The 922,746-nt window shown below is 67.2% G+C and carries 721 protein-coding genes, 7 tRNA genes, 1 other RNA gene and 2 pseudogenes (1 of these 731 only partly in view); 429 read left to right on the forward strand and 302 right to left on the reverse strand.

Translation table 11 applies throughout. From position 1 onward, the window contains the following. A complete protein-coding gene (dnaA, locus tag EP7_RS00005; RefSeq protein ID WP_463525483.1) occupies nt 1-1,434 on the forward strand; it encodes a chromosomal replication initiator protein DnaA in 1,434 nt (477 codons plus the stop codon). Between the two features lie 214 nt (nt 1,435-1,648). After that, the gene (locus EP7_RS00010) at nt 1,649-2,239 is read left to right on the forward strand and encodes a Cif family virulence factor (RefSeq protein WP_463525484.1); all 591 of its coding nucleotides are present in this window, start codon (nt 1,649-1,651) and stop codon (nt 2,237-2,239) included. A 26-nt stretch (nt 2,240-2,265) separates the two neighbouring features. Here EP7_RS00010 and EP7_RS00015 read toward each other — a convergent pair whose 3' ends face one another. The 3 genes from EP7_RS00015 to EP7_RS00025 form a co-directional block, all read right to left on the reverse strand. After that, complete coding sequence (locus tag EP7_RS00015) at nt 2,266-2,733, reverse strand: hypothetical protein (protein WP_463525485.1); 468 nt, start codon at nt 2,731-2,733, stop codon at nt 2,266-2,268. A gap of 2 nt (nt 2,734-2,735) precedes the next feature. Next, entirely contained in the window at nt 2,736-3,536 is an 801-nt protein-coding gene (gene surE / locus EP7_RS00020) for a 5'/3'-nucleotidase SurE (protein WP_463525486.1), read from the reverse strand. A gap of 195 nt (nt 3,537-3,731) precedes the next feature. Continuing rightward, the gene (locus EP7_RS00025; protein ID WP_463525487.1) at nt 3,732-4,826 is read right to left on the reverse strand and encodes a hypothetical protein; all 1,095 of its coding nucleotides are present in this window, start codon (nt 4,824-4,826) and stop codon (nt 3,732-3,734) included. 397 nt (nt 4,827-5,223) lie between these two features. On the opposite strand from EP7_RS00025, the gene EP7_RS00030 reads away from it, so the two are divergent. The 3 genes from EP7_RS00030 to EP7_RS00040 all read left to right on the forward strand — a co-directional run bounded on the left by EP7_RS00030 (nt 5,224) and on the right by EP7_RS00040 (nt 9,335). Then, a complete protein-coding gene (locus EP7_RS00030) occupies nt 5,224-6,741 on the forward strand; it encodes a S1 family peptidase (protein ID WP_463525488.1) in 1,518 nt (505 codons plus the stop codon). Nucleotides 6,742-6,938: 197 nt separating this feature from the next. Continuing rightward, the gene (locus EP7_RS00035) at nt 6,939-7,517 is read left to right on the forward strand and encodes a hypothetical protein (protein ID WP_463525489.1); all 579 of its coding nucleotides are present in this window, start codon (nt 6,939-6,941) and stop codon (nt 7,515-7,517) included. 75 nt (nt 7,518-7,592) lie between these two features. Further along, on the forward strand, nt 7,593-9,335 hold the full coding sequence (locus EP7_RS00040; RefSeq protein ID WP_463525490.1) for a hypothetical protein: 1,743 nt from the start codon (nt 7,593-7,595) through the stop codon (nt 9,333-9,335). 401 nt (nt 9,336-9,736) lie between these two features. Here EP7_RS00040 and EP7_RS00045 read toward each other — a convergent pair whose 3' ends face one another. Then, nucleotides 9,737-10,462, reverse strand: a complete 726-nt coding sequence (locus EP7_RS00045; protein ID WP_463525491.1) for an ROK family protein — start codon at nt 10,460-10,462, stop codon at nt 9,737-9,739. 638 nt (nt 10,463-11,100) lie between these two features. Between EP7_RS00045 and EP7_RS00050 the strand changes: the two genes are divergently transcribed. The 3 genes from EP7_RS00050 to EP7_RS00060 all read left to right on the forward strand — a co-directional run bounded on the left by EP7_RS00050 (nt 11,101) and on the right by EP7_RS00060 (nt 14,382). Beyond that, nucleotides 11,101-11,886 carry a hypothetical protein gene (locus EP7_RS00050; protein WP_463525492.1) on the forward strand — a complete coding sequence of 262 codons (786 nt, stop codon included), beginning with the start codon at nt 11,101-11,103 and terminating at the stop codon, nt 11,884-11,886. Nucleotides 11,887-12,283: 397 nt separating this feature from the next. Then, nucleotides 12,284-13,894 carry an acetolactate synthase large subunit gene (locus EP7_RS00055; protein WP_463525493.1) on the forward strand — a complete coding sequence of 537 codons (1,611 nt, stop codon included), beginning with the start codon at nt 12,284-12,286 and terminating at the stop codon, nt 13,892-13,894. Nucleotides 13,895-13,983: 89 nt separating this feature from the next. After that, the gene (locus EP7_RS00060) at nt 13,984-14,382 is read left to right on the forward strand and encodes a contact-dependent growth inhibition system immunity protein (protein WP_463525494.1); all 399 of its coding nucleotides are present in this window, start codon (nt 13,984-13,986) and stop codon (nt 14,380-14,382) included. 29 nt (nt 14,383-14,411) lie between these two features. On the opposite strand, the gene EP7_RS00065 is transcribed toward EP7_RS00060, so the two are convergent. Further along, nucleotides 14,412-15,260 carry a class I SAM-dependent methyltransferase gene (locus EP7_RS00065; protein WP_463525495.1) on the reverse strand — a complete coding sequence of 283 codons (849 nt, stop codon included), beginning with the start codon at nt 15,258-15,260 and terminating at the stop codon, nt 14,412-14,414. A 318-nt stretch (nt 15,261-15,578) separates the two neighbouring features. Here EP7_RS00065 and EP7_RS00070 point away from each other — a divergent pair, with 318 nt between their 5' ends. After that, nucleotides 15,579-16,103: a hypothetical protein gene (locus EP7_RS00070; protein ID WP_463525496.1), complete on the forward strand. Its 525-nt coding sequence runs from the start codon at nt 15,579-15,581 to the stop codon at nt 16,101-16,103. Between the two features lie 55 nt (nt 16,104-16,158). Here EP7_RS00070 and EP7_RS00075 read toward each other — a convergent pair whose 3' ends face one another. The 5 genes from EP7_RS00075 to EP7_RS00095 form a co-directional block, all read right to left on the reverse strand. Next, nucleotides 16,159-16,443 carry a ParE family toxin-like protein gene (locus EP7_RS00075; protein WP_463525497.1) on the reverse strand — a complete coding sequence of 95 codons (285 nt, stop codon included), beginning with the start codon at nt 16,441-16,443 and terminating at the stop codon, nt 16,159-16,161. Then, nucleotides 16,436-16,933 (reverse strand): hypothetical protein, encoded by a 498-nt coding sequence (locus EP7_RS00080; RefSeq protein WP_463525498.1) that lies wholly within the window; start codon nt 16,931-16,933, stop codon nt 16,436-16,438. The genes EP7_RS00075 and EP7_RS00080 overlap by 8 nt, the downstream gene beginning before the upstream one ends. An 86-nt stretch (nt 16,934-17,019) precedes the next feature. After that, on the reverse strand, nt 17,020-18,375 hold the full coding sequence (locus EP7_RS00085; protein ID WP_463525500.1) for a DUF1501 domain-containing protein: 1,356 nt from the start codon (nt 18,373-18,375) through the stop codon (nt 17,020-17,022). Between the two features lie 195 nt (nt 18,376-18,570). Beyond that, nucleotides 18,571-20,085 carry a S1C family serine protease gene (locus EP7_RS00090; RefSeq protein ID WP_463525501.1) on the reverse strand — a complete coding sequence of 505 codons (1,515 nt, stop codon included), beginning with the start codon at nt 20,083-20,085 and terminating at the stop codon, nt 18,571-18,573. Between the two features lie 153 nt (nt 20,086-20,238). Continuing rightward, complete coding sequence (locus tag EP7_RS00095) at nt 20,239-20,655, reverse strand: YkvA family protein (RefSeq protein ID WP_463525502.1); 417 nt, start codon at nt 20,653-20,655, stop codon at nt 20,239-20,241. A 223-nt stretch (nt 20,656-20,878) separates the two neighbouring features. Between EP7_RS00095 and EP7_RS00100 the strand changes: the two genes are divergently transcribed. From EP7_RS00100 to EP7_RS00120, 5 genes are all read left to right on the forward strand, one after another. Then, nucleotides 20,879-22,324: an alpha/beta hydrolase family protein gene (locus EP7_RS00100; RefSeq protein ID WP_463525503.1), complete on the forward strand. Its 1,446-nt coding sequence runs from the start codon at nt 20,879-20,881 to the stop codon at nt 22,322-22,324. A gap of 114 nt (nt 22,325-22,438) precedes the next feature. After that, on the forward strand, nt 22,439-23,986 hold the full coding sequence (locus EP7_RS00105; protein WP_463525504.1) for a phytoene desaturase family protein: 1,548 nt from the start codon (nt 22,439-22,441) through the stop codon (nt 23,984-23,986). Further along, nucleotides 23,964-24,785: a fatty acid desaturase gene (locus EP7_RS00110; RefSeq protein WP_463525505.1), complete on the forward strand. Its 822-nt coding sequence runs from the start codon at nt 23,964-23,966 to the stop codon at nt 24,783-24,785. Before EP7_RS00105 ends, EP7_RS00110 begins: the two co-directional genes overlap by 23 nt. Nucleotides 24,786-24,940: 155 nt before the next feature. After that, nucleotides 24,941-25,600: a hypothetical protein gene (locus tag EP7_RS00115; protein ID WP_463525506.1), complete on the forward strand. Its 660-nt coding sequence runs from the start codon at nt 24,941-24,943 to the stop codon at nt 25,598-25,600. A gap of 270 nt (nt 25,601-25,870) precedes the next feature. Continuing rightward, nucleotides 25,871-26,827, forward strand: a complete 957-nt coding sequence (locus tag EP7_RS00120) for a ThuA domain-containing protein (protein ID WP_463525507.1) — start codon at nt 25,871-25,873, stop codon at nt 26,825-26,827. A 66-nt stretch (nt 26,828-26,893) separates the two neighbouring features. Here EP7_RS00120 and EP7_RS00125 read toward each other — a convergent pair whose 3' ends face one another. The 3 genes from EP7_RS00125 to glsA form a co-directional block, all read right to left on the reverse strand. Continuing rightward, on the reverse strand, nt 26,894-27,805 hold the full coding sequence (locus tag EP7_RS00125; protein WP_463525508.1) for an aldo/keto reductase: 912 nt from the start codon (nt 27,803-27,805) through the stop codon (nt 26,894-26,896). Between the two features lie 154 nt (nt 27,806-27,959). After that, nucleotides 27,960-28,811, reverse strand: a complete 852-nt coding sequence (locus EP7_RS00130; RefSeq protein WP_463525509.1) for a transglutaminase family protein — start codon at nt 28,809-28,811, stop codon at nt 27,960-27,962. A gap of 46 nt (nt 28,812-28,857) precedes the next feature. Further along, nucleotides 28,858-29,829: a glutaminase A gene (gene glsA, locus EP7_RS00135; RefSeq protein WP_463528471.1), complete on the reverse strand. Its 972-nt coding sequence runs from the start codon at nt 29,827-29,829 to the stop codon at nt 28,858-28,860. Between the two features lie 217 nt (nt 29,830-30,046). Here glsA and EP7_RS00140 point away from each other — a divergent pair, with 217 nt between their 5' ends. From EP7_RS00140 to rsmA, 3 genes are all read left to right on the forward strand, one after another. Next, entirely contained in the window at nt 30,047-30,655 is a 609-nt protein-coding gene (locus tag EP7_RS00140; protein WP_463525510.1) for a riboflavin synthase, read from the forward strand. A gap of 20 nt (nt 30,656-30,675) precedes the next feature. Next, entirely contained in the window at nt 30,676-30,876 is a 201-nt protein-coding gene (locus tag EP7_RS00145; protein WP_463525511.1) for a type II toxin-antitoxin system Phd/YefM family antitoxin, read from the forward strand. Nucleotides 30,877-30,976: 100 nt separating this feature from the next. Next, entirely contained in the window at nt 30,977-31,999 is a 1,023-nt protein-coding gene (gene rsmA, locus EP7_RS00150; RefSeq protein WP_463525512.1) for a 16S rRNA (adenine(1518)-N(6)/adenine(1519)-N(6))-dimethyltransferase RsmA, read from the forward strand. 82 nt (nt 32,000-32,081) lie between these two features. On the opposite strand, the gene phoU is transcribed toward rsmA, so the two are convergent. From phoU to guaB, 3 genes are all read right to left on the reverse strand, one after another. Beyond that, the gene (gene phoU, locus EP7_RS00155) at nt 32,082-32,828 is read right to left on the reverse strand and encodes a phosphate signaling complex protein PhoU (RefSeq protein WP_463525513.1); all 747 of its coding nucleotides are present in this window, start codon (nt 32,826-32,828) and stop codon (nt 32,082-32,084) included. Between the two features lie 288 nt (nt 32,829-33,116). Further along, nucleotides 33,117-35,186 carry a hypothetical protein gene (locus tag EP7_RS00160; RefSeq protein WP_463525514.1) on the reverse strand — a complete coding sequence of 690 codons (2,070 nt, stop codon included), beginning with the start codon at nt 35,184-35,186 and terminating at the stop codon, nt 33,117-33,119. 283 nt (nt 35,187-35,469) lie between these two features. Next, the gene (guaB, locus tag EP7_RS00165) at nt 35,470-36,987 is read right to left on the reverse strand and encodes an IMP dehydrogenase (RefSeq protein WP_463525515.1); all 1,518 of its coding nucleotides are present in this window, start codon (nt 36,985-36,987) and stop codon (nt 35,470-35,472) included. A 228-nt stretch (nt 36,988-37,215) separates the two neighbouring features. Between guaB and EP7_RS00170 the strand changes: the two genes are divergently transcribed. From EP7_RS00170 to EP7_RS00190, 5 genes are all read left to right on the forward strand, one after another. Next, on the forward strand, nt 37,216-38,808 hold the full coding sequence (locus EP7_RS00170) for an oligosaccharide flippase family protein (protein ID WP_463525517.1): 1,593 nt from the start codon (nt 37,216-37,218) through the stop codon (nt 38,806-38,808). Between the two features lie 145 nt (nt 38,809-38,953). Then, nucleotides 38,954-39,556, forward strand: coding sequence for a hypothetical protein (locus EP7_RS00175; protein WP_463525518.1), 603 nt, complete (start codon nt 38,954-38,956; stop codon nt 39,554-39,556). A gap of 71 nt (nt 39,557-39,627) precedes the next feature. Continuing rightward, complete coding sequence (locus EP7_RS00180) at nt 39,628-40,161, forward strand: hypothetical protein (protein WP_463525519.1); 534 nt, start codon at nt 39,628-39,630, stop codon at nt 40,159-40,161. Nucleotides 40,162-40,532: 371 nt separating this feature from the next. Next, the gene (locus EP7_RS00185; RefSeq protein ID WP_463525520.1) at nt 40,533-41,849 is read left to right on the forward strand and encodes a PepSY domain-containing protein; all 1,317 of its coding nucleotides are present in this window, start codon (nt 40,533-40,535) and stop codon (nt 41,847-41,849) included. Nucleotides 41,850-42,213: 364 nt separating this feature from the next. Next, nucleotides 42,214-43,365, forward strand: a complete 1,152-nt coding sequence (locus EP7_RS00190) for a prenyltransferase/squalene oxidase repeat-containing protein (protein ID WP_463525521.1) — start codon at nt 42,214-42,216, stop codon at nt 43,363-43,365. Between the two features lie 38 nt (nt 43,366-43,403). Here the strand turns inward: EP7_RS00190 and EP7_RS00195 are convergent, their stop codons facing one another. Next, a complete protein-coding gene (locus EP7_RS00195) occupies nt 43,404-44,372 on the reverse strand; it encodes a GNAT family N-acetyltransferase (protein WP_463525522.1) in 969 nt (322 codons plus the stop codon). A gap of 118 nt (nt 44,373-44,490) precedes the next feature. Here EP7_RS00195 and EP7_RS00200 point away from each other — a divergent pair, with 118 nt between their 5' ends. From EP7_RS00200 to EP7_RS00210, 3 genes are read left to right on the forward strand one after another with little or no spacing between them, the layout of a single operon-like run. Further along, entirely contained in the window at nt 44,491-45,165 is a 675-nt protein-coding gene (locus tag EP7_RS00200; protein ID WP_463525523.1) for an RNA polymerase sigma factor, read from the forward strand. After that, nucleotides 45,162-45,746 (forward strand): zf-HC2 domain-containing protein, encoded by a 585-nt coding sequence (locus EP7_RS00205; protein WP_463525524.1) that lies wholly within the window; start codon nt 45,162-45,164, stop codon nt 45,744-45,746. The genes EP7_RS00200 and EP7_RS00205 overlap by 4 nt, the downstream gene beginning before the upstream one ends. Nucleotides 45,747-45,803: 57 nt before the next feature. Further along, entirely contained in the window at nt 45,804-46,223 is a 420-nt protein-coding gene (locus tag EP7_RS00210; RefSeq protein ID WP_463525525.1) for a hypothetical protein, read from the forward strand. Nucleotides 46,224-46,505: 282 nt separating this feature from the next. Here the strand turns inward: EP7_RS00210 and EP7_RS00215 are convergent, their stop codons facing one another. The 6 genes from EP7_RS00215 to EP7_RS00240 all read right to left on the reverse strand — a co-directional run bounded on the left by EP7_RS00215 (nt 46,506) and on the right by EP7_RS00240 (nt 54,386). Next, complete coding sequence (locus tag EP7_RS00215) at nt 46,506-47,477, reverse strand: DUF1559 domain-containing protein (RefSeq protein WP_463525526.1); 972 nt, start codon at nt 47,475-47,477, stop codon at nt 46,506-46,508. A 455-nt stretch (nt 47,478-47,932) separates the two neighbouring features. Continuing rightward, a complete protein-coding gene (locus tag EP7_RS00220) occupies nt 47,933-48,241 on the reverse strand; it encodes a hypothetical protein (protein ID WP_463525527.1) in 309 nt (102 codons plus the stop codon). A 208-nt stretch (nt 48,242-48,449) separates the two neighbouring features. Then, complete coding sequence (locus EP7_RS00225; protein WP_463525528.1) at nt 48,450-49,202, reverse strand: Npun_F0296 family exosortase-dependent surface protein; 753 nt, start codon at nt 49,200-49,202, stop codon at nt 48,450-48,452. 419 nt (nt 49,203-49,621) lie between these two features. Beyond that, nucleotides 49,622-51,109, reverse strand: coding sequence for a hypothetical protein (locus EP7_RS00230; RefSeq protein ID WP_463525529.1), 1,488 nt, complete (start codon nt 51,107-51,109; stop codon nt 49,622-49,624). A 282-nt stretch (nt 51,110-51,391) separates the two neighbouring features. Next, on the reverse strand, nt 51,392-52,381 hold the full coding sequence (locus EP7_RS00235; protein WP_463525530.1) for a zinc-dependent alcohol dehydrogenase family protein: 990 nt from the start codon (nt 52,379-52,381) through the stop codon (nt 51,392-51,394). A 154-nt stretch (nt 52,382-52,535) separates the two neighbouring features. Continuing rightward, nucleotides 52,536-54,386, reverse strand: a complete 1,851-nt coding sequence (locus tag EP7_RS00240) for a M2 family metallopeptidase (RefSeq protein WP_463525531.1) — start codon at nt 54,384-54,386, stop codon at nt 52,536-52,538. A gap of 191 nt (nt 54,387-54,577) precedes the next feature. Between EP7_RS00240 and EP7_RS00245 the strand changes: the two genes are divergently transcribed. The 3 genes from EP7_RS00245 (at nt 54,578) to EP7_RS00255 (ending at nt 57,371) form a co-directional block, all read left to right on the forward strand. Next, nucleotides 54,578-55,780 (forward strand): alpha/beta hydrolase, encoded by a 1,203-nt coding sequence (locus tag EP7_RS00245; protein WP_463525532.1) that lies wholly within the window; start codon nt 54,578-54,580, stop codon nt 55,778-55,780. Between the two features lie 158 nt (nt 55,781-55,938). Continuing rightward, a complete protein-coding gene (locus tag EP7_RS00250) occupies nt 55,939-56,775 on the forward strand; it encodes a thymidylate synthase (protein WP_463525533.1) in 837 nt (278 codons plus the stop codon). Further along, on the forward strand, nt 56,772-57,371 hold the full coding sequence (locus EP7_RS00255; protein WP_463525534.1) for a dihydrofolate reductase: 600 nt from the start codon (nt 56,772-56,774) through the stop codon (nt 57,369-57,371). Before EP7_RS00250 ends, EP7_RS00255 begins: the two co-directional genes overlap by 4 nt. Here EP7_RS00255 and EP7_RS00260 read toward each other — a convergent pair. Continuing rightward, nucleotides 57,340-58,404 (reverse strand): linear amide C-N hydrolase, encoded by a 1,065-nt coding sequence (locus EP7_RS00260; protein ID WP_463525535.1) that lies wholly within the window; start codon nt 58,402-58,404, stop codon nt 57,340-57,342. The two genes, EP7_RS00255 and EP7_RS00260, sit on opposite strands and share 32 nt — an antisense overlap. A gap of 262 nt (nt 58,405-58,666) precedes the next feature. Between EP7_RS00260 and EP7_RS00265 the strand changes: the two genes are divergently transcribed. Then, nucleotides 58,667-60,049, forward strand: a complete 1,383-nt coding sequence (locus tag EP7_RS00265; RefSeq protein ID WP_463525536.1) for a DUF1501 domain-containing protein — start codon at nt 58,667-58,669, stop codon at nt 60,047-60,049. A gap of 326 nt (nt 60,050-60,375) precedes the next feature. Here the strand turns inward: EP7_RS00265 and EP7_RS00270 are convergent, their stop codons facing one another. The 7 genes from EP7_RS00270 to EP7_RS00300 form a co-directional block, all read right to left on the reverse strand. Further along, the gene (locus tag EP7_RS00270; protein ID WP_463525538.1) at nt 60,376-61,623 is read right to left on the reverse strand and encodes a hypothetical protein; all 1,248 of its coding nucleotides are present in this window, start codon (nt 61,621-61,623) and stop codon (nt 60,376-60,378) included. A 376-nt stretch (nt 61,624-61,999) separates the two neighbouring features. Continuing rightward, nucleotides 62,000-62,365, reverse strand: coding sequence for a VOC family protein (locus EP7_RS00275; protein WP_463525539.1), 366 nt, complete (start codon nt 62,363-62,365; stop codon nt 62,000-62,002). A gap of 267 nt (nt 62,366-62,632) precedes the next feature. Then, nucleotides 62,633-63,022, reverse strand: a complete 390-nt coding sequence (locus EP7_RS00280) for a hypothetical protein (RefSeq protein ID WP_463525540.1) — start codon at nt 63,020-63,022, stop codon at nt 62,633-62,635. 127 nt (nt 63,023-63,149) lie between these two features. Next, a complete protein-coding gene (locus EP7_RS00285) occupies nt 63,150-63,440 on the reverse strand; it encodes a hypothetical protein (RefSeq protein ID WP_463525541.1) in 291 nt (96 codons plus the stop codon). Nucleotides 63,441-64,228: 788 nt separating this feature from the next. After that, nucleotides 64,229-64,720, reverse strand: coding sequence for a protein-tyrosine phosphatase family protein (locus tag EP7_RS00290; protein WP_463525542.1), 492 nt, complete (start codon nt 64,718-64,720; stop codon nt 64,229-64,231). A gap of 208 nt (nt 64,721-64,928) precedes the next feature. After that, nucleotides 64,929-67,166 (reverse strand): vWA domain-containing protein, encoded by a 2,238-nt coding sequence (locus EP7_RS00295; RefSeq protein ID WP_463525543.1) that lies wholly within the window; start codon nt 67,164-67,166, stop codon nt 64,929-64,931. 95 nt (nt 67,167-67,261) lie between these two features. Beyond that, a complete protein-coding gene (locus EP7_RS00300) occupies nt 67,262-69,193 on the reverse strand; it encodes a vWA domain-containing protein (RefSeq protein ID WP_463525544.1) in 1,932 nt (643 codons plus the stop codon). An 885-nt stretch (nt 69,194-70,078) separates the two neighbouring features. Here EP7_RS00300 and dnaN point away from each other — a divergent pair. The 7 genes from dnaN to EP7_RS00335 all read left to right on the forward strand — a co-directional run bounded on the left by dnaN (nt 70,079) and on the right by EP7_RS00335 (nt 80,218). Then, complete coding sequence (gene dnaN, locus EP7_RS00305; protein WP_463525545.1) at nt 70,079-71,200, forward strand: DNA polymerase III subunit beta; 1,122 nt, start codon at nt 70,079-70,081, stop codon at nt 71,198-71,200. Between the two features lie 161 nt (nt 71,201-71,361). After that, the gene (locus EP7_RS00310) at nt 71,362-71,823 is read left to right on the forward strand and encodes a DciA family protein (RefSeq protein WP_463525546.1); all 462 of its coding nucleotides are present in this window, start codon (nt 71,362-71,364) and stop codon (nt 71,821-71,823) included. 126 nt (nt 71,824-71,949) lie between these two features. Continuing rightward, nucleotides 71,950-74,496: a DNA topoisomerase (ATP-hydrolyzing) subunit B gene (gene gyrB, locus EP7_RS00315; protein ID WP_463525547.1), complete on the forward strand. Its 2,547-nt coding sequence runs from the start codon at nt 71,950-71,952 to the stop codon at nt 74,494-74,496. Between the two features lie 320 nt (nt 74,497-74,816). Continuing rightward, nucleotides 74,817-79,121, forward strand: a complete 4,305-nt coding sequence (locus EP7_RS00320) for a DEAD/DEAH box helicase (RefSeq protein WP_463525548.1) — start codon at nt 74,817-74,819, stop codon at nt 79,119-79,121. A 37-nt stretch (nt 79,122-79,158) separates the two neighbouring features. Further along, nucleotides 79,159-79,401, forward strand: coding sequence for a hypothetical protein (locus EP7_RS00325; RefSeq protein WP_463525549.1), 243 nt, complete (start codon nt 79,159-79,161; stop codon nt 79,399-79,401). Further along, complete coding sequence (locus EP7_RS00330; RefSeq protein WP_463525550.1) at nt 79,398-79,796, forward strand: type II toxin-antitoxin system VapC family toxin; 399 nt, start codon at nt 79,398-79,400, stop codon at nt 79,794-79,796. Before EP7_RS00325 ends, EP7_RS00330 begins: the two co-directional genes overlap by 4 nt. Before the next feature lie 122 nt (nt 79,797-79,918). Further along, a complete protein-coding gene (locus tag EP7_RS00335) occupies nt 79,919-80,218 on the forward strand; it encodes a hypothetical protein (RefSeq protein ID WP_463525551.1) in 300 nt (99 codons plus the stop codon). 52 nt (nt 80,219-80,270) lie between these two features. Here EP7_RS00335 and EP7_RS00340 read toward each other — a convergent pair whose 3' ends face one another. Then, nucleotides 80,271-81,239: an MBL fold metallo-hydrolase gene (locus EP7_RS00340; RefSeq protein WP_463525552.1), complete on the reverse strand. Its 969-nt coding sequence runs from the start codon at nt 81,237-81,239 to the stop codon at nt 80,271-80,273. 209 nt (nt 81,240-81,448) lie between these two features. Here EP7_RS00340 and EP7_RS00345 point away from each other — a divergent pair, with 209 nt between their 5' ends. Then, nucleotides 81,449-83,038, forward strand: a complete 1,590-nt coding sequence (locus tag EP7_RS00345) for an ArnT family glycosyltransferase (RefSeq protein WP_463528472.1) — start codon at nt 81,449-81,451, stop codon at nt 83,036-83,038. 149 nt (nt 83,039-83,187) lie between these two features. Continuing rightward, the gene (locus EP7_RS00350) at nt 83,188-85,095 is read left to right on the forward strand and encodes a hypothetical protein (RefSeq protein WP_463525553.1); all 1,908 of its coding nucleotides are present in this window, start codon (nt 83,188-83,190) and stop codon (nt 85,093-85,095) included. Here EP7_RS00350 and EP7_RS00355 read toward each other — a convergent pair. After that, nucleotides 85,073-87,340, reverse strand: coding sequence for a CARDB domain-containing protein (locus EP7_RS00355; protein WP_463525554.1), 2,268 nt, complete (start codon nt 87,338-87,340; stop codon nt 85,073-85,075). The genes EP7_RS00350 and EP7_RS00355 overlap by 23 nt on opposite strands. 407 nt (nt 87,341-87,747) lie before the next feature. Here EP7_RS00355 and EP7_RS00360 point away from each other — a divergent pair, with 407 nt between their 5' ends. Beyond that, complete coding sequence (locus tag EP7_RS00360; RefSeq protein ID WP_463525555.1) at nt 87,748-89,049, forward strand: hypothetical protein; 1,302 nt, start codon at nt 87,748-87,750, stop codon at nt 89,047-89,049. A gap of 99 nt (nt 89,050-89,148) precedes the next feature. On the opposite strand, the gene EP7_RS00365 is transcribed toward EP7_RS00360, so the two are convergent. Next, nucleotides 89,149-90,528 carry an MFS transporter gene (locus tag EP7_RS00365; RefSeq protein WP_463525556.1) on the reverse strand — a complete coding sequence of 460 codons (1,380 nt, stop codon included), beginning with the start codon at nt 90,526-90,528 and terminating at the stop codon, nt 89,149-89,151. Nucleotides 90,529-90,762: 234 nt separating this feature from the next. On the opposite strand from EP7_RS00365, the gene EP7_RS00370 reads away from it, so the two are divergent. Next, complete coding sequence (locus EP7_RS00370) at nt 90,763-91,311, forward strand: DUF1294 domain-containing protein (protein WP_463525557.1); 549 nt, start codon at nt 90,763-90,765, stop codon at nt 91,309-91,311. 97 nt (nt 91,312-91,408) lie between these two features. After that, complete coding sequence (locus EP7_RS00375; RefSeq protein WP_463525558.1) at nt 91,409-92,431, forward strand: DnaA/Hda family protein; 1,023 nt, start codon at nt 91,409-91,411, stop codon at nt 92,429-92,431. Between the two features lie 24 nt (nt 92,432-92,455). Here EP7_RS00375 and EP7_RS00380 read toward each other — a convergent pair whose 3' ends face one another. Further along, on the reverse strand, nt 92,456-93,160 hold the full coding sequence (locus EP7_RS00380) for a Uma2 family endonuclease (RefSeq protein ID WP_463525559.1): 705 nt from the start codon (nt 93,158-93,160) through the stop codon (nt 92,456-92,458). Nucleotides 93,161-93,475: 315 nt separating this feature from the next. Between EP7_RS00380 and gyrA the strand changes: the two genes are divergently transcribed. The 3 genes from gyrA to EP7_RS00395 all read left to right on the forward strand — a co-directional run bounded on the left by gyrA (nt 93,476) and on the right by EP7_RS00395 (nt 98,065). After that, the gene (gyrA, locus tag EP7_RS00385) at nt 93,476-96,118 is read left to right on the forward strand and encodes a DNA gyrase subunit A (protein WP_463528473.1); all 2,643 of its coding nucleotides are present in this window, start codon (nt 93,476-93,478) and stop codon (nt 96,116-96,118) included. Between the two features lie 264 nt (nt 96,119-96,382). Beyond that, nucleotides 96,383-97,528: a DUF1559 family PulG-like putative transporter gene (locus EP7_RS00390; protein ID WP_463525560.1), complete on the forward strand. Its 1,146-nt coding sequence runs from the start codon at nt 96,383-96,385 to the stop codon at nt 97,526-97,528. Nucleotides 97,529-97,594: 66 nt separating this feature from the next. Beyond that, nucleotides 97,595-98,065, forward strand: a complete 471-nt coding sequence (locus tag EP7_RS00395) for a hypothetical protein (RefSeq protein WP_463525561.1) — start codon at nt 97,595-97,597, stop codon at nt 98,063-98,065. 16 nt (nt 98,066-98,081) lie between these two features. Here EP7_RS00395 and EP7_RS00400 read toward each other — a convergent pair whose 3' ends face one another. Beyond that, nucleotides 98,082-98,699 carry a Uma2 family endonuclease gene (locus tag EP7_RS00400; RefSeq protein ID WP_463525562.1) on the reverse strand — a complete coding sequence of 206 codons (618 nt, stop codon included), beginning with the start codon at nt 98,697-98,699 and terminating at the stop codon, nt 98,082-98,084. 183 nt (nt 98,700-98,882) lie between these two features. On the opposite strand from EP7_RS00400, the gene rfbB reads away from it, so the two are divergent. The 5 genes from rfbB to EP7_RS00425 all read left to right on the forward strand — a co-directional run bounded on the left by rfbB (nt 98,883) and on the right by EP7_RS00425 (nt 103,073). After that, nucleotides 98,883-99,887: a dTDP-glucose 4,6-dehydratase gene (rfbB, locus tag EP7_RS00405; RefSeq protein ID WP_463525563.1), complete on the forward strand. Its 1,005-nt coding sequence runs from the start codon at nt 98,883-98,885 to the stop codon at nt 99,885-99,887. Nucleotides 99,888-99,911: 24 nt separating this feature from the next. Beyond that, complete coding sequence (locus EP7_RS00410) at nt 99,912-100,178, forward strand: DUF6157 family protein (protein ID WP_463525564.1); 267 nt, start codon at nt 99,912-99,914, stop codon at nt 100,176-100,178. Then, complete coding sequence (locus EP7_RS00415) at nt 100,175-100,315, forward strand: DUF6157 family protein (protein WP_463525565.1); 141 nt, start codon at nt 100,175-100,177, stop codon at nt 100,313-100,315. Before EP7_RS00410 ends, EP7_RS00415 begins: the two co-directional genes overlap by 4 nt. 106 nt (nt 100,316-100,421) lie before the next feature. After that, entirely contained in the window at nt 100,422-101,390 is a 969-nt protein-coding gene (locus tag EP7_RS00420; RefSeq protein ID WP_463525566.1) for a GDP-mannose 4,6-dehydratase, read from the forward strand. 183 nt (nt 101,391-101,573) lie between these two features. Next, nucleotides 101,574-103,073: a rhamnulokinase gene (locus EP7_RS00425; protein ID WP_463525567.1), complete on the forward strand. Its 1,500-nt coding sequence runs from the start codon at nt 101,574-101,576 to the stop codon at nt 103,071-103,073. Nucleotides 103,074-103,106: 33 nt separating this feature from the next. On the opposite strand, the gene EP7_RS00430 is transcribed toward EP7_RS00425, so the two are convergent. Then, nucleotides 103,107-103,631, reverse strand: coding sequence for a hypothetical protein (locus tag EP7_RS00430; protein WP_463525568.1), 525 nt, complete (start codon nt 103,629-103,631; stop codon nt 103,107-103,109). 127 nt (nt 103,632-103,758) lie between these two features. Continuing rightward, nucleotides 103,759-104,655, reverse strand: a complete 897-nt coding sequence (gene larE / locus EP7_RS00435; RefSeq protein ID WP_463525569.1) for an ATP-dependent sacrificial sulfur transferase LarE — start codon at nt 104,653-104,655, stop codon at nt 103,759-103,761. Between the two features lie 512 nt (nt 104,656-105,167). Here larE and EP7_RS00440 point away from each other — a divergent pair. Both EP7_RS00440 and EP7_RS00445 read left to right on the forward strand, forming a co-directional pair. Beyond that, nucleotides 105,168-107,234, forward strand: a complete 2,067-nt coding sequence (locus tag EP7_RS00440) for a trypsin-like serine peptidase (RefSeq protein ID WP_463525570.1) — start codon at nt 105,168-105,170, stop codon at nt 107,232-107,234. 369 nt (nt 107,235-107,603) lie between these two features. Next, the gene (locus tag EP7_RS00445; RefSeq protein ID WP_463525571.1) at nt 107,604-108,653 is read left to right on the forward strand and encodes an acyltransferase family protein; all 1,050 of its coding nucleotides are present in this window, start codon (nt 107,604-107,606) and stop codon (nt 108,651-108,653) included. A 220-nt stretch (nt 108,654-108,873) separates the two neighbouring features. On the opposite strand, the gene EP7_RS00450 is transcribed toward EP7_RS00445, so the two are convergent. Beyond that, complete coding sequence (locus EP7_RS00450; protein WP_463525572.1) at nt 108,874-110,382, reverse strand: hypothetical protein; 1,509 nt, start codon at nt 110,380-110,382, stop codon at nt 108,874-108,876. A gap of 695 nt (nt 110,383-111,077) precedes the next feature. On the opposite strand from EP7_RS00450, the gene EP7_RS00455 reads away from it, so the two are divergent. After that, nucleotides 111,078-111,503: a hypothetical protein gene (locus tag EP7_RS00455; RefSeq protein ID WP_463525573.1), complete on the forward strand. Its 426-nt coding sequence runs from the start codon at nt 111,078-111,080 to the stop codon at nt 111,501-111,503. On the opposite strand, the gene EP7_RS00460 is transcribed toward EP7_RS00455, so the two are convergent. Both EP7_RS00460 and EP7_RS00465 read right to left on the reverse strand, forming a co-directional pair. Then, a complete protein-coding gene (locus tag EP7_RS00460) occupies nt 111,500-112,657 on the reverse strand; it encodes a cysteine desulfurase family protein (protein ID WP_463525574.1) in 1,158 nt (385 codons plus the stop codon). The genes EP7_RS00455 and EP7_RS00460 overlap by 4 nt on opposite strands. Nucleotides 112,658-112,691: 34 nt before the next feature. Next, nucleotides 112,692-112,904, reverse strand: a complete 213-nt coding sequence (locus tag EP7_RS00465) for a hypothetical protein (protein ID WP_463525575.1) — start codon at nt 112,902-112,904, stop codon at nt 112,692-112,694. 326 nt (nt 112,905-113,230) lie between these two features. Between EP7_RS00465 and EP7_RS00470 the strand changes: the two genes are divergently transcribed. The 3 genes from EP7_RS00470 (at nt 113,231) to EP7_RS00480 (ending at nt 116,272) form a co-directional block, all read left to right on the forward strand. Then, nucleotides 113,231-114,064: a hypothetical protein gene (locus tag EP7_RS00470; RefSeq protein WP_463525576.1), complete on the forward strand. Its 834-nt coding sequence runs from the start codon at nt 113,231-113,233 to the stop codon at nt 114,062-114,064. 126 nt (nt 114,065-114,190) lie between these two features. Then, nucleotides 114,191-114,670: a hypothetical protein gene (locus EP7_RS00475; protein ID WP_463525577.1), complete on the forward strand. Its 480-nt coding sequence runs from the start codon at nt 114,191-114,193 to the stop codon at nt 114,668-114,670. 360 nt (nt 114,671-115,030) lie between these two features. Beyond that, nucleotides 115,031-116,272, forward strand: a complete 1,242-nt coding sequence (locus EP7_RS00480) for a hypothetical protein (RefSeq protein ID WP_463525578.1) — start codon at nt 115,031-115,033, stop codon at nt 116,270-116,272. 89 nt (nt 116,273-116,361) lie between these two features. On the opposite strand, the gene EP7_RS00485 is transcribed toward EP7_RS00480, so the two are convergent. Next, a complete protein-coding gene (locus EP7_RS00485) occupies nt 116,362-117,336 on the reverse strand; it encodes a DUF1559 family PulG-like putative transporter (RefSeq protein WP_463525579.1) in 975 nt (324 codons plus the stop codon). Nucleotides 117,337-117,383: 47 nt separating this feature from the next. On the opposite strand from EP7_RS00485, the gene EP7_RS00490 reads away from it, so the two are divergent. Beyond that, nucleotides 117,384-117,620, forward strand: a complete 237-nt coding sequence (locus EP7_RS00490) for a hypothetical protein (protein ID WP_463525580.1) — start codon at nt 117,384-117,386, stop codon at nt 117,618-117,620. A gap of 25 nt (nt 117,621-117,645) precedes the next feature. On the opposite strand, the gene EP7_RS00495 is transcribed toward EP7_RS00490, so the two are convergent. The 9 genes from EP7_RS00495 to EP7_RS00535 all read right to left on the reverse strand — a co-directional run bounded on the left by EP7_RS00495 (nt 117,646) and on the right by EP7_RS00535 (nt 126,369). After that, nucleotides 117,646-118,647, reverse strand: coding sequence for a catalase family protein (locus EP7_RS00495; RefSeq protein WP_463525581.1), 1,002 nt, complete (start codon nt 118,645-118,647; stop codon nt 117,646-117,648). A 119-nt stretch (nt 118,648-118,766) separates the two neighbouring features. Beyond that, nucleotides 118,767-120,098, reverse strand: a complete 1,332-nt coding sequence (locus EP7_RS00500; protein WP_463525582.1) for a carboxymuconolactone decarboxylase family protein — start codon at nt 120,096-120,098, stop codon at nt 118,767-118,769. Nucleotides 120,099-120,156: 58 nt separating this feature from the next. Beyond that, on the reverse strand, nt 120,157-121,152 hold the full coding sequence (locus tag EP7_RS00505; RefSeq protein ID WP_463525583.1) for a DUF1559 family PulG-like putative transporter: 996 nt from the start codon (nt 121,150-121,152) through the stop codon (nt 120,157-120,159). Between the two features lie 199 nt (nt 121,153-121,351). Next, nucleotides 121,352-121,663 (reverse strand): hypothetical protein, encoded by a 312-nt coding sequence (locus EP7_RS00510; RefSeq protein WP_463525584.1) that lies wholly within the window; start codon nt 121,661-121,663, stop codon nt 121,352-121,354. Nucleotides 121,664-122,089: 426 nt separating this feature from the next. Next, the gene (locus tag EP7_RS00515) at nt 122,090-122,695 is read right to left on the reverse strand and encodes a methyltransferase family protein (protein ID WP_463525585.1); all 606 of its coding nucleotides are present in this window, start codon (nt 122,693-122,695) and stop codon (nt 122,090-122,092) included. Nucleotides 122,696-122,831: 136 nt separating this feature from the next. Then, a complete protein-coding gene (locus EP7_RS00520) occupies nt 122,832-123,482 on the reverse strand; it encodes a TlpA family protein disulfide reductase (protein ID WP_463525586.1) in 651 nt (216 codons plus the stop codon). A gap of 15 nt (nt 123,483-123,497) precedes the next feature. Continuing rightward, complete coding sequence (locus tag EP7_RS00525) at nt 123,498-124,547, reverse strand: DUF1559 family PulG-like putative transporter (RefSeq protein ID WP_463525587.1); 1,050 nt, start codon at nt 124,545-124,547, stop codon at nt 123,498-123,500. 212 nt (nt 124,548-124,759) lie between these two features. Beyond that, nucleotides 124,760-125,239 carry a hypothetical protein gene (locus EP7_RS00530; protein WP_463525588.1) on the reverse strand — a complete coding sequence of 160 codons (480 nt, stop codon included), beginning with the start codon at nt 125,237-125,239 and terminating at the stop codon, nt 124,760-124,762. 716 nt (nt 125,240-125,955) lie between these two features. Next, the gene (locus tag EP7_RS00535; protein ID WP_463525589.1) at nt 125,956-126,369 is read right to left on the reverse strand and encodes an RNA recognition motif domain-containing protein; all 414 of its coding nucleotides are present in this window, start codon (nt 126,367-126,369) and stop codon (nt 125,956-125,958) included. Between the two features lie 348 nt (nt 126,370-126,717). Between EP7_RS00535 and EP7_RS00540 the strand changes: the two genes are divergently transcribed. Further along, entirely contained in the window at nt 126,718-127,626 is a 909-nt protein-coding gene (locus EP7_RS00540) for a hypothetical protein (protein ID WP_463525590.1), read from the forward strand. 141 nt (nt 127,627-127,767) lie between these two features. Here EP7_RS00540 and EP7_RS00545 read toward each other — a convergent pair whose 3' ends face one another. The 3 genes from EP7_RS00545 to EP7_RS00555 are packed head-to-tail and all read right to left on the reverse strand — an operon-like array spanning nt 127,768 to nt 128,924. After that, nucleotides 127,768-128,307: a zinc ribbon domain-containing protein gene (locus tag EP7_RS00545; protein ID WP_463525591.1), complete on the reverse strand. Its 540-nt coding sequence runs from the start codon at nt 128,305-128,307 to the stop codon at nt 127,768-127,770. Nucleotides 128,308-128,313: 6 nt separating this feature from the next. Further along, the gene (locus EP7_RS00550) at nt 128,314-128,652 is read right to left on the reverse strand and encodes an HNH endonuclease (RefSeq protein ID WP_463525592.1); all 339 of its coding nucleotides are present in this window, start codon (nt 128,650-128,652) and stop codon (nt 128,314-128,316) included. Further along, nucleotides 128,652-128,924, reverse strand: a complete 273-nt coding sequence (locus tag EP7_RS00555) for a hypothetical protein (protein ID WP_463525593.1) — start codon at nt 128,922-128,924, stop codon at nt 128,652-128,654. Before EP7_RS00555 ends, EP7_RS00550 begins: the two co-directional genes overlap by 1 nt. Nucleotides 128,925-129,150: 226 nt before the next feature. On the opposite strand from EP7_RS00555, the gene EP7_RS00560 reads away from it, so the two are divergent. Then, nucleotides 129,151-130,167: a DUF1559 domain-containing protein gene (locus EP7_RS00560; protein ID WP_463525594.1), complete on the forward strand. Its 1,017-nt coding sequence runs from the start codon at nt 129,151-129,153 to the stop codon at nt 130,165-130,167. Between the two features lie 32 nt (nt 130,168-130,199). Here EP7_RS00560 and EP7_RS00565 read toward each other — a convergent pair whose 3' ends face one another. Continuing rightward, nucleotides 130,200-130,508 carry a helix-turn-helix domain-containing protein gene (locus tag EP7_RS00565; protein ID WP_463525595.1) on the reverse strand — a complete coding sequence of 103 codons (309 nt, stop codon included), beginning with the start codon at nt 130,506-130,508 and terminating at the stop codon, nt 130,200-130,202. 64 nt (nt 130,509-130,572) lie between these two features. After that, nucleotides 130,573-132,105, reverse strand: coding sequence for a twin-arginine translocation signal domain-containing protein (locus EP7_RS00570; RefSeq protein ID WP_463525596.1), 1,533 nt, complete (start codon nt 132,103-132,105; stop codon nt 130,573-130,575). A gap of 608 nt (nt 132,106-132,713) precedes the next feature. On the opposite strand from EP7_RS00570, the gene EP7_RS00575 reads away from it, so the two are divergent. The 5 genes from EP7_RS00575 (at nt 132,714) to EP7_RS00595 (ending at nt 139,720) form a co-directional block, all read left to right on the forward strand. Continuing rightward, a complete protein-coding gene (locus EP7_RS00575) occupies nt 132,714-133,835 on the forward strand; it encodes a hypothetical protein (protein ID WP_463525597.1) in 1,122 nt (373 codons plus the stop codon). Nucleotides 133,836-134,267: 432 nt separating this feature from the next. Beyond that, the gene (locus EP7_RS00580) at nt 134,268-135,137 is read left to right on the forward strand and encodes a cytochrome C assembly family protein (protein WP_463525598.1); all 870 of its coding nucleotides are present in this window, start codon (nt 134,268-134,270) and stop codon (nt 135,135-135,137) included. Continuing rightward, nucleotides 135,134-136,471 carry a glutamyl-tRNA reductase gene (gene hemA, locus EP7_RS00585; protein ID WP_463525599.1) on the forward strand — a complete coding sequence of 446 codons (1,338 nt, stop codon included), beginning with the start codon at nt 135,134-135,136 and terminating at the stop codon, nt 136,469-136,471. Before EP7_RS00580 ends, hemA begins: the two co-directional genes overlap by 4 nt. A gap of 177 nt (nt 136,472-136,648) precedes the next feature. Further along, nucleotides 136,649-137,788: a hypothetical protein gene (locus EP7_RS00590; protein ID WP_463525600.1), complete on the forward strand. Its 1,140-nt coding sequence runs from the start codon at nt 136,649-136,651 to the stop codon at nt 137,786-137,788. A gap of 12 nt (nt 137,789-137,800) precedes the next feature. Continuing rightward, nucleotides 137,801-139,720: a tetratricopeptide repeat protein gene (locus tag EP7_RS00595; RefSeq protein WP_463525601.1), complete on the forward strand. Its 1,920-nt coding sequence runs from the start codon at nt 137,801-137,803 to the stop codon at nt 139,718-139,720. Between the two features lie 6 nt (nt 139,721-139,726). Here the strand turns inward: EP7_RS00595 and EP7_RS00600 are convergent, their stop codons facing one another. From EP7_RS00600 to EP7_RS00620, 5 genes are all read right to left on the reverse strand, one after another. Beyond that, a complete protein-coding gene (locus EP7_RS00600) occupies nt 139,727-141,046 on the reverse strand; it encodes a UDP-glucose dehydrogenase family protein (RefSeq protein ID WP_463525602.1) in 1,320 nt (439 codons plus the stop codon). Nucleotides 141,047-141,203: 157 nt separating this feature from the next. Continuing rightward, the gene (locus tag EP7_RS00605) at nt 141,204-141,968 is read right to left on the reverse strand and encodes a GNAT family N-acetyltransferase (RefSeq protein WP_463525603.1); all 765 of its coding nucleotides are present in this window, start codon (nt 141,966-141,968) and stop codon (nt 141,204-141,206) included. Between the two features lie 4 nt (nt 141,969-141,972). Beyond that, entirely contained in the window at nt 141,973-142,551 is a 579-nt protein-coding gene (locus EP7_RS00610; RefSeq protein WP_463525604.1) for a Uma2 family endonuclease, read from the reverse strand. Nucleotides 142,552-142,633: 82 nt separating this feature from the next. Then, nucleotides 142,634-145,864, reverse strand: coding sequence for a carbamoyl-phosphate synthase large subunit (gene carB / locus EP7_RS00615; protein ID WP_463525605.1), 3,231 nt, complete (start codon nt 145,862-145,864; stop codon nt 142,634-142,636). 296 nt (nt 145,865-146,160) lie between these two features. Further along, the gene (locus tag EP7_RS00620; RefSeq protein WP_463525606.1) at nt 146,161-146,712 is read right to left on the reverse strand and encodes a hypothetical protein; all 552 of its coding nucleotides are present in this window, start codon (nt 146,710-146,712) and stop codon (nt 146,161-146,163) included. A gap of 489 nt (nt 146,713-147,201) precedes the next feature. Here EP7_RS00620 and EP7_RS00625 point away from each other — a divergent pair, with 489 nt between their 5' ends. Beyond that, nucleotides 147,202-147,987: a superoxide dismutase gene (locus tag EP7_RS00625; protein ID WP_463525607.1), complete on the forward strand. Its 786-nt coding sequence runs from the start codon at nt 147,202-147,204 to the stop codon at nt 147,985-147,987. Between the two features lie 66 nt (nt 147,988-148,053). Here the strand turns inward: EP7_RS00625 and EP7_RS00630 are convergent, their stop codons facing one another. The 5 genes from EP7_RS00630 to argH form a co-directional block, all read right to left on the reverse strand. Then, nucleotides 148,054-149,238: a DNA-methyltransferase gene (locus tag EP7_RS00630; protein ID WP_463525608.1), complete on the reverse strand. Its 1,185-nt coding sequence runs from the start codon at nt 149,236-149,238 to the stop codon at nt 148,054-148,056. A 250-nt stretch (nt 149,239-149,488) separates the two neighbouring features. Beyond that, on the reverse strand, nt 149,489-150,589 hold the full coding sequence (locus EP7_RS00635; RefSeq protein ID WP_463525610.1) for a sigma-54 interaction domain-containing protein: 1,101 nt from the start codon (nt 150,587-150,589) through the stop codon (nt 149,489-149,491). A gap of 119 nt (nt 150,590-150,708) precedes the next feature. Beyond that, nucleotides 150,709-153,063 carry a PleD family two-component system response regulator gene (locus EP7_RS00640; protein ID WP_463525611.1) on the reverse strand — a complete coding sequence of 785 codons (2,355 nt, stop codon included), beginning with the start codon at nt 153,061-153,063 and terminating at the stop codon, nt 150,709-150,711. Between the two features lie 139 nt (nt 153,064-153,202). After that, on the reverse strand, nt 153,203-154,492 hold the full coding sequence (gene lysA, locus EP7_RS00645) for a diaminopimelate decarboxylase (protein WP_463525612.1): 1,290 nt from the start codon (nt 154,490-154,492) through the stop codon (nt 153,203-153,205). A 67-nt stretch (nt 154,493-154,559) separates the two neighbouring features. Continuing rightward, the gene (argH, locus tag EP7_RS00650) at nt 154,560-155,957 is read right to left on the reverse strand and encodes an argininosuccinate lyase (protein WP_463525613.1); all 1,398 of its coding nucleotides are present in this window, start codon (nt 155,955-155,957) and stop codon (nt 154,560-154,562) included. 194 nt (nt 155,958-156,151) lie between these two features. On the opposite strand from argH, the gene EP7_RS00655 reads away from it, so the two are divergent. From EP7_RS00655 to EP7_RS00690, 8 genes are all read left to right on the forward strand, one after another. Then, nucleotides 156,152-156,451, forward strand: a complete 300-nt coding sequence (locus EP7_RS00655) for a hypothetical protein (protein ID WP_463525614.1) — start codon at nt 156,152-156,154, stop codon at nt 156,449-156,451. Between the two features lie 421 nt (nt 156,452-156,872). Then, complete coding sequence (locus EP7_RS00660; protein ID WP_463525615.1) at nt 156,873-158,369, forward strand: coiled-coil domain-containing protein; 1,497 nt, start codon at nt 156,873-156,875, stop codon at nt 158,367-158,369. Between the two features lie 182 nt (nt 158,370-158,551). Further along, the gene (locus tag EP7_RS00665) at nt 158,552-159,835 is read left to right on the forward strand and encodes an MFS transporter (RefSeq protein WP_463525616.1); all 1,284 of its coding nucleotides are present in this window, start codon (nt 158,552-158,554) and stop codon (nt 159,833-159,835) included. A 142-nt stretch (nt 159,836-159,977) separates the two neighbouring features. Next, nucleotides 159,978-161,861, forward strand: a complete 1,884-nt coding sequence (locus tag EP7_RS00670; RefSeq protein WP_463525617.1) for an ArnT family glycosyltransferase — start codon at nt 159,978-159,980, stop codon at nt 161,859-161,861. A 594-nt stretch (nt 161,862-162,455) separates the two neighbouring features. Continuing rightward, nucleotides 162,456-162,683 carry a hypothetical protein gene (locus EP7_RS00675; RefSeq protein WP_463525618.1) on the forward strand — a complete coding sequence of 76 codons (228 nt, stop codon included), beginning with the start codon at nt 162,456-162,458 and terminating at the stop codon, nt 162,681-162,683. 107 nt (nt 162,684-162,790) lie between these two features. Beyond that, complete coding sequence (locus tag EP7_RS00680; RefSeq protein ID WP_463525619.1) at nt 162,791-163,393, forward strand: hypothetical protein; 603 nt, start codon at nt 162,791-162,793, stop codon at nt 163,391-163,393. 123 nt (nt 163,394-163,516) lie between these two features. Next, nucleotides 163,517-163,756, forward strand: a complete 240-nt coding sequence (locus EP7_RS00685) for a KTSC domain-containing protein (RefSeq protein WP_463525620.1) — start codon at nt 163,517-163,519, stop codon at nt 163,754-163,756. Nucleotides 163,757-163,830: 74 nt separating this feature from the next. Then, on the forward strand, nt 163,831-164,427 hold the full coding sequence (locus EP7_RS00690) for a thioredoxin family protein (protein ID WP_463525621.1): 597 nt from the start codon (nt 163,831-163,833) through the stop codon (nt 164,425-164,427). Between the two features lie 139 nt (nt 164,428-164,566). Here EP7_RS00690 and EP7_RS00695 read toward each other — a convergent pair whose 3' ends face one another. The 4 genes from EP7_RS00695 to EP7_RS00710 all read right to left on the reverse strand — a co-directional run bounded on the left by EP7_RS00695 (nt 164,567) and on the right by EP7_RS00710 (nt 169,830). After that, entirely contained in the window at nt 164,567-165,913 is a 1,347-nt protein-coding gene (locus tag EP7_RS00695; protein WP_463525622.1) for a PrsW family glutamic-type intramembrane protease, read from the reverse strand. A 157-nt stretch (nt 165,914-166,070) separates the two neighbouring features. Continuing rightward, the gene (locus EP7_RS00700; RefSeq protein WP_463525623.1) at nt 166,071-166,910 is read right to left on the reverse strand and encodes an NlpC/P60 family protein; all 840 of its coding nucleotides are present in this window, start codon (nt 166,908-166,910) and stop codon (nt 166,071-166,073) included. Between the two features lie 126 nt (nt 166,911-167,036). Next, nucleotides 167,037-168,383 (reverse strand): hypothetical protein, encoded by a 1,347-nt coding sequence (locus EP7_RS00705; protein WP_463525624.1) that lies wholly within the window; start codon nt 168,381-168,383, stop codon nt 167,037-167,039. A 97-nt stretch (nt 168,384-168,480) separates the two neighbouring features. Further along, nucleotides 168,481-169,830 carry a lactate racemase domain-containing protein gene (locus tag EP7_RS00710; RefSeq protein ID WP_463525625.1) on the reverse strand — a complete coding sequence of 450 codons (1,350 nt, stop codon included), beginning with the start codon at nt 169,828-169,830 and terminating at the stop codon, nt 168,481-168,483. A gap of 348 nt (nt 169,831-170,178) precedes the next feature. On the opposite strand from EP7_RS00710, the gene EP7_RS00715 reads away from it, so the two are divergent. The 3 genes from EP7_RS00715 to EP7_RS00725 all read left to right on the forward strand — a co-directional run bounded on the left by EP7_RS00715 (nt 170,179) and on the right by EP7_RS00725 (nt 175,793). Further along, the gene (locus EP7_RS00715) at nt 170,179-171,210 is read left to right on the forward strand and encodes a KpsF/GutQ family sugar-phosphate isomerase (RefSeq protein ID WP_463525626.1); all 1,032 of its coding nucleotides are present in this window, start codon (nt 170,179-170,181) and stop codon (nt 171,208-171,210) included. Then, complete coding sequence (locus tag EP7_RS00720) at nt 171,207-171,770, forward strand: KdsC family phosphatase (RefSeq protein ID WP_463525627.1); 564 nt, start codon at nt 171,207-171,209, stop codon at nt 171,768-171,770. The genes EP7_RS00715 and EP7_RS00720 overlap by 4 nt, the downstream gene beginning before the upstream one ends. Nucleotides 171,771-171,905: 135 nt before the next feature. After that, the gene (locus tag EP7_RS00725; RefSeq protein WP_463525628.1) at nt 171,906-175,793 is read left to right on the forward strand and encodes a hypothetical protein; all 3,888 of its coding nucleotides are present in this window, start codon (nt 171,906-171,908) and stop codon (nt 175,791-175,793) included. Between the two features lie 206 nt (nt 175,794-175,999). Here the strand turns inward: EP7_RS00725 and EP7_RS00730 are convergent, their stop codons facing one another. Beyond that, nucleotides 176,000-177,127, reverse strand: coding sequence for a tagatose 1,6-diphosphate aldolase (locus tag EP7_RS00730; RefSeq protein WP_463525629.1), 1,128 nt, complete (start codon nt 177,125-177,127; stop codon nt 176,000-176,002). Between the two features lie 861 nt (nt 177,128-177,988). Here EP7_RS00730 and EP7_RS00735 point away from each other — a divergent pair. Further along, nucleotides 177,989-178,771, forward strand: coding sequence for a glycerophosphodiester phosphodiesterase (locus tag EP7_RS00735; protein WP_463525630.1), 783 nt, complete (start codon nt 177,989-177,991; stop codon nt 178,769-178,771). 37 nt (nt 178,772-178,808) lie between these two features. Here EP7_RS00735 and EP7_RS00740 read toward each other — a convergent pair whose 3' ends face one another. From EP7_RS00740 to EP7_RS00750, 3 genes are read right to left on the reverse strand one after another with little or no spacing between them, the layout of a single operon-like run. After that, the gene (locus EP7_RS00740; RefSeq protein WP_463525631.1) at nt 178,809-179,309 is read right to left on the reverse strand and encodes a hypothetical protein; all 501 of its coding nucleotides are present in this window, start codon (nt 179,307-179,309) and stop codon (nt 178,809-178,811) included. A gap of 36 nt (nt 179,310-179,345) precedes the next feature. Continuing rightward, entirely contained in the window at nt 179,346-179,924 is a 579-nt protein-coding gene (locus tag EP7_RS00745; RefSeq protein WP_463525633.1) for a hypothetical protein, read from the reverse strand. 31 nt (nt 179,925-179,955) lie between these two features. Next, a complete protein-coding gene (locus EP7_RS00750; RefSeq protein WP_463525634.1) occupies nt 179,956-180,534 on the reverse strand; it encodes an RNA polymerase sigma factor in 579 nt (192 codons plus the stop codon). A 515-nt stretch (nt 180,535-181,049) separates the two neighbouring features. Between EP7_RS00750 and EP7_RS00755 the strand changes: the two genes are divergently transcribed. The 12 genes from EP7_RS00755 to EP7_RS00810 all read left to right on the forward strand — a co-directional run bounded on the left by EP7_RS00755 (nt 181,050) and on the right by EP7_RS00810 (nt 193,999). Then, complete coding sequence (locus EP7_RS00755; RefSeq protein ID WP_463525635.1) at nt 181,050-181,649, forward strand: hypothetical protein; 600 nt, start codon at nt 181,050-181,052, stop codon at nt 181,647-181,649. 141 nt (nt 181,650-181,790) lie between these two features. After that, on the forward strand, nt 181,791-182,306 hold the full coding sequence (hpt, locus tag EP7_RS00760) for a hypoxanthine phosphoribosyltransferase (RefSeq protein WP_463525636.1): 516 nt from the start codon (nt 181,791-181,793) through the stop codon (nt 182,304-182,306). Beyond that, nucleotides 182,293-183,447: a glycosyltransferase family 4 protein gene (locus EP7_RS00765; protein ID WP_463525637.1), complete on the forward strand. Its 1,155-nt coding sequence runs from the start codon at nt 182,293-182,295 to the stop codon at nt 183,445-183,447. Before hpt ends, EP7_RS00765 begins: the two co-directional genes overlap by 14 nt. Nucleotides 183,448-183,469: 22 nt before the next feature. Beyond that, the gene (locus tag EP7_RS00770) at nt 183,470-184,591 is read left to right on the forward strand and encodes a glycosyltransferase (RefSeq protein WP_463525638.1); all 1,122 of its coding nucleotides are present in this window, start codon (nt 183,470-183,472) and stop codon (nt 184,589-184,591) included. A 123-nt stretch (nt 184,592-184,714) separates the two neighbouring features. After that, nucleotides 184,715-184,954, forward strand: a complete 240-nt coding sequence (locus EP7_RS00775) for a type II toxin-antitoxin system prevent-host-death family antitoxin (protein ID WP_463525639.1) — start codon at nt 184,715-184,717, stop codon at nt 184,952-184,954. Continuing rightward, nucleotides 184,951-185,376 (forward strand): PIN domain-containing protein, encoded by a 426-nt coding sequence (locus tag EP7_RS00780; protein WP_463525640.1) that lies wholly within the window; start codon nt 184,951-184,953, stop codon nt 185,374-185,376. Before EP7_RS00775 ends, EP7_RS00780 begins: the two co-directional genes overlap by 4 nt. A gap of 194 nt (nt 185,377-185,570) precedes the next feature. Further along, nucleotides 185,571-185,777 carry a hypothetical protein gene (locus EP7_RS00785; RefSeq protein WP_463525641.1) on the forward strand — a complete coding sequence of 69 codons (207 nt, stop codon included), beginning with the start codon at nt 185,571-185,573 and terminating at the stop codon, nt 185,775-185,777. Nucleotides 185,778-186,079: 302 nt separating this feature from the next. Continuing rightward, nucleotides 186,080-187,486, forward strand: coding sequence for a sigma-70 family RNA polymerase sigma factor (locus EP7_RS00790; RefSeq protein ID WP_463525642.1), 1,407 nt, complete (start codon nt 186,080-186,082; stop codon nt 187,484-187,486). Nucleotides 187,487-188,046: 560 nt separating this feature from the next. Continuing rightward, nucleotides 188,047-189,195 carry a hypothetical protein gene (locus EP7_RS00795; RefSeq protein ID WP_463525643.1) on the forward strand — a complete coding sequence of 383 codons (1,149 nt, stop codon included), beginning with the start codon at nt 188,047-188,049 and terminating at the stop codon, nt 189,193-189,195. A 236-nt stretch (nt 189,196-189,431) separates the two neighbouring features. After that, nucleotides 189,432-191,153 carry an alkaline phosphatase gene (locus tag EP7_RS00800; RefSeq protein WP_463525644.1) on the forward strand — a complete coding sequence of 574 codons (1,722 nt, stop codon included), beginning with the start codon at nt 189,432-189,434 and terminating at the stop codon, nt 191,151-191,153. Between the two features lie 93 nt (nt 191,154-191,246). Beyond that, entirely contained in the window at nt 191,247-191,453 is a 207-nt protein-coding gene (locus EP7_RS00805) for a hypothetical protein (RefSeq protein ID WP_463525645.1), read from the forward strand. A gap of 275 nt (nt 191,454-191,728) precedes the next feature. Next, nucleotides 191,729-193,999 (forward strand): bifunctional SulP family inorganic anion transporter/carbonic anhydrase, encoded by a 2,271-nt coding sequence (locus EP7_RS00810; protein WP_463525646.1) that lies wholly within the window; start codon nt 191,729-191,731, stop codon nt 193,997-193,999. A 690-nt stretch (nt 194,000-194,689) separates the two neighbouring features. On the opposite strand, the gene asnB (EP7_RS00815) is transcribed toward EP7_RS00810, so the two are convergent. From asnB (EP7_RS00815) to EP7_RS00830, 4 genes are all read right to left on the reverse strand, one after another. Next, the gene (asnB, locus tag EP7_RS00815) at nt 194,690-196,603 is read right to left on the reverse strand and encodes an asparagine synthase (glutamine-hydrolyzing) (RefSeq protein ID WP_463525647.1); all 1,914 of its coding nucleotides are present in this window, start codon (nt 196,601-196,603) and stop codon (nt 194,690-194,692) included. Nucleotides 196,604-196,727: 124 nt separating this feature from the next. Next, nucleotides 196,728-200,618: an ELWxxDGT repeat protein gene (locus tag EP7_RS00820; protein WP_463525648.1), complete on the reverse strand. Its 3,891-nt coding sequence runs from the start codon at nt 200,616-200,618 to the stop codon at nt 196,728-196,730. Between the two features lie 102 nt (nt 200,619-200,720). After that, nucleotides 200,721-204,647, reverse strand: coding sequence for an ELWxxDGT repeat protein (locus EP7_RS00825; RefSeq protein ID WP_463525649.1), 3,927 nt, complete (start codon nt 204,645-204,647; stop codon nt 200,721-200,723). Nucleotides 204,648-204,781: 134 nt separating this feature from the next. Continuing rightward, a complete protein-coding gene (locus EP7_RS00830) occupies nt 204,782-205,633 on the reverse strand; it encodes a class I SAM-dependent methyltransferase (RefSeq protein WP_463525650.1) in 852 nt (283 codons plus the stop codon). A gap of 229 nt (nt 205,634-205,862) precedes the next feature. Here EP7_RS00830 and EP7_RS00835 point away from each other — a divergent pair, with 229 nt between their 5' ends. Further along, nucleotides 205,863-207,605 (forward strand): hypothetical protein, encoded by a 1,743-nt coding sequence (locus tag EP7_RS00835; protein WP_463525651.1) that lies wholly within the window; start codon nt 205,863-205,865, stop codon nt 207,603-207,605. Nucleotides 207,606-207,670: 65 nt separating this feature from the next. On the opposite strand, the gene EP7_RS00840 is transcribed toward EP7_RS00835, so the two are convergent. Continuing rightward, nucleotides 207,671-208,678 carry a lipid-binding SYLF domain-containing protein gene (locus tag EP7_RS00840; protein WP_463525652.1) on the reverse strand — a complete coding sequence of 336 codons (1,008 nt, stop codon included), beginning with the start codon at nt 208,676-208,678 and terminating at the stop codon, nt 207,671-207,673. Between the two features lie 258 nt (nt 208,679-208,936). On the opposite strand from EP7_RS00840, the gene glgC reads away from it, so the two are divergent. Continuing rightward, nucleotides 208,937-210,178, forward strand: a complete 1,242-nt coding sequence (gene glgC / locus EP7_RS00845; protein ID WP_463525653.1) for a glucose-1-phosphate adenylyltransferase — start codon at nt 208,937-208,939, stop codon at nt 210,176-210,178. A gap of 121 nt (nt 210,179-210,299) precedes the next feature. Here glgC and EP7_RS00850 read toward each other — a convergent pair whose 3' ends face one another. After that, nucleotides 210,300-211,523, reverse strand: a complete 1,224-nt coding sequence (locus EP7_RS00850) for a hypothetical protein (protein WP_463525654.1) — start codon at nt 211,521-211,523, stop codon at nt 210,300-210,302. Nucleotides 211,524-211,894: 371 nt separating this feature from the next. Here EP7_RS00850 and EP7_RS00855 point away from each other — a divergent pair, with 371 nt between their 5' ends. Continuing rightward, entirely contained in the window at nt 211,895-214,267 is a 2,373-nt protein-coding gene (locus EP7_RS00855) for a tetratricopeptide repeat protein (RefSeq protein WP_463525655.1), read from the forward strand. Nucleotides 214,268-214,308: 41 nt separating this feature from the next. Here the strand turns inward: EP7_RS00855 and EP7_RS00860 are convergent, their stop codons facing one another. Next, nucleotides 214,309-214,725, reverse strand: a complete 417-nt coding sequence (locus tag EP7_RS00860; protein WP_463525656.1) for an SRPBCC family protein — start codon at nt 214,723-214,725, stop codon at nt 214,309-214,311. Between the two features lie 782 nt (nt 214,726-215,507). Between EP7_RS00860 and EP7_RS00865 the strand changes: the two genes are divergently transcribed. Both EP7_RS00865 and EP7_RS00870 read left to right on the forward strand, forming a co-directional pair. Then, nucleotides 215,508-216,521 carry a DUF1559 family PulG-like putative transporter gene (locus tag EP7_RS00865; protein ID WP_463525657.1) on the forward strand — a complete coding sequence of 338 codons (1,014 nt, stop codon included), beginning with the start codon at nt 215,508-215,510 and terminating at the stop codon, nt 216,519-216,521. An 82-nt stretch (nt 216,522-216,603) separates the two neighbouring features. Beyond that, nucleotides 216,604-216,771, forward strand: a complete 168-nt coding sequence (locus tag EP7_RS00870) for a hypothetical protein (RefSeq protein ID WP_463525658.1) — start codon at nt 216,604-216,606, stop codon at nt 216,769-216,771. Nucleotides 216,772-216,859: 88 nt separating this feature from the next. Here the strand turns inward: EP7_RS00870 and EP7_RS00875 are convergent, their stop codons facing one another. After that, nucleotides 216,860-217,912 carry a prenyltransferase/squalene oxidase repeat-containing protein gene (locus EP7_RS00875; RefSeq protein WP_463525659.1) on the reverse strand — a complete coding sequence of 351 codons (1,053 nt, stop codon included), beginning with the start codon at nt 217,910-217,912 and terminating at the stop codon, nt 216,860-216,862. Between the two features lie 673 nt (nt 217,913-218,585). Between EP7_RS00875 and EP7_RS00880 the strand changes: the two genes are divergently transcribed. Then, nucleotides 218,586-219,002 carry a DUF5946 family protein gene (locus EP7_RS00880; protein WP_463525660.1) on the forward strand — a complete coding sequence of 139 codons (417 nt, stop codon included), beginning with the start codon at nt 218,586-218,588 and terminating at the stop codon, nt 219,000-219,002. Nucleotides 219,003-219,119: 117 nt separating this feature from the next. On the opposite strand, the gene EP7_RS00885 is transcribed toward EP7_RS00880, so the two are convergent. Beyond that, nucleotides 219,120-219,521 (reverse strand): hypothetical protein, encoded by a 402-nt coding sequence (locus EP7_RS00885; protein WP_463525661.1) that lies wholly within the window; start codon nt 219,519-219,521, stop codon nt 219,120-219,122. A gap of 348 nt (nt 219,522-219,869) precedes the next feature. On the opposite strand from EP7_RS00885, the gene EP7_RS00890 reads away from it, so the two are divergent. Then, the gene (locus tag EP7_RS00890; protein WP_463525662.1) at nt 219,870-221,333 is read left to right on the forward strand and encodes a tetratricopeptide repeat protein; all 1,464 of its coding nucleotides are present in this window, start codon (nt 219,870-219,872) and stop codon (nt 221,331-221,333) included. 62 nt (nt 221,334-221,395) lie between these two features. On the opposite strand, the gene EP7_RS00895 is transcribed toward EP7_RS00890, so the two are convergent. The 4 genes from EP7_RS00895 to EP7_RS00910 all read right to left on the reverse strand — a co-directional run bounded on the left by EP7_RS00895 (nt 221,396) and on the right by EP7_RS00910 (nt 227,626). Further along, the gene (locus EP7_RS00895) at nt 221,396-221,614 is read right to left on the reverse strand and encodes a hypothetical protein (RefSeq protein WP_463525663.1); all 219 of its coding nucleotides are present in this window, start codon (nt 221,612-221,614) and stop codon (nt 221,396-221,398) included. A 103-nt stretch (nt 221,615-221,717) separates the two neighbouring features. Then, nucleotides 221,718-222,050, reverse strand: coding sequence for a hypothetical protein (locus tag EP7_RS00900; RefSeq protein ID WP_463525664.1), 333 nt, complete (start codon nt 222,048-222,050; stop codon nt 221,718-221,720). Between the two features lie 1,282 nt (nt 222,051-223,332). Further along, complete coding sequence (locus EP7_RS00905) at nt 223,333-226,122, reverse strand: tetratricopeptide repeat protein (protein ID WP_463525665.1); 2,790 nt, start codon at nt 226,120-226,122, stop codon at nt 223,333-223,335. Between the two features lie 145 nt (nt 226,123-226,267). Next, complete coding sequence (locus EP7_RS00910) at nt 226,268-227,626, reverse strand: glycosyltransferase (RefSeq protein ID WP_463525666.1); 1,359 nt, start codon at nt 227,624-227,626, stop codon at nt 226,268-226,270. A 642-nt stretch (nt 227,627-228,268) separates the two neighbouring features. Between EP7_RS00910 and EP7_RS00915 the strand changes: the two genes are divergently transcribed. After that, on the forward strand, nt 228,269-231,772 hold the full coding sequence (locus tag EP7_RS00915) for a serine/threonine-protein kinase (RefSeq protein ID WP_463525667.1): 3,504 nt from the start codon (nt 228,269-228,271) through the stop codon (nt 231,770-231,772). Between the two features lie 162 nt (nt 231,773-231,934). On the opposite strand, the gene EP7_RS00920 is transcribed toward EP7_RS00915, so the two are convergent. Then, nucleotides 231,935-232,309, reverse strand: coding sequence for a winged helix-turn-helix transcriptional regulator (locus tag EP7_RS00920; protein ID WP_463525668.1), 375 nt, complete (start codon nt 232,307-232,309; stop codon nt 231,935-231,937). Between the two features lie 168 nt (nt 232,310-232,477). On the opposite strand from EP7_RS00920, the gene EP7_RS00925 reads away from it, so the two are divergent. After that, the gene (locus EP7_RS00925; RefSeq protein ID WP_463525669.1) at nt 232,478-233,230 is read left to right on the forward strand and encodes an SDR family NAD(P)-dependent oxidoreductase; all 753 of its coding nucleotides are present in this window, start codon (nt 232,478-232,480) and stop codon (nt 233,228-233,230) included. A 15-nt stretch (nt 233,231-233,245) separates the two neighbouring features. On the opposite strand, the gene EP7_RS00930 is transcribed toward EP7_RS00925, so the two are convergent. After that, on the reverse strand, nt 233,246-234,559 hold the full coding sequence (locus tag EP7_RS00930) for a DUF4832 domain-containing protein (protein WP_463525670.1): 1,314 nt from the start codon (nt 234,557-234,559) through the stop codon (nt 233,246-233,248). Between the two features lie 221 nt (nt 234,560-234,780). On the opposite strand from EP7_RS00930, the gene EP7_RS00935 reads away from it, so the two are divergent. After that, complete coding sequence (locus EP7_RS00935; RefSeq protein WP_463525671.1) at nt 234,781-237,624, forward strand: sigma-70 family RNA polymerase sigma factor; 2,844 nt, start codon at nt 234,781-234,783, stop codon at nt 237,622-237,624. Between the two features lie 235 nt (nt 237,625-237,859). Here EP7_RS00935 and EP7_RS00940 read toward each other — a convergent pair whose 3' ends face one another. The 3 genes from EP7_RS00940 to EP7_RS00950 all read right to left on the reverse strand — a co-directional run bounded on the left by EP7_RS00940 (nt 237,860) and on the right by EP7_RS00950 (nt 241,167). Then, nucleotides 237,860-239,599: a serine/threonine-protein kinase gene (locus EP7_RS00940; RefSeq protein WP_463525673.1), complete on the reverse strand. Its 1,740-nt coding sequence runs from the start codon at nt 239,597-239,599 to the stop codon at nt 237,860-237,862. Between the two features lie 63 nt (nt 239,600-239,662). Continuing rightward, complete coding sequence (locus EP7_RS00945; RefSeq protein ID WP_463525674.1) at nt 239,663-240,679, reverse strand: zinc ribbon domain-containing protein; 1,017 nt, start codon at nt 240,677-240,679, stop codon at nt 239,663-239,665. 116 nt (nt 240,680-240,795) lie between these two features. After that, nucleotides 240,796-241,167 carry a hypothetical protein gene (locus tag EP7_RS00950; RefSeq protein WP_463525675.1) on the reverse strand — a complete coding sequence of 124 codons (372 nt, stop codon included), beginning with the start codon at nt 241,165-241,167 and terminating at the stop codon, nt 240,796-240,798. 298 nt (nt 241,168-241,465) lie between these two features. On the opposite strand from EP7_RS00950, the gene EP7_RS00955 reads away from it, so the two are divergent. Continuing rightward, nucleotides 241,466-244,738 carry a Calx-beta domain-containing protein gene (locus EP7_RS00955; RefSeq protein WP_463525676.1) on the forward strand — a complete coding sequence of 1,091 codons (3,273 nt, stop codon included), beginning with the start codon at nt 241,466-241,468 and terminating at the stop codon, nt 244,736-244,738. 250 nt (nt 244,739-244,988) lie between these two features. Here EP7_RS00955 and EP7_RS00960 read toward each other — a convergent pair whose 3' ends face one another. Further along, nucleotides 244,989-245,324, reverse strand: a complete 336-nt coding sequence (locus EP7_RS00960) for an ArsR/SmtB family transcription factor (RefSeq protein ID WP_463525677.1) — start codon at nt 245,322-245,324, stop codon at nt 244,989-244,991. Between the two features lie 142 nt (nt 245,325-245,466). Here EP7_RS00960 and EP7_RS00965 point away from each other — a divergent pair, with 142 nt between their 5' ends. Continuing rightward, the gene (locus tag EP7_RS00965; RefSeq protein ID WP_463525678.1) at nt 245,467-246,513 is read left to right on the forward strand and encodes an LLM class flavin-dependent oxidoreductase; all 1,047 of its coding nucleotides are present in this window, start codon (nt 245,467-245,469) and stop codon (nt 246,511-246,513) included. A 6-nt stretch (nt 246,514-246,519) separates the two neighbouring features. Here EP7_RS00965 and EP7_RS00970 read toward each other — a convergent pair whose 3' ends face one another. The 3 genes from EP7_RS00970 to EP7_RS00980 all read right to left on the reverse strand — a co-directional run bounded on the left by EP7_RS00970 (nt 246,520) and on the right by EP7_RS00980 (nt 251,499). Further along, nucleotides 246,520-249,807, reverse strand: a complete 3,288-nt coding sequence (locus tag EP7_RS00970) for a M56 family metallopeptidase (protein ID WP_463525679.1) — start codon at nt 249,805-249,807, stop codon at nt 246,520-246,522. Beyond that, nucleotides 249,804-250,214 carry a BlaI/MecI/CopY family transcriptional regulator gene (locus EP7_RS00975; protein WP_463525680.1) on the reverse strand — a complete coding sequence of 137 codons (411 nt, stop codon included), beginning with the start codon at nt 250,212-250,214 and terminating at the stop codon, nt 249,804-249,806. The genes EP7_RS00970 and EP7_RS00975 overlap by 4 nt, the downstream gene beginning before the upstream one ends. A gap of 256 nt (nt 250,215-250,470) precedes the next feature. Then, complete coding sequence (locus EP7_RS00980) at nt 250,471-251,499, reverse strand: exostosin domain-containing protein (protein WP_463525681.1); 1,029 nt, start codon at nt 251,497-251,499, stop codon at nt 250,471-250,473. Between the two features lie 372 nt (nt 251,500-251,871). Between EP7_RS00980 and EP7_RS00985 the strand changes: the two genes are divergently transcribed. From EP7_RS00985 to EP7_RS01000, 4 genes are all read left to right on the forward strand, one after another. Next, the gene (locus EP7_RS00985; protein ID WP_463525682.1) at nt 251,872-252,549 is read left to right on the forward strand and encodes a methyltransferase domain-containing protein; all 678 of its coding nucleotides are present in this window, start codon (nt 251,872-251,874) and stop codon (nt 252,547-252,549) included. After that, the gene (locus EP7_RS00990; RefSeq protein ID WP_463525683.1) at nt 252,546-253,670 is read left to right on the forward strand and encodes an NAD(P)/FAD-dependent oxidoreductase; all 1,125 of its coding nucleotides are present in this window, start codon (nt 252,546-252,548) and stop codon (nt 253,668-253,670) included. The genes EP7_RS00985 and EP7_RS00990 overlap by 4 nt, the downstream gene beginning before the upstream one ends. A 104-nt stretch (nt 253,671-253,774) precedes the next feature. After that, entirely contained in the window at nt 253,775-254,878 is a 1,104-nt protein-coding gene (locus EP7_RS00995; RefSeq protein WP_463525684.1) for a type III polyketide synthase, read from the forward strand. A gap of 185 nt (nt 254,879-255,063) precedes the next feature. Then, nucleotides 255,064-255,978, forward strand: coding sequence for a DUF4349 domain-containing protein (locus tag EP7_RS01000; protein WP_463525685.1), 915 nt, complete (start codon nt 255,064-255,066; stop codon nt 255,976-255,978). 205 nt (nt 255,979-256,183) lie between these two features. Here EP7_RS01000 and EP7_RS01005 read toward each other — a convergent pair whose 3' ends face one another. Together EP7_RS01005 and EP7_RS01010 are read right to left on the reverse strand one after the other, a co-directional pair. Continuing rightward, nucleotides 256,184-257,278, reverse strand: coding sequence for a hypothetical protein (locus EP7_RS01005; protein ID WP_463525686.1), 1,095 nt, complete (start codon nt 257,276-257,278; stop codon nt 256,184-256,186). Between the two features lie 102 nt (nt 257,279-257,380). Next, the gene (locus tag EP7_RS01010; RefSeq protein WP_463525687.1) at nt 257,381-257,722 is read right to left on the reverse strand and encodes a hypothetical protein; all 342 of its coding nucleotides are present in this window, start codon (nt 257,720-257,722) and stop codon (nt 257,381-257,383) included. 835 nt (nt 257,723-258,557) lie between these two features. On the opposite strand from EP7_RS01010, the gene EP7_RS01015 reads away from it, so the two are divergent. The 3 genes from EP7_RS01015 (at nt 258,558) to EP7_RS01025 (ending at nt 260,685) form a co-directional block, all read left to right on the forward strand. Further along, nucleotides 258,558-258,875: a helix-turn-helix domain-containing protein gene (locus EP7_RS01015; protein WP_463525688.1), complete on the forward strand. Its 318-nt coding sequence runs from the start codon at nt 258,558-258,560 to the stop codon at nt 258,873-258,875. 104 nt (nt 258,876-258,979) lie between these two features. Beyond that, on the forward strand, nt 258,980-259,933 hold the full coding sequence (locus tag EP7_RS01020; RefSeq protein WP_463525689.1) for a reverse transcriptase family protein: 954 nt from the start codon (nt 258,980-258,982) through the stop codon (nt 259,931-259,933). A gap of 41 nt (nt 259,934-259,974) precedes the next feature. After that, nucleotides 259,975-260,685 carry a hypothetical protein gene (locus EP7_RS01025; protein WP_463525690.1) on the forward strand — a complete coding sequence of 237 codons (711 nt, stop codon included), beginning with the start codon at nt 259,975-259,977 and terminating at the stop codon, nt 260,683-260,685. 502 nt (nt 260,686-261,187) lie between these two features. Here EP7_RS01025 and EP7_RS01030 read toward each other — a convergent pair. Beyond that, on the reverse strand, nt 261,188-261,316 hold the full coding sequence (locus EP7_RS01030) for a hypothetical protein (protein WP_463525691.1): 129 nt from the start codon (nt 261,314-261,316) through the stop codon (nt 261,188-261,190). Between EP7_RS01030 and EP7_RS01035 the strand changes: the two genes are divergently transcribed. Both EP7_RS01035 and EP7_RS01040 read left to right on the forward strand, forming a co-directional pair. Next, nucleotides 261,297-263,762 (forward strand): hypothetical protein, encoded by a 2,466-nt coding sequence (locus EP7_RS01035; protein WP_463525692.1) that lies wholly within the window; start codon nt 261,297-261,299, stop codon nt 263,760-263,762. The two genes, EP7_RS01030 and EP7_RS01035, sit on opposite strands and share 20 nt — an antisense overlap. A 277-nt stretch (nt 263,763-264,039) precedes the next feature. After that, nucleotides 264,040-264,732 carry a hypothetical protein gene (locus EP7_RS01040; RefSeq protein ID WP_463525693.1) on the forward strand — a complete coding sequence of 231 codons (693 nt, stop codon included), beginning with the start codon at nt 264,040-264,042 and terminating at the stop codon, nt 264,730-264,732. Nucleotides 264,733-265,136: 404 nt separating this feature from the next. Here the strand turns inward: EP7_RS01040 and EP7_RS01045 are convergent, their stop codons facing one another. Then, the gene (locus EP7_RS01045; protein ID WP_463525694.1) at nt 265,137-265,877 is read right to left on the reverse strand and encodes a PEP-CTERM sorting domain-containing protein; all 741 of its coding nucleotides are present in this window, start codon (nt 265,875-265,877) and stop codon (nt 265,137-265,139) included. 513 nt (nt 265,878-266,390) lie between these two features. On the opposite strand from EP7_RS01045, the gene EP7_RS01050 reads away from it, so the two are divergent. Genes EP7_RS01050 through EP7_RS01075 form a run of 6 tightly spaced genes read left to right on the forward strand, consistent with a single transcriptional unit; the run spans nt 266,391 to nt 271,346 of the window. Next, entirely contained in the window at nt 266,391-267,365 is a 975-nt protein-coding gene (locus EP7_RS01050) for an aldo/keto reductase (RefSeq protein ID WP_463525696.1), read from the forward strand. Further along, nucleotides 267,362-268,387, forward strand: a complete 1,026-nt coding sequence (locus EP7_RS01055) for a zinc-binding alcohol dehydrogenase family protein (RefSeq protein WP_463525697.1) — start codon at nt 267,362-267,364, stop codon at nt 268,385-268,387. The genes EP7_RS01050 and EP7_RS01055 overlap by 4 nt, the downstream gene beginning before the upstream one ends. A 1-nt stretch (nt 268,388) precedes the next feature. Then, nucleotides 268,389-269,528, forward strand: a complete 1,140-nt coding sequence (locus tag EP7_RS01060) for a mannitol dehydrogenase family protein (RefSeq protein WP_463525698.1) — start codon at nt 268,389-268,391, stop codon at nt 269,526-269,528. Between the two features lie 22 nt (nt 269,529-269,550). After that, nucleotides 269,551-270,372 carry a TIM barrel protein gene (locus EP7_RS01065; protein WP_463525699.1) on the forward strand — a complete coding sequence of 274 codons (822 nt, stop codon included), beginning with the start codon at nt 269,551-269,553 and terminating at the stop codon, nt 270,370-270,372. A gap of 29 nt (nt 270,373-270,401) precedes the next feature. After that, nucleotides 270,402-270,848, forward strand: a complete 447-nt coding sequence (locus tag EP7_RS01070) for an RbsD/FucU family protein (RefSeq protein WP_463525700.1) — start codon at nt 270,402-270,404, stop codon at nt 270,846-270,848. Nucleotides 270,849-270,890: 42 nt separating this feature from the next. After that, nucleotides 270,891-271,346, forward strand: coding sequence for a DUF1569 domain-containing protein (locus tag EP7_RS01075; RefSeq protein WP_463525701.1), 456 nt, complete (start codon nt 270,891-270,893; stop codon nt 271,344-271,346). 103 nt (nt 271,347-271,449) lie between these two features. Here the strand turns inward: EP7_RS01075 and EP7_RS01080 are convergent, their stop codons facing one another. The 3 genes from EP7_RS01080 to EP7_RS01090 all read right to left on the reverse strand — a co-directional run bounded on the left by EP7_RS01080 (nt 271,450) and on the right by EP7_RS01090 (nt 275,869). Further along, complete coding sequence (locus EP7_RS01080; protein WP_463525702.1) at nt 271,450-273,774, reverse strand: sigma-70 family RNA polymerase sigma factor; 2,325 nt, start codon at nt 273,772-273,774, stop codon at nt 271,450-271,452. A 105-nt stretch (nt 273,775-273,879) separates the two neighbouring features. Continuing rightward, nucleotides 273,880-274,281, reverse strand: coding sequence for a glyoxalase superfamily protein (locus tag EP7_RS01085; RefSeq protein ID WP_463525703.1), 402 nt, complete (start codon nt 274,279-274,281; stop codon nt 273,880-273,882). Between the two features lie 70 nt (nt 274,282-274,351). Next, a complete protein-coding gene (locus EP7_RS01090) occupies nt 274,352-275,869 on the reverse strand; it encodes a hypothetical protein (protein WP_463525704.1) in 1,518 nt (505 codons plus the stop codon). A gap of 202 nt (nt 275,870-276,071) precedes the next feature. Between EP7_RS01090 and EP7_RS01095 the strand changes: the two genes are divergently transcribed. The 10 genes from EP7_RS01095 (at nt 276,072) to EP7_RS01140 (ending at nt 289,586) form a co-directional block, all read left to right on the forward strand. Further along, the gene (locus EP7_RS01095) at nt 276,072-277,499 is read left to right on the forward strand and encodes a DUF1501 domain-containing protein (RefSeq protein ID WP_463525705.1); all 1,428 of its coding nucleotides are present in this window, start codon (nt 276,072-276,074) and stop codon (nt 277,497-277,499) included. 150 nt (nt 277,500-277,649) lie between these two features. Continuing rightward, on the forward strand, nt 277,650-279,032 hold the full coding sequence (locus EP7_RS01100) for a DUF1501 domain-containing protein (protein WP_463525706.1): 1,383 nt from the start codon (nt 277,650-277,652) through the stop codon (nt 279,030-279,032). 362 nt (nt 279,033-279,394) lie between these two features. Next, on the forward strand, nt 279,395-280,474 hold the full coding sequence (locus EP7_RS01105) for a DUF1559 family PulG-like putative transporter (RefSeq protein ID WP_463525707.1): 1,080 nt from the start codon (nt 279,395-279,397) through the stop codon (nt 280,472-280,474). A gap of 89 nt (nt 280,475-280,563) precedes the next feature. Then, the gene (locus EP7_RS01110) at nt 280,564-280,791 is read left to right on the forward strand and encodes a hypothetical protein (RefSeq protein ID WP_463525708.1); all 228 of its coding nucleotides are present in this window, start codon (nt 280,564-280,566) and stop codon (nt 280,789-280,791) included. A gap of 124 nt (nt 280,792-280,915) precedes the next feature. Continuing rightward, nucleotides 280,916-282,274 carry a hypothetical protein gene (locus tag EP7_RS01115; RefSeq protein WP_463525709.1) on the forward strand — a complete coding sequence of 453 codons (1,359 nt, stop codon included), beginning with the start codon at nt 280,916-280,918 and terminating at the stop codon, nt 282,272-282,274. 52 nt (nt 282,275-282,326) lie between these two features. Next, the gene (locus EP7_RS01120; RefSeq protein WP_463525710.1) at nt 282,327-285,233 is read left to right on the forward strand and encodes a PVC-type heme-binding CxxCH protein; all 2,907 of its coding nucleotides are present in this window, start codon (nt 282,327-282,329) and stop codon (nt 285,231-285,233) included. Nucleotides 285,234-285,271: 38 nt separating this feature from the next. Next, nucleotides 285,272-286,084 (forward strand): 3-keto-disaccharide hydrolase, encoded by an 813-nt coding sequence (locus EP7_RS01125; protein ID WP_463525711.1) that lies wholly within the window; start codon nt 285,272-285,274, stop codon nt 286,082-286,084. A gap of 258 nt (nt 286,085-286,342) precedes the next feature. After that, on the forward strand, nt 286,343-286,549 hold the full coding sequence (locus EP7_RS01130) for a hypothetical protein (protein WP_463525712.1): 207 nt from the start codon (nt 286,343-286,345) through the stop codon (nt 286,547-286,549). 89 nt (nt 286,550-286,638) lie between these two features. Beyond that, nucleotides 286,639-287,688: a DUF1559 family PulG-like putative transporter gene (locus EP7_RS01135; RefSeq protein WP_463525713.1), complete on the forward strand. Its 1,050-nt coding sequence runs from the start codon at nt 286,639-286,641 to the stop codon at nt 287,686-287,688. A gap of 227 nt (nt 287,689-287,915) precedes the next feature. Beyond that, the gene (locus EP7_RS01140) at nt 287,916-289,586 is read left to right on the forward strand and encodes an alkaline phosphatase family protein (protein WP_463525714.1); all 1,671 of its coding nucleotides are present in this window, start codon (nt 287,916-287,918) and stop codon (nt 289,584-289,586) included. 24 nt (nt 289,587-289,610) lie between these two features. Here EP7_RS01140 and rtcA read toward each other — a convergent pair whose 3' ends face one another. The 5 genes from rtcA to EP7_RS01165 all read right to left on the reverse strand — a co-directional run bounded on the left by rtcA (nt 289,611) and on the right by EP7_RS01165 (nt 297,500). Beyond that, nucleotides 289,611-290,804 (reverse strand): RNA 3'-terminal phosphate cyclase, encoded by a 1,194-nt coding sequence (gene rtcA / locus EP7_RS01145; RefSeq protein ID WP_463525715.1) that lies wholly within the window; start codon nt 290,802-290,804, stop codon nt 289,611-289,613. 89 nt (nt 290,805-290,893) lie between these two features. Continuing rightward, entirely contained in the window at nt 290,894-291,943 is a 1,050-nt protein-coding gene (locus EP7_RS01150; protein ID WP_463525716.1) for a hypothetical protein, read from the reverse strand. 348 nt (nt 291,944-292,291) lie between these two features. Beyond that, nucleotides 292,292-293,659 carry a TlpA family protein disulfide reductase gene (locus tag EP7_RS01155; RefSeq protein WP_463525717.1) on the reverse strand — a complete coding sequence of 456 codons (1,368 nt, stop codon included), beginning with the start codon at nt 293,657-293,659 and terminating at the stop codon, nt 292,292-292,294. A 202-nt stretch (nt 293,660-293,861) separates the two neighbouring features. Continuing rightward, complete coding sequence (locus tag EP7_RS01160; protein ID WP_463525718.1) at nt 293,862-294,296, reverse strand: hypothetical protein; 435 nt, start codon at nt 294,294-294,296, stop codon at nt 293,862-293,864. Between the two features lie 42 nt (nt 294,297-294,338). Beyond that, nucleotides 294,339-297,500, reverse strand: coding sequence for a sigma-70 family RNA polymerase sigma factor (locus EP7_RS01165; RefSeq protein WP_463525719.1), 3,162 nt, complete (start codon nt 297,498-297,500; stop codon nt 294,339-294,341). Nucleotides 297,501-297,883: 383 nt separating this feature from the next. Here EP7_RS01165 and EP7_RS01170 point away from each other — a divergent pair, with 383 nt between their 5' ends. Then, nucleotides 297,884-299,026 (forward strand): sensor histidine kinase, encoded by a 1,143-nt coding sequence (locus tag EP7_RS01170; RefSeq protein ID WP_463525720.1) that lies wholly within the window; start codon nt 297,884-297,886, stop codon nt 299,024-299,026. Continuing rightward, nucleotides 299,023-299,751: a LytR/AlgR family response regulator transcription factor gene (locus EP7_RS01175; protein ID WP_463525721.1), complete on the forward strand. Its 729-nt coding sequence runs from the start codon at nt 299,023-299,025 to the stop codon at nt 299,749-299,751. Before EP7_RS01170 ends, EP7_RS01175 begins: the two co-directional genes overlap by 4 nt. An 18-nt stretch (nt 299,752-299,769) precedes the next feature. On the opposite strand, the gene EP7_RS01180 is transcribed toward EP7_RS01175, so the two are convergent. Both EP7_RS01180 and EP7_RS01185 read right to left on the reverse strand, forming a co-directional pair. Next, nucleotides 299,770-301,317 carry a hypothetical protein gene (locus EP7_RS01180; protein WP_463525722.1) on the reverse strand — a complete coding sequence of 516 codons (1,548 nt, stop codon included), beginning with the start codon at nt 301,315-301,317 and terminating at the stop codon, nt 299,770-299,772. Nucleotides 301,318-301,379: 62 nt separating this feature from the next. Then, complete coding sequence (locus EP7_RS01185; RefSeq protein ID WP_463525723.1) at nt 301,380-302,744, reverse strand: hypothetical protein; 1,365 nt, start codon at nt 302,742-302,744, stop codon at nt 301,380-301,382. 563 nt (nt 302,745-303,307) lie between these two features. Between EP7_RS01185 and EP7_RS01190 the strand changes: the two genes are divergently transcribed. The 18 genes from EP7_RS01190 (at nt 303,308) to EP7_RS01275 (ending at nt 323,069) form a co-directional block, all read left to right on the forward strand. Further along, a complete protein-coding gene (locus tag EP7_RS01190; RefSeq protein ID WP_463525724.1) occupies nt 303,308-304,978 on the forward strand; it encodes a sigma-70 family RNA polymerase sigma factor in 1,671 nt (556 codons plus the stop codon). Nucleotides 304,979-305,349: 371 nt separating this feature from the next. Beyond that, nucleotides 305,350-305,422: transfer RNA gene (locus tag EP7_RS01195), tRNA-Thr, on the forward strand. A gap of 110 nt (nt 305,423-305,532) precedes the next feature. Further along, a tRNA-Tyr gene (locus tag EP7_RS01200) sits at nt 305,533-305,614 on the forward strand. Between the two features lie 128 nt (nt 305,615-305,742). Then, nucleotides 305,743-305,813 (forward strand) — tRNA-Gly (locus EP7_RS01205). Between the two features lie 105 nt (nt 305,814-305,918). Continuing rightward, nucleotides 305,919-305,991, forward strand: a tRNA-Thr gene (locus EP7_RS01210). Nucleotides 305,992-306,172: 181 nt separating this feature from the next. Continuing rightward, nucleotides 306,173-307,384 carry an elongation factor Tu gene (gene tuf, locus EP7_RS01215; RefSeq protein WP_463525725.1) on the forward strand — a complete coding sequence of 404 codons (1,212 nt, stop codon included), beginning with the start codon at nt 306,173-306,175 and terminating at the stop codon, nt 307,382-307,384. A gap of 173 nt (nt 307,385-307,557) precedes the next feature. Further along, nucleotides 307,558-307,710: a 50S ribosomal protein L33 gene (rpmG, locus tag EP7_RS01220; protein ID WP_463525726.1), complete on the forward strand. Its 153-nt coding sequence runs from the start codon at nt 307,558-307,560 to the stop codon at nt 307,708-307,710. A 156-nt stretch (nt 307,711-307,866) separates the two neighbouring features. Continuing rightward, nucleotides 307,867-307,939, forward strand: a tRNA-Trp gene (locus tag EP7_RS01225). Nucleotides 307,940-308,029: 90 nt separating this feature from the next. Continuing rightward, nucleotides 308,030-308,554, forward strand: a complete 525-nt coding sequence (gene secE, locus EP7_RS01230) for a preprotein translocase subunit SecE (RefSeq protein WP_463525727.1) — start codon at nt 308,030-308,032, stop codon at nt 308,552-308,554. Nucleotides 308,555-308,673: 119 nt separating this feature from the next. Beyond that, nucleotides 308,674-309,315 (forward strand): transcription termination/antitermination protein NusG, encoded by a 642-nt coding sequence (nusG, locus tag EP7_RS01235; RefSeq protein ID WP_463525728.1) that lies wholly within the window; start codon nt 308,674-308,676, stop codon nt 309,313-309,315. 133 nt (nt 309,316-309,448) lie between these two features. Beyond that, complete coding sequence (gene rplK / locus EP7_RS01240) at nt 309,449-309,874, forward strand: 50S ribosomal protein L11 (protein WP_463525729.1); 426 nt, start codon at nt 309,449-309,451, stop codon at nt 309,872-309,874. Nucleotides 309,875-310,059: 185 nt separating this feature from the next. Beyond that, nucleotides 310,060-310,743 carry a 50S ribosomal protein L1 gene (gene rplA, locus EP7_RS01245; RefSeq protein ID WP_463525730.1) on the forward strand — a complete coding sequence of 228 codons (684 nt, stop codon included), beginning with the start codon at nt 310,060-310,062 and terminating at the stop codon, nt 310,741-310,743. A 71-nt stretch (nt 310,744-310,814) separates the two neighbouring features. Further along, nucleotides 310,815-311,384: a 50S ribosomal protein L10 gene (rplJ, locus tag EP7_RS01250; RefSeq protein WP_463525731.1), complete on the forward strand. Its 570-nt coding sequence runs from the start codon at nt 310,815-310,817 to the stop codon at nt 311,382-311,384. A gap of 164 nt (nt 311,385-311,548) precedes the next feature. Beyond that, nucleotides 311,549-311,956, forward strand: coding sequence for a 50S ribosomal protein L7/L12 (gene rplL / locus EP7_RS01255; RefSeq protein WP_463525732.1), 408 nt, complete (start codon nt 311,549-311,551; stop codon nt 311,954-311,956). A gap of 486 nt (nt 311,957-312,442) precedes the next feature. Then, on the forward strand, nt 312,443-316,192 hold the full coding sequence (rpoB, locus tag EP7_RS01260) for a DNA-directed RNA polymerase subunit beta (RefSeq protein ID WP_463525733.1): 3,750 nt from the start codon (nt 312,443-312,445) through the stop codon (nt 316,190-316,192). A 540-nt stretch (nt 316,193-316,732) separates the two neighbouring features. After that, the gene (rpoC, locus tag EP7_RS01265) at nt 316,733-320,986 is read left to right on the forward strand and encodes a DNA-directed RNA polymerase subunit beta' (protein WP_463525734.1); all 4,254 of its coding nucleotides are present in this window, start codon (nt 316,733-316,735) and stop codon (nt 320,984-320,986) included. Nucleotides 320,987-321,285: 299 nt separating this feature from the next. Then, the gene (gene ypfJ, locus EP7_RS01270) at nt 321,286-322,158 is read left to right on the forward strand and encodes a KPN_02809 family neutral zinc metallopeptidase (protein WP_463525735.1); all 873 of its coding nucleotides are present in this window, start codon (nt 321,286-321,288) and stop codon (nt 322,156-322,158) included. Between the two features lie 95 nt (nt 322,159-322,253). Beyond that, nucleotides 322,254-323,069 carry a methyltransferase domain-containing protein gene (locus EP7_RS01275; protein ID WP_463525737.1) on the forward strand — a complete coding sequence of 272 codons (816 nt, stop codon included), beginning with the start codon at nt 322,254-322,256 and terminating at the stop codon, nt 323,067-323,069. A 17-nt stretch (nt 323,070-323,086) separates the two neighbouring features. Here the strand turns inward: EP7_RS01275 and EP7_RS01280 are convergent, their stop codons facing one another. Continuing rightward, nucleotides 323,087-324,235 (reverse strand): glycosyltransferase family 4 protein, encoded by a 1,149-nt coding sequence (locus tag EP7_RS01280; RefSeq protein ID WP_463525738.1) that lies wholly within the window; start codon nt 324,233-324,235, stop codon nt 323,087-323,089. 350 nt (nt 324,236-324,585) lie between these two features. On the opposite strand from EP7_RS01280, the gene rpsL reads away from it, so the two are divergent. From rpsL to EP7_RS01445, 33 genes are all read left to right on the forward strand, one after another. Continuing rightward, nucleotides 324,586-324,987 carry a 30S ribosomal protein S12 gene (rpsL, locus tag EP7_RS01285; protein WP_463525739.1) on the forward strand — a complete coding sequence of 134 codons (402 nt, stop codon included), beginning with the start codon at nt 324,586-324,588 and terminating at the stop codon, nt 324,985-324,987. Between the two features lie 100 nt (nt 324,988-325,087). Next, on the forward strand, nt 325,088-325,561 hold the full coding sequence (gene rpsG, locus EP7_RS01290) for a 30S ribosomal protein S7 (RefSeq protein ID WP_463525740.1): 474 nt from the start codon (nt 325,088-325,090) through the stop codon (nt 325,559-325,561). A 157-nt stretch (nt 325,562-325,718) separates the two neighbouring features. Next, the gene (locus tag EP7_RS01295; RefSeq protein WP_463525741.1) at nt 325,719-326,306 is read left to right on the forward strand and encodes a Uma2 family endonuclease; all 588 of its coding nucleotides are present in this window, start codon (nt 325,719-325,721) and stop codon (nt 326,304-326,306) included. A 123-nt stretch (nt 326,307-326,429) separates the two neighbouring features. Continuing rightward, on the forward strand, nt 326,430-328,544 hold the full coding sequence (gene fusA, locus EP7_RS01300) for an elongation factor G (protein ID WP_463525742.1): 2,115 nt from the start codon (nt 326,430-326,432) through the stop codon (nt 328,542-328,544). 182 nt (nt 328,545-328,726) lie between these two features. After that, nucleotides 328,727-329,059 (forward strand): 30S ribosomal protein S10, encoded by a 333-nt coding sequence (gene rpsJ, locus EP7_RS01305; protein ID WP_463525743.1) that lies wholly within the window; start codon nt 328,727-328,729, stop codon nt 329,057-329,059. A gap of 152 nt (nt 329,060-329,211) precedes the next feature. Beyond that, nucleotides 329,212-329,847: a 50S ribosomal protein L3 gene (gene rplC, locus EP7_RS01310; protein WP_463525744.1), complete on the forward strand. Its 636-nt coding sequence runs from the start codon at nt 329,212-329,214 to the stop codon at nt 329,845-329,847. Between the two features lie 227 nt (nt 329,848-330,074). Next, nucleotides 330,075-330,815: a 50S ribosomal protein L4 gene (rplD, locus tag EP7_RS01315; RefSeq protein WP_463525745.1), complete on the forward strand. Its 741-nt coding sequence runs from the start codon at nt 330,075-330,077 to the stop codon at nt 330,813-330,815. 4 nt (nt 330,816-330,819) lie between these two features. Continuing rightward, a complete protein-coding gene (rplW, locus tag EP7_RS01320) occupies nt 330,820-331,146 on the forward strand; it encodes a 50S ribosomal protein L23 (protein ID WP_463525747.1) in 327 nt (108 codons plus the stop codon). A 69-nt stretch (nt 331,147-331,215) separates the two neighbouring features. Beyond that, entirely contained in the window at nt 331,216-332,076 is an 861-nt protein-coding gene (rplB, locus tag EP7_RS01325) for a 50S ribosomal protein L2 (RefSeq protein ID WP_463525748.1), read from the forward strand. 190 nt (nt 332,077-332,266) lie between these two features. After that, nucleotides 332,267-332,548 carry a 30S ribosomal protein S19 gene (gene rpsS, locus EP7_RS01330; protein WP_463525749.1) on the forward strand — a complete coding sequence of 94 codons (282 nt, stop codon included), beginning with the start codon at nt 332,267-332,269 and terminating at the stop codon, nt 332,546-332,548. Between the two features lie 45 nt (nt 332,549-332,593). Then, nucleotides 332,594-332,944: a 50S ribosomal protein L22 gene (rplV, locus tag EP7_RS01335; RefSeq protein ID WP_463525750.1), complete on the forward strand. Its 351-nt coding sequence runs from the start codon at nt 332,594-332,596 to the stop codon at nt 332,942-332,944. Between the two features lie 137 nt (nt 332,945-333,081). Then, nucleotides 333,082-333,786, forward strand: coding sequence for a 30S ribosomal protein S3 (rpsC, locus tag EP7_RS01340; protein ID WP_463525751.1), 705 nt, complete (start codon nt 333,082-333,084; stop codon nt 333,784-333,786). Then, nucleotides 333,725-334,144: a 50S ribosomal protein L16 gene (gene rplP / locus EP7_RS01345; protein ID WP_463525752.1), complete on the forward strand. Its 420-nt coding sequence runs from the start codon at nt 333,725-333,727 to the stop codon at nt 334,142-334,144. Before rpsC ends, rplP begins: the two co-directional genes overlap by 62 nt. Before the next feature lie 115 nt (nt 334,145-334,259). Continuing rightward, a complete protein-coding gene (gene rpmC, locus EP7_RS01350) occupies nt 334,260-334,478 on the forward strand; it encodes a 50S ribosomal protein L29 (protein ID WP_463525753.1) in 219 nt (72 codons plus the stop codon). Nucleotides 334,479-334,553: 75 nt separating this feature from the next. Then, on the forward strand, nt 334,554-334,877 hold the full coding sequence (gene rpsQ, locus EP7_RS01355) for a 30S ribosomal protein S17 (protein WP_463525754.1): 324 nt from the start codon (nt 334,554-334,556) through the stop codon (nt 334,875-334,877). A gap of 149 nt (nt 334,878-335,026) precedes the next feature. Beyond that, on the forward strand, nt 335,027-335,407 hold the full coding sequence (rplN, locus tag EP7_RS01360; protein ID WP_463525755.1) for a 50S ribosomal protein L14: 381 nt from the start codon (nt 335,027-335,029) through the stop codon (nt 335,405-335,407). Nucleotides 335,408-335,459: 52 nt separating this feature from the next. After that, the gene (gene rplX, locus EP7_RS01365; RefSeq protein ID WP_463525756.1) at nt 335,460-335,840 is read left to right on the forward strand and encodes a 50S ribosomal protein L24; all 381 of its coding nucleotides are present in this window, start codon (nt 335,460-335,462) and stop codon (nt 335,838-335,840) included. A gap of 3 nt (nt 335,841-335,843) precedes the next feature. Continuing rightward, the gene (rplE, locus tag EP7_RS01370) at nt 335,844-336,425 is read left to right on the forward strand and encodes a 50S ribosomal protein L5 (RefSeq protein WP_463525757.1); all 582 of its coding nucleotides are present in this window, start codon (nt 335,844-335,846) and stop codon (nt 336,423-336,425) included. A gap of 67 nt (nt 336,426-336,492) precedes the next feature. Further along, on the forward strand, nt 336,493-336,678 hold the full coding sequence (locus EP7_RS01375; protein ID WP_463525758.1) for a type Z 30S ribosomal protein S14: 186 nt from the start codon (nt 336,493-336,495) through the stop codon (nt 336,676-336,678). Nucleotides 336,679-336,838: 160 nt separating this feature from the next. Continuing rightward, the gene (gene rpsH / locus EP7_RS01380) at nt 336,839-337,234 is read left to right on the forward strand and encodes a 30S ribosomal protein S8 (RefSeq protein ID WP_463525759.1); all 396 of its coding nucleotides are present in this window, start codon (nt 336,839-336,841) and stop codon (nt 337,232-337,234) included. A gap of 190 nt (nt 337,235-337,424) precedes the next feature. Continuing rightward, nucleotides 337,425-337,976: a 50S ribosomal protein L6 gene (rplF, locus tag EP7_RS01385; protein ID WP_463525760.1), complete on the forward strand. Its 552-nt coding sequence runs from the start codon at nt 337,425-337,427 to the stop codon at nt 337,974-337,976. 114 nt (nt 337,977-338,090) lie between these two features. Continuing rightward, nucleotides 338,091-338,465 carry a 50S ribosomal protein L18 gene (gene rplR, locus EP7_RS01390; protein ID WP_463525761.1) on the forward strand — a complete coding sequence of 125 codons (375 nt, stop codon included), beginning with the start codon at nt 338,091-338,093 and terminating at the stop codon, nt 338,463-338,465. 142 nt (nt 338,466-338,607) lie between these two features. Next, a complete protein-coding gene (gene rpsE, locus EP7_RS01395; protein WP_463525762.1) occupies nt 338,608-339,108 on the forward strand; it encodes a 30S ribosomal protein S5 in 501 nt (166 codons plus the stop codon). Then, nucleotides 339,108-339,557 carry a 50S ribosomal protein L15 gene (rplO, locus tag EP7_RS01400; RefSeq protein ID WP_463525763.1) on the forward strand — a complete coding sequence of 150 codons (450 nt, stop codon included), beginning with the start codon at nt 339,108-339,110 and terminating at the stop codon, nt 339,555-339,557. Before rpsE ends, rplO begins: the two co-directional genes overlap by 1 nt. Nucleotides 339,558-339,715: 158 nt before the next feature. After that, nucleotides 339,716-341,089: a preprotein translocase subunit SecY gene (gene secY, locus EP7_RS01405; protein WP_463525764.1), complete on the forward strand. Its 1,374-nt coding sequence runs from the start codon at nt 339,716-339,718 to the stop codon at nt 341,087-341,089. A 50-nt stretch (nt 341,090-341,139) separates the two neighbouring features. Then, on the forward strand, nt 341,140-341,922 hold the full coding sequence (map, locus tag EP7_RS01410) for a type I methionyl aminopeptidase (RefSeq protein ID WP_463525765.1): 783 nt from the start codon (nt 341,140-341,142) through the stop codon (nt 341,920-341,922). A 297-nt stretch (nt 341,923-342,219) separates the two neighbouring features. Further along, nucleotides 342,220-342,333 carry a 50S ribosomal protein L36 gene (gene rpmJ, locus EP7_RS01415; protein ID WP_463525766.1) on the forward strand — a complete coding sequence of 38 codons (114 nt, stop codon included), beginning with the start codon at nt 342,220-342,222 and terminating at the stop codon, nt 342,331-342,333. 130 nt (nt 342,334-342,463) lie between these two features. Further along, entirely contained in the window at nt 342,464-342,847 is a 384-nt protein-coding gene (rpsM, locus tag EP7_RS01420) for a 30S ribosomal protein S13 (protein WP_463525768.1), read from the forward strand. Between the two features lie 359 nt (nt 342,848-343,206). Further along, nucleotides 343,207-343,587, forward strand: a complete 381-nt coding sequence (rpsK, locus tag EP7_RS01425; protein ID WP_463525769.1) for a 30S ribosomal protein S11 — start codon at nt 343,207-343,209, stop codon at nt 343,585-343,587. 135 nt (nt 343,588-343,722) lie between these two features. After that, complete coding sequence (gene rpsD, locus EP7_RS01430; RefSeq protein WP_463525770.1) at nt 343,723-344,352, forward strand: 30S ribosomal protein S4; 630 nt, start codon at nt 343,723-343,725, stop codon at nt 344,350-344,352. 211 nt (nt 344,353-344,563) lie between these two features. Beyond that, nucleotides 344,564-345,565 (forward strand): DNA-directed RNA polymerase subunit alpha, encoded by a 1,002-nt coding sequence (locus EP7_RS01435; RefSeq protein ID WP_463525771.1) that lies wholly within the window; start codon nt 344,564-344,566, stop codon nt 345,563-345,565. A gap of 108 nt (nt 345,566-345,673) precedes the next feature. Next, nucleotides 345,674-346,084 carry a 50S ribosomal protein L17 gene (gene rplQ, locus EP7_RS01440; protein WP_463525772.1) on the forward strand — a complete coding sequence of 137 codons (411 nt, stop codon included), beginning with the start codon at nt 345,674-345,676 and terminating at the stop codon, nt 346,082-346,084. Between the two features lie 132 nt (nt 346,085-346,216). Beyond that, complete coding sequence (locus EP7_RS01445) at nt 346,217-346,657, forward strand: HIT family protein (protein ID WP_463525774.1); 441 nt, start codon at nt 346,217-346,219, stop codon at nt 346,655-346,657. On the opposite strand, the gene EP7_RS01450 is transcribed toward EP7_RS01445, so the two are convergent. Next, nucleotides 346,654-347,571: a pseudouridine-5'-phosphate glycosidase gene (locus EP7_RS01450; protein WP_463525775.1), complete on the reverse strand. Its 918-nt coding sequence runs from the start codon at nt 347,569-347,571 to the stop codon at nt 346,654-346,656. The genes EP7_RS01445 and EP7_RS01450 overlap by 4 nt on opposite strands. Nucleotides 347,572-347,726: 155 nt before the next feature. Between EP7_RS01450 and EP7_RS01455 the strand changes: the two genes are divergently transcribed. Then, nucleotides 347,727-349,046, forward strand: a complete 1,320-nt coding sequence (locus EP7_RS01455) for a protein kinase domain-containing protein (protein ID WP_463525776.1) — start codon at nt 347,727-347,729, stop codon at nt 349,044-349,046. Nucleotides 349,047-349,116: 70 nt separating this feature from the next. Here the strand turns inward: EP7_RS01455 and EP7_RS01460 are convergent, their stop codons facing one another. Continuing rightward, nucleotides 349,117-350,010: a hypothetical protein gene (locus tag EP7_RS01460; protein WP_463525777.1), complete on the reverse strand. Its 894-nt coding sequence runs from the start codon at nt 350,008-350,010 to the stop codon at nt 349,117-349,119. A 330-nt stretch (nt 350,011-350,340) separates the two neighbouring features. Here EP7_RS01460 and EP7_RS01465 point away from each other — a divergent pair, with 330 nt between their 5' ends. Beyond that, a complete protein-coding gene (locus EP7_RS01465; protein WP_463525778.1) occupies nt 350,341-351,510 on the forward strand; it encodes a pyridoxal phosphate-dependent aminotransferase in 1,170 nt (389 codons plus the stop codon). Nucleotides 351,511-351,725: 215 nt separating this feature from the next. Here EP7_RS01465 and EP7_RS01470 read toward each other — a convergent pair whose 3' ends face one another. Both EP7_RS01470 and EP7_RS01475 read right to left on the reverse strand, forming a co-directional pair. Then, on the reverse strand, nt 351,726-354,560 hold the full coding sequence (locus EP7_RS01470; RefSeq protein WP_463525779.1) for a M16 family metallopeptidase: 2,835 nt from the start codon (nt 354,558-354,560) through the stop codon (nt 351,726-351,728). 632 nt (nt 354,561-355,192) lie between these two features. Continuing rightward, entirely contained in the window at nt 355,193-355,507 is a 315-nt protein-coding gene (locus EP7_RS01475; RefSeq protein WP_463525780.1) for a hypothetical protein, read from the reverse strand. Nucleotides 355,508-355,849: 342 nt separating this feature from the next. On the opposite strand from EP7_RS01475, the gene EP7_RS01480 reads away from it, so the two are divergent. Continuing rightward, nucleotides 355,850-357,943 (forward strand): choice-of-anchor Q domain-containing protein, encoded by a 2,094-nt coding sequence (locus EP7_RS01480; protein ID WP_463525781.1) that lies wholly within the window; start codon nt 355,850-355,852, stop codon nt 357,941-357,943. Nucleotides 357,944-358,022: 79 nt separating this feature from the next. Here EP7_RS01480 and EP7_RS01485 read toward each other — a convergent pair whose 3' ends face one another. Beyond that, the gene (locus EP7_RS01485) at nt 358,023-358,220 is read right to left on the reverse strand and encodes a hypothetical protein (protein WP_463525782.1); all 198 of its coding nucleotides are present in this window, start codon (nt 358,218-358,220) and stop codon (nt 358,023-358,025) included. A 227-nt stretch (nt 358,221-358,447) separates the two neighbouring features. Between EP7_RS01485 and EP7_RS01490 the strand changes: the two genes are divergently transcribed. The 7 genes from EP7_RS01490 to EP7_RS01520 all read left to right on the forward strand — a co-directional run bounded on the left by EP7_RS01490 (nt 358,448) and on the right by EP7_RS01520 (nt 370,559). Continuing rightward, a complete protein-coding gene (locus EP7_RS01490) occupies nt 358,448-359,569 on the forward strand; it encodes a GntR family transcriptional regulator (RefSeq protein ID WP_463525784.1) in 1,122 nt (373 codons plus the stop codon). Nucleotides 359,570-359,706: 137 nt separating this feature from the next. Continuing rightward, a complete protein-coding gene (locus tag EP7_RS01495; protein ID WP_463525785.1) occupies nt 359,707-360,378 on the forward strand; it encodes an MOSC domain-containing protein in 672 nt (223 codons plus the stop codon). Nucleotides 360,379-360,981: 603 nt separating this feature from the next. Continuing rightward, complete coding sequence (locus tag EP7_RS01500; RefSeq protein ID WP_463525786.1) at nt 360,982-362,247, forward strand: alpha/beta hydrolase family protein; 1,266 nt, start codon at nt 360,982-360,984, stop codon at nt 362,245-362,247. A 411-nt stretch (nt 362,248-362,658) separates the two neighbouring features. Then, nucleotides 362,659-367,470 carry a beta strand repeat-containing protein gene (locus EP7_RS01505; protein WP_463525788.1) on the forward strand — a complete coding sequence of 1,604 codons (4,812 nt, stop codon included), beginning with the start codon at nt 362,659-362,661 and terminating at the stop codon, nt 367,468-367,470. A gap of 683 nt (nt 367,471-368,153) precedes the next feature. Further along, nucleotides 368,154-368,579 (forward strand): hypothetical protein, encoded by a 426-nt coding sequence (locus EP7_RS01510; RefSeq protein WP_463525789.1) that lies wholly within the window; start codon nt 368,154-368,156, stop codon nt 368,577-368,579. 381 nt (nt 368,580-368,960) lie between these two features. Continuing rightward, complete coding sequence (locus tag EP7_RS01515; protein ID WP_463525790.1) at nt 368,961-369,986, forward strand: DUF1559 family PulG-like putative transporter; 1,026 nt, start codon at nt 368,961-368,963, stop codon at nt 369,984-369,986. Between the two features lie 99 nt (nt 369,987-370,085). After that, the gene (locus tag EP7_RS01520; RefSeq protein WP_463525791.1) at nt 370,086-370,559 is read left to right on the forward strand and encodes a hypothetical protein; all 474 of its coding nucleotides are present in this window, start codon (nt 370,086-370,088) and stop codon (nt 370,557-370,559) included. Nucleotides 370,560-370,625: 66 nt separating this feature from the next. Here EP7_RS01520 and EP7_RS01525 read toward each other — a convergent pair whose 3' ends face one another. The 8 genes from EP7_RS01525 to EP7_RS01560 all read right to left on the reverse strand — a co-directional run bounded on the left by EP7_RS01525 (nt 370,626) and on the right by EP7_RS01560 (nt 377,662). Continuing rightward, complete coding sequence (locus EP7_RS01525) at nt 370,626-371,708, reverse strand: sulfate/molybdate ABC transporter ATP-binding protein (protein WP_463525793.1); 1,083 nt, start codon at nt 371,706-371,708, stop codon at nt 370,626-370,628. Between the two features lie 55 nt (nt 371,709-371,763). Next, the gene (locus EP7_RS01530; protein ID WP_463525794.1) at nt 371,764-372,651 is read right to left on the reverse strand and encodes a sulfate ABC transporter permease; all 888 of its coding nucleotides are present in this window, start codon (nt 372,649-372,651) and stop codon (nt 371,764-371,766) included. Beyond that, nucleotides 372,641-373,465, reverse strand: a complete 825-nt coding sequence (cysT, locus tag EP7_RS01535; RefSeq protein WP_463525795.1) for a sulfate ABC transporter permease subunit CysT — start codon at nt 373,463-373,465, stop codon at nt 372,641-372,643. Before cysT ends, EP7_RS01530 begins: the two co-directional genes overlap by 11 nt. Continuing rightward, a complete protein-coding gene (locus tag EP7_RS01540) occupies nt 373,465-374,607 on the reverse strand; it encodes a sulfate ABC transporter substrate-binding protein (protein ID WP_463525796.1) in 1,143 nt (380 codons plus the stop codon). Before EP7_RS01540 ends, cysT begins: the two co-directional genes overlap by 1 nt. Nucleotides 374,608-374,672: 65 nt before the next feature. Then, entirely contained in the window at nt 374,673-375,122 is a 450-nt protein-coding gene (locus EP7_RS01545; protein WP_463525797.1) for an RrF2 family transcriptional regulator, read from the reverse strand. Nucleotides 375,123-375,246: 124 nt separating this feature from the next. Further along, nucleotides 375,247-375,609 (reverse strand): hypothetical protein, encoded by a 363-nt coding sequence (locus EP7_RS01550; protein ID WP_463525799.1) that lies wholly within the window; start codon nt 375,607-375,609, stop codon nt 375,247-375,249. Continuing rightward, nucleotides 375,609-377,054: a DCC1-like thiol-disulfide oxidoreductase family protein gene (locus tag EP7_RS01555; RefSeq protein WP_463525800.1), complete on the reverse strand. Its 1,446-nt coding sequence runs from the start codon at nt 377,052-377,054 to the stop codon at nt 375,609-375,611. The genes EP7_RS01550 and EP7_RS01555 overlap by 1 nt, the downstream gene beginning before the upstream one ends. Beyond that, a complete protein-coding gene (locus EP7_RS01560) occupies nt 377,039-377,662 on the reverse strand; it encodes a hypothetical protein (RefSeq protein ID WP_463525802.1) in 624 nt (207 codons plus the stop codon). The genes EP7_RS01555 and EP7_RS01560 overlap by 16 nt, the downstream gene beginning before the upstream one ends. Nucleotides 377,663-378,057: 395 nt before the next feature. On the opposite strand from EP7_RS01560, the gene EP7_RS01565 reads away from it, so the two are divergent. The 3 genes from EP7_RS01565 (at nt 378,058) to EP7_RS01575 (ending at nt 380,937) form a co-directional block, all read left to right on the forward strand. Beyond that, entirely contained in the window at nt 378,058-378,720 is a 663-nt protein-coding gene (locus EP7_RS01565) for a hypothetical protein (RefSeq protein WP_463525803.1), read from the forward strand. A gap of 356 nt (nt 378,721-379,076) precedes the next feature. Further along, nucleotides 379,077-379,901 (forward strand): glycosyltransferase family 2 protein, encoded by an 825-nt coding sequence (locus tag EP7_RS01570; protein WP_463525804.1) that lies wholly within the window; start codon nt 379,077-379,079, stop codon nt 379,899-379,901. A gap of 160 nt (nt 379,902-380,061) precedes the next feature. Beyond that, entirely contained in the window at nt 380,062-380,937 is an 876-nt protein-coding gene (locus EP7_RS01575) for a class I SAM-dependent methyltransferase (protein WP_463525805.1), read from the forward strand. A gap of 15 nt (nt 380,938-380,952) precedes the next feature. On the opposite strand, the gene EP7_RS01580 is transcribed toward EP7_RS01575, so the two are convergent. Both EP7_RS01580 and EP7_RS01585 read right to left on the reverse strand, forming a co-directional pair. Beyond that, nucleotides 380,953-381,858 (reverse strand): RluA family pseudouridine synthase, encoded by a 906-nt coding sequence (locus EP7_RS01580; protein ID WP_463525806.1) that lies wholly within the window; start codon nt 381,856-381,858, stop codon nt 380,953-380,955. 197 nt (nt 381,859-382,055) lie between these two features. Beyond that, nucleotides 382,056-383,285 (reverse strand): FG-GAP repeat domain-containing protein, encoded by a 1,230-nt coding sequence (locus tag EP7_RS01585; RefSeq protein WP_463525808.1) that lies wholly within the window; start codon nt 383,283-383,285, stop codon nt 382,056-382,058. Between the two features lie 343 nt (nt 383,286-383,628). Here EP7_RS01585 and EP7_RS01590 point away from each other — a divergent pair, with 343 nt between their 5' ends. From EP7_RS01590 to EP7_RS01605, 4 genes are all read left to right on the forward strand, one after another. Further along, nucleotides 383,629-384,363, forward strand: coding sequence for a hypothetical protein (locus EP7_RS01590; RefSeq protein ID WP_463525809.1), 735 nt, complete (start codon nt 383,629-383,631; stop codon nt 384,361-384,363). Nucleotides 384,364-384,401: 38 nt separating this feature from the next. Then, nucleotides 384,402-384,965, forward strand: a complete 564-nt coding sequence (locus EP7_RS01595) for a hypothetical protein (RefSeq protein ID WP_463525811.1) — start codon at nt 384,402-384,404, stop codon at nt 384,963-384,965. A 359-nt stretch (nt 384,966-385,324) separates the two neighbouring features. Next, complete coding sequence (locus EP7_RS01600) at nt 385,325-386,521, forward strand: catalase family protein (RefSeq protein WP_463525813.1); 1,197 nt, start codon at nt 385,325-385,327, stop codon at nt 386,519-386,521. Nucleotides 386,522-386,713: 192 nt separating this feature from the next. After that, entirely contained in the window at nt 386,714-388,702 is a 1,989-nt protein-coding gene (locus EP7_RS01605) for a di-heme-cytochrome C peroxidase (protein WP_463525815.1), read from the forward strand. Between the two features lie 76 nt (nt 388,703-388,778). Here EP7_RS01605 and EP7_RS01610 read toward each other — a convergent pair whose 3' ends face one another. From EP7_RS01610 to EP7_RS01620, 3 genes are read right to left on the reverse strand one after another with little or no spacing between them, the layout of a single operon-like run. Beyond that, a complete protein-coding gene (locus tag EP7_RS01610; RefSeq protein WP_463525816.1) occupies nt 388,779-389,687 on the reverse strand; it encodes a ComEC/Rec2 family competence protein in 909 nt (302 codons plus the stop codon). Then, nucleotides 389,684-389,929, reverse strand: a complete 246-nt coding sequence (locus tag EP7_RS01615) for a DUF3006 domain-containing protein (RefSeq protein WP_463525818.1) — start codon at nt 389,927-389,929, stop codon at nt 389,684-389,686. Before EP7_RS01615 ends, EP7_RS01610 begins: the two co-directional genes overlap by 4 nt. 21 nt (nt 389,930-389,950) lie before the next feature. Then, on the reverse strand, nt 389,951-390,655 hold the full coding sequence (locus EP7_RS01620) for a hypothetical protein (RefSeq protein ID WP_463525819.1): 705 nt from the start codon (nt 390,653-390,655) through the stop codon (nt 389,951-389,953). Between the two features lie 219 nt (nt 390,656-390,874). On the opposite strand from EP7_RS01620, the gene EP7_RS01625 reads away from it, so the two are divergent. Next, a complete protein-coding gene (locus tag EP7_RS01625) occupies nt 390,875-391,414 on the forward strand; it encodes a hypothetical protein (protein ID WP_463525821.1) in 540 nt (179 codons plus the stop codon). Nucleotides 391,415-391,435: 21 nt separating this feature from the next. Here EP7_RS01625 and EP7_RS01630 read toward each other — a convergent pair whose 3' ends face one another. Beyond that, on the reverse strand, nt 391,436-392,338 hold the full coding sequence (locus tag EP7_RS01630) for a TIM barrel protein (RefSeq protein WP_463525823.1): 903 nt from the start codon (nt 392,336-392,338) through the stop codon (nt 391,436-391,438). 183 nt (nt 392,339-392,521) lie between these two features. Between EP7_RS01630 and EP7_RS01635 the strand changes: the two genes are divergently transcribed. The 9 genes from EP7_RS01635 (at nt 392,522) to EP7_RS01675 (ending at nt 402,306) form a co-directional block, all read left to right on the forward strand. Continuing rightward, on the forward strand, nt 392,522-393,304 hold the full coding sequence (locus tag EP7_RS01635; protein WP_463525825.1) for an inositol monophosphatase family protein: 783 nt from the start codon (nt 392,522-392,524) through the stop codon (nt 393,302-393,304). Further along, the gene (locus tag EP7_RS01640; protein ID WP_463525826.1) at nt 393,301-393,801 is read left to right on the forward strand and encodes a phenylacetaldoxime dehydratase family protein; all 501 of its coding nucleotides are present in this window, start codon (nt 393,301-393,303) and stop codon (nt 393,799-393,801) included. Before EP7_RS01635 ends, EP7_RS01640 begins: the two co-directional genes overlap by 4 nt. Before the next feature lie 33 nt (nt 393,802-393,834). Continuing rightward, complete coding sequence (locus tag EP7_RS01645) at nt 393,835-394,251, forward strand: hypothetical protein (protein ID WP_463525827.1); 417 nt, start codon at nt 393,835-393,837, stop codon at nt 394,249-394,251. A gap of 34 nt (nt 394,252-394,285) precedes the next feature. Beyond that, on the forward strand, nt 394,286-394,795 hold the full coding sequence (locus tag EP7_RS01650; RefSeq protein WP_463525829.1) for a DUF1569 domain-containing protein: 510 nt from the start codon (nt 394,286-394,288) through the stop codon (nt 394,793-394,795). 170 nt (nt 394,796-394,965) lie between these two features. After that, nucleotides 394,966-395,922 (forward strand): GGDEF domain-containing response regulator, encoded by a 957-nt coding sequence (locus EP7_RS01655; protein WP_463525830.1) that lies wholly within the window; start codon nt 394,966-394,968, stop codon nt 395,920-395,922. Nucleotides 395,923-396,007: 85 nt separating this feature from the next. Beyond that, nucleotides 396,008-396,778: an HAD-IIA family hydrolase gene (locus tag EP7_RS01660; protein WP_463525831.1), complete on the forward strand. Its 771-nt coding sequence runs from the start codon at nt 396,008-396,010 to the stop codon at nt 396,776-396,778. Between the two features lie 187 nt (nt 396,779-396,965). Next, the gene (locus EP7_RS01665) at nt 396,966-398,627 is read left to right on the forward strand and encodes a GspE/PulE family protein (RefSeq protein WP_463525832.1); all 1,662 of its coding nucleotides are present in this window, start codon (nt 396,966-396,968) and stop codon (nt 398,625-398,627) included. A gap of 221 nt (nt 398,628-398,848) precedes the next feature. Further along, entirely contained in the window at nt 398,849-400,270 is a 1,422-nt protein-coding gene (locus tag EP7_RS01670) for a hypothetical protein (RefSeq protein WP_463525833.1), read from the forward strand. Nucleotides 400,271-400,674: 404 nt separating this feature from the next. Then, nucleotides 400,675-402,306, forward strand: a complete 1,632-nt coding sequence (locus EP7_RS01675; RefSeq protein ID WP_463525834.1) for a hypothetical protein — start codon at nt 400,675-400,677, stop codon at nt 402,304-402,306. Between the two features lie 3 nt (nt 402,307-402,309). Here EP7_RS01675 and EP7_RS01680 read toward each other — a convergent pair whose 3' ends face one another. Both EP7_RS01680 and EP7_RS01685 read right to left on the reverse strand, forming a co-directional pair. Next, nucleotides 402,310-403,320 (reverse strand): threonine ammonia-lyase, encoded by a 1,011-nt coding sequence (locus EP7_RS01680; protein ID WP_463525835.1) that lies wholly within the window; start codon nt 403,318-403,320, stop codon nt 402,310-402,312. Nucleotides 403,321-403,408: 88 nt separating this feature from the next. Continuing rightward, the gene (locus EP7_RS01685; protein WP_463525836.1) at nt 403,409-403,834 is read right to left on the reverse strand and encodes a TIGR03067 domain-containing protein; all 426 of its coding nucleotides are present in this window, start codon (nt 403,832-403,834) and stop codon (nt 403,409-403,411) included. Between the two features lie 346 nt (nt 403,835-404,180). Here EP7_RS01685 and EP7_RS01690 point away from each other — a divergent pair, with 346 nt between their 5' ends. Beyond that, nucleotides 404,181-405,599: a hypothetical protein gene (locus EP7_RS01690; RefSeq protein WP_463525837.1), complete on the forward strand. Its 1,419-nt coding sequence runs from the start codon at nt 404,181-404,183 to the stop codon at nt 405,597-405,599. Nucleotides 405,600-405,708: 109 nt separating this feature from the next. Continuing rightward, on the forward strand, nt 405,709-407,712 hold the full coding sequence (locus EP7_RS01695; RefSeq protein WP_463525838.1) for a hypothetical protein: 2,004 nt from the start codon (nt 405,709-405,711) through the stop codon (nt 407,710-407,712). A 19-nt stretch (nt 407,713-407,731) separates the two neighbouring features. Here the strand turns inward: EP7_RS01695 and EP7_RS01700 are convergent, their stop codons facing one another. Together EP7_RS01700 and EP7_RS01705 are read right to left on the reverse strand one after the other, a co-directional pair. Beyond that, on the reverse strand, nt 407,732-407,869 hold the full coding sequence (locus EP7_RS01700) for a hypothetical protein (protein WP_463525839.1): 138 nt from the start codon (nt 407,867-407,869) through the stop codon (nt 407,732-407,734). A gap of 172 nt (nt 407,870-408,041) precedes the next feature. After that, on the reverse strand, nt 408,042-408,572 hold the full coding sequence (locus tag EP7_RS01705) for a hypothetical protein (RefSeq protein WP_463525840.1): 531 nt from the start codon (nt 408,570-408,572) through the stop codon (nt 408,042-408,044). Nucleotides 408,573-408,891: 319 nt separating this feature from the next. On the opposite strand from EP7_RS01705, the gene EP7_RS01710 reads away from it, so the two are divergent. From EP7_RS01710 to EP7_RS01735, 6 genes are all read left to right on the forward strand, one after another. Continuing rightward, nucleotides 408,892-409,356 (forward strand): Clp protease N-terminal domain-containing protein, encoded by a 465-nt coding sequence (locus EP7_RS01710; RefSeq protein WP_463525841.1) that lies wholly within the window; start codon nt 408,892-408,894, stop codon nt 409,354-409,356. A 178-nt stretch (nt 409,357-409,534) separates the two neighbouring features. Further along, a complete protein-coding gene (locus tag EP7_RS01715) occupies nt 409,535-409,891 on the forward strand; it encodes an ArsR/SmtB family transcription factor (RefSeq protein ID WP_463525842.1) in 357 nt (118 codons plus the stop codon). A 2-nt stretch (nt 409,892-409,893) separates the two neighbouring features. Continuing rightward, the gene (locus EP7_RS01720) at nt 409,894-410,370 is read left to right on the forward strand and encodes an SRPBCC family protein (RefSeq protein ID WP_463525843.1); all 477 of its coding nucleotides are present in this window, start codon (nt 409,894-409,896) and stop codon (nt 410,368-410,370) included. Further along, the gene (locus EP7_RS01725; RefSeq protein ID WP_463525844.1) at nt 410,370-410,864 is read left to right on the forward strand and encodes a DinB family protein; all 495 of its coding nucleotides are present in this window, start codon (nt 410,370-410,372) and stop codon (nt 410,862-410,864) included. Before EP7_RS01720 ends, EP7_RS01725 begins: the two co-directional genes overlap by 1 nt. A gap of 85 nt (nt 410,865-410,949) precedes the next feature. Continuing rightward, nucleotides 410,950-411,723 (forward strand): DUF899 domain-containing protein, encoded by a 774-nt coding sequence (locus tag EP7_RS01730; protein ID WP_463525845.1) that lies wholly within the window; start codon nt 410,950-410,952, stop codon nt 411,721-411,723. Beyond that, nucleotides 411,720-412,055 (forward strand): hypothetical protein, encoded by a 336-nt coding sequence (locus tag EP7_RS01735; RefSeq protein WP_463525846.1) that lies wholly within the window; start codon nt 411,720-411,722, stop codon nt 412,053-412,055. Before EP7_RS01730 ends, EP7_RS01735 begins: the two co-directional genes overlap by 4 nt. Before the next feature lie 978 nt (nt 412,056-413,033). Here EP7_RS01735 and EP7_RS01740 read toward each other — a convergent pair. Together EP7_RS01740 and EP7_RS01745 are read right to left on the reverse strand one after the other, a co-directional pair. Then, nucleotides 413,034-414,197: a Gfo/Idh/MocA family protein gene (locus EP7_RS01740; protein WP_463525847.1), complete on the reverse strand. Its 1,164-nt coding sequence runs from the start codon at nt 414,195-414,197 to the stop codon at nt 413,034-413,036. Nucleotides 414,198-414,294: 97 nt separating this feature from the next. Next, nucleotides 414,295-417,078, reverse strand: a complete 2,784-nt coding sequence (locus EP7_RS01745) for a hypothetical protein (RefSeq protein ID WP_463525848.1) — start codon at nt 417,076-417,078, stop codon at nt 414,295-414,297. Between the two features lie 220 nt (nt 417,079-417,298). On the opposite strand from EP7_RS01745, the gene EP7_RS01750 reads away from it, so the two are divergent. After that, nucleotides 417,299-418,219, forward strand: a complete 921-nt coding sequence (locus EP7_RS01750) for a DUF6321 domain-containing protein (RefSeq protein ID WP_463525849.1) — start codon at nt 417,299-417,301, stop codon at nt 418,217-418,219. Between the two features lie 20 nt (nt 418,220-418,239). Here EP7_RS01750 and EP7_RS01755 read toward each other — a convergent pair whose 3' ends face one another. Continuing rightward, entirely contained in the window at nt 418,240-419,304 is a 1,065-nt protein-coding gene (locus EP7_RS01755; RefSeq protein ID WP_463528474.1) for a spore photoproduct lyase family protein, read from the reverse strand. 219 nt (nt 419,305-419,523) lie between these two features. Between EP7_RS01755 and EP7_RS01760 the strand changes: the two genes are divergently transcribed. From EP7_RS01760 to EP7_RS01780, 5 genes are all read left to right on the forward strand, one after another. Beyond that, the gene (locus EP7_RS01760; protein WP_463525850.1) at nt 419,524-419,949 is read left to right on the forward strand and encodes a BlaI/MecI/CopY family transcriptional regulator; all 426 of its coding nucleotides are present in this window, start codon (nt 419,524-419,526) and stop codon (nt 419,947-419,949) included. Between the two features lie 2 nt (nt 419,950-419,951). Next, a complete protein-coding gene (locus EP7_RS01765) occupies nt 419,952-423,983 on the forward strand; it encodes a carboxypeptidase regulatory-like domain-containing protein (protein WP_463525851.1) in 4,032 nt (1,343 codons plus the stop codon). Between the two features lie 207 nt (nt 423,984-424,190). Then, nucleotides 424,191-425,027 (forward strand): hypothetical protein, encoded by an 837-nt coding sequence (locus EP7_RS01770; protein ID WP_463525852.1) that lies wholly within the window; start codon nt 424,191-424,193, stop codon nt 425,025-425,027. 79 nt (nt 425,028-425,106) lie between these two features. Further along, nucleotides 425,107-427,056 carry a hypothetical protein gene (locus tag EP7_RS01775; protein ID WP_463525853.1) on the forward strand — a complete coding sequence of 650 codons (1,950 nt, stop codon included), beginning with the start codon at nt 425,107-425,109 and terminating at the stop codon, nt 427,054-427,056. A gap of 147 nt (nt 427,057-427,203) precedes the next feature. Further along, nucleotides 427,204-427,818 carry a SprT-like domain-containing protein gene (locus tag EP7_RS01780; protein WP_463525854.1) on the forward strand — a complete coding sequence of 205 codons (615 nt, stop codon included), beginning with the start codon at nt 427,204-427,206 and terminating at the stop codon, nt 427,816-427,818. Between the two features lie 80 nt (nt 427,819-427,898). Here EP7_RS01780 and EP7_RS01785 read toward each other — a convergent pair whose 3' ends face one another. After that, nucleotides 427,899-428,180 (reverse strand): helix-turn-helix domain-containing protein, encoded by a 282-nt coding sequence (locus EP7_RS01785; RefSeq protein ID WP_463525855.1) that lies wholly within the window; start codon nt 428,178-428,180, stop codon nt 427,899-427,901. Nucleotides 428,181-428,804: 624 nt separating this feature from the next. On the opposite strand from EP7_RS01785, the gene hypF reads away from it, so the two are divergent. The 6 genes from hypF (at nt 428,805) to EP7_RS01815 (ending at nt 437,011) form a co-directional block, all read left to right on the forward strand. Further along, nucleotides 428,805-431,081 carry a carbamoyltransferase HypF gene (gene hypF / locus EP7_RS01790; RefSeq protein WP_463525856.1) on the forward strand — a complete coding sequence of 759 codons (2,277 nt, stop codon included), beginning with the start codon at nt 428,805-428,807 and terminating at the stop codon, nt 431,079-431,081. A 9-nt stretch (nt 431,082-431,090) separates the two neighbouring features. Beyond that, complete coding sequence (locus EP7_RS01795; RefSeq protein ID WP_463525857.1) at nt 431,091-431,342, forward strand: HypC/HybG/HupF family hydrogenase formation chaperone; 252 nt, start codon at nt 431,091-431,093, stop codon at nt 431,340-431,342. Beyond that, the gene (hypD, locus tag EP7_RS01800; protein WP_463525858.1) at nt 431,339-432,505 is read left to right on the forward strand and encodes a hydrogenase formation protein HypD; all 1,167 of its coding nucleotides are present in this window, start codon (nt 431,339-431,341) and stop codon (nt 432,503-432,505) included. The genes EP7_RS01795 and hypD overlap by 4 nt, the downstream gene beginning before the upstream one ends. Continuing rightward, on the forward strand, nt 432,502-433,590 hold the full coding sequence (gene hypE, locus EP7_RS01805) for a hydrogenase expression/formation protein HypE (RefSeq protein ID WP_463525859.1): 1,089 nt from the start codon (nt 432,502-432,504) through the stop codon (nt 433,588-433,590). Before hypD ends, hypE begins: the two co-directional genes overlap by 4 nt. Nucleotides 433,591-434,119: 529 nt before the next feature. Continuing rightward, the gene (locus tag EP7_RS01810; RefSeq protein WP_463525860.1) at nt 434,120-435,193 is read left to right on the forward strand and encodes an NADH-quinone oxidoreductase subunit B family protein; all 1,074 of its coding nucleotides are present in this window, start codon (nt 434,120-434,122) and stop codon (nt 435,191-435,193) included. Nucleotides 435,194-435,205: 12 nt separating this feature from the next. Continuing rightward, nucleotides 435,206-437,011, forward strand: a complete 1,806-nt coding sequence (locus tag EP7_RS01815) for a nickel-dependent hydrogenase large subunit (RefSeq protein ID WP_463525861.1) — start codon at nt 435,206-435,208, stop codon at nt 437,009-437,011. Here the strand turns inward: EP7_RS01815 and EP7_RS01820 are convergent. Then, the gene (locus EP7_RS01820; protein WP_463528481.1) at nt 436,983-437,411 is read right to left on the reverse strand and encodes a hypothetical protein; all 429 of its coding nucleotides are present in this window, start codon (nt 437,409-437,411) and stop codon (nt 436,983-436,985) included. The two genes, EP7_RS01815 and EP7_RS01820, sit on opposite strands and share 29 nt — an antisense overlap. Between EP7_RS01820 and EP7_RS01825 the strand changes: the two genes are divergently transcribed. From EP7_RS01825 to hypB, 9 genes are all read left to right on the forward strand, one after another. Further along, nucleotides 437,358-437,588: a NifU family protein gene (locus EP7_RS01825; RefSeq protein WP_463528475.1), complete on the forward strand. Its 231-nt coding sequence runs from the start codon at nt 437,358-437,360 to the stop codon at nt 437,586-437,588. The two genes, EP7_RS01820 and EP7_RS01825, sit on opposite strands and share 54 nt — an antisense overlap. Then, nucleotides 437,585-438,232, forward strand: coding sequence for a DUF5947 family protein (locus EP7_RS01830; RefSeq protein ID WP_463525862.1), 648 nt, complete (start codon nt 437,585-437,587; stop codon nt 438,230-438,232). The genes EP7_RS01825 and EP7_RS01830 overlap by 4 nt, the downstream gene beginning before the upstream one ends. Then, nucleotides 438,213-438,872: a DUF6084 family protein gene (locus EP7_RS01835; RefSeq protein ID WP_463525863.1), complete on the forward strand. Its 660-nt coding sequence runs from the start codon at nt 438,213-438,215 to the stop codon at nt 438,870-438,872. The genes EP7_RS01830 and EP7_RS01835 overlap by 20 nt, the downstream gene beginning before the upstream one ends. Nucleotides 438,873-439,471: 599 nt before the next feature. Then, the gene (locus EP7_RS01840; RefSeq protein ID WP_463525864.1) at nt 439,472-439,945 is read left to right on the forward strand and encodes a hypothetical protein; all 474 of its coding nucleotides are present in this window, start codon (nt 439,472-439,474) and stop codon (nt 439,943-439,945) included. 97 nt (nt 439,946-440,042) lie between these two features. Continuing rightward, nucleotides 440,043-440,240: a hypothetical protein gene (locus tag EP7_RS01845; RefSeq protein WP_463525865.1), complete on the forward strand. Its 198-nt coding sequence runs from the start codon at nt 440,043-440,045 to the stop codon at nt 440,238-440,240. Next, nucleotides 440,237-440,752: a hydrogenase maturation protease gene (locus EP7_RS01850; protein WP_463525866.1), complete on the forward strand. Its 516-nt coding sequence runs from the start codon at nt 440,237-440,239 to the stop codon at nt 440,750-440,752. Before EP7_RS01845 ends, EP7_RS01850 begins: the two co-directional genes overlap by 4 nt. 36 nt (nt 440,753-440,788) lie before the next feature. Beyond that, on the forward strand, nt 440,789-440,923 hold the full coding sequence (locus EP7_RS01855; RefSeq protein WP_463525867.1) for a hypothetical protein: 135 nt from the start codon (nt 440,789-440,791) through the stop codon (nt 440,921-440,923). Nucleotides 440,924-440,932: 9 nt separating this feature from the next. Beyond that, a complete protein-coding gene (locus EP7_RS01860; RefSeq protein ID WP_463525868.1) occupies nt 440,933-441,262 on the forward strand; it encodes a hydrogenase maturation nickel metallochaperone HypA/HybF in 330 nt (109 codons plus the stop codon). Beyond that, nucleotides 441,262-442,164, forward strand: a complete 903-nt coding sequence (gene hypB / locus EP7_RS01865) for a hydrogenase nickel incorporation protein HypB (RefSeq protein WP_463525869.1) — start codon at nt 441,262-441,264, stop codon at nt 442,162-442,164. Before EP7_RS01860 ends, hypB begins: the two co-directional genes overlap by 1 nt. A 411-nt stretch (nt 442,165-442,575) precedes the next feature. Here hypB and EP7_RS01870 read toward each other — a convergent pair. Further along, nucleotides 442,576-442,657: transfer RNA gene (locus tag EP7_RS01870), tRNA-Leu, on the reverse strand. 190 nt (nt 442,658-442,847) lie between these two features. Here EP7_RS01870 and EP7_RS01875 point away from each other — a divergent pair. The 3 genes from EP7_RS01875 (at nt 442,848) to EP7_RS01885 (ending at nt 445,318) form a co-directional block, all read left to right on the forward strand. After that, complete coding sequence (locus EP7_RS01875; RefSeq protein WP_463525870.1) at nt 442,848-443,753, forward strand: ABC transporter ATP-binding protein; 906 nt, start codon at nt 442,848-442,850, stop codon at nt 443,751-443,753. Beyond that, the gene (locus EP7_RS01880; RefSeq protein WP_463525871.1) at nt 443,750-444,700 is read left to right on the forward strand and encodes an ABC transporter permease subunit; all 951 of its coding nucleotides are present in this window, start codon (nt 443,750-443,752) and stop codon (nt 444,698-444,700) included. Before EP7_RS01875 ends, EP7_RS01880 begins: the two co-directional genes overlap by 4 nt. A 102-nt stretch (nt 444,701-444,802) precedes the next feature. Beyond that, nucleotides 444,803-445,318, forward strand: a complete 516-nt coding sequence (locus EP7_RS01885) for a YciE/YciF ferroxidase family protein (RefSeq protein WP_463525872.1) — start codon at nt 444,803-444,805, stop codon at nt 445,316-445,318. 61 nt (nt 445,319-445,379) lie between these two features. Here the strand turns inward: EP7_RS01885 and EP7_RS01890 are convergent, their stop codons facing one another. Beyond that, nucleotides 445,380-446,201, reverse strand: a complete 822-nt coding sequence (locus EP7_RS01890; RefSeq protein ID WP_463525873.1) for a hypothetical protein — start codon at nt 446,199-446,201, stop codon at nt 445,380-445,382. Nucleotides 446,202-446,352: 151 nt separating this feature from the next. On the opposite strand from EP7_RS01890, the gene EP7_RS01895 reads away from it, so the two are divergent. Next, entirely contained in the window at nt 446,353-448,440 is a 2,088-nt protein-coding gene (locus tag EP7_RS01895; protein ID WP_463525874.1) for an alpha/beta hydrolase family protein, read from the forward strand. On the opposite strand, the gene EP7_RS01900 is transcribed toward EP7_RS01895, so the two are convergent. Continuing rightward, nucleotides 448,423-449,109: an adenylate kinase family protein gene (locus EP7_RS01900; protein WP_463525876.1), complete on the reverse strand. Its 687-nt coding sequence runs from the start codon at nt 449,107-449,109 to the stop codon at nt 448,423-448,425. The genes EP7_RS01895 and EP7_RS01900 overlap by 18 nt on opposite strands. Before the next feature lie 128 nt (nt 449,110-449,237). Between EP7_RS01900 and pdxH the strand changes: the two genes are divergently transcribed. Next, entirely contained in the window at nt 449,238-449,882 is a 645-nt protein-coding gene (gene pdxH / locus EP7_RS01905; protein ID WP_463525877.1) for a pyridoxamine 5'-phosphate oxidase, read from the forward strand. Between the two features lie 146 nt (nt 449,883-450,028). Beyond that, the gene (locus tag EP7_RS01910; protein ID WP_463525878.1) at nt 450,029-451,726 is read left to right on the forward strand and encodes an FAD-dependent oxidoreductase; all 1,698 of its coding nucleotides are present in this window, start codon (nt 450,029-450,031) and stop codon (nt 451,724-451,726) included. An 18-nt stretch (nt 451,727-451,744) separates the two neighbouring features. Here EP7_RS01910 and EP7_RS01915 read toward each other — a convergent pair whose 3' ends face one another. The 4 genes from EP7_RS01915 to EP7_RS01930 all read right to left on the reverse strand — a co-directional run bounded on the left by EP7_RS01915 (nt 451,745) and on the right by EP7_RS01930 (nt 454,987). Continuing rightward, nucleotides 451,745-451,975 carry a hypothetical protein gene (locus EP7_RS01915; protein WP_463525879.1) on the reverse strand — a complete coding sequence of 77 codons (231 nt, stop codon included), beginning with the start codon at nt 451,973-451,975 and terminating at the stop codon, nt 451,745-451,747. Further along, nucleotides 451,965-452,834, reverse strand: a complete 870-nt coding sequence (locus tag EP7_RS01920; protein ID WP_463525880.1) for a S1 family peptidase — start codon at nt 452,832-452,834, stop codon at nt 451,965-451,967. Before EP7_RS01920 ends, EP7_RS01915 begins: the two co-directional genes overlap by 11 nt. Before the next feature lie 229 nt (nt 452,835-453,063). Beyond that, on the reverse strand, nt 453,064-453,753 hold the full coding sequence (locus EP7_RS01925) for a ferritin-like domain-containing protein (protein ID WP_463525881.1): 690 nt from the start codon (nt 453,751-453,753) through the stop codon (nt 453,064-453,066). A 610-nt stretch (nt 453,754-454,363) separates the two neighbouring features. Beyond that, complete coding sequence (locus EP7_RS01930; RefSeq protein WP_463525882.1) at nt 454,364-454,987, reverse strand: DUF2721 domain-containing protein; 624 nt, start codon at nt 454,985-454,987, stop codon at nt 454,364-454,366. A 275-nt stretch (nt 454,988-455,262) separates the two neighbouring features. Between EP7_RS01930 and EP7_RS01935 the strand changes: the two genes are divergently transcribed. Beyond that, on the forward strand, nt 455,263-458,625 hold the full coding sequence (locus tag EP7_RS01935) for a DUF1553 domain-containing protein (RefSeq protein WP_463525883.1): 3,363 nt from the start codon (nt 455,263-455,265) through the stop codon (nt 458,623-458,625). A 65-nt stretch (nt 458,626-458,690) separates the two neighbouring features. Beyond that, nucleotides 458,691-460,112, forward strand: coding sequence for a DUF1501 domain-containing protein (locus tag EP7_RS01940; protein WP_463525884.1), 1,422 nt, complete (start codon nt 458,691-458,693; stop codon nt 460,110-460,112). A 65-nt stretch (nt 460,113-460,177) separates the two neighbouring features. Here the strand turns inward: EP7_RS01940 and EP7_RS01945 are convergent, their stop codons facing one another. The 3 genes from EP7_RS01945 to EP7_RS01955 form a co-directional block, all read right to left on the reverse strand. Then, nucleotides 460,178-460,525 carry a DUF1493 family protein gene (locus EP7_RS01945; protein ID WP_463525885.1) on the reverse strand — a complete coding sequence of 116 codons (348 nt, stop codon included), beginning with the start codon at nt 460,523-460,525 and terminating at the stop codon, nt 460,178-460,180. A gap of 13 nt (nt 460,526-460,538) precedes the next feature. Continuing rightward, nucleotides 460,539-462,584: a S8 family serine peptidase gene (locus EP7_RS01950; protein ID WP_463525886.1), complete on the reverse strand. Its 2,046-nt coding sequence runs from the start codon at nt 462,582-462,584 to the stop codon at nt 460,539-460,541. A 439-nt stretch (nt 462,585-463,023) separates the two neighbouring features. Next, nucleotides 463,024-464,241, reverse strand: coding sequence for a MoeA family protein (locus EP7_RS01955; protein WP_463525887.1), 1,218 nt, complete (start codon nt 464,239-464,241; stop codon nt 463,024-463,026). A 341-nt stretch (nt 464,242-464,582) separates the two neighbouring features. Between EP7_RS01955 and EP7_RS01960 the strand changes: the two genes are divergently transcribed. From EP7_RS01960 to EP7_RS01975, 4 genes are all read left to right on the forward strand, one after another. After that, nucleotides 464,583-465,050 (forward strand): hypothetical protein, encoded by a 468-nt coding sequence (locus tag EP7_RS01960; protein ID WP_463525888.1) that lies wholly within the window; start codon nt 464,583-464,585, stop codon nt 465,048-465,050. A gap of 866 nt (nt 465,051-465,916) precedes the next feature. Beyond that, nucleotides 465,917-467,512 carry a calcium-binding protein gene (locus EP7_RS01965; RefSeq protein ID WP_463525889.1) on the forward strand — a complete coding sequence of 532 codons (1,596 nt, stop codon included), beginning with the start codon at nt 465,917-465,919 and terminating at the stop codon, nt 467,510-467,512. 214 nt (nt 467,513-467,726) lie between these two features. Then, entirely contained in the window at nt 467,727-468,416 is a 690-nt protein-coding gene (locus EP7_RS01970; RefSeq protein ID WP_463525890.1) for a class I SAM-dependent methyltransferase, read from the forward strand. A gap of 609 nt (nt 468,417-469,025) precedes the next feature. After that, the gene (locus EP7_RS01975) at nt 469,026-469,694 is read left to right on the forward strand and encodes a PEP-CTERM sorting domain-containing protein (RefSeq protein ID WP_463525891.1); all 669 of its coding nucleotides are present in this window, start codon (nt 469,026-469,028) and stop codon (nt 469,692-469,694) included. Nucleotides 469,695-469,999: 305 nt separating this feature from the next. Here the strand turns inward: EP7_RS01975 and EP7_RS01980 are convergent, their stop codons facing one another. After that, entirely contained in the window at nt 470,000-470,461 is a 462-nt protein-coding gene (locus EP7_RS01980) for a DUF3592 domain-containing protein (RefSeq protein ID WP_463525892.1), read from the reverse strand. Between the two features lie 562 nt (nt 470,462-471,023). Between EP7_RS01980 and EP7_RS01985 the strand changes: the two genes are divergently transcribed. The 3 genes from EP7_RS01985 to EP7_RS01995 all read left to right on the forward strand — a co-directional run bounded on the left by EP7_RS01985 (nt 471,024) and on the right by EP7_RS01995 (nt 475,361). Next, a complete protein-coding gene (locus tag EP7_RS01985) occupies nt 471,024-472,154 on the forward strand; it encodes a hypothetical protein (RefSeq protein WP_463525893.1) in 1,131 nt (376 codons plus the stop codon). A 172-nt stretch (nt 472,155-472,326) separates the two neighbouring features. Beyond that, nucleotides 472,327-473,583 (forward strand): hypothetical protein, encoded by a 1,257-nt coding sequence (locus EP7_RS01990; protein WP_463525894.1) that lies wholly within the window; start codon nt 472,327-472,329, stop codon nt 473,581-473,583. A gap of 140 nt (nt 473,584-473,723) precedes the next feature. Beyond that, nucleotides 473,724-475,361 (forward strand): hypothetical protein, encoded by a 1,638-nt coding sequence (locus tag EP7_RS01995; RefSeq protein WP_463525895.1) that lies wholly within the window; start codon nt 473,724-473,726, stop codon nt 475,359-475,361. A 50-nt stretch (nt 475,362-475,411) separates the two neighbouring features. Here the strand turns inward: EP7_RS01995 and EP7_RS02000 are convergent, their stop codons facing one another. From EP7_RS02000 to EP7_RS02025, 6 genes are all read right to left on the reverse strand, one after another. Next, the gene (locus EP7_RS02000; RefSeq protein WP_463525896.1) at nt 475,412-476,851 is read right to left on the reverse strand and encodes a GntP family permease; all 1,440 of its coding nucleotides are present in this window, start codon (nt 476,849-476,851) and stop codon (nt 475,412-475,414) included. A 317-nt stretch (nt 476,852-477,168) separates the two neighbouring features. Continuing rightward, a complete protein-coding gene (locus tag EP7_RS02005; RefSeq protein ID WP_463525897.1) occupies nt 477,169-477,630 on the reverse strand; it encodes an SRPBCC family protein in 462 nt (153 codons plus the stop codon). Further along, a complete protein-coding gene (locus tag EP7_RS02010; RefSeq protein WP_463525899.1) occupies nt 477,623-477,952 on the reverse strand; it encodes an ArsR/SmtB family transcription factor in 330 nt (109 codons plus the stop codon). Before EP7_RS02010 ends, EP7_RS02005 begins: the two co-directional genes overlap by 8 nt. A 206-nt stretch (nt 477,953-478,158) precedes the next feature. Further along, a complete protein-coding gene (locus EP7_RS02015) occupies nt 478,159-478,689 on the reverse strand; it encodes a HEAT repeat domain-containing protein (protein ID WP_463525900.1) in 531 nt (176 codons plus the stop codon). 237 nt (nt 478,690-478,926) lie between these two features. Beyond that, nucleotides 478,927-479,472, reverse strand: a complete 546-nt coding sequence (locus tag EP7_RS02020) for a hypothetical protein (protein ID WP_463525901.1) — start codon at nt 479,470-479,472, stop codon at nt 478,927-478,929. A 355-nt stretch (nt 479,473-479,827) separates the two neighbouring features. Next, nucleotides 479,828-480,538: a hypothetical protein gene (locus tag EP7_RS02025; protein ID WP_463525902.1), complete on the reverse strand. Its 711-nt coding sequence runs from the start codon at nt 480,536-480,538 to the stop codon at nt 479,828-479,830. A 532-nt stretch (nt 480,539-481,070) separates the two neighbouring features. On the opposite strand from EP7_RS02025, the gene EP7_RS02030 reads away from it, so the two are divergent. The 15 genes and pseudogenes from EP7_RS02030 (at nt 481,071) to EP7_RS02100 (ending at nt 499,283) form a co-directional block, all read left to right on the forward strand. Continuing rightward, complete coding sequence (locus tag EP7_RS02030; RefSeq protein ID WP_463525903.1) at nt 481,071-482,135, forward strand: NHL repeat-containing protein; 1,065 nt, start codon at nt 481,071-481,073, stop codon at nt 482,133-482,135. Between the two features lie 571 nt (nt 482,136-482,706). Further along, nucleotides 482,707-483,036 (forward strand): hypothetical protein, encoded by a 330-nt coding sequence (locus EP7_RS02035; RefSeq protein WP_463525904.1) that lies wholly within the window; start codon nt 482,707-482,709, stop codon nt 483,034-483,036. 213 nt (nt 483,037-483,249) lie between these two features. Beyond that, on the forward strand, nt 483,250-484,392 hold the full coding sequence (locus tag EP7_RS02040; RefSeq protein ID WP_463525905.1) for a hypothetical protein: 1,143 nt from the start codon (nt 483,250-483,252) through the stop codon (nt 484,390-484,392). A gap of 229 nt (nt 484,393-484,621) precedes the next feature. Further along, the gene (locus tag EP7_RS02045) at nt 484,622-484,942 is read left to right on the forward strand and encodes a TMEM14 family protein (RefSeq protein WP_463525906.1); all 321 of its coding nucleotides are present in this window, start codon (nt 484,622-484,624) and stop codon (nt 484,940-484,942) included. 152 nt (nt 484,943-485,094) lie between these two features. Then, nucleotides 485,095-487,008, forward strand: coding sequence for a DUF1549 domain-containing protein (locus EP7_RS02050; RefSeq protein WP_463525907.1), 1,914 nt, complete (start codon nt 485,095-485,097; stop codon nt 487,006-487,008). Between the two features lie 38 nt (nt 487,009-487,046). Next, nucleotides 487,047-488,336 (forward strand): DUF1501 domain-containing protein, encoded by a 1,290-nt coding sequence (locus tag EP7_RS02055; RefSeq protein ID WP_463525908.1) that lies wholly within the window; start codon nt 487,047-487,049, stop codon nt 488,334-488,336. A 151-nt stretch (nt 488,337-488,487) separates the two neighbouring features. Beyond that, nucleotides 488,488-489,270: an SDR family oxidoreductase gene (locus EP7_RS02060; RefSeq protein WP_463525909.1), complete on the forward strand. Its 783-nt coding sequence runs from the start codon at nt 488,488-488,490 to the stop codon at nt 489,268-489,270. A 96-nt stretch (nt 489,271-489,366) separates the two neighbouring features. Continuing rightward, entirely contained in the window at nt 489,367-490,146 is a 780-nt protein-coding gene (locus tag EP7_RS02065; RefSeq protein WP_463525910.1) for an SRPBCC family protein, read from the forward strand. Between the two features lie 45 nt (nt 490,147-490,191). Then, nucleotides 490,192-491,370, forward strand: coding sequence for a zinc-dependent alcohol dehydrogenase (locus EP7_RS02070; RefSeq protein ID WP_463525911.1), 1,179 nt, complete (start codon nt 490,192-490,194; stop codon nt 491,368-491,370). Nucleotides 491,371-491,465: 95 nt separating this feature from the next. Beyond that, nucleotides 491,466-492,341 carry an SDR family oxidoreductase gene (locus EP7_RS02075; RefSeq protein WP_463525912.1) on the forward strand — a complete coding sequence of 292 codons (876 nt, stop codon included), beginning with the start codon at nt 491,466-491,468 and terminating at the stop codon, nt 492,339-492,341. A 254-nt stretch (nt 492,342-492,595) separates the two neighbouring features. Then, nucleotides 492,596-496,171 (forward strand): Tex-like N-terminal domain-containing protein, encoded by a 3,576-nt coding sequence (locus EP7_RS02080; protein WP_463525913.1) that lies wholly within the window; start codon nt 492,596-492,598, stop codon nt 496,169-496,171. Between the two features lie 209 nt (nt 496,172-496,380). After that, complete coding sequence (locus EP7_RS02085; RefSeq protein WP_463525914.1) at nt 496,381-497,619, forward strand: ABC transporter permease; 1,239 nt, start codon at nt 496,381-496,383, stop codon at nt 497,617-497,619. 58 nt (nt 497,620-497,677) lie between these two features. Further along, complete coding sequence (locus EP7_RS02090) at nt 497,678-498,403, forward strand: ABC transporter ATP-binding protein (protein WP_463525915.1); 726 nt, start codon at nt 497,678-497,680, stop codon at nt 498,401-498,403. Between the two features lie 486 nt (nt 498,404-498,889). Continuing rightward, nucleotides 498,890-498,973: pseudogene (locus EP7_RS02095) on the forward strand (IS66 family transposase zinc-finger binding domain-containing protein); the annotation flags it as partial. 61 nt (nt 498,974-499,034) lie between these two features. Then, entirely contained in the window at nt 499,035-499,283 is a 249-nt protein-coding gene (locus tag EP7_RS02100) for an IS66 family transposase (RefSeq protein ID WP_463525916.1), read from the forward strand. On the opposite strand, the gene EP7_RS02105 is transcribed toward EP7_RS02100, so the two are convergent. The 4 genes from EP7_RS02105 to EP7_RS02120 form a co-directional block, all read right to left on the reverse strand. Beyond that, nucleotides 499,272-499,826, reverse strand: coding sequence for an ECF-type sigma factor (locus tag EP7_RS02105; protein ID WP_463525917.1), 555 nt, complete (start codon nt 499,824-499,826; stop codon nt 499,272-499,274). The genes EP7_RS02100 and EP7_RS02105 overlap by 12 nt on opposite strands. Next, nucleotides 499,823-503,188 carry a tetratricopeptide repeat protein gene (locus EP7_RS02110; protein ID WP_463525918.1) on the reverse strand — a complete coding sequence of 1,122 codons (3,366 nt, stop codon included), beginning with the start codon at nt 503,186-503,188 and terminating at the stop codon, nt 499,823-499,825. The genes EP7_RS02105 and EP7_RS02110 overlap by 4 nt, the downstream gene beginning before the upstream one ends. A gap of 330 nt (nt 503,189-503,518) precedes the next feature. Continuing rightward, nucleotides 503,519-504,754, reverse strand: a complete 1,236-nt coding sequence (locus EP7_RS02115) for an FG-GAP repeat domain-containing protein (RefSeq protein ID WP_463525919.1) — start codon at nt 504,752-504,754, stop codon at nt 503,519-503,521. A 118-nt stretch (nt 504,755-504,872) separates the two neighbouring features. Then, the gene (locus EP7_RS02120; RefSeq protein ID WP_463525920.1) at nt 504,873-505,358 is read right to left on the reverse strand and encodes a four-helix bundle copper-binding protein; all 486 of its coding nucleotides are present in this window, start codon (nt 505,356-505,358) and stop codon (nt 504,873-504,875) included. A 255-nt stretch (nt 505,359-505,613) separates the two neighbouring features. Between EP7_RS02120 and EP7_RS02125 the strand changes: the two genes are divergently transcribed. The 4 genes from EP7_RS02125 (at nt 505,614) to EP7_RS02140 (ending at nt 511,519) form a co-directional block, all read left to right on the forward strand. Continuing rightward, nucleotides 505,614-508,103 (forward strand): RNA polymerase sigma factor, encoded by a 2,490-nt coding sequence (locus EP7_RS02125; RefSeq protein WP_463525921.1) that lies wholly within the window; start codon nt 505,614-505,616, stop codon nt 508,101-508,103. A 360-nt stretch (nt 508,104-508,463) separates the two neighbouring features. After that, nucleotides 508,464-509,408, forward strand: coding sequence for a hypothetical protein (locus EP7_RS02130; protein ID WP_463525922.1), 945 nt, complete (start codon nt 508,464-508,466; stop codon nt 509,406-509,408). 122 nt (nt 509,409-509,530) lie between these two features. Beyond that, nucleotides 509,531-510,430 (forward strand): cation diffusion facilitator family transporter, encoded by a 900-nt coding sequence (locus EP7_RS02135; protein ID WP_463525923.1) that lies wholly within the window; start codon nt 509,531-509,533, stop codon nt 510,428-510,430. A 39-nt stretch (nt 510,431-510,469) separates the two neighbouring features. Next, nucleotides 510,470-511,519, forward strand: a complete 1,050-nt coding sequence (locus EP7_RS02140; protein WP_463525924.1) for a bile acid:sodium symporter family protein — start codon at nt 510,470-510,472, stop codon at nt 511,517-511,519. On the opposite strand, the gene EP7_RS02145 is transcribed toward EP7_RS02140, so the two are convergent. Continuing rightward, complete coding sequence (locus EP7_RS02145) at nt 511,506-514,145, reverse strand: heavy metal translocating P-type ATPase (RefSeq protein WP_463525925.1); 2,640 nt, start codon at nt 514,143-514,145, stop codon at nt 511,506-511,508. The genes EP7_RS02140 and EP7_RS02145 overlap by 14 nt on opposite strands. A gap of 260 nt (nt 514,146-514,405) precedes the next feature. Between EP7_RS02145 and EP7_RS02150 the strand changes: the two genes are divergently transcribed. From EP7_RS02150 to EP7_RS02195, 10 genes are all read left to right on the forward strand, one after another. Further along, nucleotides 514,406-515,524 (forward strand): WD40/YVTN/BNR-like repeat-containing protein, encoded by a 1,119-nt coding sequence (locus EP7_RS02150; protein WP_463525926.1) that lies wholly within the window; start codon nt 514,406-514,408, stop codon nt 515,522-515,524. Between the two features lie 46 nt (nt 515,525-515,570). Continuing rightward, nucleotides 515,571-516,704, forward strand: a complete 1,134-nt coding sequence (locus EP7_RS02155) for a glycoside hydrolase family 88 protein (RefSeq protein WP_463525927.1) — start codon at nt 515,571-515,573, stop codon at nt 516,702-516,704. A gap of 107 nt (nt 516,705-516,811) precedes the next feature. Then, entirely contained in the window at nt 516,812-517,924 is a 1,113-nt protein-coding gene (locus EP7_RS02160) for an NAD-dependent epimerase/dehydratase family protein (RefSeq protein WP_463525928.1), read from the forward strand. A gap of 41 nt (nt 517,925-517,965) precedes the next feature. Beyond that, nucleotides 517,966-518,676, forward strand: coding sequence for a tRNA 5-(aminomethyl)-2-thiouridylate-methyltransferase MnmM (mnmM, locus tag EP7_RS02165; protein ID WP_463525929.1), 711 nt, complete (start codon nt 517,966-517,968; stop codon nt 518,674-518,676). A gap of 373 nt (nt 518,677-519,049) precedes the next feature. Beyond that, entirely contained in the window at nt 519,050-519,553 is a 504-nt protein-coding gene (locus EP7_RS02170) for a hypothetical protein (RefSeq protein WP_463525930.1), read from the forward strand. A 92-nt stretch (nt 519,554-519,645) separates the two neighbouring features. Then, nucleotides 519,646-520,662, forward strand: a complete 1,017-nt coding sequence (locus EP7_RS02175; RefSeq protein ID WP_463525931.1) for a DUF1559 family PulG-like putative transporter — start codon at nt 519,646-519,648, stop codon at nt 520,660-520,662. Between the two features lie 273 nt (nt 520,663-520,935). After that, complete coding sequence (locus EP7_RS02180; protein ID WP_463525932.1) at nt 520,936-522,195, forward strand: TolB family protein; 1,260 nt, start codon at nt 520,936-520,938, stop codon at nt 522,193-522,195. A gap of 100 nt (nt 522,196-522,295) precedes the next feature. After that, complete coding sequence (locus EP7_RS02185; protein ID WP_463525933.1) at nt 522,296-523,339, forward strand: sialidase family protein; 1,044 nt, start codon at nt 522,296-522,298, stop codon at nt 523,337-523,339. Between the two features lie 101 nt (nt 523,340-523,440). Further along, nucleotides 523,441-524,241: a HEAT repeat domain-containing protein gene (locus EP7_RS02190; RefSeq protein WP_463525934.1), complete on the forward strand. Its 801-nt coding sequence runs from the start codon at nt 523,441-523,443 to the stop codon at nt 524,239-524,241. Nucleotides 524,242-524,553: 312 nt separating this feature from the next. Further along, complete coding sequence (locus tag EP7_RS02195; RefSeq protein ID WP_463525935.1) at nt 524,554-525,210, forward strand: DUF2306 domain-containing protein; 657 nt, start codon at nt 524,554-524,556, stop codon at nt 525,208-525,210. On the opposite strand, the gene EP7_RS02200 is transcribed toward EP7_RS02195, so the two are convergent. Then, nucleotides 525,197-525,964, reverse strand: coding sequence for a DUF1559 family PulG-like putative transporter (locus EP7_RS02200; protein WP_463525936.1), 768 nt, complete (start codon nt 525,962-525,964; stop codon nt 525,197-525,199). The two genes, EP7_RS02195 and EP7_RS02200, sit on opposite strands and share 14 nt — an antisense overlap. A gap of 460 nt (nt 525,965-526,424) precedes the next feature. Here EP7_RS02200 and EP7_RS02205 point away from each other — a divergent pair, with 460 nt between their 5' ends. From EP7_RS02205 to EP7_RS02215, 3 genes are all read left to right on the forward strand, one after another. Continuing rightward, nucleotides 526,425-527,072 (forward strand): hypothetical protein, encoded by a 648-nt coding sequence (locus EP7_RS02205; protein WP_463525937.1) that lies wholly within the window; start codon nt 526,425-526,427, stop codon nt 527,070-527,072. Between the two features lie 498 nt (nt 527,073-527,570). Further along, nucleotides 527,571-530,366 (forward strand): tetratricopeptide repeat protein, encoded by a 2,796-nt coding sequence (locus tag EP7_RS02210; protein WP_463525938.1) that lies wholly within the window; start codon nt 527,571-527,573, stop codon nt 530,364-530,366. A gap of 49 nt (nt 530,367-530,415) precedes the next feature. Continuing rightward, complete coding sequence (locus tag EP7_RS02215) at nt 530,416-531,468, forward strand: tetratricopeptide repeat protein (protein WP_463525939.1); 1,053 nt, start codon at nt 530,416-530,418, stop codon at nt 531,466-531,468. Nucleotides 531,469-531,492: 24 nt separating this feature from the next. Here the strand turns inward: EP7_RS02215 and EP7_RS02220 are convergent, their stop codons facing one another. Next, the gene (locus EP7_RS02220) at nt 531,493-532,401 is read right to left on the reverse strand and encodes a PP2C family protein-serine/threonine phosphatase (RefSeq protein WP_463525940.1); all 909 of its coding nucleotides are present in this window, start codon (nt 532,399-532,401) and stop codon (nt 531,493-531,495) included. A gap of 311 nt (nt 532,402-532,712) precedes the next feature. Between EP7_RS02220 and EP7_RS02225 the strand changes: the two genes are divergently transcribed. Together EP7_RS02225 and EP7_RS02230 are read left to right on the forward strand one after the other, a co-directional pair. Next, complete coding sequence (locus EP7_RS02225; protein ID WP_463525941.1) at nt 532,713-533,696, forward strand: DUF1559 family PulG-like putative transporter; 984 nt, start codon at nt 532,713-532,715, stop codon at nt 533,694-533,696. A gap of 193 nt (nt 533,697-533,889) precedes the next feature. Then, nucleotides 533,890-534,357 carry a hypothetical protein gene (locus tag EP7_RS02230; RefSeq protein WP_463525942.1) on the forward strand — a complete coding sequence of 156 codons (468 nt, stop codon included), beginning with the start codon at nt 533,890-533,892 and terminating at the stop codon, nt 534,355-534,357. A 188-nt stretch (nt 534,358-534,545) separates the two neighbouring features. Here the strand turns inward: EP7_RS02230 and EP7_RS02235 are convergent, their stop codons facing one another. Together EP7_RS02235 and EP7_RS02240 are read right to left on the reverse strand one after the other, a co-directional pair. Continuing rightward, complete coding sequence (locus EP7_RS02235) at nt 534,546-535,136, reverse strand: hypothetical protein (RefSeq protein ID WP_463525943.1); 591 nt, start codon at nt 535,134-535,136, stop codon at nt 534,546-534,548. Between the two features lie 195 nt (nt 535,137-535,331). Beyond that, nucleotides 535,332-535,655: a hypothetical protein gene (locus EP7_RS02240; RefSeq protein ID WP_463525944.1), complete on the reverse strand. Its 324-nt coding sequence runs from the start codon at nt 535,653-535,655 to the stop codon at nt 535,332-535,334. Between the two features lie 458 nt (nt 535,656-536,113). Between EP7_RS02240 and EP7_RS02245 the strand changes: the two genes are divergently transcribed. Beyond that, the gene (locus EP7_RS02245; protein ID WP_463525945.1) at nt 536,114-537,334 is read left to right on the forward strand and encodes a hypothetical protein; all 1,221 of its coding nucleotides are present in this window, start codon (nt 536,114-536,116) and stop codon (nt 537,332-537,334) included. Between the two features lie 241 nt (nt 537,335-537,575). Here EP7_RS02245 and EP7_RS02250 read toward each other — a convergent pair whose 3' ends face one another. Continuing rightward, on the reverse strand, nt 537,576-537,722 hold the full coding sequence (locus tag EP7_RS02250; protein ID WP_463525946.1) for a hypothetical protein: 147 nt from the start codon (nt 537,720-537,722) through the stop codon (nt 537,576-537,578). Nucleotides 537,723-537,968: 246 nt separating this feature from the next. Here EP7_RS02250 and EP7_RS02255 point away from each other — a divergent pair, with 246 nt between their 5' ends. Continuing rightward, nucleotides 537,969-538,178, forward strand: coding sequence for a hypothetical protein (locus EP7_RS02255; protein WP_463525947.1), 210 nt, complete (start codon nt 537,969-537,971; stop codon nt 538,176-538,178). A 116-nt stretch (nt 538,179-538,294) separates the two neighbouring features. Further along, the gene (locus EP7_RS02260) at nt 538,295-539,386 is read left to right on the forward strand and encodes a DUF1559 family PulG-like putative transporter (protein WP_463525948.1); all 1,092 of its coding nucleotides are present in this window, start codon (nt 538,295-538,297) and stop codon (nt 539,384-539,386) included. 74 nt (nt 539,387-539,460) lie between these two features. On the opposite strand, the gene EP7_RS02265 is transcribed toward EP7_RS02260, so the two are convergent. From EP7_RS02265 to EP7_RS02290, 6 genes are all read right to left on the reverse strand, one after another. Continuing rightward, a complete protein-coding gene (locus tag EP7_RS02265) occupies nt 539,461-540,207 on the reverse strand; it encodes a hypothetical protein (RefSeq protein ID WP_463525949.1) in 747 nt (248 codons plus the stop codon). Nucleotides 540,208-540,282: 75 nt separating this feature from the next. Beyond that, nucleotides 540,283-543,525 carry an efflux RND transporter permease subunit gene (locus EP7_RS02270; protein ID WP_463525950.1) on the reverse strand — a complete coding sequence of 1,081 codons (3,243 nt, stop codon included), beginning with the start codon at nt 543,523-543,525 and terminating at the stop codon, nt 540,283-540,285. A gap of 81 nt (nt 543,526-543,606) precedes the next feature. Beyond that, a complete protein-coding gene (locus EP7_RS02275) occupies nt 543,607-544,929 on the reverse strand; it encodes an efflux RND transporter periplasmic adaptor subunit (RefSeq protein ID WP_463525951.1) in 1,323 nt (440 codons plus the stop codon). Next, a complete protein-coding gene (locus tag EP7_RS02280; RefSeq protein ID WP_463525952.1) occupies nt 544,926-545,570 on the reverse strand; it encodes a TetR/AcrR family transcriptional regulator in 645 nt (214 codons plus the stop codon). Before EP7_RS02280 ends, EP7_RS02275 begins: the two co-directional genes overlap by 4 nt. Before the next feature lie 320 nt (nt 545,571-545,890). Then, nucleotides 545,891-547,075 carry an endonuclease/exonuclease/phosphatase family protein gene (locus EP7_RS02285; protein WP_463525953.1) on the reverse strand — a complete coding sequence of 395 codons (1,185 nt, stop codon included), beginning with the start codon at nt 547,073-547,075 and terminating at the stop codon, nt 545,891-545,893. A gap of 29 nt (nt 547,076-547,104) precedes the next feature. Continuing rightward, nucleotides 547,105-547,383, reverse strand: a complete 279-nt coding sequence (locus EP7_RS02290) for a hypothetical protein (protein ID WP_463525954.1) — start codon at nt 547,381-547,383, stop codon at nt 547,105-547,107. A 280-nt stretch (nt 547,384-547,663) separates the two neighbouring features. Here EP7_RS02290 and EP7_RS02295 point away from each other — a divergent pair, with 280 nt between their 5' ends. The 4 genes from EP7_RS02295 (at nt 547,664) to EP7_RS02310 (ending at nt 552,066) form a co-directional block, all read left to right on the forward strand. After that, nucleotides 547,664-548,260 (forward strand): hypothetical protein, encoded by a 597-nt coding sequence (locus EP7_RS02295; RefSeq protein ID WP_463525955.1) that lies wholly within the window; start codon nt 547,664-547,666, stop codon nt 548,258-548,260. A gap of 154 nt (nt 548,261-548,414) precedes the next feature. Further along, nucleotides 548,415-548,639, forward strand: coding sequence for a hypothetical protein (locus EP7_RS02300; protein ID WP_463525956.1), 225 nt, complete (start codon nt 548,415-548,417; stop codon nt 548,637-548,639). A 311-nt stretch (nt 548,640-548,950) separates the two neighbouring features. Further along, nucleotides 548,951-549,544: an ECF-type sigma factor gene (locus EP7_RS02305; RefSeq protein WP_463525957.1), complete on the forward strand. Its 594-nt coding sequence runs from the start codon at nt 548,951-548,953 to the stop codon at nt 549,542-549,544. A gap of 2 nt (nt 549,545-549,546) precedes the next feature. Further along, entirely contained in the window at nt 549,547-552,066 is a 2,520-nt protein-coding gene (locus EP7_RS02310; RefSeq protein ID WP_463525958.1) for a protein kinase domain-containing protein, read from the forward strand. Nucleotides 552,067-552,100: 34 nt separating this feature from the next. Here the strand turns inward: EP7_RS02310 and EP7_RS02315 are convergent, their stop codons facing one another. From EP7_RS02315 to EP7_RS02325, 3 genes are all read right to left on the reverse strand, one after another. Then, nucleotides 552,101-553,024 (reverse strand): site-specific tyrosine recombinase, encoded by a 924-nt coding sequence (locus tag EP7_RS02315; protein WP_463525959.1) that lies wholly within the window; start codon nt 553,022-553,024, stop codon nt 552,101-552,103. 98 nt (nt 553,025-553,122) lie between these two features. Then, on the reverse strand, nt 553,123-554,913 hold the full coding sequence (locus tag EP7_RS02320) for an OprO/OprP family phosphate-selective porin (protein ID WP_463525960.1): 1,791 nt from the start codon (nt 554,911-554,913) through the stop codon (nt 553,123-553,125). Nucleotides 554,914-555,082: 169 nt separating this feature from the next. After that, nucleotides 555,083-556,054, reverse strand: a complete 972-nt coding sequence (locus EP7_RS02325) for a sigma-70 family RNA polymerase sigma factor (protein ID WP_463525961.1) — start codon at nt 556,052-556,054, stop codon at nt 555,083-555,085. Between the two features lie 483 nt (nt 556,055-556,537). Here EP7_RS02325 and pyrE point away from each other — a divergent pair, with 483 nt between their 5' ends. From pyrE to EP7_RS02340, 3 genes are all read left to right on the forward strand, one after another. Continuing rightward, nucleotides 556,538-557,110, forward strand: a complete 573-nt coding sequence (gene pyrE / locus EP7_RS02330; protein ID WP_463525962.1) for an orotate phosphoribosyltransferase — start codon at nt 556,538-556,540, stop codon at nt 557,108-557,110. Between the two features lie 29 nt (nt 557,111-557,139). Continuing rightward, on the forward strand, nt 557,140-557,877 hold the full coding sequence (locus tag EP7_RS02335) for a hypothetical protein (protein ID WP_463525963.1): 738 nt from the start codon (nt 557,140-557,142) through the stop codon (nt 557,875-557,877). A 353-nt stretch (nt 557,878-558,230) separates the two neighbouring features. Next, the gene (locus tag EP7_RS02340) at nt 558,231-559,253 is read left to right on the forward strand and encodes a MerR family transcriptional regulator (protein ID WP_463525964.1); all 1,023 of its coding nucleotides are present in this window, start codon (nt 558,231-558,233) and stop codon (nt 559,251-559,253) included. A 148-nt stretch (nt 559,254-559,401) separates the two neighbouring features. On the opposite strand, the gene EP7_RS02345 is transcribed toward EP7_RS02340, so the two are convergent. Further along, nucleotides 559,402-560,013, reverse strand: a complete 612-nt coding sequence (locus EP7_RS02345; protein ID WP_463525965.1) for a hypothetical protein — start codon at nt 560,011-560,013, stop codon at nt 559,402-559,404. Between the two features lie 570 nt (nt 560,014-560,583). Here EP7_RS02345 and EP7_RS02350 point away from each other — a divergent pair. From EP7_RS02350 to EP7_RS02370, 5 genes are all read left to right on the forward strand, one after another. Then, nucleotides 560,584-562,131: a hypothetical protein gene (locus EP7_RS02350; protein WP_463525966.1), complete on the forward strand. Its 1,548-nt coding sequence runs from the start codon at nt 560,584-560,586 to the stop codon at nt 562,129-562,131. A 251-nt stretch (nt 562,132-562,382) separates the two neighbouring features. Then, a complete protein-coding gene (locus tag EP7_RS02355; RefSeq protein WP_463525967.1) occupies nt 562,383-564,413 on the forward strand; it encodes a sulfatase in 2,031 nt (676 codons plus the stop codon). Between the two features lie 303 nt (nt 564,414-564,716). Next, on the forward strand, nt 564,717-565,268 hold the full coding sequence (locus EP7_RS02360) for a hypothetical protein (RefSeq protein ID WP_463525968.1): 552 nt from the start codon (nt 564,717-564,719) through the stop codon (nt 565,266-565,268). Further along, nucleotides 565,255-566,034 carry a CpsD/CapB family tyrosine-protein kinase gene (locus tag EP7_RS02365; protein WP_463525969.1) on the forward strand — a complete coding sequence of 260 codons (780 nt, stop codon included), beginning with the start codon at nt 565,255-565,257 and terminating at the stop codon, nt 566,032-566,034. The genes EP7_RS02360 and EP7_RS02365 overlap by 14 nt, the downstream gene beginning before the upstream one ends. A 74-nt stretch (nt 566,035-566,108) precedes the next feature. Beyond that, on the forward strand, nt 566,109-566,915 hold the full coding sequence (locus EP7_RS02370) for an ExeA family protein (protein ID WP_463525970.1): 807 nt from the start codon (nt 566,109-566,111) through the stop codon (nt 566,913-566,915). Nucleotides 566,916-566,937: 22 nt separating this feature from the next. On the opposite strand, the gene EP7_RS02375 is transcribed toward EP7_RS02370, so the two are convergent. The 5 genes from EP7_RS02375 to EP7_RS02395 all read right to left on the reverse strand — a co-directional run bounded on the left by EP7_RS02375 (nt 566,938) and on the right by EP7_RS02395 (nt 574,111). After that, nucleotides 566,938-567,999, reverse strand: coding sequence for a DUF2235 domain-containing protein (locus EP7_RS02375; RefSeq protein ID WP_463525971.1), 1,062 nt, complete (start codon nt 567,997-567,999; stop codon nt 566,938-566,940). A 135-nt stretch (nt 568,000-568,134) separates the two neighbouring features. Further along, complete coding sequence (locus EP7_RS02380; RefSeq protein ID WP_463525972.1) at nt 568,135-569,679, reverse strand: HD-GYP domain-containing protein; 1,545 nt, start codon at nt 569,677-569,679, stop codon at nt 568,135-568,137. A 218-nt stretch (nt 569,680-569,897) separates the two neighbouring features. Further along, nucleotides 569,898-571,706: a tetratricopeptide repeat protein gene (locus EP7_RS02385; RefSeq protein WP_463525973.1), complete on the reverse strand. Its 1,809-nt coding sequence runs from the start codon at nt 571,704-571,706 to the stop codon at nt 569,898-569,900. A gap of 58 nt (nt 571,707-571,764) precedes the next feature. Then, entirely contained in the window at nt 571,765-572,721 is a 957-nt protein-coding gene (locus EP7_RS02390) for a YybH family protein (RefSeq protein WP_463525974.1), read from the reverse strand. A gap of 226 nt (nt 572,722-572,947) precedes the next feature. After that, complete coding sequence (locus EP7_RS02395; protein ID WP_463525975.1) at nt 572,948-574,111, reverse strand: S1C family serine protease; 1,164 nt, start codon at nt 574,109-574,111, stop codon at nt 572,948-572,950. Nucleotides 574,112-574,368: 257 nt separating this feature from the next. Here EP7_RS02395 and EP7_RS02400 point away from each other — a divergent pair, with 257 nt between their 5' ends. Continuing rightward, complete coding sequence (locus tag EP7_RS02400; protein ID WP_463525976.1) at nt 574,369-578,019, forward strand: PVC-type heme-binding CxxCH protein; 3,651 nt, start codon at nt 574,369-574,371, stop codon at nt 578,017-578,019. A 21-nt stretch (nt 578,020-578,040) separates the two neighbouring features. Here the strand turns inward: EP7_RS02400 and EP7_RS02405 are convergent, their stop codons facing one another. The 4 genes from EP7_RS02405 to EP7_RS02420 form a co-directional block, all read right to left on the reverse strand. Further along, nucleotides 578,041-580,419 (reverse strand): response regulator, encoded by a 2,379-nt coding sequence (locus tag EP7_RS02405; protein WP_463525977.1) that lies wholly within the window; start codon nt 580,417-580,419, stop codon nt 578,041-578,043. Nucleotides 580,420-580,510: 91 nt separating this feature from the next. Beyond that, on the reverse strand, nt 580,511-581,773 hold the full coding sequence (locus tag EP7_RS02410) for a hypothetical protein (protein WP_463525978.1): 1,263 nt from the start codon (nt 581,771-581,773) through the stop codon (nt 580,511-580,513). A gap of 156 nt (nt 581,774-581,929) precedes the next feature. Next, entirely contained in the window at nt 581,930-582,721 is a 792-nt protein-coding gene (locus EP7_RS02415; RefSeq protein WP_463525979.1) for an alpha/beta hydrolase, read from the reverse strand. A 244-nt stretch (nt 582,722-582,965) separates the two neighbouring features. After that, nucleotides 582,966-584,573, reverse strand: coding sequence for a CARDB domain-containing protein (locus EP7_RS02420; RefSeq protein WP_463525980.1), 1,608 nt, complete (start codon nt 584,571-584,573; stop codon nt 582,966-582,968). A gap of 403 nt (nt 584,574-584,976) precedes the next feature. On the opposite strand from EP7_RS02420, the gene EP7_RS02425 reads away from it, so the two are divergent. The 3 genes from EP7_RS02425 to EP7_RS02435 all read left to right on the forward strand — a co-directional run bounded on the left by EP7_RS02425 (nt 584,977) and on the right by EP7_RS02435 (nt 589,398). Next, nucleotides 584,977-585,387, forward strand: a complete 411-nt coding sequence (locus tag EP7_RS02425; RefSeq protein WP_463525981.1) for a hypothetical protein — start codon at nt 584,977-584,979, stop codon at nt 585,385-585,387. Nucleotides 585,388-585,810: 423 nt separating this feature from the next. Next, nucleotides 585,811-587,907, forward strand: a complete 2,097-nt coding sequence (locus EP7_RS02430) for a 30S ribosomal protein S1 (RefSeq protein WP_463525982.1) — start codon at nt 585,811-585,813, stop codon at nt 587,905-587,907. A gap of 654 nt (nt 587,908-588,561) precedes the next feature. Then, nucleotides 588,562-589,398, forward strand: coding sequence for a sigma-70 family RNA polymerase sigma factor (locus EP7_RS02435; protein ID WP_463525983.1), 837 nt, complete (start codon nt 588,562-588,564; stop codon nt 589,396-589,398). A 96-nt stretch (nt 589,399-589,494) separates the two neighbouring features. Here the strand turns inward: EP7_RS02435 and EP7_RS02440 are convergent, their stop codons facing one another. Further along, complete coding sequence (locus EP7_RS02440) at nt 589,495-590,238, reverse strand: PEP-CTERM sorting domain-containing protein (RefSeq protein WP_463525984.1); 744 nt, start codon at nt 590,236-590,238, stop codon at nt 589,495-589,497. A gap of 744 nt (nt 590,239-590,982) precedes the next feature. Here EP7_RS02440 and EP7_RS02445 point away from each other — a divergent pair. Beyond that, entirely contained in the window at nt 590,983-594,849 is a 3,867-nt protein-coding gene (locus tag EP7_RS02445) for an ELWxxDGT repeat protein (RefSeq protein ID WP_463525985.1), read from the forward strand. Between the two features lie 375 nt (nt 594,850-595,224). Beyond that, complete coding sequence (locus EP7_RS02450) at nt 595,225-599,127, forward strand: ELWxxDGT repeat protein (protein ID WP_463525986.1); 3,903 nt, start codon at nt 595,225-595,227, stop codon at nt 599,125-599,127. Between the two features lie 9 nt (nt 599,128-599,136). Here EP7_RS02450 and EP7_RS02455 read toward each other — a convergent pair whose 3' ends face one another. Beyond that, nucleotides 599,137-599,988, reverse strand: coding sequence for an HAD family hydrolase (locus EP7_RS02455; protein ID WP_463525987.1), 852 nt, complete (start codon nt 599,986-599,988; stop codon nt 599,137-599,139). A gap of 77 nt (nt 599,989-600,065) precedes the next feature. Here EP7_RS02455 and EP7_RS02460 point away from each other — a divergent pair, with 77 nt between their 5' ends. Next, the gene (locus EP7_RS02460; RefSeq protein WP_463525988.1) at nt 600,066-601,121 is read left to right on the forward strand and encodes a sugar ABC transporter substrate-binding protein; all 1,056 of its coding nucleotides are present in this window, start codon (nt 600,066-600,068) and stop codon (nt 601,119-601,121) included. A 32-nt stretch (nt 601,122-601,153) separates the two neighbouring features. Here the strand turns inward: EP7_RS02460 and EP7_RS02465 are convergent, their stop codons facing one another. After that, nucleotides 601,154-602,464 carry a nickel pincer cofactor-dependent isomerase, group 22 gene (locus tag EP7_RS02465; RefSeq protein WP_463525989.1) on the reverse strand — a complete coding sequence of 437 codons (1,311 nt, stop codon included), beginning with the start codon at nt 602,462-602,464 and terminating at the stop codon, nt 601,154-601,156. Nucleotides 602,465-602,679: 215 nt separating this feature from the next. Here EP7_RS02465 and EP7_RS02470 point away from each other — a divergent pair, with 215 nt between their 5' ends. Both EP7_RS02470 and EP7_RS02475 read left to right on the forward strand, forming a co-directional pair. Next, entirely contained in the window at nt 602,680-604,035 is a 1,356-nt protein-coding gene (locus EP7_RS02470) for an MFS transporter (protein WP_463525990.1), read from the forward strand. A gap of 46 nt (nt 604,036-604,081) precedes the next feature. Further along, nucleotides 604,082-605,095, forward strand: coding sequence for an LLM class flavin-dependent oxidoreductase (locus EP7_RS02475; RefSeq protein WP_463525991.1), 1,014 nt, complete (start codon nt 604,082-604,084; stop codon nt 605,093-605,095). A 119-nt stretch (nt 605,096-605,214) separates the two neighbouring features. Here the strand turns inward: EP7_RS02475 and modA are convergent, their stop codons facing one another. Continuing rightward, nucleotides 605,215-606,009: a molybdate ABC transporter substrate-binding protein gene (modA, locus tag EP7_RS02480; protein ID WP_463525992.1), complete on the reverse strand. Its 795-nt coding sequence runs from the start codon at nt 606,007-606,009 to the stop codon at nt 605,215-605,217. Nucleotides 606,010-606,167: 158 nt separating this feature from the next. Between modA and EP7_RS02485 the strand changes: the two genes are divergently transcribed. Continuing rightward, nucleotides 606,168-607,688, forward strand: a complete 1,521-nt coding sequence (locus EP7_RS02485) for a hypothetical protein (protein ID WP_463525993.1) — start codon at nt 606,168-606,170, stop codon at nt 607,686-607,688. A 45-nt stretch (nt 607,689-607,733) separates the two neighbouring features. On the opposite strand, the gene EP7_RS02490 is transcribed toward EP7_RS02485, so the two are convergent. After that, nucleotides 607,734-608,849: an SGNH/GDSL hydrolase family protein gene (locus tag EP7_RS02490; RefSeq protein ID WP_463525994.1), complete on the reverse strand. Its 1,116-nt coding sequence runs from the start codon at nt 608,847-608,849 to the stop codon at nt 607,734-607,736. A 158-nt stretch (nt 608,850-609,007) separates the two neighbouring features. On the opposite strand from EP7_RS02490, the gene EP7_RS02495 reads away from it, so the two are divergent. The 14 genes from EP7_RS02495 to EP7_RS02560 all read left to right on the forward strand — a co-directional run bounded on the left by EP7_RS02495 (nt 609,008) and on the right by EP7_RS02560 (nt 631,886). Beyond that, nucleotides 609,008-609,604: a pseudouridine synthase gene (locus EP7_RS02495; RefSeq protein WP_463525995.1), complete on the forward strand. Its 597-nt coding sequence runs from the start codon at nt 609,008-609,010 to the stop codon at nt 609,602-609,604. A gap of 118 nt (nt 609,605-609,722) precedes the next feature. Beyond that, the gene (locus EP7_RS02500; RefSeq protein ID WP_463525996.1) at nt 609,723-611,444 is read left to right on the forward strand and encodes a methyl-accepting chemotaxis protein; all 1,722 of its coding nucleotides are present in this window, start codon (nt 609,723-609,725) and stop codon (nt 611,442-611,444) included. 114 nt (nt 611,445-611,558) lie between these two features. Then, nucleotides 611,559-612,986: a DEAD/DEAH box helicase gene (locus EP7_RS02505; RefSeq protein ID WP_463525997.1), complete on the forward strand. Its 1,428-nt coding sequence runs from the start codon at nt 611,559-611,561 to the stop codon at nt 612,984-612,986. 42 nt (nt 612,987-613,028) lie between these two features. Next, nucleotides 613,029-614,300 (forward strand): DUF790 family protein, encoded by a 1,272-nt coding sequence (locus EP7_RS02510; RefSeq protein ID WP_463525998.1) that lies wholly within the window; start codon nt 613,029-613,031, stop codon nt 614,298-614,300. Between the two features lie 182 nt (nt 614,301-614,482). Continuing rightward, nucleotides 614,483-615,118 carry an ECF-type sigma factor gene (locus tag EP7_RS02515; RefSeq protein ID WP_463525999.1) on the forward strand — a complete coding sequence of 212 codons (636 nt, stop codon included), beginning with the start codon at nt 614,483-614,485 and terminating at the stop codon, nt 615,116-615,118. A gap of 80 nt (nt 615,119-615,198) precedes the next feature. Then, on the forward strand, nt 615,199-615,852 hold the full coding sequence (locus EP7_RS02520) for a bifunctional 4-hydroxy-2-oxoglutarate aldolase/2-dehydro-3-deoxy-phosphogluconate aldolase (protein ID WP_463526000.1): 654 nt from the start codon (nt 615,199-615,201) through the stop codon (nt 615,850-615,852). Nucleotides 615,853-616,129: 277 nt separating this feature from the next. Beyond that, nucleotides 616,130-617,737: a hypothetical protein gene (locus EP7_RS02525; protein WP_463526001.1), complete on the forward strand. Its 1,608-nt coding sequence runs from the start codon at nt 616,130-616,132 to the stop codon at nt 617,735-617,737. 188 nt (nt 617,738-617,925) lie between these two features. Next, on the forward strand, nt 617,926-618,351 hold the full coding sequence (locus EP7_RS02530; RefSeq protein ID WP_463526002.1) for an SMI1/KNR4 family protein: 426 nt from the start codon (nt 617,926-617,928) through the stop codon (nt 618,349-618,351). A gap of 808 nt (nt 618,352-619,159) precedes the next feature. Beyond that, nucleotides 619,160-622,480, forward strand: a complete 3,321-nt coding sequence (locus EP7_RS02535; RefSeq protein ID WP_463526003.1) for a glycoside hydrolase family 2 protein — start codon at nt 619,160-619,162, stop codon at nt 622,478-622,480. 113 nt (nt 622,481-622,593) lie between these two features. Beyond that, the gene (locus EP7_RS02540; protein WP_463526004.1) at nt 622,594-623,070 is read left to right on the forward strand and encodes an acyl-CoA thioesterase; all 477 of its coding nucleotides are present in this window, start codon (nt 622,594-622,596) and stop codon (nt 623,068-623,070) included. 130 nt (nt 623,071-623,200) lie between these two features. Further along, the gene (locus tag EP7_RS02545) at nt 623,201-624,913 is read left to right on the forward strand and encodes an SMP-30/gluconolactonase/LRE family protein (RefSeq protein ID WP_463526005.1); all 1,713 of its coding nucleotides are present in this window, start codon (nt 623,201-623,203) and stop codon (nt 624,911-624,913) included. Between the two features lie 92 nt (nt 624,914-625,005). After that, nucleotides 625,006-625,863, forward strand: a complete 858-nt coding sequence (gene bla, locus EP7_RS02550) for a subclass B3 metallo-beta-lactamase (protein ID WP_463526006.1) — start codon at nt 625,006-625,008, stop codon at nt 625,861-625,863. A gap of 202 nt (nt 625,864-626,065) precedes the next feature. Continuing rightward, nucleotides 626,066-629,068 carry an RNA polymerase sigma factor gene (locus EP7_RS02555; protein ID WP_463526007.1) on the forward strand — a complete coding sequence of 1,001 codons (3,003 nt, stop codon included), beginning with the start codon at nt 626,066-626,068 and terminating at the stop codon, nt 629,066-629,068. A gap of 262 nt (nt 629,069-629,330) precedes the next feature. Continuing rightward, on the forward strand, nt 629,331-631,886 hold the full coding sequence (locus EP7_RS02560) for an RNA polymerase sigma factor (RefSeq protein ID WP_463526008.1): 2,556 nt from the start codon (nt 629,331-629,333) through the stop codon (nt 631,884-631,886). 744 nt (nt 631,887-632,630) lie between these two features. Here the strand turns inward: EP7_RS02560 and EP7_RS02565 are convergent. The 3 genes from EP7_RS02565 to EP7_RS02575 form a co-directional block, all read right to left on the reverse strand. After that, on the reverse strand, nt 632,631-634,349 hold the full coding sequence (locus tag EP7_RS02565) for an ATP-binding protein (RefSeq protein WP_463526009.1): 1,719 nt from the start codon (nt 634,347-634,349) through the stop codon (nt 632,631-632,633). Between the two features lie 133 nt (nt 634,350-634,482). Further along, a complete protein-coding gene (locus EP7_RS02570) occupies nt 634,483-638,526 on the reverse strand; it encodes a hypothetical protein (protein WP_463526010.1) in 4,044 nt (1,347 codons plus the stop codon). Nucleotides 638,527-638,628: 102 nt separating this feature from the next. Then, nucleotides 638,629-641,442: a M16 family metallopeptidase gene (locus tag EP7_RS02575; RefSeq protein WP_463526011.1), complete on the reverse strand. Its 2,814-nt coding sequence runs from the start codon at nt 641,440-641,442 to the stop codon at nt 638,629-638,631. A gap of 506 nt (nt 641,443-641,948) precedes the next feature. On the opposite strand from EP7_RS02575, the gene EP7_RS02580 reads away from it, so the two are divergent. The 3 genes from EP7_RS02580 to EP7_RS02590 all read left to right on the forward strand — a co-directional run bounded on the left by EP7_RS02580 (nt 641,949) and on the right by EP7_RS02590 (nt 645,416). Beyond that, entirely contained in the window at nt 641,949-643,226 is a 1,278-nt protein-coding gene (locus EP7_RS02580) for a Gfo/Idh/MocA family protein (protein WP_463526012.1), read from the forward strand. 217 nt (nt 643,227-643,443) lie between these two features. Then, nucleotides 643,444-644,604, forward strand: a complete 1,161-nt coding sequence (locus EP7_RS02585; protein ID WP_463526013.1) for a Gfo/Idh/MocA family oxidoreductase — start codon at nt 643,444-643,446, stop codon at nt 644,602-644,604. Beyond that, complete coding sequence (locus tag EP7_RS02590) at nt 644,601-645,416, forward strand: DedA family protein (protein ID WP_463526014.1); 816 nt, start codon at nt 644,601-644,603, stop codon at nt 645,414-645,416. Before EP7_RS02585 ends, EP7_RS02590 begins: the two co-directional genes overlap by 4 nt. Before the next feature lie 22 nt (nt 645,417-645,438). Here the strand turns inward: EP7_RS02590 and EP7_RS02595 are convergent, their stop codons facing one another. Further along, on the reverse strand, nt 645,439-645,768 hold the full coding sequence (locus EP7_RS02595; protein WP_463526015.1) for a hypothetical protein: 330 nt from the start codon (nt 645,766-645,768) through the stop codon (nt 645,439-645,441). Between the two features lie 84 nt (nt 645,769-645,852). Beyond that, complete coding sequence (locus tag EP7_RS02600) at nt 645,853-646,911, reverse strand: DUF1559 family PulG-like putative transporter (protein WP_463526016.1); 1,059 nt, start codon at nt 646,909-646,911, stop codon at nt 645,853-645,855. 380 nt (nt 646,912-647,291) lie between these two features. Between EP7_RS02600 and ribF the strand changes: the two genes are divergently transcribed. After that, entirely contained in the window at nt 647,292-648,236 is a 945-nt protein-coding gene (gene ribF, locus EP7_RS02605) for a riboflavin biosynthesis protein RibF (RefSeq protein ID WP_463526017.1), read from the forward strand. Nucleotides 648,237-648,366: 130 nt separating this feature from the next. Here ribF and EP7_RS02610 read toward each other — a convergent pair whose 3' ends face one another. The 8 genes from EP7_RS02610 to EP7_RS02645 form a co-directional block, all read right to left on the reverse strand. Further along, nucleotides 648,367-649,458, reverse strand: coding sequence for a DUF1559 family PulG-like putative transporter (locus tag EP7_RS02610; RefSeq protein ID WP_463526018.1), 1,092 nt, complete (start codon nt 649,456-649,458; stop codon nt 648,367-648,369). 169 nt (nt 649,459-649,627) lie between these two features. After that, complete coding sequence (gene dnaE / locus EP7_RS02615; protein ID WP_463526019.1) at nt 649,628-653,245, reverse strand: DNA polymerase III subunit alpha; 3,618 nt, start codon at nt 653,243-653,245, stop codon at nt 649,628-649,630. Between the two features lie 993 nt (nt 653,246-654,238). Next, complete coding sequence (locus EP7_RS02620; RefSeq protein WP_463526020.1) at nt 654,239-654,691, reverse strand: hypothetical protein; 453 nt, start codon at nt 654,689-654,691, stop codon at nt 654,239-654,241. Nucleotides 654,692-654,815: 124 nt separating this feature from the next. Then, nucleotides 654,816-655,898 carry a DUF1559 family PulG-like putative transporter gene (locus EP7_RS02625; protein ID WP_463526021.1) on the reverse strand — a complete coding sequence of 361 codons (1,083 nt, stop codon included), beginning with the start codon at nt 655,896-655,898 and terminating at the stop codon, nt 654,816-654,818. 467 nt (nt 655,899-656,365) lie between these two features. Beyond that, entirely contained in the window at nt 656,366-656,659 is a 294-nt protein-coding gene (locus EP7_RS02630) for a type II toxin-antitoxin system Phd/YefM family antitoxin (RefSeq protein ID WP_463526022.1), read from the reverse strand. 237 nt (nt 656,660-656,896) lie between these two features. Continuing rightward, a complete protein-coding gene (locus EP7_RS02635; RefSeq protein ID WP_463526023.1) occupies nt 656,897-658,696 on the reverse strand; it encodes a serine/threonine-protein kinase in 1,800 nt (599 codons plus the stop codon). Nucleotides 658,697-658,956: 260 nt separating this feature from the next. Continuing rightward, complete coding sequence (gene glgP / locus EP7_RS02640) at nt 658,957-661,101, reverse strand: alpha-glucan family phosphorylase (RefSeq protein WP_463526024.1); 2,145 nt, start codon at nt 661,099-661,101, stop codon at nt 658,957-658,959. A gap of 201 nt (nt 661,102-661,302) precedes the next feature. Continuing rightward, nucleotides 661,303-661,518, reverse strand: a complete 216-nt coding sequence (locus EP7_RS02645) for a hypothetical protein (RefSeq protein ID WP_463526025.1) — start codon at nt 661,516-661,518, stop codon at nt 661,303-661,305. A gap of 284 nt (nt 661,519-661,802) precedes the next feature. Between EP7_RS02645 and EP7_RS02650 the strand changes: the two genes are divergently transcribed. Together EP7_RS02650 and EP7_RS02655 are read left to right on the forward strand one after the other, a co-directional pair. Continuing rightward, nucleotides 661,803-662,495 carry a 3-keto-disaccharide hydrolase gene (locus EP7_RS02650; RefSeq protein WP_463526026.1) on the forward strand — a complete coding sequence of 231 codons (693 nt, stop codon included), beginning with the start codon at nt 661,803-661,805 and terminating at the stop codon, nt 662,493-662,495. Nucleotides 662,496-662,564: 69 nt separating this feature from the next. After that, on the forward strand, nt 662,565-663,278 hold the full coding sequence (locus tag EP7_RS02655; RefSeq protein WP_463526027.1) for a VOC family protein: 714 nt from the start codon (nt 662,565-662,567) through the stop codon (nt 663,276-663,278). 10 nt (nt 663,279-663,288) lie between these two features. Here EP7_RS02655 and EP7_RS02660 read toward each other — a convergent pair whose 3' ends face one another. The 6 genes from EP7_RS02660 to nuoL all read right to left on the reverse strand — a co-directional run bounded on the left by EP7_RS02660 (nt 663,289) and on the right by nuoL (nt 670,708). Further along, the gene (locus EP7_RS02660; RefSeq protein WP_463526028.1) at nt 663,289-664,173 is read right to left on the reverse strand and encodes a carbon-nitrogen hydrolase family protein; all 885 of its coding nucleotides are present in this window, start codon (nt 664,171-664,173) and stop codon (nt 663,289-663,291) included. A gap of 174 nt (nt 664,174-664,347) precedes the next feature. Next, entirely contained in the window at nt 664,348-664,842 is a 495-nt protein-coding gene (locus EP7_RS02665) for a hypothetical protein (protein WP_463526029.1), read from the reverse strand. 245 nt (nt 664,843-665,087) lie between these two features. Beyond that, entirely contained in the window at nt 665,088-665,828 is a 741-nt protein-coding gene (locus EP7_RS02670) for an SDR family NAD(P)-dependent oxidoreductase (protein WP_463526030.1), read from the reverse strand. A 129-nt stretch (nt 665,829-665,957) separates the two neighbouring features. Then, complete coding sequence (locus EP7_RS02675; RefSeq protein ID WP_463526031.1) at nt 665,958-666,164, reverse strand: hypothetical protein; 207 nt, start codon at nt 666,162-666,164, stop codon at nt 665,958-665,960. A 255-nt stretch (nt 666,165-666,419) separates the two neighbouring features. Next, nucleotides 666,420-668,255, reverse strand: coding sequence for a complex I subunit 4 family protein (locus EP7_RS02680; protein WP_463526032.1), 1,836 nt, complete (start codon nt 668,253-668,255; stop codon nt 666,420-666,422). Between the two features lie 110 nt (nt 668,256-668,365). Then, nucleotides 668,366-670,708 carry an NADH-quinone oxidoreductase subunit L gene (gene nuoL / locus EP7_RS02685; RefSeq protein WP_463526033.1) on the reverse strand — a complete coding sequence of 781 codons (2,343 nt, stop codon included), beginning with the start codon at nt 670,706-670,708 and terminating at the stop codon, nt 668,366-668,368. Nucleotides 670,709-671,014: 306 nt separating this feature from the next. On the opposite strand from nuoL, the gene EP7_RS02690 reads away from it, so the two are divergent. Both EP7_RS02690 and EP7_RS02695 read left to right on the forward strand, forming a co-directional pair. Continuing rightward, nucleotides 671,015-672,622: a hypothetical protein gene (locus tag EP7_RS02690; RefSeq protein ID WP_463526034.1), complete on the forward strand. Its 1,608-nt coding sequence runs from the start codon at nt 671,015-671,017 to the stop codon at nt 672,620-672,622. Further along, nucleotides 672,619-673,659, forward strand: coding sequence for a membrane dipeptidase (locus EP7_RS02695; RefSeq protein ID WP_463526035.1), 1,041 nt, complete (start codon nt 672,619-672,621; stop codon nt 673,657-673,659). The genes EP7_RS02690 and EP7_RS02695 overlap by 4 nt, the downstream gene beginning before the upstream one ends. 49 nt (nt 673,660-673,708) lie before the next feature. Here the strand turns inward: EP7_RS02695 and EP7_RS02700 are convergent, their stop codons facing one another. Further along, the gene (locus tag EP7_RS02700) at nt 673,709-674,557 is read right to left on the reverse strand and encodes a helix-turn-helix transcriptional regulator (protein ID WP_463526037.1); all 849 of its coding nucleotides are present in this window, start codon (nt 674,555-674,557) and stop codon (nt 673,709-673,711) included. A 393-nt stretch (nt 674,558-674,950) separates the two neighbouring features. Between EP7_RS02700 and EP7_RS02705 the strand changes: the two genes are divergently transcribed. The 3 genes from EP7_RS02705 to EP7_RS02715 all read left to right on the forward strand — a co-directional run bounded on the left by EP7_RS02705 (nt 674,951) and on the right by EP7_RS02715 (nt 680,461). Beyond that, nucleotides 674,951-675,343, forward strand: coding sequence for a hypothetical protein (locus EP7_RS02705; protein ID WP_463526038.1), 393 nt, complete (start codon nt 674,951-674,953; stop codon nt 675,341-675,343). 594 nt (nt 675,344-675,937) lie between these two features. After that, nucleotides 675,938-677,062: a dipeptidase gene (locus tag EP7_RS02710; RefSeq protein WP_463526039.1), complete on the forward strand. Its 1,125-nt coding sequence runs from the start codon at nt 675,938-675,940 to the stop codon at nt 677,060-677,062. A 315-nt stretch (nt 677,063-677,377) separates the two neighbouring features. Further along, entirely contained in the window at nt 677,378-680,461 is a 3,084-nt protein-coding gene (locus tag EP7_RS02715) for a tetratricopeptide repeat protein (RefSeq protein WP_463526040.1), read from the forward strand. A gap of 4 nt (nt 680,462-680,465) precedes the next feature. On the opposite strand, the gene EP7_RS02720 is transcribed toward EP7_RS02715, so the two are convergent. After that, nucleotides 680,466-681,401 (reverse strand): hypothetical protein, encoded by a 936-nt coding sequence (locus tag EP7_RS02720; protein ID WP_463526041.1) that lies wholly within the window; start codon nt 681,399-681,401, stop codon nt 680,466-680,468. Nucleotides 681,402-681,769: 368 nt separating this feature from the next. Between EP7_RS02720 and groES the strand changes: the two genes are divergently transcribed. Further along, a complete protein-coding gene (groES, locus tag EP7_RS02725; protein WP_463526042.1) occupies nt 681,770-682,063 on the forward strand; it encodes a co-chaperone GroES in 294 nt (97 codons plus the stop codon). A gap of 190 nt (nt 682,064-682,253) precedes the next feature. After that, a complete protein-coding gene (groL, locus tag EP7_RS02730) occupies nt 682,254-683,882 on the forward strand; it encodes a chaperonin GroEL (RefSeq protein ID WP_463526044.1) in 1,629 nt (542 codons plus the stop codon). A gap of 123 nt (nt 683,883-684,005) precedes the next feature. On the opposite strand, the gene EP7_RS02735 is transcribed toward groL, so the two are convergent. Together EP7_RS02735 and EP7_RS02740 are read right to left on the reverse strand one after the other, a co-directional pair. Then, entirely contained in the window at nt 684,006-685,427 is a 1,422-nt protein-coding gene (locus EP7_RS02735) for a DUF1501 domain-containing protein (RefSeq protein WP_463526045.1), read from the reverse strand. Between the two features lie 39 nt (nt 685,428-685,466). Then, on the reverse strand, nt 685,467-688,451 hold the full coding sequence (locus tag EP7_RS02740) for a DUF1553 domain-containing protein (RefSeq protein WP_463526046.1): 2,985 nt from the start codon (nt 688,449-688,451) through the stop codon (nt 685,467-685,469). A 195-nt stretch (nt 688,452-688,646) separates the two neighbouring features. Here EP7_RS02740 and EP7_RS02745 point away from each other — a divergent pair, with 195 nt between their 5' ends. Continuing rightward, on the forward strand, nt 688,647-688,976 hold the full coding sequence (locus EP7_RS02745) for a hypothetical protein (protein ID WP_463526048.1): 330 nt from the start codon (nt 688,647-688,649) through the stop codon (nt 688,974-688,976). Nucleotides 688,977-689,243: 267 nt separating this feature from the next. Then, on the forward strand, nt 689,244-690,251 hold the full coding sequence (locus EP7_RS02750) for a GumC domain-containing protein (RefSeq protein ID WP_463526049.1): 1,008 nt from the start codon (nt 689,244-689,246) through the stop codon (nt 690,249-690,251). A gap of 476 nt (nt 690,252-690,727) precedes the next feature. Here the strand turns inward: EP7_RS02750 and EP7_RS02755 are convergent. Together EP7_RS02755 and EP7_RS02760 are read right to left on the reverse strand one after the other, a co-directional pair. Beyond that, nucleotides 690,728-691,288: pseudogene (locus EP7_RS02755) on the reverse strand (REP-associated tyrosine transposase). 119 nt (nt 691,289-691,407) lie between these two features. Continuing rightward, the gene (locus EP7_RS02760; protein WP_463526050.1) at nt 691,408-691,923 is read right to left on the reverse strand and encodes a hypothetical protein; all 516 of its coding nucleotides are present in this window, start codon (nt 691,921-691,923) and stop codon (nt 691,408-691,410) included. Between the two features lie 311 nt (nt 691,924-692,234). Between EP7_RS02760 and EP7_RS02765 the strand changes: the two genes are divergently transcribed. Together EP7_RS02765 and EP7_RS02770 are read left to right on the forward strand one after the other, a co-directional pair. Further along, nucleotides 692,235-693,386, forward strand: coding sequence for a hypothetical protein (locus EP7_RS02765; RefSeq protein ID WP_463526051.1), 1,152 nt, complete (start codon nt 692,235-692,237; stop codon nt 693,384-693,386). A 253-nt stretch (nt 693,387-693,639) separates the two neighbouring features. After that, nucleotides 693,640-694,266, forward strand: a complete 627-nt coding sequence (locus tag EP7_RS02770; RefSeq protein ID WP_463526052.1) for a CHRD domain-containing protein — start codon at nt 693,640-693,642, stop codon at nt 694,264-694,266. Nucleotides 694,267-694,372: 106 nt separating this feature from the next. Here the strand turns inward: EP7_RS02770 and EP7_RS02775 are convergent, their stop codons facing one another. Then, entirely contained in the window at nt 694,373-695,275 is a 903-nt protein-coding gene (locus tag EP7_RS02775; RefSeq protein WP_463526053.1) for a DMT family transporter, read from the reverse strand. 122 nt (nt 695,276-695,397) lie between these two features. On the opposite strand from EP7_RS02775, the gene EP7_RS02780 reads away from it, so the two are divergent. The 4 genes from EP7_RS02780 to EP7_RS02795 all read left to right on the forward strand — a co-directional run bounded on the left by EP7_RS02780 (nt 695,398) and on the right by EP7_RS02795 (nt 698,740). Further along, a complete protein-coding gene (locus tag EP7_RS02780; protein WP_463526054.1) occupies nt 695,398-696,222 on the forward strand; it encodes an RING finger protein in 825 nt (274 codons plus the stop codon). 216 nt (nt 696,223-696,438) lie between these two features. Next, entirely contained in the window at nt 696,439-696,732 is a 294-nt protein-coding gene (locus tag EP7_RS02785) for an EsaB/YukD family protein (RefSeq protein ID WP_463526055.1), read from the forward strand. 57 nt (nt 696,733-696,789) lie between these two features. Then, a complete protein-coding gene (locus EP7_RS02790) occupies nt 696,790-697,452 on the forward strand; it encodes a ubiquitin-conjugating enzyme E2 (RefSeq protein ID WP_463526056.1) in 663 nt (220 codons plus the stop codon). Between the two features lie 67 nt (nt 697,453-697,519). After that, nucleotides 697,520-698,740, forward strand: coding sequence for a ThiF family adenylyltransferase (locus tag EP7_RS02795; RefSeq protein ID WP_463526057.1), 1,221 nt, complete (start codon nt 697,520-697,522; stop codon nt 698,738-698,740). A gap of 16 nt (nt 698,741-698,756) precedes the next feature. Here EP7_RS02795 and EP7_RS02800 read toward each other — a convergent pair whose 3' ends face one another. The 8 genes from EP7_RS02800 to asnB (EP7_RS02835) form a co-directional block, all read right to left on the reverse strand. Then, the gene (locus EP7_RS02800; protein WP_463526058.1) at nt 698,757-701,339 is read right to left on the reverse strand and encodes an MMPL family transporter; all 2,583 of its coding nucleotides are present in this window, start codon (nt 701,337-701,339) and stop codon (nt 698,757-698,759) included. A gap of 267 nt (nt 701,340-701,606) precedes the next feature. Continuing rightward, entirely contained in the window at nt 701,607-702,923 is a 1,317-nt protein-coding gene (locus EP7_RS02805; RefSeq protein ID WP_463526059.1) for a M48 family metallopeptidase, read from the reverse strand. A gap of 29 nt (nt 702,924-702,952) precedes the next feature. Further along, nucleotides 702,953-704,320 carry a Mov34/MPN/PAD-1 family protein gene (locus EP7_RS02810; protein ID WP_463526060.1) on the reverse strand — a complete coding sequence of 456 codons (1,368 nt, stop codon included), beginning with the start codon at nt 704,318-704,320 and terminating at the stop codon, nt 702,953-702,955. 215 nt (nt 704,321-704,535) lie between these two features. Then, nucleotides 704,536-705,996 (reverse strand): PDZ domain-containing protein, encoded by a 1,461-nt coding sequence (locus tag EP7_RS02815; RefSeq protein WP_463526061.1) that lies wholly within the window; start codon nt 705,994-705,996, stop codon nt 704,536-704,538. A 60-nt stretch (nt 705,997-706,056) separates the two neighbouring features. Beyond that, on the reverse strand, nt 706,057-706,680 hold the full coding sequence (locus EP7_RS02820) for a hypothetical protein (RefSeq protein ID WP_463526062.1): 624 nt from the start codon (nt 706,678-706,680) through the stop codon (nt 706,057-706,059). After that, nucleotides 706,677-707,225 (reverse strand): RNA polymerase sigma factor, encoded by a 549-nt coding sequence (locus EP7_RS02825; protein ID WP_463526063.1) that lies wholly within the window; start codon nt 707,223-707,225, stop codon nt 706,677-706,679. The genes EP7_RS02820 and EP7_RS02825 overlap by 4 nt, the downstream gene beginning before the upstream one ends. Before the next feature lie 89 nt (nt 707,226-707,314). Beyond that, entirely contained in the window at nt 707,315-708,067 is a 753-nt protein-coding gene (locus EP7_RS02830) for a metallophosphoesterase family protein (RefSeq protein WP_463526064.1), read from the reverse strand. Between the two features lie 9 nt (nt 708,068-708,076). Beyond that, nucleotides 708,077-709,960 (reverse strand): asparagine synthase (glutamine-hydrolyzing), encoded by a 1,884-nt coding sequence (gene asnB / locus EP7_RS02835; protein WP_463526065.1) that lies wholly within the window; start codon nt 709,958-709,960, stop codon nt 708,077-708,079. A 222-nt stretch (nt 709,961-710,182) separates the two neighbouring features. Between asnB (EP7_RS02835) and EP7_RS02840 the strand changes: the two genes are divergently transcribed. The 5 genes from EP7_RS02840 to EP7_RS02860 all read left to right on the forward strand — a co-directional run bounded on the left by EP7_RS02840 (nt 710,183) and on the right by EP7_RS02860 (nt 718,398). Then, a complete protein-coding gene (locus EP7_RS02840) occupies nt 710,183-711,682 on the forward strand; it encodes a trypsin-like peptidase domain-containing protein (RefSeq protein ID WP_463526066.1) in 1,500 nt (499 codons plus the stop codon). A 501-nt stretch (nt 711,683-712,183) separates the two neighbouring features. Then, nucleotides 712,184-714,103 carry a DNA primase gene (gene dnaG, locus EP7_RS02845; protein WP_463526067.1) on the forward strand — a complete coding sequence of 640 codons (1,920 nt, stop codon included), beginning with the start codon at nt 712,184-712,186 and terminating at the stop codon, nt 714,101-714,103. Nucleotides 714,104-714,133: 30 nt separating this feature from the next. Continuing rightward, the gene (gene rpoD / locus EP7_RS02850; protein ID WP_463526068.1) at nt 714,134-715,813 is read left to right on the forward strand and encodes an RNA polymerase sigma factor RpoD; all 1,680 of its coding nucleotides are present in this window, start codon (nt 714,134-714,136) and stop codon (nt 715,811-715,813) included. A 298-nt stretch (nt 715,814-716,111) separates the two neighbouring features. Continuing rightward, nucleotides 716,112-716,849 (forward strand): zinc ribbon domain-containing protein, encoded by a 738-nt coding sequence (locus EP7_RS02855; protein WP_463526069.1) that lies wholly within the window; start codon nt 716,112-716,114, stop codon nt 716,847-716,849. A 190-nt stretch (nt 716,850-717,039) separates the two neighbouring features. Further along, complete coding sequence (locus EP7_RS02860) at nt 717,040-718,398, forward strand: DUF1501 domain-containing protein (RefSeq protein WP_463526070.1); 1,359 nt, start codon at nt 717,040-717,042, stop codon at nt 718,396-718,398. 50 nt (nt 718,399-718,448) lie between these two features. On the opposite strand, the gene EP7_RS02865 is transcribed toward EP7_RS02860, so the two are convergent. Beyond that, nucleotides 718,449-718,760 carry a hypothetical protein gene (locus tag EP7_RS02865; RefSeq protein WP_463526071.1) on the reverse strand — a complete coding sequence of 104 codons (312 nt, stop codon included), beginning with the start codon at nt 718,758-718,760 and terminating at the stop codon, nt 718,449-718,451. A 336-nt stretch (nt 718,761-719,096) separates the two neighbouring features. Between EP7_RS02865 and EP7_RS02870 the strand changes: the two genes are divergently transcribed. From EP7_RS02870 to EP7_RS02895, 6 genes are all read left to right on the forward strand, one after another. Continuing rightward, on the forward strand, nt 719,097-720,122 hold the full coding sequence (locus EP7_RS02870; RefSeq protein ID WP_463526072.1) for a serine hydrolase domain-containing protein: 1,026 nt from the start codon (nt 719,097-719,099) through the stop codon (nt 720,120-720,122). 358 nt (nt 720,123-720,480) lie between these two features. Further along, nucleotides 720,481-721,170 carry a Crp/Fnr family transcriptional regulator gene (locus EP7_RS02875; RefSeq protein WP_463526073.1) on the forward strand — a complete coding sequence of 230 codons (690 nt, stop codon included), beginning with the start codon at nt 720,481-720,483 and terminating at the stop codon, nt 721,168-721,170. Nucleotides 721,171-721,311: 141 nt separating this feature from the next. Then, complete coding sequence (locus tag EP7_RS02880) at nt 721,312-721,773, forward strand: YkgB family protein (protein WP_463526074.1); 462 nt, start codon at nt 721,312-721,314, stop codon at nt 721,771-721,773. 518 nt (nt 721,774-722,291) lie between these two features. Then, nucleotides 722,292-723,107 (forward strand): nucleotide-binding protein, encoded by an 816-nt coding sequence (locus EP7_RS02885; protein WP_463526075.1) that lies wholly within the window; start codon nt 722,292-722,294, stop codon nt 723,105-723,107. A gap of 334 nt (nt 723,108-723,441) precedes the next feature. Then, complete coding sequence (locus EP7_RS02890; RefSeq protein ID WP_463526076.1) at nt 723,442-724,479, forward strand: DUF4917 family protein; 1,038 nt, start codon at nt 723,442-723,444, stop codon at nt 724,477-724,479. Nucleotides 724,480-724,846: 367 nt separating this feature from the next. Then, entirely contained in the window at nt 724,847-726,109 is a 1,263-nt protein-coding gene (locus EP7_RS02895; RefSeq protein ID WP_463526077.1) for a hypothetical protein, read from the forward strand. Between the two features lie 183 nt (nt 726,110-726,292). On the opposite strand, the gene EP7_RS02900 is transcribed toward EP7_RS02895, so the two are convergent. Continuing rightward, nucleotides 726,293-727,024 (reverse strand): SDR family oxidoreductase, encoded by a 732-nt coding sequence (locus EP7_RS02900; RefSeq protein ID WP_463526078.1) that lies wholly within the window; start codon nt 727,022-727,024, stop codon nt 726,293-726,295. Between the two features lie 125 nt (nt 727,025-727,149). Then, a complete protein-coding gene (gene cax / locus EP7_RS02905; RefSeq protein ID WP_463526079.1) occupies nt 727,150-728,274 on the reverse strand; it encodes a calcium/proton exchanger in 1,125 nt (374 codons plus the stop codon). Nucleotides 728,275-728,558: 284 nt separating this feature from the next. On the opposite strand from cax, the gene trxA reads away from it, so the two are divergent. The 6 genes from trxA (at nt 728,559) to EP7_RS02935 (ending at nt 733,614) form a co-directional block, all read left to right on the forward strand. Then, nucleotides 728,559-728,891, forward strand: a complete 333-nt coding sequence (trxA, locus tag EP7_RS02910) for a thioredoxin (protein ID WP_463526080.1) — start codon at nt 728,559-728,561, stop codon at nt 728,889-728,891. Nucleotides 728,892-728,984: 93 nt separating this feature from the next. Continuing rightward, nucleotides 728,985-729,692: a phosphoribosylanthranilate isomerase gene (locus EP7_RS02915; protein WP_463526081.1), complete on the forward strand. Its 708-nt coding sequence runs from the start codon at nt 728,985-728,987 to the stop codon at nt 729,690-729,692. Nucleotides 729,693-729,741: 49 nt separating this feature from the next. Then, complete coding sequence (locus EP7_RS02920) at nt 729,742-730,221, forward strand: MgtC/SapB family protein (protein ID WP_463528476.1); 480 nt, start codon at nt 729,742-729,744, stop codon at nt 730,219-730,221. A gap of 191 nt (nt 730,222-730,412) precedes the next feature. Continuing rightward, a complete protein-coding gene (locus EP7_RS02925) occupies nt 730,413-730,718 on the forward strand; it encodes a hypothetical protein (RefSeq protein WP_463526082.1) in 306 nt (101 codons plus the stop codon). A 113-nt stretch (nt 730,719-730,831) separates the two neighbouring features. Next, the gene (gene ahcY, locus EP7_RS02930) at nt 730,832-732,172 is read left to right on the forward strand and encodes an adenosylhomocysteinase (protein WP_463526083.1); all 1,341 of its coding nucleotides are present in this window, start codon (nt 730,832-730,834) and stop codon (nt 732,170-732,172) included. A 143-nt stretch (nt 732,173-732,315) separates the two neighbouring features. Then, a complete protein-coding gene (locus tag EP7_RS02935; RefSeq protein ID WP_463526084.1) occupies nt 732,316-733,614 on the forward strand; it encodes a DUF1015 domain-containing protein in 1,299 nt (432 codons plus the stop codon). Nucleotides 733,615-733,678: 64 nt separating this feature from the next. On the opposite strand, the gene EP7_RS02940 is transcribed toward EP7_RS02935, so the two are convergent. The 5 genes from EP7_RS02940 to EP7_RS02960 form a co-directional block, all read right to left on the reverse strand. Next, complete coding sequence (locus EP7_RS02940) at nt 733,679-734,977, reverse strand: alpha/beta fold hydrolase (protein WP_463526085.1); 1,299 nt, start codon at nt 734,975-734,977, stop codon at nt 733,679-733,681. 39 nt (nt 734,978-735,016) lie between these two features. Continuing rightward, complete coding sequence (locus EP7_RS02945) at nt 735,017-735,523, reverse strand: DUF1440 domain-containing protein (RefSeq protein WP_463526086.1); 507 nt, start codon at nt 735,521-735,523, stop codon at nt 735,017-735,019. 157 nt (nt 735,524-735,680) lie between these two features. Next, complete coding sequence (locus EP7_RS02950) at nt 735,681-736,115, reverse strand: Rrf2 family transcriptional regulator (RefSeq protein ID WP_463526087.1); 435 nt, start codon at nt 736,113-736,115, stop codon at nt 735,681-735,683. A 114-nt stretch (nt 736,116-736,229) separates the two neighbouring features. Further along, complete coding sequence (locus tag EP7_RS02955) at nt 736,230-739,451, reverse strand: efflux RND transporter permease subunit (protein WP_463526088.1); 3,222 nt, start codon at nt 739,449-739,451, stop codon at nt 736,230-736,232. Nucleotides 739,452-739,514: 63 nt separating this feature from the next. Next, nucleotides 739,515-740,897 carry an efflux RND transporter periplasmic adaptor subunit gene (locus tag EP7_RS02960; protein WP_463526089.1) on the reverse strand — a complete coding sequence of 461 codons (1,383 nt, stop codon included), beginning with the start codon at nt 740,895-740,897 and terminating at the stop codon, nt 739,515-739,517. Nucleotides 740,898-741,321: 424 nt separating this feature from the next. Here EP7_RS02960 and EP7_RS02965 point away from each other — a divergent pair, with 424 nt between their 5' ends. Next, nucleotides 741,322-741,912, forward strand: coding sequence for a hypothetical protein (locus tag EP7_RS02965; protein WP_463526090.1), 591 nt, complete (start codon nt 741,322-741,324; stop codon nt 741,910-741,912). 53 nt (nt 741,913-741,965) lie between these two features. Beyond that, nucleotides 741,966-743,474 carry a S8 family serine peptidase gene (locus tag EP7_RS02970; RefSeq protein ID WP_463526091.1) on the forward strand — a complete coding sequence of 503 codons (1,509 nt, stop codon included), beginning with the start codon at nt 741,966-741,968 and terminating at the stop codon, nt 743,472-743,474. Between the two features lie 181 nt (nt 743,475-743,655). Here EP7_RS02970 and EP7_RS02975 read toward each other — a convergent pair whose 3' ends face one another. After that, nucleotides 743,656-747,576, reverse strand: coding sequence for a serine/threonine-protein kinase (locus EP7_RS02975; RefSeq protein ID WP_463526092.1), 3,921 nt, complete (start codon nt 747,574-747,576; stop codon nt 743,656-743,658). A 512-nt stretch (nt 747,577-748,088) separates the two neighbouring features. After that, entirely contained in the window at nt 748,089-748,829 is a 741-nt protein-coding gene (locus EP7_RS02980) for an acetoacetate decarboxylase family protein (protein ID WP_463526093.1), read from the reverse strand. Nucleotides 748,830-749,054: 225 nt separating this feature from the next. On the opposite strand from EP7_RS02980, the gene EP7_RS02985 reads away from it, so the two are divergent. The 7 genes from EP7_RS02985 to EP7_RS03015 all read left to right on the forward strand — a co-directional run bounded on the left by EP7_RS02985 (nt 749,055) and on the right by EP7_RS03015 (nt 758,997). After that, entirely contained in the window at nt 749,055-750,809 is a 1,755-nt protein-coding gene (locus EP7_RS02985) for a peroxidase family protein (RefSeq protein ID WP_463526094.1), read from the forward strand. A gap of 179 nt (nt 750,810-750,988) precedes the next feature. Next, a complete protein-coding gene (locus EP7_RS02990; protein WP_463526095.1) occupies nt 750,989-751,894 on the forward strand; it encodes a carbohydrate kinase family protein in 906 nt (301 codons plus the stop codon). Then, entirely contained in the window at nt 751,891-753,291 is a 1,401-nt protein-coding gene (locus EP7_RS02995; protein WP_463526096.1) for a sugar porter family MFS transporter, read from the forward strand. Before EP7_RS02990 ends, EP7_RS02995 begins: the two co-directional genes overlap by 4 nt. A gap of 395 nt (nt 753,292-753,686) precedes the next feature. Continuing rightward, nucleotides 753,687-757,241 (forward strand): PAS domain S-box protein, encoded by a 3,555-nt coding sequence (locus EP7_RS03000; protein WP_463526097.1) that lies wholly within the window; start codon nt 753,687-753,689, stop codon nt 757,239-757,241. 30 nt (nt 757,242-757,271) lie between these two features. Beyond that, nucleotides 757,272-757,661 (forward strand): response regulator, encoded by a 390-nt coding sequence (locus EP7_RS03005; RefSeq protein WP_463526098.1) that lies wholly within the window; start codon nt 757,272-757,274, stop codon nt 757,659-757,661. Between the two features lie 113 nt (nt 757,662-757,774). Continuing rightward, the gene (locus tag EP7_RS03010) at nt 757,775-758,368 is read left to right on the forward strand and encodes a UbiX family flavin prenyltransferase (RefSeq protein ID WP_463526099.1); all 594 of its coding nucleotides are present in this window, start codon (nt 757,775-757,777) and stop codon (nt 758,366-758,368) included. 35 nt (nt 758,369-758,403) lie between these two features. After that, nucleotides 758,404-758,997: a GNAT family N-acetyltransferase gene (locus EP7_RS03015; protein ID WP_463526100.1), complete on the forward strand. Its 594-nt coding sequence runs from the start codon at nt 758,404-758,406 to the stop codon at nt 758,995-758,997. On the opposite strand, the gene EP7_RS03020 is transcribed toward EP7_RS03015, so the two are convergent. Then, complete coding sequence (locus EP7_RS03020) at nt 758,957-761,440, reverse strand: hypothetical protein (RefSeq protein WP_463526101.1); 2,484 nt, start codon at nt 761,438-761,440, stop codon at nt 758,957-758,959. The two genes, EP7_RS03015 and EP7_RS03020, sit on opposite strands and share 41 nt — an antisense overlap. A 204-nt stretch (nt 761,441-761,644) precedes the next feature. Here EP7_RS03020 and EP7_RS03025 point away from each other — a divergent pair, with 204 nt between their 5' ends. Continuing rightward, entirely contained in the window at nt 761,645-762,454 is an 810-nt protein-coding gene (locus EP7_RS03025; RefSeq protein WP_463526102.1) for an MlaE family ABC transporter permease, read from the forward strand. Nucleotides 762,455-762,497: 43 nt separating this feature from the next. Here the strand turns inward: EP7_RS03025 and EP7_RS03030 are convergent, their stop codons facing one another. Beyond that, complete coding sequence (locus EP7_RS03030; RefSeq protein ID WP_463526103.1) at nt 762,498-762,884, reverse strand: hypothetical protein; 387 nt, start codon at nt 762,882-762,884, stop codon at nt 762,498-762,500. A 459-nt stretch (nt 762,885-763,343) separates the two neighbouring features. Here EP7_RS03030 and EP7_RS03035 point away from each other — a divergent pair, with 459 nt between their 5' ends. Continuing rightward, nucleotides 763,344-764,429 (forward strand): MlaD family protein, encoded by a 1,086-nt coding sequence (locus tag EP7_RS03035; protein WP_463526104.1) that lies wholly within the window; start codon nt 763,344-763,346, stop codon nt 764,427-764,429. 149 nt (nt 764,430-764,578) lie between these two features. Here EP7_RS03035 and EP7_RS03040 read toward each other — a convergent pair whose 3' ends face one another. Beyond that, complete coding sequence (locus EP7_RS03040) at nt 764,579-765,424, reverse strand: hypothetical protein (protein WP_463526105.1); 846 nt, start codon at nt 765,422-765,424, stop codon at nt 764,579-764,581. Between the two features lie 387 nt (nt 765,425-765,811). Between EP7_RS03040 and EP7_RS03045 the strand changes: the two genes are divergently transcribed. Both EP7_RS03045 and EP7_RS03050 read left to right on the forward strand, forming a co-directional pair. Further along, nucleotides 765,812-766,978, forward strand: a complete 1,167-nt coding sequence (locus tag EP7_RS03045; protein WP_463526106.1) for a HEAT repeat domain-containing protein — start codon at nt 765,812-765,814, stop codon at nt 766,976-766,978. 732 nt (nt 766,979-767,710) lie between these two features. Beyond that, a complete protein-coding gene (locus EP7_RS03050; RefSeq protein WP_463526107.1) occupies nt 767,711-768,529 on the forward strand; it encodes a hypothetical protein in 819 nt (272 codons plus the stop codon). A gap of 211 nt (nt 768,530-768,740) precedes the next feature. Here the strand turns inward: EP7_RS03050 and EP7_RS03055 are convergent, their stop codons facing one another. Continuing rightward, entirely contained in the window at nt 768,741-769,724 is a 984-nt protein-coding gene (locus tag EP7_RS03055; RefSeq protein ID WP_463526108.1) for a DUF1559 family PulG-like putative transporter, read from the reverse strand. A gap of 455 nt (nt 769,725-770,179) precedes the next feature. Here EP7_RS03055 and EP7_RS03060 point away from each other — a divergent pair, with 455 nt between their 5' ends. The 3 genes from EP7_RS03060 to EP7_RS03070 all read left to right on the forward strand — a co-directional run bounded on the left by EP7_RS03060 (nt 770,180) and on the right by EP7_RS03070 (nt 772,789). Continuing rightward, the gene (locus EP7_RS03060; protein ID WP_463526109.1) at nt 770,180-770,752 is read left to right on the forward strand and encodes a hypothetical protein; all 573 of its coding nucleotides are present in this window, start codon (nt 770,180-770,182) and stop codon (nt 770,750-770,752) included. Nucleotides 770,753-770,948: 196 nt separating this feature from the next. Then, complete coding sequence (locus EP7_RS03065; RefSeq protein WP_463526110.1) at nt 770,949-771,851, forward strand: Gfo/Idh/MocA family protein; 903 nt, start codon at nt 770,949-770,951, stop codon at nt 771,849-771,851. After that, entirely contained in the window at nt 771,848-772,789 is a 942-nt protein-coding gene (locus tag EP7_RS03070) for a sugar phosphate isomerase/epimerase family protein (protein WP_463526111.1), read from the forward strand. The genes EP7_RS03065 and EP7_RS03070 overlap by 4 nt, the downstream gene beginning before the upstream one ends. Here the strand turns inward: EP7_RS03070 and EP7_RS03075 are convergent. From EP7_RS03075 to EP7_RS03090, 4 genes are all read right to left on the reverse strand, one after another. Next, nucleotides 772,779-772,985: a carbon storage regulator gene (locus tag EP7_RS03075; RefSeq protein WP_463526112.1), complete on the reverse strand. Its 207-nt coding sequence runs from the start codon at nt 772,983-772,985 to the stop codon at nt 772,779-772,781. The two genes, EP7_RS03070 and EP7_RS03075, sit on opposite strands and share 11 nt — an antisense overlap. 786 nt (nt 772,986-773,771) lie before the next feature. After that, nucleotides 773,772-774,590 (reverse strand): exosortase-associated EpsI family protein, encoded by an 819-nt coding sequence (locus EP7_RS03080; RefSeq protein WP_463526113.1) that lies wholly within the window; start codon nt 774,588-774,590, stop codon nt 773,772-773,774. A 213-nt stretch (nt 774,591-774,803) separates the two neighbouring features. Further along, entirely contained in the window at nt 774,804-775,583 is a 780-nt protein-coding gene (locus EP7_RS03085) for a metallophosphoesterase (protein WP_463526114.1), read from the reverse strand. A gap of 21 nt (nt 775,584-775,604) precedes the next feature. Then, nucleotides 775,605-776,300 carry an MBL fold metallo-hydrolase gene (locus EP7_RS03090; protein WP_463526115.1) on the reverse strand — a complete coding sequence of 232 codons (696 nt, stop codon included), beginning with the start codon at nt 776,298-776,300 and terminating at the stop codon, nt 775,605-775,607. Between the two features lie 384 nt (nt 776,301-776,684). On the opposite strand from EP7_RS03090, the gene EP7_RS03095 reads away from it, so the two are divergent. From EP7_RS03095 to purH, 7 genes are all read left to right on the forward strand, one after another. Next, nucleotides 776,685-777,590 (forward strand): DUF1571 domain-containing protein, encoded by a 906-nt coding sequence (locus tag EP7_RS03095; protein ID WP_463526116.1) that lies wholly within the window; start codon nt 776,685-776,687, stop codon nt 777,588-777,590. 321 nt (nt 777,591-777,911) lie between these two features. Beyond that, on the forward strand, nt 777,912-778,442 hold the full coding sequence (rimI, locus tag EP7_RS03100) for a ribosomal protein S18-alanine N-acetyltransferase (protein WP_463526117.1): 531 nt from the start codon (nt 777,912-777,914) through the stop codon (nt 778,440-778,442). A 403-nt stretch (nt 778,443-778,845) separates the two neighbouring features. Then, nucleotides 778,846-780,438: an efflux RND transporter periplasmic adaptor subunit gene (locus EP7_RS03105; protein WP_463526118.1), complete on the forward strand. Its 1,593-nt coding sequence runs from the start codon at nt 778,846-778,848 to the stop codon at nt 780,436-780,438. A 66-nt stretch (nt 780,439-780,504) separates the two neighbouring features. After that, a complete protein-coding gene (locus EP7_RS03110; RefSeq protein WP_463526119.1) occupies nt 780,505-783,726 on the forward strand; it encodes an efflux RND transporter permease subunit in 3,222 nt (1,073 codons plus the stop codon). 84 nt (nt 783,727-783,810) lie between these two features. Further along, nucleotides 783,811-784,767 carry a hypothetical protein gene (locus EP7_RS03115; RefSeq protein WP_463526120.1) on the forward strand — a complete coding sequence of 319 codons (957 nt, stop codon included), beginning with the start codon at nt 783,811-783,813 and terminating at the stop codon, nt 784,765-784,767. A 132-nt stretch (nt 784,768-784,899) separates the two neighbouring features. Continuing rightward, nucleotides 784,900-786,633: an outer membrane protein assembly factor BamB family protein gene (locus EP7_RS03120; RefSeq protein WP_463526121.1), complete on the forward strand. Its 1,734-nt coding sequence runs from the start codon at nt 784,900-784,902 to the stop codon at nt 786,631-786,633. 120 nt (nt 786,634-786,753) lie between these two features. Next, nucleotides 786,754-788,367 carry a bifunctional phosphoribosylaminoimidazolecarboxamide formyltransferase/IMP cyclohydrolase gene (purH, locus tag EP7_RS03125; RefSeq protein WP_463526122.1) on the forward strand — a complete coding sequence of 538 codons (1,614 nt, stop codon included), beginning with the start codon at nt 786,754-786,756 and terminating at the stop codon, nt 788,365-788,367. Nucleotides 788,368-788,493: 126 nt separating this feature from the next. Here purH and EP7_RS03130 read toward each other — a convergent pair whose 3' ends face one another. From EP7_RS03130 to thiC, 3 genes are all read right to left on the reverse strand, one after another. Next, the gene (locus EP7_RS03130; RefSeq protein ID WP_463526123.1) at nt 788,494-788,742 is read right to left on the reverse strand and encodes a hypothetical protein; all 249 of its coding nucleotides are present in this window, start codon (nt 788,740-788,742) and stop codon (nt 788,494-788,496) included. A 90-nt stretch (nt 788,743-788,832) separates the two neighbouring features. Continuing rightward, nucleotides 788,833-788,982, reverse strand: coding sequence for a DUF2256 domain-containing protein (locus EP7_RS03135; protein WP_463526124.1), 150 nt, complete (start codon nt 788,980-788,982; stop codon nt 788,833-788,835). A gap of 26 nt (nt 788,983-789,008) precedes the next feature. Then, on the reverse strand, nt 789,009-790,346 hold the full coding sequence (gene thiC / locus EP7_RS03140) for a phosphomethylpyrimidine synthase ThiC (protein WP_463526125.1): 1,338 nt from the start codon (nt 790,344-790,346) through the stop codon (nt 789,009-789,011). 274 nt (nt 790,347-790,620) lie between these two features. Between thiC and EP7_RS03145 the strand changes: the two genes are divergently transcribed. The 8 genes from EP7_RS03145 (at nt 790,621) to csrA (ending at nt 798,125) form a co-directional block, all read left to right on the forward strand. Further along, entirely contained in the window at nt 790,621-791,559 is a 939-nt protein-coding gene (locus EP7_RS03145) for a DUF1571 domain-containing protein (protein ID WP_463526126.1), read from the forward strand. 141 nt (nt 791,560-791,700) lie between these two features. Beyond that, nucleotides 791,701-791,988 carry a hypothetical protein gene (locus EP7_RS03150; RefSeq protein WP_463526127.1) on the forward strand — a complete coding sequence of 96 codons (288 nt, stop codon included), beginning with the start codon at nt 791,701-791,703 and terminating at the stop codon, nt 791,986-791,988. 93 nt (nt 791,989-792,081) lie between these two features. After that, nucleotides 792,082-792,930, forward strand: a complete 849-nt coding sequence (locus EP7_RS03155) for a DUF1559 family PulG-like putative transporter (protein WP_463526128.1) — start codon at nt 792,082-792,084, stop codon at nt 792,928-792,930. 153 nt (nt 792,931-793,083) lie between these two features. After that, nucleotides 793,084-794,889 (forward strand): RNA polymerase sigma factor, encoded by a 1,806-nt coding sequence (locus EP7_RS03160; protein ID WP_463526129.1) that lies wholly within the window; start codon nt 793,084-793,086, stop codon nt 794,887-794,889. Between the two features lie 156 nt (nt 794,890-795,045). Continuing rightward, a complete protein-coding gene (locus EP7_RS03165; protein ID WP_463526130.1) occupies nt 795,046-795,438 on the forward strand; it encodes a hypothetical protein in 393 nt (130 codons plus the stop codon). Nucleotides 795,439-795,598: 160 nt separating this feature from the next. Beyond that, a complete protein-coding gene (locus tag EP7_RS03170) occupies nt 795,599-796,855 on the forward strand; it encodes a DUF6807 domain-containing protein (RefSeq protein ID WP_463526131.1) in 1,257 nt (418 codons plus the stop codon). A gap of 400 nt (nt 796,856-797,255) precedes the next feature. Then, entirely contained in the window at nt 797,256-797,732 is a 477-nt protein-coding gene (fliW, locus tag EP7_RS03175; RefSeq protein WP_463526132.1) for a flagellar assembly protein FliW, read from the forward strand. A 126-nt stretch (nt 797,733-797,858) separates the two neighbouring features. Further along, nucleotides 797,859-798,125 carry a carbon storage regulator CsrA gene (csrA, locus tag EP7_RS03180; protein ID WP_463526133.1) on the forward strand — a complete coding sequence of 89 codons (267 nt, stop codon included), beginning with the start codon at nt 797,859-797,861 and terminating at the stop codon, nt 798,123-798,125. Nucleotides 798,126-798,329: 204 nt separating this feature from the next. On the opposite strand, the gene EP7_RS03185 is transcribed toward csrA, so the two are convergent. Next, nucleotides 798,330-798,902 (reverse strand): FHA domain-containing protein, encoded by a 573-nt coding sequence (locus EP7_RS03185; RefSeq protein ID WP_463526134.1) that lies wholly within the window; start codon nt 798,900-798,902, stop codon nt 798,330-798,332. A gap of 210 nt (nt 798,903-799,112) precedes the next feature. On the opposite strand from EP7_RS03185, the gene EP7_RS03190 reads away from it, so the two are divergent. The 4 genes from EP7_RS03190 (at nt 799,113) to EP7_RS03205 (ending at nt 804,184) form a co-directional block, all read left to right on the forward strand. Then, a complete protein-coding gene (locus EP7_RS03190; protein WP_463526135.1) occupies nt 799,113-800,909 on the forward strand; it encodes a hypothetical protein in 1,797 nt (598 codons plus the stop codon). Between the two features lie 62 nt (nt 800,910-800,971). Further along, nucleotides 800,972-802,366, forward strand: coding sequence for a DUF1800 domain-containing protein (locus EP7_RS03195; protein WP_463526136.1), 1,395 nt, complete (start codon nt 800,972-800,974; stop codon nt 802,364-802,366). Between the two features lie 29 nt (nt 802,367-802,395). Then, a complete protein-coding gene (locus EP7_RS03200; protein WP_463526137.1) occupies nt 802,396-803,661 on the forward strand; it encodes a DUF1501 domain-containing protein in 1,266 nt (421 codons plus the stop codon). Between the two features lie 124 nt (nt 803,662-803,785). Further along, nucleotides 803,786-804,184: a helix-turn-helix domain-containing protein gene (locus EP7_RS03205; protein ID WP_463526138.1), complete on the forward strand. Its 399-nt coding sequence runs from the start codon at nt 803,786-803,788 to the stop codon at nt 804,182-804,184. Between the two features lie 44 nt (nt 804,185-804,228). Here the strand turns inward: EP7_RS03205 and moeB are convergent, their stop codons facing one another. The 8 genes from moeB to EP7_RS03245 all read right to left on the reverse strand — a co-directional run bounded on the left by moeB (nt 804,229) and on the right by EP7_RS03245 (nt 813,428). After that, nucleotides 804,229-805,419, reverse strand: coding sequence for a molybdopterin-synthase adenylyltransferase MoeB (gene moeB, locus EP7_RS03210; RefSeq protein ID WP_463526139.1), 1,191 nt, complete (start codon nt 805,417-805,419; stop codon nt 804,229-804,231). Between the two features lie 139 nt (nt 805,420-805,558). After that, nucleotides 805,559-806,809 (reverse strand): beta-ketoacyl-ACP synthase II, encoded by a 1,251-nt coding sequence (gene fabF, locus EP7_RS03215; RefSeq protein WP_463526140.1) that lies wholly within the window; start codon nt 806,807-806,809, stop codon nt 805,559-805,561. Next, entirely contained in the window at nt 806,809-807,042 is a 234-nt protein-coding gene (acpP, locus tag EP7_RS03220) for an acyl carrier protein (RefSeq protein ID WP_463526141.1), read from the reverse strand. The genes fabF and acpP overlap by 1 nt, the downstream gene beginning before the upstream one ends. Before the next feature lie 268 nt (nt 807,043-807,310). Beyond that, nucleotides 807,311-808,084: a 3-oxoacyl-[acyl-carrier-protein] reductase gene (gene fabG / locus EP7_RS03225; protein ID WP_463526142.1), complete on the reverse strand. Its 774-nt coding sequence runs from the start codon at nt 808,082-808,084 to the stop codon at nt 807,311-807,313. Nucleotides 808,085-808,206: 122 nt separating this feature from the next. After that, nucleotides 808,207-809,118: an ACP S-malonyltransferase gene (fabD, locus tag EP7_RS03230; RefSeq protein WP_463526143.1), complete on the reverse strand. Its 912-nt coding sequence runs from the start codon at nt 809,116-809,118 to the stop codon at nt 808,207-808,209. A gap of 61 nt (nt 809,119-809,179) precedes the next feature. After that, nucleotides 809,180-810,346: a phosphate acyltransferase PlsX gene (plsX, locus tag EP7_RS03235; RefSeq protein ID WP_463526144.1), complete on the reverse strand. Its 1,167-nt coding sequence runs from the start codon at nt 810,344-810,346 to the stop codon at nt 809,180-809,182. 209 nt (nt 810,347-810,555) lie between these two features. Then, entirely contained in the window at nt 810,556-811,605 is a 1,050-nt protein-coding gene (locus EP7_RS03240; protein WP_463526145.1) for a tetratricopeptide repeat protein, read from the reverse strand. Nucleotides 811,606-811,799: 194 nt separating this feature from the next. After that, nucleotides 811,800-813,428: a tetratricopeptide repeat protein gene (locus EP7_RS03245; protein WP_463526146.1), complete on the reverse strand. Its 1,629-nt coding sequence runs from the start codon at nt 813,426-813,428 to the stop codon at nt 811,800-811,802. Between the two features lie 404 nt (nt 813,429-813,832). Between EP7_RS03245 and EP7_RS03250 the strand changes: the two genes are divergently transcribed. Then, nucleotides 813,833-814,288: a hypothetical protein gene (locus tag EP7_RS03250; protein WP_463526147.1), complete on the forward strand. Its 456-nt coding sequence runs from the start codon at nt 813,833-813,835 to the stop codon at nt 814,286-814,288. A 128-nt stretch (nt 814,289-814,416) separates the two neighbouring features. On the opposite strand, the gene EP7_RS03255 is transcribed toward EP7_RS03250, so the two are convergent. Then, nucleotides 814,417-814,959, reverse strand: coding sequence for a hypothetical protein (locus EP7_RS03255; RefSeq protein ID WP_463526148.1), 543 nt, complete (start codon nt 814,957-814,959; stop codon nt 814,417-814,419). Nucleotides 814,960-815,265: 306 nt separating this feature from the next. Here EP7_RS03255 and EP7_RS03260 point away from each other — a divergent pair, with 306 nt between their 5' ends. From EP7_RS03260 to EP7_RS03275, 4 genes are all read left to right on the forward strand, one after another. Further along, nucleotides 815,266-816,258 carry a GDP-mannose 4,6-dehydratase gene (locus EP7_RS03260; protein WP_463526149.1) on the forward strand — a complete coding sequence of 331 codons (993 nt, stop codon included), beginning with the start codon at nt 815,266-815,268 and terminating at the stop codon, nt 816,256-816,258. A 138-nt stretch (nt 816,259-816,396) separates the two neighbouring features. Next, nucleotides 816,397-817,395 carry a DHH family phosphoesterase gene (locus EP7_RS03265; protein WP_463526150.1) on the forward strand — a complete coding sequence of 333 codons (999 nt, stop codon included), beginning with the start codon at nt 816,397-816,399 and terminating at the stop codon, nt 817,393-817,395. Between the two features lie 210 nt (nt 817,396-817,605). Continuing rightward, complete coding sequence (locus tag EP7_RS03270) at nt 817,606-818,133, forward strand: QcrA and Rieske domain-containing protein (RefSeq protein ID WP_463526151.1); 528 nt, start codon at nt 817,606-817,608, stop codon at nt 818,131-818,133. Continuing rightward, nucleotides 818,126-819,961, forward strand: a complete 1,836-nt coding sequence (locus tag EP7_RS03275) for a cytochrome b N-terminal domain-containing protein (RefSeq protein ID WP_463526152.1) — start codon at nt 818,126-818,128, stop codon at nt 819,959-819,961. The genes EP7_RS03270 and EP7_RS03275 overlap by 8 nt, the downstream gene beginning before the upstream one ends. 5 nt (nt 819,962-819,966) lie before the next feature. Here EP7_RS03275 and EP7_RS03280 read toward each other — a convergent pair whose 3' ends face one another. The 15 genes from EP7_RS03280 to ffs all read right to left on the reverse strand — a co-directional run bounded on the left by EP7_RS03280 (nt 819,967) and on the right by ffs (nt 835,897). Beyond that, nucleotides 819,967-820,974 (reverse strand): polyprenyl synthetase family protein, encoded by a 1,008-nt coding sequence (locus tag EP7_RS03280; protein WP_463526153.1) that lies wholly within the window; start codon nt 820,972-820,974, stop codon nt 819,967-819,969. Nucleotides 820,975-821,028: 54 nt separating this feature from the next. After that, on the reverse strand, nt 821,029-821,514 hold the full coding sequence (moaC, locus tag EP7_RS03285; RefSeq protein ID WP_463526154.1) for a cyclic pyranopterin monophosphate synthase MoaC: 486 nt from the start codon (nt 821,512-821,514) through the stop codon (nt 821,029-821,031). Between the two features lie 91 nt (nt 821,515-821,605). After that, a complete protein-coding gene (locus EP7_RS03290; protein ID WP_463526155.1) occupies nt 821,606-823,177 on the reverse strand; it encodes an ArnT family glycosyltransferase in 1,572 nt (523 codons plus the stop codon). 3 nt (nt 823,178-823,180) lie between these two features. Continuing rightward, nucleotides 823,181-824,878 (reverse strand): DNA repair protein RecN, encoded by a 1,698-nt coding sequence (gene recN, locus EP7_RS03295; protein ID WP_463526156.1) that lies wholly within the window; start codon nt 824,876-824,878, stop codon nt 823,181-823,183. Nucleotides 824,879-825,013: 135 nt separating this feature from the next. After that, nucleotides 825,014-825,772 carry an alpha/beta hydrolase gene (locus EP7_RS03300; RefSeq protein ID WP_463526157.1) on the reverse strand — a complete coding sequence of 253 codons (759 nt, stop codon included), beginning with the start codon at nt 825,770-825,772 and terminating at the stop codon, nt 825,014-825,016. A 38-nt stretch (nt 825,773-825,810) separates the two neighbouring features. Next, nucleotides 825,811-827,367 (reverse strand): class I SAM-dependent methyltransferase, encoded by a 1,557-nt coding sequence (locus EP7_RS03305; RefSeq protein WP_463526158.1) that lies wholly within the window; start codon nt 827,365-827,367, stop codon nt 825,811-825,813. A gap of 40 nt (nt 827,368-827,407) precedes the next feature. Beyond that, a complete protein-coding gene (gene metG, locus EP7_RS03310) occupies nt 827,408-827,788 on the reverse strand; it encodes a methionine--tRNA ligase subunit beta (protein WP_463526159.1) in 381 nt (126 codons plus the stop codon). A gap of 62 nt (nt 827,789-827,850) precedes the next feature. Continuing rightward, the gene (locus EP7_RS03315) at nt 827,851-828,183 is read right to left on the reverse strand and encodes an Mpo1-like protein (protein ID WP_463526160.1); all 333 of its coding nucleotides are present in this window, start codon (nt 828,181-828,183) and stop codon (nt 827,851-827,853) included. A gap of 105 nt (nt 828,184-828,288) precedes the next feature. Beyond that, nucleotides 828,289-829,869 (reverse strand): multiheme c-type cytochrome, encoded by a 1,581-nt coding sequence (locus EP7_RS03320; RefSeq protein WP_463526162.1) that lies wholly within the window; start codon nt 829,867-829,869, stop codon nt 828,289-828,291. Nucleotides 829,870-830,013: 144 nt separating this feature from the next. Then, complete coding sequence (locus EP7_RS03325; RefSeq protein WP_463526163.1) at nt 830,014-831,138, reverse strand: DUF1573 domain-containing protein; 1,125 nt, start codon at nt 831,136-831,138, stop codon at nt 830,014-830,016. Nucleotides 831,139-831,316: 178 nt separating this feature from the next. Further along, nucleotides 831,317-832,735 carry an RNA polymerase factor sigma-54 gene (rpoN, locus tag EP7_RS03330; RefSeq protein WP_463526164.1) on the reverse strand — a complete coding sequence of 473 codons (1,419 nt, stop codon included), beginning with the start codon at nt 832,733-832,735 and terminating at the stop codon, nt 831,317-831,319. Nucleotides 832,736-832,896: 161 nt separating this feature from the next. Then, nucleotides 832,897-833,514, reverse strand: coding sequence for a recombination mediator RecR (gene recR / locus EP7_RS03335; RefSeq protein WP_463526165.1), 618 nt, complete (start codon nt 833,512-833,514; stop codon nt 832,897-832,899). Nucleotides 833,515-833,517: 3 nt separating this feature from the next. Then, nucleotides 833,518-833,859 carry a YbaB/EbfC family nucleoid-associated protein gene (locus tag EP7_RS03340; protein WP_463526166.1) on the reverse strand — a complete coding sequence of 114 codons (342 nt, stop codon included), beginning with the start codon at nt 833,857-833,859 and terminating at the stop codon, nt 833,518-833,520. Between the two features lie 70 nt (nt 833,860-833,929). Beyond that, nucleotides 833,930-835,705 carry a DNA polymerase III subunit gamma/tau gene (gene dnaX / locus EP7_RS03345; protein WP_463526167.1) on the reverse strand — a complete coding sequence of 592 codons (1,776 nt, stop codon included), beginning with the start codon at nt 835,703-835,705 and terminating at the stop codon, nt 833,930-833,932. 94 nt (nt 835,706-835,799) lie between these two features. Further along, nucleotides 835,800-835,897: signal recognition particle sRNA small type (gene ffs / locus EP7_RS03350), an RNA gene on the reverse strand. A gap of 443 nt (nt 835,898-836,340) precedes the next feature. Here ffs and EP7_RS03355 point away from each other — a divergent pair. Both EP7_RS03355 and EP7_RS03360 read left to right on the forward strand, forming a co-directional pair. Next, entirely contained in the window at nt 836,341-839,016 is a 2,676-nt protein-coding gene (locus EP7_RS03355; protein ID WP_463526168.1) for a M16 family metallopeptidase, read from the forward strand. A gap of 156 nt (nt 839,017-839,172) precedes the next feature. Continuing rightward, on the forward strand, nt 839,173-842,019 hold the full coding sequence (locus tag EP7_RS03360; RefSeq protein ID WP_463526169.1) for a sigma-70 family RNA polymerase sigma factor: 2,847 nt from the start codon (nt 839,173-839,175) through the stop codon (nt 842,017-842,019). Nucleotides 842,020-842,029: 10 nt separating this feature from the next. Here the strand turns inward: EP7_RS03360 and EP7_RS03365 are convergent, their stop codons facing one another. Further along, a complete protein-coding gene (locus tag EP7_RS03365; protein ID WP_463526170.1) occupies nt 842,030-843,436 on the reverse strand; it encodes an alpha-amylase family glycosyl hydrolase in 1,407 nt (468 codons plus the stop codon). Between the two features lie 195 nt (nt 843,437-843,631). Between EP7_RS03365 and EP7_RS03370 the strand changes: the two genes are divergently transcribed. Further along, on the forward strand, nt 843,632-844,342 hold the full coding sequence (locus EP7_RS03370; RefSeq protein ID WP_463526171.1) for a glycosyltransferase family 25 protein: 711 nt from the start codon (nt 843,632-843,634) through the stop codon (nt 844,340-844,342). A 12-nt stretch (nt 844,343-844,354) separates the two neighbouring features. On the opposite strand, the gene EP7_RS03375 is transcribed toward EP7_RS03370, so the two are convergent. Beyond that, nucleotides 844,355-845,635: a hypothetical protein gene (locus EP7_RS03375; protein ID WP_463526172.1), complete on the reverse strand. Its 1,281-nt coding sequence runs from the start codon at nt 845,633-845,635 to the stop codon at nt 844,355-844,357. Between the two features lie 34 nt (nt 845,636-845,669). Then, nucleotides 845,670-846,764 (reverse strand): aminopeptidase, encoded by a 1,095-nt coding sequence (locus EP7_RS03380; protein ID WP_463526173.1) that lies wholly within the window; start codon nt 846,762-846,764, stop codon nt 845,670-845,672. 256 nt (nt 846,765-847,020) lie between these two features. On the opposite strand from EP7_RS03380, the gene EP7_RS03385 reads away from it, so the two are divergent. The 5 genes from EP7_RS03385 to EP7_RS03405 all read left to right on the forward strand — a co-directional run bounded on the left by EP7_RS03385 (nt 847,021) and on the right by EP7_RS03405 (nt 853,773). After that, on the forward strand, nt 847,021-848,928 hold the full coding sequence (locus tag EP7_RS03385) for a M20/M25/M40 family metallo-hydrolase (RefSeq protein WP_463526174.1): 1,908 nt from the start codon (nt 847,021-847,023) through the stop codon (nt 848,926-848,928). Then, on the forward strand, nt 848,925-850,070 hold the full coding sequence (locus EP7_RS03390; RefSeq protein WP_463526175.1) for a hypothetical protein: 1,146 nt from the start codon (nt 848,925-848,927) through the stop codon (nt 850,068-850,070). The genes EP7_RS03385 and EP7_RS03390 overlap by 4 nt, the downstream gene beginning before the upstream one ends. Next, nucleotides 850,067-851,194, forward strand: coding sequence for an ABC transporter ATP-binding protein (locus tag EP7_RS03395; protein WP_463526176.1), 1,128 nt, complete (start codon nt 850,067-850,069; stop codon nt 851,192-851,194). Before EP7_RS03390 ends, EP7_RS03395 begins: the two co-directional genes overlap by 4 nt. A gap of 93 nt (nt 851,195-851,287) precedes the next feature. Continuing rightward, nucleotides 851,288-852,925 carry a hypothetical protein gene (locus EP7_RS03400; protein WP_463526177.1) on the forward strand — a complete coding sequence of 546 codons (1,638 nt, stop codon included), beginning with the start codon at nt 851,288-851,290 and terminating at the stop codon, nt 852,923-852,925. 80 nt (nt 852,926-853,005) lie between these two features. Continuing rightward, nucleotides 853,006-853,773 carry a DUF4058 family protein gene (locus EP7_RS03405; RefSeq protein ID WP_463526178.1) on the forward strand — a complete coding sequence of 256 codons (768 nt, stop codon included), beginning with the start codon at nt 853,006-853,008 and terminating at the stop codon, nt 853,771-853,773. Between the two features lie 48 nt (nt 853,774-853,821). Here EP7_RS03405 and EP7_RS03410 read toward each other — a convergent pair whose 3' ends face one another. The 5 genes from EP7_RS03410 to EP7_RS03430 form a co-directional block, all read right to left on the reverse strand. Then, nucleotides 853,822-854,817, reverse strand: coding sequence for a malate dehydrogenase (locus tag EP7_RS03410; protein WP_463526179.1), 996 nt, complete (start codon nt 854,815-854,817; stop codon nt 853,822-853,824). A gap of 100 nt (nt 854,818-854,917) precedes the next feature. Beyond that, nucleotides 854,918-856,465, reverse strand: coding sequence for an MFS transporter (locus EP7_RS03415; protein WP_463526180.1), 1,548 nt, complete (start codon nt 856,463-856,465; stop codon nt 854,918-854,920). Nucleotides 856,466-856,549: 84 nt separating this feature from the next. Beyond that, a complete protein-coding gene (locus tag EP7_RS03420) occupies nt 856,550-857,368 on the reverse strand; it encodes an energy-coupling factor ABC transporter ATP-binding protein (RefSeq protein WP_463526181.1) in 819 nt (272 codons plus the stop codon). Continuing rightward, complete coding sequence (locus EP7_RS03425) at nt 857,365-858,033, reverse strand: energy-coupling factor transporter transmembrane component T family protein (RefSeq protein ID WP_463526182.1); 669 nt, start codon at nt 858,031-858,033, stop codon at nt 857,365-857,367. The genes EP7_RS03420 and EP7_RS03425 overlap by 4 nt, the downstream gene beginning before the upstream one ends. Continuing rightward, nucleotides 858,023-858,997: an energy-coupling factor ABC transporter permease gene (locus EP7_RS03430; protein WP_463526183.1), complete on the reverse strand. Its 975-nt coding sequence runs from the start codon at nt 858,995-858,997 to the stop codon at nt 858,023-858,025. The genes EP7_RS03425 and EP7_RS03430 overlap by 11 nt, the downstream gene beginning before the upstream one ends. Before the next feature lie 177 nt (nt 858,998-859,174). Here EP7_RS03430 and EP7_RS03435 point away from each other — a divergent pair, with 177 nt between their 5' ends. After that, on the forward strand, nt 859,175-860,155 hold the full coding sequence (locus EP7_RS03435) for an NAD-dependent epimerase/dehydratase family protein (protein WP_463526184.1): 981 nt from the start codon (nt 859,175-859,177) through the stop codon (nt 860,153-860,155). A 145-nt stretch (nt 860,156-860,300) separates the two neighbouring features. Then, nucleotides 860,301-861,506, forward strand: coding sequence for a WD40 repeat domain-containing protein (locus EP7_RS03440; RefSeq protein ID WP_463526185.1), 1,206 nt, complete (start codon nt 860,301-860,303; stop codon nt 861,504-861,506). Here the strand turns inward: EP7_RS03440 and EP7_RS03445 are convergent. The 5 genes from EP7_RS03445 to EP7_RS03465 form a co-directional block, all read right to left on the reverse strand. Further along, complete coding sequence (locus EP7_RS03445) at nt 861,493-862,851, reverse strand: neutral/alkaline non-lysosomal ceramidase N-terminal domain-containing protein (protein WP_463526186.1); 1,359 nt, start codon at nt 862,849-862,851, stop codon at nt 861,493-861,495. The two genes, EP7_RS03440 and EP7_RS03445, sit on opposite strands and share 14 nt — an antisense overlap. Before the next feature lie 189 nt (nt 862,852-863,040). After that, complete coding sequence (locus tag EP7_RS03450; protein ID WP_463526187.1) at nt 863,041-863,589, reverse strand: hypothetical protein; 549 nt, start codon at nt 863,587-863,589, stop codon at nt 863,041-863,043. Between the two features lie 197 nt (nt 863,590-863,786). After that, complete coding sequence (locus EP7_RS03455; RefSeq protein WP_463526188.1) at nt 863,787-864,836, reverse strand: DoxX protein; 1,050 nt, start codon at nt 864,834-864,836, stop codon at nt 863,787-863,789. A gap of 234 nt (nt 864,837-865,070) precedes the next feature. Beyond that, nucleotides 865,071-865,340, reverse strand: coding sequence for a hypothetical protein (locus tag EP7_RS03460; RefSeq protein ID WP_463526189.1), 270 nt, complete (start codon nt 865,338-865,340; stop codon nt 865,071-865,073). 597 nt (nt 865,341-865,937) lie between these two features. Continuing rightward, complete coding sequence (locus EP7_RS03465; protein ID WP_463526190.1) at nt 865,938-867,368, reverse strand: alpha/beta hydrolase family protein; 1,431 nt, start codon at nt 867,366-867,368, stop codon at nt 865,938-865,940. 232 nt (nt 867,369-867,600) lie between these two features. Here EP7_RS03465 and EP7_RS03470 point away from each other — a divergent pair, with 232 nt between their 5' ends. Both EP7_RS03470 and EP7_RS03475 read left to right on the forward strand, forming a co-directional pair. Next, the gene (locus EP7_RS03470; RefSeq protein ID WP_463526191.1) at nt 867,601-868,098 is read left to right on the forward strand and encodes a YajQ family cyclic di-GMP-binding protein; all 498 of its coding nucleotides are present in this window, start codon (nt 867,601-867,603) and stop codon (nt 868,096-868,098) included. A gap of 214 nt (nt 868,099-868,312) precedes the next feature. Continuing rightward, nucleotides 868,313-869,455, forward strand: a complete 1,143-nt coding sequence (locus tag EP7_RS03475; protein WP_463526192.1) for a hypothetical protein — start codon at nt 868,313-868,315, stop codon at nt 869,453-869,455. Between the two features lie 70 nt (nt 869,456-869,525). Here the strand turns inward: EP7_RS03475 and EP7_RS03480 are convergent, their stop codons facing one another. From EP7_RS03480 to EP7_RS03495, 4 genes are all read right to left on the reverse strand, one after another. Further along, on the reverse strand, nt 869,526-870,272 hold the full coding sequence (locus EP7_RS03480; RefSeq protein ID WP_463526193.1) for a LolA-like protein: 747 nt from the start codon (nt 870,270-870,272) through the stop codon (nt 869,526-869,528). A 165-nt stretch (nt 870,273-870,437) separates the two neighbouring features. After that, nucleotides 870,438-871,184, reverse strand: a complete 747-nt coding sequence (locus EP7_RS03485) for a LolA-like protein (RefSeq protein WP_463526194.1) — start codon at nt 871,182-871,184, stop codon at nt 870,438-870,440. A 257-nt stretch (nt 871,185-871,441) separates the two neighbouring features. Then, entirely contained in the window at nt 871,442-872,671 is a 1,230-nt protein-coding gene (locus tag EP7_RS03490) for a carbonic anhydrase family protein (RefSeq protein WP_463526196.1), read from the reverse strand. A gap of 875 nt (nt 872,672-873,546) precedes the next feature. Then, nucleotides 873,547-874,347, reverse strand: a complete 801-nt coding sequence (locus EP7_RS03495; RefSeq protein ID WP_463526197.1) for a hypothetical protein — start codon at nt 874,345-874,347, stop codon at nt 873,547-873,549. 536 nt (nt 874,348-874,883) lie between these two features. On the opposite strand from EP7_RS03495, the gene EP7_RS03500 reads away from it, so the two are divergent. The 3 genes from EP7_RS03500 to EP7_RS03510 all read left to right on the forward strand — a co-directional run bounded on the left by EP7_RS03500 (nt 874,884) and on the right by EP7_RS03510 (nt 878,363). Then, nucleotides 874,884-876,047, forward strand: a complete 1,164-nt coding sequence (locus tag EP7_RS03500; protein WP_463526198.1) for a hypothetical protein — start codon at nt 874,884-874,886, stop codon at nt 876,045-876,047. Between the two features lie 161 nt (nt 876,048-876,208). Next, nucleotides 876,209-877,189, forward strand: a complete 981-nt coding sequence (locus tag EP7_RS03505; RefSeq protein ID WP_463526199.1) for a metal-dependent hydrolase — start codon at nt 876,209-876,211, stop codon at nt 877,187-877,189. A gap of 46 nt (nt 877,190-877,235) precedes the next feature. Beyond that, complete coding sequence (locus EP7_RS03510; RefSeq protein ID WP_463526200.1) at nt 877,236-878,363, forward strand: peptidylprolyl isomerase; 1,128 nt, start codon at nt 877,236-877,238, stop codon at nt 878,361-878,363. A gap of 99 nt (nt 878,364-878,462) precedes the next feature. On the opposite strand, the gene purN is transcribed toward EP7_RS03510, so the two are convergent. The 6 genes from purN to EP7_RS03540 form a co-directional block, all read right to left on the reverse strand. Next, nucleotides 878,463-879,134: a phosphoribosylglycinamide formyltransferase gene (purN, locus tag EP7_RS03515; protein ID WP_463526201.1), complete on the reverse strand. Its 672-nt coding sequence runs from the start codon at nt 879,132-879,134 to the stop codon at nt 878,463-878,465. A 3-nt stretch (nt 879,135-879,137) separates the two neighbouring features. Continuing rightward, nucleotides 879,138-881,960, reverse strand: coding sequence for an isoleucine--tRNA ligase (gene ileS / locus EP7_RS03520; protein WP_463526202.1), 2,823 nt, complete (start codon nt 881,958-881,960; stop codon nt 879,138-879,140). 54 nt (nt 881,961-882,014) lie between these two features. Further along, complete coding sequence (locus EP7_RS03525; RefSeq protein WP_463526203.1) at nt 882,015-882,845, reverse strand: purine-nucleoside phosphorylase; 831 nt, start codon at nt 882,843-882,845, stop codon at nt 882,015-882,017. A gap of 102 nt (nt 882,846-882,947) precedes the next feature. Further along, nucleotides 882,948-883,406: a TPR end-of-group domain-containing protein gene (locus EP7_RS03530; RefSeq protein ID WP_463526204.1), complete on the reverse strand. Its 459-nt coding sequence runs from the start codon at nt 883,404-883,406 to the stop codon at nt 882,948-882,950. Nucleotides 883,407-883,660: 254 nt separating this feature from the next. After that, a complete protein-coding gene (locus tag EP7_RS03535) occupies nt 883,661-883,975 on the reverse strand; it encodes a hypothetical protein (RefSeq protein WP_463526205.1) in 315 nt (104 codons plus the stop codon). 217 nt (nt 883,976-884,192) lie between these two features. Further along, entirely contained in the window at nt 884,193-885,221 is a 1,029-nt protein-coding gene (locus EP7_RS03540; protein WP_463526206.1) for a Gfo/Idh/MocA family protein, read from the reverse strand. Between the two features lie 343 nt (nt 885,222-885,564). On the opposite strand from EP7_RS03540, the gene EP7_RS03545 reads away from it, so the two are divergent. The 6 genes from EP7_RS03545 to EP7_RS03570 all read left to right on the forward strand — a co-directional run bounded on the left by EP7_RS03545 (nt 885,565) and on the right by EP7_RS03570 (nt 894,126). Continuing rightward, a tRNA-His gene (locus EP7_RS03545) sits at nt 885,565-885,637 on the forward strand. Nucleotides 885,638-885,758: 121 nt separating this feature from the next. After that, nucleotides 885,759-886,622: an alpha/beta fold hydrolase gene (locus EP7_RS03550; protein ID WP_463526207.1), complete on the forward strand. Its 864-nt coding sequence runs from the start codon at nt 885,759-885,761 to the stop codon at nt 886,620-886,622. Between the two features lie 350 nt (nt 886,623-886,972). Further along, nucleotides 886,973-889,492, forward strand: a complete 2,520-nt coding sequence (locus EP7_RS03555) for an NAD(P)-binding protein (RefSeq protein WP_463526208.1) — start codon at nt 886,973-886,975, stop codon at nt 889,490-889,492. Between the two features lie 106 nt (nt 889,493-889,598). Then, the gene (locus EP7_RS03560) at nt 889,599-891,098 is read left to right on the forward strand and encodes a glycoside hydrolase 5 family protein (protein WP_463526209.1); all 1,500 of its coding nucleotides are present in this window, start codon (nt 889,599-889,601) and stop codon (nt 891,096-891,098) included. Then, nucleotides 891,095-892,600 carry a glycoside hydrolase family 43 protein gene (locus tag EP7_RS03565; protein ID WP_463526210.1) on the forward strand — a complete coding sequence of 502 codons (1,506 nt, stop codon included), beginning with the start codon at nt 891,095-891,097 and terminating at the stop codon, nt 892,598-892,600. Before EP7_RS03560 ends, EP7_RS03565 begins: the two co-directional genes overlap by 4 nt. 176 nt (nt 892,601-892,776) lie before the next feature. Next, nucleotides 892,777-894,126, forward strand: a complete 1,350-nt coding sequence (locus tag EP7_RS03570) for a family 1 glycosylhydrolase (protein WP_463526211.1) — start codon at nt 892,777-892,779, stop codon at nt 894,124-894,126. Between the two features lie 6 nt (nt 894,127-894,132). Here EP7_RS03570 and EP7_RS03575 read toward each other — a convergent pair whose 3' ends face one another. After that, nucleotides 894,133-895,545, reverse strand: a complete 1,413-nt coding sequence (locus EP7_RS03575; RefSeq protein ID WP_463526212.1) for a DUF1501 domain-containing protein — start codon at nt 895,543-895,545, stop codon at nt 894,133-894,135. 241 nt (nt 895,546-895,786) lie between these two features. Here EP7_RS03575 and EP7_RS03580 point away from each other — a divergent pair, with 241 nt between their 5' ends. The 4 genes from EP7_RS03580 to EP7_RS03595 all read left to right on the forward strand — a co-directional run bounded on the left by EP7_RS03580 (nt 895,787) and on the right by EP7_RS03595 (nt 901,973). Next, the gene (locus tag EP7_RS03580) at nt 895,787-898,366 is read left to right on the forward strand and encodes a DEAD/DEAH box helicase (RefSeq protein WP_463526213.1); all 2,580 of its coding nucleotides are present in this window, start codon (nt 895,787-895,789) and stop codon (nt 898,364-898,366) included. Nucleotides 898,367-898,434: 68 nt separating this feature from the next. Then, complete coding sequence (locus EP7_RS03585) at nt 898,435-899,016, forward strand: metallophosphoesterase (RefSeq protein WP_463526214.1); 582 nt, start codon at nt 898,435-898,437, stop codon at nt 899,014-899,016. 1,161 nt (nt 899,017-900,177) lie between these two features. Continuing rightward, nucleotides 900,178-901,311 carry a DUF1559 family PulG-like putative transporter gene (locus EP7_RS03590; protein ID WP_463526215.1) on the forward strand — a complete coding sequence of 378 codons (1,134 nt, stop codon included), beginning with the start codon at nt 900,178-900,180 and terminating at the stop codon, nt 901,309-901,311. 185 nt (nt 901,312-901,496) lie between these two features. Further along, entirely contained in the window at nt 901,497-901,973 is a 477-nt protein-coding gene (locus EP7_RS03595) for a hypothetical protein (RefSeq protein ID WP_463526216.1), read from the forward strand. Between the two features lie 257 nt (nt 901,974-902,230). On the opposite strand, the gene EP7_RS03600 is transcribed toward EP7_RS03595, so the two are convergent. The 3 genes from EP7_RS03600 to EP7_RS03610 form a co-directional block, all read right to left on the reverse strand. Continuing rightward, nucleotides 902,231-903,799: a hypothetical protein gene (locus EP7_RS03600; RefSeq protein ID WP_463526217.1), complete on the reverse strand. Its 1,569-nt coding sequence runs from the start codon at nt 903,797-903,799 to the stop codon at nt 902,231-902,233. Nucleotides 903,800-904,198: 399 nt separating this feature from the next. Then, a complete protein-coding gene (locus EP7_RS03605) occupies nt 904,199-905,200 on the reverse strand; it encodes a HEAT repeat domain-containing protein (RefSeq protein WP_463526218.1) in 1,002 nt (333 codons plus the stop codon). 193 nt (nt 905,201-905,393) lie between these two features. Next, complete coding sequence (locus tag EP7_RS03610) at nt 905,394-906,695, reverse strand: hypothetical protein (RefSeq protein WP_463526219.1); 1,302 nt, start codon at nt 906,693-906,695, stop codon at nt 905,394-905,396. 348 nt (nt 906,696-907,043) lie between these two features. On the opposite strand from EP7_RS03610, the gene EP7_RS03615 reads away from it, so the two are divergent. The 4 genes from EP7_RS03615 to EP7_RS03630 are packed head-to-tail and all read left to right on the forward strand — an operon-like array spanning nt 907,044 to nt 912,567. Beyond that, nucleotides 907,044-908,828, forward strand: a complete 1,785-nt coding sequence (locus EP7_RS03615) for a proline--tRNA ligase (RefSeq protein WP_463526220.1) — start codon at nt 907,044-907,046, stop codon at nt 908,826-908,828. A 1-nt stretch (nt 908,829) separates the two neighbouring features. Beyond that, nucleotides 908,830-909,117 carry a hypothetical protein gene (locus EP7_RS03620; RefSeq protein ID WP_463526222.1) on the forward strand — a complete coding sequence of 96 codons (288 nt, stop codon included), beginning with the start codon at nt 908,830-908,832 and terminating at the stop codon, nt 909,115-909,117. Beyond that, nucleotides 909,114-910,292 carry an MraY family glycosyltransferase gene (locus tag EP7_RS03625; RefSeq protein ID WP_463526223.1) on the forward strand — a complete coding sequence of 393 codons (1,179 nt, stop codon included), beginning with the start codon at nt 909,114-909,116 and terminating at the stop codon, nt 910,290-910,292. Before EP7_RS03620 ends, EP7_RS03625 begins: the two co-directional genes overlap by 4 nt. Then, nucleotides 910,204-912,567, forward strand: a complete 2,364-nt coding sequence (locus tag EP7_RS03630; RefSeq protein WP_463526224.1) for an O-antigen ligase family protein — start codon at nt 910,204-910,206, stop codon at nt 912,565-912,567. Before EP7_RS03625 ends, EP7_RS03630 begins: the two co-directional genes overlap by 89 nt. A 21-nt stretch (nt 912,568-912,588) precedes the next feature. On the opposite strand, the gene EP7_RS03635 is transcribed toward EP7_RS03630, so the two are convergent. The 5 genes from EP7_RS03635 to EP7_RS03655 all read right to left on the reverse strand — a co-directional run. Continuing rightward, a complete protein-coding gene (locus EP7_RS03635) occupies nt 912,589-916,362 on the reverse strand; it encodes an FG-GAP-like repeat-containing protein (protein ID WP_463526225.1) in 3,774 nt (1,257 codons plus the stop codon). A gap of 69 nt (nt 916,363-916,431) precedes the next feature. After that, on the reverse strand, nt 916,432-917,367 hold the full coding sequence (locus EP7_RS03640; RefSeq protein ID WP_463526227.1) for a nitrilase-related carbon-nitrogen hydrolase: 936 nt from the start codon (nt 917,365-917,367) through the stop codon (nt 916,432-916,434). A gap of 6 nt (nt 917,368-917,373) precedes the next feature. After that, the gene (locus EP7_RS03645; RefSeq protein ID WP_463526229.1) at nt 917,374-918,225 is read right to left on the reverse strand and encodes a tetratricopeptide repeat protein; all 852 of its coding nucleotides are present in this window, start codon (nt 918,223-918,225) and stop codon (nt 917,374-917,376) included. Nucleotides 918,226-918,347: 122 nt separating this feature from the next. Then, nucleotides 918,348-922,250 carry a serine/threonine-protein kinase gene (locus EP7_RS03650; RefSeq protein WP_463526230.1) on the reverse strand — a complete coding sequence of 1,301 codons (3,903 nt, stop codon included), beginning with the start codon at nt 922,248-922,250 and terminating at the stop codon, nt 918,348-918,350. A gap of 68 nt (nt 922,251-922,318) precedes the next feature. Further along, nucleotides 922,319-922,746 carry the 3' portion of a 3-ketoacyl-ACP reductase gene (locus EP7_RS03655; protein WP_463526231.1) on the reverse strand. Its footprint extends 352 nt past the window's final position, so only the last 428 of its 780 coding nucleotides appear in the window; the start codon falls outside the window, past its right edge; it ends in the stop codon at nt 922,319-922,321.

Consider the following 922,746-nt stretch of genomic DNA (forward strand, 5'->3'; position numbering starts at 1 on the left):
ATGGCGGACTTGGCCGGTGTTGAGACCACGTTGCGGGCCGCGGTGGCCGAGCGGCTGGGCGAGGCGAAGTTCGGGCTCTGGTTCGGCGATGGGGTCCGGTTCGGGGTCGAGGGCGACTCGCTCGACGTCGCCGTGCCGAGCGCCTTCTCCCGCGAGTGGATCCAGGGGCACTTCGCCGAGAACCTCATCGAGGCCGGCCACGCCGTCACCGGGCGGACCTTGCGGCTCGATGTCCGGGTGCGCGACGAGGCCGAGCCCAGGCACGCCGAGGTCATCGATCCGACCCCGATCGAGGTCAGGCCCACCGCTCCAAGTCATCCGGTGGCCGCACCTTCGGCCAACCCTCCGAAGAATCCGGGGCCCAATTCGGCCCCCCGCGAGCGGCCCAGGGGCCAGGGACGGCCGGGGCGGAAGCTCGACGACTTCGTGGCGGGGCCGGGCAACAAGCTGGCCCTGGCCGCGGCCCGCGAGGCGGTCGTGTCCGAGGGGGCCTCGTTCAACCCGCTGGTGCTGCATGGTGGGGTCGGCCTGGGCAAGACACACCTTCTGGAAGGGATCGCCGGGGCGCTCAGGCAGAGGCATCCGGGCCTGAAGGTGGTGCACCTGACGGCCGAGGGGTTCACGAATGACTTCCTCGACGCCATGCGGTCGGGCACCCTGCCCGCCTTCCGGGCCAGGTATCGAGGCGCGGGTGCCCTGATCGTGGACGACGTCCACTTCTTGGCCGCGAAGCGGGCGACGCAGGACGAGTTCCTTCATACGTTCAACGCCCTGGTTGCCGAGGGGGCCCTGGTCGTGATGGCCTGCGACCAGCACCCGAGGCAGATCCCCAAGCTGTCCGACGAGTTGGCCACCAGGTTCGTGGGCGGGATGGTCGTCAAGCTCGACGCCCCCGACCCCGTCAATCGCAGGGGGATCCTCAAGGCGAAGGCGGCGGCCCGGGGTGTGGACGTACCCGACGTCGTGATCGCGTATATCGCAGAGCATGTTCGCTCCAGCGTGCGTGAGCTCGAGGGGGCGTTGCACAGCCTGATCGCGCATGCCCTGCTGGTCGGCCGGCGGATCGACCTGACCCTGGCCAGGACGGCGCTGCGGGACACGATCCGGCACACGTCGCAGGCGGTGGCCCTGAAGGATGTCGAGCGGGTCGTCTGCCAGCTCTTCCAGGTCGAGGCCGAGGCGCTCCGGTCGTCGAGCCGGGCCCACGCGGTGACGTACCCGCGGATGATCGCGATGACGCTGGCCCGCAAGCACGCGGGGGCCGCCTACAGCGAGATCGGCCGGTTCTTCGGCGGGCGGAACCACTCGACCGTGATCGCGGCCGAGAAGAAGGTGAACGCCTGGATGCTCGACGCCCGGCGGGTCCGGCTGCTGGCCGGGTTCGAGTCGGTGGCCGACATCTTCTCCAGCCTGGAGCGGACCCTGGGGATCTGAGCCGGGCGGGCTGGACGGGCCTGACACCATCGTCCCAGCGGCCCTCGGTGATTTTGCACCCAGGGCGGCGCGATCTTGCCGGAAGGCGACGCCTTGCACCTCCCATACGACGCGTCGGCCGTTTAAGATGCTGGTCCCATCACGGGACGGCCGGCCCGAAGGCGGAGGCCGTCCCTGCCCCTCGACCGACGCTCGACGCGGAGACGGCTCGACGATGACGTATCTCTCGGAAGACCCATGGCCCCTGGTCGGGCTGCTTGGGCTGATCGCGGCCGGCTTCCTGATCGCCCTGCGGGTGACGCAGCAGGGGGAGTATCTCATCCGGGCGCTGGTGGCGGCGGGCCTGGCCCTGCTCTTCCTGGCGGTGGAATGGGCCTGGGTTACCGACAACGAGCGGATCGAGGCGGTCGTCTACGACCTGGCCTCGGCCGTCGAGGCGGGGGACCTCAGCCGGGTGACCTCGCACCTGACCCCCGACGTCAGGCTGGTCCAGAACGACCGGACGCTCATCGAGGGGGGGCGCATCGACGCCCTGCTGTCGCAGCTGGAGAACGCCCGGTTCGACTTCGTGCGGGTCAATCAGCTGGAGGCCGAGTCGGGCGCCCACACGCGCCGGGGGAGGGCCGAGTTCCGGGTCGTGGCCAGCGGCACCTTCCCCACGTCGACGGCCGACCTGAACTTCGGCTCGCTCGACTCGCGGTGGGACCTGGGATTCCGCGAGACGACCCCGGGCGTCTGGAAGGTCAACCGGATCACGCCGATCCGGGGCGTGAGCCTCGGGGCGCTCCTGCGCCCGTCCCGGTAGTCGGGACGGGCCGGGCGCCTGAAGGGCTACTGCTGCGGCTGGTCCTTGCGGTCGGGATACTCCAGCACCACCAGCGAGTGCGTCTTGTCGTCGTAGCCGTACTCCTGGTAGTAGGGCAGGACCGGCAGGCGGATGCCGTTGGCCTCGACGATGTCCCGCTTGAACTCGGCGAAGTCCTTGGGATAGGCATCATTCAAGGCCTGGTACTTGTTCATCGCATCCTGGATGATCAGGATTGACGTCTGGCCGATGATGCTGGTGTAGGCGTTGCCCGAGAGCGTGATCGGGTCCTTGGCGGTGATCGTCGGCTTGCGGATGACCCGGGCGCCGGCGTCCTTCACCTCGGGCTCGACCTGGCGGATGTCTTGGGTGGTCTTGCCCAGGATCTGCCGCGTCTTGGGCTTCTTGGGCTCGTCGCAGCCGCAGGCCAGCAGCAGGGCCAGCCCGGGGGCGAGGGCCAGCCAGGGGCCGGCCCGTCGCATCTCGATACGCATGATCAGGCCTTCGTCTTGGGGTCGGGCTGGGTCGGGCCGGGGGCCCCGGACCAGTCCCACTTGCTCGTCTCGTCCAGGCGGTCGTAGCGGGTCAGGTCGAAGTGCAGCGGCGTGACGGTGATGTAGCCCTCGGACAGGCTGGTCACGTCGGTCACCGGCCCTTCCAGGTGGTAGGGGGGGGCGTAGGTCATCCAGTAATAGGTGCGCCCGCGCGGGTCGCGGCGGCGCTCGAAGCCCTCGCCGTAGCGGCCCACGCCCATCGGCACCACCCGCACCCCCTTGGTCTCGCCCCTGGAATGTGAAGGGATGTTCACATTAAAAAGCGAGCCGGCGGGGGGCTCGTTGGCCACGATCCGGCGGATGACGTCGGCGGCGTGGCGGGCGGCGTAGGGGTAGTCGAAGTGCTCGGCCAGCTCCAGCGAGACCGCCACGCTGGTGATCTTGAAGAAGGCCCCCTCGATGGCGGCGGCCACCGTGCCCGAGTAGAGCACGTTGATGCCCGCGTTGGCACCGGCGTTGATGCCCGAGACGATCAGGTCGGGGGGCCGGTCCATCAGCTCCAGCACGGCCAGCTTCACGCTGTCGGCGGGGCTCCCCTCGACCATGTAGCCCAGGGTCGAGCCGTCTTCCTCGTCGACCGTCTTGACGACCAGGGGCTCGAGCAGGGTGATCGAGTGGCCGACGCCGCTCTGCTCGGCATGCGGGGCCACCACGATGACCTCGCCGAGCTTCAGCAGCTCTTTGCGCATGGCGCGCAGGCCGGGGGCGAACACGCCGTCGTCGTTGGTCAGCAGGATGCGCACGGGCACCTCCAATACGGCAACGGGCAAGGGGTTCGGGTCGAATCGAAGGGCGAAGGCGCCGCACGGATCCTCGGCACGCCGGGCGGTCACCCGCAGGGGATCGTACGTCCGCGCCGGGGCGCCGTCAATCGACCGGCGGGCCCCGGGTTCACCGGATTGCCAAAGAACGGGACGACCCGCGAAGGTCCGACGCACTCAGCAGGAGAGCAGCGACGCCGCGGCCATCCTGCGACGCTCATTGGACTGCCGCAACTTGCGTGAATTGCGAGACTTGGGCTTCAAATTCGTGTCCCCGGCACCCGCCCCGTTCGGTGAGGCGTCCTGCAGCGGTTCGGCCCCGGCCTGAATCCCGACCGTGGCCGGCATCGCCGCGGCGAATTTGCCCCGATCGGCCAGATTCGGCCCCTCGCGTTGGGTTCGTTCGGCGCGGGCCTCGGGCTGGCTGGCCGGCTCGGCCGGCTCCTTGTCCTGGCCGCTCGCTCGCGCTTTCCCCTGGCTCAGCAGGTCCATCGCCCACCGCATCCGCCGCAGGCTGGCCGTCTCGTAGCGGCGGATCAGGGTCAGCGTCGGGTCGGCCACCACGTCCAGGCCCTGCATCGCCGCCTCGCGCATCTCGGCCTCGATCGCGTCGAGCACGCTCTCCTTGCGATCCATCAGCCGCCCGAGCTGGTTCTCGACCAGCTCGAACCGGAACGCGAGCCCGTCCGGCCCGTCGACGTCATCCAGCGGGCTGGGCAGCTCGCGCAAGTCGGGGTCGATCCCCAGCATGTCCAGCGCCAGCGACTGCTGGGCCTCGGTCCATCCGCCGTTGCAGTCCAGGGCATACCCCAGCATCTTCCAGCGGTCGATCAGCCAGTCGCACCCCGGCGCCGACGACGCCAGTCCCATCGCCGTCTCCGCCGGCCGAGCGGCTAAAGAACGCGCCTCGCGGGCAATGGCGGCCTTGCGCTCATCCTCCCAGCAATGCTCGGCCCGACGGGCCCTGAAATCGCGGGCCAGCCGCTCTTCGGCCCTGCACCGCTCGACTCGCAGGCTCTCCGCCGCGACCGTCTCGACGAGCACCCCTTCGAACGCATCAACCGGCCCCAGAGCCTCGCGGCACTCCTCGGCCCGAACCCGCAGAGCCTCGGTCTCGCGCTCAAAAAGCACCACCCCCGCCCCGGCCAGCCCATGAACCAGGCTGTTTCGCCGAGACTTCGCCTTCCCCTCGGCCGTCCTGGGCCCCGTGCTGAGCGCGGCATTGCGGCGATTGGCGTCGATGCGCCTCTGGCTGGTGGCAGTCGTACCCATGGGGCTGCGTCGCTTCCTTGGGAGGTGCTTATTCGAGCGAGTTCAACACCGGTGGCAGTCAGGCCAAAGGAGACGCAGCATCGCGCCATCACCTAGCCTAACTCCGCTATTATCCCCAGACCCACAAGTTCGTCTACGCTAAATAAAGAAAATAGGCCGAATTTTCCGGGCGGGTGACATAGTCCGATCGGGCCGGCTAAATTGAGGCAATAGAATGGACGGGGAATAGGACCGATCCATCGCGGTCCTGGCCTAACCCAAGAATGCTGGCCCAGACCTTATAGGTTTCGTATTAAGGGACGAGTTTCTGGTCCCTTGTCCCTCTCTCGGGAAGCTTATTGTGTCCTTTATCACGATCATCCTGATTTCATTCGCGCAACTCCGCGGGGCCGGCGAGTTGGCGCCGATCGGCGTATTGACCCGAGGCGGTACATATGGCGTCGCGAGCTCAGCCGCCAGGATCCCGGAGTCCGAATTCGACCGCGCGAGATCGAGCGTCGCACCGGCGGTCTTCGAGATCGTCGCCATCCCACCGGACGGCGATCCGCGACCCGCGCATAGGATCGGTTCTGCCTTCCTCATCTCACGTAAGCATCGGCTGCTCGCGACCGCCGCACATGTTGCCGATGACTCGATCAATTACGCGAGCCTGGTCGCCATCCGCAACGGGGAAGTTTTCCGCTACAAAATCGACCGGATCTGGTATTCGCCGGATACGCTGCGCCGCTTCGACCTCGGCCTGCACGAGGCGTCGCAGTACCCCGGCGACGGCGACCTCGTCTACCCCACCGACGACGTCGCCGTCGTCCACCTGGCCGGCGGCGGGCCCGATCTGCCCGTGGAATGCACCCTGGCCGGCGACGCAGAGTTGCATACGCTGGCAGACACGCCCGTTGCAACGATCGGATATTCGAAGACGGGCCGAACTCCCGCGTCCTACACCGAGACCCTCACGCGATCCATCGGCTACGGTCCGGGACGGATCCCAGACGAGGCCGCGAAACCATCATCACGCCACTGGGTCCGGGCCACCAACGACGGCCTCGACGGCACGAGCGGCTCGCCGATTTTCCTCGTCAGCGGCAAGGTCGTGGCACTCGCGTCGATAAATCTAGATAGTCGCGCAGGCAACGGCGAATGGGCCGAAGAGATGAGGGTGGATGTAATCCGGAAAATCCTCCGCTATCACGAGATCGAGAGACCGGCGAACCTCGACCACTCTCCCGAGTATCTTGCGATCGAGCGGGAGCGGGACCGCGTCCTGGCCGGGTTGCGGCGCACCGTCCGGCTCTCCGTCAAAGGCGAGTCATTGTGGGAGGATGGTAGCTATAGCGAATCCATCCGCCTCAGCCAAGCCGCGATTGCCATAAAGCCAGATTATGGGGCGGCCTACCTGAGGATGTGCCGGGCCCTGTACGAGATCACTGATCGAGAATGGGACACAACATCGACCGCCCGGCGAATCCAGCTCGCAAATCGACTTATCTTCTACGCGAAATGCTCGATCATTTTATTGAATGATGAATCCTTCCACTATTCCGATTTTAGGAATACGGATTGGTTCCTCGGGCCGCGGATTCTTCTTGCGGACTCGAACTACTTCCATTTCCTCGGCACGGGGGACGCGGCTTCCCTGAGGGCGAACATCGCCTCTCTCGACCGTGCCCTCCTCGAGGGACCCCACGTCGCGCTCGACAATCTCGATGTCGCGAGGCTTCTCGGGCGACGTGCCAGCTCGAAGGAGCGCCTCGGAGACTCGCGCGGGGCGCTCGAGGATATCGAAATGGCTGCGGAGATCATGCCCGATGACCCTGACGTAACCGGCCGAATCCCCGAATTCCTCGCCCGTAATCCGACCCTCCCTCCCAGCCTGAAATGGCTGAATGCATTTCTGCCTTATCGCACACAAAGATGAAAGAACATGTTATTTCAGAAATGGAATTTCTCCTGCTTCCCCTCCTTGAAGAAAAATCACCGAATTGTGCGGCGTCCGGTGTCGGATTAAACAAGTGGCTTACGACTGTGCATGCAGGAACTTCGCTGCCGGCGTGTCCGGAGCGGTTTCCCTTGCGGTCGTCCCCCCTTTGTTCCATCCGGCGGAGTGTCCTTTCGATGTACACCAAGACGCATGCGTTCCGGCCCGGTTCCGAGGACCTCGAGATGCGGCTGGCGCTGAGCTCGGGCATCCAATCCCCGCAGGCAGCGATCGGCTCTCTCCACAAGGCCCCCACGCCGCGCCCGACGGTCGCCGGGTCGCTCGCGGGCCGATACTTCGCCAGCGGGCTGGACAATCGCCCGGCGGACGAGCCGTATCGGGTCGACGTGAACGCGATCGGCCGGGTGACGGGCCTGGGCCGCGTGACGATGACCGGGACGATCAGCTTCGGCGGCTTCACCATCGGGGGCCAGGGAATCGTGGGCCGGGTGACGCTGACCAACGCCAAGGGCAGCATCACCGTGCACCTGACCGGCAACGACGGCAGCAGCCCGATCCCCGGCCGCCGAGTGCCACTGACCGCCTCCATTTCCGAGGGGACCGGAGCCTACGCCGGCACCCAGGGAGCCGGCCGCGCCGGAGTCCACTTCGGCCCGAACCTCATCCGGTCCATCACGACCCCCAGCCCCATCGGCGGCCGCCTGGCCTTCAACATCAGCATGGGCCCCCTGGTCCTCAGGCCAACTCCCCTGTAAGACCGGAAGGACCGGTCGAGGATCATGCCGTGAAGTAAGGGAAAGGGGACATTTCAACTCTGTTTTGGTCTGCCCTTGGCCTGCCAACCAAGTAGAATGTCCTCTTTTTCACTGTCTGGAACGGACTCTGTGGAGATGATTAAATCATTCGTAAACGCGTTTATAACATGGTCGTTGATTTCTGCGATGGGAATTGCGAGTCGACTCCCCGCCGCCGAGCCATCCGTGGGCTATGCCGACCTCCTGCGACAAGCACGCCAGATAGGCGAGTCTCTGCCGAGTGACGGAATTGATGACTTTTTCTCTCGCGCCACCTTGCTACGCGACGTCGCAATTGCGGAGGCGGCGGCCGGCGACTTAATGGCGGCAGATCGGCTTGTCAATGCCTTGCCACTTAGGCCGGATATCACTCTCCCGTGGAAGATCGATTGCAACATCTTGACCGCGCAGCCGCAGTCCAAGGCTGGAGGAATGACGCAGGCAGTAGAGACACTCCGCCGAGCGGCCGTCGAGGCGGCCGGCCTATCCAGGCCGGCCGCCAGGGTGGATGCTTGGGCGCGGATCGCGGCTGCTCTCTCATCCATTGGCCGGAAGGATGCGGCCGAGAAGCTGATCCAGTTGGCCTTGTCCGCCGCCGAGGAACTCCCACCCATCCTGCCTCGCAATTCGAGGGAAGCGGGCATGAACAAAGCCTTGTCCCTCGCCACGATTGCGCTCGTCCAATGGCAGATGAGTGACCACGAGGCGAGTGAGGTGACTGTCAAGGCTTCGCTGATCGCGGGGGCGGCCATCGAGGATGAATTGGAGAAAGCCGGGACTTTGGCGCATATGGCGATAGGGCGGGCGAGAGTTGGGGACAGCACCGGGGGCCTGCGTCTGCTCGACCTCTGGGCCTCCTGGTTCGGCCTGCGGGCAAGGGCGAGCCTCTCATTTGCGCTGTCCCAGATCGCTCGACTCCAGGACTCACAGGGCTCGCCGGAGGAGGCGACGCGGACTGCGGGGCGGATCCTTGAGCCGATGGAGAGGGCCGAAAGTTATCTCGCAATGGCGCGGGCTCGGACAGCCGCCGGGGACCGGCCCGGCGCCAAGAAGCGGCTCGATCAGGCTCGCGCGGCGGCACGCACCGTCCTGAATACGTCCGCGAAGGCTGGCCTGATCTGTCGGATCGCATCGGCTCTGGTGGAGACGGGCGACCTGTCTGCCGGCAAGGCCCTCGCGAACGAGTCGCTCAGCCTACTGGAGCAGGCCGACATCTCGACGGTGATCCAGTCGCTACGTCGCGCAGTCGTAGGCGGGCCCGATACCCCTCGGCACAATTTGCCGAACTTCCAGGCGGCGGTCGCGATCGTTCTGGCAAAGGCCGGCGACACCAAATCGGCCCGCGAACTCCTCGGCCGGGCACTCCGATCGGCCCGGTCGATCGAGGACAGAACAGGGCGAATGGTCGTCCTGGGGGAGATTGGCCTGGCCCAGATCGACGTTGAGGGGGCGGATGCCGCCTTCGCGACTTACGGACTCATCGACACATCGTTCAACGGTCTGAAATTACGCTTGGGCAGGGCGATCGCGATGAGCCAGGCGAAATCGGGTGACCTGGCAGGTGCATCGAAGACGCTCAGCTCGTTCCCTCAAGATGCACGCCAGGCCTTCGAGATCGCCGGGGCGGCCGAGGAGATCGCCGAAGCGTTGGCGACCTCGATCCTTGCCGAGAAGGTTTCGGAATGGGCGGAGCTGCAAACGATCCCGATAGCCAAGGGGCGGGCGCTGCTGGGAGCGGGGCGGGGCCTCTCGAAGCGGAGGGCTCCCGAGACGCCCTGAAAATACGCATCACGACGTCGCGCCGTCGGGCTTTCGCTCTGAGCCGGGCGATTGACCCCGGCAATAAATGATTTGATTCAAGATATTTTCCTTACGATCATTCATCGGTTTCATGAAGAAAATGGAAACTGGGACATTCAAGAATGTCATTAAGCTAAGGTGCAAAGGATTGTCATGCCCTGGCTTACGTCCGAGACGTAGGGTTCACGCCCCAACCTCGTCGAGACCGAGCGTCGCGGAGGCTGGGGATTTCGCCCCCGGTAGGCCACAGAGCCTGCCCGGAGCTAAACACAGCGACTCGACGCAAGTCTCGATTTTTGAGCAATTTACGTCTTAGCTTAATAGCATTCGGGACATTCAACTTTTCCTTTGGTGAGGTGAGAGCAAGATTGGCCACTCGATCAGCTCGCGTCAGTCGTGACAGGCCATGCCGCTGGCGCATTGTCCGGCCCTGAGGAGGACACCGGCGACTTGACCGGTTCCCCTTCCCAGAGCCGAAATCCCCCGAGGAACGCGTTGGCGTTGGCACCCGGCCGAGTGCCGGGAGGAAGCGGTTTCAGCTTCTTGGCATTTCCGCCACCGAGAACGACGTCGTCGGGTTTGAGGGCTGCAACAATGCGCTCCACGACTTCCTCAACTCGGCGCTGCCATTTCTTCCGCCCCTGCCGCTTCAACCCCGCGTTCCCCACGTAGTGCTCCAGCGTGCTCTTCTTGTAATGGAACCGGCCAAGCTCCAGCGGTTCGATGACTCCGTTCATGATCACGGTGGCGCCAAGGCCGGTGCCCAGGCCGAGAAACAGCATCTTCCCGCCTTGGTAACTCCCCAGGGCCTGAATGGCCGCGTCGTTGATGACCTTGACGGGGACGCCGAATGCGGGCTCGAAGTCAAACCCCATCCACCCGGGACCGAGGTTGACGGGTTCCGCCATCGGTTGACCGCAAAGAACCGGCCCCGGAAAACCGATCGAGACCGCTTCGTATTCCCAGTCCTTCGTCGCCGACAGGACGCCCGCGACCATCAGTTCCGGGGTTAGCTCCGGACCGGACGGGAATTTTCGCGGCTCCTCGTGTCCCGAGGCGAGCAACTTGACGTTTGTTCCACCGATGTCAATGACCAGGATCTTCATCGAGGGCTCCTCCCACAAGTTTGGACCGGGATTTCCCAGAGGAGCGTTGACTTCGATGTCCGGGACCTCACCCGACTGTCCATGACATGCATTGGACACCGGACGCATTCCCGAATCCAAGGAAAAAAGGCGAGTTCGGGGCGGCCGGCAAACCTGAAGCCCGATCAGACGCCCCACCGGTCCCATTCGACTCGGTCCTCGGCCAAGGCGATTGCGCTATGTTAGCCAGTTCAGGATGTTCATGACATTGCGATATCCAGTGATTCGGACCACCGGCCCTGCGACCGGATCGCCGATGTCCCCAGGTCTTCCACAAGCTTTCCATCTTCGTCAATCCATGTCGGCCCGTCCGAAGGGCGCGGAGCCGTTCGCTGACGATCATTTCGACGAACGAGACGCCCGATCATTTCATGACATTCCTCCGGAAACTCCGTCGAGTATCGCCGCCGACCAAAATCCCCCGGAGATGCTCCGCGCGGCCAGGCGATTGCCCCGGACAATAAATCGGTCGCCTCAAGATATTTTCCTTGCGTTCATTCATCAATATCATGGAGAAAGGTTGCGACATCGAATCGGCGAGACTGACCGCGGATGGAAGTGCCATCCCGATCGGTCTCACGATCCCAGGAGCCCCCCCGATGCGAACGAATGCCATCCTCGGGCCGCTGACCGTCTGCCTGGCATCGCTTTCCTGCGGCGTCGCCGCGGCCGATGTCCTGCCGCCGCACAGCATCGTCGACGGCAAGCCGATCGGCGAATATACGGCCGATTGGTGGCGATGGGCGCTCGGATTTTCGTCACCCGGGGATCCATTCACGGATCCGACCGGCGCCGACGCCAACCTCAATCAGTCGGGCCCCGTCTTCTTCCTCGCCGGCACGGCCGGGTCCGAGGCGACCCGGACCTTCAACGTCCCCGCCGGCAAATTCCTCCTGGTGCCGCTGCTGGTCGTCGAGCTGTCGCAACTCGAGCTTGGGGACTTCAGTCTGACCGAGGCACAGGTCCGCGCCGAGGTCAACGCGATCGTGGATCAGGTCGACTCGCTCCACGCCAGCATCGACGGGGTTGAGGTCCCGAATCTGTTCGACCATCGCGAGCAATCCCCGGCCTTCTCCTACTCGGCGGCGGCCGGCAACCCGTTCGGCGTGCCGACGGGCGACTCGGGGATCGCGGTGGCGGGCGGATACTGGCTCATGTTGTCCCCCCTGGAAGTGGGCGAGACGCACGTCCTTAGCTTCGGCGGGGGCATCAGCTCATTCAACTTCTCGGTGAGCGTGACGTCGACCATCACCGCCGTGCCCGAGCCGGCCTCGCTCATCCTCTCAACCGTGGGCCTGGGGGCAATCTGGCTCATGAGCCGCCCGAGCAGGACAGGCCGAAGTCGATCCCCGTCGCACCGGCCTCCCGCCGCCCTCGCGGCTTGATTGACGCAGGGGGAATCGGACGTTTGGCGTTGAGCTGGATGAACCCCTTTCTCCCATCTTCCGGCAAGCCAAGCACCGCACGGACCTCGGCCGCCAACGACTTCGTCTTCAACGGCGGAGACGGACCCGCCGAGGCCCTCATCAGGCCCCACGACGACGACGCCTTCGTCGCCTGGCTTTCCCGTCGGCCTGCAACCGCCGGCCCGGGAATGCCATGTGATAGCATTTTCTATCGAATAATCTATCTATTTCCATTCTACGATTAAACTGCGATCGATTCGGGTGAGGTGTGGCCCGGAAATGGGTCGGATCATGCCGTTCATCGCCTCGGGCTTGCGGTAATATCGTCGCAAGTCGGTGGTGAACTGACGCCCTGTCCTGAATCCGGGAGACCGCCATGAACGGGGCCCAGAGCTTGTTCAAGTCGCTGGTGGACGCGGGGATCACGACGTGCTTCGCGAACCCCGGCACGTCCGAGATGCAGCTGGTCTACGAGATGGGGTTGACCGACGCGGTGCGTCCCGTCCTGTGTTTGCAAGAGGACGTCGTCACCGGCGCGGCGGACGGCTACGGGCGCATGAAGGGGGCTCCGGCCTTCACGCTGCTGCATGTTGCCTGCGGGTTTGCCAATGGCATCGCCATGCTGCACAACGCTTCCCGGGCCAATACCCCACTCGTCAACGTCGTGGGCGTGAACGCCTCGTACCACCAGGCCAATTTCCCCGAGCACGAGCTGGTCAATGGTCGCGCGTCGGACCTCGCCCGGGCGGTGTCGCACTGGTGCGGCGAGGCGCGGAGCGCCTCTCACCTGGGCGAGCTCGGAGCTGAGGCGGCCGCGCTGGCGAAGACGGGCAAGGTCTGCACCATCGTGGCTCCCAACGACTATCACTGGGGAGACGCCATGCCGCCGCCGACGCTGCCTTCGGCTCACCCCACAGGGCGGCCCCGGGTGGCGCCTGAGGCGATCGCGCATGCCGCCGGGTTGCTCGCGAACGGCAAGAAGACCGGCCTGGTGCTGGGCAATCTGGCGCTGCAAGGAGAGGCGCTGGAGTTCGCCGGGCGCATCGCCGCCAGGACCGGCGCGGTCCTCATGGCCGAGACGTTTCCGTCGCGATACCTGTCGCGCGGCGAGGGGCGACCTGCCGTCGACCCGATCCCATATGAGTACGAGATCGGCGTCAAGTTCCTGGAGTCGTTCGAGCAGCTGGTTTTCGTCGGCGCCGGCTTCCCCGTCGCAACCTTCGCCTACAGGAACAAGCCGACCTACAAGAGCCCTCCGGGGTGCGACCTGTTCGCGATGGCCTCGGCGGGCGATGATCTCGAGGCGGCGCTCCGGTCACTCGCGGAGGCGGCCGGCGCAACCGGCGCGGCGGCAATCCCTCAGCCTCGGACGCAGGCGCAACCGCCTTCCGGGGAGCTGACGGCGGCGGCGATCGGGCAGTCGCTCTGCGTGTTGCTGCCGGACCATGCGATCGTCGTCGACGAAGCGGCCACGAACGGCCCGCCCATCTTCGGGGCGACCAAAGGGGCGCGGCCGCACGACCTTCTCAACCCCGTCAACGGCGGTGCGATCGGCGGCGGTGGCCCCACCGCCCTCGGCGCGGCGATCGCCTGCCCCGACCGGAAGGTCGTCCTCCTCCAGGCCGACGGCAGCGGCATGTATACTATCCAGTCGCTCTGGTCGATGGCGCGGGAGAAGGCCGACGTCATCATCATCGTCCTGAAGAACAACGCCTACGCCATCCTCGGCCTGGAGATGGAGCGGGTTCGCGAAGGCGAGACGAACGCGAAGATGAACTCGATGCTGGACCTGAACAATCCGACGCTCGACTGGGTGAACCTCGCGACCGGCCTCGGCGTGCCCGCAACCCGGGCGGGAACGGCCGAGGAGTTCCACCAACGTTTCGAGGCCGCGCTCGCCGCGAAGGGGCCGCAGCTCATCGAGTGCCAGGTTCGCACCCCGAACGAGTGGAATGCACTCGAAGCGTATGTCCACAAGACACGCTGAGGCCGGGGACGAGACAGATCAGCGTAAGCAAAACGGGGACAATCGGCAGGCGCGAATGTCCCCGTTTTCGTTCCCCAATGGGAGGGCTTATGAGTCATTCCGATCGTCGAAGTTTGCGATCTTTGGAAAGGTACCTGTCGAGCGACGGTGCGACTTCTGCGTTAGATGAGTGGTATCGGTCAATTCGGGACGTCCCCCTCGCCGATCTATCCATCGCTGACGTAGCTCGATCGTGCCGCCAGAATCTCTTCCCTGATTACGTAATTCCTGTTGCGATTCGACATCTCAGAAGGAACCCGCTCGCTGGCGAGCTGTATGACGGGGAGCTGCTCGCGTCGCTCCGGAACGTGGTCGCGGGGTTCTGGAATCGAAACGCCGACCTGAAAACAGAGCTATCTGCGATTTTTGCAGGCCTCGATGAGCTTGAATTGGACAATGAAACAATTGCAGACATCGGGTTGATCCGCAGGAACGCCGATCTCATTTAGAAGCTGTTCTTGCCGTCCAGGGCCATCCCTCACGCGAGGCTCTTCGAGGCGACGATCGAGTACGACGGGAGCGAGCGCGATCCGTGCTTTTCCGCGAGCAGGCCGAGGATCTCGGTCTGGCTACCGATGAGGTCGACGAGCTTCTGCGGCAGGTCCAATCCCTCGGCCTCGTCCGTCGAGGTTTCGAGGCAACGGTCGATCTCCCAGCGACCATCGTGGAGTGGTCCCGTGTCGATGGACTCGTCCGAGGCGATCGACCAATCCGTCTCGCCCAGGAGCCCCCTCAGGGTGGACCCGGAGAACGGCGATCGGACGTTGGCGTCGCTGTCGGTCTGGTAGGCCTCGACCTGCCCCTGGATCAGGACGGCCAGCATGTGGGCTACCTGGTCGATCGAGCGAGGTTCCAGGTCCCACTCCGCGAAGCACAACGTCGAGGCCCAGGGTCGGACGCGGGCCAGCGACCGGCGGAGCTGGTCGAGCGAGCCGAAGTACCAGGAGCAGTGGGCGAAGACGACATAGTCGAACGAGTCGGGCGGGAAGCCGTTCGCCTCGTCGAGCAGGTCGTAGCCGTAATGGAACGCGATCCGAGGTCCGAGGGCTGATTCCGACAGGTGCTCGGCCGACCTCCCGACCGTCACGGGCCCCCCGTAGTCCGGGTCCGCGTTATCGATCGCGGTCACCCGGCCCGAGCTGCCGACCACATGGGCCAGCACGGCGGTCATGTCGCCCTGCCCGCAGCCGACCTCCAGCACCCTCGCCCCTTCGGGAATCCGCCATCCACGGACGAGTTGGAGCCGCATCCGGGTCTGGATCACCTGGACATCGGGGCACGCGGCATACAGGGCCATCTGGCTGGCGATGAATTCGGCTTCGTCCACGCGGGATCCCTTCGAAGATGTCAGCGGGTCGGATCGAGGCCCCCCCTGTGCGGCCCCGCGATCCGACGAACGACTCAAATCAGCAACAATGCGCCGCCTGTGGCCGACTGGTCCACATGCTATGGTCCTGCCGCCCACGGGGATAGACGGCGGACGAGAGTAACGCCATCCCTCGTTGAGTCATCGACCCGCAAACGCCGAGTGACCGACGAGGGCGACGCGCCTGATGGGACGCGGCCGCGGAAGGTGTTAGAATTGAGCCAGACCCGTCGCATGCTCGTGAAAGATCGACGCGAACCGTCCGCCCACGAGGCCACCATGAGCGCCCTCAGACACCACTTCGCCGATCGGGAACTGGGCGGGACCGTTGAGGCCCTCTCGTGGTTCCGCCGACAGGGAGGGGTGGCCGGCAACCAGGGGGAACCTCGCGGTGTTTCCGAAGTTGTCGGCGCGATGGTGTCGCGCCACAACGGACTGTTCCTGCTGGTCGCCGAGCTCGATGCCGAGGCCCGCCGCCTCGTTCAGGATGACCAGGTCGTCGGCGAGGACGCTCGCTCGCTGCTGGCCGCGGGGCGGCGGATGTACGCCCAGTGGATCGAGACGGCGGCCCCCTTACTCGACCTCGTCGAGGAGTGCCGGGAGCGGGGCATCCCCGTCGAAGGCGCGGAGACGCTGCGGATCTATCGCGACGTCGCCGGGGCCTCGCAGATGGACGAGTCGTCGCCGACCGCCGCCGCGAACGAACCGGCGGCCTCTCCGCGCGAGCTGGATCCGGCGATTCGCGACGCGATCCGCTGGAGCTGGGGCCAGCATGAGGCCGCTTATCGGTCTCTGGGGCGATGAGCGGCGGGACGACCGGGTGGGGACGATTCGCAAGACGTTCCCGGCGTCGGCCGGATCATCCGACGATGTTGTTGTATTCCTCATGCGACCCGATCCAGTACCAGACTCGGAGATCGCCGACGCGGCCGTAGAGCGCTCGGTAGGTCGCCCCGATCCGCACGGAATGGCTGTTCTTCTCGTAGGTGGGATGTTTTGATTTGGAGATTGGCTTATGGTGCAGGGAGCTGTGTGAGGGATTGATCTTGAAGAGGTCGTAGGTCGCCCTGGCGAGTTTCTGGATGCGCGGGGGGAGCTTGTTGAACCTGGTTTTGGAGTCTTTGGTCCGGCGATCTTCAATCACCAAACTGCTCCATCGGCTCTGTCTCGCCGGCGGAGATGGCACGGAAGGCCTGGTCTTCGAGCGCGGAAAATTGGGGGGCTTGGAAGAAATGCTCGTCGCTCAGCGGCACGCCTGCCGCGATGACGACGTTGGACTTGAGTTTTGCGAGATCAGCATTGAAGGCTTCCTCGAATCGCGCTCGGAGTGAGGATTGAGCGATGATGTCGAGCAATTCGTTGGCCATGACGAGCCAATCGGCGTATAGCTTGGCGATGCGCTCCGCCGCATCTGCCGCGTCGGGAATCGTTCCTTTGTAAATCGCCTCATAGATCTCGGCCTCGATCTCTTCGATCTCGGCGTACATCGCGTTACGACCGACGAGCATGCCTTTCATGACATGCAAGTAGTCACCAACCATCGATTCGAAGGCCGCTTTACGTCTGAACCACCCCGCCTCATGCCGACTCTGTTCCAGACGCATCTCGCCGTAATCGATCATGAGGCTAGACATGGGGCAATTCCTTCGGCAGCAACCGGGGCGACGGGCCCTCTTCTCGAAATTGCATCGAGATGGATGTTCCGGCACATTATCCGAGATTAGCTGAACAGTTCCCTGATGGGTTCTCCGGCGTCGATGAGGTAGGTGGGGCGGCGGGTTCGGTCGTCGAAGGCGGTGGAGCGGGCGTCGATGCCGAGGTAGTGGTAGATGGTGGCGGCGACGTCCTGGGGGTTGATGGGGCGGTCGTTGACGTACTCGCCTCGTTCGCTGGTGCGGCCGATGACCTGGCCCATCTTCCACGACCCGCTGCCCATCAGGACGCTGAAGGCCTTGCCCCAGTGGTCGCGGCCGGCGTCCTTGTTCATGCGGGGGGTCCGGCCGAACTCGCCCATGGCGACGACGAGGGTGGAGTCGTAGAGGCCACGGTCGACGAGGTCGTCGATGAGGGAAGCGATGGCTCGATCGAGGGGGGGGATGAGCTTGTTGGCCCCTTCCTCGGTCTTGAGCTGGGGGGCCGTGCCGTGGTGGTCCCAGGGGACGCAGTTGACGGTGACGAAGGGGGTTCCGGCCTCGACGAGGCGGCGGGCGAGCAGGGCGCTCTGGCCGAAGGTGTGGCGGCCGTAGCGGTCGCGGAGCCTGGGGTCTTCGCGGTCGATGTCGAAGGCCCTGGTCACGGCGTCGCCGGTGAGCATGTCGAAGGCGCGCTGGTTGTAGGCGTCGAGGTCGCGGAGCTTGGGGTCGGCGTCGCGGCGCACCTGGTCCATGGCGGCGAGCATCTTGCGACGGTCTTGCAGGCGGTCGAGGGTCAGGCCCGCGGGCAGGCGGAGGTTCTTGACGCCGTACTTCGAGTCGTTGGGGTCGGACTCGACGACGAAGGGATTGGAGGCGCCGCCGAGGTAGGCCGCGTAGTGGAAGAGGTTGTCGGTGCCGCCTCGGAGGTGGGGGACGGCGACGTAGGTGGGCATGCCGGGCTGGCGTGAGTCGCGTAGGCGGGCGACGGCCGAGCCGATGGAGGGGCGGCGCTGGACGGTGTTGTCGGGGGCGTTGAAGGCGGGGCCTTCGTGGCCGGTGAGCATCCAGTGGTTGCCCTTGGTGTGGTCGCCCGAGCCGTGGTTGACTGTGCGGAGGACCGCGAGCCGGTCCATGCGGCCGGCCAGCTCGGGCATCAGCTCGCCGAAGTGGACGCCGGGGACCGAGGTCTTGATGGCGCCGAAGGGGCCGCGGTAGCCGGCGGGGGCGTCGGGCTTGGGGTCCCAGGTCTCCATGTGACCGGGGCCGCCGCTGAGCCAGAAGAGGATGACGCTGCGCGGGTGGGCGGCGGCACCGGCCTGAGCCCTGAGGCGAAGCAGGTCGGGCAGGGCCAGGCCGCCCAGGCCGAGGGTCCCGACCTGGAGGAAGCTGCGGCGGGTCAGGCCGTCGCAGTGCCGGGCGGCCTCTCCGGAGATCTTGAGCATGGGACGGCTCCGGGCGTGCGCGAGGAAAACTCGAGCGTCTCTCGCCTGAACGTACCATCCCCGCCGGGAAACGGGGGATGGGACCTGCGCTTCGCCGCGGAGCCGGTCCCCGTTTTCCGCGACTCCCGGGCGGGGACCGCTCTTATTCCTACAAATGTCTTCCGATGAGCCCGGCGTGTCAAGGGCGGGCGCGGGTCAGTCGGCCTTCTTGGACCAGATGGGGGCGATGTCGTCGGAACTCTGGCGGCGGACGCCGTTGTCGCTGAGGATCTCCTCGGTGGCTTCGGCGACTTCCTTGCGGTTGAAGACGAGGATCTCGGAGCTGCGGTCGTCGAACTCGATGGTGACGAACTCGGACTTGCCGTCGCGGAGGACCTCGACGAGATGCTCGAGGTTCTTGATGGAGATGTCGTCGACCTTCTTGACCACCTTGGTGAGCGGGTTGGAGTAGCCCTTGCTGACCTTGTGGGGGAAGAGGGGCGACGAGATCATCACCAGCTCCTCGCCGGGGAACTTGGGCTGGTCGCCGCGGCGGGTGGCGAGCGGGCTGCCGATGGCGGCCATGAAGCCCATGAACCCCCCTTGCCGGTCGAGGCTGCTGAGCAGCTCGGACGAGGCGGGGGAGAAAACCAGGGGGCCCCAGACGAAGTAGGAGGGGTAGGAGCCGTCGAGGCTCTCCACCAGCAAGGGCCGGCGCGGCTGGACGGGGAGGTCGATCTCCATCGGCTTGCCGTCGCGGACCACCGAGACGGTGACCTTGCCGTCCTTGGCCAGGGACTGCACGGCGTAGCGGAAGTCGAGGCGGAGGTTCTTGCCCGCCTTGACCTTGCCGACGCTGTCGACCTCGCGGTCGCCGACCTTGGTGATGACGTCCCAGGTCTTCAGAGTCGAGCCGACGTCCTCGGCGGGGTCCTTGACGACCATGCCCTCGGTGCCGGGGGGGAGCTTGAGCTTGGCGCGGAGGGCGGGGTTTTCCAGGGTCTGGTAGGAGTCGAAGAAGGCGGGCTTGCCTTCGTACTTGCCGTCGGCGACGTCCTTGAGGAAGAGGTCGACCTCCTCGGTGGGGATGATGTAGCCGATGTTGTCGGCGGTTCCCAGGCGGCTGAAGGCCAGGCCGATCATGGCGTCATTGACCAGGGCGGGGCCGCCGCTGTTGCCGGGGTTGATGGCGGCATCGACCTGGATGCGCAGGCCCGAGGTCTGGTTGTTGTAGCCGGTGAACTCGATGCGCGAGACGATCCCCTTGGTGACGGAGAGGCTGTCTCCGCCGGTGGGGTATCCATAAACGACCACGCTGTCCTTGACCTCGGGCAGCTCGGCGACTCGCTTCAAGGGGGGCCGTTTGTCGAAGAACGACTCGTCGTCGAGCTTCAGGACGGCCAGGTCGATGCCGGGGGCGATCGACTCGACGGTGGCGGAGACCTTCTGGCCCGACTGGTGGGGCTGGACGAAGACCTGGCTGGCGTAGAGGACGACGTGCGCATTGGTGAGGATGCGCTTGCCCTCGATGACGACGCCGGTGCCGCTCCCCTCGCGGGGGCTGGCCTTGGTCCAGGGCCGCAGGGGGTCGGGCGACCTCATGGTCGCGTAGACCTTGACGACCGAGTCGCGGATGGCCCCCTCGCCGGCGTCGTCGGCGCCCGCCCTGGCTGGGGCGAAGATCGCCGCGAAGGTGAAGGCAAGGGCGAGCAACGGGGTCGCGTTCCGCATCATCGAGGGCTCCCGGGTGGAGCCCCGTGGCCCCGTCCACGTCGATCCGTTGACGTGCGGTCGGGCCTCCGGGGCGGCCGGCATTGTAGCCGCCCCGAGGCGCGTCGGACACGAGCCGCCCCCTTGAAATCGCCGGGGACGGCCCGAGGTCGCTCAGGACGCGGCGGTGTTGATCTGCTCGTCCCGGATCCAGGAGTTGGCGCGGGCCCGGTGGTCGTCGTTGATGTGGGCCGAGACGGCGGTGAAGGTGGCCGCCAGGATGCCCATGTCGTCGCCCATGCCGACGACCGGCAGGAAGTCGGGGATGGCGTCGGCGGGCAGCACGAAGTAGGCCAGGGCGCCAGCGACGGTCGCCTTGACCCAGAACGGGGTCCGTGCGTCGAGCATGCAGAAATACATGGCCACGACCTCGCCGGCCATCGGCAGGTGCTTCAGGAACCGGCGTGCCTTGGCCGCGAAGCCGTCGCGCACGGCGCGCTCGTTGGCCTCGGCGTCGACGCCCACATAATCCTCGGCGCGAAACCGGGCTCGCCCCTCGTCCCACCACCCCGCCAGTCGATTCGTCATCATCGAGCCGCCCCCCTGCCCCGGCCGGGCCCTGGTCCGCGAACGCGCATCAACACCCTACCAGGTTCTTCGATGGGCGGGCACGAATGTTCGAACGCAAAAAAAGGCCGGCGGACGGGCGCCGATCCCGCATCCGATCGACACGGGGGCCGCGTCTGACGTACCGTGAATGAGTGGACCCCGCGACGGCCGGGGAACGTGCATCGTATCGAAGGGGCGGGCGGCGATGAGCATCGACTTCCGTTGTGAGTGGTGCGGCAAGAAATATCGGGTCGAGGACTCTCACGCGGGCAAGACCACCGACTGCAAGAAGTGCGAGCAGGAGATACGCATCCCGACCCTGATGGAGCTGGGGCGCGACGAGCCGGCGGCCGACTTCGGCTACGACCTGGATGAACCCGCCCCCGCCGCCACTCCCGCTCCCGCACCCGGCCCGTCCAGGGCGCCGGCCGGCTGGGCGACGCGGCCCGGACCGGGACAGGCGGCGTCGGGAGGCACCTCGCCCGGGTCGTTCCGCCCCGCCCCCAATCCGGGCCGGACCAGCCTGGACGACTCGAAGGGCTCCGCATTGCTGAAGAAGGCGGCGATGGGCCTGGTCGTCCTCGCCTTGATCGGCGCCCGGGTCTATTTCAGGTTCAACCGCGGGGGGAACCGCCCCGCCCGGTTCAACGTCAACGGCCCGATGCAGCAGGGGCGGCAGGACTTTCCGCCGATGCCCGGCGCCGCCCCCCCGATGCCCGTCGACGCCGAGGGCCCGGTGCAGCCGATGTCCGTCGAACAGATGCTGATGAAGGCCAACCTGGCCAACGCCGCCAACACCGAGTACCCCCTGCCCCGCTTCGACCCGCCCGGCCCCGGTCGCGAGATTGCGCCCGGGGTCATCTTCCGCGAAGTCCGCCTGGGCAACGGACCTGCGAAGGACTCGGGGCCTGGCCTGACCGGCAAGCTCTGGGTCTACCTGCCCGCCGGCGATCATGCCGACCGATCACTGCCGTGCGTCTTCATCGCCCCGGCCGGCAGCAACCTCGTGACGGGCAACGACCTGGGCGACGACCCAGGCCGGGGCCACCCCGAGCATGTCCCTTATGTGAACGCGGGGTACGCCGTGGTGGCCTATGAGCTGGACGGCGCCGCGACCGAGAACGAGGGCGAGGGCAACCTCCAGTTCGTGACCAACGCCGTCGTGTTCCTGCGAGCCCGCGCGGGCCTGGTCAATGCGCACGTGGCGCTGGAATATGCCCTGGCGCAGATCCCGCAGGTCGACCCGGGCCGCCTGTATGCGGCCGGCCACAGCTCGGCCGGGACGATGGCCCTGCTCCTCGCCGAGAACGAGCCCCGCATCCGAGCCTGCGCCGCCTACGCCCCGTGCGTCGACGTGGCCGGCCGCCTGGGCCCCGGGATCGTCGACACCCTCACCAGGGCGAGCCTGGGCGACCTCTTCCAGCGCTACTCACCCGCCGCCGGCGAATCGAAGCTCACCTGCCCCCTGTTCCTCTTCCACGCCCTGGACGACACCAACGTCCCCGCCGCCGAGACCGAGGCCTTCGCCGAGCGTCGCAAGGCCGCCGGAGAGCCCGTCACCCTCGTCACCGTCCCCACCGGCGACCACTACACGCCGATGATCGAAGAGGGGATTCCGAAGGCGATCGAGTGGTTCAAGGGTCTGCCCTGATGGCGCGAACCTCGCGCGACAGCACGGGCTCATCCTCATAGGGCGAGACCGCTCGCTTCTCATCCGTTGGGACGCGCGGACGACACGTCGGGGGCGGGCTTTCCGGGAGGGCCGATGTACGACGTGGCGATCATTGGCGGAGGGATCGCCGGGATGGCGACGGCGGCGCGGCTCCAGGCGTCTGGGCTCTCGACGGTCGTCCTCGAAGCGCACGGACAACCGGGCGGCTGCGCCGGCTTCTACCGGCGCAAGGGCTTCTCCTTCGATGTGGGGGCTACCACGCTCGTCGACTTCGGCCCCGGCGGCGTCGGTGCTGAATTGCTCGAGAGCGTCGGGATGGAGCCGATCGAGGGCGAGCTTCTGCCCGGCTACGTCGCCTGGCTGCCCGACCGCACGGTGACGCTGCATCGAGACCCGGCCACATGGTCCCTGGAGCGGCTCCGTATGCTCGGCGATACGCCGGCTCATCGCTCGTTCTGGCGGCTCCTCGACCGACTGGCGGACGTGTTCTGGCGAGCCAGTCGGCGCGGGGTCAGGCTGCCGATTCGCGGCTTGCCCGATGTGGCCCGCGCCGCGAGTGCGATTGGACCCGGCGGATTGCCCCTGGTTCGCTACCTGAGCTGGACGCTGACCGATGCGCTCCGGGCGTACGGCCTTGAGGGCGATCGGGCGCTGGTCGGCCTGCTGGGGATGCTCGTCGAGGATACGGTCCATAGCTCGGTGGCCGAGGCGCCACTGATCAACGCTGCGCTGGGGATCACGATCCGAGGCGCCGGCCTGACGCGGGCCAGAGGCGGAATGCGTGGGTTCTGGCAGGGCCTGATCGCAGGCTACCGCCACCTCGGCGGAGACTTACGAGTCGGCTGCCCGGTCGATCGGGTCGAAGGACATAAGGGTTCCTATCGTGTCTCGACCCGTCGCGGCGTCATCGAGGCCGATCAGGTTGTCGCCGCCGTCCCCGCGACCCTGGCGGCCAGGCTGGGTCCCGGACCGGTCTCGGAGGCGCTGGCGCCTTACCTTCGCCGCGATGTGGCAGCGCTGGGCGGGGCCGTGGTCGTCTTCCTCGGCGTCCCCGAGGCCGAGGTGGCAGGCCAGGAGTTCACCCACCATCAACTCTTGCAGGACTACTCCCGCCCGCTGGGCGACGGGAACAACATGTTCATCTCCGTATCCGCCGCGGGTGACACCGACAGTGCCCCGGAAGGGTCTCGCGTCGTGATGATCTCGACGCACTGCGATCTGGGGTCATGGGAAGGCCTCTCGCCCGAAACCTACCGGACGCGCAAGCGCGAGATCGGCGAGCGTCTCATCGCTCTCGCCGGGCGAGTCTATCCCGGGTTGGGCCGGGACGCCGTCGTCTGCGAGGTCGCCACTCCCAGGACTTACGAGCGGTTCACCGGGAGGCCGCGAGGCGCAGTGGGGGGCGCGCGGCAGACCCTCGGTAACACAAACCAACACGCCCTCGCGAACAATCCAGGCGTGCCCGGCTACTGGCTGGTGGGGGATAGCACCTGGCCAGGCCTGGGGACCGTCGCCTGCTGCCTGGGCAGTCGCCACGTCGCCGAGGGCGTGCTGGCGGGCGTGATCCGCCGCCGTCCCTCTCTCCATTCCAGGACCGCCCGGGGCCGAGGAGCCGCATATGCCGGCCTCGACACACGCTGACCCGGAGTTGCCCAGCCTGGAGGCGATCGGCGGGGACCTCCTCATGTCGACACCCTCGCAGCGGCGTCTCGCCCTGGCCAGGCCATTCGTCTGCCTCGCCGGGTACGCGCTGGCGGCCTACATCGGCCTTTGGTGGCTGGCCCCCTTCCTCGTGTTCTTGGTCTTCGTGGCCGTGGTAAACGTGACGCACGACGTTGTCCATGGGTCGCTAGGCCTCTCGCGGCGGCAAACCGAGTGGGCCCTGTTCGCCACGGGTGCCGTCTTGCTGGAGAGCGGCCATGCTTATCGAGCCACCCATCTGCGACACCACCGCGTGTTCCCCGGGCCCGACGACCCGGAGGGCGCCCCTGCACGGATGAGCCTGCTCGAATCGATCCTCTGGGGGCCGCTGTTCTTGCCCAGGCTCTGGTGCTGGGCCTACGCCCGCAGCCGGCCGGGAGGCGCGACGAGGCGATGGCTGGTCGCCGAGGCGGCCTGGGCCCTCGCCGTCCCGGCCGCCGGTCTCTGGCTCCTGCCCCGGACGCCGGCCGTGCTGGCGTACGCCAGCCTGGTAATCGTCGGCAGTTGGGTCTATCCGCTCCTGACAGTCCACCTGCCGCACCGACACTATGGAGACACGCCTCTGACGCAGACACATACCCTGAGAGGGCGGATCGTCCCTGCGTTGTTCCTGGAGCTGACGTATCACCTCGAACACCACCTGTACCCCGAAGTGCCCAGCCACAACCTGCCCGACCTGTCCTGGAGGCTGGACCCGCTGCTACGTCGGGCCGGCGTCAGGCCACGACGCGTCCCATGACGGGCCTTGGCGGAAGAGTGACATCGCGGTATCGGTGCGATATTCGCGTCCGATTCCCCGGTCCGGCGAGTATCCAGGGGGAGAGGCTCCCGGCTATTTTTCACAACTATGGGTGCATTAAGTGGGGAACCCGGGCATCTCCCTGGAGTCTTCCGATGGCCAAGCTCTCCGTGAACGTCGCCCTGGCCGAGCTCAAAGGGCCCGATTTCAAGTCGTCGATGAAGACGCTCAACGCCTGGGAGTTGGTGAGATTCGACGTCGGGCTGGGCGGCACGCCCGTCACCCTGACGGTCTCCCAGGTCGCCAAGTGCAACTCCGTGGACGAATGCACGATCGATGTCCCCATCGGCGTGAGCTACAGCATCGCGAGCGAACTTAAGGACAACATCACCAATGCGCAGACGACGGCCGAGCGCAACGACCACCGCCAACTCCTAATGCGAATCGAGACGCATGCGAGGGCCCACTACAGCCGGGTCGCCAAGCCTCTGATCCCGGACTGGGAGGCGGACATCAGGAAGGATCTGGACAAGACGCTGCCGACGCGCAAGACGCCAACCTCCGAGGACGAAGGCCAGATCCAGGCAAGGCTCGCCCCGCTCGTCGCTTACTGGGTGGAGGAACTGGGATATCGCATCAAGAAAGACGTCAATGGGTGGGAGAAGACGGATTACCCGCAACTTGTGAAGTTCATGCAGAATTTCCGAAGCCTGAGCGTGTTCTTGCCGGACGGACTCCCGATCCCGAAATTCGCGAGCAAGCCCCCGAAGCGACCGGCGATCACCTTTCCCGCGTGCCAGGCCAGGAAAAGCTGACGGCGACGAGCCCATTCGGCCCCGGCAAATTCTCGGCCGCCGGGGCACAGCACGCTCACGAAGTCTATCGGCGTATCGGCCTCTCCTCGCCGGAAATCGCCCGAGGAACGCCCCCCAGGCCCGTCGCCGGCCCGCGTGGGTGCGGCTATGATCGAATCGCGTATCGGGGGCCTTTGAGCGTAGGCAGGAGCCCGGATTTGCTCAACGTTCGGTCGCAAGAACGGGCCGAATGACGGTCGCCCCAATACGCCATACGAGGATCATGAAGCGATGGATAGGAACGAGGATCGACGGGGATTCCTCAGGGCTTCGGCAGTCGCCGCCGCATCGGCGTTGGTCCCGGGCCTGGATCTCGCCGGGGGCAAGGCCCTGGGTAGTGGGGCTGAGCCGGCGGTCCGCGTCGTCGTCTGGGACGAACGGCAGCCGGCGCAGAAGGCCGCCTATGAGAACTTCCTCGGCAACCGGATCGCCGATCATCTGCGGGCCCAGCCCGGGCTCTCGGTCAGGTCAGTCGCGCTCGATGATCCCGAGCAAGGGCTCTCGGACGAGAGCCTGGCCGATTGCGATGTCCTGATTTGGTGGGGGCATGTCCGCCAGGCCGAGGTGACGCCGGAGACGGGCAAACGGATCGTCGGACGCATCCTGGCGGGCCAGCTCTCGCTGATCGCGGTGCACTCGGCGCACTGGTCCACCCCGTTCGTCGAGGCGATGAACGAGCGGACCCGGAGGGACGCCGAGCGGACTCATCGCGGCCAGGACGGGGGAAAGGTGGAGATCCGCTACCTGCCGCCCCAGCCGAGGTATGCGCCGCCCAAACGCGACGACAGGCCGACGCCATATGCGTCGATCCGCAAGTTTCCCGACGGCCGCGAGGAGGTCGAGGTCCGCCTGCCCAATTGCTGCTTCCCCGCCTACCGGAACGACGGCAAGCCGAGCACCCTGAACGTCACCAAACCCAGCCACCCGATTGTCCGAGGCATCCCCCGCACATTCGAGCTGCCCCAGACCGAGATGTATGACGAGCCCTTCCACGTCCCCGAGCCCGACGAGCTCATCCTGGAGGAGCGCTGGGCCGCGGGCGAGTGGTTCCGCAGCGGCATGGTCTGGAACCTGGGCAAGGGCCGCGTCTTCTACTTCCGCCCCGGCCACGAGACCTACCCGATCTACAAGCAGCCTCTCCCGCTGCAAATCCTCACCAACGCGGTCCGCTGGCTTGGTCACCCGTAGCCTTCGAGCGACACCCTGCCCCGGCGACCAGGTCGCCGGGGCAGGGCTTGACGCGAACAGGCCGGCTCAGGCCTTTTGCCTCAGGGAAGCGATGGCGTCGTCGGTTCGCTTGTAGAGGTCGTCGATCTGGTCGGTGGACTCGAAGCCGATGATGAAGGCGTCGACGGTTCCCAGGCCGAGGACGTAGCGGAGGGAGGCGTCGCGGCGCTCGGGCTCCTTGAAGGCGCCTTCGCCGAGGATCTTCATGCCGATGACGCCCTTGCCGGCGTTGTGCATCTCCTCGAGCTGGGAGGCGACCTCGTCGGGCTTCTTGTCGTCCATGATCAGCCCTTCGGGGTTGATCCGGGCCAGGTCGATCTCGACGAACGGGTCCTTGGCACTGGTGCGCAGGGGGTCCATGCCGTGGTTGCTGGTGCCGTGGGCCAGGATGATCTTCTCGGACTTGGCCTGGCGGAGGTAGTCCATGGCGCCGGTGTGGTCGGCCGGCCAGCCTTTCTTGGTCATGCAGTGGAGCAGCAGGATGTCGATGTAGTCGACGCCCAGCTCCATCCGGTAGCGCTCCAGGTGGCTGCGACAGTCGGCCAGGTTGGTGGCGTGGGTCTTGGTCATGATCACGTACTTGTCGCGGGGCACACCCTTGAGGGCCTCGCGCAGGTAGGTGTGCGAGCCGTACTGGTCGGCGACGTCGAAGAGGGTGGTGCCCCGGTCCAGCGCGTGGCGGACGACCTTGGTGAATTCCTTCACGCCCAGGCGGGTCTGGTTGCTGGCCTGGCCCGAGCCGTGGCTGCCGGTGCCCATGCCGATGAGCGAGACCTTGATGCCGGACTTGCCCAGCACCACCTGGTCGGCGGACGACTTGGGGGTCGCGTTGCGCAGGGCGACGGGGGCGGCCGAGGCAAGCCCGGGCGCGGCGGCCAGGGCGGCGGTCGCGGCGGCGGCCTGGGTGAGGAAGTCGCGGCGGTTCACGGGAGGCAACATGGCGGGGCTCCGGCTGGGTGAGGGCTAGGCCCGGCGGGCGACGAATGACCCCGTTGGGGGTGCCTCGGAACCTCGCCGTCGACTGTGAGCCCGATTCTATCCCGGGGCCCGGCATGCTGCCACGACGATTCGTGGGTCTCCGGCGTCCGGGCCTTCAGAGTTCCACCACCTGCACCGAGACTTCCATCCGATCCCAGGCGCCCGACGGGCCTGCCCAGGAGCCGGAGAGCGGGGAGGCCTTGTCATGCTCGCGGGCGACCGCGACGGCGATGTGCTCGGTGCCTGCGAGCTTGTTATTGGTGGGGTCGAAGCCCCGCCAGCCCGCGCCCGGGATGTAGATCTCGGCCCATGCGTGGGTGGCTCCGTGCTGACCCTCGCCCATCTGGATGTAGCCGGTGACGAACCTGGCGCCGAAGCCCCAGTGGCGGGCCGCCTCCATCATGAACACGGCATAGTCGCGGCACGACCCGGTGCTCAGGGCGAGCGTCCGGCAGGGGAGCTGGACGCCGGGCTCCTCGCGTCGCACGTACTGGAAGGACTTGAAGATGTGCGTGTTCAGGTTGTTCAGCAGCTCGAACGTGTTGATGAGCTGGCCCGGCTTGTACAGGTCGAGCAGCCAGGCTTGCAGCGCCGGGCCATCGTGCGGATAGCTGGGGAGGCGATACTGGAAGACCTCGACCTGCTCGTCCGCGGCATACTGGAACGGGTAGGAATCGGCGATCGGGTCGATGGTGCAGTCGATGGGCGTGTCGTCGTAGAGGTCGACGTTCATCTCGCTGAAGATGCTCATCGTCGGGGCGGGCTCGGCGAATGTGATCAGGGCGATGGAGTTGCCGTAGACGTCGCGCAGCCATCGGACGCTGGCCGCGGGCTCGATCTTGAGGCGAGAGCTGTCGATGTGGAGGTCGTGCCCCTCGCGCGGCCGGAGCAAGGCGCGGTGGACCCCGAAGCTGACGGGCTCGTGGTAGTGATATTTGGTGACGTGCGTGATGCGGATGCGTTTCATGGGAAGATGGCCCGATCCGATCGAACGAGGTGCGGTGAGGGGGTTCTTATCGCCCGGCCGGGTGCGACGCGAACAGGTTCAGGCCGAGCTGTTCCGAGAGGAACCCGGCCGCGAGCCGGCCCCTGACGCTGTTGCCGGAGGGATCAAGCGGCGGCGAGAACGTGCCCAGGCCCCCTTTGCCGGGAGCGACGGCGACCATCCCGCCGCTGACGCCGCTCTTGCCGGGCAGGCCGGTCTCATAGAGCCAGTCGCCCGAATTCTCATAAAGCCCGGCCGTGACCATGACGGCCAGGACGTGCTGGCAGTGGATGGCGTCGATCACGGGCTCGCCGGTCAGCGGGTTGACCCCGCCGTTGGCCAGGGTGGCGGCCATCGCCGCCAGGTCCCTGGCATTCACGTTCAGGGAACACTGCCTGGTGTAGATGTCGGTGGACTGGATCGGGTCGAAGAAGATCCGGTCGTAGCTCTGGAGCAGTTTGGCGGCGACCTCGTTCCGCCGGTTGGTGGCCGACTCGGACTCGTAGACCTCGGCATCGAGCGTGAGACGCCTGCCGGCGAAGCGAGACAGCCCTTCCTGGAGAAACTGCCACTTGGCCGCCGCGGTCGCCCCCGGCGCGAGGCTGGCCGCAGCGATCGCGCCGGCGTTGACCATCGGGTTGGTCGTCCCGTCCTCGGTCCGCTCGATCGCGATCACCGAGTTGAACGGCAGGCCGGTGCTGTTGACCCCGAGCTTCCGCCGCGCCTCGTCCTCGCCGATTGCCTGGCAAACCAGGGCGAAGACGAACGGCTTGGAGACGCTCTGGATCGAGAATTCGTGCTCCGAGTCGCCCGCGGAATGGACGGCGCCGGAGGTCTCGACCACGCACACACCGAACAGCCCGGCGGGAACCTTGGCGAGGGCCGGGATGTAGCTGGCGACCTCCCCCTCATTCACCGATCTGAACCGTTCATGGGCCGCGGCCACCGAGGTCCGGAGTCGATCTGGCGCGGTCGATACGGCGGAGGCGCTCGTCGGGATGGCCAAGGGGATTCGCTTTCCATGGGGACGGCCGACGACTCGGCAGGGATTGGACGCCGGCGGATCGATCGTATTCGACGCACTCAACCCGGTCCAGCCGCGCGAGAGCAGCGAATGTTCTCGGGCGTAGGTCGAGCCGGCCGGCGATGACTCTGTTAAAGTAGGGGGGCGAGAGAGCAAGTCGATCAAGGCTGCGGGGTCGAGCGGGGGAAGTGTCGTGTTCACCGGCTTGGTGCAAGTGCTCGGGCGTCTGGATCGATCCGAGGTGCAGGAACAAGGGCGACGGCTCACCATCGCCTGGCCGGGCCTCGACGGGTCGGAGCCGTTCGCGCTGGGCGAGAGCATCGCCGTCAACGGCTGCTGCCTGACGGTGGTCCACGCCGAGGCGGATGCGTTCGACGCCGAGGCGGGGCCCGAGACCTTGCTGCGCACCAACCTAGGCGAGCTTGCCGCCGGCGCCCCGGTGAACCTGGAACGCTCGCTCCGCCTGGGCGACCGCCTGGGGGGCCACTTCGTCCAGGGGCACGTGGACACCACCGCGACGCTCCTCGAGCGCAGGCCCGAGGGCGAGTGGCAATTCCTCGCGTTCGGCATTGCCCCCGAGTGGACCACGCTGCTGGTCGAGAAGGGCTCGATCGCCGTCGACGGCGTGAGCCTGACCCTGGTCAGCGTGGGCCCCGACCGCTTCTCGGTGATGCTCATCCCCCACACCCTGGCCGCGACCACCCTGGGCACCCTGAAGGTTGGCGACCGCGTGAACATCGAGGCCGACATGCTGGCCAAGCACGTCCGCAAGCTGCTGGGCCGGGAGGCGGCGGGGGCCTGAGCCGTCGACGGAGGTCACGCATGATCCGGCTTCATCCCGAATCTTTGACGAAGAACGGCAAGAAGGAATTTGCCGTGCTGCCCTATGAAGAGTTCGTTGCGCTGCTGGAACTCCTCGAAGATGCCGCCGACGTCCTCGACTTGCGACCAGCTAAGGGGGACGAGGCGGACGCCGCGACCCTCTCGCTCGATGAGGCCAAGAAGACGCTCGGCCTCGACTGAGACGCCTGGAATCGTTGGACAGGCCGTCGGGCCGAGGCGTTATGATGCTTTCTTACGAAGCCGCCCGACCTTATCCGTACCCGGACCGAACCGACCCCCGATGACCGAATCGAAGAACCACAACTCGCCCCGACGTCAGACTCAGTCCTATCTCCGCGACCTGTTCAGCAGGCGGGGGGTGGCGCCCAGGCACCGGTTCGGGCAGAACTTCCTGATCGACCTGAACATCCACGACCTGATCGCCGAGGGGGCCGACGTGGGGCCCGGGGATGTGGTGCTGGAGATCGGGCCGGGGGCGGGTGCGATGACCTCGCTGATGGCCAGCAAGGGGGCGGCGGTCGTCGCGGTGGATATCGACCCGGCGATGGTCGCCTTGACGACCGAGGCGACCGAGGGATTGCCCAACGTCCGGGTTTTCCAGGCCGATGCGCTCAAAGGGAAGCACACGATCAACCCGGTGCTCATCGACAACGTGCGGTCGGGGCTGGCCGCGGCGCCGGGTCGTCGGTTCAAGCTGGTCTCGAACCTGCCCTATAACATCGCCACGCCGATCCTGACGAACCTGCTGGTGCACCCCGACGCCGACATCAGGCCCGAGCGCATGGTGGTGACGATCCAGCTTGAGCTGGCCGAGCGGCTGCGGGCCGACCCGCAAGGTTCGGACTACGGGGCGCTCTCGATCCTCGTTCAGGCCCTGGCCGACGTCGAACTGCTTCGAACCCTGCCGCCGCACGTCTTCTGGCCGCGGCCGAAGGTGGAATCGGCGGTCGTGCGGATCACGCCCAACGCCGAGAAGCGGGCCCTCATCGGGGACATCCCCTGGTTCCAGACCGTCGTTCGTCAGGTCTTCACCCAGCGCCGCAAGAACCTCAGGCGGGTGCTGCACAGCTTCTGGCGGCACGAGCTGACGAAGGAGTCGGTCGACGAGATGCTCAACTCGCTCGGCCTGGCGGGGATGGTGCGGGCCGAGGCTCTGAACGTCGAGGAATGGATCGCCCTGACTGTCGCGCTGAAGGCCCGCCTGGGCGACGCCGCCACCACGGCGAAGGTGGAGGTCGACGACGAAGAAGGCGAGGACGAGGCGGACTCGGACGAGGACGAAGCCGAAGGGGACGACGACTGAGCGCCGGTCAAACGGGGCAAGAGACCAGCGCCTCAATGCGGCGCCGGTCCCCGTCTTCCTTCGTCACCCGGGCGGGAACGGCTCAGGCCTGGGCGTCGACCCAGCGGCCGGTGGAGTCGTCGTGGCGGACGATCTTGCCTTCCTTGAGGTAGATGACCGCCTCGGCGATGTTGGTGGCGTGGTCGGCGATACGCTCGAGGTTCCTGGCGGTGTTGATGAGCCGGAGGCAGGAGTCGAGGCGATCGGGATCCTTGCGGATCAGGTCCTTGAGGTCGTTCTGGATGTCGCGTCTCAGGGCGTCGAAGCGGCGGTCGCTGGCGATGACGCGACGGGCCAGGTCGGAGTCGCTGCGAGTCAGGGCGTCGAGGCAGTCGTGCACCTGGGAGAGCGATTCCATGGCCATGGCCTCCATCCCCTGCGGGATGGGGATGGGCGTGGCGTCTCCGGACGACTTCTTGACGCGCTTGGCGATGTGCAGGGCGAGGTCGGCCATGCGCTCCAGGTCGGAGTTGATCTTGAGCACGGCGGTGACCCGGCGGAGGTCGGAGGCGACCGGCTGGTGGAGGGCCAGGATGCGCAGGCATTCGCGCTCGAGCTGGACCTCGCGGCGATCGATCTCGGACTCTTCATTCTTGACCGCGGCGGCCAGGTCGGGGCGGCTGTGGCAGAGGGCGCGGACACCGAGGGTGAGCGTCTCCTCGACCACGGCGGCCATCTGGAGCAAGCCGGCCCAGAGCGACTCCATGTCGCGCAAAAAATGGCGGCCGAGCGAGACGCGCTCGGCGTCCCATTCGGGCGGACTCGTCCCGGCGACATCGCTTCGTGCCATCGGCGGGGCTCCCACGGGCCCGGCCGTCGCGGGCCCCACTTGCGGTTCGTTAAACTCGGGTGTGATTCGGCCCGGGGTGGACCCTTGCCGCGAAGGTCGCGGCGATAGCCGATTTCTTTACCATAGGCGCCTCGGGGCCGGTGTACAACCGCAACCCGGAGAATCGGAGGGCCCGAGGCCCGATCTTCGCGCGGTCGACACGCCCGGCACGCCGGAAACGCACGAACGCCCCCGGCATCGGGCCGGGGGCGTTCGTCGAGTCTCGAGGGTCGGTGGGCGACCGTCGGATCAATAATTCTTGCCGTGCAACGGCGGTCCGATCCCGGTGAGGGGCAGGTAGTAGGTGTCGGTCGGGATCTTGTCGTTGGGCCGGTAGTAGCCCAGGTCATACTGGGCCTCCCACGGCGGATCCATCAGCATGTTGTAGGGCAAGAAGGCGATCTGGGCGGCGAAGAGCCCGGCCGAGAAGAACGGCTGGATGATCTGGTTGCGCTGCTTGGACTGGGTGACGTCGTCCAGGGGATAGCTGAGATGCCGCCCGGTCGGCCCGAAGAACTGCTCGGCGCTGTGGCCGTAGCGTTCCAGCGAGGCGTCCTGGAAGTAGAGCGGCATGGAGCAGACGGCGGCGGCCGACCAGTACTTGCGCCTGGGGCCCCACTGGCGTGCGGCCATCGGCACGAAGTCTTCGGGCACGGGGATGGCGCGGATGGGCCGGGGCTCGGCGGGGCTGGGGGCCCTGGAGAGTTCCAGGCGAGGGGAAGTGACGTTGGCGGAGCCGTACGAGCCAGGCGCGGGCGCCGCCGGTTCGGCCTGCTTCATCGCGTCGTCCTGGCGTCGTGCGATCTCCTCGACGGCCCGCAGCGAGCCCGGGCTGAGCGACGACTGGAAGGGCGTGACGTCGCGGCGGGGGAGCAGGTGCCGCAGGTGGGCCGGCACGTCGCTCCGGTCGTCAGGGACCCCGGCGGAGGCGGCCGGCGCGGGGGGAGTGTCGGTGAGCGCCGGGACCGAGGTGGACTGGGGCGGGGCGTCGGGAAGCTGGGTGGCCTCGGCGGCCGGCACGGGGACGGGATCGGCCTCGGATGCGGCCAGGCCGCCGACGGTGGGCCGGCCCCCTTCGGACGGATCCTGGGCGACCATGGCGGCCCTGGGCGCGGCCGATTCGGGGGAGGCCATCGCGGGGCGGCCGGCCGGTGCGGGCGCCGCGTCGGCGGGCAACGGGGGCAGGCCCAGCTCTTCGGCCGGCGCCGCGGGGGGGAGGTCGGCGATGGACGCGGGGACGCCGATCGGCCGGACGTCGGGCGTCATTTCGGGCCTGACGGCGACCTCCGCGTCGGGAAGCTGGGGCAGGCTGGGCTCGGCCGAAACCGTCGGGGCGATCGCCTCCGCCGCGGGCGGGAACGCCGGGGCGTCAGGAGCGGGCATCGCCGCCGCGGGCTCGGCCTCAGGGGCGGGGAAGTTCATGGCCGGCTCGGCCGAAGGCGAGGGCATCGCCGCCGCGGGCGTCGGCATCGTCGAGGTCGGCTCGGGCGAGGGCATGGCCGCCACGGGCTCGGCGGCGGGTGCGGGCTGAGGGACGGCCGGCTCCGGACTGGACGGCTCGGGGAGTGCCAGCGGGGCGGGCTCGGCCTGGGCCGGGGCGGGTGCGGCCGTGGGCAAGGCCAGCGGGGCGGGCTCGGGCGGGGCCGGAGCCAGGGCCTGGGACGGCGTCGGGGCAGGCAGTTCCAGGGGCGCCGGCTCTGCGGCCGGGACCGGAGCGGCGGCCTCGGGGGCCGGCACGTAGGGGGCATCGGCGGGCAGTGGCGCGGGGGCCGGTGCCGGCTCGGGCGTGGAAACCGCGGGGAGCCGGGAAGGAGCCGGGGCAGGCGCGGCAGCCGCCGGCGCTTCGATGGCCTGGGTGCCCGAGGTGAGCTGGAAGCCCGAAGGAGACGCGGCGCCCTGGTTCTGGCCCTGTCCGGCCGTGGCGGAGGCAATGGAGCCGGCGCGGGTCGTCCGGGACTTGGCGTAACGACCCTTCTTGGTGTTGGCCGGCTGGCGGAGGCCGCGCTGGGCACGCTCCAGGGCCTGCTTGAGCTGCTGCCGCTCGGCGACGCTCAGCTCAGCCTGGCGGGTTTCGGCCTCGCGGAGGAAGCTGAGGGCGCGGTCAAACTGCTCATAGCTGATGTAGTCCTGCCCGTTGCGCAGGAGATGCCGCGCCCCGCGGGCGGAAGCCATGGGGTCGAAGACCGCCGGGCTGGCCGACGAGTCCTCGCGGGCGGGGGGTTGTCCGACGTCTTGGCCCGCATTCTGGGCCCGGATCAGGCCCGGGCAGAGGGCGAAGACCAGGGTTGCCGCGGTCATTGCTGAAATGGGGCGACGCACGCCACGCCTCCTTGCTGGCTCAGGGCAGTCCGGGGAGTCGAGTCCCCCGGGCTGCGAAACTTGCACGCGACGCACCAACGGGCGGCGATCCGCACCGGTCAATTTCGATGGCCGATGCGGGGTCGCTCGGGGCGGCGTCCGTCCCGATCAGACATTTGCCGCGCGATCTTCCTGATCTTTCGGCAAAGCCCGGTCATCCGGTTGAGGAATTCCGGGAGGTTTTAGCGGATGCGCCGCCGGGATGGGTGACCCGGCGGGCTGGGGTAACGGGGTTGGCCTGGGGTCAGACCGAACCCCTCAGGGAATCGCCGTCGGAGGTGTAGCTGGAATAGTTGGGCGCCTCCTGAGTGATGACGATGTCGTGGGGGTGCCCCTCCTGGACGGAGGCACCGGTGACCTGGATGAACTTGGACTTGGTGCGCAGGTCGTCGATGGTCCGGGTGCCGCAGTAGCCCATGCCGGCCTTGATGCCGCCGACGAGCTGGAAGACGTAGTCGGCCAGGGGCCCCTTGTAGGGGACGCGACCCTCGACCCCCTCGGGGACGAGCTTCTGGGCCGACTGGCTGGTGGCCGACTTGGCATCGGGGGCGCGGCCGACGTCCTGGCGATATCGCTCGTGAGAGCCCTTGGCCATCGCGGCCAGCGAGCCCATGCCTCGGTAGGACTTGAAGCTGCGCCCCCGGAAGATGATCTGATCGCCGGGGCTCTCGGCCAGGCCGGCGAAGAGGCCGCCGATCATGACGCAGTGGGCGCCGGCGGCCAGTGCCTTGGCGATGTCGCCCGAGTAGCGGATCCCGCCGTCGGCGATGATCGGCACCCGGCCGGCGGCGGCCTTGGCGGCGTGGTAGATGGCCGTGATCTGCGGGACGCCGACGCCGGAGACGACCCGCGTGGTGCAGATCGAGCCGGGGCCGATGCCCACCTTCACGGCGTCGGCGCCCGCGTCGATCAGGGCGCGGGTCCCCTCGGCGGTGGCCACGTTGCCGGCGACCACCTGGATGTCGTGCGACTGCTTGATCTTGCGCACCGTCTCGATGACGTTGATCGAGTGGCCGTGGGCCGAGTCGACGACGATCACGTCGACGTCGGCTTCCAGCAGCGAGGCGATCCGCTCGTAGTCGTGCACGCCCACCGCGGCGCCCACCCTCAGCCGGCCCCGGATATCCTTGCAGGCGTTGGGGTAGCGGTGGAGCTTGTCGATGTCCTTGATCGTGATGAGCCCCTTCAGGCGGAACTCATCGTCGACCAGGAGGAGCTTCTCGACCTTGTTGCGGGTGAGGATCCGGTCGGCGTCTTCCAGGCTGGTGTTGGCCGGCGCGGTGACCAGGTTCTCCTTGGTCATGACCTCTTCGATGCTGAGGTCATTGTCCTCCAGGAACCGCAGGTCCCTGCGCGTGAGGATGCCGCGGAGGCGGTTGTCGCCGACGGTGATGGGGACGCCCGAGATGTTATGGCCGCGCATGATCTCGCGGGCCTGGCCGACGGTGGCCGTCGGGGGGAGCGTGATCGGGTCGACGATGATGCCGTTCTCGGAGCGCTTGACCTTGTCGACCTCGCGGGTCTGCTCCTCGACGGACATGTTCTTGTGGATGACGCCGAGGCCCCCCTCCTGCGCCAGCGCGATGGCGAGCTCGGCCTCGGTGACCGTGTCCATCGGGGCGGAGAGGATGGGGATATTCAGCGGGATCTTGGCGGTCAGATGGGTCTTCGTCTCGACCTGGCGGGGGAGGAGCTCTGAGTATGCGGGCTCGAGCAGGACATCGTCGAACGTGATTCCTTGGTACGCAATGCGGTCCTGCACGGGAAAAGCCTCCGTCACCGACGGCCGTTGAACATCCATGTTCGCGTCGTCGGCTGGATCCTAGGTGCCTTTCCGTATCCATTAAAGCCGCGGGCGGGGGGGCTGGCAAGGTCAACAGCGTCGAGGGTTTGGCCTTCATGCGGACGGAGACGGGCGGCTATAGTGGCCGGCGACCCCGGGCGTGGTCGACGCGGATCGACCGAGGCTGGTTGAAGGAGACAGGCCGGCATGAGCGCAATGGCGGCGACGCAGGCGACCAACAAGGCACTCCCCCCGGTGCTCGGCCGGCTGCTCAGCGGCACGTTCTGGCTGGCCCTTCGGACCCCGCTCCAGGCGGTCTTCTCGTTCTGGAGCATCACCCTGATGCTCGGGGCGATCAGCCCCACCGAGTATGGCGCCTATGGGTTCGCCTGGGGCTTCGGCTTCCTCCAGTTCCTGCTGGAGTTCGGCATGGGCTCGGCGCTTCAGCGCCAGGTCTCCGACGCCTACACCCGGGGCGACCGCCAGGCGGTCGACCGCTCGCTGTCGTGCGGCCTGATGTTCTACGCGGTGGTCTCGGCCGTGCAGTCGATCGTGCTGCTGGGCATCGCCTACATCGCCCTGCCCTACTCCCGGTTCACGGGCCCGTCCTATGATTTGATCGTCAAGCTGCTCTGGCTCCAGGCGCTTACCTCACCGTGCTACGGCCTGGGGGCGGTGGCCACCAGCGTACTTCAGGCGGCCCGTCGGTATGACTTCGTCCCCCGATTCGAACTGGCCTCGGTCGTCGTCCGGTTCGTCATCCTGGCCGTGGGCCTGACCTCCGGGTTCGATTTCTTCCTGGTCGTCGTGACGCAGACGCTGGCGCAGATGGCGCTCTCTCTGGTCCCGGCCTGCTGGGTGGTGGTGCGTGAGTTGGGCTACGTCCCCCGCTTCCGCGGCGCCCGGATGGCCGACTTCGCCGCGCTCACGCAGATCAGCTTCTACCTGTTCCTGATCCAGCTCAGCGTGGTGCTGGCCGACAAGGTCGACACGACGATTCTGGGGTTCGCCACCGTCGACCCGGGCTGGGCCAACGCGGTCTACAAGAACGTCAGCATGCCGTTCCTCCAGATCCGCCAGACCGGCTGGATGCTGGCCTACCTGGTCATGCCCGCGGTGGCCAGCCTGGTGGCGGCCCGCGACCTGGCCGCGATCGAGCGGGTGAAGTACGACGGCACCCGGCTGCTGATCGCCATGCTGCTGCCGGTGGGCCTGCTGGCCTGGGTCTTCGCCGAGCCCTTCCTGACCCTCTGGATCGGCCCCCGCTTCGGCGCCGAAGCCCACCTGATGCGGCTCTTCCTGGTGGCCACGATCCCCCTCTGCCTGTCGGTGCTGGTGCAGATGGCCATCGGCATGGGCCAGATCAAGGTCATCGCCCTGTCGGCCCTGGTCGGCTCGCTGGTGAACTTGCCGCTGAGCTACGTTCTGACCGTGCGGCTGGGCGTTGCCGGGGTCATCTGGGGGACCGTGCTGACGACCCTGTTCTCGAACCTGCTCGTCCCGGGCCTCTATATCTGCCGGACCCTGGACGTACGCTTCGGCGTGCTCGCGCGGCGGACGCTGGCCCCGCCGATGGTCGGGGCGCTCTGCCTGCTGGCGGCCGTTTTGGTCTCACGGATCTTCATCGACCCGATGCCCCTGGGCGGCGACCGGCTGCACCGGGCCATCCCCCTGCTCATCAACCTGACCATCGGCTCGACGGCCTACCTGGTCGGCTACCTGGCGATGCCCGTGGGCCGTGGCGACTTCTTCGAGCTCACCCGCAAGCTCGGCCTCCGCCGGGCCGCCCCCGCCGCCTGATCCCCGAGGATCGCCCCGGGGCTTTCCGCGGTGACTTCACGGCGGTCGGCCCGCGGCCTAGAATCGAGGTTGAAGCCGGGGATTGGAGCCGGGGACCTTCCCCCCGCGCGGCCTTTCTCGGGCGGCGATTCGGGGAGGCGGAGCTGTGGTCGAGTTGAATCGGACCCATCCCACGAGGCGGTTCCGGCTCGATGCCTCGGCGACCGGGCCGAGCGCCCTGCCTCGCGGCGGGCGGGGGACCTCGGGGCGGACCGTCGTCATCGCCATCGCGGCGGCCGTCGTCCTGCTCTGGGGGGCCCTCACCCTGGCGATGGGCCGGTGGAAGGCCGACTATCTGGCCAAGGCCGAGTACGGCCGGTCGCAGGTGGCGACCGTGGTCGACAGGTTCGCGCGCCTGGCCCCCCCCGATGTTCCGGCCGAGCCCTGGGCCCGCGCGGTGGCCGACACGCACCAGATGCTCGTCGCCCTGACGGCCTCGGGGCTCCTCGATCGGCCCGCGATGGACGGCCTGCGTGCCGAGCTCGAGGCCCGGGTCGACCGGTCGAAGCCCGAGACGGCCCTGGCCGAATTGTCGGGCCTCTGGGACGAGATCGAGGCGAAGGCCGGGCCGGTCGTCGCGCCCTCCGGGCCGATCCCCGGCTCATCCAGGCACGCCGGCCGAGTCCAACGCCCCGCGAGGCCCGCACTCCTCGGCCCGACCGCCGACCCCGACCGACGACCCGGGGCGAGTCATCCCGATCCTCTTTGAAAAGTCCTTCGCAGGCTCCCGACCGACTCGAAGACGATGACCTTCCTCATCCCGGACGGCCCGAGTGAATCATGCGTGCGGCTCGCTTCCTTGCACCGATCCTCGCGGCATCCTGGGCCTCCTCGGTCGCGAATGCCCAGCCGGTTCCGAACCCCGCCAGGCCCGCCCCAGACTTCCGGGTCGTCTTCTGGTTCGACGCCCGCGGGGCGCTACGACATCAGGCGTATGACCTGCGCAAAGGCGAGTACACCAAGGCGGTGGACGACTGGGTCTCGGCCGTTCGCTACGACGCGCACGGCTACGCGGTCCCCGGCCCCATGGCGACCCTACGCAATGTACGCCTGAGCGAAGAACCAGGCGCGAACGAGCCGGAGAAGCTGGCGGCCGCCATCGTCCGCGAGGGACGGGCGATCACGCGCGGCCTCGACGTGTCCAGGCTCAGGCCCAGCACGCCCCTGATGCCCCGGACACCCGAGAGACGGGTCGTTGCCAGGCCTGCGCTGCCCCCGCTCATCTCCACCGAACGGTACGCCGACCCCGGCCGCCTCGCACCCCTGCCCGCCCCGTTCCCCTTCCCGGTCCCCTATCCGCGCCCGCACCCTTAGTGGGCCCACCGATCAGCCGCTTTCAGGCTCCGACCGAGACCTCTCGCGGCCGCCGGCGGCCCCTGTCTTAAAGATCCCATCTTGAATGATTGACAGAGTTCGTTGCCCTGTTTAGACTTTCCAACGCTGAGATTGAATCTCAGTTTCATGGTCGTTGCCGACCCCGCGTCCCAAGGGGTCATGACGCCTGGACCCGAGGGGCCTTGCTCGTTCAAAGGCCCAGGAATCGGCCGATTGCGGCCCGATTCTCCCACCCCATGAGCCTAGCCGCTGCAGCGACGAGGTGTGGACCGACCGCGGCCGGAATGGCCTGCGTGGTCATACCCCCCGAATTTCAGAGGCGGCGCCGGCCTTCCCAGGAGTTTGCGTCAATGAGCCAGGGTACGACGACGACCGAGTTGGCCATCGAGGATGAGGCGCCCGAGCCCAAAATCTCGACCACGACCAGCTCCATCCTGGAACGCGCACGCAAGGCGACGGCCCAGCAGGCGCCCGTCAAGGCGACGAAGACGAGCCCGTTGCTGCGGGAGGTCACCATGCTGCTGCGCCGGGGCCACCTGTACGCGGGGTTGTTGATGCTGCCCTGGGTCTTCCTTTACGGCGTGACGGGCCTGCTGTTCAACCATCCGAGCTGGTTCTCCGACCAGTCGTTCACCCCCTTCGGCGAGTCGGAAATTCGCGGGACCGCCCTGGCGGCCATCCCGTCGGCGTCCGACCTGGCCGGCCAGGTGGTCGCGGCGATTAACGCGAAGACGCCGGGCGGCTACCGCCTGGTCCAGTCGGAGAACGCCCGGTTCGACCGCGGCGGACTGACGGCGAACGTCGAGGCGGTCGACGGCAAGCCCTACACCGTCTCCGTCGAGGCCGGCGGCCAGGGGGGAACCCTCCGCCCCGGCACAGCCCAGTTGCTGAATGGCCCGGGAGGCGGAGGCGCGCCGGTGGCAGGTCAGGAAAAGGCCCAGGGCAAGGGCCGGCGTGGCGGCGCCGAGGGCGAAGGCCGCGGCGGCCGGCAAGGTGAAGGGGCCCCCGCAGGCGAGGGCCGCGAAGGGGGCATGCGCAAGGCCGAGGGCAAAGGCGAAGGCCGTCGGGGCAACGCCCGGGGCGAAGCGGGCCCTGCAGGCGAAGCGGGCGGGCGCGGCGAAGGAGAACGCGGCGGCGAAGGACGAGGCGGGCCGAGAGTTGCGGCCGCACCGTTCGCGGCCAGCGGCGGGGTTGTGCTGGAGAAGTCGCCCCTGGATCAGATGAAGCAGGGATTGCCGGCCTTGCTGGCGAAGCTCGGCTACGACAAGGCGAAGATCTCGGAGGTCAGGGCCGCCCCGCTCTCGTTCCTGATGGAAGGCGAGGGGAAGCGCTGGCAGGTGACCTACAACATGCTGGCCGGATCGGTCTCGGGCCGGCCCGTGGATGAGACCACGGCGGGCGCCGAGCTATCCAACCGCCGGTTCTTGCTCCGCCTGCACATGACCCACGGCTACCCCTCGACGTTCAACGCACGCTGGGTCTGGGCGGTGCTGGTCGACGCCATGTCATCGCTGATGATCTTCTGGGGCGTGACGGGCATCATCATGTGGTGGCAGATCAAGCGGACCAGGCGGCTCGGCTCGGTGGCCCTCGTCGTCAGCCTGATCGCGGCCCTCTGGGTCGGCATGGAGATGCACGGCTTCATGCTGGCCAGCGGCGGCCGTTGACGCCGGTCGGTTCGAGACGGACACGGAAGGGGTGATGGACATGAATTGTCCTCCCCCTTCCGATTTTGTGTCCGGCGCGACGGAAAGAACACGACGCGTTCATCTCGCAACCCACTGCCGGAACTTGATTCAAGGCGAATCCGGGCGTCCTCCGCACGCCGGTATCCGATTCGCACTCCGGTCCCCGATGCTGTGGACCGGTCGACGCGGGAAGCCTGGGAACGACCTCGCAACTCGCTCCCAGGCCCCGCGTCCCTTGAATTCCGAGGTTCGACGCCGGCTCGTCCGACGCTCCTGTTAGGGTAAGGACGATGACCCACGTCGCCGGCACGAGCCCGGAGCTTCCACCCCGAGAGGCATCCCGATGCGAGACCTTGATCGTCGGACTTTCCTGAGATTGGGCGTGCGGGGGGCCGCGCTCGCGGGCCTGGTCGGGGCCTGGCCGGCCCACGCCTGGGCGATCGAGGGGGCGCCCGACTGGGACGCCATCGTCGGCAAGGCGGTGGGCTTCTTGAAGGCCCGCCAGGGGGATGACGGCAGCTGGTCGGGCGACCGCAACGAGCCGGGAATCACGGCCCTGGTCGTGGCAGGGTTGCTGCGGTCGGGGAAGGTCACGCCCGCCGAGCCGACGATCACGAAGGCACTGGCCAAGCTGGAGCAACTCGTCAGCCCCAAGGGGGGCCTGGCCGACTCGCCGCACGCGACCTACACCACGTCGGTGGCCCTGATGGCCTTCCACGAGGCCAACAAGGACGGCCGGCTCGACGGGGTCATCAAGGGGTGCCAGGATTTCCTCAAGGGGACGCAGTACGACGAGACCGAGGGGAAGGGCCCGAACGACCTCTCTTACGGCGGCCTGGGATACGGCGGCGGCAACAGCAGGCCCGACCTGTCGAATACGTCGTTCTTCGTCGACGCCCTCCGCGAATCGGGCCTGCCTGCCGATGACCCCGCGCTCCAGAAGGCGCTCGTCTTCGTCTCGAGGTGCCAGAACCTCAAGAGCGAGTTCAACGACCAGCCCCACGCCGCCGAGATCAACGACGGCGGCTTCTTCTACACGTCGGGCCCCGCACCGGCCGGCGGCGGCCCAGGCGGCAAGGCGGCGGCCAAGAAGGCCGACACGTCGACGCGATCCAACGCCGGGATGACCTACGCGGGCCTCAAGAGCATGATCTACGCGGGCCTGACGCAGGACGATGTCCGCGTGAAGGCGGCGCTCGGCTACATTGCCAAGAATTACTCGCTGGACGAGAACCCCGGACAGGGCCAGCGCGGGCTGTATTACTACTACATGACCTTCGGCAAGGCGATGGCCGCGCTCGGCAAGCCGACGTTCGTCGACGAAGGCGGCAAGGCCCACGACTGGAGGGCCGAGCTGATCGCCGCCCTGGCCAGTCGCCAGGACAAGAACGGCGGCTGGGCCAACCCCGTCGATCGGTTCCTGGAAGGCGACCCCAACATCGTCACCTCCTACGCCCTCATCGCCCTGGCCGCGGCCAGGGCGCCCGTGAAGTAGCGAACGAACCCGTGCCCCGGACGTTGCGGCCCGCCCCGTCAGCCGGCGGCGGGCCGGAAGACGGCCAGGTGCACCGACCTGCGGTCGAACTCGCGGAACCCGGCCCGCTCGTAGAGCCTCAGGGCCGGCGTGTTGCGCGAGTCGACCGCAAGCTCGACCCGGATGACGTACGGCGCGGCCAGTTCCAGGGCCCTCGCCAGGGCGGTCAGGCCGAGGCCACGGCCACGGGCCGCAGGCGTCAGTCCCAGATAGGCCACTTCCCAGGCGCTGCGATCGGGCTGGTCGGCGAGCAGCACGACGGCCGAGGCCGACGGCTCGCCGGGGATCGTTCCAAGCTGCCAGCGGCCCGGGTCGAACCGGCCCCCGGCGCTGTGGCTGGCCAGCACGTCGTCCAGCGACCGAATCCCCTCCAGCTCGGGCATGTCCAGGCTGCCGCGGTAGCTTGCCGTCAGGGCGGCGCGGAAGGCGTCTCGGGTGTCGTCGGAAAAGGGCCGCCACTCCATCGAAGGGGCATCGCCGCGGTCGATGGGCTTGCCATCCGTCCCCCGGGTCATCGAGATCAGGTCGGCCACCCTGGGCATCCCGGCGCGGGCCAGGTCGGCCGCCGCATGCTTGGGCGACGACTCGTCGAGCAGGGCCTGCGCCAGCCCGGCCCCATCCCCGCTGGCCTGCTCAAGGGCCGCGCGCACCAGGCCCTCGGCCATCGAGGCCCGGCCCCAGAAGCCCTCGACCTCGGGGGGCCAGAACGCGACGGCGCGACCGGCCAGGGAGTGCGTGAGCAGGGCCCCGACGATCTTCCCGCGGCGACGGGCGACCCAGAGGCCAGACAGGTCGACCCGCCCCTGGCTGGCCTCATCCAGGGCGTCGGCGATCAGGCCGGGGCGAAGGGCCTCGTGAACGCGGCGATACAGGACGGCCAGGGCCGCCGGCCGATCGCCCTCGGGGCAGGGCCCGATCCCATTCGATCCCGACGGCAGTGGCGGCATGGCGGGCGACGATTGCGTCATGGGCACCCACTCGACCCCGTTGCCGCGACGCAACTTCCGAATGGCGCCGATCGCGCGGATTCTTCCAACGCGACGCCCCGAAGGGCCCGTATCATACTTCACGCCCGGAGGACACGCGATGGATCCTGCGGACGAACCCGCGACAGTCGGACAGACCGCCCAGACTCCGCTCGTCCCCTCGACGGCGGCCCAGCTACCCTCGCAGGCAGGCCAGGCGATCGAGGCGGGCGATGCGCGCCTCGTCGAGCTTGCTCGCCTGGGAGACGATCAGGCCTTCGCACTGCTGGTGGCCCGGTATGAGCGCAAGCTCATTCGCGTGCTGACCCGCATGGTGAGGGACGAGGAGCTGGCCCGCGACCTGGCTCAGGAAACCTTCTGGAAGGTCTACAACCGGCTCGACCGGTTCGACACCGCCAGGCGCTTCGGCCCCTGGCTCTTCCGGGTCGGCCTGAACCTGGCGCTGGACCACCTCCGGAGACGCGAGCCGCCGCCGACCCGTTCCATCGGTGCCGATGCCGACGGCCGGCGTGCCTTCGACCTGCCCGACCCCGACCCCAGGCTGCGGGCCGAGCTAGCGCAAGAAGTCCACTTCGTTCTGGAGAAAGTCGCGGTCGCCTATCGGACGATCCTGGTACTCAGAGACCTCGAGGGATTCTCCTCGGCCGAGGTGGCGGCCATCATCGGCCGCCGCGAGGCCACGGTGCGCTGGCGGCTGGCCAAGGCCCGCGAGCAATTCCGCGAGCACTGGGAACGCAGGTGGGCCGAGACGACCACGACGGGAGGCCGATCATGAGTGAAATGTCGTGTCGATGGACCCGGGCCCGCCTGCCGCTCTTCGCCGGCGGCGACCTCGGCGGCCTCGACCGCCGGAGGGTCGAGCGGCACCTGATCTCATGCGACGGCTGCCGCGTGCACCGGGACGGCCTGGGCAGCGCCCTGAACGTCCTGCACTTCGCCGCCGCGTTCGACCCGACCACGTCGGGCACCCCCTCGCTCTGGCCCGAGATCGCCGACGAGATCCGCCAATCACGCCACCCCGCCGCCGGCCACCTCGGCTGGGCCTCGATCTTCTGGGCCCCGCGCACCCTGGGCCTCGGCTTCGGCCTGGCCGCCACCATCGCGGCCCTGGCCATCCTCGCCCTACCCCGCCAGGATGAGCCCCGCCCCGCCCAGGTCGCCGCCCAGGCCGAGACCGACCAGATGGGCGACGACCACCAGCCGGACGCGAACCGCCCCGAAGGCGAACTCGCCGCCCTCGACCCCAAAGACCAGCCCGCACCCGCTCCCACCCCAGTCGCCAAGCCCGAGCCCGAGACCTCTCGCGGCACCGGCAACAACGCCAACAACCGCGAGCCGGCGACCCTCAGCAATTGATTGCTGAGCGGTCGTCCGCCGCGGCCCATCGACCCGTGACGCACTCGTGAGCCAGACATGGAACCCGAACACCGCTCGATCGCCCTCGTCTCAACGAGCGGCGCGATCGTCCCGGGAGAGTTTCTGCTTTGGGACGAGGCTCCCGAGAATGCTGAGCAAGTGCGAGTGCGACTTCATTTTCGAAATGAGGAGATCGCACGGGAAGCCGATGAGTACTTCTCCGCGCTCCTTTTGATCCGCTCGGACCTGGAGGCCTTGGGCCTCATCCCCAGGTGCTATGGGGCCAGCAGGAATGTTTTTCCTTCTGGAATGAGCCGAGGGATGGGGGTCGGTGATAGGGCCTACAAACTTACCCTGGGCCGTCAGGCACGGACGATCGATCTCGTCAATCTTTTCGACGAAGGGCCGGATGTTGATCCGGTTTCCATCGAAGCGCAAGAATTGTATTTCCGAGAATGGCTCAGAAGTCTCAGCTGATATCATTCAAGAACGTCAACTCTCACATCAATGCGCCTTCCCGACAATCCACCGACCGCACGACCTGGCAGATCCGCATGCTAAGCAAGAGAGCGGATGGGGTGAATGAGCTGATTTCCGCCGCAAGCAGGACACTCGGCAGGAAAGAACGGGGCGGTATGGCCTCGACCCTCGGAATGAGACTCATCGATTCGAGTCGACGAGCCTCCCCGATCCGGGCCAGATTCACCAGGATTGAGAGCTGACCGCTCGCGTCACGGATGCCGCGAGCGGGTCGGACGATCAGAGTTGATCGGCGGAGATCACCTCGCCGCCGTTGCGCGTGGCAACCGCCCGCCAGGTCTCGAGGCTGATCGAATCCTTCGCAAAGATGACCCGGCCGTCGCAGAAGAGGACGTTCACGCCGCCCGAGTGGAAGCTCCTCGCGGCCGTGCGACCGCCGATCGCTCCAGAGACACAATCATGGCTTTTGCTATTGGGCGTCAGGAAGTGATTGAATGTGGTATAGGGGAAACTTCCCCTCGCCCACTCCTGCGCGCGGGCTCCGCTCCAGGTGGCACTCGTCGGGGTACAGTAGGAGTCGGTCACAGGGAGCCCCGATCCCTGCATAAATTGCCGGAGCCGATCGGAGGGCCTGGCGCCGACGCTCATCGTCCCCGTCCCCTTGATCGTCTCGCTGTAAGCGACCGTGTTGCTCAGGCCGTCGGTGACCTCGGCGAGCCGGGTGGACGACTGATCGTAGAGGACTCCGTCGACAATCTCGCTGCCGTCTTTGGGGCGAAAGCTGCCGCCATTGCGAAGTCCCGTGCCGGTGTTTGCCACATAATTGTTCGGGCCGAAGTTCGCCGCGATCCGAGCCTGGCTGCCGTCCGACGGGCAGAGGAATGTCGCGATGATCGTTGAGACGCCCGTCGAATTCGAGGAGTCGAGGGGCGTGATGCTCAAGTTAAAGGTGTTAAAGACGGTCGATCCTTCGAGGAACGGCAGTTGGGCCGCCAGCGACGACCAGATCAGCGGCGTGGCCGCGCGGCCGGCGGGCAGGACCCCGTGGGTGTCGACGTACTGATGCAACGACAGCCCGACTTGCTTCAGGTTATTGGTGCACTGGATGCGCCTCGCGGCTTCGCGTGCGCTCTGCACCGCCGGCAGCAGCAGGGCGATCAAGACGGCGATGATCGAGATGACCACCAGCAACTCGATGAGGGTGAAGCCCTCATGAGCCGAACGGCGTGCGGTGGAATTCGTCGGTTGCATGTGAGCGGTAAGGCCTTCTACCCCTCGAACGCGGCGAATCGTCCGACCATCGACTCTTCGCACGACGGACGAGGTTGGGGAGATGAGCGAGGGCAGGCGCGGGACGCCCGATTGGAAAGGTCCATGAGTGAGGGATCATGAATTTAGCTGAAATTGGGATTCAATGTCAATTCATTCATCGAGTCACCGCTCCCACTTCGGGAATTCGCCTCGTGGCTTATCAATGTCTCACGGACGGGAAGGATGGCCATTCGGGGATCGACAAGACGTGATCGGCCAGCCCGGCCACCATGCCGGCTTCGCTTCTGCCAGCGATCCTGAACGTCTTTGATCCGTGGCGTCCTCACCGGCCAGCAGTCGTTGCGCACGTCCATTGTCGGGTACGTCACCGACTCGCCTTGCCGGCAATCCTTGCAGACCGGCAGGTCTCGCGGGCGTTGCTCTGCGTTACGATGTCAGTCCGTCCCGTCCTGACGCTCCACGAATGACGTGTTGATCGCCCGGCTCACCTTCGACAGCCCCAACGCAGCGATCACCCCGGCCATCGTGCCGAAGACCATCCGCGTGGCGATCGAGACGACCCGTCTCTTCCCCCGCGTCTTCTCCACCGCCCCACAGGTCGGCCCCCGTGGCGCGACCTCGCGTTGGGCTTTGGGACGGACCTGCCGGGCCGGGCCGGGCCGGGCCGGCGTGATCGTCTCGCCATAGGCTTGGAGGAACGCCTCCTCGTAGGCCAGGTAGCCGTCGGTGGTGATCAGGTCCATTAACCGACCGTCGGTCCGACGCTTGAAGCTCTCGACTACCGCGTCGACGCTCTCGGCGATCCGCTCGCCTGGGAGATGCCAACGATCAGCCGGCTTGCACCTTCCCGACAATCCCCCGACCGCACGACTTGGCAGATCCGCATGCGATGCAAGAGATTTGCCAGAATCGAGGTGTCTGACGCGGTCGGGGACTGAGGTTCCGGCCTCATCAGGCCCGGTTCGCGGCCCGCGACCGCTTGATCGAGGCGCCGAGCAGGCCGATGACGCCGAATGCGGACAGGACGAGGGTGCTGGGCTCGGGGACGGACGTGACACCACCCGGGATGGTCGTCCCCGACGGCGGCGTCGAGGCCGCGAGCACGCTCCAGTTGTCCGACTCGAAGCCGGAGCCCTGGGACTGGTTGGTGAAGCGAATCTGGTCGAAGCTGCTCCCCTGTGTGCCGTAGAGATTTAGGTAGGCGAATTTCTCCCCGCCGTCCAGGTTGTTGTTCGGGTTGCCCAGGTAGGCGCTGCTAAGAGAGCCGAGGGCCGTCGTCGGGTTGAATTGCGCGACCACGCTCCCACCCGAGAGGAACTCGATCTTGTTCTGCGGGTCGGCGGCCGACCACCAGAACCCGAAATAGGATTGCGAACTGTTCAGCGTCAGGGTCGCGGTCGTGGAGCCGCTCTGCGCGCCGATGGCGAAATACTTGCCGTTGCCCCCAGCTCCGCCGTAGGCATTCGCCCCGACGATCGCGAGCCCGGGCGAGTTGATCGTCCCGATCGACGTGACCAGGCTCGAATAGGTGCCGCTCGACTGTGAATTGAAGTTAACGGTCGTGACGCCGCTCACCTGTGAGGCCTGCACACCGGCGGCCTCGGCCGTCAGGACGAAGTCAGCGTCGGCGGCACGCGGCGAGGAAAAGGCGCAGAACAAGGCGAGTCCGGCGGCGTAGCGTGTCAGCGTGGGCTGGATGGGCATCTTCTGTGTCCTGAGCGATGAACGTTGGGGCAATTGCCTGCCCTGGCACGCCATCCAACTCAAGGCCACAACACGCAGTCATGCGGGTAATGCGGGAAATATTCGACGAGAGCGACCGTCTCCAGGAGCCTTCTTAAGGAAAACGCACAATCACGAGCAATATTAAGCTTCAAGATGAGCCATAACCATGATTCAAGGCCTAAGTTGCGGAGGCCGCCGCACCGGACAACCCGGTTCGCTGGCGACCTCCGCAACCCAATTCAGGCTAAACCCAATGCTCTCAAGTGAAGAAGAGCTGTTCAGTGAATCGGCCTCGTGGGCAATAAGGGCATTGGCCCTCGGGGGAAAGAAAGGGGATGGGACCAAACCGTTTCGCGGTCGACGTTCCTTGCCAAGCCCCGCTCAAGGAGTGAGCTTCGTCAGGATTTTCCCGTCACCCGTCGGAGTATGACGATCGCCCGATCGAGGGGCTCATCGGGGTCGAGTTCGGGAGAAACTGGTTCGTCGTTGTCGACCTGCGTCGACCGGAGTTGCTCCAACAATGGCAGTGCTTCGGCGGCGGGAGGACCGAAGGAGGCGAGTAACTGGATGACATCCTTGGGCCACTCGCGGTCGGTTTCGGGCCGAGTCAGCCATTCTTCCAGGAGTTGAACGAGTCTGGGAACTGCCAGGGCGGCTAGCGGGCCGAAGGGCATGAGCGCGGCGCAAACCCTCCCATGCTCGCCTTCGTAACCCCAGTCGGGGTCGTATTCCTGGAAGGTGTCGAGGGCATCAACCAGCGCAGGCACAGCCCGGTCGGCGAACCGCTTGAAATGGTGGAGTGAGTCGATCGCGGCCCCTCGCTCCGCCATCACCTCGTCGTAGCTCTGGTCGGGGAAACCCCTGGCGCTCCGCAACCGGGAAGTACGCGGCTCGGAGACTTCCAGAACGCGGCGGAGGGCCATCTCGCTGTCGCGGCCGACCGAGGCCAGTGCCGGGATTGCGGCACACACGAGTCCCGGCGTTTGAGTCGCCTCGAGCAACAGGTCAAGCGCAATCTCAAGCCGACCGGCCAGCGACGGCCCGGAGTGGAATAGAGCCGCGGCCGCGCCCGAGCGAACGGCGAAAGGTCCCGACCGTAGACGCCCCAGCAGCCCGTCAATCACGTCCGCGTTGTCGCGGCCGATTGAGCCGAGAGCCCGTGCCCCCTCCTCGAAAAAGTGGGTGAGATTCTCCGCGTCGAGTTCCTCGAAGAAAACCGCGGCGAAGTTGACTCCCGGGGGGCCGATCCGTGCCAGGGCGCGGGCTGCATCACGACGCATGTCCTTGTCGCCGAGCATCGCGTACAACCCCGACCGGTCGGCCAGGAGGGACACGTCGAGCGAGTCGAACACGATCGCCGCCATCACCCCCGGCGTGGCCATCGCCTCCGCTCCGGCGTAAACGTCACCTCGATTCAAGTTGCGGTCCATGCTCGCACAGACCCACCTCATGTAGCGGCGGGCGGCTTCGGTGCGCTCGATGTCTCCGTCGGCGGCCTGGAGCCGCTGGAGGAGGCGATCCTGATAGGCGTTCGGAGCGTTGTCTTCCTCGCAAGCCTTGTCGACGCGCCGTTGCCAGTCATCCCTCAGCGCCGTTCGATAAAGGATCAGCTTGGAGACGAAATCGTGGGCGGCGAACCCCGGCGACTCCACGGCGGACCGGACCGCGTCCTTGAAGCGTTCCGGTTGTTGATGGAGTGTTTCGAACGAGCCCCATTCAACCTCGGCCAGGTCGGTATGGACGCTCGGAACTCCGTACATCATCGCCTGGAGGGCATCGCCCGCCGCGCGACGTGTCGGCGCCTCCTCGGCAACCAGATCCTGGAGCCAGACCTTCAACGGACGCCCCTCGCGCTCGAGGGAGAGGTCGGGTCGCTGTTTGGCCATTGCGTCAACCTCCCGGCCCGTCGTCCGAACGATGAGACTTCTGCCGAAGTCACAGACTAAGACTGGACGATCGAGGTTCACGGCCTCGTTCGTCACGCTCGTCGACATCGGGCTGCCGCTCAAGCTCCCTTGGTTCGCAGTAACGTTCGCCCGTCGGCCCGAATCGTGCTGTCCGGGCCGACGTGACGGTACAGACTCTGGCGAGTGATCCCCAACCCTGCATCAACTCGTTCGAGCTTGGCCGAAGTCGGGGTCGAACTCCTTAACTTAGGAGCATTGCGGCTAGACCGTCACCACGATCTTGCCGACCTGCTGGTTCGACTCCATGTAGCGGTGGGCCTCGACAATCTCGTCGAGCGGGAACGTCTTGGCGATGATCGGCTTGAAGCTGCCGTCGGCCAGCCCTTCGTTGACGAAGGCCTTGCCCCGCTCCAGACGTTGCGGATCGCCCGTGATTTCCATCAGCACATAACCACGGATCGTGAGCCAGTTGCTCAGCACGCCGAATAAGGGGAGCGGGGTGGGCTCGGTGCTGAGTGCCCCGTAGAGGAAGAGCGTGCCCAGTTTGGCCGTGGCCTGGACGAGCTTCTCGAAGGTCGGACCGCCGACCGGGTCGAAGATGACCCTGGCGCCCTTGCCTCCGGTGATCCCGCGGATTTCCTTGACCAGGTCCTGCTCGTCGGAGGCGATGACGTGGGCCGCCCCGGCGTCGAGCAGGGCTTGCCGCTTCGATTGGCCGCGAGTCAGGGCGATGGGGGTGGCACCGACCTTGTTGGCGATCTGGATCGCAGCGAGGCCCACGCTGCTGGAGGCCGCCGGGATCACGACGGCATCGCCCTTGGTCAGCCCGGCGATGTCGATGAGCGCCCCGTAGGCGGTCAGGTACTGCATCCAGACGGACGCCGCTTCGGACCAGGACAGCGACGCGGGATGATGGACCACCGCGTGGACAGGCGCGTTCGCCAACTCGGCGTAGAGCCCGTAGGTGTTCAGGGAAAAGCTGGGGATGGTGCTGACGGCGTCGCCGACCGCAAATCCCTGGACGCCGGGCCCGACTGCGGCGACGGTCCCCGCCGCCTCGTAGCCCAGTCGCGCGGGGAGCTTGGGATCTTCCAGGTACTGGCCTCTGCGGAACATCGCCTCGGCGCGGTTCAGGCCCAGCGCCTTGACGTTGATCTGGACCTCGCCCTTGCCGGGGGGCCGAACCTCGAGATCCTCGATCTTGAGGACTTCGGGGCCGCCGGTCTGATGAAATCGTACGACGCGTGCCATGAAGGGTTCCTCTCGCCTGGGACTCGAAGGTTGACGCCTTGCGGCGATTCTAGCGAGGCGGGCAATGCGTCGGCGCCGGGCCGGTCATGGGCGAGGGAGCAATCCCAGCCGGCGGCGACCCGGACCAGGCCGCCGCCGGGGGAACCGGGCTCGATCAATCCCAGCCGATCTTGCGCCCCTTGTTCTTCTCCGCCAGCCAGGCGGCCAGGGGCTCGAAGTAGGCGACCAGGGGCTTGGCGCTCAGCCCTTGGCCGGTGGACTCGCGGAGGACGGCGTTCCAGTCGCGGGTGGCGCCCAGGGCCAGGATGTCGCGGAGGAACTTGCCCACCCGCTTGTCGCCGTAGTAGTTGCACTTGCGCGGGTCCTGCTTGAGGATCTCGCGGGCGATGTGGTCGTGGAGCTGGAACTTGATGACGGTGCCCATCGCGTAGTCATAATATTGCGCGGGGTCGTCGTTGATATGGGTCTTGGTCGACGCGTCGCAGGTGGTCTCGGGCCGGGGCCCGGGGGGGATGATCCCCTGCTTGTTGCGGACCAGGGCCCACCATGCGGCGTTCAGGCCGTCGTCGCCGATGGTCCCCTCGTAGAAGTCGCGTTCGAAGCGGGTCATCACGCCGGCGGCGAAGGGCATGAAGACGACCGAGGCGCCGTCGAGGGCCGTGTCCATCAGCCAGCTCGCCGGGTCGGCCTTCGCGGCCTCCGGCGGCAGCAGGTTGACCTGCTTCAGGTAGGGCTCCTGGCCGGCGGCGAGGCCGATCAGGTCGCCGATCCCCTCGTGGAAGGCCCGGTTGGCGCCGCCGCGCAGCAGGAGCGGGACCTGCGGAGTGCTGTAGCTGATGTAGTAGTAAATGTGCCCGAGCTCATGATGCGCCGTGGTGAACCAGCGGCTGTCGGGCTCGATGCTCATCAGGCTCCGCACGTCGTCCTGGAGGTTGACGTGCCAGGCCGACGCGTGGCTGTTCTTCTTCCGGCCGGTCTTGGGGTCGGCCGGGTACAGGTCGCTCTTCGCGTAGAACGAGGCGGGGAGCTTGGGGAAGCCCAGGGACACATAGAATTGCTCGGCCTGCTCGGTGATGAACTCCTTCGGCTTATCGCGGAACGGGCCGTCCAGGTCGACGCCCTCGACCAGGCCCGGCCAGTTCTGGCCCCAGCGATTGGTGAGCCAGTGCGCAGGGATCGGGCCGTCGGGGGCGTCCACGCCGTATCGGGCCGCCAGGGTGTGCTTGCCCCAGGTGTGGACCTGCTGATAGAGCGGCTTGGTGTCGGCGACGAACCCGTCGCAGAGCGCGATCATCTCGGGGACGGTCAGGCCGTAGTCGGCCACCTGGAGCGCGAAGAAGGAGTCGAACCCGAGGGCCCTGGCCACGCCGTTGCGCAGCTCGCGGAGCCGCAGGAGGCCATCGCGCAAGGGGGCGCCAATCTCTTTGGACGCTTCCCAGTAGGCCCGGCGCTCGTCCAGGTCGCGGGAATTGATCAGGACGCGGTCGATGTCATTGGCGGTGGGATGCTCGTCGGGCTTGCCGGGACGCTTCAGCGTGTACGCATATCCGTCCTGCGTGGCCGACTGCCTGGCCTCGGCCTCGGTGCGGGCCTTCACCACGTCGGCCACCGTCGCGGGCGACTCGGCGGCGCGCAGGCGGACCTTCTCCAGCTGCCTGACCGTCCGGTCGTCGAGCTCGGCCTTGCGGCCGAGCAGCCGGGTCACGGCGTTGATGACCTCGCGGGAGCCGACGTATTCATTGACGGCCTGGGCGCGGGCCACCTGCTCGGCGGTGTGCGCCTCGGAGACGTCGGTCGCGGCATTCCAGGCGGCCTCGGAACTGGCGGTGTCCAGCGGCAGCCAGTTGCGCTCATAGTCGGCCAGGAAGGCGCGTGCCTCGGCCTCGGCCGGCGTGGCGGCGGCCCCCTCGGCCGCGGGCCCGAGCCCCAGCACCAGAGGTCCGGCCGAGGCCGCGGCCAGTGCTTGCTTCAAGAACGCGCGTCGGTCGCCGTCGGTCGGCATCATCGGCGGGGTCTCCCGGGCCAGAAATTCCGTCTGCGGCCAGTTGTGACGTCAGCTTGAAGGGGTAACGCCCCGCGGTCAAGGGCCGCGCGCTTGCCGGGCGCCGCCGGCGATCTGTAAGATAGGCGGACCGGGATGCGGCGGCGAAGAGCGTTCCCGCGGCCGGGCTTGCGTCAACACTGGGGAGACTTGCGATGGCTGACCGACGCGGCACAACGGCCTGGACTTGCGGCGTGGTCGTCGCCGTCGCGCTGACCACCGCCGGGCTCGGCATCGGCATCGGCCCGGGCGCCGACCCCGCTCTGGCCCAGGACCCGGCCCCGGCCCAGGATCCCGCCCCGGCCGACAAAGCACCGGACAAGGGCAAGGCCAAGGCACCCAGGGGTCGCGCCGGTTCCAGGGCGCGGCGGCGGACGGTCCCCGCGCCGGTCGCCCCGCCCAAGGCGGACGCCCCCGGCCAGCGGGCGGCCAACCCCTTCAACAAGGCCGACGACGCGGACGACGCCGGGTCGATGCACTACGCCCTGAAGCTCAACGGCGCCGACAACAAGCCGCTGGCCGCCAACTATTACCCCTCCAAGAAGGGGACCTCCGCGCCGGTCGTCCTGCTCATCCACGAGCGCGGCCGGTCGGCCAAGGACTTCAACGAACCCATCGCCGACCTCAAGCGGAAGGGGCTGGCCCAGGCGCTCCAGGCCGAGGAGTACGCCGTGCTGACGCTCGACCTGCGCGGGCACGGGGCCAACCCTCGCCGCGACGTCAACGCCCGCGAGTGGCGGGCCATGGTCGAGGACCTCCAGTCGGCCTACCTGTTCCTGCTCGACCGCCACAACCACGGCGAGCTGAACCTGTCGCGACTGGGTGTAGTCGCCGTCGGCGAGGGGGCCAACCTCGCGGCCACCTGGGCGGCCTCCGCCGGGGGTGCCGTCTCCAACGAGGGCAGGACCTCCGACCTGGGCGCCCTGGTGCTGCTCTCTCCCATGGGAGACGACGCCAGCCAGGGACTCCGCTTCGGCCCGCCCATCGCCTCGATCGCCCCCCGCCTGCCGCTGCTGGTGCAGGCCGGCGAGCGCGACGCGGGGACGATGACCGCCCTGACCGCAAGCCGCCCCGTGATCGAGCGTTCGCGCGTCAACAAGGTCGAGATCTACCCCACCTCGCTGCACGGCCACCGCATGCTCTGGCTGGAGCCCAAGGCCGCCGCCGCCGTCGTCAAGTTCCTGGACGACACGATCAAGTTCAAGACCGAGGACTGGGAGCCGAGGTACAACCTGGACCCCGTCGCCTACGACGACGTCTTCGCCGTCACCAAGTCCGACACCCCGGCCCCCGCGACCAAGAAGGCCGCCGACCCGGCGAAGAAAGCCGCCGAGCCCGCGACCAAGAAGGCCCCGTAGCCCGGGACTCCCTGATCCAGGGGCGAGACAGACCGCGCATCTCCGTCCTGTTCGTCATCATGAAGAGGAAAGCCGACACGGGCGGACTGCCGATCTTCAATGGAAGGTCGTTCAACGAACGGGCGGCGCGTCCGAGACGGATCTCAGGGCCACACGCCATGCAGCAATATCTGGACCTCCTGCGGCACGTCATGGAGCAAGGCGAGGAGACCGGCTCGCGGGCCGTGCTCCAGAGCACGGGCACCAAGCCCAGGACTCGAAGCGTCTTCGGCTACCAGAACCGGTACAACCTGGCCGACGGCTTCCCGCTGGTCACCACCAAGGCAATGCCTTTCCGCCAGGTGGCCGTCGAGGTGCTCTGGTTCCTCAGCGGCTCCACGAATCTCGCGTACTTGCGCGAGAACAACGTGAAGATCTGGGACCAGTGGGCCGACGCCAACGGCGACCTCGGGCCGATCTACGGCAAGCAATGGCGCGACTGGGAGGGCGACGACGGCCGGCATGTCGACCAGGTCGCCGAGCTCCTGAAGGGGATCGAGCAGGTCAAGGCCGACCCCACCGCGTCGGCCGCCAGGCGCCTGATCCTGACCGCTTGGAACCCCGCCGCCTTGCCCAAGATCAAGGGGCCGTCGGGCTGCCACACCCTCTGCCAGTTCAACCTGAAGCGGGGGCGGCTGTCGTGCCACCTCTACCAGCGCTCGGCCGACCTCTTCCTGGGCGTCCCCTGGAACATCGCCAGCTACGCCCTGCTGACCCACTTGCTCGCCAGGATCAGCGGCCTGGAGGCGCACGAGTTCATCCACTCGTTCGGCGACGCCCACATCTATGAGAACCACTTCGATCAGGTCGAGCGCCAGCTATCCAGGGAGCCCCATCCGCTGCCCAGGCTCGTGATCGACGACTCGGTGACGAGCCTGTCGAACCTGAATCCCGACCAGTTCCGGGTCGAGGGCTACACGTCGCACCCGAGGCTCTCGGGCGAGGTGGCCATATGATCGTCTCGGCCATCGCCGCGATGGACCGCGCCGGCCTGATCGGCGACGGCGTGGCCATCCCCTGGCACCTGCCCCGCGACCTCCGGCGGTTCCGCTCGCTCACCATTGGCAAGCCGATCCTTATGGGACGCCGCACGTTCGAGTCCCTGGGCAGGCCCCTGCCCGGCCGCCTGAATCTCGTCCTCACGCGTCAGGTCGCGTTGCAGGCCGAAGGCTGCCGGGTCGCCGGTTCGATCGAGGAGGCCCTGTCGATCGCCAAGGACTCGGGCGCCGTCGAGGCGATGGTCATCGGCGGCGGTGCGGTCTATGCCGAGACCGTCGACCTCTGGGATCGGCTGCTGCTGACGGTCGTCGACGGCTCGTTCCGCGGGGACGTCCACTTCCCGGTCGAGGCCACCTCCGCCCTGTCCTGGCGGGCCGTCGACCGGGAAGAGTGCGAGGCCGACGACCGCAACCCCCACCCTCACCGATTCGTCGCGCTGGAGCGGCTGCGCGGCGAGCCGGCGGGCGGCGGGTTCGACCTCCGGTCGTGGCTGGAAGGCGGGCACTCGCCGGACGGGCTCGTCAATCCGCCCGCGTCGGCGCGACGAACTTGAACATCTCGGTGGGCTTGAACCGGGACGAGACGTCGCCGCCCAGGTCCTCGACGCCGGCGACCTGGAGCTTGGTCACGGGCGCGCTCTCGTCGAAATCGAATGCTTTCATGTTGACCCAGAAGACGCCTGGATTCGTGACGCTGTCGTAGTAGAGCACGCCGCCGGTCAGGTTGGTGACGGCCCTCCACTGGGTGGCCGAGACGTTGGGCCGGGCGGGGTCGGTGACGCCGAACGGGGCCGAGACGTTGCGCATCACGCTCAACAGCGCGGCGATCGACTCGCGCTCGTCGGCGGCAGCGGGCAGGTGCTTCACGTAGTAGGCGGCCCGGACGAAGCGGTCGGCCGGCTCGTCGGTGCCGGGCAGCGGCTTGTCTCCGCCGAACCCCTTATACTGCCGGAGGTTAGCCTCCTGCTTGTCGAAGGCGGGCTCATTGGTCATCACCAGGGCGTTGCGGTCGTGATAGACCCGGATCTGGCCGTCGATGCACTCGAAGATGGCCGAGTCGCCCGAGCTGTCGTCCAGGGCGATGTGGACCGCGCCGGCCTGCTTGCTGGACGGCTCGGTGACCATCAGGAGCTGGAACGGCTTCGACTCGGTCGCGGCCACCGCCTCGGCCACGCTGCCGAACTGGTCCAGGTAATACTGGAGCCACATGCTGATGGCCAGGCCGGGCGTCGCCTCGTCGCGCGGGCCGACCTTCGTCTCGGCCAGGTAAAGCATGTGCGCCGCCAGGCCCTTCTCATTCAGGCCGTCCGCCGAGACGCTGTCGTACCCGGTGATCACCAGGCTGCCATACTTGCTCCGCCAGCGCAGCGGATTGACGGCCGCCAGGCCGTCGCGGGCCATCCCCCTGGGCAGCACCCAGAGGTTGCTCTTCATGTCCTCCATCCAGTCCATGTTGCGCCCGACGTAGACCCCCCGCCCGCCGCCGCTCCACAAGACCCGCGAGCAAGGCAGGGCGACGCCGGCCGAGGCCAGGATCGACACGGCGGCCAGCATCGCGACGCAGGTACGTCTCTTCATCTTGCTCATGGAAGAACCCTCGAATCCTGGGGCCGTGCGGGGAAGACGGGCCATCCCCCCTGCCCGGCCCGTCCACTCTCGTCGACGCCTGGCATCCCCGGACGCAAGCCCGAGTAAGCCCCCCTGGAGCTTAGGACCTCGTTCCGAGATCGTTCGCCGCTTTCCCCTCCGAACGCTCGCGTCCGAGGGATCCCTATCGCCGAAGGCACCTCTCCGATATGCTGGAAACTTGTTGGACCTTTGACACGCGGCGCCTGCGAGTCGGCATACGATGGCCATCCCACCCAGCCCTTGTCGGGGCCCCCGACGGATCACCCGGCGCGAGATGGTCGAGATCGGCGCGAGCGGCGTGCTGGGCCTGGGCCTGCCGCAATTGCTGCGGGCCGACGAGGCCAACACGCCCTCGCTGGCGAGCCTGACGCCCACGGCCGACTCGTGCATCCTCATCTTCCTGGATGGCGGGCCCAGCCACCTGGACATGTGGGACATGAAGCCGAACGCGCCCGCGGAGATCCGCGGCGAGTTCAAGCCCATCGCCACCAAGCTGCCGGGCATCACCGTCTGCGAGCACCTGCCCAGGTTCTCGGGCCTGCTGCACCACGGGACGCTCATCCGGTCGGCGCACCACGGGGTGAACAACTCGCACGGGGCGGCCGTCTACACCAGCCTCACCGGCCACGACCGGGGCGAGGTCGGCGGCCGGGCCCAGCCGACGGACAACCCGGCGATCGGCTCGGTGGTCGGGTTCTGCCGGCCCCCCAAGTCGTCGGTTGTTCCTTATGTGTCGATGCCCTACATCACGGCCGAGGGGGCCGGCGGCCCGCCCCAGCCTGGCTTCTTCGGCGGCTGGCTCGGCCGTTCGTACGACCCCCTCTTCGTGCTGAAGGACCCGGGCGCGGCCGACTTCGCCATGCCCGAGATGGCGCCTCCCGAGGGCGTGAACCCCGGCCGGTTCGACGCCCGCAGGCGGCTCGAGGCCGAGCTGGGCGGCCTGCCCCGAGGCATGACACGCGACCGGAGGCTGGGCGACCTCGACCGGTTCCAGGGGCGTGCCTTCGACCTGCTCACCTCGCCGGCCGCCCAGAGCGCCTTCCGGATCGACCGCGAGGACCCGCGTGCCCGCGACCGCTACGGCCGCAACATCTACGGCCAGAGCGTCCTGCTCGCCCGCCGCCTCATCGAGGCCGGCACCCGGGTCGTCAACATCTCGTGGGCCCCCGACGCCAACGCCACCTGGGACACTCACGGCCAGAACTTCGAGGCCCTCAAAACCAGGCTCCTCCCCCAGCTCGACGCGGCCGTCTCCAGCCTGATCGAGGACCTGATCGCCCGAGGGATGTTCGAGCGGACCCTCGTCGTCGTCATGGGCGAGTTCGGCCGCAGCCCCAAGATCAACCCGGGCGCGGGCCGCGACCACTGGAACTTCGGCTACAGCCTGTTCATGGCTGGAGGCGGCATCAAGGCGGGCCACGTCCACGGCGCCAGCGACAAGATCGGCGGCCACCCCCAGACCGATCCCGTCACCCCCGCCGAGATCATCGCCACCATCTATCGCTGCCTGGGCATCCCCGCCGACCTCGAGCTGCACGACCAGATGCAGCGCCCCCTGACCGTCGTGCCCAACGGCCAGCCCATCACGTCCATCCTCGCCTGAGGCCAGGTGGCAAAACCCAGCCACCTCGGACCTCGGATGCCATGCATGTGCGAAGCATGAATAGGGCGACATTGATGGTCCGCCCAGGCCCGACACCCCCCCATCCAAATCAAAAGTCGTCAGAGCAGTTCCCGCTAGCCCGGCGCGGTTGAGGAAAAGGGGACTGGCTCCGCAGAGAAGCGCAGGGGCCTGTCCCCCTTTTCCGGCGTGATACGGTCGACCGGGACCCGCTCCAGGCGTACAGCCGCAGCGGCCAGATCGCATCTCGCCCGTTTCGTCCGAATTGTCAAAGACCGAGGACATTTCCCGGCAAACCCGCTTCAATTTCAGGCCGCAGGCAAGGCAATCAGGCGAAGGACCGCGCCACACGCGGGACGAACCGTCGTCTTGACGGGCCGAGTCAGCCTTCGACCCGGCCGAAAATCAGGCTTGGCGGGCCGGACGACCGTATTCCGGGCGCCGAGCGACCGGGCCAGACGCCTCAGCCGACCCGCGAGATGGCTTCGTTCCGCAAACGAACCGTGGCCGCCGTTTTGGCTTCGTTCCGGGCGGTTCACAGGGCCGGCGGCGGTCGGAGCGGGTACGGCCGGATGCCCATGCTCGCCGCGAGTCTCGGCCCGATCGGGCTCGGGTGTCGGCGAGCCGGGATCGGGGCGCGGCGAGGGATCATCGCCGTACGGGACCGGATCGGGAGCACCCCAGACGGAGAAATCCGGGCGGGGCCGCTCGACGTAGTCGTGGGTCATCACCGGAGCGGGCGCGGGCTTCTGACGTCCCTTGCGCAGCATGTCCAGGGCCCAACGCTGACGCCTGAAGCTGGCCGTCTCGTACCGACGCAGCAGCACGAGCGTCGGGTCGTCAACCGCGATCAGGCCCAGTGAAGTGGCCTCGCGGAGGTCATCATCAATCGCGTCCAGCGACTCCTCCTGACGCATCGCCAGACTCTCCAACTCAGACTCGACAAGCTCGCGGAGATAGGCCGCCGCATCGATCCCCTCGGGAGCATCGAGCGGGCTGTCCATCTCCCGAACCTCGGCCGAGACCCCCATCAGATCGAGGGCCAAAGATTTCTGCTCGTCCGTCCAAAACCCCTTCTTCTCCAGCACTTTCCCCAAAGCCCGCCAGCGAACCCCCAGCCATTCGCAGCCCGCCGAAGTCGTCGACAACCGCGACGCCACCTCGTCCGGACAACCCGCCAGAGTCTTCCCCAGCTTCGCCGCCTCGGCCTTGCGTTCATCCAGCCAGCAAGCCCCGGCCCTGCGGGCGCGAACATCCCGCACCAGCCGCTCCTCGATCCGGCACCGGTCGATCCGCACCCCTTCGATGGCGATCGTCTCGACCAGCCCCATCTCGAACGCATTCATCGGCCGCAGCGACGAAACCAGTTGCTCGCCCAGCTCGCGAGCCGCCTGCGCCTCGTTCTCGGGAACGACCACGCCGTTGCCGGCCAGCCCATGAATCAGGCTATTCCGCCGAGACTGGGCCTTGCCCTCCTCGGTCTTCGGCCCGGTGCTGCGCATGGCATTGCGGCGATTGGCGTCGATCCGACGCTGGCTGATTTCGAGCTTGCCCATGGTGCTGCGTCGCTTCCTGGGTGCGGAATCCGAGTTGTGCGAGAGTTTCGCCGCCGTCGGCGAAGCGGGCCGGCCCGCGCGACATCGCGCGAGTTTCAGGCCTCTCTCAAATACTATCCCTTAATCGGGACGTATCGTTCGTAGAAAATGGACAAAATGGGAAAATAATTCCGATCGAATCTTCTAGCTCGGCTGAATCTCGCCCGCATTCGGGCTTAGGAGGTTCGCCAAAATCAAGTATCCAACTCGAGGGAGGGCGGCCGAGGCCTCTAATTCGGTTGTCTGTGTCGAGGTCACGAGCCTCTGGGAAGAACTCACGGAACCTCCTCCTCAAATCGGCATTCTTGCCTGGCAATTGCATTTTCGGGGACTTCATTCATTCGGCCTGCCACACCTCGATCATCAGGCCATCCGGGTCAGCGATCATCATGAATTGACCGTCCGACGGCTGGACCACCTCGACCTGATCTCGGGCGAAGAGCCGCTCTGCGGCCTCCAGGTCATCGACCTCCAGCCAAAGGATCGTCATGGCATGGTCCGGGAACGATGACGGACTTCGCTCGGCCGCGTTCGGCATCAGGGTGATGGACCAGTCCCCGAGCCGATACCACGGACAGCCATAACCGTCACGGGGGTCAGGGGAGGCCCCCAGGACACCCTCGTAGAAGCGTCGGGAGCGATCCAGGTCTGAGCAGGCGACCGTCAGCGCCTTCGGTCGGAAAGTCAGCTCGCGCTCCGGCATCGGCCGCCTCCGGTTATTCGTTTCCGCCCGATGAGGACGGGTGGACGGGGGCCGGCCCGACCGGGACGATGGCGATGACCAACACCAACCTAACACCCCGAGCACAGCCGTACCCCGGCGACATTCTCGCATCCAACACCCGCCCCGTGCCAGTGCTTCACCTGGCTCGCCGCCCTTGACCACCGCTCTGCCCCGAGGCTCGCCCTCCTCGTCCTCGGGGCATGGCTCGAGGAGTGAACCCTCGTCACGGTCCAATGCGACGTGAACTTACGCGTTCTCGATGGAGTTCAAGCCGAACGTCGTGGCTAACTCCGACGTCACCTCCTCCAAGGCCAACCCACACACTCGCAGGTCCTCAACCCCCTCGCCCGAGTAGTCGACGACCACCATCCCCTCGGGCTCGCCTCTATGCTCCCAGACCGAGGTAGTCGAGGTGAGGTTGAGATAGTGCCAGTATTGCGTCCCGAGCCGTGACCAAAGGAAGGAGGTCAATTCATCGCTACGTACGAACGCCTTCCAACCGCCCTCGGGTTGTAACCTCAGCCACTCGGACATGAGCCGCCTCGCGAGCTTCGAGTAGACGAGTGCCGGCTCGGCCGGGACGATGGCAATTACCAAGCCTGCCAGACACCCCAACAGACCCAGCCCCGACGCCATCTTCTCACCCGATCCCCACCCCTTTCCAGTGGTTCACCTGGCTCGACGGCGGTCGAGGCAATGGCATGGTCTAAGCGATCGTTCTGATGGGCTCTATCGTCGACGGGATCGGCCGCGTCCGCGGGGATCATTCGCCCGTCCGGGACCGCTCGCATAGCCCCGCGAGCCGATCGGCCACCCACTCGGCACGTCGCCGATCGCCCCTCAGTCCCATCCCGGACGTCTCGATATTCCAGAGACGTTCGGCGATGCGATGCGTGGGCTCTCCACGAGCGATCATGAGGCTCAGCCGGTGCACGTAGCTGTCGTACTCGTCTCGGGCGTCAGCTTTGTCGCGGACACCGATCGGGTCCCACTCGCGGAGCAGGATTTCGCGGACTGCGTCGTGGTATCGCTCGGCGCGCTTGCGCTCTCCCATGCGGAGTACCCCGTGACGGTCGCCGAGTAGAAGGGGCCGGCCCGACCGGGATGATGGCGGTGACCACACTTCCTGGCACCCCGAGCGGAGCAGGCTCCCGATGGATTCGTCGAGCGGTTGCCGAGCGTGGCGGATACATGCCGCCAGCAGGGCAGGAGAAAGATGTCGGTCTCGCAAGATGGGCCACGGCTAGACCTACCATAAGACAGGGACCGCTTCACGCTAGCTCGCCACAACGAACCTGCAAAACGGGTATTTGTTTAGCGCGGTCTACTCTTTTGCGTCTCGTTTACCCAACCGTCGATCGCCGTCATCCGCGTTACGACTCTGGCCCTTGTCCAGGCGTCAAGTGCTCCAGAAAGCCACGCGGGTCTGCTACAAACCGCATGGAGTCGGAGGCTCGAAGTGCTTCGACTAACTGCGTCCACTCCGGCTTGAACAGCCGATTCGGCCGTACCCACATCATGCAGCCACAGAATCCCGCCAGTCGAAGAACGCCGCGAGCGAATGCGGGCGAGAAGGATCGGAGGTCGAGCCTGCAAACGATGCAAACTACTCGGCCTTTCTCCAAGATGACATGCACCCGATCTCCGTTCTCCTTCCCCCACATGAGGATATCCTCGGACCAAGACTGGTAGGGCGGCGAGAATGCCTCGATCACTGCCGCGTAACCCGGTGGGGGCTGATGCGACGTCCAGCATTGGTCGTCGTCGGCGAATTCCGCCGTCAGTACTGCCGGCAAGCTGCCGAATCGAGCGACTAGCTCGGCTCGCGGGAGTAAGGAGCACTCAAACTGCCAGATAGCCACAGTAACCCTCTCCTTGGCCGAGGCCCGACGCCGCCCCGGGTTCGGGTGCGGGAAGCGGCTCCAGTACCTCGGGACGCGGGTGCGGGAGCAGCGAGTTGCGACCGAACCGCCTGACGACTTCGATCAGGGCGTTGTCGACCAGGCGGCTATGCCCCGGGATGGCGTCGCAGGCGCCTGCCTCGATCATCGCTTTGACTCGGTCGGCTTGCAGGCCACATGCGATCAGGTAGAGCCAGAGGATCGTCGGTGAGCGGTTCTGGCCGGCGATGCAATGGATGTAGACCCGGGACTCGGGCTGACAGGCCATGCGATGCAACGTGCCGAGGCAGGCGACGGCCAACTCATCGGGGACGCGCTCCAGGTCGTTGATCGGAATCCAGGCGACCTCACGGAACGGGCCTTCCTCGGTCGACAGGACGTTCGGGGCCTCGCCGACGTTGAGGATGTGCGTCACGTGCGAGGCGATGAGCACCGGCCGCCTCATGGGGCTTGCAAATGGCCCGAGCCAAAGCGATCGCGTGATCGGGAAGACTCGCCGCCGGACGTCCATCAACTCGCCCTCGCAGGGACCGGCTGAGATGCGATAAGTAGACGGGGGCCGGCCCGAGCGGGACGATGGCGATGTCATACTGCCGGACGCCTCAACCGGAGCCGGACCCCGAGACATCGTCTCACGGGGCTCAGTATTTGGGGACGAACTGGAGGCGTTCCTCGTAGCGGGGGCTGTGGTGCCACTCGTTGCGCTGGACGCCCAGGCCTCGGTCCAGCTCGTCCTGGGCGAGGTCGGCCCAGGGGGTTTTGGGGTGGCGCTGGATGACCTGCTTCAGGAGGCGCTCGGCCTCGAGGTAGACCTTCTGGGTCAGGTCGATGGGGGCCTTGCGGTCGCGTGAGTGGTCGAGCACCCACTCCACGATCAGCTCGGACGAAGGGGCCGTCTTGGGCACGGGGGGGTTGGCGACCATCTCCAGCAGGCAGGCCCGATATTCGTAGGCCTTGATTTCATAGGCGACGAGCTGCGCCAGCATCAGGTCGTAATGCGCCTGCCAGCGCTTCTCGGGCTCGCGGTCGCGGAGCTTCTGGAGCGCGCGGAGCCGGGTCTCCAGGCCGATCACGAGGTTCAGCTCTTCGGTCGCCTTGGCGCCGGCGATGTTGGCCGCCTCGATCATCGCCTGGGGCTCGATGGGGAAGTGGCGGCGGAACGGGATGAGCGTCTCCCCCTCGGTCAGCGGGCGGGTGATCTGGATGATCTCGTGCATCGACCGCCGCAGGTCCGACTTCGCCCGGCGCGCGTCGTAAGCCTGCCGCCCCTCGTAGTCGGGCACGTACTCCTTGAGCGTCGAGATCGAGTAGGCGCGCTCGCGCTGGCGGATGCGCATGTTCTCCTCGCTGGGGAGCAGGAAGTAGATGCCGCCGGTGTCCTTGGCCAGCCGGGCCAGCTCGTAGGGGGCGAAGCCCGACGGTTGCTCGTCCCAGCGCTCGTGCAGCCCGTCCCACTGCAACAGCTCGACGTCGGCGGTCTCGGGCCCACGGCGGATGGCCGGCCAGTAGACGTCCTTGGTGATCGGGTCGACGTAGCGCAGGTGGGCACGGTCGTAGCCGAAGAGCGACTGCCGGCCGACCACGTAGATGGGCGTCCCCTTGGCCATGGCCATCGACCGGGTCTCCTCGACGGCCGCGCCGTCGTCGCCCGACTCGTCGGTGACCAGCACGATCAGGAGCCTGCGGTCCTTCGACATCTGCTTCGTATAAGTGCCGATCACGTCCTGGAGCGCGTGCATCGTGTTCTCGGTGCCCGACTCGTCGACCCGAAGGTGGTCGATGGCCTTGCCGATCTGGTCGATGTCCGAGGTGGGCTTCGCCAGCTCGTAGTGGATCGCCCGGCCGAAGCCGACGATGGCGTGGGTCAGGTAGCCGGCCGCCGCCTTGTCGCCCTCGACGTTGTCCTTCAGCTCGCGCGAGATCCGGTCGAACTTCTTGCGGATCTCCTGCTGGTCGTCCTTCATGCTCTCCGACTCGTCGAAGAGCCAGACGACCGTCAGCTTGTGCTGGGTCAGGTGCCTGATGATCTCGCGGGCGATCTGGTCGAGCGCCTCGCCGACATCCCCCGTGGGGAACATCACGTCGCCGGTGATCCGCCCCCCGCCGCCGGCCAGATCGACGGCGGCCATCCGCGGCAAGTTCGCCAGGCCCGAGACCTGCGCCACGACCTTCACCGTCGTCAGGTTGGTGCGCTCGCCCACGGCCGCGCCCGCCCTGAGGTTGGGCGTGGCCGACGGCTGGCCGGTGCCCACCGAGGGGCCATAGCCCGTGTCGATTCCCGCGCTCGTCGAGCTGGTGTCTCCCGTCGCCAGGTCCCTGGGGGTGGCCGCCTGGTCCGCATAGATATTCACCAACTCGTCGGCCGATTCACCGTCCGCGACCAGCACCGATTCCAGGTCGTGAACCGCCGACCTGGGCGACTCGCTGAGCGAGACCGCGGCCAGGGCGGTCAGCAACGCGGTGTGGAAAATCGCCGAAGCACCCCAGGCCGGCAGGACCCAGCGCGCCTTCTCCTTGCGGACCCGGCCCAGGAGCCTGGGGACCCGAGTCCGGGCCGTCTTGGCTTGCGCCGGGGCGGGCTCGGAGGGCTCGTCCGGCGGCGTGCCCGCCTCGGCCGGGGCGGGCCCTGCCGGGGTGGAGTCCGGGGGAATCGAGCCGGCCTCGGCTCCCGTCGTCGGCGTGGAGGGCGACGTGAAATCCCCCTGCGGCCGGACGTAGGAGTCGACCTGGGTCCGGGCCAGTTCCGACCAGCGGTCAACGTCGGCGGCGACACCGATCGAAGGGTCCAGCTCAGATCCCAAATTGCCGCCGAGGTCGACCGGGGTGACCGTCGACATTGGCGCGTCGTCGCGCGAAGGTGCGGGCATCTGAGTGGCCATTTCGCTTCACCCCCGGCAGGACCGGTTTCAGATCGTCTTGGATCGGATCGGGTCGAGCACTGATCGTAGCAGATCGGGCCATCCAGGGCCTTCGGCTAGAGCTTGGGCGGCGGCGGGGGATCGGGCGCCTTGGCGTTCTTGGGCATCGCCCGCTTCTTGGCCGCGGCCTGGTCGTCCATTCTAGGGCGTGGGGGGACGTACGTCTCCTCCCAGCGGAACCCGAATGGGTCGCGCAGCTCGCGCTGAGCCAGCAGGGCCCAGGGGGTGCCCGGATGGTCGGTCTCCACCCGTTTCAGCAGAGTCGTCGCCTCGTCGGCGGCGAGCTTGGCCTTCTCGCCCAGGTCCAGCTCCTGGGTGGGCACCAGCCGCCAGGCGTTGGACGCTTCCTTGGCGAACTTCCTGGGTTCCTTCTTCATCTGGGCGCAGGCGGCGTTGTAGGAGGCACAACGCACCTTCATGGCCAACAGCCGGCCCCGGGCCAGGTCGTAATGCGCCTGCCAGCGGCGCGAGGTCTCGCGGTCGCGCTGGCGGGCCGCCGCGGTGATCGGCGCCAGGGCCTCGTCGACGGTGTACATCGTCCGGGCGGCGAGCTCCTGGTTCTGGGCCATCGCCTCCTTGAAGTCGGGGTCGTCGGCCGGCGGGAAGGTCAGCGAGGGTTGGCCTGGCAGGCGCTGCTGCGTGATCAGGGCCGCGGACATCGCCGCCTGGCGGATCGGGTGCTTGACCACGCCCGACTCATACTGCTGGCGGCTCCCCCACTCGGGGCGATACTCGCGCATCCCGTCGGGGTTGAACGTCACACGCCCCGGCCCCAGCCGGGTCACGAAGTAGATTCCCCCGGTCGCGCCGGCCAGCCTCGATAGCGCGTACGGGCCGAACCCCGCGTCGAGGTTGTCGTGCTGCGGCCCGCCGTACCAGAACGGCAGCTTGATCTGCTCGAGCGCGGCGCTCTCGGGCCCCTGCCGCACCGGGAGGTTACGGAACTGCTGCTTGGTCACCGGGTCGAGGTAGTCCATGTAGCCGATCGCGTGGCCGAACACCGCCGGGGAGCCCAGCACATACACCGGCACCTTGGCCGACGCGGCCATGCCGATCGCCTCCTCGAGCCGCGCCTCGTCGTCGCCCACCTCGTCGGTCACCACGATGACGATCGTCTGATACGCGTGCTTCTTGGAGTCCTTGTACTTGCCCCAGCGGCCGATGATCTCGCCGACGGCGGTGAACGTGTTCTCGGTCCCCGTCAGGTCGGCCGGCACCGACCGGATGGCCTCGACGACCTGACCCGGGTCGTCGGTCGGCTCGGGGGTTAGAGGCTTGGTGTGCTCGCCGAAGGCGACGACGGCGGTGAGCAGCCCGCCGTCACGGTCGCGGCCCTCGCTGCCCCCCAGCTCGCGGATGTGCTCGTAGACCCGGCCGATGTGCTTGGCCAGGCCCTCGCGCTCGGCCTGCAGGCTGCGCGAGGCGTCGAACGCCCAGACGACCAGCGTGCGCCCCTTCTCCAGGCGCCTGGAGATCTCGATGGCGATCCGGTCGACGGCCCCCTCGACGTCGCCGACGTGCTCGGCGCCGTTGCCCCGGATCGCGACGACCTGGTCGAACCTGGCCGCCGCCGGCATCACGATGTCGGCGGCCCGCTGGATGTCGACGGAGGCCAGGTCCGCGGGCCCCGCCTGCTTCGACCCGCCCGCCGCCTCGGCCCGCGTCGAGGGGGCCGCCAGGCTCTCGACCCGCAGGGCCCCGAGCACCGGGCCCGTGGACGCCGCCTCGGTCGTGGCGAGGGGCTCGTCGCTAAACTCCTGCACCTCGACCTGGCCGAACTCGGGAAGGTCGGTCGCCGCCTCGTAGAGCTCCGCGGCCATCTCGCGGGAACCCTCGGGGGCGCTCGCCAGCCCGACCAGGGCCAAGGCCATCAGGGCCGCCATGTGAACGACCAGGCTCACCCCGTAGGCCGGCACGTCCCAGGTACCCCGGCGCAGGCGCGCAGGCCAGCTCCACCGTCGCGGCCGATCAGTTGCGTCGGTCGACACGATACGGGGACTCCTTCGGAATGGCCTCAGCATCCGCGTCGGGTCGGACTCGCCCAACTCATCCGGCCCCGACCTGGCGCATGCATTGTGCATCCAATCGTAGTCCACGTTCGGATCGCCGGCAATGCGTGCCCTCAGCGGCAGGAAAAGCCGCGAGACAGGACCGGATTGGGCGACCGACCGTTCCGAGCGTAAAGAGCGAACGGAAGATTCACTTCGCTTCCGTACGCAAGTTGTCGCCCCTGCCCGGGTGGCTTGCCGGCTCGGGCCCGCCCCTCGTCCGGGCTGGCGAATACGCCGGAGACAGCCGGGGCGGCGTCGGAGAGGGGGGCCTCTCACGCTCGCCGTGGGCCAGTTCGGCTCGAATTCCGGGCCCCAGGACGGCGAATCGGCCCCGATCACTGTCTGCGATGGACTCGCCCAAGTCCTTATCACCCATGGTTTTGCACGAATTTCATTCGACGCCCGTCGGGGCCGCGCCCTGAACGGCGGGCGGGGGAAAACCTGTCGACAGCCCGTCGCGCCATCGCGCAGCCCGGGGGAAAGATGGGTGACGGCGCCCGGCGGGGCCTCTCGGTGCGCCGCGGCGCGGCGGCCAATGCCGGGCCGCGCGACGGCGCCGTGCACAGGTTTCCCCCCGGCGGGCAACGCGCGTTGTACCCGGTTAAGTTCTTGGCTATCATCGGGTTGGTCCGGACCGCGCGCGGCTGTGCACGGCGCGGGGCCGACACTCCTATGATCATGACGATCAAGTTCAACCTGTACTTACCAGGAAGAAGACGCCGGGAAGGGGCCGGATGCCCCCCGAGTCGTTGGAGGGACCGGCGAGATGCGCCGGGAAGAACGGCCTAAGGATTGGGCCCTAGACAGGGGCGGGGATCTCGCATGAAGGCGTTGTGCAACCGCGACGGTCTGCTCGCCGCGTTCGGCATGGTCAGCGGCGTCGCCCCGGCGCGCAGCCCCAAGCCGATCCTCCAGAACGTCAAGCTCGTGACCGACCCGGAAGAGGGGTCGACCCTAATGGCGACCGACCTCGAGGTCGGGATCCGCTACAAGGCCCTCGGCGTCAAGGTCGAGCAATCCGGCTCCGTCATCCTGCCCACCGGCAAGATGGGCCAGATCCTCAGGACCAGCTCCGACGGGGACCTCTACGTCGAGGTGGTCGATGACCAGCTCGTCGTCCGCGGCACCTACAGCCAGTTCAAGCTGCCGGCGGAAGACCCCAACCTCTTCCCCGAGGTGCCCGACTTCGCCGCCGTCAGCTACCACACCATCGCCGCGGCCGACCTCCGCAGGCTCATCCGCCGGACCATGTTCGCCACCGACGTGGAGAGCACCCGATACGCCCTGGGGGGCGTCCTCGTCGAGCTCACCGACGAGTCGATCACCATGGTCGGCACCGACGGCAGGCGGCTGGCCCGGATGGTCGCCCCGGCCGAGGCCGAGCACGGCGCCGTCAGCCCGGCCGGCAGCCCCGTCATCCCCGTCAAGGCCCTCAAGCTCATCGAGCGCAACCTCGACGACCAGGACCCGCCGGTCCACCTGGCCTTCCAGTCGGGCTCCGCGGTGCTAGTGCGGACCGACCGCGCGGTCATCTACAGCCGCCTGGTCGAGGGCCGCTTCCCCCGCTATCAGGACGTCTTCCCCGCCCAGGTCGACGTCCGCGTCCCGCTCGAGGTCGGCACCCTGCGGCTGGCCGTCGAGCAGGCCTCCATCGTCACCAGCGAGGAGAGCCGGGGGGTCGACTTCCGGTTCGAGACGGGCAAGCTCGTCCTCACCAGCCAGGCCCCCGACGCCGGCAGCTCCGTCGTCGAGCTGCCCATCAACTACGAGGGCAAGACCGTCGAGATCACGTTCGACCCCCGCTACCTGGTCGACGCGCTGAAGACCCTCGACGACGGCGCGGCCCTGACCGCCGAGCTGATCGACCACAAGAACGCGGCCGTCTTCAAGACCGAGGACCAGTACACCTACGTCGTCATGCCCCTGACCCGCGACCGCCCCTGACCGCCGCCGGGGGGCCGGCCCACGCACCCGCCGGGCAAGTCGGCCGGCGGGGGGCCCCGCCCGTTGCGGCGCGGGCCCGATCCGCGTATGATGGAAAACCGTTCACGTGGGGCGACGTGGCGTGCTGCGGGCCGCACGTCGCAAGCGAGGTGACCTCTTCCATGCAGAGCCCGAATCGTCGCGGACCGAGGTCGCTGTCGGACATCCTGGGCGAGCTGTTCGCCGCCCGGGGTTACAGCCGGATCCGGGCCGTCGGCGAGCTGGAAACGGCCTGGAACGAGGCGGTCGGCGAGCCGGCCTGCCGCCAGACCCGACTCGGGGGCGTCCGCCGGGGCGTCCTGAACGTCACCGTGGCCAACCCCGCCCTGCTCGAAGAACTGGCCGCCTTCCGCAAGCCCGCCCTGCTGGCGTCCCTGCGCCGCGACGCACCGGGCACCGTCGTCCACGACATCCGCTTCCGCGTGGGGGGGGTGGACGAGCCGGAGAAACCCAGGCCCAAGGCCAGGATCGACACCGCGGCCGACGAGGCCCGACCCGACCCGGCACCCGCACCACCGGGGACGACCTCGGCCACCAAAGGGCCCCGGGTCGCGCCCAGGGCACCACGCAAGCCGTCTCTCTAGCCGGCCGGGGCGACCCGCCCCGAACCCAAGGGCCGCGTCCCCTGCACCGTCCCGCCCCATCCGCCGCCCGCGACGCAAACGCCCGTTGGCCCTCCGCCTTGCTGGCCCGACCGAGGTGAACGCACGATGGCTCCGAGCAAGACCGACGAGACGACCGAGATGGAGCGTGGGGCCGAGAACGGCAACGGCGCCGGCGCCATCAAGCCCGGCTACAATGAGTCCAACATCCGCGTCCTGGAAGGCATCGAGGCCATCCGCCTGCGCCCCAGCATGTACATCGGCGACGTCACGTCCCGGGGGCTCCACCACCTCATTTATGAGGTGGTCGACAACTCGATCGACGAGGCCATGGCCGGCCACTGCTCCAACATTAACGTGACGGTGCACGTCGACGAGTCGGTCTCCATCGTCGACGACGGCCGCGGGATCCCCGTCGGCCTCCACGAGACCGGCAAGAGCACGCTGGAAGTCGTCCTGACCACCCCCCACGCCGGCGGCAAGTTCGACCACGATACCTACAAGGTCTCCGGCGGCCTGCACGGCGTCGGCGTCACCGTCGTCAACGCCCTGTCCGAGTGGCTCGAGGCCGAGGTCCACCGCGACGGCCAGGTCTGGCGCCAGGACTATCGCCAGGGGGTCGCCGTCGGCGAAGTCCGCCCGTTCGGCACCACCCGGACCACCGGCACCCGGATCCGATTCCTCCCCGACGCGACCATCTTCCAGGCCCGCACGACGTTCGACTACGACATCCTGGAGAAGCGGCTCCGCGAGCTGTCCTACCTCAACAAGGGGGTCAGGATCTCGCTGAAGGATGAGCGGAGCGAGGAGCCCAAGGTCGAGGAGTTCTTCTCGTCCGAGGGGATCGCCGAGTTCGTCACTTACCTCAACCGGGCGCAGACGCCGATCCACCCGCCGATGGTGCTCCAGGGGCGCGACGAAGACCGCGGCGTCGAGGTCGAGATCGCGGTGCAGTACAACGAGTCGATCAGCGAGAACGTCGTCTCGTACTGCAACAACATCCACACGATCGAGGGGGGGACGCACCTGACCGGCTTCCGGTCGGCGCTCACCCGGTCGCTGAACAACTACGCCAAGGCGGCCGCCCCGGCCAAGTCGAAGGACCTGGCCATCACCGGCGAGGACTTCAAGGAAGGCCTCACCGCCATCGTCAGCGTCCGCGTCCCCGACCCCCAGTTCGAGGGGCAGACGAAGACCAAGCTGGGCAACGGCGAGGTCGAGGGGATCGTCGCCAAGATCGTCAACGACAAGCTGGCCGAGTTCCTCGAGCAGAACCCCGCCGCGGCCAAGAAGGTCATCGCCAAGGCCCTGCTGGCGGCCGAGGCCCGCGAGGCGGCCCGCAAGGCCCGCGAGCTGGTCCGCAACCGCAAGGGGGTCCTCTCCGGCGGCGGGCTGCCCGGCAAGCTCATGGACTGCACCAGCCGCGACCAGGAGTCCAGCGAGCTGTTCCTCGTCGAGGGTGACTCCGCGGGCGGGACCGCCGAGGGGGGCCGGGACCGGCTCTACCAGGCCATCCTCCCGCTCCGAGGCAAGATCCTCAACGTCGAGCGCGCCAGGCTCGACAAGGTCCTGGGCAACGAAGAGGTCCGCAACATCATCACGGCCGTCGGCAACGGCATCGGCGAGGAGGAAGACCCCTCCCGCAGGCGCTACGGCAAGGTCGTGATGATGAGCGACGCCGACGTGGACGGGTCGCACATCCGGACCCTGCTGATGACCTTCTTCTACCGCCAGATGCCCCGCCTGGTGGCCGAGGGACACCTCTACGTGGCCCAGCCGCCGCTGTACATGATGGCGAACAAGAAAGAGCGGCGCTACGTCCAGACCGACGTGGCGATGAACGCGATCCTCAACGGCGCCGGCCTCGACGGGGCCCGCCTGGAGCCCGCACGCCCCACGGAAGGCCAGGCCGCCGAACCGATCGACGGGGCCCGCCTGCAGGCCCTCCTGGAGGTCGTCACCGGCCTGGACAACGCCCTGCGTGCCTTCGGCCGCCGCAACCGGCCGCTCAGGCCGTTCCTGGCGCTGGCGCATCCGGCCACCGACCCCAAGGCCGACCCCCGCGCCGGGATGTTGCCCCTGTTCATCGTGAAGGACGGTTCTCGGGAGCGCCATCTTTACACGGCCGATGAATTGGAAGACGATCAGGTGCAGGCGAGCCTCGACGCCGCGAGCGGCGGGCAACCCGAACCCGCCGAGGCTGAGGCCGAGGCCGCCTCGGCCGACCGCGTCACCGAGCTCCACGAGGTCCGCACGCTCAACAAATTCCTGGCCAGGCTCCGCGACGAGTTCGGCCTGCGGGCCGACGTCCTCCTGCCGCTGGAAATCACCGGCGACGACCCGCCCCCCCGGTTCCTCCTGCAACGCGACGGCGAGTCTCACCCCCTGATGGACCTGCGCGAGCTGGTCGCCACCGTGCGCAAGCTGGGCGAGAAGGGGATGAAGATCACCCGGTTCAAGGGTCTCGGCGAGATGGACGCCGAGCAGCTCTGGGAGACCACCATGGACCCGTCGCGGCGGACGCTGATGCAGGTCCGCCTGGACGACGTGGCCGCGGCCAATGACCTGTTCACCACCCTGATGGGCGACGACGTCGAGCCCCGGCGCCAGTTCATCGAGAAGCACGCGCTGGAGGTCAAGAATCTCGACGTCTGAGCCTGTCCCGGCCGGGATTTGGGGCCGCCGAGGCCCGACACCGAGGCCCGATGACGGGCCGGCCGGCCGGCGGGAGATCGACTCGCGGGGCAGCAGTGGGGGGCGGCGCGGTGCGCCCCGGGAGTTCTCAGTAGGTTCGATGCGCCAGGTTCGAGGTTCGTGCAGGTTCGGGATGGCGTTCGTCGAAGCGGGCGGCCCGTCGGGCCGTTGAGTATCGTGGATCCGGGACGACCGGGCGTGGCCGAGCTGTCGGCGACGCCGGCGCTCGCCCGGGAGACCGAGGACGTGCGGGGCTGGCCGGTCACGGCTCGCTTGATTCCGTGAATGGTGATTTCTGGAATAATGCGGGATCGACCCCTCCCTCGGGCGGTCCGGACAGGGATCGCGACGCCGAGCGGGGCTCCCATGATCGGCCCCACGACGCCGAGCGAGGGCCCCAGGATCGGCCGCGCGACCCCGAGCCGGGCCCGCCCCCCGATCCGCACGTCAACCGGGACCGCGAACGCGGCCCCCGATACGACCGCGACGCCGGCCAGAACCGGCCGCGCGGCCGCAGGCCGCAGCAGCGGCCCGGCCCGCAGGGCAACGCCCCCCCGCAGGGCAACGCCCCGCCGCCGCAGGGCAATGGGCCGGGCCAGAACACCAGGCGTCGCGAATCCGGCAACGCCCCGCCGCCGCCGCCGCAGGGCAACGGCAGGCCCGCCGCCGGTCAGGGAGGCAGGCGCCGCGAACGGCCGGCCGACCACCGGTCCCAGCAGCAGCAGCCGCAGCCCTCGCGCGACTCGTCGCTGGCCCTCGCCCCCAAGCTCCTCCGCGACTTCGCCGAGGGGGTCCGCGCCCGCGGCCAGTCTTACTTCGCCAAGGGGCGCGTCTCGGTCACCTCGTCCAGGCCGGGCGAGATCGTCGCCGCCAAGGTTCGCGGCACCACCTCCTACCGCGTCAAGCTCCGGATGCGCGGCGGACGGCTGCACGCGTCTTGCTCCTGCCCCTACTTCGCCCCCGACGGCGTCCCCTGCAAGCACCTCTGGGCCACCATCCTCGCCTCGGACAACCTCGCCCTGCTGGCCGCCCCCCCCTCGCGCCCGCTCCGCCTGATCAGCGACACTCCCAAGCAAGTTGACGTCGAGCCGGTCGCGGGCCCCGGCGACCGCGACCAGCACTACCCCCCCTTCGGCCCCCAGAATTACACCCAGGGCCCGTTCATCAACGAGTACGGCAACTCCAAGGACTTCCCCGGGCCCCGCCCCCCGGCCGATTACCCCGCGCCCCGGCCTCCCAGAGACTATCCCGCGCAGCGACCGACCAGCACGCCACGCCACGCCAACAACCCACCTGCGCAGCGGCCCCCCGCCGACTATCCCGCGCAGCGACCCTACCAGGGCCAGGCCCCCGGCTATGGCCCGCAGCAGGGGGGTGGTTCCAAGGGTTACGGCCCCCCGCAGGGCTACATCCCGCAAGGCGGCCCCCCCCAGGGCCCCGGCGGATACGGGAATACGTCCGGCTATGGCCCGCAAGGCGGCTATGGCCAGGGCCAGCCGCAGCCCCCGGGCCCCGGGCAGGGCCGCAATCAGGGCCGCAACCAGCAGATTAACAACCGCAGGCGCACCGCCACGGGCAACGGCCCCGGGCCCATGCCGCCCCCCCAGGGCAACGCGCCGACCCGGCCCGGCATGCCGCCGCAGCGGCCCCAGCAGGGTCAGGTCCCGGGCCGGTCGCCGGGCCTCATCTATGTCAACGGCAAGCCCGTCGCCGCCCGCCCCGAGCCCCGCCCCCTGAAGAAGGTCGCCACCAAGCAGCAGGCCGCGCGCAACACCAAGCGGCTTCTCATCTACGTGCTCGACGTCCCCGCCTCGCTGGCCCAGAATCAGGTCGTCATCGACCTGGCTCGCCGCGAACGCAGGCCCACCGGCGAGTGGGGCCCCCTGCGCCCCTGGTGGCACACCCCCGCCGGCGCACCCGGGCGGTACGACCCCGAGGATCGCGAGCTGCTCGACTTGATGGAGCAGGCCCAGTCGTCCACCAACTCGTCCAGCCACCCCGAGACCGCCGGCACCCGCCGTTATCTCGTCCGGCCCGACGTCCAGGCCGACCTCGTCGAGCGGCTGGCCCGCAGCGGCCGCCTCAGGCTCAGGCGCGCCGATGGCGAGGACGATCCGCCCACCACTCGCTGGGACGACGGACCCCCCTGGCGGTTCGGCATCGACATCAAGTGCGACCCCTCCGGCAAGCGCTGGACCTGGCGTGGGTCGCTCCGCCGCAACGACCCGCGCGGCCCCGGCGAGCAGCGGATGGACCTCATCGAGCCGCTCCTGATCGTCCCGGGCCTGCTCGCCCTGGGCGCCGGCCGCATCGCCCGATTCGACGACTCCGGCGTCGCGCTCTGGGTCGCCCGCCTCCGCCATGAGAAGGAGCTCGTCTTCGACGGCCCGCAGCAAGACACCATGCTCGGCAAGATCCTCCTCGAATCCAGGGTCGCCCCCGCCGAGCTCATCGAGTCGCTCCCCCTCGTCGAGGTGGCCACTCCCCCCCAGGCCTGCCTAACCCTGCGCACCCCGCGCCAGACCTACGGCGGCCCCGACCGCCTCCTGGGCGAGCTGACGTTCCTCTACGACGGCATCTCCATCCCCGTCGACCCCCCCGGCCGCCTCGCCGTGCGCAGCGAGCTGGGGCTGGTCATCTTCCGCGACGAGGACACCGAGGCGAAGGCCGCCATCAAGCTGTTCGAGCTGGGCTTCCGCGAGGCCAAGGACATCCGGCTCGACCCCGGCACCCTCGAGCTGCCCCCCAAGCGGATGACCCCCGTCTCCCTCGAGCTCGTCGCCGCCGGATGGCGCGTCGAGGCCGAAGGCAAGCTGATCCGGCCCGCCGGCGAGTTCAAGCTCTCCGTCTCCAGCGGCATCGACTGGTTCGAGCTCGACGGCCGCGTCGACTTCGGCGACCAGTCGCTCTCCCTGCCCGACGTCCTGGCCGCCGCCAAGCGCGGCGACGACATGATCCAGCTCGGCGACGGCTCGATGGGCGTCCTGCCCGAGGCCTGGATCAAGCAGTACGGCATGATCGCCGAGATGGGGACCACCGAGGACGGCCACATCCGCTTCGGCAGGGCCCAGGTCGGCCTCATCGACTCGCTCCTCGCCGCCCAGGGCGAGATCAAGGTCGACGCCCCCTTCGCCAAGGTCCGCCAGGAGCTGCGCACGTTCGACGGCGTCGCCCCCAAGGAGGCCCCCGCCGGCTTCCGCGGCGAGCTTCGGCCCTATCAGTGCGAGGGCCTCGGCTGGCTCGAATACCTCCAGAAGTTCGACTTCGGCGGCATCCTGGCCGACGACATGGGGCTGGGCAAGACCGTCCAGGTCCTCGCCCTGCTCCAGGGCCGACGCGCCCGCCGCAAGGCCAAGGCCCCCTCCCTGATCGTCGTCCCCAGGTCGCTCGTCTTCAACTGGATCCAGGAGGCGACCCGCTTCACCCCCAGGCTCCGCGTGCTCGACTACACCGGGCCCGGCCGCGCCGCCCTCCGCGAGCAGTTCAGCGACTACGACCTCGTCGTCACCACGTATGGGAATATGCGGTCCGACATCGCCGAGCTCACCCAGCGCGAGTTCGACTACGTCATCCTCGACGAGGCCCAGGCGATCAAGAACGCCGACAGCCAGGCCTCCAAGGCCGCCCGCCTGCTGCGCGGCCGCCACCGCCTGGCCATGAGCGGCACGCCCATCGAGAACCACCTCGGCGAGCTCTGGTCGATCATCGAGTTCCTCAACCCCGGCATGCTCGGCACCGCCGGCGTCTTCAAGCGCCACACCGGCGGCTCCGCCGGCACCGACGACGCCGCCCGCGCCGCCCTGGCCAAGGCCCTCAAGCCGTTCATCCTCCGCAGGACCAAGACGCAGGTCGTCAAGGACCTCCCCGAGAAGACCGAGCAGATCCTCCACTGCGACATGGAGCCCGCCCAGCGCAAGACCTACGAGGACCTCCGCGAGCACTACCGCGGCGCCCTGCTCCGCCGCGAGGCCGGCGAGGCCACCCGCGCCAACAACATCGAGATCCTCGAGGCCCTCCTCCGCCTCCGCCAGGCCGCCTGCCACCCCGGCCTCATCGACCCCTCGCGCGGCGGCGAGCCCAGCGCCAAGCTCGACATGCTCCTGCCCCAGCTCGCCGAGGTCATCGCCGAGGGGCACAAGGTCCTCATCTTCTCCCAGTTCACCAAGTTCCTCGGCCTGGTCCGCGACCGCCTCGAAGCCGAGAACATCACTTACGAATACCTCGACGGCCAGACCCGCGACCGCGCCGAGCGCGTCGAGCGGTTCCAGACCGACCCGACGGTCCCCGTCTTCCTGATCAGCCTGAAGGCCGGCGGCCTCGGCCTGAACCTGACCTCGGCCGGCTACGTCTACCTGCTCGACCCCTGGTGGAACCCCGCCGTCGAGGCCCAGGCCATCGACCGCTCCCACCGGATCGGCCAGACCCAGAACGTCTTCGCCTACCGCCTCATCTGCCGCGACACCGTCGAGCAGAAGATCCTCGAACTCCAGCAGAAGAAGCGAGAGCTCGCCGAGTCCATCCTCGAAGGAGACGGCCGCCTCCTCCCCAACCTCTCCCGCGACGACCTGGAGTTCCTGCTCTCCTGATTTTTTCCCTGCCCGACACCGACTACGGAGGTGCAGCATGACCTCAAGGCTCGCGAAGGGCGTGATCCGCGGCAAGACGATTGAACTCGACCGCGACCTCGGCCTCGTTGAAGGTGAGGAGGTCGAGGTACGTCTGACGATTGCTCCCAAGCCCACACCGTGGGGCGAGGGAATCCTCAGATCCGCCGGCGGCTGGACCGATCATCCCGAGCTGGACGCCGTCTTCGATGAGATCCAGCAAGACCGGGCCCGCGAACGACGGCCTCAAGGGATCGAATGAGTCACCTGCTCGATACCAACATCTGCGCCGCCCACTTTCGCCGGCCCGCGGGCCTTGCCCATCGATTCATCCAGCACGGCGGGGGCCTCTTTATTCCGACCGTCGTCCTCGCGGAACTCTACGCCGGGGCGTATCACGTCCCCAATCACTCCCCCTTGCTTCAGAAGATCGGGGACCTCCTCTTGGACGTCTCCGTTCTTCCTTTTGACGAGGAATGCGCGGAGCGTTTCGGGTTGGTCCGGGGTGCCCTGCTCCGCACGGGCCTCTCGGTTCCTGTGATGGACTTGATGATCGCTTCCGTCGCCCTTGTCCATAACCTCACCCTCGTCACACATAATACTGCCGACTTTCGCAACATCCCCAATCTGCGTCTGGTCGATTGGCTCGATCCGTGAACGTACGTCGTCTCGGATAAATAGACACGCAAGCCAAACGGTGGCGGTTTCTGTGCTTTGCATATTTGGATCGCATGGAATGCGGCCCGGATCGCCGAATGGGGGAAACAAGAATCATAAATATGTACGAACTCATCGACAGATATTCCAAGGGCACGAAGACGAGCCAAGAACTCGTAGTGGATTGCCTGAATCTCGTCGACCCGGGCGACCCTTCGTTGGTCCTCGGGGAATTGCCCCCGGAGACCCTCCCGCAGCTTGCGGAATTCCTGGAAAACGACCTGGCCGACGGGATGCGCGACCTGGATGACGGCGCGATCCCGACGCCGGCCCAGGTGACGTCGGCCCGTTGCTGGCTTGCGATGCAGGACCGGGTGTTCTCGCAACAACTCCTGGAATTCCTGCAAGCCAGGGGGAAGTGAAGCCGATCGGTCGAGATCGATGCCGTGGGGTTCGGCCCCGGAGGAATTTTCCTCAGGCCCGCCTGCGCCGGTTTCCCGCGATCATCCCGGCCACCAATCCCAGGCCAAGCCCCGCCGCCAGCGCACCGATCGGGTGGCCGACGTCGGGGGGGATGGAGACGATTCCGTCGGCGTCGGTTCGCGCGGGTTGGTGGGCGTAGCGGCCGTGGGAGGGGATGGAACGGCGGTCGAAGTCTCTTGCCAGCTCGTGCAGGCTTGCCAGCATCGAGGGGCCGGAGAGGGGGATTCCGTGGCCGGTGGCGGCGAGCTTCGGCTCGAGGGCGGCCAGCTCTCGCACGGAGGTCGCGGCGGACTTCCAGTCGCAGGTGAAGTAGGCGGGCGGGCCGTGGATCTCGGGGGCCTGCGCGGCCACGGCCAGCAGTGATTCCTGCTTGACGGTGACGAAGGCATCGCCGGCGATCAGGGTCCCGTCCTCGTCGCGGAAGAGGGCGATGTGGCCCGGGGAATGGCCCGGCGTGTGGATCCAGCGGTAGCCGGCCATGCCCGGCACGCTGCCGTCGGCCGGCAGGGGTCTGGCCCTGCCACCAAGCTCGATCGGCCCTCGCGGATAGAGCCAGGACAGGGATGCCATCGCGCCGCCGCCGACGGTCGGGTCGGGGGGTGGGTACTTCGACCGGCCGGTGACGTAGGGCATCTCCAGGTCATGCACATAAACCGGCACGTCCCACCGCTGGGCCAGCGCGGGCAGGGCCCCCACGTGGTCGAAGTGGCCGTGGGTCAGGACGATGGCCGACGGGCCCGATGACGGGCCGAACCGCCGGGCCGCGGCCTCGATGATTGACCCGGTCCAGCCGGGCAGGCCGGCGTCGACCAGCACCCAGCCCCGGTCTCCCGCCCCGGGCGGGCCGTGGAAGTAGACGTTGACGATCCCGGTTCGCAGATAGGCCAGGTCGTGGGCAATCTCACGCGGCCATCCATCGGGCCGGGCACGCTCGCGTTCCGGTGCCAGGATCGTGCTCATCGGTGCGTCTCCTCGGATCGGGCTCATCTCGATCGGATCCACTGGCTCGGAAGCAAACATCGCGCCGCTCGGTCGTGTGGCACCCCCGGTTCCCGGCCGGATTCGGCTGGTTGGATTTGCCGATCGGTGGTCAAATCCGGGTCGGTCCCGGGCAAGGACGCCCGCCGGACCCCTGGGTTTGCAGCCATGGGAGGTCCCCGACGTTGACGATGCCCGAGGCTCGGCTGGGCCTGTCGCGCGGGGCCTTGGTGGTCGCGATGGCCGCCCTGACGCTGCTGCCGGGGCTGGGCTCCTCCGCCCGGTTGACCTACCACGAGGCCTTCGTGGCGCAGCCCGCGCGCGAGATGATCGACGGCGGCGGACTGCTCGTCCCCAGGGTGAATGGCCAGCCCTGGCTGGAAAAGCCCCCCCTGCCCACCTGGCTCGTGGCTGCTTCCGGGCTCATCGCCGGAGGGGTGAATGCGGCCGTGGCCCGGTTCCCGTCGGCGCTCGCCTCGATGGCCGTCTCGCTCGGCGTGGCCACGCTCGCCGCGCGCCGGTTCGGCGGCCCGGTCGGCCTGCTCGCCGGCCTGGTCCAGGCCACCACCGCCTGGGCCGTCACCCGGGGTCGGCTCGCCGAGGCCGACATCCACCTCGCCGCGCTCATCACCTGGACCATCGTCGCCTTCGACCGCCTCCGGCAAGACTCGCTCCTCCGCACCCTGGTCGACGACCCCGGGCCCGTCCCGGCCGGGAACCGGGCCTGGCGCTGGGCCCTGTTCGGGCTGCTGGGCACGTTGTCGCTGGCCAAAGGCATCGGCTTCGGCGCGGTGCTCGTCGCCGCGGCGACGGTGCCGGTGCTACTCTGGGACCGCGATATGCCCACCTTCCGGGCCCTTCGCTGGCGCAAAGGCTGGATGCTCGCGGCGGCGCTGGCCCTAACCTGGCCGGCCCTGGTCATCGCGCGGCACCCGTCGGTCCTGGGCCTCTGGACGCTGCACGTCAGCGACCGCTTCGCCGCCAATCCCGAACATTTCGCCGGCGGATCGAGGCTCACTTACCCGCTCGCCGTGCTCGGCCAGACCCTCCCCTGGACCCCCTGGGCCATCGCGGGGGCCTGGACGTCGTGGCGACGCGCCTGGCCGGCCCGAGGGCGCGGCGGAATCGACCGCCTGCTCTGGGCCTGGGCGGCGGCCCCCCTGGCGTTGCTGTCGATGGCCACGGTGAAGAACGGCCACTACGCGATCCACGCGCTTCCCCCCTTCGCCATCTGGTCCGCGCTCGGCCTCGTCCACTGGTCCCACCGGCTGGCCATCAGGGGCTATTCGCCAGTCCGGTGCGCCCGGGTGGCCTTCACGCTGCTGGGTTTCGGCTTCGCGCTGGGCTATCCCCTGCTAGGCCCCCTGCTCGACCGCCGCGGATCCGAGTGGGCCTATTACGAGGAAGCCGCCGCCGCGCTCGAGGCCGGCGAACCCCTGGCCTTGCTCTACGACGACTGGGACCGGACGCCCTACCCGACCCCCTTCGGCCCGGTCCCGCACGACCTGGCCATCCGCCTCTTCTCCTTCGCCCGCCCCGCCACCTGGCACCAGGGCATCGAGTCGCTCGCCGCCGCCTCCTCGACCCAGGCCGGCCCCCCCTTCGCCGTCCTGGCCCGCTCAAGGGATCTGCCCGACCTGGCCCGTCTCGGTCGAGTTGAAACCCTCTCCCAGGGCCCGATCCTCCGCGCCTCCTCCTCCAGTGTCGACGACCGCGCCTTCATCCTCTACCGCATCACGCCCGAGACGGTGGCCGCGGTCCCCGGCCCTGACCGCCGCTGAATTCAACGTCGAAGGGCCGAGATCTCGGCCCGCCCGCCCATCTCGGCCCGTCGCCATTTCCAGGGCGCCAACCCATTGCCGCCGCATGACCGGCGCCGTCTAATGTCCGTGATTATGACAGATGTCGTTGGAATGCCAGAGATCCAGGAATGTTCGTCTTGGCGTACCTCAGGCGCGAGTTGATCGCCTCGACCCGTCGCGGGACGGCGTTCTCCGAGCGTTGCACGCCGCTGATCCTGATGACGGCGATCATCACGGCCTGCGTCGTGGTCTGGGATTGGCGGGGCTGGGACCGTTCCTCGGTGGCAGGCGCCGCCTCGTTCGCTCGCACAACCTTCGGCCTGATCGTCTCGGTCGAGGTCGTTTCCCTGCTGTGTCTCATCCCCGCCTTCCTGGCCCCGGCGATCGCCTCGGAGCGTGACCGCAAGAGCCTGGACTCGCTGCTGGCGACCCAGGCGTCGGCCGCCGAGATCGTCGGTGGGACTCTGGGGGCGGGCCTTGTCCGGCTCGCCAATGGATGGGCCGCCCTGGTGCCGGCGCTCATCCTGATGGTGTCATTCGGGGGTGTGGACCCGAGGCTGATCCTTCTCGCTTGCGCGGGGCTCGCCTCGACGGCGTTTACGCTGGCGGCCCTGGCGGTTGCCATCTCGGCCGTCGCCCGGACGGCCACGCGGGCCGCGTCGTCGACGGTCTCCCTGGCGATCTCCTGGTTGAGCTTCCCCTCAATCGCCGTGCTCATCCTGCCCCGCGTGTGGCCGGCCGCCGCGCCCTGGGTGCTGCCGGTCGCCTTGCCGGTGCTCGACAGCAGCCCGCTCGGGCCTGGCCTGAGCCTGCTGGGCGCGGCCCCTCGCGGGCCGCTGGTCGACACGGTGTCGCGGATGATCGCGATCCAGGGGGTCGCCGCCGCGATGCTCGTCCTCTGGGCGATCGCCCGCCTGCGACCGGCCTCCCGCGCCGTCTACGACCTGGACGGTCGCGATCGACGACGCGCCATGCTCTCCCGCTGGTATCCCCGGCCCGCCTGCGGCGACGACCCGGTGCTCTGGCGGGAGATGTATCCCCCCCGGACCGTTGGCCTCATCATGTGGGCGGTTGGCTGGACCGTGAACGCGGTCTGGCTCGGGCTGCTCGCCTATGCCGCCTCGTGGTTCGCGATCCCCGCCTTCGCCGAACTGTTTCGAAACGGCTATGTTCCCTCCCACGGGCATCCGACTCTGCCCGAGCTGAACCCACTCGCGCGCGTGCTCGTCGGCAAGATGACCGGGGCGTCTCTCGGCCCCGAGCCTGGGCAGGCACGGTTGGAATTCAACATCCTGCTGAGGCAGGTGACAGCAATCTTCGACGTCATGTTCCTCATGATGGTGGCCGGGTTCGCCGCGGAGAGCGTGGCGGCCGAGCGTGAGCGCGAGACCTGGCTCGGCCTGATCGGCACGCCGCTGTCCGGGCACGAGATCCTGAGGGCCAAGATGCTCGGGGCGATCTGGAAGGCCCGCGGCCTCGGCTACCTGCTGCTCGTCTTCTGGACGGTCGGGCTGCTGGCGGGCGCCGTGCATCCGGTCGGATACCTGGCCACGCTCGCCGGGGCGGCCATCTCAACCGTGCTTTTCTCGGCCCTGGGCGTCTCCGCGTCGCTGCGGGCACGCGACCGGGGCGAGGCCACCTCGAAGACCATCGGCCCCTTGCTCCTCCTGATCAGCCTGGGGTCCCTGCCATTCGTCCTGCCAGGTCTGGCGAGCGTCCTGCTGGCCGTCGGCTCGATGCCGTTCCAGGCCTGGGTCTCGCTGCTCTCCTACGACGACGTCCACGCCGCCCTCCATTCGAGGAGACCGCCTCAATTCGCCGCGATCGGCATCCGCGATGGGTCGAGCCACTGGCTCATCGCGGCCGCCTGGCTGATCGTCACCGCCGCCCAGGCCGCCGGGGCCTCGCTCGTGGTGAGGTCCGCGTTCCGAGGATTCGACGCCGCCGTCGGCCGCCCGATGCGCCCAAGGGGCGTCGATCCCGGGGGCTCACCGGGATCGACGCCGGACTTGGTCAATGCCTGCGCAACGACATGAGCCGGGCGGCGGGTTTGGGAACGGGTCCGTAGCCACGGACTGCGGCGCGATACGGGAGGCCCCGGATTCCCTCGGCCGACGAGTTCAGGGGTTGGCCCTGGAGGTCGGCGACGCCCCGGGGCCCATCCCCGCGGGCAACGACCTGGTACGTCTGCTGCAAGGAAAGCCTGCGGTTCAGGACCAGCGTGACCGTCCGGGCCTCCGGGTTGTACGAAGCCAGGGCCAGCGAGACCCGGCGATCGTCGGCGGTCTGGAACTTGCCGTCGGCCCCCGCGAGAACGACCTGATAATTCGACAGTTCGATCGCCCGCACCGGATCGAGCGGCTGGTCGAAGGTCAGGATGACCTGAGTCAGCTGGCGGCGGACGCCGAAGCGGCGCACCGAGGTGACGACCGGACCTGGCATGGGTATGGGCGTGGGCATGGGCACGGGCAGGGTTGGGGGCACGGGTACTGGCAGGGTCGGGGGCACGGGCACGGCCGGCGGGCTCGGCGGCGTCGGGTCGTCCGACTTGGTGATGGACGGGGGCGTGGGGGCGACCGCCAGGACGAGCTGGGCGGTCTCGTCCCCGGCGTGGGCGTCCCCTTCGGCACTGGTCGCCAAGGCCGTCACCGGGAAGGCGCCTGCGGCGGCCGAGCGCACGGAGATGGTCAGCGTCGCCGACTCGCCCGGGGCGAGGGACGGGATGATCAGGGTGGCGGTCCCGGCGTCGCCGGACACCTGGCCCGTCGAGCCGGCCGAGGCCGTCAGGGCGAGCCCTCCGGGGATCGTCGCGGACAGCCTGACTTCCGTGGCGGTTGCCTGGCCGTGGTTGGTGACCCGGAAGGTCAATGGATAGTCCACGCCCGCCACGGGGGTTGTCGCCGTCGTCAGAAACTCGACCGACAGGTCGGGCAGGACGGGCGGCGGCAGGGGGGCCGGGGCCACCGTCAGCACGAGATTCAACGTCTCATCGCCGGGCGAGACCTCGACGGAATCACTCCTGACCGACGTCACGACGCGGAACGTACCGGCGGCCGCTGGCGCGATGTAGGCGATCAGAGTGACCGATTCGCCCGGTTCCAGGCGGCCGACGGCGAACGAGATGAACCTCGGATCGTAGGTGATCGGGCCGGTCGGGGCCGAGAACCTGGCCGCCATAAAATCATCGAAGAATGTTTCGTCGAGGGCGACCCCCGTGGCCGGCGATGGGCCGTTGTTGGTGACCCGGAAGGTCAGCGGATATTCCTCCCCCACCACGGGCGTCGACGCCGAGGCCAGGTAGGTGACCGAAAGGTCCGAATGGGCCGTGACCGGGATCGGCGCGGAGAAGTCTCCGGGCGCGCCGTCGGCACTGATCGCCCGGGCGAAGACGTACTGACCTGGCGTGAGCGAAGTGGGGAGCACCGCACTGAATCCGGCCGTCCCGATCGAGTCGGTCGTCACCGTGATCGAGGCGGCGGGCACGCCGGGAGCCACCGACAAGGGAGGGCTGGTGGTCATCCCCGCGAAGAACTCGACCGTGTACACCGCGTCGTGCCTGGCGCCGGTCAGGGTGCCCTGGACGGCCGTCGTCGAGGCCCCCTGCACCGCCGAGGCGAGGGAGACGTTCGCCGGGTACACCGGGAGCGACGGATCCGCCGGATCGGCCGTCCCGCTCAGGTCGAGCCGCAGGCCCGTGGCCGAATAGTCGTTGTGGACGACGATCTCGAGCGTGTTGTAGCCCGCCCGGAAGCCCGTCGCGATGGTGAACGGGTGGAGCGTTTCGTAGTCGAATGCGTAGAGGGACCCCTGGATCAACGCGACGTTCGTGTCGACCCCATTCAGGAAGACCCGGCTGTCATTGTCGGAGGCGAGTTGCAGGTGGAGCACGGCCGTGGTGGGGTCGAGCCCCGTCAGGTCGAACGTCTGCCGGTAGACGAAGTCGCCCGAATCCGTGCCCAGGAACGGGTCGGCCGTGGGGCCGATCCACTGCGAGGTGGGCCCGTTGGCGACAAAGACGTCCGGGGGCGGATTCATCACGAAATTTTGGTTCGCGCCGGTGGGGGAACTCACCAGCTGGAAGTGGACCTCCGCCGATCCGGGGACCGCCAGCTCGCCGTTTGCGGCGACGCCGGTCGAGTAGATCGGGATCGTTGCCAGAAGCGCCCTGACCTCCAGAGAATCGAAGGTGGGCCCACGGCCGAACCCGATCGCCGTCCGGTCATTCCGACGCCTCGACGCAACGACCCGGGGAAGACGGGCCGCATCGTTTCGCAGTCTCATCAAAGATCGCCTCGCGGCCGGACGACTTGCGGGCCCGGAGATCGAAGTGACCTCGGGGTGATCCCAAGTGGATCGAGCCAGGATGTCATGAAGTTGAAGACGATGCATGCAGGCAGAAGGATCGGCGATTCTACGCCATCCACGAGTGAATGGTGACCGGACCCCAGGGAATGGCCGGCCGTGTCGTTCTTCGGCAACATTGTCCCGATAAGTTCGCCGGGAGACGCTAACTTAAGCGATTAGACACGCTGGCCTGGATTCACCGGCCGAGCCGCGGGCGATCGACGGCTCTGCGCGGCCATCGCGACACACGTCAGGAATCCGAAGGTAGAGTCAAGGATCAAAGGCGATGATCCGACTCACGGCACGCCGCCGCACCTGCATCCGTTCAAAACCAACGAGGCACGATGAAGCGCCTATTGTTCCTGGGATGGATCGCGTTCTTGCCCGCCTTCGCGGCGGCTCAGGCCCCCACCTCGAAGCCCCCGACGGTCGAGGAGGCGGCGAAGGTGATCGACCTGTCCGCGTTCCCGAGGCTGCCCCTGTCCGAGGGGCCGGGGTCGCGTCAGGTTGCTCGGCTTTTCTACGCGGCGAGGGCGACCGTGCCCGAGGCCTTCGCGTTCCAGAAGGCGACGCTGACCAAGCTCGGTTGGGCCGAGCTGCCGGGCGGTTATGCCGCGGGCCCTTCGGCGAGCGGGACGTTCGAGAAGCAGGGTTACCGGATTTCGGTGGCCGTCTCGACCGGAAGTGCGCCGGGCACGGTCTCGGTCTCGCTGATCAATCACGGGAATCTCGATCTCAAGGCGTTGCCGGTCCCGGCCGGCACCAAGGTGCTCTTCGCCGGGCCCGTCAGCGTGCTATTCCTCAGCGAGCAAGGCGTCGAGGCCGTGGCCGACGATTGCCGCAAGCGGTTGCTGGCCCTGGGCTGGCAGCCCTATGGCGAGGCCGGCGACCAGCGGTTCTTCAAGCAGAACGCCGTCCAGCTGAGCCTGCGCGTCAGCTCGGCCCCCGCCCAGGGGAACAAGACGATGATCGCCTACGCGGGCGAGCTGCTCTCCGTCGACCTGCCGGCTCCCGCCGACGGTATCGGCACCCACTATGCCGACACCGTCAAGCAGGTGACGTTCGACACCAAGGAGAACGCCCAGGGTATCGCGGCCTATTATCAGAAGGCGCTTGCCGGGGCCGGATGGAAATCGACGACCGATGCGCCGGTGGAGATCGAGCGATATGAAACCATGTTCTTCCGCAACGCGGCCAAGGACATCCTGACCCTGAAGATGAGGAATGTGGACCCCATCCTGCGGGTCAGCCTCGCCCATCAGACCGGGGCCGAGTTTGACGAGGAGATCCGCCTGGCCGAAGCCCGGGAGAAGGCGCTGAAATCGAAGTCGATGACCAAGCCGGCCAGGCCGGTCGTCTCGGTTTCCCTGCCCACCGCCGCGACCGAGATCGAGGCGACCGCAACCGAGATCACGTTCCAGCTCGCCTCCGGCAAGGCCCGCGACGCCGTCCGGGCGATGCTCGGCGAGCTGGTCAAGGCGGGCTGGACTCAGGAGGTCGCGGCCCTGGAAGATGCGGGCGGGGCCGTCTCGCTGAAGAAAGCGCCCGGCGACCTGACGATCCACTACGTCGACCCCGGATTCATCCCGGCCGAGGTCACCATCTCGGCCATCGGAGTGACCCTCGCCAAGCCCAAGGCACGCTGAGCCGGCTGTCTCGGCGGCGCCGACGAAACGAAGCCACCCGCCGGGTGGCGGGCGGCTTCGTTTCGGTCTGGATTTACGGGCGGGCCGCGGGACGACCGCTCAGGCCCGGGCCGGGCTGGGTAGGGGCTCGTCGGCTCGCTCTGCCTTCTTGATCAGGTCCTCGACCCGGTCGCTGCGGCCCAGGCCCAGGACGACGATGATCGAGGCCGAGAGGGCCATCGAGGCGGCGAGGACCATGATGCCGATCCGGTAGTCGCCCGTGTTCTCCTTGACGACGCCCAGCACATAGGGGCCCAGGAACCCGCCGAGGTTGCCCATCGAGTTGATCAGGCCGATGCTGCTGGCCGCCGCGGCCTCGGTCAGGAACAGGCTCGGCAGCGACCAGAACGCGGGGAGGTATGCCTTCAGGCCGGTCAGGGCCAGGATGAACAGGGTCACTGTCAGCCAGAGTGGTGGGTTCTTGATGAACGCGACGGCCGCCAGCGAGGCCGCGCCCAGCAGGATCGGGCCGGCCGTATGCAGCCGACGCTCACGCGTCCGGTCCGAGTTCCAGCCGATGAAGAGCTGGCCGATCAACGAGCCGATCGGCGGCAAGACGACCAGCCAGGTGACCTTGTCCAGGTCCATCTGGTACCAGCTCTTGAGGATGCTGGGCAGGTACATCTCGACGCCGTAGTTGGCCGTCACGACCAGGAAGTAGGCGGCGGCCAGGATCAGGACCTTGGGATGGCTGAGCGCCTGCAAGATCCCCATGTGGGCATGTCCCTTGCGTAGCTCCTTCTCCAGCGCCAGCTGCGCCTCCAGGGCCTCGCGCTCCTCGACCGTCAGCCATTTCGCATGCGCCGGCCGGTCGGTCAGGGCGTACAGGACGACCAGGCCGAGGACCACCGCGGGGATTCCCCAGGCGATGTAGACGAGCTGCCAGCCTTCGAGCCCGAACCACTCGGGGTTGCCGTCGTAGCCCACCTGGATCAGGAAGTTGGACATCTTGGGGCTGAGGATCTGGGCCACCGGCGTGGCGATCAGGAACGCGGCCAGGGCCCGGGTCCGGTCGCGGGCGGGGAACCAGTGGGTCAGGTAGACGATCACCCCCGGGAAGAACCCCGCCTCGGCCAGGCCCAGGATGAATCGGAGCGTGTAGAAGTGCCAGGGGGCGGTGACGAACGCGGTCAACGCCGCCACGATCCCCCAGGAGACCATGATCCGGCAGATCCACTTGCGGGCGCTCCAGCGCTCGACGATCAGGGTGCCGGGGATCTCCAGCAGGAAGTAGCCCAGGAAGAAGATGCCGATGCCGAAGCCGAAGACCGACTCGGTGAACGCCGGCATGTCCTTAACCATCGTCAGCTTGGCGATCGACACGTTGGTCCGGTCGACATAGGCGACCATGTAGCAGAGGAACAGCAGCGGGATCAGGCGCCGGTAAGCCTTGGCGATGGCGCGGTCCAGCGCGGGGTTGGACGTGTCGGCGGTCGACATGGATGGGGTTCCCGGCCTGTCCGGCGGTTGGTCGTGTCGGGGGAGAGGCCAGGGGCGCCGGAGCCTCGCGGAACCGCCGGCGACCTGACTTTGGGGTTTGTGCGACCCGATGGCGACCGAGCGTAACGCGCCCGGGGGCGGCGGGCAAACCTCGCGGCGGGGGCCTTTTTCAAATAGGCTGGGTCGGCCTGCGCGGCGTGGCGTCGAGACCGAAGAGGCAGAGGACAGGCTCCCATGGATCGCGGCGTGGTGGTGACGTTCGACGACGACCGAGGCTTCGGCTTCATCCGATCCAGGGGGCTCGCCCAGGACATTTTCGTCCACGTGAGCGACATCCCGGGCCAGGCCCGCCTGAAGCCCGGCCAGCGGGTGACCTTCGAGGTCGCGACGACCGATCGGGGTTTGCGGGCCGTCGGCGTCAGGCTTGGCCGGCTCGGGTTCTCGCCGACGGCCCTGGTCATGGTGGCCCTGGCCGTCGTGCTGGCCCTGGCCTGCGGCGGGCTGCGTTACCTGGGGATCCCCTGGCTCTGGACCTGGCCGCTGGCGATCAACCCGCTCTGCTTCGCCGCGTTCGCCCACGACAAGCGCCGGGCCGTGGCCGGCGGCCGGCGGGTGCCCGAGGTCGTCCTGCACGGCTTCAGCCTGGCCGGGGGCTCGCCTGCGGCCATCCTGGCGATCGTTTCCCTGCACCACAAGAACCGCAAGCCCTCGTTCCTTATCCCGCTGGCCCTGATCGTCGCGGCCCAGCTCGCGCTGCTCGCCGTCTGGTGGCGCGGGGCTTGAAGCCTCGATTGCCCTTCGCGCGCACGACAGGCCGTGCTAAGCCTCGCGGCCTTGAATGAATCGAAGGGATGGGGCCCTGGCTTCGATGCTTGCCGAGATGCCGAGGGAACCCTGGGACGGATTCGTGGCCGGGCCCGAGAATGCCCTGGCGCACGCCGGCGTTCTGGCCCTGGCCCGCGGCGAGGTCCAGGGAATCTCCCCGCTGGTCATCCACGGGCCGGCCGGGGTCGGCAAGTCGACGCTGCTCGAGGCCCTGGTCGGCGAGCGGCTGAGGCGCCGGCCCGAGTCGGCCGTGGCCTACCTGACGGGCGAGTCGTTCGCCGCCGCCTGCGCCCAGGCCAACGCGCGGGCCGAGGGCGAGGGCTGGGCCGAGCTGCGGGCCAGGTTCCGCAACGTCGACCTGCTCGTCCTGGACGACCTGCACGCCCTGGCCCGCGTCCCGCTCGCCTTCGACGAGTTGGTGCCGACGCTCGACGCCCTGGATGAGGCCGGCGCCGGCGTGGCCGTGGCGGCCCGTTCGGGGCCCGGTGGCTGGGACGACTGGCCGGCCAAGCTCGTCAGCCGCCTGTCCGCCGGCCTCTCGGTGCGGGTCGACCCCCCCGGCCCCGAATCCCGCCGCCGCTACCTGATGGACCGGGCCCGCGCCCGCAAGCTGAGCCTGGCGGCCGAGGCCGTCGACAGCCTGTCCGAGCAGGCCGACGGCTACCGGACCCTCGACGGCTGGCTGGCCAAGATGGCCCTCGCCTCACGCCTGGAACGCCGCCCGCTGGACCGGGCCCTGGCCGACCCCCTGCTGGCCGAGGACGCCCCGGCGCCCGCCGTCGACATCGACCGGATCGCCCGCGACGTGGCCGCCCGTTTCGGTGTCAGGGCACACGAGCTGCGGGCCGTCACCCGCAGGCGTACGGTCGTCGAGCCCAGGCACCTGGCCATCGGCCTGGCCCGCGAACTGACGGGCCTGAGCTTCGCCGCCATCGGGGCCTACTTCGGCGGCCGTGACGCGGCGACCGTCCGCCACGCCTGCAAGATGGCCTCCGACCGCCTCTCCGCCGATCCCTCCCTGTCCGCCGCCGCCTCCGCCCTCCGCCAGCAGTGGAGCCGCACCGACGAGGCCCCCTGATGGGCCCCGAACGGCCGCCAACCCTCAGGCATCAGGGTCGACGCCCAACGCCCGCAGCTTCTCCCTGAGCTGAGCATTCCGCAACTCGGCGACCTCCAAGTCCCGCATGGCGGCATCGGCTTGCCGGACTGCGGCATCGGCCTGTCTGCACAGTTCGTCGAATGAGAGGAATCGCCGACCATCGGGGCGGTGGATGACCAACTCGCCGCCCTCGAGGTTGAACCGGATGCCCAGCCGGGGGCTGATCCAGCCGTCGCACTCGGGGATCGCTTGGTAGGGCTCGTCGAGACCCTCTCGCAGCCAACCATTGAGGCGATGCGGGTGGACGTTCGGGTCGAAGACGTAGTATTCCAAGACCCCGTATTTCCGGTAGAACTCGATCTTCAGGGCCATCTCGCGAGGTCGATTGCTGTGCGAAAGCACCTCGAAGACGACCTGGGGGGCCAATCCCCCTTCTTCCCACTGCTTGTAGGACGACCGGTGCCCGGCGGGCCGGCCGAAGGCCACCATGGTGTCGGGCGCGGTGCAGGTGCGGGGGTCACCTTCGACCGGATACCAGAGCAAGTCGCCGGCGACGAACACGTCGGGGTCATCGCGGAAGAGGTCGGCGATCCCCCCCTTGATGGTGACGATCCACTCATACTGCAACGTGTTCTCGGCCATCGGCTTACCGTCGGAGTCCGGGTAGATAATCTGGCCGGTGGCGGTCGTGTGAGTCGACGTGCTCATGGTCGTCCTGGGCCTCCGCGGCTTGAGGTTTCGGCGGGCCTCCGGCCTGAATTGTACGCGTGACCCGACACGGACGGAACTCGGGCCGGCGGCTCGCTCAACAAAGGGTTGCCAATTCATGACTTGCGGCCGACGCCGCGGCGCACTCCGGCGTTGCCCGGCCGCGTCGTTTCGGGTACAATTGCACCCCATGAACCCGCCCCGATAGGCCGGCCTTTCTGACCGACGCCGGCCCCGGGGTGCGAGCCCGCCCGACTGCCGAGGGACCGACCCGTGAGCACCGCTGCGACGCCCCCCGCCGAGATGCCCGAGCCGATGGCGCTGGTCCCCCTGAACATCGAGGAAGAGCTCAAGGAGAGCTACCTCAACTATGCGATGTCGGTCATCATCAGCCGCGCCCTGCCCGACGTCCGCGACGGCCTGAAGCCCTCGCAGCGGCGCATCCTCGCGGCCATGCTCGACCTCGGCCTCACCCCCGGCGGCAGCACCAGCAAGTGCGCCGGCATCGTCGGCGAGACGATGAAGCGGTACCACCCGCACGGCGACAACTCGATCTACCCCACCCTGGCCCGCCTGGCCCAGTGGTGGAACATGCGCCACCTGCTCGTCACCGGCCAGGGCAACTTCGGCTCGATCCACGGCCTGCCGCCGGCCGCCATGCGGTACACCGAGGCCAAGCTCAGCCCGGTCGCCGCCGAGATGCTCGAGGACATCCGCCTCGACACCGTCGACTTCCAGCCCAGCTACGACGAGAAGCACTCCGAGCCCCGCGTCCTGCCAGCCAAGTTCCCCAACCTGCTCGTCAACGGCTCGGGCGGCATCGCCGTCGGCATGGCCACCAGCATCCCGCCGCACAACCTCGGCGAGGTCTGCGACGCCGTCGTCGCCCTGATCGACCGGCCCGACATCGAGCTGGAAGACCTGCTCGAGCTGATCCCGGGCCCCGACTTCCCCACCGGCGCCACCATCTGCGGCCGCCACGGGATCCGCGAGGCCTACCGGACCGGCCGCGGCAAGATCTACCTCCGAGCCAAGTACACGATCGAGGAGCAGAAGGACGGCCGGTCGCAGATCATCTTCAGCGAGATTCCATACCAGCTCACCAAGGAACCGCTGCTGAAGAAGCTGGCCGAGCTGGTCAACACCGGCCGGATCACGGGCGTGACCGACATCGTCGACGAGAGCGACCGCAAACAGCCGGTGCGCATCGTCGTCAAGATCAAGAAGGGGGAAGACCCCAACGTCGCCCTCAACCAGCTCTTCCAGTACTCGCCGCTGCAGGACACCTTCAGCGTCATCATGCTGGCGCTGGTCGACGGCCGCCCGCGCACGCTGCCGCTGAAGGACTTCCTCCGGCTGTTCGTCGAGCACCGGATCAACGTCATCCGCCGCAGGACCCAGTTCCAGCTCCGCCAGGCCAAGTCGCGGGCGCACATCGTCGAAGGGCTGCTCATCGCCCTGGCCTACATCGACGAGATCATCCGCGTCATCCGCACGTCGGCCAACCCCACCGAGGCCCGCGCCCGCCTGATGGGCATGGAGGTCTCCGCCGAGATCCTCAGGCGCGCCTTATCCGACCCCGAGGCCAAGGCGGCCGCCAGCCTGACCCGGATGCAGGCCGACGCCATCCTCGCCATGAGGCTCCAGCAGCTCACCGGCCTGGAGCTGGACAAGCTCGGCAGGGAATACGTCGACCTCCGCACCGACATCGGCGAGTACGAGCGGATCCTCGGCGACGAGATGGTCATCCTCGACCTCATCCGCGCCGACATGCGCGAGCTGAAGGCCAAATACGCCAACCCGCGCCGAAGCGAGCTGAGCCACGAGGAGCTGGGCGACTACGACAAGGAAGCCCTGATCCGCGAGGAGTACATGATCGTCACCGTCACCCACGACGGCTACATCAAGCGGCTCCCGCCCAGCACCTATCGCGCCCAGCACCGCGGCGGCCGCGGCATCGCCGCCACCAGCAATCGCGACGGCGACTTCCTCGAGCATATGTTCGTGGCGCTGACGCATGACTATCTCATGTTCTTCACCGACAAGGGCAAGGTCTACTGGCTGAAGGTCTACGACATCCCCCAGGTCGGCCGGACCTCCGGCGGCCGGGCCATCGTCAACCTGCTCCAGCTCACCGAGAACGAGAAGATCACCGGCCTGATCCCCGTCCGCAAGTTCCACGACGATGAGCACCTCTTCATGGTCACCAGCAAGGGGACCGTGAAGAAGACCGAGCTGACCGCCTTCAAGCGGCCCCTGGGTCGTGGGATCATCGCGCTCGGCCTCGACGAGGGCGACCAGCTCATCGGCGTGGCCCGCACCAAGGTCGGCGACCAGGTGATCCTCTCGACCCGCGACGGGATGGCCATCCGGTTCGACGAGTCCGACGTTCGCAGCATGGGGCGTCCTGCTTACGGCGTCCGCGGAATCGCCCTGGAAGGGGACGACGAGGTCATCGGCATGGTCGTCGCCAACGGCCAGGATGACCCCGCCGGCCTGCTGACCGTCTGCGCCAACGGCTACGGCAAGCGGACCATGCTCACCGAGTACCGGTCGCAGCACCGGGGCGGCAAGGGCCTCATCGACATCAAGACCACCGACCGCAACGGCCCGGTCGTCGCCATCGTCAAGGCGGTCGACGCCGACGAGGTGATGCTCACCACCTCCGGCGGCATCATCATCCGGACACGCGTGGCCGACACCAACATCATCGGCCGCAACACCCAGGGCGTCCGCCTCATCCGCGTCGAGGAGGGGGACACCGTCCGCTCGCTGGCCAAGCTCCCCGAAGAAGAGCTGACCGCCGACGATGAGGACATCATCGACGCCGAGGCCGAGCTGCTCGACGACGACGCGCCGGGCGCCAAGCCGCCCCACATCATCGACGACGGCGTGGGCCAGGCCGAGGCCAGCGATCACATCGACGACCTCGACCACGACGGCGAGCCCGACGCCTGAGCAGGACCGCACCCACCCCAAGGCCCCGCCATTTCCGGTTCTCGGATGGCGGGGCCGGGTTGCTTTGGTGAAGATCTTCTCGAAATCTTCACGAGACGTGCTTGATCCATCCAAGATCAGTGCGACTATCATGATGTGCCGTGTTGTCCGTCGTCGATCCTCGACCGCCGCCGGCGACCCGACCGGCCGAGGTTCCCCCCCCTCGACGCGACGCGTCGCCCGATCAGATCCCACCTTTCATCGCCGAACGAGGAGCCCCGAGCCATGCCTGCCAGGCGCCTGCGCCCAGGATTCACCCTGATCGAATTGCTCGTCGTCATCAGCATCATCGCCGTCCTGATCGCCCTCCTCCTGCCCGCCGTTCAAAGTGCCCGCGAGGCGGCCAGGCGCATGCAGTGCACCAACAATCTCAAGCAGATCGGCCTGGCCATCGCCGGCTACGCCGACGTCAACGGCTGCACGCCGATGCACCAGTACCGCTACACGCAGGAGCATAATTCCTCCAGCCCGCGCGGCTATTCGGGCACCAAGTCGTGGCTCTGCGGCCTGCTGCCGTACATGGAAAACTCCGTGATGGCCAACTCCTTGAACTACTCCTACACCCCGGAGTGGGCCTACAGCGGTGCGGTGACCGGGCCCGACCCCACCTGCTCGACGGTGATCCGTGCGACCGTCTCGACCTTCCTGTGCCCGTCCGACGGCGTGGTCAACACCGGCTCGGGCGAGCCGTCCGTGATGTACCCATGCGGCAACTTCAATTATGTGGGCAACACCGGCCACCCGCGTAACGTCCTGATGCCGGGGGACAGCCCCAATGGCGGCAACGTCCCGCAGTTGACGGGCGTCATGTCGATGGACCGGATGTACCCCGAGCAGGGATCCTGCAAGAGCGCCGCATCGGCCGCCACCACCAACGTGACGGTGACCCTGGCCAGCATCACCGACGGCCTGTCCAACACGGCCGCGGTCAGCGAGTCGCTGGTCAACGACGGCACGGGCAAATCGAACGACCGCAGGCGGCTCCTGAATTACACCGACGCGGCACTCATCGAGCAGGCCGACGTGCCGGCCATCCTCGTCGTGCAGGACGGCCTGGCCAATGCCGTCAACTGGGAAGCCTGGAGCATCTTCAAAGGGCACACCTGGGCCTACACCGACGCCTGGCAGCGGCACGTCTACTCTCACCTGCTCCCGCCGAACGCAGCGCCCGTGACTACCTACTACACCGACACCTTCCGCTGCTCGGAAGGCGACAGCGGCATGAACCCGACCAGCAACCACCCCGGCGGCGTGAACCAGTCGATGATGGACGGCTCGGTCCGGTTCATCAAGAACTCGGTGAACCTGAACGCCTGGTGGGCCCTGGGCACCCGGAACAAGGGCGAGATCATCTCGGCCGACGCGCTCTGATCCCTCTGTCCGTCCAGCGACCCGTCCCCCTGCCCCGTACCATTCCTTCGGAGACGCAGAGCAGCCATGCGCGACGCGACCAGGCAGTTGAAGCGGATTTCGTGCGTCGCGGCGGCCGCCCTGGCGCTCGCCTGGTCCGGGTGCGGCGGGGGGGCGGCCGACTTCGCCCCCGAGACGAAGTACACCCCCGAGACCATCGCGCAGGAGCTGGTCTTCCGCTATCGTGCGTTGGGCGAGGGCGACCAGAAGCTCACGGCCGCCGCGGGGCGAGGCAAGAACTCCAGGGCCCGGTCCAAGGAGCGAAACGCCGAGAAGGTCCAGGCCAAGTCGAAGGAGGCGACCAAGGCCGCCCCGGTCCGCACGGCCGACTCCCTGCTCGATGAGATCGCCAGCAAGGTCCGCTCGCTGCCCGACGCCCCCGCGGCCGACTCCTTCAAGAAGGTGGCCGCCGCCGTCCGAGCCGACACGACCCTCACGCCCGCCGGCCGGGACAACCTCGCCGGCCGCCTCGACGAGCTCGCCGCCGAGTCTCGATGAAGCGCGGGCCGTCGATTCAACTTTCGCGGTCGGTCCAGCGGTCGCTCTCGGCGAGCAGCTTTGCCAGGATCAGCTCGAAGCCGGGCAGGAGCGGGGTCCGGTAAGTTTCCGGCTCCGCCACCACCTTCTCCTCGCCGGCGAGGAAGACGGTCATGGTCCGGCGATAGCGATCGATCACCCAGTATTCGCGCACCCCTGCGGCCAGGTACTCGACCCGCTTCTCGACATAATCCCGCTGACGGTTGCGTCGTCCGCGCGAGACGATCTCGACAGCGATGGTCGGGATGTCGTTCAAGGGGTCGGGCATCCGGCCCAGGCCGGCCCAGATCGCCCGGTCGGCTCGCCTCCGGTTCCGGCCGGACCGGATCGTGTGTTCGGGCAGGGTGGCGTCGAGTGCCGACCCTTGCGGGTGCTGCCACTGATAGAGGTTGAGGATCGTGCCCAGGAAATCTGTCGAACCGCGTTCCATGGGCGACGGCGATGGCGACACGATCAGGACTCCGCCGATCAGCTCGTAAGCGTAGAACTCGTCCCAGTCCTCGGCCGAGTCGAATTCCTCGGGCGTCATGAGCGTGCCGGCCAGGTCGAGCGAGATCGGCTCGATCTCGGTCTCTTGCAGGGTCGTCACATTCATCGATAGTCCCCCGAAAAGTCTGCCTGCCTCATCCCATCGTCGCCGTGTGGCCTGCTGCTGGCAAGTCGGATCGGGGCAACGGGCCGGGCAGGATCGCTTGCCGCCGGCTTGTGTGGTGGTTAGCCTTGGACGCTTCCTCTCCGGGGCGTCGGTCTTTCCTCGATCTTGGGTTGATGTAACAGCATGAAACGGCTCCTCGTCACCGGCGGCTGCGGGTTCATCGGCTCGAACTTCGTCAGGTACGAGCTGGCGACATACCCCGAGGTCGAGGTCACCAACCTCGACGCCCTGACCTACGCCGGCAACCCCGACAACCTGGCCGACCTTCCGGCCGAGCACGCGGGCCGCTACCAGTTCGCCAAGGGCGACATCGCCGACCGCGCATTCATCGCCGGCCTGCTGGAGTCGGGCAAGTTCGACGCGGTCGTGCATTTCGCCGCCGAGAGCCACGTCGACCGCTCGATCACCGACGCCACCCCGTTCCTGCGCACCAACGTGCTGGGGACGCAGGTCCTGCTCGACGCGGCCCGTCTCGCGGGCGTCTCGCGGTTCGTGCATGTCTCCACCGACGAGGTCTACGGCACCCTCGGCCCGGATGACCCGGCCTTCACCGAACAGACTCCGCTGGCCCCCAACAGCCCGTATGCCGCCAGCAAGGCGGGGTCCGACCTGTTGGTCCGGGCCGCCTTCCACACCCACGGGATGAACGTCGTCACCACCCGTTGCAGCAACAACTACGGGCCCTACCAGTTCCCCGAGAAGCTGATCCCCCTGTTCATCACCAACGCCTTCGACGACAAGTCCCTGCCCGTCTACGGCGACGGTCGCCAGGTGCGCGACTGGATCCACGTGAGCGACCACTGCCGGGGGGTCGACGCCGCCCTGCGCAACGGCAAGGCCGGCGAGGTCTACAACTTCGGCGGCCGCTGCGAGCAGTTCAACATCGACGTGACCCGCCTGGTTCTGGCCCACACCGGCAAGACCGAGAGCCTCATCCGCTACGTCACCGACCGGCTGGGCCACGACCGTCGCTACGCGGTCGACTGCAACTACGCCGAGCGCACCCTGGGCTGGACCCCCCTGGTCAAGTTCGAGCAGGGGCTGGCCGACACCGTCGCCTGGTACCGCGATCATGCCGACTGGGTGGACCGCGTCCGCTCGGGCGCCTACCGGGGCGAATCGGCCTGAAATTAGCGGGAAGGATCGAGGCTCATGGATGATCCCGAGACGTTCGTTCGAGTCGCCCCCGACTGCCCCGTCGACCGCGCCGTCGTGCCGGTCGTGCGGGGCGACCGCAAGCCGATTCACGTCCTTCAATATGAGCTGCTGACGGAGAGCCCCTACACCCTCTCGCACGAGGACCTCATTTACGAGGTCCACGTTCGCCACAAGGGGGTTCCCCCCGGCGATGCAACCCGGGCCGAGCTGCTGTCGAAGTCTCACCCTTGCCTGCGTGCCTCGGCCTTGCCCAAGAAATGAAATACGGCTGGGGGGTGCATTACGACGCGTTCGGTAAGATCGCGCTTTATGCCGTGGAGTCGGACGAATATCGCCGGCTGAGCGGGCCAGACGCGGGGACGAAGGTGGTCCAGGCCATGCGCAACCGCCGGGTCTGAATCGCCCGTGTTCGCTTTCGGGCGGCGGCAGGCCGGTCCCGATGGTAGAGTTCCGGCATCAAGCAGGGCCGACGTCCGGGCCGGTTCTATCGAGGGGTCTCCGCCGATGCGAGCGCTGGTGACGGGGGTGACGGGATTCGTCGGGGGCCACCTGGCCGAGCACCTGCTGGAATCGGGCGACGTGGTCGTCGGCCTGTCGACGTCCGGGGCCTGGCCCGCCGGCCTCACGCACCTGGCCACGCAGGTCAAGCTGATCAAGCTGGACCTGGCCGACGGCTCGGGCGACGAATTGGGCGAGCTGATCGGCCGGGCCCAGCCCGAGGTCATCTACCACCTGGCCGCGCAGGCCAACCCGCAGGCCAGCCTGGACGACCCCCGGGGCACCTGGGCCCTGAACCTCGGCGGCGCCCTGAACCTGCTGGAGGCCGTCCGGGGATCGGGCCGCACGCCGCGCGTCGTTCTCGTCGGCTCCGGCGTCTGCTACGGCAATCCCGCGCCCGAGCTGATGCCGGTGTCGGAGAGCTGCCCATTGCGGCCCAACAACCCCTACTCGGCCAGCAAGGCGGCGGCCGACCTGCTGGGCATTCAGCACTTCCTCTCCCACGGTACCGACGTCGTCATGGCCCGGCCCTTCAACCACGCGGGGCCCCGGCAGTCGTCCAACTACGTGCTGAGCGCCCTGGCCAGGCAGGTGGCCGAGGTTGCCGCCGGGACCAAGCCGCGGGTCGAGGTGGGCAACCTGGACATCGTCCGCGACTTCACCGACGTCCGCGACGTCGTCCGCGGCTACAGGCTGCTGGCCGACCCCGCCAGCGGTGGGGCCGGCGGCGAGATCTACAACCTCGGCTCGGGCCGCGGGGTGAAGCTGGCCGACGCTTTGGCCACCCTCCGCGACCTCGCAGGCGTCCCGGTCGAGATCTACGTCGACCCGGCCCGCGTCCGGCCCGTCGACCAGCCCTTGCTGGTGGCCGACGCCACCAAGCTGCGCCTGGCGACCGGCTGGGAGCCTTCGTTCTCGATCGAGCGGACCCTCGACGACATGCTCAAGGGCTGGTCAAAGACCCTGGCCGGCTGACCCGCACCGAGGGCCGCGGCCGACCTTCGATTGCGACCTGGGCCTGGTCTTCCTAAGATGGTGGCCCACACGCGACGGGCGCGAGGCACGCCCGTCCGTCGCCCGTTGCCGGCCGTTCGGAAGCCCCGACCGGTCGCGCCCTTGGCGCGACTCTCACCACTCTCCCGCGACCCCTCTCCACCCATGAGCAGCACGACGACCGATTCTTTGGCCATCGACCTCGGCGCCGAGAGCGGTCGCGGTCTCCTCGGGCGGTTCGACGGCCGTCGGCTCACGCTCGACGAGGTCCACCGCTTCCCCAACGGCCCGGTGCGGGTGCTCGACACGCTGCACTGGAACATCCTGGGCCTCTTCGGCGAGATCAAGACCGCCCTGGCCAAGTCCCGCACGATGAGCGCGGGGCTCGAGACCCTGGGCGTCGACACCTGGGGCGTCGACTTCGGCCTGGTCGGCCGCGGCGACACCCTGCTGGGCAACCCGGTCCACTATCGAGACTCGCGCACCGACGGCGTGATGGAATCGGCCTTCGGCCTGATGAGCCGCGAGGCGATCTACGAGCACACCGGCCTACAATTCCTGCCGTTCAACACCGCCTACCAGCTGATGGCCATGCGGCGGCAGAACTCGCCGCTGCTGGACTCGGCCGAGACGCTGCTGATGATGCCCGACCTCATCGGCTGGATGCTCACCGGCCGCCGCGCCGGCGAGCGCACCGATGCGTCGACCACTCAGCTTCTGGACCCCCGCACCGGCACCTGGTCCGACGCCGTCTGCAACGGCCTGGATATCCCCCGGTCGATCCTGCCCGACCTGATCGAACCGGGCACCGAGCTGGGCCCGATCCGCCCGGCCCTGGCCGAAGAACTGGGCCTGGGCCGTCTGCAAGTCATCGCCCCGGCCACCCACGACACCGCCAGCGCCGTGGCCGCCGTGCCCGCCACCGGCAAGGTGGCCGGCGCCCCGCCCGACTGGTGTTACCTCAGCTCGGGCACCTGGTCGCTGCTGGGGGTCGAAGTCCCCGCGCCCATCATCAACGCGCAAACCCTCAGGTACAACTTCACCAATGAAGGGGGCGTAGCCGGCACCACCCGCCTGCTCAAGAACATCATGGGCCTCTGGCTGGTGCAGGAATGCCGCCGGACCTGGGCCCGCTCCGGGCACCAGTACGACTATGACGACCTGATCGTGCGGGCCGCCGCCGCCAGGCCGTTCGGCGCCCTGGTCGACCCCGACGACCCGTCGTTCCTCGCCCCCGGCGACATGCCCGCGCGGATCGCGGCCTACTGCCTCAAGACCGGCCAGACGCCGCCGTCGGACCACGGCGGGTTCGTCCGCTGCGCCATGGAGAGCCTGGCCCTGAAATACCGCTGGACGATCGAGCGGATGGAGCAGATCGTCGGCACCCGGATCAAGACGATCCACGTCGTCGGCGGCGGCACCCGCAACGCCCTGCTCTGCCAGTTCGCCGCCGACGCCTGCAACCGTCCCGTCTACGCCGGGCCGATCGAGGCCACGGCCGCCGGGAACATCCTGCTCCAGCTCATCAGCCGGGGCAAGCTGGCCAACCTGGCCGAGGCCCGCGAGGTCGTCGCCCGCTCCTTCGAGGTCGAGGTGCACGAGCCCCGCAACACCCAGGCCTGGGAAGACGCCGCAGGCCGGTTCGAACGGCTCATCGCCGGCTGAGCAACTTCGCCCCGCCGCCCGGCTGTTTCCAGGTCAAGATCGCTTGGGGACCGACACCCCGCAGGTGCGGCAGGTGTCGGCCCCCAGGTGGACCGGCTTGCCGCACTTGGGGCAGACCCGCAGGCCGGCCTCGACCCGGGTCGGCACGCGCAGGGGCGTGTCGCGGTCCAGGTGCGAGGCGACCCAGCGTTCCAGGCTGGCCACTTCGGTCGTCGAGAGTTCCTCGGTCGGATACTCGGGGTCCTGCGCGTTCAGGGACGAGACAGGGATCAGCGACTGCGCGGGCACGGGCACGATCCGCCCGCAGTCGGGGCATTTGCCGTGGCTCGGAGGGGTCGCCGCACTCACCTTCAGCCGTCGCCCGCAGGGGCAGAGGAACCGCAGGAACCCGTCCTCGGCGGACCGCGAGCCGGCCCCGCCGCCGCCGGCGGGCCGCGTCGTGTTCCCCGATGAGAGGCGCAGCTTGACCTTCGACCCGCAGCGCGGGCAGACGACCCGGTCGGTCGCCTCGTCGGGGAGATTCAGCTCCTGGCCGCAGCGGCAGGTCGCCCGGGGCATGTCTAACACCGCCTCGGTTCGGATCGGACAAGGGAGGGGGCGGACGTCGAAGATCGGCAACGCCTGGGAAGCGGGGGGCTGTCTCCCGAGCGAAGTCTAGGTGACTGTTCCCCCTTATTCTTCCGCGTCAGGTCGTGGCGGTCGGGGTTTGCGCCGCGGCCGGCTTTGGCTTCGAGGGCTTCATTAAAATCCCGTCCAGCGGGATCAGGGCGTTCAGGCTGCCGGAGCGGAACCCTTCCAGGTCGAGCGTGACGTACTTGAAGCCCAGCGTCCGGAACGCGGCCACCAGCTCGCGGCCGGTCTCCGGCGCGGCCAGCCGGGGCAACTCTTCCAGCGGCACCTCGATGCGGGCCAGGTCGCCCTGGTGGTAGCGAACCCGCAGCAGGCGCAGGCCCTTCTGCCTCAGCCACCCTTCGGCGGCGTCGACCATCTTCGTCCGCTCGGGCGTCACCTGCACACCGTAGGCGATCCGGCTGGAGAGGCAGGGGGTCGCGGGCTTGTCCCAGGTGGGCAGGCCCCAGGCCTTGGCCAGCGCGCGGACCTCGGGCTTGCCCAGGTCGCACTCCTGCAAGGGGTGCCGCACCCCGTTCTCGGCCGCCGCGCGCATCCCCGGTCGGTGGTCGCCGGTGTCGTCGGTGTTGGCCCCCGACGCGATCACGTCGACCCCCAGGTGGCCCAGCATCCCGGAGAGCCGGCCATACAGCTCGCTCTTGCAGAAGTAGCAGCGGTCCGAGTTGTTGCGCGTGTAGTTGGGGTCGGCGAACTCGTCGGTGCGGATCACCCGATGCTCGATGCCGATCTGCCGGGCCAGGGCCTCGGCCTCCTCCAGCTCGCCGGAGGCGAGGCTGTCGGAAACCGCCGTCACGGCGACGGCCTGGCTGCCCAGTGCCTCGTGGGCGGCGCGGGCCACCACGGCGCTATCCACCCCCCCGGAGTAGGCCACGGCCACCCGGCCATACCCGCGCAAGGTCTCGAGCAGGCGGTCGCGATGCGCCACCAGAACAGGATCATCCCAGGCGGCCATGCGCACCTCCCTTTCGACCCAACGCCCGGCGCGTACCGCCCAGGGCCCGGTCACGACCCTCCCCGCGACGCGGGACCAAGGGCCGGCCGCCGGGGATCTCTCTCCGGACAGCCCCTTGATTGTAGGGCCGACTGCCCCTGGGCTCAAGAACCAGGGGCAGAAGGCCCGTCGGACCCCGGCCTGCGTACCCCTCGCGAAATTATTTTGGAAAAATTTCCAGATAGTAGGGAGGAAATCCTCGGACGGAACGACTGTATCGAATAGGGGGCCTCGTTTTCGGGGGCAACGGCGAGGAAGCCTGCCCCTTTCTGCCGAGACCTGACGGCGCGACGTTGCGCCCGCCTTGAATCTCGCCGAGGAGCGAAACCGGACGGGGCGGATGCCTCGGCCGGCGGGCCCGATGGTCCGCATTGAATCAACGGGCCCCGCAGCTCGCAGGGCCTGGCCGAATGACCCCGACCGCCGGAGGAGCCGGTCGACGGACACCAAGATTGACCCCTGGGACACGCCAAATGATCTCCAATCCACCGGCCGAAGGCGACCTCGGTGGCCCGCCCGACCAGGCACCGGTTGGCCAGACTGGGCCGGCACAGGGCCCGGGCCTCAACGGCAGGCTGATCGTCGCCGACCCGATGGTCGCCGATTCCCTGCGCCCCGAGACCCTGCGTGCCGACCTCTCGACGACCGCGCTGGGCCACTGCCACGCCTTCGCCCCGGCCACGACCGCCGCCCTGGCCGCCACCGCGGCCACCGCCACGGCACGCGCCGCCGACCCCGGCCCCAAGCGATACCAGACGACCCGCGCCTTGAGCACGGGTCGCCCCCGCTTCGAGCTGATCATCGACACCAGCAACCTCGTCCCGTTCGACTTCCTCCGACAGGGCGACCGCGTGGGCCGCGCCGTGGTCAAGCTCGAGCGCGAGGACGGGGCCACAGGGACCGGGTTCCTCGTCGCTCCCGACATCCTGCTGACCAACCACCACGTCTTGCCCAACGCCGCCACCGCCCTGTCGTCCTACGCCCTGGCCAACTACGAGCGCACGCCCCCCGACGACGCGTGGGGGCGGTCGGTGGTGGCCCCCCTGGAGCCCCAGCGCCTGTTCGTGACCAATTCCGACCTGGACTTCACCTTCTGCGGCGTGGCCAACCTTGAGTTCCTGGGCGTCATCCCCGTCGACCGCAACAGCCTGGACATCGCCCGCCATGAGCGCGTGAACATCATCCAGCACCCGCGCGGCCGCCCCAAGGAGATCGCCCTCCAGGACAACGAGGTCGTCCGCGCCGACCACCTCGTCGTGCAGTATTCGTGCGACACCGAACCGGGCTCGAGCGGCAGCCCGGTCTTCAACAACCGCTGGCGGCTGGTGGCCATGCACCACGCGTCGGTCCCCATCACGGCCGGCGGCGGAGACGAGGGGCACGGGCGCTACCTCAACGAGGGGATCCGGATGTCGGCGATCGCCATCTGGCTGGAGATCGCCGAGCCCGCCGATCTCACCCAGCGGCGCTGGATCGAGCAGCTCCGCGGCATCTTCGGCGGCCTCGACCCGCAGGTTGGCTTCTTCGGCGCGCTGGGCCGCCAGGTCCAGGGGCTGGCCACCGCCGAGATCATCGCCGACAGCTACCTGGGCGGCGCCGACGACCTGGACGTCGCCTTCTGGGACTTGCAGGGCCCTCGGATGTCCCTGCGCGATCGCCTGCCCCTCCTCACTCGCGCCATCGCTTCGATGGGCATGGACCTCTGGGTCCTGACGCACCTCGACCCCGCCGACGTCGTCGTGCTCTGCGATGAGCTGGCCGGCAGCCACCGGCTCGACTACGGCGTGCAGGCCGGCATCTCCGAGCGCGGGGCGCCCATCACGATCCTCTACAAGCGGGACGGCCTGCTCTCCGTGACCCGCCCCGCCTGGGCCGCCGGCTCCGGCGCCAAGGCCCCGCCCCGCGTCCTGGTCCGCACCACCTCGCGGCGGGGCGAGACCCGCGACGTCCACCTGGTCGTCTTCGCCCGGGCCCACGACGAACCGCAAGCCGCCGGCGCCCAGGTGCCCGAGCCGCCGACGTCCCCCCCCGTCGCCGAGATCCGCCCCTGGATCGAGGCCATCCTGATCGAGGCCGAACGCCCCGGGCCCGACGCCCACTGGCTCCTGCTGGGCTGCACCGAGACCCTGCTCACTCCCTGGAAGGTCGCCCGGGTCACCTTCCGCGACCGGCCCCTGTTGCCGATCGCCGCGGAGCACCCCACCGACGGGGCCATCCTCGTCCTTCAGGCCGCCCGGGCGCGCCTGGGACACCTCTACCTCTCCCCCGACATGACCGCGAGGGCCGCCAGCAACGCGAGGCTCACCGTCGTCCACGACCGCCAGCTACCCGCCCTCGACCGGACCCTGATCCGCCACGCCCCCATCGCCATGCGCCTCTGCTTCCGCACCCCCCCCGAGCCGGCGCCCGAGATCGTCGAGCCCGAGCCCGGACCCATCGAGCCGGCCCCAAAAACCCCGAAAAACGAAACGAACCCGGCGCGACGCCGCGCCTACACCGCCTGGATCGACCGCCTCTTCTCTCCCAGGTCCGCCCGCTGAACATCGCCGATTCAAATTGGCCCCCCGGGAACGCAGGAGCCCGCGACGCTCGCCTCTCATCACGACATGGCCCCTGACGACTTCTTGTCCCCGCCCCTGTGACCTCATCGCCCGGACGACCGGTCTGACGGCTTCAACCTGACCGACCGATCGAGGGATTCGAGGCCGGATCGAGGGCGCCGCGGCGTAGCTTGGCGACTTTGGGCGTGCATCGGAGCGGGCCTGAGTTGGATGCGAGGTCCTTCGTCGTTCAATCATTGACCGATGATTCTTGGTCCGATGCAGTCCCGTCGGTGCAACGAAAGAAAATGAAATTCGCGAATGTTTGATTTCCAATGATGAGAATTTTATCTTGTACGGAGCAGGCCGATGTCCGCCTCGCCGCCGAATAATATCAACGCGATCCGCCTCGCCCTGTCGGTCTCGGTGCTGTATTCACACTCGTATCCGCTCGGGCTCGGGAACGAGAAGACGGAGCCGCTCGCGGTCCTGACCGGCGGCCAGGCGACGATCGGATCGGTGGCCGTCGCCGCGTTCTTCGCGATGTCGGGCTACCTGATCGCCGGGAGCTGGGGGCGGTCGAGCTCGTGGCGCTCGTTCGCCGTCCGCCGCGTCCTGCGCATCTATCCCGCCTATCTCGTCGCCGGCCTGGTGTGCTACCTGGCCTTCTCGATGGAGCCGTCTGCCCTGGGCGCCTGGGGGCTGCTGCTGCTGCGGAACGTCCCCAGATCCGCGGACTTCGCCGGCAATCCCACGCCGCTGGTGGTCAACGGCAGCCTCTGGACGATCCCGTATGAGGCCTGGAGCTACGCGGGGATCGCGATCATGGGGGCGGCCGGGCTGCTGGGCCGCCGCCGTGTTCTTGTGGGCCTCCTGGTCGCCTCGATCGTCGCCGGCGTGCTCTTCGAGGCGTACGAGATCAATACCAACCTCAAGGGGCTCGGGTCGATCGTCGGCTGGCCGCGATTCTGGGCCAGGCTGCTCCCCTCGATCTTCGCGGGGGCCCTGTTCCACGCGATGCCGGGGCGTTTCCGGTGGCACCCGCTGCTGGGCCTGGCGGCGGCCTGCGGCCTCGCCATCGGGGCCCGCGTCCCGCTTGGGATGACCGTCGCCCTGCCCACCTGCGGCGTCTATCTGCTCTTCGCCGCGGCGTTCGGCCCCTCCTGGAACTGGGGCGAGCGGGTCACCCGGTACGGCGATTTCAGCTACGGGATCTACCTCTATGCCTTCCCGATCCAGCAGGCCGTGATGCGCACAATCGGCCATCCGACGAGCGCGACGGAGCTGTTCGCCCTCTCCCTCCTGCCCGCGTTCGCCGCCGGGATAGCGAGCTGGCTGCTCGTCGAGCGGCGATTCCTGGCCGCGAAACGCCCGCTGCCCGGCGGTGTCGCCCTCAGTCGAGGGCCGTCGCCCGCCTGATCCGCGCCGGGTGGGCGACCCTCTATAATCGAGGAAACGCCCCTCCCCCGCGTTTGGCGAGGGCGGGGCGTCGGTGATCGTCCGTTGTCCCGAGAGGATCCGGCTCCGCCCTGCCCGAGGCGTCGTGGGAGGCCATCGCGCCCGCGGCGTATGACCTGGACCGATCGTCATCAGTCGAGGGGAACCGACGACGGGTTGTCAGGCCTGCCGATCAACGCGTTCAGAACTCAACCTTATACTTCGTCGTCAACTGCCTTCGCATGTCCGAGATGCTTGTCTCGATGGCCTGCCATCCCTGGTCGACCTGCACGCTGACGACCGAATTATATTGCTTCGCGAGGACGGCGGCATCATTGCTCTTATTGCTGCCGGAGACGCCGTAACCGTAACCGCCATAGTATCCGTTGGCCAGGCCCGCGGTGCGATAAGTCCGGTCCTTGGCAGCGTAATTGATGCCGGAGGCCATCTGTCGAACGTTGAGGGCCATCTTCGCGCCCCAATCGAGCAAATCGGTGTCGACGTAAAGGAGCGGCAGTTCTTCAATCTCCTTGGCGGACCTGTCATACCAGAGCTTCTGGCTTTGCGACGATTTGGGGGTCTGACGCTTCAAGTCGCGGAGAATGCCCGCGGTGGCGGCATAGTAGCGCTGGGTGGCCTTGAGTCCGTCCGCCTGGGAGATCTGCTGCGGGGGCGTGGGTTGCTGACCTTTGGTCGCGGCGACTGCCGGAGTTTCGGATGGCTCGATCGCCGACTCATAAGTGGGCGTCAGTCTGGGCGCGGCGACGATGCTGAGGATCCTCCGGACGGAGTCCTCGTCCATCGCCCCCGACATCGTGATGGTCTTGTCATCGACGCCAAAGGACCACTTCTTGATGTCCTCGAGCGAGGCGCCGTAACCTTCGAGGATCTCCAGGACGACTTGCCGGGCGATCGGCTTGATCAGGGTGAGTGAGCTGTCGAACTCGATCTGGATCGACCCGTGAATCGTGTCCTTGATGTCGATCTGGAGGAACGCGAGCTTCGCCCCGGACAGGGCGCCGGCTTGCGAGGGGAAGTTGATTTCGCTCAGCTTCACCGTCGGGTCATCCAGCGTCTTCAACCAGGCGATGGCTCCTTTCGAAGAGACGGAATCCGCCAGATCGACCGCGAGCACAATCTGAGAACCCGCGTCCGCCCGGATGAGGGCCTTATCGGCCCACCCCGGCGGGAAGGGACGGGGCTTGACGAGAGTCTTGTAGAGCCAATCCGCCAGCAACTGGCGATTTGCCGGGGCGACGAATCCGACGATCTTCTGCGGGAACGAGAGGAGGTAGACGTCGCGCGGGGTCCAGGCCACGTTATGGGTCTGGATTTGTTCGACGTAACCCCCTTCGCGCGCCGCCAGCGTGGAGAGCGGCGGCGGGGTTGCATGGGTTTGCAGCATCCCGAGTTTCCAGCGCTCCTGCGCCGTCTGGAGATCGAGACCCGCCGCGACGACGAACTTGGAAGCGTCCCCCGACACCCCCAGGACCCCGGTCGGGCCGTTATTTGCGCGATCTCGCCAGCCCTCGCGTTTGCCCATCGGGCTGTCGAGGATGCCGTCGACATCAACGAGCACCAAGACATTGGCCTGCTCGGGGAGCCGCGTCAGCAACTCGCCGTACTTCTTGCTCGCCCCCTGAACGCCGCTGGGTTGGGCAGTCAGGGCGATCATCGCCGCGAGCGCGGCAAGGCAGTGGTTTCTCTTCATCGAGACGCTCCTGATGGTCATCAGATGTGATGAAAAATGCAGAGTTGGGAACGCGCCGAAAGCGAGGATATTTCGTCTCGGTGGATCGAACTGATGCCTAGATTCGAGAACTGCGACGATTTGTGGACCGCCATCCCAGCACTTAACTCCATCGGGAGCAAGGGAGTACCGATGGAGGATCTGAATTTGTCAAAGAAATGTGACTCGATGGCTGATCTGCTCGTCTGGATCGCCGCCATCATCGGGTCGGCGCAGCTCATTCCATGCTGGTCCGTTGTCCAGCCCGACGCGTCGTCGGCCGGCCCTATGGCCAAGCACCCTGCGAGCCAGCCGAAGTCTATGGAGGTCGCAGAGCAGGACATCGATCACCTAGCCGGATGACCCCGACATCGAAGAAGTGGATCGCCAGTCATATTTGGACGACACCGCGGAGTTGGCCTATGGTTGATCCGGCCCCATCGAGGAGTCGCGACCGTGGCTTGTCCGCCCTCGGTGGCCGCCGGGATGGCGAACTGGCTTCTGATCGAGCCGCGATTCGTGGCCGCGAAACGGCTGCTGTCCGGCGGTGTTGCCCCCAGTCGAGGGGCGTCGCCCGCCTGACCGGCGCCGGGTGGGCGGGTCGTCGGTTATAGTCCGTTGTTCCGAGTGGGTCCGACATCCTCGCCCCGGACAGATCCAAGCCCAACGAGGCTCGCATGGCCGCCGTCATCCACGCCTCAGGCGTCTTCTTCGACCCGGATGCCTTCCTCGCCGAGGGCGAGCTCGAGCCCTCGAGCGTCTATCGACGGGGTGAACTGTTCCACGCGCCGGGGCACCCCGACAATGGCCATCACGCCGCGTCGGGCTTCGACCTGGTCGTCAGCGAGGCCGACTACCGCGAGTTCCCCCGCCAGGCCGAGGAGGCCACCGCCTTCCTGCTGGCCAACCGCGACGAGTTCGCCCGGCTCCGCGACGCCCGGGGCATCGAGCGCCTTGCCCTCGACTTCGAGATCACCCGCCACGAGATCGTCGTCCAGGGAGACGCCCTCCCCCCGTCCCTCGCCCATCTGGCCGATGAGCTTGGTCTGATCATCGAGTTCTCCCACATCCCCGATGGCGACGAGCCGGGAGAGGCCGCTTAACCTTCGGCGAGCGGGGCGAGACGGCGGACCACGGCGACGATCCGCATCATCGCGTCGTCGACCTCGCCCTCGGTGGTCGTCGCCCCCAGGCTGAACCGGACCGACGACTTCAGGCGGTCGGTCGGCACGCCCATCGCGACCAGGACCGGCGACGGCCGCAGCGAGCCGCTGGCGCAGGCCGAGCCCAGCGAGGCGGCCACCCCGGCCAGGTCCAGCTGCATCAGGAGCGACTCGCCGTCCAGCCCCGGGAACCCCACGTTGAGCGTCTGAGGCAGCCGTAACCTGTTGTCCCGCGGACCGTTCCGAATCGCCATCGCCGGCCCAAGTAATTCAACCAGCCCGGCCTCCAGTCGATCCCGCAGCCGCGTCCACCGCTCGATCCGCTCCAGCCGACTCGTATGCCAGAGTCGCAAGGCCTCGGCCAGCCCGACGGCCAGGGCCACAGGCGCCGTCCCGGGCCGCCTACCCTTCTGCTGCCCGCCGCCGAAGAGTCTGGGAGGGAGCGTCACCCCGGGCCGGATCAGGAGCACGCCGACGCCAGCCGGGCCGTGGAATTTGTGGCCGCTGGCCGCCAGAGTCGCCACCCCCAACTCTTTGAACTGGACCGGAATGCGGCCGACCGCCTGGACGGCGTCGGTGTGGACGGGCACGCCACGTTCGGCCGCCATTCGGGCCAATTCGGCCACCGGCTGGATGGCCCCGGTCTCGTTGTTCGCCAGCATCAGGGCTGCCAGTCGGGTTTCCGGCCCGATCATGCCGGCCATCGCGGCGGCATCCACCAGGCCGTCGGGGCCCACCCCGGCCAGGTCCACGGTCAGGCCGGCCCGTCCCAGCTCGGCCGCGGCCTCGGCGACGGCCGGATGCTCGATCGGGCTGATCAGGGCCCGGCCACCGATCGACCCAACCAGGCCGAACATGGCCAGGTTGTTGGCCTCGGTCCCCCCCGACGTGAACACGACATCCGCCGGCCCTGCTCCCAGGATCTCGGCCACCAGCCCGACGGCGGCGTCCCAGGAGCGACGCGCCGACCGGCCCGCCGCATGTCGGCTCTCGGCGTTGCCAGCGGCCAGCCAGTGCGGCCGCATCGCCTCCAGCACCGAGGGGTCGAGCGGGGTCGTCGCGTTCTGGTCGAGATTGATGGGGGTGCGGGTCATCTCGGATCCAGGCCGCCCGTCGGTTCGCCTTGTCTCAGCCCACGTTGCGCAAGGTCAGCAGCAGGCCGACGACGAACAGGGGGATGCCGATGGGGTAGAGCGGCCCCGACCAGAGTGCCGCGCCGCAGACCATCAACGCGAACCCGAAGACCAGACCGACGAGGCGGCCGGCCGCCGCAAACGTCCAGAAGACGATGCGAAAGGGCATCGTCAGCACCTGCCAGATGGTCCCGATCATGAGGGTCATTCTACCAGAATCCCAAGGCGGCTGACGCGAGCCGGGGTCGGCCGGCCGTGTGGCCGAGATCGCCAGGTGCGGGGCCTGGACGAGCTTGCGCCCGCGCAACAGCCCCGGCAGGCGACTGGGCTTGCCCAATCTGGCCGAGTTCGGTTCAATGCCCGCCCGTCGTCCTCTCATGATATTCGCCGAGTTCGGCGTTCTCTTGGGCTCGCCTTGAGGTTTTCCGCGGACACCCCGGTCGCCGGGGCCTGGATGATGTCGTCGGATCGATCGGGCCGGGCCCATGGATGGCCCCCGGCCCACCCGGAGGAAGAGGCAAGGAGGCCCCGACCGTGCGCAAAGCCCTCTTCGCATTGATGCTGCTGGGCGCCTCGTTCGCCGGCGGCGCGGCCATCAACGGGCCCGCCTTCGAGGTCGCCCGGACCTGGCTGATGGGCCGCACCCGGAGCCTCGTCATCCTCACTTCGGGCCAGCCCACGCCTGCCGAGGCTGCCCCGGCCGACCCCGGCCTCAACTCCGACGCGGTCTCCGAGGCTGAACCCGACTCGATCCTGACCCCGGCCTACCGCAAGATGGGCCTGCCGGGCCGGAAGTCGCCGGCCCTCGCCCGCAAGGGACAGGCCCCGGCGCCCGACGCCGAGGCCCCCAAGCTGCCGACCGCCGGATTGCCCACGGTCGCCGACCCCACCGCCCCCGAGCCGCTCGATCCCAAGGCGTTATCGCTGTCCTCGCCCCCGGCGGGCCCCGACACCGCCCCGCCGCCGGACTTCGGACCTCCCATCCAGGCCGCCGGAAGCTTGCTCGCCGATCTCACTGCCCCGGCCCCCGCCCCCGCGCCGCCGGCCTTGCCGGTCGACCCGGCCGTCGCCCCCGCCGCCGTCGCCCCAGCGGTGCAGGCCCCCAATCCGCTGAGCCCCTCGGGCGGTCGGGCCGGCTCGCGTGACTGGTCCGAACTGAGGCGCAAGCTGCGAGCCGCCGGCGTGGCCCGCTACGAGCTGAAGGCCGAGCCCGAGGGCCGAGCCCACATCGCCTGCCTGATCCCCCTGGCTGGCCGCCGAGCCGTCGCCCAGCAGTTCGAGGCCGAGGGGGCCGATGAGTGCGCCGCCGTCGAGGCCGTCCTCCGCAGGATCGCCCTCTGGAAGGCCACCGAAGGGGGGACGCCATGACTGGCCCACGCCCCCCGGGCCCATCTTGTCGGCCGCGGGCTCGCCTCGGTAGCATGAATCCAGGCCGGTCGACGCGGGGGGCTGCTCCCCTCCACGGCCGGGTCCCCAGGCAGGAAGTCTCTCGGCATGGCCTCAGAGCCGTCGGTGAAAGCCGTCCTCATCATCACCGGCACCAGCATCCGCGCCGAAGAGCTCGACCGGCCGCTGGCCTACTACCTCAAGCAGAAGGTGGAGGCCGCCCTGGCCGACGGCGACCATGGGGCCAGGCCCCCACGGGTCGTCGTCATGAGCGACCTCCGCTGGTTGCACGACGAGCCCCTCCAGGTGCTGCCCACCATCTGCCTGGGCGGTCCCGGCGTCAACGCCCTCTCCCGCCGCTGGCTCGAGCAGGTCCCCTTGTCGATGGCCGTCGACGACCGATACTATATTCAGATGGACCCAGACCTGGACGAGCCGCACGTCTGCATCTGGGGCATGGACAACGCCAACACGCAGATCGCCGTCTCCCTCTTCATCGATCGCTTCCTCCCCTACTTCCTCGACCAGGTCCTGACCGCCGACCTCGACTCGACCGACATCGACCTCGATGCCGAAGACAACGACTGACCGAGCCTCCCGCCCCGCTCTTCCGCACATCGAAGCCGATGTCATCACCACGCTCAGTCGCGGCGACTCTTCCCGGCCCGCCGCCCCGCCTATTTTGTCAAGAAATTGCCACGAGGCGAATTTCTTAGGGACGGAACGCTCCGTTCGAACGATGGTATTCAATAGGGGCAATCCATCGCGGATGGCCCCGACAACGACGCCGGGGGGCATCCACCCTCCCCGTCGCGTCCCCTCCGGCGCAACGTCGCGTCGGCCGGGCCGGGGGCTCCGAGGCGCCCCTCCCGACTCCGCGCGGTCACGCGGAGGCCGCCCAAGGAAGGCGGCCGGTGGGTCCCGACCCAGGGATGGGGAGGTGCCTCCATGCTCGCGCTCGCCCGCCGTACGCACAGGAAGCCCGCCCGCTCGGCCGCCCTGCCGGCCTTCGCGCTCGGGGCCGCCGTCGTCTTGCTCGGGGCCGGGGTTACGCCCGCCTCCGAGGACCCCGCCGGGCCGGTGGCCCAGGTCGAGGCCGTCGCCGTGTCGAACGCCAACGGCAACAGCCGGACCCCGCGCTCGGCCGCCGACTTGCTCAAGCCCGACATCCTCCCCCCGAGACCCGCCGCCGAGGTGACGACCCTCTCGTCCGCCGGCTCGCCCGCCGACGCGTCCGCCCACGCCTTGACCGTGCTCGGCCGCGCCCACGCCCAGGACCAGGGGGCCTGGCACGTCGACTACCGCCTCAGGATCGACGGCCCCCACGGCCTGATCCTCGCCCCCTCGGAGGTCACCGCCCGCGTCGAGGGCTGGGTCTCCAACTCGCGCGTGTCCGGCCACTCCATCCCCCGGTTCAGCAGCGCCACCCTCTCCGGACCCGCCGCCGCCGCGGGCCTGTCCGACGTCATCAACGCCGTCGAGGAGGCCGGCCGCTGCCGCGAGCGCCTCATCGTCCAGGTCTGGCCCGAGGCCAGGCCCCCGCTCGCACCGCCCGACCCCCACGCCGCGCACCGGCCCTTGCTCAGCCTGGCGCCGGGCTCGGTCCTCTGCGTCCGCGTCCGCCTGGAGCATGAGCACGTCGTCTTCGGCGACTACGACCCCCTGCTCGGCCTCCGCACGCTCGACCTCCAGCTCGGCCCGGTCGCCCTGCGCGACGGCCTGCCGCTCGACCGCGAGCAGTACCGGGCGCAGGCCCTGGGCAACTGGACCGAGCCCCCCGCCGAGCGCCTTGACGCGAGGATGGCCGTCTCCGGCCCCGACAGCCTGCACCTCCAGGCCCACGTCCCCGGCAACCACTACTTCCGCTTCCGTGAGCGCCCCGTGCGCTACGACACCCGGATGCGCCTGACCTACTGGTACGCCGTGGCCCCCGGCACCGAGGGCGAATGCCGCGCCCGGATCGCCCAGTACAAGGAGACGAAATCCTCCTGGAAGGTCCTGCCCGACGGCTCCCACGAGCAGGTCCTCGCCACCGTTGGCCGCTGGGTCAAGGTCGAGCGAACCTTCCGGACCGAGCGCGACGCCACCACCCTGGCCCTCGACTTCAGCCTCACCGGCTCCGAGGTCGGAGAAGCCTGGGTCGACGACGTCCGCCTCGAACGGGCCGACGCCCTCGCCGCCGGCCCCTGATTCCTCGAACCTCGGCCCCGGGGCTCGGCCATCCACGTGCCCATCCCGGGGCCGACAATCATTGAATGGTTTTATCGGCGCTCATAGTCTCATTCGAAATCGTCGCCAACGACATCGCCCCCGGCAATCGTCGTCAAAGCTTCGAACACCGCCGGATCGATCGTGCCGCGAATGAATCGGACCGACCCATCGGCAAACGCGACGTTGGCCCCGCCTTCGTGGAACCCGCCGAAGGGCCGGCCTGCGCCGATGTAGGGGCGTTGCGCCGGGTCGGCCGATCGGATCGTGGACGAACCGCCGGACATCCAGCACCCGTTGTTCAACCCCGTCTCCGCCAGCATCATCGTCCGCGCCGCGCCGTCTTTGAGGTCCGCCATCCTGGTCACTCGGGTATACCCGAAGATCCCCGCGCGAGGATGGCCCGCCGCCAGGATCGGGGCGTCCGCACCGACCCCGGCGATCCCCACGTACGAGGTCGTCGCGAATCCCCCGGCCGTCGTGGTCATCGGGCACTTCGGACAGGTGAGGCTGCCGATCGATAATCGGGAATAAGTCAAGTTGGGGACGACATCAAATGGCTTTGATGGGTCGGTTGTGGTGTAGACAGCAGAAACATCCAAGTAGCCCGAAGCCTGATGAATCCAGCTCGTGCCCATCTCGGGGGGCATGTTTGCGAGGATCTGGCCGCGCGGGAACTCCCCGCCGTTCCCTCTGTTGTACCATTCGGTATAACTGATCACGGCAAACGTAAGCTCTTTCATCTGATTGGTACATGACAGGGATCGTGCGGACTCGACGCCTCGTCGGAACAATTCAATCATCGCGAAGCCAATCGCCGCGACAGCCACGACGAGCATCAATTTTCTCACGGACAACTTGAAGTGGATCATACGCGTCCTCCCCAATTCACCGGCGGTCAAACGACGGAATTGGCTTGGGTGAGAAGGAAATAATCGATGATTGCCAAAAAGATATAGCGGTATAGACAACGAGAATCCCGCCCAAAGTCCGATTCCTCGTTGACCCGACGGGCCGTCCGGCGCACGATCCAGGGGAGGCCCCATTCTCCAAGTTCCATCCCCTAGGCCGGCCCCCAAGGAGTCATCGAATCATGATTCTCAAACCTTTCTCGCCGACCGTGAAAGACGCCGGAGAGATCGAGGCCCTGATCACGACCGCCCACCCGGCGGCTCTCGAAGGGGAATCCGTGCTGATCTACAACGGGCCCGACGGGCCTCTCGCGCTGACGGCGCTCGAGGCCGGTCTGGGCGATTATCGGATCGTCAATGCCACGGACATCGAACGGCAGGCGCTCGACGATGCCGGGTTCCTGCTCCCCGATGCCTGAAGGTGGGCGGTCACGCCGTTCGGGATCAGTCTCCCTCGCGCGGGCGGGCGGGTTCTGAGCGGCCCAGGACGGCGAGGCGGTCGGCCTGCGTCGCCTCGTAGATCGCCTTGCGGGCGCGGTTGATGCCGCCAAGCGGTTGGTGGTCGGGCAGCGTGTGCCAGGGGGTGAAGGCCATCGCCTCGGCCAGGGCCAGCCGCTCGGGGGTGGCCGGATTCTGGATCGGCATTCGAAGGGTGGCCACCTTGTGCCAGGGTGCGGTGGGCCGGGCGTCGTCCCAGTCCACCGTCGGGTCTTCGACCGGCATCGAGGTCGGATCGCCCTGGATCTGCACCAGCAGGTCGAACTCCGCGGGCCGATCGTTCAAGGTGGCCACCAGCCGATCTCGCAGGAAGTCGGGCGTGGTCCCCATGGGCAGGGGCGGGCCGTTGGCCTGGATCGGCCTGAATGAGAACTTGATCGCTCGCGGACCCAGCCGATAGGGCGTCGTGCTATAAAATCGGGCCGCCAGCAGGTCGCCGCATTTGCGGAAGACCTTGGACAGCCGCAGCAGGCGGCCAGGGTGCCAGCCGAGCGGATTCAGGCCCGGGAGGAGATAACTCCGGGGGAATCCCCCGCGGGCGGCCAGCAGGGCCCTGGTCAAATCGAGATACTCGACATTGTTCCTGATGAAGAACGTCGGCATATCGATCGCAATGAAGTCCTGTTCCGAGGCGCCCAGGTCGTCCGTCCCCAGCACCTTCACCGCCATCCCCCGCAGTCCCTTCTTGCGGTCGTCCTCGCCCTTGCCGTTGGAATAGCGCACCCAGGCCTCGAAGGTCCGCGGCTCGCGGAACAGGCCGTGGCGCAGCTCGTCGGCCAGACCCCCGCCCACCACCAGGTCCGCCTTCACGAGCCCATGCTGCTTGGGGTGCTGGGGCCTGCGCCCGGGCGTCCCCTCGATCGCGTGCAGCCGCCGCTGCGTCTCGACCAGCTCGGCGATCATCGCCTGTTCATTCGGCTCAATCGTCTCGAGTTCGGAATTGAGCATCGCGTCCCTCGGGGGCGTTGTGCCGACGTCTCGCCCTTCGAACGAGACGCGGCCCGTGCCTGCGAACTGAGTTCGCAGGCGCGGGCCGCCCGGGATTCTCTCCGGATTCGGGGCGTCGATCAAGGCTCCAGCGGCAGGCCGGCGGCCTCGGTCACGCGATCGAAGAAGGCGGCCTCGGTGACCTGGAACACCAGCTCCGCCACCTGCTTGTCGGTGTACGGCCCGCGCAGGCGGGCGATGTCCGAGTCGCCGACCATCGCCGGGTCGACCGTCAGCTTGCGGGCCAGCTCATACGCATGCTTGCGCGACGGGGGGAGGGCATCCCACGCGCCGTCCAGCTCGGCGATCTCCGCGGGGGTGGCGCCCAGGGCCTTCAGGCGGCGGTCGGCCTGGTCCAGGGCATACCAGGCGCGGTCATTGCGGGCGGCGATGTGGGCCACCTCGGCCCTCAGCTTCGGGTCGAGCGTCCCGGCCTCCTCGGCGGTCCTGTGCAGCACGACCCGGCCGACGCCCGTCCTGGGGAACCGGGCCAGCAGCCTGACCCAGGCCGGCAGCGGGGCCGAGGGGAAGTCCGCCGGCAACGCGGCGCGTGCCGCCTCTTCGCCGGCCAGCTCAAGCCGAGGGGCCCTCGTCCGGGCCGCCGCAAGCGCCGCGGCCAGCTCATCGGCGGTCTCCAGCTTCGGCCGCGCGGAGGGCACCGCACACACGGGGTCCTGCGGTTTTCCCTTGCTCGCGTCGATGGGCGCCACCAGGCTGACCTGCTCGGCGATCGAGGGCGAAGTCGGGGTCAGGTAGACCCGGTGATCCTCCTGCGGGATCGCCAGCGCGCCGGTCCAGCGGTTCATGCCGTTGAACCCGCCGATGGCCATGGTCATCTCAAGCACCTGCGAGTCGGTGTAGTGCCGCTTCAGGGCCTCGATGTCGGCGCCGGTCACGGCCTGCGGCTCGCGGGACAGCTTCTTGGCGTAGGCATACGCCACGCGCTCGGCCGGGGTATGGCCCGACCAGTCGCCGTCGAGCGACGCGATCAGGTCCTCGGACCGCCCGGCGGCGGCCAGCTTGACCTCCTGGTGGCCCATGCAGTAATAGCAGTTGTTGATCCGGGAGACGATCCAGAACAGCTCGACCTTGAAGGCGTCGTTCAGCGTCAGGGCCGGGTCGCCGCCCGCCCCCAGGTAGCTGGCGTTCCGGAGTTCGGCGGGCAGGTAGAGCCCCCGCATCCGCGCATTGTTGATGATCCCGGACAGGCTCCCCTTGGGCCGGGCCGAGGCCTCGGCCACCTCGGCGGCGGTCGGCGGCGGCAGCGGGAGCCGGGGCACCGAGTGCTTCGACCCCTCCAGGATTCGCTTCATTTCCGGCCGCGTGGCCGGCACGATCGGCGTCTCGTCGGCCGGGGCGACGGCCGGTATCAGCAGGACGGCGGCGGCCAGGCCGCGGGTCAGGTAAGTCATGAGGAAGTGCTCTCGCCAGGGATGACCGATGAAGAATCCGACGACGCTGCGTTCGACCTCAGAAGGCGTCCGCGCTGATGATCTCGCCGCCGGACCTCGTGCCGATCCCTCGCCAGGCGGCGATGTTGATCGTGTCCTTGCTGAACCGCACCGAGCCGTCGACCATGAGCAGGTTCACGCCGCCGGAGTGGTTGCTATTGGCCGTGGTCATGATTCTCGACGGCGGGAACATGCACGAGCGCGAGTTCGGCGGCCCCGAGTGCCAGTAGCTGGTCGTCGAGTGGTAGCCGTAAATCCAGGGGGCCCCGACGTTTGAGTAGCCCTGCATCGACAGGTTCTTCACGTCCGTGGCCCGGCAGAGGGCGACGGCCTCATCGGGGGTCGCCGGGTAGGTGCCGGGGCGGTAGGTGTCGAGCTTGTCGGTGGAGACCGTCTGGTCGAAGTCGCCCCGCAGGTGCTCGCTGAACGCGGCGGTGTTGCTCGTGCCGTCGATGACGTCGGCCATCCGGATCATCTGATCCGAGTAGAACATCCCGTTGGGGGCCGCGACCGTCTTGTTCACGCCGGTGGTGTCGCTGACGCCGTACCACATGGCGACGCTCGTCCCCTCATTGGACCGGTAGCTCGTGCCGCTGCCGTACGTCGCCGGGACCTTCGTGCTGGCGTCCGACGGGCAGACGAACGAGGCCACCGACGACGCCGTTGCCGTCGTGATCGCAGGATCGGTCCAGCCGACGGCGAAGTTCAGCGCATTCCCCAGGTTGCTCTGCTCGATGAACGGCAGCAGCCTGGCCAGCGGGGAGTACGACACGGCCTGCGGGATCGTCCGGCCCAGCGGGAAGGCCCCGATGGTGTCGTGATAGTTGTGCATCGCCAGCCCGAGCTGCTTCAGGTTGTTGGTGCACTGGATGCGCCTGGCCGACTCGCGGGCCGACTGCACGGCCGGAAGCAGCAGCGCGATGAGCACGGCGATGATGCTGATGACGACGAGAAGCTCGATCAGAGTGAACGCGCGGCGAACCGCCGCGGCATGAGTGCGCAAGGGACGGATCATGATGGATAAACCCCGACGGAAGGAATCGCTCGGATCGGAAAATCACCCGTTTGATGACGTGGCAGCGTCGTCCAACGCGTCGTCGAGACCGTGGCCGCTCGATCGATCCCGTCCGAGGGCCTGCGACGCAAGCAATGCGCAGCGGCTCGGGCCGGACGATTTCGGACGAGTCGGGTTCGGGTCGACGAGGGGGCGTCGCTCAGGCGTCGAGCGAACGGGCCCGGGGCGGTCGATCCGGCGATTCGGGGCGGAGGATCGGGGATCCGGCCGCGTCGTCCGCGGCGAGAAATCCGGTCTCGGGGGCCGCGCGGAGCATCGACGCCAGGGCGTCGACGCAGGCCCAATCGTTCAACTTAGGAGCCGCGGCGGCCTGGATCGGTGCGGCCGTCTCGGCCGGGGCCTTCGAGCAGTGGGGGCCCTGGCAAGGGGCCTGCCCGTCGCGCAAAATCTCCGCGACGTCGGCCCTCGCCCCCACCACGCCCCGCGTCGGGGCGTCCCCGCTCGTCAGCAAATCCGAAAAGATCGCGTCAGCGTGCAAGACCGCATGCCGGCCGCAGGACGAGGCCTGCGCCTGCGCGGAGAGTAGCGAGCACGCCATGAGAGAAACCAGGAAAACCCCGGTCCTCCGGACGTTGCATCGCCGCTGCCAACGGTAAGAGACCGTTGCTTCCACGTCGAATTGACTCTCGTGCGAGTAGTGCGGGAAGAGGTGAGATGCAAAATTCCCCCAACTTCCGTCGTCGAGGGGATGCAACACCAAACATTAACCCCACGCCCCCTGCACCGCAATCCCCCGGATCCTGAAATTTCAATCCCGCCCATTTTCGCCCCGGGGCGGCAGTTCGCGCAGCTCATCCCGGTTCATGTCCCGCAGATCATGCATACCGCGGAAGGAGCCTCGCGTCCTCCGGCTTGCCCCGGCAGCGATGCGGTCGCCCTAACGATTTCGGTTGAGCAGGGGGAAGAATTTCCCCGTCCGCCGAGCGTAGGCCCGATACTCGTCGCCGAACCTCTCGATTAATTTGGCCTCTTCGATCCGGGTACGGGTGACGAGCAACGTCAAGCCCATGACACCGAGGAGCGCGATGAGCCAGTTCGCGGTCAGCAGGCTCAGAGCCAGCCCGCACACGAGGACGACGAGGTAGAACGGGTGTCGCACCCAGCGGTAAGGTCCGTGGGTGACCAGGGTGTGCTCACGTCGAGTGACGACCGTATCGGTGAGGTTCTTGCCCAGGCTTCGGAACGTCCAGAACAAGAGGAGGGGCGTCACGAGGAGCCCGAGGGGCGCACCGGCCCAGCGGAGCCAGGCGGGCAGTGCGACCGAACACCAGGAAACCGAGGCAGGGTTGATCAGGTAAGCGGCCAGCAAGGCCCAGACCAGGACGCCGCACAGGCGGAGGCCGACCATGGTGAAAAGGCCTTCGGCCCTGCGGTCCAGCCGCTCCCCGCTCGCTCCAGCCCTGATCCGGTGGTAAAGGCCGATGGGCAAGCAGAGGGCGACGCTGGCGAGGGCAATCGCCCGGAAGGTGAATTCGGTGGTCATGGGAACGATTCTCGCCCAGGACATGCGCCGGATCAACGGGCGAGTGTTTCTCGGTTTGACCGTCGCGGTACGTCCTGCGAACGGCCGACCGTGCCGGCATCTCCGTTGAATGCGACGACCCTCCGAACGAGGCCCATCAAAATTCGAACGGGCATCCCGAATACGGCTGTGTGGGGGCGTCGACCAGGTCGAGCGGCGTCTCGGCGGCGCCGGTCATGGCGGCAAGCTTCGATCCCAGGTCGATCAGCATGGCCTCCGAGTATCCCGGCCAGTGGCCCGCGATGGTCCCCTTGGAATCGACCAGGACCACATAGGCGGAGTTACTGATCTGATAGTCCTTGACGATCTTGAGCGGCTTGTCGAGGACCAGGGGGTAGGCCACCTTGTGCCGTTCGGCCCAGCGGTTTGCCTGGGGGGCCTCGGCGTCGATGACGCCCAGGAAGGTGGCGGAGGGGTAGGCTTCGTGCAGGCGGTTGAAGAAGGGCTGGGCCTCGGCGCTGCACGGGCAGCCGTCCATGATGAAGGTGAGCACCGTCGGCCCGGAGGGTGCGGGCGCGTGCCGGGGGCCATCGGTCGTCTCGGCGTCGAAGGCGCGGGCCTGGCGGCCGACCATCGTCGCGCTGGCCTCGGCCATCGGCGGGGTGACCAGATGGGTCTTCGGCTCGATGACCACGATCAGGCCCGGCGGGCCCGCCTCGCCCCATTCGGAGCGGAGCCGGGCCCAGCCGTAGAGGCCGCCGAGGGCCGAAAAGAGGGCCATGAACACGAGTGCGGCGGTCCGACTCATCTTGGGCAGCTCCCGTCAGAATGCGTCGGAGGAGAGGACCTCGCCGCCGTTGCGCGTGGCGAGCCCGCGCCAGGTGGGAAGGCTGATCGTGTCCTTGACGTACTGGACGTGTCCGTCGCAGAACAGCGCATTGACACCGCCCGGGTGGTTGCTTCGGGCCGTCTTGATGGCCGGGTTGTGCGGCGGGCTCTTCTGCCAGCAGTCGTACGACTTCGAGTTGGGCGTGAGGTAATGGTTATATAAGGTGGTTCGATAGTCGCCGTCCCACCAGCCGAACCCCTTGTCCAGCCGCCAACCCGTCGGGCTGGCGCACCCCGAGTCGGAGAGCGGCGTGGTCGAGCTGATCGCCGCGGCCCGTCGCGCATCGGCCGGCGGCGCCTGGCCGTTCACCGTGGATGCACCGCCGCCCGCCTGGCCGATTAACTGCTCAGACGCCGCGATCGTGGCGCTCGTGCCGTCGGTCATCGTCGCGGCCGACTGAGGAGGCCCCAGGATGAACGCCCCGTTGGCCGCGACCGACACGCCGGCGTCTCCCGGATTCGGGCTCAGCGGCGACCCGTCCCCGGTGCAGAACTGGTAGTTGCTCGGCCCCGAGGCCAGCCCGCCCGCCAGCGTGGTCGGCGGGGTGGCCGGGTCGCTCGGGCAGAGGAAGAACGAGACCTTCGTCGTCAGGACCGTCGTGTTCTCCAGGAACGGGGTCCAGGGGCCCACGCCGTAGACGCCAGACGAGCCCGCCGCGAGGGGAAAGTTCATGTTCAAGGCATTGTAGACGTTCGACTGCTCAAGATAAGGAGACAGTTGCGCCAGCACCGACCATCGGTAATGCAGCGCCGGCACGGGCAGATTCGCCGCGCTCCTGGGGTAGAGGAACCCCACCGGGAACGACTCCAGCGACGAGTGATAATTGTGCATCGCCAGCCCGAGCTGCTTCAGGTTGTTGGTGCACTGCATGCGTCTGGCAGCCTCGCGGGCACTTTGCACCGCGGGCAAGAGCAGCGCGATGAGGACCGCGATGATCGAGATGACGACCAGCAATTCGATCAGCGTGAACGCACGACGACGCATCGGAGGAGACCCCATTGAAACGCAACGCGCAGGCCCGAGGCGAGACCCCGCCCGCACGCGGCCCCGGGATGTCTCCCGGGCCGGCGGTCGGTCGATCTTGCGTCTCAGAGCATCTGCGAGACCTTCCCCGTGCGCCCCGAATGAATGGGGCGACCGAGGGCCATGAACGCGGAGTGACAGCGTCGAGGCGGCCCGGACGTCATTGATGACGTTCAGGCGAAGGTCTGGGTTTCCGGCGGTTCATCCGGGCGTGAGAGGAAAGGTGAGCTCCAGCGAGCGGAGTCCGTCATCCGCACGAACCCGGGGCCGCTCACCGGCAACGATCCGCCGAGCGGCGATGCCACCAGCGCCGCCTTGCCTAGCGGCCCGACGGGCGTCGGGGTTGGCACTCCCGCATCGCCGCATGGGGTCTGGCTGAAGCAAGGCCCCGAGCCCTTGACCGGCGCGGCGGCATTTTTCGAAGGGCCGGCCGGCGATTTCTTCGACTTGGCCCCTTTGGGCGCACAGCAGCATTTCTCGCCGCTGCATCGGGCGCAGGCGCATGAGTGCGACTCGCCCGCGCCGGACGAGTGAGAGATCGAACCGGATGCCGAAGCCGCCGCGTTCCACCCGGACGCAACCATCAACGTCGCCGCGGCCATCAGCCAGCGTGCGAGCGATCGTCGCCAGGTGTCGGGGGCCTGAAGTCTCAAGTGGGTGGGCTCTTGGGGCGGGCGGCCCGGCCCGCCCGATTGCCGGGGAGGCCGCGATCCGATGGGCTCATCATCAGAGACGGCCGGGGCCATGTCAAGAAGCCCGAATGTCCGGGCTGGGTGCGCCTTCGCGCGAATGGAAAACGGGCACGATCCCCCGCCGTCTCGCACAGGGCGGCGTGCACCGAGGAGGGGTCCACCAAGGCTTGACCACCGATTCCGCCTCGACGGGCGGATGTCACTCACCGGGACGCCTGTCAATTTCGTTCAGCCTGTCGCGCCAGGACAGGTTCCCAGGGCGCAATTTCGCGACCCCTCTGCTCTGCCTCAAGGACGAAGTCGACAGACCCGGAAAAATCCCGGACGCTATCGCTTCCCTCCAACGGCCGCTTGCCCTGCCGCATCGACGTGGGATCGGGGCGGGTGATGCGTACTGCGCGGCACGATTTCGCGCCCGTGAAGCGCGAGGACGGGCGATACCCACCCATAACGTCTGTTGCCAGAATGCAACACCGTGCAACGGGCTTTGGGGCTGAACGAAGCGCGTCTGGCCGTGATGCAACGATCAAGGCGCATGAAAAATCCCCTCGGCCGGGCGAGTCGCCCAACCGAGGGGATTGATTTTGGTCGAAGTTCTCTCAACCGGGAGCCCCGATCGGACAAAACCAGGAGGCCTACCTCAGCATGCCCCCGTGTCTCGCCAATCGGGCAAGTGATCAATAACGGCCGCCGCCGCCGCCGTAGCCGCCGCTGCTGCCGCCGCTCCGGCCGCCGCCGCCGCCGCCGTAGCCGCCGCCACCGCCGCTCCGGCCACCGCCGCCGCCGCCGTAGCCGCCGCCACCGCCGCCGCCACCGTAGCCACCACCGCCACCGCTCCTGGGCTCGCGGGGCTTGGCTTCGTTGACGGTCAGATTGCGGCCATCGTGGTCACGCCCGTCCAGCTCCTGGATGGCGGTTTGTGCTTCAGCGTCGGTGCTCATCTCCACGAACCCGAAACCCTTGGAGCGGTTCGTGTCGCGATCGATGATGATCTGCGCGCTTTGCACGGTGCCGAACTGGGAGAACAAGGCCTCCAGATCGGTCTCGTTGACGTTGTACGTAAGATTTCCGACGTAAAGCTTCTTACCCACGATCGAACTCCCGGACGGCAGCAAAACGACCCGCGGTGTGCTTTCCGGGCCGAGAAGAAAGGGGCTCAAGGCGAGCCCAACGGGCGAAAAGGCGAGAGAGGAGCAGAGACCGGTTCGTTGGAAGCCAGCAGTGCGACTCGGTCGTCAGACCAGCCCACCGAAGCTTAATCAAATTGGTCACCCATGAAAACAACAATCCACACGGATTCTGAGAATCTTTTCGATTACCCCTTCGGCGCGCACTCCCACCGATGGCACCACACCCCCGCCGCCCGTACGATCGCGGGCCGAATTCGGCCGCCCGGCGACGGCCCCACCCCGATTCCAACGCGGGCGGAGACCACCACGATGCAGCCGTCAAGACGTCGACGCCCGGCCCTCGGCCTCGCCTTGGTGGCCCTCATGGCCGGCGCGACTCCGCCCGGACCCGCCCCGGTCGACCCCTTCGAGGCCGTCGACCTCGACTTCCGCGCCCTCTACGCGGGCGGCCGCGCCGCGACCCTCGCCCGCCTCGGCCCGCTCATCATCGTCGACCAAGACCGGCTCATCCTCGTGCGCGACGGCAGCCGGACCGAGGCGAACGTCATCCCCCTGCACTACCATCGCCTGAAGGCCGTCTGCCACGTCCCGCTCTCCCTCTATGTCGCGCTCGCCCCTCACGGTGACGCCCCCATCGACGCCGACCGCGTCACGAATCTCCGGACCTTTCGCAACCACATCCAGACGGCCGCCCACGCCGTAGACACCGCCGGTTTCACCGAGGACCAGCGGGCCCGCTCGCGTCGACTCCTTGACATGAGCCTCACCTTCCTCGACGACACCCTCGCCGCGGGCAACCACGACCCCGCCGCCCTGAAGCGGCTCACCCGCGCCACGGGCCCCCTCGTCCTGGCCCACGCCGCCGACGCCGCCCGCGCCCAGATCGACGCCTATCATGCGCAGGTGAAACTCTGGCGCAAGCAGATCCCAGCGGACGACTGGTTCCGCCTCAGGGTCCTGGTCATGGGCCGGGCCCTGCCGCGCAAGCACAACACCGCCGTCCAGTTCTTCGCCAAGCTCCTGGGCACCCCCGGAGAGTCCCGCCGCCTGGTCTACGCCGAGCAGCTCGAAGGCGAGGCCCGCTCCGTCGACCTCCTGGCCGCCCACCTCCTGGACAGCGATCTCGGGGCCGCCTTCTTCGACGACCCCGAACGCATGGAACTCGACCTCCTCGGCAACGCCGCCGCCTCCTACCTCGACACCCTGGACCTCGATTGAACCCAATCCCGGCGAACCCATGTCGCCCGCGTCAAGCAAGCCTTGCTCGCCCGGAACCGCCGAGGCGTCCGCCTCCCGGGCCATCTTCCAAAGCGGCGACGACACCCTCCTTGACAACCCGGACCCGATCTACGACGCTTGTCATAGGGTGTGCCCGCCGTGCTTTGCGTCTGCCTCGAGTCGGTCACGGACCGCGCGGAGCGTCTTGCACGCATCTAGGGCGAGCAGGATCAGTGCGGGGAGGATGAGGGATGAGACCGTGAAGGCCCCGGAATAGATGGCAGCCTGAAGGCTGGCGGCGGATCGAGCCCCCGTGGAATGATTCGATTCCCCGAGCCCAATGAAGACCCCGATCGTTCCTCCGACAACCCCGATGAAGATCCCGAAGTAGGCCAGGAACTCGAGGAACTTGTAGTACCAGGGCAACCCGGAGGCTACTTGATCCGGACTGGATGGGCTGTCAGTGGAAACGATCCGTCGACGGGGAGGCATCGGCAGAGCCGGCGGAGTCTCGGCCTCTCCGATCTCGATGCCCAACTCGAACATCTCGCCCGACGCCGACTCGACCGCGGCCGACACGGCCATGATCGTCGAGCACTTCGGGCATTTTGCCTGCACGCCCGCGTCATCGTCGGAGATCTTGCCGCTTTGCCCGCAACCAGGGCATGTCACCGTTCGCATGCTTCATCACCTCCGCTGACATGGTCGCCTGATCGAGGGGCGTATTGTCGTGGTGGATGTACACCCCCGCAATGCGAAGGCGTGGCGATGTTCCCTCGGGTGGAAGAGCCGCTCGATCCGGCCCGTGTCGGGGTCGATGCCCGCCAGGTTCGGTCCTTTGTGGCCGTTGCAATGGTGGCACGCCAGCGCCAGGTTCCCGGCCTCATCGCCGCCTGCATGCTGCCTGGCGACGATCTGCTCGACGTGGAATGTGGCGAGCGGCAACGCGTCCTGGGGCAGCGGGCAAAATTCGCAGCGATCACCGGCCCGGTCCCGGACAAGCGTCCGCAGCACGCGCGGGAGCATCAGGCAGTCCCGCCGGCCTTCAGCGCCCTGCGGGCCTTGGCCTGCAAGATGCCAATCAGGTGAATGGCTTGAACGTAACCGTCGTACTCGGCCCGTTCCGCGTCGTCCAGCGTCCCTTCGTTGCAACCCTCGGCCAACTCGTCAAGGCGAGCCTGCACCTCGGGCGCCGCGCGCAAATCGGCCAACTCCTGGGCAAGCTCCGGGGTCATCGCGCGGCCCACGGGCTGGAGCATCAGGCCCAGGATGTCCCCCGGGCCCTTGGTTTCGCGCATCGAACTCATGGCATCGAGCTTACCACGCAGGCGACCCCCTCCGCCAAGCTCCGACCTCGCCCCCGCACGACTCAACCTCAATTGTGAGGCCTTGACAGCCCCGGACTCGTCTATGACAATTGTCTGACTCGGCCGGTGTTGCTCCGTCCCGAACACAAGCCCGGCCGACCTCATCTCTCGTCTCTTGCCGCCAGCTCCTCCGAGCACATCCCGGGGCGCCGAAGCCATGACGACACCGACGCCTCGCGCCCGTCACGGGCTGACGCTGGTTGAGCTGCTCGTGGTCGTCTCCATCATCGGCCTTCTCCTGGGCCTGCTGCTGCCCGCGGTACAATCCAGCCGGGAATCGGCCAGGCGGGCGACTTGCCAGGCGAACCTGCGCCAGCAGGGCATCGCCCTGCAATCGCACGAAGAGACGCATCAGGCCCTGCCCTCGCTTTACAACGGCACGTTTCTGCCTCAGCCCAGGTGGGCACTCGACGAGTTCTACTTCCATTCGTGGCGCACGGCCATCCTCCCGCGCATCGAGCAGTCGACGGTCTCCAATCAGCTGAATCTCGCGCTGGCGGCGACCGATCCGGCGAATCAGACCTCGGTCAATGTCAGCCTATCGCTGTTCCTCTGCCCGTCGACGACCACCCCGACCCCGAACGTCCCCGACCTCTACGCCTGGCATCGGGAGAGTTTCCCGGTCTGGGATCCGGCGAGGTTCCCGCCGGTCAAGGTCGGCTCGGCGGCCCGCAATGACTACGAGGTGGTCTGCGGCGTCGTGGTCGCGGCCCAGAGGACGACCAGCGGGGATCTCAGCGGCATCCGCTTCGGGGCGTGGGGCGAGCCGACCTATGACATCTCGAACGGCCATTCCTTGCGCTATCGCAGAGCGAGGCTCGCCGACGTCACCGACGGCCTTTCGAACACGATCCTGGTGGGCGAGCGAGCCGGGCGCCCCGACCTCCACGAGAAAGGGAAATCCGTCGATCCCTACCCCTACCTCAATCCGTCCAATGGGATGGATACCGCGCAGGCCGCATGGGCCACCAGCACGCACATCTGGTGGATGGTCTACGGCGAGACCCAATCCATCAACCAGACCAACCGTACCGGCGTCTTCTCCTTCCACCCCGCCGGCGCCAACGTCGCCCTCGCCGACGGCTCGGTCCGCTTCCTGAAAGAATCCACCGCCTCGGCCATCCTCAAGGCCCTGGCAACCCGATCCGGGGGCGAGGCCGTCAGCTTCGACTGACACAAGGCGACCGGCGAACCTCGCGGAAACGATCAGGCCGAGGACGGGTCCAGGTCCCGAACTGTGATGCCCAGGGCGGCGGCGATCTTCTGAAGCGTGATGAAGGTGGCGCTGTGCTCGGCTCGTTCCAGGCGGCTGATATGGCTCTGCGGGAGGCCTGATGCTAACGCAAGTTGGGCCTGGGTCAGGCCGGCCGCGTCGCGGGGTTCGCGGATCCGCCGGCCGACTTGTTCCGTCCAGACTTTGCGGCCGGGGCCCGGAGAAGTGCACTCGGTTGTGCCTATTCCATGTTCGCCGCCGTGAAAAGCATGCGATGGAAGGTCGCTGAGAATGACGGTCAATAGTCCCGAACGGTGCCGACCTTAGGGCTGGCTCCTCTGAGTCCGACTCCATGACAGCGGTATCTCAGCTTAATTCCGCGCGAACTTGGACCAAGGCGGGTGTATCCGGGCTCTTCGATCCGTGCAATGCATGAACCGACGCGGCGAGCGCGTAGGGACGCCATTCCGGGCTCATCCGCGACGCATCTTCGAAGGCCGCCGCCGGATACTTGATGTCGTGGGGGTCGGGCGAAGCCTTAACACAGAGCAACGTTCGCGCGGCTTGCTGGAAAGCTCGGATGTTCGACGGGTCGCTCAGGAGGGTGAAAGACATCCGGCACGCCTCATCGCTCGCCGATCGCTCGCTAGGCTCCTTCTCAACATATTCCTTCGCCTTGTAGGGCAGCGAAGAAAAAATCTCCGTGAAGCCGAACGCCCTGCCGCCATCCGTCTTCAATTCAAGCAGGTCCATTGCCCGCAACATCCCATCCGCCTCGGCAGGCCGGACGAAGGTATCGCCGACCACGCCGGCCCCTTGCAGCAGCATGAGCAGGCGGACCCGATCCTCTCCGCAGCAGTCGAACCCGAAATGCAACGCGTTGGTGGAGGTGATCGCGTGGATCAACGCCCCTCCGATCGGCGTTCCCCCCGTCTTGTAGCGGAAAATAAGGTCCGCCGCGACCAGGTGGAAGGCCTCCCAGATGGCCCCCGCCTTCACCTGGCCGGAGGCTAGCTGGGCGCAGATCAGGTCAGACGTGCCATCCGTCTCCCCCTGCCGGAGCAGCCGATAGATCGCAATCGTGGCCCCGCGATCACGCTCATCGCTCGCCCAGTCGGCCGGGAGACCGGGCAGGACCCTCTCGACGCGCGCCAAATTCGGCGCGAAGGTTCGATCCGGGGGGCCATTCGGCAGGCTTCGAGCGATGAAGCGGAGGACCGGCTCGGCATGGTCCCACCCGATCGCTTCGAGGGTCCGCCAGGAATTCGCAATCAGGATCGGGTGATGCCCCAAAGTCCCGGCGGCGCGTCGGGCCCCGTGCTCCCAGAGCTGGGACATCGCTTGGCGCGGCCCCCGGCTGCGAGCGATCGCCGCGATCGCACGCTCCGCCTGATCGGGATCGGACCGGGCGATCGAGCCCCGGAGGACGTCCGCCGCCGTGTTGGCGGTGGGAAGAGTGCCACCGATGTGTCGGGGAGACTTGCCCTCGCCCACGCGTTCCAAGCCCTCCTTGACTCGGTCCAACACCCAGAACAAGGGCAGTAGGCGTTCTTCCGTGCGGGCCTCGCTACCGATCCGGTGCGCCGAATAGACCTGAGCGACTTGGTGCGGGTCGCCGTCTTCGAGAGAGAGGAGGAAGAGGCCTGAGAGGAACTCTTGATATGACAGGCCGGCCTGAAATTGCCGCAGGAAGACCGGGACGCATTTGTCTCGCGGCGTCTCGCGAATCAGTCGAAGTAGGGCGGAGAGGTCCGGACCCAACCGGACTCGGGCCGGATCGATTGTCACATCACCGGCGGCAGCCTGGCTAATAGGTAGCAGGAATCCGAGATCGGCCAGAGCGCCGGAGGCGCCGGCGGTCGCCGAGGCCCTGAGAAATGAGCGACGCGAGCTGATCATCGAATTTGTTCTCGCAATGACCGTTTGCCGAGCTTTCGATCCGACCCTTTCGATTCATGGTACCCCCGCGGAACGGTCATCACTACCCTCCCGTCGGTGGATTGAGACGCGGCCACCCTCGCCTCGGTCCTCCGTAGTGGCAAGGTAGGGTCGGGCGAGCACCAGCCTCCCTGTCCCTTCGTCATTTCAGCGAATCGGGATTCACTTCGGCTCGACGCCGCCGGTGCCGCGAGGCCGGGCGACGTCTGTGTCTCCTGGCTGGGCTTGTCATCGGCTCCCTGCGGGTTGCGGGGGGCATTGTCGTGCTGCGTGTTCGCCATCGTGGTGCCGATCAGGGAGACCGCTCCGGGCGCACAACAGACCACACCGGGGTGTCAACATTGGCCGCGTGCGAGGTCGGGGGAGGATTCTGGCATGCTGGAATTCCGGGGCTTCGCGTGGGATCGCCGTTATTTTGGCGAGATAAGGAAAAATGGTGGTGGAAATCTCCCGCATTCGGGATAAGATCTTGGGGAGCCAATCCGCGCGATGCCGCGCGGGACGGGGCGGCCGTCAACATCGACGAGCCGAGCCCCAAAAATCCACACCCCAGGAAGCGATGAAGCATCATGGGCAACCCCGAAGTCAGCCAGAGGCGCATCGACGCCAACCGCCGCAATGCGTTGCGCAGCACCGGGCCGAGATCGGCCGAGGGGAAGGCGAAGGCTCGCAGGAATAGCCTGATTCATGGGCTGGCCGGTGACGGGGTGGTGGTGCCGGACGCCGAGGGGAAGGCGATCCAGGAGCGGGCCGATCAGTGGAACTCGTCGCTCCGGCCGACGAATGCGTTCGAGATGGGGCTCGTCGAGACGATTGCGATCGAGAGCATCCGGATTGATCGCTGCAGGGTCGAGGAGCGGTTGGTGCGCGACTTCCGGGCGCGACGCGCCCAGGCCTGCTGGGGCGACGAGCGCAAGGCCGAGATCGCCAGGTTGGGGCGCTCGCTGGCCGCCCGACCCGAGGAAATCTCCGCCAAGCTGGGCACGACCTCGCCGGGCTGCGACTGGATGATCGCCCGCTGGCGGATGCTGGGGCACGCGCTCGACAAGACGGGCACCTGGACCGACGCCCAGGCCTCGATGGCGCTCGACCTGCTGGGAATTGCGCCCGAGCTGCGCGACCTCGCCTCGCCGATCGATCCCGAGGACGGCTACGACACAGTCGGCCACCGCCAGGAACTCGTCGACGACGAGCTTGAACGCCTCCAGGCACGCAAGGAGTGGACCCTCGACGAGATCGAGGACGAGCACAGGGAGGCCGCCATCCGGGGCCTGAACACCGTCGACGACCCGACGCTGGTGCTGCTGCGCCGGTATGAGACGGCCAGCCTGCGTCGCATGAAATGGGCGCTCGACCTGATGCACAAGAGCGACAAGACGCGGCCCGTCGACCACGGCTTCGGCAAGCGCGACTTCGACCCTCCCGCCTGGAAGGGCCCGAACCCGGCCGCCGTCCCCAACTTCCCGACCCCCCGAGCAATGCCGCCCGCTCCGCCCGCTGCCGGCGCCGAACGAACCCATCTCGACGGGATCCTCAACGCCCGGATCTCCGAGGCCCTCCCCCGAGTTATCCCTCCGACGACGCCCCCCGCCCCGCAATCCTTCGCCGGGCCACGCAACGAGTCCGGCCCGCAACCTCGCCGCGACGCGGTCGACTCGCCCATCACGCCGCCACCGTCGCCGGGCTCCTGACCCGTCGATTGTTAACCGGGGTTAGCTGCTTAACGTCTTTAAATTCAAGGGTTTGCGTTGTGTTTGCGTGGCCGGGGTGACGAACTTCGCCCGCTCTTGCCGCCATTGGTTCGACGCGAGCTCGTCGCGCCGAAGTGCGATCCAATGCGCCCGGTCGGACGACTGGTCGGTTTGTCGACATTCTGGCGCTTCGCAAATGGACGGCAGCGACCAACGCCGTGAACCGCTCGTCTTTGACAATTCGGATGATGGCGGCGACCTCGGGCGAGCCTCGGAGGCCGGCCTATTCTCGACGCTGACACCGACGGAACCGCGTGACACCCGGGGGCCTGGGTTTCGGGGCGTGCTGGAATGGGGCGGGTCTGGCGGGTAGAATCGATCTGGGTCGTCGTGGCATTCTGGGCATCGCTCGGTGGGGGCGGATCGGCGGATATGGACCGACTGAGCGTCCTCTGCTTCGGCGGCACGTATGCCCTGGCGCTCCTGGGCGACCTGGCCAGGGTCGCGGTGCGCGGGTCGGCCCGCTGGTATCTGACGCTGGGGCTGACCGCCCTGGCCTGGCTGGTTCAGGGGGCTTATCTGGCCAACCGGGGGCTGTCCGAAGGGATGCCGCCGGTGACCTCGGCCTCGGAGTCTCTGCTCGTCCTGTCCTGGCTGCTGGCCCTGGCTGGCCTCTACCTGATGGCCCGGTCGTCGAGGTCGGTGGCGGTGGGGGTCTTCGTGCTGCCGGCGGTGCTGGCGATGATCGTGATGGCCGGCACGGCGCCGCACGACGGCTGGTCGGACTGGGGGGGCGCCCGCCGGTTCTGGGGGATGGCCCACGGCCTGTTCCTGCTGTTCGGGGCGGCCAGCTCGTGCGTGGGGTTCCTGGCGGGCCTGATGTACCTGATCCAGTCGCGGCGCCTGAAGCAGAAGCGGCCCCCGCAGCCGGGATTCGCCCTGCCGAGCCTGGAGCAGTCGGAGCGGCTCAACCGGGGCGCGATCACGCTTGCCTTCCCGCTGCTGACGCTGGGGCTGGTGATCGGGATGGCCCTGATCGCGTCGACCCGGCCGGCCGACGGCTCCACGGCGGTGCGCTGGACCGACCCCAAGGTGCTGAGCACCGGGGCGATGTGGCTGGCCTTCGCGGTGCTGCTGCACGCGAGGTTCCGGCCGTCGATGCGAGGGCGGCGGATGATGGTGCTGACGATGGTGGCCTTCGCCTTCCTGGCCTTCACCTGGGTGGGCGTCGACCTGCTCTTCCACACCGACCACGGCACGTCCCTTCCCGCGGTCGCGCCCGCGGTGGGAGGGGCGTCGTGACGGTTCACGCCCTGGGGGTCGACCACCGCTCGGCCCCGACCCGGATCCGAGAGCTGCTGGCCTTCGACGGCCGCAAGCTCGACTCGGCGCTGGCTTCGCTGCCGGAGCGGTTCCCCGGCTCCGAGTTCGTGGTCCTCTCCACATGCAACCGGGTCGAGCTGTACACCGCCGGCGAGCCCGAGGACGTGCCCGGCTTCGACGCCCTGATCGACTTCCTGGCCGACCTGCACGGCTCGCCGGCCGACACGTTCTCGTCCCACCTGGTCACCTACCGCGACAGCGGGGCCGTGGGGCACCTCTTCCGCGTGGCCTCCAGCCTGGAGAGCCTGGTGCTGGGCGAAGGGCAGATCCTCGGCCAGGTGCGCGACGCCTACAAGGCCGCCGGCCAGGCCAGGACCGTCGGGCCGATCCTGCACACGGTCTTCCAGAACGCCCTGCGCGTGGGCAAGAAGGTCCGCGAAGAGACGGGCATGGACCAGGGGAAGCTGTCGGTGGCCAGCGTCGCCGTGGACGTCGCCCGCGACGTCTTCGACACGTTCACCGACAAGGCCGTGCTGGTCATCGGCGCCGGCAAGATGGGCGACCTGACCCTGACGCACCTGGCCAGCCTGAAGCCCGGGCGCATCCTGGTCACCAACCGCAACCCCGAGCGCGCCGAGGCCGCCGCCGCCCGCTTCGGCGGCCGGGCCGTCCCCTTCGAACGGCTGGAGCAGGCGCTCGTCGAGGCCGACGTCGTCATCAGCACCACCGCCGCCGAGGACCCGGTCGTCCCGCTGGAGCTCTACCTCCGCGTGCAGAAGGCCCGCCGCAACCGCCTGGCCCTGATCCTGGACATCGCCATCCCTAGGGACTTCGACCCGCGCATCGGCGACCTGGAGCAGGTGACCCTCTACAACGTCGACGACCTGAGCGCCCAGGCCGAGCGCAACCGGACCCGCCGCCAGAAGGGGGTCGACCCGGCGCTGGAGATCATCGAGCGCGAGACCGCCGCCTGCCTGGCCGACATCCACCACAAGCGCTCGGCCGGGAGCCTGCTGCGACAGCTTGGCGACTACGCCGACGAGGCCCGCAGGCGCGAGCTCGAGCGCCTCTACGCCTCGCTGCCCGGCCTGACCGACCCCGACCGCGACAAGATCGCGCACATGGCCTTCCGCCTCCAGAACCAGTTCCTGCATCACCCGAGGGCCGCGCTGCGGACGGCCGCCAAGGCGGACCTCGCCGCCGACAACCCGCACCCGCTGCTGAACGCCGTCCGTCACCTCTTCGGCCTGGGAGACCTGCACTCCGAAGGGGCCGAGCCCGACGAGCTGGCGCACCCCCGGCCCGGCGGATGAACGGGTCGATTGATTCGTTAAGTGAACTTGTTATGATATAAAAGATTATGCGACGTATTGCGCCGGCCCAAACCCCCCGGTGAACCCATGGCCCGCCGCCCCAACCCGCCGCGTCGGCCGCCCGCCCGGGGCCCCCGTGCCCGCCCCGTTCCGGCTGAAATCAGGCCGACGAGGCGCGTGCCGGCCATCGCCGCCGCGGCCTTCGCCCTGGCCCTGCTCGTCGCCGGCGGCGCCTGGTGGATGCACGGCCGGGCCGACCCGGCCGCGCTGGCCGAGTCCGAGGCGAGGGCCGGACGCTGGCCGGAGGCCTTGCGGGCCTGGCGGGCGGTCAACGCGACCCCCCGAGCCCGGGGCTCGACGCACCTGGCCGAGGCCCGCGCCTGCCTGAAGCTGGACCTGGCCGCGCAGGCCGAGGTCGCCCTGAGGCGGGCCACCGAGGTCGGGCCGTCCGACCCCGACGCCTGGCGCACCTGGCTCGACCTGCTCCGCGTCGAGGAGCGGCCGCTGGACGCCCTCGAGGTCGGCTGGGCGGCCTACCTCGCCGTGCCGCCTGCGTCGCGCCGGGAGATCCTGCGGGCTATGACCCTGGCCCTGCTGGCCGCCCCGCCCGAGGACCTCGTCCGCGAGACCCTCTACCGCTGGTCCCTGGCCGACCCCGCCGACCTCGACGCCCGATCGGCCCTGGACCGGGCGATCACCGATGCTCCCCGGGGCGACGACCCCGGCCGGCCCGACCGGATCGCCGAGCTCTCCGCCCTGCTGGAACGGGCCCCGGGGCATGTCGGCCTGCGCGAGGCCCTGATCATCGACCTTGCCGAGGCCGGCGAGCCCGACCGCGGCCGGGCGCTGCTGGACGCCTGGCCCGAGGCCCGTCGCGACGCCCGCTACCAGCGGCTGAAGGGGCGCTGGGACCTGGAATACGACCGTCGCCCCGACCGCGCCGTCGCCGCGTTCGAGTCGTCCCTCGTCCCCCTGCCCCACGACGTCCGGACCTGGTATCGCCTGGCCCGCGCCCTGGCCAATGCCGGCCAGCCCGCCGCCGCCCGCACGGCCGCCGCCCGCATCTCGGCCCTCCGAGAGCTGCTCGACCCGATCCCCCTCGGACGCCGGCTGGCCGCCGACCTGAAGCGTCCGGACGACCCCGAGACCATGCGCGACCTGGCCTCCCTCTGCCGCGCGGTCGGTCTGGCCCGCCTGGCCGACGCCTGGGACCTGGAGGCCTCGAACGCGCCCGCGACCGGTTTGACAGCCGAACCGGGTGCCCCGACAATGACCCCCGGGGACGTCCGAAAACAGGCCGGGGGCGGCCGATATTAAGGGGGCTGCGGCATGGCGGGCGAAGCCCTGTCCGGGCGTGTGCATCGGCGGTGGTGGCTGGCTCTCGGAAGCGGCGTGCTGCTGGCCCTGGCCCTCGGGGCAGCGGCCATTTTCACCATCGACCCGACCCGGGCACCCGCCTGGTGGCCGGCCACCGGCCCGCTCGCCCGCGCCTTCCACGCCGAGCGCCTGGGCGACTGGGAGCAGGTCTCGCAACTCGCCCGCGAGGTGGCCCGCGCCAACCCCAAGGACTCCGACGCCCTGCTGCTGCTGGCCCGGTCCTCAGCACACCTTGGCCGGCACGACCAGGCCCTCGCCCAGTTCAAGCGGGTGGGCCCCGCCGCGATGGACGCCGAGGACAACCGCCTACTCAGCGCCAGCCTGCTGGCCACCGGCCGGGACAACGCCCGCCTGGCCGGCCAGATCCTCGAGAAGTCGCTGACCAGGACCCCCGACCACGCTCCCTCCCTGGCCGATCTCGCCCGGATCCTGGCCGTCCAGGGCGACCTGCCCGGCGCCGTCATGCGGGCCGAGGCCCTGTCCAACCTCCCGGGCCACGAGCCCTCCGGGCTGCTGCTCGTCGGCCTGCTCCGATCCAGGCAAGGGGACCACGCCGGCGCCGCCAAGGCCCTGGCCCGCGCCTTCGAGCTGGACCCCGCCGCGACCGAGCCCCCGCTGACCTTATCCGCCGGCCGCAAGTTGCTGGCAACCTCTCTGCTGAAGCTGGGCCGGGGCGACCAGGCCGCCGAGGCGATTGAACCCCTGCTCGCCCATGGCCCCGACCCCGACGCGAGCTGGCTCCTGAGCCGCGCCTTGATCCAGCGAGGAGATGCCCCGGGCGCGATCAGGGCCCTGGCCCAGGCCGGCAACCCGGCCGACCGCGATCCCCTGGCTCCCGAGCCCGCCCCCTACGTCGGCTCCGACTCATGCACCTCGTGCCACCCGGCCATCGCCAGGGCCCAGGCGGCCAGCCGTCACGCCCGGACGTTCGCCACGGGGGCGGGGCTGGAGGGCCTCGCTGTCCCGTCCTCCGCCCTTCCCGACCCCCACGCCTCGGGCGTCCGGCATGCCTGGAAATCGTCCCCCGGGGCGTTACGCGTCGAGGCCCACGCCGGCGATCGTGCCTATCGGGCCCTGGTCGAGTTTGCCCTCGGCACCGGCGATCGCGGGATGACCCTGGTCGGGCCCGACGACCGCGGGGTGATGCGAGAGCTGCGGATGTCCCGATATGACGAAGGCCGGGTCTGGGACGTGACGACCGGCCACCAGGCCACGCCCGCCGACCACGCCGACTACCTGGGCAAGGCCCTGACCGCCGCCGAGCTGGCCCGCTGCATCGGCTGCCACACCACCGTGCCGGGCGCCGGCGGCGACGCGGCCAGGGATCCGGAGGTCGCCTCGGCACACGCCCAGGGGATCCGCTGCGAGCGCTGCCACGGGCCCGCGGGCAACCACCTGAAGGCCGTCGCCCTGAAGCTCTCCGACCCGGCCATCGCCCGGCCCTCGAAGGCCGGCGTCGCGGCCGTCACGCGGCTCTGCGGCCAGTGCCACAGCCCGGGGCATCCGGTCGACCCCGATGCCCCCGCCTCGGCCCGGTTCCAGGCCGAGACGCTCCCCCTGAGCGCCTGCGTGGTCCGCTCCGGGGGCGCCCTCGGCTGCGTGACTTGCCACGCCCCGCACCGCGACGTCGAGACCTCGGCCGCCGCCTACGAGCCCAGATGCCTGGCCTGCCACTCACCCGAAGGCGGCGGCGCCAAGGAGGCGCCGGGCGGGGTCAAGGTGGTCCCCTGCCCGGTCAACCCGCGGTCGGGGTGCATCGCCTGCCACATGCCCAAGGTGGGCGGCGACGTGCCCCATTCGACCTTCACCGACCACTTCATCCGGGCCCATCCCGGGGGGAAGGCACCCCCGAAACAGGCCGCCCCCAACTAGCCTGGCCTAGCCCTCGGTCGTGGCCGCGGGCCGTCCGATCCCCTGGTAGTTGAACCCCAGCGAGGCCATCCGCTCGGGGTCGTAGAGGTTCCGGCCGTCGAAGATCACCGGCTGGCGGAGCAGCCCGCGGATGACCTCGAAGCTGGGGTTGCGGAACTCGTTCCACTCGGTGGCAATCGCCAATGCGTCGGCCCCTTCCAGGGCGCCGTAGGGGCGGTCGCAGTAGATCAGCTTGTCACCGTAGATCGCCCGGACGTTGGAGATGGCCTCCGGGTCGTGCACCCGGACGTGGATCCCCTCGGCCAGCAGGGCATCGATGATCACCAGCGCGGGGGCCTCGCGGATGTCGTCGGTCCTGGGCTTGAAGGCCAGCCCCCAGATCGCCACCGTCTTGCCCTCGGCCTCGGCGCCGAAGTGGTCGAGGATCTTGCGGACGAGGACGTTCTTCTGGGCCTCGTTGACCAGGTCAACGGCCTCCATCATCCGCGCGGGCAGTCCGCGCGACTGGGCCATGTGGATCACGGCGCGGATGTCCTTGGGGAAGCACGAACCGCCGTAGCCGACGCCCGGGAACAGGAAGCTGAAGCCGATCCGCTGGTCGTGGCCGATCCCGCGCCGGACGTCGTCGATGTCCGCGCCGTAGGACTCGCAGAGGTTGGCCATCTCGTTGATGAAGCTGATCTTCGTGGCCAGCATGCAGTTGGCCACGTACTTGGTCATCTCGGCGCTCTCGGGCGTCATGACCAGGAACGGCCGCTCGGTGCGCAGGAACGGCGCGTAGAGCTCGCGCAGCTGCTCGCCGACCTCCTCGCGCCTCACGCCGACGACGACGCGGTCGGGCTTGTTGAAGTCATCGATGGCCGCCCCTTCCTTGAGGAACTCGGGGTTGCTTGCCACGTCGAACGGGACGTCGGTGATGGCGGCCATCCTGCGGGCCAGCTCGGCGTTGGTCCCCACCGGCACGGTGCTCTTGATGATGATCGTCTTGCGGCCGGTCAGGTGCCTGGCAAGCTGCTCGCCCACCGCCCAGATGCCCGCCAGGTCGGCGCCGCCGTCGGCGCCCTGCGGCGTCCCCACGGCGATGAAGACCAGCTCGGCGTCGGCGATCCCGCCGGCCAGGTCGGTGGTGAACTTCAGGCGGCCGTCGCGGCTGCCCCGATGCACCAGCTCGGCCAGCCCCGGCTCGTAGATCGGGATGTCTCCACGCAGGAGCATCTCGACCTTGTCGGCCGCCTTGTCGATGCAGATGACCTCATTGCCACTCTCGGCAAGGCAAGTCCCGGTCACCAAGCCGACGTATCCCGTGCCCACGACAGCGATTTTCAACGGTAGCCCCTTCGTCGCGACCTCGTCCCGCCACCCTCGGCGCGGCATCGCACCGATTATCCCGGCCGGGGGCCGCCTCGTGCAAGTCCGCAACTGCCCGACCCTCTCGGCTCGCCCGGGTTCCACGCAATCGGCCTGGACGATGCGACCCACGGGTCTACCTCCCCGTCCCCCGCCTGAGAAGCCCCTCGTCGACGGGCCCCGTCAACCCAAGCCGCCCCGTCAGGGCCACCGAGGCCGCATTTTCCGCCCCACACGTCCAGGTCGGCCGCTTCCCCCGGACCTCGACCACGTGCCGCATCAGCGCGGCCGCCGCCGAATACCCCAGCCCCAGCCTCCGATACCCCGGCCCGGTCCAGACCGCCAGCGCATCCCGACTTTCATCCTGCTCGTGGACCCAGGCCAGCGCCGCGAACCCGAAGCCGCCCCGTGCCTCGACCCCGAACGCCGCCCCCGCCCCGATCAATCGCCCGAACGAAGACCAGGTCAAGCCCGCCCAGGCCGGCGCCGCCGCCCGGAAACCCGGCTCATCCCCCGCCCCGAGCCGCCTGACCCGCGCCAGACCTGCCGCAGGCAACTCCTCCGGGGCCTCGGTCCAGGTGCGTATCATCGCCCCGCCCCGTACCCCGATCGCCGCCGAAGCCGGCCCCGCCCACTCCTCGGGGGCCAGGAGCGCCAGCGGCCCGATCTGTTCATATTCCGCCAGCCATTCCAGCGCCGGCCCAGGCTTGCCGAGCCCCATCACCTCGACCTGCCCCGCACCCCGCCGCACCACCAGCACGCTCGAAGCCCGGTCATCGGCCAGCACCCTGGCGGTCCCTTCCGCCAAGGCCTGCCGCACGGCCAGGTCTCGGCAAGGAGCCAGCCTCCCCGGCCACATCCCGGCCCTCAGCACCAGATTCCCCGGCACCACCTCGACCATCCCCCTACCCCTCGGCCCCCTGCACCCCGAGGACCTCATCGACCGCGACATTCCAGCCGGGCACTGCCGGCTCGGCCTCGGCGATCTGCCCGCGCCCGTAGGTCGCGTCGGGAACTGCCGACGGCCCGCGGAAGACGTGGACCAGCCCGGCGACGGGGTCGACATCCCAGACGACGGCTGTACCGGCCTCGAAGTAGTCGGCGCGCTTGGCGGCCATGGCACGCTCGGCGGCGGGTCCGTAGTCTCCCTCGCTGCGGACCTCGACGGCCAGCGTCGGCGGGCCCTGGGCGAACTTCATCGAGGTGGCGGGTGTGGAGCCTTCGTAATAGGAGGCGTCGGGGCTGAAAGATTCGCGGCCGGAAGCGAGCTCGGGGACGACGAAGGCAACGCCATCGGTCATCGCCAGGCCCTTCCCCCTGGCCTTCGAGTACAGCCTCAGGGAGACGAAAATCTCGGAGGCCACGTATGCGGGCCTGACGCCGGTACCCATGAATCGGACGATCCTCCCGCCGATCAGCTCGGCCTTCCCCTCGACCTGATACAGGTCGTCGACGGTGGCTCGCGTCTCGGTCGCCTGGGCCATGGCGGGTGCCTCCTGGGCGGGCGGGTCTCGGGGGCGGGCGGACTGCGATGATGGGGCCGCCCCCGAGAGGATTGTACCGCGGTCAGTCCTTCAGCAGGTCTTGCAGGGCGTAGACGGGGAGGATGCCTTCGCGGATTCGCTCGAGGGCGGCGACGGCGGCCTTGGCCCCGTTGATGGTCGTGATGCACGAGACGCCGTGGCTCACGGCGGCGGCGCGGATGCGGCCCTCGTCGGTGCGGGCCCCCTTGCCGCTTGGGGTGTTGAAGATCATGGCGATGGCCCCGTTGGCCAGGTGGTCCAGCAGGTTCGGCCGCCCTTCGTGGATCTTCCGCACGCGGGTCACGCTGATGCCCGCCTCGGTCAGCGCCTGAGCGGTGCCCGCGGTGCACATCAGGTTGTAGCCCATGTCGGACAGCTTGGCGGCGACCGGCACCACCGCCTTGCGGTCGCGGGCCGCGACGCTCACGAAGATCGTGCCCGATTGCGGCATGCGGGTCGACGCGGCGAGCTGGCTCTTGGCGAATGCTGCGGCGAAGTCCATGGCGATGCCCATCACCTCGCCGGTCGAACGCATCTCGGGGCCCAGCACGATGTCCACGCCGGGGAACTTGGCGAACGGGAAGACGCTCTCCTTCACCGAGAAGTGCCTCGGCGACGGCTCGGTGTGGATGCCCAGCTCGTCCAGCGTCTTGCCAGACATCACGCGGGCCGCCACCTGCGCCATGTTCAGGCCGGTCGCCTTGGAGACGAACGGGACCGAGCGCGAGGCACGCGGGTTCACCTCAAGGACGTAGATCTCGCCGTCCTTCACGGCGAACTGGATGTTCATCAGTCCGCGCACGCCCAGGGCCTCGGCCAGGGCGTAGGTCTGCCGCTTCAGCTCGGCGATGATGGCCGTTGGGAGGCTGAACGGCGGCAGCGAGCAGGCCGAGTCGCCGGAGTGGATCCCCGCCTCCTCGATGTGCTCCATCACGCCGCCGACGATCGTCCGCGTGCCGTCGCAGACGGCGTCGACGTCAACCTCGCTGGCATCTTCCAGGAACTTGTCGATGAGGACCGGGTGGTCGGGGCTGGCGTCGAACGCCTCGGCGACGAATCGCTCCAGGGACGACACGTCGTAGACGATCTCCATCGCCCGGCCGCCCAGCACGAAGCTGGGGCGGACGAGGACCGGGTAGCCGATCCGCTCGGCGATGCGCCTGGCCTCGTCGAACCGGGTGGCCGAGCCGTTGGGCGTCTGCTTCAGGCCGAGCCGGTCGATGACCAGGCGGAACCGCTCGCGGTCCTCGGCCAGGTCGATCGAGTCGGGCGAGGTCCCCCAGATCGGCACGCCGGCGGCCTCGAGCGCCCTGGCCAGGTTCAGGGGGGTCTGCCCGCCGAACTGGACGATCACGCCGGTCGGCTGCACCCGGTCGCAGATGTTGAGCACGTCCTCGACCGTCAGGGGCTCGAAGTAGAGGCTGTCCGACGTGTCGTAGTCGGTGCTCACCGTCTCGGGATTGGAATTGACCATGACCACTTCGTAGCCGTCGGCCCGAAGCGCGAAGGCGGCCTGGCAGCAGCAGTAGTCGAACTCGATCCCCTGGCCGATCCGGTTGGGCCCGCCGCCCAGCACCATCACGCGCGGCTTGGTGCCCACGCGGGCCTCGTCCTCGTCCTCGTAGGTCGAGTAGTAGTACGGCGTCACCGCCTCGAACTCGGCGGCGCAGGTGTCGACCAGCTTGTAAACCGCCTTGATCCCGCGCTTCAGACGCTCGCGCCGGACCTCGGTGTCGCTGGCCCCCCAGAGGTGGGCGAGCTGGCGGTCGGCGAACCCGTTGCGCTTGGCCTCGCGGATGAGGTCGGTCGAGGCCCCTTCCAGGCTGCCCGCGGCACGCAGCCGGCCTTCCAGCTCGACCAGGTCGCGCAGGTTCTGCAGGAACCAGAGGTCGATATTCGTCAGCGCGTGAATGTCCGCATCGGTCATCCCGGCGAGCATGGCGTAGCGGATCGACCAGACGCGCTCGGCGTTGGGGGTGGCCAGCTTGGCCTTGATCTCGCTGTCCGACGGCTGGTCGGGCGTGCCCCAGAGGTCCTTCTTGTCGCAGCCCAGGCCGAACCGGCCGACTTCCAGGCCGCGGAGGGCCTTCTGGAAGCTCTCGCGGAAGGTCCTGCCGATGGCCATCACCTCGCCGACCGACTTCATCTGGGTGGTCAGGACGGGGTCGGCCTCGGGGAACTTCTCGAACGCCCAGCGGGGGATCTTCGTGACGACGTAGTCGATCGTCGGCTCGAAGCAGGCGGGGGTCTCGCGGGTGATGTCGTTGACGATCTCGTCGAGGCGGAAGCCCACGGCCAGCTTGGCGGCGATCTTGGCGATCGGGAACCCGGTCGCCTTGCTCGCCAGCGCGCTGCTGCGGCTGACGCGCGGGTTCATCTCGATGACGATCATCCGGCCCGTGTCGGGGTTGACGGCGAACTGGACGTTGGAGCCGCCGGTGTCGACGCCGATCTTGCGCAGGATGGCGATCGAGGCGTCGCGCATCCGCTGGTATTCCTTGTCGGTCAGCGTCTGCGCCGGGGCGACGGTGATGCTGTCGCCGGTGTGCACGCCCATCGGGTCGAAGTTCTCGATGGAGCAGACGATCACGGCGTTGTCGGCCGAGTCTCGCATGACCTCCATCTCATATTCTTTCCAGCCGATGAGGCTCTCCTCGACCAGGATCGACCCGACCGGGCTCAGCTCGAGCCCGTAGGCGACCATCCGGTCGAATTCCTCGCGGTTATACGCGATGCCGCCGCCGGTGCCGCCCATCGTGAAGCTGGGCCGCAGGACGCAGGGCAGGCCGACCTCGGCGCGCACGACGCGGGCCTCTTCCAGCGTGGTGACCATCTCGCTGCGGGCGCTGTCCAGGCCGATCTCCTGCATGGCCTTCTTGAACAGGTGGCGGTCCTCGGCCATCCGGATCGCATCGGCGCTGGCGCCGATGAGCTCGCAGTTGTGGCGGGCCAGGGCCCCGCTCTCGGCCAGGGCCAGGCCGACGTTCAGGCCGGTCTGCCCGCCCAGGGTCGGCAGCACGGCGTCGGGCTTCTCGATGGCGAGGATCTGCTCGACGACCTCGGGGGTGATCGGCTCGATATAGGTCCGGTCGGCCATGTCCGGGTCGGTCATGATCGTCGCGGGATTGGAGTTGATCAGGACGACCTCGTACCCCTCCTCGCGCAGGGCCTTGCACGCCTGGGTGCCCGAATAGTCGAACTCGCACGCCTGGCCGATGACGATCGGCCCGGCGCCGATGATGAGGATCTTCTTGATGTCGGTTCGCTTGGGCACGTCAGGTCTCATCCTCAGCGTCCGCCCGCCGCGTCCCCCCGCAAGGAGGCCGCAGTCCGGCAGGACCCGCCACTAAGCCGCGCATCGGCCCGCGATTCCCCGTCCGCTCCAGGGTCGCGCAAGCCGCAAAATTTCACGATCCTAGCAATTCGGACGTACCTTCGGCAAGATCGTCGGCCAGCCCGCTTGCTGTAACCTCAAAGGAGTCAACAGCTTTAGTTAAGGCGAATTTCTGCGAAGGTGGCCGGGATGACTCACGCCGCTCGCCGGGACGGCCAACCGCCGTGCCCCGCGGCCTACTTGATCTTCCAGACGCTCGCATACTTCTTGCGGTACTTCGGGTCGTCTTCCGTCGCGATCAGCTCCAGGGCCTTCTCCCGGATCGTCTCGTCCTTCACCCGGTCGTAGAGCTTCCTCAGCCCCTGGAGGATGTCGAAGCGGATCAGGGTGAAATTCTTCTCCGCGGCGCAGTCCGAGAAGCGGCCCGCAAGGCCGTCGACCACCCTTCGCTTCTGCGGCTCGCCGGCGACCCCGATCTTCCAGAGGGCGAGCAGGCAATGTCTCGCGGTCACGAACCGTTCATCCCTGGTGACCGCCAGCAGGGCGTCGAAGTCGTGGAGCATCCGGCCTTCGGGGTCGCTCGCGGACAGGTTGCAGAGGAGCTGAGCGGCGATCGCCCTCTGGTGGTTATCCTTGTGCGTCAGGGCCGCCAGCAGGTCGTCCCAGGCCTCATAGGCCCAGTCGACCGGGCGATCGGTGGCTTCCATGAGGAAGTCGAAGGCTCGCCCCTGCGTGGCCCGGTCGGCGGACTGGATTTCCGCGATTTGTGCCCTGACGACTTCGTCCATCGGTCGCTCCTGGGGGGCCGTGCCGAGAGATTCCAGCGAATAGGCCACGTCGGTCAATCGGGGCTATGGGCGGAAATCTTGAGAAGCGACAGGATCATGCGTCTCGCTTCCGGCACCCATGAACCTCGATTGGGAAGGGGCCTGGGCGAATCTTCGGTCACCCGCGGCGGCCGGCGAGAGTGCCGCCAAGCGGCTGCGTCACCGGTCGCGCCTCGCGGCGAACGAATCGGCCCAGGGGGGTGGTCAGGGGGCTTCCAGCGGTTTACGTTGGGGCGGAAACGCGGTACGTCGGCCCCAGCTCGGGGGCGGGCTTGTCGAACTGGTCAATCGGCGAGCGACATCGGCGAGGCTGCGGGATCGGTTTCGAGGGGGTTCTCGCGTGGCGAGAGGCCTCGGCGCCGGCACCGGATTCGCCCGTCGGATGCGTGACTTGCGTCGGTCCGGGCCGCTTGCCCGGGCACGCGGATGGACATTTCGGAGGTCGGAATGATGGTTGGTCAGAATCAGGACCGCAGGGATTTGCTGCTCGGCGGGCTCGGGATCCTCGGGGCCGCCGCGATGCTGCCCCAGGCCGCGCTGGCCCAGGCCGGTGGCAAGAAGGCCGAGGAGACTGGCGGGCCGATCGCCGCGTCTCTGGCCGCGTCCGTCGGCCCCAAGGGCGAATACACCCTGCCCAAGCTGCCCTATGCCTACGAGGCGCTCGAGCCGTCGATCGACGCCGAGACCATGAAGCTGCACCACGACAAGCACCACGCGGCCTACGTCAAGGGGGCCAATGACGCCCTGGGCAAGCTGGCCGACGTCCGCTCGGGCAAGCTCGACGCCGCGGCGGTCTCGGAGTGGACCGAGAAGCTGGCGTTCAACGTCAGCGGGCACCTGCTGCACTCGGTCTTCTGGGCCAACATGGGACCCAAGGGGAGCAAGCTCGACGGCAAGCTGGCCGCCGACATCGACACGCAGTTCGGCGGGCTCGACAAGCTGAAGGCCCACTTCTCGGCCTCGGCCACGCAGGTCCAGGGCAACGGCTGGGGCGTGCTCGCCTACGAGCCGATCGCCAAGAGCCTGATCGTCCTCCAGGCCCGCAACCACCAGGTGAACGTCGTCTGGGGGGCCATCCCCCTGCTGGTGCTCGACGTCTGGGAGCACGCCTACTACCTGAAGTACAAGAACGTCCGCGCCGACTACGTGAAGGCGTTCTGGGACGTCGTCAACTGGCAGGCCGTCGGCCAGTGGTACGGCCACGTCTCGTCCGCTCACGGCAGCCACCACGGTTGAGCTGATTGGATGACGCCCCCGGGGCTGGGTCCGAATGCCCGGACCCGGGGGCGATTCCGCCGCGGCTCAAACGCCCGAGGCGGGGCCGACGATCGCCGCCTTGCGACTCTTGGCGGTCGTCGCCTTGACTGCCTTGGTCGCCGCCGCCTTGGTCGGCTTGGCGGTCGTCTTCGAACTCTTGGCTGTCGCCTTGGTCGTCTTGGCGGCTGTCACCTTGGCCGCCGCCTTTGAAGTCCGTTCGGTCTTCGCGTTGGCTTCCGCGTTCGAAGCCTTGACGATCTTCGTTCTGGCTGCCGCCGCCTTCGAGCTCATCGCTGGCTTGGCCGCCTTGGCTGGCTCGACGACGGATTTGCTTACCCTGGCGACGACCGGCCTGCCGCGTTTGGTCGGTGCGGCGGTCGGATCAACCTGGGGCTCGTCGCCGCCTTGTAGGGGCGCGCCGGGTTCGCACGCGTCGAGGCGGGTTTGCGCTTGCGCGGCGTAATCGGGCGAGAGCTCGAAGCCCAGATAGTCTCGGCCCAGCTTCTTGGCCGCGACGAGCGTGGTGCCGCTGCCGGCGAAGGGGTCGAGGACCAGGTCGCCGGGGCGCGAGCTGACGCGGATGATCCGGCCCAGGAGCTGCTCGGGCATCTGGCAGCCGTGGAACCCGGCGCGTTCCTTGAAGGTCCCGCAGACGCGCGGGATGTACCAGGTATCCTCGACGGGCTTGAAGCCGCCTTTGCCGGGGATGTCCTGCGGCCTGAGGATCCAGGTGTCGTCGGGGAGCCGGCCCGTGGGGTTGGCCCGGCGGTCTCCGTAGATGAGCTGGCGGGCCGACGGGACGCGGATCGACTCGTCCTCGAAGGTGAACCGGGCCGGGTCCTTGACGAAGTGGAACAGGTGGGCGTGGCTCCGGCTGAACTTGCGTTTGCAGTTCACGCCGAAGGTGTAGTACCAGATCACCCAGCTGCGCGGGACGAGGCCGGCCTCGCGGTGGGCAATGACCTTGAGCTCGGCGGCGAACTCGTCGCCGATGGCCATCCAGAAGGTGCCGTCGGGCTTGAGCACGCGCGCGACCTGGCCGATCCAGCGGCGGCACCAGTCGAGGTACTGGTCGGCCTTCTTGCGGTCGTCGTAGATGTCGTATTTGTAGCCGATGTTGAACGGCGGATCGGCGAAGGCCAGGTCGACCGTGCCGTCGCCCAGGGCGGCCATGCCGTCGATGCAGTCGGCGGTCATCAGGCGGTTGCGTGGCGCGAGGGGGCTGGTCATCGGGCGTGCCCTTGCTGGCGGGGCGAGTCGTGTCGATCCGTGTTGGGCCGGCCCTTGGAGTCGGGGCGAGGTCGCGCCGATGGGGCTCATCGCCGCGGTCGTCCCGCCCGGGCCGCATGGAGCAAGTATACCCGCCGCGGCGGAGATCGCGCAAACTTCGGCTTGCGCGACCCTGCCGGTTGGTGGGGTCGGCGCGGCCGGCATGGTGCCTGAGGGCCCTGAATTCCTGGAGTCTCGCCGCGGCCGGCCGTCAGTCGTCTTCGACGGGGGGGGCGGGTGTGTCGCCGGTGTCGATCTTGTATTCGGCCAGCTTCTTGTGCAGCGTGTTGCGGTTGATGCCCAGCCGCGCCGCGGCCTTGATCTGGACGCGGTCGCAGGCGGCCAGGACCTGCTGGATCAACTCGCGCTCGACCTGGCCGACGATCCGGTCGTGCAGGTCGCCCGCCTGCGGGCCGGCGGCGCGGACCCCCTGGCGGACGAGCTCCGAGGTGAGGCTGGCGAAGTCGCCGCCCCGGGAGCGGATCGGGCGCGGTGTGGCCTCGCCGCGGAGCTGCGGCGGCAGGTGATCGGCCAGCAGCTCGGGGCCATCGCCCAGGACGACGGCACGCTCGACGTAGTTCTGCAGCTCGCGCACGTTGCCCGGCCAGTCGTGGTCGCGCAGCAGCCGCATCGCCTCGGGCGCCACCCGCCTGGTCTCGCGGCGGTTCTGCTCTGCGTAGCGCTTCAGGAAGAAGTCGACCAGCGGCGCGATGTCGTCCCGGCGCTCCCGTAGGGGGGGCAGGTAGATGGGGACGACGTTCAGGCGATAGTACAAGTCCTCGCGGAACCGGCCCCCCTCGATCTCGTCGAGCAGGTCGCGGTTGGTGGCGGCGACGATCCGGGTGTCCACCTTCTTGGTGCCCGTGTCGCCGACGCGCTCGAACTCCCCCTCTTGCAGCACGCGCAGGAGCTTGACCTGGAGCTTGGGCGAGGTGCTGTTGATCTCGTCAAGGAAGATGGTGCCGGTGTGCGCGGCCTCGAACCGGCCGGTCCGGTTGTCGACGGCGCCGGTGAACGACCCTTTGACGTGGCCGAACAGCTCGCTCTCCAGCAGGCTCTCGCTGAGCGCCCCGCAGTTGACCCGGATGTAGGGCCCGGACTGCCTGGGGCTGAGGTCGTGGATGGCGCGGGCGATCAGCTCCTTGCCGGTGCCGGTCTCGCCGACGATCAGCACGCAGGCGCGTGAGGCGGCGACCTGCCGGGTGATGCGGGCGACCTCGCGCATGGGGCCGCCGGCCCCGATGACGCCCGGCAGCGGGGCGTCGGGCTCGGCGGCGGTCTTGATTGGCGGACGTTCATAGGAGAGGGGCATCGCGTCCTCCACCCACGGGCGTCGGCCCGGCCCCTCGCGTCGTCCTGCCGACCTGGTCCAGGCTCACGTTGATTTGCCTCGTCTCCCCTCACTCGGTCGCCGCATCGTCGTCCGTCGGTTCAGGGGCGTGCGGGCTTCTTGGCGGAGCCCTGTCCCCGGCCGTCTGCGAGCTGCCGGGCCTTCATCGACTCGACCACCTGCCTCAGGGCGTCGCCTAGCGGCGAGCCGGCGGCCTCCGCGCGGAGCTGGTCGAGCCGCGCCCCCTGGTCGGGCGCGAGCAGGTTGCCATATCGGCCCAGGCTGGTGGCCAGCGCCTCGGCCAGGCCGGCACGCCGCTCGGGCGACCGGGCCGGGTCGAGCAGGGCCTCGGCCAGGCTTCGCTGGGCCTCGACGGTGGGCAGGAACGCGAGCGCCTTGGCGGCCGGCACGGCAATCTCATAGGCATTCAGGCCGCGGACCAGGGCCGGAATCGCCTGCGGCAGGTCGGCCCGGAACGGACCGCTCTGACCCTCGCCCAGCCGGGCCAGCATGGCGGCGGACTCGGCGGCATAGGCCACGCGGTCGGCGGTCGTCAGCGGCGCCGGAGTCAGGCCGGCGACCGGTCGATCGAGCAGGTGGCGGAGGATGGTCGGCGAGGCGGGCGTGACCAGGAACTGGGCGTCGCGGAAGCCGTCGAGGGCATGCTCCACCTCGTCGGACATGCCCAGCGGTCCGACGACGAAGGCGGGCAGGTTCGCCGTCCGGGCGTCGGCCCTCAGGTTGGTCAGCGTGTCATTCAGTCGCCAGGCGCCCTGCACCAGGCTGGGGTCGATGAAGACCAGCTCAACGCTCGACGAGCTGGCCGCCAGGCGGAACCCCTCGGCGCCGGTGATGGCCATCAGGGGGGAATAGCCGATCGACTCCAGCATGCCGCCGAGCTGGCCGCCGCGGGCGATGTTGCCGTCGATGACGACCGCGTGCCGCTCGGGTCGGCTGCCCGCGAAGTAGGCCAGGGTCGGTACCACCTTGCCCGAGCCCAGGAACGGCGCCGAGGGGGACAGGTCGACCAGCGCACGGGCCGCGGCGAACCGGACGCGGGGGTCGGGGGCCGACAGTGCGCGGACCAGGGCATGGGGCCGGCTGCCCGACCCGGCCAGGGTGCGTGCCACGGCCGCCCGGTCGATCGCCTGCGCGGTCGGGGTGACCTCGGCGGGCCCCGACTTGCCGCCGGGGCCGGCCAGGACCTCTCCCTTGATCGCCTTGCCGAGCGCCCCGGCGGTCGCGGCGGCCAGCGGATACTCGCGGTCGGCGATGGCCTCGTCGAGCACCCTGGAGAGGTTGGCGGGGCCCGATGCCAGGGCGAGCTTCAGGTCGTCCGACGGGGCCTCGCCCGGGAACGCGGCCAGGCCACTGCGCTCGACCTCGTCCTCGATGGCGATGGCGGTCGAGAGCGAACGGACGTCGGCGTCGTCGGGGGCGATGGCGCGGGCCGCGAGGGCGAAGGCCGTGGCGAAGTGCCGCTCGGCCTCGCGCCGGGGGGCCGTCACCGGCTTGATCTCGGTGCCGTCGGCCGTCCAGTAGGTGACGCGCTCTCCGGGGAACCTGATCCGGCCCAGCCGGTAGTTTCGCGACTGGCCGACGAGCAGGTTCTTCGCCGCCTGCGGGCGGGCGTCGAAGGCGACGCCGGTGATCCGGACGATGGCCGTGCGTGCGGCCTGGCGTGCGGCGGGGTCGGCCTTGGGGTTGGATTCGAGGGCGACCAAGGCGGCAAGAGCACGTGCGTCGCGGATCTTGCCGATGGCGTCGGCCAGGGCCTCGGCCTGCGGTCCGGCTGCCAGCGCGGCGGCGGCCATCGGCGGCACGGCGCGGTCGTCGAGGGCGTTCAGGGCGTCCTTCAAGACCTGCCGGGTCTCGTCGCCAAGGCCGTCTTTGGCCAGGGCTTGCGCCAGGAGCGGCACGGCGTACGGGCCGGCCTCGCGGAGCCGCTGCTGGGCGAAGGCACGCTCCTCGGGCGACTTCTCCAGCGAGTCGATGGCCGCTTCCAGCCGGCCCGGTGCGGTCACGGCTCGGCGTTCGGCATCGGCCAGCCTGCCGAGCAGCTTCGGGGCCTGGGCGCGGGTCTCTGGGGCGTCCTGGAGCCGCAGGATCGAGGCCTCGCCGAAGCGGTCGCGGATGTCCAGCCAGGTGGCGTCGGACGGCTCGGAGGCCAGGAACTGGCGGAGGTAGGGCAAGGCGGCGGGCGCCTGTTCGGTCCGGACCAGGTAGTCGACGGCTCCCCAGAGCTCGATGGGCGTCTGCGGCTGGACGGCGAAGGTCTCGGGGCCCGGGGCCTGCGCGAAGGATGACGAGGGCGACATCGCGGCGAACCCGGCCAGCGCGACCAGGGGCCAGGCGCCGGCGACAGCGGCGCGGATCGCGGCCGCGATCGAGCGGGCCCGTCGGCGTGCGGTCTCGGGCTTGGTCGTCCGGCGGCTCAAGGTCTGGGTTCGACGCATGGGTCTCGCACTTCCGCCCGGCTTGGGGGCCGACAGGGAGGCCAGGCCTGACCGGCTCCGGGGCCGGCCAGGCCGCGTGTGGATCGTGACGCGTCGCGGGGAGCAGCAAGGCAGAAGAGGACGGGGGCCCTGCCCGGGCTCAGTCGAGGGCGCCCCGTTCCTGGAGGATCAGGTCGTCGTAAGTCTCGCGCCGGCGGACCAGCTTGACTTCGGAGCCGTCGACCAGGATCTCGGCGGCCCTCGGCCTGGTGTTGTAGTTGGACGCCATGACCATGCCGTAGGCCCCGGCCGAGAAGATGGCGAGCAGGTCGCCTCGGTCGAGCGGGGGCAGGGCGCGGTCCTTGGCCAGGAAGTCTCCGCTCTCGCAGACCGGGCCGACCACGTCCCAGGGCTCGGTGCCGCCGATGGCGGCCTCGTAGTCCTCGGGGGGCGCGGGAAGTCCGGCGGGGACACTCACGGGCCAGATCCGGTGGAAGCTCTCGTAGAGCGCCGGCCGGATCAGGTCGTTCATCGCGGCGTCCTGGATGAGGAACCGCTTGTCACCCGACTGCTTCGTATATAACACACGGCTCAGCAAGATGCCGGCATTGCCCGCCACGACTCGCCCCGGTTCCATCGCCAGACGGCAGCCTGTGCGCCTCAGCGAAGGTAGGACGGCCGCGGCGAACTCGGCGATCGGCCGGGCCTCGCTGCCCCGATAATTAATCCCGAACCCGCCGCCCATGTTGAACCAGCCGATCGGGTGGCCCATCCCGCGCAGCCGCTCGATGATGTCCACCGCCTTGTTGGCGGCGCCCGCGTAGGGCTCGGCCGTGGTGATCTGCGAGCCGATGTGCATGTGCACGCCGATCATCGAGATGCCGGCCAGCCCCTTCGATCGCTCGGCCAGGGCCAGCGACCGGTCGATGTCCATGCCGAACTTCGACTCTTTCTTGCCGGTGGAGATGTACCGGTGCGTCTTGGGGTCGACGTCGGGATTGACCCGCAGCGCCACCGGCGCCACCAGGCCGAGGCCGACGGCCACCCGCGCGATCGCGTCGAGCTCGGCCTCGCTCTCGACGTTGAACATCAGGACGCCGGCCTTCAAGGCCGCGGCGATCTCCTCATCGGTCTTGCCCACCCCGGCGAAGACCGTCTTGCCCGGGTCGCCCCCGGCGAGCAGCACCCGATAGAGCTCGCCGCCCGAGACGACGTCGAAGCCCCCGCCCTGTGCGGCCACGACCTTCAGGACGCCAAGGTTCGAGTTCGCCTTGACCGAGTAGCAGACCAGCGGGTCGAGCGCGGCGAACTCGACCTGGAGCTTGTTCAGGACGTCGACGATCTCCCCCTTGCTGTACACGTATAGGGGGGTGCCGAACTGCTCGGCCAGGCGGGCTGCCGGGATCTCGTCGCAGTAGAGCTGGCCGTCTCGGTAGTTGAAGTGGTCCATGGATCGGTTCGCCGGGGCTTCGGAGGTTGGGTCGATTCGGACTCGAGGGCGGCCGGATTCAAAAGGATCAAACGGAGCCGGGCGTCGCGGCCAGCCGAGCTTTCCAGCCGGCCAGCTGCTTGCCGACCTCGTCGGGGGCGGTCGAGCCCTCCGACCGGAACGCCTTGACGGCGTTGGCCACGCCGAGGATCTGCTTGACGCCGGGGCCGAGCTCGGGGTGCGCCGCGGTCAGGTCGGCGTCGGGCAGGTCGACCAGCCGCTTCAGGTTCAGGCGGACACACTGGCCCACGAGGTGGCCGATGACCTCGTGCGCGGCACGCTGCGGCACGCCCCGCTTGATGAGGTATTCCATCAAGGTCGTGGCGTCGAGGAACCCCTCGTCCAGCCGCTCATTGATGCGATCGGCCCGGAGGGTGGCGCCGTCGACCAGGACGGCGGCGATCCCCAGGCACGACTCGACGGTGTCGAAGGCCTCGAACAGCGGCTGCTTGTCTTCCTGGAGGTCGCGGTTGTAGGCCAGCGGCAGCCCCTTGACCAGCACGAGCAGCGTGGTGAGCGCCCCGACGACCCGACCGGTCCGGCCGCGGATCAGCTCGACCACGTCGGGGTTCTTCTTCTGGGGCATGATGCTGCTGCCGGTGCAGAGGTTGTCCGGCAGCGCCAGGAACGAGAATTCCTGCGTGCTCCAGATCACCCATTCCTCGGCCCAGCCCGACAGATGCTCGGCGATCATCGTCAGGACGAAGACCGACTCCAGCGCGAAGTCGCGATCGCCCGAGGCGTCGAGGCTGTTGGCGGCGATCCCCTCGAACCCGAGCGCCGAGGCCACGTGGCGGCGGTCGATCGGCAGGGTGGTGCCGGCCAGTGCGGCGGCCCCCAGGGGCAGGACGTTCACCCGCTTGCGGCAGTCGGCCAGGCGGTCGCGGTCGCGCTGAAGCTTCTCGACATAGGCGAGGAAGTAGTGGGCCGCCAGCACCGGCTGGGCGCGTTGCAGGTGGGTGTAGCCGGGCAAGATCACGCCGTCATGCCGCTCGGCCGCGCGGACGAAGGCGGATTGCAGGCCGACCAGGACCTGGTCGACGCGGTCGAGCGCGTCTCGCGTCCAGAGGCGGACGTCGGTGGAAACCTGGTCGTTGCGGCTGCGGGCGGTATGCAGTTTGCGGCCGACATCCCCGAGCCGGTCGATCAGGGCCGCCTCGATGTGCATGTGGATGTCTTCGCGTTCCAGGACGAACGGGAAGGTGCCCGCCTCGATCTCGCCGCGGATCTCGGTCAGGCCGAGCACAATTTGCTGGCACTCTTCGGGGGAGATCAGGCCGACGTGGGAGAGCATCCGGGCGTGCGCGATCGAGCCCCGGACGTCGTGCTCGAAGAGACGACGATCAAACGAGATCGACTCGGTAAACTCCTCGACGCGGCGGTCTGTGGACTCGCCGAACCGCCCGCCCCACGGTTTATCCGCCACCCGAATTTGCCCCGACTTCGATGAGTTCTGCGCAGGTTTTCCGCACGACGCCCCATAGTTTAGGCTCCCCTTCCGGCGCGTGTCAACCAACTCGACGGCCCGGGCCTTGCAGTGATAAAAATGAACCGATGTCGGCAAGATCGAGCCAGGATGTCGCCTAACCTGGTTGGGGTCGTGCTGCGGAGAGGGCAGGCGTGGCCGAAAATTGCGACAGCAGTGCGGACGCTCGAGAGCAGGCCGTCGCGATTCGTCGGATGCGTGCCCGCCGCTCGCGCACGATGGCCCTCGGCCTGATCGTCGGCGTCGTCTGGATGGGACTCTGGCTCGATCCCCTTGCCCGGCCCTTGCTCGTCTGTGTGTTGCTGGCCGTCGGAAGTTCCTTGGCGATCCTGCTCGCCGCGATGGCACTCGGGGGACTCGGCCTGCTCGGCCTGAAGGCGTTCGACCTGACGATCGCCCGCGTCCGCCGAGCGGGACGCTGGCCCGAGAAATGACGATGGTACTCGCGTCGGACGCGGCGCGAGGAGGATCGCAGACATGTCGGCATCCACGCGCAAATCGACCGCGATGACCGGGAGAACCGCGAACTGACCCAGTGTACCGGCCCAGGAATTGCTCGCCAGTGAGGCTGCGATGCCGCGGATTCCCAGGCATGATCGACGCCGAAAGACTGCGGATTGCCCCGAAGGCGACGCCAGCCCCGACCCCGACCTGAGCCGCCGTGCCGAGTCGGCCGTCTCGTTCCTAATCTGGCTTGGCCTCGACGACTGCGGCAGGCCGTTGACCGTGCATTGACACTGAAACACTTCAGGGTCGGTTGCTTGCTGGGCCCGTCTTGTGGCCTGGGCCGCCGGTGAGCATCATAGGGGAGTCTATTTATAGTACTGCGCTTTGTGCTTCGCGGGAGTAAGCGTTATGTTCCGGCAATTGGAAGAATTAGAGCAACTTGTGCGGCAGGCCAAGGCTGGCGCGCGGGCCCAGAAGCTGGAGGCCGAGACAACGCAGGCGGCCGAAGTTCTGCGCGAGGCGGAGCGGACGATGATGGCCGTCGAGCAGAGGGCGGCCCGCGAGCGGCCCGACGCGGCGAAGGCGGTCGAGCAGGCCGAGCTCGCCAGGAAGCGGCTCGACGAGGCGATACGCGAGGTCGCCAAGAATCACCTCAATCAAGACCCGGGGATCCTCAGGACGATCGAGGGGGCCCGCGCCGAGATCGACGGCACTCGAATCAAAGCACAGGCAACGCTCGATGAAATAGGCCGCGACCGCGAGGAGTCGAAGAAGGCCCTCCAGGTCGCGAGAGATGCTTATCTAAAGTTGCGTCAGGAATTGGACGAGCTCCAGCCGGCTCTGGCCCCGCGGTTCGGCGATTCGGATAGGCTGGTCCGACAGGCCGGCGAGCACCTGCCCGAGGGCCAGGTCAGGATTCTGGCCGAGGAGGTCGACGACAGCCGCAGCGTCTTCGGCATGCTCGATCGCGAGCAGCAGCACGCCCAGCTCATGATCTGGATGGGACGCTACCGCAGGATCCAGGACCGGGTCGACGTCGAGCACGACCTGACGCCCGAGTCGATGACGCAGCTCGATCGCATCTTCCCCATGCTCAGGGATTTATCGCATCAGTATATGCCGGGATATATCGAGGCCTTCAGCCGCGCCTTCACGACCGACTGGGAGGCGTACGTCGCCGATGCCCAGGCGAGGCTGCTGGCTGCCACCGAGGGGAGCCGCCGAGCGCGGGAGGTCGAGTCGGTCAGGGCCGAGCGACAGGTGCGCGACCAGGACCAGGCGAAGCGGGCCGCCGAGGTGCTCAGGCAGGCCATCGAGGGGCTGAAGATGGCGATGGTCGGCGCGGATCCCGACTCCGAGGAGGGCTCGGCCGAGTTCTTCGACGCTCTCCGGAAGGTCGTGCTCGCCGGCGGCTCGTCCGACACCCGCGTCCTCCAACTCGTCGCTCCGTATCAGAGCCGGCTCGACGGCAAGGACTTCCGGGCCCTGCGGCGGAACCTCGACCGGTCGACCGATGACGACGCCAGGGTCCAGGAGGACAACTCCCTGCGCGAGCGCCTGGCCGACCTGATCGCGCAGACCCGCGGCAAAGATGTCTTGATGATCGGCGGCGCGGTCCGCGAGGACGCCCGGCGGTCGCTGCAACGCGTCTTCGAGTTCGACGAACTCGACTGGGAGCCCTACGAGGCGGCGCGGCCCGCCATGCTCAGCTCGCTGGAGGAGCGCATCCGCAACAGGACGGTCGACTACGTCCTGATCCTGAAGGAATTCGTCAGCCACTCGGTCAGCGGCCGGCTGCGCCCGCTCTGCGAGGAGCACGGCATTCCCTGCTTGATGATCGAGCATGGATACGGGGCAAGCCAGGTGGCCGAGGCACTGGGCGGGGCCCTGGCCCGCTCGGCCTGAGCCCCTCTGTCAAGTCGCGGCACGGCGCGTGCAAGCGAGCTGGCGACGGCGGCGAGTTCCCCCCCCTCTCGTCGCGGGCCTTTGTCCCCGTACTTCTGGTTCTCTGAGATCGGCCGAAACCGATTCGACCGCGCGGGACCGGTACGGTAGACCTGGCTAATCTGAGGGGCGTTTCGAAAGAGATGAATCAAGCCATCGAAGGTCGGCGGCGCAAGTCGAGCAGCCCGTCGCAGGTCAGCCTCAGGGCATTGGACGCCCTGAATGTGTTCCTGGCCGATGTCCGAGACGGGCTCGGCCCGTACCTGGCCGTGTACCTGGCCGCGCACAACTGGGAGCAGGGCCGGGTGGGAATCGCCATGGCGGCGATGGGCGTCTCCACGGTGGTCGCCCAGACTCCCGCCGGCGCGTTCATCGACCGGACCCGCCACAAACGCATGGCGATCGTGATCGCGGCCGTGCTGGTCGCGATCGGGACGGTCGCGATGGCCACCCGGACGACCTTCCCGGTGATCGTGGGGGCTCAGGTGCTGACCGGTGCGGCGGCCGCGATCTTCCCGCCGGCGATCGCTGCGCTGAGCCTCGGCATGGTCGGCCATGACCGACTGGCCTCGAGGACCGGCCGCAACGAGGCGTTCAACCATTCCGGCAACGTCGTCGCGGCGGTGCTCGCCTGGCTGATCGGCGACTACGTCGCCTTCGAGGGCATCTTCTACCTTCTGGCGGCCATGGCCCTGGCCGCCTCGGTCGCGACCCTGATGATCCGGCCCGGCGACGTCGACGACGACCTGGCCCGCGGGGGCGAGGACGACGCGGATGCCGACGGCGCCGAGCTCCAGGTGAGCCGCCTGGGGACGCTCTTCTCGGATCGTCGCGTCCTGGTCTTCATCGGGTCGATCACCCTGTTCCACCTGGCCAACGCCGCGATGCTCCCCTGGGCCGGGATGAAGGTCGCCGGCGACGACGCCCAGGGAATGGCCGGCGCGATGTCGGCCTGCATCATCGCGGCGCAGCTGGTCATGGTCCCCGTGGCGGTGCTCGCCGGCCGCCTGGCCGAGACCTGGGGGCGTCGCGCGGTCTTCCTCGTCGGATTCGCCGTGCTGCCAATCCGCGGGGTGCTTTATACGATGACCTCCGATCCGCGCGGGCTGGTGGCCGTCCAGCTCCTGGACGGCATCGGGGCGGGCATCTTCGGCGTCGTGGGGGTGCTCGTCATCGCCGACCTGACACGCGGGACCGGCCGGTTCAACCTGATGCAGGGCGCACTGGCCACGGCGACGGGCCTGGGCTCGGCGCTGAGCAACGTGATCACTGGATATGTGGTGACCTCCTTCGGCTTCAACGCGGGCTTCCTCGTGCTGGCGGGAATCGCCGCGTCGGCCCTGGCCTTCTTTGGCCTGGCGATGCCCGAGACCAGGCCCGGCCACGCCACCGCCACCCCTGCCCCCATGCCAGCCGAGGTCTCGTGAACCGAGGCGTCCGTTTCGCTCCTCCCTACGCGCCCCGTTGGGGTTCTGGTAAGGTGCGCCGGATCGTGCCGGACGGTCCGAGGTTGACCTCGAACCCGATTCCGGCGGTGCCATGGGTGGGCCGAGCATGGGGGGGCGAGGCGTGTCGCGGCCGAGGCAAGAAGCCAGGGCCAGGCTCGAAGGTGTGGTGTCCGGGGCTCGCCCCCTGGTCCGGCCGTCGCCGCGATCGGCGATGTCGTTCCCGCTGGTTGTGCTCATCGCCGTGCTCCCCGGCCTCTATGCCCTGGGAAGCTGGGACCTGGACCCCCCCGGACCCTGGTGGGGCTTGCGGTCCTTGGCCGTGCTCGACGGCCTGGTCTTCGACCAGGTGCCCGACATCACGCAAGTGCGCCCCGGAGCCGAGGCCGACGCCTACCGCGCGGTGGCCTTCCAGCCGCCGCTTTATGCCTGGCTGGCCGCGCTGGGGCGGCCCGACCTGAACCCGAGGATGGCGGTCATCCCCAGCTACCTGGCCGGGGCGGCCGTGGTGGTGCTGGCCTATCTGCATGCCAGGCTCTGGAAAGGGCCCCGCACCGCCGTGATCGCCGCCGTGCTCACGGGCTTCAACCGGCACCTCTTATCCCACATGCAGCTGCCCGCCCCCTGGACCCTCGGGCTGGCCGGAACTCTGGTCGTTCTTTACGGTTATGGCAGGCACCTGCACATCGGCTCGGGAAGCGGCCGGTCCTGGGGCTCGAGTGGCGGCGGGACCTGGGGCGTGCTGACCGGCCTGGCACTGGCTGGATCGCTGCTGGCCGTTGGCGGGTTTGGCCTGATCACGCTCCCCCTGATCGTGTTGCACCTGGCTTACCTGCGGGCCGGTTCCCCGCCCGGCGAACGGCCGCCGCACTGGTGGCTTGCCTGGCGTGGACACCCCAGCCTGCTCGCCGGAATTCTGGCCGTGCTGGTCGCCGTGCTCCTGACGGCCCCCTGGTATGGCATGATGCTCTCCCGATATGGCGGAGACTTCACCCTGTCCCTGGTCAACCCACCGAACCCCCCCGGTGTTGACCGGATGGGCCTGCTGACCCGGCTGATCGACCTGTCGCCGGCCGCTCTCCCGCTGGGCATCTTCGCCGCGATTCGAGCCCTCAAGCGAGCACTGACCGCCGAAGATGATGAGCGCGATGCCGTCGGCGGGGCGCTCTGGGTCATCTGGCTAGCAGTTGCCGCCCTTGCACCGGCATTCTGGCCAAATGGGCCGCGGCCGACGATGGGCTTGTTCCTCTTGATCCCCCTGAACCTGCTGGCGGCCCAAGGGATGACCGACCTGGCCAGCCGCAGGGCCCCGGTCAGGTCGCTGCTCTGGCTGGCGCCGGCGACGGCCGTCTGCATCGCCTGGTGGGCCAGCGCCAGTCTCAGGGGCGCGGCCATGGACCTGACCCGGGGCCAGGCCTCGTCGGCCACCGCGCTGGGCCTGCACCTGGCGCTGGACCTGACACTGGCCGTCGTGATCTTGACCCGAGTCCTCGACCGCTGGGCCAGGCGCCGTGATGACCGCCAGCGCACCGTGATTGGCGTGTTCCTCGGCCTTGTCGTGCTCATCACCGTGGCCAGTGGTATCCGAGAGGTCGAGTTCCGTCACCGCGAGACCCGCGACTTGCTGCAATTGCGCGAGGCGGTTTTGCGCCTCCATCAGTCGAAGCCCTTCAACCTGGTCGCGGTTGTCGGCCCCGACGCCCTGCGTGTCGCCAATGAAGGCCCCGCCCCCGGTGGCCGCCTCGACTTCATCCTTCGTTCTGCCCTGCCCAATGTCCCGCGCCGCAATCTCGACACTGTCGACGAGTTGCTGATCCTGCCCGAAACCCGCCGCCTGGTTGTTCTGGTGGGAACCGAGCAACGTCTTTCCTATTCTGTACAGGCCAGGCTCGGCCTGGAAGCCATCTCGCAAAGCAAGGAAGGCGTGTTGGTCGCCTTCGCGACGACCAACAACGACCATTCCCACCCCATCGGCTCCCCCGCCACCACGCTCGATATCGAGCCCTAAATGCTCGCTGAGCTCCGTTTTCCGGCGTAAGCGTGTAGGCCGCCTCGCCCGGAAATCTGGCCCGATGGGTTCGTTCCGCGCCGGCTGGAATGGGTTCGTTCCGCGCCGGCTGGAATGGGTTCGTTCCGCGCCGGCTGGAATGGGTTCGTTCCGCGCCGGCTGGAATGGGTTCGTTCCGCGCCGGCTGGAATGGGTTCGTTCCGCGCCGGCTGGAATGGGTTCGTTCCGCGCCGGCTGGAATGGGTTCGTTGGGCCATCTCCAAAAGTGGGTTCGCTTGGTGGCCTTTGTGGCGACCATTCCCGATCCAGATTGCCAAAGAGTGGGGCGGGTCATGATCGCTTGAACGCGACGGGGACGGGCCTCCCCTTGAAGTTGCAATTGCCGGAGAAAACCGGCGGACATTCCGGGCATATTTCCAGAAAAGTTCGGGCTCGATGGATTGGAGAGGTCGGGATTGCTCGTCGATGGGCTCCGGAATAGGAACCTTTGTGCGCCTGAATATTCGGCAAGATCCTTGCCATTGGTCGTGGGTCTGCGTACAGTTGTGGACGTAAGGTCGGTAGACGGGCGATCAGAAGCACGGAGGGAAGGCGATGACAACCTTGCTCCAGCGACTGCGTCGAAAGTCCGGGCGGGTAGGAGCGGGGTCGGAGTCGAACGTCGGGCCCTCGGTGCGGGAAATCTGCCTGATCGGATCCGCGTCTCCGGTGGGTGAGCCGGGGCAGCAGATCGTGCGGCAGGGGCGCGGATACTCGGTGGCGGCGACCCAGGCCAGGGCCGGCGGATCGGCCTATTACTCTCATGTCGGGCCCGCCGGGTGAGCTGATCCGAACGGATTCGGGCGGCTGTCGCCCGTGGCCTCGGGGCTGTCTCGGCCTTGTCTTGAACCTCTGCACCGGGCGCCCTGGCGTCGCGGCGGAGTGCCTCCATGCCCGCAGGGCACCGACAAAACCTCGTGGCCCGCCGGCCGGCTCATCCCGCCGCCGCCGCCGCCGCCGCCACCGCTCGCGTCGCGGTCGACGCCAGGACCGTGGAGATTGTCCAGCGTGCCAGGCTCATCGTCGAGGTGGCCGAGGTCGATCTGGAGGTGGCCGAGGGGCGGCTCGGGCCGTTCCACGAGGTCACCTGGCACTTTCGGAATGCCCTGGCCGAATCCAGGCGCGACTGGGATCGCCTGCGTGCCGAGCTGGGCACCCCGAAGCTCGACGCTGCGCTCGCGAGGCCGTCCGTCGCGGTGCTGACGCTAGGCTGCGACGTCAGCGGCCGGCAGCGGGTGGCCACCTTCATCGCGATCACAGGGCGGGCCTATCACGTCGAGCCCGTGCCCGGGACCCGGCTCGCCCCCGTCCAGTGGCACATCGGTCGATTCGACGCCACGCCCGATGACGGCCTTTACTACGCCTGCCGGCTGGCCGATCGCTCGACCCAGTGCGATTGCGCCGAGTGGGCCTATCAGGCCGACTCCGAAGTCGGTGCCCCCCCCCGCCCTTGCAAGCACCTGGCCGCCCTCATCGCCCTGGGATGGCTCTGACGCACGATCGGCTGCGTGGGAACCGTGTCGGGCATCCTTGGCATTGGCGAAGATGACGTCGGCCGATCCTGCTGCGAGGCACGCCGATTGCGGGCTGGAGTGGGAGGTGAAAGGGGGGCACGAATGAGGAATGGCCAGCCGGTCGAGTCATCGCTGATCAATGCCGTCCGGTACGACGCCGCGTCGAGCTTCCTCGACGTGGAACTGCGGCCGGAGATGCGGCGGTATCGGTTCTTCGACGTCCCCTACTCAACCTATGCGGAACTGATGGAGGCTCCGTCGAAGGGGTCTTATTTCAATGACTTCATCCGCGAGCAGTACCCGATGAAGCCCCTTCGCAGTCGCCGGGCCAAGCTGCCCTGAGCGCTTTCGGTTTTCCCTGGACCTGGTCGGTACAATCTGGCGAATGGCCCGGCCGGCATGGCCGACGAGCCCGGATGCGTCTCCCCTTCGACTGGTTAGGTCACACGCAAATGGACTGGTCCGCCGCCTTCGACGAGGCCCTCACCTACACCGGGTTCCTCGACCGGCACGCCACCCCCCCTCAGCGTGCTCGCTGGGACGACAGCCACGCCGCCACGACCCTGACGCCCGCACAGGCCGAACTCCTCGGCGGATTCAAGCGGACCCTGAACGTCCTGGTGCTTGCGGGCACGTGGTGCGGCGACTGCGTGAACCAGTGCCCCGCCTTCGACCACTTCGCCCGCGCCGCCAGGACCCTCAACCTCCGCTTCCTCGACCGCGACGCCCGCCCCGACGCAGCCGACGCCCTGTCGATCAACGGCGGCCACCGAGTTCCGGTCATCCTGGCCCTGAGCGAAGACTTCGAAGAAGTCCTCCGCTACGGCGAAAGGACCCTTTCCATCTATCGCAAGCTGGCCGCCGACCAGTTGGGCTCCTCCTGCCCCACCGGCTTCGTTCCCCCGGATACGGAATTGCGAGCCCGGGTCACCGCCGAGTGGCTCGACGAATTCGAGCGAGCCCACCTCATCCTCCGCCTCTCCCCCAAGCTCAGGGCCCGCCACGGCGACTGACGGCCGCATAGTCGAGCGGCGAGGCGTGTCGCCCCCGAGATCTGGCTTGCCGGGCCTTGAGGGCCGAGCTTCGGGGGCCTCGGGCGGCTTGTCCTCGCCGGCCCGAGGCCATGCGAGCGGGGCTCGGACCCGCTCGATCTCAATAGGCCATCTTCTTCGCCGCCTTGGCCCGCCCCGCGCCGGGGTATGTGACCCGCGCCAGCTCGATGTGCCAGGCCAGCCAGCCGAATGAGAGCAGGGCCACGACGAGGGCGCCGGCGTTCATGTCTTGCTTGAGCAGGGTGTCATAAAATCCGTGCAGGAGCATGGGCACGGCCATGACACGGAGCATGAACAGGCCGAATTCGCCTGCGTCATCGATATGCTCATAGTGATCGACGTTCCGCGAGATGGCGATGCCGACCGAAGCCGACCACATCGCGTGCAGCGCGACGCAGGAGACGAACCGGACGAGGTAGATGTCGAACCCGCTGATCCCGTTGTAATATCGAGACGAGTACATGATTCCTTCCGAGATGCCGAAGCCGACGCCAGAGGCGAGGCCCCAGAGGCAGGCGCCTCTCCAGCCCATCTCGGCGTGGCGCTTGAAGTAGAAGAAGAGCGGGATCGCCTTGGCGAACTCCTCGCAGAGCCCGACGCCGAAGGTGAAGCCCAGGGCGCTGAGGAGGAAGTTGCTGTCGGGATCGTTCGCCGAGTCGTACGACCAGCCGATGAAGGTCAGGATCAGCATGATGATCATGAACACGCCCCGACCCCCGAAACGACGGAGCCGGAAATTCGAGCAGAACTGCACGAGCAGCAGGACGATGACACCGACGGTCCCCGTGAACGCCCCGATCCCGAGCAGGTGCAGCGTCTGGGCCCGCTCGACCGAGAAGAAGAGGCCGATCAGCAGCAGGAAACCGACCGTGGCGATGGCCGCGTAAACCCAGTGGGCCGAAGTGTCGCGGGAAAGGTGGGCGCCGTCGAGCTTATGGCCGGGAAGCACCGCGATCGCATCGTCGAGCGATAGCTCGACGTTGGAGAGCGCCCCTTCGATTCGCTTCTGCTCCTCGGGCGTCGCCTTCTGGACCGTCTGGGTGAACCGGTCCTGGATGTCGGATTTGTCTTCCTTGCTCAGCAGCGAGATGACCAGCGGGATCAGGGCAAAGGCCAGTAGCAAGTACGAATATTCGAGGAGTGATGACTCCCCGCCCGCCCGGGCCCTGGCCTTCGTGGCCGCAGGCTGCGGCGAAGGCGTCCGGGACCTCGACGTCCTCGTCTCGGCCTGCGGGCTCGGTTGATACGTCGACGGTGTTGCGGGCCGGTGCGACGGCTCGTCTTCATGGAGCGAGTACGTCAGGTCGGGCTCGGGATCGAAGGCGACGGCCTCCGGCTGCGGGATCGGCAAGGTCGTGCCGCATTGAGGGCACCTCGCCTTCCTGCCCGCCAACTCGTCGCGGGCCTTGAGGACTTTACCGCATCCGCATTCGAATGTGATCGCCATCCATCGTCCCTTTTGCTCGACCTGAATCCATGCATCGTCCGTGGACAAAGCCTCATCGGTGATCGACGGACGCCATGGAAAAATTGATTGAATTCTGCCGGCAACAGGATCTTCACGTCGAAGGCTTCGAACGGCCGGGCGTCGACGTGGTCCGCGCTCAGTCGATGAAGACGCGGAGGGCGTGGCTGGCGCTGCGGTTGTACCAGGAGTTTTCGCGGAAGGGGCGGAGGTGGACTCCGCAGGGGATGGGCTGGCCTTCGGAGTCCCGGACGTCTTCGCCGTGGCTGTCGAGGACCAGCGGGGTGCCGTCGGGCGACCGGCCGATGGGGCCGACCCAGAGGACGACGTGGCTGATCTTGCCGCCTGGTTTGCCTCGGATGAAGAGGAGGTCGCCGGTGCGTAGGGTCGCCAGGCGATCGTCGTAGGAGGAGGGAAGCTCGACGGCGTGGAGGCGCGTGGCTCGCCCGTCGGTCCCCTTGACGGATCGCTCCTCGGACTGTTTGTGGACGTCGGAGTTGAGGCGCAGGCCGAAGCCCTGGTTGTAGACGAAGCCGGTCAGGTTGCTGCAATCCACCCCTTTGCCGTTGCTGCCGGCACAGGTCGGCATCCAGGGCCAGGCCTCTGGCGGGCTCCAGTCGGGGATGTGGTGATGCTGGTAGGCGTAGCCCTGAAACCGCAGCGCGACGGCGATGACCCGCTCTCGCTTCCGCTCGGCCGGCCAGTGCTCGACGCCTGGGGGCCTGGGATAGAAGGCGGCGGGCGGACCCCACGCATGCCAGCGTTCCAGCGTCCTTGGCGTATACCACTGATGGAACGGGACTTCCGATTCGAGCCGATGATCCCCGCGTTCCGTCCGCTCCAGGTCGCCGATCACTTCGGCCGCCCGATGGGTGAACTCGACCCGGTAGGGCGAGCGATAGGTCAACTCCTGGGCATGCACGGGAAGCCCGAGGCTTGCCAGGACAATGCAGGCGAACACGAACAGAGACCGAGGCATCGCCGCCCTCCCCGCCGAACAACTTGTGGGCGCGACGACGCGGCCCCGGAATCAAGTCTAGGACATGGGAGCGGAGGGAGCCGGATGGCCGGTTTCGGTCGGTCCTTGAGGGTGGGAACCCCCGCTTCAGTCGGCCGGCACGCCGAAGGCTTCGGGGAGGTTCTTCCGGGTCTCGCGGAGGATCTCCAGGATTGCGCGGCGGTCTTCGGCGGAGAGGTGGGCGAAGGTGGGGGACTGGTCCTTGCCGGTGAGGATCTCGGAGAGGCGCAGGTAAACGCGGGACCTGGCGGGGGGCGGCAGGGCTTCGAAGGCTTCGGAGCCGATCAGGTCGCTGCATGGATATTTGAACATTCGACGGGTCAGGTCGAAGTCGCGGAGTGAGCGGCCCTTGGTGTCGCGGGCCGCGTGGCCGGCGTAGTCGTGGGCGAAGGACGTGGTGCCGACGATAGGGTCGGTGAGCTTCGCCTCTTCGACGAAGAGGAGCTGGCGGACGAGCTTCTCGGCGGCGCCCTCGATGCGGCGGCGGGTGCCGTCCGACATGGTGCCGGGCGGGTCGTTGAACGCCTTGTTCATGCCGTCTTGCTGGAACAGGGCGATGCGCGACTCGTAGCCGGCCAGGGTGATCGCGTTGTGGGTCTGCGTCTGATGTTCCAGGACCATCAGGGCCACGATATCGCTGTGGGGCGTGAGATAGGGGTCCGTGTTGACCAGAGATTCGAGGTCGGTCCGGTTCGCGCCCGCCGCGGTGTCGAGCGTCGCATCGGCGTCCCGGCCTTGTGAGGTCTCCGCCGATGCGACGTTGCCCATATGAGTTTGCGTGCCGTGGGTGCCGGTGACGTACCAGCCGCCCCAGCGCCGGTCGAGCGGGCTGGCGTGGGTCGTCACGTGCGTCCCGGCGCTGAAGATGGGGGAGCCGGTGCGGTCGGGCACCACCGACCGGACGAAGTGGCCGGGGACGCCCATCGTCTTGGGCGAGACGTGACATTGCAGGCATTCGTGCGTCTGCCGCACGAACTTCGGCCGCTCGTCCTCGGCCTGGTCGAGCAGGTAGAAGACGGCCCCGAGCTTGGGGTCCACCGACGAGACTTCCAGCACGTCGCCCCCACGCACCCAGCCGACATACGCATCATCGCCGAAATAGAGGGCCCGCGGCCGCGTGCGCGAGATCTTGGTGTGCTGGAAGCTCGTCTTGCTGAAGACCAGGGCCTGAGACGATTTCGGGATCTTCAAGTGTTCAAGCAACGATGGAAGGTAGCCGTGCCTGATGTCATGGACAAGCTTCGCCTCGCCCGAGTCCAGCCGCTTCTGGAGCCTGGCGATGGGGTCGTCGGGCTGCGAGGTGGCGTAGTCGATGGGGGGCATCTCATAGGGCTGGTCGGCGCCGGCCGACATGCCAGGCCAGGCGACGATGGTCGCCATCAGGAGGAAGGATACCCACGCAACTCGCTTGCCCGATGCGTCACGGCCCGTCATCCGACCACCTTTCCCCGAGATTCCCCGGATGAACGCGGACTGGCTCACTCGGCTTGATTATCAGGACATGGACGTCCAATTTCAAGCGTTTCGTCGTTCAGCCCGGGGACGGGCAATACGTCAGGCCGCCTCGGGGAAAGACGCGGATGGTTCGGGGAGGGCCGTTCAGGGCCTTTTCTGCGGCGTTCCAGAGCTTCGACTGGTCGTCGAAGAGGCGGACGGGGCCGAGGCGGGGGCCGATTCGGGCGTGGAGGGGCGGGGCGTAGACGAGGACGTGGCGGTCGACGACGAGCTCGGCGGCCCAGCGGATCATGAATTCGGCCGGGTGCTTCATGATCGAGGTCGCGAGGCAGGCGGCCTTCAGGCCACGGCGGATGAACCAGCCGCCGGGGGCGCCCGTCGCGGCGATGGCGCGGAGCGCGGAGAGGGGCATCGAGCGGTCGAGCTCGTCGGGGTCGGTCCAGAAGGCGCCGAGGAGGACCCCGCCGGGGCGGCAGGCGGCCCGGTGCTGGAGCAGGACCTTGAAGCTCATCAAGGGGTCGCCCGGCCAGGGGTTGTTGCCGGCGATGACGAGGTCGGCCTCGGGGCGGTCGGGGGCACGGAGGCGGCGGGTGGCCTCGGCGGCGAGGGTGTCCTGGACCGCGTCGACCGGGCCGGAGGCCACGCGCAGGACCGTGCCGGGGGGGCCGAGCAGGTGGCTGACCGAGGCGCACGGGCCGAGCAGTCGCGCGGCCGCGCGAATCGAGTGGCGCATCGGGTTGTCGGCCGCAGTTCCGCCCAGCAACCGCCGGGTGTCGCCATCCAGGCCACCTCGATGCAGGGCGATCAGGGTGGAGCGGTGGCTGGTGCCGGGGAAGACGAGCTTGTAGCCGCCACCGAAACCCGCCTGCAGGTGCGGGAGCACCGAGCCGACGAGGACGCGCAAGTCGGCCCGGGCCACAGTCCGGAAGACGCGGACGGGGATGCCTTCGGGGGTCGTCCCGAGGTCATCGTACGCCGAGAGGTCGTCCACGGGGGGGCTTTGGCAGGAGTACGCCTCGAAGATTGCGTCTCCGACTCGTTTACGCATGGAGTCTGCGTCCACGGCGTGATGGCGGCCGACTCCGACGCTGATCGAGACGTCGTCGGTGCGTACTCCGGCTGCGTGGATACGGTCGAGGAGGACGGGGAGGGCCTGCCGCACGGGAGTCCATCGCGAGGGGTCGTCGACGACGATGGCGACCTTCGAGCCGGGGCCGAGCGACCTCTCGAACGGGGCCGCGCCCGACTCGGGGGTGTCGAGGGCGGCATTCAGGGCGGCCGCGTAGTCGGGCAGTCCGCCATCGAGGTCGGGCGAGAAGGTCTCGGGCTCCGGCCAGGTTCCCGGGGGATGGAGGTTGAGCCGGCCCGAGTCTCCCCAGGGGATCTCGATCCTCGAGGCATACCGGCCGTCGGTGGGGTCGATCATCCGGCGCAAGTCCTTTGTCTGACCGCATTCTGGCGATCCCGGTCGGGCGGGTCGGCCGCAAGACGCCACGCTAACGGAACTCGGCCCCGGCCGCCACGTCGGTAAAGCTGACTGGACCCGGCCTTCTCCGGCGGCCAAGAGTCGAGGGGGCAGATCCGCGCGAATCGTCGAGGTCGACCGCAAGTTTGCCGACCGGGGAGGCCGATGATACGGGAAGGGTAAGGTTGGCGGAGGGGCGCGATCGACGGGATTCGGGCCGCGTTGACGACCGGGCGAGGATGGGCTATGGTTCCGCCCCGGGTCGCTGGGTCGGCCCCGAAGCTCGTCGTGGCGCAAGGAGGCTCCTCGATGGCGATGATCACCGACGCGTCGCTGGATTTCGAGACCGAGGCCGAGGGCCTGGCCTTCGCCCGGGATGTCCTGCGTATCGAGGCTGAAGCACTCGGCCAGGTCCGCCTGCGGCTCGGTACCTCGATCGTGCGGGCCGCCGAGCTGCTGTTCCGCTGCCGGGGCGCGGTGGCCGTGATGGGCATGGGCAAGGCGGGCCAGGTCGGCCAGAAGCTCGCCGCGACGCTGGCGTCGACCGGCACGCGGGCCTACCCGCTGCATCCGGCCGAGGCGGTTCACGGCGACCTGGGCCGGGTTCGCGAGGGCGACGCGGTCATCGCGCTGTCGTCGAGCGGCGAGACCGAGGAGATCCTGCGACTCGTCCCCTCGCTCAGGCGGATCGGGGCGACCCTGGTGGCGATCACTCAGACGGCGACCAGCAGCCTGGGCCGCGCGGCCGATTTCTGCATCGCGATGGGGCCGATCGAGGAGGCTTGCCCGCTGGGCCTGGCCCCCACGGCGAGCACCACGGCGATGATGGCGGTCGGCGATGCCCTGGCCCTGCTGGTCAGTCGTCGCCGCGACTTCAGGGCCGAGGACTTCGCCGTCTACCACCCCGGCGGGAGCCTGGGGAGGCGTCTGGGTCGGGTCGAGGACCTGATGAGGACCGGGCCCCACGTCCGGTTGGCCAGCGGCGACGAGACGGTACGCGAGGTTTTCGTCAGGCTCGCCGGCCCGAGGCGCAGGACCGGGGCCGTGCTGGTGGTCGACGAGACCGAGCGGCTGTCGGGGATCTTCACCGACTCGGACCTGGCCCGGCTGTTCGAGCGTCGGCGCGAGGCCCTGCTCGACCGGCCGATGTCCGAGGTGATGACGCGCGACCCGGTGCGGGTGCAGGTGGGCGCGTCGGTCGCCGAGGCGGTCGAGGCACTCAAGGCACGCAAGATCAGCGAGCTGCCGGTGGTCGACCGGGGCGGGCGGCCCGTGGGTCTGCTCGACCTGACCGACCTGATCGGCCTGGTGCCCGCGGGCGCCGGGGGGGCCGACGTATGACCGAGTTTCCCCCGGACTCCGACGAGCTGATGCGGAGGTGCGGCGGCATCGAGCTGCTGCTCCTGGATGTTGACGGCGTCTTGACCGACGGCGTCATCGCGGTGGACGACCGAGGGGTCGAGACCAAGCATTTTCATGTCCGCGACGGCTGGGCGATCGCCCGCTGGCGCGAGCTTGGTCATCGCGCGGCGATCCTCTCGGGCCGGAGGTCGGCCGCGGTCGACGTCCGCGCGGCCGAGCTGGGGATCAGCCCGGTGATCCAGGGGGCCGCGGAGAAGCGTGGGCCCTTCCTGGCCTTGCTTGCCGAGCTTGAATTGAGGCCCGACCAGGTCGCTTACATGGGGGACGACCTCCCCGACCTTCCGCTCCTGCGGTCGGTTGGCCTGGCGGCCTGCCCCTCGGACGCGGCGCCCGAAGTGGCGGAGTTCGCCCACGTCGTCACCCGTGCCGGCGGCGGCCGCGGGGCCGTCCGGGAACTGGTCGAGCTGATCCTGACCCATCAAGGATCGTGGCACGAGCTGGTCGACCGCTGCCGGGCCCCGGCCATCGCCAGCGGCTAGGTTCTCTCTCGTGCGTGGGGTCTGTGCAAGTCAGGCCCGAGGTTCGCCGCAGTTGCTGTCGCCGTTGTTGCCGTCTTTTACGCCCGGCCCGACGCCGATCCTGGCCCCTGAAGCCCTCCGACGCGGGGAGCCGCCGTGTTCAAGAAAGCGTTCCAGGTCGCCGTCTCCTTCGCCCTGCTCTGCGGTGGGTACCTCGGCTATGCCGAGGTGTTCGCCGTCCTGGTGGCGCGAAGCCAGGCCAAGCTGACGCACGACACGCAGGCGAAACGGCCCCCAAAGGTCGAGAATGCCAGCCTGCGCGAGGCCACGCAGCTCGCCGGCAAGCATTTCGGGGCCGACCACTGGAGTGCCAGGCCGGACCTCCAGTACCGGTTCTATCACCACGATAAGGGCTACTGGTTCTACGCGGAGAATCTGGTACGGTCGGTTGACGGCAAGACCCTGACGCTGAATCCGTTCGTTTCCATCTGGCGAGAGCCGGAGAAGGACGGCAAGAAGGACGGCAGGGCTGTCAAGACGATCTCCAGCAAGGAAGCGATCATCCAGATGGACCAGCCGATCGGGCTGGGCAAGGGGCCGGGCGGGGCCGAGAGCCGGATCGTCAACGTCCGGATCAACCATGACGTGCAGATCCGCGACGACAAGGGGACGACCACCCCGAACGACGACCTGAAGATCGCCATGAACTCGGTCGAGTACGATGAAGGGGCGATGGAGATCAGGACCGACTCGGAAGTCGTCGTGCAGGACCGCGACTTCTGGATGACCGGCACCGGCCTGCGGATGCAGCTCTTCCCCAAGCCTGGCGGCGCGTCCGGCTTTCAGGGGGTGCGCACCGCCACGTTCAAGCATGACGTCCACATCATCATCAAGGACGTGGGCCGATCGGGCGTGCTTCCGGGCAAGGCGACGGCCGAGGCCACCGGCCGGACTCCCCTGGACCTGACCAACGACGGCTCGATGGTCATCCTGTTCCCCAGGCCGGCGGCCAAGGTGATCATCGGGCCCCCCGAGGCCCCCCGGCCCACCATCGCCGAGTTCGCCACCAATGTCCGCGTCCTGCGCGGGGCGACCAACCCCGACCAGCTCAATAGCGACTTCCTGCGCCTGATCTTGCTTCCGATCGACAAGGAAAAGGCGGCCGCCGAGCGGAAGGCCAAGCAGGCGGAGACCCTGGCCGCAGCGGGCCCGAAGTCTTCGGCACCGGCCCCCGTGCCGGTTGTGTTCGTGGCGAAGGCCGACGGCGCTTCGCCCGGCGAAGGCTCGGCCGAGGGCGTCGAAGCTGAAGCGAGCGGGCCGATGACCGAGCTCGGCCTGAAGGAGGCGATGGCCACCGGGCACGCGGTCTGGCTGCGGTCCCCCTCGCAGGGGGTCACCGGTCGCGGCAACCAGCTGATCTACAAGAATCTCTCTCCCGAGCGCCCGAACGAGACCTACTTCCGCGGCGACGCCGGCCGAGGCATGGAGATTGACAAGGTCGACCTGGCGGACGTCGACCCCAAGGCGCCCGCCGGCACGCCCAGGGCGGTGAAGTCGGTGACCAAGATCCGGGCGGTCGACGCGACGAACTACGACGCGGGCCCCGGGCCTCAGGGGGGCTCGGTGGTCATCGCCCGCGGCCCGGGAACCCTGGAGAGTCGCCCCGCGGCCACCCTGCCGGTCGAGCGATCGGCGGCCTGGCGCGATCAGCTCATCATGGAGACAACCGGCGTCGGGCTCGCGCAGCGACGCAAGATCACGCTGACCGACCACCCCAGGCTGTCGATGTCTCCCAAGCCGGGTGCCAAACCGGCCGTCGCGGCGGCCCAGGGCATCGTAGGCTCGATCGCGTCGCCGGTGTCGTCCGAGGGACCGACGATCCTCGACGCGGACAAGATGATCGTCGCCTATCTGAGTCCCAAGGCCCCCGCGGCCGCCCCGGGCACGGTCGCCGCTGCCCCCCGGGACGCGGCCTTGGTCCGCACCGCCGCGGGCCCTGCCCCCGTCGCCGAGTCGGTCGAGTCCGGAACCGTCAGGGTGACCGCACCGGCCACGGGGACCGACTCGATGAAGGTGGACAAGCTGCTGGCGCTGGAGAACGTGCATCTCCAGGCGCCCGGTAAGACGATGCGGGCCCGCGACCAGCTCGACGTCGAGTTCGAGCAGGGCACTGTCCTGGAGAAGCCCGCCCCGGCGAAGGCTCCGGCCCCCGTCGTCGCAGCCCCTGCCGAGCCCGCGGCCCTGGCTGAATTGCCGCCGCCGATGAACGCAGGGCCCGAGGTCACGCCGCCGGTGCACGTCTCGGCCAACCGAGTCTGGGCGAAGATCATCCAGGCGGCTGGAAAGGGCAATGAGGGCGGCGATGTCCGCGAGGTCAGGCTCAGGGGCTCGGTGGCCTATCACCAGGACGCGGCTCCGACCAAGGAACGCGGCACCGACGTGACCGGCGAGGCGCTCGACCTGAACCGCGACGTGGCGGGCCTGGCCAAGCTGGTCGTCTTCCATCGCGACCCGTCCGGCGCGGCCCCCAAGGCGGCGGGCCGACCACTGGCTCCTGCGACCGGGGCCGCCGTCAAGGCGCCCGAACGCATGGCCCGCGTCGTCATGCCCGAGATGCAGGTCGAAGGGCCCGTCATCGGCCTCGACCAGGCGGCCGACCACTCCTGGGTGCGCGGGCCGGGTCTCCTGACCATGATGGCCGACCGCGCGGCCGCCGGATCGGACACCGGCCTGGGCGGCGGGTCCAAGAACAAGGACAAGGACGGCTCGGCGAAGGCGACCGCATCGGTCAGGCCCTCGACGGTCAACGAGCTGGATCTTCCCCTGCTCAATCGCCGCCCCACGGCCGACCCCGAGGCCGCCGACCGGGTGCCGATGACGATCACCTGGGTCGACCGGATGGACTTCTACGGCCAGCCCGCGGGCGCCGACGGCCGGCCCGGCCCGGGCAAGATCAACTTCGTCGGCGGGGTGCGTGCCGCCTCGGACGAGGGCCTGATCAACAGCGACACCCTGGACGCCACCCTCGACGGGCCGATCGCCTTCAACCGTGCCGCCTCCGGGACCGCCACTCCGGGCGCGCCCAAGCCCCAGATCTCGCGGGTGCACCTCCGGGGCAAGGCTCTGGTCGTCAACTCGGAACGGAACCCGGTCACCGGCGAGGTCGACGAGAAGCAGCGCATCCTGAGCGAGGAAGTGATCTACGACCGTCTGAGCGGCTACTTCAACGCACCCGGCCCCGGCACCGTGTTCCTCTACAGCCGCAGTGATGCCCAGGACTCGACCGGCCTTGGCGGAATGTCGGATGTGGGCGGCATGGCCTCTCGGACCAAGCCTAGCATCACCAACGCTTCGAATTCAAACGCGGGCGCATCGACCAAGGGAGTTGCCGCGGCCGGGGCGAAGAGGCCGCTCAACTTGACGCAGATTTCCTTCCAGAATGGGATGTACGGCAAGTTCGGTTCCGGGCCGGCCTCCGACCCCCGCGGCGGGCCCCGTCAGGCCGAGTTCTTCAAGGATGTTGACGTGATGCACGCCGAGGTCCCCAGCGTTGACGTCATCCTCAACCCCGACCGCCCCCCGCGCAAGTTCGTCACCCTCACGTCGCAGTCGCTCAGGGTCATCAGCGAGCCCTCCCGCAAGCCAGGCGGCCGGGCCAGGAACCTGCTCGACGCCTGGGATGAAGCCTACGCACGGACCGAGAACTCGACGATCCAGGCCGACCGGATCCGGTATGACTCGGCCACCGAGCTGTTCAACGCCTACGCGTTCAGCGGCCGAGACGTGGTGATGTCGCAGCAGACGATCGTCGGTCAGCCGCCGACGCAGGCCGTGGGCCGTGGCATCATCTTCAACCGCCTGACGGGCGAGCGAGAGCTGATCGAGCCGCAGACGGTGCAGCTCCTGAACCAGAAGCAAGGGGCCCGCCCGACTCCGCTGCCGCCCCCCTCCGACAAGCCCGCCCCCAAGGACAGACGCAAGGGCTTCGCCCCGCCGCAGCAGAACAACAAGGAACGCCGAGGGTTCTCCGGCGGCCGGTTCTGACCACGGGCTGACCTCACCGACATCGTCACCGATCCCGACTCGCCCCAGCTGGCGAGTCGGGATCGGTCTCGTCTTGGCCTGTCGATTCCGCAACGTGTTGCGTTGGTCGGCCTGCTCGCCCCGGCTTGGCCGTAACGCGAGACGGCCACGATCGCGGGGGTGCGATCGTGGCCGTCCTGGATTCGTTCTTGTGCGGCCGAGTCGGGTCAGTAGACCTCGCCGGCGCGGACGACGTGGCCACCGGTGCCGCCGGCGGCGGAGGCCCAGGGGGCGTAGCGGGCGTGCCAGCCTTCGGCGGCGCGGATGCCGAGGAAGTCGTCCTTGGCCAGGCCGTACTTGGCCCACCAGGGGGAGCCGTGCTCGATGACGACCTTGGCGACCTCGGAGACGCGGTTGAAGCCGGTCTCGGCGGCGAACTTGCTTCGGCCTTCGGCGCCGTCCTGGAGGAAGTATTCCTTCCAGAAGGCACGGCCGCCGAGCACGCCGGAGCAGCCGCTTTCCATGGCCATGTGCACCTGCTTGAGGTACTGGTCATAGTCGACGCCGGCGGAGAGGAGCACCCAGGGGCGCTCGCTAGCTTCGCTCAGGGCGTGAAGGTTGTCGGCGAGCTGGTCGTCGGACTCGTGCCCCAGGGTGCCGGGGAACTCGGCCTTGTAGACGTCGCAGAAGCGGCTGAGCTGGCGGGCCGCCTCGATGGTGGTCTCGGCCTTGCGGTCGAAGTAGGTCTTGTCGGTCTTCTTCTCGGTGCCGTAGTTGAAGGAGACCGGCTCGAGCAGGAAGAGGATGTCGTACTTCTTGCACTCTTCGTAGACGTGCTGGATGAAGGCGAACTGGTGCTCGGCGGAGATCAGCTCGCCGGGCTCGAACGGGGCGAGCAGCTTGACGGCGTCGGCGCCCATCAGCTTGATCTTCTCGACCGACCAGCCGGCCTCGATCTCGCCCATCGGGCCGCCGAGCTTGTTCTTGGGGCTGCCGGACTTCTCGACGCGGACGAGCAGGCCCTTGTCGGCCGGCGCGGCGCCGGTGGCGATGGCCGGCCAGGCGCCGTAGTAGCTGTCGATGAGGATGCCCGAGGCGGCCGGGGCCATGTGCCGCATCATGTCGAGCTTGGCGTCGACGACCTCTTCGTAGGTCGGCTCGCGATCCTGGCCCTTGCCCTTGAGGGCCTTGGCGGCCATCTCGATCATCGAGCTGTTCTGGTCGAGGGCCAGCATGGTCAGCGTGCCGTTGGGGTTGCTGATCCGTTGCAGGCCGCGGAGCTTGCCGGGGGTCAGTCCCTTGCCGAGCAGTGCGGTCGCGCCCAGGAGGCGCGGGGTGGTGGCGGCGACAGCCATCGCTAGCAAGACTCCCAGATCAAAAAGGGGAAAGAAAGGACGCGCCCGGGGGGCCGACTCGGGTCGGCCGGCCAACCGAGGAGGAGAATTCCAGCTCGGGCGAGAAACCCGGACAGGGCGGTGGATCGGCCGCGGCCGTCCGCCGACTTCGCGCGGCGAGGGGGGCCGCGTGAGGGTGATTTGCGACGTCTGAGGACGGCCTGCGCAGGCCGATGATCGGGACTGGTCGCGGGCGATCAGCCGGGCCCGAAGGCCCGAATGGACCCGATTGAGAGGGGGTCCGACCTCGGCCGGATTCGATTGTAACGACCTAGATTCCGGACCGCAATCCTCCGCGGGAGCCCGGTGCGAGGCCGCCCGGCCGCCTCTGCGGGCGCATTCCGCGCGAAATCGTTGAGGAGCGGGCCACGCCCGGGCCGATAAAGAGGTTGTCCGGCAGGGATTCCGGACGCGTCAGGGAAGGCGTTTGGTGGCACCGCGTCAACGGTCGCGTCCAGGGACGGATCGTCGCCCAGCGGGCCGCACGGGCCATGGATTCGGCCCAATCGTGAGATCAAAGCGACGTCCCGCGTGGGGAGTCGTCGACGTCGGCCGGGGGCCTTCAAACGCCCCGGGTCCGGTCTTCGGCCGCTCCCGTCACCTCCGGACGTCGCGGTCGGCCGCCGCCCCGTTGCCGGTCCTCGTTCGGCGAGGCCCATCATCCAGGGGCGGCGGCCGTACTCTTTTCGAACGCCCGGCCAGGTTGGCCGGAATTCCCGGGCATGCCTGGAATCTTCACGGAAGGTGCGGCAACGTGTCGCCTTGACGCCCGGGCCTTCGCGTCTGGCGCGGGCGGCATCATGCCCTTCCTGGAGAGCGACGATGACCTGGATCCTGGCCGCGGCGGTGTTGGGCTTCGGGGCCCCGAAGTCGGTCGAGTGGGTGGCCCATCGGGGCGAGTCGGCCGATGCGCCCGAGAATACGATGGCGGCGTTCCAGCTCGCCTGGGAGCGCAAGGTACCGGCCATCGAGCTGGACGTCCACCTGGCCCGCGACGGTAGCCTCGTCGTCATCCACGACGCCGACGCCAAGCGGACGACCGGGGTTTCCCGCTTGATCAAGGAGAGCACGCGCGACGAGCTGACCTCGCTCGACGCCGGCACCTGGAAGGCCCCCCGTTTTTCCGCCGAGCGTCTGCCGCTGCTTGGCGAGGCCCTGACCACCATCCCCGATGGGAGCCGCTGCTTTATCGAGGTGAAGGTCGGCCCCGAGGCGATCCCCGCGCTGGTCGACGCGGTCCGGGCCTCGGGCAAGAAGCCCGAGCAGCTCGTGATCATCGCGTTCAACCCCGAGACGGTCGCCGAGGCCAAGCGCAAGCTGCCCGAGCTGAAGGCTTATTTCCTGGCCAGCCCCAAGCGAAACGACGCCGGCGAGTGGACGCCGGGCGTGGCTTCCCTGATCGCCAAGGCCAGGGAACTGGGCGCCGACGGCCTCGACCTTGGCGCCGCGGCAGTTGACGCCGAATGGGTCAAGCAGATCAAGGGGGCTGGCCTGGGGCTCTACGTCTGGACCGTCGACAGCCCGGACGAGGCACGCAGGTTGATTGACGCCGGGGTCGACGGCATCACGTCGAACAAGCCGTCCTGGCTCAGAGATCAGTTCTGAACTTCGACCTTCGAGACGATCGACGGCTGGCCGACGTTCAGCGCGCGCCCATGCCCAGCAGCAGGCGCGAGCCGTCGGCCAGCGGACGGTCGGCGAAGAAGAGCTGGTTGGCCGGCGTGGTGACGATCGTGACGTGCTCCTGTCCGTCCACCGTCAGGCCGAAGCGGAGCTGCACCTTGCCGTTGGCGTCGAGCGGGTCCAGCAGCTCGGCGCTGGCCTCGATCTCGCTGCCCATCTTGCATTTCATCGCCTCATCCACGCCCAGCCGCCTGGTCCGGGCGTCGATCAGCTTGAAGCCATGCCCCGGGAGGATCTGCCTGAGCTGAGGCGCGATGGTGGAGAGTCTCGGGTCGACGTACTTGGACCCCGGGGTGGCCCGGATGCCGAAGAGGGTCACCTGCTTGGACTCTTCCTGGGCGCTGGCCTCGCCCGCGCCGAATGTCAGGGCCAGCATGAGCGCCGCCAGGCAGACGCCCGGGACGCGGACGCCGCGGCGGCCTGCTCGGCTCGGGGAGACTGGCGGGGCGGTCGTCGGCATGGTCCGCGGGGCTCGCTCGGGTTGCTGGGGCGGGGCTCAGTCGGCCAGGGTTCTCGGGGCGCTGAAGAGGTTGTCGGCGGGCCCGACCTCGCGGACCGCGAGGCTCGGGACGGCCTCGCTCTCCATGGCGTTGAAGATGTCGTTTCCGAGCCCGACCTCGCGTTCGCGGACGGACTGGACCGTCACGCCGCCGCGTGCGTCGAGCCTGAGGAAGCTGATCTCACCGGCGGGCAGATCGACCTGGGCCACCTGATCCACCGAGGTCCGGGTCGCGGGGCCTGACGACAGGGTCAGGGTCAGCGCCACCACGGCCACGGCGGCCATGGCCAGGCCGATCCAGGCGAGGCGGGCTGCGCCGCGGCGGGCGACCATCGGCAGGACGGCGGGCTCGGGGGTGTCCAGGGCGAGGGCGACGCGGGCCCAGGCGGAGTCCCAGGCGGGCTCGGTCGGCTCGTCGGGGGTGGTGGCCGACCATGCGTCGTCGACGGCCCGGGCGCGCGCGGCGATTCGGGCGCACGCGGGGCAGTCGTCCAGGTGCCCTGCCAGCGCGGCGGGGGAAACCCGGCCGGCGGGCGTGGCCAGCTCTCGCTCGATCTCGCGGCAAATCCCGGCCATCTCTGCCTTCTCCTCGGGCGTCGTCTCCGGCTCAGAGGCCGTCCACGCCCGCCAAGAATGACTGCAACTTCTTTCTCGCGTAATGGATCCGGCTCATCACGGTGCCGATCGCCACGTCCTGCGCCTCGGCGATCTCTTTGTAGCTCAGGCCCGCCTCGGCGAACAGGACGAAGGTGGCTCGGGTGTCGGCTCCCAGTCGGTTCAGTCCCGCGTCGATCGCGTCGCGGAGGTCACGGCGGCGGAGGCCGACGGTCGGGTCGACCTCGATGCCCGGCTCGTTCCCGTCCCGCTCGGCCTGGGCCAGGGGGGTGGTCGCCCTGCGTTTCCGCCGGCGGCCGGCGTCGAGTGAGGTATTGGTCACGATCTTCAGGAGCCAGGTCCGGAACCCGCTACGGCCGTCGAAGTCGTCCAGATGGCCGAGAGCCTTGATGAAGGCGTCCTGCACGGCATCCAGGGCGTCTTCGTCGTTGCCCAGGCAGCGGTGTGCCACCCGATAGGCGATGGCCCGATGCCTGCGGAAGAGTTCCTCGCGTGCCGGAGCGTCGCCTCCGCGTGCCAGGGCCACCAGGTGCTCATCGGGCGCGATGGCGCCGGCGATCATCTCGGTCATCGGCGCCCCCGTCCCATCGTCTCATAGGTCGACGCCGGGCCTGGCCGGATTATTCGACCGACCCGGTCGGGCCGGCCCCTTCCCTCTCATTTGATTCTTGTTGGCCCGCGCCCGGGTTTCAATGCGGGCCGCCCGACGGGCTGGGTTCTCGGCTGCGGCGCGGGTCGAACTTGACCTTGACCGTCGTCGGAGCTTGTCGTTAAATCCCCGCCGCGACTTGAGCGGATGTTTGGTCAGCCTTGAAGACACACCTTGATCTGCTCTCACGCCTAGAGTCACACCTCGGAAACCCCCGGAGGTCGGGCCCCCGCCCCGTCCTGCGTCGCCATGCCGCGCCGCCTGGACGGACTGGCCGAGGGCCCGGGATGCGGGACAGGCACGCCTCGGGCTCGGACGTCCGATGCGGCCGGAACCTTCGGCCGGGCACGGACATGCCGGGCCGTCGGCGATGGTGGGTTCGGGAGTCAAAAGAGTCGGCTTTTGCGTACGTCTCGCGTTCAAGGAGGAACACCGCCGTGATGAGTCGTCTCGCCTTGCTGACCGCCGCGTTGTTTGCCGTCTCCGGGTTCGTGGCCGCCGACCGGGCCCAGGGCTCGTCGCTGCCCGCCGGCGCCTCGGCGTCCTACCGCCTGACCAACACCTCGACGACGAGCGTGTCCCAGGTCATCTTCAACGTCCTGCCGCCGGGCTCGGTGGTCCCCGTCTCCGAGGCCATCAGCCCGCTGACGATCCTGCCCAGCTCGAAGGGGTTCGACCAGGGTGCGCTCCAGGTCGCGCTGGGCACCGGCAAGAGCCCCGACGGGGAGACGCTGCAAGGCCTGGCGCTCGACTTTGGCGCCGCGGGCCTGGGAGCGGGCGGCCAGCTCGACTTCAACCTCAGCCTGGACAAGGCGTTCCAGGGGGTCCCGCAGCTGGTGCTCCCCACGACCACGACCGGCCTGTCGATCGTGCCGATGAGCTTCACCGACCCCGTCACCACCCCGGGCACGGGGACCGGAACCCCGCCGACGACGCAGGTGCCCGAGCCCGCCGCCTGGCTGCTCTGGGCGACCCTGGCCGGCCTGGGCTGGCTGCGTGCCAGCACCTACCGCCGTCGTCGGCTGGCCCTGGCCTGATTTGGCCGCACGCCCAGTCCCGATCCGCACGCTCGCCCGGCCCCCCTTGCCCTTGGCATCGGGGCGCCGGGCGACCATGATAATGACGCCCGGCCGACCTCGGGCCTTTCCGCCGAACTCGGCCCGTTTGGGGGCGTCTCAGTGCGAGTCTTGATCGACAGGGACCGGATCCGCGAACGCGTCGAGGCGCTCGGACGGCAGATCGAGGCCGACTATCAGGGACAGCCCCTGACCATCGTCGCCGTGCTCACCGGCAGCCTTGTGCTGCTGGCCGACCTGATCCGCGCGATTCAGATCCCCCTGCGCGTGGCCGTGCTCCAGGCGGGCAGCTATCGGGGGGCCTCCACCACCCCGGGAGAGCTGACGATCAGCGACGCCTTCGAGCCCGACATCCGGGGCCGCGACGTCCTCCTGCTGGACGACATCCTGGATACCGGCCAGACCCTCTCCGCCCTGGTGAGTCGCCTGGCCGATCGAGGGCCCCTGCGGGTGCGCACCGCCGTGCTCCTGCGCAAGGTGGGCAGGCAGGTCATCGAGATCGAGCCCGACTACTGCGGCTTCACCATCCCCGACGAGTTCGTCGTCGGCTACGGCCTGGACTACAACGACGACTACCGCCACCTGCCCGATATCGCGGTGCTGGATGCCCCCGCCTGACCCGAACGGGCCGTTGCGCCTGGCCCTGATCTCTCGACGTTATCCGCCTCAGATCGGCGGGGGCGAGAAAGTCATGAGCTACCTGGCCGTGGCCCTCGCCGCCGAGGGGGCCGAGGTCACCGTCCTCTGCTGCCAGGCCTTCGACGTCGATCCCCCGTCGCACGCGGACGAAGGGCCGAGGGTCGTCCGCCTGCCGTCGTCGCCCGTCCGGGGCTGGGGCACCGTGCGCTATATGACGGCGCTGAACGGCTGGCTCCGGAAGAATCCCGTCGATCTGGCCTATGTGTCGATGCTCAAGCATGATGCCTTCGCCGCGCTGGGGGCGGGCCGTGCCCGGGGGTTCCCGGTCGTCCTGCGTCCTGAAGGGGCCGGGGCCACGGGCGACATCGCCTGGCAGGGCTGGGGGCGCGGGGGCCGGATCATCGCCCGGCGATGCAAGCGGGCCGACGCGGTCGTGGCGATCTCTCCCGCGGTTCGCGCCGAACTCCTCGCCGCGGGCTACGAACCCGCCCGCGTCGTCGACCTGCCCAACGGCGTGCCCGTGCCCGATCTCGCCTGGTCGCCCCGACCCGACTGGTCCCGGGCGCCAACGGCCGTCTTCGTCGGCCGCCTGGCCCCCGAGAAAGAGCTCGGGGCGCTCGTCGACGCCTGGCCGATCGTCCGGCGCTCCCACCCGGCGGCCCGTCTGATCCTGATCGGCGAGGGGCCCGAGCGGCTCGCCCTGGAATCGAGGATCGCCGGCCTCGGGCTGACCGGCGCGATCGAGCTGCCCGGGATCTGTCTCGACCCCCGCCCTGCCCTGCGCTCGGCCGACCTGTTCGTGCTGCCGTCGCGCGAGGAGGGGATGAGCATCGCGCTGCTGGAGGCGTTGGCCCTGGGCCTGCCCGCGGTCGCTTCGGACATCCCCGGGAATCGACGACTCATCGACGACTTCGAGACCGGCCGGCTGGCCTCCCCCGACGACCCGCCCGCCCTGGCCGCCGCGATCCTCGACCAGTGGCTGGGCTTCGATCGCGCCGTCCGGATGGGGCGGAAGGCCCGAGAGCGGGTGATCGCCGAGTTCTCCGTCTCCGCTTCGGCGCGGCTGCACCTTTCGCTGTTCCGCCGCCTGGTCGCCGCCCGCGACCGGACCTCCCTATGAATCCGGGCCGGGGGCCTTCGACGTGCTGAATGTGCTGCAACTGATCCCGACCCTCGACCGCTCGGGCGCCGAGAAGCAGATGGTGATGCTCTCGGCCGGCCTGCCGCGCGACCGCTTCCGCGTCGAGGCCGCCGCGCTCACCCGACTCGGGCCGCTGGAGGCCGACCTGGAGGCCGCGGGCGTGCCCGTCACGTTGATCGGCAAGCACCTGAAGGTCGATCCGTTCGCGCTGGGGCGCCTGACCCGGTTCATCCGCGTGCGCAAGTTCGACGTGGTGCAGACCTGGATCTTCGCCGCCAGCACCTATGGCCGGGTCGCCGCGCACCGCGCGGGTGTTCCTGTGGTGGTCACCGCCGAGATGGCCGTCGACCTCTGGAAGGGTCGCGGGCACCTCTGGATCGACCGCAAGCTGGCCAACTGGACCGACGCCCTGGTGGGCAACTCGGACGCCGTGGTCGACTTCTACCGCAAGGCGGGCGTGCCCGAGGACCGGCTGGTGATGATCCCGTCAGGCATCGGCGACGAGGAGCCGCCGGCCGTCGACCCCGAGGCGATCCGTGCCGAGCTGGGTCTTCCCCCGGGCTGCCCCCTGGCCCTGTTCGTCGGCCGGCTGGCGCCCCAGAAAGCGGTCTCCGACCTGCTGGAAGCGCTCGACGTGCTCCAGCACATCCGCCCCGGCCTGCGCACCTTGATCGTCGGCGACGGCCCCCTGCGCGACGACCTCATGGGCCGCGCCTCCGCCTACTGTCTGACCGACGCGGTGCGGTTCCTGGGCCATCGCGACGACGTCCCCCGGCTGCTCGCGGCGGCCGACCTGCTCGTCTTACCCAGCCTTTACGAAGGCCTGCCCAACGTGGTGCTGGAGGCGATGCGCTACAGCAAGCCCGTGGTGGCCACCGCCGCGCCAGGCACCACCGAGGTCGTCGCCGACGGCCTAACCGGCCTGCTCGTGCCGATGCGCAACCCCCGCGAGCTGGCCCGCGCCATCCGCTCGGTCATCGACGACCCCGCCCTGGCAAGTCGCCTGGGCCAGGCCGGCCGGGCCCGCGTCGAGGCCGAGTTCCGGGCCCAGACGATGATCGACCGCTTCGCCGCGCTCTACGAGTCGATCGCCGCCCGCAAAGGGCTGCCCGTCCGATCCTAGAGCGGTCCCCGCGTGCTCTCCGTGGGCGAGATCGCCAAAAGCATCGCCCTCCTGGCCGCGCTTGCCGAAATCCCCCAGACGTGGCAAGATGGCTAGACTGGCTAGCCATCAAGGAGGTGCCCAATGACCTGGAATCTCGCCGAAGCGAAGAACCGATTGAGCGAGGTCGTGAACCTCGCCCTCTCCGAGGGGCCGCAGACCATCACCCGTCGCAACGACACCGTCGTCGTCATCTCGGCCGACAAGTACGCGGAGCTGACCGGCAAGAAGCTCGACTTCAAGGAATACTTGCTCCAAGGGGTCGGCCTCGATGAGCTCGATTTGACGAGGGACCAGAGCCCAATGCGAGACGTCGAGCTGTGAAGGCCCTGCTCGATACCAACATCCTCGCCGAGCTGGTGAAGCCGAATGGCAGCGAGGCGGTGCATGCCGCTCTGGCCGAGATTCCCACGGCGAGCGTGTTCCTGAGCGTGCTCACGGTGGGTGAGATTGTGAAGGGCATCGCCCTCCTGCCCCCAGGTCCGAAGAAGAAACACCTCGCGAAATGGCTCGCCGGGATTGAGAGCGACTACGGAGAACGGGTCCTCCCCATCGACGTCGAAACCGCACGAATCTGGGGCGAGCTGACGGCTCGGGCTCAGAAGAAGGGCGTCATCATCCCGCCCGCCGATGGCCTGCTCGCCGCGACGGCCCTTCGGCACGGCCTTCACCTCATGACCCGCAACACCAAGCACTTCGAGGCGAGCGGAGCCCTCATCATCGACCCTTGGCAGGATCAGGATTAGCCCCGGATCAAGGGAATTATCTCCGGCAAAGCCGGGCGGCGAGCCAGGCGATTTGTTGAATATCTGTATAACTCGACCTGAAACAAGTATAACTCTGGCCGACTCTCTTTGGGGGCGGTCCATGCCGCATGCCGGGCGGCTCGAAGTTGGGGGTTCCGATACGACCCCATGACCGGCAATTCGAGGGCTGAGCAATGGCTAAGCAGGTCGCCGTGACGGACAAGGTGAACAAACTTTTAGACACCCAGACGGCCAATCTGGGTCTGCGGACCAAGGAAGGTCTCGCTCATGCAATCTTTGAACTGGCTCTGACCAACGAGTCCTTTATGGCCCAAGCAGCGGCGATGAGCCGCCTCCGTAGCGACAAAGGCTCAGAGGCTCTTGAGAAGATGGGCCTCTGACAACCAGACGCCCAGCGGCCAAGGGGACATTGTCCCCTTGGCCAAAAGCCCTCAACGGGTCGCGTCCTCGGGCCTCGCGACAGATATACGGCGTTATCCTGCACAAACTCCGGCGACTCGCGGACAATCGAGCCGTGTACCTCGGACACGGCGACTTATCGGCGAGAGCTGGAACCGGCCAACCTCTTCAGCCGCCTCGGTGGTTTGGCCCCGGGGGGAAAAAAAAGTGTATGAAGCTGACCCACATCCGGTAATAAGACTTGTGGGCCAAGATTCGCCACCCGCCGTGAAGAGGCTGTCGCATGGAGGCGAGGTTCCTGAAGGCTCTACCAGTCAAGGAGTTGCAATCTCTCTTCGCCCATGGAGCGATGGGCAGCCGCTCGGACGCAGAGCTGCTGGGAATCTTCGTATCAAAGCCTGACGAGGTCGTCTTCGAGGCGATAATCCGCCGCCACGGGCCGATGGTCTGGGGCGTCTGTCGCAGAGTCCTCCGGGACCATCACGACGCCGAGGACGCATTCCAGGCCACGTTCCTCGTCCTGGCCCGCAAGGCAGCTTCCATCACACCTCGGGAGAAGCTCGGCAACTGGCTCTACGGCGTGGCATACCAGACAGCCAGGAAGGCGAGAGCGACGACGTCAAATCGCAAGGCTATGGAGAAGCAGGTGCCGGACATGCCGGAGCCCGTAGCGGACCGAGAGGGCCGCCGGGACGACTTGCTCCCGCTACTGGACCAGGAGTTGAGCCGCCTGCCCAAGAAATACCGCCTGCCCATCGTGCTCTGCGACCTGGAGGGCAAGACCCACAAGCAGGCGGCCGAGCAGCTCGGCTGGCCCATCGGGACGGTCTCTGGGCGACTGTCAAGGGGCAGGACGATGCTGGGCGAGCGGTTGACTCGGCGTGGGTTCACGCTCGCTGGTGGCTCGTTGGCGATGGCATTGTTGCAGGGTTCGGCATCGGCCGGCATCGGCATGCCGACCCGATTGTTCGGTTCCACGGCTCGGGCCGCAAGCCTGTTCGCAGCGGGAGCGGAGCCGGCGGGGATGGTCTCTGCCGGGGTCGCTGCCCTGACGAGGGAGGTGTTGAAGATGATGCTCCTGTCTAAGCTGAAGGTCGCCACGCTGCTGTTCCTGGTCCTCACCGGCACCGGCCTTATCTGGAACGGCTCCAGAGCAGCCGGGGCGGGACCTTCCCCGGCCCCCACTAGGCCGGATACGCCTACAGATGTAGGTCCTAATCGAGCCGTCGAAGCGGCGAAGTCGCCCGTAACCGAGTTGGAAGGGACGTGGGTCCTCGTGTCCATCGAGAGGGAAGGCAAAACGGAGGGGTTTGAACAGGGCGGTCCCATGTCCATGACGTTGACGTTCAGGGGGGACCATTACGAGGTGCGAGAACAGAAGGTGACCCCAGGAAATCGGGAGGTCCATACCGAGACGGGCCGTTTCATTGTGGATGAATTCGACGGCCTCAAGGCGGTCACAATGGTCCCCCCGGACGGCAAGCGGGCTGGCGTCGTGCTCGCCCTCTACAGGATGGGGGACGGCATGCTCAAGCTTTGCGGCCCCCCCAGCGGCAGCGGGGACCGACCTCAGTCATTCGACTCCGACGAGAAACGCTACATCGAAACCTTTAAGCGTGGCGAGGGTGGCGAGACAAGTCCTCTCGGTCCGCAAGGCTCTAGCGAGACTTCCGTCCGGTCGGGCAAGTAACCCGCAAAGTGATGCGGGGGCTTAGACCACGTTGGTTAGCAGGCCCCTAGGCCGTCACCGACGGCTCGGGGGCTTCGTCGTCGACAATTTATGCCCAAATAATGGAACGGAACGTAAAGGGCATTATGGGCTCGTTGCCTTTCCAGATCGCCAAAACTCATCTCGGATGGCGGGTCTTGACACTCTGCTTTCGGAATCCGATCGGGAGAAGGCATTCAGGACGTTTCTGTCCATGTTGCCCGGTCATGTGGGAACATCCCGAAACCGACCGGATTCTGTTGGCGAATTTGGCCGGTTCGTCAGTGATCGCGGGCTTTCAAGGTCCCCTCTTTCCAAGACTCAGGTCGATACGTTTCGTTGGGAATTCGCCGACAGAGTCGTGCAGTCATCGGGCCCGACCGAAGAAAGTTTGGAAAATTCCCAAGAAAGTAGGGAGGGAACGGCCGTTTTTTCAGATTGTTCTTGATAGGGGCCTCGATTGCGCGACGTCGCGCACGGGGGCCAACGCCACGCCGGCGACATCTTGAACCGACCGACTTTGAAAGGCGCGACGACGCACCATGGATACTCCCACGACGAGCCAGAAGCGGATTGACGCCAACCGACGCAATGCGATGCGCAGCACCGGGCCTCGGACCGTCGAGGGGAAAGAGAAATCGCGGCGGAATCGCCTGGTTCATGGGTTGTCGGGCGCGGGTGTCGTGTTGCCGCAGGATCAAGAGCAGGCGGCGCGGGAGCGGGCCGAGCAGTGGAATTCGTCGCTGCGGCCGATCAATGCGTTCGAGATGAGCCTGGTCGAGACGATCGCCGTGGAGAGCCTTCGCATCGAGCGTTGCCGGGTTGAGGAGCGGCTCGCCCGCGACAACCGAGGCCGTCGCGCCGTCAGTTGCTGGGGCGACGAGCGGAAGGCCGAGACGGCACGGATCGCCCGCGGTCTGGCGAACAGGCCCGCGGAAGTTGCGGCCAGGCTCAGCATCAATGCTCCTGGATGCGACTGGATGATCGATCGCTGGCGTGCGCTGGGCGTGGCGCTGGACAAAAATGGGACGTGGACTGATGAGCAAGTGACGCTCGCCCTGGACCTGCTCGGCATTGATAGCACACTGCGCGAACTGCACACGCCGCTCGATCCCGCCGATGGTTCCAGCACGCTCGACCATCGCCAGGAGCTGATCGACGACCAGCTCGAGACGTTGCTCGGGCGCAAGGATTCAGGCCTCGACGACATCGAGGAGGACGAGCGCGAGGCCGCGATCCTGGGATTCTCGACGGGCGACGACCGCGTCCTGGTCCTGCTGCGTCGCTACGAGACCGCCAGCTTCCGCCGCATGAAGTGGGCCCTCGACCTGATGCACAAGGGTCGATCCCGGCCCAACAACCCGGTCCCCGACCCCAAGTGGGACGATGACGCCCCCGCCTCGCGGAGCCCGTACACGACCGGCGAGGAGGTCGAGCGGAACCGGCTCGCCAAGGAGAAGTTCGATGCCGAGCGCAGCCTGCCCGCCCACGCATCGACCGACGCGAGGCTGATCCCCGTGCAACCGCGACTGGTCAACTTGCTACGGAACGAACCCAACGCGAAGCTTGCCAGCCCGCCGCCCGCGACCTCGTCTCGCCCCCGTATCGAGGCCCGCCAGGCCGCCAGACACAACGCCCGCCTCCTCCGCGAACTCCCCGGGCGACGCCGCCCCGCCCGCATCGCCGCCTGATTCTGACGATCCGCCCGTTCATCGAGCGGTTCTCGGTTGACCGTATCACGCCGGAAAAGGGGACGGGCCCCTGCGCTTTGCCGCGGAGCCGGCCCCGTATCCTCGGCCGCGCCCAACAAGCGGAAACCGCTCCGAGGGGCATTGACGGTCCCCAACGGGTCGCTGATTTGTTATTTTGAACGGCCCGGGGCGCCCGATGGTGGGCGCCGTCGACGCACCATCGCGGGAGCCGATTCGTGACCTGGAACGCACTCTTACGCCCCGGCCACGGCCTCCTGGCCGCGCTGCTGGCCTCCGTCATGCTGGGCGGCCCGGCCCTGGCCGACGACCCGATCAAGCAGATGCAGGCCGACTATTCCAAGAACAAGGCGCAGAAGGCCAAGCGGGCCTATCACTTCGGCTCGCAAGGGGCCGGCGACGTCTTCTCCAACCACGGCAGCCACAGCAACCGCCTGATCCCCGTCTACACGTTCGGCTCGAAAGTCGACCTCGCCGCCGTCACCGGCAAGAACAGCGTCTATCGCGACGAGGCCAGGCTTCGCAAGCTCTACGGCTTCTTGCCGGTCAATACCCTGAACCCCGACGCCGAGTACGCCGACCAGGCCGACCTCTACAAGGTGCAGATGGACGCCGCCGACGCGGGGGTCAAGCACCTGTTCGTCGTCTGGTTCGACGGCATGGACTGGCCCGCCACCCAGGCCGCCGCCGTGGCCAAGAGCGGCGAGGTCTATCACGAAGGCAAGGGCAAAGGCCTCGTCTTCCAGGATTTCGACGCCAAGGGGACGGCCAAGTATGGCTATTACGTCACCAGCCCGACGCACGACAAGAACGCGACGGACGTCGACGCCCAGACCCTGACCATCCCCGAGGGGAGCTTGCTCGGCGGCTATGACTGGATGATCGCCGGCCCCAACCCCTGGACCCTCGGGCCGCTCGACGCCCCCGGCTACCTGAAGGGACAGGGCGCCACGGCCCAAGACCTGGCCGGCGTCGCCAAGGTGGGCCGCGTGATCCACGCCTACACCGACAGCTCGACCAGCGCCGCCGAGTTCGCCACGGGCGTCAAGTCTTACAACAACGGCGTGAACGTGGCCGAAGATGGCCGCTTCCTCGAGACCGCCTTCCAGAAGCTCCAGAGCAAGGGCTGGAAGGTCGGGACCGTCACCAGCGTCCCGTTCCCCCACGCCAGCCCCGCGGCTATGTACGCCCACAATGTCGACCGCGACGACTACCAGGACCTGGCCCGCGACATGCTGGGCCTGCCCGGAATTGCCCAGGAGACGGGCAAGGAGCCGCTGCTGCCGGGCCTCGACGTGGTCATCGGCACCGGCTTCAACCAGCCGGTCACCGAGAAGACCGCCGCCAGCCAGGGCAAGAATACCCTGCCGGGCAATCTGTTCATCGCCGACGCCGACCTGAAGGCGATCGATGCCCGGAACGGCGGCAACTACGTCGTCACCACCACCGAGTCGGGTGCCAACGGCGCGAAGGCCCTGATGGACGCGGCGACCAAGGCCGCCGCCGACAAGAAGCGTCTCTTCGGCCTTTACGGCAACAAGGGATTCGGCCACCTGCCCTACCGCACGGCCGACGGCGGCTTCGACCCCTCGCCGGGCGTCGGCGGCAAGGCCGAGGTTTACACCCCCGCCGACCTGGACGAGAACCCGACCCTCGCCGACATGACCCGCGCCGCCCTCGTCCCCCTGACCGCCGAGCCGGGCAAGCCCTTCGCCCTGTTCGTCGAGGCCGGTGACGTCGACTGGGGCCTGCACGATAATAACCTCGACACCGCCATCGGCGCCGTCATCAGCGGCGACCACGCCATCCGCGCGATCATCGACTGGGTCGAGAAGAACAGTAACTGGGACGACTCCGCCATGATCATCTCCTCCGACCACGGCCACTACCTCGTCATCGACGACCTGAAAGCCATCGCCGGGACCGCCAAGGGCGACTGACCCACGCCCCGCGGCGGAGGCCCCCAATCCCGGCGCCTCCGCCGCGAATTCCCGTCGACCACGTCAACCGAAGGACTGGACTGGAGGCCGCACATGGACGAGACGACGAACGAGCTGGCCGACCTGATCGGCGAATTCATGGCGCTCGCCCTCCAGGGGGAGTCGCGCAAGGAGCTCGAAGCCCAGGCCCTGGAGCTGGGCCTTCCCTACGACCAGCTCATCACCATGAGCCTCACCCAGCTCATCGTCGGCCGCTTCCAGGTGTTGCCCGCCGCGCCCGAAGGTGCGGACGAGCCCTGAGCCGCCCCCGTCGCCCGTCCGGCTCGCCCGGTCTGGCCTTCACGAAACCTTCCGGGATGCCTCGGCGCCCGGTCCCCCGGTGTTCCAGGGCTTTGTTGGTGACGCGTCGGAGGAGCATCGTCCGTAGAATATCTAGCCGGTGCGCGTCGATGGCCGCCCGGCCGCCGCGTTGTTCCGGCGGATCTCCGGCCCAAAGCTAGAGTTCCGTCCATTGTTTGGCCCGCTTGTGGCCTCCGACCAACCCTTTCCCCCCCGAAAGGCAGCGAGAGATTTCCATGACTACGACGACGAGGAATGCTCACTCACCCCCCACGGCGCCCCGAGATTTCATGGCCGGCCTGGTCGTGTTTCTCGTGGCGCTCCCGCTCTGCCTGGGCATGGCCCTGGCGTCCAATGCCCCCTTGTTCTCGGGCGTCGTCGCCGGCGTGATCGGCGGCGTGCTGGTCGGCCTGCTCAGCGGGTCGCATTCCAGCGTCAGCGGGCCCGGCAACACGATGATGGCCATCGTGGCGGCCCAGATCCTGGCCCTCGGGTCGTTCCGCGCGTTCCTGCTGGCGGTGCTCATCGCGGGGCTCATCCAGATCGCCCTGGGCGTGGTCCGCGCGGGGTTCATCGCGGCGTTCGTCCCTTCCAGCGTGATCAAGGGGCTGCTGGCGGCCGTCGGCATCATCCTGACCCTGAAGCAGATCCCGCACGTGCTGGGGCACGACCCCGACCCCGAAGGCGACATGTCCTTCTTCCAGACGGACAAGGCCAACACCTTCACCGAGATCGTCCGCACGCTCTGGGATATCCAGCCGGGCGCCGCGGCGGTCGGCCTCTCGTCGCTGCTGTTGCTGGTGCTCTGGGACGTCTGGAAGCCCCTGAAGCGGTCGGGCCTGCCCGCGGCGCTCGCCGTGGTGCTGATGGGCGTCGGCATGAGCCTGCTGTTCAAGTGGATCGGCGGCGGCTGGGCCATCTCGTCCAGCCACCTGGTCCAGGTGCCGGTGCCCGAGGACTTCAAGGGCTTCCTGGCTCTGCTACAGAGCCCGGACTTCTCGCAGTGGAGCAACCCCGGGGTTTACACCGCGGCGCTGACAATCGCGGCCGTGGCCTCGCTGGAGACGCTCCTGAACCTGGAAGCGGCCGACAAGATCGACCCGCAGCAGCGGACCTCGCCCCCCAGCCGAGAGCTGGTCGCGCAGGGCGTGGGCAACGTGGTCGCCGGGCTCATCGGCGGCATCCCGATCTCGTCGGCCATCGTGCGCAGCTCGGTGAACCTCAACGCGGGCGCCGCGACGAAGCTGTCGACGATCGTCCACGGCACTTTGCTGCTGGTCAGCGTGATGTTCCTGCCGGCTTATCTGAACATGATCCCGCTGGCTTGCCTGGCGGCGATCCTGCTGGTCACCGGCCTGAAGCTGGTCAGCCCCGCCCTGATCCGCCAGATGTGGGACGTCGGCCGCCAGCAGTTCATCCCGTTCGCGTTGACGGTCGTCTCGATCGTGCTGACCGACCTGCTCACCGGCATCCTGATCGGCCTGGGCGCCAGCATCGCGTTCATCCTGGACAGCAACGTCAGGAGGCCGCTGAGACGCGTCGTGGAGAAGCACCTCGGCGGCGATGTCGTCCATATCGAACTGGCCAACCAGGTCAGCTTCCTGAATCGGGCCGTGCTCGATAAGACCCTCGACGAGATCCCCCGCGGCGGTCAGGTGCTGCTCGATGCCCGGACGACCGACTACATCGACCCGGACGTCCTGGCCCTGATCCGCGACTTCAAGGACAAGAAGGCGCCCGCGCGTGGGATCGAGGTCAGCCTGCTGGGCTTCCGCAGGCGGTACCTGCTCGAGGACCAGACGCAATACGTCGACTACTCGACCCGCGAGATCCAGAGCGCCGTGACCCCCGCCCAGGTGCTCGAGATCCTCAGGGAAGGGCACGACCGGTTCCGCAGCGGCCACCGGCTGACCCGCGACTTCAACAGGGTCGTCACCGCGACGGCGCGAGGGCAGCACCCGCTGGCCGTCGTCCTCGGCTGCATCGACTCCAGGACCCCCGCCGAGCTGATCTTCGACCTGGGCATGGGCGACATCTTCACCGTCCGCGTCGCCGGCAACATCTCCAGCCGGAAGGTCCTGGGCAGCGTCGAGTACGGCACGGGCGTCGCCGGCGCCAAGCTCGTCCTGGTCCTGGGGCACACCCGCTGCGGGGCCGTCACCGCGGCCGTCGACCTGATGAACTCGACCCGATCGCCCGCCGAGGTCACCGGCTGCCAGCACATCGGCCAGATCGTCGGCGACATTCAGAAGGCGATCGACCCGGACGACACCCGCGACATCGCCAGGCTCTCGCCCCAGGAGAAGGTGGAGTACACCAACGACGTCGCCCGCCGCAACGTCGCGAGGGTGGTGGAGGAGCTGCCCAACCAGAGCGAGACCCTTCGCGCCCTGGTCAACGAGGGCAAGATTGCCATCGTCGGGGCCATGTACGACGTCGCCTCCGGCGACATGGAGTTCCTGCCCGGCTCCGTCGGCGCCCCCTGCGAGGTCGCCGCGAGCGTCTGAGTCTTCGGCCGACGCGATCCCCCCGCCACACGCGGGGGATCGCGTCGGACAATTCAGGGGACGACCCGTACTCGCGGGACCGGAGTTCCGGCATCATCGCCGAGATCGAATTCGGAAGGGCTTCGCAGCCGAAATCGAGGCTCGTTCACGCTTCCGCCGGCCCCGGACACTTCCCCTGCGAATTTGTGAGGTCGCTTCTTTTCGTCGGGACCATAGGCTTCGTCAAAAGCAAGGCATACTCTCCGATAAAACAAAAATATTTGAATCGTCGAAAATAAAACGATGGAGATGATTGCCACGAAAATCATCTGGCATTTCAGGCTGAATTTCAACGTTGTCGCGCCCTTCTCATTTCAAATCAGGAATTGCCTCGTTAGGAAGTAGAAATGGCGATCCTGCTTGGGAATCTCGTGTCGTTGATCGGAATCATATTCTATGTGCTGGGTTGCATTTACTGGATCATTTTCTTCACTTGTCGTCATAGGGCATTCATGCTGCGTAGGCGTAAGTTCTGGGATCTTTTCGGCAATCTGATCTTTGTGGGGATGGTTGTGTTCGCCGTCGGGAGAGTCATTGCGACGATGAAAGGCCCCCGTTGAGGAGATTGGCGACGAGATACCATCGGGGCGAACCCGTGTCGCCGCAACGCCTGTCCGGGCAGGTCGGACCGGGGGGATCGCTTCGGGTTCCTCAGCGGGCTGAGCCGTACTCGCGGAACCAGAGTTCCAGCATCATCAGCGCCCAGAGCTTGTAGGCGTTGTCGCGACGGCCCGACTGGTGGTCGTCGATCAAGGCGGCCACGGCCTCGGGGCGGAACATGCCGCGGCCCAGGGCGACGGGGTCGAGCAGGACGGCTCGCAGCTCCTCGGCGAGCGGGCCGCGGAACCAGCGGTCGATGGGGACTCCGAAGCCCATCTTGGGCCGATTGGCCAGGCCCGGCGGCATCAGGTCGGCGAAGGCCTGCTTGAGCACCACCTTGGACCGGCCCCCTCGCAGCCTCAGCTTGCGGTCGAGGGGCATCGCCAGGGCCAGCTCGACGACCCGGTGGTCGAGGAATGGGCCGCGGCATTCGAGGCTGTGGGCCATGCTGGCCAGGTCGACCTTCACCAGCAAATCGCCGGGCAAGTAGGTGAGCATGTCGGCGATCATGGCGCGGGTCGCGGGGTCCCGGCCGGGCGCGGTGTCGAAGGCGCCGGCCAGGATGGCGGCGGGGTCGGAGTCGCCATCCCCCTCGGCCAGCGAGGCGACGAAGGCATCGGTGTACAGGCTGGCGCGTGCCGGCTCGTCGAAGCTGGTGATCCAGCGCAGGTAGCGCCGCAGCGGCGGCTCGCCCAGGGCTTCCAGCAGCCGCTTGATGCGCCGCATCGGGGTTTTGGCCCGAGTGGAGACGGGCAAGGCCCGGGCGAGCGGCCCGGCGAGCAGGCCGCGGGCCCCGGCCGGCATGCGGTCGAGCATCGCGGCGAAGGCGACCGCGCGGTAGCGGTCGTAGCCGCCGAACAGCTCGTCGCCGGCGTCGCCGGTCAGGGCCACGGTGACCTCGCGGCGGGTCTCGCGGGCGACGTGCCAGGTGGGCAGCGCCGAGCTGTCGGCGAACGGTTCGTCGAACTGCACGGCCAGCGCGGGGATGGTCTCCCAGGCCTTCGGCTCAATGACGAAGCGGTGGTGCTCGGTGCCCAGGAACCGCGCGGCGGCCTCGGCGTGGGCCGTCTCGTCGAAGGCAGGGTCGTCGAAGCCGATGCTGAAGGTCTTCACCGGCCGGCTGGAAGCCCGCTGCATCAGGGCCACGATAATGGCCGAGTCGACTCCGCCGGAGAGGAACGCGCCCAGCGGGACGTCGGCCACCATCTGCTCGCGGACGGCGTGGTCCAGCGTGGCCCTCAGCTCCTCGACGTCCTCGCCGTAGGGGCGTTCGCGCACCCGTGACCAGTCGGGGTTCCAGTATCGGGTGAGCGTGAGCTGGCCGTCTCGCCAGACCGCGTAGTGCGCCGGCGGCAGCTTGTGAACGCCTTCGAGGATCGTGCAGGGGTGCGGCACATATCCATAGGTGAGATACTGGTCGATAGCCCGATGGCTGGGCGTGCGGGGGACGTCGGCCTCGGGCAGCGCCAGCAGCGCCTTGAGCTCGCTGGCGAAGACGATCCGCCCGCCGTGGTTGCGGTAGTAGAGCGGCTTCTGGCCCAGGCGGTCTCGGCCCAGCACCAGGGTCTTGCGCGGGGCGTCCCAGATGGCCAGGGCGAACATCCCCCGGAGCATCGCGAACAGGCCGGTGCCGACGTCCTCGTAAAGGTGGACGAGCACCTCGGTGTCGCCGGTCGACCGCAGCCGGTGGCCGACCGCTTCGAGGCGGTGGCGGAGGTCCTGGAAGTTGTAGATCTCGCCGTTGAAGACGGTCCAGACGGTGCCGTCCTCGTTGGAGAGCGGCTGGTGGCCACCGGCCAGGTCGACGATCGAGAGCCTGCGGAAGCCGAGCGTGACGTTCGCGTCGAGGTGCTCGCCCGAGTCGTCGGGGCCCCTGTGGGCGATCCGCCGCGTCATCGCCAGGAGTTGTTCCGAGGTCAGCGGGCGAGCCCCGTCCACCCAGGCCGCGCCGCCAATCCCGCACATCGTCCCGACCCTCTCTGCCCTGCCCTCGTCCGATCGATCCAACCTACCAGGACCGGCCCGCCCCCGCCATCGGGGCCGGGCCGATCGCCTCGTTCCTTGTTAAATGTCGATTTGCCGATTCGTCTCAGGCCGGGGCCAGGACCGCCCCGCCCATCGACCGCTTCAGGCCGGAGACGGTCGCCGGGGCCTCGGCTGGCGCGGAGGTGCGACGGGGCGCAGCACCGAGGAGGTGGGCCCGGGGCGTCGGATTGGGGACGGCGGCCCTGGATGTGGCCTTCGCGGCCGGCGGAGGCGCGATCGACTGCGAGGCGAGGGCGCCGGCCGGGGCCGATCCCGACTCCTGCTTGCCCGCGGCGGCGTACGCCACCGTGAACCGAAATCCTTGAATCAACGGATTGTCATACGATCCGGCGCGTCCCCAGACGACGGCGGTCGTTGACAGGTCCGACGAGTTCCGGATGAACCACTGGGCCCTCGAGGGCCGATAGACCGCGAGGTCGGCCTGGCCGTCGCCGTCGTAGTCTCCCGTCAGGGGGATGTCGGTGTAGGCCAGCCCCCAGACCGCGAATCGGTCGGCCCCGCCGGCCGAGGGGCGGATGGCCCAGAGGGCCGTCTGGGCCATGTAGACCGCGAAATCGGCCCTGCCGTCGCCGTCGTAGTCGGCCGCCATGGGGGCGTCGACCCGCTGGGACGAGCCCCAGACGAACACCGTCGCGGAGAGGTCCGCCGAGTTGCGGACGATCCACTGACCGGACCTGGGCTGGAAGACCCCGAGGTCGGCAAGCCCGTCGCCGTCGAAGTCGGCCGCCACCGGGATATCCTCGCTGCCCGCGCCCCCCCAGACGATCACCTGAGGCGCCGCGCCCGAGGTGTACCGGATGAACCACTGGGCCGTGTCGGGGTTATAAACCGCGAGATCGGCCCTGCCATCGCCGTCGAAGTCGGCCACGACGGGAAGATCATTGCTGCCCGCCCTGCCCCAGACCGCCGCGATCGGCGGTGCGCCCGACGACTGCTTGACGTACCACGTCGCCGAGCCGCGATCATACGCCGCGAGGTCGGCCACGCCGTCATTGTCGAAGTCGCCCGAGAGCACGTTCGTCAGTCCGGCGGCGTTCCCCCAGACGGTCGCCGTTGCCGCCGCCCCCGACGAATTCCGGATGACCCACCGGGCCGAGTCGGGCATATACACGCCGAGGTCGGCCTTGCCGTCGCCGTCGAAGTCATTCGGCGTTCGGGGCGCCGGCAGCGTGTCGCCCACGACCCAGGGTTCGTTGCCGTGAATACCGTCGTATGCCGAGACGAGTACCCGCGAGCCGATCGCCGCCAGGGGAGAGGCATACGAGCTGAGCTTGCCCGCGATGATGTCCGCGGCCAGCACGGTCCCGCCAGGAGTGCCGTCGGTGCTCCACAACTCGCGTCCGTGCACGCCGTCGTCGGCGGAGAAGTAGAGCCGACCGCCGGCGAGCGCGAACTCTCCGAAGATGCCGACGCTGAAGGTCTTGAGGAGGGTCGTCCCGGCCACGGTCCCGTCGCTCACGTAGAGGGCGTTGCCCGCGGAAACGAAGGCAATCCCACCGTTAAAAGCGGTCAGAGATGTGATCTTGTTGATTGACGGATCCAGGCCGACGGGGACCGTGCCGGCCTCGGTGCCGTCGGACTGCCAGAGGAGCCCCTGGGTGTCGCTCGGCAGCGGGTAGTAAGGGCGTGCGATCGACGAGGTGAGATAGAGCAAGCCGTTCAGGTTGACCGCCGCTCTCAGGTCCATGAAGCGGCCATCGAGGTTAACGCCCGTCTTGCCGTCCATGATGACGTAAGTGCCCGCCGCCGTCCCGTCGGTCCGCCAGAGCAGCGAGCCATTCCCGGGGAAGTCGAGCGCGGTGAAGATGACGAGATCGCCGGCGGCCCGGAAGTTGGACGGCGATGAGCCGACGAACCCCGGCTGGAGGTCGACGATCATGACGGTGCCCGCCGCGGTGCCGTCGGTCTTCCAGGGCTCGGCGCCATGCACACCGTCGTCGGCGGTGAAGTAGAGGAGCCCATTCAGGAAGGCGAGCTTGGAGATGGACGAGCCTTCGGGGCGCAGCGAACGGATCACCTTGACCACGGACGTCCCTTGAGCCGTGCCGTCGGTCTTGTAGAGTTGCTGGCCGACATCGGGGTCCGTGATGGTGAAGTAAAGCAGCGTGCCGCCGACGGTCAGGTTTCCCGGCGTCGAGTAGTTCACTCCCGGGAAGATGTCCCGGATGATGGATGTCCCCGCGTCGGTGCCGTCGGTGCTCCAGATCTCGGTCCCATGCTCCAAATCGCCCCCGGCGAAGTAGGCCCTTCCTTTGAAGGCGATGAGGGGACCGATAGGGGTGACTCGCGAGGTGACTTGTTTCGTGCCTAGGGGCGTCCCGTCGGTCCGCCAGAGCCCGCCGATGGGTGAGAGGAAAAGGGTGTATTGCCCCAAGGCGACCGCGTTGACCGGATTGGATGAGCCCGTTCCGGTCTGAGTCTGATACACCAGCTCGGTGCCCTCGGCCGTCCCGTCGGTCTTGAACAGCGTGATGCCGTGTGTGCCGTCATTCGCATCGAAGTAGACGGACCGCCCGACGACGGCGAATGAGGGGTCGAACTGGATCGGATCATTGGGGCCGAATTTCAGGGAGAAGGCGTCCCCGGTCGGGTTGATCTCCTTGACGATCGAGGTACCCGCCGCGGTTCCGTCGGTCTTCCAGAGCTCGGCATTGGAGTCGTGATAATAGCTAATGGAAGACGAGGCCACGAAGTAGATCGACGATCCGACCTGCGTCAGCGAGCGAGGGTATGCCGGGCTGCCGTCGCCGATGCTCACCGGCACGGTGCCGGCCTCGGTGCCGTCGGTCTTCCAGAGGTGGGTGATGTCGAAATCGGTCGCGGGGAAGAAGAGCGAGTCGCCCAGGGCGACGAACTCCGGGGGCGCCGCCCACCCCGTTGCACCGCTGACCGGCATGATCGCACTGAGCCGCGCGGTGCCGGCCTCGGTGCCGTCACTCTTCCAGAGCCCGTTTACGGAGCGGTCGCCGCCGGCGACGAAGTAGACCGAGCCTTTGAAGGTCGCCAGGTGCGAGAAAGAAAGGACGTTGCCCGAGAGATCGGTAGGCGGGCTGAACGTCTTGACCCGGACGGTGCCGGCCTCGGTGCCATCGCTCTTGTAAAGGCCGAAGCTGTACCGAGGGGGGCCGATGTTGGGGTCGTAGGACGTGAAGTACAGCGTGTCACCGATCGACGTCCAGGTTTCCGCGGCCGGGATCATCGTTCCGGGTGGGGGAGCATTGTTATAGAGGGTCGCGACCCGGAGAGTCCCTGCGTTGGTCCCGTCAGTCTTCCAAAGACTTCGAGAGGTCGGTTCGGATGCCGAGAAGAACAGGGAATTTCCGACCGGGGTGAGGTTCGTCGCATACGCATCACCCGGGCCGGCCATGACGTCCTTGAGCACGAATGTCCCGGCGTCAGTCCCGTCGGTCCTGAAGACCTCATATCCGCCCGAGGGGCCCTTCGCGACGAAGTAGAGCAGGCCGCCGGCCACTGTGAGCTGGGGCGCGAGGAAGGGGGAGGTGCTGAGCGCGACCCCAGCAACTCTCACCGGATCGGCCGAGCCCGTCACCTTCCAGAGCGAGGGGCTTACCTCGTTCCGCGTCGAAGCCGCGAAGTAGAGCGACCCGCCTACCACCGCTGAGGTCTTGGTCGTTGTGTAGGGATTGTTCGGCAGGTCCATGCGAGGGACGAAGACCTTGAACTCGCCGACGACCGTCGTCCCTGCCTCGGTGCCGTCGGTCTTGTAGAGGATCGGAAACGGGTCGGATTCGCGGGCAGCATTGAAGTAATTGAAGCCGTTGTAGGCGATGTTCGTCGACACCACGCCGTTGGGTACGTTGAGATTGATGTCCTGGAGCAACGCCGAGGCGAGGAGCTGGCGGGGCTCCAGGGGCTCGAAGTTGGGGGCGAGGGTGGGGCGCAGGGCCTTGCTGGCTCGTCGGGGCGTGCTCATGATGGGGATGTCTCGGTGGCGCCGGACGGGCTGGCGGCGGGTAAGGCCCCGCGGTCGGTGTTTCGTGTTCGGCATGAATTGTTTCGGGGAGCTTGGTTCATGTCAATGGTGATGATTCCATGCATTGAATCGTCGTGCCTTGCCTGGCGGGGCTGAGTCGGGAGCGGCCATGGTTAGCGGGGCCTCGGCCGGCGGTGGGGTGCGCCGGGGCGTTGCGCCGAGGAGGCGGGCGCGGGACGCGGCGCTGTTGGGGACGGCCCTGGCCGTGATGATCGGGGGCGAAGCCGATGCCGCGGGGACCGTCAACGCTGGGGGCGCGACGGACTGCGCCGCGGGCGATGCCTGGCGGGCCGAGGCGGCGGGGCGGGATGTGATGGCGTCGTTGCCGTCGGCGGTCCTGCGGATCAGGGGGATGTCGCCCGATCCGGCGCGACCCCAGACGACGACGGTCGCCGACAGGTCCGACGAGTTCCGGATGAACCACTGCGCCGTCGAGGGCCGATAGACCGCGAAGTCGGCCTTGCCGTCGCCGTCGTAGTCGCCCGTCAGGGGGATGTCGGTGCTGGTCTGGCCCCAGACGACGACCGGGAGGTTGGCCCCGGCCGATTCGGCGATGATCCACTGGGCCGTGGCCGGGATGTAGACGGCGGGGTCGGCCTTGCCGTCGCCGTCGTAGTCGGCCATGACGGGGATCTCGTCCGGTCGGAAGAAGCCGCAGTTGATCACCGAGGCCTGGGCGCCGCCGGAGTTGCGGATGGTCCAGAGTCCGGTCGCGTGCTCGAAGACGGCGAGGTCGGCCTTGCCGTCGCCGTCGTAGTCGGCCGCCACCGGCTGCTGGTCGGGGTTGCCGGCTAGGCCCCAGACGATTACATAAGAAGATGCTCCGGATGCGGACCGGATCGACCATTGTGCGGTGTCCGGGCTGTACACCGCGAGATCGTCCTTGCCGTCGCCGTCGAAGTCGGCCACGACGGGCACATCGCCGCTGCCCGCCCTGCCCCAGACCACCGAGAAGGGCGAGACGCCCGAGGATGGCCTGATCGACCAGATGGCCGACGTCAGGTCGTAGGTCACCAGGTCGGCCTTGCCGTCGCCGTCGAAGTCGCCGGAGAGGATCGTCGTCGAGCCGGCCGTGTTACCCCAGACGGTTGCCGATGCGTCGATTCCCGACGAGTTGCGGACAACCCACTGCGCCGAGTCGGGCATGTAGACGCCGATGTCGGACTTGCCGTCGCCGTCGAAGTCATTCGGAGCGCGCGGAGCCGGCGACGTGTCGCCCACGACCCAGGGCTCGTTGCCGTGGATACCGTCGGATGCGGCGACGAGCAGCCGTGAGCCGATGGCCGCCAGGGGGATGGCGGATGAGCTGAGCTTCCCGGGGATGATGTCCTCGGCCAGCATGGTCCCCTCGGGGGTGCCGTCGGTCCGCCAGAGTTCCAGGCCGTGCGCGTCATCGCCCGCGGAGAAATAAAGGAAGTGGCCCGCGATCACGAAGGGGACTGCCGAGGTATTGTTGACTTGGGACTTCGGAATGACGGACGTGAGACGGCCCGTGCCGGCCTCGGTTCCGTCGCTCTTGAAGAGTCCGACGTTCGAGATCGCGACGTAGATGGCCCCTCTGAAGGCGATGATGGTTTTGCCTCTGTCCGTGTCTGTCTCAGTCAGGTTGGCGACCCGGCCGGTGCCAGCCGCGGTGCCGTCGGTCTTCCAGAGTTGAACCCCGCTGCTGCCCTCAGGAGTGACGAAGTAATAGAGCGTGCCGCCGAGCATCGCCGTCTGATTCCTGAAACTGCTAAAGGCGGGAATTGGACGGGGGCTGATCCTCAAAGTTCCCGCCGAGGTGCCGTCGGTCGACCAGTGCTGCGGCACTTCGTCGAGGCCCGATGCGTTGAAGACGACCGAGTTGCCGGACGCTTGGAACTCGGATGGATTCGAGGAGCCGGGCCCCGGGTTGACGTCGGCGACCATCACCGTACCCGCCTCGGTGCCGTCGGTCTTCCAGGGCTCGGCGCCGTGGGTGCCGTCGTTGGCCGAGAAGTAGAGGGTGCCGTTCACGTAGGAGAGATTGGAGACGGACGAACCCGAACTGTCGCTGAAGTAGGATTTCTCGGATCGGATCAATTTGACCACGGTCGTTCCCGCGGTCGTGCCGTCGGTCTTGTAGAGCTGCTTGCCGACGTTGGGGTCATACGCGACGAAGTAGAGCCAGTCGCCGCCGGCCTCCAACTGGTCCGCCTGCGCCGAGTTGGGGCCGGGAACGATATCCTGGACGATGTGCGTGCCGGCCTCGGTGCCGTCGGTGACCCAGAGTTCGGTGCCATGGGTGGCCTCGTTCGCGGCGAAGTAGATTTTCCCCTTGAAGGCCGTGAGGCGTGGGTACGGGGAGACCTGCGACGTGACCCTGGTCGTCCCGGGGGCGGTGCCGTCCGTGCGATATAGGACCGTGTTGGGGCCGGCCGGGTCATCATAAACTTTGACGACGAAGTAGGTGTATCCCCCCAACTCGACCGCGCTGTCGTCCCAAATTTCCAGGGACGTTGAGTTCGTGCCACCTTTCAAGCTCTTGACCAGCACGGTCCCGGGGTCGGTGCCATCGGACTTGTAGAGCGAGGCGCCATGGACTCCATCGTTGGCGACGAAATAGAGGGTGTTGCCCGACGACGTGAAGAGGGGGCCGCTCGCGCCTTGGTAGCCTGGATACAGGAGGTTGAATGCGTCGTGCAGCCCGGGATTAACGTCCTTGAGGACGACCGTGCCGGCCGCGGTGCCGTCGGTCTTCCAGACCTCGTTGCCGGCGGTGATCGAGTTGGCCGCGAAGTAGAGCGTTGTGCCGACCACGGTCAGGAAGCGAGGATGTTGGGGGACATCGTCGCCGGTCGTGACCGGCACGGTTCCTGCCGCGGTGCCGTCGGTCTTCCAGAGCTGGACACCGTAGGGGGTGTCGGCGTTGAAGAAGAGTTCACCGTTGAATTCAACGAATTCCGAGGTCGGAGGCCTCTGGGAATCGCTGTCGGCTGGGAGGACACTCTTGAGCCGGACGGTGCCAGCCGCGGTGCCGTCGGACTTCCAGAGCCCGTAGGTGTCGTTGCCGCCATCGGCGAAGTAGATCGAGCCCTGGAAAGCCACGATCGGCGAGTAAGAGGTCGACCAGGTGAGGTCGGGGCGACCGGGCGGGGTGTAACTCTTGACGAGGACGGTTCCTGCTGCGGTCCCGTCGCTCTTGAACAGCCCGAAGCCGGGCACCTCGGTCGGGCCATTGTCGATGCGATCGGTGAAATAGAGGGTGTCGCCGATCGACGTCCAGGTCCTCGCAAATGCGGAGTAGGAATCGAACAAGATCGGGCCGCCGGGCATGTCGGCGACGTGAACGGTTCCCTCTGGCGTCCCGTCGGTCTTCCAGAGTCCTCGGGAGGAGGTCTCGAAGTCGTTGGTGGCGAAATAAAGGGAGTTTCCGACGGCCGTGAGATTCGTCACGTACGAGGAACTGCCGGGGACAGGGACCTTGAGGACCTTGGTGCCCGCGTCGGTCCCGTCCGTCCGGTAGATCTGAATTCCCCCAGAAGCGTCGTTGGCGACGAAGTAGAGCAGATCACCGGCCACGGTGAGCTGGGGTGGTATGTACCTGTAGATATGTGGCGAAAAGGGTGAGAAGTCGGTGATCCGGACCGGATCGGCCGTGCCGGTGATCTTCCAGAGTCGGCGCGGATCCAGGAATCGATCCTGCGACACGAAATAGAGCGACCCGTCGAACTCCACCGAGTTGGAGGGCAGCCCGAACTCACCGACCATCGTGGTGACGCCCGTCGTGCCATCGGTCCGGTAAAGGACGGGTAAGGGACCGGTGTTGTCGGAGGCGGTGAAGTAGATCGAGCCCTGATAGGCGAAGGTTGATGCAAATTCGCCGGCGGTCGGGATCTGGCTGATATCCCGAAGCAACGCCGAGGCGAGGAGCTGGCGGGGCTCCAGGGGCTCGAAGTTGGGGGCGAGGCTTGGGCGCAGGGCCCGGCTGGGTCGTCGGAGGGTGCTCATGGGGTGCAATCTCGTTGAAGCCGGACGGGCGAACTGGGTGCATCCCTGCGGTCGCTCCGCCGGCTTGGAGGGCCGATTGTTTCGGCGGCCTGGACTCCTGTCAAGGTTGATTCCATGCATGAACGAATGACGCATTATTCGGCGTCGGGCTTGAAGCCCCAGATGACGTGGTCGATGCAAGTCAGGCTGAGGTCGGGGCTTTCGGCCATGCAGTGGGGGGAACCGGGGGTGGTCAGGGCGTCGAAGGTGGTTTGCATGGCGGGGGTCAGGCGGGGGCGGGCTCGGTTGGCGAGGTCTCGGAAGTATTCGAGGAGGAAGGTGCGCTCGTCGGGGCCTAGCGGGGCCTGGCGGACGGTGGCACGGCTCTGCTCGGCGGGGCGGACGAGGCCGGCGTCTCGGAAGACCTGCACCAGGCGGCGGCCGACGTAGAACTTCTCGGGCTCGTCGGATTCGCGCTTGTAGGCGTCGTGCTCGGCCTGGCGCACGGCCAGCTCGACGTCGACCGGCCAGGGGAGCAGGACGTGATGCAGGGTGTCGTTCTCCAGGATGGCCACGACGCCGCCCGGCCGGACGACCCGGGCCATTTGCTTCAGGGCCTCGACGGGCTCGGGCAGGCTGTAGAGGCTCTGGGCGCACCAGACGACGTCGAAGGCGCCGTCGGCGAAGGGCAAGTCCTCGAGCCTGGCGGCCGTCGGGCTGACGCGGGGGTCTCCTCCGGCCTGGTCGCGGGTCAGCCTGAGGTATGCGGGGAGGAGGTCGACGGAGGCGACGAGGCCGGTCTCGCCGACCCGCCGGGCCAGCCAGGCGGAGTAGACGCCGTCGCCGCAGGCCAGGTCGAGGACGCGATCGCCCTGGGCGATGGGCAGGGAGTCGACCATGGCCTGGAGCTCGGCGGCGAAGGCGCGGTGGTAGGCGCCCAGGAGCCCCTGGTAGTCGGGCAGGCGGTCGTCGGAGTCGGGCTTGGTCTCGGCGGATTGGGAGGACATGGGGGCTCGCGGGTGCTAGGGTGAGGTTGGGTGAGGGGGCCGGGGCCGAGCGGAGCAACCGCCGTGCCCGCCGGGCTGGCCCTCCAAGTTGAGGTCCCCGGGCGATCCCGCGAATCTTGGCGTGGCCGGCCGGGGTATCGGTAGAGTGACGAACGTGGCGGCGGCGGCAATCGCCGGGGTGACCTTCGCCCCGGGCCCCGGCGGTCCGAGAGCCCAAGGAGCTTTGAGGATGATGCGGATGCGGCGGTTCCCCCGGTTGGTTTTGGTGGCGTCGCTGGCGCTGACGGCCTTCGCGGCCTGGTCGCGGCCGGCGCGGGCCCAGGTGGTGGTCGTGACGGCGCGGTCGCTGGATGCCCTGATCGGCGAGTTCCGGTACCTGGCGGAGAATGTCGGGTCCGAGGAAGACGCCAAGAAGGTGACCGACGGCCTGGACAAGTTGAAGGGGACCGAGCTGCTGAAGGGGGTGGACACGACCCGCCCCTTCGGCCTCTTCGGGTCGATTGCCAAGGAGGCCGGGGCGCCGCCGACGGGCACCCTGTTCATCCCGGTGACGGACGGCCAGGCGGTGCTGGCCACGCTGGAGCAGGCCGGATTCGTGGTGCAGGAAGACCCGGGCGTGGCCGGGTTCACGCATAGGATCACCCCCCCCGGTGGCGCGGCGGGCGTGCCCTTGCTGGCCGTCTTGACCAAGGACTACCTGCTGGCTACGACCGGCACCGGCGGGGCCGATGAGCTGAAGGCCCTGCGGCCCGAGACCCTGCTGCCCAAGACGCCCGGGGCCGGCACCCTGTCGGTCCGGCTGCGGCTCGACCAGATCCCCGAGGAGTACAAGGCCCTGGTGCTCGGGCAGATCGAGCAGCGGCTGGCCGCCGAGCGCGACCGCAAGCCGGGCGAGAGCGACGCCGAGTACCAGGGTCGGCTGGCCGGCATGGCGTTCACCCAGGAGGCGTTCGATACCTTGCTGAAGGAGGCCGCCGAGCTGGGCCTGGACCTGAGGGTGGACACCGAGGCGGGGACCGCCGCCTTCGAGCTGTCGATGGGCGCGACGCCCGGCTCCAAGCTTGCCGAGACTGTGCGATCCTTCGGGGCGGCCCGCAGCCTGTTCCGCAACATCGGCAAGGACGCCGCGTTCGACGGCTGGGCCAACCTGCCGCTGTCCGGGCCGCTGCGCAAGGCCATCGACACGACGATCCAGCAGGGCCGGATCCAGGCCGCCAAGGCCGCCGAGGAGAAGGACCGCGTCCTGAGCACCAAGCTCATCGACGCCCTGGAACCGACCCTGAAGGGGGAAACCTTCGACCTGGGTGCCGCCCTGTACGGCCCCTACCCCGAGGACGCGGGCAAGACCCCGGTCTATGCCGCCCTGGTCGGCCTGAAGGTCAAGGACGGGGCCAAGATCGAGGCCTTCTTCCGCGAGGCCGTCTCGAACCAGGACGACGAGGACAAGAAGAAGGCCAAGGTCAGCCTCGACTTCGTCAAGGCCTCGCCCGAGGGGCCGGCCGTCCACAAGGTCGAGCTGCTGGAGAAGAACGAAGGGGACGAGCTGTTCGGCAAGGCCGACCTTTATCTGTCGGTCCGCGACGACGTGATCCTGCTGTCCCTCGGCTCGCACGGGCAGGACGTGCTGAAGGACGCCCTGGCCCGGACCGCCGACAAGGCGCCGGCCGGCACCACCCAGCTGGAGCTGGCCGCCTTCCTGAAGCGGGTCGCGCCGATGACCGGCGACGATGACGAGGAACGCGCCGCGGCCAAGGAGGTCGCCGCCGAGACCTTCGTCGGCGAGGACGCGGACAAGGACGCCGTCCGGCTCAGGGTCGGTACCGAGGGGGACTACCTCCGGATCAGCCTGACCGCCGACGTCCCGGCCCTCAGCTTCCTGGCCGCGATCGGCGACGACGACGATGACGACGACGACAAGGCCGACAAGAAGGACGACGACAAGACGGAGAAGGACGACAAGGACGACAACTGAGCCGGGCCGCGACGCGGTCCCCCTCGCCGGCCTGGCGCCGGCGGGGGGGCCGGCTTCGGGCCGGTTCAGTTGGGCGGGGCGAGGTCCGGCAGGGGGATGTCGTCGGGGTTGGACCGGCCGGCGGCCGGCTTGGCCCTGGCCTTCGGCTTCGCGGGGGTGGCGGTGGAGTCGGGGTCGGTGGCCTTGAAGCTGGCCCCCGGGGTGGTAGCCGGCTCGTCGGCGACGGTCGACTCGATGATAGTCGGGGGCTCGTCCGCCGGCTTGATCACGGTGCCCGGGGGCACGATGACCTCGGCGGGCCCGTCGACGATCACCTCCTCGACCTTCAGCGGCGGGGCGTGCAGGTCGAGCAGGGCCTTGAGCTTGGTGCCCGACGGCGGGACCGAGATCTCGGCGCCGCCGACGATCTCGGCGGGCCTGACGCCGGGCAGATTGTAATAGACGTTGTTGGCGGCCCAGTCGACGGCCAGCACCGAGCCGTCGACGGAGGCGCCGGCGAAGAGCCCTCGGCTGCGCGCGTAGGAGAGGATCTCGGCGCGGAACCTCGGGTCGGTCCCGGCCCCCAGCTGCTTGCCCACCGGGCCGGCGGCCACGCCCACGTTGCCGCCCAGGGTCAGCTTGTCTCGGCCGCTGAGGACGCGCTGGACGGCCGCCCTGTTGCGGAAGACCAGCAGCAGCTCGCTGCTCTGGGCCCCGATCTGGAGCCCGACGCTGCCGCCGGAGAGGGTGACGAAGACGGGGTTGCTCCAGGTCCCCTTGGCGGTGCGCACCAGCAGCACGCCGCGGCCGTGCTTGCCGCCGATGACGAAGCCGGCCTTGATCATGTTGGGGATGATGAGGATCCCCTCGGCCTGCTGGAGCAGGACCTGGGGGACGGCCTGCTCGGAGTTGAAGTTGGTGGCGACGTCCTGGAAGGCGCCGTTGGCCATCTCGACGATGGCCATCTCGTTGCGGCCATTGCGCCCCGGGCGCTGGGCCCTGGCGTCGGCGGCCGCGGTGGCCAGGGCCAGCAGGGCGAGTGCGATGGTGGCCGCCGGGATCGTCCGGGGCCGGGGCGCTGCGTGCGTCGTCATGGGTGCTCAGCCTCCGTGCGAACGGCCCTCGGCGGGCCGGCGGGATCTCCCCGGCCGCCGCGCGCGGGCCTCTATGCGAGAGGTCGTAACCGTAGTCCGCCGGGGCGTCAAGGCGAAGGCTCGGGGCATCGGATCGGGGCACTTGGGGCCTCCCGGTTGGTTTGCGGCCAATTTGGGCGCACAATGGGGGCGGGCCGGGTCACTGCATCCCATGTGCGGGGCCTCGGGCGGCCCGAAGCTGGAATCGGAGAAGCTCTGGTGCATCGCGACGTGATGGCGATCGTCCTGGCGGGGGGAAAAGGGACCCGGCTCGAGCCCCTGACGCGCGACCGGGCCAAGCCCGCCGTGCCGTTCGGCGGCATCTACCGGATCATCGACTTCGCCCTGTCCAACTGCATCAACGCCGACATCCGCAAGATCCTGGTCCTCACCCAGTACAAGGCCGTCAGCCTCAGCCGGCACATCGACCAGGGCTGGCGGTTCCTCACCCGCGAGCTTGACGAGTACATCGAAGTCATCCCCCCCCAGCAACGCATCGCCGAGCACTGGTATCAGGGGACCGCCGACGCCATCTACCAGAACGTCTACACCATCGAGAAGGCCGCTCCGCGCGACACCCTGATCCTCGGCGGCGACCACATCTACAAGATGAACTACGCCGAGATGATCGCGTTCCACCGCGAGAACAGGGCCGACCTCACCATCGCCTGCCTGCCCGTGCCCGTGTCCCAGGCCAGGGAGTTCGGCGTCATGAGCGTCGACGCCTCGGGGCGCGTCACCGGGTTCCTGGAGAAGCCCGAGAACCCCAGGCCCATGCCCGGCACCACCGACCAGGTGCTCGCATCGATGGGTATTTATGTCTTTGCCACCGACGTGATGTACGAGCAGCTCTTCCAGGACGCCGCCAAGAAGGAGAGCAGCCAGCACGACTTCGGCAAGGACATCATCCCCGGCATGCTCGAGAACAGCCGCGTCTTCGCCTACCCGTTCCGCGACGCCAACCGCAAGGTCGCCGCCTACTGGCGCGACGTCGGCACCCTGGACGCCTACTTCCAGGCCAACATGGACCTCATCTCCGTCGACCCGATCCTGAACCTCTACGACCGCGTCTGGCCCATCCACACCCATCAGCCGGCCTATCCGCCGCCCAAGTTCGTGCACACCGAGGGCGACCGCCGGGGCGCCGCGTACAACTCGATCGTCTGCCAGGGGGCCATCGTCTCCGGCGGCCAGGTCTTCCGCAGCATCCTCTCGCCGGGCGTCCGGGTGAACAGCTTCGCCCTGATCGAGGACTCGATCCTCTTCGACGGCGTCGAGGTCGGCCGCCACGCCAGGGTCAGGCGCGCCATCCTCGACAAGGACGTCCGCGTCCCACCCGGCTTCGACATCGGCTGGAACCGCGAGCTCGACCTGGCACGCGGCCTGACCGTCACCGAAGAGGGGATCACCGTCGTGGCCAAGAGCGAGGACCTCGAACGCTTCACCCCCCAGGGAGACTGAAACAACCCCCCTCGGGGAGAGGCCAATCGGGCGCCCGGCCACGCGGCGGGCGCGCGGGAGTGCCCCATTTTGCTCCGAATTGTCAAAGACCGAGCCTATTCGACAGGCTCCGGGCCGATTTTCAGGCGATTCGCAAGCTCAAGGCCCCCGCGCGGGCGCCGGACGGGGCGACTGACGGGCGGGCCAGGCGGCGGGACGGCCGGGCGAGGAGCCCGGAGGCCTGGATCGAGGGGCGGCGGGCCGCGTTTCGGGCCGCGAGCGACCGGGCCAGCAGGAGCAAGCGGCCGGCCAGGTGGCTTCGTTCGGCGAAGTTCCCGGGCCTGTCCGCGAGGTGATTGGGGCTGATGGGGCGGGACTGGGCGGCGCGATTGTCGCCGGCGGGGCGGCCGGTGCGGTCGGAACCGGGATCGGTCGAGCCGGGGTCGGGCGTGGGCGTGGGGTCGCCGGGGAATTCCCGGGCGGGCGGGCGGGCGTAGGAAAGGTCGCGGGGCCGCTCGCGGTAGTCGTCGGTCATCACCTGCGGCGCGGGCTCGCGCCTCTGGCGGCCGCGTTGCAGCAGTTCCAGGGCCCAGCGCTGGCGGCGCAGGCTGGCCGTCTCGTAGCGGCGCAGCAGCACCAGCGTCGGGTCGTCGGCCGCGACCAGCCCCATCGACGTCGCCTCGCGCAGGTCGTCGTCGATCGCGTCGAGCGCCTCTTCCTGTCGCGCGACCAGCCCATCGAGCTCGGCCTCGACCAGCTCCCGGCGATGCTCGACGAGGTCCACGCCCATGCCCGCCTCGATCGGGCTGTCCTCATCGCGCAAGTCGGCGGCGATGCCCAGCAGGTCGAGCGCCAGGGTCGCTTGCTCGTCGGTCCAGGTCCCCTTGCGGTTGAGGGCCTTGCCCAGCATGGTCCAGCGGGCGATGAGCCAGTCGCAGCCGGCCGCGGTCATGGCCAGCCGGGGCGCGACCTCCTCGGGGCAATCGGCCAGGGTCCGCCCGAGCTTCGCCGCCTCGGCCCGGCGCTCGTCGGCCCAGCAGGCGCTCGCGCGACGCGCCCGGACGTCGCGGGCGATCCGCTCCTCGATCCGGCAGCGGTCGACGCGCACGCTCTCGATGGCGATGGTCTCGACGAGCCCCATCTCGAACGCGTTCATCGGCCGCAGCGACGAGTTCCACTGCTCGGCCCGCTCGCGGGCGGCCTGCGCCTCGTGCTCGGGGACGACGATCCCATCCCCGGCCAGCCCGTGAATCAGGCTATTCCTGCGAGACTGGGCCTTGCCCGCCTCGGTCCGGGGCCCGGTGCTACGGGTCGCGTTGCGTCGGTTGGCGTCAATCCGCCGCTGGCTGACTTCGAGCTTGCCCATGGTGCTGCGTCGCTTCCTTGGGGTGGTGCGTTTCCGGGGGAAATGTCTCCCATGGATACTATCCCGAAAGAGGGACAACTTCCAATGCCTAATTTGGAAAAAACCGGGCTCCATGCTCATGGCGACAAACTCGGCCCGGGGCCGCCGTCGAATTCGGGATGCATCCGCCGACCATCGAATCCCCTTCGATCGATCGATCGCGATGCGTCAATTCCGAGTCGCCCTATTCACACCGATGCTTCGAAGGGGCATACCAATCGAGGATGGCTAGCTCGCGGATTGCGGTGGAATTCTTGCACGGCGATGCCGTTGATCTCTTATCTTCGGTACGGATCTCCTGGACTCAGACAACCCGACGATTTGAGGTGCCGATGAAGGCTCCTATGAAGTGGCTCCTCGTCGCCTTTCTGACGCTGTCCGGCGTGTCGTCCTCCCGGGCGCAAGAGGCCGGGGTCGGCAAGCGAGTCTTCCTCCAACTCGGGACCGTCCTCAGGGAGAGCAGCAAGGTCGTCGATGACGAGGGGCGTGACGTCGGCGTGGTCGAGTCGAGAGACGGCCAGGATGCCTCTCTCGTCTATCGGGTTGAAAAGACGGACGGCGAGTGGCTCTGGCTCCAGGATGAAAAAAGCGAGGTCCGCGGCTGGGTACAAAGCCGGTTCGCGATCCCCTACGACCACGCCATCGACTTCTACACCAACCAGATCGGGGTTGCCCCGAGTGCCGCCCTCTATCATTCCAGAGGCATGATCTGGGCCGAGAAGGGAGACCACGACAAGGCGATCTCCGACTTCGGCGAGACAATCCGCCTTGCCCCGAAGTATCCGCAGGCCTATCTCGACCGGGGTCTCGCCTGGGTCGCGAAGCGGGACTACGACAAGGCGATCTCCGACTACGGCGAGGCGATCCGCCTCGACCCGAAGGATGCGTGGGGTCACTACAACCGGGGATTGGCCTGGTCCGAGAAAGAAGGGTACGACAAGGCGATCTCCGACTTCGGCGAGGCAATCCGCCTCGACCCGAGGCATGCGTGGGCCCATCTCGACCGGGGTAACGCTTGGTACACCAAACAGGACTACGAGAAGGCGATCTCCGATTTCGACGAGGTGATCCGCCTCGTCCCGAAGAAGGCGCTGGGTTACTACAACCGTGGCTTGGTCTGGCATAGCAAGCAGGATTACGAGAAGGCGATTTCAGACTACAACGAGGCGATCCGCCTCGACCCGAAGGATGCGCGGGGTTACTACAGCCGAGGCTTGGCCTGGTCCGCCAAGCGGGACTTCGACAAGGCGATCTCCGATTACGGCGAGGCAATCCGCCTCGACCCGAAGGATGCGCGGGGTTACTACACCCGGGGATTAGCCTGGTCCGAGAAGGAGGAGTACGACAAGGCGATCTCCGACTTCGACGAGTCGATGCGCCTCGACCCGAAGGATGCGCGGGGTTACTACAGCCGAGGCTTGGCCTGGCATAGCAAGCAGGATTACGAGAAGGCGATCTCCGACTACAGCGAGTCGATCCGCCTCGACCCGAAGTTGGCGCTGGGTTACCACAACCGTGGCTTGGTCTGGCATGAACAGCGGGACCTTGACAAGGCGCTCTCCGACTTCGACGAGTCGATCCGCCTCGACCCGAAGGATGCGCGGGCTTATGCCGACCGCGGTAGCGCCTGGTCAGAGAAGGGGGACCTTGACAAGGCGATCTCCGACTTCGACGAATCGATCAGGCTCGATCCGAAGGATGCGCGGGCCTATCTCGAGCGTGGCTTGGCCTGGTCCGCCAAGAAGGACATCGACCGGGCGATCTCCGACTACGGGGAATCGATCAGGCTCGACCCGAAGGATGCCTGGGGCTACCGCAATCGTGGATACTGCTGGCACCTCAAGGAGGACTACGAGAAGGCGATTGCCGATTATGACGAGTCGATTCACCTCGAGCCGAAGAGTGTCTCGACCTATCTCAACCGGGGAGGCGCCTGGCACGCCAAACAGGACCTTGACAAGGCGATCTCCGACTTCGGCGAGGCAATCCGCCTCGACCCGAAGGATGCGCGGGGTTACTTCAGCCGTGGCTTGACCTGGCATAGCAAGCAGGATTACGACAAGGCCATCTCCGACTACGACGATTCGATCCGCCTTGAGCCGAAGGATGCGCGGGTTTACCACAACCGTGGCTTGGCCTGGCATAACAAGCTGGACTACGAGAAGGCGATCTCCGACTACGACGAGTCGATCCGCCTCGACCCGAAGGATGCGCGGTTTTACTACGACCGTGGGTTGGCCTGGCATAGCAAGCAGGATTACGACAAGGCCATCTCCGACTACGACGATTCGATCCGGCTTGAGCCGAAGGATATGCGGTGTTATTACAACCGGGGATTGGCCTGGATCGCCAAGCGGGATTACGAGAAGGCGATCTCCGACTTCGGCGAGGCGATCCGCATCGACCCGAAAAATTCGTTGGCCTACAATCGCCGGGCATGGATATGGGCGACATGCCCAGATGCCAGGTTCCGAGACGGGAAGCGGGCCGTCGAGTCGGCCACCCGTGCTTGTGAGATCGGCGAATGGAAGGTTGCGGATGAGCTCGATACTCTGGCCGCGGCCCATGCCGAAGTGGGCGAGTTCGACAAGGCCGTGGAGATTCAGCAGAAGGCGATCTTGCTCCTGGACGGAACTGATCCGACGCAATGGATGGAACGAATTGAGCTCTATCGGGAGAAGAAGCCTTATCGGTCCGACGATTAGCCCCGCGGAGCCGGTTCCGGGCGGGGATCGGGCGGGACGTCCTATTGGACTTCGGCAGTCAGCCGGTCGAGGTTCTGCTCGTTCGCGGGTTCGATGATGTGGCGGATCGCATTCGCCACGGAATCGTCGTCGAATGCCTGCTCCCACGCCACGAGCGTGCCGGCGGGGTCGTCATGCAGGGTGACCGTGAGTTGAAACTGGGGCAGCGAGACGTGGCGGATGACGATTTCGCCGTCCGGGACGATCGAGACGAACAGGGATTCATTGGGATAGGTCTTCCCATCGGGCCCGTGCATGGAGAAGACCCACCGGCCGCCCGGCCTGAACTCGAAGGTCTCGAATGTGTTTGTGAAACCATCGGGGCCCCACCATCGGGCGAGTCGATCGGGGTCCTGGAACGCGGCAAAGACGGCGCTCGGGGTGGCGTGTAACGCTCGCTTTGTCGAGAACGTTGTCATCCGTGGCTCCTTGAGGGCGGCATCTGGCCGAGCAATTCTGCAGCCCGGCGGTCGGATTGCAACGTCCCCGCACTTCCGAGTCGCGGGAGACGTCGCCGTTTTCTGCATCGGACGTCGTAGACGGGAACCGGGGGCGAATCCTCCAGAGGCCGAGTGCGGCCTCGGGTTGCGAACGCCCGGCCCGCAAGGCCTTTTCTTCTTCGGAACGGCCCGCGGAGCGACATGACCGAAACCGGTGAGGATGACGCGAAATTCGGCCTCCACGGGCCGCATTTCGCCCACGAAGGGCTTTGCCGGGTGCCATGCTCTCGCACCGCCTGAGCGAGAAATGGGCGTCAATCGTAGCCCGGGGCCGCCATCGTATTCGGGATGCAATCGTTGGCCGTCGGGCATCTCTCCACCGACCGAGACGCGGCTTCTCCGGATCGGCCGCATTCATGCTTATGATTCGCGAGGGCATGGAGACTGGGGGATATCCGGTCGAGTTGGTTGTCTCTGAAGGAATTCGGAAATCGTCCGGAATTCTGTGTTGAACCTGATTGAAAAGTGCTATTGATGGCAGGATCGAGGAGACGGGCGTTGATGTCCGGACTCGGTTCATTTCTCGCGGCGGTGGAAGATTAGGGGTCGGGTCGGGCGTTGGTCGCCTCTGGCGGTCGAGTGCCTCGCTGCGCATCGGGGTCGTGGATGTTCGGAAGTCGCGAGAACGATGGGCGGCGCGCGAGGCATTCGTGATCGAGGCCGGGGGCGGGCAAGCCCGAGGTTTTCGGAGAGACACGCCGATGCAAATCTTGAAGTTGCGGTCGCCCGGGCGTCGGGTCCGCGGATTCACGCTGATCGAGCTGCTGGTCGTCATCTCCATCATCGCGGTGCTGATCGCGCTCTTATTGCCCGCGGTGCAGAGCGCCCGCGAGGCGGCCCGGCGGATGCAGTGCACCAACAATCTGAAGCAAATCGGGCTGGCGATGCACAACTATCACAGCTCGCAGGACGCGTTCCCGATCGGCCGGACCGGGCTCGGATTCTCCTATCCCAACTGCCCGAACGCGAACAGGCGCACCTGGGCCTTCTCGATCCTGCCGTACCTGGAGCAGGCGAATGTCTTCCAGACGATCAACTTCACCCTCAACTTCTACGAGTGGGAGAACGCCACCGTGATGAGGGTGAGGATCGGCGCCTTCAACTGCCCGTCCGACCCGGGGGCCACGATCACGCTGTCGGCGAGCACCCCGCAGACGATCCGCTCCAACGGCAACTACATGGTCAACTGGGGCAACACCAACTGGTATCAGGACATGGTCGTCTCGGGCGTCGCCACGAATCCGTTCTCGACCCCCGAGCAGCCCCTGCTCGTCCAGTATCAGGCCGCACCGTTCACCGCGAACAAGGCGAACGGGATCAGCTCGATGGTCGACGGCACGTCCAACACGGTGATGATGAGCGAGGTCATTTGCTGCCAGCCCAAGGGCGACCTGAACTCGGACACCGACCATCGCGGCGACATCTGGAACGACGACCAGAACTGCTCGGCCTTCAACACCTTCACCGCGCCCAACTCGTTGATTCCCGACTACGTGCCGGGCTATTGCGTGGGCAAGGACCTGAAGCCGAGCAACCCGCATTGCCTGAACAAGGACCCGGGCTACACCGCCGCCCGCAGCTATCACCCGGGCGGCGTGAGCACCCTGCTCTGCGACGGCAGCGTGCGGTTCATCAAGAGCACGATCTCCCTGCAAACCTGGCGTGCGATCGGCAGCATGTCGGGCGGCGAGACGGTCTCCTCCGATTCCTACTGAGCGGGCGCGTTCGGTCCCGAAAGGCTCGGCATCGGAACCGAAAACGCCCGGTTCCGGCCATCATCCGCGGAGTTGATTCGAGATGAGCAAGCGTCCCATGATCGTCCGCCTCGGTCTGCTCGCCCTCCTCGGCCTCGTCGGCTGCAACTCGGAGCCCCCCCCGCCTCCGGTCGAGCCGCCGACCGACGCCGGGCCGCCCACGAAGAAGTATCCCGAGGGGATGGAGCCGGCGTCGAAGAGGATCAGGTGAGATAAGGACGCGTGAATGCGGGGGACGTGGGCGGCCCGCCTCGTCGAGGCGTCGGTCCCCGCTTCCCTCGCATTCACGCGGTCGGGCGTCAGGGCGTCTTCGGCGCGATCTTCGAGAGGCCGAGGGCGGCCCATGAGCTGGCGCCGCAGGTGATCGGGGTCAGTAGCTTCGCCGATCCGCCGGTCTTGCCGTCGGGCGAGGATCGCGAGGTCATCGGCCAGCTCCCATCCGCCGCCTGGGTGGCGACCAGGAAGTCGACGGCGCGCCTGATCTCGGGGCGTTCGGCCGTGAGGCCGGCGAGCGCGAGGGCGTACAGGGTCTGGCCGGTGGCGAAGGCGTCGCTCTTCGACTGGGTGGTCTGGCTCCAGCCGCCGTCGGGGCGTTGCATGGCGAGCAGCCCGTCGATGGTGGGCTGCATCGCGTCGAGGGGCTTGCCGGCGCGGGCCTCCAGCAAGAGCCTCAGGACCTTCTCCTGATGGTTTTCGGGCAGCCCGGCGCCGGCCAGCCAGGCGGCCCCTTTCTCGAGTGCCAGGCGGCTCGACTCCGCCGCGTCTGGCCCCGTCTCGCCCTGCAAGGCCATCAGGATCCAGGCGGCGTCGGTGGCCTGGTTCTCGTTCATCGGCGGCCGGCTGAGGAAGAACTCCCAGGAGCCGTCGGCCTGCTGCTTCTCGACGATCACGGCCGCGATCCGCTTCAGGCTTTGTTTCTGCCCCTCTTCGAGCGAGGGCAAGGACCGCGCGGCGACGGCCAGGAAGACCGTGCCCATGTTCACGGCCCTGCCGAGCGGTCGCGGGTCGGGCGGTGTATCCGGGCCGCTCGCGAGCCCCGAGGCGATCATCTTCTCCGGGCTCCCCAGCGTCGCCTCGGTCATCTCGGTCAGGAATTTGTCGTCGATCGAATACCCCTGCCGCCTGGCCTCGCTGAGCGCCCAGAAGGCCATCCCCGCGTGATGGCAGGAGGCGCATTTGCGAGTGTTCATCCAGGCGGCGCTCTCGGTTTGCAGATAACCGATGGCGCGGTCGACCGCCTGCTCGACCTGCGGCGGGGTTGCCTGGGGAGCCGGGGCGGGGTCGTCGGCGAGGGCGAGCCTTGAGAGGCAAAGGGCCAGGGCGAAGGCCGCGAGCCTGGATGTGCGAGTCATCGCTTGAGCTCCTTGGGAGAGAACAAGGGTCGGAGGCCGGACGCGGGTGGATCTGACGCCGCCGGTCGGGCGTGGGCGGGCCGTGTGGCCGCCGGTGCAGTCGAGGCGGGCGGCGGTCTGGTCGATGCGGTGTTTTCGGTGGGGGGGGGCTGGTGTCTCGTGGGATTTCAGGCCTTCGTGGCCGGACTGGAGCAAGGGTCCAGTCTTGGAGGGTCGGTCGTTATTCGCCGGGGAGGCGTCTGGATCGCGGGAACTCTGGATTTCGCGTGCCTACTCGCTGAGGGTAGGAATGTGGGAGCATCCCTTCTGACGCAACACCGAGGATAACACAGCCGGTTCTTGTGTGTGAGCCGTCCGGGAGGCGTCAGCGACCGGAGGGTCAGTTGGCGACGGTGATTCAGCCGCTTCGGGCGCGAGAGAGGACGACGAGGGACACCGACTCAAATCCAATCCGATCTGTTTAGGGTGCCAATCAATCCGCACCTGTTATATCCTCCATCCTGTCGAGTTGTTTGCGGTGATTCTCTCTTTTCCCGGACTTCATCGACGGGATGCGGCCAGGCCGAGCAGCGGATCAGCATCGGCCTGAATTCGTGATTGGTTCACCCCGTTCAAAAGCCGGGTGAGGGCCAGGGATGCGAGCCAGACGCCCATTTGGGGAGGCCCCGCCGCCATGTCATCCGAGGAGAGTGCCTACCACGAGTTGTGCTGCTACACCCTCGCCCACGGCGCCTTGACGTTCATCCACCAGCATGTCGTCGATGCGTTCGCCGCGCAGGTCGCCGATGGGCACGATAAGCCGATCCGATTAACCTTCGCGCTCGTCGGCCTCTACCTCCACGTGGAGCGGGGCTACTCTGGCAGGCAGGTCCAACTCGCGCACATGGCACTCGCGCGCCGGAAGCGGGCCTGGCCGGTCTTCCCGCTGCCCCCCGATCGCGGTCGGATCACCGCCGCCGATGTGCTCGCCGTGCCCGAGGGGCCGAGCCGGGACGAGATGATCCACGAGTGGTGCGCCTGCGTCTGGGGGGAGTTCCGCGCGAGCCGGCAGGCCGTGGAGGATCTCCTCAAGGAAAGCAAAGTCTTATGACGAAACTGGACTTTCCGTGACTTGGTGCATCCGGATTGGGTGCGCGGGCCTTGCAGCCCTGGATGCGAAACGGATGGCATGACGACGAGGTTTCCCTTCGACGTCTACGGCCCTCGATCAGTCGTCGATCGTGGTGTTCGTCGCCGGGGGCTCATGCCAGGGTTCACCGTGCTCCTCAAGGATGCGTTGATCGAGTAACGCCTCGATCCCATCAACGCCGATCATGGCACGCTCGGCCAGGAATTCCCGATGCAGTTCGGGAAGCGCCTCGATCGCCGCTTGGTCGCTCCCGTAGACGTGCAGGAGAATGCGCGTCCAGTGCCACGCGGGGTTCGAAATCAGGAAGCGCAACTCGACCCAGCGCATCCAGCCGTCGAGCGGCTTTTCGGCGTGACCGAGGTCCCTCAACGCGTCGCAGTATCCGTCGAGGTAGTGGCTCACTGCGCGGATGGAGCAATTGCCGACATAGATCGCCGGGCGCTCCGCGATGGAGTGGAGCAAGGCCTGGAAGTCGGGCATGGCACGCCGGCTCCGAACGAGTCTTGATTGGATGGGGCCGGCCCGACCGGGGCGATGGCGGTTACCAACCGCACATTATGCGATTTTCCTCCTCGCCGCTCGCAAGGTACGACGGGAAAATTGGGACGTCGGCGAGTTGATGCCCTGCCCCGCGGGCTACTCGGGTTTACAGGACCCCACCGTTCCCTCGAAAACCTGGGCAGTACCCTGAAAGCGTGGGCGCGGCGGAGGCGGCGGGGTCGTAGCCGTTGAGCGGGCATTCGCGGGGGTGGGACGTTTGACTCATCGCTCAGGGGTCGAATATCTTTGGGGGACGGATTGAGCCATCCTCGAGGATTTGAGGCGACGATGAAGACCACGATGAGGTCGCTCCCGGCCGCCTTTCTGGCGATGGCCAAAGCCGGAATGGCGTACGCCCTGGCGACCGATCCCTTGATCGGCAAGCGAGTCTTCACGCAATTCGACGCGGACCTCATGAAGGGCCCCAGGGCCTTGGACGACGAGGGCCGCGCGAACACCTTGATCATCCCCGCCAAGGATCAGCGAGGGGCTCGCGTCTATCGGGTCAAGAAAGCCAAGTCCGACTGGTTCTTGCTGCAGGATGAGAGCAGCGGGATCAGCGGCTGGGTGCAGCGCGTGTCCATCCTGCCCTATGACCAGGCCATCGATTTCTACACCGAACAAATTCGGATCAGTAAAATCTCTTGCCATTACGGATGGAGAGCGCTGGTTAGGATAGAAATGGGCGAGTTCGACGAGGCAATCACCGACCTTAACGAGGCGATCCGGCTCGATCCCGAGGATGTTACGGCCTATCACATCCGGGGCCTCGCATGGTCCGAGACGCAGGACTACGACAAGGCGATTGTCGACTTGAACGAGGCGATCCGGCTCAGTCCGGAGGATGCCTCGGTCTACATCGCTCGGGGTTCCGCCTGGGTTGACAAGACGGATTACGAGAAGGCGATCGCCGACTACAATGAGGCGATCCGGCTCGACCCCGAGCATGTTTCGGCTTACCAAAACCGGGGCCTCGCATGGTCCGAGACGCAGGACTACGACAAGGCGATTGTCGACTTTAACCAGGCGATCCGGCTCGACCCGAAGAGTGCCTCGACCTATCTAAACCGGGGCCTCGCCTATGTCGGCAAGCTGGATTACGACAAGGCGATCGCTGACTACGGCCAGGCCATCCGGCTCGACCCGAAAATGGCCTTGGCCTATAGCGCTCGGGGTTTCGCCCGCGACGCGAAGCGGGAATGGGACGAGTCGATCGCCGACTACAGCGTGGCGATCCGGCTCGATCCGACGAGTGTTTTGGCCTACCACAACCGGGGCCTCGTCTGGGCCGAGACGCAGGACTACGACAAGGCGATCGCCGACTTCGGTGAGGCAATCCGGCTCGATCCGGAGGATGCCGCAGCCTATTGCGCCCGGGGTTCCGCCTGGGCTGACACGATGGATTACGAGAAGGCGATCGCCGATTACGACGAGGCGATCCGGCTCGATCCCGGGAGGGCCTGGCATCACAGCGCTCGGGCCGGGTTGTGGGCCGCTTGCCCCGATGAGAAATTGCGGGACGGGACGCGGGCTGTCGAGTCGGCGACACGTGGCTGCGAGTTGAGCGATTGGAACGACGCGAATCCGCTCAGTATCCTAGCCGCGTCTTACGCCGAGGCCGGGGGATTCGACAAGGCGGTCGAGTGGCAGGAGAGGGCGATCGCGCTCAATGGGGATCGGGACAACAAGGACATATGGGTGGAACATCTCGGACTCTACCGGGAGGAGAAGCCGCTTCGGTTTGGCGAGTGATCGGTCGGGGGCCCCACTGATCGTCGCAGCGGAGACGGCCCCCGTTTCGGCTCGGGTGACGATCAGAGTTCGAGGTTCGAGCCCCCCTTTGATGCTCGCTGTTTCAGTACGAGGTACAGGCCCCCGAGGGCGAGCACCGAGATCAAGAAGGATTTCGACGTCTCCCCCTGCTGGAACTGATTCTCGAATGTCGTGTGTGTGATTGAAAAGCCGATCAGAAGTCCCGCGATCGCAGCCAACAAGATGAAGGACAACCGCAGAGCAAACCGATCGATTGCCATGATGAACGCTCGTTATTTATGGGAAATTGGTGCTGGTCTCGGATCAAAGGACCAAAACGTTTGGACAACTGACCCGCCTGGACGGGGCATGATCTTTGATCGCTTACCAGTCGGCAGGATAGCTCGCGATCACCGAGTACACCATGTTGGCAAGGGCCAGAAAAGTGAAGATGCACAACACGGTCTCCCGGATTCGAGTCCTGCTTCGCTCCGGATCTAATAAGTTTTGAATGATGCGAAATGGTAACGATACGGCGATAAGGGTTAAGATTCCTCCGACAATGAGTGCGGCGGCGATCATCATAATGAGATCAGGGTGGGATGCCCCCCACAGTCGCCACGCTCGCACGAATTGTAGAGCGGAAATCAGACCCCAAGCAAGTAAGCTGACGATCAGCCATCGTCGGTTCATCCGTTTATCTTCGCTGATTTCCATGTTCGCTTCTTATGATTTCGATAAGTTCGATGGCCTGATTCTTTTGCGCAGTTGCGACAAGAGGTGTGATTGACCTCGGCGTCAGCACAATTGCCCCGCAACTGATTGCATGGCATCGCCCACGCATCAAGTTTTGGCGAAATCTGACTGACGGTTTAGTGCTTCAGGACTGGGCGTGGCCCAGCGACAAGGTAATCCGTCGGGATTGTCATCACTTCGGGGTTTCCGTCGTCGAGAGTCCCAAACCAGACCCCGGTGTGATCTTCCATACCATCAGGTTCGAGATCCTTGCCGGTGAGAATGACAACCCCGACTCGAAGATTTACTAAGACAAAATCGCCCCTTTGGAACATGGCACTCGATCCCTTCGAAGACGGGTGTAATCGACCCGATCATGAGCACTCTTGACCCTCCGCATCTTGCGTGCAGTCATCTACGCAAAATCGATCTCTTTTCAATATACCTAAGGGTTACCCATCCAGTGAAATAGAAGAGGAGCAGAGCCAAGGAGAAGCTAAACGGACTGAAGTCGGTTCCCTGATGCCTGCCCGACATTGTTTGACGGACTTGGAAAGAAAGCACTGCAACCGCACAGGCTAGCGGAAATATGAAGAGCCAGCCGAACATCAACAATCGCAAGGATCACCTCCCGGTCTGCGTGTAATCGACCATTACAGAAGCGAGTTAGGAACTCCTGTATAGCACCCTCTCAATGATGGTGCCGATCATCGCACCCATCAAAGGGACGAACACCAGCCGTGCTCCCAAACCCTGTTCGGGTACCATGTGGTTACTCTGGGCGAGATAGACGATTAGCACACCTGCGAATGTTCCATTCAAGCCGTAGTTCGGTCGTTTCATGAATTGCGTTCAGAGGCGAGGTCTTGGGGTGTCATTGACCACAACGTCAGCAGATCGGATCGGCCTCCAAATGCATGGCTGCGTGCGATGAAAAGCCCCTGCCGTTTTGTCACTTCGCATTTATCTTGATAAAAGAATAGGTGTTGTGGATGTGGGTATCGGGGTAATTGGCACGGAATGCGATCGGGATCAAGGCGAGGGTGACCGCTGCAACCACGACCAAGATCATCAACGTGCGGACACGGAATCGAGTCGGGCCCATGGGTTGGATCTCTGCATTGTTTAAGTTAAAATAAGTAAAAGAATGATATTTTCTGGAAATATCGCATGGGCACTGGCTCCGAAGTGCTGGAGGTCATTGACCACAACGTCGGACGCGAGGGATCGCCGGCTCAACGGTCTCGGTCGACGAAGAAACGCACTAATCGAGGCGTTTGAGGCGTGCGGCGGCCTCGGTGATGCGTTGCTTGCGGTGGGCGGGGAGCCTGGATTCGCGGGCCTTCAGGCCTTCGTGGCCGGACTGGAGCAAGGGGCGGGTGGCGGGTCGGTCGTTGCGGGAGAGGAGGCATTCGCCGAGGAGGCTCTGGTTGTCGAAGCGGTTCCAGTCATCGGGACGCTTGGTTTCCCAGATGGCGAGGGCTTCGCGGAGGAGGGGCTCGGCCTCGGCGGGTTTGCCTTCTTGCATCAGGGTTCGTGCCAGGGCGGAGAGGGTCAGGGCGACGTCGGGGTGGCCGGCTCCCAGGGCGGTTTTGCGCGCTTCGAGGACCTCGCGGAGCAAGGGCTCGGCCCGTGCGGCCTCGGCGCGTTCCAGGTAGGCGACCGCCAGGTCGAAGCGGGTGGTGAGGGTGCTGGGATGGGCGGCGCCCAGCTTGGCGACTCGGGCTTGCTGGGTCCGCTCGAAGAGTTCGATGGCGCGGTCGAGCTGGCCGACGGCCTGGTAGGCCAGGGCGAGGTTGTTGCGGCTGGTGAGTGTGCTGGGATGGTCGTCGCCGAGCTTCGAGGCGCGGGCGGCCTGGGTCTGCTCCAGCAGGGTGATGGCGCGGTCGACCTGGCCGACGGCGAGGTAGGCGGGCCCGAGGTTGTTGCGGGTGAGGAGGGTGAACGGGTGGTCGACCCCGATGCTGGCCGTCTGCGCGGCCAGGGTGCTCTCGAAGAGGGGGATGGCGCGGTCCCAGTGGCCCGACTCGCGGTAGGCCATGGCGAGGTTGTTGCAGGTGAGCAGGGTGTCGGCGTGGTCGGCCCCGAGCGAGGCGGTGCGGCCGGCCAGGGCGCGTTCGAAGAGGGGGATGGCGCGGTCCCACTGGCCGTCGTCGCGGTAGGTGAGGGCCAGGTTGTTCAGGATCAGGAGGGTGTCGGGGTGGTCGCTTCCGAGCCTGGCCGACTCGACGGCGAGGGTTCGCTCGAGGAGGGGGATGGCGCGGTCCCAGCGGCCGGCGTCGCGGTAGGCGAGGGCGAGCTTGATGCGGGCGGCGACGGTGTCCGGGTGGTCGTCTCCCATCCTGGAGATGCGCAGGTCGAGAGCCCGCTCGTGCTGCTTGACGGCCAGGGCGGGCTCTCCCAGGTCGTGGTAGGTGGTGCCGAGCACGCCGCGGATGGAGGCCTCGACGTTGGGCTGCTGGCGGAAGGCTTCGGCGATCTTGGGGGTGGCGGCGTCGACGGCCCTGCGGAGGGTGACGTCCTTGCCGAGGCCGCCCCCCTGCCCTTCCGGGCGCGCGGCGGCGAGGATCTGGTCCTGGAAGAAGCTGAGGACGGCGAGCGCCTCGGCCTCGGAGCGCCTGGCCTTCTCGCGCTCGACGAGCGCCCGGCCCTCGGCGCGGGTGGCGGCGATCGCCTGCCAGGTGCTGAAGACGGCGCCGAGGACGAGCAGCGCGAAGAAGGCCGACGCGGTGGCCAGCGCCCAGCGGTACTTGCTGGTGAACTTGCGGATCCGGTAGCGGGCCGACGGCGGGCAGGCCTCGACGGGCTCGTCGTCGAGGAAGTTCTGGATGTCCCTGGCCAGGCTGTTGGGGGTCTCGTACCGACGCGAGCGGTCCTTCTCCAGGGCCTTCATCACGATCCAGTCGAGCTCGCCGCGGACGGCCTGCGCGAGCCTGGCCGGCTCGGAGTTGCGGCGCTCGGAGATGGGGCCGAGCGCCTCCGCGGACTCGGTCAGCCGGGTGCTCGGCCTGGGCGGCTCCTCTTCCTTGATGCGCCTGAGAATCTCGATGTAGCCGGAGTCTCCGCGGCCCAGCGGGGTGCCGCCGGTGAGGAGCTCGTAGAGCAGGACGCCCAGCGAGTAGATGTCGCTGCGGGTGTCGACGCCCTGCGGGCTCATCTCGGCCTGCTCGGGGCTCATGTATTCGAGCGTGCCGACGATCGACCCGTACTCGGTGACATCGGCCTGGTCATCGGCCCGCGTGTCGGTGGCCTTGGCGATGCCGAAGTCGATGACCTTGGGGACCGGCTCGCCGTCGTAGAGGGTGACCATCACGTTGGACGGCTTGATGTCGCGGTGGATCAGGCCCTTCTGGTGGGCGTGCTGGATGGCGTGGCAGACGGGGGCGAAGAGGGCGAGGCGTTCCCTGAGGCCGAGCCTGGCGTCGTCGGCGTAGTCAGTGATGGGGACGCCGTGGACCAGCTCCATGACGAAGAAGGGGCGTCCGCTGTCGGTGGTCCCGGCGTCGAGCACGCGGGCGATGTTCGGGTGGTCCATCAGCGCCACGGCCTGGCGCTCGGCCTCGAACCGGGCGATGACCGCGTCGCTGTCCATGCCCGGCTTGATGATCTTGAGGGCGACCCGCCGGCGCACGGGCTCCTCCTGGTCGGCCATGTACACGGCCCCCATGCCCCCCTCGCCGAGCTTCTGCACGAGCGTGTAGGGGCCGATCCGGGAGCCCGGCCCTTCGGAGCCCCCGGGCCGCCGGTCCGGGCGGGTGGCCGCCGCGGCCGGGGGGTCGCCCGGCCCGTCCCGGACGGTGGGGCGATAGTCGAGGGTGCCGTCGGCCTCGATCGCCCGGGGCGATCCGGCCGGGCCCTCGATGATCGTCTCGGCGACCTGACCGGGGGTGGCCGCCGGGGCGGCTTCCGTGGCCCGCAGGAGCAGCTCGACCCGGTGCCTCAGCGCGGGATCGGCGGCGCACTCGCGGTCGAGGGCGGCCGAGCGCTGCTTCGGGTCGCGGTGCGTGGCCGCCATCAGGAACAACGCGTGGGCGCGGTCCGGTTCGCCCGTCATCGGCGCGATCCTCTCGGCGAGCGGCAGTCAGGCGAGGCGTGACCGGCTCCGGTCACCTCGGGCGGATCAGAGTCTCCTCATAGGATAGCCCCCCCGGGGACGCCTGTCCATTGGGCTTCGGGACGTGGGCACGCACGTCCCGGCCTCAGAGTTCGGAGCTCGCGTGCTCCAGGACCTCGAGCGGCCGCGGCAGCGAGTTCGCGTAGGCCCTGCTGCCCGCGAAGCGGATGACTTCGTCCTGCGCCGTGGCGGGCTCGGAGCGGATGAGGTCGCTGCGGTGGCGGAAGACCTCGGTGTCGGAGAAGTGCGAGCCCAGGTCGTCGCACCGGCCCATGATCCGGGCGAGGCGTGGGCGGTCGGCGTCGAGGCCCGCGACGGTCGAGGCCAGGGCGTCGACGTCGTCGAGCGGGACGAGGAGCTGGCCGGCCTGCTCCTCGAGGAGGTCGGCCGCGTAGTGGCTCGTGTAGCCGACGATGGGGGTGCCGGCGACGAGTGCCTCGATGAGGCAGCGGGGCGACTCGGGGGTCTTGTGGCAGAAGAGAAAGAGGTCCGAGGCGCGCAGGGCCTTGAGGATCTCCTCGCGGTCGGAGACGAAGCCGCGGAACTCGACGAGGTCGGCCAGGCCGAGGGCGTCGACTTGCTGCTTCATGTCGGGCAGCATCGGCCCGTCGCCCAGCCAGGTGGCCTTGTAGGCGACGCCGCGGTCGCGGAGGTTCGCCAGGGTGCGGACCCAGTCTAAGGGCCCTTTCATCGCGGTGGCCCGGCCCGCGTAGGTGATTCGCAGGGGCAGGCCCATCCGGGCGCGGGCGAGCTTCTCGGCGAGCTCGGCGCCGGGGATCCTGTCCTCGGCCCCGAGGTGGATGTCGTGCACCAGGTGGGGCGACCGGCAGTGCGGGGCGTACGCCTCGTAGCAGTCCCGGCCGTGGAAGAGCCCGAGCGCGGACCTGGAGATGACGTGATGCTCCAGCGCCTTCATCAGCGGCGAGATGACCAGCCGATTCTTCAAGCCCCGATAGATCCGCTTCAGCCCGCGGCTGTCGAGGTGCTGGCCCAGGGTGACCTTGTGCTCGACGCGGTCGGTCCAAACGGAGAAGCCGCGGCCCTGGCGGTCGGCCTCGAGCGCGGCGACCGCGGCCCAGTCGCCGAAGAGGCCGCCGATAGCGAAGCTGAGGTAGCCCGACCGGCGGATCAGGCCGGCCAGCTGCGTGCGGGTCTGCCGATACTGGGACGCGAACGACCTGAGCGTGTAGGCCCCGGGCAACTCGACCGCGTCGATGTGCCCCGGATTCACGACCGAGTCGAGCGGCAAGTAACGCTCGCTGGCGGAATCGCCGACGGGCATCGGCGCGACCGGGCAGGCCGCGACGACCCGACCGAAGTGGTCGGCCCATCGCCTCAGCCCGTTGCAGGCCTGCGCCTCCAGGAACAGACGGCCCTGGAGGTCGCGGCGGAATGGGATGGGCAGGACCAGCAGAATCGAATCGCCGGGATCGGGGGACGACATCGCTGCCTCCGAGCAATCGGGCCCGACATCGGGACCATTGATTGATACTTATGTTCAAAGGGGGCATATCATCGCCCGCTCGAATCAAACCTAGTACCCGTCCTCGGAGCTGACCGGCGCCTGCGTGGATTTGCGCCCCGATGATGCGGTTTTGCACCATGAAGAGATTCGGTCTCTCGGCGAGCCTCTCGCGCACCCCGGACTGAGGATTCGTGTGCTATCTAAAGCGGCTTTGGCCCGCCTGGAGCCTGTCGCCCGACATCAAGTTGTGCCGCGCAATCTCGACACGACGTGCAGACCGGTCGACGCATCTGCTGGCCGCGGATCGCTGACGAGCGCAGGGGCGCGGTCCTCTCGAGGCTTGCCGTCGCAGACGGTCGGGGGCGCCTCGGCCCAGTTATTGCGAGCCATGCCGCAGGAAGGTATCCCACAGATCGGTGCAGGATTATCCTAAGCCGATGACCACCTGTCCGGAGCGGGCGGAGCCCGACCCTGTCGGCTCCTGGCTCGGACGAAACCGTGGTGAGTCCGATGCGCCCTTTCTGCCCCCACTGCCAGGGCCCCATCGAGACGGCCGAGCCGGCGACATCCGGAGCGGTCCGTTGTCCCTCGTGCGGCCGGGAGCTTTCGCTGGAGGGAGGATTGACGGAGGACTTCCAGCAGGCGGGGGGCCCCAGGCCGGCCGCCGGCGCCGAGGTCCCTCGGAGATTGGCCCACTACGAGGTCCTCAGGCCGCTGGGTCGCGGCGGCATGAGTGAGGTCTTCCTCGCCCGCGACACGCGACTTGGGCGTGAGGTGGCCATCAAGATGCTGCCCGAAGCCTTCGCGGGCGATCAGCGGGCCCTGGAGCGACTCCGCCGCGAGGCCCGCACGGCCTCGGCATTGAACCACCCCCACATCGGCACGATCCACGAACTCGGCGAGGACGGCGGCCGACCGTTCGTCGTGATGGAGCGGGTCGAAGGGCGGACCTTCGACGAGGTCATCGCGGAGGGCCCCAACCCCGACGCGGCCGCCCGGCTCGGGCGGCAAGTCGCCGAGGCGCTGGCCGCGGCGCACGCGGCAGGGCTGGTCCATCGCGACATCAAGCCCTCAAACCTGATGGTCCGCGGCGACGGCTACGCCAAGGTCCTCGACTTCGGATTGGCCCGGTCGGCCGGCCCGGCGGTCGAAGACAGCTTCGCCGACGACGCGGGCCCGACGGCGAAGGGGAGGCTCGTGGGCACGCCCCGCTACATGGCCCCCGAGCAGGCGCTGGGCGAACCGACCACGACCGCGGCGGACGTCTTCTCCTTGGGGCTGGTCCTCTACGAGTTGGCGGCCGGGCGGCCCCCGTTCCCGGTCGACTCGATCGCGGCCTCCCTGAGGGCGGTGATCTCCGAGCCGATCCCCCCCCCCTCGCGGTTCAACCCGGCGATCCCCGCGCCGCTGGAAGCGCTGATCCTGCGAATGCTCTGGCGCGACCACCGCCTGAGGCCTTCGGCCGCCGAGGTCGCAGGGGCCCTGGGGGCGGTGACGCCCCACCGGTTCGATCGCCGCCTGATCGGACGTGAGGAGGAACTCGACGAATTGCTCGGTACGCGTCGTCTGATCGGCCGTGAGCAGGAACTGGGCGAACTGCTCGGCGCGCTGAGGGGGGCCGAGTCGGGCCGCGGCAGGATCATCGGTGTCGCCGGCGAGGCGGGCATCGGCAAGACCGCGCTCGTCGAATCCTTCCTGGCCAGGGTCCTGGCCGGCCCCGGCGCGCCGCTCGTCGCCCGGGGCGGCTGCTCCGAGCGCCTGGCCGGGGCCGAGGCGTACCTGCCGATCCAGGAAGCCCTGGGGAGCCTGCTCCGCGAGCCCGACCGCGGGCGGACCATCGACATCCTGCGCCGCGTCGCGACGACCTGGTCGATCCAGGTCGTGCCCCTGTCGGTCGACGACTCCGGGTACGCGCGGCTCGCCAACGAAGCCCACGCCTCGTCCCAGGAGAGGCTGAAGCGCGAGTTCGTCGCCCTCGTGCGGGAGCTGTCGCGTGCCCGGCCCTTGGTCCTGTTCCTCGACGACGTCCACTGGGCCGACGTCTCGACGGTCGATTTGCTGTTCTACCTCGGTGGCCGGATCGGCTCGCTGCCGTTGCTGGTGCTGGCGACCTATCGCCCCTCGGACCTGGCGTTGGCCGGTCACCCGTTCGTCTCCGTCAAGCAAGAGCTCCAGAGCAAGGGGGACTTCCACGAGCTCGGCCTGCCCTTCCTCGGCCGCGCGGCGATCGAGCTCTACCTGGCGGAGGCGTTCCCCGAGCATCGCCTCCCGGCCGATTTCGTCGACCTGATCCACGCCAAGACCGAGGGCAACCCGCTGTTCCTGGTCGGTCTGGTGCGCGACCTGCGGGAGCGGGGCGTGATCGCCCAGGACGGGGGCCGCTGGTCGCTCGTCGGATCGGTCACCGAGCTGGCCCGCGTCCTGCCCGAGTCGCTCACCGGGCTGATCCGGCGGAAGGTCGATCGGCTCGACGAGCCCGAGCGTCGCCTCCTCGTGGCGGCCAGCGTCCAGGGGGCCGAGTTCGACGCGGCCGTCGTGGCGCGGGCCCTGGGGCTCGACGCCATCGACGTCGAGGAGCGGCTGGAGGCCCTGGAGCACGCCCATGGCCTGGTCCGCGAGCTGGCGGAGCGCGAGTTCCCCGACCGGACGCTGACGCTCCATTACGGCTTCGTGCACGTGCTCTACCAGAACGCCCTGTACGCCACGCTCAAGCCCACCCGGCGGGTCGCGTTGAGCCGGGCCGTGGCCGAGGCGCTGCTGGGTTTCCACGGGGAGCGATCGCAGGACGTGGCCGCCGAGCTGGCCTTGCTCCTGGAGGCGGCGCGGGATTTCGCGCGGGCCGCCGACTACTTCCTGCTCGCGGCCCAGAACGCCGTCCGCGTCTCCGCCAATCAGGAGGCCGTCGTGCTCGCACGCAGGGGGCTGGAGATGCTCCCGATGTCGCCGGATTCTCCCAGGCGTGCCCACCAGGAACTCTCCCTTCAAATCACCCTCGGCACTCCCCTGAAGGCCATCAAAGGCTGGATGGCCCCCGAGGTCGAGAGGGCCTATCGGCGTGCCCTTAAGCTGTGCGGCCAGGTGGGAGAAACGCCGGATCTCGGCCCGGCACTCTGGGGACTCTGGCACTTCCATATCGGACGTGGGGAGATACCGATCGCGCGGAACCTGGGGGAGCAGCTCCTCAGCTTGGGCCGACGCGTGCACGACCCGTCGCTGATCCTGCAGGCTCATCACGCCCTGGGACCCACCGATCTGGTCGCCGGTGATTGGGCGTCAGCCATGACACACCTCGACCTGAGCGTCTCCCTCTACGACCCTCAGCGGCACCGCGCGCACGCCTTCCTCTACGGCGGCCATGACCCGTGCGTGTGCTGCCAGAGCCTTGCGGCCTGGTGCTTGTGGATGCTCGGCTACCCCGATCAGGCCTTGCGGAGTAGCCGCGAGGCCCTGGCGCTGGCACAGACGTTATCCCACCCCACGAGCCTGGCTCATGCGCGGCAACAGGTCGGCATTTTTCATCAGTTTTGCCGGGATCTGCCCGAGACCTGGGAGCAGGCCGAGGCATGCCAACGACTCGCCGCCGAGCAGGGGATTCCCTTCTACGCGGCGACAGCGTCGGTCCTGCGGGGCTGGGCGCTGGCCGAACGAGGGCAAGTTGAGGAAGGGCTTGCATTGATCCGCCAGGGGCTGGCGGGTTCGGCCATGAGCCCGCTCTTCTGGCGCGTCTATTTCCGTGCCCTGCTGGCCGAGGTGTGTGGCAAAGCTGGCAAGGTCGAGGAGGGGATGGCCACGCTGGATGAGGCGCAGCGGGCGGCCGATGACAAGGGGATCGGATTCTACGAGCCGGAGCTGCACCGGCTCAGGGGAGTGCTGCTGCTGGATCGCGGCCCGGAGAGTTCGTCGGACGCCGAAGCCTGTTTCCGTCAGGCCACCGCGATCGCACGCCGTCAGGGGGCGAAATCCCTGGAGCTGCGCGCCGTCATGAGCCTGAGCCGCCTGCTCCGGGATCAAGGCAAGCAAGACGAAGCCCGCCCGATGCTCGCGGAGATCTTCGGCTGGTTCACGGAGGGGTTCGACACGGCGGACCTGCGAGAAGCGAAGGACCTCTTGCAAGCGGTCTCGTGAGCGTTGGTCTCGAGTCTTCAAGGGCCGGCGGCCGGAGCCAGGTCGCGAAGTCGCCGCGGCGACTTCGCGACGCCAGAAGATCCCCGGCCTCTCCGTCCCGTGCTCGGCCAGAGACTGCACGCGGCACAACCTCATGTCGGGCGACATGACCATCCCGCCCGATCACGCGGGATGCTGGGCCGTCTCGCCCTGTTCGGCACCGGCGAAGGCCTTGACGGACTCGATGCGGCTCATGTGGAGGGACCCCCACTCGCAGAGGGGCCTGAGGGCCAGCGAGAGGGAGACGCCGAACGGAGTCAGGGCGTACTCCACGCGGGGTGGGATCTGCTTGAAGTCGGTCCTGGAGACGATCCCGTCGGCCTCCATCTCGCGCAGCTGCTGGATCAGCATCTTCTCGCTGATGCCGACGACGAGCCTGCGCAGCTCGCCGAACCGACGGGTGGCGGGGGCCAGGTGGTAGAGCACGAGGACCTTCCACTTGCCGCCGATGATGTCCAGGGCGGCCTCGAGGCCGCAGTTGTAGTGGGCCTTGCTCATCGAATGGGGCCTCGGGTGGGGCGAGCGGGCGATACTTACTTTAAGGTTAGTACTTGTTGGAAGGAAAGCAAGCCCTAGTATTCCCGAGTCTGGCCTCCGGCGTGGCGGGGGCCGAGCCCGGTCGCGGGTTGATCTGTTCGTGGTCGCGTCAAGGAAACGGGGGCAATCATGGGTAAGCTCGACGGCAAGGTGGCGGTGATCACGGGCGGGAGCAGCGGAATTGGCCTGGCGACGGCCGTGCGGTTCGTCGCGGAGGGGGCCTCGGTCTTCATCACGGGGCGAAGGCAGGAGGAGCTGGACGCGGCCGTGAAGGTGGTGGGCGGCGGGGCCGTGGGCGTGCAGGGGGACGTCTCGAACCTGGCCGACCTGGACCGGCTTTATGAGGAAGTTGCCCGGCGTGCGGGACGTGTCGACATCGTGTTCGCCAACGCGGGGCTGGGCGAGTTCTCGCCGCTGGGGTCGATCACCGAGGCCCATTTCGACAAGGCGTTCGGCATCAACGTGCGCGGGCTCCTGTTCACGGTGCAGAAGGCCTTGCCTCTGATGACGGCGGGCGGGTCGATCATCCTGAACGCCTCGATCGTGTCGTCCAAGGGGTTCGAGGCGTTCAGCGTCTACAGCGCGACCAAGGCGGCGGTCCGTTCGTTCGCCCGGACTTGGTCGGTGGACCTGAAGGGGCGGAACATCCGCGTGAACGTGGTGAGCCCCGGCATGGTCCCGACACCGGGCTACGAGAATTCGCTGGGGATGTCCAAAGATCAGGTCGACGAGTTCACCGCCGCCTCGCTCCCGAACATCCCGCTGGGGCGCGTCGGCTTGCCCGACGAGATCGCCAGGGCGGTCTCGTTCCTGGCATCGGAGGAGAGCAGCTTCATCACGGGGATCGAGCTGTTCGTGGACGGCGGGATGGCGCAAATCTGAGCCATCGAGGATATGTCAGGGGGCTGGGCTCACCTCGATCGTCGAGAGCACGGCCCGGCCCCCTTCGACGGGCAGGTCGTTGGCGAACCGGACGTCGGGCTTGCCGGCGAGGGGGCTGATGATCCCCAGCGCGAGCCTGTAGCGACCGGGCGGGACGTCGACGATTGTGGATTCTTCGATCTTGAATGCGCCTGGGAGCCAGGTGCGGATGTCGGCCTTCAGCGGCAGTGTGGCGACGACCTTGCCCGCGTCGTCGAGCAGGGCCACGTCGACCGGCCAGGGGTAATAGAAGGGGGCGACCCCTTCGTTCTCGCCCTCGATCGCGAGCGGGAGCTTGCCGCCGCGCTCGACCCGGCCGGGGTGGCGGATCTCGGTCAGGCGGAACTGGTAGCCGAGCTTGCGGACGAGGGCCTCAGAGTTCTTGCGGAATTCGGGCGCCTGCGTCCGGTCCTGCGCGGGGGAGTAGGGGCCGACCCAGGAGAAGTGGGCCCGCTCGGCCATCGTCATGGACTGGTCGAACCCCTTGCCGAGCCAGTCCCGCGCGTGGCCCGGGACCATCTCGCCGCCGACGGGGGCCACCTTCCAGTTGTCCGACCGGCCTGCGCGGCGGATCTTGGCGAGGAAGGAATAGTCGTGGCCGTCGTCGGTGTCCTCGGGGAACATGTCATCATGGAACCCGAGCCAGGGCTGCGTGCCCGCGGGCTCGTCGGCGGTGCGTGCCATGAGGAGCTTGTTGGGGAAGGCCTCGCGGTACGCCTGGATCACCTTCCGGCGGGTTTCCGGCTTGGGGAAGAGTTCGTCGTGGGGCCAGGTGTGCCACTCGCCCCAGAAGCCGATCAGGCCGAGCTGAAGGAACCCGACGCGCGGGTCGGAGTCGTAGCGGCGGCCCATGGCGGCGATGAGCCTGAGCATGGCGTCGACCATCCGGGGGTCGTCGTAGTCGGGCGAGAGGCCGCCGCCGTGTTCGGTGTACGGGGTGAGCTTCACCCCCTTGTCCTTGAGCCAGCCTGGCAGGCCCGAGGGCCGTCTCGGATAGTCGGCATGAATGCGCAAGACGACGTGCTTGCCGACGACGGCCGGCGATTGCCATGACTTACGCTCCCACTCCTCGAACGCGTATCGCCCCTCCTCGGGCTCCAGGTCCTTCCAGGAGGCGTCGAGGTAGACCATCGTATAAGGCTGGCGCACGGCGCCTCGGGCGTAGGGGCACCACCCTTTCAGGGGGTTGTCGAGCGGGCCCGGAGCCGCCGCGGGCCGGACGACGATGTCTTCGGCGTGGGCCGCTGGGCTTAGCAAGGCGACGAGCAAGGCGATCCATCGGGCCCGCATGGGGAAGGTCTCCTGTACCTAGATGTTGTGAGGACGTGGCCGATGGCGGGGGAGCGCGGGCGGCCCTCGATCATGGCGGTTCTCCGCCTGGAATTCCAGCGAGCGTCCCGGCCGCTGCGCATTCCGTGCCGGTCCCGAGAAACTTGAAAGCGCCGGCGTACCTCCGGGCACTCTTCCCTGTCACCATGGGGTGAGTGACGTGACGCAAGGAGGGGCCTGGGATGGTCGGCAGATCGCGTGATGGATACGTCAGGTCGATGGCGACCTTGCTGGATTCGGGGGCCCTGGGTGCCCTGTCGGACGCTCAGTTGCTGGGCCGGTTCCTGGATCGAGGTGGGGCCTCGGCCGAGCCCGCGTTCGAGGCCCTGGTCGAGCGGCACGGGCCGATGGTGCACCGGGTTTGCCGCGGGATCGTGGGCCAGGGCGCCGACGCCGATGACGCATTCCAGGCGACATTCCTGATCCTCGCCTGTCGCGCCGCGACGGTTCGCCATCGCGATTCGCTGGATGGCTGGCTCTTCGGCGTGGCCCGCAGGGTCTCGCGCCGTGCCCGCTCCGACGCCGCTCGTAGGAGAGCCCGCGAGAATGAGGCCGCCGCGCGTTCGGCCGGCGACACTGCCCCGGGAGGCACCGAGCGTGACTTCGGCTGGCTGATCGACGAGGTGCACAGGCTGCCGTCGAAGTATCGCGAGGTGGTCCTCCTCTGCGACCTGCAAGGCCTGACCTACGAGGCCGCCGCCGCTCGATTGGGTTGCCCGCTGGGCACCGTCAGCATCCGCCTGAAGCGGGCCCGCGAGCGGCTGCGTGCCCGGCTCGAACGCCGTGGAATTCTGGACCCCGCCGGCCTGCTCGTCGCGGCGGGAGGCCCGCCGGCGGCTCTGATGGCGGGCGCGGTCAAGTCCTCCGTCCGGTTCGCGGCCGCCGGGATGCTGGCCGCGCGTTTCGCCCCGAGTTCCGCGGCCCTGCTGGCTCGTGAGGTCCTCATTCTTATGAACATGGCTCGACTCAAGATCGCCCTCGTCTGGCTGATCCCCCTGGCGATCGGGGCGGGAGTGTTGGCCTGGCAAAACGCCGACGCAAAGCCCGCCAGACCCGAGGCGCGACAAACCGCCGTGCGAGTCGTCAAGCGGAGGCAAGCCCCTCCCGCACCGACGAAGCAGGTGGAAGCCGCCTACAAGATGGTCGGCTCGGTGCGGGTCGAGGGGACGGGCGAGCCTGTCGCGGGGGCGAAGGTGAGCGTGAAGATGGGAGGTCTGTACCGGGAGAATCTGGTCTCCGGCCAAAGCGGTGCCGATGGCCAGTTCGCCGTCGATCTGCCGCGTGGCAACATCATGCCCTTATCGCTGCGACCGCCGCCCGGGTACTGGTTGCCCTCGCCGCAGAAGAATTCGGAGCTCATCGCAGTTTCATCTACCAATCCCGTGTTTATTGCACTTTCGCCCACCAAGCCCTTGCATCGGAAGGACTACGTGGTGCGGCGTGGGACCGTCTGGGAATTCCATATGGCAGCGCGACCCGTCCCAGGGCCGATTGCGGGGGGCTCCGCCGCCAATGTCGAGGGCTCCGAGTTCTGGCCAATTGTGGGTGAAGTCGATGCGAAGGGGCGCGTGCTCCAGACGTTGCCCACCGAGGGGGGAAAGGCCATGGTGACGCTCGCCCTGTCGTGGTCCGTTCCCGAGTCCGCCCACATCGAGATTGAATGGGCGACGGGCTTCTGCCCCGATGCGGTCAGGGCGGTTGCCGAGGTTGGCGACAAGCCGGGCCACTTCCGCTTGACCGACGCGTCCGGGAAGGAGGCAACCGTGTCGGCGGCCGGGTTGGCCAGGCCCACCCTCGAAGGGGGCAGGCTGAGTGTTCAGGTCAATCTCCCCACCACCGAGCACGTCGCGATGGGTGAACTCGCCGGCCGGGTCGTGGACACCTCGGGCAAACCCATCGAGGGGGCTCGCGTCGATCTGGTCCTCGTCAAAAAGACCGGGGAAAGTTGGATGTCGGACAACGCCGCTCACACCGCGAAGACCGACCGGGACGGGGGTTACGTGATCGGCTCGATCCCGAAGAAGCATTTCTTGACGAACGAACTCACCTCGGCCTCCATCGTCGTGACGAAAGAAGGGTTTGCCGGTGTCGATTTTCCGACGTTCCCCTTCGATCCGCCGGCGGGCCGCCGCTTATCGGTCGAGTCGATCCTGCTGGAGCCCGAGGCCACGGTGCGCGGGAGGGTGGTCGGTTCCGATGGCAGCCCACTGGTCGGGGCCTGGATCGAGGGGTGGGAATCGTATGCGGATCGCCTCCAATTCACGAGGACGGACGACTCGGGTCGGTTCACGGCCCGAGGCCTCAAGAAAGGGATGGTGGATCTTCGTGTCACCTATGGCGATTTCGATTCCACAGGCAAGTACCTGGCCGAGCCTGATGGAGTGGGCGAGGAGGTTGTGATCACGATGAAGCCTTTGCCCGAGACTCCCTTCACGCTTACGGGAGTCATAAACGTCGGCAAGGCGACTCCGCCGCTGGCGGTCGGAACGCCGGCGCCGGAATGGGCGGCGGAGGGCTGGTCCGACGGCAAGGCTCGGACGCTGGCCGATTACCGTGGCAAGGTGGTCGTGCTCGACTTCTGGGGTCGCTGGTGCAGGGGCTGCATCGAGCAGTTGAAGGCGATGGAGACGCTGCGCCAGAAATATGAGCCCAAGGGCGTCGTGTTCATCACGCTGCACACGCCGGGCGACACGGAGTCGATGGTCCGCCAGGTGCTTGAGCATTGCGGCGCATCGCTCGTCTTCGGGTTCGACGCCGGCCGCAAGGAGAACGAACCGGGGCTCGACAAGAGCGGCGTGACGGCCGAGCGTTACGGGGTTCGCGGCTACCCGACGGTGGTGGTCATCGACCGCGACGGGAAAATTGCGATGAATGGATCCGACGTGAGCGAGATGCCGAAGCTTGAGGCGTTGACGGTGGAGATGGGGCTCGACCCCAAGACCATCGAGGAGGCCGACGCCTGGCGCGTGCTCACGCGATTCTTCGACGAGGCCATCGCCCGCGTGGTGGACCAGGCCCGCCCCTGAGATGGATCGATGGCAGGCGCACTGCGCAGACCCGATGCCCGGTCATTTTCAAGGGAATTGGCGGCCCTTGATTTGCCCCATGGTCTGACGCAACCCGGGGCGAGGGTGGCCCCGGGTTGCGAGGTTGGTCGCCGTCAACTTGACGCATTCGAATACGCATCGATCAAGGAATGCGTCTTATTCCTGCGCGGACGGCCAGCGGGCCGGGCAAGGCGGAGGGATGTCGGGGCGGTGCTCAGGCGGGGGCGGTTTCGGCCTGGGTCTCGGGCAGGTGGTGGGGGTGGGCGATGGGGGGGCCCTGGTCTTGCCACCAGAGATCGGCGCGGTCGAGGGACCAATCGGCGGCGCAGGTGCAGGCGGCGAGGGCGGCTCCCAGGGCCTTGACGTTGGGGTAGCGGTCGCCCCGGTCCTTGGCCAGGCAGGTGAGGATGACTTGCTCCAGGTCAGCGGGAATTCCCGCGACGTAGCGGCTGGGGGGGACGACGGGGTCCCTGGCGTGGGCGATCATGATCGCCATGGCGTTCGAGCCCGTGAACGGGGGTCGGCCGGTCAGGGCGAAGTAGGCGACGGCACCGAGGGCGTAGATATCCAGGCGCGAGTCGAGGTCGTGGCGGCCCAGGGCCTGCTCGGGGGCCATGTAGGTGGGGGTGCCGCTGACGGACTGATCGGCGGTCAACTCGGGGTCTTCGCCGTTCTCGCGGGTGCGCTTGACGAGGCCGAAGTCGAGGATCTTGGCGACGTCGGACTCGCCGCCGCGCAGGGCGACGAAGAGGTTGCCCGGCTTGAGGTCGCGGTGGATCAGGCCCAGGGCGTGGGCCTCGGCCAGCCCGGCGCAGGCCTGGCGCAGCAGGTAGACGACGCGGCCGGGGGGGAGCGGGCCGTGGGCCTCGACGAGTTCGCCCAGGCTCATCCCGGGGAGGTATTCCATCACATAATAGAAGGTGCCGTCGTCGGCCCTGCCGTAGTCGTACACTTCGATGGAATTCGGATGCGAGAGGCGTGCGGCCGAGCGGACCTCGCGCTCGAAGCGGGCGCGGGCCAGCGGCGTGACACCGGCGCCCTCGCGGATGAGCTTCAATGCGCAGGGGCGCTTCAGCAACTGATGCTCGGCCAGGTAGACCTCGCCCATGCCGCCGGAGCCCAGCTTGCTCATGAGCTGATACTGGCCGAAGCGGCGTGCCTGGTGCAATTCCTTGCGTAGCCCGTTCAGGACGTGGGCGCCGTAGATGGACAGCGCGGCCCCGACGACGAGGAACATGACGTTGGAGCCCGCGTGCGAGGCGGTCTTGAGCTGGTGGACCATCTCGGCGGCCTCGGGATGCTCCAGAAGTGCGACCACCGCGAACATCGGCACGATGGCCATCGTCAGGATGACCTTGGCGGCCCCCTTGGCGTCGTTCGGCAGGAACATCCCGTAGATGACCATCAGGTAGACGAGCTGGAAGAGTCCATTCTTGTCATACGTGATGGCGCCCGAGGGATCATGGGCGCGGATATATTCGAGTCCGACGAAGTACTCGGCGAGGGCGAGGACCAGGGTGATCCCGCCGAAGAGGACCAGCTCGGCGCCCCGGACCTGGGTGTGGGTCAGCGGACCCTTGCCCATCAGGTACGCGGCGACGCCGGCGGCGATGAGGAAGCGGGCCAGCATGGAAACCGGCCTGAGCCAGACGTCGACGGTGATCGAGGGGATGGACCAGAGCAGGAGCGAGGCGAAGAGGATGGCCAGGAAGACGGCGGCCGAGGCGAGCCTCGACCTGCGGAGGTCGTCGGTCTCGGTGGTGAGGCTGGCGGCGCCCCCGCGGACCAGCTCGACGGCGGCCCCGCTCGGCTGCGAGGGAAGGATGTCGTCGGCGCCGACGGCGGGGCCGGCGCTCACGGTCGGCTCCAGGTCGATGACATCGACCCGGGGGTCCAGGTGCAGGTCGACGGTTTCGGACGGGTCGCTCGCTGCGTCCGTTTGTCTGGCGTCCATGGGGGCCTTGCTCCGGACGTCTGGGAGAGCCGGTTCAGTGTTCGAGGGATCTCAAGGGGCGGGTCAAGGTTGGCCGGCCCCGGCGGGGTCTGGCGCGGGGGCGCTCCGTCGGCTGTTGCGGCTGAGTTCTCCGAGGGCTTCCTTGCCGACGGCCTTGAGGCCCTCGGAGCGGACGCGGGAGACCTCGTCCACCATGTCCCGCTTGAGCGCCGCGGCGCCGGCCTTCATGCGGCCCGCAATCCCCGCGTCGGCCGGTGCGCCGGCCCGGCCCAGGCCCGGGATGAGTGCGAAGGCGAGGAAGACGAGGCCGACGGTGAGCAGGGGCTCGGCCACGCGCTTGATGGGCTTGTGCAGGCGATGGTAGTTGCGGGCCAGGTAATAGAGGCCGAAGGGCGGGAACAGGAAGGCGACCCCCTGGGGGATCCCATCCTTGAACGGGATGAGCATTAGGTTGGCCAGGCCGCTTGCCAGCCGGCCCGCGTTGAGCAGGACGACGGCGGTGGCACCCAGCAGCGCCAGCGGACGGCTGTGGATGATTGCGCCCAGCAAGATCATCATCAGGAACGGGATGGAGAGGAAATACGTGGTGTCGTTGATGAATCGCAGCGGCTTCTGGCCCGTGCGAACCAGCGATCGCCAGGCCCGCGTGAGGCGCCCCACGGGCTTGCCGGCGAGTCGGGGCGGCGCCTTGCCCGCCTTGCGCCCGGGCGAGGCGAGCTCGTAGTGGTCGGGGCCGTCGTCGTCGTTGAAGTTGTCCAGTGGGCCGGCCGCCTTCATCCTGACCGGCTTGAGGTTCTCGGCGGTGATGGGGGCGAGCCCCACGCTGACGCTGACCTCGTCGAGCCAGGTCGGGCCGGTGCCCCCGGCGACGGCCATCGCGGGCCTGGGCGTCTGCATCGGCCTGGGCGAACCGGCCTCGCGGGGCGGGCGCGGGGTGAGTATGGCGGCGGCGGCGTGCGGATTGGCCGGGGGGACGGCGGCGACATGGCCACACTTCTTGCAGCGTGCCTTGCGGCCGGCCAGGTCGTCCGAGACGTCGAACCGGGCACCGCAGCCCTGGCAAAAAAAGACGATGGCCATCGGGTCGTCCCCTTCCCTCCATTCGGAACCGGACGGGCCCGAATCCGGATCCACGCCCCCTGCTCTGCCCGAATCCACATGACCTTGCGCCGACTCACGTCGTCGGCGTCATGGCCTCAGTAATATACGACGCCGAGGCCGACGAACAGGAGAAGAAAGAAGACCGTCAGATTCTCAGAGAACCGCGACATGAGCCAGAAATAGACCGTCGCGATCAGGAACGTCTTGCCCAGCCAGGTCTGCCAGAGCGTCCAGTCGGGCGTGGGCTGCGGCATCATGATGAAGACGCCGCTGAGGAAGGCGATTCCCGCGACATAGAGGATGCCGAGCATGAAATAGCGGTCCGACAGGAAGTCGAACTTGGCCTGCGCCCGCACCAGGCTGAAGAAGAAGATCAACTTCATGAAGTAAAAAGAGACGAGGAACATCGGGTCGGCCCGCACCTGGTCGCCGGGAATGCCCGGGTTCATTCGACGATGGGGCGTCATCGCCCCGCTCTCGTTTGAGACTAGCACGCGGGCCGTGCGAGTCTCAACAAACCGAGCGCGATTTGTGCGGATTTGGGGCGAGTGAACGGAGTGGGCGGCGGCCCTCCGCGGGATCGATCTTGACAGATTCGGGCGTTTCGATGATTCCTGGCCCCCCACGTCGATCGCCGAGGGTCGTCGGCGAAGCGTCCTCCCCGGGCCTTTGATTGGCCGTGAGTAGGGCGTCGACCCCGAGCCGGATGGCCCCGCTGGCCAGGTCCGACTCCCTCATTTCGCCCCGAAAGGAAGGAGTCCAAGGATGGACGCCAACCGCATCAATCCGTCGTCGTCGCCCGCGTCCGATCCCGCCGCCAAGGCCGAACAGGCGTCCAAGGCCGAACAGACGCCCTCGGCCGGGCGAGCCAGGCAGGCCCCGCCGCGCGGCGGCCCTTCGCGTTCGAGGCGGGTGACGCCGACGCTGGAGACGGTCGAGGCCCGGACGCTGCTGTCGATCGGCCTGGTGAGCCAGAACGCCGCGGGGACGGCCTCGGGCAATGGCGCCTCGTTCTTCAGCGAGGGCACCGCCGGATTGGCCACCTCGCACGTGAGCGCCGACGGCAAGGCGCTCGTCTTCGAGAGCCGCGCGACCGACCTGGTCACCGGCCTGGCCGACTCGAACGGAGACTTCGACGTCTTCGTCCGCGACCTGGTCTCGGGCTCGACCCGCGGGGTTAGCGTGACCCCCGATGGCAAGGCGACTGGCTCCGGCGGCTCGTCAGGCTCGTCGATCAGCCGCGACGGCCGGTTCGTCGCGTTCCTGAGCCAGGCGGGCAACCTGAGCGGCGTCGCGGCGCCCGGGACGGCCGCCGGCGCGGCGGGCAACCTCCTCTACGTCCGCGACCTGTCCGCCAACACCTCGACCCTCCTTGATGCGACCCCCGACGGCAAGCCCGCCGACGGCGGCGCCACCGGCGAATACGCCTTCAGCGCCGACGGCCGCTACCTGGCCTGGGTCGACACCTCGACCAATCTCGACCCCGCCGTCATCGCGGCCAACGCCGCCAAGGCGGACGCGGCCGCCGCCGCCGCGGCCCTGGCGGCGTCGGCTGCGACCCCCAAGTCCGAAGATTCCGCCGCGGTCGATCCCGCCTCGGCCACGACCAGCAAGGATCCCGCCGCGGTCGCCTCGCAAACCTCGACCCCGGCGGCTCCCCCCGCGACGACCCTCGCCGGCCCTCGGCCCGCGTACGTCTACGTGCGCGACCTGTTGGCCGGGACGACGAAAGCGGTCAGCCTGACGCAGGGCGGGACGCTCTCCGCGATCGACGGGCCGCTTGGCTACGCGCCAGCGGCGCAGCTTACGTTCAGTGCGGACGGGAAGTCGCTGGCATTTGCCAGCGCCTCGGTCGACCTGACCGCCGCCAAGCCCGCGGCGGGCGCGGCTGCCTCGACGGCGGCGGCCCCCGTGGTCAACCTGTTCGTCAGCGACCTGGCTTCGGGCAAGACGAGCCTGGCGAGCGCCTCGGCCGACGGCCATCTGGCCTCGGGCGGGGTCTCCAGCCCCGCGTTCAGCCCCGACGGCAAGACCCTGGCCTTCGTCCAGACCATCGGCGGAATCTCGTCGGTGGTGCTGCACGACGTGGCCACCGGGGCCAACCGGGGCGTGGGCCCGACGGCGGGCGTGGCCTCGATGACGGCCCTCTCGTTCAGCCCCGACGGCGCGAAGCTCGCGTTCCTGGGCTCGGCGACCCCCGGGAAGGGGGGCTCGCCCGCGGGCCAGATCACGACGATGCAGTACCCGGCGACGGTCGCCGTGGCCGCGGGCAACGCCTATGTGGTCGACCTGGCCACGGGCGCCGCCAGCCTGGCCAGCCCGAATCAGGCGGGCGCGGCGTCGACGGGCCGGGTGGGGGCCCTGATCTTCAGCCCCGACGGGTCCAAGCTCGCCTATGTCAGCACGGGAACCGACCTGACCGCCAACCCTGCCGAGATCCTGCCCGACACCGGCACCCCGACCCCGACCTTCGACGACGCGGGCGGCGTCTACGTCCGCGACCTGGCCGCCGGCACGACCACGCTCATCAGCGCCACGCCCGACGGCGAGCGCGCCTACGGGTCGTTCGGCGACCTGGCGTTCAGCCCCGACGGCACCAAGCTGGCCTTCCGCGGCAGCACGCTCGACCTGACGGCCAATCCTCCCAACACGGCGGCGGCCGGCGCGGTGGCGTTCACCAATAACTTGTACGTGCGAGACCTGACGGGCGGCACCACCGTGCTCGTCAGCCGGACGCCCGACGGCAAGGCCAGCGGCGGCTTCAACGGCTCTCCGCTATTCAGCCCCAACGGCCAGTGGCTCTTCTTCCTGAGCGGGGCCGGCGACCTGGGTCCGGCGGCGGCCTCGGGCGTGAACCTCTATGTCAGCGACGGGCCGTTCACCGCGGCCTCGCAGGTGGGCTTCTCCTCCTGGGCCTTCAGCGCCCGGCAGGGGACCGGCCAGGCGGTGGTGACCCTGACCCGCACCGGCCCGCTCACCCTGCCCGCGACCGTCCAGTTCAGTGTGCAGGACGGCACCGCCCGCGCCGGGGTCGACTTCAAGGCCACGGCCGGCACCGTGACCTTCGCGCCCGGCGTCTCGACCGCCACGGTGACCGTCCCGCTCATCAAGCGAGGCTCGTTCGCCGGCCTGAAGACGGCCAGGCTCTTGCTGACCAGCCCGCTGGGCGGCCTGTCGATCTCCTACCCGACGGCCACCCTGAACCTGCGAGGCGGGGCCAACGACGGCAACGCCGACGTCCCCGTCTCCACTCCGGTCGTCGTCCCGTCCAGGCCTTCGACGACGCCAGGATCGGGCACGCCGACCAGCACTCCGTCGAACCCGGGAACGGGCACGACCACGCCGAGCACCGGTTCCGGGACAGGGACCGGGTCCGGCGGCACGGCGACGGGGTCCACGCCCGGGAGCCCGGCGGCCGACCCGCGCGGCGAGGTGTCGAACCCAGTGGCACCCGGCATCACTCCCACCGCGACGGCCACGGCCGGCGCGACGGTCGTCTACGGCACGCCGACCGCGGCGGGAAATACGACGGCCGCGGCGACCGGCACCCCGGCCACCACGGCGGCGGGCTCGGCGTCCTACACGGTGGCGACCCCCTACACGATCGCGGCCCCGCTGACGGCGACCAGCACGCGGTCGGGTCCGAGGGTCACGGGCGTGACGACCCTGGGCACGCGCCGGGGCAACGGGGCGATCCTGGTCTCGTTCGACCGGATGGTCGACTCGGCCTCGGCCTCGAATCCGGCCAATTACAGGGTGGCCATCCCCGGGCGAGTCGCCGTCGCACGCAAGGGGGGACGGGTGACCGGGACCGCCGACAAGGCCGTGCCCGTGGCGAGCGTGACTTACAACGCCGCGACCAACACGGCGCTCGTCACCTTGCGCACCCGGACCAAGTCCAATCAGGCGTTGCGACTCCAGGTGCTGGGCACCGACGGCCACCTCACCGACCTGACCGGCCAGGCCCTGAACAGCCCCGGGGCAGGCCAGCCCGGCACCGACTTCCGCGTCGACCTGCTGCCCAACGTCCGCCGCTGACCCGTCCCCGCCGGCCGGCCCCACCGCTACATGGGGGCCGGTCGGTTAGGCGGATCCGATCCACCGCTCCGCCGATCGGGTGATCCCCCCGGGGGTGCGGTTTGACGTCCGGCCAGGAGCGAGCGATTGAGGCCTCGGGAGCTTCGTGGACGCTCCACGCGCACGAAGCATGCCTCAAGCAAGGATTCACACCGATGCCCTGCCCGACCAGGTTGCCTACTGACAGACCGGTCGTCGGCCCGTCTCCCGTTCAGGGGGAGTCGGACGGGGGCAGCGAGTTCTGGTCGTCGGCGAGCCGCAGGACGCAGGCGAGGAGGCCGGGGAAGACCCGGTCGAAGTCGGGATTGAGCGCGACGTAGCAGCGTGTCCCGTGCTTCCGGTGACGGATCAGGCCGGCCTGGCGCAGGGTTTTCAAGTGATGGCTCAGGGTCGAGGCCGCCAGGCCCACGTCCAGGTCGCCCCAGGGGTGCTCGCCCGGGGCAGCTTCGAGCGTCCGGACGATGGTCAGACGCACCGGATCGCTCAGGGCCGCGAGCACTCCGGCCAGGGTGATCTCGTCCGCCTTGGGGTGACGCAGTTGCTTCATGGGCGAACGGGCCTAGAATGAAGTTCGATGTTCATCGAAGATCGATCGACGCAAGGTCCCAACGGGTTCCGGCGTGTCGGCCGTTGCAATTCATTCTAGCATCCGGCCCGTCGGTTGGCACGGCAAGGCCGGAGGAGATCCCATGAGCGACCTCGAGAAAACCCCGTTCTCGCTGCTTGACCTCGTGCCGATCCGTCAGGGTGGGACGGCCGGCGAGGCCCTGGGCAAGGCCCTGGACCTGGCGCAGCATGCTGAACGCTGGGGCTATCGACGTTACTGGGTGGCCGAACATCATAACATCGCAGGGGTGGCCAGCGCGGCGACATCGGTGGTGATCGGTCACATCGCCGGCGGGACGTCGACCATCCGCGTGGGCGCCGGCGGGATCATGCTGCCCAACCATGCCCCCCTGCTGATTGCCGAGCAGTTCGGCACGCTCGAAGCCCTGTACCCGGGCCGCATCGACCTGGGCCTGGGCCGTGCCCCCGGCGGCGACCAGGTGACGGCGAAGGCGTTGCGCAGGACCTTGCGCGGGAGCACTGACACGTTCCCGCAGGACGTGGTCGAGCTGCGATCCTACTTCCAGCCGGCCAGGCCCGGCCAGCTCGTGCGGGCGATCCCCGGCGAGGGCCTGAACGTCCCCCTCTGGATCCTCGGTTCCAGCGATTTCGGCGCGGCCCTGGCCGCCGAGCTGGGCCTCCCCTACGCCTTCGCCTCGCACTTCGCGCCCGACTCCCTGTACCAGGCGCTCGACCTCTACCGAGCCAACTTCCGGCCCTCGGCTTCCCTGGCCAAGCCCCACGCAATGGTGGGCGTGAACGTCTTCGCCGCCGATACCGGCGACGAAGCCCGCCGCCAGTTCACGACCTTGCAGCAGCTCTTCCTGAACCTCGTGCGAGGAACCCCCAGGGAAGTTGCCGCCCCCGTCCCCACGATGGAAGGCCGCTGGAACGCCCCCGAGAAATCCCACGTCGACCGCATGACCCGCGTCTCCGTCGTCGGCGACCCAGACGAGGTCCGAGACGGTCTGAAAGCCCTGATCGCCGCCACCGGGGCCGACGAGCTGATGATCACCGCCCAGATGTTCGACCACGAGGCACGGCTCAGGTCGTTCGAGATCGCCGCAAGCGCCTTTGGAAAGGGTGTGAAGGGCGAGGTCGGGGCGCTCGCCGGTGCGGCCGGACGGTAGAAGCAATCAGGGAAGGAGATCCAGCTTGAACCAACGGAGTGGCCATCTCTGCGGCCCGGAGGTATCGAGCCGGCGGAACTCCGGTTCGTCGTCGAGGGGGACCTGAAAGTCCTCCTCGGGGATCGGCTGGTTGGGCTGGATCTCCGTCACGGCGTACTCGCGCCAGCCGCCCTGGGCGTCGTAAAGGAGGTAGGCCTGAGGCAGAAAAGTCGCTCGATCGAGTTTGAGGACCGCCCTTGAGAACGTGAGCCGGCCTTTGTCGTTGCGCGGGGTGAAGCTGAGGATCCAGAACTCGGCCTCCTCCTTTATGAGTGTCACGTGATACTTGGATAACACTCCTTCGACGCTCAGATTCCAGAAGAACGGCAAGGCGAGTTCCGCCGGGAGACGGCCCCGGTCTTTCAGCACGATTGGCCAGACATGGTGGATTTTTGCCTCGGTTCGGATCTGATGTAACTCGTCGTCGGTCCAGACGACTCGGTTCGTCATGGGACCTCTGCCTCGCCGGGCGAGTTCCACGATCTCGAAGACCGTGCTTGCTCCCTTCTTGAGAATGGACCGTCCGGTGAAGGGCTCATCCTCGACCAGATTCGGGGGTCGGTGCTTTCCGGAAAACTGGACGTCCAGGCTCGTCACCGCAGACGACCGGCGTTGCCATTCGTCGAGGATCGGCCCGAGCCTGGCGTCGGGTTCGGTCGTCGCGTTCGGCCTGGGATCGGCGGCGGGCTGGCCGAGTGGGGCGAGGTCTTCCGCTTTCGCGGGCTTGATGCGTTCGAGCGGGATGTCGCGGGAAATCGCGGCCTCACCTTCTTTGGGATCGATGGCGATGAGCGTATTGGCGTTCAACGCCGCGAGGGTTTCCGGCTGACCGTCGATCCAGCGTTGTCTCGGGCCCGAGTCGTGCTTCGCCTCCGGGAGGGACTCGAAGCCCACGCCCATCCGCCAATCATCCTTCCAGGCCCGCGCGCCGACAACTCCTGGCCCGGGCATGACGACCAGGTTGAAGCGGCCGTCGTCGTCGGTCGTGAATTGGGGCCAGAGGCGGTAAATGTCGTAGCGCGGATAGGTTTTCAGGTGCGGATTACTGAGCGGGATGACGTAGCTCAGGCCGGCACTCACTCCCGCGCCGGTCGCCCTGTCGAAGACCTGGCCGGTGAGCCGGACCCCTCGCTTGAGCTGGAAGTCGATGAAGACTGTGGAGACACCATCGGTCTTTCCCAGTCCTCTGGCTGACTGGAGATAGGGCAACCCGCCATCGAGGCTAGAGAGAAGAGTCTGGTTCTGGCCGAAGTTGTCTCTCGGGGCGATGCCCGCGAGGCGATATCGGCCCTGGGCATCGGCCGTGGTCGAGAGGTTGCGGAGCGGGTTGCCGAGGAACCCGGCGGTCTCGACTCGGGCACCCGGGATCAGCTTGCCGGTGTCGGCGTCGGTGACGATCCCCACGGCCTCGATGCCCGGGTCTGTGATCAGGTCGAAGGTGGATCCATGGTAGACGTCGGCGGGAGCGGGAGGTCCGTTCGCAGGGTCTTGAGTCCGCAGCGGCACCATGGGTCGAGTCACGACGAAGATGGATTCGGTCGCGATCCCTGGGCCGCGGATCAGGAGCGTCGCGATCCGCTCTCGGCCGATTCCTCGAAGCGTGAATAGGCCCTTGCCATCGGCGACGGCCGGGGGATAGAGGGACGTGAAGTCGAATCCAGACCACCAGTTCATCAGCCCGTCCTGGGCGGTCAATGCCTCGCCGCCGGCTTGGATCGCGCGTAGCCAGTCGTCGAGATTGCCCTTCGGGGACCAGCGGATTCCGACGAGTTCGGCAGTGGCGCCGGCCACCGGTCGACCCTTGCTGTCGAGCACCCGGCCGACGATGGGGACGTCGTCCACGGCGAATTTCAGGACGGCCTCGCCGGCCGAATCGGCGAAGGCGGGGCCAAAGCCCTCGGCCATGGCGGCGAGCATCCGCTTCTCGGGCTTATCTGAACCCGGCTTGTGGGCGGGCCCGGCGGGGGGCCGGAACGTGCCGTCGGGGCCGGTGGTCGCGACGAGAGTGAGAGCATAGGACCGGCCGATCTTCCTGTCCTCGTCGGGCTCTCCGTAGACCCTGGCGCCGGCGACGGGCCTGCCGTCGGGGTCGACCACCCTCCCGAGTTTGGAATCAACGCGAATGGATGCTTTTGGGGATTCGGCCGTCGCCGGTTGCTGGGGAGGCCCCGCATTGGCGGGGCTCAGGGTGAGCGAGGCGAGGCCCAGAATCAGGGCGGTGGCGGCGGTGTTGAGGGCGAGGTTCCACCTGCGCGGGCAGGCGGATTCGACCTGGGCATCGAGGTCGAGGAGCATGACAATCCTCCGTTTGAGCTGCGACGGACGCTCGAACAGGGCGAGCGCGCCTCCGGCGGCACGCGGGTAGGCGGGAGAGTGCTGAGACCAGGCGAGGAGGGCCTCGGCGTAGGGGAGGCGGCCGTTGAGTTCGGCCGCGGCGGCGTCGGCGAGTGCTTCCTGGTCGTCCCGGATGCGGCGGCGGAGCCACCAGTAGGCGGGGTGCAGGTAGAGGATCGGCAGCAGGAGACGCAGCAGGGCGACCAACCAGAGGTCGCGGTTGCGGATGTGGGCCCACTCGTGGGCGAGCGCGGCGTCCAGGCGGGACTCGGGGGCTCCCTCGGCGAGGTTGGCCGGGAGGATGATGGTGGGGCGGGCAAGCCCCATGGCCAGCGGTTGATGCAACGATTCGCTGATGAGAAGGCGGGGCGCTGGGCCAAAGTCGCCAACGATCCTTGCGAGGGCCTCGCGGGCGTGCTCAGGGGCCGGTCTGGCCCGGCGCCTGAGCGTCGTGACGCGGCAGGCCCCGAGCGCGAGCCAGGCCAGCATCAGGACGAAACCGGCCAGGAGTGCGGCCCTGATGATTTGCGACCGGGACAATGTGGCGGGGGACATGGGGGCGGTCGAGGGGCGGCGAGAAGGCTCGGCCGTGGAGGGCTCGGGGCGTCGATCGGCCTTCGTGATGCGGCTAATCGTCGGTCGTTCGACCGGATGCATCTGATCTATGCCGGCATGAGCGATTGACAATGCTGTGGCGGTAGGCCCGGCCCGGGGTGGCAGGACGTTGGCCCTCGGCCACGACGGCAGCATGGCGAACGCCAGCAGGCCGAAGAGGCCGAGCAGGGCGGCGCGGGCAACGGCCAGGCGGCGGGCGGGCTGACGGATTGCGGCCGAGGCGAGGCAGGCGGCGAGGAGGACGACGGTCGCGGCGGCGTACCAGTCGAGCGCCGATGGCCAGGGGGTTTCGAAGGGGCCGATCATCGAGATCCCCCCTTCTCTCCTCGCGCCTGGGCCTGTTTCTTGGCCTCGGCGATCAGGGCCTCGATCTCCTCGAGCTCGGCGAGCGAGGGCTTGCGCGACTGGAGGGCGCGGGCGACGTACTCGCCCATGGCGCCGTCGAAGACCTGGTCGAGGAACCCTCCGGCCAGGCTGCGGAAGACGCTGTCGCGGCGGACCTTGGCGAAGTAGGCGTAGGCCTTGCCGGCGGGCTCGTGGCCGACGAGCCCCTTCTGCTCCATGGTCTGGAGCAGGCTGAGCGCCGTGGTGTAGGCCATGCCCCCCTCGCCGGGCTCGAGCTGGTTATAGACTTCGCGGACGGTGCAAGGGCCGCGGGCCCAGAGGACCTTGAGCGCCTCCAGCTCCCGCGAAGTGGGGGTGGGATCGGCCATCGTCGTCTCCTACGGGAAGAGGCGTAGCAGCGGATCGTATGGTACTGTCCGTCCCGTAGAAGTCAACGGGTCGTTCTGCGTGAATTCCGCAGGTGGGACGTGCCCGGCCGATGAGGACGGCATCGCCGGGCCCGCTGGCCTTGGGGTTCGCGTTCAGGATGCGGGCCGCCGCATCAAGCCGGGTCCGGACCGCTGCCGAGAGCCAATCGGCCCCGGGGCATCGCGGTCTCGGACGATTGCTCGCGGCCCACCGCGTTCACTTTCGAAGGCCGAGGAGGCGGGCACCCTTCGACTTGGTCTGCTTCAGGAGCCGTTTCAGGTGATAAGGCCGAGCGAACTGGAGCCAGGCGAGGGAGGAGTCGACCCTTCTGGAGATGGGGCCCGTCTCCTGAAGGAGCAGGGCTTGAGAGGCGATCCAATGGAACATCTGGTCGGGCCCGAAGTTGTCTTCCCAGGCCTGACGGGCCGCCTTGCCCATCGCGACGGCGTCCGCCTCGCGCTCGCGGAGGATGGCCGGGATGCGGTCGATCTGATCCTCGCGGATGCGCAACGAGCATCGACCCCAGTCGATCCCATCGGGCTCGACCCATGCATCCGAGACGATGATCGGGGCCCGCCCCATCTCGAGCGACTCGAAGACCCGGAAGCTCGACGACCCCGTCCCCCGAGGGCAGAGGCTGAACTTGCTGGCAAGCGTCATCTCGACGTAATACCGCTTCATCTCGTTCAATCGAGCCTCATCCCCCGCGCGGATGGCATCCACGAACGGGCCTGAGGTATCCTCGAGGAGGATCCGATCGTCCCGGAGCTGGAGCATCCTCAGGCGAACGGCCTTGTTCTTGGCGCTCCCGATGAACGAGGCGAGCCAACCGACGTCGGTCGGCATCTGGTCGAGCGGGCAGTAGCGAAGGAACGGGTTCGAGTCGACGAGGTAAGGGCCTGAGCGGGCGACCGACCTGCGGTGCCATCCGCGTTCCATGGAGGCATAGATCCCCGGCATGAGCGGCACGATCCGATCCATGCCCGAGATGATGACGCTCTTGTCGCGATACTTGCGGAAGACCGGGTCGCTGCGGATCTGTTCGAAGTAGGGGCCGCTCGCCGAGTCGTCGCGATGGGATTCGCAGAAGAGAATCAGATCCGCCCGGTCCGGGGCATCGACCGTCTCGTGCTCTCGCCGGCGATCGGTGGCGGCTGCGGCTTGCAAGACGCGCAGGGGGACCAGATTCGCGTCGCCCTCGGAGCCCGACTTTTCCGCGACGCTGGTCAGATAGATGCGTGCCATGTTGGACTCGAGTTGCCCCTTGGATCAGATCGGCCGACGTGGTCGGGGCCGTCGAGGAGCGTCCCTGCGAGATGACCCGATGCCCACTCCGCGAGGTCTCGATTCTCCGATCGCGGGGCGTCCGGTCAATGGGGAGCCGGCCCACGGCGGATGCGGGCGGGTCGAGCGTCCCGGTCTCATGGCCACGCCCGGCGATGAGGTGCCCTGGCCGTGCGACTGCCGGCCGAGGTGAGGTCATGCTCGACGCCGATGCCCGCCGCGCTTAGAACTAGCGGTGCGTCGGGCGTCGGTTTACGGAGCGGTGAGATTGGCCTTGGGGGTGGGATGGGCCTTGTGAGCGATTTGAGGACCCGGCACAGGACGCCGGAGGTGATGGATCAGCCGGGGCTGGACGGCGCGGCGCATCGCGAGGCGCTGGAGGCCTTGCGGCGGGTGAACGGGCTGAGCGCCGGGGTCCGGGCGGTCTGGCCCCTGATCCGGGCGTTCTCCGAGGAGCGGCGGCGCAAGGGCGACTCGCGGCCGGTCCGCGTGCTGGACCTGGCGACCGGCGGCGGAGACTTCCCGGTCCGGCTCTGGAAGCGGGCCCGGAAGGCGGGGGTCGCCCTGGAGATCGCCGGGTGCGACATGAGCGACCTGGCCGTGGACCACGCCTCGGCGCACGCGTTGAACGCCGGCGCGGCGGTCCGGTTCTTCCGGCATGACGTGCTGGCCGACCCGCTGCCCGAGGGGTACGACGTGCTGACCTCGTCGCTCTTCCTGCATCACCTGGACGAGCCCGAGGCGATCGAACTGCTGAGGCGGATGCGCCAGGCGGGCGAGCTGGTGCTGGTGGACGACCTGCTGCGATCTCCCGTGGGCTGGCTGCTGGCCTATGCGGGAATCCGGATCCTGTCGCGGTCTAAGGTGGCGCATGTCGATGGTCCATTGTCGGTCGAGGGGGCGTTCACCTGCGAAGAAGTCAGGGAGTTGGCCCGATTGGCGGGCTGGCCCGAGGCGGACGTGACCCCGCGCTTCCCTTGCCGGTTCCTGCTGGTCGGGCGGCGGGCATGACCATCGACTCCTATGACGCGGTGGTGGTGGGCGCGGGCCCTGCCGGGTCGATGACAGCCCGCGAACTGGCGAGGCGCGGGGCGCGGGTGCTGCTGGTCGACCGGGCGACGTTCCCTCGATCGAAGGTCTGCGGCTGCTGCGTCAATCCTCGGGCGTTGCATGTGCTGGAACTGGCGGGTCTGGGCGGCCTTGCGGCCAGCCTGGGGGCGGTCCCGCTCACGAGCATGGAGCTTGCCAGCGGCGGGCGGCGTGCCGTGATCGGGCATCCGCTGGGCGTCGCACTGTCGCGTGAGGCATTCGACCTGGCCTTGATCGAGGCGGCAATGGACGCGGGGGCGAGCTTCGAGCCTGGGACGACGGCGACACTGCTCCAGCGGGATGATGACGGCGGGCGAGGGGTCAGGCTGCGGCGCGACGGCGTCGAGTGGCGGGTTCGAGGTCGGTTCGTGGTCTCGGCGACGGGCCTGGCCGATTCGCTGGCCGAGGGAGGCGGGCCTGCGGGGGGGCGCGGGCACCGGCTTGCCGCGGGTTCCAAGATTGGCGCGGGTTGCGTGGCCCCTCGGGTGCCCGACGGGTACGCGGCCCATCGGATCTGGATGGCCTGCGGGGCCGATGGGTATGTGGGGCTGGTTGCCCTGGAAGACGGCCGGCTCGACCTGGCCGCCGCGATGCGGCCCGAGGCCGTCCGGGATGCCGGCGGGATCGGTCGGCTGGCGGCCGAGATCCTGGCGACGGCCGGCCTGCCGCCGGTCCCCGGGGTGGAATCGCTCGCCTGGAAGGGGACGCCCGCGCTGACCCGGACGGCGCATAAGTTGGCCGAAGGGGGCGTCTTCCGGGTGGGGGACGCCGCCGGCTACGTCGAGCCATTCACCGGCGAGGGCATGGCCTGGGCGCTGGCTGGGGCCCTGAAATTGGCCGAGATCCTGGCCTGCGGAGACCCCTCGACGGCCGAGCGGGCCTGGGCTGAAGCCCACCGCCGCGAGGTGGGACGGCGGCAGGTTGTCTGCCGGGCGGCGAGGCTGGTCTTGCGCACACCCTGGATGATGCGGGGTCTGTTGCCTATCCTGAGAGGATGGCCGACCCTGGCAAGGCCGGTGATCCGGGCGATGCACCACGCCTGACCCCCTCGACGGGCCCCCCTCAAGCCACGAGCGAAGAGGCGGATCGGGCCGATCCCGGCCCTCGTTCGCCCCAATCCGAATTTGCAGAACCGAAGGATCAGATGATGAAAGCCGCGTTGCTCGGCGTGGGGACGGCAGTCCCTGCGCTTCGGATCAGCCGCTCGGAATCGGTCGATGCCGCCGGAACCCTCTGTGCGGAGACCGACGATCACGCCGGGCTGCTGGAGAGCCTGTATCGGCAGGCGGGCGTCCAGTCGCGACACATCGTGTTCAGCCGAGAGGAGTTCCGTCGCGTCGTCTATGACGAGGGGGACTTCCAGTCGGCCTTCAGCTCCAAGGGGAAGGGCGACCTCGGGCCGTCGACCTCCGAGCGGATGACCCGGTACGAGCGCGAGTCGGTGCCGCTGGCGCTGGAGGCCAGCCGGGCGGCGGTCGCGGAGGCGGGCATTGATGTCGGCTCGATCACGCACGTGGTGACGGTCTCGTGCACCGGGATGTCGGCGCCCGGGATGGACATCGCCCTGATCAAGGGGCTGGGGTTGCAGGCGACCGTCGAGCGGACGCACGTCGGGTTCATGGGGTGCCATGGGGCTTTGAATGGATTGCGGGTGGCCCGGGGCCTGATCGCGGCCGAGCCGAACGCACGGGTCCTGCTTTGCGCCGTCGAGCTTTGCAGCCTGCACTATTCGTATGGCTGGAACCCCAAGAAGGTCGTGGGCAACGCCCTCTTCGCCGACGGTGCCGCGGCCCTGGTGCTTGGGGCCGAATCGGAGAAGCGTGGCGACGGCTGGCGGCTGGCGGCGAACGGTGCCTGCCTGTTCCCGGACTCAGAGAAGGCGATGGCCTGGAATGTCCGCGACCACGGCTTCGACATGATCCTGTCCTCCCGTGTACCCGGCCTGATCGCCGAGCACCTGCGGCCCTGGCTGGTCCGCTGGCTGGCCGGGCATGGCCTGCGCATCGAGGACGTCGCGAGCTGGGCGGTCCACCCCGGCGGCCCTCGGGTCCTGACGTGTGTGGAAGAGGCCCTGGGGCTCCCCGAGGGGGCGACGGAGGTCTCGCGGTCGATCCTGGAGTCGCACGGGAACATGTCGTCGACGACCGTGATCTTCATCATCCAGGAGTTGATGCGTCGGGGTGCGGGCTTACCCTGCGTCTCGCTCGGGTTCGGGCCCGGGCTGGCGGCCGAGGCGGCCCTTTTCGCCTGACCGGAGCAGGCCGGAGGATTCCTTCGGCGGGTTGTCGCGTGACCTCGTCCCCCGACCGATCCGCTCGAAGGGATCCGATCCTCGTGCCCCGAAGGAAGGCGACCGGCGATCGCTAAGATTTGCCGACCCCGCACGTTATCCTGGTAGGCATCCCTTCAGCCGACCTTGGAACGTGAGGTATTGTCATGGCGACTCAGTGGGCGCGTTACCTGGCCGCGTGCGTCGTGACGATCCTGGGCGGTTGCTCGGAGGTCCAGTACGAATCTTCCTCGGCGAAGATCGCTTTCTCGCCCAGGTCGCCTGCGCCTGTTCAGGCAGAGCGGGCGGCCACGCCGGCAGCGGACGCGACGACCGCTTCTCCGATGACGCCGGGCGGGGAGGTTCCGCCCGCGATGCCCCGCAAGATCATCTACAACGGATATATCGATCTCGTCGTCGACGACCTCGGCGGCGTCGAGTCCAAACTGATGGCGCTGCTCAAGGGGAGGAACGGCTACGTCTCGGAGACCAATGTCTCCGGTTCGCCCGGTTCGCAACGCTCCGGCGCGTGGAAGGTCCGCGTGCCGGCCGAGCACTTCACCGAGCTGATGGCCACCATCGCCGGGCTGGGAGAACTGCGGTCGACCCGCACCGACTCGCAGGACGTGAGCGAGGAGTTCTACGACATCGAGGCCCGGATCGCGGTCAAGAAGCAGGAGGAGAAGCGGCTCCTGAAGATTCTCGACGAGGCGGCCGGGAAGCTGAAAGACATCCTGGAGGTCGAGAAGGAATTGAGCCGGGTCCGCTCCGAGATCGAGCAGATGGAGGGGAGGCTCCGCTGGCTCTCCCACAACTCCTCCCTGAGCACGATCAGCCTGACCGTCACCGAGATCAAGGACTATGAGCCGCCGGTGGCGCCGACCTATGCCCAGCAGGTGACGCGGCGTTTTCAGGCTTCGATGACGAGCGTCGGCGAGTTCCTCTTGCAAGCCTCGCTATTCGTCGTGGGAATCGTCCCCTGGCTGGTCGTGATCATCCCCGCCGGTGTTCTCGCCTTGCTCGCCTTCCGGCGGTTCAGGGCACGCGTGGCCCTCAGGGCGCCTCATCCCCTTCAGTCGTAGAAGGGACGGGCCGGAGAAGCCTGAACGAAGGGAAACGGGGTAAGGGCGACGCAGTTGGCCCGAAACCGGGCCAGACGGCCGGCCATCCGAGCAATTCCCGCAGGGTGGGCACCGCCCACCGAGGGGGCCAGGGGATTGCCCGCTCCCCTGCCCTTGGATCACCGTCTTGTCAAAGAACCCCACATCCCGCGAAGGCCCGCCAGCCTCAGCAGGAGGCCAGCGACGCCGCGGCCACCCTGCGACGCTCATTCGACTGCCGCAACTTGCGTGAATTGCGAGACTTGGGTTTCAAATCGGTGGTCGCGGCGACCAGCCCGCCCGGGGCCACCATCGGGCCCAAATCGGTCCCGCCTTGCATCCCGCTCGGGGCCGTCATCGCCGCGGCGAATTTGCCCCGATCGGCCAGGTTTGGCCCCTCGCGTTGGGTTCGTTCGGCGCGGGCCTCGGGCTGGCTGGCCGGGTCGGCCGGCTCCTGGGTCTGGCCGCTTGCGCGGGCCTTCCCCTTGCTCAGCAGGTCCATCGCCCACCGCATCCGCCGCAGGCTGGCCGTCTCGTAGCGACGGATCAGGGTCAGCGTCGGGTCGGCCACCACGTCCAGGCCCTGCATCGCCGCCTCGCGCATCTCGGCCTCGATCGCGTCGAGGGCCTGCTCCTTCCGATCCATCAGCCGGCCGAGCTGGTTCTCGACCAGCTCGAACCGGAACGCGAGCCCGTCCGGCCCGTCGGCGTCGTCCAGCGGGCTGGGCAGCTCGCGCAGGTCGGGATCAATCCCCAGCATGTCCAGGGCGAGTGATTGCTGGGCCTCGGTCCACCCGCCGTTGCAGTCCAGGGCATACCCCAGCATCTTCCAGCGGTCGATCAGCCAGTCGCACCCCGGCGCCGACGACGCCAGCTCCATCGCCGTCTCGGCCGGCCGCGCGGCCAGCGTACGCGCCTCGCGTGCGATCGAGGCCTTGCGCTCATCCTCCCAGCAATGTTCGGCCCGACGGGCCTTGAAGTCGCGGGCCAGCCGCTCCTCGGCCCTGCACCGCTCGACCCGCAAACTCTCCACCGCGACCGTCTCGACGAGCACCCCTTCGAACGCATCAACCGGCCCCAGAGCCTCGCGGCACTCCTCGGCCCGAACCCGCAGCGCCTCGGTCTCGCGCTCAAAAAGCACCACCCCGACCCCGGCCAGCCCATGAACCAGGCTGTTCCGCCGAGACTTCGCCTTCCCCTCGGCCGTCCTGGGCCCGGTGCTGAGCGCGGCATTGCGGCGATTGGCGTCGATGCGCCTCTGGCTGGTGGCAGTCGTACCCATGGGGCTGCGTCGCTTCCTTGGGAGGTGCTCATTCGAGCGAGATCAACACCGGCGGCGGTGTGGCCGGGGACACGCACCATCGCGCCATCACCCAACCTGATCTCATCGTATCCCCGCATCCAGGCGGTCGTCCACGCTAAATAAGGAAAATGGGCGAGATTTTCCGAGGAGGCAAGTTGGCCAGATCAGGCCGGATGACGGGCAGGGAGAACGGATCGAAACGCAGGCCGATTCTTCCTTGTCCTTGTCCTTGTCCTTGTCCTTGTCCTTGTCCTTGTCCTTGTCCTTGTCCTTGTCCTTGTCCTTGTCCTTGTCCTTGTCCTTGTCCTTGTCCTTGTCCTTGTCCTTGTCCTTGTCCTTGTCCTTGTCCTTGTCCTTGTCCTTGTCCTTGTCCTTGTCCTTGTCCTTGTCCTTGTCCTTGTCCTTGTCCTTGTCCTGAACCAAGAATGTTGGCCCATATCTGATGAGCTTCGTACAGCGGAGAGGAATGTCGGGGGCTCATGCGAACTCGAGACAGTCCGGAGCAGTTCGCCAAGTTTTACGCGAAATCCAAGGCGACCGCGAAGCCGGAGCGGGGGGAAAGTAGAATCTCCGTTTCCCGAGTGCGACCATTTTTTCTGTGCAAGTGGACCAGATCTGCTTGTAGGAAATTAACCACAAGTTGAAGACTTTTCGGAAACCGGCTTGACGTCACGTTAAAGTGAGGCTTTAATGATGACGGACAGTCCGAGCCTCCTAAGCACGTGCTTGCATGTTGCCCTATGGGCCTGAAACGGTCTGCTTCCCGACGGCCATTTCTCGAAAGAGGAAGGCACGAGGGCGATCAGATCGAAGTTAGACGCGGGGTGGGGGTAGGTGGGCGGTCATCGGGCCGCGCGTTCCTCATTTTCCTAGGCGGGTGTCTGCGAGACGGGCGTTCCAGTCGCGTCGCAGGCACTGTGGTTGGGGTCAACGTTTGGCCCCGTCGCAGCCCCTAGGAGGTATGTTCCATGAGAGTTCATGGTTCCGGATTGTCCCCCGGCCGCACGAGTTCCAGGGAGAGCGATAGGAATCGACGGATCGAAGTGATCATCGATTTCTGGAACAAACTCCGGACGAATGAGCAGTTGGGTGCGACCACATGGAGCGTGCTAGAGCCCCTGGAGCGAATCGTGACAGACGCCTTTTCCACATCGCCGAAAAACCTGAATAAGGCCGATGCGGCGACGGCTGAGGCGTTTTCTCACATTCTCGGCTTCACGGAACTCTAGCACGCTCCAACCAAATCACGGGCACAGGCATGGCGATCCCGCTGGGAAAGACTGCCCGCAATCTGCGGGAGACGGTCGGCCTCACTCAGAGGGCGATGGCGGAAGAATTGGGGATTTCCGCGGTCCACCTCTGCAACATTGAGAAGAACAAATCGGTGCCGTCCCAGGACATCTTGGATCGGTACCGTGCGTTGTGGGGGGTCGACCTCTACGTCCTAGCCTGGTGCCTGCACGGTGACATCGGCAGCCTCCCCGAGTCGCTGCGAGCCGCGGCAGCGGCGATCGCGGAGGGGTGGCAGAAGGAACTGGGCGTCAAGCTGAAGAAGATCCGTGCGGGGCCCGATTAGCGATGCTCAACGTCCGATCCCTGCGATGCCTGGCGACGATCATGGGGGTTTCGGTCGGGGCCTTGCACAGGGGGGTGTCTGGGGCCGAGCAGGATCACCGCGAGTTGCTGCTGATCGACCCGCGGAAGCCAGACAAGGTCCGGGTCGTCCTGGACGTCTTCGGGCTGCGGAAGCAGCTCCTCGGTTCCTTGTATAAGAGACTATTCCTCAAAAGACTCACCCCTTCGGTGTTCAGCCACGGAGGGGTGCGAGGCCGGTCGATCGTCAGCAACGCGAACGCGCACCGGGCGTCCGTTCACGTCTATAAAGCGGATATTTCCGACTTCTTCCCCACGATTCATCGCCAGAAGGTCTACGACACGATCGTTGGGAAATTCGGATGCTCACCTGACGTCGCCAGCATCTGCACCCGGCTCTGCACGCACAATCATCACCTCGCCCTCGGCCTGACGACGAGCCCGATACTCGCGGATCAGATCATGAGCAGGGTCGACGAACGGATCGGTGCGGCGTGCAAGAAGGAGGGGCTCGTGTACACCAGGTTCGTCGACGATATGACGATCAGCGGAAGTTTCGATCTCGAGCAGAGCGGATTCATCAATCTGATCGCGAAAATTGTCAAGCAGGATGGCTTCGAGATCAATGCGTCGAAGAATACATTCGGCAGGCTCTCCGACGGCCTGTCCATAACAAGCCTGCGTATCCGCAAGGGAAGGCTGGATGTGCGGAGCGAATATTGCGATGAGGTAGAGAGGCAGATCAGGGATGCAAGATCCTTAATCGATACCACTGAGAACTTTGAAGGGCCATATTTCACGCCGACCCAGATTTTCGGCAGGGTTCAATTCGTATCGACGATCAATCGCGGCAGGGGCTATCGCCTCCTGCGTCAATACAGGTCGGTTGACTGGAGCAGGGTGGTGGAAGCGGCCGCTCTGGCCGGACTAGTCGTGTGCAGAATTCACCTGGTTCCACGTAATTCTGGGAGTCAACCGATTCCTCCAGGAGAGAATTTGCCGGAGATTCAGGAAAAACTTCAAAAAGAATTCGATGGCTGAGTCATTGACCCTCCAGTTTATACCTGTGGAGTCGCAAGAAGATGCTTATCGACATCATGAAGCAGCTCGGCATCGTCTTTGGCGGTACGACTGCTGCCGTTGTGGTGCTTGCCTACCTAAGTCGGTCGCTTCTGACCCAACGCTTCGCTCGGGATATGGAGAGGCACAAGGCCGAACTGAAAGTGAAGACCGACGCTGAGGTTGAGATCCTAAAGAGCAAGCTCAAAGCGCAAGGCGACCTTGAGATTGAGCGACTAAAACATGACCTAAGGCTACAGTCCTTCGAGCACGAAACCCGCTACCGGAGACTTCACGAGGATGTAGCAAAAACGATTTCCGAGACCTATCCTCTTCTATTAGAACTATACAATAATATAGCGACAATGGTTTCGCCTGCTGAGTTTTCATGGCAGCCCTCCAAGGATGAGTTGATAGCCATGGCCGAAGCTAGCTCCAAGAAATTCGTAGAGTACTTCACCGCTCACCGCCTCTACTACCCCAAGGATCTGTTTAAGAAGATCGAGGATCTCAATGGGATTTTAACTAAGACTGCCAATAAATTTAAGATGGCCTATGAACGGGACAAAGCCGGTAAGGTGGATGCGTTGCTTGAGTGGAACGCGGCTTGGGTAGAAATAATGGAGAAGGCCAGCCCGCTGTTCGGCACGATGCATGATGACTTCCAGCGTATCCTGGGCTTCAGGGAACGGGAGCCTGAAGAGCCAATCAAACCAATCCCGCCAACCCCTTGATGCTCATCTACTTCCTCTCTCTGCGAGGAGCGACGTTGGTGATTGACCGACGCCGTGGACGCAGGCCCGGACCCGATGAGTCCCGTACGACGGAGAGGGATGTCGGGGAATCTCCCATGCGAGCGCGATCCAGTTCGGGCCGGATCGCCAAGTTTCACGCGACATCCAGGGTGGTCGCCACGCCGGAGTGAGGTAAGAGCCGAACGACCGCTTTTTTCTGAATGGGGGCAGGTCATTTCGGCAAGTTGGCTGATTGGGTAATTTGTAATCGCGATTCTTCGCTCGGTGAGGTCACTTAAAAGAGAATACGCATCATGAATGTCGCCATCTCGATGATAAAGCGGCTCTTTGAACTGAATGCCCGGTCGTCGCGTTCCAAGGGCACGGGCCGCGCGCGTTCAGCCGGGGGGCGAGCCCACCACGGGATTCAGGTGACGGCCGAGATTTATCGCCTTGAAGACCGTTGCTTACTCAGTTTGTTGCCCAATCAGTTTCCGCCTAATCAGGTGAAGAACGCGGTTCCGTTATCGACCATCCTCTGGAACGGCGGACCGGCGATGCCGGGCGCCCCGTCGACCGCGAGCGTCCAATCGCCGTCCGCGGCCGGCGCGATGAAGACCATCACGCTCACCAACAACGGCAACTCGATGGTTTATCCCTTCATCCGCGGCGCCAACACGGGGCAGGATCCGAACGCGACATCGACGAACAAATATTACGACCCCCAGGATGTTGTCGGGCAGGAATACCGTCAATACATCGGGTATCAAACACGTGGCGGCACGTTTATTGGATTGCCCAGGGGCGCGACCATCACATTCCAGGTCCCCCTGGTCTTGTGGGATGGGGACAATTTCTTCATCGCGACCGACCCGAAGTACCTGACGTCGAATAAGCCGGTTTACAATTACAACCCGAGCGGACTCATCAGCGTCGCCGGGACGAAGCCCGTCGGCACCACCCCCGAGAACACGACGACCTGGGTGACGGGCCGCTCCGGCTATCCCCTCGGCGCGAATCCCGTCGTCGTCTTCTACCGCTCGCCGACGCCCGCCACCGTGTTGCGCGCCGCCTCAGCCCAGCTCGGCGAGTGGACGTTCCGAGACCCCTACCTGACCAACTTCATCACCGATCCGTTACAAACCTTCCCGCTCATCAACTACGATGTCTCCTATGTGAATAACCTCACGGCACCCGTCTCGATCGAGGCGAGCAAGGTGCCGATCACGTCGGGAGATCGACTGAGCCTCACGTCTCCCACTTACTTTGGTTATCAGGATTACGGCTGGAACCCCACCAACCTTGGCGCCCCCGCCTTCCAAGCGGCGGTTCAAAGCTTCATCGCCAACAACGGCATCGCCGCAATCGGCAACTATTTTGGCGGCAAGGGCTGGCCCTCCTATTACAACACCAATTCCGGCGATCTCGTGATCCCCTCCGGCGCCAACGCCTTCCTGGACAGCCCCCTCACCAACGCCAGGTCGCCGTACGCCGCGGATAACAATTACTACCTGCTCACCAGCACGAACAGCGGCGCCGGGCCGATCCAGCTCGCGAGCCTCGGGGCGATTTCTGCGCAGGGCAACACCATTCGTTTCGCCCCGAACTACATGCCGCAACTCGTGGCACTGAAGAGGGCGTATAACGGCGGCGAGACGATCGGCGTCAATGCGAGCAAGGGCGATTATCCGGCCGGGACCACGGTGACGGGCGTCAACCTCACCAATTTCACCGTCACCGTGAGCAATAGCCATACCGACAAAATCTCGGGCGGCGTCTACAATTTCGTCCGCCCCGTCAATGATTATGCCGTCTCACTCATCACAAAACTCTTCTATTCCTGGGCGCATTACTACGTCACCCAGTTCGCGAATTTCCAGCCCGTAACCGCAAGCGCCAGCTACAGCCCGGTCCTGCCCATCGGGCCGACGAACGAAATCACCCTCACCTCCGTTCCCGCCGCGCCGTTGAAGGTCGGGATGACGGTGTCGGGCCCGGGTCTTCTCCCCGGGACGACCATCCTCACCATCGTCGACTCCAACAATAACCCCATCGGCTCCGCCGGTGCCGTCGGGGACCAGATCTCCCTCAGCCTGGTCCCCTCCGGCCTCCCGACCGGGACGAGCAGCTTCACATTCGGCAAGCCGACGGACATCCCTTACACCAATTACAGCTCGACCAATTTCTCATTCTCGCCCTATGCATTCAGCTTTACGACGCCCGCCGCGCAGCAGCAAGCCCTGCTCTTCGCCTCGTCCGTCTACGCGGCGATGTCCGCCGAGGCCGGTGCGCTCCAGCCTTCTCCGCTCCCCCCGCCCGCGCAACTTGTCGGCCAGGTCATCCAGTTCTATGCAAACCTGCCGACCGATGGTTCCCCGGGAGGGAAGTACCTCACCGGCCAGGTTCGGGACGTCGTGAAATCCATCCTCCGCGGCGTCTGGAATTTCGTCGCCATCCCCGATCAATCGAGCTGGTATGCGAACCCCGGAGTGTCCACACCGAATGCAATGGTCGATGGTAAGCCCGCGACGTTCGGGATCTACAACCTCGACCCATACGTCTGGTTTGTTCACGACGTCGTGAATATGGCGGGATATGCCTTCTCCGTTGACGACGACGTGGCCAATCCCGCCGCCCCCGGCCCCGTCGCGGCGCCGGGTTCAACTCCCGCCAATCCGATTTACAACCACTTCCCCAACAACCTTCAAATCTCTTACGGCGGAATCCAGGGCTTCGGCACCCAGTCTCCTTGGTTCCCGACCATTCCCTGGGGCAAAATCAGCACCCAGGCGACCATCAGCAAACAAGTGGGCGGCGCTTATGACGGATCTTACATGATCACGCTGACGGCCAAAAACGCACTGACGCTCTTCAACCAGATCAACAATCCCGGCCCAGGGCAGGTTGGCGCGTACGTCACGGCGGCGGGGTTCATTCCCAAGGGGACCACGCTCATCTTCAAAGGTCCCAACGGCGACACAAATCCCCAGATCGTCATGCTGCCGCCCCCGAATGGCACAGTCAAGCTAACCAGCAAGGCCATCCCGATCACGATCACGGGTACCTTGCCCGGATAACCTTCTTCAAACAACGGATCGGCCCACATGGGCGGGGTCGCAAAGGCTCGAAGCCGGCGGCCTCGCCCTTCCTACTTCCGCACATTGGTCGCTGATGTGATGATGACTGACGTGCCCCTGATTCCCGTGATCGCTGGATGGGAAATGGGGAGCAGGCCAGGCGTGGACAAGGTGAAGCGGATCGCGGATCTGTTACGTGAATCCCGACTCAAACCCCTGAGGAGGCCTCGCCATCAGCCGCACCGACCTGGAAGTTTACAACGAGGCGACGGGTTTCATGATCGCCTCGGAAGGCCTATGCGGCGAGGACTTCTCCTCGGTCGGGGCCGAGGATGACGAATGGCTCCAGGCAATCAAGGACGGCGTGTTCCTGCCGTTCATGCTGGTCCAGGATGACGCGTTCATGATCCGCGTCGTGCTCGAGGAACCGCTCACCGGTCAGGAGGAGGCGGAATGGGTCGGTTACACCCGCCACAAGCTCCGCATCCCCGACGGGCGTCTCGTCGTGATCGGCGGTGGCCCGGAGTACCTGTGGGGTGAGGACATGGAGGAGTTCACCCGCGTTCTCGACGTCCCTCCCGGCGATTACCTGGCCGAGCTCTACACGTTCTTCCACGGCATTAACGGCGAATACTGCCTGAATGGGGTCGAACCGAGAGAGCCGATCGGTTCCTACTTCAGACGGACGCGACCGGGCGAGCCGTTCCCGCTCTGGCTCCGCAACCAGTGCGCGGACGATCCGCACGCGGACCCGGGCCACGACGAGGAGTGGGAGGATGCGGAGGCGGACTACGAAACCGAGCAGCCGACCTACGTTGGATTCCTTCTCAGGCTGACGGCATTGGAGGTCGAGCCCGAGGTCCCCGAGATGCAGGATGCCTGGTTCAAGATCGGTGAGGGGGCAAGGAGGCCCCCCGTCTGTCCCGTCGGTGTCGTGGCCGAGTCTCTGCTGCCCAAGGAGGACGAATGATCGAACGGCTCCACGACTGGACGCGCACGGCCTGGTTGTCCGTCACCGAAGCAGGTGACGGCCCGATCACGGCGTCGAAGTTCTCCGGCACCCCGTAGCTTGGCCCGGGGGAGTCGACGACCTGATCGCAGCCAGCGCGAGCGGGGCCGGCCCGCCTCGCCGGCGTGGGCGTGCGGGCGGCCGGGGGTGAAGTCGACCAACTGCCTCTGATGGGCGCGCAGTACCGCTAGGTGCGCGAACGAGCAGAATCCGCGGTCGCCGACGAGCACATCAAGAATGTCCCCTTTTCCCGCTTCCGGAATCCCCAGCTGCTGCTAAGCCCGGTCTCGGCGAGGGTGGGGGGCCCCAGCGACCAGGAAGTAAGACATGAACAAATAATAATTGCATCTTAGAATAACTTTATTCTAGGATGCTGATTTTTTAATCGATGCGCCGGCGAGCACCCCCATGCCGGTCAGCACCATCAACACCGACGATGGCTCCGGTACGACAGTCAGGGATCGATTAAAGCTCTGGCCGATGAGCAGGTCTCTCGTCGGATCGAACCCGGGACCTAGCTGGAGGTAGAGGTTGAGACGCTCGGGGCTGACGAAGGTCGTTCCCACCGGATACGGCAAACCGGTCAGGCTCGCGGTGAAGATCGCGGCCGGGTCCGGGTCGCTGTAAATCGTCGTCCCGTCGGGGAGGACCTGCTTGAAGAAGGAGACCGTGCTGGAATCTCCCGAGACGAAGCTCGAGGCGGAGCCGGTGGCGAAGCCGGGATCATTGGGATTCTGCACGACGTTCGAGATGACGCCTAAGCTCGGCGGGAGGTCGGGCGTTCCGGCCAGAATTTCGAACGGGATCGGCTGTAACGGTGATGGGAAGACTCCCGACAGGCGGGCCGACACATCGATGTTGATCACGTTGCCGACCTGCGCCGAATATTTCACAGTCAAACTGCCGCTCGCCAGGACGGTCACGGTGAAGGGGTCTGTGCCCGGGTTGAACGGTGTCCCGGCGAAGAGTTCGATGGACTGCTGATTGAAGACCGAAACCGTAAAGCTACCGGGCACGATTGGCTCGGCCCGGGCCGGCGTGACGGCGAATAATCCCAGAAACGCAAGGGAGAAGAGGCGAAAGACTCGCGAGCGAGAGGCAAACATTCTTGACTCCCTCCACCGGCTGAAACACGGGGCCCAATGGACCGAGAACACGCCCGGTCCGCGTAGGGTCGCATTAGATCGCGGCCGGGGTCTTCGGTCCAAGGAAAAACATCAGTCTAAGCAAGATTTGTTTAATTCAGTTTTGAATTCGGCTCCATCAAGATTGACGCGCAACCGACTTCTCATTCACCTTCCTGCCGAGCCTTCGGGCGTGTAGTGATCTTTAGTATAGTGGTGGACGTCGTATCGGGGATGATCACACGCCAACCCGATCCGGGCGACGTCCCCGACGCCGAGTGGCACTTCGTCTTGCCCTTGCCGCCCGCTTGCTTCTCTCGGCGCGCCTTCCCGACGACGACCGGAGTTTGACTCGATCGGGGCGGAGCCCGGCCGCCGATCGCGGGGTTTCTTCGGCGGTTTGTGGACTCTGGCCGCCGATCGCGTAGCATGGTGGCTCGGTGGGCCGGGTGTCTTACCGGCCATGTTGGGCTCGCGCGACGAAGGGACTTCCGGATGCAGTTCCGGCCGCTTGGACAGACGGGGCTCGACCTTTCCTGGATCAGCTTCGGCGCCTCGTCGCTGGGGCAGGAGTTCCGGCCGGTCGACCTGAATGAGGCGATCAGGTCGGTGCAGGTGGCGCTCGACCTGGGGATGAACTTCATCGACACGTCCCCGTTTTACGGCCGGGGGATGAGCGAGGTCTTGCTGGGCGTCGCCCTGCGCGGGGTGCCTCGCGACCGGTACTTGCTGGGCTCGAAGCTGGGGCGGTACGACCGGGCCCACTTCGACTTCTCGGCGAAGCGCGTGGCCGAGAGCGTGGACGTCAGCCTCCAGCGATTGGGGGTCGACTACCTCGACGTCATGCTCTGCCACGACATCGAGTTCGTCGAGATGTCGCAGATCGTCGAGGAGACGCTGCCGGCCCTGGAGCTTGCCAAGGAGCAGGGGAAGGTGCGGTTCATCGGGATTAGCGGCTATCCGATGAACATCTTCAAGTACGTGCTCGACCGGGCGAGGCTTGATGTGGTGCTGTCTTACAACCACTACACGCTCCAGAACACGATGCTGGCGGGCCTGGTGCCGTACCTTCAAGGCAAGGGAGTGGGCATCATGAACGCCGCGCCGTTCTCGGCCAGGCTGCTGACCAACGCGCCCCTGCCCCCCTGGCACAAGGCGACCCCGCTGGTGCGCGAGACCTGCCGGATGGCGGCCGAGCATTGCGCCACGGCGGGCGTGGACATCGCCCAGCTTGCCTTGCAGTTCTCGCTGGCCAACCCCGACATGGCCACCTGCGTGGTCGGCTCGGCCAACCCCGAGAACGTCCGGAAGTGGGTCGAATGGGCCGAACAGCCCCCCGACCCCACGCTGCTGTCCGAGGTGCGAGCCATCCTCAAGCCCATCCATAATTGGACTTACGTCGAGGGTCGGCCCGAGAATAACGATGCTTCGTCTCAGCCCGAGCTGAGCGTGGAAGGGACCGGAGCATGAAGGCCATCCAGCTCGAATCGCCGAAGAATTTCCGCAGGCTCGACGTGCCCGAGCCCGAGTCGCCCGGCCCCGGCATGGCCCTGGTGAAGGTGCACCGCGTGGGGATTTGCGGCACCGACGTGAGCGGGTATCTGGGGAAGATGCCCTTCTTCAAATATCCGCGTATTCCCGGCCATGAGCTGGGCGTCGAGGTGATCGCGGTCGGCCCCGAAGTGGGCGGCATCAAGGTCGGCGACCGCTGCTCGGTCGAGCCTTACATGAACTGCGGCCACTGCCATGCCTGCCGCAAGGGGGCGACCAACTGCTGCGCCACCCTGGAAGTGCTGGGGGTGATGGTCGACGGCGGCCTGCGCGAGCGGTTCCTGGTGCGGGCCGACAAGCTTCACCCTTCGACGACACTGGGATACGACGAGCTGGCCCTGGTCGAGACGCTGGCCATCGGCTGCCACGCGGTGGCCAGGTCCGGGTTGCAGGCGGGGGAGCCCTGCCTGATCGTGGGGGCCGGGCCGATCGGGCTGGCGAGCCTGCAATTCGCCAGGCTGGCAGGGGCCCGGACGATCATGCTGGACATGAACCCGACGCGGCTGGAATTCTGCAAGGCGTCGATGGGGGCCGAGCATATCCTGATGCCTTCGGACCACCTGGACGACGACCTGCGGGCACTGACCGACGACGGCAGCCTGCCGGACGTCCTGATCGACGCGACCGGGTCGGCCGCGTCGATGTCGGCGTCGTTCGGGCGGGTGGCGCCCACGGGGCGGGTCGTGTTCGTGGGGATCACCACCGACGAGGTGACGTTCCGCCACCCGATCTTCCACCGGCCAGAGGGGACCTTGTTCTGTTCGCGCAACGCCCTGCCGGCCGACTTCCGCCGGATCATCGGGCTGATCGAGGGGGGGCAGGTCGACACGGCCCCCTGGATCTCGCATCGGGCGTCATTTGATTCCTTGATCGACGTCTTCCCCGGCTACACGAAGCCCGAGACCGGGGTGATCAAGGCGATCGTCGAGATGGATGTTTGATATGAACGAATCGGCGCATGCGAAGTCTGAGACGATCCTGCAACTCGGAGCGGGGCGGTTCCTGCGGGGCTTCTTCGATCGGTTCGTCCAGGAGGCGAACGACGCGGGCGGGAATGTGGGCAAGGTGGTCGTCGTGCAGTCGACCGCCGGCCGTCGCGCCGAGTTGCTGAGCGACAGCGGCGGCGCTTATCATGTGCTGGTGCGCGGGATCGAGGAGGGCGAGCCGGTCGACCGCGTGGAGAAGGTGGGCTGCATCAGCCGGGCCCTCTCGGCGGCGACTCATTGGGACGACGTCCTGGCGCTGGCCCGCTCGCCCTACCTGAAGTTCGTGGTGTCGAACACGACCGAGGCGGGCTATGTCCTGTTCGAGGGCGACGCCTTCGATGCCGCGCCCCCTTCCGGCGCCCCGGCCAAGCTGGCCCGGCTGCTGTTCGAGCGTTTCAGGGCCGGGCTGCCGCCGCTGACTCTGCTGCCCTGCGAGCTGATCGAGCGCAATGCCGACCGCCTGCGCGACCTGGTCGCTGAGCAGGCCAGACGCTGGCGGCTGTCCGATGAGTTCCTGGGCTGGCTGACCCGCGAATGCACATGGCTGAATAGCCTGGTGGATTGCATCATCACCGACGGCCCGCCCGACCACCCGCTGACCGCCGAGGACCCGCTGCTGATCTCGGCCGAGCCCTACCGGCTCTGGGCGATCGAGAAGCCCGCAGGGCGTGACTTCCCGGTCTTCGACCACCCCAACATCCGCCCGGTCACCGACCTGGCCCCGTTCTACCTGCGCAAGGTCCGGATCTTGAACGGGGCGCACACGGCCCTGACGGCGAAGTTCCTGCCCGAGGGGTTCCGCACCGTGCGCGAGGTGGTGTCCGACCGCCGCGCGGCACGCTGGGTGCGTGACCTGATCTTCGAGGAGATCGTGCCGACGCTGGTGGGCCAGGTCGAGGGGGTCGCGGAGTTCGCCGACGACACGTTCGACCGCTATCGCAACCCTTATCTCGACCACCTGCTGGCCAACATCACCATGAACCACGCCGAGAAGGAGCGGGTGCGCCTCTGGCCGACCCGCGACGCCTATCGAGGCCTTTACGGCAAGGACCCGGCCCGCCTGTCCGAGATCCTCGGATGGATCCCCCCCGCCTGAGCACGTTTTGGAGGGAGCCGCGATGAAGTCGAGCGTCACGATCTGCCTGGTGCCCGAGGCCCTCGGCGGGCCGTTCGTCTATCGGGATAGCCTGCCCACGTCGGTCGCCCGCGCCGCCGCGCTGGGCTTCGACGCCGTCGAGGTCTTCCCCCCCGGGGCCGAGCCCGAGGACGTCGACCGCCCCCTGCTCCGCCGACTGCTGACCGACCACGGCATGGCACTGGCCGCCGTGGGCACGGGCGCGGGCTGGGTGCGGCACAAGCTCACGCTGACGCATGAGGATGCGGGCGTTCGCGAGGAGGCGCGCGACTTCGTCCGGCGGATCATCGACTTGGCCGGCCCCTTCCACGCACCGGCCATCGTCGGCTCGATGCAGGGGCGGCACGGCGACGGTGTGGAGAAGGATCGGGCGCTGGGATATCTGGGTGAGGCCCTGGCCGAGCTGGGCGAGCACGCCAAGGCGTACGGCGTCCCGCTCCTGTTCGAGCCCCTGAACAGGTACGAGTCGAACCTGTCGAACACGGTCGAGGACGCCTTGAAGCTCCTGACCGCCAGCGGTGCCGAGAACGTGGCGCTGCTGGCCGACCTGTTCCACATGAACATCGAAGAGGTGCACATCGCCGACGGCCTGCTGTCGGGGGGCCCGAGGATCGGCCACGTCCACTTCGTCGACTCCAACCGCAGGGCCGCCGGCATGGGCCACATCGACTTCGGCCCGATCATCTCGGCCCTGCGTTCGATCCGCTACAAAGGGTACCTCTCGGCCGAGGCCCTCCCCCTGCCCGATCCCGAGGCCGCCGCCCGCCGGACCATCGCAGCCTTCCACAGCTTGACGACCGGCTGACACCGCCTCGAGACTCGAGACCAACTTTCATGCTCAACCACCGGCTCATCCACCCGAAGATCAACGAGGTTCTCGCACGCGCGGGTCACCACTCGATGGTCCTGATCGCCGACGGCAACTATCCGGCCTCGACCAAGAAGGGCCCCAACGCCGAGCTGGTCAGCCTGAACCTGGCCCCGGGCCTGGTGACCTGCGCCCAGGTGCTGGAGGTCCTCCTGACCGCCGCCCCGTTCGACGCGGTGCACACCATGATGTACGAATCCTCCGATCCGTACACGCTCGACGCCGACCCCCCGGTCTGGGACGAGTACCGCGACGTGATCCGCCGGGCCGGCCTTCCCTTGACCCTGGATCCGATCAAGAAGTGGGATTTCTACGAGGCGGTCATCACGCCCGACCATGTCCTGACGATCCAGACCGGCGACCAGCAGCGATTCGCCAATATCCTGCTCTCCATCGGTGTGCGGATGGACTGATCCCCCGGCCCCTCTCCCTCTCAACGACGGTGGACCCTGACGATGACGGCCGGACGACGCTCGCTCCAATTCCAGACGCTCGACGACGTGATGGCCGACGCTGAGCGGCTGCTTGCCGGCCACGAGACCGTCGGCCAGTGGTCGCTTGCGCAAATCTTCCTGCACCTGTCCACCGTGATGCGCAAGGTCGTCGACCTGCCCGCCTCGACGCCGGTTGATCCCGCGGCGCTCCTCGACGCGGAGACCAAACGCCGGGTCCTCGAAGACGGGATCCTCCCCGAAGGCCTGCCGAAACCCCCCGCCTTCGAGCCGACCGATGCGGGCAACCCCCGCGACGAGGCCGAGGGCCTGAGGGCTGCCATCGCCCACTACAAGTCGAAGGGAGGCCCCGTCGCCCCCCACCGCCTCTTCGGCCCCCTGAGCAAGGCTGAGTGGGAACGCCTCCAGTGCGTCCACTGCGCCCACCACATGAGCTTCGCAGTGCCCAAGGAAGGTTGACGATCTCGATCGGGCCGACTCGAACGGATGCGCCGCCCGGGCTGCCGCTGCGCTCGGCGAGAGGTCGGGACAGAGTAGGCTTGTCGCGATCTCCCGGCCACTCTCAGTTCTGCTCGGGCCTGGAAAGCGGCCGCCGTCCGGAGGGACGCTGGGATGGGCGAGATGGCTTGGTGGCCTCGTCCGCTTCTCGCTTCTCCTCGTCGCTCATGAGTGTGGTGGGCTGGCTGGAAACGATCTCGCCGGCTTTGAGCTCAGGCCCGATCTCGATCTGCTCGCCGTCGTCCAGGCCCGTGGTGACCTCTCGCCAGTCGAAGCCGCCGGCGGGATTTTTCACCGCGACGTGGGGCTTACCCTTGCGGTTGACGACCGACAGGATGGGGATGAGGACCGCGTTTTTTTTCTCGCCAAGCGAGATCTCGGTGCCGGCGGTCATGCCGGGGCGAAGGCCGTCGAGGCCGGCTTCGAGTTTGACCAGGGTCGTGTAGACCTTCCTGCCGTCCGAGTTGAACGTGCTCGGGTCGGGTCGCGGGGCCACGCTGGCGATAACCGCCGAGACGGACTGGCCAGAGTAAGCATCGATTTGGACGAGGACTTTCTGGCCGAGGACGACGCGGTCGACGATCGATTCGGGGACCTTGAAGTTGAGCCGCATGGGGTCGTCTGGGCGCATGATATTGAAGAGGAGCTGCCGCTCGCGGACCCTTGCACCGACGCCGATCGTCGGACCCTCGCTGATTTTGTTCGGATCATTGGAGTGGAAGACTCGACCGTCGGCGGGGGCGGTGAGCGTGACCGTCCCGGCCTCCATTCGGGCTTCCGCCTCCTTCTTTTTTCCCTCCGCGGATTCCAGGGCCGACTTCGCCTCGTCCTCGGTGATTTTCGCCTTGAAGACTTCGAGTTCGAGTTTTTTGACGACCGATCTCTTGCTGTATTTCTGCAGGATATCCAGCTTCGTCATGGCCCGTTCGAAGCGGGATTTTGCGCGTTCGAGGTTGGGGAGGGCCTCGGCCGCACGATCGTCGAGTTCGAGTTTGGCCAAGAAATCGGTGGGAGTTGGATCCGTCCTTGCGGCAAGCGCTTTGGCTCCCGCCTGCTGGACTGCTTTTAGAACTTCCAGGCGTTCTTCGGCCAAAGTCAGCGTGGATTTGGCCAGGGCGACTTCAGCTTTCAAGCCTTCAAGCTCAGCTTTGTAGTTTCCGTCCCGATACTCCACCACGGCGATCTCGGCGATTTCGCGCTCAAGGGTGCTTTTGGCAACGCCAGAGTCCGCTGTTTTCACTTCGCGAGTCAGGGCGGCAAGGCGTTCCTCGGTGGTCGGATTCACAAGCTTGCCGACGACGTCTCCCTTCTTGACGCGCGTCCCATCGGGGACGATCGAGGCGATTGATGAGATGCCCGCGATCGGATTGTCCACCGAGATGGGGGCTGTCGCCTCGACGATTCCTCGGGCTTTCAGGGTGGGCTGGAGCGTTCCGAGCTTGGCGACTGAGACTTCGGTGTCCGCCTTGGCTTCGGCGCGGGCAACGGAAGGCTCATTCTTCGGGCTTTCAGCCTGACCCTGCCCGCCGTCGGAAGGGCCGGCGAGGGCGAGGTGGACGACTCCGGTGGCGGTGGCCGTCATGAGGGTGAGGACGGCGGCGGCTTTCAGGGATCGGAGGATGGTCATGGCGCGGAGGACCTCCCAGGTCAGGGTTGTGGCGAGGCCGAGGGGGAGCGTTCGAGACGCGGCGAAGCGGGTGGCCAGGGTGACGGTGGATTTCAGCAATGATGGCGGGACAACGGGCAGGTCGACGGCGAGGGGGACGAGCGGGGACAGGCCCCGTCGGATCAACCTCAGTTTCAGGCGATCGCGGGCACGAGTGAGGCGGCTCTTGACGGTGCCGATGGGCCAGCCCAGGTGACGGGCGGCCTGCTCGTGGGTCTGGCCTTCGAGGTCGCAGAGGACGAGCGGAGCCCGATCGCGGTCGGGGAGGCGGGCGAGCTCGGCGTGCAGGACTTGGGATTGCTCGGCGAGGGTGGCCTCGCGGGTCGGATCGGAATAGGTCCTGGCCTCGGTGGCGCGGGCTTCCAGGCGACGGCGGCGGCCGTTGGCGGAACGGGCGCAGGTGGCGGTCCGGTGGGCGACTTCGTGGATCCAGGGGGCGAGCGAGTCCTTGATCCAGAGGCGATGGGCGCGGCGGGCCAGGACGAGGAAGGTGGCCTGGAAGGCGTCGTGGGCATCGGGCTCGTTGCCCAGGACCGCGCGGCAGGTGCGCAGGACCATCGGGCCGTGGCGGTCGACGAGCGCCGCGAAGGCGAGCTCGGCAGGGTCGCCGCGCGAGGTGCAGAAATGCTCCAGGAGCTGGCCGTCGGTCAGCCCCCGGGTGGTGCCCAGGGTCAGCAGGGTGAGGAGCTGCCTGGATGTGGCCGGGTTGTCGCCGATTGCCAAGGGGTTGGCCCTCCCTCCCGCCGCGATGTCCCGAACCGATGCAACCTATGGCATGCCGAGGGCCGGCGGTTCCAAGAATCCGGGAGGGGGGGCGAGATTTCGAGATCAGCCGGCGAAGGCGGCGAGGGTGGCGTTCTGGTTGGGCTCGCGGAAGAGGAGGCGGTTGCCGAAGGGATCGATGACGGTCAGGGCCCGGGCGTCCCACGGCTCGTGCTCGATGCCGGGCTTCATGAACGGGTTGTTCTTGGTGGTGATCTCGGCGTGGAAGGCGTCCAGTCCGTTCGTGATGATCGTCGTGGCGCTGCCGGGGCAGGCGTCGCCGTGGTGCTCGGAGAGGTGGAGGAGGAGGCCGGATCGGGAGACCTGGAGGAAGAGCGGGGCCTCGGGGGCGAAGCGGTGCTCCCAGTCGACCCGGAAGCCGAGGAAGTCGACGTAGAAGGCCTTCGCCTTGGCCTCGTCGAAGATGCGGAGGACGGGGATCGCCCTGAGGAATTCCGGCTCGGACATGGGGTGTTCCTCCTTGAGGTCTGACCGGGCCCAGCGCGACATTCGGCCGGGCCCGGTGGGCGGTTCCTGGTTACTTCAGCTCGGGCCTGATGTCTCCATAGGGCCAGGCCTTGCTGTTGAACGGCGGGCGAGCGGCGGCGCCCGGGTTGACGCCGGGGGTGAGCTTGCGGGCGAGGTCGATCCCGGTGTCGCGGAACTGGTCGCCGGCGGTGATTTCCAGGTTGCTGTAGCTGGTCAGGCGAGTCTCATAGCCGCCGCCGTCGGGGTTGAAGGCTTCGAGGGTCGGGACGTAGCCGACGCAGCCGTTGGCCAGCGAGACCGGGAAGGTGAACGGGAAGCCGCTGGCGGCCTTGATTTCGAGGCCGTAGCGGCAGAAATACTCGGCCGGGTTCGTGACGAAGACGGCCGGCCCGACCTGGATGGCCTGGACCTCGACCTGCACGGCCGGCTCGCGCTTCAGGAGCGCGTCGAGGACGACCGTCTCCTTGGCGAAGGTGCGGGTGGTGTCGTCGACCTTCGAGGTGGCGGGATCCTGGGTGACGATCTCGTAGGCGGTCTTCACGCGTGCGGGGTCGGGGACGCGGCGGGCGATAGTCCAGGTCTTCGACAGCGCGGCGACCGGGGTGAGCGGGCCGGGGTCGGCGGCGAGCAGGACCTTGAGGGCCTCGGCGCCGACCTTGCCGCCGACGCGCTGGGCCCAGCGGTCGCCGGACGGGTGGACGGTCGGGCTCTGGTTGTTGACCTGGGTGACGTCGCCCGAGGCGCCCGCGAGGAAGACGACGACGGTGTCCTTGCCGTAATAGCCCTGAATGACCTTCTCGATGTAGTGGATGTAATTGGCCGAGGCGCCCACGGGGCTGGTGGTGGCGTGGCAGGCGAAGTTCACGATGCAGCCGAGCAGCTTGTCGGGGTCGTCCGCCGCCCAGGCGCCGATGACTCCGACCTCGGGGTCGACCGGCCCGGCGGGCTCGATGATCTCGGGGTTGCCCAGGCCCGGATGGGTGACCGTGCGGCCGTCCCTCATGCGGAACCTGCGGTTGTAGGCGACGGTGGTCTCGTACCCCTTGCCCGCGGCGGCCTTGGCCTCGACCTTCTTCGCGTCGGCCTCGACGATGGCGTCGACGAGGGCGGCCTCGACCTGGGCGAGATACTTCGAGTCGACGATGGTCGACTCGTCATAGGCGAGCTTCTGGATCAGCTCGGGCGCGTCGTCGAAATCCCCGCGCATTGTCCAGACGAGCGGGCCCGAGGAGTGCGAGTGCGAGGCGCCAATCAGGATGGAGCCGGCGGGGATGCCGGTCTTGGCCTCGGCGGCGGCCCGGACCTTGGCGACCGTGTCGCCGCGGATGCCCAGGGCGTCGATGCCGACGACGGCGACGCGGCTCTTGCCGTCGTCGAAGACCGAGGCCCGCACCTTGCTCGGATCGTGGATCGACGTGTGGTGCGCCTTGCCGTATCCGCCAGGCGCCTCCATGCCGACGGCCGGCGTGATGTCGCGCTCGGCGAAGCCCGCCTTGAAGCCTTCCGCCGCTGCGGGGGATGCGATCAGGCCGATCGCCAGGGTGGCGTTGATGAACGGAAATCTCATGGGTTGCACGTCCAATCTGAGGGGTTGGGGGCGACCTTCGCCCGGCAGGTCTTGCCCCCCAACGTAGTGGGTGCGCGGGCCGCCAGGAAGGGCCGGCCCGCGGCCGGGTTGTTGGCAGTCGGCGGGCGGGCTACAGTGTTGGATGGTTGTTCAACGAATGCAAGTTGATGCCGGGGCCTCCATCGACGAGGAGGGAGACGCCATGCTCTCGATTTCTGGGGGCCGCCCCGTGCGGGCCTGTGACGGTGCCACCAGGCGCGAAGTGCTGCGGGTCGGCGGGCTCTCGCTGTTCGGCTCGATGACTCTGCCGAGGCTCTTGCAGGCTCGACAACTGGCCCCGGCTCCACGGAGCGGACGGGCCAAGTCGATCGTCCTGGTGAACCTGTTCGGCGGGCCCAGCCACATCGACACGTTCGACATGAAGCCCGATGCGCCGGCGGAGGTCCGCGGGCCGTTCAAGGCCATCTCCACCAGCCTGCCCGGCGTCTCGATCTGCGAGCACATGCCGAAGCTGGCGAAGTGGATGCACAAGGCCTCGCTCATCCGGTCGGTGACGCACGGCTACAACAGCCACAACCCGTACGCGATGCTGACGGGCTTCACCGGCGGCGACGACCGCGAGAATTATTACGCCAAGCGCAGCGACCATCCGGGCGTGGCGGCCGTCTGCCAGCAGCAGGGGCTGGGCCCGCGCGACCTGCCCGCGTCGGTCTTCCTGCCGTCCCACCCCGGGTACAGCCAGGGCTTGCGCCGGGCCGGGCCGTATGGGGGCTACCTCGGCGGCCAGTTCGACCCGATGTTCTCGGGGTGCGACCCGAAGTTCGACCGCGAGTTCAACCAGGATGCCGAGTTCTACAACCCGATCTCGCCCAAGGGGGAGCCTCGGCTCCCCTCGTTGGACGAGATGCCCGGCCTGACCCCCATCCGCCTGAGCGGCCGGAGCAGCCTGCTGGGGGAGATGGACAGGCACCTGTCGGTCCTGGATCGGTCGCGCGAGTTCGTCGCGATGGACCACGTCCGGGCCAAGGCGATGGAGCTGATCACCTCCAGCCGAGCCCGCGCCGCCTTCGACCTGAGCCGGGAGACCGAGGCCACGCGGGCTCGCTACGGGACCTCGCTGTTCGGCACGAGCATGCTGGTCGCCCGCAAGTTGGTCGAGGCCGAGGTGCCGTTCGTGGCGGTGACCACCGAGTCTCGGGGCGCGGGCCACTGGGACGCGCACGAGAAGAATTTCTCGATGCTGCAAGATTTCAACCTGCCCAACCTCGACGAGATCGTCACGCCACTGCTGGAAGACCTCGAGACCCGAGGCCTGCTGGACAGCACGCTCGTCGTCGTGATGGGCGAGATGGGGCGTTCGCCCAAGGTGAACGGCAAAGGGGGCCGCGACCACTGGCCGCAGTGCGGCTTCGCGCTGCTTCTCGGCGGTGGCGTGAAGGAGGGCTGCGTCGTCGGCTCCAGCGACCGCATGGGCGGACTGCCGAGGGACCGGCCGGTGACGCCCGGCGACCTGGTGGCGACCATGTACCAGCTCCTGGGCATCGACCCGACCCTGATGCTGCCGGACCTCACCGGCCGGCCGATCCACATCGCCCACGGCGGCGAACCGATCTCCGAGATCCTGGCCTGAATGTGGCGAAAATTCATCCCTGATTCCTTGGGTGGATGATGGCGAGCCTGAGATGGGCCTGGATGTTTTGCCGGCAAATGTTAAACTTCGAGTGGTGAGCGCGCCCGGCGGGAGAGCCGACGGGGCGACCTTGGTTCAGGAGCTGATCCGATGGCCCGACCTGACTTCCTCCGCGGCGGGGGCAACCTGCTGACTCGTCGTTCGTTCGTTCAGGTCGGCTGTTCTGGCTACCTAGGGCTGGGTTTGCCCGGCCTGCTGGCGGCGCGCGGGGCCAGTGCAGCGACGGGCAAAGGGGGCCGGCCCAAGTCGGTGATCCTGATCCTGATGAGCGGCGGGCTGGGCCAGCACGACTCGTTCGACATGAAGCCCGACGCCCCCGAGGGGATCCGAGGCGAGTTCAAGCCGATCGACACGGCCGTGCCGGGCATCCAGATGTGCGAGCACCTGCCGGGCCTCGCCTCGCAGGCCAAGAAGCTGGCGATCGTCAGGACGATGTCGCACCCCGAGGGGAACCACCTGCTGGCGGTGCACCGGGTGCTGACCGGCCAGGTGAGCAGCCCGCGCGGGGCGAGCGACCTGGACCGTGTGGCGTCTCGCGACGACTTCCCCTGCTATGGCGCGGTGCTCGACAGCATGGGCGGGAGCCGGGGCGAGGGGGTTCCCAACGGCGTTGCGCTGCCGGTCAGGCTGGTGGAAGGGCCGCTGACCTGGCCCGGCCAGGACGCCGGGTTCCTCGGCTCGCGGCACGACCCCTGGCAGCTCAAGATCGACCCCAACAAGCCCGAATCACGCGACGACAGCCTGTCGCTGGCCGAAGGGCTGGACAGCCCACGCCTGCACCGCCGCCGCCACCTGATGAGCCAGGCGGCGCCGATGCCCGCGGGCGACGCCTTCGTCGACCAGCAAGACGCCGCGCTGGCCATGCTCTCCAGCGGCCGGGTGGGCAAGGCGCTCGACCTCGAGCGCGAAGACCCGAAGCAACTCGACCGCTACGGCCGCCACCTCTTCGGCAGGTCGCTGCTGATGGCCCGCCGCCTGGTCGAGGCCGGTGTGCCGATCGTGCAGGCGACGATGGGAATTGTGCAGACCTGGGACACGCACACCGACAACTTCCCCCGACTGAAGAACGCCCTGCTGCCGCCGCTGGACCGCGCGGTCTCGGCCCTGCTGGACGACCTGGAAGTGCGCGGGATGCTGGACGACACCCTGGTGGTGCTGCTGGGCGAGTTCGGCCGGACGCCGAAGATCGCCGAGCTGACGCCGGGCGCCGTGCCGGGCCGCGACCACTGGCCGGCGGTCTTCCCGGCCGTCTTCGCCGGCGGCGGCGTGGTGGGCGGTCAGGTCATCGGCAAGTCGGACAAGATGGGCGCCTTCCCCGTCACCCGCGCCTTCAGCCCGACCGACCTTGCCGCGACGATCTATGGCGCCCTGGGCGTCGATCCCGCCTCCGAAGTGCGCGACCGCCTGGGCCGCCCGCTGCGGATCTGCACCGGCGAGCGCATCGAGCCGCTGTACACCGCCGCGTCGGTCTGACGTCGCCTCGATTCAATCAATCGAGATGCATGAAAAAGCGATCGGATCGGGCGGCCATTGGCCGTGGGTTCGGTCGCTTTTCCTTGCGCTGCGCTTCCCTCGGAGGGGCCGCGCGACCGCCCGGTCCTTTGCCGTCATCAGGGGCGACTGAACGTCCTCATCGCGGTGAGTTTCTGTGAGGTGAGAAAAGCCAGAAATCTTCTGGCATATGTAAACGGAACGCTGTATCTTGCGCGGCAACTGGCCGGAATTCTTCCGAATTCCGACACGTTGCCTTCATTCGGATCTTGCCCCGCCTCCTCTCCCTCCCGCACGCCCGCTCCCACCCCCTGCCCGCGGCTTCTCACTCGAGGATCCCATCGATGCGCCGGACTCGTGGATTCACCCTGATCGAGCTCCTCGTCGTCATCTCGATCATCGCCGTCCTGATCGCGTTGCTGCTGCCCGCCGTGCAGAGCGCCCGCGAGGCCGCCCGCCGCGCCCAATGCATCAACAACTTGAAGCAGCTCGGCCTGGCGGCACAAAATTACATCGCGACGTATGAAACGATGCCCATGCAGTGCAATTACAACACCTCCGAGACCCAGGACTCGGGCTTCTCCTGGTCCTGGGCGGTCGCCATCCTGCCCCAGCTCGAGCAGTCGCCGCTTTATGACTCGATGAACTTCTGGCAGGGTAACTACGGCTATCAGGCGACCACCGCGGGATACACCCAGGTGGCGTCGCTGCTCTGCCCCTCGGAGAGCATCGGCCAGCGACCCGGCTACCCCTGGGCGTCGATCAGCTATGTGGGGAATTTCGGCGGTCCCGGCCAGATCATGGCGTATAGCGGCACGATCATCCCGCCGAAGGATCTGAAGCTTAACGGCGATATCGGAACGACCGGCTGGGGGGGAGGGGCCGGCCTCGTCCGCATCTCGTCGATCACCGACGGCACGTCCAACACCGCCGTCTTCAGCGAGCACCTCATCGGGATCGGGACGAACGCCAGCGCCGCCCCGATCACGCCCAACTCGCCCAACGCCAAACGCGTGATCTTCCCCGGAACCGACTCCTCGAAGATCAACACCGGGGCCGCCGGCGCGACCCAGTTCGCGATGAGCTGCAAGAGCCTGCCCAACACGACGGTGGCCAACGGCACCGCATCGGTCTACCTGGGCTACAACTGGCTGCTGGCTTATCCGACGCACGTCAGCCTGGTGAATTACATGCACGTCAACGGGCCGAACAGCCTGCAATGCGGCAACGCCGGCGACATTCCCTACGTCCAGTTCGTCGGGCCGGCCGGCTCGGCGGCGTCCAGCAGCAACCACCCCGGCGGCGTGAACGTCGCCATGGCCGACGGCTCCGTCCGGTTCATCAAGGACACCATCGCCTTGCCGACCTGGTGGGCCCTGGGCAGTCGCGGGCTGGGCGAGGTCATCAGCTCCGACTCCTACTGAGTCTGTTCGCCCTCGGAAGCCGCGAGTCTTTCGGCTGTTCGCCCGGCGTCGCCCTCGCGTCCGAACCCTCACCTCCAGAGATGAACTCTATGCGACGCCCAATCGCGCGGTTCGCAGCCTTGTTCCTGGTCTCGACGCTCCTCGGCTGCGGATCGGAAGACCGCTTGACCGGGACGCCCAAGAACCTGCCTCCGGGCACCATGCCCCCCGCGCCTCCACTGGGGCAGACGCCCGCCGAGCTAGCCCGGATACGCAAGTCGGGGAAGAAGGTTGCCACGCCCAAGGCGATCAACCCGGTGCCTTCGCCAGCCTCCTGAGCCGCGCGATCCGCGACCTTTCCCGCCTGGGGGGCGGCTTCGCGCCGCCGCCCGGCTTAAACTATGGAATTCCCGAAACGCCGGCCCCGGGCCGGCGCCGTGTGAATCTGCGGAGATGACGGCGATGATGCGACGGAACCTCGCGGCAATTGGGATCCTCCTGGGCTCTGTCGGCCCTTTCGCCCACGCCGAAGCCGGCGAGCTGATGGCCGGCGCCGCGGCCGTGGACCTGGTCGCGGACGACTCGCTGGTGATCGGCGGCGGGATCGGCCCGTACAAGGTCAAGGGCCAGGAGGGGAGGCTGCGGGCCTCGGCCGTCGTGATCCAGGACCCCAAGGGGGCAAAGGTCGCGCTGGTGGAGTGCGACGTGCTGATGGTCAATCGCGACGTGCTGGACCGCTCCGCTCGCGCGATCGAGAAGGCCACCGGCATCCCGTTCGACAACATCCTGATCAACGCGACGCACACGCACCACGCCCCCACGACGGTGACCATCCACGGATATACACGCGAAGAGGCCTTCACCCAACAGGTGGGGGACCGGGCGGTCGAGGCGGCCATCGCGGCTGACAAACGGCTGACGCCCGTGACGATGGAGTTTCGCCAGGGCGAGGAGTCATCCGTCGGCCGCAACAGCCGGCTCCTCCTGTCCAACGGGATGATCTTCTGGGTCGGCGCGTTGGATGACGTCCTGCGGCCCACCGGCCCGTTCGACCCCGAGCTTCCCGTCTGGGCCTTCCGCCGCAAGGACGGGTCGCTCGAAGCCCTCATGTTCAACCACTCCACCCACACCATCGGCGGGAAGACGCCCGGCAAGCGTTCCCCGGCGTTCTACGGCCTGGCCGCGCAGGAGCTGGAAGACGCCGAAGGGGGGACCGTCCTGTTCTTCGAAGGCGCCTCGGGCTCGACCCACAACCTCGACCTGAAAGCCGCCGAGATGACCATCCGCATCAAGCAGGCGGTGCGCGACACCCTGGCCAAGGCGACCCCCAGCCCGGTCGGTGTGGTGAAGGGGATCCGCAAGGAGATCACCGTCAAGGTGCGCGACTTCGACGAGGCCAAGGACGACGCCGCCGTGGTGGCGTACGAGGCGCACAAGGTGAAGGATGCCAAGGCCGCCCAATCCGTCGTCGACGTCTTCCGATCCATGCGCAAGGAGCTGGCACCCCTGAAGGGGCAGGAGCGCAAGACCTGGGTCCAGGCAATCCGGGTGGGAGACACCGCCATCGTCGGCGTGCCCGCCGAGTTCTTCACCGTGCTGGGCCAGGACATCAAGCGGCGCTCGCCGTTCCGGCACACCTATGTCTTCGAGCTGGCCAATGACTACATCGGCTATGTGCCCGACCGCAAGGGGCACGAGCTTGGCGGTTACCAGACCTGGACCGGCCTTCACAGCTTCGTGCCGCCGGGCACCGGCGAGATGATCGTCGACGAGGCCATCGGGCTGCTGAATCAGCTCCACGACGAGGCCAAGGCCCGCTGAACGCGGGGGTATGGACGCGGGTTCAGACCTCGAGACCGATGGAATCTCAATGATGTGGTATGCGCCTCGTCCCGCCCGTCGACTCCTCGTCGTCGGGGCGGTCGCCTTGCTTCCCTTGGGCTGGGTCGCGGCCCTTTCGGCCGAGGGGCCAGCCCCGACCGGGCCCCTCTCGCCGGCCGACGAGCGGGCGACCCTGCGGCTGGCCGACCCCGACCTGACGATCGGCCTGGTCGCCGCCGAGCCCGACATCGCCAGCCCGGTGGCCGTGGCCTGGGACGCCGACGGGGCGCTCTTCGTCGCCGAGATGACCGACTACCCGGTCGGCCCGAAGTCGGGCAAGGTCCGCCGGCTGGAAGATCGCGACGGCGATGGCCGATACGAGATCGTCACGACCTATGCCGATGGGCTGAACTTCCCGAGCGGCCTCCTGCCCTGGGCGGGAGGGGTGCTGGTCACCGCCGCCCCCGACATCGTCTTCGTCAAGGACAATGACGGCGACGGCGTGGCCGATGAGCGCCGCGTGGTGCTGACGGGCTTCGTTGAGGGGAACCAGCAGCTCCGCGTGAACGGGCTGAGCTGGGGGGCCGACAACTGGGTGTACGCCGCCAACGGCCGCAGCGACGGCCTGATTCGTCGACCGGGCGATCCGGCCGACAAGGCCCTGGCCCTCGGCCGGCATGACTTCCGCTTCAGGCCCGACACCGGTGAGGTCCAGCTCATCTCGGGATTCAGCCAGTTCGGCCTGCCCCGCGACGATTGGGGCAACCGCTTCCCGTCCTGGAACACGATCCCGGTCCGCCACGTCGTGCTCGAAGAGGCCACGCTGGCTCGCAACCCCTACCTGGCCGAGTCGTCGACCGTTGCGCCGATCCTCGACCCCGCCGACGGCGGCCGGGTCTTCCCCATTAGCCCGTCGCCGACCACCTTCAACCGCGAATCGACCGCCTACTTCAACGCGAGCTGCGGCCCGACGATCGCCCGCGGCGGTGCGCTGGGAGAGGGCTATCGCGGCAACGCATTCGTCTGCGAGTCCCTGACGAACCTGGTGCAGCGGCGGATCCTGGAGCCGCGCGGGGCGACCTTCCTGGCACGAAGAGCAGAGCCCGACCGCGAGTTCCTGGCGTCGACCGACCCCTCGTTCCGGCCTGTGAACCTGGCGAACGGGCCCGACGGGGCCCTGTACGTGGTCGACTTCTACCGCGAGATGGTCGAGCACCCGCAGTTCGTGCCCGAGGACCTGCGCAAGTCGGTCGACTTCCGCCGCTGGAACAACCGAGGCCGACTCTGGCGCATCGCCAGGCGGGACTCGATGGCCGGCACCCTGCCCCGCCTGGGCAAGGCCCCGACCACCGAACTCGTCGCCGCGCTGTCGCACCCCGACGGCTGGTGGCGTGACACGGCCCAGAGGCTGATCGTCGAACGGCACGACACGGCGGCGGTCCCGGCGCTGGTCGAGCTGGCGGCGGGCGGTAAGACCCCGCTAGGCCGTGCCCATGCCCTCTGGACGCTTGACGGCCTGGGATCGCTCGATGACGCCTCGCTGTCCGGTGCGCTCGCCGATCCTTCGGCCGGAGTGCGCGAGGCCGCCGCCAGGCTTGCGGCCGGCCGCCGTGGGCTGGCTGACGCCTTGATCAAGGCGGCCGACGACCCCGAGATCAGGGTCCGGATGCGGGCGGCGATCGCGCTGGGTGATCTGGACGACGCACGCGTTCCGGCGGCGCTGGCGCGGGTGGCCGCGCGGGACTCGGGCGACGAGTGGGCACGCCTGGCGGTGCTGAGCGGGTTGCGCCGGACGGCCTGGACATTCTTGCAGGCGTTGATCGAGGCGAAGCCCGGCTGGCTGGCCTCGGCCGACCCCGACCAGGGCCGGATGCTGGCGATGGCGGCCTCGATCGTCGGGGCCAGCGATCGGCCCGACGAGGTCCGGGCGCTGGCCGCGCGGTTGACCCCCGGTGCGGGAGAGTCCTCGGTCGACGGCCGGCTCGCGCTGTTGTCCGGGCTGTCCGACGGCCTGGCCCGAGCCGGCAAGCCGCTGCGATTGCGAATGTCCGAAGACGCCGGATTCGCAGGGATCGAAGCCCTACTCGACCGCTCGGCCGAAGTCGTCGCCTCGGCTGACGCGGCTCCCGAGGCACGCGCCCGGGCGCTCGCCGTGCTGGCCCTTTGCCGCCCCGAGGCAGCCTCCTCGGTCGTCCCCTCGCTGCTCCGCGCCGGCCAGCCCGACTCGGTGCAGTCGGCCGCCGCCCGATCGATCGGCGAGGTCGACTCGCCCGGCCTGGCCACGACGATCCTGGCGGAATGGGCGGGGCTCTCCACCCGCGTCCGGCGCGAGGTCCTGGCCTCCTTGACCCGCTCGGTGCCGCTGGCCTCGGTCCTGGTCGACGCGATCGAGGCCGACACGATCGCCCTGACGGAGCTGTCGCCTGCCGACCGCGACGCCCTGCGGCTGACGCCCGACACCAAGCTTCGCGGTCGGGTCGAGGCGTTGCTCGCCGGCTCGACCCCGCCGGATCGAGCCGCGGTGGTCCGGGCCTTCCAGCCGACCCTGAACCTGGGCGGCGACGCCCGACGCGGCGGCGAGCTGTTCGCGAAAAACTGCCTGACCTGCCACCAGCGCCAGGGACGTGGGGCCCGCGTGGGCCCCGATCTGTCCGGCGTGGCGGGACGGCCGGCACCGGCCTTGCTCAAGGATATCCTCGACCCCAATGCCGACGTCTCGGCCGAGTTCGTCGCCTTCCTCGTCGTCACCAAGCGGGGCCAGACCCTCTCGGGACTGCTGGTCGAGGAGACGGGCTCGAGCCTCAAGCTGCGGGCCGCCGAGGGGGTCGAGCAGTCGGTCCTCCGCTCCGAAGTCGAGGCGATGCGGCCCAGTGGGCGGACCCTGATGCCCGAGGGGCTCGAAGAAGCCCTCGGGGCACAGGGCCTGGCCGACGTGATCGCCTATCTCAAGTCGCCCTGAGCGTTCCCGCCAATCCTCTCACCATGGATCTCCAATCGATGATCTCCACGACGATCGCGGCGGCCCTGATGCTCGTCGCCCAGGCGCAGGAGCCCGCGGGGGCCGACGAGGGCTGGAAGCCCCTGTTCAACGGCCGGGACCTGACCGGATGGTATACGTTCCTCCAGGTTCATGGCAAGGACAAAGATCCGGATCATGTCATCACGATCGAAGATGGCATGATCCGTCTGTATAAGAATGCAGAACATGGAAGCAAGGTCGTGATGGGATATATCGGTACAAATGATGAATATGGAGACTATCATTTTCGGTTCAAGTACCGCTGGGGCAAGAAGCAGTTCGAGCCCCGCCTGAAGCTCAAGCGTGACGCGGGCTTGTATTATCATATTCTCGGGAAAGACGCGGTCTGGCCCAGGTCGCTCCAGTTCCAGGTGCAGCAGACCGACGTGGGCGACCTGATCGCGCTGGATCAATTCCAGGTCGACACCTGGACCGACCCGAAGACGCTGACGGCCGAGATCCCCACCTTCATGCCGGCCGACCGCGGCGGCGAGGTCCGCGTGATGGGGGGCAAGGGGATCGCGTACCAGGGCCGTCTGCCCGGCCCGATCGAGGTTGAGGGCTGGAACACCGCCGAGATCATCGTGAGCGGCGACAGCACGACGCACATCCTCAACGGGACGGTCGTCAATCGCGCCGTGAAAGTTCGGCTCGTCGAGGACCCCTCCAAGCCGGGCGAGTCGAGGCCGATCACGCGCGGGAGGATCGCGCTGGAGATCGAGGCGGCGGAGGTCGATTTCCGCGACGTCGAGATCCGTTCGCTGCCGGCCGCTACGTCTGCCAAGCCATAATATGTATCTCAATCTCATGACAGGCAAAGCGTGTAAGTTTTCGCCGGGACGATCCGGCGATTGCCCCAGAATTAGGAATTTCATTGCAGCCGGGATAGTGATTGGGTATAAGTGATGCCATCAGTCAATCAGCCGTCGCTCGTCGGCTGATTCGGTCGCCGCTCGGCCCCCATTCCTCGGGGGCCCCGGCATTTCCCACCCGCTTCCATCCCTCCTCGCCCATTTCGTTCCCCACACAATCTGATCCGAGGTTCCTGGATGCCCTCCCTCCGCACATCCGCCTCCCTCATTGCGCCCCTGGTCGTCGCATTTGTCGCGGGATCGGGTTGCAACAATGCGCCGCAAGCGGGCCCCGAGAACACCCTCCACAAGGTCCATCAATTCACCAAGGAAGAGCTCAACGCCCCGTTGAGCGCCAAGGCGAAAGCCCGCGGATCGATGGTCGCGCCGCCCCCGGTGCGTTGACGCACCGCCCAATCCCGCCCCAACTCCGCCCATAACCGCCCTCCTCGATATCGCCCGCGATCATCGCGAGCACTGAAGGACATTGCCCCATGCGACGTTCCCTCCGCCGTGGCTTCACGCTGATCGAATTGCTCGTCGTCATCTCCATCATCGCCGTCCTGATCGCGCTGCTGCTTCCGGCCGTGCAGAGCGCCCGCGAGGCCGCCCGCCGCGTCCAGTGCACCAACAACCTGAAGCAGCTCGGGCTGGCCGCTCATAATTACCTGAGCACGCATAGCGCGCTGATTCCGTCGGTGCTCATCCCCTCGCCCATTGATAGCTGGGGTTGGGGGCCGTCGGGCTTTCTGAGCCTGCTGCCCTTCGTCGAGCAGAGCACGCTCTGGAATGCGTACAACGTGGGCGCGGTCCAGCCCAACGCCTCGGGCTCCGGGTACTACGCCCAGAACACGACCGTGTTCAACACCCAGGTTGCCGGTTACCTCTGCCCGTCCGATTCCCCGATGCGCCGGGTGACCATGAGCAACTACGTCGGCAATGCCGGCGGCCCCTTCGCCCTGGGCGGCTTCACCGGGACGTTCATCCCGACGAATGACTGGGACATCAGCCCGAACTACCAGAGCGGCGTGCTGAAGATTGCCGCGCTGACGGACGGCACGAGCAACACGTCACTCTGGAGCGAAGTGCTCACCGGCCACAGCACGCCGTCGTCGGTGACGGCCGGCGACAGCAACCCGAACAACTGGAAGCGGGTCCACTTCGAGACCGGCCTGAACAACCCGGCCATGACCGGCGAAGCTGCGATGGCCCTCATCAACGCCTGCAAGGCGTTGCCGCCCAGCACCATCGGCGTCGGTGGGTCCCGCGGCGACTGGTACCAGTCCTACCCCAGGTACGTCAATTTCTCGATGTTCAACCACGTCGGCACGCCGAACACCCGGTCGTGCTCGAACAACCCCTGGGGCACTTACGGCCAGGACGTCTTCGGCTCGGCCCCGCCCACCAGCAACCACGCTGGCGGCGTGAACATCGCGCTGGCCGACGGCTCGGTCCGGTTCGTCAAGGATACCGTCAACCAGCAGACCTGGTGGGCCCTCGGCACCAGGGCCGGCGGCGAGGTCATCAGCGCCGACGCTTATTGATCGGCGGCCCGACCCCGCTCTGACATCGACGAAAGCGACCGGCATGCCATCGGGTGTGCCGGTCGCTTTCGCGCGCCCGGCGTGGCGGCCGATTCGAGGTTTACCCCGTGCGTCGCTTTGGTTTACCCTGGTTCGGTGCGAGGCGAGTGGGCGGGCCGTGGGCCGTCCGCAACGGCTTCGGGTTCGAGACGTCGGGCTGGCCGGCGGAGAAATAGGGACTGCGCATCATGAAGGTGTTCGTGCTGGGCCTTGATGGTGCCACCTGGGACGTGCTCAATCCGCTGATCGAAGCCGGCGACCTGCCGAACCTGGCCCGGCTGAAGGGGGCCGGCGCCTCGGGGACGCTCTCGTCGATCTTCCCGCCGCTGAGCCCCGTGGCCTGGACCGGCGTGATGACCGGCAAGAACTCGGGCAAGCACGGGATCTTCGAGTTCCTGGAGTACAGCCACGACCCCATGGGCGGCCGGGTCAACTCGTCCAGGGCCATCAAGGCCGATCTGGTCTGGGAGGTCGCAGGCCGCCACGGCAAGCTCACCGTCGCCGGCGGCGTGCCCATGAGCTACCCGGCGCGGTCGGCCCCCGGGTTCTACCTGGGCGACTTCCTCAGCCCGGCCAACGCCCCCGACTTCGCCAGCGACAAGGCCCTCTTCGACGAGCTCCAGAAGGAAGTGGGCCCTTACCGCCCCTGGTCGACCACCGTGCACGACGGCGGCAACGAGGCCGCCGCCCTGGCCGATCTGACCGACTTCCTGGAGCACCATCTCAAGTCCGTCGAGTTCCTCGCCAGGCGGTGCGACTGGGACTTGTTCATGTACGATCTGATGGCGACCGACCGGATCCAGCACGAGCTCTGGCATGCCTGGGACCCCACCCACATGCTGGCCAAGGGGCGCGACCTGTCGGCGATCCGCGACGGCTTCATCGACTTCTGGAAGCGGCTCGACGACGGGATCGGCCGCATCGAGGCCGCGCTGCCGGCCGACACGGCCCTGATCCTGATGAGCGACCACGGCTTCGGGCCGGTCGAGTGGTACGTCAACTTCAATGTCTGGCTGCTCCAGCGCGGCGACATTGCGCTGCAGGATTCGTTCTACGTCAAGCAGAAGCGGTTCTTCTACGATCGGGGGATCACCCCCGAGTGGTTCTATGGGTTGATGTCGAAATGGGGCGGGGCCTCGCAGCGGGTGAGCCGGTTCCGGGGCAAGCAGATGAGCCCGCTGGAGCGGGTTGCCGAGGCCGGGTTCCTGTCGAAGCGGCACATCGACTGGTCGAAGACGAAGGCGTACACGCAGGGGAACTTCGGCCAGATCTTCGTCAACCAGAAAGGCCGCCAGCCGCAGGGTTGCGTGAACCCTGAGGATGTCAGGCCGCTGCTCGACGACCTGAAGGCCGGGCTCCTGGAGATCCCCCATCCCGAGACCGGCGAGCCCTTGGTCGAGAAGGTCTACGAGCGCGAAGACCTGTACGACGGGCCCAACTCGGGGCTGGCGCCCGACCTGACCGTGGTCCTGGGAGACTGGCGCTACCGGACGATCGGGCTGTATGACTTCACGACCAACAAGCTGATCTCACCGGCGTTCGGGCCGACGGGCGACCACCGGATGGAAGGGGTGATCGTCGCCTCGGGCCCCGCGTTCCGCAAAGGCGCCGAGCCCGTGGGCGCGACCCTGATGGACGTCGCGCCGACGGTGCTGCACCTGCTGGGCGTGCCGGTGCCGGCCGACATGGACGGGCGAGTGATCACCGAGATTCTCGACCCCGCGGTGGTCAGGGGTGTTGATGCCTCGACCCCGGACCACGACGGCGAGGAAGCCGGCCAGCCGGCCGAGGCGATGGCCTACAGCGACGAGGAAGACGCCGCGATCCAGCAGCGCCTGGCCGACCTGGGCTACCTTTGATCCGAAGACGGACGGCGGCGAGCGTCAGCGAATAACGACTCGCCCCGTGCCGTCGCCGGCCTCCTCAATGTCGATGGCCCGGTCGAGGAAGGCCGTGATGGTCTTCGCGTTGGTCCGCAGGTGGCCGGTCACCTCGGTGACGTTGTAGATGCTGCGGCCCTCGGCCAGGGCCAGCGGCAGCAAGATCTGGTCGGCCGAGTGCGAGTCGACGGCGCCGTCGCGGGCTTCGAACGCGAGCAACTGGGCGACCGCGTCGCCGGCGACCGACTCGGCGGGCAGCCCTCTGCGGCCAAGGCCGACGAAGGTCGCGGGGATGGAGTCTGGCCCGTGATGCGCGGTCAGCGAGAGGGCGGCGCCCGGGCTGGAGGCCTGCCACTCGATGATCCTGATGTCGATCTCGACCCCCAGGTCAGCCAGGCTGGCCTCGGCCTGTGCCTTGAGCCGGTCGGCGATGCCTCGGTCGAGGCCTGCGACCCCGGCGATGCCGGTGATCCTGGTCAGCGGGCCCCGGCCGTCGAGGACGATCGCCCTGGGCTGTCCGGGCTCGATCCAGGCGTCCAGTCGGCCGCTGCCTCGGGGGTAGAAGCCGGCGCGGGGGCTGGTCAACCCGATCGGCAGGCCGATCGCGTCCAGATGGGCCTTCCAGGTGGAGAGGAGGAACGGTTCGCTGGGGGCGGCCTCGTTGAAGGTTCCGCCGTTCAGCCGCAGGAGCACCGCGCGGTCGGAGCGGGTGGCCAGCGGCAGGTGCAGCGTCTGGAGCACGAGGGCTGTCGAGCCGGCGGTGCCGATATCCAGGTCGAGGTCACGCGGGTCGAGCGTGCCGGGGCGGAAGGTCAGGTCCGCGGAGCCGACTGAATCGCCGGTCACATCGGCGTTGCAAAGGGTTGCGGCGGCCCGGACGGCCATCAGGTGCTGGGGTCGAAGCCCGGGATTCGAGCGGTTGGCCCGCACGCCGGTCAGGCGAAAGGAACGCCCGGTGAGCATCGACAGCGTCAGAGCCGTCCGCAGGATCTGGCCGCCGCCTTCGCCGGCCGAGCCATCAAGCGTCACAATCTTCGAGTTGTTCGGCATGGAGGTCGCCCCCCGCGGTTCGCGGGTTGTCGGGGCACGATGCGGGGCCGAGGCAAGGTCGCCGTGCCCGTCGTGGGCGACCCAGCGCTTGGCAGACACCGGGGCTTGTGGTTGGTTCCCGCCGGCCAGAATTCGGAGCCAATCCATGGCGTCCTCCCCGCTCGATTTCGGTCTCGACGCGTCGAGGGGCAACTCCGCCCGTCGGCCGCATTCGGTTGATGTTCGGACCCCGTCCGTCAGTCGGGCTTCTTGGGCAAGCCTGCGGCCCCGTCCCCGGCCGGCTCGGCTTCGGGCGTCTCGGCTTGCTTGTCTTCGTCCTTGTCGCGACCGAGCTTCAGGGCCTTGAATAGCGGGAACGCGGGGGGCTCTTCCTGCGCGGTCGGGGGGGCGGAATGGCCGAAGGCGTCGGCGTTGGAGGGCTTGCCCTCGATGAGGACGACCGAACGCATCAGGCGGTCGGAGTTGGCCTCGTTGCTGATGAAGAAGAAGTCGCCCAGGCTCCGGTCGCGGTCGGACAGGGCGCCCAGGATGGCGATCTGGCCGGGCTGGACGACCAGATGGATCGCCAGTTCGCGGAAGACGGACTCGTCCTGGCCCTGCTTGAAGACGAATTCTTCGGGCTCGTAGGGGCTCAGGTTGGGGGCGGCCGCGTAGCCATTGCGGACCTGGCCGTGGTGCACCTCGGGCAGGAAGTTGAGGCTCACGCCTTCGGGGCCATCCTGATGGGTGGTCAGGCGGAAGATCCCCTTGGCGTTGGTGTATTCCTTGCCGGTGGCGCTGTCGCCCAGGTTGACGAGCAGGCTGGCCGACTGGACGGCCGGGCTGGGCTGGACCAGGTAGTGCGAGCCGTCGGGCACGGTCACCGTGGTCCTGACCCCGCGTTCGGCCACGGGGGTCTGTTCCTGGAGCAGCCGCTCGACCTCGGGCGGGAGGCCGCCGCTGAGGATCCCCGCGCGGATGCCGTTGGCGGCGAGCAGCCGCCTGGACTCCGGCGAGATACTCTGGTCGTCGACGGTCTGCCAGAGGGTCTTGACCAGGAGCGGGTCGTCCAGGGGGCGGGTCAGGATGACCGAGGTCAGGTCGCACCGCTTGGGCGCGAGCATCTTGACCCCTTTGGTTGCATCGGACTGCGAGGAGGACACGAACGCGGTGGTCTGGGCGACCTTGTCGTCGCGCCTGGCCTCCTTGTCCTTGGCCTCTCTCCCCCGTTCAGGCTTGATCGCGGCGCATCCCGCAGTCGCCAGGAGCGCGACCAGGGCCATCCGGGCCGGTATCCTCGGGTCCATCGGCGGAATCCTTTCCGCGGGCCAGGCCTGTGGGCCGTTCGATCGTCGACCGACCCAACCGGGCCATCCCCGGGCCCGGCGACATGTTGCGTCGGCGCACTCTAGGCGAGATCGAAGACTCGGTCAACCGCAAGCAGGCCGCTCGACCGAGAACCACCGTCCGGACAAAGTCAGAACCACCTGGCAACTTGACGATGTCCAGGACAGGGGCGGCCGTCCGGGCCATTCGGTTCGTCGGGCGACGAGGACCTGGGGCGTTGAGGCGAAAGCGTTGTCGAGGGAAATCCGGGAGAGTCGGGGAATCTCCCGGATCGTCGGGTCGTGATTCGTTCTCGTATTCGTCTCCGGTCATTCCCTGGCAAGGAGGGCCTTGATGCTGGCGGCAACCCGGTCACGGAGATGCGGGGAATAACCGATATGGACGTCGGCGATCTTGCCGGCTTTGTCGAGGATCAGGAGGGTGGGGTAGGCGTTGACCTGATAGGTCTCGGCGATTTCCTGGGCCTTCAGGGTCGGGTAATTCAGCGACATGACGTCGAGGACCAGGCGGGCATCCTTCTCGTCGGGGTCGGTGTTCATCCCCAGGATGGCGACCGGCTGCCCCTGGAAATCGTCCGCGAGCTGCTTGATCTGGGGCATGGCCTGAATGCACCAGCCGCAGCCTCGATTCCAGAAGTCGAGGATGACGACCTTGCCGCGGAAATCTTTCAAAGCGTGCGGCTTGCCATCCAGGTCGGTCGTCTGCCAGTCGGCCACGTCCATGCCCATGAGCTTGGCGCGGTCCTTGGCCTCCCGGTGGAGGTGAGTCGAGAGCCGGTCGTGCTTCTTCAGCAGGGCGTCAAGCTGGTCGAGAAAGTCAGGCAGCCGGAAGGTGTCGCGGGCTTCGACCAGGGTTGCCTTGACCTGGGCCAGCAAGGCCTCGGTGCGCAATGGATCCCTGGTTGCCTCGTCGAGCATCTCGTCGCGGCGGCGAGCAAGGTCGAAGAATCGGTCGGCCTCGTCGGCGAAGGTGGCGGCCTTCTCGATGGGTTGCTCCTCGATGGCGATCAGCTCGGTGGTGCCCGAACCCTTCGAGTGGACGCCGTAATCCTGGGTATGTCGGTTTTCAGAGCGGGTGATCAGCCCCCGCTCGCGGTCGAAGGTCAGACGTGCCCCGCCCGTCGAGAGATAAACCTTGTTCATCTGGCTGTGGTGTTCACTTTCGAACACGAAGGCGGAGGGATCGGCGGCGGGCGGATCGGCGCGATGGTATTCGGTGTGCCCATTCTGCAACGGCAACGTGCCTTGCCAGCCGTTGCTCAGTTCGGCCGCGTCACGCGGGAGCTGCGGGAAGAGATTCGCCAGCGAGATCTGCGTGCTCAGCGAGTCATTGGGGGAGAACTGGCCATCCGGCCTGAGATCCGCGTAAACAAGGATCAGGCTGGCCGGCCCGTCGTCCTGGGTCTTGCCCGCGTTGGTCGTCGTCTCCTTGCTTCTGGAGCGGAGCACCACCCGCCAGCCGCCGTCGGGGTTCTGCCGCACGACCCAGCCCCGCCAGTCGGTCGAGCTTCCGAAGCCACGCTCGCCGTACTTCGTCGAGCTCTCCGCGTGATAATTCAGAATCTGCCCGACCTTCAGCCGGTAGGTGGGAATCGTCGCCCCCGCGTCGGCCCTCGCCGAGGTCGCGAGCACGAACAGGAACACGAACGCGAGGAAGGTCCGAGATGATCGAGGCATGACATCTCCTTCGATGATTAGGTCGAGTTCGATGTCAGACGGTACGTCTTTGTGGGGAGATTGTCCATGACTCAACAGGGTGTGGGTGACGGCCTGCGGAAGTCCCTCGAACTTGAGGGCGAAGTCATGCTGGATCCTGCGTCGGTCCGCAACATGCTCATCCCCTGAACAATGGCTGCGGTGTTCGACCGCGGTTCTGTGTTCACTTCGAACGATCTCGGGCCTGTTGCAGCCAGGTCTCTGCTTCGAGGATCTGGTAACGCAGATCGTTGCCCCCCTCTTTCGACGCGGTCTCCGCCTCTTGCTCGGCACGTTGATCAGACTCGAGAACTTTGAGGTGGTTGATGTAAGCCTTGAAATCGGCGTCGATGTCCGCTTTCGGGCCTCCGAAATCGCGTCGCGTTTCCGCGATGCGTTTCATCCAGGCCGTGATCCTGGGCCAGTCGTCGTGGTTCTTCGGATCCAGGCAATCGCTGAGCGTCTCGCGGGCGAGCCCGATCCGGGCCTCGGCCAGAGCGTCGAGTGGTCGAGGCGCGGCTTGAGGGGCCATCGCCCGCACGGTCATCGTGCAGGCGAGGAGGATCAAGGCCCCCATCGCGAGTACGATCGGGCTATAATGCCATTGAGACTTCATCATGATTTAATTTGTATAGAGTTTGGTGATCCGGCCGTCGGCGGGTCAACGCCAGTCCAGAGAACCGATCCCGGTGATGCCGAGCTTGTCGAGATCCAGGCGGCTGATCTTACCGGTGGCGGGAGTGGCTGTGAAAAGTTCCATATGTCTCGGCGAGGAGGAGACTTTCTGGCGTCCGAGCATCCAGGTGACCGTCTTGCCGTCGGGGGACCAGCAGGGCATCGAGTGAAGGTCGAACTCGTGACTGCCCTGCCTCAGGTCGTGGATGGCCGCGAGATCCTGGGGCGGACTGCCGTCGAGGGTCTGGACGACGGCCAGGTGTTGCCGACGGCCGTCGATGTGGCGGACCTCGGTGAAGGCGAGGCGTTTGCCATCCGTTGAAAAGCGGGCGTTGATGCTGTCGTGGTCGGGCGGGCCGATGCTGAAGGGCTTGCGGTCGGTACCGTCGGGCTTGACCAGGGAAAGCCGACGAAGGGGATAGGTCCCTTTTTGTTCATAGGTCAGCTTCGGATTGGACTCGATGACGGCGAACGATTGGCCGTCAGGAGACCAATCGCTGACGATGTCGGTTTCGGAGAGCGGCAAGGGGCGAATCTTGCCGTTGCTCGCGTCGATGAGGAAATTCTCGACCGAGTTCTCATCGCGCCTTCGGTAAGCAACGAGTTGAGTGCCATCGGGTGACCAGGCCATGAGGGTCGCGTTCTCGGTGAGTTTCTTCCTGCCGCCCTCGGCCGAGAAGACCCACGACGAGGCGGAGCGATGGACACCTTCCACGGCGGGATCCAGGATGCTGAATGCCAGGCGGGAACCATCGGGAGACACCCGGCCGATCTCGATGAATTCGTCCTTGCCCAGGGTGAGCAGTGTCTCGGGGTCAGAGCCGTCGAGGTCCATCGCCTCGATGGCCGATGTGCCGGGGCGGTCGGCGCGGGTGGTTCCGAAGAGGATGAGCTTGCCACTGTAAGAGACACGAGGCTCGGAGAGGGGCGGGGCCTTGACGGTCGGTGCGGGTGGGTCGTCGTTCAGGAGATTGAGTGGGAGTGGTTCAGGGACACGTCTGGTTTGAGGCGGGAGTCGGTCGGCGAGTCCTCCGGCCAGGCCGAGGAGGGCCCAGGCTTTTGTGGTCGGAATCGTCTCGCGTTCGATCCAGGCCAGTGCGGTCGCCTGTTCACCGATCTCGGCCTGTGCCTTGGCCAGGTAGCCGAAGGCATCCCGGGTTGGGTTCCAGTACTCCGACGTTTGCGCAACGACGGAGGCTTCTCCCCTGATCCTGGTGAAAAGCTCGTCGGCCTCGCGTTGGTGCCCTTCCATGGCAAGGCCTTTGGCGAGGTCGACCCGGGCCCGAATTCGTACGGATGGATCTGAGGCGGCGTCGGCGACCCTTCGTGCGTGTTCAAAGTCGCCGGTCTTGATGAGGGCCTTGACGACCGGCTCGACGGACCATTTTTTCAAGTCATCGTTCTTGACGCGTTCCAGGGTAGCGATGGCCAGCTTGGGGTCACCGCGGAACGCTTGGGCCGATGCGAGGTCGACCCAGGCTTGGTCGAGTAGTTTCGACGGGATACGCATGCCCTGGATGATTTCCTGGGCCCTTGCGTCATCGCCGGCTCGGGCCACGCCGGCCGCGAGCGAGATCATCGCCCAGGTCCGATCGCCCCACTCGAGTCCATCACCGTCAATCACGCGGGGAATCGATCGAGCGGCCTTAACCGCGCGTTCCAGGGTGATCGCGGCGTTCGGGTCTTTGAGGCGGGACTGAGCCGCGGCAACGGCCAGCAACGCACGGGGGCGTTCATTGCGAAAGTAGGAATCCTCGTCCTGCTTCAAGTCCGGCTGATCGTCATACAACGCTTCGACGGCCCGCATGGCACCCGAGAGATCGTCACGGTCTGCGCGGAGTGAAGCAATCGTGGCAAGGACCTCGGCTCGACTTCGTGCCTCCTTGATCGCGGCGGCAGTCCGCAGCGCGCCGTCCAGGTCGCCTGCGACGGCCATGTTTGCAACAACGGATACAAGGGAGTTCATGCGATCGTCGTTCTTGCGTATTTCGTTCACGAGCTGGAAGGCTCGCGCACCACGCCCAAGGCCAGCCAGGTAGCCGGCGACATCGCGTCGGCGCTGGTCGCTTTCCGACTCGTTGGCGTCGCGGATGACCTGCTCGATGGTGGATTCGAGGGGCTTTTCGAGGCCGGCCCTCCCCTGGATGCGGGCGAGCTCGCAGAGGATGAAAATCCGATCGTCGAGGTCCGTGATCGCGGGAATGATGGCTATCAGTCGATTCAAGGCATCATCGGTATCGGCGCGGAGCTTGCCGATGTCTTCGGCCCTGGCGGCCGTCGGCGGCTTGGTCGCAGGTTGTAATTGACGAAGCTCGGTCGGGGGGGAGGCAAGGGCCATGTAGGAGAACGTACCACCGAGCGCCAAGGTCATCACCGCAACGGTGATGAGTGTCGTCTGGAGGCCGGCGATTCGGGTTCCCCAGTCGGCCAGAGCGGCAACACGGGACGAGATGGCTCCGGCAGGCAGGGAGCCGGAGAGGGCGAGACTCGCAGTGTGAGCGGCCTTGGCAGCGAGGCCTGCGGGGAGGATGAGGCCGGCGGGCAGGGCGCGAGCGGGATCGTCGGGGTTGATGGGGGACAGGCCACGGCGGGCGAGGCGGGCGGCGAGTCGGGCTCGGCCCCGGGCGAGGCGGCTGGCCAGGGTTCCGGCGGGCCAGCCCAGGTGCCGGGCAGCCTCGGCGCGGGTGCGGCCTTCGAGGTCGCAGAGGACGATCGCGGATCGCTGGGATTCGGGCAGGCGGGCCAGCTCGATGTCGAGCAGGGCGGCGAGGTCGTGGGTAGGGGCGGCCTCTGTGGCGGAGTTGGGTCGAGTCCAACTTGCCAGGCGGTGCTCGCGGGCCTTGCGGCGTGCGGCCGTGGTGCGGGCCTTGCGTGCGGTTCGGGTGGCGACCCCGTGGAGCCAGCCCCCGACGGACTCGCGTGGGGAGACGCTGGCGGCCTTGCGGGCCAGGACGAGGAAGGCGGCCTGAAACGCGTCTTCGGCGTCGTGGTGGTCGCCCAGGACACGGCGGCAGACGCCCCAGACCATCGGCCCGTGGCGCTCCAGGAGGCGCTCGAAGGCGAACTCATCGCGGCTGGCGACGAACTGTTCCAGCAGCCGGCCGTCGGACAGGCCGCCGACGGCCCCGGAGAAGAACAGGGTTCGCATGTCTCGCTGGATCGTATCCAAAGGGTGCCTCCCCCCTACAACTGACGGACGCGGCTCGGACGATCTTACCGCACCGGGAGACTTGCCCGTCGAGCCCGGTTTTGATCCCGAAATTCTCGGATCGATGTCTCAGGGAATGGACGCATTCGGCCGTTGGGTGGGGAAGTTCGGCAATTCGGGCGGATGGTGGGTGAATCGGGCGGCGGCGCCTATGATTTCAACGCTGAGGAATCCGGCCGACGTTGGCCCGGCGCCTTGGGGAGGACGCTCCCCGGGACGCATGTTCGAGGCGGAGATGGTCGCTTCACGCGGGGGATCGAACCATTGACGGGGTATCTCAGGTCGCCGAGAAGGCCTGTATTCTGCTGACGATGACGCTGGCGTTGGCCCATGCCGACCTGCTCGCCCGGCAGATTCGCCGGGACCGGGCCGGGCGGGGACGATCGACGGTGGCGGCCCTGTTCGTCATGGCAGGAATGGCCTTGATTGTCGAGGTGGTGGCGCATCGCTACACGCCGGCCGGGGCGCAATCGATCGTGGCAAGCGCCGCGGGTTTGCTGGCCGGTCCCTTGGTGGGGATCGCCGTGGGGGTGGGGGCGACCCTGATGGGCCTGACGCTTCCGGCGGCGCAGGCGATCGGCGGTCTGGGGGCGTTTGCCGGAGGGGTGGCCGGCGGGCTGCTGCATCTGTGCTGGCCGGGCTGGGCCAGGCGGCCGGCGGTGGGGTTTGCGCTCGGGTTGACCTCGGCCGCGTTCAGTCAGTGGCTGCTGGACCCGTCGGGGATCGGCCGCTTGGCGGGAATGGTGGCGATCGGATTCGGCGGCCTCGGGGTCGCCCTGGTGTTGGCGGTCGTCTCCGAGGTGCGGGCCCGAGAGGCCGAGACGCAGGCGACGGCGCTGGCGGAGATCCGGTCGTTGCAGGCGCGCATGAACCCGCACTTCCTCTTCAACGCGTTGAACACGATCGCGGCGCTGTCGGTGGTCTCCCCGAGCTTGGTCCCGGGAGCGGTCTCAAGGCTGGCGACGTTCCTGCGCTGGGGCCTGGACCGGCACGACCGGGCGACCGTGCCGCTGGGAGAAGAGTTGGAGATTGTCGGGGCTTACCTGGACATCGAGGCGCTGCGGCTGGGGGGTCGGCTGAACGTCGAACGGCAGATCGAGCCCGAGGCGCTTCTTGCCCTGATCCCCCCCTTGTCGTTGCAGCCGCTGGTGGAAAATGCGATCGTCCACGGGATCGCTCCAAGTCCGGTCGGCGGCAAAATCAGGCTGGAGGCACGCGTGCGAGACGGTGAGCTGACTCTAGTTGTCTCGGACACCGGCTTGGGCCTGCCCGGCGGCATGGCGGCCTGGAAAGCTCCTGATCGCGAGGACGGGGCCGTCCACGCCCTGGAGCTTCTGATGCGCCGGCTCGACGCCCTGTACCCCAAGGATTACGCCTTCGACGTGCGTCGAAGCCCGCTGGGGGGGACGACGGCGACCTTGAGAATCCCGTCGGGGCTGGTCGAGGATGGGAGTCTTCGGCCTTGATCCGGGCGGTCGTGGTCGAGGATGAGCCGCTGGCCTTGCGGTATCTGGTCAGCCTGCTGGGTGCGACCGGCCTGGTGGACGTGGTGGGCGAGGCGGTCGACGGCCGGGCCGGATTCACGCTTTGCCAGGAGGTGCGGCCCGACGCCGCGTTCCTCGATATCCAGATGCCGGTCTGGGACGGCCTGTCGGTCGCGGCCCGACTGCTGACGTTGCCGACGGCCCCACTGGTCGTGTTCGTGACCGGATTCGACGGCCACGCCGTGGATGCGTTCGGGGTAGAGGCAGTCGACTACCTGCTCAAGCCGATCGACGCCGACCAGGTCCAGCGGGCCGTCGGCCGGCTCCAGCACCGACTGGCCGCGGTGAAAGCCTCGGAGGAGGCCCCGCGGATGCCGATCAAGGTGGCCGGGTCGGACGTGGTGCGGCTGCTGACGCGGGCCGAGGTGGTGGCGGTGCTGCGCCGCCGCCGGAAAGTCTGGATCCACACGGCGACGGAGGAACTGCCCACCCCGCAGCCGATCTCGAGCCTGGCGGAATGGCTGGGCGCCCCGCCGTTCTTGCAGGTGGCCCGCGACGCGATCGTGAATATGGGAGCCGTGGTCGAGATCGTGCGCCGGGGCGACCGCCAGTACCGCCTGAAGCTGGCCGATCGGCCGGGCACGGTGGTCGAGGCTTCGCGCTCGGGCGCGGCCAAGCTCGCGCCGTTCCTCAAGCATCCGTCGTGAGCGAAGGTCGAATTCGATTCAGGGGGCGGATGGCGGCTCGACGCCGAGCTTGAACGTCTTCAGGAGGTCCTCGACCATCTTGCGGAAGTCGAGCGGGGGGTCTTCCCCGGTGTAAGCCTCGGCGTAGGCCACCCGGTCGCCGTCGAGCTTGATGAGGTAGCCGTCGAAGTGGAGCCGGCTGGCCCCGACGGGGGCGCCCGCCCCGGCAGCTGGCTTCATTGCGGCCTCGACGCGGTAAACCTTCAGGCCGGGCCATTCGACCTCGGGAAGCCACTCGGCGGGCCCCCTGAGGACTTCCAGGCCCTTCTTCTCCCAGTCGTTATAGAAGGCGTCGCGCCAGACTTCGGCCGTGTTCTTCGGGTCGGGGGTGGCGGGGACGTCGATGGTGATGACGTCGGGACCGTTGGAGCCCATTCGGACGAGGTGAAGCTCGTCGCCGCCGGTCTTTGGTGGCGTGGCGCGGAAGTCTTGCGGGTATCGGACGTGGAACCGGCCTGCGGGGTCGGTGTGGGTCAGCCACGAGTTGGCCATGGTCGGGGCGGGAGGCTCCGGCGGCAGGGCCAGCGGCGTGGTGCCCGTGCGCGTCTGGCGCTGGAGCACCAATTCGCGGCGGTCGGTCCGGCGCTTGCGATTCTGGGGATCGTCCCCGACCGGCACGACGGTGACGGCGGTCAGGCGGAAGTTGGTGACGGCGCCTCGGGCCTCGACGCCGCCATCGGCCCGAGGCTTGGCGGCGGCCCCCGTGGCGGAGGCTGGAGCGGGCTCGAAGCTGAAGAGGGCCTCGGCGCTGATCGTCGTGTTCCCCGAGAGCCGGCCCGCGATCCCGACAACCGCCGTGAACAGGCCGCTCTGCGGGTCGCGGCGGATCTCCATCAGCTTCGCGGCGAGGCTCTCGGTGGCGGCGATCCGCTCGCCGCGCTGGGCGATGGCCTCGATGGCCGCGGCCGAGACGCGCCAGGTGTCGCCGATCCGGCTGGGGAGCACGGGCATCACGCCGGAGAGGTTGGGAAGGAAGATCCCGCGCGTCGCCAGGTTGAAGTCGGAGACCTGCAACGTCCGGTCGCCGGAGAGACTGATGATCGTCGGCGGCCGCCCCGTCCTCGTCTTGTACCAGATCAAGAGCCCGTCGACCGGCCTGGGTGCGGCGCCCTCGGTGGGCGGGACGCGTTCGAGCTTGGCCCGCTCATAAAGCCGGACGGTCGCGGTCACCGTGCCGACGGAGCTGACCTCGTAGGGCCGCTCGGTGTAGATCGTCTGGAGTTGAGTGACGGACCGCCCCTTGTCCCCCTCGGGCAGGTCGATCCCAATTTTGACCGTCTCGCGGGTGGCCACGCGGTACTGGCCATTCTCCCCCGGCCTGAGGCTGGCCGACGATGAATAACGCTCGATGAACTTGTATCGTGCGTTCAGGTCATTGACCCGCTCGTACGCCGGCTTTTCCGCGGGGGCCTGCGCCCGCGTGACCGGAGCCCAGGCGATTACGAGCGTCAGGGCGGCCAGAAACCGGTCGCGCCGGGCGCGGTTGACTCGGACGATGCAGAGGCATGAAGCAAGTGTCGTCGTCATCGGCCTTTGAAATCTCTCGGCGACGTCGTCGGTGCGGTCTCTCGGTCAGTCGGGCCGTTCGTTCAGCGATCCGGCTGGGGCTTGCGAACGCCCCAGCGGATCGATTCAATGAGCCGCATATCCTGGTCGCCGAACGACTTGGACTGGGCCTCGCCGAGCGTGAAGGTGGCCAGGAGCTGCGCACCCTCGGCGTCCGCAATCAGATAATAGTACCAGATCACGCCGACGTCTCCTTCCCGTCCCTGGGCGGCCACCTTGTAGCGGAACTCGCCAGGCGGTGCGCCCTCGACCTCGCCGGCTCCAAGGAACTGGACGAATCGACCGCCGAGCGCCTTGCGGATGTCGTCCCGGAACTGCGAGGGGTCCTGGTGTCGGCCACGGCCCGCCTCGGGGCCCTTCGAGATGTTGCACTGGGCGACCAGCTCGCCGTGATCGAGCCGCTTGAGCACCACTCTACGATCGTCGTCCCAGGCGATGTGCCAGTCGCGGTCGACCTCCGCCCCGGCGCGGCCGCCCGGCAGGTCGAGCGTCAGCCGCTCGAAGGCCGGGTCGATCGGGACTTCAAGCCCCTTGATGGCGTCGTCGGCCAGCTCGGGCGGGGCGTCGGCGGTTTGCTGGCGCACGTCCAGGGAACTCTTCATGTCCAGGCCGTTCTCGACCTGTCCGGCCTTGCGGACCTCGGCCCGCTCCACCTTGAGCTGGCGGACGAACCCGCCGGCCCGGTCGAAGACAGCCGTCCCGTGCAGTGCCATCGAGCCCTCTCCGCCCAGCGAAGCACCCCGGACGTCGCCCACCAGCGCGATCCGCGCCGTCTCGGCGTCGATCGACTCCAGCGTGGCCTCCAGTGTGTTGCTGGCCAGGGCGTCATACCCGCTGATCGATCGGGCGAAGGAGTCGGAGACCGTCCAGCGATCCCCCTTCCCGACCGCCTTGATGGGCAGTAATCCAGCCAATGTGAGCGAGTCTCCGGGGCCCTGAATCAGTTCCAGCTCACGCCGGCTGAGCGGCCCGGCCGGGCTGAAGACCGTCACCCCCTGCTCGCGGCGATCGGCGACCAGCGTCGTTAACTCCGGGCGCAACGCCAGCGCGAACGGCCGGACCTCGCCGTTGACCGCCACGGCCGCGCGGCCGATTCGCCTGGCCGACCGGCTCGGCACACCGTTGTCATCGACGGACAGCAATTTCTCGGCGTACTCCAGGCTGGTCTCGACCTTCAGCGCCATCGGCTTGGGGGGCGCCTCGGCCTTGGACCCGGGCGGCTGCCCCGGGGTCCACTCGCCTTCGGCCTTCAACGAGATCGAGACTCGCGTCGTCCGGCCCGCCTTCGCACGCTCGCGTAGCTCATCCGCCTTTAAGGCCTGGCCGGGGGCCGAGATCTGGCCGGCGAGCGCCAGCGCCACGATTGCGTAAGTTCTCGGAATGGCCATCCTTAGCGCTCCTTCACCGGGGAACTTCCGCAGCATGGCCCGATGCTAGCCCCCCTCCCTCGGCGCTGTCAATTCGGGGCGGGCCCACTTCCGCTCAACGAAGACCTAGATCCGGCTCGCTTGCCCAATTTTCAGACAATTTGTAAGCCCGATTCGTTTCGGAGACGTAGGACAGGAAGAGGAATCGGGCGCTTCGATGACGAATTTCGGGTGTCACGGACGCAAGGGTGCATGCGTTAATTTGGAGTTGCTTCCGTGCCACGTCCGAACCTATTGGTAGTCGACTTGTCGAAATCTTCGGGGCGAATTAGTGAGACTCTCCCCTAACGTCTCGCGGAATCGCTCGGGAATCGTGGCAAATTATGTTGATTTCGTTGAATGATCTGAGAATACAATGAACAAGTCGCTCGTTTGAAACGTCTGTTTGAAACGAGCGTTGGATGCCGAGTTAACTTCGGGCACCTTGTTTGCAGAAGATGGGAGTCGTCGCAAGTTCGGACCGGATTTCGCTCAGTGGAATAGGGGCGGGAGTCGATCGGAATTCAACCGGGAGGGCCGTCGAGATGTCTCAGACCTATCGCCAGCTTGCTTTCCGGCAGTTGAAGGATCAACTCCGCTACGTCCCCCGCGATCGGCGTCTCGAGCAGATCGACCGGGCCGAGGCGCTGCTGGCCGAGATCGAGCCGGGGCGTTGCTATCCGATCGACTACGTCACGTTCCGGATCACGGGCTATCGCCCGGAAGTCACCCCGTCGGCCGTCCTCGACGGCCCGGATGTCACCCACGACCTGCTCACGTTCATCGAGGACATCTCCAAGACCGTGGGTCAGGATGCCAGTCAGGTCGCCGAGCCGGTCCTGACTGTCGAGGCGGTCGGACATCGATATCACGTGTCGACCCGGACCGTGAACCGCTGGCGTGCCCAAGGGCTCGTCGCAAGGCGGTTCATCATCGAAGGGAAGACCAAGGTCGGTTTCCTGGAATCGAGCCTGTCACGCTTCATCGCAGCACACCAGGATCAGGTGGACCGGGGCACCCGGTTCCGACAATTGACTGACGCGGAACGGGACGAGATCGTCCGCCGCGCCCGTCGCATGGCCTCGGTCGGCCAGCATGGCCTGATCGAGATCGCGCGGAGGATCGCACGCAAAATGGAACGCTCCACCGAGACCATCCGGACGACCCTGAAGGCCTACGACGCCGAGCACCCGGACCGGCCCATCTTCCGGCCCGCGACCGGGCCGCTCGATGACCAGGCCAAGGCGGCGCTCTACCAGAAATTCAGGCTCGGGTTCTCCGTCGAGGCGCTCGCCGCCGAGACCGGCCGGACGCGCTCCAGCATCTATCGTTTCATCAACGAGATGCGCGCCGTACGACTCCTGGAGACCAAGCTCGAGTTCATGCCGAACGAGAGCTTCGACGAGGCGTCGCAGCACGACGCCATCCGCGCCGAGATGCCCCTGCCGGCAGACGGCAAGCCCGCCAGGCGGACCAAGCCGCCCAAGGGCCTGCCCCCCTACCTGGCGAGCCTGTACGAGGTTGCCCTGCTCTCTCGCGAGCAGGAGGCCCACCTCTTCCGCAAGATGAACTTCCTCAAGAGCCGGGCCGCCAAGCTTCGCGAGACCCTCGACCCGGCCAAGGCCAAGGCCACCACCCTGGACCGAATCGAGTCGCTCCAGGACGAGGCCCTGGCCGTGAAGAACCAGATCATCCGGTCCAACCTCCGGCTGGTCGTCTCCATCGCCAAACGCCACGTCGGCCCCTCGAACAACTTCTTCGAGCTGGTCAGCGACGGCAATATGTCGCTCATCCGCGCCGTCGAAAAGTTCGACTACAGCCGAGGCAACAAGTTCAGCACATACGCCTCCTGGGCGATCATGAAGAACTTCGCCCGCACCATCCCCGAAGAGAACTATCGCCGCGACCGGTTCGTCACCGGCCACGAGGAGATGTTCGAGGCCGCCGCCGACAACCGGGCCGACGAGCACGAGTACGAGAGCGCCCTGAAGCGAATGCAGGAAGCCGTACGTGGCATGCTCGGTCGGCTCGACGAGCGCGAGCGGAAGATCATCATCAGCCGCTACGGGCTCAACGGCGTCAGCGAGCAGACCCTGGAACAGCTCGGCCGAGAACTGGGCATCACCAAGGAACGCGTGCGACAGATCGAGTCACGAGCCCAGGACAAGCTCAGGCGCATCGCCGACGACGAGAAGCTCGAATTGCCGATGTTCTAAGCACCTCGCGGGACGCCCGGGAGCCAACCCGGGCGGCCCAGCTCGGCCGAGATTGGGAAAATCAACGAGACGGCCTTGCAAAAGGCCCGATCCTCAGACTAACATCGTCGTCGCTCCGCCCAAGACGCACGCCATCGTCCATTCGACCGCGTCCCGATCGCCGGCCCCTCCCCCTCAAGGCGGGACGACCCTCGGACGCGGTCGCGTTGTCGAAGGATTGCTCGAGGCCGCTCGCAACAACCGAACCCGACGTCCAGGCCGAGCCGATACGGTGACTGGATCAAGGGGCGGAAAAGTGTCAGACGGCCGGAAAGCCCTTGCAATGCGGACGACCGGAAGTGTATTTTTGGGGATTCAACGGCACCCAGGTCGCTGGCGTAGCTCAACTGGCAGAGCACCGGTTTTGTAAACCGACGGTTGTGAGTTCGACTCTCACCGCCAGCTCTTCACCGCTTTGGCTACGGACGAGACAAAGACCGGTCACCGCGGATCGAAAGCGACCGAACCCGGATTTCACAATTCCGGTCTTCCTTGCTGGACGAGACGCCGAAACCGGGTGGATACCCAAGTGGCTAAAGGGGCCAGACTGTAAATCTGGTGGTTCTACCTTCGCAGGTTCGAATCCTGCTCCACCCACTCCGAACGGACACTCTGGCAGCCGGAGAATTCGACCACGCAAGCTGGACCTACACTCACGACGCGGACCAGTCCCTCGCCGGGATCCGGCCTCTGAGGGAAAGTTTCGACGGGAATGGGGTCTTCTCGCGGGTGTAACTCAATGGTAGAGTACCTGCCTTCCAAGCAGGCAACGTGGGTTCGATTCCCATCACCCGCTCTCGGAGGTTTGATTCGACACGTTCGGTTCGAGGCGGGACCTAAAATCCCGCAAAGAGCCAGATGAGTCGAGCAATTCGACGAACTGCCTTCGACACCAAAAAACGCTGCCGTGGCTCAGTTGGTAGAGCGCGTCCTTGGTAAGGACGAGGTCCTGGGTTCAAATCCCAGCGGCAGCTTTCAGGTTTGTCGCCCGTACCCCGGGCGGCGCGGCATTTTCGGCGATCTGCCCCAGATTGTCGAGAAGCCCGCTCTGGGCGCGGACCGATTTCGAGGCGTGGGGCGGCTGGGCGGGGCGGCTCCCGCCACTGTGACGAGCGACCGAGACCTACAGGGAAGCCGTGAGGCGCTGAGCAAGCAATGGCTAAGGAAATCTTCTCGCGAACGAAGCCGCACGTCAACGTGGGCACCATCGGCCACATTGACCACGGCAAGACGACCTTGACGGCGGCCCTGCTTTCGGTCCTCGCCGCTAACGGCAAGGCCAAGAAGAAAGATTACGCCGACATCGCCAAGGGCGGAACCGTCCGCGACGCCAACAAGACCGTGACCATCGCCGTCTCGCACGTCGAGTACGAGAGCGAAACTCGGCACTATGCCCACATCGACTGCCCGGGCCACGCCGACTATATCAAGAATATGATCACCGGTGCCGCCCAGATGGACGGGGCGATCCTCGTCGTCTCGGCCGCCGACGGCCCGATGCCGCAGACCCGCGAGCACATCCTGCTCGCCCGTCAGGTCGGTGTCCCCGCGTTGGTCGTCTTCCTCAACAAGATCGACCTGGTCGACGACGAGGAACTGCTGGAACTGGTCGAGCTGGAGCTGCGCGAGCTGCTCACGCACTACAAGTTCCCCGGCGACGAAATCCCGATCACCCGCGGTTGTGCCCGCCCGGCCTACGACAACCCGACCGACGCGAAGTCCGCCGCTCCGATCCTGGCGCTTGTCGCCTCGATGGACTCGTACATCCCCGAGCCCGTCCGCGACATCGACAAGCCGTTCCTCATGCCCATTGAGGACGTCTTCTCGATCAAGGGTCGTGGAACGGTCGGCACCGGCAAGATCGAACGCGGTATCGCCAAAGTCGGCGATGTCGTCGAGATCGTCGGGTTCGGCGCCAGCAAGAACACGACGATCACCGGCGTCGAGATGTTCCAGAAGACGCTCGACCAGGGCCAGGCCGGCGACAACGTCGGCGTGCTCCTGCGTGGCGTGGAAAAGACCGACCTCGAGCGTGGGCAGGTCCTCTGCAAGCCCGGGACGATCACTCCCCACACCAAGTTCGAGGCCGAGGTCTACGTCCTGTCGAAGGACGAGGGCGGCCGGCATACCCCCTTCTTCAAGGGATATCGCCCGCAGTTCTACTTCCGCACCACAGACGTGACCGGCTCCGTTCTGAACTTGCTGTCCGAGAACGGCAGCGAGGCCGAGATGTGCATGCCCGGCGACAACATCAAGATGACCGTCGAATTGCACACCCCGATCGCGATGGAAGAGAACCTCCGGTTCGCCATCCGTGAAGGCGGCAAGACCGTCGGTGCCGGCGTTGTGACCAAGATCCTCCTGTAATCCTTCGATCGTCCCGGCCCCTCGGGTCGGGCGACTCGGCTTGGTCCGGATTCCTCTCCCGTATTGATGCGGGAGGGGATCTTTCCTTGGGATTTTTTGCTTCCCACTGCTGGGATGACGATTCAATATGCCGGCCCCGCGGTCGCCTGCGGCCGGCCGAGGAGCAGACTCAAGTGCGTGAGTACGTTTGGCTGGAATGCACCTCGTGCGGCGACCGCAACTACCGGACTCAAAAAGAGACCCGTGGTGCCGAGCGGCTCGAGCTCAAGAAGTATTGCAAGCGTGAGCGGAAGCACTTCGCTCACAAAGAATCACGCAAGAAGTGACCTGAAGGGTCACTTCTCCGGCCTTGACTCCCATTGGGCACGCTCAGGCGTGATCTCGGGGAGTCGAGGCGGGACGACGGCGATCTTTCTCGCCTCGGCCGTCCTTATTGGGTAGGCTGAGGTCGCGGATTTGCGAGTCGGACTTAACGCAACGATACGAGAGTAGCTCAATTGGTAGAGCACTGGTCTCCAAAACCAGCGGTTGGGGGTTCGATTCCCTCCTCTCGTGCTCAGGCCTGCCTCGGGTATTGCCTTTCGTCATCGATCTGCCGGCCCCTGGCCTCGCTTCCCCAGTGTCCCCGCTTGTGAGACAGGTGTCATGGGCAAAGTCAAAGATGGACCGCCGGCATCGAAGGCCGTCAAGCCGGTCAAGGGGGGGGCCCTCCACGAGTCCCGACGCCACCTGGTGTCGTTCTTCTCTAACCTCCTGCTCACCCGCGTCTACAAGCCTCTCCAAGGCTGGAACGCCCGAGTCTATACGGCCGCGGGCTTAGGCTTCGTCGCGGTCTTGGGACTTTACCGACTTCATGAGACGCTCCAGCCTTATGGCCCGAACGTCCGGTTCGGTATCCCGTCCGCCCTTGGCCTCATCATGGCCTGGATCCTCTACCGCACCGTTCAATATCCGCCGTTCGTGGATTTCCTGATCGCCACGGAGGCCGAGCTGAACAAGGTCTCCTGGACGAGCAAGGAAGACCTGAAGCGGTCCACGGCCGTCGTGCTCTCGACCGTCATTCTGATGTCCGTCTTCCTGTTCGGCGTCGACTGGCTCTGGTCGAGCCTACTCCAGTTGATCGGCGTGCTCCGATTTGACGGCGGGGGCGGTTACGGTTCGAACGCCTGATCGCTGAGTTGTCCTGCGTCGGACGGGCCCTCACTGGCCTTTCCGTTCGCCTCGACTCAACCCGGACCAAGACGATCCCGCCTCGGATGCCCTGAACTCTTTCTCCGCGTGGCCACCGCATGAGCCTTCCGACCGACGAGTCTTTCGATCAGGACGACGAGCAGCCGTCAGCGCTGGCGCCGATGCCCGATGACGATCCGCCCCCGAAGCTGGTCTGGTACGTCCTGAAGGTTCAGAGTAGCCGCGAGGATACGATTCGCGATGCTCTGGAGCGTCGGGTCAAGATCCAGGGGCTGGGGATCTACTTCGGTCGGATCGTGGTGCCGACGGAGAAGATCACCGAGATCCGCAATAACAAGAAGCGCATCGTTGAGCGGAAGACCTATCCCGGTTACATCATGATCGAGATGGAGCTCAACGAGAAAACCTGGTTCACCGTGCGTGAAACCCCCGGCGTCGGCGACTTTGTCGGCGGTGCCCGTGGGACGCTCAGCGAGCCCTGGAAGCACGCCACGCCGATGACCGAGGCCGAGGTGAACTCGATGCTCGGTCAGGAGACCGCCAAGGCCGAGGATGCCCCCCGCGTCCGGATCGACGTGGAGCGTGGCGATCGGGTCAAGATCAAGGACGGCCCGTTCGAGAACTTCGAAGGGACCGTCGAAGAAGTGATCGAGGCCCGTGGCCTGGTCAAGGTTATGCTGATCATCTTCAATCGACCGACACCGGTCGACCTCGAATACTGGCAGGTGGAGCGGATCTGACGACCCGAGCCCGGCTGCCCGCCTCATCGCGGGCTTCTTGGCATTGAACGGGGCGAGGATCTCTGGGGACGAGGCGAGACACCGGCGTGACCCTCAAGCGGGGACGCCCAAGCGAAGCTAGGGTGGATCGACGATGGCTAAGGTGATGACGGCGAAGGTGAAGCTCCAGTGCCCCGGCGGGCAGGCGACCCCCGCCCCGCCGGTCGGCCCCGCCCTGGGCCAGCACGGCGTGAATATCGGCCAGTTCGTGATGCAGTTCAACGACCGCACGAAGGAGATGAAGGGGACGATCATCCCCGTCGAGATCACGATCTATTCGGATCGCTCCTTCGAGTTCATCCTCAAGAGCCCGCCCGCCGCGATCCTGCTGAAGCAGGCCGCCGGCATCGCCGCTGGCTCGGCCGTGCCGCACAAGACCAAGGTTGGCACCGTCACCAGCGACCAGGTCCGCAAAATCGCCGAGACCAAGATTAACGACCTGAATGCCCGCGACATGGAGCACGCCATGCGGATCATCGCCGGGACGGCGAGGAGCATGGGCGTCGAGATCAAGGGCTGATCGAAGCATGCTGAGGCCTTCGACGACTGATGCCCGGCCCGTCTCGACGGGTCGTCCCCTTCGTGTTGTCGGCGGCCTGTAGTTCTGACGATGCTCGTCCCGGCGCGACCGCCCGCCGGATTCGGTCCTCCCCGGCCGATGCGAGCCTAAACTTGGGCGGCAGCCCTCCCCCAGGAGAGCGAACGTTGGGATATCAGTCGAAGCGCTATCGCGCACTCCTCGGTAAGAAGTCGAAGCTCGCCGAAGCGCTCCCCTTGGCCGATGCGGTCAAGCAGCTCAAGGCGTTCGATTCCACGAAGTTCGTCCAGACCGTTGAAGTCTCGACGAATCTCGGCATCGACCCTCGCCAGAGCGACCAGAACGTCCGCGGCAGCGTTGCCCTGCCTCACGGCATCGGTAAGGCCGTCCGCGTGGCGGTCTTCGCCCAGGGCGAAAACGCCGAGAAGGCGACCGCCGCCGGTGCCGACATTGTCGGAGCCGACGACCTCGCTCAGCGGATCAAGGGCGGTTTCATGGACTTCGACGTCGCCCTGGCGACGCCGGACATGATGGGCATCGTCGGTCCCCTCGGCCGTGTGCTCGGCCCTCGCGGCCTCATGCCCTCGCCCCGCTCCGGCACCGTCACCACGGACATCGCTGCTGGCGTGCGCGAGTTCAAGGCGGGCAAGATCGAGTTCCGCAGCGACAAGGGCGGGAACGTCGCCGGCGCCGTCGGGAAGCTCAACTTCAGCGACGAGCAGCTGATCGATAATATTAACACGTTCCTCAACCACCTCCGATCGCTCAAACCGACGGCGGCCAAGGGGACCTATATCCGGTCGATCACCATCTCGGCCACGATGAGCCCGGGTATCCGGATCATCGCCTGACATCGCCGTCGACTGGAACGGGACCCTCGACCCTTGGCGCCGCGTGCGACGCGGCGAGCGTGGACGGACATATGAGTAAGTACGTCAAAGAATTGATGATGGACCAGTTCCGCGCCGACCTCGGCGACGCGAAGTCGGTCCTGATCCTCGACCTGAAGGGCCTCGACGCGGTCTCGGAGTACCACCTCCGTCGCGACCTGCGGAAGAAGAAGATTAAGGTCAGGACCCTGCGTAACACGCTGGCCCGGAAGGTCTTCACCGAAGCGGGGATCGGCGGGCTGGCCCAGTTTCTGACCGGCCCGAGCGTGGCGGCCTGGGGCGGAGACGGCGTCGCCGAACTCGCCCAGGAAGTCTCCGCACAGGTCAAGAAACTGAAGAAGCCCGAGATCAAGGGAGGCGCCGTCGACGGGACGGTCATCTCCCCGACGCAAGTCGAGGCCATCACAAAGCTGCCGAGCCGCGAGGCGTTGATCGCTCGCGTCGTCAGCCTGGCCCTGGCCCCGGCCCAGCGGATCGTCTCGCTGGCCAATGCCCCGGCCTCCGGGCTGCTCGGGCAGTTGAAGACCCTGGCCGGACCGGCCGAGGAAGAGTCCGAGTCCGAGGCCCCCGCGGCCGAGGGCGAGGCCGAAGCCGCCGGTTGATCCCTGACCGACGGCCGGCGGCACGCTTGCCCGCCGCTGCGACGTGACCCGACCGACTGCCCCAGACCGACACGAACTGTAGCCGGGAAAGCCCGGCGGATTTCTTCACTCGCGACCCGGTGCGAACGACGCACCGGGTTGAACCCGAAAGGATCGATCGAGCCATGGCCACCGCCGAAGTCGCCTCGTTCGCCGACAACATCAAGACCCTGGGCGACACGATCGTCAAGCTGACCGTCCTGGAAGCCAAGTCGCTGGGCGACTACCTCGAAGAGGTCCATGGCATCAAGGCTGCCGCTGCTGCCGTCGTCGCCGGCCCCGCCGTCGCCGCCGGTCCGGCTGCCCCGGTCGAAGAGCAGACCGAGTTCACCGTGGTCCTGGAGAGCTTCGACGCCGCCAAGAAGATTGGCGTCATCAAGGTTGTCCGGGCCGCCACGAGCCTCGGCCTGAAGGAAGCCAAGGACCTGGTCGAGGCCGCCCCCAAGGACGTCAAGGTCGGGATCTCGAAGGACGACGCCGCCAAGCTCAAGAAAGAGCTGGAAGAGGCCGGGGCCGTCATCAAGATCAAGTGATCCTGGCGGCCGGCTGGCGGGCGGATTCCTCCGCCCTCCTCGCCGACCGCTTGCCGTTGCTTGCCCCGCCGCGAATGATAACCCCGGACGTCTCGCCCCCGACTCGGCCTTCAAGGTCGTTGCTCGGGGGCGAAACTCCTGATTACGATCGGTCGATCGATTCAACCGCCCCGAGCCGACGCCTTACGGTGAGCCTCGGGGTGACTTGGTGCGCGGCGATCCGCTCTTTTCGAGCTGGGCTTCGCCGCGATGCCACGCCCCTGCCACCCGAACCGAGACCCCCCGCCCCGCGGTCGACTTTGCCCGAAGGCCCCGCGGCCGAGTCGACGCGACGCCCGCGTGTGGGAGGGGGGCCCGCGAGACGCGAGACGGATCGATCCGAGCCAGCGGGACGGAGCAACGGCGGGGCGACGCGGTTGCGGAACGAAGCGGAACCATTCGGTCGGTCCCCCGCGCCCACCCATCTCCCACGAGGAGCGCGACGAGATGCCCACTGCCAGTACCGTGCGGCGGATCAGGCCCGAACGTCAGCGGAACTTCGGCAAGATTCCCGACTCGTTCCAGGTCCCCGACCTGACCGAGATCCAGACCCGCAGCTACGAGCGATTCCTGCAGGCCGACCTGCCGCCGGAAGATCGCGCCGACAGCGGCCTGGAGGGGGTCTTCCGCGAGATCTTCCCGATCGAAAGCTATGACAAGACGCTGAAGCTCGAATACATCAAGTTCGAACTGGGCAAGCCGCGGTACGAGCCCGACGAGTGCCGCCAGCTGCGCCTGACCTATGGCCGGCCGCTGCACGTCTGGCTGAAGCTGAACAAGGGCGAGGTCGCCATCGAGGAGTCGGTCTATCTGGGCGACATGCCCATCATGATCGGCGGCGGCGAGTTTATCATCAATGGCGCCGAACGCGTCGTTGTCAGCCAGCTCCATCGCTCTCCCGGCGTCGACTTCGTCGTCGAGATCGAGTCGAGCGATCGCAAGCTGCATGCCTGCCGGATCATCCCCGAGCGCGGCAGCTGGATCGAGCTTCAGGTCACCAAGAAGGACACCCTCGGTGTCCGGATCGACCAGTCGGGCAAGTTCTCGTCGATGACCTTGCTGCGGGCCATGTTCCGCCGGATCAAGGACGCCGAGGGCGTTGTCGAGAAGTTCGCCGACTACTCCGACGACGCGGCCATCCTCTCGGCGTTCTACGAGACCGAGGACGTCTCCACCGACGAGGCCGATGCCGCGGCCAAGCTCGAGGGCAAGGTTGCCTGCGGCGACGTCATCGACCCGACCACGGGCGAGGTCCTCGTCCCCAGCGGTGGGACCATGTCTGCTGCGGCTGCCCAGATCCTGGTCGACGCCAATATCGGCACGATCATGATCCTGAAAGAGGCCAAGGTCGACCCCTTGATCCTCAACTCGCTGCAGGATGACCCGACGAGCGATCACGAGAGCGCCCTGCTCCGGATCTATCAGCGGCTACGTCCGGGCAATCCGCCGCAGCTCCAGAAGGCCGAGGAACTCTTCTTCGAGAAGTTCTTCGACACGAATCGCTACCGCCTCGGCCGGGTCGGTCGGTTCCGGATCAACCGGAAGTTCGAGCAGGCGCTGCCCGAAGACCAGATGACCCTGGACACGATCGACTACGTCAACGCCATCAAGTACATCCTCGCCCTCCGCAAGGGCAAGGGGCACGTTGACGACATCGACCACCTGGGCAATCGTCGCCTGCGGACCATCGATGAGCTGGCCGCCGACGAGCTTCGCAAGGGATTCCTCAAGCTCCGCCGCACCGTCCAGGAGCGGATGAGTCTGAAGGACGCCGAGGATATGACTCCTCGGTCGCTGATCAATCCCAAGAGCATCAGCGCCGCGATCGACTACTTCTTCGGCCGCGGCGAGCTGTCGCAGGTCGTTGACCAGACGAACCCGCTGGCCCAGCTCACGCACGAGCGTCGCCTCTCTGCCCTCGGCCCTGGCGGCTTGAACCGTAAGCGTGCCGGGTTCGAAGTGCGCGACGTGCATATCTCCCACTACGGCCGTATCTGCCCGATCGAGACCCCTGAAGGGACGAACATCGGCCTGATCAGCTCGCTGGGGATCTACGGGGGAGTCGACGAGTACGGCTTCCTGGTCACCCCCTACCGCAAGATCGAGAAGGGCTTGCGCACCGAACACGTGGTCTGGATGCGTGCCGACGAGGAAAGCGAGGCCTACCTCGCCCCCGCCGACGCCCCGACCGACGAGAACGGCAAGCTGAAAGGCCCACTGGTCATCGCCCGGTACCAGACCGACTTCCACACGATTCCGGTGGACCAGGTCGAGTACATGGACATCTCCCCCAAGCAGATGGTGGGCGTGTCCGCCGGCCTCATCCCGTTCCTGGAGCACGACGACGCCAACCGCGCGTTGATGGGCTCCAACATGCAGCGGCAGGCCGTCCCGTTGCTCGTCGCCGAGCCGCCGATCGTGGCCACGGGCCTCGAAAAGGCCGTGGCGATGAACTCGGGGATGATCGTCAAGGCCCAGCAGGATGGGACGATCACTTACGTCGATAGCAACCGGATCATCGTCGACCACAATCAGATCCACAAACTGCGCAAGTACGTCGGCCTGAACGAGCGGACTTGCCTGAACCAGAAGCCGGTCGTCTCCGTCGGGCAGGTCGTCAAGAAGGGCGACATCCTGGCCGACGGTGCTAGCACCTACCTGGGCGAGCTGGCCCTGGGCCGCAACGTCCTGGTCGGGTTCATGGCCTGGGACGGGTACAACTTCGAAGACGCGATCATCATCTCCGAACGCCTGGTGAAGGAAGACGTTTATACGTCGATCCACATCGAGGAGTTCGAGATCGAGATCCGCGAGACGAAGCTGGGACGCGAGGAATTCACCCGCGACATCCCCAACGTCTCGGAGAAGGCCCTGCGCAACCTGGACGAGAACGGGATCGTCCGGATCGGCACCTATGTCAAGCCGGGCGACATTCTCGTCGGCAAGGTGGCGCCGAAGTCCAAGAGCGAGCTGACCCCCGAAGAGAAGCTGCTGCACGCGATCTTCGGCCGTGCCGGCGAGGACGTGAAGAATGACAGCCTGGACGTCCCCTCGGGCGTCGAGGGTATCGTCATCAACACGCAGCGGTTCAGCCGTCGGATGAGCCTCAGCGAGGACGAGCGCAAGTCGTTCGAGAAAGAGCTGAAGGACACCGAGGCGATCGAGAGCGTCAAGATCGCCGACGAGTACAAGCAGCTGGTCAAGGCGCTCGAAGCGATCGTCGGCGGCCCCGTGGTCGACCCGGCGACCGGCAAGGCGCTGGGCCGTGACAAGGACCCGAAGGTCCTGGCCGACGAGAGCGAGCGGTTCAAGCTCGAGTCGTACGACCTCCGGAGCCCCGAGAAGGCGGTCGAGGCCCGCAAGGTCGTCCGCCAGTACACCCCACGGATCGAGTCGCTCCGCGACGAGAAGGACCGTCGGCTGAACAGCCTGAAGCGGGGCGACGAGCTACCCTCGGGCGTCCTGCAGATGGTCAAGATCTACATCGCGACGAAGCGAGTGATCTCCGTCGGCGACAAGATGGCCGGCCGTCACGGCAACAAGGGTGTCATCTCCAAGATCCTCCCCGAGGAGGACATGCCGTTCCTCGCGGATGGCACCCCGGTCGAGATCCTGCTCAACCCGCTGGGCGTGCCCAGCCGCATGAATGTCGGTCAGATCCTGGAGATTCACCTTGGCTGGGCCGCGGCCAAGCTCGGGTTCCAGGCCGTCTGCCCGGTCTTCGACGGGGCGAGCGAGGATACCATCCGCCAGTGCCTGGTCGACGCTGGCCTGCCCGAAAACGGCAAGGCGGTCCTCTACGACGGGCGGACGGGAGAGAAGTTCGACCAGCGGGTGACGGTGGGCTACCTCTACATGCTCAAGCTGCATCACCTGGTCGACGACAAGATCCACGCGCGGGCCACGGGCCCGTATTCGCTGATCACGCAGCAGCCCTTGGGCGGCAAGGCGAGATTCGGCGGTCAGCGGTTCGGTGAGATGGAAGTCTGGGCGCTGGAAGCCTATGGCGCCGCCTACATCCTGCAGGAACTCTTGACCGTCAAGAGCGACGACGTCGAGGGGCGTACGAAGATCTACGAGTCGATGGTCAAGGGGGAGAACACGCTCGAGGCCGGCACCCCCGCCAGCTTCGATGTGCTCACCAACGAGATTCGCGGCCTCGGGCTGAACATGCAGCTCGAGAAGAAGCGAGTCTGATCGGTCCCCGTCGGCCGTCGCGCGTTCCCCGCGCGACGGCCATTGCCAGACACTCCGGGACTAGCAGATCCTGGGCCTTTCGGGTGACCTTGAGGCCTTGGGTCTGCGAAATTCTGGTTGTCAAGTCGATTCTTCTTGGAACTTCGCGTGGAAACTTGTAAGATCGGCAGGGATCGACTCCGTCGGCCGCGCGTCTCTGACGGCGCGTTGTCGATGTCCGCCCCTTTCGACGAGGTTCCGGGCTTGGATCGAAGAGTCCACGAAGGCCGGCCAGGGAGGTTGCCGGCACCGCGACTAGCGCCCGGTTCGGCTTGCCTCGGCCCCGAGGCTGCCCGGACCCGACCCGCGGATGCGGGCCGGCCCGCGATCATCTCCCCCTCGAGATCCGCTCGCCATCCCGGCAAATTTTTTCCGCCCAGGAGTTGCCCCGGCTGAGCCGGGACGCCCCCTGGGCGAATTCCATCGAATCATCGACCGCCGACTTTCACCCGATATCAACCCGCTTCGGCACCCGTCTTGGCGTGCGGAGGAGAGTGTCCCGTGAGCATGGGCGAAAGTGCCTACGATCGTATCAACGATTATGGGGCCGTCAAGATTGGTCTCGCCTCCCCGTACGACATCCGAAGCTGGTCGTTCGGCGAGGTGAAGAAGCCGGAAACGATCAACTACCGGACGTATCGTCCGGAAAAAGACGGCCTCTTCTGCGAGCGCATCTTCGGCCCTGAAAAGGACTGGGAATGCGCCTGCGGCAAGTACCGCGGGATGAAATACAAGGGGATGATCTGCGACCGCTGCGGGGTCAAGGTCACCCACAGCCGCGTGCGCCGCAAGCGCATGGGGCACATCGAGCTGGCCGCGCCGGTCGTTCACATCTGGTTCTTCAAGGCCATGCCCAGCCGCCTGGGCACCTTGCTGGACATGAAGACGACCAGCATGGAACGGATCATCTACTTCCAGGACTACGTCGTCGTCGACCCCGGCGATACCCCCCTGAAGGAGCGGCAGCTCCTGACCGAGGAAGACTTCCGCAAGGCCCGCGAGGCCTACGGGGACACCTTCCAGGCCGACATGGGGGCCGACGCCGTCCGAAAGATGCTCGCCAGGCTCGACCTGGTCACCCTCTCCAAGCAGCTGCGCCAGGAGCTGGGCGAGACCTCCAGCAAGCAGAAGACCAAGGACCTGACGAAGCGTCTCAAGGTCGTCGAGAGCCTCCGCGACAGCGACAACAGGCCCGAGTGGATGGTCCTGGAGTGTATCCCGGTCATCCCCCCCGACCTTCGCCCGCTCGTCTTGCTCGACTCGGGCAACTTCGCCACCAGTGACCTGAACGACCTCTATCGCCGGATCATCAACCGCAATAATCGGTTGAAGAAGCTGGTCGACCTGAACGCGCCCGAGGTCATCATCCGCAATGAAAAGCGGATGCTGCAGCAGGCCGTCGACGCCCTCTTCGACAACAATCGGTGCAAGCGGCCGGTGCTGGGCTCGAGCAATCGCCCGCTGAAGTCGCTCACCGACATGATCAAGGGTAAGCAGGGTCGCTTCCGCGAGAACCTGCTGGGCAAGCGTGTTGACTACTCCGCTCGGTCGGTCATCGTCGTCGGCCCCGACCTGCGTCTGCACCAGTGCGGCCTGCCGAAGAAGATCGCGCTGGAACTCTTCCAGCCGTTCATCATCCGGCGGCTGAAGGAGCTGGGGCACGCCGACACGATCAAGTCGGCCAAGAAGATGCTCGAGCGGAAGGTCGAGGAAGTCTGGGACATCCTCGAAGAGGTGATCCACAATCACCCCGTCCTGCTCAATCGCGCCCCGACCCTGCACCGGATGGGCATCCAGGCGTTCGAGCCTGTGCTCGTCGAGGGCAATGCGATCAGGATCCACCCCCTGGTCTGCAAGGGGTTCAACGCCGACTTCGACGGCGACCAGATGGCCGTCCACCTGCCGCTCTCCATCGAGGCGCAGGTCGAAGCCATGACGCTGATGATGTCGACGAACAACATCTTCAGCCCGGCCAACGGCAGCCCGATCATCAGCCCGACCCAAGACATCGTCATGGGCTCGTACTACGTCACCGTCTCCAGGCCGGGCGAGCCCGGCGAGGGGATGACGTTCTCGTGCCCCAACGAGGTCTTCCTGGCCTTCAGCCAGAAGAAGGTCGGCGTCCACGCGATGATCAAGCTGCGCCTGCCGGCGCACAAGAAGCTGAGGGGCGACGGCGAGAAGGAGTACGTCCCCGGCATGGTCATCAAGACCACCACCGGGCGCGTCATCTTCAACGACATCCTTCACAAGAAGATGCCGTACTACAACAACGCCCTCGGCCAGAAGCAGCTCCAGGGGATCATCGCCGACTGCTACCAGATCCTCGGCCGCCTCGAGACGATCAACCTGCTCGACGCGATGAAGGACCTGGGCTTCCGCGAGAGCACCCGGTCGGGCCTATCGTTCGCCACCGACGACCTGAAGACCCCGTTGACCAAGGACGCCATCCTCGCCGACGCGGAGAAGGAAGTCGCCAAGAGCGCCAAGCTCTATCAGCGCGGGATCATCACGGAGCAGGAGCGATATAATAAGGTCCTCGACACCTGGACCCATGCCCGCGAGCGCATCACCACCGAGATGATGGAGCAGTTGCGCAACGACGTGCGTAACGGCGAGGTTTACCTCAATCCCATCTTCCTGATGGCCGACTCCGGTGCCCGCGGTGGTGTCGAGCAGATTCGCCAGCTGGCCGGTATGCGTGGTCTGATGGCCAAGCCCTCGGGCAAGATCATCGAGACCCCGATCAAGGCCAACTTCCGCGAAGGCCTCAGCGTGCTCGAGTACTTCAGCTCGACGCACGGTGCCCGAAAGGGACTGGCCGACACCGCCCTGAAGACGGCCGACTCGGGTTACCTGACCCGTAAGCTGGCCGACGTGGCGCAGAACGTCGTCATCACGATGGAAGACTGCGGCACCTCGCAGGGGATCACCAAGGGCGTCATCTACAAGGGCGAGAAGGTCGAGGTCACCCTCACCCAGTCGATCCGCGGCCGGGTCAGCCGGGTGAACATCCTCAACCCGATCACCGACGAAGAGGTTGTCCGCGAGAGCGAGATGATCTCGGTGGCCGCGGCCCGCAAGCTCGAAGAGATGCAGGTCGAGAAGATCCAGGTCCGCAGCCCGATGACCTGCGAGGCGACCCTCGGGATCTGCCGTCGCTGCTTCGGCATGGACCTCTCGACCGGCCAGCTCGTCGAGCCCGGCATGGCCGTGGGCATCATCGCCGCCCAGTCGATCGGCGAGCCCGGCACCCAGCTCACGATGCGTACGTTCCACATCGGCGGCGTCGCGACTCGCGGCGTCGAAGAGAAGGACGTGAAGTGCAAGCGTGAAGGCAAGGTCAAGTACGTCGGTATTAACCTCGTCATCAACGACGAGGGCAAGAAGATCGCCCTGACGCGCAACGGCGAACTCCAGATCCTCGACCCCAGGGGCCGAGAGCTCGAGAAGTTCGACGTCCCCGACGGTGCCGTCATGCTGGTCGACGACGGCGAGATGATCACCCGCGGCACGATGATCTGCGAGTGGGACCCTCACAACATCCCGATCCTCACCCAGGTCGGTGGCCAGGTGAAGTTCGAGGACATCGTCGAAGGCGAGACGATGAAGATGGAGATCGACCCGTCGGGCCATGCCCGCAGGACGATCATCGAGCACAAGGGTGACCTGCACCCGCAGATCCTCATCCAGGATGCCGAAGGCCGGATCCTGGACTATTACTACATCCCCGAGCGGGCCAGCATCGAGGCCCTCGAAGGGAGCCAGGTCACGGCCGGCACCCTGCTTGCCAAGACCCCCCGCGAGGTCGGCGGTACGCAGGACATCACCGGCGGCCTGCCGCGCGTCACCGAACTGTTCGAGGCCAGGCGTCCCAAGGAGCCGGCGGTCATCGCCGAGATCGACGGTCGCGTCGAGCTGCTCGAGGAGAAGCGCCGCGGCAAGCGGACCATCGTCGTCAAGAACGAGAGCGGGATCGAACGCGAGCACCTCGTGCCGCACGGAAAGTACCTCCGTGTACATGGTGGCGACCGCGTCCGGGCCGGCGACGCCTTGGTCGAAGGGCCGTTGGTGCCGCACGACATCCTGCGGATCTCGGGCGAGGAAGCCGTCCAGCGCTACCTGCTCCGTGAGATCCAGAACGTCTATCGTTCGCAGCGGGTCGAGATCGACGACAAGCACCTCGAAATCATCGTCGCCCAGATGCTCCGAAAGGTGCGCGTCGAGAGCGTCGGCGACACCGGCATGCTTCCCGGCTCGGTCATCGACAAGTTCGAGTTCCGTGCCAAGAACATGGAACTGATGAACTGCGTGAAGATCAAGGATCCGGGCGACACCGACTTCCGCCAGGGAGACATCGTCCCCCGCGACCACTTCGACGCGGAGAACCTCCGGGTTGAAGAGGCCGGCGTCCGCAAGGCGGAATGGGTCAAGCCCAAGCCGGCCTCGGCGAGCACCCAGCTCCTTGGCATCACCAAGGCGGCCGTGTCGTCGGACAGCTTCATCTCGGCGGCGAGCTTCCAGGAGACGACCAAGGTCCTGACCGAGGCGGCCCTGGCCGGCAAGGTCGACTACCTGGTCGGCCTCAAGGAGAACGTCATCCTCGGCCACCTCGTCCCGGCCGGTACCGGCTTCAAGCTCCATCAGGAAGCCGAAGTCCGGATCCGCCCCGAGGCGCTGGAAGCCCTGGCCGAGAAGGGCCCGTCCTACAGCCGTTATCCCCGCGACGAGGCCGCCGCTCCCGCCGCCAAGTAACCAACACCGACCCGGGCCACGGGATGACTTCCCCTCGCCCGGGTTTCAGACTCGAACCAGACGCCCCGCCCCGGTCTCAGACCCGGGGCGGGGCGTCTTCGTTCCGTCGGGATGTTCGCAACCGGGGCCGGGCATTGAATATGCTGGGAACGGGTTCGGAGGATTCATCGGGGTCGCCCCCTTGAGTTCGAACCGACGATTCGCTGCAATCAACGGGCACCTATCGTTCCCCTCGAAATTCAACGTCTGCCCGGGCGGCCGCGATGCGCCGCCGATTCGAACACGGAGAGGACTGCCACATGCGACTCGACGGCCGAGAGGAGACCGAGAATGTCGAGGACCGACGCGGGGTGAAGGGGGCCGGCATGACCCTGGGCCTGGGTAGCCTGGTGATCATCCTGATCGGCCTGTTCCTCGGGGTCGACCCGCGTCAGCTCATGCAGTTCGTCGCCAAGGTCAACCCGCCCGCCGTTGGCCAGGCCCAGCCGGGAGCCCCCGCCGGCCCCGTCGACCCGGTCGAGGAGAAAGAGGCCCACTTCACCAAGGTCATCTTCCGCGACACCGAAGATGTCTGGAATGAACTCTTCTCCGAAGGAGGCCAGCAGTACGAGAAACCCGTGTTAGTACTCTACTCGGACCTGGTCGAGAGCGCCTGCGGCCAGGCGCAATCGGCCGTCGGGCCGTTCTATTGCCCAGGCGACGGCAAGGTCTACATCGATCTGAGTTTCTATCGCGACATGGAGACTCAGCTCAACGCTCCCGGAGACTTCGCCCAGGCTTACGTTGTGGCGCACGAGGTCGGCCACCACGTCCAGCGGCTGCTCGGCTACTCCAAACTCGTCGACCAAGCCAGGAAGCAGGGCGACGAGGTCGAGTCCAACAGGATGTCTGTGCGACTGGAGCTTCAGGCCGACTATCTCGCCGGTGTTTGGGCCAACCACGGCAATAAGAAGTTCAACTTCCTGGAAGAGGGAGACGTCGAGTCGGCCCTGAACGCGGCCAATCAGATCGGCGACGACCGGCTTCAGAAGAAGTCGCGAGGGTACGTCGTTCCCGACGGATTCACGCACGGCACTTCGAAACAACGCCAACGCTGGTTCAGCGAGGGCCTGCGCACCGGCGATGTCAACGGCGCCCAGCAACTCTTCAAGCTGCGATATGAGGACCTCTGAGGCGGAACGCCGCGTTGGCTTCGACCTCAGCGAGCCGCGGCCTCGACGGTTCTGACACGCCGTTCCTTCGCAGCCTATTCGAGACCGAGCCGAGCATGAAGCACCTCCTGAGACGGGGCATCGAACGGTTGCCCGCCCCCCTGCCCCTCGTGCTGCAGGACGCGTTCCGCTACGCGCGCTACCCGCAGGTCCGCCGTCGCCGCAAGGCCCATCGGCGGATCGTCGGACGGCTGGCGACCCCCGATCGCGTTGCCCAGGGGCCATTCCGCGGGATGCGGCCCATCGCCGCGGCCTATTGCAGCGAGTTCCTCCCCAAGCTCGTCGGCACTTATGAACGCGAGATCGCGCCCGCGATCGAGGCGATCTGCGCGGCCGGCTGCGATCGGATCGTCGACATCGGGGCGGCCGAAGGCTATTACGCCGTGGGGATGGCCATGCGGAACCCCGATGCGCTGGTCGTCGGCTTCGAGATGAACCCGTCCGCTCGCTACTATCTCCGCCAGCTGGCCGAGCGGAACGAGGTCTCCGCCCGGTTGCAAATCCGCGGCACCTGCGACCTGGATTCGCTGGCCGCCTCGCTGGAGGGGGCACGTCGCCCCGCCTTGATCTGCGACTGCGAGGGGGCCGAAGACCTGCTCCTCGATCCAGTGCGGGTCGAGCCCCTGCGCCGATCCTATGTCCTGGTTGAGACCCACGACGGCCTGGCCACCGACGCAGGCGTCCTGGAAGGGATCGGCCGCCGCCTCCATGAACGCTTCGGCGCGACCCACGCGATCGAGACGATCGATAGCCGTCCCCGCTCCGGGGACGATCTCCCCGCCGGCACGGAGCTCTCGCCTGAGGAGTCGGCCGAGGCAATGAACGAGGGGCGTCCCTGGGCCCAATGGCTCTTCATGACTCCGACTGCCTGAGCGCCGTTCCGTCCAGCTCAGCCGCCGCGTAGCGCCGCCACGAGCCGATCATTCGAGGCGTCCCAGCGGTACGTCCCCGCGATCGATCGGCCGAGATCGACCCGGCGGGCCCGCTCGTCGGTCTGCCGGAGCAGGTCCGCCAGCGTCCCGGTGATCGAGTCGTCCACCGCGGGGTCGAAATACCAGCCCGCCTCGCCGCCGATCTCGGGGAGGGCGGTCGAATTCGCCAGGGCGACCGGGCATCCCTGGGCCATAGCCTCGACGGCCGGGATGCCGAAGCTCTCGCAGATCGACGGGAAGACGAGCGCGGTGGCCTCGGCGTAGGCGGCCCTCAAGGCCTTCCCTTGGAGATAGCCGGGCGTCCGTACAAGAGCCTTGGGGCCCAACGCGGCAATGGCCTCGCGGATCGGGCCGAGCTCCTCGGCCGAGCCGTCGCCCACGAGGACCAGGGCCAGGTCGCCTGCGGCCACCTCGGGCAGTCGGCCTGCGACACTGATCAGTCGGGCCAGGTTCTTCCTGGGCTGGAAGTTGGCCACCGAGAGCAGATAGGGGACGCCGTCGGGCAGGCCCAGGTCGGTACGCACATGGGTTCGTTCCGCCGAACTGGCGGATTTGAAGAAGAGATCTTCGGCGGCGTTGGGAACATACCTGACCTTGGCCCGGCAGGCTGGGAATGATTCGACGAGCATCCTGGTGTTGAAGTCGGAGACGGACAGGATCAGTGTGGCCGACCCGAAGACCTGCCCCAGCATCGCCTTGCGCCGATCGTTACCGTAGGTCAGGTCCTGGAGCACGTCATGGCTGGTGACGGCCAGCTTATGACGGATGGTGGGGATCCAGTACTCGGCCGGGCAGTAGATCCATTCGGCCGTCCCCGCCCAGAAGTCGATCGGAGGGAACTGGGTCATCCGCCAGAGCCGGAGCATCGTGCGCATCGAGAGCGGCAGCTCACGGCGGGCGACGTCGTCCATGGTCTCCCAGAAGGCCAGGCCGTCCGGATGGCCGATTCGCCCCGAGATCAGGCGGAGGTCCACATCCGGGCGGCGACGGAGTCTGGCCGTCTGCGCCAGCGCATGGCGGGTCACGCCCGTGGGGTTGTAGCAGGCGTCCATATCATAGAGGAGAGCGACCCGCAGTGGCCCGCCCCGGAACTCTGGCGTCGTCAAAGGTCGCACACCAAGAAGGGCCAAAAATCAATGTCTTCTGCCCAACCATGGCGGGCGGCTGGAATGGTAGGCCGGGCTGGGCAAGGTTGTCAATCGCGGGCTGGTGTTGACAAGGCGGCGAGCGTAGGTATATTGCATGCTTCGGCTTTGCGGTCGGGCGGCGCAGCCTGCTCGTGCGCGTCGCCACGCGGCGGACTCGGGAAGCGACTCCCGGCCGTCAGCAGCTGTCGAACGGGGGACGCCCGGCGCGATGCCCCGCGATCGGCCCTATCGAGGATGAATGCCCGGCCCGCCCCAAAGGGGTCTCGCCCCGCGGTGAGATCGGCCGGGACGTACGGAACCATTGACTCATGCCCACGATCAACCAGCTCGTCCGCAAGCCGCGCCGGCCGGTCAAATACAAGACCAAGTCGCCGGTTCTCGAAGGTTGCCCGTTCAAGCGGGGCGTCTGCCTTCAGGTCAAGACGATGACCCCGAAGAAGCCGAACTCGGCGCTCCGCAAGGTGGCGCGCGTCCGGCTCTCGAACGGCAAGGAAGTCACCGCCTACATCGGCGGCGAAGGCCACAACCTCCAGGAGCACTCGATTGTCCTGGTGCGTGGCGGCCGCGTTCGCGACTTGCCGGGTGTTCGCTACCACATCGTCCGCGGTGTGCTCGACAGCCTCGGCGTCGCCGACCGCAAGCAGGCCCGCTCCAAGTACGGGGCCAAGGCCAAGGGCAACGCGCCGGTGAAGGGCGCCAAGAAGAAATGAGCCGGCGGGCCGGCCTAGCCGCCGGCCCGTCCGATCCCGTCGTCGATCGTCCGTCACCGAGACACGCCCACGGTCCCGTCTTGAACCAGGATATGAGCGCATGGCCCGCAAGTTCACGATGAGCAAGGAGCAGCTTCGCCCCGACCCCAGGTACGGCTCGAAGCTGGTCAGCAAGTTCATCAACTGCCTGATGCACGACGGCAAGAAGAGCGTGGCGCAGAAGGTCTTCTATGACGCCATGGACCTCATCGAGCGCCGCCTGCCCAACGAGAGCCCGCTCGACGTCTTCGTCCGTGCCCTCGAAAACGTCAAGCCCGTCATCGAGGTCCGGTCCAAGCGCGTCGGCGGTGCCACCTATCAGGTGCCGATGCAGGTCAACAAGGTCCGTCAGCAGACCCTCTCGGTCCGCTGGCTCCTGATGGCCGCCCGCGAGAAGAAGGGGCGCCCGATGGCCATCAAGCTGGCCGACGAGTTCCTGGCCGCCTACAATCGCGAAGGCGCCGCCGTCACCCGTCGCGAGAACGTCCACCGCATGGCCGACGCCAACAAGGCGTTCGCCCACTTCGCCTGGTGACCAAAGGCGGGGCGACCTCTCCCCCATCGACGGGCGAGCGACGTTCCACAACTCGAGTCAGCCGAGCCGAACCCTCGGGGCGGGCGCCTCTTTCCACAAAGTAGGCGTTTCCGCCCCGTCCCTGTTCCCGGACCAAGGGCCGTTGGAGTCACTCCCAATGTCCAACGCGACCGAGATCGTCAAGCCGCTGATGACCGTCGACGAGTTCCTCGACCTGCCCGACGACGGCGTGGACCGAGATCTGATCGATGGGGTACTTCACGAATGGCCGGGGACACCCGTGACGTACCGCAGCATTGCGCATAGCGTGGCCGAGGCCGACTTTGCGACCTCGCTCAATCTCTGGCTCAGGACCCAACACCGGCCGTGCGGGTTGATCGTCTCGGGCGAGGCGGGCTTCCGCCTGCGCCGTGACCCGGCCGTCGTCGTCGGGATCGACGTCGCCTACGTCGGGCCCGAGGTCGTCGAACGATCACAGGGGCAGCGGATCTTCGACGGGCCACCCATCCTGGCCGTCGAGATCCTCTCGCCGTCCGACACCTCCGAACGCGTTGCCAACAAGGTGACGCTTTGTCTCGAGGCGGGCGTCGCGCTCGTCTGGCTCGTCGACCCGAAGTTCCGCACGGTGACCGTTTATGGTCCCGAGATTCCGCCTCGTCTATTCAACATCCGAGATGAGTTGACCGCAGAGGCGCACCTGCCCGGCCTTCGCCTGGACGTCGTCGACCTGTTCCCTGACGCTTAATTCGGCGTGAGCGAACGGCCGACACGCGTTCAATCTCCCCGCCCTCGAAGAGATTCCTCAACGCACACCGTAGCCCGAACGGATGCCCGACGGGCGACTCCACGCACGACCGGACCGCCCGACATGGACAGCCCACCGCTCACGTCGATTCGTAACATCGGCATCATCGCCCACATCGATGCCGGCAAGACGACGACCACCGAACGCATCCTGTATTACACCGGCGCCATCCACCGGATGGGCGACGTCGACAAGGGCAACACCACCACCGACTACCTGGAGGAAGAGCGCGAACGCGGCATCACCATCGTCGCCGCCGCGATCACCTGCCAGTGGAAGGATGCCGCCGGCGAGCCCATCACGATCAACATCATCGACACCCCGGGGCACGTCGACTTCACCGCCGAAGTCGAGCGATCGCTCCGCGTCCTCGATGGCGCCATCGTCGTCTTCTCCGCCGTCGAGGGGGTCGAGGCGCAGAGCGAGACCGTCTGGCGCCAGGCCACCAAATACAGCGTCCCTCGCCTCTGCTTCATCAACAAGATGGACCGCATCGGCGCCGAGTTCGACCGCGTCTTCGGCGAGATCCAGGACCGACTCGACGGCCACCCGTTCGCCGTCCAGATCCCCATCGGCGCCGGCCCGGAAGGGACCATGGGCGAGTTCCAGGGCCTCATCGACCTGATCACGATGCGTGCCCTGTACTACAAGCCCGACGACCTCGGCTCCACCGTCACCGAGCAAGAGATCCCCGACGACCTCCGAGACGAGGCTGATCTCTGGCGCGGACGGATGTTCGACGCCCTCAGCGACCACGACGAACTCTTCGCCGAGCACTACCTGGCCCACCTCGAAGGCGAGCCACTGACCGAGGACGAACTCGTCGCCGCCATCCGCCGGGCCACCCTCACCGGCGAGGCCCAGCCGGTGCTCTGCGGCTCCAGCTTCAAGTACGTCGGCGTCCAGCGACTGCTCGACGCCGTCTCCGCCTACCTTCCCTGCCCCCTCGACAAGCCCCCGGTCGTCGGTCACCACCCCAAAAAGGGGACCGAAGTGGTCCGCAGGCCGGACCCCAAAGAACCATTCTGCGGCCTCGTCTTCAAGATCACGAACGACGCCCACGGAGACCTCTCCTTCGTCCGGATCTACTCCGGTGTCCTCGAGTCCGGCACCCGCGTCTATAACCCGGGCAAGGACAAGAAGGAGATCTGTTCACGCCTCTACCACATCGCCGCGGACGAGCGCATCAAGGTCGATCAGGCCTCCGCCGGTGACATCGTCGGCGTCGTGGGGCTCAAGGAGTCGGTGACCGGGGATACCCTCTGCGAAGCCAACCATCCGATCCTCCTGGAGCGGATCGAATTCCCCGAGACTGTCATCAGCATGTCGATCGAGCCCGTCAGCTCGGCCGACAAAGGCCGGCTCGCCGACACCCTGGGGGCCCTCGCACGCGAAGACCCGACGTTCCTCTACAAGGTGAACGAGGAGACCGGCCAGACCCTCATCTCAGGAATGGGCGAACTACACCTGGAGATCCTCAAGAATCGGATGATCCGGGACTTCAAACTCAAGGTCCACGTCGGCCGCCCCCGGGTCAGCTATCGAGAGACCATCCGGACGAACGTTAAGCGGGTCCAGGGGAGCTGCATTCGCCAGACCGGGACCACCGGGCTATACGCCAAGGTGACCATCGACCTGGAACACGTCGTCCTCCCCAAGGGCGGACCCACGATGATGATCGTCAACAAACTGAAGCAAGGCGTCATCCCCGCCGAGTTCCTCGCCTCCGTCGAGGCCGGCCTCCGCGAGGAAGCGAAATCGGGGGGACGGACCGGGTTCCCCATGGTTGACCTCAAGGTGACTCTCGTCGACGGCGACAGCCACGAGACCGAGTCCAACGAGATCGCCTTCCGGTTCGCCGCCTCCGACGCCCTGCGTAAGGCCGTGCAGGAGGCCGGCTCCACCCTCCTGGAGCCGATCATGAAGCTGGAGGTCGTCACCCCCGAGGATTACCTCGGAGACGTCATGGCCGACCTCATGTCTCGCCGGACCCAGATCGAGAAGATGTCCGACCGAGGCAAACTCAAGGTCGTCGACGCCCGGGCTCCGCTGGAGAAGATGTTCGGCTACTCCACGGCCGTCAGGAGCCTCAGCCAGGGCCGGGCCAGCTACTCGATGGAACCCCTCGAATACGCCGCGGCGCCTGATAGCATGCTCGAAAGTCTCGCGGGCGGATGAGGTTGACCCACCCGCAAGTCGGGCTTTGCCGGTCGAATGAGTGGAATCGGGGAAAAGGGGGCGTCGTTTGCTTGACATCGACGGGGTACCTCATTAGATTCTTACTTTCCCGCGTCGCCGCGGGATCGTTTGTGTTTCAAGATCACGAGTTCGGTTGATCGGTTGATCGAAGGGATCTACGCGTGGCGGGTATCAGCAACGAACGAATCCGCATCCGGATGGAGGCGTACGACCATACGATCCTCGATCAATCGGCCAAGGATATCGTCGAAACGGCGAAGCGGACCGAAGCCATCGTGCACGGGCCCATCCCGTTGCCGACGCGGATCGAGCGATACACGGTTCTCCGCAGCCCTCACATCGACAAGAAGTCGCGTGAGCAGTTCGAGATCCGGACGCATAAGCGTCTGATCGACATCGTGCAGCCGACGAATAAGACGATCGATGCGCTGAACAAGCTGAGCTTGCCGGCGGGCGTGGATATCAAGATCAAGGCTGGGCCGACCGGGGCTTAATGCCTCCGGATTCGGCGACCGATCCGCCCCGAATGACGGGGCGGCCCATCTCGGTCGAGGGTCGCTGGGGCCATTGCCCCCGCGTCGGCCGCGGCGTCTAAACGACGCGGCACACCTATCGGCGGTGCGGAACGAGAGACGGAGTGTTTCTGATGCGCGTCGGACTGCTCGGCCGCAAAGTCGGCATGACACAGATTTATCAAGAAGACGGGGTCGCCGTCCCCGTGACCGTCGTCGAGTGCGGCCCCTGCACCGTCCTTCAAATCCGGACCGAGGAGCGCGACGGCTACCATGCCGTACAGCTCGGGTTCGCCGACAAGAAGCGGAAGAGTGCCACTCAGGCCGAACGCGGCCACGCCAAGAAGGCCGACTCCGAGCCCAAGCGGTACGTCCGCGAGATCAGGCAGGACGGCCCGGCGGATGGCATCGATGCGGGGCAGACGCTGACCGTCGAAGTCTTCAGCGAGATCACACGGGTTGATATCAGCGGGACCAGCAAGGGCCGCGGATTCTCCGGCGTCATCAAGCGTCACGGCTTCAAGGGCCTCCGGGCCACCCACGGCGTGAAGCGGATGCATCGCCACCCCGGATCGAGCGGCCCCAGCGCCGACCCGGCCCACACCCGCAAGGGGATCCGCAAGCCGGGCCAGTATGGCAACGCTCGGATCACCGTGCGGAACCTCAAGGTGGTCCGCGTCGATCCGACGAACAACTTGCTGCTCGTCCGTGGGGCGATCCCCGGCCCCAACGGCGGCTACGTCACGATCCACCAGACCAACAAGGTCTGATCCGAATATTGCAGGACGACCCGACGCGTGGTGTGTCGGGAGCGGGGCCGATCTACGATCGGTCAAGCCGGAGCGGCCGCGAGGCCGTCCCGACGGAACGAACCCAACGACCCTTTCGACCACAACCCGCGCGAGGCGATGCCCGCCTCGGACCGGCCGCCCTTCGTGGCGGTGGCCACCGATGGGTGCCCTCGCGTGGTGGCGCGTCTCGACCTGGATGACCCGACATGCTGACCGTCCCTGTCTATAACCCGACCGGCGAGAAGGTGGGCGAGGAGTCGATCGACCCGGCCGACTTCGGTGGCGTGGTCAATAAGCAGCTCCTCCACGAAGTCGTCCTGATGCACGAGGCCGCCCGCCGCGTCGGCACGGTGAATACCCGTGGCCGTGCGGACGTCGCCGGCTCGGGTAAGAAGATCTTCCGTCAGAAGGGGACCGGCAACGCTCGCGCCGGTGCCAAGCGGACCAACAAGCGGAAGGGCGGCGGTGTCGCCTTCGCCCGTCGTAACCGCGACTATCGGTACTCGCTGCCTAAGAGGTCCGTGCGGGCCGCCATCCGGATGGCCGTGCTGTCCAAGTTCCAGGACCAGCAGGTCATCATCATCGACGGGTTGGCGCCCACCGCCCCGAAGACCAAAGACGTGGTCAACGTGCTGCGGGCCATCCGCCGTCCCGACCTGGCCGAGTCGGCCACCGCGGTCGCCGGCGAGACCAAGGCCCAGGCCCTGGATCGGACCCTCGACAGCCGCTCGATCCTGCTGGGACTGCCCACCAGCGACCAGAACCTCTACCTGAGCGCCCGGAACATCGATGGCATGCTCATCGCCCCGGTCGCAGAGTTCAATACCTACGACGTCCTGAAGCAGCGCTATCTCCTGCTGACCCGCGAGGCCCTCGCGGTGCTGAAGGAACGCGTCAAAGAAAAGCCGGCCCGCCGCCCCGCCCTGGCCGCCTCGGAGGCCCTCTGATCCAATGGTCACGCTCTATCGCGCCCCGACATACAAGCGAAGCGGGCCGGTCCTCGAGCCCTATCAGGTGCTGCTCAGGCCGCTGATCACCGAGAAGGCGACCCACCTCTCGGAACGGCACAACGCCTACACCTTCGAGGTCAACCCGCTGGCCACGAAGACCGAGATCAAAGAGGCCGTCGAGGCCCTCTTCAATGTCAAGGTCGCCGACGTTCGCACCCAGAATCGCCTCGGCAAGAAGCGCCGCTACAAGCTCAAGGCGGGCCGGATGCGAAACTGGAAGAAGGCGATCGTGGCCTTGAAAGACGACTACCGCATCGACTTTTATTGAGAATTGAATCCGCGACGGGGCGTCCTCCTCTAGGGCGCAAACCGGCGGCGAGCGAAGGACGCGACCGCGATGGGCATCCGATATTACAAGCCGACGAGCCCCGGGCGCAGAAACGCCACGGTCAGCGACTTCAGCGAGCTGACCGACAAGAACAAGAAGCCCGAGAAGAGCCTGACCGAACCCCTTCAGAAGAAGTCCGGGCGTAACAACCAGGGCTTCATCACGGCCCGTCATCGGGGCGGTGGGCACAAGCGGATGTACCGCATCATCGACTTCAAGCGGCTCGATAAGGACGGCGTGGCGGCGGCGGTCACTCACATCGAGTATGATCCGAACCGTTCGGCACGCATTGCCCTCATCGTCTTCCCCGACGGAGTCAAGCGGTACATCATCGCGCCGGAAGGCCTCAAGGCGGGCATGTCCGTCATGAGCGGGCCGACCGCCGAGCCCAAGGTTGGTAATTGCCTCCCGTTGGGCAAGATCCCCACCGGGATGTCGATCCACAACCTCGAGATGCAGCCTGGTGGCGGTGCCAAGCTCTGCCGCTCCGCGGGTGTTAGCGCCACGCTGACCGCTCGCGAGGGGACCTGGGCCCAGATCACTCTCCCGTCTGGCGAAGTTCGCCGTATTCCGGCCGCCTGCCGAGCGACGATCGGCGTTGTCGGAAATTCGGACCACTCCAGCATCAAGCTCGGCAAAGCGGGCCGAAGCCGTTGGCTGGGTCGTCGTCCGCATGTCCGCGGCGTCGCCATGAATCCCAACAAACACCCGATGGGTGGTGGCGAAGGACGTACGTCCGGCGGCCGTCATCCTTGCTCGCCGACCGGCGTGCTGGCCAAGGGCGGCAAGACTCGCCGTCGTCGCAAGCCTTCGAGCTCGGCGATCATTCGCCGTCGCCGGAGCGTTCGCTACGGTCAGCTGAAACTCTGATTTAACGGATCTACGTCGAGGGCCCGAGACAGTCCCGACGCAGGCCCATCCCCGACACACTGACCTCACAGCCGGCCGTCGCATTTCCAAATGCGACGGCCAGCTTGACCGCCCTCGATCGACGAATTCAACGCCCCCGGCCCGCGGCCTAACCGCTCGGCCGGGCCGGCCTATGCGGGGATTGCACGCGATGGGACGCTCTCTGAAGAAAGGCCCGTACGTCGTCGAGCGTCTGCTCGAGAAGGTGTACAAGGTCGAGTCGACCGGCAACCGCGAGCCGATCCGCACCTGGGCTCGCGCCTGCACGATCGTGCCCGAGTTTATCGGCAAGAACTTCGCCATTCACAACGGCAAGCAGTTCATCAAGCTCTACGTCACTGAAGACATGGTCGGGCATAAGCTCGGCGAATTCTCCCCGACCCGGACGTTCCGCGGCCATGGCGGCAAGGCCGGCAAGGGCGGCCGTAAGTAAGTCATCCCGCGGGCCGTCTGCCCGTCGCGAAGGACCCGGCTTTTCATGAGTACGTACATCGCCAAACACCGCTTCGCTCGCATCTCGGTGCGCAAGCTGCTCCCGCTGCTCGACCTGATCCGCGGCAAGTATGTCGATGATGCAATCGACATCCTCAAGTACATGCCCCACCGCGGAGCACGGATGATCGAGCAGGCGTTGAAGAGCGCCATGGCCAATGCCGAGGACAAGGGCGTTCGCAACGTCGGCGACCTGGTCGTCAATGACGCCCGCGGCGACGGCGGCCCGATGTTCAAGCGGCTGATGCCTCGCGCTCGCGGTATGGCGTACATGATTCGTCGCCGCAGCGCCCATATCACAATCGGGCTGACCGACCTGGCCTCACTCGAGGTCTGATTCATCCCGCGATGTCAACCGTCGCGATGCCGGCCGCAGGGGCGGCCCTTGAAACCCGACCGGACCCCGTCCGGTCTACTCAACCGACCTCTGACCGCGTCGCTCTCGCCGACCCTTCCCGAACTGGATGCCGACCGATGGGCCAAAAAATTCGACCGACCGGCTTCCGGGTCGGGATCATGGAAGACTGGCGTAGCCGCTGGTACGCCTCCAAGCACGAGTTCAGCGACCTTCTGGTCGAGGACTTCAAGATCCGGAAGTTCGTCAAGGGGAAGTACAGCTATGCTGGAATCCCCAAGATTGAGATCGAGCGGACCCGAGATGCCGTCACCGTCTTCCTCTTCACCGCGCGTCCGGGCGTGATCATCGGCCGTAAGGGTGCCGAGGTCGACCGACTCAAGGAAGAGTTGCAGGACCTGACCGGCCGCCGGATCGAAGTCAAGATCGAAGAGGTCACCCGGCCCGAGATCGACGCTCAGCTGATCAGCGAGGACATCGCAGAGCAGCTCCAGAAGCGTTCGAGCTTCCGCCGGACGATGAAGCGGACGATCGAGCACACGATGGATGGCGGCGCACGCGGCGTCAAGATCCAACTCTCGGGTCGCCTCGGCGGTTCCGAGATGTCCCGAACCGAGAAGGCCAACGCCGGCTCGATTCCCCTTTCGACCCTGCGGGCCAAGATCGATTACGGCTTTTCCGAAGCCAAGACCGCCCAGGGCCACATCGGCATCAAGGTGTGGGTCAACCAAGGCGATTACCTGAAGATGGAGGGCACCACCGATGGCCTTGATGCCCAAGCGGGTCAAGTACCGAAAAAGCCAAAAAGGCCGCGTAAAAGGTAACGCCACCCGGGGCAATTTTGTTGCCTTCGGCGAATACGGCTTGCAGACCTTGGAACCTGGTCGCATCAGCGCCCAGACCATCGAAGCGGGCCGGATCGTGGCCAGCCAGTCGGTCAAAGGTGGCGGGAAGCTCTATATCCGAATCTTCCCGCAGAAGAGCATCACGTCAATCCCGGCCGAGACCCGGATGGGTAAGGGCAAGGGCGAAGTTGAATACTGGGCCGCGGTCGTCAAGCCGGGTACCGTCTTGTATGAACTGGCCGGCGTGAGCGAAGATGTGGCCCGGGCCACCCTTGCTCGCGTCTCTCATAAGCTCCCCGTGGCTTGCCGGTTCGTCACCCGTCGGCCGACGTTCTGAGCTTCCACCCGTCCCCCGGCCGATCCGGCCCCGTGGATGAGGACGACCCCGACCAGGCCGGGCGACGAGGCGCATGAGCCGCGTCGCCCGGCCCGATCGCAGAAAAGGTTTGACGATGAGCAAGGCCGCCCAACTCCGCGACCAGAACGACGAGCAGCTCGCCATCCTGCTGCACGAGACGCAAATCGGCCTCTTCCGCCTCCGTCTCCAGAGCGAGACCGAGCGGCTTGAAGCCCCCAGCGAGATCATCAAGGCCAAGCGCGAGATCGCCCGAATCAAGACGATCCTCCGCCTGCGCGAGATTGACCGCGAGAAGGCGGTCGTCGCCTCCTGACCGGAATGGACCCGTGGCCGTTAGTCGCCACGCCCGATGACCCGACGGACCCGCGGAACGAGACAGGTTTCACGAATGAGCCTACCGACGCCCGAAGCTGCCCCTCGCCTCCGCCGCAAGACGGAAATTGGCGTGGTCACTTCCGATAAGATGGATAAGACTCGCCGCGTCGAGGTGGAGCGGCTGGTGCCGCACACCAAGTACGGCAAGTTCCAGCGCAAGCGTACCGTCTGCCATGCCCACGATGAGGCCAACATCTCCCATGACGGCGACCTCGTCGAAATCATGGAGACCCGGCCCCTCTCGAAGCTGAAGCGATGGCGCATCGTCCGGATCGTCCGCCAGGGTGCCCAACAGGCGCTCGCCGGCGAAGGCGAAGCCGCGAAGACCACCGACTGAGCACGCGTCGGCCGACCGGTTCGGCCGAAATGCCCCGACGTGCGACACACCCAGACCCGACCGACTCACGACCCGGCCCCGTCCGACACGCCCCGCTCCGATCCCTCTGGCGACGGCGCGGCGGTGGCCCCGGCTCAGGTAGTTGACCAATGATCCAGATGCAGACTCGGCTCGACGTGGCCGACAATACCGGGGCCAAAGAAGTCATGTGCTTCAAGGTGCTCGGCGGTAGCGCCTCGCACTACAAGCGTCGGATCGCGGGCCTTGGTGATATCATCATCGCCAGCGTGAAGAAGGCCTCCCCCGGCGGCGACGTCAAGGCCGGCGACGTGGTCCGCTGTGTGGTCGTCCGCGTCCGCAGCCCAACCAGACGAACGGACGGCTCGTACGTCCGGTTCGACCGCAACGCCGTCGTCCTGATCGACAACGACAAGAATCCTCGCGGCACGCGCATCTTCGGGGCCATCGCTCGCGAGCTCCGCGAACGCCAGTTCATGAAGATCATCAGCCTGGCCGCCGAGGTGGTCTGACCCCAAGCCCCTCGGCCCCATCGCGACCTCGCCTCGAGCGGATGACCCGACCATGAACATTAAAAAAGACGACCAAGTCGAAGTGATCGCCGGCGACGACAAGGGGAGCCCCTCGGCTCGCCGAATCGCCAAGGTGCTGCGCGTCCTGCCCGAGAAGGGCAAGATCGTCGTCGAGGGCGTGAATCGCGTCTACAAGCACCTGAAGCCGAGTGCCAAGAACCAGCAAGGGGGCCGGCTCTCCAAGGAGATGCCGATCGACGCCTCTAACGTGATGCTCTTCTGCCCGACCTGCAACCGGGGCGTCCGTCTCGGCCGTCGGTTCACCGAGGCCGGCCAGAAGGAACGCTATTGCAAGGCTTGCTCGTCGGGCCTGGGCGTCATCGGGCCCGTCAAGCCGAATTACGCTCGGGCCGACGCCCCGAAAGGATCTTGATCGATGGCCCGCCTGCAAGATCAGTACGCTCAGACGATCGCCCCGGCCCTTGTCGCCAAGTTCGGCGTCGCCAATAAGATGGCGATTCCCAAGCTCGACAAGATCGTCATCAATATGGGTGTCGGCAAAGCCACCCAGGACAAAGCCCTCCTAGAGGCCGCCGTTGAGAGCCTCGCCCGTATCAGCGGCCAGAAGCCGTATGTCACCAAGGCGAAAGTCTCCGTCGCCAGCTTCCGCCTCCGCGAAGGCAACGACATCGGCTGCAAGGTCACGCTGCGTGGCAAGCGGATGTTCGAGTTCCTCGACCGTCTCGTTTCCATCGCCCTGCCTCGTATCCGTGACTTTCGCGGGGTCAATCCGAACAGCTTCGATGGGCACGGCAACTACACCCTCGGACTGGCCGAGCAGGTTGTCTTCCCCGAAATCGATGCCGATAAGCTGCATCACACGCAGGGCATGGACATCACGTTCGTGACCTCGACAGCCAAAGACGACCAGGCCCGTGAGCTTCTCCGCGCCTTCGGCATGCCCTTCCGCCAGCCGAATGCCGCGAAGGGTGCCCCTGCCAAGCCCCCGACTGCCTGATAAGACGCGGGCCGGACTTCCGGCCTCGCTGTTCCCAACGTCCCTCATCTCGGGGAATTGCTGAGCGATGTCGACCAAGGCCCAGATGATCAAGTCGCAGTCGGTGCCCAAGTTTGCGGTGCGTCATCGCAATCGCTGCAAACTCTGCGGTCGCCCTCGCGCCGTTTATCGCAAGTTCGGCATCTGCCGCATCTGCTTCCGAAATCTTGCCAGCCGTGGCCTGATTCCCGGCGTCAAGAAGGCGAGCTGGTAAGGGCTCTCACCTCGTCCAGACGAGGTAAACCCACCACCTCCTCCTTCCGGCCTCCTGCGAGCCTTTTCTCACACCCGATGCGCCGACGCTGGCTCTGCCCGCCGAATGTTTCGGGGGCCAAGGGCGCGTTACCCGCAACGGCGATGGACTTCCTCCTGCGATGATGACCGACCCGATTGCCGACATGCTCACCCGGATCCGCAACGGCGTCCGGATTGAGCGTACGCTCATCGAGATGCCCGCCTCGAAAATCCGCAAGGGGATCGCCCAGGTTCTCAAGGATGAGGGCTATATCTGGGACTTCGAAGAGCTCGAGACCGTCCCGTCCAGGACTCTCCGACTCCAGATGAAGTACGGCCCCAATGGCGAGCGGCTTATCACCCAGATCAAACGGGTAAGCAAGCCTGGCCGGCGATTTTACGCGGGCTACAAGACACTCAAGCCGGTGCTCAACGGGATGGGGATCCAGATCCTCAGCACGCCTCGGGGCATCCTCAGCGACCGTCGCGCTCGCACCGAGAAGGTCGGCGGCGAAGTCCTCGCCCTGGTCAGCTAATCGCAGCTCGACTCTCGCCCTCATGCCTTCCACGCGATCCGGCCGGTCGAGATCTCTCCCGGCTGTCTGATTGCGGGCCACGATCGACGCTCACTCATGTGGGTCGATTGCGGCGGATTGGTGGTCAGGGCGAGCCTGCGGGGACTTTTACCCAGACACGATCCAACGCTCGCGAGAGGAAGACGGTCTCATGTCTCGTATCGGTCGCAAGCCGGTCGCAGTGCCGGCCAACGTCAAGGTCTCCGTCGCCGACTCGACGGTCAATGTCGAGGGGCCGAAGGGCAAGCTGTCCTTCACTTACAAGCCGGGCATCACGGTTCGCTACGATGAGGCCGATAAGCAGGTCGTCGTCGAGCGTGCCAATGACGAACGCCAGAATCGGGCCCTCCACGGCCTGACCCGCAGCCTCGTCTTCAATATGATCGAGGGCGTGGTCGCCGGCTACACGAAGCGGCTCGAGATTCAGGGCGTCGGCTACCAGGCCCAGCTTAAGAAGGCCAACACCGTGGCCCTTCAGGTCGGCTTCGCCAACCAGATTGTGCTGGAAGCCCCTCCTGGGGTCACGGTCACGGTGCCCGATGCGACGCACGTCGTGGTCTCCGGCCCGGACAAGCAGGCGGTCGGCCAGTTCGCCGCCGTCGTCCGCAAGGTCCGTCCACCCGAGCCCTATAAGGGCAAGGGAATTCGCTACGAGGGCGAGGTCGTCCGTCGCAAGGCTGGCAAGGCATTCGGCTCGAAGTAATTGCCGAGCCTCAGGCCGCGTCGGCCTGCCAGGGCGGAGCGTACCCATCCACGCAACGGGGCTGGGCAACCGGCATCTCTCGGTCGCCCCGAAACCCCTCGAAGGAACGTCCCGGTGAACCAGCGAGCTCAGGTCCAGGTCCGTCGCCTCAGGCGTCAACGTCGCGTCCGCAAGCCGCTCTTCGGCTCCGTGGAGCGGCCCCGGCTGGCCGTCTTCCGCAGCTCGAAGCACATCTATGCCCAGGTGATCGACGATGTCGCGGGCAAGACGCTCGCCTCGGCGAGCACCCTCGACTCCGACTTCCGCGAGCAGGCCTCCGCCCCATACGGCGGAAACAAAATTGCGGCGTCGGTCGTCGGTCGTCTCGTCGCCGAACGCGCCAAGAAGGCGGGCATTGACAAGGTCTGCTTCGACCGCCGAAGCTATAAGTATCACGGCCGGGTTCAGGCCCTGGCCGACGCCGCCCGCGAGGCCGGCCTCCAGTTCTAATTCTCCGGCCGATGTCCCGCCCAGGGCGGGCTCGGCATTGATTCGATTTGATTCAACACCGACTTGAGGCGCCTCGCCCCGGAATGGGGTTGCGGCACTCCGCCGCGGGTCGGACCGATCAACGACGAGAAGGGATCAGTCTGTGTCCAGCGATAACAGAGATCGTGATCGGAGCGACCGAGGCGACTGGACGGAGAGCGTCGTCGCTATTCGCCGTTGCGCCGCGGTGGTCAAGGGTGGCCGTCGTTTCAGCTTCAATGCGCTCGTGGTCGTGGGCAACGGCCGCGGCCAGGTCGCCTGGGGCTACGGCAAGGCCAACGAAGTCCCGCCGTCGGTCGAGAAGGGTGTCAAGGACGCCCACAAGCAGATGAATCGGGTGAACCTGAAGGGCGGAACCATCCCCCATCAGGTCATCGGCCGCTACGGCGCCGCCCGTGTCATCATGCTCCCGGCCAGCCCGGGCACCGGCGTCATCGCCGGCGGAGCCGTCCGCGCGGTGGTCCAGGCCGCCGGTATTACAGATATTCTGAGCAAGAGCTACGGTTCGACCAACAAGCTGAACATCGTCAAGGCGGCCATCAACGCCCTGACCCAGCTCCGGACCAAGGACGACGTGGCCCGGCTCCGTGGGGTGACACTCTAATGCAACTGCATGACGTCCACGTCGGCATCCATAAGTACAAGAAGCGTAAGCGCGTCGGCCGTGGTACCGGTTCTGGTCACGGCAAGACGGCTTCGAAGGGGCATAAGGGACACTCCTCTCGCCAAGGGTTCAAGCAGAACCCGATCAGCGAAGGTGGGCAGATGCCCTTGTCCCGTCGCGTTCCCAAGCGTGGGTTCGTCAACGGTGCCTTCAAGAAGAACTTCGCCATCGTGAACATCTCGGCTCTCGAAGCTTGCTTCGAGTCGGGCACGGTGATTGACGAAGCCAAACTCCGCGCCCGTGGCCTGGTCAAGGGGCGGCACGACGACGGGGTCAAGATCCTCGGCGAAGGTGCCCTCACCAAGACGTTCACGGTTCACGCGGAAAAGTTCAGCGGCTCCGCGGCCGCCAAGATTGTTGAAGCTGGCGGTCAGGCACTCGTCGCCTGATCCGCAATCCGGGAGGTGGTCGGTCGCCGGTCGCCCGCATCATGCGGGCGACCCGGTCGACCGAGATCCGTGCCGGTTGACGTCCATTGGTCCGAGAGTTCGTCGCGTCCCGGCCGGGCCGTTCGCCAGCCGCCGCCCGACTTCCCAGGAGTTGCGCCGTGGGCAAGCTGTACACGATCCTGTTCAAAGTCCCTGAGCTTCAGCGCAAAATCCTGATCACGGCCATGTTCCTGGCCATCTATCGGATCGGGTTCTATATCCCGCTCCCGGTGGTGGACCAGTCGAGACTGGCACGCTGGCAGGAGAGCTTGAGCTCGACCGCCGCCGGCCGTGTGTTCGGCACCGTGGCCATGTTCGGGGGCACGCAGATCGGCATGAGCACGATCTTCGGCCTGGGGATCATGCCCTACATCTCCGCGTCCATCATCTTCCAGCTCCTCGGCTCGGTCGTACCCAGCCTCGAGGCGATGATGAAGGAAGGGGAGAGCGGCCGTAAGAAGATCAACGAATACACGCGGTATGCCACAGTCCTGCTCTGTTTGATTCAGAGCGGGTTCTGGGTGCAATATATGTTCTCGACGATGGACGTCGTTCCACCTGGGTATCGAACGCTCTGGTATGGAACCGTCTGCGTCCTGACCATGACAGCGGGAACGATCTTCCTGATGTGGGTCGGTGAGCAGATCGACGAGTACGGCATCGGCAACGGCATCAGCTTGCTGATCATGGCCGGGATCCTCGCCCGGATGCCCGACGCCCTTTACAAGCTGCTGTCCAACTCCAGCCCCGAGCTGAACCCGGGCGGTAATAAGTACGGGTTCATCACGCTGGCGATCCTCGCCATCTTATTTGTGGCGGTCGTCGTAGGCGTCATCGCGATCACCGAGAGTCAACGGCGGATCCCGACCCAGTCGGCGAAGCATGTCCGCGGACGCCGAGTCTTCGGCGGCACGAAGCAGTACCTCCCGCTGAAGGTGAATCAGGCCGGCGTCATGCCGATCATCTTCGCGTCGAGCCTGCTCATGTTCCCCTACTTCATCCTCAATAGCCTTGCCAACGCCACGGCAGGCCTTCGGTCCGAGGCCTGGACGTTCGGCTCGACGATGGCCTCGTTCTTCGACGAAGCGGCCAACGCATTCCGCAACCACGGATATGTTTACACCGTCTTCTACGTGGTCCTGATCTACTTCTTCTGCTACTTCTGGACGGCCATCACCTTCAACCCGAAGGACATGGCCGAGAACCTGAAGGACCTGGGGAGCTTCATCCCGGGTTATCGCCCCGGTCGTCGGACCGCCGACTACCTGGAGAAGGTGATGCTGCGGATCACGTATGTTGGAGCCGCCTTCCTCAGCCTGGTCGCGGTGATCCCGTCGATCGTCTCGGGGGCGTTGAGCGTGGACTTCACGATCGCGTCATTCCTGGGCGGTACCGGGCTCTTGATCGTGATCAGCGTCTGCCTTGACCTCGTCCAGAAGATCGATAGCCACCTCATCATGCGGAATTACAGCGGGCTAGTGAGCAAGAAGTGAGCAATCCACGACCGAGCCCGGCTGCGGCTCGAGTCCGCGAGGCGTCGGGCATGATCAAACTGAAGAGTCCTCGCGAGATCGGCCTGATGCGTGAGGCCGGGCGTCTCGTCGCCCGGGCCCTGGGTGAGGTGCGTAAGATCGCCGCGCCCGGCGTCTCGACGGCCGAACTCGACGAGGTCGTGGCCGCCATCTTCAAAGAGGCGGATGCGACCCCGCTGTTCCTCGGCTACCCCAGCTCGATCCGCGGCAAGGCGCCATTCCCGGCTGTGATCTGCTCCAGCGTCAACGAGGTTGTCGTCCACGGGATCCCCGATCGTCGTCCCTTGCGGGATGGGGATATCGTCTCGATCGATACAGGCTGCCGGCTCAACGGCTGGTGTGGCGACTCGGCGATCACTCTGGCTATCGGTCAGGTCGCGCCCGAGACGATCAAGCTGCTCGACGTGACGCAGGAGACGCTGGCCCTGGCCATCCGCGCCATGGGGCGATGTCGGACCTGGTCCGAGGTCGCCTCGCTGATGGAGCAATACGTCAAGAGCCAGGGGATGCACGTCGTCGAGAAATTCGTCGGCCACGGGATCGGCCAGGAGATGCACGAGGAGCCCCAGGTCCCCAACTTCGTCAGCAAGGCTCTTCGGAAGCATGATATCCGGCTCGAGCCGGGCGTCGTCCTTGCGATCGAGCCGATGGTGTCGATGGGGACCAAGGACGTCCGGACTCTGGATGATGGCTGGACGATCGAAACCAAGGATCGTCGCCCCAGCGCCCACTTCGAGCATACCGTGGCGATGACGTTGGACGGCCCTCGTGTGCTGACATCGCCGGATGACTGAACTCCAACCAAAACACACCATCCTTGACCTCGGATCGGTCGATGGAGAATTTTCTCCGCCCGATTCGTGCGTGAGGGATGAAACGATCTTGCGTACGGGTTGCCTTTTGCGGTAGTTTGGCCCAATTCGTCCCGGTGGGTATCTCCCGCCAATGATCGAGCGGATTGACCGACGCCCGTGCGAGTACTCCCCGCGACGCGAGTTGGCCCGCCCGATCTCAACCGGGCCCGGCCCACCACCCGGTCGACGCGACTTTGACCGGTGCGAGTTGATCAGGGAAAGCGAGCGATTGGTCCGATGAAGATTCGATCGAGCGTCAAGCGGATTTGTGAGCACTGCAAGGTCGTGCGCCGCCGGGGCAAGGTGTACGTGATCTGCGAGAACCCCCGACACAAGCAGCGACAAGGCTGAGGCCGACCCGGTCCCCGCGATGCCCTCACGTTTCCGGGGGAGATGCCACGACAGTGGTACTTCTCCGGGACCGTTCCAAGTCGCGATGGTCCGGGAGCCCGGCGGCCTTAGCCCCACGGAGATTCGACGGATGCCTCGTATCCTCGGTGTCGACATCCCGAACGACAAGCGCGCGGTGATCTCACTGCGCTACATCTACGGGATCGGCCCGTTCTTGGCCGAACAGCTGTGCGAACGGACCGGGATTAGCCCGGACATCCGCGCACGTGACCTGACCGAAGACGACCTGGCCAAGCTCGCCGCCTTGCTCGACAACGAATACGTCGTCGAAGGTCAGCTCCGCCGCCAGGTCCAGCAGCACATCGCCCGACTGCGCGACATCGGCTGCTACCGCGGCCTGCGCCACCGCAAGGGCTTGCCCGTCCACGGCCAGCGCACCCGGACCAATGCCCGGACCCGGAAGGGCCCGCGTAAGACGGTTGCCGGCAAGAAGGGCGTCAAGGAAATGCGTTAACGGATTGTTCGGGATGCGGGGCGGTTCGCCCCGGATCGCCCCTCCCGCCCCGCGAGTCTGGCCCGCAAGCTGGACTCCTGCGGGTGGGCTGAGGGGCGTTGGCTGTCGAGCCGCTGTCTCGCGCTGAGGGCCTTGCGAGGTCGCCGTGCGACGACGGATGGTTTCTCCGACATGCCCGTCTGCTCCGTATCTCGAGCCGGCCCCGACGATGGGTCGACCGTTCAACGTCCTCCACGCCGACGCCCGACGATGGCCCGGCCGCCCCGACCGACCATCCTACGACACACGACGATCCGACCCATGGCCGCCCGGTGGCTTGCAACCCCCGGCCGGCCCTTCTGACGAGGAGCAACGGACCCGTGGCCAAGGCCAAGAAGCGTAAGACGCGACGCAACGTCAGCCGAGCGATCGTGCACATCAAAGCGACCTTCAATAACACGACGGTGACGATCACCGACCCCAACGGCGACGCGTTGTGCTGGGCCTCGTCCGGGACCGTCGGCTTCAAGGGGAGCCGCAAGAGCACCCCGTTCGCCGCGCAGCGTGCGGCCGAGACGGCTGCCGCGACGGCCACGAAGTTCGGCGTCAAAGAGGTCGAGGTGAAGGTGAAGGGCCCCGGCTCCGGCCGCGAGAGCGCCATCACCGCCTTGGTCGCCTCTGGGCTGTCGATCAAAGCCATCGAAGACGTGACTCCGCTGCCGCATAACGGCTGCCGCCCGCCCAAGAAGCGGCGGGTCTGACCGCACGGGCCGCACGTCAGTCGCACGCATTCCGGGGCTCGGCAGGGCCCCGCACCGGCTCGGCCTCGACGGCCCCAGACATTCGCCCGACTCGACTCAACGCCTATTCTTCGTGAGAGGATTGTCCATACGACCATGGGACGCCACATCGGACCCGTCTGCCGCCTTTGCCGCCGCGAAGGCCTGAAGCTCTTCCTCAAGGGGACGCGGTGCGACTCGCCCAAGTGCGCCGTCGATCGTCGCGAGGGCGTCCCCGGCATGCACCAGTTCCGCCGCGGGAAAGCGAGCGAGTATTCGATCCGTCTGCGTGAGAAGCAGAAGGTCAAGCGGTACTACGGCATCTTCGAGCGTCAGTTCCGCAAGTATTTCGAGCTGGCCGCCCGCCGGCCCGGTAATACCGGCGACGCCCTCATGGCGCTGCTCGAACGCCGCCTCGACAACGTGATCACCCGGCTGGGGTTCGCCCTGAGCCGTCCCCAGGCGCGGCAGATGGTCACGCACGGTCACGTGCTGGTCAACGGCAAGAAGCTGGACATCCCCAGCTACCTGGTCCGCCCTGGCGACCAGATCACCGTCAAGGATCGCGAACACTCCCGCAAGATGGCCGCGGGCGCCCTGGCCACCGAAGGCATGCCGCCGACTCCCGACTGGCTCGACCGCAGCAGCGTCGAGCCGCCCGAGGGTCGCGTTGCTCGCCTGCCCGGCAATCAGGACATCTCGCTGCCCGTCACGCCGCAGCTCATCGTCGAGCTGCTCAGCCGCTAAGACTCGACGACGCTGGGCGGACCCGTCCGCCCTCGGCGTCGCCCTCTGCCCCTCGATCTTCCTTGCGAGTGAACCGTCGCCGGCGGTGTAGCAACGAGACGCGAGATGACTCGGCCGGGGCGTTCAAGCCGCCCCGGTCGGCCTCGTCTCCGCCCGGGCGGCAAACGCGGGCGAGTCGTCCGACCTATCCTAGATCATGGAGCCCCGCGCGATGCGCATCCGTTGGCGTGGCCTCGAACTCCCCAGCCGGGTGATCTGTGCCCGCGAGAAGCTGACCGACACCTATGGCGAGTTCTACGTCGAACCCTTCGAGCGTGGCTTCGGTCATACCGTCGGCAATAGCCTGCGCCGCATCCTCCTGTCCAGCCTGGAGGGGAGCGCGGTCACCAAGATTAAGATCCAGGGGGTCTTGCACGAGTTCTCGTCGATCCCGGGGATGGTTGAGGACATCACCGACCTGGTCCTGAACATCAAGGGCCTGGTCGTCAAGAATCACTCCGAGCAGAACCGGACGATCCGGATCGAGCGAGAACGCCGGGGCGTGGTCACCGCCGCCGACATCACGCACGACGAGACGATCGAGATCATCAACCCCGACCATATCCTCTGCACGCTCACCGACGACGTCCCGTTCGTCCTCGAGATGACCGTGGAGAATGGCCGTGGCTATCGGCCCGCCGCCGAGGGGCACACCGACGACCTCGAGGTCGGCGCCATCCCCATCGACGCCATCTACACGCCGGTCGATCGCGTCGAGTACAAGATCGAGAACACGCGAGTCGGCCAGCGCACCAACTACGACAAGCTCACGCTGCGGATCTGGACGAAGGGGACCCTCGGCCCCGAGATGGCCCTGGTCGAGGCCGCCAAGATCCTCCGCAAGCACCTCAATCCGTTCGTCCAGTACGACGAGCCGGGCCCGGGCCTTCCCTCCGACTCGTCGGGCCTGGACGGGTACCGCGACTCGCCGGTGGACGCCGAGCTTGATCGCAAGCTGGGGATGAGCCTGGCCGAGCTGGAACTCTCCGTCCGGGCGACCAATTGCCTGGAGAGTGAGGGGATCAACAGCGTGCGGGACCTCGTCTCCCGCAGCGAAGGCCAGCTGCTGACGGTCCGCAACTTCGGCGAGACCACCCTCAAAGAGGTCAAGGCCAAGCTCCTCGAGATCGGCCTCGACCTTGGCATGGACGTCCCCCAGCGTTCCGGGGTCTAGTCCGGCCTCGTCGCTTACGAGCCCGAGGCTTTCACCCCGCGACCCGAGTGGTCCCGGGTGGATTCCTCGGGGACCGCCCCACTCACCCCGAACCCATCAGATATCCCCATGCGTCACCGCAAAGCCGGCCGGAAATTCAAGAGGACGCCCGCGCATCGCCAGATGATGCTCCGCAACCTCGCCACGTCGCTCATCGAGCACGGTCAGATTGAGACTACCCTGGCCAAGGCCAAGGAACTCCAGCCGTTCGCCGAGAAGATCATCACCCTGGCCAAGGGTGGCTGGAATCTCGACAAGTTCCGCCGCGTCCTGGCCGTCCTCACCAGGAAGGACATCGCCTTCAAGCTCTTCAACGAGGTCGCTCCGGTCTACAAGGACCGCTCGGGCGGATACTCGCGCATCTACAAGCTGGCGAAGGTCCGCCAGGGTGATGCCGCGCCGATGGCCATCATCACGCTGCTGAAGGCCGACGAGCAGGCGAAGGTCCCGACCGCCCCGGCCGTCGTTGCCGCCACCTGAGCCCCGTCTCCGGATGTCACTGGACTCACTCCCCTCGCCCACTGCCAGGGTCGGCGAGGGGATGCGATCCGTCGGCTTGCGTCCCGCAATGACCGGGGAGTCTCGAACCATCGAGTCAGTCGGGGATCGGCCATGTCCAGTCATGACCCGAGCTGCATCTTCTGCAAGATCATCGGCGGTGAGATCCCGTCGTCGAAGGTGCTGGAGACCGAGCACGCCCTGGTGTTCCTCGACCTCAACCCGGTCAATCCGGGCCATGTCCTGGTCGTCCCGAAGGCGCATCACGCCGACCTCTCGGAGCTGCCCGAGGATGTGGCCGCGGAGACCGCCCGGCTCATTCCTAGGCTCAGCCGGGCCATCCGCGCCGCGACGGGGGCCGATGGACTGAACCTGGTGGTCAATAACGGCAAGGTCGCCGGCCAGACGGTCTTCCACGGCCACTGGCACCTCATCCCCCGCCATGCCGGCGATGCCGTCCACTGGCCCTGGCCGCACGTTGCGTATGCCGACGGCGCGATGGCTCGGATGCTCGGCCAGATCAGCGAGGCGCTGGCCGCGGATCCCTCCCGCTAAATCGCCGTCCGGCGTGACGCCAGCGCCGCGGCGATCTCGCCCGCGAGCCCGGCATTGGCGACGATCAGTGAGCGATTGGCGCCCAGGCTCCGGCCTTCGGTCAGCTCTCGCACCTTGCCAAGCAGGAACGGGGTGATCGCCTTGCCGCGAATCCCGCCGGAATGGGCCTCGCGCAGTGCCCCCTCGATCGCCAGGTCCATCGAGGCCTGGTCGACGGCGACCTCCTCGTCCACGGGCCGGGCCAGCAGCAGGGCTCCAGGCAGACCGAGTGCCCGATGGGCTGCGACGACTTCGGCCACGGACGTCGGATCGTCCAGGCGATGCTCGACCGGCAGGCCGGATGACCGGGCGGTGAAGGCGGGGAACTCGTCGGCCCGGTAGCCCAGGACGGCCACGCCGCGGGTCTCCAAGGCTTCCAGGGTGGCCGCGACGTCGAGGATCGACTTCACCCCGGAGCAGACCAGGAGGCAGCCGTCGGCCCTGGCGAGCTCGTCGAGGTCTGCGGAAACGTCGAACGACTCGGCGGCCCCGCGGTGCACGCCCCCGAGGCCGCCGGTCGCCATGACGCCCAGGCCCGAAGTTCGAGCCGCCCAGAGCGTGGCCGAGACGGTGGTCGCGGCATTCAGGCCCCTGGCAACGGCCAGGGCCAGGTCGCGTCGGCTCGCCTTGAGGTAGGTATTCGACCGGGCCATCGCCTCGATCTCGGGGCGGCTCAGGCCGATGGTCAGTCTTCCCCCGACGATGGCGACGGTGGCCGGGATCGAGCCGGCCGCGCGGACAGCGGCCTCGGAGTCGAGGGCCGTCTCCAGGTTGTCCGGCCAGGGAAGGCCGTGGGCCACCAGGGTCGACTCCAGAGCGACAACCCCCTGCCCTGCGGCGATGGCATCTCGGACTTCATTTCGGATCGCTCGCATCGACGGTCATCCTCGCTGGGCTGGGCCCGATCCCTCGCGGCAGTCATCGGTTGAGTTGCCGACCGAAAAAAATCCTGACGCCTGAGCGATCGTTGGGGCGATTCCCGCGTAGTATAACTGAGACAACTTGACCCAAAGGACTGACTACACAGACGATGCGTGTCATCTTGGATGTCATCCAGGGCCCCCGGCGCGGCCGTTCGTTCGTCTTCGACCGTCACGATACGTTCATCGTGGGGAGGTCGCGGTTCGTTCATTGCCCGATGCCGGAGGACTCTGCGTTGTCTCGCGACCATTTCCTGGTCGAGCTTAGCCCGCCCCGGTGCGAGGTGCGCGACCTGGGGAGCACCAACGGGACGTTCCTCAACGATCGGCGGATCGAGCGGTCTCGCCTGAACTCGGGCGACCATATCGCGGCCGGCCAGAGCGTCTTCCGGGTCCGGGTCGAGGGGGCGGGCGACCCGTCGTCGATGGGCGTGCCGGCCGGCGCCTCGCCGACGGTGGCACTGTCCCCGGGGGGGGCGAGCCCGTCGTGCGTCGGGTGCGGTACGACCGCGCCGGCGGGATTCAATGGGACGAACGTGCCGGTGGGCCCGCAGGTGGAATGGCTCTGCGACTTCTGCCGGGGCGAGGCCGCGAATACCCCTCAGCCGGTGCCGCACTACACGACCTTACGCCAGCTGGGTCGGGGCGGGATGGGGGTCGTTTTCCTGGCCCGGCACAATGACACGGGCCGACTGGTGGCCCTGAAGCTGATCGTCCCCGAGATCGCCGCCACGCGGATCGCCGTGGACCGGTTCCTCCGCGAGATGTCGGTCATCAGCCAGTTGAAGCATCCGAACATCATCGAGTGGCTCGAGCAGGGGATGACCCGGGGCCAGTTCTGGTTCGCGATGGAGTATGTGGCGGGTACCAACCTGGAGTCGCTGGCCACGTCGAACCCGGGGCATTACCCGATCGACCAGGCCTGCCGGATGGCCGCGCAGGTGCTCAAGGGGCTCGACCACGCGCATAATCTGGGGTTCGTTCACCGGGATATCAAGCCGGAAAACATCCTGATTGCCCGTGCTGAAGAGGGCCTGGTGGCCAAGGTGAGCGACTTTGGCCTGGCCAAGAGCTACCGGGGGCTGGGGCTCTCGGCCCTGACCTTCTCGGGCGAGATGCGCGGGACCATCCCGTTCATGCCGCCGGAGCAGATGCTGGACTTCAAGACGGTGCTCCCCTCCGGGGACCTCTATTCCACCGCGGCAACGCTCTACTTCCTGATCTCGGGCCAGTTCATCTATGACCAGGGGCCCGAGGGCATGGACCCCATCAAGATGCTCCTGGAAGAGAAGCCGGTGCCGATCCGCGTGCGCCGGCCCGAGGTGCCGGTCGAGCTGGAACGCGTTCTGGACAAGTGTCTGGCCCGCGAGCCCTCGGAGCGCTACCCGACCGCCGCCGAGATGCGGACGGCCCTGCGGCCGTTCTGCTGAGCCTGGAACCGCCGAGGGCGGGCCGGCGCCGATGAGGCCGGCCCGCCCTCGTGACTCTGAGGCCTCTCGATCAGGGGGTGGTCGTGCCCGAGACGATCAGGGCCCCGCTCCCGCCCGCGGCGGAGATCCGGCTGCTGCCCGTCAGGTTCCCCTGGACGACGACGGAACCGACCACGTTGCGGACGATCTTCAGGGCGCTGGTCGCCCCGATCGTGAAGTTCCCCTGGACGACCATTCCCTGACCCGAAGGGCCCGTCCCCTTGGCCGGCTGGGCGGTGAGTCCGAGGTCTCGGCCGACGGTGATGCTGGCGCCGTCGGCCAGGGACAGGTTCCCGCCCACGTAGACCGAGTTCAGGTCGCGGCCGGTGGTCACGCCGGTCCCTGGCCCGCTGAACGAGGCGTTGTTGATGACGTCCAGGGTATTCAGGTCGCCGCCAACGTTGATCGAGGCCGACGGGGCGATCTCACTGAAGGCGATCCGTTCGACCTTATTGGTGCCCGCAACGGTGATCGGGCCGGTCAGCATGGCGGTCCGGTAACCGAGGATTGAGCCGATGGTGCCGCTGGAAACCTTGATCGAATTCACGTTGAGGATGTTCGTGCGGAAGACGGCACCCGACGCGTAGGTGTGGGCCGACCCTTTGAACTTGGCCCGGCCCATCAGGTTGATGGTCAGCTCGGTGTCCTGGTTGGTCCCCTGGACGACGATGTCGACCTTGCCGGTCCGGGCGTTGCCGGTGGCCTTCACCGAACCCGTGCCGGTGAGGACGAGGTCGAAAATCTGCCCGGTGGGGGTGACCACTCGGGACTTGGTGCCACCGCCGGCCACCTGGATGATGAACTTGCCCGGAAGCGCGGCAATTTGAGTGCGGGTCCCCGACAGCAGCAACCTGGGCTCGAGCCGGCCGTCGAGGCTGGGCTGGAAGCGGCGTGCATCGGCCTTACGCCTGCGATCCTGAGTCATCCGAAAAGTCCTCCCTGTCTCGCCCGCGACGCCCCGGGGGGACGGCCGGGTGCCTGCAAGCTCGTGCGGGCCGGTCAACCGCGTTCGCGCCTCCGGGCGCCGATCGGCCATCGTCTTGGGGTAGGAGATCGGCCCGCGCCGCCGTCGGCCAACGCGCAAACCTTCGCCGCGGTTCTCGCCGGGTTTGGCCTGCGACGATGCTGGCGGTCGGATCGGCGAGGGTGGGCGTTGCGGGACGTGCCGGACTTGCCTGAGAATGGGGCCCCTGCCCGTTTGACATGCCCTGGATGTCCCTTCCCCATTCGCCCCGTGACCGGAGCCGATCCGCCGATGCAAGGCCCCCTGCTCTCCGAGAAGGCGTCGAGGTTCACCGAGAGCGTGATCCGCGGCATGTCGGTCGAGGCCCGCAAATATGGCGCGATCAACCTGGCGCAGGGGATGCCCGACTTCCCCGCACCGATGGAGGTGAAGGAGGCCGCTTGCCGTGCGATCCTCGGCGACATCAACCAGTACGCCATCACCTGGGGCTCGGCCTCGCTGCGCGCGGCCATCGCCGAACATGCCGCCTGGCACCTGGGGCTGGACGTCGACCCCGAGACCGAGATCACCGTCACTTGCGGCAGCACCGAGGCGATGCTGGTCGCGCTGACGGGCCTGATCAACCCGGGCGACGAGGTCATCCTCTCCGAGCCTTTCTACGAGAACTACTGGCCCGACTGCGTGCTGGCGGGGGCCACGCCCAGGTTCGTCCCGTTCCGGCCGCCCGGCTGGACGTTCGACTTCGACGAGCTGGCCGCCGCGTTCAACGACCGGACCAAGGCCATCATCCTCTGCAACCCGAACAACCCGACCGGGACGGTCTTCACCCGCGAGGAGCTTGAGCAGGTCGCGGCGCTCTGCCGCAAGTGGGACGTCATCGCCATCTCCGACGAGATCTACGAGCACATCGTCTTCGACGGCCGGCCGCACATCAGCCTGGCCTCGCTCGACGGGATGCGCGACCGGACGGTGACCGTGGGCGGGATGAGCAAGACCTTCTCGGTGACCGGCTGGCGCGTCGGCACGATCATGGCGCCGCCGGCCCTGACCAACGTCTTCCGCCAGGTGCACGACTACGTCTCGATCGGCGCGGCCGCACCGCTCCAGGAGGCCGGGGCCGTGGCCTATCGCCTGCCGAGGAGCTACTTCGACCACCTCTCGGCCGACTACCAGCGACGGCGTGACCGGCTCTGCTCGGCCCTGCTGGAGATCGGCTTCGACCTCCGGATGCCCCACGGGGCCTACTACGTGATGGCCGACATCTCGGCCTTCGGGCCGATGGACGATGTGGCCTTCTGCCATCACCTGGTCCGCGACCTGGGCGTGGCGACAGTCCCCGCGTCCAGCTTCTTCCGCCAGAAGGATCTCGGCCGTGCGTACATCCGGTTCTGCTTCTGCAAGCGCGACGAGACCCTGGACGCGGCCATCGACCGCTTGCGCAACCTGCGCGTGATCGTCTGAGCCGCGCCGCCCGACATCGGTGCGACGGCCTGAGCTTCGGTTGAGATCCATGGGCGGCGGAATCGATCTCTTGAAGGGGTCGGTGGTTTTACGGCTTGATCCAGGAACGACGGCACAAGTTCGCGATCGGGGCCGGGCTGGAAGAGGTCTCGGTCGGGGAGAGGGCCCCGCCCCGGCGCGCTGGCCGGGGCGGGGCCTTCAAGCTGCGGGACGGTTTACTTGACTTCGTCGGAGGGCTTCGGGGCGTCGGTGGCGGGGTTGCCCTCGGCGTCCAGGACGATGATGGACTTGGCGAAGGGGAGGGTCTTCAGGGCCGGCTCGACCTTGGTCCGGTCGCCGACGACGAGGATGGCCATCCGGCCAGTGTTGACGTAGGACTTGGCGACCCGGGTGACGTCGGTGCCGTTGACGGCCTCGACGTTGGGCTGGTAGGTGGCGAAGTAGTCGGCCGGCAGGCCGTAGATGAACAGGTCGGCCAGGGTCGCGGCGACACCGCCATTGGTCTCGAACCGGGCGGGGAAGCCTTTGACGAGGCGGTCCTTGGCGAAGGTCAGCTCTTTCTCGGTGGCGGGTCGGGTGCCGGCGATCTCGGTCAGCTCGCGGTGCAGCTCGGAGAGGGCTTCCTTGGTGACGGCGGTCTGCACCGGGGCGGTCGCCTGGAAGGGGCCGGCCCCCAGGCGGAAGTCGAAGCCCGAGCGGGCGCCGTAGGTGTAGCCCTTCTCCTCGCGGAGATTCAGGTTGATCCGGCTGGAGAACTGGCCGCCGAGGATGGCGTTCATCACGGTCAGGGGGAAGTAGTCGGGCGTGCTGCGCGGGACGCCGACCTCGCCGACGACCAGGACCGACTGCGCCGCTTCGGGCTTGTCGACCAGGTAGATGCCGGGCTTCGCCGCGGGGGGCTCGGGCAGTGTGTGCGCCGGGGCCTCGCCGGACTTCCAGCCGGCCAGGGCCTTCTCCAGGGCCTCAACCGCGGCGTCGGGTGTGATGTCGCCGACGACGATCAAGGCCGTGTTGTTGGGGACGAACAGTGACTTGTAGATCGCCACCACGTCGTCGCGCGACAGGTCGCGCACCGACTTGGGGGAATCGGTCCGGCCGTAGGGGTGGTCGGTCCCGTAGAGGAGCCTGGGGAAGACGACCCCGGCGATCCCCTCGGCGCTATCGGCCCGCCTCATCAGGGCGGCGAGCTTCTGGTTGCGCAGGCGGACCAGCTCCTTCTCGGGGAAGGTCGGGTTCAGGAGCACGTCGGTGAACAGCTCCAGGGCCTTGTCCTGATGCTTCGTCAGGGTGGTCATCGACAGGCTGGAGGCTTCGAGGCCGCCGTTGGCGCCCAGCGAGGCTCCAATCTCGGAGAGCTCGCCGGCTAGCTTCAGGGTGTCGCGGGTCTTGGTCCCTTCGGTCATCAGGTCGGCGGCCAACTCGGCCAGGCCTTCCTTGCCGGCGGGGGCCAGCACGCCGCCGCCGCGGACGACGAGGTTCATCGACACGATCGGCAGCCCGTGCCGCTCGGCCACGAGCAGCTCAAGGCCGTTGGACAGCTTCCGGCGCTCGACCTTGGGCGGGGTGAAGGTCGGGTTGCCCTCGACCTTGGGCATGACCGAGCGATCGAACGTGGTCGCGGCGGCCACCGCCGGCGGGCTGTTGACGGGGGACTGCTTGTCGCGGTCGACGGCGACTTCGGGCGCACGGACGGTCGGGGCGCCTGGATTCACGTCGAGCCTGACACGGTTGGCCGTCAGGTAGGTTTTGGCGACTCTCTGGACATCGGCGGGGGTGACAGCGAACAGGCGGGCGAGTTCCGCCTTGTACGCGAGCGGGTCGCCGTAGTTGACGTTGTTGGCGTTCAGGAAGTCGGCCTTACGCGTGGCCGACTGGAGGCCGATGATCAGGCCGCTCTCGGTGCCGGCCTGGGCCTTGCGGACCTCGTCGGCGGTGGGCCCCTGCTCCTGGAGCCGCTTGATCTCGGCGTCGGCGATGGCGACCAGGTCGTCGAGCGTGTTCTTAGGGCGGGCGGTGATCGAGACGCCGAAGACGCCCGTGAGCGCCGAGGTGGGGTGGAACGCGGAGACGCCGGCGGCGAGCTGCTTATCGTACATAAGGGCAAGGAAGAGCCGGTTCTCCTTGTCGAGCTGGCCGAGCACCGACGCCAGGACGTCGAGCGCCGCCTCGTCGGGGTGGCCCACCGGCACAGTCGGCCATGAGAGCTGGGCCCGCGCCAGGGCGACCCGGTCGGTCATCATCAGGTGCTTGGGGGCGTCGAGCTTGGGGACGTTCGGAGCCAGCTTGGCGACGTCGGGGCCGCGCGGGATGGGCCCGAAGTACTTCTCGATCAGTCGCTTGGCCTCTTCGGGCTGGAAGTCGCCGGCCAGGGTGAGGCTGGCGTTGTTGGGCACGTAGTAGGTGCGGAAGAAGGCCGAGACGTCGTCGAGGCTGGCCGCCGACAGGTCGGCCATCGAGCCGATGACGCTGTGGTGGTAGGGGTGCCCCGGCGGGTAGAGCGCCTCGAGCATCTTCTCCATCGACTGGCCGTACGGGACGTTGTCGATCCGCTGCCGACGCTCGTTCTTGACGACGTCGCGCTGGTTGTCGAGCTTCGCCTGGGTCAGGGCCGGCAGCAAGAAGCCCATCCGGTCGGACTCGAGCCAGAGGGCCAGCTCGAGGGCGTTGGAGGGGAGGGTCTCGAAGTAGTTGGTCCGGTCGGTGTTGGTGCTGCCGTTGATCTGGGCGCCCACCTTCTCGATCGGCCCGAAGTACTCGCTGTCATGGTGCTTGGAGCCCTGGAACATCAGGTGCTCGAACAGGTGGGCGAATCCGGTCCGGCCGGTCTTCTCGTCCTTCGATCCCACCTTGTACCAGAGGTTCACCCCCACGACGGGCGTGGTGTGATCCTCGTGGAGGATGACATCCAGGCCGTTGGGCAGGGTGTACTTCTCGACCTTGAGGGTCGGGACGTCGGGCGCCCCCTTGGCTTCCTGGGCGCGTGCCTGACCCTGGGCCGAGGCCAGCGCGGCGAGGGCCAGCAGGGCGATGCTGGAGAACGGGCGTCTCATCGGGTGCAGACTCCAAGGGGATTCGAGCTGCGGGAGACCGGGACGACCGACGGCGGAGAGGGTCGTCCGCCCCGGTGGGTTCGATTGTGCGAGATCTGGCAATTGGCCGTTTTAGCCGATCCAACTCTCCGCCGTCCAGGGTCCCACAAAGCTCCCCCCGCCATGCCCGGTTGCGTCTCGTATGCCCGAACCCGCGAGCGTCGGCGGCAAAGGCATGAGAATTGGTTGTGAATCAATTTTGTTTGTAAGTCCAAAATCTGTATAGATTTGTGGGTGGATTGTCGTCGCCAGGAATGGGTTCGTTCCGTACCACGATTGGGTTCGTTTCGCGTCAGAATGGGTTCGATCTGTCCAGAGTTGGCTTCGATTCGCGTTGGCTTCGATTCGATCTCTGCTTGAATACTCAATCCTGACGACTGATTGGGGGCGATCGAGAGGTGGAGGTGTCGGGACGCCCGGCGAGGTCGGCCTCGGCGAATCCCCCATTGAGATAGTCCTGAAATGACTTGGCATTGTTCTGCCTATTTTGGAAATCGGTGGAAATTTTCCGCAGCTGCTCGCGATGTCTCTCCGCGATTGATGTTGGGATCGGTCGCAGTTCTGGGCCGCGATGATGGGCTGAGCGGGCGGGTTCAAGGGACGGGGTTGTCGGCTAGGTGCTGGCGGATTCGGGCGGCGAGGTGTTCGGTGATGGCCCGGGAATGATCGGGGTCATGGTCGCGGAGCGCGAGGAGGCGGGCGTCGAGATAGGTGAGGAGGTCGCGGGCGACCTGGGGCCGGCCTTGTTGGATCTGGTGGCGTGCGAATCCTTCGGCGCAAGTCCCCTGCCCCCCCTCGCCGCAGAACTTGCCGTACAGCACGCGCCCCTTCAGGGCGAGCCTCGCTTGCTCCGCAGGATCGAGGTCCCCGGTGTGGCCATCAACTTCGGAGGCTGGGTTGTCGGGCATCCGGCCTCTCGCGGTCTGGGGAACGGTCGAACGGGGAGCCTTTGATGATGAAGTCGGGGCGACTCGAACTCAAGCGGCGAGATTGGACGGTACGCCGGCGATGGCGGCCCGATGGGGGCTGAAAGGTCTCGACAACCTCAGGCCGAACAAGAAGTTCAGATTCGGACCGCTGGCCTCCGCTGCGTTGTACTAGGTTGCCTCCGGAGGTGTCCCGCCCCTCGGAATCGCCCGTGACATCGCGGGCACGCTCTCGGGTCTGTGTGGCGGGCGCCGCTTCAATCCCGCGGCTGCATAGCCGTGGAGAGCCGACGGTTGACTGGCGAAGGGGTCCGATTGATGGTCATGCTCGACTTGTTCCGGACGAAGCGTGGGCGGCGGGCGAAGCGGCCGATTGGGCTCTCGCTGGAGCGGTTGGAGGCGAGGCAGGTCCTCGCGGTCGTGGCGATCCCGGCCGGGAACAGCGCCGACCTGATCAGCGCGATCATCACGTTCGACCAGCTTCCCGGGCCGAACACGATCCAGCTCGCGGCCGGCTCGACCTACAGCTTCGGCTCGGTCGACAACTCCTGGTTCGGGCCCAACTACTTGCCGATCATCACCGGCAACCTGACGATCGAGGGCAATGGCGCGTCGCTGGTGGCGTCGGGCTCGGCGAATGCGCGGTTCTTCTTCGTCTCGGGCGGGAACATCGCGGGGGGCCCGCCGGCGGGGACCCTGTCGCTCCAGGACCTCACGATCTCAGGCGGCCGGGCGGTGGGCGGGAATAGCAACATCGGCGGCGGCGGCATGGGCGCGGGGGGGGCGATCTTCAACCTGGGGACGCTCAACCTCTCGGGCGTGACGATGACGTCCAACGTCGCGCAAGGGGGAACCTCCACGGGCAACGTCGGCGGCGGCTATGGTGGTGGCGGGATCGGCACGGACTCGATCGGTGACAGCGGCGGGGGGAACTTCGGCGCGAACTGGCCTAACCCCGGCGGCAACCTCATCGGCGGTGCTGGCGGCGCATCGGGTGACCATAACGGCGGCGGCGGCGGAGGGTTCACGCAGCCCGGCGGGGCGGCGAATTCGTTGACCGGTGGTGTCGGCGGCGGGAACAGCGGCCTGGGCGGGACGGCCGGCGTCTACTCCACCGGCGAGGACTATAGCGGCGGCGGCGCGGGCGGCGACGGAGGGGGTGGAGCCGGGGGTGCCGGCGGCGGTAAGAGCGTCGGCGGCAATGCGTTCGGCGGCGGCGGCAATGAGATGGGGGGTGGCGGCGTCGGCGGTGGGGGCGGCGGCCAGTCCGGCGGTGGAGGATTCGGCGGCGGCGGCGGGGCCAATGGCGTGACCGGCGAGTTGGCCGGTACTGGCCTGAGTGCCGGCGGTGGCGGGTTCGGCGGCGGCGGAGGTGGCGCCGACGTCGTCTATTACGCGGCCGCAGGCCCCGGAGGATTCGGCGGCGGTGGCGGTGGCCAGTTGATTGGCGGCGGCGGCGCGGGCATGGGGGGGGCGATCTTCAACCTCTACGGCACCGTCAACATCACCAACAGCACGTTCAACGGCAACCAGGCCAATGGCGGGGCGGGCGGGAACATCATCGGCGGCCAGCCGATGGGCGGCGCCGGGGCGGGCTATGGCGGGGCGATCTTCAACCTCGACGGTAGCGTCTCGATCGTCCAGGGGACGTTCAGCGGAGATTCGGCGACCACTGGCGCCAGCGAGATTTACAACCTCTCTTACGGCGCAACCCCGAGCGGCGTGGCAGGCAACGCCACCCTCAGCCTGACCAACAGCATCGTGTCGGGCTCGACCAGCGTCCTGATCAACAACCAGACCACAGGCTCGGCCTTGGTCGTCTCCAAGGGGGTCAACCTGGTCAACCCGTACCAGGCCCTGGGCGGTGCAACTAGGACCGGGCCCCGATTCCTGACCCAGGCGCCCAACCTCGGTGCGTTGAAGGACAACGGCGGGCTGGTGCCGACGATGGCCCTGCTGAAGGGAAGCCCGGCGATCGACGCGGGCAGCAACGCGGTGCTTGCCGCCAGCACGCGCAACGGGCTCGATGCTCGAGGCGCGGGCTTCCGCCGGTTCGTCGGCAAGAAGGTCGACCTCGGCGCCTTCGAATATCAGCCGCCCGCCACCTCGACGACGATGGTCGCCAGGACCACCCCTTACGGGGCCGACCGAGCGGTCGTCTTCCTCGTCAGGGTCGCGGGGAAGGCCGCCCGGTCGAACACCGCGACCGGGACGGTCAACCTGGTGGCCGGTGACCGGGTGATCGCCGCACAGGCGCTGGACCGGGGGGTGGCCCAGTTCAACATCCCGGTGAGCACCATCTCCACCTACGGGACGAGGTTCCGGGCGGTGTTCACCGGCCTCTTCCAGAACGATGCCACCCTGGGCAGGAGCATCTCGTCGCTCGTGAACATCCGTCGGAACCTGGCCGGTCGCTGACGCGAGAGAGACGCAGCAGGTCCGTTGGCCCTCGGGCTCGGAAGTCCGGGGGCCGGGCCTGCGATGCGCCCCGTCGCGATCAGGGGAGCGGCGGGTAGAACCAGGACATTGAATTGACCGGGTTCGGTGGCTCGTCCGAGGGGGTCGGCCGGTCGCCGTCTCCGCCTCGTGCCTTCACGTCGCCGAGCACTTCGGCGGCGGGGTTGCCTGGGTTGCGGGTCGTCTCGGCCTTCGTCCGCCAGCTCTTCGGGGTCAGTCGCTTCAGAATCGCCTGCATGGTCCGCTCCTTCGTTGATGGCCCTCGGTCGGGCGGCCAGTTCGGCCCCGGCTCGCGGGAGATCCATCGTTGAGAACAGTGATTTGGATCGGTGTGTCGTGGACATTCGTCTCACTCATCCGACACACTCAGTTTACGCCGGGCGCGGCGATTTGGTAGAACAGGTGGGCGGAGATCTGCCGGGAAGATGTCATGACAACCGAGCGGGCCTGTCAAAGGTGGGGACCATGCCGACCGAGGCCAAGCATGAGCTGATCTCACGCGAGTTGGCGGCCGAGATCGTGGCGGGGAAGTACGGGCCGGGGGGGCGCATCCCCAGCGAGCACCGGCTGGTGGAACGGTTCGGGGTCTCGCGGCCGACGGTGGCGCGGGCGCTGCGGGATCTGCAAGATCGGGGCATGGTCGAGCGCCGGGTGGGCTCGGGCAGCTTCGTCAGGGCGGCGCCCGCGGCCGACGTGGTGGCCAGGCAGTTCGGCCTCTTGATCCCCGGCCTCGGGACCACCGAGATCTTCGAGGCGGTCTGCGGCGAGCTGGCCGGGTTGGCACGGGCGCACGGCTACGGCCTGCTCTGGGGAGGGACCGGGACCGGGACCAGGCCGCCGGGCGACCCGAGCATCGAGGACGCCGCGGGGCTCTGCGACCAGTTCATTCGTGGGCGAGTCGCGGGGGTCTTCTTCGCGCCGTTCGAGCATGTCGAGGGACGAGCGGAGATCAACCGAGACCTGGCCGAGCGGCTGAGGCGGGCCGGCCTGGCGGTCATCCTGCTGGACCGCGACCTCGGCTCCTATCCGGCTCGCAGCGAGTTCGACCTGGTGGGGGTGGACAACTTCGCCGGCGGTTATGCGCTGGCCGAGCACCTCTTGAAGCTGGGCTGCCGGAACCTGGCCTATGCGGCGCGGCCGCTGTCGGCGGCGACCGTGCACGCCCGGATCGCGGGGGCCCGCGAGGCGATGCTCGACCGAGGACTGGACGTCCCCCGGGGGTTCGTCCACGTGGGCGACCCCGACGACGTCTCCTTCGCCCGAGGCCTCGTTGAGAACGCGAAGGCCGACGCCGTCTTGTGCGCCAACGATGACGTGGCGGCGCTCCTGATGCGCTCGATCGAGCGGTCCGGATCCCGCGTGCCGGCCGACGTCCGCGTGGTCGGCTTCGACGACGTCCGCTTCGCCACCCTGCTCTCCGTCCCCCTGACGACGATGCACCAGCCCTGCCGCGAGATCGCCCTGGTCGCGCTGAAGGCCATGCAGGACCGGATTGCCGACCCCGCCCTGCCCGCCCGCAGCCTGACCGTGTCGCCCAGGCTGGTCGTCCGCGAGTCGTGCGGCGCCTACGGAAAGGTCCAGACGTGATCACCCGACGCGATGGTCTCGCGTGCTGACGTGGGCTCTTGCCGCAACCGGTATCATGCGCCGGGCCGGGATCCCGCGATGAAGCCGCTCGATGCCCGAGTTCCGCGCCTTCCGGCCGCCGAGGGAGCATGCCCGCGATGGATCAGACGACCCCGACCCTGCTGTCGATCCAGGTCGGCCTGCCCCGGGAGTTCGGCCTGGAAGACGCCGACGACCCGATGGAGAGCCTCTGGACCACCGGCTCCTACAAGGCCCCGGTCTCCGGCCCCATCCTCCTGCGCACGACGAACCTGGACGGAGACGGCCAGGCCGACCTCACCGTCCACGGCGGGCCCGACAAGGCCGTCTGCTGCTATCCCGCGGCCCATTACCCGTTCTGGCGGCAGGAACTGAATCTGCCCGAGTTCGCTCATGGGGCGTTCGGCGAGAACTTCACCCTCGGCGGGATGTCCGAGGCCGACGTCTGCATCGGCGACGTCTGGAAAATCGGCGAAGCGACGGTCGAGGTCTCGCAGCCCCGCCAACCCTGCTGGAAGCTGGCCCGCCGCTGGAAGATCAACGACCTGACGCGCAAGGTCCAGCAGACCGGCCTCACCGGCTGGTACTTCCGGGTCCTGGCCGAGGGCCTCGTCGCCCCCGCACAGCCACTCACCCTCATCAACCGCCCCGCCCCCACCTGGACGATCGAGCGGGCGAACCGGGTCATGACCGTCGACAAGAAGGATCGCGCCCTGGCCGCGGAACTGGCCGCCGTGCCTTCGCTCTCCGCGAGCTGGAAGTGGTCGCTGGGCCGGCGTGCCCACTCCTGAATCGGCCCCTTGACACGGACGCGGCCGGATGGATGTGGGCGCGAGCCGGCGGAGTCCATGCAGGGTCGTTCCTTTGAATGTATTGTATAAAAGTATAAGCAAAAAAATCGGTAGCAACGGAGGTCCGCGGTGCATCCCTCGGCTTGAGGGCGAGTGTGTGCACCGCCGGCGATATTCCCGGCAATCCCGCCTCGATCCGGGCTGTCGCGTCTCGCCGTCTGGTCTCGCATCGGCGACCTCGTCCGTCTGACCGACCCGGCGGCCGACGCCTGGCAGGTTGCGGCTCGCTGCTCGGTTGTTTCGCCGACGTCGCCCCGATCGGTGGATGCACGGGTCGCGACCCGACGGCGTCGGCCTGTGTGCCGGTCGGGTGTTCTATGTTCCCCTGAGAAGGCCGCATATGGCCCCTGAATGACCTCGTGAGCCGTCGGTCTCGGGCGGGGAACGGGGCGAATCCCTCCCATGTGCCGCCCTTGAAACGAGTCTGACCGACGCGTCATCCGTCCTCCCGTGCCGGGCCGATGGACCACTCCCGCGCGGACGCAGTTCCCGCGCGAGCCGTTGGGAACTCGGCCATCGCATCGCACCTCAGAGGGAAGCCCCATGAATGTTCGCACGCAGATGGCAATCTCGATCGTCCTCGGTTTCCTTGCCATGGATGCCGCGACGCTCCGGGCGGGTGAGACCGGACCCGGCGAGGACAAGGTGGTTTCGGCCGGTGTCCGGTATCGAGAGATCGGCACCTATGACGTGGCCCGCCTCAACCGGATCCTCACGACGGAACGCCTCGAGTTCTCGGAGTTCAAGGTCGATTTCCCCCCGGCTCGGTTCCCGGTGAAGCTCTATCGGGTGCTCTACGACTCGGTGATTCCGGAGCGAAATCAGCGGCCCACGACGGCCTCCGGGCTGGTCGCCATCCCGGTGACCGGCCGCGACGATATGCCGGTTGTGTCATATCAGCATGGGACGGTCTTCACCAGGACCGCGGTGCCGAGCCATCCCGACGAATCGACGGAAACCCGGCTGATGCTCGCTCGATTCGCCGGCCAGGGATACGTGGTCATCGGGGCGGATTATTTCGGCAAGGGAGAGTCGACCGAGCCCGACAGTTATCTCGTCAAGGAAAGCGCCCAGCAAGCATGCCTCGACATGCTCAGGGCGTCGCGCGAGGTCTGCACCTCGCTTCAAGTCAGGCAAGGCCCGCTCTTCGTCAGCGGATGGTCGCAAGGGGCCTGGACCACGATGGCCTTCCTCAGCAAGCTCGAACGCGTCGGGATCCCCGTCGAGGCGGCCGTCACGGCGAGCACCCCGAACGACCTCTACGCGATCATCAACCGCTGGATCCACGCGCCCCGAGACTCCGACGCGATCTACCTGCCGGGGCTCATGGCTCTCCAGTTGAATGCCTACGCGGAATACTACGGGCTGCCCGACCTCGTGGACTCGGCCATCGAGCCGGCCTACCGGCAGGCAGCGAGGGACCTGTACGGCAACCGGATCACCTGGGAACAGTTCAGGGCGAAGACGCCGGCCACCTTGAACGGGTTCCTGCGGGCGGAATTCAGGGCGTCGAGCTCCCTCGGCGAGGGGCGGTACTGGCAGATCAATCGGGACAACCAGGTCTATCTCTGGCGGAGCAAGACCCCGCTCCGAACCTATTTCGGCGACATTGACGAGGTCGTCCCGGCCTTCATCGCCACCCTCCCGGCCGGATATCAGGATCTCATGGGAGGTGGCTCCACCAGGGCGATGCCCGCCGGGAGTCAGGCCGACCATCGAGGCACGTTCGTCCATGCCGTGTCGGATCAGAAATCATGGTTCGACGAGCTGTCGGGCGCCGGTCTGGACCCCGCACACCCCAAGGATTGAATGCCTCGGGCCGCACAGGCACGACTGCGATTCCGCAGACGTTAAACTCGCCTTTAATTTCGTGTTCTATGGTGACCACTGACTCGCTTGAATCCGTCACGCAGGACGCTGTTCCGGTCCTGCGTGGCGTTTCCGCGCCGTTCCGCGGAATCCGGTGCAGTTCCACGCCATCCGGCCCGAGTCGGCGTGCCTGACCGGAAGGCCGAGCCGCGAAGCTCGACGATGCGACGTTCCTCGTCCTTCACGCGAGGGCGTTGCGGCGCCGAGCGGCAGGCGGTCGGTCCTCGAGAATCTTGCGGTCACATTCACAGCTTGCGATATCGCGAAGGAATTCGACCCATGCCCAGCTGGCGCAAGCTCCGTCCCGCCACCGCATCGAGCAAGACGCGAGACGACATTCGGATGAGACGAATGCGACTTGCCCTCGAGCCCCTGGAGAGCCGACAACTCCTGACGGTCCCGGGGGCCATCGTCCCGGGCCAGGTCTATCAGGACGTCGCGTTCTTCGACGCGAATGGGGACACGGTCGAGGTCAAGGTCGAAGGGCCCACGGGCGGTGCCAGCGGTTTCACGTTGCGGCTGTCGGGCGAGGCGACGAACTATGCCGATATTTACTCGCTGAACCTGGTCGGGCTGACGGCGGCAAACGGGCTCAACGTCATCGTCAAGCCGAACGAGCTGACGATCAACGCCGGTCCCACCTTCAACAAGCTGTTCAGCAGCGGATACACGAGCGTCACGTCGATTACCGCCTCGAACGGTGTGACGGACCTCGGCAGCATCCACCTGAGCGCCGCCATCGTCAATGACATCGCGCTGCCGGGCGTGGCCATCGGCAACATCACGCTCGACACCGGGATGGTGACGTTCGTGGACGCCACGAATTCCGCCACGATGAGCTCGATCAGCGTCAGCGCGCCGACGATCGTCATCACGAGCCCGGTGACGGGCGAGGCCGAGATTTACGACGAGAGCCCCGTCGGCCCCGGTGCCCAGTACAACCCGACCGCCGGCCTGATCGACCTGGGAGACGTGGAAGCCCGGAGCATCGGCGCGATCGTGATCAACGGCTCGATCAGCGTGGCCACGCAAGACCCGTTCGACGTGACCGACACGACGAACGACCTGCGAGGCGTGATCGACGTGACGGGCAAGATCGGCTCGATCGTGGCGCCCCGGAGCGCCATGCGCAACGCGATCCGCGCGGGCGGCATCGGCTCGATTCGCCTCGGCCAGATCGACGGGGAGATCACGACGCGGGACGCGGCCGAGGCGACGACGGTCTATCTGCCCAAGCAGTTCAGCGGTTTCCTGACCACGGCGGGCCACCTGAACATTGGCTTCACCGACGCGACGGCGGAGCTTGTGACTGGGAACATCCGGTCGGGCGGCGGGATCTCGGGCTCGGACCCGTCGGAGACAGACCCGATCCTGGTGCCCGACAAGTACGCGGCCGCCGTGGTGAACACCGGCGCGACGAAGGGGATCGCCAGCCTCGAGTTCAACGGTAGCGTCCTCTCGCGATGGGTCTCGGCGTCGAGCATCGGCAACGTCACCGCCGTGATTTTCGAGGCGGGCGCCTCGTTCGAGGCCGGGTCGAACATCGGCAACGTCGAGATGCTGATGCCCACCGCGGCCCCCCAGGGGACGGCCACGGCGCGCACGCCGGTCGACCTCGAAGGGATCTTCAAGGCCGGCGGGAACATCGGCAACATCAAGTCCGCGTCGAGCGTGAAGGCCGAGGTGATCGCCGGCGGCAACATCGGCACCATCACGGGCGTGGCCGGCGGGATCAACTCGACGGTCATCCTCGCGGGCGGGAACATCGGCGACATCTCGGCGTTCCAGACGCTGGTGTCCAACACGCAGATCTCCGCGGGCGGCGACATCGGCAACATCCGCGTCTACTCGGGCAGCGTCGGCTGGAAGGTGAAGGCGCAGAATATCGGCAACGTCCTGGTCGACAGCGGTTCGCTGAACCTGGCCGTCTTCGTCGCCGCGCACAGTCTCGGCGACGTGACGGTCACCAGCCCCGCCGGCGTCGCGATCGAAGGCGGCAGCCTGATCGCGGGCGACAACATCGGCGACGTGTCGGCATACGCCTTCGCCGCCAAGGCGATCCACGGCACCCTGATCCAGGCGGGTCATCAGGCCGGCAACCGGATCGCCAGCGTGACCGGGATCTCCTACGGCTCGCTGATCCTGCCCACGGTCACGGCCGGGGCGCCCACGTCGGTGGCCGACGACAACAACGGCATCGACGCGGCGCAGATCCTCGCCGCCGAGATCGGCCCGATCTTCGGCCAGGCGTACGTCGGCACCGGCCTCTCCAACGTCGTGATCCACGCCCAGGTGGGCAACATCGCCGCGATCACGGGAATCGGCAACGGCGACGGGATCTACCAGGCGATCGTCGTGGCCGAGGGGGCCATCGGCCCGATCACGGGCCGGTCGACGGTTTTGGGCCGGGGCATCCAGGCCGGCAGCTTCGACGCCAACGGCAAGTTCGACCCTGATCTCGGCACCATCGGCCAGATCACCGCGCAGGGGGGGCCAGCGGGCGGCGCCGGGATCAACGGCGCGACGCGGATCCAGGCCTCGGGCCGCATCGCGGGGATCGACAGCACCGCGAATGCCAACGGCGGAGACGCCATCAACGCCCTGACCGCCTACGCCACCAGCTTCGGCCAGATCAAGGCCACCGTGCTCGGCGGCCAACTCGGCAACGGCATCGTCGACGCGAACTTCCGCGCCTGGTCCGACTATGAGAACCAGCGGCCCGACGTCCAGATCGACGGCATCGACGTCGACGTCAGGTCGGGACTGGGCCTGGGCATCAGCAACACGATCTTCAAGGTGAAGGGGGATATCACCTCCATCAAGTCCAGGGCCCTCAACGCGTCGGCGATCTCGGGGGGGACCTTCGACCTGACGCAGGGGGATATCGGCCGGATCTATGCCGAATCGGTCAATAGCGGCAACGCCATCCAGAACAGCCTCTTCACGGCCTCGAATGGATCGATCGGGTCGGCCCGCACCCTGGCCGACGCCCTGACGTCCGGCATCACGGCCATCGCCAGCGGCACGTCCGTCCTGGCGAACGGGATCGTCGGCTCGATCTTCTCGGCCGACGGCAACATCGGCTTCATCAACGCGACGACGAGGGGCGGCACGGCGATCTCGGGCTCGTCGTTCACGGCCGATTCCGACTACGGCAACGCCAAGAACGGCCCGAATCTTCCCGGCACCGTCATCGAGGAAGACGACTTCGGCGCCTTGTTCGGCATCTACGCCAAGACCTCGGGCCAGTACCTCGCCCAGTCGGCGGCGATCTCGGGCTCGACGTTTTCCGGCGAGCTGATCAGCTCCATCACCGTCGACGTCACCGACCGCGAGGAGGGGGGGCCGGGCATCTCGGGCTCCTCGTTCACCGCGAGCAACGCGGTCTATGACAACAAGGGGAACTTCAACAACCGGGGTGCCATCGGCCCGATCACCGTCACCAACGGGTCGCTCCGCGGCAACGGGATCGAGGCCAGCGAGTTCAACGCCGGAGCGGCCGGGTCGATCGGCGACATCACCGTGACGGTGCTCGGCGGCTCGGGCATCACCGAGAGCGAGTTCCGGGCGTCGATCTTCGACTACGACCAGTCGAGCTACAACTCCACCATCGGCAACATCAGGGTGACCACGGGGCGTTCGGGCAGCTCGATCCTGCCGGTGCCCCAGCCCCCCAACGACGCATGGTCACTCGTGCCGGCGGGGATCGACACCAGCTACTTCGCCGCGAACGGCGGGATCGGCAACGTCGACGTTAACTCGATCGGCACGGGCATCTTCTTCTCGGCCTTCCTCGCCAGCTTCGACGCCGCCACGGCCTTCGGGTCGATCCCCGGCTTCATCCTGCCCCTGCTCGCCGAGAACACTCCGGGCAACCTCGGCAACGTCACGATCACGTCCACCGGGCGCTTCGGCTTCGGCTCGGCCCTCTCGGTCTACGCGGGCGACAGCGTCGGCAACATCAACATCCGGGTCGCGTCCCGCGACACGACCCAGGCCACGCCCACCCTTCCCAACCTGACGACCGGACTGGTCGGCCAGGCCCTCCAGAAGGCGTCGAACAAGCTGGCCTTCACGCTCGGGTCGCTGATCGGCCCCGCGGGGTCCGCCGCCAGCGCCTTCATCGCGCTGAACGGCAACATCGGCAGCGTCTCGGTGACCAACGCCGGGGCCGGGTACGGCTCGATCGCATCGGCGTATGTCGCGCTCCCGGTCGGCTTCTACGGGCCGGTCACGCTCTCGGGTCACTCGTTCCTGAATCTCTTCTGGGCGCTCCCCCGATTCTTCGCAGGCCCCACCACCACGGCGACCTCCATCGACGGCCGTTCCACCGGCCTCGGCACCCTGGGCGCTTCCCAGACGGTCAGCGCCAGTGCCACCTCCGCCACGGGCGAAAGTCCGAGCTTCAAGGTCAACTTCAGCAACGCGGTCGACGTGGTGGGCCAGCCCTGGTTTGTGGTCAACGTGGGCTCCGCGACCCGGCTCGCCCGGTACGTTTCGGGGAGCGGGACGTCTCAGCTTGTCTTCAAGGTGAAGCTCGAGGCGGGGGATTCCGGCGACGTCACGATCGCGCCGGGCACGTCCATCGGGATCAGCCTCACCGATCGCATCGTCGAGGGCTCCACCGGCTACCTGGTGACCCAGCTCAGCCCGGCCGCCATCTATACCGGCGGGGTTCCGGTCGACACGCAGGCCCCCGTTATCACGAGCGTCTCGCCGATCCAGTCCCCCGCGAAGCGCTACGCCGTCGGCCAGAAGCTCACGTACCAGGTCACCTTCAGCGAGGCCGTGACAGTCCAGGGCCTCCCGACGATCCTGCTCACGTTCAAGAACCTGAAGCGCTCGCTCGTCTACAGCGGAGGCAGCGGCACCAACACGCTCCTGTTCACCTATAAGTTGACCCGCGCCGACGTCGCCACCGGGAAGGCCGCCGTGACGAACGGTCGAATCCTCTTGCCGGCCGGGGCCTCGATCTCCGACGGCGCGGGCAATGTCGCGAACCTTCCCGTCGCGAGTGCGGTCGTCGCCCTCGGGACGGCCGAAACCAAGAAGGTCGTGCCGATCGCCCAGAAGAAGCAGGTCGTCGTGCGGCCGAAGTCAAGTCATCCCAAAGGGCCGGTCGCACTGAAGAAGGGCATCGCGGTCGCCGGCAAATCCAAGTGATCGGCGAACGTCATTGACGGGAGGCGCCACGGTCGCGGGCAACACGCGGCAGCGGGACTCCCTCGTCCAGGGATGGGCGAGGGGGTCCCTAACGTTTGAAGGCCGGGGCACGCTCGGCCCCCGGGAAGCCGCTCGCCTGAGCATCCCCGGAATGGCACGGAACCCGATCATCGCCTCGCTCGACACCTCGCGCCATTCATCTCATCCCGCCGATCGGGCAGGAGCACGGAGTCCGCGGTTCTATTTAATGAATCGTTATGTGTTCACTTAATTTTGATTCGTGAGTTTGATCGCCCGCGTCACGAGGTAATGATTGGCCATCTGGACGATGCAATCGGCGGAACTCACTTGATTGCAAGGCGATCTTCCCTTGCTTGATGCCATCTTGGAGGGTCCCCAACCCTCCCGAAATCCGATCCTGCAATTCTGTGGAATTTCGGAGTGCGAGGTGACATCCTGACGGGAGTCGGGGCGATCCGCCTTCGCCAATCGAGAATCTTAAGATCGAGAGTCGAATCATGGGACATGGCTCCCCGTTCAGGATCATTCGAACCGCGAACGATGGCCGAGCCAGTGCCGCCGCGTCGGTGTGGCTTGGCCTTGCGATCGGCCTGATGTTGGCGGGTTGCGGAGAGAACTCGCCGCCGACGACGGACCCTGCCGCGTCAACGGGCGACGATTCGGTGTTCCAGTTGCCACCGGGCTTCAAGACGGTCGACCTCCCGCTGGAGAAGCGGAAGGAAGTCTTCAGGGAGGCCCACGGGATCCGGGCCCTGGCGGTGCAGGAGGCCAATCTGGAGTTGCCGATGGACGAGGCGAGCATGCCCGTCAACGACTCGGCCGCGTTCGACAAGCGCATGGCCGATCACAGGGCGATCATCGAACGCGTTCTTGGCAAGAACCTCGCCGCTCTCGCCGAGAAATATCAAATCAGCGTGCCCGATGTGGAGAAAATCGAGGAAGAAGCGAGGCGACTCCGCTGGCCGCCTCCCCAGGAACCCGTGCTCGAGGCCGAGCCACAAGGGGCCGACCGTAAGGTTCAACCGGAAGACGGTACGACCGTCGAGAAGAAAGACGTACCCCAGCCCGGGAAGAATGGGGCGAAGTAAGGCGGTTCCGGCGCGGGACGGGGGCTCCATGCAGACTCGGAAAGGCCCTGGCCTGGGGCCGATCGGTTCGTGAGTCTGTAGAAAATCGGTGCTTGACGCGCGTGCCCGGCGGAATCACAATCCAAAGTTCGAGGCAGAAGGCGTTTTACTACGTTTCGACCACGCCAATAAATTGACGGCCCGCACGGGCTGATGGATTCGCTCCTCATGCCGGGCGGTTCAACAGCTCGTGCGTCGGGTCGCGGCGATGCTGCGCCGCGAATTGATTTGATTGACGCGGGGTCGATTTTTTAAACAGCCCAACCCGGCCTCGATTGCCTCATTGGTTCCCCGGACGGAACGTCCTCTTCCCGGTGTTCTTCTTTTCCGGAGGTTCAGGCCATGTCGAGCCAGAAGTCGCGAGGTTTCACGCTCATCGAACTGCTGGTGGTGATCTCGATCATCGCGGTCCTCATCGCCCTGCTGCTTCCCGCCGTCCAGTCGGCCCGCGAGGCGGCCCGGCGCGCCCAGTGCATCAACAACCTCAAGCAACTCGGGCTCGCCGCCCACAATTATCACGACATCGGCGGCCGATTCCCGACGACGATGTACCTCCACCCCGTCTTCGGGCCCAAGAGCGGCATCGCCTGGAACAACAGCAGCTTCCTGGTGCAGATGCTGCCCCAGCTCGAGCAAGGGCCGCTGTATAACGCCGTGAATTTCAGCATGATGATGGGCACGTATGTCGACAGCGGCTGGCGGTGGAACGCGCAATATGGCGCCGGCGACCCCAACATGACGATCCGAGTCACGGTCCTCAACGCCTTGATCTGCCCGTCGGACGACAGCCCGAACATCGACAAGAACAACCCCGACGACCTGAGCGGCCTCGACGCCGCGGGGACGTCCTACGTCGGCAACATGGGCGACAACTGCCTGGCGTGCGGCGGCGGCCTCAACGACCGGCTCGGCCAGGTCATCCTCTGCAACGACCTGAACCTCCCCTGTCGATTCCCCCAGCTCGGCCATGCCCGCATCACCGATGAGCAGACCGATAACGGGTCGCCGGCGGGCAGCGGGATTTTCTGGGCCTGGGGGGCCAACGTCAGCCTGAACATGGTGGGCGACGGGACGTCGAACACGCTCATGATCGGCGAGCAGATCCGCAAGACGACCGTCTGGAATGCCTGGGTGGGCGGAAACGCATCGATCGGATCGACGGCGGTTCCGCTCAACTACAAACTCCCGGTCCCCGAAGTCGGCAACTGGACCCGCCAGTACTCGTTCAGGAGCCAGCACCCCGGCGGGGCGAATTTCGCCATGGCCGACGGCTCGGTGAAGTTCCTCAAGAGCACGGTCAACTTCAACGTCTACCAGGCCTTGAGCACCCGCTCACAGGGCGAAATCCTCTCGTCCGACGCGTACTAACAGCCGCCCTCCGTGCGTCTCACTTGCGTCCCGGCGAAATGCCGTCTCGGCCGCGTGCCAGGGCGGCATTCCGCCGCTTTCGAGGAGAATCCGCCCGTGATGCGCCTCCATCCACCCTCACTCAGTCCACGGATCACGCTCGGGCTCGGGCTCTTATTCGGAACGCTCGCGGCCGGCTGCGGCTCGGACGGTCCGACCATGGGGCGGGTCTCGGGAACGGTCACGGTGATCGACGGTGAGCCACTCTCCAAAGGCACCGTAACCTTCATCGCGACGGACACCACTCGCCCCAACGCCACGGGGACCATCGGCGATGGTGGCTACTATACGCTTCAGACCACCGAGCCGGGCGATGGCGCCGTCGTGGGCGACTACAAGGTCGCCATCTCCGACGTCGATTCCACTCAGTTGAATACGGCCTTACCCGGGATGCCGGTCAAGGTCCCGAAGTCGGCCATCGCCAAGACCTATTCGGACCCCGACAAATCGGGCCTGACGGCGACCGTGGAGGCCGGGAGTAACACCAAGAACTTCGAAGTGAAGAAGGCGGCGGCGACTGCGGCCGCGAAGTGACCCGAGCCTCGCGGATCTTGGATCCGGACGAGACGATTCGCCCGGATCCTTCGCCTTAACACCTCATCAGATGACGTAGTCTTCCACGAAGGCGGGGCGGTCGTGGAAGACCTTCAGGTCTCGAGGGTCTCTGGGGGTGACGTAGACGTCGTCATTCAGGGCCAGGGCTAATTCGAGGCTTCGCTCGCGGGTCATCTCCACCTGAAGGCGGGTGCCGTCGGTGAGGTCGAGCTCCAGGCGCACCAGGCCCCCAAGCGGGAGGAGGCGGGAGATGCGCGCGGCCCAGGCGGGGCGGCCGTTGAGGTGGCGGCTGATCTCCAGGTCGTGCGGCCGGACATAGGCCACGACCGGCCCGTCGTCGCCGGGGATCTCCAGGGCGAGCGGCTGCTCGTCGGCCTGGTCCATGCCCAGGAGGGTCTCGCGGGAGAGGACGTTGACGGCCCCCAGGAACTGGGTGACGAACGGGCTGGCGGGCTTCTCGTAGAGGTGCTGCGGCGGCCCCTTCTGCTCGATCTTGCCGTGGTTCAGGACGACCACCTGGTCGGCGACCTCGAAGGCCTCCTGCTGGTCGTGGGTGACGATCAGGGTGGTGAGGTGGTCCTCGTCGTGGAGCCGGCGGAGCCACGATCTCAGCTCCTCGCGGACCTTGGCGTCGAGGGCGCCGAAGGGCTCGTCGAGGAGCAGGACCTTGGGCCGGGGGGCCAGGGCGCGGGCCAGGGCGACGCGCTGGCGCTGGCCGCCCGAGAGCTGCGACGGGTAGCGATTGGCCAGGCCTTTGAGCTGGACCAGCTCGAGCAGCTCGTCGACCCTGAGATTGATCTCGGCCTTGGGGGGGCGCGGCTTGCGCACCTCGAGGCCGAAGGCGACGTTCTGGCGGATCGTCATGTGACGGAAGAGCGCGTAGTGCTGGAAGACGAATCCGACGCCCCTGGCCTGCACGGGCAGGTGGGTGGCGTCCTCGCCGGTCAGCTCGACGCCCCCGGAGTCGGGCGGCTCGAGCCCCGCGATGATGCGCAGGATGGTGCTCTTGCCCGACCCCGACGGGCCGAGCAGGGCCACGAGCTGGCCGGCGGGGACGTCGAAGGAGACGTTGTCGACGGCGATGAAGTCGCCGAATCGCTTGTTCAGGTTGCTGACGATGATCGCCACGTCTGGATCTCTCCTCGCCGAGGGGCGGTACGGTCCGGGGGGTGCCCCTCGGGGCTCATTCTTCGCGCGCCGCGACGCGTTTGCGCACGGCTTCCATGGCCAGCAGAAGGGCGAACGAGAGGCCGGCCAGGGCCACGCTGGCGGCGTAGGCCCCCTCGGTATTGAAGCTCTCGATGCCGTCGTGCACGTAGAGGGTGGCCGTCTGGGTCCGGCCCAGGATATTGCCGGAGACGACGAGCAGGGCGCCGAACTCGCCGAGCGAGCGGGCCACCGTCAGCGTCACCCCGTAGGCCAGGCCCCAGCGGATCGAAGGCCAGGTAACCAGGCGGAAGGTGGTCCAGCGGCCGGCGCCCAGGGTGTGCGCGACCTCCTCCTGATCGAGGCCGAACTCGCGCAGGACGGGCACGACCTCGCGGACGACGAACGGCAGGGTCACGAACAGGCAGGCGAGGACCATGCCGGGCCAGGCGTAGACGACCCGGATGCCGGCGAGTTCTAGCCAGGGGCCGAGCCACCCTTTCGGGCCGAAGACGATCACCAGCATCAGGCCCGCGACGATCGGCGAGACGGCGAAGGGCAGGTCGACCAGGCTGTCGACCAGGGCCCGGCCGCGGAACCGATGGCGGACGAGGACGACGGCCAGGCCGAGTCCGAAGAGTGTGTTGACCACGGTGGTCGCCGCCGTGATCGCGATGGTCAGGCCGAAGGCGCGTTGGGCGTCGGCGGAGGCCAGGGCCTCGTAGAACGGCCGGGCGCCGCCCGCGAGCGCGGCCCTCACCAGGGCCAGGCCGGGGACCAGGATGAGCAGTGCAAACCAGCCGACGACGGCGGAGGTCAGCAGCAGGCGGACGAACGGCGACGATCCATGTCCGCGGTGACTGACTCGCGCGGCGCGGGGCTCGACGGCGGAGATCAGGCTCGGGTGTGTCGGCTCAACGGCCATGGTCGCCTCCAGGCCTGCGTTGCAGCAGGTTCAGGGCGAGCAGGACGCCGAGGGAGCAGGCCAGCAGCACGGCCGAGACGACCATCGCGCCGTGGCGGTTGCCGCTCTCGATCTCGCCGAAGATGTACATGGGGCTGGTCTTCGTCTCCAGTGGACGGTTGCCCGCCACCATGATGACGCTGCCGAACTCGCCCAGGGCCCGGCTGAACGAGAGGCCCGCGCCGGTGACGATGGCCGGCCAGAGCGTGGGCAGGGTCACCCTGCGGAAGGTCGTCCAGGGGCTGGCCCCCAGCGTTGCCGCGGCCTCTTCCTCGGCGTCTTCCATCTCGTACAGCACCGGCTGGACGCTGCGGATGACGAATGGGTAAGTGACGAACAGGAGTGCCAGCACGATGCCCGGCGACTGGTAGATCACCCCCCAGCCGTGCGCACCCAGGATGGCGCCCAGCGTGCTCGTCGGGCCGTAGAGGGCCACGAGCATCAGGCCGGTGACGACCGTGGGGACGGCGAACGGCAGGTCGATCAGGGCATTCATCGCGCCACGGCCGGGGAACGGGTAGCGGACCAGGACCCAGGCGGTGGCCGTGCCGGTGATGATGTTGACGACGACCATCGCCAGTGCGGTGATGATCGTCAGCTTCAGGGCGTGCCAGGCGAACGGATTGGACAGCTCCTTCCAGAACGCCGCGGGGCCCAGGTTGCAGGCACCCCACGCCAGTGCGACCAGCGGGAGCACGACCATGACGCCCAGATAGGAAAGCACGCCCCCGCGGATGGCCAGGCCGCCGGGGGAGATGGATGGCTCGGTTCGCATCAGCCGGCCCTCCCGCCGGTGCCCAGACGCTTCGGGGCGTCGTTCGTCTTGGGGGCTTTGGTGGTGAAGAGCTTGTCCCAGACCCCGCCGGGGTCGTACACCGACTTCTTGATCTTGGGCCAGCCCCCCAGGTCGGCCATGCTGAACAGCTTCAGGGGGAGCGGGCGGCGGTCTCGCGTCGGGTCGAGCGGGCGGAAGCCCCAGTCGACGAGCAGGTCCTGCCCCTCGTCCGACCGCATGTACTCGAGGAAGGCCTCGGCCACCTTGCGGTTGCCGTGGCGTTTGACCGAGTCCTCGACGATTGCCGCGGGGCTCTCGATCTGGAGGGTGGAGGCCGGGATCACGTAGGGGACGGCCTCTCCCTTCAGCTTGTCCTGGAGCAGCAGCTCGTTCTCGTAGGTGACCACGGCGTCGCCGGTCCCACGCTCGAACGTGGCCATGCTCTGCCGGCCCGACGAGTCCATGTTCACGACCCGAGCCTGGACGCGTCTGAGGAGGTCGACGGCGGCGGCGGGGTCGGGCTTGTCTTTCCCCTCGCGGAGCATGCCGGCGCCGTAAATCGCGTTGATGTTCCAGCGGGCGCCGCCGGACGTCTTGGGGTCCGGGTAGAGCACCGAGACGTCCGGCTTGGCCAGGTCGTCCCAGACGGCAATCTTCTTGGGGTTGCCGGGGCGGACACCGATCACGACCAGGCTGCGGGTGACCATCCCTTTGCCCGGCCCGTCCTTCCAGGTCTTGTCGACCAGGCCGGCTTTCACGAGGTTGTCGACGTCGCTCTCCAGCGAGAGGATGGCGATGTCGGCATCGAAGCCCGAGGCGATGGCGCGGCTCTGGGCACCCGAGGCGTTGTACGACTCCTCGAACCGGACGACGCGGCCCGTCTTCGCCTTCCATTTCGCGGCGAAGGCGGGGAGCAGGCCCTGGTGCAGGGCCTCGCGGACCACCGAGTAGGCGCCGATGGTCAGCACGTCGACATCCCGGCCCTGGTTCGCGTCGACCGGGGCGCAGCCCGCGACGGGTAGCATCAGGGTGGCGCAAGCGAGGGCCGCCGCAAGGGCGACGGGCTTCGTTCGTCCGGCTGGGCCCCGATCGTTGGCGCCTTCGCGACTGCCGGCGTCGGCTGCGTCTGGGCGTCCGCTCATCTCCGCACCTTTCCCCTACGCATCGCGGGCCCCTTGGCCCTCCGGATGGGAGGAGAGGTCCCGCGTCAGATCGTCCAGTCGCCGACGTAATCCCGCGAACGCTCGCGGTTTTCCTTGAGCAGGTCGGCAAAGGTGGTCTGGTCAACGACGTCGGACATCGATTGCCGGAGGCGGCACCAGAAGCTGAAGAAGTGGCAAGCCCCGTGGAACTCGCACTCCTTCTTGCGCGACTGGCTGACGCAGTCGACCGGCGCGATCGGCCCGTCGACGTACCTCATCACCTCGCCCACGGTGATCGACTCGGCCGGCTTGGCGAGGCGGTAACCCCCCTCGGCACCCCGGCGACTGACGACGAAGCCGCCCCCCTTCAACTGCCCGAGGATCACTTCCAGGAACCGGACGGGGATTAACTCACGCTCGGCGATCACGGAGATCTTGAGCGGCTCGGTCCCCCCGTGCTCGGCGAGCGCGTAGACGGCCCGCAGCGCGTAGTAACACTTCGACGACAGGCTCATCGACGGGCCCCCGGCTGAGCGGATGAATCATCCACAAACCGACCAACCAAGTCAAGTTGATCGCCGTCTTCCCGGCCCGTCGCGGAGATCTGGCCGGGGGTCGGCCTCGCGCCCAGTTCATTCATCAAGGGGTCCTGCCATGGGAATCGCCGGGGGCCTGGCCCAGGTCGAAGGGGTCGAGCGGTATGGCGGCGTCGAACTCGAAGCTGGCGAGCTGCTCGCGCAGGCCTTTCGGCTCCAGGGAGAGCAGCCCGCGGCGGCCGGCGCACGCCAGGCAGAGCTTCTCCTCGTTGTTGCGCAGGTAGATCTCGCCGTCATTGAGCCGGTGGTAGTAGTCCTGGCCGGGAGCCATCGCGTAGCAGAACTCGCGTTCGCTTCCGACCTTATGCTCGACGCGCCAACCAATTTCGCCGACGAAGAGCCTGGGCGTCACGGCCGCGGCGGCGGGGACCTGGGCGGCGGAAAGCTTGGTCACGATGTCGCGCATCAGGGGCGTCTCCCCGGTCCGGCGGTCTGGGCGGCTTCCTGGGTCTGGGGCCCGTGCAGGCCGCAAGTTTCGTCGGTGCAATCGCCGTCGCGTCTGCGTGTCGACGCGATCCGATTGTACACCAGTCGCCCCGCCCAGGCCACGCCGGGCAGTCCTCCCAGGACGGCCAATGGACAGGTCAACGGCAATCTCCGGGCCATCGCCCGCACCGCGTCGTAGCCGCCCCTCACCTTGCCATCTGGCCCGACCCACTGCATCGCCGCGGTGCAGGCCTCGCGCGTCAGGGCCGGGTGGATGGTTCTGAGGTCGGCCACCGCGTTAAAGTCGATCGGGTCGAACGACCGGTCGAGGTCGGCCGCAAGGGCGACGGCCATGGTGGACCGACATCGGGGGCACCTGCCGTCGTAGAGCACCTTGCCGGAGTCGGCCGGCCAGTCGCCGGCGATCAGTGACCGTAGCCAGGGGCCGGACGCGAACGCAAGGCACCCCGCGATCATCGCCAGGCTGAACGTGGTCAGGCCCAGCATCAGGCCGATCGAGGCGTGCATCACCAGCGCAACGGCCAGGCCCAGCGGGCGCAACGGCTTGATCCACAAAAGGATAGGAAGGCCCAGCTCGAGCAGCAGGCCGGCGTGAGTTGCCGCCTCGATTAGCCGAGGATAGGCGGCCATCCAGGAGAGGTCGAACAGGCGAAACTCGGCCGCCGAGATCAGGCCCCAGGCTGCCTGGCCGTTCCACCAGGGCTCGCCTCGGAGCTTGGCCAGCCCGGCGCTCACGTAGATGAGGGTCAGGTGGAGCTGGATCAACCTGAGGGCCAGGTTCGCCCCGACGCTCGGCGCGGGCACGCCGCTGCCCAGGGCCGACCACCGCGGGGCCACATGGTTCGCCCCCTCCTTGCGTTGCCGGCGTGCCTCGGCCAGGGCGGGCCGCAGGCGAGCGAAGAAGCGGTCGACCGACAGGGCCTGTCCGCTGGAGAAGGTCGCGGCCAGGTAGAGCGCCCAGGTCGAGACGATCTGGTCGAAGCCGAAGAGCAGGACCGGCGTTCGCCTGGCGGTCGACACCGCGATCATCCAGGCGAGCACCGCCGTCGTCCGGCTGAACAGCCCCAGGGTGAACATCGTCAGGACGACCAGGCAACCCAGCCAGGCCGGGAAGAGCCAGGCGTCGGGCACGTGCAGCCAGAGCGACCAGCCCCAACCCCCCTGCTCGGCCAGCACCTGGCGGGCCACTTCGGGGTCAACCCAGCCGTCGGAGCCGAAGAAGGCCCTGAGGTCGAAGGCGCCGCCGACGGCCAGGCTCCAGAGCAAGAGCAGGCCGACCACGATGCGGACCAGGGCCAGCGGGGTTGGGTCGGCCGCCCTGAAGAAGAAGGAGTCCCAGGCGCGGGCGAGCCCAGGGCCCAGGCCAGCGGCGTAGCGCCCGAGGTCGATCAGGAAGCGTCGCACGGGAACTCTCCGATCCGTTCGGGCACCGTGTAGAACTCGGGGGCATCCAGGTCGACCCGTTCGCCCGATCGGAGCAGCTCTCGAACCCGATCCTGCGGCGGGATCAGGTGCAACTGGACCGCCAGGCTCACCGACTTGCAGCCCGGATGCGTCTTGCCGAGATGCCTGGCGAACGACCGGGCCCATCGAGCCTGCGCAGGATCTCCGCCGGCGGCCCTGACGGCCTCGAGCTCGCCGATCAGGGCGTTGGCCAGCGCCAGGTGGCGCTGGTATCGCATCCTGGGCCACATCCCACGGTCGGGAAGGCGGACCGTCTCGTCGGGACGGCCGTCGGCGTAGCTCAGCGTGGCGATCGCCACCGGCGTGGGCGGCGGCTCGGGGGCGTAATAGCGATACGCATATCCCTGGTCAATCGCCTGGTAATAGGGAGAGAACCCCTGGGCGACCTCCCGCTCAAGTCCCGACGCCGGGGGCACGGCCAGCGAGCCCGCCAGGATCGCGACGATGTGAACCGCCAGGGCGATCGAGACCACGACCCGCAGCGATCGGGACCAGGTTCCCCCCGTTGCGCTGCCCACTTCTCGAAAATTGGCCGTCTCGTTGCTCATCATCGATCCCTCAGAGATGGTCGCCCGCCGAACCGACGCGATCTCGATTGGCGCATCATCGCAGTTGAGATCCCAGGCAATCTTACCCCCAAGCGGGCATTTCGGCGAAGATCCGCCGATTTTGGGGAGATTCCCCCGGCAGAAGGACTAGTTGTCGGAATCTATCCAAAGCCCGCGAACTCTCTATTCCTCCAAATGGATTGCATCTTCAAGTTCTGTGGATTAGAATCTGCATAGGCTGAGGCGAGTCTGCCGGTCGGGGGATTCGAGCCGGGTCTGATGCGCAGGTCGGCGGCGTGGGTCGTCGGGTGTCGTTCGGGCACGGTCGCGGGAGCTGGGGATGATGACATCCTGGGCCCCGCCGCACCATTTGACGGACATCGGGGAGAATTAAGATGCAGGGAACCGTGGTGATGTTGATGGCCCTGAGCGGCCTTGGTTGTCATGCCAAGCACGCGGCTCCGGTCTCGTCCTGCTATAGCAGCTCTTGCTACAGCGGCAGCTCCTGCTACAGCGGCGGCTACGCGCCGGTGCTGAGCTACTCGGCGAACGTGGGCGGCTGCGGCACCTGCGAGACGACGTCGTACGCGTCGTGCTACTCGTCCTGCTACAGCAATTCCTGCTACAGCAGCGCTTGCTACAGCGGCGGCGGCCACGGCCACAAGGCGTTCAAGCGCCGGACGGGCCTCTTCGGCTGCTTCCGCAAGAAGCAGGCGAGCTACGACAGCTGCAATAGCTGCGGGCTGGGCGTCGTCGGCGACCTGGGCTACTCGGCCCCCGTCTTCGGCACCTACACCGACGTGGTCCCTTCGGGCCAGTACATCTCGTCGGGCCAGGGCTACAGCGCCCCGGTCGTGAGCTCGGCCCCCGCCGCTGCCTCCGAGCCCGTGGCCCCGGCCCCGCCGGTCCCGGCCACCAGCGAGCCGGTCGCCCCGCCGACCCCCGCTCCCGTCCCCGACGCCGTGGTTGCCCCGCCGACCCCCGCCCCCGCGGTGGTCGTTCCCCCGGCCCCCGAGACGGTCATCCCCGCCGCCCCCGAGCCGAAGAGCACCATCTGAATTGGCGTCGGCCATCTGCGGCCGACACGCAGCGATCGATCGGACGCGACCCGCCTCGCCACGGCACCCGCCGTTGGCCGTGGCGGGTCGCTTCGTTTGGTAGGGGCCCGTGGCCGGCCTCGCCGACCTTTGCTCCCGGCGGGCGGGTGAAGCTGCTTCCTTGCCGCCTCGGCTTGGCTTGGCTTATACTCCGAAGTCCCCCGCGGAGCGGACGTCGATCTCGTCCCCGCGGGCCCGTCGAGGCCGCATCGAGCGGCATGGAGCCGATCCGTCCGCGGACCGGGGCCCCGCTCACGCCCCCTCGCCGTCGTCGCCCACGTCAGGAGCCGGACGTGCAAGTTGATCTGCAAACAGGGATGTTGACACCCCCCCTCGACGAGCAAGAGCGTAAGGACTGGCTCCTGCGCGCCCTGGGAGAGGACACCTGCCGGCTCCTGGGCATCTACCGGATTCCCGAAGACCTGACCCTCTCGGTGGTCATCCCCGTCTACAACGAGATGGCGACCATCCACGAGATCCTGGCGCGGGTGCGCGCCGTGCCGATCAAGAAGCAGATCATCCTGGTCGACGACTGCTCCAAGGACGGCACCCGCGACCTCTTGCGCACCTGGGTCGAGACCGAGCCCGACCTGACCATCCGCTTCCACGAGGTCAACCAGGGCAAGGGGGCCGCGCTCCGCACCGGTTTCCAGCACGCCACCGGCCAGATCGTCATCGTCCAGGACGCCGACCTGGAATACGACCCGGCGCAGTACCTCGCGCTCATCCAGCCGATCCTCGAGGGCAAGGCCGACGTCGTCTACGGCTCGCGGTTCATCGGCGACCACCATCGGGTGCTCCACTTCTGGCACTCGCTGGGCAACAAGTTCCTGACCCTCCTGTCCAACTGCTTCACCAATCTGAACCTGACCGACATGGAAGTCTGCTACAAGGTCTTCCGCCGCGAGGTGCTCCAGGGCATCACCCTGAAGAGCAACCGATTCGGCTTCGAGCCCGAGGTCACCGCCAAGGTCGCCCGGTTCCACGTACCCGCCACCGAAGGCCGCCCCGCGCGCCGCTGCCGGATCTACGAGATCCCGGTCAGCTACAACGGCCGAGACTACCATGAGGGGAAGAAGATCGGCTGGAAGGACGGCGTGCAGGCCCTCTACTGCATCGTCCGCTACGCCTTAGGCGACTGAGCCCGGACCGGTTCCCCCCTCCGCTCGACCGGTCGACGCCCGCCCGCCCGGCGCGAGCCGATTTCATGGCGGACGGCTGTCGCCACGCCTACGATAAGGGTCGAGACCCGTCCCTGCGCCTCGGTCGGGGACTCGAGATCCAGCCGGAGGGGGTTCCCCCATGCCAAAGCCCGCGACCCGATCCGCCGCATCGAGCCTTCTCTGCCTGTTCCTGTCCTTCGGCCTGACCGGCGACGCCTTCGGCCAGGCCCCGCCGGCAGTCGACGAAGTCGCTCCCGCCCCGGCCAGGAAGGCACCCGCGAAGAAGGGGGCGCGGAGGGCTCGCGCGGCCGACGGGCCGAAGATGTACATGGGCCGGGCCATCGCGCCGGTGATGACCTTCCAGGGGGCCGAGTGGCTGGTCAGGCCCGAGCGCGAGCAGGAAGAGCAGCCCGAGAAGATGCTCGACGCCCTGAAACTGAAGGCCGGCGACGTGGTGGCCGACGTCGGTGCGGGGGTCGGCTACACCAGCCTGCGCATCGCGCGCCGGGTGGGGCCCAAGGGGTTGGTGCTGGCCACCGATATCCAGCCCGAGATGATCCAGATGCTCAAGGCCAACGCCGCCGAGTTCGGCGCCACCAACGTGCGGCCGGTGCTCTGCACGCCCACCGAGAGCAAGCTCCCGAAGGGCAAGGTCGACCTCATCCTGATGGTCGACGTCTACCACGAGTGCGACGACCCCGAGGCCGTGCTGCAAGACCTGAAGCAAGCCTTGAAGCCGGGCGGCCGGCTCGTCCTGGTCGAGTTCCGCGGCGAGGACCCCGAGGTCCCCATCAAGCCCGAGCACAAGATGACCGTCGCCCAGGTGCGCAAGGAACTCGAGCCGCAGGGCTACAAGCTCATCGAGACGCACGAGTTCCTCCCCTGGCAGCACATCCTCATCTTCGAGACCGCCAAGGATGCTGCCGCCGAGGCCAAGTCCAGGCCCAAGGATGGCGCGACGCAGGCGCCCGAGACGCCGAAGGACGAGCCCAAGGCGTCCGAGCCGCCAAAGTAATTGATCTCGGCCCGCTCAGCCCCCCGCGCCGGCGATCCCGTAGCGTTTGCGGAGGTCGACGATGAGGTCGGACAGGTCACGCGGCAAGGGGGCCTCGACCTGCACGTCCAGGCCGGTCATGGGGTGGCGGAAGCCGAGGGTCTGGGCGTGCAGGGCCTGGCGGCAGAAGTAGGCCTTGTTCTTGACCTGATTCCTGGGCCTGTAGACGGGCTCGCCCACGACCGGGTGGCCGATCTCGGCCATGTGGATCCGGATCTGGTGCGTACGCCCCGTCTCCAGCCAGCAGGCCACCAGCGACGCCACCGGCCCGAAGTGTTCCAGCACTTTGTAGTGCGTGATCGCCGACCGCCCCTCGCCGGGGGCACGCCCCACCAGCCGCCTGAGGTCGCCGCGGTCGGTGATCAAGGGGAGGTCGATCGTCCCCTCCTCGCGCATCGGCCAGCCTTCGACCACGGCCAGGTATTGCCGCTCGATGTCGTGGGCCCGGAAGAGCTGCTGGAACTCCTTCAGGGCCTGCGGGGTCCGGGCCAGCGCCAGGGCCCCCGACGTGTCCTTGTCCAGCCGGTGCACGACGCCGATGTACGGCTTGACGGTCCCGTGCCGCAAGGTAAGGTACTTCCCCGCCCGTTCGAGCAGCGTGTCCCGCTCGCGGTCGGGGGTCGGCATCGTCAGCACCCCGGCGGGCTTGTCGACGATCAGGAGGTGCCTGTCCTCGTGCAAGATCCGCAGCCGGCCGGCCACCTTGCGGGCCTTGGGCCTGCTGGGGAAGAAGGCCACGGGGGTCTCGGCCGTGACCGACCGCCCGGGCTCGTCGCAGCGCTCGCCGTCGACGTCGATCCTGCCGTTGAGCACGGCTTCCTGCGCGGCGCGGCGAGACAGCTTGAAACGTTCGGAGACGAGTTTATCCAGGCGTTCGGTCATGCGTCGGTCGACTAAGCTCGGGATTCGAACGGGTGCGGTCGCGAGGCGCGCGGATGTCGCCCGCGAATCCAGCTAAGTCTATCGAGATCCGGCCGGCCCGGCTACTCCACGGGCCCGCTCGCTACAAACCGGAGCGACCGGCCCTCCGACGCCCCGCGAGCCGGGTCGCGTCCGCGAGGGCCGCGAACGTCACCGGCTCATCCGCCGAGGTGGGCACCCACGGTTGACGTGGCCGGGACCCTGACGCCGATGCGGATGATCGGGTAGTCGGAGCTGCCGGCCTGGCCCCAGACGAAGTTGGGGATGAAGGTTGGGGTGGCGAACGGAGCGGCGATCCACCGCGACGTCGCCGGGTTGTAGTTGGCCGGGTCCTCCAGGCCGTCGCCGTTATAATCGCCGATGGCGAGCGACCAGTCGGCCCCCATGACATTATGGAAGAAGAAATCGGAGCCGTTCGTGAGCTTGGTCTCGAACATCCCCTCGAACCCCCCCGAGTTGGGGGCGAAGACCGATGGGTCGGCCTTGCCGTCGCCGTTGGCGTCGAGTGGCGCCGGGATGCCGGGGCCGAAGTCGGCCAGCGAGGGGAGCATGTAAGTTCCCGTCACGCTCCCGTCCGCCGAGTTCTTGAACAGCCAGAGCAGCTCGGAACTGCGGTAGATGGCGAAGTCGGCCTTGCCGTCGCCGTCAAAGTCGGCCGGGCCCGGCAGGTCTCCGCTCCCGGCGATCCCCCAGGTGAACACCGTCGGGTCGGTCCCGTCGGAGTTGTGGACGATCCATTGGGCCGTCGAGGGGCGATAGACCGCGATGTCGGTCTTGCCGTCGCCGTCGAAGTCGGCGACCAACGGCATGTCGGCACTGCCGGCGATTCCCCAGACGATGGCGGTGGCGGTGCCATCCGCGGAATTTCGGATGGACCAGATCGAGGTCGTCGGGTCATAGGCCACCGCGTCGGCCCTGCCGTCGCCGTTGAAGTCGCCCGACATCAAGGTGTCGTGGGAGCCGGTCAATCCCCAGACGAAGACCGTCGCGCTTCCGTCCGAAGAATTGTGGATCACCCACTGGGCCGTGCCGGGGACGAACACGGCGTAATCCGACTTGCCGTCGCCGTCGAAGTCTTCGCGGACGGGCGTGTTCGCCGTCGCCCCGGGAGAGTTGGACCCGAACGCCGGGGCGAAGGTGCGGTTCGCTTGGACTTGGGCGGGATTCTGGCCGATTGATGGACGACCGGCAAGCCTCCCCGGATCGGGTGCAACATCGACGGACCCGCCGGATGGAACCGCGGGCGCCACGCCCTGGCTCAGCGTCGAGAGGCCCAGATCTCCGAGCAGGCCCGAGTTGAGCAGCGTCCAAGGTTCCAGCGACTCGACCGATGGGCGGACGCGAGGCCTGGCCGATCCCGATGGTCGAGATGACTTGAATCGCGCCATTGTCGCACCCAACCTGTCGCAAGAGTTGCTTCGCTTGCCGGGCTATGCCCCGGAAGACTCGCCTGAATTTTCAGGGGAAGGGACTGGCGGTGCAAGAGGATCGATCGCCGTCATCCAGGGGATGTTTATTGAACTCACCGATCTCATTGATCTTGCGGCCTCTCGGTCTCGTCGCGGCCCCCCGGACCCTTTCCCGCTCCTCGATCGTTGATCCTATTCGCTCGTTCCAGGCGGTGGTGGACGGTCGAGCGTAGTTGGGGTTCACCCGGCTAGCCCGGAGCGGATACGATGGACATCTGACGACTTGCCCCCGACCGAGCCCCTCGTTTCAGGCCCATTCCCTATGAGCGATCGCAAGCGTACGGAAGCGTCGGGACCCACGGTCGGGCTGAAGGACGTCGTGCTGGCGCGCGAGGACTACGTCCGGGTCCGCGCACTGGCCGGGTTCACCAGCAAGTTCCACAAGATTCCCGACGCCGTCAACGAGGGCTCCAGGCGCCTGATGGCGAAGATCGCGCAGAAGGACCTCGAAGGCTTCCTCGACGAGGCCTACGCCGAGGTCCAGAAGCGGATGCGCTACACCCGCAAGGAGCTGACGCTCGAAAAGCCCGACGACGGCGAAGGTCTCGGCTCGATCTCGACCCCCGACTTCTTCTACACCATCGCCGTCGTGCACCAGGAGGACGACCCCTCGCGAGTCGCGTTCGCCCGCGAGCTGTCCGAGCTGAGCGGCCCGGCGATCCTGGAGAGCGAGCCCTTCCGCGCCATCTTCGACGGCATGTTCGACACCGTCCGGGTCCGCTTCGCCGCCCCCCTGAAGGTCGAGACCGTCATCGACGCCATCGAGGACCAGCGCCGCGACGACCTGAAGGTGCAATACCCCAGCGACTGCGCCTACTGCGAGATCAGCCTCGCCCGCAACCCCGTCGCCATCCGGGTGACCCCCGGAGTCATGGAGCTGCGCCACCCCACCCGCCGCTCGGTCAAAGAGCTGGGCGACGCCCTCTCCATCGCCCTGGAAACCCTCTTCGGCAAGGAAGCCGGCCTTCTGCTCGCCCTGCCCGAAGCCGAGGCCTGAGATGTCCCCATGATGAAGATGTCATGTCGGGGGTGACCATGCGAGTGATTTACCGCGTCACGGAACGCTTCGACCCCTCCTGCGGAGAATCTTGGGCGAACTACATTGCCTGGTCCGGCCTGACGCAGCTTCGGGAGGTGGTCTCGCTAGACGGGATGCTCTGCCCCAGAGTCTTCGGAGATTTGACCGACGATGACTGGGACCATAACGTCCAGGAAGACTACAAGACGGACATGTTCCATGACCTTGATTACGTCCTAGGAAAGCTAGCCGGAGATGATCGGTCAAACGTCCTGGCGTTGATGCAGAACCCGACCGCCGATGAGGTCGGCTCGTTCCTCGACCCTCGGTTCGTGTTTCGTGGCTTCGACCTCATGGATCTGACGATGGGCATCAGCGCACTGTCGAATTGCGGCGGCTTCGACCGGGCATTCGCCCCGACGGATCTCTCAGATTGCGGCCTGATCTTGGTGCATGCGAAGGCGTTGAACGTCCAGACGCGACTGCGGGCCGAGTATCCCGACGAGTTTCATGCCGACTGCGATGTTTGGGCCATCTGGCAGATGCAACGACATCCAGAAGACATCGACGCTCGCCCTTGAGCGTCCGCGTTCGCTTCCTCGGCACTTCGTCCCGGTCGTGGGGCCGATGCCTCAACGTCGGCGGGATGCTGTGTGTTTCGGCGCCTCCGGGCTTTGCCATTGGACGACCGCCGCGAGCCGAGCCGCGCGAGGTCGCGGCTGCGGACGGCTTTCGTGTGGCTGGTGAGGGCAAGGGGATTGGCCCGAAGACGTTCGCCAGAGGGATCAATGACGGGCAGAGCTTAATTAATTCAATGCGCAAGTCAGAATTCTTCTTGCAACTCCGGCATCGCCATCAAATACTCATCCCGGCTGGAGTGCATCGCTCGGGCCACTGGTGAGGCGTGCGGACATTGTCAAGCCGCTGGAGGTCGTCATCCATGTCGTTTAGCATCCTTGCATCTATATGCATTACCTTGAACGCCCCTGTCGGTGGTGGCGAAAGTGCACCCAAACCGTCGCAGTTCGAGAAGGTGCCAGCGGCGGAAGCGACCCAGATTGGTGACGTGATCGGGCTGACGGTCGAACAGCAAAAAATGAGATATCCGGGGAACAAACCAGTCCTACGCGGTGTGCACCCGAAGGATCATGGCTGCGTGCAGGCCACGGTCGAGGTCCTCGAGGCGCTCCCCGAAAACTTGCGGATCGGTGTCTTCGCGAGCCCCGGCCGCAAATACGAAGCATGGATCCGGTTCTCCAACGCCGCGGTTCTGGTCGGCCCGGACTCGCCTTCGTCTCCCAGCAGGCACGGGAGCCGCGGGATGGCGATCAAGCTCATGGGCGTGAGCGGCAGCCCCCTCCTGGAAGTAGACGGGGCACTCACCCAGGACTTCCTCATGGTGAACCACCCGGTGTTCGCATTCTCGAACGTCGAGGACTATGGGGCGCTCAGTCAGGTCCTTCTCACGGATAAGGATAATCCGACCCGCTTCTTCGTCGAGCGGATCCGCGTCAAGGATGGCAAGCCGGATTTGAAGGACCCGATCACCCTTCGCGCGCTGAACACGAAGAGGATTTCCGAGCGCATCCAAAGTCTGAAGGTTGACGGCGATCGTGGCGCCTATCAGGATCCGCCGGCCAGCCCCGTCGACAACATCTACTTCAGCGCAGCTCCGTACCTCTTCGGTCCTGATCACGTGATGAAGTACTCGGTCAAGCCAGAAAACCCTCAGACCGGCGGGCCTTCGGACACCTCCGACCCCGATTATCTCAGGAAGGCGCTTTACGAGCGATTGGCGGGAAATGGGGCCAAGGACATCGTCTTGGATTTCCGGGTGCAGGTCCGGGGCAAGGCCGATCTCGAAGGGAAGATCGAGCACGAGATCGAGGACGCTTGCACGCTCTGGGACGAAAAGGAGTTTCCCTGGGCGACCGTGGCGAAGATCACAATCAAGCCGCAAGACTTCAACACCGAAGATCGCAAACGCCAGTGCGAGGCCCTCTTCTTCACACCTTGGCACGGGGTGGCCGATCACCAGCCGATCGGGGGCATCAACCGATTGAAGCTCGGGGTCTACCGGGCCTCATCGGCCTTCCGCCACTTCCCGAAGGAACCGTCGGGATTCGACGGACGATAAACTCTGGTCGCTGATTGTGTGGCAGGACCGAACAGGAGGAGCCTCCACTCTGTGGTCTCCCCGCCGAGTCTCGGGATCGATGCTTACTTCGTTTGCCGGTCGGTCAGGACCAATGGTCGTGGCTCATCCTCGCTGATGGATTGAGCGGAAAAGTCGCGACGGAACGATTCCCGGTCTCGTAGGAGAGTCGCCATGGTTTTCTCTCTGAAATGGCTCCTCATCGCACTGGCAATCCCCTCGCCACTTTGGGCCGCGGACAACCCCAGGCATGTCGATCTCGGGCCGGGTTTGAACGAGGTCAAAACCCTCGAACAGAACTGGGACGACGCCCTTTCCAATTGGTTCTACAACGTCCCGCAGGGCTCACGACTGCTGCCCTACGACTGGTACATCAACCTGGAGCAACCGAGTTCGCAGGAACTCTTCAACGACCCGAGCCACATCCGGGCCCTGGGATACATCCCCAGGAAGCCCGACCCCAGCAACCCGAACGGCCTGCCGATCGGGTTCATCAAGGACGCACCTTATGAGGACCGCACGGCGGGGCTGGGGCTGACTTGCGCGGCGTGTCATACGAGTCAGATCAATTTCAAGGGGACGGCCTATCTCATCGACGGCGGGCCGACCATGGGGAACGTCGAGCGGCTCCTCAGGGGGCTGACCGACTCGCTTAACGCGACCGCCGGGGATGATGCGAAATTCGAACGATTCGCGACGAGGGTTCTCCCCGCGGGGAGTTCCGAAGGGGAGAAGGTGGCACTCCGGGCCGGGATCCGGACCATCGCGGCCGACCGTCAGGGGTACAACGACCGCAACCTCCCGTCCGCAGGGAAGGCGCCCTTCGGCCCCGGACGCGTCGACGCCTTCGGGTCGATCTTCAACGAAGTCTCGGTGACCTTCCTCGAGGTCCCGGAGAACCACCGCCCGGCGAATGCACCGGTCAGCTTCCCCTGCCTCTGGGACGCTCCTCAGCACGACAGGGTTCAATGGAACGGAGCGGCCGAGAACAAGGTGAGCCCGCTCGGCAAGACCCTGTTCGGGACCGATGAGGTCGGCGCGCTGGGGCGCAACTCGGGAGAGGTTCTGGGCGTCTTCGGGAACGCGACGGTCAACAAGCACGAGCTGCTCATCCCGAGACCCTACGACTCGACGGTCGAGAAGGCGAATCTGATCAAGATCGAGCAATCCTTGAAATCCCTCTGGTCTCCGCTCTGGCCGGAGGACACCCTGGGGAAGATCGACCTCGCGTCAAAACTTCGGGGCGAGGCCATCTACAAGGCGAACTGCATCGCATGCCATGATTCGATCGTCCGCGACTCCGGCAGCCGCAAGGTGACGGCCCGGCTCTCGGATGAGGGGACCGACCAGAACATGATCCGGAACTTCGCGGCGATCGTGAAGACCGGTCGCCTCAAGGGTCGGCAAAAAACCCTGACGAGTCTGGATCGGTTCGCCGCACAGGAGACCCGTGGCGTCATCCTGAAACACGTCGTCGAGCGGGTCATCCTCGACCCCTCCTTCAGTCCCCTCAAGTTCCCTCAATTGAGCGCCGAGGTTGCCAGGAATTTGCCGGAGTCGCTCGATTCGCTTAACCCCGGCTACCGCATGCAGGCGACGATCGATGTCGGCGACAAGACGCTGGTCGGCAATGTCGATTCTTTAATCGTCAATCGAGGGGACCGATCCGTGACCGTCGGCGGCGGAAACTTCGAACTCCTGGACAAGGCGAAGGGAGCGATCAACGGACGAATCGACAAGGCGATCGTCGACCTTCGCAGCCGCGTGGGCGTCTCCAAGGCCGCCGCTGGCCAATTAAACGGCGTCGTCAAGCCGGAGGCCGCGAAGCCCGATGAGCAGGACAAAGTCAGCTTCCGCAACGCGACGGCAAAAGTCGGTTATAAAGCCCGGCCCCTCAACGGTATCTGGGCGACGGCGCCTTACCTCCACAACGGGTCGATTCCCAGCCTGGCGGAACTCCTGAAATCGCCGGCGGACCGCGTCAAATCGTTCCACGTTGGCAGTCAGGAATACGACCCCGAGATGGTCGGCTTCAAAGACGATGCGAGCCAGCCGGTCTTCGACACCACGGCCGACGGGAACTCCAATGCTGGTCACGATTACGGGGGGAAATTCTCCGAGAACGAACGGGCGGATCTCCTGGAGTATCTCAAAGCTTTATAAGCTAGTTATGAGTCATCAACGATCCGACTGACGGCTCACTCAATAGGATCCAAGAGCCGATTTCGGGTCCGATGCCTCAGTAGCGGCGAGATGACGTGTGTTTCGTCTCCGCCCCGGTCTTACCCTTGGCGAGCTGCTCCCTGGCCACGCTCCAGTGCTCGCCGTCGGTGTTGATGCGGATCGAGCCTTCTTTATTGGTTTGCAGCAGGGGGATTCGCTTCTTTTTCAGGAGCGAGACCGTCTCGGAGTGGGGATGGCCGTAGGAGTTGCCTGTGGCCAGGCTGGCGACGGTGAGCTCGGGGCGGATGAGGTCGATCCAGGCGGCGTCGGTGCCGTTGCGGCTGCCGTGGTGGGCCAGCTTGAGGATCGTGGCGTCTCGCAGGAGCTCGGGGTGGTGCTCGGTCCACCAGGCCCGCTCGCTCTCCTCGCTGTCTCCGGTCAGGATGACGGAGACCGAGCCGTAGCTCACCCGGATGCCGATGGAGTTGTCATTTTCCTCATCGGCGTTCATCGGCGGCTGGGGGAAGATGGTCAGCAGGACCGAGCCAAGCTCGACGTGTCGAGGCTTCTGGGTGGGACGGATCAGCTGGACGTTCTGATCCTTGACCTGCTGCAAGACCTTCAGATACATCGACGTCGTGTGCGTGCTGTTCGTCGCCAGGAAGTACTTCGGCTTGAAGTGCTCGATCACCTGTCTCATCCCGCCGTAGTGGTCGGAATGGTGGTGGGTGAGGGCGACGAAATCGATCGAGGTCAGGCCCTTCGCCTTGAGCGACTGGACCACGCCGTTAGACGGGCCGGCGTCGATCAGGGCGGTCTTCCCCTCGGGCGAGCGGATCAGGATCGAGTCGCCCTGGCCGACGTCGAGGAACTCGATGATCGCCGACACCGCGCCGGGCGTCCGGGCGGACAGGTGGGAGGGGAGGCATGCGACCGCGATGCCGACCGCGAGGAGGGCGCAGGCCCGGACGAGGCGATGTCTCACAGCTTGATGTCCCCGCCGTCGTCGCCCTTGGCCAGCTCATCCTGAACCTTGCCGGTGGCGTCGGCCACGGCCCTGGTTGCCCCTGCATCCTTCTCGATGACGAAGTTGAGCACGTCTCCCGGGCGTGTCCCCTTGGGCAGAAGCGCCTTGGGGAACTCGAGGGGGTCGCCCCCCTCGGTGAGCAGGACTGCGATCGCTTTGCCTTCGCCTTCGAAGCGGTCGACGGTCAGGCGAGTGCTCATGGGTCGGGCCTCTCGGTGGGTTCAGCGGATCTTGATCGTCTCGTCTTCGTGATCGGCCACCCTCGACGAGGGCACGCTGGCCGCCTCGGGCTTCGACTCCAGCACCAGCTCGTTGCCCTCGAGGGCCGGGGCGTCGCCGCCGTGTTCGACGTGGGCGAGGGCGTAGGAACCCGAGCGGAGAGGGAAGACTCGCCCGCCGACGGAGGCCCACTCGAAGAGCTTCTTGTCGAAGATCCGGCCGCGGTCCCAGACTTCCAGCACGAACACGTCGCCGGGCTTCCAGCCGACGCGGACCGGTTCATCCCAGCCGGTCTCGATCTGAGCCCTGCCGACGACCAGGCGGTTCTCGCCGAGGCCCTGGCTGTCCCAGACCGTCGTGTGGACGTGCTCCGCGTCTCGCTTGATGAGGCGGACCTGGAGGTCGACCTTCTGGCCGTGCTTGAACGTGCCGGGCTCGAGCCTGATCTTCGCGACCCTGACCTCGAAGTCGCCCGGCTCGATGTAGGCGTCGAGCGTCTTGATGACGTCGGCGACCTTGCGGATCTTCTCGACCCTGGAGAGGGGACCGCCGCCGGCTTCCGGCTCGAAGGCCTGCGTGTAGAGCCCCTGGATCAGGGGGTGGTCCTTCAGCTGCCAGCCGCCCAGCCCCGTGCCACCGCCGAAGAGAAGCATGATCGTATATCGAATCCAGGGGCTGAACTTCTTCTTCTCGGCTGACTTCAGCATCCGTGGGATCCTTTAGCGGTGGGCCATCCTGGGCCGGCGGAATGTGTCGGCAGTATCGATAAGCCCCAATGCACGTCAAGTCGAGAACGAGGGGCGTGCCCGGGGCTGGCGGCCCCCTGAAGTCGGATTGACAGGGGCCGGGGACCGGGCTAAGAACGGGCGGATCGATCAGCGAGGATGCTGAATTCGATCTCCACTCACGCGGATCGCCCGAATATCATGCGAAATGGATTTCTCCTGATTCTCGGCGCCCTCGCCCTGGTCGCCCCCGGATGCGCGGCGATGCGGGCGACCACGGAAACGGCCAAGGTCGCCGGCAAGACGACCGTCACGGTCGTCAAGGCGACGACGAAGGCCGTGACCTGGCCGGTGCGCGAGGCGATGACCGCCAGGAAGAGGAAGTCGCAGGCGACCGAGGACGTCCCCGCGATGGTCGTCAGCCACACCTCTTCGACCCGGGAGAAGCCGAAGCAGGTGGTCGACGGCGATGTCGTTCTCGCCGGCGCGACCGAGGACGACCGCGAGGCATTGCCGGAGGACGCGGATGAGGCACCCGCCCCGCGCAGGCCGCGGAAACGACACGCCTCCAAGCGATCCGAAGAGGTGAAGCTCGCGGACGTCGACGACGAGACTGACATGGACACCGAGCCCGAGACAGAGCTCGAAACGCCGAAGAAGAAGGCGGGCTGGAAATCCAGGGCATCGCCGGGCAGGACCGCGTCCTACGATTCGGACCCCGACACGATCCGAATCGAGTGAGGCCGGTTTCGAGGGGACCGTTCAGCCCAGCCCGGCAAGCTCGCGCACGGCGTCCCAGGCATATTGCGGGGTCCGGGTTGTGCCGTGCTCCATGCCGATGGAGCCTGCGTAGCCGTAACGCCTCAGGAAGTTGAAGATGTTGCGGTAGTTCATCTCGCCGGAGCCGGGCTCCTTGCGGCCCGGGACGTCGCCGACCTCGATGAAGCGGACGTAGCCCTTGTCCAGGCCGAGCTTCAGGGTGTTGATGACGTTTCCCTCGCCCACCTGGCGGTGGTACATGTCGAAGTCGACCTTTACGTGCGGGTGGTCGGCCCCCGCGGCGTAGCGGTAGGCGTCGGTTGTGGTCCCCATGGTCTGGCCGGGGGATTCCAGCTTGCTCAGGGGCTCGAGGGTCAGGTAGACGTTGTAGTGCTCGGCGATGGGGCCGGCCTTTTTCAACGCGGCGATGATCTGGGCGTCCTGGGCCTCGGGGGCGAGGCCTTTCTGGATCGCGCCGGTGAACGTGATCAGGTTGGTGGCGCCGAAGCGATTGGCCACGCGGCAGGCGGCCTCGAAATCGGCCAGGAAGTCGGCCTCGGGCTTGCCGGGCAGGGTCATCCCGGCGCCCCAGCCGGTCGCCGGGTTGCCGCTGATGCTATCGCAGGCCATCCCGTGTTTTTCCTGGGCCTTCAGCATCGCGTCGAGGTTCTTCCCCTGGTGGCCCCAGAAGCCGAAATGCTTGGCGCCGCATTTCGCCGCCGCGGCGATCCGGTCCTCGTAGGGCATGCCCGCCGGGAACATCAGCTCCAGGTTCATCGCCAGGTGATACTTGGGCGCGGGCAGGTCCGAGTCATCCGGCCCGGGGGAAGCCATGGCTCCGACGCGTCCCGCGAGCAGCACGGGGGCGGCGGCGATGGTGAGGAAGGTCCGGCGATCGGTCGTCATCGGCGTGCTCCGGGGCGCGGGTGGGGGAGGCGCCCGTCCTGGGGCGAGATCATCGGGCCAAGGATAAACCGGCGGCCCCGGTTGGGGTAGGCCCTGCGCATCTCGGCTTGCTGCGAGACGTCCGGTTGTCTTACCCTCGGGGCCCACTGCCCGAGAAGCCTCGAAGACCGGGACCTACCGCCGATGGGAACGCTCGCCGATGACCTCGAATTCACCAAGGCCCTGGCCGTCGAGGCCGCCGCGATGGCGATGGGCCGGTTCTCGCGGGTCACTCCGCAGGAGAAGGCCAACAAGAGCTACGTCACCGACCTCGACAACGACCTCGAACTGTTCCTCCGCGAGCGGCTGGGGGCCCGGTTCCCGGATGATCTGCTGACGGGCGAGGAATACGCCAACTCGGGCGGGGGCGGGCCCCGGCGCTGGTCGATCGACCCGATCGACGGCACCGGCAACCTGGTGCACGGGCTGCCGCTCTGGGCGATCAGCCTGGGGCTGCTCGACGCCGGCGAGCCGGTGCTCGGGGTCATCATCTTGCCCATCTTGGGCGAGCTTTACTGGGCGACGAAGGGGGGCGGGGCCTGGCGCGACGGCGTCCGGATTCAGGCCGCCGACGACGCCGACGTGTTCCACGTCCAGGACAACCTCTGCGTCGGCACCAATGCCCTGCGGGCGCTCGACCCCCGCACCTTGCCTGGCAGGTTGCGGGATCTGGGAAGCGCCTGCTGCGAGCAGGTCTTCACCGCCTGCGGCCGGCTGACCGCCTGCATCTTCCTGGGAGAGCAGGCCCATGACGTCGCCGCAGGCACCGTGATCGTGGCCGAGGCGGGATGCTCGTTCGGCACGATGGACGGCACGATTTTGACTCCTGCTCAGATGGTGGCCGCCACGCCGGTGCCCAGGCCCACGTTCGTCGCCCCTCCCAGGCGGCTCGCGGCCTTGCAGCGCCAGGCGAGGCTCCTGGTATGAGCCGACGACCCGCCGGGGCCTTGCGCCGATCGGCCTACGTGCTCCCCGAGTCGGTCACCGAGCTCTGCCTGGTGCGCGTCGGGTTCCGATACAAGGGGATCTCCGCCGCGTTCTTCGCCCGCAGGATTCGCCGGGACCTCGACGCCTCCGTCGTCCGGGCCCTGGCCGGAGGGCTCGGGCTGCTGCACTCCGACCGATTCGAGATGGGCCGGGGGCACTTCGGCCTGCTGCAATACTGGGCAAGCTTCGCCGACGTGGAACGCTGGATCGGCCGCGAGCCGCACGCGGGCTGGTGGCGCGAGGCGCTGGACCGGGCGAGGTCGAAGGGAGACTTCGGGGTCTACCACGAGACCTACCTGGTGCCCAGGGATCGCGTCGAGTCGACGGCCTTGAACGTCGAGGCGACGGGGCTGGCGGCCTTCGGTACAATGGTCGATGCGACCGGCAAGGCCGCCAACAGCCGGGGTCGGCTGGGGCTCGGGCCGCGCGGCGGATAGTCCGGCATCCATGCGGAAAGGGCGCGGTCGACGATGGGATACTGGGGCGTCAAGAGCTACGAGGGGGATGATGCCAGCGATGCGCTCGATGCCGCCTTCCAGCAGGTCCACGGCGATCGCTACGACGAGTTGATGGACGACGGCAACCCGATGCCCTTCGACGAGGTGCAGCTCAGCCTGGCCGACCCCAGGACCCTGGCCGTGGCCGTCGATGCGCTGGCCGAAACCTTCGGCACGGCTCCCTCCGACGCCTGGGACGACGAGCAGCGACTGGCCTTCGCCGGTGTGGTCGTCCGCCACGCCGAGGCGGGGGTACCGATCCCGGCCGAGCAGGCCTTGCTCGCCCTTGGCTGGCTCGAATCCGAGGCGGTCGACTGGGACGAGGCGACCGTGCGGATGCTCCGCCGCAGGCAAGAGATCGCTCTGCTGACGAAGGCACCCCGCTCCTGAACCGACCGAAGCCACCCGCGGGATCAGAATCCAGATGAGCAACCGCCGACGTACCCTCAGTTTTGGCGGCCTGCACGACGTGATGCCCGAAGTTGACCGGCTCCTGGCCGGGCACAGGACGGCGGGCCGCTGGTCGCTCGGTCAGATCTGCAACCATCTTGGCGCGGGCATCGTCCTGAGCGTGGATGGCTTTCCAGGGTCCGCGCCCTGGCCGATCCGGGCGACCCTGGGGCGGTTCTACAAGCGGAAGGTCCTCCGCTCGGGCGTGATGCCCGCCGGGGGCAAGCTTCCGGAGAAGTTCACCCCGAGGCCGGGGCTCGACGACCGGGCCGAGGCCGAGGCCCTGCGTGCCGCGATCAACGCGTTCTCGGCGCATCGGGGGCCGGTCGCGCCGCACCCGTTCTACGGCCCGATGACTTACGACGAGTGGGCCCGGCTGCATTCGATCCATGGCGCCCATCACCTAAGCTTTACGTTCCCAGGGACGCTTCCCGACCCGGCTCCTGCCCGATTGGGCGAGAAAATCGGATCAACCCTCTCATAGAAGCGGTGTTGATGCGTTCCGCCCGGATTAGGTCCACGGTTCGGAAAATTCGTCCTAGGATTGAACCATCCAAGAGGGGGCCGGACACTGTGAGATCGGCCCTCGCCCACCGGCAGGGAGACCCGGGGGGGCCCGCGCCCGTCGGGCCGAGATTTGCGGAGGCGTGACGCATGAAAATCCTGATCGCCGACGATGATCCGGTCACTCGGCTGGCCCTGAAGCGCGCCCTGGCCGACTCGGGCTACCGGGTCACCTCCGCGGATCGGGGCGACCTGGCCTGGCGCATGGTGCTGGACGACCCCGAGATTTCGGTGGTCATCTCCGACTGGATGATGCCGGGCCTGGACGGCCTGGACCTCTGCCGGAACATCCGGGGCCTGCCGGATCGCCCCTATATCTACGTCATCCTGCTGACGGCCCGCTCCGTCCGCGAGGACCGCCTGCTCGGCCTGGCTGCCGGCGCCGACGACTTCCTGGCCAAGCCCCTGGACCGCGCCGAGCTGGCCGCGCGGCTCAACGTGGCCAGCCGCATCCTGTCGATGCAGACCCAGCTCCGCGACCGGTCGTTGGAGCTGGAGTCGATGAGGGCCGAGCTCCAGCGACGCAACGAGCTGCTTGCCGAGCTGGCCACCACCGACGGCCTGACCGGCCTGTACAACAACCGGCACTTCCGCGAGATCCTGGAGTCGAGCCTCTCGCTGGTCAGACGTGAGCGGATGCCGCTGTCCCTGGTGCTCCTCGATGTCGACCAGTTCAAGGCCTACAATGACGAGTTCGGCCACCCGGCCGGCGACGAGGTCCTCAAGCGTGTGGGCCGGATCTTGCGGACGGGCATCCGCGAGTACGACATGGCCGCGCGGTACGGCGGCGAGGAATTCGTCCTGCTGCTCCCCTCGGCCCCCGCGGCGGCCGCCGTCCGGATTGCCGACCGGATGCGTCTGGCCATCGCCGGCCACCCCTGGCCACTCCGCCCGGTGACCGCCAGCTTCGGCGTGGCGACGACCGACGAGGACGACTGCCGGGCCGACGACCTCATCGCCACGGCCGACCGCGCCCTGTATCACTCCAAGCGCAACGGCCGCAACTGCGTCACCCACGCGGGCGACCTCAGGCTGGCCGCGGGGTGAGACGCGACGTCCCCCGATCGGTTAAGCTGGGACGCCCAGACCTACCGAACGCGCGAGACCGCGAGCCAACGGCGAGCCCCAAGCGATGCCTCCCAGCTTCATCGTCGACATGGATGGCGTCATCTATCACGGCAGCCGCCTGATCCCGGGCGCGGCCGAGTTCGTCGCCCGGCTGCGTTCGCGCGGCCAGAAGTTCATGTTCCTGACCAACAACAGCCAGTGGACCGCCCGCGACCTGGCCCATCGCCTGAGCGTGCTGGGCATCGACGTCGAGGAGTCCGCCTTCCACACCTCGGCGCTGGCCACGGCCGACTTCCTCAATCAGCAGATGCCCGGCGGGACCGCCTACGTCATCGGCGGGGCCGGGTTGACCAAGGCGCTCTACGACGTCGGCTACACCCTCACCGAGCACAACCCCGACTACGTCGTGGTCGGCGACACCCGCAGCTACGACTACGAGAAGATCGAGCGCGCCACCCGGCTCGTCCTGGGCGGCGCCCGCTTCATCGCCACCAATCTCGACCTGACCGGCCCCACCGAGAGCGGCCTGACCCCCGCCTGCGGAGCCCTGGTCGCCCCCATCGAGCTGGCCAGCGGCAAGAAGCCCTACTTCATCGGCAAGCCCAACCCCCTGATGATGCGGACCGCCCTCCGCAAGATCGGCGCCCACTCCAGCGAGGCCTTCATGGTCGGCGACCGGATGGACACCGACATCCTGGCGGGCACCGAGGCCGGAATGCGGACCATCCTCGTGCTCTCCGGGGTCAGCACCCGTGAGACCGTCAACGCCTACCCCTTCCGGCCCACCCACGTCTACGAGGACGTCGGCCAGATTCCCGTCGAGAGCCTGGACTGAGGGCCGCCTAAATCCTTCGGAAAGATGGGGTTGGGTTGATTTCGGGCGGCACTGGCGGCGCGAAGGCGCACCGGTCACAATCATCGACAGCGGGGTTAAGAAGCCAGGTCTCGGAAGCGACCCTCGGCCTGCATTCGACGAGACGACTGGCGATCGTAGGCCGAGGCCTCGGAAGGCGAACGGACCGATGGACGACCTGACACGAACCCAGCACGGGGCCGCATCCCGGCCCGGCTCGCCGGCATCCGACCGCGACGATGGCGGCCTAGGCGTGGTCCTGGTCAAGAGCGGGCTGCTGACCAGCGACCACCTGAAGTTGGCCCAGCGCCATGCCGACGAGCACAAGATCGACCTGCTCCAGGCGGCCCTGACCCTCGGCCTGATCCCCGAATCGGTCCGTCCCGGCCTGGTCGCTTCGGCGTCCGCCCCCTCGGCCACGCCGACCGGCTCCCTGCCCGTCGCGTTGTCCACCCCCTCCCCCTCGGCCTTGGGGCCGATCCCGCTGTCGACGGACTCTTCGACCGACCTCAGCCCGGCCTCCTCCTCCGGCCTGCCTTCGCACGTGGCGGCGCCCTCCGTCCCGGCGGCCTCGACCATTGGCGGACTGCCCATGGGGATGGGCTTCGTCCTGGGCGACCAGGCCAAGCCCGACCGCGACATCCGCGACGAGCTGCTGCACATCGCCCAGACGGCCAACGCCCCCGACCTGCTCAACGAGCTGGTCGGCCGGGCCATCGACACCCGGGCCACCGATATCCACCTCGATCCCCAGCGCGGGGCCTATCGCGTCCGCTACCGGATCGACGGACTGCTGCACGACGTCGTCTCGCTCGACACCGCGCTGACGACCACGATGATCAGCCGGATTAAGGTCGTCGCCAACCTCAGGTACACCGAGCGCAGGCACCCCCAGGACGGCCGGATGGTCCTGGAGCACGCCGGTCTCCAGCGCGACCTGCGGATCTCGACCCTGCCCACGGCGATGGGCGAGAAGATCGTCATCCGGATCTTCGAGTCGCTCGGCGAGGCCGCACCGTTCGAACAGCTGGGGCTCGAGCCCGCGCAGGCCGAGGCCCTGACCCTTCTGACCCGGCGACCTTACGGCGCCGTGCTCACCGGCGGGCCCGTCGGCGCGGGCAAGACCACCACGCTGTACAGCTCGCTGGCCAAGGTCAACATTCCCGAACGTAACGTGATGACCATCGAGGACCCGATCGAGTATCGCCTGGAGGGGGTCAATCAGGTCCAGGTCGACCCAAAGATCGACCTGACCTTCGGCGAGGGGCTGCGGGCCATCCTGAGGCAGGACCCCAACGTCCTGATGATCGGCGAGATCCGCGACACCGAGACCGCGCAGATCGGCATCCGGGCCTCGCTGACCGGTGTGCTCGTCTTCAGCTCGATCCATGCCTCGGACGCCGCCAGCAGCATCGTCTCCCTGTACAACTATGGGATCCCCAGCTACCTGCTCTCCTCGGCCCTGCAGGGGATTGTCTCGCAGCGCCTGGTCCGCAAGATCTGCCCTGGGTGCAAGGTCCCCTACGAGGCCGATCGCCGGACCCTTGCGGCCCTGGACCTCAACCCCGACGAGTACGAGGGGCTGGCCCTCTTCCGCGGCCAGGGTTGCTCGGAATGCTTCCAGACCGGCTACCTGGGGCGGACGGGGGTCTTCGAGATCCTCGTCATCGAGGAGATCATCCGCGACCTCATCCTCCAGCAGACCACACGCGATGTCTTCCGCCAGGTCGCCACCGACCTCGGCATGCAGTCGCTGCGGCAAAGCGCCATCAATAAAGTGCTTGCCGGCGTCACCACGGTGGAGGAAGTCCACCGGGTTGGACTCTTCTGACCGCCGGCCGCGCACTCGTGCGTGCGTCAGTCCGGGCATGCATGCGGTTGACAGCTTGGCCAAGCATGGCGATCCTCTGACGTTCAGGGAGATGGCCCGCCCGGCGTATCGACTCGCCAGATCCCCCCCGCCGCCGATTGCCTCTCGAGGAGCAGACGCCCGCCAACCGCCCCGGTGTCGACTCTGAGGGCGGCCTCTCCGAACAGATCTAGGAGGCCTACGTGCCCGCCGCGATTCGCGTGAAATGCAGCTGCGGACGGATCTTGCGCACGAGTTCCGACAACGCCGGGATGGATATCCGTTGCTGGGACTGCCGCTCTGCGGTGCACGTCCCGCAGCCGTATACCCGGGGCCAGCTCGTGCTCGCGCTGCGCGACCAGGTCCAGGAGACGTGGACCTCCAGCAATCTCATGGTGATCGGCCTGGCCGCCCTGATGCTAACCCTGGCGCTCTGCGTGCCTCGGATCGGCATCTTAACGGCCGGTCTGGCGTTGCTGGTCTGCTCGCAGCTCTACTGCCTGACGATCCGCCGCGCCGGCCTGCGGGGCTCGGGGCAGGCGGGCAAGCTGGACCTGCGCACTCGCCTGACCTGGCTGGGCGTGGGCGGTCTGGGTGTCGTCGCGCTGGCCGCCCCGCCCATGCTCCGGTTCGCCGGGGTGGGCAGCGGCGAGACGGGCCGCGTGATCGGGCCGATGGGCGTCGTGGCGCTGGTGCTCGCCTGGTCGATCGTCCCGCTGATCATGGCCGCCCTGGCCTCCAGCCACGGGCCCGGCCCGCTCGGCCTGGCCCGCATGGCGGGCTCCGTCACCAGGCACCCGATGGCCACCCTGGTGGCCTTGCTCGTCCTGCCCGTCGGCCTGATCGCCGTCGAGGCCGCCACGGCCTTCATGTCCTACCAGTACGGCTGGATAGACGGGTACCTGCGTGACCTCTCGCCCGTGACATGGTCGTACTGGGAGGGCCTCAAGCACGGCTACCTGCTCATCGGCGCCCTGCCCAGGTCGCTCCTGCGCGGGCCCTATCCGCCCACGAAGTTCGCCCCCGACGTGTCCTTCACGCACCTGGCCCGCGAATATTACTACGCGATCCAGGCTGTTTACACCTACTTCATCCTGCTGGGCGTGATGGGGGTGCTGTCGTTGCAGGCGAGGCTGCTGGGCGTGATGGCCACCTGGAGTGTCCGCCACGCCGACGATCAGATGTACCAGCCCATGCTGGAGGCACCGGGCTGGGATTCGCAGTCGGCCGAGCCCCATCCCGGGACCGCCCTCACGTCGCTTCCCTCGCCCGGCAACGGCCGGGGGGATGCCTCGTCGGACGGCCATCCCATGCCGCTCCAGGGCCTGATCCGGTCACTCGGCGGCGAGCTGGAGCTGGACCGAGATCGCTGGATGACCCAACTCCAGGACGACCCGTGTCAGTTGCTGGCCATCGTCCAGGAGATCCAGGATCGCGCCCGCTCGATGACCGACCGGATCTCGGCCTCGCTGCTCTCCGAGCTGATGGCCCAGGGGACCCACGACTCCCCGGCCGGAACCCCGGAAGAGCCCTGGGACTCCTCGACAGGGCCCCTCGACTCCCCCGGCAAGGCGCGAGGAATCGCCCTGGCCGACGGCCGTCAGGCGGTCGACGCATCGGCCTGAACGGGGAGGTTGGCGGAACTTGAGGGAACTTCGGACGGCCCCTCTAATTTTTCAGGCCAAGGTGCCGGTCATGCATTATACTAACCGCATCGCCAGGTCGGGCCCGCGATGCCCGACGTCGGATAGCGCCGCGTGATTTAGGACCTTGCCGCACACCGAAGCGGCTGCGACCCGACCTCAACCCGACCCGTCCGGGCCGGCGACTGGGGATTTTTCTCGGGCGTCAGTCCGGTTGTTACGCATCCGAGCCCGTCCCCCGCGGGGTGTCACAACGCCGCGGGGGACGGGTTGGTACTCACCCGCCCGCCATCCCGTCCGCCGGGCCCATCCGCGTCTTTTCGAAGGGATTCGAGCCGTTGACGCCGTCCCAATCTCCCGCCGATCGGCCCGGCCCGGGCACCCCCATGCCCCGCCTTCGAGGGCACTGGCCGCTCGTGGCCGCGGTGCTTCTGGCGATGCTGCCCGCCCTGGCCGCCCCCCTGCTGGTCCCCGGATTCGTCACCCAGGACGGCTCCGCCCACCTGTATAACGCCGAGATCCTCACCCGCACGCTGCGGGGCGACCCCGAGTTTTCGCCCTACTACGAGGTGCGCAAGGAGCCGCTGCCCAACTGGTCCGGGCACCTCCTGACCATGGCGATGCTGGCCGCCTTCTCGCCGACCTGGGCCGACCGGCTCCTGATCGTCGCGATGGCGCTGGGCCCTGCCCTGGCCTTTGCCCGCCTGAGGGCGAGCGTGGCCGGCGACGGCTCTCCCTGGATGGTCGCGGCCGTCTCGGCCATGCTGGCGCTGAATATCACCTGGCTCTGGGGCTTCAACAGCTTCTTGCTGGGGGTCTGCCTGTTCCCGCTCACGCTGGCCTTCTGGTGGTCCAGGCGCGACCGGATGGGCCCGGGCGCGGCCCTGGCCCTGGCCAGCCTCCTGATCCTGGGTTACTTCTGCCACCTGATCAGCCTGGGACTCACCGGGCTGGGGCTCGTCACGCTCTGCCTGGCGACGCCGGGCCTGGACCGCCGCAGGCTGACCTGGACCATCGCCGGCCTCGCCCCGATGGTCCCGCTGGCCTTGTTCTACCGGTCGATGACCCGGCGGGCGGCGTCCCCCTTCATGCCCGACTGGCAGTACCTCTCGACCCCCTTCTCGCCCCGCGCCTGGCTGGCGCAGGTCGGTTGGGTCGACCCGATTTCACTGGCCTCACGGGTCACCTTGCCCTTCGTCCCGGGGACCTCGCGGTTTTACGGCCTGCTGACCCCGGTCGTCCCGTTCGGCCTGGCCGTCGCGATCCTGGCAGCCTCGACGCTCTGGCGCCGGAGGTCGTTGCGGGTCAGCCCCTGGGCCGTGCTGGGCGGGTTCCTCTGCCTGGCCGGGTTCGTCGGGCCCGACAGCTTCGGCGAGGCCCACGGCCAGTATTTGCCCCAGCGCGTGATGCTCCTCGGCTTGGTCGCCCTCCTCCCCTGGCTCGACCTGGCCGTCGACTCACCCGCGAGGCGCCTGGCCGCGGCCTTGCTGGCCCTGGCCCTGGTCGTTCAAACGGCCACCATCTGGGACTACGCGGGCCGATCAGCCCGGACGGCCGGCGTCTTCCAGTCCTCGGCCGTCCGCGAGGCCGTCGGCAAGGGCCGGCGCGTGGGCACCTTGCTCACCGATATCAAGTCGCCGTTTCGCGGCAACCCCGTGCTGCACGCCGACAACTGGCTCGGCCTTGGCACCGGGAATATCCTCTGGTCAAACTACGAGACCAGGCACTACTACTTCCCGGTCCAGTTCCGGGCCAACCTCGTCCGACCCCCGGCCTATGACTTCGAGGCGGTCGCACTCCTCGGCGACGACCCGGCCGCGCGGGCCCGCCGCTGGCTCGAACTCATCGACCGCTACGCCCCCGTCATCGACGTCCTTCTCGTCTGGGGAGACGACCCGGCCCTCGACGAGATCAACGCCCGCTGGTACGAGCCCGTCTATCGCGAAGGCCCCCTCCGCGTCCTCCGCCGGCGCGATGCCGGAAGGGCCGCGGAGAACGACCCCCCGGGGCCCCGCTGAGATTCAGGCGGGACGTGCGGTCCAGTCCCGGAACGCGTCCTCGTCGACGTTCCGGCCGCTGACGACGACCACGATGTCGCCTTCCCCGGCCAGGTCGACACCGCCCGTGAGCAGCGCCGCCACGCCGATCGCGCCCGAGGGCTCGGTGCGCAAGCCGTGGATGTCGTAGATTTTGCGCATCGCCTCCCGGGTGTCGGAGTCGGACACCGGGACCGATTGCCGCACCAGGTGTTCGAGGATCGGCCAGTTGTGCTCGCCGACGTCGTAGGAGAGCAAGCCGTCGCAGATGCTCGCCGGCCGATCGATGCGGACCCGCTTTCCGGCGATCAATGACCTGCGGAAGTCGTCCGCCCCCTCCGGCTCGACGCCGACGATCCGGGCCGCCGGGAACCCGTCGGCGATCGCGATCGCGTGGCCGGCCATCAGCCCGCCGCCGCTGACCGGGCAGAAGAAGTGCGACACGTCGCGCCCCTCGCGTTTCAGCTCGCGGACGATCTCCAGCCCGCCGACCCCGTTGCCGGCGATCACGTAGGGGTCGTCATAGGGCGAGGCCTGGACGGCGTTCTCCACCTCGGCGATCTCACGCGTCAGGCGGTCCCTCTCGCCGGTCTCGTGGTCGCGGGCGATGTCATAGGTACGCACCTCGGCGCCGAACGACCGGGTCCGCTCGAACTTCACGCGCGGGGCGGACTCGGGCATGACGACGATGACGCGCCGGTCGTATCGCATCCCCGCGAAGGCGATCCCCGATGCGAAGTTGCCCGACGAGTGGGCCGCGACCGGCCGGTCGCCGAGCCCGGCCAGGTTGTTCGCCATCCAGTTCAAAGCGCCCAGAAGCTTGAACGACCCGGAGGGGGTCCAGCCGTAATCCTTGAGCCAGACCCTGCGGCTGGGCGGCAGCCCGAGTCTCGTTTCCAGGGCATACGAGCGGATGAGTGGCGCGGGCGAGACGTGCTGGAGGATGACGCCTTCGGCATCGCGGACGTCGTCGATGGTGACCAGTCGGACGGACATGGCGGAACTCCGGCGGCAGGCAAGAAGTGGGTCGTGCGGGGGACGGCTCGCCGGGGTGGTACATGGCCCGGCGGCCGCGAACCTCGCGTCAGTCTTTCTTCAGCTCGTAAAGCCAGGACTCCCCGTCCGCCTCCTTGAACGTTCCCGGCCGCGTGTCGTAGCCCGGCGCGGCGACGCAGAGGAGCAGCTTCTCCCCCTCGAACTTGTAGATTGCCTTGAACTTCAGGCCCACCGCGTCGGCCGGCCCGGCGGTGATCTCCAGGTCGAGCTCGCCCGGGGTTGTCCCCTCCTTGACCTGGAACTTGCTCGTATACGTCTGCCCATCGGCGGTCGTCTTGACCGTCTCCTTGTCGAACGCCCAGGTGCTCTTCTCGCCGTTGCGTTCGCCGGTCCAGCTTCCCTGCATGGCCTTCAGGCCCTTCTTGCCCGCCGCGGGCTCGTCGCCTCGCGCCGCCGCGCCCAGGCCCACCACCAACAACGCCGCCAGGGCCAGGCCCGCCTGTCGCATGCTCATCGGTCCGCCTCCGAGACTCCACGAGATCGCGCCGCCGACGGTCGGCGACCCTGTCCAGACGCAGAGTCTGTCCTCCCCGCGCCCCCCATTCAAGGGACGGCCCCGGCCTCCCCGCCGATTCAATCGGACGTCGGGCCCGACCCGATCGGCCCAATCCGCCCCACGGCGAGACAATGTTGGCGGCCCCCGGGCGAATCCGTCGACGTCGGGGGCGTTGCGGCCCGTATTCGTACGTGCTCGAAGTCGCGCCGAGGTCGGCTTTCTCGATTCCCTCAGTGTGGCTATCCTCCTGAGCGGCGCCATTCGGGCGCCCCAAGCTCGGCTCACTCAAAGGACGGGGCGGGCCATGGCAATTCCGGTCGGACGATTGACGGTGGGTCCTGGCTTCGACGCGGGCCGCGAGAATCGGGCCGTCGCCGAGCTCTTCGTGACGTTCTTCCGCCGCGACCTCCTCCAGTTCTGCCCCAATCTGACGTTTGACGACGCCGGCGAGCCCGCCGCGTCCATCGACCCCTCCGCGGCCCCCAACTTCCGCCTCGCCTCCGTCGAAGGCCGGGGTGCCGGCGTCGAGCTGTTCGGCGCCCGATTCCGGCTCGTCCCCAGGCCGGGTACGCGCATCACCCCGCACGATCGCCGGATGATCCGGTCGATCGGCGCGGTGCTCAGCCTGCGCTACCACCACCTCTTCCGGCTCGGCAACTCGTCGCGCCTGGAACTCTACCGGGGCGGTTCCGAAGACCACTACGTCGCCGCCTTCGTCGAGCCGTCGGCCTACGCCCCCTCGGTCAGCAGGCCCAGCCGGGTCGCCTCGACGATCCAGACCTTGCGGGTCGCGGCCCTCTCCACCTACGAGAACCGCCGCGTCTCCACCGGAGCCCTGCTGCTCGGCCGAGCAGCCCGCTCGCCCCGCAGGCCCACGCCCACCCCCCACGATGCCCTCCCCTACGGCGTCGAGCTGACCGCCCTGAAGAGCATCCACCGGCTCTGCGACGGCCGCCGGACCCTCTTCCTGGTCGACCGCGAGGGGCGGCTTGCCGAGATCGTCGACATCGCCCGCTGGTCAGCCGAGGTCCCCTCCAGGACCCGCGCCGTCACCCCCAGCGCCCGGGCCTACGCCGCACACGCTCGGGCGACCCGCTCCGGCGGGCACGTCTGCCTGGTGCTCAGCCCCAACCAGGAGATCAAGCTGTTCGCCGGCGGCGTCCAGGCATTCGCGTTCGCACACGGACGTTGGCGTACGCTCGACCCCTCGGCGCACTTCGCTTCCTGGGAGGCCGCCGTCGCCCGCCCCGAACTGGCCCGATCCCTCTTCCAGGCCGCCCTCGACCTGGCCGAGACTCGCCAGGGGGGGCTCTTCGTCGTGGTGAATGACCCCGCCGAGGCGATCGGCCGGCTGATCTCGCCGCAGGACGCACTCGATTCCCCCGAAGCCAGGCCCGACGGCCCGCCGGCCGAGGGGGACCTCATGGCCAAGCGAGACCTGCACTACCTGGCCCGGGGCCGCGACGTCGCCGGTCTCGACCCCTCGGTCCTCGAGGCCCTCGCCTGCATCGACGGCGCCACCGTCGTCGACCGCCAGGGCCGACTCATCGCCTTCGGCGCTATCCTCCGCAACGACCCCGCCGCGCAGCACGACGCCACCGTCGCCGAAGGGGCACGAACCACCGCCGCCTTCGCCGCCAGCCGCTTCGGCCCCGTCCTCAAGATCAGCGAAGACGGCGTCATCTCCTGCTTCCTCGACGGCGTCCGAGCCTGGGAGATGTGATGTGGTGTGAGGCCCGGCCTGGCCCACGCCGTCCCCCGCCGGTTAGAATCGCCCCTCCACGCGAACTCGATCACTGTCCAATCGCAAGCCCGGACCCGCCCTCCCTTCGATGAAACGGAACCACTTCGAAGGGCTGGCGAACTCATCCCTGGTCGGCCTCGCCCTCGCGGCGATCGGCCTGGTCCTCCTCGGCGCCGGGGCGTTGGTGGCCTTCGCCTGGATGCAGACACTCCCTCCGGCCATCCTCCGGTGGCTGGGGCAGGTCATGTTCGTCTGGGTGCTTCTGGGCGGCCCGATCGTCGCCCGCCGATTCGGCTTCGTCCGGCCCTGGGTGACGATCGATCCTGAGCATGAGTCCGCGGCGATTCGCCGGGGCAATGTCGTCGCCGCCCTGGTGCTCCAGGCCGTCACCCTCTCCTTCGCGATCCCGCTGTTCGCCCATCCGGGGGCGTCGGGCATCAGTGACTGGGATTATCACCTGCACGCCTACGAGGCCGTCCGCCGCTCGATCGTGGAGTGGGGCGAGTTCCCCTGGTGGGACCCCTGGAGCTGCGGCGGCTTTCCGCTGGCGGCCGAGCCCCAGGTGGGCCTCGCCTCGGTCGACACCCCGCTCGTGCTCGCGCTGGGCACTTCCGTCGGGCTGCGACTGGCGGCCGTCGCCGGCATCATGATCGCCGTCGAGGGGGCCCGCAGGCTGGCCAGGCTCTGGCTGAACGACCCCTGGGCGGTCGCCGCGGTCGCCTCGATCTATGGCTGGAATGGGTCGATCCTGATCTGGACCGTGGGCGGCCACGCGATCGGAATGAGCTTCCCGTTCCTCCCCTGGATGCTCCGCCCCGCATTTCTGCTGCACCGAGGCGCCAGCCAGGGGGTGAAGCTCGGCCTGGCCCTGGCCGCGAGTGCCCTGGCCATCATCCAGTATCCCACCGCCTACGGCCTGGTCATCACGGCTGCCGTGCTCGGCTGGGGCCTGCTGGCGCAGGACGTCCGCGGACGTGCGCGAATGGCCCGGGGCCTGGTCATCGCGGCCGGCCTGACCCTGGCCCTGTCCGGCTGGCGGCTGGTGCTCACCGGCGGGATCATGGTCGACTACCCCCGCATCCGCGAGTCGGGCGTCGACGACTCCTTCTGGTCCGTCCTGCGCTCGACCCAGGAGCGGCCCACCCCGACCGCGAGCTGGGCCGAAGGGCTCAGCGGCCTCGTCGAGTTCGACGCCTACATCGGACCGGTCGCCCTGGCTCTGGCGGTCGTCAGCCTGCGCAGGGGTTGGCGGTGGTGGCATTCCCTCTGGATGGTCGGTTTCGCCCTGGCGATGGGGGCCCGGCACTGGTACCAGCCCAGCGCCTGGCTGGCCTCCTGGCCCGTCTTCTCGACGATGCACATGGTCAGCCGCTGGCGCATCCCGGCAATGCTCGGCCTGGGCCTGGCCGCCGCCGACGAGCTCCAATCCTGGCATCGCTCCCCGCGCCTTCGCCGCCTCATCCCGCTCTTCGCCGCGGCGATCCTCGTCGACCTGGCCGTTTACGCCCACCAGGTCCTTCCCGCCGCCTTCTCCCTGCCGCCATCGGCCCAGATCGACCCGGGCCCACCCCTCGGACACGCCTTCCCGGTGAGCCTGGAATTCAGCCAGACCCCCTCGGGAACCTCGCAGGCCTATCCCGCCGTCCGCGGCGGTTACGCCGTCATCCGAGGCTATCAGCCGCTCCTCACCTACGACCGCAGCCGCCCCACCGCCCGCCTCTGGCGCGGCCACCCCGACTACAAGGGCGAATACCTGGTCGACGGCGAGCCAACCGCCCCCACCTCCTGGAGCCCCAACCACGTCGCCTTCCGGGTCGCCCCCAACGCGCAAGTGACCCTCAACGCCAACCCTGGCTCCTGGTGGTGGCTGGAGACCGGCAACGGAGAGCTCCGCCCCTACGGAGACCTCCGCTGCGTCGAGCTGACCCTCCCCTTCACCGTCCGCGCCGACCTCCGAGGAGACCTCCTCCTCCGTATCCAGCCCCCCAACCTCCTCTGGGCCGCGGTCACAACCATCGCGGGCATCTGCCTCGTCCTGGTAGGCTGTGTCACCGGGCTCTGGGAGCATCCCCGGGGCCGAGCCGGGACTTGAGGAGGGTTCGGATGAGATTTCATCGATCTTCCAGGTCGCTGATCGTCGCGGTGGCGCTCTGCGCCGCTTCCCTGGCGGTCTGGGCGCCGGCAATCAGGTGGGGTGGGCTCGAGAACTGGACTCGGGCAATCGCGCTGACGGTTATTTTCTCGATCATCGCCTACGTCACTCCGGCACTCAGGTCCAAGAACCCGATCTCATTGATGGTCGAGAATCCGAGAGCAACTTGGGATTTGCTCGTCATTATGCTGCCGATCCCCTTGCTGTTCATCATCAGGCTTCTTATGCCATAGGAATCATTTCTCATTAAACAGTAGTTTCCCGGATTTTTAACCCCGGTCCACCAAATATCGGTGTCGTTGATCGTCACGCACGAACGCCTCAGCGTCGTCGATCACCAGGTCGAGGAAGTGGTAGATGTCTTCCGCAACGACCCTGACGTTCGCCTGGCGACCGTCGTAGCACCCACTGTGGAGGGGACCGGGCGGCAGATGAAGGACCCGACCACCCTGACGTTCGGCCATGAACAAACCGCCGCCGCCCGTGGACCCGAGCGGAACGACGGGGATCTCCGCTTCGAGGAGGATCGCGAGGGGCTCCGATGATGGGTCGTAATTCAAGACGCCTGGAAGCGGCTTGATGAAGTAGCCGGTATGGACATCCGGCATGCTGATCCCATCGCAGGCGGAATATAGGTCGGCCAGCCCTCCGACCCCGGACAGCCCCGCCTCGGCAAGCAGGGCGATCGTCCCGGGCCGGGGTGGCGAGATCGTGTTCTCACCCAATGGATAGCCGAAGTCGATGGTGGCCAACTCGTCCAGGATCGTGGCGAGGCGTCGGATCTTCTGGGTGATCGACATTCGGTTCCCTCTTCCGTCACCGAGGACCCTGCTCCGATGCCATCCCCGGCCTCTTGAACGGGGCATCTCCGAAGCGGAACTTGATGGGTGCCTCACCTCCCATCCGGCACCGCATCAAGGGATGCCCCATGCGGCAAGCTACCCTCATATGGTGCCGCTGGCAACGATTGCTCCAACCTTTCGCCTCGGCATTCAATCGCCCCGAACACCGCCGCTTCGTCGAGAGGATCACGGCCCTGGTTCTCAATGTCGAGGAGCACACCATCACCCAATCGGTCGTCGCCGTTGTGTCCCATCCCTCGAGAATGGATAGATTCCCATGGACAAACTGCTCTCGGATCGCTCGCGGGCTGCCTTGGAGAAGGCGCGGGACGAGGCGTCTCGGCTCCACCACGAATACATCGGCACCGAGCACATCCTGCTCGGAATCGCCGGCGAGGCGGGCGGCAACGCCTCGGCGACCCTGGCCAGCTTCGGTGTCACCCTCGATCGGATCCGTGTCGCCGTCGAGGCGTTGATCGGGATCGGGCCGCCCGGCGCGTCGCCCGACGATCGAGGCGTCACCCCCAGGGCGAAGCAGGTCATTGGCTTCGCGCAGGAGGAGGTCGACCGGAGCGGCCACAAGGAAGTCGATCCGGAACATCTCCTGATTGGACTGACGCGGGAAGTCCACGGGGTCGCCGCCCAGGTGCTCCGCAACCTCCAGGCTCCCCCAGAAGATGTCGTTGAGAAGGTCTCAGAGTTGCTTGGTCGAGGCGATGAGGGCGAGCCGCACAGCGGCTGAAGGTCGTGGGAAGCGAGTGGTCGACCCATCCTGCGCCTCGTTTCAAGGTCGACCCGACGACCCATCTCGATCCGGCCGGCCCCTAACGATGGCACATTCGTGGGGACGTCCGCGCCTTCGATCCTCAAAATTTCGGGCGCGGGCTTGAAGTATTCCCATTAGGGAATACAATCCTCGCATGGCACGTTCGCCCACGACCTCAGACGCGTTCAACGCCGTCGCCGAGCCGCGACGTCGGCAGATCCTCGACCTGCTCGCCCCCGGCGAGCGGCCGGTCAACGACCTGGTCGCCTTGCTGGGGCTGGCCCAGCCGCAGGTCTCCAAGCATCTGCGCGTCCTGCGGGAAGTGGGCCTGGTCAGTGTGCGGGGCTCGGGCCAGCAGAGGCTGTACAAGTTGGACGCTGCGCGCCTCAAGGCGATCTACGACTGGGTCCGGACGTTCGAACCCTTCTGGGATTCGCAACTCGACCGGATCAAGGAGCGAGCCGAACGGAAGGCGAGCGAGGCGAAGGGCAAAACCGACAAGGAGGATTAAGCATGTCGATGAGCGGAGTCGAGCAGGAAGTCCAGATCATCAGCATTACACGGGACATCGAGATTGCCGCGCCGATCGAGATCGCCTTCGAGGCGATCCTCGAGGAGATCGGCCCTTGCAGCGAGATGCCGGGCGGCAAGCCGTTCCCGATGGTGATCGAGCCGTGGCCCGGCGGGCGGTGGTATCGCGACCTGGGCGCGAACGCCGGCCACCTCTGGGGGCACGTGCAGGTGATCAAGCCGCCGATGTTGCTGGAACTCTACGGACCGATGTTCATGTCGTTCCCCTCGGCCAACCACATCCAGTATCGGTTGACGGCCGACGGCGACGTTACACGCCTCAAGTTCTCGCACAGGGCGATGGGGCCCATCCCCGACGAGATCCGCGAAGGGGTGGGCCACGGCTGGGACTACGGGCTCAACCGCATCGCCGAGATCGCCTCGCGGCTGGTGACCGATCGGCAAAAGGGGGCGAACTGATGCGTGCGATCGAGCAGGTCCGCTGGGTGCTCGGACAGACCGACGAGCTGACCCGCGTGCTCGTCGAGGACATGCGCGATCAGCCGCTGACCCGGTCGGCACCGCGCGGCGGCAACCATCCCCTCTGGGTGCTCGGCCACCTTGCCGTCATCGAGGGGATGATCCCGCACACCGTCTCCGGCGAGGCGAACCCGGTGCAACACTGGTGGCCGATCTTCGGGACTCGCTCCCAGCCCTCCGACGACGCGGGGGAGTATCCCCCGTTCGATGAGGTCCTCGCCACCTATCGCGACCTCAGGGCGAAGAATCTCGCGATCCTCGAAGCGATCGGCGAGGATGGATTGGAGCGGGCGCCGAAGGTGATTCCGCCCGGCTTCGAAGACCGGATGAAGACGATCGGGCGGACCTTTCACCTCGTCGCCCTGCACCAGATGTTTCACCTCGGCCAGGTGGCCGACGCCCGCCGCGCCGCCGGCCGCGAGCCGTTCAACTGACCTGCCTATCGAGTCGATTGGACCTCGTCCCGGATTCCAGCCAGGTCACTTCGTTCCCCTTTCACTTCGATCATTGGAGGATCGCATGGCCGATCACGCCGTCGTCCCTCGTGAGGAATGGATCGCGGCCCGCAAGGAACTGCTGGCGAAGGAGAAGCAGCTGACGCGGCTCCGCGACGAGCTCAGCCGCGAGCGCCAGGCATTGCCCTGGGTCGGGGTGGAGAAGACCTATGTCTTCGACGGCCCGGACGGCGCGGAGACCCTGTCCGATCTCTTCGCGGGCAGGAGTCAGCTGATCGTCCACCACTTCATGTTCAGCCCCGACTGGGAGGAAGGTTGTGTCGGCTGCTCATTCCACGCCGACCACGACGAGGGGGCCCTCGTCCACCTGGAGAATCACGACGTCAGCTTCGTGAGGATCTCGCGTGCACCGCTCGCCAAGATCCGGGGGTTCAACGAGCGGATGGGCTGGCACGCGAAGTGGGTCTCTTCCTCCGGGACCGACTTCAACCGCGACTACAACGTCTCCTTCACCAAGGACGAGGTCGCCAACGGCGAGGCCTACTACAACTACAACACGACGAAGGACGCCATCGAGGATCTCCCCGGCGTCAGCGTGTTCCTCAAGGATAACGATGGGAACGTCTTCCACACCTATTCCTGCTTCGGTCGCGGCGACGAGGCGGCGGTGAGCACGTATTTCTACCTCGACCTCACCCCCAAGGGACGCAACGAGCGGGGCGGCGACGGCAACCTGACGGACTGGGTGCGGCACCACGATAAGTACGGCTTCAAGGGGTTCGTCGACACGAGGAGCCTCTACCGCATCGGCAGGGTGACCTACGAGCCGGCCCGATGAACATTATCCCATGCTGCGAGGCGGGTTCCTCCGGCGAGGAACCCGCAAACGCGGAGACTCCGTCTCGCGCCGGCCGACCCCCCTCCGGGCGCCGCACCCCGGTCGAGATCGCCGGATGGCTCATCCCCGGATTCATCCTGGCGTTCCTGCCGAAGTGCCCGGTCTGTCTGGCCGCTTACGTCGCGATCGGGACCGGGCTCGCGCTCTCGGCCCCGCTCGCGGCCTTCCTGCGCACCACGCTCATCGTGGTGTGCGTCGTCTCGCTGTCGTACCTCGCGATGCGGCGTATCCGCCGTCTCATCGCGCGAAGTTCCGCGGAAGCACCCGGATAACTCCTCGGACATCTCGCCGCCGATGCGCCCGTCGGTCCAGGAGACCCATCGTCAGAAGCCCCGCTCACCGCCTGCCACTCCGCGCACGCGTGTTCTGCTTCGACGACGGACCTGCGTTCATGTGTGGTCAGACAATTCCGACCACCCGGCCCATGAATCAGGTCCGTCCCGTCATCCCCGTTCACGGACATGTCCTGCCCGCTCTCATGGCCCCGACGATGGTCGCCCCCCCCCTCATTCTCACGATTTTCCTGGAATTCCAATTTTCCCCGCCGGATTTCCGCGCCGATTGCAACTGTAGGGTTTGGCCAATGCCGCGATCTCGTCCCAGCGACTCCGGCGGCCTCCTGGCTCTTTGGCAATTCGAACCGATCAACAAGCCGCCGGCGCCAGAACGAAGCCACTTCGCCGGCGCCAGAACGAAGCCACTTCGCCGGCGCCAGAACGAAGCCACTTCGCCGGCGCCAGAACGAAGCCACTTCGCCGGCGCCAGAACGAAGCCACTTCGCCGGCGCCAGAACGAAGCCACTTCGCCGGCGCCAGAACGAAGCCACTTCGCCGGCGCCAGAACGAAGCCACTTCGCCGGCGCCAGAACGAAGCCACTTCGCCGGCGCCAGAACGAAGCCACTTCGCCGGCGCCAGAACGAAGCCACTTCGCCGGCGCCAGAACGAAGCCACTTCGCCGGCGCCAGAACGAAGCCACTTCGCCGGCGCCAGAACGAAGCCACTTCGCCGGCGCCAGAACGAAGCCACTTCGCCGGCGCCAGAACGAAGCCACCGATCAGGGAAGCTATTTCATCAAAAGAAGTTGCGTCGATCTGTGGGGGACGTGTGTGATCTGCCGCTCGACGCTTGAATACGAAACGAACCCGGCGCCAGGTGGGACGAACCCATCTCGATTCAAGGAAAACGGCGGGCGCGAGGGGCTGTCATGCCTCGCGACCGCCGTGGAGGTGGCTCGTCCAATTGACCTGGGATCAGGAGATGTCGGGGACGTCGACCCAGGCGCCTTCCTGCTTCGAGCTGGCGACGGCCGCCTCGATGAAGGCCATGCCGGCGACTCCGTCGACGATCCCGGGGTGGTCATAGGGGGTCGGGGCGGTCTCGCCTCGCTGGCCTCGGATGGTCCATTCCAGGGTGCGGTGGAGGTTGGCAAGCGCCTCGTGGAAGCCCTCGGGGTGGCCGGCTGGCACCCTCATGTAGGGGTTGATCGACGCCGGGAAGTAGGGGTAGCCGGCCCCAAGGCGATAGAGGTGCACCGGGTGATCATTGGAGTAGTGCTTCAGGGTCTGATGGTCCGTGTTGGACCATTCCAGGGTCCCCTTGGTCCCGCTGATCCGGAACGCGTTGTCGTTCTGCATGCCGATGGAGATCTGCGAGGCCGCGATGGTGGCGATCCCGCCGTTGTCCAGCTCGGCCAAGACGGTGAAGTCGTCGTCGAGGGCCCGGCCGGCGACGAACGCCTTGAGCCGTGCGCTCAGCCTGGTGGCACGCAGGCCGGCGACGAAGCGGACGAACTCGTAGGCATGCGTGCCGATGTCTCCGCCGCAGCCCGAGGCGCCCGACTTCGCGGGGTCGACTCGCCAGGCGGCCTGCTTCTGGCCCCCCTTCTCGATGTCGCTGGCCAGCCAGCCCTGGGGGTACCAGGCCTCGACCTTGCGGACCTCGCCGATCTTGCCGTCGCGGATGAACTCGCGGGCCAACATCACCATCGGGTAGCCGGTGTAGGTGTAGGCCGTGACGAAGGGGATCTTCGACGCCTTGACCGTGGCCAGCAGCCGCTTGGCCTCGTCGAGCGAGGTCGTCAGCGGCTTCTCGCAGAGCACCCCGATGCCCGCGGCGGCGGCGGCATCGGCCGGGCCGAAGTGGGCGTCATTGGGGGTGACGATCGTGAGATAGTCGATGCGTTCGCCGACAGGCATCGCGGCCTCGGCCTTCACCAGGGCCTGCCAGTCGCCGTAGCCGCGGGTGAAGTACAGCTCCTTGGCGGCGGCCAGCGAGCCCGCTGCGTCGCTGCGCAAGGCGCCGGCGACGAGCTCGGCCGAGTTGTCCATCAGGATCCCCCGGCGGTGCGGCCCGCCGAAGAAATTCGAGGGGCCCCCGCCGCCGACCATCCCGACCTTCATCTTCTGCTGACTCATCGCGCAAGCCCCTTCCGGACTGCCCCAGATGCCCGACCGTTGGACAGGCCACTATAGCCGCACGCAGGGCGCCCGCAAGGGTCAGGGACCCGCCCGCTCAGGGGGACGCGATCGGGCGGCGGTCGACCTCGGCCCGGGCGCGGAGCCCCTGGCCCTCGAAGCTGACGCCCAGACGGGCCGACCGGAGCCTGGCCAGAAGGTCGACCTCGGCCGGCCCTTCCTTCGGGTTCGAGGGGCTGCCGAAGGTGGTCGACTCCATCGTGCCGAGCCCGTCATTCCAGGCATACCCGCCGGAGAGCCGGACCCCCCAGGCGGCCTCGTGCAGCTCCACGGGATCGGACCCGGGGGCCAGCCTGTGCCACTCGTTGAGGATCGGCAGGTTGGCCCAGGCCGCCACCCGCTGGGCCTCGCGATACTTGTCGCGGAAGCCGGTGTCCAGCAGCCTGAGCGACCCGTCGTTCGCCCGCAGCGCCAGGCCGGTGCCCAGCCATGGACCTTGTGCCTCGGCCAGCGCCTTCGCCTTGTCGGGGTCCGCGGCCCGCTCCAGCACACGCTTGATGACCGCCTCGCTGGTCGTGATGGTGAACGACTTTGGCGAGGCCGAGTAGTAGAGGGCCAGCTTGGCCGCGGGCCCGGCCATCTCGGCGGCCTCGGCCGCGGGGGCCACCTTCACGTAGGGTTTGCCGGCGTGCTCAAGGTTCGACCAGACCGTCATCTGGGGCGCCGTCTGCTCGATGAACCCGCGAAGGGCCGACAGGAACAGGGTCAGGCCCAGGGGGTTGGAGACCTCGGCGCGGATGGCCACCGGCAACCGATCGACATTCGCCAGGGTGAAGGCCTGGGCCTCGGGCGCCTTGGCGAGCTCGGCCCAGAACGGATCGGCGTCCAGGTAGAAGGAGACGCTCTTGCCCAGCCAGCCGAACGCCAGACCTCCGGGGCCTTGAAGCATGGTCCTGACCGAGGCCTCCTGCCGCTTGATGAACTCGGACTCGACGTCGAACGCCATCGCCAGATGCACCAGCGCCTCGGGGTGCAAATCAGCCCCCAGGGGCGGGATCTCCGCCTTGCCGATGACCTGGAGGAACGGCCGGTAGTCGCTCCCCACGATCAGGGGGATCACCGTCAGGTCGGCCGAGACCTTCCCTTCGGCCAGCCCGAACCGCACCGCGATCGGGTCGAACGACTGCCGCCAGTTCGCCTGATATCCGTCGCGCCAGCGGCCATAGGCCTCGGCCTCGCGGGCGTCGACCGTCTCCATCGGAAGCTCGACGATTGGGGTCAGGAACTGCACCGATCCATAAGTGGACGACACAACACCCCGGACGGTCCGGGCGATGGTCCCCAGGTCGAGGTCGGCCGCCGCGGGGGGGACGACGAACGGCCCTGCCGGCGCCTGGCCCCGGGCGATCTCGGCCATTCCGCCCGCCTGCATCTCGGCCAGCGCCGCCGCCGCCCGCACGCGCCGCTGCGCACCGATCCGCCAGCGCGGCCCGCACCAGCGGCGGATCGTCGCGTCGGTCAGCACCAGCAGGCCCGACTCGGCCGCCTCGCCCTTCGTGTAGCGATCGCGGAAATAGGTGTACTCGGGGGCATCGGCCAGCTTCGGCACCTTGCCGGTCGAGGCCTCGACGACCCCCTTCAGGCCCTGCACCGAGTTACCCAGGGCCACCGCGCCCCCCAGGTCGGCCACAAATCCGCTCAGGCTCCGATCGGGATTGACCGTACCCAAATAGCCCACGCCGCCGAGGTCGCCTTGCACGGCCGTCGCCGTCGGATCGGCCAGCCTCGCGGTCTCCAGGGCTTGCCTCAGCGATTCGGCCAGTGCCTTCGAGTCGGCCGATTCCAGCAGCAAGACGACGTCGGTTCCCGTCGGCAGGAAGGGGTCGGAACCGGTCATCGCCACGGCGCCGATCTTGCCACCGGCCGCCAGTTTCGCCAGCCCGTCGAGGCCGATGCCGAGCTGTCGCTCGTAGCGTTCGAGCAGCCGTTCATCCTCGGCCCGCTCCATCCCCATCCTGGCCAACCCGAACCCGCCGGAGAAGACCTCGCGGGCCACCGCCCCCAACGCACCCACCCCCGGGGAGAACAACGCATGCTGATCCGCCGGGATTCGCCCCGCCAGGGCATCGAGCTTCGGCGCCTTGCCCGCGATCAGGGGCTTCCAGTCGATCTCCGCGACCGTGATCCCCGGCAGGCCGGCAATGGCCACGCCGGGGACGGCCTGGTTGCCGGCCGGCCCGACGAGCAGCGGGCGGTCGAGCTGCAGGTTCTCGCTGACGGCCCGGCCGCCGCCGAACAGGTCGAACGTCCGCTCCAGGTCGTCACGCGGCGGCTCGCCCGCCCGATTCGGCCCCGCGACCGCCGGCATCGCCCCCGGCACCGCGGCGCGGGCGACGGCCGCCTGATGCCGGAACCAGGCCGAGCCCGGTAGGGCTCGCGCGGCCAGATGCTCGTAATATCGCCACTTCGCCTTGAGGAACGCGCCCTTCGCCGTCGGGTCGGCCGCCGCGGGCAGCTTGACCGTCCGGCGCCGGTGCTCGGCCCCGTCCGCGGCGACGAACCAGGCCTCCGCCTCCCTCGCCTCGGGGAGCCTCACCGCCACGCCGACGACTTTGGGGATGTTCCAGCTCGCGGCGGCCGGGATCAGGCCCGGCTCGACCTGCTCCCCTTCGAAGACAGGGTACGCCTCGCCCGGGCCGACCACGCCCGAAGTCGGGACGAGGTTCCTGTCGAAGGACGAGGGGTCCGCCGCCGGCACGCTCGCCTGAGCGAAGTGGTCCTCGGCGAACGTGGCGGACGGCGTTAGCAACAGGACGGCGGCCAGGGCGATGCCGACGCGCGGCCTCCCGCTGGGGCGTGGTCCGCGACGCTGGCTGGTCATCGATCAATCTCCGACGAGGGGGAGCCCGGCACAAGGCTGAATCCACGCACGCTACCCCCCAACGGCCCGGCCTGCAAGCCGGCCCGCCTCGATCCCGTCCAATCCGCATGCGTGATTTCGTCCGATTCATCGCCCAGATTTCCCGAACCTTCGCGACGGGCATGACGATTGCGGAGTCGGCATGCCGACCGCCCAGGCCGCCTCAACGAGGATTTTGACGATGGCAACCGAAGGCGAAGGCTCGGCCTCGAAGAAGCCCAAGGCCCGCCCCAAGAAGACCGCGAGCAAGGGGCCGACCAAGGACCCCAAGGGAGGCCTCACCGCCGCCGGCCGGGCGGCCTTCAAGAAGTCGGAAGGGGCCAACCTCAGGCCCGGCGTCACCAAGCCGCTGGCCGACATGACGCCCGAGGACATGAAGCGCAAGGGCTCTTTCCTGCGTCGCCACTTTGTCACATTGCGCGGCCCCTTGGTCGACGACAAGGGCGAGCCCACCCGTCTCGCCTTGCAGGCCCACGCCTGGGGCGAGGCCGTCCCCAAGACGCCCGCGGATGCGAAGAAGCTGGCCGAGAAGGGAGCGGATCTGCTCGATCGTTATCACAAGGCCCAGGACTCCGAGAAGTCCAAGGCAGGGACCAAAACGAACGCTCCGAAGGCCAAGGCTAAGAAGGCCGATCACAGCGATGCCAAGCCGAAGGCGAAACCGGCCGCTTCCAAGAAAGCTTCCTCTAAATCGACCGACAAGACCTACACCGACCCCGGCTTGCGCGAGCGCCTGAAGGCCCAAATTATGGCCGGCGACAAGGGGGGCAAGCCCGACCAGTGGAGCGCCCGCAAGTCGCAGCTTCTGGCCGCCGAGTATAAGAAGGCCGGCGGCGGCTATACCCGTGGAAAGGCAATGAAGACCGAGAGCCAGGAGCACCTGGATCACTGGACCGATCAGGACTGGACCACAGCCGACGGCAAGCCGGCGGAGCGCGACGGCGAGACTGCCCGCTACTTGCCCGAGGCCGCCTGGGACGAGCTGACCCCCGCCCAGAAACAGGCCACCGACTCCAAGAAGAATGCGGCATCGAAGGGGGGCAAGACGTCGGTCGCCAACACCAAGGCGGCGAAGAAGGCCGTCAGGAAGGCGACCTCCTGAAAATTCAAGACATCTAGAACCTAGAATGCGTAGCGGATGCGGCAATAGGGCATCCGCTCGCCCATCAATCGGGTGAGGTCGGCGACCAGGGCCCCCTTCAGCCCCCGGCGATAGCGGACGTTCCGGCCCCCCGTCTCGGAGACCTTCGCCTCCTGGATCTCGGGCACCCAAAGCAACTCCTCGGCCCTGGGGTGCCAGGCCATGTTCACTTCGTGCAGCTCACGATTATGGGTGAGGAAGATCACCTCCGCGGCGAGCTGCGCCTTGGCCCGGGGTGAGAGCGCCGCGTCGACCCGGCGGAAAAGCTCGTCATAGTCCTCTAGCCACCCCTCATAATAGATCACCGGGCTGATGTTGATGTGGACCTCATATCCGGCCTCGACAAACTCGTTCAGGGCCGCGATCCGCCCCGCCATCGGCGTGGTCCGCACATCGACCACCCGCGCGATCACCGGCGGCATCAGGCTGAAACGGATGCGTGTCTTGCCTCGCGGGTCGTACTCCAGCAGGCTCTTGTTGACGAACTTGGTGGCGAACGACCCCTTGGCCCCGGGCAGGTCGCGGAACAACGTCACCAGGTCCTTCAGATTGTCCGAGATCAAGGCATCCACCGACCCGTCGCCGTTCTCTCCCACGTCGTAGACCCAGTCTCGCTCGTCCACCTGGTTGGGCGTGGTTTTCGGCCCGAGCCCCTCGGCATGCCGGCGGATCGCGTCGCAGATGTCCTCGATATTCACGAAGGTGCTGATCGGATTCGAGTAGCCCTTACGCCTGGGCACATAGCAATACGAACATGCCATCGCGCAGCCGTTGGAGTACCCGGGCGCGATGAAGTCGGCCGAACGCCCGTTGGGGCGCACGTCCATCGACTTGCGGGTGCCCAGCACCAGCACTCCCTTCTTGATCGCCAGCCAGTCCTCCGCCGCCCGCTCGTCCTTGCGCAAGCCGGCGATGTTCCAGTGCGACCCCACCACAACCTGCCGCGCATCGGGGAACCGGGCCAGGATGTCTCGCCCACGCTCATAAAGCCGGACCGCGGGCTCGAGGTAGATCGTCTCCACGTCAAGCAGCCGAGAGGCCGCCAGCCCCGCCGGAACGCCCGAGACCAGCGTTGAACGATCCGCCTCGACCATCGTCAGGCCCCTCGCACTACGGACGGCACCAGAACCCGCTTCGGCCCCCATTGTAGACGCCCGTCCAGGCGCGAGGGATTCCTGTTATTTCTTTAACGAAACCGCTTGCGGCCATCGCCAAGCCGCGTTAACCTGCACTTCTGTTAAAGAATCAACAGGAGGGCGTGAGCGATGGCACGAGGACGGTCGGAGTCGCTGACCGGGCGCGAGTCGCAGATCATGGACGCGCTCTGGCGGCTGGGCGAGGCGACCGCCGATCATGTGCGCGAGGCCCTGCCCGATGATCCGCATGATTCGACGATCCGGACCATGCTGCGGGTGCTCGAAACCAAGGGGTATGTCACCCACGAGGTCCGGGGCAAGGCCTACCACTACCGCGCGGCGGTCGCCCGCCAGAAGGCGCAGCGCAACGCCCTGTCGGGGTTGCTGGCGCAGTTCTTCGGTGGCTCGGCCGAGGACCTGGTCCTTCGCCTGATCGAAGACGAGCAGATTACTCTCAAGCAACTCGACGAGCTGCGCCGCGCCAATCCCCCGGGGCGCGTCGAGGCGAACGACAAGCGAGGCACCAAGGGCCGCGGGACCGACCAGGGAGCCTGACCATGCTCGACATCCTGCCGATCGATTTTCCGCCTGCCCGGGCGGCCCTCGTCATCGCGGTCGACGTCGCCCTGAAGTCCGGCGCGTTCCTCGCCGCGGCCTACGCCGCGCACGCCCTGCTCGGCCCGCGCCGGGCCCTGGCCCGGTCGGCCCTCTGGAACGCCTGCCTCGTCGGGCTGGTGTTGCTGCCGGTCACGACGCTCCTCGTCCCCAGGCTGAACATCCCCCTGCCCTGGCCGGCCGTCGAGGTCGCTCGCCCGGCAACCATGCCGGCGACCGCCCCCCCGGCCCCTCGCCCCATCGCTGTCGCGACCCCGTTCATGAGGCCGGAGCCCCGCTTGCTCGTCAGCCCGATCGGGCCGAGAATCGCCTCGCGAACTCCCGATTTCGCCTCGGACGCTCCTGCCCGTAGAATTGGCATGTTCACCATCATTGGTGGCGTCTATTTCGTCGTCATCGCACTGCTCGCGGCAAGGTTGTTCGGCTCCCTGGCGGCGGTCGCCAGGCTCTGCCGCAGTTCCACGCCGGTCGCAAATTCGGCCTGGCTCGCGGTGCTGGAACGCTGGCGAGGCCGGCTCGGGGTCTCCCGTCGTGTGGCCTTGCGGGCCTCCGATCGAGTGACGGTCCCCCTCGTCGTGGGCTGGCTGCGGCCCGCGATCCTCCTTCCCCGGTCGCTTTCCGCGGACGAATCCCCCACCCTCATCGACGCGGTCCTGCTCCACGAACTGGCCCACATCCGCCGGGGCGACTTCGGCTGGAACCTGGTGCGCCGCCTGGTGCAGATCGTTTACTGGCCGAACCCGCTCACCTGGCCGCTCGGCCGGATCATCGGATCCGTGCGCGAGCAGTCCTGCGACGACCTCTGCGTCCACGCCCTGGGCGACGCCAACGCCTACCGCGCCACCCTCCTCGACGTCGCCGCCGCCCTCGTCCGCCGCCCCGACGCGGCGCTCGGCCTGGCCATGGCCCGCCCCACCAACCTGGCCCATCGCCTCGCCTGGATCGACCGCACCGCCGGCTCATCCCGCTGCCTGATGCCCACCCCCGCCCGCCTCACCTTCGCCGCCCTGATCCTGTCCCTCGCAGGCCTCCTCGGAACCCTCCAGTTCGCCCGAGCCTCACGAGCGGCCGACGACCCCGCGCCGGCCAGGCCAGTCGTCACCAGGCCGAGTGCTGAGACCAAGTCGGTCGATATTCGGGTGCTGGCAGATGACACCGGTAAGCCGCTTCCTGGCGCAATTGTGAAGGTCGAGATGGATTTCACCGAGGCCGACAAGTTGGCGGATGCCGACGGCAGGGTCCGCGTCGACCTCTCCAAGCGGAGGTATAAGGAGAGCCTCAGCCTTGAAATCTGGGCCGAAGGCTACGTCCAGAAGCAGCATTACTTCTCCCGCGATAACCCGAAATTCCCCGATGTCACCGCGACGCTTACCGTCAGGTTACACCCCGCCGACGAGACGCTCGGAGGCCTCGTCACGGACGAGGAAGGCAAGCCGATCGCCGGGGCCAAGGTCGAGATCAGTGGCCAGCTTGGGGGAGAGGCGATCGAAGGCGAGCGTGCATACAAAGTCCCCGCGATCACCGATGCCGTGGGCCGGTGGCGGAGTCGCTCCTTCCGGGCGATGAAATCGGCATCCCTTTACCTATCCCATCCCGATTTCGTCGGCAATGATCAACTCGATCCTCGATTCCACGCCGAGATGGATCCGTCTGGAAGGCCGAGGCCCGGCGTCAAATCGATTGCCTCCCTGCGTGACTTCTCCGACGTCGAAGTCATGACGCGTGGCGTCTCTCTCGACGGGATCGTCACCGACTCGAAAGGCCGTCCCGTCGCGGGCGCCCACGTCGGCAAGACCGATGCGCAGAACGCGAGAAGTACACTCGACATGTTCCTCGACAAGACGGTCACGGACGCAGCCGGACACTTCCGGTTTTCCCACACGCGGCCCGTCCCGACGACGCTCATCGTCAAGGCCCCTGGGCACGCCCCCGGCCTGAAGACCGTCGAGGTCGGCGAGAAATCCGGCCCGGTCTCGATCCAGCTTGACCCGCCCCGCCCCTTCTCCGGCCGCGTCGTCGACTCTCGTGGGACGCCGATGCCGAACGCCAACGTGTACATCGGATCCTGGCGCAATCTCAGGTTAATCGGCGAGGTTTTCGTGACTGATTCGGAGGGGAGGTTTCGCTGGGATTCAGCCCCCGCGGATACCTTCCAGATCTCCGCGAGCCTGGGGAGCGAACTCATCGTCACTCGCGACATCTTCCCGGGTGAAGAGAAAGTGACGCTGCCTCTCAATCGGAGGCTCTCCGTCACCGGCAAGATCCTGGACGACGAGACCGGCAAGCCCGTCGCGCAAGCCGATCTCGAAGTCGGCCTGCCGGATCCAGCGTCGGGCGAGATCTGGTGGAAACCAAGGCCGAATGCATTCGATCCGGATGCGGGGTACTCGGTCTGGCTCGACGCCGAGGACTATCCTGAGTATCGCCTTCGAATCAAGGCACCAGGATATCAAGACTTTGAGACACGCCCATTTCGCAGCGACGCAGGGAGCAAGGAGGAGGACATCCGCCTCGTGAAGAGTCGTGGGCCGACCGATCGAGGCAAGATCGCCGGATTTGTCAACCGGCCCGACGGTTCCCCGCTGGAGGGTGCGGACGTCGTCCTGGCACTTCCCAGCGAAACGGCCGGGTCTCATCCCGTCTCGATCGTGAACGGGACGATCAAGCCGGGGCGGGGTCAGGAGGTCGTCAAGACCGATCAACGAGGGCGATTCGCCCTGAACCGGCCTGGGCCGGACGAAGGGTCGTTCTCCGTGGTCATCGTCCACTCCGACGGTTATGCCGAGCCCAGCCGGTCCGAGCTCGAGGCCGATCCGAGAATCAGATTAAAGCCCTGGGGGCGAATCGAAGGTTCGACCTTGCCCGGCATCAAAACCGGCCCCGGCTCCGAGATCAGCTACCAATCCGATCGGCTCGGCAATCCCGACGTCCCCGCGATCTATGCCAGCGGCAAGGCAGTGATCGACAAGCAAGGTCGTTTCCTCATCGAGCGAATCGTCCCCGGCGACGTCAGGGTCGGAATTGGGCCCGATCGCAAGTCCGTCCCGCGCGGATCGCGAGATAATGGGACGCTCGTGGATGTGCACGCGGGCGAGACCAGCCGGGTCGAGGTCGGCCGACGCGGGCGACCGGTCATCGCGAAGGTTCAGTTCCCTGTTGGGAACAACCCGACCGACGACTACTCGAGTCGCACGATCGTCGAGATCCAGAGCGGTCGCCCGCACATCCCCGCACCACCGGCCGGCGCCATCGAGCCGTCGACGACCTGGACCAAACAGTGGTGGGCGTCGGCCGAGGGGCGCGAGTACCGACGCAATTGGATCGAGATTGAGCCGACGACCGTGCAACCCGACGGGTCCATTCGCATCGACGACGTGCCCGCCGGCACCTATTTCCTGAAGGTGAAGTGCAGCCCTGATGAGATCTGGAATGCCTATCCCGAGCGTATTGCGACCGCGACGAGGCAGTTCCTCGTCCCGCCAATCCAGGGCGGCCAGTCCGATGTCCCGCTGGACCTGGGCGTGCTGCGGCCGGCGATCAAAGCGACCCTGAACATCGGCGAGCCGGCGCCCGACTTCCGGGTCGAGACCCTGGATGGCAAGGTCCTGACGCTGGCCGACTTTCGCGGCAGGTTCTTGCTGCTCGATTTCTGGGCGACCTGGTGTGGCCCTTGCATTGGCGAGTTGCCCTCGTTCAAGGAAGTCTACGCGAATTATGGGAAGGATCAGCGTTTCGCAATGCTCAGCCTGAGCCTCGATGCCGACAAGGATGCCCCGCGCAAGTTCGCGGCCGAGAACGGCATGGCCTGGGATCAGGGATACCTGGGCCAGGGTGAGGGCGGAATGCAGGAGGCTTATCACGTGCAGCAAATCCCTTCCACGTTCCTGATCGGGCCCGACGGCATGATCCGGGCGAACGGGCTGCGGGGCGACACGATTGGCCGGGCCGTGGAGGAGGCTCTAAAGGTCGATTGACCGGGCCTTGCAATCACGCCTGAGGGCGGCGATCCTAAGGGGCCGGCCGGGTCCGGGGTTTTTCCCGGTCCTGACTCGGGTTGATCGGCGGGGCCTCGACGACGAGAGGCCGTCTCGCCGGATCAAAGGCGGCGGGGCCCGGCCGATCCGTCTCGTCCGGCGTCCCTCTCGCCACCGGGGCTCGCCCCTCCATCGGAGAATCGTCTCATGTCGGTCGCCACGCCCGTCGTCAACGAGGAATTGCCGCGTGAAGTGGTCCTCATCAGCCACTCGCCCATCTTCTACTGGTGGCCGGTCTGGCTCGTCGGCTTCCTGATGGCGGGCCTGACCTACCTGAGCGGGCAGCAGATGGCCATCGTCCCGCTGGGAACCGTGGCCGAGCAGGCTCGCACCGTCGCCGGTCATGAGGGGGCACGCGACATCCTGATCGCCCCGCTGGGCTTGCCGCTTCCCCTCGACCGGAAGACGGAGATGCTCATGCAGCCCACCAACCGGATGACCGCCAGCAACAACCCGGGCGTGATCTTCGCGATCACGCTGGGCCTGGTCATCGTCATCACCAACATCCACCTGCGCGGGCTCTGGTCGGTGATCGTGGTGCTGGGCATCGCCCTGGCCTCCGTCCTGCTGGCGACCCTGGGGTGGTGGGACGCGATCTTGAAGGCGCTGGGGTGGATCGACATCCACATCAACGCGTCGGGCTACTTCTCGCTGGCCCTGTTCCTGTTCGTCATCTGGGCGGGCACGTACCTGATCTACGACCGCAGGAGCCGGATCATCTTCAGCCGGGGTCAGTTGCGTATCCGCGAGGCGGTCGGCTCGGGCGAGGCGACCTTCGACACGCTTGGCATGGTCGTCGAGAAGCACCGCGACGACGTCTTCCGCCACTGGCTGCTGGGTTTCGGCTCGGGCGACCTGACCGTCCGGACCTCGGGGGCCAACACGCGCCAGATCGAGGTCCATAACGTCATGAGGGCCGACCGCAAGCTCGCCCTGATCCGCCGGATGCTCCAGGAACGAGAGGTCGTCGGCGGCCGGTCCTGATCCCGGATTTCGCATGGGACTTGCGATCCTCGGCTGGAATCGACCGCGATCCTCCTGAGATTGCCAAGGGGAGCGGGCCATGAACAGCGTCAGGCTCTACAGCAACGGCACCGCGGTCATTCGCCGGGAGTATGCGCTCGGGGATCGTGAGCCGCTGCGGATCACGATCCCCGTCCGCAAGACCGACCTCGACGACGTGATCTCATCCCTCTGCGTCTTCGGCGACGTGACGATCACCGAGCCGCCGACCTACACGCCGACGAACGCCGATGCCCCGGCGCTGTTCCTCAACCCCGCCAACCCCTTCTCGGACCTGGCGACAAAGCTGGCGGGGGCCTCGGTGGAAGTCGACGCGGGGCCCACCTACGCGGGCACGCTCATCGGCCGCCATTCCTATCGCAGGGAAGCCAACGGTGTCTTCCACGAGCAGAGCCGCATCCTCGTCCTGACCGCGAAGGGAGTGCAGCAGATCGAGGAGAGCTCGGTGACGGCCATCAGGTTCACCGATCCGGCGGTCCGCTCCGAGATCGACAAGTCGCTCCGCGCAAGCCTCGGTCGGATCAGGCCGGACAGCAGCGAGGTGACGTTGACTCTGCGGGGGAACCCCGGCGCGACGACCGCCGCGGTGACGTACGCCACTCCCGTCGCCGCCTGGAAGATCCGCTACCAGCTGAGACTCTCTCCGGACGGTGCGGAGCTGGAAGGCCAGGCCGTCGTGGACAACGACACCGACGACGACTGGTCCGAGACGCTGATCACGGTCATCGCCGGCGAGCCGATTAGCTTCTCGACCGACCTCGCCGAGATTCGCCGCCCCGAACGGGACCGGGTGAATCTCGTGGCGGATCGCACGGTCGGGGCGGTCGCCGCCGCGCCAGAAATGCCGGAGAGATATTTTGACAGCCAGATGCCCAACATTGTTGGAGCTAGCCGGGGTCTCGGTCGCGAAATGGCTATGAGGTCAGTGGCGCTGGAAAGCGATTTCTCGGACGCTATGGTGATGCAGAAGGCCTATCAGCCTCAGGCCGAGGTTCGCGAGAGCGGAGATTTCAGCGTCTTCACGTCGCCCGACCCCGTGAATCTCGGCGCCAAGCGGTCGGCGATAATCCCACTGTTCAAGGCTCCAGTCGGCGATCCTCAGGTCATCCTGTTCTACAAGGAGAGAGATGACCCGCAGCGTCCCTTCCGGGCCGTCCGTTTCAAGAACCAGGCCACCCACTCGCTGGGGCGGGGCCTCTGCGAGGTCTTCCTCGACGGCGACTTCCAGGGGAAGTGCGTTCTGGAGCCGACCAAGCCGGGCGGCGAACTCCTGCTCGTCCACGCCAAGGAGACCGGCGTCCGAGTCTTCAAGGAATGCAGCCGACCCGAGACGCGACGCCTGGGGGTCAGGATCTCCGAGGGGATCGGCTATTGCGAGGAGTTGAGCCGCCGGGAGACGGTCTACCGCGTCCAGAACAGCCACCAGGAGGCATTCGCCCTGGAGATCGAACATCCACGCGACCTGCCCAATTCCAGGCTGGAAGTGACCGTGTCCTCGGGTAACCACGAGGAGTCGGACATCCCCGATGGGCAGCGCATTCGTACGATCCTCCAGGCCGGCGGGAACCTTCAGGTCAATGTGAAGGAGGAGCGGGTTGAGGAGGTACACGTCGGCCTGAGTGCCTCGTGGCTCCAAACGGACGTGATTGGGTTGAAGGCCCCATCATCGGGGGACGAGGCCGTCGAGGGTTGCATTCGCCTCCAGAAGGAGGTCGATCGGCTCCAGGCCGAGATCAAGGAGAGGCAGGCAGACGCGGCGACGATCACCCAGGAGCAGGTTCGGCTGATCGAGCTGATCCCTCACGGCCACGGCGAGCAGGCGAATGCGTGGCGCAACGACCTGGCGGACGCGGAGAAGCAGCTCCGCGAGATCAAGCGGTCGACGATCCCGACCTTGAAGAGCCAATTGCGGAAATCCATGGAAGCCCGGAACGAAGCCTTCGCCGGCCTGCGTTATCATTGGTCGGAAGCACCGCGAGCCGGGAGCTGATGGGGGCGTTCCTCGAAGCGAGTCCGGGTCGTGGCCGTGTCGACTCACGGTCGCGTAAGGCCCGGCCCTGTCGGTTGACGAGGAGGAGGGGAGATCCCGCCCCGGCCAGATGATCGCGGGCTGGGATCGGATCCTGGAGAGTCGGGCATGGACCTGAAGGAACTGGAGGCGATCGCTGGTCAGGAGTTGGCGAAGCACGGCCTGCGCGGCTGGACCTTCGGCCTGGCGAAGACGAAGCGTCGGATGGGCGTCTGCAAGTATCGGACGAAACGCATCGAGATCGCCGAATTTCACGCCTTGAATAACACGCCTGCGACGGTCCTCGACACGCTCCTGCACGAGATTGCCCACGCGATTGCCGGCCCCGCCGCCAAGCATGGCCTGGCCTGGAAAGCGGTCGCCATCCGGTTGGGTGCGACGCCCCGAGCTTGCGACACCTCGCACGAGACGGTCGTCACGCCGGGTGATTGGCAGGCGAAGTGCCTGGCCTGCCGGAAGACGTTTCACCGCTACAAGCGACCGATGAGCGTGGGCGGCTACCGATGCCGGTGCGAGGCACGGACACCCCTCGTTTTCGAGTTCATGGGTGATCCGGCGCTCAAGCCTATCATGCCGAAAACCGTCGAGGAGTCGGCACGATGGGAGGCCCGGTGCGCGGGCTGCGAGGCCGTGCACCTCCGGTTACGCAGGCCAAAGGCGGGCGTCTGGCGCTGCAAATGCCCGCATCGGAGCGAACTCGCATGGCGATTCCGGCCCCGTTGATGCCGGAATCGCTCATCGCGTCGATTCGAGATTCTGGCTGTGGAACTTCCGAGCTCCCCATTGGATGACACCGCCCGGCCTCACTCCGTTCCCGATCCCAACATCGGTTCTCGTCCGGTCAGGAGCCATGTTGGACTGACATCCGTTCGCTCGACGAGGAGGACCAGGACCTCGCCGGGGATCACGACTCCGGACTCGTAGTTGTACATGGTCCGGACTGGCAAGCCCAAGATCCTCGCCAGTTCCGGCCCTCCACGTTCGCCGAAAAGTTCGTGTCGGAGAGCCTTGAGCCGCGAGGTCAGGGCGATCCTCCCGGCATCGAGCCCTGCATCAAGCGAGTCGTCGGTCGTCTTATCGGTCATCGAATGCTCCTGAACCTGGCAGGGGACCTCTGACCAAAGGTCATGGTATCTCCGAAGAATTGCTTACGCCAGACATCGATGCGAACGATGAGATCTTTCCGAGTCTAAACAACGACCTGGCCTGCCGAGATTCGGAGGAGCCTGCCGAGCCGCTCGGTGCTCCGTCGCCGAGCGATCGATCACGATGAGGATGTTCGAGCCAGTCAATCCGGCACGTCCGGTCTCGTCCACGAATTTCGGTTGGTTCACTCCCTCCCCCGGACAGTCGCGATTCAGGAGGCCGATCACGGGCGATCGAGCGACCACTGCAATTTGCCTGCTGGGCTTCGAGGGAGACTTTCCGGACTGGGAGCCGCCACAGACTGTTGAATCCCCGGAGTTGCTGCGTGAATTGTCGCACTCCTCGCTCGCCCTGGCCGAAAAGTGATTTCAATTGGCATCAGTCAGATTAAGTTCTTGACAGAAGTTTGGGTTAGTGGAAGCCTGTGAGAGATAAGGTCTCGAAACCATCGATGTCATTGATTCTTCTTGAACGGATCGCTTGCACTCGTAGCGAGCCACGTCGCGGCCGGGGACCGTTGCTCTTGAATTCGAGGATGAGCAGTTTGTGCCTGGAGCACACCGATGGAACGTCGAGCGATTTCTGTCCGAGGAATCGTCCAAGGGGTGGGCTTCCGTCCCTTCGTTCACCATCTCGCCTCGAGGTACGGACTTCGTGGCTTCGTGAGGAATCAGACCGACGGGGTGCTGATCGAGGTGGAGGGAAAAGGTCGCTCACTGGACCGGTTCTTGACCGAACTGACGTCCCAGCCGCCGCCATTGGTGCAAATCGACGAAGTCCGCTGGGTGGCCCGAAGGCCTCGCGGCGATCCTCTCTTCCAGATTAATCTCAGCACCAACGACGCGACCGGCGTGGTCTTCCACTCGCCTGATGTCGCTACGTGCGACGACTGTCTCGTTGAACTGTTTGATCTGCGTGACCGGCGGTATCGGTATCCTTTCCTGAATTGCACCAACTGCGGCCCGCGTTTCACGATCATCCGTGGCGCCCCCTACGACCGCGAGCGGACGACGATGGAGTCGTTTGCGATGTGCCCCGCGTGCCTCGCGGAGTATCAGGATCCGAGCAACCGTCGATTCCATGCCGAACCGATCGCCTGTCCCGCGTGCGGTCCTCGGTTGCAGGCCCTCGACGCGCATGGCCAATCGATCTCGTCCGAAGATCCGCTGGCTGCGGCGGGCGCCGCGTTGCGTCAGGGGAGGATCCTCGCCCTCAAGGGCCTGGGGGGTTACCACCTGGCTTGCCTCGCGACCGACGGGCGGGTCGTCTCGGAGTTGAGACGCCGCAAGCATCGCGATGAGAAACCGTTTGCCATCATGGTGCGCGATCCGGCGGAGGCCCGTCGAATCGCCGAGCTTTCCCCGGCCGAAGAGGCGTTGCTGGTTTCCCGGCGACGACCGATCGTCTTGCTCCGTCGACGTGCCGGCGTCGACGTGGCCGACTCGGTTGCTCCCGGGACTCGCGAACTCGGCCTGATGCTGCCTTACACGCCATTGCACCACCTCTTGCTCGATGAGCTCGGGGCGACTCCTCTGGTGATGACCAGCGGCAACCGGGCCGACGAGCCGATTGCCTACGACGATCACGATGCGCAAGCTCTCCTTTCCGGCATCGCAGACCTTTACATGACCAATAATCGATCGATCCACATGCGATGCGATGACTCGGTCACGCGTTTTGTCGCGGGCGATGAGATGCCGATCCGCCGATCACGTGGCTATTCCCCGCAACCATTGAGGCTTCCCATCGCCTGCCTGAGGCATACGCTGGCGCTCGGCGGGCAACTGAAAGCGACCTTTGCACTGGGACGCGATCGCCTTGCCATTCTGAGCCATCACATCGGCGATCTCGACCACTTCGAAGCGTACCGGTCGTATACCGAGGCCATCACGCACTACGAACGACTCTTCGCCTTTCGGCCTGAATTCCTGGCGCACGACTTGCATCCGGATTATGCTTCGACGCGCTACGCAGCAGAGCACCCTGCCCTGGTGCTGCTTGGGGTGCAGCATCATCATGCGCACATTTCAAGTTGCATGGCCGAGCATGGCCTGAACGAGCCCGTCATCGGCGTTGCTTTTGATGGGACGGGTTATGGGGCCGACGGCGCGGTCTGGGGCGGCGAGTTCCTGACGGGAGACTACCGCGCGTTCAGGCGTGCGGCGCACCTGATGTACGTTCCCATGCCAGGCGGGGATCAGGCGATCCGAGAGCCGTGGAGGATGGCCGCCGCCCACCTCGTCAATGCTGGGTATGATCTTTCGCAACTCCGCGAATACGTTCACGCAACGACGCTGGCCGGTGTTCATCAGCAGATCGAGCGTCGATTCAACGCCCCGTTGACGTCGAGCGTCGGCCGACTCTTCGACGCCGTCGCGGCACTGGCCGGCGTGCGCCAACGGGTCAGCTATGAAGGCCAGGCGGCGATCGAACTCGAAGGATTGGCATCGACCGTCTCGGACGACGGAGTCTATCCGTTCGCGATCGAGTGCGGTTCGAGCCTCGTCATCGACACACGACCGCTGATTGCCCAGGTGGCCGAGGAGGCCCGCAACGGCTGCGAGGCGTCGGTCATCGGCCGCCGATTCCATTCGACCCTGGTTGAGATGATCGCCCGAGTCTGCTCGCGCTTGGCCGAGGAGACCGGGATCCGCACGGTTGTCCTCAGCGGCGGCGTCTTCATGAACGTTTTGCTGACGACCGAGACGGTCGCGAGGTTGACGCGCGACGGGCTCCGGGTCTACCGGCACCGGAGAGTTCCGACCAACGACGGAGGGTTGTGCCTGGGTCAGCTCGCCATTGCGGCCGCGTGGCAGGAGTCAGGGGTGGTCTCAGGATAGGAGTCGCCGATGTGCCTCGGGGTCCCCGGAAGAGTGGTCGAGACCTACCAAGAGCACGACGTCTTGATGGGCCGAGTCGAGTTCGGCGGGGTCTATAAACGGGTCTGCCTGGAGCATGTCCCCGAGGCACGAGTTGATGATTATGTCCTCGTCCATGTCGGGTTCGCCCTCTCGCGGATCGACGAGGTCGAAGCGCATCGGGTGTTCGCGTTTCTGAAGGAGATGGACCAACTCGACGAGTTGGAGGCATCCTCGCCATGAAATACCTCGACGAATATCGAGACGGCGCGGCGGCTGAGAAGCTCGCGGCGGCAATCGCACGCACCGTCACTCGCCCATGGACGATCATGGAGGTTTGCGGCGGCCAGACGCATTCCATCGTGAAGTATGGGATCGATCGGATCTTACCCCCCGAGGTCGAACTCGTGCATGGGCCGGGGTGCCCGGTTTGCGTGACCTCACTCGAGATGATCGACCGGGCGCATGCGATCGCCTCGAAGCCCGACGTCATTTTCTGCTCCTTCGGCGATATGCTCCGCGTTCCGGGCTCGCGTGGCGACCTCTTGCAGCTCAAGTCGCAGGGGAGCGACGTACGGATCGTCTACTCCCCTCTCGACGCCGTGAACCTGGCGGCGGCCAACCCGTCGCGGCAGGTCGTCTTCTTCGCGATCGGGTTCGAGACTACGGCGCCCCCGAACGCGATGGCGGTTTGGATGGCGAAGCGTCGAGGACTGACCAACTTCAGCGTCCTGGTCTCGCATGTGCTTGTGCCGCCGGCGATGGCCGCGATTCTCGAGTCGCCCGGTAACCGCGTCCGGGGGTTCCTGGGGCCGGGGCACGTCTGTGCCGTGGTCGGTACGAGCGAGTACGTGCCGATCGCCGAACGTTACCTCGTGCCGATCGTCATCACGGGCTTCGAGCCGCTCGACCTTCTCGAAGGGGTGCTCAGGACCGTCAAGCAACTCGAGAGCGGGCGTGCGGAGGTCGAGAACGCGTACGCCCGAGCCGTCCGCTCCGAAGGGAATCCCGCGTCGAGAAGGCTCATCGACGACGTCTTCGAAGTCTGCAACCGCAAGTGGCGAGGGATCGGAATGATCCCGCAGAGCGGATATACTCTCCGCCCCGAGTACCGCGAGTTCGACGCCGAGCGCAGATTCGAGGTCGCTGGGATCGAGACGCACGAATCCTCGATCTGCATCAGCGGAGAGATCCTCAAGGGGAACAAGAAGCCTCACGACTGCCCGGCCTTCGGTCGGCTCTGTACGCCGCAAAACCCGCTCGGCGCGACGATGGTCTCCTCCGAAGGTGCTTGTGCCGCCTATTTCGCCTACGGTCGGCATCGAGAGGCGTGGCCTAATGAATCGATCGTTCCTGTCGAAGACCTGGCCCCCCTCGTGGCCAGCGGGGAGGGCGTCGGCTCATGACTGATCGCCGTTCGACGATCGATGTCGGACTCCTTGGGGCCTGTCCGGTCCCCCTGTCGCGGTACGACCGGATCGTGCTCGGGCACGGTGGCGGTGGGTTGCTGACTGCCGAACTCATTCAGCGAGTCTTCCTCCCCGCGTTCGACAACGATGTGCTCGACGCACTCGAGGATCAGGCCACGCTCCGACTCGGCGGGGATAACGGTGTAAAGGCTCCTCGAATCGCCTTCTCCACCGATTCGTTCGTCGTCCGACCGCTCTTCTTCCCCGGTGGCGACATTGGCAAGCTCGCGGTCCACGGGACCGTGAACGACCTGGCGGTCGGCGGTGCTCGTCCACTCTTCCTGTCGGCGGCATTCATCCTCGAAGAGGGGCTGCCGATCGCCGATCTGAAACGAATCGTCGCCTCGATGCGGTCTGCCTGCGATGAGGCGGGAGTGGTGCTCGTGACCGGTGATACCAAAGTCGTCGACCGGGGCAAGGGTGATCAGGTTTTCATCACGACCGCGGGGATCGGCCTTGTGCCCGAGGGCCGTTCGCTCTCGATCCGGTCGGCTCGGGCGGGCGATTGCCTCGTGGTATCCGGGACGATCGGGGATCACGGGATCGCCATCATGTCAGTACGCGAGGGGATCGAATTCGAGACCGTGCTCGAAAGCGATACCGCCCCGCTGAACGACCTCGTCCGAATCATGCTCGACGCCTGCCCCTCGATCCGAGCGATGCGCGACCCGACCCGAGGCGGCGTGTCGAGTGCCTTGAATGAGCTGGCCGAGGCGTCTCGCGTGGGAGTCAAGCTCGACGAGGCGTCGATCCCGGTCCGTTCCGAGGTCCGAGGTGCCTGCGAGATGCTCGGGCTCGACCCCTTGTACGTTGCCAACGAAGGTAAGCTGATTGCCGTCGTCCCCAGCGAGGATGCAGAGCGGCTCGTCACGGTCATGCGATCGCACCCATTGGGCCGGGACGCGGCCCTGATTGGCAAGATCGTGGCCGAGCATCCGGGCATGGTCACCATGAGATCGCTCGTGGGAGGCGAACGGGTCGTCACCCTGCTTTCAGGGGAACAATTGCCGCGCATCTGCTGATCCTCCATTCGACCCAAGATCATCGCCGTGTGGGAGGGGTGCCGACATGAGCTCCGCCTTGAAACACGTGAAGGTCAAGGAGCCCGAGCCCAAGAGGACCGCGTGGCAGGTCATGTACCACGAGATCATCGAAGGGCTGGGCGTGCTTGATCGGCTGTCCTTCGCACTGTCGATCTCCAGCCTGGCGGCGGGGCTGGATCTGGACTGCGGCCCATTCTCCATGGCGTTCGTGCTGACCGATGTCGATGGGAAGCGACCGCAAGTCTTTGGTCAATGCCTACGTCAAAGTGTGGCTCATCTCTGCGGCCATCGGGCCAGGTGGCCTCCATCACGTGGCCTTTGGGACCGTGGAGATCTTCGCCGGGCGGAGAGCGCCGCTTCCCCGGTTTGGCCACTTCCTTCTCCGGTCGAGGCTGGGCAAGATCATCGGAGGGAGCTTAATCGTCGCCTTGATCGAGTGCGGTCATGCGAGACCGGACTGACCTAACCCGCTCTTCCTGAGGGTCCCACAAGCGAGAGGAGTCGGATCATGGCAGAAGCGACGGTCCCCTACGGACGAAAGACGCAACGAGCGTCTGCCGTCAAGGAAGTTCACATTCTCTGGATCACGGCCGGTCTCGGCTGCGATGGCGACTCGGTCTCGATCACGGCGGCCACCCAGCCCAGCATCGAGGATGTCCTGCTCGGCGCCATTCCGGGGCTCCCCAAGGTCCACCTTCATAATCCCGTGCTCGCCTTCGAAAATGGCGATGAGTTTATGAGCTACTGGTATCGGGCCGACGAGGGCCGGCTCGAGCCATTTGTGCTGGTCGTCGAAGGGTCGATCCCCAATGAGAAGATCAAGGAGGAAGGGTATTGGGCCGCGCTCGGTACGGACAAGAAGACCGGGCAGCCGATCACGACCTGTGAGTGGATCGACCGTCTCTCCCCCAAGGCCACGGCCGTCGTGGCGATCGGCACCTGCGCGACCTACGGCGGCATCCATGCGATGGAGGGGAACCCCACCGGCTGCATGGGCCTGCCCGACTACCTCGGCTGGCACTGGAAATCCAAGGCGGGCCTGCCGATCGTCTGCGTGCCGGGCTGTCCCGTTCAGCCCGACAACTTCATGGAGACGCTCCTGTACTTGCTTTACCAGCTGGCGGGTCTCGCGCCGATGATCCCGCTGGACGACTGCCTCCGGCCCACCTGGCTCTTCGGCAAGACCGTGCACGATGGTTGCGACCGCGCGGGGTACTACGAAGAGGCCAATTTCGCGACCGAGTACGGGTCTCCGAAGTGCCTGGTCAAGCTCGGCTGCTGGGGGCCGGTGGTCAACTGCAACGTTCCCAAGCGAGGCTGGATGGCTGGCATCGGGGGCTGTCCCAACGTCGGTGGGATCTGCATCGGCTGTACGATGCCGGGGTTCCCCGACAAGTTCATGCCGTTCATGGACGAGCCGCCAGGCGCACGACTGTCATCGACCGCGATCGGGTTGTACGGCCGGATCATCCGAAAACTCCGCCACTGGACCATGGACACGGCCAACAAGGAGCCCAAGTGGCGTCACAATCGTCCCGAGTTGACCACCGGATACCGCCCTCAAACACCCGTCAGGTCATAAAGGAGAGGCTCGATGGCCATCGATGTCACCCCCGAGAAAGACGTTCGCGCCTCGGCCGGCAACCTGGTCGAGATGTCCTGGGATCCGATCACCCGGATCGTGGGGAGCCTGGGGATCTACACGAAGATTGATTTCGCGGCCCGCAGGGTCGCCGAATGCTATAGCACCTCGTCGATCTTCCGGGGCTACAGCATCTTCATGAAGGGCAAAGACCCCCGCGACGCCCACTTCATCACGAGCCGGATCTGCGGGATTTGCGGGGATAATCACGCAACCTGCGCGTGTTACGCTCAGAACATGGCCTTCGGCATCCGCCCGCCCAACATCGCCGAATGCATCGTTAACCTCGGCGAAGCGGCCGAGTACATGTTTGACCATAACCTGTACCAGGACAACCTGGTCGGCGTCGACTTCTGCGAAAAGATGGTCAAGGAGACCAACCCTGGCGTTCTCAACCTGGCCGAGCGGACCGAGTCGCCCCACGCTGAACTGCACGGCTACAAGACGATTGCCGACATCATGCGCGCCCTCAACCCGTTCACCGGCACATTCTACCTGGAAACCCTCCAGATGAGCCGGATGACCCGCGAGATGTTCTGCCTGATGGAAGGGCGGCACGTTCACCCCTCGACACTCTACCCTGGAGGCGTTGGCACAGTCCCCACGGTCCAACTCTTCACGGACTACCTCGTTCGGCTGATGAAGTACGTCGAATTCATGAAGAAGGTCGTGCCGCTCCATGACGACCTGTTCGACTTCTTTTACGAGGCCCTGCCGGGCTACGAGGAAGTGGGTCGACGGCGGATCTTGCTCGGTTGTTGGGGCTCGTATCAGAACCCTGACGTCTGCGATTATACGTACAAGAACATGACCGAGTGGGGCCGAGCGATGTATGTCACGCCGGGGATCGTGGTCGACGGCGAGCTCGTCACGACCGACCTGGTCAAGATCAACCTCGGTATCCGGATCTTGTTGGGGAGTTCTTACTACGACGACTGGCAAGAAAACGGCGAGATCTTCGTCAAGCACGACCCGCTCGGCAACCCGGTCGACCCCCGTCATCCCTGGAACCAGACGACGCTGCCGAGGCCGCAGAAGCGCGACTTCAAAGACAAGTATACGTGGGTCATGTCGCCCCGCTGGTACGATGAACGGACCAAGGACTACCTCGCTCTCGATACTGGCGGCGGCCCGATTGCCCGGCTCTGGGCGACTGCGCTGGCAGGGATCGTTGACATCGGCTACATCAAATCCACCGGCCGAAGCGTCAAGATCTATCTTCCCAAGACCGCCTCGAAGCCCGAAGTCGAGTTTGAGTGGAAGATCCCCGAGTGGAGCAACGCCCTCGAACGCGACCGGGCGCGCACCTATTTCCAGGCCTATTCCGCGGCGGCGGCGCTTCACTTTGTCGAGCAAGCCCTCAAGGAACTTCATGCCGGCCGGACCAAGACTTGGACCGAGTTCAAGGTTCCCGACGAGGCGATCGGCTGCGGATTCCACGAGGCGGTGCGAGGCGTCCTCTCGCACCACGTCGTGATCCGCGGCGGTAAAATCGCGAACTACCACCCCTACCCTCCGACCCCCTGGAACGCCAATCCTCGCGACTGCTACGGGACACCTGGCCCTTATGAAGACGCGGTGCAGAACACCCCGATCTTCGAGGAGAACGGGCCCGATAAGTTCAAGGGGATCGACATCATGAGGGCGGTCCGCAGCTTCGATCCGTGCTTGCCTTGCGGCGTTCATATGTTCCTGGGGAACGGCAAGACTCTTGAGGTCCGCCACTCCCCTATGTTCGGCTCTCAACGCCCGGAGTAACCACCGGATGAACGCCACCGACACCGACTTCCGCGGCCGGATCGGTCGGATTGAAACGCTGATCGAAGAGATCGAGCGCTTCGCCGACCCGTCCGCGCAGGCACAGGCCCGTGAGATCGTCCAGGCACTGCTCGAATTCCACGGTGCCGCCTTGGCGGCCCTGATCGGCCACGTCACCAGAGTTGGCTCCCCCGGCCTCGCGATCATGGAAGCGATCGCGCGTGACGACCTGACCTCCAACCTCCTCCTGCTTCACGATCTCCACCCTCACGACCTCGGTGCGCGGGTCGCACAGGCCCTCGACCGCGTCCGCCCCCAACTCGCCACGCACGGTGGTGACGTCGAGCTGCTGGGTATCGATGACGGAGTCGTCCGGCTCAGGCTGAAGGGAAGCTGTCAAGGCTGCCCCTCCTCGGCCGCAACACTGAGGCAAACCATCGAGAGGGCCATTCTCGACGCGGCTCCCGACGTCGCGGCCATCGAGCTCGAGGGGCCCGCCGAACCCTCCCACTTGGCCTCGCTCCCGATCGTGACGATTGGGGCTCCATCACCGATCCGGATCGGAGGGGATCGATGATGCCGTCGACGGAACAACGCCCCTGGAGCGTCCTCCGCCAGTTCGTTCGCCCTCGTCCCCCGGCCGAGCGATGCGAACTCTGCGGGGCTTCGATCGCTCCGGAGCATTCACACCTCCTGGAGCCATCGACACGACAGCTTCATTGCGCGTGCACGGCCTGCTCGATCTGCCTCAGTGGCCTGCAAGATGCCCGCTATCAGCGCGTCCCTCCACGCGCCGATTCGCTCGACGATTTCCGAATGAGCGAGGAGATCTGGGAAGATTTTCATCTCCCGATCAACCTCGCGTTCTTCCTCCATAATTCTGCCGCCGGCCGCGTGCAAGCCTATTTCCCGAGCCCGGCCGGGGCCACCGAATCGCTCCTGACCCTGGAAAGCTGGGACCGGCTCGTCTCGGAAAACCTCGTTCTCCGCACTCTCCAACCAGACGTCGAAGCCCTGCTCGTCAACCGTCTGAACGGGTCAAATGCGACGTATCTCGTCTCGGTCGACGAGTGCTACAAGCTTGTCGGCTTGATCCGAGCGTACTGGCACGGCTTCTCGGGGGGCGCGGCCGTCTGGGGGCAGATTGTCGCATACTTCGAAGGGCTCGAGGCGCGGTCTAGACCGTCGGGAGGGACCCCCCATGCCCGAGTTGAACTTTGAGGTCGAGCGGGCCGAGCCTGTCCCGCACGCAGCGTCTCCGCTCCTCTACCTCAAGCTGAAAATCACCGATGTCGCGGGTCTCGAGGCCTTGCCGATCCCGGCCGTTGCGCTCCGGTGTCAGATCCGGATCGAGCCGACTCGCAGGAAATACGTCGTGTCCGAACAACAGCGGCTCCTCGACCTCTTCGGCGAGCCCGCACGCTGGGGCCAGACGCTCAGGAGCATGCTCTGGACCCACACAAGCCTGATTGTGCCGCCGTTCACCACTCAGACGGTCGTCGATCTACCGGTTCCCTGTACGTATGATTTCAACCTCGCAGCAACCAAGTATTTTTATGCCCTGGAGGATGGTGACGTTCCCCTCTGCCTGCTCTTCAGCGGGACCATTTTCTCCGCGGAGGAGGAGGACGGCCCGCTCCAGGCGACCCCGATCTCGTGGGAAAAGGAGGCCGATTTCCGGCTCCCGGTTCAGGCCTGGAAGGCGATGATGGATCACTATTATCCCAACATCGCCTGGCTCTGCCTGCGTCAGGACGTGTTCGACCAGCTCTATCTCTTCAAGAGCCGGCTCGGTCTGTCGTCGTGGGAACAGGCATTGGAGCGACTTCTGGACGCCAGCCGAGAGCAGGTGGAACCGTGAATCGACACATGGTGGACCGGCTCGTCAACGCCCTCCTTTATGAAGGCTATCTGCTCTATCCCTATCGACCCTCGGTGAAGAACCGCCAGCGCTGGTCGTTCGGAGGTCTGTATCCGCCATCGTGCACCGCCGGCCGCATTGGATCCGATACCAGCGCAATGCAGGCGCAATACCTCGCGACGGGCGGCCCTGAAACGATCCTGACAGTCTCGGTCAGGTTTCTGCATGTCGTCTTACGTCGTGTCGGTCAGCTTGAACGACCACAGGTCGAATGGCCCGGCGACGGGTCGATCCCTGTCCGTTTCGTCGAGTCGCTCGCGGTCGGTGATACAGTCATTCACTCCTGGCAGGAGGCAGTCGAACGGGAGATCCCGCTCGATGACGTGGCCATGAGCGAGCTCGTCGCCAGCCCTTGCCGAGTCGAATTCGGCTTCGGCCCCGGGACGGAACGCGAACCGATCCGCGAGCCTTCAGGGGCGATTCTTGGGCTCTTCGAGCGTCAGCTCCGCCGAATTGAAGGGGTCGTCGACCTCTCGGCTGAGCGTGTTCGCGAAGGCGTCTATCAGATCACGGCCCGAGTCGAGAATCGGACGCCGCTCGTGACCGTCACGCCCGATAATCGCGACGAGGTGCTCCTGCATGCTCTGTCCTCGACGCACATCATTCTCGGCACCGAAAATGGATCGTTGATCTCTTTACTCGATCCGCCGGAGCCACTTCGCGAGCTTGCGGCCGGCTGTCAGAACGTCGGAACCTGGCCCGTGCTGGTCGGGGCCGAGGGTGAGACCGACACGATGTTGTCATCGCCGATCATTCTTTACGACTATCCGCAGATCGCGCCGGAGAGTCCTGGCGACCTGTTTGATTCGACCGAGATCGACGAGATCCTCACGCTCAGGATCATGACTCTGAGCGACGAGGAGAAGCGTTCGATGGTCGCGCTCGACGAACGCGGCGGAGCCATCCTGGCTCGCGCTGAATCGATGGTGCGTGGAGAGCTGATGAGCCTGCACGGCACCTTCCGGGAACGACGACCGGCCTCGGGAGGGCCAGAACATGGATCTCTGGGGTGAACTCGAAGGGCCTCCGCTTCAGAGCGTCCACGTCGTCGGGGCCGAGCTTCGCGTCGGCGACCCCGTCCGCCTTCGGCCGCTCGGCGACACCGATATCATGGACATCGCCCTCAAGGGCAAATCTGCCGTCATCGCCTCGATCGAGCAGGATTACGAAAATAGAATCCACATTGCCGTGATTGTCGATGACGATCCCGGCCGCGATCTCGGCCTGTCAGGGAAGCCCGGTCACCGCTTCTTCTTCCGGCCGGAAGAGGTCGAGCCGATCATGGACGAACGAGGGGAGGCATCATGACTCCTCGACTCCTCATCGCCTGCATCGGCAACATCTTCCTGGGAGACGACGCGTTCGGGTGCGAAGTGGCGCGTCGCCTGTCGGTGCGTTCACGGCCGGAAGGGGTCCGCCTGGTCGATTTCGGGATTCGCGGGTTTGACCTGGCCCTCGCCTTGCTTGATGAGGCCGTCGACGTCGCGATCCTGGTCGACGCCGTCCCTCGCGGCGAGCCGCCCGGCACTCTCTATCTCATCGAGCCCGATTGGGAAGCGGGGGCCGACGTCAACGAGCCGACACCCTTCGAGACGCACTCTCTCGATCCTGTCAAGGTCCTCCGCCTCGTGCTCACACTTGGTGGACGTTCCAAGCGTGTCCTCCTGGTTGGCTGCGAGCCGACTCCGTTCGACGAAGATAACGATCCGCCTGCCGATTTGAGCTCGCCCGTTCAGGAGGCTCTCGATGAGGCCGTGCGGATGGTCGAGTCACTCGTCGTTCAGATTCGCGAGGGTCGAGAAGTCATTGCCATGCAGTAATCCACGGCTAGTCGTTTCGATGGAGGAGCATTCATCATGCGAATTATTCAAGACATTGCCGAATTCCTGGCCGGAGTCGTCATTGCACTGGTGACGTTGCTGATCCTGGCCGTGGGCGCGCTATTCGCATTCGGATCGATGGGAAAATACATCAGAAATAAATCGATGTAGGGTGAGTCTATGCACGAGCTGGCAATCGCGCAAGAGATCGTCGCGATCGTGTCCGATTGCGCCGCCGGCGCGCGGGTCACACGCGTGGTCCTGGAAGTCGGCAAGCTTGCGGCGGTCTTGCCCGATGCGGTCCAGTTCTGCTTCGAGCTCTGCGTCGAGGGAACTTCGCTGGAAGGGGCGAGCTTGGTCATCATCGAGACGCCCGGGCTGGCACGCTGTCGCGAATGCGGGGGGAATGTCCCACTCGTCCGCCCGTTTGGACGTTGCGAATGCGGCGGCACCGACCTGGAGTGGCTCTCCGGCGAACAACTGAAAATCAAGGAATTCGAGGTGGTTTAATGTGTACAACATGCGGGTGCTCCGATCATTCACGGCCCAGGCTCACCGACCTTGAGACCGGACTGATCATCCCCCTCGACGATCACGATGAACACTCCCATGCATTTGATCATGGCCATGATCATCATGGTGACGGTCACGACCATTCGCATCACCACAGCCATCAAACGACCAAGATTTCCCTGGAAACGGCCGTTCTCGCCAAGAACGACCGCCTGGCCGAGCGAAACCGGAACTGGCTTGCCGGTCGCGACATCCTTGCACTCAACCTGGTCAGCTCGCCCGGGGCGGGAAAGACCAGCTTGCTCGAACGGACCATCAGCGACCTCGCAGGCGTTCTTCCGCTCTCGGTGATCGAAGGTGATCAGGAAACCCTGAATGACGCCGAGCGAATCCGCGCGACCGGGTGCCGGGTCGTTCAGATCAACACCGGCACCGGCTGCCATCTCGACGCCGGGATGCTTGCACGGAGTCTTGATCAGCTCAATCCGCCGCCAGGCTCGGTTGTCCTGATCGAAAACGTCGGCAATCTCGTCTGCCCAGCCCTCTTCGATCTCGGCGAGCACGCCAAGGTGGTGATTGTCTCCGTCACCGAGGGCGACGATAAGCCTCTCAAGTATCCTCACATGTTCCGAGCCGGCTCGGTCGTCATCCTCAACAAGATCGATCTGCTCCCCTACGTGCTGTTCGACGAATCCCGGTTCCTCGACCACGTCCGCCAGGTCAACCCTGCTCTCCGCGTTCTGCGTCTCTCCGCGATCCGAGGCGACGGCCTATCTGAGTGGTATCGATGGCTCTGCACACAGTCGACGGAGCGTTCTCGACCGAACTCCGCGGTTCCTCAACATGAGGAGGAGACGGAGAGTTCGAAGAGCCGACCGACTCCAGTCCGGCCAGCGTAGTTCGGCTTCAACGGGGGTGCATTGGCGTGGCGGATGTACGAGGCCACTAGGTCCGGTCGCAGGTGTAGGGCGGATCGCTCGACGAACGGCCGGGAGCGATGTTCCGCGGCGACATCCGTCAGCAGTCGGTGAGACCTTGTCTAGCGCCACAACTCCTCGCCCGTGTTGGCGTCCGGGGGTAGGTGCCCCGATCTTCTCGGGGTGCCTGCGACTCCTTGGAGGAATTCCGCTTGTCCACCGGGCATTTCCGTCGGCGGCCGCCATGACTGCGCCCTAGCTCACGGCGATGCGGAGGGGTAAATCCACTTTTCGATCGAGACCGGCGGTATCGTGCCGCTCCTACGAAATCACTGCCAAGGCGAGATCCACGCTCAAGAATCCACTGACGCAAGTCTTTAGAGATTAACGGATTGCGAGAGGAGGGGGTCGAACCCTCACGCCTTTCGGCACAGGAACCTAAATCCTGCGCGTCTGCCAGTTCCGCCACTCTCGCTCGCCCGGATTCGGGACGAGGCCAGAATACCTCATTCTCGGGGGGATCGCCATCGCATCCTGGCATGGAGGCGGCTGGTGGGTGACGGCGGGGCCGTGGTTGGTCTAGGATAGATGGGCCTAGCGTTGCGACGGGGCGACGATGCGCGGGGCCTTGATGGGGCCTGGGGCGGGTCGGGGGTTTGATCGGGATGATCTCAACTTCGGGGCTGACGAAGCGGTATGGCTCGACGTTCGCCCTGCGAGATTTCACGCTTGAGGTCAAGACGGGCGAGGTCTTCGGGCTGCTCGGGCCGAACGGGTCGGGGAAGACGACCGCGATCCGCCTGATCCTGGGGATGCTCCGGCCCAGCGAGGGGTCGGCCAGTGTCGACGGGTTCGATTGCTGGCGGCAGAGCGTCCGGGTCCGCGAGAGGGTCTCGTACCTGCCGGGCGAGCTGCGGCTGCCCGGGGCGATGACCGGGCGCAAGGTCTTGAAGTACCTGGGCGACCTGCGTGGCGGTGGCTCTCTGGAGCGGGCCGAGGCGATCGCCGATCGCGTGATGCGGCTGGACCTCGACCGCAAGGTGCGGGCCTATTCCACCGGGATGAAGCAGAAGCTCGCGCTGGCGCAGGCGTTCTCGGACCCCGTGGACATCCTGATCCTCGACGAGCCGACCTCGGCGCTCGACCCGTCGGCGCGGGGCGACGTGCTCGGGCTGGTCAAGGCGGCCAAGGCGGCCGGTCAGACCGTCATCTTCTCGGGCCATGTCCTGTCCGAGGTCGAGGCCGTCTCGGACCGCGTGGCGATCATGCGCAAGGGACGCCTGATGCACGTCGAGGACATGCACGCCAGGCGCAGCCTTCGGATGCTGCTGATACGATATGCCTCGTCCGAGGTGCCCGTGCCGCCCGACGAGCTTGAGCTGACCCGCCGCGACGCGCCCGGCGAGGCCCTGCTGTACGAGCATCGCGGAGAGGTCGGCCCGTTGCTGGGTTGGCTGGCCTCGCAGCCGGTCGCCGACCTGGCCATCGGGACCGAGGACTTGCAGAGCCTCTACGACACTTTCCACGGCGCCAACGCCGTCGACCTGCCCGACGAGGCCGCAACTTCATGAACGCCGCCTGGGCCTTCTTCCGCAAGCAACTGGGCGAGTCCCGCTGGAACCTCGGCCTTTCCGCCGCGGCATTGCTGGGGCTGTCGTATCTGCTCGTCTACGTCGCCTCACGCGCCGAGGGGCAGGTCCAGCCGGGCCAGCCCGATGCGCCGCCGATGAACGTGTTGACGCGTGCCGGGCAGTTCTTCGGCCAGCAGTACATGATGTTCCTGGTCACCTCCCCCAAGGAGATTGACTTCCGCCGTGCCATGGCCGCCGCCCGGCCCAACCCCAACGGCAACGGCCGCGGCACCCTCCGGGCCTTCGGCGGCAGCTCGTTCGACAATTCGTCGATCGCGCTCGAAGTGGCCCTGTGGAACCACCCGTTCATCCTGCTGCCGCTCGCCCTCTGGGCGATCGGGCGCGGCACCGGTGGCGTGGCCGGCGAGATCGAGAAGGGGGGCCTCGATCTGGTCCTCTCCAGGCCGATGAGCCGCACCGGCTACCTGGCCAATCAGGTGGCCGTCACGCTGCTGGGCCTGGTCGTGCTGGGCGGTGCCTTGATCGTGGGCAATCAGATCGGCGGCTACCGGTTCACGGTCCTGTCGCCCCCGCGCTGGACGGCCTTGCTCCCGGCGGCCTTGAACTACGCGGCGCTCGGGCTTGCGATGTATGGCGTGACCCTCTGGCTGTCGTCGATGGACGTCGTCCGCTGGCGACCGACCACGCTCGCATCGATGCTCGCCCTGGGGAGCTTCATCCTCCACGTCATCGTCAACCTGCCGACGATGGAGGAATACCTCTGGATGGACAAATTCTCCATCTATCACGCCTACGACCCCGTCGAGGCCGTCGTCAAGGGCGAGGTTCTTCGCACCAACCTCGCGGTGCTGGGGGGCATCGGCGGCGCGGGCCTGGCGCTGGCGTTCACCTGCTTCGCGGCTCGCGACCTACCCGCGAATAGCTAGTCCTCGGGGAATGGCCCTGGCGGCATCCACGCAAATGTGGGATGAATATGATCTTGTATCGGGGCTTCGCCACCTCCATCTCGAGATCGAGGGCCGATCGCCATGGATGAGATCAGGACATTCGAAGACGCTTTCCGAGACGGCCTTGCCAGCATCTATGACACCGAGCTCCAGTTCCTCGATGCCCGCCGGTCGATGCTGGAGCGGGCGTTCGACCCGGCGCTGAAGCGGATGATCCGCGACCAGATGGGCCAGGCCGAAGAGCAGATCGGGAATCTGGAACAGGCCTTCGCCACGCTGGGCCGGGCGACGAATCGGATCCGATGCGAGGCCGCCACGGGGCTCGTCGGTGCCTTGGAAGCGGGGATGGGGCGGGCTTCCGGGGTGTCCGAGCTGATCGACTGCGTGATCGCCCAGACCCTAGGCAAGATCGAGCATCACGCGGTGTGCACCTATCGAGGGCTCGCGGCCGCCGCGGAGCTGATGGATGAGCCCTCGCTGGCCGAGTTGCTCGGCCGCAACCTGGATCAGGGGGAGGTGGCCCTCCAGAAGGCAGAGACCGCCATCAATCGCCTGCTCCGCACCGCCTTCCATGCCAGGGACCGAGAGCACGCCTGAACTAGCGAGGGGGTGCGGCGCCGGCCCGGCCTCCTGCAGGAGGCCGGGCCGGCGCGACGTCCTACTCGGCCCGACGCTCGTAGCGGTCGAAGCTCAGACGCTTCGCGTCGCCGCGCATCGATTCGACCCGGTCCAGCGCCTTCGTCTCGGATCCGGCAAGGCTCGGCGTCAGCAGGTAGGTCGAGCGGAGCCTCACGGGCTTGCCGGCCAGCCGATACAGGGCCGATAGCTCGGTCAGGCGTAGGTTTCGCTCGCGGGTCATGGCCCTCAGCGCTTCGAGCCTCGGGAACGGCGGGATCGACGACGGGTCGCGCAGGGCCGCCAGCTTCCAGGAGACGCCCAGGATGTCGGCCACAAGCTCGAGCCGCGCAGGGACGGCGTCGGGCATGCCCAGGGCGTCGATCTCGGTGGTGTCGTTCGCCATGTGGAGCTTGCCCAGTGCGGCATCGAAGGTCGGCGTGAAGTGCGGGTCGAGGAGGTCGCGGCTCATCTGCGCGGCCACCCGATTGGCCCTCCCTCCCTCGGCCTCGCGCTTGCCGATGACGCCGTCGATGGCCTTGCGCAAGGCGGTCTGCGATTCGTCCAGCTTCTTCACCGGCAGCTCGGCCGTCAGCTTCCTCGCCATGTCGAGCAGGTGGATGCGGCCCCCCTCCGGGTCGTAGATGACGACCTCCTCGGGAGTCTCCGAGTCGAACATGTAGACGCGCCCGCCGTGGGCCACGATCTCGGCGCGGCCAACGGGCTCGGGCCCGCTGTAGTAGCGGGTCACCTGGATCTTGAACCCCGACGCCGCGGGCTTTGGCGGGGCCAGCGGTTGAGCGAGGGCCCGGGGAGCGAGCGAGGTCCAGCCGAGCCCCAGGGCGAAAATGATCGAAATCCTCATGGCTGACCCCCCAGGACTGCAAGCCCCTCGATCGACCCGACGCGCCCGGCTATGGTAACGGCCGGCGGCCCAACCGTGCAGGTCCAGAACTCGCCGCCCGCCTGCTTCGTCCCTGGCCAAAGGCGCCGCCCGAGGCGCGGAGGACCCGCCCATGAAAGTGCGACCGACCTTCACGACGGCTGTTCTGGCGCTCTTGCTCACCACGGCCACGACCAACGCTGCCGACCCCAAGCCCGGCGAGACGCCGCCGCTGGCGGAGTACTTCCGCGTCGAGAGCGCCAAGATCGAGGCCAAGCCGCTGCTGGGCATCGACTCGGCGGACGCCTGGAAGGCGAAACGACCCGAACTGAAGCGGCAACTCGCCGAGATGCTCGGCCTCGACCCCGGCCCCGAGCGGGTCCCGCTCGACGCCCAGGTCACCGGCACGGTCGAGGCCCCCGATTTCGTGATCGAGAAGATCCTGTTCCGCTCCGCCCCCGGGCTGGTCGTCACCGCCAATCTGTACCGGCCCAAGGTGGTCGACAAGGACAAGAAGCTGCCGGCGGTGCTCTACGTCTGCGGGCACGGGCGGGAGGAGATCGATGGACTGATCCTGGGCAACAAGGCGCATTACAAGCACCACGCCGCCTGGTACGCCGCCAATGGGTATGTCTGCTTGGTGCTCGACACGCTCGAGCTTGGCGAGGTGCCGGGCCTGCATCACGGAACGTTCAGGTACGGCATGTGGTGGTGGCTCTCCCGCGGGTACTCTCCCGCGGGGGTCGAGGCCTGGAACGGGATGCGGGGGATCGACTACCTCGTCTCCAGGCCCGAGGTCGACGCGACCAAGATCGGCGTGACGGGCCGATCGGGCGGCGGCGCGACGAGTTGGTGGGTGGCCGCGATGGACGACCGCGTGGCCGCTGCCATTCCCGTGGCCGGCATCACCGACTTGCACAATCACGTCGTCGACGGCATGGTCGAGGAGCATTGCGACTGCATGTATCCAGTGAACACCTATCGCTGGGACTTCGACACACTCGCCGCCCTGGTCGCGCCCCGGCCCCTCCTCGTCGAGAATACCGATGCCGACCCGATGTTTCCGGAGGACGGAGTCCGACGGATTTACGCTCAGCTCCAGCGGGTCTACGGCTGGTACGGGGCCGCCGACAAGCTCGGCCTGGTCGTCGGCAAGGGGAAGCACGTCGACACCGAAGAGCTCCGTCACCCCTCCTTCGCTTTCATGAACAAATGGCTCAAAGGGACCGATGCGAAGGTCGAGGAACCGCCCCGACCCATCGATCAGAAGGACCTGCGCGTGATCGCCGAGGACTCGGCCCTGGGACCGAGGGCCGCGAACGCGTTGATTCAGGAGACGTTCATCAAGGTCCCCACGCCGCCGAACATGCCGCCGACCCGAAACGCCTGGCCGGCGCAGCGGGCCCAATGGCTGGAGGAGATACGGGCCAAAGTCTTCGGCGGCTGGCCGGCCGAGGGTGAACTGTCCACGCCCGAACCGCAGCCGGTCATCGATCGCACGACGAAGGGAATCCGGATGCGCTCGTATGATTACGAGAGCCAGCCCGGCGTCACCTTGCGCTTCTGGTGGATCGAGCCCGCCGGCCGCGCCGCCGGGCCGCGCAACATGGCGATCCGAGTGCTCGACGAGGCCGCCTGGGAGGGCGAATGGTCGCGCATCATCGCGGCGCTGGAAGGGACAGGGCCCGTCTCGGATCTCAACACCGGCGCCTGGGTGACCGGTGTCCTTCCATTGAGGCTGTCCCGCGACCGGGCCCTCGTCCTGCTCGCCCCGCGCGGTGTGGGCCCGTCGGCCTGGCCTGAGACGAAGGACAGCAACATCCGCAGGCGGTTCTACCTGCTGGGCCAGACCCTCGACGGCATGCGAGTCCTGGACGTGCGCCGGGGGATTGCCGCGATGCGCCGTGTCGTCGAGGTTCCCCAGGGGGCCAACCTCGCCCTGATCGGCGAGGGGCAGGCCGCCCCGCTGGCCATGTGGGCCGCCGTTTTCGAGCCCTCCGTCTCCGATCTCGTCCTCGAATCGCCCCCGACCAGCGTGCGCGAAGGACCCGCGTTCCTGAACCTGGAGCGGCTGATGACCCAGGCCCAGGCGCTTACGCTGGTGCATCCGCGCGAGGTCGTCATCCGCCGTTCCACGCCCGATGCCTGGCGCTGGGCGGCGCGCCAGGCCGAGACGCTAGGCGCCCCGGTCGGCAGCTGGCCGTCATTCGCCCCGCGCTAGGCCCAGCACGGCCAGGGTCTCGGCATAGACCGCGTCGGGGCCCTGGTCGCCGTCCACCACATAAATCCGGTCGGGGACCGTCGCCCGCAGATGCGCCAGGATCGGCCCCGCGTGGTCGTCATAGACCTGCTGCCGCCGGGAGACGACCTCGATTGCGTCGTCGGGCCTGCGCACCAATGTGGCCCCGTCGTTGTCGCAATGCTCGGGCACGATGGGGGGCTTGGCCTGGAGGTGATAGGTCGCGCCACATTGCGGGCAGACGCGTCGGCCTGTCATCCGGGCCTCGGCCGCCTCGCGCGTCAGCGCGATCTCGAGATAGCCGTCGATGCCGAAGCCGAGCGTCTGTTCGAAGCCTTCAAGGATGGCCACCTGGCCCATCGTCCGGGGGAACCCGTCGAACAGCAGCCGGCGGTCGCCCGGGGCCTTCAGGTCGGCCTCCAGCAACTCGACGATGAGCGCGTCTGGGACGAGGTTGCCGCTGGCCAGGGTGGCCTCGACGCGCTTGCCCAGCGAGTCGCCACGGCGAACCGCCTCGCGTAACAGTTCGCCGGTGCGAACCAGGGTGTAGCCGTAATCCTTGCCCAGGCGTTCGGCCAGGCTGCTCTTGCCGCTGCCGGGACGCCCGAAGGCCACCAGGTGCCGCGGGGGGAACGAAACGGTCGCGGACACTCGGATGCACTCCGTCAAAGGGACGATTCGGCTCACGTGGCCGGGTTGATACAATAGGCCCGGAGGCCGCTCGACCGCGAGCGGCAAGGCCCAAAGCCCCGCGTACGGCGGGCACGGAGCGACCCGCGATGCAGCCCGAGGCCACCTCGTTCCGCAAGGATTATACCCGACATACGCTCGACGAGCGCGGAGTCGACGCCGACCCCATCGCGCAGCTCGGCGTCTGGCTCGAAGAGGCCGTTCTCGCCGACGTCCCCGAGCCCAACGCCATGACCCTGGCCACCGCCACCCTGGACGGCCACCCCTCGGCTCGTATCGTCCTGCTGCGGGGCCTCGACCGCCGCGGGCTCACCTTCTACACCAACTACGACAGCCGGAAGGGCCACGAACTCGCGGCCAACCCCCACGCCGCGATCGTCTTCTTCTGGCCCACCCAGGAGCGTCAAGTCCGCGTCGAGGGCCGGATCGATCGGGCTCCCGCCCCCGAGTCCGACGCCTACTTTCAGAGCCGGCCCCTCGCCTCGCGTCTGGGAGCCTGGGCCTCCGACCAGAGCCAGATCATTGCCGGACGGGATGCCCTCGAAGCCCGCTACGCCGATCTCGAAAAAGCTCACCCCGACGGAGACGTGCCCCGCCCCCCTCATTGGGGAGGCTACCTCCTCGCCCCCACCGCCATTGAATTCTGGCAAGGCCGCGCCAGTCGCCTCCACGACCGCCTGCGTTATGAGCTCGACGGAGAGGGACGCTGGAGCTTGCAACGCCTTTCCCCCTGAAGATGCTAATTTCGAATGAACTGCCGCCATGTTCCTCGGAGAGAACTTCCCCGGCTCGCCCCCTCGACTTCGTCGCCGATGACTTGGCCCCCCCCGCCCTGTACACTCGGGCCGTCATCCGGCATTTCGTGAGGGAGGCCGCTGCCATGCGTCGTCGACAGTTCCTGGAAGGTTGCGGACTGGGGCTGACGGGGCTGCTGGCCGCGGAGTCGGGGCTTGCTCCGGCGGCCATGGTCCTGGATGGGCTCGCGGGGGCCGAGATCGCCGCGGATCTCGTCATCGTCGGCGCGGGAGTGGGCGGGTGCGCGGCGGCCCTGGCGGCCCTGAAGGCGGGCAAGACGGTCGTGATGACCGACCCGACAGACTGGGTCGGCGGCCAGCTCACCCAGCAGGCGGTGCCCCCCGACGAGCATCCCTGGATCGAGCAGTTCGGCGGCAATGCCTCGTATTTCGCGTTCCGGCGGGGCGTGCGCGACTACTATCGCCGGCACTACCCCCTGACGGCTGAGGCCTCCGCTCGCCTGAACTTGAACCCGGGCAATGGGACGGTCTCCAAGCTCTGCCACGAGCCTCGAGTTGCGCTCGCGGTGCTGACGGAGATGCTCGCCCCCTATGCCTCGGGCGGCCGGCTGATTGTGCTCCTGGAGCACGAGCCGGTCGCGGCCGACGTCCAGGGCGATCGCGTCCGCGCCGTCACCGTGAAGCATTCGCCTACCGGCCGATCCCGCACCCTGGTCGCCCCCTATTTCCTCGACGCGTCGGAGCTGGGCGACCTGCTGCCGCTGGCCGGCGTCGAGTTCGTCACGGGCTTCGAGGCCAAGGGCGAGACCGGCGACCTGAGCGCCCCGGACGTCGCGCAGCCCGAGAATCAGCAGTCGTTCACGTGCTGCTTCGCCATGGACCACGTCCAGGGGGAGGACCACACGGTCGACAGGCCGGCCGAATACGCATTCTGGCGCGACTATGTGCCGAAGCTCACCCCCGCCTGGCCGGGCAAGCTGTTCGGCGACGCCTCCGACCCCAAGACGCTCAAGGGCCGCACGCTCATCTTCGACCCCACCGGCGAGGGCAAGGGGTTCTGGAACTACCGCCGGATTGCCGACGCCCGCAACTTCGCCCCCGGCACGTATCCCGGCGGCATGACGCTCGTGAACTGGCCCCAGAACGACTACTGGCTGGGCAACCTCATCGGCGTGACCCCGGACGAGGCCAAGGCGCACGTCGCCCGCGCCAAGCAGCTCAGCCTGTCCTTGCTCTATTGGCTCCAGACCGAGTTCCCCCGTCCCGACGGCGGCGCCGGCTACAAGGGGCTGCGGCTCAGGCCCGACGTGGTGGGGACCGCCGACGGCCTGGCAAAATATCCTTATATCCGCGAATCCAGGCGCATCCGGGCCGAGTTCACCGTGCTCGAGAAGCACGTCGGCACCGAGGCCCGGCGCGCCGCACTGGGTCGTGAGGACGTGACGGCCGAGGCGTTCGGCGACTCTGTGGGAATCGGCAGCTACCGGATCGATCTGCACCCCAGCACGGGCGGGAATAACTACATCGACGTCAGCTCGCTGCCGTTCCAGGTCCCGCTGGGCTCGCTCATCCCGCGCCGGGTGGAGAACGTCCTGGCCGCGTGCAAGAACCTGGGCGTGACCCACATCACCAACGGCTGCTATCGCCTGCACCCCGTCGAGTGGGCCATCGGCGAGGCCGCCGGCGCCCTGGCGGCCTTCTGCCTCGACCGCAAGCTTTCACCCCGCGCCGTCCGCAACACCCAGCCGCGGCTCCGCGAATTTCAGGCGAGCCTCACCGCGCGGGGCGTCGAACTGGACTGGCCCAAGCTCACTCCTCGCTGAGCTTCAGCGTTGGTTCGCTCAGTATCCCGCACCCGACCACTCGTAATAAGGCGGCTCCAGGGTCCCCCCGTCGTATCCCTCGGCGATCTGGCCGCGGATCATCGACAGCAGGGAATCGGCCAGGGCGTCGGTCAACGACGGCGAGGCGCCCAGGATCACCAACACGCCGCCCGGCTCAACCAGGCCACGCAGGACGACCTCGCCGGTCACTCGGTTCTCGACCAGGAAATCGGTCAGTTCATCTTCCATGCGAGCGACTCCCCGCGGCCGTCGGTACGGGCACGATACGCCGCGCGCCGGGGGCAATCTCGCCTCGACGGAACGAGGCCGAGCGGTCGGCGAGCGGTATCTGCTCGGACTGCGCGATCAGGTCCATCAGGCCTCGTTCCTGGAGCACCAGGCGGATGTTCGAGGCGCCCGCGAATACGCCCCGGGTCCGCCCCTCGTCGAATTCGGCCCGCCCCACGCAGACGCCGATGAGGAGGGCGTCCTGGTACAGGCCCCCTCCCGAACGGCCGTGCTCCGGGGCCTTGGTCGTGACCAGGAACGGGCGTTCTTCTTCTTTCTGCGTCATGTCCAGCCAGGCGACGCCTCGCATGGTCGTGGACCATCGGCTGAGATTCGTCGCCAGGTCGATTCCCACCGAGGTGACCTTCGAGCCCTGGGCGGGCTCCTCATCGCCGGCCGTCAGCCGGGCCACATAAGGCAAGGCCCTCATCCCTCGGATGCGTACCACCGCGACGTCTCCGTGGCGGTCGTCCCCCACCCGATCCCCCTTGACGGCCATCGGCCGGGCACCCGCCGCGGCGGGCTCCGCCTCGCGGCCGAGGTTGTACCGATGCAGTTCGACGACGATCGGCTCGCGGCCGTTGACGACGTGCGAGGCGGTCAGCACCAGGGTCTCGCCCGCGACAGACGCGATGATCGTGCCGCTGCCCACGGTCCTGCCCTGCCGGATGAGGACCGTCGGCCGGATCGTCAGGTCATCTTCGGCGTTCGCCTTCGGGCTCGCGACGCCGCTTCCTGGAAGCTCGGCCGCGTGCGCGCCGGGCCCAGCCGCCAGCAATGCGAGCGCGAAGCCAATCGCGACGACGGATCGCTGTTGCATGCCGCCCCTCAGGAATCGACCGAGTCAACGCTTACACACTCGATCGAGCGATTGTCGGCGAGTCACCCCGCTCCGGCAAGGGTCACGCCCTGGATGTTGGCGACCGGGCAGCAGAGGCAGTTGGCCCTTTCGCCCGCCCCGAATCGCCGGCTTCGAACGGAGATGGCCCCCGCAGGTCGATTGCGGGGACCTTAAATCAGCGCGCTCGGCGGTTGCCGTGGCCCTCCGATCAGCCGAAGACTCGAGGGATGTTGATGCTGTAGAACTCGGCCTCGAGTTGCTCCAGCAGCAGGGCGAAGTTCAGGATGTTGATGTCGTTGGCAGCCGAGCTGACGTCATCGTAGCCTGGGGCCGGGCCGCCATTGAGGCTGGCGACGTACGGGCTGACGGCGTTGACGACCTGGCTGACCAGCAGGCCATTGGCGAACGAGTTGCCGTTCGGCAAGACCGGCGTATTCACCAGCGTGTTGAGGTAGCCCGCGTGGTAGGCTTCCGCCAGCGCGATCTGGTTGGCGATGAAGCGAGTCTGGGCGTCGAAGATGAAGAAATTGGCCCGCAGATAGGCCCCAACGCCGATGTTCTCGAACGCCTGGGACAGGCCGGCGAATTGCGCGGCGCTGCCGGCCACCAGGTTCTGGAACGTCGGCTTGGGCCGGGCATTCGCGCCCAGCAGCGAGGTCAGCACGGAGACGTGATTCGCCTCGTCGTTGCCGATCTCACGGAAGTTGCGGGAATTCCAGCCCGAGTACAGCGACGGAAGGGTGCCGAGGCTGCCCGCCTTCGCCACGCCACTCATCGCCAGGGCCGCCGGGATCGCCAGCGTCGAGCGCATCAGGAAGGACCGACGGCCACGGCCTGCGGCCGGCTCATCGACGACTTCGGACGTGGAGGACACTTCGCGGTCGAGTTCGTTCAGCATGCTTGAATCTCTCTTGTTAGCTCGGTCGAGGTGTGGAGAGTCAACCCGGGCTGCCCATGAAGGCACCCAGGCCGGCGGTCATGTCCCGCCACGGGCAATCAAGAACGAGGGCAATGCGTGGAGATTTCGCGTGGATCCAACATCAGTCGAGCTTTCCCGCGACGATTCGTCGATCCGGGGAGTCGGCGCCGAGGATCCCACTCGCGCGCAGACAGATCGCCATGTATCTGATGTCGAAATCTCTGGAATCGGCCGAGATGTCCAGCAATTGCTGCGCCGGGTGAGGGGATGCTCGGATTGAGAAACGCCCGCGGCTTCGAGAGGCGTGTCGTTCCGCGACGTTTCAAGGGCATCGCACGTCGCACGAGCGCGGTGATGTTCCGAATCGGGTCGGGCGGGGAAACCACCCCGTTGCACCGCTTCCCGCTCTTGCGCATTACGAAGCGCAGAAAACAATCACCTCTCGATTCGGCTTGCGTGTCCCCGAAGGTGATCGGGGTTCTGCCCCTCACCGGCTGGCACCGACCCGCTTCATGGCCGAGACGCCGGCCGGGTGGGATCGTCCCTCACTCCCTCGACTCGGCCCTGGCTCCTCGGCATCGATCCAGGATCATTTGAGGAGGATGGACGTCTCGGGCGGCGGCTTCGAGCCCGAGGTTGGGCCGTCGACGGGCGGGGATGGGGCGAACGGGACGAGATCGCGGCCGTCGGCGCGGCGTCGGTCCTGTAATTCGCGGTAGAAGCGGACCTCGCGGCGGTTCGATCGCAGCGCCTCCAACGCCTCACGGACCATATTCAGGCAGGCGACCAGCATCAGGGTCACGCCGACGAGCGCCGTCAGGGTGGGCAGGGCCACCAGCCTGTGGTTGCCGGCCAGCACGTCGAGCGCCAGGGAGAGGCTCGTCAGAATGAACGCGCCGAAGGCCAGGTACAGCATCGTCAGGGCGTAGCGGATCCGGTCGCTGCGCCAGATGAGCCGGCCAAGCTGATCATTGATGTGCGTCAGCCGGGTCGCGAGATAATCCAGCTTGGTGTCGCCCCGGCCGATCGAGTCGCCCAGGTCGTTCAGCACGCGGATCCGGTCGACGATCCTCGACATCCGGTTGGACGTCGAGATGATCAGCGACCCGTTGGCCGTCAGGAAGATCGCCGGAGTGATCATGGCCGACAGGGTTGCATACGTCGACGACGAGGAGGCGGAGAGGGGCATCAAACTCGGCGGGCCGTCGAACATCGGGGTCGGAGTCCTCTTTGCGCCTACGCCCGCCCGCTTCGTCCACGCCATTCCACGCCGGGCCGGCGATCGCGCTTCGAGTCTGTCGCCCCAGGTCCCCCGCGTCCAGCCCTCCCGGGCCACTTGCCGGCCAGATTGAGCGTTGGACCCCGGGACGACGGACGGCAGGTGCATCGCCGCGCCAATTTGTTTAGGATCTGTTGAACACGATCGGTCGATTGAGGAAGGTCGCTCTCAGCCCGAGAACCGCGACGCCGGCCCGGAGCATCGATCCCATGCCGCCAGAGGTTTCCCGAGCCGATCGGGGTCGTTCCGCCCGGCCGTTCCTCCAGATCGGCGCCTTCGCGGCGGTCCTCCTCGCCCGCGTGGCCGCCGCAGCCGAGGACGAGGCGTCGCGGCGTTCGTTCTTCGAGTCCAAGATCCGGCCCGTGTTGGCCATCCACTGCTATGACTGCCACGGCGCGTCCAAACAGGCGGGAGGTCTGCGGGTCGACTGGAAGGGTGGCCTGATCGAGGGGGGCGATTCCGGCCCGTCCGTCGAGCCGGGGGACGCCGACGGGAGCCTGCTCGTCCGGGTCATGGAGCATGCTGAGCCCGGCCTCGAGATGCCCCAGAAGGCCCCGAAATTGCCCGAGTCCGCCCTCAAAGACCTCCGTGATTGGGTCATGTCCGGGGCATACGACCCCCGCGACGTCGCGCCCTCTCCCGAGGATTCAGGCCGCCAGGAGTGGGAAGCCAAGCTCGGGGAACGCCGGTCCTGGTGGAGCCTCCAGCCCATCGCCCGACCGGCCGTCCCTTCGACCCGCGACGCCCGCTGGCCGGAGGGGCCCGTCGACCGCTTCGTCCTGGCGAAGCTCGAACGAGCGGGCCTCGCCCCGTCGGCCCCGGCCGATCGGGCGCCCCTGGCTCGCCGGCTCGCCTTCGTGCTGACGGGCCTTCCTCCAGGCGAGGACATGATCAGGTCATTCGTCGGAGACAGCTCGCCCGAAGCCTATGAGCGGCTGGTCGACCGACTCCTCGACTCGCCCCACTTCGGCGAGCATTGGGCTAGGCACTGGATGGACGTGGTGCGCTACGGCGACACCTACGGTTATGAGTGGGACATCCCCGCGAAAGGGGCCTGGCGCTATCGAGACTATCTCGTCCGCGCCTTCAACGCCGACATCCCGTTCGACCAGTTGACCCGCGAACAGATCGCCGGCGACCTGCTGGAGCGGCCCAGGCTCGACCCCGCCGGCGAGACGAACGAGTCGCTCATCGGCCCCATGTTCCTCCAGATGGGCGAGAACCGGCACGGCGACAGCGCCCAGTTCGACGGCATCCATCAGGAGATGGTGCACAACAAGATCGACGCCTTCTCCAAGGCCTTTCAGGGGACGACCGTCGGCTGCGCCCGCTGCCACGATCACAAGATCGATGCCGTCTCCCAGCGCGATTACTACGCCCTGGCCGGCGCCTTCATGAGCCCTCGGTGGGTCACCCATACGCTCGACACCCCTGCCCGAGGCGCCCGGGCGCTCGACGAGCTGAGACGGCTGAAGGGCCCGTTGCGCCGGGCTCTCGCGGATTGGTGGCTGGGCGAATCTCGCGGCTGGGCCGGGGAGTTGCTCGCGACGCCATCCCCCTCCGACGCGCCGACCGCCTGGGGGCGAGCCACGTCCGCAGCCGGCGCAGAGCCCCCCTGGGAGCATCCACTGCGGGCCTGGGTCGCGCTCGCCAAGGTGGCCCGTGACAAGGGGGACCTTGCCGCCGCATGGTCCTCGATCGCCGCTGGTTACGCCGGGGAGCACAAAACGCGTGCGGATGACAACGCCTCGAAATTCAAGGTCGTCGCCGACTTCTCCAAGGGGCTTCCCCCGGGTTGGTCGGTCGACGGAGTCGGACTCCGCGACGGGCCCGTCCGTCCCGGAGACTTCGTCGTCGCGCTCGAAGGGCCGGCGGCCCTCGTCGCCGTTCTGCCGGGCGGCCTGTTCACCAATGCGCTCTCGCCCAGGCTCAACGGCGCGCTGAGATCGCCCTATCTGAAGTCGCTTCCCGCCGCCTGGCTGAGCCTGGAGACATGCGGGGCCGAGTTCGCGGCCGAACGCACCGTGGTCGACAACGCGTTCCTTACCGAGCGGCAGGAATATCTCGCGCGGCCCGCCCCGGCCTGGTCGACCGTCCCCCCCCTGCCCGAGCTGGCCGGGCGCAACGTCTACCGCGAGCTGGCGACGAAGACGAGCAACCCGAACTTCCCGCCCCGCGTCGGCCTCGGCGGCGCCTGCACCGACGCGCAGGCGGCCGATCCCAGGAGTTGGTTCGGCGTCACCCGAGCCGTCGTCGGCAGCGCCCAGGGAACGCCCCGCGACGATCTCGCCCAATTCCTCCCGCTCTTCGAGGGGCCCGCACCCACGACCCTGGCCGAGGTGGCCGCCAGGTATTCACGCTGGTGCCGCGCCTCGCTGGAGCGCTGGGCCGGCGACGAGGCGACCGACCACGACGCGATCAGACTGAACTGGCTCCTGACGCAAGGCATGCTGACCAACCGATGGGATGGCCCTGCTCCGTTCGGGATCCGCGACCTGGTGAACGCCTACCGGGCGGCCGAACGCCTGGTGCCCGACCCTCAGACCGTCAATGGCCTTGCCGACCTCGACGACGGCGAGAACTATCGCCTCAACGTCCGAGGCGAGTACGACAAGCTCGGCGCGGCCGTGCCACGTGGCTATCTGGGCGTGCTGGCCGAGGGCCGCTCGGCCCCGGAGTTCTCGGACCGCAGGAGCGGACGACTCGAACTGGCCGAACGCGTCGCCTCGGCCGACAACCCCCTGACGGCGCGGGTCTACGCCAACCGGGTCTGGCAGTGGGTTTTTGGCACTGGAATCGTCGCCACGCCCGACGACTTCGGCAAGCTCGGCGACCCGCCGTCGAACCCCGAGCTGCTCGACTGGCTGGCCGCGCGGCTCGTCGATCGAGGCTGGTCGACGAAGGCCCTGGTTCGCGAACTGGTCCTGACCGCCACCTTCCGCCAGGGGAGCATCGCTGCGCCAGGTGCCACCGAGGTCGACCCCGGCAACCGCCTGCTCCACCACGCTCCCCTGCGGCGTCTGGAGGCCGAGTCGGTCCGAGACGCGATCCTCGCGGCCTCGGGGCGGCTCGATTTGCGGCTCTCCGGCCCGACGATCGACCCCCACAGGGCGAACGAAGACCCCCAGAAACGCCTCGTCTCCGGGCCGCTCGATGGCGACGGCCGCCGTTCGCTCTATATCAAGTCGACCTTGATGGAACCGCCCAGGTTCCTGGCGACGTTCAACCAGCCCCCGCCCAAGATCCCGGCCGGCCGCCGCGACCTGACCAACGTTCCCGCCCAGGCCCTCGCCCTGCTCAACGACCCATTCGTCCAGGGACAGGCCAGGCTCTGGGGAGAACGCCTCGCCGCGGGACCGCCCGCGTCGGTCGATGCGCGGCTGACGACGATGTTCAACCTGGCCTTCGGCCGACCGCCGAGGGCCGACGAGCTTGGCCGCTGGGCGGGCCTGGTCGACGCTCTCGCCCGCGGGCGTGGGGTCGGCCCTCACGACGTGCCGACGTGCGCGCCGGTCTGGTCCGACGTGGCGCATACGCTGTTCAATACCAAGGAATTCCTCTACCTCCGCTGACCGCGAAGGGCCCCCGACGAGCAACCTCGCCCGGCGCCGGAACCAGAGAGATCGGAAGTCCATCCATGAACGAAACCCCCTGCCCTGGACATGGCAACCGTCGCCTCCGGTCCCGCCGCGAGTTCCTCAACTCCGCCTCGTGCGGCTTCGGCATGCTGGCGCTGGCCGGGCTGATGAACGAAGAGGCCCGCGCCTCGGGGGGCGCTCCCCCACGCGCCCGCAGCGTCATCTTCTGCTTCATGGATGGCGGCCCCAGCCACGTCGACACGTTCGACCCCAAGCCGGCGCTGGCCAAACATCAAGGGAAGCCCATCGGCGAGGCGGCCGTCTCCAAGAAGTCGCAGTCGGCCGCCAGCCGGGTCTGGCTGGGTAGCCCCTGGACGTTCCGCCAGCGTTGCCAGAGCGGGCTCTGGGTCAGCGATCTGCTGCCGCACCTCGCCGGGGTCGCCGATGACCTCTGCGTCGTCCGCTCGATCGTCGGCGAGCAGCCGCTGCACGGCCAGCAGAGCCTCTTGCTGCATACGGGGCGCGTGACCGGCCAGGCGCCCAGCTTCGGCTCGTGGGTTTCCTACGGCCTCGCCACCGGCAACGCCAACTTGCCGGGATATGTGCTGCTGAACAACGACTGGATTCCCAACGGCGGCCTCGAGAACTTCGCCCCCGCCTTCCTCCCCGCCGTCCACGGCGCGACGATGATCCGGTCGAAAGGTGTCCCGGTCGACGACATCGTCCCGGCCGACTCCTCGGTCATCCAGCGTCTGAAGCTCGACCTGCTCGCGGCCCAGGATCGTTCCTTCGCCGCGGAGTCGACCGACGGGGCCGCCGTCGAGTCGGCGATCCAGAACTACGAGGCCGCGTTCCGCATGCAGTCGTCCGTCCCCGAGGTCGCCGAGGTCGCCGGCGAGTCCGCCGAGACCCGCCGCCTCTACGGACTCGATCGCCCCGACGACTACCAGAAGTTCTATGCCCTGCAATGCTTGCGTGCCCGCCGCCTGGTGGAGCGAGGCGTCCGGTTCGTCGAGATCACCTGCCCGCTGACCCACGCCAATAACTCACCCTGGGACCAGCACGGAGAGTTGAAGAAGTACCACAACGAGAATGCGATGATCACCGACCAGCCCGTCGCCGCGCTCATCGCCGACCTCAAACGCCGGGGCCTTCTCGACTCCACCGTCGTCGTCTGGGCCGGCGAGATGGGCCGGACCCCGCACACTGGGGTCGTCAGCGAGACGGCGGGCCGCGATCACCACGTCAACGGTTACACCGTCGTCCTGGCCGGCGGCGGTTTCAAGGGTGGCAGTACCTTCGGCGCGACCGACGAATTCGGCAACTCCGTCGCCGAGAACCCGCTCACCATCCATGACATCCACGCGACCGTCCTGCACCAGCTCGGCCTGGACCACGAGGCCCTCACCTTCCGCTACGGAGGCCGGGACCACAGCCTCACCGACGTCCACGGCCGCGTCGTCCGAGAGATCCTCGCCTAAGGGGGCGGGCAACGATCACGCGGCCAATTTCGCCGTCATTCGTTGGATGGCGGAGCTGGAAGCCGCTACTTGAGCCATTCCTTCCGTTCAGCGGCCTCGATCAAATCCCCGATCGTGATGGGCGAGAGTCCCCAGACCTCGTGGGGGTCTCTCCGAAGTAGGAATTCCTCGATGAACCAATGAAGCATCGCGAGCGGGTTGCCGCTGGCTTCCGGCCCGAAGTGCTTCGACGCATCAAACCGGGACAGGTCGACCTCGAACTCCTTGCCGAATGCTTCGATCAGTTCCCAGCCGTCCGCACCATCCGTACCGAGATCGCCGAAGAGTGTGGTCTCAGGGGTGAGACGTTCGGGATCGGTCATCGTCGCGCTTGCCACGAAGGCCTTGACCCTTGCCTCGAGGTTGGTACTCATCGTGGGCCTGCCATCAGAGGTTGCCCAGGAAGGTGGCCCAGCCCTTCACGCCGGCGTTGGCCTTGAGGGTGGCCAGGGACTCGGTCCGGAGGAGGCCCTGCTGGTACCAGGCGGCGACCTTGGCTTGCTTGGCCTCGGGCGAGCCCATGATGGCGACCGCGACGTCGCCCCGGTTGGCCAGGCCGCTATCGAGCAGGCCGACGAACTGGGCGTAGCCGGTCGCGTCGGCGGGCCTGCCCAGGAGGTCCTGGTACAGGGCGGACACGTAGCCGGCGTTGGTCTTGCCTGAGCGGTTCAGGAACTCGGACGAGCCCAGGATCCAGGTCCGCACCAGGGCGTCGCCGGCGGTGCCCGCGATCAGGGTGTGAGCATAGGCCAGCACGCCGGTGTCGGCCTTCAGGTTCAACAGCGACGCGATGCGGCCCAGGTCCGATTGGTACCAGCGGGCGACCTTCGTCACCAGGGCCTCGGCCGATCCCATCATCCAGCGTGCCACATCGACACGGCTGGCCCCGCCGGCGATCAGGCCCGTGAAGTAGGCCAGGCCCGCCGCGTCGGGCGTCCGGCCCATCAGGTCGGAATAGAGGCCCGTGAGGAATCCGGCGGTCGTCCCGCCGTGCTTGGCCAGGTACTCGTCCGAGGCGTAGATCGACGCCCGCACGTCGTCGTCGCTCGACGCGCCCACCTGGAGGTTCAGGACGCCGCCGACGCTCGTCCCGTCCGACGGTGTGATCGTGGGCGGGGTTGTGATCGAGGAGCCGGTGTTCCCGGCGCCGGCCAGGGTCAGGGCCGCGGCCGCGTCGATGATCCCGGGGGCCTGCGCCTTGCCGGCCAACGAGGCCAGCGGCTTGACGGTGGCCTTGATGATCGCGATGACCTGCTCGGGCGTGTCCTGCGGGTACAGGCCCAGGATCAGGGAAACGACCCCCGCGACGTGCGGGGTCGCCATCGACGTGCCCGAATAGCTTGAGTACCGCCCGCCGTTGATCGTGCTGACGATGCCCACGCCGGGGGCGGCCAGGGTCACGCTGTTCGCCCCGTAGTTGGAGAACGAGGCGAGGTTGCCGCTGCTATCGACCGCGGCCACCGAGATGATGTTCGAGGCGCCGTAGTCGGCAGGGTATTCGGGCGACCCGTCGGTATTCGTTCCGTCATTGCCGGCGGCCGCGACGAACAGGACTCCTTTCGTGCCGGCGAAGCGAATGGCGTCGAGCATCGCCGACGAATAGTCCCCGCCCCCCCAGCTGGCGTTGATGACCCGGGCCCCCTTGGCCACCGCGTAGTAGATGGCCGCGATCGCCGCGCTATCGGTGCCGCTCCCCTTCGAGTCCAGGATCTTCAGGGGCATGATCTGGGCCTTCCAGTTCACCCCCGTCACCCCGACTCCGTTGTCCGAGGCCGCCGCGATAGTCCCCGAGACGTGGCTGCCGTGGCCGTTGTTGTCTCGCACGTCGTTGGTGTTGTTGACGAAGTTCCAGCCATTGTAGTCGTCGACATAGCCGTCATTCTCGTCATCCACGCCGTTGCCGCTGATCTCGGCGGTGTTCACCCATACCTTCGAGGCCAGGTCGGGGTGCGTGATGTCGATGCCCGTGTCCAGCACCGCCACGATCGTCGCCGAGGTGCCGGTGGTGATGCTCCAGGCCTCGGGCGCGTTGATGTCCACGTCGTTGGCGTTATTCAGCCCCCAGAGCTGCGAGTACCTCGCGTCGCTCGGGTCGGCCGCGCCAGAGACCTGGAAGGTCTTGTCGGCCTCGGCATACATCACGTTCGGGTCGGCGATCAGCGCCTGCAACGCGTACCACTGAGCCACTCCGGAACCCAGCACGATGTGCTTCGGCCCGTTCTCGTACGACTCGACGACGGTGGCGCCCAGGGAGTTCAGGGTCAGGGCGATCGAGTCGGCCCTGGCCGTATCCTTGAACCGGACGAGCACGCTGTTGGTCACGACCGACGCGGCCAGGGAGGTCGCCCCGCTCATCTGGCGGCGGACTTCGAGGCAATCCAGCGTTGGGCGGAAGCGCAGGGCGGCCTGGGCTCGTCGGGTGGAACGTGCCATGGGTGTCTCATCAAGGTGCGTGTCGAGTGCCTGCGCCGGGCCCGCGAAGGGGCTGGCCGCATTCCTTGGCGGACGATCCGAGAGAAGAGAGGGGCGACCCGATCCTAGTGCCGCGCCCGCCAAAAGAGCGAGAGGTAGCCGACGTTCCGCACACCAATTCTTCCGATTACGGCCCGACGTCGCTTAAACCTAGGCCACTTCGACATTGATCGCTTGAAGAGAGTCGAGATTTCTAAACATCAATCCAAGATTGCATTCAAGAGTGGTGAGGGAGTAGATGCAAATCGTGGAGTCGTGGCGACTTGGGGGAGAGCGTCCTGGATTGCCAGGTGGGCCAGCAATCCGGATTCCGCCCGCCGCCCGCGCCGTGACGCAGCCCGCCGCCTTCCGGCGGGCTGACGCATGAGGCCGGAGGCGGGCTGTTTTGTCACGGGACTGCTCAGGCCCAGGGGGCGCCCAGGGGTAGGATCTCGGTCAGCTCTCCCGTCTGCCAGGCTCCGGCGCGGGGGGCCAGCAAGGCCAGGGCGTCGGCGGCGGCCAGTCCCGGCAGGTCGGCCGGGCCACGGTGGGCCACGGGCCTGGCGTGCAGCGTCCCATCGGCGGAGACACGCACGGTCACGGGCACGACCTGGGCCCGCTCGGCGTGCGCCACGTGCCCCTCGTCGAGCCGGGCCGGAAGTCCCCCGAGCCGGTCGTCCCGGCCGTGCAGCCGAGCCACGAGCGGGCCGACCAGCAGGACGGTGCCGATGAGGGCCTCGGTCGGCCGGGCCGACAGGTGGAAGACGTGGTTGACCACGCCGCCCTGGCCGTCGCGGATGACTCCGTAGCCGATCCGCCCGCCGGGCTGCATCGCCACGCCGTCGAAGAGCATCTCGACCCCGGCACGACGGAGCGCCCTGGGCACGGCGCCTCCGTGCTCGCCGAGCACCAGCACCACCGACGCATTCAGGGCCCGATCCAGCGCCGAGTCGGCCTGGTCGCTCCCGACGGCGCCCAGGTCTTGCGCCGCGGCGCCCCAGGCCAGGCAGGGGACGAGGACGGCCAGGTTGGCCGCGCTGCGCTCGCGGTTCAAGGTGGGCGCATCGACGGGGTTGACCAGCTCGTCGCCCACGGCGACCACGGCCACGCGGGCCCTGCGGTGGCAGATCGGGTAGACGCACCCCTGGGAGGCCAGCAGCGGGATGGTCGAAGGCCGGACGACCGTGCCGGCCGGGGCGATGGCGTCGCCCGCCTCCAGCAGCTCGCCGCGCGTGGCGACGTTGTCGCCGACGTCGGCGCCATTAAGGATCTCGACCAGCCGGCCGTGCCCCTCGTGGGGCTCGGCGCGGGCGTCGTGCATGGTCAGCACGGCGTCGGCCCCCACCGGCATGGGCGCCCCGGTGCGGACGCGGGCCGCCTCGCCGGCGTGGACCTGAAGGCCCATCCCGTCGCCGAAGCCTTGGGCGTCGACCACCCGCAGCCGGGCCCCGCGCCAGGCGTCGACCCCGCGCACCGCGTAGCCGCCGCGGCGGGCACGGTCGAACGGGGGAAGGTCGACGTCGGCCATCGCCGGCTCGGCCAGGACCAGGCCCAGGGCCTCGGTCAGCGCCACCGAGATCGGTTCGCCGGGCCGGGCCCCGTCCAGTATGGCGTCGCGCGCCTCGCTCAAGGACAGCATTCGTCGTGATTCCCGTCCGTCGAAGAGTTTGGGCGCATCGACGCGCCCCCTCGGGGCCACCCCCCGAACCGCCCCATTTCCGGGCGGGGTCGCATTGTAGCGACGATGACTTTGGGGCCAACCCCGAACCCCGAGGGAGACATTGCGACCTTTCTCGACGGAATCATTGGCCTTGACCGCCCGCTCTGGCCGATTCCTTCCGTGTGACCGTGCCAGACGGCCCAAGCCCACGGATGTCGGCGAAGGCCCCTGGTGTCGTGTCTCGGACCCAGACTCAGGATGATCGACGGCCCCGAAGGGATTTCTCCCGAGGCGGGGCCGTACCATGGAGGGTGGAAACGATGGTGTGCCCCCGCACGAGCTCGCCGCGCCGGCCGAATGGTCGCCGCCTGGCGCTCTGGGCTGGGCTTGTCGTCGGCGGGTTCCTACCGTCGACCGGCTGCCAGGTCGAATACGCAGGCATGACGCTCCCCTCGGGCAAGTACATGCGGGACGACGTCCAGTACTTCGCCCCCGGGCCGAACTTCCCCTGGGCCAACACCCAGGCCGCCACCCAGCGGGCCCGCATGGAGGCCATGGGCATCTCGCCGACGGACGCCCCCGCGGGCGCCTCCAACGCCGGAAACGCCGCCCCGGGCAGCCCGGCCGTCATCCCGGTGGTCCCCGGTCAGCCCAACCCGCTCCAGGAGCAGGAAGGCCGCCCCGACCTCCTCGAAGTCGGCGGAGTCCAGCCCGGCGGTCCCCCGGCCGGGGCCAACCAGCCCCTGCCCGCCCCAACTCCTCCCCCGCCCCCGCCGGGCAATCCTTGATCAGATAGGGTCGGTGGCCGGGGACGAAACCCGGCCGCCAACCCGACCAATTCCCCCCGAACTGCGGCCGGGCTCTTGCTCTCCCGACCGCCATGACGACCCCGGACCGGGCCCTCGGTCCGGGGTTGCCTTCGCGCGCCGCCCGCGACCACGCCCCGGTCGAAGATAAGCCGGGGAGACGCCCGGATCTGAGGCGTGGAACCCTACTCGGCCGGCCGCGCTGGACGATCCGTCGATCTCGCCGCCGGCCGGAAACCCCAGCTCGTGCCCCGGCAACGACCGGGCCGCTCGAGCATTGGCAGCCCGATGGCGGTCGTGTCGGAAGGCCCTCGCAGCGTGCCGCCCTGAACACACCGGGATCTTTTCGAATATCGATCCAACCGAGAAGTGTGTAAATTGCACGTCTGAACGTGTGGGCGTTGCCAATCGGCCCGCGATGGGCACCGGGAATGGGCGAGGCAGGCTCGGTCGAGCCCGCGACCGCCCGCCCGCTCGGCGGCCCGTCTCCCACCGTTCGGGCCCGGCGCGTCGAACCGAGCTTCGTCCCGGCGAGAGGCCCCGGCCAGGCTACACAAAGAGCCCCGTCGTCCGGCGGCGGCCCAGGATGCGTCCCGAGGGAACGGGGCTCGCGCGGTCACCCTTGAACACGCCGAGGCGCCTGTTCGGCAGGGCCGCAGCGTGAGGCTGCGAGTCGTGCCGTGATCGGACCGGGGCATTCCTCGGGCGAGGGCCGGAGGGTCGAGAGGAACATCCAATTCCGTCGTGGCCTGCCGGGCTGGGTCCTGCGTCGAGGATCCTGACCCGGAGCACACCCGGAGGCCCGCCGGGTCTCCTGCGTCTTCCCTGCAACTTTGGAGTTGACTCTCATGTGGAAGCGTAAAAAACGCGTCGCGCACTCCAGTCGTCCGCACGGCCTGCGGCCGTCGAGGCGAGCTCGCCCGGTCGAGCTCGATCGCCCCGAGCTGCTGGATTGCCGCGTCCTGCCGGCGGTCACGGCCACGTTCTCGGCCGCGCAGGGAGTGCTGACGGTCTTCGGCGATGCCCTGGCCAACTCCGTCTCGGTCTCGCGGAACGCGGGCGGGACGCTCCTGGTGAACGGCGGCGCCGTGCCGATCCAGGGCGGGACGGGGACGGTCGCCAACACCCGGCTGATCCAGGTCTTCGGGATGGGCGGCAACGACGTCCTCAACCTGAACGAGGCCAACGGCGCATTGCCGAAGGCGGACCTCTTCGGAGCCGCCGGCGACGACGTCCTCACCGGCGGCTCCGCCATCGACCAGCTCTTCGGCGGCGACGGCAACGACATGCTCTTTGGAAAGGGGGGAGGAGACCTGCTGATCGGTGGCGGCGACAACGACATGCTCTTCGGCGGCGACGGCGACGACCTGGTCTTCGGTCAGGCGGGCAACGATCGGCTGGTCTGGAACCCCGGCGACGACACCGACCTGAACGAAGGGGGCACGGGCGTCGACACCGTCGAGGTCAACGGCGGCAACGGTGCCGAGCAGTTCACCGCGGTCGCGAACGGCACCCGGGTCCGGTTCGACCGCACGAACCCCGCCCCGTTCAGCCTGGACATCGGCACGTCGGAGAACCTTGTCGTGAACGCGAACGGCGGCGACGATACGTTCTCGGCCGGCAACGGGCTCGCCGCGCTGATCCAACTCACGGTCGACGGCGGCACGGGGAACGACACTCTCCTCGGCGGCGACGGCGCCGACATCCTCCTGGGCGGCACCGGCAACGACCGCATCGACGGCAACCGCGGCAACGACGTGGCGCTGATGGGCTCCGGCGACGACACCTTCGTCTGGGACCCGGGCGACGGCAGCGATGTCGTCGAGGGGCAGTCCGGCTCCGACACGATGCTGTTCAACGGCGCCAACATCGGCGAGTTGATCGACGTCTCGGCGAACGGCGGCCGTGTCCGATTCTTCCGCAACGTCGCCAACATCACCATGGACCTCAACGACGTCGAGCGCGTCGACTTCAACGCCCTTGGCGGAGCCGACATCATCACGGTCAACGACCTGAGCGGCACCGACCTGACCGAAGTCAATCTCGACCTGGCCACACCTCCGGGGAGCGGCACGGGCGACGCCCAGGCCGACTCCGTCATCGTCAACGGTACCAACGGGGACGATGTCATCGTCATTGCCGGCGATGCCGCGGGCGCCTCGGTGATCGGCCTTGCGGCGCGCGTCAACATCAAGGGTGCGGAGGCCGCCAACGACCGGCTGATCATCGCCGCCCTGGCAGGCGATGACGTGGTGGAAGCCTCGAGTCTGGCCGCGGGAGCGATCGGCCTCACGGCCGACGGCGGTGTGGGCGACGACATCCTCATCGGCGGCGACGGTGCCGACGTCCTCCTCGGGGACGAGGGCGACGACGTCCTCCTCGGCGGCCCCGGCCTCGACGTCCTCGACGGAGGGACAGGCGATAACGTCGTGATCCAGGGTTGATCCGAATCCCGCAGGAGTCAGCGGGCGGCGCCGGATCTGGCTGGCGCCGCCCGCGCCAGGGCTGCCTCGCCGCGGAGCCGAGCCGTGGGCCGCGCCTCATCCCGGAGCCAGTTCTTCACCGTCGAATGCCTCGGGTAGTCGGACGCGGGCCCGGCGGCGACAATGGAACGTTGCCAGCCCGGCCCGATCTCGATCCCCGACGGAGGCATGACGGATGCTTGAAGCCAGCGAGGAGCTATCGGTCGTCGAGGGCTACACAGCCTGGGCGTCGTGCTATGACGACGACGGGAACCCGCTCGTCGCCATGGAAGGCCCGGCCGTTCGCGCCCGTCTCGGCGACCTTTCCGGTGTGCTCGCCCTGGACATCGGCTGCGGCACCGGCCGGCATACGCTCTCGCTGCTGGACGCCGGCGCCCGAGTGGTGGCCACCGACGCCACCCCCGCGATGATGGACCTGGCCCGCGCCAAGCTCGCCGGCCGTCCCGTGACCTGGGTGCGCCACGCCCTGCCCGAACCCCTCCCCCTGCCCGATCATTCCGTCGAGCTCGCCCTGATGGGACTCGTCGCCGAGCACCTTCCCGACCTTCCCGCGGCCCTCGCCTCGGTCGTCCGCACCCTCCGCCCCGGCGGCCGCCTGATCCTCACCGCCCTGCACCCCGACCGCACCGCCGGCGGCCAGCGCGCCCGCTTCATCGACCCATCCACCGGCCTCCGCCAGCCCATCACCACCATCCATCGAAACGTCTCGGACTATCTGGAAATCGCCCACTCCGTCGGCCTGTCGCTCATCGATGAGCAACCCCTCATCGTCTCCCCCGAACTTGCCCTGACCCTCCCTCGCGCCGCCCGCTACAGCGGCTTGCCCCTCGGCTGGCTCGGGCACTGGAGCTCGCCCGTGGCCTGATCCGCCGGGGACGCTTCGCGTGCCGACCGACTCGCGGCTCCTCGATCAGTCCACCTCGGGCCGCGACGAGGCCGCGGCATTCGCGTCCTCGTCCCTGGTCGAGCGGCAAGGCCCCATGGTCCTCGGCACCGGCCGCGGTATTCTCGGCGATTGCCCCGTGCCACCTCCCTCGGGGAAGCCTAATAATGCTCAGGCGAGATCGTCAGCGGACCGAATTGCCCGGGATTCTCGCGACGTCGGATGATGGATCGGGAGGAGGTCGGGATGGTGGGCATGCGAACCCGGTGACGCGATCGAACCGCCCTGGCCCGCTCGGATTCCGTTCAAGACGTCCAGATCAGTGGCCCCGAACCGCCTGGGCCGTGGGGGCATGAAAGAAGGATCGTTCGAGGTCAACGGTGGAGGTGCTGCTTACAAAGGCCGACTCAATGGGTGCGGATTTAAGGTTTGCTCTTCATCGCCTAGGTAGCTAGGATCTCCGGACTTCGGTGCCGGGGCGTCCTCCGATTGTCGAGCTGCGAGTGCTTTGCTCGTCGGCAAGTTCGATTGCAACACATCGGCGGATCCGTGCGCAAGATTGTCACGATTGCAAATCGAGAGAGTTCACTGATGACGAAGAAGCTTGTCATTTCGACGGTGCTGCTTGCCGCGTCGTTCACGACTCAGTCGCATGCCGACACGTTCAACTTCAGCTTCACCGGCGCGGGGGTCAGCGGCAACATCGAGTTGACCTATGGCCCGGCGACGGACGCGAAGTATTCCCAGGCGTTCGAGGTGACCGGGATCAGCGGCACCTTCACCGACACCAACAATGGCCTGAACATCGTCGATGCGGCGATCGGCTCCCTGGTGCCGATCACGCACGCCACGCCCGATGCCACCAATCTCCTGGCGCCCGACGATTTCAGTCGGTTCGCGGTCGCGGCGGGCCTTCCCCCGATGAACAACGGCACTCTGAGCTACACCAACCTGTTCTGGCCGGGCGGCTCGCCGCAGACCGCGTCGGACTACCCGTTCCACGGCGGATTCCTCGATATCTACGGGCTGCTCTTCGAGATCGGCGGCGGCCGATACGTCAACCTGTGGAGCAACGGCATTCTTCCCGGGACCTCGAACGTCGATTACGGCGTCGCGGTCGTGACTCGGTCGGACGCATTAGATTATGTCGGCAGCGTCTCGGTCGTCCCGGAGCCTAGCGCCATCGTCCTGGTCGGCATCGGGCTGGTCGGTGCGCTGGCATGGCGCCGTGATCCTCTCCGAGGTCGCACCTCGCGCTGAACCATCGAGATGGTCTGAAACTTCGCGAGCGATCATCTCGACCGACGTCGATTTCGAGGGGCCGTCTCCGCGGTGGCCTGGGTCGTTGCACACGCACCCCAGGCGAGCGGCGAGGACGGCCCTTCATGGTTTGGACGAGTGACGCTCGGCCGTCGCTCGAAGCCCGGCCTCCCGTTTTTCGCCACGCCGACCTTTGCCCGATTCGTCACCTTCCTCGGGTGGGCTCGCCGCCGGGCCGGAAGCATGCTGGCTTCTCGGGGCAAAGTTGATCCCGCCAAAGCCCTCATATCGTCGGTGGCCGACCGCTAGCCCGAGGCCCATGAAGCGCCCAACCAGGTCACGACCGAGCCGAGGAAAAGCAGCCCGGCGAAGGCGGCGACCGCGACCGACAGGGCTGCGGATCCGGGCTCCAGAACCGCCTGCTCCGGGCGGCTCGGGTGGTGGTAGACGGTCACGGCCGAGCCGACGGGGTACTTGGCGATCGTGGCCTCGGCCCCGGCACGCGAGCCGATCCACGTATGGAAGGCAAAGTGCCGGCTCTCGCGTGACACTCCGCCCGCCTCATAGGTGAAGCGGACGCGCGGGCCGAATGCGCCGCCGCCTGATTCGTGGTTTTCCTCTTCGACCACCGACTCAACGATCGTGCCCGCGCACCGAGGCCAGCGTCTCGCACGGAGATGGTCGATCGCCAGCGTCGCGAGGTAGGCGAAGATGAGGGAGCACAATCCGGCCGCGGGCAGCCAGATGTTGAGATAACCGGCGAGCATGCGCGCCTCCGAGGCTCGAGTCCTTTCCCCGATGCGATCTTACTCGACTCGTCTTGCGACTTCGATCGATAAGCCGGGGCACGCAGCGAGCCCGCTTCATCGACCCCGCCACCGGCCTGCGCCAGCCCATCACCACCATCCACCGAAACGTCTCGGATGATCTGGACATCGCCCGATCCGTCGGCCTAGCCCTGCTCGACGAGCAACCCCTCATCGTCCCCCCGAGCTGGTCGCCTCGCACCCCTGCGCCGCCCGCGACGTCGGCCAGCCCCTCGGCTGGCTCGGCCATTGGCATACGGCTCGGGCCTGAGACGCCGGAATCGTTGCATCACCCGCATTGCCCGCGTAAGCTGTCCCGAGCGGACCGGTCGCGCGTTGAATTCGGAAATCCAGTACACTCGATCGATCCGCGCCATTTTCCTCGCCAATCGTCGGCGCCGGGACATCGAGCCAATCTCTCCCCCGGCGACCAACCGAGCGCCTTCCCGGCATCGAGGCCGGGGCTGCGTCACAGCTGTCGCCCGTAGACTTGCTGAATCCACACCTCTGAAAAGGATCAACGATGCTCCGCTTCGCCGGATGTGCTTGCCTGCTGGCCTTCGCCATCGCCTCGTCGGCCGCCCCGGCCCGGGCGCAGTACAACTACCCGCGCGGCTATTCGGGGTGGAATGGTTGGGGCGGTGGCACGGTGGGCGGGAGCCACGCCGCGGGCATGGGCGCCTTCGCCGCCGGCGCCGGCTCGTACAACGAGCAGACCTCGCAGGCTCGCGCCCAGAACGCCAACACCGCCATGCAGGTCAACCAGTACACGTACGCGGTCAAGCAGCGCAACATGCAGAACTACGAGAACCGCCAGAAGGAGAAGGTCGCAAACGCCAAGTCGTCCACCGACACCATCTACAGCCGCATCCACGACCACCCCGAGCCCCACGACATCCGCAACGGCGACGCCCTGAACGTCGTGCTCGACGAGCTGGTCAACCCCGACGCCTACACCCAGGTCAGCCAGCGGGCCACCCAGCCCGTGGCCAGCGGCCTGGTCAAGAACATCGAGTTCGAGTTCGCCCCCCAGATGGTCGTCATCAGCCTGGACGACCTCTCCTCGCGCGGGGTGCCCGACGCCCTGCTCACCAACCCCAGCTTCCAGACCGACCGCACGGCCCTCCGCACCCTGGTCCAGAAGGCCCACGAGGAGAGCGCCACGCCGGGCGGCCAGGTCTCCCCCGAGACCCTCGCCAACCTGCGTGTCGCCATCAAGACCCTCAAGGCCAAGGTTGACTCGACGCTCCGGGCCGGGACGGCCGACCGCGAGCAGGCCGACAACTTCCTGAAGGGCCTCTACGGCCTGACCAAGATGCTCCAGTCGCCCGACATCGCCGCCTTCCTGAAGGGCCTCAACGACCAGCCGACGACCACGATGGGCCATCTCATCACCTTCATGCACAGCTTCAACCTGCGGTTCGGCCCGTCGAAGACGTCCGACCAGGGCAACGCCTATGACCAGCTCTATCCCATGCTCGTCGCCCTCCGCGACGGCGCCGGCGTCCCGCACCAGGGCCCGACCGGCAGCCCGCCCCCCATGCAGAGCCCCAGCAAGGTGACCAACTTCTTCTCCGGCATGGACTACAGCCACTTCGACCCCCAGGCCAACCCCCACGCCCCCGCTCCCGCCCCGCCCGCGCCCAACAACTGAGAACCGGCCGGGCGCCCACGCACGTCGATCGAGCCAAGACCCATCCCCGGCGGCACGGATGCCCCGGGGATTCGCGTTTCGAAGCCCGAGCGAGAGCCCCTGTCGGCCGCCCCGCCCTTGCGATACAGTCACCCCCCGCAACACCCAACGATGATGACGGAGACGCCCGACCATGCACCGACGCGCCGCCCTTCTTGCCCTCCTCGCGCTCTGGGTCACTCCCCCCGCCATGGCCGAGATCCAGGTCGGCGCGGCCGTGCGCGTCATCACGCCCAACCCGCTGCTGCCCGTCTCCGGCGGCATGGGGCCCACCAAGCCGGCCCGCGAGAAGCGCGGCGAGCTGACCGCGCGGGCCATCGTCTTCAAGAAGGGCGACGTCGCCGTGGCCGTCGTCTCGCTCGACCTCCTCGGCTTCCCCTCCGTCCTCGGCGACCGCGTCCGCGCCAAGGTCAAGGGGATCTCGCCCGCCAACATCCTGATCGGTTCCACCCACACCCACAGCGCGCCCGACTGCTACGCCTTCCCCGACGGCAAGGGGGGCCACACCGGCGACCTAGCCTACCTCGACCTCGTCTGCGACAACGCCGCGAAGGCCGTCAATGAGGCCCTCGGCAAGCTTCAGCCCACGACCCTGAAAATTGCCACCGGTGAGGCCAAGGGGAAGATCGCCTTCAACTACTATGCGCCCGAGCTGTATGACAAACGCATGAGCGTCATCCAGGCCATCGGCGCCGACGGCAAGGCGGTCGCCACGCTCGTCAACTACGCCGTCCACCCCGAGGTCCTGGGCAACGACGTCGGCATCCTCAGCCCCGACCTCGTCGGCCCGCTCACCGATTCCATCGAGGCCGACGCCGGCGGCATCGCCCTCTTCATGAACGGCGCCCAGGGCGGGATGGTCACCGCCGACAACCGCGCCACCGACCTCGTGAACGAGTCGCGCTCCTGGGACGAATGCCAGCGAATCGGCCGCCTCATGGCCTCCGAGGCCCTCCGGCTCCTGAAGGACGCCCCCGCGCAGCCCGACCCCACCCTCAACTGCCAGTCCATCGACGTCCGCTTCCCGGTCGAGTCCGAGGGCATGTGGGCCGTCATCGACGGGTCCCCCCTGAAGTATCCCCACAATGATGATCATTCCGTCACCGCACGCATCAACCTCGTCAATCTCGGCAACGCCCAGATCCTCACCATCCCCGGCGAGGCCCTGCCCAACATTGGGTTCTACCTGAAGCGCAAGATGCGCGGCACGCACAACCTCCTCTTCGGCCTCACCAACGACGCCTTCGGCTACATCCTCACCAAGGTCGACTTCAACAGCTTCCCCCGCTACGACTACATCACCCGCACCTCCCTCGGCGAGATGACCGGCGAGATCCTCATCGAGCAATCCCTCGGCCTCATCGAGAAGTCACCCCGCCCCGATAAATGACGCGATCCGCTGCGAAGCGGGGAAAACGGGGGTCGGCAACGGGTCAACGCGTCGGTGCTTTTCCCCGTTTCCCCGGGGGGGCCCGACGACGCCAACTCGTCCCGATCCGGCCGGGTTCAAGCCACGCATCGAGAATTCCATTGGTATTTCTGAATCATAAAAAAGCCTGGATCTGGCCATCAGTCCTCCTCCTCGGCCTGATCCTCTGGACGGCCCTCGCCGCAGGCCTGGATAACGGCCACCTCGGCGTCTTCCACGACGACGGCCTCTACCTCACCGCAGCCCGCTCGCTCCGTGACGGACTCGGCTTCGGCCTGCCCAGCCGCCCCGGCGAGCCCCCGCCCAAGTACCCGATCGGCCTGCCCGCGGTCATCGCCGTCGCCCTTCGCCTTGACCCCGCGCCGTCCACCCTGGCGCGTGAGATCGTCATCGCCCGCACCCTGGTCCTGGCCGGCGCCTGGGTCTTCTTCCTGGGCTCTTATACCTGGCTGCGCAGGGTCGGCGTCCACCCGGCCATGGCCTGCGGCATCGTCCTGGCGTCCGCCTATCATCACGTCGTGTTGATCGGAGGGGCCATCACCATCTTCGCCGACCTCCCCTTCGCCGGGGTCGCGTTCGTCCTCATGGCTCGCTGGGCGGGGCGGGACAAAAGTCCCGCAACGGGGGCCTCCCGCAGGGCCTTCGCCGACGGCCTCATCGCCGGCTTCGGCATCCTCCTGCGCAGCAACGGCATCACACTCGCCCTTGCGGCCCTCGTCGCCGCGCTGGTCGGTCCCAAGAAACGCCCCTCGCTCGCCGCGTGCCTCGCCGGCCTGGCCCTGTCCGTCGTCCCGGCCACGTACTATGCAGGGCTTCACCCGCGGGTCGTCCCCTCCAACAGCTACTTGCTGGAGATGAAGGCCGGCTGGTCGTCGCCCGGCGCGGGCCTGAAGATCATCGCATCCAACGCCGCCGCCATGACCCTCGACTTCCCCGCCCGGGTCCTCGCCTCGCCCACCACCTTCATCACACCGATCATCGGCGCGATGTCCGCCCATCCACGGCTCGCCACCACGTTCCGCGTCGCCCTCTCCGCCATCGTCGCAATCGGCCTCATCTCGCTGGCAAGGTCGAGTCGCCTTGTCGACCGGCCCGCCTGGATCCACGCGACCGGCACGATGGCCATCTTCCTGGTCTGGCCCTGGGGCGGAATCCTCGACCGCTTCCTCCTCGCCCTCATCCCCCCGCTCATCCTGGCCTTCGTCCGGGGCCTCGCCACCATCGCTCGCCACCTCGGCCTCGCCCCTCGATACGCCCGCGTCCTGGCCGCCGCGGGACTCGTCGCGGTCCTCGCGGGCAACGCCACCGTCGTCCTCCGATCCGCCGCTCTGTTTCATGCCTCGGGGCGCCAGTGGCCCGGCTCCAGCAACCGGGTCAGCCTGGGCCACGCCCTCGAACTGATCCGCCGCAAGACCGAGCCAGACGCCGTTATCGCCGGGGTCTGGCCCGAGATGATTCACCTCCACACCGGCCGAACCGTCATCCCTCTCATCGAGGACGAGTCCTTCCTCGACGATCATTACGGCGACCTTCGGCGCTTCAACCTCTGGCGAAACCTCGTCCCCAACCGCCCCCTCTACCTCCTCCTCCGAGCCGAGAACGAAGACCCGAAACGCGCCGATCTCGCCCAATCCGCCGCCCTCGCCGCCCAGCCCGGCGTCAGTCTCCGCGAAGTCGAACGCACCACCGACGGCCGCTATCGACTGGTCAAGATCGACGTCCTCGGCGGGACGGAATGAGGACGCACACCCCGGGCATGCGCCGTTTCGTCGCACCGCCGGTCTCGCCGTCAGAACGACCCAAACATGGACCCGAGCACGATGGTGACGACGAGCGCGATGATCACGCTCACGACGACCGTCATTACCATATCGAAATAGCTCTCTTTGTGGCTGAGCCTGCTCACCTGGAGCACGGTCAGGACCGTGCCGTTGTGGGGCAACGCGTCGAGCGTGCCGGAGCCGATCGTGGCCACGCGGTGCATCAGCGACGGGGAAATCCCGTGTTCAACGGCGAGCTTCATGTAGCTCTCGCCGAGAGAATCGAGCGCAATCGCCATGCCGCCGGAGGCCGAGCCGGTCATCCCCGCCAGCACGTTCATCGAGACCGTGAGCGAGATCAGCGGCCCCCCTTTGATCGAGAGCAACGCGTCTCGAACCGCGGCGAACGCGGGCATGGCCGCGACCACGGCCCCGAATCCCACGAGGCTGCCGACCGTGAGCGCGGGCAAGACCGCGGAGTTCGCCCCCGCGTCCATGCTCTCTCGCAACGAGGGGAGGCGAGCGTAGTTGAGCGCGACGACCGCAAGGGCGCCGGCCAGGAGAGCCACGGCGACCGACCACGTGCCGGCGACGGCCCCGATCGTGGTCCCGCCCCACGCTTCCTCGGCCAAGTACGACGTATTGAGGCGAGGCAGCACCACCAGCGACATCAGGAAATTCGTGAAGATCACGAGGACCAGCGGCACGATGGCCACGAGGAACGAAGGCTCGCGATCTCCCCGCTTGCCATGGAGGACCTCGGCCGGATCGAATTCGCCCACGGCCGTCGCATGCTCGCGAATCTTCTCGTCGATGACGGGTGCTGCGTCCGAGCCGTAACCTTCGCCGGCCTTCCTCGCGGCCTTCTCGGCACGGCCGAGCCACCACATGCCGAACGCCATCGTGACGATCGACGCGATGATGCCAAGCCCGGGGGCCGCGAACGGCGTGGTGCCGAAGTAAGGCATGGGGATCGCATTATTGATCGACGGCGAACCCGGCAGGGCCGACATCGTGAACGTGAACGCGCCGAGGCAGATCGTGGCCGGCATCAATCGGCGAGGGATATCCGCGGCCCGGAAGATCTTCTGCGCCATGGGCACCAGGACGAAGAAGGCGACAAAGACGCTGACGCCACCATACGTCACCACCGCCGATGCGAGGACGACCGAGAGCATCGCCCTGCGCGTCCCCAACCGTTCGATCAGGAACCCCGCAACCGAGGAGATCGATCCGCTGTCGTCCATGAGTTTGCCGAACAATCCACCGAGCAAGAACAGCGGGAACCATTGGGCGACGAATCGCGAGGTCCCGCCCATGAACGTCTGCGTCCAATGCGCGAGGATCGGCTCGCCGGACATCGCCGCGGCCAGGATCGCCGCGGATGGGGCCACCAGCAACACGCTCCACCCTCGGAACGCCAACCACATCAGCAGGGAAAGCGAGAGCAAGATTCCGAGGAGCCCCATGGAGCGACCTTTCTTCACCGAGCCGTCATTTTTCGGATGGGGATCCATCACTTCGCCCGGAACTTCCGGTGCCACATCGCACATCGTCCGGCTTCCCATGTCCAACGAAAACTCTCGAAGCGGGCTCATCTCGGAAAGTCGAGCGGCCCCCCGATGGACGCGATCGATTGGTCAGAATTATCGATCTAAATAATATGATAATGATAAAATATATATGGACAATAGCGGTCGTATCATGTGGGCTGCGATCGATGCGCGACGACGGTCGCTCGACGAGGGCCGGGCCGGGAGTGCATCCCGGCCCGGCCCTCGTCGGCTCACATCCCCTTCGGCCAATGGCGGGTCTCCGCCAGCGACTCCCCCGTCTCCAGCAGGCTCTTCAAGCTCGCGAGGATATGCGGCCATCCGCCCGACACCCCCTCGATGAGCTTCGAGTCGGGCCTGTCGATTTCATGGGAGAGGGTGAGCTTGACCGACTCGCCCACCTTCTCGAGTTCGTAGGTCATCCTGGAATATCCCTCCACCTGCACCTCGGGCGAGAGCTCATGCCGCCAGGTCAGGACGAGCTTCCGCTCCGGCTCGATCTCGAGGATCTCGCCGCTGTCGGCAACCCGCCCGTCGGGACCCTTCAACTGCCACGATGCGCCCGGCTTCCATTCGCAATCTTGCCAGGTCTCGCACCAAAATTGCCGGGTGAACTCGGGCTCCAGCAGCGCCCGCCAGAGCTTCTCCGGCGTCGTGCGGATGTAGGTCACGTACGCGAATTTCGATTCATCCATCGGAGTCTCCTTCCAGCTTGCTCTTGAGCTCGGCGAGCGCGCGGAGCCGCCCTCGCTCGAATTTGCCGATCCAGCGCTCGGAGATCTCGTGGATCGGCACGGGGTTGAGGTAATGCACCTTCTCCCGGCCTCGCCAGATCGGCACCACCAGCGACGCTTCCTCGAGCAGCTTGAGGTGCTTCGTCACGGCCTGTCGTGTCATGTTCATGCGGGCACAGAGCTGACCCAGCGTCTGCCCGTTCTCCGCGTGCAAGCGGTCGAGCAACTGACGCCGCCCCGCATCCGCCAGCGCCCTGAACACCCTGTCGAGTTCCACGTCCATCGCCCGATTATGCAACCAAATGGTTGCCTGTCAAGCCGGCAATCGATCCCGGGAGCTTCCGGATCTGGTGAACCTCGAAGTCCGCCGAGATTCGGCCGTTCGCCCGGCCGGCCCTTCCACCATGGGAGCGAGTTCGAGGGCCACGAGGTGCTTGACCTCACCGAGACAGCCATTCCCCGTCAACCCGCGAGGCAGACGCGAGGATTTCAATCCGCGGTCGTCGAAGGTCGCCCGTCAAGCTCCGCATCGATGAGATCGAGAAGCTCGTCAAGATCCGCGTGGATCTCACTCTCGATGGGGATCGTTTCCGCGGTCGTTTCGAGGAGGCGAACTCCGGCTTCGAGCGTCGCCTCGACTTGAGTCGGGACGATCGCTTCCAGGATGACGAGCACCTTCGCCCTGACCTCGAACGCATCGTCGAACATGAATGGCAGGATCTCGGCGAAGTCGTCGCTGCAATCGAGGCACATCAGGCCATACATCAGGCTCCCCCTGTTTCCCAAGGTCTTAGGGTCCCTGAGCAGCTCGATGAGCCTCGGCTTCGCCTCCTGAACCTTCAACTCGCCCAGCGCATAGGCCACGCCGTTGTTCGTCCTCAGGTCGCCGCGATCGAGGATGCTGAGGAGCTGCGGCACAGCCTCCCGGCATCCCGCATCCGCGAGCTGGAACGCAGCCTCGGTCACGACCGCCGGGTCGTCCGAGTCCAAATCGGATCGGAATTGTCCTGATCGATTCATGTTCCCTTGCCGCCATGACAGAGGGCTGAGTCGATGAAACCCCTCGCCAGGCCAGGCCCCTTACGGACGTCGTTTGATGGTTTGACCACGCCGGAGCCGATCGGGTCGGGGTGGTCGCGGAATGATGGAAATGTCATGAAGAAACCCACAATAATAGTAATGTGCAAGAATATTCCGATCGGTGTGTGTTCGTGGAGATTGCAGCGATTGGCGTCGATATCCGCGAATGGCAAATGATCAACAAGACTCGAGTTGCGATGCCAAATCCAGCAATGCGTTGGCGATGTCCCTCACCTGGTCGGCGTTCAACTCGACGGGATCTCCGAATTTTGTGACGGCCTTGAGATGGATCGATGTTCCATCCTCAATCCAGGCGTAAACATCGTCGGCAGGTTGAATGACCTCGGAGCGGGATTGATCGTCCATCGGCGTTGATTCCGGCATTCCGCAGACTCCGGATGATGAGGGGCAGGCAATGTGCTGATCCAATCGGCACTGTTGCCGTGTGAAGTCAGGCATCGACCGACCACACCTTGGTCCCAACGGGAACATCACTCTTTGTGAACCCTTTGAGCAGGATGACCAATTCACCTTGGGGATTGGACTGAACATATCAATGCCACCAATCTGTGCGTCGAGTGAAGAACCATCCGGTCTCAGCAGGGTGATCGGGGCCCCGATCCGAAATCGCTCGTCACCCTCCGGTATGATGCCGGGGACGAGTACCAGGCCGCGGTTACGGATTTCGAACGTGTCTTCGACGGTAAAAAGGAGGCGTGCCATGAGCTGATCCGCCAGAGGAGTCGGCGAGGAACGTGGCGATCGCGATGGTCACGCGTTCGAGTCAGTTGAGAAGACCTACCTCACTCGTGACATCCTTGCAATCGCCGTGCACGCCTTGCCAGTCATTCGTCCGGCTCGATTGGCCTTTCATGCGATTGGCGCCCTGAACGGGGCGGATCGATAACAAAATCCCACAAGCCTTGTCCCGCACATTCCGGGACCTACTGCATTCGGATGACATCGCCCCAGCGCGGCAGGCTCGCTATTCGGGAGCGACTTCGACTCCGGCACGGTCGAGGCACATCGGTTCCGTTGGCGATGCCGGAGTCGACCGATTGGACCGTATCGAGGCAGTCTACTGACCGGGTCGGCGCCGGCGGAGTTGGCGGTAGCCGAGGGCGAGGACCGAGGCGGTGCCGCACAGCGTCAGGGTTCCGGGTTCCGGGATGGCTCGCACGTGCGAGTCGAAACTCCCGATCGAGAATTCCACGGTTGTCCCGTTGGGGTCGGTCGGGGTGAACTCGATCGTGCCGCGTTGCCGGAGTGCGTAAAGCCCGGCTGCCATCGTGAAGGTGTTCGACGAGACGGGCCCGTTCGCGAAGTCGAACTTGGCGGGCAACAGGGGACCTCGCACGATGGGGGTGGCCCGCGAGATGTTCTGCAACTCGATGACGTCCGTCACCTGGGCAATCGAGTTGACTGCACCGAATGGGTCGGTTGAGCCGGAGGCCACCGAACCCTTGAGTCCACCGATGGTGTACGCGTCGACGGGCCCGTCGACGACGCTGAATAACCTGATAATCTGCCAAGAGATGGTGATCTTCTTGTTCAAGTCACCAGGCTGAGCGAAGCTGTAGCGGAGCTTGCTGTTGACGTACTCGAACCCGTCGCTGAGGTCGTTCAGGCCTTTCCCGGCCTCCACGAGCGTACCCCCGCCGTCCTCCGTCGGATCTGTCGTGAAGGCGGCCGCGCCCCGATCGAAGACAATGAGGCCCGCGCGAGCATTCTCGCTCGCGAACCAAAGAATTAAGATGGTGGTAAGCCCCCCGAAGACTCTGGCTTTCATCGTCTCCCCTCCTGCACTCGGTGCGTTCCGAGATCCTTGGCCACGTAGCCGTCACCTTAAACTTCGCCGCACGATGAATCAAAAAATATCTGTTCTGCTGATGCGAAAAAGCCCCCGGCCCGTTCCCGAGTTCCTATCGCGATATCTGCCGGCGGAGGTCGTTTCGTCGCAGTCCCTCAGCTTCCTGCACTTTACGGGGCTTTCCGCATTCGGCTGACAGTCGCCCCAGCACGGCGGGCGTGCTGTACGGGAGCGACTTCGACCCCGTCATGAAGGACCTGTCCTCCGGCCCAAATGTGATTTTGCCATCCCACTGGTGACGGTCCTCCGGACGCGGGCCAGGACGGCGCCGAGGAACAGCCGGGCGAGCCTGGGGGCGGATCGGCGGTCGAGTGTGGTGGCGAGCCGCGTAAACCACTGGCACGGGGCGGGGAGCGGGTGCGAGGATGTTATCGCTGGCTCCGTTTTCCGAAGCTACGGCGTCGCGATTGACCTTCGAGTGAACGAGATGGTTGCAAAACGGAGGGATGGTATGTGCAAGGTGTGCGTCTACTTGCCAGTCCTCTGCCTGCTCGCCTCGGTCGCGACGGCCCAACCGGAGAGGCCCGCTCCACCCACCGATCAACGTCCCGAACACCGCGCCGGTGGGCCAGGCGGAGAGGCAAAAGCCGTCGTCTCGCGCTTCCTGGGGGAATGGGGCGAGGAAGGCTCGGAACCCGGCGAGTTCCACTTCCCGATTGGGATTGCCATCAACGCCGCCGACGAAGTCTTCGTCGCCGACTTCTACAACGACCGCATCCAGAAGTTCTCCGTGGACGGTAAGCTCCTGGCCGTCCTCCCCGTGCTGCCCAATCCGGGCGGGATCGCGATCAGTCGCTCGGGCGACCTTTACCTCTCGCACTTTGCGGAGCGGAAGCGGGAGGAACGGACCACGGATCGGGTCTCGGTTTACGACCCGGCCGGCAAGCTGCTAAGGCAATGGGGCCGGACCGGCAGCAACGACGGCGAGTTCGACTGCCCGGGTGGCCTTGCTCTCGGACAGGATGGTCGGGTTTACGTCGCCGATCAGACCAACCGCCGCGTCCAGGTGTTCGATGGCGAGGGGAAGTTCCTGTTCAAGTGGGGTGAGCACGGGAGCAAACCGGGCCAGTTCGGTGGCAAGGTCTCGATCCGGTCGCGGGTGGGCGGGCCGCAGTTCCTGGCCTTCGACAGCACGGGGAACGTCTACACCACGGAAGGCTCGGAGGGCCGGGTGCAGAAGTTCACGCCGGAGGGCAAGTTCCTGCTGGCCTGGGGGGACAACGAGGTCAAGCCGGGAAGCTTCGGCGGCACCTTCAGCGGCTTCGGACGCGGCAAGGTGACCCTCCAGGGGCCGGTTGCCCTCTGTGTCGACAAGCACGACCGGGTCTGGGTTAGCGCCGTCTGCGGTCGCATTCAGAGGTTCACCACCGAAGGCGAGTACCTGGGCGGCTTCGGATCGGAAGGGACCAAACCCGGTGAATTTTTAGCCCCCCACGGGTTGGCCTTCGACAGCCACGGCCACCTCTTTGTCGTGGACGCCTTCAATCACCGCATCCAGAAATTTGCCGTTGAGTAACGGGAGACAACTGAACCTGCGAGCCTCGCGAAATTCCGGTTCCGCGATTCTGTGCATGTGACTCGCCAGTAGTCATGTCCCAGCATCCGCTCATCTGAGATCGTCGCCGGCTCCCATGAGCTCCAGGCCATAGTCGATTGCCTCGGTCAGAGAGCCCCCTTTCACGGCGTCGAACATCGATCCAGGGCTCGACTCTGCCCAGAGACCTAGCCAGCTCACGTGACCGTCGAACCCATGCGTAATCTCTAATGCTAATCGCTCGCCGTCGTGCCGAAGACGGAGGCACGCATCTCCACGGCGAATCGCCAGGCCCCCCTCTTCGTGCGTCGCGGCCCATCCCCGCTCAGTTGTTCGTGCCCCAAAAAGTGAAAAGGTCCCCGAGTTCTCTCCCACAGCGGATCTCCCCAGTGTTGTTTGCCGCTTAACCATCTCCAATGGACAAAGGCCTGCCCGAGCAGAACGATGGTGGTTACCATTCCTGCCAGACATCTCGAACGCGGAGCCGGTCGCGATGCCATCCTCGCATCCTCCACCAGGCCGGTGCCAGTGGGATAGGGGCGAGGTGTAATCGGTGAACGCATATTTCGCAGCGAGGTCCGAGGCCACACTGGAAAGTGTCTGCGAGGCGCTGAGCGCCGCGTTCGATTTGCCACCGTTCGAATATGACAGCCACGGCACCTGGCGATACGCCTGGTCAGAGGGCCGGGGCCTGCGCCTGAACGTCACTAAGGCGAGGGACTACCGCACGGTCGAGACTTGGATACCGGGCTGCCCTAGTGGGGTCAACTACCAGGTCATCCTCACCGCGGAGAGCGAACTACCTGGCTTCGCCTTGCGGCTGGCGAAGGCCCTGGGGAGCGAGGCGGCGCGGCTCGCGATCGTGTCAGCATCCGACGTATGACCTCGCACTGCGGTGAAGGTGGCCTGCCTCAGTATGCGCACTCGCAAATATTTCGAGAATCCGCGCAACTTCCCCAACTTTCTAGGGAGGAAACTCGCGCATTTTCAGATTATCTCCAATAGAGGGACCGATGGCGCGATGCCGCGCCGTTGTCCCTTCGCCAACGTCGGCGGCATCTTTGAATTCTCACCCAAGGGAAGCGACGCAGCACCAATGGGCAAACTGGACGTCAGTCAGAAGCGGATCGAAGCTAATCGGCTCAATGCGCTCAAGAGCACGGGGCCGAAGACGGTCGAGGGGAAGGATAAGTCGAGGCGGAATAGCCTTCTTCATGGGCTGGCGGGCAACGGGGTGGTGCTGCCCGCGGATGAGACGAAGGCGGCCTGCGAGCGGGCCGAGCAGTGGATGTCGTCGCTGCGACCGGCCAATGCGTTCGAGCTGGGGCTGGTCGAGACGATCGCGGTGGAGAGCGTGCGGATTGAACGGTGCCGGATCGAGGAGCGGTTGGCTCGGGACTTCAGGGCCCGGCGGGCCGTCGATTGCTGGGGGGATGAACGCCAGGCCGAGATTGAGAAGCTGGCGCGGGGGCTATCGTCTCGGCCGGCCGAGACGGCGGCGCGGCTCAGGACGACGGCTCCGGGCTGCGACTGGATGATCGACCGCTGGCGGATGCTGGGGCATGCACTGGCCAAGAACGGGAGCTGGACCGACGAGCAGGCGGGGCTGGCCCTCGACCTTCTGGGTGTCGCGGCCGAGCTTCGCGAATTGCCCACGCAGATCGACCCTCATGACGGGTGCGAGGTGGCGATCCATCGGCGGGCGCTCGTCGAGGATCAGCTCGTCCGGCTGCACGCCCGCAAGGAGTCGACGCTCGACGAGATCGAGGACGATCATCGCGAGGCCGCCTCCCAGGGGTTGATCACCGTGGATGATCCGACGCTGGTGCTTTTGCGCCGGTATGAGACGGCCAGCCTGCGTCGGTTGAAATGGGCGCTCGACCTGATGCACCGGGGCGACAAGACGCGGCCCGACGATCACGGCTTCGGCAAGCGCGACTTCGACCCGCCCGCCTGGAAAGGCCCAAACCCGGCCGCCGTCCCGAATTTCCCGACCCCTCGCCCGATGCCGACTACCCCGGCCCCAGGCGCGGAACGAAGCCATCTTGCCGAATCGGGGGTGCCCACTCCGACGCTCCAGGCTCGGCTTTCCGACTCGCTTCCGCGTGCGGTCGGGGCTTCGCAGCCGGTTGCGTCCGGCCGGACGTTCGTTGCGCACCAGGGGCACACGGCGTTGAATCGCCGGGCGCGTCGCGCGGCCCGCGCCGGCGCGGGTCTGGTCGCAAGTTGCGTCGGTTGAGCGGGTTTGGACTGGCGGGTTGTCCGGGAAGATCGGTGCGGTGGTGGGGACGTCGTCGGCCGGCCGTGCGGGCTTGCGCGTTTGGCAGGGTTCTTCGGCCCAAACACCCCAGATGTTTGACGCGGGGTGCTAGGCTTCCTACAGTCAGGGGCTTCCGCGCGGGGGCGGCATGGGCGGGCGTCGGTTGACGCTCGCGGTCGTTAGGCCCGGCGGCGTTCGAGGGTGTTCGATGATCTCGCATCACGTGGCGCAGTTGTCGCTGGCGATCTATGGCCTGCTCCTGGCGGTCGGAGGCTACATCGGGTTCCGCAAGGCGGGCAGCACGGCCTCGCTGCGGGCAGGCCTGATCGCCGGGGTCCTGGCGTTCATCGGCGCCGGGACGGTCACGGATAACGGGGTGCTCGGCCTGAAGTTCGGGGCGTTCGTCGCCGGGGCCATGGGCATCATCTTCGCCATCCGCCTGGCCAAGACGAAGAAATTCATGCCCAGCGGCCTGCTGCTGGGGCTCAGCCTCGTGGAACTCTTGATCCTGCTGCTGGCGATCCTGTAAGACGGCCTGACACCCTGGATTGCGGATTCTCGACGTTCAAAGGTGAGGGGCCGCGAAACCTTGCGGCGTGGGGCGGGTTTCATGAACTGGAGAGGCGGCCGGGCGACGCACGCCCGGCCGGTCGAGGCGACCGAGGAAGAAGGGCCCTGGCCATGACTCATCGCGGACGCACCAAAGGCTGGGCGGGGGCGGCGATGCTGGCGGCGGTCCTCGCCTCGGCGATGGCCCCGGCACCCGCCGACGAAACCACCCCCCCGCTGAAGGCCGATGTAGGCGCCATGCCCGCCGCCGACGCCTCGGCCGACACCCCCAAGCCGAAGCTTGCTGCCAAGAAAGGCGTCGTCCCCAAGGGTCTGGACGAGGCCAAGAAAGCGGCGAGGAAGGCCAAGCGGGCCAAGGCCAAGGCCGAGGCGAACAAGGACAAGGATCAGGACGGCGCGAAGGACGAGCCGGCCGCCGATCCCCTGGCCGGCCGGCCCCCCCGGGTCGTGACCAAGCCGCGGATCGATGCCGCGCAGATCGACGCGATGCTGGAGGCCTCGCTGGCGGGCTCGAAGGTCAAGCCGGCCGAGCCGACCTCGGACATCGAGTTCGTGCGCAGGGCCTATCTCGACCTCGTCGGCAAGCTGCCGACCCCCGCGCAGGTCGAGTCGTTCATGCACGACCGCCCCGGCTCCAGGCGCGATGACCTGATCGCCGGCCTCCTCTCCAGCAAGGGGTTCGGCGAGAACTGGGCGCGGTTCTGGCGCGACGTCATCCGGTCCAGGGCCCCGCAGGCCAACGCGGGCCGGGTGCGGTACGACGAGTTCGAGACCTGGCTGGCGGGCCAGCTCAACGGCGGGACCCCCTGGGACGAGATCGTCGGCCGGATGATCACCTCCACCGGGCGGGTAGACGAAGAAGGGGCCGCCTCGTTCATCCTGGCCGAGAACGCCGACCCGATCGAGCTTGCCGGCGAGGTCTCCCGCGTCTTCATGGGCGTGCAGATCCAGTGCGCCCAGTGCCACGACCACCGGACCGACCCCTGGAAGCGCGAGCAGTTCCACGAGTTCGCCGCCTTCTTCGCCGGCACCAAGGCCAGGCGCGCCACCAAGCCGCAGGAGAAGCCCGCCGTCTTCGAGGTGATCTCCCAGCCCGGCGTCCCGCGCTACACCATGCCCGACCTGGCCGAGCCCACCAAGCTGATCCCGGTGAAGCCCAAGTTCTTCCTGGCCTCCTCGGAGCAAGCGGTCCCGGGCAACCTGAAGGCCCACGACCGCAGGGTGCTGGCCGCCAGCTACGTGACCGGCCAGGACAACCCCTGGTTCGCCCGCGCCTACGTCAACCGGGTCTGGGCCATCCTGATGGGCGAGGGGTTCTGCATGCCGGTCGACGACATGGGCCCCGGCCGCAAGATGAAGGCCGGCGACGTGCTCGACCGCCTCGCCTCCGAATGGCAAGGGGGGGGCTACGACGTGAAGTGGCTCTTCCGCACCCTGATGGAGACCAAGGCCTACCAGCGCCGGATCAGGTCCACCGCCAGCGAGGCCGGCCGCACGACGTTCGCCGCCAACTGCACCAGCCGGCTCCGGTCCGACCAGATCTTCGACTCGCTGGCCCAGGTCCTGGGAATTGACACCACCAGCCGCGCCTTCAAGCAGGCCGCCAACGCCGAGATGAAGGGGGGCAAGGGGCAGGCCAAGGGGGCCAGGCTGGGCGGAGACCCCGCGCGTGCCCTGTTTAATGTCACCTTCGGCGAAGACCCCTCCACCCCGCCCGACGAGGTCGTCGGCACCATCCCGCAGGCCCTCGTGCTGATGAACGGGCCGATGGTCAACAAGGGGATCGCTTACCGCAAGACGACCGCCAAGGGGGGCAGCGTCCTGGGCGAGATCCTGGACGGCTCGCCCACCCCGCACGCCGCGCTCGACCGGCTCTACCTGCGGGTGCTGGCCCGCCGGCCCACCGCCGACGAAGCCAAGATCTTCGACCGCTACCTGTCCCAGACCGGCGGCAACCTGCCCGAGGCCTTCGAAGACCTCTTCTGGGCGCTGCTCAACTCCACCGAATTCCTCAGCCGACGCTGAAACCCGCTCGACGACCTTCCAATTAAGGACCCGAACCGATGAGCTGGGACAAGAGCGTCGTGCGACTGGGACTTGGCCAAGGGGGCGCGGTCGTCAACCGCCGCCACTTCCTCAAGGCCGTCACCCTGGGGGCCGCCGGGGCGGCCTCGGTGAGCTTCACCGACCTGCTCTCGTTGCAGGCGGCCGACCTCCGCAAGCGGAACATGGCCTGCATCCTCCTCTGGATGGGGGGAGGCCCCAGCCAGCTTGAGACCTGGGACCCCAAGCCCGACCACGAGCATGGCGGCGGCACCAAGTCGATCGAGACCGCCGTGCCGGGCATCAGGATCGCCAAGGGCTGGGAGAAGACCGCGCAGGTCATGGGCGACCTGGCGCTCATCCGGTCGATGTCGAGTAAGGAAGGCAACCACGACCGCGCCACCTATCAGCTTCACACCGGCTATGTGCCCAGCGGCAGCGTGCGCCACCCCGGCCTGGGGAGCCTGACCGCGGCCGAGCTGGGCGACCCCAAGTTCGACCTGCCCCACGTCGTCAGCATCGGCGGCCCCACCACAGGCGCCGGCCTGCTGGGGGCCCAATATGAGCCCTTCGTCATCCGCGACCCCGAGAAGCCGCCGCAGAACACGACCTTGCCCGTGGAAGTCCGCCGCTTCGACCGCCGGATCGGCCTGCTCGGCTCGCTCGAACAGGTCGCCTTCGGCGCCAAAGGGGGGGGCGACCGCGTGAACGACCACGCCGCGCTCTACAAGCAGACGCGCAACATGGTGCTCTCGCCGCACATGAAGGCCTTCGACCTGGCCACCGAGGACCCCAAGACCCGCGCCGCCTACGGCGACACCCCCTTCGGCAACGGCTGCCTGCTGGCCCGCCGCCTGGTCGAGGTGGGCGTCACCTTCGTCGAGGTGCGCTCCGGCGGCTGGGACACCCACACCCTGCTCGACCTGTCCGCGAAGGCCGCCCCCGTCGACGCCGGGGCCTCGGCACTCATCGCCGACCTCAAGAGCCGGGGCCGCCTGGACACCACCCTCGTCGTCTGGATGGGCGAGTTCGGCCGGACCCCGAAGATCAGCGCCCGCGGCGGCCGAGACCACTTCCCTCGCGCCTTCAGCATGGCCCTGGCCGGCGGCGGCGTGAAAGGGGGCCAGGTCATCGGCGCGACCACCCCCGACGGCTCCGCCGTGGCCGATCACCCCGTCGCCGTCAACGACCTGCTCACCAGCGTATTCCACTCTCTGAAAGTCGACCCCACCAAGGAGAACATGAGCCCCGCCGGCCGGCCGATCAAGATCGTCGACGGCGGCAAGCTCATCGCCCCCCTCTTCGGCTGAGCCCGGCCACGACGGCCGGATCCGGATCTCGAGGCGCATGGGCGCGGCAATTGCGGGAACGGGGTACGCCCCACCCGCGGGTTGCCGCGCCCGCCGCGTGGGAGGAACCCCATAACCCCCCCATCGGTCGTCGCATCACGAGGTTCGAGCGATGCAGCTATCGGGACGTGTCGCGATCGTCACGGGCGCTGGCTCGGGAATCGGCCGCGCCTCGGCGGTCCTCCTGGCCATGCAGGGCGCCAAGGTCGGCCTGCTGGCCCGGTCCCGCGACGACCTCGAGGAGGTCGCCGCCGAGATCCGGGGCTTCGGCGGCGAGGCGCTGCCGCTGGAGGCCGACGTCTCCAGGCCCGACCAGGTGGAGAACGCCGTCGAGGCCCTCGTGGCCGATTACGGCAGGCTCGACATCGTCTTCGCCAACGCCGGGGTCAACGGCGTCTGGGCCCCGCTGGAAGAGCTTGAGCCCCGGGAGTGGCAGGAAACCCTGACCACCAACCTGATGGGCACCTTCCTGACGGTCAAATATGCCGCCCCCCACCTGAAGAAACGCGGCGGCTCGGTGATCGTCAATTCGTCGATCAACGGCACCCGCGTCTTCAGCAACACGGGGGCCACCGCCTACGCCTGCTCGAAGGCCGGGCAGGTCGCCTTCGCCAAGATGATCGCCCTGGAGCTGGCCCCGCACAAGGTCCGCGTCAACGTCATCTGCCCCGGCGCGATCGAGACCGACATCGACCGGAGCACCGAGCACCGGAACGTCGAGGACGCGCGCATCCCGGTCGAGTTCCCCGAGGGCTCCCAGCCCCTGACCGGCGGGAAGCCGGGGCGTGCCGAGCAGGTGGCACAGCTTGTGCTGTTCCTTGCCTCCGACGCCTCGGACCATATCACGGGCACCGAGATCTGGATCGACGGCGCCGAGTCGCTCCTGATCGGCTGAGCCGATGCGGAGCCAGACGGTCGCCGTCGGCCGATCCGCTCGAAACCAAAGGCGCGGGCGTCCGCCGCCCCGCGCTTCACGGGACACAGAACGACCATGAGCACCCTCAGCACCCACCCGACCGGGGCGATCTCGGCCGAAGAGATCCGCGCCGTCGAGGACCGGAATCGATCCAGGCTCGCGCACGTCAACGTGGCCGACGCCGAGCGCTGGGCCAGCGCCGTGGGCGGCGGCCTGCTCGCCACTTATGGCCTGAAGCGCGGGTCCCTGGGCGGCCTGGCCCTGGCCGCCATCGGCGGGGCCCTCATGTATCGGGGCTACACGGGCCAGTGCGCCGTCTATCGGGCCCTGGAGGTCGACACCGCCGCCGGCACCACCGGCAAGCTGGCCGAGGAGGTCCGCGGCGGCACTCTCGTCAAGGCGTCGCTGACCGTCGACCGGCCGGCCGCCGAGCTGTTCGCCTTCTGGAGCGACGTGGACAATCTCAAGCAGTTCATGAACCACGTCGAGTCGATCAGCCGGATCGACGACTCCCACTCGCGCTGGGTCGTCAAGGGGCCGTTCGGCGTCAAGCTCCAGTGGGACTCGGAGATCATCACCTCGAACCCGCCCGAGGTCATCTCCTGGAGCAGCGTGCCGGGCGGCGACCTGACCAGCGCCGGCTCGGTCCAGTTCCGCCCCGCGCCCGGCGATCGCGGCACCGAGGTGACCCTGGAGGTCAACTTCGAGCCCCCCGCGGGCATCGTCGGCCAGGCCATCGCCAAATTCATGGGCGAGAGCCCCGAGCGGGTCGTCCACGACCATCTCCGCCGCTTCAAGCAGCTGATGGAGACCGGGGAGGTCGCCGCCAACGGCAGCCTCGTCCGCCCCGCCTGAGCCCCGCGTCCGCTCGAACTCGACACGCACCAGGATGACACTCACATGAAGGCTCTCTGCTGGGAAGGCAAGACCGACGTCCGCGTCAACAACGTGCCCGACCCCAAGATCCTCAACCCCAAGGATGCCATCGTCCGAATCACGACGACGGCCATCTGCGGCTCGGACCTGCACCTGTACGACGGCTACATCCCCACCATGCAGAAAGGGGACATTCTCGGTCACGAGTTCATGGGAGAGGTCATCGAGGTCGGCCGGGGCGTGCGCGAGATCAAGGTCGGCGACCGCGTCGTCGTCCCCTTCGGAATCTCCTGCGGCAGCTGCTACTACTGCAAACAAAAGCTCTCGGCGCTGTGCGACAACAGCAACCCCAACGCCTACATGCAGGAGGCCGCCTACGGCGACACCGCCGCGGCCCTCTTCGGCTACTCCCACATGTACGGCGGCTACCCCGGCGGCCAGGCCGAATATGCCCGCGTCCCCTTCGCCGACGTCGGACTGATGAAGGTGCCCGACAGCCTCACCGACGAGCAGGTCCTCTTCCTCACCGACATCTTCCCCACCGGCTACCAGGCGGCCGACTACTGCGACATCAAGGGGGGCGACGTCGTCGCCGTCTGGGGCGCCGGGCCGGTCGGCCAGTTCGCCATCCGCAGCGCCTTCATGCTGGGCGCCGAGCGGGTCATCGCCATCGACGAGTTCCCCCACCGCCTGGAACTCGCCCGCAAGGGGGGCGCCGAGACGCTCAACTTCCGCGAGGCCGACGTCGTCGAGGCCCTCAGGGAGATGACCGGCGGCCGTGGCCCCGACAGCTGCATCGACTCGGTCGGCCTTGAGGCGCACGGCCTCACCGCCGGCAACGTCTACGACCACGTCAAGGCCGCGCTCTTCATGACCACCGACCGCATCGAGGTCCTCCGTCAGGCGATCCACGCCTGCCGCAAGGGGGGGCACGTCTCGGTCCCGGGGGTCTACGGCGGCCTGCCCGACAAGTTCCCGATGGGCGCCCTCTTCGCCAAGGGCCTGACCCTCAAGGCCGGCCAGACCAACCTGATGAAGTACATGAAGCCGCTGCTGGAGCGGGTCGAGAAGGGGGAGATCGACCCTTCCTTCATCATCAGCCATCGCTTCCCCCTGGATCGCGCGGCCGAGGCCTACAACCTCTTCGCCACCTCCCAGAACGAATGCACCAAGGTCGTCCTGAAGCCCCACAGCATGAACTGACCGACCGCGCTCCGGGGCGGCCCCCTCGTCCGGCCGGCCGCCCCGGCGTATGCCCCCCCGTCCAACCGAAGGCCCCCGTCGACAGGACCCGAATGATGCCGCAGCCCAACGTCGAGCCCAAGGGGCCCTTCCCGGCCCAGACCCAGTCGGGCCCCGGCCTCGAATCGGAGATGACACCCAGGCCCAACTACCTGGCGCCCAACTACAAGGGGGCCGGCAAGCTCAAGGGCAAGGTCGCCCTCATCACCGGGGGAGACTCCGGCATCGGCAGGTCGGTGGCCGTGCTCTACGCCCGCGAAGGGGCCGACGTCGCCATCGTCTACCTGCCCGAGGAGCAGTCCGACGCCCACGAGGCGAAGGCCGCCGTCGAGGCCGAGGGGGGCAAGGCCCTGCTCCTGCCCGGCGACGTCAAGGACCCGGCCTTCTGCCGGCAGGCCGTCGAACGCACCGTCAAAGAGCTGGGCAAGCTCGACATCCTGGTCAACAACGCCGCCCACCAGCAGAACCACGAATCGCTCGAGGAGATCAGCGACGACGACTGGGACAAGACCTTCCGGACCAACATCCACGGCTATTTCTACATGGCCAAGGCCGCCCTGGAGCACCTCCCCGAGGGATCGGCCATCGTCAACTGCGGCTCGATCACCGGCATGGAGGGGAATAAAAATATGATCGACTACGCCTCGACGAAGGGGGCGATCCACGCCTTCACCAAGTCGCTGGCGCTGAACCTGGCCCCGCGCAAGATCCGCGTCAATTGCGTCGCCCCTGGGCCGATCTGGACGCCGCTCCAGCCGGCCTCGAAGCCCGCCGAGCAGGTGGCCCAGCACGGGGTCAAGTCGCCGATGGGCCGCGCAGGCCAGCCCGAGGAGGTCGCCCCCGCGTTCGTCTTCTTCGCCTCCGACGCCGACTCCAGCTACATCAGCGGCGAGATCCTGACCCTCCTCGGGGGCGAGACCACGGCCGCCTGAGACGCCCGCACGGCTTGCCCATCTTCACGCCGGCGGCGGAACATCCGCCGGGGCGTCGGCTTGAGTCTCGGGCGGGTTCTTGCTGGTTGCTTGACAGGGGGGTTGGCCTTGTTCTAGATTGACCCTTCCTTTTCGGGGCGTCTCCCGGACAGTTCGCCCGCGCACACCACGCCGCTCACGCGGTTTCTCGGTCGCGGGGCGGACCAGATGGCCCACTCGGCAGTCGCCGTCCACCCTTTCAGGTGCCGTTCCTCATGGACAACCCGATTCAGGTCGACCTTGGCCGGATCGCGCAGGACCTCCAGATCCGGCGTGTTCAGGTCGAAAGCGTCGTCCAGTTGCTCGATGAGGGCAATACGGTCCCGTTCATCGCCCGCTACCGCAAGGAGCGGACCGGTAACCTGAACGAAGTGGCGATCTACGAGGTGCAGCTGCGCGTCGGCCGCCTCCGTGAGCTGGCCGAACGCAAGGAGACCGTCCTCAAGTCGATCGAGGCCCAGGGCAAGCTCACCGAAGAGCTGGCCGCCTCGATCCGCGCGGCCGAGAACTCCAAGCGGCTCGAAGACCTCTACCTCCCCTACAAGCCCAAGAAGAAGACCAAGGCGTCGGAGGCCCGCGACAAGGGCCTCGAGCCGCTGGCCTTGCGGGTCTGGAACCGCGACGAGACCCTGACCGACCTGCCCGCCGCCGCCGCCGAGTTCGTCGACGCCGAGAAGGGCCTCGACTCGCCGGAGAAGGTGCTCGAAGGCGTCGGCCACATCCTCGCCGAGGCCATCAGCGAGATGGCCGTCGTCCGCGACGCCGCCCGCCGCGCCGTCTGGAAGACCGGCAAGATCTCCACCATCAAGGGCGAGATCCCCGAAGGCCAGGGCCTGGAGTTCCGCGACTACTTCGAGTACTCCGAGCCCATCGCCCAGATCCCGCCCCACCGCGTGCTGGCCATCAACCGAGGGGACAAAGAAGGCCCCCTGAAGGTCAAGCTCGAGGTCTCCAGGCCCGAGCTGGAAGCCGCCGTGCTCGGCTCGCTGCCGCTGGAGGGGCATCCCCAGTCCGACTTCTTCCGCGGCTCGGCCCTCGACGCCCTCGACCGCCTGCTCCTGCCCAGCCTCGAGCGTGAGGTGCGCCGCGACCTGACGGAGATGGCCGAGCGCCACGCCGTCGAGGTCTTCGCCCGCAACCTCCGCAGCCTCCTGCTCCAGCCCCCCATCCCCCGTCAGGTGGTGCTCGCCATCGACCCGGGCCTGCGGCACGGCTGCAAGGTGGCGGTGCTCGACAACTTCGGCACCCTGCTCGACAGCGGCGTCGTCTTCCCTCATGCCCCGCAGAATCGGCGGCACGAGGCCAAGATGTACCTGAAGGATCTGGTCGGCAAGTACAAGGTCGGCGTCGTCGCCATCGGCAACGGCACCGCCTGCCGCGAGACCGAGGAGCTGGTCGCCGAGATTATCGCCGAGGGGACCCGCTTCCAAGAGGCCGGCGAGACCCCCGAGACGTACAAGGCGAGCCACCCCCAGGTGCAGGTCCAGGCCCCGGCCCGGACTGAGCCGGCCCCCGCCTCCGAGATCGGCGAGGCCCAGGCCGCCGCCGAGGGAGAGCTGGCCGTCGAGCCGACCCCGCAGGCGGTTGACGTCGCCGAGGCGCCCCAGGAGACGCCCTCGATGCCGGTGCCGACCACCGGCGAAGAGTCGCACAAGGACCCCACCCCGGCGCCCGACCCCGCGCCCGCGTCGGAGCCGGCCCCCGAGACCGACCCGTCGGCCACCAGCCCCTCCGACCTGCCGCCCATCTCCGGCGGCTCGGGCGAGGATGAGCCCGTGACCGAAGGCGAGGCCCCCGCAGTGACCGAGGGCGAGGCCCCTGCGGACGCCACGCCGCCGCCGTCGTCCACCCCCGAGGCGGAGTCGCCCGAGGCCGAGGCGCAGAAGGCCGACGTCCTGGCCCACAGCGACGCGACCAGCAACCCCGCCGCCGAGTCCGAGTCGACCGAGGTCGCCGCCGAGAGCACCCTCTCCGAGGTCGTCGCCGAGGGTACCCCCTCCGAGGCCGCCCCCGATACCCCGGCCGCACCGCCCGCGCAGGCCCAGGCGCCTTCCAGGCCCCCCCGCGGGGAGCGCTCGGGCAACAAGCCCAAGGGCGATGGTGGCCCCAGGCCGCCCAAGGTCAAGCCCGGCCCGCCGCCGCCCCCCATCCCGCACGTCGCCGACCCGATCCTGGCGCAGCTCTCCTACGTCATCGTGAACGAGGCCGGCGCCAGCGTCTACTCGGTCAGCCCGGTCGGCCGCGAGGAGTTCCCCGAGAGCGACGACAAGGTCCGCGGCACCGTCTCCATCGGCCGCAGGCTGCAAGACCCGCTCTCCGAGCTGGTCAAGATCGAGCCGCAGAACATCGGCGTCGGCCTGTACCAACACGACGTGAACCCGAAGCAGCTCAAGGAATCGCTCGAAGCGGTCATCATGAGCTGCGTGAACTTCGTAGGCGTTGACCTGAACTCGGCCAGCGTCCCGCTCCTGCGGCACGTCTCGGGCCTGAACCAGGTGACCGCCCGCCGGGTGGTCGAGTACCGCCAGGCGAACGGCCCGTTCACCGACCGCGGCCAGCTTCTGCAGGTCGAGGGGATCGGCCCGGCCACCTTCACCCAGGCGGCCGGCTTCCTCAAGGTGCGCGAGGAGGTGGCCAATCCGCTCGACCGGACCTGGGTCCACCCCGAGAGCTACGAGGCCGCCGGCAAGCTGCTGGAGAGCCTCGGTTTCGGCCCCGAGATCGTCACCCAGAAGGATCGCCTTCCCGAGCTGCTCGAGAAGCTCGCGACGATCGACATCCCGGCCGTCGCCCGCGACCTGAACATCGGCGAGCCGACGCTGGCCGACATCCTCGACGCCCTGGCCAGGCCCGATCGCGACCCTCGCGACGACCTGCCCAAGCCGATCTTCAAGAAGGGGATCCTCAAGCTCGAGGACCTCTCCGCCGGCATGGAGCTGAAGGGGACCGTCCTCAACGTGGTCGACTTCGGCGCCTTCGTCGACATCGGCCTGAAGGACTCGGGGCTCGTCCACATCAGCCAGCTCGCCAATCGCTACATCAAGAGCCCGCACGACGTGGTCTCGGTGGGCGACGTGGTCGACGTCTGGGTCATGTCGGTCGACCAGGAGCGCAAACGCGTCTCCCTGACGATGGTCCAGCCCGGCACCGAACGCCCCCGAGGGCAGCAAGGCGGACCCGGCGGCGGTGCCCCGGCCGGCGGCGGCAATGTCCGACGCGGCGAGCCTCGTCCCCCGGGCCCCGGCGGCGATCGTCGGCCGGCCCCCGGCCCTCGTCCCCCCAGGCGTGAAGGCCCGATCTTGCCCGGCGTCCCGGTCGGCCCCCCGGCCGGTTCGGCGCCCGAGCCCGGCCAGGGCCCCGGACCCGCTCCCGGAGGCAGCCGCTACGGCGGCGGCCAGGGTGGCGGCGGACGTCCCGGCGGCGGCCAGGGCGGCGGTGCACGCTACGGCGGTGGCGGCGGACGGCCCGGTGGCGGCGGCCAGGGTGGTCCCGGTCGCGGTGGACCTCGGTTCGGCGGCTCGCGTCCGCCCGAACGACCCCAGACCCCCCTGCTCCCGCCCAAGCCGGCGAAGCCGCTCCCCCCGCCCCCGCCCCTGTCTAAGGACGCGCTGGCGGGCAGCGTCCCGCTCCGCACGTTCGGCCAGCTCAAGCAGCTCTGGCAGGCCCGCGACCCCGAAGAGGGCGACGAAGGCGGACCCGGCGAGGGCCAGCCCTCATCGGGCGAGCCGCAACCGCAGCACGAGCAGCCCCCGCAGCAACAGCCGCAGGCCCCGGAAGGCGACGCCTCCTGAGCGGAATCGGCCCGGCCCTGATCGATCCGAACTCACGACCCCGTCGGGACATCCGTCCCCTCGGGGTCGTGAACGATCGAGGCGTCGGACCGGTCCCGCCCCTTGGCCCCACGGCCCGGGTGTCTACAATCGACCAGACAGGCGTGGCGACATCCGCTTCATGACGCCTTTCGCCTGACCCCGGCCTGCGTCCAGGAGTCAACCGCCCGATGTTCGTGTTCGCCTGGCGCAACCTGCTCACACGCCCCCTGCGTACGGCCCTGGCCCTGGTCGGGCTGTCGATCCCCATCCTGGGCGTCATCGGCCTGTTCAGCGTCTCCAGCGGCCTTCGCGAGATGGTCGGCGACACGCTCAGCAAGATCACCGGCCTGATGATCCTGCGTGACAACGCGATCAGCCCGGTCTTCAGCAGCCTGCGGGCCGATCTGGAGCCGCTCCTCAAGTCGATCAAGGGAGTGCGCACCGTCGCGCCCGAGGTCTGGCAGCCCGCCCCTCGAATCGAAGGGGTGGGCTCGTTCAACACGGTCCTCGACGTCCTGACCACCAAGGACTCGTCTAAGCGGATCCAGAGCATCCTCGACACCCCGCTGGTGCAGGGTCAGGACATTCCGAGCCACCTGGCCCTTCGCAGCGGGGTCTACCCCTCGGCGATCCTACCCAAGGACGGCGGCCGATTTCTGGACGAGCGTGACCGGGGCCAGCTCAACGTCGTCATGCCCCTGAAGTTCGCCAAGAGCTTCCCGATCACCGAGGACGGCAAGGCGCGGCCCAGGCGAGTAGGCGACACGATCAAGATCGGCACGACCAAGTTCAACATCATCGGGATCTACGAGACCGGCTCGATGTTCCTGGACGTCGTCTTCGTCATGGACATCGACGTGGCCCGGACGCTGCTGCAACTGCCCAAGGACGCCGTTTCCAGCTTCTACGTCGAGCCGCTCGACCCGCGCGACAATGACCGGATCGCCGCCGAGGTCGAGTCGAAGGCGCAAGGCGTCGACGCCCGGAGCATGGCCGAGTTCCAGGCCAATTTCGGCGTCGTGCTCAGCCAGCTCGACACGTTCCTGCTGATGGTGGTGAGCCTGGCCTTGCTGGTGGGCATCGTCGGCATCATTAACACGATGCTGATGAGCACCACCGAGCGGTTCGTCGAGTTCGGCGTCCTGCGCACCAATGGCTGGTCGCAGGGCAACGTGCTCGGGCTGGTCACGGCCGAGAGCGCGGCACTCGGCCTGCTCTCGGGCCTGGTCGGCGCGGGGCTCGCCCTGCTGCTGACGACCCTGGCCAACCCGTTCATCGGCGGCGGCCTGAAGCTGTCGATCACCCCGGCCCAGTTCCTGACCGGGGTGGGCCTTTCCTTGATCACGGGGACGCTCGGCGGCCTGTATCCGGCCTGGCGGGCGGCCCGCCTGGTTCCCATGGACGCGATCCGGCTGGGCTCGCATTGACCCCGGCCCCGCGCGCCACGCCCCCCTCGGGGTGGTCCGACGAGAGAGGCTCGCCCCCATGATCGACGTGAATGAGGTGCACAAGGCCTACCGCAGCGGCGGGCGCTGGTTCGAGGCCCTCCGGGGAGTCTCCTGCCATATCCCTCGCGGCCGGTTTGCCTTCATCGTCGGGCCCAGCGGCTCCGGGAAGAGCACCCTGCTCTACATGCTTGGGGCCCTCGACCACCCCACCTCCGGGTCGATCGAGGTCGAGGGAATCGACCTGACGAAGATGACCGAGGCGGAGCAGAACGCCTACCGCCGCGACAAGGTCGGGTTCATCTTCCAGTCGTTCAACCTGATCAGCAACCTCACCGCCGTCGAGAACGTCCTCGTCCCGTTCCTCCCGCGCGGCGTCACGGCCGCCCAGCGCAAGGCCGCCGTTGAGCTGCTGACCGAGGTCGGGCTGGGCGACCGCCTGGACCACCGGCCTTACCAGCTTTCCGGCGGCGAGCAGCAGCGCGTCGCCCTGGCGCGTGCCCTGGTCAAGGACCCCGTCCTGGTCCTGGGCGACGAGCCCACGGGTGAGCTGGACAGCAAGACCGGCGACGAGATCTACCGGATCCTTCGCCGCCTCCAGGCCCAGCGCAACACGACCCTCATCATCGTGACCCACGACCGCCGGTTCATCAATCCCGACGACCTCGTCCTCGAGATCCAGGACGGCCTCCTCGTCAGCTCCGACGGCGACGCCCGCCCCCCGCACGTCGAAGGGGGCGAGGGCCGCGTCGCCGTCGCTCATTGATCTGGACGGACTCCGATTCCGTAACCGTCATACGGACCCCAGGCAGCGTCCGGCGGCAGCGGCGCTCTTGCCGAGAAACCGTCGAGCAACCTCGATGAAGGCCCTCTTCGAAAGCCTTCTTGACCGTACAATCTTGGCATGTGTGAGCACGCCGCCCTACTCCCCAGCGACCTGGATCTCTGTCACGAGATCATCTGCCAACAAGCGGAAACGATCCAGGAGTCGCAGCGGCGGATCGAGCAACTGGAGCATCAGGTCGAGCTACGGCTCCTTCGCCAGTCCGGCCCCTGGCGGGAGAGAGTCGATCCCAACCAGCTTCGCCTATTCACCGATGACGCCCCCGATGCCATCGCCGAGGCTGCCGCCGAGGAGCCTCCGGAGCCGGAAGGCGCGAAACTCAAACTGCGGTGGAGGCGCAGGGGCGACAGAAGCTCCCCGAGAGCCTGACCCGGAAGCGGTTCGAGTACGAGCTATCCCCCCGAGGAAATGCCCTGCCCGGACTGCGGACACACGCGGACGAAGATCGGCGAAGAGGTCAGCGAGCAGCTTGAGTACGTGCCGTCGTCGCTCTTGGTGATTCAGCGGCGCGATTTCGCTACGCCTGTCGCGCCTGCCAGGAACTGTCGCCCTCGTGGACAAACCGCCTCAGCCGATCGACAAGGGGCTCCCCGGTCCCGGGCTCCTGGCCCAGACGATCACGAGTCAATATTCGGACCACCTCTCGCTCTACCGGCTCGAAGACATCTTCGCCCGCCACGGTGTGATGCCATCGCGGGCCACGCTCTGCGGCTGGATGGCTTCCTGCACCGACCTGCTCACTCCACTCTTCGACCTGATGGTCAAAACGGGCGTTGCTGTCGACAGTCATTCACACGGATGATACCAGACCCTGCCCCGCCTCGGAGCCTTCCCGTTCACCCGCCGCGAGTGCCGCGGTGAGCCACGACCGGGCGTAGGCCCACTCGCGGAAGGCCGCGGCGCGGGAGAGGCCCAGCGCCTCGGCGGCCTCCTCGATCGACAGGCCGGCGAAGAGGCGCAGCCGGGCGAGGTCGGCCGACGTCGCGTCCTCCTCCGACAGCCTGCCCAGGGCGGCGTCGATGTCCAGGACCGTGTCGGGGTCGTGGTGGACCACCCGGTCTATCTCGTCGAGGGCGAACCGCTTGCCTCGCCCGCCGCGCCTGGCGGCGCGCTTGCGTCGGGCGTGGTCTACCAGGATGCGCTGCATCGCCACGGCCGCCGCCCGGAGGAACCCGCTCCGCTCCTCGAATGCTGCGCCGCCGAGCCTCAGATACGCCTCGTGGACCAAGGCGGTGGCGTCGAGCGTGTGCCCGGCCCGCTCACTGGCGAGCTTGGCGGCGGCGAGCCGGCGTAGCTCATCGTAGACCAGCGGGAAGAAGCCGCCGTCGGGCGGGGCGTCGCTCATCTCCCCTCCTTCGCCAGCTTCGGGGGCGCGGCGACGGGGAACTTCGCCCGCTCTTCCTTCCACGCCTTCGCCTCGTCGGCCTTGCCGGTCGCCTCCGCCAGCGCGATGAGCCGGTCGAGGGCCGCGCCGAGGCGCGACAACTTGGCTTGTGGTGGGATCTTGTCCGCCCGCTGCGTCATCCCCTCGTACCCGGACCGGAGGAGCGGCTCGGCCTCGGCATATTTCTCCTGGCCGAGCAAGGCTTCGCCAAGCATCGACCTCGTGTTCGGAGTGAACCATTCATCGGGCGCGGCCTCCTCGCGGATGGCGAGGCACTCGCGCAAGACCGGCTCGGCCTCATCCCACGCCTCGACCTCCAGCAGGGTCAACCCCACCCAGCCGAGGATCGAGGCCCGCGTATGACTGCCCGCGGGCGTGGTGGCGCGGGCCTCGGCCAGCATCTCCCTGGCGAGGGCGGCAGCCTTGTCGGGCTGGCCGGCGCGGACATAGGCGTTCTGAAGTCTCGAAGCGTGCATGCGCAACTGGGGGTGCTCACGACTCGCCCGTGCCACCCCTTCGAGCAGCGGCAGGGCCTCGCCCAGCCTGCCGGCGTCCAGGTAAATCGCGCCCAACCACCCTCTGGCGTTCCATGTCTCGAGATGATCGGTCCCGGACTTGGCGGCTCGCAGTCTGAGGGCCTCCTCGTAAAGGGGAATCGATCGATCGAGTTTTCCCAGCGACCAGTAGCCCGTGGCGAGGTTGTCCATGATCGAGAGGGTGTTGGGGTGGTCGGGGCCGAGGCTCGACTTCACCAGCGCCAGCGTCTCCTCCCAGAGCGGAATGGCGCGGTCGGGCTTGCCGAAGCTCAGGTAGGCGTTGGCGAGGTAGTTCACGGTCCCGAGGGTGGCGGGGTGGTCGGGGCCGTGCCTCGCCTTCCTCAACGCCAGCGCCTCCTCCCAGAGCGGAATGGCGCGGTCGGGCTGCTTGCCGCCGTACTGGTAGGCGCTAGCGAGGTCGGCCATGGCCTGGAGCGTGTCGGGGTGGTCGGGGCCGAGCCTCGCCTTCCTCAACGCCAGCGCCTCCTCCCAGAGCGGCACGGCGCGGTCAAGCTTGCCGACGAACCGGTAGCCCCCGGCGAGGACGTTCATGGCCTGGAGCGTGTCGGGGTGGTCGGGGCCGAGCCTCGTCTTCGCCAGCGCCAGCGCCTCCTCATGGAGCGGAATGGCGCGGTCGGGCTTGCCGGCGCCCATGTAGCTCATGGCGAGGCTGTTCATGGTCCCGAGGGTGAGGGGGTGGTCGGGGCCGAGCCTCGCCTTCGCCAGCGCCTCCTCCTGGAGCGGAATGGCGCGGTCAAGCTTGCCGACGGAGCTGTAGCCCTGGGCGAGGTGGTTCATCAACTTGATGGTGTCGGGGTGGTCGGGGCCGAGCCTCGACTTCGTCAGCGCCAGCGCTTCCTCATAGAGCGGCACGGCGCGGTCAAGCTTGCCGACGGACCTGTAGCCCATGGCGAGGTTGCTCATGGTCAAGAGGGTTTCGGGGTGGTCGGGGCCGAGCCTCGCCTTCGTCAGCGCCTCCTCCAAGAGCGCCACGGAGCGGTCGGGCTTGCCGGCGGCCCTGTAGGCGTTGGCGAGCATGTTCATGGCCTGGAGCGTGTCGGGGTGAACGGGGCCGAGCCTCGACATGAACGTCGCACGGGCTTTGGTCAACAAGACGATCGCCTTCTCGGCGTAGCCAAGACCGAGCTGCGACGTGCCCAGGGCCGCCTGCATCCGCGCGACGCCCAGCGGGTCGTCGGTCGCCTCCCCCTCCAGCGCGGCCGTCGCTTGGTCGAGACGCCGCCCGAGTCGATCCGACAGCGGCAGGGTCTCCTTGTCGCTGTCCTTATAAGGGTTCAGGTCGCGGAAGATCGAGAGCAGGATCTCGTTGGGCTTGTCCTTCTGGCCGAGCCGCTTCTCGGCCTCCTTCCGCCGGGCGACGGCGATCCCCCTCTGCCGGTTGGCCTCGGCCAGCCCCATGCTCGTCCCGACCACGCCGCCGACCAGCGCCAGGAGGACGAGCGACGCCGCGAACACCCGGCCCCGGTTCCTTCGCACGAACTTGCGGAACCGATAGGTCGCCGTCGGCGGGCCGGCACTGACCGGCTCGTGGTTCGTGAACCGCTCGATGTCGTTTGCCAGCCCGATGGCCGACTCGTAGCGCCGATGCCGCTCCTTGGCCAGCGCCTTCATCACGATCCAGTCGAGGTCGCCGCGGATGAAACGGCTCAGCCTCTGGGGCTCAATGTGGCGGGCGGCGGCCAGGCCCGGCAGTCCGTCCGAGGTGCTTACCCGGCTGCTCGGCGTGGGCGGCTCGACCTCGCGGACCATCCGGAGCATCTCATCCAGGGCGGCCCGCTTGAGCGTCTCGCGCGGGATCGGGGTGCTGCCGGTCAGCAGCTCGTAGAGGATCACGCCCAGGCCGTAGATGTCGGCCCGCGTGTCCACATCCAAGGCGTTGAACGACGCCTGCTCGGGGGCCATGTAACAGGGAGTGCCGGCCACGGTGCCGAAGGCGCTGTACAGGCTGTGTTCGCTCAGTTGCAGGCCGCTGGTGGCCTTGGCCAGGCCGAAGTCGATCACCTTGGGGACGGGGTGGCCGTCGTGGCTCTCGACCAGGATGTTCGTCGGCTTCAGGTCGCGGTGGATGATCCCCTTCTGGTGGGCATGCTGCACCGCCGAGCAGATCTGGCGGAAGAGGGACAGGCGTTCCGGGAGGCCCAGCCGATGCTGATCGCAATAGTCCGTCAGCGGGATGCCCTTGACCAGCTCCATCACGAAGAAGGGGCGGCCGGCGTCGGTGCTGCCGGCATCCAGGACCCGGGCGATGTGCGGGTGGTCCATCAGGGCCAGCGCCTGCCGCTCGGACTCGAACCGAGCCAGGACGGTCTTCGAGTCCATGCCGGCCTTGATGAGCTTCAGCGCCACCTGGCGCCTCACCGGCTGCATCTGATCGGCGAGGAAGACGGTGCCCATCCCCCCCTCGCCGATCTCCTGGCGCAGCTTGTACCGCCCCGCGATGACGCTGTCGATGAGAGGGGACGGGGGTCCCGTCCGGTAAGAGGCGGCGGGGTCGGAGATCGAAGCGGTCCGCTCGCCCTCGGTGGCCGGCGGCCCCGAGTCGGCAATCTCGTCGTCAGCGGAGGTCACCGTCTCGGGGCTCCCCGCGAGGGGCCTCTCCAGCGCGCCGGCGGGATGATCATGGGCGGCGAGGAGTTCATCCAGTCGTCGCCGCAACTCGTCGTCGTCGCCGCATTCCCGGTCAAGGAAGGCGGACCGGCCCGCCAGGTCGGGCAGGTCGAGTGCGGAGTTGAACAGGGCTTTCACTCGCCGCGGGTCGAGGGCCATGTCGAGAGCCTCCGGGTTGGTTTCCTAGATTGGCGCAAACCAAGGACGCGGAGTCTCAAGAAATCCGAAAAAGATCGACTCGTGGCTTTTCGGCCGGTGGGCCGAGGGTCGGGAGGACAGGGAGGCCGTCAGGCGGATTCCTTCATTCATCAACCACGAGGGATCAACATGGCACTTGCCGGCCCCTCACCGGCGGACCGACACCGAGCGTCCCCGTGTGTGGACGACCGCTCGGTAACCCGAGGCAAGGGAAGCGTCGCCTGCGGGAGGGGGACGCCCCGGGGCATGCCAGCCTGGGTGAGGTGTATTCCAAAATAGGCTCACCTGATTTCAGCGGCCCGCCGACCCCAGGTTCATGTAGATCCGGACGTTGTGAGTGGCCCGGCCTCCGGCGATGATCTCGGGCTTGCCGTCGCCGTCGAGGTCGTCGGCGAGGAGGTCCTCGACGGCGACTCCTCCGTCTTCGAGGACGTGGCGCTTGAAGGCGAGCGGGGCGGATCTGGGCTCGGGGTCGTAGACCAGGATTCCGGGGCCCTTGGGGGTCCGGTCGGGCGATTTCGAGGGGTCTCGCTGGCCGATGACCAGCTCGTCGTTGCCGTCCCCGTCGAGGTCGGCGCACCAGACGGCGTGGCCCCAGGTCAGGGGCTCGTCGATGACCTGGCGTTCCCACTGGGCCTGAATCCGCCCCTTGGGGGGCTGGGTGTAGACCACGACCTGGCTGCCGTGCCAGGGCTCGATGGTGGCGATGTATTTGCGGCCGTCGGCCAGCTTGCCGACCTTCACCTCGCCGGCCCCCTTCGACGGTCCCGGCTCCTGGTTGCCCGAGCCGATGTGCTCCTTCGACCAGCGTCCTTCGTTGTCGCGCCTGAGGATGAAGATGCCTTCCCAGGAGGCCACCACCACGTCGTCGTCGCCATTGTCGTCGAAGTCGTTGATCTGGAGGTTGTGGATCGTGTGCAGGGTGTCGTCGGCCACCTCGACCGGCCAGGGGGCGTCGAACGGCCGGTCGGGCTTGGTGTAAACCAGGATGCGTACCCCCTGCCCCTTGCCCCAGTCGGGGCCTTTGGTCCCCCGGCCTTGTAGCGGGGCGACGACCAGCCTGGTCGGGCCGCCACGGTTCAAGGTCCCCCAGCGCAGGCGATGAATCGTCGGCTCCTCGGCCAGCGGGACGATGCGCCAGGTTCCCTCGGGGGCGCCGGTCCGGGTGAGGATTTGCAGCGTCCCGCCCGACTCGGTGTTGCCCGGATGCCAGTCGGCCCCCACGGCGAAGTCGACCCGGCCGTCGCCGTCGACGTCGTGCGGCTGGATGCAGACGTTGTCCTTCTTCGTCTGTCCCTTCAGGATGACGTGCTTGGACCAGCCCGGGGCGGCGTAATAGATGACCGAGTCCTCGGTCAGGGCGACCACGTCTCGCTTGCCGTCGCCGTCGACATCGGCGGTAGTCACGGCGTAGCAGACCTGGCCGACGTTGGGGTCGAGCTCCACGGCACGGAACTTGGGAAGGTCGGCGGCCGGGGCGGTCGCGGTCAGGGCGAGCACGAGGACGAACGGGCGGAGGATTCGCATGGGTGGTGGTCCTGGTTCGGTCGAAGGTGGATGACCTTGGACGACCAGGATGGACCGCCGGCCGCCGGGATGCCAGCGGGCTCCCGGCCTGGCCGGCGTCGGTCTTTGTTTCAGAGGCTCAGCCCGCCTTGCTGTCCGCGTGGTGCGGGTGGCCCGACTTCATGGCGGCGACCATCGCGCGGCAGGAGGATTCGCAGGCCTTCAGGGCCGTGACGGCCTCCTTCATTTCGCTGGAGTCGAACTTGGCGACCTCGGCGATGGTGTCCTTGCAGGCTTCGGCGCAGGCCGCGCAGGAATGGGCCATCAGCGGGCTGTGCTTGGAGATCAGGCACGCCGAGTGGGCGCAGAAGGTGGCGCAATCGCCGAGCAGGATCATTGACTTGTAGTGATCGGCCTTGCCGCTCGCGACCATCCCTCCGCAGTGGTGGTAGGTCTCATTACACGAGACGGCGCACTCGCCACACGCCTTGAGACAGTCCGCGTGGACCTTGTCGTGCATGTGGTGTTCGTGCTTATCATCCGGGGCGGCGGCGTTGGCGTTCGCACCCAACGCCATCAGACCCACGCCCGCGCCCAGCGTCCCCAGCATTTCGCGACGAATCATGGTCGTCTCCTCCGAGGTGGATGTCCCGATTCGCGGGGCCGAGACGGACAGGCCGCTCGCCCCGATCATGAGGGAGTTCTTCCACGCAACTCCCGCGCCTGCGACGACGGGCGCCCGGTTCGGCCCGCGGGTCCGCGCCAGGAAAATTTGCCGCAGAAAGGTGTATTGGCGGGGCCCGTTCGGCGCAACATAAGGGCGGCGGGCGCGACGGCGGCTCTGCCGATGGCGATGGCCGGGCATGGGAGGCTCCGATCGATGCGAACGGGCTGGTCGAGGTCGCTGACGCGAGACGTCGGGCGGCTGGCGGGGGCGGGCACGCTGGCGGGCCTGACCGAGGGGGAGGTCCTCCACGAGTTCGCCAGGCACCGCGACGAGGTGGCCTTCGAGTCGCTGATGCTCCGCCACGGGCCGATGGTCCTGGGCGTCTGCCGCCGCTGGCTGCGCGACCCGAATGACGTGGACGACGCCTTCCAGGCCACCTTCCTGGTGCTCGCCCGGCGCGCCCGATCCATTCGCCCGGGCGCGGCCCTGGGGCCCTGGCTACACGGGGTGGCCCGACGGATCGCCGCGCGGGCCCGGTCCGAGGCCGACCGCAGGCCGCACCCCGGGCCCGGCGCAACCGCCGAGCTGGCCGATCCCAGGCCCAGCCCCGGCCCCGAGCTGCGCTGGGCCCTGGACGACGAGCTGGGCCGGCTCCCCGAGAAGTACCGGGCCCCGCTGGTGCTCTGCTATCTGGAAGGCCGGACCCACGAAGAAGCCGCCGCGGCCTTGCGCTGGCCGGTCGGCACGGTGCGCGGCCGGCTCTCTCGGGGCCGGGACGCCCTCCGCGATCGCCTGACCCGCCGAGGGATCGTTCCCGACGCCGGCCTGGGCGTCGCACTGACGGTCGAGCCCGCCGAGGTCGCCCGCATCCTGTCCGCGATGAGCCCGGTCCCCGCCGCATTGATCGAATCGACCCGCCACGCCGCGCTCGGTGCCGCCGCTGGCCAGCTTGCCGGCCGCCTGGCGCTCTCCGCGCGGGTGGTCACCCTCTCGGAAGGAGCGACCAAGGCCATGACCCTGATCCCCCTGAAAGCCGCCGCAGGCTTCCTCTCCGTCGGCCTCGTCGCGGTCGGCGCTACCGCGATGGCCGCCAGGGGCTACGGCCCGGGCTCCGGAGTGTCCTCGGAGCCGATCAAGTACCCGCTCATCCGGCTGGCCGTCGCCGATGCCCCGTCCCTGCCCAATCAGAATGACGGCAACAGCCCGCCGATCCTCGCATCCAACGAGCCCCCGCCCGCAAGCTCCAATCAGCCGCCCGCCATGCCCGAGGAGATCGCGCATTCGCCGTTTGAAATGGACAGGGCGCTGCCTGGAAGCCCGCCTAACGGGCTTGCGCCGCCCTCGCCCAACCCGGAATCGCCGCTTCCGTCACCCTCGTCGATTGATGGTGTTCCGGTGCTCCCACCCATGCCGTCGTCAGATCAACCCTTCGATGTCGCCGACGGGCGAGTGCCGCCGATTCTGGACCATAACACTGAGCGGCCTTTACCTGCTCCGGAGCCTAGCACCGAGCAGCCTCCACTCGTCCTCCCTGAGAAGCCGACCCCGGAAGAGAAGGTTCTGTCGCCCAGGCGGCCCGGCGAGTCGGTGGCGAAGTATCTGGAGCGAGTGGGGGCGGAGATCGATGCAATGGTCAAGGAACTGACCGACGAACGGAATACGATGAGGGCTCGTCTGCATCAGATCGATTCAGATCTCGAGCGACTCGCCGGCTTCCAGAATGCCATGGGGATCGGTCCTGGAAACCTTGGGGTTGGCCGCGCACGTCGTAGTGCGATGCGCAAGGCGGATCCGGCAACAGAGACCGAGTTGGAGGATCCCGTTCCCGGCGGGTTCGAGCCCGCCAACCCTGCTGAGGATGTACCGCCCTCCGAAGCTCGGGCACCTCGCCGGAGGCCGACGATCCCCGTCGAAGGCGCGGAGCTTATTCCGGCAAAGACCGAGCCCATTCCTCCGGATGCCGACCCTGCTGGCGGGGTGACCGTGAATAGGACTCCCACACGTCCCGTTGCTAATGTCGACTTCAAAGTTGCCGGCGAGAACAAAATCCTCGACATGGGCGAGGAAATGAATTTTATCGTTCGGATACGCAATCAAAGCGAGGTGGACGCCCACAAAATTCGGGTTCAGGCCATCGTCTCGGAAAACCTCAAGGTCGTTAACGTCACCCCCTTCTCCAGGGATGTGCAGCAGAGGCCTTTTGCAACGAACGACATCCGGACCGTCATTAATTTTCCGCTCATCGAGCAACTTTCCGCTTCGACGGCGTCCAGTCTCATGTCCGTCATGGTCATCCGAGTCAAGGCGGTCAAGCCAGGAGGCCGGGCCTCCTGCCGTGTCCAAATCACTCACCGAGACCTCGACGGCGACTACCTCGAACGCAGCGCCTCCGTTCAGATCTCTCCCAACGACGCCAGAGGCACTGATCCGGGGGGACTCGAAGAGTTGCCCGCCGGGGTGGAGCCCGCCCCTTCCTCACGGCCTTCCCCGACGCCTACGCCGTCAGTCCCAGCCGTCGCACCGATCGCGTCCGAACCAACCGTGCCTCCGGTTTCCGAGGCCCGGCCCACTGAAAGCTCCCCCATCGACCCTCCTGCCACCCAGCCCGCCGACGCACCGGCGACTCCTACGCCCGGAAATGAGCCAACCCCCACGCCGAAAATTCCGAGTGAGGCGGTCCAATTAGAGTCCCGCCTCTTATAAAACGGTCTTTGTTCAAGACGAGAATAGTCGCATACTCCCAAGGCCCGCTCAACCTTTCACACGCCGCCGCAAGCCTCCGAGGCCCCGCCGATTCATGTCGGCGGGGCCTCGGTCTTTGGGGCGGGCGGTCGGGCATCCTCCGAAAGGACGTCGGTCGGTGTATCGCAGTTCGGTGGCTTTATGCTTCGGCGCAGCGTGGCGCCCGGGCCAATCATCCTTCGCGTGCTAGGGTGCTTGAGTTGAACGGTATTGGATTGGCTTCTCGTTTGCTCTCGGGTGTCCTGCGTGCGAATGCCGCCCATCAACGCAAATTCATCCCACTTGCCCCTGCCCGATCTTGCACCCTTGAGAGGATGAGCCATGCTTCGCACCCCGGTTCGAGTGGCCCGTTCCCGGTTTTCCCCGGCGATTGAGGGCCTCGAGCGGCGGGCGGTGATGGCCGGGGTGGGGGCCGCGGCGGAGGTCGCGGTGCGGATGGTGGCGGCCCAGGCTGCGGAGGATACGCCGACTCCGCTGGATCAGTTCGCCCCGGGGCAGACGTACAAGGGGGAGCCTGGCGGTCTTTATGCGAATGGGAGCAACGCGGCTCCTCAGGCGTTGCTCGATGCCGTGGATGCGGCGGCCTCGCAGATTCAGCCGCTCAACTCGCGGGGGCGGGCGGCGGCGAACGGGCGGGTCGGGGTGATCGCGATCGGCCAGAGCACCACGAATCAGTGGTTCCCTTATTTCCAGCGGCTGGCGCGGTCGAAGCAGGCCGAGCAGAAGGCGGGCACCTTCTACGTCAATGGCGGGCAAGACGGCCAGGGCTCGGCGCAGTGGGCTTATGGCAATGCAACCTGGGCGACCCTGTCCAGGCGGGTCGGCTCGGCGGCACGGTTGCAGGTTCAGGTGCTCGTGCTGGATTCGGTGCAGTACTATCCGCAGAACGCGGGCAGAGTGCAGGCCCTGGCCAACTCGTACAGCGGCCAGCTCGCGACGATCGTGGCCCGGGCCAAGCGGGCTTATCCGAACCTGAAGCTCGTCTATGCGCTGCCGTATCACTGGGCCGGCGCCGCGTCGGCCAACAAGACGGTCACCGAGCCCGGCGGATATGAACTCCAGTTCGGCACTCGCCAGCTCGTCACGACGCAGTCGTACAACCAGCCGGTCACCGCCCGCGGGCCGGAAATCTGGGCCCAGACCCGGAACCCCGCTCTCTATTACGACGGCGTCCACTTCACCACCCAGGGGCGCCAGACGATGGCCGAGATCACTTACGGCTTCCTGAAGGCCGACCGCGCCGCGGCCCGCTGGCTGTTCCGTTGAGCCGCCCGCAGGCCGGCCCTTGAGGGTGCAGCCAAGGGCATCGGGCTTGGATTGGACATGCCAGGGCGGGTACAACGGTTGTCTGTGATCGGGGCCGAGCGTCGGTTCAACGAAGGGGCGAGATGGACGGGCGGGCGGAGCAAGGGATCAGGGCGACCCAGGTCGGCTTGCTGGTGAACGTGGCCCTGGTGCTGGTCAAGATGATGGCCGGGATCATCGGGCACTCGTACGCGCTGGTGGCCGACGCGGTCGAATCGTCGATGGATATCTTCTCGTCCTTGATCGTCTGGGGCGGCCTGCGGGTGGCCTCTCAGCCGGCCGATGAGGAGCACCCCTACGGCCATGGCAAGGCCGAGCCGCTGGCCACGGCGGTCGTCGCGCTGCTGCTGCTCGGGGCCGCGGCCGGGATCACGGTGACGGCCATCCGCGGGATCAGGGCGCCCCACCAGACTCCGGCGCCGTTCACGCTGGTCGTCGCCGCGGCGGTCGTGGTGATCAAGGAAGTGCTCTACCGACGCGTCAGCGGCGTGGGGGCCGAGACGGGCAGCCACGCGGTGAAGGCCGACGCCTGGCACCACCGGAGCGACGCGATCTCGTCCCTGGCGGCGTTCTTCGGCATCGCCGTGGCGCTCTGGAAGGGGCCCGGTTGGGAGACCGCCGACCAGTGGGCGGCGCTGGTCGCGGCCGTCGTCATCGCCATCAATGGGGGCTTGCTCCTCAGGCCGGCGGTGCACGACCTGATGGATCGGAGGCCCGACGCGAGGATCGCCGACGAGGTCCAGGCCCTCGCCTCGGGGGTCGAGGGGGTCTGCCTGATCGAGAAGCTGCGGGTCCGCCGGTTCGCCTCCGAGTACTTCGTCGACATGCACGTCCAGGCCGACGCGGCGATGAGCCTGGAGGAGTCGCACAACCTCAGCGGGCGGGTCAAGCATACGGTGCGATCCGCCCTGCCGCTCGTGGTCGAGGTCCTCATCCACATGGAACCCTACGAGGTTCCGGTGGCCGATCGGGTCTCGGTCTGACTTGCATCCGTCGATCCTCGAGCGGCGCGGGATGGTGGCATGGTTGGTGCCTCGATGCGAGTGCTGAAGACGTTCGGCGTGGATGGGTTCCTGCTGGGGATGATCGCGGCGGTGGCGCTGGCCTGGGCCTTTCCCGACCCGGGCGCCGAGGGGGGGAGCCTCCACCCCGAGCTGCTGACCAAGGCGGGCGTGGCCCTGATCTTCTTCCTGCACGGGCTGGCGCTCTCGTTCGCGTCGCTCCAAGCCGGCGCGTTGCTCTGGCGGCTGCACCTGGTGGTCCAGGCCGCCACGTTCGTCGTGTTCCCGCTGCTGGGCCTGGCGCTCTTGAAGTTGACCGGACGCTGGATGCCGGACGACCTGCGGCTGGGATTCTTCTACCTGTGCGCGCTGCCATCGACGGTCTCGTCGTCGGTGGCGCTCACCGCGGCGGCGCGGGGCAACGTGCCTGCGGCGGTGTTCAACGCCACGCTTTCGAGCCTGATCGGGGTCGTCGCCACGCCGCTCTGGCTGGGCTGGATGATCGAGGGCGGCGGCAAGTCGGTGCCGATGCTCGGCGTGGTGCTCGACCTCTTGCTCTGGCTGGTGCTCCCGCTGGTCATCGGCCAGCTCGCCCGACCCTGGCTGGGGGCCTGGGCGGCGAGGAACAAGCCGAGGATCAACCTGGTCGATCGCGGGACGATCTTGCTGCTGGTCTACACATCGTTCTGCGACTCGGTGAAGCGGGGGGTCTGGACGGGCAACGGGTGGGGTGTGGTGGTGGCGTCGGTCGTCGGCTCGCTCGTCCTGTTCGCCGCGGTGATGGCCACGGTCTCGGCCGTCTGCGACGCCCTGCGGTTCTCGCGGGCCGACACCATCGCGGCGGTCTTCTGCGGGTCGAAGAAGACGCTGGCGTCGGGCGTGCCCATGGCCCAGCTCATCTTCGCGGGCAACCCCGGCCTGGGCCTGATCCTGCTGCCGATCATGGTCTATCACCCGCTGCAACTGATGATCTGCGGCGTGCTGGCAGGCCGCTGGGCGAAGCGGGCCGACGTGCCCGACCCGGTGTCGGTGAAACATCGGCCCGAGCCCGAGGCGGTCAGTCGAGGTTGATCCGGGCGAGCATCGCCGAGCGGAGCACGACCGTCACCGAGCTGAGCGACATCGCCAGCGCCGCGACCATCGGGCCGTATTCGCCGAACAGGCCGAGGGCGGCCACCGGGATGCCCAGGATGTTGTAGATGAAGGCGAAGAAGAGGTTCTGGCGGATCGCACGCAGCGTGGCCCGGCCCAGCTTGAAGACCCGAGGGACCGACCGCAGGTCGCCCGAGGCGATCACGACGTCGGCAGTGGCCTTGGCCAGGTCGGTGCCCGTGCCCAGGGCGATGCCGACGTCGGCGGCGGCCAGCGCCGGGGCGTCGTTCAGGCCGTCGCCGACCATGGCCACGCGCTGGCCCCTCACGCGGAAGGCGCCGATCCGGTCGGCCTTCCCCTGCGGATCGACGGCGGCGAAGACCTTGGTGTCGTCCAGCCCGAGCTGATGCGCCACGGCCAGCGCGGTGCTCCGGTTGTCACCCGTGAGCAGGAACACGTCGGCCCCCTCGGCCTTCAGGCGATCGACGGCCTCGCGAGCCCCCGCCTTCAACGCGTCGGAGACCGCCACGAGCCCCGCGGCGCGGCCCTCGACGGCAACGCGCAGGACGGTCAGGGCCTTCTGCTCCCACTCGCGGGCCTTGGCGTCCAGCGGCGCGGTGTCGATGCCCGCCTCGCTGAGGAATCGGCCGGTGCCGACCACCACCCGGCGGCCGTCGACCAGGGCCGAGACCCCTTTGCCCCGGAGGTTGCGGAACTTCTCGGCGCTCGCCCCGACTCCATAGGGGGCGAGCGCCCGCGCGATCGGGTGCTCGCTGCCCGACTCGGCGGCGCCCGCGAGCCGCAGCAGCTCGTCGCGGCCGATGTCCTCGGCGTCGATCGGCCAGGCATCAGCCAGGGTGGGCCGACCCTCGGTGACGGTCCCCGTCTTGTCCAGCACGACCGCCTTAAGCCGCTCGATCCGCTCGAACGCGGAGGCCTCGCGCACCAGAAGGCCCGCCTTCGCGCCACGCCCGGTCGCCACGGCGACGGCCATCGGCGTGGCCAGGCCCAGGGCACATGGGCAGGCGATGATCAGGACCGCCGCGGCATTCAAGGCGGCCCGCTCCCAGCCATAGCCGGTCAGGCCCCATCCCAGCAGCGTGACTAGGGCGATGAGCAGCACGGCCGGCACGAACCGGGCGGAGACGGAGTCGGCCAGGCGCTGGACTCCCGCCTTCGAGCCTTGCGCCTGCCTGACCATCCGGACGATCCCCTCGAGGGCGCTCTCGCTGCCCAGGCGGTCGGCGCGGATGACGAGCATGCCGTCGGCATTGCGGGTGCCCCCCGCGACGCGGTCGCCCGCCTTCTTCTCGACGGGCAGGGTCTCTCCCGTCAGCAGAGACTCGTCCACGCCTGACTCGCCGCGGACCACCACGCCGTCGACGGCCACGGCCTCGCCGGGCAGGACGTGCACCAGGTCGCCCCGCCTGACCTGCGGCAGAGGCACCTCGACCTCGCGGCCGTCGCGCTCCACCCGCGCGATCTTCGGCGCCAGGTCGAGCAGCCGCTCGATCGCCGCGCCCGCGGAGCCCTTCGACCGCACTTCCAGATATTTGCCCATGGTGATCAGCGTCAGGATCACCCCCGAGTCCATGAAGAAGTGCGCCTGGTGGAAGTGGCCCGTCAGCAACTGGTAGAGGCTGTATCCATAGGCGGCGCCCGTGCCCACCGTGATAAGGGTGTCCATGTTGGACGACCCCTGCTTCAACCGGGCCCAGGCACCGCGGGCGAACGGCCATCCCAGGGCCACCTGGAGCACCGTGGCCAGGCCGAACATCGCCAGGGCAATGCCCCGCGCATCGGCCAGGCGGCCGAAGAGGGCCGGGGCGATCATCGGGCCATAGCCCAGGATCAGCAGCGGCACCGTCAGCGCGATGCCCAGCAGCAGCCGGTTGCGCCAGACGCCGAGATTGGCCGCGCGCTCACGCCTGAGCCCCTCGGCACCCGAGCCCGGGATCAGCTCGTCGCGGCGCACCGTGTAGCCGGCGGCGGCGGCGGCCCTCGCCAGGTCCCCCTCCACCACCTTGCCCGGTGCCACGTCCAGGCTGGCCCGCTCGGTGGCCAGGTTGACACGCACCCTGGAAACTCCAGGGACCGTCGCCAACGCCTTCTCGACCCTCGACACACAACTGGCGCAGTGCATTCCGCCGACGGCCAGGTTCCACTCCACTGGGACCGGATCGGCCGCGACGACCGGCGCCGACGGGTGCATCCCGGGTGGGGGAGAAGCCGGCCTGGGCGGGGCTTCGGCGGGGGGCGGCGTAGTCGGGGCCTCGACGATCGTGAGGCCGGGTGCGGGGGGCTTGGGGGTGGTCCCGATGTCCAGGACATTCAGGCTCGGGAATCCGGCCGCGGGCGGGGTCGGGGCGGGTTTGGGGGCCGACACGTCGGGGACGACGTAGCCTACCTCCTCGATGGCGTCCTTCAGCCGTTCAGCGTCAACGGAGCCCGGCATGGCCTGGACCACGGCGAGGCCGGCGGCCAGGCTGACATCGGCCGAGCGGACGCCGTCGATGCCCTCCAGGGCGCGGCGTACGGTCGTCACGCAATGGTCGCAGGTCATCCCTTCGACGGGCAGGCGGAACGCCTCGGTCGGGCTGGACACGGGAAACCTCTTTCTCTTCTCGATCGACGGCGGGCACCGGCTCGCTTAGACTCTGACGCGACCGGCCCCTCTGGATGGCTCGCCTTTGATTGTAGCGGAGGCCGTCCAGCGGGGCAGATTGTGCCGCGCCAAAGTCCGATCGCCGGCGCCGAATGCGCCGCCGCGTGCACGGTCCAGCCCGGCTCACTTCCCATTGTGCCAACGGATTACGGACTGAACTCGAACCCTTCGGGACGGGGCCGCGAGGCCCGCGACGCGCCATGATTCTCATCGGGACCGACGAGGGGATCTATCGCTGGTTCGACGGCAACCCCTGGCCGACCTTCCACGGCCTCCAGGGGCGCTCGATCTCGGCGCTGGCCGCCGGCGGCGGCGGGTTCGTCGCGGCCGTCGACGCTTCGGGCCGGATCCTCGAGTCGCTCGACAACGGGATGACCTGGCGCGCCCTCCCCTTGCCCGAGGGGCTCGACCGGCCCTCGGCCATCGTCGCGGTCAACTCGCCGGCGACGCTGGTGGTGGCCGCTCGCCCACTCGGGCTCTACGGCCGGCTGGCGGGCACATCGACCCACCCCCGCCGGAACGTGATCGAGCTGGCCCGCGAACTCGGGCCGATGGTCGTCCGCCGGGCCCGCAGACTCGGCGGAGCTGCCGCCGTGGCCGAGGCCCCCAGGCGTGGCAAGTCGGCGCAGGGGCAGGCGCCGAAGGTCGCGGTCGACCCGAAGGGCTGGACCAGGCTGGGGCTGGCCACGACGGCCGGCGCGGGGGTCAGGCCCTTCGTCCGGGCGCTGGCCGCCGGGGCCCTGACGATCGAGCCCCTCTTCGCCGCCCTCGACGGCGCCGGCCTCTGGGCCAGCCGCGACTCCGGCGCCACCTGGGCCCGCTGCGCCGGGCTGCCCGCCGCCGCCGAGGTCTACACCGTGCGGACCTCGCCCAAGACCCCCGGCCTGGTCGTGGCCGGCACGGCCGCCGGCTGCTGGGTCAGCAACGACTCGGGCGCCACCTGGGAAGACCGCAGCGGAGGCCTGGGCGATGCCCTGCACGTCCGCTCGGTGGAGATCCACCCCGACGACCCCAAATCGCTCCTGGCAGGCGCCGCCCCCGGCCCCGTCGACGGCAAGGCCGTCCCTCGCGAGGGCCTGGGCTTCCGGCTCTATGAGTCCGCCGACGGCGGCAAGAGCTGGTCGCACGTGAAGCGCGGGATGATCGAAGACCTGGAGTACGATACCATCGCCGACATCCGGTTCGACCCGGCCGAGCCCCGCAACATCGTCGTGGCCCTGGGGTCCGGCGAGCTGCGCGTCAGCCGCAACGGCGGCGAGTACTGGAGCCCCCTGGCCCGGCAGATCAAGGCCGTGAGAGCCCTGGCCGCCTCGGCCTGATCGGACGGACCCTGATGCTGATGGAACCCTCGCGGAGGCCCTTGCCTTGGCCGATCCAACGCCCGTCGCCGTCACTGACCTGATGCCGAGGATCGACCGCGCCTTCGAGTTCGCGGCCCGTCAGGTGCGCGGGGTCATCGATCGGATGCCCGACGAGTTCCCGATCTACACCACGGGCGGGCGCTGGAAGCACCGGGGCGAGCTCTGGACCGACTGGTGCGCCGGGTTCCACGCCGGGATGATGTGGATCCTGGCCGACCAGACCGGCGACCCTCGCTGGCGGGCCGACGCCGAGCGCTACTCGAAGCTGCTGGAGTACAAGCAGCACGACCGCGACGTGCACGACCTGGGGTTCATCTTCCTGAACACGTACCTCCCCTGGTATCGCGCCACCGGCGACGAGCACCTCCACCAGGTCCTCATCACCGCCGGTCGTACGCTGGCGATGCGGTTCATGGAGAAGGGGCAATACCTCCGTTCGTTCGTGGCGCCCGAGAGCCTGTTCATCGACATCATGATGAACGTGCCGATCATCTTCTACGCCGCGCGCGAAACCGGAGACCCCGACCTGGCACGCATCGCACGGGCCCACTGCCGGACCACCGAGCGCACCATCGTCCGGCCCGACGGCGGCACCGCGCACGAGGGGATCTTCGATACCCAGACCGGCACCTTCTTGCGCGAGTCCACCCACCAGGGGCTCAGGCCCGACAGCGACTGGACCCGAGGCCTCGCCTGGTCGCTCTACGGCTACGGCACCGTCTTCACTTACACGAATGACCCGGTCGACCTGGCGGTCGCCTGCCGGAATGCCGATCACTATCTTTCACGCTGCGGCGAGAGCATGGTCCCCGCCTGGGACTTCGACGCCACCGACGGCCAGGACGACAGCTCCGCGGGCGCCATCGCCGCCTCGGGCCTGCTCCAGCTGGCCGACCTGACCGTCGACGCCCCCGAGCGGTCGGCACGCTACCAGGCGGCCGCCCTGAAGGCCCTGGACACCCTGCTCTCCGACCGCTATGTCGCCTGGTCCGACCCCGGCTGGGAGGGCGTGCTCAAACATGGCGTCTATCATATGCACAAGCGGCTGGGCGTGGACGAGTCGGTGATGTGGGGCGAATTCTTCTTCCTCGAGGCCCTGGCCAGGGTGAAGAAGGCGGGGACCGCCCAGGGGCCCTGAGCCCCGCGCCCGGCTCGAGAAAAGATCGTGACCGGTCCCCGGTTTGCACTGCAAGACCGAGGGGCCGGGAGACTCGCCTTCCCCAACGCAGACAGGAGTCCCGACCGATGAGCCCCGACGACGCACGCGACGACGACGATCGCGCAGAGCCGGCCACACCCGGCCCCGACGAGCCGTCGCGCCCCGCGCCGCCGGACGACGCCCCGGCGCCCGAAGTCGTCCCGGCCCCGGACGACGCCCTGCCGCCGCCGATCGTCGACGAGGTCCTCATCGTCTCCCTGGAAGAGCTTGACGAAGACGACGAGGACGCGGACGAGCCGACCCTCGAGACCTTCCTCACCCCCGCAGGCTCCTCCCCCCTCCACGGCCTGGCCATCGTCGAACTCGACGAGAACGATGAGCCTTACGACGACGACGAGCCCGACCCCGACGACGAGGGAGACGACGATGAGGAGCCCCGCACCGTGCTCATCACCGGCGCCTCGGGCACCATCGGCCGGGCGCTTCGGGCCGCCTGGGGCGATTATTACGACCTCGTCCTCATCGACCGCGAGCCCGACCCCGACGAGCCCAACCTGATCGTCGCCGACCTCTCCACCTGGGATGACGACTGGGTCGCCCGCTTCGACGGGGTCGACACCGTCGTCCACCTGGCTGCCAACCCCGACGACACGGCGAGCTGGGCCTCGCTGGTCCGGCCCAACCTCGACTGCCTGAACAATGTCATGCTGGCCTGCGCCCTCGGCGGCGTCGAGCGCGTCGTCTTCGCCAGCTCGGCCGAGGTCCTCGGCGGCTATCGCGACCAGGGGGACATGCCGATCACGGCCGACCTTCCCCCCCGGCCCATCACCGCGCAGGGGGCCTCCAAGCTGATCGGCGAGCGCCTGGGCAAGGCCTTCTCCACCGGCTTCGACCTCAGCTTCGTCGCACTCAGGCTCGGGCACATCAGGCCCGGTGGCAACCATCCCGAGGGGCTCCCCGACGCCTGGAGCCGGTCCATCTGGATTTCCAACGACGATCTCGTCCATCTCTTCGAGTCGGCCGTCGAGGCTGACCTCGGCGACCAGACCTTCCTCGTGGTCCACGGAATCTCCAACAACCGGGGGACCCGCTGGGACCACTCGGGAGCCGAGGAGATCGGCTACGTCCCCGAGGATGACTCCGACGGCGCGGGGGCCGACGTCGAGGCCGAGGCCGAAGCCGATATCGATCTCCACTGAGTTGCCGGACCGAGCACGCCAGGCGAGAGACGTGACGATTCATGCCCTTGCCCCTGCTCGTAAACCTTGCCGCCGAATGGGCGAAGCGAGTGTTGATCGAAGGCGACCTCGCCATCGACGCCACCGTCGGCAACGGCCATGACACCGCCAGGCTGGCCCGACTCGTCGGGCCGGCCGGCCGCGTCCTCGGCTTCGACATCCAGGCCGAGGCCCTCACCCGGGCCCGCAAGAAGCTCCAGGCCGAGGGCCTGGAAGACCGGGTCCACCTCATCCTCGACTCTCACGCCAACCTGGCCACATGGGTCGCCCCGGGGGCCAGGCCTCGCCTGGTCGTCTTCAACCTCGGCTACCTGCCCGGCGGCGATGACACCGTCACGACCAAGGCGGCCTCGACCTTGCCCGCCCTGAAGGCCGCCCTCGACCTGCTCCTGCCGGGCGGACTCCTGATCGTCATCGTCTACACGACCCGCGAGGCGGGCCGGGTCGAGGCGCGGGTCGTCCTCGAGTGGGCCAGGAACATCCCCCCCACGCGTGCCGATGTCATGCGTGTCGAGCCGCTGAACACCCGCGAGTCGGCCCCCGTGCTCCTCCTCATCGAGGCCCGTGGCGACGCGGCCAAGGCCAACGGCGACCTCCGGACATCGCCATTCATTGACGGTTACCTCCGGCCCTCGCCATCGACGGACGGCGAACCCGACCCGGCCCCCGGCGAACAAGCGGACGGGACCCCAACGCCGTCGCCCGGCGACTGACCCCACCCACTATCCAGCCCGTTCCAGCAACCAGGCTTCCCAGACGCCGGTCGCAACCGCTGCCATCCCATCCCGACCATGTTGTGAATGATTCGCACTGTTCTCGTCGGGGTATGTGCGTTTCACGGGATTTTGGAGTGAGCCAGGGTCTAAAGGATCGGCAGCCCCGTAGGATTTAAGTCGTTTATTTCAGGAGAGATAGGTTCCAATCTTTTGTGCGACCCTGATTTTATTGGCTAATGATCAGAAAATTGATCGAGATTGTTCTTGATTGACACGATCAACTTGGTGTAAAACGATCGCTCGCCAAGCGGACTACGGGCGACGTGGCCCGGCGAGACGACGGCAAGAACGGCTAGGAAGGTTCACGAGAATGGTTGAGTTGACGGTGATCACGGCGGCAAGGCGGCCGGCTCGAGGGATGGGCTCCGGTCGGGCGAGGCGAGTCGTCGGCCTGACGATGTTGCTGGCATCCGTCGCGGTCGTGGGCTGTTCCAAGGGGCCCGCAAGGCTGGCGGTCGTCCCGGTCACCGGCAAGGTGACGTTCAAGGGGGTACCGCCCGACGGGGCCCTCGTCGTGTTCCACCCGACCAAGCCGCTGCCCAAGCAGGAGGGGGGCCTCGAGACCCCCGACCCCAGCGGCCAGGTCAAGCCCGACGGGACTTTCCAGCTGACGACCTACGACGGCAACGACGGCGCCCCCGAGGGGGACTACGCCGTGACCATCCAGTGGTACAAGCCCGTCAAGTCCGGCGCCGACACGAAGGCCGGCCCCAACGTCATCCCGACCAAATACGGGACACCCGACTCGACCCCCTGGAAGGCGAAGGTGGACAAGACGGCCACCGAGCTGCCCCCCCAGGAAATCGGCGGCTGACGGGCCCGGGCGCCCCTCGAGGCGCCCGCCCAGGCCCCACCAAAACACGCGATCATCTCGTCATCTGACCGAAATTCTCGGAGGAGATTCCCATGAAAACGCCCCCGCGCCGCGGCTTCACGCTCATCGAACTGCTCGTCGTCATCTCGATCATCGCGGTCCTCATCGCGCTGCTGCTGCCGGCCGTGCAGAGCGCCCGCGAGTCCGCCCGCCGCATCAGCTGCGTCAACAACGTCAAGCAGCTCGGCATCTCCCTGCATAACTTCCACGACGTCAACCTGAACTTCCCCGCCAGCATCCGCCCGGCCGCCACCGGCGCCGGCCTCACCATGCCGCGCATCGCCGGCCTCACGTTCATGCTCCCCTTCTTCGAGCAGTCCGTGATGTACAACGCCTACAACCAGTCCGTCAACTGGAGCGCATTCGAGAACTCGACGGTCTCCAGGTCGAAGCTCAACACCCTGATCTGCCCCTCCTCGCCCCAGGGCTCGACCGTCCTCGACGGCGACCCCCAGATCGCCGGGATCATCACGGCCTGGACCCCCACCGTCAACGCGGTCACCGACTACTCGCCGACGATCTCCGTGGACGTCCGCCTGGGACCGACCGGCCTGAACCTGGTCGGCCCGTCCGGCGCCACGACCGGCGGCACGGGCATGATCCCCAAGGACAAGAAGTCGACCTTCGCCGACGTCACCGACGGCACCTCTAACACCGTCGCCTACGCCGAGAGCTCCGGCCGCCCGAACGTCTATCGCAAGGGGGGCAAGACCTTCGGCGACCCCACCACCCGCCGCGTCAACGGCGGCGGCTGGGCCCGGCCCGCCAGCGACTTCAGCATCGACGGCTCCAGCCTCGACGGCAGCGTGATCCCCGGCCCCTGCCCCCTGAATTGCACCAACGGCGAAGACATCGGCACGGCCACCTTCCCCTACCCCTACTACGCCTCCGAGGGGAGCAGCGAGGTCTTCGCCTTCCACCCCGGCGGTGCCAACGTCCTGATGGGTGACGGATCCGTCCGCTTCATCAAGGAGACCGTCGGCATCCGCACCTTCGCCTCCCTGATCACCCGGGCCGGCGGCGAGATCCTCAGCGCCGACTCCTACTGATCCCGATCGACCGATCTGATCCACCAGCGAGGCCGGACGCGGGCCGAGGGCGAAACCCCTCGGACTGCGCCCGGCCTCGCCCGTCGACGTGCCGGCGAGACGCTTGACCCCGGGGGCGGTTTCAAGTCCCATGGACCTCGATTCATCGAACTCACCGAGATGTGAGCCACAAGACCAGTACGCGCCGGATCTCTCGGTCTGGCGGGCATGGCCTCGCCGGCGAGCGAGCAGGTCGCGCACTTTCCCTTGCATCCGCCGGAGACGTCCAGGGCCATGGAACACGAACAGCCGACCGGTGCGCCCCTCCCCGGCCGCCGCGAGTTCCTCGCCGCCGCGGGCCTCTCGACGATCCTCGCCGCCTTCCACGGGGCCGCGGCAGTCGGCGCCCAGGCCGCGCGGCCGTCCCGGTTCTTCTTCACCTCGAAGGGCAAGACGTCGCTCGTCAACGCCGACGGCAGCGGCCTGCGCACCTTCGAGTTCGACAAGCCCGGCCAGGCGACCTGGCAGGCGAGCCCACTCTTTCCCGACGGCCGCCGCGCCATGTTCCTCAGCATGGAACCGCGCCGGGACGGCCCCGGCAAGTCGTTCGAGGAGTACTACACCCAGACCCCGACCCATCTCTGGATCCACGACCTCGAATCGGGCTCGCTCGAAGAGATCTGCACCAAGGACCGGCTCGCCCCGTTCATCACCCCCGCCCTCCTGCTCAACGACGACCGCCTGCTCATCCAGGTCGTCCGCGACAAGGTCGGCCAGGTCTTCAGCGTCCGCCTCGACGGCTCCGACCCGCGCGAGTTCACCGCCGCCGGCGAGGGCCTTCCCTACGGCCTCAGCCTCAGCCCCGACGGCACGCGAGTCGCCTTCCACCTGGCGGGCCCGGAAGGCTACCAGGTCTGGACCAGCGACCTCGAAGGCAAGAACAGGGTCCGCGTCGCCGCCCAGCCCGGCCACCTCTACTTCGGTACCTCCTGGTCCCCCGACGGCCGCCGGATCCTCTACGTCGACTGCCACGCCGGCGAAGACCCCGGCCACGACTGGGCCGACGTCTGCGTCGGCCGCCCCGACGGCGCCGAGCACAAGGTCCTCACCTCCGGCCAATCCATGTGGTTCGCGGCCACCTACGGCGACCCGAAGACGCGAGGAGGAGGCTCCAACGTCCCCGCCTGGACCCCCGACGGCCAGATCCTCTTCCCACGCCGACTCCCCGGCTCCAAGGTCGCCTGGGAGTACCAGCCCCAGCGCCCCGACACCGACCATTTCAACCGAGACTACAAGCCCGACCTCGCCCGGGGAGGCACCGAGATCTGCCGTCTGAACCCCGACAACGGCCAGGTCAGCCCCCTGACCCATTCCGACCCCCCCACCTGGGACTTCCGAGCCTCCGCGTCCCGCGACGGCCGCTTCATCGCCTTCTGTCGGGCAAAAACCGGCGAGGCCCCCGCCATCTGGGTCATGGACGCCGACGGCCAGAACCCCCGCCGCATCACCCAGGGCCACGACAACCAGGGGGCCGACCACCCCCGCTGGCTCTGACGTACCGCCCTGATCTCTGCAATGCCACCGACGTTGGGTTAGAATCCGCCCCGTCCCCGGACCTCGTCACGCCCTTCTCGCCGCCCGGAGCCCCTCGACCATGACCCCAGCACGCGTCCCGATGGCATTGCTCGCGGCGGGCCTGATGGTGGCCGGCCTGATGGGCGCCGACGACCCCGCCCCGCAGCCCGGCCTCATCTCCAGCAAGTTCATCTACGACAAGGCCCCCTTCCCCTCCGCGCACGCCTCCACGATCGCCGAGACGAAATCGGGCCTGCTCGCCGCCTGGTTCGGCGGGACCGATGAAGGGCGTCCCGACGTCGGCATCTGGACCTCCCGCGACGACGGGCAGGGCTGGACCCCGCCGGTCGAGGTGGCGAAATGGGACGAAGGGGGCAAGCGCCTCCCGTGCTGGAACCCCGTCCTCTACCAGCCCAAGGGCGGACCCCTCTGGCTCTTCTACAAGGCCGGGCCCACCCCCGCCAACTGGTGGGGCATGCTGATCTCATCGACCGACGACGGCAAGACCTGGTCGGCCCCGGTCCGCCTGCCCGACGGCATCCTCGGCCCGGTCAAGAACAAGCCCATCACGCTCAAGGACGGCACGATCCTCTCCCCCACCAGCTTCGAGGACAAAGGCTGGCGAGTCCACTTCGAGCGCACCAACGACCTGGGCAAGACCTGGCAGACCGTCGGCCCCGTCGAGGACGACAAGCCCTGGGAGGCCATCCAGCCGACCCTCCTCGTCCACCCCAACGGCCACATCCAGGCCCTCTCCCGCAGCCAGCAATCGAAGATCGTCGAATGCTGGTCGCCCGACGGAGGCAAGACCTGGTCCAAGCTGATGCCCACCTCCCTGCCCAACCCCGACTCCGGCATCGACGCCGTCACCCTCGCCGACGGCCGCCACCTCCTCCTCTACAACCCGACCACCAAGGGCCGGACCCCCCTGAACGTCGCCCTCTCCGCCGACGGCCAGGCCTGGAAAACCGCCCTCATCCTCGAAGACAAGCCCGGCGAATATTCCTACCCCGCCGTCATCCAGACCTCCGACGGCTTGGTGCACATCACCTACACCTGGCACCGCAAGAAGATCCGCCACGTCGTCGTCGACCCGGCGAAGCTTGTGACCACCTCGCCGTGAGACATCCAAGGTCCAGCCGAGTGCGACGGCCTGGCAGGAGTTCCGACTCAACCCCGTGGATACCCGGGTAAGCGGTCGAGAACGTCCGAAGGAGGCACGCGATGCGATTCCTCGTCCTCCTGGGCCGCGCGATGCCGATCGCCCTATCCCTGTGGCTCATCGAGGTCGTCGCATACGCCTACGGGATCATGAGCGTAGCGATCGTCTGCGTGGCCCTGGGGGCCGTCTGCGGCCTGGCGATCACGGTGAAGTTCCGGATGACCCTCAAGGACGCGTTCGAGTCCGCGAGGTTAGGGATGATCGTAGGGTTCCTGGGCTGGTGCGTCATCGTCGCCCCTGCCATGAGCCTGATCGGCTACGAGGATGACACCGGCCCCCGCAAGCGGCGAGAGGCGTGCATCGCGGCCATCCGAGCAGCCATGAAGCAGGCGGCGACCGACGGCAGGGCTCCGTTCGACGCCCTTTCCCGACCCGTGGAGTCGGCCCTGGCGAAGCTTCCCGACCACCCGCTCGACCGCCCGCTCTCGGTGGCCGGCCTGCTGCCGATCCTCGACGATCCTGACCCGAACGTCCGGGCCCAGGTCATCCTCGCCTTGGGGCGATTCGAGAGCGTGTCGTCCACCATCCTGCCGCTGCTGCTGCAACAGTTCGACGCGAAGGAGCCCCGCATCCGGGCCGCCGCGACCGTCTCGCTGGCCGGGATGCGGCCCTGGACGACGGCGTTGCGGGACCGGATTTTTGAGATGCTCACCGATGAGATCGCCGAAGTCCGATCCGCGGCCGTCACGGCCGTGGGCAAAATCGCGGTCTTTCTCGGGGATGGCGACCTCGAGCGTCTCAGGGGGTTGGAGCTTGAGGAGGAGACGAAGAAGGGCCTGGAACACCTATTCCCCGAAAAATGAACCTCGCGTTCGAATTCTCGTTCGCTCACGCCTTGAATTGAAATCAGGCCACCCAATCCCTTGCCATTTGAGCCCGCGATCGAGCCGTTAACTTCCGGCTGCCTCAACAGGAAACCGTACGGTCACTCTCGAAACCCAAGAGCCGCTGCGACCGGAGCCCGTTTCAATTCGCCGTCTCACGGGTGCAATCCAGCCGCACCGGGTTGCGGGAGAAGGGGCTCTGGAGGAGGATTTTAAGTGATACAAGCCAACGACCCATCCCTGTGGCGGTGCTCGTGCGGTTTCTGCGAGGGCTAGGATGTTACGCCTGAGATGCATTCACACCGGTCAATATTCACTGGGCGTCTCCTGGCCTTCCTGGCAGGCATCTTGATCCTCAAGGTGACTGCAAGCATCATCTCCAATTATGGCAACTACTTCCCGCCTGACTTTGCTTCCGACTTCCTACGTGGCCGGCAAGCCCACTTCCGGGGGGCTTACCGCTGGGCGTTCTATATGCACATCCTGTCCGGTCCCGTCTCGCTGATCCTGGGCTTGATCCTGGTCGGTGATATGTCTCGGGCCCGTTTCCCGACGTGGCATCGCCGTCTCGGACGGCTCCAGGTCGCGTGCGTCGTGCTGCTGGTGACGCCCAGCGGACTCTGGATGGCCTACCATGCCGCCGCTGGTCCGACCGCGGCGGTCGGGCTGGCGGCATTGGCGATCGCCACCGCGACCTGCGCCTTGCTCGGCCTGAGGTCGGCGGTGGCACGACGGCTCGCGGATCATCGCCGCTGGATGTGGCGATGTTATCTCCTCTTATGCTCGGCCGTCATGCTCAGGCTGATCGGAGGGCTGGCGACGGTCGCGGGGATGACCGCTCCGTGGGTCGACCCGCTGGCGACCTGGCTGTGCTGGCTCGGGCCCCTCGCGGCGTTCGAGCTGCGCGAAAGGGCGTTCGCCGTCCCTCATGGCCTCACCACTCCTTGATCGCGTCGTTGTCGTTCCCTGAGATCGACAGGAGTGCCCGTCGCACCGGGGCTGGCGTGTTAGCCTTCATGAACCTCACGCTGCCGTCGACGAGGGACACGTTCGTGCCCCCCGCGTGGTGAAGTTTCGCCTTCGGATCGAGCCTCATCACGGTGGCCGCGCCGTTGTCGAAGGGAGCCATCCAGGGGATGGCGTCTTCCTCACCGGCCTCGATCACCGCGAGCGTCGACGAGGGGCTGTCGGTGATCTCGTCAAGTCGGCGAGGGCGCCCGGGGACGAGGAATCCGTCGGGACCGACGACCGCCAGATAGGTCGTCGTACTCTTCGCGTGTGAAGCCCCGGGGCAGGTGAAAACCGCCAGCTCGGTCGCGGACGCGGAGGCGTTCACCGGGTCGTTCCACGGTTTCGAGAGGTCGATTTTTTCGTAGAGCGGCTTCAGCTCCAAATAGGGCAGGATCAGCGTGCGCCAACTGTGCAGCGGCCTTCCGTTTGCGTCCATGGTGTACGCGGGCGGCAAGGCCTTATATTCCTGTTCATAGTAATACAGGGCCAACGCGATCTGCTTCAGGTTGTTCGTGCACTGGGCCCGACGCACGGCTGGCCCTGCACTCCGGTTGGCCGGTAATAGCAGCGCGATCAGGATCGCGATGATGGCCCCGGTCAGAAGGAGCTTACCGAGCGTGAATCTTCGCCCGGAGCCCGGCTTCGGGGTGTTGTCGTTGAACTCCGGATCCTTCTCGAAGCTGGCGAGCATGGACGTGGTTCCTGATTCGCCGTGCCCCGGCCTGATTGACGTCATCGCCCGATCCCATTCTACGCGTCGTTGCGCAGATTCAAAGCGTCTCCAAAACGGCCATTCCCGGGACGAAGACCCAAAGCTCCCGAAATTTTACGTGCAAGCACAATAACCATATTTAACATTTATGGATTTGAAATCTAATCAAATTTTTACATTGACTATATCGATGGTCGCAATAATTGTGAATCTCGCAAATTCGTATCCAGGTCCAGTCTACTGAGCTGAGAAGACGCCCGGCGTTGCGAGGACGCACGGGCGGAGCTCCTTCTGGACTCGTTCAAACGTCGGAGATGGGGCACGCTCCCGGCATCGCGCCGCGTCGCGCCCGTCACGACGAGTCTTCAGCCCAGACCGCCGTTAGTCATTTTCCGAAAAGGAGCGAAGGATGATCGGTCGCAGAACCATGCTTTCGTCCATGATTCTCATTTCGGGGATGTCTCTCGTCATCGCAGGCGACGACTGCGGTTCGCTTCTCCCACCTCGGGCCTCGTTCCGTGGTCTGTCTTTCGAGGAATGGAACGTCCTCTGGTCACGACGAACCATCGAACTCAACTTCGCGGAGACGACCAACGTCCCCGAGACGCTGAAGCGGGTCCGCTTCCTCCCATCCGTGGTCACCCCGGGCAACTACGAGTTCGACGTCAACCTGCCGCCCGGCACCGGCTTCGTGACGGCCCCGTTCTTCATCTACGGTGAGCGCTTCGACGATCCCGCAGTTCCCGACGATACGCCCCAGTTGATCGTGGACCTCAAACTCTTCGAGACCGCTGACATCCAGGTCATCCTCGACGGTCGAGTGCTGCTCAAGGGCACGGGAGCCGACCTTCACCGCTGGCACTTCGGCCCGACCTATTTCAAGCGACCGATCGTCTATGCCGAGCCGCAGTTCCGGTTCAATAACGAGGCCGGCAACCCGGTGAATGCCGTCGAGGCCCTCTTCGTCGAGGGGATTGGCACCGTCTATAGCCCCTTGTCGCGCGGCAGACATACCCTCATCCAGAACGTCTCGAGCCCATTCTTCGGAGAGTTCCACTACGTCTATCATCTCAACGTCTCGCGCTGACGCGGGCGAGCCGCGAAAGGCGGGCCTCGAGAAGGCAAGACGCCTCTGGGCTTGGGTCCCTGTCCCGGTTCGTTGTTTTCTCTTCCTCGGCGACCGGGACCCCGGGTTCCGATCCAGGAACGAGACAGTGCGAAGTCCCGATCGAAGGACGCTTTCGTACTGTCGTCAGGCTGCATCGGCGCCCCATTGGGCAAATGTTCCTGGGGCGTCTCGCGTTGGACTTCGGCAGGGTTACAAGTCGTGACGGCCGAGCGGGCGTCTGATGGCTGTCGCGGGGAGACCCGACAACTCGGCGATCGGGCCGCTCGCGGGGATCGTCGAAATGTTCCGCCGAGGGGAGGTCGCTTCTCCGATCTCCCGCCCACGCGGGTGATTCTCTGGGTGCCCTGACTCCCGGTCGCACGATGACCGGCCCGTTGACGCTGCCGTCGTGCGCCGTAGAGTAAACAGTCCGGCACTCACTTCGGGCGCCGGGTGCCCGCGGTCGGGGGTTGCCCCATGGTTCGTCGTGCGTATTGGCCGGCCCTGGCCCTGGTTGCGTCGCTCGGGGCGGGGGTGGTCGGGGCCCAGGAGCCCTCGGCGGACGACCCCAGGACGGCGCTGGAGTTCATCCAGGGGTTGCGGGACCGCAGGTACCACGATTTAGCCGTCGAGGCCGTCGAGCGATTGCGGGGGCAGGCCGATTTGCCGCCCGAGATCAAGTCGGTGCTCGACTATGAGCTGGGGCGGACCCTGCTGGATGAGGCGTCGTCGGCCGCCGATCTTGAGCAGCGGAGCAAGCTGCTCGATCAGGCTCGCGGGCGGCTGGATGCCTTCACCAAGGCCGAGCCCAACCACCCGAAGGCGTCGGAGGCGCTGGTCCAGCTCGCCCGACTGCTGGTCGAGCGCGGTCACCTCTCGGTGCTGCTGGGCGAGGACTCGGGGACCCCGGCCGCCAAGGAGGCGAAGCTCGCCGAGGCGCGGGGGTCGTTCGTCCAGGCACGGGCGACGTATGACGCGGCGAACAAGATTCTGGGGGCCGCTTACGCGACGTTCCCCAAGTTCCTGCCCGCCGGCGACGCCCGCATCAAGGCCCGCGACCTGGCCCTGAACGCGATGATCCAGGGGCAGTTGCAGCGGGCCCTGGTCGACTATGAAGAGGCCCAGACCTACCCGCCCAAGGACAAGCGGCGCGACGACCTGATGGAGAAAAGCCGCGTCGCCTTCGAGGCGATTTACAAGGACCACCGCACCGAGCTGGCCGGGCTCTATGCGAGGATGTGGCAGGGCAAGTGCTACGAGGAGCGTGGCGACCTGGGCGAGGCCATGGGCGTCTACAACGAGCTGATGCAGCACGACGACCCGCTGCTTAAGCCGCTGCAGCGCCAGGTCGGCTACTTCAGGATCCTGGTCATGGCCAAGCGCAACGAGCACGCGCTGGCCGCCGACGAGGCCGTCCGCTGGCTCCAGGCCTACCCCACCGAGCGCCGGAGCCCCGAGGGGATCGGCGTCCAGCTCGCCAAGGCGCGGAGCATCGCGGCGCAGCTGCCCGACCTCAAGGAGTCGGACCGCGAGGCCGCCACCAAGCTCGTGGTCGAGGCGCTCACGGAGGTCGTGCGGTACGCCTCGCCGCACAAGGCCGAGGCCGTCGAGCTGCTGAAGAAGTACCGGACCCAGCCCAACCTGACCCCCGCGGCCGTCGCCGGGCTGTCGTACGAGGCCGCCATGGGCGCGGCCGAGGAGGCGCTGGCGTCGCAGGATTACGACCGCGCCTCGACCTTATTGCGTGCCGCCATCCGCAAGGCCGACCCCGCCAAGCAGCCCGACCTGGCCAACCGCGCCCGCTACCTGCTCGCCTTCGCCGCGTACCAATCCAAGCATTACTACGAGTCGTTCCTGCTGGCCGACCACCTCGCCAGGCGCTACCCCAAGTTCGACCTCTCGGCCAAGGCCACCGAGATCGGCATGGCCGCGCTGCGAGCCGCCTACAACACCTACAACCAGGTCGACCGCGCCTCCGACCTCGACCGGCTCGTCGAGTTCGCCGCCTACACCGCCGAGACCTGGCCCGACGTCGACCAGGGGGACAACGGCCGGATGGCCCTGGGCGAGGTCCACCTCAGCCGCGGCAAGTATCCCGACGCCGCCGCCGCGTTCGAGTCGGTCCGCAAGGATTCGAGCCGCTGGCCCGAGGCCCAGTCCTCCGCCGGCGACGCCCACTGGAAGCAGGCCCTCACGATCAGGGCCAAGGGCGACCCCACTTCCACCGCGGCCAACCCCGACGTCGACGCGGAGTCGAAGAAGGCCGTCGACGCCCTGCTCGCCTCGCTGGCCGCCAGGAAGACCGCCGGCGTGCCCGTCACCGATGCCGGGTTCCTGGAGACCGCCTGCGTGCTGGGCGACGTCTACCTGGGCACCGACCGCGCCAAGGAGGCCGTCGAGCTGCTCCAGCCGCTGGCCGCGGCCCTCGCCACCCCCGCCGCCGACGACAAGCCCGCCGAGGCCGACGCCTCGCGCGCCAAGGTGCTGGCTCTGACGATGCGGGCCTACATCGCGCTGGGGCAGCTCGAACGGGCTCTCGTCCTGCTCAAGCCGCTGGAGTCGGCCTCCGCCGGCGGCGCCAGCATCACCCAGTTCTACTTCAGGCTCGGCCAGCTCCTCCAGAAAGAGATGCTGGCGCAAGAGCGCAAGAACGACGCGATGGGCCTGAAGCGGACCCGCGACGCCTACCAGCGCATGCTCGACGCCCTGCTCGCCAGCAAGGCCGGCCAGAGCTACGACTCCCTCCAGTGGGCCGGCGACGCGATGCTCTCCATCGACCGGCCCAAGGAGGCGTCCGCCATCTTCGACCGGATCCTCAAGACCTACGAGGCCGACCCCGCCTTCAAGGCCAGGCCCGGCTTCGAAAAGCTCCTCCTGCGCACCAAGCTCAGGCAGTCCGAGGCCCTCCGCGGCCAGAAGGACTTCGACGGCGCGGCCGCCGGCGTCGCCGCGCTCATCAAGCAGAACCCGCGCGCCCTGGAGCCCCGGATCGAGCAGGCCCGCCTGCTGGAAGACCGCGCCCTCGCCGGCAAGGGGTCGTGGGACAAGGCCCTCACCGCCTGGCAGATCCTGGGCGCCCAGCTCCGGTCGGCCACCCCCAAGCCGGCCGAGTACTTCGACGTCTGGTACCACGTCGCCTTCGTCCTCTGGAAGAAGGACGACAAGGCCAAGGCCGTCCAGACCCTCAAGGCCATCATGCGCACCTCCCCCACGCTCGGCTCCCCCGAGATGAAGACGCGCTACGACGAACTCCTCCGCCAGATCGGCAACTGAGCGTTTCTTGACTCTTCGCACGACACCGCCGACACGGAGACAGCCGCCGATGACTCCCCGCCGCTGCGCCTGGACCGTCCTGATGACCCTGGGGCTCGCCGGCACCGCCCTCGGGCAGGCGGCCGACCAGATCGTCCTCATCCCCGGCTCGGCCGTCAAAGGCCCCGGCGGCCGCGTCCGCGGCCAGGTCCAGTCGGAGACCCCCGCCGAGGTCAAGATCGGCCTGGGCGCCAACACGCAAACGGTCCCCGTCGACCAGATCCAGTCGATCGTCTACGGCGGCCAGCCTGCCGGCATCGCCCTGGCCGAGAGCCGCGAGGCCGCCGGGGCGCTGGCCGAGGCCGCCGAGCTCTACAAGAAGGCCATCGCCGAGGCCGGCGGCAAGCCCTTCGTCGTGCTCGCCTGCCAGTTCAACCAGGCCCGCGTCCTCGCCGAGCTCGCCCTGGCCGACCCGACCAAGGCCGCCGAGGCCACCGCCCTGCTGGAGACCTTCGCACGCGTCGGCTCCACCTCGCGCCACCTCGCCCCGGCGCTGGAACTGCTGGCCCGCTTGCAGCTCCAGAAGGGGGACAACGACCCGGCCGAGCAGACCGTCAAGAAGCTCGCCGCGCTCCCCGGCGGGGCCGACCGCGCCGCCATCCTCAAAGGCCGAGTCCTCGCCCGCAAGGGGGACGCCGAGCAGGCGATCAAGGAGTTCGACGCCATCATCGCCGCCGCGCCCGAAGGCTCGGCCAAGCGCCGGGGGGCCCAGCTCGCCAAGGCCGAAGGGCTCGCCTCGCTCAAGAAATACCCCGAGGCCGAGGCGCTCCTCCGCGAGGTCATCAAGGCCAGCGCGCCCGAGGACGCTCCCGCCCAGGCGCTGGCCTACAACACCCTGGGAGACTGCCTGCTGGCCGCCAACCAGCCCAAGGCCGCGCTCCTCGCCTACTTGCGCACCGATATCCTCTATTCCAAGGACAAGGAGCACCACCCCCGCGCCCTCGCCCAGATCGCCCGCCTCTGGCGCGACCTGAAGCGCGACGACCGCGCGGACGAGGTCCTCGAACGCCTCAAGCAGGAATATCCGCAGAGCTCCTACCTGTCCGGCGCCGCCCGCCGCTGACGCCCGCGCCGGGACGGCACGTCCTCAGGCGGCGTCGACCCGCGCCACGATGACCGTCACGTTGTCGGGTGCCCCGCCGTCGAGCGCCGCGTCGATCAGCCGCTTGCAGGCGGGGCCAATCTCCGGTTCCGCCTGCAAGATCGCGGCGATCTCGAAGTCGCGCAAGGGCTCGTTCAGGCCGTCGGAGCAGAGCAGGATCCGGTCGCCCACCCTCAGCTTCAGGGTCCGCACCTCGGCCTCGACCCCCCGAGACGGGCCGCCCACCACGTTCGTGATCACGTGCCGCTTGCGGTGCGTCCGCGCGTCCTCGGCCGAGATCAGGCCCTCCTCGACCATCTCCTGCACCACCGTATGATCGCGAGTCAATTGCTCCAGCGCGCCCGCGCGGAACAGGTAGGCCCGCGAGTCGCCCGCGTGCAGGATCGCCATCTCATCGCCCACGGCGTAGACCATCGTCAGCGTGGTCCCCATCCCCTCCAGGTTGCGGTCGGCCTCGGCCGCGTCGGTCACCGCGCGGTCGGCCCCGCTCAGGCCCTCGCGCAGCTCGCGGATCAGGGAGTTCTCCTCCGCACCGGTGCGCTGGTGCATGAACCACTTCAGCGATTCCAGCACGAACGTCTCGACGCTCTCGATCGCCAGCGCGCTGGCCCGCTCGCCGGCCACGGCCCCGCCCATGCCGTCGGCCACCACCATCAGGTAGCCCTCCTCGCGCGAGAACCGCAGGGGGTCGGTCTTGCACAGGCTGGTCTGCTGCACGTACAGGCTCTTGGCCAGCGTGGCGACCAGGAAATGATCTTCATTGTTGGATCGGACCCGCCCCGCGTGGCTCAGCGTCTCGGCGCGCACCCTCATCCGCGGGCTCACGCCCGTGATCGCCGTGTCGCCGCCGCCCGTCGACGGGAGGGTCGCCTGCTGCATCGGCTCGACAGACATCATCCAGGCCCCTATTCGTCCACACCGCCCGACGTGGCCTCATTGATCTTCCGACGATCGTCCACGGCCCGGCGGCCGCCGTCAACCCCGCCTTGACCATTCCCCCGCGGGCCGCGTCGAGCCCCTCGCGGACAGCCGATCTCCGGATGAGAACGCCCCGAATCTCAAGGGGATCGAATCCGCTCGCTGGGGCCTCTCCGTGAGGTAACCTGGGTCGCCGGGAGACGGGTCGAGCTTGACCCGGGCACGAGACATCATACCATCGGCGCATTCACCTTCGATCCTCCGCCAATGCCAGGGAGGCACACACCATGCGACCGGATCGCCGAGCCCGGAGACGCGGCGGGTTCACCCTGATCGAGGTGCTGGTCGTCATCACGATCATCGGCCTCCTCGTCGCCCTGCTCCTCCCCGCCGTCCAGTCCGCCCGCGAGGCAGCCCGACGGCTGCACTGCCAGAACAACCTGAAGCAGATCGGCCTGGCCTTGCACGGCTACCACGACGCGCAGGGCTCCTTCCCGCCCGGTTTCTCGCTCGACCGGCCCGAGTCCGACGGCTACTCCAACGGCTGGGCCTGGGGGACTCGACTGCTGGACGGCCTGGAACAAGGCACGCTGGCCAACGCCCTCAACATGAATCTCCCCTTCCTGAACGTGTACCCCAACAAGACGGTCATCGACACCCAGCTCTCCGCCTTCCTCTGCCCCAGCACCGTCGAACGCGGCCCGTTCCGCACCGGGTTCCTCCCGATTGCGGTCGGCGGCATCGAACAGCTGGCGCCCGCCCAGTACATCGCCTCGTCCGGCTACGGCAAGTTCCGGGGGCAGCCCGGCCCGATCGGTGCCGGCGATGGCGTCTTCTACCTCAACAGCCGAGTGACGATCCCCGGCGTCGCCGACGGCCTCTCTTCGACTCTGATGATCGGCGAGCGGTCGCGCGACGTCGCCGATGCCACATGGGTCGGCGTCCCGCATGCCGGGATCGGGTTCTGCACGACGGCCGGCTGGCCGATCAAGGCCTGCGCCCCGGCCATGTTCATGGTCCTCGGCCGTACCGGACCCTCCTCGGAGATTCAATTTATCGGAGGAATCGCCCCCAACCAGATTCCCACCGGCAGCACGCCCAACGACCCCGGAGCCGGTGCCGACGGATTCCGTAGCATGCATCCCGGGGCCTGCAACTTCCTCCTGGGCGACGGCTCGGTCAGGCTCATCAAGCAGACGATCACCCCGGCCGTCTTCCGGGCCCTGGGAAGCCGATCCGGGGGCGAAGTCCTCGGCGCCGACCAAGATTGAACTGTAAGGATCCCACGCAGCCCTCACCGAGATTCATCCGTCAACATCCGGAACCTGGAGGCCATCGATGCCCCGGTCGGGATGATCGGGATCGGCGGGACCGTGAGCGGTCCTCCGTTCATGGAATCGCCAGATCACGATAAGATAGGGCCAGGTCGATCGAACCTGACGAAGGTGAGAGGAAGACACGGCCATGACCCCGACCTCAAAGCAACCCGTGATCGATCCCGACGGTATCCGCTGGATCGGCGGCGCATGGTTCGGGGGCCAGCTCGGCGGCACGGCCTGGATGCTGACGGCGTTCGCGACTTATGTCTGGCAAATCCCCTGGCTCGGCCTGCTCTTCCTGTCGGCCTTCCTCGGCATCAACGCGGCGGGAATCTGGATCTGGCGGAATCGCGGGCGGTTTCGATTCTTCCGCTCGATCCAGCTCATGATCCTCGTGTGCGGGGGGCTCGCGCTCCTCTCGATCGCTGCGTTCGACTCGCAACCGTCGTGGGGCCTGCTTCATGACGTGGAATGGCAAGGCGGAACGCTCCGTTGGCGGGAAATGAGACGGTCGGAGCTCCGCGGCGTCTACGGCATCTTGCTCATCCAGGTCCCGTTCATGCTCCTCCTGTTCGAAGTCCTGGGGCGACGGAGCCGGCAGCGGGGTGGGTGAACCGCCCGACCCGGACAGACGATGCGGCCCAAACCGTCGCGGCCTCCCGCTTCGCGGGGCTGGCGTTGATTGGGCATGCGTTCAAGCGAAGACGTCGGGGCAGAATCCCCGGACCTGTTCTCCCGGCCGAGCCTCTCATCGGACTCGACCGCGATCCCCCAAAGTCGGCGCCGCCAGCGTCGATGCCGTCAGTCACCCTCGACGGTGAACGAGCCATCGGGGTTGACCGTCACCAGGGTGTGCCCGCCCTGGTTGTGGGTGACGTAACCGCTGATCGTCTTCGCGGAGACGGCACCGCCGCGAGCGGCGCGAAGGATGAGTGTGCCGTCGTGCTGAATCCAGAAAGTGCGTCGGACGGAATTCCCGGGCGAGATGGAGCCGAACTCGATCTCGCACCCGCCTCCCGAGACATGGACCTCATCGAGGCGATGTCTTGAGGCGTTGCTGATGACTACCGAATAAACGGTGTGGACGGCGATGACCCCGACGAAGAGGACGCCGACCACGAGGACGTTCGAGAGAAGCAGGCCGCCGGCGCCGAGCGTCGAGAGCCAGAGCCGCCGTCTCGGAACGTCGGGGTTGGAAAAGTCCTGCCAGCAGGAGCGGGCGAGCGCGATCGCGACAACCGGGAACATCGCCACACCCCCCAGCAGGGCGAGAATTCCCAACGGCCCAAGGAGTAACGGCCAGCGCGTGACGATCCAGAGCAGGAAAATCGCCACGCCGACGAGGAGCGGAAGGGCCCCACAGAACAGGGCGACCCTGTAGGCTCGATTCATGAGATGGGGCCGATCGACGTTCGACGTTAACGCTCCGCGGCCGATACCCCCCTCGCCTGCCACGGTCGGATCCGCCGGCGGCATGCCGGGGGATCGTGGTCGGCGACGGACGACATCATGGCCCTCTGATCCCCGAGAGGATCGAGATCGTATCATGAAGGAGCAGCCGTTCCGTTCGCCGACCAGGGCGCGCCGCTACTCGCCCCCGGAGGACTCGATGATGCCGGTCTCATGAACGTGGCCGCATGCTTGGCATCGATAGTTCACGGCACTCGAGCCATCGGCCATCGTCTCGCGAAAGAGGCGTGTCCGCCGTTCCCCGCATCCGGGGCACCATGCATGGACCTTGCTCGCCAGCGACGACAGCGCGAAGGAGGAGAGCAGGAGCAGGATGCACGTCCCGACGTTGGTCGACGACTCGGTAAAGAGCCAACCCCGGTACTGGCAGTAGCCCCCGCCGAGGACCATGGTCGCGAAGGAGAGGGATTTCGCGACGTTGTAGTGGAGAGAAGGATCCATCCCGACTACCTCGACCCGGGCCGCCGAGACCGAGCCCGGCGGGCCGGCCCGCCAGGCAAGATGCTGATGATATCACCGACGCGATGGGAGTGCCCTGCCTGAAACCTGGCGACCTCCGAGCCCGACGGGGGGACGGGGATTGGCACCGACGCCGGGCCCGTACCCCCGGAGAGCGGCCCCCGCACAGTCGAGATGCCGATCATCGCCAACAACAGTTGCGTCCAAACATGAGTCGGCCGGCCTCCGATTCCTCGGCCCACCAGCCCACCCCGGGCACGCCTTCGAGGTCGGGCGAGAAAAAAAACCGAAAAATTCCTGAATTGCGTATTGGGGATTGCCGTATTCGGGATAAGATCGAGGAGGCACGCCGATCGCGACCGCGCGAGGGCCGGCCTCCTCGCCGATGCCGGCGAACGATGCACTCCCGAATCTGCACCCCAAGGAAGCGACGCAGCACCATGGGCAAGCTCGAAGTCAGCCAGCGGCGCATCGACGCCAACCGACGCAACGCCATGCGCAGCACAGGGCCCCGCACCGAGGCGGGCAAGGCGCAGTCGCGCCGCAATAGCCTGATCCACGGCCTGGCCGGCGACAGCATCGTAGTCCCCGAGCACGAGGCGCAGGCCGCCCGCGAGCGGGCCGAGCAGTGGAACTCGTCGCTGCGGCCGATGAATGCGTTCGAGGTGGGGCTGGTCGAGACCATCGCCATCGAGAGCGTGCGCATCGACCGCTGCAGGATCGAGGAACGCCTCGCCCGCGACGTGAAGGCCCGACGCGCCAACGCTTGCTGGGCCGACGAGCGGCGTGCCGAGGCGGCGAAGCTGGGGCGGACCCTGGCCGATTGCCCCGAGGATGTCGCGCCAAGATTGGCCACCTCCGCGGCCGGCTGCGACTGGCTGATCGCCCGCTGGACCATGCTGGGCAAGGCCCTCGACCGCAACGGGGCCTGGACCGAGGCGCAGGAAACCCTGGCGCTCGACCTGCTGGGCATCGCCGCCGACTTGCGTGACGAGGGCAGCCCGATCGAGGCGGACGCGGGCGTCGATCTCGTCGAGCATCGCCGGGAACTGGTCGAGGCCGAGATCGATGGGCTGGTCGCGCGGCAGGAGGAGGCGCTCGACGCGATCGACGACGACTTGCGCGAGGCGACGTCGATGGGCCTGGTCGCGGCCGACGACCCGACGCTTGTGCTGCTGCGCCGCTACGAGACGGCCAGCCTGCGCCGCCAGCGCTGGGCGCTGGACCAGCTGCACCGGGGCCGCCAGAAGCGCGAGTTCGTGCCGACGATGACCCACGACTATCGCGAGCGGCCCCGCGACCCCTCCTACGTCCGGCCGGTCGCCCTGGAATTCCCCGACCCGACGCCCGACCCGGGCACCGAGCCCCCCGCGACCCGCCCCGATCCCGAATCTCCCGGCCCTGACGGCTCGGGCCGCCCCGACCCGGTCGCTCGCGCCGGACGAACCCAACTCGGGGCCGGGCCGGGGCACTTCGCCGAACGAAGCCACCTGTCCGGCCGCCTCCGCCTGCTGGCGCGGTCGCTGGCCGCCCGCATCGAGTCCCGCAAGCCCGCGCGTCGGCCCTGCAAGCCTCTCGCCCGGCCCGCCCGTCGACGCTCCCGCCCCTCGGTCGCCCCGTCCCGCGTCGACGCAGGCGCCTTGCGGCTCCTGGTCGCCTGAAACCCGGCCCCAAGGCCTCCAAACGCGCCCGCTCTTTGACAATCCGGAGCAAGACGGGGCACTCCCGCGCCTACCGCGTGGTCGGGCGTTTCGAGCCCTCCTCCTGGATCGGGATGAGTACTCCCGATGCGAGCGACGCGGCGAGGTTTTAGGCCGGTCGAATCGCTCGTGCGCTCGTCGACGGCAGCGTCGCGGCCATCGTGAGCACGCTTAACTTGCGGGCGAGACGGCGCCGAAATTGCTAGCCCGACACCGTCGCCGCGCCGACCAAACCCCCGTGAAGGGTCGCGGACCCGACATAAAGATGGGTGGTTCCATGCATGTTCTTTGCGATGCCAAGAACGATGTCGGGCAGTTTGCTGCCCGCAAAGGATGCGTTGTAGAACATTCGGGATCGTCCCGGTTGGACAACGTCTCCCTCTCCTCGAATTCTCGACTATTCTGATCGGCGAATGGACGAGACGAGTTTCGGATTCGGACTCGAAAACACAAGGACCTCTTGAGGATTGCAAGAAGAATTTGTTGTCGGATTGTTCCTCACGCGACGTAAACTCCGTGGACCTCCGGGCGAGACCCCCCGATTCGGGCCAGAGCGGCCCGGGAATCGCTGGGGTCAACCATGCGGGACTCAATCATGACCAAGCGACGGTTCGTCCGCCCCCTGCTGTTCCTGGTCCCGCTGGCCGTCTTCCTGCCGCCCCTCCTGACGGGCTGCGGCGATGACACCAGGACGACCGGCAGTCAACTCAAGATCAGTGAGAAGGCCAAGGCGCAGGTCAACGACATGAGGGAGATGTACAAGTCGAATGCCTCGAAGAAGGCGATGGCGAGTAAGAAACGCTGAGGGAATCCGGTAAGCCCGCCACGCCATCCCGCGCGTCGTCGGCCGGTCGCATGGCCGACGACGCCCACGCCGAGTTCGTTTCTACCGTCGACTTCCAGGGATCAAGGGAGTTTCCGATGCAGAAGACGAGGCGAGGTTTCACGCTGATCGAACTGCTGGTGGTCATCTCGATCATCGCGGTCCTGATCGCGCTCTTGTTGCCCGCGGTGCAGAGCGCCCGCGAGGCGGCCCGGCGCATGCAGTGCACCAACAACCTGAAGCAGCTCGGGCTGGCGCTGCACAACTACAACACAGCGGTGGGCGCCTTCCCGCCGGGGATCGTCACCTCCGCCGACTATCCGACCACCCTCGGGAGCTGGACGGTCTGGAGCCCGCAATCGATGCTGCTCCCCTACCTGGAGCAGACGCCGCTGTACAACGCGGCGAACTTCAGCTGGGCCTGTTGCTTCGACGGCCCCATCCCCGACGCCGTCAACTCCACGGTCTACCTGACCCGGATCGGGCCGTTCCTCTGCCCCACCGACGCTTACGCGGGCATCGAGCATATCAATAGCTATGTCGGCAGCCTCGGTTCCTCGACACGCTCTTATCCGGCCGACGGCATGACCAACGGCATCTTCCAGGTCTACGACAGCAATAAGCGCAGCTCCTCGGTGACCCTCGCCCAGGTCACCGACGGGTCGTCCAACACGATCGCGTTCAGCGAGGCCCTGGTGGGGACCTTCGGCAAGCTGAATAACTACGCCGGCAACGGGATGACCGGGGTGAGCCCCTACGACGGCAAGGGCGACTTCCTCGACCCAAGGATGAACATCCCGGGGGTGATGCAGGCGCTCGCCGATTGCAACGCGTGGTGGAACAGCACCTCGGTCACGTCCACCTGCCCCACCGGCAATTGCAACCGGGGCGGCCTGAAGCAGTACGGCGGACAGCTCTGGGCCTTGGGCGAGCGGGGCTACACCCTGTTCAACACGGTCGTGCCGCCAAGCTCGCAGCAATACCCCTGGCGCATCTGCGGCCGGACCTGCGCCGGCTGTTCCCCCGAGGCGTCCAACTTCCTCAACGCCAACAGCAACCACCCCGGCGGCGCGAATTACGCCTTCGCCGACGGCAGCGTGAAGTTCATCAAGAGCACGATCAACATGCAGACGTACTGGTCGCTGGGCAGCCGCGACGGCGGCGAAATTGTCAGTTCGGACAGCTACTGATGTGAACTGATCCTGTTATGCTCGTGATCCGGCCGCGCGGGGGTCGACCCCCGCGGCCGGATTCGCCCGCCGGCCTAGGCCCGGGCCGGCTTCTTCTTCGCCTCGTCCGCCGCCGCGATCACCCCGGCCGCCGTGCCCAGCCCGACCAGGATCTGGGCCAGCGCCCGGGCCTCCGGCGACCCGGCCACCGGCAGGTGAGTCCGGTGGGTTGGCAGGAGGATCGCCCCCGCGACCTCGTAGGCCACCGTCGCCAGCGCCGCGCCGACAACCCCCCCGACCACCGTCCTGGGCCAGAGCCCCTTGCCGCTCGCCCCGAGGCCGTACGCCAGCCCCCCCGCCAGCCCCGCGACCGACCAGACCGCGATGTGCGCCATCAGGGGCACCACCAGGTCGCTCGATTGCGGGTCCAGGTTGGCATAGACGCCGGGCACGACGAGCCTTGCCATCCCCCACCCCCCGAGGCCCCCGACGATCAGCCCGAGCAGCCCCGTCCCGAACGCCGACTTCGCCGAACGCCGCGCGACGCCGCCGGCCAGGCCCAACGCGAACCCGATCAGCCCGCCCGTCGCCGCGACTGCCGCGGCCCCGCTGTCCACCCTCGCTTTCAGCAGGTCCAGGCTGTCTTGCAGTTCCGGGACCGGCTTCATGGCGGGCCTCAGGGCCGAACTGTAGGCGCGGAGGATCCCCTCGCCGGCCAGCCAGGCGGCGACGCCCGCGACCAGGCCGGCCGCGAGCGCGATCCCCCAGGTCCTCCTGGTCGCGTGCCTGCCGGGCTGGGTTGCGTCGGTTCCAAGGTTCGTCGATGTCTCGCCTGAAAACATGGCTCGATCCCCTTCACGTCTCGGAAAGGTGACGACATCCGCAATCGAGCCCTGTTATACACGATCGGCGGCCCGCTACGCCCCGGGCCAGTTCCCCCCCGCGTGGGCCGGCGCCGCCGCCTGCGCCGGCGACTCCGTCGGCTTGCGGCCCTGCCCCTCCGCCACCGAGAACCGCAGCCCCTTGCCCCTGAGGTAGGCGACCATCGAGTCGAGCATCGCATAGAAGACCGGCGTGACCAGCAGGGCCAGGATCAGCGAGAAGATCTGCCCGCCGATGATCACCTTGGCCATGCTGGCCCGTGCCCCGGCCCCCGGCCCGCTGCCCAGCGCGATGGGCACCATGGCCGCCACCAGCATGAAGGTCGTCATCAAGATCGGCCTGAGCCGGACGTGGTTGGCCTCGACGATCGCGTCGTGCCGCGGCATCCCCTTGTCGCGCAGCTGGTTGGTGGCATCCACCTGGAGGATCCCGTTCTTCTTGACGATCCCGACCAGCATGAACAGGCCGAAGATCGCGTAGATGTCCATCGGCGTGCGGAACATGACCAGCGAGAGCAGGCCGAAGGGGACCGTCACGGGCAGGGCCATCAGGATCGAGATCGGCTGGATCCAGCTCTCGAACTGCGCGGCCAGGATCAGGTACATGAACAGGACGGAGAGGACGAATGCGATGATGAAGTAATAAGCCGTCTCGCCCAGCGTCTTGGCCTGGCCGCTGAACTCGTAGGTGTACTGGGGGGGCATGTCCATCTTCTCGAGGATCGCGCGGGTCTTCTCGACCGCGTCGCCCAGGGTCATGCCGTCGGGGTTGCCCAGGACGGTGACGATCCGCTGCCGGCCCAGCCGCTCGATCTCGGTCGGCCCCCGGTCCTCGGTCAGCTTGGCCAGGCTCGTCAGCTTGACCAGGCCGGCGGTGGGCGACGGGATGGTGAGCTGGTTGATGTTGGCCGTGGAGGCCCGGTCGCCCGGCCTGGCCCGCAGCCAGACGTCATACTGCTGGTCGCCGTCGCGGAAGGTCGAGACCACCTGGCCGCCGACCAGGATCCGCAGGCTGTCGGCCACGCTGGCCACGGGGATGCCCAGGTCGCTGGCTCGCTCGCGGTCGATGGCCACCCGCACCTCGGGCTTGCGCAGGGAGAGGGTCGTGTCCAGGTCGGCGATGCCTGGGACCTTACGCAGTTCGGCCAGCAGCCGCTCGGAATAGACCTCGAGCTGGTCGAGTTCAGGCCCGCCCAGGTTGACCTGGAAGACCTGCGGGCGGCGGCCCCCCTGGAAGGCCGAGACGTCGTTGACGCTGACGCGCAGGTCGGGGAAGTCGGACATCAGGGCGCGGGCCTGGAGCTGCACGTCGAACTGCGAGTAGGTCCGCTCCTCGAGCTCGGGCATGCTCACGTAGATCGTCCCGCGTGTGACGTCCCCCTGCCCCTTGATCGCCCGGCCGCTGGACGAGCCGACCGTCGTGAACAGGTGCGCCGAGCCCGGCAGCTTCTTCAGCCTGGACTCCAGGTCGGAGAGCACCGCGTTGGTCCGCTCCATGGTGTACCCCTCCGGGGTGATCACCGAGACCTCGTACTCGCTCTGGTCGTCGCGTGGGATCAGCGCGAAGCCCGGGGCGAACGGGGCGCCGATCGTCTTGAGCAGCGCCACCAGGGGGCGCGGCACCTTGGGGTTCTTCTCCAAAGCCGAGCCGATCGCACCGTAGGCCGGGGCCAGCAGCACCACCACGGCCGTCAGCACGATGAGCGCCTTGTGCCTCAGCGAGAACAGGAGCAGACGGCCATAGGCCCCGTCGACGATCCGGTAGAAGAAGCCCGACTTGCTGGAGTGGCCCCCCTCGGCGTGCTCGAGCTTGAGGAACCGGCTGCAGAGCATCGGCGTCAGGGTGAACGACACGAACAGGCTCATCAGGATGGCGAACGCCACCGTCAGGCCGAAGCTGGAGAAGAACCGGCCGATGATCCCGCCCATGAAGGCGATCGGCACGAAGATGACGACCAGCGAGAAGCTCGTCGCCAGCACCGCCAGGGCAATCTCCCGGGTCCCCACCCGGGCGGCCTCCATGGCGTCCATCCCGTCCTCTTCCATGTGCCTGAAGATGTTCTCGTGCACGACCACCGCGTCGTCGATGACGATGCCGATGGCCAGGATCAATCCGAGCATCGTAATATTGTTGAGCGTGAAGCCCATCAGCTGCATGAACAGGAACGTCGGCACGATCGAGGTGGGGATGGCCAGGGTGGCGATCACCGTCGTCCGCCAGTCGCGGATGAACAGCAGGATCGTCGCCGAGACCAGGCCGGCGGCCAGCAGCAGGTGGAACTTCACCTCCTCGATGGACTTCTCGATGAACCGCGACTGGTCCTTGATGACCACCGTCTTGATGTCCGACGGCAGCGCCTTGCGCAGCTCTTCCAGGCGACGCTTGATCTCATGAACGACCTTGACCGTGTTGGTCCCGGACTGCTTCTGCACCACCAGGCTGACGGCGCCCACGCCGTCGAGCCGGGCCAGGGTGCGCGGCTCCTCGAACGAGTTCTCGGCGCGGCCGATGTCGCGGATCCGGATCGGGTAGCCGCCCCGGTTGCTCACGATCAGGGCGTCGAACTGCTCCGACGTATAGAGCCGACCCAGGGTGCGCAGGACCAACTCGCGTGGGCCCTGGTCGATGCGCCCGCCGGGGACTTCGAGGTTCTGGCGGACCAGGGCAACCTTCACCTCGTCGACGGAGAGGTTGTAGGCGGCCAGCTTGTCGACATCGATGACGACGTTCATCGCCCGGGTCTGCCCGCCCAGGAGGCTGATGGCGCCCACGCCGCTGACCGTCTCCAGCCGCTCCTTGATCTGCCTGCGGGCGATCTCCGTCACCTCGCGCAAGTCGCGCCTGCCCGACACGGCGATCGTCAGCACGGGCGAGGCGTCGGTCTGGAACTTGTCGATGATCGGCGTCTCGGTCCCCTCGGGCAGGGTGGCCATGATGGAGTTGACCTTGTCGCGCACCTCCTGCGTGCCGACGTCGCCGCTCTTGGACAGCTCGAACTGGACCGTGACGACGCTGATCCCCTCGGAGGTCGTGCTCCGCATCTCCTCGATGCCGGAGACGGTGTTGATGATGTCCTCGATCGGCTTCGTGACCGAGGTCTCCGTCTCCTCGACGCTGGCCCCCGGCAGCACGGTCGTCACCGACGCGACCGGGAAGTCGACGTTGGGGAAGAGGTCGACGCCCAGGCTGTTGTACGAGACGATGCCCAGCACGACGGGGGCGGCCATCAGCACCCAGGTGAAGACGGGCCGCTTGATGCAGATGTCGGAAATGCTCATAAGTTCACGTGCACCGGTGCCGGGGTCTGGCGTCTGTTCGTCGCACGGTCGTCGTCATCGGGGGGAATTGGCCGGGCCGGCTCAGCCGGGGGCCTTCACGGGCGGCTTGGCGGCGGCCTCGGGCGCGGCGGGTCCGCGGGCCGGGGCCTCGGCCGACCGGATCGTCACCGGGGTGTCGTCGGCGAGCTGGGTCTGGCCCGAGGTCACGACCTGCCCCTCATTCGGGATCGTCACACCCTCGCCGATGACCTCGATCCAGCCCTTGTCTTCCAGGCCGGTCGAGACGTTGACCGATCGGGCCTTGTTGCCCGCGGCCACCAGGAACAGCTTGGTCACGCCGGCGAACCGGACGATCGACTCCATCGGGACGACGGTCGCCTCGTCGTCACGCTTGATCAGGATCGATGCCTTGGCGAACCCGCCGGGGCGCAAGATCCCGTCGGGGTTGGGCACCGACGCCTCGACCTGGAACGTCCGGCTCGCGGCGTCGACCGACGGGTTGATCCGGGCGACGACGCCGTCGAAGACCTTGCCCGGGTGCGACGAGACGCTGATCCTGACCGGCTGGCCCAGCTTCACGTCGCCGCTGTGGCGCTCGGGCACGTAGGTCCAGAGCCGCAGCGGGTCCTCGATGACCAGCTCGGCCACGGGGTCGCCCTCGCGGAGCATCTGCCCCTCGGAGGCCTGCCGCTTCGTCAGGGCGTAGCCCAGCGGGGTCTTCAGGCCGGGCGGCTTCACCGACGGGACGGGTGCGTGGATCTCCATGTCGAGGCGGGCCTGGCGGGCGACGTCCAGGGCCACCTTGCTGGCCAGGGCGCTGGCCAGGTTCGACCGGGTGGTCAGCCGGGCCGTCTCCAGCGCGGCCTCGGTGCCGCGCAGGTCGTTCTCGGCGTTCTGCAGGTCCTGCGCGGTGCCCGCGTTCTTCTGCATCAGGTTGCGCTCGCGTGCCAGGTTCTGCTTCGACCGCTCCACGGTCACCTGAGCCTGGATCACCGAGGGGACGGCGTTCAGGTCGAAGTTGGCCGACGGCATCTCCTGGAGGCCGAGCCTCGCCAGCTCGACCTGGAGCCGCCGCTCGGCCTGGTCCACGGCCAGGTCGGAATCGACCGTCTCCAGCTCGACGATTGGCTCGCCCGGCTTGAGGCGGTCGCCCATATCATGGAAGACCTTGGCCACCCGCCCGGTGCGCTTGGCCCCCAGGGTGACACTCTCCCAGCCCCGCAGGCTGCCCACCACCTCGACGGTGCGCTCCACTGGTCGCCTGACCAGCGAGGCCACCGTGACGGGTACCGCCTTGGGCACCGCCTCGACGTCGGTGTGCCCCGCCTCTCGGCCGCCGCACCCCTGGAGGGCCGCGAGCAAGATCCCGATGCCGATCCCGGCCAACTTGAATCGCCGTCTCATGGCAATCTCCCCGGGGCCGCCGTGGCCCCAACTGGCGATCCGAATCCGTGTAAGAGGCTGAACACGAGCCGACCCGGCAGGTCAGGGCCCAGCTCGCCGTCTTTGTACAGGTATTTGAGCGTATGGAAGACGATCAGGCCGTGGCAGGCCAGCACCAGGTCTTCGGCCCGATCCGCGGGGATCAGGCCCGCCTCGGCCAGCCGCCGGACCCCGAAATTCAGCACCCCGTCGAGTTCCTTGCCTCGACACGATGCGAGGGTGGCTTGCAGGCTCGACGATCGGGGCCCGAAATGAACCGCGAAAACGAACCGGCAGCAGTCGGGCTCGTCCTGGCAGAAGTCGAAGTGGGCCCGGAAGATTTGTTCCAGGTCCTCGACCGGGTCTCCGGGGCCCTCGACGACATGCCTCAGTCGCTCGATCAGCGATGTCATCGGCAGGGTGAAGAGCGCCTGGGCCAGGCCTTCCTTGCTACCGAAGTGGTAATAGAGCGTCGGTTTGGCCACGCCGGCCTCCTCGACGATCTCGCGCACCGAGGTCGCGTCATATCCCTGCGCGGCGAACAGCCTGGCCGCCGCCCGGGCGATGTGCCCCTTCACTTCCAAGGGTTCGGACCGCGCCGCCGACTCAGCCATCGCCAACATGTCCCCAGGCCCCTTCGCGGGAGGATCCATCGCGGCCAATTGGCCGATGCGACCCGCGTTACGTTCGGGATTCTACCGAACGGTAGGTATTCCGAATAGGTCAACTTTTTACCCTAACGGATCCAGGGGCGACCGGACTGATTCCAATCCAGGTGAGTGACCGATGTAGATCCTGCCTCGGCCTCGATGATCGAGCCGAGGCAAGCCCGACGCGTGGCGGTCGGGGGTCGAAATGCCGAAGGAAGGCGTCCGCTTCGATCCCGGCCGAGGGGCCCGGATCGGGGAGGCCTGCCGGCCGCTGGCATTCGCCCATGCGTTTTCTAGCGAGAGGCCGAGGCGACCTCGGCGGCCTGGCCCGCGGGGATCAGGCGGACGGTGAGGGCGAAGTGATCGGAGGGCCCACGCCTTCCCTTGTTCTCCTCCTTACCGAATCGGAGCGGACGCCCGTCGCGGGCCCCGCGTGTGGCAGGGCCGTCGGCAACCCGGATCGAGTCGGCCACCACCGACCAGCCCTGGTCGTCGAACAGGCCGGGGGAGGCGAGGAAATGGTCGAGGAACTCCCAGCGGCCCGAATAGTAATAGGTCCCCGTGCGCTCCTGATCGAGCAAGGCCGGGAGGTCGAGCAGGCGCGGCGAGATGCCGCCGGCACGGGCCTGCGCGGGGTCGGCCGTCGTGTGGAGGTTCTCCCGCAGCGACGGGTCATCCGGCGTGTCGTTGAAGTCGCCCGCGATCAGCAGGTCGACCGAGGGGTCGGTCCGGTAATGCTGGAGGAAGGCCCGGTAGAGCGAGTCGGCGTAGGCCGCCCGCTTGGTGCCGACGGAGTCGGTGACCCGGCTGGTCCAGTGGCTGACCAGGAGCGTCAGCGGTCGGTCGTCGGTGCCGAGGTGCGCCTCCAGGGTGCGCCTGATGCCGAACGTCCGGGTCAGGTCGTCCCGGACCGGGAGCCTGGTGATCACCGCCGGGGCGAATCGCCGGCCCGTGTGATTGGCCCGGAAGACGACGCCGCGATACTGCCAGGCCGGGTCGAGCCGCGTGTTCAGCTCCGTGCGCAGCGCCTCGGCCGAGCGCAGGCTCTCGACCTCGACCATGGCGATCACGTCGGGCCCCCGGCCGTCGCCCAGCTCGAAGAGGGCATCGGCCAGGGTCGCCACCTTGTCGGCGAAGGCGCCCGGGTCGCTGGCGAACCAGTCCTCGGACTCGTCGTGGCTGTTGGGGTCGTCCACGTCGTCGAAGAAGTTCTCGACGTTCCAGGTGCAGACGAGGATGCCGCCGGCGGGCATGGCGGCGGCGGGGCCGGGCCGGTCGGCGCGTTGCCGCGCGACCCAGATGGCCAGGCAGACCAGCAGCCCCGCGACGATCCAGGGGGCCCATCGCTGCGCCTCGGGGCGGGCCATCAGGCCGCGCAAGCCTCGCTCAAGCTGACCGGCCAGCTGGCGTTCGAGTCTCGATCGGGGCCCGCGACCCGGGGCGGGCCTGGGGCGCCGCCGGTTCCTCGACCAGTCCATGGGCTAGGTGCCTCGGGCCTGGGTGCCCATCAAGAACCGTGGGTCGAGTCGCGATACCGCTGCCCCTCGCCGTTGAGCAGCCAGCGCGGCTCGGCCCCGGTCACCTCGATGAACCTGAGGATCTGCTCGGCGGGAATCTCCTGGCCCGACTCGAACCCGAGCCAGGATCGGAACGGCATCCCCATGCGTTTGGCGAGCCAGGGGCCGCCGTGGGCCCCGTACAGCTCTTGTCTGACGATCCGGACTCGGCCGGCCAGTTCTTGCCGAACCGAGAACCAGTCATTCGACGCGGGAAGGGGTTGAGACATGAGGCACCGCCCCGGCAACGGCGTGGAGAGGTCAGCTCTGCGGACGAGCGATCCTCGAACTAGGATTTTATCGCCCGGTCTCGCGGGCGAACAGGGCCTCATCGATGTTTTTTTTAGCAACACGAGCCGGGTGAAGTGGCCTCCGAGATCGAGGCCCCGAGGCCTCCGGGAAATTTCCCGAGAAATGTTGTCGCGGATTCTGAGATTGCGCAGTCACCAGTCAGACGGGGGCAGAGAAGCCCGTCGAGACACGGGCGACGGCACGATCCTGAGGCTGGCCATGTACGATCCCAAGACGATTCAGGACCTGGCGACGCGGATCGAGACTGCCTTCCTGAGGCGTTCGCCTCGTTGGCGTCCGGGATGCACCGGGGCCGACGTCTGGCGACGTGCCGCCGAGCTGCTCTGCGAGCTGAACGCGACGAGCCCCGAGATTCCCGTCGACCCCGAGCTGTACGTGGCCGCCCAGCCGATGACCGGCGACCCCTGGACCACCCTGACCCTTGGGTCTTCGGTCGGCCGCTACCGTCGCCGGATCGGCTCGATCGTGCGGGCTCTGCGCACCGAGATCCGCGGCGAGGTGCTGCGGGCCGAGCGTCAGCTGATCCGCGGGATGGCCGTCGAGACGGTGCTGCTGCCGAGCAACGACGACCTCTCGCCCCTGGGCTGCTTCATCGTGGCCCACCGCGCCGGCCGCCCCGAGCTGGCCGCCTGCTTCCGCGGCCCGGCCAGCGAGCAGCACGTGGGCTGCCCGCTCTATCGTCAGGCCTGCCGCAACCTGCTCCCCGTCGAGGCCTACCCGGCGGTCCTCCCCGCCCAGGAGCTGGCCGCGGCGGATCAGGCGAGCCGGACCACCGCGTCCATCCAGGTCAACTGAACGAACGGGATCGAGGCGGCTCCCCCCGCCCGTCCGGGCCTCTCGTCGAAGGTTCCCACCGGGACGATCCGAGGCCCCAGGCGGCGGTCGCCTCATCCACACAAAACATCCTGCGATTCCATACATCCATCTCTCATTTGCCGGGATTCATACCATGCGTGCTCGCCGGAATTTCAGCCCCGCCCTCGACTCGCTCCCCTTCCGCATCGTCCCCTCGGCCTATCCGCCCACCTTGACGATCACGCCCCAGCCGAGCTCGCCCACCACCCCCACCACGGGCCTCAACCCCATGGCCCCCCCGACCATCGTCGCGCCGCCGGCTCCCGCCCCCGGAGCCCCCGTCGCCAGCGACCCGATGGCTCCCCCGATCATCGGATGATCCGGTCGGGAGACGGGTCAAACTAGACCGGTTTTCCCTCCCGCCACCCGTTGAATCGCCGCCTTGTGTTGGATAATCGCAACATATGGCTAAGTAAGACCCGCCCAAGAAGGTGGCCGAGCCCGCCCTCGCGCGATCTCCCGATTTTGTCGACATCAAAGCTTCCGGTCTCACGGCGATCGGCTACAATGGAGCCGATCATAATTGCCGGGTGACTCGGGCGTGGGTTGACACGATCCTCTCCTAGGTTTTTCAGTGTCGGCCCGAGTCCTCCCACCGTGACGAGCGGTTAACCAGGGAGGATCGACTTCATGACGTCGTCGTCGGAAGCATCCGAGAGCAAGTCGGACGGGCTGTTCGCCCGCGCACAGTCCGGAGATCAGGATGCCTGGAAGATCCTCTTCGAGGCCTGCTATCCCAAGATCCGGCGAGTCGTCCGACGCAGGATGAATTCGCCGATGATCCGCTCGTTGTACGACTCGACCGACTTCGCCAGCGACGTCTGGAAGAGCCTGGCCGCCAAGCAGGATCGGTATGAGTTCCAGCACGTCGATGACGTGATGAAGTTCCTGGCCAAGGCCGCCCGCGACAAAGTCGCCGCCGAATATCGTCGGTTGATGGCCCAGAAGCGTCAGGAAGAGCAGAAAATTGCCTTCTTTGGCGAGGATGGCCACGCGATCGATGCCGTGGCGATCGGCCCGACCCCGAGCCAGGTGGCCGTCGCCCGCGAAGCCGCCGACTTCCTCGTCGCCGATCAGCCGGACGACGTCCTCGAGGTCATCAAGGCCAAGCGCGACGGTTGCAGCAACGACGAGGCGGCCGGTCAGGTCGGCATGAACGTCCGCAAGGTCCAGCGCATCCTGAAGACCCTGCACGAAACACGGTGGCTGACCTGGGGGCGATAGCCATGACGCCCCCTCCCCGGCCGTGCGATGCCCCCGACGAACCGACGAGCCCTGGCCATGTCGTCGCTCTCCTCGAGCCGCGCCGGGACGCCGCCGAGCCGACGACGACCTTACACGACTTGCGCCGCGACGCGGACGGGCGAAACCTCCCGGTCGCCGGCGTCGCCGCGCTGATCAAGGCCGACATGCGCGATCGCTTCTCCCGCGGCGATCGGCGGGCGATCTCCGGCTACCTCGCGGTCTTCCCCGAGATCGGCGAGCACAAGGATCTCGTCCTGAGCCTCGTCTACGAGGAGTTCTGCCTGCGTGAGGAGGGGGGGGAGAACCCCGACCCCGAATCATTCTGCGACCGCTACGCCCCCTGGCGCGACAGCATCGCCTCGCAGTTGAGATATCACAGGCCGCTCAGCATGGCCGTGGGGAAGCCGGCCCCGAAGCCCTGGTTCCCCTCCCTTGGGCAGGAATTCTGCCGCTATCGCCTGCGTTCGATCCTGGGCGAGGGGGGCTCGGCCCGCGTCTACCTGGCCAATCAGCCGAATCTGCCCGACGACCGTTATGTCGCGCTGAAGGTGTCGCTGGATCGCGGCACCGAGCCGGCCATCATGTCCAGGCTCGAGCACGACCACATCGTGCCGGTCCTGTCGGTGGAGGTCGACGACCAGACCGGGATGCGTGGGCTCTGCATGCCTTACAGCCCTGGCCTGACGCTCGACAAGATCGCGGACCACCTCGCGGGGGCGTCGACGGCCGCCGAGATCCGCCAGGTCGTCACCCGCCAGCGTGGCCTGTTCGACTCCACGGTGGCCTTGATGCCGTCGTCGCCGCCGGCCCAGACCGGGGCCTCGGGCGAGGGGCAGGCGGCCACCTCGGAAGCCCCGGCCGCCTCCCCGTTGGGAGCGGTCCGCAAACGCTCCTGGGACGAGTTCCCCGATCGCGGGACCTACGCCCAGGGTGTGGCCTGGATCGGGATGAAGATTGCCGAGGCGCTGGCCTACGCCCACAGGGAGAACGTCCTTCACCTCGACGTGAAGCCGGCGAACATCCTGCTCACCTGGCGCAACGGCCCTCGCCTGCTCGACTTCAACCTGTCGCACGACCCCCACGCACCGCTCGGCGCCGAGTCGGCCTTGCGGGGCGGGACGCTGCCCTACATGGCTCCCGAGCAGCTCAGGGCGTTTCTCGACCCCGATCGCTGGGGCGATGTCGGCCAGCGTGCCGACCTCTACTCGCTCGGCCTGGTGCTGTCCGACCTGCTGACGGGGAAGCCCCCGGAGGGCCCCGACCCCGATCTGCCGCTCCCTAGAGCGATCGCCGAGTTGTGCGACCACCGGCAGCTTCCCCTCGCTTCGGTCCGCGACACCAACCCTTCGATCCCCCGCTCGCTCGACCTGATCCTGGCTCATTGCCTGGCCCCGCGGCCGGAGGATCGATACGCCGACGGCGATCAACTGGCGGAAGACCTCCGCCGATTCCTCGCGAGTCGGCCGCTGGCCTACGCCCGCTCCCCAACCTTGGCCGCCGGCGCCATGGCCTTCGTCGAGCGCACTCGCACCAAGTGCCTGTTCGGTGCGGCCCTGACCCTGCTGGTCGCCCTGCTGCTGATCGCCCGATTCACGGCTCCGCCGCCCCCACTTACGGAGCGGGACGATTTCCGCGACGGCGTCATCGCCCTCGCCGAGATGAGGGCGCCGAAGGCCCTCGCCACCTTCGAACGGCTGAGAAGTGACTACAACGACTCTCCCCTGCTGAACTTCTACCTGGGCCTGGCCAGCGACCGGAATAATTTGCCGCTGGCGTCCGAGCGGTACTACAAGATCGCGTTCCAGCCCCGGCCCCTACCCGGCGAGTTCCTCCGAGAGGTGGGCCACAACCCCTTGCTGGGCAAGTCGGTCGGCGAGCAGGGCCACAAGCTTCACGTCCTGCTCGTGAAGCCGGAACACGCCCATCGTCGGGACCTCATCGATCTGAGCATCCAGGCGTACAAATTCTCCCTCGCGCTGGACGACCAGCAGCCGCAGATCCACTTCTATCTCGCGTGCGCTTATGAAAAATCCGGTCAATACGAGCCCGCGATCCGCCAGATGACCCGGGCGATCGAGCTGACCGCCGTCGACGGCGACCCGGACAATCTGGTCATCTACAGCCTGCATCGGGTGCGTCTCCGCCTCCTCAGGGCCGACCAGCTGATCGATTCCGCGCCGAAAGAAGCGAGGTCCGCGCTGAGGGAGGCGACCGACGACCTCGTGCAGCCGTTCCAGCGGCATATCAAGCTAGGGAATGATATCTGCTCGCACGAGTATTACTATCCGGCTCGGATCCGGGCCAGGTTCGGCGACCTCGATCGCATGGAAGGCGAGCCGGACCTCGCCGCCGATCGCTATCGCGACGCCGAACGGCTGCTCACCGAGGCCATCGCCCGCTTCCCCAATGACACGAAGGCCGCCGATGCACTGCTTGCCGAGGTGCGTGGCCGCCTGAAGGAGCTCGAAAACCGCCCCCCGGCCTCCGCCCCCACAACCTGAGCTGGGAGTCATCCCGCGAGAGCGACGGCGGTGGTCAGCCCCTGGGGTGGAACTTGGCGTGGACGGCCTGGAGCTGGCTCAACTCGACGCGGGTGTAGATCTGGGTCGTGGCGATCGAGACGTGGCCGAGCATTTCCTGGACGGCGCGGAGGTCGGCCCCGCCCGCGAGCAGGTGGGTGGCGAAGCTGTGCCTGAGCGTGTGCGGGCTGACCTTCCCCTTCAGCCCTGCGGTCCGCGCATGGGTGGTCACGATCCGCCAGAGGCCCAGCCTCGACATCGGCCGGCCGAACCTGGAGACGAAGATGGCGTCGTGGGCGGGCTTGCCGTACATCAGGCGCGGCCGGTCGCCGGCCATGTAGTCGCGCAGCGAGTCGGCCGCCCTGGGGCTCAGCGGGACGATCCGCTCCTTGTCCCCCTTGCCGATGCAGCGGGCCATCCGCGCCTCCAGGTCGAGGTCAACCTTGCGCAGGCCGATGACCTCCGAGGCCCGGCAGCCGGTCGCGTAGAGCGTCTCCAATGCCGCACGATCGCGTCGGCCCAGCGACGTGTCGGTCGTGGGGGCGGCGAGCAGCCGGTCGACCGCCGCCGGGCTCAGGACGTTGGGCAGCCGATCCCAAACGGTGGGGGCCACCAGCAGCTTCGCGGCGTTCTCCGAGAGTTTCCCCTCGAAGATCAGGTAGCGGTAGAAGGTCGACAGGCTGGCCAGGTGCCGGCCGACGCTGGAGGGGGCGAGCCCTCGGTCGTTGAGGAAGTCGACGTAGCCGGTCAGCGTCTGGATCGAGAGCGATTGAAGCGGCCCCGGGGCGTGCGCACGACGCCAGCGGGAGAACTCCATCATGTCGCCCCGATAGGCGGCCAGGGTATTGGCCGACAGGCCGCACTCGGCCATCAGGTAGTGGAGGAACGGCCCGATCGGGTCGGAGTGCGACTTCGGTCGGTTGGCGGCTGGGGCGGGCATGGCGTCGGCTCCGGGCGGTCGGTTCACACCGGGTCGACATCGGCCGGCGGTCCCTCCGGGCTTGATCCGGGATGCTCTGTGCAGCAGGACCCGTCCGGTCAGAAGTAGATCTGGCAGCGGAGCCAGTAGAGGTCGCTGGTCTTTTCCAGCCCGCCGGGTCCCGGCCTGAACTGGACGGGCTGACCGAACGCGGAATGCTGCCAGTCGAAGTAGACCTTGACGTACTTGTTCAGGTACCAGTTGAAGCCCGCGTCGAGGGCCCCTACGCTGTTGGTCCAGAGCTTGGGGTCGGCCAGGCCGCTTTCGAAGATCTCGCGGCCCAGGTTGAAGGTGGAGTAGCGGGCTTGCAGTTCCAAGGCACCCAGGCCGAACTTGCCCTTGCGCAGGTCGAAATTGTGCTTTGGCTGGACGAATGTCCGCCGCTCGACCTCCTCGCCGGTGACGAAGAATCCGCCGCCGACGTGGAACCCACTTGTGGGAACCTGGATGCGATCCTGGTTGGTCGACTTGCCGTAGGTGGTGTACCCGCTATCCCAGGCACCCATCAGCGTCAACCGCTTGTAATAGTAGGCCGAGTGGAGTTCCCAGAGCGAGTGGGGCCCGCGTTCGACGACGTTCGGGTTGAGCTGGAGGAAGGCCGGGGCGGCAAACGCAGCGCCCGGGCTGTCTGTGGCGTTGGCCGAGGTCCGGAAGGCCAGCGGGAAGGCGGCCCCGTTCTGAACACCGTAGGCCATCGACCCGCCGACGTTCAGGTGCTTCAGGAAGGGGAGCTGTTCGGCGTGATAGAACGGCCTGACGTTGAAGTAGGCCAGCACGTCCTTGTGCCCGTTCTGGTCGTAGTAGAAGTTGCGCGGGCCGTTGGCGCCGGCCACCGCGTACTCGGCCATCCCCTTGAAGAGCTCGCCGTGGCCCATGAACGCGGTGCTGCGGTTGAAGCCGTAGTTGATCGCGAAGACCGACCGCTCGGGCGTGGGCAGGAACTGGTTGCTCAGCGAGTACCAGTCGTAGGTATACGGGACGCGGAAGCGGCCGAGGCGGATCTGGAACCGTTCGTCGTAGTTGAAGTTGAAATACGCGTCGAGGAGGTCGAGCGTTCCCAGGCCCTTGTTGAGCGAGATGGCATATTCGATCGGCTTGGTGATCCGCCCGTTGAAGATGATCCGGGCACGCGGGATGTAGAAGCCGACCTGATTGACGGGCGTGCTGTTCGGCCGATCATAGACGCGGAGGTCGACCTGCGTCTCTTGATGGAAGACGAGCTGATATTCGCCGTCGTCGGTCTCCCACTTGAAGCCTTCCAGGAAGGATGATTCGGCCGCGGCCGCCTTCTTCGTGGGCTCGGGCTCGTCGGTCCGTACGTCCGGAGGTTGGTCATCCTCGGCGGGCCCCCGACTCCGCTCGAACAGGTCGGGAGCACCCGGGGCTTCGGGGGCCATGTCGCCCGCTTCAACCTCGTCGGTGCGTGTGTCCGGGGGTTGCGACGGGTCGCCCGGCGCGGCCGACGGGGCGTCCTCGGTGCCCTCGTCCCCGGAAGGATTCGGCTCGGGCGGCTCCGGCACGGGCCGATCGGGGCCGGATGCGCCTGGACTCTGAGACACCTGTGCGACCCGGCGGGCATTGGGTGGCCTCGCCGCGGCCGGGCGGGCGCTCAGGGCGTTCACCTTCGCCGTCAACGCCTTGTTCTCGCTTGCAATCGCCTTGTATTGCCCCGAGAGCGAGCGTAGCTCCTGAAGCATCAGGCGATTGGTTTCCTCCATCGCGCGGAGGCGTTTTTCCAGGACCGCAGAGTCGGTCGTCGGCGCGGGGGGTTGTGCCGAGACGTATCCTGCTTGACCAATCGAGACGACCAGCCAGGCCAGGAGCGAGGCGGTCCGCACTGAGAGTCGCATTCCGTCTGCTATCCCCCGACACTCGACACATCCCATCCGGATCGAAGCAGGAGCCCTTTCGGCTTCCGCCTCTCACCTTCAACAATCGGCACCTCCCGACTCAAGGTTGAGTCGGGAGGTGCCGATTGTGCGGATTGCGTCGAGATTATGGGGCGATGGACATTGGGCGTCAGACACCCGGGAGGAGGCTCTCCATCAGCTTCTGGTTGTCGGCCGAATCGCGGAGCTTCTCGAGGGCGCGGTCCTGGATCTGGCGGACTCGCTCCTTGGAGACCGACAGCAGCTTGCCGACCTGGCTGAGCGAATGCTTGGACTTGCCGCCCAGGCCAAATCGGAGGGCCAGCACTTCCTTCTCGCGCGGGTTGAGGGCCCCCAGCAGGCGGCCGACCGTCTCGTCCATGTCGACCTCGGCCGAGGGGTCGGCGTCGGGGTCGCTCATGGTCTGGAGCAGGCTGAAGTTGGAGCTGACGTCAAGAGTTGCGTCGAGCGAGACGGTGGGCCTCGTGGCCGTGTGGATCCTGCGGATCATTTCCGTCGAGCCGTTCAGATTGAGCGGGGGCAGTCCCGCGGCGGGGTCGTGACCGACCGATTCCTGGTCCTGCGCTAACTGACGCAGATGCCTGGGGCTGAGCCGGACCGGATAGGCCCCGGCGGCCACGGCCCGCTGCATCGCCTGGCGGATCCACCAGGTGGCGTAAGTCGCCAGCTTCGTCTCGCGAGTCAGGTCGAATCGGTCGATCGACTCGAGCAGCCCGCAGAAACCTTCCTGGAGCAGGTCGGAATAGGAGACTCCTCGGTCGCGGAACCGCTTGGCGATGTGCGCCACCAGCCGCATGTTGGCCATGGCCAGGCGGCCGCGCAGCTCGGAGTAGTGGCGAAAGATGGCCCCGAGGCGGGCCTCGGCCGGGCCGTCGCTCTCGTGCACCTGGCGAAGTTCGCTGTCCCTGAAGGCCAGATGGCCCGCGATCATCTCGGCCTCATCGGGCGGCTTGATCGATTCGAGCGCCTCGCTGAGCTTCCGCCTGCACTCGCCGAGCTGGTCGAGCAGCTTACGCTCTTCCAACGCCCCCAGGACCTGGGTCTCGGGACGATCCAGTGCAGCCAATCCCTCGGTGTCGCCCACTTGCCGGATCGTTCGCATGACGCCCCTTCTATTCCGCGAAAGGCCCAGAGCCTGCCATCCGTTGGCCCCGGCGATCGCGCCGGACACTGGGTGCTTACAACGAGGTCGTACGTCTTGACTGCTCGGCCGCGGACCGTTCTGCATGACCGGATCGGCCTGATCGGGGCGATCAAACGGCCAGCACGGAGGTCTCCGTCCAGGAAGAGTGCATTCGTCGTGCCGAAACTTTCAGAACACCTTGAATTGTCCGAGGCGATCGATCTCTTGGACCGAGACAAGGCTCCCTGTCGACTAGGACGAGGGGACCCGTCAATTTGTTCGGTCGAATCAATCCGATTTGAAAATTCGACCGGACTCGCTCACCGAGGGTCGCCGGCAACGGGCGAAGATTGGCCCCGGGGCGCGGGATTTGGTAGGGTTTTGCCCGATGACGTGTCGCCGGATTGCGCGAGTGGATCGGCGAAGGTGGGATGGGTCGAGGGTGCAGCGGGGGATCTGGCCGTGGCCGACTTCGATCGAGGGGGGCTCCTGGCGTTGCTTTCGAGGGATGCGCTCAGGACGGGGACGTTCACCCTGGCCAGCGGTCGGACGTCGCACTATTACGTCGACGGCCGGAAGGTGACGCTCTCGGCCGAGGGGGCCGCCCTGATCGGCGCGGGCGTCTGCGAAGCCCTGGCCGACTTGCCCGAGGTTCAGGCCGTAGGGGGCCTGACCATGGGGGCCGACCCGATTGTTGGGGCGACCCTGGCGGTGGCCGGCGCGGGGATGCGGCCCGGCCTGCTGGGCTTCCTGGTGCGCAAAGAGGCGAAGGGACACGGGACGGGCCAGCTCGTCGAGGGGCCAATCTCGCCCGGGATGACCGTGGCGGTCGTCGACGACGTGGCGACGACGGGGGGCTCGTCGTTGCAGGCGGTCGCGGCCCTGGAAGCGATGGGTTGCAAGGTCGCGCGTGTGATCGTGGTCCTCGATCGCCTGGAGGGGGCCGCCGCCGCGTTCTCCGCCAAGGGGCTCGACTTCCACGCCCTGGTCACAATTCGCGACCTGGGCGTCGAGCCGCTTCCCCCCCTGGGCTGAGCCCTGACGAGATGGCGAGGCCGACGGTCATGGAATCGACCTTGCATCGCCAGTTGAAAGACCGCTACGGTGACGGAGGGGGCGGCCGATCGGAGGTCGCCCTCGCCGGTTACCGCGTCGACGCCCTGGCCGCGGACGGCACGGTCGTCGAGGTCCAGACCGCGTCGCTGGCGCCGTTGAGGGGCAAGCTGCTCCGGCTCCTGGTCGAGCACAGGGTGCGCGTGGTCAAGCCGCTGGTGCTGAAGCGCTGGGTGGTGAACAAGGCGAGCCGCGGGGGCGCCGACCTGTCGAGCCGTCTGAGCCCGATGCGCGGGAGGCTCGCCGACGTGTTCGAGGACCTGATCGGCCTGGTGGGGGTCTTCCCGCATCCGAACCTGACCGTCGACGTGCTGGGCGTTGAGGTCGACGAGGTCCGGCTGACGCGCAAACGAAAGCCCGGCTACACGGTGATCGACCGCCGCCTGAGGGCGTTGGTGTCGAGCACCCCCCTGCTCCGCGCGGATGACCTCTGGTCCCTGCTGCCGACGGCACCCGACGGGCCATTCACCACCGGCGAGTTGGCCGAGGCGCTGGGCACGCCCAGGCATGAGGCCCAGCGGGTGGCATACACCCTGAGGCATTGCGGCGCGGCCGACCTCGTGAGCAAGTCGGGCAATTCGCGGATCTACGCCAGGGCCGGGGGTACTCGTGCCCTCCCGATGGTGGGGGTGTTGCCCGGCGAATCAGTCGAGTCGTCCTCCTGGGTGGGTGTGGATGTCCCCGGGTGACCTCGCGAGGAAGTCACGCAGATTTGCACACTTGGATGGATTGTCCTCGTCGAAGGCCCTTATGCGGTCCGCAAACGTATTTGTTCGTTGTTATTAACTGACCTATTCAATATTGATGCGACTTTGAGATCGGCAAATCTCTGAGCAGCCTGGCGAGGCTGTGGAGTCGCGTCGTGGCCGGATCGTCCCGCAAGGACGCCGGTTCGACGCGGAGGCTGTTCGGGCATGAGGGAGTCATCTCGCGAATTCGGGAATGTTGAAGAGTTTGGTGGAATTTCTTGCAATGGCCCGAGGCGTGACCGTACCTTGTGGGGACCAACCCGATCGATACCCGAAACATTCAACCCATCCTGATGCCGTCCGACGGCGGCATCGAGGTTCACTCGTCGCGCGCCCTCCGCGGGGTACGCTTCGTAAGGAGGGGGACCGTGTCAACCACATCCGGGAGTCAACGATATTCGATCGCCGGGGTGAGCAAGTTGACGGGCGTGAGTTGCCACGCCTTGCGGGTCTGGGAGCGTCGTTACGGTTTCCCGGAGCCCGAGCGGTCGCCGTCGGGGCATCGGCGGTACGACATCCAGCAGGTCCGGGTCTTGCGCATGGTGTCCGACCTGGTGCACCAGGGGCAGGCCATCGGCACCTTGATGGCCAAGGTCCGCGCAGGACACCTGCTTGCCGACGAGGCGGGCGAGTCTTATGACGACGCGGTCGAGTCCAGCCGGGCCGAATCCCCGGCCAGCGAGCTGCTCGACCTGCTGATCGATGGCGACCGCGCCGCCGCCGAGGCCTGGTTCGACGATCATGCGGCCAGGCTCGGCCCCCTGGATCTACTGGCCGAGGTGATCGAGCCGGCACTCGTCGAGATCGGCGACCGGAGATATCGGGGCGAGTGCGAGACTTTCCAGGAGCACACCGCGGGGCGATTCCTGCGCAACAAGCTCGACCGGATGCTCGACGAGGCGCGACGGCGGTCCGACCGGGAGGGGCCGCCGAGGGGGATGGTGCTGGTGGGCACCGCCCAGGGCAATCCCTTCGACGGCGGGATCCTGATGATCTCGGTGGTGCTGGAACTGGCCGGATGGCAGGCGGTCGACATCGGCGTCGACCTGCCGGTCGAGGAGTTCGCCAAGGCGGCCCAGGCCTGGACGCCCGACGCGTTGGCGATCTCGTTCCTGCTCTCGCGCAACATCAACAAGCGTTTCGCGGAGTTGTCGAAGATCACCGGCCTGCCGATATTCGTCAGCGGCCGGAGCATCCTGAATTACCAGAGTCTGGCCCGAGGGCGAGGCCTGACCCCGCTCTCCGGGACCATCCGTTCGACCGCCGCCATGATGGTCGCCGAGCTCGAATGCCGCCGTATTGCTCGAGACGCCTGAGGTCCACCGTTTCCAAGCACGGCCCTGCCCCGACTCGCGGGCGCAGGCCGGTCGACGAAACGACGCCGCCCCCGTCGATTGACGGGGGCGGCGAGTCGAAATCCGAGGCGGCGAGTCGGCCACATTTCCGCGGCCGACTCGTCGGATTTCAGTACTGGGGGGACGACTTGGCCGGGGCCTGAGCCGCGGGGAGGATCTTGGCCGGGGCCTGGGCCGCGGGCAGGACCTTGACCGGAGCCTGGGGGGCCGGCAGGACCTTCACCGGGGCCTGGGGGGCCGGCAGGACCTTGGAGGGAGCCGCCGGGGCAACCTTGGTCGGGGCCTGGGGGGCCGGCAGGACCTTCACCGGAGCCTGGGGGGCCGGCAGAACCTTGACCGGGGCCTGGGGGGCGGGCAGACCCTTGACCGGGGCCTGGGGGGCCGGCAGGACCTTGACCGGAGCCTGGGGGGCCGGCAGGACCTTGGAGGGAGCCGCCGGGGCAACCTTGGTCGGGGCCTGGGGGGCCGGCAGGACCTTGGTCGGGGCCTGGGGAGCGGGCATGACCTTGACCGGGGCCTGGGGGGCCGGCAGGACCTTCACCGGAGCCTGGGGGGCCGGCAGGACCTTCACCGGAGCCTGGGGAGCCGGCAGGACCTTCACCGGAGCCTGGGGGGCCGGCAGGACCTTCGAGGGGGCCTGAGCCGAGGCGACGACCTTGTCGTGGTGGCCAAGGCCGGTCACGCCGCTGCCCATAGCGACGATAAGAATAGCGCTGAACATCGCGATGTCCTCGGATGAGTAAACTTACTTGTCGACACTCGATCGAGTCTCTGCACTCACAGTCCCTGGTGGCACGGCATCGATCGATCGGTTGAGGAGCGCCCGAATGCCGACATCACCATCCCGGTCGAAAATTGGCCACGCACGTCGTAACCTAGAGTTGTACGGCCCGAAGGTCGACCAGCTCTCCTGCTCCGACATGCGCAGTGTCTCTTCGTGGTCACGGGATCGTCGAGGAACCCCTCGGGTCGGTCATCTTGGCCGGCCCGACGGCTTCACCCCAGGGGTGGCCGAGACAAGTTATCGGCCTGGATCTGTGCCTGGATGAGTCGCCGGGGAAAATTCGAGGAAATGCCGCCTTGGCGAATTCTAGGGGGTCTGACGCGGGGGTGGGGCTCTGGGTAAAAACGGGGCCATGTAATTGTCCACCGCAGGGTGGATGACTGCCGAATCATCAGTGAGCGTTGAGCGGGCATCGAGCCCGGCCCCGCCCGGTCCCGTCGCAGGGATGCCGGCGATAAGATGCCGAAGGGGCTGGTCGAGGTTTTCCTACCGGTATTGGGAGGCAGCATGCGCAAGGGCAACAGGCTCCGCGAAGCGATCGCCGGGGCCGTTCTCGCCGCGGGATTTTCCGTCTGGATACCGGTCGCGGAGGCTGCCGATCGTGTTCAGCCCGTCCCGCTGGGGGGGACGCTGAAGGCCCAGTCGGGCGATCGCCAGTTCGGCGTCTATGTGCCGACTCGATTCGGCGGCGAGCTGACCGTCTCGACCACGTCGGGCAAGGTGGAGGCCCTCACCGGCCCCGACGGCAAGCCCCGCTCCAATGGCGGCGAGGTCGGCAACGACCAGCAGGGCTGGTTCACCTTCAAGGTGACCGACGCCAAAGAGGGATACGCCGTCGATTCCAAGTTCATCCAGGTCGGTGAGTCGATTCGCAAGCCCTGGAACTTCTACTACTGGCCCACCAAGGGAGACTCGATCCACGAGCCCTGGGCCGGCGGAAATGCCCGGGTTGACACCATGGCACCGGCCGGCGACGACCAGATGGTGGCCACCCCGGGCGGTTACATCGCCCCCGGGCAGGACATCGTCCTTCCGGGTCCCAACGGGATCCTGGAGACGCAGCCGGCCTCCGGCGACACCTCCACCTGGTTCCCCAACCTCTACGACGACCTGACCTGGCGCGGGCCCGAGGGCCAGCTCTTCCAGACCCCCTCCCCCCTGCTCAAGTATGACCAGATCTTCAACATGTCGGCCCGCAACTGGGAGGCCGCCAACAGCCAGAACCGCGACATCAGCCGCTGGCCCGGCCACTGCCTCGGCGGGGCCATCGCGTCGATCTCGATGAACGAGCCCAACCCCGCGCCCGGCTCGGGCCTGACCCGCGACGAGTTGAAGGCCCTCTGGGCCGAGCTCGGCGAGAACCACTACAACCACCGGATCGGCGACCACGCCAAGGACATCCCCGCCGGCCCCCCCCGCCCCGGTCCCGACGAGTGCGACCCGTTCGTCCCGCGGTTCCACGCCATGCTGGAGACGCACATCCGCGGCGAGAAGAAGGCGCTCCTGGCCAACTTGCGGGCCTTCCCCCCGCGCGGCACCGTCAATGAGGTTTGGAACCACGGCGTCGGCAAGTACGTCTCCACCTTCGAGGCCGTCCCCGGCAAGGGCGAGCGCACCGTCAGGGTCAAAACCGAACTGACCGCCACCAGCGGGTCGTGCCTCAATGGCAACGACGACAAGCCCCGCGTCAACACCTACGAGTACCGGATCGTCTACGGCCTCGACGGTAAGGTCGACGAGACCAACCCGTACACGGCCGACTGGATCAGCGTCGGCGGCGAGGCGATCTTCGCCCCGCTGAACGTCCTGCAGGTGCTCGAATCGAGCTGGCAGGGGCACAACCCGCAGGTCAACGAGGCCAACGTCCGGGCCGTGGACCTGGCCAACGGCGGCGGGCTCGGCGGTCGGTTTGCCGGCGTCGCCCCCACATTCCGCCCCGTCGGCAGCTACGAGGCCGGCCGCGCCCCGATGTTCGCCGGCCGGAACGACGGCTCGATGGAGAGCCCCAACGCACCCCGCCGCGGCGGCATCTTCCGCGGCATTTTCGGCCGCTGATCAGCCTGCCCGAGCATTCCAGCTTGTCTCGCTCACGCTGATACGATCCAACCGCGGCCGTCGCGACATCCTGGCTCGATTCGTCGAGATCCAGGGCGTCGCGACGGCCGTTTTGCATCCGGTCGGCCAGCGAATGAGATTTTGACGAGATTTGCGCGCGCCGGGCTGTCTAGAATCCCCTCCGTAAGATATCGTCCACGCTGCGCCACAGGAGGTGACGCGACGCCGTGGGCCACGGGGAGGATCTGACCGTGCGGCAGACCAAGGATGGGGGCGACCGCGAGGACGCGGCGAGCGACCCGGATTTCGCCGGAGGGGCCTCTCGCCCGATCGGTTCGGCCCGGCTGCTCCTCTGGTTCGGACTGGTGGCCGGCTGGGCCGAGCTGGCAACGATCCTGGCTCGCGACTCGATCAGCGGCCGGATCACGATGGATGCGCTGCGGACGAACCGCCATTTCCTCTGGATGATCCCGGCCTCGAACGCCTTGATCCTCGGCGGCCTCGGGCTGGTCGTCGGCGTGCTTTCAAGGCGGCGGCCCGACCTCGGGCGTTGGCTCGCCTGCCGGATTGGTGCCGGCGCGACCGCCATGGCCGTCCTGCTCGTATTCGAGGGGATCGACGCAAGGGCAAGCCTGGTCTTGGCCTGCGGCATTGGCGCCTTCCTCGGTCGGGCGATGGAATCGAGGGCCGGGTCGTTGGCCCGCTGCGTCCGCATCGGCCTGCCGGCGCTGCTCTTGGCCCTGGTCGGCTGGTCCACCTGGGGCTATCTGCGGACGTCTGGGGCAGAGCGAAGCGAACTGGACGCCCTCCCGCCGGCGACGTCCGGCGCACCCAACGTGGTCCTGATCGTGCTGGACGCGGTGCGTGCCTCGAGCCTCAGCCTCTACGGCCACGACCGACCGACGAGCCCGAATCTCGAACGCCTGGCCCGTCGCGGGGTCGTCTTCGACGAGGCCCGGCCTTCAAGCTCATGGACGCTGCCGTCGCACGCCAGCATGTTCACCGGGCGCTGGCCGCACGATCTGTCCGTCGGCTGGGACGAGCCGCTCGATGACTCCAGGCCCACCCTGGCCGGATATCTGGCCACGCGCGGATATGCGACCGCGGGGTTCGTGGGCAACACGTATTATTGTAACGCCCAGTATGGCCTGAATCGGGGGTTCGCCCGATACGAGGACGACTACGAGAACCTGGACGTCTCGCTGTTCGAGGTCGTCAGGAGCACCGGCATGGGCCGACGTCTGCTCCGCGTCTTCGGCCACAAGTACCACGTCGCGGGGGGCGGGACCTCGCTGCGCAAGTCGGCCGAGATGATCAACCGCGACGTCCTGGGCTGGATCGAGGGCCAGCCCGCGGACCGTCCTTTCTTCGCGTTTCTCAACTATTACGACGCCCATGGTCCCTACGTCCCCCCCGACGGCCCCGACACCCGTTTCGGCCTGAATGCCCTGCCGCAGGCCCGGAAGGACGTCATCCTCGACCGCTACAGGCGGCTCAAGGCCGGTGCGCACCGGCCTGCCGACGGCACCCCCCAGCAGGTCGAGCGTGACCTGACCGACCTGATGCGCGACTCCTACGAGAGCTGTATCGCCTACCTCGATCGCCAGATCGGGCAGCTCGTCGACGAGCTGGACCGCCGGAAGGTGCTGGAGAAGACCCTCGTGATCGTGACGTCCGACCACGGCGAGCACTTCAACGAGCACGGGTTCTTCGGCCACGGGCACAGCCTCTATCGCCCCGAGGTCCACGTCCCGCTCGTCATCCTGCCCCCCGGTTCCGGGGCGGCCGGGTCTTCGGTCCGCGAGCCCGTGACGCTGCGTGACCTGGCGGCGACGACGGTCGACATCCTCGGCGTCGCGGCCCGCTCGCCGTTCCCCGGCCGCTCGCTGGCCCGATTCTGGCGCCCGGGCGGTGCCAGCCTCGCGGCTCGGTCGACGAGCCCCTCGCCGGTCCTCTCCGAGCTCGAGCATCGCGCACACTCGACGCCAATGGCCGAGGTTCCCGCCTCGCTCGGTCGGCTCCGGTCGATCGTCGCCGGCGGCGAAGTTTATATCCACAACGACGGCGGCCGCGAGGAACTCTTCGACCTGAAGTCCGACCGGACGGATCTGCACAACCTGAACGCCGGAAGCGCCTCGCACCCCTCCGTGCCCCGCTTCCGAGCGATCCTGGATCGCCTCCCGGGGATCGACCTCGACCCGCCCCCCCTGCCAGGCCTGCGCGACGACGAGCTGGCCGAGGGCGTCAGCCAGCCGGGCCGCGACGGCAGCCTCCTTGACTAGATCTGCCTGCATTTTCGGCAAAGTCGGCCTAGATGGCCCGGCGACTCGTCGCCCCGTTCCTCCCCGGAACGGCAGGCTCGGGGCGACGGGCCGTCCGTCTTCCCGAATTCCGCAATTCCGTCACTGTCGTTCAAGTTTGCCGTGCGACTTTGACGATCAGTTAAGCACGGAGGGGTGGTCCCCGTCACAACGTCAACGTGACGCGTACCCCCTGACCTCATTCTGCCCTCGATCACGGGCATTTCACACGATTCAGAGTCCAACGGAATCGACCTGGCGCGATCCGGGCGAAGGAGGCCTTCGATGAGCCGCGAATCCGGCCTCCATTGCTTGCAGACGCGGCCAGCCCCTCGGCAGCGGGCCGCCCTCTCCGACCTGCCCGTCTCGAACGTCGGTTCCCGACGCGACGAGCAGCACGCGGCCGTGCCCGTCCTGATTCGGGTGCCCAGGATCGAGGTCGTCGGGACGATCTCCCATGGCGCGATGCCTGTTCGACGCCGCCGAAGACGGTTGCGACGCGAGGTCCGCGCGGTGGGAATCGGGCTGCTGACGTGCCTGCCGATCACCTGGATCCTGGCCGGCGCCGTCGGCAGTCGGGTCGACTTGACGAGGCCCTCCGGCTCGGTCGAGGCCGATGCGAAAGGGCCACCCGCCGCGATGCCGGTGGTGCTCCTCTCGCTCGAGCCGGTGTCAGACGGGCCCGACGCGGTAGCCGGCCGGTCCGTCGAGGTCCGTGACCAGGATGACACGTCCCCCGCCGCGACGATCGGCCCACACGAGTCGGTGCAGATGCCCGGCTATCTGCTCCCGGTCGATGGCAACTCGGCGGAGGAGGTCCCCCATGCGGGATATTGATCAGGCCCTGGCCCGTGCCTACGGGCGACGGGGTACGCCCGCCCAGCCCGGACCGAACAACGCCCTCCCCACGCCCCACTTCCCGGTCGAACCCGCTCGCCCGGTCCGGCCGGATCGGGATGGCGCGATCGACGCGACGATCGGGCTCCAGTGGCCCGAGACGGTCCGCATCCTGGAACGCGAGCACGGCGACCGGTTCGAGGAGCTGGCGGACGCCCTGATCGAGGTGCGCGACCAGAGGCGGCTGAAGGTCCTGCTCTTCACGAGCTGCCATCGCGCCGAGGGGCGGACTTCGCTGGTCCTGGCCGTGGCGAGGGCCCTGGCCCGCCGGCCCGGGCGGACCTTGCTGGTCGACGCCGACCTGACCGGCCCGATGCTGGCCCGTCAGCTTGGCCTGCGGCCCGAGTATGGCCTGGATGACCTGGTCGACTCGGGCATCGCGCTGGCCGAGGCGGTGGTCGAGGCGCCCGACGACAACCTGTCGGTTCTCCCGCTCCGGGCGGCGGTGGCCCGTCCTCGCGAGTTCCTCGCCAGCGCCGGCTGGTCATGCACGATGGCCCGGCTGCGACGCGAGTATGACCTGGTCCTGCTCGACGGCAGCCCGCTGTTCGCAGGGCTGAGCGCCGCGGTGCTGCATAGCTCGGTCGACGCGGCCATCCTGGTGCGCAACCGGACCCTGACCGGCGAGCGTGCCCTGCTCAGGGCCCGCGAGGTGCTCGACGCCGGCGGCATTCCCCTGCTGGGGATGGCCGAGACGTTCGTCTGATTCCGGGCGGCTGGATGCAGGCCCGACGGATCGGGCCGGCTTGAGGATGCGAGGCCAGAGGAGGCGGGCGGCCCGTGTACGAGTCGCATTTCGGCCTTTCCGGACGCCCGTTCGGCGAGAAACAAGGCCCCGATGCCTGGGTTTCGCTTCCCAGTCGAGACGCGGTCCTGCGCCGGCTGCGCTACGGCCTGGAGCACGCTCAGGGGCCGGTCCTGCTGTTCGGGCCCCCGGGATCGGGCAAGACCGCCGTGGCCCGTCGGCTCGCGGTCGCCCTTGGCTGGCCCGCCGCGCACGTCGTCTTCCCCGCCCTTCCCGCGGCCGACTGGCTGTCGACGCTGGCCGACGAGCTGACCGGCTTCGCCCACGGGCCGGCCGCGCCGGCGGCCTCGCTCAGGCGTCTGCGTTCGCACTTGGAGGCCGCCGCCAGCCGGGGTGATCGCCCCCTGCTGGTCGTTGACGAGGCCCAATTGATCGAAGATCCGGCCGCGTTCGAGTCGCTGCGACTGCTGCTGAACTTCGCCACCCTGGGGCCGCCCGACCTGGCCCTCGTCCTGGTCGGCACCGCCGACGTGCTGGATCGGCTCCCGCCTGGGCTGGCCGACCGCCTCACGGCGAGAGCCCTGCTCGGCCCGCTCTGCGAGTCCGAGGCTAGGTCGTATCTCGCCGGCCGCCTGCGGGCCGCGGGATCCGAGGTCTCTCTCTTCGATGTCGAGGCGACCCGGGCCCTCTGGATTGCCGCCGACGGACTCCCCCGGCGGCTCAACTTGATGGCTGACATGGCCCTGCTCATCGCCTATGCCGAAGGCCTCGCCGCCCCCGATGCCGCCTGCGTCGAGGCCGCCGCCCTCGAACTCGAGCCGATGATGCCGCTGGCCATCTGAGGGCCCCGGCCCCGATGGATCGTCAAAGGGTCGAGGCTTCCAACTGCTGCTCAACGAGGTCGGGCAGGACCTTATTCGTCGGGGTGTAGCTTCGATTCGCCAGGCGTCGCCCCTCGATGGAGGGATCCAGGCACTCGACGTCGAGTTTCGACGTGCTGACCGGCCTGGAATGCCTCGAGCTGAACCTGCGATAGATGGGGCCCAGCACCGGGACATTGGGGAATCGGGCATAGGAGTCCGGGAACTTCGCCTCGAAGTCGGCGGGTTTCACCTCCACGGGCGTGAGTTCGAGCCCTCGCGCCGCGGCCTTGTCCTGCATCCACCGAAGGGTTAGATCGGAGAACTCGGGGGTTTCGTTGCCCCCCCCGACGTCGCTATGGCCACCAACAAACCAGCGCTGCTCGATCGATTGCCGGTGGTCGGGCTCCTCTCCGTCCTTGAGCGACCAGAGCGAGGCGGCGAATTGCTTCCGATGCTCGTCGAGGGCGACGGCCTGGTAGGCACTCTCGACGATGGAGCTGAGCTTGGTGTCGTGGAATCTGAAGAACCAGTAATTCAGGAAGTTAAAGCAGGTTAACGGGATCCCGAGGGCGCCGACCGTGTCCCAGACCCCCAGGAATTTGATGGGGACCTCGCGCGAGTATCGCTTCCGGAATCGCCTGGCCATGAAGGTGTCCGCACCACCCCATCGCACCCGATAGATGTAATAGGCGATGTTGGAAATGATCCATCCGTGCCGCTGATGCGGCAGGTGGCAGTTGCGGATCAGGCCGACGAGGCTCCGCGCCGTATAGGCGCCCCGGCTGAAGCCGAGGATGTAAATCTCGTCGCCGTCCTCGTAGTTCTCGACGAGGAATTGATATCCCTTGACGATGTTCGCACCCAGCCCGTAGCCGAGCAGCCCGCCAAGCCACTTGTCATACCACTCGGTCCCCACACCCGGGACATACAGGCGGAGCTGGTCCGGGCCGTTCCCGCCCTCCGTGCTCGGGTGGACGGAATCGTGGAATCGCAAGACGTTGGTCGGGTCCGTGGACGTCTGTTTGTTCCACGTCCCGTCGTAGCAGATCACGATACGCTTCATGGTACCTGAACACCCCGGCCGCCCTCGCCCCGCGTCGGTCAAGGATGACGCGGCACCGGACACTTATAGCGGGCCGATCGCGACGATGCAAGTTGCGCGCGTTCATGCAAAAAATATGCATTGTTCGGGAATGTATTACTTGCGGCCGATCGTGTCGCTGACGGCGGCCTGGAGGCTCTCTCCGAGCCCCTTCTGGCGGATGGCCTCGACGTCGGCCCGGCAGGCGAAGAGGGCGTCGACGATTCGAGGGTCCCACTGCTTACCCGAGCCCTTGCGGAAGACCTCGTCGATCTGTCGGGTGTTCAGGCGGTGGCGATAGGGCCGGTCGCTCGACATGGCGTCGAAGGTGTCGGCCACGGCCAGGATCCGGGCCTCCAGCGGGATCTGGTCGCCTCTCAGGCCGGCGGGGTAGCCCGACCCGTCCAGGCTCTCGTGGTGTCCCGCCACGCCGGGCAGCAGATGGCCCAGGGTCTTCAGGTCGCCCAGGATGCGCACGCCGATGACCACATGAGACTGGATCACGCGGAATTCGTCCGGTGTCAGCGGTCCGGTCTTCTTCAGGACGTTGTCGTCGACGCCGATCTTGCCGACGTCGTGCAGCAGGCCCGCCAGGTAGAGGTCGCCCCGGCGGCGGGTGCTCATCTTCAGCTCCTCGCCGAGGCGTACGGCGATCCGTGCGACGCGCTCGGAATGGCCGAAGGTGTACTGATCCTTGGCGTCGATGGCGGCGGTCAGGGCGCGGATGACCCCGAAGAGAAGGTCCTTCAAGTCGGCGAACGTCCGGCTGTTGCTGCGCTGGGCGGCGATCAGCGAGGCCACCGGCCGGATCAGGTCCAGCTCGGCCGCGTCCAGCGCCACGTCAGCCCCCTCGGAGACGGAGACGACCCAGCCGGAGGGGGACTCGTCGGCGTCGGCCACGACCGAGACCTGCCAGGGCGGGTGGCCCGAGTCGTCGTAGACCCGGGAGTGCGCCCCATCGGGCAGGCCCGAGGCGTCGGCGGCCAGGCCCCTCCAGGTCCGAGAGTCGAGCCCCTCGACCATGCCGGCAACGATGACGGGCTCGAAGGCCGAGGCGGGGACCCAGGCCGCGGCGTCAACCCCCAGGCCGACCCGGGCCGCGGCGACGGCCAGACTCTGGAAGGTCGCGGGGGCGTCGCTGACCCGAAGTCGTCCGATCAGGCGGGCCGTGGGAATTCGGCTCGCCCTGGGCTTGCGGGGCGTTGCCGCGATTTCGCGGCTCTCGGACACCTTTTGCAGGGCCGAGGCGATCGACTGGCCCCAGGCCCTCAGGGCCGGCTCGGGGCACGACGGGCCCCAACCGGGCCAGTCGTCAGGGGCTGCGCCGGCGGGCATGAAGCCGGCCCAGGCGATCAGGTGGCCCTGCGGTGTCTCCTTTAGCGCGGCCTGCACCGGCAGGCCCAGCCAGACCGGGCCCACCTCGCCGGGCCTGAGCCAGAGGGTCGCGCGGGCCGTGGCTCCTCGGGCCGCCAGCTCGGCGGCCGGAGGCAGCTCGCAATCGGGCGAGCCCGCCCGGGCCAACCAAGCTGGCGCAGGCGCGTTGGGGTCGAGGATCCCGAGCGGCGCGTGCAACTCTCGCGAGAGCCGCGAGGCCAGAGCTTGCAGGGGGTCGCCCGCGGTCCGTGGCGGGCTGGAGTACCTGGGTTCTGCCGTGGTGTCCATCAATGAAGCCCTCCCACGCAACCCATCCTGAGGCGCGAAGCCGGCAGCCGCGGCACCTTTTCGACAACCCTAGGACACAGATTGCGACCGTGCAAGGCGCTACGGAGGATGGGCCAGAGATCCGGTCGGGCCCCGGAATTCCACGCCTCAGGTCGGTGCGCAAAGACGCGGCGAGGCGTCGGCACGCCTCGCCGCGTCGGTGTCCGGGGGCGTCATGATTAACCGCGGGTGAAGGTCAGGCCGGGGTCGCCGGCGCCTCCGTTGACGATCTTGAAGTTCATCTTGTCCTCGGCCAGCCAGGTGATCCTGCCCACCATCACCCCGCCGTCCTTGTCCTGGGCCAGGGTCAGCAAGTTGTCGGAGAACCCGGACTCCCCCTCGATCTTGTGAGGGGAGCCCTGACCGGAGGCGACATCCCACTCGAACCGGTTGCCGTCTTTCACCGTCAGTGTGATCGTCACCCCCTGCGCGGGGCTGGCCTTCCAGGTGCCCGCGAGGTTGGCGTTCTTGGGGACGAACGCGGGCGTCGTGGGCTGCTCGGCGATCGCCTGAGTTTGAGTGGGTTGATCCGCCTGAGGCTGGCCGGCGTCGGTGGTCGCGGGTGCGGCGACTGCGGCCTGCAACTGCTTCAGGAGCGAAGCCGAGAGCTGGTCCGTAGGCTTGAGCGCGACGACCGCCTTGTACTGGTCGATCGCCGCGTCCTTGAAGCCGGCGACAAGGTAGTGGTAGGCCAGGACGAACCGGGGCGAGGCCGAGGAGGCATCCTGCTTGGTGACGGCCTCAAGGGCCCTGAGCTGCTTGGTGTAGACGTCGACGTCGGGATAGAGGCCGATCAACGTCGTCCAGTCCCAGCCGGGCCCCACGGCCAGGACGGCGTAGAGGGTGCTTGCCGCCTGCTCATACTGGCCCAGGGCGAAGAGGACCAGGGCGCGGAACTCGTGCATGGTCGGGTCGTTGGGCATCTTGGCCAGGGCCTGGTCGGTCTGGGCCAGGGCCTGGGAATAATCCCCATCGTAGAACGACTGCCGGGCGGCGTCGAACGTCTGCAAGCTCGGGTCGCTGACGGTCGAGTCGGGCGGCGGGCCGCTGGCGTCGATCGGCTGGCTGTAGTCGAAGGAGCTGATCGGCTGGACATTCTGATCCAGCGGCTGCTGCACCACGACGGTCGGCGCCGTCACGACGTAGGGGTTCGCATAGCTGGAATAGCCCCACGAGTAGTAGGGGCTGCCCAGCCCCCAGGCGAGCAGGCCGCCGGTGGCCAACCCCACGCCGAATCCGCCGAGGCCGTAACCCCAGTTGTTGCCGCGCCAGTAGCCGTTGTACCAGTTGTTGTGGTATCCGCCGTAGGCGCCGCCAGGGTAGCCCCATCTGCCGATGTTGCCGTACCCATACCCGGGTCCGCCCGGACGATACCCGGGTCCGCCCGGACGATAGCCGGGGTATCCGGGACGATAGCCAGGCCCGCCAATGCGATTGACATTGCCCGCGCGATTGCCGCTGACGTTGGTGTTCCGATTGAAATTGTTGCTGTTATTGATTGTGACCGGCCGGTTGTTGACACCGACGTTCGTCCGGGTGTTGCCGCCGCCGCCGCCGATGTTCGTCCGGGTGTTGCCGCTGCCGATGTTTGCCCGGGTGTTGCCGCCGAGATTCGTCCCGGTAATGCCGCCGCCGATGTTTGTCCGGTTACCGCCGATGTTCTGGCGGTTGAACGAGTTCCCGCTATTCGTGGGCCGGAAGTTGTTGCCGCCGCTGATCGATCTCGGTGAGTTGAAAGACGGGGAGTGCGAGAACCCGCCCGAGGGGTGGTATCCGCCTCCTGAGAAGCCGCCACCGCGGTATCCTCCTCCCCCCCCCGAGAAGCCGCCGCCGCGATAACCTCCTCCGCCCCCCGAGAAGCCACCGCCGCGGAAACCACCCCCTCCGCCGCCCCCTCGCCCGCCTCGGGCCAGGACGGGCGAGGCATCGATCGTGAAGGCCAGCAGCGTCGCGATGACCGCCGCCCGCCTGAAGTAGTCGCGTCTCATGATCATCGCCCCGTGGTGGAGTTCGTGGGTGTTCGGTCGGAGGGCTGCTCGGGCCGGCTCAGCGAGGTTTCGGCGGGGTGCGGACCATCACGTATTCGGTCTCGGCGTCCAGGACCTCGCCGTCGAGCGTCCGGTCGGAAACCCTGACCTGAACCCGGTCCTTGCTCAGCATCTTCGTGGACCGCGTGGCGCCCGCGACGCCGCCGTCGACACGGACTCCGCTGGCCTTCTGGATCCAGGTCCCCTGGCCGTCGGACGACCAGGTCGACTCGCCGAATCCGCCTTCTTCGTCGAAGACCCACGAGCGGAACTGCTCGGCCGCGGGGTCCCAGCCGATGCGCTCGGTCCCCTTCAGGACGGGCTTGTCGCCGACCTGGATGGAGAAGGAACGGATCAGGAAATTCTCTCCCTCGGCCCAGGCGACATGCGTGCTGACCAGGGCGTCCTCGCTCTCGCTGACCCAGTCGCCGATCATCCAGGCGAGCTCTTCGAGCCGCTGGTGATGGTTGTCGACCGGCGCGGGGGTGTCGCGCACCTGGGCGTGCTTCCAGCCGCCGTCGGCCTTGGCGTAGAGGACGACGTAGCCGATGCGTTCGGGCTTTGCCCCGCCCTCGGCCGACTTGATGACGGCGATGCCCTCTTCCTGGGCTAGCTCGTCGGTCAGGAAGCTGATCGGCTTGGATTCCAGGGTGATGGTGTCGCCCGGGCTCTCCTCGAAGCCGGCGGCGAAGCGGTCGAGGATCGCGGGACGTCCTGAAGTGACGAGCCCATCCTCGTCCAAGATCTGGGCCCCTTCGGTGAAGGTGTCGGCCACGGCCTTGGCGTCGCCCGCGTTGAACGCCTTGACGAATGCCTCGTCGAGCGCCTTGATCGCGGCGCGGGCCTCGGGGTGGTCTTCCGCGGGCTTGACTGCCCCCGCCTCGGGAGCCTGGGCCCTCGCCATGGGCGCGAGGCCAAGTGCCAGGCAGGGCAGCGGGAGCAGCAGCACACGCAGCAGTGTCGAGGTTCGGGTCATGGTGCCAGTCCAGGGTCGGGTGAAGAAGATGACCGGAGGCCGGCGTTGCCTCGTCGAGTCGCCCCTTCTTGAACGTAGTTTGGCGCGTCGGAATAACCGCGACAAGGGACCTGCCCCGGCAACGCCGCCCGATCGACGCCCCATTCGTCTGGGCCGAGTCGACGGCGCTCTCCCTAGCATTTAGTACGCGATCCGGCCCACGTCCCCGCCAGGCCAATTTGCCGCCTCACGACTCGCCGAGCGTGACCTCGACGTCCGTCGGCTGGCCGTCGCGCACCACGCTCACGCGCACCGAGGCGCCCGGGCTGTGGGCCTCGACCTCGGTCAGCAGCTCGTCGACGGTGCGGACCGGCTTGCCGTCGATGGCCGTGATCAGGTCGGCCGCATCGCGGTCGAGCTGCCGGACCAGGCCGAACCGGGTGCGCGTCACCCTGACGCCGATCGGCCGCAGACCCGCCAGCGCGGCGGGCCCGCCCTCGGCAAGGTCCACGATGAGCAGGCCGCCCGGCTCGCGCAGCACGCGCGTCAGGCCCAGGTCGGCGCGGATGACCCGCCCGCGTTCGATGAGGGGCTTCAGGATGCGCGAGATCGAGTTGATCGGCACCGCGAACCCGATTCCCGCTGACTGCCCGACCTGGCTGAGGATCGCCGTGTTCATGCCGATGACCTGCCCGCGCGTGTTCAGCAGCGGGCCCCCCGAGTTGCCGGGGTTGATTGCAGCGTCGGTCTGGATGATCCCCCGGATGGTGCGCCCGTTCTTCGCCTTCAGGGATCGGTCGAGGCTGCTGATGATCCCCGTCGTCAAGGTCCGCTCGAGCCCGAACGGGTTGCCCAACGCCAGCACCTTCTGGCCGACCTGCAGCGACGACGAGTCCCCGAGGGCGACCGGGCTCAGCCGCTCGGCCGGGACGTTCACCCGCACGATCGCCACGTCGTTGGAGGCGTCCTGCCCCACCAACTCGGCCTCCTGGGTCGACCCGTCGGAAAGCGTGACCTGGATGCTCTCCGCCCCCTCGACGACGTGCGAATTCGTCAGGATGTGGCCCGACGTGTCGATGACGAAGCCCGACCCCGTCCCGCTCGACGTCTCGTCGCCGAACAGGCCTTCGGCCGACGCCGCCGTGGTGATATTGACCACGGCACGATTGACCGTCGCATACACATGAATGTTCACCCGTTCCTCGGCATCGAGCAGGGCCAGGACCTCGGCGCTCGGCGGCGTCGGCGGAGCGGGGATGACCGCGGGGAGTTGCATCGGCGCAGGCAGGGGGATCGCCGCCTGCGGCGCTCCCGCCCGTTCAGGCCGCTCGTGGCCCAGCCAGGCCATCACAAGGGCGAGCGTCACCAGGGCCGTCAGGGTATGTCCCACCATCGTCCGACCAGCCGCCATCGCCGCCATCCTCCGGGTGTCTTGCCGCCCGCATGCCCGTCGGGGCGGGCTCTCCTAAAAGTGATACACCGGGCGTCGCACGCCTTACAATCCCGCGCGTGCGGGGCGCTGGACTCGACCTATCGTCCGTGTGAGAATGCGGCCTTGGCGCGGGCCTCGCGGGTGCGCCAGGCCGCCCCGTGCGAGGGGCACGGCCCGCCCTGCCCTCGCTCCACTCGCCCGCACTCATCCGTCTCGACCCCGAAGGAGTCGTCGCCATGCCGCACCGCGTCCTGACACGCCTGGCGCCGGCCGCCGCGCTCGCGTTTGCGCTGGGGGCCTCGGCCGCGTCGGCCCAGGTCTCGCCCGCCGAGAGCGCCAAGATGCTGAAGCCCGCCAAGGGGCTGGAGGCCACGCTCTGGGCGTCAGAGCCGATGGTGCATAATCCGACGAACATGGACGTCGACTCACGCGGCAGGGTCTGGGTCACCGAGGGCCTGAACTATCGGCTCACGCGCGGCGGCAACAAGCGGTTCTCGCACGCCGAAGACGCCGATCGCATCAAGATCCTCGAAGACACCGACGGCGACGGCAAGGCCGACAAGGTCACCGTCTTCGCCGACAAGATCTTCCCGATCCCCATGGGCATCGCCGTCGAGGAGAAATTCGGGCTCGACGGCAAGTATCTCGGCGCCCGGGTCTACGTCGGCAACAGCCCCAACCTGATGGTCTTCGAGGACAACGACGGCGACGACAAGGCCGACAAGCGAGAGGCCCTGCTCACCGGCTTCGGCGGCGTCGACTCCGACCACGGCGTGCACGGCATGGCCCTGGGCATGGACGGCAAGCTCTACTTCACCCACGGCGACGGCTGCTGCTCGGTGCAGCCGGACAAGTCCGAGAAGCTCCAGAACTTCGACGTCCACGATAAGTCAGGTCGGCACGTCTCCTCAGTCGAGCTGGGCAACGCCTTGCGGGTGAACCGCGACGGCACCCAGTTCGAGATCCTGGCCGACCGGCTCAGGAACGACTACGAGGCGACCGTCGACGCCTCGGGCAACGTCTTCGTCAGCGACAACGACGACGACGGCAACCGGGGCAGCCGCGTCTGCTGGATCATGGACGGGGGAGCTTACGGTTATAAGACGCCCGGCAGCCCGAGGCACTGGGGCGAGGACGTCCCGGGCAACGTGCCCAAGCTAGCCGGGACCGGCAACGGCAGCCCCTGCGGCATCATGATCTATGAAGGCAGCCTGATGCCGGCGCCCTTCCGCGGCGCCCTGCTGGAGGCCGACGCCGGCACCCGCCAGATCAACTCATTCCCGCTGACCCGCCGCGACTCGACCTTCAGGACCGACGCGGGGGTCTTCCTCACCAGCGACGACCCCTGGTTCCGGCCCGTGGACATGGCCGCCGCGCCCGACGGGTCGGTGTTCGTCGCCGACTGGTACGACGCAGGGGTCGGCGGCCATGCCTTCCAGGACCAGACCACCGGCCGGATCTATCGGGTGGTCCCCGAAGGTTCCAAGCCCGCCGCCGTGACGCTCGATTTCGCCGGAATCGACGGGCTGATCGCCGCCCTGAAGTCGCCCGCGGTCGCCTCGCAGGACGCTGCCCGCCGCTCGCTGGTTGCCCGCGGCAAGGAGGCCCTGCCCGCCCTGAAGGCCCTCTTCGCCGGCGACTCGCCGGTGCACCGGGCCCGCGCCCTCTGGGCGATCCACCAGATCGAGGGCGACGCCGCGCCGCTGGCCGCCCTGAAGGACGGCGACCCCCGGATTCGCGAACAGGCCGTGCGGATGCTGGGCCGCGACGTCAGCCGCAACGGCAAGGTCGAGCAGGCCGGCCCCACCCGCCCGCTGGCCGCAGAGGTGCACCTCGACGCGCTGAAGCCGATGGCCGACGACCCCGACGCGGGCGTCAGGCTCGAGTTGATCCTGGCCCTGCGCGACCTGCCGACGGACAAGGTCGGCGACACCCTGAAGACCCTGGCCCGATCGTGGGACGGCCGCGACCGCTGGTACCTGGAAGCCCTGGGCCTGGCACTCCAGAAGCGCGAGTCCGCGTTCGTCTCCAGCCTCTTCGACGGCTCGCTCTACGGCGCCCTCGACCTGGCCACCGCCGGCCGGGCCGCCGACGTGGCGCTCCCCCCTTACTTCCCGGTCGACCGCAACGAGGCCTACCTGGGGACCCGCGACGAACTGCCGGCGGCCTCGCCACTTAGCCGGACTCTTGGCCTGTCCTGGAGGCTCCGCCGGCCCGAGTCGCTCCCCCTGCTGGTTCGCGTCATGCCGTCATTGCGATCTCCCGAGATGCAGCAAGCCGCGGACGACGTGCTCGGCCAGCTTACCGGAGACCGCGCCGCGGTGGCCGTGGCCGATCTTGCGACGCAGACCAACGATCCGCTTCGCAGACGCCAGTTGATGGACACGCTGGCACGCCGCCTCGATGGCCCCTGGCGGGGTGCCCGCGGCACGCCCGAAGTCACCCGACTGATCTCCCGGGCCCTCAACGAGCCGATTCCCACGGTCGAAGCCATCCGGCTGGCCATCGCCACCGGCGACGCCAATTATGGCGATCCGCTCAAGGCGATCGCCGTCGACCTCAGCAAGTCCGATGAGCTGCGTGTCGCGGCCGTCGAGGGGATCGGCAAGCTGAAGCCCTCGGGGCCGCAGCAGCTCTTGCGCAACCTGGTCGGCGACGCTCGGCGGCCCGACCGATCGACCGCGGTGGCCGAGGCGGCCGTGCGGGTCTACCCGATGGTGGTCGAGGACGCTCGCCGCGCGCTGATGGACCTGATCCGCTCGACGGCCAACCCCCTCGCCATCCGTCGCGAGGCCCTTCGGGTCTATTCGTCGCAGCCCGAGGGCGGCCAAGAGATCCTGGCGATGGCCCGCGCGAAGACCCTGCCCGCCGAGCTGGTCACCGAGGCGACGGCCCTGGTCAACGCCCACGCCGACCGCCGTGTCCGTGATGCAGCCCCCAGCGTGCTCCCCCTGCCCAAGGCCGCCAGCGGGAATCCCCTCCCCCCCATCTTCGAGCTGGTCCGCCGCGAAGGGGACGCCGCCCGGGGCAGCAAGGTCTTCCATCGCGAGGGGGCCAACTCCTGCGCCACCTGCCATCGGGCGCAGGGGCGGGGCAACTGGGTCGGGCCCGACCTGTCCACCATCGGCACGAAGTACGGCAAGGCCGAGCTGATCGGGTCGATCCTCAACCCCAGCGCCGCCATCGGCTACAACTTCCGCAGCCTGATCGTCGGGATGGCCGACGGCCGGACCCTGACCGGCCTGCCCGTGGAAGACGCCAACGGCCGGCTCGTCCTGAAGACCTCCGACGGCCGGCGTGAGGTCCTCAGCGCCGCCGACATCGACGACCGCAAGGTCAGCGAGGTCTCGCTCATGCCCGAAGGGCTGGCCTCGACGATGTCCGACGGTGAGTTCGTCGATCTGATCGAGTTCCTGATGACCCTGAAGCAGCCTGTCAGCATCGTCGGCCAGTTCTACGCGGTCGGACCCCTGGCCCCCGACGAGCCGTTCGACACGGCGGCACCCATCGACGTCTCCAGCCGCGAGGGCAAGCACACCTGGCGGCGGCTCGGGGCCGACGCCGAGGGGCGTTTCGACCTGTCGTCGCTGGCCGACGCATCGCAGGTCGCCTATCTCTACGCCCCGGTCACCTCGACCTCGCCGCAGGAGGCACGGCTGGTCGTCGACGCCCCGGGAGAGGTGAAGGCCTGGCTCGGCGGCAAGGAGCTGGCGCTGGTCGCCTCGGGCGATGGTCCCTCGCGGTCGGCGAACGTCACCCTGCCGAGCGAGCCCACCGGCCTGCTCCTGCGGCTGACGGGCGGGGCCAAGGCGGGCATCGTCGCGACGTTCGTGGCCAAGAAGCCGATCGAGTTCTCCGCCGAGATCGCCCGGACCGCCGCCCCCTGATCGGGTCGGATCGGGCCGGGCTCAGCCCGCGGCGGCCTTGCCGGCCAGAACGCGGACGAGCTCGGCCCGATCGATCGGCTTGCTCAGGTACGCGTCGAACCCGGCGTCGAGGCAGCGCTCTTCATCCCCCTTCATCGCGTGGGCCGTCAGCGCGACGACCCTCGTGTGCTCGCCCATGAGTCGGTCGCGGCCGCGGATGGCCGTGAGCGCCGCGAATCCGTCCATCACCGGCATCTGCAGGTCCATCAGCACCAGGTCGAACCGCTCGTCTCGAAGGGCGGTCAACGCAGACTGTCCCTCGCCGACGATCGTCACGCGGTGCCCCAGCCGTTCCAGCAGGTACGAGGCAACCTTCTGGTTGACCGGATTGTCCTCGGCCAGGAGCAGCCGGAGCGATCCGGGGAGCCCGGCCGGCGTGCATTCGGTGGCCTGCCTCCGAGGTCTCGAGGCCATTGGCCTGCCGTACGGGGCTGCCGAGCGGCCGAGGACCTCGACAATCGCCCCCAGGAGCCGGTCGGCAAGGACCGGTTTGTCGAGGCTGGCGGCCAGCCCCAGGGCCATTTGGTCGGCCCTGTCCGGGGGACCGGCCGAGGTGAGCATGATCACCGGTACGTCCGAAGTCTGGGAGTCGTCACGCAGCAAGGCGGCCAGGGTGTAGCCATCCATCACGGGCATCTGGCCGTCGAGCAGGACCAGGGCGAACGGCTCGTCGGCCTTGCTCCCCCGACCGTCGCATCCCAGGGCCGCGAGTGCCTCGTCGGCCGAGGACACCGCCAGCGGCCTGGCGTTCCAACTCGCCAGCAACTCCATCAAGATCCGCCGGTTCGTCGCGTTGTCGTCGACAATCAGGACCCGCAGCCCGACGAGCGCCGCCGCCGGACTCCCGGCCGGAGGATTGGCCCGGATCCTGGTCTCCCCCGAGGTTTGCGAGGGATCGACCAGGGCCAGCGCGACGACGGCCCGGAAGCGGCTCCCCCGGCCGGGCTCGCTCTCGACCTCGATCCGCCCGCCCATGAGGTGGACCAGGTTCGACGCGATGGCCAGGCCCAGGCCCGCCCCCTCGTGCCGCCGGGTCAGCGACCCGTCGACCTGCTCGAACGGCTCGAAGATCCTCGAGATCTTCTCGGGCGCGATGCCCACGCCGCTGTCGGACACGCTGATCTCAATGATGGCCTCGCCATTGAGCTTGGCCCGCAGGCTCAGGCCGACGACCACCTCGCCCTTCTCGGTGAACTTGATCGCGTTGGTGACCAGGTTAACCAGCACCTGCCTCAGCCGGTTCGGGTCGCCCACGACGTGCCGGGGCACGTCGGCAGCGACCTGGCAGGCCAGCTCCAGCCCACGAGCATGGGCCCGGGGCGCCAGCGACCGCAACGCCTCATCCACCCAGACAGGCAGATCGATGGGCACGGGATCCAGGTCGAGCTTGCCCGCCTCGATCTTCGAGAAGTCGAGGATGTCATTGATCACCGTCAGCAGCGAGATGGCCGACCCCCTGGCCGTCTCCAGGAAATCTCGCTGCCTGGCCGACAGGTCGGTCCCCAGCGCCAGCTCGGTCATCCCGATCACGCCGTTCATCGGCGTCCGGATCTCGTGGCTCATGTTGGCCAGGAACTGACCCTTGGCCCGGGTCGCCGCCTCCGCCTGCGCCAGGGCGTCGCACAGGTCGTCATTGCTGTGCGCCAGCGTCTCCATCGCCTCGTCGCGGGCCTCGATGGCCCGCGCTACCTGGCGCACCGCCGGCTGGAAGATCCAGAGTGCCTCCAGGCCCAGGGTCACCAGCACGGCGATCATCACGAACCACTCGATGGAGCGGCTCTGATTGACCCGGGCCCGCGCCTGGATGTCGAACTGGTCCACGATGTCTTCCATGTTCCTGAGGTAAGCGTCCTCGCTTTCCATCAGGCGGGCGAGCGTGCCCTTCATCATGTCGCCGGCAGGGGCACCGCGTTCGATCTCCTCGGCCGCCTGGATCACGCGTTCCATCTGGGGGCCGACGAATTCGAGGTACTCGGGCGTCGATCGAATCAGCGAGGCGCCGCGTCTCAGGGCGCGAGGATAGGTCGCGGTGTCGGGCGGCAGCACGCCGAGATCCGCGTTGCCCCGCCGAAGCGACAGATGGCCCTGCCGCCATTCATGAATGGCCTTGCGGATCTCTCTGCCAAACTTCGCCCGTAGTTCGGGGCTCGTCGTCGAGAGTTTCGCCAGGCTCGCCTTGGCGATCTTCTGGCTGAGCGTCCGCTGGCTACCGGCGATCGTGATCGTCCGAGCGACCGATCCCTCGCACCAGAGGCTCAGCTGAACCATGACCTGGCCCATCGTCGTCAACACTGCGACGATCAGCAATGCGACCACATAGCGCCGGGTCAGCGGCCCCGTCTCGTTGGTCGGTTTGATCATCTTCCCCGTCCGGGCGGGCGGCTTAGCCGGGTCGCCCCATGCACCCAGCTCTAATGTTCAAATAGGACATGAATTCGCGAGACGCGTGGGATCAATCGCGATCTCGGCGAATCGGCCCCGGCGTGGCCCTGGGGACACTCGTCATTTTGCGTCGAACCGCACGGACGAACCGCTCGCGCGCGTCCTCGTAAAGGATTCGCTCGTCCGAGGCGCTCTGCCTCGCCGTGCCCAGCCGGCTGGCCAGGTAGCCGGGCATCGCCGACAGCGTGTCCGACGTCTGAGCTTCGACTCGATCCAACCAGGCCTGATCCCCGCCCCGCATCAGCCGCAACTCGGCGGCAACACGGCTCATCCGGTTTTGCGACTGGAGATAGTTGCCCAGGTATCGCTCGACGATCCGCATCGAGGCCCGGTAGGGTGCAACTTCGGGCCAGAGCGCCGACCATCGTACGCCTGGCGCCTTGGGAGAGGGCCTGGGCAGATAGCCGCGGTCGGTCAGGGACCGAGCCAGGTCGGCCGCCAGGATCGCGTCATAGCCGACCGACGTGCCCAGGCTGTAATCGCCGCGAGTCGGCTCGATCACGACACCATATTCGCGTACCAGGCCACGCACCAGGGATTCCGAAGCCCCTTCGAGCGGGGCGGCATCGGACCGGTGGAGGCCATTCGCCAGACGCATGGCGTGGTCGGTCAGGGCGAGGGCCCGCGTCGGGTCGCCCTCCGCGGAAACGCGCCTGGCCTCGGCCAACTCGGCATTCGCCCAGCGAACCTTCGCCTCGTCTCGTCTTGCGAGTACTTCGCCCGAGAGGGCAACCAGGGCCGAGTCTCGCGTCGCCCGGAGCGCCAGGCCTTCCCAGATGCCGACTCCGTAGTCCCCATTCGTGCTCGGCGGCGTCTCCAACAGGAGGCGAATCTCGCGCCTGGCCAGCTCATCGCGTCGCTGGGTCAGTGCCCGGATCTGGTCGGCGGAAGCCCCGTCGTCCGTGCGAGCCAGATTCAGGGCGGCCTCGATCTCGGCCAGTGCCAGGCCTGGCATCCCCGCGCGATCCTTAGCGTCGGCCTCGCCGGTCAGGGCGTCCAGGCGGATCTGCCTGGCCTCTCGCTCGCGCGCCTGGCTGATCCGGCCGGCGGTAGAGACCGCGATCAGCACGGCCGAAAGTGCCAACGCGGCCCAGGCCCAGGCCGACCACCAGGGAGCCTTTCGACCCGATCTGGATCGGTGGCTGGGCAATCTGGGAATGAAAGGGACCTCGGCCTGAGTGCCGCAGTCGGTGCAGCGCACGAGCAGGCCGGGGGCCAGGCCGTCCAGGCGAAGCTCGCTCCCACAATCCGGACAGGCGAACGTTCCGACCATCGCCGCGTCCCCGTGGCCCCGACGAGATGTCGGCGCAACTCGGTACGACTCACAACTTCGCTATCCTACGCCATCAACCCACCCAAAGGCGAGATCGTGAGGCCAAGGATGAACGCGTGTGGCGAGAATCGGAGACGTCGCGGGGCCGAGACGGGCTCAGAGCTCGAACGGGTCGGTGCAGCGGTTGATCAGCCAGGTGTCGACGTCGGAGAGCATCGGGCTGGTCATCCGGTGGGCGCACGGATAGGACTGGAAGGCAACCTTCAGGCCCCCAGCACGCAGGGTCGCCACGTCACGCCTCGCCTTCTCGACAGGGACCCGACCGTTCCACTCGCCGTGGACAGCCAGGATGCGCAGCGAGCGACAGGCCTTGAGGCGGCCCAAGGGACGGAAGCCGTGGCCCGAGGGGAGCCAGCCGTTGATTGCGACCACCCCGGCAAACTTATCCGGGTAGCTCAGGCCCAGCCGGTAGGCCACCGCGGCCCCTTCGCCGCACCCCATCAGGAAGATGCGTTCGGAATGGACGTGGACCGACCGGCGAATCCGGCGAATCGCCGAGAAGACGCCGTCTTCCAACGCGTCGACCGGATCGGGCGACCGGTCGCTCAGGCGGCGGTCGAGCCACTCGGCATCGGTCAGGTGGGGGACAGTCGACCGGCGTGTCTTGCCCGACTTGCCGAACGCTTCGGTCCACCCATGACCGATGACTCGGCCCTGCTTCTGGATGGTCTCGGGTCCACGCAGGCTGACGCCGACGTAATTCCGCCAGCTCATCGCCGGCATCGACCGCATCATCTGCTGCTCGTCGCCGCCCCGCTGGTGGAACATGACCACGAGAGGATACGGATAGTTGGGCTCGTATCGTTGAGGAACGAAACGAGCCTCGACCAACGGCTCCGCCCCGGCCGATATATCATACGATGGGGCCTCGCGCCGGTCGTTGAACATCAGCGGCTGCTCCAGGAGACGGGTCCGAGAGGGCTGACGGGCCAAGCCCCCGTCCGCCCCACCCCGAAGCTCGATCGGACGCCTCCGCGCCTCGATTCGAGCTCATTTGGGTCACCCCAAGCATACTCAGGAAATTGCCAGCCTTCAATAAATCCCCCAGATAATTTGGATTTGGGGCTAGTATTTCTTGCCCAAACCCATAGAACTGGGTAAAGCCCCTGGATCGTTCAGATTAACCCGACCGTTAGCTCTTGTTGCCGTTGCTACTTCCGGTCAGGTTGAACTTGTTCAAGAAGCTGGTAATTGCCTTGGGGAAGATCGACAGTCCGTTGTTCGACTTGACCGGGACCGGCTGCCGACGAAGGGGGGTGCTCTTGCGCTGGGCGATCAGGGCGGCCCGCCGATTGGCGGCGGCCACCCGGCCGATCTGGGCGGTGGTCCGGGCATTCGCGGCACTGGTGGCGGGCGTCGTGGTGACGGGCGTCGGCACCGTGCTCCGGCCATCTGTACCCATGACTCTCAGGACGATCGGGCTCGACGAACTGCCGTTGTTCGTCTGGAAGGTCTCGTCGACCGTGTTCTCGGGGTCGACCACGACCCAGATCCGGCCGGCGCCAATGCTGCTCAGGGTGATTCCCGCGGGGAGTTGACCCGGGAGCCGCAGCGTCTGGGTCAGGTCCCTGCTATAGCCGCCCTGAAGATTATCGACGCTGGTATCACCCAGGAAGATGCCCTTGTCGTTGCTGGTGTTGTTCCCGATGAGGTAGAACCGGACCTTGAAGGCCCCGCTGTCGACCTTGCCAAGATTTTGTAAGTTGGCAGTTACCTGGAAGTTCTGTCCCCAGAAGACATTTCCCGTGGGGGCCGTGACGGCTCCGACGGCCAGGTCGGGCTTTTCAGCCGCCGCAGCGGCTGCGGCGGCCGCGATCGAGGTCGCGTCAGCGGCGGTGAAGATCGTCATCACGGTCTGGTCGAGTCCCAGACCTTGAGTGGCGACGTGCGGGGCAAGTGGGTTGGTCAGGTAGTCGGCATCAGCGACCAGGGTGACGGTGAACGTCGTCGCGCCGCCGACACTGGTCGGGATCGTGGCGGGCAGGGTGATTTCCTGCACCACGTTGACCGTCTGATACGATGGTACGGGCGGGATGGCGATGCTGCCGAGCGTGATGTCGCCGGCCCCGCCAAAGGCCGAGCCCGAGGGCGTGGCCACGACGCGGGCACGGGTCGCCGGGGCATCACCCGCCAGCGTGTTCTTGACCTGGGCCGTCACCTTGATCGTCGAGCCCCAGGCGACCTGGCTCTGAGAGACGCCGAAGGCGGTTCCTATCAACTCGGCGGGCTTGATCGGGGTGATGTAGACCGACGAGAGGTCCAACCCCTGGCCCATCGCCTGATTGTTGGCGATCGAGGTCTCGGGCAGGGTGTGGTTCGGGTCGATCTGGCTACCGACGTAGACCAGCTGGTTGGCGGTCAGCCCCGAGACGGGTGTCGAGGGGAGCCGGAAGACCTCGTCGTACGACGCCGACGCGCCCGGTTCGAGGTTGGTGTCGATCGTGAACGTCCCGAGCAACACCGCCGTGGATCCCACGTTGGGGGTGCTCGATGCGTAGACGGCCACCAGGGTCGGCGTGGTGGTCGCCGAGTCCCCCTGGTTGGTGATCGTCCCGATCGCGTGGAACGCCTGGTCCCAATCCAGGTTATTCGGGGTGCTGAAGGCCGTGCCGACCAGGTCGGGTCGCCCGACTCCGGCCGCCATTAGCTGCCGTCCCTCCAGGGCATCGAAACGGAGGATGATCGGCTTCCGCCCCCAGGCCCGATGACGCTCGGCCACCCGACGGTCTCTAGATGACATAGGTGTCTTCTCCTCCCTGAGAAGGCGGCCCGACTCTGCGACTGCTCGCTCCGCCCCGGCTCCACGGCCGAGATTCGAACTCGGGGTACGTCCCTCCGTCGGCCGACTAGGCCTGCGGGGGGGGCGCACTTGGCCGTGCTCGGAATCGTGACCTGTTCGACAACGACATGGGCCGTCGTCAAAGCTCGGGGCAATCCTTCCTGGATTCGCCTGGGAAGTTATCTCGGGTCGCGCGGGTCGTCAAGTCCAGCGTAATTCGCTCGGCTCGCATAATCCTCCCGTCCGGGGCGACCCTCCGGCGGGCAGGTCCGCCGCCATGATGTAAGCTCAAGTTGAGATGATGAGGCGAGATCCGACGGCCTCGCATCCCTACCGCACCACCGCCCAGTAGGAGATCCGCATCATGAGTCGCACCCACGGGGCCTCGCTCCTCGGGATCCTGCTCGCGGTCATGTCGGCCGACGCCAGCGCTCAGGACCCGGCCGGCCCGCCGCATGCAAGCATCTACTATGCGGCTCCCGGGCTTTACGCCACCACGTACGGGTCGCCGAGTTACAAGGTGCCTCGCACCTACTCGTCGTTCTCTTCCCCATATGGCGCAGGCTACGGCTACGGATACCGCCCGACGAGCTTCCTGCCCGGCCCGTTCGGCGTCGGCCTCTGGCGTCCGGGCACCACACAGGGGTATGGTCCGGGCTCTTCCATCTACTCGACCTACGCCGTCCCGCCGGCCGGCTACCCCGTCACCATCCCCGCACACGCCCCCATCGGTGCCTACGCGCCGGGCTTCGGGCCCTCGCCGTTCGATCCCTGACGTCAGGCGTTGGAAAATTGCCCCTGCGCCAGGAATGTTGGGAAGCTTGGAACTCCCAGGCTTCCCATTTCTCCCAAAATTACGGAAGACGCTTCATCCCGGCCCCTCACTTCGCTTAGGGACCGGGGGATCGCAACTGTCTTGGGTTGTCAGGACGGTTGAAGGTTCTATAATCGTTGATTGCGTCAAGTCGACTTCGAGCGTGGCGAAGTCGACCGATTTTCTTTCCGAGTCCCCAAGGCCGGGGATGACGACCGATCCGGTTCGTCCACGTCACGGGTCGGTCGATGCGCGAATGATGCACGAGACGCCGGGACCGAGGGGCGACGCCCCGAGGGACCGACTCGTCGCGCGATCATCTTATTGCCGGCCGCCCCAGGGTGCGCGAGCCCAGGGGATGGATGGAAACCGAACCCAACTCCTATGGTCGATCGTAACCTCCTCCGTGAATTCGACGTCACCGACGAAGAGCTCGACGCGTTAGGTGCCGGGGCTGATGACGGCGGCGAATTCGAGCGTGTGCTCGGCGAAGCCCAGGCCTTCAACATCAATAGCATCGTGACCGGCAAGGTCATCGAGGTTGTCGGCGACCAGGTCGTCGTCGACATCGGCTACAAGTCCGAAGGCTTGGTCCCGCTCAACGAGTGGGAAGATGAGCCCCCGCCCGTCCCGGGCGACTCCGTCGAGGTGCTCCTCGAGGGCACCGACGACGACACCGGCGAGATCGTCCTGTCCCGCAAGAAGGCCCACAGGATGCGGGCCTGGGAGATGGTGATCTCCAAGTACCACGAAGGCGACGTGGTCAGTGGAAGGGTCACCCGGAAGATCAAGGGCGGCCTGCTCGTCGACATCGGCGTCAACGTCTTCCTGCCCGCCAGCCAGGTCGACATCCGACGCCCGTCGGACATCGCCGACTATATCGATCAAGAAATCCAGTGCATGATCCTGAAGATCGACGAGGGCCGACGCAACATCGTCGTCTCGCGTCGTAAGCTCATCGAGATCACCCGCGAGCAGCAGAAGAAGCAGCTGCTCGCCGAGATCTCGCCGGGCCAGGTCCGCAAGGGCGTCGTCAAGAACATCGCCGACTTCGGCGCGTTCGTCGACCTCGGCGGTATCGACGGCCTGCTGCACATCACCGACATGTCGTGGGGCCGCATCAACCACCCCAGCGACATGGTCAAGATCGACGAGCACATCGAAGTCATGGTGCTGCACGTCGACAAGGACCGCGAGAAGATCGCGCTCGGCCTGAAGCAGAAATCGGCCAGCCCCTGGGAAAACGTCGCCGAGAAGTACCCGGTCGGTACCCGGGTCATCGGCGAAGTCGTCAACGTCATGAGCTATGGTGCCTTCGTCAAGCTCGAAGAGGGGATCGAGGGCCTCGTCCACATCTCAGAAATGAGCTGGACGAAGCGCATCAATCATCCCAGCGAGTTGGTCCAGATCGGCGACAAGATCGAAGTCGTCGTCCTCGGCATCAACAAAGAGAAGCAAGAAATCTCGCTGGGCATGAAGCAGACGCAGGCCAACCCCTGGGATCAGGTCGCCGGCAAGTACCCGCCGGGCACCATGATCGAAGGCACGGTCCGCAACCTGACCAACTACGGCGCGTTCATCGAGATCGAAGAGGGCATCGATGGCCTTCTGCACATCTCCGACATGAGCTGGACGCGCAAGATCGGCCACCCCAACGAGGTGCTCGAGAAGGGCCAGAAGATCCGCTGCCAGGTCCTCAACGTGGACCAGGAACGCAAGCGAATTGCGCTCGGCCTCAAGCAGCTCAAAGATGACCCGTGGGAGACCGACATCCCGGGCCGCTACGGCCCCGGCGACGTCGTCAACGGCAAGGTCACCAAGCTCACCAACTTCGGCGTCTTCGTCGAGCTGGAACCGGGCCTGGAAGGACTCCTGCACATCTCGGAGCTGGCCGACCACAAGGTCGACAGCCCCGAAGAAGTGGTCAACGTCGGCGACGATATCGAGGTGAAAATCCTCAGGGTCGACCGCGCCGAACGCAAGATCGGCCTGTCTCGCAAGAAGGCCCAGTGGGTCAAGGGCGACGACGAAGAGGGCGAAGAGCCCGTGGAAGGTGCCGCGCCCAGCGGTGCCGGAGCCGCGGCGAAGGCCGAGGCGGCGAAGGCCGAAGCCCAGGGCCTCAAGGGCGGGCTCGGCGGCGGCGGACTCCTCTTCTCGATGGGGGGAGCCCCCTCCAGCACCGATGAGGAGACCGAAGGTCAAGGCGAGGAACTCTCGGACGCGGACAGCACGCCCGCCGACGAAGACCAGGCCGAGACCACCGAGACGGACTCGACCGAAGCACCGGAAGCGGTCGCCGCGGACGAAGCCGTTGTCGCCGAAGAGGTCTCGGAAGAGGCCCCTTCCCACGAGGCCCCTTCCCACGAGGCCCCTTCCTACGAGGCTCCGAAAGCGACGGCCTCGGAGGAAGCTCCGGAAGACGTCACCTCCGACGATGAAGAAGCAGAAGAAAAGGCCAAGGCGGAAGCCGAACAGGCCTGAGCCGTTAACGGCTCGGTCTGTTCACGCCTGATCACTGCCTCCGATGTCAACTGACGGGCCGCCGACTCCTCCTCGCGAGGGGCCGGCGGCCCGCTCTCGTCGACTCCCCTCCCCGCTTTCACCTCCTCCCGACATGCACGCCCCACTCTCCTCGGATGCCGTCAATCGGGACGCCCTCTCGTCGGCCCGAGTGGGCGAGCACGCGCCAGGACGAAGTACACGCTTCCGGCCCATGGAATTCGGGCGATCGGCAGGACGCCCTTAACCGCCAAACCTTCCCAGGTTTCCAAAACCTCTCAAGTTCACAAGTCAAGCCTCCGATAGAGAAGGCATGACATCCGGCGGGTTCCTCGAATGGGACCGGGCGTCGGGGCAAGTTGGACTAGGTGGCGAGAATCGCACCGGCCCGATTGGCCACGGTGACCTTGATCGGGATGACCTGCGGAAGCCTCCAGGGCTCGATCGTGCGGAGGCGGATGCCGACGCAAGGCGGGCCACGTGCCGGCCGGGATGACCCCGGCCACTCGGGGAGGACGTTGGGTGTGGTCGGTCGTGGGCCATGGAGGAGGGGTGCCCGGCGGGCATCCTCCGGCCGACCTCATCCGGTGCGCGGTCTGGACAAAACTCCTGCGATCGACCTAGACGAGGATCTTCATGGCCCGGATTCGCCGATACCGCCGTGATACGGTGCAGAGCCCCCTGGAGACCTACCTCCGGGAGATCAACGAGGTGGCCCTGCTGACCGCCGACGAGGAGAAGATGCTCGCCCATCGGATCGCCGCCGGCGACAATGCCGCCCGCGAGCGGATGGTCCGGGCCAATCTCAGGCTGGTCGTCAACATCGCCCGAGGCTATGTCGGCAAGGGCCTGGCACTCCAGGACCTGATCGAGGAGGGGAACCTCGGACTGCTCCGCGCCGTCGAGGGCTTCGACCCCGCCGTCGGCACTCGGTTCAGCACCTACGCCAGCTACTGGATTAAGCAATCCATCAAGCGGGCGCTGGTCAACACGGCCAAGCCGATCCGAATCCCGGCCTACATGGTCGAGTTGCTCTGCAAGTGGCGGCGGATGGCGTCCGACCTGCAGGAGTCCTTCGGCAGGCCGGCGACCTTCGAGGAGATCGGCAAGGCCCTGGAGCTTCCCAAGAAGAAGCTGGCCATCGTTAAGAAGGCCATCAAGGTCTACAATCTCGTCCCCCAGACCGATCAGCCCGAGAATGGCTGGAGCCTGGGCGAGATGCTCATGGACGAGCGCACCAAAGCCCCCGACGTCGAGATGGTCGAGGCGGATAACCTCAGGCTCGTCCTGCACCGGCTCGACGAGATGGACAAGCGCGAGGCCACGGTTCTCCGGATGCGGTTCGGCCTCAACGACATCCCGCCGAAGACCCTCAAGGAGATCGGCGAGTCGCTCGGCCTGACACGCGAACGCGTCCGCCAGATCGAGAACGAGGCCCTGGGCAAGCTCTCGGCCGTCTTTGCGAACGACTGATTCCGGATCTTGCTCGCAGAAACGGAGGCGGGCGCGACCACCCTTCCGGGATGGTCGCGCCCGCCTCTTTCGCGTTGCTGCGGAGGTCCTGCGATCTCAGTCGTCCGTCGCCGAGCGGTCGGGGGCGGAGAGCTTGCGGCGGAAGGCCAGGCCGACGCCGCAGGTGAGCAGCATGATCAGGGTGGTCGGCTCGGGGACCGGGAACGGCTTGGGCGAGTTGTAGCCCCGCGTGTTGCTGGTCGCCTTCACCGCCGAGAAATCCTTGGTGAAGCTCCCATCAAACGTGCTCAGCAATTCCGGCTGGATGCGCATGTAGGCGTCCTTGCCGAAATATTCCTTGAGAGCCCCGCCCGTGATCTTCAACTCGAAGTCGTACAGGTCGGTGCCGCTGATGCCCAGCGAGCCCAGGTCCTGCGAGCCGAACTTGGTCGGCGTGCCCGACAGGAGCAGGCCGCTGTAGGTCTGCTTGTCGGTGACGATTGTCCCCCAGAGCTCGTACTTGTTCGTCGGCGAGTCGGCCACGAGCTGGCCATTCGCGTCGAGCGTCGCGGAGACGATCTGCCGCCGCACCCCGTCGGCCGAGTTGGGCAGGATCGGATACTCGGAGGCCAGGGTCTTTTCGCCGGCGATCAGGTACGGCGTGTTCGTCACCTGGAACGTGCCCGTCCCGGTGGCGGGGTCGTAGACATACGACTGGACGCCGTTGATGTCGGCCGAGATGTCGGGGAACGCCCGATCCGCCGCGGGCCGGATCAATCCGGCGTCCGCTCGCAGGGTCAGGGTTGCGAGGAACAGGACGGTCAAACCCGCTTTCAAAGCGTAGCTGCGCATCCGGTGCATGGGATTCCCTTCCGGTCGCCCCGATTGGGACTGATCGATGCCTCGCCCGGGCGTTGAGCCTCGGACGCGGCGGTGCCAATCAAATGCGATGTACCGAAGCAGAGAGGGACCGAACTTCGCTCCTGCCGCACCGGGTTCCTCCGTCGGACAGCGATGTCCGCGGCGAACGCCGGCCCGCCCCGAAAGCTCGTGGCGCGTTGATCGTTCGCACTCGCGTCGGCAATGACGCGGCCAGGTCGGGCAAACCTGAGATCGGGGACCGTGCCTTGGCTGGCACGAGGGAACTCGGAGGAGGCGTCGCCCTGTCTCGTGCACACAGAGCGCCGCCAGGAATCCGTCCCGGGTAGTCCAATCCTTGGTCTGTCGCGTCTCCGGCCGTTCAACCGACGTGGGGCGAGTCCTAGACTCGGCAAGGGATCCAGGGGGTCGACCGTGACTCCCCGGATCGGAGCGGCCGGACTTTAGGTTAATCGGCCAGATCTGTCAATCCGGAATTTCGCATGCGTATCGAGCTGTTTTTCATCCTTTTTGGTCATAGTAGGCACTAGTTTGGTTTGGGATGCCTGCCTCCCTGACCGGAATGATCCGATCACCCAAGCACGCCTCGTCAGGTCGAGGTTGGATGCACGCTTGCGGGCGAGCGTCGAATGGTCCATGAGTGCCCGATGTGTCGGTGTCTCGTCTCTTCCCGCGGCACCGTCCGTCGGGCGTCTCGTCGCGACGACACCCAAGGAGCTGAGACCGATGAGCCGCCATCCTCGCCGGCGACCGTCCGGACGTCACGCGACTCTCCAGGTCGAGTTGATGGAGCCACGCCTGCTCCTCGCCTCGTCCCTGCTTCAAGATCTCAACGCGATGGAGAAGGGCTCCGCTGTCTCCAGCCCGGTGGCGTACGATGGCCGGGTCTATTATGTCGCCCAGGACGGGTCGGACCCGCTTTATTCGCAGCTCTATGAGACCGACGGCACCGACGCCGGGACACGGAAGATCGCCGGGTTACAGGTCAGTACAGACGCCAGGCTGGTCGTCAGCGGCGGCTCGCTCTATCTTGCCGCCAAGGGGCTCAACGACGGGCCGGAGCTCTGGAAAATCACCGGGACGGCCGCGCCGGTCGAGGTCAAGGATCTCAATCCGGGGCCTTCCGGTTCGTACCCGACCAAGCTCACCTCGGCGGGTGGCCTGCTCTATTTCTCGGCCGTCGGGGGCGATCTCAACAACAACGCGGAACTCTGGAGGTCCGACGGGACCGAGGCCGGCACCTTCGCTCTCAAGAACGAAGTCTCGGCGGTGGACTCCTCCGACCCGGGCAACCTCACCGCCGTCGGCAGCACCCTGTTCTTCTCCGCCTCCCCTTACGGCGACCGCCAGCTCTACAAGACCGACGGTACCGTCGCCGGGACGGTGCTGGTCAAGAGCTTCGGCTTGCCGGGCTCGATCGACCGGTACGTTTCCGAGCTGAATCGCTGGGCGTCGGTCGGGGACACGCTCTACTTCGTCGCCAACGACGGGACGCATGGCTTCGAGGTCTGGAAGAGCGACGGGACCGACGCCGGCACAGTAATCGTCAAAGACATCAACCCAGGCCAGGGCGATAGCCTGCCCACGACCGAGAATCCGCTGACGGCGTACAACGGTTCGGTCTACTTCGCCGCGAACGACGGGACGCATGGCTTCGAGCTCTGGAAGACCGACGGGACTGGCGCCGGCACCGTCATGGTCAAGGACATGAACGTCGGGACCTCGACCGATGGCTCCTACCCTGCTCAGCTCACCGTTCTGGGCGGATCGCTGCTGTTCACGGCCTACGAGCCGGGCACCGGCACGGAACTCTGGAAGACCGACGGGACCGACGCCGGGACGGTGCTGGTCAAGGACATCAGGACGGGCTCGCTCGGGTCTTCCGCCGGCGACCTGGCGGCCGTCGGCCAGTTCGTCTTCTTCACCGTCGACGACGGCACGCATGGGAACGAACTCTGGAAGACCGACGGGACCGATACCGGCACCGTGTTGGTCAAGGACATCAGGACGGGCCCGGTTGACTCGAACATCGGCGATGGTGGCCTCTCCGGCACCTTCGCCTCGATCGGCGGCACGGTCTATTTCTCCGCCAACGACGGCGTTCACGGCGACGAACTCTGGAGGTCGGACGGGACCGACGCCGGCACGGCGATGGTCAAGAATCTTCGACTGGGCACCGACTCTTCCAACCCCACCGACGCGGTCGTGCTGGGAGGTTTCACTTATTTCCTCGCCGCCTCGGGCGAGTCGACCGGCGAGTTATGGAGGACCGACGGCACGTCGGCGGGGACGACCAAGGTCACGTCCAGAGTCAGCGATCTCTCCTGGCTCGTCCTGTTCAATGGCACGCTCTACTTCCAGGGGACCGACGCCACCTACGGCGCGGAGCTCTGGGCGAGCGACGGCACCGACACCGGCACGCGGATTGTCCAGGACGTCTTCCCCGGAGCCGGCGCGTCGTCTCCGAGCCAGCTGACGTCCGGGCCCGGCGGGCTGTACTTCACCGCGGACGACCCCAACGTCGGCACTCAGCTTTACAGGACCGATGGCACCGCGGCCGGCACCGCGATGGTCAAGGCCATCAACACCGGGTGGCAGGGCACGCAGATCGCCGCCCTGTCCTTCATCGGCGGACTCCTTTATTTCTCCGCCGACGACGGCGTTCACGGATCGGAGCCCTGGAAGAGTGATGGTACCGAAGCCGGCACCATCATGATCGCGGACGTCCAGTTCGGGCCTGGCTCGTCCTATCCGACCGATTTCCAGGGGATGGGAGGGGCCGTTTATTTCGTCGCCGCGGACAACGGCTTCCGACTCTTTCCCGTGTACGGTCGCGAACTCTGGAAGACCGATGGCACCGCCATGGGGACCGCGATGGTCAAGGATATCCTGGCCGGGCCGGGCGACGGGCTCGGCCCCCACGTTGTCGACGCGAGTACGGGGTCGAGGCTAGTCGTCATCGGCTCCATGCTCTATTTCGCCGCCGATGACGGAACCCACGGCTCCGAGCTCTGGAAGAGCGACGGGACTGCGGCAGGCACCGTCATGGTCACCGACCTGTACCCCGATGCGCTCGGGTCGTCCCCGACCTGGCTGACCGCGTTCAATGGGTCGCTTTACTTCGCCGCCTCCGGATCCGCGGGAAATTCGCTCTACCGGACCGACGGGACCGCGGCGGGAACGGCGCTGATGACGTCGAGGAGTTCGGCCTCGCTCGGCTCTCCCACCCATTTGAAGGTCGTGAACGCCACCCTGCACTTCACTGCCGACGACGGCGTGCACGGCCGTGAGCTCTGGAAGAGCGACGGGACCGTGGCCGGCACCGTCTTGGTCACCGACATCGCCCCCGGAGCGGCCGACTCGGGCGCGGCGGTGCTCGGGACCATCGGTGCGAACTCGATCCTGGTCTCCGCCGACGACGGCATCCACGGCTTCGAGCCCTTCGTGGTGACCGGCGTCGCATCGGCCGTGGCAAATGACTTCGACGGCGACGGCAAGTCGGACATCGGCGTGTACATGCCCGACAGCGCCCAGTGGGTGATCCGCAACTCCTCGGGCGGGTCGTCGGCGACGGTCTGGGGCAACACGGCCGGCACGACGACGATCCTCTCGGGCGACTTCGACGCCGACGGCAAGGTCGACATCGCCACCTATGACCATGGCTCGTCGGTCTGGTACGTCAAGCAGTCCACCGGCGCCGCGCCGATCGCCCTGGTCTGGGGCCGTGCCGGCAGCAACGACGTGCCGGTCGTGGCCGACTTCGACGGCGACGGCAAGGCCGACATCGCCGCGTACAACCCCTCCACGGCGCAGTGGTTCATCCACTACACCTCGGGCGCCACGCCGGCGGTGATCGTATGGGGCCGGGCCGGCTCGGCCGACCTGCCCGTGGCGGTCGACTTCGACGGCGACGGCAAGGCTGACCTGACTGTCTTCAACCCGAACACGGCCGAGTGGATCGTCCGCAACTCGGCCGCCCTGTCGGCCACCTCCGTCATCTGGGGCCGCGCCGGCGACGTGCCGGTGGCGGCCGACTTCGACGGCGACGGCAAGGCCGACATCGCCACCTACACCCCCGCCTCGGCGACCTGGGTGATCCGCTACTCGACCGGCCTCCCGGCCCAGTACATCCTCTGGGGCCTGTCCGGCGGCTCGGACATCCCGATCACGGGCGACTACGACGGCGACGGCAAGGCCGACCTGGCCGTCTACACGCCCGCCACCTCGCGCTGGTTCACCCGCAATGCGTCGGGCCCGCTGGTGGCCAACACGGTCGTCTGGGGCCGTGCCGGCAGCGGCGACGTGCCTCTGGTGAAGAAATACACCGTCATCACCAGCGGCGGGAACCGCTCGGTTTCCGTGGCCGCCACCCAGCCCGTAGCCCTGCCCCTTGCGTCGGTCTCCGGGCTGACCGTCACCCCCAAGGCCGCCGTCCCGATCCCCACCTTCGCCGCCCGTGCCCGCCTGCTACATGGCGTCGCGCCGCGATCGTCAACCACCAGGTTGACGGCTGCACCGTCGCACCCGAATCCGGCGTCGATCTTCAAGAAATGCAGCCCGGCCCGGTCAACCACGGCCCCCTCCCCGGCCTGATTCCCGCCGGCGGAAACTCGGCCCCTGACCCGATCCCTCGGCCGGGGCCGGGCCTGACGTCCATGGGTCATGACCCTTTAAATGTCTGGAATCGATAGAAATCCTAATTTTTTCGCTTTGAGTTTCTTGCGTGATCCCATCCCCTCGTCGATGATATCGGCGGTCGTGCGGGCGCAACGCCCGCCGCGGGAAGAGGCCCCGCAACCATCCTCGCTCGGAGACCGTCGTCGATCGCCGGATGCCCGCCCATCAAGGGCATGGGTATCCGGCGGCCCCCCTCGATGCTCGTCTCTCGCCCGGACTCCCGCCTCACCCGCCGGGGCAAGGACGACTGGGAACGGCAACATTTGGGGTTCGACATAAGGTGGTGCGACGATGAATCGGTTGAAGGCAACTCGGGCATCAATTCGGTCCCGCGCTCGCATCACGCCCCGACTCGAGGCCCTGGAGCCGAGGACGCTGCTCGCCGCGGCGATCCTGGCCAGCGTCGAAGTCGACCTGAATCTCTTCTATCTCAGGGCCCCGGTGGCCTACGAAGGCTCGGTCTACTACTTCGATAGCGACGGGACGAGCCAAACCCACTCCGCGCTCTACAAGTCCGACGGAACCCCCGCAGGCACCCATCGCTTGGCGGATCTGAGTTATGCATTCCCGACCGTGTTCGTCGAGAGTAGCGGGTCGCTCTATTTCACCGCCTCGAACGAGGTGCAGGGGAACGGTCTCTGGAAAATCACCGGATCGGCCGTCCCGGTGAAGGTCAATTATCCCACCTCGCAGCCCTACAATCCGAATCCCATCAACCTGACGGACGTGGGCGGTGTGCTCTTTTTCAGCGAGGACGATCACCTCTACAAGACCGACGGGACCGATGCGGGGAGCGTCCTCGTCAGCGTCCTTCCGACCGATTTCAACCGGGGTCTTGAAACGCCGTCGAACTTCAAGGTGGTCGGCCCGACCCTCTACTTCTCATTCCGCGACGCAGTGCATGGCCGGGAACTCTGGAAGACCGACGGCACAGAGGCCGGTACGGTGATGGTCAAGGACATCAATCCGGGCTCGAATGACTCGATCACGGGACGAGTGCTGTCGGTCTCTGACTGGTCGGCCGTCGGCCCGACCCTCTATTTTTACGCCGGCGACGGCGTGCACGGCGACGAAGTCTGGAAGAGCGACGGGACCGCTGCCGGCACCGTCCTGGTCAAGGACATCAATCCCGGATTGTCGACCAGCATCTTCACCCCCAACTTCGTTGAATTCGCCGGAGCGGTCTATTTCACCGTCGACGACGGCGTCGATCGCTTCCAGCTCTGGAAGAGTGACGGGACCGACGCGGGAACATTGCTGGTCAAGAAGTTCGCCAACGGCACCCTCCCCGGCGGGTCCTCGCCGAGCACGTTGATCGTCGCCAACGGCTCCCTGCTCTTCACCGCGACCGGCTTGGACGGCACCCGGCAACTCTGGAAGACCGACGGGACCGATGCGGGAACTCTGCTCGTCACCCGTGTCACCGGCCTCTACCCCATCATTGATCTTTATTCGCCGATTCTGGTCGACTCGACCGTCTACTTCGTGGGCGTCGGTGCTCAGGGCCGGCACGAAATCTGGAAGACGGACGGGACGGCGGCGGGGACCGTGCTGGTCAAGGAGCTCGATCCCGTCGCTGGATGGCAAACGACCCAGATCGCCTACGGATACGGCGGGCGGGGTCTGGACGGCTCCTTCACCGCAATCGGCAGCACCGTCTTTTTCCTCGCGTCGCTCGGCCTAGATCCGACCTCTCACTGGAAGGTCACTCCCCTCGACCTCTGGAAGAGCGACGGGACGGATGCCGGCACGGCCCCCGTGATGACCAATCCCTTCACCACCGACCCGGCGAAGGGCGTGACCCTCGGACGATACACCTACTTCATCGAAGGGCCGAACGCCAACGCCACCGAACTCTGGCGCACCGACGGCACGGCCCGGGGGACGAACCGGGTGAGCGCCAGGGTGACCGAGATCACCGACCTGGTCGTCTTCAACGGGGCCCTCTACTTCCGGGGCTACAACTCAAGCTCGGGCTCCGAGCTCTGGACCAGCGACGGCCACGAATCGGGCACGCACGCGGTCCTGGACCTCAACCCGGGCATGGCCAGCGCATCGCCGGCCTGGCTGACCCCCGGCGGCGATGCGCTCTACTTCACCGCAACTGCCCCCCTCATCGGCTCTCAGCTGTATAAAACCGACGGGACCGCCGCAGGCACGACGATGGTCAAGGCGATCAATGCTGCTGGAACGACACTCTCCGATCTATCGTTCCAGCAGGGCCGCCTGATCTTCTCCGCCGACGACGGGGTTCACGGCGCGGAGCCCTGGACGAGCGATGGGACCGCAGGGGGGACGGCGCTGCTGATGGATGTCAATCCGGGGGCCGGGTCGTCCGATCCCTCGGCCTTCCAGTCCATCGGAGGCTTGACCGTCTTCGTCGCCGTCGATGGCACGCACGGCCGCGAGCTCTGGGCCAGCGACGGCACCGCCGCGGGCACCACGCTCGTCGCCGACATCAACCCCGGAGCCGGGGACGGGTTGGGCCTCGACGCGAGGTTCGTCCCGATGGGCGGGGCGCTCTATTTCGCGGCCGACGACGGGGTGCATGGGGCTGAGCTCTGGAAGACCGACGGCACCTCCGCGGGCACGTCGATGGTCATCGACCTGATCGCGGGAGCCTCGGGCTCGGTCCCAACCTCGCTGACGACCGTTGGCGGATCGCTTTACTTCGTCGCGTCGGGGGCGCAGGGAACCGAGCTTTACAAGAGCGACGGGACCGCCGCCGGCACGTCCCTGGTCAAGGACATCAACCCCGGGGAAGTCGGATCCGGGCCGCACGACTTGCTGGCGGTCGGCGAGGCCCTCTACTTCGTGGCCGATGACTCGGTGAAGGGGGCGGAAATCTGGCGGACCGACGGGACAGAGGCAGGCACGTCCCTGTTCCAAGAGATGTCGCCTCAATCGGACTGGCCAGGGCCCAGGATTCTCACCTCGATCGGCCTCAACTTGCTGGTTGCCCATGAGGGCAATCCCTGGCTCGTCTTCGAGGCGTCTGCGCCTAATGTCGCGACGAACGACTTCGACGGCGACGGCAGGTCGGACGAGACCGTCTACGATCCGACGACGTCCATCTGGTACGTCCACGACGCCTCGGGAATCGCACCCACGACCTTCGTCTGGGGCCGCGCCGGTAGCAATGACATCCCGCTGACGGGCGACTTCGACGGCGACGGGCGGGCCGACATGGCCGTCTACAGCCCGGATACGGCGATCTGGGCCATCCATTACTCCTCGGGCATCGCCCCGACGGCGGTGGTCTGGGGCCGCGCCCGCAGCGGCGACATCCCGATCGTCGGAGACTTCGACGACGACGGCAAGGCCGACCTCGTCGCGTACAGCCCCTCGAAGTCGATCTGGTCGATCAAGCTCTCGTCGACGCCGACCCCGAAGGTGACGGTCTGGGGCCGCGCCGGCAGCGATGACATCCCGCTGGTGATCGATTACGACCACGACGGACTGCTCGACCTGGCGGTGTTCAGTCCCTCGACGCACCGCTGGTACGTTGGGGATTCCGCGGGCAATGTCCTGAGAGTCAAGGACATGGGCAGCGGTGCCCCGACAACGTTGCAGCCGACGATCGGCGACTTCGACGGCGATGGAAGGTCGGACCTGGCCCTCTACGATGAGGAAACGATTCGGTGGAGATATCTCGGAAAAGACCAGCAAATGCACGAATTCGGCAGTTTCAGCGACCCCTTTTCTTATCCCAATAGGCGACCCAAGATCTCGATCACGGGGGATTACGACGGCAACGGCCGCGATGATTTCTACTCCTACATTCCGGCCGGAGCGCAATGGCTTGCCTCCAGCGACTTCAGGGACCCTCTGCTAACCTGGGGCCGTGCCGGCAGCGCGGACGTTCCCATGAGCCGGGCCGTGACTCCGACCGTGGTCGCGACCCTCGCGGCACGCTCCGCCGCAGGCGAGAGCCGCTCCTCGGCCCAATCCGCGACCGACGCGGGCGCCAGCCTGGCCGCCCTGCCAGCGACGGTCGCCCCCGTGTCCGCGACCGTCAGGGTCTCCTCTTCCACTCCTTCGTTCTCGGCGCGAGGCCGGATGCTCCAGGCCGGTTCGCCTCGCACTTCCTTGACGAAGCAAGCGGCCGTCCATTCGCCTTCGACGGTCGGCGCGGCCCTGACCTTCAAGCGAGCGGCCCCGGATCGTTCGAGGTCCCTCGTCTCGCCGGCCTGATCCGCACGGTCAGGCGAGCAGGTAGTTGTGGATGAGCTGGGCGACGCCATCCTCGTCATGGTCGCCCGTGACGAGGTCGGCGACGGCGCGGACGGACTCGGGCGCGTGGCCCATCGCCACGCCCAGGCCGGCTCCTCGAATCATCGGCTCGTCATTCAGGTCGTCGCCCACCGCGCAGATCTCAGAAGGGAGCACGCCCCAGAGTTCGGCCAGGTGCAGCAGGGCCGACCACTTGCTGGCGTCGTGGCGGATGACCTCGCACATCGTCCCCGCGTAGCGCGGGCTCCGCTGCACGAAGGTGCGGACCCGGCCCGGAACTCGCGCGTGGATGGCCCGCTCGGTGTCGAGCATGGATTCCTGAGTGCCGATGACGCAGACATGATAATGCGGATGCGCGGCGTGGTCCCGGTCCCATCCGGGAGAGACCTCGGCGTTGGCGCTGTTCCGGCTCAGGTAGTCGTCGTAGAGCGGGCGGCCCGTCGGGGCCATGGAGATGAGGAAGTCGGAGTCATCGGGGGAGCGGTCGGTGAAGGAGAGCGGCGGCTCGTCGCGCAGGCGGAAGACCTCGAAGACCTCTCGGGCGACGTCGGGGTCGAGGTCGGCCCGCCAGAGGGTGGCGTGGTCGCCGGGCCGCTTGACCAGGGCCCCCGAGTTGCAAACGAGCGGCGCGTCGAGCCCCAGCTCATCGGCGATCGGGCGTGCCCTGCGGTAGCGCCTTCCCGTGCAGAGGACCGGCCTGATGCCCGCGCGTGCGGCATCGGCCACCGCCCGGGCGGTGCTGGGCCGGAGGTGGCCCTCGCGATCGAGCAGGGTGCCGTCGACATCCAGGGCCAGGATCCGGTAGCGTGGCGTGATGGTCATGCCTTGTTGCCCCTCCCCGGGGACGTGACTTGGCCGCTGCGACTGGACCGCAGGATCGACCTGGAGGATTTGCCGCGATGAGCCGGGCCGATCGAAGAGTCTGCCGTGGACTGGCGTTTCTGAGCCTGCTCACCTGGGGATTGTCGGGCTGCGACCCGGCCCCCCCGCCCGATTCCCCGGAGACCGCCGGGGCGCCCGCCGTGGCCCGGCGTCCGGCCAGGCAAGTCGCGCTGGTCCTGCCCGGGCCACGCAGGCTCTCCACCCAGCTCACCGAGCAGTTCATGAGGCAGGAGACGGGCAAGCGCGGGTTGCTCTTCCGGTCGTTCCAGCCGGAACCCGAGGCCCCCCCCTCGGCGCAGGCCGCCTCGATCCGCCAGGCGATGGAGGGCCGACCTTCGGTCCTGATGGTGATTCCCGAGCGGGCGCCCGAGGTGGCCGAGGCGCTGGAAGAGGCGAGGCTGAAGAAGGTGCCCGTGCTGCTGCTCGACGTCCCACTCGGCGCCGAGCTTCCCTACCCCATCGTGCGCAACTCGGACTACACGGGCGACGCCCGCAAGCTCCTCGCCGCAGCGATGGAAGACGCTCAGACGCAGGGGTTCCCCGCCCAGGGCCCCGCCGTGATCGTCAGGTCGGCCGACGACCTCGATCGGGCCTCCGAGCGTGCCGAGGCCCTGAGACTCGCGGCCCAGGGGGCGGGATTGACGCTGCTGGACGACGTGCGATACGTCCCGTCTGCGGGTTCCCAGGCGAAGATCCTCGAAGCACTCGCGGCTCATCCCGAGATCGCCCTGGTCCTGGTCGAGGACGACCTGGGCCTGGAAGGGGGCGCCAATGCGAGGCTTGCCCTGAAGCCGGCGGGGAAGTTCATCATCGCCGGGTTCGCCGTGCAGGCCCTGATCACCTCGATGGTCAAGGAGAACGAGTTTGCCGCCACGGTCGACCGCAACTTGATGGGCCTGGTGCGGCAGGCCCTCGCGGTGGCCGATACCCTGGCCGCCGGAGGCGCGGAGCCCTCCGCCCCCGTGGCGATTCCCCTCGTTTTCAAGCGCGGGTACAGCGACCGTAGCGAGCGAGTCCCGCCCCAGCTCCCACCACGCGGCAGGCCCGCCACCGACGCCGCGCCCCCCGGCTGAACGGCGGGCGTGGCTCGCGTCGCCCGTTTCGTTCAGTGGCCCGAGTAGGCCGCTCCGACGGATCGACGGCCGCGGACGCTCTCGGGGAACATCGCCTCCTGGTCCATGGTCCCCGAGGCGTCGAAGGGGATCGGCAGGTAGCCGGTCTCGAGATCCAGGTGCGGGTGCGCCTGGATCTCGGCGTCCAAGGCGGGGGAGGCCCACAGCGTCTTGACCTCGAGCGTGTTGGGGATGACCACGATCCGTGCGTCGGCCTGGTTGACTCTCCAGCAGGTGTCGATCGCGGCCCGCAAGACCTCGAGATCGGTGGGCATCGAGATCGGGATCCGCGCCCGCTCGAGGAAGCACGAGGTCAGCACGTTGATCCGGAACGGCTCCGGGTCCATCCTGGAGAGCAGACGCTCGGTCGTCAGGTCGGCGAATCCGACCCCGACGATGTTGCCGTGGCTCTCGTCCGACACGTCGAGTGCCACCAGCCTCGTGACCATCGGCCTGGCGAAGTCGGGCATCGTCTCGACCATCAGGCGGCCGATCACGTTGGGATCCATGCCGGCGCCCGAGTAATTCTTGCCGATCTCGCCCACCACCAGGACGTCGATCTGGTCGAACGGCAGCCGGCCCATCAGCGCCCTGGCCTTCGCCAGAAGCTTGGGCTCGACCTCGAGGATCGTCTCGGGCTCCAGCGCCGCGATTTCCGCGGGCAGGTCGTCGGCGTTCTCGACGATGGCCAGGCCCAGGGCGAACTTGGTGTTCTCGACCAGGAACTTGCCGACGGCCGGCAGCACCTCACGCATGCCGATGAGCCCCATCTTGTGCACCTGGCTGGCGCCGTCGCGCTTGCCCAGGCCGATGGTCAGCATCTTGAGGACGCCCGACTCATAATCGCCGACGAAGTCGGTGTGCGGCTTGACCCGGTTGATCAGGACGATGCCGTCGGCGCCGTAGGCGTTCTTGTCGAAGAAGATGGGCAGGCCGACCGGGTTGGTGCCCAGCACCACCGTTTCCATGTCGGTGCGGACGTCGACGCCCATGGCCTCGGGGGTGATCCCGTAGCCGGCGAGCAGCTCGCGCTGGCCTTCGGGCGTGGCCCCGCCATGGCTGCCCATCGCCGCGACGATGAACGGCCGGTAGCCCATCCCCTTCAGGGTGTCGACGGTCGCCTTGGCGATCGGCTGGATGGCCGTGATCCCGCGGCTGCCGACTCCGACGGCGATCGACCCGCCCGCGGGCACCCTGCCCTTCAGCCGACTTTCCAGGATCAAGGTCCGGACCGTCCCGGGCAGGTCCGCCACGGCGGGCTGTGGGGCTGACTGACGGACGCGGGCCAGGGGCGGGAAGGACATGCGAGTCACCCATTCGGGGCCGAGATCGATCGCCGGGAAGCCCCAATCGTAGGGCCGGGCGCCTGCACCGTCAATCAGGTCCGGGGCGGGCGGGTGCTATGAGCCGGCGGCGGGCCAGGGTAGGCTGGTCGGGCCTTGCTCCACGCCCGATCGTCGAGGACGACTCCCCTCCCCTCGCCCCACCTCCGCTCGTCGCCCGAGAGAGACGCCCGTCGATGAGACCGACGAACCGGACCAGGCTCTGCATGCTCTTCTTCCTGGAGTACCTCATCAAGGGGGCCTGGGTGCCGCTGCTCGGGCTCTACCTGGGCACGAACTACCTGAACTTCGGCGCGAACCAGCAGGCCTGGGTCTTCAACTGCTTCACGATCGCGTCGATCACAGGGATGTTCTTCGGCGGGCAACTGGCCGACCGCGCCATGTCGCAGGAGAAATTCCTGGCGTTCAGCCATCTCATCGGCGGGCTGGCGATGCTGGGCCTGGTCTACGCTCGGACGTTCTGGCCGTTCTTCGGCCTGACGCTGCTGCACTGCTTCTTCTACGTGCCGACGCTGTCGGTGGCCAACGCGGTCGCGTTCGCCAACGTCGAGGACCCGAAGCGCGACTTCGGCCGGATCCGCCTCTGGGGCTCGGCCGGCTGGATCGCGGCGGCCTGGCCGCTCATCTTCATCCCGGTCGACTGGGCGAAGGTGCCGTCGATGGCCGAGGCCGGCGGCTTCGTTTCGTGGATCAGCAAGGCGCTCTCGACCCTGAAGACGGGCCCGGCGATGGAGTCGGCCTTCGCCGGGATGTTCGTCGTCTCGGGCGTGGCCTCGCTGGTGCTGGCGGCCTTCTGCCTGACCCTGCCGCATACCCCGCCGTCGATCCGAAAGGACGCCCCGTTCGCCCCGCTGCGGGCGATCCGCCTCCTGGGCAGGCCGAGCGTGATGGTGCTCTACCTGGTGACCTTCTTCGATTCGATGGTCCACAACTGCTACTACTTCTGGACGAGTCGGTTCCTCCAGTCGCTCGGCGTGCCGCAGAACTGGATCGCGCCGGCGATGAGCATCGGCCAGGCGATGGAGGTCGCGGCCATGGCCATGCTGGGCCTGATCCTCAAGCGACTCGGCTGGCGCACGACGATGCTCATCGGCATCCTCAGCCAGGCCATCCGGTTCGGCGTCTATTCGATGGGCTCGCCCGATCTGCTCTGGCCGGTGATCGCGGTGAACCTCGTCCACGGCTTCGCCTACGCCTGCTTCTTCGGCGCCCTGTTCATCTACGTCGATGAGAGCTTCCCGGCGGACGTCAGGTCGAGTGCGCAGAGCTTATTCAACGTCATGATCCTGGGCATCTCGCAGTTCGCGTCGAACTTCTTCTGGGCCCGCATGGGGGACGTCTTCTCTTCGACGACCATGGTGGCCGGCAAGGCGGTGAAGGTGTTCGACTACCATCGCTTGTTCCTCGTCCCCTTCGGAGTTTCGCTCTTCGCCGCCGTCTTCCTGGCCGTCTTCTTCCACCCGCCGAAGGATCTGGGCAAGGAGCTGGGCGTCGAGGAAGAGTTCGGCGAGGCCCTGGCCGCTACCGCCTGAGCGTCTCGCGTCGGGGTGATCGACGGGTCTCCGAAGGGCCTTCTCCATGTTCACGATCGGGTTGACGGACCACCTGGAAGGCCCCTCGGGTCGGCCCTCGAGCGAGATCTTCGCGGAGGTTGCCGAGCTGGTGAGGCTGGCCGACGAGCTGGGGGCCGAATACGCCTGGTTCGCCGAGCACCACGGCCATGCACACCTCGGGCACCTGCCGACCCCGCTGCTGTTCGCGCTTCACCTGGCCGGGCAGACCCGGCGGATCAGGCTGGGCACGGCGATCATCTGCCTGAACCTGCATCACCCGCTCGACGTGGCCGAGCAAGTCGCGGTGGCCGATGCCCTGACCGGAGGCCGAATCGCGGCGGGATTTGGCAGCGGCAGCACGCCCGAGGAATCCGACCTCTTCAAGGCCGGGATCGGCCTGGGCGGCGGGGCCGACGAACGCGACCGGCACTCGCGGTTCGAGGAGGCCCTTCGCGTGATCGCCGCTGCCTGGGGGGGCGACTGGGATCAGGGCGTGGGCGGAGTGCCGGCACACACGACCCTACCTGCCGCGGGATCGGGCCTCATCGGTCGGAGCTGGCAGGCCGTCAACAGCGTGGGCTCGGCCAGGATCGCCGGCTCCTTCGGCTTCAACGTCCTCTTCTCGCACCTGAGAACCCCCGAGCAATATCGCGAGTATGTCGACGCCTATCGGGCCTCGGGCGGAAGAGGGAAGGTGGCGGCGAATCGCCCCGTATTCGTGGGGCCCGACGACGCCACCGCCTTCGAGACGGCCGAGCCGGCATTGCGGACGATCTGGCGGCGGTTCCGCGACGAGGGGAAAATTCCCGGCGAGACGCCCGAGCCCGATCGCCCCCAGGACCTCTGCGGCCACCCGATCAACTTCATCGTGGGCGGACCGCAGTCGGTGGCCCGTCAGCTGATCGACCTGCACCGGGCCGTGCCTTACGACGTGGCCAACGTCGAGGTGCGCTGGGCGGGCCTGACACACGAGCAGGTGCGAGAGAGCCTCCGTCGGCTCCTGGTGGAGGTCGTCCCGCTGGTCCGTGCGGCGCGATAGACCGGTCGAATCGACCCCCGGATTCATGCAAACATGAAAACCGGAGGGCCCGGTCCAGGCCGACAGCCGTTGAAGCGGGCACGCGAATCCAGACTTGCTTTACTCCCGCGAGCCCAGTTTCAGGGCGACTGCGGGGGGGCGGGCCGGAATCCCGCGGCCTGAAATTTTGCCTGCCCTTCGGGTCCAAGCAGGTAGGCGGCCAGAGCCTCGGCGTCCTCGACGCGGCGGCTGGCCGCAACGACACCGAGCCCCTGGACGATCGGGTCGTACAATTCGGGGTCGACTTCCAGGACCCGCAGGCCCGGCGGCCTGGCCAGGGCCTTGCCGACGAGGGCGGCCTCGGCATCTCCCGACTCGACATATTGAAGAGCCTGGCGGACGTTGGTGGCACGGACGAGCTTCGGGCCGATCGAGTCCAGCAGCCCAGCCTTGCGCAAGGCCTGCTCGGCCGCCGCGCCGTAGGGGGCCGTCGCGTGATTGGCGATGGCCACCCTCTTGATCTCGGGCCGGGCCAGGTCGCCCAGGGCCGCGATCGGTTTCCCCGCGTGCTCTCCCCAAACCAGGATCAGCGAGCCCACGGCGTACGGCCTCGACGATTTGGGGCGGACAAGGCCGGACGTTTCCAGGTCGTCGACGAATTTGCGATTGGCCGACAGGAAGAGGTCGAAGGGGGCTCCCGCCTCGATCTGCTGGGCGAGCTGTCCCGAGGCACCGAAGACGAGGTCCACTTTCAGCGAGTGCGCCCGCTCGAACTCGGCGACGATCCCCGGCAGGCTGCTCTGGAGGTCGGCCGCGGCGGCCACCCGGAGCGGCGCCGGCGCGGCCGTCTCGGGCGGCGTGCCGCATCCGGCCAGCATGCACGCCAGGGCGAGCGTGGTCGACCGGGCGACGAAGCGGGCTGGGATCGGGGGCATGGCGGATCCTTTCCGGGCGAGCGCATGGCACGAAGGGCGGCCGGCCGAATATCCTAGTGGGCATCCGCCGGAGATCAACCGGCCCAAGGGTTTCGGCCCGCGAGGTCAAATCGGCAGGGCCACGCCCGGTCGGCGAGGAACGAGGGACGGGACGCGCGATGAAGATTGAACAGTTCTTGCGGCATCACGGCATCAGCGGCAACCCGTTCAGCGAGGAAGACGCGCAGACGGACACCGTGTTCAAACGCGGCTGCCTGACCACCATCCATCACCCCTCCTGGGACAAGTTCTTCGGCAACCCCGCCGACCCCTCGACCGCCCTAGTCTTCGGCGAGAAGGGGAGCGGCAAGACCGCGCTCCGGCTCCAGACGGCCGCCGAGATCGAGAAGTACAACGAGGCCAACCCCGGCAAGCGGGTCTTCGTCATCGAGTACGACGACTTCAACCCCTTCCTCGACCACTTCCGCGCCGCGGTGAAGGCCCGGGACACCAACGAGGCAATCTCCGCCTGGCGTCTCCAGGACCACATGGACGCGATCCTCGCCCTGGGGGTCACCAGGCTCGTCGACGAGCTGACCTCGGGCAAGGTCGACCTTTCCCCACTGGGCCTCGACCGCAGGCGCGACCTCCTGATGCTGGTCGCCCTGTACGACCAGTCGACCGGCGAGCCGATCGAGAAGCGATGGAGCCGGCTGCGAAGGCGATCGGGCTTCCGCCCGCTCTGGGGCCGGCGCGACCTCCAGATCGGCTTCGGCACCACCCTGCTCGTGGCCGCCCTGCTGGCCACGTTCCCCAAGCTCCAGTCGCTCTCGGTCCTCCCCTGGCTGCTCCTGCCCATCGTCCTGGGCTGGGCCTACTGGCTCTGGCGTCTGGGCCGTGCCGAGTGGTTCGCTCGCGACATTCGCAAGTCGCTTCGAGTGCTCTCGCGCGACCCCTCGGCCCTGCGCTGGGCCCTGCTCTGGTTCAAGCCCAGCGAGCTGAGCGGCCAGCCGCTGCCCAGGACCGCCCGCGGGGGCGGCGAGGAACGTTACGAGCTCCTGCGCAAGTTCCAGGGGGTGCTCGCCGCGCTGGGCTACTCCGGGATCATCATCCTGGTCGACCGCGTCGACGAGCCTCAGCTGATCGAGGGCGACCCCCGCAAGATGCGGGCCCTGGTCTGGCCGCTGCTCGACCACAAGTTCCTCCGGCACCCCGGCATCGGCCTGAAGCTGCTGCTCCCCATCGAGCTGGCCTACTACCTTGAGAAGGAAGACAAGGAGTTTTACGACCGGGCGCGCCCCGACAAGCTCAACATGATCAAGCCCCTGCGCTGGACCGGCCCCTCGCTGTACGACCTCGCCGGCGACCGCCTGCGAGCCGTCGCCGCCGGGGTCAATGGCGAGGCAACGCCAGACACGGCGATCAGAACCGACGCATCCGGCAAGGCCGCGGTGACGGGCCCCAGGCTCCGGCAGATGATCGACCCGTCCATCTCGGACGACAGCCTGCGAGACGCGCTCGGCAGCCTGCGCACGCCCCGGCAGCTTTTCAAATTCCTCCACCGGCTCCTGCAAGAGCACGCCCAGCGCCACACCGAGGATAACCCGCGCTGGACCGTGGACGCCGACACCTTCCGCACCACCCTGGCCGCTCACCTGCGAGACCTCGACGCCTTCGATCGAGGCTACGGGCACGGCTGAGAGCCCGATGACCCCGGCGCCCGAGTGGCGCCGGGGTCATCTGACTTACGGCTTCGACTGATCGGCCAGGGCATGCCGGATGAACGGCTCCAAGGCGTCTGCGATCCGCACGAAGCCGAGGTCGGTGGGGTGGCTGCCGTCGACTGTCCCCTCGTCGTCGAGGCCGATCAGGTCCTTGGCGGGAACGAGCGTCAGATGCTTGTCCCCGGCGTCGATCCGGGCCTTGAAGGCGGCGTTCAGGGCCTTGTTGGAGCCCTGCACTTTGCTCGCACGGTCGGGGAGATAGGCGGAACCGGCGTAGACCAGATTCTCCACCAGCACGATCGGCGTGTCGGGGTGGGCCTTGCGGATCGTCTCCAGGAACGGGCCGATGCGCTCCGCCACCTCGTCCGTTGACAGGTTGGGGAGGCTGTCGAGCACGAAGACCGCCGGGTCCAGCTCGGCCAGCAGGGTCGCAACTTCGGGCTCGGTTTTGGCGTTGCCCGAGAAGCCCAGGTTGATCGCCGGCACACCCAGACGTCTGCTCAGGATCGCCGGATAGGCCATCCCGGGCCGTGCGGCGCAACCGCCCTGTGTGATCGACGTGCCGTAGAAGACGACCGGCTTCGCGGCGTCGGCCGGCAAGAACCGGAACTTGGTCCCCTCGGCCACTCCGATTTCGATGTGGTCGACGCCGTTATACAGCGGAAAATTCAGCCGATATTCGCCCAGCTTCCCCGGCAACCCGGCTGCCACGATCTCTTCGTTGGCCGGGAACTGCCTGGGCTGGCCCACGCCCACGAAGTGACACGACGCGCCGTCCTTGATGTAGAGGTCCACACCGCTGACCCCCGTCGCGGCCATGTGCGGCATCTCCAGCCGCTGCTTGCGCAAGGCCCATCGCACCGAGATCAAGGGCGAGTCGGTCTCGAACCGGACGCCCAGGCCGGACGAGTCGTTGGACAGGCTCCAGACCGGCTCGCGGACCACCCCTTCCGCCTTGGCCGGTAGCCGGTCGAACCGGTGCTTCGTCGCGGCCCATCCCTTGCCTTCGACCTCCGTCACTTCATGCCAGGTGGTTCCGGCCGCCGACGCGGGGGCCTGCTTCACGGGAGACGCGGCGAGCAACGCCAGCGGAATACCGATCGCCAGGGCCAGCAGGCGAGATCGTGAGCGCGGCATGGGGGATGTGCCTCAAGGGTGTCGCAACGTGAAGTCTTCCAATTTTTGCCCGCGTTTCGTGGCCTGGCAATGGGCATGCAGGCCCGCTTGACGCCGGTTATATGGGCTGGGCATAGTCGAAGAGTCACCGGCAGCCCTGTCCTCGCCTTGGTCCCGCCATGCCCCGCCGTTTTCGGTATCTGAAACTCTTCAAGCCGTATGATGTGCTGACCCAGTTCACCGACGAAGGGGGGCGGGCGACGCTCAAGGATTTCGTGCCCGTTCCCGACGTCTACCCGGTCGGCCGGCTGGATCGCGACAGCGAAGGGCTCTTGCTGCTAACCGACGACGGCCCGCTGGCCCACCGGCTGACCGACCCTCGATACGGTCACCCCCGCACCTATCTGGCGCAGGTCGAACGGGTGCCGACACCCGAGGCGCTCGAAGCCCTGCAACGAGGGTTGGAGCTTGCCGACGGCCCGACCAGACCCGCGGGCGCCAGGCTCCTGGACGAGCCGCCGCTTCTGCCCGACAGGCCCGTGCCCGTCCGGTTTCGCAAGAATGTCCCGACGGCTTGGATCGAGCTCATCTTGCGCGAGGGGCGCAACCGCCAGGTACGCCGCATGACCGCAGCCGTCGGCTTCCCCACCCTGCGGCTTGTCAGGGCCGCGATCGGCCCTCTGACGTTGGACGACCTGGCCCCAGGCCAGTGGCGCGACCTGACCGACGCCGAGGTCGCCGCCCTGCGCACGGCTGGTCGACCTCCCGCACGCTGAGTCGCGAATTCCGAAGGCTTTTCCTACACCACTCCCCGGATCTTCACCCATAATAAGATGGGGAATCGGGATGAGATGGGACGCCTTGGCGAATCCGGGCGATGGTGGGCCCTGCGACATGCTCTTGCGAACTCGGGCCCTGCTCATCTTCGGGGGCTGCCTGGTCCTCGTCGTCACACTCGCGACGCTCAACGTCCTGATGACCCGCGGGGCCAGGGCACTCGATGCGGCGCAGTCGGTCCGTTATCAGTCGTACTTGCTGGCGGACGAGCTGCGGCAGAGTTCCGACGATCTGACCCGGACGGCCCGAACGTACGTTGTCACCGGCGATGGCCGCTATGAGGCGGAATACAACGGGATCCTCGACGTCCGAAATGGCAAGGCCCCGCGCCCTGACGGCCGGACGGTGCCGCTTCGGACCTTGATGGTCGAGCTCGGCTACGACGAGGCCGAGCTGGCCAAGCTCAAGCAGGCCGAGGACAACTCCAACGCCCTGGTTCACACCGAGGTCGTGGCCTTCAACGCCATCAAGGGGCGATACGAGGATGCCGGCGGGGCCTTCACCCGCGAAGCCGCACCCGACCCCGAGATGGCCCGGCGGATCATGCACGACGAAGCCTATCACCGCGACAAGGCGACGATCATGGGGCCGATCCAGGAGTGTGTCGGGATGGTCGAGGCCCGGACAGAACGCGCGGTGCTCGAGCTGGAGGAGCAAGTCAGGCGCCTGCTCTGGGCGGCCCTGGCCGACTGCCTGGCGCTGGCTGTGTTCGTGGTCTTCGCCGCGTTCACCACCTTCCAGATCGCTCTGAGGCCGCTGGATCGCCTGGCGCGGGCGATCCGGGACATCGCCGAGGGAGAGGGCGACCTGACGGTGCGGGTCGGGGGCGAGGGGCGTGACGAGATCGCCTCGCTGGGCCGCGGGTTCGACACCTTCGTCGGTAAGCTCCAGGCCCTCGTCCGGCGGCTGGCCTCGGACGCCGCCAGCCTGAACCGGGCGTCCGAGGCGCTGACTTGCACCGCCAAGGCGATGGGCGACCGGGCGGCACTCAGCCGCGAACGTAGCGGCGCGGTCGCCGACGCGGCCGGCCGGACCGCCTCGACGCTCCACTCCATCGCGGCGACGAGCACGCAGGCGGCGGCCAACCTGACGGCGGTGGCCTCCTCGGCCGACGGCATGGCCGGCGCCACCGCCGAGATCGCACGCACCACCGAAGGAGCCCGGCTCGTCGCGGGGCAGGCCCTTGAGAAGGCCAGATCGGCCCGTCGCAAGGTCGACGACCTGGGGGCCGCCGCCGAACGCATCGGCGCCATCGTCGAGGTCATCAACGAGATCGCCGGCCAGACCAACATGCTGGCCCTGAACACGGCGATCCAGGCCGCCGGCGCGGGCGAATCCAACCAGGGATTCGCTGTCATCGCCACCGAGATCAAGGCCCTGGCCCGCCAGGCCAACGAGGCCGCCGACGAGATTCGCCACATGGTCGAGGCGATCCAGGGTTCGACCGGCCGCGCCGTGGGCGAATTGGCGGAGATCACCGAGGTGATCGGCCAACTCGATGGCGACGTCGGGTCGATCACCCTGGCGGTCCGCGGCCAGTCCGAGGCCACCCAACTGATCGCCCGCAACGTCGGCGAGGCGGCCGCCGGGCTCGCCGACATCTCGGCCAGCGTCGGCCGTGCCTTCGGCGACGCGTCGGCCATCGCCCGCGACATCACCGAGGTCGACCGGGCCATCGCCACCCTGGCCTCCGGCGGGCGTGAGGTCCGCGAAGACTCGGGCCGCCTCGACGGCCTGGCACGCAGCCTCGGCGCCATCGTCGGCAAATATCGGGTCTGACCAGGCAGCGTCGGTCTCCTGCCCGTCGGCCGTTGCCCGCTGGTTATGACCCCGAAACAAGGGTACACTGGATGAGGTAGGCAAGGCGAGCAGAGCCGCGGAGGGGCGAGCCGGATGAGCGACGCGACCGACGCCCCCGACCGCGACGCGGGCGACGACGGGCCGCCCAAGCTGGAACTCCGGTTCGAGCAGGGGACCGTGCAGGTCGCCGGCCTCGCCGAGGACGACACCCGGGGCATCCCCGGCCTGCGGTACGACGCCCGCATCGGCCTGCACACCGCCGAGGGGATCTGGTACCGGACCATCGTCCAGGACCTCCGTGATCGCGGGATCCCGTTCGTCGACAAGGCACGCGGCTACGGCAAGACTCGCTGGCCGATGCGCGTCAACAAGCAGGCGTTCCCGCATCAGATCGAGGGGCTGGAGGCCTGGAGCCAGGCCGGCATGCGCGGGGTGGTGGTGCTGCCCACCGGCACCGGCAAGACGCACCTGGCGAACATGGCCATCGAGGCCGCCGACCGCCCGACCCTCGTCGTCACCCCCACGATCGACCTGCTCAACCAGTGGTACGACGAGCTCTCCCTGAGCTTCGGCACCGAGGTCGGCCTGCTCGGCGGCGGCTCCTACGACATCAAGCCGCTGACAGTCACGACGTATGACTCTGCCTACATGAACATGGATCGGCTGGGCGATCGGTTCGGCCTGCTCGTCTTCGACGAGTGCCACCACCTGCCCGGCCCCACCTACGGGCTGGCCGCCACCTGCTCGATCGCGCCGTTCCGCCTGGGCCTGACCGCCACCCCCGAGCGGGCCGACAACGCGCACCTGGCGCTCGACCACCTGATCGGGCCGATCGTCTACCGCCGCGAGATCACCCAGCTCCGCGGCGAGTTCCTGGCCGACTACCGGGTCGAGCGCCTCTTCGTCAACCTGACCGACGAGGAGCGTTTCCGTTATGAGACCGCGCGGGAGACCTATCGAGGATTTCTTTCGGACAGCGGGATCGACATGCGTCGCCCGGGCGCCTGGGGCCAGTTCCTCTTCGCCGCGCATCGCTCGGCGCACGGCCGCCAGGCCTATCTCGCCTATCGAGAGCAGCGTTCGCTGGCGCTGGCCGCGCCGGCCAAGCTCCACCTGCTCGCCAGGCTCCTGGAGCGGCACAACGGCGAGCGGACCATCATCTTCACCCACGACAACGCCACCGTGTACACCATCGCGCGGCAGTTCCTCGTCCCGGTCATCACCCATCAGACGAAGACCAAAGAGCGGCGCGACGTGCTGCTCAAGTTCAACTCGGGCGAGTACCCCGTCGTGGCCACCTCGCGCGTGTTGAACGAGGGGGTCAACGTCCCGGAGGCCGCCGTCGCCGTGATCCTCTCCGGCTCGGGCAGCGTCCGCGAGCACGTCCAGCGCCTCGGCCGCATCCTCCGCAAGTCGGGCGACAAAGAGGCCACGCTCTACGAGGTCATCACCCGCGGGACCAACGAGGAATTCACCTCCAACCGTCGCCGCCAGCACAGCGCCTACGGCGGCGGTGCCTGACCCGAAATCCTGACGAATCCACCGCGCGGGGACGCCCGACCGATGCTCACCGGCAACCTCGTCCGAGTCCGCGTTGCCAAGCAGCGCGTCATCCCGATGTACCTCAACCCCGCCTCGCCCGACTGGCTGGAGGTGGCCGAGAGCCTGCTCCTCATCTTCCGCGAAGGGGTCGGCCTGACCCGCGGCGAGATCGAGACGGAGATCGACCAGCTCGTCGGCGAGGGGATGGCCACGCTCGCCCACCGAGGCCTGGCCAAGGTGCTCGAGGACCGCGCCGAGTTCGAGGTCGTCGCCGACGTCGCCCCCGATCGCATCCGCGAGTCGGTCTTCACCGCCGCCGCCCTTCACCGCAAGGCCCTGCGCGAGGCTGCCGCCGTCCCCGGCGTCGACCCCCTGCACCGCCCCGCCTTCAACCGCGAAGGGGTGCTCGCCGAGGTCGGCCAAGCCCTCGGAATGGACCCGGCCCAGGTCGCCGCCTCGATGTTCGCCGACCTGAAGGATGAGAACCGGCTGCTCACCTTCGACGACCTCACCGCCGTCCGGCTCATCGAGCGGTACAACGTCGCCCTGGCGCAGTCCATCCTGCTGAGGTGCACGCAGGCGACCATCGAGGTTCGACACGAGAAGCCCGCCCGCTTCCGCCAGCTGTTCCGTCACCTGAAGTTCCACCGCCTGCTCTACCGCGTCGAAGGGACGATGGCCGAGGGCTACACCTTGCAGCTCGACGGCCCGCTTAGCCTCTTCAGCGCGACCACCAAGTACGGCCTCCAGACGGCCCTCTTCCTGCCCGCCTTGCTGCTCTGTGAGGACTTCAGGCTCGACGCTGAGCTGCGCTGGGGTCCCAGGCGCGAGCCGAGGAGCTTCCACCTCACTTCGAACGACGGCCTCATCTCGCACTACGCCGACACCGGCACGTACACCCCCCCCGAAGTCTCCGCCTTCGTCGACCGCTTCCGCCAGGTCGCCCCCGCCTGGACCGTCACGGAGGCCACCGAGATCCTGGAGCTGGGCCGCGAAGGGGTCTGGGTCCCCGACTACCGCTTCGTCCACAAGGCGACCGGTGTCGACGTGTTCGTCGAGGTGCTCGGCTTCTGGAAGCGATCCAGCGTCGAGCGGCTCCTGAAGCTCCTGCCCGAACACGGGCCGAAGCACTACGCCCTGGCCATCTCCGACCGCCTGAAGGTCGACGAGGAAGCCCTCGAGAACCTGGCCGGCCCCGTCCTCCGGTTCAAGGAGATTCCCAATGCCTCCGAGATGGCCGCCCTTCTCGACCGCTGCCTTCCCGCGACCGGCGGCCTTCGCCTAATTCCCTAATTATGCGTCTAATAAGGCTTTATTTCTCCGGGGCCCGACTGGTGTCGGATTTCTTCAACGTCGACTCGCATGGCGATGGCTTGGGTCGTTATAGTTTAGCGTTTGGGTAGGTCTACCCTTGCTCACGCCGGTTGAAAAGCTCTCTTCAGACACCCGGATGGCCCACGGCCGAGGATGACGGCATGTCCGCCGCAGACCTCAAGGATCAGGACTCGGTCACCGAGTGGATCGACGCCGCCATACACGGCGACCATACCCAAGCGCTTCAACACATCTGGGAACGCTACTTCAACCGCCTGGTCGGCCTGGCCAAGAACCGGATGAAGGGCCTCCGCGGCGTCACCGACGAGGAAGATGTCGCCTCGCAGGCGTTCAGCCACCTGATCCTCGGCCTCATCGGCGGGCGCTACCCCACGCTGCGCGACCGCGATGATCTCTGGAACATCCTCGTCACGATCACCGCGCACGAGGCCAATGACCGTCAGAAGTACGAGTTGGCCGCGAAGCGCAGCGTCAACCGCACGCTCGGCGAGTGGACCCTCGGCGACGATCCGAACTCGGGCGAATCGGGCTTCGAGACGGCTGTCGGCGTCGGACCCACGGCCGAGTTCATGGCCATCGTCGCCGAGAAATACAAGAATCTCCTCAACATGCTCGCGGACGATCACCTCCGACGGATTGCGGTGGCGAGGATGGAATGCTACACCCAGGGGGAGATCGCCGAGATGGTCGGCTGCTCCACCCGCGATGTGGGCCGGAAGCTGGCCGAGATCCGGCGGACCTGGAACGTCGAGGCTCCGGCGCTGTCGGCCCGCTGAACCGGGCCGCCCCGTCCCCATCACCCCCGCATGATCGCCGGGGCAGCCGCCCACCGTGCTGCCCGAGGAGAGGCCCCGCGATGAGCCGAGAGTCGATCCTGCAACGTATCCTCGACGGTGGCATCGTCGCCGTCGTCCGGTCGGAAGACCCCGAGCCCCTGGTCAAGGTGGTCGAGGCCCTCGCCGAAGGGGGGGTGACAGCCGCCGAGATCACGTTCACCGTCCCCGACGCCGTCGAGGTCATCCGCCAAGTCAAGAAGCAGGTCGGCGACTCGGTCGTCCTGGGCGCGGGCACCGTCCTCGATACCGAGACCGCCCGCGCCGCGCTCCTGGCCGGCGCCGAGTATCTCGTCTCCCCGGCCGTCAATCTCGACGTCATCCGGATGTGCCGCCGCTACAGCAAGCCCATCATGCCGGGTGCCCTGACCCCGACCGAGATCCTGACCGCCTGGGAGGCCGGTGCCGACGTCGTGAAGATCTTCCCCTCCGACCTGGGAGGCCCGCCTTATCTGAAGGCCCTCCGCGGCCCATTCCCCCAGATTCGCCTGATGCCCACCGGCGGGGTCGACCTCAACACCGCCGAGGCGTTCCTCAAAGCCGGGGCCTGCTGCCTCGGCATCGGCGGCTCCCTGGTCGAGCCCAAGGCCATCGCCGCCAGGGATTTCGGCAGGATTCGCGACTTGGCCGCCCAGTATGTGGCCATCGTTCGCGCCTTTCGGTCCGCCGCACGCTGAAATACCGCGTCCCAATCCGGCCGAATCGTCCCGGGCCCCTCGTTCCCGGGACGATTCGGCATGCGCGCAGGTTGAGTGCGTAATCTGGGGTGTGCAACCGGATTAATCGGACGTCTCGATTCAAGCCGGGCGGACGGCAACGTCGATAGCTTCAGACACGGGGACTGTGCCTCGCATTGGGACGTCGGACGACGTGCCCCCCTCAAAGGATTGAGGCGGGCGATGAGGTCGGGGGCAGGGAGGCGAACTGGTGCGGCCAAGGTGGTTCAAGGTGCGAATGGCGACCGTCCTGCTGGGAATCCTCCCGGCGATCGGCCCCGTTGCGCCTTCCCCGGCCCGCTCCGCCGAGGCCCCCAGGAAGGGCGCCAAGGTTCTCTACCACCAGAGCCGGACCTTCCGCATCCCGGTAAATATCGTGGCGGCCGACAAGCCACGGATCAAGGAAGTCCAGCTCTGCGTCTCGTCGGACTCGGGTTACACCTGGACCGTCGTCAACCAGATCAGCCCCGACCGGCCCGCCTTCACGTTCAAGGCCATCCGCGACGCCGAATACTGGTTCGCCACCCGCGTGCTCGACGCCGACGGCAAGCTCTTTCCCCCCGACGATCGCAAGGTCGAGCCGGGGATGAAGGTGATCGTCGACACCACCCCGCCGCTCGTGACGCTCGACTCCCGCGACCGCCGAGGCAGCGTCGCGTCGGTGACCTGGGAGGTCAAGGACGCCAACCTCGACCTCACCAGCCTGACGCTGGAATATCAGGCCGAGGGGGCCGTCGAGTGGCGCACGGTCCCGCTGCGTCGCCCCGCGCTGATCGGCGGCGAGAAGTGGGACGCGGGCACCGCCGAGCCCCTCAGGGTCCGGCTCAGGGTCTCCGACAAGGCGAAGAACGAGCAGACGGCCAGCCTGACCATGCCCTACGGGGGCGCCATCCCCCCCGCGGCCTCGTCGTCCGACGACTCCGAATACGGCCAGCCCCCGTCGCCGATCCTGCCCATCTCCTCGGGCTCGGAACCCCGCCAGTCGGTGTCGGACGCCCAGGCCGGTTCGGGCCCGACCCTCGATGAGTCGAGCCCCTTCTACGGCGTGGTTAACCAGGGAGCTCAGGCTCCCCCGGTCAGCCAGAATCCCGATCCGGTCCCCACGCCCGCCGCCCCCCCCGTCGCGGCGAGCCCGACCCCCGCGCCGGCTCCGACGCAGGCACCCGTGGCGGCCGGCAACGGCAAGACGATGCTGGTCGCCAGCCCCCGGTTCTCGCTGGAATACGCGGTCGATGACGCGGGCCCCAACGGCCCCGAGACCGTCGAGCTCTGGATCACCAACGACGGCGGCCGCAACTGGAGCCGGCGCCCCGAAGACCCCGACCGGGCCTCACCTTATCCGGTCGACCTGGGCGGCGAAGGGACCTTCGGCCTCTGCCTGGTGGCCCGCTCGGCCAACGGCCTGGGTGACCTGCCTCCCGCCCCCGGCGACCCTCCCCAGACCTGGGTCGAGGTCGACTCGACCCCGCCGGCCGTCCAGCTCGACCCCCCCGCGATGGGCGCGGGCGCCAACGTCGGCAAGCTCACGATCACCTGGCGAGCCTCCGACCTCCACCTCGCCTCGCGCCCGGTCGTCCTCTCCTACCGCCCGGTCGGGTCGAACGCCCCCTGGCAGCCGATCTCGGCCCCCATGGAAAACACCCAGCAATTCACCTGGACGCTCCCGGCCAACATCCCCCCCCGGTTCCACATCCGGGTCGACGTCATCGACACCGTCGGCAATCTAGGATCGGCCGAGACCACCGACATGGGGCCCGTCTTCATCGACCGCGCCCGCCCCCGCAGCCGGATCATCGGCCTCGACCCCTCCGCCCGCGGCAACACGTCCGCCCGCCCTCTCCGCTGACGGACGTCGGCAGTGGGTTGCTCATTCGGCGGAATGCGGCCAATCTGGTGCCGGAGGTTCTGACCGATCTGGCCCGGCGAATCACGGCGTGCACGCATCGACGCAATGCACTCTCTGTGCGTTTGATCCCTCAGCCCTCCCGATCAGGCAATGGGACGAGACCGATCGGGCGTCCACGGGAGGTTTTCATGGCACCAACCGCGTTTGATTTCGAAGGTTGGACAAATCACGAACCCCCCGCCGACCCGGCCGAGATCGCTGCCCTGCGCACCGACTCCGGGATCGAGCTGCCCGAGGATTATCTCGACCTCCTGCGCCTCAGCAACGGCGGCGGCGGTCCGCTGGACGTGGAGCCGGGCTGGTTCCAGATCTGGCCGGCCGGCGATGTCTTGCCCTTGAACCGTAATCACGAAGTCCAGCAGTCCATCCCCGGCCTCATCGGCTTCGGCTCCAATGGCGGTGGCGAACTGCTCGCCTTCGACACCCGGGGCAACCCCCCCTGGAAGATTGTCATGGTCCCCTTCCTCGCGTTGCAAGACGAGGCCATCGTCTGGGTCGCGAAGGACTTCGCCCGGTTCCTGATGGCCACCGGCCGCGCCACGCCGAGGGATTGAGCCGACGAGGGGCGAGGCCGCTTCAGCGGTTTCGACGAGTTGGGCCCGCTGGTTGTGACACGTTTCTCCAGGAACCATGGCCGGGTCGTGTTTGCGACTCGAATCGAGGATCGGCCCCGAGGGTTGCGAGAATCTGGCGGCAGATCAGGCCAAGACTCCATCAGGGACGACGAAAGCCCTTCAGAGATCGACCCGCGGTCCAGGTAGGGAATCGATCATGTCGACCAGGGTGGCTGGCTGTGCTCTCATCGCTCTCGCGGTGTTCGTTTTCGCATGCCTGACGATCTGGAAGGGGACTGACCCGCGAATTTCCACGAAGGACGGCCTGCTCGACGTCTTGGTTTATGGGAATGGCCGGCCGCAGAAGTGGGGGCAACTCAGGCCGGAAGGGGCCGGAAGCAATGCCATCCGGTCGCTCATCGAGACGAAGCGAGGACAATGGTCCCTCAGCTTGGTCTCGTATGTCCCCGTGCTTTGCCTGAAATCTCGCTCATTCACGATCAATATCCATCAAAATTTGATGATTATCAATTTCGGGGCCGCAAGCGGATCGCCCCGGCAGGTCGTCTGCCCCTTGACCGACATCGAGTTTGAGCGAGTCCGGATGGCCATTTTTGAAAGCATCGGAGAGCGGCCGACCGGTCCCGTCAAGTCACACCTCGACTTCGAGCCTTCGGAGTTGCCCGAACGAATCGGCGCCGCCCCACTCTGCGATCCTGCATGATTCTCGGAACTCCCTCGTTTAGACTGATCGCTCAAGGTGTGCGACCCGCGGCCCTCTCCCGCGACACCCCGGAGCAATCACCCGATGAACACTCTTCAAGCCATTTTGCGCCGTCAACCACGGGCGGGCGGCCTGGCCCTGGTGCTGCTCGCGTTCGGATTGATGGCCGGGGCCGCTGAGATCCCCAGGCCGGAGCACCCTCGGCCCGACGCGGTCCGACCTCACTGGGCCAACCTCAACGGCCCCTGGCAGTTTCGATTCGACGCCGAAGACAAGGGCAAGCAGGCCGGCTTGCAGAAGCCGGGGGCCCAGGGTTTTGACCGCTCGATCGTGGTGCCGTTCTGCTGGGAGAGCGAGCTTTCGGGGATCCACCAACCGAAAGGCACGTCCAAAATCGGCTGGTATCGCAGGTCGTTCGACGTGCCCGCCACGTTCCCCAAGGATCAACGCGTCTGGATTCACTTCGACGCGGTCGACTACCGGGCCGACGTCTGGGTCAACGGCGTCCACGTTGCCGAGCACGAGGGGGGCTACAGCCCGTTCTCGGCCGAGATCACCGACGCACTCGCAACCGGTGGCGGCAATGTCCTCGTCGTCAGGGCGTTCGACCCCACCGATCCGTCGCTCCCGACCGGCAAGCAGGTCGGATGGTACACGCCCACCTCGGGCATCTGGCAGACCGTCTGGCTGGAAGCCCGTCCCCGGGCATTCGTCGAACGATGGGCGGTGCGCACCGAGATCGATCCCCCCTCCGCGACCTTCACCGTCGACCTCGGCGGCATCGACGACAAGGTGCTGAACGCGGGCGGATACAAGCTGTCGCTCAGGCCGGCCGACCCTTCCCTGCCGCCGGTTGAGGCCGCCGTTGTCAACACCTCGAAAGAGGGCGTGGGCCGCAAGGCGGGGTTCGAGCGTGTGACTCTCAAGCTCGACATGCCCGATGGAAAACTCTGGTCGCCCGAGTCGCCGAATTTATACGAGGCTACCCTGGAACTGAGCGGATTGGGAGCACCGGCCGACCGCGTGCAGACCTATTTCGGCCTGCGCACGATCGCGCGCGGCAAGGTGGGCGATGAGCTGTTCGAGCGCATCCTGCTCAACGGCAAGCCGGTCTACCTGCGCGGGGCGCTCGATCAGTCGTTCAACCCCAAGGGGGTCTACACCGCACCGTCGGATGCCTTCCTGAAAGGGGACATCGAGCTGGCGAAGCGGCTGGGCCTGAACATGCTCCGCATCCACATCAAACCCGATGAGCCGAGGCGCCTCTACTGGGCCGATAGGCTAGGCATGCTCATCATGGAGGACATGCCCAACACCTGGCAGCAGAACGAGGAGGCGCGGTCCGCCTGGGAGCACGGCATGCGCGAGACCATGCTCCGCGACCGCAATCATCCCGGGATTATTTCATGGGTCGCCTTCAATGAGACCTGGGGCCTCGGCCGGCCCGAACGCTACAAGGAAGACAGGTCCACCCAGCGTTGGGTCAAGGACATGGTCGCCGCTATCCGCACGATTGACCCCACCCGGCTCGTCGAGGATAACAGCCCCTGCAACGAGGATCACGTCGGCGAGACCACCGACCTGAATAGCTGGCACTTCTACATCGACGACCATGCCGAAGCCGCCGCCCACCTGACCCGGGTCGTCGACGGCAGCAAGCCCGGCAGCCCCTTCAACCACTGCCCCGGCGAGCGGATGAACTCCGCCCCGCTCATCAATAGCGAATACGGCGGCGTCTCGGCCGGCAGCGGCGACCGCGACGTCTCCTGGTCGTTCCGCGACCTGACGACCCTGATGCGCAAGCAAAACGCCATCCAAGGGTATGTCTACACCGAGCTCTCCGACATCGAGTGGGAGCACAACGGGTTCGTCGACTACGACCGCTCCCTCAAGGAGTTCGGCTACTCCGCGTTCGTCCCCGGCATGACCCCCGCCGACCTCAATGGGGCCGACTTCATCGGCTACGGCACCCCGCCGGCCATCGAGTCCAGGCCCGGCCAAGTCATCAGCGTTCCCCTCTTCGTCAGTCACTACTCCACCGTGGAGGAGGCCGCGACCCTGACCTGGTGGGTGGCCGGTACCGACGACCGCGGCGACAAGATCGAGACCGAGCCCCGCAAGGTGCCCGTCGCCTGGACGCCTTACGGGGTGGTCGACCTGAAGCCGGTCAAGTTCAAGGTCTCGTCCCCCCTGGTCGGCGCGCTCGCCCTGGTCCTGGAAGATGCCCGGGGCAAGCGGCTGGCGGCCAACTTCGTCAACGTCGTCATCCGCCCCGAGACGCGTCGCCCTCGCATCGAGCGCATCTCCGATCGAGAGGTCGCCATCCGGTTCTCGCCGGCCGACTTCGCCGAGTCCACCTGGTCGTCCCCCGGCCTGCCTTCCGAGGGCAAAGCGACTGGCCTCGGCGTCGGCTCCTTCGCCTACCGCCTCAAGCTCCCCGCCTCGGTGCGCGAGGCCGGCCCCGTCGCTTTCGAACTGATGGTGGAGGCCTCCTCCCACGCCGGCCGCGAGCAGGTCGACTGGCCCGAACGCATCAACCCCCAGGACAACCCCCAGACCGACGCACGCAAGTGGCCCTCCACCGTGGAAGTGTCGCTCAACGGCGGGCTCGTCGCCCAGGTCGACCTGCCCGACGACCCGGCCGACGCCCGCGGCGTTTTGTCGCACCTGGCCAGGGTCAGCCACGGCAGCTACGGCGTGCTCGTTGAGGTGGCCAGCGAGATTCCCGACCCTGCACGCTCGGAGATCGCCAAGGCCCACCCCTTGGTCCTCCGGCTGCGGGTTCCCGCCAGTCCACGAGGCACCGGCGGCCTTGCCCTCTACGGGGCCGACACGGGCGCCTATCCGTTCGACCCGACGTTCCTCATCAGGACCGCGCGCGACCTTCCCGCCGACCTCGGGGCGGACCCCGATGTCGCGATCGCCGTCGACACGCTGGCATCGAAGAAGCAGACGCTGATTCCGGCCGGCGAGACCTCGGCCAAGGCCGAATGGTCATACATCACCGAGGCCCCACCCGAGGGCTGGAACAAGGCTGAGTTCGACGACCAGTCCTGGGCCCGAGGCCTGGCCGGCTTCGGCTCGACGGGCACGCCCGGACTGCGGATTCGGACCCCCTGGACCGGCCCGACCCTCTGGCTGCGACGAACCGTCGACGTCCCCGAGATCGCCCCGAACGACCTGCTGACCCTGCGCCTTTTCCACGACGAGGACGTCGACCTCTGGGTCAACGGCAGCCCCCTGTTCAGCGAGCCCGGCTACGTCACCGCCTACCGCGACGTCATCCTCGATGCCCGCCAGAGAGCCCTGTTCCGCCCCGGTCGCAACACATTCGCCGTCCGCTGCCGTCAGAAGGAGGGGGGCCAGGGCGTGGACGTCGGCCTCTCCTTGTTCAGGACCCGTTAAGTTCGCCCGCGAGGCGCCCTCCGCGGGTCGACGTTGATCGGCCCCGGCGGGCGCGATAATCTGGGCGATGCATTCGACCTACGAGACTTTCTGGCACGGGACGGGCGCACTCGATGGATGACCTGGTGGGGCCCATTCGGGGGCCTGGAGTCGAGACGCTCACGCATCGCTTGATCCTTCCCAGGGACGCCAACCACTACGGCACGCTCTTCGCCGGCGTCCTGCTCTCGTTGGCGCTGGAGGCCGCCTATTCCACGGCGTATCGGGCTGCCGGGCTGTCGGCCAACCTGGTGCTGCGGCGGGTGCTGGACCTGCGCTGCAATGAGCCAGTCCGGGTCGGGAACGTCGTCGAGATCCGCGGCTGCGAGGTCTTCCGCGCCCTCGCGCAAGTCATCGTCGCCCTCGTCGGCACCCCCCTGCCCAACGGTCGACGCTTCTGGTTCGATGGCCTGATGCAGTTCGTCCAGGTGGACGACGACGGCCATCCCGTCCCGCTGGCCGACCCGCCTCCCGACTCGCCCCCCGCCCTGCCCGAGCCCTGGCACGAGCTGCGGGCCCGCGCCCAGCGCCTGCTGGCCATCCGCAACTGAGGCCGTCGAACGGCGCGGGGACCCGACGATGTCGCCGGCCCCGCCGTCCCGCTAGAATCGGGCCTTCCGGTCCCCGCCCCCGCGCCCGCGTCGGGCCGCCGGGGTCGCCCGACTCTCCGAGACCGCACCCATGCGACTGCCCCGCGCCCGCCTCCTCGCGCTCGCCCTGCTCCTAGTGCCCGGCCCGCTCGCCCGCGCCGACGATGCCCCCAAGGGGGAGCTGACTAAGTATTCGTTCAGCTCCAGCAAGGTCTTCCCGGGCACCATCCGCGACTACTGGATCTACATCCCCGCCCAGTACGACGCATCGAAGCCCGCCCCCCTGTTCGTCTGCCAGGACGGCGTCCAGTACAAGGCCCCCGAGGTCTTCGACGCCCTGATCCACGCCAAGGAGATGCCCCCCGTCATCGGCGTCTTCATCACCCCCGGCCGCGTGCCCGCGACCAAGGAGGGGGCCCTCGACCGCTTCAACCGGAGCTACGAGTACGACGGCCTGGGCGACGCCTATGCCCGGTTCCTGCTCGAAGAAATCCTCCCGGAAGTCGAGACGAAGACCGCCAAGGACGGCCGGGCCATCAAGCTCTCCAAGGAGCCCGGCGACCGCGCCATCGGCGGTGCCAGCAGCGGCGCCATCTGCGCCTGGACCGTCGCCTGGGAGCGACCCGACTCCTTCGGCCGCGTCTTCAGCAATGTCGGCACCTACGTCGGACTGCGCGGCGGCAACGTCTATCCCACGCTCATCCGCAAATATGAGCCCAAGCCGATCCGCGTCTTCTTGGAAGACGGCAGCAATGACCTGAACATCTACGCGGGCGACTGGTGGATGGCCAACCAGTCGATGGAACGCTCGCTCATCTACGCCGGCTACGAGGTCGAGCACGTCTGGGGCGACGGCCAGCACAACAGCAAGCACGCCACCGAGATCTTCCCCGACGCCTTGCGCTGGCTCTGGAAGACCTGGCCCGCCCCCATCAAGGCCGGCGAAGGCTCCACCCAGCTCAAGGAGATTCTCATCCCCGGCGAGGACTGGAAGCTCGTCGCCGAGGGCTACAAGTTCACCGAAGGGCCCGCTGTGAACGACAAGGGAGAGGTCTATTTCAACGACATCCCCAACAGCAAGACCTACAAGATCGGCCCCGACGGCAAGCCCGTCGAGTTCGTCGCCGACAGCAAGAAGGCCAACGGCATGGCATTCGGCCCCGACGGTCGGCTTTATGCTGTCGCCACCGGAACCGGGCAGATTCTCTCGTATGATCAAGACGGCAAGTCCAAGGTCGTTGCCGAACTTACCCAGGCCAACGACCTTACCGTTGCCCACGACGGCGGCATCTACGCCACCAATCCCGTTCGCGGCGGGGCACCCGGCAAGCTCTGGTACATTTCCCCGACCGGCGAGAAGAAGGAAGTCGACCCCGCCATCAAGTCGCCCAACGGCGTGGCCCTCTCCCCCGACCAGTCCTTGCTCTACGTCGCCGACTACAGCAGCCACTGGATTTACAGCTACCAGGTGCAGCCCGACGGCTCCCTGGCGCACAAGCAGAAGTTCTATCACCTGCACGTGCCGGACAACGCCGAGGACGCCGGCATCGACGGCCTGCGCGTCGACCGCGACGGCCGGCTCTACGCCGCTACCCGCCTGGGCATCCAGGTCTGCGACCAAGCCGGCCGCGTCAATGCGATCATCCCCACCCCCAACGGCAAGGTCTCAAACCTCACCTTCGGCGGCCCCGACTTCGACACCATCTACGCCACCTGCAATGATCGCGTCTACAAGCGCAAGGTGAAGACCAAGGGCGCCAACGCCTACCAGGCCCCCATCAAGCCCCCCGCCCCTCGCCTCTGATCCCCCTCGTTCTCGCGGGTTTTCCAACACCGCAACGCACGATCCCGCCCGGCGCCAATCCAGGGCGCCGGGCGGTCCCTTCAGAGGAACGCATGTTCAAGCCCGCACTTCTCATTGCCTTCATGCTCGCCCCCCAGTCCCCGCCCGCCGACTCCTTCCCCGCCCACAAGATCGCCGGGAACCTCTACTACGTCGGCTCGCGCGACCTGGCCAGCTATCTCGTCGTCACCCCCAGGGGCCACATCCTCATCAACAGCGGCTACGAGGCCACCGTCCCGCTCATCGCCGACGCCGTCGAGTCCCTCGGATTCAAGCTCGCCGACGTGAAGATCCTGCTCGACAGCCACGCCCACTCCGACCACGTCGCAGGCCATGCCCCCCTCCGCGCCCTGCTCGCAAAGGACGCGCAGGTCTGCGTCATGAAGGGCGATGAAGGCGTCGTGTCATCCGGCGGCGAGGGCCAGTACTACTATACGAAGATGCGCTGGAAGCCCTGCCCCGTCGACCGGGTCCTGGCCGATGGCGACGCCGTCACCCTCGGCGGCACCACGCTCGTCGCCCGCCTCACCGCGGGCCATACCCGAGGCTGCACGTCGTGGACCATGCGGGTCGACGACGGGGGCAAGCCGCTCGATGTCGTCATCGTCGGCAGCACCAACGTCAACCCCGGCTTCAGCCTCCTCGACAACGCCGATTACCCGGAGATTGCCGACGACTTCGCCCGCACCTTCCGCACCCTGCAATCCTTCCCCTGCGACATCTTCCTGGGCGCCCACGGCAGCTACTACAACCTGAACGCCAAATATCAGCTCCTGAAAACCCGATCCCAGGCCAATCCCAACCCCTTCCTCGACCCCGCCGGCTACCGCGCGTTCCTGGCCAACGGCGAGAAGGCCTACCTCACCAACCTCGGCCTCCAGAAGGCCGCCCGATCGTTCCTCCCCCGCTGATCCGTTCGATTCATGAACCTTCAGACCATTCCATGAACGGGCCGGTTCCCTCGCATCGCCCACGCTCCCTGGCGATAACGTCTGGCCCGATCGGTTTGCCCCTCTCGCGAGTTTTCTTTTCCCCCGCCGGATAAAGTTGTAACTGAACCCAGGCGCCGAGGCAGTCCCATCCCGGGAGACGAGTCGAGGGGGGCATCCGGCCATGGCGAGCGGACAGTGGTCGTCGGTCGTCAGGCAAGTCAACCGGCTCTGGACCTCGGGGACGGCCGCAGGCCAGACCGAGGCCCAGTTGCTCGACCGATTTGCAACCAGCGGCGATGAGTCGGCGTTCGAGACTCTGGTGGCACGCCACGGGCCGATGGTCCACGGCGTCTGCCGGCGGCTTCTGCGCGACCCGAACGACGCCGACGACGCATTCCAGGCGACGTTCCTGGTGCTGGCCCGCAAGGCGGGAACCATCGACGACCGCGAGGCGCTTGCGAGCTGGCTCTACGGCGTGGCCAGGCGGGTTTCCGCCCGGGCCCGCACCGACGCCAGCACCCGCAGGCGCCGCGAGGCCGCCGCCAATCCCGATCGCCCCGCATCCCCCGACGCCGCCCACCAGGCCCAGCGTCGAGAGCTTGCGGAGACGGTCCAGTCCGAGGTCGACCGCCTGCCGGCCTCCAGCCGAGCCGTCGTCGTCCTCTGCGACCTCTCGGGCTGCACGCACGAGGAGGCCGCCGCTCGCCTGGGCTGGCCGATAGGAACGGTGAAAGGCCGCCACTTCCGCGCCCGCAACCAGCTCAAGGACCGCCTGGCCCGCCGAGGCCTCGCCCCGGCCACCATCCTCTCTGCCCTTGCCACCGGTTCCGAAGCCCGCCCCATCGTCCCCCGAGCCTTGCTCGAAACCACGGCCCGGGCCGCCTGCGCCTACGCTACCGGCCGAGAGACCCTCGCCGGCCTGGCCGCGACGCATGCGATCCACCTCGCCCAGGGGGTCACAAAGACCATGTTCACTCATCAGATCCAGTGGGCCGCCGCCGCCACCCTGGCGACGGCCCTCCTCACCGCCGGCGCCGGAGTCGTCGCGCAAGGCGTTGGGGCGAACTCCAAGCCGGGCGACACCGTCAAGGCCCCGGCAACCGGCGATCAGACCTCCGTATCGACCAGCTCAACCGACGCGACATCGTCTGAGACAACCCCTCAGCCCACCGCGTACGTTCCGCCGATCGAGATTCAACTCGATCAACGTCGCCGTGAGGCCGACGCGGCCCTCCAGACGCTCAAGCAGGCCGCCGAATCCGGGGTCAAAGTCGATCCGAAAGACGTGAGGCTTTGGCTGGACCGAATGGATGTGGCCAACACCGAACTGGACCGCCGCATTGGGGCAAGAGTCATGCAGGTCCGCGAACTTGGAGCACAGGCCGTCAAGAGTGGGTCCGATCAGGACAAGCTCCGCCTCGTGTGGGGCGAGACCGAGTTGAAGAAGCTATCGAACATTAATAAGCGTGGAATGGCACCCGTGAAAACAGCATGGGACTACGAAAGCGACTTCATCGAGCTCGAAGTCCTGAATGCCAGAATTGCTCCCGCCCCAAAGCAAGACTCCCAGGCCAGATACAATCCTGCGAAAAATGCCAGAACCGCCGAATTTAGTCAGGCCACTCCAGCCGGTCCGCCAGAAGCCAAGCCCAGCCCCTCCCAGACAACGACGACCACCGAGGTCTTCCCGCCAGAAGCCAAGCCCAGCCCCACTCAGACAACGACGACCACCGAGGTCACCAAACCCGGCGACGCCGAGAAGCAGTCTCAGGATGCCATCGCGATCCTGAACGCCATGTCGAAGGCCCTGTACTCCGGCGTGGATGTCGACGTCGAACAGGCAGATTTCTGGCTCAAGCGATTCAAGAAAGGACTCGACGAGCAAAACGCGGCCAAGATTGCCAAGGCCCAGGAGGACGTTCGGCTCCAGGAAGAGAAGGTTCGCCAACTGGGTGATGCCGCCGCAAAATCGATGACGGCCGATTCTCAGGTCGAGCTCATCGAGGCCAGGATCAAGCTCGCGGAACTCAAGAGAATCAGACCGACCAGCATGGACTCATATCCAGTGATCAGAGAATACATCTCCTACCGTCGCCAAGGAGGGGTAGGCCGTTTCGACGCGACTCTGAGCGGCATGGGAGGAATGGGCGGCGGCATGGGAATGGGCATGGGCGGCGGCATGGGAGGTATGGGCGGCGGCATGGGAATGGGCATGGGCGGCGGTCAAATCAACCCACCCAACCTGGCAAAATCCCAGGCCTCGGGTTGGCTTATGATTGCTCGTCGCGCCGCACAGGAAGGAGTGGAAGTCCCCCGTAATCAACTCGGCGAGATGCTCGACCTTCACGAACGAGAGGCCGAGGACGCGATGGCAGCCAGTATCGAGTCGTTCACGAAGAGTACTGTGGAGCGTCTGGAATCCAACGCCAAGCTCAGGGCCGGCCGCACGTCTCCCGAAGAAACCAACCCCGGCCAGGAAGAGGCACGCCTGGCCCTCCAGAAGATGAACCTCGCCACCAATGTCTCCCTGATCAGGCGCAACGGGGAGGCGAATAAGCACTCCTTCGACGACCTTCGAGGCCTCCTGGAAACCGGCAAATACACCCCGCTGGCCCCAGGGGCGGTCGCCAAGACTGCGTCAGTTCCGTTGTCCAACGATGCGAATGGGCCGGACAAAATTGACGGCGGTCAGAAGCCTGGCGTCATTCCCGCCGAGACGACGCCCAAGGCTCAGATTTCCCCCGACGAAGGTGGGGCGAAGGACTCCGGTCCCATCGCCGAGATCGGCGACGATCCGGCTTCGAAAGCCGTCGCCAAGCGGCTTGCAACCGTCATCGATGCTTCATTCGCGGAGCCGACGACACTCGATGACTTCCTCAAGGAACTCAAAGCCAGGACCAAGGGCGACAGCGTCAAAGAGCTCAACTTCTACATCGAGTCCGAAGGGTTCCCGCGCGGTGTCATGGGAATGACTGGGTCGGATAAAAAGCCGACGATCACCCTCGACCTCCACGACGTTCCCGCCTCCCTGGCCTTGAGGCTCGCCCTGCGGCAGCTCAGCCTCGCCTACTTCGTTCGCGACGGTGTCATCTACATTACCCTGCTCAGGGACGCGGAGAGCCTCGAAGCCACCATCAAGGGCGAGGGGATCACGCGGCCCAGGCCGGTCCAGCTCAAGAAATGACCTTGGTCCGCGGGCCCCGCCGGGAGCGGGGATCGCGGATTCCGGGAGGCCTGCGCGTGCTCCGATGGCGCAGGTCCCCCGCGGCAGATCCGGCCTCGTCCGACGCGACCAAGCTCGGTCGGCCCCGCCTCTGGCCCCGCCCGATTTCCCCCGCTCGCGTCCCCTCTCGGATTCCGGCAGAATTGTGGGAACCCGAGGCCACCCCCGCGGCAGCACCTTGCGGAGGGACGAAACGGGAGCTTGGTTTGGGGCCGAGACTCACATGGCAACCGGACAGTGGGCGGCGGTGGTCGGGCAGGTGAATCGGCTCTGGACCGCGGGAACGTCCGCGGGACAGACCGAGACTCAGCTGCTCGACCGATTTGCAACCGGCGGCGATGAGTCGGCGTTCGAGGCGCTGGTGGCTCGTCACGGGTCGATGGTTCACGGCGTCTGCCGCCGGGTTCTGCGAGACCCGAACGATGCCGACGACGCGTTTCAGGCGACGTTCCTGGTGCTGGCCCGCAAGGCGGGATCTCTGCGGGACGGGGCCCTGCTGGGCAACTGGCTCTACGGCGTGGCCCGACGGGTGTCGACCCGGGCCAGGGCCGATGCCGAGGCCCGCCGACGCCGCGAGGCCGACGCGGGCCGGGGTGCCGGCGACGAGCCCGACGCCTCGCAGGCGGCCCAGCGGCGCGAGCTTGCGGAGATGGTCCAGGCCGAGGTCGACCGCCTCCCCTCGGCCAGCCGCGCGGTGGTGGTGCTCTGCGACTTATCCGGCTGCTCGCACGAGGAAGCCGCAAGCCGCCTGGGCCTGCCGCTGGGAACGGTCAAAAGCCGCCACTTCCGAGCCCGAACCCAGCTGAAAACCCGCCTCCACGGCCGAGGGCTCGCCCCCGAGCCCGCGCTGGCCCTGCTGGTCACCCGGACCGGAGCCCGCCTCGTCCCCCCAGCGCTGCTCGAAACCACGGCCCGGGCCGCATGCGCCTACGCCGCCGGTCGACTGACCCTCGCCGGCCTGGCCACATCGCACGCGGTCTCACTCGCCCAGGGGGTGCTCACGTCCATGCTCACCAACCAACTCACCCTAGCGGCCACCATCACCCTCTCCGCCGCCCTCCTCACGGTCGGCGCCGGAGTGTATGCGCAGGCACCAGCCGGAGCCGCGAAGGCCGACGGTGCTGGCCTGGTCGGAGACGGATCGAAGAAGCCTCAGGCCACTCCGACGGTTTCGGTAAAAACCTCGACGGACTTCTCGAAGACTAACGGATCGAGCATCGCCGAACTTGGCGCGATTGCGGTGGCGGATCCGAAGTCCACCGAACCGGTCGATTCCGACCCCAAGCCGGTGCCGGCCGAGAAACCCCGGGATATTCAGACAAGACTGAACGAGGCACATACCATCCTCGACGCCATGATGACGGTTCAGCAATCCGGCGCGAATATTGATCTCAACGAGGCCAGGCTCTGGCTCGAGCACCTGCAGCAAGCAATCAAGGACCGAGACGCCCCTGAGATTGCCGAGGCCAAGGAGCAACTTCGGATTTTCTCCCTCGCGGCGGCCAAGTCGAATAAGGCAGACGATCGAATCCGGGTGCTCCAGGCAACATCACGCCTCGCCCATTTGGAGCGAAAATTCGAGAACGAGGCGAATCATTACCAATTCAAGAGATCGACCAATGGCGCCTTGATGATGCCGCTCACGTTGCTCGAGGAAGCCAAGCGGAATGCAGGCGCGATCGACGGGGAGGAGGATGGAAAGGTTCAGCAAGCGTTAACAGTCGACGAACAGCGGGAACGATTCGCCGGTGCGAAACGATCACTCACGATGATCTCGAATTCCCTCGAAACTCTTCGCCAAGCGGCCGCCGATGGCGTGGAAATTCCCAAGGACCAACTGAGGTATTGGCTCGATCGACATAAAAAAGCTTCCAAACGCTATCTGGCCTTCGGGATCAAGCAGAGGGAGAGCGACGCGATCTCTGGCCCGCTTCAATTCGTGGATGGGTCGCAAGTCGAAATCGAAGGAGGGCAGCCGACCGAGGAAGCGAAATACCGCAGAGAACTCGCGACCCTGACGGCCGCGCGGACGGTCGCGAGCATGAAGCAGCGCTATGAGAAGGGACTTCGGGCGTTTGATGACCTCCAGCATCTGATGGAGACCGGAAAATACGATCCGAGCCTGGTGCGCTCGTCGGAGCCCCCCTACGGCCCCGCTAAGGTTGAGACACCGCCCCTGGCGAGCGCCGACGTGAATGGCGCCACTCAGGCCAAGCCAACCGGCCCCGAGGCTGGGGGTGACATGGAATCGGGTGGGGGCGGAGGCTACGGCGGAGGAGGCGAAACCTCGCGGTCGTCCGTGCGGATGTCCGTCCCGCAGGTCGGAACCGACGAGGCGTCGAAGGAATTGGGGAGACGGCTTGGCGAAGCGGTCACCATGCAATTCCCGCAGGAGACGCCTCTCGAAGACGTGCTCAAATACCTCAAGACGGCGACCTCCGACGTGAACTTCAAGGGCCTCACCTTCTACATCGACCCGGAAGGCCTGGCCGACGCCGAACGGACCACCACCTCGCCCGTCTCCATCGATCTGGATGGCTTCCCCCTACGCACCAGCCTGAAGCTGTTGCTGAAACAGCTCGGCCTGGTGTACATGGTCCGCGACGGCCTGGTCATCATCACCCACCCCGACCGGGTCGAGGAACTCGACCACCTCCTCGGCGATGACGGCTTCAGCCTGCCCAGCGCCGAGACCAAGGGAGGTCAGGGCGGCGCTTTCTCCAACGAGAAGCCCGACCAGACGACTCCGTCCACGCTCAAGGGCGGCGGCCTGAGATGACCCAAGATGGGAGGATTCGCAACCGCTGAACGACCTCTCCCCACCCCTTCATCCCGCCCCCCTTGCCGCGCGAGTCGATCGACTCGCGCGGCAAGGGGGATCGGTCGAGGTACCGGACCCGGACTGCGCCGGAGCGGTTCTCAACGCTCCTGATCGGCTCCGATCATGCTTGCGGCATCAATGAGCATAAATTTGCGCGATAAATCTGGAAAAATCACGATTTTCCCTGCCGGTTTTCTCGGGCGATTGCAACTGATGTCCTAGGCCAACTCTCGAATGGTGTTGGCCGGGCTCTTTGGCAACTCGAAGCAGGTGAGCGGTCAGCACCAATTCCCGCCGATTTGGCTCGAGTCCAGGCGCGGAACGAACCCACCGAGACGTCGATTCTTCGGAAGTCTGGGCGCGGAACGAACCCATCTTGCCAATCTGGCAGGTGAGTTGTCTCAAATTCCAAGGTGTCCAGATTCGATCGAGTCTCCGATCATTGGGCCCAATGACCAGACTCGATTTCATGCCGTTGGCCCAATTACAAAACGAAGCCATTGCCGAAGTTCTTTTCTGGGAATCATTTCGGTCGATGGGCTCGTAGATCGCCCTTTGCGGTCCGGCGCAAGTCGCTTCCGTGGCCGGCGCAGAACAGAGCCATCTTGCCGGAATGGCAGGGCCGTCGCAGGTGACGTCAAGGGGCGGGGCAGGCCGGTGGCTCTTGGAAACGAGCAACACGAAACGAACCCGGGGAATTGGTCAGACGTCGGCGACGGTGGCCATCTCGCCGGAGTCGCGGCTTTCGGGCGAGCGTCGGGTGGGCAACTCGAAGATGAAGGTGGTGCCGGTGCCAACGCCCGAGCGCACCTCGATCATGCCGCCGTGCTCGCGGGCGATCTTCTGGGAGACGGGCAGGCCGAGGCCGGTGCCGCGGGAGCCCTTCGTCGAGGTGAAGATCTGGAAGAGTCCCGGCAGATCGTCCTCGGCGATGCCGGTGCCGTTGTCGGCCACGATCACGCGGGCGATTCCGGTCTCGGCTTCCCAGTGGGTCGAGACGTCGGCCTTGGCCCCTTCGATCCCCTCGGCGGCGTCGAGGGCGTTGGTGACCAGGTTCAGGACGGCCCGGTGGATGCCGTCGGGGTCGATGACGATCTCGGGCATGTCGGCGGCCGGGGTCCAGGTCAGGGCCACTCCCAGCTCGTCGGCCCGGGTGCGCATCAGCTCGCAGACGTCGCAGACGGTCTCGTTGAGGTCCGCCTTCTCCAGCGCGGGCTCGCGGTCCTTGGAGTAGGAGAGCATGTCCATGACCAGGTTGTAGATTTTGCCCTGGTTCTTCTCGACGATGGTCCAGCCGCGTCGGACGATGGCGTCATCCTTCTCCTTCAGCCCCATGTCGATGAGGTAGCTGCCGCCCTTGATCCCTTGCAGAATGTTCTTGATATGATGGGACAGGGTGGCGATCGTCTGGCCCACGGCGGCGAGCCGCTCGGCCTGGAGCTTGGCCTGGTACAGCTCGGTGTTCTCGATGGCGAGCCCCGCCTGGTGGCCGATGGCGACCATCAGCTTGAGGTGGTCTCGCGAGAACTTGCCCCCGCGTGCCATCCGGCCCAACTCGCTCGCGGCGGCGAACTCATTGGCCGCGCGGATGTCGGCGTAGAGCACGCCGAGGGTGGTGTGCCGCCCCTGGATGGGGACGCAGATGGCCTCGCGGATGCCCAGGCCATGGATGGATGCGGCGGGGCTGAATCGCTTGTCGGCGGGGGCGTCGGTGGTGATGACCCCCTGCCCTTTCTCCAGGACGTGGTCGGTGATGGTCCTGGAGATGGTCAGCCGCTCGTCGGGGGGAGCTTCCCCGCGCCAGCGGACGACCTGCGGGACGAGTTCGCCGGCGGGGTCTCTCAGGAGGATCGCGCCTCGGTCCGCGCCGATGGACTCGAAGACCAGCTCGAGGATCTGCGGCAGGAGCGCATCGACGTCTGCGGTCATGCTGATGGCCTGGGTGGCCTGATACATGACGGCCAGGTTGGCCAGCCGGTCCTTGAGCCAGGCCCCCGCCGATCCCGGGGCGGTGAGCATCCGCGAGCCTTCGCCGGCCGGGATGCTGCGGAGGATCGCCGATCGGTCGTCGGGGCTGGAGCGGCCCAGCAAGTTGACCCTGGAGGCCATCTCCTTCTGGAGCTCCGACGGCGGCCCGTCGTCCTGGAAGAGCATGACCGTCTGGCCGAGGCGGACCCGGTCGCCGGCCTTTAATGAGGTGGAGCCGATGGGGCGATCGTTGAGGAACGATCCGTTGGCCGAGCCGAGGTCGACGAGGCGGAAGCCGCCCGGCTCTGGCCTGACCTCGGCGTGCCTGCGGGAGACCTCGTGGTCGTGCAGCCGGATCGGGTTGGTCTGGTCGCGCCCCATGGCCATGGGCGAGGCCAGCAGCTCGAATCGCTTGCCCTGGTCGGCCCCCTGGATCACGAACAAGGAGGCCACAGCCAATCCCCCCGCCTGTCGCCGCGTCCCCCGTCCCGCCCGCGCGGCACGCCTTCGGGACCAACACTAATGGCGCCCATGGCCCCCGTCAACCCAGGCCCCTCGCCCGCCTGGCGGCCGGCCGAGTCTCGCCCTAGCGGATAAAGCTCAGCGGCAGCTTCAGGGCCGACGAGAAGAAGATCAGGCCGGCCTCGCCCACCAGCACGCTCGGGTCGACCGACACGGCCGGGTTGCGCACGGTGCCGCCGACCCTCAGCTTCAGCAGCCGGCTGGACAGGAAGTTGGTCACCGAGAGCAGTGCCTGCTCCTGCCGGCCGACGGCCTCGCGCAGCCCCGGGATCAGGCCCACGAGCGTCTGGCCGCTCTCGGCGATGTACTGGCTGGTGTTGACCAGCACCTTCAGGTCGAGCGCCCCGTCCAGGCCGACGGTGCCGGTGACCTGGAGCTGCGCCAGCCTCCCTTGCAGGTGCAGGTCCTCGATCACGAGCTGCCTGCGGGCGATCACCCCATGCAGCGCCCCGGTCTCGAACAGGCCGCCGCTGGCGGCGCCCAGGAAGCGGTCGATCTCGCGGAAGACGGGCACGGACAGCAGCGAGGCGTCGGTCAGCTCCAGGTTGACGGCCCCTCGGGCGGATTCGATCCGCGACGGGTCGGGCCCGCTCAGCTTCACCTTGCCCGAGACCTTGCCGGTGGAGGTCCGCGCCGAGTCGCTCCGCAGGCGCATGATCGACTCCAGGTCGAGGGATGTCAGCTGGACATCGGCGTCGAAGGCCCTCGACTCGCCGATGCCGACCTTCAAATTGCCCACCAGCCGCCCGCCCGCCACCCGGGCCGTCCAGCGCCTGGAGTTGAGCTGCCTGGACGCCCCGTCACCTGAACCTTGCAGGTCGATGGGCAGGTCGAGGTCGGTGACGGGGATGCCGAAGAGGGTCGCGCGGGCTACCCGGACGTCGCCGTCGGCCCGCATTCCGGCGTCGGATCGGCCCTTCAGCCTGAGGTTGGCCAGGCCCTCGACTCGCCCGGCCAGTTGGGGGATTCCGTCGGCCAGCCGGGCCAGATTCGCCCGGTCGACGGCGATCTCGAAGCTCACCGGAGAGCTGCCAGCGCCCTCGGACTTAACTTTCGGGGTCTCGCCGCTAAGGATGCCCCGCAGCGCCCCGCCCCAGAACTCGCCCTCGAGCGGGTCGACGGTCCAGCCGGCGGGGGTCAGCGTGATGATCCCCTTCATCGCCCCCAGCGAGTGCGCCTCGCGGCCGGACCCTCGGCGGAGGTTCTGGAGCTGCACTCGCCCCCTGGCGTACAGGCCCGTGCCGTCGCCCGCTAGCCTCAGATTCGCATTCAACGACCCGTCGCCGTTCAGGCCCGACCCGCCGCCATTCAGGGCACGCATCAGGCCGTCGATCGAGAACCGATCAGCGATGAGGTGGGCATCGGTCCTGGACCGCCGACCGTCCCTCTCCGCCTGAGGTGGCCCCGGGAGCTGGCCCTTCAGGCGGATCTTGCCGCCCAGGCTGTCGGCCGACATCTCGTAGAGCCAGGCCTCGGCCCCTTTGCGGACCGTCGCGACGACCCGCTCGGCGGGCAGGCCCTGCACGACCATGCTGGCGGCCGTGAGGTCCAGGTCGACCACGGCCGAGTCCAGGTTCGCCGGCAGCAGGCGGACGCTGACCTTGCCGCCGGCCTTGCCCGCCAGGCTGATCCCGGCCCCCGGGATGGCCCGCGCCAGGCCCGAGGTCTCGATGCCTGCGAATGTGGCCTCGGCCGTCGAGGGCCTGTCGGGCGCCAGCGGGATGCGTCCGTGCGCCGACAGCGTGCCGCCCAGAGGCCTCGCGTCGATGCCCGAGATGATGACTTCGTTTCCTTCGGTCACCCACTGGAACGGGACGTCGCCGAGCTCGACCCCCTCGACCTTCAGGCCGAGGACCCGCCCCTTGCCGTCGGTGGTCAACTTCAGGTCGGCCAGGGTGCCGCTCAGCTCGGCCTTGGCCTCGACACGACCCGAGGCCGGCGAGGGCCTGGGGGCCGAGGGCACGAACGCGAGCACGTCGTCGATCTTCCAGCCGATGACCTCCAGGCTGGCCCTGGTGGCATAAGGGGCCGCCAGGTTCAGGTTCAGCCGCGCCGCGAGCGGCTTGCCGGCGAGCCGCCCGGCCAGCTCGGGCATGTCGAGGACGCCATCGGCCAGCGAGAACCGGGCGACCGCCGCGTCGAGCGTCGCGCCTCGGTAGCGGACCTCCTCGGTCTCCAGCCGCCCGTTCCCCACCCAGGCTTTCAGCTCCTTCAGCCGGTCGACGGGCGCTTCGAACTCGGCCCGCGCCGAGACGGCCCCGGAGATCGGCGTCGGCCTCGGCAGCCAGGGGGCGAGCAGCTCGCCGATGGGGAGTGCGCGGGCCTCGAACTTCGCCGTGAGCGGCCCCTTCGGCTCGATCTGGGCCCGGAGCCGGCCGCGGAACGCCCCCGGCGGCAGGGGGCCTTCCATGGGAGGCGGCGGCGTGGCCACGGGCGACTCCTTGGCGTCCCCCGCCGGGCGGTCGAGCAGCTGGCCTCGAAACTCGGTCAGCTCCAGCACCCCGTCGGCCAGATCCAGCCTCGCCGTCGCCCGGCCCAGGTCGACCCCCTCGATCGACGCGCCTGAGAGGCTCGCTTCTCCGTGGAATGCGTATTTCTTGATGTCACGCACGTCGGCGATCGGGATCGTCGCCTTCGCCTTCAGGCTCATCTTGCCGGCGATCGTCGGCGGCAGATCGATGCCGGCCAGGGCCTTCAGCCGCTCGGCCAGTTTCTTCAGATCCACGTCTTCCAGCTCGAACTGTGTGCTCAGGGTCTTGGGAAGCTGGACCTTGGGGGGAGCCGGCTTGGCCGGTTCCGCGGGCGGCTCGCTCGGCTTGACGGCGGGATTCTGCGGGCCTGCGGTGACGACGGCCATGCTCAGCATCGTGCCGAACGGGCCGATGGCGGGCCGGCTCGCGGCGTTGTCTCCGGGGGGCGAGTCGTACCTGAGCTCCTCGCCTTGCGCGGTCATGGTCAGGCGCATTGATTTGACGGGGATTCCCTGGACGACCGCCCCCTCGATGACCGCGTCCCCCTCCGAGCCGGTCAGGTCGACGTGGTGGTCGGGAGCCAGCGAGGCCACGACGTGCGCCTTGCCGGTCAGCGAGCCCGAGGTTGCGAACTCCTTCAGGTGCCAGGCGGGCGGGGTCAGCGCGACGTCGACCTTGGCCAGATCCATGATCATATCGAACTTCAAGGCGGGGCCGCTGAAGTCCATCGTGCCCTCGCCCTGCACCGTCCCGCCCAGGGCCTTGCCGGCGGCCTGCGTGAGCGTGAGCACCTTGCCGTCCAGCTTGATCAGGCCATCGGCCTGCTCGAGTACCAGGCCGGCCGACTTCAGGGTGACTTGCGTCTTGTTCAGGGTGAACTGGGCGTGCAGGGCCGGCGGCGAGCCGGGCGCCGCGTCGAATGCGAGGCGGGCGACCACGGGGCCGTCGACGTCGAGGTGCTCCCAGGCGGCGGCCGGCACGAACGGCAGGGTGGCCAGTTGATTGTGTCGGACGGTCAGGGGACGCTCGGTGTGCATGCCGATCTCCGCCGTCCCTGCGGCCGAATCGACCAGGCCGTTCAGGATCCAGCGGCCCCAGGTCGGATGGTCGAAGGCGCCGTCGATCGAGGCCGAACCCATATCTTTACCGGGGATCAACTCGGCGTTGGCCCCCTTCACTTCCAGGGTATTGCCCCCGCGCTGGGCTAGCGTCACAGTTGCCCCCTCGACCACGACCCGTGGCAACGCGGCCTTGGTGCCCGATCGCCCCGAGGTGGGCAGGCGGGTGGCAAGCTGGCCGTCCTCCTTGAAGGAGAGGGCCAGCTTCGGGCCGTTCACCTTGATGTCTCCGGGGGTCCAGCGACCGGCCAGCAGGTTCGTCAGCCCGAGGTCGACGTCGGCGGATTCGGCCGAGGCCCAGGCAGGCCCGTCGGCCCCTGCCTCATAAACCGTCAGGCCCGTAACCCCCGCTCGGCTGATCCCAACCCACCAGCCGCCAATCTCGACCCTCCCCCCGTATTCCGCCCGCAGTGCCCGGGCGATCACGGCGGGGATGACGAATGTGTAGAGGATCACCCCCCCGAGGAACGCCCCGAGGATCGCGGACAGTACGATCGTGCGGCGGCTGATCCTTGCCATCAATGGACCTCGTTCATGGCCTTGGCGAGAGATTCGATGACCCCGGCCCTCCTCGCGCGTTCGCGCGAGGAGGGCCGGGGCCGATCGCGTCCAGATGAGCACTCAGCGTGCCGGGCCGGGCACCGGATTGCCGTCGTTGTCCAGGATCTTGACCGGGCCGAGCTTGAGGTCTTTCAGCTTGGGCTCGACCGTCTTTCGGTCGCCCACGACCAGGATCGTCCGGGCGCCCGGCTCGACCACGCGGGCCATCTCCTCGCGAATCGCATCCAGGGGGACGGCGGCGAGCCGGTCGAGATAGGTGGCCAGCTCGTCGTCGGGCAACCCGTGGACGGCCAGTTCGGCCAGCGCAGAGGTGATCCGGGTCGGGTCGCTGAAGTCGTCGGGGAAGCTGCGGGCCTCGGCGTCTCGGGCCACGCCCACTTCCTCGTCGGTCGGCGGGTTCTTCTCGACCAGGGCGTCCATCTCGGCCAAAATCTCGCGCAAGGCGGGTGCCGTGGCGTCGCCCCGGACGTTGGTGCTGATCTGCCAGACGCTCCCCGCCCGGCGGTAGCTGAACATCGACCCTGCGCCGTACGAATAACCGTTTCGCTCGCGCAGGTTCTGGTTGATCCGGCTGAGAAAGTCGCCCCCCAGTACGCGGTTGCCCAGGAGCGTGGCGAGGTACTTCGGGTCCTTGCGGTCGCCCCAGATCCGGCCGACGGCCAGCACGCTCTGCACGGCCCCGGGCTTGTCGATCAGGTAGATGGTCGTCGTCCCCGGCTCGCGCTCGACCTTGGAGCCGGCGACCTCGGGCCTGGGTGCCGCCTCGCCGGTCCAGCCCTTCAGGGCCGTTTCCAGCTGGGCGAAGATGGCCTCGGGCTCGGCGTCGCCCACCACGATGAGCGTGGCCCCCTTCGGCCGGACGTGCGCCTTGTGGAACGCCCGTGCGTCGTCGGCCGTCAAGGACTTGACGGCCTCGGTCGTCCCGTCGGACGGGTTGCCGTAGGGATGATCCTTGCCGTAGAGCAACGACCTGAAGGCCCTGCGGGCGATCCACTGCGGGCTGTCGGGCCCCTGCACCAGGCCGGTCAGCTGGAGCTGCCGTTCGCGGTCGACGTCCTTGGCGTCGAACCTCGGTTGCGTCAGCATCTCGCCGACGAGCGTCATCGTCGGGCCGAAGTTGCGGGCGATGACCCCCACCGAGACGACGGTGTCATCCAGTCCCGCCATCGTGCCGACCGAGGCGCCCAGGGCGTCGAACGCCTCGGCCAGCTCGACGGCCGTCTTGTCCGCGGTCCCCTTGTCCATCAGGGTCGTCGTCAGGGTGGCCAGGCCCGACTTGCCCGCGGGGTCGTCGGCGGTCCCGCCCGGGATGATCAGCCGGGCGCCGATCAGCGGCAGGGTGGTCCACTTCGCGGCCCGCACTTCCAGGCCGTTGGAGAGCGTCTTGCGGACGAATTTGGGCGTCGACAGCGGCCGATCGGTGGCCGGGCCGGGCATCTTCGACCAGTCGGGCCCCGGGGCGGGCGCCCGCTCGGCGATGGCGGCCTCGGCTTCCTTCGATGGCTTCGGGCCGACCTGGACCGCCTGGGCCTCGGCCTCGCCGGGCTGGGCCGGCCTGACCACCAGGACGAGCGTCTCGGGGGGCAGATATTGCTTGGCCACCCGCAGGACGTCGGCGGGCGTCACGGCGGCATGGCGCAGGTAATCCTCGCGGTAATACTCGGCGTTGTCCTTCTGCGCCGATCCCACCGCCAGGGCGATGGCCCGGCCCATCTGCGAGGTCAGGCGCTGGAACGAGCTCGACTCGAACTTCGCCTTCGCGCGGGCCATCTCGGCCTCGCCGGGCGCGGCCGAGCGGGCCTTCTCTACCTGAACCCGGAGCGCCTTCTCAACGTCCTCGATCGTCTTCCCTTCGGCGGCGGTCGCCTCGATCCGGAATAGCCCGGCGATCTCCTTGGTGTCGCTGGACGCATTGACCTCGGTGGCCAGGCCCAGGTCGAGCACCAGGGCCCTGTGCAGCCTCGACGCCTCGCCGTCGGAGAGCAGGGCCGCCAGCAGGTCGAGCGCCGGGGTGTCGGGGTGGTCGTCGGCCACGGTCGGCCACGACCAGTAGACCCTGGGCAGGGTCACGCGGTCGGCCTGCTCCATCCGTGCGCTGACGGGCGGGGACTCGGGGGCGACCACCTTGGCTGGGACGACGCCGGGCTTGAGCGGGTTGAAGTACTTGGCGATGAGCGCCTTGGCCTGCTCGGGGTCGAAGTCTCCGGCGAGGCAGAGCGTGGCGTTGGCCGGGTGGTAGAACTCGCCGAAGAACCGCCTGAGGTCGGCCAGCGACGACCCGTCGAGGTCGCGCATCGAGCCGATGACCGACCACGAGTAGGGGTGCCCCTCGGGGAAGAGCTTCGCCAGGATCGACTCCTCAGCCAGCCCGTAAGGGACGTTCTCGTAGCTCTGCCGCCGCTCGTTCTTGACCACCTCGCGCTCGGTGTCGAACTTCGACTGGTCGAGCGCCGTCGGCAGGAACGCCAGCCGCTCGGCTTCCAGGTAGAGCGCCCGCTCGAGGTAATGGCTGGCGACCGTCTCGAAGTAGACGGTCATGTCCTCGGACGTGAATGCGTTGGACTGGGCCCCCGTCTCTTGCAGCGGGATATCATAGTTGGGCACGTTCTTGGTGCCGCGGAACATCATATGCTCAAAGAAGTGGGCGAAGCCCGTCCGCCCCGCGCGCTCGTTCTTCGACCCGACGTGATACGCCACGGCGACCGTGACACGGGGCACGCTCGGGTCGCGGTGCAGCACCACCTTCAGACCGTTGCCCAGCTTGTAAGACTCCACCGCCAGCTTCGGCCCCTCGGGGCCCCCCGCCCCGATCGTCGCCGCCGCGACCAGGAACCCCGCCGCCACCACCCAACGCCCGACTCGTCGCGATCTCATGATTGGATCCGCCCCCGCAAGGCACCGACTCCGACCGCCCATCCAGGACTCGCGTGCCATTCTACGAGAAGCGGCCCGGGGGGCGATGCGCCCATTGACAACTCGAATTGGGGCCGCCGAGCGCCCGGGACACGACTGGCGGACTGCGGAGGGCCGATGGCGAGCGTGCGCGAGGCTCGCCCCCAACGTCCCATGCCGCGATTCCATGGAGGCGACAGAAGTCGTTTTTCAATATGGATTTGTGGCTCGATTTGGCCCGCCAAGGCTCGTCGATGTCGGGGATGCCCGGGGAATGTCCGGCCCGGTTACCGCGGGAGGGCCAATCGCCGCCGGAAGGATTCGCGGCCGCCATCGCCTCGACGGATCACGCTTTCGTCCGTTCGGTTTGCACCCGGGCAGTCTCCCTGGCACAATGGGGTTCCATCCCGGGGCTGGTTTGTCGCCGAGCGACTCGGCGAGGTTTGGCCGGCCCCGCCCCCGATCCCGCTCGCGGAGACCCCAATCCCATGCGCGACAGCTCACGTCGGACGTTCCTGATGAACTCGTCGGCCACCGTGGCGGCGTCCGCCGCGCTGGCGTCGCTGGAGATCGCGGGCAACGCGTATGCCCGGGCCGATGACACGATCAAGGTCGGGCTCGTCGGCTGCGGCGGTCGCGGGACCGGGGCGGCCGAGCAGGCGCTGACGGCCGACAAGGGCGTCAAGCTCGTCGCCGTGGCGGACGCCTTCCAGAATCGGGCAGACAGCTGCCTGGAGCTGCTCAAGAAGAGCGCCGTCGGCAGCCAGGTCGACGTGCCCAGCGACAAGATCTTCATCGGCTTCGACGCCTACAAGAAGGTCATCGACGAGGTCGACGTCGTCCTGCTGACGTCCACCCCGCACTTCCGCCCCGAGCACCTGGCCTACGCCGTGGCCAAGGGCAAGCACGTCTTCATGGAGAAGCCGGTCGCCACCGACTCGCCGGGCGTCCGGTCGGTGCTCCAGTCGGTCGCCGAGGCCAAGAGCAAGGGTACTTCGATCGTCTCCGGCTTCTGCTGGCGGTATGACAAGCCCCGCCGCGAGACCATGAAGCACTACTTCGATGGCGCCGTCGGCAAGGCCGTGGCCGTCGAGACGACCTACAACTCGTCGGGCGTCTGGGAGCCCCCCAAAACCCGCGAAGAGGTGGGCTCCGAGATGGAGCTCCAGATGCGCAACTGGTACTACTACGACTGGCTCAGCGGCGACCACATCGTCGAGCAGGCCATCCACGGCATCGACACGATGTGCTGGGCCCTGGGCGACAAGCCCCCCGTCCAGTGCTTCGGCGTCGGTGGCCGCCAGGTCCGGGTCGAGCCGAAGTACGGCAACATCTACGACCACTTCTCGATCGTCTACGAGTACCCCGACAACGTCCGTGGCTACCACCAGTGCCGCCACTGGAAGGGGACGGCCATGCGCGTCAAGGATTACATCCTCGGCGAGAAGGGGGTCGTCGACGTCTTCGGTAACTCGATCTCCGGCGAGAACAAGTGGCGCTACCGCGGCGCCAAGAGCAACATGTACCAGGTCGAGCACGACGAGATGTTCGCCGCGCTCCGCGCCGGCAAGACCCTGAATAACGGCGAAGAAGCCGCCAAGACGACCCTGGTCGCCATCATGGGCCGCATGGCCGCCTACACCGGCGAGGTCATCACCTACGAGGCGGCTCTGAACTCCAAGGAAGCGCTCGGGCCGAAGGAATACGTCTGGGGCGACGCCCCCCAGCGCCCCGTCCCCATGCCCGGCCTGACCAAGTTCTCCTGATCGAGAAATCGGGCTAGAAGCCGATCGACCCATCCGGGCCGGGCCATGAACGTGGCCCGGCCCGGCGTCGGTTCGAACAATCGGGCCGGGAAGGTCTGTGTTCCCAGGGGCCGGACTTCGGGTAAGATGGCCCGCGCCGCCGGGTCGCCAAACGCGTGGGTGTCGCGCCCGCGCCCGGCCCCAAGACACGATCCGCCTTGGACGACCAAGCCCGACGATGAACGTCCTCATCCTGGGCGACGGCCCCGAGGAACGGGCCTGGGCCCTTGCCGTCGCCGGGCTCGATCCGCAGCACCGGGTCTGGGCCGCCTACCCGGGGTTCGCCGAGTTCCCTGAACTCGCCGGGCACGCCGACCTCGACGAGGCCCTGGCCACCGCCGGGATCGACGCGGTCGTCGTCGGCGGGCCTCCGGCCCTGCGCTCCGAAGGCCTGCGCCGGTCGGCCGCGGCGGGCCTCCCCACCGTCTGCCTGCACCCGCCCGGTGATGGGATCGACGTCGACGCTTACTACCAGGTGGCACTCAGTCGCCTGGAGACCGGCGCGATCGTCCTACCCTATCTTCCCGCCCGTTTGCACCCTGCCTTCCACGTGATCGAGGCGGCGGTGAAGGCCAATCCGGGGGCCTCGATCCGCCTGGAACTGGTCGTGAATCCCGACGCCGGAAGTCTCGTCGAGGCGGTCTTCCCGTCGGCCGTCGACCTCCTTCGCGCCTTGCTGGGCGAGGTCGAGGCGCTCTCGGCCAACGGCGATCCGCTGGGAGTCCGGCCCACATCCAGACTGCTCGTCCCCCTGAGAGGGCCCGGTGGCCGAGCCGCCGAGCTGCGCATCGAGACCGGACACGCCCGTTCGGCCCGCCTCGCTGTCGGCCTGCCGCAGGGTTCGTTGGTCTGGGAGTTCGACCCCGGTTTCCGGCAGCCGTCACGGCTCTTTCGCAGGGATCACGACGGTGGCGAGACGGTCGAGACCTACGACGACTGGGACCCGCACGCCGCGATGCTCGACGCCCTGACTTCGGCCGTCGCCGGCGCCGAGCCGAGCCCCGGGTTGATCGACGGGACTCGCACGCTGGAACTGGCCTCGGCGGTCGTCCGCAGCCTGAAGCGGGGGCGGACCATCGACTTGCATTACGAGGAGATCTCCGAGGAGGGCTCCTTCAAATCGGTCATGACGTCGATGGGCTGCCTCGTCCTGATGGGGTCGCTGTTCAGCCTGCCGATCGCCCTGGCCGGCCCGGCGATCGGCATGCCCTGGCTCATCTACCTGGCCTACCTCATCCCGCCGGCCCTGGTCGTGTTCCTCTTGATGCAGTGCCTGAAGCTGGTCTTGCGCAAGCCGGCACCCGAGCCCGACTCCGACGCGGAGGGCGCGCGGCGTTGATCGGCGACCTGGTCGGCAGGCATGGCTACCTCGGCATCTTCCTCCTGCTCTTGCTCGGGGGCCTGGGCCTCCCCGTGCCGGAGGAGGCGCCGATCATCCTGGCGGCTGTGCTCTCGCACAAGCAGACGCTCTGGGGGCCCTATGCCTTCGCCGCCTGCATGCTGGGCGTGCTCGCCGGCGACTTCGTGGTCTACTTCATCGGCTACGTCTACGGCGAGAAGGTGCTGGGCCTGCGCCTGACGCGCAAGTTCCTCACCCGGCCGCGCGAGGCCCAGATCAAGGGATACTTCCACCGGCACGGCTTCAAGATCCTGATCCTCGGCCGGTTCGCCGCCGGCTTCCGGACCGCGGCCTACCTCACCGCGGGCATCCTGAAGCTGCCCCCCCTACGTCTCTTCCTCACCGACCTGGTCGCCGCCACGCTGTCGACATCGCTGATGTTCGGGCTCGGCTACCTCTTCGCCAATCAGATCGAGCACGCCCTGCACGACGTCCAGCGTGCGGTCGTCGTCACCGTTGCCCTCGGCCTGGCCATCTGGCTGCTGCATCGCTTCTACAAGGGCCGGATGCGTGGCGGGGCCGTCGTCGGCCCGAAGGTCCTGGTGCCCGAAGACGTCCAGCTCCCCCTGCCCGCCGACGACCTCCATTCGGGCTTCCACATCCACCCGCCTCGGCCGGCCGACGAGCCCGATCTCGACCTGGTTCAGCCACTCCCGCCCGACTTGCCCATCCCGATCGAGCTGCCCGAGGTTCCCTCGGCCGACCCATCCCTGAGCGGCTCAAACCTCGGGCCCTCTCCCGTCGCCCGTTAGATCTGCGGCGGCCGACACTCCCTCAACGCTCACGCTGAGGCCCCTGGTCGAGCATGAAGTCGCGGAGCTTCTGGCGGGCGGGTTCCCACTCGCCCCCCTTCGCCTCGAAGACTATGGCGGCCAGGGCTTCATGGGCACCGTCGGGGAGCCGGCCGGCCTCATGGAACCGGTTCAAGCTCGTCGCATTCCGCTCGAGCTGGCCCGCGTCCTTCATGCTGACGGCAGTGTAAAGCGCGTCGATGGTGGTGAAGACCTCCTTATCCGGCCCGATCGCCGGTGCACGGCCGCAACCGGCGGCCATGACGGTGCAGGACAGCAGCAAGGCCGCAAGCAATTCCACACGACGGATCATCGCAGTGAGTCCCTCCCGAGGTTCACGATCATCGTCCTGAAACGAGGCGGCCCGAGGCCCCTCGACCGTCCTGCTGAGTGCGGCTCAATAGTCGCCGCTGATCACTTCGCCCCGATTCCGCGTGGAGAGGGCGACCCACGTCAGGGGATAGATCGATTCCTTGATGAACCGGACGGAGCCGTCGCCAAAAAGGACACCCGCACCGCCTGGATGCTCGGAAAACATCTCGTCCGTGTGGCCAAACGGGTGGTTTGGCGCGTGGATGATGACGTTGGGATGGTCGCGAATGTCCGGGCCGCTGTGTGCACCAACGAGGTTGCCCCCGCTATTCGGCTCAGAAGGCCAGCGAGGCCTCTGCGGCGTGCAGGCGTAGGGGACCACCCCCACCCAGGTCGAGTCGCACAGGATCGAGGATCTCTCGCCCAGGAAGACCGTGTTCGACAGGCCATCCGTGACATCCGCCACCCTGGTCCGCGAGTTCCGGTAAAACGGTCCGTCAATGACGTGGGGCCCGGCCCCCTGGATCGGCTCGGCCGAGTCGAAGTCGTACGAATACCGCTTCGTCCGACCCCAGGGCTGGTTGATCCCCGCGTTGGTGACGTAATGGCTGCGAGAGAAGATGACTTGCGGGGCGAACTCGCCCCCGTCGTTCGGACTGCCCGAATTGCCGTTCGTGTACCGGTGAAGCGCGAACGGAGCATCCCCGCCGGTGACCGACGGGCAGAGGAACATCGCAAGTTTCGTCGTCGCACCGGTCGAGTTGTCGGGCGCCCAGCACGGCAGGTTCATGTTCAGGCTCGAAGACACCGGGGTTTGCTCGGCGTAAGGAAGCAGCAGCGTCCCCCAGGCGAACCCGGGGAGCGTGTTGATGTTCTCGTCCGGATAGCTGACCCCGTAGGCCGTTCCCGTCGCATTCGGGTCGCCGACGTAGGCAGGCGGGTAAGCACCGATCGCGGACTCGTAGTTGGCCAGGGCCAGGCCGAGCTGCTTGAGATTGTTCGTGCATTGGGCCCGACGCGCGGCTTCGCGGGCCGACTGGACCGCGGGTAGGAGCAGGGCAACGAGCACGCCGATGATGCTGATGACCACCAGCAGCTCGATCAGGGTGAAACCAACCCGAGAACGCCTCTGACGGGAGGACATGTTCGTTTGCCTGATTTGGAGGGGAGGAAAAGGAGCGGCAGCCTCGTACCTTGAGGCTAATGCCTGCGATCGAAACTTTAATTTTAGTCGCAGTCCATGTCAAGTTTTGGTTAGCAGAAACTTTCTCTTCACGACGGTTAATATCCGAGGAACGCCGATCCATCGCGCCTTGATTCACCGAAGCTCGGCTCGGCGCCGTTGCGGGTCGATCCAGGGCATTGACCCTGCCGCGGCCCGGCCGCGATAATCAGGGCGGTGAAGCGACGGGCGCCGGCCCCGGCAAGTTGGCCGGCCGTCGGCCCGCGTGAGCCCCCCTGCTTCGCACCCGCCGACGGCGGCGGCCCGCGATGATCAGGGGATCGTGCCGAGGACTTCCGCGGGTGTTCACGCTTTCTCGGCTCGAAGACGTGCCGGCCCTGGCCCGCGGGGCCTACCTGGCGATCGGAAATTTCGACGGCGTCCACCGGGGCCATGCCCGGCTCATCGGCCGCCTCCGTGCCCTGGCCGACGCCGCGGGCGTGCCGGCCGTCGCGGTCACGTTCGACCCCCACCCGGTCGCCCTGCTGCGGCCCGAGTCGGCGCCGGTCCCCCTGGCCTGGACCGACCGCAACATCGAGCTTCTGGAGCAGGCCGGCGCCTCGGAGGTTGGCGTCTTCCGCACCGGTCCCTGGCTGCTGGAACTCACGGCCCGCGAGTTCTTCGACCGGGTGATCGCCGGGCAGTTCGCGGCGATCGGCATGGTCGAGGGCCCCAACTTCGGCTTCGGTCGGGCCCGTGGTGGCGACACCCGGCAACTTTCCGAATGGTGCGCCGACGCCGGGATCGCGCTCGAGGTGATCCCCCCCACCGAGGTCGACGGCCAGCTCGTCTCGTCGTCGCGCATCCGGGCCGACCTGGCCGAGGGCCGGGTGAGCGAGGCCGCGGCGCTGCTGGGGCGGCCCCATCGGATCCGAGGGATGGTCACGCACGGGGCGGGCCGAGGTGCCGGCCTGGGCGTGCCGACGGCCAACCTCGACGAGATCGACACCATCATCCCGGCGCATGGAGTCTATGCGGCCCTGGCCTACATCGACGGCGAAGGGACGCCCCTGCCGGCCGCCTGCAATGTCGGGCCGAACCCGACCTTCGGCGAGCAGGAGCAGAAGGTCGAGGCCCACCTGATCGATTTCCGGGGCGACCTCTACGGCCGGACGGTGCACCTCGACTTCCTCGAACGCTTGCGCGGCACCCGGCCGTTCGGCGGGCTCGAAGACCTGCTCACGCAGATCGCCGCCGACGTGGAGCGGTCCCGAGGGATCGCCGCCCGGGCGATCCGAGGGAACTGATCGACGGCTCCGGATGCAAAGTCGGGAACGGACGCAGCCCGCGGCATCGGGCCGCGGGCTGCCAGGGGCCGGTCCATCGTTGGGACCGGCGAGTCGGGGGTCGCCCTCGGAGGGGCGGCGGGCGATCAGATCAGAAGGCGTCGGACGAGACGACCTCGCCGCCCTTGGCCGTGATCAGCGAGCGGAGGACGACGATGCTGGTCGTGTCCTTGAGGAACTTGACCGAGCCGTCGGCGAAGACGACGTTGGCTCCGCCGGGGTGGAACGAGAAGATCTCGTCGTTGGCCCCCGCGTTGTTCCCCTTCACGTCCACGCCGTTGACCACCGAGACGGTCGAGTACGGGGTGTCGGTCCGCATCGGGCGGAACTTGTTGTTGATCGAGCCTGAGACCCCGAAGCCGCCATCGGGCTCGGCCCAGCGCCAGTACTTACGGCTGTTGTAGGTGGAGATGACCGGGCGGGCGGGCGAGTACGGGGCCAGGTCGTGGCCGATCCGGTCCTGCTCGCTGTAGGGGCTGACGAACCGGGCGTCGCGGCCGGCATCTTCGGCGAAGACGATGGTGTTGCTGGTGCCGTCGGTCAGCTCGGCGATCCGGGTGCAGCTGGCCTTCAGGGCACCGTCGGCGCGGGCCACCTTGTTGCGGTAGGGGGTCACCGGCGATGCGCCCGGGACGACCGTTCCGGTCGGGTCGATGTCGGTGTAGACCGTCGCGCCGTAATCCTGCACGCCGTAGCCGACGCCGAACTGGACGGACATGAAGTCGGTCTGGTCAATGGTGTCTCGGCCGCCCGAGGGCTCGCGAACCGACGAGGGGCAGATGAAGGCGTTGATCACCGAGGAGGTCCCGGTGAAGTTGGCGCCGGTGGCGGTGTTGTAGTCGAGGTTGAAGTTGATCGTGTTGTAGGCGTTGCCCGCCTCGATGTAGTTCAGGATGCGGGCGAGCGGGCTGTACTCGCCGTCAACGAACTGGGTCTGGGGGTTGCCGGCGCTGTACGTGTAGTTGGACGACTCGCCGCCCGGCGGGAAGGCCCCGACGCTGCTCTCGTAGTTGTGCAGGGCCAGGCCGATTTGCTTCAGGTTGTTGGTGCACTGGATCCGACGTGCCGCCTCGCGGGCGCTCTGCACGGCCGGCAGCAGCAACGCGATCAGGACGGCGATGATGGAGATGACAACAAGCAGTTCGATCAGGGTGAACCCGCGGCGGGTCGGCTTCGCAAGCATCGGCAAGCATCCTAGAGGACGTCGCCAGCGATCGTCGGATAACCCCGGCGATCGAAACGGCAACGCGTTGAGCGTTCAAGGGTAGCCGGCCGTCGTGAGGATCTGCTTTCGGACCCGTGAAAGTTCCGTGAAGGTTGGGTCGGAGGAGCTGAGCCCTCGATCCGGGGGCTCAATCGTCGTCCATGTCGTCACCGGGGCCATCGTCCATCGCCGGGGCCGTGGCCGCGTAGGCCGGGACGGGGTTGATCGAGGGCTTGCGCGAGGCGGTCCCGCCCAGGCCCAGCAGGCGGACGTTGTCGCAGCCGACGGTCGATTCCAGGTCGTCGAGCATGCGTTCGTCGTGGCGCACCTTCTGGTTGGGGCCGGCCTTGAAGATCGCCCTGCGGACGCCGTCGAGGCCCAGGATCTCCAGGTAGAGGTCCAGGTTGCCCGCATAAGCCTTCACCGTCCGGTTGAGCCGCTCCAGGTCGTCTGGCTGCTGGATCCCCTTGTGAAGCCGGACGATCACGCCCCGGGTCAGCTCGGCGGGGCCGTTGTCCATGGGGATGATCTTGGTGATGACCAGCTCGGCCGGCTCGCGGCGGCGGTCGAGCGTCCCCTTCACGAATGCGATCTGGTCATTCTTGAGGATGCTTTCATTCTTGGCGAACTCCTCGGGCCAGAGCATCGCCGGCACGGAACCGGTCAGGTCCTCGAAGGTCAGCTTGGCCATCCGGGTCAGGCCCGACCGGCTCTTCTGGACCGTCTTGAGCTGGACCGCCGTGATCATGCCCCCCAGCAGGATCTCGGCCTTGTCCGCGGTATTCCCCAGCTCGGCCACCTTGTGCGTGGCCAGCGCCTGGAGCATCGCGGCGTGGCGTGCCAGGGGGTGGCTCGACATATAAAAGCCGAGCACCTTCTTCTCGTCGGCCAGCTTCTCGGCCTCGGGGGGCTCGGGCACGTCGGGCAGCGACAGGGCCGCCGAGGCGGCCGGTCCGGAGTCCGAGTCGGGCCCGTCGAACAGGCTGCGCTGGCCGCGTTTGCGGTCTTCCTGGACCGCGGCGCCGGCCTGCGCGGCGCGGGGGAGGATGGCGAGCCACTGGCTTCGGCGGCCCCCCATCTTGTCGAACGCGCCGGCCTTGATGAGGGCCTCGACGCACGACTGGGTGATGACCCCCTGCGGGACGCGTTCGAACAGGTCGGTCAGGTGGCCGAACTTGCCACCCAGGTCGCGGGCCGCCACGATCGCCTCGACGGCCTTGGTCCCGGCCCCCTTGACGGCCAGGAGCCCGAAGTTCACGGCCCCCTCGCGGGCGACTCGGAATTCGGCCCCCCCCTCGTTGATGTCGGGGGCCAGGACCTCGATGCCCATGCGTCGGCAGTCGTCGATGTGTTCGACGAAGAACTTCTCGCGCTCGGCCCCGTCCATCTCCGAGGTCAGCACCGCCGCCATGAACTCGGTCGGGTAGTGCGCCTTCAGGTAGGCCGTGTGGTAGAGCACCTGGGCATACGCCGTCGAGTGCGACTTGTTGAAGCCGTAGCCGCCGAAGAACTCGATCAGCTCGAAGATCTTCGACGCCTGGTCCTTCGAGACCCCCTTGGCCGTCGCCCCGGTCACGAACTCGGCGCGGCCGGCGGCGATCAGCTCGGTCTTCTTCTTGGAGATGGCCTTGATGCACCCGTACGCCTGAGAGAGCTCGATGCCCCCCAAGCGGTTGAGGATGCGCATGACCTGCTCCTGGTACACCATGATCCCGTGGGTGTCTTCCAGGACGTCCTTCATCACCGGGTGCGGGTACTCGGGCTTCTCCCGTCCGTGCTTTCGGTTCACGTAGGAGTCGACCATGCCGCCGTTGAGTGGGCCGGGGCGGTAGAGGGCCAGGATGGCGATGAGGTCGGCGAAGCGGTCGGGCTTCATCTTCACGAGCAGGTCGCGGATGCCGGCCCCTTCGAGCTGGAAGACCCCCTTGCCTTCGCCGCGCTGGAGGAGCAAATAGGTCGCCTCGTCGTCGAGCGGCAGCGAGGCCAGGTCGAGAGGGTCGTCGGCGGGCCTGCGCTCGTTGATCAGGCGGACGGCGGTGGCCAGGCTGGTCAGGTTCCTCAGCCCGAGGAAGTCCATCTTCAGCAGGCCGGCCTTCTCGACGTCGCCCATCGACCACTGCGTGCTGACGACTTCCTTGTCTTTGTCCTTGTTGGGCAGCTTCTGGAGCGGGACCATCTCGTTGAGTGGGCGGTCGGCGATGACGACGCCGGCGGCGTGCGTGCTGACGTTGCGGGCGATCCCCTCCAGGCGCCTGGCGAAGTCGAGCAGCTTGGCGATCTGCGCGTCCTCGTCGCGCAGCTTGCGCAGGCCGGGCTCCTGCTTGATCGCATCCTCGATGGAGATGTGCAGGACGTTGGGGATCAGCTTGGTGATCTGCTCGACCCGCGACAGCGGGATGTTCATCGCCCGGCCGACGTCCTTGATCGCGGCCTTGGCCGCCATCGTGCCGAACGTGCCGATCTGGGCGACGTTGGCCGCGCCGTACTTGTTGCGGACGTACTCGATGACCTCGTACCGACGCTCCTGGCAGAGGTCGATGTCGATGTCGGGCGCCTCCGACCGGTTGGGGTCGAGGAACCGCTCGAACAGGAGGTCGTATTTCAGCGGGCAGACGTGGCTGATGTAGAGCAGGTAGCTGACGATGGCCCCGCACGCTGAGCCTCTGGCGTTCGACGGGATGCCCACCTCGCGGGCGAACCGGACGAAGTCCCAGACGATCAGGAAGTACGACGCGAAGCCCATCCGGTTGATGGTACCCAGCTCATGCTCCAGCCTGGCGAGCACCTCGGGCGACGGGTTCGGGCCATATCGAACGAGCAGGCCTTCGTTGCAAAGCTCCAGCAGGTAGGCTTCGGGGGTCTTCTCGTCGGGCGGGTTGAAGGCGGGGAAGAACCGCTTGCCGAACTCGAGGCTCTTGTAGTTGTCCTCGACCATGTCGGCGATCCTGGCCGACATGCCCAGGGCCTCTTCGTGGCCGGGCATGGCCTCGTACATCTCGTCGGGCGTGCGGACGTGAAACTCGTCGGTGTCGAACTTCATCCGGCCTGGGTCGTCGAGCGTCTTGCCGGTCATGACGCAGAGCAGGACGTCGTGCGCCGGGGCATCCTCGCGGGTCAGGTAGTGGGCGTCGCTGGTGGCGACCAGGGGGATGCCCATGCGATTGGCCAGCGGGACGGCCACGGCCTCGTGGTCGCGCTGGATCTGGACGCCGTTGTTCTGGATCTCGATGAAGAAGTTCTCTTCGCCGAAGATCTTCTGGTACCAGGCGGCCAGCTTCTCGGCGTCGGCCGCCTTGCCGCGCAGGAGGTGGTCGGAGAACTCCGACGAGACGCAGCCCGACAGGCAGATGAGCCCCTCGCTGTGCCGCTCGAGGATCTCCTTGTCGACGCGTGGCTTGTAGTAGAAGCCTTCCAGGAAGGCCATCGACGAGAGCCGGAGCAGGTTGCGGAACCCGGCGGCGTTCCTGGCCAGCAGGGTCAGGTGGAAGTTGTGCTCCTGCCCCGACACCCCGCCGGCCGTCTTGCTCGTCCGGTGGTGGGGCGCGACATACGCCTCGATGCCGATGATCGGCTTGATGCCGGCCGACTTGGCCTCGCGCAGCAGCTCGGCGGCCCCGTGCATGTTGCCGTGGTCGGTGACCGCCAGCGCGCCCATGCCCTCGTTCTTGACCCGCTTGACCAGCGCCGGGATCTTGCTGGCGCCGTCGAGCAGGCTGAAGTGGCTGTGGCAATGCAGGTGCACGAAGGGCCGGCTGACGCTCGACATCCATCACCTCAACGGCAGGAAGCGCCCATGGCCGGAGGCCGGCCACTGAACGCTGGAACAGTCATTCTACCCGGCCGGTCACCCGATTTCGACCCTCTGGGGCCTGGCAGGGCGATCAACGCGGGACGCTCATCATCCTGAAAATCGGCCGCCGGTCGACTCGTCATTGAGCCCCGGACTGGCTCGTTCGAACAGGCTCCCGACCCAATCCTCCCCCTCGCCAGGATCAGCCTGAGGACTCGCGTCGAGCGTGTCAACTTTACCCCGGCCTGCGTCTCGGTGTCCGGCTCAATCGAGTCCCGACGGTTGTTTCGAATGCCCTGAAGGCTCGGCCTGCTCGCAGTGGGTTGGATTTGAAACGCGATGGCTTCGTTCCGATTTGGCGACGCCTCGCCGCAAGGGAGAATCCATGCAAATTGACGGAACCCCTTTCCAAAATGCGAGATAGGACGGTGAATGGGTTCGTTCGGTGTCCGCGAGGTGGGTTCGTTCGGGGACAGATGATGGCTTCGATCGGCAGGATTTTGTTCCGTCGAATGCAGGATGCGGTGCGATCCAGATTGTCAAAGAGCCTGGCTCGTCCGGGTGCCGGCCGGGAAGACCACGGGGGCCAATCCTTAGAGTTGCGCTTCGCGAAGAAAAGCGGCGGGAATTCTTTGGAAGATTTTTCGGATCTCGACACGGACTTCTCCCGCGATGGCCAAGGAGCTGTCTGGCCCGGTCATCTGGAGGCGAGAACCGCGGGAAACGAGTCGGGCCGGGGTGCCCTGTCAGGGGTCCCCGGCCCGGTTCAGCTCTGAGTTGTCGGCGAGGATCGGTTCGGCGTCTGGCCTCGGAGCTTTTCTCGTCGGAGGACGAGGTGCCCGCGAGCGTGGCGGCCTTTAGATTGCCCGGGGGTCCTTTCGAATCCAAGCGTCCGTGACCCCGGACAAGGATGCCTGGCCGGGACGAGACCCTCATCAGGCGATCCTGCCGCTCATCCCGGGCAGGATTTCACTTGGTCGAGGGGTTGCCTGCCTTGGACGCCGCCTTGAACTCATCGGCGGTCATCTTCTTCACGGTCCTGTCGAGGAGCAGGACGTAACCACCCGACTCGGGGACCTCCTTGTAATAGGCCAGGATCTCGGGCGAGGGAACCTTGCCCGGTTCCTCGTTCGTGTCGGGCAGCTTCGAGCCCCACTGAACGATGATCTGGCCATCACGCACCGCCGTCGTTCCGGCGCCCATGAGCATTTCGTTGGAGGTAAATTCCTTGACTGATTTGGGCGGGGCTTTCTTAAAGATGGACAGGCCCCGATAGTTCTCGGCCACTTCATTCAAGGAGACGACCTCGATCGCGGCCGCGTCGGGGTCGGCGTCGGACACGGTGCCGCCGCCGCACCCGGTCGTCATTGCGGTCAACAGGGCGAGAAAAGCGATACGCGGCCGTCCAGTGATCTCGGGCATTCACCAGCTCCTATCTGAATACGGAAATAAAAAAAGACGGCCGCCGACATTTCGGCGGCCGTCGCTCCATGCGTGTCATCCAGGCCTTGTCGTCGGAGGCCGGTCGAAGGCTGTCGTTAACGGATCAGTATGCGTCGGCGCTCAAGATCTCGCCGCCCGCGCGACTGCCCACGCCTCGCCAGACGATCGGATTGATCGTGTCCTTGACGAACTTGACTGAGCCATCGCAGAACGAGACGTTCACACCGCCGGGGTGGTAGCTCCGGGCCGCGATGTGCCCCTGGTTGTAGTTGGGGGTGTTCACGCAATCCCAGAGCTTGTAGTTCGGCGGCAACGTGTGGCTGTAATAACCGGTCGCGGGCAGGCTGCGATAATACTGCTGGCCGCGATAGCGGAGGCGGGTCTGGTTGGCGAACGTCGCGCAGTCGGTCGGCGGGATGATCGCGGTGTCGCCGGTGAAGTCGCCGGAGAAGGTATAGACGTTCAAGGGGTCGGGTATAGGGACCTCCGCCGGCGTGTTGGTCCCGGCCTTGCCACGCTTCGTCTCGGCGAACATCGCCGTGTTGCTCGTGCCGTCGGTAATTCCCGCCATCGACACGCCGATCGCGGTCCGATAGCTCGGGTTGAGGGTGGTGCTCCCGGCCGGGATGTATTGCGGCTCGGACGTGTTGAGCTTGATCGTGAAAACGCCCATGCGAGCCGTGTTCGACTCCTGCGAGGGGAGCGTGCCTTCAAAGTTGCTGGGCGAGTTCCCGGTGCTCGCGAAGTAATTGTTGTAGCCGAGCTGAGTGGTGCCCAGGGTGAAGCGATTCGAACTCGGATCCGAAGGACAGATATACGCCGAGACAAGTTGCGTCTGCGCCGTGTTATTGGCCGTGGTCGGACCGTAGAGGTTGATATTGATCTGGAAATTGAAGGCGCCGTACATCGACGCTTGCTCAAGGAACGGCAGGATCACGGCCGCGACCGAAGCGCGAGCGCCTGTGGTGGCGATCGGATAAGGACCTACCCCGGGGGGGAGGGTACCGTAGGTCGACTCGAAGTTGAGTGCCGCCAAGCCCTGCTGTTTCAGATTGTTGGTGCACTGCATGCGCCTGGCGGCTTCGCGGGCGCTCTGCACGGCGGGGAGGAGGAGGGCGATGAGGACGGCGATGATGGAGATGACGACAAGCAGCTCGATGAGCGTGAATCCGCGACGGCTCTTCATCAGACGGCTCCGACAACAGATGTTGGGAAAGAGGGCCGGACTCGTCCTTGCGCGACATCGCACAGTCGGACCGATGGACGTATGCAGGTCGAACCTCGCGACCCGGGGGCGTTGGGTGGAGGTCGTTCGTCTCGAGGGCACGAGACGTTCCGGGGGGCGATCGGCGGACGTCGGCGGTTGGGGACTGCGGATGGCGGGGCGGTTCGAGGGCGTGTGACGAAGAGGAGAGGTCCCCACACGCGACCGTGTTCATGCGGGCGATTCCGCACGACACCGGTATCTTACGGATTCAATGCGAGCATTCAAGAATGGAACAAAAAATTAACATAATGCGAAATTTTGATCGGATTCGGACATGAGAATCGGAGGGTGCCGTCGACGAGGCAGCCGGCCGCCTCGCGCGGCCCGGTTGGTGGGGGCCGCCGCGGCGGGATCGGGCGTGTATGGTCGCGGGAGAGGGACGGGCGTCAGACGGCGATCAGCTCGACCTCGGGGGCCGGGGCAGCGGCTCGCGTCTCGGACGTGCCTGCGGCCTCGAGGCCCTGCACCAGGGCGCCAAGCTGGAGGGCCAGCAGGCGGTCGGCGGGGGTCTGGCCGCGGAGCAACGACAGGAACGCCTCGGCCCCGATCAGGACCGCCTTGGGCTTGCTGTGGATCGTCAAGACGCAGCGGGCCGTCGGATCCTCCAGGCTCTCGAGAACCTTGGGGAGGTCGCGGTGCAGCTCGCGGCTGCCCAAAAAGCGGACGGGGGAATGGGCCATGCCAAAACCTCGGGGCCGTGAAGGCCGATCCAGTTGAGATGTGTTGCGGGGCGGCGTAGACGTGATACACCCCGGCTTCCGACGATAGGTATCCAGGATGATACGCGATCCCGTTTGTTGAGTCAATGTTTATCAGGCCCCGCGCGTGCGACGATTCCGCGAAAAATCGGCGGATCTCGCATGAAGCGAACCCGCACGCATCAAGGGCCTGCCGACGCTTTGTTTCCGGCCCCGGCCTCAGGCCCCGGCGGGGGGCGTGGCCAGCTCGGCGGCGGCCGGGTTGGGTTCGGCCGCAGGTGCGGGCTCGGGCGAGGGTTCCGGCGCCGGGTCTGGCTCCACGGGGGGGGCGGTCCGGTCTCCGGGCGGGGCAGCGGCGCCGGGGAGGGCGGCCTTGGCGCGATCGATCAGGTCGCGCAGATCGGGGTAGCGCGCGTAAGTCTCGATGGCGTCGCGCCTCAGGCGTTCGGCCCTGGCCTCGTTGAGCGACTTCTCCGACAGGTCGGCCTCGGCCAGCAGCGCCTCGGCGGTGGCCCTTCGCTTGGCGATCTCCTCGCTGAGAGCCTTGATCCGGCCCTTCGTCAGCAGGATCCAGCCGCGGGCCTCCCGGCCGTGCGGGGCGTAGGCCGCCAGCGACTTCTCCCAGGCGGCCAGGGCCTCGGGCTCCTTGTATTGCTGGAGCAGGGCCTGGACGCCCTCGAAGGTGCGGAGGTAGAGCGTCTCCACGTCGGTCGACGGGCCGGCCAGGCCGGTCCCCTTGGAGGTCTCCAGCCGTCCGGCGCGGCGTTCGGCGGCGTTCAGGGCGATCTTGTCGCGCCAGGTCTCGGTCTGCGCCTTGTAGGCATGGTCGGGGAACCGGCTGTCTAGCGGCTCGATGTAGCGATCCAGGGCCAGCGTCCAGTCGGTGTGATCGGAGTGGGCCATCAGGGCCTCGGCGTGGCTGTGCAGGTAGGCCGCGCTGGTGGGCCAGAGCACGTAGGCGATCCCAGCGCCCAGCAGGACCGCCGCGGCGATCAGGCCGTAGACGCCGAGCCTGGGGTTGTCCAGCAGCTCGGCGATGTCGAAGCCGTTGCGGGCCTCGGCGGACGCGGCGGCCCCCTTCCCCTTGGTCCCCTGCCTGGATGCCTTCGGCCGGGCGGGCACCGACGAGCCGGCGCGGGTTGGGTTGCCCCTCGGGTCGCCGTCGAGGGGCCAGACCATCGCGATGGGGGCGCCCTTGGCCTTCTTGTCGCGCAGGCCCTTGAGGATCTCGCCGACGGCGGCCGCGTCCCAGGGGCGGTCGACGGGCTTCTTGGCCATCAGGTTCATCACCAGGTCGTCGAGCGCCTTGGGGATTTCCTGGACCCGGGCGCTCGGCCTGGGGGCGTCGGCGGTCATGTGCGCGTTCATCAGGACCAGGGCGGTTGTCCCCTGGAAGGGGGTCTCGCCCACCAGGAGCTGGTAGAGCAGGACGCCCAGGGCGTAGAGGTCGGTCTTGTGGCTGATCTCGGGGGTGCCGCGGATCTGCTCGGGGGCCATGTAGGCGGCGGTGCCCAGGGTGCGCCCGGTGGCGGTCAGCGCGGTGGCGTCGAGGTCCTTGGCGATGCCGAAGTCGGTGAGCTTGACCTGCCCCTTGGCGGTGATCATCAGGTTCGACGGCTTGAGGTCGCGGTGGACGACGCCGTGCTCGTGCGCGTAGTGCAGGGCCTCGCAGAACTGGATGCCCAGGTCGACGACGTCGGCCCAGGGCAAGGGGCCCCGGCGGTCGACGACCCGGTCGAGGGTCTCCCCCTCGATGTATTCCATGGCGAAGTAGGAGCGGCCCGACGACCGGCCGACGGCCAGGAAGCGGACGATGTTGGGGTGGCGGAACTGCTGGAGGATCTCGGCCTCGCGCTTGAACCGCTCGGTGGCGTTGTTCTTCTGCGAGGTGTCGCCGAGGATGACCTTGATGGCCGCCGGCTTGCCCGTCTGCTCGTGCGTCGCGCGATAGACGACGCCCATGGCGCCCGAGCCGAGGATGCTCTCGATCTTGAACGAGCCGAGATTCTGGCCGATCATATCCGTCGCTTCCCACGCCAGGGACGCCTGCAGGCGCCCCGCACTCGATCGCCCTGCCCGGCACCGGGGACGCAGGCCCGACCGCCCGGCGCTGGGCGACGAGACCGACCCGAATTCGAACCGACCGGAGGACTTGAAGTGTACGCGAGCGGGCCGCGCAGGCGAAGGGCCCCGTCGGGAGTCGGCGCGTCGACGCAAGCGGGGGCACCCTCGGGTTGCGAGGATGCCCCCGGATTGGGGCGTCGGCCGGGGGGCATGGGTCAGCGGTTGGGCATCTGGCAGGAGAGGCCGTCGGCGGCCGGCAGGTAGCAGTTCTGGACGTAGTCCATGACCATCCGGTCGGCGTTGAACCGCCAGGCCAGCGACCTCAGGGCCGACTTCTGGCGGGCGATCCAGCCGTGCGGCAGGCCGTCGGCGGCCCGGTCGTAATACAGCGGGACGACGACGTCGGTGAGCGTCTTCATCAGGTCGTGGTGGTCGCGGATGTCCTGTTCCTGGGGCTGCGAGTGCGTCAGGCCGTTGCCGATGGCGAACCCGTTGGTGCCGTCGTAGGCCTCGGCCCACCAACCGTCGAGGATCGAGAAGTTCAGGGCTCCGTTGAGCAGGGCCTTCTCGCCCGAGGTTCCGCTGGCCTCCTGTGGCCGGCGCGGGTTGTTCATCCAGACGTCGACGCCCTGCACCAACTGGCGGGCGACGTCCATGTCGTAGTCCTCGACGAAGACGATCTTGCCGGCGAACCGGGGGTCGCGGGTCATCTTGACGATGCCCTGGATGAGCGCCTTGCCGAGCTGGTCCTCAGGGTGGGCCTTGCCGGCGAAGACGAGCTGCAACGGCCGGTCGGCCGAATTGATCATCTCGGCCAGCCGCTCGGGCTCGGAGAGCACCAGGCCGGCCCGCTTGTAGGTGGCGAACCGCCGGGCGAAGCCGATCGTCAGGACGTTGGGGTCGAGCACCTTGGAGGCGGCCTGGAGCGCCGAGGCGGGCTCATCCCGCCGCTTTGCCTGGGCCACCAGCCTGGTCCGGACGAAGTCGATCAGGCGTGCCTTGAGGACCTGGTTGGTCTCCCAGAGCTCGGCGTCGTCGATCTTGGACACGCCCGCCCAGGTCTCGGGGTGACGCATCCGCGCCGGCCAGGTGACGCCCAGGTGGCGGTCGAAGACGGCGTGCATTTGGGGGGCCACCCAGGTCCGCACATGCACCCCGTTGGTGATGTGCCCGATGGGCACTTCCGGCTCGGTCTTGTTGGGATAGAGCGGGCGCCACATCCGCCGCGAGACCGCGCCGTGCAGGGCGCTGACGCCGTTGGCGTGGTTGGACAGCTTCAGGGCCAGCACCGTCATGCAGAAGGGCTCGTTGTGGTCGCTCGGGTAGACGCGGCCCAGGCCCATGAAGTCGTCATAGGACAGCTTCAGCTCGTCGCGGATCTTGCCCAGGTTCTGCTCGACGAGGTCGGACGGGAAGCGGTCGTGACCGGCGGCGACCGGGGTGTGGGTGGTGAAGACGGTCATGGCCGCCACGTCGAGGCTGGCCTCGCCGAACGGCACGCCCGAGGCCTGCATCCGGGTCCGGATCATCTCAAGGGTGGCGAAGGCGCTGTGGCCCTCGTTAAGGTGCAGCACGCCGGGGTTGATGCCCAGGGCGTTCAGCAGCCTGACCCCGCCGACGCCCAGCAGCAGCTCCTGGCGGATGCGCACCCGGGCGTCGCCGCCGTAGAGCCTGGCCGTCAGGGCCTTGTCGCTGTCGGAGTTCTGGTCGACGAAGCTGTCCAACAGCAGCAGGGTCGTCCGCCCGACTTCCAGCCGCCAGACCCGGGCGTGCAGCACGCCCGTGTGGGTGTCGATCGAGATGTTCAGGGGCGCGCCGCTGGCGTCGAGGACCGGCTCGACCGGCAGCATCTTGGTGTCGTTGGTCAGGTAATTTTCCTGCTGCCAGCCATCGGCATTCAGCGACTGGTGGAAGTAGCCTTGCGCGTAGGCCAGGCCCACGGCCACCAGCGGGATGCCCAGGTCGCTGGCGCTCTTCAGGTGGTCGCCGGCCAGCACGCCCAGGCCGCCCGAATAGATGGGCACGCTCTCGTGCAGGCCGAACTCGGCCGAGAAGTAGGCCACCGGGCGGGTGCGCAGCGTGGCCGCGTAGACCGAGCCCCAGCTGTCGGTGTCGGCCAGATACTCGTTGAGCCGCCGGAACGCATTGTCGATCCGCGAGTCGAGGGCCACCTCGGCGGCTCGCTTCTCCAGGACGTCGGGCGCGATCCGCTGGAGGAACTCGACCGGGTTGTGGTCGCAGTCGCGCCAGAGGGCCGGGTCGAGCTCTCGAAACAGGCTGATGACGTTGGGCTGCCACGTCCACCAGAGGTTGCGGGCGAGTTCGCGGAGCTTATCGAGCAGCGGTGCCTGGCCCGTCATGGATGTCCTCTGGAGTCGACTTGAAGGAATCGATCGCCACGGCCGTGAGTACGGCCCGGTTCGCGCAGACCCGCTCGCCGACACGCCTTGAGGAGAGCCTGCGCGTCTGCAAAGGTTCGCTAGTATGCCGAACTGGTCCCGAACAGCCAAGACGTGTCGCCATAGACGGCATCCGGCCGGTCAGGGCTCGGACCCGTCGGCTCAGAGCGAGGCCGTCTCGCTCAGGTGCCTTCGGCCCTGCGCCGCCCACCTCAGGCGGGCGCGAAAGACCCCCAGGGCTACGAATCCGGCGGCCATCGCCAGCGTCGCGGGGCCGGGCGAATCGGCCGCCACCAGGGCGGAACCGACCTCCTCCGCGGAGGCATCCCAGCCGGTCAGCATCAACGCCGCCAGTGTGCAGAATCCGAGGCTCTTCATCGCGACTCTCTTCCTTCCAGACTTCGCCACCCGACATCGGGTCGCGCCCTGACCGACTTTGCGTCCCCCTCGACGCGCCCGCGACGTCGCGGGGTCGGACCGCACTCAAACCTCAACGTAGGCCGCGTAAAGCACCCGGTCAACTCGACCGGCCATCCAAACGGGCCCTGAGCCTGGCGATCCGTCCCAGGCGCGTGTTACGGTGTCCCCCCTTCCTGCCCGCGGGCCCTGCCCCGCCGGCCTTCCCAGCCCATTTTTTTCGATGAACGCGTCGGGGGACGACCATGCGACCCGTACGAATCAGCCCCGCCATCTTCGCCGCGGCCCTGCTCTCGCTCGCCCTCGTCGCCGCCGACGACAAGCAGGCCGCCGCGCCGCCCCGATCCCTGTTCGACGGCTCGACCCTCGACGGTTGGAAGCCCTGCTACAGCAAGGGGGGCGAGCTCAAGGTGGTCGACGGCGCCCTGATCCTTCCGCTCGGCAAGCCCATGACCGGCATCGTCTCGACCCGGACCGACCTGCCCAGCGTCGACTATGAGCTGACCTACGAAGCACGCCGCACCGCCGGGACCGACTTCTTCGCCGCCGCCACCTTCCCGGTGAATGCCTCGTTTGTCACCCTGGTCAACGGCGGCTGGGGGGGCAACATCACGGGCATCTCCAGCATCAACGGCGTGGATGCCTCGGAGAACCAGACCGCCACCTTCGTCCGCTACAAAGACCAGAATTGGTACGCCTTCAAGGTCGTCGTGACCGGCGACGTCATCCTCTGCTACGTCGATGACAAGCCCGTCGTGCAGCTCTCCCACAAGGACCTTCAGCTCACCACCCGGATCGAGACCCGCGCCACCGAGCCCCTCGGCTTCGCCACCTGGAACACCGCAGGGGCCCTCCGCAAGATCCAGGTCCGCCGCCTCACCCCCGCCGAGGTCGCCGCCGCCGACAAGGTCGTCAGCCAGCTTGAGGAAGGTAAGTGAGCCACACGCGTGACGCGGGAGCCCAGCCGCGTCGAGCGCCGTTCAAGGCATCGGACCCCTGGAGGAACGATGAGTCACGAATGTGCGATCCCCGTGTTCCCTTGCGTCTCGCCCGATGAGACGCTGGAATTCTACGAGACGCTTGGCTTCACGGTGACCTACCGTCAGACGAAGCCTTACGTCTACCTGGCCGTGAAGCGTGGCGGGTTCGACCTGCATTTCTACCGGGGCGTGAAGCCGGCGGAGGGCGGCACGCCCGGAATGTGCCTTGTCATGGTCGACGACGTCGGGCCCCAACACGGGGCCTTCACCTCGGCCTTGAAGGCCAAGCATGGCAAGGTCCCGACCGCCGGCATCCCCCGGATCACCCGGCTGCGCGAGGGCCAGAAGCGGTTCACCGTGATCGATCCTTGCGGCAACTCGATCATCTTCATCGCGCGAGACGAGCCGGCCTACGAGTATCCCGACAAGGAAGTCTGGGCGAAGCTGACGCCGATGGTTCGGGCGATCGAGACGGCGGCGAACTTCCGCGACATGCGAGGCATGGACTCGTCGGCCGCCAGGACGCTGGACGCGGCCCTGGCCAAGAACCCCGATGCCACGCCGATTGAGCGGGCCCGGGCGCTGGCCGCACGCGCCGAGCTGGCGGTGGCGATGGGCGATCCGGAGCGTGCCCGGACCGCACGCGCGGAGCTGGAACAGATCCCGCTGACCGAGGACGATCGCGACCGCTATCGCGAGGAGTTGCGGGCGCTCGATGCCGTCGAGCGGATGCAACTTTGATGAGCCCGCCTCATCGGACTTCGGCGAGCGAGCCATACAACTCGGGGCGGCGGAAGCGGTAGAGGTATTCCGGCTCGGCGCGGGCCTGGCGCAGGACGTCGGCCGAGAGGTCGACGACGAGCATGCCGGGCTCTCCGGTGGGGGCCGCCCAGTCGCCGAAGACGTTCCCACGCGGGTCGACGGCCATCCCACCCCCCGGGAAGAACTGGCTGACCGAGGCGCAGGTCGGCGTGCCGACATAGTTGCAGGCGACGCCGTAGACGCCGTTCTCGGCGCATCGGGACTTCAACGCGGTTCCCGCCCAACTGGCCCACCCCTGAGGGGTCACGGGGGGAGGGTCGGAGGCGAAGGGGAAGAGGACGATCTCGACGTTCTGGACGGCGAGCAGGCGGGTCGATTCCGGCATCAGGGCATCGAAGCAGATATTCGCGCCGATGCGTCCCAGCGGGGTCTCGACCACTTTGGGCACACCCCCGCCGTTGTAGAACGGCGTCTCATACATGGGGACGTGCATCTTGCGCCAGTGCCCGACCAGCCCTGACCCATCCACCAGAACCTGGGTGTTGTGGAGCACGTTCCCGGCGTCTTCCAGCAGGCCCGCGGAGACCATCAGGCCGTGCTCGGCCGCGATCCGGGCAAGACCCCGGACGGCCGGGCCGTCGAGCGCCTGGGCGATCGTCCGGCCGATCTGGAGCGTCTCACGCAGCCAGGCGTCGTGGTCCTGCGTGGGATGGTTCGGCAGGAACCCCGAGAGGGAAAGCTCCTGGAACAGCACCAGTTGGGCGCCTGCCGAGGCGGCGTTGCCGGCCCATTCGGAGATTTTCTCGAGATTCTCCGCGAGCTGCCCCGGCTGTGTGTCCACGGCGACCGCGGCGATGCGCACGTCGTTGAGCATGGGAACATTCCAACGAGGGGGGGAGCCGGCGGCGACCGGTCGGCCTCGACCGTCATCATCCCGCCTCTGTTATATCGAGCGGCCCGCGTATTCTACGCCCCGGGGAAACGGCCGCGGGCCGCGGGGAATTCCCCTCGGCCCGGCGTGGAGCGGCGTTGGATGGGGCGCTGGTCGTCAGCGGGCTCGTGTGGCGGGGGTCTCTTCCTTGGCCTTGGCGATGACCTTGGAGGCGACCTGGGCCGAGACGTAGCAGGGGAGGCGACGCTTGGGGACGCTGGCTCCGTCGACCTGCGGGTCGAGGCGGATGCCGCGGCGCAGGGTGCGCGGGGGCTTGCCGGGCTCGCGGATCACGATGGCGAAGGTGCAGTCGTGGTCGGCGCTGGCGCTCTTGGCCAGGAACGGGGTGGGGTCGAGGAACCCCCGGCGGTCGACCTTCTGCTTGATCACGTCGAACTCGCAGGCGGCGTGCGCCGGCTTGATCTCGACCTCGCAGCCATCCTTGCCGAGCCCCGCGATGCGCAGCTCGAGCTTGATCTGATTGATCACCTCGGGCTGAGACTCGAGGTCGAGGTCCAGACCGGCCCGGGCGGGGGACACGCCGAACGCGGCGAGGGCGAACAGCGCGAGGGCCAACGGTGCGGCCTTCCGGGACCGGAATTTGCCTTGCATGCGGCGGCCTCCTTGCCGACCTGGGACGGGAGCCTGCTCCGACGGACGAGGGACCGAACCTGAATCGATCGCCTTCATAGGTGTAAACCCCACGCAGACCCGCATGACCCATCCATGGGCCGGCGGCCTGTCTCGGGATCGTCTCCACCCGCGTCGCAGCCCATCCGCGGCAGGCGGGACCATATCCAACACTCAAGCGAGCGGCAAGGTCAACTTCACGCGCCGCCGCGGCAAGCCACGCACGCTCAGATCGTCCGTCCGCCGTCGAGCACCACCACCTGGGCGGTCATCAGGCTCGTCACGTCGGCCAGGAAGACGATCGCCTCGGCGATGTCCTCGGCCGTCGCCGGCCGGCCCAGCGGCGTCGCCTTCATCGCCTGCTCGACCATGTCCTGATGGTCGGCCAGCCAGCGCGTCTGCACCGGCCCGGGCGCCACGGCGTTGACCCGAACCTTGGGCGCGAACGCCTTGGCCAGGCTCTTGGTCAGCGTGATGACGGCCCCCTTGCTGGCCGCATACGCGATCGAGCTGCCCGCGCCGGCGATGCCCGCCACGCTCGCCACGTTGACGATGTTCCCCCCCCGCCCTTCCAGGTGCGGCATCGCCGCCCGGCAGGCGTAGAACGTCCCCTTGACGTTCACCTGGAGGATGTCGTCCCAGACCGACTCCGTCAGCCCGTCCAGGTCGCGATGCTCGACGAACGACGTCGTCGCAGCATTGTTCACCAGCACATCCAGCCCGCCGAACTCGGCGACCGTCCGCTCGACCATCCCCCGAACCTGCCCATCATCGCCGACATTCGCCTGAACCACGATCACCTTGGCACCCCGGGACCGGACCCCGTCGGCCGCCTCCTCCGCCTCGGCCTTCGACTTCGAGTAATTCACGACGACCGAATAGCCGCGATCCGCCAGCATCCAGGCCGTCGCCCGACCGATGCCCGTGGCCGAACCGGTGACGATCGCAACCTTCGTAGTCGTGCTCATGCGATTCATTCCTGGAAAGTGCGACGCCGATTCTGCGGGCGTCATCGAGCATTGCGGATCGGAGGGGCTAACCGCGCCTCGGCCCATCGGGGTTGCCCGAAAGCGGGCAGACTGAGTTGAACAAGGCGTTCAAAGATCCAGGGGCTCTTTCACGGTCTCATCGAGATACCAGACTGTGAGCTTGTAACTGCGCATCCAGTATTCCGTCACCGAGACGACGTTCCGGGAACCGATCAGGGAAGCGAACTCCTCCGCCTCACTCCTCACCGCCTCCACGATGGCCGTCTCGCTCCATTTCAGCTTCCATCCCGAAGAGAACGTTTTGTGACGGAGCACATGACACCCCTACGGATTCTCGCGGGCGAGCCCCGCCTTGATTGGCTTGTCACCGAGCAATGTCGCACGAGACATCGCGGATTGCCAGGCGGTTGATTCGGTTGCAGACCACGGTTCTTGGAGGCGTTCTCGGGCCCGCTTGGAGGAGGGACTCGCCTTCACCGTTCGAGGAGACCGTCGGCGAGACATTTCGAACGCACGATGCCCGGCCGGGGGCTCCGGCCGGGCATCGTGCGGAATCACGAAGGCATCGTCTCAGCGTGCCGCGGCGGCGGGCTCGGCGAGGGTGGCCTTGATTGCGGGCTGGGCGAAGATGACGGGCTTGGGCGTGACCCGGGCCTCGCCCTTGGCCACGGCGTTCACCATCTGGTCGACCGACGGGCTCATCCACGAGAGGATCAGCTGCGGGGCGACGCCCATGATAACGGTCAGGACGACGAGCGGGATGGAGATCAGGATCTCGCGGCCGGTCAGGTCGGGCAGCTTGGAGAGGTCGACATCATGGTGGCCGTGGGCGTGCTCGACGGCATGCGTCGACTCGTCTCCGTGGCCATGTCCATGCCCGTGGTCGTCGGCGGCCTGGCCGGGGAGCTTGCCCAGGAAGATGCGCTGGAGAGTCCAGAGGATGTAGCCGGCCGTCAGGATCACCGCCGCGGCGGCCAGCACGCCCAGGATGGGGCTGTACTTGAACGCGGCCAAGACGACGAAGACCTCGGCGATGAAGCCGCAGAGGCCGGGCAGGCCCATCGAGCCGAAGAAAAGCAGGAACGAGACGGCCCCGTACATCGGCATCACGTTCCAGAGGCCGCCGAACTTGTTCAGGTCGCGGGTGTGGGCCCGCTCATAGATGACGCCGACGAGGAAGAACATGCCGGTGGACGTGATGCCGTGGGCCAGCATCATGAACATCGCCCCGTTCACGCCGTAGGCGTAGTAGCGGGGGTCGTCCACCAGGTTCATCGCCGCCATGCCCAGCGTGACGTAGCCCATGTGGCTGACCGAGCTGTAGGCCACCAGCTTCTTGAAGTCGGTCTGCGCCATGGCCGCCAGAGCGCCGTAAATGATGCTGAAGACGCCGAGGCCCGCGACGTAGGGGGCCCAGTCATAGGCACCCGCGGGGGCAAGCGGCCAGGCGAGCCGGATCAGTCCGTAGCCGCCGATCTTCAGCAGGACGCCCGCCAGGATCATCGAGATGGGCGTGGGCGCCTGCACGTGGGCGTCGGGCAACCAGGTGTGGAACGGGAAGCTGGGCAGCTTGACCAGGAAGCCGATCAGGAACAGCAAGAAGACGACGCGCTGGGTTGCCACCCCGTAATAGCTCGTCTCGGACGCCGCCTGCGCCACCTTCACCGCGTCGAAGCTATGCGCGGTGTAAGGCACCCCGTTCAAGGTCGACGGGGCGTCGCCGGTGGAGAAGAACAGGATCAGGATGGCGACCAGGATGAAGACCGAGCCGAAGAGGGTGTACAGCAGGAACTTGATCGCCGCGTACTCCCTGTTCTCGCCGCCCCAGATGGCGATGAGGAAGTACATCGGCAGCAGCATCACTTCGAAGAAGACGTAGAAGAGGAACATGTCGAGCGCCAGGAAGACGCCCATCATGCTCGACGTCAGCAGCAGGAACAGCGAGAAGTACCCCTTGACGTTCTTCTCGATGGAGAACGACGCCAGGCAGGCCAGCGAGTTCACCAGCCCGGCCAGCAGGATCAGGCTCAGGCTGATGCCGTCCAGGCCCAGGTAATACTGGATGTTGAACGCCGGGATCCAGGCGTTGCGGACGACCAGGTCGCCATCGGCCGAGGCCGGTTGGGACGCGGTGGGCTGGCCCGACAGGCTCGCCTGGCCGGGGGCCTCAAGGCCCGAGATGATGGGGTTGGCCGCCGCGCGATCGCGCAGCGTGCGCGCCATCGGCGTGTTCTCGCCCGACGTGTACGTGCTGAACGCGACCAGCGTCAGCAGCGACGTCAGCACCGTGACTCCCAGGGCGAAGCCGCGGATTGCCGCGACCATCGTCTTGGGGATGAGCAGGACGAACAGGCATCCGCCCAGGGGGATCGCCCATAGCAGGCTCAGCAGCAGGTCGTCGCTCATTGGTGGGGCTCGTGACCGTTTGCGATGCGGCGCCTCGTGCCGAGGCGCCCTTGGATGTCAATCTGTCGATGATCGGATCGATGGGGCGGCAGACGGGCGACCGGGTCGCGTCAGCCTGACACCCACGCGACGACCCCGGCGAACAGGCCGATGACCCCGACGGCCAAAACCATCAGGTAGTTGCGCAGCAGGCCCGTCTGGATCGAGCGGAAGCGGTCGCCGAGGGCGTAGACCACGCCGGCCGTCAGGTTGACCAGGCCGTCCACCATGATCCGGTCGAACAGCCCGCTGATCCGGCTCAGGAGCAGGGTCAGCCGGGCCGACAGGTTCACGAAGAAGTCGACCACACCCTTGTCGAACGCCGCCACGCCGCGGGCCAGCGCCAGGCAGGGGCGGACCAGCGTGGCCCCGTACAACTCGTCGAAGTACCACTTGTGCTTGAGGAAGCTCGTCACCCCGGCGAACCGGGTCGCGACGACCGACGACTCATACCGCTTGTACTTGGCCGAGTAGAAGAGGAAGGCACCGCCGATGCCCAGGCTGGCCACGATCAGCGACGCCACCATCGCCAGCCAGTGGGCCGCCGGGGCGTGCTCGTGCAGCGGGATCGGCGCCCCGTAGGCGATCATCTGCTCCAGGACCGGGGTGGCCAGCGGGACCACGATCCAGGGCCAGCCGATCGCCACCGTCGGGATCGCCAGGGCGATCAGGGGCCACGACATCAGCGGTTCGCTCTCGTGGGCGTGCGCCACGGGATCGCCGTGGTGGTGATGCCCGTGGGCATCGTGCGTGTCCGCGAGGCCCAGGCTGCGCGAGTTGCCGTCGAAGACCAGCAGCCACATCCGGAACATGTAGAAGGCCGTGATCGCCGCCCCCACGCACGGCAGGACGAACAGGAGCGAGTGGGCCGGCCGTTCCATCGCCAGGGCCAGGGCCGAGGCCAGGATCGCGTCCTTGGAGTAGAACCCGCTGAACAGCGGCACGCCCGAGATGGCGCAGGTGGCCAGCAGCATGGTCAGCGCCGTGACGGGCATCTTCGGCCGCAAGCCGCCCAGCTTGTGCATGTCATAGGTGTGCACGCTGTGGTAGATGCTGCCGGCGCCCAGGAACAGCAGGGCCTTGAAGCAGGCGTGCGTGATCAGGTGGAACAGGCCGGCCGCCCAGCCGCCCACCCCCAGGCCCAGCATCATGAACCCGAGCTGGCTGACGGTCGAGTACGCCAGCACCTTCTTGTAGTCGTCCTGCACCACCGCGATCGTCGCCGCGATGAACAGGGTGATCCCGCCGGTGTAGGCGATGTAGAGCAGTGCGGGGTCGGTGAAGACCGGGAAGAATCGGCCGACCAGGTACACTCCCGCCGCCACCATCGTCGCCGCGTGGATGAGCGCCGAGACGGGCGTGGGGCCGGCCATGGCGTCGGGCAGCCAGACGTGCAGCGGGAACTGGGCGCTCTTGCCCACGCAGCCGGCGAAGATCCCCAGGCCGGCCAGCGTCAGCATCCAGAGCGGGATCTGCCGCGCCCGCCCGGTCGCCTCGTCCTTCAGCACCTCGCCGCTGGCCTGATCCTTCAGCTGGATCACGTCCTTGCCGTCGATGAGCGTCTCGTTCAGGTGCCCCGACGAGTCGCGGACCGTGGTGTTGATCTCGCGGATGTCGAACGTCCCCAGGGCCCCCCAGAGCAGGCCCAGGCCCAGCAGCATCCCCACGTCGCCCACGCGGTTGGTGATGAAGGCCTTGTTGGCCGCGTCGGCGTTCTTCTTGTCCTCATACCAGAAGCCGATGAGGAAATATGAGCATACCCCCACCAACTCCCAGAACATGAAAACCATGAAGATCGAGCCGGAGGCGACCAGGCCCAGCATGCTGAAGCAGAACAGCGACAGGTAGGCGAAGAACCGGGGATATCGCGGGTCGCCCCGCATGTAGGCCATCGAGTACAGGTGAACAAGCGTAGCGATGAACGTGACCATCACGAAGACGATCACGGTCAGGTTGTCGATGTGGATCGACAGCGGGATCGTCAAGTCCTCGAACCTCGCCGAGCTACCCGGCAGGGCCATGGTCCCCAGCGAGATCCACTCGAACTCGGCCGTCCAGGCCTGGGGGCCGGCGTGCGGCGGCCTGGGTGTGGCGGGCTCGGCCTTGGTCGCCAGGGCATCGTGCGCCGGGCCGGCCTTGGGGTCGGCGGCGGCCTCGTGGCCGGCGATATCGTGCGGCACCTCGCCGTGGCCGTCCTCGCCCGCCGCGGCATGGTTGCCCGCGAACACGGCGGCGGCATTCTGGCCGAAGTAGACGAACGATCCGACCAGGCTCAGCGCGAACGAGGTCAGGATGGCCCCCGTCGCGATCGTGGCATTCAGCCGGCCCAACCAGCGGATCCCCAGGAGCTGGATCGCCGAGGCGAACAGCGGGATCAAGACGGCGGCGACGTACAGGGAGACCTGCCAGCTCATCCTATCGCCTCGTGCGGATCTGGTGCAGATCTTCGGTGGGGGGCCGACCGCCGGCGACCATCGCGGGCGATGGCGCCGCGTCCGGGCACACTTGAAGTCGACGCCCTTGGCGGTACGGGGATGGTGAACTATGTCACAGCACCTTACCCATTGCAAGACCCCCCCGACCGCCCCATCCGCGTGCTTTTCTCGCCCCTCGTCGACCCCGGCGGCCGGGCTGTCGGCATTTTGCCCACGCGGATACAATCCCCCCGAAAGTCGGGGCAATTCACCGCGGCGACGGGGTCTCTTCGAATGCTGATGGACATGGCGGCCCTCCTCGCGAGCCTCGCGATCGCGGGGGCCGATGCCCCCGCGGCGGTGGCCCCCGCGAGCCCGGCCGAGTTCCGGCTGGTTCACCCCGAGACGCAGCTCAGGCGCGTGCTCGAGCTCTTCCGCAACGCCAGGGCCCGCAACCCGGCCATGGCGCTCGTCGCCTGGAAGCTGGCCGGCCGGTCGATGACCCCCCCCTGGTCGCTGGGCAAGGCACGAGAGGCCGCGATTGCCGCGATCAATCCCGACATGATCGACGAGGTGTCCCACCTCGACGCCGCGCGGTTCATCCTCGAGCCCCAGCCCGAAACGCTCCCCCGCTGGCGGCTGGCCGTCCCCCAGGACGACGGCACCCTGGGCGCCTTCATGGACGCCATGACGTTCTCCATCGGTGCCGCCCAGCCGCCGCTGCAAGACGTGCCTGTCAACCGGGTCGGTCTCGGCCCCCTGATCCTGGCGGCCCGGCCGGTCGACCGCGGCCTGGTCGTGGCCACCACCCGCGACGACCTCGCCCTCACCCTGTTCGGCCCGACCCCCGATGTCCAGGGCTGGCCCAAGGTCGACTCCGGCGTCCTCGCCCGGTTCGACGTCCAGGCCCTGGCCCGCGGCCTCGACGGCGGTTCCGTCCCCCGGCGGCAGGTTTCGCATACCCTGGCCACCCTGAAGGCACGCAGCCTCACCGCCGTCGCCCACCTCGCCGACGGCGCCGCCAGGCTCGACCTCCGCCTGACTCTCTCCGAAGGGACGCCCGCCCCGACCTGCACGCTCGACCTCGCCTGGCTCGACCTCATCCCTTCGAGGGCCTCGGCCGTCGCCACCCTGGCCGTCAACCCCACCGCCGATGGCCTCGCCAGCCTCTTCGCCCTCATCGACGCCGCCGAGAAGGCCGACCCCGCCCGCTCTGGTGTGGCGCCCGCCCGGACCAGGCTGAACATTCTCACGATGCTGGCCCGCGTCAACCTGGACGCCGACCTCTGGCCCCTGCTCCGCGGCCTCACCGTGGGCGCGATGGACGAGCGACTGAACCCGGACCGGCCGGCCATCTTCGCCCTGATCCACCTCGATTCCGAGGCCTCCGCCGCACGGGTCCTCGACCGGGTCGTCCTGCGCATCGCCCCTCGCCTGCTCCGCTCGGGCCGACCCGCCCCGTTCGTCGAGGGCTCCGTGGTTGCACTCGGCCTCGCCGACGGCCAGCCCGTCGAGGCCAGCCGGAAGGGCTCGACGGTCGTCATCGGCCTGGGTCGCGGGGTCGCCGCCCTGGCACTCGATTCCGCGGCCCGCCCCTCCGGCTCCGCGACGGCCGAGTTGAAGGTCGCCTACGCCAAGCATGGAACGCCCGCGCGTGCGGGCTGGGCCCGCCCCGGCCGCTTTCCGGGCCTGGCCATCCCCCCCAGATCCCCGCTCGCCGCAGCCCTCGAAGCCGCCGGGCCCCTGCTCTGGATCGGCCGAGACGAGCCCGACGCCCTGCACGACGAACTGACCTGGCCCGCGCTGAAGCCCGCCATCGAGGCCTTCCTCGCCCGCCTGCCCATGGAATTCCCCACCGACCGAGGGCGCCTCGGCCGGGGCGCCGCCGCCGCCGCCGTGGAGACCAAGCCTTGAACCCCCGCAAGCCCATTCCCCCGCGCCTGGTCGACCTTCACGTCGACTGGTCCCTCCAGTACGCCGGCGAGTCCACCCTCTTCCACCCCGACAGTTACGCCGACATCCCCGTCCGCCTGCCGCAGGTCGACGGCTACCTGGGCGCGACCCGCGCCGCCGTGCTCGCCTGCTACCGCGACGCCGAAGACTGGGCCCACCAACCCGACCCCTGGCAGGCCCTCATCGCCCAGATCACCGCGCTCGAATCCGAATTCTCCGGCCGCATCCTGATGGGCCCCGACGACCTCGCCTTCTGGCAATCCGAGCCCGACCAACTCTGCTGGGGAGTCCTCGGAGTCGAGGGCTTCGACGCCCTGATCCGTACCCGCGCCGACCTCGACCGCCTCGCCCCGCTCTTCCATCGCGGCGTCCGTGTCTTCCAGCCCACCTATCTCGCCACCAGCCTCCTCGCCGGCTCCTCCCAGTCCAAAGACGACCGGGGCCTCCTCGACCTGGGCCGCGACTTCCTTGCCACCCTTCTCTCCCTCGCCCCGCCCGCCAACGAACCCGGCCCCCGGCCCATCCTCGACCTGGCCCACCTGAACCCTCTCTCGTGTTCCCAGGTCCTCGACTGGTACGAATCCGACCCCACCCACGCCGAGCGTCTCCCCGTCGTCTACAGTCACGGAACCATCGCCCACCCCGCCTTCGACCACCCCCGAGCCCTCTCCCAGCCCAACCTCGTCCGCCTTCGAGCCCTGGGAGGAACCATCGGCCTCTCCGTCACTCCCCCCTTCACCACCTCCCCCGATCACCTCAAGTCCCTCATCGAGACCGCCGCCGCCATCCCCTTCAAGGGCGAGCCCGGCCTCGGTGGAATTGCCATCGGGACCGACTTCCTCGGAGTCGGAACCACCCACCCCACCCTCTCCAACGCCGAGCAAATCACCAACTGGCTCGCCGAATCCTTCAACCCCGCCGACGCCAAGGCCCTCGCCGCCGAGAATGCGCTGGAACTCATCGGGCGGGCCTGCGGGGGATCTCACCCTCAAGGATGACTCGCCGGGTGGTCCAAAACCGAGGGCGCCAATCGGGTTCCGGGGCGAGTCACCGAGCCTGGGCGTCCCGGGCGTTCGATTCCGACCAGTGGAGCGTCCCGCCCCAGCCACGGCGGATCCAGCGGGCCATCAGCTCGGCCCTTCCGTTGACCCCGAAGTGGGCGTAGATGGCCTTCGTGTACTGGTTGACCGTGTGTGTGCTCAGGGTCATGCGGGTCGCGATCTGCTTGTCGGAATCGCCCTCGAGCACGCAAGCTAACGTCTGCCGGATCCTCGGGGCCAGGTCGAGGGGCGACGGATCCTTGAAGCGGGCGAGCGGGCCCCCGAGGAGACTCGCCAGCGATGCGTTGGTTTCCTGCACGATCGCGATGTCCCGCGCCCCGAAGTCGCGTCGCCCCTTCTGCCGGTTCAGGACGATCCCCGAGGCCTCGTCATCCCCTGCACCGGGGATGGTCCTGAAGCACCAGAGGATGTGATCCACGCGGAAGGGCCGCTGGATCGCCTGGTAGTCGGCCGAGACGTACCAGGGTCGGTCCTCGAGGATCTGCGAGCGTGACAGGCAGATGCCGTCCTCGGCGACATGCCGCCGAAGGTGCTCGATCATCGCCGGCGACATGGTCGGGTCGTGCTCGAACTCGCGGAGCCCCGCTTCGATGGCGGCCATCTCGGCGAAACCGGTCTGCCACCCCCAGACGACGACGCCCAGGTCCCTGGGCGTCAGCGACCGGCATCCGGCCATCTCCCCCGCGTGACCGATGTCGGCGCCGGTCATGGCGGCGAGCCCTTCGATCAAGTGATCCCTCCAGCGGATCCGGTCGTCCCCGAGTTCGCGGCATTCCCCAATCAACTGGTAGATCGCCTTGGCGTCGCGATATCGAAGAATCGATGAATTCGCCATCGTGGTATCCCTGACCGACGGGGTGGACCAGACCCCCCTAATATTAGGGACTAGCGTGAATCGGTGCCATCGAGAAAAATTGGCCTGCGCACGCGTCCGAGGGCTTGGAAACCTCAAACGGAATGATCGCCTTTTTATGCCTATTATTGCCCGATTTGATCCAGAGAGAGGGACCAACTTCCTCGAATCCGTTCGACTCGTCGCCACGTGAATCCTTGACTCGCAGCAGCCTTCGATGGGCATGTTAGGAGTGATATGATCACGTATACAATTCAAGGGACTTCGGATCTTACCCTCGCAGGTTCGACCTTCGAAGGGGCGGCGTTCATCTTCAGCTTTCAGGCTGACTCATCGCGGATTGCCCCCGATCCCCGCGACCCAAGCCGAGAAAATGTGCCGATCCTCGCGGCAGACGTCACCGTCGACGGCCTTGGCGTCGCGGCGATTGCCGGCCTGCGACTCGCGAGACTGGCCGACGGACAATTACGCCTGGAAACGTGCGATGGCGTGGGGCTCTTCGTTTTAGAGGCCTCATTCCTGGACGACAATGGGCTTGCTGAATTGACGGACCTCGTCCCGGCCCTGAGCTTTCAGGGTCTCAAGGCGATTCCCACGAGTCTCGGGGCACTCACCTTCGCGGGCTCGGGCTCTGGAGCTCCATCGGGCATCACGTACCAGGCGTATTTCGACGTCCCCGAGCCGGCTTGCGCCGTCCCGACGGGTCTCAGCCTGGTCGAACTCCTCGGATACAGGGCATGCTTCGCGCAAGACCATTCGCAGGCCTGAATAGGCCTGAGGGGAGACTTCCAACCCCCTCCATCCTCGGGAATTCCGCGAGGATTTGAGGCCCCGCCCGCGTCACCGCGTCGGCGGGGCCTCCTTCATTGGGCCTGCGTGTTTCACGATCGCCGACGACCCGGCCTCGCCAAGGGGGCCGCCGATCAAGATCGGGTCCAAGGTTGTCCGTCCAGCCAAGGCTCTGACGTTCCAGTTGGCCACGATCGCGGTCCGGCGTGCGTCGTCCGCGGCGATCCTCGGGCGGATCGGTCGACGTCCAGCCCCGGTGAATTGTCCAGCCATGTTGCTGGAATCGGAGTCGCAACGCGGCGGTTCGCAGGTCGCGGCACATGGGAAGGGAGAGGAATCGAAGGACGAGAGTGGGGGCATCGGGCGTCGTCTTTGACCACCCGCGCGCCGCGGTCCCGGTCGCTCTCGCTTCGTTCTTGAACGGGAGATTCGGGTGGGGTCCAATCGGGGGCCGGCGAGGACGGGTGCAGGTCCTGTCGCCGAGATCAACTCTTATTCGGGAATCCCCGGTTCAAGTCCTCTTCGAATCGCGCCCGCGTCACCCCACGCTCACTCATAGCGAGGATGGAATCCATGCAATCGAGTCATACGCGGCGCGATTTTCTGACGGCAGCAGTCGGGGCGAACGTCGCGTTGGTGCTCGCGCCGGCATGGCTCCGGGCCCAGACCGACGCGGAGGACCCGAGGGTCGAGCGGGTGCTGGTCGACACCATCGGCATTGACATCCACAATCATGTCAACGTCAACGCCCCCGGGGCAAGGCCGCAGCAGGGCCCGAAGGATCAACAGAAGCCACAGCCCGCCCTCGACCTGGCCGACGAGATCAAACGCTCGGGGTTGTCGGCCGTCTGCGCGGCCTTCCGCCTCGACTTCAACGCCAGCGACCCCTACGCCACGTTCCTGCAAGGCCTCGACGCGATCGACGGCCAGTTGGCCAAGGACCGCATCACCCGCGCCCTGAACCTGAACGACCTCAAAACCGCACACGAAAAAGGCCAGCCGACCATCGTCCAGTCCATCGAAGGGGCGCATTTCCTCGAAGGACACCTCGACCGGGTGGAAGCGGTCTACAAGCGAGGGCTGCGCCACCTCCAATTGCTCCATGACAAGGGCGACAAGGTTACGCCGCTCGGCGACATCTACACCGAACCCGCCCGCCTGGGCGGCCTGACCGCCTTCGGAGCGGCCGTCGTCAAGGAGTGCAACCGGCTGGGCATCGTCGTCGACCTGGCCCACGCCAGCCACGAGACGGTCCTGGGCGCATTGAAGTCGTCCAACCAGCCGGTGATCGTCTCTCACACCAGCATCGACACGCGACCGGGTAAGAACCCCCGGATGGCGAAAATGATGGCCTCGCGGCTCATCAGCAAGGACCACGCCCGCGTCGTCGCCGACGCCGGCGGCGTGATCGGCGTGTGGACCAAGCTGTCCGACTCGATGGACGAGTACGTCACCGGCATCAAGGCGATGGTGGACGCCGTCGGCATCGACCACGTCGGAATCGGCACCGACACCGACATCCTCTCCTCCCGCCCCGGCCAATCCACCAACGCCGCCTGGCCCGGCCTCTCCGGCGGATTCTTCAAGGCGGCCGTCGCGGAGATGCTCCGCCAGGGCTTCACGCCCGACGAAATCGGCAAGATCGGCGGCGGCAACTTCTGCCGTGTTTTCGACAAGGTCACGACCGGCCACGCCTGAGGCGCCTCCGTTCCAAGAGCCGGTCGCGGCGACCAATCGTTCGGCCTGCGTCCCACCGGGGCCAACCCCAGGTGGATCGATTGCGGAGCGTTGACTTGCCATCGGAACCGACTTCCTTGGAGTCAACTCCACCCCAATTTTCCTTGCCAACATCGAGCAAATCGCCAACTGGCTCGCCGAAACCTTCAACTGGCCGACGCAAATTCCCTCGCCGCCGAGAATGCGCTGGAACTCATCGGGCGGGAGTGCGGGGGGCTTGGTATGATAGGATCACGGGTCGGTCGATTTGCTGGTTTTATGGTGGATGTCAGACACATGCCAGGCCGACGGATTCTGATTATCGGATCGCAGTGCAATAAATATAATTCTAAGCTTAGCTTTTTGCCAGATCTTGCCCAGCGGTTATACGATTTGATGGCCGATCCCGGGCCGGGCGAATTCGTTGCGACTCCTGGTGAAAATTGCCGATCGCAACTCCTCCTAGACCCGTCAGTCCGCGAGGCCAAGGATGCGATAAAAGCGGCACTTGATGAAGTAGGCAAGTCGGACGAGACCTTGATCCTCGCATACATCGGTCACGGCGAATTCTCCGAAGATTCGGGCGGCGACTTCTATCTTATGCCAACCGATGCATCAGAGACGACGTCCGACGGTGCGATTCACTTAGCTGAATTCATCAAAGACCGGATCAAATTCTGGCATGGAAGAGGCGGCTTGGTCGTGTTGCTGGATTCATGCCATGCCGGCGAAGCCGTCTGGCAATCGATGGAGCGATGGGCGCAATCACAGACAATACAGAGCGGTTTCGAGATTCTCACCGCGACCGACGACCGCGCCACAGCGAATGCACCGCTGATTCGTGCCCTCATCGGCGTCTTGGAACGCGGCGACCCGATGTCGGATGCTCGCATTCAGTGCCGGCACATCCACCGCATCCTCAAAGAACTGCATCGGCCCACGCAACACGTCGCCTACAACGGCGATGACAATCGCTTCTACCTGGCGCGGAATCCCGCCAAGGATCCCGGTGACGTTTTCTGGAAGGACAGCCCAGGACGTGCCCAGATCCTCAAGCAGACTGAATACTTCCTGCCCACATACCAACTGGCCCAACTCGTGGAATCCAGCCGACTTCACCCGGTAGTTGTGTTAACGGGCGAGACCGGGGTGGGGAAATCGACTCTCGCTGCGGCGTTCGCTCGCCCCGATCTGACCAGTGGCATGGTCCCGGACGAATTCGTGCAGGCCGTGGCGATCCTCGACTCCACGACCAATCAACGCATTCTCGCCGCTGATCTGTCGAAGCAGCTCCACCGTTCCGTACCATCCTGGCCCGAGGCCGTCGGGACGTTTGAGCGGAGCACTCCTCTCCAGGAGAGGGAGAGGCTCGGTCTACTCCGCGCGAAAGTCTTGCGACCCCTTGCTTACCTTCCCGGCTCGCCTTCGATCCGAATCGTCCTTGATGGGCTCAATCACCTGGACGAGATTACTCGCACCACAATCGGCGAGCTTCTCCAGGAACGCCCCGCCGCGCTAAGCCTGATCATCACAACCCATCCCGAGACGTCCGAGTGCCCGACGGGTCACCGTCTTCACTTCAACCGGACTCGCCGCGAAGACCTCAACACCTACCTGTCTGGCCGACGCATCCCGATTGAGTCGCGGGTCGCCATCCTCACAAGGGCACACGACCACTGGCTCCTTACCCAACTGCTGAGCGACGCCGTTCTGGCCGAGCCTGCGATCGACTTGAGGAATTTGCCGCAGACGGTCGATGGAGCCTATGCAAAGCTCCTCGATCAGGCAGGTGCATCAGACGCATGGCTCGACGGCTACCGAGCAGTGTTGGGGCCGCTGGCTGTGGCAGGAGTTGGCTCGGGCGTGCCACTTTCGCTTCTAATTCACGCGAGCGAAATTTTGGGTGGTCCCAAGGGCGAGGAGGCGGTTCGCAATCTCCTCAAAAAATTACGTGGCCTTATCCTCCGTCGCGACATGAATACCCCCGCGGAGCATGTCATCCTCTTTCACCCCACATTGGCGGACTTTCTGCTTAGTCAAGCGGCTCAATCGATTGGCTACGGCCTTGGCCAGAACGAAATTCACCTAGCTTTGATACAGGCCATAGGTGCTTTGGCACCAGTAGCCTCGTGCGAAACCGAAGCCCCAATCCAGAGATACGCGTTCCTTCGTGAAACTGGTCACTTGTGGGCAATTAAAGATTATGATGGGTGTATGACAAGCTTGCTGGAACGCCATTCGATGAGCCCAGCCGAGAATGTTGAACGAATAACATTCTGGCTCTCGAGGTTCCAGGGTGTACTCGTCGAAGCCGATTACAAACGCTTGCTTTTAAGGCGAGAGTTAGCGTCATGGACTGGCAGGGCAGGAGATGCGAAGAAGGCGTTGGAAATGTGTCAAGCGCTGTTGTTCGATTTAATAGGGAATTCGAACTCCTCGGAGAAGGATATCATTGAAACTAAAATCAATATCGCTCATTGGACACTTTTAGACGGCAATCCGAAAGAGGCATTAAGGTTGTGTAGATCATTGTTGGTTTGCCCAGATTTGATGGATGTTGCTGCTGAAGGGACTACGCAAGCAATTCAGAATACGATCGCTGCTTGTGTAGGCAGGTTGGGCGACCCTCAGGTTGCCTTAGACGTGCTAATGGATATTTTGCCTGTTATTCAGCGTATGATGGGTGACGATAATGAGTTTACAATCGTTATTCGCAATAATATTGCAACATGGACTGGCATTTCTGGCGATCTTCCAAAGGTAGTGGAAATCCTGGATTCGTTACTTCCAGATGCAACGCGAGTTCTAGGTCCGAATCATCCTATTACATTTTCGGTCCGCACTACCATGGCGAATTTGAGAGGAAGGATGGGTGATTGGCCAACATCTAAGCAGCTTTTTGTAGCTTTGTTGCGAGATCAACGGAAAATGCTGCATTCTCGTCATCCCGACATCCTTACTACTCGACATAATATTGCATCGTTAAAAGGTGAAACCGGGGATTATAAAGGCGCGATTAAGCGATATGAGGCATTGTTGCCGCTTCGGAGGAAAGTGATTGGCCCATTTCACTACCATACATTCTTGACACGCATTAATCTTGCGGCGTCATATTTGTTTGACGACGATTCGTTGAATGCTTTAACTCTTCTATATAAAATACTAGCCGAAAGTGAGCTTGAACTGGGCCGAGATCACCCGCTTTCTCTAGATGCAATTAAATATATAGCGTCGGCAACTTTTAAAGAGTCTAGAATTGCTGAATCACTTGAATGGCTGCATGAGGGGTTGTCGCGTGCCGCGGCACGTTTCGGAGACGGCAGCCCCATCTCGAACAGTTTTCGAGCCATTATCCAAGCATACGATCCAGATGCGTATTAAATAATTAGTTTAGAACCTCGATGACTTCGCGTCCTAATCTTGCCCGGCCAAGGTAGGTCTCGGCCCGGTGAGGGTCTTCACTGCATTCCTCGAACTTATTGCCTTCGAATCGCGATCCGGGCGGGACGCCGTTTCCAAAAAGAGGGCAAAGGTCGGGCTCGGCAGCGATTATGTCCTCGCGGTTAGCGACATTCAGCCAAACGCCGGCCATTGGGGGGAACGAGGCGGGAGGGATCAGCCGCTCGGTCACAATCGTCCGCAACCCGAGCGGCGATCCGAGCGTCACCAGCAACGGCAAAGGTTGATCCAGCATGTGCGCGCACTCGTAGGCGACGACCGAGCCGAGTGAGTGGCCGATGATCACGCTGGTATCGGCGTCGATCAAGTCGAGAACCGACTTTCGTGCCTTGGACCGGATGGATTCGTCCGTCAGGTATCGAGAGACTTGCGCCAATGACGGGACGAACCTCTCGGCCACGGACATTCCCGCGTTGGCAATCCAGGAGACGCGGGCGAGGGTTTTGATCGCCTCGCGCCAGTCGTTCCCTCGACCTTGGGCCTGGACTCGCTCCGATTCGCGTGCAATCTCGAGGGCGAGCCGAGCCTGGTCTGCGTCCTGGCTTCCGACCGGGGCGCGATCAGCGACCCGTTCCAGCCATTCCAAGGCGAGAACATCGGCTAATGCGGTTTGCTCGGGCGTCAAATCGCGAAGATCGGCTCCGCCCCCTTGCTGGTCGGGCGAGCGGAAGAGGTCGCCGTAATAGGCGACCCTGCACGAGATCCCATCGGCCCAAGTGCGCTGAGGCCAGATCCGATCAGCCAGATCCCCACGGCCCGCGACCCGGATCCCCCCCGCGAGCGCCGGCAGCCAGGACGACTCGATCAGGTCGGCCGATTCGCGTTGATTGTTGATTCCGTGGACCAAGACGATTGTGGCCATGTGCGAAGGCTCGTATTGCGTGTCAGGATGAATCAGGTTCAATCAGGACAGGACGAGCAGGATAAGGTTGTCTGGCCACGGATCATACTGCCGTTTTGGCAGGGAAGGTATTCGGTGCACTTGGAACGGCAGGCTCGATTGTAAGTTCTAGTTGGAATTTTAGATCGTAAGTGATTCCTGGTTAGTGATTTAAGTCAATTCTAAAGGTGGGGCACGCCCGTTGCATAGGGTCCATCATCATTCGAGCGCGTCCGGCCCCGCTGGCTGTGTGCGGCGGGGGGTCCTTGAGCTTGGTCTTCCGGATCGAGGTTGGGGACGACGGGCGCGAACGGTTAGTCGATGGTGAGTAGAGACGGGAGACTGCACCGATGAACTTGAAGCCACTGGGCGATCGCGTGGTCGTGGAGCGCGAAGAAGCCAAGTCGACGACCGCGGGCGGCATCGTCCTGCCCGACACCGCCAAGGACAAGCCCCAGAAGGGCAAGGTCACGGCGATCGGCGACGGCCGGATCACCAAGGACGGCAAGCGTCGCCCGTTGCAGGTCAAGGTCGGCGACACCGTCCTCTTCACCTCCTACGCCGGCGACGAGTTCAAGTTCCTCGGCGACAAGAAGGTCCTCCTCATGCGTGAGGATGACATCCTCGCCGTGATCGAAGACTGAACCGAGCCGAGCACGCCGCTCGCACGTTGAAACAACCAATCCCGACCGGGCGAGCCCGGCCGAAGACGCGCCGCGGTGAAACGAAACGAACCCGGCGCGGGTCTCGGCTTGTCCCCTCGGGCCGATCATTCCAGCAAGACAGTGTCGTACCTAGACGCACACGCATCCCCAGAGCAGGAGTCGACCGTCCATGGCCGCTAAGATGATTGCGTTCGATCAGGAGGCCCGGCAGGCGATGCAGCGGGGCGTCGCGAAGCTGGCCCGCGCGGTCAAGGTGACGCTCGGCCCCCGCGGGCGCAACGTCATCATCCAGAAGTCGTTCGGCTCGCCGACGGTCACCAAGGACGGCGTCACCGTCGCCAAGGAGATCGAGCTGGAAGACAAGTATGAGGACATGGGCGCCAAGATGGTCAAGGAGGTCGCCAGCAAGACCTCCGACGTCGCCGGCGACGGCACGACCACGGCCACCGTCATGGCCGAGGCCATCTACAACGAGGGCCTCAAGGCCGTCGTCGCGGGCGTCAATCCCATGCTGATGAAGCGCGGGATGGACCGGGCCGTTGTTGACATCGTCGAGGAGCTGAAGAAGCTCAGCACGAAGATCAGCAGCAAGACGGAGACCGAGCAGGTCGCCACCGTCGCGTCGAACTTCGACCACGAAGTCGGCAAGATGATCGCCGAGGCCACCGAGAAGGTGGGCAAAGACGGCGTCATCACGGTCGAAGAGGGCAAGGCCCTGAAGACCGAGGTGGAGTGGGTCGAGGGCATGCAGTTCGACCGCGGCTACCTCAGCCCCTACTTCGCCACCAACCCGACCTCGATGGAGGCCGTCCTCGAGGACGCCTACATCCTGATCTTCGAGAAGAAGATCTCGTCGGTGAAGGACCTCGTGCCGGTCCTGGAGAAGGTCGCCCAGACGGGCAAGCCCCTCCTGATCATCGCCGAGGACGTCGAGGGCGAGGCGCTGGCCACCCTGGTCATCAACAAGCTCCGCGGCACCTTCCGCTGCGTGGCCGTGAAGGCCCCCGGCTACGGCGACCGTCGCAAGGCGATGCTCGAAGACATCGCCGTCCTGACCGGCGGCAACCCGATCTTCGAGGCCCTCGGCGTCGAGCTTGAGAACGTCGGCCTCGACGACCTCGGCCAGGCGAAGAAGATCATCGTCGACAAGGACAACACCACGGTCATCGAGGGTGCCGGCAAGACCGACACCATCAAGGGCCGCATCGAGTCGATCCGCCGCGAGATCGGCGACACCAAGAGCGATTACGACCGCGAGAAGCTCGAAGAGCGCCTCGCCAAGCTCGCCGGCGGCGTCGCCAAGATCAACGTGGGCGCCGCGACCGAGAGCGAGATGAAGGAGAAGAAGGCCCGCGTCGAGGACGCCCTGCACGCCACGCGTGCGGCCCTCGAAGAAGGCATCCTCCCCGGCGGCGGCGTGGCCCTGCTGCGTGCCTCCAACACGGTCAAGCCGACCGGCCTGTCCGCCGACGAGGTCACCGGCTACCACATCATCGTCCGGGCCTGCGCCGCGCCGATCCGCCAGATCGCCGAGAACGCCGGCCAGGACGGCGGAGTGGTCGCCGCCAAGGTCGCCGAAGGGACCGGCAACTACGGCTACGACGCCCGCAACGACGTCTACACCGACCTCGTCAAGGACGGGATCATCGACCCGACCAAGGTTACCCGCTCGGCCCTCCAGAACGCCGCGAGCGTCAGCACCCTGCTGCTGACCTCCGACGCCCTGATCGCCGACATGCCCGAGGACAAGAAGGGCACCGGGGCCGGCGCCGGCGGCGGCTACGACGACATGTATTGATCCAGGCCGCGACGCGGGGTTAACCCTCCGCCGAGCAACCTGATACGAACGAAGGGGGCCGGGCACAACGCCCGGCCCCCTTCGCGTTTCGAACCCAGTCAGATCGGGCCGGCTCCGATTAGATCAGGCCAGCACCGGCCTGATGACCTCGCCGTGCACGTTCGTCAGCCGGCGCTGGATGCCGTTGTGATAATGGGTCAGGCGGGTGTGGTCGATGCCCAGCAGGTGCAGAACGGTGGCGTGGAAGTCGGGCCAGGTGACGGGGTCCTCGGCGGCCTTCCAGCCGATCTCGTCGGTCGAGCCGTGGGCCATCCCCCCTTTCAGGCCGGCGCCGGCCATCCAGACGCTGAAGCCGTACTGGTTGTGGTCGCGGCCCGGGCCCACGATGTCGGCGCCCGACTGGGCGAACGGGGTGCGGCCGAACTCGGTGGTGAACAGGACGAGCGTGTCGTCGAGCAGGCCGCGCCGCCGCAGGTCGCGCAGCAGGCCGGCGACGGGCCGGTCGATCCGCAGGGCTTCCTGCCCGTGATTGAGCTTCACGTTCTCGTGCCCGTCCCAGTTGCGCCTGGGGCTGCCGAAGGTGCCGCCCGAGAAGAGCTGGACGAACCGGACGCCTCGCTCCAGCAGCCTGCGGGCGATCAGGCAGGAGCGGCCGAAGTCCTCGGTCTCGGGCCGATCCATGCCGTAAAGCTCATGCGTCTCGGGGCTCTCACCCTTGATCTCGGTGACCAGCGGCACCGATGCCTGCATGCGGGCGGCCAGCTCGTAGCCGCGGATGCGGGCGCCCAGTGTGTCGTCGCCGGGGTGCAGGCCGAGGTGGCGGCGGTTCATCCCCTGGACCAGCCCGCGCGCGGCCGACTCGGCCCCCGCGGAGACTGGCCGCGCCGGGAAGAGGTCGTCGATCGGCTCGCCGCGGGGGCGGATCATCACGCCTTGATGTTTGGCGGGGAGGAATCCGTTGCTCCAGTTGATCGACCCGCCCGCGGGCAGCTCTCGGGCGTCGGGGATGACGACGAATGCGGGCAGGTCGTCGGTCTCGCTCCCCAGGCCGTAGCTCATCCACGCGCCCAGGCTGGGGAACCCGTTCAGGCGGAACCCGCTGTTCTCATGGAACGTCGCCGGCGTGTGGTTCGACGTCTCGGCGACCATCGATCGGATGACGGTCAGCTCGTCGGCCACGCCGCCGATGTGCGGGAACAGGTCCGAGACCCAGAGGCCGGAGTCGCCGCGCTGCTTGAAGTCCCAGTCCGGGCGCCTGAGCCGCCCCACCTGGCCGAAGAAGACGTCGGGCTTGGTGGGCGAGACGAGCGACTGGCCGTGCGCCTTGAACAGGCCGGGCTTGTAGTCGAACGAGTCGACCTGGCTCATGGCGCCGCACAGGCAGATGTGGATGGCTCGGGTGGCCCTGGGGGCGAAATGCGGGCCCGCCGGCAGGCCCTCGCCGGCCTCCGACCCGCGCACCGTGCCGTCGCGCAGCATCAAGGAGGCCGCCGCCGCGCCCGCCAGGCCATCCCGCATCCAGCTGAAGAAGTCGCGTCGGTCCATGGATGGGCTCGCTTCCTCGGATCGTCTCGTTGGGATCGATCAGTCGAGATAGAGGAATTCGTTGCTGTTGAAGATCGCCCGTGCCAGCGTGGCCGCGCCGAATTGCCCGACGACGCCGGCCGCCTCATCCAGCTCGTCCGGCTCGGGCGACCGGCCCAGGGTCAGGCGATAGGCCAGCCCGGCCTGAGCCCTGGCGTCGCCGCCCGCCTCGCGGAGGAGCCGACCCGCGAGGGCGTCGGAGAGGTGCAGGACCATCGCGTTGTTCATCAGCGAGAGGGCCTGGAGCGGCGTGGTGGTCGAGGCGCGTCGGGGTGCGGTGGTCGACGGATCGGGGCAGTCGAACGCGTCGAGGAAGGCGCTCCGGCCCCCGCGTGCCCAGGCCCTGTACAGCGTGCGCCGGTCCTGGCCGGGGGCCGAGGGATCGGCCGGCACGTACAGGATCGAGGTGGTCCCCTTGGCCTGCCTCGGCTCGTGGTCGCGGAAGCTCGGGCCGCCGATCGCGGGGTCCAGCACGCCGGCCGAGGCCAGCATCGCGTCGCGCACCATCTCGGCCTCCAGCCTCGCGGGCTGCTTGCGCCAGAGCAGGCGGCTGCCGGCATCCTTCGCCATCGCGGCCGGATCGGGGCGGGAGGATTGCTTGTAGGCGGATGACGTGACCATCAGTCGATGCATGGCTTTCAGGCTCCAGCGGCGGGCGGCCAGCTCGCCGGCCAGCCATTCCAGCAGCTCGGGGTGCGACGGCACGCCGCCGTTGAATCCGAAGTCGCTGGCGGTCTCCACCAGGCCCGAGCCGAAGTGGGTCAGCCAGAGCCGATTGACCGCCACCCTGGCGAACAGCGGGTTGCTCGCGTCGGTCATCCAGGCCGCAAGCCGCATGCGACGGTCGGCCTCGGGGGCGTTGGGGGCGAGGCCGAAATTGGGGTCAAGACCCGCCAGGGAACCGATCCCGCCGGCCGAGACCTCGTCGCCCGGCTGGCCCGGGTTCCCCCTGATCTGGATGTGCGTCACATCGGCCGTCCTGGGGGACACCGCATAGGCCTTGCGCGGCCCGATCGCCCGCAGTCGCCCGACTTCGGCGTCGAGACTCGCCCGCTCCGCGCGTCCCTCGGGGCTCAGGGCCGCGATAACTTCCTTGGCGTCGAGGATCGCCCCGCCCGAATCCGCCGAGGCCGCCACCTCGGCGTCGTTCAGCGCCCGGTCATACAACCTGGCGCGCACGATCGTCCCGCGCAGCATCCGGTTATCGCCGGCCGGCAGGTGGCGGACGCCGAACGCCATCCGGCCCTTCTCCGCCGCGAAGATCGCGGGCCCCTTTGACGTATAGGGTTTTCCATACGCCTTGCCGTCGCGGAAGATGCGTATGGTTCCGGCGGCGGAATAGCAGATCGCGACGTGCACGGGCCGCTTGGCAGCGTCTTCCTCGGCCTCGCCCCCCACGGCTTGCGTCCTGGCGAAGTTCTCGCTGCCGGCCATCCAGCGGCCGGGCTCGGCCTCGCCGAAGACGATCGCGTCGAACCGCCCGCCGCCGTCCTCGATGACGCTCGCCACGCCCCCGCCGCGCTGGTCGGTCCCATCCAGGTGCACCCAGGCTTCGATCGTCTTCGGCCCCAGGTCGAAGCCCAGCGGCGGCGTGATCGCGTAGCCGCTCTTGCCGTCCAGCACCAGGCCGTCGGCCGACAGCGTGGCGCCCCCTTTCAGCGTCACATCGGCATGCCCAACGCGATCCTTGACGCCGCGATCGAAGTCCCAGGCCGCCACCGGCGAAGGTGGGGCGGGGCCGCTTTTCTTCGTCCGCCCCGCGATCAGAGCCGCCCGCGCGGGGGCCTCGATGGCAACGATGCGGGCCTCGACCGCCTCCAGCCGCCGTCTCTTCTCGACGATCGACGGGTCCAGGTCCGACAGGTCGCGCTCGCCGTGGCGGACGCCGTCCAGGGCCGAGGCGAACTGGTAGTATTCGGCCTGGCGGATGGGGTCGAACTTGTGGTCGTGGCAGCGGGCGCAGTGGACGGTCAGGCCCAGGAAGGTCTGCGAGACGGTGCCGATCAGGTCTTCCAGCTCGTCGGCCCGCACCACGGCCTTCATCGTCTTGCTGATCTGGTTCTGGCCGGCCGTGTCGTAGGCTCCGGCCACCAGGAAGCCGGTGGCCTCCACCGCCTCGGCGTCGCCGGGTCGCAGCACGTCGCCGGCGATCTGCATCCGGGCGAACTCGTCGTAGGGCACGTCGCTGTTCAGCGCCTTCACCACCCAGTCGCGGTAGCGCCAGGCCGACGGCCGGAACTCGTCATATTCGAATCCGCCGCTCTCGCCAAATCGCGCCAGGTCCAGCCACCACCGTGCCCACCTCACCCCATACTGCGGCGAAGCCAGCAGCCGGTCCGCCAGCGTCTCATACGCATTCTCCGATCGATCGGCCAGGAACGCATCCATCTCGGCCGGCGTGGGGGGCAGGCCCGTCAGGTCGAAGGTCAGCCGCCGGATCAGCTCGCGCCGGCCCGCCTCGGGCGCCGGCTTCAGCCCGTTCGCCTCCAGCGTCTTCAGCACGAACGCGTCGATCGGCGTTCTCGCCCAGCCCCTCTCCGCGATCGGCGGCGGCGTCACCTTCTGGATCGGCTGCAACGACCACCAGTCGCGCCCGGCCCGCCTGGCGGTCGTCACCTGAAAGGCGTCGATCGGGTCGGTGCCCCAATTCGCCCCGGCCGCAATCCAACCCTTCAGCGCCTGCTTCTCGGCATCCGTCAGCGTCACCTTGGGGGGCATCTCTCCCGACTCGACCATCTCCCAGACCGGGCTCTCCTCCGGCTTGCCCTCCACGATCGCCGGGCCCCCCTCGCCCCCTGCAAAGGCCGAGGCCCGCCCGGAGAGGTCGAGCTTCCCCTTGGGGTCGGCCCCCGAGTGGCAGTCCAGGCAATACCGGGCCAGGATGGGCGCGACCGCGACATCAAAGCCTCGATCCGGCGCACCAGCCCGCGCCGTCGTCGTCGCGGCCAGGGCCAGAAACGCCCCGAGAATCGCCCATCGGTTCATGGCATTCGACCCAAATCCCGCCAAGCCGGACGCCCAAGCCCCTCCTCGGCATCCAAACCGAGTTTAACACCTCCCGACCGCCCGGTCTCTCCCCGGCCGCCGGCCGTTTCCCCGCACCAGTCCGGCCCGTTATGCTGCACGCCCATCTCCAAGACATGCGGATTCCATCCCGATTCCTCCAAAGGGCAATTCACCATGGACCGATCGACCCGCCGCACTGCCGTCCTCGTCGCGGCCGCCGTCGTCATCACCTTCCTCCTCTGCCGCACGGCCCCGCTCGCCGCGCGGACGCAGGCGGGGCCTTCAAGCTGGGTGAAGGTTGGTTACTACTTCATCAATGGCAACTCGATCAACCACGTCGTCGACCGCGGGCCCATCCTGGACGTCTACCTCGGCGACGGAGACAACGCCCACGCGATCCACCTCCAGGGGGCGGATGTCGAGCCGATGCGTCGCTGGCTCAACGTCCGCGCCGACCATCCCGGGGTGGGCGAGGCCCCGCCGTCGGCCCCGGCCCCGCGATAGTCCTCCGTTGATGAGGCCTAGCCTCGGGACGAGTCGGCCATCCCAGCCCGAGACTCGGGTTGCCGCCTCGTTCCACCTGACGGGGTGATTGTTGCCGGCAAGGTGCTTGCGTCGGGGGCCATCCTGGTTCATAACATTATTTTGAAAATTTGATATGGCGAGACCACAGTCATGACGGATCCGACTCACGAAGATCTCTTCAGGAGCTTCCGTGTGATCGCCCAGCGTTTCGGCCTAGGCCGGCTTGTGCCTACCAGAAGCTTGCTGGTGCCGCTCATCCTCTGGCTGGCCGCCTCGGCTGTGGCATGTTTTGTCATCAACAGTCAGGTCTGGCCAGAGTATGAGGCCTTCACATTGATTCAGGTCAGCCCGAGCTGGCCGAACCCGTTCTCGGCCCAGCAATCGACGGACACGCTCCGCCGCGCGCAATTCCTCCGCGACCAGGTCGCGTTGATTTCGTCCCCGTTCGTACTCTCTAACGCGGCCTTAAAGCCCAGGATTGCCGCAATCCCCGAGATCAGGGACTCGGCTTCCCCGCCCGACCTCCTGAAGAGCAAGCTGACGGTGGTGAACATCCCCGAGACGACGTTGATCCGCGTCTCCTACCTGTCCTGGTCTCCGTCGGAATCGCAGCAGATCGTCGCGGGGATCGTTGATGAATACTTGAGATTTGTTGTGTTACGATCCGAAAGCTCACAAATGAAGTTGAGGTCCAATCTGGAGAAATTTGCACAGGAGTTCGAGCGCGAACTGCAGGAGGATCGTAAGGAATTGCTAGAGTTGTTGCACGACGTCAAGGAGGCGGGGGTCGTGCCTGCCGACAAGGATTCCCCCTCGTCCTTCACGTTTCTGACCAAGGAGCTTCATCGGTCGGCAGCCGAGCGATTGATCCAGGTCGACATCGAACTTGCGGAGGGCTCTTCGAAGACGGAAGAGTTGAAGCGAGCACGCGCCTACCTGCGAACGTTGCTCTCGAGGCCGATCAGGGAAGTCGATCAAGTCAAGGTGGATTTTCTCACGAAAGAGATCGAATCCAAGTCCCGGGAGTTGGAGTCCATCCGTCGAAAAATCCAGGAGCTGGAATTCGGCTCCCAAAGCGAGGCCCGGATTTTGAAGGTCGATGATACGCCGCTACCGGGGCTCCCGATCAGCGATCGACGGGTGCCGCTCATGGCGCTGGCGTCCTTCGGCATCCTGTGCCTCGTGCTGGCGATCAGGAGGATTGGCCTGGTCCCCGCCCTGCTCCCAAGGGGGGGTAATGAGTCGGCAGGCTGAGACTCGCACTCCGAGGTGGTCGACGGCCTGACGACCAATTTCACGAGGGAGCGACGCCGGGTGCCGTGCGCTTCCGCTCCTTCATCCCGCCGCTTGAGGGATGACCATCGGACGAGGGATATGGATAACAGCGATGCACGTGCCAAATCGGTCTCGGCGTATGGTTAGGTTCTCACAAGCCTCGCAACGTGTCGTGCGACCGACCACATGGGCAGGAGACGACCCACGCCCGCCCGCCTCCCTTATCCTCGACCGCTAATGGCCCGCTGAAATATGGACAACACTCGACGACCTCCAATCTGCTCGTGTGTTGCATGAACGCCAAGACCACAGCCTTGGCGTGCGTTGGCAGCGGGCGACCGCCAGACGCGATGATGCGGGAAGCCTCGGCTTCGATCTCTTCATAGGTCACGGGCGGAGCCACCTCACCAGTGACTTCGAAGTCCGGTAGGGTCCGCTGTGCGGACCTTATTTGGTCATTCGCCAGTATCCTTGATCGGCGATTTCTGGAATGAGAGGCACTCCTCACTTCGTCCCCACTCGATCGGATACGCGCCGAGTCTCACGAATCGGTGGAAGGAACTGTAAGGCCACTCCCTTGGGGCGTGGACAGGCCGTGCTTCACCGGATTGTAGTGGATGTAGTCGTAGTGCCGCTCCAGGTCGTCGACGTCCTCGATACTGTGCTCCCAGAACCGTCGTTGCCAGACACCCCTCCGCCGGTTCCGGCGCGCGAAGCGGAAACGGCCTCCTCCGCACCGCCACCGGACACCCACGTTTTGGAGAATTCCTTCTTGATCCATGCCCAGCGCAAGGAGTACGCGGCATCGCCACGCGGGAGCGCCCAGACCGTATGAAGGTGATCGGGCAAGAGGACGATCGCTTCGAGCCGGAATGGCCAGCGCGAGCGGCAGTCCACGAGCGCCCGGCGCAACGATCGGCGGGCGAGCGGCTCCGTGAGGATGGGGGCCCGTTGTTCGGTCACCAAGGTGAAGTGGACATTCCACCCGGAACGTACGCCCGGCGGTAGTTCGGCATCGCGAGACCTGGGCTTCCAAATGGGTCCGCACAGCGGACCCTACTCCTCACTCGATGGTCGCCGGACGAGGGTTAGGGATAACACCGACACAGCAGCGGAAGTGCGCCCGAATTCGAGCTTATCCATCCGGGAAATCCCAGCCGAATTCCTCGGTGAACCAACGTCTCGCCGTGTCGCGATCCAGTTCGATGTAGGCTCTGGCAAACCAACGCTGGCCGCGAGCCAGAGCGATACAAGCGACTGCCGCTCCGACGACATCTTCGTCCCAGTCACGATCGGGGTGGGTGCCCAGAACTTCGGCAAGCGACCGAATCGCCCTGAAGTAACCGTCGGCAAGCTCTGGGGCGACGGTGGGATTCCTGAGTTGGTCACGCTGGAGTTCGATGGTGGCAATCAGGCCCACGGGGTTCCAGTCGAGCTTGATGCTGCGTCGTATGAATTCGATCAGCCAAGGGACCGCCGCGTAAGACGCCTGGTGGACATCACCCTGGTGGTGCAATTCATTCCAGAACTCCTCCCAGATGGGATTGGGCGGCTTGCCGGCAATGAGGCTCCTGAGGCCGACCGAGGCATCGAAGGGGACTCGATAGCCGCCGAGGTACGACGGCCATCGCGGATCGTCGAGGCGTAACAACGGTGATCCTTCTCAGGCTGCATGCCCGATAGTTCTGCGAACACATGAAAGGGATTTTGGAAAATTATCGGATAGCGTCATCCATTATACGTTCAGAACGTCGGTCGAGCCGCATTGGCCGGATGCTGTTACAAGACGCTTGCGAGATTTCGGGATTTTTCGCCAATTTTCCAAGAAAGTAGGGAGGAAGCTCGCGCAAATTCAGATTATCTCCAATAGAGAGCCCAATGGCGCGATGCCGCGCCACGGCCCTTACGCCAACGTCGGCGACACCTTTTGAGTTCTCACCCAAGGGAAGCGACGCAGCACCGATGGGCAAAATCAACGTCAGCCAGAAGCGGATCGACGCCAACCGCCGGAATGCCTTGCGCAGCACGGGGCCGAAGACGGTGGAGGGGAAGGAGAAGTCTCGGCGGAATAGCCTTGTTCATGGGCTGGCCGGCGAGGGCGTGGTGTTGCCCAAGGACGAGACGGCGGCGGCCTGCGCTCGGGCCGAGCAGTGGATGTCGTCGTTGCGGCCGACGAATGCGTTCGAGCTGGGCCTGGTCGAGACGATCGCGGTAGAGAGCGTGCGGATTGAACGGTGCCGGATCGAGGAGCGGGTGGCTCGCGACCTCAGGGCTCGCAGGGCGGTGCATTGCTGGGGGAGCGAGCGCACGGCCGCGATCGAGAAGGTCGCGCGAGGGCTGCCGAAGCGGCCGGCCGAGATCAGGGCGACGCTGGAGATGTCGGCGCCGGGCTGCGACTGGCTGATCGCGCGGTGGCGGATGCTCGGCGCTGCGCTCGACAAGGGGAGCGAGTGGACCGACGAGCAGGAAGGGCTGGCGCTCGACCTGCTGGGCATCGCCGCCGAGCTGCGCGACCTGGACAGCCCGATCGAGGCCAACGACGGCGGCAGCACGCTCGAACATCGGCAAGACCTGGTTGATGACCAGCTCGAGCGCCTCATACGGATCAAGGACGAATGCCTCGACGAGGTCGAGGACGCCTTGCAGGAGGCGACGATCCAGGGGTTGTCGACCGTGGATGATCCGACGCTGGTGCTGTTGCGCCGGTATGAGACGGCCAGCATGCGGCGGTTGAAGTGGGCGCTCGACCTGATGCATAAGGGGAACAAGACGCGGCCCGACGATCACGGGTTCGGCAAGCGCGACTTCGACCCGCCCGCCTGGAAAGGCCCCAACCCGGCCGCCGTTCCCAACTTCCCGACCCCCCGCCAGATGCCGCCTTCGTCCCCCGCACCCGGCGCCGAACGAAGCCATTTTGGCCAGCCAGGCACCACCGCCCAGGCCGGCCCCGACCCGTACTTCGGCCTGAATGCCCGGATTTCGCCGCAAATCCAGGCTGCGAGGCCGCTCGATCCGGAACCGAGGCCCCGGCCCGAGGCCCGGCCGACCAGCGATCGGGCGCGACGCGCACGCGCGGCCCGTCGTGCGGCGATGGCCGAGCTGGTCCTGAGCTAGCCGCCCGCCTCCGTCGGATTTGCGGGACACCGTCCTGCCCGATCGGCAGGTTCCCGCTCGGATGCGCCCGGCAAAACGCCGGATGTCCCCATACTAGGCGGGGCGCCGCGCATTCGTTGGTATTAGATAAGCCGGTGCGTCGAGTCCGTCGGCGGTAAATCCTCGTCATTTCCATTTTCGTTGCTACGACAGGCCGCGATCCCTATGCTCACCCCCGGCGGCGTCGTCCCCCTACATCTCCGGAGCCACAGCGATGATCCGATCCTTCGGTCCGTCAGCGATTGCGATGGCCCTCATCTGTCTCGGTTTTAGCTCAAGCTCTCGGGCGGAGTTCCTCACCTACGTTGCCGTCCTCGACGGTCCCAGCGAGGCTCCGCCGGTCGACTCGCCCGGCACCGGCTTCGCGACGCTCCAGTTCGACTCCGTCGCCCACACCTTGCACCTCAGCGTGACTTTCAGCGGCCTGATCGGCGAGACGACCGCGTCTCATATTCACGGCCCCACCGCCGTGCCGGGTGCAGGGACGGCCGGCGTCGCCACGCAGGTCCCGACGTTCGTCGACTTCCCGCTCGGCGTGACGAGCGGGTCGTACGACCATACGTTCGACACGAGCCTGGACTCGTTCTACAACCCGGCCTTCCTCAACAACAACGGCGGCACGGCCCTCCTGGCCGAGGCGGCCCTCGCCTCGTCCCTCGCGGCGGGCACCGCCTACCTCAACATCCACAGCACGTTCGCGCGCGGCGGCGAGATCCGAGGCTTCTTCACCCTCGTCCCGGAACCTTCGAGCGTCGTGATGATGGGCCTCGGCATCGCCGGCCTGATGGGCTATGCCGGCCGTGGCCTGCGGCGTGCGTCCGTCGTGCGGCAATCATCCTGAATCCTGACGCCTGACTCGCCCCGATCGTCCCCCGCCGATGCAATGGAGGCGGACGATCGGGGTCGTCCAAGCAGGTCACTTCTCTTCTTTGACAATTCGGATGCGACTATTCGGAAGGGAGCGTTGCGCGCCTCGCGGGCAGGTAGCGCACGGCGACCCCGGCCAGGAGGAAGACGCCGCCGACGACGGTGGCAAGCTCGGGATATTCGCCGACGAAGAGGATGACCCAGATGGGGCTCAGGACCGGTTCCAGCAGGCCGAGCAGTGCGGCCTCGGGGGCGTGGATCGTGCGGAGGCCGCGGGCGAAGAGGACGTAGGGGATGGCCAGTTGGATGGCGCCGAAGGCGACGAGGACGGGGACTTGCCCGGGGGTCGGCACGGTGATGGCGCCGGCGGTCAGCAGCAGCCAGGCACCCAGGGTGGCGGCCGCGACGAGGTTTCCGGCTGCGCTGGTCCAGAGGGGGTCGAGGTCGCGCAGGGCCCGGAGGCCCACGACGACGGCGGCGTAGGCGATGCCGCTGGTCAGGCCCAGGAGGATGCCTTCGCCGTCTCGCGGGCGGATGTTCCCCTCGGCGCGGCCCCAGGCGACGATCGTGATGATGCCGACCATCGCCATCGCGATGCCGGCCATCTCGCGGCGGCTGGGGCGCTCGCGCAGCAGGATCAGGCCGATGGGGACGGTCCAGAGGGTGGCGGTGCACTGGAGGAAGATGGCGTTGGCCGCCGAGGTCAGCTTGACCGAGGTGAGGTAGAGGCCGGTCATCGCGCCGAAGGCCAGCCCGAGCGGGAGGAGGCTGGGGCGGAAGACCAGCTTCGACCGGGGGACGAGCGGGAGCAGGGCCAGGCCGGCGAAGAGGCTGCGGTAGAAGGCGATGGACAGCGGGTCCATCTCCAGCCGCTTGGTGATGAAGCCGCCGGCACTCCAGAGCGTCGCCGCCCCCAGGATGTAGAGCCGACCCCGTCGCCTGTCGGCGGCGCCCTGGGTGCCGGGGGGGGAAAGTTGGGTCACGCCTGGTCTTGCTCCTGCGGCCCTGACGCTGGAAGGAACGCGGTCGATCGGCGAAGATCGTACAGGGGGCCGCACGCCGGGGGGAAGCCCGGCCGGCTCGTCTCGCCTCCCGAGGCCCGTCGATGGAACTGCTGCTGCTCAGCTTCCTGGCCCTGCTCGCCTACTTCGCCCTCCGCTGGATGTCCACGGCGCGGTCATGGATGCTCGGCGGTCGGTTCGCCGCCTACCGACACCTGGCCTCGAGGGTGAGCGGCCGTTACGAGGGGCGTGGCCTGTATGACCCGCCGACGGTCAGCTTCAACCACGAGGGGTCGAGCGTCAGGGTCGGGCTTGCCCCGCAGGTCCCCGGGCACCCGCCGCAGGCCAGGACCCGGGTGGTCGCCCGGTTCGCCGAGGGGATCCCGCTGAGGCTGGAGCTGGCGCCGGTCAACCGCCCCGCCCCGCCGCAGATTCCCCGAGGCACCCAGTTCGTGCGCTGCGGCGACGCGGCCTTCGACCGCGCCTTCGTGATCCAGGCCAACGACCCGGAGATGGCCCGCAGCTTCCTGACCCTGCTGCCCAGGCTGGCCATCGAGACCCTGGCCCGGATGGGGCCCCCCGGCGGGATGCTGCTGTCGGTGAACCCGGACCGGATGCTGGTGCAGGTGGACAAGAACTTCGGCCAGTCGGCCGAGGCGCTCTACGGCGTCGTCAGCCAGGCCCTGATGGTCCACGACGCGTTGCGGCAAGGGGTGCTGGCCCGGGTGAACCAGGGGATCTCGATCGTCGAGGTGGGCGCCCCGCACCCCGAGACCGGCCCGCCGATCTGCAAGGTCTGCGGCGAGCCGATCGACGGCCCGTCGGTGCTCTGCACGACCTGCAAGACGCCGCATCACGCCGACTGCTGGGAGTTCGTCGGGACTTGCTCCATCTTCGGCTGCCGGGGCAAGCAGGCGACGCCCGCCTGAGCCGCTCGTGCCGGCCGCCCGGAATCGCCGCGGGGCCATTCCTGGAGGGACGGCGTCTCAGTATCATGGAGGCACCCGGCCCATGCGTTGGCCCGGGGCCCGGTCGTCCGGAGCATCCACCCCCCGGGCGAGACGACGGGCCGACGAAATTCGGAGCATCGGGCCGGAATATCGGCGGGCCCGGGACGAATCGGATGCAGAGGAGGTATCCCGACGATGTCCTATGGTAGCCCTGCCGATCCCAGCGGAATCCAGGTGACCTTCCTGGACCAGACCGGCGCCAAGAGCGTGAAGGCCGTCATCGCCTTCAGCGTCCCTGTCAGCCGGATCTTGCCAAACATCATCACCAAGATGAACCTGCCGGCGACCAGCCCCGACGGCCAGCCGATGAGCTACTCGCTCGACCACAAAGAAGGGGGCAAGCGCCTGCTCGAGAACCAGACCCTGGTCGAGGCCAACGTCCGGGACGGTGACCACCTGATCGTGTACCCCGAGGTGGTGGCCGGCTGACCCAACCCCCCGAGCGGCGACGCCGCCGACCCAACGCCCGAGCCGAGCCCGAGGCCCATGAGCTACGAGTCGCCGCGCATCCGCCGCCTCCGCAACGACCTGCTCGCGCTGGAGCGCCTGACCGGCGAGAGCTCGGTCTTCCGCTTCAAGGCCTCGGGCAAGCCGCCGCAGACCTTCCTGATCGAGTTCCGCGGGCAGGGGCTGGCGCGTGAGCGGGGCAAGATGGTCGTCCGAGACACCCACGAGATCGAGGTCAAGCTCGACGCCTCGTATCCCCGGACGATGCCCAACCTGCGCTGGGTCTCGCCCATCTATCACCCGAATATCTCCGAGATCGGCATGGTCTGCCTGGGCGGGTACGGCACCCATTGGGTCCCCAGTCTGATGCTCGACGAGCTCTGCGTGATGCTCTGGGACATGGTCCGTTACCACAACTACGACATCCGCAGCCCCTACAACCGCGAGGCCGCCTTCTGGGCCGCCAACCAGACCAGGTTCACCTTTCCGCTCGACACCAGGCCGCTGCGAGACCGCCGCGTGGCCCTCGGCCGAGTTGACCACTACCCCGCGGCCGAAGCCATCCCCCTGCCCGGCCCGACGACCGAGCCCGACCGCGGCTCGATGATCCAGATTCTCGACCTCGAGCTGGACCTGAACCCGCGCAAGGCCCCGCCGCCGAGCCCCGGCCGCCCCGACTCCGACGTCTTCTTCCTCGACTGACCGGTCCGGAATGGGCCCGGGGCCCTCCGACGCGACCCGCGCGAACCCGCGAGATCGGCCACCCACGATGGACGACACGCTCCGCTTCCTCGACGACGAGACCGACCTCACCACGGGCGCAGGCCCCGAGGCCGGCGACGACGCCCCGCTGATCATCGACGACGACGACCGCTACGGCCGGCTTCGCCTGATCCCCTGGTGGCGGCAGGAACGGCTCGCCGCGTCGAAGATCCTGGTGGTGGGCGCCGGGGCCCTGGGCAATGAGGTCCTTAAGAACCTGGCGCTCGTGGGGGTCGGCAAGGTCTACGTGATCGATCTGGATGCGGTCGAGCCGTCGAACCTGTCCCGCTCGGTCCTCTTCCGCGCCCGCGACGCGGGCCTGGGCAAGGCCGAGGTCGCCGCGCGGCGTGCCGCCGAGATCAACCCCGACGTCCGGCTCGTGCCGCTGCGGGGCGACGTGATCACCGACGTGGGCCTGGGCCTCTTCGCCGAGGTCGACGTGGTCATCGGCTGCCTGGACAACCGCGAGGCCCGGCTCTGGGTCAACCGCCAGTGCTGGAAGGTGACGACCCCCTGGGTCGACGCCGGCATCCAGGAGATCCAGGGGGTCGTCAAGGTCTTCGTCCCGCCCGACAGCGCCTGCTACGAGTGCGCCATGACGGCCCGCGATTATCAACTCCTGAACCTGCGCTACAGTTGCCCGCTGCTGACCCGCGAGCAGATGCAGCAGGGCAAGGTGCCCACGGCCCCCACGATCGCCTCGATGATGGGCGCCTTGCAGGTGCAGGAGGCCCTGAAGCTGATCCACGGCCTTCCCGTGGCCGCCGGCTCGGCCCTGGTCTTCAACGGGGTCAGCAACCAGTTCTACTCGACCAGGCTTCCCCACCGAGACGACTGCCTGAGCCACGAGACCTATCCGACCCCGACTCCCCTGCCCCTCTCCGCGAGCTCGCCCGCGTCCAACCTCTTCGCCCTGGCCCGCACGCACCTTGCGGGCCCACTGACTTTGGCCCTGGACCGGGACCTGGTCACCACCATCGGCTGCCCCGCCTGCGGCTGGACGACGGACGTGTTCCGCCCCCGGACCAAGGTCCGCGCCGCCGAGGCCACCTGCCCCAGCTGCCGCACCGAGGCCCGCGCCGAGAGCGTCCACGAGGTGCCCGAAGGGTCGCCGCTGGCGGCCCGATCGCTGGCCGAGCTGGGCATCCCCGTCTACGACATCGTCAGGGTCGATGGACCCGACGAGTCGGCCTTCTTCCTGCTGGCCGACGACCGCCCCGAAGCCTGAAGCCGCCCGCCGGATCTCAGTCGCCGACCATGACCAGCTCGGTCCTGGCCTTGGCCGGCTGCGTGCCGTTCTCGCGCCTGGGCGACTTGCGGGAATTCATCAGCCAGTGACCGCAGGGGACCAGCAGCGGCCTGACGAGCATCGCATCGACGGCGATGCCGATGACCAGCGCGAAGCCGAGCTGCCGGATGCTCTCCAGTGGGCTGGTCAGGAACGAGGCGAAGCTGCATGCGGTGATCGCCGCGGCCGAGCTGATCAGCCCGCCCGTCCCCGCAACCGCCCGGATGATCCCGCGCCTCAGCCCCGACGTCTCGACCTCTTCCTGGAGCCTCGCCATCAGGAAGACGTTGTAATCCACGCCCACCGCCACCAGCAGCACGAACAGGAAATACGGGACCTTCCAGTCCAGCCCATGCGACCCCAGCATCCCCACGAAGACGGCATGCGTGGCACCCAACGCGAACGCATATGTCAGCAGCATGGTCGCCACCAGGTTCAGGCACGCCATCACGTCCCGAAGCGCCACCAGCAGGACCACGAAGACGCCCGCCGGGATCAGGATCCAGCTCTGCCACTGGTCGGCCCGGGTCATGCTGCGGATGTCGGCCGAGCCCGCATTGGGCCCCGCCAGGGTGGCCCGCGTCGCCGGCCCCGAGGCATCGGCGAGGAAGTCATTCAAGATCCGCCGCAGCCGCTCGACCTGGTCGAGCGCGGCCTCCGAGAACAAGGGCGCGGCCTGCGCCAGGTCGATCCGGGCGCGTCGGCCGTCCCGGGAGATGTAGACGCCGAAGGCGCGGAGCAGCTCGGGGTGTGCCTTGACGGTCGCCTGATGGATCAGGAGCCGGTCCAGGGCACGCTTGCCCACCGGGTCGTCCAGGATGCCGGCGATCTCGTCGCGCCCCAGCTTCGCACCGTCGGCAATCTGCCCGGCGCCCTCGGCGGCGCGGGTCAGCTCGCGGAGCATCTCCTCGGCCGGCTTGGGGGTGCGGGCGTCGGTCGTGGACGCCGATCCGGTCAGCTTCAGGCCGGTCTTGGACTCCAGCCAGATCGCCGCCCGCAGCTTGCCCGCTCCCTGGTCCAGCCCCGCCCGCAACTGCGAGGCCCCCGCGGCGATCCGCCCCAGGCCGTCGCCCACCTGGTCGAGCCTCGAACCGAGCCTGGCCGATGCGAGCTGCTCACCCCGGCCCAGCGGCTGGGTGGCCGACCGCACCTCGGCGATTTGCTTTTGTCTTGCCAGGAACCGGCTCACGTCGTCGATCAGGGCCAGCCCTTCCGAGCTCCGCAGGTCGCCCACTGACTCCAGGACCACCGTCAAGGGGGCCGTCAGGCCGGGCCCGAACGCCTCGTCCACCCGCTTGAGCACCTCCACCGAGCGGGTCCCGCTGGGCAGCTCGGCGAGCATGTCATAAGTGATATGCGTCATGAACCCGTAGGCCGCCAGGGGCAGCATGAACGCCAGCGTCAGGGCCCAGTTCCGGCCCGGGCGGGCCATCGCCCGCCTGCCGAACGCGTGCCAGAAGCCGCTCGGCGCCGCGATCAGCCCCTTGAACGACGCGGGCCGTTTCTGCGCCAGCAAGACCAGCAGCGCGGGGGTCAGGGTCAGGGTGGCGGCCAGGGTCAGCATCAGGCCCAGGGCCACGCTCGGGCCGGTCCTGGAGAACAGCTTGAACCGCGTCGTTCCCATCAGCAACTGCCCGATTATCACCGTCCCGGCGCTCGTCAGCAGAGCCAGGCTGCCGCGCCGCAAGGTGAGACGCATCGCCCCCGCGGGGTTGCTCGGCGTCCAGTGGTCGGCGTACCGCCACGACACGAACAGGCAGAAATCGGTCCCGCAGCCGAACAGCACGGCCACCAGGAATAGCTCCACCAGCGGCGAGACCTCCCAGCCGGCCACGACCAGCCAGGCCAGAATCCCGCGCGTCAGCAGCAGGCTTAGCCCGATCGTCGCCAGCGGGATCAAGGCCAGCCAGCACGACCGATAGACGACCAGCAGGACGCCCATCAGCAGCACGACCGTGGCGAGCGCCGCCCGATCGAGCGAGGCCTGCACGCCGGCCATGTAGTCGCGGCCAATCACCGCGTCGCCCGTCCAGCGCAGGGCCAGGCCTTCCGGCGCGGGCATTGCCCTGCTCTGGGCTTCCAGCCAGGCCACCGTCTCGTGCGACGCCGGCGCCACCAGTGACGTGGCCAGCGTGACGGCCAGCAACTGCATCGTCCCATCGCGCGAGACCAGCCGCTCGGCAAGTTCGGGTTCGCTGCCGGGGCCCAGGACCCGCAGGATGGGCGCCGGCCGAGGCTTCACGTCGAACCGACCGGCGAGTTTCCTGGCGAAGTCGCGGTCGGCCTCGGTCAGGCCCCCGGGCCGGCCAATCACCAGCGCGGCCAGCGAATCGAATGACTGCGCCGGCCATGTCTCGTCCACGATCTTCGCGGCCCGGACGCTCTCCGCGTCGCCGGCCATCAGCTTGGCCTGCCCCTCGGCCGCAAGCCGGGTCAGGTTGGGCGAGGTCAGGCCCACACCCAGGGCCAGGACCACCCAGGCACTCACCACCCAGCCCGGACGCCTGGTGACGATCGATCGCAGACGTTCGAGGCTCATGATCGGGGGAGACTCCCAGGCTATCGACGCCGGGCGTTGTCCCCTCAAAGCCCCCAAGCCCCGCATCGTGCGGGTCATGGCGGGACCGTCGCGGGACCGGCGGGCCGCGACGCGAAAGGAGTGGGCGAGACCGGCAAGCCCGATTCGACGAGGACGAGCGACGCGATGCATCCTTCATCGGATCGAGAGTCACGGACACGTTAGGACGATTGTGAGGATTTACGCAACCCCTTATCGCAACGAAAAGTCGTCCCAGAACACCGCTCTTCACTCGCTTCGCGCCGGTCGAGATCCTCCACCGGCCGAGAACAGCCCCTCGTACCACAGCGGCTGGCCCGTTTCCCACGGCCTGTAGGCGTTGCAAAAGTCGATCCGTTCGCCGATGGACGGGTGCGTGGACCGCCAGAATTTCACCAGCGGGTGGGGATACGGGATCGACAGATTCTCGCCCTGTAGCTTGGCGAACGCCAGCGCCGCGGGCCGGTTGGCCCGGATCAGCTCCAGCGAGAACCGGTCGGCCTCGTGCTCCTGCGCCCGGCTGTACGCCAGCGCCACCGGAGAGGTCAGCAGCGCCACCCCCTGGATCAAGACCGCCAGCAGCGGCAAGGCGGCCGGATCGTGCAGCACCGAGATGCCTAGCGACGGGCCGAACCGTCGCAGCGCGGACCCAGCCAGGCGATGCACCGCATACAGGACCAGCAGGGCACCGAAGGTGGACAGGGCGATGCTCCGCACGACGTGGCCCAGCACATAATGCCCCATCTCGTGGCCCATCACGGCCAGCACCTCGTCGGGCTCCAGCTTCGCGATCAGGGTGTCCCAGAGCACGATCCGCTTGGTGCCCATGAACCCGGTGACATAAGCGTTCACCGTCTTCGTGTCGCGGCTCTTGTCCACCTCGAAGACCCGGCTCCCCTGGATTCCCGCCCTCGACGCCAGGTCCAGGATGCGCCCTTCCAGCGCCCGGTCCTTCATCGGGCCGAACTCATTGAACAGGGGGTCGAAGGCGATCGGCTTGGCCAGCAGCGTCAGGCAGAGCAGCGGCAAGACCAGCAACCCGGCCCAGAGCCACCAGAGCCTGGGGCTCCGGCGCAGCAGCCAGAACGGGATCCAGGCCAGCAACGGCGCCAAGACCAGGGCCACCGCCGTCCCCTTCGCCACGTTCCCCAGCCAGTGCCCCAGCGTCTGCACCGACAGCCCGTACGCATGCGGCCGGACATACCCCAGGTAGTAGCCCAGGGGCAGGTCGACCAGCTCCGTCAGAAGAATGTAGAGGACGACATACCCGCCCACGATCAGGGGGCCGAATCTCAATCGCCCGGCCAGGTCGCGCATCCGCACCGACGCCCCGCTCGCCAGGATGACCAGCGGCACGGCGAACGACCAAGCCATCCCCGCCAGCCAGAGCATGTTCCCCGTCCGGTGGTACTCCACTGCCCGCGCGGTCGGCTCGGGCACGGGGACCGGGGCCTCGACGACGGCCGGCGCAGGGGCGGCGGCGGGGCTTTCGCCGCGTGCCGTCGTCGCACATAGATAGAAGCAAGCAAGGCAGGCAACGATCAGGCGGGCGGCTGCATTCAGCATCGGGCGTCGGCTCGCGGTGTCGGGAGAAATCAACGGGACGGCTCGTCGGCCGCCATCGGCTTCGGGTCGCGGCGGGAGAGCAGCGCGAACAGGCTGGCGATCAGCACCCCGGACGTGATCCAGCCCGCAAGGGCGGAGTACCAGGCGGTCGAATAGAGGCCCACCAGCGCGACGGCCCCCTTGCCGTCCAGGGCGTCGAGGGCTAGCTCCTGGTCGGCGATCGTCCGGGCCTGCCGGTCGGCCTGGCCGGTCACCTCGTCGACCTTCGCGCGGAGCGACTTCGCCTCCTTCGAGTCGGCCTCATACTTCTTGGCCGTCTCGGTCGCGGTGGCCAGTTGGGCGGCCGCCTTTTCGTAAGAGGCGCGCGACGCCCTGAGATCCTCGGCCATCGCCTGGTTGGCCACGAGCTGACCTTCGAGCCTGACCTTCGCCTCGTCGCGCTCCCTGGCCGCCTTGCCGTACTGGGCCACTAGCTTCTCGGCCGCCGCCTCGCCCAGTTGATCGTTCAGCGCATCGATCGCCATCCGGCTCGCGTCCTTGGCGACAACCATGCCCTCCTGTGCCTCCGACAGCGACCGCAACTGGTGGGTCAGTTGGTTGGCCCACATCACGGCCATGACGAGCGCCACCCCCCCCAGGATGCCGAGGAGGCCCGCGAGCGAGGCGATTCTCGGGGTCTCCCCGTGGCGCATTGCGTGGCCCTGGTTCCGCGTCCCGGAGAGCATGGCAACAAGCTCCGCTTCGAGTCTGGGGGAGAGGCCCGCGCCGCCCGGCTCGGACTGGGGCACCGACTCAAGGTCGTTCACCGTCCGCGCCAGCGCCGACCGATCGGCCCGGGGCGCAACCACATGGAAGCCTTCGAGTTGCACCAGGCCGCCGTCGCGCGACTGGAAGAACCCTCGCGCCATCCGGATCGGGTCGATCACATAGGCGACCTGCAACGGCTGGCCGAAGAAGCTGTTGTGCAGGAACTGGTCGTGGCCCGAGAGGAAGATGCCGAAGTCGGGATGCGTATGATACCAGCCGACGATGTCCAGGTCGGGGTACTTCGCCTCGCGTTCCCGGGTGATCTCCTCCCAGGCGTCGTGCGTGTACGTGAAGCTCGCCTGGGTATTCTCGTAATGCCGGGCTTCCAGCGACCGCGTGACCCAGACGAACGGCAGCCCCGTCCGGTCGTCGATCCCCTCGAACCCCAGCATCACCCCGCCCAGCTCCACCGACGTATCCGACAGCGCGTGCCGCTCCATCGAGTCCACCGCGACCCGATCCACGAACACGGGCAAATCCCGCGGCCCGGGTGTGCCGCAGGCCAGGCAGGCCCAGCGCGCATCGCCGTCCGGCCGCCGCATCTTCCGCGGCTCGCGGTAGGTCACCTCATTGAAGACGATCTCATCCATGCGGCGGCCAACCGGGTCAATAAAAGTCCAATCCGGGGCCAGCCAGCATACCGCCCGGCCCATAGCCCCGAAAGCGGCGCTCAACACAACCTCAAGTTCGCCCTCGCCCCCCGATTCTTGGCCCTCGCACCGCGCGGCAAACGAGATCGGGCCGGCGCACCCTGTGAAGGGAGGCCGGCCCGACGTCTGTTTCCATCCATCGTCCTGATCGCGAGTCACTTCTTCTCGGACTTCGCCAACTCGCGGATCGCCTCTCGCAGCTCCTTGATCTCGCGGCTCAGGTCGTCCAGCCGCTGGTCGAGCTTGCCCTGATCCTCGCGACGGGCAGTGTCCGCGAAGGTGAGGTTGGTAAACGCCTGCCCGACGACGGCCGCCGGATCCCTCGCGAACTGGCCATTCGCCGGATTTCCAAAGAGTCGGAAGGTCTGGCCCGCACCCTCGAACGCCCTGCCTTGTTCGAGCTGAAGCTGCCGGAACGGCACTGCGGCCGGGATACTCTCCCCTGGTCGCCGGGCCGAACGCGCTGCCGTGGAACTCCTCACCGCCGTCTGGTCGGACTGGATCGTCATGAGGAGATGAGGCACGGGCTCGATGGTCACGGTCTGTGGCTTCCCGGTCCTGAACAACATCACCTCGACCGGGTTCTTGCCGGCGCTCTGCACGGCGTTCCTCATCGCCTGGGGATCACGCAGCGGCTTGCCCGCCATCTCCGTAAGGATGTCGTTGACCTTCACGCCCGCCTTCTCGCCGGGGCTATCCTTCGCCACGTCATTGACGATCAAGCCCTGGCCTTGCGGCAGGCTGAGCTGGGATTTGATCAGGTCGTCCACCTCGGAAACCGAGACGCCGATCCAGAACGCGGTCGACACGTCCTCGACGGGGTCGATCTGGACTTTGAGCCTGGGCCTGACCTTGATGGTGATCGGCTTGCCGCCGCGCAGGACCTTCAGCTCGGCCGGCTTCTCGGCCCTGGCCTTCAGCTTCGAGATCAGCTCGCCTTGATCCTTGAGTGGCTCCGAATCGAGGTTGAGGATGATATCGTTGACACGGAGGCCCGTTTTCGCCGCCGGGCTCTCGGGGCTGATCCCCGAGACGACCAGACCCTGGCCCTCGGGCAACTCCAGGTGGAGTCGGATCGCGGCATCGGGGGCCGTGAGGTTCAGGCCAAGCTCGTTGTTCAGGCTGATGACGTAGGAGATGCGGCTTACGGCATCCTGGCCCGGAGCCGGGTCAATCGTGATGACACCCAGCTGCGGTCGTTCGGTCTTCACCCCCCCCTGCGCGATGGTATAGGCCGGGACCTGCTCCGACCGGGACTTCGAGGAGGAGACCGTCACCTTGCCGAGCTTGAACTGATCCTGAATGGGCTCGGCGAGCCTCAGCACGGTCCTCGCCGAATCAATCTCGATGTCGCCCGCGTTCTTCTCCGCCTGGATGGCCTCATCGCGGACCGACGCGATCCGATCGGAGAAGCGACCCTCGGGCGTCCCGTCTCCGCTCGAAGCGGGCGAACTGTCGGGCCGCCTTGCGACCTGGCCTTCGATTCGGACGCCCTTGATCACGGTGTTCTCGCCGGGTTCCTCGGCGGCCCAGGCGGCGGGAGCGAGGCCGGAGGCGCCGAGCAGGGCGAACGCGAGGCGACGGGCCGTTTTAAGTGAAGATCGCTGAGAAGTCATCACTCGTTGTCCTGAATGCCTGTGAAGGCCCCGGCATCGTGCCAGGGCGACGGGGCGGGGTCAGAGGGCCTGGATGCCCACATATTCAAAGGAGACCTGATCGACGGGCACCTCCAGGAGGCGGCCGTCCTCGAGAGGGACGTCCACGAGCATCCGCCGCTGCTCGACCTTGTAGCCCTGGCTAGCGAGCTGACGCCGGACGTGGCCGGGGATGGCGTTCATACCGTGGTCGAATTCCTCAGCATGCGGATTCGAGGCGAGTTCGGCGGATTCAGGCGCCGGCGTCTCCACGAGTGGTTGGGGCGATGTGATCGGGACGGAAGACGCGATCGATGGCCGATCCGGGGGCGTCGGGCGGTTGGCCAGCAGGCCGGCGCCGAAGGCAGACGCCAGGAGACTGGCGGCGAGGCCGTATTTCAGGATCGAACGGAGCGGGCGCCTTGCGGCGGGAACGCGGAGGGGCGAATGGAAAGGGATCGTCGCGGCCGGATGGTCGGCGAGCGGGGCGAGGGCCTGGGTCCAGGCTTGCGCTTCGAGGAAGGCCAGGGCGCAGCGGCGCCAGCCTTCGAGGTCGGCTTCCAGGGCGAGCAGGAGCGCGCGGCGTCGGTCGTCGTCGAGGGTGCCGTCGACCAGGGCGTCGATGGACTCATCGGAGATGGCGTTGAGGTCGTCGTCGGCAGTCATTCGGGCACCTCGATGACGCTGGAGCGGGCGAGTTCTTGCCGCAGGCGGGCCCGGGATCGGTGCAGGCGGGCGTCGACCGCGTTGGGGGAGACGCCCAGGTGGTCGGCCAGGGCGCGGGCGGACCAGTTCTCGGTGTACTTCAGCAGGAGGATCTCGGCGTCACGCGGTGGGAGCCGCGCCAGGGCTTCGCGCACGGCCCGCTTCCGCTCGTCGGCCAGCAGCCAGCCGAGCGGGTCGGGCCGGCCTGATGTGTCGACTTCGGAGAGGCTGGCGTAGCGCTCGACCAGTCGGATTCGCCGGCCGAGGCCACGGCGATACATCAGGGCTTGTCGCAACGCCAGGCGATAGAGCCAGGCTCCCACGCGGGCCGGGTCGGCCAGCGGTTCGCGGCGGGCGACGGCGGCGAGGGCGACTTCCTGCAAGACCTCCTCGACCGCCTGCGGGTGCCCGAGCCTGGCCCGCAGCACCGTCCGCAGCCATCGGCCGTGCTCGGCCAGGGAGGCGGCCCAGTCGATCGGGGTCGGCGGGTGGAGGTCGGGATCCATCGTCGCGTCTCGCGGCCAATCCGTCGGTCACGGGAGGTACTTGCCGCGGGGCCGGATTTCTTACGCGCCGATGGCCGATTTGCCGGGGATCAGTCGGTCGAATCCTCGTCTTCGGCCTTCGGATCAGGCTCCGTCGGGGCCTCGTAGCCGCTGATCCTGCCGATGCGGTACGACTCGGTGAGCATCTGCTTGGCGCGGTCGGGGAGTTCGGAGGCCTGGATGTGGGCGACGGTTTCTTCGATGGGATACTCGATCCGCCTGAGCGAGATCTTGTTGTCCTCGATGATCGCGTAGGCGGCGCGCGGGTCGCCGTCGCGGGGCTGGCCGACGCTGCCTGGGTTCAGGACGACGGTGCCGTCGGTGGCGACGAGGTTGAATTGCATGTGGGAATGGCCAACGCAGACGATGTCGGCGTCGGCGTCGCGCACCCGGCGGGACCAGGCCTCGGTGTCGCGCATCAGGTATTCGTCGAGCGGGTCGCGGGGGGTGCCGTGGACCAGGAGAAACCGCTTGCCGGCGATGGTCACGCGGCGGGTCAGCGGCAGTTGCAGCAGGTATCGGCGCTCGTCGGCATCCAGCGATTCCCACATGAACGGCCGGCTGGCCTGGGTCAGGTAGCGGTAGCCACGGCTGCCAACGACCGGGATTCCCTGCGCCACGCCGTGGTCGTGGTTGCCGCGGATCGCAAAATTGGCGTTGTCCATCGCCCAGCGAACGCAGGGCTTGGGGTCTGGGCCGTAGTCGACCAGGTCGCCCAGGCAGAGGCAGACGTCGTACGGCTCGCGGATGGCGGCGAGCGCGGCGTAGTTGGCGTGGATGTCGGAGAGGACGAGGATACGCATTGGAATCAATCAGCCCGTCGGTTCCAGCCAGCGATCGTACCAGAGCTGGAACATCAGCAGGGTCCAGAGCGGCTTGCGGTGGTCGCGGACGCCCGCGAGGTGCTCGCCCACCAGTCGGCCGACCTCCTCGGGCCGGAAGATGCCCTGCCGCGCCAGGCGGCCGGGTTCGAGCAGGCGGCCGAGCAGCGGGCCGAGCGGGCCGCGCAGCCAGCGCGCCACGGGGATGCCGAACCCCTTCTTGGGCCGGCGCAGGATCGAGTCGGGCAGCCTGCCCTGCACCGCCCGCCGGAGGATGCGCTTGGTCTGGCCGCCGCCCGACTTGAACGCCGCCGGCATCCGCGCGATCGAGTCGACCAGCTCCGCGTCGAGCAGGGGCGCACGCACTTCCAGGCCGCAGGCCATGCTGGCGCGATCGACCTTGGCCAGGATGTCATCCGGCAGATAGGTGTCCTGATACAAGGCCAGCGAGCGGCTGAGCGCATCCGACCCCGCGAGCAAGTGAGAGGCCCGCAGCAGGTGCTCGGCCTCGACGTCGACGCCCGGCGGCTGGGCCAGAAGCCGGGCGATCTCGGGGCCCGAGAACGAGCCCAGCCAGCGCTGATGGGCGAGGGCCGACGGCTCGGCGGCTCCCCGGAGGAACTGCTTCAGCTTGAAGTCGAAGCTGAGATTGGCGTGGTCCACCGGCAGGCGGCCCACGGCGGCGCCGGCCAGGGATCGCGCGGGTTTCGGGAGTCTGCGAAAGACACCGGCCAGGCGCTCGGCGGCGAACGTGGGATAGCCGGCGAGCAGCTCGTCGCTGCCGTCGCCCCCCAGGGCCACCGTGACCTCCTCGCGGGCGAACCGGCTGAGCAGGTGCGTCGGCAAGATCGAGGCGTCGCCCATCGGCTCGTCGAGCCAGTCGGGCACCTCGGGGAGCAGCCCCAAGACCGTCTCGGCCGAGACAATCCGCTCGCGGTGGTCGGTCCCCAGGTGCGCGGCCACGGCGCGGGCGTGCGGACTCTCGTCGAAGCTCGGGTCGTCGAAGCCGATCGAGAAGGTCCGGATGCCCGAGGCGGGCTCAAGCTCCGCGAGCGCCGCGGCCACGCTCGACGAGTCGAGGCCGCCCGACAGGAAGACCCCCAGCGGCACATCGCTGCGCCTGTGCCGGCCGACCGCCGCGCGGAAGTCGCCCCAGAATCGCCGTGCGGCGGCTTCGAACGGCTCGGCGGCGGGCTCGGGGGTCGGCGAGGTCCAGTGCCGCCTGATCTCGACTCGCCCGGCGTTCCAGACCAGGGAATGCGCCGGCGGCAGCTTCTTCAGGCCCGCCCAGATCGAGTGGGGCGCGGGCACATATTCATAGAAGAGGTAGCGAGCCAGGCCCGAAGGGTCGAGCCTCCGGGGGACGTCGGGATGTTCCAGCAGGGCCTTGGGCTCGGACCCGAAGACGAGGCCGCCGTCGGGCAGGCTCGCGTAGTAGAGCGGCTTCTGGCCCATCCGGTCTCGGGCCAGCACCAGCGTCGCTCGCGGGGCGTCCCAGATGGCCAGGGCGTACATGCCGTTGAGCTTCGAAGTGAAGCTCGGCCCGTCCTCTTCATACAGGTGGACGAGCGCCTCGGTGTCGGAGGCGGTCTTGAATCGGTGGCCGCGGGCAAGCAGGCCGGCCCTCAAGTGGGGCTCGTTGTAGAGCTCGCCGTTGTAGGAGACCCAGACGGTGCCGTCTTCGTTACAGAGGGGCTGCGCACCCCCGTCGACGTCGACGATGGCCAGCCGGCGGTGGCCGAGCGCGACGGGGCCGTCGACGAAGAGGCCGTCGCCGTCGGGCCCGCGGCGGCGCAGCGACCGGGTCATCCTGTCGAGGATCGCGCGATCGGCCGGCGAGCCGTCGCCGTTGACGAATCCGGCGATGCCGCACATGGGCCGGTGTGTCGCTCCGCGCAGGGGGTTAGAAGGAGAGTCGTCGGACTCGGGAGTCCGGGCTCCAGCCTAACGCGGGCGATGCTTCCGGGCCAGGCCCAAGGGGCGTGGCGCCAAGGGTCGGCGCGGGTTGATTTCGGGCTCGGGAGGGTCTAGGCTTTCCGGTTCGAGGACCGGCCGCGAACGTGGCGCATGCAGACGCCCCGCCCAGGAGCACCGCCGATGGCGTCGTTTGAGCCCCAGGACGATTTCGACTACCTGGACGCGCCCCCAAGGCCGACCACCCCGCCGATCAGGCGCGGGTTCGTCGTCGTCTTCGGGCTGCTGGCCATCGCCGCCACGCTCGTCTACGGCATTCCCTACCTGTCCGAGCAGATTGGCTATTCCTACGAGGTCGGCCGCAGCCGCGCGTCCATCGAGGCGCTCGCCAAGCTGGAGAAGGGCGGGCTCATCCAGGGGGCGTCCAACCTGTTCCGCATCGCCTCGAATGCCGTCGCGCCGGCCGTCGTCCACATCAGCACCCAGCGAAGGGCCAAGCTCGACGGCGACCGGATCGGCGAGATGCTCGTCCCGCTCGAAGTCGGCTCGGGCGTGGTGATCGACAAGGTTAACGGCTACATCGTCACCAACAACCACGTCATCCGCGACCCCGAGCAGGGCCTTGCCAGCAGCATCAACGTCCGCATCGGCCGTGGGACCGAGATGCCCGCGCGGATCGTGGGCACCGACCCCAAGACCGACCTGGCCGTGCTCCAGGTGCGCGGGGACATCAGGGTGGCCGCCGAGTGGGGCGACGCCGAGACCCTGGACATCGGCGACTGGGTGCTGGCCATCGGCAGCCCGTTCAACCTCGACCAGACCGTCACCGCGGGGATCGTCTCGGCCACCGGCCGGAGCAACCTGCGGCTCGGGGGCGAGGACGCCTACGAGGATTTCATCCAGACCGACGCGTCCATCAACCCGGGCAACTCGGGCGGCCCGCTGATCGGCCTTGACGGCAAGGTCATCGGCATCAACACCGCGATCTACTCGGAGAATGGCAGCAACCAGGGGATCGGCCTGGCCATCTCGTCGACCATGGCCAGGCGGGTGGTCGACCAGATCATCAAGAGCGGCAAGGCGGTCCGCGGCTATCTGGGTGTCCGCATCCAGAGCATCACCCCGGCCCTGGCCCGCGAGTTCAACCTGCCCGAGCCCCGAGGCGTGCTTGTTGAAGGAGTCCAGCCCGGCAGCCCCGCCGAGTCCGTCGGCCTGAAGGCCGGCGACGTGCTGGTCAGGCTCGGCGGCAAGCCCGTCGATGATCAGTCGGCCCTGCGTAACCGGGCCGCCTCGCTGGAGATCGGCGCCAAGACCGCCGTCGAGTTCTACCGAGACGGCAAGAAGCAGTCGCTCGACGTCGTCATCGCCGAGCAGCCCGACTCGCGGCCCGGCCTCCTCTCGCTGGGCTTCACCGTCCAGGATATCACCGCCGAGCAGTCCGGCGGCCACCCCGGGACCTACATCGTCGCGGTCGCCCCCGGCAGCCCGGCCGCGGCCGCCAACCTCCTGCCCGGCCTCCAGATCGTCGGGGTCGGCCGCCAGCCGATCAAGTCGAAGGCCGAGTTCGACCTATTCTCGGCAAAGTACGACCTGACCCAGGGGCTCCCGCTCCAGATCCGCGGGCCCAAAGGCCAGCCGGTCTTCGTCACCGTCGGCGGCCCCGACGGCGACGGACGCCGCTGAGAGGCCCTCCCGATCGAGGATCGGAGACTTTCGATCGGCGGCCCGGCATTTGCCCGAGTTGCGTCGATGTTCACCCGTCGACTGAGTTCGCGAAATTCCCCATCCCGGGGCTTGACTTGGACACCTGGTTTGCGGGACGCCAAGTTTCGTCGTTCCGGGGTGTTTGAGCGTTGTCGGAAGGGTAGATGGGGCTTGGAGATGCGTGGATCGGGTGGTGGCGTCTTGTCAAGCCCCTAGAAGGCGAATCGGATGGGGGGCCGGATGGGCGAGATGGGCCCGACGTAACCTGATTTGCGGATTGAGAGTTAAGAAATTCCGGCGGGGTCCGTGGGCGCCTCCTTGAAACTTGACCAATACTTTCCCTGAGCTATAATTTTTTCGCCGACGGGGGAGAGGGCATGGTCGATCGAGGCCGGGATTGCGGGTCCGCGAGGGCCGGTTTCTCGGGGTCGGTCGGTTGTGGACCTGGGCTTCACCTGAGACGTCGTTCAGGAGAAGCCGGTGCCCCGACACGCCGAATCGACGCTCGCCGCGATCAAAAACGCAGTCGACATCGTCTCCCTGGTGGGGGAGTACCTCCCGCTTCATCGAGCGGGCTCCAGATATAAGGCCTTGTGCCCGTTTCACGACGACCACAAGCCGTCGCTCGAGATCAATCCCGATCGGCAATCTTATAAGTGCTGGAGCTGCGGCGCGGGGGGGGACGTCTTCGATTTCGTCAAGGAGTTCGAGCGGGTCGAATTCTCCGAGGCCCTGAGGATGCTCGCCGACAAGGCGGGGATCCCGCTGGACAAGCCCACGAGGGCCGACGAGGGCGGGCCGACCAAGTCGGACCTCTTCGCGGTGCTGGCCTGGGCGGAGACGGCATTCATCGAGGCGCTTTCGCGATCCCAGGAGGCACGAGACTACATCGTCCGTCGCGGCCTGACCCCTCAGAGCGTCACGCAGTTCGGCCTGGGGTATGCCCCCGAGGAGAACGGCTGGCTGGTCTCGAAGGCCGGCCGCGCGGGCTACGGGCCCGATCTGCTCGAGAAGGCCGGGCTCATCGCCCAGCGAGTCGACCCACCCCACGGCTGGCGCGAGCGATTTCGAGGACGACTGATCTTCCCGATCCGAGACCCGAAAGGGCGTGCGCTGGGCTTCGGCGGCCGAATCCTGCCGGGTCCCGAAGCCAAGTTAGCCGCCGCGGGCAAGAATGTCGCTAAGTACTTGAACTCACCCGAGACGAGCCTGTTCCAGAAACGTAGGGTACTGTACGCGGCCGATCAGGCCCGTCCGGCCGCCCGGCGCGACGGGTTCGTCGCCGTTGTCGAAGGTTATACCGACGTGATTGCTGCACACCAGGTTGGACTCTCGAACGTCGTCGGAACCCTGGGCACCGCCCTGGGCGATGACCACGTTGCCGAGCTGCGCCGCCTGGCCGACCGCGTCGTGCTGGTCTTCGACGGCGACGAGGCGGGCCAGCGTGCCGCCGACCGCACCCTCGAGCTGTTCCTCCGCCACGAGCTGGACGCCCGCGTCCTGAGCCTGCCCGACAAGCTCGACCCCTGCGACTTCCTGCTGGAGCACGGCGCCGACGCATTCAACGCCCTGATCGCCCGCGCCGTGGACCCGCTGGAGTTCGCCATCGGCCGCGCCGGCGGCAAGTTCGACCTGGACTCCGCCGAAGGGGCCCGCAAGGCGGCCGAGTGGGTCCTGTCGATCTGCGGCTGCATCCCGCCCGACCGCATGGGCGGCATGAACGTGAAGGTGGCCAAGGCGCTCGACGTCCTGTCCCGCCGCACCGGCGTCTCGGTCGATGAACTCAAGCGCAGCTGGTCCCGGATCCAGGCCGCCCCGCGCCGGCCGGCCGCCGAGATCTCCCGCGACCGCCCCCACGACGTCCCCCCCGCAATGCACGGCGAGCCCCGCGACGAGCCCGCGGCGCCGGCGCCACCCATCCGGCTGGACGAACTCGACCGAGTCGACCGCGAAGTTGTGCAGATCGCTCTGGATGAGCCGGGCGCCGTGCCGATCCTGGTCACTCGGGTTGCCGTGAATTCGCTCCGCGATCCCGCGCTGCGGCGGGTGCTCCAGGCCTGTTACGACCTCCATGCCGAAGGCCAGCCGGCGACCGCCGAGCGGGCGATGCTCCGGCTGGACGCCCCCGAGCTGCGTGCCCTGGTCGTTGACATGACCTCGGCGCTCCGGGGCCAGCCCCTATCGAAGGGGACGCCGCCCCCCCCGCCCCTCCACGAGCGACTCGTCGCACTCTTCGTGACGCTGGCCGAGCGGGACCGGCAGAAATACATCAGAGACCTCGATCATGCCCTGAAAGAGACCGACCCCAACGCCGACCCCGAGACCTATCGGGCTTTGATCCTCGAGCGCCAACGACTCATCCAACAGCGGCCGGGCACCAAGGCGAAGCACGCGTCCTGACCCGTCGTCGATACCGAGGGAGATTTCCGGATGGAAAAGATGGACGATGGACTCAAGACGCTCCTCGAATTGGGCAAGCGGCGCGGGTTCCTGACCTTCGACCAGGTCAATGACGCCCTGCCCGATGAGGCTTCCAGCCCCGAGAAGATGCAGAGCCTGCTCGAGACCCTCGAAGAGTTGAGCATCGACCTTCTGACCGAGGAAGAGGCCGAGGCCCGCTCCGTCGCCGCCGGCACCGCCGACGACGATGACGACGAGGATGAGGCCGTTGACGAACCGGCCGACGACGACGACGGCGAGCTCTCCCCCGAGGACCTCGACGAGATCTCGCGCCGGATCGACGACCCCGTCCGCATGTATCTCACCCAGATGGGCGAGATCCCGCTGCTGACGCGAGACCAGGAAATCAGCCTGGCCAAGCAGATCGAGGTCACCCGCAAGCGGTTCCGCCGCAAGGTCCTCGAGTGCGATTGGGCCCTGGGCATCGTCTATGACGTGCTCAAGAAGGTCGACAGCGGCGAGCTGCCGTTCGACCGGACCGTCAAGGTGAGCGTCACCGAGAACCTGGAGAAAGACCAGATCCTCGGCCGGATGCCGCACAACCTCAAGACGCTCCGGCACCTGATGGACCTCAACCGGGTCGACTTCAAGACCTTCATCCGCGCCAAGCACGACCCCAACGCCCGCCGGGTCCTCCGCCGCACCCTGAAGGTCCGCCGCCACAAGGCCGTCACCCTGGTCGAAGAGCTCTCCATCCGCACGCAGAAGGTCCAGCCGCTGATGAAGCGCCTGGAAAGCGCCAGCGAGCGGATGCAGGAGATCCTCGCCCAGCTGAACGACCGCCACGCCGACCGGGTCAGCAAGGACGACCGCGCCAACCTCCAGAAGGAGCTGCGCGACCTGATGAACATGACCCTGGAGACCCCGGCGAGCCTTCGCCAGCGGGTCACGGTCATGAACGTCCGGTACCGCCAGTACGAGCAGGCCAAGCGCGAGCTCTCCGGCGGTAACCTGCGGCTGGTCGTCTCCATCGCCAAGAAGTACCGCAACCGCGGCCTCTCCTTCCTGGACCTGATCCAGGAGGGGAACACCGGCCTGATGCGGGCGGTGGACAAGTACGAGTATCGCCGCGGCTACAAGTTCAGCACCTACGCGACGTGGTGGATCCGCCAGGCGATCACCCGGGCCATCGCCGACCAGGCCCGGACGATCCGCATCCCGGTCCACATGATCGAGACGATGTCCAAGCTGCGCAACGTCTCCAAGAAGCTGCTCCAGGAGAAGGGCCGCGAGCCCACCATCGAGGAGACGGCCAAGGCGGCGAACATCTCCGTTGAGGAGACGCGCCGGGTGATGAAGATCAGCCGGCACCCGATCTCGCTGGACCGCCCGGTCGGCGAGAGCGAGGACAGCTACTTCGGCGACTTCATCGAGGACGAGGCGGCCGAGAGCCCGATCAACGCCGCCACGCAGGAGATGCTCAAGGACAAGATCGACCAGGTCCTGAAGACCCTGACCTACCGCGAGCGAGAGATCATCAAGCTCCGCTACGGCCTGGGAGACGGCTACACCTACACCCTCGAGGAGGTGGGCCGGATCTTCAAGGTGACCCGCGAACGAGTCCGCCAGATCGAGGCCAAAGCCGTCCGCAAGCTCCAGCACCCGGTGCGGAGCAGGCAACTCGAGGGCTTCCTCGAGAGTACCGGTTGATCTCCGGCCCACATACCGCCGGTCGCCCCTCACGGGCGGCCGGCGGTTTTTTGTTGGCAGGCGCGCCGGCCGCGGCGAAGCTGGAACTGTCTCGCTTCGAACAGAAGGGAAATCGGGGACCGGCTCCGGGGCGAAGCGAAGTGCGGTGCCCGCCCCCGTTTTCCTCGCCGTAGAATCCGCCGCCGCCCGGCATCGAAACCGGGCCCACGACCACTCGACCGCTCGGCACGCATAGACGGACGACGGCGTCCCCCGAGAGCCGTGATCCGCAGGGACCGAACCAAGGAGTGAGCCAGCGATGCCCGTGTCCGCCGACAACCTCCGCGAGCTGCACCAACTCCACCAGCGGGCCAGGGCCCTGCGCGACCGCATGACCTCGGCGCCCAAGACCCTGGCCGCTCGCCTCGCCGCCCTGGAAGGCCGCAAGGCCGCGCTGGAGGCCGCCCGCAAGGCGCTCCAGGACGACAAGGTCCAGCAGAAGAAGCATGAGCATATGCTTCAGACCCACCAGTCGAAGATCGACGACCTCAAGGTCAAGCTCAACTCGGTCAAGAAGAACGAGGAATACAAGGCGATCCAGAACCAGATCGCCCTCGACCAGAGCCACATGAACAAGACCGAGGGCGAAGTCCTCGAGGCCATGATGCGCATCGACGAGAAGAACGCCGGGCTGGCCACCCTGGAGGCCGAGTTCAAGACCTTCGCCGCCGGTGTCGAGGCCCTCAAGGCGCAGATCGAGGCGCAAGCCGGCCAGCAGCAGCTCCAGCTCAAGGAGCTGGAAACCGGGATCATCGAGGCCGAGAACATCATCAGCGAGGAAGAGCGCGACCGCTATCGCCGCACCGTCAAGCAGCGCGGCGACGACGCCATGGCCGCCGTCGAGAACGGGGCCTGCGCCGGCTGCTACGTCGCCGTGACCCCGCAAGGCATCAACGAGCTGATGAACGGCCGAACCATGACCTTCTGCCTCACCTGCGGCCGAATCCTCTACCTGGCCGAGGAAGAGCACAACGTCACCCAGCGAACCGGCCGCTGAGCCAACCTCACCCGCGGGTCCACAAAGCGGCCCGCGGGGGCTCCGGTCTGCATCTCGCATTCGGTCGCCGTATCCAGGTCACGGTAAGAACGGCCTGGTCGCCACTCTCAACCTTCCGAGAATGTCCCCTTTCCCCCCCTTTTCCCCGAGTTGCGAGGCTTTTCGCTCAGCCCGCCCGAGGAACCGCACCATGCCCACCGCGTCTTGCAACGGCCAGATCCCACGCCGGGAGTTCCTCCGCCTCGGCTCCCTCGCCCTCGGCGGCCTCGGCCTGGCCGACTTGCTCGCCGCACGGGCCGCCGCATCGCGACCCGACCCCGATACCTCGGTCATCCTCTTCTGGATGTGGGGCGGACCCAGCCAGTTCGAGACCTACGACCCCAAGCCCGACGCCCCCTCCGAGATCATGGGTCCTTTCCGACCCATCTCCACCACCGTGCCCGGCATGGACCTCTGCGAACTCTTCCCGCTCCAGGCCCGGCTCGCCGACAAGATCGCCCTGGTCCGCTCCCTGCACCACGAGATGTCGGCCCACAATGACGGCTCGATCGAGGTGCTGACCGGCAAGACCCCGGTACGCCCCGATCCCACCTCCACCGCCCTCTCGGAGCACCCGGACTTCGGCATGATCGCCAGCCGGGTGCGGGGGAGCCGGCCCGACGGCATGCCCCGCTATGTCGGCATTCCCCAGCAGCCGTTCATGACCCGCCCGGCCTATCTGGGTGTGGCCCATTCGGCCTTCGCCACCGGCGACCCCTCGGCCCCCGACCCTCGCCCGCCCGCCTTGAGGCTCGTCGGCGGGCTCGACGGTCGGCGGCTGGATGACCGCCGTGGCCTGATGAATCAGTTCGACGGGTTCCGCAGGGGGCTGGACGGTCGAGGCTCGGGGAGCGTCGATCCGTTCCGGGACTCAGCCTTCCAGATGCTCACCAGCCCCAAGGTCGCCAGGGCCTTCGACCTGTCCCGCGAGGACCCCCGGCTGAGGGACCGTTATGGCCGCCACCTCTGGGGCCAGAGCTGCCTCCTGGCCCGGAGGCTCGCCGAGGCCGGGTCCTCGGTGATCACGATCGACGCCCTGGCTCCCTCGCTCTCCGAGCGATATTTCAGCTGGGACGACCACATCAACGTGCAGACCCGCTGGGACTTGGGCGAGGCGATGAAGCACCGGGCACCCTACATGGACCAGGCCCTCTCCACGCTGATCGAGGACGTCTACGCTCGGGGGCTTGACCGTAAGGTACTGATCGTCGCGGCCGGGGAGTTCGGGCGCACTCCCCGGCTGTCGCATGCCGATGGGCTGATCGGGCGGGACCACTGGCCCTCCGCCCAATCGGCGTTGCTCAGCGGTGGTGGGTTGCGGATGGGGCAGGTCATCGGGGCGACGAACCGGTGCGGTGAACACCCGGTCGACCGCCCGCTCACGCCGAAGGACCTGCTGGCGACGATCTACCGCCATCTGGGGATCGATCACGGGGACGTATTCCGGGACCTCTCGGGCAGGCCATTCCCGATCCTGCCGGAAGGCGAGCCGATCCGCGAGCTGATCTGAGCGGGCCTCATCATCATGGCCGGGTCCGCTTCGGCGCAAGGTTAATCGGGTCAGCCGAACGAGAGCAGCAACCGTTCGACCTCCGCAACCATCGGGAGATGGTTTGGCGTGCGATACTCGTGCAATCGCTCGCTCCGGAAGTCACCGCGATGCACGACGACGCTGTATTCCCCGTCGGGGTCGCCCTCCGGATACCATCCGACATCGACGAAGACGTCTGTCCTGCCGTTTCTGAGATGAAGCAAGTCCTCGCGGAGCCAGGAGCCGGCGAACGCCTCCGGCGAGGGGTCGATCTCCCTGAGGTCGTGAGAAAGCACGGCCCAGCCGGCGGGGATTCGAAGCGGCTGCAACGGCGGTTCCATCAGCCAGCGACCTCCAACAATTCATTCTCATTCGTATTGGACAGGCGGGACCCCCCTTATAACCCTTGCCATCGGAAACGTCGCCAAGCCGATCGGCCGGTCGGCTTCGATCGTGAGCCATAATGGCAGACGCAAACCACCGTTTGGTCTTGAGGGAATCATCCCGTGAGTCAGTTGACCGAACGCTCAGGGCTTGGCTCGCCGCGAACGCCCCGTACATTCTCACCCTCGTGCGATTCGCTCGAGCCCCGCCAGTTGCTGGCGACATCCGCTCTTCGAGTCTCCCAGCAAGCTCAAGCGGCATCCACTCCTAACGCCGGCCATTCCGCTCGATTGATGCAACAGGCGAGGGCCGCTGCCCTCGGCCAAGCCTTGCAGCGCGTGATGGACGAATTCCAGGTGCCAGGAGCCGTCGCGGGAGTGCTGACGCCGGGCATGCGCCCCTGGTTGGCGGCCCGGGGCTCGGCCGATGTCGCCAGCGGGCGGCCGATGACGCTGAGGGACAATTTCCAAATCCGCAGCGTCACGAAATCTTACACCGTGACGGTTGTCCTCGAGTTGGCACGGGCTCGGAGGCTGTCGCTGTCCGACACCATCGGGATGTACGTGCCGGGCATCCCCAACGGGGACCGGATCACCCTCGCCCAACTCTCCGGGATGCGGAGCGGCGTGGAGAACTACACCAGGGTCCCCGCCTTCGGCGAGGCCTTCGTCGCCGACCCCGGCCGCCAGTGGACTGACGAAGAACTCGTGGGCCTGGCGACGCCCGAATCGCCGCTGTTCGAGCCTGGCTCGCAGTACGACTACAGCAATACGAACACGGTGCTCCTGGGCATGGTCGTCGAGAAGGTGACGGGGCGCCCCCTCGGCCAGGCCCTCCGGGGCTGGCTGCTGTCACCACTGAAGTTGTCCGGCACCAGCTACCCGCGGAGTTTCGCCGCGAGCCGCCCCGCCCCGACGCCCTACCAGGTCACCCCCGGGACCGGCGAGCTGGAAGCCCTCCCTCAGGCAAATCTCTCGTCGCTGGGCCCGTCCGGCGCCATCGTCGCGACGCTGCCCGACCTGCTGCGTTGGGGAAAGGCCCTGGGCACCGGCCGACTCATCGGCCCCCGACTTCTCCAGCTCCGCGAGGGGCTCGCCGTCCCGGCGACGAATGGGCCGGAATACAATCGCTACGGACTGGGGATCGGCGAGCTGAAGGGTTGGTGGGGGCATTCCGGCGACGGATTCGGCTTCCAGGCCGCTACGTTCTACGACCCTGTGAGCCGCTCGGTGATCGCCGTGGCGCTGAACTCGACCCAGCCGGAGCATGTGGGGGTCGAGATCTTCAAGGCGCTCGCGGACATCGTGCGGCCGGGCTGAGGCATGGCGTTCTCGCAGGGGACGATCCGACACCCAGTGCCTCGAAGCGTTCATGACCCCGCGGCAGCCCGCGCTTGAAAATCCAGACGGGCGTGGTGCTGCCAGGGGCCGCCGAGACACTCCCGCAGGTCGATCGCTTCGACACGGGCGACTCCGTGAATTCACGGGAATCAATCAAGCAATGACAATGCTTTGTGCCTTAGCGTAATGCCATTCGAGAATGTCCCATTTCCGCCCCTCTTAAGCCCGTGAACGGCCATGCCAAGGCGGTGACGAATCGTCGGCAGGGTGCCGGGGAGCAATTGCGGTTATTCTAAGTCCTCCAAGTCGCCGAAGATCGACCATTGTGGGGCGAAGGATGCTTCTGAAGTCCGAATGGGCCGAGCGATTCCTGGATGCCTGTTCGAGGGTCAAATCGGCCCGCCGAAGAACCCTGGCTCCCGGCACGCTGGTCTATTCGGCAGTCCCGGATGGTCAGTGCTGGGCGGTCACGAGCGGTTACGTGAAGGTCCTCGACCCGCGTTTCGACGGGGGCCGCGCCATTCGACTGATCCTCGGACACGGCGGGCTCTTCGGCGATCGGCCTTTCGGGGCGGTCGCGTTCCGCGGGTTCTCGGTGGTGCAACCGGAGCAGGCCATCGCTCACGGCCCCGCAACGGTCATCGCACTGGACCGGAGTGAGCTCGAAACCGCGTCGCGTGCCGACTCCGAACTGGCGAGTCTCATGCTGGAATCAACGACGGCCCGCGCGCAATTCCTCGAACGGCGTCTGCTCTGGCAGCTCACCACCCCAATCCGGGCCCGCGTCGCCGCCACGCTCCGCGACCTGATCTGCTTCGAGGGACAGCGGTGCAAGCACGGCCACACGATCGACATCCGCCTGAGCCACCAGGATCTCTCCGAGCTCGTCGGCGCCGCCCGCCCCGTGGTCAGTGCCGAACTGGTCCGGATGAAGCGAGAGGGTGTGCTCGAATACACACGCTGTTACTTCTGCGTGGACGATCTTGGTGGCCTCGACCGCATCGCCACCGCCCACCCGGCTGATTGAGCGGCCCGTGCGGGGCCATCCGGTCATGGCGGGGGATCAATCCCGGCCAGTCATTTGGATGACAGAACCGGCCCGCCTCTCCGGTTAGGATCTCCGGCATAGGGCCGCCTCAATCAGAAGACCAGAGATGCGAGGATTGTGATGAGTGACCGCTTGAAGTTGATCGGGCTCAATGTTTCACGCTACGGTCTGGTGATCGTCCTGCTCTGGATAGGCGGGATGAAGTTCACCGCCTACGAGGCCGAGGGGATCAAGCCGCTGGTGGCGAATAGCCCGCTGATGGGATGGGCCTACAAGGTCATGAGCGTCGGCGCATTCTCCGCGTTCCTTGGCGTCGTGGAGATCATTGTCGGGCTATTGATCGCCCTTCGACCGGCATGGCCCCTCGGCTCGGCCATCGGAAGCGGTCTCGCCTCCGGGATGTTCCTGAGCACGCTGACCTTCCTGATCACCACGCCGGGGTGGGAGCCAAGCCTGGGCGGATTCCCTGCTCTCTCCGCCATGCCGGGCCAGTTCGTCCTCAAGGACGTCGTCCTGTTGGGCGTGGCGATATTCACCGCCGGTGAGGCGCTCGGAGCGGTTCGGCCGCGTGGCGCGGTTTGATCGAGGACGAAACGCTCACCCGCTGGATATTGCAAAGGGGGCATTCTAAAAAGTAGAATGCCCCCTTTGGCCTCCCCCTGTCCCCTTTGCCTCCCCCTAAATTGTAGAATGTCCACTTTGCCCAGACTCATGACTCACCGCGTCCGCACCCCGAAGTATTGCATGGTTCGGTTCAAAATATGAATGCATAATGTCCCATTTCCGCTCCCCTGCATCTCGCCTTCGGTCGCCGTATCCAGGTCACGGTAAGAACAGTCTGGATGCCACTCTCAATCTTCCGCGTGCCCGTCCGCAAAGAATGGTATGGTTCGATTCAGAATATGAAATGCAGAATGTCCCCTTCTCCCCTTTTCCCCTCCTGTCCCCTTTTCCCCTCCTGTCCCCTTTCGGCCCTCCTGTCCCCTTTCGGCCCTCCTGTCCCCTTTCGGCCCTCCTGTCCCCTTTCGGCCCTCCTGTCCCCTTTCGGCCCTCCTGTCCCCTTTCGGCCCTTACTTCCGCGAAAAATTATGAAGCACACCATGTTCGTCGGTTCGTCGGTCGAAGGAATTGAGTTGGCTCGAGCTGTTCAATCCGAACTAGCATATGACCTAGATGTTACCTTGTGGAACCAGGATACTTTCGCGCCTAGCAACAACACGCTAGAGAGTCTGCTCATCTCAGCAAAGCAGTTCGATTTTGGATTATTTGTCTTTTCAGCCGACGACGTTGCGACCATACGTAAAAAGAGACACATGGTAGCGAGGGACAACGTTCTCTTCGAATGTGGTTTGTTTTTCGGAGTACTTGGAAGGGATCGCAGCTTCTTCCTCGTTCCTCAAGGCCTCAAAAACTTCCACATCCCGAGCGATTTGTGGGGGATCACTCCCGCGACTTACACCCCCAACAGTCATGGGGGCAACTTGAGAGCGGCAGTTGGGCCGGCCTGCACTCAGATTAGGAATGCCATCAGGAGTCTGGTTGGACAGAACGAGTCATCCCACTCATTGACGGGGTCTTGGACACAGTGCTGGCATTACGAAGGAGGCACTTATGCGAACCGAAATGAATCGCGTGTAGAAGTGCGTCAGATCGGAAGCAAAGTTTCTGCAGTCTTCCAAGCGAAGCCGCCTAATGGAGATCGCGCCACGAATTACTCGATCGAGGGCACAATCGATCACGGTCGCTATGTCACGGGCGTTTGGGGTGATCCGAAGCGTGGCCCCACTTATTATGGATCTTTTCAGTTATACATACACCCCGAGGGCGATTCGATGACTGGTCGATGGGTCGGCTTTCGAGCCAACAATGAAATTTATGGCAATGTTTGGGAGTGGGCTCGCTTACCGAGCAAATAGCTTAGATCTCTCTTGCCGGCATCAACACGACCTCCACCCTCCGAGAGCGGCGGTAGCGGGGGACCGGCTGACTACCGGCCTCCGCCCTCCGGTTAAGCCTCGCTCGGCACGACCACTCAGGCCCGCGATGCGGCCCTCCATCCGGGGAGAGGTTTGGGTGACTGGAGAGCGATCCGGGCTAATCAGCCGCTGAACAGGGTTTCCACCCTGGTTGGATGGCAATTTCCGACAAGCGTCAAAGTAGGGGACTGGAAATTAGGCACAGACTAACTGGAAAGGCGTAGCCCCAGCGTGGTACGATTGCTTAATCTGGAGTTTTCTTGGAGAGCAGCGAATGGCAGTTATCGTCGACGACAGCTTAGAAAATTATGCCGACGTTCTTGATCGCTTTAAGGACAAGAGACCAGCTCTGCTACTGGGGAATGGCGCAAGTCGCGCAGTTTGGGATGATTTCAAATATCCCTCATTGTTCGATAAGGCTTGCGACGCTAATCGCCCATTCTGCTTGAGCGAAGACGACATTGATGTCTTTCGAGAGCTTGATGACACGCATAACTTCGAGCTGGTTCTTTCTTCCTTGATGACTTCGAAGAGAATAAACGAAATCTTCAGAATGCCGACAGTCGAAATAACAAATAGCTATTACAACATTCGCCAGGCCTTATTCTCAGCCGTTGGCGAAATTCATGTTCCGTACGCACTGATAAAGCCCAAAACAAAACGGGCCATCAAAGCAGAGCTATCAAATTACAGGACAATTTTTACGACAAATTATGATCTTCTAGCCTATTGGAGTTACATGGAAGAATCTTCTCCGTTTAAAGATTTTTTTTGGGGCGATGACAATATTTTCGACCCCGGCAACACTTCGCTTTGGGATGACAAGACAACAATTCTCTATTTGCACGGTGCGCTACACCTGTATAAAGAAAAAGGCGGTCATACAAGAAAGCATGTAACCGAGGAGGACGGTGACTCGTTGCTGGAATTGATTCGCAAAAGCGACCAGATCCCCTTGTTTGTCAGCGAAGGGCACTGGAAGGACAAAAGAGCAGCAATCCTTGCGAATGACTACCTAGCGTTTGCTTATAGGACCTTCTCCCAAAACCGCATCAACCTCGTTGTGTTCGGACAAGCACTGAATCAAGAATTCGATAAACACATCGTCGATTCCATCCATAAAATGCGTGGCTGGAACAATTTAGCTTCCGCTGCTTTTGAGATAGCGATCTCAATATTCCCTGAAGACTCTTATGATGTGATTGAAATAAAGCGGCGGCTTCTCAAAGCGTTCCCGAATAAGACCTTGTATTTTTATGACAGCAGAACCCATCCGCTCGGCAATTCCGCACTTCGCGTGGGGAGGAGCTAACGACCAGAGGCCGTAAAGGGGACATTCTGCATTTCAGAATTCCCCATCCGATCGAGAAGCTGTCCCTGAGCGACAAACCTTCATTCTGGCCTTTTGCCCATCTCATTCATTGTCCTAGTCTACGACACGACTGCACTCACAGTGCTTTGAGCAAGCCCGCTAACGGGCGGATCGTGGACTGTTTGCTTCGGGATAATGGAATTATTTCCCATTTTGTCCATTTTTCAGATGCAGAACGTCCCTCTTAGGGGATATTCTCTAAAAAGGTCCAAAACTCGCGCAACGCCGCGCGGGCCGGCCCGCTTCGCCGACGTCGGCGAAACTCTCGCACAACTCGGATTCCGCACCCAGGAAGCGACGCAGCACCATGGGCAAGCTCGAAGTCAGCCAGAGGCGCATCGACGCCAATCGCCGCAACGCCATGCGCAGCACCGGGCCGAAGACCGAGGAGGGGAAGGCCCAGTCTCGCCGCAATAGCCTGATTCATGGGCTGGCCGGCAATGGGGTGGTCGTTCCCGAGAACGAGGCGCAGGCGGCTCGCGAGCTGGGCGAGCAACTGGTTTCGTCGCTGCGGCCGATGAATGCGTTCGAGATGGGGCTGGTCGAGACGATCGCGATTGAAGGGGTGCGGATCGATCGGTGTCGGATCGAGGAGCGGCTGGTGCGGGATGTTCGGGCTCGCAGGGCCGGGGCTTGCTGGCGGGATGAGCGGAAGGCCGAGGCGGCGAAGTTGGGGAAGACTCTGGCGGGTTGTCCCGATGAGGTGGCGTCGCGGTTGTCGACGACCTCGGCGGGCTGTGAATGGCTGGGGGTTCGCTGGCGGGCGTTGGGGAAAGTGCTGGAGAAGAAGGGGTTCTGGACGGATGAGCAGAAATCGCTGGCCCTGGATCTGATGGGGGTCTCGGCCGAGGTTCGGGAGATGGACAGCCCGCTCGATGCTCCCGAGGGGATCGATGCGGCGATCTATCTTCGTGAGCTTGTCGAGTCTGAGTTGGAGAGTCTGTCGATGCGTCAGGAGGAGTCGCTGGACGCGATTGATGATGACCTGCGCGAGGCGACTTCGCTTGGATTGATCGCCGTGGATGACCCGACGCTGGTGCTGCTGCGGCGGTACGAGACGGCCAGTTTCAGGCGTCAGCGTTGGGCGCTGGACATGCTACGCAAGGGACGCCAGAAGCCCGCGCCCGCTCCGGTGATGACCCACGACTATGTCGAGCGGCCCCGCCCCGATTTCTCGGTCTGGGGTGCCCCGGATCCGGTTCCTTACAGCGATGATCCCTCGCCGCGCCCCGATCCCGAGACACCCTCGCCCGGCCCCGGTCGGACTCAACCCGGGACCGACCAGGCCCAGCCCGCCGGGGTCGCCCGGCCTGCCACTCGCCAGCCATCCGCCCCGCCTCCTCGGGGTGGTCGGATCACTGGGGCCTGCTCGGGGCGATTCGCGGAACGAAGCCATCTGAATGGCCTTTTCCGCCGTTTGGCCAGGTCGATGGCGGGCCTGAATGTGAGGATCGCGCCCGCCGCAACGCCGCTCGTCAGGCCCGATCGACGCCTTTCACGGCCCTCGATGGTGGCGATTCGGCCGGGCCGCCCGGAAATACTCCGCGTTGTCGATGCCCCGGCCGCCTGAACGGCGGTTGGATTCGCTGGACATGTCTTGATCTTTGACAATTCGGGCGAATGACGGCCGCGTTGCGCGCCGGGCGGCATTGTTTTCGTTGCTTCCATGCTCCGGGGGGCCCCGCGAGGACAGGGAAACGTGGAAGCTTCTATCATGTGATCATGTAGAGAATCCCCTCGCCCTCGTCGCTCGCTACCAGGGGATCTCCCCTGCATCATCGAGGAACTTCCCGGTCGGCGGCTCGTCCATCGTCGCCAGCTTCACGGCGATGGCCGCACCCTGCTCGACCGAACGTGGTGCGGCGTCGGAGCCCATGTCGGTCTTGACCCAGCCGGGGCAGATGGAGTTGACCGAGATGTGATCGCCGGCGAGGTCCTTGGAAAAGGCCAGGGTCAGGCCGTTGAGGGCGGATTTGGACGAGTTGTAGGCGAGGAGGTTGTTGCCGTAATAGGGCGAGGCGGGGTCGCTCAGCGTGGCCAGGGAGCCGAGCGTCGAGGACTGGTTGAGGATCCGGGCCGAGGGCGATTTGCGGAGCAACGGGAGCAAGGCTCGGATGACGGTGAAGGCGCCGAAGACGTTGGTGTCGTAGGTCTCCTTGAGCATCGACAGGTCAAGGCCGGTCGGCCTGGTGCCCGTGGCGAACTCGGGACCGATCCCGGCGTTATTGACCAGCACGTCGAGTCGACCGAATCGCTCGTCGAGCCATCGGGCGGCGGCTTCGGCGGTGGAGGGGTCGGTGACGTCCAACCGAACCGCGTGAACGTCCAGGCCCTCGCCCCGGAGCAGATCGGCGGCGGCGTTGACCTTGGCCTCGTCGCGGGCGGCGAGGGCGACGGTGAAGCCGAGTTTTCCGAGTTGGCGACCGATCTCGAAGCCGATCCCCTTGTTCGCACCCGTGATCAGGGCCACCTTTTTCTCGGGCATCGGTCGACTCCTTCAAACGTCGGTGTGAGTGATTGCACGGCTCAGAAAGTGAGTCCCACGGCCCGACGGAACTCTTCGAAGAGGCCCATTTCCGCGGTCGCCTGACCCGTTTCCCTGGTCCCGGATCAGCCCGGGGCGTGCACGGCGGCCGGGGCCGCCCCGTGGTGCGAGCCGGGCGGCGCGGGGAGGAAGAAGAACGCGAGGCCGAGGATGGCGTAGATGATCAGGAGCATCGCCCCTTCCAGCCAGTTGGACTCGCCGTCCTCGGCCACCATCCGGGCGATGACCACGGTGAGGATCAACGCGGCGACTTCCAGGGTGGAGAAGAGCAGGTCCATCGGCTCGGCCCGCAGGTAGCTGGAGAAGACCAGCACGGGGGCCACGAACAGGGCGATCTGAAGCGCCGAGCCCATGGCGATGTTGACGGAGAGGTCGGCGTGGTTCTTCATGGCCATCAGCACGGCCGACGAGTGCTCGGCCGCGTTGCCCACGATCGCCACGACGACGACACCCATGAAGACGCCGGTCAGCCCGAGCTCATGGCCGGTGGCCTCGACGGCTCCGACCAGGATCTCGCTCATCCAGGCGACGAAGCTGGTGGCCACCAGCAGGACGACGGTCGAGGTACGGATCGTCCAGGCAGGTTCGTCGGCCTCGCCCCGCTCCTCGGCCCGCTTCAACTGGGCGGGAGTCGGCTCGGGCTTGCCGTTGAAGTGCTCGCGGTGGGTGCCCAGGCTGAAGATCAGGTTGAGCGCGTAGGCCAGGATCAGGAGCCCGCAGACCGAGACGCTCAGCTTGTGCTCCAGGCCGACGGCACCGGGCCCGACCAGGTAGTGGAAGATTGCCGGCACCAGCATGCCCATGGCGGCCAGCACCATCAGCACGGAGCCCGCGCTGGCCGCCGTCCTGTTGAACCGCTGGATTGGATACTTCAGGCCGCCAGCCAGGAAGCTCGCCCCCATCACCAGCAGCAGGTTGCCGATGATGCTCCCGGTCAGCGACGCCTTGACCACGTCATCGAGCCCACGCCGCAGCGCCAGCAGCGCCAGGATGAGTTCGGCCGCGTTGCCGAAGGTCGCGTTGAGCAGGCCGCCGATTCCCGAGCCCATCCGGTGGGCCAGTTGCTCGGTCGCCCGCCCCATGTAGCCCGCCAGCGGGATGATGGCCAGGGCCGAGAAGGCGAACCGCCAGGCCGGCTTAGCCTCCGAGAGAGAGAGCCCGATAGCCACCGGCAATGCGAGGAGCAGCACGGACAGCCATCCGATTTTCCTCGGGTCGATCCAGTCTCTCCAGCTTGCCGGTTCAACCGTCAGGGTGTCTGCATCGGCCCGTCGGGGGTGGCCTTGGTTGACTCGGTTTGAGACCAACTTATAATACCCTCAAGGTGGCAGGTCCGACTTCGGTTCGCCTTGGTCGGGATCATGCCGCGATTATCGAGCAACGAGTCACAAGATCCGACCGGCCGGGCGTTTCCGAGAATCTCGGCGTCAGTCCCGCCCCGGTCGTTTTTCTTCGATCTCTCTGGGGCGCAGCCATGGCCGAGAACGTCGTGGAGTTTACCGACGCCAACTGGAAGTCGGAAGTCCTTGATTCACAAGTCCCCGTCATCGTCGACTTCTGGGCCCCCTGGTGCGGCCCTTGTCGCATGCTGGCGCCGACGATCGCCAAGCTGGCCGGCGAGTTCGGCTCCAAGATCAAGGTCGGCAAGCTGAACACCGACGAGAATCAGGATACCCCCGTGGGCCTGCGCATCTCGGCGATCCCCACCGTCCTGGTCTTCCAGGGTGGCAAGGAAGTCGACCGCCTCGTCGGGGTCAACTCCGAGACCAAGTTCAAGGACGCCCTGAGCAAGCTCGGCGTCTCCTGAACGACCGGACGAGAACGTTTGAATGCCGAGGCTCGGATCGAAGTCGGTCCGAGCCCTATCGACCGCCAACGCCGCGCCGGGGGCCGAATCACCGTGCCGCCCGACCACCCCTGGCCCGACTGCACACCCCCTCGCGTTCTCGTCAAGGTCTGCGGCCTGACGAGCGTCGCCGAGGCTCGCGCCGCGCTTGCCGCGGGCGCCGACTGGATCGGCCTGAATTTCCATCCGGCCTCTCCCCGATCTGTCAGCCCGGATGCCGCGAGGGCGATCGTCGAGGCCCTTGACGAACCGGCCCGAGCCGTCGGCCTCTTCGTCGATCGGCCCGCCTCCGAGGTCGCCGCCATCGCGCGTGATGTCGGCCTGACGACGGTCCAGCTCCACGGGCACGAGCCGCCCGAGGACTACGTTGCCCTGTCCGGGCTGAGGCTCATCCGGGCCTATCGCCTCTCCGACGAGGCCAGCGTCGCGGCGATGATCCTCGACCTGGAGCGATCGGCCTCGCTCGGCCGCACGCCCGACGCTGTGCTCGTCGATGCGCACGTCCCCGGCCTGATGGGCGGGACCGGCCACTCGATCGCGGTCGACCTGTTCCGGCTCCTGCCCCCCCTGCCTCGTCTGATCCTCGCCGGCGGCCTGACGCCCGCAAACGTCGCGGAGCGTGCGGCCCTGATCCGCCCCTGGATGGTCGACACCGCCAGCGGCGTCGAGTCGGCGCCCGGTCGCAAGGATCCCGCCCTGGTCTCCACCTTCATCGCCGCAGCCCGCGCCGGCTGGGTCTCCGCCGGGCACGTCGCTCGCTGAGCGACGTATCTCGCCTCGATCGGGTCGCAAGAGAAGGCTGGGGGTGGACATGGGACTCTGGTGGTCGCAGATCGAGGCCGCGATTCGCGAGGATTTCGCCGACATTCCGGACCTCAAGAATGTCGTCAAGCTGATCCTCCGACTTCTCATGGCCGCGACCCTCGGCGGGCTGCTGGGCTACCAGAGGGAACGTGTCGGCAAGCCGGCGGGGCTGAAGACGCACATGCTCGTCGCCACCGGGGCCGCGCTCTTCATCCTGATCCCGCAGCAGGCCGGCGCGACCACCTCGGATCTTTCCCGCGTGATCCAGGGCATGATCGCGGGCATCGGATTCCTGGGCGCGGGAGCCATCCTGAAGCAAGACGAGACCGGAGAGATTAAGGGTCTGACGACCGCCGCCGGAATCTGGCTGACGGCGGCGATCGGGATGGCCGCGGGCATGGGCCGCGAGACCTCCGCCACCCTCGGGACGATCCTGGCCTTGCTGATCCTGACCCTCCTTCGGCGCATCGAGAAGTTCATGCGCTAGGACGCATCGGGCATCCACATCACTTCCCCCTGCCTCGCCTGCCAGGAGATCGCCCGTCGACGTGCAGGTTGATTGCGCCGCTCAAATTTCTTGACACACGCGTACGCACGTCATTACTCTGAATCCCTGTGCGATGCGATGGCGGCCGAGTGATTCGGCCGGCGCGACGTGATCGAATGCGAGTCGGCGTGATGGAGCAGGATCGTCTGGGGCGACGGCGTAAGCCGGAACAAGGGCGTGGGCTCAGGCCCTTGCACCCTGTCTTGCCGGTCCAGTGGAACAGCAAGGCGTTGCGACTGGCGATGTCGGAGGCCGACTGGGCCCGGTTCGATGCCCTGGTCCGCGATGCCAAGCTCATCGCCCCCACCCATGCCCGTGCCTGTGGCCTGGTCCTCTCCAAACTGCTCCAGCAGGCCCCAAACCCTTCGACTGGGCCAGCCAACTGGATGGACTGGGAGCGGCAGAAGACGCTGCGACTCCTGCGTTCGGCCCTGTAGATCGGCCGGACCGATGCCGCCTTGATGGCGACTCGGGCCGAGCCCCTCTGATAGCGAGTGCCTGGCGGGCTGTTGCCGCCTAGCTTGATGAGACGACTTCCGGAGACTTTCCCTTGGCGACTTCCGTGTTGGGCGATGTGAAGGATCCGGCACTGGCGACGATCGGCCACCAGCGAATTGTCTGGGCAGAGCTCGACATGCCCGTGCTGCGTGCCATCCGCGAGCGGTTCGAAGCCGAGAAGCCCCTGGCGGGCGTCCGGATGTCGGCCTGCCTGCACGTCACGGCCGAGACGGCCAACCTCGCCCGCACCCTGGTCGCCGGCGGTGCCGACCTCGTTCTGGTCGCCTCCAACCCGCTTTCGACCCAGGATGACGTCGCCGCCAGCCTGGTGCACGACTTCAACATCCCCGTCTACGCCATCAAGGGCGAGGACGAGCACAGCTACTACCGCCACATCGCCGCTGCCCTGAAGCACCGGCCGAATGTGACCATGGACGACGGTGCCGACCTCGTCAGCGCCATGGTCTTCGCCGCCCTGAACCGGCTCGACGACCTCCACCCCGAGGTCCGCAGCTGGGTCCAGTCGCTCAAGCCCGAAGATCGCTCGCAGATCGTCGGCAACGTCGTCGCCAGCATGGAGGAGACGACCACCGGCGTCATCCGCCTCCGCGCCATGGAGAAGGACGGCGTGCTGAAGCTGCCGGTCATCGCCGTCAATGACGCGATGACCAAGCACTTCTTCGACAACCGCTACGGCACCGGCCAGAGCACCCTCGACGGCATCGTCCGCGCCACCGACATTCTGCTGGCCGGCCGCCGGATCGTCGTCTGCGGCTACGGCTGGTGTGGCAAGGGCGTCGCCATGCGGTCCAAGGGCATGGGCGCCCACGTGATCGTCACCGAGGTCGACCCGATCCGTGCGCTGGAAGCGGCCATGGACGGCTTCGAGGTGATGCCGATGGACAAGGCCGCCAAGTCAGGCGACCTGTTCATCACCGTGACCGGCAACATCAACGTCATCCGTGGCGAGCACTTCGACGTCATGAAAGATGGCGCGATGGTCTGCAACTCGGGCCACTTCAACGTCGAGCTCGGACTCGACCAGCTGGCCGCCAACTCGAAGTCGGTCAACAAGGGCGTCCGCGAGTTTGTGGACGAATATCTCTACGCCGACGGCCGCCGGATCTTCGTCCTGGGCGAAGGCCGCCTGATCAACCTGGCCGCCGCCCACGGGCACCCGGCCAGCGTCATGGACATGTCCTTCGCTGCCCAGGCGCTCGCCACCGAGTGGGCCCTGAAGAACAAGGACAAGCTCGAGAACAAGGTCTACGTCGTCCCCAAAGAGATCGACGAGTGGGTGGCCAACCTCAAGCTCCAGACGATGGGCATCGCCATCGACACCCTCACCGAAGAGCAGGCCAAGTACCTCAACAGCTGGGAAATGGGCACGTGATCGCCGCTTGATCTCGGTTCAGCGTGATCCCGGATGCGACCGCCCCTGCCCCTCGCTAGTTCCCAAGTCGTCCCCGTTTCACGTCTCCCCATCGATTCAAAATGCGCCGGCGCGGCCGGCCCACGACGGACCAAAGCCCCGCCATGCCCGACATCCGACCCTTCCGCGGCGTCCGCTACGACATGGCCCACGTTGGCGCCCTCTCCGACGTCGTCGCGCCCCCTTACGACGTCATCGGCCCCGACCTTCAGGACCGCCTCTACCAGGCGAGCCCCTACAACGTCATCCGGCTGGAACTGAACAAGGAAGAGCCCGGCGATAACGACGAGTCCAACCGGTACACACGTGCCGCCAGGTTCCTCAAGGACTGGCGCCGGGAAGGCGTCCTCCGCGAGGACAACCAGCCCGCCCTGTACCTGCTCGAGCAGACCTATGAGGTCGAAGGCCGCACCTACACGCGGCGCGGGTTCTTCGCCCGGGTTCGCCTGGAGCCGTTCGGTCAGGGCAAGATCTACGCCCACGAGCAGACCCTCTCGGGGCCCAAGGCCGACCGCCTCGCCCTGTTCGCAGCGACGAAGTCGAACCTCAGCCCCGTCTTCGGGCTCTATCCCGACCCCGACGGCGCGGTGATCGCCGCCGTCCATGCCGGCTTGCGCGACCGGACCCCGCTGGAAGCGGTCGACCACCTGGGCGTCGTCAGCCGCCTCTGGCCGATCCTCGACTCCGCGGCCCACTCGGCCGTCTCGGGACTGATGGCCGACCGCGGCATCTTCATCGCCGACGGCCACCACCGCTACGAGACCGGGGTCAACCATCGCGACGTCCTGGCCGCCTCGGGGCAACTCCAGGGTGACGAAGACCCGGCCAACTTCACCATGATGCTGCTTGTCGGCATGAGCGACCCCGGCCTGCTCATCCTGCCGACTCACCGGCTCGTCTCGGGCCTGCCCGGCCTCACCGCCGAGGCCCTCACCGAGCGGCTCGCCCCCGAGTTCGACGTGCGCGACCACGGCACCGGCGACGAGGGCGCCCGCGCCGCCTGGGAAGACATCGAGATGTCCGGCGATCAGGAGCTGCTCGGATTCGGCACCGTCGCCGATGGCCGCTGGCTCACCGCCAGGCTCAGGTCGGACGCCACCATGGACCAGCTCGCCTCGGAGCAGTCCGCCGAGTGGCGATCCCTGGGGGTCAGCATCCTGCACGTCCTGGTCCTGAACACCTTGCTCCGCCCCCTCGGCGAGTCGAAGTGCACCTACGTGCATCTGCTCGACGAGGTGACGACGGCCGTCAACGCCAAGGCCTGCGACCTGGCCTGCCTGGTGCCGCCCGCAGAGATGGGGCACGTCGAGGCCATCGCCTCGAACCTGGAGAAGATGCCCCCCAAGAGCACCTACTTCTACCCCAAGCTCCTGACGGGGCTGGTCATCAACCCGCTTTCCTGAACGAACGGACGAAGGCCGTCGGATCGGGGGCTTCCCGGATCCGACGGACTTCGACGAGATGCGTTCAGAGCGACCGGCCGGCCGAGGTGGAACCGACCTTCGGCGTGTGCATGTTCACGAATTCGGCCACGAGGTCGGAGAACTGGTCGTTGCGCTCGATCAGGCCCATGTGCCGGGCGGGGGCAAGTGCGACGAGCCTGGCATTCGGGATATCCCGGCGCATCCACTCGCTCGCTTCCGGCAGGGTCGTGGTGTCGCGGTCGCCCGAAACCACGAGGGTCGGGATCTCGATCGTCTGGAGCGTCGCGGAGGCGTCATAGCGGAGCATGCCGAACATGCCCCGGGCGAGCACGGCCGGCCAGGCTTTCAGCATGAACCTGGCGACGAAATCAACCTGCCCGCGCGTCTCGTTTCCCGCGAACGAGCTCTTGGCCGTCGACCGCTGCAACGACCCGTTGAGGTAGCTCAGCCAGTTCATCAGCCAGACCAGCGGGGCCAGGCCGATTGTCAGGTAAAGCAGCGGCTCGACGACCGGCTTCTGAAGGGCCGTGTAGAGGCCCGAGTACTGAGTCGTGCGGACGGGATTGGTCGGCGTGGTGTGGACCAGGATCATGCCCGAGACCTTGGCGGCGAGCGTCTCGTGGAAGAGGCGGCAGTACGTCAGGCAGATCATGCCGCCGATGCTGTGCCCCAGCATGACCACAGGCCCGATGGCCGTCCGCTCGATGACCGCCTCCAGGTCACGGGCCATCTTCTCGACGCTGTAATCGTTATTGTCCGGTCCCTTTGAGAGCCCGAGCCCGGGAAGGTCCCAGGTAATCAGTCTGAAGCGGCCTCCCAGCTGCTTCTTGAGGTAGTACCACTCGGTGGCGTCCGAGCCCCAACCGTGGACCACGACCAACGGGGGCGCCTCGGCCGGCCCGTACATCTCGACCTGGAGTTCCGACCCGTCGGGACGCCGGATTCGCTCGACAACCCCACCGCGGTCGGCGCTCGGCTCATCGTCCCCCCGACGCCGCAGGAGCGGCCAGGCAAGCGACCCTCCGCCCGCCGCGAGGCCGGCCAGGAGCAGGCCGCCCGCGAGCATCGCCGTTGGGACATCCCAGCCCGGTCGCCACTCGGACAGGGGAACTGCCCTGGCACGACGGACGACGACCTCGGACCGCGGCCCGGCGCCGCCGGGCTTCTGGAGGACCGGATCGGTCTGAGGTTCCCCGGCCGCGACGGCTGCGGGCAAGGGTTCGTAGACGGTGGTGGCACGCTGGTGCCATTCGCGCAGGAGGTAGGCCGCAAGGCCGATCAGGGCCAGCGCGACGAGGCCGCGCAGCCAGAGGCCGAGGATTTGGAACGGCATGAAGATCATGGTTTGGCGCCTTTTCAGGTCGATCGGTGTTGAGAATGTTCAGCGAGGCGCCGTCGTCTCATGGCCCGAGGCGGATGACCTCGGATGTCGTTGCAGTCGATCGAACAGGACACCGGCGGACGCCCCCCAGACCAGGTGCGCCCCGATCATCAGGGCCGTTCGCCGCCTCGGGTGCTCGGTCGCGGGGCTCAGCACGCCCAGGGCGGGCATCAGGGCGAGATAACTGACTGCCCAGACGCCCAGGCCGAACGCCGCACCGCGGACGGCGGGCGAGGCCGGCAATCGGGCCGCGATTGTGCCGTAGACCGCACCGGCGCCGGCACCGTAGGCAAGGTGGCTCGCCAGCGTCAGGGCCGTTTCCTGCGACTCATCGAGTTCGTGGCGGATCGATGCCGCTCGCTCGAACTGCTCCGAGATCTGGCGCGGAGGCAGGGGATAACGCTCCCAGTCGGGGAGCATGGCGTGCATCCCCTCCATCGCCAGGGTCATCGGGATCGTGGCCAGCAGGCCCGAGGCCGCTCCGCGAGCCAGGTCGGAACCGTCCATCGTGCTGTCTCGCGGTCCAGTGGCGCGAACGGACCCGGATCGCGTCGGGACGAGGCGCAAGATTGGATTCAAGGACGCCCGAGGCGCGTCGGGGACAAGGGCATCGGGAACTCAGGGAAGCAAGTCCGATGCCGGCGTTTCGCGCAAAGGCCCCGCGTCAGTCGGCCTGCATCCTGGCAAGGATGGTGTCCGTGACGCTGCCGATGGTCGACCTCGCGAGCTGCTGGGTCATTCCCGCCTGGACATCGGCGTAGAGGTCAACCAGGACTCCCTGGATGTGTCGTCCGCAGGGGCACTCGGGGTTCGGCTCGGCGCGGTGGAGGGCGAAGATCTCGTTGTCGGGCTCGACCGCCTTGAGCACGTCCAGCAGGGAGATCTGCTTCGGGTCGACGAGCAGCATCCAGCCGCCGCCGACCCCCTTCTTGGAATCGACGTAGCCGGCCTCGCGCAGCAGGCCGAGCAGCCTGCGGATGACCACCGGGTTCGTGTTCACGCTCTCGGCGATGAACTCCGAGGTCGAGGTCCCGCACTCGGGCTTGTGCAGGGCGAGCACCGTCAGGATGTGGATGGCGACGCTCAGCTTCGAACTCATTCGAGCCTCACCGGCAAAGACGATCGAGTTTTCGCGGACGGGATCGAACGGAGGGGAGCCCTCGCCCCTTCAGCGTAGGGGCGAGGGCGGCCGCTTACAACCCCGTCTGCAACCTTAGTGGCTGCTCGTGAGTTCCACGCCGGCGAAGATCGGTGCCCCATTCGAGTGGGCCGCGACGACGTCGTGCTCGCCCGACGGGTCGTCCTTGATCGCGGCCTGCTCGCCGCCCCGCTTCGAAGCGAAGAAGTCGATCAGGCGCTCACCCAGGACATAATAGATCGGGATCACGAACCGGCCGAGCACGGTGCTCACCGCGATGCCGAATGCGATCACGATGCCCAGCGAGTTGCGGCTGTAGGCTCCGGCGCCTGTGGCTCGGGCCATCGGCAAGACGCCCATGACGAAGGCGAACGACGTCATCAGGATCGGCCTGAGCCGCTCGCGCGACGCCGCCTTGGCGCTGTCGATGATGCTCATCCCATGCTTTTCGCGCATCTCGACGCCGAACTCGACGATCAGGATCGCGTTCTTGGTCTCCAGGCCGATGAGCATGACCAGGCCGATCTGGCCGAAGACGTCAAGCGGCATGTCGAAGAGCCAGAGGCCGACGATGGCGCCGAACATGGCCAGCGGCACCGTCAGGATGATGACCGTGGGCCTGATCCAGCTCTCATACAGGGCGGCCATGAACAGGAAGACGCAGACCACCGACAGGCCGAAGATGTAGGTCGCCTGGTTGCCCGTCTTCTGCTCCTGATAGGTCGTGCCGGTCCACTCGTAGCCGAACCCGGTGGGCAGCACCTTGGCCGCGACCTCTTCCATCGCGATCAGGGCCTGGCCCGAGCTGTACCCCGGCGCGGGCGCCCCGTTCATCTTCGCCGTGCCATAAAGGTTGTAGTGCGGCACGTCGATGGGGCCTAGCGCGTAGCGGACCTCGCCCAGAGAGCTGAGCGGGACGCGATCTCCTTTGCGGTTCAGGACGTAGAGATTCTGGATGTCCTCGGGCTTGGTTCGGACGCTCCCCTCGGCCTGGAGGATCACCTTCCAGACCTTGCCGTAGAGGTCAAAGTCATTGATGTAATAGCCGCCGAGGTTGGCCTGGAGCACGGCGAAGACGTCGCTGATCGGCACGTCGAGCCGGCGCGACTTGGTGCGGTCGACCTCGAACTTGAGCTGGGGGACGCGGGCCGAGAAGGTCGAGAAGACCCCCGCCAGCTCGGGACGCTTCCGTGCCTCGTCCTGGAAGCGGTCGACGACCCCTTGGATGGCGTCGACTCCCTTGCCGGCGCGGTCTTCGATCATCAGCTCGAAGCCGCCGGTCTGGCTCAGGCCGCGGATCGGCGGGGGCTGGAGCACCAGGACCATGGCGTCTCGCACCTTCGACGAGAGCAAGCCCTGGAGGGATTTCGCCAGGCCCGCGGCCCTCAGCTCGGGCGTCGTGCGTTCGCCCCACTCCTGCAACGGCATGAAGACGACGCCGCAGTTGGTCTGGTTGGCCGACGTGATGACGTTCAGGCCCTCGATCATCACCGTGTGCTTGACCCCTTCCAGGCCTCGGCAGTACCCTTCGACCCGCTTCAAGACCTGCTCGGTCTTCTCGCCGCTGGTCCCGTCGGGCGTCTGGACCACGACGATCAGGTACCCTTGGTCCTCCGTGGGGATGAACGTCTTGGGCCGGGCGTTGATCATCCAGCCGGTCAGCACCAGCAGCCCAAGCGACGGGACAACGATCGTCCACCAGTGATGCGCGGTGAAGTCGAGCACCGAGTCATAGGAGTCTTCGATCCACTTGAGCCCCCGATTGAACCAGCGGAAGAGGAAGAACTTCGTCTCTCCGTGCTTGGTCTTCAGGAACAGGCGGGCCATCGCGGGGCTGAAGCTCAAGGAGTTGAACGCCGAGAAGACGAACGAGAAGACGATCGTCATGGCGAACTGGTTGTACAGCTTGCCGGTCATCCCGGGCATGAACGAGACGGGCACGAACACGGCGGCCAGCACCAGCGTGATCGTCACGATGGGCGTGGTGATCTCGGCCATGGCGGCGCGAGTGGCTTCGAGCGGCGGCAGCCCTCGATGCAGGAACTTCTCGACGTTCTCGACCACGATGATCGCGTCGTCGACCACCAGGCCGATGGCCAGCACCAGGCCGCAGAGCGTGAGCGAGTTGATCGAGAAGCCGAACGCCTTCATGACGGCGAAGGTGGCGACCAGCGAGACGGGGATCGCCAGCATCGGGATGAGCGTGGCGCGGAACCCCTGGAGGAAGACGAACACGACGATCATGACCAGGACGAACGACTCGATCAGCGTATGCTCGACCTCGCTGATGTTCTCGTGCACATAGTCGGTCGTGTTGTAGACGATCGTGTACTCGAGGCCCTCGGGGAAGCTGGCCGTCAGGTGGTCCATCTCGACCTTGATCTGGTCGACGATCGCCAGCGCGTTGGCGTCGGCATACTGGAAGATCAGGATGCCGCCGGCCGGCTTGCCGTCGATGTAGCTGGCGCTCTCGTAATTCTCCGAGGCCAGCTCGACCCGGGCGACGTCCTTGAGCCGGACAATCGAGCCGTCGTCGTTGCGACGGACGACGATCTCCTCGAACTCGCTGGCCTTCTCCAACCGCCCTTTCACCGTGATCGGCAGCTCGAAATCCTGCCCGGTCGGCACGGGCCGGCCCCCGATTTTGCCGGCGGCGGCCTGGACGTTCTCCTGCTGCACGGCCTGGACGATCTCGGTGGGGGCGATCTTCATGTTCGCCAGCCGGTCCGGGTCGATCCAGATCCGCATCGCATACTTGCGGCCGAGGACCGTGGCGTCGCTGATGCCGGGGATGCGCTTGAGCGCGTCGGCGATGTAAATCTGGCCGTAGTTGTCCAGGAAGGTGGCGTCGTAGCGCCCATCGGGCGAGATCAGGTTGACGACGCAGACCATGTCGGTCGACGTCTTCTTGATCGAGACGCCGTACTGCTTGACCTCCGGCGGGAGCTGCGCCTGGGCTGTCTGCACCTTGTTCTGGATGTCGACGGCGGCCATGTCCTGCGAGTAGCCGACGTCGAAGGTGGCGACGATGTTGGAGACGCCGTTGCTGGTGCTGTCCGAGTTGTAATAGATCAGGCCCTTCGTGCCATTGATCTGCTGCTCGATCGGCGTGGTGACGGTGCGCGCGACGCTCAGGGCGTCGGCCCCGGTGTAGGTGGTTGTCACCTGCACCTGGGGGGGCGCGATCTGCGGATACTGGGCGATCGGCAGTTGGAACGCGCAGATCCCGCCGATGAGCAGCATCAAGAGGGCCGACACCGTGGCGAAGATGGGCCGGCGGATGAAGAAGTCGACCATGGTCTTACGAGACCCTTCCGGTGGATGGGGATCGAGTCGGGAGGACGCTGCCCGGCGCCGGGCTCAGGACCTGGGCGGCGTTGAGTCCAGGGGGCCCGGGTCTCCCCCGGGTCGCGTTGCGGTGACCTTGGACCCCTCGCTGACGGATCTGGGCACGATCGCCGGCTCGGTCTTCACGACGACCCCGGGGCGGACCGCCTGCATCCCCTCGACGATGACCGGCACGCCGGAGTCGAGGCCCTTGGTGATGACCCGCATCCCTTCAAAGACCTGGGCGGCGTCCACCCTCTGGACGGCAACCTTTCCGCCGGCGTCGACGATATAAACCACGGGGCCCGAGTCGGTCTCGGAGACCGCCGGAGACGGGACGACGACGGCGTCGGCCAGGTGGTCGACCACCATGCGCAGCTTGACGTATTCACCGGGCAGCAGAGTCCCGCCCGGGTTGGGCATCCGCGCCTTGGCCAGGAAGGTGGAGGTCGTCTCGTCGATCGTGTTGTCGATGAAGTCGCAGGTCCCCTGCTGGGGATGCTCCTGCTCGCCGGCCGATCCCGGACGCGAGAGCCTGACGGCCAGGCCCTGGCGAATCAGGCGCCTGGTGCGGTCGAGGTCGCGTGAGCTGATCCGGATGTCAACACCCATGGGGTCGAGCTGCTGGATGGTCGCCAGCTCGGAGAAGGCCCCCCCTCCGCTCATGTCGGGGCCGACGAGATTGCCGACCTTGACCTTCGCCTGGCCGATCTGGCCGTCGATGGGGGCCTCCATCCGGCAGTAGCCCAGGTTCAGCTCGGCCTCGCGGACGGCGGCCCTGGCGGCCGAGACCTGCGCCTTGGCCGCGGCGATCCCCACGGCATAATCGGCCTTCGACTGATCGTGGTTGGCCAGGTCGGCCTCGACCTGCGCCTCCCAACGGCGGCGGTCGGCCGCTGCCTTGTCGAGGTCCTCGGCCGACCCCGCCTTGCGTGAGAGCAGGTTCTGGCTGCGGTGCTCCTGGATCTGGCCGAGCGCCAGTTGCGCCCGGCTCAGCTCGACCTGCGCCGAGGCGACCTCACGCCCCTTGGACTGCTCCGACTTCTCGAGCGAGGCCTCGGCCTCGGCCAGCTTGGCGCGGGCCGATTCGAGCGCGATCTTGTACGGCTCCTCGTCGATGACCAGGAGCAGCTGCCCTTTCTTCACGAGCGACCCCTCGGCGAAATGCCGTTCGGTCAGGAACCCGCGGACCCTGGCCCGGATGGTCACGTCTTCCAGGGCCCTGGTCGTGCCGTTGGGGGTGACCATCACCGGCACGCTCATGCGCCTGGACTCGACGACGCCGACGATCGGCGGCGGTGCTTCGGCCACGACGGCCGGCTTCTGGCAACCCGCCACCGACAGGATGCCCGCGACGAGGAGGGCATATCCCGCGAGCCGACCCGGGCCGGTCTTCTGGTCGAATTCGGTTCTCATGACGCTTGGATCCTGAAAGTCCTGGCCACGTCCGGATGGCGCAGCGGCGCACGTCCACCGCGGCGAAGCGAGCTTCGCCGTCGCGGTTCTCACGCAAATCTCTTCCTCACCTGCGAGGCCGATGCGAACCCGGGGGGCCGCACGTTGTGCATCGGAGGGGAGTCCGATGCCGAGACGGGCCGGAGATGTAGGCCGCCTCGCTCCTCGAATTGGAACCATGTTAGTTACAATTCGATCGAAGTCAATCCTGGCCGCTTCTGATGGGCCGGTGCTCGATTCTTGTTCGTTCCATAACGTGTTTTCAGAAAACGAGATCGATGCATCGAGTGAATTTGTGTCGGCGATCCAGTACGAAACGAACCCGCCGGGGCCTACAATTCATGGTTGCCCACAACGGTGCCGGACATCTCGACGGGAGGCCATCATGAATCCTCGGCTCGGAAGCTTGGTTGTGTCGCTCCTGATGGCCTCGCCGGTCGTCGCGGGCGAGATGGATTCGGAATTCACCGCGAGACCGGCTCGCACAACGCTCGCAATGGCATTCGCGCCGCAACTGCCGCGATCGATTGCCGTCGGGGCGACCGAGATGGATGCCGAGGGCCCCGCGCAGGCCTGGAGCCGTGGCGGTTTTGGTCGCGGCGGATTCGGCGGAGGGTTCGGTCGCGTCGGCTGGGGTGGTGGCGGATGGGGCGGCGGCTGGAACCGAGGTTGGGGCGGCGGCTGGGGTGGCGGCGGTTGGAATCGAGGCTGGGGCGGTGGCTGGAATCGAGGTTGGGGCGGTTGGGGCGGCGGCTGGGGTGGCGGTTGGGGCGGCGGCTGGGGTGGCGGCTGGGGTGGCGGTTGGAACAGCGGTTGGGGTGGCGGTTGGAATAGCGGATTTGGCCTTGGGTTCAACAGCTTTGGTTATGGGGGCCTGGGCTACGGCGGTTTTGGTGGGCTCGGGTTTGCGTACTCGCCGGTGAGCTACGTCGTGTACTCGCCCTTCTCCAGCTTCGGCTATGGCCTCTGCTACTGAACCCCTCAACGATGGCCAGCCAGGCGGCCGGTCTCCCGCGCAGGAGGCATCGAATGCGTTGGAGAACGGCCCTGTTTCTGGCGTTGGTCCTCGTCCCCGCCAGGCTCGGGCTGGGGCAGGCTGAGGTCGTCGAAAACGGCCGCGCGGGGGCCCTTCCCGCCGGCCGGGTCTCGGCCGCGCGGATGATGAACGGTCCCGAGATCCGGGCCAAGCTGGGACTGACCCGCGAGTATGAGGGGGGCGCAGGACTCAGCTCGGTGAAGGTGGCCGTGCTCGACTCCGGCTTCGAGGGTGTCGGCGGAGGTCGCGCCTATCTGCCCGCCGATGCGGTGATCGTCGAGCATTATGACCCGGAACTCATCCGTCGGTTCAATCTGGGCGATCCCGAGTTCCGCAAAGGATTCGAGCCCGGGAACCGCCACGGGCGGGTCATGGCCCAGATCGTCTGGGGAGTCACCGGCGCCCGGCCTGAGGGGCCCAGGTTCTATCTGCTCAACGCCAACGGCCCGACCATGCTCCGACGCGCCGTGCGTTATGCCATCGAGAGCAAGGTCGACCTCATCCTCTTCAGCGGGTCATTTGAAGGGGGAGGCAATGGTGACGGCCGCGGGCCAATCAACCGGGTGGTCGACGACGCCCTCGCGGCGGGCATCCCATGGATCAATGCCGCGGGCAACTACGGCGGCCGGGTCTTTAACGGGCCGATTCGACCCCTCGACGACGGCTATCTCAGGCTCCGCAAGGGGGCCGACGTGGCCTCTCTGCGGTTCCGTAACCACGTCGACGAGAACAACGTCAACGTCACGCTGACCTGGAACGACTACCGCGAAGACGAGGACGCAGGCACCGAGAAAGACCTCGACCTGTTCGTCGAGGACTGGGCCGGCCGCCGCGTGGGATCGGGCGAGAAGGTCCAGGTGACGGGGGTGCCACAGGCCGATTCGGAGCAGAGCCGCAACCCGCGCGAGCGGGTCGTCCTGGAGAGCCTGCCGGCGATCCCCTATTTCCCGAAAGACCCCGACTACTGCTACCGGATCAGGATCCGCGCGAAGGGAGGGCGGTTCACCTCGGAAGATCGCCTGCGCGTCCTGGTCACGGCGAGCCGGGAGGCTTACACCCCGCCCGACGGTGGTCCGCCGCGGTCTGCGTTCGAGTTCGTCGACGCGTCGGATCAGGGGGAGCTCTACCCGCCGGCCGACAATTTGCTGGCCCTGACGGTCGGCGACGGCAGCCCCTCGTCGTCGATGGGCCCGACGGTCGACGGCAGGACCAAGCCCGACGTGCTTCTGGAAGACTCGCGCGCCTACTTCAGCGACGGCGAGGTCTCCTCGGGCTCCTCGAACGCCGCCGCCTACGTGGCCGGTGCCGTCGCGATCCTGAAGGCGGCCGCCCCCGACCTTGGCCCCGGCCCGCTCCTGAGGATCGCCAGGCAGGGGCCGCCGCTGCCGGCGAGCATCCTGGCCGACCGGCCCAGGGCCGTGAATGCGACCTCCTCCGTGCTGCGTCTCTGGCAGGCCCCGACCCGTGCGAAGCTTGTCGAGGTGATGCGGGCACCTCGCTGAGCCATGTTTCGAGCACCGAGCTCGGGACGTTCGGTCGCCGGAAGTCGGGTGTCGCCATCCCAGAACATGGCCGGTTGTGATCGGATCGTTCGTACTGGCGGGGCGACGTGCCGGGCTCAGGCTTGAGGGGCCGCGGCTACCCCTGGCGAGTATCGAAGGCGTTGAACGCCAGATTTGCCGGTCAGGCCTCAGGGAAGCCGGGAACCAGGCAGGCGGCCATTCGTGCGGGGTCGCGGATCGACTGGGCGACCATCCAAGCATCGGCGCGTGCGACCAGCTCGCGGCCCTCGTCTCCGCCCAGGACGACGCCCAACTGCCGTCGAGCCGCCGCCGCGAAGAGGTCGATCTGTTCGGCGTCGGCCCGCTTGATCGCGTCGGCCAGATGCTTCGCCGCCCTGGCCGAGTCTCCGCGGACCGAGGCGGCTCCGGCCCGGATCAGGCGGGCGGCCACCTGACCCCAGGCCAACCGTTGGCGGTCCAGGCCGCGGGCGAACCGGGCGGCGGCCTTGAGCAACGGGCGCGGGTCCCTGGCGGTCGAGGCCGCGCCGACGGCACTGCGGCCGCGGATCTGGAGGACGTCGACGGCGACGTGCTGGATGCGCGGAAGCAACGAGGCGCGGATCGCGGGCCAGGTACGCTCGCTACGCTCCCAGGCGGCGGCCCCATCTCGTTCGTAGAGGTCGATGTAGGTGTGGCCGTAGAAGTGAGTCAGGTGCTGGACGTGGAACCCGTGCTGCGACCACCGCCTGATCGACTCGTCGACCATCAGGCGGGCCTCGCGCGGCTCGTCGCCGGCCAGGCGGGCGATCGCGCCGGGGTAGGTGCCCAGCGTCGATTCCATATAGCGATCGCCACGGTCGCGTGCCTCCTTGTCCAGGGCGGCGAATCGACGCGTCAGATCGGCGATCTCGCCTCGGTAGATCCGCGCCCAAAGACCGAAGATCTGCGTCGTGTCGAGTTCCCAGACGACCCCAGTGCAGTGGTCGCGGAAGATCGCCTCGGCGGCGTTGAGCTGGGTGATCGCGTCGCCGAATCGGCCCGCCATGTAATAGGCGGCACCGGCGGAGAGCGTCGCCATGCCCAGCGCGTGCGGCTGCCCCGAGACACGGGCGACCTCATGCGACAGCGCGATCAGCTTCGCCGTGCGCCGCCCGGTCGACCGCCCCAGGCAGGCCGAGTGCACCCCCTCCCAGGCCAGCGAGAGTGCGATCCGGGTGGGCTCGCCGGCGTCGAGGGCCAGCCTCAGGCTTCGGGTCTGGAAGTAGGAGCCCTGGATGACGTCGACGACGCTGATCCCCACCGCCACGGCGCGGGCGATGTCCACCCTGGCAAGGTTCGCCGGAGGGATCTGCTCGGCGTTCCTGGGCCGGTAGCCCATGCCCCTGGCCGCCAGAAAGACCCGCTCCTTGATGAGCTGGAGCAGCGCCCGCTTGGGGGTCTCGGGCCGTCTCAGGCCGACCCGGTTCAGCACGTCGTCGAAGGCGGCGAGCCCCTCGTCGATCCGGCCGCTGATGAGGAACTGGTAGGCGGCGCGGGCCTGCAAGTCGTGCACGCTGGCCGGGCCGGCCTCGGCCGCCGCGAGCAGGTACATTTCGCCGGCCTCGGACCCGCGTCCGGCATTGGCCAGCGCCCCGGCGAGCTGGACCCGCAGCGCGGGGGCTCCGGGGTCATCGGCCGGCGTCAGGTCGAGAGCACGCCGGTAGAGCGTCGCGGCGCGGTCGAAGGCCAGGGCCTGGACGGCGTCGGCCGCGGCCCTGATCACATACTCGGCGGCGGAGCTTGCCCTGCCCCCGCCGGCGAAGTGCACCGACAGCGTCTCGGGATCGGCCTCGCCGGTTTCCTCCAATTCCAGAGCGAGCTTGAGGTGCCAGGCCTCGCGCTCGGAGGGGGTTAACCGCCGCTCGACCGTCTCGCGGATCCGGTCGTGATAGGCTTCGACCACGTCGAGCGCGCCCGGGCCGCGGCCCCGCACCAGGTTGTTGGCCCGCAGGAAGGAGAGCGCGGCGAACCCGTCCGTGCCGAGGCCCGCGACGCGGCAGGCCGAGGTCTGGCGGACGGGCTGGCCGGCGACCGAGATCGCCTCCAGCAGCCGCCTCGGGCCCGCGGGCAGCTCGCGGACCCGCCGCCAGAGCACCTCATCGAGGCTGAACTCGCCGCTGCTGGCCAGGCTGTCCGACAGCTCGCCCCCGCCGGTGATGAAGTGCGACAGCTCGTAGACGAAGTAGGGGCTGCCCCCCGACTCTCGCGCGATCAGATCGACCAGCGGTTCAGGGGCGGGCCCTTCGCGGGCCAGCAGGAGCCTGGCCAGGTCGCGAGCCTCGTCGCCCGTCAGCGCCTCGACCTCGATCTCGAACCGCTCGGGACTCGGGGCGCCATCCTCGCCGCCGGCACGCAGGCGGATCAGGCAGGGGCTGGCCGAGGCGTACTCGCTGCGGAAGCAGCAGAGGAGCAGCAAGGCGGGCGCATCGGGGGGCCGCAGCAGGTCCGAGAGCAGGTCGGCACTGTCCAGGTCGCCCCACTGGAGATCGTCGATGTGGAGGATCAAGGGGCGGCGGTCGCCGATCCGTCCCATCAGTTCCCGCAGCGCGGCGAAGGCCCTCCGCCTCAGTTCTTGCGGGTCGGGGGGCTCGGCCGATCGGTGCGGCGCGCCGGCCACGGCCTCGATCCGACGGAGTACCGGGAAGACCCTCGCCAGCGTGGCGATGTCGCGCGGCAACAGGGCCTCGACCTCCAGCCTGGAGAGTCGCCTGAGGAAACGGCTGAGCGAGTCGACCAGGGCGTCGAGCGCCTTGTACGCCACCGATTCTTGCTCGAAGCAGCGCCCCTCCAGGACGACGACGTCCGCGTCCCGCAGGCCGCCGAAGAAGTGCTGGACCAGGGCGCTCTTGCCGACCCCCGACCGGCCCTGCACAAAGGCGACCACCGCGCGGCCTCTCCGGGCCCCTTCCAGCGATTCGGCCAGGGCGGCCAGGTGCGGGCCCCGCCCCAGGAACGGCCGGCTGCCCTGTCGCGTCTCCGCACCGGTCGCCGTGGCGGGACCGGCGGCCCCCAACCTCCGGAGCACCTCATCCCCCTGGGGGCGGGTTTCAGGGACCCGGCTGAGCAGTTCCATGCAGAGCGAGCAGAGGTCATCGGGCAGGCCCTCGACCAGCCTGGACGGCGGCTGCGGGTCCTCTCGCACCTTCCGGGTCAGCACTTCGAGGCTGCTGCCGATGAACGGGAGTCGGCCGGTGAGCGCGGCGTAGAGCATCACTCCGACGCTGTACCAGTCGCTAGCAGGCGTGAGCAAGCCCCCGGCGGCCTGCTCGGGCGACATGTACCCGACCGTGCCGACGACGTGGTTCTCGGTCGAATCCGGATCGTCCAGCCCGCTCAGCTCGGCCGCCACGCCGAAGTCGAGCACGACCACCCGGCCCCCGCGCTCGACCATGACGTTGGACGGCTTCAGGTCGCGGTGCAGCTTTCCCAGGGAGTGCAGGGTCGAGATCGCCCCGGCCAGTTGCCGCATGGCCGATCGCAGACGTGCGACATCCAGGGCGGCGAGGGCCTCGGGAGTCGTAGGGGTGGCGCCCGCCGACGTCGGAGCGTTTATCGGCTCCGTGCTCGCGAAAAACTCGCGACGCGTCGTGCTCGGAGGTGCGGCCCCGGGCGCCGCCGGTTCGCCGCGAATCGCCCCGGTGTCGGCGACGGTCGAGGAGGGTGTCGTCGCCGACTCCGTCGAGGAGGGGGATGCGCCCAGCGAGAGCGTCTCGACCATCGGCCTGATGATCCCGCCGTCGAACGACCATTCGGCGGGCCGGACGAAGTCGAAGAAATTGGTGCCGTGCACCAACTCCATCGTGAAGAACCAGCGGTCGCCGTCGGAGAACAGTTCCCAGAGCCGGACAAGATTGGGGTGGACGACGTTCTCGAGGACCCGGAATTCCTTCTTGAACCAGTAGAGTGCCGACGGGTCGAAGTCGCGGATCGTCTTCAGGGCGACGACCAGGTCACGCTCGCGGTCGATCGCCTCGAAGACGACGCCCATCCCTCCCTCGCCGAGCCGCCTGAGGACCGTGAAACGGTCATTCCCGGCGAATTCAAACGAGGGTGTACGGTCCATCAAGCGATCCTCATCGGCGACGCCCAGCCCCGGGCGCGGGCGTGACCTCTCGGCTCGTTGCCGGGCGCAAAGAGTATGGCACCGATCGCTCATTCTCGCAATTGAACCCGCCCTGGAAGTGGGCTTCCTCGTTTGAACGATCGGAGCGTTCCCAGCTCGCCTCGGTCGGTTCGGCCTGAACCGCTTACGTCGATCGGGGACGTCGATTCGCTACGTAAACGCAATCATTCATTGTGGATGCTTCGTTCCGGCCCGTCTTCGATGGGCCGCCAATCGCCCCAGCCTCGGGTCGCCGGGCTTGATTTCGGTGATGCCAGGGAGGCAGCCATGCCGCGCGTCCTGAACGGTCAGATTGCGCTCGTGACTGGGGCGGCTCGGGGACTGGCCGTGTCCCCGCAGACTGGTTCGGGCAGGAGGGGGCGAAGGTCGTGATCGTCGACATCCATGTCGACGCCGTCCGGCGGGCCTTCGATCAGATTGAGTGCGCGGGCGGGGTTTCCGGCGAGGGGCCGTCAGAGGGGCTGCGACCTGGAGGTCTCGTTGGCAGAGACCTCCAGGTCGCAGCGGACCAGCTTGCAGCCCAGCAGTTTGACGACCGGCAGGAGATGCAGGGGGTCGTTCTCGCTGCCGGGCTCGATCGTGCATGATCCGTCCCCCTGCCAGACCTGGGTGTTGCTCATCGACCAGCCAGTCTCGAGCAACTCGGATACGGAGGGGGGGGCGTCCCTCGTGGGGCTGGGGATGATTCTCAGAGTGAGATAGTCCAGGGTCGAGTCGGGGGCCTGGACCGGCTCGCCGACGGGTCGCAGGCTGCCCGAGGCGAGCGGCAGGCCCTCGGGTCGCTGGAGGGTGCCGGCGATCGTTCCGGCATCGTCGAAGGAGATGGCCGCGATCTTCTTGGGGAACCCGCCCATCTCCCGGCCCGCGGCCATGGCCACGTCGGTGGTGACGTAAAGGTAGGCGGCGTACTGGATCGGCTTGCCCTGATAGGTGGCGTGCAGATAGAGCACGACCTCGCGATACGGCCCCAGCGTGCTCTCGGGGTAATCGGCGAAGACGAGGCCCGCCACCGGCGGGTCGGTCAGCTCGGCCTGCGCGGGCAGGAGCCCGGCGGCGGAGGGGCCGTCGGTGACATACTCGAAGACGATCATGCTCGCGCCGCGATAGCGGTACGGAGGCTTCGGGTAGAGCGGGCCGCTGGACGGCATGGAGAAGCCGAGGTGATCCTTCGTCAGCATCCCGCGCAGTCCCATCGTCGGCCCCTTCGGTTCCAGCCCGGGCACGATCGATCACCGATCGGGCCGCATCGCCGGGCCATCGTAGCAGCGGCGACGAGGGCGGAGAAGGGCCGACCTGGCGGAATCGGGACGTGAGCCGAATGCAGGGCGCAGGCCATGCTTGCTCGATGTTCGCCCGCCTGTTACCGTCCCGTCTGACCTCCTGCGAGGAAGTTTGGTCTCGTCCCTGGGGAGAATTCGATGAGCGTCGCGGTCGAGGGTGAAGAGCATGTCCTCCGGCTGATCCGGGGGTTCCGCTCGGCCATCAAGTCGCTCGGGCTGTCCAATGTCATTGAGTCGATCATCCTGACCCGCTTCGGCCCGTTATGGGCCGTCATCCAACGGGTGAAGCCCCTAAGGGCCTACGCCAACAAGACCTTGATCGATCGCGCGATCTGCAAGATTCCCCCCAGGCCCCACGCGCTGAGCACGCTGGCCGACTACACTTCGTGGTCGTCTCTGACCGACCGGACGTACAGCGCCCGCCACCTGCCGCCGGCCCCGAAGGGGGGCGCCGCCCTGCCCGCTTCCAGGGAGGTCGCCGAGCTGTTCCGCAGGCCCGCCGGCGCGATGAAGATGGGCAAGTCCTCGGTCCTGTTCACCTACTTCGCCCAGTGGTTCACCGACGGGTTCCTCCGCACCGATTATTCCAACCCGCTGAAGAACACGTCGAATCATGACATCGACCTGAGCAACCTCTACGGCCTCGACGCCGCGTCGACCCGCGCCCTGCGGTCGCACTCCGGCGGCAAGCTCTCCAGCCAGTGGATCAACGGCGAGGAGTATCCGCCCGATTTCTACAAGGACGGTGTCGAAGACCCCGCCTTCAAGGACCTGCGGATGGCGGCCTTGCTGAGGGCCCTGACGATGATGGCGGGCGGCCCCGAGGCGTCGCCCAGGCCCGCGAGCACTCCCGTCGGCGGGGATCACCCGGGGAGCAGGCCGGCCGACGCCTCGTCGCGGGCCACCCTCTTCTCGGGCTTCCGCGACGTCCTCGCCCGCAAGCCCATCGACCCGCGGATGTTCGCCATGGGGGGGGACCGGACCAACTCGCAGGCCGGCTTCACGGCGTTGAACGTGCTGTTCCTCCGCGAACACAACCGGGTCTGCGACGTCCTGGCCGCGGCCTATCCGGCCTGGGACGACGAGCGACTCTTCCAGACGGCTCGCAATATCCTCATCGGCGTGCTCAGCAAGATCGTCATCGGCGAATATATCAATCATATTACCCCTTACAATTTCCAGTTCTACCTCCAGCCGGGGGCCTTCGAGGGCTGCCGTTGGTATCGACAGAACTGGATGACCGTGGAGTTCAACCTCCTGTATCGCTGGCACGGCCTGACGCCCGACTCCTACTCGATCGGCGGCCGCGATTACTCGCTCAAGGAGACCCTGTTCAACAACGAGATCCTCGTGAGCCGGGGCCTGAAGCCGATGCTGGCCGACGCCTCGGCCCAGCAGGCCGGCCAGATTGGCCTGCGCAACACGCCCGAGCTGCTCCTGCCCGTCGAGCAGGGGAGCATCGAGCTCGGCCGCGCGGCCCGGCTCCGCAGCTACAACGATTACAGGGTGATGTGCCGGTTGCCCAGGGCGAGGGGCTTCGACCAGATCAGCGCGGACCCGCAGACGCAGCAGGCCCTGAAGGACCTCTACGGGACCGTCGATCGCGTCGAATATTATCCCGGGATCTTCGCCGAGAATACGGTCAGCGGGGCGGTCCTCTCGTTCGTCATCGGCCGGCTGGTCGGCGTCGACGCGTTCTCGCAGGCGCTCACCAACCCGCTCCTGTCCGGCCGCCTCTACAACGCCGAGACCTTCACCCGCAAGGGCGTCGAGATCATCGAGTCGACCTCGACGCTCGCCGATGTACTCGAACGCAACACCCTCACGTCGTCCGACACTCGAAAGATCACGATGACGTTCGACTCGCGGGCCTCCGCCCCCGCCAGGGCGTAGCCGCCGGCCCTGTCGCGGGGATTTGCCCGCCCAACCCTGACGCGTCAGCCTCCGCCGTTGTAGTCTGAGGCTACGAGCTGCCCGGAGGCGTCGGATGGGGTCGTCCGCCGCGAGGGGCACGAAGACTGGCGCGGCCGTCGGCGGGGCCTTCGCGCGTGCCGGGTCGGTGGGGTCGAATCATGAATCGATCGATCGTCGCCGTGGGCGAGGTCCTCTGGGACCTCCTGCCCTCGGGCAAGCAACTCGGCGGGGCTCCGGCCAACTTCACCTATCAGTGCAGGTCGCTGGGGGCCGACGCCCGGATCGTCACCCGCGTTGGCGCCGACGACCTGGGCCGCGAAGTTCTGGCACGCTTCGGAGCCCTCGGCCTGCCGGTCGACACGGTCCAGGTCGACCTGGATCTGCCGACCGGGACCGTCGACGTCAGGCTCGGGGCGGACGGGCAGCCGCATTACACGATCCGCGAGGAGGTGGCCTGGGACCGCATCGAGGCCGACTCGGCGGCGTCGGCTTGCGCCTCGAGGGCCGACGCCATCTGCTTCGGCAGCCTGGCGCAGCGGCACGACGTGTCCAGGCGGTCGATCCTCGCGCTGGTGGCCGCCACAAGGATCGATGCGATTCGCGTCTTCGACGTCAACCTTCGCCCGCCATTTTTCGACCGGACTGTGATCGAGGGCTCGCTGGAACTGGCCAACGTCCTGAAGCTGAACGACCACGAGCTGGCCGAGCTTGCGGCGATGTTCGGCATCCGCGGGGGCGAGCGGCCGTCGATGGAGGGGCTTACGCGGCGGTTCGGGCTCTCGCTGGTGGCCCTCACGCGTGGTGCCGGCGGGAGCCTGCTGCTGGCCGACGGGGCCTGGTCGGAAGACCCGGGCCGGCGAGTCGAGGTGGTCGACACCGTCGGCGCCGGCGATGCCTTCAACGCGGCCCTGGTCGTGGGCCGGCTCGCGGGCCGATCGCTCGACGCGATCAATCGGCACGCCAATGACGTCGCCGCATACGTCTGCACCCAGCCGGGCGGCACGCCGGCGATCCCCGACTCCTTGAAGATCGCCCCGACCCCCGATGCGGAGGCCCACCCGTGATCGCCCACGAACCTCGCACGGACACGGGCCAGGAGACGGCCAACGGCAAGCTCACCCCGGCCCTGATCGGTAGCGCGATGGTCGCGGCGCTCGGCGGCCTGCTGTTCGGGTTCGACACGGCGGTGATCTCGGGGACGACCGAGGCCCTGACGTCGGCCTTCGGACTGACCAGCTCGACGCTCGGGTTCACCGTCGCCAGCGCCCTGATCGGCACGATCCTGGGCTCGGTGGTCGCCGGCAGGCCGACCGACCGCTGGGGCCGGAAGCGGGCCCTGATGGTGCTGGCGGTCGGCTATTTCGTCGCGTCGCTGGGCAGCGCCCTGGCCTGGGACTGGGCCTCGTTCGTCGCCTTCCGGATGCTGGGCGGCCTGGCCGTCGGCGGCGCGTCGGTGGTCTCGCCGCTCTACATCGCCGAGATCTCGCCGGCGCGTTATCGGGGCCGTCTGGTGGCGATCATGCAGTTCAATATCGTGCTCGGGATCCTCGCCGCGTTCCTGTCGAACTACCTGATCGGCCGGATGAATCTGGGCGAAGTGGAGTGGCGCTGGATGCTGGGAATCCAGGCGATCCCGTCGGCGATTTTCTTCGGCCTGCTCCTGCCAACACCCGAAAGCCCGCGCTGGCTGATCATGAACGGACGCGTCGACGAGGCTCGCGCGGTGATGGCCGGGCTGGGGGTGGATGCGCCCGAGATCGATCGGGAAGTCGCCGAGATCGGCCATTCGGTCGAGCGCTCGCGGGGCGAGGAGGACGAGTCGCTCTTCCAGCACAAGTATCGCCGGCCCATCTTCCTGGCCGTGGCGATCGCCCTGTTCAACCAGCTCTCGGGGATCAACGCCCTGATGTATTATGCCCCCACCATCTTCAAGATGGCCGGGGCCGGAGAGGGCTCGGCGCTGCTCCAGGCCGTGGCCCTGGGCGGGACGAACCTGGTCTTCACGATGCTGGCGATGACCGTCATCGACCGTTTCGGCAGGCGTAAGCTCATCCTGATCGGATCGGTCGGCTACCTCATCAGCTTGGTGGCCACCGCCTGGGCGTTCTACACCTACGGCACGGCCTTCACGCCCATCGGCTCGACGATCGTCCTGTCCGCACTGATCCTGTTCATCGCATCTCACGCCTTCGGCCAGGGGGCTGTCATCTGGGTGTTCATCAGCGAGATCTTCCCGAATCGGGTCCGTGCCCGGGGCCAGGCGCTCGGCAGCTTCACGCATTGGGTGATGGCCGCGCTCGTCTCCTGGACCTTCCCGATCATCGCCGAGCGTTCCGGGGGGCACGCATTCGCGTTCTATGCGGCGATGATGTGCCTGCAACTCCTCTGGGCCCTGTTCCTCATGCCCGAGACCAAGGGCGTCCCGCTCGAGGAGATCCAGGCGCGGCTGGGGATCGACTGACGCACACCCCGAGACGAACGAGTTTTCCAAGGAGAGGACGAGGCGCGATCCGCGAGCCTGGTCGTGACGTCCCGGTGCCTGTTACCTACGTCTCCGAGGTCATCGTCGGCCGCCTGAATTCGCTTTAGGCCCGGGAATTGCACGCCCTGGACTCTTCTGAGTGGCTCGAAAAGGCCGGTCGTCTCCGTCTGCTGACCTGCGAAGGGATATCGCAGCAGTCGATCTCGGCCGTGGGGCATCGGAATCGCGGGCTCCACACTCTGTGCCGCCAGCCTCGACGGGGGCCGTGTGCTCGAAGGCCCTTGATCGCCACCGTCAGAGGCGGGACGTCGGCCACGTCTCCGGGGCGGGCAGCCTTTCGACCAGCGTTGGCCGGCCCATCGGATGAGGCCGAGATGACCCCCAGACCGGCCGGAGAACTCGACTCGCTCTGTGCCTTCGTCGAGACCTCGCGGGGCCCCTGCCTCGTGCTGGACGGAGCCTTCCGGGTCGCGTCGGCAAACCGTGCCTTCTGCGAGGCGTTCGGCCTCCCGGCGGGCCAGGCCGAGGGGCGTCTCGTCTTCGACCTCGACGGCGGACGCTGGGCCTTCCCGGGCCTGCGTGGGTTGCTGGATGCCGCACTCGGCGGCGAGGTCACCGACTTCGAGGTCGAGCACGACTTCGGCCCCATCGGCATCCGGTCGTTGCGGATCAATGCCCGGCGGGTCTCGCGTGACGGCGCCGCCCCGGGCGAGGAGCATGTGCTGATGGCCATCGAGGACGTGACCGACCGGCTTCAGGCTCGCGAGCTGAGCCAGCTGCTGGCCGCCATCGTCGACTCCTCGGACGACGCCATCGTCGGCAAGTCCTTCGAAGGCATCATCACGAGCTGGAACCGGGGGGCCGAGCGGATGTTCGGCTACACGGCCGAGGAGATCGTCGGCCGTCAGATCTCGACTCTCACCCCGCCTGTGGAGCCGGACCGGTGGGCCGGCATCCTCGAACAGTCCGGCTGCGAGCAGGCCGTCCCCGGGGAAGTCCCGGACCACTTCGAGACGCGCAGGCTGACCAAGGATGGGCGGATCCTCGACCTGGCCGTGACCGTCTCGCCGATCCGCGACGTCTCCCAGGATCGCCGGATCGCCGAGGCGGTGCGCGAGGCTCAGAAGCAGCGGCAGAAGGTGATCGACGCCGTGCCCGCCCTAATCTGCTACCTCGACCGCGAGGGGCGCTACAGGCTGGCCAACGAGGCCTACCGGACCTGGTACGGGTTGGACCCCCGGGCGATGCTGGGCCGGACCGTGCGCGAGGTCCTGGGCGACCGAGAGTACGAGGTGACCCGCCCGCGCATCGAGCGGACCATGTCCGGCGAGCCTCAGAAATTCGAGCAGGACCTGCCCGCCGACGGGGGGATTCGGACCATCCAGATGACCTACACGCCCGACCTTGATGCGAGCGGTCGGGTCGTCGGCTGCGTGGTCCTGGGCAACGACATTTCCGAACGCAAGCGGATGGAGGAGACGCTGAGGGGGGGCGAGGAGCGCTGGCGCGGGCTCTTCGAAGGGATGGTCGAGGGTTTCTTCCTCGGCGAGCTGGTCGGCGACCCAGCGGCCGGCGAGCCGCTGGACGTGCGACTGATCGAGATCAATCCCGCCTTCGGCAAGCTGACCGGCCTGGACGTCGCCAGTACGGTGGGCAAGACGATCCGAGAGGTCGTCCCCGAGATCGCGGACGACGTGATCCAGACCTACGCGGAGGTCGTCGAGACCGGCGAGCCCGCGCATTTCGAAGACTTCGTCCCCGCCCTGGGGGACCGCTGGTTCGAGGCCAGGGCGAGACGGATCGAAGGACGGCGGCTCTCCGTGCTGTTCATGGACGTGACCGACCGCAAGCGATCCGAGGGCGAGCGCCTCGAGGTCCAGCGCAAGCAGGAGGCGCTGATCCAGCTGGCCGACTGCCTGCGCGACCTCAAGGAGGTCGGGGCGATCACGTCGGCGGCCATGGAGATCGTCGGCAGGACGCTCGGGGTCTCCAGGGCGGGCTACGGCCAGGTCGACCTGTCGCAGGCTACGGTCAGAATCCTGGACGACTGGACCGACGGTCGAGCGAAGTCCCTCGCGGGACGACATCCGCTATCCGACTATGGCGGAACCCTCCGCGATCGCCTGATTCAGGGCCAGGCCATCGCCGTGGCCGACGTCGCGACCGACCCGATCACGGCGGGCGAGGCGGGCCGCTGGGCGTCGATCGACGTCGCAGCGGTCATCATGGTTCCGCTCATGGAGGAGGGATCGCTGGCCGCGGTCCTGTTCATCCAGTCCTCGACGCCCAGAGCCTGGGCCGCGGAGGACCTCGCCTTCGTCCGGGAGGCAGCCGACCGCATCTGGGCGACCGTCGAGCGGGCCCGGGTCGTCCACGACTTGCGGGCCAGCGAGGAGCGGTTCCGGCAGATCACCAACGTCGCCCCCCAGGTCCTCTGGACGGCCGGCCCCGACGGACAGCTCGACTACCTCAGCGACCAACATTACGAGAGCACGGGCACGGAGAGGCTCCCCGGCCTGGCCGTCGACTGGGCCCGGGTCATCCACCCCGACGACCTGGAGCTGACCTATCGGGCCTGGGACCTCGCGCTGACCACGGGCGACCATTACGAGGTCTCGCTGCGGATCTGGAACCAGCAATCGGGCAGGCACCGCTGGCACCTGACCCGCGCCGTGCCGATCCGCGACGACCGAGGCACGATCACCAAGTGGCTGGGGGCGAACACCGACATCGACGACCAGAAGCGGGCCGAGGCTGCGATCACGGCGGCGCGCAACGAGGCCGAGGCGGCCAACCAGATGAAGGACGACTTCCTGGCGACCCTCAGCCACGAGCTGCGTACCCCGCTGAACGCGATCATCGGCTGGGCCAAGGTGCTCCGCTCGGGGCGCGCCGACGCCGAGGACTTCGCCGACGGCCTCGCGGCGATCGAGCGCAACAGCGAGGCGCAATCCCAGCTCATCGACGACCTTCTGGACACCTCGCGGATCATCTCGGGGAAGCTGAGGCTGGAGCTCCAGCCGGTCGACCTCGCCGAGGTCATCGACGCGGCCATCGCATCGGTCGGACTCGCTGCGGCGGCCAAAGAGATCCGGATCGTCCGGACGCTCGACCCCGAGGTCGGACGCGTCTCGGGCGATTTCGCCAGGCTCCAGCAGATCATCTGGAACCTTCTCTCCAACGCCCTGAAGTTCACGCCGCAGCGAGGACAGATTGGAGTGGCCCTCGTGCGAGTCGACTCGCACCTGGAGGTCAGCGTCAGCGACTCGGGCACGGGCATCCCCGCCGAGTTCCTGCCCCACGTCTTCGACCGTTTCCGCCAGGCCGACTCGACGACGACCAGGCTTCACGGGGGCCTCGGGCTCGGCCTGGCGATCGTCAAGCAACTCGCGGAGTTGCACGGGGGGGAGGTCCGGGCGACGAGCGCCGGAGAGGGCCTGGGCTCGACGTTCACGGTGAGCCTGCCGATCATGCCCGTCAACGCCGAGACGACCGGCCGATCGGCCCCCGCGGAAGTCGTCGCCAAGGACGACCTCTGGCAGGGGGGCAAGCTCGCCGGGCTGAAGGTCATGGTCGTGGACGACGAGCCCGACGCCCGCCAGCTCCTACGCCGCGTGCTGGAGGGGTGCCTCGCCGAGGTGACGGAGGCCTCGTCCGCCGAGGACGCGCTATCGAATCTTGAGTCGTCCGTCCCCGACCTGATCATCAGCGACATCGGGATGCCGGTCCAAGACGGCTATGAGTTCATCCGTCGGGTGCGCACGCTGCACACGGCCAAAGACCTGCCCGCGGTGGCCCTGACGGCGTTCGCCCGCGCCGAGGACCGCAAGCGGGCATTGCTCGCAGGGTTCCAGAGGCACATCGCCAAGCCCGTCGACCCGGCCCAGCTGACGGCGGTCGTCGCCGGCCTGGCAGGCCGCACGGGGTAGGCATCTGGCGGGACCGAGGAGGACGCTCGCATGGCGGCCGAACCGATGCGAATCCTCATCGTCGACGACGATGTCGACACGGCCAGGATGATGCGTGCCCTGCTCAAGCCGGAGGGATACGCCATCCGGATCGAGCACGACGGCCTCGCCACCGTCGAGGCGGCTCGCTCGTTCGATCCCGACGTCGTGCTGATGGACCTGACACTGCCGGGGATGAACGGCACCGAGGCGGCCGAGGCCATCCGCGCGCTGCCGCCGCGGGCCGGCTGCACCATCCTCGCCGTCTCGGGCTTCGAGGCCCCGGCCGAGGGGCCTGCATCCCCGTTCGATGGCCACTACGTCAAGCCGGTGCGGCACGACGCGCTCCTGGCCCACCTGAGGCGCATCGACGCGGCACGCTCGACGGTCGGCGACGCCTGACCCGGGCTCGCGTGAGCGGGGACCCCCCGCACGCAGGGCGATTGACGCATCCTCCCCGCATCGGCCATGCTCAATTGTGGCGGATGTGTGCGAGGGGCCGGAGGCGGGGCGAAATGGGCGATGACGGGCGGCGGCGGTTGGTCGTGGGCATCTCGGGCGCGACGGGAATCATCTACGGGGTCCGGATCCTCGGGATGCTGAGGGCGGCCGGCATCGAGACCCACCTGGTCGTCTCCAAGGCCGGTCAATTAACGCGCAAGTATGAAACCGACCTGAAGTCGGCCGACCTGGCCGCGATGGCCGACGTCAACTATGCGCCCGGCGACGTCGGGGCCGCGATCGCCAGCGGGTCGTTCCGCACGATGGGGATGATCGTCGCCCCCTGCTCTGTACGCACCATGTCGTCGATCGCCGGCGGCACCACCGGCTCGCTCCTGACCCGCGCCGCCGACGTCTGCCTGAAGGAGCGACGGCGCATCGTCCTCCTGCTGCGCGAGACGCCGCTGCATGCCGGTCACCTGCGGTCGATGCTGGCCATCACCGAGATGGGCGGCATCATCATGCCCCCCGTCCCGGCCTTCTACACCCGCCCCAAAACAATCGATGATCTCGTGGACATGACTGCGGCGCGTGCCCTGGACCTCTTCGACGTCGACGTGCCGGGTGTGCCGCGCTGGGGCGAGACGCCCGAGCCCCCGCGCGACTGATGCAGGCCAGGACCGACCCCTGAGGAGCAGAAGCCGTGGACGTCAAGCCCGTCACTCTGATCGGCGACCTCGTGAGGCTCGAGCCGCTCTCGACCGACCATGCTGAGGACCTCGCCGCATCGGGCGGCGACGAGGCCATCTGGCAGCTTCTCCCCTATGGCCTGCCCACCGACCCGGGCCACATGGCGGCCTTCATTCGCCAGGCGATCGCACGCCAACAGGGGGGGATGGACGTCCCCTTCGCCGTGATCCACAAGCCCACCGGCAACGCCGTCGGCTGCACCCGCTACATGGACATCCGGCCCGAGCATCGGGGCCTGGAGATCGGCGGCACCTGGTACGCCACCGAGCACCAGCGCACGGGCGTGAACACCGAGGCCAAGCTCCTGCTCCTGCAGCACGCCTTCGAAGTCTTGCGCTGCATCCGGGTCCAGCTCAAGACCGACCTGCGCAACGAGCGCTCTCAGCGGGCCATCGAGAGGCTGGGCGCCGTCCGCGAGGGGGTCTTGCGCAATCACATCATCCTGGCGGACGGCTATCGCAGGTCGACCGTCATGTACTCCATCACCAACGACGAATGGCCGGCCGTCAAGGCTCGACTCCTCGACCTGATGGCCCGATATCGATGACCGGACTAAGCACGCGGCCGCGGACCATCCCCAGGCCCCAGAGCAGCCAGCACGCGGCGGAGAACGCCAGCGCGAGGCGCTCGACCCGCGCCGGATAGACCAGCACCAGCGTCCCGTCCTCGGCCGGCGGGATCTCGACCGCCTGCCAGCCATCGAAGGCCCGGCGGATCGTCAAGGGGCGCTCCGGACCCGAGGCGGGGTGCCACTCGGCCTCCCAGACTGGATCGGCAAGCTGGGAGACGACGACCAGGGATGGTCCATCGGCATCCAGGTCGATCTCCATCCGTTCGGGCCGGGGCGAGCGGACGGCGACCGGGCGTGCACCCCGTAGCGTGTCGATCGCCCGGGCTTCCCGCAAGATGCCCGCCGGCGAGGCGCCCGCAAGCCGCCAGGCGCGCGAAGGCGGTCGCTCCGGCATCAAGATCGAGAACGACGCGGCGCCTGGCGGGTTCGAACGGACCCATGCGTTGCCGTAGAGCCAGCCCGCCAAGGCACGGTCCTGCACGATGCCGGTCACCGGCCAGCCGGGCATCGGTCGCGCGTTCGGGGAGGCGGTTTCGAACGGGTCGAGCACACGCGTGGCCACCCCCATCGTGCGTAACGCCTCGCCCGCCAGTTCCGATCGGCCGGGCTGACCCGGCGGGGTGCGGGCCAGATCGGTCAGGTGGGCCATCGCGGGGAGGTCGAGCGTCCGGTACGCCGAGACCGGCGCCAGCCCGGCGACCATCGGCAAGTTGCGCGATGCGTCCAGGATTCTCCCCCCGGGATGGCTCGCAGACAACGTGCTGAGCACGGCGCTCTGGTCGACCAACGACCGGATCGGCCCGTCTTCGACAGGGCGGTCCCGACCGAACGCGACGAGGTCCAGCCCCGCCGCGACCAGCAAGGCGGCCCGCATCGATCGCCGGCCCGGCGCCAGCGCACCGATCAGCGTGAGCGCGACCAGGATCGCGGTGGTCTCTCGCAGCTCCCTCGCATAGATCCCCCAGCGGTCGCCCACCAGGCTTGTCGCCCGTTGCGAGACGTTCGGGGCCAGGAGCCCACGCCGGGCCAGGTCCTGCTGCACCGACAAGTCGTTTCGAGGGCGTCGAGCGTCAACCATCACGCGGGCGAACGGCGGATCACCGTCCCAGGGCAGGGCTCGCTGGAGGGCGTCGAACGTCGAGGAGAGCGCGGGGATACCACGTCCCTCGGTGCCGGCGACGGCGAGTTCCCAGGCGCCCACGACCAGGCCGATCAAGGTCGCCGAGACGCCCGCGAAGAGGAGCAATCCCCGGCGAGGCTGTACGCTGAATTCGAGCTGATCCCAGCCCAGGCCCGCCAGCACCGCCAGGGCCAGGCCTGTGGCCGCGCTCCAGCGAGCCGGGGCCCTGAAGAACGAGAATCCGGGGATCTGGCAGAGCCAGGAGAATCCGGGGATGTATGGGCCGAGGCTCAGCAGCAGCGTGACGAAGGCCGCCACCAGCAAGGCCCGCGTCGCCCGATCGGCCCGGCCCAGACGATAAACCGCGAGCGCCGCCAGCCAGAGGGGGGCCAGGCCCACATACGCCAGGTGTTCCTCCGGCGAGGTGTGGAACGGGTCCCAGGCTACGGGCCTCCAGAGCGGCGACCGGTGGAACAGGGCAGGCGCCAGGTAGCTGACGAGATGAACGGGGGTCGCCGCGAAGCCCGACAGATATTCATAGTCGCGGTCGGCCGAGGCCAGCGAGGCCAGCCTTGCCGTGGGCGCCATCTGAAGGGCCGCCAGCGCCAGGGCGCCGATTCCGACCAGGGTGAACCGACCCACTGCGCGGCCTCCGAGCTTCCCCGATCCGAGCAGCAGCACTCCCAGCCCAACCTGCGTGATGAACGCCACCTGGAAGTGTCCCGGCAAGACTTGCACGGCCAGGGCCGCTGCCAGCCACCAGCCGGCCCTGGTCCGACTTGCGCCGGGCGGTTCGGTGACTAGCCGCCAACCCAGGGCCCAGACCCAGGGCATCCATGAGCCGACGGTGTAGCCCCACTGATGCGGCATGTGAACGACGAAGAACCCCGAGGCCGACCAGACGAACCCCGCCAGCGCCGATCCCACGGCCGAGACGCCCATCAACCGAGCCAGCCAGTAGGCGCCCAGCGCCCCCCAGGCGACGTGCAAAACCAGGCTCAGCGTGTAGGCAAGCTCGGTCGAGAGCAGGCCATAAAGCAGCAGATGAGGCGGGTAATAGACCCCCATCTGGCTCTCGGCGATGCCCGGGAAGCCGTAGCCCCAGAGGTCATTCCAGAACGGTAGCCGGCCCGCGCGGAGGGATTGCCCCAGCACGCCCATCAGGCCGATGGAGAACTGGGTGACGTCGCCCCCGACCGGCATCCGCCCGCCGATGCCCAGCGGCCAGAGCCAGGTGGCCAGCGCCGCCAGCATCGCGGCCACGCAGGCGGGGCCACCCATCAGTCGCCGCGTTGCCATCGCCGTGTTCCCGGGCAGGTTCAGGTCGTCGGAGCCGGTCGGGCGCCGCCCGGATCGAGGTGGCCGAGGGCTCGGAGCTTAACCGCTCGAACGGGCCTCCGACACCCCGGGCCGGTTCCGCCGCCACTCCGGCTTTGCCTTATCATGATCGTGCCCAACAATCGGGGGCGGGCTGCGAAGAGTTCAAGAGGGGGGAACCGCTCGATGAGGACGCCGGACCTGGTCGGATCGATGCTGGATGCACCTTTGAGGGGCCTGGAATACACGGCACGGCTCGTCCGGTTCTGCGCCGGGGCGGTGCGTGGGATCCCTCGTTCGGTGCGCCAGCGTCCGGGCGAGTTCGTCCGCCAGTTCGAGCGTGTCGCCTGGGGGACCCTCCCGCTGGCGGTGGCGGCAGGCTTCAGTGTTGGGGTGGTCACCTGGCTGCATACCAGGCGGGTCCTTTCTCAGTTCGGCCAGGAGGCGAGCCTGCCGAGTTTCCTGTCGGTGGCCGTGCTCTCGGAGACGGGCCCGACGCTTGCGGGCCTGCTGATCGCGGGCCGGATGGGGGCCGGACTGGCTGCGGAGATGGCCACGATGGTGCTGACCGAGGAGGTCGACGCCCTGGTGGTGATGGGCGCGCCGCCGGTGCCGACCCTGGTCTCGCCCAGGGTCCTCGCCTGCGTCCTGGCCGCCCCGTTGCTGACCGTCTGCCTGGATGCCTCGGCGCTGCTGGGCGGCCTCGTCGCCGAGTTGCAGGGAGGGAATCTGTCGGCCGAGGGCTACGGGCTGAGGACACTCGACTACCTGAAGGTCTCGACCGTCGTGCCTGCGACCCTCAAGACGGCGTCGTTCGGGCTACTCGTGGGGCTGGTTGGCTGCTGGGTTGGCCTGGGCGCGGGCCGCTCGGCCGAGTCGGTGGGACGGGCGGCGACCCGGGGTGTCGTGGGGTCGATGATCGCCATCTTCGTGGCCAACGTCGCGCTCGTCCCCTGGATCCAGGCGTTCGTCGATGCCACCGGCTGGCGCGACTGATGGACGACACACGCAGGCCCGGACGGGTGGATGGATGCCGGGCTCAGTTTCGCGGCGGGTCATACAGAGTGAGGTCGAAGACCGAGGCGCCGGGCACCTGGGTCGGGCGGTCGCTGCCGGCAACTTCCAGGACGAACGCCATCAGGCAGGAGGCGGGGCTCAGGTCGCGCGTCACGTCGGCCGGCAGATTGCGGCGGGCGACGGCGTGGAGGATGACGAAGTCGTCGCAGGTCAGTGTGTCGGCCCAATGCTCGAAGTCGACGAGGAACTGGGCGACCACGCCCCGCGCCTGCGACCAGGCCGCCTTGCGGCTAGGGCCCTTCGGCGAGCGTTCGAATCGGTGGATCGAGGACTTCAGCCGCCTGGCCGACATCAGGGATGCCGGGAGGCAGATGGTTGTACACTCGCGATCGATTCGAGGAGTTCGCACGGAAGCCGGCTCCGAAATTGTCGAGGCGCTCTGTCTGGTCGCCAACGCAATTGCACGTCGGACGCCACCCTCGGGAATTATCGCCGAGCACGCTGGAAACTGCCCCTATGTTGCCCACAATCAACCCTCCATGTGGGGCGGAGGCCACGGACGATGACCGAGGGCGTGACATGGGCGAGGGGCCGCCTCGACATCGAGGCGTGACGGGTGTCCCGTCCCTGGGCACATTCCGGTCATCCCGAATGTCTTATCATGGGAAGGACCCATTCGTGAACAGGAACGTAGCGATTTTCGACACACTTGGCCCCGCTAATCTTAGGACTGCTTGCCGCACGTCTCGGGACGTTATCATTGCAAGTAACCAGCCGTGGACACCCTGTTACTCAGGGTAGCCAGCAGGCCCGACCATCGGACCGGGGTGGACCGCACATGAACACGGACATAAGCCGAGGACGGGCCTTGGCAAGCGCCCTCGTCGTGCTCCTGATTGTCGCCTTGGCCGGGGTGGGCATCGCCCTGATCTCCGCCAGGCAGTGGCGCTGGCAGGAGACGTTCCGGGCGTGTGGTAATTTCGCAACAGTTGCCGGCCTGAATCGCGGCGATCGGGTCCGGGTCCAGGGCATTGACGCCGGGGTGGTCGACGCGATCGAGCCGCCGACCCTCCCTGGCGGGCCGGTCAAGGCCTGGTTCCGGCTCGATGCGAGGCTCAAGACGTTGGTCCGGGCCGACGCCACGGCGAGGATCGGAAGCCAGGGGCTCGTCGGACCCAAGGTCGTCGAGATCATCCCGGGCAAGCCCGACGCACCCCCGCTCGGCCCCTCGGGCCAGCTGGCCACCGAGCCTCCCGTCGAGATGTCCGGGCTGCTGGCCGACCTCAAAGGCTCGCTCAGGCGGCTCGACGTCGTGGCCGACGAGGCCGAGCAGACCCTCTCCGCCGTCCGCCTGATCGCCTCGTCCATCGCACGCGGCGAGGGGAGCGTGGGCAAACTGGTGCGCGACGACGAGGCTTACAAGAAGCTCGTCGCGGTCTCGTCCCGGGGCGAGCGGGCGATGGGAGACCTCGAAGAAAACCTGGCCGCCCTGAAACGCACCTGGCCACTTTCCCGCTACTTCAACGACCGGGCCTTCTTCGACCGCGACCGCTTGCTCTATCAGCCGGGTGCCGAGCGTGACAGTCGATCGTTGCCGGCCGACGATCTATTCGAGTCGGGCCGGGCCGTGCTGACCGCTCGCGGACGGGCCTTGCTCGACGAGACCGCGGGCTGGTCGAAGGCGATGTTCAGGCCCGGTTCCGAGGTCGTGATCGCCGCCTTCACCGACGACGCACACGACGCCGGCATGGCCGAGATCCTCACCCAGGAGCAGGCCGACTCGGTCCGCAAGTACCTGAACACCAAGCATGCGCTGGAGACCATCGGCTGGTTCAGGACCAGGAAGGTGGCCGCGGTCGGCTTCGGCACCCAATCGCCAAGGGTCGCCGCCGGCCTGCCGCAGCCCGGCCCGCCGCGTCGGGTCGAGATCATCGTCTTCACGCCACAAGCTTGAGTTCAGTGGAAGATTGATAAGGAGGCGGAAGGGGGGGCGAACGGCCGGTGGACCCCGGGGCAGTCGTCAGATCTGCCCCGGGCCGGGTCGCTCGCCCTCCCCTCTCGCGTCGGGATCTCTGCATCGTCGGGCCGGTTCGGCCCCTTGTCTCAGCGCCTCGCGGTCGAGGTCGATCCTGTTGCATTCGCGGCCATGACGGGCCGGCCCGGATTCGCGTCGGGCTTGCGCACTTCCTGGACCAAGCTCACGAAATGGCCCCGGAAGTCGGCCGAGAGTTGCGGCTGGCGGTTGGCCACGCCGATGGCCCAGTCGGGGTGGGTCTCCACCAGTCGTCCCATCAAGGAGACGAACCAGCCGGCCTCGCGGATCTGGTCTTCCAGCAGCTTCTCGATGACCGGCCTGGCGGTGCGTGCGGCGGCCTTCCAGCCCTTGGAATCGACCTTCACGAAGGCCTCAAGGTCGTGCTGGACCCAGGGCTCCCCGTTCACTTCCTTGTAGTAGCCCGAGCGGACGATCAGAACGACCCGCCCCTCGAGCCTTGTGTTGCCGCGCGGCCCCGCGTTGTTCAGCGAGCAGTGCATGACGTTGAGCTTGGGCGAGCGGTAGGCATACTCCCAGACGCCCGTCGTCCCCGCCCCGTCCTCCCCTTCATAGCGGCCCAGGGCCACCTTCCGCAGCTTCACCGGCGAGGCGCTCAGGTCTTGCCAGAGGGCCAGGGTCAGCAGCGGCTCGTTGAGCAGGGTCATGTAGACCCGCGGGTTGCAGGGGAAGGAATCGGCGGGCGCCTTGCGGTGCAGGGTCGATTCGCGGATCGTCTCGGCGACGCTGTCCCGCAGATTGGGGGCGAGCTGTTCGAGCGGGACGACCTGGGCGGGCTCTGGGCGGCGGGCTGCGGCCAGCGCTCGGGCTGGGCTCGCGACCTCGGCCGACACGACCATCAGGCCGAGCCAGCGGACCGCCTCGCGCCGAGAAATCGGGGCCGGGGGGCGGTTCATGGCGACACTCCTGGGCATGGGGCCATCCGTCCTGGACTCCGGGCCGACGGGCTTCGCCCGCACCGCCCGTCCCCGCTTCCTTGGTCGGGGGCGGCGTCCTCCGCACACCCCAATCCATCGGCCGACTGGCCTCCCATTCCGCAGACTGTCAACCATAAAACGGGACCTTTTCGGGGTCGGCGCGAAATGGGGGGGAATGGGCAAAGATAACGCGTGGGCAGAAGCGTCGGAGTTTCGGTAATCGTCAAACTCGACGACGCGTGGTTCTGGGGTGGGAGTTGGCGATCGGCTGTCGGCATCTGGGCTTGTCGACTTGAGGAGAGTCGCTATGTTACCCGCCGACCAATGTCGAATGGATTCGGACGTCGGAACGACGAGGAGAGAGCCATGCCACGAGGGCGACACGCGCGGCGCTGGGTCTTCGGAATCTTGGGGTTGGCCGCGGTGTCGGCGGGCCTCCTGCCGCTGATGCGCGGCGAGGTGAAGGCCCCGTCGAAGGTCGACGGCCGGACGACCCTGGTCAGCCTGGCCGAGTCCCTGCACCGGGGCGATCCCCGCGGGGTGGCCGAGCTGCTCAACCGGGCCAAGCCGCCGGCCGACGGCAAGCTGGTCGCGCCGACAGAGACCGAGGCGCTCACCTGGGTCGAGGCCCTGTCCGGCCTGCGCGGCGGCTTCCTCAGCCTCCCCTTGAAGGACCGGATCGTCGCCGTCGAGGCCGCCTGCAAGGTGCTCAACCGGTTCGCCGCCGAGCCCGCCCCGCCCGAGTGGTTCCGCGCCACCGGCCCCGTCCACGACATCTTGACCTCGGCCCTGGCCGACCCCAGCGCGATGGTCCGGGTGGCCGCGATGAACGAGGTCGCCCGGCTCTGGACCTTCGAGCCCGGCCGGCCGATGATCGCCGTCGAGGAGGAGACCCTGGCCGGCTGGAAGGCGACCTTCCAGGCCTCGGTGGTCCGCCGCCTGGCCGATCCCGAGCCCGAATCGAGGGTCGCCGCCGTCGCCTGCCTGGGCACGCTCCCCCTCTCCGAGCCGGCCGCCCCGGCGGTCGCCTACCTGGAAGACCCCTCGCCTGTGGTCCGCCAGCAGGTCCTCTCGTCGTTCTCCCGCAGGCCGTCGCTGCTGCCCGAGGAGCTGATCCTCAAGCGGCTCTACGACCGCGACGCCCGCGTGGCGACCACCGCCGAGATCGTCCTGACGGCGCGTGGCCTGAGCAAGGAGCAGATCGGCCTGGGCAAGATGATCTCCCACCCCAAGGCCGAGCTCCGCGCCTCGGTCATCCCTCTGCTCGTCGAGCGCACCGACCTCGACCCGGTCGTCTGGCTGCTCCAGCTGTCGCACGACCCCGAGGAGTTCGTCCGCACCAAGTCGATCGAGGCCCTGGCCAGCCGGGTCGAAGTGCCCGAGGTCCGGACGCGTCTCGAAGAGATGTCCGCCTACGACGGCTCGGCCACCGTTCGGCAGTCCGCCGCCAAGCACCTCCCCGCAGGCTCCGAGGCCACCGCCGCCCTCCCCCCCCTGCCCGGCTCGCCGATCCTCAATCCCAAGGCCAACTGATCCGGCTTCGGACCCAGGCCAAGACGAATCCACGACCCCGCCCTCGCGTCCCGCACGCGAGAGGCGGGGTTCGCCGTCGACGCGCCGGGTTCGTTTCGTATTCGCGTTTCGCGGGGCTTTTCGCGGCACAATGGGTTCATTTCGCATTCGAGCCTGGATGACGGTCTTTTGCAGCGGCCAGCCGTTTGCGCGGTCCTAAGCTGCAATCAGGGTTCGAGTTCGGAGGCGCCGGGTTCGTTTCGTCATTTCGAGTTTGGCGTGCTAAGTTCGTGGATTCGTTTGGATGAATTCCTTCGGAGACAGCTTCCAGGGGTCGTCAACGAAGCCCATCCCGCTCGTGGAAATCGAGGACGAGCGTCGGGAATTCGGGCCCGTTATTCTGGGACGTCCGTTGGCCATTCTCTTAAGTTGCGATTCAGGGCGAAATCCGGCGAAATTTTCCGAATTTTTGGCCAATGTTGCTTTTGCGGGACACCCAGTTCCTGCCTTCGTCTGAGAGGCCGCGGCCCTCGTTGGTCTTCCTCTCGGATTTGCAGAGTGGGGAATGGCGCGGACACGACCCGGCCTGGAAGTCGGGGGCACTTCGGATTCTTCGAACGAGACGCTGGTCGGCCAGATCTCATCGCGGCGAATCTGTCAATTCATGAATTCTCGATGTAGTCTGACAACAGAGAGACGTCGCGGCCCATGTCCTCGGCCGGGCGATCAAGGCGGGCTAGGGGGAGCGGTGCGATGAAGCTCATCTCGCGGGAATACAAGGTGATGCTGGACCACCGGCAATTCGACGACCGGCAGGCCGCTGCGGATGCCTTCTGGCAGGAGGTCGAGGACCTGGCGAGCACGACCTTGTCCATCAGGACGCAGGGCAGGTTCGACAAGAGGGAGAAGCAGACGATCGTCTTCCTCGACACCCCCGACCTGAGCCTCAGGCGCAAGGGCCTCGTGCTCCGCAGGCGGCATGGCGACGAGGCCCCCGAGTACACCCTCAAGTGCCGCTCGGAAGACCGCTACTTCGCCGCGGGAACCGACGTCTCCGCGACGGGGGGGCTGGACGCCAAACACAAGCTGGAGGAGGACATCGCGCCCCCCTTCCGCTGCCGGTTCTCGCACTCGAACACCGTCAAGATCGGGGGGGTGGGGGCGGACCGGGGACTCGTGACCACGCTCGGCGAGGCGGGGGCGATGTTCCCCATCCTGAGGAAGCTGGCTCACGACGGGCGGCCGATCCCCGAGGAGACCGTGTTGCTCCCCGTCCACAATCTCAGCGTCTTCGAACGGGTTTTCACCGGGGCGAGCTTCGTCTTCGGCGATCTCGGCGATCGGGACGACGACGAATCCTCGGTTGCGTTGATCCTCTGGTCCACTGTCAAGGAAGGGAGGCCGCTCGTCGCCGAGTTCTCATTCCGCCTCAAGGACAAGGAGGAGCAGTTCACGAGGGAGCTGGCGGAGTCGGCTCGGTCATTCTACGAGGCGATCCAGCGACTCGACTGGTGTCGCCCCGACGCGGTAACGAAGACCACGTTCATCTACCGGGACAAGGGCGACGACTGAGCGGCCGCTCGATGGGCCACAAAGCCCGGCGTACTCGGGGCGGCGTCCACAGGCTGAAAGGGGATTGGAACGCCGTGCCTCCTCAGTCCAAGGGCGACCATCCTGGTCGTTTTCGCGTCGTCCTGCCCTTCGGCCGGGGGCGTCCGCGACCGAATGGCGCTGAGCGCCACGAAGCCGGACAGGGCTGTCTCCTGCGATCGGTCGCCTGCTTCTAATAATCATCAATCCTGATGACGTCATTCCCGTTGCGCGTGAGGATCGCACTGAGCTTCGCCGGATCGATCGTGCTCTTGATGAATCGGACGGAGCCGTCCACGAACAGGACGTTGAAGCCCTTGCCATGGTTGCCGTGGTGGCTGCTAAGCCCGGAGAGCGCCTTCGTCATGTCGAACGGCAGATCCTCCGGCTTCGTCCAGGGGACGCCATCGTTGGACTCGCCGATGAGAAGCGTGCCATTGAGACCGTCGGTAAAGTCGAGGAACCGCAGGGGATTGAAATCGGGCGTGAAGGCGGTGGATGGTCCCACGACCACCTTGTAGCCGGTCATGCCGGGCGTCAGGGTCAGGTCGCTCGGACATCGGTAGACATTGGGCATATCGCGGATCAACGAGCGGTTGTGGGGGCTGTCCCACGGCTCGTCCAGGTGGAACTTCGAGAAGAGATCTTGCTGCTCGATGAAGGGCAGAATGGCGACGCGCCAGCTCAGAAGGGGCTTGCCCGCCCCGTCGGTAATCGCGGCGGCGGGGATGCAGTCGTAGCTGTCGTGGTAGTAATGCATTGCCAGGCCAAGTTGCTTCAGATTGTTCGTGCACTGCATGCGCCTGGCGTCCTCGCGCGCCGAATCGTAGGCGGTCCTAAAAAAGCCGAGCGTGTAGAGACAGCCGACCACGCCGAGGGCGATCCCGGCGATGGCCAGGCGCCTGCCGCGGATTCGCCCCCCTCCCCGCTTGATGTCATCGAGCGCAAATTGGCCGAGAAGGATGGCGGGCACGCCGCTGAGGCAGGCGAAGAAGAACAGGGCGCCCAGCGCGACGCTCGCGATCGCCTTGCCGCTGGTGACCGAACCGACCGCGAAATCCCGATCGCCCAGATCGAACATTGGCTGGCGGCACTCGCGGCCGCAGCTCGGGCAGCGAACGAGGAGGCCGAGGGCTTTCGTCGGGAAGGTATGCCCGCAGTCGCAGGTGATGGACATCGCGGACTCCGTTCCGGGGAGCGTCGGTCAGGATGCGGCCGATCCTAGTCGGGAGTGCGGATTGTCACAAGGATCAAGCAATCCCGGCCTGGTCAGCCGATGGCTCGTCAAGCTCATCACGCGTCCAGGCCTGGCGCCTCGGAGTGAGGCCTGGGTCGATGGGCGCGACCGACGCCGGCTCGATCGATGGGTCGCGGTGATCGGATGGCCGCCACCATATACCCGGCGTCGATCGCCGGCGTGCCGGCTTGGTGTCCTGGAGTCTCTCGGAGACGGTGGGGTTGGCCCGAGGCTGGGCGAGAGACAAGCTGGATCACCGCTCCTCAAGCTGGCCGAGGCGACGGGAGGGCATTATCATCACGTCGATCTCCGAAAGAAGCGAGGCCCTCGTTGAGGCGACGAGCTTGGCGAAGACGACCCGTCGTCCTTTCACGATCTTCGATGCCTTGATCCTGGTGGCGGCCACGGCGGCCTCGCTCGCCTGCTTCCGCCTGGACCATTCGACTCAGGTGTTTGTGTTCTTGCCGAACGGTTTCGGCGATCGAACTTTCAACGTTTTGACAGTATCGATCTTGGCCGTGCAGGCCACTCTGCCTTTCCTCGTCGCATGGTCGCCCGCCGTCCTGATCCTGAGTCTTCTGCCGCCGAGGCCCGAGTCGCGAAGAGTCTTCCGACAGCCCGGGGTGATCGCCTGCCTGGCCGCGACGTTGGCGATGGCGCTCGGTTCGGTGCCCTACCTGACCCACTCGATGATTTTGGGTGTCCAGTCGTCCGCGTCGAAGGGCTACTTGACCAGTTTCTATCTGTTCATCACGTTCGCGAATATCGTCCCCTTCGCCATCGGGGGGGCGTGGTCCACTCTGGTGTTGGGCGGTTCGAGTCGCCGCGGGCGGAACTGGATCGATCGGCTGGGGATGGTCATCGGGATTGCCTGGATCGTTCGAACTGTTGCCTTGTACGCATGTACAGTCATCATCGTCCTGTGCCAGACCCGCTTCTTCGATGCCGTGATGTACCATCGTTGGTAAAAGGCGGAGCCCGGCACCAGCCGTCCGCACCGGTCCAAGGTGAGCCGAAGGCATTGCCGTGTGTGACCCGGCAAGTCGGTCGGGGGTGCCCCTTGATCCGGGGGGCGGATTGGGGTCTGCTTGGCTCGGAGTGCCGGGCGGGTTCTGGACGTTTCGTTGGGGCCCGACTGTTGGGCCAGAACTTGGGGGATGGGCGATGATCCGACTGGGAATGATCGACTTTGACACGAGCCATGTGGTCGAGTTCACCAAGCGAATCAATCACATCGACATCGCCGAGGACCAGTGGGTGGAAGGGGCGAAGGTGGTCGCGGGGGTTCCGGGGGTTTCCCTGATCATGCCCGAGCGGGTGCCCGGGTATACCGCGGCGATGAAGAAGTACGGGATCGAGATCCTGGACGACCCGGCCCAGCTTTTCGGCAAGATCGACGCGGTCATGATCGAGGCGAATGACGGCAGCGTGCACCGGGAACGGGCCATGCCGTTCATCGAGCGGGGGATCCCCGTGTTCGTGGATAAGCCGTTCGCCTGCTCCGTTGACGATGCGCGGACCATGCTGCGGGCGGCGATGGAGAAGCACGTCCCCTTGATGTCGTGCTCGAGCCTGCGATACGCCGCCGGCCTGGCCGATGCTCGGGCGGGCAAGGGGCCGGCCGGGGACTTGCTGGGCGCGTTCACGTATGGGCCGGCCCCGCTGCATCCCCGGAACCCGGGCCTGTTCCATTACGGAATCCACCCGGTCGAGCTGCTGTTCACCCTGATGGGCACCGGCTGCACCAAGGTGAATTGCACCTTCACCGAAGGGGCCGAGGTGGCGACGGGGGTCTGGAGCGACGGGCGGGTTGCCGGAATCCGGGGGATCCGCGCCGGCAAGCAGGACTATGGGTTCACCATGTTCGGGGCGAAGGGGGTGGTGACCCAGGGAATTGACACCAAGTACGGCTACCGCGACATGCTCAAGGCCGTGATCACGATGTTCGAGACGAAGGAGTCGCCCATCGACCCGCGCGAGACGCTGGAGATCGTGGCCTTCATCGAGGCGGCCAAGGCGAGCGCCGATGCCGGGGGGGCGTCAATCCCGTTGAAGGCCGGCCTGTGAGCGTGGAGAGTTCGGCGAGACTGGCGGACGTGGGCGGGATGTTCGCCAGCTTCAATGTCCGCGCGATCGGCCGGTCAAGCTCGGCCAGTGACGCGATCGAACTGGCGGCGTCGACGGGTTTCGGCGGGGTCGACCTCCTGATGGTCGACCTCGACCGGTCGGGAGAAGACCCTGCGCGACTGCGTGCGAGGATGGACGAGCTGGGCCTGCGCGGGGGGGCCTGGCCGCTGCCGATCAACTGGAAGGCGGACGAGGCGACCTACCGGCGCGACCTGCGAGAACTCCCGCGGCTGGCAGGCCTGGCTCGCGAATTGGGCCTGACCCGGACTGGGACCTGGGTGCTGACCGGATTGCCGCCGTCGGATCTCGGCCCTGCGGACCAACGCCGCGAGGCGTTCGAGTTCCACGTGCGCAGGCTCGGTGCCATCGCGCGAATCCTGGAAGACCAGGGGACGCGGCTGGGCCTGGAGGTCATCGGCGTCGAGTCTTCGCGGCCCGCGGGGGCCCTGCCCTACATCCAGAGGATGGGGGACGAGGAGTTAAGCCTCATCATCGAGGCCTTGGACGCGTACGCTCCATCCATCGGGGTGCTCGTCGACGCGTTCCATCTCTATGCCGCGGGTGAAGAGAACTCGGTTGCGCTTCGGTACGGCGTTGACCGAGTGACCTGGGTGCACGTCGCGGATCTGCCCGAGGGGGGCAGGGTCGGGCGTTCGGAGATCGTGGACGAGAACCGCGGACTGCCCGGTATCCGGGGCGCGGTCGATTCTGCGGGATTGCTCGGCCTGCTGGCCGATGCGGGTTATGACGGGCCCGTGACGGCCGAGCCTCTGAGTCGCTGCACCGAACTCGTCGGCCTGTCGGAGGAGGCCGCCGCAAGATCTGTGCTCGAGTCGTTGCGCCGCATCTGGCCGACGCCCGGGACTCTCAGACGTTGACGAGCACGTCCCGCTGCGTGGCGTTGGAGGTCACCAAACCGGGACGGTTGGGGGCGATCTCCTCGCGGTAGACGGGGACTTCGGCGGGGGCGAGGATGCCCAGGCGGATCTGGTTGCGGTCGATCTTGACCACGGTCACCACGATGTTGTCGCCGATGACGATCTTCTCACCCAACTTGCGGCTCAGGACCAGCATGATGTCACCCTCAGATCCGTTGGAGGTGGTTGGCCTTCGTCTCGATCCCTCGCGGCCGTGGCCGGCTTGAGATGCTCGTTCCTAAAGCATAGAACGTGCCAGACGCGAAAATGTTCACATTGTATTTATTACAAACCATATTCTGACATTGACTTACGTCCGAAATTTTGCAGAACCTGCCGTCGGCCTGTCTCAGACTTTGTCAACCTTACGAAGCTTTCCCAGACTCCCATTGTAAAGTTAGCGATTCAAAAGGGAGAGGTCGAGAGAACTGGCCCCCGGTTGGCGCCGTCTCCGACTTGAGTCGGACTGAGTAGTTTACTTCCAGGTTACTGCGCAATCAGGCAACACCGGCAAGGTTTCCGGTCTGCCAGACGGTTGAGGTCGGCGACCCAGTTCGGGCAGCCTGAGATGGCGACAACCGCCTGGCCTCGCCTTTAGTCCCGGTCCTGGATCCAGTTACGCACAATAACCGGATTTCGAATCGCCGGCCCGATGTGGTGGGTCGCGGTTCGGACGAGCGTGAGCCCATCAGGGGAGGCAGCGACCAGGATCGCCGCGCTGAGCGGGGCGACGGCCCGAAACGCCGGCTTGATCGGATCAGGACCGGACTGACCGCGAGAAATCGGAGCCCGATTTCAGGCGTCGTTCAAGGGCGAGATTGGCCGAAGTTCAAGGAGCGTGCCACCTCGCCCATTGCAGGGCGAGGCCGGGCCGCCCGGTGGGGCGACTCGACCTCGGAAGCGGGGAGAGCGTTGGTCGGACCTTAGACCGGACAGGGCCGGTTCAGTGGCCGGCGACCAGGGCCGTTGTGGGCTGGGGGGCGGCGGAGGCCTGCTCGACGGAGCTCTTCACGCCCGACGCCTTGATGAGCGCCTCGACCTCGGGGAGGAGCTTGGCGAGGAAGTCCTGGGAGGGGTTGTCGATCTCGCGGTTCTCGCTGGCCCCGATGCGGCGCTGGGCCTGGATCTTGATGACCCAGGGGCTGCGCTTGGTGATCCTGGAAAAACTGGCCGGGAATGGGTTCCAATTCCCTTTGAAAAGGAAGGAGTAGAACACTTCTTCCTTGAAGGGGGGCTCGCCGATGCTCCCCCCCTTGGCGTAGGCGAGGGAGCGGAACTGGGCGTTGTGGTCGTTGTCGACCTTGATGTTGGCGATGTCGGGCATGTCGGAGGGACGATAGCCGTTGGCGGGGTAGCAGACCTCGGGGATGTGGGCGATGACGGCCTCGGCGGGCCCGCTGAGGACGAGCGCGGTGACGGTCACGCCGTTCTTCTTATTGATGTAGCTGCGGAGCACGTAGTCGGAGGCGCCGGCGATCTGGATGATGCGGGGGTCGAGCAGGGCCTCGCCGTTCTCGAGGATCTCCCAGTCGCCGAGCTTCGCGGGGATCTTCTTCAGGGAGAACGGGACCACCTTATTGAGGGCGATCTCCTCGGCGAAGCGGACGTCTTGCCAGGCCCTGAAGGCACCCGAGAGGGCCAGGAGGATGATGGCGGGGATCGCCCAGGTCCAGACGCTGCGGGCGGGGCGGCTCAATCTGGCCGGCTTGGTGGCCACCGCGGGACGCTCGATCTGGGAGACGAGTGGGAGGAGGGAGCTCACGGGTCGTTTCCTGGATTGGCATCGGAGGGGATGGCCGAGGTGGACGATCCCGGCGGATCAGTCCGTGTCGACCGCCACATGCATCTTACTCGATCCTAAGCCTGACGTGTCGCGTCGCGGTCCCCGTGGTTCGGCCGTGTGGCCCTGCCGCAACATCGGCGTGCCCGGCAGGACGCCGTCGAGCGGGCGTTGGACTGCACTGCCAGATTGATCCTAGTTGATGACTGACCGAACGTCCAGCGGCGGCTTGCCCTCGCCCGGAATCGGGCCGAGGTCGAGCGGCCGGAAGCCGACGGCGTCCGCGGCGACGAGGTGGTAGCGGACCCCGTCGACGACCCCCTGGACGGCGAGCGACCACTGCCCCTCGATGTGCAGATGACCGTAGACGCAGGCGTCGACCCCGGCGGCGCGGAGGCGATCGACGACCGGCCCTGGGCGGCGGAACTGATCGAACGGGGGGTAGTGCCAGAGGACGTAGAGCGGCTGGCCGGCGGTGCGCAGGGTCGCGGCATGGGCCAGGGCGCGGTCGAGCGCGGCGAGCTGTCGGTCGAGCGCGGCGACGGCCGAGGGGTTGGGCTCGGGGTCGTCCGCCGGGACCGGGGCTCCGAGTGCGCCGCAGACGATGGCGCCGGCGGCCTCGACGGCGTCGCCGCAGACGGCCCTGAGCGACCGCCTGAGCATGGGGCGGACGGCCTCGACCTTGTTGAACCAGCGGTCGTGGTTGCCGGGCGACATCACCTTCAGGCCGGGGAGCCGGTCGAGCCAGGCGAGGTCGGGCTGCAAGTCTTTGTGGCCGCGGGCCATCGACAGGTCGCCGGGCAGCAGGACCAGGTCTTGCCGCCCCACGACCTTGCGCCACTCGCGCTCGATCCGGTCGGCGTGCTCCCCCCAGCGGCCGGCGAAGCGCTCGCGGGGGTCGTGCGCGGCCGTCGATAGGTGGAGGTCGGCGATGGCCCAGACGCGCGGGGCCTTCGGGGTTGGGGTCGGAAGCATGGGCGGGGGTATCCGGGGGGCTCAGCCGCCGAGCGGGACGAAGCCGGCGCGCTCGCCGACGAAGGGGTTGCTCCGGCGCTCGCGGCCGACGGTGGTGTCGGGCCCGTGGCCCGGATGGACGACCGTGGCGTCCGGGAGGTCGAAGAGCTTCGATCGGATCCCCGCGAACAGGAGGGGGCCGTCGCCGCCGGGGAAGTCGTGCCGGCCGACCGATCCCGCGAATAGGACGTCGCCCCCGAGGACGAACGGGGCCTCGGCCTCGTCGCCAGAGACCCCATCGACGACGAAGACGACCGAGCCGACGCTGTGGCCGGGGATCTCGCGGACTTCCATCGAGAAGCCCGCCAGATCGAGCCGATCGCCGTGGTCGACGAGCCGATCGGCGGGAGGGCTGGTGACGGGCATGCCGAAGGCGCCGCTGAGGTTCAGGTCGGGGTCGTCGAGCATCGGCGCATCGTTGCGGCCGATGACGAGCGGCGCCTCGGGGAAGGCTTTCTTCATGGGCCGGTTGCCGACGATGTGGTCGACGTGACCGTGGGTGTTGAGGATCGCCGCGGGGGTCAGGCCCTCTTCGGCCAGGAGGTCGAGGATCTGCCGGGTGTCGAAGCCAGGGTCGACGACCAGGGCGTCTGTGCGCCCCGGGCGCCAGAGGACGAACGCATTCTGCGCGAAGGCGGAGGACTCGACGGTCACGATCCGGTGGGCGGGTTCGGGCATGGCCGTTGGCTCGTTCGACGGGGGAGGTGGAAAGGTGCTCGGGCGGCTCGGCCCTTATTGTCATTTCGATAAGGTCGTCTTGTAAATGAGCCAATTTCTGCGAGCGTAGCAGCCGATGTGGATGGGATTCGTTCCGGAGGGGGGGATTGCGCCGCCGTCGCGTGCGATCTGAGCGTGTTTCGGCGTTCGGCCCGCCAGTTGCATACCTGCTCGGTCCTTCCCTTCGATCGTCCGTTAGAAGTGACTTCACGGCATCTTGAACTCGTTTTGACATGCGTCGTTCGGGTGATGCGAGCGACCCCCATCCTCACGTCCGCCCCGGGGGGACTCCCGGCGCGGTCACATCCCGTCCGCCCGGCATGCAGGCCGGGATGAGGTTGACTCATGGTCGAGATGAACCGTCCCGCCCCCCGGATCGTGTCGGCGGGCCGCCGGACGGCCGGCCCCCTGAGGCTGGCGCTGGCATCCCTGACCCTGCCGCTCGCGCTGGCGGTTGCCGACGGACCGATGCCGACGGGCCAGCCCGCGCCGGTCCGACTCGCCGAGCGCGCCGTCGAGGCCGCCGGCCGCGAGAAGCCGGGCGCCGACGCCGAGGTCCACCCGATCGAGCAGGCCAGGCAGCTGGTCGCCGAGTGCAAGGCCCGGTTCGCGAAGGTCAGTGATTATACCTGCACGTTCTACAAACGGGAGCGGATCGGCGGCGACCTGACCCCCCTGAACGTGATGACGATGAAGGTGCGGTCGAGCCCCTGGAGCATCTACTTCAAGTTCCAGAGGCCGAACAAGGGGCGCGAGGCGCTCTACGTCTCGGGCCGCCACGGCAACAAGGTGCAGGCGCACGACGTGGGATTCGGCAAGCTGTTCGCCGGCACGATGAGCCTGGACCCGCACGGGTCGAGGGCGATGTCCGACAATCGCCACCCGATCACCGAGGCGGGCATCGGCTCCCTGATCGAGACGGTCCACGCGTCGTGGGGCTACGGGCTGCACTACGGCGACACGATCGTGAAGATCCACCCGCACTCGCTGGTGGGCGAGCGTAAGTGCACGATGATCGAGACGAAGCACCCGACGAAATATCCCCGCGACCTGTTCTATCAGGTGAAGCTGTATATTGATCAGGAGCTGGGGCTCCCCGTGCGGTTCGAGGGATACGACTGGCCCAAGAAGAAGGGTCAGGCGCCCGAGCTGCTGGAGGAGTACACGTACGCGGACCTGAAGCTCAACCCGGGGCTGCATGACTCCGACTTCGACGCCTCGAATGCACATTACTCGTTCGGGCGGTTCTGACCGCTGCAATCGGTCGATCCGGCTCAAGTCGTCGCGGCGGTCGTGCCGATTGAAGGGGTGTCGGGCGACCGGGGAACGAGGCAGGGCGGGCCGCCCAAGCGGCCTAGCCAGCATCCCGGGGCTTCGCTATGATTCGCCACCCCTCGGCGGGCCTCGGCCCCCCGGGCGACGCGGGACGCGACGAAGCACCCGAGCCGCCATCTCCCAGGTCGTGCCACCTTCGATGACGATGCGGATCGGATGGATCCAGGGCCGGTCGCGCTCGCCAGGTGGCGACCTCGGCGGGCCCCTGCACGCTCAAATTCCAAGGAAGGAGGCCCGATGAGCACGGCCCCGAGCGCCAAAGCGCAGGTGCGCGTCCATATTCGATGGATGATCCGCCGCGACATGCCCGAAGTCCTTGCCATCGAGCACACCAGCTACGACTTCCCCTGGTGCGAGGAGGAATTCCTCCGCGTCCTTCGCCAGCGGAATTGCATCGGGATGGTGGCCGAGTACGGCGAACGTGTCGTCGGCTTCATGATCTATGAGCTGCACAAGAACCGCCTAAACGTGCTCGATTTCGCCGTCCACCCCGAGTTCCGCCGCGGCGGAGTCGGCCAGCAGATGGCCGCCAAGCTGGTGGGCAAGCTGTCGAGCCACCGCCGGACGAAGATCCTGCTGAACGTCCGCGAGACGAACATCGGCGGCCAGTTCTTCTTCCGGGCTCAGGGGTTCAGGGCGCTCGAGGTCTCCCGCGAGCACTTCCCGGATACGGGCGAAGACGCCTACCTGATGCAATATCTCTTCGACGACTCAGCTCCCGAGCTCCTGGCCCCGGTTAACCGGGTGGCCAGTCAACTCGAGAACTGAGTCCTCGTCGGCCAAGGCCGGCAGAACATCTCGATCAGTGGCGGGCCCTGCCCCCCTTGCCCCGCGGCGACGCCGGGCGGAGGGGGCAGGGTCGGTCGCATTTCGAAGGGGATGGCGGCCATCGGTTTCGAAGGGGAGGGCGGCGATCGGAGGCCCTCGTTGTGGCACGGTTGATGCATTTGAAGCATTGAATAAAACTCCAACCTCAGGCCTAACGATTTCGTTTGAGGCCGGATCGAAAGCTCCCCACCTCTTCCCGAGGTCGGTAAGATGATTGAGTGGCTTTCTTTTCCGCTCGATCGGGACGCGGCCGGATGACCGACCTGAGGGGCCTGGACGCCTGAATCCGGCCCTTTCTCGCGGTTTATCCCCCTGTTGATGACCGCTAGACGAGGCTCCAACGATGGCGAGTTCTCCCCCCCTCTCGTCCACGCGGCGACCCAAGACTCGGCCCCTGAAGCTCATTCTTGGGCTGATGGCTTTGGCAGTGATCTCCTTGTGTGTTGCGCTGTTCTTGCCCAATGATAAGGCGGTCCGCCCTGAAGTTGGGCAGACTCAGGCCGATCTCGGCGTTCCGGCTCCTCCCCCGCCTCCGCGAGTCGGGACCGACGGGAAGATCCCGTTCAGCGAGGTCCAGCAGCGTGCGGTCGGGCTGACGATCGAGACGGTGACGGCCGGGCCGATGAATCGGGAGCTGTCCGCGCCCGGGCGAATCACCCCGAGCGAGTCCCGGTTCGCGTATGTCACCCCCAGGGCCGCGGGCATCGTCCGAGAGGTCCTGGTGCGGATCGGCCAGGATGTGAAGGCCGGCGACGTGCTGGCCACCATCGAGAGCCCCGAGGTGGGCACGGTCCGGCTCCAGCTCTTCTCCGACTTGCAGGAGCTGGATGTCGCCAGGACCCAGGCCGAGCGTCAGGAGAAGGTGTTCAAGAACACGGCCGACCTGGTCGATCGGCTCGAGAAGGGCCAGACGCCCGACGAGATCCACAAGGCGTTCCGCGACCGCCCGGTGGGCGAGAACCGTGAACTCCTGCTGTCGGCCTATGCCAATTATCGGCTGGCGGTGGCCACGATGTCGCGGAACACGGAGCTGAACGAGAAAGAGCTGATCACGGGAAAGCAATTCCAGGAAGTGACGGCCCGCTACGAGGCGGCCCAGGCGACCTATCAGGCCCTGATGGACGAGATGGGCTTCGCGACGAGCCTGGCGAACATCAAGGCTCAGCAGGCCTTGCGCAGGGCGGAGACTTCGGTGCGCGTGACCCGCGAGCGGCTCAGGCTGATGGGCCTTGACCCCGAAACCGACACGCTGACGGCGAAGGTCGCGGTCGAGTCGACGGAAGCGAACACCGGAGATCCGCAGACGAAGAAGGAGCTGAAGGCGCCCCTGCTCTCCGATGGGACGCCCGTGAGCAGCTACCCGCTCCGTGCCCCGTTCGACGGGACGGTCCTGGATCGAGAACTGGTCGTGCCGGGCGTTCCGGTGACGACCATGAGCCGGATCTTCACGCTGGCCGACCTCTCGTCGGTCTGGGTTGAGGCCGACGTGCCCGAGAGTGGGTTCGCGGCGTTGGAGGGGAGTCAAGACGCCGAGATCCTCATGGAGTCGGCCGCATACCCCGGGCGTGTCTTCAAGGGCAGGGTGATCTACAGCGGTGACCTGGTCAACGAGAAGACGCGTGCGTTGAAGCTGCTCGGACGTGCGGAGAATGTAGACCGGGCGTTGAAGCCCGGGATGTACGTGGACGTGCGGATCGTCCGGCCGTCGCCCCAGCCGGTGGTCCAGGTCTCCTCCACGGCGATCATCACGGATGGGACCGACTCCTACGTCTACGTGCGGAGCGGCCCCGAGTCGTTCGAGCGTCGGAAGGTGGACATCGGGACGGACCTGGGAGGGCGAGTGCCCGTGCTTTCCGGCCTGAAAGCGGGGGAGCAGGTGGTGCGTAGTGGCGGATTCAAGTTGAAAGCCGAAGCAATCCGCCTCGCGTCGTCCTGACGCGAGGCCGATCCGCGTTGCCGCCGCGTCGCATCCGCTTGATTCGCTCTTGGGAGAGTTCCGGGCATGTTTGATCGCTTGATCGACGGCGCGCTGAAGAAGCGGCCGTTCGTGCTGCTGGTGTTAATGGGTGTGATCGGGGTGGGGGGATACTCGCTGCTGACTCTCCCCATCGACGCGGTGCCCGACGTGACGAACGTGCAGGTGATGGCGCTGACGAGCGCCGCGGCGCTGGGGCCCGACGAGATCGAGCAGTTCGTGACGATCCCCGTCGAGAACTCGATGAACGGGATCCCGATGGTGCGCGAGATCCGCTCGTTCTCGCAGTTCGGCCTGTCGGGGGTGACGATCGTCTTCGAAGAGGGGACGGACATCTACTGGGCCCGCCAGCAGGTGGGCGAGCGCCTGATCCAGGCACGCGGGCAGATCCCGCCCGAGTTCGGCTCTCCCGAGATGGGGCCGATCGCGACCGGGCTGGGGGAAATCTTCCAGTTCGAGGTGAAGAACTCGCCCGACTCGGCCAAGCCGCTCTCGCCGATGGAGCTGCGGACGATCCTGGACTGGGAGATTGCACGCCCCATGAAGGGTGTGCCCGGGGTGGTGGAGGTCAACGCCTTCGGTGGCGAGTTGAAGACGTATGAGGTCCGGCTCGACCCCGAGAAGATGCAGGCGCGCGGGATCGCGGCCAACGCGATCTTCGAGGCCATCCGCGAGAACAACTCGAACGCGGGTGGCGGCTACCTGGAGCGCAACGGCGAGCAGCGGATCATCCGCGCCGTGGGCCTGGTGGGGGCGCTGCATGACCTCTCGGAGATTGTCCTGGACGTGACGCCCGACGGCACCCCGATCGTGATCGGCGACGTGGCCGAGGTCCGGTTCGCGCCGATGCTGCGCACCGGCGCCGTGACCCGCGACGGCAACGGCGAGGTCGTTACGGCGACGGTGATGATGCTGGCCGGCGAGAACTCGCGGGTGGTCGTCGGGCGGATCAAGCGCGAGCTGGACGAGATCCGGACGCGTCTGCCCGACGGCGTCGTCATCGAGCCGTATTACGACCGGAGCGTGCTGATCGGCAAGACCTTGTCGACGGTCGCGGGCAACCTGATCGAGGGGGGCCTGCTCGTCGTCCTGGTGCTGCTGGCCCTGCTGGGCAACATGCGCGCGGGCCTGATCGTGGCGCTGACGATCCCGCTGTCGATGCTCTTCGCCGGCTCGCTGATGAAGTACACCGGGGTGGCCGGCAGCCTGATGAGCCTGGGGGCGATCGACTTCGGCCTGATCGTGGACAGCTCGGTGATCGTGATGGAGAACTGCGTGGCCAGGCTGGCGCACGCTCCGCCCGGCTCCAACGCGGTGAGGGTGGTGAGGGCGGCCACGCGCGAGGTGCGCAAGCCCGTCGTCTTCGGCGTGGCGATCATCACGCTGGTCCACCTTCCCTTGCTCGCCCTGGAAGGGACCGAGGGGAAGATGTTCCGGCCGATGGCCCTGACCGTGGTGTATGCCCTGACGGGCTCATTGCTGCTGTCGCTGACGGCCACGCCGGTCCTGGCGTCGTTTGCCTTGAAGGCGGGGACGGCCGAGCGCGACACGCTGCCGATCCGCCTGGCCAAGTGGATCTACGCGCCGATGCTCGACTTCGCGGTGCGTCGGCCGCTGGTGATCGTGGCCGCCAGCCTGGCCTTGATGCTGGCGGGCGTGCCGGTCGCGATGAGCATGGGCGCCGAGTTCATCCCGAAATTGGACGAGGGCGACGTCCAGATCGTGATCACGAGGCCGCCGAGCGCCTCGTTGAGCGAGAGCCTGGCCGACTCGACGCGGCTGGAAAAGGCGCTCCACGCGGAATTCCCCGGCCAGCTCAACTCGGTCCTTTGCAGGACGGGTCGGCCCGAGATCGGGATCGACCCGGCCGGCGTCAATCAGACCGACGTCTTCATGTATCTTAAACACCCGGAGCCGATGGGAGGCCGCTGGGCCTTGCTGCTCAAGCCCATCGAGCCGCTGATCCACCTCTTCGGGGGCGGCCACGAGGAGATGTCTCGCGAGGAGCTGATCCGCCGGGCCGAGGTGGTTTGCCGCCGCGAGTTGCCGGGTGCCTTCTTCAACTTCAGCCAGCCGATCGAGGTTCGATTCAATGAGCTGACGGCCGGCGTGCGCGGCGACCTGGGCGTGAGCGTCTTCGGCGACGACTTCGACGTGCTCCAGACCAAGGTCAACGAGATCGCCGCGGCCATCGGCGCGACCCCGGGGGCCGCCGACGTCCGGGCCCAGGTGCTGGGCGGACTCCCCTTCTTGAAGATCAGTGTCGACCGCGACCGAATCGCCCGTTACGGGATCAATGCGTCGGGCGTGCTCGACGTGGTCGCGGCGCTCGGTGGCAAGATCGTCAGCCAGGTGGTCGAGGGCCAGCGCCGGTTCGACATCCAGGTGCGGTTCGGGGCCGAGGTTCGGGACAATATCGAGACGATCAAGGCCCTGAAGATCGCCGACCCCCAGGGGCGGATGATCCCGCTGGAGAACCTGGCCAACTTCGAGCAGGTCGACGGCGTCTACGAGATCTACCGGATGGACAACCGCCGGCGGGCCCTGGTGCAGGCCAACGTCCGGGGCCGCGACCTGGCCAGCTTCGTGGGCGAGGCGCAGGCCCGCGTGGCCGAGAAGGTCAAGCTGCCCCGCGGCTACTACCTGGAGTGGGGCGGCACCTTCAAGAACCTGCAATCGGCCACCCAGCGCCTGGCGATCGTGGTGCCGGTGGCCCTGGGGCTCATCTTTCTGCTCCTGTTCAGCACCTTCCAGTCGATCCGGCTGGGCGCCCTGATCTCGCTGTCGGTGCCGCTGGGCGCCGTCGGCGGCGTGCTGGCGCTCTGGCTCCGCGGCCTGAACTTCAGCATCTCGGCGGGGGTCGGGTTCATCGCGCTTTCCGGCGTGGCGGTGCTCGACGGCCTGGTGATGGTGGCTGCCACCCGGCAGGGCGTGGAACGCGGCGAGCCGGTGGAGCAGGCGGTGCGCGAGGCGGCGATGAGCCGGCTCCGGCCGATCCTGATGACGGCGATGGTCGCCTGCCTCGGGTTCATCCCGATGGCAATCTCGTCGGGAGCGGGCGCCGAGGTCCAGCGCCCGCTGGCCACGGTGGTCATCGGCGGCCTGATCACCAGCACGCTCCTGAAGCTGCTCCTGATCCCTGGCATCTACCACTGGTTCGACCCGGGGCTGCCCGCCGGATACACCCCGGACGATCACGATCACCCTCCCGATCCGACGGCGTCGAAGGTCGCGGCCGCTCTGGACTGACGGCTGGACGATCGGTCCCGCGGGGGCGATCATGGAAGAGTCGCCCTCTCGCCGAACAATCGTCCCGGACCTGCCCCGATACCCATGACTGACCCATCGCCGCGGAACTCGAGCGCCGTCGACCGTCCGCCGAGCCAGAGCCTGAGCTGGCCGTTGGTCGTGCTGTCTCTGTCCGCGGCCTGCGCCGTGATCTGGGGGCCGCAGGCCGCGCAGGCGGTCGCGGTCGTCCTTCTCTGCGTCTGCCTGGCCTGGGGCATCTCCCGCCGTCCAGAAGCCCCGATGCTCGAGGCAATGACGCCGGGGGGCGTGCCGGACGCCCCGGCGGAACGCCTCGTCCTGGTGCTCGAGCGGATCGCGGCGGCGTTGGAGCGGGCCCCCGCCCTGCCCTCGATGACGCAGGTCGAGCCCGAGCCGGCACCCGCCGAGGGGCGGGCTGGGTTAAGGGGGGCGATCCGCGAGCGGCGATGGGCCGATGCCCAGTCGCTCGCCGACCTGCTGCCTCCGGGCGACCCGATGCTCGAGGAGTACGCAGACGCCAGGGCGAAGGCCACGGCCGAGCTGACCTCGCGCATGGAGGCGGCGCAGGAGGCGAACGACCCCGAGCGGGTGCTCGAGCTGCGCGAGGAACTTGCCCTGGTGACGGACGACGGGCCGAGGCTGGCGCAGGACAAGGTCCTGGCAGGCTGGATGATCCGTGCGATCCAGAAGCGGATGCGTGGCGGCCTGATCAGGCCCGATGTTGTCCTGCTGGCGACGACGGCCGCCGAGCGATTCTCGGGCACCGTCGAGGGGGCCGGCCTGCGGGCCTCATTGCCGACCCTGAGGCGGAGCGCGGGCCTCTGCCCGAGGTGCGCCGAGCCGTATGCAGGCCTGGCCGACGCCTGTCCGAAATGCATGGCCGCAGCCCTGGCCCCGCCCCCCCTCGCCGGCGCACCCGGGGCGAATGGCGCGACCGGGGCGATCGGGGCAGATGATATCGACGACCTGGTCGCCGGTCCTCGTTCGGACGATCTGGGACTATTCCTTGAAGACGCAGGTTAAAACGCCGGACATTCCCATCTTCTCAGCTCAACCAACTTGACTGACGAAGTTGCGTCGGCTAGGGAAGATACGCCGTGTTATCATCGAGCCGCGCCTCTCGGCCCCTGCGCGGCCCCCGGAAAGGATGGGACCATGATCCGCCGACTTGCCCTGGCCTGGGTCGCCGTCGCGCTGACGGCGCCGACGCTGCGGGCCCAGCAGCCCCTCTCACGCGACCTGCTGCCGACCCACACGTCCCTGAACCGGGCGGGGCTGGAGCGGCAATGGAATACGTCGGTGCCGCTCGGCCACGCCTTCGAGACGGTGCTGGCCGTCAGCCTGTCGTCGAATACCGAGACGGTGTACGGCACGGTCACGAACGCCAATCTCGACATCGACCCGGTCACTGACGAGGGGTCGGTGCCGAGCACCACCCAGTTCATCGCCGACGGCGAATTGTCGTCGCTCGACGATGTCTACGTCGGCAGCCGGCTGGTGATCACCTCCGGGCCCATGAAGGGCACGTCGAGGCGGATCATTGGCTACAACGGCACCACGAAGACGTTCCGCCTGGGCAGCGGCCTGCCGGCCTCGCCGCAGCAGGGGACGGCCTTCACGCTGTTCGAGAGCCTGGTCTACGTGCAGACCAATGAGGCCAATTTCTACGCGTACGACGCGGAGTCGGGCCGCCTGCTCTGGAGCACGAACCTGACGCCCAACAAGGCGCTGGGGCTGAAGATTGCCAAGGCGATGCCGGTCTCGGCGAATTCGAGGGCGGTGTTCGTCTCCAACGCGAATACCCTCTTCGCGCTGGATCGTGGGACGGGCAAGACGCTCTGGACCCAGGAGCTTCCGTCGCTCCCCTCGGGATCGACGGCGGCCACCGAGGATATCGTGACGGTGGGCCTGACTTCGGGCCGGATGATGGGCTACGCCCTGAAAGACATGAAGCCGCGCAAGAGCGGTCCGGGGCGGGGCCGGGGTGCGGGAACGCTCGGCGGCACCGCGGCGGACGCTCTGGCCCAGGCCGCCGTGGACGAGGCGGAGTTCCGGGCGGCTCCTTACCTGGAGCACCCGGTCCCAATTTGGAGCTGGCAGTCGGATTCGGCCCTGACGGCCCCGGCGCTCCCGGCCGGCGAAGTGGTCAGCTTCGGCAGCGGAGACGGCCGGGTCTTTACCGTGCTGGCCAAGCAGCCGCTGCTGCTCTACCGGTTCGCCACAGGCGGCCCGATTGTCGCCCAGATGGGCGCTCTCGGCACCCGGACGCTCGTGGTGCCGTCGATGGATCACAACCTCTACGCCATCGACCTGTTCACCGGCGAGCGTAAGTGGCTCTTCCCCACCGGCTCGCCCATCGACCACCCGGTCCTGATCTCGGCCCGGGAGATCTTCGTCCAGAACACCGGCGGCGAACTCTCGTCGGTCCACCCCGACACGGGCGAGGCCGAGTGGACCACGTCCACCTTCGGCGGCGACATCGTGGCGGTCTCCGGCGCCAAGCTCTACCTCAGGACGCACGACGGCGACCTGCTGGTCCTCGACCGCGCGACGGGCAAGATCACGCAGGACGCCCGGTCGACCCGGCAGCGGGCCGGCCTCGACCTTCGGTCGTTCAAGCTGACCATGACCAACACCATCAACGACCGGATCTACCTGGCCAGCCCGTCGGGCTCGCTGATCTGCCTGCGCGAGATCGACCAGGTCGAGCCGAAGTCGTTGCGAGATCCCGCGGAGAAGCCATTCGGCTACATCCCGCCCGAGGGGATCGAGGATCCGTTCAACGCCCGCGCCGTGGTGCCCGCCACCGAGGCGCCCACCCCGGATCCCGCCACGACGGAGGCACCGGCCCCCGACCCCGCGGCCGAGGCTCCCGAGCCCAAGGGCTGAGGCATTCGCCTCGTTCTGATAGAATGACGAGGGGCCGGCGCGGGAGCACAACCCGCGCCGGCCCCTCGTCGCATTTCGCATCGTCGCGTCTCGATCTTCGCAGTCCGAGGGGTCTGTCCGATGGCTGGAGTGGTGGTGCCCGTGCGCAGGGCCTTGCTGAGCGTCTCGGACAAGACGGGGCTCGTCGAGCTGGCCAGGGGGCTTGCCGATCGAGGGGTTCACCTGCTGGCCAGCGGCGGCACCCGGACGGCCCTGGTCAACGCGGGACTGGACGTGACCGAGGTCTCGGCCTACACCGGCCAGCCCGAGATCCTGGGCGGCCGGGTCAAGACCCTGCACCCGAAGCTGCACGGCGGGATTCTGGCCAGGCGAGATGTTCCGAGTGACCTGGAAGCCCTGGCCGCGCAGCAGATCGAGCCGATCGACCTGGTGGTCGTGAACCTCTACCCGTTCCAGGAGACGGTCGCCAAACCGGGCGTCACCTTCGAGCAGGCCGTCGAGGAGATCGACATCGGCGGCCCCAGCCTGGTCCGGGGCGCCGCCAAGAACCATGCACACGTCGCCGTGCTGACCAGCCCGGATCAATACGCCGGACTGCTGGCTCAGCTGGCCGAGCATGGCGGGACCACCCTTGAATTCCGCAAGGAACTCGCCCTGGCCGTCTTCGAGCAGACCGCGACTTATGACCGGGCCATCGCCGACTACCTCGCTGGCAAGACCAAGCCGGCCGCCGACAGCGTCAATGCCAGCGACGAACCCTTCCCGGGAACGTTCGCCCCCACGTTCGAGCGGCGATCGATCCTGCGATATGGCGAGAACCCCCACCAGCGGGCCGCCGTTTATGCCGAGCCCGGGACCGCCGGACCGAATCTGACCACGGCCAGATCGATCCACGGCAAGGAGCTTTCCTACAATAACCTGCTGGACCTGGACAGCGCCCTGCGCCTGGTCCGCCAGTTCGCCGAGCCCGCCGCCTGCGTCTTGAAGCACAACAACCCGTGCGGCGCCGCCGTCGCCGGAACCCTGGCCGAGGCCTTCGAGCTGGCCTACGAGGGCGACCCAGTCAGCGCCTTCGGCGGGATCGTGGGCCTGAATCGCCCGCTCGACCGGGCCACGGCCGAGCGTCTCTGCGTGGCTGGCCGGTTCATCGAGGCCATCATCGCGCCCGGTTTCGCCCCCGACGCCTTAAAGCTTTTGACCACCAAGCCGACGTGGAAGAACAGCGTCCGCCTGCTCGACCTGGGCGCCCCGATCGGCCCCGACCAGCCCGGCCCGGCCGGCTTCGACCTGCGCCGGATCGAGGGGGGGATGCTGATCCAGGACTGGGACAAGATCGAGGCCGACCCGGCCGGTGGGACGGTCCCCACCAAGCGTCAGCCCACCGACGCCGAGCGCCTGGCCCTGGCCTTCGCCTGGCGAGTCTGCGGCGCGGTGAAGTCCAACGCGATCGTGCTGACGAGGGGGACGCAGCTCATCGGCGTGGGCGCCGGCCAGATGAGCCGGCTTGACTCGGTGCGGATCGCCGTCTCCAAGGCGGGCGAGAAGGCCAAGGGGGCCGTCCTGGCCTCCGACGCCTTCTTCCCCTTCCGCGACGGCCCCGATGTCGCCGCGGCCGCCGGTGTCACCGCCATCATCCAGCCCGGCGGCTCGCGCCGCGACGACGAGACTCTGGCCGCCTGTAACGAGCACGGGATGGCCATGATCCTCACCGGCCGCCGCCACTTCCGGCATTGATCGAGCCGCCATCCGGCCCTTCGATCCACGTCCCCATGATCAAAGAGCCCGCCGAGCTGCAAGCTCGGCGGGCTCTTTGACGTCGGAGTCTGTACGAGCGGGCCGAATAACGGCCCTGCCCGAGTGTCAGGCCTTCTCTTCGGTCGCCGCGACTTCCGCGACCTGAGTTTTGGGCGTGCTGACCTTCTTCGGCGGCTCGGCGGAGGGTTTGCCCTGCCCGGAGGCCTGGGCACGACGCTGCTGTCGGTTGAGCTTGGCGGACGTCCCCAGCCCGCCGCCCAGCGCCGGGCTGAGGACCCTGGTCGCCCAGGGTCGCTCGTCATCCACATGAGAGGCCTTGATCTTCAGATTGCTCGCCTGCCTGGTCATCACCATCGTCGAACCTGGTCCAATCTCGGCCGTAGCCTCGGTCAATCTCGTTCGCGGAACTCGGAAGCCTTGGGATGGCAGAATCGGCCACCCTCATCAGGTGGGCCGCTTCGACTTCCCTCGGCATGCGTCGCTGCAATATTTCACCTCGTCCCAGACGGCCGCCCACTTCTTTCGCCAGGTGAAGGGGCGGCCGCAGGCGAGGCAGGTTTTGCGGGGGAGGTCGGCCTTGCGGGGAGAACGCACGGGCGACCTCCGGGGGACCGGGTTTGTTAGCGGCCGGCGGCGACGGGTTCGAGGACGACGAGGCTGGAGGCCTCGGCGGCGTATTTGCGAAGGTCCTCGGTGATCCTCATCGAGCAGAACTTGGGTCCGCACATGCTGCAGAAGGCGGCCGACTTGAAGGCCTCCTGGGGGAGGGTCTCGTCGTGCATGCGCTGGGCGGTTTCGGGGTCGAGCGAGAGGCGGAACTGCTCTTTCCAGTCGAAGGAGTAGCGGGCCCTTGAGAGGGCGTCGTCGCGGTCTCGGGCGCCTTTGCGGTGGCGGGCGAGGTCGGCGGCGTGCGCGGCGATCTTGTAGGCGACGACCCCCTGGCGGACGTCCTCCACCTCGGGCAGGCCCAGGTGCTCCTTCGGGGTCACGTAGCAGAGCATGCTGGCCCCGTGCCAGCCGGCCATGGCGGCGCCGATGGCCGAGGTGATGTGGTCGTAGCCGGGGGCGATGTCGGTGACCAGCGGTCCCAGCACGTAGAAGGGGGCCTCGTCGCACTCGACGGCCTGCTTCTGCATGTTCATGGCGATGTGGTCGAGCGGCAGGTGGCCGGGGCCTTCCACCATCACCTGACAGCCGCGGGCGCGGGCACGCAGGGTCAGCTCGCCCAGGGTCTTGAGCTCAGCGAACTGGGCGGCGTCGGAGGCGTCGGCGATCGAGCCGGGACGGAGGCCGTCTCCCAGGCTCCAGGTGACGTCGTACTGCTTCATGATGTCGCAGAAGTCGTCGAACCGGGTGTAGATCGGGTTCTCTTTCTTGTGCGAGATCATCCACTGGCCCATCAAGGCCCCACCCCTGGAGACGATGCCGGTGACACGGTGGGCGGTCAGGGGGATGTGGTCGCGCAAGACGCCGGCGTGGAGGGTCATGTAGTCGACCCCCTGCTTGGCCTGGTGCTCGACCATGTCGAGGAGGTTCTGCTCGGTGAGGTCCTCGACTTTCTTGATCCCCTGAATGGCCTGGTAGATCGGGACGGTGCCGACGGGGACCTTGCTGGCGCCGATGATGGCGTCGCGGATGGCGTCGATGTTGCCGCCGGTGGACAGGTCCATGACGGTGTCTGAGCCGAGGTCGACGGCCATCTTGAGCTTGGCCAGCTCGTTGGCGATGTCGCTGGTGACGGCCGAGTTGCCGATATTAGCGTTGATCTTGCACTTGGCGGCGATGCCGATGCCCATCGGCTCGAGCCCGCGTGCCAGGTGGTTGATGTTGGCGGGGATGACCATCCGTCCGCGAGCGACCTCGGCGCAAACCAACTCGGGGCTCAGGTCTTCGCGGGCGGCGACGGCCTCCATCTCGGGGGTGATCCGGCCAAGCCTCGCGGATTCGATCTGGGTCATGGTCGGGTCAACCTCTCGGGAAGGGATGGGCGGGGCCGGCGTCGAGGGAGGAACCTGCCGGCGGCGGCAGGATTGTGTCCGATGCGTCGATTGGACCGTCGGGCGCGGGGGGACGCCGCTCCATCCTAGTCTCGTGCCCCTCGGACCTCAAGACGCCCCGGACTCGGCCTGCGTTGACTCCGTGGGCAGGATCGACCAAACTCTCTCGGCCCGGACTGGGGGCGGAGCCCGCATCGGCCGGCCGGGCGTACGCTTCGAGGGAGTCGCCCTTCTCATGTCGGAACCGATCTCGGCCTGGCGCCGACTCGCCAAGGCCCTGCGGATTGCGGGGGGAGCCCTGGCGGCATTCTCCGTCTGCGTCGTCGCGGCCAGCTGGTATTTCACCGAACCGCTGCACGAGCGAGTGCCAGCGACGGCCGAAACCCCGGCCACCGCCCTGCCCTCGGCGGCCGTTCCCTCCCCCGAGCCCGCCGCTTCCCGGTCCCTGCCCGAATGGCCGGACCAACGGCTCGCGGGCCTCGACGCCAAGCGGATCCTGATGGACACGGTTCTCGCCGTGGGCGAACGGCTGCGCGGCGAGGCGGGTTATACCGCCATCTTCCACAAGCGTGAGCGGATCAAGGGCAAGCTGGGCGAGGACCAGGTGATGGAGATGAAGGCCCGGAACCGGCCGTTCGCCGTCTACTTCAAGTTCCTCAACCCGACCCCCGGCAAGGAAGTGGTCTATGCCGAGGGTCATCGAGACGGCAAGGTGCTGGCCCACGGTGTCGGCCTTGCCCGTTTCCTCGTCCCCAGGCTGGCCGTGGCGCCCGACAGCCCGATCGCGCTGGCCGACAGCCGGCACCCGGTCACCGACGCCGGCCTGCTGAACCTGACCGAACGCCTGATCGCCTACCGCAAGCTCGACCTGATCCAGCCCGAGGCCGAGACCATCCTCGACCGTGTGCCCGGCCCCGACGGCCGCGACTGGCCGCGCTCGGTCCACCTGCACCACGCGAGGACGCCCGACCGCCTGTTCGCGCGGGTCGAGATCCTGTACGACCCCGAGACCCGGATCCCGCTCTCGATCAGCAATTATGACTGGCCGGCCCCCGGCAAGGGGGACGAGACGCCGCTGGCCGAGCGGTATGCGTATGAGGCCCTGAACTTCGACGTGACGCTGACCGACCTGGACTTCGACCCGGCCAATCCGGCGTACCAGTTCCACCGCTGATCGCCGGGCGCCTCGCGCGGACAATCGGCCGCCCAAGCTGCGCATTCCGCGTCCAATTCGGTTGACCGGGCCTCGTCGCGCCGCGTTATGATGGATCCAATCCAGGACCCCCATCTCGCGACGTCCGTCGAGGTCCCGCCCATGCCGCCGACGATCGTCCGGTGTACGATGCCCGACTGCCGGGAGGCCGCCACCTACAAGATCGCGGCCCCCTGGAGCGACGGCCGCTTCACCGAGCTGAAAACCTACGCCCACGCCTGCTCCGACCACCTCGGCCCCGTCTTCCGTGAGGCCGAAGAACGCCGCGAGGCCTACCAGCCCACCGCCGGCGAGACCATCGAAGAGATCGGCATCTACCGCTACGAGCAAGGCAAGCGCGACGCCAAGCTCCAACGCCTCTGGGGTCTGGAAGAGAACTACCGCTCGTGAGCGGGCCCGATTGCGGGATTGCCTCCCGGTTTTCGCGTCCAGAAGAGGAGTACCCGCTAGCCTGAGGCGTGGCTCGAGAAGGGAGTTCGATTCATGGGCCGCTTTCGAATCGCTGAGCGATGGCCGCTTCTCGTCTTTGGCCTTCTTTTACTCTTTTTCCTCCCCGTTCTTCTCCAGCCCCCTCGTCATAGGAACGGGAGGCAGAGGTCGTGCGCCACCAACATCCGGCAGGTTGCTCTCGGTGCGGTGGGGTACGCGAATGAGCGAGGAGAATTTCCACGCGGAGTATTACTCGACGGCCTGCCGCCCGAGCGGGGCACGAGTTGGATCTCCCAGTGTCTTGAGTTTCTGTATCACGAAGACCTGGAACAGGCCTATGATCGATCCACGCCCTGGGATTTGCCGCCGAATGCGGAGATTGCCAAGACCCGGATCATGATCCTTACATGCAGCGCCGCAGAGACGGTTACGACGGCCAAGGGCTTCCCGACGACATCCTATGTGGGGATCGCCGGAGTTGGCGCCGACGCCGCGACTCTGGAGTCTGGCCATCCTCGCGCAGGGATCTTCGGGTACAGCCGGGTCACCAAGATCTCGGACATCCGGGACGGGACCTCGAACACGCTGTTAGTGGCGGAGACGGACCTCGATCTCGGAAGCTGGATGTCCGGCGGGCATTCGACGATCCGCGCCGTGGTACCGGCCCAACGCCCCTATATTGGCGTGGGGAGGCCCTTCGGTGGCCCCCACAAGAATGGGGCCAACGTGGCGTTTGCCGACGGCTCCGTCCGGTTCGTCAGCGCGACGATCGCGCCCGAGATGATTGAGGCCATGGCGACGATCGCCGGGGGAGAGGCCGTGTCCGAGGATGGCATGTCGTGTCCGAGGATGGCATGTATTGAAGGCCTGGCCCTCACCGGTCGCGTCTTTTCGCTCGGTTGATCTCCGTTTGCACCGCATATCCCCTCACTCAAGCAAGAGTTAGGAAAACCCGGCGAAGCACGTTCCAGTCTTCCCGAGAAAAAGGTGTAGCAACTGAGCCCGGTCGGGGCACTACTCCCGGAAGAATGATGCGGAACGGCGGGGGGCGAGCGGATGTCGTCGAGGTTGGCCAGCGGATCTCGGGACTTGCAGGCCCTGTTCGGCCTCGGACGCGTGGGCGATTGGACCGATGCCCAGCTCCTCGATTGCTTCAAAGGGAGCGAGGGGCACGACTCGGAGGCGGCCTTCACCACCTTGGTGCGGCGGCACGGGCCGATGGTTTTGCGGGTTTGTCGGGGCGTCTTGAAGGATGAGCACGACGCCCAGGATGCGTTCCAGGCGACGTTCCTGGTGCTCGCCCGCGGCGCCTCCTCGGTCAGGGACCGATCGTCGGTCGCGGGTTGGCTGTTCGGGGTCTCGCACAGGGTCTCGTCCAGGGCGAAGGTCGCGCTGGCAAGGCGGAGGACGCACGAACGCAGGGCGGCCCTGATGATCGACCGGATGCGGCAGGAAGGCGCGGGGGACTCGCACGTCGATCGATCGGCGCTCGACGAGGAGATCCGTAAGCTGCCGGAGAAGTATCGCGAGCCGATTGTCCTCTGCTACATCGAAGGGCTGAGCCAGGAGCAGGCCGCGGCGCACCTCGGGTGGCCTTCGGGCACGGTCCGGGGCCGGCTCTGCAAGGCCAGGAACCTGCTGCGTGCCCGGCTCGCCAGGCGTGGGCTGGTGGTTCCGGCGGCGGCGATTGCCGTCGCCTCGACGGCCCGCGAGACTCTGGCAGCGGTCCCCACGTCCCTGGTCGACTCCACGGTCCGGGCCGCGATGCTGTCGGGAGCCGGCAAGGCGGTCGCCGCTGGGGCGGCCTCCTCGACGGTCGCGGCGCTGGCCAACGGGACGGCACTGTCCACGACGGCCGCCTGGCTCAAGCTGACCGCCGTCCTCGTCGGGATCGGCCTCGCCTCGATGACCGTCCCGGGGGCGGCCGGGTATCTGGGGCAGTCTCGGAACCCTCCCGCGGCGGAGTCCCCCGAGCCCAAGTCGCCCGACTTCGTCCCCCCGCCCCGTGCGAATCCTCGGGTTGAGCCGGAAGCCGTGATCAAGGCAGCCCCGGTCGCGGGACTGCCGAATGCGGCGAAACCGCCCGTCGATCCGAAGCGACCGCCCAGGAATCCGAGCGTCCTGGCCAACCCGATGGGGGCGATCGCGGTCGACGGCGAGCTTGAGGACTGGCCCGACGACATCGAGTTCCACCCCATCCTCAAGCGGTTCTCCGACGCGCTGGCCGGGGCGGAGATCCCCGAGCGGACGGCCCCGAAGGATGAAAACGACCTGGCCGCCTGGTTCTCGGTCGGCTACAGCCGTGAGGAACAGATGCTCTATGTGGCGATGGTCGTCAGGGACGACGTGCTGATCGTCGGCAACAGCAGCGACAGGGACACCGACGCCGCCGAGGTTTACGTCGATGGGCTGCGGCAAGACCGGAAGATCGAGATGCCGGAATCGCCCTGGTTCAAGACCAGCAACCTTTCCGAGGTTCCCGTCCATCAGTATATCTCGATCCCGGGCCGGGGCCGGATCTACGGCACGCCTTACAAGACCAACCCGATTCTTCTCGCCGGTGACCTGGACAAGACGAAGTCGAAAGCCGCCTTCCGCCGCAAGGGGCTCGTGACCACCTATGAGTGGGCCATCCAGGTCTTCGATCGCTACCCCGACCGGCCGACCGAGCTGGTGCCCGGCAAGTCGATCGGCTTCGACCTGGCCGTCGTGGACAAGGACGTTGCCCCGGGCACGATCGTTCCGCCGGGGACGAAGGTCCAGCCCGACTACGACTGGATTTACTGGGGGCCCAGGTGGAAGGGGATGAAGGTGCTGGACGCCGGCAACCTGGGTGAGCTGGTCCTTGGCGGGGCCCGTTGAGCTTCGCCTTCACGTAAGCCCACCTTGAAGGACGCAGCCTCGTTTGAGGGCGTCCGGGTGGACGGTGCGCGCCGGGTCTCGAGTTTTTTCCGGATGCGGACCGCGTGGTCCCGCATCGATCGTCCCGCAGCCCGAATTCTCTGAGGAGTCGCACAGATGAGCTACAAGCTGATCTCGGCCGGCGTGCGCGCCGCGGGGGCCCTGCTGCTCGGCGGAGTCATCCTCTGGCAGGTCGCCGAGCGGTCGGTGCCACCCGGCGGGGAGACGGTCATCCATGTGACCGAGGCCGAGGTGGACGTCTTCCTCGACGACAGCCATTACCGGGTCGACACCCAGGTGGACTCGCCGATCGTCCGCGAGCTGGCACCCGGCTGGCATACCTTGCGAATGATGAAGGATGGGGAGGTACTCTACGACCGGCCGTTCGAGATCGTTCGCGGCGAATACGGTCCGATCCTGACCGCCTGGAATGAGTTGCGTCAGAATTCCCCTCCCGATCGGTTCCGGGGTGTCGGGCCGACGCCCGACGAACTCGTTCAGGCGCATTGAACGGGGGGCGGACTCTCGTGCGATTCGAGGAGCCATCCCGCGATTGGTCCTCGCGGCGGCCCGTCGATCGTGGAACAATCGCCGAGTCCGAGATCCTTCGATGCCACGCATCGGGCGTGGGCCGGGGAACCCGGGCGTCGACGGCCCGGGAGAGCCCCCGATGATCGCTCCGAGCGTGCTCGCGTTGACACTCGCGTTGGCTGGCAGCCTGGATGCCCACGCCGGGGCACTCTCGGTCGAAGTGAAGGCCGGGGACTTCGACCGCCTCGACACGCCCGTCGCGGTTGTCATTCCGGCCGATCGTTTCGCCCCTCCGGTGCTGGCGGCCTTGAAGCTGGGCCCGCAGACGTTGAGGCTGACGCGGGACGGCGACGAGGGCGACATGGCCGCGCAGGCGGAGTTTTCCGGTGAGGACGAGGCGAACGTGTCGGTCTCGTTCCTGCTGGAAGGGGCGACCCCGGCTCGAACCGGCCGACGCTATCGGCTGGCCTCGGCCGAGGTCACGCGGTCAACCTCTCCCTGGTCGATCGACGAGCGGTCGCCGGGGATCTGGGAGCTGAAGAACCGCGAGCGTTCGGTCTTCCGGTACAACGCGGTGCCGGCGGGCCACCCCAACCACGCGTCGATCCTGCGGCGAGACGCCTACATCCACCCGGCGTTCAGCCCGTCCGGGGCGCTGGTCACGGGCGATTTCTCAAGGCTGCACCCGCACCATCGAGGGTTCTTCCTGGCGCACACCAAGACGCAGGTGGGGTCGCTTCACCCCGACTTCTGGAACTTCCAGAACGGTAGCGGGCGGATCGTCAGCGAGGGGCTGACCACCCACGCCGTCGGCCCCGTCTCGGCGATGTTCCGCACAAGGCATCGCTGGGAAGCCGGAGGCGGCGTGGTCCTGCGCGAGACCTGGGACGTCGAGGCCCACGACATCCCGGGCGCGAAGTACTGGCTGTTCGACCTGACCTCGACCCAGCGGGCCGAGGCGACGCCCCTGGAGTTGCTCCCCTATCGCTACGGCGGGATGGCCTACCGGGGGGCCGAGACCTTCGAGAAGGGGCCGCTCGACGTCCTGACGAGCGAGGGGCACCACCGGGTCGACGGCGATCAGAAGCCGGCACGCTGGGTCGACCTGACGGGGCCGGTCGAGGGGGGCTCGATGCCCTACGCCGGCGCGATGATCTGCGACCACCCCGGCAACACGAATCACCCGACGGTGGCGAGGATCCACCCGACCACCCTCCCCTTCTTCAGCTACACGCCCAACCACGATGCCAGGGTTGTGATTAGGGCCGACGCGCCGACGGTCTTCCGCTACCGGATCCTGATCCACGACGGCCACCCCGACCCGGTTCTCGACGAGCGGATCTGGCGCGATTTCAGCGATCCGCCGACCCTGACGGTGGCCGCCGATCCGGCCTGATCGTCGTGCCCCGGCCGTGTCACGCCGGATGATGGAATGAGAACCGGCCGGGGCCTGATTTCGGGGGTCGAGGCGTTACGAGCGGACCGACCGGCGTAGGCGGCTCAATAGCCCGCCTGGCCTTGATTTCGGCGCTCGGGGCGTGCGGTTTACGCTCTCAGCCCGACGATAGATACGGCGGTCAAACCCGCCTCTTCATTTCGGTAGGATCCGAAAGGTGGGGCGGGGTGAGTCCGCGGGATGCGTCAAGGGACGCGGCCGGGACCCTTGGCCGGCCCTGAGTTCGTCGGTTGCGTCGGATTTTCCGGCTCGGTCGGCGTCGAAGGGTTGGCTCCGGGGCTCGCGGCGGAGTTCGGGCGGCTTCAAGCCGCCCAGGCGCCCCAGGAGGAGGGAACAGGAAGTGAACATCGTCACGACCCGCTTCGGCCTGGTCCATGCTTCGGAGTCGGACTTGATCCGAATCCCCGAAGGCCTGGTCGGGTTCCGCACCTTCAGTCAATTTTTCCTGCTCCCGGACCCGGTGGTCTCGGGCCTGACGTGGTTACAGAGCGTGACCGCGGCAGAGCTGGCCTTCGGGCTGGTCGCCCCGCCTCTGGCGATCAGCGACTACCGGGTCGAGCTCCGGCCGGGCGACCGGACGGCGCTGGAGCTTGAAGACGAGCGTGCGGCCCTGGTCTATCTGATCCTGAACCGCGGCGACGGGGGAGGCCTCACGGTCAACCTCCAGGGGCCGCTGGTCTTCAACCTCGCCCGTCGGCTCGGCCGGCAGATGGTGTTGACCTCCAGCCGCTACGCGGTCCGGTATCCGCTGGACACACACCAGGCGACCGCGACGACCGTGCTGCCGGCGCCGACGCCCTTGCGGGCGACGGGCTAACCGGGAGCCGGGACGACCAGGGCGAGCGTCCCATCCCGAGCCGCTACGTGCGACCCAAAACCGAGAGCCCGGGCAACGTGATCACGGATGGTCACGGGTCTCGCTGGTAGGAGGAAGGAGCCATCCATGCTTGTCCTGTCACGACATCGCGACGAGAGCATCATCATCGGCGATGACATCGTCATCACGGTGGTGGATATCCGGGGAGACAAGGTCCGACTGGGGATTGCCGCCCCGATCGAGATCAGCGTGCACCGCCAGGAGGTGTACGAGGCCATCCAGCGCGAGAACAAGGCGGCCAGCCGACTGGAACCCCAGGACGCCCGCCAGCTGGAAAACCTGGTCCCCCCCCCCTTGCAGCGTGGCCTCCGACGGCCGCGCGTGGAAGGCTGAGGCCACGACTCGCCCTCCTCACGCCGGGCCCATCGGCCGACGTGAGGAGGGCGGGTCAGCCGCCCGAACGCGGCGGGCGACCCTTCGCTGCGGCTGCACCCCCAGACCACAACGACCCGGACGACCCTTCCCCGGACGGCCCAGCGGGCCGCGAAGGGGGGCGGTCGTCCGCGTCGCATTTCGAAGGGAACCCCGGCGGATCGATCAATCCAGGTCGATCCGGATCTCGTCGTCCTTCTTGCCCAAAAGTCCCCGCCACCCGGCCTCATTGTCCTCTTCCGCCTTGTCGCTGACGGCCGACGAGACGATCGGGATTTCCAGCGGAGAGGGCGACGCGAACCTCGACAGGTCATCGCCCTGAGACCAGGCGGACGGCTGGCTGATTGGCGATGGCGCCGCGGAGGCCTTCGGCCGCTCGGACGCGATTGGGGTTCGGTCGATGTCTTTCACCCCATCGGCCCTGCTCCGCAGCTCGGAGGGGCTCGGCAGGTGGTCGGGCCCGAGGTAGACGCGAACCTTGTAGAGCCCGAAGCTCAGGCGGTCCTCGGGCAGTAGGGCCGCCCAGCGGATGCGTTGTCCCTTGACCTTGGTGCCGTTGGTGCTGGCAAGGTCGCGGACGATGAGCAGGCCGTCGGTCTTCACCACGACGCAGTGGCGCTTGGATAAACTCGGGTGATCGACGAAGACATCGCAGAACTCCCGGCGGCCGATGACCGTGAGATCCTTGAGGATCGGGATCGGTGCATCGCCATTTTCCGGGACGAGTTCAGCTTTCATCGGGCCGCCGCATCGAAGCTGGGGAGACGTGAGGCTGCCGGGCGCGGCACGAGACGACGCCTGAATCTTATCGCGCCCGGCCCATCGGGCAAGGCGGGCTGCGGGTCCATGAGGCTTCGCTGAAACCTTGAGGGACCGCGGAGAGTATCCCCGGACGAACCCAAGGATCATCCAAGACCTTCGAGCCAAACCCCTTCGGGAGCGAAACCGATGGCCGATGCCCCTGCGCGTCCCCCGTTCCGAGACTTCAGGCGACCGCTGGCCGGGCTCGCACTCGCCGCGACGCTGGCCCTGCCCGGTGCCGCCCGGGTGATGGCGGACGAGCCGGCCGAATGGATCGCCGGAGATGCCGTCGCCTTCGTCGAGCTGAGGCGCCCCGGAGACCTCATCGACCGCGCACGAGACCCGAGGACCGCGGCGGTGGTCGGGTCAATCCCCGACCTCGCCCGTCAACTCAAGAGCCCGCAGGTGCGGGACTTGCGAGCCCTGGTCGCGTTCCTCTCGGCGACCCTGGACACCACCTGGGACGAGGGCCTGAGGGACCTGGCCGGCGGCGGGGCGGTGCTCGCCCTGGAGGCCCCCGACGGCAAGCCTCGCGTCGCCCTGATCATCACCCCTCGCGACGCCAAATTCCTCGATCGGGCGCACGCCACCCTGCTGGAACTGGCCCGCAAGGACGCCTCCGAAAAGGGAAAGCCCGATCCGGTCGCCGAGATCAAGCACCGGGAAATCGTCGGCTTCAGCCTCTCGCCGCAGGAGGCGCACGCGATCGTCGGGGGCCGGCTTGTCGTCGCCAACGGGCCCGAGGCCTTGAAATCCCTCATCGACCGCTCGCTGGATCATCCTCGCGGGAGCCTGGCCGAGGACAAGACCTGGTCGGCCCGTAAAAAGGCCACGCCCGGAGACGCCCTGGCTTGGGGCCTGGTCCGCCTGGACAAGCTTCGCGCAATCGACCCGGCCAAGTTCAAGATCCCCGAGAACGTTGAGCCCGGCCCGGTCATCCTCTTCGGGGCCTGGCTCGACGCCCTCCGCAAGGCCGACTGGCTGGGTGCCTCGCTCAACTGGACCGAGAAGGCGCTGTCGGCGAGCGTCGACCTGCCCACGCCCGCCGGGGGCTATCCCGCGCCCATCGCCCGCTTCCTTCCCGGCAAGGGCCAGGGGGCGCCCGGACTGGTCCGGCCCCCCGGGACGGTCGCCAGCCTGAGTCTCTGGCGCGACCTTTCGGGCCTCTGGGATGTTCGCGAGCAACTTCTCCCGCCCGAGGCCGTCGCGGGCCTTGCCGCGCTGGACACACCCGCAGGCCAGTTCCTGGGCGGCCGAGACTTCGCCGAATTGCTCGGGGCGTTGAAGGCCGACTGGCGCCTGGTCGTCGCCACGCAAGACACGGCCAAGCTGAAGCGCATGCCCGACCTGAAGCTTCCCGCGTTCGCACTAGTTGCCGATCTGAAGCCCGAGGATGAGGACCTGCCCACGCAGTTGAAGGTCGCGTTCCAGTCGTTCATCGGCCTGCTGAACCTGGATGCGGCGCAGTCGAAGTCGCCCCCGCTCGACCTCGGGTCGGAGACGGTCGACGGGTTCGTCATCGCCACTTCGAAGTACATCGCCCCGCGGGCCAAGGCCGGCGCCGCGCCGGCAGGCCCGGTGAGCACTCGGTACAACTTCAGCCCGTCGATGGTGCAGGTGGGCGACCACCTCGTCATCAGCTCGACCCTGGGCCTGGCCCGCGACCTCGTCGCGCAGTTGAAGCAACCCCTCAAGGCCGAGGACGCCACCCTCGCCATCGAGGCCGACGGCGCGGCCCTGGCCAATCTGGTGGCCCTGAACCGCGAACGGATGATCTCCAACAACATGCTGGAGAAGGGCAATGATCGCGACAAGGCGAAGACCGAGATCGCCTTGCTCGAGACCCTCCTCCGCCTGCTGGGCAAGGGGCGTCTGACCGCCGTCGACACCCCGGACGAGGTCCACTTCCAGGCCCGATTCAACCTGGGCGAGGCGACGAAGTAACCGGGCCAAACGCTGCGCCGGTCGCGGGCGATTCGAGGCACACCCATCCGAGGGCCTGTTCGATGACCGAGTCTCCTCTCCTCCGCGATCCGGCGCGTGCCTGGGCCCCATACCGCCCGAACACCGAGGCACCCTGGGACCTGGCCGCAGTGAGCCACCTGCATCGCCGGGCGGGTTTCTGCCCTCCCTGGCACCTGCTGCAACGCGACCTCGCCGCCGGGCCCGACGAGGCGCTCGACCGCCTCTTCGCAGGCGAGGAGATTGCCGCCGACGGCTCGACGGCCGCCGAGTTCGCCGTCGCCATGGACACCATGGGCTCGCAACTCGCCGCGTCATCGGACGTCGGCCGGATCCGAGGCGCATGGCTCTACCGGATGATCCACACGCCGCACCCGCTCCGCGAGCGGATGACCCTCTTCTGGCACAACCACTTCGCCACCTCCAACGAGAAGGTGCGCAACCCCGTCTTGATGCAACGCCAGAACGACCTCTTCCGCGAGCACGCCCTGGGAGACTTCGGCGCACTGCTCACCCGCATCGGCCGCGACCCGGCGATGCTCCTCTGGCTCGACGCCTCCGCCAACCGCAAGGCCCGCCCCAACGAGAACTATGCCCGCGAGGTGATGGAACTGTTCGCCCTGGGCCGGGGCCAGTACACCGAGCTCGACATCCGCGAGGCCGCCCGCGCGTTCACGGGCTGGTTCGTCGTGCGCGATGCCTTCCGCACCGTCGTCGCCGAGCACGACGACCAACCCAAGACGCTCCTGGGCAAGACTGGCACGTTCGACGGCGACGACATCCCGTCGATCTTGCTGGGCCGGCCCGCCTGCGCCTCGTTCGTCTGCGGCAAGCTCTTCCGCGCCTTCGTCAGCGAGGTCGACCCGCCCTCCGAGGCGCTCATCGAGCCCCTCGCGGCGGCCTTCCGCGACTCGGGCTACCAGGTCGCCGTCCCGCTGCGAATGATCCTGGCGTCAACCCTGTTCCACGACACCGCCATGCGTCGGCGGAGGGTGAAGTCGCCGGTGGAATATGCCGTCGGCCTGGTCCGTTCGCTGGAAATCTTCAGGCCCACGGTGGGCGTCGACGCCCTGGCCGATGCCTGCGCCTTGATGGGGCAATCGCTGTTCACGCCGCCGAGCGTCGCGGGCTGGGAGGGAGGTCCCGCCTGGGTCGACACGTCGACCATGCTGGCCCGAGCCAACTTCGCCCTCGCCCTGCTCTCTCCCGTCGACAAGCTCATCGGCGGCCGCTGCGACCCCCTCGCGCTGGCCGGGCGCGCCGGGGCGAAGCCGGGCCGGGAGACCGCTCGCCACTTCGTGGCGCTGTTGGCGCAGGACGCCTTCAGCCCAGCGATCGTCGGTCGGCTCACCGCGGATCCGGGGGGGAATGACGAGGCCGCGGCCGCGCGCGACGTCGTCTCGAGAATCGCGGCGTCCCCCGAATACCAGCTCGCCTGAGCGGACCCATGCCCAACGGAGGCCGACCCATGCACGGTTCCCGACGCAATTTTTTCAGGTCGTCGCTTGCCGCAAGCTCGCTCGTCTCGATGGGCGGGGCCACCGTCCCCACCTTCCTGGCCCGATCGGCGCTGGCCGCAAGCCACCCCGCCGCGAAGTCCGGGGGCGATCGCGTCCTGGTCGTCATCCAGCTCATCGGCGGTAACGACGGGCTGAATACCGTGATCCCGCACGCCATGGACGGGTACGCCAAAGGGCGGAAGGCGCTGCGGATCAAGTCGGACGAGGTGAAGACGATCACCTCGGAGATCGGCCTGCATCCGGCGATGGGTGGCTTCGCCGGCCTGATCGAAGGGGGGCACGCGGCGATCATCCAGGGGGTGGGCTACCCCAACCCCGATCGTTCGCACTTCCGGTCGATGGAGATCTGGGAGGGGGCGACCACCGCGGCCGGCAAGCCCGAGACCGGCTGGCTCGGCCGGGCGCTCGACTCGGCGCCCAGAGGTTCCGGCGGCGACATGCCGGGCCTGCACCTGGGGGGCCACGGCCTGCCGCTGGCGCTGCGGGCCCGCGACGCGACGGTCCCCTCGCTGGAGACGCTCGACCAGTTCCGCCTGCGCATCGAGGGGGCGGACGCCGATCGAAGGGCCTCCCGCGACGCGCTCGACTCGCTCACCCGGCTCGATCGCGGGCCCGACGACGCCCTGCTCGGCTTCCTCAGGCGCAGCACCCTGGCCGCCTTCGACGCGAGCCGACGGCTGGAGGCCGTGGTCGCCCCCAAAGACGGCGGGGCAAGCTATCCCAATTACGGGCTGGCCCGGCGACTGGAACTGATCGCCCGGATCATCAAGGCGGGATTCGGCACGCGCATCTACTATACGTCGCTCGACGGTTTCGACACCCACGCCAACCAGGCGGCCCCGCATCGGGCCCTGCTCACCGAGCTGTCGGCCTCGCTGGCCGCCTTCCACGCCGACCTCGCGGCCGACGGCCAGGCCGACCGGGTGGCGACACTGGCCTTCAGCGAGTTCGGCCGGAGGGTCGAGGAGAACGCGTCCGGCGGCACCGACCACGGTGCGGCCGCCCCCGTCTTCGTCGTCGGGCCGCTGGCCAAAACGGGCCTCGTCGGCGAGCATCCGAGCTTCGACAAGCTTGATGACGGCGACCTCAGGTTCAAGACCGATTTCCGCCGGGTCTACGCCGACCTGCTCGGCCCGTGGCTCGGCATCCCGGCCGCCCCGATCGTGGGGGACGGCCACGAGCCCGTCGGCCTATTTGGCCCCGAAGGCACCTGAAAGTTCCCGCAGACGGGCTAGTCAGGTCCCGAAAACGCGGGCATGCATTCATTTGCTCTCGAATTTCTTGCTAAAGCGGGATAATCCCCTTCCGCCGGGCGGACGGACGACGTATAGTTTGATCATGAAACTCGCCGAAAAGCTCTATAAACACATGCACGCGCTCGGAATGAACCAGCAGAAGCTGGCTCGCGTTTCCGGGATCAGCGACTCCGAAGTCTCTCGTGTGATGTCGGGCAAATCGCAGCCCGGCCTGGAGAATGCCTGGAAGCTCGCCAAGGCGCTCAACGTTTCCGTCGACTTCCTCGCCGATGACAAGCTGGACGAGGATCCGGGGGTCGCGAGGCCCGGGGCGTCGGCTTTGCCCGAGGCCGAGGAGCAGCTGCTGAAGATTGCCCGCCAGGTGGGCCTCTTCCAGGCGGCGCAGGTGCTCGGCCTGCTTCGGTTCATCGACTTCGACGTCGCGATGCGCAGGCTGGTCGACGCTCGAGTGGCTGGCGAACAGCCCGCGTCCAGGAATTGACCCCGCCCCCCCGGATCGGGGGGGACGAGGTTGCTGTCGGGCGGTCAGTAGGCCGGCAGGCTCGGATCCACGTCCTGGATCCAGCCAAGGATGCCGCCGGTCAGGTTTTCGAGCTTTGTGAACCCGTTCTTCTTCAGCAGATCGATTGCCTTGGCGCTGCGGACGCCGCTCTTGCAATGCACCACGATCCGACGCGAACGGTCGAGCTCGCCTAGCCTTCCGGGGAGCTCGGGCAGCGGGATGACCGTCGACCCGGAGATCCGGCAGATGTCGATCTCCTCAGGGTTGCGCACGTCGAGCAAGAAGTGCGGCACGCCGCGGTCCCGCAGGCCCTTCAACTCCGACGGGGTCAAGCTGTCGCCCTGGGCTTCTTCATGGGCGCCCGGCTTGGCGACCCCGCAGAACTGGTCGTAATCGATCAGCTCGCGGATCGTGGGATTGGTCCCGCAGATCGGGCACTTCGGGTCCTTGCGCACCTTCATCTCGCGCACCGACATGTCCAGCGCGTCGTATAGCAGCAGGCGGCCGATGAGCGGGCGGCCGACCCCGAGCAGGAGCTTGACGGCCTCGGTCGCCTGGACCACGCCGATCAGGCCCGGCAGGATGCCAAGCACTCCCCCCTCGGCGCAATTCGGCACCAGGTCAGGCGGCGGCGGCTCGGGGTAGAGGCAGCGGTAGCAAGGGCCGTGCGGCGGGAAGAAGACCGACGCCTGGCCGTCGAACCGGAAGATCGACCCGTAAACATTCGCCTTGCCCAGCAGCACGCAGGCGTCGTTGACGAGGTAGCGGGTCGGGAAGTTGTCGGTCCCGTCGATGATGACGTCGTAGTCGGCGAAGAGTTCCAACGCATTGGAGCTATCGATCGGAAACTCGTAGCGAATCACCTTCAAGGCCGGGTTGATGGCCTTGAGCTTCTCCTCGGCGCTGTCGATTTTTGGCCGGCCGACATCGGCCGTGGTGTGGATGATCTGGCGCTGGAGGTTGGAGACGTCGACGACGTCGAAGTCGACCAGCCCCAGGGTCCCCACGCCGGCGGCGGCCAGGTACAGGGTCAGCGGAGACCCGAGCCCGCCGGCGCCGATGCAGAGGACCCTCGACGCCTTGAGGCGTTTCTGGCCCGCGGTGGCGACCTCGGGCATGATCAGGTGGCGTGCGTAGCGCCGGACGTCGTCGGAGGAGAGGGTCTCGGCATCCGGGCGGTCGCCGAGCAGGTCGAAGGCGGGGAGAGAGCTCATCGGTGCGATCCCGTGTCAGGGGCGGGCGCTGCGTGGAAACGAACGACGCCCCGGCGCGAAGGCCGGGGCGATGGGTTGGACGGGCTTCAAAGGTCGCCCAATGGGGGCCACGCCTCATGCCGACATGATACCGGGCCGGTCAATTCCCGCCCGGCTCATACCGGCCGATCAGCAGGCTGGCGTTGTGGCCGCCGAAGCCGAAGCTGTTCGACATGACGTAGCGGACCTTCGACTCGCGTGCGACGTTGGGGATGTAATCCAGGTCGCAGTCGGGGTCGGGGGTCTCGAGGTTGATGGTCGGCGGCAGGACACCGTCGCGGATGGCCAGGGCCGACGCGATCAGCTCGACGCCGCCGGAGGCACCCAGCAGGTGACCGAGCTGGCTCTTGGTGCTGGAGACCTGGAGCTTCTTGGCGTAATTGCCGAAGACGAGCTTCATGGCCAGCGTCTCGGCATGGTCGCCCAACCCGGTGCTCGTGCCGTGTGCATTGACGTAGCCCACCGCGTCGGCGGAGAGCTTGGCGTCATTGAGGCAGATCTGCATGGCTCGGGCGGCCCCGCGGCCGTATTCGTCGGGGGCGGTGATGTGCGTGGCGTCGGCCGACATCCCGTAGCCGAGCAGCTCGGCATAGATGCGGGCGCCGCGGGCCCGTGCGACCTCTTCGGCCTCGATGAGGAGGATGCCGGCCCCTTCGGACAGGACGAAGCCGTCCCGATCCTTGTCGAACGGGCGGCTGGCCCGCTGAGGGTCGTCGTTGCGGGTGGAGAGTGCCCGCAACGCGGCGAATCCGCCGAGACCCATGTGGGTGATGGCCGCCTCGCTGCCGCCGGTGATCATCCGGTCGGCCAGGCCGGCCTGGATCAGCTTGAAGCTGTCGCCGATGGCGTTGGCGGCGCTGGCGCAGGCGGTGGCGACGGCCGAGTTCGGGCCGCAGAGGCCGAACTTGATCGAGACCTGGCCGCTGGCGGCGTTGACCATCAGCTTGGGGATGGTGAAGGGGCTGATCTTGCCCGGCCCCTTGGCCATCATCGCCGAATGCTGGGTCTCGAACTCGCTGAGCCCGCCGATCCCGGAGCCTATGAGCACGCCCGAGGATTCGGGGAGGTAGGCCGCGAAGTCGACGCCCGAGTCCGCGACGGCCGAGATGCTGGCCGCCATGGCGAACTGCGCGAAACGGTCGAGCCGGCGGGCCTCTTTCACCCCGAAGAGGGCGTCGCCGTCGAAGCCGTGGCACTGGCCACCGAAATGCACCTTGAACTCGGTCGTGTCGAAGAGCGTGAGGGGTGCGACCCCGCTCCTTCCCTCGACCAGGCCCGACCAGAATCGGTCGAGCGTGGTGCCAAGGGCGGTGACGACCCCCATGCCCGTGATGACGACGCGACGGCCCATTACTTCGTGTGACCCTCGATGTACTGGATGGCCTGGCCAACGGTCTGGATCTTCTCGGCTTCTTCGTCGGGGATCGTGATGTCGAATTCCTCTTCGAATTCCATCACAAGTTCGACGGTGTCGAGCGAGTCGGCACCCAGGTCGTTGACGAAGGAGGTCTCCTTGGACACCTGATCCTTGGCCACGCCCATCTGTTCGCTGACGATTTCGATGACGCGTTCTTCCACGGACACGGGCGAATCTCCTGAAAAAATCCCGGGCCGTGGCCCGCGCCGGCCTCTTTGGGATTCGTCGCGGGGCGTGACGTCGGGGTCCGGGACCTTATCAACTCGTTCGTTCGAAGGGGCGGACGACTCGCGGGGCGGGTCGTCGTGCCCGGGAGGGGCTGGCTGGGCCGAGAGTTTCGGGCGGATGGGCCTTTCGGCTCCATGCCCATATTCCCGGTTCAGCCGGAGGAGGGATCAAAGTAGCAAGGAGATCTCGCCTTGTCTACCGCGAAGGTCAGGCCGTCATCCCGCCGTCGACGGCGATCACCTGGCCGGTGAGGAACCCCGCTCCGGGGCCCGACAGATAACAGACCAGGTCGGCGATGTCGTCGGGCATCCCCAGACGCCGGACCGGGATCCGCTCCTTGACCTCGGCCTTGATCTTATCGGGAAGCGAATCGGTCATGTCGGTGGTGATGAATCCGGGGGCCACCGCGTTGACGGTGATGTTGCGGGAGCCCAATTCGCGGGCCACCGTCTGGGTGAATCCGATCACGCCGGCCTTGCTTGCCGAGTAGTTCGACTGGCCGGGGTTGCCCATCAGGCCCGAAGTGCTGGACAGGTTGATGATCCGTCCATATCGCTGGCGGATCATCAGCAGGCCGACGGCCCGGCAGAAGAGGAAGACGCTCTTGAGGTTGGTGTCGATCACCTGGTCCCACGCGTCGTCCTCCATCCTCAGCAGCAGCCCGTCCTTCGTGATCCCGGCGTTGTTGACCAGGATATGAACCTTGGAGAACTTGGCCTCGACGTCGTCGACCACGCGTTTCACGTCGTCGGCATTGGAGACGTCGGCGGCATATCCTTCGGCGGTCCCGCCGGCGTCGCGGATCGTCTTGAGCGTCCCTTCCAGGGCCTCCTGGGTGCGGGCGACGCCGATGACGGTGGCGCCGCAGGCGGCCAGGCGTACGGCGACGGCGCGGCCGATGCCGCGCGAGGCACCCGTCACCAGGGCGACCTGCCCGCCGAGGTCTACGGTGCATCCCTTGATCGGTTCGGCGCTGGCCATGGAGGGCATCCTGTCGGTCGGGGCGAGAGACTTGGGCTCGGGCCCCCGGTGCGGGCGGCCCGTCGTACGGTCGTGGTTATAGGGACTCGCGGCCCCGGCGGGCAATGCCAAATCGTCGAAGCCTAACGTGCCGGGACGCTCGTGCAGGGGGTCTTCCGGTCGATCCGCTTGAGCAGGCCGGTCAGCACACGGCCGGGTCCTAACTCATAAAAGGTGTCGAAGCCGTCGGCCAACATCCGCCGCATCGACTCCTCCCAGCGGACCTCGCCGATGACCTGGGCGACCAGGGTCCTGCGGAGATCGTCCGGATCGGAGTGGGCCTGAGCGTCGACGTTGGAGTAGACCGGAATCCGCGGCGTGGTCAGCGGGGTGTCGGCCAGGACCTCGGCGAGCTGACGGTCGGCCGGCTGCATCAGGGGGGTGTGGAACGACCCGGCGACGGCCAGGGCGATGACCCGCGAGGCGCCAAGCTCGTTGGCCACGGCCTCCACCCGCGCGAGCGCCGGCTTATCGCCCGAGACGACGATGTTGCCCGGCCCGAGGAGGTTGGACTTCCAGAGCCGGCCGTGGTCGGCGACCGCCAGACAAAGCTGGTCGATCTTCTCCTCGTCCAGCCCTAGCACGCTAATCATGCCGCCGGGGGTGGCCTCGGCCGCAGCTTGCATCGCCTGGCCCCGGCGTCGGACGAGCTTCAGGCCCGACTCGAAATCGAGGGACCCGGCGAAGGTCAGCGCGGTGTACTCGCCCAGGCTCAACCCGGCGGCGCCGGCGCAGGCCTCGACGACCTCGGGCTGCGTCACCCGCAGGTCTTCCAGGGCCGCCAGGCTGGCGACATAGATGGCCGGCTGGCTGACGTCGGTCGCCTCCAGCGCCTGCGCGGGGCCTTCGAAACAGATCGACTTGAGGTCGAAGCCGAGCACCTCGTTGGCACGGTCGAAGAGCGCCCGCGCGGCGGGCCTCTCCTCGTAGAGCGCCTTGCCCATGCCGACGACCTGGGCCCCCTGCCCCGGGAATAAGAACGCCACCTTCGCCACGGTCCCGCCTTTCCTGGCCGATCACTTCCACTTTGAAAACGGGGTCGGCTGCCGACGCCGATCAGGCCAGGGTTCCGGCCGCGTTGAGGCCGGCGGTCGTGCCGGGGGCCTGGGCCAGCTCCTTGACGATCCGGTCGCCCAGGCGATCGTCGGCCATCGCCCCGCCGACTCGCAAGGCGTTCTTGATCGCGCGGGCCTTGCTCGACCCGTGGCAGATGATGCACGAGCCGCGGATGCCCAGCAGCGGGGCGCCTCCGAATTCCTCGTACTCGAACCTCGACTTGAGCGCCTTGAGGCCACCGCCGACCATGCCACCAAGCTCGGCACCGAGCTTGGGCAGGAGGCCGCCCATTTGTTCCTTGAGCATCGAGAAGAGGAACTCGACGGCCCCTTCGCCGGCCTTCAGGACGACGTTGCCGACGAAGCCCTCGCAGACCACGACTCGGGCGTTGCCCTCGTACAGGTCACGCCCTTCGATGAACCCGGCGAAGCGACTCGAAAGCGGGCTGTCGATATACAAGGCGCGGACGGCGCGCGTCAGGTCGTTCCCCTTGTCGTCCTCGGAGCCGACGTTGAGGATGCCGATCTTGGGGTCGGCGATGCCGAGGATCGTCTCGGCGTAGACCGAGCCCATGACGCCGTACTGGTAAAGGTCTTCCGGCTTGGCGCCCATGTTGGCGCCAACGTCGAGCAGGACGATCGGCCCTTTGTGCGACGGGAAGATGGCGGCGATGCCGGGCCGCCGGACGCCGGGCAGGAAGAGCTTGCCGTTGACCAGGGCCGAGGCCACCATCGCGCCTGTGCTGCCGGCCGAGACGACCGAGGAGACCTCGCCCGAAGCCATCAGGGCCCACGACCGCGAGATCGAGTTGTCGCGCTTGCGCCGGAGGGCCTCGACGGGCTTCTCGCCCATCTCGATGACCTGGCTGGCGTGGACGATCGGTAGTCGGTCGAGGGGGGCGTCGGGGTGCTCGGCGAGCGCGGCCTCGATGCGAGCCTGATCGCCGACCAGCACGACGGTCAGGTCGAGCTGCTCCCGGACGGCCTCGACGGCGCCGGTGACGATTGGGGCGGGGGCGTGGTCGCCACCCATGGCATCCAGGGCGATCCGCATCGGCAGGAACTCCTCTCCGCGATCGGCAAGATAGGGCGTCGCGGCGTCGGTCGAACCCTGCCACGACCCGACGAGATCGATCGGGGCGACCGCTCGGGTTCGTTTCGTCTTCATGAGGGGCGGGCGAGAGGCCTCGAGGCGTCCCGCCACGGGCGAGGCCTTATGGTAGGGAATGCCACGGACGACTGTCAAGTTTCGACGACAGATGTCGGAGAGAGATCTCGAACCCACGAAGTGAGCGAGCGTGCCGGCAGGAACTTCGGATTAAGGGGGGCACACCCCCGGCGTGCAAGGTCGCCGGGGGTCGCGGCTGCAAGGATGTGTTACTTCGGGGCGGGCGTGGCGGGCGTGGCAGAGGCCTTAGCCTTGGCCTTGGCGGCTTCGACCGACGGCGGGCCCTTGCGCTTCACCTTCATTGGAGGCGCGATGAACGGCAGGACTTCCTTGCGGCGGCCCCCTTCAAGATGAACGACCACGGCCTCGGACGAGTTGCCTTTCAGGGCGATCGTCTTGGTATGCCGGGACTCCTTGTCGGTCCCTTCGTGGGTGATGTATTCGAGGGTGGCCTCGGTCGGGGGAGGGAGATCGGGGTCGGAGAAGATGGTCTCGACCTTGATCGTGTAGTCGCCGTCGAAGCCGCGGGGGCAGACGTAGATCTCTTCGCGGTCGCCGACCTCGCCATTCTTCAGGATCGAGCCGCCGAAGACCGTGCGAGGGGTGGCATAACGTGCAGTCGCGCCAAGGGATTCAGTCACGACAAGGTCGAGATCGGCGTCGCCAGCCCAGGTCAGGCGGATGTAGAGGTCTCGAGCCTCCGACTCGGTCATCGAGGCCAGCAGGGCGTCGGCCTCGGCCGTCTTGTCGTCCTCGCGCAGCTCCTTGGCCCGCCCTTCAACCTGCGTTCGGGCCTCACGACGAATGACATCGTCGAGCGTACGGCCTTTGGTGTCGGCTCCCATCCAACCTAGCGAGAGAAGACGCTCGACGGATTTTGTCATCCGCTTGTCGTCCTTGGTCTTGCGCGCCAGGTTGACGGACATCATCAAGGGTTCGCCCCGATGCGGGACCTGGTCGGCGGCCTGGTCGAGCAAAGGTCCAACCTGGTCGAAGTACCCGCGCGTGAGCAACAGGTCGGCCACGTTCACGAGTTGGTTCGGGTCCCTGCCCCGCCTTGCCAGGGTCGCGGCGTAGCCGAGGTAGGTCTTGACGTCGGCCGGCTTCCCCTTGTTGAGCTCGATGGACAGGGCCAGCCCTTCGTACATCCAGCTGGCGGCGTCCTTGGGGTGAAGCCTCAGGTAGGCCATGAGCGCGGCTTCGATCTCGGGGAATTTCTTGGCGTCGCGCAGGTTGGCGATGATCCCCATGAGCTGCAAGGGCGAGTCATTGTGCGTGCGGAAGTACTGGGTCCAGTAGGCGTTCGGGTCGCTCTTGGGCTGCGCTTTGGCCTTGGGCGTGAGAATCTGGACGTCATCACCCGGAACGAGAGCGGGACCGGGCGCGGGTTTCGCGCCTCGGTCCCGGGGATTTGTCGCGTTTGGAGCCTTTGGGGGCTTCTGGTTAAGGGCGTTCAGTTGCTTTTTTTTTCCGAGAATCCACCCACCTGGGCGGGATCCTGCGGGGGCATCGACATCATGCCCATGCCGCCACCCATACCGCCGCCCATACCACCACCCATACCGCCACCGCCCATGCCACCGCCCATGCCACCCATACCACCGCCCATACCACCGCCCATACCGCCACCCATACCACCGCCGCCGCCGCCACCGCCGCTCATCAGCGAGATGGGGAAGATGGCGAGGTCGGCGACCGGGTAGACGCGGATCTCGGTGTCGAGGTTTTCCGAATCGGCCGCGTCAATCTTGAGGATCCCCTCGCTGACCGTGTAGGTCAGGCCGAGCTGGTCGAGGATCAGCTTGAGGCCGGTCTTCAGGGGGATACCGTCGAGGTCGATCGAGACCGGCGAGGTCGTGGTGCGTTCGGCCTCGGCGAGGCCGGCGGGATCGACGTAGTACTGGATCCCGGGGTAGTTGGCGTCGGACGTGGCCGACTTGATGTACTTGAGCACGTCCTCGAGGGGCGTCTCGTTGGGGAATTGCATCGTGATGGGTTCGTTCAGCTTGCGCAGGATCGTCTTGGTCCCCTCGTCCTGATCCTGGAGACTGACGGCGCGGCCGAAGCGCTCGGCCCGTCGTTCCCACTTGCGGAGCAGCTCGGCGTTAACCGGGGGATACTCGATCGTGATGGTGTCGGGGAACGGGACGGCGGCGCGTTCCACGTCCTGGAGCGACAGCATGTAGCGGAATTCCTTCAGCTCCTCGGCCATCAGCGACTGCGCGAGGAAGCCGATCGAGGTGGTCACGGTCAGGCCGGCGCGGGGGGCGAGGGCCTCGGGGAGCAGTCCTCGGGCCGACCGCGAGATCTCGCGGGCGTCGATGAACGGCTGAGTGGTCACGGCCAGGCTGCCGGTCCCGCCGTTGGAGAGGACGCGGAAGATGCCCTCGGCCATCAGGTTGTCGAACTGATACATGATCGACCGGACGTTGTCCTGCCTCTGGAGCAGGGCGTCGAGGGCGCGAGCCTGCTGGGCATCGCGGGCGAGCCGGCGCTGGGTCTCGGCCGCTTCCAGCTCGAGCGTCTCCTCGCGGCGGACGGTCGTCAGGTACTGGACGTTGATCTGGCGTTCGAGGGCCTGGCGGGCCCCTTCATCCAGGGTGGCGGCCGACTGGACGACGGTCCTGGCCAGCCTGAGGCTGTCCTTGGCCAGGTCGGCGCGGCCGGCGTTGAGCTGCTCGCGGGCCGCCCTGAGGCGTTCTTCGATGTCCGAGCGGAGCTGCTGGTTCTGGACGCGTTCCAGCTCGGCGGCGTTCTCCAGGGTTGCCTGGGGGACCCGATCGGCGGGCTCTGCCGCCGGCGCGGGGGCCGGGGAGGCCGGCTCCTGGAGGGCGACTCGGACGATGCCGACCTTCTCGAGCCCCGTGCGGGCGACGGCGTTCTCAGGCTCGAGCTTCAGGGCGCTCCGGTAGAAGTCGGCCGCATGCTCGGGCCGTCCCTGATCGCTGGCCTGCTGGCCGAGCTTGATCAGTTGTTTGGCGAGCGGCGGCACCTCACCGGCCGTAACCGGCACGCCCGCAAGCATGGTGGCGCCCAGCGCCCAGGGGCGGGCCCCTTTCCACAACCGCGCGGTTCGGGACATGACTGGAGATCTCCGGTGATGAGGGACGCCCCCGGGTGGGGTCGTCCGGCTCGGGCTATCGACGTGATCGATGGTATGCGAAGCAGGGCGTAAGTGCAATCAGATGAAATCGATCCGTCGATTCGCGCGGTGGCGGGGCCGGCCCGTTGGCCGTCCTCGCCGCTCGATCGCTCCGGACGTGGCTCCGCCCCGTGCTCGTGTTCATTATGCCACACGGAACCGGCGGCACCAAAGCCTAGGCCGACTGCGACGAGGACGACTCCCCATGAGTGGGCTCGCCCGCACATTTTGACAGGATCCGCTCCATCAACTAAGGAACTCTCTGAGTCTCGACCGAGCCAGACCGGGCAGCTCTTGGCGGCCGGGACACCGCGAGACGCCCCAACCCGGATGGATCAATCCCCATGGCCGACCCAGAACAGACGACCGAGCCAAGCCCGAAATTCGACTTTGACGCCTATCCCCCGGATAGCGTCTTTCACGAGCGGCGCGACGGCTCGGCAAAATTACTCGACGGGCTGCCCATCTCCGAACTACGGCCCAAGCCCCCGCGCCACGAACGCAAGGAACGGCGACGGCGGATCGACCCGACCACGTTCGAGAAGCAGTACACCAACGACGAGCTCGAATTCATGACCGCCATGCAGCGGTTCAAGGTTCAGAGCGGCAAGGCCTTCCCCACCTACGGCGAGGTTCTCCGGGTGGTGTACGCCCTCGGCTATCGCCGGATTGACTCGCACGGCGATCCGAACGACTCCCTCTCCGCAGTCGGCGACCCCGGCCCGGACGACGAGATCGGCAAGGTCAGCGTCACCAACCCCCTCTCCTGCCCCCTGCCCTTCGTCCGCCTGGCGGAGTGACACACGCCGGCGGATCCCGCCTGTCCTGTTCGAAACAAACACACGGGGCCGGCCTCGATGTTGAGGCCGGCCCCGTGCTGTCTTGCTCGCCTGACTGACGGGCCTGCGATCGCCCGTGCTGGCCGGATTCAGCGGCTCATCGAGGCCATCTGCGGGGCCGGCTCGAAGACCCGCGTCCAGGCCCCCATCGCCTCGCGAGTCAGCCGGATGGCCAGGTCAATCCGCGATCCGCGTGTCGCCTCCGGAGTATCGGGCTTGGCGTCGGCGATGACCTCGACGGCGGCTGGTGCCGGCGTGGGCTCCGGAGTGATCGGGGCAACCAGTTCCGGCAGCCCCGTCGCGGCGGCCAGGAGATCGGTCGCCTCGGCCGGCAGGACGACGTCGGCGACCGGGGCCGGCGGGTTGGCGAAGGTCGAAGCCATCTGGTCGACGATCGCATCGAAGGCCCAGTCCGGATTCTCGGTCGGGGCCTGGACTAGCTCGGGGGTCGCCGCCTCGGGGGCGGCCGGCTCGAAGGCCAGCTCGCCGGCGGGCATCATGGAGTCGACCCGTGCGATCGCCTCCTGGATCCAGGCGTGGCCCCTGGCCGCCATCTCGTCCCAGTCGCGGGCCGACGGCAGGTTGAGCCCCATGGCACTGACCACACCGACCAGGATCAGTCGCAGCAACATCGGCCTTCCTCCGGCAGTCTCCGAGGGACCGGCGCCGTCGCGGATCGCGACACCACCCTCGCTCAGACCGCTCGACCTTCGACTGGAACTCAACTCGCCGCCCCACATGTTAAACAAGATCGACCAGGTGGTCTCCGCTCTTTAGGGGCTTAGGGAGAAATAGGGAAAAGAATGCTGGTAGGTTGACCCTGTGCTTCGCGGAGGGGTGTCTGACGTTTCGCGTTGATCGGCCTGGGTAAAACCGTAGGATGGCGGCGACATGGATGGCCAGCCGGCGGGGGCCTGCCCCGCCCGAAGTCAGAGGGGATGAAGGCGATGGGCAAGCGGGTCCTGGTCACCGGCGCGGGCGGATTCATCGGCAGCCACCTCGTCGAGCGGCTGGTCGCCGATGGCCACGAGGTCAGGGCCCTGGTCCGCTACAACGGCCGCGACGACCTGGGCCAGGTCGACCGCCTTCCGGCCGAGATTCGCGAGGCCGTCGAGGTCCATCGGGGCGACCTGAAGGACCCTGAGGCGGTGCGCAAGGCGATCAAGGGGCGAGAGCGGGTCTACCACCTGGGCGCCCTGATCGCGATCCCGTACTCGTATCAGAACCCGCTCGACGTGGTGCAGACCAACGCGGTGGGAACCTGCCACGTCCTGGACTCCGCCCGCGACAGCGACTCGATCGAGCGGGTGGTGCTGACGTCGACGTCGGAAGTCTACGGGACAGCCCAGTTCGTTCCGATCACCGAGCAGCATCCGTTGCGTGGCCAGTCCCCCTATGCCGCGTCGAAGATTGCGTCGGACGCGCTCGGGGAGAGCTACCATCGATCGTTCGGGCTGCCGGTGACGACGCTGAGGCCGTTCAACACCTTCGGGCCTCGCCAGTCGGCACGCGCGATCATCCCGACGATCATCAGCCAGGCGCTGGCCCTGGATCGGGTGAAGCTGGGGAGCCTGGACCCGAGGCGCGACCTGACTTATGTCAAGGACACCGCCGCCGGGTTCGCCGCGATCGCCGAATGCGATGCCGCGATCGGCCGGGTCGTGAATATCGGCCGAGGTGACGACCTGACCATCGGCGAGCTTGTCGAGCGCATTGCCAGGCTGATTGGCAAGCCGATTCACGTCGAGGCCGACCCCGCCCGCATCCGCCCCGCCGCCAGCGAAGTCGGCAGGCTCCTCGCGGGTACCGCGCTGGCGACCGAGCTGTTCGGCTGGTCGCCGAAGTACACGCTCGACGAAGGCCTGGCCGAGACGATCGGATGGGTCCGCGCCAACCTGAATCTCTTCCGGACGGGCGAGTACACGACCTGAATCCGACCGATGGTTAGGTTGAGGGCTGGGCGGAGCCGGATCCCTGGATTGCGTGGGTGCGTCGCGGGCGGCTAGGATTGGCACGTCCGGACTCCCGGCCCTGCCTTGCCCCGTTGCGCCCTGGATTTGCCCATCCCCATGAGCATCGACTGGACCCCTCTGGCCCGCCTGATTGATAAATATGACCGATTCGTGGTGACGACCCATGTCCGCCCGGACGGCGATGCGCTGGGGTCGGCCTCGGGGATGGCCGGCCTGCTGAGGCAGAAGGGGAAGGACGTCCGCGTCGTCAATTCGAGCAAGACGCCGCCTCGCTACGACTACCTCGACCCCGACGGCACGCTGTTCGAGCACTGGGGGACGCAGGTGCATGCGGCCGACCTGGCCGACCGCGAAGTCCTGGTGATCCTCGACCTGTCGGCCTGGAGCCAGCTCGGCGAATTCGCCCCCTGGGTGAGGGAGTTCGGCGGCACCCGCGTGGTGATCGATCACCACGTGAGCCAGGATGACCTGGGGGCCATCTTCCTGAAGGACACGACGGCCGAGGCGACCGGCACCCTGGTCGCCCGCGCGATCCGGGCGCTGCACGGGACGTTCACGCCGGAGATCTCGACGGCCCTGCTGACGGCGATCGCCATGGACACGGGGTGGTTCCACCACCCGTCGACCACGCCCGAGACCTTCCGGACGGCGGCCGACCTGCAAGAGTCGAAGGCCGACGTCAACAAGATCTACCGCGACCTGTTCGAGCGTAATACGCTGGGTCGCCTGCGTTTGACCGGTGTCGCCCTGTCTCGCCTCAAGCTGACGGGCGATGGCAAGGTGGCCTCAACGTATGTGACCCGGAAAGACTTCGAGGAGACCGGCGCGATTCCGGCGGACACCGAGGACATCATCGATTACACGGTGAGCCTGGCGGGCATCGAGGCGGGTCTCCTCCTGATTGAGCAGCCCCGGGGTGGGATCAAGGCGAGCTTCCGGTCGCGCGGAAAGCTCGACTGTTCGAAGCTTGCGGCCCAGTTCGGCGGAGGTGGCCATCGCGCCGCGGCGGGAGCCGGCCTGCCCGACCCTCTGGAGGAAACGATGCCCCTCGTGCTGGCCGCGGTGGAGAAGGCGACGGCCGAGGCCCGCGGCTGACCCTTGCTGCGCGAGGCCTCCTGGTCTAATGATAGAGTGATACAGAAACACGGCCCGCCCGCGCATCACGTCGCGGGCGGGAACGATCGGACCCGCCCCGAGCCCCCCGAGAGGGGCCCCTGCCGCATCTTCGCACCCCCGAGCTAGCCTTGCCGGCCCGCTCGCCGCATGCCGGGCCCGGCCCTCTCCCCCTTTGCCGAGGGATCCTCGATGTTGACTCGCCGAGACTTCTATCGCGCCGGCTCGGTTGCGCTGGGGAGCCTGATGGGGCTCGTCCTGGCCGTCCCGGGCGCCGCGTATCTTCTCGACCCCCTGCGCAGGAAGGCGGGAGGGGTGACTTCTTACCCGCTCGCCAGGCTCTCCGACTTGCCCGTGGGTGTCCCGCGTGCGTTTGCGATCGTCGACGAACGCAAGGACGCCTGGGTCACGTATCCGAAGCGGCCGATCGGCACGGTCTGGCTGGTGCGCCGACCCGAGGGGTCGGAGACTCCCGTCGTGGCCTACCAGGCGGAATGCCCGCACCTGGGCTGCGTGATCGGCGCCGACCATGGCGGAACGTCGTTCCGCTGCCCCTGCCACGGGGCGACCTTCGCGATCGACGGGTCTTCGACGAACGGGGTGTCGCCCCGGTCTATGGATTACCTCGAGGTCGAGGTTCTCAGCGATGCGAACTCAACGGTCAGCGTCAGGTACCAGAGGTTCCGACCCCAGGCCACGAAGAGGCTCCCTCTTGCGTAAGCAACTTGCCGCCTGGATGGAAGATCGGACCGGCGTCCCGTCGCTGCTCCGCCGTCTGGTCCACACCCCGATCCCGGTGGGCTCGACCCGCCGCCACGCCCTGAAGGCCGCGCTCCTGGCCCTGTTCGGGGTCCAGGCCGTCACCGGCCTGCTCTTGATGTGCGACTACAGCCCGTCGAGCACGACGGCCTGGGGGAGCGTCTTCTACCTGAACAACCAGGTGCAACTCGGCTGGTTCGTGCGCGGACTGCACCGATTCGGCACCACCGGGATGATCGCCCTGGTCCTGCTGGCCCTGCTCCAGACGGTCGCCAGCGGCCTGTACCGGGCCCCTCGCGAGGTGGGCTGGTGGCTGCTCCTGGCGTTGCTCCCCCTGACGATGGGGTTGGGCCTGACCGGGAACATGCTCCCCTGGGACCAGCGAGGGTTCTGGGCCGCCACGGTCGAGACCTCGATTGCCGGCGGCGTGCCCCTGATCGGGCCTCAGCTCCGTTCGTTGATCCTCGGCGGCCACGAGCCGGGCAACCTGTCACTGACGAGGGTCTATGCCCTCCACGTCCTGGTCTTGCCGCTGCTGTTCGTCGCCGTGATGGTGGCCCGCACGGCCCTGGCCGCCCGTCGGGGTCACGCATCGACCGACCCGACCGAGCCTTACTGGCCGAAGCAGGCTTTCTATGACGCGAGCTGCGGTGCCGTTGCATTGGGGCTGTTGACGCTGGGCGTGATCATCGCCGGCGGGGCTCCGCTGGACGCGCCGGGAGACCCGACGAGCACCAACTACCCGGCGCGACCGGAGTGGTACGTCTTCTGGCTGAACCGCCTGCTGCACAAACTGCCCACGGGCTATGAAGTGCTCGGCACGGTGGTGATCCCCGGGGCGCTGGGAGCCTTCCTGATGGCCCTGCCGTTCCTGGACCGGCTGATGCCGCGAAGGTTTGCGCACGCAGGGTCCTGCATCCTGATCTTCGCCCTCACGGGCCAGGCGGCCTACCTCACGTTCGAGGCGATGCGCGACGACGCGCGAAACCCCGAATACTCGAAAGCCCACCAGGCCGCGAGAGAAGCCGCAACGCGAGCCACCCAGCTCGCAGAGCTCGCGGGCATCCCCCCGGGAGGCGCCGGCGACCTGCTTCGAACCGATCCCCTGTCCGCGGGGCTCTCCCTGGTTCGATCCCGCTGCCTCGGATGTCACGCCTTTCAAGGCGAGACGCAGGTTGTGGATGCCAGCCCCTTCAAGGCGTTCGACCTGGCCCACTTCGGCTCTCATGACTGGATCGGTGAGTTGCTCGACGACCCGAAGGGCCCGAAGTTCGCGCTTCGAGCTCCCAAGTCGCTCGGCTCGAAGGAGTTCTCCAACGCCTCGCTCGACGGCATGAAGCAGTGGAAGGAAGAAATCGACTTCGCCGACCGGGGCGAACGTGACGCCGTGGTTGCCTTCGTCGCGACGTTCCCGACCATTCCGCCCGGCACAACGGCCGAGGAATGGGCGAGTCGGCCTGAGGTCAAGGAGGATCCGGGCTACGCCCCGTTCGTCGAGAATTGCCTATCCTGCCACTCCATCGGCACGCTCGACCTGGGCCTCCCCGGCTCGACCCGTCCCGCTCCCGATCTCTTCGCCTACGGCTCCGCCCGCTGGCTAACGACGATCATCAAGAATCCCGGGACGAAGGGGTTCTACAGCTACCTGAAACCCCACGAGCAGATGCCCGGCTTTGGCGAACAGCTCAGCCCGAACGAGCTCGACCTGATCGTCCGGCTCTTGCGAGACGAATACGTCGGGGCCAAACCCCGCGCAGCCAGAACTCCGCGGGAGCAAGCCGCGGAGTAGGTTCCTCAGCTCGCTCGCTTGACAACGTACTGGGCGAGCGAGCGGAGGATCGCCTTGGAAGGCGAGTCAGGGAGGACTTCGAGCCGCTGAACGGCCTGAGACGAACATTGCTTGGCTCGTTCCCAGGCATAGGCCAGCGCGCCGCTCGACTCCAGCAGGGGGCGTAGCTCGTCCCTCCCCTCGGGCTTGGCATCGACCAGGATCTGACGCACCCGGGCCGCGACGGCGGGTGGGGCGGTGGAGAGCAGGCGGATGATCGGCAGGGTGAGCTTCTGCTTCTCCAGGTCGGTGCCAAGGCTCTTGCCGGTTGCCTGCTCGTCGCCCCAGATATCGAGGACGTCGTCGGCGATCTGGAAGGCGACACCCAGGTCTCGACCGTAGGCGTCGAGGGCGTCGACCGTCGCGGCGGGTGCGCCCGCGTAATGTGCCCCCAGCCGGCAGCAGACGGCCGTCAGCTCGGCGGTCTTGCCGCGGATGATCTCGAAGTAATCGGCCTCGGAGAGGTCGAAATTCCCCCTGCTGTGCACCTGCTGAAGCTCGCCTTCGCAGACCATGTTGGTCGCGCGGCCGATCCAGCGGCAGGCCAGGGTCGACTCCAGCGACGCGGCCAGGTGGAACGCGTGCGTGAAGAGGTAGTCTCCCATCAGGACGGCGGCCTCGGCGCCCCAGGCGGCGTTGATCGTCGCGGCATGGCGGCGCACCATCGATTCATCGAGGATGTCGTCGTGCACGAGGGTCGCCGTGTGGATCATCTCGACCACCGCGGCCAGCACCGGGTGCGACGCATTCGAGCCGCCGCAGGCCTTGCCGGTCAGCAAGACCAGGGCGGGGCGCAGCCGCTTCCCCTGGAAGTCGGCGCATTGGTCGACCAACTCGCGGACGAAGGCGAACTGGCTTCCCAGTTCGGCCTCGTAAATTCGCCCGGCCTCGGCCAGCTCGCCCGAGATCGGGGCGTAGACCGAGGCGAGTCTTCGCCGGCTTTCTTCGGGCCTGGGCAGCGTCAGAGCGGACATCCCACGCCTCCGGTTGCAATCCGACGGCCGAGCATCGACCATCTACGCCAGCGATCAGGCGAGATCTTCGGGGCGACGATAATCGCCGCTCCGCCCGCCCGACTTCTCTTCCAGCCGCACGCAGTCGATCGACATTGATCGATCGACTGCCTTGCACATATCGTAGACCGTCAGCGCCGCAAGGCTAACGGCGGTCAGGGCTTCCATCTCGACGCCCGTCCGTCCGGTTGTCCGGGCGGTGGCCTCGATCCGGAGCGTCCGATCGTCTTGCACCGAAAATCCGACCTCGACGGCGTCGAGGCCGAGTGGGTGGCAGAGCGGGATCAGGTCGCCGGTCCGCTTGGCCGCCATGATGCCGGCCAGACGGGCGACGCCGAGCACGTCACCCTTCGACAGGCCGCGGTCGAGGATCAGGGCCAGCGTCGACGGCTCCATCCGCACCAGGCCGCTGGCGCGTGCCCGTCGGGTGGTCGTCGGCTTGGCCGAAACATCCACCATCCGGCTCGCGCCCTGCTCATCGAAATGCGTCAGCTCGGCCATCGACCGACTTGCACTCACCTGGAAGAGATCGATCGTTCAATTCGTTCTGAACGTATTCTACAATTCACCCGCCGCATGGCCAGGGGAGGGTCTAAGGTTTTCGGATCCTGAGCACTCTCGACAGGACGACCCCCTGCTTCGAACGCTCGGCGACGAGGCCTACCGGGGGGGGGCCGTTGAGCAAGGCCCGCCACTCCGGATTGAGGTAGGCATCGCGTCGATACAGAATCAGCCAATCGGCTTGCGCCGCCCGCGACTGGTCGACGATGGTCACCTGGTTTCGGACCAGAGCAGGGGTCAGGGAGGCGACTCCCTGGATGTGATGGAGTGTGGGGGCCAGCGCCGCCAGGTCGCCCGGTTTCGCCTCGGCCGCCAGTCGATCCAGCAAGACGCGGTCGACCGCGTCCCCCCAATAGGTCAATTCCAGGCCCAGTCGCTGGGCGCCGGGCAACCCGCCGACGAGTGCATTGTAATAGCTGAGCCCGAACGGGTGCAGCGCCACGACCCCGTACCCTTGAGCCAGGAACGCTGCCGCCATCAGGCCGTGGGCCCAACGGCGACTCGTTCGACCCCAGGCCCAGGCCCCGCCGATCCCGATCAGGATCGCCCAGAGCGGGAAAACGAGGAGGAACAGACGCTCGCCGTCGTAGACCGGGATGCGTGTGCTAAAAAGCCCCAGAAACAGGCCAATTCCTGCCAGCGCGAGCCAGGGTAAGCCCTCCGACTTTCGTCTGCCTCGGACGACCTCGATGGCTCCCAGGACGCCCAGCAGGTGAAGGCCCACCGGAACCGTGATGGCGAAATAGACCCAGGGGTAGTGCCAGGGAACGTCGCGATCCGCGTAGAACTGGCCGAAGTACTGAACCTGTAACGATAATCGCTCGGTTCCGGTTCCCAGATAACGGCCGAGACGGGTCAGGGTGTCGTGCCAGAGCCAGGGCCAGCCCAGCAGGAACGTGCCGAGACCGACGACGAGCCATCCTCCGAACGCGCCGACGGCATGACGCCAGGGGAAGCGAACGAGGAGCAAGCCCAGCACGATTGGTGGGAGGAACCAGGCGTGAATCTTGGTCAGAAGGGCCAGGCCCAAGACCAGCCCCGCAAACGCCATAGCCCGAGTCGGCTTCGATGACCTTGATCCCCGCTCGGCCGCGAGCAAGGCCGCAACCCAGAACAACGCGATAAACGTATCCAGAGCACCGAGATGCGCGTGGGCGAACGCACGCGGCATGAAGAGCAATGCCCCCCCCGCCGCAATGCCGCCGACCTGCCCCCGGAGTCGACCCGTGGCAAGCGTGACCAGAGTAATAAGCAAGCCGAAGCAGGCGGCCGGTGCAACTCTGGCGGGGATCACCGCATAGGGATCGGTCCAGCCGATCGCCGCGGCAAACGGTTCGAAGGTTGTCGATGCAACTCCAAGAAGCCAACGGCCTAACGGTGGATGTTCGGCGTTGTCGGCGAAGACCCGATCGATGGTCTCGCGCTGGAAGAAGCCGGCCTTCTGCTTCAGGAGTGTCGAGACGTAAGTTCGTCCGGGTCGGACATCCAGGGGCTCGTCGATCGTGATGCCGGGGTCGGCCAGCGTGAAGACGACCGCGAGGAACGCGAAGAGGCCGAGGGCCAACGCCGTACGGCCGAGTCTCGGAGTGTGGTCGGTGGACATCGGTCAGGCCCCCGCCCGCGCCTCGACGAGCATCGCGCGGGCCTCCTGACGGGTTCCTTCAGCGGCGGACTCACCGCGGAGCATCTGGGCAAGTTCCTCGACACGCTCGGTTTCGTCGAGCGGTTCAATCGTCGTCCGTGTCCGCCCCTTCTCGACCACCTTGCGGATGGCCCATTGATGGCCGGCGAAGCTGGCCATCTGCGGGAGATGGGTCACGCAGATGATCTGATGGTGATGAGAGAGGTCGGCAAGTGTCCTGCCCAGGGCCGAGCCGAGCCGGCCGCCGACGCCGGTGTCGATCTCGTCGAAGACGAGGGTCGGGACGCGATCCACGCCGGCCAGCGTGGCCTTGATGGCCAGGGTGACGCGCGACAATTCGCCGCCAGAGGCAATCTTGCGCAGCGGCTTCGGCTCCTCGCCGAGGTTGGGGGCGAAGAGGAATTCGACCCGGTCGGGGCCCCACTCGGGCGGCGGAGTCTCGGTAGGGTCGTCGGGCATGGGGTCGGTGGTGACTTCGACGCTGACGCGGGCTTCGGGCATGTGAAGCGTTTTCAGCCTCGATTGCACGGCCTTGGCGAACGCACCGGCGGCCTTGCGTCGCGCGGTGCTCAGCTCGGCGGCGGCCTGTCGAAGCTCGGCCCAGGCCGCCGAGAGTGGAGCATCGAGGGCTTCGAGGTTGGCCTCTTCCCGGTCGATCGCGTCGAGCCGGGCTTGCGCCGAGGCGTGCCGGGCGGCGAGTTCGTCGGGCTTGCAGCCGAATCGGGCGGCGAGCCTGCGATAGGTGGCAAGCCGCGTCTCAATCTCTTCGAGTCGGGTCGGGTCCTCATCGAAGTCGCGCCCGAGACGGCGCAAGGCGTAAGCGATCTCGCGGGTCGACTCGGCCAGGCGTTCAAGTTCGCCGGCCGCATCGGCCAGCTCGGGCGCGGCGTCTCCGAGGGGTTCCAGCAGGCGGGCGACCTCTTCGAGCAGCCCCTGGGCCGACGGCTCGGCCTCGTAGAGCAGGCGATAGCCACGCTGGGCGGCGTCGCGCAACCGGCCGACGGAGCCCAGGCGATGGGCCAGGCGGGTCTGCTCGTCGAACTCGTCGGGCTCGGGGCAGAAGGCGTGCAACTCGTCGCGTTCGAAGGCGACGAGGGCCCGCTCGCGCCTGCGGTCGTCGGCCGCCCTGAGCAGGTCGAGGCGCTGACGCCGGAGGTCGGCATGGGCCTGACGGAGCTTGCGGAAGCGATCGGCGCGGGGGCCGAGCCCTGCGTGGGCGTCGAGCCAGGCCCGCTGGCGATCGGGGTCGAGGAGCGCACGCCCTTCGTTCTGGCCGTGGATGTCGACGAGGATCTCGCCCAGGGACCGCAGGGTGGAGACGGGGACCGGGAGGCCGTTGGCATGGGCTGACCCCCTGCCCTGCGCCGAGACTCGCCGCGTGACGATGAGCGTCTCGTCCTCGAGCGGCCCGCCGAGGATCGCCTCGACGCGGGCGCGGGTTTCGGGCTCGGGGATCTCGAAGACGGCGGCGGCTCGGGCCTCATCGCAGCCGGATCGGACCAGGTCGGCCGACGCCTTGCCGCCGAGCACCAGCGAGAGCGCCGTCAGGAGCAGGCTCTTGCCGGCGCCGGTCTCACCGGTCCAGGCGCAATAGCCCGCCCGGAGGTCGATGCGCACGTCCTCGATCAGCGCCAGGTTCTGCACCGAGAGCTCGCGGAGCACGAGGCCGGGTCCTCCATTGATGAGTCATGCTCGCGGGGATCGGCCCCGTCGAGGCGAGTTCCGGGTGGGTCTGGCCGCGCCGCCAGGTCGTGCGTTCGCGGCGCGGTCGAGGGGGCCAGATCGGGCCGAGGCGCGTCAATCCTTCTTCAAGCCTAGTTCGCGGGCGTGGAACTTGATCGCTTCCTGGACATGCTCATCCCAGTAGGCCCAGTTGTGGGTCCCGGGGAATTCTTCGTACTCGTGCGCGATCTTCATCTCGTCGAGCTTCTTGTGCAGGGCCCGGTTCTGCTCGATGAGGAAGTCTTCCTTACCGCAGTCGATCCGCAACGCGGGGAGGCGGCCGTGGTCGACCTTCTCGACGAGGGCGAAGATGTCCTCGTCGCCGCCGGCCGAGTCGGTACCGAAGATCCGTGCGAACTCGCCTTTCAGCTTGGAGCCCGCCCCCTGCTTGCCGCTGGTGAACCCCAGGGCCCCGGAATGGGAGTTGGCGCTGGCGAACAGCTCGTGGTGCTTGATCCCGACCTTGAGCGCGCCATAACCACCCATCGAGAGGCCGCCGATGCAGCGCCCGGATCGCTCGGCCTTCACCGGGAAGGTGCGGTCGACCAGGCCGACGATGTCCTTGACGAGGTCGTCCTCGTAGGCGTACCCCTCCTTGGCATTGGAGTACCACCCACGGCCGCCGTCGGGCATCACGACCATCAGCGGAAGATTGCCGATGTACCGCTCGACGCTGGTTCGACGCGACCAGATCGTATGGTCGTCAGAAAGCCCGTGGAGCAGGTAGAACACCGACCAGGGGGCCTTGATGGCCGGGTCGTCGGGGAAGATCACGCTGAAGGAAGAGGCTTTCTGGAGCGACTTGCTGTGGTAGTTGATCGTGGCGAAGGCCATCGTCGCACCTCGGGTGGTGTGGTCGGCTCGGGCGTTGATCAGATCAAGGGGGAGGCCGGCATCGGTGTCCCGTCGAGCAGCAGGTCGCCCCAAGAATCAGGGTGGCCGATGTCCGGGTCAACACCCAACCGCCTCAGCTCGCCGTCCATGGCGATGCCCAGGAGAAGGGGGTCGGTCGCCCTAAGCAGGGCGATCGGGTCGATCTGGCGAAGGACCGCCTTGGTGATCGGCCGCTTCGCGTCCCAGAAGACGAGGGCGTCGAGCAGGTCGCGGGCGATCGGGCCGTTGAGGAGCGACGCTAGTAACGCCGCCTGGACGGCCGACCGGCACGGGAGCAGGTAGCAGGTGTCGTCGAAGACCGCGGGACGGCCGTCGACCGGCCCGATCGCCCGGAATCTCGGGCTCTTGTGCAGGCCGCTGATGGCGACCTTGAAGGGGTCGAAGCAGTACGGCCCGACGCCGAAGAGCGAGAAGCGGGGCCGGCCTCGATAGATCGACGACTTGCGCCGATCGAAGGCCCAGGCGTGGTCGTCGAGGTAGGCCCAGAGCCTGGGTGAGCTCTGCTTGTGGGCCTCGGTCTCTTCGCCCAGCCGGCTTTGGCTGAGGACGAGGGCCCGTCGCGGGCGGCCGTCGACCCCGTGAAACAGGTCGGTCGATTTCCAGAGCGGGAGCATGTGGTCAGGCTCGATGTCGACGGGCTCACCCAGGCCGTTGATCCAGCCTTCGCCGGAGCCGACAAGCTCCATCACCTTGGCGGCGTCGTGCTTGATCCCCTGCCGCCAGGTGAGCGGGCTGCCACCGGCGGCGAACTTCGATCGGCCCCAGGCCTCGGCGTCGGCGATCAATTGATCCCCGTCGCGTTCGAAATGCCGCACCGAGGCTTCGGCATCAAGGCCGCCGTGGATCGCGACCCGGACGGGACCATCGGGGACGCCGACGTCGATCCTGAGCAGGCAGGCGTCAACCTGCACGCCGAACCAGCGGCGGGCGTCGATCCGGTGAATCGACGCCTCCTTGATCTGGACGCCATGCGGGAGGGCGCCCTGGGCCAGGATCTTGCGGGCGACGGAGCGTTTGCAGAGCAAGGCGATGGTCGGGTTCTGGGGAGCGAGCTCGGTGAGGAGCTTGATCCAGACGGCCTCGGCCAGGTCGAAATTCGACGAGCCGGTCAGCGCGTCGAGCCCTCGCCGCCGGTCGCCTCGAAGGCGTGGGGCCTGATTCTGGCTCTCTAGCACGCCCAGCTCGGCGGCGGTCACCCAGGGAGGGTTGCCCACCACGAGCAGCGGTCCCTCGTCGGTCCAGGGGAGGTCTCGCGCCAGGTCGACGGTGAACAGGTCGGCCTCGGTCAGCACGACCCGGGGGGCATCGGGGCGGTCGCAGGCACGATGCGCCTCGGCCAGATGCACGGCCTGGCGCTCGATGCCGATCAGTTCGCGCGGCGGATCGGGCCTGTCGAGCAACGCGGCAAGGAAGTGGCCTTTGCCGCAGGTCGGCTCCAGGACCCTGGTCCAGCGTGAGCCGATCGGCCCGAGGAGGTCGAGCACGCGGGCGGCCAGGTTGGGGGGAGTTTGGAAGTCGCCCAGATCCCGGCGCACGGCAAGCCCCTTCCCCGTCCCTGGTCGGCTCGTCGTTCGTTTACTTGATCCGGGCGCCGACGACGCAGTCGGGGTCGTCGACCGTGAGCAGGATGACGTTCTCGCCCGAAGTCGCCGCCAGCAGCATGCCATTGGAGGCCTCGCCCCGGAGCATGACGGGCGCCAGGTTGTTGACGATGATGATCTTCTTGCCCACGAGCTGCTCGGGGGTGTAGTGCTGCTTGATTCCGGCGACGATCTGCTTGGGCTCGTCGTTGACCAGGACGCTCAGCAGCAGCAGCTTGTCGGCGTTGGGGTGGGGCCTGGCCTCGAGGACCTTGGCCACGCGCAGTTCGATCTTGGCGAAGTCTTCGTAGGTAATTGGCTCGGCCATCGCGGGTCGTCCGTTCCTGTCAGGGCGTTCAGGCATCGCCGGGGGCATCGTAGCCACCGCGTGCGAAACCTGTCAATCTGTGCCTGTGAACTTTTGTCCACAGAAAACCATCAGGGCTTGCGGCCGGCACCGAGCAAGCGGGCGGCCCCCTGGCCGAGGCCGCGGATGACCGCCCAGGCGATGACAAACGGGGTGCTCGGGTGCTTCAGGATCGTCGGCGTGTTCTTCTCGAACGCGAAGTGGCCGAAGAACATGAAAGCGTAGGCCCCCAGGACGAGAGCCAGCGACCAGAGGGGATAGAACGGCAGGATGAGCACCGCCACGGCGACCATCGGCCAGCCGACGCCGACGTGCAGGACGTGGTTCACCGGGTGGGTATGGTCGTGGCGATACTTGGCCACGAGCCGCTCGAACTTCGACGAGGCGGCGGAGGCATCGGGCATCGTCGAGGGTTCCTGACCTGCTGGAAGGAGGCCCACGCCATCGCTCGGACGGAGCTGGGTCAGCAGCTTAGCGGCCTGAGGGGCGACGGGGAAGGGACGACGCGTTCAGTTTGCGGTCCCGGCGGCGACCCTGGAGGGGGCAGGCTGCGGCTGATGGACCTTGGGGTCGGTGTAGGTGTCCTTCCCCTTGTGCATGATCTTGCCATAATAGGCGCCGAAGTTGAACTTGGGCGAGTTATCTTCGTCGTGGCACTGGATGCAGAGCCGGCTGCTGTCGGCGAATTCGGCGGTCAGGGCGATCGACTTGCGGATCTCCGGGTCGTCGGGAGCTGCCAGGTGCTTGGAAGCGGGCCCGTGGCAGTTCTCGCACTGATTGCCCTTGAGATAGGGCGTCTTCTCGGCCGAGACCCAGCCGGTGTTGTACTCGAAGCCCGTGGTGTGGCAGGAGATGCACTCGGCGTCGAACTCGCGGATACGCTTGGGGTCCTTGACGAGTGCGTTGAAGGCCTTGGCGTGATTGGAGGCGGCCCACGTGGCGTAGGTGTTTGGGTGGCACGACTTGCAGGTTTCGGCGCCGACGTATTCGGATCCGGGAGCACCTTTGACATTGCCCCGGCGAACGAAATCTTCGACCACACGGAGGTCTTTCAACTCGCGTGGGAACTCTTCGTCGATGAGGACGCGAATCGGCTCGGCCATCTTGTAGCCGGATCCGAGGGTCACGCGATCGTACCGCATGGGTTCGGCCTGGCCGGGATAGAGGCCGACGACGCTGACGTGCTTCCCCTTCTTGCCGACGAGGACGAGCATCGTCTTGCCGTTATTGAGCATCTCGGGATGGTCGGGCGGATCGGGGAATTTGGAGGTGGAGACGACGATGTCGAAACCGGGGAACGACTCGGCCAGGGACCGCGCCAGCTCGATCGGCCCTTGCACCATGAGGACCTGAGTGTCGGTCTTCGATTCCAACTCGGCCAGCACGCCGGGGAGGACTTCCTGGGGCGACTTGATCGGCAGAAGGGCTTCCTTGGCGGGGTCGGCCAGGGCCTTCCAGGCGTCGGGGTCGAGGACCGACGTGATGCCGATCTTGACGGCGCCGGCCTTGGTCTCGAGGTAGGGGTGGATGACCGTCTTGAACGCCTCGTCGGGGGCGATGTTGGCGCAGACGATGGCGGGCTTATCGCCCAGGTTGAGGAACTGGCCGAGGACTTCGTCGACGCTCAGCTTCAGGTCCTCGGCGCTGAGGGCCAGGGCGTCGTACTTCATCATCGCCAGGGCCCGTAGCGCGATGCCAAACTTGACCTTCGCCTGGACCTGTCCGCCCCGCGCACCCGCCGGATTCGCGATCAGGCTGCCGAGGTCGATGAGGGTCAGCGGCCAACCCTGGGAGCGGAGTCGCTCGACCAGGTCATAGCGTCGGCCGAGTCCGCCGTGCTGCCCGTCTGAGCATCCGCAAGGTTCGAGGTAGCCGTCCATCTCACCGGAAAGGATCAAGGCGCCGGCCGGGACCGGCCAGTTGGCGATCAGCTTCTTGCCGTCGCCCGAAACCTTGGGGGCCTCGGTGATCGGCTTGGGAGCCTCGATGACACGCGGCGTCTTGTCGGACTTGGAGTTGCAGCCGACATAGACGATCAGGGCGAGGGCCAGCCCGACGACGACGGCGGGGCGGGTCGAGGTCCTGGGCATGTCGATCCTTTCCCGAGGGGAGGCCTTGGCTCCGTCCATTGCGGGGCGATCCTTCGCCCCGACACGCGATTGCGCCGATGGTTGGACGGAGAGGCGAAAAAACGAGGTGACGAAGGGAGTGAAGAGTTTACGTCCGATCTCGTCTCAGCCTGCACTGGTGACGAAAACATTGACGGGAACCTTCAGCTCGCCCGCCATCGGATGATCCGTCTTGAGGATGATTGTCCCCTCGATCTGGCCGGGGGGCGTGCCCGGGAGCACTTTCACCGACAGCCGATACTTGGACGCGCCTTTGACGGAATTATCGATTGGATCGATCGCAACCTTGAGATTCTCCGGGACGGCGCCAATTTTGAAATTGGTCGCCTCGTCCCGCCCGCGGACCCAGAGCACCATTTCACCCTGCCCGCCCTGCTTGCCGGAGATGTTCAGCAGGCGGATTCGCTCGGGCACCATCGAGATGGGACCGACCGATCGGCCGACCGCGTTGAGCTTGATCTCGGTCTGGTTGGGGTGGTCGGTCGTCAGGACGATCTCTTCGCGGAACGGCCCGATCGGCATGCCCGGCTTCAACTTCACTTCGAAGAAGACGCCGGTCGTGCTCGTCGCCTTTATCGATTTCAACTCGTCCTCGGTGAGAGGCCGGGTCTCGGTCACCATGAAATCGGGCCGGGACGCCACGATCTTGGTGATTTTGAAATCGGGGCGATCCGGCGAGGTCAGGGCGATCCGGTTGGTGGCACCGAGCTCGCTGGCCACGTCGATGAAATTGATGGTGGTGTCTGGGGGGTACATCACGATCGCGGGCTTGATGATGCCGCCGATCTTGAAGTCGAGCTTGGGCCGCTCGGGATCATTGGTGATGATCGAGACGACGCGCTCGAACTTGTCGCTGAACTCGCGAGTTTCCCACTCGACGGCCACCTCGGTCTCTTCGCCCGGCTTGATGTTGGCGGTCGCGCCTTCTTTGAGATTGGCGATGGTGCACGAGCAGGTGGAGGGCCCCTTCTTGAGCTGGAGGTCTCCCTTGCCGGTGTTCTTCACCTTCCAGACGTGCTTGCCCTTGTTGCGCTGGGCCATCACGCCGAAGTCGTGAGTCAGGACGGGGGAGTCGACCTCGACGACGGGGGCGGGGCCGGCGGTCTTCTCGGGCGCGGGGAAGGCGAGATCCTGGGGGGTCTCGGCCAGCGTAGGCATGAACTGCAGGGCGACGGTGGCGCCGGCAGTCAGGCCGACCACGACCAAAGCGAGCAAGATCCAGCGCAACATGGCGGGCGACTCCGAGGCGGCGCCGCGGCGGGCCGGCGGTGGCGGTTGTACGATCGGGATGATGAATCTACGGGCGCGACTGCCCCGCGGTTCGAGCCATCTTACCGCCAATTTGCCGTCGGGGTCAAGCAAACGCGGCGTCGCGGACGGCCCGCCGCGACGCCGGTAACTTCTCGACTCAGAACTGTTTACGCTGACGGCTCGACGAGATTCTCAGGGCCTTGCGATACTTCGTCACGGTCCTGCGGGCCACCGGCAGCCCCGACTGGCCGAGCGCCTCGACGATCTCTTCGTCGGACAGCGGGTTCTGCTTGTCTTCCTTGGAGATGACCTCCAGGAGCTTCTGCTTGATCTGATCCCAGGCCACCTCTTCGCCGTCGGCGGTGGTGGTGCCGCCGCCGAAGAACCGCTTCAGGGCGAAGATGCCGCGCGGGGTCTGCACCCACTTGTCATCGACGGCCCGGCTGACGGTGGTGACATGCACGCCGACGCGATCGGCGATCTGCTGCATCTTCAGGGGCTCGATCCACTCGGGGCCCTTGTCGAGGAAGTCTTTCTGATGCTCGATGATCGCCCTGGCGACCTTCAGCAGCGTGTTTCGACGCTGCTCGATCGACTCGATCAGCCAGCGGGCCGACTGGATCTTCTTTTGGATGAACTCGCGGGTGGCCGGGTCGGTCGCCTTATTCTTGAGCTGCTTCTGGTAGTAGCGCGAGATCGAGAGTTGCGGCGTGCGCTCGTCCTCGAGCCTGACCTGGTACTCGCCGTTCTCGTCGGCCTCGACGATCAGGTCGGGGATGACGTACTGGGCGTTGTCAGCGGCGAATCGGGCCCCGGGGCGAGGGTCGAGCCGGCGGAGCTGGTCGATGGCCTGCTTGATCACGTCGATCGAGAGGCCCGACTTCTTCTCGATGGAGGGCAGCCTATTCTGCTGCAAGTCTTCCAGGTGGCTGGAGATGAGGATCCGCAGCTCGTCGCGATACGGGGTATCGGGGGTGAGCTGGAGCAGCAGGCACTCGCGGAGGCTGCGGGCACCGACGCCGGGCGGGTCGAGCATCTGGACGAGCTTCAGGGCGTGCTCGGCCTCGGGCATCGTGACGAGGTCGCCGCAATCGCGGACGATCTCGTGCAGGTCGGCATGCAGGAAGCCGCTGTCATCGAGGTTGTTGATGATGTATTCGGCCAGGCCGCGGACCTGGGAATCGCTGTCGAGGAAGCCGAGCTGGTCGGTCAGGTAGTCGTGCAGCGTCTGCGGCCGCGACTGCATGTTTTGCATCGCGTCGTGCTTGCGATCCGCGTCTTCGCTGAGCGCGCCGCGGCTGCGGGAGGGGCCGTCGCCGAAGTCGTCCCAGTCATCGGGACCGGAGACTTCGGCCGGGGCTTCCTCACCAGGAGTCGGTTCCTCGCCCTCGGGCTCGCTCTCCGTCGGGGTCGTGTCCCTGAGGTCGACGAGCAGCGGGTTCTCCTCCAGTTCCTGGTCGATTCGCTCTTGGAGCGCCATCAACGGGAGCTGGAGAATTTCCATCGACTGGATCATGCGAGGCGCCATGCGAAGGCGCATCTCATGTCGCATCTGCTGGGAAGTGTCCAGGCGCATGTCCGGATTTCCGTCGTGGATCGAGAGGGAGACGTGGGCAGCTTCGACCAATGTCCGCAGGACGCGTCAGTGGGCCCCGAACAGCGCTCGAGGGCCTAAGCTGCAAACCTTGTACCAGAATACCATAGCTCGCCCGATTTCTCGTCGAAAAAAGGCCCCGTTCAGAACTTTTGCCGGCCGCTGAGGGCATCGGCGAGCATCTCTTTGTTGGCGAATTCGAGCGCTCCGCCGGTGGGCAGCCCGCGGGCCAGGCGGGTGATCGGCACATCCGTTCCCGCGAGCCGATTGGCGACGAGCAATGCCGTGCCGTCCCCTTCGAGGGTGGGGTTCGTGGCCATGATGACCTCGCGGACCTCGCCCGACTGCACACGTCTGACCAGGGCGTCGACGGTCAGTTGCTCGGGGCCAATTCCCTGGAGGGGCGCCAGCTTCCCGAGCAAGACGTGGAAGACGCCCTGATAGGTGCTCGAACGTTCGAGGGCCATGAGGTCGCGCGGCTGCTCGACCACGCAGACAACTCCGTGATCTCGTCGGGGGTCCCGGCAGATGATGCAGAGGGGATTCTCGGCCTCGGTGAGGTGGAAGCAGACCTCGCAGTGGCGGATCCGGTCCTTCACCTCCCGGATGGCCTCGGCCAGCGCGAGGGCCTCTTCCGGGGGGCATTTCAGGAGGTGGTGGGCCAGGCGCTCGGCCGACTTGGCGCCGATGCCGGGAAGCCTTCCCAGGGCTTGGATGAGGTTCTCGATCGCGTCGGCGGAACCGGAGCTTGGCCCGGGCATGGGTCAGGCCCCCCCGCTACCGAGGCCAGGAAAGCCCGGGATCGAAATTCCGCCGGTCAGCGCCTTGGCCGCTTCATTTTTCGACAGCACCAGCGCCTGGTTGGTCGCCTCGGCGATCAGGGCTCCGAGGGTGCGAGCGTCGACCGCGGCGAGCAGTCCGGGGGCGATCGTGACGGAAATGATTTCGAGGCGGCCGTTGGCCCGGACGGTGACGGATCCTGAAGGGGCGTCGGCGGTCGCCTCGACCTCGACGCGGCCGAGGGTCTCGTTGGCCTGGCCCAGCGATTCCTTGATCTTGCCGGCGTTCTTCATCAATTCCGCGAGATTGCCCAGCGAGTTGAACATGACTTCCGCCTTTCGACCGAGTTGGAAGGGATGTGACTGTCTGGGACGGGAGCTGCGGCTGACGTCGGGCTCAGAGCGAGTCGTCGGAATCGACCTCGACGCGGACGGCCTTGGCCTCGAAGAGATCCTGGACCTGGCGCACGAGCGGGTCGTCGCGCCAGGCGTCCTTCGGGCGATCGGGCTCGCCGTCGGCACGGCCGTCAACCCGTGGCGCGGGGGGTGCCTCGGGGAGTTGGTCGAATTGTAGACGTAGCGGGCGACCTATCAACGAGGCGAGCGCCTCCTCGACCTGATTCCGCGCGGCGACAGCCTCGATCGCCTCGGCGGCCTGCCGCTGGGGGGGCCGGAACCCGATGACGGCAACTCCCGATTCGACGGAAGTCGGCTTCAAATGAACCAGGTAGACTCCGAGTCGGAGGCCGACTTTTTCGAGGAGCTTGGGCCAGGCGGCGAGCACCTCGTCGAGCGTGACCGGCTCGTTCGACGGTTCCGGGGGCGCGACGGGCTCGGGTGCGGCCGAGGCGACGGGCCGAGGGGGCGGCTCGGGAGTCGTCAGGCCCGGGGGGGGCGTCGGAGCGGCGAGGGCTACGGCGTCAGGGAGCTTTTTTTTTTCGGGGGGCGCCAGGGTCATTCGGGCGGCCGGCGGAGGGCCCCCCTGCTCCATCGCGGCGAGCCTGGTGACGAGGTCGCCCAGCTCGGAGAGGTCTTCCAGACGGGCGACCCGCGCCAGGGCCAATTCGACGAGGAGTCGGCCGTGCGGGCTGCCTCGCAGGCGGGTTCGCGCCTCGGCGAGGATCTGCATCGCCGCAAGCGAGGAGTCGAGGCCCCAGCGGTCGGCGATCTCGCGGAGCTGGCCATGCTGGCGAGGCGTGGCGGCCAGCAAGGCGACGCCGGCCCCGGCACCGATCACCATGACGTCGCGGAGGAACTCGAGCGCCCCGTTGAGCAGGTCGGCCGGCTGGACCCCGGAGTTGACGGCCGACTCGAGCTGCATCAGGGCCTGAGCCGGGTCGCGTCGCGAGAGGGCGTCGAGCAGGTCGAGCGTGCGCTCGTCGCTTGCGGTCCCAAGGAGCTGGTGGACGACCTCGACGGTGAGTTCCTGCTGGCCTGCGGAGAGGAGCTGCTCCAGCAGCGACTGGGCGTCGCGCATCGACCCTGAGGCGCGACGGGCGAGCACGGAGAGGGCCTCGGGCTCGGCCTTGATCCCCTCGCGGCCGGCGATCTCGGCGAGGGTGGCCATGATCTGGTCGGGGGCGATGCCGGCCAGGTCGTACCGCTGACAGCGCGAGAGCACGGTCACCGGGATCTTGTTCGCCTCGGTGGTGGCGAAGAAGAATTTGACGTGCGAGGGCGGCTCTTCCAGGGTCTTGAGCAGGGCGTTGAAGGCCCCCGTGGAAAGCATGTGGACTTCGTCGATGTAGTAGATCTTGAAACGGGCGCGGCTTGGCCTCAGGCCGGCATTCTGCCTCAGCTCGCGGACGGCCTCGACGCCATTGTTGCTGGCACCGTCGATCTCGATGACGTCGACATCCTGGCCCGAGGCGATCGAGCGGCAGATGTCGCAGGTCAGGCAGGGCTCCGAGGTGGGCCCGTTCACGCAGTTGAGGCACTTGGCGAAGATGCGCGCCAGCGAGGTCTTGCCGACGCCCCGGGTGCCGCTGAAGAGATAGGCGTGCGTGACCCGGTTCATCCGGATGGCGTTGCGCAAGGCCTGGACGACGTGATCCTGGCCGACGACGTCCTCGAACCTCGCGGGCCGATAGCGTCTGGCGACGACGGTGTAGGAGCCCGGGACTCCTGGCTCGCCCGGCGGTCCCGTCGGGTTCGTCGGTTCCAGTCGTGCCACCGGGTTCACTCCGATCCGTCGGGCGAATGTCCGCGGCCGGTGCGGCATCGTCGCCCGACCGGAACGAGGAGATGGGAGGCGAGGGGCGTGGAGAGCCGGGGAGGTGCTCCCGAGCACATGAAGGGCTTGCTTATGGCTGCTGCGTTCCCGCCCTGACCAGGTTCACAATCCACCATTGCCCGGGTCCCCCCCGGCTTTCCTCGCCCCCCGCACCGAAATCCCAAAGAATCGTCGCCCTCATCTTCCCCATTCCTCGCCCCGCCGGCAAGTCCAAGTCTCGCGTGCCATGCAGACGGAGGGGGCCGAACCGCACGGCTCAAGGTCGGGGACAAAACTGGGGAACCTCGCGTCGTAAGCCTCGTCCGACATGGGGTGAGGGCGACGCTGGTGGGCAGCGGGCGGTTTTGGGTCATGCGCGGGATTTGGAGGGAGAATTCGAAGCATTCGTATGTCTCCTTTCGAGGACGAGGTCGGGCCATCGAAGTTGTGAGCACGGGGCGGACGGTCTATGATGGGTCGTCAGATGGGGCGGCTCGACAGAGGGCCCCGGATGACCTCGACGACGCGGCCCTCGACGGGTGGCCGATGAGGTCGGACGGGGCGCCTGCGGTCTTCGACGCGACGAGGGTGCATCGATGGCCCGACGATCCGACGCCCTCCCGTCGCCCGCATGGGCCGGCGACCTGCCGGTCCACGAGCGCCTTCTGTCCAACGGGATGAAGGCGCTGGTGCTCCCGCGCAGGCATGCCCCCGCAGTGATGTGCGACCTCTACTATCCGGCCGGCTCGGTGAACGAGCCGGCGGGCCTGAGCGGGCTGGCGCATTTCGTCGAGCACATGCTCTTCAAGGGGACTGAGCGGTTCCCCAAGGGGCAGATCGACCGGCTCGCGTTCGTGGCGTCGGGGCAATCCAACGCCGAGACGGCCGAGGATTTCACGCACTACTGGTTCGCCTTCCCGTCGGATCGCTGGGAACTGGCCCTCGCCGTCGAGGCCGACCGGATGCGCGGCGCGGCGTTCGACCCCGCGGAGGTCGAGAGTGAGCGCGGCGTGATCGTCGAGGAGCGGGCGCGTGACCAGGACTCGCCCATGGGGCGACTGGATGAGCTACACCTGGCGCTCAGCTACCTGCGTCACCCCTACCGCAACCCGATCCTGGGCTGGCCCGACGACCTGGCCCGCGCCACCGTGGCCGACCTCAGGGCGTTCTACGCAGCCCATTACCGGCCCGATGGCGCCACCCTAGTGGTGGTCGGCGACGTCGATCCAGCGCGGGCACTCGACCGCATTGAGCTCCATTTCGGCCACCTTGCCGCAGGTGTCACGAACCGCAACCCGCCGCCGATGAGCGAGCCGCGCCAGGCGGGGCGACGCGACTTCACGCTGACGGAAGGGGAGTCGGTCGCCCGTGGCCTGCTGGGATGGCACAGCGTGCCGCTCGGCCACCCCGACGGCCCGGCGCTCGACGTGCTGTCGGACCTCATGACCTGCGGCCGGCGGTCGAGGCTCTGGGACGGCCTGGTCGAGACGGGCAAGCTGGCCACCTGGGTTGATGCCGGGCACGAGCCCTCGCGCTGGGCAGGCCAGTTCCTCATGCAGGTCGAGGCCGCGCCGGGTGTCGAGCCCAGGCGTGTCGAGGCCGCGATCGCCGGCGTCGTCGCGTCATTGACCGAGCAAGGCCCGACGGTCGAGGAGATGGCGCGGTCACGGGTTCGTCTGGAAGCGGCCTGGCGCTGGGAGCAGGAAGACCTGGCCGGCCTGGCATCGGGCCTGGGCCAGCGCAGCCTCTGGACCGACTGGCGGGGCTGGCAGGCCGAACATCGAGCGGCCATCGCCGTGACGGCGGACGACGTCGTGAGGGTGGCTTCCACTTACCTGAACGAGGCCAGCCTGACCGTCGGCTGGGCCCTTCCGCGCCCCGAGGGGAGCGTGACCGTCCTGCTTCCGAGCGAACTGGCCATCCCCAGACCGTCCCGGCCCGTCGTCTTGCAGACGCCCGAGAAGCCGCTCGACCTGACGATTCCCGATGGGACGGCCCGGCTCGTCGACTACAAGCCCGACCGTCGCGTGCTGGCCAACGGCCTGACCATCCTGACGGAGCGCAGGCCCGGGACGGGGGTCGTCTGCCTGGACCTCTATATCGACTCCGGCCTGTTGCGCGAGTCCAAGCCCGGGCTGGCCCACCTGACCGGCCGGCTGCTCGAAGAGGGGACCACGCTGCGAGACGAGGCCGAGCTGGCCGCGGCGATCGAGGATATTGGCGGGACACTGGACGTCGGGGCGACGGGAGCCTCGCTGAGGGTCCGGTCCGAGGACCTTGAGCTGGCCATGACGCTGCTGGCCGAGGTGATCCGCACCCCCGCCTTCCCCGCAGAGGCCCTGGCCTGGGCCAAGGAACGGACCGTCGGCGAGCTGCAAGGTGACCGCGACGACCCCTCCTTCCGCGCCGACCTGCTCTTCAGGGGCCTGATCTACGGCGACCACCCCTACGCACGCGACCCCCGCGGCAACACACGCGAGATCGGCCGCCTGACGCTCGACGACGTCCGGGGCCACCACGCAGCCCTGTTCGGGGCCGACCGGGCGACGCTCATCGCCGCCGGAGACTTCGACCGCCGCCGGCTGCAATCGCTCCTGAAGACCCACTTCGGGAGCTGGAATCCCATCGGAGGTCACCTCCCAGTGCCCGCGAGGCCGCCCGGCATGGGCCGGGGTAAGGTCCGGCGCGTGGATCATCCGGGCGAGCAGGTCCATATCCTGATGGGCCATCTGGGCGTGCCGCGGAACCACCCCGATTACGATGCCCTGGAGATCCTCGACCATATCCTGGGCAGCGGGCCGGGATTCACCGACCGCCTGAGCCGGATCGTGCGCGACGAGCTTGGCCTGGCCTATTCGGTGGGCGGCGGCATGACCGACTCGGCCGACGTCGAGCCCGGCCTCTTCCGCATCTACGCTGGGACCAGCCCCGACGACGTTGACCGGGCCGTCGCCGTGATCACCGAGCAGATCCGCGCCCTGCACGCTGGCGAGTTCAGCGACGACGAGGTCGATCGCGCCCGCCGCTACCTGGCCGGCTCATGGGTCTTCGACTTCCAGACCGTCGAGCATCGCGCCGAGCGTCTGCTGGAACTCGAACGCTGGGGCCTGCCGCTTGAGGACCCCATCCATCGACCGGGCCGGCTGGCGTCGATCACTCCCAAGCAGGTGAGGCACGCGGCCAAGGTACATCTGCACCCCAATTCGCTGGTGCGTGTCGAGTACGGCCCGATCCGACGCAAGGGCCAGCGTGCCCGAGCCGAATGCGCCTGAGCCGGCTCGTCGGCATTTCTCGCCGAGAACCCTGTCCGGTCCCCACCGCCGCCGGGCACAACCTTCCGGGAGAGACGCGCGACCCGGGGGTCTGGGACCATGAACGACGATCACACGACGTCCGCCGCCCTGCGGATTCTGTTCGAGGCGGGGTCGGTGGCCGGCCTGGGCGACGGCGAGTTGCTTGACCGATACGAGCGTCGAAGCCAGGCCCTCGACGCCGAGTCCAATGCCGCCTTCGCCGCCTTGGTCGCCCGCCACGGTCCGCTCGTCCGCCGACTCTGTCGACGCCTGCTGGACGACCCCAACGACGCAGAAGACGCCTTCCAGGCCACCTTCCTCGTCCTTGCCCGCCGCCCCCAGGCCATCCGCGATCCTTCTCGCCTGCCGAGCTGGCTCTACGGCACCGCCTGCCGCGTCGCCAGCAAGCAACGACTGCAAGCCGCCCGCCGCCGCAAGCACGAGACCGCCGCGGCGCGTGACGAGGCGTTCGACGGCCCGCTCCCCGACCCGATATGCGAAAGTGCCCGCGTCCTGGTCGAGGAAGTTGGCCGGCTTCCGGGAAGAATTCGCGCGGCGCTGCTCCTTTGCGAGCTGGATGGTCTGAACCAGGACGAGGCGGCCCGTCGCCTGGGCTGCTCCGACCGGACCCTCCGGCGTCGACTGGTGCGGGCCAAGGCGATCCTGAAAAGCCGCTTGATCCGACGCGGGATGATGCCCTCGGTTCTCACGCTGGGAAAAGCCTTGAACCTCGAGGCCACCGCACACGCCGGACCGACATCATGGGCCGGGCTTAGCGCCGGTTCTGTCTCGGCGACGACGACGGCTTTGGCGGAGACGATCCTCCGCGGCATGCTCTGGTCCAGGCTCGCGGCCCTCATACTCGTCGGTGGATTGACGACGACCCTGGGGATCGGTGCCATCGCCGCGAGTGGAGCATTCGGGCAACGGCAAGTGAACGGCTCCGTCGGTCAGAACGCGGATGAAAAGGCTCCAGACGCCGGGAATTCATCGCTTTCCGCGACGGAGCAATTTCAAGCGTTGATGAAGCGGTTTGACGACGCGACTGCATCCCGGCAAAAAGCCGTCGACGCGACTCCCGAGAAGGCCGACGAGATCTACCGTAATGTTGGTCCGTTTCTCGGTGAATATGGACCTGCTCTCGTGGATCTGGCGAAGCGTCATCCGGGCGATACCGCGGCAATCGACTCGTTGATCTGGGTGGTTGAGAAGAGCCTGTGGGGAGGCGAACGCGACGCGGAGCCCTTCGACTCTTCGGTCACCCAGGCGATGCAGATCTTGGTCCGAGATTATCCCTCCGAGCCACGCCTCGGGCCGCTCGCGTTGGGGATGGTCAACATCGTTTCACCCAGGCGAGATTCGTTCCTCAGCGACCTTTCCGGGCGCAGCCCGAATCGGACGGTCAAAGGACAGGCGACTCTGGCGCGGGCTCAATATCTGCAAATGCAGGCTTATTTTGCCCAGGGGCTTCAGCGGGGCGACGAGACCATCCCCTTCTTCAACTTGCATGAGAAATTCCAGATCGACGGCGATACCCTACGCCCTCTCACCATCCCCACCGGCGCGACGAGGAGTTCCGGTGAAATGGTTGATTTGAGGAAAGTGAACTCTCCAGAGTCGGTCAAGTCCGTGAGGCTCTTGAACCCTGGAAAACTCGGAGGCGAAGCCGCTGTCCTCTTCGACCGGGTGTTGTCGGATTTCGCCGATGTTCCTTACCTTCGCTTTGATGCGAAGTACACGAGGGAGACGCTCGGCGACGTCGTTCGAATCCTGAACATGCCGGGCCTCGATCCCGTTGCGTCCTTGCGAATCACGGAGGATTCGGAAACCTACAACGTCGGGTTCCAGAAAGCCCTGGAATTGTTGAATGCAGATGGCGTAGGTGAAGAAGAACGTTGGAAGACTTATCTCGCTGCAACTCCTCGATGGGCCGATTATGGGCCAAGGATGTGGCGAATTGCCGAGGACGCGCCCCGCACTTCAGCCGCATTTAATGCCTTGATCTGGATTCTCGGTCACCAATTCTTGGATGCCAATCCGGGGCGAGCCGTGTTGCTGGGTAAGGTGGTCGACCGTTTGATTCGAGACCATCTCGAGGATATTGGCAACCATCTGGAATCTCGAGACGTGGCCAGGGCCTTCAATAGCAGCATGCCGACGCCGGCTCCTCACGTCGACCGTCTTTACAGAGCCTTGGCCGAGCGTGGAAAAACGCGCGAGATTCGCGGGCGGATGAGCCTTCTGCTGGGCAGCTTCTACAAAGCCGAGGCCGATCTCGTCGAACTCGAGGCGGAATCGAAGTTCATTGAATGGTTTCAGGAGCCGGCACGATATGACCCGGCGTATCTCGCTGGGCTGGTAAAAACAGGGAGGCAGGCCCTGGCCAGGCGAGCCGAAGACGTATTGCTGAGAGTGAAAGCAGACTATGGCGATTTGCTCACCATCGGGAGGTTTGTTCGGAGCCAGACATTCGCCGAAGCAGTCAGCCGGGACATCGACGAATTACGCGCACCGGCGATTGGCCAGCAGGCCCACGAGATTCGGGGAGAAGATTTTTCCGGCAAGGAGATGACCCTTTCGGAGTACCGAGGCAATGTCGTCCTCCTTGACCTGGAAGATTTTTCGCTGGAGGGGAAGCCGCCTCAATTTGCTCGCGATCGAGAAACTCTTCGGTCGATCGTCGAGCGATTTCGTGACCGACCGTTCGTCGTCTTAGGTGCATACTCGGTCTCGAACGAAGAGATCAAGGTGGCTGAGGACAAAGGCTGGATGACCTGGCGAGCTTGGATGGACGGCGAAAGCGTCGAACCGGGACCAATCACCAGGCAGTGGCATATCTACGGATACCCGAACTTCGTCATGATCGACCATGAGGGAGTCGTCCGTCACAAGGCACTTAACAACCCGTTTGACGCCGAGTTCGATCCCGAACTTGAACGGATGGTCAAGGCGGCGGAAGAGGCGGCGAAGGCGAAGAAATAAGGCCCCTTGCTCAGCGGACCTTGAAGACTCGGGCTTCGAAGGGGCCGAGGTCGAGCGGGGTGTTGTCGCCGGCGGATTTGGTTGATCGATGGGCCTGGAGGATGTCGTCGAAGGCGATCTCCTTCCAGGGGGTCTTACCGAGGTCGGTTTTCAGGGGAGCCGGCTTGTCGGAGGTGTTGAGGACGACGAGGATCTTGCCGGCGGTGAGGGTGCGGAGGAAGGCGTAGATGGGTTTTTCGGAGAGGACCTGCGACCAGTCTCCACGGCGGAGGATCGGCTCGGCCTTGCGCATGGCGATAAGGCGTTTCAGGTGCTTGTAGGCTGGGCGGTCGCGGCGGTCGGCGGGGAAGGCGTCTCCGGCGGATTTGGGGACGAGGCCCACCTCATTGCCGGCGTAGAGGAATGGGACCCGGTCCATCGTCATCAGCAGGGTCAGGGCGACGTCGAGGCGGGCCTGCTTGGGTTCCTTGGCGACGGAGAGGAATTCGGTGACCTCGTAGTTGTCGACTTGCGCCATCATTCGTCGAGGATGAGGGTAGTGCTTCTCACCCGCGGCGAGGACCTTGGCGAGCAGGCCGAATTTTTCGGACTTTCCGATCACCTTCTGTGTGGCGTCGAAGCTGAAGTCGTAGGCGCCGTCGAAGCCGCACTCGCGGACGATGCGGCCGATCTTCGGCGGGTCGATGGCCAGCTCGGCGAGGATGACGAAGTCGGTGGGCCGGCCGTCGGGGCCGGCCTTCAGGTCGCGGACGAAGCGGGTCCAGAATTCGGTCGAGAGTAGCGGGGCGCTGTCCATCCGGAAGCCGTCGCAGCCCGACTCGTCGCGCCAAAATTTTGCCACCTCGACGAGGTAGTCGGCCACCTCGGGGTTGTCGGCGTCCCAGTGGCGAATCCCGTACTCGGTGGGCTTGCCGAACCAGGCGGCATGCGCCGGATCGTTCATGTAGGGATGTTCGAATCCGGGGAGGGCCAGCGGCATGTCGAGGATGACCTTGATGCCGCGGCTGTGGGCGTCGGCCACCAGCCGCTTCAGGTCGTGCATGTCGCCGAAGTTCTCGTCGACGCGGAAGTAATCGGTGGGCCTATAGCCCGTGGTCAGGAACTTGCCCATCGGCCGGCGGTCGTTCTGCATGACCGGGTAGATGAGCAGCGAGGTGACGCCCAGGTCGACGAAGTCGTCGAGCTTGCTGCGGATCCCCTCGATGTCGCCCCCCCAGAGGCCCCCCTCGTACCTGGATCGCTCCTTGCCATAGGTGCCCGCCATCACGTCGTTGGCGGGGTTGGCGTTGAAGAACTTCTCCAGGATGACCACGTAGACGACCTCGTCCTCCCACGGGCGCGAGCGGTCGAGGTCGACCGCGACCACAGGGGCGGCCGCGATGGGGAGCAACATTGTGAGGGCTTGGGCGCAGGTCATTCGGCGAACTCCGGCGAAACTCGGGGCGGCGACACGGCGGCGGGGGAAATGAGGGAGGGTTCCTTTCGCGGGGGCACCGCGATATCCTGGATCGTCCAAATCGAAGGGCCCGACGGTCCCATTCTACCGCGGAGATCGAGGGCGAAGCCCGCGACTCCCCGCCGGGCCGGCAGCGAAACCTGGTCTCGGGGTCAGATGGACATCATCGATTATTTCGATCACACCTATATCGTCAGCCTCCTCAGCCGCACCGATCGTCGTCGCGACGTGACGCTGGAGCTGAAGAAGCACGGGATGCCGCTGCAGCCGGGGAAGGTCGAGTTCTTCGACGCATGCCGGCCCGACTCTCCCGCCGGGTTCGAGAATATCGGATATCGCGGCTGCTTCATGAGCCACCTTGAGATCTTGAGGAAGGCCCGGGACGGCGGGTTCTCCCGGGTCCTGATCCTCGAAGACGACGTCAAGCTGACCCCTCAGTTCGATGAATACCGCGACGAGGTCGTCCGCCAGCTGACCTCGACCGACTGGGACATCGTCTACCTTGGCCACCCGGCGTCGCTGCCGGCCGGTCCCGGCCTACAATTCGTCCGGCACGACAAGCCGCTGCTCCTGACGCATTGCTACGCGGTGAACGGCAAGGCCCTCGATCGGCTGGTCGTGTTCCTCGAGGCCTTGCTGACCCGGCCGCCCGGCGACCCCGAGGGGGGGCCGATGTCGTATGACGGGGCGCTCTCGACGTTCCGGAGGCGGAACCCCGATGTGGTCACCCTGCTGGCCAACCCCAACCTGGCAACCCAGCGCCCCTCGAGGACCGACATCCACGACAATCGCTGGTTCGACCGGGTGCCGGGCGTCCAGCAGATGGCAACCCTCGCCCGCCGGCTGCTCGACGCCCGCAAGTCGTAATTCAGGGCGGATTCAAGGGAGTGGGACGTCCTTGAACTCGAAGTCGAGCGGGATCTCGATCACCTTGCTCGGGGTCTCGTACGCCAACTGATAGTCGCCGGGCTTGTCGGGGACGTCGACGAAGAGGTACTCGAAGCTCAACTTGCCGCCGTCGGCGGAGAGGTTCGAGTAACCTCCGTTGTGCTCGAACCGCGAGCCGTCGGCCTTCTGCAGCCAGAGGCGGTTGTTGAAAAGCCCCTGGCGGAAGCTCTCGAAGGCGGGCCCGCCGTCGGGATACTTGATGTCGACGTGGAACTTCCAGACCTGCTCGTCGACCTCGAACGAGTCGAGCGTCACGGCGATGTCCCCCTGAGTCTGGACTACGCCGGGGGCCTCGATCTTGGAGAACCGGAAGGTGCGCAGGCCGGCCGGCACGGTGACGCTGGCGCTCACCTTCAGCTTGGCCAGCATCTTGGCGGCGCGGTCCGGAGCGGCCAGGTTCAGGTTCAGCTCGGCGGCCGGGTTGTCCGGCCGCAGGGCGACGTCGGTGGACATGTTCTGCACGTCGGCCGCGACGGATTTGCCGAGGTCGTCGACCACCTCGATTCCTTCCGACTTGAGGGCCAGCAGCATCGGCCTCAGGCGCGGCTCCCAGCCCACCTCAAGCTGCAAATTCGACGTAGCCGCGCCCGACTGGAAGTCGCGGAGGGTTCCCACCTGCTTGAGCATCACGCGGAACGGCCCGGTGTTGATCATGTAAGAGGACGCCCTCGCCTTGTCTGGCGCCGCGGGCATCGCCCCGGCAGTCAGGCCAAGTGTGCCGTCGCCGGTGAAGAAGTTCAGGGCCAGCCCTGCCTTGGCGGCGACGTCGTCGATGGCTTCGAAGAAGGGCCTGTCCTTCAGGTCGAGATCGAGCCCAGGATTGGTCGCCTCGGCGCCCATCTGCTCGCGCAGGTCGGTAATCGGGTTGCCCGTCTGCGCCTGGATGCGCTGCAAGGCTTCCGAGAGGCGGATCCCCTTCCCTTGCAGGGTCACCGTCGAGGCGCCCAGGTTCAGCTTATCCAGCGACTCGCGGATGGCCGATCGGACGCGCTCCAGCCTTGTGTCGCGGTCGTTTGCCCCGGCGCCCACCTTGGCGGCCTCGGGAAGCAGGGGCAGCGCCCTGGCCCCCAGCGTGATCAGGGCCTTCTCGGCGGAATCTCGGGCCTCGACCTTGGCGGCGGCGAGCTTCTCGACGAGCTGCGCAACGCGGTCTCTCAACGCATCGTCGGAGCCCTGGGTCAGAAGGGCGATGCACAGCAGTGCCGGGATCATGGCCGAGTTCCTCCGGTGTTCGCCGATCTATCCGTCAACCGACCGACCAGACGCCGTCCTGCATCACCACCACGCCATCGGCCGTGACCCGGCCTTCATCCCTAAGGTCGACGATCAGGTCCCAGTGAAGGGCGCTCTCATTGGTCCCGCCGGTCTCTGGGTAGCTCGATCCCAGCGCCAGGTGCACTGTTCCGCCGATCTTCTCGTCGTACAGGATCGTGCCCGTGAAGCGATCGATCCCCGGGTTCAGTCCGATGCCCAACTCGCCCAGGAAGCGGGCGCCGGGGTCGAGGTCGAGCATGCTCAGGAGGTATTCCTCCCCCTGCTCGGCCTTGGCCTCGACGACGCGGCCGTCCTTGAATTTCAGCTCGATGCCGATCAGCTCACGCCCATTGCGGCAGACCGGGAATCCGCACCTCAGGGTGCCATTTGCGGAGGTCTCGACCGGCCCGGTGAAGATCTCGCCCGAGGGCATGTTCCGCCGGCCGTCGGAGTTAATCCAGGTCCGCCCGGCCACCGAGAGCGTCAGGTCGGTCCCGTCGGCCTCGATGCGTACCTGCTTGACCCCGGTCATGTACGCGGCCAGGCCCGCCTGCCGCTCGCGCAATTGACGCCAGGCGGCGCCGGGGTCGTCGCGGTCGAGGAACATCGCAGAGGCGACGAACGCGATGTAATCGTCGGGGCTCATCTTCGCGTCGGCGGCATAAGCGTCGGTGGGATACTGCGTGATCACCCACCGCTTCTTCGACGCCGCCTGCCGGATCGGGTACCGGGCCCGGTCGACGATCGCTTGGCGGGCAGGGTCGACCCGGGCCATCCCTCGGGTGTCGGTCTCGGCCGAGATCCGGATCCGGCCGTCGACGGTCTGCGCCTCGTACAGGGCCACAGGGGGCAGATAGGCCAGCTGATCGACGCTCGCGTTCTTCAGGAAAAACTCGGCCATCCCGGGCAGTTCCAGCCGCACCAGGGGGTGGGCCCCGCGGAGGATGATCGCCCGTGCGCAGGCCTCCACCAGGGGGCGGGCCTCGATCTCCGAAGCGACCAGGATCGTTTCCCCGGGCGCCACGGCCAGGCAGTAATCAACAAGCAGGTCGGCCCAGCGGGCGGCCAGGTCGTCGGTGATCGCCATGGTCGCTCAATCCTCATGCCTCGTTGTGACCCTCCAAGCTACCTCCCCCTGACTCGGTTCGCAACCTGACAGATGTCAGAATCAGCACGGCCGTGGGATCGAGGCGGGCGGTCGACGGCTCGCCGGTGCTTGACGAGGGGGGCGCTGCGGCTGACAATCGTTGGGTCCCGAGGACTCCCGATGCCGGCGGTCCCGGCGGGCGGGGTTCTCGCCCGAGATTTGCCCCTTGTTGGACGTCCCGCGAAGGATCTGTCGCATGGTTTGCAGCAAGCGGATCGGCCGTCGCCCGCTGGCGAAGGCCCTGAGCATGGCCCTGATGGGCTCGCTGGCGATGGCAACGGCCGCACGAGCCGAGGCCCCGCCGACGCCCACCCCGGCCGAGACGCGGATGCGCACCGACGTGGGGTTCCTGGCCGCCGACGCGCGTGAAGGGCGATCGCCCGGAAGCGGCGGGATCGAGGCCGCGGCCGACTACATCGCGGCGACCTTCATGAACGCCGGGCTCAAGCCCGCCGCCGGCGCCGACGGATATTTCCAGACATTCACGCTGGGGGGCACGCCCAAGCTCGGGAATGACGCCTCGCTCGTCATCAACGTCTCGGCCGACTCCAGCTTGAAGGCCGAGAAGGGCGAGTTCACGCCGCTGGCCGCGGGCGTCGGCGGCACGCTCGCCAAGCTCCCGCTCGTCTTCGTCGGCTACGGGATCACGGCCAAGGACGACGCGACCAAGCTCGACTACGACGACTACGCCGGCCTGGATGTGAAGGGGAAGGCGATCCTCATCATCCGCAAGACGCCGCTCCAAGGCGAGAAGGATGGCCTCTTCGGCGGTGCCAACCTGATGAGGTTCGGCAGCTTCCGCCACAAGGCGACCAACGCCTTCCAGCATGGCGCGGCGGCCGTGATCCTCGTCAACGATGCGGTCTCGGTGAAGGACGGGGGCGACGAGCTGTTGAAGTTCCCCGCGGCCGGCACCGACGTACTCTCCAATGTCCCCTTCGGCATGGTCACCCGCGCCTTCGCCGACAAGATCCTCGCCGCGACCAAGGCGCCCAAGCTCGAAGAGCTGGAGAAGACGCTCGACGAGGGGGGCAAGCCCGCCAGCCGCGTGCTTGAAGGGGCCACCGTCGACGGCTCGTTCCCGATCGAGCGCAAGTCGGTCGGCACCAAGAACGTCATCGGTGTGCTCGAGGGCTCGGGCCCGCTGGCCGACGAGACGATCGTCGTCGGCGGTCACTACGACCACCTCGGGCACGGCGGCCTGCTCTCGGGCAGCCTCGCGTTCCTGTCGAGCGACATCCACAACGGCGCCGATGATAATGCGTCGGGCACGGCGATGGTCATGGAGCTGGCCCGCCGCCTCGGGCGCCGCACCGACCCCCTCCCCCGTCGGGTCGTCTTCATGGCCTTCTCCGGCGAGGAGCGAGGGCTGCTCGGCTCGCAGCACTACGTCGAGAACCCGCTCTACCCGCTCGACAAGACGGTCATGATGATTAACTTCGACATGGTCGGCCGGATGGCCAAGGACGAGGTCACCTTCTTCGGGGTGGGCAGCACCCCGGGCCTGGATGGCCTGGTCGACGCCATCGGCTCGTCGGCCGGGATCACCGTCAAGAAGGTCGCCGGCATGAGCGACGGGTTCGGCGGAAGCGACCACCAGTCGTTCTACCAGAAGGATATCCCGGTGCTGTTCGCCTTCACCGGCACGCACAAGGACTACCACCGCCCCACCGACGACACCGAGCACATCAACTTCGAAGGCATGGGCCGGATCGCCAACCTGGGCGAACTGCTGCTTCTCGACTTCACCCGCCGCCCCAAGCGTCCCGAGTTCGTCAAGAGTGCCGCGGCCGACCACGGAGCGGGCGGAGCCGACCCGGCGCGACTGTCCGTCACGGTCTATCTCGGGACGATGCCCGACTATGCCGACGGCACCAAGGGCGTCAAGCTCGCCGGTGTTCGCGAGGGGAGCCCCGCCGAGAAGGGGGGCCTGCAAGGGGGCGACATCATCATCGAGTTCGGCGGCAAGCCGATCGGCACCATCAACGACTACATGGAGAGCATGGGCCGGTACAAACCCGATGACGAGGTCGTCATCAAGGTGAAGCGCGGCGAGAAGGACGTCGACCTCAAGGTCAAACTCGGCAAGCGGCCCTCGCAGTGATCTCTGGCGGCAAGACCACAACGCGAGCGATCGTCGCCGGCCTGCTCCCCTGGGGGCTCGCCGGCGGCTGCTCCGCGCCCTGGTCCGACGGCGGGGTCCTGGTCGTCGCCACCTCGTGGCCGTCCGCCGAACGCTTGGCGCTCGAGGAGGCCTTCCGGCCCTCGGGCCGCATCGCCTGGATCGAGTTCCTGCCAGGAGCCGACCCCACGCGCATCGCGGGTCGACGTTCCGGCGTGGACGCGTTGCTGGGCGGCCCGATCTCGCGCTATCGAGAGCTTGAACGTCGGGGCGAGATCGTCCCGGGTTGGAAGCCTTCACAACGCCAGCCCGTCGGACTTTTGGGGCCGGAAGGAAAGCCGACGGAAAGCGTACCGGAGCCCCCGGATGCCCTGGCGATGGGCGACCCGCGCCTCGACCCCGCCTCGCTTGCCTGGCTGATGGGCATCTCCGCCGGGTCCGATTGGGCCGCCGGCTACGCCCGACTCGTTAAGCTCGCCGGGTTGATCGGCCCCGACCCCCGGCGTGAGGGCTCGGCGCTAGCCGAGGTCGAGCGCGGCGAGGCCGTCGCGGCGGTCGCGGGGGGAGTATTGGGCGGGACTTCAACGCGAGGAGTCCGGGAGGAGGGGGCCGGAGTGCTCCGCGATGCCCCCCATGCCCAGCTCGCCGCCGCATTCCTGGCCCTCGTCGATTCCGGGGCGACCCCAACCGAGATCAATCCGCTGATGGCCGACTTGCTGGGATCGACGCTGGTCGAGGCGCGGCCGGAATTGCTGCAAGCCTGGGAGACACTCGAACGGACCGACCACCCGCCCAGGGCCGAGCGCTGGCTGAGCGAGCCGCCCCCCTGGCCGCCGACCTCCGTGGCGCTCCTGCGGTCGAAGCCGAACGGGGCCGAGTTGGTCGACCTCCTGGCCGAGCAATTGACTGAGGATTTGCCGACCCGCGAGTGGCTGATCCTGAACTGGGACCGGCCGCCGCGCAAGGTCGACCCCGCCTTGCTGGACGAGCTGGTTAACGCGGTCGAGGGTCGCCTCGCGAGCGAGCCGAGGTTCCGCGCCTGGCTCCGGGTCGAGTGGACGTCCTGGGCCCGCCAGCGGTACCGGCGCGTGGCCCGTCAGGCCTCGGGGGCCTGGGTCCCATGATTGAAGTCGGATTGGTGAAACTCGTCCGGCGCATCGACCGCGTCGCGATCCTGGACATGGCCGCCTCGCTCGAGCTGCGCCCCGGAGAGCTCTTCTACATCCTCGGCCCCTCGGGGTCGGGCAAGACAACGCTCGCCCGCCTGATCGCCGGGCTGGACCGGCCCGACGACGGCGAGATCTTCTTCGACGGCAAGCTCGTCAACGACGCCCCGCCGGAAAGCCGAGGCGTGGGGCTGCTGTTCCAGGGAGACCCGCTCTGGCCGCACCTGAACGTGGCCGACAATGTGGGGCTGGCGCTGAAGCATCAGGGTCTGAACAGGATCGATCGGCGGGGTCGCGTGGCCGAGTCACTGACGATGGCCCGAATCGACAGCCTGGCCGCCCGCAAGCCCGACGAGTTGACCCCGCTGCAACGCAGGCGTGCCGGCCTGGCGCGGGCCCTGGCTGTTCGGCCCCGCATCCTCGTCTTCGACGAGCCCACCGCCGGCCTCGACCCCCGCGACGCCGACGAGTTCCGCGACGACATGCGGCGGCTTCATGCCGAGCTGGAACTCACCACGCTGGTGCTCACCCGCGACGCCCGCGAGGCCCTCTCCATGGCCGAACGCCTGGCGGTGCTCGACCTGGGCCGGATCGTCCAGACGGGCCAGCCCGCCGAGGTCTATAACCGCCCCGTCGACGCCCTCGTCGGCCGCCTGCTCGGCCCGATCAATCTCTTCCAAGGGCAAGTGGAAGGCCCGGAGAGCCGCGGCGGAGTCGTCGTACGCACCCCGCTGGGCCGACTGATTGGTCAGGCCCCGGCCGGCACCCCGGCGGCCGGATCGCCCGTCACCGTGGCCATCCGCCCCGAAGCCCTCTGGCACGGCGGGCTCGTCCCCCAGGGGGCCAACCGGTTCGCCGCGACCCTGGAACGCCAGGTCTTCCTGGGCGAGCTGCGTGCCCTGCACCTCCGGGGACCGGGCGACTGGCCCCTGATGGCCCTCGCCATCCAGGCCCAATCCGCCGGCCTTCGCGAGGGTCAGGGGCTCACCCTGGCGGTGATGCCGGAATCGGTCATCATCTTCAGAGGCCGGAACACGCCGACCCTCGACGACGCCGGAATTGGGCGTATCGAGACGACCTGAGCTGCGACTCGCGTAAGTCTGCCCACCTATTCGTTCAATGGTCGATCGTTACGCAGCAATGTACGTGCGTGCCCGAGGATGGAGGACATGGCCATGATCCGCTTGATCCTCCCCCCGGCCCGCCTGGTCGCGTTTGTGCTTATCGTCGCACCCATCCTGGGGCTGCTGGCCGCCCCGGGGATGGATCGCGGCGACAATGGGGCCGTCCGGCCGACCGTCTTCCCCGCAGCCCTGGTCGCCTGGGACCACCTGACCCGCGACTGCCTGCGCAACAGCCTGGCCCTGGCGGGCGCGGCCACGGCGGCCTCGCTGCTTTTGGGACTGTCGCTGGCGGCGATCGCGAACCGAGGCGTGGGCCGATTTTCCGGGGTCAAGGCTCCGCTCGCGGCGGTGCCCCTGGCGGTCCCGCCGTTCGTCGCGGCCTGGGGCTGGCATTTGGCGGTGCTCTGGGCGGCCGGCCGCTGGCCTGAGTGGATGGGGACCGACGCCGGCGTCTTTGCCGCCTGGCTGCCTATGGTCGCGGCCTATTCGGTCTGGGGCGCCTCGCTCGTGGCTTCCAGGGCCGGCGCCGACCTCCGCCGGATCGCACCCGACTGGCAATCGGCCGGCCAGGTCGCCGGCGCCGGCCGCGCGGGCCTGGCCTTGTCCCTGACATGGTCCCTCCTTCGCCCCGGAATCACCCGCTCGCTGGCCTCGGTCTTCACCCTCACCCTCATCGAGCCCGCGGCCCCCTGGATGCTCGGCCTGCGCCGGACCCTGGGCTACCAGGTGCTCGCCGAGGCCTTTCACGACGACCGTTCCCCGCGCCTGGCCGTGCTCGCGGCGCTGGCCACGCTGCTCATCTGGGGCGTTCGGATCTTGCTCCGCCGCTGGGGAGGCGACGACGTTCTGCTCTCCATGCCTGAGCATCCCCGGCCCGGGTTGGCCGGCCGCTTCGCCCGCCTCGTTTCCTGGACCACCGCCGTAGGCTGGGCTCTCCTGGGCGTGCTCCCCCTCTGGTTCCTGGCCCGTCAGGCCACCACGGAGGTTGCCCTCCCTGGTTTCGCGGCCGTCAGCCTCATCCGGCCGCTGGCGGTCTCGATCCTCCTCGGGGCCATCGTGGCATCGTGCGGCCTGCTCCTTGCGGGACGCCCCGGCGGCCCACCCCGGCGAGGCTGGGCCGCCCGCCTGCTCTCCGCCTGCCCGACGATCGCCCTCGCGGTCGGCGCCCTGGCGATCCCGGCCCTGTTGGAACTCATCACCCGCCGACTCCGAGGCGGCTCCGCGCCCCTGGAGGCCTTGATCGGCCCAATCGCCCGTGCCATCGATCCCCTGGCCACCCCGGGCCTGGCGCTGTCACTCGTCGCCGTCGCCGCCACCTTCCCCGCCATCGCCGCGATCGTCGGAGCCAGCCGGAGGCCGTCCCCCGACGATCCGGTCCGTCTCGACGCGGCCCGGCTCCTGGGCATCCCCGCGCGAGATGCCCGCAGGATTATCGAGGGACCGGGCCGCCGACGGATCTGGCTCGCCGGAGTCCTCCTCTCGACCGCCTCCCCTGCTGCCGGCCTTCTCCTGGCGCCCACCACCGAGGCCCGCCCCCTGGCCACGACCTTTGTCCTCCTCGTTGACCAACCCGGCCAGGCCGCCCGGATCGCCGAAGCTGGCCTGACCCTGACCGCCCTGACCGGCCTCGGCCTGATGCTGGCCGGTCGAAATGGCCGCCGCCAGATGGCCGAGTCGCCCCCCGCCTGACGACTGGGAAGGCCTCGGATGGGGACGTATGATGGAACCAAGGGTGGGTCGAGGTCTTGCCGGCGAGGAAGGGATTGATCGTGCCATCACCGTTCCCGGGGATGAACCCATTCTTCGAGCAGCCGGGCTACTGGCAGGATTTCCACCTGGAATTCCTCTCGGCGCTGCGTCGGCAACTCGTCCCACAACTCGGGTCGGCCTTCTTCGTGCAGCTCGAAGAACACCTCTACGTCCACGACCTGCCCCCCGAGCCCCGGCGTGCGATCGGTCGGGCTGACGTCTCGATCTCCGGCTCGGCGGTTCGCTCGGCTGGCCTGGCGGCGGTCGGCATGCTGGAAGCGCCGGCCGTACTTGAGTTGCCCCGGAACGAGGTCGAGCGCGTGCCGTACCTGGAAGTCCGCGACCGCCAGGGACGCGAGTTGCTGACTGTGATCGAGTTGCTCAGCCCCTCAAACAAGAAGCGGGGCGAAAACCACGAGCAATACCCGGCCAAGCGGCGAGAGTTGCTCCGCAGCCCCACCCATCTCGTCGAGATCGACCTGCTGCGTAGAGGCCGGACGATGCCCCCGGATGATCGACCCAGGTGCGACTACTCGGTGCTCGTCAGCCGGGCCGAGCGGCGCCCGGCCGTCGACTTCTGGCCGATCCAACTGCGAGAACGGCTGCCGGTCGTGCCGATCTCGCTGAGACCCGACGTCGTCGAGGCCCGCGTCGAACTTCAAGAAGTCTTGCACCGGAATTTCGACGGGCCTGGCTATGAGAGCTTTATCGATTCTGGGGCACCCCAGCCGCCTCTCTCAGGCGAGCAAGCCGACTGGGCCCGCCAGTTCGTTCCGGGAAACGCCTGAGGCCGCCGCGCCACCGTGAAGGGCGGCGCGGCGGCATGGGTCGCGATCTCAGAGGGCCGGTCCGAGGAGGTCCTTGACGGCGTCGCGCTCGGCTGCGAGTTCCTGGGCCGAGGCGTCGATGCGGGCCTGGCTGGCCTCGTCGATCGCCAGGCCTTTGACGACGGACCAGGACTTACCGTCCTTGCTGGTCAGCGGGAAGCTGTAGACGAGGCCTTCGGGCACGCCGTAGCTGCCGTCGGAGACCACGCCGGCGCTGAACCAGTCGTCGCCCTTGGTGGCGAACGAGGCGGAGCGGACGCTGTCGAGCGCGGCGTTGGCGGCGGAGGCGGCCGAGGAACCTCCCCTGGCCTTGATCACGGCCGAGCCTCGCTTGGCGACGGTCGGGATGAAGGTCTCGGTGAACCAGGTCGGGTCATTGATGACCTCGGTGGCCGGCTTGCCGCCGATCCGAGCGTGCAGGTAGTCGGGGAACTGGGTGTCGCTGTGGTTGCCCCAGATTGCCACGCGGTCGACCTCGCCGACGCCCACGCCGGCCTTGATGGCGAGTTGCGAGGCGGCCCGGTTCTGGTCGAGCCGGGTCATGGCGTACCAGCGCTCGGGGGCCACCTTGGGGGCGTGCGACCGGGCGATGAGCGTGTTGGTGTTGCAGGGGTTGGCGACGGTCAGCACGCGCACGTCGGGGCCGGCGGCGTCGTTGATCGCCTTCCCCTGGCCGGTGAAGATCGGGCCGTTGGCGCGGATCAGGTCGGCGCGGGTCATGCCATCCTTGCGCGGCAGGCCGCCGACGAGGATGACCCAGTCGGCCCCTTCGAAGGCCTCGGTGGCCACGTCGCTGGTCTTCACGCCGGCGAGCAGCGGGAAGGCGCAGTCCTCGAATTCCATGACTGTGCCCTTCAGGGAGGGCAGAGCCGGTGTGATTTCGAGCAGGCTCAGCTCGACCGGCTGGTCGGGCCCGAACAGGCCGCCGGAGGCGATCCGGAAGATCAAGGCGTAGCCGATCTGGCCCCCGGCCCCGGTCACGGCGATTCGAATCGGCTTCGGCATGGTCGGTCCATTCCTCGTCGAGCTGCGGGCAAGTCGCGGGTCGGCCCGGGCGAACAAACGCGGGCTCTAGGTCGATGACCCGGACGGATCGCCCGCCATTCTAACCGGCGGCCGGCCCTTGCAAGCCGGGCTCAGCGGGAGAGACGGGCGGTGGGCCGCCAGTCGCCGCCGATTGATCTGGCGTTAAGCCTTGAAGTAAAACGGGTTGGGTTCGATCGCGTGTGATCGGTCGCGGGGCGGTTTTGCGTCGATAGACGATCGGTTTCGCCCGAAGCTTGGCGAGCATCAGGGCCATCTCGCGCGGCAGGTGGCGGACTCCCGCCAGCAGGAAGGCCCCGCCGAAGAGCGCGGCCGGGATGAGGACGAGCAGCCCTGCGATCTGGTTCTCGGGGAACGACCTGGCGTCGGCCGCCTTGGGAACCGCCCCCAGCGCCGCGAAGGCCCGGCCGAAGACGGTCGACATGGCGTCGGGCTGGGCGAACGTCCCGGCGACCCAGCCCATCATTCCGGGGGCCCAGAGCCCGCCAATCAGCGAAGCCCCCAGCGCCGCGACCCCGAATGCGGCCCCTCGCATGTTGGGCATCGTCACGCCGGCGATGATCGCCAGGCAGGGCCCCAGGTGCATCATCAGGAGCGTCTGGGCCGCGAAGAAGGCGCCCAGCGCCAGGGCCGGCTGCCTGGCGTAGATGGCCAGCGCCAGCATGGGCAGCGAGCCCAGCATCGACAGCCCGGCGACCTCGAACATCGCGCCGGGCCGTGACTTCGAAAGCCTGTCGCCGAATAGGCCGCCGAGGATCAGTCCGAGCGCCGCGCCGCCGTTGGCGGCCAGCCTGGCCATGGCACGCGACCCCTCGACGTCAATTCCCCGTGTCACTCGCAAGAAAGGGATGAGCCCATGACCCAGGCCCACCATTGCAAACGCGGCGAACGCCATGCCCAGCACCGCGTAGGTGTAGGACGAATTGACCATCAGGTCGATGTAATCTTCCTGCGGGGCGCCCGCCTTTTCGTGCGCCAGCAGCCTGTTGGCCGGAACTCCCTCGGTCGCGCCTCGGAGGGGCTCGGGCACCGCGAGGAACACGAGCGCGGCGAGCATCACCAGGGCGCCTGCCGCGTGGCAGGTCAGTGGCCAGGGGATGAACCGGTCGGCGGTCGTGGTGATCGGCCCGACCAGCCATGGAGCGAGCGCCGCGGCCAGGGCCAGGCACGCAAGCATTCGGGCTCGATCGCCGCGGGCCACGCGGTCGAGCATCAAGGTCATCGCAACGACCAGAAATCCGCCCAGCCCCGCGCCCAGGCCGAAGCGTGACAGCCGAAGGACGAAGTAGGATTGCGCCAGGCCAACCCCGATCGTCGAAAGGCCCAAAATGGCCATGCAGACGGCCAGCCAGCGACCTCGCCTCGAACGGTCGGCCAGGTACCCGACGAGCGGCGCCGCGAGCGCGAACCCGAGGATCTGGGCGGTGGCAACCGATGCGGCCTGCCCTTCGCCCATCCCCAGCACCGCCTCCAGCCTCGGCGACGCCCACTCGGCGATCCCGCGTGCCGTCGATCCCATCAAGATCGAGGCGAACATCAGGACGAGTACGCCCCAAGGTCCCGCCGGCGTTGCGCCCGTCTCCTCCCGCTCGTCCAAGGTCGGCCCCATTTTTCTGCCAGGCTCCGCCGTCTCTGTCTCGCCTTCACGTCCCCGAGGCGATGCTAAGTCACCCGAGCCGGGGCGTCCAGGGTCCTAGGCCCTTCGGCCTAGCTTCAGGCTCAGGGGCATCTCCAGGCCATGGGCCTCGAGCAACGTCTCGTCGCCCAGGATCAGATCGATCGGGCCATCCGCGACGACCCGGCCGCCGTCCAGCAAGATGGCCCGGCCGCATAACGCCAGGGCCATCTCGAGGTCGTGCGTGGCAATCAACTTGGTCGCTTCCAGGCTGGCCATCAGGGAGATGAACCGCCGCCGGCCGCGCGGGTCGAGGTTGGCCGACGGCTCGTCCAGCACCAGGACCGTCGGCTCGCAGGCCAGGACGCCCGCCAGGCAGACCCGCTTGCGCTCGCCGAAGGAGAGGTGATGCGGGGGCCTGTCGCCGGCGTCCGCCAGGTCGACTCGGCCCAGGCATTCGAGCGCCAGCCGCTTGGCCTCGGCCTTCCCCTTGCCCAGGTTCAAGGGCCCGAACGCGACGTCTTCCAGGACCGTGGGCGAGAAGAGCTGGTCGTCGGGATCCTGGAATACCATCCCCACCCGCCGCCTGATCTCCGGGGCGTTGCGCGCGTCCATCGCCAGTCCGTCGATCACCACCGACGATCCGGGGCCGCTCGCCCCGACTTGCGCCTTCGCTCCGTGCGCGTGCAGGGTGGCCGATCGCTCACGCCCCGGCAGCAGTCCGTTCAGGTGCAGCAGCAGCGTACTCTTGCCCGCGCCGTTGGGCCCGATGAGCGCCACCGACTCGCCCGTCGAGATCGACAGCGTCACGTCGCGCAGCGCCTCGCGGCCGTCGGGGTATCGATAGGCCAGGTGAGTCACTTCGATGGCGGGAATGGAAGGCGTCGTGGGGATCACGCTTCGGGCCCGTCGAGCGTCCGCCAGGTGCCGTCCCAGCCCCTGGACATCATCGCGTTATGCACCCGGTCGCCCCGCTCTACTGCACGCAGGAACAGCACCGAGATCAGGCTGGCCAGCGCCGCCGGGCCGAGATTTCCCCGCCTGCGGAATGACCGCGCCCGCCTCGCCTGGAGCATTCTTGAAAGCTCGTCCGCGAACACCGCCAGATAACGGACCATCAGCTGCAACGTGGTGACCATCACCGCAGGCACACCCAGCCGCCGCATCCCGCCGAAGAGTGCCCTCGTGGTGGTGACGTGCACCAGCAGCAGGGTCGTCAACGTGGCCAGCGCATTACGGCCGAGGATCGAGGCCGCCACCGTCGCCCGACCCAAAGTCTCGCGTTCCGGGTGCGTCCCGGCGACCAGCACCGCGAAGAAGGCGACCAGCCCCAGCATCCCCAGCCATCGCCTCAGCAACGTCCAGGGGGGCACGCCCGAGAGGCCCGCGAGGAAGGCGAGCACCAGGCCTTGCGCCGTCATCAGGGCCCAGGCACCCATCGGCGTGGCCACGGCAAGGACGATCAGGACCAGGGCCGCGACGAGCTTGAACCGGGCATCCAGGCGTTGCAGCGGGGCGTCGATCGAGGCGGAGCGGTCGAGCGAGTCGAACTCAAGACGCATCGGCCAGAGCCCCCGCCCCGGCGGATTGCTCGGGCCGTGTGAAGGCCCGTCCCATCACAGCGCCCACGCCGAAGACGAGAATCGTGCCCAGCAGGCCCGCCAGCGCCGTGGCCACCCCTTCTCGCTCGATCCCGCCGAACTTGTAGTCCGGCAGCAACGGGCGGACCAGCGGGTCGGCCTCGACCAGGAACCCCAGCCAGCCGCCGACCTTCTCCAGGCCGTCGGGGCTGCCGCTGGCAAACGGAGCCAGGAACGCCGCGACGCTCATCGCCACCATCAACCCGGCCAGCCCCGCCTGCCAGAGCTTAGGCCCGGCGCCAAGTTCGGGCAGGTCTGGCTGATAGATCAGGTCGGGCCGGACTTGCAGGACGTACCGCAGCACCAGGCCCGTGATGACCGCCTCGCCCAGCCCGATCGCCGAGTGGACCAGAACCATCCAGCCGAGCACCTGCACGAAGTTCCCCCGACCCCCCGCCGTCAGCTCGAGCGCGAACGCCCCGGCGGCCATCAGCACGGAAAACCAGGCCGCCACCATCGCTCCCAGCAGCACGCCGCGCCGGCCGCCGATCAGGCGTCGGAGCGGGGCATAGATCGCATAGCCCCCCACCGCGCCGATGAGCCCCATGTTGACGAAGTTCGCCCCCAGGGCCGTCAGGCCGCCGTCGCCGAACAGCAGGCATTGCACCACCAGCACGGCCGCGATCACCCCGGCCCCGGCCCAAGGTCCCAGCATTACCGAGGCGAGCACACCGCCCAGCAGGTGCCCCGAGATGGGGAGCGTTCCCAGCGGGAAATTCACCATCTGCGCCGCGAAGACGAAGGCCGACATCGTGCCCATCAGCACCGTCGTCCGGTCGCGCAGCTGCCGCTCCACGGTACGAGTCGCGTACAGCAGGCCGACGCCGGCGATCACGCCGGTCGCCGCCGCGACCCTCGGGTCGAGCACGGCCTCGGGGATGTGCATGGTCGGCGCTCGCTCCGTGGGCCGTGTGACGAATTGCCGGGCGGTGTGCATCGTATCCCAATGGCCCCCCGCGGTCAAAACCCATGCGCCCCGTCGGCCATTGCGATCGGGCGGTCGGTCGACTACCCTCGCGGTCGGAAATCGAAGCCGATCCGGCCCGAAGTGGAGGTCCTCCGAGTGCGAGTGTTGATGACGGGCGGCTACGGCTGCATCGGGTCGTGGGTCGCCAGGAACCTGATCGACCAGGGCCAAGAGGTCTGGATCTACGACCTCAAGGAAGACAAGCACCGTCTGGAACTCCTGCTGGAGCCCGACGAGCTGTCGAAGGTCCACTTCCTCCAGGGAGACGTCTCCGACCCCGGCGCCCTCCGCGCCGCGGCCGAGCAAATGCAGGCCACGCACCTGCTGCACCTGGCCGGCCTCCAGGTCCCCACCTGCAAGGCTAACCCGATTCTGGGAGCCACGGTCAACGTGATCGGCACCCTGGCCGTCTTCGAGGTCGCCGCCGCCCTCAAAGGCCAGATCAAGCGAGTCGTCTACGCCAGCTCCGCGGCCGTCCACGGCCCCCAGGAGTCCGACTCTGCCGGCCCCATTGCCGATGCCGTCCGCCTGGCCCCGGTCACCCATTACGGCGCCTTCAAGGTCTGCAATGAGCTGAACGCGCAGGTCTACTGGCTCGACCAGGGGATCTCCAGCATCGGCCTCCGCCCCTGGACGGTCTACGGGGTCGGCCGAGACTTCGGCGTCACCAGCGAGCCCACCAAGGCGATCAAGGCCGCCGCCGCCGGCCGCAAATATGCGATCACCTACGGCGGGCTCCAGGACTTGCAGTACACCGGCGACGTTGCCGCCACCTTCGTCCAGGCCCTCAACGCGCCGACGGAAGGGGCCGAGGTCTTCAACGTCCGGGGAGCCGTCGTCACCATCGAGGAGTTCGTCGCCACCCTCAAATCGGTGGCCCCCGACTCCGCCGACCTCATCACCCACGGCACCCGCCAGCTTCCCATCGCCCCCGACCTCGACGACTCCCGCCTCGCCGTCGCCCTCGCCCCCCTGCCCCGCACCGCTCTGGTCGACGGCATCCGCGCGACCTATGACCGCTTCGCCAAGCTCAAGGCCGAAGGCCGCCTGGACCTCTCGGATCTCACACCTGCCTGAAGACCCACTCCGAAAGCCGATTCGTCCGGTCGGGAGGCAAGAATTCCGGGCGACGGCCTTTCCTCGGACGAGCGTAAGAGGATAATGGCCATCCGACTAGGTCTGCCCCGTCAAGGAGACTGGGGGACCCTCGGAGGCCATCCTCGTGAGACGATCGCAACTCCTGATGATCCTGGTCGTCGCGACGGCCCCGATGGTCTGGGTGACATTCGACCGCTTCCGGCGTTCGGAGATCGTCCTGGCCGGCGGGGCCGTCTTCTCGCCGGACGGGCTCTCGCTCGCCACGGTGTGCTACCCGCAGACTCCGGCGCCGCACGTGGAGCTGAGGGTTTGGGACATCGCGACCGGAACGGAGCGGCGGCACGAGCGGCGGACGTTCGCCGATCCGATCTTGGTCCTCTCCGATGACGGAAGGAAGCTAGTCGCGCGGGCCGCGGACGGAAAGGCCTGGACTCGGGCCGACATGACCCGATGGCCCGGGAGGACCCTGCTTGAGAACGGGGGCGGCGGTGTCGGCTCCATCCTGTCGATGAGCCCCGACGGTCGAACCCTGGCAACCGCACGCCTCCGAGCCGATATGGACGAGTCCACCCACGTCCGGCTCTGGGACGTAGCCACCGGCAGCCTCGTCAGGACTTTCGACGACGGAGAGTTCGTGTATAAGCTGTCCTTCTCACCCGACGGCGGCACCCTCGCCGCCGTCCGAGGAACGCTGGTGGGCTGGGACCTCGTGTCCGGGGAGTTATCCGGCCTGACGAAGGCCGTCGGCCCATTCGTGACCTCGATGGCGTTCGCGCCCGACGGATCGTCGCTGGCTGTCCAGCAGGGCTCGGGGAAGATCGCGCTCATAGACACCACCGACGGCCACGTCCGGGCCGCATTCAACTATCTCCAGCCCGCGGCACTGGCCTTCTCCCCCGACGGCCGACGCCTGGCCGTGGCGGCCGAGGAACGGGTCACGGTCTGGGACATCGGCACACGAAGGCCTCTCGTCCAGTTCAAAGGGCATGCCCGACCGCGAGACGCGGAACGCGTCAGGATCTTGCTCAAGCAGAGCGGCATCATCACCGCAAAGTCCTCGGCGAACAGGGTCTGGTCCGTGACGTTCTCCCCCGATGGTCGGCATGTCGCCTCCTGCGACATTGACGGCACGGCGCGGGTCTGGGACGCTGCCACTGGCCGCGAGTCTTTGAGGCTCGACCACCGAGAGTTCCCGCCGAAATGGCCACTCGTGGCGGCCTGCTCCTGGGGGGTGGCCACGGGGCTACTCGCCCTGAGTCGGTTGCGAGCGAGGACCACAGTTTTGTCCTGCGAAACAAGATCACGTCCGAATCCGATTACTTTCCTTTAATCAACTCCACCGCCGCCTCCGCCAGCAGCCGACCTGCCTCGGGCGCCATCATGCTCGGCGGGCCGAAGGAGCATTCATAGCCGCCACGCGCGAATGCGGCCTCGTGGGGCAAGTAACCCAGCATCCCGTTGGCGTAGCAGACGACGAAGGTGCGCACCGGCCAGGCCTGTTCCTTGATCATCAGGCCGTGCTCGACGAAGGACTCGGAGGGTTGCGAGGCGAAGGCCATGTCTCCCAGGCGGAACACTTGCACCTCGCCCGGCTCGGTCTTCTTCTCCGCGATCATGGCGAGGATGCCCGGGATTTTACGCTCGTAGTAGCCGGCCTCGCCGAAGCGCTGGGTCCCCTTGGCGGTCCCTTCGATGTCGGCCTTGGTCGCCTTGCGATAGGGGATGTCGACGGTCTTCGACGCGGCGGAGAGGGTGGATGGCTTGATCCATTTGGGCTTGGCCAGCGCCTTGATGACGTCGTCGGCCAGGATCGCGCCCATCTGCTCCTTGGTCTTGTCGGGTCGCCTGTGGGGGTCGTCATAGGCGATGTTCCCGGCGGCGCCTTGCAGGAACAGCGTGACGGGGATTCCCTTCGCCTTCAGCTCCTTGGCGATCACGCCGGGATAGCCGGCGCTGAAGGCCTGGTCGCCGCCGTGGTGCGTGGGGTGGCATGCGAAGTTGACCAGGGCCCCGACGATCTTGCCGTCGGCCCCGCGCAGGGCGAGCACCGCGACCTCAGGGTCGATGGGGCCTTCGTAGGCCAGTGCGTTGGGGTCGGTGAACGACCCGTGGGTGCGGGCCGATCCGTCACGCATGATCACGCGGCGATTGTAGGCGACGTTCAACTCGAAGGCGACGCCCACGGCCATCTCGGACTCCTGGCGAGCGGCCAGGGCCTTGCCCACGGCCTTGGAGGCGCCGGCGACCATCGTGGCGATGTAGGCCTCGCTGCGAGGGAGGGCCTCGTTGATGACGGCGGGGCCCGCGTGATTGTGCGTGGCCGTCACCATCACCCGGTTGCCCGGAATCTTGTGATCGGCCTCCACCTTAGCTCGAATCGTCGCGGTATCGCCCGTGTTCACGAGCGCCACGTCGAGTTGAATGATCGCCAGGGGCAGACCCGGGTCGCTCCCGCCGCGGTCGAACACCGCCGCGCGTGCGAAGATCGGGTCGAGCACCCCCTCGCCCACCAACTTGGTGTTCCACCCCTGGCGGGGCGTGCCGTTTGGCGGCGTGATGTCGACCTCGCCGAAGCCCGCGCGAAACGTCGTCGCTGGCGTCTCCGCGGCGAGGGTCAGGGTCGTGGAAAAACCGACGAAAGCGGCGGCGAGGGCCGCGAGGTGGAATCGTCGCATGCGGGGATGTCCGGCGGGGAAGTCGGGGCGGAGTCGTGGATCAGGCTAACGCACCCGTTCACGCCGATCAATCGTCCACACGACCCGTTCTTCCCCCCTGCCGTGACGATGAGACCAGAAATCAGCCCGTTTCAAGATCGTCAACGATCAACGTCGGGACAAGAACGTCGGAATTCATGACTCAATGTGTTATTGCTCGTCGTCATTGGGCTGGTCCGAGGTCGGAAGGGGGAGATTTCGCTCATCCAGACGACTCCTTGCCTGATCAAACACTTCCTTCTTGGCGTTGTCATCGCCCTTGGCCTTCTCGATCTCGGCTTCCCGCTCTTTGATCCTATTCTTCTGCGTGTATTTCCGAAGCACTTCGAGCTTGGTCATCGATTGCTCGAGGGTGAACTTGGCTTTCTCCAGGGCCAGTTGGTCGGCGAGCTTCGTGGACTTGGAGAACCGCTCGGACCATCTCAGGCGTTCGCGGGCGCGAGCCACTTCGCTTTTCGCCAACGCGATCTCACCTCGGAATCTCTCGACGTCTTCCTTGAATCTCGTCTCGGTGTCGACGAGCACGTCGACCTCGGCGACCACGCGTGTCATCCTGGCCCGAAGGTATTCGGCTTCCGCCAGCTTCGCGGCAACGACCCGGTCGACTTGAATTTTCTGAGCAGGGCTCGTTGTGCCGTGCCCCAGAGTCACAAGGGCGAAAAGGGACGCCGTGACTCGCCAACGTCTGAAGGTCAACATCCGGCAAATCCCTTCATGTTGAAGTCCGATCGCCACCGCCGGTTGCCTTCACGTGACTTGGCGGTTCCGACTCCCTCAAGAGAATGAGGCGACGGATTCATGAGCCATGGACCGCCTCGTCGACAGGAATTCCACGAGGCGTCCACGTCGACGGTCGCAAGGCTCAGGCCTTCAGGGGATGCCCAACAACGTCGGGCTCACGGCAAGGCGGGCCGCGGCTTCAGCTTCAGGCCGCGGATGAAGAGGCGTTGCTCCTCGTCGGACGCCGTCCAGACCATCAGCACGGCCAGGGCCCCGTAATATGGCAGGTGGCCGGCCAGCTCGACCCAGTTGAAGACCGTGAGCGTCAGGTTGAACGGCAGCCAGGCGATCAGGATGATCAGCCGGGTGAAGATTCCGAACAGGAGGCAGAGCCCCACCAGCAGTTCCACCGACCCCGCGCAAAGGACGAACACCTCGTCGGACATCGGGATGCCCAGATATCCGGTGAAATTCAGGTCATACGTCTTCAGGAACGAGAGGGCCAATGGCCGATTCGCCAGCTTCTCGGTGAACGCGACCGCGATCAGGCTGAGCGCGACGCCCGTGCGTAGCGCCGGCATCGCGAGCCGCATCGAGGCATCCGACGGGGCGAACTTCGGCATCAGCAGCCGGTCGATCGAGAAAGGCCCTCGCCCGGCCAGCCAGAAGAAGGCCGCGAAGCCCAGGTAGTGGATGTTCTCCAGCATCGGCTCCAGGCCGACCGCCACGCACCCAACCAGCCAGGTGAGCGCGAGGAACGCCGCCGCCGGACGCGTCAGGCCTCCGTAGAAGAATGAGAGCGCCGCCCCCACCTGCATCAGCCCGAGCCAATACTTCCAGACTCCAGTCAGCGAGTTATTGGGAGAAAAGAGATCGCCGTGGAGGGCATTGACCAGAAGCGGGGTCGCGACGTGCAGCCCCAGGATCGCCGGCACCAACCCGTAGAGCAGCGACCGACCTTCCTCGTCGGCCCCGAAGTCGGCCGGCCCGGGCAGGACCTCCCTCTCTCGTACCGCTCGCCAGATCAGGCCCAGCACGCCGACGGTCACGACCGTCGCCGCGATGAAGCCGAGGGTCATCGGCTGGGTCACCTGATCGAGCCGCGAAGGGTACTTCGCCGGATCGTCGTGGAACCACTTCTCATGGGCATTGGCGGTCGAGCCCCAGGCCATCGCCGCTGCGATGACAAAGAGCAGCACCGGGGCGCGGGGGGAAATCCATCGCATGACTAAATCCTAATCCTCGTTCGCTCAATCATTGGGCGTTCGGAGCATTCTACAGTCCCGGCCTGGAATGCTCTATGAGGACGGATCGTCGCCCCGAAAACGGTGGGTTTGGCGAGTAGCACGCGATCATGTGGCGGGGCCCGTCCAGAAGGATGGCACAACTCGCCAATCCTTCTGACCTGGAGCGTGCTCGTGGAACGGAAAGGGGCCTGTGTGCCCGATTGCTGAGAAATATCAAGGCTTGACCGGGGCAACCTCACGTTCAACCTTGTCGAGTCGCTTGCGAACAGCGTCTACGCTTTTGTTCATTTCCATGTTCATCTGCATAATTATGTTTGTAATCTGGGCATTTTGTGTGGAAAAATTGCGAGCCCGAGCTTCCAAAGCCGCGACCTTTCTTCCTTGCTCCCTCAGGGCAAGGCTCTGGATGGTCACTGCGAGCATCAAAGCGACTATGACCGTTATCACCATCGCCGAGCGGATTCCGATTGATAACTTCGCCATTTCGGGTCCTGCTTGGCGTTACTCTACAAGCCGCCGGTCAACATTCCGGACGAGAAATCGACGAGCTTCTGACCCAGTCGCCTTAACTCATGTTACCCCCCAGGAACGGTCATCGCCACTCACCTGACGATGTCCCGAGGTGCAAACCGGGGGAGTCCCGAAATCGGCCCGAAACGGGACGGCAAGACCGGGGTTGGTGACCGGCACTTCTGGGGCAGGGATGCCGTCCCGTTCCCATTCCGAAATCAAGATCCCGAAGTTCGATGCGAGGGATGGGGTCCGGAACGATGGGAGACTGGAGGGGGCCGTATCGGCGTTATGCGCGTCTCGACCTCGCCCGACGAGGATGGGGACAACCCGACTCCGCCTTCCTTGAGTGGCCTGGCCCCGCGGCTCAAGCCCCTTCGAAAGGCCCGGGTTTTCGCTTCGCGGCGTCCAATCGCGGCCCTTCGCCTTCAATCGGTCGTTGATCGATTTCTTATGGGAGAGAAGTCGGGGGCGAATCGATGGATCATCGATGTGCACGCGTCCCGGGCAATTCGCGCCGATCTCCGTCCTCGACCCCGGCTCCTCGCCCCGCCGTTTGTTCCTCCCCGATCACCGCCCCGCTTGCCGCTTCACCCAGTTTCGGATGGTCTCGAGCACCGCGGGCGAGATGGTCTGCTCGATCGAGCCGTACTCGGACGGCGACCCCGTCTCGGCGGGCTGGAAGAGGTGATTCAGGCCGGGGAACAGCCGGGTCGTCACCTGCATGTTGCCCCCGGCCTTCAGGGCGGTGGCGATCGCTTCGAGGTTTTCCGGCGGCACTTGCAGGTCCTTCTCGCCGCTGATCGCCAGCACCGGGCAGGTGACTTTGCTCAGGGTCGGCAGCGGGTCGTAGGCGATGAAATAGCGCATCCAGGGGCTCAGCACCGCGTCGGACTGGGCCTTGATGAAGGCGTCGACTTCGCCGACCGCCTTTCGCTCGGCCTCCGACAGCTTGCCGTGCTCCTTGGTCAGCAGGTCGGCCAACGACATGCGGATCTGCTCGTCCTCGGACTGCTTGGCCAGGATCTGGAACATCGCTTCCTGGACCGTTGTATTCCGGGCGATTTCCTCGGCCGACCGGCCCCCCGCCTCCCCGATCAGCTTGCCTTGCCGGATCAGGATCTCCCGCCCTGTCATCCCCGTGCCGGCCAGCAGCACGATGAAATCAACGTCCTCGGTGCGGGCGGCCACCGCGGGCGCGATGATCCCCCCCTCGCTGTGGCCGATCAGGCCGATGTGAGCGGCGTCGATCTCGGGCCGGCCCTTGAGGAATGCGACCCCGGCCGCGACATCGTCGATGTAGTCTTTGGTCGTCGCCGCCTTCGGGTCGCCCGTCGAGCCCCCGACCCCACGGTCGTCCACCCGCAGCACAGCCACGCCCGCTCGGCTCAGGTCGTCGGCCAGGACCCAGAACGGCTTGTGGCCGAAAATGGTCTCGTCGCGATCCTGCGCTCCCGACCCGGTGATCATGAGCACCGCGGGGAACGGCCCCTTTCCTTCGGGCACGGTCAGGGTTCCGGCAATCGTTACCTTCTCACCGCCGGGGTAGCTCACCTCGATCGCCTTGTACGGGAAGGGTGCCTTGGGCGTCTGGGGCCGCTTGATCTCGGTCGGCTTCTCCACCTTGGCCAGGGTGAGCGGGAGCTTGTTGGGCCCCTGGGTCCAGGTCCCTTCGGCCTTGGTCCCGGCGTCGTCAAGAGTGCCGCTGAACTCGCCCTTGATGACCGCCACGTCGAGCTTGAACGTCTTTCCTTCAAGCGTCGTGGACGCGACGGGAATTCCCTTGGCCCCCTGGTCGGGGCTGTCCAGCGTCGAACTCAAGGCGCCGTCCTTACCCTGGGTCACGTTCACGACCAGGCGCAGCGAGGCCGGCCCGATCGTCAGCTTCCCCTCCCAGGTCCCCGCCAGCTTCGACTTCGGAACGTCGTCGCCCCGCGAGACTTCGCACGCGAAGGCCGTCAGCATCGACAACGCCAGGAAGGCACCTCGGATCGTGGGCATCGGTCACCTCGGTTCGACTGGAAGCCATCCACGGCCTTCGCATCCGGCGATGCGCCGACCACGCCGGAAACCCTACCAGATCCGAACTTGACCGGGACGGATCAATTCGCTTGCCCGGCGAATCGCCTGCACGCCGTGCCCAACGGCCGGTTAGAATGGACCGCTTCCCTTCCATCGAAGGGCGACCGATCTCCGGGCGTCGCCCACCACTTGCGCGGAGCCGACCACGGCCATGGCCGACAATCACGCCTTCGACGTCGTCAGCGAAGTCAACCACGTCGAGATCCACAACGCCGTCACCCAGGCCCAGCACGAGATCAACGTGCGATACGACTTCAAGGGGACGCGGGCCAGCATCGAGTTCAACAAGAAGGACAACACCCTCAAGCTCGAGGCCGACCACAAGGGTCAGCTCGACACCGTGCTTCAGGTCCTCAAGGAGAAGCTGGCCAAGCGCGGGGTCGCCGTGAATGTCCTGAAGCGCGGGACCGTCGAGGAGGCGACCCACGACAGCGTCCGCGAGGTCATCACCATGCACGTCGGCATCGAGGCCGACGACGCGCGCAAGCTCGTCAAGCAGATCAAGGGGCTCGGCCTGAAGGTGCAGGCCCAGATCATGGACGAGAAGCTGCGCATCACCGGCAAGAAGCTCGACGAACTCCAGGCCGTCATGAAGTACCTCAAGGAGAATGGTCCGGAATACCCTCTCCAGTTTACCAATTTCACCTGATCTGCCCCTCTTCGCCCAAGCGGACCACCGCCACGAGCGGCCGAGTCCGGGGCCTGCTCGCGCAGGAAGCGTTCCAGACGCCGCCTCGGACCGTCCGATGTTAGCCATGCCCCGGGAGGTCGGTCGGTGCGGAGCACCCCCGCATCCCGGGACGCTGGCGGGGAATTCTTTCCCCACTCGGAATTGGGTCGTAAAGGCGGAGGGCCGGACAGCCATGGGCTTCTTGAGCGGACGCATCACCTACGCGCGATTTGCAGTCTCGGGCGACAGCCCCCTCCCCTTCGATGAAGACCTGCTGGAGAAAGCCAACCTCCACGCCATCGGTAAGCACGGCAGCGCCGAATCGACTGACGGCGTCAAGATCGGCTGGGGGGGCGGCGACCACGTCCTCGACAACCGGTTCGAGCTGGAGAAGAACCTGATTAACGACGCGCTCCACCTCTCGATGCGCGTCGACACCAACAAGGTTCCCAGCTCGATCCTCAAGGCCTACACCACCATCGAGACCCAGGCCCGGGCCCACCTCAACCCCAGCGGCCGGGCCACAAAGGCCCAGCGCACCGAGGCCAAGGAAGCCGCGATCATCCGCGCCGAGGCCGAATCGGCCGACGGCCGCTACCTGCGGATGGCCCACTACCCCATCCTCTGGGACGGCCAGACCAACACCGTCTTCGTGGGCGCCACCAGCCTGAACGTGCTCGATCGCCTGCGGACTCTCTTCCGCGAGACCTTCGACCGCACGCTGGAGCCCCTCACCGCCGGCACGCTCGCCGTGCGGCTGGCCGAGCAGCGCGGCGAAGCCGCCAGCATGGAAACCTTCGGCCCCTTCCACGACTCCCCCGTCGTCACCTGGGCCAACGAGGAAGGCTCCAGCCACGACGTCCTGGGCAATGAGTTCCTGCTCTGGCTCTGGCACACCCTCCAGAACGACAGCGACACCCTCAACCTGCCCGACGGCAGCGAGGCGACCATCATGGTCGCCAAGACCCTGACCCTCGACTGCCCCCGAGGCGAGAACGGCCGCGACCAGCTGACCACCGAAGGCCCGACACGCCTGCCCGAGGCCTTCCGCGCCCTGCAAGGCGGCAAGCTCCCCCGCAAGGCCGGCCTCATCATCGTCCGCCACGGCATGCAGTACGAGTTCACCCTGCAAGCCGAGACCTTCTCCGTCAGCGGCGCCAACCTGCCCAAGCCCGAGGACGCACAGGGCGACGAGGCGAAGATCGCCCGGATCGACGGCCTCCGCCACCTGGTCGAGACCCTCGACCTCATCTACGACACCTTCACCCGCCGCCGCACCGGCACCAACTGGACCGGCGACATGGGCCGCATCCGCAACTGGCTCACCGCCGCCTGAGCCGGCCGGATCATCGAAACTCAAAGGCCGCCCCCCGCGAGCTTGTTCGCGGGGGGCGGCCTTTTTTCGTTCACTCAGGGCGGCTGAACGAGTCGGCGTCGGCCTTGTCGAGCACCTTGAAGTCGGTGGTCTCCGCCTCGACGAACTTCGACCCGGCGCGGGTGCTCGCGACCTTCGTGGGGATCTTGAGCCCGCTATAGTCCTTGTAGTCGGAGAAGGTCTCGACCTCGTCGACCGTCGAGCCGTCGAAGTTGACCACCTTCGCCGTCCGCTTCACGGGAAGGCCGGTCTCCTTGTCGAAGGAGAGCGTGAAGTCCTTGCCGTCGGGGCCGGTCGCCGTCAGCACGGAGGCGGGCTTGCCGTCGACCTTCTCCTCGCCCTTCGACTCCACCTTGAAGCCCTTCCCCTTCAGCGCCAGGGGATTGTAGGTGACAACCTGAAGGTAGAGATTCTGGCGCTCGGTGCTCAGCTCCTGTTCGGACAGACCTTGCGTCTGGCCGTCGAACTTCCTCCAGCCCTTGTCGCCGTCCAGGACCGCCAGCACCTCGACGTCCTGACCGCCGAAGTTCCCCTTGAACTCGGCCCGATGCCGGTCCAGGCCCTTCACGGTCGACGTCGCCTCGAACTCGTTGGGCGTGCCGTTGAGGTAGAGCTTGCCCTTGTTTTTCCAGGAGATCACGTCGGCCTTGGCAAGTTTCGCCTCGCCGCCGAGTGCCTTGATCGCCCGGTCCAGGACGGCGGTCACCTCCGCGTCATCCGCGCTCGCTACGCTCGTCAGACCGACCAACATCGCAGCCAACCCAAGCATCATCTTCATCAGATCGCCTCGTCCCGTGAGAGAGATCAGAACGGATCAGATCCGCGACGACCCGTCAGGATACTGCGGCGCCATGCCTCCGTGAAGCGGCCCGCAGGCGCGCGGCGACTCCCGGCGGCCCGGCGTGGGCACCCGTGCGAGATCATCCGAGGGCTCCTACTTCGCTCAGTCGGGGCGGCTGAAGACGGAGGTGTCGGCCTTGGCCTGCACCTTGATCTCGGTGTTCACCACTTCGGCAAATTTGATCCCGTCGCGGGTGCTCGTCCCGCGGGTGGCGAACATGATCCCGCCGAACTCCTGGTGACCCTCGAACGTCGTCTGATCGTCGACGATGTTCCCGTCATAGTTGACGATCCTCGCCGTCCGCTTCACGGGCAGCCCGGTCTCCTTGTCGAAGAAGAGGGTGAAGTCCTTGCCGTCCGGGCCGGTCGCCTTGAGGACCGCCGAGGGCTTGCCGTCGATCTTCTCCTCGCCTTTGGACTCCACCTTGAAGCCGTCGCCCTTCATCGCCAGCATCGTGATCGAGATCGCCTGGAGATAGGCGTTCTGCCGCTCGCCGGCCAGTTCGTGCTCGGTCAGCTCCAGGGTCGTCCCGTTGAAGCGCCTCCAGCCCTTGGCCCCGTCGAGGACGGTGATCACCTCGATGTCCGACCCGTCGAAATCGCCACCGAACTCCGCGCGGGTGCGATCGAGACCCTTCAGGGTCGTCCGCAGCGTGAAGCCGTTTGGCGTCCCTTCCAGGTAGATCTTTCCCTTCGACTTCCACGAGATGACGTCGGCCCTGGCCAGGGCATCCTCGCCACCAAGCGCCTTGATCGCGCGGTCGATGACGGCCTTCGCCTCCTTGTCTTCCGCGCTCGCGCCCCCCGTCAACCCGAGGAGCAATGCCGCCACTCCGAGTACTGCCTTCATCAGATCGCCTCGTCGTCGGGGGGAAATTCTGGACCGGGCCACAACGTCGTGCCACGACAGGATACGTCGCATTCCGTCAGGCGAGAAGCCGCGATCTTGGCGCGCGGTGCCGCCCGGCCAGGTTCGGGGAAGCTGCCGAACGTTGGCCCGTCTCGCAATCCGGAGGCGACTGACACCGGCGCCGGGCGGGGGGTGCCCAGGAGGGGGGAGCCGGCAAGGGGGACAATCCGGCGGATTGTCGGTCGAAGGCCCGGCTCTCAGGCGTTCGAGGAGGTCGAATGCGTCGCGGTTGCGGGCGAGACCGCCTTCAAGGCAGCCTTGCGGGCCAGGGTGAAGTCCGCGCCACCCACCGTCGCGCCGGCGTAGGCCACATCGATGTTGAACTGGTCGACCTGACGGCCGTCGGTCGGCTGAATCTCGCGGTTGTTGGGCAGGAAGCCCGCTCCGCTGGCCACCGCTTCATACTGCTTCAACTGGGCGGAATCCAGCGTGATCGGGGTCGAGAACACCAGCCAGTTGACGGTCTGAGACAGCGGCGGAGTCGTCAGCGAGCCGCTGTAAAACCAGCCCTGCGTGCTCGAAGGGAGCAGGCCCGCGAAGTTCAAGGGGGCCGACAGCGTGGTCGACGAGCCCGAGGTCGTCAGATTCGCCGTCGCCGCGTCCAGGATCGGCTGGATCGAGTCGTTATGCGCTCCCAGTTGCAGGAACACCGCCACCACCGTCTCGGCGCCGGTGGAGCTGACGTTCACGAAGTGCTCCTCCATCGGGTAGTGATATCCATTCACCTCATTCTCGGCCGTGTCGTGGGCATGGAACTGCGACAGGTCGTACTCGACCCCGTTCAGCTCGATCGAGTCGGCCTTGTTGGCGGTGAACTGCGTCTGGAGCTGCGCCCCGTTGTTGATCACCGCCTTGGGCGTCGCCGGGGCGTAGTTGATCGTCAGGTACTGGCTCAGGTCGGTCGGTTCCCCCTTGATGTTGATGGGAGACTCGAACGCCGCGTTTCCCTCGGGGGCGATGGTCACCCAGCCGTCCTGGCCCACCGGCCCGTTCTCCGGATTGTTGTTGCCCGTATGGTAGCTCCAGCTCACCCCCGTATAGAGCTGCCCCGTCGCCGGGTTCGTTGCATACGCCCCCACCGGGGCGATATTGGTGAACGTCGGCGAGGTTTGCACGAACGCCTTCGGCGTTTCGACATGCACCACGTACGCACCGGGCTTCTCCCCCTTGAAGGCGTACCTGCCCAGAGGGCCGGTCTTGGTGGTGGCCGCTTTCGCCCCATCGGCGTCAAACAACTGCACCGTCAGGCCCCCCAGCCCACGGCCGGTCACCTCATTGGTGATCCGCCCCGAGATGCTGACGGCCCTGGCAAGCGCCGAGTGCTGCGAACCGTTGAGCACCATCCTGTCTTCCAGGTGCTCCACATGCACGGCCAGCCCGGCTCGCCGGCACCTTTCCCGCGTCTTGTCCCACGGCAGAAGTCTCATCGCTCAAGGTGCTCCGTTCAGGTTCCGTGTAAATTGCCCATCTTCCGGGCGTCATCACTGTTACCAAACCTGGCACGATGAATTCAATCCCTTGAATTCGTGCCGAGCGAGCGGTACGCGAACGGATTCGGGGCCGCATCTCCTGGTCGAGACGTCCCCCCGAAACGTGCCATCCGCCCGGCCATCCCGGCCGGGAAGAAGGGGATTTATGCCCGCCAGGTAGGCCAAGCAAACGGCACTGGCGACGAAAATCGTTGCCGGCTTTGCCAAGAAGCAGGCCGAGAACGACGTGTTCAAGCCGCGCGATACCCAGGCCCTCACGATCGGCGAGCGGGGCCACAGGCAAACCATCGAGGCCTGCGTCCGATTGCGGGACCAAGGCCCAGTCTCAGCGAGAACCGAGCAAACCGCCGGGGCCAGCGGCGTGCATTGGGGCCGGCGGGAATGGATCGGAGCTGTTCACCCCTGCCCTCCCCGCTCGGATCGGAGAGTCTTGCCTCACCTCGATCTCGGCTCGGTCAGATGAGGTAGATCGTTCGCCCGATCCAAGGTCGATCGGAGCGGACAGGCCAATCCCGCGGGCAAGCTCAGCGTCCGTGCCCTCTCGGGAACCCCATCGCGCCATCCCTGCCCTACGGCTCGGACAATGGGCGGTGCTCACCGAAAATGGTCGACACCAGGGTATCGAAGTCGGGCTTCCGATTTCCGTGGCCGGCCCCATGGGCACGACCCTCGAGGCGGTTGCCGGCGTGTCGGCTCATGCCCGAAGACCCCCCGGACCGCGTCGTCCGGGGTGGGTCTCGTCGTTTATCCGTTCGGACCGCGTCGTCCAGGGTTGGCCTCGTTCGTCATTCTTCCGATCGGCCGGTTCGACGTCACTCGACCACGATCTGGGTCGACTGGATGAACGCCTGGCTCGACAGCAGCGAGATCTGGCCGCCGAATCGGGTCGAGCTGGCGTGGGCCAGGCTCGCGAGGGCCGACGGCGTGGGCTCCTCGCCCAGGATCGAGTAATAGGTGAACGCCAACCGTGAGTGCATGACCTGGGCACTCGACAGGACCGTCAACGCCCCCTGGTAGAGCCCCTTCTTCACGACGTTGGGCGAGTTGGCGGCCAGCGCCGAGTCGCTGTAGGTCACGCCATAGGTCGCTGCCACCGAACTGACGAATTGGGTCGGATTCTTCACGCTGTACAGGGTCAGGTATTCCTTCGACGAGAACAGCCGGGCCTGGAGCTGCGACTCCGTGCCGGTCTTCTTGCTGAGCAGCGAGATCCCGTTGTTCAGCTCGGCCGTGCCGGGCGCGCGATTCAGGATCGAGTAGTAGGAGTTGGTGACGATGTTGCCCAGGTTCTCGCGCGAGTTCAGGACCACCGCGGCCACCTTCGCATACGTCGTCTTGCCAGCGGACAGCGGCGTCGCGAGCTTCGAGAGTTCGGCCTCGGTCGGATCCCGATAGAGCACCGTGTTGAAGACGCCCGTGACGTAGGCATCGGCCGCTTCGACCGTCGGAGCGGCCTTGGCGACGATGGCCGCCGCTCGGACCCCGGCGAATGCGCTATAGGCCATCAGCGCCTTCCCTTCCAGCGTCTCGACCGACAGATGGCGGCGAGACCTCTTCGAAGCGGCGGATTCATGGGTGGTCGCGAACAGGGTCCGAAGGGGGTTCCAGCGCATCGTCTGCTCCTCGTTTTCTTGCTGTCAAATCGAATGGTGACCGAGAGTCATGAGAGCCCGGGAGCATGCCCGAGGCCCGGCGGCGCCGTCCCCTCGGCGGAGGTCGCGAAGGGGAAGACGCGTCGGAACATCCCCGACAACCGACCGCCGTGGGCACGATCCATGCGTGGCTTCGCGGCCGATCCAGAGGGCCGAATCCGCCGGAAATCGGCACGGAACACGGATGTCGAATCGAGCTATCATTGAGATGTAAATAAAAACGAAAACCGGACATGAAATGCAAACAGAAATAAGGATTGAAATCCTGTGTTTAAAAATATCGACACAGTCCCCCCGTCTTCCCGGGCCCGATGGTCGCCGGCCCATTCCGCGTCTCCCTCGGAAATTTTTCGCAAGATTTCGGATTTCTTAGGGACGAAATCGCACAAAATTCAGACTATCTCTAAGAAGGGCGCGGCCGCGCGACGCAGCGACGGCCGGTCTCGCCTGGCCGGCGACACCTCGGATCGACCCACCGAAAGGCGCGAAGCCGCACCATGAGCACCCCCACCGCCAGCCAGAGGCGCATCGACGCCAACCGCCGCAATGCCCTGCGAAGCACCGGACCAAGGACCGCCGAGGGCAAGGCGAAGTCCCGCCGCAACAGCCTGGTTCACGGGCTCTCAGGCGCCGGCATCGTCGTCCCGCAGGAGCAGGCCCAGGCCGCCCACGACCGCGCCGCGCAGTGGAACTCGTCGCTGCGGCCGATGAACGCCTTCGAGGTGAGCCTTGTCGAGACGATCGCAGTCGAGAGCCTGCGCATCGAGCGCTGCCGCGTCGAGGAGCGGCTCGCCAGGGATAGCCGCGCCCGCCGCTCCGCCGTCTGCTGGGCCGACGAGCGCAAGGCCGACACCGCCAAACTTGGACGCACCCTCCCTTCGAAGCCCGAGGAGACCGCCGCCAGGCTCGCCATCACCGCGCCCGGCTGCGACTGGATGATCGACCGCTGGCGCGCCCTCGGCCACGCCCTGGACAAGGCTGGCACATGGACCGACGAACAGGCCGCCCTGGCGCTCGACCTCCTCGGCATCGCGCCCGAGCTGCGCGACCTGCCCGGTCCCCTCGATCCGACCGACGAAACAAGCCCCCTGGACCACCGCCAGGACCTCGTCGACGACCAGCTTGAACGGCTGCTCGGCCGCAAGGAGTCGGGCCTGGACGACATCGAAGAGGACGAGCGCGAGGCGGCCATCCTGGGCCTCTCCACCGGCGACGACCGGACGCTCAACCTGCTCCGTCGTTACGAGACCGCCAGCTTCCGCCGGATGAAGTGGGCCCTCGAATTGATGCACAAGGGCCGGTCCCGCCCCGTCGACCCCACGCCGAACCCGAAGTGGGACGACGACGCCCCCTCCTCGCGGAGCCCGTACCCGACGCCCGAGGAGGTCGAGCGGGGTCGTGCCAGGACCGCCGCAACCGTTGCAGAACGAACCCAATCGCCCCATGCCGTCGTGACAGAACGAACCCAACCGGGCCACGCCCCGTCGCACATCCCTCGGCTTGCGGCCTGCCTCGGCGACATTTCATTACCCTTCCTGAACGACCAGCCGGAGACGCGGGACGACGCACGGCCGCTCGGCCGCAACTCCAAGACCGGCAATCGGATCCAACGCCTGCGAGCCTCGCGCCGGCGGGCCGCCTTGCAGCAGTTGGCCGCCTGAGCACACGAAGAAACCCGTTTGCTCTTTGACAATTCGGACGGATCGAGCGACGACGGCGTCCGGAATCGGCCTGGAGCCTTTCTCCCGGTTCTGGTATGAGCCATCTGGAATGCGCGCGGGCTCCCCGGACAAGGATCGTCCCCCAGCCCCGGATCCACCCTTTGGGCAACTATCGCCAGCACGTCACGTTCGGCTGCGGCACCGGCATCGTGTACGGCCTGGGCGCCTATTTCTTCGGCCAGATCCACTGGATCTACGGGATCGTGGCCACGCTGCTCTCCACGCTGGGCGGGATGCTGCCCGACCTGGATAGCGACTCGGGCTCGGCCATGCGCGGGTTCACCGGCCTGATGGGCGTGATCGTCGCCATCGGCGTCTGGCACCGGCTGGCGATTATGGAACCGGTCCCCGCGTTCGAGTACCACCTGCTCGCGGTGATCATCGCCTACGTCTGCGTCCGCCACTTCCTCCAGCGGATCGTCGCAGGCCTGACCAAGCACCGGGGGATGAGCCACAGCTTTCCCACGTGCGCACTCTGGGGCACCATCTCGCTGCACTTCTACCCCACCGACAAGCCGATCATCAAGGTGATGATGGCCATCGCCCTGATGGCGGGCTTCTTCTCCCACCTGCTCCTGGACGAGATTTGCAGCGTCGACCTGCGGGGTGCGCGGGTGAACAAGGCGTTCGGCACGGCGATGAAGTTCTGGTCGAAGTCGATCATGAGCACCCTGGTCGTGTATGCCATGCTGAGCTACTCGACCTACACGCTGATCGAGCAGTGGCCCGAGGAGCCGTTGAACTTCGGCACCCGGGTCGACGCCCCGCTCTGGCGGTTCCACAAGCAAGACGACGGCGGCCACGCAGCCGAGAAGACGCTCGCCGCCACGCCTCCCGGACCGGCCCCCGGGCCGGCTCCCGCAAAGGCCAGGACGCCCCCCCGCCTTGCCCAATCCACCCCGACCCCGTCGCGTACCACGCCCGCGCCGGCGCCGAAACGCCCCGGCCGGACGCCTCAGACGCCCGCCGCCAGGCCGGAACGGGTGCTGGACCCGGCCGCGACACCCGCCCGAATTGGGGCGGCAGGCGGGCTCAAATCCCGTATACTCGACCCGATCAGGCCGTCGGACGGCCGCCCGTAGAAGGGTCCCATTTCAGTCGCCCCAGGACGTCAGGGAGTCGTGACCGATGCGCGTCGTTTCCTCCATGCTTTGCGCTTGCCTGCTGGCGCTTTCGGCCGCGTCCGCCCCCGCTCAGGCCCCCCCCGCCAAGGCCAAGGCCAAGCCCGCCGCCCCTGCCCCAGCGCAGGCCAAGCCTGCCGCGGCCCCCAAGCTGACCCCCCCCCAGACCGTCATCGCCACCGTCAACGGCGAGCCCATCACCGCCATCGAGCTGCGGGAATATCTCGACAAATTCCCGTTCGAGCTCGAGCCCGGCAAGGAGAAGGAAACCCTCGCCGAGTTCTTCAAGGTGGGCGCCAACATGATCGCCAACACCAAGCTCCTGAACCGCTACGTCATCAATCAGAAGGCCGTCGCCACCGAGAAGGAGATCGACGCCGAGGTCGAGCGCCTCAAGGCCGAGCTGAAGGCCGACGGTCAGGACCTCTTCAACGTCCTGGCCACCAACGACATCCCCATCGCCAAGCTGCGCGAGCAGATCGCCTCGGGCATCCGCTGGGCCAACTTCACCAAGCAGATGGCCACCGACGAGTTGCTCAAGAAGTACGTCGACGACAATAAAGACCTCTTCTACGGCTCCACCGTCAAGGCCAGCCACATCCTGCTGAAACTCCCCCCCGACGCCACGCCCGAGGTCAAGGAGCAGGCCAAGCAGAAGCTCCTCGGCATCAAGAAGCAGATCGAAGGGGGCCAGATCTCCTTCGCCGACGCCGCCAACAAGTTCTCCGAGGACGACGGCAACGTCGCCACCAAGAGCGGCGGCGACCTCGGCTACTTCCGCCGCCGCAACCAGTACATCGAGAAGTTCGCCGCCGCCGCCTTCGGCCTCAAGAAGGGCTCGATCTCCGACCCGGTCGAGACCGAGTACGGCCTTCACCTCATCCAGGTGAACGACCGCAAGGAAGGCAAGCCGATCGACTTCGAGCAGAACAAGGTCGCGATCTTCAACCAGTACGTCACCGACCTCCAGCAGCAGATCGTCGACAGCGAGCGCAAGACCGCCAAGATCGACATCAAGCCCGTCCCGCCCGACTTCTTCCCCCCCATCACGCCGCAGAACGTCGCTCCGGCGCCCGCCGCGGCCCCGGCCACCAAGCCCGCCGCCGCACAGCCCAAGCCGGCCGCCCCGAAGTGAACCCCGGATCGGACCGAACCTGACGCCGACGCGAAGGCCCGGGCCATCCACCAAGGATGGCCCGGGCCTGTTTGATGAACATTAAAGCGAACGTTGAATTCAGGAGCCCCGGCGAGGGTCGTCCCCGACCACCGAGACCACGCGGCCGCTCACCCGGAGCCGCCCCTCAGCGAACAGCTCGATCGCCTCGGGGAGCGCCTCGCACTCGGCCCCGAAGACCCGGGCGGCCAGAGTCTCGGCCGTGTCCTCCGCCCAGACCGGCACCGCACGCTGCACGATGATCGGCCCGGTGTCATACGTCTGGTCGGCGAAGTGGACCGTGCACCCCGAAACCTTCACCCCCGCCTCCACCGCCGCCTGGTGCACCGCCGCCCCGTGGAACCCCTTGCCGCAGAACGCGGGGATCAACGAGGGGTGGATGTTGATGACCCGGCCGGCATAGTCGTCGGGGATCTCGACCAAGGCCAGAAATCCGCCCAGCACCACCAGCTCGGCACCGGCCGCGCGGATCGGGTCGAAGACCTCGCGGCTGAACGCCTCCAGCGACTTCCCCGCCCGCAGCGCCACCGAGGCCGGCACCCCCGCCGCCTCGGCCCTGGCAATCGCCCCGATCCCCGCCTTGCTCCCCACGACGTGCACCACCCGGGCATCGAGCCGGCCGTCGCCGATCTGATCCAGGAGGTTCTGAAGCGTCGTCCCGCCCCCCGAGGCGCAGACCGCGACCTTGATCGGCCCGGTTCGCGGCTCTCGGGTCATCGCATCATCGGCCACGGATCAGCCCCCGGCCGGGAGCATGGCCACGACCCCGGCGCAACGGGCGCAGAGCGTCGGATGGGCCGGGTCCGAACCGACCGACTCACGCTGGTTCCAGCACCGCTCGCACTTCGGATGGGTCGACTTCTCGACCGTGACCAGGGGAAGATCGGCGTCCCCGCCGGTCCCGCTCGCCACCACCTTCACCTCGGAGACGATGAACAGCTCGGTCAGCAACTCGACGTCCGCCCGGGCTGCCGCGGCCCGCTCCTCGGTCGGGTAGGTCAGCGTGACTACCGCACCCTGCGAGCTGCCGATCAGCTTCTGGGCCCGCATCGGCTCGATCGACAGCGTCACCAGCTCGCGGAGGGCGAACAGCCGCTCCCAGCGGGATTTGAGCGCGGGGTCATCGAATGCCGGATCGGCCTCGGGCCAAGCGGCCAGGTGCACGCTCTCGGCCTTCTCGCCGTCGGTCGGCAGGAAGTCCCAGACCTCCTCGGCCGAGTGCGGGACGATCGGCGCGACCATCCGGACCAGGGCCCTCAGCACCCGGTCGAGTACGAACCGGGCCGCCCGCCTGGGCTCGCCGTCGGGGGCCTCGGCGTAGAGCCGATCCTTCAACACATCGAAATAGAGGCTCGACAGGCCGACTCCGCAGAACTCGTAGAGCCGCTGATAGGCCTTGTACAGCTCGAATCGCTCATAGGAGGCCGTCACATCCCGCACCACGTCGTTCAGGAGCCCGAGCGCCCAGCGGTCGACCTCCCGCAGCGCGGGCACTCCGGCCGAATCCCCGTCGAACCCGGCGTAGTCGTCCAGGTTGCCGAGCATGTATCGGAATGTGTTTCGAATCTTCCGGTAAGACTCCGACATCTCCTTGATGCCTGCCTCGCGGATCTTCACGTCGTCGGCATAGTCCATGCTGGCGATCAGCAGCCGGAGCACGTCGGCCCCATAAGTCTCGGTCGCCTTCACGGCCGAGATCGCGTTGCCGCCGCTCTTGGACATCTTCTCCCCCTTCTCGTCGAGGATGAACCCGTGCGTCAGCACGGCCTCGAAGGGGGCCCGGCCGGTCGTGCCGACCGCCGTCAGGATCGAAGACTGGAACCAGCCGCGGTGCTGGTCCGAGCCTTCCAGGTACAGATACGCCGGGAACCCCAGCCCGCGCCCTTCGTCGGACAGCACGGCCCGGTGGCTGCTGCCCGACTCGAACCAGACGTCAAGGATGTCACCCTGCTTGACGAACGACCCGCCGCCGCACTTCGGGCACGACGTCCCGGGGGGCAGCAGGCTCTCGGCCGGCTCGGTGTACCAGGCGTCGGCCCCCTTCTCGCGGACGATGTCCCGGACGTGCCGGACGCTCTCGGCCGTGAGGACCTGGGTGCCGCACCCTTCGCAGCCGAACGCCGGGATCGGCACGCCCCAGGCACGCTGGCGGCTGATGCACCAGTCGGGCCGGCCCGCCACCATCGACTCGATCCGGGTCCGGCCCCAGCCGGGGATCCACTTCACCCCGGCGATGGCCTCCATCGTTCGGCCGCGCAGGTCATTGCGGTCGACCCCGACGAACCACTGCTCGGTCGCCCGCTGGATCACCGGCTTCTTGCACCGCCAGCAATGGGGGTAACTATGCTTGAACGCGAATTCATGATAGAGCGCCCCGGCGGACCGGAGCATCTCGACCACGACCGGGTTCGCCGCGAAGACGTTCTTGCCCACCAGCTCGGGCGGGGCCTCGTCGGTGAACCGCCCGGCGGCGTCCACCGGGCTGATCGTCGGCAGGCCCAGGGCGCGGCAGACCTGGTAGTCCTCCACGCCGTGCCCGGGCGCGTTGTGCACCAGCCCCGTGCCGTCGTCCACGCTCACGTAGTCGGCCATGATCAAGGGGCCGGTGCGGTCGATGAAGACGTGGCGATACGTCGCCCCTTCCAGGTCTTTGCCCTTGCAGCGACCCAGCTCGACGACCTCCGTCACGCCGCGCAGGGCCATCACCTTCGACAGTAGCTCGACGGCCACGATGGCGTGGACCGGCCTGCCGTCGGCGGGGTCGGCGTAGCGCACGCCGGCGTAGTCGATCTTCGGGTTCAGGGCGATCGCGACGTTGCCCGGCAGGCTCCAGGGGGTCGTCGTCCAGATCATCGCATGCCAGGGACCTTCGCCCCAGGCGGCCGGCACGCCGGCGGTCATCGGGAAATTCACATAGACGCTGGTGCTGGTCTCGTCGCGATACTCAAGCTCGGCCTCGGCCAGCGCCGTCCGGTCCTGGATGCACCAGTGCAGCGGCTTGAGCTGGCGGAAGACCTCGTCGCGGGCCAGCAGGTCGGCCAGCACGTCGAGGACGCCCGCCTCATAGGCCGGGTTCAGGGTCAGGTACGGATTCTCGAAGTCGCCGCTGATCCCCAGCCGCCGGAACTGCCCTGTCTGCACGCCGACCCACTTCAGGGCCTCGACGCGGCAGAGGTCGCGGATCTCGGGGAAGCTCATCGTGGAGGCCTTCGAGCCCAGGTCCTTCATGACCTTGTGCTCGATCGGCAGCCCGTGGCAGTCCCAGCCCGGCACGTAGGGGCTGTCATACCCCTTCATGGTGAAGAACCTGACGATGACGTCCTTGAGCACCTTATTGAGAAGGTGACCCATGTGGATGTCGCCGTTGGCATAGGGGGGGCCGTCGTGCAGCACCCGCCTCTGCTTGCCCTTCCCGGCCTCCCGGATCTTGCCGTAGAGGCCGGTCTCCGCCCACCTTGCCTGGACCTTCGGCTCCCTGAGGTTCAGGTTCGCCTTCATCTCGAACCGGGTGACCGGCAGGTTCAAGGTGTCCTTGTACGGCTTCGCATTCGTCGACATGAAGCGCTCAATCTTTGGCTCGCGGCGAGTCCATCGCGGGCAATCCGGCCCGTCTCAGGCATCCAGCCGCTTCAAGACCTCGATCACCAGCGTCCTGAGCTTCCCCTCGGCCGTCTTGGCGACCTTGATAATCTCCTCGATGTTCGCCGGCTCCAGCGCATCGGGGAGGCAGAGGTCGGTCACGATCGAGAAGCCCAGCACCTTCAGGCCGGCGTGGACGGCCACCAGGACCTCGGGCACCGTCGACATGCCGACCACATCGGCGCCGATGGCCCGCAGGAACCGATACTCGGCCCGCGTCTCCAGGTTCGGCCCGGTCACCGCCACATAGACGCCCCGGTGCGCGACGATCTTCTGCTCCAGGGCAATCTCGAGGGCCAGGGCCTGCAGCTTCTTATCGTAGGGCTCGATCAGGTCGGGGAACCGGAGCCCCAGGCGGTCATCATTCGGCCCGATCAGGGGGTTGATCCCCATCAGGTTGATGTGGTCTTCGATGACGATCAGGTCGCCCTTGTGATGCAAGGGGTTCAGGCCGCCGGCCGCGTTGGAGACGAGCAGCGTGGTGCAGCCGAGCTCCTTCATGACCCGGATCGGGAACGTGACCTGGGCCGGCGTATACCCTTCATAGGAATGGAAGCGGCCTTCCATCGCCACCACCGACTTGCCCGCCAGGGTCCCGCAGACGAGCTGGCCCTTGTGGCTCTCGACCGTCGACTTGGGGAAGTGGGGGATCTCGGGATAGGGGATCCGCGCCTCGGCCTTGATCTCGTCGGCCAGGCCTCCCAGGCCGGTGCCGAGGACGATGCCGACGGTCGGCGTCCCGGGCCAGCGGCCCTTCACGGCCTCGGTGGCTTCGCGGACGTCGTCCCAGGTGTGGTGGAGCATGGGTGCCTGACTCAGAGGTGGGCGACGGCGACGGCCACGCGTGGGCCTTGCGTCGTGACGGGAGGGCGAGAGGTTGAATCAGACGGGCCGTGCCGGCCGGCGTCAGGGCGTGTCGTGTTCGGCGGCCCGGGCGTAGGCAAGGCGGATCATGCGGTCGAACCGCGCGTCGCCGCGAAGCGGCTTCAGGTCGGGGTCGCGCCTCAGGTGATCGGCGTGGTGATACCCCAGGTCGAGCGCCTGCTGAAGGGCCCCGAAGGCGGGGTCGAGCATGCCGAGCACGGCGAAGCTACAGGCCAGATTGTACCAGGGGATCGACCGCTCGGGGAGCAGGCGGACGAGCCTGCGGTCGACCTGCAGGGCCCGGGCATGCTGGCCCTTGGACGCCAGGTTGTTGGCGTGAACCCGAAGGGCTTCGGTGTAGAGCGGGTCGCGTTCCAGGACCCGGCCGAAGAACTCCAGTTCGAAGTCGATCTGGGTCTGCTCTCGCAGTCTCCTCGTCGAAGGCGCGGGCTTCGCTCCCTCGGCCGAGGGATCGTCCGGTCGTTCGTAGGCTGCGGCCATCGCGGGTTGCTCCCCTGTCGGCATCGAGTCTGGCCCAGCCCCCATGCATCCCTTGCGGGCGCGGAAGGGCCAAGAAAGCATCCCTCAAGAATAGCCAGAACGCAAGTCGGCCTCCAAGCCGAAGTTTACGAAAAACCGGATGGTGTCGGGCGGCCACATCCGGGGCCGACCGAGACCCGGCCGCGCCCCTGCCCCGCCGAGTTGCCGGCGGGGCCACGGGCCGGACCGGGATCGAGGTCGTCTAGGCCCGAGGCTCAGACGTCGTCGATCTCGTCTTCATCCTCGTCGTCGTCGTCGTCCAGGTCATCATCGTCGTCATCATCGTCGTCGTCATCGTCGTCATCGTCGATTTCGATCTCGTCGATCTGGTCGAAGTTCTCTCCTTCCAGCTCGTCGTCCTCGTCGTCGTCGAGGTCGTCGTCCTCGTCTTCGTCGTCTTCGAAGTCGTCGTCAACTTCCTCGTCGTCGTCCACGTCGTCCTCGTCCAGCTCCTCTTCCTCGCCCGGGTGGCGGGCAGTCAGCGGGGCTACTTTGGAAAACGAAGGGGTGGTCGCCAGGCCGGCGATCACGTCTTCGAGGGTCTCGGACAACACCAGGCAGTCCAACATGAGGTCATTCCTCGGGCCAAGGGGGACAGGTCGCCCCGACTCATTGTCTTGCACTCGCCGACTCGCCTCTCGGGAGGATCGGCACGTCGGGCGAAGGATAGGCCGTACGATCGAGAACTTCGGGGAGATTCGGGGCCGGTGGGCCGGGCACGCGTCCACCGGCGTGTGCGGCGCCTTCTCAGGTCGGTCGGACGACCTGGCCGGTGGCGGCCGAACGTCCGATGGCGTCCAGCAACCGGACGGCGTCGAGGGCCTCGTCGGCCGGGCAGCAGAGCGGGCCGTTGCCGGCGATCGCGGCCACGAAGTTGGCGTCGATGCTCTCGCCGGGCTCAGGCAGTCCGACCTCCGCGGGGGGGGACCGGCCGATCGTCTCGACCAGGGTCCGGTCGGTGAGGTGGAGACGACCCAACTCACCGAAGAACGTCATCTCGAAGAGCGAGTCGGGCGAGATCCCCGACAAGGCCACCGTCGCGAGGACCCCGCCGCTGAGCTGGATCGCCGCGGCTGTGACCACGTCCAGGCCCGAATCCAATCGGCTTTGCACGGCCGCGACTTCAACGGCAACACGGCCGGTGCTCCAGAGCAAGGCGTCCAGCAGGTGGTCGCCAGCGTCGGCGAGCAGGCCCCCGCCGGCGATCTTGGGGTCGAACCTCCAGGAGTTCTCCGCCCCGCCGTGCCCCTCCAACCAGGGCTGGGCGAGCGTCGCCGAGACCAGCCTGAGCGCCCCGATGGTCCCCTCGGCAAGCCGGGCACGGGCGGCGATCAGGCTCGGGAGCAGCCGGTACTGATGGCCGACGCCGACGAGCCGTTTGCGCCCCTGGGCCAGGCCCACGATGTCGGCCGCCTCCTGGGCGCTGGTCGAAAGTGGCTTCTCGACGAAGACGTGGCAGCCCGCCTGGAGCGCGTCCATCGTCGGGCGGTAGTGGGCCAGGTGCGGCGTGAAGACGGCGATGGCGTCGGGCGCAGTCTCATGAATCAAGGCGGCGTGGCCCGTGAACACCGGCACGGCCGTCTCAACACGTCGGTCCCCGATCATGCCCAGCCCGACTGCGGTCGCACGATCGGCCAGGGCCTGGGCGGCGTGCCGGTCGGCATCGGCGCAGCCGACCACTCGGACCCCGTCCAGCGCGAGGAAGCGATCCATGTGGATCCCCGCCGCGTGGCCGCAGCCGATGAAGCCGATCCGCAACTCGCGAGTCCCGTCCATGCCCACTCCATCCCTCGCCTGCGCGCCCGCGATCTTCTTTTAGGCAGTACCCGAATCCGCGGCCCTCGACGCACCCCGCGTCGGACGCTCGCAACCAGCCTCGCCGACAACCTGCCGCGACCGGTGGCCGGAGTATTCCGGCACCGGCGGCCCCCAGAGTCTAGACATTATCCGGCCCGGTCAAGGGATGTCCCGAGATTTTTCCAAGCCCTTACGCAGCCTCTTCCCCGGGACCCTCTTCGGCCCCGGATTTCTCGCCCCCGGCGGCCCGGCCTGTTGACGACGCGGCGGGCGAATGATTACCATCAAACCTCGCTCGCCCTTCCCGATGGGCGAGATGATGGTGGTTGTGGCCTAGCGGTTAAGGCGCCAGATTGTGGATCTGGAGATCGCGGGTTCAAATCCCGTCAGCCACCCCTTATTGTCGACTCTGTCACCCAGATGTCCTCGACACCGGACGACTCCCGTCGTCCCAATCCGGGCTGCTCCGGTCTTTTCGCCCTGATGGCCGGTCTGCCATGGGCCCAGGGCGTGACCATGACTTCCCCGTCGGACGGCGTTGAACGCCTGGTCCTCGACGTCAACGGTTTCCGCTTCGATGCGCTGGCCGGTGGCCCTGTGTCCGGCCCCCTCGTGATCCTGTTGCACGGGTTCCCGGAATTCGCCGACTCCTGGCTGCCCATCCTGGGGCGGCTTGCCGAGGCGGGCTTTCGAGCTGTCGCGGTCGATCAACGCGGGTATTCTCCCGGGGCCCGGCCCGGGCGGGTTGCCGACTATGCGGTCGACCTGCTGGTGTCGGATGTCCTGGGCTTTGCCGACACCTTCGGCCAGGCTCGGTTCCACCTGGTCGGCCACGATTGGGGTGGCATCGTCGCCTGGACCTTGGCGGCCCGCCATCCCGGGCGACTTGCCTCGCTCTGCGTCCTGTCGGTCCCCCACGTCGACGCGCTGCTCGACGCGATCGCCAACGACCCCGACCAGCAACGTCGGTCCTGGTACGTCAAACTCTTCCGGGCACCGTTCCACATCGCCGAGTTCCTCCTCAAGGCCTGGAACTTCCGGGGCTTGAAGAAGGCCTATGACGGCAAGCTATCCGCCCCGCAGGTCGAGGCCAACGTCCGTCGATTGCGCGAGCCGGGGGCGCTGACCGCCGCCCTGAACTGGTACAGGGCGCTCGACGTCTCGGCGCGCATCGGCCTGGTTGAGGTCCCCACCTTGTACGTCTGGGGCGACCGCGACCAGGCCCTCGGGCCTGTCGCCGCACACGCGACCGCGGCCCACGTCTCCGGTCCCTATCGTTTCGAGATCCTCGACGGCGCCTCGCACTGGCTGCTCGAAGAGGAGGCAGCGGCGGTCGGTCGGTTGATCCTCGAAAACCTGGGGGCGAAGCCCAGCAATTAGCCCCCCTAAAGCGTGTTGGTTCATGTATTTGTTAAATTGGTTGATTTGCTGCGCCGCTGGCGCGAGACTTGCAGATTCCTGATCCGCGAATCAATCCCGCCTGAGCCAGTCCGTGTCCATCGAGCGAACAGGGCGTTGACACAGGCACCGTAGCGGGGGGCCTTCGTCATTGTCTGCTGCGCTGGCTCTCGCCGAATCGCGACTCGGGAGAGCAAGGCCCCGCGAATTTTCTGAGGATCACTGCGATGTCTCTACCGATCCCGGCGCGGACGTCCGCCCCCATCTTGCTGTGTCATTGTCATCTACGTTGGGATTGGGTGTATCAGCGTCCCCAGCATCTGTTGACCCGAATGGCCGCGCACTGGCCGGTGATCGTCGAGGAAGAACCGCTCTTCGACGACCGTCCTCCCGGCCTCGATGTGCTGCACGTGGCCGACGGCGTCACGGTCCTGCGCCCGCACCGGCGAGCGGATCGCGACTTCGACCTCGGGCGGCTCGTCGAAGACTATGTCCAGCAAGTGCGCGGCGATCGCCCGCTGATCCGCTGGTTCTATTCGCCGATCTTCTCGGCGTATGGCGACCGGCTCGCCGCCGATCAGGTCGTGGTTTATGACTGCATGGACGAGCTGGCAAACTTCGCCGGGGCCCCCTCCGGACTGGCCGAGGCCGAGACCCGGCTGCTCGGGCGGGCCGACGTCGTGTTCACCGGGGGCCGGAGCCTGTACGAGGCCAAGGCCGGCCGGCACGCGAATCTCCACTGCTTCCCGTCCGCGGTCGAGGCGGGCCACTTCGCCAAGGCCGAGGACCCCGCCCTCCCGCTTCCCGCCGATCTGGCCGATCTGCCCAGGCCGATCCACGGCTATTACGGCGCGGTCGATGAGAGGCTGGATTACGACCTGATCGCGCGGCTGGCCGACACGCCGGGCGTGGGCTCGGTGGTGCTCGTCGGCCCCCTGATCAAGGTCGACCCGGCAAGCCTGCCCCGGCGTGACAACCTCCATTATCTCGGCCAGAAGTCGTATGCCGAGCTTCCCGCCTATTTGAAGGGCTTCGACGTCTGCCTGATGCCCTGGGCCCTGAACGAATCGACCAAGACGATCAGCCCGACGAAGACCCTGGAATATATGGCCGGCGGCAAGCCGATCGTGTCGACCGCGGTCCGCGACGTGGTGCGCGACCACGGCGATCTGGTCTTTGTCGCCGAGAGCGCCGACCAGTTCCTCTCGATGGCCACGACGGCGATGGCCAATTTCGACGAGCCTCGGGCCGCGGCCGGCAGGCGTCGGGCCGATGAGAGCGGCTGGGACGCGACCGCCGATGCGATGCGCCGCCAGATCGAGCAGCATTTCAGCAGCCCCGCACCCCAACCGAAAGTCCGACGCATGGTTGTCGACGAGGCGAAGAACCTGATCATCGGCGCGGGCCCGGCCGGCCTGAGCGCCGGTCTGCATCTGGATGACCCCGACTTCCTGATCGCCGACAAGCACGGCCGTGCCGGCGGGCTCTGCCGCTCGATCATCGACGGCGGGTTTACGTTCGACTACGCCGGTCACATCTTCTTCACCCAGGACAAGTATGTTGACTCCCTGTTCCGCGAGGTCCTGAAAGGGAACTTCCACGAGCAGGTCCGCGAGAGCTGGGTCTACCTCTACGACGCCTACCAGCGCTATCCGTTCCAGGGGAACCTGTATGGGCTGCCGACCGAGGTGGTCAAGGAGTGCCTGCTCGGCGTGATCGAAGCTTCCAGGCATCCGCTGCTCACCGCAACGAGCGGGCACGCCAACGGAGCCGGGGACGGCAACGGAATCGGCAATGGCCACTCGGTCCCGCCTAACTTCCTGGAGTGGAGCAAGCGGACGTTCGGCGAGGGGATCACCCGGCACTTCATGGAGCCGTACAACTTCAAGGTCTGGGGCATCGACCCCGCCCGGATGAGCAGCGACTGGATCGCCGGCCGGGTGCTGACCCCGTCGCTCGACGAGGTCATCGAGGGATCGCTCCAGCGTGGCCGCGGCGACATGGGCCCGAACTCGAAGTTCGGCTACCCCGTCAACGGCGGCTGCGAGATGTTCGTCGCCGGCCTTGCGTCCCGCGTCAGTGCCCGCGGCGGCGCGTTCGCCCAGAACAGGACGCTGGTGAAGCTCGACCCGATCAAGCGACGGGCGACGTTCCGCGTCGAGGAGGCGGGGTCGTCCGACGCCAGGCTGGAGACGATCGGCTACGGCACCCTCTACCCGAGCGTCCCGCTGCCCGACCTGATCGCGGCCATCGAGGGGGCCCCGGAGGTGGTCCGCCAGGCGGCCAACAGCCTGCCGAGCACGGCCGTCGTCTGTGTTAATCTGGGCATCAACCGCGAGAAGGTCACGGAGAAGCACTGGATCTACTATCCCGAAGGCCAGGACAAGTACATCTTCCAGCGCATCTTCGTCCAGTCGAACGCGTCGCCCAACAACGCCCCGCCTGGGCACAGTGCACTCACCTTCGAGATCAGTCACTCGAAGTACAAGCCGCTGCCCGTTCAGGGCAAGCGTGCGCTGATCGACGCCTGCGTGGCCGGCCTGAAACGGACGGATCTCTGGCGAGACGGCGACGAGGTCGTCTTCGAGCAGGTGCTGGGCATGCCGCATGCCTACATCCCCTTCACGCCCGAACGCCAGGGCAACCTCGACATCATCAACGCGTACCTGCACGGGCTGGGGATCTACCCGATCGGCCGGTTCGGCGAGTGGAAGTACGTCAACCAGGACGGTGCGATCCTCTCGTCGAAGCGGGTGGTCGAGTCGGTCCAGTCCGGCGAGAAGTCGATCGGCCCCGCGCCGCAGGCCCCTCGTGGCCGGTCCAAAGGGCTGAGCGGCGCCGGTCGCCCTTGATCCCAGGGGCCGACCGCCTTCCTTCCAACCGTCCGGGGCCGGGGCCGATGTTCGGGCCCGAACGGTTGGAAGGGGCGGCCCGGCCTGTCTCCGAGGAGAAGTCCTGATGGTCACCTTGTTCGACCCGCCGATTGCCGAGGCCGAGCCGACGCTGTTTCCCCCCGACTGGGGGACGTCCAAGCCCCTCGCGTGGGTGAGACTTGGCCCCGGCCGCCGCTACTTCGAGACCGAAGACTCTGAGCCGTTCCTCATCATCGGCCAGAATGATGCCCTGACCTGGCCGGAACTGGAAGGGCTGCTCGGCCGGCGCGACGTCGCCTCCGTGGAAAGGCACCTGGCCTGGCTCAGCGAGCATGGCGTGACCACGCTCCGGGTCATGCTCGAGTACGTGGGGGACGGGCTCTTCCTGGAACGGAGCCCTGGCGACTTCGACCCGGTGACGGTCCAGGCCGTCGACGACCTGATCGCCCTGTGCGATCGCCATGGGCTCAGGCTTCTCCTGACGCCGTTCGACACCTTCTTCACCTGGGTGATGTGGGACGATCACCCCTATAACTCGGCCCGCGGCGGCCCATGCAGCAGGCAGATCGACCTGCTGACCGACCCCGAAGGTATGGCGGCGGTTAAGCGGCGGATTGCGTTCGTGGTGGAACGCTGGGGGGGCTCGGGCGTGGTCTTCGCCTGGGATCTCTGGAACGAGCTTGGGCACGACCACGGGGTGGCCTCGGAGGCGATCGACTTCGAAACTGCGAGCCGACTGATGGACGTCGTGGCCGACCTCTCGGAGCACGTCCGGCAGATCGAGCGGCTTCACTTCGGCAAGACGCATCTCCAGACGGTCAGCCATTTTGGCGCCGAGCCCCGCGGCCCATTGGCGGAACTGATCTTCCGTCACCCGAGCCTCGACTTCGCCACAACCCACGTCTACGAGCCGGGGGCGATCGACGCGCCGACGAACACGGTGGCGGCGGCCGACGCGATGGCCCGGTGGGTGCGGCACGCCCTGGCCGAGATCCGTGACGGCCGTCCGTTCACCGACAGCGAGACGGGCCCGATCCACACCTTCAAGGACATGGGGATCACGCTCCCCGAAGGGTTCGACCTGGGCTATTTCCGCCACATGTCGTGGGCCCACCTGGCCAGCGGCGGTGCCGGCGGCGGGATGCGCTGGCCGAACCGGCACCCGCACACTCTGACCCCCGGGATGCGCCAGGCCCAGGCCGTGATGGCCGACTTCGCCCGGCTCATCGACTGGCCCCGGTTCGCGTCCGTGAATGTCACCGACCTGGTGAAGGTGGCCCCCGAAGATCTGCTTGCTTACGCCTGTCTCGACGGCCGGCAGGCGGTCGCCTGGGTGATCCGCGGCCGCGAGGCGATGGAGCACGAAGGCGAGCTTCCGTTCCTCCCGCTCGTCCGCGAGGCCACGATCGAGCTTCCCTCGATGGACGCGGGCAGGTATGACCTGACATTCGTCGAGACGCACAACGGCCAGATCCTCGGAGAGGTGACGCTCGACTGCCGGGGCGGTCCTCTCGCGTTCGAACTGCCGCCGTTCCGGCACGACCTGGCTATCGCCGTCCGTCCCGCGAGAGAGCATCGCGCATGAGCATGCCGGCCGAGTCGCCGATCCCCAGCTTTTCGAATCCGATCGAGGGGATCGCGCTCGGCGACCCGTTCGTCCTGCCTCATCGAGGCCGGTTCTACCTGTATGGGACCGCGGATGGCCCCGGGCCCGGCGACGGCCGGGTCATCCCGGTCTACCGCTCCGACGACCTGCTGAACTGGACCCCGCTGGGCGGCGCCCTCGTGCCCGCCGAGGGGGAGCCCGCCGATTACTGGGCCCCCGAGGTGATGGCCTGGAACGGCAAGTTCTACATGGTCGTCAGTTTCGGCGACGTCGAGCGGAGAGGGCACGCCCTCTGGGTCGCCGTGGCCGACGATCCCGCGGGGCCGTTCCATCTCCGCACGCAGATCAGCGACCCTTCGGAGAAGTTCTCGATCGACGGCTCGTGGCTGCTGGACGACGACGGTCGGCTTTACCTGTTCCGCTGTCTCGACTTCGTGGAAGACGGGCAGCCCCCGCACGGGACGGGGATCGTCGCCCAGCCGATGCGTGACCCCTTGACGCCCGAGGGGCCCCCAGTCCCGATCCTGCGTGCCCATTCCCCCTGGCAGCTGTTCCAGTCCGATCGGACGATGCCGCTGTACGACAACCGGCGGTTCGAGAGCTGGAACACCATTGAAGGCCCCGCGCCGGTCCGCCGCCACGGGCGTTATTTCTGCGGCTACAGCGGCGGTAACTATACCGGGGCGTACGGCACGGGCGAGGCCGTGGCCGATGCACCCCTGGGCCCGTACACCGACCTTCGGGGCCGCGAGGGCCCGATCTTCGGCACGGTCCCCGGCCTGGTCGAAGGGCCCGGCCATTTCTCGGTCGTCCGGCCGGACCTGGTGCACGACTGGATCGTGCTGCACGGCCGTCGTCCGGGCGAGCACGTCCGCCGGGTCTGGCTGTGCCCGGCCTTCTGGGACGCTGGCGGCGTGACCATCGGTCGATTGACCGACCAGCCGCAGACGGCGCCTCCCCTCCCCTCCGACCGCTCACGATTCGCCCCGGGCGTCAAGCCGGAGGGCTGGACCTTCGAGTCGGGCGAATGGTCGACGGTCGATGATGGACTCGCCTCCCACGCAGGCCTGGCCTCGGGCCTGGCCTGGCGAGACGCCCTTGATCTGGTCGATGATTTCGCGGTCGAGATCTGGGTCCGATTTTCCTCGGCCGGTTCTGGCCGAGCTGGGATGATTCTCCGAAGCGAGGCGGGGAATCTGTCGATCTTACTCCCGGCTTCGCCCGATTCCCCGGCGCTCATCGGGGGGACGGAAGGGGCCGTGACCGATGCCCCGCTGCCGACCCTGGGAGGAGCGAGTTTCGACCCGACGTGCTTCCACCGCATCGACGTCCGGGCCGGAGGCGGGACGGCCGAGGTTCGACTCGACGGAGTAATCCTGGCAGCCGGTGTGACGGTCCCCCGGGGACGGATTAAGTTGGGTTTGATGGCCGAGGGACCAGCCATCTTCGACGCGATCTCGGCGACTCGAGTCGTTGCATAAAGTCATCACAAGTACTCTATGCGGTCGCTCGAGGGCCGATTATCATCCCTTCGGTCAGCGAGCACGGTCCCAACAGGTCGTAAGTACGTACTAAAGAGTGGACGGTGCCGTCCACTCAATCTCCGCCCTGGCATGGCGGGAAAATCGAGACGGGACTTCGTGGGAGTGGACCGACAATGGACAGCCAACCGATCGGCGGGGTCGTCGTCGACCTGAGTTCGATGCGGCGCGGTCAAGGCTCCTATCCCAACGGGTGGGGCCCCTCATCGTCCGAGTTCCTCTGGGCTGTCGGCATCGAGAATACGTTCGTCCCGCACACCCGGGCCGGCCATCGGAGGCTCGACGAGTACGAGCTGATGGACCACTATCGGCTCTGGCGGCAGGACATCGACATCGCAGCCGACCTGGGGATCTCGACGATTCGCTATGGAATTCCCTGGTACAGGGTGAACCCCGAGCCCGGGAAGTACGACTGGTCGTGGACCGACCCCGTCTTGGAGTATCTCGTCGAGGTGAAGGGGCTGACCCCGATCATCGACCTGATGCATTACGGGACGCCGCTCTGGCTCGACAACCACTTCGTCAACGCCTCGTATCCGCGACGGGTCGCGGAGTTTGCGTCGAAGTTCGCCGAGCGTTACGGGTCGCTGGTTCACTGCTATACGCCGGTCAACGAGCCTTCGGTGACGGCCAACTTCTGCGGGCGAGACGGTCGCTGGCCCCCCTACCTGCGGGGCGAGGACGGCTACGTCAAGATCTTGCTGTCGCTGGCCAAGGGGATGAGCCTGACGGCCGAGGCCCTGCGAGCCGCGCAGCCCGACGCGGTGCTCGTCCACGTCGAGGACGTCGGCCTGGAACTGGCCGGCTCCCCCGAGGTCGAGGATCTTGCCGCCGAGGCCCAGTCCCGACGACTCCTGCCGCTCGACCTCGCCTGCGGGAAGGTCCTGCCCGGCCATGCTCGGTTCGAATGGTTGCTGGAGCACGGGGCGACCGAGGCCGAACTGGTCTGCCTGGCCGAGCACGCGCCCCGCTGGGATGTGCTGGGGGTGAACTACTATCCCTGGTCGAGCCATAAATTCGTGGTCCGCCGCGACGGCAAGACCCGGGTGATGGGCCACCGCACGCCCACCGACCTGGCGGATGTTTTGCGGCTGGTGCACGATCGCTACCAGCTGCCCATGATGGTCACCGAGACCAGCTCGAACGGCCCGCACGTCGAACGCGCCCGCTGGATGCGCGAGACCGTGTCGGCCGTCCACCGGGTCCGCTCCGAGGGCGTGCCCGTGCTGGGGTACACCTGGTTCCCGCTGTTCACGATGATCGAGTGGAAATATCGCTGGTCGCGCAAGGGGATGGAGCATCATCTGCTCCACCTGGGCCTGTACGACGTCGTGCCCGACTCCGGTCGGATGGACCGCGACCCGACCCCGCTGGTCGATGCCTATCGCGACTACGTGGTTACCCCGTCCGCGTCGGTGGGCGAGATGATCCTTGAGGAGGTCGAGGCTTCCTGCCTCGTCGCCTGAGCGAGTTCAGGCGAAGAGGCCCCGGATGGGCTCGCCCTCGGCGAGCCTGTAAGGGCGGCCGGTGGCGTCCTTGATTTCCTGGGTGTGGTCGAGGCCGAACCTCCAGAAGATCGTGGCGGCCAGGTCGGCGGGCGTCACCCCGTCGGTCGCGGGGAAGGCGCCAATTTTGTCGCTGGCTCCGTAGACCGAGCCCCCCTTCACGCCGCCGCCGGCCATCACGACGCTGTAGCAGTCGGGCCAGTGGTCGCGGCCGGCGTCCTTGTTGATCCGAGGGGTCCGGCCGAACTCTCCAAGCGCGACGACGAGCGTCGATTCGAGCAGTCCCCGGGCGTCGAGGTCGTCCACCAAGGCCGAGAACGCGCGGTCGGCGGGCGGCAGCAGATGGTTCTTGTGCTGCTGGAAGTTCTGGGAGTGGGCGTCCCAGTTCTGTCCCTGCTGCTGATAGTCGTAGACGCTGACGAACGGCACGCCCGCCTCGACGAGTCGCCGCGCGAGCAGCAGGTTCTGGCCGCGCATCAACCGGCCCGCCGCGTGCCAGGCGCCGTTATTCTCGGGCACGCCCCGGTCATCACCTCGTGGCGGATCGGGTAGCCCTCGGCCGTAGCGGTCCCTTACCCTCGGGTCTTCCCCGCTCAGGTCGACCGCCGCCCGGACCGCCTCGCTGTCGAGCAGGGCGAATGCCCGCTCGTAATACGGACGGAACGACTCGGCCGCGGCGCCGGGGACCGTCGTCGCCAGGTGCCCCAGCAGGGCCCGTCGACGCTCGAACCTCGGCCCACGGATCCCTTCCGGCAGGCCCAACAACTCGGCCCGATACGACTGGCTGGCGAGGTCCGACTCGACCAGGAGCGGGTCGTAACCGGGGCCCAGGAACCCGCCCGACTGGCCCGGCACGGTCACGACGTTGCGGATTCGATAGGGGAGCGACGCATGGGCCAGTGGCAAGCCTCTCGCCTTCCATGCGTGCGAAAGCGTCGCCCCGTGAGACGGGAACGAGACCGGCACCTCGGAGAAATTCTCGCGATCTCCGCCCGGTGGGAGCCTGCCGGTCAGAGTCTCGGTGCAGGCCGAGTCGTGGTTGCGCATCGCATGGTGCATGCTCCTGACGATGGCGACCTTGTGCATCACGCGGGCCGTCAGCGGCAGATGCTCGCAGATGGAGATGCCCGGCACGCTGGTGGAGATCGCCTTGAATTCGCCGCGAATTTCCGCGGGTGCATCCGGCTTGGGATCCCACGAGTCGAGATGGCTGGGCCCGCCGTAATAGAAGACCATGATGCAGGATCGGATCGAGGGCAATCCCGTGGGCACGCCCGTCCCCACGCTTGCGGCCCGGGCATTGAGCAGGCCGGGCAGGCCGAGCCCCAGGGAGCCGAGTCCTCCGCCCAGCAGCAGCGATCGACGCGTGGTATCGAGCATCGGGCGCCTCTGTGAGCGATTGGCCGTCGATTCTCCAACAAAAGTCCAAGATCGAATTGAATCGATTCGACCGCGGGCTGTCAACCGCCGCGCGGACTTCGCGGTTTCCCTCGGGCGATGGCATCTCTGCCGAGGGGGGTGACGTCCCGCTACAATGAGCCATCCCGACGCCTCGTCCGGCGACCTCTGGGCGTCGCGGCGAATTTTGAAGCCGAGGATTCAAGGGACGGGCTAGGACGGCATGGCGAAGACCCGGGATGACCAACCCTCGACGCGGCACCCGGCACTCTCCGGGGTGGTGCGGGCCTGGTTCGAGGCCTCGTTCCCCGGCGGGCCGACGCCGGCGCAGGAACTCGCGTGGCCGGTGATCTCGGCGGGCGAGAATGCGTTGCTCGTCTCGCCCACAGGTACTGGCAAGACCCTGGCCGCCTTCCTGGCGATCCTCGATCGGCTGGCCGCAGAGCATGCCGCGGGCACTCTGGGGCCGGGCCTCCGTTGCGTCTATCTCTCGCCGCTTCGTAGCCTGAGCTATGACATCGAGCGGAACCTCTCACTCCCGCTGGAAGGAATCCGGGCGGCGATGGGCCTGGAAGCGAGTCCGATCACCGTTGGGGTGCGTACCGGCGACACGTCCGCGTATCAACGGGCCAGGCTTCGCGACAAGCCGCCGCACATCCTGATTACCACCCCCGAGAGCCTGTCTCTGCTGCTCAGCCAGTCGAGCTGGCACGGCCGATGGGGGCCAGTAGAGCACCTGATCGTCGACGAGGTCCATTCGCTGGTCCCGACGAAGCGCGGGGCCGATCTGTCCGTGTCGCTGGAACGGTTGGCGGCCCTGGCCAGGCACGACCCTTGCCGGATCGGCCTCTCGGCGACCTGCAATCCGGCCGGCCCGGTGGCCCATTTCCTGGTCGGGCCGACGCGCACGTGTCACGTTCTGGAGGCTCCCCTGCCGGTCGGATCGCCGCCGCTCCAGGTCGAGGTGGAGTCGTTGATGGAGGCCGATGAAGGGCCGCATCGGGGGCTCTCGTATCGGCGATTGCTCAGGCGACTGGGCCGGGCGGTCGGTGAGAACCGGACGACGGTGGTCTTCGCGAATACGCGCGCGTTCACCGAGAAGATCACCCGCGACCTGAGGCAGGTCACAGCCGGGGGTGACGAGACGATCGCGGCGCATCACTCGGCCCTCGATGCCAGGCGTCGGCGAGAGGTCGAGGCTGCGCTGAAGGCGGGCGATCTCCGAGCGGTGGTCACCAGCACCAGCCTGGAGCTGGGCGTGGACATCGGCACGGCCGACCTGGCGGTGCAGATCGGCCTGCCGGGGAGCGTCTCGCGCTGCCTCCAACGCATGGGCCGGGCCGGCCATTCGGTGGACGTCCCGACTCGCGGCTTGCTGCTCGCGGCGACGCCCGCCGAACTGGCCGGCGGGGTCGTCACGGCCGAAGGAGCCCGGGCCGGTCGGGTCGAGCCGCTCGCGGCGATCCGGGCGCCCCTGGACGTGCTCTGCCAGCAACTGATCGGGATGTCCTGTGCCGGCGAGTGCTCGCCCGACTCCGCATTCGAACTCATCCGACGGGCCGGGCCGATGGCCGACCTGACGAGGCGGGATTTCGATGACTGCCTGGCCTTCCTCGCCGGCGAGCTGGCCGCGCCGCCGGGTGCCTACGAGCCCGAGCCGGGCGCGACGCCGCGCTGGACGGCCCCGCGAATCTGGAAGAAGGGAGACTCGTTCGGCGTTCGGAACGGCCGGATCCCTCGCTGGTTCCGGACGAACGTCGGCACGATCTGCTCGGAGGAATCGGTGCGAGTCGTGGTGGACGGGCTGGAGATCGGCACGCTGGAAGGGGCCTACGCCGAGCGACTTCAGGTGGGTGATCGGTTCGTGCTCGACGGCCGTGCGCTAGAATATCGAGGGGTCGAGGGGAACGTGGTCCGGGCGAAGCTGGCAGGAGGCGAGGCCGACCTGCCGCGCTGGTCGAGCGATCGTCAGGGCCTTTCGGCGGAGCTGGCGCTCGACCTCGGCCGCTTCCGACAGCGAGCCGCGGACTTGCTGGCGGACGGGCCGTCGACGATGCGGGCCTGGCTCGTCGACGAGCACGACCTTGACCCTTCGGCCGCCGCCGTTCTGGTCGAGCTGTTCCGGGCGCAGGAGGCGTTCAGCGAGATCCCGAGGGCCGACGTCCTGCTCGTCGAGGAGTCTCCCAGGGTCGATGAGCCGGGGGTCGCCTATACCTTCCATGCGCCGCTCGGACGCTCGGCGTGCGAGGCGCTCGGCCGTGCGACCGCCGCCAGGCTGGGGAAGCGGTTCGGGCGCGACCTCGGCCTGGTCGTCGCCGATCTCGGCTGGTCGATCCTGACGCCCGAGGGGAGCTCTCTTGAGCCGGAGGAGGTTGCTCCGTTAGTCAGCCTTGAAGGGCTGGAAGCGGACATCCTGGAAGGGCTCGACCGCGGCGAGCTGCTTGCAAAGCGGTTCCGCCACGTCGCGACGATCGCGCTGATGGTCCTGCGCAATCCAGAAGGGGGCCGCCTCAAGGTCGGCGGCCTGAACTGGGTGAGCACGAGACTCTATCCGCTGGTGAAGGCGGCCTGTCCCGATCACCCGCTGCTGCGCGAGACCAGGCGGGAAGTGCTCGAGAATTTGCTCGACGTGCCGGGCGCCCGTGCCTGGCTTGCGACGGGCCCCGCCGTCCGGATGCGGAGGCTCGACGCCGCCTCGCCGTTCGCCTGGGCATGGGTCGACCCGGCCGGCGCCGAGCCTCTTCGATTCGAGGATCCTGAAGACGCGCTGAAGCGGCTGCACGCCCGGCTGGTAGGACCTTGATCGCCGGCCCCGGCGGTTGGTTCCTGAGTCCAGAAGGGGCCGCCGTCCACCCGGGCGAGTCGGTCGCGGTGATCGCCGATGTGCACCTGGGCTACGAATGGGCCCGGGCCGCCGGTGGCGACATCGTCCCCGCGCACTCGCTGGCCGAGACCTTGGATCGGTTGGAAAGGCTCCTCGATCGCGTCTCGATCCGCCGCCTGGTCGTCGCCGGCGACCTGGTCGAGCGTCCCACCCCCTGCCCGCGGACCTGGGTCGACTTGCATCGCCTGAAGGAATGGCTGGGCGAGAAGGGTGTCGAATTGATCGCGTTGCGCGGGAACCATGACCCGCCCTCGAAGCCGCCGCTCCCGTTGAGCCTGGCCGTCGACGGCTGGACGATCGGCCATGGCCATCGGCCGATCCGCGGCGCCCGGTCAATCTCCGGTCACCACCACCCAATCCTGCGTGCATCGGGCGTGTCGGCCCCCTGCTTCCTCGTCGGCCCGAGCCGGATCGTCCTGCCAGCCTTCTCGCCCAACGCCGCCGGCCTGAACGTCCTGGGGGAAGTGCCGGCCGCCTGGCTGGAGCCTGATCTACGCTGTATCGCCGGATTGGGTCGGACGGTGCTCGACTTCGGCCCGCTCGCCGCCCTCCGCGGCCGGCCCGCCTGAGGCCGAGAACAGCGATTCAGTCGCATCTGGGTCTGACCCGATCTCTGTTCGCGATCGCGACAACCTCGCGTATCTGAATAGTTTCGTTGATCGAGATGGTCGCCATGGACCGTTGTTCATTGGATGAAATTGAGACGTTCCATTGCGAGTGATCGTTGTCCGTTTTTGGAATCGATTGTCCAAATCATCCTGGTGAATCGTCTTGACCTTGGTGGGCGTCCGGGCCTAGATTGTGCACTCTTCCACTCATCTCGCAGTAAGCCAGCCGATCCCTCTTCCTCCCTAGGGGGACTCGGCTGCGGGCTTCTTTCGATGTCACGCGAATTCCAGAAAATTTCCCGCGAGCGTGTCCGCTCGTGCCTGGGTTACACGTTACGTCTCTCAGAAGCCTGGTTCCTACGATCGCTCCTCCTAATCCGTTGAGTGGGTGTCTGGTCTCGGCCAGGGATCGCTTGCTCATTCCCAAAGGCTATTCCAGTCCGGGTCGCGTCATTGCTTGCGCTCTGGGGAGTTCGTCGTATCAATCTGCATCTCAGTTCGAGAAAAGCCGGATTCACCCCGATCCCTCTGCCGGAGGACTTCTCCATCATCGACGAACTGTCGCCCTCCGCGTCAGGACGCCCTGAGTCGGATGTATCCATCGCGCGTGAGTGTGTGGATATTCGCTAGCATCGGTTGCGATCGACTTTGCGAATTCTTTCGTTGATCGAGATGGTCATCATGATGCGTGAGTGGGACTCACAAATCTCGGCTTTTGGTGCTCGATCAATGAGACATGAGGTTCATACACCACACGAGGCAAAACCTCTCAGAAATTGTCTTGACCGCGTCGTGCATCGGGGTCAAGATTGTGAGTCATCCCTCTCATCTTGTGGTAAGCCAGCCGGTGTCTCTTCCTCACGTAGAGCGCCCGGCTGCTGGCTTCTTAAGACGTTACGCTAAATTCAGGAAATTTCCCGCGAGCCTGTTCGCTCGCGCCTGTCTTTCGCGTCTTGTTTCCTAGAAGTCACGTTCCTTCGATCGCTCGTCCTAATCCGTTCTGTGGGTGTCTGGATTCGTCCAGGGATCGACTGCTCATCCCCGAAGGCCCTTCCGGCCCGGGTCGCGTCATTGGATGCGCGGTCCGCTGTCGTCTTTCTCGTTTTTCGCGGAGTTCGTCGTATGAATCTGCATCGCGGTTCGAGAAAAGCTGGTTTCACCCTGATCGAGCTGCTGGTGGTCATCTCGATCATCGCAGTGCTGATCGCCCTGCTGCTGCCCGCCGTTCAGTCGGCACGCGAGGCTGCCCGACGCATCCAGTGCGTCAATAACATGAAGCAAATCGGCCTGGCAATGCACAATTACCAGGACACCTATGGCTCGTTCCCCACCGGCGGGATCACGGCCCAGGCGACCATGGACCAGGGTGCCTGGAATGGTCGTGCCAATCTGCTCTCGTGGCGGGCGATGATCCTGCCGCAGATGGAGCAGAGCAATATCTTCAACAACATCAACTTGATGGTTGAATCGTCCGGCGGCGGTGCCGACGGCGGGTCGTTCTACACGATCTGGATGACGGCGGTGAACGCCTTCCTTTGCCCCTCAGACGGCACCAACGGCAACGGCTTCCTGCCGCTGGGCTCCGGCGCCAATCCCGCCGGCCAGTCGGCCGCCGCGACTCCCCCGGCCAATCCGCTGACCGGTGCCGCGACCCTCGTCGTTCCCGTCTCGAATTATGGCGGCAGCTTCGGCGACAACTACTGCGGCGGCCCGCTCAACGGCGGCCTGCCCTGGGAAACCGATCCCAACGCCACCACCCTTCCCGCCGGCATCGCTCGTATCGGCTGGCACGGCTTCTGGGGCACGAAGTACGGCCCTGCCTTCGCCACGACCGGCGGCACGATGCGTGGTGTGTTCGACTACCGCACCATGCAGACCGCGACGATCAACAGCTTCACCGACGGCACCAGCAACACCATCATGGTCGGCGAAGTCCTTCCGGTCGCCGCCGCCGACAACAATCTGTGGCACTTCAACGGTGGACTCGCCGGTACCACCGTCCCGCTCGGTTGGAACGCCAATACGGTCCCGGCCACGGCCGCAAATTGCGCCTTCAACTGGCAGGGTGCGTCCGCGCCGGTCGGTTGCCGCTACTCGGCCGCGGCGAAGGGCTTCATCAGCCGCCACCCCGGCGGCGGTAACTTCATCTTCGGTGACGGCTCGGTCAAGTTCCTGAAGAACACGATCAGCATGCCGACGTACTGTGCCCTCGCCAGCCGCAATGGCGGCGAGGTCGTCAGCTCCGACGCTTACTGAGGTCGAGACCCCGCCGTCCGCTCATTTCCGCCCCGTTCCCGTCGGGCCGATTCATCGGCCCGACGGAGCGGGGCGGGTCCGTTCGACGCGGTGGCAGGCAACCGCACGCCGATTTTTCCGGATCTGAACCCCTGCCCGACCTCCCCGACCTCGCCACTACTAAGTTCCAGGACGAGCGAACAGCCATGAATAAATCCATCGCTACACTGGTCGCGTCTTGCTCCCTCGTTGCCGCCACCTTGATCTCGCTGCCCGGCTGCGGTGATGACGGATTCGGCAAGCGTTATCCGGTCTCCGGCAAGATTACCTACAAGGGTGAAGCGGTCTCGAAAGGGAATATTAACTTCCTCCCCCTCGACAATACGACCGGTCGGGCCGCACAGAGCGAGATCACCGATGGCTCCTATAGCCTGACGACCGCCTCTCCCAACGACGGTGCACTGCCGGGTAAGTACAAGGTGACCATCATCTCCGTCGAAGCGGATTACAGCAAAGTGATGGCCAACGCCAAGGGCGGAGCAGGTCGGCAGGAAGACGTCTACAAGGCGAACAAGTCCGCGAAGAAGCTCGTTCCCTCCAAGTATTCCATCTTCCAGACCACGCCTCTCGAAGAGACCGTGAAGGAAGAGTCGAACACAATTAACTTCGACCTGACTGACTGAGCACGGCTGACTCGGAAATGACCTCAACGACCGATCCCACCTCGCCCAGGGCGAGACGCGGATCGGTCGTTCCTTTTTTAGGTCTGGCCGTCTTGTCTGCTATCGGGTTGAGTCGGCTGACGTACGCGGGCCGACGCATGGCAGCGAAAGCCATCGATCCGCTTCAGCCGTCATCCCCTGAGTCAACGAAATACGGCGGCCCCCATTTGGAGAGGGCCGCCGTATTGGGGTCTGAATTCGTCCGACTTCGCCCGGGCTCAGTTGCAGCTCAGGCAGGCGGGGACGGCGACCGGCACGAATGTGCATGCCTGCACGGCGACCTGACGCTGAACGACCTGGGCGACGGTGCGATTCACCGTGACGGGGACCTGCTCGGCGACCGTCACCGGCACCTGACGCGAGGCCGTCTCGGCGACCATCCGGCAGGTCGTCACAGGGACGCGTTCGACATGCTCCTCGGAAACCATCTGGCAGGTGGTGACGGGGATGTTCTCGACGCGTTCCTCGGCGACCATCGAGCAGGTGCGGACCTCGTAGGGCTCGACTCGTTCCTCGGCGACCATCTGGCAGGTGGTGACGGGGATGTTCTCGACGCGCTCCTCGGCAACCATCGAGCAGGTGCGGACCTCGTAGGGCTCGACTCGTTCCTCGGCGACCATCTGGCAGGTGGTGACGGGGATGTTCTCGACGCGTTCCTCGGCGACCATCGAGCAGGTGCGGACCTCGTAGGGCTCGACTCGTTCCTCGGCGACCATCTGGCAGGTGGTGACGGGGATGTTCTCGACGCGCTCCTCGGCAACATAGGTGCAAGTACGAACGGGGATCTGACGCATCACCGTTTCGGTGACATACGTCGTCTCGGCGACGTCCTGAACGATGGTCTGCGGCTTGTAAACGCGGCGGCAGACGGTGCGTGCAGGCTTCTGGACGGCCACGGTGGCCCAGGTCTTTTTCTTGTGAAGGCAGGCGAACAGGCCGCGACGGGGCGCCTCCTCGCAGCCGCATTCCTGGACGGGGACGCGGACTCGACGCTCGACCACGGGGCCCGGGACGGTCACCATCTGTCGCTCGTAGTAACCGACCTCACGCACCATCTGGCGAACCGTCGTCACCGGCCGGCTGATCGTATATGGCTGCTCGACCATCGACGTCTGGACGACGGGCCGCATGACGGTGTACTTGCGCTGCTGGGTTGCCGTCTGATAGACCGGCTTCATGACGGTGTACCTGCGTTCCAGCCGCTGAGTCTGGACCACCGGCTTCATGACGGTGTACCTGCGCTGCTGGGTCGCGGTCTGGTAGACCGGCTTCATCACCGTGTACTTGCGCTCCATGCGCTGGGTCTGGACCACTGGCTTCATCACGGTGTACTTGCGCTGCTGGGTCGCGGTCTGGTAGACCGGCTTCATCACCGTGTACTTGCGCTCCATGCGCTGGGTCTGGACCACCGGCTTCATCACGGTGTACTTACGCTGCTGGGTTGCCGTCTGGTAGACCGGCTTCATGACGCTGTACTTGCGTTCGACGAAGCTGGTCTCGCGGACCGGCCGCATGACGGTGTACTGCTCCGAGCGGAGCTCGGTGCGGTAGCGGGTCTCCATCACCGTCAGGGGCTGGTTCTGGTAGACGGTCTCGAAGACGGTCTGGACCAGGGGCTGGCACTGGGGTGCCAGTGAGACCACTTCATACTGAGTGGCGACGACGGGCGCCGGGCAGCAGCGGGTGCTGGCCCCGCCGCCGTAGGTGGCGAGGGCCGGGCTGGCGAGCGTGAGGACGGCCAGGGCGCCGCCCCAGCAGTGGCGTGTTGCTCGAAAGAACGTTGACATGCGTTTCTCCCCAGACTCCGATTCGGCGTCCCTGATGCAAATTTGAGAGTGCGATCGGCGTCGGCTTGTTGCGGAGGAGAGCGCCCACTCGTCCCTGAAGGCCCCCAACCACTCGACGATTGCAAACCCGGCGACCTGCCGAGCCACCGCGCGATCGTTGTTGCTCGCGCGACCGTCGCGTCCAAAGTAACTATAACATGGGGACTCTGGGAGAACGGCGGATTACGCAGTTTTCCTCAAGTCTTGTCCAGGGCCTGCCGGAGCATGCCAAGAGGCCGAATCGCAACGGGCATGCCGGGGCGCCTGGCAGACGCTTGCAAGCCGCACGAAAAAAGGCGGAAGTCTCACCTGGAGTGAGACTTCCGCCTTCGTAATCCGGGGCAGATGGACGCGATTCCGTCAGCCAGGGCGTTGTAAGATTTTCAAGACCTCGGAGGCGTTCGACCTGACCCCGACAAGTCCCGACTTGGACAGCGCCGACAGTTGCGGTTTAAGGGTCTCGGCGAGCGCAGTATGGCCTGCCCTGGTCGAGGTGAGGAGTGCCTGAATCGCCTCAAGCTCAAGGGCCTCGATCCGACTGCGCTTCTCGTCGGCGGATTCGGAGACGACGGTACGCTCAAGGTCTTCGGGGGTCAGCATCTCGCGCAAGACGTTCACGGCAGCCGGGTCGTCCTTACGTCCCAGGGCGATCGCCGCGTTGTATCGAGTGGAGCGGTCTTCGTCGACGAGTCGCTCGCGGAGAGCGACCGATGCGGGCTCGCCGGTGAAGAACCCGAGGGCGAAGGCGGAGACTTGCCGCAACTCGACGTCAGGGTCGGTCCCGGCGGCGATAAGGGCTGTGACGGCCTTGGGATCGTCGAGGGTATTCTCCAACCGCGCGGCGTGCTTGGCCAAGCTCATGGCCGCCGCGACCCGGACCGGGGTTGGATGGCCGGGCTCGACGGCGAGTGCGAGGGTTTCCAGCGGCGGCGTGACGCCGTCGGCCGATCCCTTCGTCTCGAGGATCTTGAATTCGCCCAGCGAGAGCGCCAGGAAGTTCTGGACCGACTCGTCCTTGCCCGCGATCAACTCACGAGCCAGCAGTCCGTTGAGACGCCCGAGCAACTCGGGGTCTCGGGCCAGGGAGTCGGTGTTCCGGATCAGGTTGGCCAGCTCGTAGGCTGCACGGAAACGGCGATTGGCCGACTCGTTCTCGATCGTCTGGACGTAGTCCATCGCGGGCCGCTCGCCGCCGGCGAGCTTTCCGAAGAGGAGCCAAACGACCACGACCACGGCGACGATCGCCGCCGGGATAACGAACAACTGGACGATGAAGCCGGCCGAAGGGGGCTCGACCGGCGGCAGGTCCGGCAAGACGCCTGGATCTCGATTCGGGGTCTCCCCCGCGGGTGCATGGCTCATGGCGGGGCGGTCGATTCGATGGGAGGGGAGGGCGCCGGCGTGCCTCGGGGGTCTTCCCCGCGCCGGCTCTGGGAACCTGGATCGGTCCCCCTAGTGTAAGACCCCCGCTCCCACGGTCAAGCAAGACGAAAGCCCTCGTCGGGTCGCCCTCTTGCGAGATGCCACCTGACGAGGGTTCCTGGCTGGCCCAATCTCAGACCTTGGGGGTCCTGGGGGCATCCTTTATCGGCTTGGTGCTGGTGATCCAGGAGAAGGATCTTGTGGGGGTCGGTGACGCAGCGATCAAGATCCGGCGCCCGCCTTGCACGGTGCTGGCCGTGGGGGCAAGCTTCACAGACGACGTCGTCTGGGCCGCGACGCCGCTGCCGACGAGCCCGGACTGTTGGGACGCGGCGACCGCGGCCGCCGCAGCGGCCGAGCCCGCGAGCACGCCGCCGACCGGGGATGCCGGGGTGGGGAAGAGCGCCGTGCTAGGGCTGGTGGTCACGTTGGCCGCCGGCAGTCGGTTGTTAACCGCGCCAACGAGGCGGATTCCCTGGAGACGATTCGCAGGTTGGCCGGACCTCAGCTCGCGGATCGTGTTGTCGGGGTCGATGACCACACCCAGGTAGTAGCGGCCGGGGGTCGTCGGCAGGGTGACCGCGGCACCATTGATTGTGGCAATGTTCGTGGGCGCGTCGAGGGTGTCGTCGCCCAGGACCGAGTGGCGGCCCACCACGGCCGAGGCCGAGTCGATGTTGGCGATGGAGTACGTCGCGACGATCGAGCTGCCGCTATTGAATGTCTTGTTGAGCGACGCGACGAGAATCACCTTCACCGGGCCCTGGGGCAGAGTCGCGGCGGTGCCGAAGTTCCCCACCTGGATGGTCGGCTGGATCGTGTCGCCGGGCTCCAACGCGGCGGGGACGGCGAACTCGACCAGCCGCAGGCTCGGCAGCGCGGGCTGGGGGGCCACGCGGAGCGGTACCGGGGCGCTGGTGTTGGCCGTCGAGTCGTTCTGAACGATCGAGCCCGTCGGGTTGACGACGAATGTCAGGTAGACATTCTTGCCCGCGCCGGGGAAGCCTTTCGGCTGGCTGGGAAGGGTCAGCACGGAATTGATGTCGACCCGGTCATTCTGCTTGATCGCAGGGACGTCGACCGTGCCGACTAACACCGCTGTCTTCGGGTTGAAATGCGTCGTGGACGAGAGATAGACGTTGGCCGTGGTGGCCGGTGCGTCGGCCGTGCTCGTCGCGCCTGGCGTGAGTGCGAACGGCTCGATGATCGAGCTGGCGCCGAGATTCTGGACGCTGATCGTGACGCCGAGCTGTCCGCCATACGCCGCCGTGCCGGCCGCCCGGCCCGAGACGACGAGCTCGGGCAGCGAGTAGCCGAGCGGCGAGTAAGCCATCAGCTGCCGGCTTTCCAGGAGCTCGACGAACGCGTGCGGGACGGCCCGTCGGCGCCGTTCGCGACCATTCCGTTGCAGCGGGTTGAAATCGAGAGTCGACACCGTGAACCTCCGTGCGGCCGATGCCCGGACCGCGCCTGCGGGACCGATCACGCAGGTCTCCCCGGACCGCGCCCGGGGCCTGCGCCCACTGGTCGACTTCTTTCGACGGGAACGATGCCCGAAATTGCGGCCGAGTCGCGTTCTCGGTCGGTCGGGGGTTGGGTTGGGAACGACTTGCCCGGCACGCGACGGGACGCGGATACGACGCCCGCGACGCGTGCCCCGAATCCGCCGGAAGCTCCCTGCGTGACCCTCGGCCGATCTGGTACACTTGGCCGAATTGTCCGGCCGCGGGGCCCCTGCCCCGGTCCGTCGACGACGATCCGATGACGCAGGCAGGAGCGGAACGTGCGCTGGTCGCGAGCACTGATCCCCACGCAGAAGGAAACCCCCGCCGACGCCGTGGCACCCAGCCACCGCCTACTCCTCCGCGCGGGGATGATCCGCCAGCTCGGAGCCGGGGCCTATACCTACCTCCCGCTCGGCCTGCGCGTGCTGCACAAGGTCGAGCAGATCATCCGCTCCGAGATGGATGCGGCGGGCGCGCTCGAGCTTCTGATGCCCGCGCTCCAGCCCATCGAGCTCTGGAAAGAGTCGGGCCGGTTCGAAGCGTACGGCGACACCTTGATGAAGCTGAAGCTCAGCGGCAATCATCACGTCGCGCTGGGGCCGACCCACGAGGAGGTCGTCACCGACATCGTCCGGGCCCTGGTGAAGTCGTACAAGCAGCTGCCGGTCACCCTCTATCAGATCCAGACCAAGTTCCGCGACGAGGCCAGGCCCCGGTTCGGGATTCTCCGCACCCGCGAATTCCTGATGAAGGACGCCTACAGCTTCGATGCCGACGTCGACCAGCTCAACACGAGCTACGACGCGATGTATGAGGCCTATTGCCGGATCTTCGACCGCTGCGGCATCCCCTACGTCAGCGTCGAGGCCGAGAGCGGCCCGATCGGCGGAGACAGCTCGCACGAGTTCATGATCCCGTCCTCCACGGGCGAAGACTCGATCCTCTGGTGCGAGGCCTGCGGGTACGCCGCCAACGTCGAGCGTGCCGAGATCGGCGTACGACCGCCCAAGGCGCCCGGCTCAGCCCCCGCCCCCGCCGAAGTCCCCGCCCGCAGGGCCGTCCCCACGCCCGGCAAGAAGACGATCGAGGAAGTCTCGAAGTTCCTCAAGGCCAGGACGCAGGCGACCGCCAAGCTGCTCGTCTTCCTGGCCGACGGCAAGCCGGTCGCCGCACTCATCCGCGGCGATCACGAGGCGAATGAGTCGAAGGTGCGCAGGGCCTTTGTCGCGACCACGCTGGAGCAGGCCGACGCAAAGACTGTCGAGACCGCCACCGGCGTGCCCATCGGCTATCTCGGGCCGATCGACCTGAAAATCCCGCTGGTCGTCGACTCCTCCGTCAGCCGGATGGCGACCGTGATCGTCGGGGCCAATGAGGTTGACCTTCACTTTGTCGACGTCGTCCCGGGCCGAGACTTCCCGCTGGAAAACGTGCTCGACCTGCGAAATGCCGTCGATGGTGACCCTTGCCCGCGTTGCTCCACGGCGATGGCGGTCCGGCAGGGCATCGAGGTCGGCCACGTCTTCAAGCTGGGGACCAAGTATTCCAAGGCTCTCGGGGCGAACTTCCTCGACGAGAAGGGGAACGAGGTCCCGGTGATCATGGGCTGCTACGGTATCGGCGTGAATCGGATCGTCGCGGGCGCCGTCGAGTCGGGCCACGACGAGAACGGCATCCTCTGGCCGCTGGCAATTGCCCCGTATCACGCCCTGGTCGTACCGCTCCAGCCCCAGAATGCCGAGGTCATGGCCGCCGCCGAGGCGATCGAGGCCAGGCTCCAGGCCGCCGGGTATGACGTGCTGACCGACGACCGCGACCAGCGCCCGGGGTTCAAGTTCAAGGATGCCGACCTGATCGGCGTCCCCCTGCGAGTGGTCATCGGCGAGCGTGGGCTTAAGGAAGGGATCGTCGAGGTGAAGTGGCGTAACGACGCCGCCGCCCACAACGTGCCGGCGGCCGACGCCGCGGAGACGATCCTGGGCGAGCTGGACAAGCTCCGAAAGGAGCAAGCCGAGGGCAACGAGGCCAAGAAGGCGACCCGTGCCGGCAAGGGGCGATCCTGACATGGCCGGTTCGAACTTCGCCCCTCGCCAGAAGCGGATGCTGATCTTGCTGGCTGTCATGTCGCTGGGGACGTTCGGCGGCCCCGTCGGGATCGGCGCCATCCTTCGAGGCGGCGCCAGCCGTGGCTGGCCCCCCGACAGGCCCGTGGAATGGGCTACCCTCCTCGGGGTCTCAGGCCTGGTTGCGGCCTGCATGCTGGGGATCATCTCGCTGGGCATGACCCAGAGGCGCGAGCAGGCCATCGCCGAAGCCGCAAGGAAGGCGTCCGCAAGCGAGGTTCGACGATGAGTCTGGCGGTTGTCGCCGGGGTGGTCACGGTCGCCGCATTTGTGGTCGGAGCCATCCTTTCGGCGATTGCCATCCGCATTGCACCCAAACTCGGCCTGGTCGATGCACCTGGCGGACGCAAGGCGCACAAGGCTCCCACCCCCATGGGCGGCGGCGTGGCCATCTGGCTCACGGTCATTCTCGGCCTTGGACTCGCGACGCTCGTCGTCAAGTTCCCGCCGGACTGGCTTCCCGACGAACTTGCCCGACATGCCTCGGGGGCCCGGGAGAAGATTCCGAGGCTCTGGGGGATCCTGATGCTCTCCAGCGTCATCATGGCAATGGGGCTGGCCGATGACCGCTTCGGGCTGGGCTGGAAGCCTCGCTTGTTCGTGCAAGTGGGGCTGGCGACCCTCCTCGTGACCTGGCTGGGCGTGCACGTGACCCTCTTCGGGCCGTTCTCGCACCCGCTTGTGTCGGGCGCCATCACCGTGCTCTGGGTGGTGGGCCTGACCAACTCGTTTAACTTCCTAGACAATATGGACGGGCTCGCGGCCGGCGTGGGCCTGATCGCGGCCTCGCTGTTCGTCGCCGCACAGGTCGCCGTGGAGAGCCTCTTCGTGCCGGCGGTTCTGCTCGTCCTGATCGGGGCCCTGGGCGGATTCCTCGTGTACAACCGATCTCCGGCGAGACTGTTCATGGGGGATGCCGGGAGCAACTTCCTGGGCTTCATGCTGGGGACCTGGACCGTCGAGGGGACGTTCACTCGCGATCCCTATTCGCCATTCAGTGTGCTCACCCCCCTGCTCGTCATGGCCGTGCCGCTTTATGACACAATCTCGGTGATCGCCATCCGTCTCAAGGAAGGGCGGAGTCCATTCCAGGCCGACCGGAGCCACTTCTCGCACCGGTTGGTCGATCGCGGCTTGACTGCGCCTGCGGCGGTCCGCACGATTGACCTGGTCACGCTCGCCGGCGGCCTGGGCGCCTTGCTGCTGCACCGGCCCGAGATGGACGCCCTGGGCGCCTCGATCATCGTCGGCCAGGCCCTCTGCCTGCTCGGCGTCGTCGCCGTGCTGGAAGTCTCACGCAAGCCCGAGCGAATCGATGCCCCGACGCACGCCGATCCGAACCCGCAATCTCGGGACGCCGCCCCCCTTCCCCGCCTTCACGGGAGCGACCAGGCCGCCCGATGACGACCCGGCCGAGGCGCTCGCCGGACGCCTCCACCGGATCGCGCTCGGCCTGTTCAGCGCGCTCGTCGTGGTCCGCGCCTTCTGGCCGAGCGAAGACGCCGCCGAGGGGAGCGGTCTGACCTGGGTGTTCGCAGTCCTGCTCGTCGCCGGCCTCGGCCTCGTCTCCGCCCTCATCGGCGGGACGCTCCGACTCCGGTTCGGCTGGGCCGACGCCGCGGTGCTCGGCCTCTTCGCGCTCGTCGGACTCTCCGCCGGCCACGCCGCCGACCGCCGCCCTGCGCTCAACCTCGCCTGGGAATGGGGGGGGCTTGCCGTCGCCTACATGCTGGCCCGGTCCCTTCCGCGAACCAAACGCGAGACGAACACGCTGGCCGCGATCCTCGTCGCCACGGCCACGGCGATCGCAGTTTACGGGCTTTTCCAGATCGCCTATGAGCTGCCCACGGTCCGCGACCGTTACCGGGCAAACCCCGAGCTGGTCCTGCGCGAGCTCGGGCTGGAGTCGACCGGCCCTAGCCGCCGAATGTATGAAGACAGGCTCCTCGGCTCCAACGAGCCATTCGCCACCTTCGGCCTGGCTAATTCCCTGGCCGGCTTCCTCTTAGGGCCGACCGTCCTGCTGGCCGCAGTATGCCTCGAACGCCTTCGCAAACGGGCTCCGATCGGGCTCATCCCTTACGTCCTGGCCGCCGTCCCTGGCCTCATTCTTCTCGCCTGTTTGATCGCAACCAAGAGCCGGAGCGCCTACCTGGGGCTCGGTCTGGCCCTGGCCCTCCTCGCCTTCCGGTCGATCGGCGCGATTTCGGGACGGACGTTGAGATGGGTGACGCTTTCAAGTTTGATTCTGATTGGCGCAATGGTCGCGGTGGGCTATGCCGCGGGCCAGCTCGACCTCCTCGTCCTCACCCAGTCGTCGACGTCGCTCAAGTACCGGTATGAATACTGGCAGGGCGCGTGGCGCATCCTCAAGTTCGTCCCCGGAGCGTTCTGGCAAGGGCTGGGTCCCGGCAACTTCGCGGGCCCCTACCTGATCTACAAGCTCCCCGAGGCCAGCGAGGAGATCAGCGACCCTCATAATCTGTTCCTCGAAGTCTGGACCACCGCGGGTATCTTCGCTCTGACGTCACTCGTCGCCGCCCTCGCTTTGACGCTGAGAGCGTCGTTCGGGAAGGCAACCGCTTCGCATGTAAGTGCGGAAGAAGTACCGATGCGAGCGAATGCCGATTCGAGCAGGGTCGGCTGGCTCCTCGCCTGGGGAGCCTCGGGCTGGATGCTCGCCGCGACCCTGAATCTGATCAACCCATTCAGCCCCCTGCTCGGCCCCCTGAATCCGTTCCAGGGCGACCTCTTCCTGCGCTGGATCATCCTCGGCATAGGCTGGGTCGTAGCGATCGCCTTGATCTGGCCGCTCTGGAATTCCGTGAACTTGCCCGCCGAGAGTGCCGGCGCCGCGGTCATCGCCGTCGTCGTGAATTTGCTGGCGGCGGGAGGCATCGGCATGCCCGCCGTCTCGCTGATGCTCTGGCTGAGCATGGCCCTGGCCTTGAACTTGCGAGATGACCGGGCCGAGGGCCTTGAACGTCGGCTGGGCCGAACCCCGACTTTCCTGATCGCCGCGGCCTGGGCCGCCCTGCTCGGCTCGTTCGTCGGCACGACGGTCCCTTACTGGAAGTCCGAGTCGGCGATTGTCGAGGCTGACCGCCAGATGATCCCCGGCCGGATGAACTTCGAGCGTGCACGGGGCGCGTACAGCCGTGCCATCAAGGCCGATCGATTCAACGTCCACCCGTGGATCGGCCTGGCCGACCTGGAGTATCAGTTCTGGCTGAGCCCCGAATCGAAGCGAGATCCGCGAGTCTGGCCCCGCGTCCTGATGGCGATGGACAACGCCGTGGGCTCGCCCCGCAACGCCGCGAATTACGGCTTACAGCGACGAAGGGCAATGATCGCTCGAGCCATCGAGGCTTCGCTCGGCGACGCCGCGAGGCCGGGTGATTTGATCCTGCTCCGGACCCACGCCGAGCGTGCGCTGCGGCTCGCCTCGAAGTTGAATCCGACGTCGCCGTTGATCCATGCGGAATTGGCCGAGTCGAGTGCGGCGATGAACTTCCTCAGCGTTGCCCAGGCCGAGGCGAAGGAGGCCCTTCGTCTCGATGCCTTGACCCCTCACCTCGACAAGAAACTGCCGGACGAACTGCGAACGCGCCTGCAGGCCGAGATCCCCGAATGGGCCGAGAAGGCGAAGCAAGGAGAGTCGTTCAACCCGGCGAGTTGAACGACTCTCCTTGCCCCTCGATCAGCGACCCGAGGATCTTCGGGTCTGGTACGTCTTGAGGTAATCTCTGTACTTGTCGTCCATCGGCCTCTCCCCTTCCGGGCCGAACGGGTAGTAGGGCATCCCCTTCCAGGGGAGCGGCCCGACGGTGTCGCTGGCGGCCGTGAACGGATCGGCGTCCTTGCAATAGCCGATCGACCTGAGGACGTACGACCGGGTCCAGCCCGGCTTGATCGGCGGGAGCCCGGACGCGTCGAATTCCAGCTTGAGGTCGTCGCCAGGACCGACGAGGCAGAGCCGATCGTCATCAGAGCTGACCAAACCCGCGACGTCGCCATACCTCGTCAAGTCGCCCTGGAGTCTTGCCAGCGGCGCGGGGTCCACATAGTCATAGTCGTAGATCAGCGGGAGTTCGCCATCGGGTGAGACCTCGCGGAGGTATCCCCGGGCAGAGAGCCACGCGTTCGACACGGGCAGGCTCGTCACCGCCTCGCCAGCCGGCTCCACCAACGCCAGGAACGCCTGGTCGTAATAGCATTCCATATTGGTCGTCAGCCGGATCGCGGCCCCCCGCCCCGTCAGCTTCCCTGTGAGGTCGAGCGACATCATCCGGGGCAACCCCGCGGGATAACCGGGGTGCGGGTCGATGACTTCCCACGTCCCGTCGGCCTTTCTCCGCTCCAGGACCGGCGGCTTCAGGGCCATACCGGCGGTGGCCGCAGCATAGTTGGTCTGCGAATACGGGTAATCGATCCAGCCCGCAAGCATCAGCATCAACCGATCGCTGGATTTCAGTTCCGTCAGGCGATCGCCGAAGTCGAGCACGATGCCATGCTCCTCCGCGTAGCCGATCCACCCGGAGAGTTTCTTGAACCCGTCGGCCGTGCGTCGGTCCCAATGCTCGAGCGTCGCGGACAGGTCGCGGCCATGCAGGTCCGTGGCCTTCTCCGGCCGGATGGTCCTCCGCCAGGTGAGCAACTCGCCAGTCGGCCGAGGACCCTCGGGCGCAAACCGCTCGTCTGGCGTGGACTCGAAGCCGGGCGGGCGGTCGACCACATCAAGCGTCAGGTGATCGAGATAGGCAATTTCATCCATGGGTTCGGCGATGGCCAGCCTGAGCTTTCCATCGACCGCACGAAGCTGGTTGCTGCTGATCGCGATCGCCTCGTCGCGATCGGGCTGACCATAGGTCCCCGGAGCGACCAGGTAACCGAGTCCGCCCCCGCCGAGGAAGTCGCCCAGGCACTCGAATCGTTTGCCGTTCCACGTGAAAAGTACCGGGCAACTGCCGGTCTTGCGGTTGATCTCATCCTGCACCCGGAGCACATTCGATTGCACGTTCAACTCGCACTGCATCGTGCCGTCGGGCCAGCGGAGTCGCAGCAGATCAGCCATCTCGTGGCTGCCCATTCCGAGCACAGCAGGGACCACCGACTGCCCTGGCCCCGAGGATGGGGTGGTGACCTCGAGTGGGACATTCAAACCCTGCCCTTCCAGCGTGAGCTTGACCCCCAACCCATGCGGATTGGTTCGCATGTGGCCGAAATCGGTCAGCCACTTCCCGCGAAGGTCGAGTGCGAGCCACTTCGAATTGGTCAGCCTCGGAATGATCTCGGGTGCCTCACCCTGCTTCCATTCGATCATTTCAGGCAGTGCATCACCCAGGAAGTCGGCCGTGAAATGCGCCGTCGGCAATGTGATTTCCGGGGAGCTTCCCGGGATCCGAAGGCTTTGTGCGACGAGTCTGTCTCCGTCATTTCGGGCCCACTGCGGGCCGGCGACGGCCCTTAGGCTGACTGGCAGGAGGTCGGGCCAGGTGTCGAGATCGAGGTCCACGGCCGTGGCCGAGTTCCAATCGGAGGCCTGGATCGGGACATCCTGGAAGCTCGCGACGACACGATCACCCCGTCCTGTCGTCGCATTCCGCCACGCCTTGATCGGACCGCCCACACTGGTCTGGACCAGGTCGGACCGACCGTCTCGGTCGAGATCGATCGTGACCAGCCCGGAGACTCGGCCCTGCGAACCGACCTCGCCCGCGCCGAGCCCGGTGACTTCCACTGTCCGAAAGCGGCCCAGGCGATCATTCAGGATGAGGATCGGAAGTTCGCCTTGCCGGGCGAGGATCAGATCGAGGTCGCGGTCATCATCAACATCCAGCGCCGCGATCCCGGCATAAGAGCCCGGAGGTCCCGACAGAGCTGCGGCCTCGGGCATGGTCCACGGGGTCAGTTTGAGCGACAGACCTCCCGCGGAAGTTTTCCCCTTCGGCGCCGAGGCGAGCGGGAGCCAGTTGGAAGGAACTCCCCCCTCCTGGGGCCTGGGGGTCCCGTCGTTTCGATAGACGGTATTCACCGTGGATGTCGACGGCTTGCCGGGGAGGAAGGCCCGGCGACCGTCCTCGATGGCCGCACCGTTGAGGACATAAAGATCGAGGTCTCCGTCCTGGTCCAGGTCGAGCCAGCGGGCCATCGGCGAGATCGACTTCGACGGAGCCAGGCCGACCTCGGTCGTCACATCCTTGAATCCGTCGGCGCCGAGATTTCGTAGCAGGCGATTGTCGCCGACGCCGGTGACGAACAAATCCACATTCAGGTCGGCATCGAAGTCCCCGGCGGCGACCCCAATCCCGGCGCGGTCCTCGGGAAGCCCCAAGGCCAGGGTGACATCCTCGAACGCTCCGTTTCCGCGGTTCAGAAAAAGCGCGTCCCGCAGCCCCTTCGGGCCGATGACGGCTGCCGTGAGATAGAGGTCGAGCTTGCCGTCGTTGTTCGCGTCGAAGACGGCGGTTCCGGGCCCCCAGATCGCCCGCGCCGAGGTGATGATCGTATCCCGATCCGAGGTTGAATCCGTCACGCTCGACGGGGCGACGAATGGAGCCCAATTCGTGCTCGGGGGGAAGGCCACCTTCATCGGCGTCCGACCAGCAAACTGAAGTTCGGTCCCCTTCCCCGCGGGCCTCTCACGTGGGGGTGTCGGGTCGATGACCCGGGCGTATTTTCCCGCCTCGCCGTAGAAATTCTCGGCGGTGTCGCCGGGACCGTCCGGGGACGATTTCGGGTTGAGCCTGCGCCAGAGTGCGGACAGTTCCTTCTGTTTGTCTCGGTCCTTCGCCCAGCTATAGGCCGATTGCAGCTTGAACAGGGCCGAGATCAGATATGGGTTCGCCTCGAGCGCCTTTGTGTAGATCTCGATGAGCTGCTTCGCCTGGGGCGGTCCCGCGGGACGCCCCTTCACATTGGGGTCGGTGAGGGTGGTGCCGACGTGATACCAGGTGTGCCCATCATTGGGGTCGGCCTTCGAAACGAAGACGAAATCCTCGTGCGCCTGGAGGATGTTATCTCCGCCCAGGAATTCCAGGATCAGGCCGCGGCAATAATGCGCCGGAAGATGACCCGGGTCGGCCTTGAGGACATCGTCGAGGAGCGATAGTGCAACTTCGAAATTGCTCTTGGACTTCTCCCCTCCCGGCGTCGCCTCCGCGATCGTGCCCGACGTATTGAGGAGTGCGATCGAGAGGTTGACCGAGCCCGGCAGCCAACCCGGCGCCAGCTCGTGCACCTTTCGGAATGCAGCGGTCGCATCCTCGTATTCGTAGCGTTCCATGTGACCCACACCCGCGAGGTGGGCCTTCATGACCTCGCCAAGGCGGGCGGCGGGAATCTCGCCGGGCCGCTCCGACGAGACCTCGGGTTTCGGCGGGGCGGCTTCCTTCGCCGTACCGCCGCAACCGTGGGAGGCGCCGATCAGGACAAAAAGCAAGAGCGACGGATGCCCGAGTCGACTCGCCCACATGGATCGGCCCCGAGAAGGTGGTGCCCGAGGGGCCGCGGGCTGGACTTGGTTCGCGTCGGCGAGCCGAGCTCAGTCGCGATTCGGGCGATAGATTGGCCTGGTATACAGGTCAGTATAGGCCTCGGCCCGGATGTGGCCTAGGAGGTCATGCCCCCGCCGTCGCCCTCGCTCGGCGCGGAGTGAGGCGAGGTCGATGGGACCGACGACGATCTTCTCGCCCGGTCCCGGGTCCGCCTGACTCAGGATCCGGCCGTCGAAGTCGACGATCATGCTGCCGCCCGGCCAGGAGAAGGGCGGATAGTTCGAGAGGCTCGCCCCCTGATTGGCTGCGACCACATAGGCCGAGTTCTCCGCGGCGCGGGCACGATTGAACAGCGTCCACCAATCCATCGGGGGGGTGGCACCCCACGGATCCATGTAGGCCGAGACCCTGAGGAGGACTTCGGCCCCGCCCAGGGCCAGGGCGCGAATAGCCTCGGGAAAGAGCCAGTCGTAGCAAATTGCCGCTCCCAGGCGACCGATTTCGGTCTCGGTCACCGGGAACAATGGCTCGTCATATCCGGGCAGGTCGTGGGGGCTGGTGTGGACTTCCCACGGGATCCACGGATTCACCTTGCGATACTTGCTCAGCAACCCGTCGGGGCCGATCAAGCAGGTCGTGTTGAACACCCGCCCGGGCCAGCGGGCGTCGACTTCCAGGAAGGTTCCGCTCTGAATGTAGATCGAGTGCTGCCTGGCCTTGGCCACATACCGATCGGTCTGTTCGTTGGGGATGGGGACGGCGAGCCGGTCGATCAGTTCCTCGGCCGTCGCATAGATTGGCGCGGCATGCACGAACTCGGGGAAGACGACGAGCCTGATGTCGAAGAACGGGCCGTAGCCGATCACCGCATGGTCGACCATCGCCAGGAGACGGTCGACGCGAGCAGGAAGTTCTGAGCGGTCTTTTGGGCAGGACAGATCGGTCTGGCATGCTGCGGCGTAGTACCGTTCGATGGTCGGCATTGGCTCTCAGCGTTTCTCTGGCTCTTGCTTCCTGGTCGCGTCGAGGAATGCGGCGAGTGAGGGGTCGGCCTTTCGGTCGGTCAGTCTGAGGAAGATATCGCCAGCCTTCCGAGTCTCGCCCGAGAGATAGAGCTGCGCACCGAGTAGGAACCAACCGTCGCGGTCTCCTGGCTCGGCCTGGAGGTGCGATTCGAGCGCCGCAATCGGCTTGTGGAAATCGCCGGGCTCGCCGTAGATCCGCCGGATATCGGGCGCCGTCAGCAACCAACCGGGGTCGGTCGTCAGGGCTTCGCGCACGCGGTCGGCCGCCTCGGAATACTTGCCCCGAACAAACGCGAGCTGGGCCAGCCGAACCCGCGGCTCAGCCGACGAAGGATTGGCGCGAGCGGCCTGCTCATAACGCTCGCTGGCTCGCTTGGTGCTGCCCATCCGGAAATGGCGGTCGCCGAGTGTCACGAATTGCTCCGCGCGGGCGAAGTCGACCCGGCGAGTTCGCCGTTGCGTCGGCCTCATCGGAGAGCCCTGCATCTCTCCTTCATCTGCACGCGGGACAACGACTCCGGCCTGGAAGTCCGGAGGAACCATCGGGCCCAGCATCAACGGAGACGGAGTCGTGACATAGGTCGTGCCTCGGGGGCCGTACATGCCGCCGTACCAATACATCGACCAGCCGCCGCCGACGGCGCCGGGGACCTGGTAATTCCCTCGAGAGCGATTCCCCGAGGTCGAGGGCGTGGAAGCACCGGCTGCGGCCTGGGTTGGCGCGGCGACGACGACCTCACCGGCTTCGGCGGTGGGAGCGACGCCCTGCCAGAACATCACGATGGTTCCGATCGCGATCCATCTTCCTGAGACCATCGCCCTGCCTCCGTTTGCGCAGCGCCAGCGTCCACTGTCTCCAGTATGCAGGTGACCAAGCCCGAGCGCCAAGTGTGGATGGCCACGACCGCTCGTGTCTTCGAGCACAAAGACGCCCACGGTCAACGTCGTCGCAACGGACGCGCCTGCGAGGCCCTCGCCGGTGCGGGGAGCTTGCCATAATCCGCACCCACGGATCGGAGCCGCATCGTCTCCGACGTGTTCGAAAAATCGCGTGCCAGATCGCCGGGTTTGAGGGTGCCGGGGGTAGGCCGATCCACGACGAGTCTGGCGAAAGGGCCCCTGTTCGACGGAATCGGGCCGATCGCGTCGCGGATATGCGACGGGCCCCAAAGGTCGATCCAGTCGCGCTTGACGTTGACGATCGACGAGCTTGTGTTATTCGACCGACTCGAACCCAGGAAATGCTGCACCTGGAACACATCACGGTCACCCTGCCAATTCGCTACGCCCGAGGATAGACCGTCGGGATCGGCTCGCAGGACATCCATCGCCCGCTCCGGAAACGGGTCGATGAAGAGGCACTCCTTGCTGCTGATTAACCAGGGCCTGTCCGGCCCAGGCGGATCGGTCGGCCATGAGCCGATCGTGATTGCGGCACGACCCGCGGTGATCGTGCAGCGGGTCATCTGCAACTCGGCGAAAAATCGCGACCGGCTGACCTCTTCCGGCAGGAGCCGTATTGAATCCTGGCCCCCCGCAATCGCGCAGTTGGTCAGCGAAATCAGGCCCCGTGCAACCTCGGCGACCAGGACCGCCCCGCCGCCCTGCATCAGGATGCTATCCCGGATGAGACATGTGGGCAGGTCCCACGGGGTCACGAACGGACGAGTCCTGGAGCGTAGTGGTCTCGTCTCGAAGGCGCGGAATTCGATCAATTCATCGCCCGGGTACCCCTTCACGCTCTCCGAGGTGAGCAAGCAATTGGTCATCACCAGATGCCCGGCCTCCACGCGCACGAGGTGGTCGGGTCCCCGTTTCTCTCGTCGGAGATGCACCCCTCTGAGGACCAGATCGCCTCCCTTGGTCGCGAACAGAGCTCCACCGTTGGCAGATCGGTTGGTCTTCCAGGAGAGGTGTTCCTCGCCCGCCGATGGGGGGACGACGTCGATCTCCAACGACACCCCCTCCGGCATTAGGATGGGTGACGTGAACCTCGAAGAGGCACCGATTACCGAGACCCGGACTCGCACCGCATCAGGTGGGGTCCGTTCGACGAGAAATCTCCCAATGTCTCCGTACCAGGGGCCCACATCAGCCCGGAAGACCAGATCCACATCCGTGTGGCTGACCGACGGATCCGGATCGTCCTGCTTTACTGCCAACATCGGCGGACGGACCGCGTCTCCCTGAGCAGGAGCCTGTCTCAGCAAAGCCCCCGGGAGGAGGAGTTCGGGGATCGTTGTGAGTTTGAAGACATCCAACGTCTTCTCACCGAGCCAGGGGGACGGTACTGCAACTCGGGTGAGGGTGCCGAGGCGCTCGGGCGCCAGGAGTTCGAGTTGATCGAGTTTCGTGGTCGACGGGGAAAGGATCCAGGGGCCGGGAGCCTCGCGTCCGTCCACTTCGAAATCGGGCCAGGCGGCCCTGGCGGCGGGGAGATTTGCCAGCCGGGTCGTTGCGCCCGCGTTGAGGAGCGACGTCCAGCCGACGAACCGATCGTCCTGTCCTTCCCAGTCGAACGCTGTCGTGGTTGCAGCCTCGGGAGTCGTCAAGAGGGGCACCGAGTCACGACCGGCCAATCTTGCGAACGTGGACCCGAGGGAGCGGAGGCTGAGAGACTCGGTCAAGGAGGGGTGAAACGCGGCGAATGGCCCCTGCCCCGCGACGATGCTTCGCACGAGATTCAGACGCCGAGGAGGCCCGGCGAACGTCCTGGCCTCGACCGACACGAGCGGCCCTTGCCCACCGAGCACCACGCTACGGACGACGGCGAGGTCGCAACGTCCCGCTGTGAGTTGGAAGACTGTAGGGACATCGGTGCGAATCGTGGTCCGATCGAGAATGATCCGCGATGGCCCCGGTGGACGGTCGGTTGGCTCGATGACCTTCACGAGCGGGAACGACTGACCATCCGCCGCGAGTAGTGTGACGGTGCAGTCGCGGAGGATCAGGTCGGAACCCCCGCACTCAAAGACCGCTAGATGCGCGGCCGGTAGCTTCTTGACCTGGATGACGAGATCGAGGCCTTCGAGGATGAGCTTGGCCCGTTGCAATTGGAAGATCGCAGACGAGTTGTTTGCGACCGCGGGCTTGGTGAAAGCCAGGATCGGTCGATAGCCGGCTCTCGCACGGATCCGCCTGGTCTTCCCCGTCATCCGGAAATCGGTTTCGAAGAAGGGGCCGTTGTCGGCGATCTCGATCTCCGCCTCGCGTGAGTCGAAGGCACGACGCAGATCGGGCACGGCAGTGGGGTCCGCAGGATGCGCGACGCGCCGCACGATCACCTTGGGAGACGACGGCGGGTCGGCGTCGATTCCGACGAAATCAGCCAGTATGGCGTCCTCTCGCCCCGGCGGATAAATCGTCTCAGCGACAATTTCACGTTCGGGGTCGGTGGGCTCTAACCAGGGAGGCTCAACGGGCGCACCCGCGATCGGGGCCGGCTTTGATTTCTTGGGAGTCACCACGGGTGGAAAGATCACGGGAGGGGGCTCGATCACCGTGGTGACGCCGGATACGGTCTCGAGTTCCTTCTCGATCTCCTGCTTCAGGATCGTGGTCAGTCCAACCCCGAGGAGCGCGATAGCCAGACCGATGATGACACCGAACCCGACGTAGACGTGTGTCGGTGCCTCGGAACGTCCCGAGGTGGGCGAGAGTTGTCCTGCCGGAGGGGCCTGGATGTTTCTCCGGTCGGGACCGGTTGGGGCAGAGAGGGGAAAGGACTCCGAGTGCGACGCGAGTTCGCGGGCCCTCGTACGCAACTCATCGAAGACTCGCAGCTTCGAGAGGTCGCGACCGCCTTTCCCGAGAGGCTGATCCGTGGCGACCTCTAGCTCGACACCGGAGAGTGCTTTGAGGTCGAACTGACTGATCGGGGCCGAAAACCGTTCGGCAGGTGCCCGCTCGGGTCGCGGCAGGATCTTGCCGTCGGCTTCGTCATCGAGCATCACATCGAGGACCGACGCCTCCATGGTCGATGCACTGTTCCGATCGGTGGCGGCGTCAAGGTCGGAGATCAGGGCGTCATAGTCCGCCTGCCGATCCTCGGGGCGCTTGGCCATCATCGACTGGATAACTTCAACGAGCGTCTCGGGGATTTCGGGACGGATGGATCTTGGGTCCGGGGGGGCCTCTCGGTAGTGCCTCGAGAGCTTCTCCGTCACGGTCCCGCCCGGGAACGGTGGGGCGCCGGTGAGCAAGAAATAGAACGTGCAGCCGAGGGAATAGATATCGCTCTGGACGGTCGCTGCGCGGCTATCGCGGGCCTGCTCGGGCGACATGTAGTCGACGGTCCCGACCGTCGTCCCGTCGCGAGTCACCCGCTCGTCGTCGGTATCGGCCTGGAGGGCGAGCCCTAGGTCGATCACTTTGACCACGCCGTCCGGACTTTGCAGGATGTTCGCCGGCTTGACGTCGCGGTGGATCACCCCGCGGCTGGCCGCGTATTTCAACGCCGCGGCAACCCCTTTGACGATCTCGACGGCGATCGGGATCGGCAGCGGGCCGTCCTTCCTGATTCGATCGTGGAGGTCACCCCCCTCGACGAATTCGAGAACCAGGTAGAACCGGCCCTGGTCGGCCCCGCGATCGAAGATGGTGACGATGCTGGGATGTTCGAGCGACTCGGCGTTCTTCGCCTCGCGCAGAAATCGATGGAGGATCGTCGGGTTCTTGGCGAGCGATCGGGGCAAGACTTTGATGGCGACTTCGTGACCGGACTCGTCGTGAATCGCGCGGAAAACCGAACTCATCCCGCCCGAACCGAGGGGCTGGACCAGCCGGTAGCTCCCGATCCGGGCCTCCTGGAAGGGTCGAGGGCTCGTCTCCGACTCGGGCATCGGTCACTCTCTCCAGGACCGATTGAGCCGAGCGGGATGAGCTGCGGCGGGCCGGGGCAGATTCGAGATCAAAGACGCGGGATCGAGAGTCCGCCGTCCAGCCCGAAAATTGAACCAGTCGAAAACGGGAAGGCGCCAGAGACGAGAGACGCCACGGCACGCCCAACGTCGTCGGGTGTCCCCCATCGCCGGATCGGGACGAGGCCCTCGGCGATCTTCTCGTCGTAGACGCCCTTGACCGAGGAAGTCATGTCCGTGGCGATGATGCCGGGCCTGATTTCGTTGACGAGGATGCCAAATTCCGCGAGGCGGACAGCGAAGAGCCGTGCAACCATGCTGAGGCCGGCCTTCGCCACGCAATATTCTCCGCGGCCAATACTCGCCATTTCGCTGGAGACCGAGGTGATGAAGAGAATCTGAGAAGCGGGCCTGACTCGTCGAGGGGCCTGCTCAATCATCGCCGCGGCCACGGCCTGGGTCAAGAAGAAGGGGCCCC

The sequence above is a fragment of the Isosphaeraceae bacterium EP7 genome, assembly GCA_038400315.1.
Lineage (GTDB): Bacteria > Planctomycetota > Planctomycetia > Isosphaerales > Isosphaeraceae > EP7.

Bases quoted from the DNA above. Each gene is read 5' to 3' on its own strand.
- EP7_RS00960 (WP_463525677.1), bottom strand. From the start codon at position 245,324: ATGAAGCAACTGCGTCACCCCAAGGCGGACGAGATCACCCTGGCCGGA.
- EP7_RS02860 (WP_463526070.1), top strand. From the start codon at position 717,040: ATGCCCACCGCGTCTTGCAACGGCCAGATCCCACGCCGGGAGTTCCTC.
- EP7_RS03355 (WP_463526168.1), top strand. From the start codon at position 836,341: ATGGCCCGACGATCCGACGCCCTCCCGTCGCCCGCATGGGCCGGCGAC.
- EP7_RS02670 (WP_463526030.1), bottom strand. From the start codon at position 665,828: ATGAGCACGACTACGAAGGTTGCGATCGTCACCGGTTCGGCCACGGGC.
- EP7_RS01985 (WP_463525893.1), top strand. From the start codon at position 471,024: ATGCTCCGCTTCGCCGGATGTGCTTGCCTGCTGGCCTTCGCCATCGCC.
- EP7_RS02785 (WP_463526055.1), top strand. From the start codon at position 696,439: ATGTCCTATGGTAGCCCTGCCGATCCCAGCGGAATCCAGGTGACCTTC.
- EP7_RS01615 (WP_463525818.1), bottom strand. From the start codon at position 389,929: ATGAGCACTCGCCTGACCGTCGACCGCTTCGAAGGCGAAGGCAAAGCG.
- EP7_RS02380 (WP_463525972.1), bottom strand. From the start codon at position 569,679: ATGGACACCACGGCAGAACCCAGGTACTCCAGCCCGCCACGGACCGCG.
- EP7_RS03560 (WP_463526209.1), top strand. From the start codon at position 889,599: ATGGTCACCTTGTTCGACCCGCCGATTGCCGAGGCCGAGCCGACGCTG.
- EP7_RS02735 (WP_463526045.1), bottom strand. From the start codon at position 685,427: ATGGACCGACGCGACTTCTTCAGCTGGATGCGGGATGGCCTGGCGGGC.
- EP7_RS01065 (WP_463525699.1), top strand. From the start codon at position 269,551: ATGAAGTCGAGCGTCACGATCTGCCTGGTGCCCGAGGCCCTCGGCGGG.
- EP7_RS00595 (WP_463525601.1), top strand. From the start codon at position 137,801: ATGGCGGGCGAAGCCCTGTCCGGGCGTGTGCATCGGCGGTGGTGGCTG.
- EP7_RS02445 (WP_463525985.1), top strand. From the start codon at position 590,983: ATGAGCCGCCATCCTCGCCGGCGACCGTCCGGACGTCACGCGACTCTC.
- EP7_RS01815 (WP_463525861.1), top strand. From the start codon at position 435,206: ATGGCCATCGATGTCACCCCCGAGAAAGACGTTCGCGCCTCGGCCGGC.
- EP7_RS02925 (WP_463526082.1), top strand. From the start codon at position 730,413: ATGGAGCAGGATCGTCTGGGGCGACGGCGTAAGCCGGAACAAGGGCGT.
- EP7_RS02710 (WP_463526039.1), top strand. From the start codon at position 675,938: ATGCAATCGAGTCATACGCGGCGCGATTTTCTGACGGCAGCAGTCGGG.
- EP7_RS00825 (WP_463525649.1), bottom strand. From the start codon at position 204,647: ATGAGCACCCTCCGACGACCCAGCCGGGCCCTGCGCCCAAGCCTCGCC.
- EP7_RS02150 (WP_463525926.1), top strand. From the start codon at position 514,406: ATGATTCTCATCGGGACCGACGAGGGGATCTATCGCTGGTTCGACGGC.
- EP7_RS02395 (WP_463525975.1), bottom strand. From the start codon at position 574,111: ATGGCGGCTGGTCGGACGATGGTGGGACATACCCTGACGGCCCTGGTG.
- EP7_RS01520 (WP_463525791.1), top strand. From the start codon at position 370,086: ATGCGCCTCCATCCACCCTCACTCAGTCCACGGATCACGCTCGGGCTC.
- EP7_RS01590 (WP_463525809.1), top strand. From the start codon at position 383,629: ATGAGCGATCGCAAGCGTACGGAAGCGTCGGGACCCACGGTCGGGCTG.
- EP7_RS00520 (WP_463525586.1), bottom strand. From the start codon at position 123,482: ATGAGTCGGACCGCCGCACTCGTGTTCATGGCCCTCTTTTCGGCCCTC.
- EP7_RS01165 (WP_463525719.1), bottom strand. From the start codon at position 297,500: ATGCGAACCCTGTTCTTCTCCGGGGCCGTCGGCGGCCTGTCCGACGGC.
- trxA (WP_463526080.1), top strand. From the start codon at position 728,559: ATGGCCGAGAACGTCGTGGAGTTTACCGACGCCAACTGGAAGTCGGAA.
- EP7_RS01980 (WP_463525892.1), bottom strand. From the start codon at position 470,461: ATGCTCGCCGGTTATCTCAACATCTGGCTGCCCGCGGCCGGATTGTGC.
- EP7_RS02325 (WP_463525961.1), bottom strand. From the start codon at position 556,054: ATGCGAACGATCCGGCAAGTGGGCGACACCGAGGGATTGGCTGCACTG.
- EP7_RS01125 (WP_463525711.1), top strand. From the start codon at position 285,272: ATGATCTCCACGACGATCGCGGCGGCCCTGATGCTCGTCGCCCAGGCG.
- EP7_RS00080 (WP_463525498.1), bottom strand. From the start codon at position 16,933: ATGTCTAGCCTCATGATCGATTACGGCGAGATGCGTCTGGAACAGAGT.
- EP7_RS03380 (WP_463526173.1), bottom strand. From the start codon at position 846,764: ATGGCGATCACCGACGACCTGGCCGCCCGCTGGGCCGACCTGCTTGTT.
- EP7_RS01860 (WP_463525868.1), top strand. From the start codon at position 440,933: ATGCACGAGCTGGCAATCGCGCAAGAGATCGTCGCGATCGTGTCCGAT.
- EP7_RS02290 (WP_463525954.1), bottom strand. From the start codon at position 547,383: ATGTCTCAACCCCTTCCCGCGTCGAATGACTGGTTCTCGGTTCGGCAA.
- tuf (WP_463525725.1), top strand. From the start codon at position 306,173: ATGGCTAAGGAAATCTTCTCGCGAACGAAGCCGCACGTCAACGTGGGC.
- EP7_RS00660 (WP_463525615.1), top strand. From the start codon at position 156,873: ATGTTCCGGCAATTGGAAGAATTAGAGCAACTTGTGCGGCAGGCCAAG.
- EP7_RS02405 (WP_463525977.1), bottom strand. From the start codon at position 580,419: ATGATCAAACCGACCAACGAGACGGGGCCGCTGACCCGGCGCTATGTG.
- EP7_RS01675 (WP_463525834.1), top strand. From the start codon at position 400,675: ATGCCCCGCCTTCGAGGGCACTGGCCGCTCGTGGCCGCGGTGCTTCTG.
- EP7_RS01465 (WP_463525778.1), top strand. From the start codon at position 350,341: ATGCAAGGCCCCCTGCTCTCCGAGAAGGCGTCGAGGTTCACCGAGAGC.
- EP7_RS02570 (WP_463526010.1), bottom strand. From the start codon at position 638,526: ATGGCAAGGATCAGCCGCCGCACGATCGTACTGTCCGCGATCCTCGGG.
- EP7_RS00195 (WP_463525522.1), bottom strand. From the start codon at position 44,372: ATGACGCAATCGTCGCCCGCCATGCCGCCACTGCCGTCGGGATCGAAT.
- EP7_RS01965 (WP_463525889.1), top strand. From the start codon at position 465,917: ATGTGGAAGCGTAAAAAACGCGTCGCGCACTCCAGTCGTCCGCACGGC.
- EP7_RS00325 (WP_463525549.1), top strand. From the start codon at position 79,159: ATGACCTCAAGGCTCGCGAAGGGCGTGATCCGCGGCAAGACGATTGAA.
- EP7_RS00260 (WP_463525535.1), bottom strand. From the start codon at position 58,404: ATGAGCAAGATGAAGAGACGTACCTGCGTCGCGATGCTGGCCGCCGTG.
- EP7_RS00935 (WP_463525671.1), top strand. From the start codon at position 234,781: ATGGTCGGCAGATCGCGTGATGGATACGTCAGGTCGATGGCGACCTTG.
- EP7_RS01785 (WP_463525855.1), bottom strand. From the start codon at position 428,180: ATGACCGATAAGACGACCGACGACTCGCTTGATGCAGGGCTCGATGCC.
- EP7_RS01875 (WP_463525870.1), top strand. From the start codon at position 442,848: ATGATCTCAACTTCGGGGCTGACGAAGCGGTATGGCTCGACGTTCGCC.
- hypB (WP_463525869.1), top strand. From the start codon at position 441,262: ATGTGTACAACATGCGGGTGCTCCGATCATTCACGGCCCAGGCTCACC.
- EP7_RS00975 (WP_463525680.1), bottom strand. From the start codon at position 250,214: ATGGCCGATCCCACCCCCACTTCGCGGGAGCTGGAGGCGCTCAAGGTC.
- EP7_RS01720 (WP_463525843.1), top strand. From the start codon at position 409,894: ATGTCGATGAGCGGAGTCGAGCAGGAAGTCCAGATCATCAGCATTACA.
- EP7_RS03460 (WP_463526189.1), bottom strand. From the start codon at position 865,340: ATGGCGAAGTTATCAATCGGAATCCGCTCGGCGATGGTGATAACGGTC.
- EP7_RS03595 (WP_463526216.1), top strand. From the start codon at position 901,497: ATGAATAAATCCATCGCTACACTGGTCGCGTCTTGCTCCCTCGTTGCC.
- EP7_RS01690 (WP_463525837.1), top strand. From the start codon at position 404,181: ATGGCAATTCCGGTCGGACGATTGACGGTGGGTCCTGGCTTCGACGCG.
- rpsM (WP_463525768.1), top strand. From the start codon at position 342,464: ATGCCTCGTATCCTCGGTGTCGACATCCCGAACGACAAGCGCGCGGTG.
- EP7_RS00060 (WP_463525494.1), top strand. From the start codon at position 13,984: ATGAGTCATTCCGATCGTCGAAGTTTGCGATCTTTGGAAAGGTACCTG.
- EP7_RS01105 (WP_463525707.1), top strand. From the start codon at position 279,395: ATGCGCCGGACTCGTGGATTCACCCTGATCGAGCTCCTCGTCGTCATC.
- EP7_RS00340 (WP_463525552.1), bottom strand. From the start codon at position 81,239: ATGAGCACGATCCTGGCACCGGAACGCGAGCGTGCCCGGCCCGATGGA.
- EP7_RS03315 (WP_463526160.1), bottom strand. From the start codon at position 828,183: ATGCCCGATGCCTCCGCCGCCTCGTCGAAGTTCGAGCGGCTCGTGGCC.
- EP7_RS01100 (WP_463525706.1), top strand. From the start codon at position 277,650: ATGGCCCGACCTGACTTCCTCCGCGGCGGGGGCAACCTGCTGACTCGT.
- EP7_RS00490 (WP_463525580.1), top strand. From the start codon at position 117,384: ATGATTCTCAAACCTTTCTCGCCGACCGTGAAAGACGCCGGAGAGATC.
- EP7_RS02970 (WP_463526091.1), top strand. From the start codon at position 741,966: ATGCGTTGGAGAACGGCCCTGTTTCTGGCGTTGGTCCTCGTCCCCGCC.
- EP7_RS02960 (WP_463526089.1), bottom strand. From the start codon at position 740,897: ATGAGAACCGAATTCGACCAGAAGACCGGCCCGGGTCGGCTCGCGGGA.
- EP7_RS00380 (WP_463525559.1), bottom strand. From the start codon at position 93,160: ATGAGCACGTCGACTCACACGACCGCCACCGGCCAGATTATCTACCCG.
- EP7_RS00680 (WP_463525619.1), top strand. From the start codon at position 162,791: ATGCCCGCAGGGCACCGACAAAACCTCGTGGCCCGCCGGCCGGCTCAT.
- EP7_RS00505 (WP_463525583.1), bottom strand. From the start codon at position 121,152: ATGATCCGTCCCTTGCGCACTCATGCCGCGGCGGTTCGCCGCGCGTTC.
- nuoL (WP_463526033.1), bottom strand. From the start codon at position 670,708: ATGAGCTGGCAGGTCTCCCTGTACGTCGCCGCCGTCTTGATCCCGCTG.
- EP7_RS01850 (WP_463525866.1), top strand. From the start codon at position 440,237: ATGACTCCTCGACTCCTCATCGCCTGCATCGGCAACATCTTCCTGGGA.
- EP7_RS01810 (WP_463525860.1), top strand. From the start codon at position 434,120: ATGGCAGAAGCGACGGTCCCCTACGGACGAAAGACGCAACGAGCGTCT.
- EP7_RS00880 (WP_463525660.1), top strand. From the start codon at position 218,586: ATGTCATCCGAGGAGAGTGCCTACCACGAGTTGTGCTGCTACACCCTC.
- EP7_RS00785 (WP_463525641.1), top strand. From the start codon at position 185,571: ATGGCTAAGCAGGTCGCCGTGACGGACAAGGTGAACAAACTTTTAGAC.
- EP7_RS01040 (WP_463525693.1), top strand. From the start codon at position 264,040: ATGATCGCCTCGGAAGGCCTATGCGGCGAGGACTTCTCCTCGGTCGGG.
- EP7_RS00415 (WP_463525565.1), top strand. From the start codon at position 100,175: ATGAAATACGGCTGGGGGGTGCATTACGACGCGTTCGGTAAGATCGCG.
- EP7_RS00865 (WP_463525657.1), top strand. From the start codon at position 215,508: ATGCAAATCTTGAAGTTGCGGTCGCCCGGGCGTCGGGTCCGCGGATTC.
- EP7_RS01485 (WP_463525782.1), bottom strand. From the start codon at position 358,220: ATGCAGGCGATTCTGAAGCGACTGACCCCGAAGAGCTGGCGGACGAAG.
- EP7_RS00810 (WP_463525646.1), top strand. From the start codon at position 191,729: ATGACTACGACGACGAGGAATGCTCACTCACCCCCCACGGCGCCCCGA.
- EP7_RS00635 (WP_463525610.1), bottom strand. From the start codon at position 150,589: ATGCCCCTCTCCTATGAACGTCCGCCAATCAAGACCGCCGCCGAGCCC.
- EP7_RS00375 (WP_463525558.1), top strand. From the start codon at position 91,409: ATGCCGAGGGAACCCTGGGACGGATTCGTGGCCGGGCCCGAGAATGCC.
- EP7_RS00695 (WP_463525622.1), bottom strand. From the start codon at position 165,913: ATGGCGATCACATTCGAATGCGGATGCGGTAAAGTCCTCAAGGCCCGC.
- EP7_RS00220 (WP_463525527.1), bottom strand. From the start codon at position 48,241: ATGGACCTGATCACCACCGACGGCTACCTGGCCTACGAGGAGGCGTTC.
- EP7_RS02620 (WP_463526020.1), bottom strand. From the start codon at position 654,691: ATGCCCGAGATCACTGGACGGCCGCGTATCGCTTTTCTCGCCCTGTTG.
- EP7_RS03190 (WP_463526135.1), top strand. From the start codon at position 799,113: ATGGCCGATGCCCCTGCGCGTCCCCCGTTCCGAGACTTCAGGCGACCG.
- EP7_RS01025 (WP_463525690.1), top strand. From the start codon at position 259,975: ATGCTTATCGACATCATGAAGCAGCTCGGCATCGTCTTTGGCGGTACG.
- rsmA (WP_463525512.1), top strand. From the start codon at position 30,977: ATGACCGAATCGAAGAACCACAACTCGCCCCGACGTCAGACTCAGTCC.
- EP7_RS00720 (WP_463525627.1), top strand. From the start codon at position 171,207: ATGACCGAGTTTCCCCCGGACTCCGACGAGCTGATGCGGAGGTGCGGC.
- EP7_RS00130 (WP_463525509.1), bottom strand. From the start codon at position 28,811: ATGAAACGCATCCGCATCACGCACGTCACCAAATATCACTACCACGAG.
- EP7_RS02475 (WP_463525991.1), top strand. From the start codon at position 604,082: ATGTTCACGATCGGGTTGACGGACCACCTGGAAGGCCCCTCGGGTCGG.
- rplW (WP_463525747.1), top strand. From the start codon at position 330,820: ATGGTCACGCTCTATCGCGCCCCGACATACAAGCGAAGCGGGCCGGTC.
- EP7_RS00575 (WP_463525597.1), top strand. From the start codon at position 132,714: ATGGGCAACCCCGAAGTCAGCCAGAGGCGCATCGACGCCAACCGCCGC.
- EP7_RS02010 (WP_463525899.1), bottom strand. From the start codon at position 477,952: ATGGACGTGGAACTCGACAGGGTGTTCAGGGCGCTGGCGGATGCGGGG.
- EP7_RS01960 (WP_463525888.1), top strand. From the start codon at position 464,583: ATGGTGTGCCCCCGCACGAGCTCGCCGCGCCGGCCGAATGGTCGCCGC.
- EP7_RS02055 (WP_463525908.1), top strand. From the start codon at position 487,047: ATGAGCTGGGACAAGAGCGTCGTGCGACTGGGACTTGGCCAAGGGGGC.
- EP7_RS02240 (WP_463525944.1), bottom strand. From the start codon at position 535,655: ATGGATCCTTCTCTCCACTACAACGTCGCGAAATCCCTCTCCTTCGCG.
- EP7_RS00205 (WP_463525524.1), top strand. From the start codon at position 45,162: ATGAGTGAAATGTCGTGTCGATGGACCCGGGCCCGCCTGCCGCTCTTC.
- EP7_RS00715 (WP_463525626.1), top strand. From the start codon at position 170,179: ATGGCGATGATCACCGACGCGTCGCTGGATTTCGAGACCGAGGCCGAG.
- EP7_RS02245 (WP_463525945.1), top strand. From the start codon at position 536,114: ATGGGCAAGCTCGAAGTCAGCCAGCGGCGCATCGACGCCAACCGACGC.
- groL (WP_463526044.1), top strand. From the start codon at position 682,254: ATGGCCGCTAAGATGATTGCGTTCGATCAGGAGGCCCGGCAGGCGATG.
- EP7_RS00500 (WP_463525582.1), bottom strand. From the start codon at position 120,098: ATGACTTACCTGACCCGCGGCCTGGCCGCCGCCGTCCTGCTGATACCG.
- EP7_RS03155 (WP_463526128.1), top strand. From the start codon at position 792,082: ATGGGCCGCTTTCGAATCGCTGAGCGATGGCCGCTTCTCGTCTTTGGC.
- EP7_RS03485 (WP_463526194.1), bottom strand. From the start codon at position 871,184: ATGAAGGCAGTACTCGGAGTGGCGGCATTGCTCCTCGGGTTGACGGGG.
- EP7_RS02025 (WP_463525902.1), bottom strand. From the start codon at position 480,538: ATGAAAGCCAGAGTCTTCGGGGGGCTTACCACCATCTTAATTCTTTGG.
- EP7_RS02195 (WP_463525935.1), top strand. From the start codon at position 524,554: ATGCATTCACACCGGTCAATATTCACTGGGCGTCTCCTGGCCTTCCTG.
- purH (WP_463526122.1), top strand. From the start codon at position 786,754: ATGGCTGGAGTGGTGGTGCCCGTGCGCAGGGCCTTGCTGAGCGTCTCG.
- EP7_RS03580 (WP_463526213.1), top strand. From the start codon at position 895,787: ATGGCGAAGACCCGGGATGACCAACCCTCGACGCGGCACCCGGCACTC.
- EP7_RS03010 (WP_463526099.1), top strand. From the start codon at position 757,775: ATGGGCGATGACGGGCGGCGGCGGTTGGTCGTGGGCATCTCGGGCGCG.
- EP7_RS01445 (WP_463525774.1), top strand. From the start codon at position 346,217: ATGTCCAGTCATGACCCGAGCTGCATCTTCTGCAAGATCATCGGCGGT.
- EP7_RS00465 (WP_463525575.1), bottom strand. From the start codon at position 112,904: ATGACCCTCATGATCGGGACCATCTGGCAGGTGCTGACGATGCCCTTT.
- EP7_RS03475 (WP_463526192.1), top strand. From the start codon at position 868,313: ATGGGCTTCTTGAGCGGACGCATCACCTACGCGCGATTTGCAGTCTCG.
- EP7_RS02825 (WP_463526063.1), bottom strand. From the start codon at position 707,225: ATGGATCCCGACCTCCACCCGCCGACCCCGATCGACTGGGCCGCCTCC.
- EP7_RS00945 (WP_463525674.1), bottom strand. From the start codon at position 240,679: ATGGCCATCGTCTTTTTTTGCCAGGGCTGCGGTGCCCGGTTCGACGTC.
- EP7_RS00370 (WP_463525557.1), top strand. From the start codon at position 90,763: ATGGATCGCGGCGTGGTGGTGACGTTCGACGACGACCGAGGCTTCGGC.
- EP7_RS02335 (WP_463525963.1), top strand. From the start codon at position 557,140: ATGGAATCGACCTTGCATCGCCAGTTGAAAGACCGCTACGGTGACGGA.
- EP7_RS02965 (WP_463526090.1), top strand. From the start codon at position 741,322: ATGAATCCTCGGCTCGGAAGCTTGGTTGTGTCGCTCCTGATGGCCTCG.
- EP7_RS02595 (WP_463526015.1), bottom strand. From the start codon at position 645,768: ATGATCCGTCGTGTGGAATTGCTTGCGGCCTTGCTGCTGTCCTGCACC.
- EP7_RS00045 (WP_463525491.1), bottom strand. From the start codon at position 10,462: ATGAAGATCCTGGTCATTGACATCGGTGGAACAAACGTCAAGTTGCTC.
- EP7_RS03325 (WP_463526163.1), bottom strand. From the start codon at position 831,138: ATGTTGCGCTGGATCTTGCTCGCTTTGGTCGTGGTCGGCCTGACTGCC.
- EP7_RS02430 (WP_463525982.1), top strand. From the start codon at position 585,811: ATGGTCGATCGTAACCTCCTCCGTGAATTCGACGTCACCGACGAAGAG.
- EP7_RS02830 (WP_463526064.1), bottom strand. From the start codon at position 708,067: ATGCGTATCCTCGTCCTCTCCGACATCCACGCCAACTACGCCGCGCTC.
- EP7_RS03290 (WP_463526155.1), bottom strand. From the start codon at position 823,177: ATGTCCACCGACCACACTCCGAGACTCGGCCGTACGGCGTTGGCCCTC.
- rplJ (WP_463525731.1), top strand. From the start codon at position 310,815: ATGAGTAAGTACGTCAAAGAATTGATGATGGACCAGTTCCGCGCCGAC.
- EP7_RS00710 (WP_463525625.1), bottom strand. From the start codon at position 169,830: ATGATCGACCCCACCGACGGCCGGTATGCCTCGAGGATCGAGATCCCC.
- EP7_RS02600 (WP_463526016.1), bottom strand. From the start codon at position 646,911: ATGTCCTCCCGTCAGAGGCGTTCTCGGGTTGGTTTCACCCTGATCGAG.
- EP7_RS02470 (WP_463525990.1), top strand. From the start codon at position 602,680: ATGAGACCGACGAACCGGACCAGGCTCTGCATGCTCTTCTTCCTGGAG.
- rpsQ (WP_463525754.1), top strand. From the start codon at position 334,554: ATGAGCCTACCGACGCCCGAAGCTGCCCCTCGCCTCCGCCGCAAGACG.
- EP7_RS01515 (WP_463525790.1), top strand. From the start codon at position 368,961: ATGTCGAGCCAGAAGTCGCGAGGTTTCACGCTCATCGAACTGCTGGTG.
- metG (WP_463526159.1), bottom strand. From the start codon at position 827,788: ATGCCCCCGGCGATGCCTGAACGCCCTGACAGGAACGGACGACCCGCG.
- EP7_RS01475 (WP_463525780.1), bottom strand. From the start codon at position 355,507: ATGCCCGACAACCCAGCCTCCGAAGTTGATGGCCACACCGGGGACCTC.
- rpsC (WP_463525751.1), top strand. From the start codon at position 333,082: ATGGGCCAAAAAATTCGACCGACCGGCTTCCGGGTCGGGATCATGGAA.
- EP7_RS03260 (WP_463526149.1), top strand. From the start codon at position 815,266: ATGAAGGCGATGGGCAAGCGGGTCCTGGTCACCGGCGCGGGCGGATTC.
- EP7_RS00120 (WP_463525507.1), top strand. From the start codon at position 25,871: ATGGATAGGAACGAGGATCGACGGGGATTCCTCAGGGCTTCGGCAGTC.
- EP7_RS01700 (WP_463525839.1), bottom strand. From the start codon at position 407,869: ATGATCGAGAAAATAACCGTCAGCGCGATTGCCCGAGTCCAGTTCTCG.
- EP7_RS02985 (WP_463526094.1), top strand. From the start codon at position 749,055: ATGAGCGTCGCGGTCGAGGGTGAAGAGCATGTCCTCCGGCTGATCCGG.
- EP7_RS00230 (WP_463525529.1), bottom strand. From the start codon at position 51,109: ATGGCCAAACAGCGACCCGACCTCTCCCTCGAGCGCGAGGGGCGTCCG.
- EP7_RS02715 (WP_463526040.1), top strand. From the start codon at position 677,378: ATGCCAGGCCGACGGATTCTGATTATCGGATCGCAGTGCAATAAATAT.
- EP7_RS02765 (WP_463526051.1), top strand. From the start codon at position 692,235: ATGGGCAAAATCAACGTCAGCCAGAAGCGGATCGACGCCAACCGCCGG.
- EP7_RS00440 (WP_463525570.1), top strand. From the start codon at position 105,168: ATGATCTCCAATCCACCGGCCGAAGGCGACCTCGGTGGCCCGCCCGAC.
- thiC (WP_463526125.1), bottom strand. From the start codon at position 790,346: ATGACCCAGATCGAATCCGCGAGGCTTGGCCGGATCACCCCCGAGATG.
- EP7_RS03500 (WP_463526198.1), top strand. From the start codon at position 874,884: ATGAGCACCCCCACCGCCAGCCAGAGGCGCATCGACGCCAACCGCCGC.
- EP7_RS02265 (WP_463525949.1), bottom strand. From the start codon at position 540,207: ATGTTTTCAGGCGAGACATCGACGAACCTTGGAACCGACGCAACCCAG.
- EP7_RS00425 (WP_463525567.1), top strand. From the start codon at position 101,574: ATGAGCAGCACGACGACCGATTCTTTGGCCATCGACCTCGGCGCCGAG.
- EP7_RS03160 (WP_463526129.1), top strand. From the start codon at position 793,084: ATGTCGTCGAGGTTGGCCAGCGGATCTCGGGACTTGCAGGCCCTGTTC.
- EP7_RS02655 (WP_463526027.1), top strand. From the start codon at position 662,565: ATGAGTCACGAATGTGCGATCCCCGTGTTCCCTTGCGTCTCGCCCGAT.
- EP7_RS00925 (WP_463525669.1), top strand. From the start codon at position 232,478: ATGGGTAAGCTCGACGGCAAGGTGGCGGTGATCACGGGCGGGAGCAGC.
- EP7_RS01050 (WP_463525696.1), top strand. From the start codon at position 266,391: ATGCAGTTCCGGCCGCTTGGACAGACGGGGCTCGACCTTTCCTGGATC.
- EP7_RS03280 (WP_463526153.1), bottom strand. From the start codon at position 820,974: ATGTCCGCTCTGACGCTGCCCAGGCCCGAAGAAAGCCGGCGAAGACTC.
- EP7_RS01135 (WP_463525713.1), top strand. From the start codon at position 286,639: ATGCGACGTTCCCTCCGCCGTGGCTTCACGCTGATCGAATTGCTCGTC.
- EP7_RS02865 (WP_463526071.1), bottom strand. From the start codon at position 718,760: ATGGAACCGCCGTTGCAGCCGCTTCGAATCCCCGCCGGCTGGGCCGTG.
- EP7_RS03385 (WP_463526174.1), top strand. From the start codon at position 847,021: ATGGTTTGCAGCAAGCGGATCGGCCGTCGCCCGCTGGCGAAGGCCCTG.
- EP7_RS03045 (WP_463526106.1), top strand. From the start codon at position 765,812: ATGCCACGAGGGCGACACGCGCGGCGCTGGGTCTTCGGAATCTTGGGG.
- EP7_RS01950 (WP_463525886.1), bottom strand. From the start codon at position 462,584: ATGGCACGTTCCACCCGACGAGCCCAGGCCGCCCTGCGCTTCCGCCCA.
- EP7_RS03050 (WP_463526107.1), top strand. From the start codon at position 767,711: ATGAAGCTCATCTCGCGGGAATACAAGGTGATGCTGGACCACCGGCAA.
- EP7_RS00690 (WP_463525621.1), top strand. From the start codon at position 163,831: ATGCGTCTCCCCTTCGACTGGTTAGGTCACACGCAAATGGACTGGTCC.
- EP7_RS00570 (WP_463525596.1), bottom strand. From the start codon at position 132,105: ATGATCAGCTCGCGTCGCTCATTTCTCAGGGCCTCGGCGACCGCCGGC.
- EP7_RS02275 (WP_463525951.1), bottom strand. From the start codon at position 544,929: ATGAGACGGCGATTCAAGTTGGCCGGGATCGGCATCGGGATCTTGCTC.
- EP7_RS01450 (WP_463525775.1), bottom strand. From the start codon at position 347,571: ATGCGAGCGATCCGAAATGAAGTCCGAGATGCCATCGCCGCAGGGCAG.
- EP7_RS02490 (WP_463525994.1), bottom strand. From the start codon at position 608,849: ATGCCGCGCTCACGATCTCGCCTGCTGGCCCTGGCGATCGGTATTCCG.
- EP7_RS01885 (WP_463525872.1), top strand. From the start codon at position 444,803: ATGGATGAGATCAGGACATTCGAAGACGCTTTCCGAGACGGCCTTGCC.
- EP7_RS03320 (WP_463526162.1), bottom strand. From the start codon at position 829,869: ATGCCCAGGACCTCGACCCGCCCCGCCGTCGTCGTCGGGCTGGCCCTC.
- EP7_RS02455 (WP_463525987.1), bottom strand. From the start codon at position 599,988: ATGACCATCACGCCACGCTACCGGATCCTGGCCCTGGATGTCGACGGC.
- EP7_RS03145 (WP_463526126.1), top strand. From the start codon at position 790,621: ATGTCGGAACCGATCTCGGCCTGGCGCCGACTCGCCAAGGCCCTGCGG.
- EP7_RS01530 (WP_463525794.1), bottom strand. From the start codon at position 372,651: ATGGCCGTTGAGCCGACACACCCGAGCCTGATCTCCGCCGTCGAGCCC.
- EP7_RS02870 (WP_463526072.1), top strand. From the start codon at position 719,097: ATGCAACAGGCGAGGGCCGCTGCCCTCGGCCAAGCCTTGCAGCGCGTG.
- EP7_RS02040 (WP_463525905.1), top strand. From the start codon at position 483,250: ATGGGCAAACTGGACGTCAGTCAGAAGCGGATCGAAGCTAATCGGCTC.
- EP7_RS00485 (WP_463525579.1), bottom strand. From the start codon at position 117,336: ATGGGGCCTCCCCTGGATCGTGCGCCGGACGGCCCGTCGGGTCAACGA.
- EP7_RS01545 (WP_463525797.1), bottom strand. From the start codon at position 375,122: ATGAGCCTGTCGTCGAAGTGTTACTACGCGCTGCGGGCCGTCTACGCG.
- EP7_RS02045 (WP_463525906.1), top strand. From the start codon at position 484,622: ATGATCTCGCATCACGTGGCGCAGTTGTCGCTGGCGATCTATGGCCTG.
- ypfJ (WP_463525735.1), top strand. From the start codon at position 321,286: ATGCGACTCGACGGCCGAGAGGAGACCGAGAATGTCGAGGACCGACGC.
- EP7_RS01605 (WP_463525815.1), top strand. From the start codon at position 386,714: ATGGTTTTCTCTCTGAAATGGCTCCTCATCGCACTGGCAATCCCCTCG.
- rplQ (WP_463525772.1), top strand. From the start codon at position 345,674: ATGCGTCACCGCAAAGCCGGCCGGAAATTCAAGAGGACGCCCGCGCAT.
- EP7_RS01725 (WP_463525844.1), top strand. From the start codon at position 410,370: ATGCGTGCGATCGAGCAGGTCCGCTGGGTGCTCGGACAGACCGACGAG.
- EP7_RS00460 (WP_463525574.1), bottom strand. From the start codon at position 112,657: ATGACCCGCACCCCCATCAATCTCGACCAGAACGCGACGACCCCGCTC.
- EP7_RS02030 (WP_463525903.1), top strand. From the start codon at position 481,071: ATGTGCAAGGTGTGCGTCTACTTGCCAGTCCTCTGCCTGCTCGCCTCG.
- EP7_RS02060 (WP_463525909.1), top strand. From the start codon at position 488,488: ATGCAGCTATCGGGACGTGTCGCGATCGTCACGGGCGCTGGCTCGGGA.
- EP7_RS01920 (WP_463525880.1), bottom strand. From the start codon at position 452,834: ATGCAACAGCGATCCGTCGTCGCGATTGGCTTCGCGCTCGCATTGCTG.
- gyrA (WP_463528473.1), top strand. From the start codon at position 93,476: ATGGCGCTGGTCCCCCTGAACATCGAGGAAGAGCTCAAGGAGAGCTAC.
- EP7_RS00965 (WP_463525678.1), top strand. From the start codon at position 245,467: ATGAGCGACCTCGAGAAAACCCCGTTCTCGCTGCTTGACCTCGTGCCG.
- EP7_RS01460 (WP_463525777.1), bottom strand. From the start codon at position 350,010: ATGACTCAGGATCGCAGGCGTAAGGCCGATGCACGCCGCTTCCAGCCC.
- EP7_RS00900 (WP_463525664.1), bottom strand. From the start codon at position 222,050: ATGGAAATCAGCGAAGATAAACGGATGAACCGACGATGGCTGATCGTC.
- EP7_RS00775 (WP_463525639.1), top strand. From the start codon at position 184,715: ATGACCTGGAATCTCGCCGAAGCGAAGAACCGATTGAGCGAGGTCGTG.
- EP7_RS03065 (WP_463526110.1), top strand. From the start codon at position 770,949: ATGATCCGACTGGGAATGATCGACTTTGACACGAGCCATGTGGTCGAG.
- recR (WP_463526165.1), bottom strand. From the start codon at position 833,514: ATGCCCGGGCCAAGCTCCGGTTCCGCCGACGCGATCGAGAACCTCATC.
- EP7_RS03150 (WP_463526127.1), top strand. From the start codon at position 791,701: ATGCCGCCGACGATCGTCCGGTGTACGATGCCCGACTGCCGGGAGGCC.
- EP7_RS03620 (WP_463526222.1), top strand. From the start codon at position 908,830: ATGGCCGGTTCGAACTTCGCCCCTCGCCAGAAGCGGATGCTGATCTTG.
- EP7_RS00455 (WP_463525573.1), top strand. From the start codon at position 111,078: ATGGCCGCCGTCATCCACGCCTCAGGCGTCTTCTTCGACCCGGATGCC.
- asnB (WP_463526065.1), bottom strand. From the start codon at position 709,960: ATGTGCGGCATCGCCGGATTCGTCAACGGCGACGGCTCGCCGGCCGAT.
- EP7_RS02050 (WP_463525907.1), top strand. From the start codon at position 485,095: ATGACTCATCGCGGACGCACCAAAGGCTGGGCGGGGGCGGCGATGCTG.
- EP7_RS02270 (WP_463525950.1), bottom strand. From the start codon at position 543,525: ATGAGCATTTCCGACATCTGCATCAAGCGGCCCGTCTTCACCTGGGTG.
- EP7_RS03165 (WP_463526130.1), top strand. From the start codon at position 795,046: ATGAGCTACAAGCTGATCTCGGCCGGCGTGCGCGCCGCGGGGGCCCTG.
- EP7_RS00215 (WP_463525526.1), bottom strand. From the start codon at position 47,477: ATGCAACCGACGAATTCCACCGCACGCCGTTCGGCTCATGAGGGCTTC.
- EP7_RS00890 (WP_463525662.1), top strand. From the start codon at position 219,870: ATGAAGACCACGATGAGGTCGCTCCCGGCCGCCTTTCTGGCGATGGCC.
- EP7_RS03525 (WP_463526203.1), bottom strand. From the start codon at position 882,845: ATGCTCCACCACACCTGGGACGACGTCCGCGAAGCCACCGAGGCCGTG.
- EP7_RS01550 (WP_463525799.1), bottom strand. From the start codon at position 375,609: ATGCGCGACATCGTGACCAAGCTTTCCGCCGCCCAGGTCCCCGCCGCC.
- EP7_RS01090 (WP_463525704.1), bottom strand. From the start codon at position 275,869: ATGAGATTTCCGTTCATCAACGCCACCCTGGCGATCGGCCTGATCGCA.
- EP7_RS02665 (WP_463526029.1), bottom strand. From the start codon at position 664,842: ATGCAAGGCAAATTCCGGTCCCGGAAGGCCGCACCGTTGGCCCTCGCG.
- EP7_RS00515 (WP_463525585.1), bottom strand. From the start codon at position 122,695: ATGACCACCGAATTCACCTTCCGGGCGATTGCCCTCGCCAGCGTCGCC.
- EP7_RS03555 (WP_463526208.1), top strand. From the start codon at position 886,973: ATGGCCGCGCACTGGCCGGTGATCGTCGAGGAAGAACCGCTCTTCGAC.
- EP7_RS02260 (WP_463525948.1), top strand. From the start codon at position 538,295: ATGCAGAAGACGAGGCGAGGTTTCACGCTGATCGAACTGCTGGTGGTC.
- EP7_RS02780 (WP_463526054.1), top strand. From the start codon at position 695,398: ATGGAACTGCTGCTGCTCAGCTTCCTGGCCCTGCTCGCCTACTTCGCC.
- EP7_RS00940 (WP_463525673.1), bottom strand. From the start codon at position 239,599: ATGGACGCCAGACAAACGGACGCAGCGAGCGACCCGTCCGAAACCGTC.
- EP7_RS00445 (WP_463525571.1), top strand. From the start codon at position 107,604: ATGTCCGCCTCGCCGCCGAATAATATCAACGCGATCCGCCTCGCCCTG.
- EP7_RS02875 (WP_463526073.1), top strand. From the start codon at position 720,481: ATGCTTCTGAAGTCCGAATGGGCCGAGCGATTCCTGGATGCCTGTTCG.
- EP7_RS00170 (WP_463525517.1), top strand. From the start codon at position 37,216: ATGAGCGCAATGGCGGCGACGCAGGCGACCAACAAGGCACTCCCCCCG.
- EP7_RS02880 (WP_463526074.1), top strand. From the start codon at position 721,312: ATGAGTGACCGCTTGAAGTTGATCGGGCTCAATGTTTCACGCTACGGT.
- EP7_RS02015 (WP_463525900.1), bottom strand. From the start codon at position 478,689: ATGAATCGATCAGGACAATTCCGATCCGATTTGGACTCGGACGACCCG.
- EP7_RS00400 (WP_463525562.1), bottom strand. From the start codon at position 98,699: ATGAATGTGACGACCCTGCAAGAGACCGAGATCGAGCCGATCTCGCTC.
- fusA (WP_463525742.1), top strand. From the start codon at position 326,430: ATGGACAGCCCACCGCTCACGTCGATTCGTAACATCGGCATCATCGCC.
- EP7_RS01655 (WP_463525830.1), top strand. From the start codon at position 394,966: ATGAAAATCCTGATCGCCGACGATGATCCGGTCACTCGGCTGGCCCTG.
- EP7_RS01075 (WP_463525701.1), top strand. From the start codon at position 270,891: ATGACGGCCGGACGACGCTCGCTCCAATTCCAGACGCTCGACGACGTG.
- EP7_RS03115 (WP_463526120.1), top strand. From the start codon at position 783,811: ATGACTGACCCATCGCCGCGGAACTCGAGCGCCGTCGACCGTCCGCCG.
- rplE (WP_463525757.1), top strand. From the start codon at position 335,844: ATGGCCCGCCTGCAAGATCAGTACGCTCAGACGATCGCCCCGGCCCTT.
- EP7_RS00525 (WP_463525587.1), bottom strand. From the start codon at position 124,547: ATGCGTCGTCGTGCGTTCACGCTGATCGAATTGCTGGTCGTCATCTCG.
- EP7_RS01935 (WP_463525883.1), top strand. From the start codon at position 455,263: ATGCCGCCAGAGGTTTCCCGAGCCGATCGGGGTCGTTCCGCCCGGCCG.
- EP7_RS03250 (WP_463526147.1), top strand. From the start codon at position 813,833: ATGGCCGACCCAGAACAGACGACCGAGCCAAGCCCGAAATTCGACTTT.
- EP7_RS00610 (WP_463525604.1), bottom strand. From the start codon at position 142,551: ATGGCCCAGGCGACCGAGACGCGAGCCACCGTCGACGACCTGTATCAG.
- EP7_RS02745 (WP_463526048.1), top strand. From the start codon at position 688,647: ATGGACCGATCGACCCGCCGCACTGCCGTCCTCGTCGCGGCCGCCGTC.
- dnaA (WP_463525483.1), top strand. From the start codon at position 1: ATGGCGGACTTGGCCGGTGTTGAGACCACGTTGCGGGCCGCGGTGGCC.
- EP7_RS03245 (WP_463526146.1), bottom strand. From the start codon at position 813,428: ATGTCCCGAACCGCGCGGTTGTGGAAAGGGGCCCGCCCCTGGGCGCTG.
- EP7_RS01000 (WP_463525685.1), top strand. From the start codon at position 255,064: ATGGCGACTCAGTGGGCGCGTTACCTGGCCGCGTGCGTCGTGACGATC.
- secE (WP_463525727.1), top strand. From the start codon at position 308,030: ATGGGCAAAGTCAAAGATGGACCGCCGGCATCGAAGGCCGTCAAGCCG.
- EP7_RS01740 (WP_463525847.1), bottom strand. From the start codon at position 414,197: ATGAGTCAGCAGAAGATGAAGGTCGGGATGGTCGGCGGCGGGGGCCCC.
- EP7_RS02235 (WP_463525943.1), bottom strand. From the start codon at position 535,136: ATGAATCGAGCCTACAGGGTCGCCCTGTTCTGTGGGGCCCTTCCGCTC.
- nusG (WP_463525728.1), top strand. From the start codon at position 308,674: ATGAGCCTTCCGACCGACGAGTCTTTCGATCAGGACGACGAGCAGCCG.
- EP7_RS02525 (WP_463526001.1), top strand. From the start codon at position 616,130: ATGGCGACCGTCCTGCTGGGAATCCTCCCGGCGATCGGCCCCGTTGCG.
- rplF (WP_463525760.1), top strand. From the start codon at position 337,425: ATGTCTCGTATCGGTCGCAAGCCGGTCGCAGTGCCGGCCAACGTCAAG.
- EP7_RS00475 (WP_463525577.1), top strand. From the start codon at position 114,191: ATGGCCTCAGAGCCGTCGGTGAAAGCCGTCCTCATCATCACCGGCACC.
- EP7_RS03480 (WP_463526193.1), bottom strand. From the start codon at position 870,272: ATGAAGATGATGCTTGGGTTGGCTGCGATGTTGGTCGGTCTGACGAGC.
- EP7_RS00870 (WP_463525658.1), top strand. From the start codon at position 216,604: ATGAGCAAGCGTCCCATGATCGTCCGCCTCGGTCTGCTCGCCCTCCTC.
- EP7_RS01770 (WP_463525852.1), top strand. From the start codon at position 424,191: ATGTCGGTCGCCACGCCCGTCGTCAACGAGGAATTGCCGCGTGAAGTG.
- EP7_RS00955 (WP_463525676.1), top strand. From the start codon at position 241,466: ATGGACGCCAACCGCATCAATCCGTCGTCGTCGCCCGCGTCCGATCCC.
- EP7_RS02200 (WP_463525936.1), bottom strand. From the start codon at position 525,964: ATGCTCGCCAGCTTCGAGAAGGATCCGGAGTTCAACGACAACACCCCG.
- EP7_RS00905 (WP_463525665.1), bottom strand. From the start codon at position 226,122: ATGACGGGCGAACCGGACCGCGCCCACGCGTTGTTCCTGATGGCGGCC.
- EP7_RS03540 (WP_463526206.1), bottom strand. From the start codon at position 885,221: ATGGACGGGACTCGCGAGTTGCGGATCGGCTTCATCGGCTGCGGCCAC.
- EP7_RS01580 (WP_463525806.1), bottom strand. From the start codon at position 381,858: ATGACCGAACGCCTGGATAAACTCGTCTCCGAACGTTTCAAGCTGTCT.
- EP7_RS01930 (WP_463525882.1), bottom strand. From the start codon at position 454,987: ATGTTCGACGGCCCGCCGAGTTTGATGCCCCTCTCCGCCTCCTCGTCG.
- EP7_RS01990 (WP_463525894.1), top strand. From the start codon at position 472,327: ATGCACCGACGCGCCGCCCTTCTTGCCCTCCTCGCGCTCTGGGTCACT.
- EP7_RS02255 (WP_463525947.1), top strand. From the start codon at position 537,969: ATGACCAAGCGACGGTTCGTCCGCCCCCTGCTGTTCCTGGTCCCGCTG.
- rtcA (WP_463525715.1), bottom strand. From the start codon at position 290,804: ATGGATTGGCTCCGAATTCTGGCCGGCGGGAACCAACCACAAGCCCCG.
- EP7_RS03025 (WP_463526102.1), top strand. From the start codon at position 761,645: ATGAGGACGCCGGACCTGGTCGGATCGATGCTGGATGCACCTTTGAGG.
- EP7_RS03395 (WP_463526176.1), top strand. From the start codon at position 850,067: ATGATTGAAGTCGGATTGGTGAAACTCGTCCGGCGCATCGACCGCGTC.
- EP7_RS01620 (WP_463525819.1), bottom strand. From the start codon at position 390,655: ATGCTGAAGTCAGCCGAGAAGAAGAAGTTCAGCCCCTGGATTCGATAT.
- rplN (WP_463525755.1), top strand. From the start codon at position 335,027: ATGATCCAGATGCAGACTCGGCTCGACGTGGCCGACAATACCGGGGCC.
- EP7_RS02935 (WP_463526084.1), top strand. From the start codon at position 732,316: ATGCCCGACATCCGACCCTTCCGCGGCGTCCGCTACGACATGGCCCAC.
- EP7_RS00675 (WP_463525618.1), top strand. From the start codon at position 162,456: ATGACAACCTTGCTCCAGCGACTGCGTCGAAAGTCCGGGCGGGTAGGA.
- EP7_RS00885 (WP_463525661.1), bottom strand. From the start codon at position 219,521: ATGCCCGACTTCCAGGCCTTGCTCCACTCCATCGCGGAGCGCCCGGCG.
- EP7_RS00950 (WP_463525675.1), bottom strand. From the start codon at position 241,167: ATGACGCCCCATCGTCGAATGAACCCGGGCATTCCCGGCGACCAGGTG.
- EP7_RS03495 (WP_463526197.1), bottom strand. From the start codon at position 874,347: ATGCGCTGGAACCCCCTTCGGACCCTGTTCGCGACCACCCATGAATCC.
- EP7_RS03375 (WP_463526172.1), bottom strand. From the start codon at position 845,635: ATGATCCCGGCACTGCTGTGCATCGCCCTTCTGACCCAGGGCTCCGAC.
- EP7_RS02795 (WP_463526057.1), top strand. From the start codon at position 697,520: ATGGACGACACGCTCCGCTTCCTCGACGACGAGACCGACCTCACCACG.
- EP7_RS01470 (WP_463525779.1), bottom strand. From the start codon at position 354,560: ATGAGACGCCCGTTCTCCAGCATCGCCCTGCTGGCCCTCGCCGCGCTG.
- rpsH (WP_463525759.1), top strand. From the start codon at position 336,839: ATGATGACCGACCCGATTGCCGACATGCTCACCCGGATCCGCAACGGC.
- EP7_RS02180 (WP_463525932.1), top strand. From the start codon at position 520,936: ATGGAACACGAACAGCCGACCGGTGCGCCCCTCCCCGGCCGCCGCGAG.
- cysT (WP_463525795.1), bottom strand. From the start codon at position 373,465: ATGCGAACCGAGCCATCCATCTCCCCCGGCGGCCTGGCCATCCGCGGG.
- fabF (WP_463526140.1), bottom strand. From the start codon at position 806,809: ATGGGCCGTCGCGTCGTCATCACGGGCATGGGGGTCGTCACCGCCCTT.
- EP7_RS03490 (WP_463526196.1), bottom strand. From the start codon at position 872,671: ATGAGACTTCTGCCGTGGGACAAGACGCGGGAAAGGTGCCGGCGAGCC.
- EP7_RS02510 (WP_463525998.1), top strand. From the start codon at position 613,029: ATGCTCACCGGCAACCTCGTCCGAGTCCGCGTTGCCAAGCAGCGCGTC.
- EP7_RS00620 (WP_463525606.1), bottom strand. From the start codon at position 146,712: ATGGACGAAGTCGTCAGGGCACAAATCGCGGAAATCCAGTCCGCCGAC.
- EP7_RS01060 (WP_463525698.1), top strand. From the start codon at position 268,389: ATGAACGAATCGGCGCATGCGAAGTCTGAGACGATCCTGCAACTCGGA.
- EP7_RS01835 (WP_463525863.1), top strand. From the start codon at position 438,213: ATGCCCGAGTTGAACTTTGAGGTCGAGCGGGCCGAGCCTGTCCCGCAC.
- EP7_RS03130 (WP_463526123.1), bottom strand. From the start codon at position 788,742: ATGGTGATGACCAGGCAGGCGAGCAATCTGAAGATCAAGGCCTCTCAT.
- EP7_RS02495 (WP_463525995.1), top strand. From the start codon at position 609,008: ATGCCCCGCCGTTTTCGGTATCTGAAACTCTTCAAGCCGTATGATGTG.
- EP7_RS00265 (WP_463525536.1), top strand. From the start codon at position 58,667: ATGGCCATCCCACCCAGCCCTTGTCGGGGCCCCCGACGGATCACCCGG.
- rplX (WP_463525756.1), top strand. From the start codon at position 335,460: ATGAACATTAAAAAAGACGACCAAGTCGAAGTGATCGCCGGCGACGAC.
- EP7_RS01945 (WP_463525885.1), bottom strand. From the start codon at position 460,525: ATGAGTACCAACCTCGAGGCAAGGGTCAAGGCCTTCGTGGCAAGCGCG.
- EP7_RS02700 (WP_463526037.1), bottom strand. From the start codon at position 674,557: ATGGCGAATTCATCGATTCTTCGATATCGCGACGCCAAGGCGATCTAC.
- EP7_RS02280 (WP_463525952.1), bottom strand. From the start codon at position 545,570: ATGTTGGCGATGGCTGAGTCGGCGGCGCGGTCCGAACCCTTGGAAGTG.
- EP7_RS00795 (WP_463525643.1), top strand. From the start codon at position 188,047: ATGGATACTCCCACGACGAGCCAGAAGCGGATTGACGCCAACCGACGC.
- fabG (WP_463526142.1), bottom strand. From the start codon at position 808,084: ATGGCCAGCGCCGAACCGATCAAGGGATGCACCGTAGACCTCGGCGGG.
- glgP (WP_463526024.1), bottom strand. From the start codon at position 661,101: ATGACGGGCCAGGCACCGCTGCTCGATAAGCTCCGCGAACTCGCCCGC.
- EP7_RS01110 (WP_463525708.1), top strand. From the start codon at position 280,564: ATGCGACGCCCAATCGCGCGGTTCGCAGCCTTGTTCCTGGTCTCGACG.
- EP7_RS01940 (WP_463525884.1), top strand. From the start codon at position 458,691: ATGAACGAAACCCCCTGCCCTGGACATGGCAACCGTCGCCTCCGGTCC.
- EP7_RS02295 (WP_463525955.1), top strand. From the start codon at position 547,664: ATGTACGATCCCAAGACGATTCAGGACCTGGCGACGCGGATCGAGACT.
- EP7_RS03340 (WP_463526166.1), bottom strand. From the start codon at position 833,859: ATGTTCAACTCGCTGGGCAATCTCGCGGAATTGATGAAGAACGCCGGC.
- EP7_RS02365 (WP_463525969.1), top strand. From the start codon at position 565,255: ATGCGGGATATTGATCAGGCCCTGGCCCGTGCCTACGGGCGACGGGGT.
- EP7_RS00910 (WP_463525666.1), bottom strand. From the start codon at position 227,626: ATGTCGTCCCCCGATCCCGGCGATTCGATTCTGCTGGTCCTGCCCATC.
- bla (WP_463526006.1), top strand. From the start codon at position 625,006: ATGTTCAAGCCCGCACTTCTCATTGCCTTCATGCTCGCCCCCCAGTCC.
- EP7_RS03365 (WP_463526170.1), bottom strand. From the start codon at position 843,436: ATGACCTGCGCCCAAGCCCTCACAATGTTGCTCCCCATCGCGGCCGCC.
- dnaN (WP_463525545.1), top strand. From the start codon at position 70,079: ATGAAGGCGTTGTGCAACCGCGACGGTCTGCTCGCCGCGTTCGGCATG.
- EP7_RS01625 (WP_463525821.1), top strand. From the start codon at position 390,875: ATGCGAAATGGATTTCTCCTGATTCTCGGCGCCCTCGCCCTGGTCGCC.
- EP7_RS02225 (WP_463525941.1), top strand. From the start codon at position 532,713: ATGCGACCGGATCGCCGAGCCCGGAGACGCGGCGGGTTCACCCTGATC.
- EP7_RS03650 (WP_463526230.1), bottom strand. From the start codon at position 922,250: ATGCCCGAGTCGGAGACGAGCCCTCGACCCTTCCAGGAGGCCCGGATC.
- EP7_RS00820 (WP_463525648.1), bottom strand. From the start codon at position 200,618: ATGAGCACGCCCCGACGAGCCAGCAAGGCCCTGCGCCCCACCCTCGCC.
- EP7_RS02815 (WP_463526061.1), bottom strand. From the start codon at position 705,996: ATGACTTCTCAGCGATCTTCACTTAAAACGGCCCGTCGCCTCGCGTTC.
- moeB (WP_463526139.1), bottom strand. From the start codon at position 805,419: ATGAGCTCTCTCCCCGCCTTCGACCTGCTCGGCGACCGCCCGGATGCC.
- EP7_RS00805 (WP_463525645.1), top strand. From the start codon at position 191,247: ATGGACGAGACGACGAACGAGCTGGCCGACCTGATCGGCGAATTCATG.
- EP7_RS00450 (WP_463525572.1), bottom strand. From the start codon at position 110,382: ATGAAGAGAAACCACTGCCTTGCCGCGCTCGCGGCGATGATCGCCCTG.
- EP7_RS00310 (WP_463525546.1), top strand. From the start codon at position 71,362: ATGCAGAGCCCGAATCGTCGCGGACCGAGGTCGCTGTCGGACATCCTG.
- EP7_RS02890 (WP_463526076.1), top strand. From the start codon at position 723,442: ATGGCAGTTATCGTCGACGACAGCTTAGAAAATTATGCCGACGTTCTT.
- EP7_RS03170 (WP_463526131.1), top strand. From the start codon at position 795,599: ATGATCGCTCCGAGCGTGCTCGCGTTGACACTCGCGTTGGCTGGCAGC.
- EP7_RS02635 (WP_463526023.1), bottom strand. From the start codon at position 658,696: ATGATCGGCCAGAATCTCGGCTCGTTCAAGATCGAGAGCATCCTCGGC.
- EP7_RS00335 (WP_463525551.1), top strand. From the start codon at position 79,919: ATGTACGAACTCATCGACAGATATTCCAAGGGCACGAAGACGAGCCAA.
- EP7_RS00090 (WP_463525501.1), bottom strand. From the start codon at position 20,085: ATGCGGAACGCGACCCCGTTGCTCGCCCTTGCCTTCACCTTCGCGGCG.
- EP7_RS01780 (WP_463525854.1), top strand. From the start codon at position 427,204: ATGGACCTGAAGGAACTGGAGGCGATCGCTGGTCAGGAGTTGGCGAAG.
- EP7_RS00070 (WP_463525496.1), top strand. From the start codon at position 15,579: ATGAGCGCCCTCAGACACCACTTCGCCGATCGGGAACTGGGCGGGACC.
- EP7_RS01190 (WP_463525724.1), top strand. From the start codon at position 303,308: ATGTCTCAGACCTATCGCCAGCTTGCTTTCCGGCAGTTGAAGGATCAA.
- EP7_RS00035 (WP_463525489.1), top strand. From the start codon at position 6,939: ATGTACACCAAGACGCATGCGTTCCGGCCCGGTTCCGAGGACCTCGAG.
- EP7_RS02500 (WP_463525996.1), top strand. From the start codon at position 609,723: ATGCTCTTGCGAACTCGGGCCCTGCTCATCTTCGGGGGCTGCCTGGTC.
- EP7_RS02575 (WP_463526011.1), bottom strand. From the start codon at position 641,442: ATGAGATCGCGACGAGTCGGGCGTTGGGTGGTGGCGGCGGGGTTCCTG.
- EP7_RS02535 (WP_463526003.1), top strand. From the start codon at position 619,160: ATGAACACTCTTCAAGCCATTTTGCGCCGTCAACCACGGGCGGGCGGC.
- EP7_RS02555 (WP_463526007.1), top strand. From the start codon at position 626,066: ATGGCGAGCGGACAGTGGTCGTCGGTCGTCAGGCAAGTCAACCGGCTC.
- EP7_RS01680 (WP_463525835.1), bottom strand. From the start codon at position 403,320: ATGTCCGTCCGACTGGTCACCATCGACGACGTCCGCGATGCCGAAGGC.
- EP7_RS02400 (WP_463525976.1), top strand. From the start codon at position 574,369: ATGCCGCACCGCGTCCTGACACGCCTGGCGCCGGCCGCCGCGCTCGCG.
- EP7_RS02090 (WP_463525915.1), top strand. From the start codon at position 497,678: ATGATCGACGTGAATGAGGTGCACAAGGCCTACCGCAGCGGCGGGCGC.
- EP7_RS02955 (WP_463526088.1), bottom strand. From the start codon at position 739,451: ATGGTCGACTTCTTCATCCGCCGGCCCATCTTCGCCACGGTGTCGGCC.
- EP7_RS02610 (WP_463526018.1), bottom strand. From the start codon at position 649,458: ATGCTTGCGAAGCCGACCCGCCGCGGGTTCACCCTGATCGAACTGCTT.
- EP7_RS01665 (WP_463525832.1), top strand. From the start codon at position 396,966: ATGGACGACCTGACACGAACCCAGCACGGGGCCGCATCCCGGCCCGGC.
- EP7_RS03450 (WP_463526187.1), bottom strand. From the start codon at position 863,589: ATGTTGACCTTCAGACGTTGGCGAGTCACGGCGTCCCTTTTCGCCCTT.
- EP7_RS00700 (WP_463525623.1), bottom strand. From the start codon at position 166,910: ATGCCTCGGTCTCTGTTCGTGTTCGCCTGCATTGTCCTGGCAAGCCTC.
- EP7_RS01495 (WP_463525785.1), top strand. From the start codon at position 359,707: ATGGATCAGACGACCCCGACCCTGCTGTCGATCCAGGTCGGCCTGCCC.
- EP7_RS00180 (WP_463525519.1), top strand. From the start codon at position 39,628: ATGCGTGCGGCTCGCTTCCTTGCACCGATCCTCGCGGCATCCTGGGCC.
- EP7_RS02230 (WP_463525942.1), top strand. From the start codon at position 533,890: ATGACCCCGACCTCAAAGCAACCCGTGATCGATCCCGACGGTATCCGC.
- EP7_RS00625 (WP_463525607.1), top strand. From the start codon at position 147,202: ATGGTTGGTCAGAATCAGGACCGCAGGGATTTGCTGCTCGGCGGGCTC.
- EP7_RS00630 (WP_463525608.1), bottom strand. From the start codon at position 149,238: ATGACCAGCCCCCTCGCGCCACGCAACCGCCTGATGACCGCCGACTGC.
- EP7_RS01695 (WP_463525838.1), top strand. From the start codon at position 405,709: ATGAAACGGAACCACTTCGAAGGGCTGGCGAACTCATCCCTGGTCGGC.
- EP7_RS01085 (WP_463525703.1), bottom strand. From the start codon at position 274,281: ATGTCCGAGCCGGAATTCCTCAGGGCGATCCCCGTCCTCCGCATCTTC.
- EP7_RS03270 (WP_463526151.1), top strand. From the start codon at position 817,606: ATGTTGACTCGCCGAGACTTCTATCGCGCCGGCTCGGTTGCGCTGGGG.
- EP7_RS00365 (WP_463525556.1), bottom strand. From the start codon at position 90,528: ATGTCGACCGCCGACACGTCCAACCCCGCGCTGGACCGCGCCATCGCC.
- EP7_RS01375 (WP_463525758.1), top strand. From the start codon at position 336,493: ATGTCGACCAAGGCCCAGATGATCAAGTCGCAGTCGGTGCCCAAGTTT.
- EP7_RS02305 (WP_463525957.1), top strand. From the start codon at position 548,951: ATGACGTCGTCGTCGGAAGCATCCGAGAGCAAGTCGGACGGGCTGTTC.
- EP7_RS02435 (WP_463525983.1), top strand. From the start codon at position 588,562: ATGGCCCGGATTCGCCGATACCGCCGTGATACGGTGCAGAGCCCCCTG.
- EP7_RS01500 (WP_463525786.1), top strand. From the start codon at position 360,982: ATGAATGTTCGCACGCAGATGGCAATCTCGATCGTCCTCGGTTTCCTT.
- EP7_RS02105 (WP_463525917.1), bottom strand. From the start codon at position 499,826: ATGAGCGACGCCCCGCCCGACGGCGGCTTCTTCCCGCTGGTCTACGAT.
- EP7_RS00605 (WP_463525603.1), bottom strand. From the start codon at position 141,968: ATGGTCGAGGTGGTGCCGGGGAATCTGGTGCTGAGGGCCGGGATGTGG.
- EP7_RS00275 (WP_463525539.1), bottom strand. From the start codon at position 62,365: ATGCCGGAGCGCGAGCTGACTTTCCGACCGAAGGCGCTGACGGTCGCC.
- EP7_RS01845 (WP_463525865.1), top strand. From the start codon at position 440,043: ATGGACATCGCCCTCAAGGGCAAATCTGCCGTCATCGCCTCGATCGAG.
- EP7_RS02425 (WP_463525981.1), top strand. From the start codon at position 584,977: ATGAGTCGCACCCACGGGGCCTCGCTCCTCGGGATCCTGCTCGCGGTC.
- EP7_RS01745 (WP_463525848.1), bottom strand. From the start codon at position 417,078: ATGACCAGCCAGCGTCGCGGACCACGCCCCAGCGGGAGGCCGCGCGTC.
- rplL (WP_463525732.1), top strand. From the start codon at position 311,549: ATGGCCACCGCCGAAGTCGCCTCGTTCGCCGACAACATCAAGACCCTG.
- EP7_RS03510 (WP_463526200.1), top strand. From the start codon at position 877,236: ATGCGCGTCGTTTCCTCCATGCTTTGCGCTTGCCTGCTGGCGCTTTCG.
- EP7_RS01630 (WP_463525823.1), bottom strand. From the start codon at position 392,338: ATGACGACCGATCGCCGGACCTTCCTCACCATCGCCGCCGCCCCCGTG.
- EP7_RS01915 (WP_463525879.1), bottom strand. From the start codon at position 451,975: ATGGAAGATGAACTGACCGATTTCCTGGTCGAGAACCGAGTGACCGGC.
- EP7_RS02800 (WP_463526058.1), bottom strand. From the start codon at position 701,339: ATGAGCCTCGAACGTCTGCGATCGATCGTCACCAGGCGTCCGGGCTGG.
- EP7_RS02790 (WP_463526056.1), top strand. From the start codon at position 696,790: ATGAGCTACGAGTCGCCGCGCATCCGCCGCCTCCGCAACGACCTGCTC.
- EP7_RS02075 (WP_463525912.1), top strand. From the start codon at position 491,466: ATGCCGCAGCCCAACGTCGAGCCCAAGGGGCCCTTCCCGGCCCAGACC.
- EP7_RS01055 (WP_463525697.1), top strand. From the start codon at position 267,362: ATGAAGGCCATCCAGCTCGAATCGCCGAAGAATTTCCGCAGGCTCGAC.
- rplD (WP_463525745.1), top strand. From the start codon at position 330,075: ATGCTGACCGTCCCTGTCTATAACCCGACCGGCGAGAAGGTGGGCGAG.
- EP7_RS02460 (WP_463525988.1), top strand. From the start codon at position 600,066: ATGAGCCGGGCCGATCGAAGAGTCTGCCGTGGACTGGCGTTTCTGAGC.
- EP7_RS02810 (WP_463526060.1), bottom strand. From the start codon at position 704,320: ATGGATGAGATCGTCTTCAATGAGGTGACCTACCGCGAGCCGCGGAAG.
- EP7_RS02530 (WP_463526002.1), top strand. From the start codon at position 617,926: ATGGCACCAACCGCGTTTGATTTCGAAGGTTGGACAAATCACGAACCC.
- EP7_RS01645 (WP_463525827.1), top strand. From the start codon at position 393,835: ATGGGATACTGGGGCGTCAAGAGCTACGAGGGGGATGATGCCAGCGAT.
- EP7_RS03105 (WP_463526118.1), top strand. From the start codon at position 778,846: ATGGCGAGTTCTCCCCCCCTCTCGTCCACGCGGCGACCCAAGACTCGG.
- EP7_RS02310 (WP_463525958.1), top strand. From the start codon at position 549,547: ATGACGCCCCCTCCCCGGCCGTGCGATGCCCCCGACGAACCGACGAGC.
- EP7_RS01185 (WP_463525723.1), bottom strand. From the start codon at position 302,744: ATGGCCATTCCGAGAACTTACGCAATCGTGGCGCTGGCGCTCGCCGGC.
- EP7_RS02440 (WP_463525984.1), bottom strand. From the start codon at position 590,238: ATGCACCGGATGCGCAGCTACGCTTTGAAAGCGGGTTTGACCGTCCTG.
- rpsS (WP_463525749.1), top strand. From the start codon at position 332,267: ATGGGACGCTCTCTGAAGAAAGGCCCGTACGTCGTCGAGCGTCTGCTC.
- EP7_RS02645 (WP_463526025.1), bottom strand. From the start codon at position 661,518: ATGAAGAGCCTCGGATTCTGCACACTGGCGGCGTTGATGCTGACCGGC.
- EP7_RS01595 (WP_463525811.1), top strand. From the start codon at position 384,402: ATGCGAGTGATTTACCGCGTCACGGAACGCTTCGACCCCTCCTGCGGA.
- EP7_RS00430 (WP_463525568.1), bottom strand. From the start codon at position 103,631: ATGCCCCGGGCGACCTGCCGCTGCGGCCAGGAGCTGAATCTCCCCGAC.
- modA (WP_463525992.1), bottom strand. From the start codon at position 606,009: ATGCCCCCGATCCCAGCCCGCTTCGTCGCCCGGTCGACCACGCTCGCC.
- EP7_RS02020 (WP_463525901.1), bottom strand. From the start codon at position 479,472: ATGGCACGCCTCCTTTTTACCGTCGAAGACACGTTCGAAATCCGTAAC.
- EP7_RS00860 (WP_463525656.1), bottom strand. From the start codon at position 214,725: ATGACAACGTTCTCGACAAAGCGAGCGTTACACGCCACCCCGAGCGCC.
- EP7_RS00235 (WP_463525530.1), bottom strand. From the start codon at position 52,381: ATGGCACGCGTCGTACGATTTCATCAGACCGGCGGCCCCGAAGTCCTC.
- EP7_RS00050 (WP_463525492.1), top strand. From the start codon at position 11,101: ATGCGAACGAATGCCATCCTCGGGCCGCTGACCGTCTGCCTGGCATCG.
- csrA (WP_463526133.1), top strand. From the start codon at position 797,859: ATGCTTGTCCTGTCACGACATCGCGACGAGAGCATCATCATCGGCGAT.
- larE (WP_463525569.1), bottom strand. From the start codon at position 104,655: ATGGCCGCCTGGGATGATCCTGTTCTGGTGGCGCATCGCGACCGCCTG.
- rplO (WP_463525763.1), top strand. From the start codon at position 339,108: ATGCAACTGCATGACGTCCACGTCGGCATCCATAAGTACAAGAAGCGT.
- rimI (WP_463526117.1), top strand. From the start codon at position 777,912: ATGAGCACGGCCCCGAGCGCCAAAGCGCAGGTGCGCGTCCATATTCGA.
- EP7_RS01710 (WP_463525841.1), top strand. From the start codon at position 408,892: ATGGACAAACTGCTCTCGGATCGCTCGCGGGCTGCCTTGGAGAAGGCG.
- EP7_RS02770 (WP_463526052.1), top strand. From the start codon at position 693,640: ATGATCCGATCCTTCGGTCCGTCAGCGATTGCGATGGCCCTCATCTGT.
- EP7_RS03630 (WP_463526224.1), top strand. From the start codon at position 910,204: ATGCCCCGACGCACGCCGATCCGAACCCGCAATCTCGGGACGCCGCCC.
- EP7_RS03415 (WP_463526180.1), bottom strand. From the start codon at position 856,465: ATGGGGCCGACCTTGGACGAGCGGGAGGAGACGGGCGCAACGCCGGCG.
- EP7_RS02250 (WP_463525946.1), bottom strand. From the start codon at position 537,722: ATGTTCTACAACGCATCCTTTGCGGGCAGCAAACTGCCCGACATCGTT.
- EP7_RS03300 (WP_463526157.1), bottom strand. From the start codon at position 825,772: ATGGCCTTCGCCACGATCAACTACCACAGCAAGTCGCTCCAGAAAGCC.
- asnB (WP_463525647.1), bottom strand. From the start codon at position 196,603: ATGTGCGGGATTGGCGGCGCGGCCTGGGTGGACGGGGCTCGCCCGCTG.
- EP7_RS00990 (WP_463525683.1), top strand. From the start codon at position 252,546: ATGACCATCGACTCCTATGACGCGGTGGTGGTGGGCGCGGGCCCTGCC.
- rplC (WP_463525744.1), top strand. From the start codon at position 329,212: ATGCGCGTCGGACTGCTCGGCCGCAAAGTCGGCATGACACAGATTTAT.
- rpsG (WP_463525740.1), top strand. From the start codon at position 325,088: ATGGCCCGCAAGTTCACGATGAGCAAGGAGCAGCTTCGCCCCGACCCC.
- EP7_RS01505 (WP_463525788.1), top strand. From the start codon at position 362,659: ATGCGACTTGCCCTCGAGCCCCTGGAGAGCCGACAACTCCTGACGGTC.
- EP7_RS02210 (WP_463525938.1), top strand. From the start codon at position 527,571: ATGGTTCGTCGTGCGTATTGGCCGGCCCTGGCCCTGGTTGCGTCGCTC.
- EP7_RS01765 (WP_463525851.1), top strand. From the start codon at position 419,952: ATGCTCGACATCCTGCCGATCGATTTTCCGCCTGCCCGGGCGGCCCTC.
- EP7_RS00085 (WP_463525500.1), bottom strand. From the start codon at position 18,375: ATGCTCAAGATCTCCGGAGAGGCCGCCCGGCACTGCGACGGCCTGACC.
- EP7_RS01295 (WP_463525741.1), top strand. From the start codon at position 325,719: ATGTCCAACGCGACCGAGATCGTCAAGCCGCTGATGACCGTCGACGAG.
- EP7_RS03075 (WP_463526112.1), bottom strand. From the start codon at position 772,985: ATGCTGGTCCTGAGCCGCAAGTTGGGTGAGAAGATCGTCATCGGCGAC.
- EP7_RS02410 (WP_463525978.1), bottom strand. From the start codon at position 581,773: ATGGTCGGAACGTTCGCCTGTCCGGATTGTGGGAGCGAGCTTCGCCTG.
- EP7_RS02215 (WP_463525939.1), top strand. From the start codon at position 530,416: ATGACTCCCCGCCGCTGCGCCTGGACCGTCCTGATGACCCTGGGGCTC.
- EP7_RS00350 (WP_463525553.1), top strand. From the start codon at position 83,188: ATGTTCGTCTTGGCGTACCTCAGGCGCGAGTTGATCGCCTCGACCCGT.
- EP7_RS00930 (WP_463525670.1), bottom strand. From the start codon at position 234,559: ATGCGGGCCCGATGGATCGCCTTGCTCGTCGCCTTGCTAAGCCCAGCG.
- EP7_RS01730 (WP_463525845.1), top strand. From the start codon at position 410,950: ATGGCCGATCACGCCGTCGTCCCTCGTGAGGAATGGATCGCGGCCCGC.
- rpsL (WP_463525739.1), top strand. From the start codon at position 324,586: ATGCCCACGATCAACCAGCTCGTCCGCAAGCCGCGCCGGCCGGTCAAA.
- EP7_RS02560 (WP_463526008.1), top strand. From the start codon at position 629,331: ATGGCAACCGGACAGTGGGCGGCGGTGGTCGGGCAGGTGAATCGGCTC.
- EP7_RS02650 (WP_463526026.1), top strand. From the start codon at position 661,803: ATGCGACCCGTACGAATCAGCCCCGCCATCTTCGCCGCGGCCCTGCTC.
- EP7_RS02175 (WP_463525931.1), top strand. From the start codon at position 519,646: ATGAAAACGCCCCCGCGCCGCGGCTTCACGCTCATCGAACTGCTCGTC.
- EP7_RS01490 (WP_463525784.1), top strand. From the start codon at position 358,448: ATGCCGACCGAGGCCAAGCATGAGCTGATCTCACGCGAGTTGGCGGCC.
- EP7_RS03530 (WP_463526204.1), bottom strand. From the start codon at position 883,406: ATGGCCGCAGCCTACGAACGACCGGACGATCCCTCGGCCGAGGGAGCG.
- EP7_RS03640 (WP_463526227.1), bottom strand. From the start codon at position 917,367: ATGCCGACCATCGAACGGTACTACGCCGCAGCATGCCAGACCGATCTG.
- EP7_RS01970 (WP_463525890.1), top strand. From the start codon at position 467,727: ATGCTTGAAGCCAGCGAGGAGCTATCGGTCGTCGAGGGCTACACAGCC.
- EP7_RS00735 (WP_463525630.1), top strand. From the start codon at position 177,989: ATGACCTGGATCCTGGCCGCGGCGGTGTTGGGCTTCGGGGCCCCGAAG.
- EP7_RS01895 (WP_463525874.1), top strand. From the start codon at position 446,353: ATGAAAGTGCGACCGACCTTCACGACGGCTGTTCTGGCGCTCTTGCTC.
- EP7_RS03055 (WP_463526108.1), bottom strand. From the start codon at position 769,724: ATGTCCATCACCTGCGACTGCGGGCATACCTTCCCGACGAAAGCCCTC.
- EP7_RS02625 (WP_463526021.1), bottom strand. From the start codon at position 655,898: ATGAAGAGCCGTCGCGGATTCACGCTCATCGAGCTGCTTGTCGTCATC.
- EP7_RS01760 (WP_463525850.1), top strand. From the start codon at position 419,524: ATGGCACGAGGACGGTCGGAGTCGCTGACCGGGCGCGAGTCGCAGATC.
- EP7_RS00830 (WP_463525650.1), bottom strand. From the start codon at position 205,633: ATGTCCTCCCAATCCGCCGAGACCAAGCCCGACTCCGACGACCGCCTG.
- EP7_RS01140 (WP_463525714.1), top strand. From the start codon at position 287,916: ATGAAGGTGTTCGTGCTGGGCCTTGATGGTGCCACCTGGGACGTGCTC.
- EP7_RS03005 (WP_463526098.1), top strand. From the start codon at position 757,272: ATGGCGGCCGAACCGATGCGAATCCTCATCGTCGACGACGATGTCGAC.
- EP7_RS02840 (WP_463526066.1), top strand. From the start codon at position 710,183: ATGGCGTCGTTTGAGCCCCAGGACGATTTCGACTACCTGGACGCGCCC.
- EP7_RS01775 (WP_463525853.1), top strand. From the start codon at position 425,107: ATGAACAGCGTCAGGCTCTACAGCAACGGCACCGCGGTCATTCGCCGG.
- EP7_RS02945 (WP_463526086.1), bottom strand. From the start codon at position 735,523: ATGGACGGTTCCGACCTGGCTCGCGGAGCGGCCTCGGGCCTGCTGGCC.
- ileS (WP_463526202.1), bottom strand. From the start codon at position 881,960: ATGTCGACGAATGCGAAGCCGTACAAGGACACCTTGAACCTGCCGGTC.
- EP7_RS00855 (WP_463525655.1), top strand. From the start codon at position 211,895: ATGAAGGCTCCTATGAAGTGGCTCCTCGTCGCCTTTCTGACGCTGTCC.
- EP7_RS02900 (WP_463526078.1), bottom strand. From the start codon at position 727,024: ATGCCCGAGAAAAAGGTGGCCCTGATCACGGGTGCGAACAAGGGGATC.
- EP7_RS01795 (WP_463525857.1), top strand. From the start codon at position 431,091: ATGTGCCTCGGGGTCCCCGGAAGAGTGGTCGAGACCTACCAAGAGCAC.
- EP7_RS00125 (WP_463525508.1), bottom strand. From the start codon at position 27,805: ATGTTGCCTCCCGTGAACCGCCGCGACTTCCTCACCCAGGCCGCCGCC.
- EP7_RS00750 (WP_463525634.1), bottom strand. From the start codon at position 180,534: ATGACCGAGATGATCGCCGGCGCCATCGCGCCCGATGAGCACCTGGTG.
- rpoB (WP_463525733.1), top strand. From the start codon at position 312,443: ATGCCCACTGCCAGTACCGTGCGGCGGATCAGGCCCGAACGTCAGCGG.
- EP7_RS01685 (WP_463525836.1), bottom strand. From the start codon at position 403,834: ATGAGCATGCGACAGGCGGGCCTGGCCCTGGCGGCGTTGTTGGTGGTG.
- EP7_RS01070 (WP_463525700.1), top strand. From the start codon at position 270,402: ATGCTCAACCACCGGCTCATCCACCCGAAGATCAACGAGGTTCTCGCA.
- EP7_RS01635 (WP_463525825.1), top strand. From the start codon at position 392,522: ATGGGAACGCTCGCCGATGACCTCGAATTCACCAAGGCCCTGGCCGTC.
- rplB (WP_463525748.1), top strand. From the start codon at position 331,216: ATGGGCATCCGATATTACAAGCCGACGAGCCCCGGGCGCAGAAACGCC.
- EP7_RS03625 (WP_463526223.1), top strand. From the start codon at position 909,114: ATGAGTCTGGCGGTTGTCGCCGGGGTGGTCACGGTCGCCGCATTTGTG.
- EP7_RS00665 (WP_463525616.1), top strand. From the start codon at position 158,552: ATGAATCAAGCCATCGAAGGTCGGCGGCGCAAGTCGAGCAGCCCGTCG.
- EP7_RS02005 (WP_463525897.1), bottom strand. From the start codon at position 477,630: ATGGATGAATCGAAATTCGCGTACGTGACCTACATCCGCACGACGCCG.
- EP7_RS00390 (WP_463525560.1), top strand. From the start codon at position 96,383: ATGCCTGCCAGGCGCCTGCGCCCAGGATTCACCCTGATCGAATTGCTC.
- EP7_RS02520 (WP_463526000.1), top strand. From the start codon at position 615,199: ATGAGCCGAGAGTCGATCCTGCAACGTATCCTCGACGGTGGCATCGTC.
- EP7_RS02540 (WP_463526004.1), top strand. From the start codon at position 622,594: ATGGATGACCTGGTGGGGCCCATTCGGGGGCCTGGAGTCGAGACGCTC.
- EP7_RS01155 (WP_463525717.1), bottom strand. From the start codon at position 293,659: ATGCCTCGATCATCTCGGACCTTCCTCGCGTTCGTGTTCCTGTTCGTG.
- dnaE (WP_463526019.1), bottom strand. From the start codon at position 653,245: ATGTCGAGCGTCAGCCGGCCCTTCGTGCACCTGCATTGCCACAGCCAC.
- EP7_RS01005 (WP_463525686.1), bottom strand. From the start codon at position 257,278: ATGGGTACGACTGCCACCAGCCAGAGGCGCATCGACGCCAATCGCCGC.
- EP7_RS00545 (WP_463525591.1), bottom strand. From the start codon at position 128,307: ATGCGAACGGTGACATGCCCTGGTTGCGGGCAAAGCGGCAAGATCTCC.
- EP7_RS02485 (WP_463525993.1), top strand. From the start codon at position 606,168: ATGAAGATTGAACAGTTCTTGCGGCATCACGGCATCAGCGGCAACCCG.
- EP7_RS02505 (WP_463525997.1), top strand. From the start codon at position 611,559: ATGAGCGACGCGACCGACGCCCCCGACCGCGACGCGGGCGACGACGGG.
- EP7_RS02110 (WP_463525918.1), bottom strand. From the start codon at position 503,188: ATGGCCCTCGACCCGCGGCGAGTGAAAGCCCTGTTCAACTCCGCACTC.
- EP7_RS02465 (WP_463525989.1), bottom strand. From the start codon at position 602,464: ATGTCCTTCCCGCCCCTGGCCCGCGTCCGTCAGTCAGCCCCACAGCCC.
- EP7_RS02805 (WP_463526059.1), bottom strand. From the start codon at position 702,923: ATGCTGAATGCAGCCGCCCGCCTGATCGTTGCCTGCCTTGCTTGCTTC.
- EP7_RS00730 (WP_463525629.1), bottom strand. From the start codon at position 177,127: ATGGCTGTCGCCGCCACCACCCCGCGCCTCCTGGGCGCGACCGCACTG.
- EP7_RS01035 (WP_463525692.1), top strand. From the start codon at position 261,297: ATGAAGACCATCACGCTCACCAACAACGGCAACTCGATGGTTTATCCC.
- EP7_RS03195 (WP_463526136.1), top strand. From the start codon at position 800,972: ATGACCGAGTCTCCTCTCCTCCGCGATCCGGCGCGTGCCTGGGCCCCA.
- EP7_RS02690 (WP_463526034.1), top strand. From the start codon at position 671,015: ATGGCGGCCCTCCTCGCGAGCCTCGCGATCGCGGGGGCCGATGCCCCC.
- hypE (WP_463525859.1), top strand. From the start codon at position 432,502: ATGACTGATCGCCGTTCGACGATCGATGTCGGACTCCTTGGGGCCTGT.
- EP7_RS01715 (WP_463525842.1), top strand. From the start codon at position 409,535: ATGGCACGTTCGCCCACGACCTCAGACGCGTTCAACGCCGTCGCCGAG.
- EP7_RS02980 (WP_463526093.1), bottom strand. From the start codon at position 748,829: ATGGGACTGCGCGGGATGCTGACGAAGGATCACCTCGGCTTCTCCATG.
- EP7_RS03590 (WP_463526215.1), top strand. From the start codon at position 900,178: ATGAATCTGCATCGCGGTTCGAGAAAAGCTGGTTTCACCCTGATCGAG.
- moaC (WP_463526154.1), bottom strand. From the start codon at position 821,514: ATGGCCGAGCTGACGCATTTCGATGAGCAGGGCGCGAGCCGGATGGTG.
- EP7_RS02135 (WP_463525923.1), top strand. From the start codon at position 509,531: ATGGACGGGCGGGCGGAGCAAGGGATCAGGGCGACCCAGGTCGGCTTG.
- EP7_RS00540 (WP_463525590.1), top strand. From the start codon at position 126,718: ATGCAGCCGTCAAGACGTCGACGCCCGGCCCTCGGCCTCGCCTTGGTG.
- EP7_RS00985 (WP_463525682.1), top strand. From the start codon at position 251,872: ATGGATCAGCCGGGGCTGGACGGCGCGGCGCATCGCGAGGCGCTGGAG.
- EP7_RS00410 (WP_463525564.1), top strand. From the start codon at position 99,912: ATGGATGATCCCGAGACGTTCGTTCGAGTCGCCCCCGACTGCCCCGTC.
- EP7_RS00850 (WP_463525654.1), bottom strand. From the start codon at position 211,523: ATGGGCAAGCTCGAAGTCAGCCAGCGGCGGATTGACGCCAACCGACGC.
- EP7_RS03430 (WP_463526183.1), bottom strand. From the start codon at position 858,997: ATGCACATCCCCGAGGCCGTGCTCGACCCGAGGGTCGCGGCGGCGACC.
- EP7_RS03120 (WP_463526121.1), top strand. From the start codon at position 784,900: ATGATCCGCCGACTTGCCCTGGCCTGGGTCGCCGTCGCGCTGACGGCG.
- EP7_RS03575 (WP_463526212.1), bottom strand. From the start codon at position 895,545: ATGCTCGATACCACGCGTCGATCGCTGCTGCTGGGCGGAGGACTCGGC.
- EP7_RS01640 (WP_463525826.1), top strand. From the start codon at position 393,301: ATGAGCCGACGACCCGCCGGGGCCTTGCGCCGATCGGCCTACGTGCTC.
- EP7_RS01600 (WP_463525813.1), top strand. From the start codon at position 385,325: ATGTCGTTTAGCATCCTTGCATCTATATGCATTACCTTGAACGCCCCT.
- EP7_RS02950 (WP_463526087.1), bottom strand. From the start codon at position 736,115: ATGAGTTCGAAGCTGAGCGTCGCCATCCACATCCTGACGGTGCTCGCC.
- EP7_RS02185 (WP_463525933.1), top strand. From the start codon at position 522,296: ATGACCCCAGCACGCGTCCCGATGGCATTGCTCGCGGCGGGCCTGATG.
- EP7_RS03370 (WP_463526171.1), top strand. From the start codon at position 843,632: ATGGACATCATCGATTATTTCGATCACACCTATATCGTCAGCCTCCTC.
- EP7_RS01540 (WP_463525796.1), bottom strand. From the start codon at position 374,607: ATGAGCGGACGCCCAGACGCAGCCGACGCCGGCAGTCGCGAAGGCGCC.
- EP7_RS02375 (WP_463525971.1), bottom strand. From the start codon at position 567,999: ATGAAGCGTATCGTGATCTGCTACGACGGGACGTGGAACAAACAGACG.
- EP7_RS03205 (WP_463526138.1), top strand. From the start codon at position 803,786: ATGAAACTCGCCGAAAAGCTCTATAAACACATGCACGCGCTCGGAATG.
- EP7_RS00740 (WP_463525631.1), bottom strand. From the start codon at position 179,309: ATGCCGACGACCGCCCCGCCAGTCTCCCCGAGCCGAGCAGGCCGCCGC.
- EP7_RS03445 (WP_463526186.1), bottom strand. From the start codon at position 862,851: ATGCGACGATTCCACCTCGCGGCCCTCGCCGCCGCTTTCGTCGGTTTT.
- EP7_RS01275 (WP_463525737.1), top strand. From the start codon at position 322,254: ATGAAGCACCTCCTGAGACGGGGCATCGAACGGTTGCCCGCCCCCCTG.
- EP7_RS02920 (WP_463528476.1), top strand. From the start codon at position 729,742: ATGGGACTCTGGTGGTCGCAGATCGAGGCCGCGATTCGCGAGGATTTC.
- EP7_RS00240 (WP_463525531.1), bottom strand. From the start codon at position 54,386: ATGATGCCGACCGACGGCGACCGACGCGCGTTCTTGAAGCAAGCACTG.
- EP7_RS01735 (WP_463525846.1), top strand. From the start codon at position 411,720: ATGAACATTATCCCATGCTGCGAGGCGGGTTCCTCCGGCGAGGAACCC.
- EP7_RS01880 (WP_463525871.1), top strand. From the start codon at position 443,750: ATGAACGCCGCCTGGGCCTTCTTCCGCAAGCAACTGGGCGAGTCCCGC.
- EP7_RS02115 (WP_463525919.1), bottom strand. From the start codon at position 504,754: ATGCGAATCCTCCGCCCGTTCGTCCTCGTGCTCGCCCTGACCGCGACC.
- EP7_RS02390 (WP_463525974.1), bottom strand. From the start codon at position 572,721: ATGACCCGAACCTCGACACTGCTGCGTGTGCTGCTGCTCCCGCTGCCC.
- plsX (WP_463526144.1), bottom strand. From the start codon at position 810,346: ATGAAGACGAAACGAACCCGAGCGGTCGCCCCGATCGATCTCGTCGGG.
- EP7_RS03565 (WP_463526210.1), top strand. From the start codon at position 891,095: ATGAGCATGCCGGCCGAGTCGCCGATCCCCAGCTTTTCGAATCCGATC.
- EP7_RS03095 (WP_463526116.1), top strand. From the start codon at position 776,685: ATGGTCGAGATGAACCGTCCCGCCCCCCGGATCGTGTCGGCGGGCCGC.
- EP7_RS00480 (WP_463525578.1), top strand. From the start codon at position 115,031: ATGCTCGCGCTCGCCCGCCGTACGCACAGGAAGCCCGCCCGCTCGGCC.
- EP7_RS00765 (WP_463525637.1), top strand. From the start codon at position 182,293: ATGCCCCCGCCTGACCCGAACGGGCCGTTGCGCCTGGCCCTGATCTCT.
- EP7_RS03400 (WP_463526177.1), top strand. From the start codon at position 851,288: ATGATCCGCTTGATCCTCCCCCCGGCCCGCCTGGTCGCGTTTGTGCTT.
- EP7_RS00835 (WP_463525651.1), top strand. From the start codon at position 205,863: ATGATGCGGATGCGGCGGTTCCCCCGGTTGGTTTTGGTGGCGTCGCTG.
- EP7_RS02420 (WP_463525980.1), bottom strand. From the start codon at position 584,573: ATGTCATCTAGAGACCGTCGGGTGGCCGAGCGTCATCGGGCCTGGGGG.
- EP7_RS03085 (WP_463526114.1), bottom strand. From the start codon at position 775,583: ATGCTTCCGACCCCAACCCCGAAGGCCCCGCGCGTCTGGGCCATCGCC.
- EP7_RS02885 (WP_463526075.1), top strand. From the start codon at position 722,292: ATGTTCGTCGGTTCGTCGGTCGAAGGAATTGAGTTGGCTCGAGCTGTT.
- EP7_RS03000 (WP_463526097.1), top strand. From the start codon at position 753,687: ATGACCCCCAGACCGGCCGGAGAACTCGACTCGCTCTGTGCCTTCGTC.
- rfbB (WP_463525563.1), top strand. From the start codon at position 98,883: ATGAAACGGCTCCTCGTCACCGGCGGCTGCGGGTTCATCGGCTCGAAC.
- EP7_RS00225 (WP_463525528.1), bottom strand. From the start codon at position 49,202: ATGCCCATCCAGCCCACGCTGACACGCTACGCCGCCGGACTCGCCTTG.
- EP7_RS00895 (WP_463525663.1), bottom strand. From the start codon at position 221,614: ATGGCAATCGATCGGTTTGCTCTGCGGTTGTCCTTCATCTTGTTGGCT.
- rpmJ (WP_463525766.1), top strand. From the start codon at position 342,220: ATGAAGATTCGATCGAGCGTCAAGCGGATTTGTGAGCACTGCAAGGTC.
- EP7_RS01150 (WP_463525716.1), bottom strand. From the start codon at position 291,943: ATGGACCCGAGGATACCGGCCCGGATGGCCCTGGTCGCGCTCCTGGCG.
- EP7_RS00115 (WP_463525506.1), top strand. From the start codon at position 24,941: ATGGCCAAGCTCTCCGTGAACGTCGCCCTGGCCGAGCTCAAAGGGCCC.
- EP7_RS02085 (WP_463525914.1), top strand. From the start codon at position 496,381: ATGTTCGTGTTCGCCTGGCGCAACCTGCTCACACGCCCCCTGCGTACG.
- EP7_RS00790 (WP_463525642.1), top strand. From the start codon at position 186,080: ATGGAGGCGAGGTTCCTGAAGGCTCTACCAGTCAAGGAGTTGCAATCT.
- EP7_RS01585 (WP_463525808.1), bottom strand. From the start codon at position 383,285: ATGGCGCGATTCAAGTCATCTCGACCATCGGGATCGGCCAGGCCTCGC.
- EP7_RS02220 (WP_463525940.1), bottom strand. From the start codon at position 532,401: ATGTCTGTCGAGCCGATGCAGCAGGCGACCCTCCCGTCGACGGGCGGC.
- EP7_RS03410 (WP_463526179.1), bottom strand. From the start codon at position 854,817: ATGCCGAAGCCGATTCGAATCGCCGTGACCGGGGCCGGGGGCCAGATC.
- EP7_RS00210 (WP_463525525.1), top strand. From the start codon at position 45,804: ATGGAACCCGAACACCGCTCGATCGCCCTCGTCTCAACGAGCGGCGCG.
- EP7_RS01925 (WP_463525881.1), bottom strand. From the start codon at position 453,753: ATGCTGAACGAACTCGACCGCGAAGTGTCCTCCACGTCCGAAGTCGTC.
- EP7_RS01180 (WP_463525722.1), bottom strand. From the start codon at position 301,317: ATGACGACGACACTTGCTTCATGCCTCTGCATCGTCCGAGTCAACCGC.
- EP7_RS01570 (WP_463525804.1), top strand. From the start codon at position 379,077: ATGTTGACACCCCCCCTCGACGAGCAAGAGCGTAAGGACTGGCTCCTG.
- groES (WP_463526042.1), top strand. From the start codon at position 681,770: ATGAACTTGAAGCCACTGGGCGATCGCGTGGTCGTGGAGCGCGAAGAA.
- EP7_RS03040 (WP_463526105.1), bottom strand. From the start codon at position 765,424: ATGAACCGCCCCCCGGCCCCGATTTCTCGGCGCGAGGCGGTCCGCTGG.
- EP7_RS02065 (WP_463525910.1), top strand. From the start codon at position 489,367: ATGAGCACCCTCAGCACCCACCCGACCGGGGCGATCTCGGCCGAAGAG.
- EP7_RS00015 (WP_463525485.1), bottom strand. From the start codon at position 2,733: ATGCGTATCGAGATGCGACGGGCCGGCCCCTGGCTGGCCCTCGCCCCC.
- EP7_RS00550 (WP_463525592.1), bottom strand. From the start codon at position 128,652: ATGCTCCCGCGCGTGCTGCGGACGCTTGTCCGGGACCGGGCCGGTGAT.
- EP7_RS02630 (WP_463526022.1), bottom strand. From the start codon at position 656,659: ATGGCCCATTCCCCCGTCCGCTTTTTGGGCAGCCGCGAGCTGCACCGC.
- EP7_RS02545 (WP_463526005.1), top strand. From the start codon at position 623,201: ATGCGACTGCCCCGCGCCCGCCTCCTCGCGCTCGCCCTGCTCCTAGTG.
- gyrB (WP_463525547.1), top strand. From the start codon at position 71,950: ATGGCTCCGAGCAAGACCGACGAGACGACCGAGATGGAGCGTGGGGCC.
- EP7_RS02585 (WP_463526013.1), top strand. From the start codon at position 643,444: ATGAACGTCCTCATCCTGGGCGACGGCCCCGAGGAACGGGCCTGGGCC.
- EP7_RS02660 (WP_463526028.1), bottom strand. From the start codon at position 664,173: ATGCTCAACGACGTGCGCATCGCCGCGGTCGCCGTGGACACACAGCCG.
- hypF (WP_463525856.1), top strand. From the start codon at position 428,805: ATGGAACGTCGAGCGATTTCTGTCCGAGGAATCGTCCAAGGGGTGGGC.
- EP7_RS01015 (WP_463525688.1), top strand. From the start codon at position 258,558: ATGGCGATCCCGCTGGGAAAGACTGCCCGCAATCTGCGGGAGACGGTC.
- EP7_RS00840 (WP_463525652.1), bottom strand. From the start codon at position 208,678: ATGACGACGCACGCAGCGCCCCGGCCCCGGACGATCCCGGCGGCCACC.
- rpsD (WP_463525770.1), top strand. From the start codon at position 343,723: ATGGGACGCCACATCGGACCCGTCTGCCGCCTTTGCCGCCGCGAAGGC.
- EP7_RS02160 (WP_463525928.1), top strand. From the start codon at position 516,812: ATGAGCCCCGACGACGCACGCGACGACGACGATCGCGCAGAGCCGGCC.
- EP7_RS00875 (WP_463525659.1), bottom strand. From the start codon at position 217,912: ATGACTCGCACATCCAGGCTCGCGGCCTTCGCCCTGGCCCTTTGCCTC.
- EP7_RS01975 (WP_463525891.1), top strand. From the start codon at position 469,026: ATGACGAAGAAGCTTGTCATTTCGACGGTGCTGCTTGCCGCGTCGTTC.
- EP7_RS01115 (WP_463525709.1), top strand. From the start codon at position 280,916: ATGATGCGACGGAACCTCGCGGCAATTGGGATCCTCCTGGGCTCTGTC.
- EP7_RS01575 (WP_463525805.1), top strand. From the start codon at position 380,062: ATGCCAAAGCCCGCGACCCGATCCGCCGCATCGAGCCTTCTCTGCCTG.
- rplK (WP_463525729.1), top strand. From the start codon at position 309,449: ATGGCTAAGGTGATGACGGCGAAGGTGAAGCTCCAGTGCCCCGGCGGG.
- EP7_RS02170 (WP_463525930.1), top strand. From the start codon at position 519,050: ATGGTTGAGTTGACGGTGATCACGGCGGCAAGGCGGCCGGCTCGAGGG.
- EP7_RS02975 (WP_463526092.1), bottom strand. From the start codon at position 747,576: ATGGACCGTACACCCTCGTTTGAATTCGCCGGGAATGACCGTTTCACG.
- EP7_RS01910 (WP_463525878.1), top strand. From the start codon at position 450,029: ATGCGTCGTCGACAGTTCCTGGAAGGTTGCGGACTGGGGCTGACGGGG.
- EP7_RS03200 (WP_463526137.1), top strand. From the start codon at position 802,396: ATGCACGGTTCCCGACGCAATTTTTTCAGGTCGTCGCTTGCCGCAAGC.
- EP7_RS02450 (WP_463525986.1), top strand. From the start codon at position 595,225: ATGAATCGGTTGAAGGCAACTCGGGCATCAATTCGGTCCCGCGCTCGC.
- EP7_RS00420 (WP_463525566.1), top strand. From the start codon at position 100,422: ATGCGAGCGCTGGTGACGGGGGTGACGGGATTCGTCGGGGGCCACCTG.
- rpoN (WP_463526164.1), bottom strand. From the start codon at position 832,735: ATGCGCCTGGACACTTCCCAGCAGATGCGACATGAGATGCGCCTTCGC.
- EP7_RS03635 (WP_463526225.1), bottom strand. From the start codon at position 916,362: ATGTGGGCGAGTCGACTCGGGCATCCGTCGCTCTTGCTTTTTGTCCTG.
- EP7_RS02345 (WP_463525965.1), bottom strand. From the start codon at position 560,013: ATGTTCAGCGCTATTCTTATCGTCGCTATGGGCAGCGGCGTGACCGGC.
- EP7_RS00345 (WP_463528472.1), top strand. From the start codon at position 81,449: ATGCCCGAGGCTCGGCTGGGCCTGTCGCGCGGGGCCTTGGTGGTCGCG.
- EP7_RS01855 (WP_463525867.1), top strand. From the start codon at position 440,789: ATGCGAATTATTCAAGACATTGCCGAATTCCTGGCCGGAGTCGTCATT.
- EP7_RS00095 (WP_463525502.1), bottom strand. From the start codon at position 20,655: ATGATGACGAATCGACTGGCGGGGTGGTGGGACGAGGGGCGAGCCCGG.
- EP7_RS02070 (WP_463525911.1), top strand. From the start codon at position 490,192: ATGAAGGCTCTCTGCTGGGAAGGCAAGACCGACGTCCGCGTCAACAAC.
- EP7_RS00640 (WP_463525611.1), bottom strand. From the start codon at position 153,063: ATGCGTCGAACCCAGACCTTGAGCCGCCGGACGACCAAGCCCGAGACC.
- EP7_RS00010 (WP_463525484.1), top strand. From the start codon at position 1,649: ATGACGTATCTCTCGGAAGACCCATGGCCCCTGGTCGGGCTGCTTGGG.
- EP7_RS02285 (WP_463525953.1), bottom strand. From the start codon at position 547,075: ATGGACTGGTCGAGGAACCGGCGGCGCCCCAGGCCCGCCCCGGGTCGC.
- EP7_RS01095 (WP_463525705.1), top strand. From the start codon at position 276,072: ATGCTCTCGATTTCTGGGGGCCGCCCCGTGCGGGCCTGTGACGGTGCC.
- EP7_RS01660 (WP_463525831.1), top strand. From the start codon at position 396,008: ATGCCTCCCAGCTTCATCGTCGACATGGATGGCGTCATCTATCACGGC.
- EP7_RS03550 (WP_463526207.1), top strand. From the start codon at position 885,759: ATGACTTCCCCGTCGGACGGCGTTGAACGCCTGGTCCTCGACGTCAAC.
- map (WP_463525765.1), top strand. From the start codon at position 341,140: ATGATCAAACTGAAGAGTCCTCGCGAGATCGGCCTGATGCGTGAGGCC.
- EP7_RS00270 (WP_463525538.1), bottom strand. From the start codon at position 61,623: ATGGGCAAGCTCGAAATCAGCCAGCGTCGGATCGACGCCAATCGCCGC.
- EP7_RS00355 (WP_463525554.1), bottom strand. From the start codon at position 87,340: ATGAGACTGCGAAACGATGCGGCCCGTCTTCCCCGGGTCGTTGCGTCG.
- EP7_RS00745 (WP_463525633.1), bottom strand. From the start codon at position 179,924: ATGGCCGGGATTTGCCGCGAGATCGAGCGAGAGCTGGCCACGCCCGCC.
- EP7_RS01750 (WP_463525849.1), top strand. From the start codon at position 417,299: ATGGCAACCGAAGGCGAAGGCTCGGCCTCGAAGAAGCCCAAGGCCCGC.
- EP7_RS00250 (WP_463525533.1), top strand. From the start codon at position 55,939: ATGCAGCAATATCTGGACCTCCTGCGGCACGTCATGGAGCAAGGCGAG.
- EP7_RS00555 (WP_463525593.1), bottom strand. From the start codon at position 128,924: ATGCGCGAAACCAAGGGCCCGGGGGACATCCTGGGCCTGATGCTCCAG.
- EP7_RS02080 (WP_463525913.1), top strand. From the start codon at position 492,596: ATGGACAACCCGATTCAGGTCGACCTTGGCCGGATCGCGCAGGACCTC.
- EP7_RS02990 (WP_463526095.1), top strand. From the start codon at position 750,989: ATGAATCGATCGATCGTCGCCGTGGGCGAGGTCCTCTGGGACCTCCTG.
- EP7_RS01565 (WP_463525803.1), top strand. From the start codon at position 378,058: ATGCAGGGAACCGTGGTGATGTTGATGGCCCTGAGCGGCCTTGGTTGT.
- EP7_RS03110 (WP_463526119.1), top strand. From the start codon at position 780,505: ATGTTTGATCGCTTGATCGACGGCGCGCTGAAGAAGCGGCCGTTCGTG.
- EP7_RS02895 (WP_463526077.1), top strand. From the start codon at position 724,847: ATGGGCAAGCTCGAAGTCAGCCAGAGGCGCATCGACGCCAATCGCCGC.
- EP7_RS03265 (WP_463526150.1), top strand. From the start codon at position 816,397: ATGAGCATCGACTGGACCCCTCTGGCCCGCCTGATTGATAAATATGAC.
- EP7_RS00970 (WP_463525679.1), bottom strand. From the start codon at position 249,807: ATGATCGGCCCCTTCGAAACCCCCTGGCCATCGGCGCTCGACTGGTAC.
- EP7_RS03570 (WP_463526211.1), top strand. From the start codon at position 892,777: ATGGACAGCCAACCGATCGGCGGGGTCGTCGTCGACCTGAGTTCGATG.
- rplV (WP_463525750.1), top strand. From the start codon at position 332,594: ATGAGTACGTACATCGCCAAACACCGCTTCGCTCGCATCTCGGTGCGC.
- EP7_RS00330 (WP_463525550.1), top strand. From the start codon at position 79,398: ATGAGTCACCTGCTCGATACCAACATCTGCGCCGCCCACTTTCGCCGG.
- EP7_RS00995 (WP_463525684.1), top strand. From the start codon at position 253,775: ATGAAAGCCGCGTTGCTCGGCGTGGGGACGGCAGTCCCTGCGCTTCGG.
- rplP (WP_463525752.1), top strand. From the start codon at position 333,725: ATGGCCTTGATGCCCAAGCGGGTCAAGTACCGAAAAAGCCAAAAAGGC.
- EP7_RS00580 (WP_463525598.1), top strand. From the start codon at position 134,268: ATGGACCGACTGAGCGTCCTCTGCTTCGGCGGCACGTATGCCCTGGCG.
- EP7_RS02000 (WP_463525896.1), bottom strand. From the start codon at position 476,851: ATGGGGCTCCTCGGAATCTTGCTCTCGCTTTCCCTGCTGATGTGGTTG.
- EP7_RS00285 (WP_463525541.1), bottom strand. From the start codon at position 63,440: ATGGGAGAGCGCAAGCGCGCCGAGCGATACCACGACGCAGTCCGCGAA.
- lysA (WP_463525612.1), bottom strand. From the start codon at position 154,492: ATGGACCACTTCAACTACCGAGACGGCCAGCTCTACTGCGACGAGATC.
- EP7_RS03185 (WP_463526134.1), bottom strand. From the start codon at position 798,902: ATGAAAGCTGAACTCGTCCCGGAAAATGGCGATGCACCGATCCCGATC.
- EP7_RS00920 (WP_463525668.1), bottom strand. From the start codon at position 232,309: ATGAGCAAGGCCCACTACAACTGCGGCCTCGAGGCCGCCCTGGACATC.
- EP7_RS02580 (WP_463526012.1), top strand. From the start codon at position 641,949: ATGCGCGACAGCTCACGTCGGACGTTCCTGATGAACTCGTCGGCCACC.
- pdxH (WP_463525877.1), top strand. From the start codon at position 449,238: ATGCAGCCCGAGGCCACCTCGTTCCGCAAGGATTATACCCGACATACG.
- EP7_RS01130 (WP_463525712.1), top strand. From the start codon at position 286,343: ATGCCCTCCCTCCGCACATCCGCCTCCCTCATTGCGCCCCTGGTCGTC.
- EP7_RS03465 (WP_463526190.1), bottom strand. From the start codon at position 867,368: ATGCCCACGATCCGAGGTGCCTTCCTGGCGTTGTCGATGCTGACGGCC.
- EP7_RS02340 (WP_463525964.1), top strand. From the start codon at position 558,231: ATGCCGTCCGACGGCGGCATCGAGGTTCACTCGTCGCGCGCCCTCCGC.
- EP7_RS00100 (WP_463525503.1), top strand. From the start codon at position 20,879: ATGAGCATCGACTTCCGTTGTGAGTGGTGCGGCAAGAAATATCGGGTC.
- EP7_RS01045 (WP_463525694.1), bottom strand. From the start codon at position 265,877: ATGTTTGCCTCTCGCTCGCGAGTCTTTCGCCTCTTCTCCCTTGCGTTT.
- hypD (WP_463525858.1), top strand. From the start codon at position 431,339: ATGAAATACCTCGACGAATATCGAGACGGCGCGGCGGCTGAGAAGCTC.
- EP7_RS02820 (WP_463526062.1), bottom strand. From the start codon at position 706,680: ATGACTGCCGACGACGACCTCAACGCCATCTCCGATGAGTCCATCGAC.
- EP7_RS00245 (WP_463525532.1), top strand. From the start codon at position 54,578: ATGGCTGACCGACGCGGCACAACGGCCTGGACTTGCGGCGTGGTCGTC.
- EP7_RS00185 (WP_463525520.1), top strand. From the start codon at position 40,533: ATGAGCCAGGGTACGACGACGACCGAGTTGGCCATCGAGGATGAGGCG.
- EP7_RS00055 (WP_463525493.1), top strand. From the start codon at position 12,284: ATGAACGGGGCCCAGAGCTTGTTCAAGTCGCTGGTGGACGCGGGGATC.
- EP7_RS00200 (WP_463525523.1), top strand. From the start codon at position 44,491: ATGGATCCTGCGGACGAACCCGCGACAGTCGGACAGACCGCCCAGACT.
- EP7_RS03470 (WP_463526191.1), top strand. From the start codon at position 867,601: ATGGCCGACAATCACGCCTTCGACGTCGTCAGCGAAGTCAACCACGTC.
- EP7_RS00980 (WP_463525681.1), bottom strand. From the start codon at position 251,499: ATGGCACGCATCTATCTGACCAGCGTCGCGGAAAAGTCGGGCTCCGAG.
- EP7_RS02320 (WP_463525960.1), bottom strand. From the start codon at position 554,913: ATGCGACTCTCAGTGCGGACCGCCTCGCTCCTGGCCTGGCTGGTCGTC.
- EP7_RS03645 (WP_463526229.1), bottom strand. From the start codon at position 918,225: ATGGTCTCAGGAAGATGGATCGCGATCGGAACCATCGTGATGTTCTGG.
- EP7_RS00495 (WP_463525581.1), bottom strand. From the start codon at position 118,647: ATGCTCAATTCCGAACTCGAGACGATTGAGCCGAATGAACAGGCGATG.
- EP7_RS03600 (WP_463526217.1), bottom strand. From the start codon at position 903,799: ATGTCAACGTTCTTTCGAGCAACACGCCACTGCTGGGGCGGCGCCCTG.
- EP7_RS00295 (WP_463525543.1), bottom strand. From the start codon at position 67,166: ATGGCCACTCAGATGCCCGCACCTTCGCGCGACGACGCGCCAATGTCG.
- EP7_RS03255 (WP_463526148.1), bottom strand. From the start codon at position 814,959: ATGTTGCTGCGACTGATCCTGGTCGGTGTGGTCAGTGCCATGGGGCTC.
- EP7_RS00025 (WP_463525487.1), bottom strand. From the start codon at position 4,826: ATGGGTACGACTGCCACCAGCCAGAGGCGCATCGACGCCAATCGCCGC.
- EP7_RS01560 (WP_463525802.1), bottom strand. From the start codon at position 377,662: ATGAGCAACGAGACGGCCAATTTTCGAGAAGTGGGCAGCGCAACGGGG.
- EP7_RS03020 (WP_463526101.1), bottom strand. From the start codon at position 761,440: ATGGCAACGCGGCGACTGATGGGTGGCCCCGCCTGCGTGGCCGCGATG.
- EP7_RS02205 (WP_463525937.1), top strand. From the start codon at position 526,425: ATGATTCTCATTTCGGGGATGTCTCTCGTCATCGCAGGCGACGACTGC.
- EP7_RS02300 (WP_463525956.1), top strand. From the start codon at position 548,415: ATGCGTGCTCGCCGGAATTTCAGCCCCGCCCTCGACTCGCTCCCCTTC.
- EP7_RS00190 (WP_463525521.1), top strand. From the start codon at position 42,214: ATGCGAGACCTTGATCGTCGGACTTTCCTGAGATTGGGCGTGCGGGGG.
- EP7_RS01480 (WP_463525781.1), top strand. From the start codon at position 355,850: ATGCTCGACTTGTTCCGGACGAAGCGTGGGCGGCGGGCGAAGCGGCCG.
- EP7_RS01160 (WP_463525718.1), bottom strand. From the start codon at position 294,296: ATGATGAAGTCTCAATGGCATTATAGCCCGATCGTACTCGCGATGGGG.
- EP7_RS00560 (WP_463525594.1), top strand. From the start codon at position 129,151: ATGACGACACCGACGCCTCGCGCCCGTCACGGGCTGACGCTGGTTGAG.
- EP7_RS02140 (WP_463525924.1), top strand. From the start codon at position 510,470: ATGGTTGGTGCCTCGATGCGAGTGCTGAAGACGTTCGGCGTGGATGGG.
- phoU (WP_463525513.1), bottom strand. From the start codon at position 32,828: ATGGCACGAAGCGATGTCGCCGGGACGAGTCCGCCCGAATGGGACGCC.
- EP7_RS03605 (WP_463526218.1), bottom strand. From the start codon at position 905,200: ATGAGCCATGCACCCGCGGGGGAGACCCCGAATCGAGATCCAGGCGTC.
- EP7_RS00705 (WP_463525624.1), bottom strand. From the start codon at position 168,383: ATGACGGGCCGTGACGCATCGGGCAAGCGAGTTGCGTGGGTATCCTTC.
- EP7_RS02360 (WP_463525968.1), top strand. From the start codon at position 564,717: ATGAGCCGCGAATCCGGCCTCCATTGCTTGCAGACGCGGCCAGCCCCT.
- EP7_RS02855 (WP_463526069.1), top strand. From the start codon at position 716,112: ATGCCCGTGTCCGCCGACAACCTCCGCGAGCTGCACCAACTCCACCAG.
- EP7_RS01120 (WP_463525710.1), top strand. From the start codon at position 282,327: ATGTGGTATGCGCCTCGTCCCGCCCGTCGACTCCTCGTCGTCGGGGCG.
- EP7_RS02385 (WP_463525973.1), bottom strand. From the start codon at position 571,706: ATGAGACGCGACTACTTCAGGCGGGCGGCGGTCATCGCGACGCTGCTG.
- EP7_RS00145 (WP_463525511.1), top strand. From the start codon at position 30,676: ATGATCCGGCTTCATCCCGAATCTTTGACGAAGAACGGCAAGAAGGAA.
- EP7_RS01650 (WP_463525829.1), top strand. From the start codon at position 394,286: ATGAGCAACCGCCGACGTACCCTCAGTTTTGGCGGCCTGCACGACGTG.
- mnmM (WP_463525929.1), top strand. From the start codon at position 517,966: ATGCCCTTGCCCCTGCTCGTAAACCTTGCCGCCGAATGGGCGAAGCGA.
- EP7_RS02350 (WP_463525966.1), top strand. From the start codon at position 560,584: ATGCGCAAGGGCAACAGGCTCCGCGAAGCGATCGCCGGGGCCGTTCTC.
- EP7_RS01455 (WP_463525776.1), top strand. From the start codon at position 347,727: ATGCGTGTCATCTTGGATGTCATCCAGGGCCCCCGGCGCGGCCGTTCG.
- EP7_RS00105 (WP_463525504.1), top strand. From the start codon at position 22,439: ATGTACGACGTGGCGATCATTGGCGGAGGGATCGCCGGGATGGCGACG.
- EP7_RS02415 (WP_463525979.1), bottom strand. From the start codon at position 582,721: ATGTTCAACGACCGGCGCGAGGCCCCATCGTATGATATATCGGCCGGG.
- EP7_RS01435 (WP_463525771.1), top strand. From the start codon at position 344,564: ATGCGCATCCGTTGGCGTGGCCTCGAACTCCCCAGCCGGGTGATCTGT.
- EP7_RS00110 (WP_463525505.1), top strand. From the start codon at position 23,964: ATGCCGGCCTCGACACACGCTGACCCGGAGTTGCCCAGCCTGGAGGCG.
- EP7_RS02680 (WP_463526032.1), bottom strand. From the start codon at position 668,255: ATGAGCGACGACCTGCTGCTGAGCCTGCTATGGGCGATCCCCCTGGGC.
- EP7_RS02315 (WP_463525959.1), bottom strand. From the start codon at position 553,024: ATGCCCGCCCCAGCCGCCAACCGACCGAAGTCGCACTCCGACCCGATC.
- EP7_RS03425 (WP_463526182.1), bottom strand. From the start codon at position 858,033: ATGCGTCTTGAGTTCGACTCGCTCGACCGCTCCGCCTCGATCGACGCC.
- EP7_RS02740 (WP_463526046.1), bottom strand. From the start codon at position 688,451: ATGAACCGATGGGCGATTCTCGGGGCGTTTCTGGCCCTGGCCGCGACG.
- EP7_RS02515 (WP_463525999.1), top strand. From the start codon at position 614,483: ATGTCCGCCGCAGACCTCAAGGATCAGGACTCGGTCACCGAGTGGATC.
- EP7_RS02120 (WP_463525920.1), bottom strand. From the start codon at position 505,358: ATGATTCGTCGCGAAATGCTGGGGACGCTGGGCGCGGGCGTGGGTCTG.
- EP7_RS00360 (WP_463525555.1), top strand. From the start codon at position 87,748: ATGAAGCGCCTATTGTTCCTGGGATGGATCGCGTTCTTGCCCGCCTTC.
- EP7_RS00280 (WP_463525540.1), bottom strand. From the start codon at position 63,022: ATGGCGTCGGGGCTGGGTCTGTTGGGGTGTCTGGCAGGCTTGGTAATT.
- EP7_RS00255 (WP_463525534.1), top strand. From the start codon at position 56,772: ATGATCGTCTCGGCCATCGCCGCGATGGACCGCGCCGGCCTGATCGGC.
- EP7_RS02130 (WP_463525922.1), top strand. From the start codon at position 508,464: ATGCTTCGCACCCCGGTTCGAGTGGCCCGTTCCCGGTTTTCCCCGGCG.
- EP7_RS00395 (WP_463525561.1), top strand. From the start codon at position 97,595: ATGCGCGACGCGACCAGGCAGTTGAAGCGGATTTCGTGCGTCGCGGCG.
- EP7_RS01830 (WP_463525862.1), top strand. From the start codon at position 437,585: ATGATGCCGTCGACGGAACAACGCCCCTGGAGCGTCCTCCGCCAGTTC.
- EP7_RS03090 (WP_463526115.1), bottom strand. From the start codon at position 776,300: ATGCCCGAACCCGCCCACCGGATCGTGACCGTCGAGTCCTCCGCCTTC.
- EP7_RS02940 (WP_463526085.1), bottom strand. From the start codon at position 734,977: ATGATCTTCATGCCGTTCCAAATCCTCGGCCTCTGGCTGCGCGGCCTC.
- EP7_RS03455 (WP_463526188.1), bottom strand. From the start codon at position 864,836: ATGCGATGGATTTCCCCCCGCGCCCCGGTGCTGCTCTTTGTCATCGCA.
- EP7_RS01955 (WP_463525887.1), bottom strand. From the start codon at position 464,241: ATGCTGTCCTTGAGCGAGGCGCGCGACGCCATACTGGACGGGGCCCGG.
- EP7_RS00685 (WP_463525620.1), top strand. From the start codon at position 163,517: ATGAGGAATGGCCAGCCGGTCGAGTCATCGCTGATCAATGCCGTCCGG.
- rpoD (WP_463526068.1), top strand. From the start codon at position 714,134: ATGGAAAAGATGGACGATGGACTCAAGACGCTCCTCGAATTGGGCAAG.
- EP7_RS01890 (WP_463525873.1), bottom strand. From the start codon at position 446,201: ATGAGGATTTCGATCATTTTCGCCCTGGGGCTCGGCTGGACCTCGCTC.
- EP7_RS01705 (WP_463525840.1), bottom strand. From the start codon at position 408,572: ATGTCGATCACCCAGAAGATCCGACGCCTCGCCACGATCCTGGACGAG.
- EP7_RS02125 (WP_463525921.1), top strand. From the start codon at position 505,614: ATGCGAACGGGCTGGTCGAGGTCGCTGACGCGAGACGTCGGGCGGCTG.
- EP7_RS02720 (WP_463526041.1), bottom strand. From the start codon at position 681,401: ATGGCCACAATCGTCTTGGTCCACGGAATCAACAATCAACGCGAATCG.
- rpmC (WP_463525753.1), top strand. From the start codon at position 334,260: ATGAGCAAGGCCGCCCAACTCCGCGACCAGAACGACGAGCAGCTCGCC.
- EP7_RS02190 (WP_463525934.1), top strand. From the start codon at position 523,441: ATGCGATTCCTCGTCCTCCTGGGCCGCGCGATGCCGATCGCCCTATCC.